The following is a 922,746-nucleotide window of genomic DNA, read 5'->3' as shown; positions in this document are numbered from 1 at the left end:
AGGCCGTTAACGAAGGCGTGTCGCTGCGCAGCGTGGGGCAGAGCTGAAGCATTTCCAGTAAAATCGCTACATAACTGCGGGCTTCCTCTCTGAGGTCAAAGGATTCCGGCGCAAAAAGCCAGTTTTCCATCAGGCCTGAAATGTAGCTGCGCATCAGAATAGCCGCCCGGCGGGTCATCAGATTGGCCGGTAACAGCTTTGCCTGCATACACATGCTCAGGTTCTGTTCGATGCGGTCATAGCTCTCCAGGCTGAGACTGCGCTGCGCCTGCTGCACCACCGCCATCTCACCCACGAACTCGCATTTATGGAAAATAATTTCCATCATTAACCTGCGACGTTCCTCAACGACTGTCGCTTCAAGGATATATACTAATATTTCTCTTAATACTGAGAGTGGATCGTCAGGGAATTTTGCCCGATACTCACTCTCTAGATCGCTAATGCTGGACTCTGAAAGCTCCCAGATTTCACTGAACAGATCTGACTTGTCTTTAAAATGCCAGTAAATCGCTCCCCGCGTGACACCTGCGGCCTGAGCAATCTGTGCCAGCGAGGTCGATGAAACACCCTGCTGAGAGAACAAACGCATCGCCACATCCAGAATGTGTTGTCGGGTTTCCAGCGCTTGTTGTTTAGTTTTTCGTGCCATAGGTGGGTGAATTTACAGGAGTCAGATTTACATACATTTGTGAATGTATGTACCATAGCATGACGATAATATAAACGCAGCAATGGGTTTTTGGACTCAGGACCATTGATCAATTTGAAATCGGACACTAGAGGTTTACATATGAACAAAAACAGAGGGTTAACGCCTCTGGCGGTCGTTCTGATGCTCTCAGGCAGCTTAGCGCTTACAGGATGTGACAATAAACAGGCTCAACAAGGAGCTCAGCAGATGCCAGAAGTTGGCGTTGTGACGCTCAAATCCGAACCTCTTCAAATCACTACAGAATTACCCGGCCGTACAAATGCATATCGCATTGCGGAAGTTCGTCCTCAGGTGAGTGGCATTATCCTGAAACGTAACTTTACCGAAGGCGGGGATGTTAAAGCGGGTGAGTCTCTGTATCAGATTGATCCGGCAACCTATCAGGCATCTTATGAAAGCGCCAAAGGCGACCTGGCGAAAGCACAAGCCGCAGCCAAAATCGCCCAGTTGACGCTGAACCGCTACCAAAAACTGCTCGGTACCAAGTACATCAGCCAACAAGATTACGATACCGCCCTGGCAGATGCCCAGCAGGCTAACGCGGCCGTAGTGGCAGCGAAAGCAGCTGTCGAAACCGCCCGCATTAACCTGGCCTATACCAAAGTGACCTCTCCGATCAGCGGTCGTATTGGCAAATCTTCCGTTACGGAAGGGGCACTGGTGCAGAACGGTCAGGCCACTGCGCTGGCGACTGTGCAGCAGCTTGATCCAATCTACGTCGACGTGACCCAGTCGAGCAACGATTTCCTGCGTCTGAAACAGGAGCTGGCTAACGGCACCCTGAAGCAGGAAAACGGCAAAGCCAAAGTGGAACTGGTGACGAACGACGGTATCAAGTTCCCGCAGGAAGGTACGCTGGAATTCTCTGACGTGACGGTCGACCAGACCACCGGTTCCATCACCTTACGTGCGATTTTCCCGAACCCTGACAAGAATCTGCTGCCAGGTATGTTTGTTCGCGCACGTCTGGAAGAAGGGACCAACCCAACCGCCATTCTGGTTCCACAGCAGGGTGTGACCCGTACACCTCGCGGCGATGCAAGCGCACTGGTTGTCGGGGCTGATGACAAAGTCGAAACACGTAATATCACGGCAACACAGGCGATTGGGGATAAATGGCTGGTGACGGAAGGTCTGAAAGATGGCGATCGCGTGATTATTACTGGTTTGCAAAAAGTTCGTCCTGGCGCGCAGGTCAAAGCACAGGAAGTGAAATCTGACGATAAACAACAAGCTTCGGCCGCTGGCCAGTCAGAACAAACCAAGTCTTAACTTAAACAGGAGCCGTTAAGACATGCCTAATTTCTTTATCGATCGCCCCATATTTGCGTGGGTGATCGCCATAATCATCATGCTGGCTGGGGGACTTGCGATCCTGAAGCTGCCTGTCGCGCAATATCCGACCATTGCGCCACCGGCGGTGACAATTTCCGCAACCTACCCAGGGGCTGATGCGAAAACGGTGCAGGATACCGTTACTCAGGTTATCGAACAGAACATGAACGGTATTGATAACCTGATGTACATGTCCTCAAACAGTGACTCCACCGGTACGGTTCAGATCACCCTGACCTTCCAGTCAGGTACTGATGCTGACATCGCGCAGGTTCAGGTGCAGAACAAACTGCAGCTGGCGATGCCACTGCTGCCGCAGGAAGTACAACAGCAGGGTGTGAGCGTCGAGAAATCGTCCAGTAGCTTCCTGATGGTTGTCGGCGTTATCAACACCAACGGCACCATGACGCAGGAGGATATTTCCGACTACGTGGGCGCCAACATGAAGGACGCCATTAGCCGTACTTCTGGTGTGGGTGACGTTCAGCTGTTCGGTTCCCAGTATGCAATGCGTATCTGGATGGACCCGAACAAACTGAACAACTTCCAGCTGACGCCGGTTGACGTCATCAGCGCCATCAAAGCCCAGAACGCCCAGGTTGCTGCCGGTCAGTTAGGGGGTACGCCACCGGTGAAAGGCCAGCAGCTTAACGCCTCGATCATTGCGCAAACGCGTCTGACCTCTGCCGATGAGTTCAGCAAGATCCTGCTGAAAGTGAATCAGGACGGTTCACAGGTTCGCCTGCGCGACGTGGCAAAAGTGGAACTGGGTGGCGAGAACTACGACATCATCGCGAAGTACAACGGCAAACCGGCTTCCGGTCTGGGTATTAAGCTGGCGACAGGCGCCAACGCCCTGGACACCGCTACAGCGATCCGCGCAGAACTGAAGAAGATGGAACCTTTCTTCCCGTCAGGTCTGAAGATTGTTTACCCATACGACACCACGCCGTTCGTGAAAATCTCGATTCACGAAGTGGTTAAAACCCTGGTAGAAGCGATCATCCTGGTATTCCTGGTGATGTATCTGTTCCTGCAAAACTTCCGTGCGACGCTGATCCCAACCATCGCCGTTCCGGTTGTATTGCTCGGTACCTTCGCCATCCTGTCGATATTTGGTTACTCGATAAACACCCTGACGATGTTCGGGATGGTGCTCGCCATCGGCTTGCTGGTGGATGACGCCATCGTGGTAGTTGAGAACGTTGAGCGTGTCATGGCGGAGGAAGGTCTGCCACCGAAGGAGGCCACCCGTAAATCAATGGGCCAGATCCAGGGCGCGCTGGTCGGTATCGCGATGGTTCTGTCGGCGGTATTTATCCCGATGGCGTTCTTCGGGGGGTCTACCGGTGCGATTTATCGTCAGTTCTCGATTACCATTGTTTCTGCAATGGCGCTGTCGGTACTGGTTGCGCTGATCCTGACGCCTGCACTGTGTGCCACCATGCTGAAGCCCATTCAGAAAGGCGGCCACGGCGAGCATAAAGGGTTCTTCGGCTGGTTCAACCGCATGTTTGATAAGAGCACGCACCACTACACCGACAGCGTGGGCAACATCCTGCGCAGTACCGGTCGTTACCTGCTGCTCTATATCATCATCGTGGTGGGCATGGCCTATCTGTTCGTTCGTCTGCCAAGCTCGTTCCTGCCAGACGAAGATCAGGGCGTGTTCCTGAGTATGGCTCAGCTTCCGGCGGGTGCGACACAAGAACGTACCCAGAAAGTACTGGATGAGATGACCGACTACTACCTCACCAAAGAGAAAGACAACGTTGAATCCGTATTTGCGGTTAACGGCTTTGGTTTTGCGGGTCGTGGTCAGAACACCGGTATTGCCTTCGTTTCCCTGAAAGACTGGTCTGAACGTCCAGGTAAGGAAAACAAGGTCGAGGCGATTACTGGCCGTGCCATGGGCACGTTCTCGAAGATCAAAGATGCAATGGTCTTTGCCTTCAACCTGCCTGCGATTGTTGAACTGGGTACGGCGACCGGTTTCGACTTCCAGCTGATTGACCAGGGTGGTCTGGGTCACGAGAAACTAACGCAGGCACGTAACCAACTGTTTGGCGAAGTGGCAAAACACCCTGACCTGCTGGTTGGCGTGCGCCCTAACGGCCTGGAAGATACGCCGCAATTCAAAATCGACATTGATCAGGAGAAAGCTCAGGCCCTGGGCGTTTCCATCAGTGACATCAATACCACTCTGGGTGCAGCCTGGGGCGGTAGCTACGTCAACGACTTCATTGACCGTGGTCGTGTGAAGAAAGTGTACGTGATGTCAGAAGCCCAATACCGTATGTTGCCGAACGATATCAATAACTGGTTCGTACGCGGCAGTAACGGCCAGATGGTACCTTTCTCCGCGTTCTCTACGTCACGCTGGGAATACGGTTCGCCGCGTCTGGAGCGCTATAACGGTCTGCCTTCCATGGAAATTCTGGGTCAGGCTGCTCCGGGTCGAAGCACCGGTGAAGCGATGGCGATGATGGAGCAACTGGCGAGCAAGCTGCCGTCGGGAATTGGCTACGACTGGACCGGTATGTCCTATCAGGAACGTCTGTCCGGTAACCAGGCCCCTGCCCTGTACGCCATTTCACTGATTGTGGTCTTCCTGTGTCTGGCAGCACTGTACGAGAGCTGGTCGATTCCGTTCTCCGTCATGCTGGTGGTTCCGCTGGGTGTTATCGGTGCACTGCTTGCCGCAACCTTCCGTGGCCTGACCAACGACGTGTACTTCCAGGTAGGCCTGCTGACAACCATTGGCTTGTCGGCGAAGAACGCGATACTTATCGTGGAATTCGCCAAAGATCTGATGGAGAAAGAAGGTAAAGGCCTGATTGAGGCGACGCTGGAGGCGGTACGTATGCGTCTGCGTCCAATCCTGATGACGTCTCTGGCGTTTATCCTCGGCGTTATGCCACTGGTTATCAGCTCTGGTGCTGGCTCCGGTGCGCAGAACGCAGTAGGTACAGGTGTAATGGGTGGTATGGTCACCGCGACCGTTCTGGCCATCTTCTTCGTACCGGTGTTCTTCGTGGTGGTTCGCCGCCGCTTCAGCCGCAAGAATGAAGATGTTGAACACAGTCATTCAGTAGAGCATCACTGATACCGGTTTCACATGATAAAAAGGCCGCATTAGCGGCCTTTTTCATTTCCTGAAAAAATCATAAAATACGCTTATTGTTTTTCCATTTATTTCCTGCCATGTTTATTAGGCATATCATAATTAACCGATCGTTTAATCGGTGAATTCGGGATTTTTTTAATTTCATTTCCACGCTTAAGCTATTAGGAATATTCCTAACAACAAGTTCGGACAAACAGAACTCCGGACCAGGACGTCTTCCCATCGTTTAAGCTAAACCAATGAAACGTAAGGAAGCGAAAAAAAATTCTTTGTTAATTTAGATCAAAATGTTCACTTCCGGACAAACATTTGCGTAAACGCTCGCAGTCTGCGGTTTTATTTGTAATTTTTCGTAATAGCGCGGTGAAATCTTGAATGGAGTGGCTTATAGTTAGAGATATCAGGAACACAGCACCCGTGTGGCTAAGTATGTTGTATCCATCCCGACAATGATGTTCGGTGAGTAAGAAATCACTCAGAAGGGGATGCGCTATGGACGAGTACTCGCCAAAAAGGCATGATATCGCGCAGTTGAAATTTCTCTGCGAATCCTTGTACCATGACTGCCTTGCCAATCTTGATGAAAGCAACCATGGCTGGGTGAACGACCCAACGTCTGCCATCAATTTACAGTTGAATGAGCTTATAGAGCATATCGCAACCTTCGCACTTAATTATAAAATTAAGTACAATGAAGATAATAAGCTCATTGAGCAAATTGATGAATACCTGGATGACACCTTTATGTTGTTCAGCAGTTACGGCATTAACGCCCAGGATTTGCAAAAATGGCGTAAATCGGGAAACCGGCTATTCCGCTGTTTCGTCAACGTGAGCAGAGCTAACCCGGTTAGTCTTTCCTGTTAAAATTATTACAATTACTAAGGTGAATTTATGTCTGATAAACCACTCACAAAGATCGATTATTTGATGCGCTTACGACGCTGTCAGTCAATTGACACGCTCGAACGTGTCATTGAAAAGAATAAATACGAGCTTTCTGATAATGAACTGGCGGTATTTTATTCAGCTGCAGACCATCGTCTTGCTGAGCTGACGATGAATAAGTTGTATGACAAAATTCCTACTTCTGTATGGAAATTTGTTCGTTAATCTTTGAAGTGTGCCTGTAGAGTTCTACGCCACGTTCTGAACTGTATTCACCTATCCAGCTATGCTCCCTGTGCAAAAGCCAGGTCTCCATGTAAAACATGCGCATCAACAACAATGTTGTGACAATAGTCACATCGGTTATTAGGGAACGTTCCCATGTCGAGCGGTTAATATTACCCTGCGGTAAATACGTTCACAGAGGTTTCCAGGATGAGCATTGAAAAACAGAAGATGATTGCAGGTGAACCTTATCGCCCTGGTGATGAGACATTAGGGACTGACCGCCTGCGGGCCCGCCATCTGGTTCATCGTTATAACCACACCGCACCTGATGAAAAAACAGAACGCCAGAACATTCTGGCGGAACTTCTGGGAAAAAGCGAAGGGGCTTATATTGAACCGAGCTTCCGATGCGACTACGGATATAACATTTATCTGGGTAAAGACTTTTACGCTAACTTCGACTGCGTGATGCTCGATGTGTGCCCAATTCACATTGGTGATAACTGCATGCTCGCGCCGGGAGTTCATATTTATACGGCAACCCATCCACTGGACGCCGAAGAACGTAATAGCGGCGTGGAGTTTGGCAAACCCGTGAGAATCGGTAACAATGTCTGGATTGGCGGACGTGCTGTCATTAATCCCGGCGTAACCATTGGCGATAATGTAGTGGTGGCCTCCGGCGCTGTCGTGACGAAAGACGTCCCGACCAATGTCGTCGTTGGCGGTAACCCGGCAAAAATCATCAAAAAACTGTAAGGCTGCGGGGAGTCAACTGTTATGGTCTTTTAGCGCCATACTGTTACTTTTTTCAACCAAATGGCTCCCCTAAAATTGGCAGATCCCCTGTATTGTCAACTCTCATGAAGGCAAAAAATGACCGAGATACAGCGCCTGCTCACTGCCACCATCGACGAACTCAACCTCCGCGAAAAGCGCGACAATCGCCCGCGCTTTAGCATTAGCTTTATCCGCAAACATCCCGGACTCTTTGTTGCAATGTATGCCGCCTGGCTGGCGACGCTTATTGTGATGCTGAAATCCGAAACGCTGGTGGACTCCGTCTGGCTACTCGTTGTGCTGTTTGTTGTATTTAACGCCTTTTTCTTTTTCGACGTGAATCCCCGCTACCGCTACGAAGATATCGACGTACTCGATTTTCGGGTCTGCTACAACGGCGAATGGTACAACACCCGTTACGTACCAACAGAGCTAATCGACAGCATCATGCACTCTCCGGCTGTCGAAAACGTGCAAAAAGAGAAGCTACAGAAAATGATCTCTACCAAAGGTCAGCTTTCTTTCTACGATGTCTTTACCCTTTCTCGCCCTGTTGCTGCGTAATTAAGGCCTGCAGGCGTCGGATCCCCGGCACAAACTGAGAAGCAGAGGTATTGCCGTAACCTAATACCAGACCGGTTTGCCCCTGCTTCTTCTCCAGGTAATATCCGCTCAATGCAGCGGGGGCCAGCTGAAATGCCCTCGCCTGCTCCACCAGCTTCTGATCATCAATCCCTTCTATCGCCAGCGTCAGATGCATTCCGCCCTCGCCAGCAAGAATGCGATGCGGAGTATGAAGCTCCCCGCTCAGCACCTCCCGTAACTGGCGGTAACGTTTACGATAGAGCCGACGCATGGCGGCAAGATGACGGGCATAATGGCCTTCTTCAATAAACAGCGCCAGAGTACGCTGTTCAGCACGGTGTCCGCCGCGTAACAGTGCACCAATAGCCGGATGAGCCGCATTTGCCAGCGCCGGGGGTAACACCATGAACCCCATTCTGAGTGACGGAAACAGCGTTTTACTGAATGTCCCCAGATAGACGACGGGGGCATTCGCTACCATTCCCAACATTGCCGGCACAGGCTCACCGGTGTAACGGAACTCACTGTCGTAATCGTCCTCAATAATCCAGGCGTTATGTTGCCGGGCAAGTTCCAGCAATGCCAGACGCCGCCGCGCACTGAGTACGCTTCCGTAAGGGAATTGATGTGAAGGCGAGGTGAAAATAAGCGAGGGGCAAGGAACATCCAGCCCTTCCCAGCACATTCCCTCATCATCAACAGGTATTGCCGTCATCTTCAGACCGTTTTTTACAAAAGCACTTTTTGCCCCGCTATATCCGGGATTTTCCACCCACGCGACATCTCCCTGCTCGCTCAGCAGCATCGTGCAAAGATTGACGCCTTCCAGAGCGCCTTCCGTTATTACAATCTGGCTGGCGTCACAGTCAATTCCGCGAGACAGGGCAAGATGACGGGCAATGGCCGCCCGCAGCGACGGTTCCCCGGCAGGTGAACCATATCCCAACAGGCTACTCCCCTCCTCCCGCAACACGCGATCGAACAATCTTCGCCACAGCGGTAGAGGAAAATAGTTGATGGCAGGCGTCCCGGGGGTGAATGCCATAACCGGTGTATCCCGGGCCACTGGCGCAGGTAACAATGAGACCCGCTTTGCGAGCGTGATGACAGAATCCGGCAATGCCCGGGCGACAGAACGGTGAGCTAACTGTGCCACACGCGTTCCCTGTCGGTTACGCAGTAAATATCCTTCGAGCGTGAGCTGCTCCAGCGCTGCATTCACGGTGTTCCGCGAAAGAGAAAGTTGACGAGCCAGCGTCCGCGAACCCGAAAGCTGGCAGCCAGACTGTAACCTGCCGCACAGTATGGCCTCCCGCAATGTTAGATAGAGCGTACGTTGAAGCGTCTCCTCACCACGCGCTTTCAGAGCAGCATTGAGCAACGTATAAAATTCATCACCGGGTATATTCATCTCACCTCCGCCTGGTACCACCAAAACATAGCCGAGTGGTTCTTTTTATGGAACCAGTAACTCACTAGTCTGGAACTCTTTTCAACGTCACGGACATTAAGATGAAGACATTCAATCAGTTTGGTCAGCCAGTGGGTGAACCTCTTATCGACTGGCAACCTCGTCAGCACCCGTCTCGGGTCGTCCTTCAGGGGCGCTATTGTCGGCTTGAGCCTCTTCGAGTGGAGCATGCCGACGCACTGTTCAACGCTTATTCCCGGGCCGAAGATAGCCGCAGCTGGACATGGCTGCTACGGGAGCCAGATGCCTCAGCGGGTGAGTTTGCCGGGTGGGTGGCGAGCGTGTGCGAATTATCCGATCCCATTCACTTTACCGTAATTAATAACCACACACAGTCTCCTGTCGGAACACTGGCCCTGATGCGGATTGATCCTAAAAACGGTGTAGTGGAAGTTGGGCACGTTCATTTCTCCCCACTGTTAAGCCGCACGCCAGAGTCAACAGAAGCGCAATATCTGCTGATGCAGTACGTGTTCGATACGCTTGGCTACCGCCGTTATGAGTGGAAATGTAACAGTCTGAACGAGCCTTCGCGCAAAGCGGCACTGCGTCTTGGTTTTCAGTTTGAGGGGCGTTTTCGCCAGGCGCTGGTCACAAAAGGTCATAACCGGGATACCGACTGGTTTTCGATACTTGACAAAGAGTGGCCGGCGCTGGCGAAGGCCTTTGAAGGGTGGCTTGCCATCGACAATTTTACTGCCGATGGCAAACAGAAAAGATCCCTGGAAAGTTGGCGAGAAACACGCATCTAGCGTCTTTTTTTACGTCCCTGAACCGCCTTAAAGCGCGGGTTAGATTTGCAAATCACATATAAGCGTCCCTTGCGTTTGACTATCTGGCAATCCGGGTGACGCTGTTTCGCACTACGTAATGAGTTAAGTACCTGCATAGTTAGCCCCGCTTCGCATTAAGAAAACCGCCAAAACGCTTGCGGAAGCGTGCCGCGCTGCCATCCGTAGAGAACGTTTTCTGCTTGCCGGTATAGAACGGATGCGATTTTGAAGAGACCTCAATAGTGATGTAGGGATAGGTTTCACCGTCGAGTTCAATTTCGCGGTCGGTCTTTATGGTCGAGCCAACTTTAAAGTACTCATTGGCACTGGTATCGTGGAAAACCACGGTGCGATAGGCGGGATGGATATCTGGTTTCATCGTAAGCTCTTTATGTTTTGTTATAACATAACAAAATGATATCCGAGCTCTGATGAAATAACAACCCCCCTCTATCCTGATGCTATTTTCTGATTTGCCTTAGATAAAATGAAAACCAGGCTACACACGTGCTATAACTACATCATTTCGCGGTAAAATCTTTCTCTTCAGGCAGGGAACTCTGTACCCAGGAACGGGCATATGAGGAAGGAAACGACAGCATGAAAACCCGGCATATGGTCAGTCTGGTGACTGGCGTACTTATCTTTTCTGTGTTGATCCCCATTTGCCTTAGCATCTGGCTGGCGCACCGCCAGGCGGAAGAAAAATTTGTCGATGCGCTGGACAGATATGCCTCACGTGTACTGGTACGTACTGACATGGTTATGGCGCAGGCAAAAGAGGCGCTAAATCATTTGCAGGCCTTTAAGGGAGCCCCCTGTAGCCCTACGCATTTAATGGAAATGCGCCGGTCCGCTTTCTCGTGGCGTTATGTCCAGGAAGTTATCTATGTCGACAATCTTAAGCCCCTCTGCTCCTCCCTGGAGCAAACCAGCAAAGCGGTCTCTTTTCCCCCTCCGATGCGTATTACAGAAGATGGTTACAGCACATGGCTGACCACACAAAACGATCTCGGCTTTAACCGCTATATGGCTGTCATGGGGAAAGGCCATTACCTTGTACTGATTGATCCCGCCTCGCTTGTCGATGTAATCCCTTTCAGTCAGCTCACGATAAATGCCTCCCTGGTGGGGCATAAAACACATCTCATTTTTGCCAGCAGTAACAAACTTGATCCGCATATCCGTAACATGGTTATGGGGCAGAAGGTCTCCAGCATTCAGTACAACGGGTCAATGTACATCATGAAGCCGGTGCCTGAGTTAGGGTTTACGATCGTGGCCTGGGCTGCACTCAAGCCACTGGCTGAAACCTGGCACCAGCAGCTTATTTTCTGGCTACCTTTCGGCATACTGATAAGCCTGCTTGCCGCGTTCTTCGTCTTACGCGTATTGCGCCGTATCCAGTCGCCGCGCAATCGCCTGCTTGACGCCATTAACAGCCGCGACATTGTGATTCACTATCAACCCATCGTAGCGCTTTGTAGCGGAAAAATTGTGGGTGCCGAGGCACTGGCACGCTGGCCTCAGCCAGACGGGAGCATCCTCGCGCCTGATATTTTTGTTCCACTTGCTGAGCAAACCGGGCTCATCTCGCAACTGACCCAGTTAGTTATCGAAAAAGTATTCGAAGATATGGGCAACTGGCTGCACCTTCATGAAGAACAGCATATCTCTATCAACCTGGCGCCAGCTGATTTGACCTCTGGCGATCTGCCACCTCTGCTGAGTCAATTACTGAATAAGTGGAAAATCCATCCTAAACAAATCGCCCTTGAGTTAACCGAACGTGGCTTTGCCGACCCTAAAATCAGCGCGCCAGCCATCGCCGCCTTCCGTCGTTCAGGGCACTCTGTCTATATTGATGATTTTGGCACTGGCTATTCCAGCCTGAGTTATCTGCAGGATCTTGATGTCGATACGCTAAAAATTGATAAATCGTTTGTGGATGCACTGGAGTACAAAAACGTCACCCCGCACATTATTGAAATAGCGAAATCGCTGAAACTGGCGATGGTTGCGGAAGGGATTGAGACCGCAAGACAGCTCGACTGGTTGCACCGCCACGGGGTGCAGTATGGGCAGGGGTGGTACTACAGTAAAGCACTGCCAAAAGCGGAATTTATTTTTTGGGCAGAAAATAACCTCAGGTCGCATTCTACTTAAGGTAGGATTTGATCACCTGTAACACCACGCCAAGATCAGCTTCACGTTGAGTCTCTTCTGGCTCTTTCACCACATGATCGGTCAGATGTCCTTCTATCACCTGCATCATCATGCCATTTACCGCCCCACGGATCGCCGCCAACTGCTGTAACACGTCAGCACATTCGTGATCGCCATTAAGCATTTTTTCCAGAGCAGTGCTCTGTCCCTGTATTTTCTTCAGGCGAGTCAATAACATTTTTTTGTCGCGAATCGTATGTGACATCTCTTTATTCCTCATTTATTGGCTTTTAAAGCATATCACGCTTTACTCCCCCTGAGTATTTTTCTACTGGGGGGTAGTATTAACCTACTGGGGGGGAGTAGTATTTAATCTCGCTTTCCATTCCGGAATCTTCGATGAACGATTTTGCTTCACTCCTGCAGCAGGGCAACGCCTGGCTGTTTGTCCCCAGCGCTATCCTGCTCGGCGCGCTGCATGGCCTCGAACCGGGCCACTCAAAAACGATGATGGCCGCCTTTATCGTGGCAATCCGCGGTACGATGAAACAGGCTGTGATGCTCGGGCTGGCGGCAACACTTTCCCACACGGCGGTGGTCTGGATCATTGCCATGGCTGGCTTATGGTTTGGTCAGGGATGGGATGCACACACGTCCGAGCCCTGGTTCCAGCTGATCTCCGGGGTATTGATCATAGCAATCGCCTTGTGGATGGCCTGGCGAACCTGGAAAGAGAGTCAGCCGCACGATCATCATCACGATCACCACCATGACCATGACCATGACCATGATCACCATCATGAGCATCACCACCATGGACATCAACTGGTTGAGGAAAAGTGGCAGGACGCCCATCAACGGGCGCACGCACAGGATATTAACCGACGTTTCAACGGTCAAAACGTCACCACCGGGCAGATCGCGATGTTTGGCCTGACCGGGGGGCTTATCCCCTGCCCTGCATCCATTACAATCCTGCTGATCTGCCTGCAACTGAAGCATTTTGCCCTCGGCGCAACGCTGGTGTTCAGTTTCAGTATTGGTCTGGCGATCACGCTGGTGGCTTCCGGCGCAATTGCCGCTTTAAGCCTCAAGCATGCGTCAAAACGCTGGCCCGGGTTTAGCAAATTTTCACGAAAAGCGCCGTGGATCTCAGCGGCACTGATTACCCTGGTAGGGGTTTACATGGGCCTGCATGGATTAAGCGGGATCCTGGCTTAAGCATACGGCCACCTCAGGTGGCCGTATCTCAGAGGTTAGTTAAGGTTCTGCCGCCAGCGGAAGGTATAACGAAGCTGGCGCTCCTGCAGGATGAATTCCGGCGAGACACTGGGGCTCCAGGAATCGTCGCCGCCCACGCCCATATGGAACGCATCGAGATTGAGCCAGCAACCTGGCTCCTCACGCAACAAATGATGATGGGTTGTCTCACGCAACTGCTGTTGGCTGTAGCGGCTCACGGAGAAATGGAACCGACCCTTTAACTGGTGCCTTCCCAGCACTAGCTCGCGGGTATCGCAGCGCAAACCATTTTCCGTAGGGAAAATATACGGTGTGTGCATCGCCTCCAGAGGTAATCTCCAGCGCCCCTGTTGCGCCGCCAGCTTTCTGTCCGGGTAGTTTTCATGTGGACCCAACCCCAGCCAGTGAACATTTTCCGGTGCTTCGACGAGGTGAACGCTCAGGCCAATGCGCGCGGGTTCCGGGATATCAGACGCAACATCAACCTGAATATCACCATGCAGCACACCCTGATCATCCACCCGCCAGATTTTACGACTCAGGAACAGCGCTTTGCCGCGAAACTCCAGAGCATGCAGGGTGGTCACCACCACCTCACCTGCGTGCTGCTCTGAGCCACACTGCAGAACGCGCGAAGTAAGATCGTACATACCCGCCGCTTTCCAGCGCTCAACCCAGGCATTCGGATCGATCCGCGTCGCCTCACTCACACCAATGTCATTGTCCAGCGGTGCACGGCTGAAGTTATCCGTCACAGGTGAAATCAGTGTTTCAACACCATTACGCCACCATTGCGTCAGGTTCCCGGACTGGCGGTCGAACTGCCAGCGCTGTTGCTGATGCGTGATTTCAAGCATACGATCGTTTTGCGACAAAACAGGAGCCACACCCGCGGGAGCTGGCGGAGAGATAAACAGCGGAGCCGGAAGCGGCCACTGTTCCCACGCGCAGAGATGATCTGCCGGTGACCACGGTGTTGCCCGCGGCTGAAATACTTCGACATTCAGCCAGACTTCACCCGGTTCTGGCTCGATCTCCGGAAGCTCGATTTCCACATGCTGAGTCTCTCCAGGAGCAACAGCGAGTGTGACCTCGCCCGCGTCCAGTACGTTCCCATCCCGGGCAATCGTCCATTTCAGCACTTCGTTATCGGTATGGCGGAACAGATAGTCGCTTCGCACCGCAATCACCCGCGGTGACGAACTCCCCCACGTAAACGTGAAAAACTGCTGCGCACGCTGTGCCTCATACAGCGCCGGATGTGGCGTGCGATCGGGAAACACCAGACCATTCAGGCAGAACTGACGGTCATTCGGTTTATCGCCAAAGTCCCCGCCGTACGCCCAGAACGTGTTGCCATTTTCATCTTTTTTCGTCAGGCCCTGATCGACCCAGTCCCAGACAAAGCCACCCTGCAGGCGAGGATGGCTGCGAAACGCCTGCCAGTATTTCGCGAACCCACCGAAGCTGTTCCCCATCGCGTGGGCATATTCGCAGAGGATCAGCGGACGCGTTTCATCCGGCATGCCGATCCATTTCTTGATTGACCATTTGGGTACAGCAGGGAAAGGCTGGTCCTGATCGACCCGGGCGTACATCGGGCAAACAATATCGGTCGCGGCTGTGTTCGCGCCGCCACCTTCATACTGTACCGGGCGCGTTGGATCCGTGGATTTCACCCAGCGATACAGTGCGTCGTGGTTTGCACCGTGCCCGGACTCATTGCCCAGCGACCAAATGATAATTGAGGGATGATTACGATCGCGCTGCACCATGCGGGTCACACGCTCGCTCATAGCAGGCAACCAGCGCGGATCGTCTGCGAGGCGACTCATCGGCACCATGCCATGGGTTTCGATATTGGCTTCGTCAACAACATATAACCCGTAGCGGTCGCATAACGTGTACCACAGCGGATGGTTTGGGTAGTGCGAGCAGCGCACAGCGTTGAAGTTGTGCTGCTTCATGATTTCGATATCGCGCCGCATCGTCGCTTCGTCCATCACCTGGCCATTTTCCGGATGATGTTCATGCCGGTTTACCCCGCGGATCAGCAGCGCTTTACCGTTGAGTTTCAGCAGACCGTTACTGATTTCAACGCGACGGAAGCCAACATCGCAGGCTTCAATCTCCAGCACGTTGCCCTGCGCATCCCGAAGCGCGATCGTCAGGCGATACAGCTCCGGCGTTTCAGCACTCCATAACGCTGGGGCATCAACGGGAATGGCTACCGTTAAACGCTCGTCCCAACAGCCGCGCTCGTCCACAATAACAGACCCAGGGCATTGGGTTGCGCTGGCGCATTTTTCCCCCTTACGCCACAGGGTAAAGACCACCTCGCAGTCCGTAAAACCAGCGCCTGCAAGCTGGACGTCGACCTTCATCACTGCACGGTCCAGCTCTGCATTCAGGTCTGTCGCCACCTGATAATCAGCTATATGCGTCTCGGGTTTATGCAGCAACGACACATCGCGGAAAATGCCGCTCATGCGCCACATGTCCTGATCTTCCAGATAACTCCCGTCGCACCAGCGCAAGACCATAACGGCCAGGCGGTTTTGTCCGGGGCGTAATGCCGCCGAGAGATCAAACTCGGCGGGCAGCCGGCTGTCCTGTGAATAGCCCATCCACTGCCCGTTGCACCACAGATGAAACGCCGAGTTCACGCCGTCAAAGATAATCCGTGTTTGCCCGCTCTGCAGCCAGGCGTCATCCACTTCAAATGTGAGCGAATAACAACCGGTCGGATTTTCCTGCGGAACGAAAGGTGGGTTAACAGGTATTGGATAAGTAACGTTGGTGTAGATGGGGGTGTCAAAACCCTGCATCTGCCAGTTAGACGGTACGGGCATCGTGACAGCATCCGCGCAATCTTCTGTCACCCATTTCTGGGGAACCTGCTCCGGCGCTGGAAAGTAGCTAAATTGCCATTCCCCGTTAAGGGAGCGTTTGCTGAGAGATGCGACATCATCCCGGGCAGGTTGTTCATGATGCCAACTGTGTAACGGCGCGTGTGCGGCCAGGCGGTTCCACTGGGTTACCCCTGGGTTTTCCCAGTCCCGACGGGCCAGAATTGCGCTGAGAGTCAGCGATGGTGTGTTGGGCATATCAACCTCTTTTGCGAAGCGCTCACAATTTTGCTTAACATGCCCTGCCACTGGGTTACGGTAAAGTGTTCGATCGTGGGGTAGCGAGTCAGATCACAAAAGTCTTATTTACGGGCAAGTTGTTCAGCCCGTAGCGCCAGGCTTCTGAGCTGCTGCGCGAGATCCTCATATTCTGCCTGCTGCGGTACACGGCGCGCGCTGGAATGACGGGTTACCAGCGTAACAGGCAACTGAACCTGCCAGCACTCATCACCCTGAGTGGGCGCCAGCAGCCATTCCACACTCTGCTCTCCCGCCTCACGAAACGCCTGGCGAACGGTCGTCAGCGGCGGGGAAAACCAGGCACTGTCGGCGGTATCGTCAAACCCAACCACGGATATCTGGCCGGGAATAGATATCCCCTTTTCTGCGCAGGCACGCATTACTCCGAGCGCCATTTGATCGTTCGCCACCAGAATGGCATCAGGTAATTCCGCCGCCGACAACAGCACATGTCCTTTCTCGTACCCACACGCCGCACTCCAGTCACCGTATGCCACCGCGATAGCTTCAAGGCCAGCCTGTGCCAGCGTAGCTTTCCAACCCGCCATACGCGACCGCGCAGAAACCGAGCTTTCCGGCCCGCTCAGCAGGGCAATGCGTTGATGCCCTAATGAAAGTAAATGCTCAACGCCCAGACGTGCCCCCTGCTCGGCATTAAACACCAGGCTGTTCACCTGCGCTGAAGGCGATACATCGAGGAACAACACCGGGACGGGTGACGCCAGCGCCCTGAGCTGTTCAGCGAGACGATCGTCAAGCGGAACATTCACAAGTAGCGCTTCCACGCGCTGCGCCAGCAACGCCTGAAGCGCGATCTGACACTGCTGCGGTTGCTCAACCATGGAAATAAGGACGCTCGCCCCCTGCTCCGCCGCACGCGATTTTACCGCCGACACAATTTGTGAAGGCGCGTGCAGGGCCAGGTCGGTAGTGATGAGACCCAACGTACGGGTGCGTTTACCCGCTAGCTGCTGTGCCCGAAGGTTAGGGACATAGTGCAGCTCCGCCATCGCCTGCTGCACCTTTTCCCGCGTACGGGCAGAGACGTGTTCCGCATCGTTAATAACGCGGGACACGGTCTGATAAGAAACCCCCGCAAGGAGGGCAACATCATAGAGTGTGATTGCTTTCATGCATTCTGGCATCGCAATTTTAGAAGCTTCTATTCTGGCACAGCGATGCCGTTAAAGCATGTGAGCGCTTCGCAAAATTAAACAACCCGTTCCGGCTGAGATACTTCCTCAATGCGCGGCTTCTGGCGGAACCAGGGCAGACAGAGCTGGATAAGCGGGCCAATGGTCAGGGCATACAAGACGGTTCCCACACCAAACGTGCCGCCAAGCACGCACCCAATCAGCAGGACGGACACTTCAATTGACGTACGCACGCTGCGAATGGACCACCCCAGCCGGGCATGAATACCGGTCATCAGACCGTCGCGCGGTCCAGGTCCGAAACCGGCACCGATGTACATGCTGGTCGCAATCGCGTTCATCACGATGCCCGACACCAGGAAAGCGATTCGAACGGATAAGGAATCAAGTTCCGGAATAAGCGCCATGCTGGCGTCCGCCGCCAGACCGATACAAATCACGTTACTGATTGTGCCAAGGCCCGGCATCTGACGCAGTGGGATCCACAGCAGCAGCACCGCAGCGCCGGTCACAATGATCACCGTCCCGATAGTCATACCCAGCTGTATCCCCACCCCAAGGTGAAAAACATCCCAGGGATCGACACCCAAATCGGAACGAATAAACATTGCGGTGGAAAGGCCATACAGTCCTAAACCGACATAGAGTTGTAGCAGGCGACGTACCATTTTTTATCTTCTCCAGTGAACCAGGCTTTCATCCTGACCTAAAATGGCACTATGATTAATGTCCAGTTTTCAAATAGTGGACTGCACATGTCATCACGTCGCTTCGGAAGCCAGTCTCTGGTACGTCTTTTAGGCCACTGGCAGCAAACCTCATCCCGCACCCCACTCTGGCGTCAGCTGGCCGATGCGCTGCGTCTGTTGATCCTTGATGGCAGGCTGGCACTGAATACGCGGCTACCAGGCGAACGGGAACTGGCCACCGCGCTGGATGTGAGCCGGACGACTATCAGCAGCGCCCTCGCCCATCTGCGCGAGGAGGGATACCTCGAAAGCCGCCACGGAAGCGGATCGCGCGTGATCCTCCCGGATACGCGCGCCGTTCCAACACTTTCAGCGGCAAGCGCCGCGCTGGATCTCTCCACTGCCGCGCTCAATGCCGGGCCAGAGATCCACCAGGCTTATACCCATGCGCTCACGGCCATTACCCAGCATCTCTCGCTGACGGGTTACGATCAGCTTGGGCTGCCGTCACTGCGGGAAGCCATCGCTGTACGCTATACCTCGCGTGGTCTTCCGACCCGGGCGGACGAGGTGATGGTGGTTAATGGAGCCGTCAGTGGTTTTGCGCTGGTACTGCGGATGATGACCGGGCCGGGGGATCGTGTCGTGGTCGATCATCCCACCTATCCGCTGGCGATTGCCGCCATTCAGGGGGCACAGTGTCGGCCCGTGGGGGTCTCACTGCCGGAAACCGGCTGGGATACGAATGGCTTTGCGGCAACGCTTGCCCAGACGGCGCCTCGTCTGGCGTATCTGATGCCAGACTTTCATAACCCAACCGGGCGATGTATGGATATAGCGACCCGCCAGGCACTAACCGATATCGCCGCACAGATCCGTACGGCGCTGGTGGTGGATGAGACGATGGTCGATCTCTGGTTTGACTCACCACCACCGCCACCGCTAGCCTCGTTTAACCCGCAAGCCAACGTAATCACGTTAGGTTCTGCCGGAAAAAGTTTCTGGGGAGGGCTGCGTCTCGGCTGGATCCGCGCCTCTTCGCGCACCATCGCGACACTCGCTCAGACCCGAGATACCCTGGATCTGGGATCTCCGCTGCTGGAGCAACTGGCGACGCTGTGGCTGATTAACAATAGCGAGACGTTTCTCCCTGCTCGACGAAAAATGTTGGCAGAACGACGAGATCGATGTGGTGAATTGCTACGCGAACATTTCCCGGAATGGAAATTTCATGAAGCGGAAGGTGGACTCTCATACTGGATCGAACTGCCTGGTATGCAGGCAACACAGCTAGCCGCACGAGCGGAAATACTGGGGATCAACCTGGGGACCGGTACACGGTTTGGCTTATCGGGGGCGTTCGACCGCTATTTACGTATGCCTTTTTCGCTCGAACCGACAGAGCTTGAACAGGCTTTACTGAGGATTAAGCCACTCTGGCTCTCCCTGAATAAAAACGCGCCATCAGTAAAACGCAGTCTGGTGTAATATAAAAAACTTGAAGTTGATCATAAAATAAAAACTGCTGACTGTAATACATGCAGTCAGCAGTTTTCACCTGTCAGGATTTAGTGCTGAGGAGGAATAGGAAAGCCTTTCAGTGAAATAACGAAGTTTTCACCGTCTTTCTTTATTTTTGCGCCGGTATCGCACCAGTCAGACGCAATACGAAAGAACTCATCACTACCGACATTCCAGCCAAGACGTACATGCTTCACGTAGCCTGAACGCAACAAATCGCAGGCCTCTTTGTAGTCACTGGCAGTAGACAGTTGTTGTTTCATTTTCTCTTCTTCAGAAGTTTACGTAGAGCTTTGATTTCTTTAGGAGTAAAAGGAGAAACACTCTCTTCTTCCGTATGCTGATTATCAATATCCTCTTCCGATACTCCCGCCTCTTCTACTGCTTCAAATGCCAGCAGCAGCAGTTTCTCTGTCGTCACGCTTAAATTCTCGTTATTCACTTCCGCATAGTGACGAAGTCTTTCTTTTAGCGCGCCATCAATTTTAACGTTTAATACCGCAGTAGCCATGTTTGTCACTTCCCTTCGGAATAAGTGTTTTATTTAATACACGAAGTTAACAATTTTATCCAGATATATATTTTTTTGAGTTATGGAAGAAAATAGACATCCAATGATAAAATGACAGTCTATTATTACAGGTTTATGACAATAATATTTCAATGCGATGAAATATATATTACACGATATAGGCGTACTAATATTGTGGACTAACCGTTTAAGGGGAAGGAGAAGCAGGGAAAATCTTGCGGAGCCACAAATGGGTGGGGGCCCTGCCAGCTACATCCCGGCACACACGTCGTCTGCCCTGGCTGCTTCCTTCCGGACCTGACCTGGTGAACAGAGTAGCGTTGCGGGAGAACCAACAGAGCCCCCATTGAGAGCGTTGATAACCAACGCGCTGGCGCATTATCCCTGTGCTAACGCCCAATTGCAAGCTGCCAGGAACCGGATGCTGGTTTCTTGCGCAAACTGGCGCAGCAATCCTGACGATCTTCGTTTAACATGGCTGTCCAGAAAATCCCGCAGGTGAACGTATGGACGAACACGACTCATTTCCACAGCGTGTATGGCAAATCGTGGCCTCTGTTCCGGAAGGCTATGTTACCACCTATGGTGATGTCGCGCGTCTGGCGGGTTCCCCGCGTGCAGCGCGGCAGGTGGGCGGTGTCCTGAAAAGACTACCGGAAGGGAGTACCCTGCCCTGGCACCGGGTGGTGAACCGTCATGGTGTCATCTCGCTGACGGGTCCGGATCTCCAGCGTCAACGTCAGGCATTACTCTCAGAAGGTGTGCAGGTGTCGGGGTCCGGGCAGATCGATTTACAGAAGTATCGCTGGGAATATTGACCCCTCTCCCGAAGGAGAGGGGCAATGCAGAAATTACATCTGCGTCGGTGGGGTTGGCAGGGAAGGCTGATTGGTCTGCGGAGCAACCGGGACTTCGGTCTGCTGCACCGGCACCAGGTTCAGGTCAACTTTGGTCCCACCGTTGTTAATCGCTTCCTGGACCGTATCGGTGATAAAGACCAGCTTACCGTTAATGGTTACCGCTGCGCTCAGCAGGATACGGGCATTAGGCTGCACGTCTGATGGGTTGTACGGCAACACGAAGCTAAACGGTGCTTGCTTACCTTCAGTACGGACGGCACGCTGCGCCAGCACTTTCGACGGCGCGTCTGCCAGAGAAGCATCAGACAGGGTTACCGTTAATACCGCATCCGGCGGTAAGGCCACTTTCTGTTTAATCCAGATGGTACCGGAAACGTTAGGCTGCTGAATGGATTGCTGAGAAAGGGTATTAATCCCGTTTGGGTCTGCTGCTGGCACTGGCACCTGGGCGCTCTTACCGGCACAGGCGGACAACGCCACCGCAATAGCTACACCACTTAGCATGGGCACGAGTTTCATTGAAGTCTCCTTATCATCAATGCACCAGCGGGATCGATCCCATCCGATGTCGTTTCAATCACATAACGTATTCAAGTGTGGCACAGATCACTGATTAATGCCTGAGATCGTCCCGATATTCAGATTATTCTACCCATCGGACCACTTTCATTTCTGCGTTATACTCTGCCTATCTTTCGCTACGGCGTTTATTGAGGACAACTATGAGTCAGGCACTGAACAATCTGCTGACATTACTGAATCTGGAAAAAATTGAGGAAGGACTCTTTCGCGGACAGAGCGAAGATTTGGGCTTACGCCAGGTCTTCGGCGGGCAAGTCGTTGGACAAGCGCTGTACGCTGCAAAGGAGACTGTCCCGGCAGACCGTCTGGTGCATTCATTCCACAGCTACTTCTTACGCCCCGGCGATAGCGCAAAACCGATTGTTTATGACGTCGAAGTCTTGCGAGATGGCAACAGTTTCAGCGCGCGCCGCGTAGCAGCCATTCAGAACGGTAAGCCAATCTTTTACATGACCGCCTCTTTCCAGGCGCCGGAGTCCGGATATGAACACCAGAAAGTGATGCCGACGGCACCCGCGCCAGACGATCTCAAATCAGAAACGGATATCGCCCGTGCGCTGGCGCATCTGCTTCCGCCTCAGGTCAAAGAAAAGTTTCTCTGCGATAAACCGCTGGAGATCCGCCCGGTTGAGTTCCATAACCCGATGAAGGGTCACCCCGCCGAGCCGAAGCGCCAGGTGTGGATCCGGGCTAACGGCACCGTGCCGGAAGATTTCCGAGTGCATCAGTATCTGCTGGGCTACGCGTCTGATTTCAACTTCCTGCCGGTGGCGCTGCAGCCGCACGGCGTTGGGTTCCTGGAAAAAGGGATGCAGGTCGCGACGATCGATCACTCGATGTGGTTCCACCGTCCCTTCAACATGAATGAGTGGCTGCTCTACAGCGTGGAGAGTACGTCGGCATCCAGCGCCCGCGGGTTTGTGCGTGGGGAGTTTTATACTCAGGAAGGCGTGCTGGTGGCTTCAACGGTGCAGGAAGGGGTAATGCGTAACAGAGGTTGATGTAAAAAGCCCGGTGGCGCGACGCTTACCGGGCCTACGTTTTGTGCTGTTGTAGGCCGGGTAAGGCGAAGCCGCCACCCGGCAAGACACTCAGATCATGCGTTATACGCATTCTCGCCGTGGCTGTTCACATCCAGACCTTCGCGTTCCTGCTCTTCCGGTACGCGCAGACCGACCGTCATGTCCGCCAGCTTGTAGCCGATGAACGCGACAACCGCAGACCACACCACGGTGATAGCAATACTTTCCAGCTGCACCAGCACCTGATGAACCATGGTGACGCCTTCAGCGTAGCCCACACCACCGAGCGATTTCGCAGCGAAGATACCTGTCATGATACAACCGATGATGCCGCACACGCCGTGTACACCAAACACATCGCAAGGGTCATCAACGCGCAGAATACGTTTCAGTGCAGTCACGCCCCACAGACCCGCCAGACCGGACACCAGACCGACCAGCAGCGCACCGCCTACACCTACATAACCACACGCTGGCGTGATGCCAACCAGACCGGCAATCGCCCCTGAACAGGCACCCAGCAGGGAAGGTTTACCGCGCACCGCCCACTCACCAAATACCCAGGAGAGGATTGCACCCGCCGTTGCCACCACAGTATTCACGAAAGCCAGTGCGGCAATTTCGTTCGCGGCACTTGCCGAACCGGCGTTGAAGCCGAACCAGCCAAAGTAGAGGATCGCAGTACCCGTAAAGACCATCGGCAGGTTGTGCGGTTTGAACGCCTCTTTACCGAAGCCAACACGTTTGCCAATCAGATAGGCCCCTACCAGACCCGCTACCGCGGCGTTGATGTGTACAACGGTACCACCTGCGAAGTCCAGCGCACCGTGCGTTGCCAGCAGACCACCACCCCAGACCATGTGTGCAATTGGCACATAGGAGAGCGTCAGCCAGACCACGACAAAAATCAGCACCGCAGAGAAGCGAATACGTTCAGCCAGCGCGCCCACAATCAGCCCCACGGTAATACAGGCGAACGAACCCTGGAAAGCAACATGAATGTACTGATAGAAACTACCCATCAGCGCGGTCAGCTCAATATTTTTCAGCATCACCCAGTCGAAGTTGCCAAAGAAGGCGTTGCCCGTGCCGAAGGCCAGCGAGTAACCGTAAACCACCCATAGCACGCAGACCAGTGCAAACGTCACGGCAACCTGCGTCAGCATGGAGAGAACGTTTTTGCCACGGATCAGGCCGCCGTAAAACAGCGCGATGCCCGGAATAGACATGAACAGCACCAGCGCGGTGCTGATCATCATAAAGGCGTTATCGGCTTTGTCTGCCACCGCAGGAGCAGCAGCCAGCGCCAGGCCCGGCAGCAGTGCCAGCGAACCCAGACCCGTTTTAAGTGTTGCTATCTTCATTTTCTCGATCCCTATCACTGTGTGCCAGGAGTTACTTACAGTGCCGCTTCGTCAGATTCGCCGGTACGGATGCGAATGACGCGCTGCAGTTCGGCAACGAAAATTTTGCCGTCGCCAATTTTGCCGGTGTAGGCCGCTTTGCTGATCACATCGATGACTTCATCAAGCTGGTCATCAGCAATCGCGACATCAATTTTTACTTTTGGCAGGAAGTTAACGCTGTATTCCGCCCCGCGATAAAGCTCGGCATGACCTTTCTGACGACCAAAGCCTTTCACTTCGGTGACAGTCAGTCCCTGAATACCCATTGAAGACAACGCTTCACGCACGTCTTCGAGTTTGAATGGTTTGATTACAACCGTAACCAGCTTCATAGATCCCCTCCAGTCAGAATTCGGTAATGGCCGCAGCTAACGCAGAGGATATTGCAAGGGGTGTGCCAGAAATGAAAAACAGGGTGAATCGCGGTGCAAGGAGCGTTACGCGGCCTTGATCAACAAACGGGTGAAAAAAAACGCACCATGCCGGTGCACGGTGCGTTTCAGTTTTGCACCAACAGGAATGACTGTTAGTGCGCCGCCTCATTTTGGTGCGTCAGGCGCTCAGTGACTCTTCCTCGCGCACGCTGGCAGCCAGCTCTTCGCCTGCCAGTTGCAACTGGTACATCTGCCAGTAGCGCCCTTTTGCTTCCAGCAACTCCCGGTGTGTACCGCGCTCAACGGCTTGTCCACGGTGCAGCACCAGAATAGTATCCGCCTCAACAATCGTGGAAAGGCGGTGGGCAATTACCACCAGCGTCGTATGGTCACGCACGGCGGCAAGTGCCTGCTGGATAGCTTGTTCGGTACCGGAATCAATACTGGCCGTTGCTTCGTCCAGAATCAAAATTTGCGGCGTTTCAATCAGTACCCGCGCCAGCGCCAGAAGCTGTTTTTGCCCAACAGAGAGATTGTTCCCCTGCTCACCCAGCTTCGTATTGATCCCGTCGCTGAACCCACGAGCCAGCTCTGCCAGCTGCACTTTCTCCAGCACATCCCAGACCTGTTCATGGGTATAGTCCCGACCCAGCGTCACGTTGGCGTAGAAGGTATCCGCCATCACGACCGGATCCTGCTGCACCATTGCAACGCCTTTACGTAACACATTATGGTTGAGAGACGCGAGCGGGCGTCCGTCGAGGCGAATTTCACCTTGGCTTAGCGGGTAGTAACCCATCAACAGGCTTGCGAGCGTACTCTTACCGCTGCCGGTATGCCCCACCAGCGCAACAAAGCCCCGCGACGGGACATCCAGCGTGATGTCCTGTAATACCAGCCGGTCTTCGCGATAAGCAAACGAGACGTTATCAAAGGCAATGGCCCCGCTTTGCAGCGCGCGGTCATCGTTGCCGTAGGTCTGACGCGGTCTGTCCATCAACTCGAACACTCGCTCCCCTGCCACGACGGCCTGCTGGAGCATCGACTGCTGTGTCGTAAGCTCAATCAACGGTTCGTTAAGGCGGCCAAGGTAGCTGATAAAAGCATACAGGACCCCAACCTCAATGGTTCCGTGAGTGGTCAGGCCAAACAGCATGAGCAGACCACAGAGCACCAGCGCGGAGAAGAGGCTCAACAGCGGGCGTAACAGGAAACCGTCAAGCCGCAGCGTCTGCATACGCGCCATATAGTGTGAACGACTGGCTTCGCCCATCCGCTCGCCAAAACGTGCCTGCTGGCGGAACTGCTGGATGACGCTCATGCCGTTGATCACTTCATTGAAGCCATCATTAATATCGGCCAGATAGGCTCGCACCCGACGCACAATGGGAGTGCTGTAACGTTGATAGATAATCATCACAATCAACACCGCCGGGAAGATGGTGATCGCCACCAGTGCCATACGCCAGTCGAGGCTGAACATCGCCACCAGCATCGCGCCAATCAGCGCCGCGCTGCGCAGGACGGTTGCCACCACGGTGACGTACAGATCGCGGATCACCTCCGTATCGTTGGTCACGCGTGAAATCACCTGCCCGACCGGCTGGGTATCAAACTCACTGAGCGGCTGGCGCAGCGCAGCGTCCATGACATCGGTACGCAACTGCTGCACGACCCCCACGGCTGCACGGTTAAACAGCAACGACTGGGCATAATGAAGCCCCGCCGCCGTCAGCTGTAAGCCAACGTAAGCCACACCCAGGCCCGCCACCAGCCCCAGAGGCAGGTAGCTTTTGGCAACCATATTGTCGATGAAATAGCTAATAAGCAGTGGACCGCTGACTTCAGCAATCGCCGCAATCCAGAGCAACAGCACGGCAACAGACAGCGGTTTTCGCCACGGTGAACCGTAGGCCAGCAGACGTTTTAGCGTCGGCCACATCGAGCCAAATTTACGCATTAGCGGCCTCCGTATCCTGCTCCGGGGCATCATCCAGCGCCGCTTCAAGCTGTTGATAACGATACATGTCGCGATACCAGCCCGATTGCTCAGCCAGTTTTTCATGCTGCCCGCGCTGGGCAATGTGCCCATGCTGCAACACTAAAATTTCGCTGGCTTCCGCCAACGCCGACAAACGGTGGGCACTGATAATCACCGTACGTCCGTCGCCCCACTGGCGCAGATTATGCAGGATCTGGTGTTCGGTACGCCCATCCACAGCGGAAAGCGCATCATCAAGAATCAGGATTTCGGCATTGAGAAGCAGCGCGCGGGCAATTGAGATTCGCTGCTTTTGTCCTCCGGACAACATGACGCCACGTTCCCCGACTTCCGTTTCGTAGCCCTGCGGCAGACGCAAAATATCATCATGTACGCTGGCTAAACGCGCCACATGCTCAATCTCTTCCTGCGTCGCCGACGGGCGTCCGAGGGCGATATTGTTTGCTACCGTGTCCGAAAATAAAAACGGCGTCTGGCTGACGACCGCCAGACGACCTCGCCAGTCGTCCAGCAGCAGTTGCGTCAGGGGAATATCATGGAAGCGAATATCGCCCTGCGTGACGTCAAAGTGGCGCTGAATCAATGAGAGCACGGTACTTTTGCCAGAACCTGTTGGGCCACAAATGCCCAACATCTGACCAGGCTTGAGCGTAAAACTAACGTTCTCCAGTACCGGATGTTCCGTTTGCGGATAAACAAACTTACGGACGTCAACATTTATGACACCGCGCCCTTCCGGTACGGCTTCGTTGCCGTCATTCACCACCGGTGCTTCGGCCAGCATGGCGCGAATACGGCTGTAGGCGGCGCTGCCGCGCTCCACGATGTTAAACATCCAGGCCAATGCCAGCATCGGCCAGATCATCAGCCCCAGGTACATCGCAAAGCTGGTCAATTGTCCCAGGGTTAACGCGCCCTGTACCACCATCCAGCTCCCCCCACCAATAGCCAGCAGGTTTGCCATGCCGATCGCGACATAGATTGTCGGGTCAAAACGCGCATCAATTCGCGCGACGCGCATATTCTTCGCCCCCGTGTCTGCGGCATCGGCTGCAAACAGTGCTGATTGTCTGTCCTCCAGACCAAAGGCTTTAATCATACGGATGCTGGTCATACTCTCCTGCGTACGGTCGTTCAGTGAAGAGAACGCCGCCTGCGCCAGCTTAAAGCGCTCATGCAGTTGCTCACCAAAACGGTTGATCGCCAGTGCCATCAGCGGCATCGGCAACAATGCCAGCAGGGTGAGCTGCCAGCTGATCTGGGTCGACATCACAATCAGTACTGCGCACCCCATGACCAGAGAATCCACCAGCGTTAACACCCCTTCTCCTGCGGCGAACACCACGCGATCGACGTCGTTTGTCGCGCGTGCGATGAGATCCCCGGTGCGATGTCGCAGATAAAACTCTGGGTGTTGTCGGCTCAGCTGGCGGTAAAAATCTTCACGCAGCTCAACGGCCAGCTGATAGGAAGCGCCAAAAAGGAGCACGCGCCAGACGTAGCGCAGCAGATAGACAATGACGGCCGTCAGCACCAACGTGCCAACCCACATCAACACCCGTGCGGTGGTGTAATGTTGTTCGGTGACGCCATCCACGACGTAGCCCACCACCTTCGGCGGGATCAGCTGCAGGATGGCAATGATAATAAGCAGGGCTACTGCACCGATGTAGCGTTGCCACTCCCGACGAAAGTACCAGCTTAATTGGGCAAATAATCGCACGCGGTTTGTTCCTGAAGGTATTTTACGAAGTTATTCAATAGGTAGTGCTGTGGTGTATTTAATCTGTTCCATGGCGAAGCTCGAGGTGACGTCCGACAAGCCCGGCACGCTGTTCACAAGTCGTTTGTAAAAATCGTCATAGCGCTTCATGTCAGCTACCTGAACGCGCATCAGGTAATCGTACTCTCCGGCCATACGCCAGAAACCGAGCACCTCAGGCATGTCAGAAACCTGAGTGACAAAACGGCAATACCACTCGCTGCTGTGATGCTGGGTTTTAATCAGCACAAATGCCGTTAACCCAAGCCCCAGTTTTTCGGGATCTAATAACGCGACGCGTCCCAGAAGAATGCCGTCATCTTCAAGCTTCTTGAGGCGCTTCCAGCACGGTGTGGTGGTCAGATTAACGGCATCTGCCAGCGCCTGCAAAGAGAGGGTACAGTCACTTTGCAGCAATGAAAGGAGCTTGCGGTCAATTTTATCTAGCATACCCACCTCACAGAGAAAATTTTTCTCCCTTCATTCTATTTTAAAGGCCAGATAGCAACAATTTTTTCTGTGCTTTTCGCTATGCTGGGCACAAAATGACAAACGGATAACTACGATGAATAGCTCCTGGGTTAAACATGCCATCAGCGAAATCAATGCCGACTATCAGCGCTCGGCGGATACGCACCTGATTCGACTTTCCCTGCCGGGATTTGACGGTATTCAGCTCTATCTGAAAGATGAAAGCACCCATCCTACCGGTAGCCTGAAGCATCGCCTGGCGCGTTCACTGTTTTTATACGGTTTATGTAACGGCTGGATTAAAGAAGGTACCACCATCATTGAATCCTCATCCGGTTCAACGGCGGTGTCTGAAGCCTATTTTGCCCGCCTGCTGGGTTTACCCTTCATCGCCGTGATGCCTTCCTGCACGGCGAAACGTAAAATTGAACAGATCGAATTCTACGGCGGACGATGCCACTTTGTGGAAAGCGCCTGTGAAATCTACGCGGCATCTGAAATGCTGGCACGCGAGCTGAACGGCCACTACATGGATCAGTTCACTTTTGCGGAACGAGCCACCGACTGGCGCGGTAATAACAATATCGCCGACAGTATTTTCCGCCAGATGTCCCACGAGCCGCATCCCGTTCCCTCATACATTGTGATGAGCGCCGGGACGGGCGGCACCTCCGCCACCATCGGGCGTTATATCCGCTGCCAGGGCTACGACACCCAACTGATGGTGGTTGATCCGCAAAACTCCGTGTTCCTCGACTACTGGCAGAACCGCGATATCGGCCTGCGCAGCCCGGTGGGCAGTAAAATTGAAGGGATTGGCCGCCCACGCGTGGAACCGTCGTTCATCCCGGATGTGGTGGATGAGATGTTGCGCGTGCCGGATGCCGCAAGTGTCGCCACCGCGCACTGGCTGGAAACGCAACTTGGCCGCAAAGTCGGGGCTTCTACCGGGACCAATATGTGGGGAGCCCTGCAGCTCGCAGTACGTATGCGTGAAGAGGGTCGAACCGGCTCCATCGTCACCCTGCTCTGCGACAGCGGCGAGCGCTACCTTGAGACCTATTACAATGCGCAATGGGTGCAGGCAAATATCGGCGATATTGAGCCCTGGAAAGCACAAATTGCACAGCTGGTGAAATAAAAAAAGCCAGACCGAAGTCTGGCTTGCTGGAAGGGTCTCACTATTCGGGGGAATATGGGAGGTTGTTGTTGTCCAGCCAATGCGTCAAAAAATGGGACACCGCTTCGTTACCGCAATGCCCGATAACAGGCAGATGAGGAAGTTCTGCAATTAGCTGCGGCATCGCATTCCCCATTATCAAACCGCGCCCCACGCTGCCCAGCATCTCGCGGTCATTCATGGCATCACCAAACGCCATACAATCCTGCAGCGTCAAGCCCAGGTGGTCACTCAGTACCGCCAGGGCAGAACCTTTGTTACAGCCCACGGGAAGCACCTCAAGGCAATCCACCGCCGAAAAGGTCAGGTGCGCTTTGTCACCCAGAGCCTCATTTAACTGAATGCGCAAGCGACAGAGATCGTCATGATCGCCACAAAAACAGATTTTGGTCACCGCATGGGCAGGGATCCGACGCAGATCGATAAGCTGATATTTAAAACCGCTGTAGACATGCGCATGCAACAGCTCCGGTATTTCACGCCCGGTAAACCAGCCGTTATCGTTAAAAACATGGAGGCTGGCCTGCGTATCCCAGGTACTGTGTAGTACGATATCCGCCACTTCCGGGTTAAGATCCTGACGGTGCAGAACGTCCCCTTCCACGGAATGAATGCGCGTCCCGTTGCCCGTGATCAGAAAAGCGTCCAGGGAAAACGCCCCCAGTAAATGGCGCATCTCCAGCACATGGCGACCGGTGGCAAACGTCAGAGTGACATCACGCTCGTGCAGGCGCTTCAGCGTATTCAGGGTTTTCTCCCCTAAACGGTGATCCGGCATTAACAGCGTACCGTCCATATCAAATGCAGCGAGCCGAGCCATGATTACTCCTGAAGTGTGATGCGGTTAACTTGTGCTTCAGTATTACGTGAGATATACGGAAGTAATAGTGAATAGATGATAAATATTGTTCCGGGTTTCTCATGCGCCAGCTCAACCGACTCAACCAGTATCACCGTTTGTGGCAGCCTTCCGCTGGCGCGACACAACACGTCACCATCAGCGAACTGGCCACCCGCTGTTTCTGTAGTGAAAGACATGTTCGAACGCTGCTGCGTCAGGCTCATGACGCGGGATGGCTTACCTGGCGTGCACAGTCTGGTCGCGGAAAGCGCGGTGAACTGACGTTCCATGTCTCCCCGGAGTCACTGCGCAATACGATGATGGAAGAGGCTCTGAAGCATGGACAGCAGCACAATGCGCTTGAGCTGGCCCAGCTTGCGCCACAAGAGTTACGTTCATTGCTGCATCCGTTCTTAGGCGGGCAATGGCAAAACGATACGCCGACGCTGCGCATTCCCTATTACCGCTCACTGGATCCCCTTCATCCGGGTTTTTTACCCGGCCGGGCAGAACAGCACCTGGCAGGACAGGTTTTTTCCGGGTTAACACGCTTTCACGGCGACAGCAGTGAACCAACTGGCGATCTTGCCCATCACTGGGAAGTGTCAGAGGACGGTTTGCGCTGGCATTTTTATATTCGCTCAACGCTACACTGGCATAACGGTGATAAGGTCGAAACCATGCAGCTTCAACAAAGCCTGATGGCACTGCTTGCCCTGCCTTCCTTGCGTAAGTTGTTCCAGAGCGTCTTACGTATTGAAGTCACCCATCCCCAGTGCCTGACCTTTATCCTGCATCAACCGGACTTCTGGCTGGCACACCGGTTGGCAACCTACTGTAGCCGGCTTGCGCATCCCGACCAGCCGATGACGGGTAGCGGCCCCTTCAGACTCAGCGTGTACGACCCCGACCTGGTGCGTCTTGAAAGCCACGAACAGTACCATCTCAGCCATCCATTGCTTAAAGCTATCGAATACTGGATAACACCGTCGCTGTTTGACTATGGGTTAGGTACCAGCTGTCGCCATCCGGTGCAGATCGCCATTGGCGAGCCGGATGAACTGGAGCGCCTGCGTCTGGTCACTAACAGCACCAGTCTGGGTTTTTGTTATCTCACCCTGAAGCAAAGCCCGCGCCTGAGTGAAATGCAGGCTCGGCGGCTCATCAATATCATCCATCTCTCAACGCTTCTGCATACTCTTCCACTGGATGAAGGGTTGATTACCCCGACAGAGGAGTTACTTCCCGGCTGGACGATCCCGCAGTGGCCTGATTTAACGAATGTACCTCTGCCGGAAAAATTAATACTGGCTTACCATTTGCCCGTCGAGTTACATACGATGGCAAGCCAACTAAAACTGTATCTTGCGCAACAGGGCTGTGAGCTTACGGTCATCTTTTACGATGCGAAAACCTGGGACGGATGCCAAAATCTTGCTGATGCTGACATCATGATGGGGGACAGACTGATTGGCGAAGCGCCGGAATATACGCTTGAGCAATGGCTGCGCTGTGACGTCTTATGGGCACACCTGCTGAACGCGCCGCAGTTTGCCCATCTGCAGGCCACTCTGGACGCCGTACAGACCCAGACCGACGAACAGGCCAGACATGCCGGGCTCAAAGCCATTTTCTCACAGCTCATGGAAAAAGCTGTACTAACGCCACTGTTCAACTATCAATACCAGATCAGCGCCCCGCCAGGGGTCAACGGTATTAGGCTCAACACTCGCGGCTGGTTTGATTTTACCGAAGCATGGCTGCCCGCCCCCAAATCGTGAAGAAGCTGGTCGCCGTCGTGGTCAGGCGGTAACATAACGTTTTATCGTAACTATCGAGATGATTTATGAAACGTGCCGTCGTCGTGTTCAGCGGAGGACAAGATTCTACTACCTGCCTGGTTCAGGCCCTTCATCAGTATGATGAAGTTCACTGTGTCACTTTCGATTACGGTCAACGCCATCGCGCTGAAATCGACGTTGCGCGTGAACTGGCTCTGAAACTGGGCGCGCGCGCGCACAAGGTGCTGGACGTTACGCTGTTAAATGAACTCGCCGTCAGTAGCCTCACACGCGACAGTATTCCTGTACCTGACTATGTACCTGACGCCAGCGGTATCCCAAATACCTTTGTTCCTGGCCGTAATATTCTTTTTCTGACCCTGACGGCGATTTATGCTTACCAGGTGCAAGCCGAAGCGGTGATCACCGGCGTATGTGAGACCGACTTCTCTGGCTACCCGGACTGCCGCGACGAGTTCGTGAAGGCACTAAACCACGCGGTCAATCTTGGGATGGCAAAAGAGACGCGCTTTGAAACACCACTGATGTGGCTGAATAAAGCAGAGACCTGGGCACTGGCGGACTACTGGGGCAAACTGGACCTGGTTCGCAGTGAAACCCTCACCTGCTATAACGGTATCAAAGGCGACGGTTGCGGTCAGTGCGCCGCTTGTAACATGCGTGCCAACGGGCTTAATCACTACCTGGCCGATAAGGCCGGCGTAATGGCCGCGATGCAGAAAAAAACCGGACTGAAATAGAGTTACTTCACCGTGCTGTCGACGAATGAGCGTCGACAGCACAGGTGAACTGGAAAAATACCCTACACGATCATCTGCTCCAGCTTTTCACGCAACTCTCCTTCCAGCGGCAGCGCTTTCTGGGTTTTAAGATCAATACAGACAAAGGTAATGAGAGCATCAGCCACCACCTGTCCTTCGGGATCCAGCGTCACCACCTGACTTAACACGCCACTCTTCCCATTTAGCTGCTGTACCTGGCTGGTGACAGTCAGCACATCCCCCAGTACGGCAGGACGGCGGTAGTTAATATTAATATTGACGACCACGAACGCGATGTTATGCGCAGTCAGCCATTGAAAACTTTCGCTGTTTTCCAGACCGTCCCAGCGAGCCTCCTCAAGAAACTCAAGATAGCGGGCGTTATTGACATGCTGGTATACATCAAGATGGAAACCGCGAACTTTGATTTTTGTCTGCATAGCGCAATAGCCTTTAGTGTTGTTATAGGATTAGAGGTCACAACTGGTATGACCTCATTATCCTGGCAAATTTTTGCAGCAGTGCAAGAAATTGCTTATTTACAACGTCAGGTGTGAGAGATTGCGCTCAACCAGTGAGCTACCCATCCCCGGGACCTGCTTCAGGTCGTCGACCGTTTTAAAGGGGCCATACTCTTCACGGTAGCTGACGATGGCCTGCGCCTTTTTCAGCCCTACCCCATTCATCACGCGAGCGATATCCTCTGCTGATGCTGAATTGATACTGACTCGCGAGCTATCATTGTCAGCCGCTTTGTTACTCCCTGTTGTTTTGGCGGGAGCATTCGTTTGTGCTGGTGTCTCTGCCTGACTTTGTACGACCTGTGCTTTTGCAGCCAGCGCGCCAGCGCTCATCCCGGTGGTGGCAATAGCCAGTGTAATGAGCAGTACTTTGATTCCACATTTCATGCTGTTATCTCCTTGTTTGTTGACAGCCACACCACGATAGCCGCCCCGGAAAACAGGCACAAACGACAGATAACAGAAATGGAAAAGGCCGCGAAAGCGGCCTTTAGTTTTTGCAGAGCGTTACGAAAATCTGCGAGCAGTTACGTAATTATTGCTGCTGAGTCATCACATCGCCCAGCTTAATCTTGGCTTCTTTACGCAGGTTGCTCATCATCGCCTCGAAAGCAATCTGGGCGTTGTTCTGGGTAATCCCCTGAACCATCGCTTTCTTCTGCGCTTCTGGCATCGTGCCGGCTTTCACTTCATCCAGCGCCAGCAGAACCACATTGCCCTGCATATCCGTTGTGGTACCGAAGCTCGGTTTGTCTTTTGCTGGCAAGGAGAGACCAAACGCAGCCTGGCTGATTGGATCCTGACCGGTACGGCTCAACGTTTTCGCCTCACCGAAGCTCAGGCCAGCGGCTTTCAGCGCGTCCTGTTTGCCTGCTTTCAGATCAACCAGAATCTTCTCAGCATCCAGTTTCGCCTGTTGTTCCGCTTTGTTGTGCTTAACCTGGGCGACAATCTGATCCTTCACTTCCGTCAGCGGTTTAATCGCTTCTGGTTTGTGCTCGCTGACACGCAGAACAAATGCACGATCGCCGTCAACGGTAATGATGTCAGAGTTACTGCCAGGGGTGCCATTCTCGCCCACCAGACCACCGTTGAAGATGGCATCAGAAATCGGTTTGAAGTTCAGCTCTTCCGGCAGGTTGTCACGTCCAAACCAGCCCGTCTCAACCGCTTTCACACCAGCCGCCTGCTCTGCACCAGCCAGAGACTCGTTGTCGTTGCTGGCGGCATCGCTCACTTTCTGCTGCAGCGCGTAGTAGGCATCCAGCGCTTTCTCTTGCTTCACTTTCGCCGCGATATCATCACGAACCTCAGTCAGTGGTTTGGTTTTCGCAGGGATAATATCGTCCAGACGCGCGACCAGGAAACCAACGGAAGACTTGATTACGCCAGAGAGCTGGCCTTTGTCTTTCAGACCGGCATTTTTCAACTCATCAGGGGTCGTTGCATCTTCCAGCCAGCCCATATCACCGCCGTTTTTCGCGGAGATAATATCGGTGGATTTCGCTTTCGCGACGGTGGCGAAATCAGCACCTTTGCTCAGTTCGTCCAGAACAGCCTTAGCATCTGCTTCCGTTTTGGTCTGGATCACGCTGTAGCGGTTACGCTGCGGCTGAGTGAACTGATCCTGATGCTGATCGAAGTAAGACTGGATTTCCGCATCTGACGCAGTTTCCTGCAACGCAGCGGCATCCAGCTTGATATAGCTCACACGGAATTGCTCCGGAGAAACAAAGGTATTCTTATTCTGCTCGTAGTAAGCATTAACGTCAGCATCGCTCACCTGCTGTTTCGCCGCCAGGGCATTCACATCAATGGTCGCTTCACGAACAACGCGCTGCTGCGACACTAATGCTGCCAGTTCATCCGTTTCACCTTTGAGCATGAAATCGGTGCCCACGACGGCATTGATGAGCTGCTGGGTGGTCAGTTGATTACGCAGCGCCTGAGCGTACTGATCGGCCGTCATCCCCATCTGGTTGACGATGCTGTTGTAACGTGCGTTGTCGAATTTGCCGTTAGACTGGAAGGCTTGTGTAGAGAAGATGGCTTTTTTCACCTGCTCATCACTGATGCCCAGACCCAGTTTTTTTGCATACTGATCCAGCAGCGCTTCGTCGATAAGACGGTTCAGTGTCTGTTGGCGCAGGGTCTTCATATACCCTTCGTTCGCCGCCAGTTCAGAGAATTGGTCGCCCAGCTGTTGCTGCATACGGTTACGTTCACCGGCAAAAGCATTCTCGAACTGACCACGGCTGATTTCCTGGCCATTCACTTTTGCGGCATAGTTCGCGCCACCGCCAATAAGGTAACTGCTCACGCCGGTCAATATGAACGACACGATAATGATACCGAAAATAATCTTGAGCACGAGACTGTTAGCAGCCGTGCGTAAGCTGTCCATCATGGTGTAACAACACTCCGCTGTAGGTGACTGGTTACCTGACGCTGACGGAAAATCCTGCCCGTCGCGCGTGAAGGCGTATTGTGACAAGAAAACGGGGCGATTGTCAGCCCACAACTCGCATAAACTCGCACAAATCAGGTCTGGACAAACAAAAAAGGCACATCAAATGATGCGCCCTTGTACTATTCAGCTTCCCTGAATCGGGAAAGCAATCAGTTTACTGCGTCTTTCAGCGCTTTACCTGCACGGAAACCCGGCACTTTAGCAGCAGCAATGGTGATCTCTTTACCGGTCTGAGGGTTGCGGCCAGTACGGGCAGCACGCTCTTTAACAGCAAAAGTACCGAAGCCTACCAGTGCAACGTCGTCCCCAGCCTGCAGAGATTCAGTAACAGAAGCAATTAATGCATCTAACGCACGTCCAGCTGCAGCCTTAGAAATATCAGCACCAGCAGCAATTTTGTCAATCAGTTGAGATTTATTCACTGTTCTCTTCCTCTCTTTATAATTTATATCGCGCCTGAATCCTTCACAACGCGACCGCGCAGCAGTTATATCAGGCCTGCCATGACCTTACAACACCCGTTGTTGATGGCTGACCTAATCAGCAATCTAAATTAGCTATACAAAAAAAGGCTGGCAAGTGCGAAATGACTTACCAGCCTTGTTTTTATTGACGCTCTTTGCGCGAGGTCACTATTTTGCGGTTACAACCTGCATTCCGGAGGGTTCATTCTGCAGTGCGAGACTAAGAACTTCCTCAATGCGTTTAACCGGATGGATCTGCAGATCGGCAATTACGTTGTCCGGAATCTCTTCCAGATCGCGTTTATTCTCGTAAGGAATCAATACCGTTTTGATCCCACCACGATGTGCAGCCAGCAGTTTTTCTTTTAATCCACCGATTGGCAGTACCTGTCCACGCAGGGTAATTTCCCCCGTCATCGCCACATCGGCACGCACCGGGTTCCCCGTCAGGCAGGAAACCAGAGCGGTACACATGGCAATACCCGCGCTTGGGCCATCTTTCGGCGTCGCGCCTTCAGGAACGTGCACGTGGATGTCGCGTTTTTCGTAGAAATCCGGGTTGATACCCAGTTTTTCCGCGCGCGCACGTACCACGGTCAATGCAGCCTGAATGGATTCCTGCATCACTTCACCCAGAGAGCCGGTGTAGGTCAGCTTGCCTTTACCCGGTACACAGGCGGTTTCGATGGTCAGCAGATCGCCACCCACTTCCGTCCATGCCAGACCCGTCACCTGACCCACGCGGTTTTCGTTGTCCGCGCGACCATAGTCGAAACGCTGAACGCCGAGATAGGCATGCAGATTGTCGCCGTTAATCACAATGTGTTTCAGGCTCTTATCCAGCAGCAGCTGTTTCACCGCTTTACGGCACAGTTTAGAGATTTCACGCTCAAGACTACGCACGCCCGCTTCACGGGTGTAGTAGCGGATGATGCCAATAATCGCGCTGTCCTCTACGGTCAGCTCGTTGGCTTTCAGCGCGTTACGCTCAATCTGTTTCGGCAGCAGGTGCTGCTTAGCAATGTTCAGCTTCTCATCTTCGGTATAGCCGGAGAGACGGATCACTTCCATACGATCCAGCAGCGGGGCCGGAATGTTCATGGAGTTGGAGGTCGCCACGAACATCACATCGCTCAGGTCGTAGTCCACTTCCAGGTAGTGATCGCTGAACGCCACGTTCTGTTCTGGATCAAGCACTTCCAGCAGCGCAGACGCAGGATCGCCGCGCATGTCCGATGACATTTTGTCGATCTCATCGAGCAGGAACAGCGGGTTTTTAACGCCCACTTTCGCCATCTTCTGGATCAGTTTACCCGGCATAGAACCGATGTAGGTACGACGGTGACCGCGGATTTCCGCTTCATCGCGTACACCACCCAGCGCCATACGGATGTACTTACGCCCGGTCGCCTTGGCGATGGACTGACCCAGAGAGGTTTTACCCACACCAGGAGGTCCTACCAGGCACAGAATTGGGCCTTTGATTTTGTTTACACGGCTTTGTACCGCGAGGTACTCAAGAATACGATCTTTCACGCGTTCCAGGCCGTAGTGGTCGGTATCGAGGATTTCCTGGGCCTGACGCAGGTCTTTTTTGACCTTGCTGCGGGCGTTCCACGGAACCTGCACCATCCACTCAATGTAGCCGCGTACAACGGTCGCTTCAGCCGACATTGGAGACATCATTTTCAGCTTCTGCAATTCCGCTTCCGCTTTCTCTTTTGCCTCTTTTGGCATCTTCGCCGCGTCGATCTTGCGCTTCAACGCTTCGTTTTCGTCCGGCGCATCGTCCATCTCGCCCAGTTCTTTCTGAATAGCTTTCATTTGCTCATTCAGATAGTACTCACGCTGAGATTTCTCCATCTGCTTTTTCACGCGGTTGCGAATACGCTTCTCAACCTGCAGCAGATCGATTTCAGACTCCATCATCGCCATCAGATATTCCAGACGCTCGTTAACGTCGGACATTTCCAGAACGGACTGTTTGTCAGCCAGCTTCAGCGGCATATGTGCAGCGATGGTGTCCGCCAGACGGGCAGGATCGTCGATGCTGTTCAGCGACGTCAGCACTTCTGGTGGGATTTTCTTGTTCAGCTTGATATAGCCTTCAAACTGGCTGATCGCGGTACGTACAAGCACTTCCTGCTCGCGTTCATCAAGCTGAGGCGAATCAAGGTACTCTGCCTTCGCAGAGAAATGTTCGCCATTGTCAGACAGAGTGGTAATACGCGCACGCTGCAGGCCTTCTACCAGCACCTTGACGGTGCCGTCAGGCAGCTTCAGCATCTGCAAAATAGAGGCCACGGTCCCGACGGTGAAAAGATCGTTTACACCCGGCTCATCCGTTGATGCTTCCTTCTGCGCCACCAGCATGATTTTTTTATCATGATCCATGGCGGATTCGAGGCAACGGATAGATTTTTCCCGCCCTACAAATAAGGGTATGACCATGTGCGGATAAACCACCACATCGCGCAACGGCAATACGGGGATTTCAATGCGTTCAGAACGCTCAGGATTCATAGAGCTCTCTCTTAGTTTAGTGTCCGCCAGGTAAGCTGGTCATGTAACAGTACTTCACACAACCATTAACATGTATCCAGTATATGGGGATGTTTCCCACACATTCAACGCCATGAATACGGAAAAAGTAAAGGGGAGATAAAATCCCCCCTTTTTGATTAACTGCTTGTATGATTTGGTGAATTATTCGCCAGATGCTTGCTGCGCTTCCGGTTTACCATAAATCAGCAGCGGTTTGGTTTGACCGCTAATGACGGACTCGTCAATCACCACTTTCTCAACGTCTTCCATCGACGGCAGATCGTACATGGTATCCAGCAGTGCCGCTTCAACGATTGAACGCAGGCCACGGGCACCGGTTTTACGGATCATCGCTTTCTTGGCAATCGCATCCAGCGCTTCGTCACGGAACTCCAGATCAACGCCTTCAAGATTGAACAGCGCCTGATACTGTTTAGTCAGCGCATTTTTCGGTTCTTTCAGGATCTGGATCAGCGCGTCTTCGCTCAGCTCATTCAGCGTTGCCACAACCGGCAGACGGCCAATGAATTCAGGGATCAGACCGAATTTGATCAGATCTTCTGGTTCAACCTGAGATAGCAGTTCGCCTTCGTTCGGTTTTTCTGACGTCGATTTCACCGTAGCGCCAAAACCAATGCCGGAGCCGGTTTCAACACGGTGGGAGATAACTTTATCCAGACCCGCAAACGCACCACCACAGATGAACAGGATCTTGGAGGTATCAACCTGCAGGAACTCCTGCTGCGGATGTTTACGACCACCCTGTGGTGGAACGGCCGCAACAGTTCCTTCGATCAGCTTCAGCAGTGCCTGCTGTACGCCCTCGCCTGACACATCACGGGTAATGGACGGGTTATCAGATTTACGAGAGATCTTGTCGATCTCATCGATGTAAACAATCCCGCGCTGGGCTTTCTGTACGTCGTAATCGCACTTCTGCAGCAGTTTCTGGATGATGTTTTCTACATCTTCACCCACATAACCCGCTTCGGTCAGAGTGGTAGCGTCCGCCATGGTGAACGGAACATCCAGCAGACGCGCCAGAGTTTCAGCCAGCAACGTTTTACCGGAACCGGTTGGGCCGATCAGCAAAATGTTACTTTTACCCAGTTCTACGCCATTGCTGGTATCACCGTTACGCAGACGTTTGTAGTGGTTATATACCGCTACCGCCAGCACTTTCTTGGCCTGCTCCTGACCGATGACATAGTCGTCAAGGTGATGACGAATTTCATGCGGTGTTGGCAGTGCACTACGTTCACGGTGTGGCGCAACTTCTTTAATCTCTTCGCGAATGATGTCGTTACATAAATCGACACATTCGTCGCAGATATACACGGACGGCCCGGCAATCAGTTTACGCACTTCATGCTGGCTTTTGCCGCAAAAAGAGCAGTACAGCAGTTTGCCCGAACCATCTTTGCGTTTATCTGTCATGAGTCCAAACCTCTTTTTAAGTTCTTTGTGCCGCACATGACGACGCAAATGCCATTCTAAGACGCAAGCTGCTCTCAGGCAGAGTGCCGCCCTACTTTAGTATAGCGGCACACTTGCGTCGCGGGCATCAATTACGATGGGTCAATACGGAGTCGACTAAGCCGTACTCAACTGCCTCTGAAGCAGAGAGGAAGCGATCGCGCTCGGTATCGCGCTCGATCTGCTCAAGCGATTGACCTGTATGCTGCGCCATGAGTTCATTCATGCGCGCTTTTACTTTCAGAATTTCACGGGCGTGGATTTCAATATCCGTCGCCTGCCCCTGGTAACCACCCAGCGGCTGGTGAATCATCACGCGGGAATTAGGTAAGCAGAAACGCTTGCCTTTAGCCCCTGCAGTTAACAGGAACGCGCCCATAGATGCAGCCTGACCCATACAGATAGTGCTTACATCAGGCTTGATGAATTGCATGGTGTCATAAATGGACATACCTGCCGTAATCACGCCACCCGGGGAGTTAATGTACAGGTAAATGTCTTTTTCCGGGTTTTCCGCTTCCAGAAACAGCATCTGCGCCACGATCAGGTTAGCCATGTGGTCTTCCACCTGACCGGTCAGAAAGATAACGCGTTCCTTGAGCAGACGGGAATAGATATCAAAAGAACGCTCACCACGTGAGGTCTGTTCAATAACCATTGGCACCAGCGCCATATGGGGTGCAAAGTTATCTCGTTCGCCACTGTATGACATTTCCGTCTCCTGGATCAAAATTGAAAACACCTGCTGTACTGATTGTAACCTTACGGACGGATTATCAGCCAGTCTCATTCATCGTGATTACACACTTATGGGGTTCACTGTGCCCTATTTCAAGCATAACAACCTTTTGTTGTTACGCTAACACTGAAAGGGCGTTTTAGCACTCTTCCTGGGCTATTGGTGTGATAAAAAAAACCCGCTGCCACAAGGCAACGGGTTTTCTGTTCAAACTTTAAACCTTTGGGGCGAAATTACGCCTGCTGGTTCATCAGTTCGTTGAAAGAGGTCGCTTTTTCGGACACTTTAGCTTTCGCCAGTACCGCTTCAACAGCCTGCTCTTCCAGTGCGACATTGCGCATGTTGTCCATCAGCTCTTTGTTTTTACCGTAGAACTCGATAACTTCTGATGGATCTTCGTATGCAGACGCCATCTCTTCGATCAGGCCTTTCACACGCTCTTCGTCAGCTTTCAGCTCGTGGGTACGAATCACTTCGCCCAACAGCAGGCCAACAACAACGCGGCGTTTAGCTTGCTCTTCGAACAGCTCACGCGGCAGTTCCATCGCTTGCTGTTGGTTGCCACCGAAACGCTGTGCAGCCTGACGGCGCAGCACGTCGATTTCGCTGTCGATCAGGGCAGCTGGAACGTCGATATCGTTCGCTTTCACCAGACCTTCGATCGCCTGAGATTTCACACGGTTACGCACAGCGCCGTTCAGCTCGCGCTCCATGTTTTTACGCACTTCTGTACGCAGACCCGCTACAGAACCATCTTCCACGCCGAAACGTTTGATGAATTCTTCAGTCAGTTCTGGCAGTTCGCGCTCTTCAACTTTCTTCAGATTGATAGCGAACTTGGCCGCTTTACCTTTCAGGTTTTCAGCGTGGTACTCTTCAGGGAAGGTCACATCAATAGTGAATTCTTCGCCAGCTTTGTGGCCTTTGATACCGTCTTCGAAGCCTGGGATCATACGACCCTGACCCATTGCCAGTACGAAATCAGACGCTTTACCGCCTTCGAACTCTTCGCCGTCTACAGAACCGGTGAAGTCGATGGTCACACGGTCTTCCGCGTCAACAGCGCCTTCTTTCTCTTTCCAGTTCGCCTGCTGCTTACGCAGGGTGTCCAGCATGCCATCAACATCTTCGTCAGTCACGGACACAATCGGTTTTTCAACTTCGATTGATTCCAGACCTTTCAGCTCAACTTCCGGATACACTTCGAACTCTACGGAGTAGGTGAAGTCTTCGCCCAGTTTGTATTCGCCTGGAACGTAGTTTGGCGCGCCGGCCGGATTGATTTTTTCTTTGATGATCGCATCAATAAAGTTACGGCTCATCAGTTCACCCAGCACATCCTGACGCACGGAAGCGCCATAACGCTGAGCAACAACATTCATTGGTACTTTGCCCTTACGGAAGCCGTCAATACGTACTTTTTTTGCTACGTTGACCAGCTCGCTTTTCACAGCAGTTTCGATGCTGTCAGCAGCGATAGTAATCGTTACACGGCGGCCAAGGCCTTGAGTGGTTTCAACTGAAACTTGCATCTTGTTACCTCAAAAAAATCACAGTGCTCGGTCAACTCTGAATCTGTCTGTTATACCGGGATGCTCTCTTAGTGCAGATTCACATTCCCTGTCGCCAGAATCATCCCGAAGACATTCAATAAGACGCGGCATTATAGCGGCATCACTTAGGTGAGTCGAGAACGGTTGGGGCATGTTGCTGCGGCTTTTTTCACACTTTAAGGCTATTTTTAGCCTTAAAATCGCACCATCCGCTCAAAACTCAGACAAAACAAAACGGCCCGGAGGCCGTTTTGAGGAAATCTTTAAGCAACATACTGGAAAAACTCCAGCCGTTGCAAATCCGATTTATCAGGCGATGGTGCCAGCACCGCGGCAAGGCGGCGATGCGAAAACCGTATCCTGCAAACCTTCCCATTCCTTAATGGTGTAGGTATGCAATGCCAGCGCATGTACGGTTGTGGAGAGTTCTTCCGTCAAGGTGCTGTAGATCAAGCGGTGTCGGTTCAGGAAACGTTCTCCCGTGAAGCGATCGCTAACCAGAACCACTTTAAAGTGGCTTTCAGAACCTGCCGGCACGTTATGACGATAGCTTTCGTCGACGACTTCGAGGAACACAGGGTTGAACGCTGCCCTTAATTTATCTTCTATCTGCTCACGTATCATCATGAAATTACTCCTCCGACAACGCCAGGATGTCACCCATCCCTTTAAATGTTAGCCGCTTTTACCGTTTCCATTACACCTTGACAACAAATATTTAGCTTTCGTCTGATTTTCTCATTCAAACGAATGAAGTTAACTGTGTGCCTCATACCTTTTGTCATTCACACGAGGTGAAAAAGGGTGCAAAGGTCAGTTTTCAGACAAGGCGATGAATTTACATGCGTTGACCACTTCCCCTGACCGTTGGCGATGTTATGATGGCGGCAATTTTTCTCTCTATATGCTTACGATTCGTTGAGAACCTGAAAATGTTAAAAAAACTCTTCTTTCCGTTGGTAGCCCTTTTTATGCTGGCAGGCTGTGCGACTCCGCCTACCACCATTGATGTCTCACCAAAAATTACCCTGCCTCAGCAGGACCCAAGCCTGATGGGTGTTACCGTGAGTATTAACGGTGCCGATCAGCGTCAGGATCAAGCGCTGGCAAAAGTGACCCGCGATAACCAGCAGGTAACGCTGACTGCATCCCGCGACCTGCGCTTCCTGCTGCAGGAAGTGCTGGAAAAACAGATGACTTCTCGTGGCTATATGGTTGGCCCAAGCGGTGCGGTAGATCTGCAGATCATCGTGAACAACCTTTATGCTGATGTTTCTCAGGGTAACGTTCGCTACAACATCGCCACCAAAGCGGATATTGCCATCATTGCCACCGCGAAGAATGGCAACAAGATGACCAAGAACTATCGCGCGAGCTACTCTGTAGAAGGCGCGTTCCAGGCATCGAATAAAAATATTGCTGATGCGGTTAACAGCGTGCTGACTGATACCATTTCCGACATGGCGCAGGACACCAGCATTCACGACTTCATCAAGCAGAACGCGCGTTAATCCTGCTGACTGACCCGGTTTTTAGCCGGGTCAGTTTTTAAGAACATGTCCAGTCATTACTTACGCATTTTCCAGCAACCGAAATCAGCGATTCTGCTGATCCTTGGCTTTGCCTCCGGTTTACCTCTCGCGCTCACTTCAGGCACCTTGCAGGCATGGATGACCGTCGAGAATATCGATCTCAAAACTATTGGCTTCTTCTCACTCGTCGGCCAGGCTTATGTCTTTAAGTTCCTGTGGTCGCCGGTGATGGATCGCTACACCCCACCGTTTCTCGGCCGCCGTCGCGGCTGGCTGGTTATGACGCAGGTGCTGCTGCTGCTGGCCATTGCCGCCATGGGCTTCCTGGAACCGTCAACTCAACTTCGCTGGATGGCCGCCCTTGCGGTGGTGATCGCCTTCTGTTCCGCGTCCCAGGATATTGTGTTTGATGCCTGGAAGACGGACGTGTTGCCTGCTGAAGAACGTGGAGCTGGTGCGGCCATCAGCGTGCTGGGCTATCGCCTCGGGATGCTGGTTTCTGGTGGGCTGGCATTGTGGCTGGCCGACCGTTACCTTGGCTGGCAGGGTATGTACTGGCTGATGGCCGCCCTGCTGATCCCGTGTATTATTGCCACCCTGTTCGCCCCCGAACCGAGTGATGTCATCCCGGTTCCCCGCTCTCTGGAACAGGCCGTCGCCGAACCATTACGCGATTTCTTTGGCCGCAACAACGCCTGGCTGATCCTGTTGCTTATCGTCCTTTATAAGCTGGGCGATGCCTTTGCGATGAGCCTGACCACCACCTTCCTCATTCGTGGTGTGGGTTTTGATGCGGGTGAAGTGGGCGTGGTGAATAAAACGCTGGGGCTGTTTGCGACCATTGTCGGGGCACTTTATGGCGGTGTGTTGATGCAACGCCTGACGCTGTTCCGCGCGCTACTGATCTTTGGCATCCTGCAAGGCGCATCCAACGCAGGCTACTGGCTGTTGTCAATTACCGACAAACATACGATCAGCATGGCCGCAGCGGTGTTCTTTGAAAATCTCTGCGGCGGTATGGGGACCGCGGCATTTGTCGCCCTGCTGATGACCCTGTGCAACAAGTCATTTTCCGCCACGCAGTTCGCACTGCTCTCGGCGCTCTCTGCCGTTGGCCGCGTGTACGTTGGGCCAATTGCCGGCTGGTTTGTAGAAGCCCACGGTTGGCCAACGTTTTATCTCTTCTCCGTGGTGGCTGCCGTGCCGGGTATTTTATTGTTGCTGGTCTGTCGCCAGACGCTGGAATACACCCAACGGACGGAACACTTTATGCCGCGCACTGAATATCACCGCGCTTACCGTTTCGCGTTACGTCTGTTAATGGCGGGTTGCTTCGCGCTGGTGCTCTGGCTTGTGGTGCTCATTATTAATGCCAGCACTTCTATGGCACTTCCCCTTGTAACCCTTCTGCTGGATGCCGGAGCCCTACTGGCTGTCGCCGGGATCCTGATTGGGGGTCTGCTCGATTTCATGGCTCTGCGTAAAACGCAGATGACCTGAAGAGAAATGCGAAAGGTTATTTCCCGTTGTAATCACTAAACGAAATTATAATGGTGAAATAGCCGCCAACCGCTGAAAAAAATAATTGTTGTTTTGTGCGGGATAAAATTTGGAAATTATTGGAGCCTGCTCCAAAACACTATTTTTCATTAACCGATTCAGCATCAGATAGTTTGATTTTTCGTTTTTTATATGTCTCTTTATTGATAATTAATTGTTAATTTTTTGTTTATTTTCAACAATGGTTATACCAATTGCCCCTTTTAGGGTATGCTTGGGGGTCCTTTCGTTATAAAGCCCTTGCCATGCGGCTTCGGTCATAAAAACCGACATAATTTGCAACACTTGTGACACGTGCGGCAGAACCCGGTAACACCTTCCTGACACAGTCCTAATGATGTTTACAGTAATGTAACCTTCCCGTAAAATGCCCGCACACTTTAAACGCCACCAGACTCCGTGGAATTGAGGTCGTTAAATGAGACTCGGGAAATACAATAAAAGTTTGGGATGGTTGTCATTATTCGCGGGCACTGTATTACTCAGTGGCTGCGATTCTGCACTACTAGACCCCAAAGGGCAGATTGGACTGGAACAACGTTCACTGATATTGACGGCTTTTGGCCTGATGTTGATTGTGGTTATTCCTGCCGTTTTGATGGCTGTTGGTTTCGCCTGGAAGTATCGTGCGAGCAATAAAGATGCGAAGTATAGTCCTAACTGGTCACACTCCAATAAAGTGGAAGCTGTGGTCTGGACAGTGCCTATTCTGATCATCCTGTTCCTTGCCGTGCTGACCTGGAAAACCACTCACTCCCTCGAACCTAGCAAACCGCTGGTTCATGATGAAAAACCGATTACCATCGAAGTGGTCTCCATGGACTGGAAATGGTTCTTCATCTATCCGGAACAGGGCATTGCTACCGTGAATGAAATCGCCTTCCCGGCGAACACTCCGGTTCAGTTCAAAGTGACCTCCAACTCCGTAATGAACTCCTTCTTCATCCCGCGTCTGGGTAGCCAGATTTACGCGATGGCCGGTATGCAGACTAACCTGCACCTGATTGCCAATGAAGCAGGCACCTATGATGGTATCTCCGCCAGCTATAGCGGTCCGGGCTTCTCAGGTATGAAGTTCAAAGCTATTGCGACGCCAGACCGTGCCGCTTTCGACCAGTGGGTTGAAAAAGCGAAACAGTCTCAAAACACCATGTCTGACATGGCGGCGTTCGATAAAGTGGCTGCACCTAGCGAATACAACAAGGTGGAGTACTTCTCTAACGTGAAACCTGATTTGTTCAAAGACGTTATTGGCAAATTTATGGATCACGGTAAGAGCATGAACATGTCCCAGCCAGAAGGCGAGCACAGCGCGCATGAAGGTATGGAAGGCATGGACATGAGCCACGCGGAAACCGCTCACTAAGGGGCCGAGGAAGAAAATGTTCGGAAAATTGACACTGGATGCAGTGCCATACCATGAACCCATTATCGTGGTTACGGTGGCTGCAATTATCATTGGTGGTGCGGCTTTACTGGCCTTAATCACTTACTTCGGTAAGTGGAGCTACCTGTGGAATGAGTGGCTGACTTCGGTTGACCACAAAAAACTCGGTATCATGTACTGCATCGTCGGTATCGTCATGTTAATTCGTGGCTTTGCGGATGCGATCATGATGCGTAGCCAGCAGGTGCTTGCCTCTGCGGGTGAAGCGGGCTTCCTGCCGCCTCACCACTACGATCAGATCTTTACCGCCCACGGCGTTATCATGATCTTCTTCGTGGCGATGCCGCTGGTTATCGGTCTGATGAACGTTGTCGTTCCGCTGCAAATCGGCGCGCGCGACGTTGCATTTCCGTTCCTGAACAACCTGAGCTTCTGGTTCACGGTTGTTGGCGTAATCCTGGTTAACCTGTCACTGGGTGTGGGCGAGTTTGCTCAGACCGGCTGGCTGGCTTATCCACCGCTTTCGGGAATTGAATACAGTCCTGGCGTAGGTGTTGACTACTGGATTTGGGCGATTCAGCTCTCCGGTATCGGTACAACCCTGACCGGTATTAACTTCTTCGTGACTATTATCAAGATGCGTGCCCCTGGCATGACGATGTTCAAGATGCCAGTATTTACCTGGGCATCTCTGTGCGCCAACATCCTGATTATTGCCTCCTTCCCAATTCTGACCGTCACCGTCGCGCTGCTGACCCTGGACCGCTACCTGGGCACCCATTTCTTTACCAACGATATGGGTGGCAACATGATGATGTACATCAACTTGATTTGGGCCTGGGGTCACCCGGAAGTGTACATTCTGGTTCTGCCTGTCTTCGGTGTGTTCTCCGAAATCGCAGCGACCTTCTCACGTAAGCGCCTGTTTGGTTACACCTCTCTGGTGTGGGCAACCGTGTGTATTACCGTGCTGTCGTTCATCGTTTGGCTGCACCACTTCTTCACCATGGGTGCAGGCGCGAACGTAAACGCCTTCTTCGGTATCACCACCATGATTATCGCCATCCCGACCGGGGTGAAGATCTTCAACTGGCTGTTCACCATGTACCAGGGCCGCATCGTGTTCCACTCAGCAATGCTGTGGACCATCGGCTTCATCGTGACCTTCTCCGTGGGTGGGATGACCGGCGTACTGCTGGCGGTACCGGGTGCTGACTTCGTACTGCACAACAGCCTGTTCCTGATTGCGCACTTCCATAACGTTATTATCGGTGGTGTGGTCTTCGGTTGCTTCGCTGGCGTCACTTACTGGTGGCCAAAAGCGTTCGGCTTCACGCTGAACGAGACCTGGGGCAAACGTGCGTTCTGGCTGTGGATCATCGGCTTCTTCGTAGCGTTCATGCCGCTGTATGTGCTGGGCTTCATGGGTATGACCCGTCGCCTGAGCCAGCAGATTGACCCTCAGTTCCACCCAATGCTGGTTGTTGCAGCCTGTGGTGCGGCGCTGATTGCACTGGGTATCGCATGCCAGCTGATTCAGTTCTACGTTTCTATTCGCGACCGCGATCAGAACCGTGACCTGACCGGTGACCCATGGGGTGGCCGTACGCTGGAGTGGGCGACCTCTTCTCCACCTCCGTTCTATAACTTTGCCATCGTGCCACACGTTCACGAGCGTGACGCATTCTGGGAAATGAAAGAAAAAGGTGAAGCGTACAAGCAACCTGCTCATTACGAAGAGATCCATATGCCGAAAAACAGCGGCGCGGGCATTGTGATTGCCGCTTTCGCAACGGTGTTTGGTTTCGCAATGATCTGGCACATCTGGTGGTTGGCGATTGCGAGTTTCGCTGGCGTCATCATTAGCTGGATTGTGAAGAGCTTTGACGAGGACGTGGACTACTACGTACCAGTCCGTGAAGTCGAAAAACTGGAAAACCAGCATTTCGACGAGATTTCTAAAGCGGGGCTGAAAAATGGCAACTGATACTCTGGCGCACTCAACTGCCCACGCGCATGAACATGCGCACCACGATACAGGACCGACCAAAGTCTTCGGTTTCTGGATCTACCTGATGAGCGACTGCATTCTGTTCTGCTGTCTGTTCGCAACCTATGCCGTTCTCGTGAACGGCACAGCGGGCGGCCCGACTGGCAAGGACATCTTTGAACTGCCGTTCGTTCTGGTTGAAACCGCACTGCTGTTATTCAGCTCTATCACCTACGGCATGGCGGCTATCGCCATGTATAAAAACAACAAGAGCCAGGTTGTCTCCTGGCTGGCGTTGACCTGGTTGTTTGGTGCTGGATTTATCGGGATGGAAATCTATGAATTCCATCACCTGATTATGGAAGGTTTCGGGCCTGATCGTAGTGGCTTCCTGTCCGCGTTCTTCGCGCTGGTCGGTACTCACGGTCTGCACGTAACCTCAGGCCTGATCTGGATGGCGGTACTGATGTTCCAGGTATCGCGTCGCGGCCTGACCAGCACTAACCGTACCCGTATCATGTGCCTGAGCCTGTTCTGGCACTTCCTGGACGTGGTATGGATCTGTGTGTTCTCTGTTGTCTATCTGATGGGGGCGATGTAATGAGTCATTCAACCGATCATGGCGCTTCCCACGGTAGCGTAAAAACCTACATGACAGGTTTTATCCTGTCGATCATCCTGACGGTGATCCCGTTCTGGATGGTGATGAGCGGTTCTGCTTCTCACGCGGCGATTCTGGGCACCGTCCTGGTTACCGCAGTGGTTCAGATTCTGGTGCATCTGGTTTGCTTCCTGCACATGAACACCAAGTCCGATGAAGGCTGGAATATGACGGCCTTCGTCTTTACCGTGATTATCATCGCTATCCTGGTAGTCGGTTCCATCTGGATTATGTGGAACCTCAACTACAACATGATGGTTCACTAAGAGCGGCGAGTATGTTTAAGCAATACCTGCAAGTAACGAAACCAGGCATCATCTTTGGCAACCTGATCTCCGTGATCGGAGGGTTCCTGCTGGCCTCTAAAGGCAGCATTGATTACACCCTCTTTATCTACACGCTGGTCGGTGTGTCACTGGTTGTTGCGTCCGGTTGTGTATTTAACAACTACATCGACATGGATATCGACAAGAAGATGGAAAGGACCAAAAATCGGGTGCTGGTGAAAGGCCTGATCGCCCCTTCCGTCTCGCTGGTGTACGCCACCTTGCTGGGTATTGCTGGCTTTATGCTGCTGTGGTTTGGTGCTAACCCACTGGCCTGCTGGCTGGGGGTGATGGGGTTCGTGGTATATGTGGGCGTCTACAGCCTGTATATGAAACGCCACTCCGTCTACGGCACGCTGATTGGTTCTCTCTCCGGCGCTGCGCCGCCGGTGATTGGCTACTGCGCGGTGACGAACGAGTTCGACAGCGGTGCAGCTATCCTGCTGGCTATCTTTAGCCTGTGGCAGATGCCGCACTCCTATGCCATCGCGATTTTCCGCTTTAAGGATTATCAGGCAGCGAACATCCCGGTTCTGCCGGTCGTGAAAGGCATCTCCGTTGCCAAGAACCACATCACGCTGTACATCATCGCTTTTGCCGTGGCAACGCTGATGCTCTCTCTGGGCGGATACGCTGGATACAAATATCTGGCAGTAGCGGCCGCAGTGAGCGTCTGGTGGCTCGGTATGGCGCTGCGCGGTTACAAAGTGGAAGATGACAAAGTCTGGGCGCGCAAACTGTTTGTGTTCTCGATTGTGGCCATCACCTCGCTGTCCGTGATGATGTCCGTAGACTTCATGGTGCCTGAATCACACAACCTGCTGACTTACGTCTGGTAAGCCACAACAGGTGAATAAAGGGGTGCTTCGGCACCCTTTTTTATTCACTGAATCTATTAATAACGCATGTAATATTTGTTAAATAACCCTTTATTTACCCCGCCCCTTCCCCGCACTACACTATGGCCTGCTTTTGAACTGAGGTGGTAATGAACGATTATAAAATGACGCCAGGCGAGCTACGCGCGACCTGGGGCTTAGGGACTGTCTTCTCGCTACGGATGCTTGGCATGTTTATGGTCCTGCCTGTTCTGACCACGTACGGTATGGCGTTGCAGGGAGCCAGCGAGGCGCTGATTGGACTCGCAATCGGCATCTACGGACTGGCGCAGGCGGTATTCCAGATCCCGTTTGGCCTGCTCTCTGACCGGGTTGGACGAAAACCGCTGATTGTCGGTGGTCTGCTTATTTTTGTTCTCGGGAGCGTCATTGCCGCCCTCTCCCACTCCATATGGGGCATTATTCTTGGCCGGGCCTTGCAGGGTTCCGGTGCGATAGCTGCTGCGGTGATGGCACTGCTGTCAGATTTAACCCGCGAGCAAAACCGCACCAAAGCCATGGCGTTTATCGGCGTAAGCTTTGGCGTCACCTTTGCCATTGCAATGGTGCTCGGCCCCATTATTACCCATGCACTCGGCCTGCACGCCCTGTTCTGGATGATTGCCGTGCTGGCAACCATCGGTATAGCCTTAACCTTGTGGGTGGTTCCGGACAGCAAAAACCACGTCCTCAACCGTGAATCCGGGATGGTAAAAGGCTGCTTCAGCAAAGTGATTGTCGAGCCGCGCCTGCTTAAGCTGAATTTTGGCATTATGTCTCTGCACATTCTGCTGATGTCGACCTTTGTTGCCCTACCCGGCCAGCTTGCCGCAGCGGGTTTCCCGGCGGCTGAGCACTGGAAAATCTATCTGGTTACGATGCTGATTTCGTTTGTCTCCGTCGTGCCGTTCATCATCTACGCTGAAGTGAAGCGCAAAATGAAGCGCGTCTTCGTGGGCTGCGTGGCGGTCCTGCTGATTGCCGAGATCGTGCTCTGGGGCTCCGGCCCGCACTTCTGGGAACTGGTAGCGGGTGTGCAACTTTTCTTCCTGGCGTTTAACCTGATGGAAGCGTTGCTGCCGTCGCTTATCAGTAAAGAATCCCCTGCGGGTTACAAAGGCACGGCGATGGGTATTTACTCCACAAGCCAGTTTATCGGCGTGGCAATTGGCGGCTCGCTTGGCGGCTGGGTGGATGGTCTGTTTGATTCACAAACCGTGTTCCTTGCGGGCGCGCTGCTGGCCACTGTCTGGCTGTTGGTTGCCAGCACCATGAAAGAACCGCGCTACGTCAGCAGTCTGCGAGTAGAAATTCCGGATGATGTTGAGATCAACGACGCACTCAAACAGCGTCTTGAAACCACAGAGGGGGTAAGTGAAGTGCTGATCGCCCCGGAAGAGCGCAGTGCCTATGTCAAAATAGACAGTAAGGTAACTAACCGCTTTGAAGTCGAGCAGGCGCTTAAAGCCTGAAAAAATGCCCGGTCTGACCGGGCATTTTCGTCTTAATCGCGGAAGTTTTTAAACTGGAACGGTTGCTCCAGATCGCCGCCACGCACCAGCGCCATTACGGACTGCAAATCATCACGGGATTTGCCCGTTACACGAATTTCTTCGCCCTGGATCTGCGCCTGCACCTTCAGCTTGCTGTCTTTGATGAGCTTAACGATCTTCTTCTGCACCGCGCTCTCAATGCCCTGCTTCAGTTTGGCTTCGACAAACCAGTTTTTACCGCTGTGCACAAACTCTTCCGGCACATCCAGAGATGTTCCTTCAATGCCGCGCTTTAACAGCTTGGCACGCAGAATGTCGAGCAGCTGATTTACCTGGAAATCAGACTCGCTCAGCACCTTAATGGTCTTATTTGCATCGTTCAGCTCAAACGTTGCCTCAACGCCACGAAAATCGAAACGTGACTCAACTTCGCGGGTTGCGTTCTCTACGCCGTTGCGAACTTCCTGGATATCAACTTCGGAAACAATATCGAAAGATGGCATCTTTTCTTCTCCCTTCACTTTTGTTGCGTTGCATAATACCCGCTACGAGGCATAACTCAACAGAAGCTTAGCTGTATAATTAAGCTGTAACACCTGGCGCAGTTGCAGGTGAGGAGGAACAATGAAAATTACAGTGCTCGGATGCGGAGCGCTTGGTCAGCTGTGGCTGACCGCGCTGTGCAAGCACGGACATGAGGTTCAGGGCTGGCTGCGCGTGCCCCAGCCCTATTGCAGTGTAAACCTGATTAGTGAAGACGGAAGCATCTTTAACGAATCTCTCACCGCGAACGATCCTGACTTCCTGGCGCAAAGCGACCTCTTACTGGTGACGCTCAAGGCATGGCAGGTTTCAGACGCCGTAAAAGCACTGGCCGCTCAGCTCCCCCCCACATCCCCTGTCCTGCTGCTGCATAACGGCATGGGGACGCTTGATGAGCTCAAAAGCATCCCGCAGCCGCTGCTGATGGCGACGACCACGCACGCTGCACGTCGCGACGGCAATATCATCGTACATGTCGCCAGTGGGGTGACGCATATCGGCCCTGCCAGGGCACAGGATGGCGACTTCAGTTATCTGGCAGACGTACTGCAGAAGGTATTGCCGGACGTGGCCTGGCATAACAATATCCGTCCTCAGCTGTGGCGCAAGCTGGCCGTAAACTGCGTGATTAACCCGCTCACGGCGCTGTGGGATTGCCCTAACGGCGAGCTAAAAAACCATCCGCAAGACGTCGCCGTCCTATGTGCGGAAGTCGCGGAGGTCATTGAGAGGGAAGGCTTGCATACCTCGGCAGAGGATTTACGCTATTATGTCGAACAGGTTATTGATAGTACTGCAGAAAATATCTCCTCGATGTTGCAGGATGTTCGGGCATTACGCCACACTGAAATCGACTACATTACCGGCTATCTGCTAAAACGCGCCCGCGCACACGGTATTGCGGTGCCGGAAAACGCCCGTCTGTATGACCTGGTTAAACGTAAGGAGAGTGAATATGAGCGCGTCGGCACTGGTCTGCCTCGCTCCTGGTAGCGAAGAGACAGAAGCGGTCACCACCATTGATTTGATGGTGCGCGGCGGTATTAAGGTGACAACCGCCAGCGTCGCCAGCGACGGTAATCTGGCAATCACCTGCTCACGCGGGGTAAAAATCCTCGCGGATGCCCCGCTGGTGCAGGTGGCCGATGGGGAATACGACATCATCGTCCTGCCTGGTGGCCTGAAGGGCGCAGAGTGTTTTCGCGACAGCCCGCTGCTGGTCGAAACCGTGCGCCAGTTTCATTTATCCGGCCGTATCGTCGCAGCCATCTGCGCCGCCGCCGGAACAGTTCTGGTTCCGCACGACATTTTCCCCATCGGCAATATGACCGGTTTCCCGGGGCTTAAGGATACGATCCCGGAAGACCACTGGGTGGATAAACGCGTCGTCTGGGACCCGCGCGTCAACCTGCTGACCAGCCAGGGGCCCGGTACCGCAATTGATTTTGGCTTAAAGATTATTGACCTGCTGGTCGGGCGTGAGAAGGCGTACGAAGTAGCGTCATCGCTGGTGATACCGGCGGGGATTTATAACTACTATGAAGAGTAGTGCATAAAAAAGCCGGGTGGCGGCTACGCCTTACCCGGCCTACAAATGAACGGTACCGTAGGCCCGGTAAGCGAAGCGCCACCGGGCGAGAAACTACGGGCGATACACCTTCACATTCGCAAAGCCCTGCTCGCGCAGATACAGCGCCTGCAGACGGCTCATCACCCCACGCTCACACCACAGCAGGTAGGTTTTGCTCTGGTCGAGGTCGCCAAATTTGGTGCTCAGCTTGTAGAACGGCAGAGAAACCACTTCGACGCCTTCAACCTGCAGCGGCTTGTCATCCTGCTCATCAATGGAGCGAATATCCAGAATTGCATCGTTAGCGCCGAAACCGCTCACGGTTTCAACTTCTACGACTTCCTGCTCGGTCTGCTGGGCAATCTCGCGGATATCAATGTTGGACGCTTCCGCCACCACTTTTTCCAGGATGCTAAAATCGAAGTTCTCTTCTTCCGCTTCGATCTTCGCCTTAACCGCTTTCACCGTTGGGCTTTTTGAGATCACGCCGCAGTATTCCGGCATGGTACGGGCAAAATCTTCAGTACCGATTTCGCGTGCCAGATCGATGATGTGCTCTTTATCGTGGGAGATCAGCGGACGCAGGATCAGCGTATCAGACACGTTGTCGATAAGACGCAGGTTGGTCAGCGTCTGGCTGGAGACCTGGCCAAGCGCTTCACCGGTAACCAGCGCCTGCACGCCGTAGCGCTCAGCCACTTTGGATGCTGCACGCACCATCATACGCTTCAGCACCACGCCCATCTGGCCGTCGTCGACTTTCTCAAGGATTTCGCCGACCACAGGTTCGAAGTTAATCGCGACGAAACGCACCCGGTGAGAGCTGCCGAAGCGGTTCCACAGATAATGCGCAACCTGACGAACGCCGATTTCATGCGCCGCGCCGCCCAGGTTGAAGAAGCAGTAGTGCACGCGGCAGCCACGACGCATCAGCATATAGCTGGAGACGCCGGAATCGAAGCCACCCGAGATCAGAGACAGCACATCTTCCTGAGTACCGATTGGGAAACCGCCAATACCTTCGTAACGACCTTTCACCAGCAGCAGACGATCGTTTTCGATCTCCAGGTTAACGGTTACGTCCGGGTTGGTCAGACGCACGCGCGCAGACTCGACGTGCTGGTTCAGACCGCCGCCAACGTAACGTTCCACTTCAATGGAGCTGAATTCGTGCTTGCCGCGACGCTTCACGCGCACGCAGAAGGTTTTGCCTTCAATCTGGTCGCGGTACTGCACCAGCGCTTTTTCGAAGATGTCATGCAGGGAGGTGAAAGGAACATCTTCCACTTCCAGAATATGGTGGATGCCCGGAATACGGGTCAGCGCGTCGCGGATATCCTGACGCTTGTTTTCGTCTTTCGCGCGGACTTCAACGTGGTCCCAGTGGCGCACCACGGCAAGGGTTTCGTCGTAGTGCTTTAATACGTTACGAATGTTCCCGGTGAGGATTTTAATAAAGCGCAAACGCACAGATTGGCTTTTGATGGTGATTTCAGGGAACAATTTAATGATAAACTTCATGGCGGCAATGTTTCTTAGGCAAGCTTATAAGGCTTGTAATGGAAAAATACAGCAGCCCCTATAACCGAAGGCTGCTTCCAGGCGCGCAAGTATACCACCATCGCGCCGCTCCTGTGCACATTGCGCGTTATTTGATAATTGCCCTGAGTCCGTTACCATGTCGGGGCTGAGAATATAAGAGTCAATTCACTATGCCGAAGAAGAACGACGCACCAGCCAGTTTCGAAACTGCGCTGAGTGAACTGGAGCAAATCGTTACCCGTCTTGAGAGCGGCGATCTCCCGCTGGAAGAGGCACTCAACGAATTCGAGCGTGGCGTGCAACTGGCACGTCAGGGGCAGGTCAAACTGCAGCAGGCCGAACAGCGTGTGCAGATCCTGCTGTCCGATAGCGAAGATGCTAAAACCACGCCTTTTACACCGGACGCCGAGTAAATGGATTTTGCCAACGAGCTTCAGGCATGCGTCGCGCGTGCCAACGATGCGCTGCGCCGTTTTATCGAGCCACAGCCTTTTCAGAACACTCCACTGGTTGAAGCCATGCACTATGGCGCACTCTTGGGTGGAAAGCGCCTGCGCCCATTCCTGGTCTATGCCACAGGCAATATGTTTGGTATCAGCGAAAACACGCTGGACGCTCCGGCAGCCGCCGTTGAGTGTATCCATGCCTACTCGCTGATCCACGATGATTTACCGGCGATGGACGATGACGACTTACGTCGGGGTCAGCCTACCTGCCATATCAAGTTTGGCGAAGCAAATGCCATTCTGGCGGGAGATGCCCTGCAAACACTGGCATTTTCGATTCTGAGCGATGCACCGATGGCTGAAGTGGCCGATCGCGACCGCCTGGCAATGATCTCCGAACTGGCTATGGCCAGCGGTGTTGCCGGTATGTGCGGGGGGCAGGCACTGGATCTGGACGCCGAAGGACGTCAGGTTAATCTGGAACAGCTGGAGCGTATTCATCGCCATAAAACCGGGGCATTGATTCGTTCCGCTGTTCGCCTGGGCGCACTGAGCGCGGGTGAGCGAGGGCGCAAAGCCCTGCCGATTCTGGACAGATACGCAGAAAGTATCGGTCTGGCATTCCAGGTTCAGGATGACATTCTGGATGTGGTGGGCGATACTGCAACATTGGGTAAACGTCAGGGTGCGGACCAGCAGCTTGGCAAAAGTACCTACCCCGCCCTGCTGGGTCTTGAGCAAGCCCAACGTAAAGCCCGGGATCTGATAGAGGATGCCCGCCAGTCGCTGAATCAACTGGCCGCGCAATCACTGGATACTTCGGCACTGGAAGCGCTAGCGGACTATATAATCCAGCGTGATAAATAAACACACTATCTCGATGAGCCTTTGATGAGTTTTGATATTGCCAAATACCCGACACTGGCGTTAGTTGACTCCACCCAGGAGTTACGTCTGTTGCCGAAAGAGAGCCTGCCGAAGCTGTGCGACGAGCTGCGTCGTTACCTGCTCGACAGCGTAAGCCGCTCCAGCGGTCATTTCGCCTCCGGGCTTGGCACGGTAGAGCTGACCGTGGCGCTGCACTATGTCTATAACACGCCGTTCGATCAGCTCATCTGGGACGTGGGTCACCAGGCCTATCCGCACAAAATTCTGACCGGGCGTCGCGATAAAATTGGCACCATTCGTCAGAAAGGCGGCCTGCATCCGTTCCCGTGGCGCGGTGAAAGCGAGTATGACGTGCTGAGCGTCGGCCACTCCTCCACGTCAATTTCCGCGGGTATCGGGATTGCCGTCGCTGCCGAAAAAGAGAACAAGCAGCGCCGCACCGTCTGCGTGATTGGCGACGGGGCCATCACTGCCGGTATGGCCTTTGAGGCCATGAACCACGCGGGTGATATCAAGCCGGACATGCTGGTTATTCTTAACGATAACGAAATGTCGATTTCTGAGAACGTCGGCGCGTTGAACAACCATCTGGCCCAGTTGCTCTCGGGTAAGCTTTACTCCTCGCTGCGTGAAGGCGGGAAAAAAGTCTTCTCCGGCGTGCCGCCGATCAAAGAACTGCTCAAGCGTACCGAAGAACACATTAAAGGCATGGTTGTACCGGGTACCCTGTTTGAAGAGCTGGGCTTTAACTATATTGGCCCGGTTGACGGACACGACGTGCTGGGGCTGGTGTCGACGCTCAAGAATATGCGTGATCTCAAAGGCCCGCAGTTCCTGCACATCATGACCAAAAAAGGGCGTGGCTACGAGCCGGCGGAAAAAGATCCGATCACCTTCCACGCGGTACCGAAATTCGACCCGTCCAGCGGCTGTCTGCCAAAAAGCAGCGGCGGCATGCCGAGCTATTCGAAAATCTTTGGTGACTGGCTGTGCGAAACCGCCGCAAAAGACAACAAGCTGATGGCGATCACCCCGGCCATGCGTGAAGGCTCCGGCATGGTGGAGTTCTCCAGAAAATACCCTGACCAGTATTTTGACGTTGCCATTGCCGAGCAGCACGCGGTGACGTTTGCAGCGGGCCTGGCGATTGGCGGCTACAAACCGGTTGTCGCGATCTACTCCACCTTCCTGCAGCGCGCTTACGATCAGGTGATCCATGACGTTGCCATTCAGAAGCTGCCTGTGCTGTTTGCTATCGATCGTGCGGGCATCGTCGGTGCGGACGGACAGACACACCAGGGGGCTTTTGACCTGTCGTTCCTGCGCTGTATCCCGGATATGGTCATCATGACGCCATCCGACGAGAACGAATGTCGTCAGATGCTGTTTACCGGCTACCACTATCAGGACGGCCCAAGCGCGGTTCGCTACCCACGCGGTAATGCGGTAGGCGTTGAGCTGCAACCGCTGGAGAAGCTGGCGATAGGTAAAGGTCTGGTGAAGCGTCGCGGTGAGAAAGTGGCGATCCTGAACTTCGGCACATTGATGCCAGAGGCCGCGAAAGTGGCTGAAACGCTGAATGCCACTCTGGTGGATATGCGCTTTGTGAAACCGCTCGATGAATCCCTGATCCTGAACATGGCAGAAACCCATGACGTGCTGGTGACGCTGGAAGAAAATGCCATCATGGGCGGCGCGGGCAGCGGCGTGAACGAGGTGCTGATGGCGAATCGTAAAGCCGTTCCGGTGCTGAACCTCGGTCTGCCGGATCTCTTCATTCCGCAAGGTACTCAGGACGAAGCCCGCACGGCGATTGGCCTGGATGCCGCAGGTATCGAAGCAAAAATCCGCTCCTGGCTGGGCTGATCCCTCCCCCTGTTCTGCTCCTGCTATGCTTAAACGTATTGTTTAAAACAGCAGGAGTGGAACCATGCAATACACAACATTAGGAAAAACAGACCTTAAGGTTTCCCGACTTTGCCTGGGGTGCATGACCTTTGGCGAGCCTGACCGGGGTAATCATGCCTGGACGCTGCCGGAAGAGAGTAGCCGCCCTATCATCAAACACGCCATCGAAGGGGGCATTAACTTCTTTGACACCGCAAACAGCTACTCCGACGGCAGCAGTGAGGAGATTGTCGGCCGTGCCCTGCGTGATTTTGCCCGTCGGGAAGAAATTGTGGTCGCCACCAAGGTGTATTACCCGGTTGGCGATCTGGCTCAGGGCCTTTCTCGCACGCAGATCCTGCGTTCTATTGATGACAGTCTCAGACGCCTGAACATGGATTATGTCGATCTGCTGCAAATTCACCGCTGGGATTACAACACGCCGATCGAGGAGACGCTTGAAGCGCTGAACGACGTGGTGAAAGCGGGTAAAGCACGCTACATCGGTGCCTCATCAATGCACGCGTCGCAGTTTGCACAGGCGCTCGATCTCCAGGCACAGCATGGCTGGGCGCGCTTCGTCACCATGCAGGATCACTACAATCTTATCTATCGCGAAGAAGAAAGTGAGATGCTGCCGCTGTGCCATCAGGAGGGCGTGGCGGTGATCCCGTGGAGCCCGCTGGCGCGCGGTCGCCTGACCCGTCCGTGGGGGGAAACCACGGCCCGCCTGGTATCGGATGAAGTGGGAAAAAATCTGTATGAAGGCACAGAGGTCAGCGATGCGTTGATTGCTGAACGTTTAGCCGGGATTGCTAACGAAACCGGTGCAACCCGGGCCCAGGTGGCGCTGGCGTGGCTGCTGGGTAAACGCGGGGTTGCGGCACCGATTATTGGAACATCGCGGGAAGAACAGCTTGATGAACTGCTGAATGCGGTGGACATCACGCTGACGCCGGAGCAGATTGCCGAGCTGGAGACGCCATATCAACAGCATCCGGTGGTGGGGTTTAAGTAAGCCCTCACCCTGACCCTCTCCCGGTGGGGTGAGGAATCCCCAGTAATTTTTTTTTAACCGGAAGCGATGAATATTGCTTCCGGAAAATTAATGGCTTACAGCGATACCTGGTCCGGCTGTAAATCGCCGAAGCGTTTCCGTAAGGCCGGGGCGAGGCGCAGGGATGCGCCGAGAGGGCGTGGCCTGCAGGGATGCAGGCTCATGCCCGACCCGATAGCCTGAAGGAATAAGCTGAGGGTACCGCGAAGCGGCGATTTACCGCCGGGAGCCCGGGTCGCCAGGGCGGCGGCGATTGAGCCGCCCTGGCACGTTCACAGGTCATGCTGTTACAGAGTAGCAATGAACATAAAGTGAACGGAATGACCACCAGATCCGTATGTTCCCCCTCACCCCAGCCCTCTCCCTCAAGGGAGAGGGGGGGCGTCCGTGCTGGTATTATTTTGTGGGGATCCCTCAGCCCGGTGGGAGAGGGGGAAAAAAGCAAACTTACGCGAAGTGATCGTATCCTTTCCAGTCCAGCGTAATGGGCGTACCGTCTCTCACAAACTTCAGCCCTTCGCTCTCCGGCATGATCTGCCCGATGCAGGTAAATTTCGCGCCGAGATGCGCTAACGCCACGTCCAGCGTTCCACGGTTGAGCTCAGGCACCGTGAAGCACAGCTCGTAATCTTCTCCACCGGAGAGCGCCCAGCGCAGCGCCTGCTCAGGATCCACATGGCGAAGCAGTTGCTCTGACAGCGGGAAGAGATCCAGGTCAACACGCGCACCCACGCCGCTGGCCTTCAGAATATGACCGAGATCTGAGATCAGCCCGTCAGAGAGATCGATAGCCGAACTTGCCCGCTCGCGCAGCGCCTGACCGTGCAGAATACGCGGTGTTGGCCGCAAATGGCGTTTCACCAGATATGCCGCGTCGTCAGCATCCTTCACGGTTAAGCGGTCCTGGAGGATCGCCAGCCCTGCGGCGCTGTCTCCCGGCGTACCGGTCACGTAGATCCAGTCACCGGGTTTTGCACCCGATCGTTTCAGCGCGCGACCGAGCGGCACATAGCCGTGGATTGCCAGCGTCATCGACAGCGGCCCGGCAGTGGTATCACCGCCAATCAACTGCATATCGTAATAGTTGAGCTGCTCAAACAACGCATCGCTAAAGGCTTCAAGCCAAGCTTCATCTACCTCTGGCAGCGTCAGAGCCAGCGTCAGCCACGCGGGATCGGCGCCCATTGCCGCCAGATCGCTCACGTTGACGGCCAGCGCTTTATACGCCAGATCGGCAGGATCGATATCCGGTAAAAAATGACGTCCGCACACTAAGGTGTCGGTGCTGATTGCCAGCGTCTGTTTTTCGGGAATATTGAGAAGTGCGCAGTCATCGCCAATGCCGGTTTCAACATCAAGACGAGAGGTTCTGACACGGTCGAAATAACGGGCAATCAGGGAGAATTCGCCGCATGCCATACGTTATGCCTCAGCAAATAAAAGAAAAAACCGGAGCCGCACTGCCCATCAGGCAATGCAGAACTCCGGTTTGCGGATCACTTTTTGTGGGGACGGATCGCAGGTGCTGCTTTATCAAGTACGCCGTTTACAAACTTGTGGCTGTCTTCAGCGCCGAAGGTTTTCGCCAGTTCGATCGCTTCGTTGATGGCCACTTTATACGGCACATCATCACGTTTAGACAGCTCAAACAGCGCAATGCGCAACACTGCTTTTTCAACCTGACCCAGCTCTTCGAGCAGACGGGACAGGTAGGGCTTCATCAGACCATCGAGATACGCGCTATTAGTCGCCACTCCCGACAGCAGTTCACGGAAGTACAGAACATCGACGTCTTTTACGTCCTGTTCTGACAGGAACTGGTATTCAACATCAGCGATGTCGTTTTGGGACAACTGCCAGGAGTAAAGTGCCTGGACGGCACATTCACGGGCGCGGCGACGAGCAGCAGGTTTCACGGAATTCCCCTTACAAAAAAATCAGGCCTTGATGGCTTTCAATACATTGATCATTTCAAGCGCGGTCAGTGCAGCTTCTGCACCTTTGTTACCGGCCTTAGTGCCAGCACGTTCGATGGCTTGTTCAATACTTTCGGTGGTCAGCACGCCAAACGCGACAGGAATTTCAGCATCCTGCGCAACGTGAGCCAGACCATTGCTTGCACCGCCCGCAACGTATTCGAAGTGCGCAGTGCCGCCACGAATAACGGTACCCAGAGCAATCACCGCGTCGTATTTACCGGTTTTTGCCAGCGCGCCTGCTGCCAGTGGCAGTTCGTAAGCACCTGGAACCCAAACAACGGTAATGTTGTCATCTTTAACCTGGCCGATACGTTTCAGGGCGTCAATGGCACCTTCCAGCAGGCTGTCGTTGATGAAGTTGTTGAAACGCGCAATGGTGATGGCGACGCGAGCGTCCGGGGTAGCTACAGCAGCTTCAATAATGTTCATACTCTTCCTTTACGGGTTCATTTGGCCCCGCAGGGGGGCGGATTTTATCATAATACTTTGCGTACTGCTTCCCTATTTCAGGAGCAATTACGCTGTCGTTAAATGGAGGCAGACATCCGGACCCACCGGACGAATCTCGCTAAATTTGAGTTGTGGTGCATTGGCCAGTTTTTCAAGGCCGGGCAGCACAAACAGGCCACGCGCGTCGCTACCCAACAGTTTAGGCGCAACGTAAACAATCAGCTCATCCACCAGCCCAGCCTGTAAGAGCGCACCGGCGAGCGTTGGCCCCGCTTCTACCCAGATGCTGTTTACCTGTTGTTTGCCAAGTAACATCATTAGCACCACGAGATCCAGATGCCCGTTATGCTCCGGCACCATGATGCTGCGCACGCCTTCCGGCCAGTCACGTGAATCTTCTTTAGTGCGCGCAATCCAGGTTTCACCGGGCTGCTGCACAATGCGGTGTTCAGGTGTGACGCGGTTCTGGCTATCTATGACAATACGCAGCGGCTGACGCAGGTTCTCCTGCGGGTAAAGCGCCTGGGTATCGGCATTCAGTTCGTTCCAGCGCACGGTCATGGCGGGATCGTCAGCCAGAACGGTTTCACTGCTGGTGAGGATAGCATGGCTTTGCGCACGCAGACGTTGCACATCGCGCCTTGCCTGCGGCGAGGTGATCCACTGGCTCTCACCGTTCGCCATTGCCGTGCGACCGTCCAGAGAGGCGCCCAGCTTAAGTTGGATATACGGGAACCCGGTGCGCATGCGCTTGAGGAAGCCTTTATTGATCGCTTCCGCGTCTTGCATCATCAGCCCATGGCTGACGTCAATCCCTTCCTGCTGCAGACGATACAAACCGCGGCCGGCGACCTGCGGGTTCGGGTCCTGCATTGACGCGACGACGCGTGAAACACCCGCCGCAATCAGTGCTTCACAGCACGGTGGCGTACGGCCGTGATGGCTGCAGGGCTCCAGCGTAACGTAGGCCGTAGCACCGCGCGCCTTCTCACCGGCCATGCGCAACGCGTGCACCTCAGCATGCGGCTCGCCCGCGCGATAGTGAAAACCTTCGCCCACAATCTCGCCATCTTTGACGATAACGCACCCGACATTCGGGTTGGGATGGGTGGTAAAACGCCCGCGCTGCGCCAGCTTCATGGCTAGCGCCATGTAAATCTCATCCTGCATGAGCTTAATCCTGTAAGCGGGCGATCTCTTCGCCAAACTCTTTGATATCTTCGAAACTGCGGTAGACCGAAGCGAAGCGGATATAGGCGACCTTATCGAGCTTTTTCAACTGCTCCATCACCAGGTTGCCAATCATCTTGCTTGGCACTTCACGCTCACCCAGACCACGAAGATAAGATTTAATGTGGTTTAACGCCATTTCAACGTCGTCCGCGCTGACGGGACGTTTTTCCAGGGCCTTCAGCATTCCGCTGCGCAGTTTCTCTTCGTTAAACGGCTCGCGCACGTCGTTGCTTTTTACCACGCGCGGCATTACCAGCTCAGCAACCTCAAAGGTCGTGAAACGCTCGTTGCACACCAGACATTGCCGACGACGGCGTACGGATGACCCTTCGCCCACAAGACGAGAGTCGATGACTTTGGTATCCACAGCGGAGCAGAATGGGCAATGCATACGGTATCCCTGTTATCCGGTTAACTGATTTTCATTTTACCCTGATCTGGCCTGACAACAAAGGAAGAGCTTTTTGAGACAAAGGATCTATGTCTGACAGGTGGATGCTGGCTACCATAATGAGGAACCGTTATTTCAAGGAAATAAACGCAATGACAAGACGTTACCTGAAGATTTTGCTGGTGGGGAGCCTCTTCACCCTTAGCGCCTGTGCACAGCAAACCGAAGTTCGCCAGATGAAACAAAGCGTCAATACGCTCAATACGGCAATGGATAAGCTGAATAAAGAAACGGTGAAGATCACCCAACAAAACGCGCTGAACGCAAAATCCAGCAGCGGGGTGTATCTGCTGCCTGGTGCCAATACGCCTGCGCGGCTCAACAGCCAGATTGGCACGCTGAAAATGTCACTGGTGAACGTTGCGGCGAATGCAGATGGTACTCGCGCAACATTACGCATCCAGGGTGAATCCAACGATCCCCTTCCGGCCTTCACTGGCACCGTCGAGTGGGGCCAGATCCAGGGCACTACCGAAAGCTACCAGGAAGTGAATGTGAAGAACCAACTATTCACCGCCCCCGCGAGTATACTGGCGCCCAGCGATGTTGATATCCCGCTTCAGCTGAGTGGACTCACGCCAGATCAGTTAGGTTTTATCCGCATCCACGATATCCAGCCCGCCGCGCAGTAACCCCTCCTTCAGCGGAGTGCAATGTCACTCCGCTAACATTTACATTTCGTATGGATTGGCAACATTAATGATTGTCGCTACAATCCCGGCCGTTTAAAGTACGCAAACGTGAACGCAATCGATTACGCGTGTGAGAGATATGTGAAACAACACATATTTTTGTGAGCAGGGATTCCTATAATAGGCACCGCAGAAACACGAAATATTTAGAAACGCAATTCGCGCATTTTTCACTCCCGGAAGGGAATTTCAATCAGTGGCATGATTATGAAAAAAACATTACTTGCAGCCGGCACCGTGCTGGCACTTTCCTCCTCTTTCACTGTTAACGCAGCGGAAAATGATAAACCACAATATCTCTCCGACTGGTGGCACCAGAGCGTTAACGTGGTCGGCAGCTACCATACGCGCTTTTCTCCGAAGCTGAACAACGACGTTTATCTGGAATACGAAGCGTTTGCTAAAAAAGACTGGTTTGATTTCTACGGCTATATCGATATTCCTAAGACCTTTGACTGGGGTAACGGTAACGACAAAGGTATCTGGTCCGACGGTTCCCCGCTGTTCATGGAAATCGAACCGCGTTTCTCTATTGATAAACTGACGGGTACCGACCTGAGCTTTGGTCCGTTCAAAGAATGGTATTTCGCCAACAACTATATCTACGATATGGGCGATAACAAAGGCAGCCGTCAGAGCACCTGGTACATGGGTCTGGGTACAGATATCGATACCGGTCTGCCAATGGGCCTGTCTCTGAACGTGTATGCTAAATACCAGTGGCAGAACTATGGCGCTTCAAACGAAAACGAGTGGGATGGCTACCGTTTCAAAGTAAAATACTTTGTGCCAATCACTCAGGTTTGGGGTGGCCAGCTGACCTACATCGGCTTCACCAACTTCGACTGGGGCTCAGTTCTGGGTGATGACAAGAACCGCACCAGTAACTCTATCGCGTCCAGCCACGTTCTGGCTCTGAACTACGATCACTGGCACTACTCTGTCGTCGCGCGTTATTTCCATAACGGCGGCCAGTGGAAAGGTGGGGATACCGTTAACTGGGGTGAGGGTGACTTCACGTCTAAATCAACCGGTTGGGGTGGTTACCTGGTCGTGGGTTACAACTTCTAATCAGTGTGGGTTTCGCCCGGTGGCGCTACGCTTACCGGGCCAACGATCCGAATGCAGGCCGGGTAAGGCGTAGCCGCCACCCGGCTTTTTACTGCTTAACCTTCCGTAAAAAATCCGCCAGAGACCTGTCCGCACTCTCGCTAAACCGCCTTTCCGTAGTCACAATATTGAGACACCTGTCGAGCCGGAAACAGCGGTAGTCATCGCGCCGTTCACACCAGGCCGCCAGCAGCCAGCGCTCCCCCCAGAAGAACAATCCCAACGGCTGAACCTCACGCTGTGAGAGCTGTCCGGCTTCATCACGGTAATGCAGCGCCAGCACGCGCTGGGCGGAAATTGCCTGATGAATCATGTCAAAATCGCTGCGGGAGTGGCTTTGCATGCAAAAATCCGGGGCGTAGATCCGCGTCTGCTCCGCCTTTCGACGACTCTCCTCAGGCAGAATCGCTAACACCTTTTCCTGAGCCGACTCCAGTTCGCGCGACAGCGATTCTCCTCCCCAGGTTTTGAGCAGGCGAATCGCCACCATCAGCGCCTCTGACTCCTTGTTTGTCAGCATCAGCGGCGGTAAATCAAAACCCGACATCAGCCGATAGCCGCTTCCCGCCTCGCCCTCCACCGGCACGCCGGAAAGTGACAAGTCGCGGATATCGCGGTAGACCGTCCGCTCAGACACGCCAAGCCTGTCCGCCAGATGCGCTGCCGTTGTCAGACGCCTGCCCCGCAGGATCTGCACAATCTGAAACAAACGGTCAGCGCGTCGGGTCATATTTTCGTTAACTCTCAGGCAGGTTGATGGAGACCGACGCGATTACCTTCACTGTCGGTAAACAATGCGATAGTGCCAATGCCACGAGGTAATTCCAGTGGGCCGAATACACACTCACCGCCTGCTGTAACGATACGATCGAGCGTGGCCGGCAGATTGCCAGTATGCAGGTAAATAATAGCGCCTTCGTGAGACGGCACAATGCCCTCAAATTTTGCCAGCGCTCCGCCGGTACCCGGATCCTCATGCGGGAAAACGGCCAGCTCAGCGCAGTCCATTTTCTCGCGTTTTAACGAAACCTGCATCACTGGCTCATAAAAAGTAATCGCGCGATCCATATCCGTGACCGGGATTTCAAACCAGTTAATTACACTTTTCATACATCCTCCTGACTGTTTGTTTGGGTTCGAAAAGAGTCTACGACAGGGCTCCTGACAGCATACTGTCAGGAGTGTTTGTCAGGAGCAGATAAAAAAAATCCCGGTCATCAGACCGGGATTTCGATAACGCGATAAACGTCTTACGGCAGAATTGACGGCTGATCCGCCCCTTCTTTCTCGACTTTCTGCTGGAGCAAGTGCTCGCGCTTCATGCCGAGTTTCAGTGCCAGTGCGGATGCGACGTAAATAGAAGACGCCGTACCGATAGTCACACCGATAAGCATGGTCAGCGAGAAGCCTTCCAGCACCGGACCACCGAAGAGATACAGCATCAGGATAACCATCAAGGTGGTACCGGATGTGATCAAGGTACGGTGCAGCGTCTGGGTCAACGACACGTTAAAGATTTCGTACGGCGTACCGCGACGGATCTTACGGAAGTTTTCACGAATACGGTCAGATACCACGATACTGTCGTTCAGTGAGTAACCGATAACGGACATCAGCGATGCCACGATCGTCAGGTCAATCTCTATGTGGAACAAAGACAGTACGCCCATGGTGATCACCACGTCGTGCGCCAGCGCGATAACCACACCTGCCGCCAGTCGCCACTCGAAGCGGAAACCAACGTAAATCAGGATGGAGATCAGCGCCACCATCAGCGCCATTGCACCGGTTTGGGCAAGGTCTGCACCCACGCTTGGGCCGACAAACTCAATACGCTTAACCGTCGCATTCTGGCTGGTTGTTTCGTTAATCACGCTAACAACCTTGCTACCCAGCTCCTGGCTGCCGTTGGCATCGTGTACCGGAGGCATACGCACCATGATATCGCGGCTGCTGCCGAAGTTTTGCAGCAGCGGCTCTTCAAAGCCCGCTTTCTGCAGCGATTCGCGCATCTGGTCCATATCAATCGGTTTTTCCAGGGAAATTTCAATTACCGTACCGCCGGTAAAATCGAGACCCCAGTTAAAGCCTTTCACACCCATAATAACGATGGACAGAATCAGCAGAAAACCTGAAATGCCGAAGGCCCAGTAGTCCCAGCGCATAAAGTCCCAGACTTTACGGCCGTGGTTTAATTGTTCAACAGTATATTCCTGTGCCACAACGCACTCCTCAGATAGACAGCTTTTTGACGCGCTTGCCGCCGTACAGCAGGTTCACGATGGCACGGGTGCCGACAATAGCGGTAAACATCGACGTTGCAACACCGATACCGGTAGTAATCGCAAAGCCTTTGATCGCGCCAGTACCCACTGCATACAGGATAAGAACCTTAATCAGTGTTGTTACGTTCGCATCGAAGATGGAGCTGAACGCGCCTTTATAGCCTTCTTCAATCGCCTGCTGCACAGAGCGACCGTTGCTCAACTCTTCTTTGATACGTTCGTTGATCAGTACGTTGGCGTCGACCGCCACCGCAAGGGTCAGAACGATACCCGCAATACCCGGCATGGTCAGCGTCGCACCCGGCAGCAGGGACATGATGCCGATGATCAGCACCAGGTTAGCCAGCAGCGCGGACGTCGCAATAAGACCAAACTTCTTATAGAAGAAGATCATGAACAGGATAGAGACCACCAGACCGGCCAGACACGCTTCCAGACCCTGCTGGATGTTTTGCATACCCAGAGTAGGACCAATGGTACGTTCTTCTACAATCTGAATTGGTGCAATCAGCGCACCGGCACGCAGCAGCAGGGAGAGCTGACGCGCTTCGTTCGGGTTGCTGATACCTGTGATGCGGAAGCTGTTACCCAGACGAGACTGGATATTGGCGATGTTAATCACCTCTTCCTCTTTCACCAGCACTGCACGGCCATTGGCATCTTTCTTACCGCTGTCTTTGTACTCCACGAACAGGGTCGCCATCGGTTTACCGATGTTGTCCTTGGTGAAGTTAGACATGATGTTACCACCCGCGCTATCCAGCGAGATGTTAACCTGCGGCTGGTTGTATTCGTCCTGGCTGGATGTGGAGTCAGTGATGTGGTCACCGGTCAGGATCACGCGTTTGTACAGCACAACAGGCTGACCTTCGCGGGTCTGTTTCACTTCGGAGTCACCCGGAATACGGCCTGCGGCGGCAGCGGACTGATCAACGTTGGAGTTAACCAGACGGAATTCCAGCGTTGCGGTCGCACCCAGAATCTCTTTCGCACGTGCGGTATCCTGGATACCTGGCAGTTCGACCACGATACGGTCAGCACCCTGGCGCTGTACCAGAGGCTCAGCCACACCCAGTTGGTTTACACGGTTACGCAGAATGTTGATGTTCTGCTGAACGGCGTATTCACGCGCTTCACTCAGACGCGCATCGGTCATCACCGCGCGCAGCTGGTTGCTGCCTGAAGAGGTGATCACCAGATCGCGGTGACGCTGAGACAGATAAGTTACAGCCTGATCGCGCGCCGCGCTGTCGCGGAACGTGATGCTCATACCGTAGTTATCTTCTTTACGTACGGTAGTGTACGCGATGCCTTTTTCACGCAGATCGCTACGCAGGCTGTCGATATTCTGTTCCTGCAGTTTGCCCAGCGCGGTATCCATATCCACTTCCATCAGGAAGTGAACGCCACCACGCAGGTCAAGACCGAGTTTCATTGGCTCTGCGTTCAGTGCAGCCAGCCAACGAGGGGTTGCAGGAGCAAGGTTAAGCGCCACGACATATTTATCACCCAGCACGCCCATCAGCGCTTCACGGGCGCGGAGCTGCGTGTCGGTGGTGTCGAAGCGAGCAAGAATTGCACCCTCTTCCAGAGCCACAGACTTAGCGGTAATTTTTTCTTCTTGTAACGTTTTCTGGACCTGGATCAGCGTTTGCTCACTGGCGGCGACACCGCGCGCGCCAGTGATTTGAACAGCCGGATCCTCACCATACAGGTTGGGAAGCGCGTACAGCAGGCCGACGAGAATCACGACGACCAGCATGATGTACTTCCACAAAGGATAACGGTTTAACACGGCAGTTCCCTTTGGGAAAAGTTGGGATTACAGCGCCTTCATAGTGCCTTTCGGCAGAACGGCAGCTACGAAGTCACGTTTGATAACCACTTCAGTGGTGTCGTTCAGCGCGATAGCAATGTAGCCGCTTTCAGCCACTTTGGTTACGCGACCAACCAGACCACCGTTGGTCAGCACTTCATCGCCTTTCGCGATGGAGTCCATCAGCTTTTTGTGCTCTTTGGTACGCTTTTGCTGTGGGCGCAGGATCATGAAGTAGAAGATCAGACCGAACACAACCAGCATCAGAATCAGAGACATCGGGCTGCCCTGCGCCGGAGCACCTGTTGCCGCTACCGCATCAGAAATAAAAAAGCTCATTCAAATTCCCTCATTATTAAAATTAATCAACGTTCAAAGGTGGAACGGTTCGACCCTGGCGTTGGTAGAAATCGGTCACGAAGCTCTCTAATTTACCCTCTTCGATAGCCTTGCGTAAACCAGCCATTAAGCGCTGATAATAGCGAAGGTTATGAATGGTATTGAGACGCGCACCCAAAATCTCATTGCAACGATCGAGATGATGCAGATACGCGCGAGAATAATTGCGACAGGTATAGCAATCGCACTCGGCATCGAGCGGACTGGTGTCACTCTTATGCTTCGCGTTACGGATTTTCACCACGCCATCGGTAACAAACAGATGACCATTACGCGCGTTACGGGTTGGCATCACGCAGTCGAACATATCAATGCCGCGACGTACACCTTCAACCAGATCTTCTGGTTTACCCACACCCATCAGGTAACGGGGTTTATCTGCCGGGATTTGCGGGCAGACATGTTCCAGAATGCGATGCATGTCTTCCTTCGGCTCACCCACAGCCAAACCGCCGACAGCGTAGCCATCAAAACCTATCTCTACCAGACCTTTAACGGAGATATCACGTAAATCTTCGTAAACACTGCCCTGAATAATGCCGAACAGCGCATTTTTGTTCTCCAGGGAGTCAAAACGGTCGCGGCTACGCTTCGCCCAACGCAAAGACATCTCCATAGAGCGTTTAGCGTAATCCCAGTCGGCCGGATACGGTGTACATTCGTCGAAGATCATGACGATGTCAGAACCGAGATCGTACTGAATCTCCATCGATTTTTCTGGATCGAGGAAAATAGGATCGCCGTTGATCGGGTTACGGAAGTGTACGCCCTGCTCGGTGATCTTGCGAATATCACCCAGGCTGAAGACCTGGAAACCGCCGGAGTCGGTCAGGATAGGGCCTTTCCACTGCATGAAGTCGTGCAGGTCACCGTGGAGCTTCATGATCTCCTGACCCGGACGCAGCCACAGGTGGAAGGTGTTGCCGAGGATAATCTGTGCACCAGTGGCTTCCACTTCTTCCGGCGTCATCCCTTTTACGGTGCCGTAGGTGCCCACAGGCATAAACGCGGGGGTTTCCACCACACCGCGATCAAACACCAGGCGACCGCGACGCGCGCGGCCATCGGTGGTATCGAGTTCAAATTTCATTTTTTCTCCGACGTCAGAAAAACAGTCCAACGTTGTAAAACGGTGCCGCGGACTTATTCCCCGACACGCTCATTCAAAGCCTGCGGATTGTACGTGATAAACATCGCGTCCCCGTAGCTAAAAAAGCGATATTTTTGTTCTACCGCAGACTTGTAGGCATTCATCGTATGCTGATAACCCGCAAACGCGGACACCAGCATAATCAGCGTGGATTCAGGCAGATGGAAGTTGGTCACCAGCGCATCAATGACTTTGTACTGATAACCTGGGTAGATGAAGATCTGCGTATCTCCAAAGAACGGTTCGATAAGATCGTTCTTCGCGGCCTGTGCGGCGCTCTCAAGCGAACGCACAGAGGTAGTGCCGACGGCAATCACGCGGCTCCCCCGGCCTTTCGCCGCCAGAACAGCATCCACCACGTCCTGCGGTACTTCGGCATACTCGGAGTGCATGATGTGATCTTCGATGCTGTCCACGCGCACCGGCTGGAAGGTACCCGCGCCAACGTGCAGCGTCACGAACGCCATCTCAACGCCTTTTGCACGCAGTTTTTCCAGCAGCGGTTCATCAAAGTGCAGACCCGCGGTCGGCGCGGCGACTGCGCCAGGTTTCTGGCTATAGACAGTCTGGTACAGCTCGCGGTCGGCCTCTTCGTCCGGACGCTCAATGTACGGCGGCAACGGCATGTGGCCGATAGCATTCAGAATGTCGAGCACAGAACGCTCGTCATCGAATTCCACCTCGAACAGCGCATCGTGGCGCGCGGTCATGGTCGCTTTGATGCTCTCGTCATCACCGAGCAGCAGTTCTGCACCCGGTTTGGGTGCTTTAGAGGCGCGAATATGTGCCAGAATACGTTTATCATCGAGCATACGTTCGACCAGCACTTCAATCTTGCCGCCGCTGGCTTTACGGCCGAACAGGCGCGCCGGGATCACGCGGGTATTGTTAAAGACCAGCAGATCGCCAGGGTTGAGCTTGTCGAGCAAATCGGTGAAAGTACCGTGCGTCAGATCGCCCGTTGGCCCATCCAGTGACAGCAAACGACAGCTACTGCGCTCAGGCATTGGATAGTGAGCAATCAGGGATTCAGGTAGTTCAAAGGAGAAATCGGCGACGCGCATGACGTATACTCGTGACTTAAAAACAGGCGGCATAGTCTAGTGCTCACACCCTTTTGCTGCAACAACTAGCCACCCCCGGACAAATAAAACGCATGAATTTTCTCGCTCACCTGCATCTCGCACACCTCGCTGACAGCTCCCTTTCCGGTAATTTGCTGGCCGATTTCGTACGCGGTAACCCCGCTGAGAACTATTCCCCTGAGATCGTTGACGGTATTTTTATGCATCGCCGTATCGACGTGCTGACAGATAACTTGCCGGAAGTGACGGAAGCCAAAGCGTGGTTTCGCCCCGAAACGCGCCGCGTTGCGCCGATCACGCTCGACGTGATGTGGGATCACTTCCTGTCGCGCCACTGGGCACAACTCTCGCCGGAGTTGCCATTAACGGATTTTGTGCGCTATGCCCACCAGCAGGTGTCGATCATTTTGCCCGACTCGCCGCCGCGCTTTGTGAATCTGAATAACTACCTGTGGTCAGAACGCTGGCTGGAGCGCTATCGCGAGATGGATTTCATTCAGAATGTGTTAAATGGGATGGCCAGTCGCCGACCGCGCCTGGATGCGCTACGCGACTCCTGGTATGACCTGGATGAACATTACGATGCGCTGGAGACCCGGTTCTGGCAATTCTATCCGCGCATGATGGCGCAGGCGAAAAACAAACAGCTCTGACAGAATTCGCATTGATAGGTAAAAGCTGGCGGAACGATTGTCACCACCTCTTTGTCTTATCCATGAACACTCTCTATACTGGCTCGCGTTGCGTTCCAAATAACCTTAGTATCTACAGGAGAATCATATGGTTCTGGTAACTCGTCCGGCTCCGGATTTTACAGCTGCAGCAGTTCTGGGCAACGGTGAAATCGTTGAAAACTTCAACTTCAAACAGCACACCAACGGTAAAGCGACCGTTCTGTTCTTCTGGCCAATGGACTTCACTTTCGTTTGCCCGTCTGAGCTGATCGCGTTCGACAAACGTTATGAAGAATTCCAGAAGCGTGGCGTAGAAGTTGTTGGCGTCTCCTTCGACTCTGAATTTGTACACAACGCATGGCGTAACACCCCTGTCGACAAAGGCGGCATCGGTGCGGTGAAATACGCAATGGTTGCGGACATCAAACGCGAAATCCAGCAGGCTTACGGTATCGAACATCCGGACGCTGGCGTTGCACTGCGTGGTTCTTTCCTGATCGACGCAAACGGCATCGTGCGTCACCAGGTTGTGAACGATCTGCCGCTGGGTCGTAACATCGACGAAATGCTGCGTATGGTTGACGCGCTGCAGTTCCACGAAGAGCACGGTGAAGTGTGCCCTGCTCAGTGGGAAAAAGGTAAAGAAGGTATGGCTGCCTCTCCAGACGGCGTAGCGAAATACCTGTCTGAGAACGTATCCAGCCTGTAATCGGCACGGTTTACGAAAAAGGCCCGCTTATGCGGGCCTTTTGTTTTAGAACGCGAAGCACGAACACCCTAACACGCCCCAGAATGCCTGTTCATCGGAGACAGGAATATCCGACTGGCGCGCGATACCGTGCGCATGCCCATGCACGCCACAACTCCCGATGCACTGGTGCATCTGTACCACCGCGCCCACTTTACTGGCGGCTGGCGGTGCGGAGCGATAATGTCCGGGTACCTTCTCACCACCGGCGACCACTCTGGCACAACCGGAATTGGCGGTGGCGACAGTGGGCTGAAATGTCCGGCGGCATACACCACCTTGCCATCCACCACGGTCACTACCGATTCAATACCTTTGATCTCCTCTTCCGGCACGCTGAAGTAGTCTTTCGACAGCACCACCAGGTCCGCCAGTTGCCCTTCGACCAGGCGACCTTTTTTACCCTGCTCGCTGGAAAACCACGCACTGCCTGCCGTCCACAACTCAAGGGCAACGTCACGCGGCAGACGGTTATTGTCGTCATACATCGCAAGCCCACCCACGGTACGCCCGGATACCAGCCAGTAGAGCGCAGTCCACGGGTTATAGCTCGCCACGCGGGTCGCGTCCGTACCTAACCCAACCGGCACCTCCAGTTCCAGCATTTTCGCCACTGGTGGCGTGTGCTTCACCGCCTCTTTGCCATAGCGGTCGACAAAGTACTCCCCCTGGAATGCCATGCGGTGCTGGACCGCAATCCCACCGCCCAACGCCTTAACGCGTTCAATATTGCGCTCGGTAATGGTTTCTGCATGGTCGAAGAACCAGTGCAGCCCGTTGAACGGGATATCGCGGTTCACTTTCTCGAACACGTCCAGCATCCGACTGATGGATTCGTCGTAAGTCGCGTGCAAGCGGAACGGCCAGCGGTTTTCCACCAGATGACGCACCACACGCTCCAGTTCGTCTTCCATTCCTTCCGGCAGATCCGGACGCGGCTGAAGGAAATCCTCGAAATCCGCCGCCGAGAAGACCAGCATCTCACCGGCTCCGTTCGCGCGATAGAAATCCGTTCCCTGACCCGGCTTGAGCATATCTGTCCAGCGCTCAAAATCTTCCAGTTCCTGTTTCGGGCGCTGGGTAAAGAGGTTGTAAGCAATGCGCACAGTCATCTGCGCTTTGGCGTGCAGCTCAGCAATTACCTCATAATCTTCCGGGTAGTTCTGGAAACCGCCCCCTGCATCAATTGCGCTGGTCAATCCCAGGCGGTTCAGCTCGCGCATAAACTGGCGCGTAGAGTTCACCTGCTGCTCAATCGGCAGTTTCGGCCCTTTCGCCAGTGTGGCGTAGAGGATCATTGCATTAGGTTTGGCGATCAGCATCCCGGTCGGGTTACCGTTGTTGTCGCGCACAATCTCGCCGCCCGGTGGGTTCGGGGTCTCTTTGGTATACCCGACAGCTTTCAAGGCTGCACGGTTGAGCAACGCGCGATCGTAGAGATGCAGCACAAATACCGGGGTGTCCGGTGCCGCCTCATTGAGTTCTTCGATGGTCGGCATCCGACGTTCAGCAAACTGAAACTCGCTCCAGCCGCCGACAACACGCACCCACTGTGGTGACGGCGTGCGGTCGGCCTGAACTTTAAGCATGCGCAACGCATCCGCCAGTGAAGGAACACCTTCCCAGCGCAGCTCCAGGTTGTAATTGAGCCCGCCGCGAATAAGGTGCAGGTGAGAATCGTTCAGGCCGGGGATTACCGTGCTTCCCTGTAAATCGACGATCTGCGTTCCCTGCGTCGCATAACTCATGATGCGATCGTGATTACCCGTAGCAAGGATCTTGCCGTTGGCGATCGCTACCGCCTCGGTAAGCGGATTTTCACGATCGAGTGTATGGATCTTACCCTTAGTTAAGATCAGTGTGGCAGTTTGAGACATAACGTACTCCTTTCGGCCGAATCAGGCTTTTTTTAGCCATCCGGCAAACAGACGGGTCACGATGGGCATCCACAGCCAGACCACCAGCGCGACCACACAGGCATCGTTAATCAAATGCAGCAGCAATGAGCCTTTCAGGCCAGGAAGCAGCGCACCAGTCACTTGTGGTACCAGATTGGTGCTGGGAAAGATCACCAGGAGCGTGATCAGAAACTGTTTCCACTGTTTTGGCTTACGTACGTGTGTCTCCGGTGGCGTAAACCAGAACGCAGGTTCCGTACGCACTTCGGTTTTGTCGCCTTCCGCCAGCAGCGGTTCAATCTCTTTCACCAGCGCATTGCGGGTATCAGACTGAGTCCACTCATAGAGGTGTTCGAGGGTGTCGAAGCGGATGATCACCGTCCACAGGTTTTGCCCTTCGGACGGGCGGATCACGTTCGCGCCCAGATGGCCGGGAAATTCCGCCGCGATGGGCATGATCCTGCCAAGCCACTGTTCGTAGTGCTCAGCCTGTCCCGGAAGTAACGTGTGAGTAATCACCAGCGTCACATGTGATGTTTGCGCCATAAAAGCTCCCTGGTCATTGATGGGCGGGAGAACCCCGCCCTGAAAGGTTTACGCTTTACGTTCTGGCGCGCCATGAACGAGGGTGTAGGCATAATCAACGCCCATGCCATAAGCCCCGCTGTGCTCGCGAACCAGGTCCATTACCGCGTCGTAAGTGCCTTTGCGTGACCAGTCGCGCTGGTACTCAAGCAACACCTGCTGCCAGGTCACCGGTACGGCCCCGGCCTGAACCATACGGTCAATCGCTCGTTCGTGCGCATCAACGGATGTACCGCCGGACGTATCGGTTACCACGTACACTTCGAAGCCTTCGTCGAGCGCCATCAGCGCCGGGAAAGTCAGGCAAACCTCGGTCCACAGGGCTGAGATGATAAGTTTCTTACGGCCCGTTGCTTTAACTGCCGCAACAAACGCATCGTCTTCCCAGGAGTTCATCGAGGTACGTTCAATGGGTTTGACATCCGGATGAACCGCCAGCAATTCTGGCCAGATATAGCCGCTGAAGCTTTTCGTTTCGACCGACGTGTAGATAACAGGAACATCAAAAATTTTGCCGGCTTTCGCCAGTGCTACCGTATTATTCTTCAGCAATTGACGGTCAATATTAGCGACACCAAAGGACATTTGCGGTTGGTGATCGATAAAAATCAGTGCGGAATTGGATGGGTCAATCAGTTCACGAATAGACATAAAAGTACCTTTTAAACAATGAGTTAAAAGTAAACATTCGGTGTGCTATATGAGAAAGGGCCCTGACTGATAAAGCAAATTGAGTATAGCGAGAATTGACTGAGCGAATAGTAAAGATATTTGTCCCCTCTGTTGAATAAAACCGAACAACACAGGGAAATATTCTGCAACCCGTACACCGTACCGGTTGCAGACAGAGATTAATTACCGAACCAGATGGAAGCAGAAATTGCAGGTAATGAGAGTATGCCTTCCTGAAGAGTCCCTTTACCCTCCTTACATTGCCACGCCTTCACGTGCAGCAATGGGGAGTCATCCAGCACCACTTCACAGGCCTCACCCCGGTTAATCGCCACCAGCACGCGCTGCTGGTTATAAACACGGACAAACACCACCACGTTGTCGTGGGCGTACACCACCTGGCATCCGCCATAGCGTAATGCCTGGTGCTGTTTACGTAACTTCGCCAACCGCTGATAAAGGCTGAACAGCACCTTGTCCTGTTTCGCTGGCTGCCACGGGAAGGTTTTGCGGCAGAAGGGATCATTGTTACCGTCCAACCCTACTTCATCACCGTAGTAAATACAGGGTACGCCTGGCCATGTGAAGAGCCAGGTGACCGCCAGCGGCAGACGCGCCACATCCTTGCCAAGCAGGGATTTAAAGCGCGCCGTATCGTGGCTATCCAGCTGATTAAACATTCTCAGTTGCTGCTGATGCGACAGACCGGCGCGGTAGTTATCCATCCACGCCATACAGGTTTCGGCATCAATGTGATTCGGATCGTAGGAGATATCGGTATTCGCGAGGAATCCCCACAGCGGGAAGGTAAAGCCACGATAGTTCATCGCCGCATCTTCCGCATCGGCCTGCAGCCACTGGCGCGCATCGCCAAAATGCTCGCCAAACACAAACGCCTCTGGCTGAGCCGCTTTTGCAGAGCGGGTAATACCCGCGACGTGTTGAATATTGTTCCGCGCCCCGCCCGCTTCCCCCAGCATGTGCACCACATCCAGGCGCCAGCCATCCATATTCCACGGTGCTTTCAGCCAGTGGCGCACAATGCTGTCTTCACCGCCGTAGATTTCATCGATCAGAGAAGGTGACTGGAAATCCAGCTTTGGCAGGCTCGGATAACCCAGCCAGTCCAGCGCTCGTCCCTCCTCATTAAAGCTATACCAGCTTCTCTGCGGTGAATCCGGGTTATGGCATGCTCCGCTCATCGACTGATTATGACGGTCAAACCACGCGTGTGAATCTCCGCTGTGGTTAAACACACCGTCCAGAATCAGGCGCATACCTTCATTTCTGGTGTTCTGCCGCAGGCGCAATAACGCTTCGTCGCCGCCAAACTGCGCGTCAACGTGGCGATAATCTTCGGTATCGTATTTGTGTACGCTCGGAGCTTTAAACACCGGGTTGAGATACAGCGCCGTCACGCCGAGCTTTTTCAGGTACGGCAGCTTTTCGCTGATACCGTCGAGATCGCCGCCGTAGAACGTCGAACCGCCCGCCTGCGCGGTCAGGGGTTCATCCCACGCTTTCAGGATAATGTCATGGCCCGCGGCATGGTGGTGATAGATCTTATCCTGGTCAGCAGTGCGTTTTTCACTGCGGGCAAAGCGATCCGGGAAAATCTGGTAAAAGACCTGATCGTTAACCCATTGTGGTCCGTTATCCGGGTAATCAACGGCAAACTGCTCAAGACGGGCCGGAGGGAAACGGCTAAACCCCTGCGGGGTAAACCACAGCTGACGGTTGTTCCACAGCAGTTTGAAACTGTAGCGCCGGCGTGACTGCCCGCTGCGCAAGTCGATATTTGCCCGCCAGGCTGTGATACCCGGCTGCGGCTGGCTACGCTGTTTGTGCATTTTCAGCGCGGTCTCTTCGTTATCAATTTCGGCGCGTAGCGTCACGCGTTCAGGCTGATTTTCCCCCGTCAGCCAGAGCGTAATCACAAGGTTGTCTTTGTTTTGCTTAACAAATGGGGCAACCGGAAGGTGCCAGGCGTTTAACATCACGAATCCCCTTTGATGAAATTGACGTCACCTTGCCACAGGGTGGTTAAGGTTAGCTCATCATGATGCGGTTTATTGGGGGAGGAGGATGGGGGAGGAGAAAAAATGCCCGACATCGTCGGGCATTAACATTACTGTGCTTCCGCCAGCTGACGGTCACGGCGGCATTTAAACATCCAGCCAACCAGTAGCAGGACGATCCACGCGAAGCCGACGTATAAGGAAATACGGGTATCCGGGTGGTAGCCAATCAGGGCGATGATAAAGACCAGGAAGAGCAGGCCAACCACGGTCGTTGCCACACCGCCCGGCACTTTGAACTTCAGCGCTTTCAACTCATCCGGAGACAGACGACGGCGGAATGCAATCTGTGACAGCAGGATCATAATCCACACCCACACCGTCGCGAAGGTCGCCAGCGATGCAATTACCAGGAAGACGTTCTCCGGCATGATGTAATTCAGGTAAACCGAGAACAGCAGCGCCACGGTCATCACCACCACGGTGACCCACGGCGTACCGCGGCGTGAGGTTTTGGCAAATACCTTTGGCGCACTGCCCTGCTCCGCCATGCCGTGCAGCATACGCCCCACGCCAAAGACGTCACTGTTGATCGCGGAAAGCGACGCTGTCAGCACGACAAAGTTCAGAATACTGGCAGCAAACGCAATGCCCATATGCTGGAAGGTCAGTACAAACGGGCTACCGTTAGTGCCCACCTGGTTCCACGGGTAGATGGACATGATCACGAACAGCGTGCCCACATAGAACACCAGAATGCGCATCGGCACCGAGTTGATGGCGCGCGGAATCGACTTTTCCGGGTCTTTCGCTTCCCCGGCGGTGATACCGATAATCTCAATACCGCCGTAGGCAAACATCACCATCTGGAGCGACATCACCATGCCGAGCCAGCCATTACTGAAGAAGCCGCCGTTGCTCCAGAGGTTATGGATACCGGTGGGCTGACCGCCGTTACCAATCCCCCAGATGATGATCCCAAAACCGGCAACAATCATGATGATGATGGTGGCGACCTTAAAGAAAGAGAACCAGAACTCCAGTTCACCGAAGACTTTCACGCTCATCAGGTTAACCGCGCAGATGATCAGCACCACGCTCAGCACCCAAATCCAGTGCGGTACCGCCGGGAACCAGACCCCCATATAGATACCAAACGCGGTCACATCGGCAATCGCCACAATCAGGATTTCAAAGCAATAGGTCCAGCCGGTAATAAACCCGGCCAGCGGACCTAAGTTTTCCTGCGCGTAGCGAGAGAATGAACTGGCTGACGGATTGTGAACCGACATCTCCCCGAGGGCACGCATGATGATATAGGCCGCTACACCGCCGATGATGTAGGCCAACAGAACGCTTGGACCGGCCATTTTAATGGCATCTGCCGAGCCATAAAAAAGACCGGTACCGATAGCGGAGCCCAGCGCCATAAAGCGGATGTGGCGCGTGCTCAGCCCACGTTTAAGTTTGTTAGTGCTTTCCATTAAAATCTTGCCATTCAACACGAAAAAAACAAAAAACCACGGGGCCTTAAGCCCCGTGGTTAAACAGTTTGTTGCCGTTGATTAATGGGCGTTCGATGCGACCTGACGCCCTGCAGCACGATCCCAGATAACCGCCAGAACCAGTGCAACAACGGTAGGCATCAGCCAGGCCAGGCCTTGTTCGGACAGCGGCAGACGCTGTGTCCAGGCTGGCAAAATTTCTGCGAAAGCTGATGCTTTAATCCCGTCAAGGATACCAAAAATCAGGCTGATAAACATGGCTGGCGCAATAATTCGTGAGGAGTTATTCCACCACGGGCGAGTAAAGCTCAGTACCACCAGCACGATACACGGCGGGTAGATAGCCGTCAGCACCGGAATAGAGACCTGAATCAGGTGGCTCAGACCGAGGTTTGACACCGCCATGGAGAAGATGCCGAGAATAAATACCAGTGCGCGGTAAGAGAGCGGCAGATACTGCGCAAAGAACTCCGCACAGGCGCAGGTCAGGCCAACGGCGGTCACCAGACATGCCAGGAAGATGAGCGCTGCCAGCAGCATACTGCCCGCACCGCCGAAGGTGTGCTGAACATAAGCATGCAGAATAGCCGCGCCATTCGCGTTTTGATCAACCAGCATGGCGCTATCGGAACCCAGACGGAACAGCGCCAGATAGAGCAGCGTCAGGCCCACGCCGGCCATCAGGCCAGCCCAGATGGTGTAGCGGGTCAGCAGACGTGCTTCGGTCACACCACGGGAACGCGCGGCGTTAACGATGACGATACCAAACACCATTGCGCCCAGCGTATCCATCGTCAGGTAGCCGTTCACAAAGCCGTTGGAGAATGCGGCATTTTTGTAGGCATCCATGGCGTCACTAATCGGACCTGCCGGCCAGACAATCGCCGCAACCGCCAGCACAATCAGCGCCACAATTTTCAGCGGAGCCAGGAAGTTACCTACGGTATCCAGCAGCTTGCCCGGATAGAGAGAAACCAGAATCACAATCGCGAAGTAGATCAGGCTGTAGATAAACAGCGGCATCGCGCCGTCACCGGTCAGAGGAGCAATGCCCACTTCGAAGGAAACGGTCGCCGTGCGCGGGGTCGCAAACAGTGGGCCCACTGCCAGATAGCAGACGGTTGCCAGCAGAACACCCGCCACTTTGCCGATCGGGGTGCTGAGGCTATCAACACCGCCACCCACTTTCGCCAGGGCGATAACGGTCAGTACCGGTAAACCCACAGCAGTAATCAGGAAACCAAATGCAGCAGTCCAGACGTGTTCACCCGCCTGTAAACCAACCATTGGAGGGAAAATGATGTTGCCTGCGCCAACGAACAGCGCAAATGTCATAAAGCCCAGCGCGATGATGTCACGCGATTTTAAGTGATGGGTCATAAAACCTTACTGCCTGTGGATGTGGTGTTGAAAACATTGAGCTTTTCGATTTCCCTGGTGGGAAGATACAGCCGAAAAATTGCTCAATTTCAGCGGGAAATGCTCCCGTCCTGGCGTGGAGAAGAATAGTTTTTCGATTTACCACGCAAATACAGTCGGTCTGACAGTATCTGGGGCGCAATTTAAACGCTTATAACGTTTAAAGGCAAGGTGGGATCGCAAAACCAGAACAATATGCCACCATGAAAAAACATACCAGCACAATACGCTAATTATCAGAAAAACCCATGGCTAATCATGCGAACAAAAAACAGTCAGCCGTATAAAATTCATTCGCGTTTCGTTTGACTGCAAAGCAAACGGGCCAGCAAACGCTGACCCGTGGAAAGATAAAATGACACACCCGTTATCAGGCGATCTTTTTGGCAATTAATCGTTCCGGGATCACGAAACTAAAGCGGGTTCCCTTACCCAGGGTACTCTGAATATCGAGGCGGCTTTCATGGTGATTGACGGCATGTTTTACAATCGCCAGCCCCAGACCGCTTCCCCCTGTCTGTCGCGATCGCGCCTTATCCACGCGATAGAAGCGTTCGGTCAGACGCGGGATGTGCTCCGGAGCAATCCCCGGACCATTATCCTCGACGCTAAATTCAGCACCCGTAGGGGTATGCTGCCAGCGCACCACGATCTCCGTCCCTTCCGGCGTATGATTCACCGCGTTATACACCAGGTTGGAAATGGCGCTGCGCAACTCATCTTCACTGCCCAGAACCTTCAGCGTATTGTCGACCTCAAAAGTCAGGTGGTGCTTTTTATGGCTTAGCGTCTGTGCTTCACGCTCCACCACCCGCAGCATCATGGGGACATCAATGGTGTCATTCAGCGCAAGCGTTGGCGCCGCTTCGATCTTTGAGAGCGTCAACAGCTGTTTCACCAGACCTTCCATACGGTGCGTTTGCTCGCGCATGGTGTGCAGCGCTTTTTCACGTGGCGCGCCCTCAAGCGTTTGCTCCTGCATCATCTCCAGGTAACCCTGAAGTACGGTCAACGGGGTACGTAATTCGTGGCTCACGTTCGCGAAGAAGTTGCGTCGCGCGCCTTCCAGCTGGTGCATCTGGGTGACATCGCGCGCCACCATCAGCCACTGCCGATCGCTGTAGGGCATCACGCGGATTTCCAGATGGCGACCATTATTGAGTTTCAGATTATGCGGACCGGTAAAATCACGCTTTTTTAGATACTGCGCAAACTCAGGATAACGCAGAAGGTTGAGGATATTCTGGCCATTATCATCCGGCCAGCGCAACCCCAGCAACTGTTGCGCAAGACCATTACACCAGAAGATTGTCCCTTCTTCGGTCGTCAGAATGACCGCATCCGGCAGCGACTCCGCCCCGCTGCGAAAACGCTTGATCAGGCTTCCCAGTTCGCGGCGGCGCTTTTTATTACGCATCTGCATCTGATGCAAACCGTAAAGCAGCGGTTCCCAACTGCCGCTTCCCGGCGGCGGTGTCATACTTCGGTCAACCCATAGCCACCAGGAGAGGCGCAACAGGTTCCAGAAATGCCAGATCAGCAGCCCGGTGACCGAGGCCAGCAGAAACCACGGCAGATGTCCAAGAAAGGCCCCCAGAATGAAGGCCGGAATACAACATAAGATCAGTTCAAAGACGAGCCTTTTCCATGACAGACGTTCCAGCACGCGTCACACTCCTGTCATTGTTCAGAAACGGGTAGAAAAACGATAACCCGTGCCGCGGACCGTCTGCACCATGCGATCGTGGCCGCTCAGTTCCAGCGCTTTTCGCAGGCGGCGGATATGGACGTCAACCGTCCGGTCTTCGACATACACGTTAGTTCCCCAGACGTTATTCAGCAACTGTTCGCGGCTGTAAACGCGTTCCGGGTGAGTCATGAAGAAGTGCAGAAGTTTAAATTCGGTAGGCCCCATGTCGAGCGGGTTTTCGCCCGTCATGACGCGGTGTGAGGTCGGGTCAAGGCTCAGACCTTGCATCTCAATCACCTCTTCCACTGCCATCGGTGAAATGCGGCGCATTACGGCTTTGATACGAGCAACCAGCTCTTTCGGGGAGAACGGCTTGGTAATGTAATCATCGGCACCCGTTTCAAGCCCACGCACGCGATCCTCTTCTTCACCACGTGCCGTGAGCATGACAACGGGGATATCGCGGGTCATCGCTTCACGTTTAATGTGTTTGATAAACTGCAGTCCAGAGCCGCCAGGCAACATCCAGTCGAGCAGAATCAGATCGGGCCAGGGCTCATTCAACTGGTTCACCGCGCTGTCATAATCTTCCGCTTCAACCGGCTGGAAGCCATTTTGTTCGAGCACGAAGCACACCATTTCACGAATTGGAGCTTCATCTTCTACGACCAGAATACGTCTCGCCATACTTTGCCCTGTCTTATCTTATTTAAGTTACAAGTTTGTAATGCGGCGTCATTATGCGTCAGATTTATGACAGATTTATGAAAAACCTTACCACTATAAATGGCAAACTGTTGTTTTATTACAGCGGTTATTTTCCGCCCCTGAATGTTTATAATCGCCAACATCTTTTTTCGCCACGGATCTCCTATGCGCATACTTCACACTTCGGACTGGCATCTGGGTCAAAACTTTTACAGCAAAAGCAGGGCAGCTGAGCATGAAGCGTTCCTGAACTGGCTGCTGGATACGGCCCGATCGCGCGAAGTGGATGCGATTATTGTCGCGGGTGACATTTTCGACACCGGCTCGCCGCCAAGCTATGCGCGTGAGCTGTACAACCGCTTCGTGGTAAATCTGCAGCATACAGGCTGCCATCTGGTGATTGTCGCCGGTAATCACGACTCCGTCGCCACGCTGAATGAATCCCGCGACATCCTGGCCTTCCTGAACACTACCGTGGTGGCCAGTGCCGGGCATGCGCCGCAGATCCTGAAAAAACGTGACGGTACACCGGGGGCGGTGCTGTGCCCGGTTCCCTTCCTGCGCCCACGCGATATCGTGCAGAGCCAGGCCGGGATGTCCGGCGGAGAAAAACAGCAGCATCTGTTGCAGAGCATCACTGACTATTATCACCAACAATATACCGATGCCTGTACCTTGCGCGGCGAACAGCTCATTCCGGTGATTGCGACCGGGCATCTCACCACCGTCGGAGCCAGTAAAAGTGACGCCGTACGTGACATTTATATTGGTACGCTGGATGCGTTCCCGGCGCAAAATTTCCCGCCTGCCGACTACATTGCGCTAGGGCATATCCACCGCTCGCAGATGATCGGTGGCTGCGAACACATTCGCTATTGTGGCTCGCCCATTTCGCTGAGTTTTGATGAGACAGGTAAAGCCAAATCTGTGCATCTGGTGAGTTTTAACGGAGGTAAACTCAGCGCCGTCGAAACGCTGGAAGTCCCTGTTACCCAGCCGCTGGCGGTGCTGAAGGGTGACCTTGATGCCATCACCTCCCAGCTTGAACAGTGGCGTGGCATTGCGTTTAACCCCCCCGTCTGGCTGGATATCGAAATCACCACAGACGACTATCTGCATGATATGCAGCGAAAAATTCAGGCGCTGACGGAAGATCTTCCTGTCGAGGTTTTACTGGTACGCCGTAGTCGCGAGCAGCGCGAAAAAATCCTGCTGAGTGCTCAGCGCGAAACGCTGAGTGAACTTAAAGTCGAAGAGGTTTTTGAACGCCGACTGGCCCAGGAAGAGATGGACGATGCAAAACGCGCCCGGCTGAACGAGCTGTTCGCCCATACGCTCCACGCTCTGAATAACGAGGAAGAGAACGCATGAAAATCCTGAGCCTGCGTCTGAAAAACCTCAACTCACTCAAGGGCGAGTGGAAAATTGACTTTACCGCTGAGCCCTTTGCCAGCAACGGGCTATTTGCCATTACCGGTGCGACCGGTGCAGGCAAGACCACCCTGCTCGACGCCATCTGTCTGGCGCTATATCACGAAACACCTCGTCTGAATACCGTGTCACAATCGCAAAACGACCTGATGACACGCGATACCGCTGAATGTCTGGCGGAAGTCGAGTTTGAAGTCAAAGGTGTGGCTTATCGCGCCTTCTGGAGCCAGAACCGGGCAAGGAACCAGGCAGACGGGAACTTACAAGCGCCTCGCGTCGAACTGGCGCAGTGCGAAGACGGTAAAATCCTCGCCGATAAGGTGAAAGATAAACTGGAGCTCACCGCCTCGCTCACCGGGCTGGACTATGGGCGTTTCACTCGCTCAATGTTGCTCTCTCAGGGCCAGTTCGCGGCCTTCCTCAACGCCAAACCGAAAGAGCGTGCCGAATTACTGGAAGAGTTAACCGGCACGGAGATCTACGGCCAGATTTCCGCAATGGTATTTGAGAAACACAAAGCAGCACACAGTGAGCTTGAATTGCGTGAAGCACAGGTCGCTAGTGTGGTGCTGTTGAGCGAAGAGCAACAGCAGCAGTTACAGCAAAGTTTACAGGCACTTACTGACGAAGAGAAAACACTGCTGGCACAGCAACAGCGCCAGCAGAAAGATTATCAGTGGCTTACGCGCCATGATGAGCTTCTTCGCGAGCAACAGCGCGTAAGCGTGTTACAACAGCAGGCACAGCAGGCGCTGACCGACGCCGCGCCTGACCTGGCAAAGCTCCAGCTTGCTCAACCCGCCGCTCAGCTTCGACCGCTTTGGGAGCACCAGCAAGAGCAAGCCTCGCGTCTGGCTCAAACCCAGCAGCGAATTATCGAAGTAAATACTCGCTTACACGATAAAACCGCGCTGCGCTCGCGTATCCGTAATACCGCCATTCGTACCCATGAGCAGTTGCAGACCGAATTAACGGTATTGACGCAGTGGCAGGCAGAACATGATCGATTCCGCTTATGGGGACAGGAAATGGCAGGCTGGCGAGCACACTTCGCTCAGCTTAGCCGTGATAAAAATCAGCTTACTGCCCTGACCGTCCGCCTCACTGAATTACGCCATAAACGGGCCGCCCTGCCGGAAACAACCCTGACGCTGACGGCGGATGAGGTTGCAGTAGCGATGGAACAACAGGCGCAGTCACGAACGATGCGTCAACGTCTGACCTCGCTCCATGCCCGCTATCAGCCGCTACAAAAACGCCTGCACCAGAACGGTGAAAGCGTGCAGAAGGCCCTGGCTGAGCAGGTAAAACTCAATGAAACACTGACGCTACGTCGCCAGCAATACAAAGAGAAAAACCAGCACTATCTGGACCTGAAAGCCCTGTGTGAACGTGAAGCGACGATTAAAGATCTGGAAAGCTATCGTTCTCAGCTTGAGGCAGGTAAACCCTGTCCACTGTGCGGCTCCAGCGAACATCCCGCCGTGGAGAAATATCAAGCGCTTGAACTCACTGATAATCAGCGCCGCCGTGATGCCCTGGAAAAAGAGGTCGCCTCGCTAAAAGAGGAAGGGCTGCTGGTTCTGGGCCAGGTTAATGCCCTGGCTCAACAGATCCAGCGCGAGTCAGGCGAAGCGCAGACACTCTCTCAGGAAGAGCAAGCGCTCACTAAAGAGTGGCAGGAGGTTTGCGCGGCATTAAATATTTCGCTGAATATTCAGGAAGATATTGCCATCTGGATGAGCGAACAGGAGCACTATGAACGCCAGCTTTATCAGCTCAGCCAGCGTCTGACGCTGCAAAACCAGCTCAACGAAATGGAAGAGCAGGAACGCCAGTATCAGCAGCAACTGGCGACAACACGTCAGGGACTGGAAAGCGCCCTGGCCGCACTTTCACTCAGCGTACCTGACGAAGGTACTGAGGCCACCTGGCTGAACGCCCGTGAAACGGAGTTCGCACAGTGGCAGGAGAAACAGACACAGCAGGGTGCGATTCAGGAACGTATAAACGCCCTGAAGCCACTGCTTGACGCACTTCCGGTCACCAACAGTGAAGAGACCGAACCCGCCATTCCTGACAACTGGCGCGCGATCCACGACGAATGCGTGTCTCTGCAGAGCCAACTGGCGGCACACCAGCAGCAGGAAACGCTGGAGCGTGAGCGCCTGCAGCAATCGCAGGTGCAATTCACCCAGGCCCTGTCGGCAAGCTGTTTTGCCGATCAAGATGCGTTCCTTGCCGCTCTGCTGGATGAGAACATGCTCCAACACCTCAATCATCTGAAGCAATCGCTGGAAAACCAGATACAGCAGGCAGCCGCCTTGTCCGGACAGGCAAACCAACAGTTGCAGGCGCACCAGGCACAGCGGCCAGAAGGGCTCGACGCCGATGCACCAGGCCTGCAGATCCAGCTCCAGCAACTGACGCAGCAGCTTCGTGAGAACACCACGCGGCAGGGAGAGATCCGCCAGCAGCTTAAGCAGGATAGCGATAACCGCCTGCACCAACTGGCTTTAATGCAGCAAATTGAAGAGGCCAGCCGTCTGGCAGACGACTGGGGGTACCTGAATGCGCTTATCGGCTCCAGTACCGGCGACAAGTTCCGCAAGTTCGCCCAGGGGCTGACGCTGGACAATCTTGTCTGGCTTGCTAACCAGCAACTTAACCGCCTGCACGGGCGTTATCTGCTGCAGCGCAAAGCCAGCGATGCTCTGGAGCTGGAAGTGGTCGATACCTGGCAGGCGGATGCCGTGCGCGACACCCGTACGCTCTCTGGTGGCGAAAGTTTCCTGGTCAGCCTGGCGCTGGCGCTGGCACTTTCCGATCTGGTGAGTCACAAAACGCGGATCGACTCGCTGTTCCTGGATGAAGGGTTCGGCACGCTCGACAGCGAAACGCTGGATACCGCGCTGGATGCCCTCGACGCGCTAAACGCCACCGGGAAAACTATCGGTGTGATCAGCCACGTCGAGGCGATGAAAGAGCGTATTCCTTTGCAGATTAAAGTGAAAAAGATCAACGGGCTGGGATACAGCAGGCTGGATAAAGAGTATGCGGTGGAGTGAATGGGGGCGGTGCAGTCTGGTGCCCTCACCCTGACCCTCTCCCACAGGGAGAGGGAATAAACACTCTTTGCTTTTATTCCGGCCACAACCAAGCCGCGCCGCGCACGCCGCTGGAATCACCGTGCAGCGCTTTGCGGATCGGGGTTTCACACTCGCCGCCAAACACCCACTGTTTCACCAGATTCGGGACCGTGCTGTACAGGCGGTCGACGTTGCTCATGCCGCCGCCGAGCACAATCACGTCCGGATCGAGAATATTCACCACGTGCGCCAGCGATTTCGCCAGGCGCATTTCGTAGCGGCGGAGCGCCAGTTCTGCCACTGGATCCTGTTCTTCGACCAGACGCATGATCTCGCTGCCTTTAAGCGGCTGACCACTCAGACGGTGGTAGTCGGTCGCAAAACCGGTACCGGAGATAAACGTCTCAATACAACCTTGCTTGCCGCAATAGCACGGTACTTCAGCGCGGTATTTAAGCTCATCTTCGTCCATCCACGGCAGTGGGTTGTGTCCCCACTCGCCCGCCGTACCGTTACCCCCGATATGGGCACGCCCGCCAAAGGCCACGCCTGCACCGCAGCCGGTACCGATGATGACGGCAAAAACGGTATGGGCACCGGCAGCCGCGCCGTCAATCGCTTCTGAAACCGCCAGACAGTTAGCGTCGTTGGCCAGACGCACTTCGCGCTTCAGACGCGCGCTCAAATCTTTATCAAAAGGCTGACCGTTTAGCCACGTCGAGTTGGCATTTTTAACCACCCCGGTATAAGGCGAGATCGACCCAGGGATCCCCATTCCGACGGAGCCGGTTTGTCCTGTCGCCTGCTCTGCCATTTCAACCAGTCTCGCGATCGTCTCGATAGTCTGGTGATAATCATCGCGCGGCGTAGGCAGACGGTGGCGGAACAGCTGTTCCCCCTGCTCGCTCAGTGCGATGACTTCTGTTTTGGTGCCGCCCAAATCAATCCCAATACGCACAAAACTCTCCTCATTATTTTGATTATCAACAGAGTAGAAGCACGCTTCCCGATTAGCAATGCAAGCGATGCGACAATTCGTTATCATGCCCGCTGATTTAACGACAAGGCCGTGGAAATTATCATGCTGTGGTTCAAAAATTTGATGGTTTACCGTCTCAGCCGCGACGTTTCGCTGCGTGCAGAAGAGATGGAAAAACAGTTAGCCGCTTACACCTTTTCCCCTTGCGGTAGCCAGGATATGGCAAAAACCGGTTGGGTTCCGCCAATGGGTTCACAAAGCGATGCACTGACCCACGCCAGCAGCACGGGTCAAATCATCGTCTGCGCCCGTAAAGAAGAGAAAATTCTGCCAACGCCGGTGGTTAAACAGGCGCTCGAAGCGAAGATCTTCAAGCTGGAAGCCGAACAGGGTCGCAAGCTGAAGAAAACCGAAAAAGATTCGCTGAAAGACGAAGTTCTGCACTCTCTGCTGCCGCGCGCCTTTAGCCGCTTCAGCCAGACCATGATGTGGATCGATACCGTTAACGGGCTGATTATGGTGGACTGCGCCAGCGCCAAAAAAGCAGAAGATACGCTGGCTCTGCTGCGCAAAAGCATCGGCTCCCTGCCGGTCGTACCGTTGGCGCTGGAAACACCAATCGAGCTGACCCTGACCGAGTGGGTACGCAGCGGTGCTGCCGCGCAAGGTTTCCAGATCCTCGATGAGGCCGAGCTGAAAGCCCTGCTGGAAGATGGCGGCGTGATCCGCGCGAAGAAACAGGATCTGGTGAGCGACGAGATTGCCGTACACATCGAAGCGGGCAAAGTGGTGACCAAACTGGCGCTCGACTGGCAGCAGCGGATTCAGTTTATGATGTGCGATGACGGTTCAGTGAAACGTCTGAAGTTCTGCGATGAACTGCGCGATCAGAATGAAGACATCGACCGGGAAGATTACGCCCAGCGCTTTGACGCGGACTTCATCCTGATGACCGGGGAACTGGCCGCGTTGATTCAGAATCTGGTGGAAGGTCTCGGCGGCGAAGCGCAAAGATAACAGGCAAAGCGTAGGCCGGGTAAGCGTTAGCGCCACCCGGCTTATTTTTTATTTCAGATAGCGGCACAGATAAGAGGTCGGTTCAGCAACCTGCAGATGGAACTCGCTGTGGCCAGGAACGTTGAAAACTTGCCCGGCTGCGTAAACTTTCCATTCCGTTTCACCCGGCAGTAGGACGTTGAGCGCACCGCTAACGACCGTCATCTCTTCCGCTTCGGCCGTACCAAAAGTGTATTCCCCTTCGGCCATGACACCGACACTGGCGCGGCCAGTGCTGCTGCTGGTAAAACCAATGGATTTCACTTTACCGGAAAAGTATTCGTTACTTTGAAGCATGAACTGGCCCTTATATTTTTAGATAAAAATTCACTATAGGGGTCATGCTCATCACCTGTCACGCAAAATCATTACGTCAGAAGCTCTGAAGCCAGGCGAGCCATCAGAACATTGGATAACAGCACCGGCACATCCAGCGCCTTCTGCAGTAAATCGCGATGATGCTGGTGGAAGCCAAGACAGTCCAGGATCAACACATCCGCCCCTCTCTCCAGCAACTCACGTCCGGCCTCAATCAGTGCGGCATCGCTATCCCAGAAAGGATTTGCCAGCGCATATAAGGGCACTTTTTCAAGCACGTGCCACTTTGCCTCCTGGTTGTCCATCAACTCTTCAATCGGGACGATGACCCCCACCTGATGACCATCAACAATTGAGGCCACCAGCGGCGGGATGATGCGCATCGGCTCCAGCAGAATCGCATTACGCGCCGTGAGACCTTTAATGGGTGCGGTACTCATCAGCAAAATAACGTCATAACCTTGATTATCGAGCACTTCTATCACCCCTTGCAGCGAGCGCTCGATTTTCTGACGCGAAACATGCGCCAGTTTACCGTCACTTAATAACGTCGCCAGGGGATCCTCCCCCGCCTCGACAGCGTAGTCCTCCATGACCTCTTCCCGACTCATCTTCCCCAGCAGGCTAAGATGCGTTATCTGTTGTTCAGAGACATGCTCGGTTAAGAGCGGTAACACTTCGCTTACAGGGACCACACCAATGGTGAGGATCGCCAACGTCGCCTTCATCTTTATCGCCTTCCATTACTACAACATCGTGCACACAGGTACAGGCTCACTACGCTGCACAGTTCATTTTTTCAACAAAACAGCACCAAGCGTAGCAGGTGATCTTCACATCGAAATGTAAAGATCGACCGTCAATATCGGAGTTACTTGTAATAACTAAATATTAACTCCTGCTTAACTTTCTCGATGAGTAAAAAGTGTGATTCAGGCACGATCCTGGAGCGTTTAGGAAAACGGTCAGGTTATATCAGGATCTTCGTAGCGCCGTTTCGCATCCAGCGCTTCCTGTTCAGTCTCGTGTTCACTGATCAGCGAGTCTGGTTTAGGGTGATCGGCACGCAGTTGATACCAGGTAACAGTATGACCCGTATGGCCTTTTTCAACGGTAATAATGCGCGCTTCACGCGGATAGGGAGGTCTGGTCGGCATAGCTCATCCTTTTTTATATGTCTGAGCTATAAGTATAGACGCCGGTTAGCTGGCACAAGCCAAACGTAGAGCAGTAATAATCTGGGTAACCACATCTTCAGGAGCCGCAGAAGCATCCACCACGTGGTGTGCTGCTTCACGGTATAGCGCATCACGTTCAGCCAGCACTTCTCTCACCTCTTCGCTAAGCGGTCTGGAGGTCAGTGCAGGACGTTGCCCCTCTTCCGGAAAGGCTTCCAGACGCCCTACCAGAGCCGAAACAGGTGCACTGAGATAGATCACAATCCCTTTTTCGCGCATAAAGTGGCGATTACATTCAGCCAGAACAATGCCCCCTCCTGTCGCGATAACCGCAGAAGGTGTGGTTACCGCTTTCAGCGCTGCCGTTTCACGTGCGCGGAAGCTGTCCCATCCTTCCTGTTCGACAATGTCCGCGATCGTTCTTCCGGCCTCTGTTTGCAACCAGTGGTCAGTATCCACAAACTGACGATCGCACGCGCGTGCCAGTTCCAGGCCAACGGTGGTTTTCCCACAGCCGCGGGGGCCAACTAAAAAGATGGGTTGGGTCATAACCAGGTGTTCCCCTTGATGCCGGATGGCCGAAGAGTGTAAAGAAATAATTGCAGAAGATGTTTCGATTACTTTACTGCAAAGCGGTACGGGATGACAACCCTGAGGAGGCCATACTGTACCACAAATTGACAATGGTTATCATTACGCGGTGCGACGCTTCACTTCCAGCAACCATTTATCCAGCTCTGCGGCAAACTGCTGACGATCGCGCTGGGATAAGCTGTCTGGCCCACCCGTCTGCACACCGCTGGCGCGGAGCGTATCCATAAAATCACGCATAGTGAGTTTTTCCCGAATGGTCGCAGGTGAATAACGCTCACCCCGAGGGTTAAGCGCTGCAGCCCCTTTCTCCAGCACTTCGGCAGCCAGAGGGATATCCGCAGTGATCACCAGATCTTCCGCGCTACACAGACGGACAATTTCGTTATCAGCCACGTCAAACCCGGCCGGAACCCGCAACGCGCGAATGAATCTGGAAGGAGGGACGCGAATATTCTGGTTCGCCACCAGCGTTAGCGGCATCTGAACACGCTCGGCGGCACGGAACAAAATCTCTTTAATCACATTCGGACACGCGTCCGCATCAACCCAAATCGCCATATTGTCTCCCCTTAATGACTCTGCCGACTATTGTCGCCTGCATTTCGTTGTTAAGCTATCAATCAGAGAAAACAACGCATAATGACGGAGAGTCGTGATGGATAAGAAAATCGGGTTTATCGGCTGCGGTAACATGGGCAAAGCCATCCTGGGCGGCCTGATCGCCAGCGGGCAGGTTCTGCCGGGTCAGATTTGGGTTTATACCCCGTCACCTGATAAAGTCGCCGCGTTGCGCGATCAATACGGGATCAACGCCGCCGAAAGAGCTCAGGAAGTCGCCCAGGTCGCCGATATCGTCTTTGGCGCCGTCAAGCCGAACATCATGATCAAAGTGCTGAGCGACATCACCTCCAGCCTGAATAAAGAGACGCTGGTCGTCTCCATTGCTGCGGGCGTCACGCTGGATCAACTGGCGCGCGCGCTGGGTCATGACCGTAAAATCGTCCGGGCGATGCCTAATACCCCTTCACTGGTCAACGCTGGCATGACTTCCGTCACGCCAAACGCACTGGTGACCACGGAAGACGTGGCTGATGTCCTGAACATTTTCCGCTGCTTCGGTGAAGCGGAAGTGATTGCCGAATCCATGATCCATCCGGTTGTCGGCGTGAGCGGTTCAGCCCCTGCGTATGTCTTCATGTTCTTAGAAGCGATGGCCGACGCCGCAGTACTGGGCGGTATGCCGCGTGCGCAGGCGTATAAATTCGCAGCACAGGCAGTTATGGGTTCTGCCAAAATGGTGCTGGAAACCGGTAAACATCCTGGTGAGCTGAAAGATATGGTTTGCTCCCCTGGTGGTACCACCATCGAAGCGGTGCGGGTACTGGAAGAACGCGGATTCCGTGCTGCCGTCATCGAAGCGATGGCAAAATGCATGGAAAAATCAGAGAAACTGAGTAAATCCTGATCGTCTCAGCCGGGTGTCAGGCAGCCACTTCTGTGCGGCCACGCCCGGCATTTTTTGCCTTGTACAGCGCCACATCAGCCGCCTTGAGCCACTCCCGATAGTGCCCAAACTGTGGCCCCCAGGTGGCGATACCTACGCTTATGCGCAGGGTTTCTTCAGGTGCGCAAGGTAACGACAGTTTTTCCAGCCGTTCATGAACCCGGGACATAACGGCGATTGCGCTGTCAGCGGCTGTCCGCGACATAATCACCGCAAATTCATCTCCACCAAAACGGCCTATTGCATCGCCTGAACGTACCGAAATCTGCAGCTGACGCGTAATCGCAATGATCGCCTCATCGCCCACATCATGCCCCCAGGTGTCATTGATGTTTTTAAAGTGGTCGATATCAATGAGCAGGATCGTGGCCGTACCATTATGACGTCGGCACTGCTCAAATTCGTTTCGCAACAGCATTTCCCAGTGTCGACGATTAAAGACTCCTGTCATTCCATCGCGTGTACTCATCATTTCCAGCCGCCGCTTATGTTCAGCCAGCCTGACGGCAGTGCGATGGCTTAGCCAGGCAAACAGCATGGGATAAAGCACAAACACAGGAAGCGTTAAGCCCCACTCCACCGGATCAGGATTAAAGACCACCACTCTCCCAACCGGGGGCAGCGTCAACAGTGCGGAAAGCAGGGTCAATATGATCCCCGGAATGAAGAGTCGACAGCCGCCAGAGCCCATCATATTCATCCCTACCATCATCACCAGCGCGGTTGTGGGTAACGCATTTATCCCCATCACGCCAATCCAGAGCCCGGCGATAATGGCATCCATTTTGAGATTGAAAATTTCCTGCTGATGAGGTGAAGAAGCCCGACAGGATAACTGCCAGGCGAAATGAGGCCAGATGAACGCCCATCCCACCAGTAAAAGCCACCAGCCACCGGGTAAAAAATGGGTAACCAGTATCCCCGCGACAGGGAAAAACATCGCCGCCAGCCCGACAGCGCGCGCCAGCCGAACTCGCCGGGCAAACTGAATGCCAGCACGGTGAGGGGCATCCAGAGAAAGGGTTAAATCCCACTCTTCGCGAATGCATTTTTTGTCGTAATAGGATTCATCATTCATCATTTTTGGGAATATTCTGAAACATTTTCCCAAATTATAGAGAGGGGGGGTGCGAGGAAAGTATGAAATTTCGGGTGAGTCGCCAGAGCCACTCACCCGTTAGAACTACGCTTTTTTCTTCAGGCAGGTGCTCATAAATTTACTGCGATCGTCACCTTTCAGAGACTGCTCAGTGGCCTTCGCATTACAGTCGCGCATTTTCTGCTGCTGTGGCGTCAGGCTTTTTTCAGCAGGTTTAGATGCGCCATTTTTAAGGCAGTCGCTCATATAGGTCTTACGGGCATCCCCCTTCAGACTCTGGGACGTGGCCTGTTGGTTACAGGTAGTCATGCGTTGCTGTTGAGGCGTTAATGTTTTTTCTTCCGCGTTCGCCGATGAAATCAGGAACAGGCCAGAGAGCAGAGTAACCAGTAATGTTGTTTTCATTGCACCATCCTTTTGTGAACATTCCCTGTAAGTCTGGTCCGTGACAGGAAAAAAGTCACCCGGCAGAGACAAATTCCGCCGGGCTTTTATCATTTAAGGCCTAGTGCCGCTTTCATGGTGTAGAACAGATCGGTTTGATCGGTCAGTCCTACCACATTTGCCGCATGCGGTCCGTAGGCGGCAATACGCAGCTGAGTGCCCGTGTGCTCCATGGACTCTTCTTCAGAGTTGCCATAGCTCAGCACCATTACGGCACCATCTTTCGTGTTCAGCGCCTGCGTCAGGCCTGGCGCTTTGGTATCTGCCGGGATGATCTGGCTGGCGTGCGCATGGTCCGCGGTGACCACCACAAGGGTGTTTCCGTCTTTCTTCGCGAATTCGAGTGCCTTCTGCACCGCTTCGTCCAGGTCGACGGTTTCGCCAATCTGGCCACACGGATTCGCCGCATGATCTTGCTTGTCGATCGACGCGCCTTCCACCTGCAGGAAGAACCCTTTTTCACTCTTGCTCAGCAGAGAGATCGCTTTATCGGTCATTGCCGCCAGCGTCGGCACGCTGTCAGTGCGTTTCGGGTTAGGAGTACAGGTCACGGCAGGCTTATCAATATTGCCGTGATAAGAGGCTTTTGGACCTTCCCAGCGCACAGGCATATTGCCATCAGAGAACAGTCCCAGCAGCGGTTTGTCTTGATTCGCTTCAGTGATTGCTGCCAGAGCGCTTGCATCGCTCACCAGTTGATAGCCACGAGCCTGTGCCTGCTCACGCAGCGTTTTACCCTGCCATTCGCCCGCCGTCGCGGTTTCTGCAAAGGTTTTCGCCCCACCGCCCAGCGTGACGTCAGCGCGTGCATTCAGCAGTTGTTCAGTAATCGAGCCTTTGCCCCCTTTTTCCAGGGCGTTGGTTGGACATTTTTCACTGGTCACCGACGGGCCGTAGCACTTACGTGAAGTCACATGCGATACCAGCGCCGCCGGCGTCGCGTCCTGAAGTTCAGCGGTAGAAACGTTACCGGTGGCAAGCCCCGCGGCTTTTGCCATTTCCAGAATGGTTTGATGATCTTTTTCGTGAATATCGACACCCAGCGCGCCATTATAGGTTTTTACCCCCGTAGACCACGCCGTAGCAGAGGCAGCCGAATCCGTTACGTAATCCGGTTTACCGGTTTTTTTATCCAGTGAGTAATGGGTATATTGTCCGGTCAGCGGCAATGCGTCGATACCTTTAAAAAATCCGCCTGCCCCCTCGGCATAATTTCGCGCCGCTGTTATTTCGGAATCACCCATTCCATCGCCAATTAGCAGAATGATATTTTTCGCCGGTTTCTCATTCAGCGAAGCGCGAATAGCGGCTGTTTGATCTTCAGATAAACGACGTGCGCCGCCTGGCTGAGTGATATCCCCTTTTGCTGCGCGATTATCCAGCACGTGAGTATTGGACGTATCAGCATAAATAGCAGGGGTAATTAACAGGGGAAGTAATGCGATGAAAAGTGCGCTCTGTTTCAATTTATTTTCTCCATGTACAAATACATAAAAATAAAAACAGAGCGACTATAGGCATCCTGCATGACAATTCTATGACACGTCGTTATGTCCGGCGACGGTTTAGCTGCGAGGATGCCTCAAGAGCTTCTTTACGTATTGCTGGAGCAACTCTGCATCCTCAACCGGAACCTGAGTATCGGGTTTTGCCTTATCCAGCGCACCTTCGACGCTCTCTATTAATGCCTGTTGGTCAGATTTAGCCATCTGTCGTAATAGTGCGGTGACAACAATTTCCAGAGCTTCGACCTGGGCGACCAGTTCTTTTGACTCCTCTTCCTTTTGTGCAAGCTTGACCAGCAACTCAGCAATGAGATTTTTCATCGTGTTATTTCCTTATGTGATTTCCCCTGAAACTAACATCAAGAGGGAAATATGCAAAGCGGAGAAAGGTATTATCTTATGCAAAAGTGACGACATCGAAAAAAATAGGGTTTCGGAATTATCAGCGAAACGTTTTTCTATAAAAAATGCCGCATTGGGTGATAGAAAAATGCGGCAATCATAAGAATATACAATACATCGACAGAAGCATTATCTTGCCGATTTTACCTCCGCCATATGCCTGCGGCGACGCAGAGCAATAGCCAGCTGGATAATGTTGATCAAAACAACAATCGCCGTCGCGGCAAAAACCCAACGAAAACCGGCCATCGCGGAAACAGAGGCGCCAATAAGCGGACCGGCAACATTACCCAAATACATAAACGACTGGTTATATCCAAAAATACGCCCTGTCACCTGGTCGCTGGAATATTTGACCAGCAAGGTCTGTACCGCAGGCAGCATTGCGCCATCGGCAAAGCCGAGCAAAAATCGCAGCACGCCAAGCTGAAGCGGAGAGGTCACAAACGACATCGCGAAAAAGAGCACCACGGCAAAAATCAGCGTAGCCATCAGAATTCGCGCCGTACCGATCCTATCCCCCAGTTTTCCCAACCGTGGTGCAGAAATCAGTGCCGATACGCCTGGCACGGCGGCGATCATGCCGCTGAGAAAGGCGATATTATTGCTGTCTGGCTCCATCGACTTAATAAACAACGCCAGAATCGGCCCGACCGAACCGTTACAGAGCTGGATCACCATAGTAGTAACAAACAGGCTGATCATGAGCCCAGGGTAAGGCAGAGAGGCGAAGACAGCCTTGCCACTCAGACGTTCAGATTTGCTGATAACGGGGCGACCGCCCTCTTTGATAAGAAAAAGCGTGACCAGAAAACTGACCACCAGCAGGATCGCGGTAATGATAAATACGGCACGCAGCCCGACGTGGTCCGCCAGAAAGCCCCCCAGCAGCGGGCCGCCAATTACGCCGCTAATCTGTGCGGTGGAAAGCGTACTCAATGCCCAGCCGCTACGTTCTCGCGGCACCTGCGAGGCGACCAGCGCCATGGCATTCGGAATATACCCGGAAGTCAGCCCCATCACCGCCCGCAGGAAAAACAGTTGCCAGACGTTGGTGGCGAAGGCCTGCAGCAGAATGGCAATCGCCATCCCGAGCGAGGCGCGCAGCAGCATCAGCTTTCGGCCTTTCCGATCCGCCAGGCTGCCCCACATTGGTGACACAATCGCGGAGACCAGAAACGTGACGCTGAACGTCAGACCAGACCACATGGAGAGCGCCTCGTGCGAGGTCACACCCAACTGCGACACATACAGCGGCAGGAACGGCAGGATCTGGCTGATGGCGAGCCCGGTAAAGAAGCAACCGAACCAGACCGAGATAAGATTAACTTTCCAGGATTCCATAAAGAAACAGTCTTCATTTTTAGGCGAATTCGCCTACAGATTAGCAAGTTACGCATACTGACGTCGCACCAGAGATGCGGCCTTGATGACTTTGGTGTTTTATCTTCCCAGTCATCATATTTGTGAAATAAGTCACAAATCATCCATTTCCAGGCGGGATTTTATGCTTCAGAAGAGTTTTCCCTCTCCCACTTCCCCATCAACATTCCCCAAAACATTATGGCGGAAGGCCGCGAAACCCGCAGGGCATCGTGGTATGTTATTGGCTTTTCGTCATACTGGAAGAGAGTGAGATGGCAAAGCAGCGCGTAGGTATTGTCTTTGGGGGAAAATCAGCAGAGCACGAGGTTTCATTGCAATCGGCCAAAAATATCGTTGATGCGATTGATAAAAGCCGTTTCGAGGTGGTGCTGCTGGGTATTGATAAACAGGGCCAGTGGCATGTTAACGATGCCAGCCAATATCTGCTTAATGCCAACGACCCAGCACATATCGCCCTTAATCCTTCGGAAATTAGCGTCGCCACTGTGCCCGGCGTCGTGAAGGGGCAACTCATCGACGCTGGCAATGCACAGTCTCTCGCTCAGATTGATGTCGTGTTCCCCATCGTTCACGGTACTCTGGGTGAAGATGGTTCCCTGCAGGGAATGTTGCGCATGGCCAACCTGCCGTTCGTCGGCTCGGACGTCCTCGGCTCTGCCGCGTGCATGGATAAAGACGTCACCAAACGCCTGCTGCGTGATGCCGGGCTGAATATAGCGCCTTTCGTGACGCTCACTCGCGCCAACCGCGACAAACACAGCTTCGCGCAAATTAGCGGAGAGCTGGGTCTGCCGCTGTTTGTGAAACCGGCAAATCAGGGCTCCTCCGTAGGCGTCAGCAAAGTCACCAGCGAAGAAGAGTTCACACAGGCTGTCCGTCTGGCGTTTGAATTCGACCATAAAGTGGTGGTTGAGCAGGGCATTAAAGGCCGTGAAATTGAGTGTGCCGTGCTGGGCAATGATTTTCCACAGGCGAGCACCTGCGGTGAAGTGGTCTTAAACAGCGACTTCTACTCCTACGACACCAAATACATTGATGACAAAGGCGCTCAGGTTGTCGTGCCTGCCAATATCGATCCCGCAATCAACGATAAGATCCGGGCGATCGCCATTAACGCCTATCAGACACTCGGCTGCAGCGGTATGGCGCGTGTGGATGTATTCCTGACGCCGGAAAACGAGGTAGTCATCAATGAAATCAACACGCTGCCGGGTTTCACGAATATCAGCATGTATCCGAAACTGTGGCAGGCGAGCGGACTGAGCTACTCTGAACTTATCACTCGCCTGATCGAGCTGGCGCTGGAGCGTCATGCCGCCGATAGCGCCCTTAAAAGCTCCGTAAACGGTTAATCGGCGCTCTTCGCCGTCTCCGTCTCATCCGCTGTCGTCTCTTCAGGACGACGGCGGATAATCAATCCAGCCAGCCAGAAACTGATCACCCAGGTCACCAGCCCGACGGCATAGGTTTGCCATCCTTTTGCTTCAAATCCCAGCAGCCCCACGACGCCGTTAAGAATAAAGATCAGCCCGATAGCAAAGGCGTAGTAGTGCCAGTCACGGCGTAGTTTGGACGTGAGTTTCATAACAACTCCGGCAGGAAAAAAAGACATCCTCTCACAGTTTTACGGCCAGGTCTGTGGCGGATACGGAAATTCTGAAACGCGACGCAATTTCACTTAAGGGATGAAATTGTGATGTGCTGCAGAAATCGACAATCCAGGAGAATTCCTGAGGGTAAATTACCACGATTCTGATATTGACAAATGCGATGACCTGTCAAACTCCCCCTGTAAGAAGCATATTGAACAGAGTGATATTTCGGGAGGTCATCATGGCTGATTTTACATTGTCGAAACCGATTTTTGGCGGCAAACCAAAAACCTCCACGGCAGGTAATATTGCTTATGCCCTGTTTGTTCTGTTCTGCTTCTGGGCCGGTTCCCAGCTGCTCAATATGCTGGTTCATGCACCAGGGGTATATGAACACCTGATGCAGGTACAGGATAACGGACGCCCGCGAGTTGAGATTGGGTTTGGTGTCAGCACCCTGTTTGGCCTTGTTCCCTTCCTCGCCGGTTGTATGATTTTAGGCGTCGTGGCGTTAGTTTTGCGTGTTCGCCGCCGCCGTTAAAGCCCCATACAACGCGCCCGACGATCGTCCACCCGCTTTGCGAACCATGCGGTTGTCAGGTTACGCGTGATCTTCGGGCTTTCCAGTTGAATACCCGGCAGAATAGCTCTCGGTAACGTTTTCCCGCTCTTCTGCTCGGCAAGAGCAAAGACTTTCTTGTACAGATCCGTTTTCTCAAAGGCCAGGCTGTCACCTTTCTCAAGCTGACGGCGAATATCGCTGTTGCTCAGGCCAAGCGCTGTCGATAATTTCCGTACCGCCAGCTCGGTGCTGCCCGCCTCGCTGCTGCCGTAAGCGATGAGATCGCCGTCCAGCGCCAGCTTGACGCCGCTTGCGCGGCTGACCGCACTCTGGAATGCCGCATTACGGCTGGCATACCAGCCCGCGTTAAAGTCGGCAAAACGGTACAGCGGCTCATTGTAGTTCGCCGGATAGTTCAGCAGATGATACGTGCCGAACCACAGCCCACCGCGCAGGGAGAAAACCTCCTGGCGCACCGTACCGTCGATTTTCCACGGGTAGCCGTCGGTATGCTTCTCCGCGAACGCGATGCTCACCTGCATCGGCCCGCCGGTATGTACCGGGTTAAGTGAGCCAAACAGCTTCTGCCCCATTGGGACCATACTGATGAAATCATCAAAGATGGCGCTGAGCTGTTTTTCAGTTTTCACCGTATCCAGCCGTTCGCTGTAGCTTTTACCGTTTGGTGAGGTGATTTTAAGCGCGGTATGTACAAGAAAGACCGGGATATGCATGGATTCCGCGCGGCGATCGATCTCTTTCCAGGCAATTTTGTTCAGACCCGGCACCACCGGGTCTGACTGGTACATTGATTCCTGCTGCGCCACCGCCAGCACCGAGCAAATATTCTCCTCGGTCGGCGCGATCTTTTGGCTTTCAAAGGTTTTTGCCAGCGCGTCTGCCCACGCATTGCGATCCTTCACGCTGGCGGGCATTTTCTGCCGCACAACGCTTGCCACATCAACCGGCTTTTCGCCCTTCTTGAGCGGAGCAGCCCCTTTTTCGGCGCATCCGACCAGGACGAGAGCAGCCAGTAAGGACAACGGTAACGCACGCGGTACGGCAAAAGACATAGCAACTCCCTGTATTAGCTAAAAGTATTGGTCACTTCCTGCAGGTCACGATCGTCCAGCTCACGTTCAAAGCTGCGCAGACGTTTGTAGATAGACATCAGTTCTACCAGGGTGGTCCAGGAGTTGATTAAATACTGGAACGCCCCACGGACCTGACCGAAAACGTTAGTGATCTGCGTCATCAGACCGAGCGTAATCGTACCCGCAACAATGGACGGGAACAGCAGGAACAAACCGAAAACGTTATCCACCTGCAGATACAAAATGCGCGCGATGTTGAAATACATATAGTGGAAGTAGAGACGGAAATAGTTACGACGCACAGCGCTGAACAGTTCACGTACGGTCGGTGGCGATGCACGGTTTGCATCATCTTCACCGTATACCAGCTCTTTACGATAAGCCGCTTCGACACGCTGATTTTTAAACTGCAGCCCTGGCAGTTTAATCCCAACCACCGCCAGCAGCCCCGTCCCCATCAGAGACCAGACGATTGCTGCAATCACCAGGCCGTACGGTAGATGGCCGACAATAGGCAGATCCGGCACATGCGCCGAGAGTGTAACCAACACGGGCAGGAAGGCAATAAGCGTCATAATGGCATTGATAAAGCTTACGCCCATGTCTTCAAGGGTGGAGGCAAAACGCATGGTGTCTTCCTGCACACGCTGCGCCGCACCTTCGATATGGCGCAGGTGCTGCCAGTGCGCCATATAGTGTTCGTTCATCGCGGTACGCCAGCGGAAAACATAGTGGCTGACGAAGAAGTTGTTCATCACACCGATGACTACAGCAATAAGAGCGATGCCAAGGAAAATGCCTACCTCGTGGTAGAACTGATTAATGGTCACTTTATGCGGTGAACTCAGCGCCGTCTGGATCAGATCATAGAACGGTGCATACCAGGCGTTGACCGCCACACCCACTTCCACAAGGAACCAGGTCACAAAAATAATCAGTGATGTGCCGAGGATTGACCAGTATTGCCAGCGGTGCGGAGAGTACACAAACCAGAACAGCGCAAACATCCCCACGCACAGCGTGTAATAGGCATAAAACAGCAGATAGCTCAGCGACCAGAAGCGCGCCGCGCTAATCGGTACATCGCCCGTCGCACCCGTGATGCGCGTCAGCCAGGTACCGCCGCCCGCCTGCCAGAAAATAACGGCGATCAGTGCCCAAATAAATGCCGACAGGAAAAAAGGCCCCGGCTTTGGGAAAAAAGACTTAAACATAATGCTTCCTTCTTGTTGTTATGGCTTTTGCTGTGTTCAACACATCACCACACGAAAATCATGCCTGAGCCCGTCTCAAGGCTCAGGCAAAAAGGTCAGACCCGAGGGTTAATTATTAGTTCGCTTTCCAGTTTTCGAGAATTGTTTCGGTGCGTTTCACCGCGAGAGGATTCGCCGGCGCGATGAAGTTACGCCAGACGTCGTTGTGGTGGTTAATCAGGATCTGCGCATCTGCCGCCGGGCGATTGGCGGTAGTATGGGCATCTTCCGCCACGGTGATGTGATAACCCCGGCTCACACCGTTCTTGATCGTCGCATCGACACAGTAATCCGTGGCACAACCACAGATGACAAACTCTTGAATACCCTGCTCGCGTAATAGCGCCTCAAGCGGCGTGTTATAAAACGCATCGCATGCCGTCTTGGTAACATAGAGCGCATCAGCAGGCTGGTGCAGTTCAGGCAGCAATGCAAACCCATCACTTCCCTCTTCCAGCCCCCCTGCCTCGGTATGCTGGATAAAAATCACCTTGTCGGCTGCCTGCGTAAGCTGGTTGATCAGAGAGACACACTTTTCACGCTGATGACGAGGCGTTTCAAATACGCCGTTCTGCATATCGACAACCATAACCACACGCTTTTCAGACATACCGTTCTCCGTAAGATTGAGTGACACTGGTGCCTATCATAAGCCCGATGTCACAAAATGGGAGATGGCTCGTAAGTAAATTGTTCATATTTACCCATGGTTACGTTTTTCTCGCTATCGTTATGCAATTCGGGGCATTGCACGGTTCCGATTAGTAGTATAAATACCCATTACTTTCCTCATTCACTTCATGGATGCTTTTCGTTGAAACGTTGTCTGCTCTCTTTTGCCGCGCTGTGTGCGGTGAGCTTTTCTACCGCCCAGGCAGCCCAACCGCTGACGGCGCCCGTTTTAGCTTCAGATATTGCCGATCGCTACGCGAACCTTATCTATTACGGCAGCGGTGCGACCGGGATGGCGATGGTCGTGATCGACGGCAACCAGCGCGTGTTCCGCAGCTTTGGCGAGACGCGCCCAGGAAATAACGTTCACCCGCAGCTGGATTCCGTTATCCGCATCGCATCCTTAACCAAGCTGATGACGAGTGAAATGCTGGTGAAACTGCTCGACCAGGGCGTGGTTAAGCTCGACGACCCGCTCAGCAAATACGCTCCGCCTGGCGCGCGCGTTCCGACCTACCAGGGCACGCCAATCCGGCTTGTGAACCTTGCCACCCATACCAGCGCCCTGCCGCGTGAGCAGCCTGGTGGAGCAGCGCATCGTGACGTATTTGTCTGGCCAACGCGCGACCAGCGCTGGAACTATCTGAGCACTGCCACGCTGAAGGCGGCTCCGGGTTCGCAGGCCTCTTATTCAAACCTGGCGTTTGACCTGCTGGCGGACGCCCTTTCTACGGCGTCTGGTAAACCCTACACGCAGCTGTTTGAAGAACAGATAACCCGCCCGCTGGGCATGAAAGACACCACCTTTACCCCGTCCCCGGACCAGTGCCGTCGCCTGATGGTGGCAGAGAAAGGCGCTAGCCCCTGTAATAACACGCTGGCGGCCGTGGGCAGCGGCGGGGTTTACTCCACGCCTGGCGATATGATGCGCTGGATGCAGCAGTTCCTTTCATCGGATTTCTACTCGCGCAGCAGCCAGGCCGATCGTATGCAGACCCTGATTTATCAGCGTACCCAACTGCACCGCGTTATTGGGATGGACGTGCCGGGTAAAGCCGATGCGCTCGGCCTGGGCTGGGTCTATCTGGCACCGAAAAATGGCCGTCCGGGTATTATTCAGAAAACCGGCGGCGGCGGTGGATTTATTACGTATATGGCGATGATCCCGCAGTCAAACGTAGGCGCATTTGTGGTGGTTACCCGCTCTCCGCATACGCGTTTCGTCAATATGAGTGACGGCCTTAATAATTTAGTGGCTGAACTGAGCGCCAATAAAGCTCAGGTGCTTACCGCGTCCAACTGATATTAATATTCCGTGGGCAAACGGTTGATACTAACCAGTTTGCCCCGGCTCATACTGATATAGTTTCCTTGCCGTAGGGCTGCGAGAACCTCTGCAACAACCGAACGTGAAATACGCGTACTTTGTTGAATATGATTCATCACACCAATTTTTGAACGCAACGCTTCATCCCATTCCGCCATATTCAGCAGCATGGCGCGGATCTGGTGATAGGAGTTATTTCCCACCAGCTGCATATCGCGTTTTCCAAGAATGTAATTTATCCAGGATAACCAACCGAAAGCGTCTTGCCACAGGGAATTCTGTTGCAGCAGTTGGTGGGTAGTTTCAGTGGGCAAATAAAAACCCGTGCAGGATGTTTTGGCTATCACCTTATATTCCTGACAGGAATTAATCATCACGGCGGACAAACCAAAAATAAAGGGCGCTGTCGCGATACCCACAAGCAGTTCATCCGAATGTCGATAGATTTCGATGATACCGGTCTGTACTACGATCGTCCGGGACTCACTACACTTGCCGGAGGTAATTAATTGCTGTGGGGCACATTTAAAAGAGGTACTGGCTGATTTCAAGTACTGTTCGAGCCGGCGTAATTCAGAAAGTGGTTTCGCATTAACGTTCATGCAGACCTCAAGGCATCCGTATTTGTCGGTTCAATATTATTTTTATTTCTGTATATGAAAAGCGGGGGATATCCCCCCGCTTTATTCATTACCAGGTATATTTCACACCCAGATTTGCGCCCCAGTTCTGGTCAACGTCGCCGCCGCCCAGATAAGTGGCATCAGTGTAAGCACTGAAGTTTTTCGTGAAGCTGAACTGGGTGCCCAGCCCTACCCGCACAGCTGAGCCTTTCACGCCGTTATCAATGCTGTCGCCGTTAATATCAGCATTGTTATCGGCATCATCATACACGTAGGCCAGTTTGAAGTAAGGGGTCAGAGCCTGATCGCCGCCGTAGTTGAAGGTGTAACCGGCATCGACACCGAGTTCATAACGCAGGCTATCGTAAGATTGCCCATCCATGCGCATGTCATTGCTGAGACGATAGTCATCGCCGGACTGGAAGAGGCCAGACACCGCTGCGTATGGCGTAACGTAGCCAGAGAGGTTTGGCTTCCAGTCATAGCCCAGTTTCAGCCCAAAACCCACTGCGTCATTGGTGGTGTTACCGTCAACATACTGACCGTTGCTCATGTTAGCAGAGAGATCGCTGTTGAAGCGGGTATAGCTCAGGGAGCTGTCGAGGAACAGATCGTTCATGAACTTCGCCGACGCGTAGATCATCGCCGTCTGGCTGTCCTGATCGACCTGACCGCTACGATCGCTGATATCCCCCTTCGCAAAACCTGCCGCTCCGCCGACGATCCATTTCGCGTTATTACCGTCAATCTGGGTATCCAGACCCACCATAATACCGCTCACGTCCTGATCGTAGCTGATTACACCATTGTCACCGTCGAAGTTGCCACCGAAGTAGCTCACCCACGCCCCGCCGTTATCCGCCAGCCCGTGACGGCTGTTGGTCAGACGCGTTCCGACGGTATCCTGCTGCAGGTTCCAGATGTTGGTATTGGCAGAAGGGATGCTCAGCGCCATATTCGCGTAGTCGGTCAGCGCTTTCTGCTGGAGGACAACGGTGTCACCCTGCTGCTGCGCCTGATAGGTGTAAGCACCTAAATCGGCTTTATTTGCGGCAGTAAAGCTGGCTGCGGTATCCGCGTTATTGTCATAGACGCGAACGATCTCTTTGTTTTTGTAATCGGCTACGGAACCGGCACCGGTCGCATCGTCGATGCGTACTTTGTAGTTGCCCGCAACGTCACCGTTCACCGCCAGATGGCCGTCAGAGTTAATCGCCACAACGCCGTAGTCATAATCGGCATTGTGCTTATCGTTGGTGATATAGCGCGCGTTGTTCAGATCGCTGTTCAGCACGTAGTCACGGCTGGCAACGTTCAGCACACCACCATCGCTCAGCACCATATTGTGCGTATCAACCTGGCCCAGTCCCAACGCCAGCTCTGCGCCGTTATCCACGGTGATGGTGTTGGCATAGAGATCGGCCGTTTCTTCCGTCAGTGCCGCGCGGCTATAGCTGTCCAGATACAGATGGTCAGTGGCCACACCACCGCTATCGCCGATATTCATCGAGGATGCATTGGTCAGCGTAATGGAGTCAGCCAACAGGCCTGAGTTTTCAACATTGACCTGCGACTGGTTGTTTACCGTCAGCATGTCGATGTTAGAAAGCTTGCGGGTATCCCACTCAGAACCGTTATCCAGCGTAACGTTGAAAAGACCGCTCTGATAAACCGCTTCTCCCGCAACGTGTCCGTTGCTGTCATAGGTGGAGTCCGGCCAAATGCTGTTAGGGGACAGCGTGCTCCAGTCTACGTTGCTGTAGCCCAGGCCGTACATTTGAGCCGTGCCGATAGCCTCGACGCTGGACTGTGCCGCGCCGACCCATTTGCTGCCGTTAGTGAGAGTCACATCCAGCTTATCGGTACCGTCCCAGCCGTTAGTCGTGGGGTTATAGATGCCATCCTCGGTGGTATCGGTTGCCGGATCGCCATTCGGGTAGAAGTTGTTGTCGAAGGTACTGGAGAATAAAATATCGCCAGTGATGGTGGAATGATCGAACGTGGCAGAGGTCTGCATCGCGTTGTCAGATTCGCTGGCTGACACAATCAGCGCCGCATCATCTGCTGCTGTCGCATTGGTTTCACCATAGTCGCTCGGCTTCGCGGTTTGACCATAGAACCCGCTGGTACCCAGATCGCTATACGCGCCAGAAGTCAGTACAGAATCTTTCACCACAAGCGTGTCAGTAAACACCTTGCTGCTGTTAGCCACGCCTTCAACGCCGTCGTACGGGGTATTATCCCGCTCCTGATAACCCTGCGTCAGGGTAATACCGGCAACGTGAGAATTATTCTGGATAACAATATCCGATTCCACATCCAGGGTAATCGCATTGCCCAGACCATAAGTATCAAGGTAATGTGTTTCCGTATTTTCCCCGTTAACAACGTCATACGCATAGTGCTCGTAAGTGTCGTTAATGGTGGAATTGTCGACGGTCAGGCTAAAACGATCGTACTGCGAATGGATCGTACCGTCAGTATCCAGGCCATCAGAACACGAAGCGGTCATACATTGAGAGGTGATCATGCCATTAATGGTGCTATTGGAAATGCTCAATGCATTCGCCCGACCATTAACACCCTCATCCAGATAATATGTGGAAATAACACCATTCACGGTGGATTTATTCATCACCGGATAAATATCACCGTCGTGAGCAACGTCAGAGTCATTCCAGTCCGTATAACCATAATACCAGGGAGTGGAAGCTGTATTATCATATCCAAAAGTATTATATGTCGTACCGGAAATATCTTTCGCATTGGCCTGAGAAGCGATAGCCAGGGTGCAGGCTAATGCAAGTTGAGATACAACCAGTTTCTTTTTCCATGTTTGCATTGGGTCATCCCTCCTCAGGGACGTAAGCAAGTTTGTCCATCAATCATTTGGCAATATTTATTGCGGAGGGAATTATGCATTTTCAATTCGAAAAGGTTCAATGAATGTTTCCATTAAGTCCGTATCCAGACAATTGACCTTAAGATACATGGAAAGAATAGGGTCATAATAGATAAATATTATAAAAACATAACGTTAAAATACTTACCAGCAGATACAAAACATATAATCAAAAAATAATAAATCACTTTCAACTATGCATGACCATTAATATAGAAGTAGCACAAATATTTCATTAGCGAATATCGCAAAAAACAAAATGCCCACTTTAGTAAAACACCCGTCTTCACTTTGATGTACACTAGCCCTCTTTGTTCCACAAACATCAGGCATACCATGACCGATTTAATTGCACGCCCCCGCCGCCTGCGCAAGTCACCTGCACTGCGCGCTATGTTTGAAGAGACAACACTGACCTTAAACGATCTGGTGTTGCCGATTTTTGTCGAAGAAGAGATTGATGACTATAAGGCCATCGAAGCCATGCCTGGCGTGATGCGCATTCCGGAGAAATATCTGGCTCGCGAGATCGAACGCATCGCCAACGCGGGGATCCGCTCGGTAATGACCTTCGGCATCTCCCATCATACCGACGCTACCGGTAGTGATGCCTGGAAAGAGGACGGTCTGGTCGCACGCATGTCCCGCATCTGCAAAGAGACAGTGCCGGAAATGGTAGTGATGTCTGACACCTGTTTCTGCGAATACACCTCTCACGGCCACTGCGGTGTGCTGTGCGATCACGGCGTGGACAACGATGCCACCCTGCTTAATCTCGGCAAACAAGCAGTAGTCGCTGCCGCTGCCGGTGCGGATTTCATCGCGCCATCCGCCGCGATGGACGGACAGGTTCAGGCTATCCGTCAGGCACTGGATGCCGCCGGTTTTACTGACACCGCCATCATGTCCTACTCCACCAAATTTGCCTCCTCGTTCTACGGCCCGTTCCGTGAAGCGGCGGGTACGGCACTGAAAGGCGACCGTAAAACCTATCAGATGAACCCGCTTAACCGCCGGGAAGCGATTCGCGAATCCCTGCTTGATGAAGCCCAGGGCGCAGATTGCCTGATGGTGAAACCGGTCGGTGCTTATCTCGATATCCTGCGCGACATTCGCGAGCGTACCGAGCTGCCACTGGGTGCTTATCAGGTGAGCGGTGAGTACGCGATGATCAAATTCGCCGCTCTGGCAGGCGCAATTGACGAAGAGAAAGTGATCCTCGAAAGCCTCGGAGCGATCAAACGCGCGGGCGCGGATCTGATCTTCAGCTACTTTGCGCTGGATCTGGCCGAGAAAAAAATCCTGCGCTAATCTTCACCAAACTGCAATACAACCGACATCTGCTCCTTCTACTGTCTTCGCAAGACGGCAGGAGGAGTAATCATGTTTAGCCTCGATAGCGTTCTCGACGATCTTTGGCCTCAGGCGAGGCCAGCACCCTGGCAAAAAAGTCTGTTAAAAAGACTGTTTTACGAAGAAGAATTCCAGCAATTTGCCGCTGCACACCGCCACCTGAAAGGTCTGGATATGGTGGAGCAAGTTCTGGAACACCTTGATATTCTCTGCACCGTTTCCGCCCGCGATCTCGAACAAATCCCCGAACATGGCCCACTGGTCATTATTGCCAACCACCCGACGGGTACGCTTGACGGGCTGGCGCTGTTGTACGCCGTCTCCAGGGTACGACGCGATGTCAAAGTCGTGACCAACCGGATGCTGACTCACCTTGAGCCACTCAGTTCGCTGTTTATTCCTGTGGATAATATGGGTGGCAGGACGGCGAAAACATCCCTGGTCCAGATGGAACAGCATCTGCAAAACGCAGGCGTGCTGATCTTCTTCCCGGCGGGAGAAGTTTCGCGGCCCACGCGTAAGGGTATTCGCGATAAAAAATGGCACTCTGGCTTTATCAAACTCGCCAGTAAACTGCGCGCCCCGCTACTGCCAGTGCATATTCAGGCGCATAACAGCCTGCTCTTTTATGCCAGCACGCTGGTATCCCCGACGCTGTCGATGTTGTTGCTCATGCAGCAGATGTTCCGCCGCCGCCATAGCCAGTTGCCGATTAAAATTGGCCAGCAGATTGCGTGGCAGCACTGGCATAGCGCCACCCTTTCGTCGCGTGAGATGGCCGAGCAGTGCCGACAGCACGTGATGCGTCTTGGCAAGGGAGTGCCTGGCGTCTTTAAAACCCAGTGTGCTATCGCCCGTCCGGAAGACCGGGCCACCCTGAAACGTGCGTTGGCGCAGGCTGAATGTCTGGGCAAAACCAGTGACGGTAAAACCATCTATCTTTGGCAGCGTAACGGTCAGGAGGATGTCCCACTGCTGCGTGAACTGGGCCGCCTGCGCGAGATTGCCTTTCGCGCGGTGGAAGAAGGGAGCGGTAAACGCCGTGACACCGACCGTTACGATGATGATTATCTGCACCTGATCTTGTGGGATGATGAAGATCTGGAGATCGTCGGCGCGTATCGATTTATGCCTACCGCCAGCCAGGTTGAGCGACGGGGTCTGGAAGGGTTGTACAGCTACAGCCTTTTCCACTACGACGACAAAATGCAGGATGTGCTGGAGCACGGCATTGAACTGGGGCGTAGCTTTATTCAGCCGCGTTACTGGGGACGCCGTGGACTGGATTACTTGTGGTCCGGCATTGGGGCGTACCTGGCGCGTTATCCGCACTATCGCTACCTGTTTGGCCCGGTCTCCATTTCCGGTGGCTTACCGCCTGCCGCACGGGATCTGCTGGTGGCGTTTTACCGCCTGTGGTTCCCGGCGACGCATCCATTAGCCGCCTCACGTCAGCCGTATCCCGCATCACTGCCGGACGTGCTCGCGCAGTTTGGCGGCGTGGATTACGTGGACGATCTGACAAAACTGAAATCCCTGCTCGGCAATCTGGGCTGCGGCATTCCACCGCTCTACAAGCAATATTCCGAGCTTTGCGAACCCGGCGGCGTACAGTTTATTGATTTCGGCAGCGACCCGACATTTAACGACTGCGTCGACGGACTGGTTCTGGTGGATTTGTGTTACCTGAAGGCGAACCGATATCAGCGGTATATTGAGGCACATTTACAACCCTCTTCCTAAAAGGAAGAGGGCCAGGTATGAGGGGATCAAGGCGCACGGTAAAACGGCTTATCGCCCAAAATCGTTGCCCGCTGCATAATCCGGCGCTGCGGCAGGTAATCCGCATTGGCGTAATGCTGAGTCACGCGGTTATCCCAGATCGCCAGATCGTTCTCCTGCCAGCGCCAGCGCACCTGAAATTCCGGTTTAGTGATATGCGCAAACAGGAAACTCAACAACGCCTCGCTCTCTTTTTCCGTCACGTCCACAATGCGCGTGGTGAACCCTTCGTTGACGAACAGCGCCTGCTTGCCCGTTACCGGGTGAGTACGCACGACCGGATGTAGCAACGGTGGATGCTTTGCAACCGCTTCCTGCCAGCGCTGATGTTCTTCTTCGCTCTTACGGTACTTGTACTCCTGGAACGATTTTTTGAAGTCATGCTGTAATGGCTCAATAGTAATGTCCGCCTGTGGCTCAATTCAGATGTCCGCGCTATGGTAAGCTTCACTGGTCCGTTTAAACTACCGGGAGGCATATCATGAGCGCAGAAAGCTCAGGAGTGTTTACTTTGAAAGAGATCAACCGGATCAAGATTATACAGGACGTCATTGAACGTCGCATCACAACGCGCCGTGCGGCCGAGCACCTCGGTATCAGCGACAGGCAATGCCGCAGACTTCTTGCCCGTTACCGTGAAGGCGGACCGCTTGGTATGGCCAGCAGACGATGTGGCATGCGTGGTAACCGCCAGTTGCCACCCGGGCTCGCAGATCAGGCTCTGGAACTGATCAAGACGCGTTATGCTGATTTCGGTCCGACTCTGGCGCGTGAAAAGCTCGAAGAACTCCACGGACTGTTTCTTGGCAAAGAAACTGTCCGGCGCATCATGGTGCGGGCTGGCTTATGGGTTCCCCGTAAACAACGTGCCGCAAGGATCCCTCAACCACGGTACCGGCGTCCGTGTACTGGTGAGCTGATACAAATAGATGGCTGTGATCACGACTGGTTTGAAGGCCGTGGCCCGGCCTGCACCGCGCTGGTCTATGTTGATGATGCAACCAGCAAACTGATGGAACTGTTGTTTGTTAAATCGGAGTCCACGTTTTCTTACTTCGAAGCCACGCGGCGCTATATCGATAAGCATGGTAAACCGCTGGCACTGTACAGCGATAAAGCCGGTGTTTTTCGTGTTAACAATAAACACGCCACAGGCGGAGACGGGCATACTCAGTTTGGGCGAGCCATGCATGAACTGAACATCCAGACTATCTGTGCAGAAACCAGTCCCGCCAAAGGGCGTGTAGAACGAGCTCACCTCACTTTACAGGATCGTCTGGTCAAAGAGCTGCGGTTACAGGGCATTTGTTCAATGGAGGCTGCAAATGACTTCGCTGAGGCCTATATGGCTGACTATAACCGCCGTTTTGGCAAAGTACCGCGACATGATTTTGACGTACACCGTGCTGTAGAACATGATGAGGACCTGGGGCTTATTTTCACTGTTCGTGAAAAACGTAAAGTCTCAAAATCGTTGACGATACAATATGATAAAATGTTGTACCTGATTGAAGACAGCGAACTGAGTCGCCGTGCAATAGGTAAATATATCGATGTGTATCACTATCCTGATGGCAGAAAAGAGCTGCGCCTGAACGGTACGCTACTTCCCTACTCTACCTACGACCGACTGTCAGAAATCGACCAGGGCGCGATTGTCGATAACAAGCGTCTTGGCCGAACCCTGGAGTTTATCAGTCTGGTGCAGAGCAAGCGGGATAACACGCGCTCTCAGTCAATTCCCGCTGGAGATGGCCCTTCCCGACGACGGCCAAAGCAGGAAGGGAAGAAATCCCAGCGCTCACTGGATAATGATGACATGCTCGAAGCACTCAAACAGCTTCAGTCACGTTCAGAGGACATTTTTGGTAAAAGAGCCCGCTGATGGTACTCACTGGCCGGACAGTGGTTGCTCACCAGTTGATATTGTCCGGCCAGACCCATGATGTATTATTCATTTCGTTCAGCATCTTTATGTCCTGCTTTTCACGGGCATACTTACCCCATAATGAATGAAAAGAACGAACAATACTGATTAACTGCTTTTTTCTTTGCTCCGGAGATAGGCTGATAAAATAGCAGCACCTGCTGTCAATATTATCCTCAATGAAATTAAAATCAGAGTCTGATGCATATTTTACTGTTAGCATAATATCATTCGACGTTGTTCTCTCAGACTCTGTTAATGCTGATTCTATCAGGTATTCAAAGGCATACATGACAGACAGCTGGTTTTTGTCTGTCTGAATATAACCCATTGAGTTTCTGAGTATTGAGGACTGTACCAGGACCAGAGGCCATAAAAGCTCAACACCATAAAGCTTATATGTATCATGTTGATCATACTGATGTTGCTCAACACGACGATTACCTTCCCGTGCTTTACGAATATCATAGGCAAGGGATAACATAAATCCGTCTTTAACTTTAATCAGTGGGCTTTCATCCACGATGTAATGAATGAGTTCATGTAATTCATTCAGGGCTTCTGAATCTCCCCACAGTATAAAACCTGCATTGTTCGGCGTTAACTCGTATCGAAGCATGGGCTCAATCATCCTGTTGTTTCAGTCGGAGGAAAGTCTATCGGCTTTGTTGAATAAATCGAACTTTTGCTGAGTTGAAGGATCAGATCACGCATCTTCCCGACAACGCAGACCGTTCCGTGGCAAAGCAAAAGTTCAAAATCACCAACTGGCCCACCTACAATAAAGCCCTCATCAACCGTGGCTCCATAACTTTCTGGCTGGATGATGAAGCTATTCAGGCCTGGTATGAGTCAGCAACACCTTCTTCACGAGGCAGACCTCAGCGCTATTCTGACCTTGCCATCACGACTGTGCTGGTCATTAAACGCGTATTCAGGCTGACCCTGCGCGCTGCGCAGGGCTTTATTGATTCCATTTTTTCTCTGATGAACGTTCCGCTACGCTGCCCGGATTACAGCTGTGTCAGCAGGCGGGCAAAGTCGGTTAACGTCAGTTTCAAAACGGCTTTGTTGAATAAATCGAACTTTTGCTGAGTTGAAGGATCAGATCACGTATCTTCCCGACAACGCAGACCGTTCCGTGGCAAAGCAAAAGTTCAAAATCACCAACTGGCCCACCTACAATAAAGCCCTCATCAACCGTGGCTCCATAACTTTCTGGCTGGATGATGAAGCTATTCAGGCCTGGTATGAGTCAGCAACACCTTCTTCACGAGGCAGACCTCAGCGCTATTCTGACCTTGCCATCACGACTGTGCTGGTCATTAAACGCGTGTTCAGGCTGACCCTGCGCGCTGCGCAGGGCTTTATTGATTCCATTTTTTCTCTGATGAACGTTCCGCTACGCTGCCCGGATTACAGCTGTGTCAGCAGGCGGGCAAAGTCGGTTAATGTCAGTTTCAAAACGCCCACCCGGGGTGAAATCGCGCATCTGGTGATTGATTCCACCGGGCTGAAGGTCTTCGGTGAAGGCGAGTGGAAAGTCAAAAAGCATGGCCAGGAACGCCGCCGTATCTGGCGTAAGCTGCATCTCGCCGTTGACAGTAAAACACATGAAATCATCTGTGCAGACCTGTCGCTGAACAATGTGACGGACTCAGAAGCCTTCCCGGGTCTTATCCGGCAGACTCACAGAAAAATCAGGGCAGCATCGGCAGACGGCGCTTACGACACCCGGCTCTGTCACGATGAACTGCGGCGTAAGAAAATCAGCGCGCTTATCCCGCCCCGAAAAGGCGCGGGTTACTGGCCCGGTGAATATGCAGACCGTAACCGTGCAGTGGCTAATCAGCGAATGACCGGGAGTAATGCGCGGTGGAAATGGACAACAGATTACAACCGTCGCTCGATAGCGGAAACGGCGATGTACCGGGTAAAACAGCTGTTCGGGGGTTCACTGACGCTGCGTGACTACGATGGTCAGGTTGCGGAGGCTATGGCCCTGGTACGAGCGCTGAACAAAATGACGAAAGCAGGTATGCCTGAAAGCGTGCGTATTGCCTGAAAACACAACCCGCTACGGGGGAGACTTACCCGAAATCTGATTTATTCAACAAAGCCACGTTGTGTCTCAAAATCTCTGATGTTACATTGCACAAGATAAAAATATATCATCATGAACAATAAAACTGTCTGCTTACATAAACAGTAATACAAGGGGTGTTATGAGCCATATTCAACGGGAAACGTCTTGCTCGAGGCCGCGATTAAATTCCAACCTGGATGTTGATTTATATGGGTATAGATGGGCTCGCGATAATGTCGGGCAATCAGGTGCGACAATCTATCGATTGTATGGGAAGCCCGATGCGCCAGAGTTGTTTCTGAAACATGGCAAAGGTAGCGTTGCCAATGATGTTACAGATGAGATGGTCAGACTAAACTGGCTGACGGCATTTATGCCTCTTCCGACCATCAAGCATTTTATCCGTACTCCTGATGATGCATGGTTACTCACCACTGCGATCCCCGGGAAAACAGCATTCCAGGTATTAGAAGAATATCCTGATTCAGGTGAAAATATTGTTGATGCGCTGGCAGCGTTCCTGCGCCGGTTGCATTCGATTCCTGTTTGTAATTGTCCTTTTAACAGCGATCGCGTATTTCGTCTCGCTCAGGCGCAATCACGAATGAATAACGGTTTGGTTGATGCGAGTGATTTTGATGACGAGCGTAATGGCTGGCCTGTTGAACAAGTCTGGAAAGAAATGCATAAGCTTTTGCCATTCTCACCGGATTCAGTCGTCACTCATGGTGATTTCTCACTTGATAACCTTATTTTTGACGAGGGGAAATTAATAGGTTGTATTGATGTTGGACGAGTCGGAATCGCAGACCGATACCAGGATCTTGCCATCCTATGGAACTGCCTCGGTGAGTTTTCTCCTTCATTACAGAAACGGCTTTTTCAAAAATATGGTATTGATAATCCTGATATGAATAAATTGCAGTTTCATTTGATGCTCGATGAGTTTTTCTAATCAGAATTGGTTAATTGGTTGTAACACTGGCAGAGCATTACGCTGACTTGACGGGACGGCGCTTCCCTACCCTCATGGCCGCCTCCCAGGAATCGACCCAGGTGCTTATCGTGGACATAATCCTTTACTCATAAATTTATCTTATTCCATTATTGTACCTGTCGCGCAAAAGTTGCAGAAAAGCCATAAACGCAGGAGAATCCTGTCGGCGGTGAGGATAATAAATATGGTAGCCGTCAAAATATGGACACCACTCGGTCAGAACAGCAATCAGCTTGCCGCTTTTGATATATCCATCTGCAACATACTCGGGAATATAGGCAATCCCCAGCCCGTCTAATGCTGCATCGAGCTGATGAATCGTGCTGTTCGCAATATATTGCCCTTTGACTTTCAGACTGAATTTCTGAGCATCTTTCTCGAATTCCCAGGCGTACAATCCACTCGTATCAGAATAGCGGACGTTAATGCAGTTGTGGTTCAAAAGATCCTGCGGCTTCCTGGGCTTAGCATAACGCTTAAAATAATCTGGTGCAGCAACAACAAGCTGGCGCCAGTTCTGGCTTATTTTTGCGGCAATCATATCATTATTCAGAACATCGCCCGGACGAATCCCGGCATCAAAACGCTGATCAACAATATCTGTAAATCCATAGTCAATGCCGATTTCAATCTGAATATCTGGGTAGCGACTCAGAAAGTCCGGTAATACAGGACGGATCAAATACTGGATAACATCATCTGCCGCCGTGAGGCGTATGACGCCAGTGGGTTTTTCCCTAAGCTCACTCAACCGACTAATAGCATCATCAACCTGTTCCATTAACGGGCCAACTTCGTTAATGAGCCTTTCACCTGCTTCCGTAGTGGAGATACTGCGGGTGGTTCTGGCCAGCAGGCGGATCCCAAGCCTTTCCTCAAGAGATTTCACCGTGTGGCTGATGGCTGAGGGTGTCACACCTATTTCAGCTGCGGCTTTGGTAAAGCTTTTCAGCCTGGCCACTGTTAAAAAAACCTTTAATTCATCCACACGATTCCTCCTCCTCGGTCCCTACTGGAGACGTCAGCGTACCAGTCTGTCATTAATTATCAAATAAATTTCACAAGTAAGTGAAATTTATGTTGATTAATAAATAAAATTCAAAATGGTACTTTATATTCCACGACGTGAATATGTCCTCGTTGTAGTGACGGCTTTTAATTCTGAAAATGAGGTAATCATTATGCAAGATTTTATCTATCATAATCCGGTAAAAATTCTTTTTGGTCGCGATCAAATTTCTGCGTTAGCACAAGAAGTCCCGCAGGGTAAAAAGGTCATGATTGTCTATGGCGGGGGCAGCGTTATAAAACACGGTATATTGAAACGCGTAAAAGAGTCCCTGACAAACACCCTGGTTTATGAGTTTGGCGGTGTAGAAGCAAACCCTCATTATGAAACCCTGATGAAAGCCGTTGAGATTGTCAGAACAGAAAAAATTGATTTTCTTCTGGCCGTGGGCGGCGGTTCAGTGATCGACGGGACTAAATTTATTGCCGCCGCAGCCCTCTACGAAAATGATCCATGGGAGATCGTCAAGAGTTATGGCGGCGTGGTGAAACAAGCTCTCCCTTTTGGATGCGTGCTGACCCTGGCGGCCACGGGTTCAGAGATGAATAACACGGCGGTGATTAATCGGGTGACCACCCAGGATAAACTCTTTTTCACCTCCCCTTACGTTATGCCGAAATTTTCAGTGCTCGAACCGGAAATGACCTACACGCTGCCTGAACAACAAACCGCAAACGGGGTTGTTGATGCCTTTGTCCACGTTCTTGAGCAATACATTACTTACCCGGTTAACGCTAAGGTGCAGGATCGCCTGGCGGAAGGACTGCTGAGCACGCTGAAAGAAGAAGGCCCAGTAGCCCTTAAAAATCCACAGAACTACGACGCCAGAGCTAACATCATGTGGGCTGCGACGATGGCCCTGAATGGAATGTTGAGCGCAGGTGTCCCAACTGACTGGGCTTCTCACATGATTGGCCAGGAAATTACTGCATTATACGGAATCGACCACGCCCGTACCCTCGCTATCGTTATGCCTGCACTATGGCGCTTGTGCAAAAAGGAAAAAGCAGAAAAGCTGGCTCAGTACGGTGCGCGTGTCTGGAATATTCCTGAGTCTGATAGCGAAAAAATGGCCGATGAGGCTATCAATGCCACCGTGGAATTTTTTGAACTGATGGGCGTTAAAACCCGACTTTCTGATTATGGTCTGGGCGCGGAAGATATTTCAGCTGTTATCGGCAAGTTAAAAGAACATGGGCACATCGCATTAGGTGAACATGGAAAAATTACTGCTGAAGTGGCGGAAACAATACTGAACATGGCACTTTAATTGACTAACGATCTACTCTATTAGGCGCTAAGCCTGCGCACCTGGCAGGCTTAATTAAACATTAACGGTATTGCAAAATGCAGAAAATGAATGACACATTTCCCTATATGCCATTAATGGCTTTTGCGATGACCGGATTTATTTGCATCATGACGGAAACTATTCCAGCAGGATTATTGCCAGAAATCAGTAAGGGAATGAATATTTCGCTGGCTAGCGCAGGCCAGTGGGTCACCGTCTACGCCCTCGGGTCATTATTTGCCGCTATTCCGTTAACTATCGTTACCCGGTCGTGGAATCGGAAATATGTCTTATTAATGACCGTAGCGGGATTCTTCATTTTTAATACCATTACCGCACTTTCATCAAATGTTTACCTGACCCTGTTAGCGCGTTTGGGGGCCGGGGCGGCTGCGGGACTGGCGTGGAGCCTGCTGGCGGGGTTTTCACGCCGAATTGTTGAGCCGCTTCATCAGGGTCGGGCTATGGCGATAGCCATGGCTGGGACACCGCTGGCGCTCTCACTAGGCGTTCCGCTGGGAACCTGGCTTGGGCATTATCTTGGCTGGCGCCTGACGTTCGGTATTATGTCAGTACTTTCGCTGTTACTAATGATATGGATCCGTATCAGCGTTCCGGACTCTGCGGGGCGGCTTTGTTGAATAAATCGAACTTTTGCTGAGTTGAAGGATCAGATCACGCATCTTCCCGACAACGCAGACCGTTCCGTGGCAAAGCAAAAGTTCAAAATCACCAACTGGCCCACCTACAATAAAGCCCTCATCAACCGTGGCTCCATAACTTTCTGGCTGGATGATGAAGCTATTCAGGCCTGGTATGAGTCAGCAACACCTTCTTCACGAGGCAGACCTCAGCGCTATTCTGACCTTGCCATCACGACTGTGCTGGTCATTAAACGCGTATTCAGGCTGACCCTGCGCGCTGCGCAGGGCTTTATTGATTCCATTTTTTCTCTGATGAACGTTCCGCTACGCTGCCCGGATTACAGCTGTGTCAGCAGGCGGGCAAAGTCGGTTAACGTCAGTTTCAAAACGTTCACCCGGGGTGAAATCGCGCATCTGGTGATTGATTCCACCGGGCTGAAGGTCTTTGGTGAAGGCGAGTGGAAAGTCAAAAAGCATGGCCAGGAACGCCGTCGTATATGGCGAAAGTTGCATCTGGCAGTTGACAGCAACACACATGAAATCATCTGTGCAGACCTGTCGCTGAACAATGTGACGGACTCAGAAGCCTTCCCGGGTCTTATCCGGCAGACTCACAGAAAAATCAGGGCAGCATCGGCAGACGGCGCTTACGACACCCGGCTCTGTCACGATGAACTGCGGCGTAAGAAAATCAGCGCGCTTATCCCACCCCGAAAAGGTGCGGGTTACTGGCCCGGTGAATATGCAGACCGTAACCGTGCAGTGGCTAATCAGCGAATGACCGGGAGTAATGCGCGGTGGAAATGGACAACAGATTACAACCGTCGCTCGATAGCGGAAACGGCGATGTACCGGGTAAAACAGCTGTTCGGGGGTTCACTGACGCTGCGTGACTACGATGGTCAGGTTGCGGAGGCTATGGCCCTGGTACGAGCGCTGAACAAAATGACGAAAGCAGGTATGCCTGAAAGCGTGCGTATTGCCTGAAAACACAACCCGCTACGGGGGAGACTTACCCGAAATCTGATTTATTCAACAAAGCCAAGTCTATCAGTAAAGAGAATGAGAGATCAAAGTGGTCATTTTAATTGAGCTGGATAACGGACATTTCAATTGAGCCTTGACACATGCTCCGCCCGCAAGCCGCTCAGCAGCGTCCGGAACGGCGCGGACAACGCTTCAAAGGCCGCTATGCCGCTAGCCCACAGCGTATCGCCGCCGGTTTCCGGTAACAGCTTCGCCGCCAGGATCGCCCCGGCAGGCGGCGTCTCGATAAAGGTCACATCAGTGTGCCAGTTGTCGTTATCCGGTGGATTATCGTTGTGGGTATCCAGAACGATAATCTCCTCCACGCCTTCCGCATGCGGATAGACGGGGTGGATATGCAGGTCACCAAAACGCAGCGCCAGGGCGCGCTGCTGCTGCGGGGTTATCGCCTGTTCGCGCAGGAACACCACCTGATGGCGCAGTACTGCGTGGTACAACTGCTCGAACTGGTTATCGCTCAGCGGGCGGGTCACATCCAGCCCCGACACCTGCGCGCCAATGTACGGCCCCAGCGGGGTAATGGTCAGACGTTCACTCATTGTATTTCTCCATGCCAGGGCGTCAGGCGGCGCTGTAACGCGCGCAGCCCCAGTTCTAATCCAAAGGCAATCACGGCGATCACCGCAATTCCAGCCAGTACCACGTCAGTCGCCAAGAACTCTCCGGCAGACTGCACCATAAATCCAAGACCGCGCGTGGCTGCAATCAGCTCCGCCGCCACCAGCGTGGACCAGCCCACGCCGAGGCCGATGCGCAGTCCGGTTAAAATCTCCGGCAGTGCGCCGGGTAAAATCACGAACAACAGCACCTGCGTGCGGCTTGCTCCCAGCGACTGCGCCGCGCGGATCCGCACCTGCTGGGCGCTCTTCACTCCCGCCAGCGCCGACATGGCGACCGGGGCGAAAATCGCCAGATAAATCAGCAGAATTTTTGACGTTTCACCAATACCAAACCAGATAACCATCAGCGGCAGGTACGCCAGCGGCGGCACCGGGCGGTAAAGCTCAATCAGCGGGTCGAGAATGCCGCGAACAGTCGGGCTCAACCCCATCGCAATTCCCACCGGAATACCAATGATGACCGCCGCCAGCAGCGCCACCAGAATACGGGCCAGGCTTGCGCCTAAGTGCTGCCACAGCGTGGCATCCATAAAGCCCTGCGGCCCGGCGATGGAAATAAGTTTGGCCAGCACCTGTCCCGGCGGTGGCAGAAACAGTGGGCTAATCCACTGCTGGGCGGCCACCAGCCACCACACCGCCAGTAATGCCAGCAGCGTGCCGACGCTCAGTGTGATTTGGTGCGAGAAAGGCCAGCGCAGCACCATACGCGTGCGGCGCGTTTTTTCACTGAAGACGATGCTCATGAGAACGCCTCCCGTTGTTCAAACACGCGGCTTAAGACGTATTCACGCTGTTCGATAAACAGCGGATCGGATTTGATGCTGCGCACGGGTTCTCCTGTGACGTAGCGGCGGGCAAACTCAAGCGGCAGGCGTTCCAGTACGCGCCCAGGCCCTGGCGATAACAACACCAGTTCGGTGGCCATAAATACCGCCTCTTCAATATCATGCGTGATCAGCAGCACCTGTTTGCCGGTTTCATGCCACAGGCGCAGCAGCAGGGTTTGCATCTGCTCCCGGGTGAAGGCGTCGAGCGCCCCGAACGGCTCGTCCAGCAGCAACAGCTGCGGATTCGCTGCCAGCGCGCGGGCAATACCTACGCGCTGGCGCTGACCGCCGGAAAGCTGCCAGATAAAGCGTTTTTCCGCCCCTTCCAGCCCCACTTTTTTCAGCATCTCCCGTGCCGTTTCCAGCCGCTGTTCGCGATTGATGCCCGCAAGCTGTAGCCCAAACGCCACGTTTTCCTGCACGTTGCGCCAGGGAAGTAATCCTTCGTTCTGGAAGACCACGCCGCGCTCGGCGCCTGGGCCTTCCACCTTTTTGCCTTCCAGTTGAATGGTGCCATGCTGATAAGGGACAAACCCGGCGATCAGATTCAGCAGCGTGGTTTTTCCGCACCCGGACGGGCCCAGCACCACCAGCAGTTCACCGCTGTCCAGCGTCAGGTTGATATCCTCCAGCGCGGGTTTACCAGCGTAATCGGCATACAGATTTGTAATATTCAGCATGGCGGACTCCTTATTTCACAAAACGATCGGTCACGTACTGGCTGTAATCAGCGGCCACCGCAGGCACTTTGCCCTGCTCTTTCAGGAAGGTGGCGGTATCCACAATCGCTTTGTTCACCGGCCCGGTCAGCTGCTGCACCTGCTGCGCGGGGGTGAGATAGGTATTGCCTTTCACCAGCCCCGGTACGTCCGCTTCCGGCACGCCGCTCAGGCGGGAGAGTTTCTCCAGGTTGGCGGGCTGCTTCAGCCATTCATCCGGGTTGCTGATATAGGGCTGCTGGGCGTCAATCGCGCTTTTGGCGAAGGCTTTCACCACCTCAGGGTGTTTCTCGGCGAAGTCTTTACGCACGACCCACACGTCGAGTGTTGGCGCGCCCCACTGGCCCACTTTTTCCGAGTCGGTCAGCACGGTACCGTCTTTTTCCAGTTCGTTGACAGCCGGTGCCCAGACGTATGCGCCGTCAATATCGCCTCGCTGCCAGGCCGCGATAATTGCCGGCGGCTGCAGGTTGATAATTTGTACCTGACCCGGTTTGATGCCCCAGTGTTTCAACGCCGCCAGCAGGCTGTAGTGGGTGGTGGAGATAAACGGCACAGCGATGCGTTTACCGATCAGATCTTCCGGTTTGGTGATGTTTTTCTTCACCACCAGCGCTTCAGAGTTACCGAGCTGCGAGGCGAGCAGGAACACCTCAATCGGCACCTGCTGGCTGGCCGCAACCGCCAGCGGGCTGGATCCGATATTGCCGATCTGCACATCGCCGGAGGCTAACGCACGCACGACGGACGCCCCGCTGTCGAACTTGCGCCAGTCAACCTTCGCGCCGCTCTCTTTGGCAAAGGTGTTGTCCGCCTGCGCGACTTTCGCCGGTTCCGCAGAGGTTTGATACGCGACGGTGACGTCTACCGCCTGCGCCTGAAATGCCCACAGCGCCAGTGCGCCGAGAAGAGTGATTCGCGATGAAATTGCCATAGTGCCTGCTCCCCTTGTTGTTATGAGGGCAGTATTTCCGGCGCGGGAATTTTGATAAAGGAATAAAAATGAATCGCTCATAACGATTCGTTTTTAGATAAAAAGCGGGAAAGGATAGTTGATTTTGTGCGGTGTTGTTTTTTCCCTCTCCCTGTGGGAGAGGGTGAGGGCATCAGCGCTGCGCGTTCAGCTCAGCAATATCTTTCGGCGTGGTCCGACAGCATCCACCGATTAATTTGGCCCCTGCATCCAGCCACTGCGGCAAATACCCTGCCAGCGTCTCGCACGCTTCACCGTGGTGGTGCCAGGTTTTGGTTACCGCGTCATAATGCTCGCCCGAGTTCGGGTAAACCACCAGCGGCAGCGAGGTCAGACTTTGCAGGTGTTTCAGCGCCGCGGTGGTGTTTTCCAGCGCGATGCAGTTGATGCCCAGCGCGACAATCTGCGGATAATGCCCCAGCTTCGCAATCACTTCCCGCAGCGGCGTACCGTCGCTCAGGTGTTCGCTGTCCCGCAGGGTAAAGGAGAACCACGCCCGGGCGCGGGGATACTCGGCCAGGAGTGCCGCCAGCGCTTTGATTTCCCCAAAAGACGGCAGCGTTTCGCAGGCCAACAGATCCGCTCCCGCATCCAGTAGCGCTTCTACGCGTGGACGGTGGAAGGTGGTGAACTCTTCTTCGCTGCGTACATAGTCGCCACGATACTCAGAGCCGTCCGCCAGATACGCACCATACGGCCCAACGGAACCGGCCACCAGCAGCGTACCCGCATGTGGGTTTTCAGCCAGATACGCTTCACGCGCCTTACGCGCCAGTTCCACGCTTTTGCCAATTAACGCCCGAGATTGCGCCTCGTCCAGACCGCGCGCTGCAAAGCCCGCAGGCGTGGCCTGATAGCTGGCGGTGATCGCCACCTGCGCGCCTGCCCGGTAGTAGTCGAGGTGAACTTCACGGATAAGATCCGGGTTTTCGACCAGCACTTTGGCAGACCAGAGGCTGTCTGCAAGATTACAACCACGAGCTTCCAGCTCCGTTGCCATCGCGCCATCCAGCACCACAAACGGCTGTTTTTCGAGGATGGCGGTAAGCGGATTATTCTGCGACATGTTCAGGCTCCTGCGATGTCATATTTCGGGTCAGGTAGTAGGCACCATAACACAGGGCAACAAACGGAAGCCCGCAATAAAGGGCAATGCGCTGGCTTGGGTCAAACCACAGCCCAACACAGGCCACCACACAGAGGATAAATCCGAGCACGGGAACCAGCGGATACCATGGCGCGCGGTACTGCAAAGCCGAGAGAGGCTGGCCGGACTGTAAATGACGACGACGGAAAACAAAGTGCGACGCACAGATGCTGATCCACACCGCCACCACCGCAAAGCCAGAAATCGCCGACAGCGCCACAAACACCGTGTCCGGTGCCACCACGCTTGAGAACAGCGCCAGCACGCCGCCAAGCATAGAAACGGATAGCGCCGTCAGCGGTACGCCGTTCTTATTAACGCGAGCAAAACAGCGCGGCAGCGTTTTCTCGTTCGAAAGCGACCACAGCATGCGGCCCGAAGCATACAGCCCGGAGTTGGCCGCCGAGAGGATCGCCGTCAAAATCACAAAGTTAAAGATATCTGCCGCATAAGGAATGCCGACCTTTTCAAACACCAGCACGAACGGACTCTTTTCCACTCCCGCCTGCTGCATCGGGATCAGCGCCGCCAGTACAAATACGGTACCGATAAAGAAGATAATCAGGCGTGCGATAGTGGTACGGATAGCGACCGGAATCACCTTGTGCGGATTTTCCGTCTCTCCGGCAGCAATACCGATAAGCTCTGTGCCGGAGAAAGCAAAGTTCACCGCCACCATGGTCATCAGGATCGGCAGGCCACCGTGCGGGAACCAGCCTTCAGCCGTAATATTGGTTAAGCCTGGCGCAGGCGAACCATCCTGCATTGGGATAAAACCAAAGATTGCCGCACCGCCAAGAATAATAAAGGCGATGATGGTGATCACTTTGACCAGCGAGAACCAGAACTCGCCCTCGGCGAAGAAGCGCGTGGAGATCACGTTCAGGCCAAAAATCACCGCGCAGAACACGACACACCAGGCCCAGACGGGTACCTGCGGGAACCAGTACTGCATGCAGAACCCAGCGGCAGTAAAGCTCGACCCGAGCGCTACCGTCCAGGTCAGCCAGTAGAGCCATGCCACGGTATAACCCGTCGCCGGACCCAGATAGCGTGCGGCGTAGACGTGAAATGCGCCGGTTTCCGGCATCGCCACGGAGAGCTCGCCCAGACACTGCATCACCAGCCAGACCACCAGCGCGCCTATCAGGTACGCCAGCAGCGTACCTGCTGCCCCGGTCGTGGAAATGATGTAGCCGGTATTGAAGAATAACCCTGTCCCAATCACGCCACCCAGCGAGAGCATTATCAGGTGGCGTGTTTTCATGGTGCGCTTAAGCTGCCCATTTTCTTGTTGTGTTTGCATATTACCTTCTATACGTATGGACATCTAAACATCCAAAGAAGGTGTGTTATACCGCGATTGTTAATAAAAAGCTAGATGACCAGACGCAAACGGGCGCGCCGCGCGCTGAGTCTGGGGTGGGTGGTGAGGATCACATAAAGAATCGGACGCCAGGCCATAAGCACCTCCGCAAGCAGATACATACAGCATGGTGCGGGAAGAGGCGATCTTCGGTCAGTCGAAAGTGGTATCCGTGAAGAGCGGATTCATACCGTAACACTGCCCGCCACCCGGCGTAATGTTGGTAATTCTCACAATCAGTTCTATAGTCGACACAGTTTCTTAGTAACCAGGACTGACTGATGCGCTTTAACGGACTGACCAAAGGTTTCTTTATTTTTATACTTGCCCTTGTCACCTGGGCCTTCTTCGACGTGCTGTCGCCCTACTTCTCCGCGATACTGTGGGCCGCGATCCTGACGGTCATTTTTAACCCGGTAAAAAACAGATTGCGCGCCGCGCTAGGGGATCGCAACGGGTTGGCCTCGCTGCTGACCATCGGCATCATCTGCCTGATTGTGTTCATCCCGTTGATGGTGATCCTCTCCTCACTCGCCATTGAGTTGAACGTGGTTTACACCAAGCTACAGGAGAACAACACGCAATTCCCGGAAGTAGTGGCAAGCATCTTCAACCACCTGCCAGACTGGGCCAGTGGTTTCCTGGCGGATCACAACCTGAACAACGCGGCACAGATTCAGAAAAAACTCTCGGATGTCGCCCTGCAGGGTGGACAGTATCTGGCCGGCAGCGCGTTTCTGATTGGCAAAGGGACGTTTGGCTTTGCGATTAGCTTCGGCATCATGCTTTATCTGCTGTTCTTCCTGCTGAAAGACGGCCCGTATCTGGTGCGCCAGATCCTCGACTCCCTCCCCCTCTCGGATTTCGCCAAGCAGCACCTGTTCGCCAAATTCGTCGGCGTGTCCCGTGCCACGGTAAAAGGAACAGCGGCGGTGGCGGTGGTTCAGGGCATCCTCGGCGGGATTGCGTTTGCTATTGCGGGTATTGACGGCAGCGTGCTCTGGGGCGCGCTGATGGCGTTCCTCTCGCTGGTGCCCGCCATCGGCTCGGCGATTGTCTGGGTGCCTGCCGCCATCTTCCTGTTCGCCACGCATCAGATCTGGCAGGGGCTGTTTATTGTGGGCTTCTTCGTGATCATCGTTGGGCTGGTAGACAATATCTTGCGCCCGCTGCTGGTGGGAAAAGACACCAAAATGCCGGACTATCTGATTTTGATCTCCACTCTTGGCGGCATGGAGCTGTACGGCATTAATGGCTTTGTAATTGGCCCGCTGATCGCCGCGCTGTTTATTGCCTGCTGGAACCTCTTCTCCGGGCGCGATCACGAAGGTAACGCCGAAGAACTGGACGCCGATTTCATCGAAGAAGGAAAAAACCCTCCAGATTTGTGATGATGTGACGATAAAGACCACACCAGGCGGCGCTGTGCCGCCTTTTTTTTTCGCCTTAAATCAGCCGTTTTCTATAATTTGAAAAAACGCCCTCCTATTCATGTCGTAAAAGGATCACCAGGTGCGAATCGCGACAATAACCAACTGGGCCTATGGTGCCACGGTCTGCCTGACCATCGCCTCAGGCATCATCATGCTGATGGCGTCCAATGCCGACACCGCAGAACGTCATGCTGTAGAACAACGCCAGCGTTTTGATGAGCTTACCGAAGATGTGGAGACCGACGCCTGGGCGCAGTCCGATTTGGCACGCCTGTACGTCATTAAAAAAGATCCGCAAACCTTCAGGGAATACCAGCAGTCAGAGGGCTATCTGAAGAACATTGAATTCCGGCTGGAAAAATTGCGGGACAATGGTGCATCAGATGATGAGCTATCTCTGCTGCGTGAAGGGATAAAAATGATTGATGAGCTGCAGGATGAACAGCAAACCGCGCTTTCCAGCCTGGAACGAGGAGAAGACGCTCAGGCCGTGGCCCTGCTCTATGGCGCCCCGTATGAGCAGGAGCTGGAGCGCGCGCAGAACCAAATCGATCATTTTCGTCAGATCCTCGACAAACGCGTCATCGCCTCCGTTCAAGATGCGACAAAAAAATCGAAAGCGCTGCGTACGGCCTCTGAGATGATGGTTGGTCTGACCGCCCTGCTGTTCTTGTTTGTTCTCGGCTTTATCTTGAAACGCCGCGTCCTGCGCCCCGTGGTGCGTCTGAGTGATGTGGTACACCGCCTGGCCTCGCAGGATTACGCGGTTGAAACGCCGAACTTCAACCAGATTGATGAGATCGGTGATATGGCACAAGCCATCCGCATCTTCCGTGAAAACGGCCTGGCGCGACAACGTCTGGAAAAAGAGCGCGATGCCGACTGGGCCATCCGCGAGCTGCTCGCGCGCATGACCCAGCGACTGCAAGGGTGCGAGAACTTTAACGATGTGATTAACGTGGCGGAGCTGTTTGCACCGAATATCGCACCGGGGATAGCGGGCCAACTCTACGTGCTTGACCGCGATCCGTGGCAGATGCGCTGTGTCGCACAATGGCTTTCACCGATCGGGGAAAAGACGACGTTCCATCCGGATGAGTGCTGGGCCGTGCGTCGCGGGCAGAGCCACCCGCCGGTAAATGGTGAGCCAGATATCGCCTGTTACCACCTGCCGGAGTCACAGTCGAATAGTTCACTGTGCGTGCCGCTTATCGCCCAGGGCGAGGCGATTGGTTTGCTCTCCTTCCAGAATATCACTGCGGATAATGCCCCTTCCCGCGCGTATCTGGAACTGATGGCCGAAGCACTCGGTCTGGCGCTCGCCAACCAGCGACTACGCAACGCATTGCTGGAAAAAGCCCTGTTTGACCCGCTTACCGGTTTGCGTAATCGTCATCATCTGGAAGATACCCTGCAAACCCAAATGACGCAGGCGATGCGTAACGGTGAACCGTTAAGCTGCATGATGATCGACATCGATCACTTCAAGAGCATCAATGACCGCTTCGGCCATGAAGCGGGCGATCAGGTGATCAAAAGCGTGGCGTCGATTGTTCAGCGGGCGGCACATGACAATGGACTGGCGTTCCGCTATGGGGGCGAAGAGTTTCTGGTTCTGCTCTCCGGTGCTGGTGAAGAAGAGGCTCACACCTGCGCACAGAAGATTTACAACGGCGTGCATGAGCTGTCGCTTCGCTACGGGCTTACAGAAATTGGGCCGGTGGATGTCTCGATTGGTATTGCCAGCTATCCCCAGCATGCCCAGAGTGACAACCTGCTGCGCGCCGCGGATGTGGCCCTATACCGGGCGAAAGAGTTGGGTCGGTCAAGGATTGTGAGTTTTGGGATGCTGGAGGCGGGCTGATTAAACAGGTTTTCCGGTATGAATTTTTCCCGCCAGCAACAATGTGGCTTACACGTTCTCGCCCAGTTGGATAAACGTACGGCTTCGCCACCCATTATGTTGTGTTTTTTTACGTTACCGGGCCGGGTAAAATCAGTAGTGTGAGAAAATATCAATCAATTAAAGCGATCATTTTTTAAACGCGGGGGAGTTTATTCAAGTAACATTGGTTTATCTCAACAACTTAACCGTTTTTTATGCAGAAAACACCCTGTCACCTCACAAACACAACTCATTGATTTCACTTGATTTACACGCAAAAAATGTATAAAAACAGTAGCGTCTCAACAAAATATATAAACTAGTATGATAACTAAATTATAATTCTTATACTTCTGGTAAAAAAGTGGAGGCCAAAATGCGATTAATCCTACTGCTGTTATGCTGTCTGGCACCGAGTTTGACCTGGGCTGGCGACCTGCCAAAACCAGTCGGTAAACCCATTTTAACGATTTACGGTAATATAGAAAATACCAATGATAATGGGAAAGCAGTGTTTGATCTCGCCAGCCTTGAAAAACTGGGTATGGTGAGTTTTGAGACAACATCCCCCTGGTATAATGGCCGCACTAAGTTTGAGGGCGTTCCAATGAGCAAACTCATGGATTATGTGGGTGCGAAGGGATCAAACATTAATGTTATCGCGCTCAATGATTACTCTACCGTCATCCCTCTCAGTGACTTCAAAAAATACAACGCCATACTTGCCTTAAAGGTCAATGGCGAATATATGCGCATCCGCGATAAAGGCCCATCATTCATTGTATACCCCTATGACAGTCTTCCTGAGTTGAATAATCAGATTTATTACTCACGATCAGCATGGCAGGTTAGCAAAATGAAGATTGAGTAGTCGTTCAGGAGAACATAATGAACAGGATACTGGTTGGTATCATTTTTTCTCTTTTTATCACGACAGGATATATTGCATACCTTGTTTATGATCGACAGCAAGAGTTGCAAAAACTGACTCAATACACTGAGTCCTGGTCAGTGGCCCAACTGGTATCTGAGTATTACCGTTTTGAATCATGGCTTGGTCTATACGCAACCGATACCGATGACGTTACGATAGACCAGGTCCGCATGCGCCTTGAAATTATGCTGAGTCAGGGCGATTTAATGAAAGGGGGAGATTTAGGTCACTATATTGACAGCGATAAAACGCACCAGGAGCTCGCTTCACGCGTAGAGCAAATACTGAACTATCTGGATGGTCATCTTGAGAAAATGAGCCATTCTGAGTTACAGGCGTACCTGAAAAATATGCATATGCTCGATGCGCCACTGAGTCAACTTTCTGCAACAGCATTAACGAAAGACATTAACACGGTTAATGAATCCAACAAGAAAGTACAGATACTTTATTATATTTACTCTGCTCTTTCATTGCTCCTGGTGATATTAAGCTTTATCCTGGGATTTTTAATGATCTATCAGAACAAAAATATTCTCAAAGCACATATGCAGGTTAAAAGCCTTGCTGAAGAGCTCCAGTTATCAAAAGAAACACTGCAAATTCAGAATGCGAAGCTGGAATATGATGTCTATCATGACTCCCTCACCGGGATGAAAAACCGACTTTACTTCTGGGACGATCTCAACAAAATTAATCTTCAGGCAGATAAAAACCATATCCCTGTAACGGTAATGTTATTTGATTTAGACCGGTTCAAAGAGGTCAACGATACCTATGGCCATGATACCGGCGATTTACTGTTACGTCAGGTATCCCGCCGTCTGACTTCAATGAGTTGCGATTCAGAGACATTTTACCGCCTGGGCGGAGATGAATTTGCGCTTCTGTCCAGTGGTTTAACCGAAACAGCGGCACTCTCACGAGCCAAAGAAATCAGCGATGAGATTAGTCAGCCCTATACGATTAACAACCAACTGATAAAAATTGCCACCTGTGTGGGTATCGTTTTATCAGACAATGAGCGACGCTCTGATTATCTCTATAAATTTGCCGATCTGGCGCTCTATGAAGCCAAAAAAGAAGGTTCACAGCAGATAAAAGTCTTCCGTCAGTGGATGATGCAAAGGTTGCAGGAAAGCAGAACCCTTGAACATGACATGGCACTAGCACTCGATAACCATGAGTTCGTTGTATATTACCAACCTATTGTCGATTCATTCAGCAATCAAATTTACGGATATGAAGCGCTTATTCGCTGGATACACCCGGTGAAGGGGATACTGTCACCTGATTACTTTATTTCAGTCGCTGAAAAAACCGGAATGATCAATCAGATCGGCAAAATTGTGCTTGAGCTTGCCTGTCGGGAAGCTGTGTTATGGGCGATTCCGGCAAGGATCTCCGTAAACGTCTCACCTATTCAATTGGGTAATAAATCATTTACGACGATGGTGCAATCCATCCTTAAAGAGACAGGACTACCGGCTAACCGACTCGAGTTGGAGGTGACGGAATCTTCTCTTTTCAGTGACAGCAACATGCCAATCACTATCCTCAAAAAGCTCAGATCTCTGGGTGTAAAAATTTCCATCGATGATTTCGGAACGGGATATTCGTCGCTCTCAAGACTGAGTGAATTGAATTTTGATAAAATTAAAATAGACAAATCCTTTGTGAATCCTATTTCCACACAGGATGATGCGCTTAATATCGTCAAATTGATAACCGGTATGGCGAAGAGCCTCAATATGAGTGTCATCGCAGAAGGTGTTGAAACCGAAGCGCAGCTTGAACGTCTTCAGGCACTTGGCTGCGATCTCGTGCAGGGATACCTGTTCGGAAAACCTCAATCTCAAGTCGACCTAAAAATCAAAAACGGCTAAATCACATTTAGCATTTTCTCCTGCTTTACACAGCACTTTTTCATTATCCGTTAACGCTTTAGTAACGGAAAAAAAGACGCCTCGTCAGGGAACGGTGGCGTCCAGAATGAAAAAACCAGGCATCAATTCCATCAAGATATATGTGTCGAAAACGGTACGAAACCGTTTGCGTACGCATTATCTCACAGCAGGAGAGTGCCATCAGCTACTAAAATGGGTAATACCGATGCGGAGTCAGTCCATCACCTCTGCTCAGGTGGCCAAATTCAGTGTGGCCTGGTTTGATGAACGTCGTATTGATTGATGGGTTGAGGAATAAACGGGTATTGCTGAAAGTGCTGCTGGGAAGATGGAAACCCTTTCAGAGTGGTTGTGGCAGGTTTTTCAGAAACGTAGCAACGGCGATTTTGCTGGTGGTTCGGGTGGAAGCGACATCCACCTCTAAATTTAACAATCTAAAAAATACATTTGTCTGGTTAACTGAATGAAATCACATTATTCAACTATGAGGTTGGGATAATGCGATAAATTCACGTAACTGGAGAAATAACATGGAGTTTTTCAGGAAAACGGCACTGGCAGCACTGGTAATGGGTTTCAGCGGTGCAGCGCTCGCCTTACCGAACATCACCATTTTAGCGACCGGCGGGACGATTGCCGGTGGAGGTGACTCCGCAACCAAATCTAACTATACGGCGGGCAAAGTTGGCGTAGAGAATCTGGTCAAAGCCGTTCCTCAACTTAAGGATATCGCTAACGTTAAGGGTGAGCAGGTCGTCAATATCGGTTCGCAGGATATGAACGACGACGTCTGGTTAACCCTGGCGAAAAAGATCAATAACGAGTGTGACAGCACCGACGGCTTCGTGATTACCCACGGTACCGACACCATGGAAGAGACCGCTTACTTCCTCGATCTAACCGTGAAGTGCAACAAGCCAGTGGTGCTGGTTGGCGCAATGCGTCCGTCTACCGGGATGAGCGCGGACGGTCCGTTTAACCTCTATAACGCGGTGGTGACCGCGGCGGATAAATCCTCTGCCAGCCGTGGCGTGCTGGTGGTGATGAATGACACCGTGCTTGACGGGCGCGACGTGACCAAAACCAACACCACCGATGTGGCGACCTTCAAATCCGTAAACTACGGACCGCTGGGGTACATTCATAACGGTAAAATCGACTACCAGCGAACGCCTGCGCGTAAGCATACCACCTCCACGCCGTTCGACGTTTCTAAGCTGAATGAACTGCCGAAGGTCGGTATCGTCTATAACTACGCGAATGCTTCAGATCTGCCGGCAAAAGCGCTGGTGGATGCGGGTTATGATGGGATTGTGAGTGCGGGTGTGGGTAACGGCAACCTGTACAAAACGGTCTTCGATACGCTGGCAACCGCAGCGCATAAAGGGACTGTTGTGGTGCGTTCTTCCCGCGTACCGACGGGTTCAACCACGCAGGATGCTGAAATCGATGATGCGAAGTACGGTTTCGTTGCCTCTGGTTCCCTGAACCCACAGAAGGCACGCGTACTGCTGCAACTTGCGCTGACGCAGACTAAAGATCCGAAACAGATCCAGACAATGTTTAATCAGTTTTAATCGCTGAAGGCGGCTGCGCTTATCACTTTGATTTTCAGGTCTGATAAGCGCAGCGCTATCAGGCAGTTTGCCGGATGGTTTTATCCGGCAAATGCACTTAGGAACTTATTCGGTGAGAAACAGTTCAGGCAGCGAGTTTAAAAACAGTTTTCCGTGCTGGGTGATCTGCCAGTGCGTCTCACTCTCGGTCAGATCCCCCTGAGCAATGGCCTCATCAAGCGGCTGACGAATCACCGTCTCCGACAACCCCGTAGTTAGCCTGGATAATAACGGGCAGAAGAGCACAGGTGAAGATCAGCTTAGTAGCGTGCTAACAGCCTGTAATATACTGCGCGCGGCGGATGTGGCCCTGTACCAGGCAAAAGAGCTGGGAAAAGCGAGGATTGTGAGCTTCACGATGCTGGAGACGGGGTAATCGTTAGCCCGCAACCGTTGGCTTCTCTTGCCAAAGGCTTTCTACTGGTGGTACCAGGGCGGATTGCTGAGACACAGCGGTGGTTACTAATATCACCAGCAAATTTGATGCCCGTCAAAGAAATATGACTACATGGCTCAAGAAGTTAATGGGCAAGTCGATACTCAATATGAAAATACGTCAGCACACCTTACCTGGTTGAAAAGAGCCTTTTGTTAATTCAGCTGATATATCTGGCACAGATAATCGACACAGCAACTTAAATTAAATTATTATATGGAGATAAAATGAAAGTACGTCTTTTAGCAATATCCGCATCTTTAATTCTTGCTGGCTGCGCAGGTTCGGTAAAACCAGACACCGTAAAGGCAGCAAATGGTAGCTCAGTTGAAATTTACAGCGTGTCCGCCATTCCAGAGCTGAATAACAATCGAGTGGCCGATAGTCACTTACGCGAAGTGACTCCGACTCATGCAGCGGCCGGTATGGGGATCGCGGTGGTTGGTGCATTACTCGGAAGTATCAACAGTAGTGATTTTGATAAAGAGAACTATAAAGGAACAACAGTCGAAACGCTGGAGAACCCAACAAACAACTGGTTTATTCCAAAAGCCAAACAAAATATTACTCAGTGGATGAATGAAAAAGGGAACGGCCACCTCTATAAACAACCGCTGTATATTGGTAAGGCGACCTGGGCATTAATCTATAAAGATGCGAATGCTGCAACGCCGCTTTATCAGCTAAAATATAAAGTTCTGTTTTATAAACGCCCGGAAAGCGGGAATATGTTCTCTGCATTTACAGTAGCAGAATGTACCCCAACACCTGTCGAGGCCCCATTGAGCGACTGGAATGCAAACAATTATAAGAAAGTTGTCAGCGAAACTGAAAAATATATGAATAGTTGCCTGCTTGAACTGAATAATCAGCTTCCACGCTTGCTAAAACAGTAATACCCGCTACTGAGCCCGACTCAGTGTTCTCACTTTGTTTTTAATTCGACTCGATGAGTCCTTCATCGAGTCGATTAAGAATCCATTATTACATAGTCGTCATGATAAGAAAAAATTAACAGATTAACGTCCCGCAAGAGTGATTCCACAGAAAATATCCAGAGAAAACACACCAGAAGGGTCAATATGAAGACATTACTAACATCGGTGTGTATTAATCAACGGGGAGCAGATCAAGATTGCAATCGCTCTTAAATACAACAATTAAACGGGATGATTTAGATGCTTAAAAGTTTATTGGTGTTGGCGGTTTCAGCCCTGCTTCTCTCTGGGTGTGCTGTACAGAAACAACTGGTTCCAACTGGTGGTAGCAAGGCCGATGGGACTGTAAAAATGAGTTATTCCTTTGGAATGTTTGAATCACCTAAAGTCAACGTTCAGCAAGGCGCTCAAGCAGTAGCAAAGCGTTGCACGGCATGGGGCTATTCTGGTGCTGAGCCTTTCGGCGGTTATACTTCAGTTTGTTCCCAACCATCCTCAAGCGGATGTATGGAAACAATGGTCACAATGGAATATCAATGTACTGGTGACTTGAAGAAGTAAGATTCGGGGGGCGGGTTGCCCCCTATTTTTTGGGATACGAATTTTCAGCAGTGACTAAATGTCATACTGACTTATCGTTGTACGTTCTTTAAAACAAGGATAAAATCAAGAAAATCCTTAAAAAATAGAGTGGCTCATATGGTTAAGAAAATCACTTTGCTGGGCTTGTCGGTGCTTTTTGCTACACAACTTGCCTTCGCGGAAAACTCAACCAATTGGATTGAAGTTACGACGAATAAAGACGGTGCTTTTTTAGTCAAGAAAGGCACATTCAGAAATGTAAAAGGTGATTCATCTGCTTTGTTCATGTATGAAAAAACAGATAAAAAAGTTGAATATTACAAAATTAGTATGAAAAACACAGATTGTGATAATGGATATGGTGAAATAAAATTTTTCTATATGGATGGAAGTTTAGCTTTTAAAGGTGATTATGTGGCTGATGGAACCAGTGTTGGGGCTGGTCTTGGTGATTTCCTTTGTGGAGTAAGAATCGCGGCGGAAGCACAAAAAAGTTGAGGAATGGGGGGGCACATCCTACAAGCAACATGCCCTCACCCCTTTATATAAACTTCCTCGCCTCTGAAACCAGCTTCATTTCAGCTTCTTCGATTGTCTTGCGTTCTATCCATGATTTACCCTCCGGCGTAGCCAGGAATTTACGAGCGTGTATCTTTCGGTTGTTACGCTTCGTGGATGCTTTTGAGTTAGCTTTTGACATGATATCTCCTCCGCTGAATATGCCAGCATTCAACGCACATCAGAGAGACAGTACAACGAAAGTTACAATGGTGTAGATAATAGATGACCATTACGTGCCGTATTGGGCACATAAGAAAAGTCGGCGCGTAGCGCTTCCGCAGGGTGTGATCCCTTCGCAGGGGGATAAAGCCTTAGCAAGTTCTCTTATCAGGTGATCGTTATACTCCGGTGATCGAAACCGTGGCAGAGGAGGATTCTTTCCCGATCCGGTTAGTCTTCCCAACATTACACCTGTTTATTCTCTGCAACGTCATCTCGACGTGTAGCTTCATTGAGCGCCGCACGAAGCGTGGAACGTATCGCTAAGGGTTCAAGTGATGTGTTTAGAGAGTCCGGTAACTCTTTCAGCTTCAAGGGATGACAAAATTTCTAATGCTGTTCGGGCTTGAGCCTGGTAACTACCCGCCAGTACGTTGTACAATCCTTGAGCCAATACAACGGAAAGGCGTTTCCCAAGTGTTATCAAGGATGATAATGAAAGATACAATCCTTTAGGTTTTTTACGCTAAGTGATTGATTTTCTTAGATGGTGCCGATAATAGGAGTCGAACCTACGACCTTCGCATTACGAATGCGCTGCTCTACCAACTGAGCTATATCGGCCCTGAGAGGCCGGTTACGAGTGTAACCACGGGGCAAAAGGTTAGATCTATCCGGGTGATGCGTCAATGCCCTTTTGAATCAAACGGCTATTTTTGCATCACCCGTGATTATTTACGCACGAATCGTATCGTCACCAAAGCCGATCCACTTGTAAGTGGTCAGTGCTTCAAGGCCCATCGGGCCGCGCGCGTGCAATTTCTGCGTGCTGACAGCCACTTCGGCGCCCAGCCCGAACTGACCGCCATCGGTGAAGCGCGTCGAGGCATTAACATATACCGCAGAGGAATCCACTTCGTTCACGAAGCGATCGGCATTGCGCAGGGTGCGCGTCAGGATCGCGTCAGAGTGCTGCGTACCGTGTTCACGGATGTGCGCAATCGCGTCGTCGAGATCGGCAACAATCTTCACATTCAGATCCAGAGACAGGAATTCATCGTCATACTGCTCCGTTTTTACTGGAACCGCAGTCGCCGGGCCATCCTTCAACAGCGCCAGAGCACTGGCATCAGCGTGCAGCGTCACGCCGCTTTGCGCCATCTGTTTGCTTAGTGCTGGCAGGAAAGTGCTCGCAATGCCCTGATGCACCAGCAGCGTTTCCACGGTGTTACAGGTGCTTGGACGCTGGGTTTTCGCATTGACGATAATCTTCAGCGCCGGCTCAATCTCAGCACTGTCGTCAACGACGATATGGCACACGCCAATACCACCGGTAATTACTGGAATGGTCGACTGCTCGCGGCAGAGCTTGTGCAAGCCCGCCCCCCCACGTGGGATCAGCATGTCGATGTATTTATCCATGCGCAGCATTTCGTTCACCAGCGCGCGGTCCGGGCTCTCGATAGCCTGGACGGCACCCGCTGGTAAACCACACTCCTCCAGCGCCTGCTGAATAACGTTTACCGTCGCCGCATTGGTACGCCAGGTCTCTTTCCCGCCGCGCAGAATGGCGGCGTTGCCGGTCTTCAAACACAGGGAGGCGACATCAACGGTGACGTTTGGGCGAGCTTCATAAATCACGCCGATTACGCCAAGCGGCACACGGCGACGCTCAAGACGTAAGCCGCTGTCGAGCAGGCCACCGTCAATCACCTGCCCAACCGGATCGGCGAGATTGCAAACCTGGCGGACATCATCAGCGATGCCTTTCAGACGTGCCGGCGTCAGTGCCAGGCGGTCAAGCATGGCCTCGCTCAGACCGTTTACACGTGCCTCTGCCAGATCCTGTTCATTAGCTCGCAATATCTCAGCGGATTGCGATTCCAGATAATCAGCGATTTTTTCCAGCACGCGGTTTTTCTCGCGGCTGGAAAGGAGCGCAAGTTTGTACGAGGCGGCTTTCGCAGCTGCGCCCATTTGTTCCAGCATGTTCTGGCTCCTTAACGAATAATCATGTCATCACGATGCACGGCAACCGGGCCATACTCATAGCCGAGGATGGCGTCGATCTGCTGCGAGTGGTGACCCGCAATGCGGCGTAAGGCATCGCTGTTATAGCGGCTTACGCCGTGGGCAATATCGCGACCTTCGAGGTTACGGATGCGGATCACTTCACCACGGGAGAAGTTGCCTGTCACGCTTTTAATTCCTTTAGGAAGTAATGAACTTCCTCGTTCCAGAATCGCGGCAGTCGCCCCTTCATCAACGACGAGTTCGCCAGCAGGAGGCGCACCAAATATCCAGCGTTTACGGTTTTCCAGCGGGGATTCTTGCGCGTGGAAACGGGTACCGACGGAGATACCTTCCATCACGTCGCCAATAACGCCAGGACGGCTTCCCGCCGCAATAATGGTGTCGATACCGGCGCGGCACGCTACATCAGCGGCCTGCAGCTTGGTGCCCATGCCGCCGGTTCCCAGGCCAGATACGCTGTCGCCCGCGATGGCGCGAAGCGCATCGTCAATGCCGTGTACATCGGTAATCAGTTCGGCTTCAGGGTTAGAGCGCGGGTCGGCAGTAAACAGACCCTGCTGATCGGTCAGGAGCAGTAATTTATCGGCACCGGCCAGAATCGCGGCCAGCGCTGAGAGGTTGTCGTTGTCACCCACTTTGATTTCAGCGGTGGCAACGGCATCGTTTTCGTTAATGACGGGAACAATATTATTGTCCAGCAACGCACGCAGGGTATCGCGGGCGTTCAGGAAACGCTCCCTATCTTCCATATCCGCACGCGTCAGCAGCATCTGCCCGACGTGGATACCGTAGATAGAGAACAGCTGTTCCCAGAGTTGAATCAGTCGGCTTTGTCCCACGGCGGCCAGCAGCTGTTTAGAGGCGATCGTCGCGGGGAGTTCGGGGTAGCCAAGGTGTTCACGCCCGGCGGCAATCGCCCCGGAGGTTACAATCACAATACGATGCCCTGCGGCATGTAACTGAGCGCACTGACGTACAAGCTCAACAATGTGGGCGCGATTTAGGCGGCGCGATCCGCCTGTTAAAACACTGGTACCGAGTTTTACCACCAGCGTCTGGCTGTCACTCATGATTCTCTGCCGTTCAACGATAAGGGAAAGTAATGTCAAACGAACGTTTTAACAGGAGTCAGCCCCGTTGCCAACTGCCATAGCACATCACGAAACACTTTATTGCTCGGGATCAGGAAGCGTAGCGGCAAAGTTTGACAATTTTATTACTGAAATAATAAATCACAGTTTTTTAAAATTATTCTTAGTTTGTCATAAAAGTTTCACTCCAGAACGATAAAACCCTTCCTGTTTTTTCACGGGACTTAAGCATGAGCTTATCGTCCAGCGAATTTTTTAGCGCGTTTATAAGACAGGATCGAAAATGAAAAAGAGCACTCTGGCATTAGTGGTTATGGGCGTCGTGGCTTCTGCATCTGTTCACGCAGCTGAAGTTTATAATAAAGATGGTAATAAACTGGACGTGTACGGCAAAGTTAAAGCCATGCACTACATCAGTGATGATGCCACCAAAGATGGTGACCAGACTTACGTGCGTTTCGGTTTTAAAGGCGAAACGCAGATCAACGATCAGCTGACAGGCTATGGCCGCTGGGAATCTGAATTTGCGGGTAACAAAGCAGAAAGTGATTCCTCACAGAAAACACGTCTGGCCTTCGCCGGTCTAAAACTGAAAAACTTCGGTTCCCTGGATTATGGTCGTAACCTGGGTGCACTGTACGACGTCGAAGCATGGACCGATATGTTCCCTGAGTTCGGCGGTGACTCTTCCGCGCAGACCGACAACTTCATGACCAAGCGTGCCACCGGCCTTGCCACGTACCGTAACACCGACTTTTTCGGTGCGATTGACGGTCTGGATATGACGCTGCAATACCAGGGTAAAAACGAAAACCGTGACGCCAAGAAGCAGAACGGTGACGGCTTTGGTACTTCTCTGACGTATGACTTCGGTGGCAGCGATTTCGCCATCAGCGGCGCCTACACCAACTCTGACCGTACCAATGCTCAGAACCTGCTGACTCGCGGCCAGGGCGACAAAGCAGAAGCGTGGGCAACCGGTCTGAAATATGATGCTAACGATATTTATCTGGCAGCAATGTATTCAGAAACTCGCAATATGACGCCAATTTCTGGTGGTTTTGCGAATAAAGCTCAGAACTTTGAAGTTGTCGCACAATATCAGTTCGACTTTGGTCTGCGTCCGTCCCTGGGTTATGTCCAGTCTAAGGGCAAAGATATCGAGGGTATTGGTGACGAAGATCTGGTGAAATACATTGATGTTGGCGCAACCTATTACTTCAACAAAAATATGTCTGCGTTTGTTGATTATAAAATCAACCAGATTGACGACAAAAATAAACTGGGCGTGAGCAGCGATGACATCGTTGCCCTGGGGATGACTTACCAGTTCTGATGATGAGAAATAAAAAAAACCGGCTTGATGCCGGTTTTTTTTGTCGAGATTAATGCGGTCTGAACCCCTCTCCCACAGCAAGTTGGGGAAAACCATCAGGCAGTCAGCTTCACCGCTTCGCTGGAGAAGTCATCCGCTGGCTCGAACTTGAGATCCAAAGTAGCCAGCAGTGCGTTTGCCTTGTCCTGGAACTCTTTCAGGGTATATTCCAGGCGGTAAATGACTTCCTGATCTTTAATGGAGGTGGCCTGCCATTTGCCGTCTTTATTAAACAGGCCAAACTGGTAGCTATATGTAAAGCGTTTTTCCTCTGCTTCCATTTCCATCCACCAGCCCCAGAATTCACGTTTTTCGGGTGCAGGCTTCACGTTGACGCATACAGCCAGACAGTCGAAAAAAAAGCGATTCTCTTCACACTGCTCTTCTCGAATATACGGGCCAAGAGCCATAAATTTCTTAATCAGTCTACTTTTCGGGTGTCCACTCGGTAACGTCATTGCGATCTCCTTTTGTGAAGCCACTGTTTTACCAAACCAGCAAAATTTAGCAATCTATTAACACAATCTCTGAGCGATCCAGCGCGTGATCTCTTTCAAGGCTTTGTCAAAATTCTGATAAACCGGGCTGAACGGCACCTCAAGCAATTTACCATCCGCAGATGACGAAGTGATTAAGCGGGACTCTTCTTCCGGACTAAACGGATCGTTTTTCCAGAAACCTGATAGCATCGGTGTTGGACACCGACGTCCCAGCAGACCTTGCGTTTTTAACGAGTAACGATTGAGTTCAACGCGTAGCGCTTCGTCTGATGCATCATGCATGCCAAGACGGCTGGCCAGCACATCCAGATACATTTCGGGTACGCTGCCCTGACGTTCGGGATCGCTTAGCAACGCGTGAACGACCGGGCCAAGACAGGCGACGGCTTTCAGGCGGGATGATTCAATGTAAGCCAGACGCACCGCGACGTTCGCCCCGAAACGGAAACCAAATGCGGCAACACGGGTGTGATCTACCCAGGGAATATTCTCCAGCGCTTTTAGCGCATGCTGGTGCAGTAAACTGGAATCCTGAGTCAGTTTCCACTTGGATGAGAAGCCAATTGACGGCATATCAAGCGTTAGCATCGCGATCCCTTTTGGTGCGAAGTAACGCTCATAAAGGCTGTAATAGTCGATCTGTAGTGAATCCAGCCCGCCACACATAAGGACGGTCGGGAACGGGCCTTCCCCTTCAGGCATATGCAGGAATCCGGTAATGGACGCCCCGCCAGGAATGGTGAATTCCAGCTCACGCATCCGCCCCGGCAAGCGTTGAGCAGCCTCTTCATAGGCACGATTCGCCAGCGCCTGAGCCTGCTCAGCCAGTTCATCCCCTTTTAAATGCGGATACGCGGCAATGCCATAGAGGTTTGCAGCATGCAGCCAGTGCTTGCCGCTGATCGTGGCGTCCTCTTCCTGGCTGGCTTTTTGCTGCCAGAGCATCGCCTGTTTAGACCACTCGTAGATCCAGTTACCACCGCGGTATCCCACGACGGTATCGTAGAGTTCGCTGTCGGTGCGCTCGGCGTCACTCATGACGATCCGAGCCTGCACGTCGAGAATTTCACGGGGGTCTATACCCCGCCAGATCCACATCAGGCGGTTAATCATGCGATACCAGTGGGGCACGTTTTTACCGTCTAATGCAGACTGGATGGCAGGCATGGTCCCCGGATTAAAGCGGCGCACCAGCGTCGACGTTTCGGGGTGTTTGAAACGGGGTTTGAAGAGAGTCTCGGTGAGATTCGCCTGCGTCATTACGTTGCCTCCATGAATCGTCATATAGAGACTATTGTAACGCGCGCCAGACTAAAAAAAACAACGCCCGGTATCACCGGGCGTTAAAATAATGACGGTTCGGAATTAACGACCAGAGATAGGTGGTACAAAGACCACGCCCATATCCCACGGCTGTTCAATCCAGGTGTCCTGTGGAATATCAATCACATAATCGTCAACCAGAGGGCGGCCTGCAGGCTTGGCGAAAATAGTGACGAAGTGGGCTTTTGGATACATTTCTCGAATGGCCACAGCGGTACCACCGGTATCCACCAGGTCATCAATAACGATGAAACCTTCACCGTCACCTTCCGCGCGTTTCAGCACTTTCAGCTCACGCTGGTTGTCATGGTCATAGCTGGAGATGCAGACGGTATCGACATGACGAATACCCAGCTCACGAGCCAGCAGCGCCCCCGGTACCAGACCGCCGCGGCTAACGGCAATAATGCCTTTCCACTGTTCGGAAGGCATCAGACGCGCAGCCAGTTTGCGGGCGTGAATCTGCAACATGTCCCAGGTGACGACGTATTTTTCGCTCATGTGAAGTGTCCCAGCCTGTTTTTATACGGCTTAAAAAGTGTTCGAGGGGGAAATAGGTTGCGCGAGATTATAGAGATCTGACGCACTAAAAACCAGTGTTTAGCGCCCTGAGCCCGAGTTTTTACATGCTTTATGCTACCAGCCAGCGGAGAAAGTGGTATTCTCGGTTTCATCTCGCAAGTCTGACTTGTGGTAACTATTAACCTGCTAACCCTGTGACCTGCAACCCTGTTTGCAGTGCATCGACAAGGAGACTTATCGTGTCTGAACTGTCTCAATTATCTCCGCAGCCACTGTGGGATATTTTTGCCAAAATCTGTTCCATTCCACACCCTTCCTACCATGAAGAACAGCTTGCCGAACACATTATGGGTTGGGCGAAGGAAAAAGGCCTGCATGCTGAACGTGACCAGGTTGGTAACATTCTGATCCGCAAACCAGCAACTGCTGGCATGGAAAACCGCAAACCGGTTGTACTGCAGGCGCACCTGGACATGGTGCCACAGAAGAACAACGACACCGTTCACGACTTCACCAAAGACCCGATTCAACCGTACATCGACGGCGACTGGGTGAAAGCGCGCGGCACCACGCTGGGCGCGGATAACGGCATTGGTATGGCCTCTGCGCTGGCCGTGCTGGCGGACGACAGCGTTGAACATGGTCCGCTGGAAGTGCTGCTGACCATGACCGAAGAAGCGGGTATGGACGGTGCATTCGGTCTGCAGGCGAACTGGCTGCAGGCAGATATTCTGATCAACACCGACTCAGAAGAAGAAGGCGAGATCTACATGGGCTGCGCGGGAGGAATTGATTTCATCTCTACCCTGCCGCTGTCACGCGAAGCGATTCCTGCTGGCTTCCAGACCTTCAAGCTGACGCTGAAAGGGCTAAAAGGCGGTCACTCCGGCGGTGATATTCACTTAGGTCTCGGCAACGCCAACAAACTGCTGGCACGCTTCCTGGCTGGCCATGCGGCTGAGCTGGATCTACGTCTGGTAGACTTCAACGGCGGTACCCTGCGTAACGCGATCCCACGTGAAGCATTCACCACCGTGGCCGTACCAGCGGCAAAAGCGGACGAGTTGAAAAAACTCTCCAGCGTGTATCTGGATATCCTGAAAAACGAATTGTCGGCGAAAGAGAAAAATCTGACCGTGGTGCTGGAACCCGTCTCCACGGATAAAGCCGCGCTGACCGCGCAGTCCCGCGACACCTTCGTTCAGTTGCTGAACGCGACGCCAAACGGCGTGATCCGCAACTCTGACGTGGCCAAAGGCGTGGTTGAAACCTCTCTGAACGTGGGCGTGGTGACCATGAGTGACGACAGCGCAGAGATCATCTGCCTGATCCGTTCACTTATCGACACAGGCAAAGAGTACGTGGTGAGCATGCTGGAATCTCTGGGCACGCTGGCCGGTGCGAAAACATCTGCTAAAGGCAGTTACCCTGGCTGGCAGCCGGATGCAAGTTCTCCGGTGATGGCTCTGGTCCGTGAAACCTATCAGCGTCTGTTCGACAGCACGCCGAACATTCAGGTGATCCACGCGGGTCTGGAATGTGGTCTGTTCAAGAAACCGTATCCGAATATGGACATGGTCTCTATCGGGCCAACTATTACCGGGCCACACTCTCCGGATGAGCAGGTTCATATCGAAAGCGTGGGTCATTACTGGACGCTGCTGACTGAGCTGCTGAAAGCGATTCCTGTTAAGTAACTCCCTCCCCCAGCCCTCACCAAAAGGGAGAGGGTGAAAAACATAGGCCCGGTAAGTACTTCCGGGCTTTTTTACAATCCCAAAACCAGCTGCCGCTCTAACTGCGGGTCCAGCAGCGTGACGTGCAATCCCACCAGCCTCACCCCTCGCCCTCCTCTTCGTTCTTCCCATGCCTTTTTCGCCGTCGCAATGAGATCCTCTTTATTCAGACGCGGCCAGACGTGTTCCTGCGTGGTCTGCTGGAAATCGTTGAATTTTAATTTGATACCCTGACGGGCAATGAGCAGATCCGGTTTCACCTTGAGCAAGCGTCGCTCCAGCTCAGGATAGAGCTGTTCCGTAATGATGGTTTCGCATTCAGACCAGTCATGAATGTCTTCAATCAGCGTTCGCTCAACCCCAACGGATTTCCGTAGCCGTTCGCTGTTCACATCACGATCGTCAATCCCCTGGCTGCGTTCCCACAGTACGCGCCCAAATTTTCCAAAACGCTTAAGCAACATTGCCAGATCGCTTCGCTGCACATCTTCACAGGTCCGTAATCCCATACTTTCCAGCTTTGCAGCAGATACTTTTCCCACACCAGGGATTTTGCCAAGTGGCAGCGTTTTTAAGAACGCAGGCACCTCTTCCGGCGTGATGACGTACTGACCGTTGGGCTTATTTAAATCGGAGGCGATCTTGGCCAGAAATTTCACCGGAGCGACTCCTGCCGACGCGGTCAGATTTAACTCTTTGAAGATGGTCTGGCGGATTTCCTGTGCCATCAGGGTTGCTGAGCCGTGGCAGTGTACGCTGTCGGTCACATCAAGATAGGCTTCGTCCAGCGACAGCGGTTCTATCCGAGAGGTGTAGCGGGAGAAGATTTCCCGAATATGAATTGAGGCCTCTTTGTAAGCGTCAAAGCGACCGGGTAAAAGAGTGAGATGAGGGCAAAGCTTCAGGGCTATTGCGGTAGGCATGGCGCTGCGCACGCCAAATTTACGCGCAGGGTAGTTGGCGGTGCTGATAACACCACGCTGAACGCGGCTGCCGCCAATGGCGATGGGAATATCCCGCAGCGCCGGGTTGTCACGCATCTCCACTGCGGCAAAAAAGCAGTCCATATCAACATGGATTATTTTGCGCATAGTAAGCCCTCACTCATTACTGGATAAGTATACAGTAAATAAATGAGGGTTGAGAAGTGTGCGTGAGAATTGTCGGGTGGCGGTTTCGCCTTACCCAACCTACCAGATTAAATGATGCGCTGCTGCTCGCGCGCCATGCGTTTTTTACGGGCATCGCACGGTTCCGGGCAGTCGCACACCTTCTTCATCCCAATGGAAGAGATGCCGCCGCAGCTGCCCTGAAGGCTTTTCCGCTTAACGATCCAGCCTAACGACATGCCGAAGATGACAAGCACAAAAACCGCAAAGGTTGCCAGAAACGTCAGCATCATCAGCCTCCAAAGTCATCAAGCATGATGTTCTCATCTTCCACGCCAAGATCTTTCAGCATCTTAATGACTGCGGCGTTCATTACTGGCGGGCCACACATATAAAACTCGCAGTCTTCCGGCGCAAGATGCTGTTTGAGGTAGTTTTCATACAGCACGTTGTGGATGAACCCCGTATAGCCCGTCCAGTTATCTTCCGGCTGCGGATCGGAAAGCGCCACGTGGAAGGTAAAGTTCGGGTTTTCACGCGCCAGCTGTTCGAACTCATCGTCGTAGAACATCTCACGCAGCGAACGGGCCCCGTACCAGAAGCTGATTTTACGCTGGCTACCCAGTCGTTTGAGCTGATCAAAGATGTGCGAGCGCATCGGGGCCATGCCGGCACCGCCGCCGATAAACACCATTTCCGCGTCGGTATCTTTGGCAAAGAACTCACCGAACGGACCGGAGATCGTCACTTTGTCACCAGGCTTGAGAGACCAGATGTACGAAGACATGACACCCGGCGGTGCATCCGGCACATTCGGTGGCGGCGTGGCGATACGCACATTGAGCATGATGATGCCCTTCTCTTCCGGGTAGTTAGCCATCGAGTAGGCGCGTAGCGTTGGCTCTTTTACCTCCGATACAAAGCGGAAGAGATTGAATTTGTCCCAGTCGGCGCGGTACTCATCCGGCACGTCGAAGTCAGCATACGCCACAGCGTGTTTCGGGCACTCAATCTGAATGTATCCTCCGGCGCGGAACGGAACATCTTCCCCTTCCGGCACCCGCAGCTTCAACTCTTTGATAAACGTGGCTTTGTTATCATTAGAGATAACTTCACATTCCCATTTTTTAACGCCAAAGATCTCTTCCGGCAGCTCTATTTTCATGTTCTGACGTACGGCGACCTGGCAGGCCAGACGACAGCCCTCTTTTGCCTCACGCTTTGTGATATGCGCCAGTTCGGTTGGCAGGATATCTCCTCCACCCTCTTTCACCGTAACGCGGCACTGTCCACAGGAACCACCGCCGCCACAGGCCGAAGAGACAAAGATCCCGTTGCCGGAGAGCGTATTCAACAGTTTATCTCCGGCGGGCGTACGGATCTGGTTCTGCGGCTCGTCGTTAATATCAATCACCACGTCGCCGGCATTCACCAGCTTCGCACGTGCCACCAGAATAAGCCCTGACAACACCAGTACAATCAGCGTGAACATCGCCACGCCAAGCATAATTTCCATCAGTTAGCCCTTATAGCTGCACACCGGAGAAGGACATAAAGCCCAGCGCCATCAGCCCGGTGGTGATAAAGGTGATCCCTAAGCCACGCAGGCCTGCAGGCACGTTGGCATATTTCATTTTTTCGCGGATCCCCGCCATGGTGACAATCGCCAGCATCCAGCCAATGCCAGAACCGAAACCGTACACCACGGATTCACTGAAGTTGTAATCACGCTGAACCATAAACGAGACGCCGCCGAAGATGGCGCAGTTCACCGCGATCAACGGCAGGAAGATCCCCAGCGCGTTGTATAGCGACGGGAAATACTTATCGAGGATCATCTCAAGGATTTGCACCAGCGCCGCAATCACACCGATAAAGGTGATGAAGTTCAGGAAGCTGAGATCAACGCCTTCCACCAGCGCGCCGTCCCGCAGTACAAAGTTGTATACCAGGTTGTTGATCGGCACCGATAAGCCGAGCACCACGGTAACCGCTACGCCCAGGCCAAATGCCGTCGAGACCTTCTTGGACACGGCAAGGAACGTACACATGCCGAGGAAGAACGCGAGCGCCATGTTTTCAACAAACACCGCACGCACAAATAAACTCAGGTAATGAGCCATTGTCGGTTACTCCTTTTCCTGCTGTTCTGGTCTCAAAGTACGAATCAGCCAGATCAGCAAACCGATAATGAAAAATGCGCTGGGTGCCAGCAGGAACAGTCCATTCGGCAGATACCAGCCGCCGTTCTGCACCGTGTCCAGCACCGTGATGCCAAACAGCTTACCGCTGCCAATCAGCTCTCGCAGGAACCCCACGGTCAGCAGGATCACACCGTAGCCAAGGCCGTTGCCGATGCCGTCCATAAAGCTCGCCAGCGGCGGCATTTTCATGGCGTAGGCTTCCGCACGCCCCATCACGATACAGTTGGTGATAATCAGACCAACAAACACCGACAGCTGTTTGGAGGTTTCATAGGCGAAGGCGCGCAATAGCTGATCGACCACGATCACAAGCGAGGCGATGATCGCCATCTGCACAATGATCCTCACGCTGTTGGGAATGTGGTGACGGATCATGGAGATAAACATGCTGGAAAACGCGGTAACCAGCGTGACTGCCAACGTCATCACTACCGCTGTTTCCAGCTTGGTCGTCACCGCCAGAGCTGAACAGACACCCAGTACCTGCAGCGTGATCGGGTTATTGGCGATCAACGGGCCAATGAGCACCTTTTTGACTTCTTTCAGTTCACCGGTATCAGCCATTGTTCAGCGCTCCTTCACGTACGTTTTTCAGGAAAGGACCAAAGCCCAGCTCGCCCATCCAGAAATCAAAACTGTGCTGCACACCTTTTGAGGTGAGCGTGGCACCGGAGAGCCCGTCGACGGCGTAGTCGTCACCGGGACGAGCAGCCCCTTTCATTACCTTCAGCGCAGGCAGACCGTTATCGTCGAGCACTTTCTTGCCGACAAACTGTGCCCGCCAGTTAGGGTTCTCCACTTCACCGCCGAGCCCCGGCGTTTCGCCCTGGTCATAGTACGTAATGCCTTTCACAGTGCGACCATCCGTATCAAGCGCCACAAAGGCGTACATCATCGACCACAGACCGTTGCCGTAGATAGGCACTACCACTTCCTGCACCCGTTTTTGTTCATCGCGCACGAGATAGATTTCGGCAAGATTACTGCGACGCTTGATGCCAGCCGGATCCTGTGAGGCGTCCAGCGTCAGGCTCATCTGCGGGTCTTTTAATGCCAGCGACTGGTTGTATTTCGCCGGATCTTTATCCAGCAGTTGCCCGGTTTTTAAATCCACCAGACGCGCGGTAATGCGCTCAGCAAAGACTGCAGAGACATCGTCGGCATTCATACCTTCCTGCATCAGCCCGGCAACAGCCAGGATATTGCGCTGTTTATCCAGCGCGCGCTGCTCCTGCTGTCGCGGCTTTAACCCCACGGCAGAACCGGCCACCACAATGGAACAGACAAGGCAGAGCACCAGCACCACCAGCAGCGTTTTGCTGATGCTGTCGTTATTTTTAACTTCAGCCACGCGCCTTCCTCCGCTGAATATTGGCACGCACCACCAGATAATCGAAAAGTGGCGCAAACAGGTTGGCAAACAGAATGGCCAACATCATCCCTTCCGGATACGCCGGGTTGACCACACGAATCAGGACACACATCGCACCAATGAGCACGCCATAGCTCCATTTACCTTTATCAGTAAACGAGGCAGAGACGGGATCGGTCGCCATAAACATCATGCCGAATGCGAAGCCCCCCAACACCAGATGCCAGTACCACGGCATGGAGAACATCGGATTGGTAGTCGAACCGATCACATTGAACATCGTGGCGGTCAGCACCATGCCGATCATCACACCGGCAACAATCCGCCAGGAGGCCACGCGACCGAAAAGAATGATCGCACCACCCAGCAAAATCATCAGCGTAGAGACTTCCCCAATGGAGCCCGGTATGTTGCCAATAAAGGCATCAAACCAGGTAACAGGCTGGCCTGTCGCGTTGTTAACCAGCGTTTCGCCCCCGTGTGCCGCCCACTGAGAAAGAGGTGTCGCACCGGAGAAACCATCCGCCGCTGTCCATACCAGATCGCCTGATATTTGTGCAGGATAGGCAAAGAACAGGAACGCACGTCCCGCCAGCGCTGGGTTGAGGAAGTTACGCCCGGTCCCGCCGAAGATCTCTTTCGCAATCACCACACCAAAGCTAATCCCCAGCGCAGCCTGCCAGAGCGGTAATGTTGGCGGAACAATCAGGGCAAAAAGAATGGAAGTAACGAAGAAGCCTTCGTTGATCTCATGTTTACGGATGATGGCAAACAGCACTTCCCAGAAGCCACCCACGATAAATACCGTGATGTAGATCGGCAGGAAGAACACCGCCCCCAGCGTCATCATGCTGACCCAGCCCGCATCTGACGCAAAGCTCACGCCCAATGACTGCGCCAGACGGTAGTGCCAGTCAGACTGGATCACCTGCGCCAGTTGCTGAGCATCGTACAGATGATGCAGTGCAGGAATGGTCTGCAGCCCCACGTTATACATGCCCCAGAACATGGCCGGGAAGACCGCAAACCACACCAGAATCATCATTCGCTTCAGATCGATGGCATCGCGAACGTGTGCCGCGCCTTTCGTCACCAGGCCTGGCGTGTAGAAAATGGTGGTCGTCGCTTCATACAGCGGGTAATACTTTTTGAGCTTCCCTTCGGTAAAGTGCGGCTCAATTTTTTCAAAGAGGTGTTTTAAGCCCATCGGTTATCCTTCCTGCTCAATGCGGGTTAACACCTCGCGCAATACGGGTCCGTATTCGTATTTTCCCGGACAAACATAGGTGCAAAGCGCCAGATCTTCTTCGTCCAGCTCCAGGCAACCCAATGCCTGCGCGCTGTCGGTATCGCCGGCGAGCAGATCGCGCAGCAGCATGGTCGGCAGAATATCCAGCGGCATGACGCGCTCGTAGTTGCCAATGGGTACCATCGCGCGCGCTCCGCCATGCGTGCTGGTCGAGAAGTTAAAGAGTTTATGGCGCAGGAAATGGCCCAGCGTGGTCCGGGTGACGGAGTATTTTTCCGCACCGGGCAGAACCCAGCCAAACAGCTCTTTCTCGCGCCCTTCCTGCACAATGCTGACCTGCAAATGGAAACGCCCCAGATAAGCGTGCGCATTCACGGCATGGCGTCCGCTGAGAACCGAGCCGGAGATCAGGCGGTTTTCGCCCTCTTTTATTTCACCCACCAGCAGTTCATTAATGTCAGCGCCCAGCAGCGTTTTCACCAGACGCGGGTTGGCCGCTTGCGGCCCGCCGATGGCGATTACCCGTTCAGCCCTGAGTTCACCCGTGGTAAACAGCGTACCGATGGCAATAACATCCTGATAATTCAGGTGCCAGACCTGTTTCGTCAGGCTCACGGGTTCAAGAAAGTGAATATGCGTCCCGACCAGACCTGCGGGATGAGGGCCTGCAAACTCATTAAATGTCACCTGCCCCTGCGGGTGCCCACCGAGCTTACCGCCACCAGCCTGACAGACATGGACCTTTCCTGAGGTCAGGCGGGTTAAAATAGTCAGCCCGGCATCAAAGGCTTTTCGCTGAGACAGAATAACCGGTTGCGGGTCTGCGCTGAGCGGGTTGGTGTCGATTGCCGTAACAAAAATAGCGGCCGGTTCCGTACCCGGAACAGGTGATTTGCTAAAAGGACGCGTGCGAAGCGCGGTCCATAAACCAGACGCCAGAAGCTGAGCCTGAACCGCGTCACGGCTCAGCGATGCGAGGTCTGCGGCGTCATAATGCGCAAATTCACACTGCTCATCGCCTTCAATACGGATAACCACCGACTGCAGAACGCGGCGTTCGCCGCGGTTGATCGCGACAACAGTGCCGCTTGCGGGTGCCGTGAACATGACGCCGGGATTTTTTTTGTCCTCAAAGAGCGCCTGCCCTTTAATCACGCGATCGCCCTCCTGCACCAGCATAGAAGGACGCATTCCCAGATAATCATCACCTAAAATGGCAACATGACGGACACTTGCGCCTGACGAGACGAGCTGCTCAGGCACGCCTGCAATCGGCAAATTAAGTCCTTTTTTTATTTTAAACATGTGGTTAGCAGGTTTCCATAAACAACAATCCAGTGGACGCGGAGTGTACCATTTTCACCTTCTGACGGGCAGGTAATCCGCCGTCGGGGGCGCCAAATTGCGAGCTATTGCGCAAAGTTCCTGGCGCAAACGCGATTGTGATGGTTTATAAAGTAAAACTAATTTGTAAACTCACCGCCCGGCTCTTGCGAAAATCTCTGGCGGTGCTAATGTGAGCGCTCCTAACAGAATAATCTGATTTCGGGTCTCTTTTGCCGTCCTGGCAAGTTGGTCATGGTTTTATCAAGGAACTAGTAGTATGCGTAAAATCGCATTGTTCATTGCGATGCTTCTGATTCCGTGCATGTCGTTTGCCGGGCTGCTCAGCAGTAATAGCTCAACGACGCCGATCAGCAAAGAATATAAACAGCAGTTAATGGGATCGCCGGTTTATATTCAGATCTTCAAGGAAGAGCGCACTCTCGATCTGTTTGTAAAAATGGGCGAGACTTATCAGCTGCTTGATAGCTACAAAATTTGTAACTACTCCGGCGGGCTGGGGCCAAAACAGCGTCAGGGCGATTTCAAAAGTCCGGAAGGGTTTTACAGCGTTCAGCGTAACCAGCTCAAACCTGACAGCCGCTTCTATAAAGCCATTAACATCGGCTTCCCGAATGCCTATGACCGTGCTCACGGTTATGAAGGTAAATACCTGATGATCCACGGTGCCTGCGTGTCTATCGGCTGTTATGCGATGACCGATTCCGGCATTGATGAGATTTTCCAGTTCGTGACGGGCGCGCTGGTCTTTGGGCAACCTAACGTTCAGGTCAGCATCTATCCGTTCCGCATGACCGATGCCAACATGGCACGCCACAAGTACTCTTACTACGCGGATTTCTGGAAACAGCTGAAACCTGGTTACGACTACTTTGAGCAGACCCACAAGCCACCAGTGGTCTCTATCGTAGATGGCCGTTACGTGGTCAGCAAACCGCTGAGCCACGAAGTCGTCCATCCACAACTGGCGTCAAATTACACGGTCCCCGAGACAAAATAGCACCCACTCGCCTGGCATAATCTTTTGCCAGGTTTCGTTGCCCGTCAGCGGTTGCGTTGCAATGACAGTGACCACATCGTTCGGTGTGGTCTCCTTCTGAAAATCAATCTCCACATCCTGATCGAGCAAGGTCGCAACGCCAAACGGTGCACGACGGGTGATCCAGAACAGATTTGTCGAGCAGAACGCCATCACATAGCGCCCGTCAGAGAGCAGCATGTTAAACACGCCTTTTTCGCGTAGCTCCGACGCCAGCGTCGCGATGTATTTAAACACGGCGGCCATGTTACCAGGCGTGCGGGGATAGCGCTCCGTCAGCTTGTGCAGTAACCAGCAGAAGGCTTTTTCACTGTCGGTTTCGCCAACCGGGCGGAAATTGCCCGTCTCCAGTGATTTATAACCCGTGAGTTGCCCATTGTGTGCATAGGTCCAGTTACGGCCCCACAGTTCACGGGTAAACGGATGGGTATTTTCCAGCGCCACTTCGCCACGGTTTGCCTGGCGGATGTGGGCAATCACCGAACAGGATTTAATGGGATAGTCCTGCACCAGTTTAGCGATCGGTGAGTTAAAGCTGGGTTGTGGATCTTTGAACGTGCGACACCCTTTGCCTTCGTAGAAAGTGATGCCCCAGCCGTCTTTATGCGGCCCGGTTCCTCCACCACGCTGAACCAGCCCGGTGAAACTAAAGCAGATATCGGTTGGCACATTGGCGCTCATCCCGAGCAATTCGCACATACATCACCTCCACAACAGCGGGGGCAATTCAGCCCCCAGCGAAGTCTTACTTAACCATCTCTTTTTCGATCAGCTGGATCAGGATATGGATCACTTTGATGTGAATTTCCTGAATGCGGTCAGCATAACCGAAGTGCGGAACGCGAATTTCAATATCCGCCGTACCCGCCATTTTACCGCCATCTTTACCGGTCAGGGTGATGACTTTCATCCCTTTTTCGCGCGCGGCAGCAATCGCTTTGATCACGTTACCGGAGTTACCAGAGGTAGAGATACCCAGCAGCACGTCGCCTTCACGTCCGACCGCTTCAACATAGCGGGAGAAGACGTAGTCGTAACCAAAATCGTTGCTCACGCAGGAGATATGGCTCACATCAGAGATCGCAATCGCCGGGTAACCCGGACGGTTTTCGCGATAACGCCCGGTCAACTCTTCTGCGAAGTGCATAGCGTCGCAGTGGGAACCGCCGTTACCGCAAGAGAGCACTTTGCCCCCGGCTTTGAAACTGTCGGCCAGCAGGACCGCCGCGCGCTGAATAGCGTGAATATTGGCATCATCTTTCAGAAAGTTAGCCAGCGTTTCCGCCGCTTCGTTCAGTTCGTTACGAATAAGATCCTGGTACATGAGGATAATCCTTCAGTATTGATGAAATAACACAGTGGAGTGTACCGGATAGCGGGAAAAGCGAGAAGCTAAAGCCATACGAATCGCCCGGCGTTTTGATTTTTTGTGCCGGCTAAAACACGAACAATGTGAACCAGGTTGTAATTATTTTGTAAACACATTGCTAAAAAAATTCACATCAACTACAACCATATCATCACAAGTGGTCAGACCTCCTACAAGCAAGGGAGCTTTTCTTTATGATGATTTTGAGCATTCTCGCAACCGTTGTTCTGCTCGGTGTGTTGTTCTATCACCGTGTAAGTTTATTCCTGAGCAGCCTGATTCTTCTGGCCTGGACGGCTGCGCTTGGCGTCGCAGGTCTCTGGAATATCTGGCTTTTAGTCCCACTCGCTATCATTCTTCTGCCGTTTAACTTTGCCCCGATGCGTAAATCCATGATTTCTGCCCCGGTGTTCAAAGGTTTCCGCAAAGTGATGCCGCCAATGTCGCGTACTGAAAAAGAAGCGATTGATGCGGGTACCACCTGGTGGGAAGGCGACCTGTTCCAGGGTAACCCGGACTGGAAAAAGCTGCATAACTACCCACAGCCACGTCTGACTGCTGAAGAACAGGCCTTTATTGACGGCCCTGTGGAAGAAGCGTGCCGTATGGCAAATGATTTCGCCATCACCCATGAAATGGCCGATCTGCCGCCAGAACTGTGGGCGTACCTGAAAGAACATCGCTTCTTCGCGATGATCATCAAGAAAGAGTACGGTGGTCTGGAATTCTCCGCTTACGCTCAGGCCCGTGTCCTGCAAAAACTGGCTGGCGTCTCTGGGATCCTGGCCATCACTGTCGGCGTACCTAACTCCTTAGGCCCGGGCGAACTGCTGCAACATTACGGTACGGAAGAGCAGAAAGATCACTACCTGCCGCGCCTGGCACGCGGTCTGGAAATCCCTTGCTTCGCGCTGACCAGCCCGGAAGCGGGCTCCGATGCGGGTGCGATCCCGGATACCGGCGTGGTTTGCATGGGTGAATGGCAGGGTGAGCAGGTGCTCGGGATGCGCCTGACCTGGAACAAGCGCTACATCACGCTGGCACCTATCGCCACCGTGCTCGGTCTGGCGTTTAAACTCTCTGACCCGCAGAAACTGCTGGGTGGAGAAGAAGATCTGGGCATTACCTGTGCGCTGATCCCAACTTCTACCCCAGGCGTTGAAATTGGTCGTCGTCACTTCCCGCTGAACGTACCGTTCCAGAACGGTCCAACGCGTGGCCAGGATATCTTTGTACCGATTGATTACATCATCGGTGGCCCGAAAATGGCCGGTCAGGGCTGGCGTATGCTGGTGGAATGTCTGTCTGTAGGTCGCGGTATTACCCTGCCGTCAAACTCCACTGGTGGTCTGAAATCTGTGGCGATGGGGATTGGTGCGTACGCTCACATCCGCCGTCAGTTCAAAATCTCCATCGGCAAGATGGAAGGTATTGAAGAACCGCTGGCACGTATCGCGGGTAACGCCTATGTGATGGATGCTGCCGCCTCCCTGATTACCTACGGCATTATGCTGGGCGAGAAACCAGCTGTACTGTCCGCAATCGTGAAGTACCACTGTACTCACCGTGCGCAGCAGTCGATCATTGACGCGATGGATATCGCGGGCGGTAAAGGCATTATGCTCGGCGAAGGTAACTTCCTCGCCCGTGGTTATCAGGGCGCGCCTATCGCAATCACCGTTGAAGGGGCGAATATTCTGACCCGCAGCATGATGATCTTCGGTCAGGGCGCCATTCGCTGCCATCCATACGTGCTGGAAGAGATGGCCGCTGCGCAGAACAACGACGTAGATGCCTTCGATAAGCTGCTGTTCAAACATATTGGTCATGTGGGTAGCAATAAGATGCGCAGCTTCTGGCTCGGTCTGACGAATGGCCGTACCAGCGCTACGCCAACCGGTGATGCGACGAAACGTTACTATCAACAGCTGAACCGTCTGAGCGCCAACCTGGCTCTGCTGTCTGACGTTTCTATGGCAGTACTGGGCGGTAGCCTGAAGCGTCGCGAACGTATCTCTGCACGTCTGGGAGATGTGCTGAGTCAGGTGTTCCTGGCCTCTGCGGTCCTGAAACGCTACGACGATGAAGGTCGTCAGGAAGCGGATCTGCCGCTGGTCCACTGGGGCGTACAGGATGCGATGTATCAGGCTGAACAGGCCATTGACGATCTGCTGGCGAACTTCCCGAACCGTTTTGTGGCCGGAGCCCTGCGCGTGGTGATCTTCCCGACCGGTCGTCATCACCAGGCACCATCCGACAAGCTGGATCACAAAGTAGCGAAGATCCTGCAGGTTCCGAGCGCAACCCGTTCACGTATCGGTCGTGGTCAGTATCTGGCTCCAACCCCGCATAACCCGGTGGGTCTGCTGGAAGAGGCGCTGCTGGACGTGATGGCTGCCGATCCGATTCATCAGAAGATCTGCAAACAGCTGGGCAAAAACCTGCCGTTTACCCGTCTGGACGAACTGGCAAAACAGGCCCTGGCGGGCGGTATCATCGATAAGGATGAAGCTGCAATCCTGGTGAAAGCTGAAGAGAGCCGTCTGCGCAGTATCAACGTGGATGATTTCGAACCGGATGAGCTGGCGACGCAGCCGGTAAAGCTACCGGAGAAACACCGCAAATCTGAAGCAGCATAAGGCGTTTCGCTTGCACAAACCCCGCCATGCGCGGGGTTTTTTATTGCCACATTTTCTCGTTATGTCGTGCTACAGTGTCAAAAAGTGGTCGTTTGAGGAGTCTGAATTGTGCCTGGTCTGAAGATTTCGATTTTGCAGCAACCGTTAGTGTGGATGGATGGCCCCGCCAACCTGCGTCACTTTGATCGTCAACTGGAAGGTATTACCGGGCGTGATGTGATTGTCCTGCCGGAGATGTTCACCACCGGCTTCGCGATGGAAGCGGCTAAACAGTCGATGCCGCAGGAAGAGGTGGTCGCCTGGATGCATGCCAAAGCGCAGCAGACCAACGCGCTGATCGCGGGCAGCGCCGCTCTGCAAACCGAGCGCGGGCCGGTGAACCGCTTCCTGCTGGTTGAACCAGAAGGGAAAGTGCATTTTTACGACAAACGCCACCTGTTCCGTATGGCGGATGAACATCATCACTATGAAGCCGGAAACGAGCGCGTGGTGTTCAAATGGCGAGGCTGGCGAATTCTGCCGCTGGTCTGCTATGACCTGCGCTTCCCGGTGTGGTCACGCAACCGCAACGATTACGACGTAGCACTGTATGTCGCCAACTGGCCTGCGCCACGCTCCCTCCACTGGCAGTCGCTGCTGGTGGCGCGCGCGATTGAGAACCAGGCATACGTGGTGGGCTGTAACCGCGTGGGGACTGACGGCAACGGGCATCACTATCGCGGCGACAGCCGGGTGGTGAACCCGCAGGGCGAGATCATTGCCACCGCCGAGCCACATCAGGCGACGCGCATTGATGCCGAGCTGTCGCTGACGGCACTGAAGGAGTATCGGGAGAAGTTTCCGGCGTGGCAGGATGCGGATCCGTTTAGTATTGGGTGAAATTTTCCTCTCACCACCGCCCTCTCCCATTGGGAGAGGGCGGATAAAACATTAACTCACTAATGCCTGCCCATCTTTGCGGCTTTCCGTCGCGGCAACGTAATGCCCTTCCGGCAGACGGTAAATCACCTGCGCACCGCCAAAGTTGTAATCCTGAAGCGGATCTTCTACCACGATCTGATGCCCGCGTTCGCGTAGCGCCGCAATCGTGTTGCGATCGAACGTCGACTCAACGATCACCTCTCTCCCCTGCACCACGCGCCAGCGCGGCGCGTCGATAGCTGCCTGCGGGTTTTGTCCGTGCAGCATAATGCGCAGCGCCATCTGCATGTGCCCCTGCGCCTGCATTGGCCCGCCCATCACGCCGAATGACATCAGCGGCTTGCCGTTACCGTCCATCGCAAAGCCAGGAATGATAGTGTGGAACGGACGCTTGCCGCCCGCCAGCGCGTTCGGGTGATTCGGATCCAGCGAAAAACCACAGCCGCGATTTTGCAGGCTGATCCCCGTGTCCGGCACCACAATCCCGGAGCCAAAGCCCATATAGTTAGACTGAATAAACGAAACCATCATGCCGTTGGCATCCGCTGTGCTGATGTAGACCGTCCCGCTTTGCGTCGGCGAACCATAGACGAAATCAGAGGCGTTATTCTGATCGATAAGCGCTGCACGCGATTTGAGATAGCTATCGCTCAGCAGCGCTTTGGCAGCGAACTCCATGTGCTCTTCATCCGCCACGTAGCGATCAAGATCGGCCAGCGCCAGTTTCATTGCTTCAATAGACAAGTGCAGCGCCTGAACGGAATCCGGGTGGTGTTTTTCGATACCGCACTGCTCCAGAATGCCGAGCGCAATCAGCGTGGCGATCCCCTGCCCGTTTGGCGGCAACTCCTGCACCGAACCGCCCGCAAAATCACGTGACAACAGTTCAACCCAGTCTACACGATGGTTTGCCAGATCGTCGGCGGTAAGATGTGCGCCATGTTCTTTGGCAAAGGCGGCAATTTTCTGCGCCAGCTCGCCGCGATAAAACGCTTCGCCGTTGGTTTTGGCAATCAGCTCCAGCGAGTTTGCCTGCGCCGGGTTACGGAATATTTCGCCAATGCGCGGGGCGCGTCCCTCAGGGGCAAAACACGCACTAAAGCCCGGCTGGTCTTTCAGCTTGTTGTAGCCCCGTTGCCACAGATGACCAATCAGCGGAGAGACCGGAAAACCGTTGCGCGCGTAATCAATCGCAGGCTGTGCCAGGGTGGTCAGCGGCAGCGTGCCAAAGCGTTCCGCCAGTGCGACCCAGCCGGATACTGCACCCGGTACCGTCACCGCATCCCAGCCAATTTCCGGCACCGCGGTTTTGCCAGCAAACAGATCGGCATGCCAGCTGGCAGGTGAGCGGCCCGATGCATTAAGACCGTGGAGCTTTTCCCCATCCCAGACAATGGCAAAGGCATCGCTACCAATACCATTCCCTGTGGGCTCGACCACCGTCAGCGCCATCGCCGTAGCAACGGCCGCGTCGACGGCATTACCGCCCAGTTGTAACATGCGCATCCCCGCCTGTGCCGCCAGCGGCTGCGAGGTAGCAACGGCATTATGCCCCATCATCGGTGGGCGTCGTGAATCATAACCGGATGTGAAATCAAGCGCTTTGGTCATCATGACTCCTTAGTCGTGGCGCGGATCGAGCGCATCGCGCAGCCCGTCGCCGAGTAAATTAAAGCCCTGCACGGCAAGGAAAATCGCCACGCCGGGGAAAACGGACATCCACGGAGCCTGCTCCAGGAAACCTTTCGCGGTATTGAGCATCGAGCCCCAGGACGGATTTGGCGGCTGCTGTCCCAGCCCCAAAAACGACAGGCTGGCTTCGGCGATAATCGCCGAGGCAATCGCCAGCGTGGCCTGCACCAGGATCGGTGACATTACATTCGGCAGGATGTATTTGATGATGATCCAGCGGTCCGGCAGGCCAATCGCCCGCGCACCGTCGATGTACTCTTCGTTGCGGATGGCGATCACCTGCCCGCGCGTCAGGCGGGCGAAGATCGGCATCGCCGAAAGACCGATGGCGATCATGGCGTTGGTCAGGCTCGGGCCCAAAAACGCCCCCAGCGCGATCGCCATGATCAGGAACGGACAGGCCAGTAGCGCCTCGATAACGCGCGAGATCACCCCATCCCACATCTTCTGGAAGTAACCCGCAACCAGCCCCAGCGGAACGCCGATGACAACAGCAATCACCACCGACATACAGCCTGCCATCAGCGAGGTGCGTGCTCCCCAGATAATGCGGGATAAAATGTCGCGCCCCAGCTCGTCGGTGCCGAACCAGTACATCGCCGACGGCGCTTTGCGCACCGCCAGGAAGTTGGCTTTGACCGGGTCGAACGGCGCAATCCACGGCGCCAGCAGCGCGAGCAATACAAAGAAGCCCACAATCACCGCACCAATCACCGCACTTTTGTTCGCGAGGAATTTCTTCAGCACCCGGTTCTGCGCGCGCGGCAGTGCAGGCACAACGGTTTGAGTCGACAGTTCCGCCATGGTTAACCTCGCATTTTCGGGTTGATAAGAACGTAGAGCACGTCGGCCAGCAGGTTGAGCATCAGGAAGCCAATCGCCACGATCAGCACCACACCCTGCACCACCGCGTAGTCACGGTTAAATACCGAGTCGACGATCATCTTGCCGAAGCCCGGAATGGTGAAGACCTGCTCGGTCAGCACCGCGCCGCCCAGCAGCTCGCCGAACAGCAGCGTGGTGAGGGTAATTACCGGCACCAGCGCGTTGCGAAACGCGTGCTTCAGGATCACCGCCTTAGGCAGCAGCCCCTTAGCCCGCGCGGTACGGATGTAATCTGCTTTCAGGACCGCAATCATCGAGGCGCGGGTGTGGCGCATCAGCGTCGCCGCCAGGCCGGTTCCGAGCACGGACGCGGGCAGCAGCAGCGTGCGCAGGTTCTGAAGCGGATCTTCACTGAACGGCACGTAGCCGGACGCGGGTAGCCACTGCAGGTTTACCGAGAAGACCAGAATCAGCAGGATCCCCAGCCAGAAGTGCGGTATTGAGATCCCCGATATCGCCACAAAGTTCGCCCCATGATCGACCCAGCTGTTTTTGTTCACCGCCGCGAGGATCCCCATGCTGATGCCAAACACCAGCGCAATGAGCATCGCCAGCAGAGACAACTCCAGCGTCACCGGCAACTTGCTGGCAATCAGCTGCGTCACCGGCTCGTGCGTGCGTAAGGAGACGCCCAGATCGCCCTGCAGCGCACGCGTCAGCCAGTTAAAATACTGCACGGGGATTGGCGCATCGAGGTTCAGCTCCGCACGCAGCTGGGCGATGACTGCCGGATCGCGCTCCTCGCCGGCCATGGCAATCAGCGGGTCGCCGGGCAGCAGCTTTTGTAGCCCGAAGACCATCATGCTCACCAGCAGCAGGGTTGGTATAGCCAGCAGCAGACGTTTGCAAATCAGTTCCAGCATGGGTTCTCCTCAGGACGTTTATTTCGCCAGCGTCAAACCGGCCAGACGCACGATGCCGTCCGGGTACGGCTTAAAGCCCTGCACGCTTTTGTTCAGGCCAAAAATGCGCGGCTCGAAGTAGAGGTAGGCAATCGGCATATCGGTTTGCAGTTGCTTCACCACTTTCTCGTACAACGGCTGGCGTGCGGCCTGATCGGTGCTCTGACGCGCCTGAGTCAACCATTCATCTACCTGAGCATTACTGTAACGTCCGTCGTTTAAAGTGCCTTTGCTGTTAATGAAGCCAAAGATGCTGCCATCCGGATCGGGACGACCGGACCAGCCGGAGAAGCTCAGCTGATAGTCACCGCTCTGCTGGCGATCGAGCAGCGTGGCGAATTCAGTCATCTGCAGGTTCAGGTTAAAGCCCGCCTCAGCGACCATCGCCTGCAGCACCTGACCGACCTGCTGCGATGTTGGGTTGTTCGGCACCAGCAGGTTGACGGTCAGCGGCGTGGCGACGCCTGCCGCTTTCAGCAGCGCTTTGGCTTTGTCGACATCGCGCGGTGGTACCGGCAGGTTGACGTGATACGGGCTCACCGTTGAAAACGCCTGGTTGGCTGGCGAATACAGCCCTTCAAAGACCACCTGATTTAGCGCATCGCGGTCAATTGCCTGAGAAAACGCCTCGCGCACGCGGGCGTCCTTGAACGGTTCGTTCGCTGGCACCTTCCCGTTATTAATGTTGAAGGTAATGCCCTGATAACCCAGACCGGTGACCTTCGCCAGCGCCAGCTTGCTGTCAGCTTCCACAGTCTTCACGTCGCTGGCGGCGATGCCTTCAGTCAGGTCGAGATCGCCCGCGCGCAGGTTCGCGAGGCGCACGGAGGCATCCGGGATCGGCAGATAGATAATTTTGTCGAAGTGGTAGGCGTCTTTGTTCCAGTAGTTGTCGAAACGCGTCAGAACGATGCGGTCCTGCGACACGCGGCTGTCGAATTTATACGGACCGGAACAGACGGGATGCGCGGCAAAATCCGGTTTTTTTGCCGCTTCGGGTGCCATCATCGCGCCCGCGCGGTCGGTGAGTTGCATCAGCAGCGCGGCGTCCGGCGTTTTCAGGTGCAGGGCAATCTGCATCGGGCCAGTGACTTCAACGGACTCCACGGAGGAAATCTCGCTTTTACGCAGGGAGCCTTTTAAGGTCAGGGCACGGTCGAGGTTGTATTTTGCGGCGGCAGCATCGAATTTCTCACCGTCGTGGAAGGTGACGCCCTCGCGCAAATTCAGGGTGAGGGTTTTACCGTCGTCGCTCCACGCCCAGTCTTTCGCCAGACCGGGGATAACCTTCAGGTTTTCATCCACGTCCACCAGCCTGTCGCACAGGGAGGCAAACACGAAGCGGCCATAGTAGGTGCGCGCCAGATGCGGGTCGAGCATGTCCGGGTCAGCGCCCAGACCAATTCGCAGCACACTTTCAGAATGGGCGGGCAGCGCCGCGCCGAGCAACATTACACTTCCCAGTACGGTCAAAAGAGAATTACGCATTGTCATTATCATGAGTTCCTTGAAGGAAGGGAGGAGTGAGATGCCGCGTGTTCAAACAGCGCGCGGCGGCGCAGAAAGGCAGCAGATGGCGGAGCAATCTGGATAACGCTGCGATCGCGATTAATGTCCTGCCAGCGATGGCAGGCCACCTGACGTCCACCGTCCAGTACCTGATTTATCGGTTCAACCTGGCGACATTCGTCGGTAACGTACGGGCAGCGGGTGTGGAAGCGGCAACCAGATGGTGGGCTGGACGGGTTCGGTAAGTCCCCCTGCAGCAGCGGCGCGTCACGTTCAACGCCTGGCTGCATCTGCGGCGCAGAGGCGATAAGTGCCTGGGTATAGGGGTGCAGCGGCGCATCAAAAATTTCGTCAACAGTCGCAAGCTCAACGATTTGCCCAAGATACATCACCGCCACGCGGTCGCTCATGTGGCGGATAACGGCCAGGCCGTGGGCGACAATCACCATCGTCAGCCCCAGCTGGTGCTTCAGGCTTTCCAGCAGGTTCACCACCTGCGCCTGAACGGACACATCCAGCGCGGATACCGGCTCATCACCCAGCAGCAGCTTCGGTCCCGAGGCCAGCGCGCGCGCAATGCCGATACGCTGGCGCTGCCCGCCGGAAAACTCGTGCGGATAGCGCCCGGCCCAGGCGGCAGGCAAACCTACGGTTTTAAGAAGCTCCGCGACGCGGTACTGACGGTCCGCTTTCTTCATGTTCTGGTGCAGCCACAGCGGTTCACCGACGATCTGCTCCACCGTCATGCGCGGGTTCAGCGAGGCGAAGGGATCCTGAAAGATAATCTGCAGCTCGCGCCGGAGCTGATTCAGACGAGCACCCGAGGCATGCGTGATCTCCTCCCCCTGGTAAAACACACGCCCTTCACTGGCGGCCAGCAAACGCAGCAGCAGACGACCGAGTGTAGATTTACCGGAACCAGACTCACCCACAATCGCCAGCGTTTCCCCCGGCATAACGGAAAGTGAAACGCGATCGACTGCCGTGACAAACTTCGCCGGGGTAAACAGTTTTTTCGGGCCGGGGAAGAGCTTGCTCAGGTCACGGGCTTCAAGAATGGGCGTAGTCATGCAATTTCTCCCAGGGCAATGTGTTGCTCCAGCGGCACGCGGAAGCAGGCAACCTGATGACCCGCGCCGAGCGTATTGAGCAAAGGTTTTTCATCATGGCAGCGTGACTGCGCAAACGGGCAACGGGTAGCGAAACGGCAGCCTTTCGGCATAAATTCTGGCAGTGGCACCGAGCCTGGAATGGTGGAGAGCTGCCCCTTACGTGCCCCAAGAGAAGGAATCGACCCCATCAGGCCGATAGTGTACGGGTGCTGCGGATCGGCAAAGATGGCCTCAACGCTCCCCTGCTCTACCACCTGACCGGCATACATCACCGCCACCTGCTGGGCGACTTCTGCCACCACGCCTAAATCGTGAGTGATCATCAGGACCGCCGTGCCGGTCTCTTCTTTGAGGGTGTTCAGCAAGGTGAGAATTTGCGCCTGGATCGTCACGTCAAGGGCTGTGGTCGGTTCATCGGCAATCAGCAGTTTCGGGTGGTTAATCAGCGCCATCGCAATCATCACGCGCTGGCGCATTCCGCCGGAAAGCTGGTGGGGATATGCTTTCAGGCGCATCTCTGCCGCCGGGATCTGTACCTTCTCGAGGATCTGCAGCGCGACATTCATCGCCTCTGCGCGCGAGACACTCTGGTGTCGCATGACCGCTTCGCTAAGCTGGTCCCCCAGCGTAAACGCCGGATTGAGCGAAGTCATCGGCTCCTGGAAAATCATCGCCAGTTCGCTGCCACGCAGGTCAGCGTATTCCCGAGGCGAAAGCTTGCGGAGATTGTGACGGCGAAACTGCATCTCACCGCTGACGATCTGCGCGCTGGCGGGCAGTAACCCCATTAGCGCCAGTGAGGTGATACTTTTTCCGCATCCAGACTCTCCCACCAGCGCCAGCGTTTCGCCCGCTTTAATTATCAGTGAAATACCATCAAGGACGCTCACAGGCGAGCCGGCGAATTTAACGTTGAGATTATGCAGGTTCAGTACAGGCGCAGTGTCCTTAAACGGAATCGTCGTCATAGCGTGAAGTCGTCCTCAAGGTGGATAGCATGGATCAGGGCGGTTTGCAGGCTGAGCAGGTGTTCGCGCATGGCGGCCGCGGCCTCATTAGGCTGGCGATGGATAATCGCAGACATGATCTTGTGATGGTGGTCGTTGTAGCTATCGACGCGTTCGGGGGTGCGGGCTAATTCGCGCAGGTGCTGCCAGCCCGGTTCACGCCGCACGGCATCAATGGCATCAAACAGGCCGAGCATCAGACGGTTCCCCGCCGCCTCGGCAATCGCCCGGTGAAAGGCGCTGTCCCACAGTTCGTTGAGATCGCGGTCATCCGGGCTGACCTTATCAATGCGTTCCAGCATGCGCTGCATCAGCGCGAGGTTTTCCCTGGTGGCACGCAGTGCCGCAAGCCGGGCTAAGCCGGGTTCGAGCTGCAGACGAGCTTCCATCACTTCCAGAAGGTTGGTTTGCTGAACCAATCCCTGAAGGGCCAGCGGTTCAACCGGGGCAGCCGGACCGATAAAAGTCCCTTTGCCCTGTTTACGCCAGATGCGCCCCTCTTCTTCCAGCACATCCAGCGCACGACGCACTTCACGTCGTCCTACGCCGAGAGTTTCCGATAGCTCACGTTCTGTGGGCAGCGGAGTGCCTGGTGTTGACTCGTGCTGGTTGATTAACCCGCGCAGTTGTTCAAGCGCGGTGCTGGAATTTGCCAGAAACCGTGACGGTTTTTCCATATTGGTTCGCTCGCTTTCATCATTACTTTATTTTTATTAACGATAAGTTATTGATATGTAATGAAGCTTATCGTGCTAATGATTAAGCAATAACCAAACCAATTCACAATTGGTTTGGTTATTTTTTGGAAAGCGGGAGATAACCAAATGATTCTGCGTGAATTATTTTTACAGAAAGACACATTCTGTCTGAGATCTGGAGAGAGGGAGGGTGGCGAAATGCACAACATCAGTGCAAATAACGCACTAAATCTGTGCAAATGTTAATTAATTGCACTATAAAAATTAACGTTTTGTTAACGATAAGTGAGGGAACGGAATTGCAGAATGCTGAAACGACGAAGGCCTGAATCATTTCTGATTCAGGCCTTCTGAATATTGGCGGAACGGACGGGACTCGAACCCGCGACCCCCTGCGTGACAGGCAGGTATTCTAACCGACTGAACTACCGCTCCACTGTTCCCGTTTGGGGAACGAGGCGCATATTACGGTGTGCCTCCGATCTCGTCAACGCTTTTTCTCACGTTTTGAATCGTTTGCTGCAAAAATCACCCAAACGATGCTTTTACAGGCATTCTGGCGCTTTTCAGGCGCGCCACAGACAGCTTCCACCCTTCTTCTGTACCAGATCAAGTCGGGATTCGTGGTTAAGAAGCTCTTCATCACTGGCTAAAACAACCCGCAACCGACTGGCCTGACGGACAACGCGCTGAATTCCCGCCTCGCCCTGCGTTTGCTGAGATTCATTTTCCATGCTGAACTTCATTGACGTCTGCCCGCCGGTCATCGTCAGATAGACATCGGCCAGGATCTGGGCATCGAGTAATGCCCCGTGCAGCGTTCGCTTGGTATTGTCTATTTCGTAGCGGGAACAGAGCGCATCAAGGCTGTTACGCTTGCCGGGGAACATTTTCCTCGCCAGCGCCAGGCTGTCTGTTACCTTACAGAAGGTGTTTGTCTTCGGGATATCACGATTAAGCTTGCTGAATTCATAATCCATAAAGCCGATATCGAACGAGGCGTTATGGATGACAAGCTCTGCGCCCCTGATGTATTCCAGGAACTCGTCAGCGACATCCGCAAAAGTCGGCTTATCCAGCAAGAACTCATCGGCAATACCGTGAACGCCGAACGCTTCGGGATCTACCAGCCGATCGGGTTTGAGGTAGACGTGGAAGTTGTTCCCCGTAAGACGACGGTTCACCACTTCAACGGCACCGATCTCGATAATCTTGTGCCCTTCGTAGTGCGCGCCGATCTGGTTCATACCGGTGGTTTCGGTATCGAGGACAATCTGGCGAGTAATTGCAGTGCTCATAGCGGTCATTTATGTCAGACTTATCGTTTAACTGAACGTTTCAATTACAGGAAGTCTACCAGAGATGCGTAAACAGGTAGAAATTTTCACCGATGGATCTTGTCTCGGCAACCCAGGGCCTGGCGGCTATGGCGCGATTATGCGCTATCGCCAGCACGAAAAAACTTTTAGCGAAGGCTATTTTCTGACCACCAACAACCGAATGGAATTGATGGCGGCCATAGTGGCACTGGAGGCGTTAAAAGAGCATTGTGACGTGGTGCTAAGCACCGATAGCCAGTACGTACGTCAGGGGATAACCCAGTGGATCCATAACTGGAAAAAACGCGGCTGGAAGACCGCTGATAAGAAGCCGGTCAAGAACGTCGATCTCTGGAAACGTCTTGATGCGGCGCTGGGCCAGCACGAGATTAAATGGGAATGGGTTAAAGGCCACGCCGGTCACCCGGAAAACGAACGCTGCGACGAACTGGCGCGTGCTGCGGCATCCAATCCCGCACATGAAGATGCGGGCTATCAGCCCGACGTTTAATCGGTTTTTTTGTATTGCCGCGTTGCACCAACAGTTTGACGGATATGCGTTTTCGTTTTGCTCTGCTTCATTGGATTAAGCGTAAGAGGGATAGTGCGCTTACGTGCAACGATGAACTGCATGCAGCCTAAAGCGGGCAAATGCGTGCTCAACAGTACACCTCCCTGCCGCGCCCAGGGGAGCACCTGAAAACCGCCGTAGCAGAGCACCTCAAAGTTTAGCAGTGAAAGCCAGTCGAGCTGGCGCATCATCGTGAACATCCGGCTGTTATAAGGTGGAGTTCTGCGTAACACGGGTACCAGCTTGCGCAGGCCCATCAAACTCAGAGGATTAAACCCGCTGAGTACCAGCCAGCCATCATCAATCAGAACACGGTCGGCTTCACGCAGCAAGTGATGGGGATCGCTACACCAGGGCAGTGTATGGGCAAGCAAACACGCATCGACGGACTTTTCCGCAAATGGCAGATGCAATGGGTCTGCTTTCACCTGAACCGGCGATCCGCCGAGCGAGACATTGACCTGATGTGAGATAGCGCAGCTTTCGGTATTGATTTCCGCGCTGAGATTGCCAATCTTAAGCAGGTGAAAGCCATACATTTTCGCAAGCCAGGGCTTCAGTTGTTGCTCTAAGGCCTCGCGATAGTATTCACCCCAGGGCAATTCCGCCCAACGCTCCGGTGCTGCGACAGTCTGAGGTATCCTTGCCGGTTTCATCAAAACACCTGCCACGTTATTAGAGGTAATGTATGAATCTTATCAGTATTCCTGCTTTTGAGGACAATTACATCTGGGTTTTGGTTGACGATGATCGTCGATGCGTCATTGTTGATCCCGGAGAAGCCGCCCCTGTATTACGTGCAATAGAAGAGAATAACTGGCAGCCAGAAGCCATTCTCTTGACGCATCATCATCACGATCACACTGGCGGCGTTCCCGAGCTGCGGGCCCATTTTCCCCATCTTGTGGTTTACGGACCGGCAGAGACACAAGATAAGGGAACAACCCGTATAGTCCAGGAAGGCGAAAAGATCCTCATACACCAGTGGGAATTTTCCGTATTTGCCACACCAGGTCACACTTTGGGACATCTGTGTTTCTACAGCAAACCTTATCTTTTTTGTGGCGACACACTGTTCTCTGGAGGCTGTGGAAGACTTTTCGAAGGCACAGCAACCCAGATGTATCAGTCCTTACAGAAAATTAATGCCCTACCCGATGACACGCTTATTTGTTGCGCACATGAATATACATTAGGAAATATGAAGTTTTCCGTTAACCTCTTACCCGAGGATCGCGCGATCCAGGATTATTATCACAAAGTGAAGGAGTTACGTGCAAAAAACCAAAACACACTCCCCGTAATTCTGAAAAATGAGCGCAAGATTAATTTATTTTTACGAACAGATGATATTGATTTAATTAACAAAATTAACCAAGAAACAAATTTGCAACAACCAGAGCAGCGTTTTGCATGGTTAAGGTCAAAGAAAGATAACTTCAGATAATTGCGGGTTGCCTTTTCAAAATTTCGCCGTTATCATCGCTCGTCTTTTAAGCAACTATTGACACACACATGAAGGCAAAAGCGATATTACTCGCCTCTGTCCTGCTTGTAGGTTGCCAGTCGCAGAACGGCAGCAACGTACAACAGCACGCACAGAGCCTTTCTGCAGCTGGTCAAGGGGAAGCAGGGAAGTTTGCAAGTTCGGCGCGATGGATGGACGATGGAACATCATTCGCGCAGGATCAAGACTTGTGGACCTCTATTGGCGACGAGCTAAAGATGGGAATTCCGGAAAACAGCCGGATTCGCGAACAGAAACAGAAGTACTTAAGAAATAAGAGCTATCTCCACGATGTAACGTTACGGGCAGAGCCGTATATGTACTGGATAGCCGGGCAAGTTAAGAAACGTAACATGCCTATGGAGCTGGTACTCCTACCCATAGTGGAGAGCGCTTTTGACCCACACGCAACGTCTGGCGCCAATGCCGCAGGCATTTGGCAGATCATTCCGAGCACCGGGCGAAACTATGGTCTGAAACAGACCCGCAACTATGATGCGCGTCGCGATGTTGTCGCTTCAACGACAGCCGCTCTCGACATGATGCAACGTCTGAACAAGATGTTTGATGGCGACTGGTTGTTAACGGTCGCAGCGTACAATAGCGGCGAAGGTCGTGTACTGAAGGCAATGAAAGCGAATAAAGCACGGGGTAAATCCACCGATTTTTGGTCGCTCTCACTGCCACAGGAAACAAAGATTTACGTACCGAAGATGCTGGCATTGAGCGATATTCTCAAGAACAGCAAGCGTTACGGTGTACAACTGCCAACACCAGACGAAAGTCGTGCACTGGCGCGCGTTCGCCTCAGCAATCCAGTTGATATTCAACAGGTTGCAGATATGACGGGTATGTCGGTAAGTAAATTGAAAACCTTTAATGCTGGCGTTAAAGGCTCAACGCTGGGGGCAAGTGGCCCGCAGTACGTAATGGTTCCGCAGAAACATGCTGAACAGCTACGTGAGTCTTTAGCATCTGGTGAAATTGCCGCCGTTCAGTCAACGCTGATCGCGGACGCTTCATCAGTCAACAGCCGCAGTTATAAGGTTCGTTCAGGTGATACGCTTTCGGGCATTGCATCACGTCTTGGCGTGACAGCAAGCGATCTGCAGCAGTGGAACAACCTGCGCAGTTCAGGCCTTAAAGTGGGTCAAACTCTGACGGTGGGTGCAGGTAGCAGCGCACAGCGTCTCGCCAGCAACAGCGATAGCATTACCTATCGCGTGCGTAAAGGCGATTCACTGTCCAGTATCGCAAAACGACACGGCGTGAACATCAAAGATGTGATGCGCTGGAATAATGATACTGACAATCTGAAACCAGGCGACCAACTGACGCTATTTGTGAAGAACAGCGCCACGCCAGACTCCTGAGAACACGATCGAAAGGGAAAAAGGCACCGATTCCCCTCGGTGCCTTTTTTGTTTATCCCGCCTTTTGCGCTTCCGCCATGGTGGTATCGCTGGTAAACGAACCATCCTCCTGTAATTCAAAGTAACTTTTCACCTCTGCGGACGCACTCTGCTGATACAAGCGAATCGCGTGACTTAATGCATCCGAAGTGCGCATACGAGCGATCCATGAGCTAAATTCCAGCGGTAATCGATCGGTTATCAATGAGCGTGAAATCAAACCCGCCTCGGTAATGAGCGATAACCACTCTCCACTGGAGTAGTTTTGCACATGCGAGGTATCGCGCAGTGCTTCCACCGTCTGCAGCCAGATATTGCGCACCGGATGTCCAGGGGACATCACATCCATAATAATGAAGATGCCACCCGGCTTCAGAACACGTTTTACCTCACGTAATGCCTGGCCGACATCATGCCAGTGATGTGCGGAATAACGGCTGATAGCCACCTCAAACGATGCATCTTCAAAAGGTAAAGATTCGGCATAGCCCTGGCGCGTATCAATGTTTTCCAGCCCCTTCGCTTTCGCCGCCTCGGCAACCACCGCCAGCATCTGGCTGGATAAGTCATACGCGGTAACGTGCGCGACCTGTTTCGCAGCCGTAAAGCTGGCATGCCCTGCCCCGCAGCCTAAATCCAATACGTGTGCCTGCGGGAACGCAGCCAGACGTTCACCGAGACGCACCAGATCGCGGCCAGATGCGTGCACGGTGCTGCTCAGATACGCACTTGCCTGAGAGCCAAACTGTTTTTCTACATTGTCATGATGGGAGTGTGTTGTTGTCATCGTACTGTCCTTTGTGGGTGAAAAATAAAGGGCAGCACCCGAACAGGCCTGCCCCACGGCAGACCTGACACACCATTATTTATCAGGTTTGCCGGGACTGAATTCAACGAGTAGAGGATTGTGATCGGAGGCGCGCGTCACCAGAACGGAGGCGTCGTGCACGCTCAAACCGCGATAGAAGACAAAATCGAGAGGACGACCAAAGGCTTTCTTGCGTTGGTCATCGCTAAAACGAACTTCACGCAACGACATCTCGCGCGCAAAGCGATACAAGGCATTCATGCGCGGACGGCTCCAGGCATTGAAATCGCCTGCCATAATGATGGGGCCGCTGTGATGGGCAATCTGATCGCCAATTGGAAGTAACTGCTTACTATACACATCCACCCCCAGGCTAAAGTTTACCGCGTGGATATTCACCACCATCAGCATTCGGGTATCCGGCAACGGGTAGACCGTTACCAGCGCCGATTTCGCCAGACGCAGAATGGGTTCACGCTCGCGCAGTGGACAGCAATAGACCGGATGTGCTGAAGAGAGGGTCATCACACCTGAGGGATGTTGCGGCAGAACAAACGCCGGAACCTGATCGGCGGCAAGATAGTTCGTGGTGGCAAACCGCACCAGCTCAGGGGTGGTTTGCGCCTCCTGGAGCAGAACCAGATGGGCATCTTTTCCAAAATTCTTGAGTACCGATAACCATTCCGCACGCTGCTGCTTAAAGATATTCCACACCAGTACACGGATTTTCTCATCGCTGCTTAACGGTGTACCGGCGGGTAATGCCTGGCTTATGCTCGCAAACGACCCCGGAGGCAAGATCCTCTCCGCTGGCATTCCGGCAACATAACGCATGGCATAGGTATTTTTTCGCACTTTTGGAAACAGCCTCTGTAACATGAACCAGCCCTGAAAACGGACTGGTTCTAATGTTATAGGGACTTTAGGTTACACTTTCAACGCAATTTCTGAGAAACCGCTTTCCAGTTTTGTAAGCAAGCACTTACTGATGTTACCCCAGTGCTACGCGAGTTGGTCTATCAAGGCGTCCACTCAGGCCAATCAACAGGAAGGCTACAAGCACGATCGCAGCACCAATCCATGGCGTTTGCGCCAGTCCAAAATGTTCAACCGTCTGCCCACCCACAATGGAGCCAATAGCAATGCCGATATTAAAAGCGGCAATGTTCAGGCCGGATGCCACATCCACCGCGTTGGGCGTATACAGTTCTGCTTTCTGTACCACATAAACCTGAAGGCCCGGCACGTTACCGAAGGCAAAGATCCCCATGACCAGGACAGTGGCCAGTGCGGCGTATTGCATTGATGCAGTGAACTGGAACACCAGCAGCAAAACAACCAATGCTGCAAAGATGAATTTGAGAGCGGGAACCGCACCATGTTTGTCTGCCAGTTTGCCGCCCCAGATATTACCTATTGCGACGGAGATGCCGTAGCCCAGCAGAATCCAGCTCACCGCATTCGGGGAGAAGCCTGCGAGATCCTGCATCATCGGCGCCAGGAAAGTAAAAGCAGTGAATACACCACCATAGCCCAGTGCGGTCACGGCATAAATGATCAACAGGCGCGGATGCGTCAGAACCTTTAGCTGGTCGCGCAGGCTGGCGCTCGCACGACCAGGTATATTCGATGGCACCAACAGAAAACTGGCTACCAGAGCAATCACACCCAGTAAAGAAACCGCCAGGAAGGTTTCACGCCAGCCGAAGTGTTGGCCGATAAATGTCCCCAGCGGTACGCCTGTAACAAGCGCGACAGTCAGTCCACCAAACATAATCGCAATCGCTGATGCCGCTTTCTCTTTGGGTACCAGACTTGTGGCAATGGTAGAACCAATTGAGAAAAAGACACCATGAGCAAGGCCGGTCAGCAGGCGGGCAATCACCAGTGTGGTGTAATCCGGGGATTGCCAGGCCAGAACGTTACCCGCTGTGAACAACACCATTAGCGCCACCAACAGTTGCTTGCGAGGGAATCGACCGGTGAGTGCCGTCAATACAGGCGCACCGACAGCAACACCCAGTGCATAAATAGATACCAGCAGCCCGGCAGATGGCAGCGAAATCGCAAGCTGGTCGGCGATGGTAGGAACCAGTCCTACGATAACAAATTCGGTCGTGCCAATTGCAAAGGCACTGATCGTGAGGGCAAGTAGCGCCAGTGGCATAAAATACTCCGTCTCTTCAGGATTAAGATGACAGGCAGTATGCGCCAGTGCTTAAATAACAAAAATGGTCAAAATATCAATTGAATTTTGCAGGTGGTGCAACAATGAAAGCAACGTCGGAAGAGCTGACAATCTTTGTCGCCGTCGTCGAAAGCGGCAGTTTTAGCCGTGCGGCTGAACAGTTAGGGCAGGCTAACTCGGCCATCAGTCGCTCGGTGAAAAAGCTGGAGATGAAGCTTGGAGTCAGTCTGCTCAACCGTACGACGCGGCAGCTCAGCCTGACGGAAGAAGGAGAGCGCTATTTCCGCCGCGTGCAGTCCATCCTGCAAGAAATGGCCGCTGCAGAGACGGAGATTATGGAAACCCGCAGCACACCACGTGGATTGCTGCGCATTGATGCTGCCACGCCGGTTGTGCTTCACTTTCTGATGCCGCTGATCAAACCTTTCCGCGAACGCTATCCGGAGATGACGCTCTCTCTGGTCTCCTCAGAGACGTTTATCAATCTTATCGAAAGGAAAGTGGATGTGGCTATCCGGGCAGGAACTCTGACAGATTCAAGCCTGCGCGCCCGCCCTCTGTTTGCGAGCTACCGCAAAATTATCGCCTCACCGCAGTATATTGCAGAGCATGGAAAACCTGAGACGGTTGAAGAGTTAAAGCAGCATCTGTGCCTGGGCTTTACGGAACCTGTGTCGCTGAACACCTGGCCTGTCGCCTGCCCTGACGGTCAGTTACATGAGATCACCTGCGGGTTGTCGTCTAACAGCGGGGAGACGCTGAAGCAATTGTGCCTTGAAGGTAACGGGATCGCCTGTCTGTCTGACTACATGATTGATAAAGAGATTGCGCGTGGCGAACTGGTGGAACTGATGGCAGATAAACGTCTGCCGGTCGAAATGCCGTTTAGTGCGGTGTATTACAGTGACAGAGCGGTAAGCACGCGCATTCGTGCCTTTATTGACTTCCTGAGCGAGCATATAAAAACAGCTCCCGAAGGAGCTGTATGAGGGTTTCAGGATACAAAGGGTGGGGTCAAACTTAATCCCAGTGAGGGGCTAACCCTTCCGGGCTGACCAGGCGATCGTTGCAATCCAGTGCGGCGATCGCTTTTTTGTCTTCGTCGTCGAGCTGGAGATCCTGTGCTAACAGGTTGCTGGCCAGGTTTTCACGTTTAGTTGAAGATGGGATCACGGCATAACCTTCACCCATTGCCCACGCCAGGATGACCTGAGCTGCAGTCACATTATGTTTTGCTGCGATGCGTGCAATCACTTCATCTTTCAATGCTTTGCCATAGGCCAGCGTCATATAAGACGTAATATGAATGCCATGCTGTTTTGCCCAGTCAACAACTTTGCGGTTTTGCAGGTAAGGTGACAGTTCAATCTGGTTAGTCGCAATATTTTCTGCACCAACGGCCGCAATTGCTTTTTCCATCAGTGGAATAGTGAAGTTAGAAATACCAATTTCACGGGTTAAACCCTGTTTTTTCGCCTCCAGCAATGCCTGCATGAATTCTTCCACTGGAACAGCATCATTCGGTGAAGGCCAGTGGATCAGAGTCAGATCGACGTAATCAGTACGCAGTTTTTTCAGACTCTCTTTCAGGCTGGGGATCAGTTTGTCCTTGCTGAGATTCTCAATCCAGATTTTTGTAGTAATAAATAGTTCGTTACGCGGGACACCACTCTCTTCGATAGCCTGACCAACAGCAGCTTCATTTTCATAAATTTGTGCCGTATCGACGGTACGATAGCCAAGTTCAAGAGCAGTTTTTACAGATGCGATAACAACGTCGTCTTTCAGGCGGAAAGTGCCCAGACCAAATGCAGGGATAGTCATGTAATTCCTCGTTAATCATAGTTTTCGTTAACTGAGGAAGATTATCGCTATTGTCGTTATTCAGAAAAAGAGCGTAAAAAGCAGAGGATTTTTGCTAATTAAGCAATAATTATACGACAGATAATAAAAAAGCCCTGAGCGTTAACTCAGGGCTTTTAATAAGTGGCGGAACGGACGGGACTCGAACCCGCGACCCCCTGCGTGACAGGCAGGTATTCTAACCGACTGAACTACCGCTCCACCGAAGACTGCTGTAACCACCGGATTTATGCACCGGCTTACTACTTAATTTGATGCCTGGCAGTTCCCTACTCTCACATGGGGAGACCCCACACTACCATCGGCGCTACGGCGTTTCACTTCTGAGTTCGGCATGGGGTCAGGTGGGACCACCGCGCTAAAGCCGCCAGGCAAATTCTGTTAATCTGTATCAGGCTGAAATTTGATTGTCTGTCTCTTCGCCGAAACAGCTTCGGCGTTGTAAGGTTAAGCCTCACGGTTCATTAGTATCGGTTAGCTCAACGCATCGCTGCGCTTACACACCCGACCTATCAACGTCGTAGTCTTCAACGTTCCTTCAGGACCCTTAAAGGGTCAGGGAGAACTCATCTCGGGGCAAGTTTCGTGCTTAGATGCTTTCAGCACTTATCTCTTCCGCATTTAGCTACCGGGCAGTGCCATTGGCATGACAACCCGAACACCAGTGATGCGTCCACTCCGGTCCTCTCGTACTAGGAGCAGCCCCCCTCAATTCTCCAGCGCCCACGGCAGATAGGGACCGAACTGTCTCACGACGTTCTAAACCCAGCTCGCGTACCACTTTAAATGGCGAACAGCCATACCCTTGGGACCTACTTCAGCCCCAGGATGTGATGAGCCGACATCGAGGTGCCAAACACCGCCGTCGATATGAACTCTTGGGCGGTATCAGCCTGTTATCCCCGGAGTACCTTTTATCCGTTGAGCGATGGCCCTTCCATTCAGAACCACCGGATCACTATGACCTGCTTTCGCACCTGCTCGAGCCGTCACTCTCGCAGTCAAGCTAGCTTATGCCATTGCACTAACCTCCTGATGTCCGACCAGGATTAGCTAACCTTCGTGCTCCTCCGTTACTCTTTGGGAGGAGACCGCCCCAGTCAAACTACCCACCAGACACTGTCCGCAACCCGGATTACGGGTCTACGTTAGAACACCAGCCATTAAAGGGTGGTATTTCAAGGTCGGCTCCACGCAGACTGGCGTCCACGCTTCAAAGCCTCCCACCTATCCTACACATCAAGGACCAGTGTTCAGTGTCAAGCTATAGTAAAGGTTCACGGGGTCTTTCCGTCTTGCCGCGGGTACACTGCATCTTCACAGCGAGTTCAATTTCACTGAGTCTCGGGTGGAGACAGCCTGGCCATCATTACGCCATTCGTGCAGGTCGGAACTTACCCGACAAGGAATTTCGCTACCTTAGGACCGTTATAGTTACGGCCGCCGTTTACCGGGGCTTCGATCAAGAGCTTCGCGTTACCGCTAACCCCATCAATTAACCTTCCGGCACCGGGCAGGCGTCACACCGTATACGTCCACTTTCGTGTTTGCACAGTGCTGTGTTTTTAATAAACAGTTGCAGCCAGCTGGTATCTTCGACTGATTTCAGCTCCACCCGCAGGGGCTTCACCTACATATCAGCGTGCCTTCTCCCGAAGTTACGGCACCATTTTGCCTAGTTCCTTCACCCGAGTTCTCTCAAGCGCCTTGGTATTCTCTACCTGACCACCTGTGTCGGTTTGGGGTACGATTTGATGTTACCTGATGCTTAGAGGCTTTTCCTGGAAGCAGGGCATTTGTTACTTCAGCACCGTAGTGCCTCGTCATCACACCTCAGCGTTAATAAGGTACCGGATTTACCTGGAACCTCCGCCTACATGCTTAAACCGGGACAACCGTCGCCCGGCTAACATAGCCTTCTCCGTCCCCCCTTCGCAGTAACACCAAGTACAGGAATATTAACCTGTTTCCCATCGACTACGCCTTTCGGCCTCGCCTTAGGGGTCGACTCACCCTGCCCCGATTAACGTTGGACAGGAACCCTTGGTCTTCCGGCGTGCGGGCTTTTCACCCGCATTATCGTTACTTATGTCAGCATTCGCACTTCTGATACCTCCAGCACCCCTCACAGGACACCTTCAACGGCTTACAGAACGCTCCCCTACCCAACAACGCATAAGCGTCGCTGCCGCAGCTTCGGTGCATGGTTTAGCCCCGTTACATCTTCCGCGCAGGCCGACTCGACCAGTGAGCTATTACGCTTTCTTTAAATGATGGCTGCTTCTAAGCCAACATCCTGGCTGTCTGTGCCTTCCCACATCGTTTCCCACTTAACCATGACTTTGGGACCTTAGCTGGCGGTCTGGGTTGTTTCCCTCTTCACGACGGACGTTAGCACCCGCCGTGTGTCTCCCGTGATAACATTCTTCGGTATTCGTAGTTTGCATCGGGTTGGTAAGCCGGGATGGCTCCCTAGCCGAAACAGTGCTCTACCCCCGAAGATGAGTTCACGAGGCGCTACCTAAATAGCTTTCGGGGAGAACCAGCTATCTCCCGGTTTGATTGGCCTTTCACCCCCAGCCACAAGTCATCCGCTAATTTTTCAACATTAGTCGGTTCGGTCCTCCAGTTAGTGTTACCCAACCTTCAACCTGCCCATGGCTAGATCACCGGGTTTCGGGTCTATACCCTGCAACTTAACGCCCAGTTAAGACTCGGTTTCCCTTCGGCTCCCCTATACGGTTAACCTTGCTACAGAATATAAGTCGCTGACCCATTATACAAAAGGTACGCAGTCACACCCGAAGGTGCTCCCACTGCTTGTACGTACACGGTTTCAGGTTCTTTTTCACTCCCCTCGCCGGGGTTCTTTTCGCCTTTCCCTCACGGTACTGGTTCACTATCGGTCAGTCAGGAGTATTTAGCCTTGGAGGATGGTCCCCCCATATTCAGACAGGATACCACGTGTCCCGCCCTACTCTTCGAGTTCACAGCCTGTGCATTTTCGTGTACGGGACTATCACCCTGTACCGTCGGACTTTCCAGACCGTTCCACTAACACACAAGCTGATTCAGACTCTGGGCTGCTCCCCGTTCGCTCGCCGCTACTGGGGGAATCTCGGTTGATTTCTTTTCCTCGGGGTACTTAGATGTTTCAGTTCCCCCGGTTCGCCTCGTTAACCTATGTATTCAGTTAACGATAGTGTGACGAATCACACTGGGTTTCCCCATTCGGACATCGCCGGGTCAAAGGTTCATATCACCTCGCCGGCGCTTTTCGCAGATTAGCACGTCCTTCATCGCCTCTGACTGCCAGGGCATCCACCGTGTACGCTTAGTCGCTTAACCTCACAACCCGAAGATGTTTCTTTCGATTCATCATCGACTTGCGAAAATTTGAGAGACTCGAACACACATTAACTGTGTGTCGTTTCAATTTTCAGCTTGATCCAGATTTTTAAAGAGCAAAACTTCGCAGTGCACCTTTTCAGGTTCACTCTGAAGTTTTCTTGGGTTCGCAGTAAAGGATGGTGGAGCTATGCGGGATCGAACCGCAGACCTCCTGCGTGCAAAGCAGGCGCTCTCCCAGCTGAGCTATAGCCCCATCGTTTGCAATCTCTGTACCGCTCATCCTTTAAAAGGAGTTTGGTAGGCCTGAGTGGACTTGAACCACCGACCTCACCCTTATCAGGGGTGCGCTCTAACCACCTGAGCTACAAGCCTGCAGAGATTTTTACTGCTGTTTTTCATCAGACAATCTGTGTGAGCACTGCAAAGGCAGGTTCTTTAAGGTAAGGAGGTGATCCAACCGCAGGTTCCCCTACGGTTACCTTGTTACGACTTCACCCCAGTCATGAATCACAAAGTGGTAAGCGCCCTCCCGAAGGTTAAGCTACCTACTTCTTTTGCAACCCACTCCCATGGTGTGACGGGCGGTGTGTACAAGGCCCGGGAACGTATTCACCGTAGCATTCTGATCTACGATTACTAGCGATTCCGACTTCATGGAGTCGAGTTGCAGACTCCAATCCGGACTACGACGCACTTTATGAGGTCCGCTTGCTCTCGCGAGGTCGCTTCTCTTTGTATGCGCCATTGTAGCACGTGTGTAGCCCTACTCGTAAGGGCCATGATGACTTGACGTCATCCCCACCTTCCTCCAGTTTATCACTGGCAGTCTCCTTTGAGTTCCCGGCCGGACCGCTGGCAACAAAGGATAAGGGTTGCGCTCGTTGCGGGACTTAACCCAACATTTCACAACACGAGCTGACGACAGCCATGCAGCACCTGTCTCAGAGCTCCCGAAGGCACCAATCCATCTCTGGAAAGTTCTCTGGATGTCAAGAGTAGGTAAGGTTCTTCGCGTTGCATCGAATTAAACCACATGCTCCACCGCTTGTGCGGGCCCCCGTCAATTCATTTGAGTTTTAACCTTGCGGCCGTACTCCCCAGGCGGTCGATTTAACGCGTTAGCTCCGGAAGCCACTCCTCAAGGGAACAACCTCCAAATCGACATCGTTTACGGCGTGGACTACCAGGGTATCTAATCCTGTTTGCTCCCCACGCTTTCGCACCTGAGCGTCAGTCTTTGTCCAGGGGGCCGCCTTCGCCACCGGTATTCCTCCAGATCTCTACGCATTTCACCGCTACACCTGGAATTCTACCCCCCTCTACAAGACTCTAGCCTGCCAGTTTCGAATGCAGTTCCCAGGTTGAGCCCGGGGATTTCACATCCGACTTGACAGACCGCCTGCGTGCGCTTTACGCCCAGTAATTCCGATTAACGCTTGCACCCTCCGTATTACCGCGGCTGCTGGCACGGAGTTAGCCGGTGCTTCTTCTGCGGGTAACGTCAATTGCTGAGGTTATTAACCTCAGCACCTTCCTCCCCGCTGAAAGTACTTTACAACCCGAAGGCCTTCTTCATACACGCGGCATGGCTGCATCAGGCTTGCGCCCATTGTGCAATATTCCCCACTGCTGCCTCCCGTAGGAGTCTGGACCGTGTCTCAGTTCCAGTGTGGCTGGTCATCCTCTCAGACCAGCTAGGGATCGTCGCCTAGGTGAGCCGTTACCCCACCTACTAGCTAATCCCATCTGGGCACATCTGATGGCAAGAGGCCCGAAGGTCCCCCTCTTTGGTCTTGCGACGTTATGCGGTATTAGCTACCGTTTCCAGTAGTTATCCCCCTCCATCAGGCAGTTTCCCAGACATTACTCACCCGTCCGCCGCTCGTCACCCGAGAGCAAGCTCTCTGTGCTACCGCTCGACTTGCATGTGTTAGGCCTGCCGCCAGCGTTCAATCTGAGCCATGATCAAACTCTTCAATTTAAAAGTTTGATGCTCAATGAATTAAACTTCGTAATGAATTACGTGTTCACTCGTTGAGACTTGGTATTCATTTATCGTCCGAGGACGTTAAGAATCCATGTCACTTTGAGTGCCCACACAGATTGTCTGATAAATTGTTAAAGAGCAGTTGCAACGCGGCTTTCAGCTCACCGTTGCGAGGTGGCGTATATTACGCTTTCCTCTTTCAGAGTCAACCCGTTATTTCAGGATTTTTTCTCTTCAACCGACCGGGTTGTTTGTGAAGTGATTCACATCCGCCGTGTCGATGGAGGCGCATTATAGGGAGCCGCCGAGGAATGACAAGCGGAAAAATGCATTTTTATTTCAACCGCTCACCTTTTCATCAAAAAGGTTATTTTTGGTGCTTTTTGATCTCTTTTGGCAGCTCAGCCAGGCTATTAATCACCCAATCTGCTGCATTCTCTGCTTCTGGCGTCACTGGCTTACCGGTGCGTACTAATATTTTGGTGCCTACACCAGCTGCGGTTGCCGCCTGCATGTCTTCCAGTTTATCGCCCACCATAAAGGAAGCAGCCATATCAATGTGCAAAAATTCCTGCGCAGAGATAAACATCCCCGGATGCGGCTTACGGCAGTCGCAGGTCTGGCGATACTCTTCGACTGTTCCTTGCGGATGATGCGGACAATAATAGATACCGTCGAGATCAACACCGCGATCGGCCAGCGACCAATCCATCCATTCCGTCAGCGTTTCAAACTGCGCTTCGGTAAATTTACCGCGAGCAATACCAGACTGGTTGGTGACAACCACCAGTGCATAGCCCATCTCTTTCAGCTGGCGCATTGCATCTATTACGCCTTCGATAAACTCGAACTCATCAATCTCATGGACATAACCGTGATCCACATTAATAGTGCCATCACGATCGAGAAAAATTGCGGGTACTGATTTTGCCACCGGTTTGCTCCTGAAAAAGGCATGTCCGGCTAGTATCTCATGAATCGCAGCGCAATAAAGTGCTCATCGCACAGAGTTGGATTGATTTAGACGTCTGGATGCCTTAACATCCATTTTGTTTACGGTCATCACCCGTATCTGGCAGAAGAAAATGCCACGGCTAACTTACATACGATAAAAATAATCTAATGATTAAACTTTCCAATATCACCAAAGTGTTCCAGCAGGGGAACCGAACCATTCAGGCGCTGAACAACGTCAGCCTGCATGTTCCTGCTGGTCAAATTTATGGCGTCATTGGCGCATCGGGTGCAGGTAAAAGCACGCTGATTCGTTGTGTTAACCTGCTTGAGCGCCCAACTCAGGGCAGCGTAGAAGTTGGCGGCCAGGAACTTACCGCCCTCTCAGAGAAAGAACTCACCAAAGCGCGTCGTCAGATTGGAATGATCTTCCAGCACTTTAACCTGCTGGCCTCCCGCACCGTTTTCGGCAACGTCGCCCTGCCGCTTGAGCTGGATAACACGCCAAAAGAAGAAGTGAAGCGTCGCGTCATCGAACTGCTCGACCTCGTGGGTCTGGGCGACAAACATGATAGCTACCCGGCCAATCTGTCCGGTGGGCAAAAACAGCGTGTGGCCATTGCCCGTGCGCTGGCCAGTAATCCAAAAGTACTGCTGTGTGATGAAGCCACCAGTGCATTGGATCCCGCCACTACACGTTCAATTCTGGAACTGCTGAAAGACATTAACCGTCGTCTGGGCCTGACAATTCTCCTTATTACGCATGAAATGGACGTGGTGAAACGCATCTGTGACTGCGTCGCAGTGATCAGCAACGGCGAACTGATTGAGCAGGATACGGTAAGTGAAGTGTTCTCTCATCCGAAGACGCCGCTGGCACAGCAGTTCATTCAGTCCACGCTGCATCTGGATATCCCGGAAGATTATCTGGAGCGTTTGAAAACTGAGCCCACTGCAGACAGCGTCCCGATGCTGCGCATGGAGTTCACGGGCCAATCTGTCGATGCTCCCCTGCTTTCCGAAACCGCGCGTCGCTTTAACGTGAACAACAACATCATCAGCGCGCAGATGGATTACGCCGGTGGCGTGAAGTTCGGCATCATGCTGACAGAAATGCACGGCACACAAGAAGAAACCCAGGCCGCGATTGCCTGGCTGCAAGAACACCACGTAAAAGTAGAGGTACTGGGTTATGTCTGAGCCGATGATGTGGCTGCTGGTTCGCGGCGTTTGGGAAACGCTGGCAATGACCTTTGTATCTGGCTTCTTTGGGTTTGTGATTGGTCTCCCGGTCGGCGTGCTGCTGTATGTGACACGTCCGGGGCAAATCATTGAGAACGCGAAACTATACCGCACGCTCTCTGCGCTGGTGAATATCTTCCGTTCTATCCCGTTCATTATTCTGCTGGTATGGATGATTCCATTCACCCGCGTGATTGTCGGTACCTCTATCGGTCTGCAGGCTGCCATCGTTCCCCTGACTGTCGGCGCTGCGCCGTTTATCGCGCGTATGGTTGAAAACGCCCTGCTGGAAATCCCGACAGGTTTGATTGAAGCCTCCCGCGCAATGGGTGCCACACCGATGCAGATCGTACGCAAGGTGCTGCTGCCGGAAGCACTGCCAGGGCTGGTCAACGCGGCTACCATTACGCTTATCACCCTGGTGGGTTATTCCGCGATGGGGGGTGCAGTTGGCGCTGGCGGTTTAGGCCAAATTGGTTACCAGTACGGCTATATTGGATATAACGCTACCGTGATGAATACCGTTCTGGTATTGCTGGTTGTGTTGGTTTACTTAATCCAGTTCTCTGGCGATCGCATCGTCCGGGCTGTTACGCACAAATAACGTTACACACAACACAAACTCTACGAGTTAAGGATAAAACATGGCGTTTAAATTAAAGACCTTTGCAGCAGTAGGCGCGCTAATCGGCTCTCTGGCACTGGTGGGTTGCGGTCAGGACGAAAAAGATCCAAACCACATTAAAGTGGGCGTTATCGTGGGTGCAGAACAACAGGTTGCTGAAGTCGCTCAGAAAGTCGCAAAAGAGAAATATGGTCTGGACGTTGAGCTGGTGACCTTCAACGATTACGTTCTGCCGAACGAAGCGCTGAGCAAAGGCGATATCGATGCTAACGCCTTCCAGCATAAACCGTACCTGGATCAGCAGATCAAAGATCGTGGATATAAACTGGTTGGTGTGGGTAACACCTTCGTTTACCCAATTGCGGGTTACTCCAAGAAAATTAAATCTCTGGACGAACTGCAGCCTGGTTCTCAGGTTGCCGTACCTAACGACCCAACCAACCTTGGACGCTCTCTCCTGCTGTTGCAGAAAGTGGGTCTGATCAAACTGAAAGACGGTGTTGGCCTGCTGCCAACCGTTCTGGATGTCACTGAAAACCCGAAAAATCTGAAAATTGTTGAGCTGGAAGCACCACAGCTGCCACGTTCTCTTGACGATGCGCAGATTGCCCTGGCCGTTATCAACACCACTTACGCCAGCCAGATTGGCCTGACGCCAGCCAAAGACGGTATCTTCGTTGAAGATAAAGACTCCCCGTACGTTAACCTGATCGTGACTCGCGAAGACAATAAAGACGCGGAAAACGTGAAGAAGTTCGTTCAGGCCTATCAGTCTGATGAAGTTTACCAGGAAGCGAACAAAGTGTTTAACGGTGGCGCTGTTAAAGGCTGGTAATCTCACCTCAGTGTAATATCATCAGGACGGGCTTATGCCCGTCTTGTCATTTGTGCAGTCAACTGATTCAATATCTGACGTTTTGATTATCCATTGAGGAACTATTATGCGTGCTTTACCGATCTGTCTTTTAGCACTCATGTTGAGCGGCTGTTCTATGCTAAGCAGATCTCCCGTTGAACCTGTTCAAAGCACGGCAACCCCGCCAAAAACAGAGCCTGCGAAACCGAAAGTGGTTCGTCCTGCACCGGTTCGCATTATCACTAAGGCTGATGAGCTCGTCGGTAAACCGTTCCGTGAACTGGGTGAAGTGAGCGGTGAATCCTGCCAGGCGACCAACCAGGACTCTCCACCGAATATCCCGACAGCGCGTAAACGCATGCAGATCAATGCCGCAAAAATGAAAGCTAACGCTGTTCTGCTGCACAGCTGCGAAGTGACCAGCGGTACACCAGGCTGCTATCGTCAGGCGGTATGCATCGGTTCTGCGCTGAATATTACGGCGAAATGAGTGCATTTCAGTTCGAGCAAATAGGCGTTATCCGCTCACCTTATAAAGAGAAGTTCGCCGTACCTCGCCAGCCCGGTCTTGTCACCAGCGGAAGCGGTGAGCTTCACCTGATTGCACCTTACAATCAGGCCGACGCGGTGCGCGGACTCGACGCTTTCAGCCATTTATGGGTGGTATTTGTGTTTCACCAGACGATGGAAGGTGGCTGGCGTCCAACCGTGCGTCCTCCCCGGCTGGGTGGAAATGCGAGAATGGGGGTGTTTGCGACGCGTTCGACCTTCCGTCCAAACCCGATTGGGATGTCGCTGGTCGAACTGAAGGGTATACGTTGTCAGAAGGATCAGGTGATACTGGAGTTAGGTAGCCTTGATCTTGTGGATGGCACACCGGTTATCGACATCAAACCCTATTTGCCCTTCGCCGAAGCTCTCCCGGATGCCCGCGCAAGTTATGCTCAGCAGGCACCGCAGGCGGATATGCCCGTTCATTTCACGCAGGAGATAGCGGCCCAGCTAATACAGCTGGAAAAGCGCTATCCGCGGTTGAAAGACTTTATTGTTGAAGTTCTGGCACAGGACCCGCGTCCCGCTTATCGTAAAGAAGAGGAAGCGGGAAAGACTTACGCTGTCTGGCTGCTGGATTTTAACGTTCGCTGGCGCGTCACACAGGCAGGTTTTGAAGTGTTTGCCCTGGAACCCAGGTAATTTTAATCTCCTCTCTTTTGGCATCTTTGCCACACTGGTAAACTAAACCACTTTTTTTGTGTCAGGTTGACCTTTCAGCCTGTCTCACTAGTCGAAACGGAACCGTAACAACATGCGTACTAGCCAATATCTGCTCTCCACTCTGAAGGAGACGCCAGCCGACGCCGAAGTGATCAGCCATCAGCTGATGCTGCGCGCCGGGATGATCCGCAAGCTGGCCTCCGGGTTATACACCTGGCTGCCGACCGGCGTGCGCGTCCTGAAAAAAGTCGAAAACATCGTGCGTGAAGAGATGAACAACGCCGGTGCTATCGAGGTGTTAATGCCGGTAGTTCAGCCTTCTGAGCTGTGGCAGGAGAGCGGTCGCTGGGAGCAGTACGGTCCGGAACTGCTGCGTATTGCCGATCGCGGCGATCGTCCGTTTGTCCTCGGCCCAACGCATGAAGAAGTCATTACCGACCTGATCCGTAATGAGCTGAGCTCTTACAAACAGTTGCCGCTGAACTTCTTCCAGATCCAGACCAAGTTCCGTGACGAAGTTCGCCCACGTTTCGGCGTCATGCGCTCTCGCGAATTCCTGATGAAAGATGCCTACTCTTTCCATACGTCTCAGGAATCACTGCAAGAGACCTACGACAAAATGTACGCGGCATACAGCAAAATCTTCTCCCGCATGGGTCTGGATTTCCGTGCTGTGCAGGCTGATACCGGCTCCATCGGCGGTAGCGCATCCCATGAGTTCCAGGTACTGGCGCAGAGCGGTGAAGACGATGTGATCTTCTCTGACTCCTCTGACTATGCGGCGAACATCGAATTTGCAGAAGCACTGGCACCAAAAGAGCCACGTGCTGCTGCAACACAAGAGATGACGCTGGTTGATACGCCAAACGCGAAAACCATTGCCGAGCTGGTTGAGCAGTTCAACCTGCCAGTCGAAAAAACAGTGAAAACGCTGCTGGTGAAATCCACCGAAGGCAGCGCTTACCCGCTGGTTGCCCTGCTGGTACGTGGCGATCATGAGCTGAACGAAGTGAAAGCCGAGAAGCTGCCGCAGGTTGCCAGCCCGCTGGCGTTCGCGACGGAAGCTGAAATCCGTGCTGTGGTCAATGCTGGCCCAGGCTCTCTGGGGCCGGTAAACATGCCTGTGCCTGTTGTTATTGACCGTACGGTAGCGGCAATGAGCGACTTCGCTGCAGGTGCTAACATCGACGGTAAACACTACTTCGGCATCAACTGGGATCGCGATGTGGCGACACCTGAAGTGGCTGACATCCGTAACGTCGTTGCTGGCGACCCAAGCCCGGACGGACAGGGTACGCTGATGATCAAACGCGGCATCGAAGTCGGTCACATCTTCCAGTTGGGTGATAAATACTCTCGTGCGATGAACGCTGCCGTTCAGGGCGAAGATGGTCGTAACCAGATCCTGACCATGGGTTGCTACGGTATCGGGGTAACGCGCGTGGTGGCCGCAGCGATTGAGCAGAACTATGACGAGCGTGGTATCGTCTGGCCGGACAACATCGCGCCGTTCCAGGTTGCGATCCTGCCAATGAACATGCACAAGTCTTACCGCGTGCAGGAACTGGCTGAGAAGCTGTACGCTGAGCTGCGCGCTCAGGGTATCGAGGTGCTGATGGATGACCGTAAAGAGCGTCCAGGTGTGATGTTTGCTGATATGGAACTGATTGGTATCCCACATACCATCGTCATCGGCGACCGTAACCTCGATAGCGACGAAATTGAATACAAATACCGTCGTAACGGCGAGAAACAGATGATCAAGACCGGCGACATTCTTGATTACCTGGTGAAAGCCATTAAAGGTTAAGAAACAAAAAACCCCGCTCCGGCGGGGTTTTTTAATGGGGCTATGTCGGCTTACTTGCTGTTGCAGTCTTTACCCGCGACAAACTTCGCGTCTTTATCTGCTACCAGCGTTTTCACCATCTCTCCGCTATCCGGGTTTGGCTCCAGCGTAAAGTGACCGTCGACCGTCAGCAATACCGGCTTACTGTCATTACCGCGTGCAACAGCGTAATCACGCTCAAGCTGTGCATTGTTCGCCACGCTGACTTTTCTGCCGGTTGCGCAGTCGGTAAAGATCGCCGCATCAGCCATATAGAAATACATGCCCCGCATTGCCATCGGCGTGGCAGGCAGGGCCGCATTTACCGGTGCCAGCGTGTAGTTGAACTGGGACTCAATCGGATTACCTTCGCGGTCGAGCATCTCCATCCCCTCGCCTTTAGCGCGGAAATAGGTTTTCTCACCTGTGGTATCCGTCAGGACCAGCTTCTCAGCCGTACGCGCCCATGTCCCGTAAGTCGCAAAAGAAGACGGTTCTTTCGCGCCCTGATACCGCTGATTCATGACCCAGGTACCGTCTTTTTGCAGGAACAGAGACGTTTCAATGCCCTCACAGTCTGCGCATGGCAATACGCCGAGCCAGCTCTGCTGCATGGGCTTTAACTCTTCATTCTGCGCGGGCTGCATAACCTGCGTTTCAGAACGGTTGTTACACCCGAAAAGCGCAAACAGCGTACTCACTGCCAGCGCTGAGAATAATGCTTTTTTCACAATGAATTCCTTCTGAAAATTGTGTTCCCTTTCGTCACTCTGTTGGGCGACGAACTTTACCGCGTAGTGCTTTCACTGTGGATTTTTGAGCCTTCGACGACAGCCTACGCTCTTTCGATGCGCGAGTAGGCCGCGTTGCCCGGCGGCTTTTTTGTACCGCGGTTAATTCTTTGATTACCGCCACCAGCCTGGCGATGGCCGCTTCCCGGTTCAATTCCTGGCTACGGTACTCCTGGGCTTTAATCACAATTACACCATCGCTGGTGATCAGGTGATGGCTGGCTGCAAGCAGGCTTTCTTTATAATACTCTGGCAGGCTTGAGGCCCGAATGTCAAAACGCAAATGGATAGCCGTTGAGGCCTTGTTGACGTGCTGCCCCCCCGCCCCCCCTGAGCACGGATGGCGGTGATCTCCAGCTCGTTGTCAGGAATGCTGACGTTTCGGGACAAGACGATCATGAGGCCGGTTGCCACGCCGTCAAATGAATTTCCAGATTATTCTGAGAATCAGAGAGCCAGATTGCGCCATCCTGAATTGTCGCCTGCAGCACCATGGTCCGGCTGGCAAAGTCGCTCAACTGCGCCAGTTGCTCATCATCCAGATACCAGACGGTAAGATTGGCAAACTGCCTGCATTTGCTTTTATTTTGCTGCCACCAGATCTCCGCAGCACGCTGATTATACGCAAATAACGCGACTTCAGCGGACTGGGTGCAGGCCTTTTTAATACGACGTTCATCCGGCAGGCCAAGTTCAATCCACAGATCGATACCCAGATGATCGTTGCGCAGCCAGGCTTCTGGCTCGTCCTCTGCGCTTAAGCCTCGGGTAAATTGCAGTCGCTCGTCAGCATACTTAATCCACGCCAGCAGGCGCAGCATCATGCGTTCCTGAGTTTCTGAGGGGTGGCGTGCCAGAGTAAGCGACGCATCCAGGAACTGGTTGCGATCAAGATCGGCCACATTGACCACTGCTTTATAAATTGTCGCTTTCAGCGCCATGAGAGAACTCCATTCGAATCAGGCGCACATTGTAGCGAAAACAGCGGCAAAAGGCTGTTACTGGGTGATAAATACACCACTATCAAGGCTCTGATATTGCTTAAATGAGTATGGTATAGTCACCTTGCTAAACCGAGTTTATCTTCGTAGGCTTAATGATATCTCACAGTAAGTCAGTGCGCTGGCGGGAGGGGATGTGAATAATTATTGTGAGTTAATTCGCAAACGGTATGCGGAAATCGCCAGCGGGGATCTGGGGTATGTCCCGGACGCGCTGGGCTGTGTATTGAAAGTGCTTAATGAAGTGGCCTCTGATGAGAGCCTTTCAGAGTCGGTCAGGGAGAAAGCAGCGTATGCTGCGGCGAATTTACTGGTGAGCGATTATGTCGATGAATGATACTTATCAACCCATCAATTGTGATGACTATGACAACCTCGAACTCGCCTGCCAGCATCATTTATTACTGACGCTGGAGCTAAAAGATGGCGAAGTGTTGAAGGCGAAAGCCAGCGATCTGGTTTCGCGTAAGAATGTGGAATATCTGATCGTGGAAGATGCCGGTGCGACGCGTGAGCTGCGTCTGGACAAAATAGCCAGCTTCAGCCACCCGCAAATCGGCACCGTCGTGGTGAGCGAATCCTGATGACACTAACGGGCAGCCAGGCTGCCCGTTACGCTTTCTGCCATGCAAAACTAACACCCTCTTCTGCCCATCCCTCTTCCGTGATGAAAACCCCTGCAGCAGCAATCAGCGTTTCGCCGTAGAAAAGGAGTGGCGTTGTATCGCGCAGCCACGGTGGCACGTTACACTCCTGCCATATTTTCTTCAGCTTCCGCCCCCCGTTGCGCCCGACGATATGCAGCATGCCGCCAGCCTTAAAGCGCACGGTAACCTGTTCACCGCCATTCGGTAGGCGTACATGGCCAGACGATACCAGAGAGACTCGTCCTGCATCACAGGGCAATATCAGCGGTAATTCGGGTGACGCCCAGTTGAGTACGACATCGCTAAAAGAGGGGGTAGATTTTATCCACCAGAGCTTCCCTTTATAGCGCCTTACGTCATAACCATTCAAATGTACGCACGGGGACGCATCCTCCCGCGACCGAGCAACTTCGTCCCAGATACGGCTCAGCATTGCCCGCGATGGCATTGCGGCGCGATGAGTGGCCAGCCAGCGTCGTAACAGTGCCGCCCGACGCACCGGGCTCATCGCTTCCAGCGGTGCGATCGCCAGCGATCCGTCTTCAGAGATCAGTTGAGCCAGCTCTTCACTCAACAACTCATCCAGCAATGCTTCCTGTTCGGCGCACAGCATGGCGCTTCTTGCTGTGGCGTCAGCAAAATGCGGCCAGCGCTCGCTCAAAAGCGGGAGGACATGCAGACGCAGAAAATTACGGTCGTAGCTGTCATCCTGATTGCTCTCATCTTCAATCCAGTTCAGCTGATATTCCCGTGCCCAGGCTTCCAGCGACGCACGTGTCTCACCCAACAGCGGACGAAGTAATGTCGTCCCGGCAAATTCAGCACGTTCGGGCATGGCAGAAAGCCCCGCCGGCCCGCTGCCCCGCTTTAGCGCCAGCAAAAAGGTTTCGCACTGGTCATCCAGATGCTGCGCCGTAACCAGCGCTTCGCCTGGCTGTATTACGCTGGCAAAAGCGGCATAACGCGCTTTACGTGCTTGTGCCTCAATCCCCAGCCCTTCGTCCTGAAGCGTGACGCGCTCAGCAATGAACGGGATCGCCCACGCGGCACACAGCGCCTCACAGTGCGCCACCCAGGCATCGGCATGAGAACTCAATCCGTGGTGGATATGTATCGCCCGAAGCTGAACATCAGGCTCCCGATCGCGCCAGAGCTTCAAACGATGAAGCAGAACGGTAGAATCCAGGCCACCGCTAAACCCCACCAGCAGCTGGCGGTACGGTGAAACGGCTTTGGCGATAGCGGGTAAGGTCATAGGAAATTACACATAAAAAATGCCCGAACTGAGCGGGCATTATCACACAGGACAATCATTACTGCTGATAAAGCTCCAGCGGCAGGCCGTCCGGGTCGCTGAAAAAGGTGAAACGCTTGTCGGTGAACGGATCGACGCGTATCGCTTCGCACGCCACACCGTGCGCTTCCAGATGTTTTACTGCGCTGTCCAGGTCATCAACGCTAAAGGCAAGATGGCGCAGACCACAGGCTTCCGGGCGTGACGGGCGTGCAGGTGGGAAGGGAAAGGAGAACAGTTCAATCACATATTGCCCGTTTAACGCGAGATCCCCCTTCCAGGAATCACGTTCCTCACGATAGGCCTCGCTCAACAGCGTAAAGCCCAAGATATCGCAGTAGAAGGCCTTACTTTTCGCGTAATCGGTCGCAATGATCGCAATATGGTGAACCTGTTTTAAACCCAGCATAGCTTCTCCTTTTTATGATCCCTGAACGTTACAACCGAAAACCCGCACCTGGCAAGTGGCCATCTTTATTTTAGGACTCGCACCCAGTAAACGCCGTTCTCATCGCGCTTCGCACCGTGGATATCCGTCTCAAATCCTGGATAGTGACGCCCTACCGAGCAAAGCATCAACAGAAAATCGAGCACGGCCCGGCTTTCCTCGGTAATCATCTCTCCCGGCATCAGGAGCGGTACGCCCGGCGGGTAAGGCAGGATCATGTTGGCCGATACGCGCCCGACAAGATTTTCCAGCTCAACGGTTTCAACCTCCCCTTTCACCTGCCGCTGCCATGCTTTGTGTGGGGTAAGCTTCATTTCTGGCAACACATCAAACGCCTGCAGCATCAGGCGCGGCAGATCGTGCTGCCGAATAAGCCGATGGATCCCCTGAGCGAGATCCTGAATACGCATATTGCGATAGAAGTCAGGATCCTCAGCATAGAGATCCGGCAGCATGTTTTTCACCCGCAAGTTGAGATCATAAGCGCGCTTAAACTCCATCAGGCCGCGCAACAGCCCCATCGCCCGGGTTTTATCAATACCAATACTGAACAGGAATAGCAGGTTATACGGCCCGGTTTTCTCTACCACAACCCCGCGCTCATCCAGGAATTTCGCGACCAGCGCGGCGGGGATCCCTTCCTCGCTCATCTTGCCCTGCTCATCCATGCCCGGCGTCAGGATCGTGACTTTTACCGGATCGAGGAACATGTGGTCGCTATCCGCTTCGCGGAAACCATGCCAGTTTTCACCGGGTGAGACGGGCCAGCATTCTGCTTCATCAATCTCTTCCGGCTGCCAGATGTCAAAGAACCAGCCGTCGGCTTCATCTTTCAGCCGCTGAACCTCTTTGCGGAAATGCAGGGCCCGTTCAACCGAGCGGTTAATCAAACGCTTGCCCGGATTGCCACGCAGCATGGCCGCCGCCGTTTCAATAGAGGCCACCAGTGGATAGCTCGGCGACGTGGTGGTGTGCATCATAAAGGCTTCATTAAATGTCTCTTCGTCATACTCGCCCTTGATGTGGATAAGTGAAGCCTGAGAAAACGCAGCCAGCATTTTGTGGGTCGACTGCGTTTCGAAGAACACTTTACCCGGTACGCGCTCACCGCTCATTCCGCTTTTACCCGCGTAAATCGGGTGGAAATTGGTGTAGGGCACCCACGCGGAATCGAAGTGGATCGACGGCACGTCCAGCGTTTTTTTAATCCAGTTAGTGTTGTACAGCAGACCGTCATAGGTCGAGTTGGTGATCACCGCATGGACAGGCCAGCTTGCGCCGGGCACTGCCGCGACCTTGCTTTCAATGGCTTCATGCGTAAACTCCCGGCGCGGAATGCCGCCAAGAATACCGAGCGCGTTACGCGTGGGTGACAGCCAGAGCGGTACGACGTTGCTCATCATCAGCAGGTGCGCCAGCGACTTATGGCAGTTACGGTCAATCAGCAGGGTGCTCCCCGCAGGCGCGGCGTACATCCCGACAATTTTGTTCGAGGTCGAGGTGCCGTTGGTCACCATATAGCTCTGCTCAGCGCCAAAGGTGCGGGCGATATACTCTTCGGCTTCCAGATGCGGGCCTGTATGGTCAAGCAGAGATCCCAGCTCAGTGACCGAAATCGACACATCCGCCTTAAGGGTGTTTCCGCCGAAGAAATCATAGAACAGGCAGCCCACCGGGCTTTTCTGATACGCCGTTCCTGCCATGTGCCCAGGTGTACAGAAGGTATATTTGCCTTCTTTCACATAGGTGAACAGCGCCCGGGTAAACGGCGGCGTGATGTTATCGAGGTATTCACGGGTGTATTGCTGAATGCGGGTCGCAATATCTTCCGCAACGCCGAGTGAGTATTCAAAGAACCACAGTGCCATACGCATATCATGCGCGCTGACATCCATTGTCGAGTGAGTATTGATAAAGGCATACAGCGGCAGATATTCGTTCAGCTTGTTAATTTCGCTGCACAGCTCAAGATCGTACTCATCCCAGTCAAAGATAACACCGCAGATACGCGGGTTATGCTCGATGAACTTCAGCAGATCGGCGCTGTTATGCGGCCAGATAAGCTGGTATCCGCGGGACTGTAGTGTCTGCTCCAGCTCCTTGATGGGCTCATCTTTATAAAAGACGCCATGTGGCCCCATGATGGCAATAATGTTCATGGTTTACCTCCTTGAAAAACATTAGCTAAGCATAGCCAGGGTAAACCGCAGGTATAAAAAAAGCCGCAACATTGTGCGGCTTTTCAGATAATTGTGAAGATTATGCGTAACCGTAGGTCATCAGACGCTGATAACGGCGGTTCAGCAGGTCTTCTTTGCTCAGCACATCGAGGTCTGCCAGGTCCGCCAGCAGCTGCGCTTTCAGAGAAGCCGCCATGACTTCCGGCTTACGATGCGCACCGCCCAGTGGTTCCGGGATAACGGTATCGATCAGTTTCAGCTCTTTCAGGCGCGGAGCAATGATGCCCATCGCTTCGGCAGCCAGAGGCGCTTTGTCCGCACTCTTCCACAGAATAGATGCACAGCCTTCCGGGGAGATAACAGAATAGGTGCTGTATTGCAGCATATTCACTTTATCGCCCACGCCAATCGCCAGCGCACCACCGGAACCACCTTCACCGATAACGGTACAGATGACCGGCACGCTCAGGCGAGACATCTCACGCAGGTTGCGTGCGATAGCTTCAGACTGGCCGCGTTCTTCCGCGCCCACACCCGGGTATGCACCCGGCGTGTCGATAAAGGTGATGATTGGCATGTTGAAACGCTCAGCCATCTCCATCAAACGCAGAGCTTTACGGTAGCCTTCTGGTGCAGGCATCCCGAAGTTACGACGGATTTTCTCTTTGGTTTCACGACCTTTCTGATGACCAATGATCATCACCGGGCGTCCATCCAGACGAGCAATACCACCAACGATAGCTTTATCGTCAGCGTATGCGCGGTCGCCGGCCAGTTCGTCAAACTCGTCAAACGCCAGGCGGACATAATCCAGGGTGTACGGACGCTGTGGGTGACGCGCCAGCTGGGCAATCTGCCATGCGCCGAGATCGGCAAAGATTTTGCGCGTCAGCTCTACGCTTTTTTCGCGCAGACGATGCACTTCTTCGTCGATGTTAATATCCAGTTTTTCATCCTGACGGCTTACCGCTGTCAGAGAATCGATTTTCGCTTCCAGCTCAGCAATCGGCTGTTCGAAATCAAGGAAATTCAGACTCATAGTATTCCTGTATTAGTCAAACTCCAGTTCCACCTGCTCCGAACCAATGAGGCCACGGAGATCGTTAAGTAAACGATCGCTCGGAGAGACACGCCACGTTACACCAAAGCGCAACCGCGCACGTGCATCCGCCCTCTGATAGTAGAGATGTACTGGAATTGTCCCCGAGCGGTGGGGTTCCAGAGACTGACGGAGTCGGTTTAAAAGCTGGTCATCAATTTGCCTGTCCGTCAGCGAGATAGCAAGCCCGCGAGCATATTTTTCCCGGGCTTCGTCAATGTCCATCACTTCGCGGGCGGTCATTTTAAGCCCCCCGCTGAAGTCATCAAAGCTGACCTGTCCGCTGACGATAAGTATGCGGTCTTTTTCCAGCAATTGCTGGTATTTATCCAGCGCGTCGGTGAACAACATCACCTCCAGACGCCCGGAACGGTCATCCAGCGTACAGATGCCGATACGATTGCCGCGCTTGGTGACCATTACCCTTGCAGCAATCACGAGCCCCGCAGCCGTGGTGATTTTACCACGTTCTGTCGGATGCATGTCTTTCAGCCTGTAGCCTCCGACATAGCGCTCAATTTCTTTGATGTACTGGTTGATCGGGTGCCCCGTCAGGTACAAACCTAACGTTTCACGCTCACCATCCAGTACCACCTGTTCTGGCCACGGCAGGCAGCTGGCGTATGACTGCTCGATCTGCTCTGGCTCTTCTGCCAGCACACCGAACATATCCGCCTGGCCAATGGCTTCCGCTTTCGCATGTTGATCGGCTGCTTTCAGCGCATCGCCGAGCGAGTTCATCAGCGCGGCGCGGTGCGGCCCGAGCCTGTCGAACGCGCCAGACATGATCAGTTTTTCCAGCACGCGGCGGTTCAGTTTTTTGGTATCCGTACGGGCGCAAAGATCGAACAGCTCACGGAAATAACCACCGTTGTTACGGGCTTCGATGATCGCTTCGATCGGCCCCTCACCTACGCCTTTGATCGCACCGATCCCGTAGACAATTTCCCCGTGCTCGTTGACGTGGAAATGGTAAAGACCTGAGTTGATATCCGGCGGCAGGATCTTCAGCCCCATGCGCCAGCACTCATCCACCAGACCAACCACCTTCTCGGTGTTGTCCATATCGGCGGTCATAACCGCCGCCATAAACTCAGCCGGATAGTGCGCTTTCAGCCACAGCGTCTGATACGAAACCAAAGCATAGGCGGCAGAGTGAGATTTGTTAAATCCGTACCCGGCGAATTTCTCCACCAGGTCGAAAATTTTCATCGCCAGTTCGCCGTCAACGCCGTTCTTTTTCGCCCCTTCTTCGAAGGTGCCACGCTGCTTGGCCATCTCTTCCGGCTTTTTCTTACCCATCGCACGACGCAGCATGTCCGCACCGCCAAGGGTATAACCAGAGAGCACCTGGGCAATCTGCATAACCTGTTCCTGGTACAGAATGATGCCGTAGGTCGGTTCCAGTACTGGTTTCAGGCTTTCATGCTGCCACTGAACGTCCGGGTAGGAAATCTCTTCGCGCCCGTGCTTACGGTCGATAAAGTTATCTACCATCCCTGACTGAAGGGGCCCCGGACGGAACAGCGCCACCAGTGCGATCATATCTTCGAAACAGTCAGGTTGCAGACGTTTAATCAGGTCTTTCATGCCGCGGGATTCAAGCTGGAAGACGGCGGTGGTCTCCGAGCGCTGCAGCATGTCGAAACTTTTCTTGTCATCCAGCGGGATAGCGGCAATATCCAGCGGCGGCTCGCCGTTCTTCTCACGGCGGGCGTTGATCATCTCCAGAGCCCAGTTGATGATGGTCAGAGTACGCAGACCGAGGAAGTCGAACTTCACCAGCCCGGCGTATTCCACATCGTTCTTGTCAAACTGGGTAACCGGATGCTGACCCGCTTCATCACAGTAAAGCGGCGCAAAATCAGTGATTTTGGTTGGAGCGATAACCACCCCACCCGCATGCTTACCGGCGTTACGCGTGACGCCTTCCAGCTTACGCGCCATATCGATCAGCGCTTTGACTTCTTCGTCAGCTTCGTAAATTTCCGGCAGTTGCGGTTCGGCTTCGAACGCTTTCGCCAGCGTCATCCCCGGTTCGGGCGGGACCAGTTTCGAGATACGATCAACAAAGCCGTACGGATGTCCCAGTACGCGGCCTACGTCGCGGATAACCGCTTTTGCCGCCATGGTACCGAAAGTAATAATCTGCGATACCGCATCACGGCCGTACATGTCCGCCACGTGTTCGATAACCTGGTCACGTTTCTCCATGCAGAAGTCGACGTCGAAGTCGGGCATTGAGACACGTTCAGGGTTAAGGAAACGTTCGAACAGCAGGTCAAATTCCAGCGGATCGAGGTCGGTAATTTTGAGCGCGTAAGCAACCAGTGAGCCCGCACCGGAACCACGTCCCGGACCTACCGGCACGCCGTTGTCCTTCGACCACTGGATAAACTCCATAACGATCAGGAAGTAGCCCGGGAAGCCCATCTGGTTTATCACCTGGAGTTCTATATCCAGACGTTCGTCATATTCAGGACGACGTTTTTTGCGTTCTTCTTCATCCGGGAACAAGAATTCCAGACGCTCTTCCAGACCCTCTTTGGATTTCACGACTAGGAAATCTTCCGTGGTCATATCTCCCGTCGGGAACTGCGGAAGGAAGTATTCTCCGAGGCGCACGGTAACGTTGCAGCGTTTTGCTATCTCGACGCTGTTTTCCAGCGCTTCCGGAATATCGGAGAAGAGTTCGCACATTTCCTCTTCGCTGCGCATATATTGCTGCGAGGAGTAATTACGCGGACGCTTTGGATCGTCGAGGGTGAAGCCATCGTGGATAGCGACGCGTATTTCGTGCGCGTCAAAATCACCAGACTCCAGGAAACGCACGTCATTCGTTGCCACCACGGGCAAGCCGCGCTCTTCAGCCAACGCGACAGCAGCGTGCAGATAATTCTCTTCGTCAGGGCGGCCAGTACGAATCAACTCCAGATAATAGCGATCCGGGAAGTACTCTTCATAAAACGAGATGCACTGATCCACCAATGCGCTGTTGCCACGCAGCAGGCATTTACCGACATCACCCATACGGCCGCCAGAGATCAGCAGCAGCCCTTCATTTAGCTCAGCCAGCCAGTCGCGGTCGATCCACGGCCCCAGCGCGCCATAGCCGCGTTGATAGGCTTTTGAGATAAGCAGTGTGAGGTTTTGATAACCCGTGTTGTTCATCGCTAACACGGAAATTTGCGTCATTTCATCGCCGATGAGATCGCTCTGCACATGAAAATCTGCACCGACGATAGGCTTCATCCCCGCGCCATGCGCCGTTCCGTAGAACTTCACCAGGCCACACAGGTTGGTAAAATCGGTGATCGCCAGTGCAGGCATGCCAAGTGAGGCCGCCTTTTTAACCAGCGGCCCGGTCTTCGCCAGCCCATCGATCATGGAGTAGTCGCTATGCACCCGCAGGTGTACGAAACGTGGTTCAGCCATCTTCAGATTCCGCGTTACTTAATTGCTTGCGTATTGATTCAGGACACCAGTCCCAGCGCGCGTTTCACCGGGCCAAAGCTGCGCCGGTGATGTTCGGTTGCGCCATGTTCAGCCAGCTTTTCCAGATGGAAAGCTGTTGGATACCCCTTGTGCTGGGCGAAACCATACTGAGGGTAAGTGAGATCCAGCGCGGCCATTTCGGCATCGCGTGTCACTTTGGCAATAATAGAAGCGGCACTGATTTCTGCGACGCGACTATCGCCTTTGACCACGGCCATCGAAGGCATCGGCAATGACGGGCAGCGGTTGCCGTCAATCAGGACATATTCCGGGGAAATGTTCAGCCCCGCCACCGCACGCTGCATCGCCAGCATCGTGGCGTGCAAAATATTCAACTCGTCGATTTCATGTGGTTCAGCGCGCCCCAGGCTCCAGGCCAGTGCCTTCTCCTGAATTTCACTAAACAGCGCCAGGCGACGCTTTTCGGACAATTTTTTAGAGTCATTCAGTCCAATAATCGGGCGAGCCGGATCGAGGATCACCGCTGCGGTAACTACTGCCCCGACTAACGGGCCACGCCCCACTTCATCCACACCTGCCACAAGGTGGGTGTGAGGATAAACAAATTCCATCATTTTGCTAACTCCAGCACCGCATCAGCCGCTTGCTCATCGGCATTACAGCGGATCTGCTGATGCAGTTCACGGAACGTATCATGCATCTGGTGGCTGGTCTTGCCGTCGGCGAGCAGCGGCAGCAACGCATCGGCAAGCGCCTGCGGCTGGCACTCATCCTGCAACAGCTCTTTCACCAGCTCGCGCCCGGCAAGCAGGTTTGGCAGGGAGACATAATCCGTTTTCACCAGACGTTTTGCCAGCCAGAAGGTGAACGGCTTCATGCGATAACCGACCACCATCGGGCATTTCGCCAGCATACATTCCAGCGCCGCCGTGCCGGAGGCCAGCAGCGCGGCATCGCTCGCATACATCGCTTCCCGCCCTTTCCCGTCCAGAAGACGAACGTGAAGATCCGGGGCGACTTCCGCCTTGATGCGCTCAAACTGCTCGCGGCGTTTGGCATTCACCAGCGGAACAACCACTTCAAGGTCGGGATAGGTCTGGCGAAGAATTTGCGCCGTTTTGAGGAAATCGGCGCTCAGCATCTCAACTTCTGCGCCACGGCTGCCTGGCAGCAATGCCAGACAGTGCGCATCATGCGGGATGCCGAGCTCGTCGCGCGCCGCGTTTTTATCCGGATCCAATGGCATCGCATCCGCCATGGTATGACCGATAAAACGGCACGGAACATTAAATCTGTCGTAAAACGCTTTTTCGAAAGGCAGGAAAGCCAGCACCAGGTTGGTGGACCGTCCGATTTTGAAAACACGTTTTTGTCGCCACGCCCAGACGGACGGACTGACGTAATGAATGGTTTTTATGCCCTGCTTTTTCAGATTCCCTTCGAGGGTAATGTTGAAATCAGGTGCATCGATACCGACAAACACATCGGGTTTCAGTTCGGTAAAGCGGCGAGTAAGATCGGCACGAATATGCAGTAAACGGCGTAGCCGCCCCAGCACCTCAACGATGCCCATCACAGCCAGCTCTTCCATTTCATACCAGGCTTCACAGCCTTCGGCCTGCATCAGCGGGCCAGCAACACCCACAAATCGAGCATTGGGTACACGCGCCTTGAGCGCACGGATAAGACCTGCACCAAGAATATCGCCGGAGGTTTCTCCGGCGACCAGGGCTATCGTAAGCGGACGACTGTCGACCATTAACGAATCAGACCCCTTGTTGAACGGTCAAAGAATTCCATGAACGCGTTCACTTCCGGGTGCTTATTCGCCAGCTCGGCAATTTCCGGCTTCGCCTCTTCCAGCGTTTTGCCGCTACGGTACAGCAGCTTATACGCGTTGCGGATGGCAGTAATCGCTTCGCGGCTAAAGCCACGACGCTTGAGGCCTTCGATGTTCACGCCAAACGGCGTGGCATGGTTGCCCTGCGCAATCACATACGGTGGGACGTCCTGCGCCACACCGGAGCATCCACCGACCATCACGTGTGCACCAATAATGCAGAACTGATGGACTGCGGTCATGCCGCCAATAATTGCGAAGTCATCAACCGATACGTGTCCTGCCAGCGTTGCGTTGTTGGCAAGAATACAGCGGTCACCCACGGTACAGTCGTGCGCGATATGCGCATTAACCATAAACAGGTTATCGCTGCCCACCTTCGTCAACCCACCACCCTGTACTGTTCCACGATGAATGGTGACGCTTTCGCGAATACGGTTACGATCGCCAATTTCCAGACGGGTCGACTCACCAGCATATTTAAGATCCTGGTTAACTTCGCCGATGGAGGCGAACTGATAGATCTCGTTATTGCAGCCAATGGTCGTGTGACCATTCACCACAACGTGAGATTTCAGTACTGTACCCTCACCAATTTCGACATAGGGTCCAACAATACAAAACGGGCCAATGTGGACGTTAGCGCCAATGATGGCACCGGTTTCCACAATCGCGGTAGGATGAATAAAGGCGGATTTATCAATCACGTATCAGGACTCCCGGCTACGAGCACACATCATCGTCGCTTCGCAAACAACTTTGCCGTCAACCAGCGCTACGCCTTTGAAGCGAGTCAGGCCACGACGCGTTTTTTCAAAAGTGACTTCCATGATCATCTGATCACCAGGCACGACAGGGCGCTTAAAGCGCGCTTCATCAATACCCGCGAAGTAATACAACTCGCCTGGCTCCAGTTTGCCAACGCTTTTAAACGCCAGAATACCGGTAGCCTGAGCCATCGCTTCCAGAATCAACACACCCGGGAAGATAGGCTTACCAGGGAAGTGCCCCTGGAAGAACGGCTCGTTCACGGAAACATTTTTCACTGCGCGCAGAAAACGACCTTCTTCAAAATCCAGCACACGGTCTACCAGCAGAAACGGGTAGCGGTGCGGCAGAAGTTCTAAAATCTCTTCAATATGCAGAGTATGAGTGTCAGTAGTCAAAATACTCTTCCTGTCAAAATGTACTGATAACAATAATAACACGGCCTGCCGGTTTATTAGAAAGCCGACAGGCCGGGAAAAATAGCGTTAAACGGATGACGTTTAGTCTTGTTGATCGATCTTGCGCTCAAGAGACTTGAGACGCTTGCTCATATCATCAATGTTCATCACCAGAGCTGCTGTTTTACGCCATACCTTGTTGGGTTGCAGCGGGATGCCGGAGGAATAGACGCCAGGTTCAGTGATAGGGCGCATTACCATGCCCATTCCCGTCACTGTGACTTTGTCGCATATTTCCATATGGCCATTAATCACGCTCGCGCCGCCAATCATGCAGTAACGGCCAATTTTCAGGCTGCCAGCCATGATGACGCCCCCCGCTACCGCGGTATTGTCGCCAATCACAACGTTATGCGCAATCTGGCACTGGTTATCAATGATAACACCATTGCCAATGATCGTGTCGTCAAGCGCGCCACGGTCAATAGTGGTACAGGCCCCGATCTCCACACGATCGCCAATGATCACGCGACCAAGCTGTGGGATTTTAACCCAATTACCACGATCGTTAGCGTAACCAAAGCCATCCGATCCAATCACTGTACTGGACTGGACGAGGCAATTTTCGCCAATTTCAACTTCATGGTAAATGGACACATTGGCCCATAAACGGGTCCCGGCGCCGATTTTCGTATTTTTCCCAACGAAGCAACCCGGTCCGATAACGACGTTATCGCCCAACACTACGCCAGACTCGATAACGGCATTCGCACCAACCGCTACGTTGTTACCCAACTGAGCCGTCGGATCAATCGCTGCACTGGCAGCAATGTTCTGGGCCGGCTGCGGCGTGGTGTCAAGAATTTGAGCCATGCGTGCATACGTCAGGTAGGGATTTTTCACTACCAGTGCAGCGCTAGTGGCAAACGGAAGATCGTCCTGCGTCAGAACAACAGCTGACGCCTGGCATTGAGCCAGTTGTTCACGGTACTTAGGGCTTACCATGAAGGTAATCGTGCCAGCTTTAGCAGATTGCATGGACGCAACAGCGGTGATGACGATATCGCCATCACCGTGTAATTCTGCATCCAACTGCTGAGCTAAATCAGCCAGTCGAATTGAAGGCATTACTTATTTAACCTGTTTCAGAACATCAGCGGTGATGTCTTTAACATCTTTGCTGTTGAAAGCGACGGCGTTCGCATCAACAACCAGATCGATGCTCTGATCGGCAGCCACTGCTTTAACAGCAGTCTGAATGCGAGTCACCAGCTTGCCACGTTCTTCGTTAGAACGACGCTGACGATCCTGCTCGAAAGCCTGCGCTTTCTGAGAGAACGCCTGGCGCTGAGCCATTACGTCTTTTTCCAGCTTGCTGCGATCGCTTGCTTTCATGGTAGAACCATCACGCTGCAGACGCTGCATTTTGGACTGAAGATCGTTTTCCATACCCTGCAGTTCGCTTGCACGGCCTTTGAATTCGTTTTCCAGAGTCGCAGAAACGCCAGTTTTCTGTGCAACCTGCTGGAACAAATTACCCATGTTGACGATTGCAATTTTGTCTGCTGCCTGAGCAGAAGTTGCCATCGCTAAACCGAGACCTGCAGCTAATAACCACTTTTTCACAATTAACTCCTTACCATCCCATTGGCACCAGAAGGTACCGTTCTTTGCGTGGCAAGGCGACCGTGTTACCGATCGCCAGTTGTCAGCGCTACACTGCCAACGCATTCCTTTGCAGCGGATTATTACCAGGTTTTACCAATGTTAAACTGGAATTGCTCCGACTTATCTCCATCATATTTCTTAAACGGCTGGGCGTAAGAGAAGACCAACGGCCCCAGCGGTGACATCCATTGTAATGCGATACCGGCAGACATGCGAATATTGCTCGGATCGCTGTAGTCAGGAATACCTTCCGCTCGCATCTGGGCAGTATTCTGCCAGTTGGTATCCCACACAGTACCTGCATCCCAGAAGAAGGACGTACGGACTGAGTTCGCATATTTATCACTGATAAACGGCGTTGGCGTGATGAACTCCAGGCTGGCAACTGCCATGGCGTTACCGCCCACAGCATCATTGGAGCTACAAACGTCGGAAGTCGAGGACTTATTACAATTATCTTTGTCGTTTCCGCCGTAGTAGACCGCTTTCGGACCAATGTTGTTGGACTGGAAGCCACGAACGGTGCTGGAACCACCGGCATAGAAGTTTTCATAGAATGGCAGTTCCTTGCCACCCAGACCATCACCATAGCCCCAACGGGTACGACCCAGAACCACCCACTTGTGGTCGTCATCAATTGGGAAGTAAGACGCGGTATCCAGCGTGACCTTATAGAACTCGTTATCGGAACCCGGTACGGTCACTTTACCGTTCAGGTTGACACGAGAACCTTCCGTCGGGAAGTAACCACGGTCAAGACGGTTATAGGTCCAGCCGTAGTTAAAGGTGAAGTCATCCGCGGCAAAGCCGTTGTCATGACCGCTTTTGCTGGTTGGCTGGCCAATAGAGTCCAGATAACGCCACATCGCCACCTGCGGTTGCATGTTGGACAGGTCGTTATGCACGTAACCTAAGCCCGCACGCAGCGTGTTGTATTCGTTGACAGGGAAGCCAAGCGTACCATCTGCACCGTAACTCTTGTTGGTGTAAGAGGACAGATCCGCGTTGTCAGCTTTAAAGTCGTTATAGAAGATACGACCGCCCAGGCTCACACCGTCTACGGTGAAGTATGGGTTAGTGACAGAGAACTCAGAGTAGGTCTGGTAGTCGTTTTTGGTACCATTAATACCAACAGAGTAACCCGTACCCAGCCAGTTATCCTGCTGTACACCAACCTGGAAGCTCACGCCGCTTTCAGTACCGTAGCCCACACCAAAGTTGAAGCTACCGGTGTTACGCTCTTTCACTTTATAGACGACATCAACCTGATCCGGGCTACCTGGCACGCGCTGGGTATCCGTATCTACGGTTTCAAAATAACCCAGACGGTTCAGACGCTCTTTCCCCTGATCAACGAGGTCGCTACCCAGCCATGCGCCTTCCATCTGACGCATTTCGCGGCGCAAAACGGAATCTTTGGAGGTGTCGTTACCGACGAAGCGGATCTTACGCACGTAGAAACGGTTACCCGCATCAACATTCACATGCAGCTTAACGGTTTTATCCGCGTCGTTAATTTCCGGCTGTGTTTGTACGCGAGGATAGGCATAACCATAGCGGCCGAGCAGCTTCTTAATGCTGTCTTCCATTTTGGTCACTTTAGAACCACTGTACAGATCGCCTGGCTGAATTTTGGTCAGCGATTCGATCTCAGCAGAATGCCCCGCCAGGTTGCCACTTACTTCAACACCCGAAAGCTTATATTGTTCGCCTTCAGTGATGTTAATCGTAATGTAGATCCCTTTCTTGTCCGGCGTCAGACTGACCTGGGTCGAGTCAATGTTGAAACGGGCATAACCACGATCCAGATAGTAGCTGCGCAGGGTCTCAAGGTCGCCCGCCAGTTTCTGTTTCTGGTATTTACGATCGCCCACCACGTTCCACCACGGCACTTCATCGCGCAGCTGGAAGGTCGAGATCAGTTCGTCGGTGCTAAACGCGTGGTTGCCGACAATGTTGATCTGTTGGATCTTCGCAGAAACACCTTCCTGGAAGACCAACTTCAGGTCAACACGGTTACGTGGCAGAGGTGTTACCACTGCTTTCACGCTGGCACTGTATTTACCCACGCTGTAGTAGAAGTCTTCCAGACCTTTCTCAATGTCTGAAAGGGTTGTGCGGTCCAGAGACTCGCCCACACGAACACCCGATGCTTCAAGGTTTTGCTTGAGCATGTCATCTTTCACCGACTTGTTACCGGAGAAAGTGATACTGGCAATCGTTGGACGTTCTTTTACCTGTACCAGCAGCGTATCACCATCGCGCAGGACGCGGACATCCTCGAAGTTGCCCGTGGCAAACAGAGCACGGATGGTGTTACTGATATCATCATCATTGACCGTATCGCCGGGGCGTACAGGCATACTGAGGAGGGCCGCACCAACGGCGACACGCTGGAGGCCTTCGAAATGAATGTCTTTCACTACGAACCCGTCAGCACCGTATACGGTGGCGCTGCTAAACAGCAGCGACGCTATGAGCAACTTTTTCATCGCCATCGTTATTATGCGTTCTTCCTAACACTCTCTTACAACCGAGAGAAATCATTGAAAAGTGCAAGCCCCATTAACAGCACCAGCAAAATCGAGCCAATGCGATAACTAAAGTCTTGAACTCGCTCGGATACCGGTCCGCCTTTTAGCTTTTCAATCGCTAAAAACAGCAGATGACCCCCGTCTAAAACGGGAAGCGGGAACAGGTTGATTATCCCAAGGTTCACGCTAATCAGCGCGAGGAACATGAGATAGTAAATCACCCCGAATTCCGCTGACATCCCAGCCCCCTGAGCAATCGAAATTGGCCCACTGAGGTTGTTCAGTTTCACATCACCGGTTATCAATTTCCCCAACATGTTGACCGTCAGCTTCATCAGTTGCCATGTTTTATCCGTGGCTTCAAGGATGGCGCTGAACGGTCCATACTGGCGTATTGTCTTGTACTCATCTGGCAGCGGGATCACTTTTGGCACAACGCCTGCAAACCCTTCTGCCTTTTTGCCGACCGACTTCGTATCCGGGAACAGCGTCAGCGAAAGCGGACTACCTTTCCTCTCAACTTCCAGTGCGAGGGACGTTCCCGGATTATCGCGCACCAGAGTAACAAAGGTCATCCACTCTGTTAATGGTTGACCATCGACTTTAACGATCCTGTCGCCCGCTTGCAAACCCGCTTTGCTCGCCGCCGAATTTGCCTGTACTTCGGCTAACACTGGCTCAATCTGAGCGCCACGTGGACGAATGCCCAGTGCAGCGACGGGATCTTCTTTGTCTGGCTCGAAACGCCAGTGACGTAAATCGAGCACTTTGTCCTGACGCGTGTCAGAACCAAACGGCGATACGCTGATGGTTGTCTGCTGATCACCAATTTTGGCTACCAGTTGCAGTCGCACGGCATCCCAATCAGGGGTTTCGATGCCATCAATCGCTTTAAGTTCCATCCCTGACGTAATTTGCGCACTCGCCGCGATGGAATTGGGGGCAATTTCACCTACCACAGGGCGCACGCCGGGAACGCCAATGATAAACACCAGCCAGTAAGCGAAAATAGCAAAGATGAAGTTGGCTACCGGTCCGGCAGCGATGATGGCGGCGCGCTGTCCAACCGTTTTGTTGTTGAATGCGCTGTGTCGTAATTCAGGTGCGACAGGCTCAACGCGCTCGTCGAGCATTTTAACGTAGCCGCCCAGCGGGATAAGGGCGATGACAAATTCCGTACCGTGACGGTCGGTGCGCGTCCAGAGTGATTTACCGAAACCGATGGAAAATCGCTCTACCCGCACACCACAACGGCGAGCAACCCAGAAATGGCCAAATTCATGCACGGTAATCAGTACACCCAGTGCAACAATGAACGCCGCCAGATTCCAGAGAATGCTCAGCATAAAACCTTCCGTTAAATCGTCCCAAATACCAGTAAAAGCAAGCAAGCAAATACCGGAACAGCCGCTGTCAGGCTATCAATGCGATCCAGTATACCGCCATGCCCTGGAATCAGGTGTCCGCTGTCCTTAATCCCTGCTTCACGCTTAAACATACTCTCGGTTAAATCACCGAGCACTGAGGCAAGCGCAGCAAAAATCGAGCACACCAGCAGTATTGACGGTGCCACTTCCAGATTCGCCCAGACGCCGTAGCCCCAGGAGATAATCGCTGCCGTAAACAAGCCACCGATGAAGCCTTGCCAGGTTTTACCCGGGGAAACCTTCGGCGCCAGTTTATGTTTGCCAAACAGTTTACCAAACATATAGGCCCCGGAGTCAGCCCCCCAGACGAGAATCATCACATAAAGCAGCCAGATCGCGCCGCTGTAGTGGTTTTCGTCATAGTGCCAGGCACGCAGTGCGACCATACCCCAGAAAAATGGAACAATCGTGAGCAAACCAAAAATAAGCCGCAGCACTTTTGAATTACGCCAGATTGCCGCAGAGCCGGGGTAAAAAAGCACCAGCAGCAGAGCAGCAACCCACCAGGCCAGCGATACCCACAGGGAACCAGCAACCAGCGGTTGATGAATATCATGATGATATTCAGGCAACGTAAACAGCATTATGGCCAGGATAAAGCCACAGAGTACCGCAAGCCATACTCGCTGACTGCGTGAGGTAAAGCCGCTAAACTGTCCCCATTCCCACGCGGCGAGCATACAGACCACCAGCGTAACAATAGCGAATCCCACTGGGGGCAGTAAAAACAGCGCCGCAATGACAATGGGTATTAATACAAAAGCGGAAATCAGGCGATACTTCAGCAAAAGCTACCCCCATCAGGCTTTGTCGCCACCAGGCTCGGTGCCGCCGAAACGACGCTCTCGATTGGCAAAGGCATGCAGCGCACCTTCAAAGTCTTGTTCATCAAAATCGGGCCAAAGAACATCCGTAAAGTAAAGTTCGGCATAGGCAATTTGCCATATCAAAAAGTTACTTATGCGATGTTCCCCCCCTGTCCTAATTACCAAATCCACAGGTGCCTGTTCATTCATGCAGATTTGCTTGTTCAGCGCCTCTTCATCAATTTGGTCGGGTCTCAACAGCCCTTCCTGAACCTGTTCGGCAAGATGCCGAACGCCCTGGATAATATCCCAGCGTCCGCCGTAATTCGCCGCAATATTGAGCGTCAGACCCGTATTATTCTCAGTCAGCGCTTCTGCTTTACGAATCCGTTCCTGCAAACGTGAGTTAAAACGACTGGTATCGCCAATGATACGCAGGCGGACGTTGTGGCGGTGCAGGCTTTTTACTTCGCTGTCGAGCGCCCACACAAACAATTCCATCAACGCGGTCACTTCCTGCGGAGGTCGATTCCAGTTTTCACTGCTAAAAGCATAGAGCGTTAACGCATCAATGCCGTTATTGGCGGCAAAAGAAACGGCGCGGCGAACAGATTTCGCCCCAGCTTTATGCCCAAAGGCTCGTATCTTCCCTTGTCTTTTCGCCCAGCGGCCATTGCCATCCATAATGATTGCTACATGACGACAGCCATGAGCTGGCAAGTTTTCGCTTATTGGTTGATTCGCAGACAACATAACGCGTTTTTTGTCCCTGAAAAGGATTTAACGGTACTCAGGAATACTGAAGCCTATACATAAAAAAGCCGTGTCAAACCACGGCTTACCTGACCACATTAAGTCAAATACCTGCGATCAGGTGGCGCAGACTATATCACTGAAGCCCAACGCTAACAAATAGCACGACGACTAGTGCTTGCTTTATCACCAGCTTGCGGGACGTGTCACCTGTTTACGCGCAATATCACGAGCCGCTGTATCTACCGCCAGCACCTCGTCCACACTTTGTGGTTCACGCAAATCCATCATTTCCAGTACCGATAAATTCAACGCTGCAATATCGGTAAAGCGGATCTGCTGATTCAAAAATGCTTCAACGGTAATTTCATTAGCTGCATTCAGTGCCGTCGTCGCCGCCTGCCCCTGGTCAAAGGCATGCATCGCAAGCTTCAGACACGGATAGCGATCGTAATCCGGTTCGCTAAATGTCAGAGAACTTAACTTGCAGAAATCAAGCGGCTTCACGCCAGATTTCACTCGATTTGGCCACGCCATGGAATGGGCAATTGGCGTACGCATATCCGGCTCGCCCAACTGTGCCAGCACACTGCCATCCTGATAGCGCACCATCGAGTGAATCACCGATTGCGGGTGGATCAGTACTTCCATCTGTTTCGCAGACGCATTAAACAGCCAGCGCGCTTCAATGTATTCCAGACCTTTATTCATCATGGTGGCAGAGTCAACGGAGATTTTACGCCCCATTGACCAGTTCGGATGACGGCACGCCTGATCCGGCGTCATTGCGCTCAGTTCAGACAGTGGCGTTTCGCGGAACGGGCCACCAGACCCGGTAAGCAGAATAGACACCACACCATTCTGCTCGAGGTCAGCGTACCCCAGGTTCTGTTGAAAAGGTTGCGGTAAACTCTGAAAAATCGCGTTGTGCTCGCTATCGACCGGTAAAAGACGCGCCCCGCGCTGCTTCACCGCTTCCATAAACAAGCGTCCGCAGGTAACCAGAGACTCTTTATTGGCTAGCAGAACATCCTTACCGGCATCAATTGCGGCAAGTGTTGGCAACAGCCCAGCCGCTCCGACGATGGCCGCCATAACCTGGTCAACCTCATCCAGCGCAGCCATCTCACAAGCTGCCTGTTGTCCACTCAGAACCTCGGTTCGACAGCCCTTTTCACGCAGTTGCACTTTCAGTAGACGCGCACTCTCTTCGTCATCCATCACTGCATAGCGGGGTGAAAACTCCAGGCACTGCTCGACCATTCGCTGCACATTCTTACCGGCCACCAGCGCTGTCACGCTATAAAGTTCAGGATTATGGCGAACGACGTCGAGAGTACTGCAACCGATAGAGCCGGTTGAGCCGAGGAGTGTTAAATGCTTCATGAGATGCCCGAAAAGTTAGACCAGATAAAAGCAAAACGCCGCCAGCAAGACCCGAAGTCCCTCTGAACGGCGTTTATCAGTGTACGACAGAAATCAGAACTGCATCAGTTCCGCTTCTTTATCTGCCAGCGCCGCATCAATTTTCTTGATGGCAGCATCAGTCATTTTCTGAACATCGTCCTGTGAACGACGATCGTCATCTTCACTGATCTCTTTTTCTTTCAGCAGCGCTTTGACTTTATCGTTCGCGTCGCGACGTACGTTACGAACGGAAACGCGACCCTGCTCAGCTTCGCCACGAACGACTTTGATCAGGTCTTTACGACGCTCTTCCGTCAGCGGAGGCAGTGGAACGCGGATATCAGCGCCCGCAGAGCTTGGGTTCAGACCGAGGTCAGACGCCATGATCGCTTTCTCAACGGCCGGGCCCATAGAACGATCGAATACGTTGATTTTCAGCGTACGGGTATCTTCAACCGTCACGCTTGCCAGCTGACGCAGAGGGGTTGGCGTACCGTAGTATTCTACGATGATGCCATCCAGCAGGCTTGGGGAAGCACGGCCAGTACGGATTTTGCTGATTTGGGTTTTGAACGCTTCTACGCATTTTTCCATGCGTACTTCAGCATCTTTTCTGATGTCGTTAATCACGTTACGAATCCTTGAAAACTTGTCTCAGGCAGACTATCCGCCAGCACAGCGCTACAGGTGTGCTAAGTATAGTCGCGTTTAATTCATGACAACGCCAAAGGCGCGCCCGGGTAAGATACCACTACAAAATAAAGCGGAATCTTACCTGTATTTAGCGTCAACGGAAATTATTCCGTGATCAAAGTGCCTTCTTTTTCACCCATGACCACGCGACGCAGTGCGCCTGGCTTGTTCATGTTGAAGACACGGATCGGCAGTTTGTGGTCGCGAGCCAGCGTGAAGGCGGCAAGATCCATCACTTTCAGCTCTTTATCCAGCACTTCGCTGTAGCTCAGCTGATCGTACATGGTGGCAGAAGGATCTTTTGCCGGGTCGGCAGTAAACACGCCGTCAACTTTGGTCGCTTTCAGTACCACATCGGCTTCGATCTCGATACCGCGCAGGCAGGCAGCGGAATCGGTTGTAAAGAACGGGTTACCCGTACCGGCGGAGAGGATCACCACGCGGTTGTTGCGCAGCAGGCTAATCGCTTCTGCCCAGCTGTAATTATCGCATACGCCATTCAGTGGAATCGCGGACATCAGGCGGGCATTCACATAGGCGCGATGCAGTGCATCACGCATTGCCAGGCCATTCATGACGGTTGCCAGCATACCCATGTGGTCGCCCACAACGCGGTTCATCCCCGCTTTCGCCAGACCAGCACCACGGAAAAGGTTGCCACCGCCAATGACCACGCCAACCTGGATACCCAGTTCGACCAGTTCTTTGATTTCCTGTGCCATGCGATCAAGGATGCTTGCGTCAATACCGAAGCCTTCCGATCCCTGCAGTGCTTCGCCACTCAGCTTAAGCAGAATGCGTTTGTACACGGGTTTTGCATTGGTAGCCATGTTTCTTTCCTGAGACTGTCAACGATTAAGATGGGGGTTAATTCTGGCGACATGATATGCCGCAAATCAGCACAGTGATACTGGAGCCTGTCTGATTTTCTGTGACGGGTGACAAAAAGAAGCCGCCCTCAGGCGGCTCCTTTTCAATCATTAAGACTGCTTGGACATTGCAGCAACTTCTGCTGCGAAGTCAGTCTCAACTTTCTCGATGCCTTCGCCCACTTCGAAGCGGATGAAGCCAGTTACGTCAGCGTTGTGCTCTTTCAGCAGCTGAGCAACAGACTTGCTTGGATCCATTACGAATGGCTGGCCAGTCAGAGAAACTTCGCCGGTGAATTTCTTCATGCGGCCTTCAACCATTTTCTCTGCGATTTCTTTTGGTTTACCAGACTGCATCGCGATGTCCAGCTGAACCTGGTACTCTTTCTCTACCACTTCAGCAGACACGTCTTCTGGCTTAACGAATTCTGGTTTGCTTGCAGCGATGTGCATAGCCAGCTGTTTAACCAGCTCTTCGTCAGCACCTTTAGCAGCAACCAGAACGCCGATACGCGCACCGTGCTGGTAAGAGCCCAGAACGTCACCTTCCAGAGAAGCAACACGACGGATGTTGATGTTCTCACCGATTTTAGCAACCAGCGCAACACGTTCTTCTTCGAACTGTGCTTTCAGAACTTCAACGTCAGTGATTTTGCCAGCAACTGCAGCGTCCAGAACTTTGTTAGCAAATGCCTGGAAACCACCATCTTTAGCAACGAAGTCAGTCTGGCAGTTAACTTCCAGAATGATGCCGTAAGTGCCGTCGATTTTAGTGATGATCACGCCGTCAGCAGCAACGTTGCCTGCTTTTTTAGCTGCTTTGATCGCACCGGATTTACGCATGTTTTCGATTGCCAGCTCGATGTCGCCGTTCGCTTCAGTCAGCGCTTTTTTGCAATCCATCATGCCTGCGCCAGTACGCTCGCGCAGCTCTTTTACCAGGGATGCGGTAATTTCAGCCATTCTTAAATCCTCGGGAGATGTGAACTGCCCGGCCTGCGGCCAAACAGTGTAAATTGAAAAAAGGGGCCGATAATGGGCCCCTATTCATACACGGTACTAATAAGGGGTGAAACCTTATTATTCAGCTTCTACGAAGCTTTCTTCCGCCTGAGAAGCCAGATCCTGGGAACGGCCTTCACGAACGGTAGCAGCTACAGCGCTCAGGTACAGGCTAACAGCACGGATTGCGTCGTCGTTACCCGGGATAACGAAGTCAACACCGTCCGGATCGGAGTTGGTATCAACGATAGCGAATACCGGGATACCCAGGTTGTTAGCTTCTTTGATTGCGATGTGCTCGTGGTCTGCATCGATTACGAACAGCGCGTCTGGCAGGCCGCCCATATCTTTGATACCGCCCAGGCTGTTTTCCAGCTTGTCCAGCTCACGAGTGCGCATCAGCGCTTCTTTCTTAGTCAGCTTGTCGAAAGTACCGTCCTGAGACTGGGTTTCCAGATCTTTCAGGCGTTTGATTGACTGACGAACAGTTTTCCAGTTAGTCAGCATGCCGCCCAACCAGCGATGGTTCACGAAGAACTGGTCGCAGCTGTTAGCAGCATCTTTCACAGCTTCGCTTGCAGCGCGCTTAGTACCAACGAACAGAATCTTACCTTTACGGGAAGAGATCTTGTTCAGCTCAGCCAGGGCTTCGTTGAACATTGGTACAGTTTTCTCAAGGTTGATGATGTGAACTTTGTTACGTGCGCCGAAGATGAAAGGCTTCATTTTCGGGTTCCAGTAACGGGTCTGGTGACCAAAGTGAACACCAGCCTTGAGCATGTCGCGCATGGAAACAGTTGCCATGTTTAAAACCTCTATATTGAAAGTTGGGGTTATGCCTCCACGTATCCCATATTACCGACCCCGAAGGGCACCCCGGAATATGTGCCGATACGTGTGTGTTGTTACACAAAGTGAGATTTGTCGCTTCCGTCCAGCTTGTGTATCTGAGATGGATCGGAAGTCCGGCGCGCTTTATACCACAAAACACGACCAGAAACCAACAGTTGTTGGCGGAGTGTGCTGTTAATGATTCTCAATTTGGCACGAGGTGTGCCTGACTGATACCATTGGCGACACTTAGACTAGTATTGTCGAAAAAATCGACACCGATGGACAGATTACATGGCTATCTCTATTAAGACACCTGAAGAAATTGAAAAGATGCGCGTCGCCGGTCGTCTGGCCGCGGAAGTGCTGGAAATGATCGAGCCGTTCGTGAAGCCGGGCGTCAGCACCGGTGAACTGGACCGCATCTGTAACGACTATATTGTGAACGAGCAGCATGCGGTATCCGCCTGCCTCGGCTACCACGGTTTCCCGAAATCCGTCTGCATTTCTATTAATGAAGTGGTTTGCCACGGTATTCCGGACAACGAAAAACTGCTCAAAGATGGCGACATCGTCAACATCGACGTGACGGTCATTAAAGATGACTACCACGGTGACACCTCTAAGATGTTCATCGTTGGCAAGCCAACCATTTTGGGCGAGCGTCTGTGTAAAGTGACGCAAGAGAGCCTCTACCTGGCGCTGAAAATGGTTAAACCGGGTATTCGCCTGCGTACCATTGGTGCCGCGATTCAGAAGTTCGTGGAAGCGGAAGGGTTCTCCGTCGTTCGCGAATACTGCGGTCACGGCATTGGCCGTGTGTTCCACGAAGAACCGCAGGTTCTGCACTATGATGCAGATGATGGCGGCGTAGTGCTGCAAAAAGGCATGACCTTCACCATCGAGCCGATGGTCAACGCCGGTGACTACCGCATCCGCACCATGAAAGATGGCTGGACGGTGAAAACCAAAGACAGAAGCTTGTCTGCGCAGTACGAGCATACTATTGTGGTAACAGACAACGGCTGCGAAATTATGACGTTGCGCAAGGATGACACTATCCCGGCGATACTGACGCACGATGAATGATAAAAAAGCCGGCAAATGCCGGCTTTTTTAATGGCTATAGCTTTTTCTTATGGGTGGCGCACGATGAGTAATCTTTTACCCGAACAGTATGCTAACACAGCACTTCCCACCCTCCCCGATCAGCCCGATAACCCGGGCGTATGGCCGTCGCACGAGCTGACCTGCGCGCATATTAAAGCCCATATGGATGTTTTCCATCGCTGGCTGGGTAGTGCGTTCGACGCAGGCGTATCAGCCGAGCAGCTCATTGAAGCGCGCACCGAATTTATCGACCAGTTGCTGCAGCGCCTGTGGATCGATTACGGTTTTGGGCAAATCAGTGACATTGCACTGGTTGCCGTTGGGGGCTATGGCCGCGGTGAGCTGCATCCGCTTTCCGACATTGATTTACTGATCTTAAGTCGCAAAAAACTGCCGGACGAACAGGCTCAAAAAATTGGCGAACTGCTGACCCTGCTCTGGGATGTGAAGCTGGAAGTCGGCCACAGCGTACGCACTCTTGAAGAGTGCCTGCTGGAAGGGTTATCTGACCTGACCGTCGCCACCAACCTGATTGAAACCCGCCTGCTGATAGGCGACGTGGCGCTGTTCCTGGAGCTACAAAAACATATTTTCAGTGACGGTTTCTGGCCGTCAGAAAAGTTCTTCGCCGCGAAGGTTGAGGAACAAAACCAGCGCCACCAGCGCTACCACGGCACCAGCTATAATCTGGAGCCTGATATCAAAAGCAGCCCCGGCGGTCTGCGCGACATCCACACCCTGCAGTGGGTGGCCCGTCGCCACTTCGGCGCGACCTCGCTGGATGAGATGGTGGGCTTTGGCTTTTTAACCGAAGCCGAGCGTAACGAATTAAATGAGTGTCTGCACCTGCTGTGGCGCATTCGCTTTGCCCTGCATCTGGAGCTTAATCGCTACGATAACCGCTTGCTGTTTGACCGTCAGCTCAGCGTAGCTCAGCGTCTGAATTACCAGGGCGAAGGCAACGAGCCGGTTGAACACATGATGAAGGATTTCTTCCGCGTCACCCGCCGCGTTACCGAACTGAACCAGATGCTGTTGCAGCTATTCGATGAGGCAATTCTGGCCCTGACGGCAGATGAAAAGCCCCGCCCTATCGACGACGAGTTCCAGCTGCGCGGCACCCTTATCGACCTGCGCGACGAAACGTTATTTATCCGCGAACCGGAAGCGATCCTGCGCATGTTTTACACCATGGTGCGTAACAGCGCGATCACCGGGATCTACTCCACCACTCTGCGCCATCTGCGCCATGCGCGCCGCCATTTGACGCAGCCGCTGTGCTATATCCCGGAAGCGCGTTCGCTGTTCCTGAGCATGCTCCGCCACCCGGGTGCCGTCAGCCGCGGCTTGCTGCCGATGCACCGCCACAGCGTGCTGTGGGCCTATATGCCGCAGTGGTCACACATTGTCGGGCAGATGCAGTTTGATCTGTTCCACGCCTACACGGTAGATGAACACACGATCCGCGTGATGCTCAAGCTGGAGAGCTTTGCCAGCGAAGAGACGCGATCTCGCCATCCGTTGTGCGTGGAATTGTGGCCGCGCCTTACTCATCCGGAATTGATCCTGATTGCTGCCCTGTTCCACGATATCGCCAAAGGTCGCGGCGGTGACCATTCGGTGCTGGGTGCCCAGGACGTGCTCAAATTTGCTGAACTGCACGGTCTGAACTCACGTGAAACACAGCTGGTCGCCTGGCTGGTACGCCATCATCTGCTGATGTCGGTCACCGCGCAGCGTCGAGATATTCAGGATCCTGAAGTGATCAAGCAGTTCGCGGAAGAGGTGCAAACGGAAAACCGTCTGCGTTATCTGGTCTGCCTGACGGTGGCGGATATTTGTGCCACCAACGAGACGTTGTGGAACAGCTGGAAGCAAAGCCTGCTTCGCGAGCTGTACTTTGCCACCGAAAAACAGCTGCGCCGCGGGATGCAAAATACCCCGGACATGCGCGAGCGTGTGCGCCACCACCAGTTGCAGGCACTGGCTCTGCTGCGGATGGATAACATTGATGAAGAAGCACTGCATCAGATCTGGGCGCGCTGTCGTGCTAACTATTTTGTTCGCCACAGCCCAAATCAGCTTGCCTGGCATGCGCGGCATCTGCTGCAACATGATTTGTCGCAGCCAATGATCCTCCTCAGCCCGCAAGCCACGCGCGGTGGCACGGAGATTTTCATCTGGAGCCCGGACCGACCTTATCTGTTTGCCGCCGTCTGCGCCGAACTGGACAGGCGTAATCTGAGCGTTCACGACGCGCAGATTTTTACCACCCGCGACGGCATGGCGATGGATACCTTCATTGTGCTGGAACCGGACGGCAGCCCGCTGTCGTCGGACAGGCACGAAGGAATACGCTTCGGTCTGGAACAGGCCATCACCCAGCGCAGCTGGCAACCTCCGCAGCCGCGTCGTCAGCCTGCAAAATTACGCCACTTTACCGTCGATACCGAAGTCAATTTTCTGCCGACCCACACCGACCGTAAATCGTTCCTGGAGCTGATTGCGCTCGACCAGCCAGGGCTGCTCGCCCGTGTCGGCCAGGTTTTTGCCGATCTGGGAATTTCGCTTCACGGGGCCAGAATTACAACCATTGGCGAGCGAGTAGAAGATTTATTTATAATCGCCACCGCAGACCGGCGTGCCCTTAATAATGACCTGCAACTTGAAGTGCAACAACGGTTGACAGCAGCCCTCAATCCAAACGATAAAGGGTGACGTGTTTTTTAGTGAAATGGAAAGAGTAAACAATGCAGCAGTTACAGAACGTTATTGAGTCCGCTTTTGAGCGTCGCGCCGAGATCACCCCGGCCAATGTGGATACCGTGACCCGTGAAGCGGTAAACCAGGTTATTTCCCTGCTGGATTCCGGCGCATTGCGTGTGGCAGAAAAAATCGACGGTCAGTGGGTCACTCATCAATGGCTGAAGAAAGCCGTGCTGCTCTCTTTCCGTATCAACGATAACCAGGTTATCGACGGAGCAGAAAGCCGCTACTTCGATAAAGTGCCAATGAAATTCGCTGACTATGACGAAGCGCGTTTCCAGAAAGAAGGTTTCCGCGTGGTTCCACCAGCGGCAGTTCGTCAGGGTGCTTTTATCGCGCGCAACACCGTGCTGATGCCATCCTACGTGAACATCGGTGCCTACGTTGACGAAGGTACCATGGTGGATACCTGGGCTACCGTTGGCTCCTGCGCGCAGATCGGTAAGAACGTTCACCTGTCCGGCGGCGTCGGTATCGGTGGCGTCCTGGAGCCACTGCAGGCTAACCCAACCATCATCGAAGACAACTGCTTCATCGGCGCGCGCTCAGAAGTGGTTGAAGGTGTGATCGTGGAAGAAGGCTCTGTGATCTCCATGGGCGTTTACATCGGCCAAAGCACCCGTATCTACGACCGTGAAACCGGCGAAGTGCATTACGGTCGCGTTCCGGCGGGCTCCGTGGTGGTTTCCGGCAACCTGCCGTCAAAAGATGGCAAATACAGCCTGTACTGTGCGGTTATCGTGAAGAAAGTCGATGCGAAAACTCGTGGCAAAGTTGGCATCAACGAACTGCTGCGCACCATCGATTAATCGGGTATAACAAAAAGCGGGGGCAACCCCGCTTTTTTTATATCTGAGGGTGGCGAAAATAGATTTTTTCGTTAATTATTCAAAGGTTATGTTGAGATCAAGGGTACCGCTATGTACGATAATCTGAAAAGTCTGGGCATTACCAATCCTGATGAAATTGATCGTTACAGCCTCCGTCAGGAAGCCAATAACGATATTCTGAAAATCTATTTTCACAAGGACAAAGGAGAGTTTTTCGCCAAGAGCGTAAAGTTTAAATATCCACGCCAGCGTAAAACCGTCGTCGCTGACGGTGTAGGACAAGGGTACAAAGAAGTTCAGGAAATCAGCCCTAACCTGCGCTACGTGATCGATGAACTCGATCAGATCTGCCAGCGCGACCGCACTGAAGTCGATCTCAAGCGTAAGATCCTCGACGATTTGCGTCACCTTGAAAGCGTTGTGACGAATAAGATCAGCGAGATTGAAGCGGATCTTGAGAAATTAACGCGGAATAAATAATTCAGGTGCGGCCTGTTGCCCTCACCCCAGCCCTCTCCCACAGGGAGAGGGTGAAACTCTTATCTCTGCTCATCCAGTTGCAGCGCCACATACAGTAGCAGTCTGTCGTCAAAACTCCCCAAATCCAGCCCCGTCAGCTCCGAAATCCGGTTAAGCCGGTATTCAAGAGTATTGCGATGAATAAACAGCGCTTTCGAGGTCGCCAGCGGCTGCACGTTATGACGAAACCACGCCTGTAGCGTCCGGCGCAGTAAGCCATTGTTGTCCATGGCCTTCAGGCGCGCTAATGGCCGTGCCAGCTCATTAGCCTGCCAGCCCCCGCGCAGGCTGTCGAGCAGCACCGGCAGCATCAGATCCTGATAAAAATAACTGCGGCTTTCCGGCATCCGCTGCTTGCCCACCATCATGGTGGTGCGTGCAGTACGCCAGGAGCGGGCAATGCTGCCCGGTCCGGTAAAGTAATTGCCCAGCGCAACGCGAAAACGCAGTTGACCATTTTCCTTCATCCGGGAGATCAGCAGCTCCACGCGACGACGATGATCGTCCGCATCCCAGCGGCCGAAAGCATTGAGCGCCGGTTTGAGTACCACCATTTCCGTCAGAGATACGATTGCCACCAGGTTATCGCGCTCCGGCGTCGCCAGCGCATTTTGTAGCTGCTGCAGCTCAACCATCGCACTGTCGACCCCAAGCTGGCCGCTATCGACCTCAATCACTGCCACCACACGCGGCTGGTTCAGATCAATCCCCAGACGCTGCGCCCATTCGCTCAGTGCCGGCGTATGTTCTTCCGCCTGGATCAGATTCATCACCAGCTCTTCACGCAGGCGGCTGTCCTGGGCGAGCAGGTGCATCAGGCGCGACTGTTCCAGCATCATCTCTGCCGTCATGCAGACCAGCTCGCCGTATTTACGCAGGGACTCCGGCTCGCCGGTCAGGCCTATTACTCCCACAATCTCGCCTTCAAGGCGCAGCGGCAAATTAATGCCCTGACGGACGCCGTGCAGGTGTTTCGCTACCGCATCGTCGATATCCACGACCCGCCCCTGGGAGAGCACCAGCAACGCACCTTCGTGCAATTCACCAATACGCTCACGATCGCCGCTACCAATAATGCGCCCACGAGCATCCATTACGTTGATATTGGTATCAATGATTCGCATGGTGCGCGCCACAATATCCTGCGCCATTTTGGTATCAAGGTGCCAGCCAGCCATGTAACCCTCCTCTGAGCAGAGCTCAAGCATAGGGAAGTTCAGCGGCGGCTGCATTGTGCGAATGCACAAAGAGAGAGGAAGATATATGGAGTTGTGGTAAGAGTCACAGAAACGAGAAAGCCCCTGCGTACAGGGGCTTTAGAGGATTACTGCATCAGCAGGTAGAGAGAGGTATCCCCACGCTGGATATTCAGCGCCAGCACGGAAGGCTTGCTGTCGAGAATTTTGCGCAGTTCAGCAATGTTTTTCACCGGCTGCTGGTTAGCACCCATGATGACATCACCTTTTTTCAGGCCGATACGTGCAGCCGGTGAATTCGCTTTCACGTTGTTCACCACCACACCTTTATCCGCACCTTTATTGCTCATCTCGGCACCTTCAATACCGCTGAAGATGGTGCTGGAATCCACCTGATTCTGGCTGCTCTGCTGAAGTTCCAGGCTCACATTAACCGGCTTACCGTCACGCAGCAGGCCAAGGGTCACTTTGCTGCCAATCGGCATAGAGCCCACTTCCGCACGCAGGGCGGCAAAGCTGCTGATCGGTTTACCGTTCAGAGAGGTGATCACATCCCCCGCTTTAATACCCGCTTTTGCCGCAGAGGAGTTCGGCATCACCTGGCTGACGAATGCCCCACGCTGAGCGTCAACTTTCATCGCCTTAGCCAGTTCGGAGTTCAGTTCCGTACCGAGGATACCGAGCTCACCGCGTTTCACCTGGCCGTACTGCACCATCTGCGCTGTCAGGTTTTTCACCATGTTACTTGGAATAGCAAAGCCGATACCGATGTTGCCACCGTCCGGCGCCAGGATCGCGGTGTTGATCCCGATCAGTTCACCGTTCAGGTTAACCAGCGCACCGCCGGAGTTACCGCGGTTGATCGCCGCATCCGTCTGGATGAAGTTTTCGTAGTTTTCCGCATTCAGACCGCTGCGACCAAGAGCGGAGACGATACCCGAGGTGACGGTTTCACCCAGACCGAACGGGTTACCGATCGCCACAGTGTAGTCACCCACGCGCAGCGCGTCGGAGTCGGCAATTTTAATCGCCGTCAGGTTTTTCGGATCCTGAATCTGGATCAGCGCGATATCAGAGCGCGGATCTTTACCCACGACTTTTGCATCGAATTTACGGCCGTCGCTCAGCTGAACTTTAATGGTGCTGGCGTTATCAACAACGTGGTTGTTCGTCACCACGTAGCCTTTCGCCGCATCAATAATCACCCCAGAACCAAGCGCCATGAATTTCTGCTGCTGGCCGCCGCCCTGGCTGTCATCCCCAGCGCCACCGCCCTGACAGAACGGAGAGCTCTGGAATGGCGAACCGTCCTGGCAGAATGGTGAGTTGTCACCAAAGAACTGCTGGAAGTTACGCGGCATACGCGGCGTGTTGACGGTCGTGCTGCCCTCAACGTTAATACTCACCACCGATGGCATCACTTTTTCGAGCATCGGTGCCAGGCTTGGCATCTGCTGCGCGGTTGCTGACGACGACGCGGTCTCGGCTGCCGTAGCCGTCAGAGGAGACAGCGCTAAACCTAAACTCAGAGCCAGTGCACTCATTGCTAATGTGGTTTTTTTCATGTTTCTCAATCTCGATTTACAGGTAACGCATAATTGCTGTGTAACTCAGATTCGTTTTATACCGCTTAGTTCCGGCGATAAGTTTATGGAAAAGGTAAAAATTTATTGGCCGTCTTTACAAAACTCAGCGTTTATTCCACAGCCATGAGCTTGCGGTATTCATCCCAGGCATACAAATCTGTCATACCGCTGATATAGTCCTGGATAAGACGACAGCGATAATAATATTCCATCACTGGCCATTGGGGAGAATGGCGATCCAGCTTACCGACCGCTTCAACATACGCCAGCCGATGACGGGTTGAGAGTTTCTGATAAAGGCGGGATTCGATGGGTATTCCACGCACGCGTTCTTTTTCCACCAGTTCACTGAACTCATCGACCGATAACTGAAGCAATGGAGAGTAAATTTCCAGTAACCCACTGATCACCCTGTATCCCTGTAGCTCTAGCTGTTCGACATCCGGATGGCTAAATACATGTCGCATTGCCACATGCTTATAAAGCTCAAGGAGTTGACTGAAACTGCTGTCATCTTCCAGCAGCGCGTGATTGAATTCCCCGCTGAAAATTAGTGGCAAATTATCAATAAAACGCGACGCGGCATACGGCACCAGTTTATTTAGTGTATTGACCCGTAAATACATAAAGAACTGATCTTCCGTGCTGCGGCTTAACGTATTTGAGCGCGATTTCTCCCAGGCGTTTTCGACAACCTGAGCAAACAACGACCCTTTTTCATGCTTTCCCCAGGCAGTATAAAGATGCTGATAAAGCTCCTCGACGCTGAATATTCTTTTCTCAACGGCATCTTCAAGGTCGGCAACACAATAGGAAATATCGTCTGCGGCTTCCATAATCCAGGTTAATGGAAAACGGCCGTTTGGCGTCAATGAGAGTTCTTTACGTAGCCGTTCAATATATGCTTCTTCAGAAAGGTAATAGCCCGGCTTTTTCATCAAATAGCTGTGGGATGCAGGCGTCTCTCCCATCCACCAGGCAGGACGCGTATATTTCAGGATACAGCCGACCTGTGCCCAGGTCAGGTTCATACGCATCAGGGAATGGACCAGTCTGATCCCCTGCGCATTACCTTCGAAGTGACACAGATCCTGGCGCACTTTGCGACGCAGATCGTTCAGCCCCTCTTCGCCTTCGCGCAGGCATAAATCGCGTACGATGCAGCGGTCATCACTAAGCGGCTGGCTTACCGCATCCGAAGGGTAAAGTCGTTGTTTAAACCAGTCATTGATTGCCGCTTCACCAAAGTGACCAAACGGCGGGTTGCCGATGTCATGCATCAGGCAGGCCATCTCAACGATGCTCTCAAAGGGGCCTGTCAGTTCGTCCAGCCCATAGGTTTCCAGCAAACGTTGCTCTTTGAGACGGCTCAAAATCTCTTTGGCAATGTAACGGCCAACCTGCTGCACTTCCATTGAGTGGGTTAAGCGCGTGCGCACTGCAGCGTTACGTTCAAGCGGAAATACCTGAGTCTTTTGCTGCAGACGACGGATGGCGGGCGAGTTAATGATCCGCCCGCGATCGCTTTCGAAGATACGCAGGATCTCATGTTCGGTCTTGTCGCCCTGCGGCGAACGGAAACGTCGGTGCCAGTTAATTTTGGTGCGAAAATCGATCTGCGCCATGTGCTCCCCCGCGTGAGAAATGCGCTTCCACTAAAGCCCATGATAGACTATGCATCTTAACAAGGCACATCGCGAGTAAATCTATGAAAATCGGCATTATTGGTGCAATGGAAGAAGAAGTTACGCTGCTGCGTGACAAAATTGAGAACCGTCAGACGCTCTCTCTGGGGGGTTGTGAGATCTACACCGGCCAACTGAACGGTGTTGACGTGGCTCTGCTGAAATCAGGCATCGGTAAAGTGGCTGCTGCACTGGGTGCAACCCTGTTGCTTGAGCGCTGCAAGCCAGACGTGATCGTTAACACTGGCTCTGCGGGCGGTCTGGCACCGTCGCTGAAAGTAGGTGATATCGTCGTCTCCGACGAAGCACGTTACCACGATGCTGACGTCACCGCGTTCGGCTATGAGTACGGCCAGCTCCCGGGTTGCCCGGCAGGGTTTAAAGCTGACGATAAACTGATTGCGGCGGCAGAAACCTGCATTGCCGAGCTGAACCTCAACGCTGTGCGTGGTCTGATTGTGAGCGGTGATGCCTTCATCAATGGTTCTGTAGGCCTGGCAAAAATCCGTCATAATTTCCCACAGGCCGTTGCCGTTGAGATGGAAGCAACCGCGATCGCTCACGTCTGCCATAACTTCAACGTACCGTTTGTGGTAGTTCGCGCTATCTCTGACGTTGCAGATCAGCAGTCTCACATCAGCTTCGACGAGTTCCTGACCGTTGCGGCAAAACAGTCCACCGTGATGGTGGAACGCCTGGTGCAGAAACTGGCACGTGGCTAAACATACCGTCAGGGCGCTGGCCGCCCTGCTTCTGCTTACGCCGGTATGGCTCTATGCTGTGCCGCGCGTGATTACACTCTCTCCCGCCAACACCGAACTGGCGTTTGCCGCCGGGATCACGCCCGTTGGCGTAAGTAGCTTTTCAGATTACCCCCCGCAAGCGGCAGGTATTGAACAGGTTGCGACCTGGCAGGGAATGAACCTTGAGCGCATCGTCGCACTTAAACCGGATCTGGTGCTGGCGTGGCGTGGCGGTAATGCCGAGCGGCAGGTCAACCAGCTCACCTCGCTTGGGATCAACGTAACATGGATTGATGCCGTGAGCATTGAACAAGTCGCTCAGGCACTACGCTCTCTCGCCCCTTATAGCCCAACGCCCAAAAAAGCCGAGAGCGCGGCGAAACAGATGCTCAGCGACTATGCCGCGCTAAAATCGCGATACGACACTCCAGTTAAAAAGCGCATCTTCCTGCAGTTTGGTAGCCAGCCGCTGTTCACCACCGGTAAAGGCTCAATTCAGAATCAGGTGCTGGAAGTTTGCGGCGGTGAAAATATCTTTGCTGCCAGCCGGGTACCGTGGCCTCAGGTCAGCCGAGAACAGGTACTGGCACGCCAGCCACAGGCCATTGTCGTGGTCGGAAATGCGAGCGAGATTCCTAAAATTGAACAATTCTGGCGAAACCAGCTAAAAATTCCGGTGATCCCACTCAACAGTGACTGGTTTGAACGCGCCAGCCCGCGTATTATCCTCGCCGCAAAACAGCTCTGTGCCGCGCTGGCAGAGAGTCACTAACATAAGACCCTGTTCGAGGATTTAACGATGCTCGTCTATTGGCTGGATATTCTTGGCACAGCCGTTTTTGCTATCTCCGGTGTTCTGCTGGCCGGGAAACTACGCATGGATCCGTTTGGCGTGCTGGTACTGGGCGTTGTGACCGCCGTTGGCGGCGGGACTATCCGCGATATGGCGCTGGCGAATGGCCCCGTGTTTTGGGTAAAAGATCCCACCGACCTGGTGGTGGCGATGGTTACCTGCCTGTTAACCATCGTCCTGGTGCGTCAGCCCCGCAGATTACCAAAATGGATACTTCCGGTGCTGGACGCCGTCGGCCTGGCCGTGTTTGTGGGTATTGGGGTCAATAAAGCCTTCAATGCGGGAACAGGCCCGATGGTGGCAATCTGCATGGGGGTCTTAACCGGCGTCGGCGGCGGGATCATTCGCGATATTCTGGCGCGTGAAGTGCCGATGATTCTGCGTACCGAGATCTATGCTACGGCCTGCATTATTGGCGGGATTGTTCACGCCACGGCGTACTACACCTTTGCTGTTCCGCTGGAAAACGCTGCCATGCTGGGCATGGTGGTGACGTTGGGAATACGTTTAGCGGCGATACGTTGGCATCTGAAGCTGCCGACGTTTGCGCTGGATGATAATGGAAGATAAAAGCAAAACGGTAACCGTCAGGTTACCGTTTTTGGTCATCAGATGCTGAACGACGAACCACATCCGCAGGTGCTGGTTGCATTCGGGTTGGTCACAACAAAGCGTGAACCTTCCAGACCTTCAGTGTAATCCACCGAACCGCCTACCAGATATTGCAGGCTCATCGGGTCAACCACCAGCGCAACGCCCTGCTTCTCGATAGTCATATCGCCATCGTTAACCTGGTCGTCAAAGGTAAAACCATACTGGAAGCCGCTGCAGCCGCCACCGGTAATATAGACACGCAGTTTCAGATCCGGATTGTCTTCATCGGCAATCAGGGTTTTCACTTTGTTGGCTGCTGCTTCGGTAAATTCCAGCGGCAGCGCTACGTCATCACTCATCTTATGCTCCCATGAATACTGCTATTGGGCAAAATTCACCCAATTCTTTATGTCATTATCTAATACCCTGGTATTTCATTCAAGTATTCTGCATGGCCGCCCGTTCAGCCTCTTGTTTTGCCAGGGTACGCGCCAGGATGGTGGAGTATAGCGGTTTTCCACCCAGGAATTGGGCTAATAGTGTCGCGCCGAGGCAGGTAATGATCATTGGCAAAATGAGCTGGTAATTATCCGTCATTTCCAGCACCAGCACGATGCCGGTCAACGGCGCGCGCAGGGATGCGGCCAGCAGCGCACCCATTCCGGCCACCGCAAACGTCCCGGCATCCAGATGATAAGCCGGGAAACCCGCTTCAGCCGCCATTCCAAACGCGGTTCCCAGCAGCGTGCCCAGTGCCAGCATTGGCGCGAAAATCCCGCCGGGTGCGCCGGACGAGAAGCACAGCACCGTCGTGATGACTCTAGAAATAAACATAAACAGCAGCAGACCCACGCTGAAATTCCCTGCCGCCGCGATGGGAATCAGCCCGAAGCCGCCGCCGGCGGCATTGGGTTCAATAAACCCGAGTACGCCACACATTCCACCCAGCAGGCCGCCCATCAGCACCCATTTGGTGGTATTTCCGCCGTGAATGCGCTGGAACATATCCTGAGCACGGAGGATAAAGGTGTTAAACAGCGGTCCCACCACGCCGAAAATCATGCCGAGGATCAGGTAAAGCCACAGGGTATTAACCGGCGCGTTGGTCAGTTTACCTACCTCAATGACCGCGCCCTCGCCATTGAAGATGCGAAAAACGATGCTCGACATAATGACGCCAGTAAACACCGCTTTAATCGAAATCAGGTTGTAGCGAAACTGCGCGCGCATCTCTTCGATGATAAACAGGATCCCCGCCAGCGGCGCGTTAAACGCTGCCGAAAGCCCCGCCGCCGCGCCGGTTGCCAGCAGCGTATGGCGCGCTTCGGCGCTACGCATCCGAAACAGATCGCCCACCATGCGGCCGACGTTCCCGCCCAGTTGTACGGTTGGCCCTTCTCGCCCCAGAACCATGCCCGCCCCGAGCGTTCCCATACCCCCGATAAATTTTACCGGGATGACGCGCCACCAGCGCACCGGGCGTAACTCTTCCAGCGCACCTTCAATTTCCGGGATCCCTGAGCCGCCAGCTTCAGGAGCAAATTTGCGCACCAGAAAGTAACCCACCATGGCAAACAGCGCCGACAGTCCGAACGCCCATACCCAAACCAGCCACCGACTATCGGCGAAACCGGCTACGGTGCCAACTCGCCAGTTCAGTACCGCATTGACCGCTTTTTCAAATAGTACACCCACCAGCCCGGCGACTGTACCGACCACGGCCGCAGCCAGCAGAATAGCCAGCGGGGTTTTATCGCGATTGAGCAAACGCCGAATGCTAATACGGTGCTGTATGCGTCTGAACTGTTGTTCTTCAAAAGTGGGGATGTCTGCTTTCATTACCGTTTCTTATCGTCATACAAATAGCCCCAGGGATTCTACCAGAGTGCGCCATGTCATCCCGTGAAAAATACTTAACAATTGTTTAGGAATGAAAGAGGCAAAAATTTCATTACCTTCCGCGGATCACTTAGAATAGTGTGCTTAATCATTTTATACGAACCAGGAACGACGCCATGAGCAAGTCTGAAAACCTCTACAGTGCAGCCCGCGAGCTTATTCCGGGTGGCGTGAACTCACCTGTACGCGCCTTTACCGGCGTTGGCGGCACGCCGCTGTTTATCGAACGTGCTGACGGCGCGTATCTGTATGATGTCGATGGCAAAGCCTACATTGATTATGTCGGTTCCTGGGGACCGATGGTACTGGGGCATAACCACCCTGCTATTCGTAACGCGGTGATTGAAGCGGCTCAGCGTGGCCTGAGCTTCGGCGCGCCAACCGAGATGGAAGTGAAAATGGCGGAGCTGGTGACTGAACTGGTGCCCACCATGGACATGGTGCGCATGGTGAACTCCGGTACCGAAGCCACCATGAGCGCCATCCGTCTGGCGCGTGGTTTTACTGGCCGCGACAAAATCATCAAGTTTGAAGGCTGCTACCACGGCCACGCGGACTGCTTGCTGGTAAAAGCGGGCTCCGGCGCGCTGACCCTCGGCCAGCCAAACTCTCCGGGTGTACCGGCTGATTTCGCAAAGCACACGCTAACCTGTACCTATAACGATCTGGATACCGTTCGCGCAGCGTTCGAGCAATATCCACAGGAGATCGCCTGCATTATCGTTGAGCCCGTTGCGGGCAACATGAACTGCATCCCACCGCAACCTGATTTCCTGCCGGGCCTGCGCGCACTGTGTGATGAATTCGGCGCGCTGCTGATCATTGACGAAGTGATGACCGGCTTCCGCGTAGCGCTGGCGGGTGCCCAGTCCTATTATGGCGTTGAGCCTGATCTGACCTGCCTCGGCAAAATCATCGGCGGCGGTATGCCAGTCGGTGCATTCGGTGGCCGTAAGGATGTGATGGAAGCCCTGGCACCAACAGGCCCGGTTTACCAGGCGGGTACGCTCTCCGGTAACCCGATCGCGATGGCTGCGGGCTTCGCCTGCCTGACCGAGGTGGCTCAGCCAGGTATTCATGAGACCCTGACTGACCTCACCACTCAGCTGGCAAACGGTCTGCTGGAAGCCGCCGAAGAAGCGGGTATCCCGCTGGTGGTGAACCATGTGGGTGGGATGTTCGGAATTTTCTTCACCGACGCGAAAACCGTCACCTGCTATCAGGATGTGGTGAAATGTGACGTCGAGCGCTTCAAGCGCTTCTTCCACCTGATGCTGGAAGAAGGGGTATACCTGGCTCCGTCAGCGTTCGAAGCAGGCTTTATGTCCGTGGCGCACAGCGAAGACGATATCAATAACACCATCGACGCGGCGCGTAAGGTGTTCGCGAAGCTCTAAGGGCATTGCCGGGTGGCGCTAACGCTTACCCGGCCTACCTGCTCTGCTTTCTTAACAGATAAATAAAGTACGGCGCGCCAATAAAGGTCGACAGCAGACCTGCCGGGACCTGATAGGGAAACAGCACCATTCTTCCGCACCAGTCCGCAAACACCAGCATTATCCCGCCCGTTAGCGCCGACATCACAATATGCGGCATGGTCCGGCGAAAACCCATCATTCTGGCGATATGCGGAGCCATCAACCCCACAAAGCTTAGCGGTCCTATCGTCATGGTGGCCGTCGCCGTCAGACACGCAGCCAGCAGAAGAAGCGCCACGCGCGTTGGCGTTAGCGCTAACCCGACCGCACGTGCGGTTTCGCCCCCCAGCGGCAGGATGGTCATCCAGCGACGACACAGCGGCACAACCGCCAGCAACACGATCATCACGATCCCGGTGTAAACAACCTGGCTGCCGGTAGCACTGTACGTTGAGCCGGAAATCCAGGTCAGGATCTTCGCCATACGCGGATCGCCACTCGCCTGAAGCAGCATCAGCAACATGGTAAATGCCGTGCTGAGCGCCATCCCGGCCAGCAGCATTCTGTGCGGGGAAAAACCGCCGCGACCAGAAGCAATCAGGATGATTAACAGCGTCACCGCCGCACCAATACTTCCCGCAGGCATCAACCAGCCGAATGCATTTCCCGGCACGAGGAACAACATCAGCACCACGCCGAACGCCGCGCCAGAGCTAGTCCCCAGCACTTCCGGGCTGGCCATCGGATTGCCGGTCAGGCGCTGGATAATACAGCCCGCGACGGCCAACATGACCCCGGCAATTAACGCGGAAAGCACCCGCGGCCAGCGCCACTGCAGCAGTTCATGGAATAAATCGCCCGTTGCCCAGTGCCAGCCCGCCGCATCACGCCCAAAAGCGAATGCGGCAAACAAAGCAATAATCAGCACCGCCAGACCGGCAAGGCTAAACCACAGCACTGACTGACGTTCAGCATGAACCTTATCGCCAACATCCATCGCCGGCGCGCTAATACTGCGCAGACGCGGGAGTAGCCACAGCAGCAGCGGCGCACCTATAAGCGCGGTCACCGAGCCCGTCGACACTTCCCTCCAGACATGCGCCAGCCAGAGAATGATCTGATCGGAAAGCCAGAGGATCAGCGCGCCAATCAGTGGGGCAAGCATCAGGCGCGCCAGAAGACGCCGTGCGCCGAGCATTTTTGCCAGCAGTGGTGCAAAGAGGCCAATAAACCCGATGATGCCAACGGCGTTTACCAGCAAAGCGCTCAATACAATTGCCAGCGTCAGCGCCGCCAGACGAGCCAGCGACAGCGCCAGCCCCAGGTTACGCGCCACACCATCATCCAGCCCCATTAACGTTAACGGACGCAGGAGCAGCAAGGTCAGCAGTACACCGCCAATTAGCTGCGGCCACAGACGCTCAACACCACTCCAGTCAGTCTGGGTAAGGGTTCCGGTACTCCACAGGAACATGCTTTGCAGCTGATCGTGATGGAACAGCACCAGCAGTTGATTAATCGCGCCACAATAGAGACTGACCACCAGCCCGGCCAGGATTAGCGTCACGGGGGACAGGCGTTTACCCCAGGCCACGCCAAAGACCAGCGCCCCCACCACACATGCCCCCGCGAGAGCCGCAAACTGCGTGGTTAACGCGCCGGGCAGCGCCCACAGCGTGGTAATGGTGATCCCAAGCTGCGCACCTGTTGCAACACCCAGCGTCGTCGGCTCTGCCAGAGGGTTACGCAGTACCTGCTGGAACAAAACGCCCACCAGGCCTAACCCGGCCCCGACCAGCAGCGAAATCGCCAGACGCGGTAGCAGGCTGTAGTGGAACACCATCTGCTGAATGTTGTTGATATCCGGGGCTGTCAGCGCGGCGCCCCACTCCCCGCGCGGTAATGCCGTCGACAGGTTGAACCAGGTTAATACCAGCGCAGCAAGGAAGAGTAAGGACAACAGCAGTGCCGGGAAGCGTGCAATACGCGTACTCATGCTTTACCTCCCAGCGCATTATCCAGCACGCGGGCAAAATGCATGGCCGACAGCGTCGCGCCGTAGAACCATACCGCTGGCACGCGCTGGAAACGCTGCTCACGCACGAACGGCATCGCCTGCCAGAGCGGAGTGGCCATCAGCGTTTGCATGCCACGTTCGTTACCGTGGTCGAAACACAGCACGTCGACATCACGAAATGCCGCCAGGCGGTCAATACCTACGGTCGTACTGCCCCAGAAGTTCATCTCACCTTCCCAGGCATTGCGAATACCAACACTGTCGAGCACGTCCTGGAACAGACAGTTTTTGCCAAAGACCAGCATATGGCGGGCATCCAGTAACGTCATCATCAACAGCGGGCGATCGCCCCGATGGGCAAAGCGCGGCTTCAGGGAATCAATCAGGGCGTCGAATTCGTCGAGATGCTTTTTAGCCTCCGCCTCACGGTTGAGGATATGCGCCATCTCGTTAATAGAGTGTCTCGCCATGGTCAGCGGTTTTTTACCGTCACTGAAGGAGAAACCTCGACCGGGCGCAATACGCGCCATTGTCTCTTCTGACGGACCGTACCCCGCAGACCAGAACAGAAATGACGGCTTCATCTGAGTGAGCAGTTCAAGGTTTGGCTCAGTCCGCAGGCCGACGTCGATCACCGAGTCCGGCAGCTTCGGCTCGTTCACCCAGAGGTTATAGTTTGGAATGTCCGCCACGCCATAAGGCGTGACGCCGAGCGCCATCATCAGCTCGACTGGCAGCCACTCAAGAGCCACGATACGGTGCGGATCGACGGCAGCGGCATGCGCCGTATTCATTTTTAATAACAACGGTGATAGCGCCATTGCCGTCAGCAGGCGACGGCGGCTCATTTGCATTGAATCCAGCATCAGAATACAAAGCTCACCGGTGATGCCCCGGCCGGGTGAGGCAGAATACCCATTGGAATTCCGTAAATGTGTTCCAGCGTTTCGCTGCGCATCAGTTCGGGTGGTGTGCCCTGCGCAATCATTTCCCCGCCACGCAGCGCGACGAGGTAGTCACAATAACGCGCGGCCATGTTGATATCGTGCAGAACCGCAATCACCGTCAACCCACGCTGCTGGCTTAAGCGATGCACCAGCGCCAGAACGTCAACCTGATGGGCAATATCCAGCGCAGAGGTGGGTTCATCCAGCAGCAGACAGCGGCTGTCCTGCGCCACCAGCATCGCAATCCACGCGCGCTGACGTTCGCCCCCGGACAGGCTATCCACCAGACGGTGTGCCAGTGGTTTTAATCCCACCAGCGAAATCGCCTCTTCCACTTTTTCTCTGTCAGCGATACCGAAACGCCCAAGCGCCCCGTGCCACGGATAACGCCCAATCGCTACCAGTTCACGCACCGTCATCCCCTCCGCCTGCGGCAGCTGCTGCGGCAAATACGCGACTTTGCGGGCAAAGGCTTTACTGCTCCAGCTCTCCAGCGGTTGGTCATCAAGCAGAATATCGCCTTCCGAAGGCGGCTGATGGCGGCCCAGCATCTTAAGCAAAGTCGATTTACCGGAACCGTTGTGACCAATCAGGCCAGTGACTTTACCGGCAGGGAATGTCAAAGAGAGCGGATGCAGCAAGGTGCGCCCGGGTACGCGAAAGGAGAGATTGTTGAGCGTAAAAGTGGTGTCAGATTGCGTTTTATTATCCTGCATGTCAGCCAACTTAAATAAAAAGGGCACGGCGAACCGTGCCCAAAGAGAGATTAGAAGCGGAAGGTCGCAGTGGCTACAACCTGACGTTCAGCACCCCAGAAGCAACCGTAGGTGTTGAAGCAGCTGGCAACATATTCACGATCGAACAGGTTGTTTACGTGAAGCGCGACGTTTGAGCCGGCCATCCCTACACGCGCCAGATCGTATCTGACAAGTGCATCAACCACGGTATAGCTGCCCACTTTGAAGGAGTTCGCCGGATCGCCGAAGCTGGAACCGGTATAACGAACGCCAGTACCCAACGTCAGGCCAGACAGCGGGCCATCAAACATGGTGTAATCCCCCCATACGGAGGCCATGTGTTTCGGCACCTGCGCTGGCGTGTTGCCTTTGTAGTTAGTGTCGGTAGTGTACTCGGCATTGGTATAGGTGTAAGAACCGACAACGTTAACGCTCGCAGACAATGCCGCTTTCGCTTCCAGCTCTACGCCACGGGAACGGATCTCACCGCCTTCAACGGAGAAGAATGAGCCCGCTGGATCAGCCATCAGGTTGTTGGTTTTCGTCAGCTGGTATACCGCACCGGTAATCACGATCGGACGATCGTTCGGCACGTATTTCACACCCGCTTCGTATTGCTTACCTTTAGACGGAGCAAAGATGTTGCCACTCGCACCAGTCTGGGAAGCAGGTTCAAAGGATTCGCTATAGCTGAAGTAAGGTGTTACGCCATTGTCGAACAGATAGTTAACACCACCGCGCCAGGTGAACTGCGTGTCATCACGTTTAGCTGTCGTGTTCGTTACACGGTTATAAGACTCTTGATCGGCCCAGTCATAACGGCCACCAAGGGTTACCAGCACTTTATCCCACTGGGCCTGATCCTGAACGTACAGACCTGTCTGTTTCTGGCGGTTGAGAATTTGATAAGGGCCGGAAGTTGCAGGATCTTTTGAGCCGAAATCAAAATCGCTGTTCACCGGATGGTAGAGATCCAGCAGCGGTACAGAATCGTCATAACCAAACCAGGAGTTGATGTCATTACGCATACGCATAAAGTCAACGCCGGTCAGCAGAATGTGGTCCACCTCACCGGTAGAGAATTTGCTCTGCAGTTGAGTATCAACGGTGAAGTTCTGCAGTTTTTCATGATCGACAACGTATTTACGCGCCAGGTAATGGCCTTTGTCTGCAGGGGCTAACGCTGCACACTGTTTGTTGCCGCTATTTGCAGGATCGGTACAGACGCCATAGCCGTAAACGCTGTTTTGCGAAGTTTTATTCTCGGCAAAACGCAGGTTCTGACGCACGGTAAAGGTATCGTTGAATGCGTGATCGAAGCTATACCCCACCATTTTCTGATTACGGGAATAGGTGTTGTTCTTCGCGCCTTCGTTGAAGTCAGTCGGCAGACGATCGCCGTTTGGCAGCGGATCAACCGTTCCCTCTTTTGGCAGCCAGCCATAGTAGCCCGTTTCAGGCTCGTTCTGGAAATAGGAGAGGAACGTGAAAGTGGTTTTATCATCCGGACGCCAGGAGAACGATGGCGCGATAGCATAACGCTGTTCTTCCGCACGCTCCTGCTGGGCATTGTTAGAACGCGCCACGCCGGTTAAACGGTAGGAGTAAACGCCGTCGTCGTCGATCGCATCGCTAAAGTCAAAGCCAGTCTGGAACAGGCTGTCAGTACCCACTTTGAACTGGATCTCTTTCAGCGGCTCAGTGGTTGGGCGCTTACTCACCATATTCAGCAAGCCACCAGGGCTGCTTTTTCCGTACAGAACAGAAACCGGACCACGCATGATTTCAGCGCGTTCCAGCATATAAGGGTCAATCACCGCGTCGTTATAGAAGTTGCCCTGCATCTTCATACCGTCGAGGTAGTTATTCTGGCTCTGACCATCGGCCGCGAAACCGCGAATGAGCAGGTAGTCATAGGTATTGGACGCACCACGCGTGCCGACCGCAACACCTGGGGTATAACTCAGCGCTTCTTTAACAGAGCGTGGCTGATGCAATGCCATCTCTTCAGCAGTCACGACCGAAATGGATTGTGGAACCTTTTGAATCGGGGTGTCCGTTTTCGTTCCGGTCGCGGATTGCCTTGCAGCGATAGTCGCAGCGGGTCCCCAGGCACTTTCCTGTGCCGCAGGTGCTGCGGTTACCGTAATAGTTTCTTCTTTTTTCGGGGTTTCGGCAGCATGTGCATAAGTCGACATGCCGGCAACCGCTGTGGCGACGACGACCGCGAGTTTACGCAGCGACGTGTTCATTGGCTGAGCAGTATTGGAAAGCGCCATGTTGAATCTCTGATGTGAAAGTGAATGATAACGTAAACGAGAATTATTATTATGAGCGCCAGAATAATATGCGAAACGCTGGTTGCATAGCAAGCAGTAAGCGGCCCTATGAGAATTAAGGGTTTAAGAAATCATCAAGAGAAAACGAAGGGTTAATCAGAGTTAAAGCGAGGGTTAACGAAATGAGGTTTACGGGTAAAAAAAGCCCCCTTCCAGGGAAGAGGGCTTTAAAAGGCTAGTTACCGCCGAACATATCTTTAATCCAGCCGGCGACACCGTCGCTGTCTTTCTTCTCATTCTGCTGCTGCGGCTGTTGCTGCTGCGGCTGCTGTGGCTGAGAAGACGAATCAAACGGATTGCCCGATGGTTGTTCTGGCTGACTTTGCTGACACAGCGCGTCCGGGTTGGTCGTCCAGACCGGCAAGGTACGCATCCCGCCGCCGCAGACAAAGTTACCGGAACCATCCACGCCCATATCAACAATGTCTTCCGGCGCGACCAGATTCAGCGGCACCGGGGACTGATTCGCCAGATAACGCTGGTAAATCGACATTGCCCCGCTTGCGCCGTACAGTTTGGTCGGCTGGTTGTTGTCGCGACCGACCCAGGTGATCACCACTTCACGGCCATCAATACCGGCAAACCAGGTATCGACGTTGTTGTTGGTGGTCCCGGTTTTACCCGCCAGATGCAGACCCGGATACTTCGCTCCCAGTTGACGCCCGGTACCACGCTGCACAACCTGTTGCATCGTCCACAGCGTCATATAGGCGGCCTGAGCGGGCACCGCACGTTCAGCCTGCGGGAAGCTCTGATACAGCACGGAACCATCTTCAGCTATTACTGAACGCAGCGCAGACAGCTGTGCGCGGTTCCCCCCGCTGGCAATGGTCTGGAACGCCTGTGCAACTTCGATTGGCGTCAGGTTAAGCGCACCCAGAATCATCGCCGGTACCGGATTCAGCTGATCTTTCGAAATACCCAGTTTCTGCCAGGTATCAACAATCGCTGGCAGGCCCAGTGACATGCCCAGATTAACCGTTGGTACGTTCATGGAGCGGGTTAACGCATCCACCAGCATCACCTGGCCGCTGAACTGTTTATCATCGTTCTGCGGTGACCATACCTGGCCGTTAGGCTGACGCAGGGAAATTGGCGCATCCGCAATCCAGGTATTCAGGCGGTACTGGTTTGGCTGACTCAGCGCAGTGAGATAGGTCGCTGGTTTTGCCAGAGAGCCGATCGAACGACGCGCCTGCATGGCGCGGTTGTAACCTGCAAACTGTGGCTCAGCCCCGCCCACCATCGCGCGCACTTCACCGGTGTTACGGTCAACCACCACCATCGCGGTTTCAAGATCGGAGAGCTTGCGCTGTTTCTTCAGCGCCGGAATGCCTTCCACTGCCGCTTTTTCCGCGGCATCCTGCGCCACGGAGTCAAAGGTAGTGAAGATCTTCACGCCGGAGAGATCTTTAACCTTATCACCGAGCTTACTTTGCAGCTCCTGACGCACCAGCTGCATAAACGCAGGCTGAGGCGAAATCACGCCACCGCGCTGCTGAACGCCGAGTGGACGAGCGCTCAACATCTCGTACAACTCCTGATCGATCACCTGCTGTTGCTGCAGCAAACGCAGCACCAGGTTACGACGCTCAAGCGCCAGTTTTGGGTTACGCCACGGGTTATAAATTGACGCCCCTTTCACCATGCCGACCAGCAGCGCCTGCTGGTCAAGGCTCAGCTCTTCAACCGGACGGCCAAAGTAGTACAGACTCGCCAGCGGGAAACCACGGATTTCGTTATCACCGCTTTGGCCGAGGTACACTTCGTTCATGTACAGCTCAAGGATACGATCCTTGCTGTAACGCGCGTCCATCAGCACGGCCATGTACGCTTCGTTGGCCTTACGCCAGTAAGAACGTTCGCTGGAGAGGAACAGGTTCTTCACCAGCTGCTGGGTGAGCGTACTCGCCCCCTGCACCGTGCGCCCTGCTGTCAGGTTCGCCAGCACCGCACGCCCTATGGAGTAAAGACTGATGCCATCGTGCTCGTAGAAGTGACGGTCTTCGGTTGCCAGCAGCGTATCCACCAGCAGATCCGGGAAACCGTTACGAGCCACAAACAGACGCTGTTCACCGTTTGCTGACGAAAGCATGGTGATTAGTCGAGGATCAAGACGGAAGAAACCGAACTGGCGGTTGTTATCCATGTTCTCGATGGTGTCCAGACGATCGCCGTCAAAGGTCAGACGCGCCCGCACCTGTCCCTCTTTGCTGTCCGGGAAATCAAACGGACGGCGGATCATCTCGATGCTCTTCGCCTGCACGGTGAATTCACCCGGGCGCGTCATCTTCGACACCTGACGATACTGGGTGGCTTCCAGCAGCTTCACCATCTCGTTCTTACTGATGGACATATCTGGCTCAAGGTTCACCATGCGGCCATATACTGCCGCAGGCAATTGCCAGACTTTACCGTCGATACGGCTGCGGATCTTCTGATCCAGATAGACGCCGTAAATCGCCATCAGCACAACAAAAATAATGAACAGCTTCAGCAGCAGCCAGAACCAGCCGCGTTTACCCCGAGGCTTACGCCCTTTGCCTTTCCCTTTACGCGGCATCGGTTCTTCATCCTCATAATCATCTTCATAGTCATCGTCATAGTCCTCATCTCTGAGGCGACGACGGCTTACCTTTTCTTTCGCCGGACGCGTTGGTTTTCCCTTACGTCCTATTGGCTCGCGGTCATTCCCCGCCATGCTTTTTCTCCGCAACTTTCAGGCGCAAAGGCCCGATTCTCTTTTCTTCCACATCACCGTGAAAGAAGAAATCTCTCAATTAAGAATATTTCTTCGTACGCCGTGTCGGCGCGGTATTCGCCGGATCGTCCGGCCAAACGTGTTTGGGATATCGACCCTTCATCTCTTTTTGCACTTCCCGGTAGCTGCCCGCCCAGAACGCCCCCAGATCGCGGGTGATTTGTAGCGGACGATGAGCAGGCGACAACAGTTCAAGCACCACCGGCACGCGCCCTTCAGCGATGGATGGCGTGGTCGCCTCACCAAACATCTCCTGCATGCGTACCGCCAGCGCCGGAGGATTATCCTCGTGATAACGAATGGCAATCCGGCTTCCGGTCGGCACAGTGTAATGCCCCGGCAGTTCACTATCCAGACGTTGACGTAATGACCAGTCCAGTAAATTCTGTAACGCGACCTTAACATCAAGGGCTTTTAGTGCCCGCAGCGAGTGTACACCGCTCATTTGCGGCAGCAGCCAGCTCTCCAGCGAGGCAAGCAGCGTCTCATCATCCACCGCAGGCCAGGCATATTCTGGCAGCCAGCGCGCGGCACAGTGCAGACGAATACGGTATTGTTCCACCTCGGGCGTCCAGTTCAGTACGTTCAACCCTTTTTCCCTAATGCCGTTCAGCATCGCCTGATGCATCTCTTCTTCTGACGGCTTCGCCAGCGGCTTCGTGCCAAGGGTCAATTTGCCAATCTGGCTACGCCGAAACGCCTTCAGGGTGCCCTGGGTGTCATCCCATTCGACGATATCAAATTGCTGAAGCAGTTGCGGACAGGCACGCGTCAGGGCCTCAATATCGACAGCTATCGCCTGTAATATCCGTGCATCCGGCGACTGGCTGCCCTGCAGCAGGAGCGGTGCGATCAGCCACTCATGGCGCGTCAGGGCATCATCGCTGTCCAGCATCGCGCCCATGCCATTTGCCAACTGATAGCGACCGTCCAGCCCGCGTCGGCGCGCAATTCGGTCCGGAAATGCTTGTGCCAGCAACTGTGCGATAATATCGCTGTCTGGCGAGCCACCACGGCTGTTTAGCCGTTTGCTGAGCCGCTGCGCCCGTTGCTGCCAGTTCCCCTGATTGCGTGAAAATGCCTGCGCCAGATCGCTGCTGCCACCACGCGGCGGCTCCTCAAGAATAGCGGCCAGTTTCGCCGCCGTGGCAATTTCATCTTCCCCTTGCGCGGCAACCAGCATTGCGGCCAGACGCGGATCGTTGCCCAGAGCAGCCATTTTCTGGCCGCGCGTCGTCAGACGCTCGCCTTCAAGCGCGCCAAGCTGGGCCAGCAGTGTACGTGCTGCGGTAAGGTTTACGACAGGAGGCGGATTAAGCCAGGCCAGTTGTCCCGGATCCGGACAGCCCCATTGCAGCAGATCCATCACCAGACCTGATAAATCACTTTGTAAAATTTCCGGGGGACTTTGTTGTGCCGCGCGTTCAGCCTGCTCTGCACTGGTCAAATGCAGGCAGATACCCGCCTCAAGACGTCCTGCACGGCCTGCGCGCTGTACCATCGACGCCTGGCTTATACGTTGCGTCAGGAGTTTCGTCAGCCCGGTACGCGGGTCAAAGCTTGCCACTCTCTCCTGCGCGCTATCCACCACCAGGCGAATACCTTCGATGGTCAAACTGGTTTCCGCAATATTGGTTGCCAGCACCACTTTGCGCTGCCCCGCAGGCGCGGGGAGAATCGCTTTACGCTGGTCGGCCAGCGACAGCGCACCGTAAAGCGGACACAACAGGACATCGCTACTGACACGGGAGGCCAGGTGCTCCTGCACGCGCTGGATTTCGCCCACGCCGGGTAAAAACAGCAGCAGCGAACCGGGCTCCTGACGCAGCAGTTCTGCAGTAGCGATGGCGACCGCTTCATCAAAACGCTGATGGGCAGGCAGCGGTTGATAACGGCGCTCTACGGGAAACGCTCGCCCTTGCGAGGCTATCACCGGTGCATCAGGCAGCGTCTGCTGCAGCCGTTCGTTATCCAGCGTCGCCGACATAATGAGCAGCCGAAGGTCGTCACGCAGCCCCTGTTGAACATCCAGTAACAGTGCCAGAGCCAGATCCGCCTGCAGGCTGCGTTCGTGGAATTCATCCAGAATCACCAGCCCGACGCCGGTCAGTTCAGGATCGTTTTGCAGCATGCGGGTGAGAATTCCCTCGGTCACCACTTCAAGCCGCGTGGTTGGGCCGATGCAGGTTTCAGCGCGCATACGGTAGCCCACCGTCTCGCCCGGTTTTTCGTTAAGCAATTCCGACAGGCGTTGTGCCACGTTGCGCGCGGCCAGCCTGCGCGGCTCCAGCAGGATAATTTTCCCGCTGATATTCCCGTCTTTCAGGATCTGCAGCGGCAGCCAGGTGGATTTACCGGCCCCTGTCGGGGCATTCAGCAAAACCTGCGGGGCATGTTGTAAGGCAGCGAGAAGCTCGGGAAGGACGACGGCGACCGGCAATGAGGACACTAACAGCTCCAGAGGGTTAACATTAGTCGGCGTACATTGTAGCATCGGCGCATATCATTACCGAGTCCCCCGTATGTCTGAGTCGAAACGGCTGTTTTTTGCTATTGAATTACCCGCCCCAATACAGCGGCAAATTGTTCGCTGGCGCGCTGAGCACTTCCCGCCGGAAGCGGGTCGCCCTGTTGCCGCGGCTAACCTGCACCTGACGCTGGCCTTTTTGGGTGATGTGAGCGCCGATAAACAGCGGGCCCTGGCAACAATGGCCGGACGGATCTCTCAACCGGGGTTTACGCTACACCTTGATGATGCCGGGCAGTGGTTGCGCTCGCGGGTGGTCTGGCTGGGTACGCGCCAGCCACCTCGTGGGATATTACAGCTTGCAAATATGCTGCGCGCCCAGGCGGCACGCAGCGGCTGTTACCAGAGCCCGCAGCCTTTTCATCCGCATATCACGTTGCTGCGCGATGCAGGTCAGGCCGTTGCCATCCCACCACCAGGTTTTCACTGGGCCTTTCCGGTTAATGAATTCGCACTTTATGAATCCGTCTTTGCACAAGGACGCACCCGCTACACGCCGCTACAGCGCTGGACGCTGGGCAATACCGTTAAGGACGCCTGATGAAGTTTAGCCCTCCCCTGCAGCACGCCACGCTGATTCAACGCTACAAACGCTTCCTCGCAGACGTAGTCACGCCTGAAGGAACACAGCTCACCCTGCACTGCCCCAATACCGGTGCTATGACGGGGTGTGCGACACCGGGTGACCGGGTCTGGTATTCCACATCAGAGAATATGAAACGCAAATATGCCCATACCTGGGAAATGACCGAAACACAAAGCGGGGCATTTATTTGTGTTAACACCCTGCGCGCCAATCAACTGGTTAAAGAAGCGCTAATGAATAATGCCCTTCCCGAACTGGTGGGTTATGACACGCATAAAAGTGAAGTGAAATATGGCGATGAAGGCAGCAGAATTGACTTCATGTTACAGGCGCAAGACAGGCCTGAGTGCTATATTGAAGTAAAATCAGTGACGTTAGCGGAACAGGAAAATGGCTACTTCCCGGATGCGGTAACGCTACGCGGGCAGAAGCATCTGCGAGAGCTAATGTGTGTTGCGGCGGCGGGCAAACGCGCCGTATTGCTGTTTGCGGTGTTGCATTCAGCCATTGAACGATTCTCTCCTGCCCGCCATATTGATCCTAAATACGCGCAATTGTTGAATGAGGCACAAAAGCAGGGGGTAGAGGTTTTGGCTTATAAAGCGGAACTTTCTGCCGATAATATGACTCTGAGATCCTCTCTTCCCATTGTCTTATAAGGGATTAGACGATTGATGATTAAGTGTTCTGGCCGCGTGCGCAAATACGCTTTTCCTCACAGGCTTGTCAAGTGTTACGTTTAGATAATTGCCATCCGGAAAAGCATCTGCTATTTATAGCGACCTGATTTTTCCCCCGACACGGGGATCGATAGTGCGTGTTAAGGAGAAGCAACATGCAAGAAGGGCAAAACCGTAAAACATCGTCCCTGAGTATTCTCGCCATCGCTGGGGTGGAGCCGTATCAAGAGAAACCGGGCGAAGAGTATATGAACGAAGCCCAGCTGTCGCACTTCAAGCGTATTCTTGAAGCATGGCGTAATCAACTCAGGGATGAAGTCGATCGCACCGTTACTCATATGCAGGATGAAGCTGCTAACTTCCCGGATCCGGTCGACCGTGCCGCTCAGGAAGAAGAGTTCAGCCTCGAACTGCGTAACCGTGACCGCGAACGCAAACTGATCAAAAAGATCGAGAAAACGCTGAAAAAAGTCGAAGACGAAGATTTTGGCTACTGCGAATCCTGTGGTGTTGAAATCGGTATTCGTCGCCTGGAAGCGCGTCCAACCGCCGACCTGTGCATCGACTGTAAAACACTGGCTGAAATCCGCGAAAAACAGATGGCCGGTTAATACCAGCGCTGTTTACACACTCCAAAGGCGGGAGTCACTCCCGCCTTGTTACTGTTGATATGTCTGAATCACACTATATTGGGCGCTTCGCGCCATCTCCTTCCGGTGAATTACACTTCGGCTCATTAATTGCCGCGCTCGGCAGCTACCTGCAGGCTCGTGCCAGCCAGGGCAAATGGCTTGTTCGCATTGAAGATATTGACCCTCCGCGTGAAGTTCCCGGTGCAGCAGACACCATTCTGCGTCAGCTGGAACATTACGGTCTTCACTGGGATGACGACGTTCTCTGGCAATCAAAACGTCACGATGCGTATCGGGAACGGCTGGCCTGGCTTCGTGCTCAGGGGCTTTCCTATAACTGCACCTGTACCCGCGCACGCATCCAGAGCGTGGGAGGGGTTTATGACGGTCATTGTCGTACGCTTAATCTTCCCCCGGAAAATGCCGCCGTGCGCATCAAGCAGCGCTCCCCGGTGACGCACTTTAACGATTTACTCTCCGGCAAGATCCACGCCGATGAACGTCTGGCATGTGAAGATTTTATTATCCACCGCCGTGACGGTCTGTTCGCCTACAACCTGGCCGTTGTCGTGGATGACCATTTCCAGGGCGTCACGGAAATCGTTCGTGGTGCAGATCTCGTTGAACCTACCGTGCGGCAAATATCGCTCTATCACCAGTTTGGCTGGAAAGCGCCGGATTACATTCATCTGCCGCTGGCGGTCAATGAACATGGCTGTAAGCTGTCGAAGCAAAACCATGCGCCAGCCCTGCCACACGGCGATCCACGCCCGGTTTTGATCGACGCGCTGCGATTTCTCAACCAGAATGTAACCAACGAATGGCAGGATCTGCGTATTGACGAACTGCTGAAAATGGCGATCGCCCACTGGACGCTCACGGCGGTGCAAAAAATCCAGCATTCTCAAATGCGTTGCGCTGAGCTATGATTAGCCGCTTTTTTCATAACAAAACACACTACGAGGTGTACCATTTTTACCCGAGTCGCTAATTTTTGCCGTAAAGTGCTAAGCCGCGAAGAGAGCATGGCGAATGATGCTATTGCACAGCCACACATGTCGGTTATTCCGCGTGAGCAGCACAATATTTCCCGCAAAGATATCAGTGAAAATGCCCTCAAGGTGCTCTATCGTCTGAATAAAGCGGGCTACGAGGCCTATCTCGTGGGCGGTGGAGTGCGTGATTTACTGCTGGGCAAAAAGCCAAAAGATTTCGACGTGACGACCAGCGCCACGCCTGAGCAGGTGCGTAAATTATTCCGTAACTGCCGTCTTGTTGGCCGCCGTTTCCGTCTGGCTCACGTGATGTTTGGACCGGAGATCATCGAAGTGGCGACCTTCCGCGGCCACCATGAAGCGGGCGCATCGGATCGCACCACGTCGCAGCGCGGCCAGAACGGTATGCTGCTGCGCGATAATATCTTCGGTTCTATCGAAGAAGATGCCCAGCGTCGTGACTTCACGATCAATAGCCTTTACTACAGCGTGGCGGATTTCACCGTGCGTGATTACGTCGGCGGTATGCAGGACCTGAAAGAAGGTCTGATTCGTCTGATTGGCACGCCGGAAACGCGCTATCGTGAAGATCCCGTGCGTATGCTGCGCGCCGTGCGTTTCGCCGCCAAGCTGAATATGCGCATCAGCCCGGAAACGGCAGAGCCTATTCCGCGTCTGGCGACGCTGATCAACGACGTGCCCCCTGCCCGTCTGTTTGAGGAAGCCCTGAAACTGCTGCAGGCCGGCCACGGCTTTGAAACTTATAATCTGCTGCGCGAATACAACCTGTTCCAGCCGCTGTTCCCGACCATTACCCGCTACTTCACCGAAAGCGGTGACAGCCCAATGGAGCGCATGATTGCGCAGGTGCTGAAAAATACTGATACCCGTATTCGCAACGATATGCGCGTGAATCCGGCGTTTCTGTTTGCGGCGATGTTCTGGTATCCACTGCTGGAAACGGCTCAGCGAATCACTCAGGAGAGCGGTCTCGCCTATTACGATGCCTTCGCACTGGCCGCGAACGACGTGCTGGACGAAGGGTGCCGTACGCTGGCGATCCCGAAACGTATTACCACGCTGGTGCGAGATATCTGGCAGCTTCAGTTGCGCATGTCCCGTCGTCAGGGCAAACGTGCCTGGAAGTTGATGGAGCATCCTAAGTTCCGCGCGGCATTCGATCTGCTGTCACTGCGGGCTGAAATTGAAAGGAATCAGGAGCTACAGCGTCTGGCGCAATGGTGGGCCGAGTTCCAGGTTTCCGCCCCGCCTGAACAGAAAGATATGCTCACCGGGCTGGATGAAGAGCCGGAACCACGTCGCCGTCATCGTCGTCCGCGCAAACGCGCGCCGCGTCGTGAAGGTGCTTCATGACCCTCGCGTATATCGCCATCGGCAGCAATTTAGCCTCTCCGCTGGAGCAGGTTAACGCTGCCGTACAGGCGCTGGGCGAAATTCCGCAAAGCCGGATCGTGGCCGTCTCTTCGTTTTACCGCACCCCACCGCTGGGGCCGCAGGATCAGCCAGATTATCTCAATGCCGCCGTCGTGCTGGAGACCGCTCTGGATGCCGAAACGCTGCTGGATAATACTCAGCGCATCGAACTGCAACAGGGTCGCGTACGCAAAGCCGAACGCTGGGGGCCGCGCACTCTCGATCTCGATATTATGTTGTTTGGTCATGAGGTCATAAACACCGATCGCCTCACTGTTCCGCACTACGACATGAAAAACCGGGGTTTTATGCTCTGGCCGCTGTTCGAAGTCGCCCCCGATCTCACCTTTCCGGATGGTATCTCGCTGAAAGCCATTCTGGACACTCTCAAGGCGGAAAGACCCGCTCGCTGGTAATCCTGCATCTTACCGATTAACCCTGAAATATTTGCCGTTAATCGGTTAGCTAAAATCATTGTTCCCCCGAATGTTACTGTTAAAATGCGCAAAGATTCGCTTTTGGGCTATCAGGAAACAGTATGAAACCAACCACCATCTCCTTACTGCAGAAATGCAAACAGGAAAAAAAACGCTTCGCCACCATCACCGCGTATGACTACAGCTTCGCCAAACTCTTTGCCGAAGAGGGTATCAACGTCATGTTGGTCGGAGATTCGTTAGGGATGACGGTACAAGGACATGATTCCACCCTGCCGGTTACGGTTGAGGATATTGCTTACCATACCCGTGCCGTGCGCCGTGGTGCGCCAGCCTGCCTGCTGCTTTCCGACCTGCCGTTTATGGCCTACGCCACGCCAGAGCAAGCCTTTGAAAATGCAGCAGTCGTGATGCGTGCCGGGGCCAACATGGTCAAAATCGAAGGTGGCGCCTGGCTCGTTGATACGGTGAAAATGCTCACCGAGCGCGCCGTGCCGGTGTGCGGTCATTTGGGCCTGACGCCGCAATCCGTGAACATCTTTGGCGGTTATAAAGTGCAGGGCCGTGGCGATGCCGCACAAACGCTGTTCGATGATGCCCTCGCCCTGGAAGCCGCAGGCGCACAACTGCTGGTGCTGGAGTGCGTTCCGGTTGAGCTGGCAAAACGCATCACCGACGCGCTGTCGATTCCGGTGATAGGTATTGGCGCAGGTAACGTGACGGATGGCCAGATCCTGGTGATGCACGACGCTTTTGGCATTACCGGCGGACATATCCCGAAATTTGCCAAAAATTTCCTCACGGAAGCGGGCGACATGCGCGCTGCGGTCAGGCAGTATATTGCCGAGGTTGAGTCCGGCGTTTACCCGGGCGAAGAACACAGTTTCCATTAAGGAGTCTCGTTGTGCTAATCATTGAAACCCTGCCGCTGCTGCGCCAGCACATCCGTCGTGCACGTCAGGAAGGTAAACGCATCGCACTGGTCCCGACCATGGGCAACCTGCATGACGGCCATATGAAGCTGGTCGATGAGGCGAGAGCCCGGGCAGACATCGTGGTGGTCAGTATCTTCGTTAACCCAATGCAGTTTGACCGCGCCGACGACCTGGCACGCTACCCGCGCACCCTGCAGGAAGATTGCGAGAAGCTCAAAAAACGCCATGCGGATATTGTCTTCTCCCCAGCTCCCGCCGATGTCTACCCTCAGGGTACCGACGAAGCAACTTACGTTGACGTTCCGGGCATTTCCACCATGCTGGAAGGCGCGAGCCGTCCGGGTCATTTCCGCGGTGTGTCCACCATCGTCAGCAAACTGTTCAATCTGGTGCAGCCAGACGTTGCCTGCTTCGGCGAGAAGGATTTCCAGCAACTGGCATTGATCCGCAAGATGGTTGCCGATATGGGTTACGATATCGAGATCGTCGGCGTGCCGATTGTGCGTGCCAAAGACGGGCTGGCGCTCAGCTCCCGTAACGGCTATCTGACGGCCGATCAGCGCAAAATCGCGCCGGGCTTAAGCAAGGTCATGAATACCATGGCTGAGCAACTTCTGGCTAAAGAATTAAGTGCAGAAGAGATTATCGCCCTGGCCGAACAAGCGTTAAACGAAAAAGGTTTCCGCGCTGACGACGTTCAAATTCGCGATGCCGATACGCTGCTGGAGCTTGCAGAGACCAGCAAACGTGCGGTGATCCTGGTGGCGGCATGGCTCGGCCAGGCCCGCCTTATTGACAATAAAGTGGTTGAGCTGGCGTAGTTTTCTCTACCCGGACGATTAAAGGTAAACGTAATGATTCGCAAAATGCTGCAAGGTAAGCTTCACCGAGTGAAAGTCACCCAGGCCGACCTGCACTATGAAGGCTCCTGCGCAATCGACCAGGATTTTCTGGACGCAGCTGGCATCCTTGAAAATGAAGCGATTGATATCTGGAACGTGAACAACGGCAAACGCTTCTCTACCTACGCGATTGCCGCCGAGCGCGGCTCAAAAATTATCTCCGTCAACGGCGCGGCAGCACACTGCGCTGACGTGGGTGACATCATAATCATCGCCAGCTTCGTCATGATGTCCGACGAAGAAGCGCACCGCTGGCAGCCGAAAGTGGCCTACTTCGAAGGCGACAACGACATGAAACGCACCGCAAAGGCAATTCCTGTTCAGGTTGCCTGATAAAAAGGCCCGAATTATATCGCCAGATAAATAATTCGGGCCGGCAGATATAATTATCACCAAGAAATATTATTCTTCAAAAAGAAATGTTTCGCCAGTCCTTTCCATTTTTTTAAGATTTTATTTAATCTTTTCACAATACCACTATTAACCAACTGGTTTATTTGAAAAAACAGAATAGCTAAAGCCCATTTTAAGTAAATTTAAAATTACTTTTTTTAGTGTGCACTCTATTATCCGTCCGCCAAAAACAATGTTTGGCTTTTTAATCTTTTACATGGATATTGTTATGTCACTGAAAAAAATTAGCATGGCAGCTGCTACCGTAGTTCTGGCACTGGGTTCCTCTTCATCTTTCGCTGCTACCGATCTTGGCCTGATCACATTTGACGGCGCAGTTACCGATACCACCTGTACTATTACCACCAACAATGGTGAAGGTACTAACAACATCACTATCGCACTGCCAGTCGTTAAAAAATCCGACGTTGAAAGCACCACTATCGATAAAGGTGTTGGCGCGAAAAACTTCGAACTGCTGCTGACAAACTGCCCAGGAACTGTATCTAAAGCTTCCGCAAACTTCATGTCTAAAAACATGGGTTCCGTGGCTAACGGTACCGTTGATCCAGACTCTAACGTTGCAGGTTCAGCAACCAACGTAAGCCTGGCGATGTATAACAACTCCACCAGCAATACCGATCGTATTATGGTTGGTCAGCCTGACAATAACACGCAGGTTGCACCAGTGACCAATGGCTCCGGCAAACTGTACTACCGTGTGGCTTACGTTCCAGGTTCTGCATGGGTGAAAGACACTAACCCAGTCACTGCGGGTAAAGTCTCCGCTAACGCTTACTTCACCATGAGCTACGAATAATCGTCGATTATTTATTTAATAATGCGCCCGCTTAGCCGTGGGCGCTTGTTTATCTCAATTATCCTGGAGTGGATATGCGACAGCTTAATGCAAAAATGATCAAAGGAATGAAAGCACTCTCTTTTGTGCTGACCAGCATAATGGCATGTCATGCCCACGCTGATATTGTTATCTCCGGAACCCGTATTATTTATCCTGAAAAAGCAAAAGATGTTGTGGTAAATCTGGAAAACAGAGGCTCACACCCTTTACTCGTTCAGTCATGGCTGGATGATGGCCGCGACACGACCGACCCTCAGGAGCTTAAATTACCGTTTGTCATTACACCGCCGGTAACTCGCGTAGAAGCGCAAAAAGGCCAGTCTATCCGCATTACCTCACTCGGCCAGTCATTACCCAAAGACCGTGAATCACTGTTCTGGTTTAACGTGCTGGAAGTACCACCCAAAGCCAAAAACAATGGCGATCAGAATATGCTGCAACTGGCTTTCCGCACGCGTATCAAACTCTTTTTCCGCCCAACAGGACTCAAAGGTTCACCCGATGAATCTGCAAAGCACCTGATCTGGTCGCAGAAAAAAGTTGCTAACGATGTTGTGCTGGTTGCGAAGAATGATTCTGCATACAACGTTTCCATTGCCTCTGCTTCTCTGACCGTGAATGGCAAAAAATATGAAGTGGAGAGTAGTTCTGTGAAACCGTTCTCCAGCGAAACAATGAAAGTGAAAGGGCTGACTGGCATTAGCAACGGCAAAGTTAATTATGCATCTATTAATGACTTTGGTGGAATGCAAGAACAAGAAGCAGCACTTAACTAATAATAATCATATTACATGGCTATGCCGAACACGTTATCGGCAACACACGGATCGGGATAATAATGTTTTTTCGACGTTCATTTCTGTGCCTTTCTATTAGTGCGGCAATACCTCTGAATGCTATCGCGGATGATATTAAATCCACTGTCAATTCCGCAGCGGATGATGTCGAGTTTAACGACCAGTTTTTATTTAACACGGGTAATAAAATCGACGTGGGTCGTTTTTCGCAAGGTAACCCTATTTTACCGGGGAAATATCAGACCAAAATAAATGTTAATGGCAAAGCAAAAATAACTACCGAAGTCGAGTTTAAAGATAACGGCACACCGCGTGCTACGCCGTGTATGACGCTAACCCTGCTTAAGCAGATCGGTATTAATACTGAATCGATCGAAAAAAATGATTCGAGCGATGCGGCAGCGTGTATTGATATTGCAAAAGCCTTCCCTGGTGCAACGGCTAATTTCAACACGTCGACACAAGAACTGGATTTGACCGTTCCCCAGCTGTATGTGCTTAAACTCCCTCAGGGATATGTCGACCCTTCACTCTGGGAAGAAGGTATTCCTGTCGCAATGGCGTCCTACGACCTCAACGCCTGGCACAGTGAAGGTACGGGCAGCAACAGTGACAGCGCCTATGCAGGCTTACGTTACGGTGCCAATTTAGGCCCGTGGCGTTTCCGTTCGCGCGGGAGTCTGAACTGGAATGAAAAAAACGGCAGCGATTACTCAAACCAGGATATTTATCTGCAGAGAGATATCACGCCGCTTAAAGCTCAGATGTTGATTGGCGACTCTTACACGCGTGGTGACGCATTTGACTCGATCGGCCTGCGCGGTTTACGTCTTTATAATGACGATCGTATGCTGCCGAACGGGCTTTCCAGCTATGCGCCTGTCATCCGCGGTGTTGCTAACAGCAACGCCCGTGTCTCTGTAACACAAAGCGGGAACAAGATTTATGAAACAACCGTGCCACCGGGTGCATTTGAGATTTCCGATCTCAGCACCACAGGCTACGGCAACGACCTGCTGGTGACTATCGAGGAAGCCGATGGCAGCAAGCGCTCCTTCTCGGTTCCGTATTCATCCGTGACTCAAATGTTACGTCCGGGCTTCGCACGCTGGGATGTTGGGGCTGGCGAGTTACATGACGATTCACTGCATGATTCACCGAAAGTGGCTTATGCCACCCTCTATTATGGGCTGAACAATACCTTCACCGGGTATACCGGCCTGCAATATATGGACACCGGTTTTTACGCGGGTCTCGCGGGTCTTGCCATGAATACAGAGATCGGTGCATTCGCACTGGATGTGACCCACTCCAGCGCGGATATCGACGGACTTCGCACGCTGACAGGCCAGAGCTATCGACTCTCCTTCAGTAAGATGCTCTCCGCAACGGACACTTCATTAAACGTGGCAGCCTACCGCTTCTCCACAGAGGACTACCTCAGCCTGCACGATGCGGCATCTCTGGCCGATCGCGTGAAGTATCGCGATCGGGCGCTGAAACCGGGCAGTGGCAGCCAGGATGTGTATAACACCTTCCAGCGTATGAAAAACCAAATCCAGGTCAACATCAGCCAGCCGCTACGCAGTGGCAAAGTGGATTATGGCTCGATGTACGTCAACGGTAGCTGGCAGGATTACTGGGATGGCAGCCGTTCAAGCTCTAACTATACCGTGGGTTATAGCAACGCCTTTACCTATGGCAGTTACAGCGTCTCCTTGCAGCGTACTTATGATGAATTTGGTGAACAGGAAGACAGCGTTTACCTCAACGTCAGCCTGCCGTTCGATGCGCTGTTTGGTACGGGTAAACGCCCTGCCGGTTTCAACAGCGTTAACGTGGGTCTGAACTCTGATTTCAAAGGCAGTACGAGTCTCAATACCACCGCAAACGGCAATACCGAGGACAACCGCTTCAACTACAGCGTGACGAGCAGCAATAGCCGCACGGATGAGAGTACGCTCAATCAGATCAGCGGCTACGGCAGTTATAACAGCCCTTATGGTCCGCTAAGCCTTTCTGCCTCAGCGAGCGATGACAACCAGCAACAATATTCTGCCAGCTACAGCGGCGGCATGCTGCTGCATTCCGGAGGGATCACGCTGGCACCGGGCAGCATCAGTGATACCGACTCGCTGGCACTGATTAAAGCCAGTGGAGCAAAAGGGGCACGTCTGAATAACGGTGACGGTGAAATCGGCAATTCCGGCTACGCCATCATGCCCTATCTTTCCGCCTACCGCGAAAACCGTATCGGCCTCGACACCAGCACCATGAGTGCCGACGTTGAAGTGAAAAATACCAGTACGGTTGCCGTACCGCGTAGCGGCGCCGTGGTGCTGGTCAATTTCGAAACCGACGAAGGTCGTTCGGCAGTACTTGAACTCCAGCGTTCTGATAACGGCTTCATCCCTCTCGGCGCCGACGTGCTGAACGAGAAAGGAGAGATTGTCGGCAGCGTGGGCCAGGCTGGACAAGCCTATGTTCGCGGTATCGAAGACAAAGGCACGCTCAGGGTTGTCTGGGGAAACGGGCAGCAAAGTGCCTGTAATGTGCATTATCAGATTCAACCCGATGCACAGAAAGCGGGTCTGACCACGCTTTTAACCCATCAACTCTGCCGGATGTAATTCATATATAACAGGGAGTTTTCACTCATGACGTTCACGTTGAATCATTTCGTTCGCTGCATTTATGCAGCAACGCTTTTGTCTGTTACCTGTGGCTATGCCCGGGCTGCGGATAATCTCGATGTTACCTTCACTGCCAACATTCGGGAAACCACCTGTGATATGGCCATCAGTGGCGGAACAGGCAATGGTAAAAACAACACCATTACGCTCGGAACCAACGCGAAAACCCGTATTGATACGATTGCGGCAGGTACAGCGACAACCGATTTCAAACTGGTGCTGACAGAGTGTCCATCCAGTCTCTCTTCACTGAAAACAACCGTAAGCGGTTCAGCATCAACAGTGAAGACGGCCATTGCTAACAGTGAGACGTCTGGTGGAGCCAGCTATGTTGGGGTGTCTATTGCGCGTAGTTCAGCACCGACAACGCCTTTTGAGATCAACTCGACAGATGACAGCAAACGTATTGTCTGGACCCCGGGTGAAATCACGGCAAAAGAAGTACCTTTAACCGCCAAACTGGTAGAAACCCAGGCAGGCAGTGCAACGACGGGTACGTTCAGCGCCGTCGCCACGTTTAACTTCTATTACGAATAACCAGACAGAAAACGGAGAAACTATAATGGAATTTAAACCTACGATCTTTGCCCTCTCTGTGCTGGGATTCGTATCCACAGCCGCCTCTGCGACCATTACCGGGACGAGCAGTGTTTCAGCAACCTTCAACACCACCATTGAAGCGGGGACCTGTAGCGCTCAGGTGCAGAATGCTTCTGGCTCACCAGTATCTCAAATAAATTTCGGTGATGTCTTCAAATCCGATCTGGCCAATAAAACCCGTGAAGAAGCGTTCAAAATTGCCTTCACCGGATGTGCTGGTGTGTCATCAGCAGCCATCAGAGCAACCACTGGCGCAGGTGGCAGCTGTTCCTCCGCCTCCAGCCTGAATTTTGGTGCAAATAACAATACGGCATTTGAACTGTGGAATGGGGATTCAGCGACAGGTACCCAACTGAGCTGTAAATCACCACAAACCGAAACCGTGACTATTTCGTCAGGTACAGCAACGTATAATTTGAGTTCACGCGTTGTGGTTGCTGACGGTAAGACCGTTGCTGACGTCACTACAGGGTCGGTTACTTCACCTGTTACGTTTCTGGTCACCTATCAATAAGCATAAAGAACAGGCGGTAGCTTGACGATGCGAAATACACCGTTATTTATAAAAAAATACAGGCTGCTGCTGGCCGTTATTTCAGGTTTGCTGATCCCAGCCTCATCCCATGCGGATGGGGCATGGATGGACGTTAATATCAGGGCCAATATTGTTGCCAATACCTGTAAAATAAACGTCTCGAACGGCGGCCAGGTTCAATTGCCGGTGGTTGCCCGCAGCTGGTTTTTCAATACCGATGGCAGTAATAAATACAATGCAGCCCAGGATGCAGGCGGAACGCGGTTTTCTGTACAAGTGACTGATTGTGATGATATAGCTAGTGGTGTGGCAAGCAAATTACATTTCAGCTTTACACCGCAATCGGGATCTCTGGCAGTGGGCAATAAGCAGGTATTTGCTAACGATAAAGAGCTGGAAGGTGACGGAGCCAAAAATGTCGGTCTTGTCATTTTTTCAGACACCTTTCATCAGAACGTTTTAAAACCAGATGGCAGTTCTGATGTGGTTTACGATGTCACCTCGCAGCAAAAGAACTTTGCTTATCTGACAGATTACGATTTCTATGCTCGTTATCAGAACACAGCAGCAATTACCGCTGGCAGAATTACCAGCAACGTTCTGGTTAACGTCATTTATGAATAAATTACAAGGAAATGTAATGAAGAAAATAATACTCGCGCTGGCAGGGTTGCTATCGCTTTTTATCATAAAACCGACACTGGCGGATCAGAGTTGTTATATTAACTCCAGCGCCGCTGGTATTTACACCGTTCCAAACGATCCGATCACTCGAAATTTAAATGCTAGTATCTATGATGGCCCAGTCAGCCAAGTTGAAGGTACAACTGGAACCTATGATTATACGATTCCTTTTCGCGGCAGCAATCCTATTGGATGTAAAAGTGCATCACCCTGGGATAACTCCGTCCATGTGATAACTGACAGCAGTCTGCTTGATACAAAATATGTTGGGCCTAGCGGTCAAGCACTCTTTAAAACAAGCGTGCCTGGTATTGTGTATAGCGCAACATTATGGTGCGCCGAACAAAGTGGCTGTGGTTCGAATCACGACAACGTTCAACTACTCTACCCCGCAGGAGGTGGTAACGAGAATGTATATCCTTCACAGAGTGGGTTTACATGGGAGAGTGCCGATACTGGCTGGAGTTTACGTTTAGATTATTTCAGAACACCTGATTTTCACCCAGAAAAAGGCGTTTCAACGGGCCATTCAATAGCAGGAACCATTGGTCAGTTCAGGATCGGTCCTGCGGGGCAACCTGTCATTACCTTTACGGTGACAGACAGCACCCTGAACTTCTACATTCCCGATCTGACCTGCTCTATACAGCTGCAGGGCGGCTCGAACAACGTCAGCCTGGGCGACTATTTTGTCAGCGATATTAAGAAAAACAGTACACAAGCGGTGCCTTTTAGCTTCAGTACACAGAACTGCTACGCGACAAGACTGACGGTCAAAATGGTTAGCGGATACCCGTCTTCGGTTTCGGGTCTGCTTGCTAAAAGTGCTGGAAGCGCATCAGGCGTTGCCGTGAAGATCATGAATACCGATCACGATGTGCAGATGAAACCCGATGGCTCAGTCAGCGTTAGCGATATTCGTAATCAATGGGGGGCTAATACCAGCTACAACTATTCCGCACAAGTTGTACCGGATGGTAGTGCGGTAAAATCGGGCGATTTCAAGACGGCGGCCACCTTCAGTATTACTTACGAATAAGTGCATCACCCCTGCGGCTGATTACTGATCAGCCGCGACATCGTCTCCAGCGAATCCGTTCTTAAGATATACAGGCGTTTCAGTAAGAACGGATTATCTCCCGGTTTCACCTTTCCCCTTACCGTCGTCACTGCCAGGTGGAACCCTGCATCGTTCGCCGCTTTTATCGCCTTCTCGTCGTAGCCACCAAACGGATATGAGAGGTAAAGCACGTGCGGGTTAAACTGCGCCAGGTCCCGTCGTGAGCGCTTAAAATCAAACAAAATATTGTGGTAGCTGCGGCTCAGTAAAATGGGCTGATGATTGACGTCAACGCGGTGCAGAAAATGCGTGTGAGACTGATAGTCGAACACGTCATGCATCTGCTCCAGCTCCGACACGCTCATAAACTGCAGGAATTTTGGTGCCCATTTTTGCGGATGCCGCTTGATGCGCGAGGAAATAATAAACGCCGTCGCCTTAAAACCATACTCTTTCAGGATCGGGTAAGCATAGCGGTTCACGGACTTCAGCCCGTCATCGAAGGTGATCACCACGGCCTTTGCGGGTAGGTTCATTTTATTTCGTACGTACCCTTCCAGCTGGTACATGGTCAGGGTGGTGTAGCCCTGGTCGCGAAGCCAGGTCATCTGGTTGTTAAAGGCCCGCACGCTGGTGGTTGTGGAGGTATGACGGAAACGAGTGTTCTCTTCATCACGCAAAATATGGTGGTAAGTAATAACCGGAATACCGTTGTCTTCCTGTGCATCCAGGCTGCTGACCCATGCCAGACGGTTGCCGATGCGGATCTGGAACCAGGTCTGGTTCAGACGGTCCTTAAGCTTGTTCAGTATAGGGTAGCGAAGATTGGCGCTTAACGTCCCGAACGGCGCGCTACCGCTGGAGGGTGCGTTATAGATCGGCGTGTCTTTCCAGGTAATGAGGTTCTGATTGCTCAGCGGTTTATTCAAATCGCCAAGGCTGTCCTCGACGCGCTGTTTCCCCTGAACCGGCTCAAGGTGCCCCTTGTCGATAAAGCCCGTGCCAAAACCGAAGCGAAATTCGTAGTAATCCGCCGCCGCAGGCACGACGGCCAGGATCTGCCCCGCCCGCACGTTGCCAACATTAATGACGCTGTTCCCCACCTGCGCCCAGATCGCCGCATCTTCGGTGGTTTGCATATATTGAGCAGGCAGACTTTGCTGACTGAGTAAACTGGCAGAAGAAATGCCAGACACGAACATCAATAGCAGGAAAACAATACGCGTGAACATGAGGGTCTTATTCGAAGCGGAAATACTTATGCCATTGTAGCAAAAGCGACATCAATACCAACGTTTAATTCTTATACAGGTCATGAAGCAGGACGAAAGGAGGATTTTTTTGCTGCTGATGCCACAAGCTGCTGACGTCCGGCGCGCCCTGCTCCACAATAGCGTCACGGAAGCCGGCACTGGTTAACGTTTCACGCTGCGGATACATCATTTTCAGTAATGGAAGGCTGATGCCCGAGATCACCTCACAGCAATCATGCTTATGGCTCAGCAATGCGGCTGCGCGGTAAGGCGCCGCGCCCGATTTATCGGTCAAAAAAATCACGCCATCACCGGTATCGGTTTCATGCAGGGCATCGCACATCATGCGGCTGAGCATGTTGGTGCTCAACCCACGCCAGTAATTTACCGCCCGGCATTGCGCCAGCGGGCCAAATTTGGCTTCAAGCTTATCCAGCATGTCCTGCGCCCGTTCATCGTGGCAGGTAATCACCCATCCCAACATAACTCTCTCCTTAGCAGGCAAGTAGTTTAGCGGAGTGAAGGTTCGCTTTGGGTGATAACTGTCAAAGAAAGTGCCCGGCAAACAGAATGTCGCCGGGCAGACGGTTAGCTGCGAAGACCGCGCCCGCGCTGGATCAAATACCAGCACAGCAGATAGAAGAAGAGGATAAACACCACCAGCACCGCCACCGTGGTAAACAGCGGCACATCGGTAATGCCAAGGAAGCCAAAGCGGAAGCCGCTGATCATGTACACAATCGGGTTCAGGTGCGACAGTGCCTGCCAGAACGGAGGCAGCAGCGTGAGGGAGTAGAATACCCCACCCAGATAAGTCAGTGGCGTCAGCACAAAGGTCGGGATCAGGCTGATGTCGTCAAACGTTTTGGCGAAGACTGCATTCAGCAGGCCAGCCAGCGAGAACAAGATTGCCGTCAGCAATAACGTCAGCGCGACAAACAGCCAGGAATGCACCTGGAACGGCACAAAGAACAGCGAGATCGCCGTGACCAGAATCCCCACACAGAGGCCACGCGCCACGCCACCACCGACATAACCGGCGATAATGACGTGCGTTGGCACAGGCGCGACCAGCAGCTCTTCAATATTACGCTGGAACTTGGCGCTAAAGAATGACGACGCCACGTTGGCATAGGCGTTAGTGATCACCGCCATCATGATCAGACCCGGCACGATAAACTGCATATAGGTAAAACCGTGCATCTCACCAATCCGGGAGCCAATCAGGTTGCCGAAGATGATGAAATAGAGCGTCATGGTGATCACCGGCGGCACCAGGGTTTGCACCCAGATGCGCATAAAGCGGTTAATCTCTTTCGCCCAGATACTTTTCAGCGCGACCCAGTAAAGATGCGTCATGCCTTGTCTCCTTGTTTATCCTGCACCAGAGAGACAAACAGCTCTTCCAGTCGGTTCGCTTTGTTACGCATACTTAAGACCTGAACGCCCTGTGCGCTTAGCTGAGAGAACACGCTGTTAATCCCCTGCTCACGCAGCACTTCCACTTCCAGCGTCGAGGTATCCACCAGACGATACTGATACCCTTCCAGTTTTGGCAGCGGGCTTTTCGCCGCCAGGTCGAGGATAAAGGTTTCTGATTTCAGCTTGGAGAGCAGGTCTTTCATCGAGGTGTTTTCCACCAGCTCGCCATTCTGAATGATACCGATGTTGCGGCAGAGCATTTCGGCTTCTTCGAGGTAATGGGTTGTCAGAATAATGGTGGTGCCTTTGTCGTTAAGATCTTTCAGGAACCCCCACATTGAGCGGCGAAGTTCGATGTCCACACCAGCGGTGGGCTCATCAAGGATCAACAGTTTTGGTTCATGCATCAGCGCACGCGCAATCATCAAACGGCGCTTCATCCCACCGGATAACATCCGCGCACGTTCGTTACGCTTTTCCCACAAATCGAGCTGTTTGAGATACTTTTCGCTGCGCTCAAGCGCCTCTTTGCGCTCAACGCCGTAGTAACCTGCCTGGTTCACTACAATCTGTTGTACGGTTTCAAAGGGGTTAAAGTTGAACTCCTGCGGAACCAGCCCCAGCTGGCGCTTGGCGTTCACCACGTCTTTTTGCAGGTCATAACCAAAGACGCTGACCCGACCGGATGTTTTATTAACCAGCGAGCTGATAATACCGATAGTGGTGGATTTCCCCGCGCCGTTCGGTCCCAGAAGCGCGTAAAAATCACCGGCCTCTACTTTTAGATCTATCCCGCGTAGCGCCTGAACGCCACCTGGATAGGTTTTTTTAAGCTGCTCAAGCTCCAGTGCAATAGCCATGAATTTAACTTACCTTCAGTTCTTACACACGTTGTGTGGTTTCATTAAAAGTCGGGTTACCCTATAGTAGCGCAACGCAATAACTCGGTTACAGGTCGCTAACCTCCATGAACAACATAGATACACTCATCAGCAACAATGCACTATGGTCAAAAATGCTGGTGGAGGAAGACCCCGGATTTTTTGGAAAACTGGCGCAAGCCCAGAACCCACGCTTTCTGTGGATTGGGTGTTCCGACAGCCGCGTCCCGGCCGAACGCCTGACCGGCCTCGAGCCCGGCGAACTGTTTGTTCACCGTAATGTCGCCAACCTGGTGATCCATACCGACCTCAACTGTCTTTCTGTGGTTCAGTATGCCGTTGACGTTCTGGAAGTCGAGCACATCATTATTTGCGGTCACTATGGCTGCGGCGGCGTGCAGGCGGCGGTTGAAAACACGGAACTGGGGCTCATTGATAACTGGCTGCTGCACATCCGCGATATCTGGTTCAAACATAGCTCACTGCTCGGCGAAATGCCGCAGGAGCGTCGCATGGACACCCTTTGCGAACTCAACGTGATGGAGCAGGTCTATAACCTGGGCCACTCAACGATTATGCAATCGGCGTGGAAACGCGGGCAGAAGGTCTCTGTCCACGGCTGGGCGTACGGTATTCACGATGGCCTGCTGCGCAATCTGGAAGTGACTGCAACAAACCGCGAAACGCTGGAACAGCGTTACCGTTCGGGAATTGCCAACCTTCAGCTTAAGCATGTAAACCATAAATAAAGCCGGGAATTTTCTCCCTCTCCCTATGGGAGAGGGCCGGGGTGAGGGCATCAGCCCACCATTACTCGTCCAGCAATACCACTTTCCCCACATACGGCAGATGACGATAGCGCTGCGCGTAGTCAATGCCGTAACCGACGACGAATTCGTCAGGAATCGAGAAACCCACGAACTCTACCGGCACCTGCACTTCACGGCGGTCAGGTTTATCCAGTAGCGTACAAATCGCCAGCGATTTTGGCTCACGCAGGCTCAGGATCTCGCGCACTTTAGACAGCGTGTTGCCGGAGTCGATGATGTCCTCAACGATCAACACATCTTTGCCACGAATATCTTCATCCAGGTCTTTCAGGATTTTCACATCACGGGTTGTGGACATGCCGCTGCCGTAACTGGAGGCGGTCATAAAATCGACCTCATGTGGCACATGCACTTCACGGCACAGGTCTGCCATGAACATGAAAGAGCCACGCAACAGACCGACCAGCACCATTTCGCTGCCGCTGTCCTTGTAATGTTCGGTGATTTGACGACCCAGTTCGGCGATACGCGCTTTGATCTCGGCTTCCGGGATCATCACTTCAACAGTATGTTTCATATTACTAACCATATGATTTTAATGAAAATCTCTCAATGCGGATGAATTAATCTCCGGCATCGATACGCAAGCCAGCCATTATATCAGCAAATGGATAACCCTGGCGTATGAGTTGTAAAAAGCAAATATTGTGATTCCGATCACATTTGTTAATGCCTATAATTAATTGCTAGCAAATAATTAACAAAACTGACGAGTACTTTTCTATGGCTGAAACAAAATCTCAACAGCCGCGTCTACTGGTGACATTAACAGCGGCCTTCGCAGCTTTCTGCGCGCTGTATTTGTTAATCGGTGGCGTCTGGCTGGTCGCGCTTGGCGGCTCCTGGTACTACCCAATTGCAGGTTTGGTTATGGTTGGTGTAACCATCCTGCTATTGCGTAGAAAACAATCCGCACTGTGGCTGTATGCTGCATTACTCCTCGCCACCATGATCTGGGGCGTCTGGGAAGTCGGGTTCGACTTCTGGGCACTGACGCCGCGCAGTGACATTCTGGTCTTCTTTGGTATCTGGCTGATCCTGCCCTTCGTCTGGCGTCGCCTGATTGTGCCTTCCAGTGGTGCCGTTGCAGCGCTGGTGGTAGCCCTGTTAATCAGCGGTGGCATCCTGACCTGGGCCGGTTTTAACGACCCGCAGGAGATCAACGGTACGCTAAACGCGGAATCCACGCCTGCTGCGGCTATCTCGCAGGTGGCGGACGGTGACTGGCCTGCGTATGGTCGTAATCAGGAAGGTCAACGCTACTCCCCGCTGAAGCAGATCAACGCGGATAACGTTAAAAACCTGAAAGAAGCCTGGGTATTCCGTACTGGCGATCTGAAGATGCCAAACGATCCGGGCGAACTGACCAACGAAGTGACGCCAATTAAAGTGGGCGATATGCTTTATCTGTGTACGGCGCACCAGCGTCTGTTCGCGCTTGATGCGGCCACGGGTAAAGAGAAATGGCACTTCGACCCACAGCTCAATTCCAACCCGTCGTTCCAGCATGTCACCTGCCGTGGCGTCTCTTACCACGAAGCGCGTGCCGATAATGCCAGCCCGGAAGTCATTGCCGACTGTCCTCGCCGCATTATGCTGCCGGTGAACGATGGCCGCCTGTTCGCCATCAACGCCGAAACGGGCAAGCTGTGTGAAACCTTTGCCAACAAAGGTATCCTTAATCTGCAGACCAATATGCCGGACACCACGCCGGGTCTGTATGAGCCAACCTCTCCGCCGATCATCACCGATAAAACCATCGTGATTGCTGGTTCGGTAACGGATAACTTCTCCACGCGTGAAACCTCCGGCGTCATCCGTGGTTTCGACGTGAACACCGGTAAACTGCTGTGGGCCTTCGACCCGGGCGCGAAAGATCCCAATGCGATCCCGTCAGATGAACACACCTTTACCTTTAACTCGCCAAACTCCTGGGCGCCAGCGGCGTATGACGCGAAGCTGGACCTGGTCTACCTGCCAATGGGTGTAACCACACCCGATATCTGGGGTGGTAACCGCACGCCGGAGCAGGAACGCTACGCGAGCGCTATCGTGGCGCTGAATGCGACCACCGGTAAGCTGGCCTGGAGCTACCAGACCGTTCACCACGATCTGTGGGATATGGACATGCCATCCCAGCCGACACTGGCGGACATTACCGTTAACGGTAAAACCGTTCCGGTGATTTACGCTCCGGCGAAAACCGGCAACATCTTCGTACTGGATCGCAGCAACGGTAAACTGGTTGTGCCGGCACCAGAAAAACCAGTGCCGCAGGGTGCGGCAAAGGGCGATTACGTCAGCAAGACGCAGCCATTCTCTGACCTGAGCTTCCGTCCGAAGAAAGATCTGAGCGGTGCAGACATGTGGGGTGCCACCATGTTTGACCAGCTGGTGTGCCGCGTGATGTTCCACCAGTTGCGCTACGAAGGTATCTTCACCCCACCTTCTGAGCAGGGCACGCTGGTCTTCCCGGGTAACCTGGGGATGTTCGAATGGGGCGGGATCTCCGTTGACCCGAACCGTCAGGTGGCGATTGCCAACCCGATGGCGCTGCCGTTCGTTTCCCGTCTGATCCCACGTGGCCCAGGTAACCCAATGGAGCCACCGAAAGACGCGAAAGGCACAGGGACCGAATCCGGCATTCAGCCGCAGTATGGCGTGCCGTTTGGCGTGACGCTGAACCCGTTCCTGTCTCCGTTTGGTCTGCCGTGTAAACAGCCTGCCTGGGGTTATATCTCCGGTCTGGACCTGAAAACTAACCAGATTGTGTGGAAAAAACGTATTGGTACGCCACAGGACAGCATGCCGTTCCCGATGCCAGTTCCGGTGCCGTTCAATATGGGTATGCCGATGCTGGGTGGCCCAATCTCCACCGCCGGTAACGTCCTGTTCATCGCGGCGACCGCAGATAACTACCTGCGCGCGTACAACATGACCAACGGCGAGAAACTGTGGCAAGGCCGTCTGCCAGCCGGTGGGCAGGCAACGCCGATGACCTATGAAGTGAATGGCAAGCAGTACGTTGTCATCTCTGCGGGTGGTCACGGTTCGTTTGGCACGAAGATGGGCGACTATATTGTCGCGTATGCACTGCCTGATGAAAGTAAGTAACTAAAAAGGCCCGGTGGCGCTACGCTTACCGGGCCTACGGTTCGAGATGTAAGCCGGGTAAGGCGACGCCGCCACCCGGCTTTTTTATACCGTGAACCCCAACATCATCCCCGTATCTTCATGCTCCAGCAGATGACAGTGCGCCATATAGGCAAACTCTTTCGGCGCGGCATGGTCAAATTTCACCAGCACCTCGCTGACCCCTCCTTCAACCCTGACGGTATCTTTCCAGCCCGCGCGATGCACATCAGGCGCTTTGCCGTTCTCTGAAAGAATGCGGAACTGGGTACCGTGGATATGGAACGGATGCAGCATCATGTCGCCTTCGCCAGAAATCACCCAACGCTCAAACTGCCCTTTTGTGGCAGCAAACATTGGCGTGTTCATGTCGAACGCCTGGCCGTTGATCATGTTGGCGTTGTGGAAGTCAAAACCATGGTCACCATGATTCATGTTGCCCATGCCGCCCATTTTGCCGTGGTCCATATTCATATGCCCCATCATCTGCCCGTGGTGCATCCCCGCCATCGCCCGATCGCCATATTTCGCCATCAGCGCCTGCATACCCATCATATCGAGCATCGGGTTCATGGAAAGCTGCAGCTTGCGTTGGGTTAAACCTTCAAGGGAAGGTAACGCCGGGAGCGACGTCAGCGTATCCTGCAGCGTGCCCGATGCTGTAACCTGCAGTGGCTGGATCCGCAACACCGGGTGCGGCTTGTCAAAGGGCGCAACCGCCATACCCATCTGGCTGACCGGCAACGTGACCAGGTCAAACACTTTGCCGTCGCTGATATCCACCAGCACTTCAAAACGTTCCCCCATCAGCATTGGGAGCTCGCTCACTTTCACCGGTTCAGGTAGCAATCCGCCGTCGCTGGCGACCACGTACAGAGGACGATTATCACTGGTAGCAAAGTTCAGGGAGCGTGCATTGCACCCGTTAAGCAGACGTAAACGCAGCCAGCCCTTCGGCGCGGCGTGCTGCGGATAAATGGCGCCGTTGGTCAGCAGAGTATCACCAAACCAGCCTACCGCCGCGGTCATCACATCCAGTTGATAATCAATCTGACCGTCTGCGGTGAATTTTTTGTCCTGGACAATCACCGGTACATCGTCGATCCCCCACTGTTTAGGCAGACGCAGCAGGCGGCTTTCGTCATCTTCAATCAGCACCAGGCCCGCCAACCCCATTGCCACCTGATGGCCCGTTTTGCCGTGCTGATGGGGGTGGAACCAGCAGGTCGCGGCGCGCTGGTCAGGCGTAAAGGTAACGCTGCGCGTACCGCCCGCTTTAATAATCCCTTGCGGACCGCCGTCGACCTCGCCCGGCACCTCCAGCCCGTGCCAGTGTAGCGTCGTCTCTTCTGCCAGCGTGTTGTGAATATCAACGGTGACGGCTTTCCCTTTACGTAGCTGAAGCGCCGGACCAAGCAGATTGCCGTTATAACCCCACGTAGTAGCGTTGTGTCCACCGAAGGCCGTTTTACCGGACTGAACAACAAGCTGGATACGACTACGGGCGTCAGCAGTCAGTAAGTCCGGGATGGGTAAGGCAGGTCTGTCAGCCGCGAAAACTGTGCGGCTCCACAGTGGTAATGCGCTGGCAACCCCCAGCGCAACGGAATATTTTAAAAAATCACGACGTTGCATGTTCATTTCCTTATTTCCAGCCGGCGATCTTTTGAGCATAAACCCACCCTTACCGGAAGGTCAAGTAAAGCGGTAATAATAAAGATCGTCGCACTGGCACCAAGTATGCTAACGTTATTTTTCCGTGAAGAAGTGGTAGAAGCAATGAAGACGTTTTTCAGGACAATTTTGTTCACCAGCCTGATGGCAATGTGTGCGAACAGCTATGCGCTAAGTGAAAATGAAGCGGAAGATATGGCCGATCTGACGGCGGTTTTTGTATTCCTGAAAAATGATTGTGGCTACCAGAATTTACCCAACGGGCAAATTCGCCGCGCGCTGGTCTTTTTTGCTCAGCAGAACCAATGGGACCTCAGCAATTACGACAGCTTCGACATGAAATCTCTTGGTGAAGACAGCTACCGTGACCTGAGCGGTATTGGTATCCCTACTGCCAAAAAATGCAAAGCGCTGGCTCGCGATTCACTCAGCCTGCTCGCCTACGTGAAATAAGCTTCCCGACGCTCCTTGTTGAGCCTGTAGCCGTGCAACCACGGTGAGAGTTAGCTATCATGTTTCGCTCACTTTTTGTGAATGTAACGGATGTTAACAAAGGAGGAGTCTGCGTATGGCCGACCACACGTTGTGGCATGAAACACTGCATGACCAGTTTGGTCAGTACTTTGCCGTTGATAACGTGCTCTATCATGAGAAAACCGATCACCAGGATCTGATCATCTTCGAGAATGCCGCCTTTGGCCGCGTCATGGCGCTGGACGGCGTCGTGCAAACGACCGAGCGAGATGAGTTTATCTATCATGAAATGATGACCCACGTCCCGCTGCTGGCGCACGGGCATGCGAAGCATGTCCTGATTATCGGCGGTGGTGACGGGGCTATGCTGCGCGAAGTTTCCCGCCATCGCTCTATTGAAACCATCACCATGGTGGAGATCGATGCGGGCGTGGTCTCTTTCTGCCGTCAGTACCTGCCCAACCACAATGCTGGTAGCTATGACGATCCGCGTTTTAATCTGGTGATTGACGACGGGGTTAACTTCGTTAATCAGACCACGCAGACCTTTGATGTCATTATCTCGGACTGTACCGACCCCATCGGCCCAGGCGCGTCGCTGTTTACTTCCTCCTTCTACGAAGGCTGCAAGCGCTGCCTGAATCCTGGAGGGATCTTTGTCGCGCAAAATGGCGTCTGCTTCCTGCAGCAGGATGAAGCTCTCGATAGCCATCGCAAACTGAGCACCTACTTTGGCGACGTCAGCTTCTACCAGGCCGCCATTCCGACCTACTACGGCGGGATCATGACCTTTGCCTGGGCGACGGATAACGACGTGCTGCGCCATCTCTCCACCGAAATTATCCAGGCCCGTTTCCATCAGGCTGGTCTTCAGTGCCGATACTACAATCCTGCTGTTCATACCGCAGCGTTTGCGCTGCCGCAGTATCTTCAGGACGCCTTATCCACTAAGGGGGTGAGCTAATTGAAAAAGCTTAAACTACATGGCTTTAACAACCTGACCAAAAGCCTGAGTTTTTGTATTTACGATATCTGCTATGCCAAAACAGCGGAAGAACGCGATGGTTACATCGCCTATATCGATGAACTCTACAACGCCAACCGTCTGACCGAGATCCTGTCAGAAACCTGCTCGATTATCGGGGCAAACATCCTGAATATCGCCAGACAGGATTATGAACCTCAGGGTGCCAGCGTAACCATTCTGGTGAGCGAAGAACCCGTCGATCCTAAGCTTATCGACAAAACCGAACATCCGGGCCCGCTGCCGGAAGTGGTTGTTGCTCACCTTGATAAAAGCCATATCTGCGTTCATACCTATCCGGAGAGCCATCCGGAAGGTGGGCTGTGTACGTTCCGCGCCGATATAGAAGTGTCGACCTGCGGCGTGATCTCCCCGCTGAACGCGCTGAACTATTTAATCCACCAACTGGAATCCGATATCGTCACCATTGATTACCGCGTGCGCGGTTTCACCCGTGATATCAACGGCATGAAGCACTTCATTGACCACGAGATCAACTCGATTCAGAACTTTATGTCTGAGGATATGAAGGCGCTGTACGACATGATGGACGTGAACGTATATCAGGAGAACATCTTCCATACCAAGATGTTACTGAAGGAATTCGACCTTAAGCACTACATGTTCCACACGAAGCCGGAAGATCTGAGCGAAGAAGAGCGTAAGGCCATCACTGACCTGCTCTGGAAAGAGATGCGCGAAATCTACTACGGCCGCAATATTCCGGCCGTGTAAGTGTTGCCCGGAGCAAGGATGCTTCGGGAAATTATCTCTGTTTCATAAACTCGCGGTATGCATTCACCACCTTCAGGAAGTCTTCAACGCCGCACAGCGACAGACTCTCTTCATCGTAGTAGCTCATCCCCTCTTCCATCTCGTCACCCGAGAATTCAAGCTGGTTGGCTCGCACCATCACCTCTTCACCGTCCATCCACAGCGTGTATTCGTGTCCGGCACGTTGCCAGGAGCGTTCACTGCCTTTCACCGTATTCGCCGCCTGTTCAACTTCATCAAGAAGTGCGAGATTCTCTTTCACCTCTTCGTTAAACCAGTGTCCAACGGCTTCGTGGCCCATCGACATACGCACTTTCACCACTCCGGTGATGTCGCGCAGAAATTCGTAATCCATAGTGTTTTCCTCTGCAAAGCCATTAGGGTAATTATCGCAGCAGAGAGGAAGAAAAAAAGCGTGGGAGGTGGGAGGAATGAAAATAAAAAGGTGAGAGCGAGGCCTTGTAGCCTGATGCTCTCACCTACAGCCCCTCTCCCACAGGAGAGGGTAGCATTTATTACACTGCCGTCTGGAAGATAACGCCGTCAGCTTTCTCAGTGTACTGAGACAACTGATCGAAGTTCAGATAGCGATAGGTATCCACCGCCGTCTTATCAACCTGAGCGACAAAGGTCTGGTACTCTTCTGGCGTAGGCAGTTTGCCAATCAGCGCCGCAACTGCCGCCAGTTCCGCAGAGGCCAGATAGACGTTCGCACCAGTACCTAAACGGTTAGGGAAGTTACGGGTAGAGGTAGACACTACCGTCGCACCGTCAGCTACGCGCGCCTGGTTACCCATACACAGGGAACAGCCAGGGATTTCAATACGCGCCCCGCTCTTACCAAATACGCTGTAGTAGCCCTCTTCCGTCAGCTGAGCCGCGTCCATACGGGTTGGCGGTGCCACCCACAGACGGGTTGGCAGCTGGCCTTTATGGGTATCCAGCAATTTACCTGCCGCGCGGAAGTGACCGATGTTGGTCATACAAGAACCGATGAACACTTCATCGATCTTCTCGCCCTGAACATCAGAGAGCAGACGCGCATCGTCCGGATCGTTCGGTGCACACAGAATTGGCTCTTTGATATCAGCCAGATCGATGTCGATCACTGCCGCGTATTCTGCGTCAGCATCAGCTTCCAGCAGTTGCGGATCGGCCAGCCATTTTTCCATGCCCTGGATACGACGCTCCAGCGTACGACGGTCGCCGTAGCCTTCTGCAATCATCCACTTCAGCAGCACGATGTTAGAGTTCAGATACTCAATAATCGGCTCTTTGTTCAGCTTGATGGTACAGCCCGCAGCAGAACGTTCAGCGGAGGCATCGGTCAGTTCGAACGCCTGCTCAACTTTCAGATCTGGCAGACCTTCAATTTCCAGGATGCGGCCAGAGAAGATATTTTTCTTCCCTTTCTTCTCAACGGTCAGCAGGCCCTGTTTAATCGCATACAGCGGGATCGCGTGAACCAGGTCACGCAGGGTGATACCCGGCTGCATTTTGCCTTTGAAGCGCACCAGAACAGATTCCGGCATATCCAGCGGCATCACGCCAGTTGCCGCAGCAAACGCCACCAGACCAGAACCCGCCGGGAAGGAGATACCAATCGGGAAACGAGTATGGGAGTCACCGCCGGTACCCACGGTATCTGGCAGCAGCATACGGTTCAGCCAGGAGTGGATAACACCATCACCCGGACGCAGGGAAACCCCGCCACGGTTCATGATGAAGTCAGGCAGCGTGTGGTGTGTCGTCACATCAACCGGCTTCGGATACGCCGCAGTGTGGCAGAAGGACTGCATCACCAGATCGGAAGAGAAGCCCAGGCACGCCAGGTCTTTCAGTTCGTCACGGGTCATTGGGCCAGTGGTATCCTGGGAGCCCACAGAGGTCATCTTCGGCTCACAGTATGCACCAGGACGGATACCGGCGACGCCGCATGCACGACCAACCATTTTCTGCGCCAGTGAGTAACCGCGATTGCTTTCCGCAACGTCTTTCGCGTGACGGAATACATCGCTGTGTGGCAGACCCAGCGCTTCACGCGCTTTGGTTGTCAGGCCACGGCCAATAATCAGAGGAATACGGCCACCTGCACGCACTTCGTCGATCAGCACGTCGGTTTTCAGCTCGAAGCTTGCCAGCAGTTCGTTGGTTTCGTGGTTACGTACTTCGCCTTTGAACGGATAAACGTCAATCACGTCGCCCATGTTCAGGTTAGAAACATCCACTTCGATCGGCAGTGCGCCCGCATCTTCCATGGTGTTGAAGAAGATTGGAGCAATTTTTCCGCCGAGGCACAGACCGCCACCGCGCTTATTCGGCACGTGTGGAATGTCGTCGCCCATGAACCACAGCACGGAGTTGGTTGCAGACTTACGGGAAGAACCGGTACCCACGACGTCACCCACATAAGCCAGCGGGAAACCTTTTTTCTGCAGGGCTTCGATCTGTTTGATCGGCCCGACGCTGCCTGGCTGATCCGGCTCAATGCCTTCGCGGGCGTTTTTCAGCATCGCCAGAGCATGCAGAGGAATATCAGGACGAGACCACGCATCCGGCGCCGGAGAGAGGTCATCGGTGTTGGTTTCGCCCGTCACTTTAAAGACGGTAACGGTAATTTTTTCAGCCAGAGCAGGACGGTTCAGGAACCATTCGGCATCAGCCCAGGATTGCATCACCTGCTTCGCATAGACATTGCCCGCTTTCGCTTTTTCTTCCACATCGTAGAAGTTATCGAACATCAGCAGCGTTGAGGAGAGCGCTTTAGCGGCAATCGGAGCCAGCTTGTCGTTATCCAGCGCGTCAATCAGCGGATGAATGTTGTAACCACCCTGCATGGTGCCGAGCAGTTCAATGGCTTTTTCAGGAGTAACCAGTGGGGAGGTGGCTTCGCCTTTGGCGATAGCAGCAAGGAATCCGGCTTTTACGTAGGCAGCTTCATCTACGCCAGGCGGTACGCGGTTGATCAGCAGATCTAACAGGAATTCTTCTTCGCCCTTAGGCGGGTTCTTCAGCAGCTCGACGAGCGCGGCCATTTGGGTTGCATCTAAAGGTTTGGGTACAATTCCCTCGGCGGCACGTTCTGCTACGTGCTTACGGTATTCTTCTAGCACGACGGTTCTCCTCGCTCTCATTGTCATATGCGGCGGGCTTTCTCTTCACGCTCCTGTGAGACAGCAGTTTGTAGGGTAAATGCCCGATACCGCGTCGGGCAGCATAGCAGGATTTCTGCACAGTGTTAATCCGTTTACAAAAAAGCAACATTAAAAAATTTGCTGAATCGTTAAGCATGGTGTAGCGGGGAGAGGAGATGATTTGAAGGTACAAAAAAACCGCCTCACAGCGGTTAATTTGTTGCCTTGCGGTGGTAGCACACCGGGCGGGCAAATTTGCGGCAACCCCAACGCAATGAATTTTGCATCACGCCCTGCTGGCTTGCAAGCCATTATGTCAATTTTGCGAAGCGCCTTCCTGTTTCGAATGAAAATTCGTTTCACTTTATTTTTCGCCTTCAGAATGACGACTGAGTAGATTACGCTTCTTCTCGGCCTGCTTCGCTGGTGTAGCAACCAGTCACCGGGCCCGGGAGCAGTTCCGTAACCTACGCGGCAACACCAACTTGCCTGGTTCTGCCTTTCCCGGTGGAGAATGAACCCGCGTAGCCTTGACAGGAACGCACGCAATGGAGATGCGAATCACTGCGCTGATCGTTGTGATTGGTTTACTGCTTACCGCGCTGCACGGTGGCTGGAACATATCCGACATCACGGTGCTGTTTGTCGTCAACCTCGGCAATTAGCTACTGGCCGCTCGCAAGAGCGGCCTTCTGAAATCCCAGCGATTTTTCCCGCATTGCATATAATTGTGTAATAAATGCTCACACTCTTTATCCGGATACCCCGGAAGGTTTCCCAAGAAAAGTCAAAACAGTAAAAGACGGGTGAATAATACTCACACCAACCGTAACGCCTCACGGCACAGCGCTTGTCTCGTTGGAGTCATTTTATGAAGTTGTCTTTTAAGCCACATCTGCTTGTTCTTCTTTGCAGTACCGGGCTGCTTGCTGCCTCTGGCGTCATGTTCGTCAAAAGCCGTGCAACGGAGCCTGTAGCCCCGGCTCCCGTCGTACAGCAACCCGTTGCACCAGCAGCAACCTCTGCTCCCCAATCGGCTCCTGCCGCGACACCTACCTACTCTGCCGCGCAAATCGATCAGTGGGTTGCCCCTATCGCGCTCTACCCGGACGCGTTGCTTTCGCAAATATTGATGGCATCAACCTACCCGGCCAACGTTATCCAGGCGGCACAGTGGTCGAAAGACAACCCTAAAATGGAAGGTGACGCCGCTATTCAGGCCGTTGCCAGCCAGCCCTGGGATCCCAGCGTAAAATCGCTGGTCGCCTTTCCTCAGTTGATGTCACTGATGGGAGAGAACCCGCCGTGGGTACAAAATCTGGGCGATGCGTTTCTCGCGCAACCCAAAGATGTGATGGATTCCGTTCAACGCCTGCGCGTGCTGGCGCAAAAGACCGGAGCGTTACAGTCGACACCTCAACAAACGGTCACCACGGTGACAAAAGCGGCGCTGTCTAAAACAAGCACCAGCGAGTCAACCACAACAACAACGTCCGCACCGGCTCCAACGGTGATCAAAATTGAATCTGCCGATCCACAAGTCGTGTACGTTCCCACCTACAACCCTAATACGGTTTACGGAACCTGGCCAAACACCGCTTATCCCCCCACCTATCTCCCGCCTTCACCCGGGGAGCAGTTTGGCAACAGCTTCGTTAACGGTTTAGGCTTCAGCCTGGGCGTCGCGACAACCTATGCCATCTTCAGCAGCATCGACTGGGATGATGACGATGACTGGGATCATCACCATGACGACTGGGATAATCACGGCGGCTATAACCGCAACGGTGATAACAACATCAATATCAACGTTGAGAACTTCAATAAAATCAGCGGGCAGCGCCTGACGGATGCCAACCGCACCTGGCAGCACAACCCGGCTTATCGGGAAGGCGTACCCTATCCGACGAACCAGCTCAACAACCGCTTCCACTCCACCAACACGGCCACAGGGTTAAGTTCAACGCAGCAAAAACCGGTTAATCGCGATAGCCAGCGTCAGGCCGCCCTCAGCCAGATGGAGAAATCAACGGGCAAAACCTTCCCTCAAACGGCACGTCCGGGAACCAAAGATGTCCAGCGCAAGGCCTCAAATGAGCAGCTGAAGCAGATTTCCCAGCGCAACAACTACCGTGGCTATGACACCAAACCGCAGACGACAAAGCGGACGACCACGCAGCAGCGAGATAATCGCCAGACAGCGCAAAGAACTGAAAAACGGGTTTCGCAACCTGCGCAGCAACGCACAACCCAGCAGCGAATCAGTCAGCCCCGGGCTAATGCTCTGAGTGGCAACGACAGCCGCTCCGCCAACTGGCAGGCACAGCAGCAGCGAGGGGCGCAAAGCCGACAGATCGCTCGTCAACAACAACCGCACCAGGCAGCTGGCGGACGCGCTGAACGCCGTGAAATTCGACATCGTTAAGGGAGCCGACATGAAAAGTAAACTACTCAGTGGAATGGTGTTGTTCATGCTTTCGGCCTCGGCTATGGCGCAACAATCTTTTAGCACGCCTGACCAGGCGACCGACGCACTGGCAAATGCCATTCGTGATCAGAATGAAAGTGCAATGAATAACCTGCTTGGAGAGAACTGGCGCGATTTCCTGCCCCCTGAAGGCGTCGACCCTGATGCCGTCGATCGCTTCCTGCGCGACTGGAAAGTCCGTCATAACACCGTTGTTGAAGGTGACACGGCGCATCTTGTTGTCGGAGAGACCGACTGGCAGCTCCCTATCCCGGTCATCAAGACCACTTCCGGCTGGCAATTTGATATCAAAGAAGGTGCTGAGGAGATCCTGACCCGCGAAATTGGACGTAACGAGCTCGCAGCGATTGAAGCCTTACATGCTTACGTGGATGCACAGCAGAGCTATTATGCGATGAACCAGAAGTATGCCCAGAAGATCGTCAGCACTACAGGGAAAAAGGACGGTTTGTACTGGCCTGCATCACCCGGTGAAACGCCCAGCCCGCTCGGCCCGGCATTCAGTCCAAAAGAACCGGGTACTGGCTATCACGGCTATCGCTTCAGAATTTTGCCGGATAAACACGGTTTCGCAATGGTTGCCTGGCCGGTCAGCTACGGCCAGACGGGCGTAATGAGCTTTTTGATAAATCAGGACGACAAGGTGCTCCAGTCGGATCTCGGCAGCGATTCGGAGCAAAAGGCGCGGGCGCTGGCCTCATATGCTCCTGATAAAACCTGGCAGCCCGTCGAGCCCTGAATGTGCGGTAGCTCTTCTCCAGCGAGGCCTGTAGGCCGGGTAAGGCGAAGTCGCCGCCCGGCTTTTTAACTTACAGAATATTTGCGACCGATTTTGCCAGTTGCGCTTCCAGAACCGGTTTCGCTTCTTCGAATTTCAGGTTCACTTTATTAGCATTAGACACGACACGTGTCTGATACTTAGCGCGATCGCCCTGCTCGGAGCTGGTCTGCAGTTTCACGCCCGATGTGCCCTGACGCAGTGCCGCGATGTTATCGGTAGTGACTTTTGCTTTGCTACGCTCAGAGATCTGCAGGTCGGTCACCATGGTATAGTTCACATCTTCTACCATCGCATCCGCCGCCATACCGATCAGACCTGCCGCCAGACCCACACCCAACGCCGCACCAGAAGAGTTGCTGTTGTAGGCCGTAATACCGGCACCCAGCGCAGCACCCACAGCGGCACCTTCATAGCCAGTCTTCAGATAGCCCTGAGATTCTCGCAGGTCCATTTTGTCTGCTTTCAGAACGTTAGCCTGCACCCAATAGTATGCGCTGTCAGGAGAGCTGGTGACCTTGTATCCCTTGGCACTCAGATCGTTTGCCAGTAGCGTCTGCAGGTTGCTCATGTCTTTATCAGAGGTGTTTTTAACCTGAATGTAGACTGTTTTTTCGTTAGATGGCTCCAGCCAGATGGTTTCGCTCATCTGAGTTTTCACTTCCAGATTACGTTTTTTCACCGCAGTGGTCATCGCACCACACCCGGTCAGCGTCATCGCTGCTGCCACTAAGCCAATCACCGCAACTTTCTTCAAAGACATGTTATTTCCTTTTTTCGTGTAATCAAAAGTCCAGAACCCCTAAACCGTGCGGCCAGTAGCTACACAATGGTGAAAAAGGTATCGGCAGATGAGAGAAATTTTTTAGCGGAAATATCAATAAGATACCTACCATAATGGGTAGGCTTTAGACAAAAAAAACGCCTCCGAAGAGGCGTTTAGCAATCGTGAAGAAACTTATTTCTTCTTCGCTTTCGCGTTTGGCAGGTCAGTGATGCTGCCTTCAAACACTTCTGCCGCCAGGCCCACAGACTCATGCAGAGTTGGGTGAGCGTGGATGGTCAGCGCGATGTCTTCAGCGTCACAACCCATTTCGATAGCCAGACCGATTTCACCCAGCAGCTCGCCGCCGTTGGTACCGACAATCGCACCACCGATAACGCGGTGAGTCTCTTTGTCGAAGATCAGTTTGGTCATACCGTCTGCGCAGTCGGAAGCGATAGCACGGCCAGAAGCAGCCCACGGGAAGGTGGCGGTTTCGTAGCTGATGCCTTTCTCTTTCGCTTCTTTCTCAGTCAGACCAACCCATGCAACTTCTGGCTCGGTGTAAGCGATGGATGGGATCACTTTCGGATCGAAGTAGTGTTTCATGCCGGCGATAACTTCAGCGGCAACGTGACCTTCGTGAACACCTTTGTGTGCCAGCATTGGCTGACCGACGATATCGCCGATAGCAAAGATGTGCGGCACGTTGGTGCGCAGCTGTTTGTCAACGCGGATGAAACCACGGTCGTCCACTTCCACGCCAGCTTTGCCCGCGTCGAGGTTTTTACCGTTCGGCACACGGCCGATAGCCACCAGCACCGCGTCGTAACGCTGTGGTTCGGATGGGGCTTTTTTGCCTTCCATGGAAACGTAAATACCGTCTTCTTTCGCTTCAACGGCAGTCACTTTGGTTTCCAGCATCAGGTTGAATTTCTTGCTGATGCGTTTGGTGAAGACTTTCACGATGTCTTTGTCAGCAGCCGGGATAACCTGGTCGAACATTTCAACCACGTCAATATCTGAACCCAGCGCATGGTACACGGTACCCATTTCCAGACCGATGATACCGCCACCCATAACCAACAGGCGTTTTGGAACGGTTTTCAGTTCCAGCGCATCGGTGGAATCCCAAACACGTGGATCTTCGTGCGGAATGAATGGCAGTTCGATTGGGCGAGAGCCTGCCGCGATGATCGCGTTGTCGAAGTTAATCACGGTTTTACCGTTTTCGCCTTCCACTTCCAGGGTGTTCGCACCGGTGAATTTACCCAGACCGTTTACCACTTTCACTTTACGGCCTTTGGCCATACCTGCCAGACCGCCGGTCAGCTGAGTGATAACTTTCTCTTTCCAGGTACGAATTTTGTCGATATCGGTTTTCGGCTCGCCGAAGACGATACCGTGTTCAGCCAGCGCTTTGGCTTCTTCGATAACTTTGGCTACGTGCAGCAGCGCTTTAGAAGGGATACAGCCGACGTTCAGACAAACACCACCGAGGGTGCTGTAACGTTCTACGATGACGGTTTCCAGACCTAAATCCGCGGCGCGGAATGCTGCGGAGTAACCTGCCGGGCCTGCCCCAAGTACTACGACCTGAGTTTTGATTTCTGTGCTCATCATGACCTCTTAATTTATACCCGTCGTCCACCGGGTCGTTCTATCCGCCCGCAGTTTACAAAATTGTTAACAATTTTGAAACAACAAACGGCTCACGAATTGTCGCTTTCGCCAATAACCTCACAAACCCCATGAGATTATCAGAAAAAAGCCGGCCGTCAGGCCGGCTTTTCGATTACATCACCAGGCGGCGAATGTCGCTCAGGGTGTTGTTGATGATGGTGATGAAACGCGCACCATCAGCACCGTCGATCACGCGGTGGTCGAAGGACAGAGAGATTGGCATCATCAGACGCGGTACGAACTCTTTGCCATTCCACACCGGCTCCATCGCGGACTTGGACACACCAAGGATCGCAACTTCAGGTGCGTTCACAATCGGTGCAAAGTGGGTTGTACCCAGGCCACCGATGCTGGAGATAGTGAAGCAACCGCCCTGCATTTCGCCAGCAGTCAGCTTACCATCACGCGCTTTTTTGGAGATCACGGTCAGTTCACGGGACAGCTCAGTGATGCTCTTCTTGTTCACGTCTTTGAAGACCGGAACAACCAGACCATTTGGCGTATCAACCGCAACACCGATGTTGATGTATTTCTTCAGCGTCAGCTTCTGACCGTCTTCGGACAGGGAGCTGTTGAAGCGTGGCATCTGCTCAAGAGCAGCGGCAACGGCTTTCATGATGAAGACCACTGGGGTGAACTTCACGTCCAGTTTGCGCTTCTCAGCTTCGGCGTTCTGCTGTTTACGGAACGCTTCCAGATCGGTGATATCGGTTTTGTCGAAGTGCGTAACGTGCGGGATCATCACCCAGTTACGGCTCAGGTTAGCACCAGAGATTTTCTGGATACGGCCCAGTTCCACTTCTTCGATTTCGCCGAACTTGCTGAAGTCCACTTTCGGCCATGGCAGCATGCCCGGGATACCGCCGCCTGCCGCTGCAGCTGGTGCAGCTTCAGCGCGTTTAACCGCGTCTTTCACGTAAGTCTGAACGTCTTCGCGCAGGATACGACCTTTACGGCCGGTGCCTTTCACTTTCGCCAGGTTCACACCGAATTCGCGCGCCAGGCGACGAATCAGCGGAGTCGCGTGGACGTAAGCGTCGTTTTCAGCGAACTCAGATTTACCTTCCGCTTTCGCAGCAGGGGCAGCCGCTGGTTTAGCAGCCTGAGCCGGTGCAGCAGCCGGAGCTGGAGCAGCCGCGGCCGCCGGAGCAGCTGCAGGCGCAGCGCCTTCCACTTCGAAGACCATGATCAGAGAGCCGGTAGACACTTTGTCGCCAGTGCTGATTTTGATCTCTTTAACGGTACCCGCGAATGGCGCAGGGACTTCCATGGAAGCCTTGTCGCCTTCTACGGTGATCAGTGACTGTTCAGCGGCAACTTTGTCGCCCACTTTAACCATCACTTCTGTCACTTCAACTTCGTCACCGCCGATGTCCGGTACATTAACGTCTTTCGCACCGCCAGCAGCGGCTGGAGCCGCGGCCGCCGGAGCAGGCGCAGCAGCAGGTGCAGCACCCGCCACTTCGAAGACCATGATCAGGGAGCCAGTAGACACTTTGTCACCGGTATTGATCTTGATCTCTTTAACGGTACCCGCGAACGGAGCCGGTACTTCCATAGAGGCTTTGTCGCCTTCTACGGTGATCAGTGACTGCTCAGCCGCAACGGTATCGCCCACTTTCACCAGGATCTCAGTGACTTCAACTTCGTCACCGCCGATGTCAGGCACGTTAACGTCTTTCGCGCTCGCGGCAGCTGCTGGAGCAGCGGCGGCCGGAGCGGCTTTCTTCTCTTCCTGCGCAGGTGCAGCTGCTGCTGCACCGTCGGCGGAATCGAAAATCATGATCAGTTTGCCGGTCTCGGTTTTATCGCCAACAGAGACTTTGATCTCTTTAACGATGCCAGCCTGAGGAGACGGGACTTCCATAGAGGCTTTATCGCCTTCTACGGTGATCAGCGACTGTTCAGCTTCAACTTTGTCGCCTACTTTGACCAGGATCTCGGTGATTTCAACTTCATCAGCCCCGATGTCCGGTACATTGATTTCGATAGCCATTATTCTTTTACCTCTTACGCCAGACGCGGGTTAACTTTTTCTGCATCGATGTTGAATTTGGTAATTGCTTCCGCAACCACTTTCTTATCGATTTCGCCACGTTTAGCCAGTTCGCCCAGTGCTGCTACAACCACGTAAGAAGCATCAACTTCGAAGTGGTGACGCAGGTTTTCGCGGCTGTCAGAACGACCGAAGCCGTCAGTACCCAGTACGCGATAATCATCAGCTGGTACGTAAGTACGAACCTGCTCAGCGAACAGTTTCATATAGTCAGTAGACGCTACCGCTGGTGCATCGTTCATCACCTGAGCGATGTACGGAACGCGCGGAGTTTCCATTGGGTGCAGCATGTTCCAGCGCTCACAATCCTGGCCATCACGCGCCAGTTCAGTGAAGGAGGTAACAGAGTACACGTCAGAACCTACACCGTAGTCGTTCGCCAGGATCTGTGCTGCTTCACGTACGTGACGCAGGATAGAACCGGAGCCCAGCAGCTGAACTTTACCTTTGCTACCTTCGAGGGTTTCGAGTTTGTAGATACCTTTACGGATACCTTCCTCGGCACCTGCTGGCATTGCCGGCATGTGGTAGTTTTCGTTCAGGGTGGTGATGTAGTAGTAAACGTTCTCTTGTGCTTCACCGTACATGCGCTGCAGACCGTCATGCATGATGACTGCCACTTCGTACGCGTAAGACGGGTCGTAAGAGATACAGTTAGGGATAGTCAGAGACTGAATGTGGCTGTGACCATCTTCGTGCTGCAGACCTTCACCGTTCAGGGTCGTACGACCGGAAGTACCGCCTACCAGGAAGCCGCGAGCCTGTTGGTCGCCAGCCTGCCAGCACAGGTCACCGATACGCTGGAATCCGAACATGGAGTAGTAGATGTAGAACGGGATCATTGGCAGGTTGTTGGTGCTGTAAGAGGTCGCAGCAGCCAGCCAGGATGCGCCAGCACCCAGTTCGTTGATACCTTCCTGCAGGATCTGACCTTTCTCGTCTTCTTTGTAGTATGCAACCTGCTCACGGTCCTGCGGGGTGTACTGCTGGCCGTTCGGGCTGTAGATACCGATCTGACGGAACAGACCTTCCATACCGAAAGTACGCGCTTCGTCGGCGATGATTGGAACCAGACGATCTTTGATCGACTTGTTCTTCAGCATCACGTTCAGGGCACGAACGAAAGCGATGGTGGTAGAGATTTCTTTATTCTGCTCTTCCAGCAGCTGAGAGAAGTCTTCCAGCGCTGGCAGTTCCAGTTTCTCGGTGAAGTTAGGCTGACGAGCTGGCAGGTAGCCTTTCAGCGCCTGACGACGTTCGTGCAGGTACTTGTGCTCTTCAGAGCCTTCCGGGAAGGTGATGTAAGACAGGTTTTCTACCTGCTCATCGGTCACTGGAACGTTGAAACGGTCGCGGATATAACGCACGCCGTCCATGTTCATTTTCTTAACCTGGTGAGCGATGTTTTTACCTTCTGCGGTATCACCCATGCCGTAACCTTTGATGGTGTGGGCCAGGATTACAGTCGCTTTACCTTTGGTTTCCTGCGCTTTTTTCAGTGCAGCGTAGACTTTCTTCGGATCGTGACCACCACGGTTCAGGGCCCAGATCTGCTCGTCAGTCCAGTCTGCAACCAGTGCTGCGGTTTCAGGATATTTACCGAAGAAGTGCTCACGAACGTAGGCACCGTCTTTGGATTTGAAGGTCTGGTAGTCACCGTCAACGGTTTCGTTCATCAGCTGGATCAGTTTACCGCTGGTGTCTTTACGCAGCAGCTCATCCCAACGACCGCCCCACATGACTTTAATCACGTTCCAGCCAGCACCGGCGAAGATGCCTTCCAGTTCGTTGATGATCTTACCGTTACCGGTGACCGGACCATCCAGACGCTGCAGGTTACAGTTGATGATGAAGCACAGGTTGTCCAGCTTCTCACGGGTCGCGATGGTGATCGCACCTTTAGATTCTGGCTCATCCATTTCACCGTCGCCCAGGAAGGCGTATACGGTCTGCTCAGAGGTATCTTTCAGACCACGGTGTTCCAGATATTTCAGGAACTTAGCCTGGTAGATCGCACCGATTGGGCCCAGACCCATAGAAACGGTCGGGAACTGCCAGAAGGTTGGCATCAGTTTAGGGTGCGGATAAGAAGACAGACCTTTACCGTGAACTTCCTGACGGAAGTTGTTCATCTGCTCTTCAGTCAGACGACCTTCCAGGAATGCACGTGCATAGATGCCCGGAGAGATGTGGCCCTGGAAGTACACCAGATCGCCGCCGTCTTTCTCGTTCGCTGCACGGAAGAAGTGGTTGAAGCACACTTCGTAAACGGTTGCAGAAGACTGGAAGGACGCCATGTGGCCACCCAGTTCCAGGTCTTTCTTGGATGCGCGCAGAACGGTCATGATGGCGTTCCAGCGGATTGCAGAACGGATACGACGTTCCAGATCCAGATTGCCCGGGTATTCCGGTTCGTCTTCGACGGCAATCGTGTTTACGTAGTTGCTAGCCCCTGCACCTGAAGCAACCTTCACACCGCCTTTGCGGGCTTCAGAAAGCAGCTGATCAATCAGATACTGAGCGCGCTCAACACCTTCTTCACGGATGACCGATTCGATCGCCTGTAGCCAGTCGCGAGTTTCGATCGGATCCACGTCATTTTGGAGACGTTCTGACATGGGGGTATTCCTTATCTATCTAATACGTTGATTTGTCTGGAACCTGTCCCATTGTGCTCTTGGGCAAGAACACAATAAGACAGGTTCTGCGTTTAGTTGCCGCGCTCTAAAAGTACCTGGCGCTTAATCCTTTCGTTGCTGTATGCGGCGTAATGAACGTTCGCGACGCGATTGTTCACGGCTGCGGTCCAGCAAGATTTCCTCAATGAAAGCCAGATGTCGGTGCGACGCTTCGCGCGCCTGCTCCGGTTCCCCGGCCATTATCGCCTCGAATACTCGGGTGCGATGGTTGCTTACCAGTGGGAGCATGTCCCGACGGGCATACAACAATTCAAAATTCTGACGAACGTTCTGGGCCAGCATGGGCTCCATGCAGCGTAGCAGATGGAGGAGCACCACATTGTGGGCCGCTTCGGTGACGGCAATTTGATACTGGACGACGGCGCTGGACTCGGCGTCTAAATCGCCGGACTGCTGTGCCCGTTCAATGGCCTGATGCAGTTCGCGGATACGCACGCGATCTTCATCAGTGCTGCGAAGAGCGGCGTAATAGGCCGCAATACCTTCAAGCGCGTGACGGGTCTCAAGCAGGTCAAACTGGGATTCTGGGTGGTCAGAGAGAAGTTCTACCAGCGGATCGCTGAAGCTCTGCCACAGGCTGTTTTGCACAAAGGTTCCGCCGCCCTGGCGACGAAGCAGCAAGCCCTTTGCTTCGAGACGTTGAATCGCCTCACGCAGAGAAGGACGTGAAACGTCGAACTGTTTTGCCAGCTCGCGTTCTGGCGGAAGTTTCTCACCCGGGCGCAGAGTCCCTTCGAGGATTAAAAACTCCAGCTGCTGCTCAATCACATCAGATAGTTTTGGTTGGCGAATTTTGCTGTAGGCCATATTCCCTGTCTTACGCCTTTTTGCCCGGAGTCAATTGGTCTTACCAATTTCTATTTCGTATCGCTAAAGTAACAAAGTATTCACCTTCTGTCCATATTGGTTTTGATTGAAATCAGTAAACGCTGCACATTTTAACAACCTTACAGAAATAACGTTTCAGAAATGTAACTTTGCACAAATGAGTTGATTACTCACAAAGAGGGAGTTTTAACCATATTGAAACGAGGGTTTTTGCAATCTGAAGCGATTCAACAAAGCAAATAATGAAAATTAGCCCACTTATGGCGCATTTCTATTCTATAGGTTGGGGTAAGAAAGGTTCGCGGAGTGATTTACAAATGCTTTCTTTTTATTCAACTCGTCATCAGCCCTTCATAAAGCAGGTGCATTCGCAGGCACTTACCACTATTCTGGCGCTTACGGAAGTCATCTACGATTTTTTCGGTATCATTAACCGTAAAGAAATAAATACAGAAAACGGACATTCATAATTACACACGCCCAGCGTGAACATAACAACCACACACGAGGTTTCAAATGGAAGCTCAACAGCACGGCGATCAGCTAAAGCGCGGCCTAAAAAACCGCCACATTCAGCTCATCGCATTGGGTGGTGCTATCGGTACCGGCCTGTTTCTGGGAAGCGCATCCGTTATCCAGTCTGCCGGCCCTGGCATTATTTTGGGTTACGCTATCGCAGGTTTTATTGCTTTTCTGATCATGCGTCAGTTAGGTGAAATGGTCGTTGAAGAACCCGTTGCCGGTTCTTTCAGTCACTTTGCCTATAAGTACTGGGGGAGCTTCGCGGGCTTCGCCTCTGGCTGGAATTACTGGGTGCTGTACGTACTCGTTGCCATGGCTGAACTTACCGCTGTCGGTAAGTACATTCAGTTCTGGTACCCGGAGATCCCAACCTGGGCCTCCGCTGCAGCCTTCTTCGTCATCATTAACGCCATCAACCTGACCAACGTCAAAGTGTTCGGTGAGATGGAGTTCTGGTTCGCCATCATCAAAGTCATCGCCGTTGTGGCCATGATCATCTTCGGTGGCTGGCTGCTGTTCAGCGGTAACGGTGGCCCGCAGGCGACCGTACGTAACCTGTGGGAACAGGGCGGATTCCTGCCACACGGCATGAGCGGCCTGGTAATGATGATGGCAATCATCATGTTCTCCTTCGGGGGGCTGGAGCTGGTGGGTATTACCGCCGCTGAAGCCGACAACCCGGAGCAGAGCATCCCGAAAGCCACTAACCAGGTTATCTACCGTATTCTGATCTTCTATGTGGGTTCACTGGCCGTACTGCTCTCTCTGCTGCCATGGACGCGCGTGACCGCGGATACCAGCCCGTTTGTGCTGATCTTCCACGAGCTGGGCGATACCTTCGTGGCAAACGCCCTGAACATCGTGGTGCTGACTGCAGCGCTGTCCGTTTACAACAGCTGCGTATACTGCAACAGCCGTATGCTGTTTGGTCTGGCTCAGCAAGGTAACGCCCCGAAAGCCCTGCTCAACGTCGACAAACGTGGTGTGCCGGTAAACACCATTATCGTATCGGCCATTGTGACGGCGCTGTGTGTACTGATTAACTATCTGGCCCCGGAATCCGCCTTCGGACTGCTGATGGCACTGGTGGTTTCGGCTCTGGTTATCAACTGGGCGATGATCAGCCTGGCGCACATCAAGTTCCGCCGCGCCAAACAGCAGCAAGGTGTGACTACGCGTTTCCCGGCTCTGCTTTATCCGCTGGGTAACTGGGTGTGTCTGCTGTTCATGGCCGCAGTGCTGGTCATCATGCTGATCACCCCGGGAATGGCGATTTCCGTGTACCTGATCCCGGTCTGGATTGCGATCCTCGGCGTGGGTTATCTGGTTAAACAGAAAAATGCCAACGCGGTGAAAGCCCACTAATCTGCCCTTCCACTCTGCACGCCTTTTCCGGCGTGCCGAGTGGTGTTACCTTCCTCACAAATTCCCGCCAACAGCAATTTTATCCATATCACCAACCTTATACTGCAACGCAAAAACGCCTTTGCCAGCAAATAATTCTCTCCATACCGTAACCCGGAGAGCAATCAATGGATAACAGCAAGCTGTCAATAAAAGAAAAGATCGGCTATGGGATGGGAGATGCCGGATGCAATATCATCTTCGGCGCCATCATGTTGTTTGTTAACTATTTCTATACGGATATTTTTGGTCTGGCACCTGCGCTGGTCGGCGTATTGCTGTTGTCTGTTCGCGTTATTGATGCCGTAACAGACCCTATCATGGGCGCTATCGCTGATCGTACCCGCAGTAAATATGGCCGGTTTCGTCCATGGCTGCTGTGGATCGCCGTCCCCTATGCGCTGTTCAGTATCCTGATGTTCACCACGCCAGAGTGGAGCTATAACAGCAAAGTTATCTATGCCTTTATCACCTACTTCCTGCTCTCTTTGACCTATACGGCAATCAACATCCCTTACTGCTCGTTAGGAGGGGTGATCACCAACGATCCAAAAGAACGTGTGGCCTGCCAGTCGTATCGCTTCGTGCTGGTCGGCATCGCCACGCTGCTGCTCTCATTAACGCTGCTGCCGATGGCCGACTGGTTTGGCGGGGATAACAAAGCCAAAGGCTACCAGATGGCGATGACCGTGCTGGCGCTGATTGGCACCTGCATGTTCCTGTTCTGCTTCGCCACCGTGCGCGAGCGCGTGCGCCCGGCGGTACAGACCAACGACGAGTTGAAAAACGATTTGAAAGACGTGTGGAAGAACGACCAGTGGGTACGCATTCTGCTGCTGACGCTCTGCAACGTCTGCCCGGGCTTTATCCGTATGGCGGCAACCATGTATTACGTCACCTGGGTGATGGGCCAGAGCACCCACTTCGCCACCCTGTTTATCAGTCTCGGGGTGGTCGGCATGATGCTCGGCAGTATGCTGGCGAAAGTGTTAACTGACCGCTGGTGTAAGCTGAAGGTGTTCTTCTGGACCAACATCGCGCTGGCGATTTTCTCCTGTGCATTCTATTTCTTCGACCCGAAAGCCACCGTCACCATCGTCATCCTCTACTTCCTGCTGAATATCCTGCACCAAATCCCGTCGCCGCTGCACTGGTCTCTGATGGCCGACGTGGACGACTACGGCGAGTGGAAAACCGGAAAACGCATCACGGGTATCAGTTTCTCCGGCAACATCTTCTTCCTCAAGCTGGGGCTGGCGGTTGCCGGTGCAATGGTGGGCTTCCTGCTCTCCTGGTACGGTTACGATGCCGGTGCGAAAGCGCAGAGCGCGGACGCCATCAACGGTATTGTGCTGCTGTTCACGGTGATTCCGGGCGTTGGATATCTGATTACCGCGGGAGTGGTGCGTCTGCTGAAAGTGGACCGTGAAACCATGAAGCAGATCCAGTCCGATCTGCAAAAGCGTCGTAACAACTATCGCGAGCTGAACGATTATCCGGAACTCAAAGCCGCTGAGACAAAATAAGGAACGCCGAATGCAAACCTGGCCAAACCCGTTTATTGAGCAACGCGCCGATCCGTACATTTTGTACCACGCGGGGCAATACTATTTTATTGCCTCCGTGCCGCAGTATGACAGGCTGGCAATCCGCCGCGCAGATTCGCTGGAAGGGCTGCGCAGCGCCGACGAAGTGGTGGTGTGGCGTAAACCCGACACCGGCCCTATGAGCGAGTTAATATGGGCACCGGAGCTGCATCATATTGACGGTAAGTGGTACATCTACTTTGCAGCGGCACACACTCAGGCGCTCGACAGGCTCGGCATGTTCCAGCACCGCATGTTTGTGCTGGAATGTACTGACCGCGATCCGCTCGCGGGCACGTGGGAGGAGAAAGGTCAGGTCATCACGCCATTTGATACCTTTGCGCTGGATGCCACCACTTTTGTGCACCAGGGGAAACGCTGGTATCTGTGGGCGCAAAAAGCCCCGGATATCTCCGGTAACTCCAACCTCTATCTGTGTGAAATGGAAAATCCGTGGACGCTAAAAGGCGAGGCGGTGATGCTCAGCAAGCCGGAGTATGACTGGGAGTGCCGTGGATTTTGGGTTAACGAAGGCCCGGCAGTACTGTTTCACGGCGACAAACTCTTCATCAGCTATTCCGCCAGCGCGACCGATGAGAACTACTGCATGGGTCTATTGTGGATCGATATGACCGCCGATCCGCAAAACCCGGCGAACTGGCAGAAATCTCCTCGCCCGGTATTCACCACCAGCGATGAAAATCGCCAGTATGGCCCAGGGCACAACAGCTTTACGCAGACGCCGGATGGGGAAGATGTGCTGGTGTATCACGCACGTAACTACACCGAAATTGAAGGCGATCCGCTTTACGATCCGAACCGTCATACCCGCCTGAAGCTTGTCCGCTGGAAAGAAAACGGGATGCCTGATTTCGGCATCCCGCCTGCGGATACGCTTTAGTGTTTATGGCGCGCTGGCCTACACCAGCGTGCCGTAAATGGTCAGCAGCGCCACGACCACCACCACCACAAATGACGTTTTCTTCGCCATCGACACTGCGGCTTTTGGCGTTTCAATCTTATCGGTATGCGGCTCGCGCGCCAGAGAGAACTGAGCCAGACGCGTTAACACCTGGTACTGCGACGTATGGCGATCGGCAAGAGAAGCGAACCACGCAGGCAACGCTTTTTCACCGTGACCAATCAACGCATACACCACACCCACGAACCGCACCGGGAGCCAGTCAAGCACATGCAAAATGGCATCAATCCCAGACTGCAAGCGCTCATGCGGCGTCAGATAGCGGGCAAGCCAGGTCTGCCAGGCACGAAGAAAAGCATAACCCATCAGCAATACCGGTCCCCACGGGCCCCCCACCACAAACCAGAACAGCGGTGCCAGGTAGTAACGAAAGTTAATCCACAGAAGCGCGTTTTGCAGCTCACGTAAAAACTCACGTTCATCGCAATCCGGTGGCACCCCATGGATCATGGTCAGTTCGCTCGCCATCGCACTACGTGCATGGGCATCATCACGAGATGCCGCTTTAAGATAAGCGTGATAATGCAAACGTACCTTCCCCGCGCCAATGCACAACACACCCAGCAGGATCCACACAACAAGTAGCGGCACGTTGAAAAAGAGTCCGTGCAGCGAGCGCAGCAGCAGAAACGTAATCACCATTACCCCTGCCAGCATCAGCAGCGTGCGCAGCATGGAAAAGTGCTTAATCCGGCGGAAAAGCACCTCCAGCCGGTGATCCAGATGCCAGTGCTCGCCGAGTTTGAACAGGCGTTCGGCGATGATGACCAGCAGCATGGTAAACAACGTCATGTTATCTCCTTATTCTGACGGCGCAGTAAGCATGGCGCGAAACCGGGACCAGTCAAAGGCCGGGCCGGGATCGGTTTTTCTCGCCGGAGCGATATCACTGTGTCCCGTGATATTTTCGGCGATGGCCGGGTAGAGTCCAATAAGCGTTTTGGTGACAGCCACGAGCTGTTGATACTGTGAATCGGTATAGGGCACGGTATCAGTGCCTTCCAGCTCGATTCCTATAGAAAAATCGTTGCATCGTTCGCGCCCCTGGTACATCGACACCCCGGCATGCCAGGCGCGTTTATCAAAGGGAACATACTGAACGACTTCACCATCGCGACGAATCAGACAATGAGCCGACACGCGCAGATGTGCAATCTCAGCAAAGAAAGGATGGGCATCAGGATCTATCGTTCCTGTGAATAATGCATCGATCCACGGACCGCCAAACTCACCCGGCGGGAGACTAATATTATGAACAACCAGCAGTGTGGGCTTTTCATCCTCCGGGCGGCAGTCGTGGTGCGGCGAGGGCACATGCCGCGCATCCACCAGCCATCCGTTTTCTAACAACATGCTGGAACTCCTTATGTATGGTGCTGTTACTCGGTTCAGAGTAGCATGTTTCAATATTATGATTCGTTACCAATTTGGAGTTTTATCATGCCGCCTCGCCGCTACAACCCCGACCACCGACGTGAAGCGCTTCTGGAACGTATTAATATGGATATTCCGGCAAGCGTTGCCCATGCTTTGAAAGAAGATCTGGGCGGTGACATCAATGCCGAAAAGGATATTACTGCCCAATTATTGCCAAAAGAAGCACGTTCGCACGCGGTCATTATCACTCGTGAAGATGGCGTTTTTTGCGGCAAGCGCTGGGTTGAAGAGGTCTTTACCCAACTGGCTGGGGATGATGTGCAGATCACCTGGCATGTTGAAGACGGCGATGCGATTACGGCAAACCAGCCGCTGTTTGAGCTGAATGGTCCTTCACGCGTTTTGCTCACCGGTGAACGAACCGCGCTTAACTTCGTCCAGACCTTATCCGGGGTGGCAAGTGAAGTACGCCGCTACGTTGACCTGCTTGTCGGCACCCGTACGCAGTTACTGGATACCCGCAAAACACTGCCGGGCCTGCGTACAGCGCTGAAATACGCGGTGCTCTGTGGCGGCGGCGCAAACCATCGGCTGGGGTTGTCAGACGCGTTCCTGATTAAAGAGAACCATATTATTGCCTCGGGTTCGGTGCGTCAGGCGGTTGAAAAAGCCTTCTGGCTGCACCCGGATGTCCCTGTCGAAGTGGAAGTCGAAAACCTGGAAGAACTGGTGCAGGCGATAAAGGCCGGAGCCGATATCATTATGCTCGATAACTTCGAAACCGAGCAGATGCGTGAGGCAGTAAAACTGACTAACGGACAGGCTCAGCTTGAGGTATCCGGCAACGTGACGTTCGATACTATCCGCGAATTCGCCGAGACCGGTGTTGATTACATCTCCGTCGGGGCGCTGACCAAACACGTGCGTGCCCTCGACCTCTCGATGCGCTTTAAATAGTGTCTTCTCCCCTCTCCGCCTGGAGAGGGGAATTTCAGCTCCGCTCGCAAATCCGTTGTCCTTCCCTGCAACACCGAATGAATTCTCTGAAGCCCCCTTCCCGTTCCCTTTTTTGTGCCTCGTACCTGCCCTTTTGCGCTGTCAGAGTAGCGCCATTCAACATAAGGAGCAGACATGGACAGACAACAGGGATTTACACTCATTGAGCTGATGGTGGTCATTGGCATTATTGCCATTCTGAGCGCCATCGGCGTACCCGCATACCAGAATTACCTGCGAAAAGCCGCGCTGACCGATATGCTGCAAACCTTCGTTCCCTACCGCACCGCCATTGAGCTTTGCGCACTGGATCATGGTGGGTTGGAACGTTGTGACGCGGGCAGTAACGGTATCCCTTCCCCTACCACAACGCGTTACGTCTCAGGAATGAGCGTGGCGAAAGGGATTGTGATCTTAACGGGACAGGAGAGTCTCAACGGGCTGGAGGTGGTCATGACGCCACAGTGGAACGACGGCAACGGCATGACGGGCTGGATGCGTGACTGCAACATCAGTGCTGACAGTACGCTTAAACAAGCTTGTGAAGATGTTTTCCGCTTCGACACTAACTGAGGAGCAGAGAATGAATACGGATCAACTCGTGGCACTCTGTCTGCGCCATCACGCTCTGCTGCTAACCAGCGATAGTGACATGATTAGCATCGCCGTCGTGGGAAACCCTGGCAGTGAGTTAATGGAAGCCCTGCGTTTCGCGACCCAAAAACGGATTGATATCGAATGCTGGAGCACTGAGCGTATGGAAAAACACCGGCAGTTAACGTCACAATCACATCTGCCTGTCGTTTCTCCTTCACATTCAGCAGTAGATATCCTCAACCACACGCTGCAACAGGCGATAAACCAACGCGCATCAGACATTCATATAGAACCGATGGAGCACGCATGTCAGATCCGCTTACGTATTGACGGCGTACTGTGCCCGCAACCTCCGCTTTCTGCAGCACTGGCAACCCAGTTCAGCGCGCGTTTAAAAGTGTTAAGTAACCTGGATATTGCCGAGCGCCGTTTACCGCAGGACGGTCAGTTTACGATTGAGCTGGCAAATGAGCCGATCTCATTTCGAATCGCCACGCTTCCCTGCAGCGGTGGCGAGAAAATTGTGCTGCGCCTGTTGCATCAGGTTCAGCAGGCTCTTGAGCCGAAAGCACTTGGTATGAGTACTGAACAACTGACCTGCTTTAACGACGCTCTTCATCAGCCACAGGGGCTGATTCTGGTCACGGGTCCCACAGGCAGCGGCAAAACGGTGACGCTTTACAGTGCGTTGCAGGCCCGTAACACGCCGGATGTTAACATCTGTAGCGTGGAGGATCCCATTGAGATCCCCCTTGCGGGATTAAACCAGACGCAGATTAATCCCCGCGCGGGCTTAACATTTCAGAGCGTGCTGAGAGCGCTGCTACGTCAGGATCCAGACATCATTATGGTCGGCGAAATTCGTGATGGTGAAACGGCTGAGATTGCCATTAATGCCGCCCAGACCGGGCATCTGGTGTTATCGACGCTGCACACTAACTCAACAACAGAAGCCCTGACTCGCCTGGAGCAGATGGGCGTGGCGCGCTGGATGATATCTTCCGCACTCTCGATGGTGATTGCTCAGCGCCTGGTTCGTCGTCTGTGCCCACATTGTCGCCGGGAAGCCAGCGAGCACGCTGAATTACCTCGCTCAGTCTGGTGCAGACCGCTTCCACGCTGGCAACCCACAGGTTGCGATCGTTGCTATCACGGTTTCTATGGCCGCGTGGCCATTTTTGAAGTTCTTGCGATCGATAGTTTCCTGCGGCAGGCCATTGCCAGCGGCGCAGGAACCGAAGTGATAGAAGCAAGTGCCCGACAGGCAGGAATGCTTTCCCTGTTCGAACACGGCTGTATCGCGGTTGAACAGGGGCTGACCACGCTCGAAGAGTTGCTGCGCGTTCTGGGAATGCCCGATGGTTGCTAATCAACTCTGGCGCTGGCGAGCGCTTTCCATTGAAGGAGAGCCCCGGAGTGGAACACTCTGGGCGACAGACCGTAATGCGGCTTTCACCAGACTGATGCGTAACGAGTTGCATCCGCTGGCAGTGACCCGATGCTCACAGAAATACCGCTGGCGGCCACATCACTGCTACGAGATGTTTCGCCAGCTCGCGACTCTTCTGCAGGCTGGGCTGACATTGTCCCATAGTCTGCAAATGCTGGCGGACCAGCATCCATTAAAGCCCTGGCAGGCACTCCTGCAAAGCATTGCCGATGAACTTGGTGAAGGATGCTCTTTTTCTGAGGCACTAAAGCGATGGCCAGCGGTCTTCAGCCCATTGCATGTCTCGATGGTGAAAACCGGTGAACTAACAGGAAAACTGGAGGAGTGCTGCCGCCGGCTAGCACAGCAACAAAAGTCTCAGCAGTTGCTCAGTGCAAAAGTGAAAAAGGCACTGCGCTATCCGGTGATAATCCTGATGCTGGCTGTAATCGTCGTTCTGGCAATGGTCACTCTGGTCTTACCCGAATTTGCTGCTATCTACAGAACGTTTAATACCCCGCTCCCGAAACTGACACAGATTGTCATGGGGATGGCCGCCTTTATGCAGTCATATTCCCTCGCACTGTTCTCGGGACTGCTTGTACCTGTGGCTGCCGCCTGGATTCTGCGAAATGCCCCTCGCTGGCAACGTATCTTGCTGCATACTCCCGTCATGGGCGCACTGGCAAAAGGCCAAAAACTGGGACAGATCTTTACCGTGCTGTCGCTTACACAACAGGCGGGTATTCCCTTTTTACAGGGGCTGGAGAGCGCGGAGGAAACCGTTGAAAGTTGTTACTGGCGGGGGATACTCCGCTGCGTTCGGGAGGACATTGAAAAAGGTCTCCCCATCTGGTCATCCTTCCAGAAGACGGCAATCTTTACCCCGCTGTGTATTCAGCTTTTACGAACCGGTGAAATGTCAGGTGCGTTGGACGTCATGCTGAAGAACCTTGCCCACCATCACACGGAGCAAACCTTCCAGCAGGCAGATAACCTGGCGGCACTTCTGGAGCCTTTGCTTCTGATTGTGACGGGAGTCATCATCGGTACACTGGTGGTGGCAATGTACCTGCCTATTTTCCATCTGGGGGATGCGATGAGTGCAGGATAATGCTGGCGCACGGGCATGCGCCAGCTGAAGCTATTACAGACTGTTGAACACGCGGTTTTCCTGCTCCTGAACGCGGATAAACGTAGTACGTTTCGTCAGCTCTTTCAGACGGGATGCCCCAACATAGGTGCAGGCTGAGCGTAAGCCGCCAAGGATATCGCGCGCAGTGTTTTCGACCGGGCCACGCAGTGGCAGCTTCACGGTTTTGCCTTCAGCCGCGCGGTATTTTGCTACGCCACCGACGTGACGGGTCATCGCAGATTCAGAGCTCATCCCGTAGAACAGCATAAATTTCTCGCCATTCTCTTCAACAACAGTGCCACCACTCTCTTCGTGACCTGCCAGCATACCGCCGAGCATCACGAAGTCTGCGCCGCCGCCAAAGGCCTTCGCAACATCACCCGGCATGGTGCAACCGCCGTCGCTGATGATTTGGCCGCCCAGACCATGCGCAGCATCAGCGCACTCAATCACGGCGGAAAGCTGCGGATAACCGACACCGGTTTTAACGCGCGTGGTGCATACGGAACCCGGGCCAATGCCTACTTTCACAATGTCGGCACCGGAAAGGATCAGCTCTTCACACATTTCGCCGGTCACCACGTTACCCGCGATGATGGTTTTGGTCGGCCAGGCTTCGCGAGCCTTGCTGACAAACTGCACGAAGTGCTCGGAATAACCGTTCGCCACATCAATACAGACGAAGTTTAGTGCTGGATTCGCATTCAGGATCTGCTTGGTCTTCTCAAAATCCGCATCGGATGTACCGGTAGAAACCATGACATGCTTAACCACATCGTCAGAAGCTGACGCAACAAATGCATTCCACTCTTCAGGAGTGTAGTGCTTATGCACAGCGGTGAGGACATCAAATTTTGCCAGCGCCGTTGCCATTTCAAATGTGCCCACAGTGTCCATATTGGCAGCAATGATTGGCACACCAGACCAGGTCTGACCGGAATGTTTAAAGGTGAATTGACGTTCAAGTTCAACGTCTGAGCGACTTTTCAGTGTAGAGCGTTTAGGGCGGATAAGAACGTCTTTGAAACCTAACTTCAGATCTTCTTCAATACGCATGTGCGGATTCCTGGGGTTAGAGGCAAATATGTTAAAAGCACAACTCCAGTGACGTTATCATACGCACTAATACCTGCTCCGCAAGACTGCGAAATTCTCTTTTTTTACGCTACAATCCTATAAATTTACCTGGTAAAAAGCCGGTAAACGGGGCTAAACAGTTGCTGGGGCACCTAAGAGTTTTAATCAACTGATTTTAATAATGAATAATTCCCAGGATTTGATTTAATGGGGTATATCGTTGCATTAACCGGCGGCATCGGTAGTGGCAAAAGTACCGTTGCGGACGCTTTCTCTCGTCTGGGTATCACGATTATTGATGCCGATATCATTGCCCGCCAGGTGGTAGAGCCTAATACACCCGCGCTAAAGGCCATCGCAGAACATTTTGGTCAGGCAATCATCAATGCCGATGGCACTCTGAATCGCCGTCAGCTTCGCGAATGCATTTTTTCTGATTCTGCGGAAAAAGTCTGGCTTAATGCCTTGCTCCACCCCATTATCCACCAGGAAACCCAGCGTCAGATTGCCGCAGCCAGCTCACCCTATGTATTGTGGGTAGTTCCGTTACTGGTGGAAAATCAGTTGCAGAAAAAAGCCGACCGGGTGCTGGTGATTGATGTCTCTCCCGAAACGCAAATCCAGCGCACCATGATGCGCGACCGCGTCTCGCGTGAACATGCTGAACAAATTCTTGCCGCTCAGGCCACGCGCGATCAGCGCCTTGCTGTGGCGGATGATGTTATTGATAATAACGGCGCACCAGATGCCATTGCATCGGATGTTGCCCGTCTGCACGCACAGTATCTGACGTTTGCCGCGCAGACCGTTGCACAGGAAAAACCATAATGTCGACTCACATCCTTTTTGAGCATCCGCTCAACGAAAAAATGCGTACCTGGTTACGTATCGAATTTCTCATTCAACAGCTTTCACAGCATCTCCCTGTCAACGATCATGCCACGGCGTTACACTTCTTCCGTAACGTGGGCGATCTACTGGATGTGATTGAACGCGGAGATGTCCGCACAGAATTGCTCAAAGAGCTGGAGCGCCAACAACGTAAATTGCAGGCCTGGACTGAGGTCCCCGGTGTCGACCAAAGCCGTATCGACGATCTCCGCCAGCAGTTGAAAGCCAGCAGCACCCTTCTGATGGCCGCGCCACGTGTTGGACAATTTTTGCGTGAAGACCGCCTGATTGGCCTGGTCCGCCAGCGTCTGAGTATCCCTGGCGGTTGCTGTAGTTTCGATCTCCCGACGCTTCATATGTGGCTGCATATGCCGCAAGCTCAACGTGATGCACAGGTGAATAGCTGGCTGGCGAGTCTGGAGCCGATGCACCAGACGCTGTCGCTTATCCTCGATCTGATCCGTAACTCAGCCCCATTCCGTAAGCAAACCAGCCTGAACGGTTTCTACCAGGATAACGGTGATGATGCCGATCTTCTACGCCTGAACTTATCGCTTGGCGAACAGCTTTACCCACAAATTTCCGGACATAAAAGTCGTTTCGCCATTCGCTTTATGCCGCTGGACAGTGAAAATGGCACCGTGCCAGAACGTCTCGATTTTGAACTGGCCTGTTGTTGAGGAGTACCGATGTCTGACGTAACCACCGTAAACTGCCCGACCTGTGGCAAAACCGTTGTCTGGGGCGAAATGAGCCCATTCCGCCCATTTTGCTGTAAACGCTGTCAGTTGATTGATCTGGGAGAATGGGCAGCGGAGGAGAAACGCATTCCGAGTGAAGGCGATCTCACGGATAGCGATGACTGGAGCGAGAACCAGCAGTAACGTATAAAGCCTGCTGGCGCTTCGCTTAGCAGGCCTACCTGTTTGCCACTAATCGGCGAATCACAGGCTCATTAGCCGGTGGGAATTTTTCGGCATCACTTACCTGAAGTTCAACCCAATTACCCGGTTGTCCCTCTTTCCCCCAGGGTTCACCTTCCCAGCTTTCTACCAGCCAGAACCACAGCGTGATGTGCCTGTCCGGAAACTGGTATTCGAGCTTATCAAACAGCGTTGCGCCAAGTGGAGTAATCCCCACCTCTTCCTGCAGTTCGCGAACCAGCGCCTCTTCCGGCGTTTCACCTGATTCGATTTTCCCCCCCGGAAACTCCCATTTGTTCGCCATATGGGCGTCAGCCGCGCGCTGGGTAATGAAGATTTGGTTTTGCGGGTTGCGAATAATCCCGACGGCAATTTGCAGTATTTTCATAGTGTCACTTCCATAAAAAAGGCGCAGATGTCTGCGCCTTTTTGCTTTTTCATGAACTTAGTTCAGACGGCCGTGGCACGCCTTGTATTTTTTACCGGAACCACATGGGCACGGATCGTTACGGCCCACTTTACGATCGCCCGTCTGCGCTGCGATCGCCGCTGCGGCTTCACTGTCATCAGTCTGGTGGCTCAGCTGTTGCATCTGCGCCAGACGCTCAGCTTCTTCGCGACGCTGCTGCTCCATCGCTTCCACTTCTTCCGGCATACGCACCTGAACCTTGCTCAGGGTGCTGATCACTTCATATTTCAGCGACTCCAGCATCGACGCAAACATCGAGAAGGATTCACGCTTATATTCCTGCTTCGGATCTTTCTGTGCATAGCCACGCAGGTGGATACCCTGACGCAGGTAGTCCATCGCCGCCAGGTGCTCTTTCCACAGTGAGTCCAGGGTCTGCAGCATTACACCTTTTTCGAAGTGACGCATCATCTCGGCGCCAACAACCTCTTCCTTACGCTTGTAGACATCCAGCGCAGTTTCGTAAATACGTTCGCGCAGCGTCTCTTCATGCAGCTCAGGCTCTTTGTCCAGCCACTCTTTGATTGGCAGATCGAGGTCAAAGTCGTTTTTCAGACGTTCCTGGAGACCTTCGATATCCCACATCTCTTCCAGAGACTGCGGTGGAATATGCGCGTCGATAGTCGCTTTGAATACGTCTTCGCGAATGCTGTTAATGGTTTCGCTCACGTCAGACACGTCCAGCAGTTCGTTACGCTGGGTGTAGATTGCACGACGCTGATCGTTAGCCACATCATCATATTCCAGCAGCTGCTTACGAATATCGAAGTTGCGGCTTTCCACTTTACGCTGCGCGTTTGCAATCGCTTTAGTGACCCACGGGTGCTCAATGGCTTCGCCTGGTTTCATGCCCAGCTTACGCATCATACCGGATACACGGTCAGAGGCGAAAATACGCATCAGCGCATCTTCCATAGACAGGTAGAAGCGGGAAGAACCGGCATCACCCTGACGACCCGCACGTCCACGCAGCTGGTTATCAATACGACGAGATTCGTGACGCTCGGTACCAATAATGTGCAGACCACCGGACGCCAGAACCGCGTCATGACGAACCTGCCAGTCGGCTTTGATCTGCGCAATCTGTTCTGGCGTTGGGTCTTCCAGTTCAGCCACTTCAGCCTGCCAGCTACCGCCCAGCATAATATCGGTACCACGGCCCGCCATGTTGGTGGCAATGGTCACGGCAGCCGGATAACCCGCCTGCGCAACGATATCTGCTTCTTTGGCGTGGAATTTAGCGTTCAGTACGTTGTGTTTGATACCCGCTTTAGTCAGCTCGTGAGAAACCACTTCGGATTTCTCGATGGAGATGGTCCCTACCAGAACCGGCTGACCATTCGCAGTACGATCGCGAATATCTTCGATAATCGCCTGAATTTTTTCCGCTTCGGTCATGTACACCAGGTCCGGCATATCCTTACGGATCATTGGACGGTTGGTTGGCACCACCACGGTATCCAGCTTATAGATGGAGCTGAATTCAAACGCTTCGGTATCGGCAGTACCGGTCATGCCCGCCAGCTTCTCGTACAGACGGAAGTAGTTCTGGAAGGTGATAGACGCCAGCGTCTGGTTTTCATTCTGAATATCCACACCTTCTTTGGCTTCCACAGCCTGGTGCAGGCCATCAGACCAGCGACGCCCCTGCATGGTACGGCCGGTGTGTTCATCGACGATGATCACTTCGCCGTCTTTTACGATGTAGTCGACGTCGCGGGTAAACAAGGCATGGGCACGCAGGGCTGCGGTCACGTGGTGCATCAGCATGATGTTGCTCGGAGAGTACAGAGACTCTCCCTCTTCCATGATGCCTTCAGCGACCAGCAGTTCTTCAATTTTCACCAGACCACGCTCGGTCAGGTTCACCTGGCGCGCTTTTTCATCAACGGAGAAGTGGCCTTCACCCTGGAAGGTATCGGAGTCTTCTTTCTCCTGACGCAGCAGGTGTGGAATGATTTTGTCGACTTTACGGTACATCTCAGAGCTGTCTTCAGCCGGGCCGGAGATAATCAGCGGAGTACGCGCTTCATCGATCAGGATGGAGTCCACCTCATCCACCAGCGCATAGTGCAGCTTACGCTGTACGCGCTCTTCCGGGCTGAACGCCATGTTGTCACGCAGGTAGTCGAAACCGTATTCGTTGTTCGTACCGTAGGTAATATCCGCGTTATACGCTTCACGCTTGGCTGGCGCAGGCAGGCCAGACATGTTGATGCCGACAGTCATACCGAGGAATTCGAACAGTGGACGGTTGTTTTCGGCGTCACGCTGTGCCAGATAGTCGTTGACGGTGACGACGTGAACGCCTTTACCGGTCAGCGCGTTCAGGTATGCCGGCAGCGTTGCGGTCAGGGTTTTACCTTCACCGGTACGCATTTCCGCGATGCAGCGTTCGTTTAGCACCATACCACCCAGCAGCTGAACATCGAAGTGACGCATGCCGAACACACGCTTGCTCGCTTCACGGACCACGGCGAAAGCTTCCGGGATCAGGCTTTCTAAGGTTTCACCTTTTTCCAGACGCGCACGGAATTCCGCCGTTTTGGCTTTCAGCTCGTCATCAGAGAGCTTCTCCATCGCCGGTTCCATGCCATTGATGACTGCGACGGCTTTGCGCATACGGCGCAGGGTACGATCGTTACGACTACCGAAAACTTTGGTTAATAATTTGATTAGCATAATAAATTCTCAAACGCCCCATCGTGGGCAGATAAATTAAGGTATTGAAAAAGTTAATTTAACTGAGGCGTTGAGGCCCGGCGCGAATACCGTGAACCTGGCTAATCCATGTTGAAACGGAGAATGAGGCAGGAGGAACGAACGCGAATCGCGCCGTTTGACGCACCATGACCGGTGGCTGGCTATCCTGAGTGAGCAGCGCATTGAGCGTATCGAGCAGGGCAAGATGCTGAGCCTGCTCCGGCCGCGCCGTTTCAGCAACAGGCATTGCCTGCGGTGCCATCGCAAATGACAAATGGCGGATAACCGTGCGAATGGCGTGCTGGTGCCAGTAATCTACTGAGAAATTCGGGCGGCGACTGGCTTCAAGCCACGCGAGGTTCGTAAAATTAACCCGCGTATTGAGATCGTGTTTGGTTGTGGAGGTTTTCGGCGGTGTCGCTGCTTCAGCACTGTTACTGAGCGCAGGCAAGCCGAGACTCGCCGCGACCATCCCTAATAAGAGATGCGGCCAGAAGTAACGTCTGCCAAATTGTCGCCAGCGCGTCAGTATTCCGCTCACTTGCTCCACCACATAAGTCAGCCTTTACAAGCTGAAGTCAGTTATTCTTTTAAGCGCCCAGATATTACCACTAAAGCCAATACACAGCAGCAGGAATGACATACTACTGCGGGGAAAAACGGTCAAGAATGCAGCTAACGCACAGATTTTCAACGTATGGCAACGGATTGAGGGGCTGAGGGTAAAAATGAAGATAGGTATAAATAAAAATGACTGGTTCCCCTGGTCGGAGAGAGTACCAGGTTAACCAGTCAATTTTTTTTACGAAACGGCTTGTACCGTTACGCCAGAACCGTGCTTGGTGCTTTGAACGCCAGAGGCAGCTCTGCTTCGTCTTCGAAGGTCACATATTCCCAGGCTTCCTGTTTTGCCAGGACGGCCTGCAACAGTTTGTTGTTCAGCGCATGACCGGATTTGAACGCGGTAAATGCACCAATGATGTTGTGACCACACATGAACAGGTCGCCAATAGCGTCCAGCATTTTGTGACGAACGAATTCATCTTCGAAACGCAGGCCGTCTTCGTTCAGTACGCGATAATCGTCAACAACGATGGCACAATCGAAGCTGCCGCCCAGGCACAGGCCGCGGGACTGCAGATATTCGATATCACGCATGAAGCCAAATGTACGGGCACGGCTGATCTGGCGCATGAATGCATCAGCAGAGAAGTTCATCGCATAACGTTGGGTGCTGGAATCAATCGCCGGATGGTTAAAGTCGATGGTAAAGTCCAACGAGAAACCATTGTACGGTTTGAATTCAGCCCACTTGTCGCCATCTTCGACACGAACGGTCTCTTTGATGCGAACAAATTTCTTCGCGCAGTTCAGTTCTTCGATGCCAGCATCCAGCAACAGATAAACGAACGGAGCAGCACTACCATCCATAATCGGGATTTCTGGCGCATCAACTTCAACAATAATGTTGTCGATACCCAGACCCGCCAGGGCGGCGTTCAGGTGCTCTACGGTAGAAATCCGCACGTCATGCTCGTTCACCAGACAAGTACAGAGCATAGTATCACGCACAGATTTGGCATCGGCCGGAAAATCTACCGGTGGATTCAAGTCGGTGCGACGATAGATGACCCCGGTATTGGCCGGCGCAGGGCGTAACGTCAGTGTGACTTTTTTGCCGGTATGTAAACCGACGCCAGTCGCCTGAACGATACGTTTAAGTGTCCTTTGTTTGATCATCGTATAATCTCGCCAAATTAACTATCCAACCGAGAGTGTATATCACTAACGGTGGGCCAGTTTAGCACAAAGAGCGCAAATCCCCAAATTCCAGCCAATTCTTAGTCAGCTTGCTTACGCAGGAATGCCGGAATATCCAGATAATCTGGCTCTTTCGCAGTTTGCGGTGTTGGGTCATTAACCACTTTCGCGGCCGGCTTCTGCTCCTGAGTCAAAGGAGACATACCGTGCTGCTGGTAACGGTCCATTACCGGTTGCTGAGTCTGTTTGTTAGTCACCAGCGTGATTTCAGGACGCTTGTCCATACCGATACCGGTGGCAACCACAGTCACGCGGAGTTCGTCGTTCATTTCTGGATCAAGGGAAGTACCGATTACCACGGTCGCATTGTCAGAGGCGAACGCACGAATGGTGTTACCCACGGTTTCGAACTCATCCAGACGCAGGTCAAAGCCAGCGGTAATGTTGACCAGCACGCCGCGCGCACCAGACAGGTCGATATCTTCCAGCAGTGGAGAAGAGATAGCCATTTCAGCCGCTTCTTCTGCACGGTCTTCACCGCTCGCCACGCCAGAGCCCATCATCGCGTAGCCCATTTCGGACATCACGGTGCGAACGTCTGCAAAGTCAACGTTCATCAGGCCAGGACGGGTGATCAGTTCGGCGATACCCTGAACCGCGCCTTTCAGCACGTCGTTTGCTGCGCCAAAGGCGTCCAGCAGGGAGATACCGCGACCCAGAACTTTCAACAGCTTGTCGTTCGGGATGGTGATCAGAGAGTCCACATGTTTGGACAGCTCGGTGATACCCTGCTCCGCAAAGGCCATGCGCTTCTTGCCTTCAAAGTTGAAAGGCTTAGTCACAACAGCAACGGTCAGGATACCTAAATCTTTAGCAACTTCAGCCACAACAGGTGCAGCACCAGTACCGGTACCGCCGCCCATGCCTGCTGCGATGAAGACCATGTCCGCACCTTCCAGTGCAGCACGCAGGGCTTCACGATCTTCTTCAGCCGCATTGCGACCGACTTCCGGGTTAGCCCCAGCGCCCAGCCCTTTGGTGATACCACCGCCGATCTGGATAGTCTGGCCAACAGCCGTTTTACGCAGTGCCTGCGCATCGGTGTTAACCGCAAAGAATTCAACGCCTTCAATGCGCTCGCGCACCATATGCTCTACGGCGTTACCGCCGCCGCCACCGACGCCGATGACTTTAATCACCGCGTCGTTGGTCAGTTCCATAGGTTCAAACATAATTTCTCTCTCCGTTGTGCCTGTCGCCCGAGACCGCTAATTCTCTCCGGTCTCTTAAAAAAATTAAAACTCTTTTCGCAACCAGTTGTTCAGTCGTTTGACCCACGACCCCACTGAGACGCGTTTTTCCACTTCTGCTTCTCCACTGAGATGAGATTCTTTCCCGTAGTGAAGCAGGCCCACAGCCGTTGAATAATAAGGCTCCTGAGCATAATCCGTTAAACCGGTGATATTCAGTGGCGCACCAATACGCACCTGCGTATGGAACACGCGCTGAGCACAGGCTGCAAGACCTTCAATTTGCGCTGCACCGCCGGTTAATACAATCCCCGCCGCGAGATGATGCTTAACACCCTGCTGACGAAGCTGTTCCTGTAACTGTAAAATCTCTTCGTTGACGAGATTGAGCAGCTCGGTATAGCGCGGCTCGATCACCTCTGCCAGCGTCTGGCGTTGCAGACTGCGCGGTGGACGACCACCTACGCTTGGCACTTCAACGCTCTCATCTTTCCCAACGATAGACCCTAGCGCACAACCATGGCGCACTTTAATCGCTTCTGCATCGCTCGGTGGCGTACCAAAAGCGTAAGCAATATCGCTGGTCACGACATTCCCTGCGTAAGGGATCACTTTGGTGTGGCGCAGAGCACCGCCGGTATATACGGCCATGTCCATTGTACCACCACCAATATCGACCACACAGACGCCCAGTTCACGTTCATCTTCGGTCAGCACGGAATAACTTGCCGCCAGACCGGCGAAAATAAGTTGGTCAACTTTCAGGCCACAACGTTCAACAGCTTTTACAATGTTCTTCGCCATATCGTTGTGACATGTGATCAGGTGCACTTTTGCCTGCATACGCACGCCAGAAAGACCTACCGGGTTCTTGATACCCTCCTGGTAGTCGATGGCATATTCCTGCGGGATCACATGCAGTACGCGATGCTCATCGCGGACACGCACGGATTTCGCCGTATGCACAACGTTTTCAACGTCTTCCTGTGTTACTTCTTCTTCAGAAATCGGTACCATACCGATTTCGTTCTGGCAGCTAATATGCTTACCAGAAAGGGCCAGATAGACAGAAGAAATCTGGCAATCTGCCATCAATTCAGCCTGATCGATAGCGCGCTGTACGCATTTCACCACCGATTCAAGATCGTTTACCCCACCTTTATCCATACCACGGGACGGGCAACTGCCCACGCCAATGATATTGACCATACCGTCGGGCAGAACTTCCCCTACTAAAGCGGCAACCTTCGCGGTGCCAATCTCCAGTCCAACTACCAGTTTTCTGTCCGTCGCCTTGATCATTGTTGTTCTGCCTGTACCTGTGCCTGATTCTGTTGCTGATTAGGTTCCTCGACCGGAGCCGGTACCCAACCGACTGCTGCGCCTGAGTCATAGCGCAAATCAACGTAGCTTATCCGTTTGCCGTCAGTCTGTGCCTGCTGCTGTAAAACCGGGTAAAGTTCTACAAAACGCGCCAGACGCTTCATTGTGTCGCCGCGACCCAGGTTAAGCTTTATGCCGTTCGTTAACGTCAACTGCCAGGAACGGCGTGCCGTCATGGCAGCATCTTTTAACGTGAACCTGTCTTTCGCCAGCACCTGTCCCATTTCGCGAAAACCCTGTAACACTTCATTTTCGCTACCTTCAGGGCCATACAACATCGGTAGATTTTGCTTGTTGACACGATCGGTCGGGACGCTGAAGGAATTTCCGTCTACGTCAACCATGTGCTGATCATTCCAACGCGCAATGGGCACATATTCAACCAGATGAATCTTCAATTCATCAGGCCATTGCTTTCTTACACTCGCCTGTTTTATCCACGGCAGACGTTCAATCTGGCTCTGGATAATATTGACGTCCTGAGTCATAAAGGTGCCAGGCGATCCCAGCGCCAGAATTGACTGGCGAATATCATCGTTTCGCGTGTAGTGACGTTCACCGGTGACCACCAGCTTAGAAAGCGGTAACCGTTGTGCGTCTTCCATCCAGCCCAGGACCATCCAGCCGCTGATAAACACGGTGCACAGCACCCCGAGCAGGAAAATAATCCCTGCAAGACGCGTTCCATTACTCCGGCGTGAAGAAGTGTATTCTTCTTCGTCATCGCGGTTGCGTGTGTTCAATGCAGCCTGAGACATATCAGCCCGCCTGGTCCAGAATACGTACGACTAACTGCGAGAAACTCATTCCCGCCTGACGTGCAGCCATCGGCACAAGGCTGTGGCTGGTCATGCCTGGCGAAGTATTGGCTTCCAGCAGGTAAAATTGGCCATCACTGTCGAGCATGACATCAATGCGTCCCCAGCTGCGGCATCCTAGAACATTCCAGGCTTTAAGCACCAAGGACTGTAAATCTGCTTCACGTTCTGCTTCAAGACCACTTGGGCAGAAATATTGCGTCTCATCAGAGAGATACTTCGCCTCATAATCATAGAAGACTCCAGCGGGTTGGATACGAATTGACGGTAAAATTTCTTCGCCAAGCATCGCAACGGTAAATTCCGGTCCGCTGAGCCATTTCTCAATCAGAACTTCTTCATCATGTTGAAATGCCAGTTCTAAAGCGGCTGATAAATCTTCAGCTTTATCAACTTTGGACATCCCAACACTTGAACCTTCCCGACTCGGCTTAACAATAACCGGTAAGCCCAGTTCAGCAATGCGTGTATTAACGCTATCCGACAGGCCCAATTCAAATTCGCGACGCGTCAGTGCAACCCATGGCGCGACAGGCAAGCCTGCCCCCTGCCACAGCAATTTGCTGCGCAGTTTATCCATAGAGATCGCGGAAGCCATCACGCCGCTGCCGGTGTACGGCATGCCGATTAAATCCAGCAACCCTTGCAGGGTACCGTCTTCGCCACCACGACCGTGCAGCGCGATAAAGACCTTATCGAAACCCATCGCTTTCAGTTGCGTCACATCCGTTTCTTTCGGATCGACCGGATGGGCATTGACGCCCCCTTCACGCAGACCCGCCAGCACCGCCGCACCGGAATTCAGGGAAACCTCGCGCTCTGCGGAGGTACCACCAGACAGGACAGCAATCTTATCAGCCATGATGCTCATCCTCCTGGGTTTGCGGCTTCAGTTTGATTTCGGCTAAGGTACGGGCGATTTTGCCGATATTTCCGGCACCCTGAATCAGAATTAAATCGTTACCTGTCAGTACCGGTGCCAGAATTTCTGCCACCTGCGCCGGGTCAGAAACCAGAATAGGGTCCACTTTCCCGCGGCCACGAATGGTGCGACATAATGAACGGCTGTCAGCACCTGGAATCGCGGTTTCGCCTGCAGAATAAACATCCAGCATTAACAGGGTATCGACCTGTGAAAGCACGCTGGCGAAGTCGTCATACAGATCGCGGGTACGCGTGAAGCGGTGCGGCTGGAAGATCATGACCAGATTCTTGTCAGGCCAGCCAGCGCGCGCGGCTTTGATGGTCGCGTCCACTTCGGTCGGATGGTGGCCGTAGTCGTCCACCAGCATCGCGGTACCGGCTTTACCATTCACGGCGTCCAGCGGGAATTCACCGAGGAAGTCGAAACGACGGCCAGTCCCCTGGAAGCTCTCCAGCGCCCGCAGAATCGCCTCGTCATCAATACCTTCTTCCGTTGCAACAGCAACTGCCGCTGCCGCATTCAGGGCGTTATGACGGCCTGGCGCATTCAGCGTCACGTGCAACAGTTCTTTGTCCTGACGCGCGAGGGTGAAATGCCCCTGCGCACCAATCTGTTTGTACTCTTCCACACGGACATCAGCATCTTCACTGAAGCCATAGGTGGTGATTTGACGCCCGACACGCGGCAGCAGCTCGCGGATCACGGGATCGTCTACGCACATCACCGCGCGTCCATAGAACGGCAGGTTATGCAGGAAGTTGATGAAAGTCTGTTTTAAGTTCTCGAAGTCACCCTGGTAGGTATCCATATGGTCAGCTTCGATGTTAGTGACAATCGCCACCATCGGCTGCAGGTGCAGGAACGACGCGTCGCTCTCATCTGCTTCCGCAATCAAATAACGACTGTGTCCCAGACGCGCATGTACGCCTGCGGCTTTGACCAGACCACCATTGACGAACGTCGGGTCGAGACCCGCTTCCGCATAAATACTGGAGACCATCGCCGTGGTCGTGGTTTTACCGTGGGTACCGGCAATGGCGATACCGTGGCGGAAACGCATCAGTTCCGCCAGCATTTCTGCACGGCGGATCACCGGAATTCGCGCTTCATGGGCGGCAACAATTTCCGGGTTGTCAGAGGAGATGGCGCTCGATACCACCACCACGCTCGCATCGCGCACGTTTTCCGGGCGATGGTTGAAATAGATAGTCGCCCCAAGCGACGCCAGTTGCTGCGTAACAGGGTTTGGCGCGAGGTCAGACCCGCTGATCTGATAACCTTCGTTAGCTAACACTTCGGCAATACCGCCCATGCCAGCACCACCGATGCCAACAAAGTGAATGTGCCGGACGCGACGCATCTCGGGCACGATTGAACGCAGTTTTGCCAGTTGTTGTGTATTCATTCTCTAAACGCCATCGACTACTTAAAAATTCGTGCAGCGCAACACGCGCTGCGAGGGTTAAGCCTGGGCAGCCAGGCTCACTTCTTTTGCCACCCGTTCCGTCGCATCAGGGATGGCGGTCGCACGCGCGCGTTCTGCCATCTCCAGTAATACGTCTCTGTTCCAGCCCGCCAGGGTGGTGGCGACCGCATCGGCGGTAAATTGTGGCTGCTCAAATATTTTTGCGGCACCCGCTTTCTCAAGCGGCAGCGCATTCCAGTACTGCTGTCTGTCTTTGTGCTGGAACGGCACAAACAGGGCAGGTAAACCGGCGGCGGCGATCTCACTCACCGTCAGCGCGCCTGAGCGACAAACGACGACATCGGCCCAGGCGTATGCTGCTGCCATGTCATCAATAAACTCTGTAACGTTATGCTGCGACTGCCCCGCCTCGGCGTAAGCCTGCTCAACGGTCTGCTGAGCACCTTTTCCGCTCTGGTGCCAGATGGTAACGGCATCCCCCAGCTTTGCAGCAACCTGCGGCATCGTCTGGTTTAAGATGCGCGCGCCCTGAGAACCGCCGACGACCAGCACACGAACCGGCCCTTCACGGCCCGTCAGGCGAGCATCCGGCAGCGGCAGTGCCAGCACATCCACACGAACCGGGTTACCCACGACGTCCGCTTTCGGGAACGCGCCGGGAAACGCCTGCATGACTTTGGTGGCAATTTTCGCCAGCCATTTGTTAGTCAGGCCGGCAATTCCGTTCTGCTCATGCAATACGACAGGGATACCTAACGACCATGCAGCCAGCCCGCCAGGACCAGACACATAACCGCCCATGCCCAGTACCACATCCGGCTTAAAGCGCTTCATGATGGTACGCGCCTGACGCCAGGCGTTAAAAATCCGCACCGGCGCCAGGAGTAGCGCCTTGATACCTTTGCCACGCAGGCCAGAAATACGAATAAAGTCGATCTCGATCCCGTGCTTCGGCACCAGATCGGCTTCCATGCGGTCTGCGGTTCCAAGCCAGCGAACCTGCCAGCCCTGATCCATTAAATGGTGCGCAACCGCCAGCCCCGGGAACACATGCCCCCCGGTACCGCCTGCCATCACCATTAACCGCTTCGGTTGATTCATCGTGAACCTCGTGTAAACGCCTGGGCTTTCTCCAGACGCGTCTCATAATCTATGCGTAACAAAAACATGATGGCTGTCGACATGATCAACAGACTCGAACCACCATAACTGATCAACGGCAACGTCAGGCCTTTGGTCGGCAGCATACCTGCTGCGGCCCCGACGTTAACCAATGCCTGGAAACTAAACCAGATACCAATTGAGCAGGCTAAGAAACCTGAGAAACGGTGATCGATTTCCAGCGCTTTTCGGCCAATAGACATGGCGCGGAAAGCGACGAAGAATACCATTAATAGCGCTAATACCACACCGATATAACCCAGTTCTTCCGCAATAATGGAGAAGATGAAGTCAGTATGCGCTTCCGGTAAATACTCCAGCTTTTGAACGGAATTGCCCAGGCCTTGCCCCCAGACCTCACCACGTCCAAAGGCCATCAACGACTGAGTCAGCTGATAACCGCTGCCGAACGGGTCTTCCCACGGATTCCAGAAGGATGTCACACGGCGGATACGATAAGGCTCGGCGAGGATCAGCAGCACAACCGCCGAAATCCCCATCCCGATGATAGCGATGAACTGCCACAGCTTCGCGCCCGCCAGGAACAGCATCGCCAGGGTGGTAACGAACAGCACGACAACGGTACCGAGGTCAGGCTGCGCCAGCAGTAATACCGCCAGCACCAGAATCACGCCCATCGGTTTTAAGAAGCCGCGCAGGTTGTTACGCACTTCATCTACCTTACGCACCAGGTAGTTAGCCAGGTAGCAGAACAGGGAGAGCTTGGTAAATTCCGCAGGCTGAATACGCAGCGGGCCAAAGGCAATCCAGCGCGATGCCCCGTTTACGGAGCTCCCCACCACCAGAACGATCAGCAGCATGATGATTGAAGCAATCAGCATTGCCGTACTGTGCCGCTGCCAGAACTCCATCGGCAGACGTAAAGTCACCAACGCCAGGCAGAATGCCAGGATGATGTACAGACCATCACGCTTGGCAAACAGGAAAGGATCGTTCGCCAGACGCTGTCCAACAGGCATTGAGGCCGATGTCACCATAATAAAACCGACCGCTGCCAGCCCCAGCGTGAGCCAGAACAGCGTGCGATCGTACATGATCAGGCTGTCGTTATCTTTTTGACGAGAGCCCATCACCCAGCCTTTCAGTGCCGCAAACAACCACACCAGGATCCCAAATCCTGGCAGGCGCGGCATTCTCAGGCGAGGGAGAGATAAACGCATCAGCCTAACTCCTTCGCCAGGCGGGTAAAGACATCACCACGCTGTTCGAAATTCTTGAATTGGTCAAGACTGGCGCACGCCGGAGAGAGCAGTACCATATCGCCAGGCTTCACACGTGGGGCAATCAGACGCATAGCCTGTTCCATGGTTTCGGTTTGCTCGGCGACCTCAGGGCGCAGTTCAGCCAGTTCACTGCCGTCACGACCAAAGCAGTAGAGACGAATGTTATCGCCAGTAAGATACTGCTTCAGGGAGGAGAAATCGGCTGACTTACCGTCGCCGCCCAACAGCAGATGCAGCGTGCCGTCAACGTGCAGGCCGTTCAGCGCAGCCTCAGTGCTGCCCACATTGGTAGCTTTGGAGTCGTTAATCCAGCGAACGCCGTTATGCTCCAGCGCCAGCTGGAAACGATGCGCCAGACCGGAAAACGTGGTCAACGCTTTCAGGCTGGAAGAGCGCGGTAAACCCACTGCATCCGCCAGCGCCAGTGCTGCCAGGGCATTGGTATAGTTATGCTGACCGGAGAGTTTCATCTCTTTGACGTTCAGCACTTTCTCACCTTTTACCCGCAGCCAGGTTTCCCCTTGCTGACGGTTCAGGTGGTAATCACCCATGGTAATACCGAAGCTAATGCAGCGTTCATCCGCCCCACGCACTGGCATGGTCAGCGCGTCATCCGCATTGACCACACAGACTTTGGCATTTTCATACACGCGCAGCTTGGCAGCACGGTACTGCTGCAGACCAAATGGATATCTGTCCATATGATCTTCGGTCACGTTAAGGATCGTCGCAGCGGCAGCGTGCAGGCTGGAGGTCGTTTCCAGCTGGAAGCTGGAAAGCTCGAGGACATATAGTTCACAGCCTTTGTCCAGCAGCATCAGCGCTGGCAGGCCGATATTACCGCCTACCCCTACGTTCATGCCTGCAGCTTTCGCCATCTCACCCACCAGAGTGGTTACGGTGCTTTTGCCGTTAGAACCGGTAATGGCAATAACCGGTGCCTGTGCTTCGCGGCAGAACAGTTCGATATCGCCGACAATCTCAACGCCCGCATCCGCAGCAGCGCTCAGTGACGGATGCGCCAGGGCCATACCCGGGCTGGCGACAATCAGATCGGCTGCCAGCAACCAGTCATCATTCAGACCACCAAGGTGGCGTTCAACCTGTTCCGGCAGCTTGTCCAGACCCGGCGGTGAGACACGCGTATCCATCACGCGTGGCGTCACGCCGCGCGCGAGGAAAAAGTCCACGCAGGAAAGGCCAGTAAGGCCCAACCCGATGATAACGACTTTTTTGCCCTGGTAATCTGCCATGATTAACGTACCTTCAGCGTTGCCAGGCCAATCAGCACCAGCATCAGCGAAATAATCCAGAAGCGCACAATGACGCGCGGTTCTGGCCAGCCTTTCAGTTCATAGTGGTGGTGGATCGGTGCCATACGGAAGATACGCTGACCGCGCAGCTTGAAGGAACCGACCTGCAAAATCACCGACAGGGTTTCAACCACAAACACACCCCCCATGATCACCAGCAGGAACTCCTGACGCAGCAGAACGGCAATAATGCCGAGCGCACCGCCCAAAGCCAGGGAACCGACATCCCCCATAAAGACCTGCGCCGGGTAGGTGTTGAACCACAGGAAGCCCAGTCCCGCACCGACGATCGCCGTACAGACGATCACCAGCTCACCCGCGTGTCGCAGATAAGGAATGTGCAAATAGTTCGCAAAGTTCATGTTACCGGTCGCCCACGCTACCAGGGCAAACCCCGCGGCCACAAAGACGGTTGGCATAATCGCCAGGCCATCCAGCCCATCGGTCAGGTTTACGGCGTTACCGGTGCCAACAATGACGAAATACGCCAGCAGGATGTAGAACAACCCAAGTTGCGGCATCACGTCTTTAAAGAACGGCACGACCAGCTCGGTGGCCGGTGTGTCTTTTCCAGCCAGGTACAGCGCAAAGGCTACGCCCAGCGCAATCACCGACATCCAGAAGTACTTCCAGCGGGCGATCAGGCCCTTGGTGTCTTTACGCACCACTTTGCGGTAGTCATCAACAAAGCCAATAATGCCGTAGCCAACCAGGACGGTCAGTACACACCAGACATATGGGTTGGACGGGTACGCCCACAGCAATACTGACACCACGATGGCGGTCAGGATCATGATCCCACCCATGGTAGGGGTACCACGTTTGCTGAAGTGCGACTCCGGACCATCGTTACGCACAACCTGGCCAAAAGAGAGTTTTTGCAGACGGGCAATCATGCGCGGACCCATCCACAACGAGATGAACAGCGCAGTCAGCAGGCTGACAATGGCGCGAAACGTCAGATAGGAAAAGACGTTAAAGCCTGAGTAATATTTGACCAAATGCTCGGCCAGCCAAACTAGCATGTCCCGTTCTCCTGTAATGCGTGCACAACCTCTTCCATGGCGGCACTACGTGAACCTTTCACAAGTACTGTCACAATTTGTTTTTCTGCAATCAACGCGTTGAGGCGTTTAATCAACGCAGCTTTATCGGCAAAATGCTCGCCAACGCCGCTGGCCTGGCTAATCGCCTGGCTCAGTTTTCCTGCGCTCAATACGCAGTCCAGTCCCGCCGCTTTCGCCGCTTCACCGACCTGGGTGTGGCAGGCTTCGCTTTCGTCGCCCAGCTCAGCCATATCACCCACTACCATGATGCGGTAGCCCGGCATCTCAGACAGCACCTGCACCGCCGCCGTCATCGAACCGACGTTCGCGTTGTAGGAGTCATCCAGCAACAGTTTGTTTTCAGCAAGCTGGATCGGGAACAAGCGTCCCGGCACAGCTTTTAAATGTGCCAGCCCGGTTTTAATCGCCTCATGCGAGGCACCTACCGCCGTCGACAATGCCGCCGCCGCAAGTGCATTGGCGATATTATGGCGACCCGGCAGTGGCAGCAGAACATCGACGCCCCCGGTTGGGGTAGTGAGCGTGAATTCCGTGCCATGCGACGTCACATGAATATTGGTTGCGGTAAAATCACTGTTGGCCGCATTCGGCGAGAAGCGCCAGGTTTTACGCGAGCCAATAATGCTCTGCCAGTTCAGCCAGTCATTGTTGTCGGCGTTCATAATCGCAATACCGTCAACAGGCAGGCCGGTATAGATCTCACCTTTCGCTTTCGCCACACCTTCCAGCGAGCCAAAGCCTTCCAGATGCGCAGCCGCCAGGTTATTCACCAGCGCCGCTTCCGGGCGAGTCAAACTCACGGTCCAGGCAATTTCACCCTGGTGGTTTGCCCCCAGTTCGATAACAGCAAATTCGTGCTCTTTGGTCAGGCGAAGTAATGTCATCGGCACGCCGACGTCATTATTGAGGTTACCTGCGGTATAAAGCGTATTTCCGCACTGACTCAGAATGGCTGCGGTCATTTCTTTCACGGACGTTTTGCCAGAGGACCCGGTCAGGGCCACGACGCGAGTAGGGACTTGCTGTCGCACCCATGCCGCCAGCTCGCCAAAAGCGAGACGCGTATCCTTCACCACAATCTGCGGCAGATCGACAGCCAGTTTACGGCTAACCAGCAGCGCACCAGCGCCATTTTCTTTGGCCTGCTGTGCAAAATCATGCGCGTCAAAACGCTCACCTTTTAGCGCCACAAACAGACAACCTGCAGTGACTTTGCGGGTGTCGGTCGTCACGGCGTCAATGGTCAGATCCTGACCCAGCAATTCGCCGTGCAGTACCGCAGCAGCCTGACTTAACGTGATGCTAATCATGCCACCACTCCCAGCAGACGTGCTGCCGTTACGCGGTCCGAGTAGTCCAGACGACGATTGCCAACAATCTGATAATCTTCATGGCCTTTACCGGCCAGCAGCACCACGTCATTTTCCTGCGCCTGCATGATGGTGTTCGTTACCGCTTCGGCACGACCTTCAACAACACGCGCACGACCTGCGTCCAGCATACCTGCCAGAATATCGTTGATAATGGCGCGCGGCTCTTCGGTACGCGGGTTGTCATCAGTTACGACAGGAATATCCGCGAATTGCTCAGCAATGGCACCCATCAACGGACGTTTGCCTTTGTCGCGATCGCCGCCGCAGCCAAACACGCACCAGAGTTTACCGGCACAGTGCAGGCGCGCCGCTTCCAGCGCTTTTTCCAGCGCATCCGGCGTGTGGGCATAATCAACAACCACGGTCGGTTTACCTGGCGCGCTAAACACTTCCATGCGGCCACAAACCGGCTGCAGACGTTCGGCAGTTTTCAGCAGTTCAGCCATCGGATAGCTCAGCGCCAGTAATGTTGCCAGGGCCAGCAGCAGGTTGCTGACGTTAAACGCCCCCATCAGGCGGCTTTCAATTTCGCCTTCACCCCATGAAGAGGTAAAGCGGATGGTGGCACCGCTATCGTGGTAGTTCACCTCAACCGCCTTCAGCCAGCGACCATGGCAGTTCGGGTTAATATGGTCTTCCATTGACACCGCAACCGCATCCGGCAGCTTAGCCAGCCAGCGACGCCCCACTTCGTCGTCGGCGTTGATGATGGCTTGACCACAATGATGCGTGGAGTAGAGCAGCCATTTTGCGGCTTCGTAACGCTCCATATCACCATGATAATCGAGGTGATCGCGGCTCAGGTTAGTGAACACAGAGGCTGCAAATTTCAACGCCGCCACACGGTGCTGTACCAGTCCATGCGAAGAAACTTCCATGGCAGCAAAGGTTGCCCCCTGCTCTGCCAGACCAGCAAGAACATGCTGTACATCAACCGCTGATCCGGTGGTATTTTCCGTCGGGCTCACTTTACCCAGCAGGCCGTTACCTACGGTACCCATCACCGCACCGGTTTCACCCAGCAGTTGCGCCCATTGCGCCATGAGTTGTGTGGTAGTGGTTTTTCCGTTTGTTCCCGTCACGCCAACCAGACGTAATTGGTCGGAAGGTTCGTGGTAGAAACGCCCCGCCAGCGCGGAAAGACGCTCATTTAACTGGCTGAGAGAGATAACCGGCACCCCGTGCATCTCACGGATCTCACCGTCGGTTGCTTCATCTTTGGCCTCAGCAATAATGGCAGCAACACCTTGCGCAATCGCCTGCGGGATATAACGACGCCCGTCCGCCTGATGACCGACCACCGCCACAAAAAGATCGCCAGATGCAGCCACGCGGCTGTCCAGTACCATTTCTCGCAGTGCTCGCTCCGGTGCATTTGGCACCCACGGAGCGAGAAGGTCGCGCAAATTACGATCTGCCACCTGTACCCTCGCCTTGATTAATTACAAATTCACTTTTTTCGCCCGTCGCCAGCGCATCCGGTTCAATATTCATGGTGCGCAATACGCCGCCCATGATGGCCCCGAACACAGGCGCGGAGACGGCGCCGCCGTAGTATTTACCCGCCTGTGGATCGTTAATGACGACCACCAGCGCAAAACGCGGATTGCTTGCAGGCGCAACGCCTGCGGTGTAGGCAATGTATTTGTTGATATAGCGGCCGTCTGGCCCCACTTTTTTCGCCGTACCGGTTTTTATGGCGATACGATAGCCTTTGATCGCCGCTTTTACGCCACCGCCACCAGGCAGTGCCACGCTTTCCATCATATGTACAACGGTACGAACGATAGATTCCGGGAAGATCCTCTCTCCAGGAACCGGTGGATCAACTTTGGTAATCGACAGCGGACGATAAACGCCGTAGCTGCCAATCGTTGCGTAGACTCGCGCTAACTGTAACGGGGTTACCATTAGCCCGTAGCCGAAAGAGAAGGTGGCCCTCTCTATGTCAGACCACCGTTGTTTTTGAGGATATAAGCCACTGCGTTCTCCGACCAACCCCAAATTGGTCGCCTTTCCCAGTCCAAAACGTGAGTAAGTCTCTACTAACGCTGAGGACGGCATCGCTAACGCCAGCTTTGAAACACCGACGTTACTCGACTTCTGTAACACCCCGGTCAGGGTTAATTCGCTGTAGCGTGCCACGTCTTTAATCTCGTGGCCGTTAATACGGTAAGGGATCGTGTTCAGAACCGTGTTTTCATTGACGATGCCGCGCTGCAGCGCCGTCATCACCACCATCGGTTTCACCGTCGAGCCCGGCTCGAACACGTCGGTGATCGCCCGGTTACGCATCGCGTCTTTAGCGGTGCCGGTAAAGTTGTTCGGGTTATAGGATGGACTGTTGGCCATCGCCAGCACTTCGCCCGTGCTGACATCCACCAGCACGGCGCTACCTGACTCCGCTTTGTTGAAAGCCACAGCATTGTTCAGCTCGCGGTAGACCAGCGCCTGCAAGCGCTCATCAATGCTCAGGGCCAGGTTGTGCGCCGCCTGGCTGTCCGTGGACGAGATATCTTCGATCACGCGACCATAGCGGTCTTTACGCACGATTCGCTCGCCCGGTTGGCCGGTGAGCCACTTATCGAAACTTTTTTCAACGCCCTCAATCCCCTGGCTATCGACGTTAGTGAAGCCAATGAGGTGAGCAGTTACTTCGCCGGAAGGATAATAACGGCGGGATTCCTCACGAAGATGAATGCCCGGCAGCTTCAGTTTGCGAATGTAGTCAGCCATGTCAGGGTTCACCTGACGCGCCAGATAGATAAAACGCCCTTTCGGGTTAGCGTTGACGCGGGAGGCGAGCTGATCCAGCGGCATTTTCAGAGCATCGGAGAGCGCTTTCCAGCGGTTATCGAGGGTGATCCCCCCGGCATCGTGCAGCTCTTTCGGGTCAGCCCAGATCGCTTTGACCGGCACACTCACCGCCAACGGACGGCCTGAGCGGTCAGTGATCATCCCGCGGGAAGTCGAGACCTCCTGGACACGCAGAGAGCGCATATCGCCCTGACGTACCAGCATGTCAGGCGCGACGATTTGTAACCATGCCACGCGTCCCAGCAGGAAACCCAGTGCCAGTAAAATGCAGCCGCAAAGCAACGCAAAACGCCAACTGACAAAGTTGGCCTGTTCTTCCTGACGTTTTGGTTTTAGCGTTTTTGCCGCTGCTTTCATGCGTCGCGTTTTCCCTTATTTTTGTACTACGATATTTTCCTGGGAAGGATCAACATGCTGCAGTTGCAGCTTTTCCGTTGCGATCCGTTCAACCCGGCTGTGATCGCCGAGCGCGTTTTCTTCAAGGATCAGATTTCGCCATTCAATATCCAGCGCATCGCGTTCCAGTACCATCTGCTCGCGCTGCGCAGTTAATAAACGAGTGTGGTGGGCTGTGGTGACCACCGTTACTGCCGTCACAATGATGCAAATGAACAAGCAGAGTGGCAGCTTCCCAAACCGCAAAAGATCGTCGCCGATCACGCCAGGCAAGGCATGGCGCTCGTTGCTTCCTAACGAATCCTTAACTTTGCTTAGGGTCTCTGTCACTCTGCTGATCATGCGTTCGTCCTCTCTGCAACACGCAGCACTGAACTACGGGCACGTGGATTCTCTGCCACCTCTTCTTCGCCCGGCATCAACTTGCCTAATGCTCGCAACTGACGGCCACCCAGCTTCCTGAGTTGTTCTTCCGTCATCGGCAGCCCCGCTGGGACTTGTGGACCGCGGCTTTGTTCACGCATAAAGCGTTTCACAATACGGTCTTCCAGCGAATGGAAGCTGATGATGGATAACCGCCCACCCGGGGCCAGCACGTCGAGCGAGCTTTTTAGCGCCAGCTCTATTTCCTCCAGTTCACTGTTTACCCAGATGCGAACCGCCTGGAAGGTACGGGTCGCGGGATGTTTGTGTTTATCCTTCACCGGTGTCGCCGCCGCGATCACCTCGGCCAGCTCTTTCGTGCGGGTCATTGGCTCAATGCGGTTGCGTTCAACAATGGCGCGCGCAATACGTTTGCCAAAGCGCTCCTCGCCGAAGGTTTTGATTACCCATGCAATATCGGCTTCGTCAGCAGTCTGTAACCACTCAGCGGCAGATTGGCCACGAGTCGGGTCCATACGCATGTCCAGCGGACCATCACGCATAAAGGAAAAGCCACGTTCAGCGTCATCAAGCTGTGGTGAAGAGACGCCAAGATCGAGAAGAATCCCGTCGATCTTGCCCGTCAGGCCGCGCTCAGCAACATATTCCGCGAGCGCAGAGAAAGGTCCATGCACGATGGAAAAGCGTGGGTCATCGATGGTTTGCGCCACGGCAATCGCCTGCGGATCGCGATCGATTGCCAGCAGACGTCCTTCCGCTCCAAGTTGGGAGAGGATCAAACGCGAATGGCCACCGCGACCAAAAGTGCCATCAATGTAGATGCCATCCGGACGAATATTCAGGCCGTTAACGGCCTCGTCCAGTAACACCGTTGTATGTTTATAATTTTCCATCATATTTATAGAGACAAGTCCTGCAGCCGTTCCGATAATGTTGCAGAATCAGACTGCTCAGCGTCGATATCTTCCTTGACCTGTTGATACCAGGTCGTTTCGTCCCACAGTTCAAACTTGTTGAACTGCCCGACCAGCATCACTTCTTTGGTCAGACCGGCATGTTGCCGCAACACAGGTGCAATCAGTAATCGCCCTGCGTTATCCATCTGACACTCACTCGCATGTCCCAATAACAACCGCTGCACGCGGCGTTCCTGTGGGTTCATGCTCGACAGTCGCGACAGCTTTTGCTCAATAATTTCCCATTCAGGCAAGGGGTAAAGCAGCAGGCAGGGGGAGTTAATGTCAATGGTGCAAACCATTTGACCCGCAGCGTTCTCAATCAGCTGGTCGCGATATCGGGTTGGTACCGATAAACGCCCTTTGCTGTCGAGATTGACTAACGTAGCTCCACGGAACATGCCAGTCTCACCCCTCCTCACCACTTTAACCCACAAATTCCCACCTAAAGGAGTTTACGGAGCGAGGGAAAAGCTTGTCAAGCCAGGACTCTCCCTGTAAGGACTCAAATGCCCTCTATTTACAGAGTTAAACAGTCCTGGTTAATAACTGCACAACTGGCGAGGCAAAATTAACGTTATGAATATTTGTAAGAAAAAAACCGAATATGCACACGAGCGTTAAGACTCACTCAATATCATCGCAGATAAATATAAAGTGTCAGTTTGCGACGCGGGCAGCATTTTATGACAGATTCTCAGGGGATAACAGCGCCAGATTCATCACCGCGCTCGATAAGCACGGCGGCTGGCATGCAAGCGGACACAGGAGAAGGAAAAACGTCTGAATATTCATCGGCCGAATAGGCTTTGTAACAAAACAATACAAAAATAGGTGCTTAAACCCGCTTAAAAGTTCTTTGACGCTCATTTTAAAAGTCAAAATGAATTAAGAGAAATAGCCGATTATGATTCCTAAGGAATTATCCTAATTTCTGTCAGGGAATTATCTCTGCGAATTATTACAACAAAATGGGGCAGATTTCGCCGCCCCAGTCATTTCATTTGTTGCGGCTTAAAATTCCGCGATGGTAGAGATTACGTTTGATACGAGTCAGGCCCGGCTTCGGTTTCCGCGGCTCATCCAGGCTCGCCAGCACAATCTCCAGTACACGTTCAGCCACATCACGATGACGTTGCGCCACCGCCAGCACCGGGCACTGGAGGAAATCGAGCAGTTCGTTATCACCGAAAGTGGCAATGGCCAGGTCTGATGGCAGCTTACCTTCCCGACGTAAGGTCACATCCATTACACCTTGCAGAAGAGCAAACGAGGTGGTGAACAATGCCTGAGGCATCGGGTGCGTCTCCAGCCATTTCTCGAACAGCTGCGCGGCTGCTTCACGTTCATAGCTGTTAGCATAGAGATAGTGAACCTCACGCGGATCGTCTTTCCAGGCGGTCCTGAATCCCTGTTCACGGAGGAAGCTCACAGACAGCTCCGGCAGCGCGCCAAGATAAAGCACGGTTTCAGCCGGAAAGGTTCTTAGCTCTGCAGCCAGCATTTCCGCATCATCCTGATCGGCTCCCACAACACTGGTGAAGTGTTCGCGATCCAGGGCGCGATCCAGCGCAACAATCGGGAACGAATCGTTAGCCCAGCGCTGATAAAACGGATGCTCTGGTGGCAAAGAGGTCGAAACGATGATGGCATCCACCTGACGCTGGAGCAGGTGCTCAATGCAGCGCATCTCGTTGTCGGGCTGGTCTTCCGAGCAGGCAATCAACAATTGATAACCACGCTGGCGAGCCTGACGTTCAAGATAGTTGGCGATACGGGTATAGCTGGTGTTTTCCAGATCCGGGATCACCAGACCAATAGAGCGGGTGCGCCCGGCACGCAAACCGGCTGCGACAGCATTCGGATGGTAGTTATGTTCACGAACCACCGCCATAACTTTTTCAACGGTCTTATCGCTGACACGGTACTGCTTTGCTTTACCGTTAATCACATAGCTGGCCGTTGTTCGTGACACGCCGGCTAGCCGGGCGATTTCATCCAGTTTCACAATTGCCCCTTAAAAAAAGAAAAGAGTCCATGGCCCTGTCAAGGTTATGGTTAAATCTTTTAACATCTAAACGCAGAAAAGCCTTCGCGGCAACCGCTTTTATCTGCGTTGTCGGCTGATTACGCAAAAAAAAGCCCGGCTTTGGTGACCGGGCTGAAAGAGGCGAACCTTTTTGACAACTAACGCATGATTTTCTCGCCGCGTGACAGGCCAACAACGCCCGATCTCGCGACCTCAACAATTTTTGCTACATCCCGCACGGACGCCAGGAAAGCATCCAGCTTGTCACTTGTACCGACCAGTTGAACCGTATAGAGGGAAGGCGTGACGTCGATAATCTGCCCACGGAAGATATCCGCACTGCGTTTGACCTCCTCACGTCCGTAGCCGGTGGCCTGGATTTTCACCAGCATGACCTCACGCTCAACATAGGCCCCCTGCCCCAGCTCGCTCACGCGCAGTACATCAACCAGCTTATGCAGTTGCTTCTCAATTTGCTCAAGCACTTTGGCATCGCCGACGGTTTGAATGGTCATCCGCGACAGCGTCGGATCGTCCGTCGGTGCAACGGTCAGGCTTTCAATGTTATAGCCACGCTGCGCAAATAGCCCAATGACGCGCGACAGTGCGCCAGACTCGTTTTCCAGTAACACAGATAATATCCGGCGCATATCAGGTTCTCTCCGTTTTGCTTAACCACATTTCATCCATACCACCACCACGAATATGCATCGGATAAACGTGCTCGGTTCCATCAACAATCACATCCATAAAGACGAGGCGGTTGTTTTTAACGTGCTCAAGCGCTTCAGCGAGCTTCGTTTCCAGCTCAGCTGGATCTGTCACCCGCATGCCAACGTGACCGTAAGCTTCAGCAAGACGAACAAAATCCGGCAGTGACTTCATGTACGACTGAGAGTGGCGACCAGAGTAGATCATATCCTGCCACTGCTTCACCATACCCAGGTAGCCGTTATTCAGGTTCAGCACGAGAACCGGCAGTTCATACTGCAGTGCGGTAGACAACTCCTGAATGTTCATCTGGATACTGCCGTCCCCGGTTACGCAGACGACGGTTTCATTCGGCAGTGCCAGCTTCACGCCCAGCGCCGCAGGTAGACCAAAGCCCATCGTTCCTAAGCCGCCCGAGTTGATCCAGTGTCGCGGTTTATCAAACGGGTAATACAGGGCGGCAAACATCTGGTGCTGCCCCACGTCTGAGGTCACGTAAGCCTCACCTTTCGTCAGTCGCCACACCGCTTCGATAACCGCCTGCGGCTTAATGTTTTCGCTTTGCGTGTCATATTTCAGACACTGGCGCGCACGCCACTGATCAATCTGCTGCCACCAGTCACGGATCTCATCCAGCGGCTGGGTAGCGTTCTCCTGGGCCAGCAGATCCAGCATTTGCTCCAGAACCTGACGAGCATCACCGACGATCGGCACATCCGCCGACACCGTTTTTGAAATTGACGTCGGATCGATATCAATATGCAGCACGGTGGCATTCGGACAATACTTCGCCAGATTGTTGGTAGTACGATCGTCAAAGCGCACCCCGACCGCAAAGATCACGTCAGAATTATGCATAGTCATGTTGGCTTCATAGGTACCGTGCATACCCAGCATTCCCAGCGCCTGAGGGTGGGTGGCCGGGAATGCCCCAAGCCCCATCAGCGACGACGCTACAGGAAGGTTAAGCTTTTCAATCAGTTCACGAAGCTGTACTTCGCAGGCAGAATTGATCGCCCCTCCGCCGACATAAACCACCGGTTTTTTGGCCGCCAGAAGCGTTTGCAACGCTCGCTTGATCTGACCTTTATGCCCCTGTGTTGTTGGGTTATAAGAGCGCATGCTGACCGATTCCGGCCAGACATAAGGCAGCTTGTTTGCCGGGTTCAGGATATCTTTAGGCAGATCGACCACCACCGGTCCCGGACGCCCGCTTGCCGCCAGCCAGAAGGCCTTTTTCAGGACGCCAGGAATGTCTTCGGTTTGCTTTACCAGGAAGCTGTGCTTCACAACGGGACGCGAAATCCCCACCATGTCGCACTCCTGAAACGCATCGTAGCCGATCAGTGAGGTCGCCACCTGCCCGGAGAGGATCACCAGCGGGATAGAGTCCATATACGCCGTTGCAATACCGGTGATGGCGTTAGTTGCACCAGGACCTGACGTGACTAAGACCACGCCCACTTCACCCGTCGCACGTGCCAGGCCGTCAGCCATATGAACTGCCGCCTGCTCGTGGCGTACCAGAACATGGTCAATGCCACCTACCGTATGCAGCGCATCATAGATATCCAGGACTGCGCCGCCAGGGTAGCCGAACACTTGCTTCACGCCCTGATCGATAAGCGATCGCACGACCATTTCCGCGCCAGACAACATCTCCATGCTTTGCCTCCAGGCATTTTGTTATAGACGGACTGCCGAATTCATTTCCGCACCGTCTTACGATTGGGATGAACCAATCTTATATTTTGCAGAGTGATCCTTACCTTAACCGCTCGTTATGAGGCAGGCAATTAGCAAACCGGCAGAGAGAAGAGGTACTTAAAGCAGAAAAAACAGACATTCGGGGAGCATGTGGTCAATTCATCTGGCATTAGAGGATGCGATGATAAATCATCGCTAAAAAGCGCGATGATTCAGTAATTCATCTATTTTTGCGAGCCTGATAGCAGCCAAAAAAAATCACAACAGAATAAAATATCAATAATCAAAATAAAGTCAGGATAAACCACATATATCGATGCAATTTACCCTGATGCGTTTACCGGCGGCAAATGCTAATAAGCAACTCTTCCATCCACTGATGTCCTTTGTCACGCCCCGCAGCTTCATGCCAGGAAAGATAACAGGTACGGCTATTCAGCTTGAGCGGCAATGGCAATATTTGCAGATTTAACGGGTCGGAAAACTCTTCTGCCAGCCAACGCGGCGCAATAGCGACCAGTTGAGTCTGTGAGACAACGTTTAATACGCTAACCATTGCCATCCCCTGATAAGCCACGCTGGCCTGTTTATCCACGGAGTCATACCACGGCAGGCTAAAGGAAGCATATCTGTCGAGTGCTACAACGGCGTGCTGTTCACTATAAACATCACTTTCTCGTAGAGGAGAATTCAGCCGTGGGTGTTTTTTACTGGCAACTAAAACCATTTCATCCTTAAACAGCGGCACGCAGGAGAATTCAGGTCGACGGAATTCTTCATATCCCAGAACAAATTCCGTCTCCTGATAGCGTAACTGATGTTCTGTGTTTTGATTTAAGGATGACTTAAAAACAAGGTTGATATTAGGCGCAATTTCTTCAACCTTATTATAAATAATCGAGGTTAAATAATTATCTAATGGGCTACAGACACAAAGATGGAATACTCGCTCACTGCTTAAGGGTTCAAAGCCGGACCCCGGCAGCTCATTTTGAACCAGCTGTAATGCCTGCCGGATAGAACCGAATAACTGGAATGCGCGCGCCGTGGGTTGGATCCCGCGCCCATAACGAACAAATAATTCGTCGTTAAACATGACCTTAAGTCTGGCAACGGCATTACTCACGGCAGGTTGTGACATCCCCAGCGCTTGTGCCGCGCGGGTAATATTTTGTTCCTGCATGACAGCATCAAACACCGTCAGAAGATTAAGATCCACCGTGCGTAATTGCGGTTTAATCCCATCAGAAGTTTGAGGTTGTTTAATATTATTTTCTGGCACTTCAGACTCCACTGTCACGCTACACTCCCTTTGCCAAGGTACGATAATAATCCCGGAAAATATGATTTATCATGCAAATACGATTAGCAAAAGAGAATTATTTAAAATTCGGAATATATAAAGATAATGCAAATACTAAAAAAACAAAAGATCGCAAAAATGATACAGTTAACTTTATGCCAGGAATGAAACCATAAACCAAACCAATATACAATCACCATAAAGTTAATGATGACTTAAGTATTATTAAACTGTTAACGCCATCCATCTACAGTTGGTTAACAACCTGTTATCTCCATTGGCATTTCAACGGCATCAAAAATATTCACCAAACCCATAACTTAATGATATTAAAATAATTTAAGCATAATGCATTCACTGCGACATGTTTTACTCATTTTATACCAATTATATTTATTTGTTTCTGCAATCTGTTTTTCAAGTCCAAAATTAGACAATTAGTCGGGTCATGAAAGTAAAATCCAGCACAATTAGCTAATGCAGGCATCTTGCCTGTTACGCCTTTCAGGTCCGTTTTTATCGTCAGGGGTTGACATGAAAGGCCGTATCCAGTACCACTAAAAGCATATTGAATTTAACGGAGCACGATTCATGATTCGCACCATTCGTTTCACCGGTCTACTACTACTAAACGCATCCACTGTGCGCGGTAGACTGGCGGGCGAAATTCAGCGTTGAATCGTCACCAGTAAGACTAAAAACCCGCGCCACTGCGCGGGTTTTTTTATGCTCGTAGCAAGGCGCCCTAAGACTGACAAGGACCTAACCCATGAGCCAGCAAGTCATTATTTTCGATACCACATTACGTGACGGTGAACAGGCGTTGCAGGCAAGCCTGAGTGTAAAAGAGAAACTGCAGATCGCGTTGGCTCTCGAACGTATGGGTGTCGACGTGATGGAGGTAGGTTTCCCTGTCTCGTCTCCGGGTGATTTCGAATCCGTCCAGACCATTGCGCGTACCATTAAAAACAGCCGCGTATGTGGTCTGGCACGCTGCGTAGAGAAAGATATCGACGTCGCGGCTGAGTCACTGAAAGTTGCCGAAGCCTTCCGTATTCATACCTTTATTGCTACTTCACCGATGCATATCGCAACCAAATTGCGCAGCACCCTGGATGAAGTGATTGAACGCGCGGTGTACATGGTGAAGCGCGCACGCAACTACACCGATGACGTTGAATTCTCCTGTGAGGATGCAGGCCGTACGCCGATTGAAGACCTGGCGCGTGTGGTTGAAGCCGCAATCAACGCCGGTGCCAAAACCATCAACATCCCGGACACCGTCGGTTACACCATGCCTTTTGAGTTCTCCAACATCATCACTGGCCTGTATGAGCGCGTACCGAATATTGATAAAGCTATTATCTCTGTTCATACCCATGATGATTTGGGTCTGGCCGTTGGCAATGCTATAGCCGCGGTACACGCTGGCGCACGTCAGGTTGAAGGCGCGATGAACGGTATCGGTGAACGTGCGGGCAACTGTTCGCTGGAAGAAGTGATTATGGCGATTAAAGTGCGCAAAGACATTATGAACGTGCACACCCGCATCAATCACAACGAAATCTGGCGCACCAGCCAGACCGTCAGCCAGATTTGCAACATGCCTATTCCGGCCAACAAAGCGATTGTTGGTACTGGCGCCTTCGCACACTCCTCCGGTATTCACCAGGATGGCGTCCTGAAGAACCGTGAAAACTACGAAATCATGACTCCGGAATCGATCGGTCTGAACCAGGTACAGTTGAACCTGACTTCGCGTTCCGGACGTGCCGCAGTAAAACACCGTATGGAAGAGATGGGTTATCAGGACAGCGATTACAACATGGATCAGTTGTATGACGCGTTCCTGAAACTGGCCGACAAAAAAGGTCAGGTGTTCGACTATGACCTGGAAGCGCTGGCCTTTATTAACAAGCAGCAGGAAGAACCAGAGCACTTCCGTCTGGATTACTTCAACGTGCAGTCAGGCTCCAGCGATATCGCAACCGCCTCGGTCAAACTGGCCTGTGGTGATGAAATTAAAGCGGAAGCCGCGAACGGCAATGGTCCTGTCGATGCCATCTATCAGGCGATTAACCGTGTTACTGAATACGACGTTGAGCTGGTGAAATATGACCTGACGGCAAAAGGTCATGGCAAAGATGCGCTGGGCCAGGTCGACATTGTTGTCACCCACAATGGCCGCCGTTTCCATGGTGTAGGTCTGGCAACCGATATTGTTGAATCCTCCGCGAAAGCGATGGTGCATGTTCTGAACAACATCTGGCGCGCCGCTGAAGTCGAAAAAGAGTTGCAACGCAAAGCTCAGAATAAAGAGAACAAAAAGGAAACCGTGTAATGTCGAAGAATTACCATATTGCTGTGTTGCCGGGTGACGGTATTGGCCCGGAAGTGATGGCACAGGCGCTGAAAGTACTGGAAGCCGTTCGTTCGCGTTTTGCGATGAAAATCACCACCAGCCACTACGATGTAGGCGGCATTGCGATTGATAATCACGGGACGCCGTTGCCAAAAGCGACCGTCGAAGGCTGCGAAAATGCCGATGCCGTGCTGTTTGGTTCAGTCGGTGGTCCAAAATGGGAACACCTGCCACCGGCAGAACAGCCAGAACGTGGCGCACTGCTGCCGCTGCGTAAGCATTTCAAGCTGTTCAGCAACCTGCGTCCGGCGAAGCTGTATCAGGGTCTGGAAGAGTTCTGCCCGCTTCGTGCCGATATCGCAGCTAACGGTTTCGACATTCTGTGCGTGCGTGAACTGACCGGCGGCATCTATTTTGGTCAGCCAAAAGGCCGCGAAGGCAGTGGCCAGCATGAAAAAGCGTTTGATACCGAGGTGTATCACCGTTTTGAAATCGAACGTATCGCCCACATCGCTTTTGAGTCTGCGCGCAAACGCCGCCATAAAGTGACCTCCATTGATAAAGCGAACGTGCTGCAGTCATCCATCCTGTGGCGTGAGATCGTCGGTGAAGTCGCTAAGCAGTACCCGGACGTCGCGCTGTCGCATATGTACATCGACAACGCGACCATGCAGCTCATTAAAGATCCGTCCCAGTTTGACGTGCTGCTGTGCTCCAACCTGTTCGGCGATATCCTTTCTGACGAATGCGCAATGATCACCGGCTCCATGGGCATGCTGCCATCCGCAAGCCTGAATGAAGAAGGTTTTGGCCTGTACGAACCGGCGGGCGGCTCCGCGCCGGATATCGCAGGCAAAAACATTGCTAACCCGATTGCGCAGATCCTCTCCCTGGCCCTGCTGCTGCGCTACAGCCTGGATGCAGGCGATGCAGCAACCGCAATTGAAAACGCCATTAACCGGGCGTTAGAAGAAGGCGTCCGTACCGGTGATTTAGCACGCGGCACGGCGGCAGTCAGTACCGATGAAATGGGCGACATCATTGCCCGCTATGTCGCTGAAGGGGTGTAATCATGGCGAAGACCTTATATGAAAAGTTGTTTGATGCGCACGTTGTTTACGAAGCACCAAACGAAACCCCGCTGCTGTACATCGACCGTCATCTGGTGCACGAAGTGACCTCTCCTCAGGCATTCGATGGGCTGCGCGCGCACAAGCGTCCGGTGCGTCAGCCGGGTAAAACCTTCGCGACCATGGATCACAACGTCTCCACGCAGACCAAAGACATCAACGCGTCAGGTGAGATGGCACGTATCCAGATGCAGGAATTGATTAAGAACTGCAACGAGTTTGGCGTTGAACTGTACGATCTGAACCACCCGTACCAGGGCATCGTCCACGTAATGGGCCCTGAGCAAGGGATTACCCTACCGGGGATGACCATCGTCTGCGGTGACTCCCATACCGCGACCCACGGCGCGTTCGGCGCACTGGCCTTCGGTATTGGTACCTCTGAAGTTGAACACGTGCTGGCCACGCAGACCCTGAAGCAGGGTCGTGCCAAAACCATGAAGATTGAAGTGAAGGGTAAAGCCGCTCCGGGTATCACGGCAAAAGACATCGTGCTGGCGATTATTGGCAAAACCGGTAGTGCAGGCGGCACCGGTCATGTAGTGGAATTCTGCGGCGAGGCCATTCAGGCGCTGAGCATGGAAGGCCGTATGACCCTGTGCAATATGGCCATTGAGATGGGTGCCAAAGCCGGTCTGGTTGCGCCAGACGAAACCACCTTCAGCTATGTGAAGGGTCGTCTGCATGCCCCGAAAGGAGATAATTTTGACGAAGCCGTCGCGTACTGGAAAACCCTGAAAACTGACGACGGGGCAACCTTTGATACGGTTGTCACGCTGCAGGCAGAGGAGATTGCGCCTCAGGTGACCTGGGGAACCAACCCGGGCCAGGTGATTTCTGTCAACGACAGCATTCCCGATCCGGCCTCTTTCGCTGACCCGGTCGAGCGCGCCAGTGCGGAAAAAGCGCTGGCTTACATGGGGCTGAAACCTGGCGTTCCGTTGACCGACGTAACCATTGATAAAGTATTTATTGGCTCCTGCACCAACTCCCGTATCGAAGACTTGCGCGCTGCCGCCGAGATTGCCAAAGGTCGTAAAGTGGCACCTGGCGTACAGGCACTGGTGGTTCCGGGTTCAGGCCCGGTAAAAGCCCAGGCCGAAGCCGAAGGTCTGGATAAGATCTTTATCGAAGCAGGTTTCGAGTGGCGCCTGCCGGGTTGCTCCATGTGTCTGGCCATGAACAATGACCGCCTGAATCCAGGCGAGCGCTGTGCCTCCACCAGCAACCGTAACTTTGAAGGCCGTCAGGGCCGTGGTGGGCGTACCCATCTGGTCAGCCCGGCAATGGCCGCCGCTGCGGCAGTCACCGGCCATTTCGCCGACATTCGCAGCCTGAAATAAGGAGACAATCATGGCAGAGAAATTTACCCAACATACGGGCCTGGTTGTCCCTCTGGACGCCGCTAACGTCGATACCGACGCGATCATTCCTAAGCAGTTTTTGCAGAAGGTCACCCGCACTGGATTTGGCGCCCATCTGTTTAACGACTGGCGTTTCCTGGATGACAAAGGCGAAGTCCCTAACCCGGAATTCGTTCTGAACTTCCCGGAATATAAAGGCGCATCGATCCTGCTGGCACGGGAAAACTTTGGCTGTGGCTCATCACGTGAGCACGCTCCGTGGGCTCTGACCGACTACGGGTTTAAAGTGGTTATCGCCCCAAGTTTCGCGGATATCTTTTACGGCAACAGTTTCAACAACCAGCTTTTGCCGGTCACACTGAAGGACGAGCAGGTCGACGAGTTATTCGCTCTGGTTCAGGCAAATCCAGGTATTTCGTTTGAGGTGGATCTGGAAGCAGAAGTCGTGAAAGCCGGGGATAAGACCTACAGCTTCAGCATTGATGCGTTCCGTCGTCACTGCATGCTGAACGGTCTCGACAGCATTGGTTTAACACTCCAGCACGAAGCGGCAATTGCAACTTACGAACACAAACAGCCTGCGTTTATGAAGTAAACCTCTGGCCTGCAGTTTATTCTGCAGGCCTCGCTTTATTCCCTTACCCACCACTCCTGACACGCCGTTTTCGAAAAAATATCCGCTAATGACATTATATTTAATGTCAATTTAATAATGCCTGCGCAAGATAATCTAAAAGTTGGCTTACAGCGGAAATCTAAATGGAAAAGCAAAATAGCAATAAGTCTCACCTCCGTTCTCAAGAAATACATAAATGCACATTAGTTAGCGTAGTAGTAAATATATTACTTACTGGTTTTCAAATCGTTGTAGGACTATTTTCCGGCTCGCAAGGGTTAATTGCTGATGGGATTCATTCTCTTTCCGATTTATCTTCTGATTTTGTCGTTCTGATTGCGAACAAGAAAAGCCAGAAAGCCTCAGATATCGATCATCATTACGGTCACCTTCGCTTCGAAAACGGAGCAAAGCTCATTATTGGTGCTATTTTGCTGCTTGTGGGCATTGGAATGCTCTGGTCGGCGGACAATAAACTGCTCAACCCTGAGACGCATCAGATAGTGAAAGGAGCCGCGCTATGGGTAGCGATACTGGCTTTAGTGGTTAAGGAAAGTCTGTTCAGATACATGCTTGCAACGGGAAAACGCATCCAGTCCTCGCTACTGATAGCTAATGCCTGGCATGCCCGTTCTGACGCGGCTTCATCCGTGGTTGTCGCCATCGGTATAGCCGGGAATTTAATGGGCTTTCACTCTATGGACCTGGTTGCAGCCCTGATTGTCGGGATGTTCATCGCTCATATGGGATACAAATTCTCTGCTGACGCCCTGCATGATCTGATGGATCGTTCGCTTGAACCTGACCTTGAGCGCGACATCAAAACGTGTTTGCTCGAAACCGAAGGTGTCGCGGGGATCCATGACTTAAAAACCCGTAAGATGGGCGACTTAGCCCTTGTCGATGTTCATCTTGAAGTCGACGGAGAATTAAGCGTAAAAGAAGGACATGAAATTGCCGTAAAGGCCAGAAACAACGTGATGCAAAAATTTAATGTGCTTAATGTTATGACGCATATTGATCCGGCACACTAAAATAGTGTGGATGATTACGGTGTGATGCATTTTATTTATCGTTAAGGTTTCGTTAATTAATCTGCGTCACACTCCATCGCATCAGCTCTCTCATCATTGAGGTAAAAAGCGATGAATCCAACAATACGCGATACGCTTCCCCATAAAGAAACCCCTTTTCTTCGCATACTGCACATTCTTGTTGCAGTACTGGTGCTGGCCCAGATTATTAATTCCAACTTTACTGAAAGCGAAGCACTTGGTGAATCGGGTCTGAACGCGATTGTCACCTGGGTTCATGTTATTTCAGGCTTTGGTTTAATTTTTTGCGGTATTGCCATGATGACATGGATGTTAACCCAGCGCGGATTTAAGTATTACTTCGCGTGGCTGGCACTGGACTTCAGCGGAATCGTTGATGATATTCGCACTCTCTTGCAACGTCAGCTTCCTGATGCTCACGCTGGCGGTATGGCAGCAACAGTGCAAGGTTTAGGGGTTCTGGCACTGCTGGGCGTCGCACTCTGCGGCGCTGTCTGGTTCGTGCTGAACGCCACGCTCGGACCGGTTTCATCCGTCACGGAATCCGTCTTAGATTTGCATAAATTCCTGACGGTCATTATTGAGACCTACTTCTGGGCACACGGATTTATGGGTCTCGTGCATATGTACCTGACTTTACGCGCACAGCGTAAATATCAGTATTCGGAATAGAAAGGTTTGCGGAGCCCGGAGACCCGGGCTCCGCTCATTCATCCGATCACACATCTTTTACGCGGCAGGTCAGCCCAAGCGTAACCAACGAAATCGCCGCAATCATCCAGTAGACCGACGCATGTCCATAGCTTTGCGACAGCGCCCCCTGAATCACCCCCGCCAGAATCACCCCGGTGGAAATACTGTTGGTAAAAAGCGTGGTCGCCGAGCCCGCACGGCCAGGCATTAAATCCTGGAACCAGAGCATGCCTATTCCGGCGATAATCCCAATAAACACAGCGTTAAATAGCTGCAGCGCCAGCAGTGCCTCCCGCGAGTGGAAGAAGATCAGCCCCACGTAGAACATCACCCCGGCAGCCACCGCAATGACCATCATCCTGCGTTTACCAAAACGCTTCACGTAATACCCGGCCAGAATCATGGCCGGAATTTCCAGCCCGGCCGCAGTTCCCATTAAGATCCCCGCGAGCTTATCCGGCAACCCCAGGGAGCTGCTGATCCACAGCGGCATGTCGATGATATACATCGTGTTGCAGGTCCACATCAGCGTGGAGGCGATAAACAGCATGCGGACATTTTTGTCCTGCCAGCCGCTCACCTGAATAATGGGTTTGTCCGTTGTCTGCTCGACGCGCGCCACAGACGGCAGCGCGAAAGCAATCAACACCAGGCTTATCGCAAAAATGCCTGCCGCAATGGAGAACATGGCGGTAAAGCCGTAATTCAATGCCAGCATGAAGGCCAGAGGCGGGCCAATAACCCACGCCAGGGAAAGCTGAGCACGCATCACCGAACTGAACATCACCACTTCCCGCGCGGAATTGTCAGCATACTCACGCGCCAGTGCGAAAAGCTGCGGCATGGCGGTATTGGCCAGTGACGCCAGCAGCACGCCGCAGGTGATGAGCGTCAGATAATGACGATTAAAGGCAAAGAGTAACGCATTGCCAACGGCCATCGCACAGCAAAAGAGGATCAGTTTACGGCGATCGCCATGGCTGTCCGATCGTTTTGCCAGCCCCAGGCTGACCAGAATCCCGGCAATGGCGTTGACGGTATAAAACAGGCCAACCCAGAACGGCTGCGCCCCTACCTCCCGGCTGAGAAACAGACTCAGCGTCGGCGCCTGTAACGCGCCCGCAACGCCCATCATAAAGGACACCAGCATAAAAGCGGCGTAGACGCCATTCAGGCGTCGCCCCATTGTCATCAACCAGAGCATGCGCAAATCCTTGTGAAAGCGAATCGAAATTGGGTGAAAGAATAAACGAAAAAAGCCAGCAAAAACATTTTGCTGGCGGGTGATAAGCACCAATACTCAGTCACACATGATCGAGGCGAGTCAGCGAGAAGAGGTCGCTTTCGTAACGTCCCACTGCATCAGGTCTTCCAGAATTTTCAGCCGTTGCTCTGCACACTGGCGGGCCAGCCAGGACGTTCCTTTTGTCGCTGAAAAATAGTGCTGATAAAACTGACGTGCGGTAGACCTCTTCATAATTTACCTCCTCACTTCATCGGGAACTATTATTGGCTTAATATAGGGATTAATAAATTGCTGATTATTTGTCAGGAGTTCCTCTTTTATGCCTTCCGGTCGACTGCAACAACAATTTATCCGCCTCTGGCAGTGCTGTGAGGGGCAATCGAAGGAGACCACGCTGAACGAGCTGGCTGACCTGCTCAGCTGTTCTCGCCGTCATATGCGTACCCTGCTTAACACCATGCAACAGCAAGGCTGGTTGAGCTGGGAAGCAGAGGCGGGTCGCGGCAAACGCTCGCGTCTGACCTTTCTCTATACCGGGTTAGCGCTACAGCAGCAGCGTGCAGAAGATTTGCTGGAGCAGGATCGCATCGATCAGCTGGTGCAGTTGGTCGGCGACAAAGCGGCCGTACGCCAGATGCTGGTTTCACATCTCGGGCGCAGTTTTCGTCAGGGCCGACACATCCTGCGGGTGCTCTACTATCGGCCAATGAAAAATCTGTTACCCGGCACGGCGTTGCGTCGCTCTGAAACCCATATGGCCCGACAAATCTTCAGCGGCCTGACGCGCATAAATGAGGAAAATGGGGAACTGGAAGCAGATATTGCGCACCACTGGCAGCAACTTTCCCCGCTTCACTGGCGCTTTTTTTTACGCCCTGGCATCCACTTTCACCACGGCCGCGAGCTGGAGATGAGCGACGTCATTGACTCTCTTCAGCGCGCGCGCACACTTCCTCTGTATGCCCATGTATCGCGGATCCACTCCCCGACAGCATGGACCGTTGACATCGAACTGTCCGAGCCAGACCAGTGGTTGCCGTGGCTAATGGGCTATGTTCCGTCGATGATCCTGCCGCGCGAATGGGCATCTCTGCCTCATTTTGCCAGTCAGCCCGTAGGGACGGGCCCTTATGCAGTGACGCGCAATACCAGCAACCAGCTTAAAATTCGCGCCTTTGACGACTACTTTGGCTATCGCGCGCTGATCGATGAAGTCAACGTCTGGGTTCTGCCTGACATCAGCGAAGAGCTGAGCTGCGGCTTAACGCTGGAAGGGCCAACCGAGGGGGAAAAAGCGGTTGAAAGCCGTCTTGAAGAAGGCTGCTATTACCTGCTGTTTGACGCTCGCAGCCATCGTGGCGCCAGTCGCGAGGTGCGCAGGTGGGTTAGCCACGTTCTCTCTCCGGCTAACCTTATCTATCAGGCAGAAGAACAATACCAGACATACTGGTTCCCGGCATACGGCCTGCTCCCTCGCTGGCATCACGCCCGACCGGTTCACGGTGAAAAGCCTGCCGGGCTGGAGTCGATCACGTTGACCTATTACCGTGACCATGTGGAGCACCGCTTTATCGCCCGGATCATGAGCAAACTGCTGGCTGCTGAAGGCGTTCATCTCGACATTCAGGAGGTCGATTATGATGAATGGCACCGCGGAGATATCGTCAGTGATATCTGGCTGAACAGCGCCAACTTCACCCTACCGCTCGATTTCTCGCTGTTCTCTCACCTGTATGAAGTACCGCTGATCCAGCACTGCATCGAACGCGACTGGCAGCAGGATGCCGCCCGGTGGCGAGCAGGTGAGATGAACCTGGCCTCGTGGTGTCAGCAACTGCTCGCGCAGCAGGCGATTGTGCCGCTGATCCATCACTGGCTGATGATTCAGGGTCAGCGCAGTATGCGCGGCCTGCGGATGAACACCTTAGGCTGGTTTGATTTTAAATCCGCCTGGTTTGCCCCGCCGGAGCCATAACGCTTTCGCAATATTCACCAAATCATTACAATAGCGCCGTTCTCAACGGGGTGCTGCATCACTGATGTGCGCTGAGATAATACCCGTCGAACCTGATCCGGATAACGCCGGCGAAGGGATTTGAGGCTGTTGCTCAAAATCCTTTGCCACTCAACCCTGAGGTGCAAAGTGTTAAAAAAAGTTCTTCCCCTGCTGGCGCTGTTCGCGCTGCCTGCTATTGCGAAGCCCGTTCTGACGGTCTACACCTACGATTCCTTCTCTGCTGACTGGGGCCCAGGCCCGGTGGTGAAAAAAGCCTTTGAAGCTGACTGTAACTGTGAATTGAAATTCGTGGCGCTGGAAGATGGCGTCTCGCTGCTCAACCGCCTGCGTATGGAAGGGAAAAACAGTAAAGCCGATGTGGTGCTGGGGCTGGATAACAACCTGCTGGAGGCCGCCTCGCAGACCAAACTGTTTGCCAAAAGTGGCGTAGCTGCAGATGCCGTCAACGTTCCGGGCGGCTGGAAAAATGACACTTTCGTTCCGTTCGACTACGGCTACTTTGCCTTTGTTTACGACAAAAACAAGCTGAAAAACCCGCCGAAAAGCCTGAAAGAGCTGGTGGAAGGCGATCAGAAATGGCGCGTCATTTATGAAGACCCTCGCACCAGCACTCCAGGTCTGGGTCTGCTGCTGTGGATGCAGAAAGTCTATGGGGATAAAGCGCCGGAAGCATGGCAGAAACTGGCCGCCAAAACCGTCACCGTGACTAAAGGCTGGAGTGAAGCCTACGGCTTGTTCCTGAAAGGTGAAAGCGACCTGGTACTGAGTTACACCACCTCCCCGGCCTACCACATTATCGCTGAGAAAAAAGACAACTATGCCGCGGCCAATTTCGCTGAAGGTCATTACCTGCAGGTGGAAGTGGCTGCGCGTACCGCGGCCAGCAAACAGCCAGAACTTGCCGAGAAGTTCCTGAAATTTATGGTTTCACCGGCATTCCAGAATGCCATTCCGGCGGGTAACTGGATGTATCCCGTGACCAACGTAGCGCTGCCAGCAGGTTTCGAGCAACTGACCAAACCGCAAACGTCTCTGGAGTTTACGCCGCAACAGGTCGCTTCGCAGCGTGCAGCATGGGTAAGTGAATGGCAACGCGCCGTCAGCCGCTAATTCCCGGCTGGTTAATACCTGGGCTGCTCGCCGCCATGCTGATGGTGGCGGTCAGCCTGGGCGCTTTTCTTGCATTGTGGTTGAACGCGCCAGAGAGTGACCTGCTCTCCCTCTGGCACGACAGCTATCTCTGGCACGTTATCCGCTTTTCTTTCTGGCAGACGTTTCTCTCTGCCCTGCTGTCGGTGATCCCCGCCATTTTCCTTGCTCGTGCGCTTTATCGCAGGCGTTTCCCCGGCAGGCAGGCGCTGCTGCGCCTGTGCGCCATGACGCTGATCCTGCCCGTGCTGGTAGCCGTGTTTGGCATCCTGAGCGTTTATGGTCGTCAGGGCTGGCTGGCTTCACTGTTCGGCCTGCTCGGTCTGGAGTGGCATTTCTCGCCATACGGGCTTCAGGGCATCCTGCTGGCGCACGTCTTTTTCAACATGCCGATGGCGACACGGCTCTTTTTACAGGCGCTGGAAAATATCCCCGGCGAGCAGCGCCAGCTTGCGGCACAGCTGGGCATGCGCGGCTGGTCTTTCTTCCGCTTTGTTGAGTGGCCGTGGCTGCGCCGCCAAATCCCGCCAGTTGCCGCACTGATCTTCATGCTCTGCTTTGCCAGCTTTGCTACCGTGCTTTCACTGGGTGGTGGACCGCAGGCAACAACCATTGAGCTGGCAATCTATCAGGCACTGAGTTACGACTACGATCCTGGTCGGGCAGCGCTGCTGGCGATAGTTCAGATGGTGTGCTGTCTTGTACTGGTGCTGCTGAGCCAGCGTCTGAGTAAGGCCATTCCGCCGGGCAGTAACCAGATAACAGGCTGGCGCGATCCCCAGGATAGCCTGCGTAGCCGTATCACCGATATTTCGCTTATTACGCTGGCGCTGCTGCTGATGCTGCCGCCGCTGACGGCCGTTATCATCGATGGCCTGAACCTCAATCTCCTGTCCGTGTTGCAGCAGTCTGTGCTCTGGCAAGCGACCTGGACTTCACTGCGCATTGCGCTGGCCGCCGGGTTGCTGTGCGTCATACTGACCATGATGCTGCTGTGGAGCAGTCGCGAGCTTTATGCCTGCCATGCCCGTAAAGCCGGACAGGCGCTGGAGCTAACGGGTATGCTGATCCTGGCCATGCCAGGCATTGTACTGGCGACGGGATTCTTTTTACTTTTCAACAGTACCGTGGGTCTGCCGGAAAGTGCCGACGGCATTGTGATATTTACCAATGCCCTGATGGCGATCCCTTATGCTCTGAAGGTACTGGAAAACCCGATGCGCGACGTTAATAGCCGCTACGCTCTGCTGTGTCAGTCACTTGGCATTCAGGGCTGGCAACGGCTGAGAGTGGTCGAACTGCGGGCACTAAAACGCCCGCTGGCACAGGCGCTGGCTTTCGCCTGCGTGCTCTCAATCGGTGATTTTGGCGTGGTCGCGCTCTTCGGCAATGAAGATTTCCGCACGCTGCCATATTGGCTGTACCAGCAGATCGGCTCTTACCGTAGCCAGGATGGCGCCGTCACGGCACTCTTGCTGCTGCTACTCTGCTTTGCCTTATTTACCGTTATCGAAAAACTTCCGGGGCGTGATGTTAAAACTGATTGATGTAACCTGGCTCTACCAGCACCTGCCAATGCGCTTCACGCTTTCTGCCCGCCAGGGAGAGATGATTGCGGTTCTGGGCCCGAGTGGAGCAGGGAAAAGCACGTTGCTCAATCTGATAGCCGGGTTTCTGCAACCGGCAAGCGGGTCAATAATGATTGAAAACCACAATCACACCCGCACGCCCCCCGCCCGGCGTCCGGTGTCGATGCTGTTTCAGGAAAATAATCTTTTCACCCATCTGACCGTACGGCAGAACATCGCCCTGGGGATGGATCCGGGATTAAAACTGAACGATAACCAGCGGCAGAAGCTGGAGCTTATTGCCGGGCAGATGGGCATCACCGGGTTTATCGACCGTCTGCCGGGGGAGCTTTCCGGCGGCCAGCGCCAGCGTGTCGCGCTGGCGCGTTGTCTGGTACGCGAGCAGCCTGTTCTGTTGCTGGACGAGCCCTTCTCTGCGCTCGACCCGGCGCTGCGCCAGGAGATGCTGGCTCTGGTACAGGAGGTCTGCCAGCGTCAGAAGCTGACCATGTTGATGGTATCGCACAGCATTGAGGATGCCGCGAGGATTGCTCCGCGATCGGTGGTGATCGCGGAGGGTCGCATTTTATGGGATGGCGAAACGGAAGTACTGGTAAGTGGGAAAGCGAGCGCATCACAGCTTCTGGGTATTGGTTAACGGCTGACGACCTTCAATAAAATCTCGCCATACACCGGCATCAGCGGGTGGCGGATCAACGCCACCAGCGCCACTACGGCTATACCGAGCGTCAACGGAGCAAGCCACAAAAGGCGTGAGCGAGGCAGGTAGCGCGTCAGACGATCAATATTCGCTTTCGCGCTGCGCCACAGCCGCCAGCACAGCCATGCGGCGATCCACAGCAGCAGAGCGGTCGCCAGCAATAGCCACTTAAACTCACCGCTTTGCATACCATCAGGAATATCTATAGCCGCCCCCGCGAGGATCCCCGGCAGGAAGTAAAACGGCGGCCAGAAGACACAGCCGATAATATTCGGCACAACAAATTTTGTGACCGGAAGATCCAGCATCCCGGCGACCATGGGCACCAGCGGACGCGTCGGCCCGACAAAGCGTCCCACCAGGATGGTGAACATGCTGTGCTGGTGCAGCGCATGTTCGGTTTTATCCAGCAGGGCTTTGTTCTTTTTCATAAACGACCAGCGGTGCAGCGGCTTCTTAAAGCGCCAGCCCAGCCAGAAGGAGATCCAGTCGCCCAGCAGGCAGCCGATAATCCCGGCCAGCCACGCCTGCCAGAAGTTGACTTCGCCGCTGCCAATCAGCGCGCCAAGCCCGGCCATCATCACGGTGCCGGGCAGAATTAACCCGACCAGCGCCAGCGATTCCAGAAACGCCACCAGCGCAACGGCGATGAGCGAGTACATAACGGACTGGGTAATAAAGTGTTCCAGCAAAGCCTGCATAACTATTCCGGTCAGAAAACGAATCAGCGATTCTGCTTAGCGCCCCGCACCGCGTCAAGGCAACAATTGTCTGAATAGTTTACAGGTTGCTTCCACAGTTCACCTGTTTGTTTATCTTTTTTTACCGTTTATTCACAACCCGCGCGGAATTCACTGGGGCTGGCACCCGTGCATTTTTTGAACACACGAGAGAAATAAAGTTGATCTTCAAAGCCCACGTTACGCCCGACGGTGGCAATCGGCATCCGGGTGGTGCTGAGTAACAGCTTCGCCTGACTGATACGCTGGTCCTCACGCCAGCTCAGCACGCTGACGCCAAGCTGCTGGCGAAAAAGATGCGACAGCCGCGACGGAGACAGACAGACGTGCTGAGCAACGCTGGCGATATCAAACTGACTATCTGCCAGATGGTCGCTGATGTACTGGCAGGCGTCGCGCACGCGGTTATCCAGCGGAGGGTTAAGCGATTCGTTAATGGCCTCCATACGCCGCAGCAGCAGTTGTTCAAGCAGGTTAATTGCCAGCAGTTCGGCATAACGTCCTCCTGCCTGCCCCGCCTCAATGATCTGGGCAAAAAGCTCGCGAAACTGAGCCAGATGGACATCATCCGGTCGATAAAAACCGGTATGCGCAAAAATCGCCGGCCACGAAAGCCACTCCTGCCAGTAGGCGCGCGGACGGAAGTAGACCCACTGGTGATACCACTCTTTTGCATCCGGGTGACGCCCGTAGTGGTGGATCTCCCCCGGCGGGAACAACAGAATATCGCCGGGGCGGCAGACAAACTGCTGGTCACCGTTCTTGATGATCCCCTCCCCGCGCACGGTCAGGTTGAGGATATACCCTTTCATCCCGAGCGGGCGGTCAACATAAAAGTCGAGATATCCCTCAGCCTCGATAGGGGTCAGTCCCGCCACAAGGTGCGCGTTAAACGAGTATCCCGGCAGCAAAGGATCGTTTTGCGTTTCGGCCATAGATTCAGTTCTCCCAAGGGTCCTGAAGGAAACCAATTGTCCATATCATAAAAAGCAGGTTAAAAATGGCCCGCGAAAAGATCCAAAAAGCATCACGCCGCTTTTACGTCCGCCATGTTTCAGCCTTTCCCCCTGATTTCTCCGCCAGCGCAGGCAGATAACCAGTAACAAAAGTGTCTATAAGTGCGGCAGAAATGTCCACATTGAATATTTGCACGGCGTCACACTTTCCGTTGTAACAGCAATTTAGTCCATAAGATTAGCGGATCCTGCCTGACGATTTTCGCCTCCAGTCTCTAATGTTCTTCCATACCTGTTTTTTTGATGGAGCAACACCATGGCAATTGCGATTGGCCTCGATTTTGGCAGCGACTCGGTTCGCGCGCTGGCAGTGGACTGTACGTCCGGCCAGGAGATAGCAACCAGCGTTGAGTGGTACCCGCGCTGGCAAGAGGGGCGCTACTGCGACGCGCCAAATAACCAGTTCCGTCACCACCCGCGTGACTACATCGAGTCAATGGAAGCGGCAATCAAAACCGTTCTCGCTGAACTGACTGACGCTCAGCGGGCAGAGATTGTCGGGATTGGCGTCGACAGCACCGGCTCCACGCCAGCCCCTGTGGATGCGGAAGGCCGCGTGCTGGCGCTGCGCCCTGAGTTTGCGGACAACCCGAACGCCATGTTCGTGCTGTGGAAAGACCATACTGCCGTGGAAGAGGCCGAAGCGATCACCCGCTTGTGCCATCAAGCAGGTAAAACTGATTACTCGCGTTACATTGGCGGCATTTACTCCAGCGAATGGTTCTGGGCCAAGATCCTGCATGTTACCCGTGCAGACGCATCGGTTGCCCAGGCGGCCGTCTCCTGGATTGAACTGTGCGACTGGGTTCCCGCTCTGCTCTCCGGCATCACTCGCCCGCAGGATATCCGTCGCGGACGCTGCAGCGCCGGGCATAAATCCCTGTGGCACGAAAGCTGGGGCGGCCTGCCTCCGGCTGCGTTCTTCGATGAACTCGACCCGATCATCAACAAGAGCCTGACATATCCGCTGTTTACCGACACCTTCACCGCTGATATCCCTGTCGGCACGCTCTGCGAAGAGTGGGCGAAGCGTCTTGGGCTTCCGCAGAATGTGGCCATCTCCGGCGGCGCGTTTGACTGCCATATGGGCGCAGTCGGCGCAGGTGCACAACCCAATACGCTGGTGAAAGTGATCGGCACCTCGACCTGCGACATTCTGACGGCAGATAAATCCACCGTTGGCAACCGCGCGGTAAAAGGTATCTGCGGCCAGGTTGACGGTAGCGTGGTGCCAGACTTTATCGGCCTTGAAGCCGGTCAGTCTGCGTTTGGTGATATCTACGCCTGGTTTGGCCGCGTGCTGGGCTGGCCGCTGGATCAGCTGGCTGCGGCACATCCTGAACTGAAAACCCAGATAGCCGAGAGCAAAAAACAGCTCCTGCCACAGCTCACTGACGCCTGGGCAAAAAATCCGTCTCTCGATCATCTCCCGGTGGTGCTGGACTGGTTCAACGGCCGCCGTACGCCGTTTGCTAACCAGCGCCTGAAAGGGGTGATTACCGATCTCAACCTGGCAACCGATGCACCTGCGCTGTTTGGCGGTTTGATTGCCGCCACCGCGTTTGGTGCACGCGCCATTATGGAGTGCTTCACCGAACAGGGCATCGACGTGAACAACGTGATGGCGCTGGGCGGTATCGCCCGTAAAAACCCGGTGATCATGCAAGCCTGCTGCGACGTGCTGAACCGTCCGCTGCAGATTGTGGCCTCCGATCAGTGCTGCGCGCTGGGCGCGGCAATTTTCGCCGCCGTCGCCGCAGGTGTTCACGCGGATATCCCGACGGCTCAGCAGCATATGGCGAGCGCCGTCGAAAACACCCTGCAGCCGCGCGCCTCGCAGGCGCAGCGCTTTGAACAGCTTTATCAGCGCTACCAGCAATGGGCAAAAAGCGCCGAACTCCACTATCTCCCTGTCGCCGCCCCGGCCAAAAGCACCGCGGACACTACGGCAACCCTGACCCATTAAGGACACAACGATGACCATTTTTAATAATTATGAAGTGTGGTTTGTGATTGGCAGCCAGCATCTGTACGGACCGGAAGCGCTGCAGCAGGTGACGAAACACGCGGAGCATGTCGTTAACGCGCTGAATGCAGAAGCTAAACTGCCGTGCAAACTGGTGCTGAAACCGCTGGGCACCACGCCGGATGAAATCACTCACATTTGCCGGGACGCCAACTACGACGATAAATGCGCCGGGATGGTGGTGTGGCTGCACACCTTCTCGCCCGCCAAAATGTGGATCAATGGCCTGACGATCCTCAATAAACCGCTGCTGCAGTTCCATACCCAGTTCAACGCCTCCCTGCCGTGGGACAGCATCGACATGGACTTTATGAACCTGAACCAGACCGCGCACGGCGGCCGTGAGTTTGGCTTCATCGGCGCGCGTATGCGTCAGCAGCACGCCGTCGTGACTGGCCACTGGCAGGATCAGCACGCGCAAAAACGTATCGGCTCCTGGATGCGTCAGGCGGTCTCTAAGCAGGACACCCGCCACCTGAAAGTGGTGCGTTTTGGCGACAACATGCGTGAAGTTGCGGTAACCGACGGCGACAAAGTAGCCGCGCAGATCAAGTTCGGTTTCTCCGTGAATACCTGGGCCGTGGGCGACCTGGTACAGGTGGTGAATGAAATCAGCGATGGCGACGTGAGCGCGCTGGTGGATGAGTACGAAAGCAGCTACCGCCTGACCGCCGCCGCGCAGATCCACGGCGACAAGCGCCAGAACGTGCTGGACGCGGCGCGCATTGAGCTGGGCATGAAGCGTTTCCTGGAACAGGGCGGCTTCCACGCTTTCACCACCACGTTTGAAGATCTCCACGGTCTGAAACAACTGCCAGGCCTGGCAGTACAACGTCTGATGCAGCAGGGCTACGGCTTTGCGGGCGAAGGCGACTGGAAAACTGCCGCTCTGCTTCGCATCATGAAAGTGATGTCGACCGGTCTGCAGGGCGGCACCTCCTTTATGGAGGATTACACCTACCACTTCGAGAACGGCAACGACCTGGTGCTCGGCTCGCACATGCTGGAAGTGTGCCCTTCTATCGCCGTCGAAGAGAAACCGATCCTCGACGTGCAATACCTTGGTATCGGCGGCAAAGCCGATCCGGCGCGTCTGATCTTCAACACGCGTACTGGCCCGGCTATCAACGCCAGCCTGATCGATCTGGGCGATCGTTTCCGCCTGCTGGTCAACTGCGTCGACGCGGTTGAAACGCCGCACTCCCTGCCTAAACTGCCGGTCGCCAACGCCCTGTGGAAAGCACAGCCTGACCTGCCAACCGCTTCAGAGGCCTGGATCCTGGCCGGCGGTGCGCACCACACGGTCTTCAGCCACGCACTGGATCTCAATGACATGCGTCAGTTTGCCGAACTGCACGATATCGAGCTGACCGTGATTGATAACGATACCCGCCTGCCAGCCTTCAAAGACGCGCTGCGCTGGAACGAAGTCTATTACGGTTCAAAACGTTAACAGGGGAATCTTTGGCCTGCCGCAGGGCGGGCCTCTTTTCCTGGAGGATTGCATGCTAGAAGAACTCAAACGTCAGGTACTCGAAGCCAACCTGGCGCTGCCGAAACACAATCTCGTCACCCTGACCTGGGGTAACGTTAGCGCCGTTGATCGGGAAAAAGGCGTGTTTGTGATCAAGCCTTCCGGCGTCGATTACAGCGTAATGACGGCGGAAGATATGGTCGTGGTCAGTATCGCCACGGGCGAAGTAGTGGAAGGAACGAAAAAGCCCTCCTCTGATACGCCAACTCACCGTCTGCTGTACCAGTCATTCCCGACGGTCGGCGGCATTGTCCACACCCATTCACGCCATGCGACCATCTGGGCGCAGGCTGGCCAGTCCATCCCGGCAACTGGCACCACGCACGCGGACTACTTTTACGGCACCATTCCCTGCACCCGTTTAATGACCGATGCAGAGATCAACGGTGAATATGAGTGGGAAACCGGCAACGTGATTGTCGAAACCTTTGAAAAGCAGGGAATCGACGCGGCTCAGATGCCGGGGGTTCTGGTGCACTCCCACGGCCCGTTTGCCTGGGGGAAAAACGCGGAAGATGCAGTGCATAACGCGATAGTGCTCGAAGAAATTGCCTATATGGGGATCTTCTGTCGCCAGCTGGCGCCGCAGCTACCGGATATGCAGCAAACCCTGCTGGATAAACATTATCTGCGCAAGCACGGTGCGAAATCCTATTACGGGCAATAAACTGTATATATACCCAGCATAAACTATTCAACCAGGCTATAATCATGCCTGGTTTTGTTTTATGGGATAACGGCGTGGCGCAGGCGCAAGAAGGCTTTTTACTGACCCGACACTGGCGGGATACCCCTCAAGGTACTGAGGTTGCATTCTGGCTGGCAACGGACAACGGCCCGCTGAATGTTACGCTGCCGCCACAGGAATCCGTGGCCTTTATTCCTGAGGCACACGTCGAAAAAGCGAAGCAGTTGCTGCGCGGCGAAAATAACTGGCGCATCACGCCGCTTGAACTGAAGGATTTTCACCGTCAGCCGGTTTACGGACTTTACTGTCGCGCCCACCGGCAATTAATGCGCTATGAAAAACTGCTGCGTGAAGCAGGTGTCACGCTTTATGAAGCGGATATCCGTCCGCCGGAGCGTTTTCTGATGGAGCGGTTTATTACCGCACCGGTTTGGGTCGATGGCACCGAGCAAAACGGCCGAATTGTCGATGCACGCCTGAAGCCCAACCCGCACTATCGCCCGCCGCTGAAATGGGTGTCGCTGGATATCGAAACCACCCGCCACGGGGAACTGTACTGCATTGGTCTGGAAGGCTGCGGCGATCGGGTTGTCTATATGGTCGGACCGCCGAATGGCGATGCCTCCGCGCTGGATTTCCGGCTGGAGTATGTCAACAGCCGTCCTCATCTGCTGGAAAAACTGAATCAGTGGTTTGCCGAGTACGACCCCGATGTGCTGATTGGCTGGAACGTGGTGCAGTTTGACCTGCGGGTGTTGCAAAAACACGCCGAGCGGTACCGAATTCCGCTGATGCTGGGACGTGGCAATACGGAAATAGAATGGCGCGAACATGGATTTAAAAACGGCGTATTCTTTGCCCAGGCTAACGGCCGCCTGATTATCGACGGCATTGAGGCACTGAAATCCGCCTTCTGGAACTTCTCTTCGTTCTCTCTGGAAGCCGTCGCGCAGGAGCTGCTCGGCGAGGGTAAATCTATCGACAACCCCTGGGACAGAATGGATGAAATAGACCGGCGCTTTAACGAAGATAAACCGGCGCTTGCCACCTATAACCTGAAAGACTGCGAGCTGGTCACGCAGATTTTCCACAAAACCGAGATTATGCCGTTCCTGCTGGAGCGTGCGACGGTAAACGGTCTCGCAGCCGATCGACACGGCGGCTCCGTGGCGGCCTTTAGTCATCTCTACTTCCCCCGCATGCACCGTGCGGGGTATGTCGCCCCGAATCTCGGAGAAGTACCACCGCAGGCCAGCCCTGGCGGTTATGTCATGGATTCCCGGCCAGGGTTGTATGACTCCGTGCTGGTGCTGGACTACAAAAGCCTCTACCCGTCGATAATCCGCACCTTCCTGATCGATCCCGTCGGGCTGGTTGAGGGCATGGCCCAACCGGATGATGAGCACAGCACCGAAGGCTTTCTCGGGGCTCGCTTCTCACGCGAAAAACACTGTCTGCCGGAGATCGTCGGAAGCATCTGGCACGGTCGCGACGAAGCCAAGCGCCACGGCAATAAGCCGCTCTCGCAGGCGCTAAAAATCATCATGAATGCCTTTTATGGCGTGCTGGGTACCAGCGCCTGCCGTTTCTTCGACCCACGACTGGCCTCCTCGATCACCATGCGCGGTCACGAGATCATGCGACAGACCAAAGCGCTGATTGAATCCAGGGGCTATGACGTCATCTACGGCGACACGGACTCCACCTTTGTGTGGCTTAAGGGTGGACATTCGGAAGACGATGCCGCGCAAATCGGCAAAGCGCTGGTTGCCTACGTAAACGACTGGTGGCGGGTGCATTTGCAAAAAGAGCGGTTAAACAGCGCGTTAGAACTGGAATATGAAACCCATTTTGCCCGCTTTTTAATGCCCACCATTCGCGGTACCGATCAGGGCAGCAAGAAGCGCTACGCCGGGCTGATTCAGGAAGGCGACGCGCAGAGGATGGTCTTTAAAGGGCTGGAAACAGTACGCACCGACTGGACCCCTCTGGCGCAACAGTTCCAGCAAACGCTCTATCTGCGGGTCTTTCGCAATGAGCCTTATCAGGATTACGTGCGCGAAACCATTGCCAGCCTGATGGCCGGTGAGCTGGACGATCAACTGGTATATCGCAAACGCCTGCGCCGCCCGCTGGCTGAATACCAGCGCAACGTACCGCCACACGTGCGCGCCGCCCGTCTGGCGGATGAAGAGAATGTGCGACGGGGTCGCTCGCCGCAGTATCAAAACCGGGGGACAATCAAATATGTCTGGACCACCAGCGGCCCGGAACCTGTTGATTATCAACAGTCGCCACTCGATTACGATCACTACCTGACGCGCCAGCTCCAGCCCGTTGCAGAGGGAATTTTACCCTTCATCGACGATGATTTTGCTACACTAGTGACAGGGCAACTTGGCCTATTTTGACGCGTGACGAAATGGCTGCCATCCAGTACCATAGCGCCCTTTCCATTCCCGGACCCATTTTTCGATGACCGTCTTTTTTGACGGGGTCGAACTATTGCCTGCAATTAAAGATTAGAGCCGAACAACTATGCCTTTTACACTTGGTCAACGCTGGATCAGCGATACAGAAAGCGAACTCGGATTAGGAACTGTCGTTGCCGTCGATGCGCGCATGGTTACCCTCCTCTTCCCTGCCACTGGTGAAAACCGCCTGTACGCTCGCAATGACTCCCCTGTGACCCGCGTGATGTTTAATCCGGGTGACACCGTGACCAGCCATGACGGCTGGCAGCTCAAGGTTGAAGACGTAAAAGAAGAGAATGGACTGCTCGCCTACATTGGCACTCGCCTGGACACTGACGAGACCAATGTCATCCTGCGTGAAGTGCTGCTCGACAGCAAACTGGTTTTCAGTAAGCCGCAGGACCGCCTGTTTGCCGGGCAAATCGACCGCATGGATCGTTTCTCTCTGCGCTATCGCGCCCGTAAGTTCCAGAGTGAACAGTACCGTATGCCGTGGAGCGGCCTGCGTGGTCAACGCACCAGCCTGATCCCTCACCAGTTGAATATCGCCCATGACGTCGGCCGTCGTCATGCACCTCGCGTACTGCTGGCAGACGAAGTGGGTCTGGGTAAGACTATTGAAGCCGGTATGATCCTGCATCAACAGCTGCTTTCTGGCGCAGCCGAGCGCGTGCTGATTGTGGTTCCTGAAACCCTGCAGCACCAGTGGCTGGTCGAAATGCTGCGCCGCTTTAACCTGCGCTTCTCGCTGTTTGACGACGAACGCTACGCAGAAGCCCAGCACGATGCGGACAACCCGTTTGAAACCGAACAGCTGGTGATTTGCTCGCTGGACTTCGTGCGCCGCAGCAAGCAGCGTCTTGAACACCTGTGCGATGCCGAATGGGATCTGATGGTCGTCGATGAAGCGCATCATCTGGTCTGGAGCGAAGATGCGCCGAGCCGCGAATATATGGCGATCGAACAGCTTGCCGAACGTGTACCTGGCGTCCTGCTGCTGACCGCAACGCCGGAACAGCTGGGGCTGGAAAGCCACTTTGCACGTCTTCGCCTGCTCGATCCAAACCGTTTCCATGATTTTGAGCAGTTTGTTGAAGAGCAGAAAAACTACCGCCCGGTTGCCGACGCTGTCGCCCTTTTACTGGCGGGCAAGCGTCTGTCCAATGACGAACTCAATACCCTGAGCGATCTGATTGGCGAGCAGGATATTGAACCGCTGCTGCAGGCAGCCAACAGCGAAGGTGACAACGCGGAATCAGCACGTAAAGAACTGATCGATATGCTGATGGACCGTCACGGCACCAGCCGTGTTCTGTTCCGTAACACCCGTAACGGCGTGAAAGGTTTCCCGAAACGCGAACTGCACACCATCAAACTGCCACTGCCAACGCAGTACCAGACGGCGATTAAAGTGTCCGGCATCATGGGGGCGCGTAAAACCGCCGAAGAACGTGCGCGTGACATGCTCTACCCGGAACAAATTTACCAGGAATTCGAAGGTGATACCGGCACCTGGTGGAACTTTGACCCACGCGTAGAGTGGCTGATGGGCTACCTGACCGCACACCGTTCTCAGAAAGTGCTGGTGATCTGCGCGAAAGCTGCCACTGCACTGCAGCTGGAGCAGGTTCTGCGTGAGCGTGAAGGTATTCGTGCAGCCGTGTTCCACGAAGGCATGTCTATTGTTGAACGTGACCGTGCGGCAGCCTGGTTTGGTGAAGAAGACAGCGGCGCACAAGTTCTGCTGTGTTCTGAGATCGGCTCTGAAGGTCGTAACTTCCAGTTCGCCAGCAATCTCGTGATGTTCGATCTGCCGTTTAACCCGGATCTGCTGGAGCAGCGTATCGGTCGTCTGGATCGTATCGGTCAGGCGCACGATATTCAGATCCACGTTCCGTATCTGGAAAAAACCGCTCAGTCCGTTCTGGTGCGCTGGTTCCATGAAGGTCTGGATGCATTCGAGCATACCTGCCCAACAGGCCGTACCATTTACGATCAGGTTCATAGCGACCTGATCGGTTACCTGGCAGCGCCAGAAACAACCGACGGTTTTGATGAGCTGATCAAATCTTGCCGCGAGAAGCACGACGCGCTGAAAACTCAGCTGGAGCAGGGACGTGACCGTCTGCTGGAGATCCACTCCAACGGTGGCGAAAAGGCACAGGCGCTGGCTGAAAGCATTGAAGAGCAGGATGACGACACCAGCCTGATCAGCTTCTCCATGAACCTGTTCGACATCGTCGGGATCAACCAGGACGATCGCGGTGAGAATATGATCGTTCTGACCCCGTCCGATCACATGCTGGTCCCTGATTTCCCGGGCCTGCCGGAAGATGGCTGCACCATCACCTTCGAGCGCGATGTGGCCCTCTCTCGCGAAGATGCCCAGTTCATTACCTGGGAGCACCCGCTGATCCGCAACGGTCTGGATCTGATCCTCTCTGGTGATACCGGCAGCAGCACCATCTCCCTGTTGAAAAACAAGGCGCTGCCGGTCGGTACCCTGCTGGTCGAGCTGATCTACGTTGTGGAAGCCCAGGCGCCGAAACAGCTGCAGCTCACCCGCTTCCTGCCGCCGACGCCAGTGCGTCTGCTGCTGGACAAAAACGGCACCAACCTGGCCGCACAGGTCGAGTTCGAGAGCTTCAACCGTCAGCTAAGCGCGGTAAACCGTCATACGGGCAGCAAGCTGGTCAACGCAGTTCAGCAGGACGTGCATGCCATTCTGCAACTGGGTGAAACCCAGGTTGAAAAAGCGGCCAGGGTGCTGATTGATGCCGCGCGCAGTGAAGCGGACGAGAAGTTATCTGCTGAACTTTCCCGTCTGGAAGCGCTGAAAGCGGTGAACCCGAACATCCGTGACGACGAGCTGGCGGCGATTGAAAGCAACCGCCAGCAGGTGCTGGAAAGCCTGGACCAGGCGAGCTGGCGTCTGGATGCCCTGCGTCTCATCGTTGTGACGCATCAGTAAACGGAGCGCGAAATGGTAATGGAGCCCTACAATCCACCGACGGATCCCTGGCTGGTCATTCTGTATCAGGATGAGCACATTATGGTCGTCAACAAGCCAAGCGGCTTGTTGTCCGTGCCGGGACGTCTGGATGAACACAAAGACAGCGTGATGACGCGTATTCAGCGTGATTATCCGCAGGCTGAGTCCGTCCATCGTCTGGACATGGCAACCAGCGGCGTGATTGTAGTGGCTCTGAATAAAGCGGCGGAGCGGGAGCTTAAACGCCAGTTCCGCGAGCGCGAGCCGAAAAAGCAGTACGTGGCGCGCGTATGGGGTCACCCGGCGCAGGAGGAAGGGCTGGTGGATTTACCGCTGATTTGCGACTGGCCGAACCGGCCAAAGCAGAAGGTGTGTTATGAAACCGGTAAGGCGGCGCAAACCGAGTATGAAGTGCTGGAATACGCGCCGGATAACACCGCGCGCGTATTGTTAAAGCCGATTACCGGACGCTCTCACCAGCTGCGCGTACATATGCTCGCTATGGGGCATCCGATTCTGGGTGACCGATTCTACGCGCCGCCAGAAGCGCTGGCGATGGCTCCACGTCTGCAGCTCCATGCCCAGACGCTAACCATTACCCACCCGGCCTTCGGTAACGCGATGACGTTTAAAGCCCCGGTGGACTTCTAAAAAAAGCCCGACACCGTCGGGCTTGTTTTTATTTGAAACCTTTCTTCTCTTTAATGAGCTCATACGCCTTCTGGATTTCCTGCGCTTTTTGCTTCGCCATCTCCATCATTTCTGGCGGCAGGCCTTTCGCGACCAGTTTGTCCGGATGATGCTCGCTCATGAGCTTACGATAGGCACGTTTAATCGTGGTCTGATCGTCAGAGGGCTTTACGCCAAGCACATTGCAGGCATCCTCCAGCGTCGGGCCACGCTGCGCTTGCTGCCAGGCACCGCCAGATGACTGCTGGTGATAGCCACCGCCAAATTGCGCACCGCCCTGCATCATCCGCAGGAACTGGTCGAACTGCATACGGGAAATCCCCAGTTCCTCCGCAATGACGTATAAAACATCACGTTCATTAGGATGAAGCGAGCCGTCGGCGAATGCCGCCTGAATTTGAATCTCCAGAAACATCCGAATTAAATCGAAACGACCGAAGCAGATGCTGCGGAACTGACGCATTTTTTCGCGCAATGGATAGTTATCCGATTTACCGATGCGGAACGCATTTTGCGCCTCCAGACGGGAGTCACCATGCAGATTCATGCGATCCATAAAGACGCTGGCAATCTGAATATCGGCTTCTGTCACACGTCCTTTGGATTTGGTTAAGTGCCCCATGACCTCAAAGGTGGTTGAGAAAAAGAGGGACTGGCGCTCGCGCTGGTTGGCAAACCAGGCCATTTTGCGGCTGCGCGCCTTATCAAACATATGGCCGATAATAAGCCCAAGCACAATTCCCCAGAACCCGGCACCCATGATGATGGCGAACGCAACGCCGATTATTTTACCCCAATACTGCATATACTCCCCGGATAGTCATATTCCTGGACGACGCAACGCCATCATCACAGTGTTCAAGCCACGGTCAATTGAAGGACATCGCCTATAATTTGCTTTATCATACTCGTCATTCGATAGCGAGCCTAACACTCTGGCACGCAAACGGCAGGATTAACGCTGGTACTGCGCTGATGAGTAAGATAGTCTCTGAGCGTTTGTAAGCCGTAGCCACTGATGACGGAACAATAAAATACAACGTATGAAAAAACGTATCCCCACCCTCCTGGCCACAATGATTGGCACAGCCCTGTACAGTCAACAGGGGCTGGCGGCCGATCTCGCCTCGCAGTGTATGCTTGGCGTCCCAAGTTATAATCGTCCTCTGGTGAGTGGCGATACAAATAACTTACCGGTAACCATTACTGCCGACAGTTCCAAAGGTACCTATCCTGACAACGCCACGTTTACGGGCAATGTGGATATTAACCAGGGTAACAGCCGCCTGCAGGCAGATGAAGTGCAGTTGCACCAGAAGCAGCCGGAAGGTGCGGCCGAGCCGGTACGAACGGTGGATGCGCTGGGTAATGTGCACTATGACGACAATCAGGTCATCCTGAAAGGTCCGAAAGCCTGGTCAAACCTGAATACTAAAGATACTAACGTCTGGAAAGGTGATTACCAGATGGTGGGTCGCCAGGGGCGCGGTGACGCTGACCTGATGAAACAGCGCGGTGAAAACCGCTATACCATTCTGGAAAATGGTACCTTTACCTCCTGTCTGCCAGGTTCGAATACCTGGAGCGTGGTCGGGAGCGAAGTCATCCATGACCGTGAAGAACAGGTTGCCGAGATCTGGAACGCCCGCTTCAAGCTGGGTCCGGTTCCTGTGTTCTACAGCCCTTACCTGCAACTTCCCGTGGGTGACAAACGTCGCTCCGGCTTCTTGATCCCTAATGCCAAATACAGCACCACGAACTACTTTGAGTTCTACCTGCCGTATTACTGGAACATTGCGCCCAACATGGACGCCACGATCACGCCGCACTATATCCATAAGCGCGGCAACATCATGTGGGAAAACGAGTTCCGTTATCTGACCCAGGCGGGTGCGGGTCTGATGGAGCTGGATTATCTGCCGTCAGATAACGTTTACAAAGACGACGTGAGAAACGTATCTGGTGATAACCGTCACCGCTGGCTGTTCTACTGGCAGCATTCCGGGGTCATGGATCAGGTGTGGCGCTTTAATGTTGACTACACCAAAGTTAGCGACTCGTCGTATTTTAATGACTTCTCGTCCAAATATGGCTCGAGTACGGATGGCTATGCCACGCAGAAATTCAGCGTAGGCTATGCGGTGCAAAACTTTGATGCAACCGTCTCGACCAAGCAATTCCAGGTGTTTTCTGACCAGTCCACGCCTACCTATGGGGCAGAGCCTCAACTGGACGTTAACTGGTATCAGAATGATGTGGGTCCATTCGACACCCGTGTATACGCTCAGGCGGTGCATTTCGTTAACACAGATTCGAACATGCCTGAAGCCACCCGTGTTCACCTTGAGCCGACGATCAATCTGCCGTGGTCTAACGACTGGGCAAGCCTGAACACCGAAGCCAAGCTGATGGCGACTCACTATCAGCAAAAAAATGTTGATAATTACAACACCACTAACAACGCGCATCTCGAAGAGTCAGTCAACCGAACGCTCCCGCAATTCAAAATGGACGGCAAGCTGATTTTCGAGCGTAATATGTGGTTGCTGGCGGATGGTTATACCCAGACGCTTGAGCCTCGTATGCAGTATTTGTACGTGCCGTATCGTGATCAGAGCAACATTCAGAACTACGACTCTGCTTTACTGCAATCTGACTATAGCGGCCTGTTCCGCGACCGTACCTACGGTGGTCTGGACCGTATAGCATCTGCGAACCAGTTAACGACCGGCGTCACATCGCGCGTTTATGATGATTCTGCCGTTGAACGTTTTAACGTTTCTGTTGGTCAAATCTACTATTTCACAGAGTCTCGCACTGGCGATGACAACATTCAGTGGGAGAAAGACAACAAAACGGGATCGATAGTTTGGGCGGGAGATACCTACTGGCGTATGACCGATCGCTGGGGCCTGCGTGGTGGTGTGCAATATGACACTCGTCTCGACAATGTCGCTAACAGCAGTGCGGCCATCGAGTATCGTCGTGATGAAGATCGTATGATTCAGGTAAGTTATCGTTACGCGAGCCCAGAGTACATTCAGGCAACGCTACCGAAAAGCAATGACCAGAACAGCATCAACTACTGGAAATTACCGCAATATTCGGATGGGATTTCTCAGGTCGGTGCGGCAGCAAGTTGGCCAATCGCCGATCGTTGGTCAATCGTCGGGGCTTACTACTTTGACACCAACACCAGTAAATCAGCTGACCAGATGGTGGGTCTGCAATATAACTCTTGCTGTTACGCGCTGCGCGTCGGTTACGAACGCAAACTTAACGGCTGGGATACTAAAAACAATCAAAGCGAATACGATAACGTGATTGGCTTTAACTTCGAGTTACGCGGTTTGAGTTCCAATTACGGTCTGGGTACGCAGAAAATGCTTCGTTCGAACATTCTGCCGTACCGTAGCTCCTTGTAATGTGCTTGATTTGCAACGTAATCCGCTTTGCGGTTAATTGAAATGGAAAAAGTATGAAGAACTGGAAAACGCTGCTGCTCGGTGTCGCTATGGTTGCGAATACCAGCTTCGCGGCCCCCCAGGTTGTTGATAAGGTCGCTGCTGTGGTTAACAACGGCGTCGTGCTTGAAAGTGACGTTGACGGTCTGATGAAATCTGTGAAGCTCAATTCGGGCGAAGCAGGCCAGCAACTTCCGGATGATGCAACGTTGCGCCACCAGATCCTGGAGCGTCTGATCATGGATCAGATCGTTCTGCAGATGGGTCAAAAAATGGGTGTGAAGGTCACTGACGAGCAGCTCGATCAGGCGATTGCTAACATCGCGAAACAGAACAATATGTCCATGGATCAGATGCGCAGCCGTCTGGCCTACGACGGCATCAGCTACGCCACCTACCGCAACCAGATCCGTAAAGAGATGCTGATTTCGGAAGTGCGTAACAATGAAGTGCGTCGCCGTGTCACGATCCTGCCTCAGGAAGTGGACGCGCTGGCAAAACAGGTCGGTAACCAGAATGATGCCAGCACAGAGCTGAATCTGAGCCACATTCTGATCCCACTGCCAGAGAATCCAACCTCCGATCAGGCTGCGGAAGCAGAAAGCCAGGCACGTTCTATTGTCGAACAAGCGCGTAATGGCGGTGACTTTGGCAAGCTGGCGATCACCTACTCCGCAGACCAACAGGCGCTTAAAGGCGGCCAGATGGGTTGGGGACGTATTCAGGAGCTGCCATCCATCTTTGCCCAGGCACTGAGCACAGCGAAGAAAGGCGATATCGTCGGACCAATCCGTTCAGGTGTGGGTTTCCACATTCTGAAAGTGAACGATCTCCGTGGGCAGAGCCAGAATATTTCCGTTACGGAAGTCCATGCTCGTCATATCCTGCTGAAAGTCTCTCCGATCATGAATGATGATCAGGCACGTGCGAAACTGGAACAAATTGCTGCTGACATTAAGAGCGGTAAAACATCCTTCGCAAATGCTGCAAAAGAGTTCTCTCAGGATCCAGGCTCTGCTAACCAGGGCGGCGATCTGGGCTGGGCGGCTGCGGATATTTATGATCCTGCGTTCCGCGATGCACTGATGAAGCTGAACAAAGGCCAGATCAGTGCTCCGGTTCACTCTTCGTTTGGCTGGCATCTGATCGAGCTGATGGATACCCGTAACGTTGATAAAACTGACGCGGCGCAGAAAGACAGAGCCTACCGTATGCTGTTTAACCGTAAGTTCTCTGAAGAAGCGGCAACCTGGATGCAGGAACAACGCGCCAGTGCTTACGTGAAAATTCTGAGTAACTAATGAAACTGCATCGTGTTGTTATCACTCCCGGCGAACCCGCCGGGATTGGGCCTGACCTCGTTGTCCAGCTTGCCCAGCGCAGCTGGCCGGTAGAACTGGTTGTCTGCGCAGATGCAACACTGTTACAAGACCGGGCAACACTGCTCGGTCTACCTTTAACGCTTATCCCTTACGTTGAAGGTCAACAGCCAGCACCGCAACAAGCCGGTACGCTCACGCTGCTTTCTGTTCCCCTTCGTACGCCTGTTGTCCCAGGCCAGCTCAGCACGGAAAACGGCCACTATGTCGTTGAAACCCTTGCACGCGCCTGCGACGGTTGTCTGAAAGGTGAATTTGCCGCGCTTATCACCGGCCCCGTGCACAAAGGTGTCATCAACGAAGCGGGTATTCCGTTTACAGGGCATACCGAGTTCTTTGAAGAACGCTCGCACAGTCCGAAAGTGGTGATGATGCTGGCTACGGAGGAGATGCGCGTTGCTCTGGTGACAACCCACCTGCCCATTAAGGCCATCCCTGATGCCATCACTCCGGAACTGCTGCGGGAGATCATCGGGATCCTGCATCATGACCTGCAAACCAAATTCGGCATCAAACAGCCACACGTTCTGGTCTGCGGCCTGAATCCACACGCTGGTGAAGGTGGGCACATGGGCACCGAAGAGATCGACACCATTATTCCGGTACTTGAAGAAATGCGAGCAAAAGGGATGAATTTAAGCGGGCCACTGCCTGCTGATACCCTTTTCCAGCCGAAATACCTGGATAATGCCGACGCCGTACTTGCGATGTACCACGATCAGGGCCTGCCCGTGCTAAAATACCAGGGCTTTGGCCGCGGGGTGAATATCACCCTCGGCTTACCTTTTATTCGAACGTCCGTTGACCACGGTACTGCGCTGGATCTGGCAGGCCAGGGGAAAGCGGATGTCGGCAGTTTTATTACGGCGCTTAATCTCGCCATCAAAATGATTGTTAATACTCAATGACTAATCGAGTCCATCAGGGCCACTTAGCCCGAAAACGCTTCGGGCAAAACTTCCTCAACGATCAGTTCGTGATCGACAGCATCGTCTCTGCCATTAATCCGCAGAAAGGTCAGGCTATGGTCGAAATCGGCCCAGGTCTTGCCGCACTGACCGAGCCAGTAGGCGAACGCCTCGACGAACTGACCGTTATCGAACTGGACCGCGATCTGGCCGCACGCCTGCAAACGCACCCGTTCCTGGGGCCAAAGCTGACCATCTATCAGCAGGATGCCATGACCATGAACTTTGGCGAACTGTCAGAAAAAATGGGACAGCCTCTGCGCGTATTCGGCAACCTGCCGTATAACATCTCCACGCCGCTAATGTTCCATCTCTTTAGCTATACTGATGCCATTGCTGACATGCACTTCATGTTGCAAAAAGAGGTTGTTAACCGACTGGTTGCAGGGCCGAACAGTAAAGCGTATGGTCGTTTAAGCGTGATGGCGCAATATTTCTGCAACGTGATCCCGGTCCTCGAAGTTCCGCCATCTGCCTTTACGCCGCCACCGAAAGTAGACTCTGCGGTTGTGCGCCTGGTGCCGCATAAAACGATGCCGTACCCGGTCAAAGATCTGCGCGTACTGAGCCGTATCACTACGGAAGCCTTTAACCAGCGCCGTAAAACGATCCGTAACAGCCTGGGTAATCTGTTTACGGTTGACGTGCTGGCTGAGTTGGGTATCGACCCGGCAATGCGTGCAGAGAACATCTCCGTAGAGCAGTACTGCAAGCTGGCTAATTACATCAGTGAAAATGCGCCTCCGAAGGAGAGTTAAGCCATGATTGATTCGCCCCGCGTCTGTGTCCATGTACAAAGCGTCTATGTTGAATCTCAATCCTCACCGGATGAAGAACGCTATGTCTTCGCTTACACCGTGACCATTCGCAATCTGGGGCGGATGCCTGTGCAACTGCGCGGGCGCTACTGGCTTATCACCAACGGTAATGGCCGTGAAATCGAAGTTCAGGGTGAAGGTGTGGTCGGTGAACAACCCCATATCGATCCTGGCGAAGAGTATCAGTACACCAGCGGCGCGGTGATTGAAACGCCGCTGGGTACCATGCAAGGCCATTACGAAATGGTCGACGTTGATGGCAATGTGTTCCGCGTTGCTATTCCTGTGTTCCGTCTCGCCGTTACAACACTCATTCATTAATCTAATGTCTACATATCTGATTGGCGACGTTCACGGTTGCTACGATGAACTGATCGCATTATTAAAACAGGTCGACTTTACGCCCGGACAGGACACGCTCTGGCTGACGGGTGATTTAGTCGCACGTGGCCCCGGCTCGCTTGAGGTATTACGTTTCGTCAAATCATTGGGCGACAGCGTGCGCATGGTGCTGGGTAATCACGATCTGCATTTACTGGCTGTCTTCGCTGGGATCAGTCGCAACAAACCCAAAGACAGGCTCACGCCATTGCTGGATGCACCGGACGCGGACGAGCTGATCAACTGGCTACGCCGTCAGCCCTTGCTGCAGGTCGACGAAGAGAAAAAGCTGGTCATGGCCCATGCCGGGATCACGCCGCAATGGGATCTTGAGACGGCGAAAACCTGCGCGCGTGATGTTGAAGCGGTGCTGGCAAGCGACTCGTATCCTTTCTTCCTCGATGCCATGTACGGCGATATGCCGAACCACTGGAGCGAAGATCTCAGCGGTCTGGCACGTCTGCGCTTTATCACCAACGCTTTTACCCGCATGCGTTTTTGCTTCCCGAACGGGCAGCTGGACATGTATTCCAAAGAGACGCCGGAAAGCGCGCCCGCCCCGCTCAAACCGTGGTTTGCCATTTCTGGCCCCGTGACAAGCGAGTACAGCGTGGTATTTGGTCACTGGGCTGCGCTGGAAGGAAAAGGAACGCCGGAAGGGATCTACGGTCTGGATACCGGATGCTGCTGGGGCGGAGAGTTAACCTGCTTGCGCTGGGAAGATAAGGCTTACTTTGTTCAGCCATCCAACCGACAGCTGGACTTAGGTGAAGACGAGGCCGTTGCCTCCTGAGGTTTATTCCCTCTCCCGGCCGGGAGAGGGAAAATCACTTAACGACGTTCCAGAATCTCGAAGCAGTAGCTGTGGGAGTTCTGTGCATCCGCATCGTGAAACTCACTGAAGACAGACTCCCACTCATCCGGATCGTAATCCGGGAAATGGGTATCCCCTTCCACTTCTGCATCAATGTGCGTCAGATAAAGCTTCTGCGCTTTTGGCAGGAACTGCTCATACACGCGCCCGCCACCAATCACCATGATCTCTTCGGCGTTACCGCATGCGGCAATCGCCTCGTCCACGGATTTCACCCATTCAACGCGATCATCAGTGCCAGGCTGGCTACTGATAACGATATTCTTACGGCCCGGCAATGGACGACCAATCGACTCCCAGGTCAGGCGGCCCATCACTACCGGCTTGTTTAACGTCGTACGTTTAAACCATGCGAGATCGGCAGGCAGGTTCCACGGCATGGCATTTTCCATACCGATAACACGGTCCACCGCCAGCGCTGCAATCAGACTGATCATTGAAAATTTCCCGGATGCAAAAAATTGCCGCCACTATACGGAAAGCTTAATCTTTCGTCGACTGGCGGCAGGGTAAAGAAACAGAAATTTTTTATTATTGCTGGCAACACCTCTTCACACTGAGGGTTTACTCTCTGGTTCGTCTTCCGGGTTACCTGTGTGCTTGCCCTCTTCCGTGCCCTGCCAGCCGTGACGCTGGATCAGCGACAGATGATTACGATCTTCATTGATGATCTCTGTCAGCATCGCACTGGTACGTTTAAACACTGCAGCACGCTCAGTGGCCGTACTACCCGCCATCGCTGCCATCTCTTCTACCATATCGGTATTGAAGCGGCGGAACAGGTCTGCACGCTCTCGCGCTTCATACGCGCCAAGCCCCAGATTTTCCAGCGCTATACGACCAGATTTCAGCGCACCTTCAAACGTCTCACGCTCAGGTGCGTCGACGCCCGCCTGTCGCAAGCGGATATAATGATCCACATCGCGTGCACGGGAGATAATGGTCAGCTCCGGGAAATGTTCTTTTACCAGTTCCACCATCTGCATGCTGGTCTCTGGATCGTCGATGGCGTTAATCAGCACCTCGGCTTTTGCCGCCCCGGCAGACTCCAGCAGATCAACACGGGTCGCATCCCCGTAAAAGACTTTCATATCAAATTTACGCAGGGTATCGACATGGTCAGGATCGTGATCGAGGATAACCATTTTAACCCCGCTCGACAGCAGTAAACGACCTACAATCTGCCCGTAGCGCCCGAATCCGGCGATGATCACCCGCGGCTGTTCTTCGTCAATTTCATCAGCTTCCCGCTCCTGCTCGCTACCCGATTTTTCCAGACGCGTTAGCACCACCAGCAGAACTGGCGTCGCCGCCATCGACAGCGCCACGGCAAGCGTCAGCGCTTTCGCCCACTCAGGCTCAAGCACGTTTGCCATCTGCGCCGCACCAAAGACCACGAACGCAAATTCGCTTCCCTGCCCCAGCAGCACGGCAAACCAGCGACGCTGTTTGCCCGGCACCTTCAGCGGACGGGCAATCAACCACAACATCGCCATTTTAATGGCAAGGAAACCGACCAGCAGGATGATGATCCGCAGCGGATGTGTCACCAGCGTGCCGAAGTCGACTGACATCCCCACACCGATGAAAAACAGTCCCAGCAGTAGCCCTTTAAACGGTTCTATATCGCTTTCCAGCGCGTGACGATATTCAGAACTCGCCAGCAGAACGCCTGCGAGGAACGCTCCCATCGCCATCGACAGACCGGCCTCTTCCAGCAGCAGACCAAAACCGAACACCAGGAACAGTGCCACCGCACTGAAGACTTCACGCAGTCCTGAGCGGGCAACAAACCGCAGCAGCGGGCGAGTCACGTAGCGGCCAAGCAGAACCACCAGCGCCAGCGCCCCTACCACCTTCAATGCCGACAGCGCGAAAGCGCCAAGCGTCGTAGAGGAACCACTTGCCGCCAGCAGCGGGATCATTGCCACCAGCGGAATAGCAGCAATATCCTGGAACAACAGCACCGAAAACGCACTGCGCCCCATCTGAGAGACAGTCAGATTTCGCTCGTTCATGGCCTGCATAGCAATGGCCGTCGAGGAGAGCGCCAGCGTCATGCCGATAAGCTCAGCCACTTTCCAGTCCATTCCCAACAGAATGCAGAACCCAGCCAGCAGCAGGCCACAGGCCACCATTTGCAGCGCGCCACCGCCAAATACCGAGGCACGAAGTTTCCACAAACGCTGCGGGTCGAGCTCCAGGCCAATCACAAATAACATCAGCACGACGCCAATTTCAGCGAAATGGAGAATCGCCTCTGCATCCGTGACCAGACGAAAGCCCCACGGCCCAATGACGCAACCCGCAATCAGGTAGCCGAGGACAGACCCCAGCCCCAGACGTACTGCCACGGGCACAATCAGCGCCGCCGCGCCGAGGTAAATCAGCGCCTGTATCAGCGTATGGCTATCCATGGTGCGCCTCCTGCCACTCAAGTAAGCGTTGTTTATAATGACGAGCCTGCGCCTGCAACGTTTCATCGTCGCATACAAAAGTACAGTGCATCGCAAAAGGCGGAAGCCAGTTCATCCCGCAATAGAGCGCGGTGGCCTGCAGCGGCTGTGCCAGGACGTCAAAACCGGGGAAGGAACCAATATCAAAGTGGCTTTCCCCACCGCCGGTCGTGACCGCCCACATCAGGTTTTTGCCCTTCAGTGCATGGCCGTTATGACCATATGCCCAGCCATGGGAGAAGACTTTATCAATCCACAGTTTCAGGAGCGGAGGGGTGCTGTACCACTGCATAGGGTGCTGCCAGATGATCAGATCAGCGCGCGAAACCGCTTCCTGCTCAGCGGCGATGTCGATATTAAAATCGGGATAAAGTTGATAGAGGGAACGTATATCTACGTTATCAAGCGTCCTTACCTGCTCAAGCATCCGCTTATTCGCATGCGAGTGGTGCGGATAGGGATGTGCATAAATTATCAGAATCATTGATTAGCCTGTTGTTACTGCTTTCTTTTAACAAAAGAGTGTAGTCAGTAATTCAGCAGGCTAATAGTGAATATTATTGACGGGCTAACGGCAGAATTCTGAATTAGTTATCCAGCTCGCCCATAGATTTTACCTGGTCACGGTTAATCTGCTCGGTTTGACCGGTTTCGGCGTTTTTATACGACACCAGCCCAGTATCGTCATCCACCTGCGGTTTGCCGTCGGTGACAATGGTTTTGCCATCGGTGGTTTTTACGGCCTGATTAGACGAACAGCCCACAACGGTAAACATTGTCGTAGCAGCCAGAACGGAAGCGATCAGTAATTTATTTTGCATGGTGTTTTCCCCTGCATTCAGTTGGATTTCGTTATCGACCTAACCATTTTAGGCTAACTGACTGAATGTGGATGGAAAACCAGAAGGTTCTGAAGGTGGGGATAATGCCCGGCAACAGAGTGCTGCCGGGCATTTTTACTTACTTGTTAATCTGCGCGTGCATTTCCTGCACCGAAATCACCTTCTCGGTGGCATCCGCGTTCAGCGCCATGGCTGTTGCGAAACCGCCGTTCAGGGTGGTGTCGTAGTGCACTTTGTACTGCAGCGCGCTGCGGCGAATCAGCTTGGAGTCTTCAATCGCCTGACGGCCCGCCGTGGTGTTGATGATGTAGGTGTATTCGCCATTCTTGATACGGTCCTGAATGTGCGGACGGCCTTCATGCACCTTGTTCACCAGACGTGGATTGATACCTGCTTCACCCAGCACAATCGCCGTACCGTGGGTCGCATCCAGCTCGAAGCCCTGTTTCAGCAGCTTGGCAGCCAGGTCAACCACGCGCTCTTTATCGCCTTCGCGAACAGAGAGCAGCGCACGGCCTGATTTTCTCATGGTGGAGCTGCTGCCCAGCTGCGCCTTCGCAAAGGCTTCTGCGAAGGTGCGGCCTACGCCCATTACTTCCCCGGTAGAGCGCATTTCTGGCCCTAACAGTGGGTCAACGCCCGGGAATTTGTTGAACGGCAGTACCACTTCTTTCACCGAGTAGTACGGTGGGATGATCTCTTTAGTTACGCCCTGCTGAGCCAGCGTCTGGCCTGCCATCACGCGCGCCGCCACTTTCGCCAGTGGAACACCGGTCGCTTTGGAGACGAACGGTACGGTACGTGCCGCACGCGGGTTCACTTCAATCAGGTACACTTCGTTGTCTTTAACGGCGAACTGGACGTTCATCAGACCACGAACCTGCAGCTCGAAGGCCAGCTTCTGTACCTGCTGGCGCATCACGTCCTGAATCTCCTGGCTCAGGGTGTACGCTGGCAGAGAACAGGCGGAGTCACCGGAGTGAACGCCAGCCTGCTCGATGTGCTCCATGATGCCGCCAATCAGCACCATTTCACCATCGCAGATAGCATCAACGTCCACTTCTACTGCATCGTCCAGGAAGCGGTCGAGCAGCACTGGCGCATCGTTAGAGACGCTTACCGCAGTCTGGAAGTAGCGACGCAGGTCGGCTTCGTCATAAACGATTTCCATCGCGCGGCCGCCCAGTACGTAAGAAGGACGCACCACCAGTGGGTAGCCAATCTCTTTCGCCTTCTCAACGGCCTGTTCAATCGCAGTTACGGTGGCGTTTGCCGGCTGTTTCAGTTTCAGACGGTCAACCGCCTGCTGGAAACGCTCACGGTCTTCTGCACGGTCAATCGCATCCGGGCTGGTACCGATAACCGGTACGCCAGCCGCTTCCAGCGCGCGCGCCAGTTTCAGCGGGGTCTGGCCGCCGTACTGCACGATAACGCCTTTTGGCTTCTCGATACGCACGATTTCCAGCACGTCTTCCAGTGTTACCGGCTCAAAGTACAGACGGTCAGAGGTGTCGTAGTCAGTCGATACGGTTTCCGGGTTACAGTTAACCATGATGGTTTCGTAACCGTCTTCACGCAGCGCCAGAGAGGCGTGAACGCAGCAGTAATCGAACTCGATGCCCTGGCCGATACGGTTTGGGCCACCGCCCAGCACCATAATTTTGTCGCGGTCGACTGACGGGTTCGCTTCGCACTCATCTTCATACGTGGAGTACATGTACGCGGTATCGGTAGAGAATTCTGCCGCACAGGTGTCGACACGCTTGTAAACCGGGTGCAGGTTGAACTGGTCACGCAGCTTGCGGATTTCCGCTTCGCGCACGCCTGCCAGCTTAGCCAGACGCGCATCGGCGAAGCCTTTACGCTTCAGCACGCGCAGGAAGTCAGCGTCCAGACCGTTGATGCCCAGATCCGCCACTTTCTCTTCCAGACGCACCAGCTCTTCAATCTGCACCAGGAACCAGCGGTCGATGTTGGTCAGGTTGAAGACGCCGTCCACAGACAGGCCTGCGCGGAAGGCATCGGCGATATACCAGATACGCTCTGCGCCCGCGTCTTTCAGCTCGCGGCGAATTTTTGTCAGCGCTTCCGGGTCGTCCAGGCTCACTTTCGGGTCAAAGCCGGTCGCGCCCACTTCCAGGCCACGCAGCGCTTTCTGCAGGGATTCCTGCTGGGTGCGGCCAATTGCCATCACTTCGCCGACCGATTTCATCTGAGTGGTCAGACGGTCGTTTGCGCCGGCGAATTTCTCGAAGTTGAAGCGAGGAATTTTCGTCACAACGTAGTCGATAGACGGTTCGAAAGACGCAGGGGTGCGGCCGCCGGTGATGTCGTTCATCAGCTCGTCGAGGGTGTAACCCACCGCCAGTTTTGCTGCTACTTTGGCAATCGGGAAGCCGGTGGCTTTAGAGGCCAGCGCCGAGGAACGGGATACACGCGGGTTCATTTCGATAACAATCAGGCGTCCGGTTTTCGGGTTCACCGAGAACTGTACGTTAGAACCGCCGGTTTCCACGCCGATTTCACGCAGTACCGCCATCGAGGCGTTACGCATGATTTGATACTCTTTGTCGGTCAGGGTCTGGGCAGGTGCCACGGTGATGGAGTCACCGGTGTGGATCCCCATCGCATCGAAGTTTTCGATGGAACAGACGATGATGCAGTTGTCGTTTTTATCACGCACCACTTCCATCTCGTACTCTTTCCAGCCAATCAGCGATTCATCAATCAGCAGCTCTTTGGTTGGGGAGAGATCCAGACCGCGTTCGCAAATCTCTTCGAACTCTTCGCGGTTGTAAGCGATACCGCCACCGGTGCCGCCCATGGTGAAGGAAGGACGGATGATACATGGATAACCCACGTCAGCCGCGACGGCCAGCGCTTCTTCCATGTTGTGTGCAATACCGGAACGCGCGGTGTCGAGGCCGATTTTTTTCATCGCCACGTCGAAGCGACGACGGTCTTCTGCTTTATCAATCGCGTCGGCGGTCGCACCAATCATGGTTACGCCGAATTCGGCAAGCACGCCCTGACGCTCCAGCTCCAGCGCACAGTTCAGCGCCGTCTGGCCGCCCATCGTTGGCAGTACCGCATCCGGGCGCTCTTTTTCGATGATTTTGCGCACTACTTCCCAGTGAATTGGCTCGATGTAGGTTGCATCAGCCATTTCCGGGTCGGTCATGATGGTTGCCGGGTTAGAGTTTACCAGGATTACGCGGTAACCCTCTTCGCGCAGGGCTTTACACGCCTGCGCGCCGGAGTAGTCAAATTCACAGGCCTGGCCGATAACAATCGGGCCAGCGCCAAGGATCAGGATGCTTTTTATGTCTGTACGTTTTGGCATTGTCTTCTCAGCTCCTGATTATTTAGCGGTCTTACGGTATTGCTCAATAAGTTCGATGAAGTGATCGAACAGCGGTGCGGCATCGTGCGGGCCCGGGCTGGCTTCAGGGTGACCCTGGAAGCTGAACGCTGGCTTGTCGGTACGGTGGATACCCTGCAGGGTGCCATCGAACAGTGATTTATGCGTCACGCGCAGGTTAGCCGGCATTGAGGCTTCATCGACAGCAAAACCGTGGTTCTGCGCGGTGATCATCACCGTGTTGTTGTCGATATCTTTCACCGGGTGGTTACCACCGTGGTGACCGAATTTCATCTTAACGGTGTTCGCACCGCTCGCCAGCGCCAGCAGCTGATGGCCGAGACAGATACCGAAGACCGGGATATCGGTTTCCAGGAAGGATTTAATAGCGTTGATAGCGTAATCGCACGGAGCCGGGTCGCCCGGGCCGTTGGACAGGAAAATACCGTCCGGATTCATCTTCAGCACGTCTTCGGCAGAGGTCTGTGCCGGAACCACCGTCAGGCGGCAGCCGCGGTCAACCAGCATGCGCAGGATATTGCGCTTGGCACCGAAATCGTAGGCAACAACGTGGAACGGCAGCTCGCTTTCTGGTTTCGCTTCCGGCAGGTCGCCTTCCAGCGTCCAGCTCCCCTGCGTCCAGCTGTAGGCTTCGGCTGTCGTCACTTCTTTCGCCAGGTCCATACCGTTCAGGCCCGGGAAGGCTTTCGCTTTTTCCAGCGCCAGGGCAGCATCCAGGTTATCACCCGCGATGATACAGCCGTTCTGTGCACCCTTCTCGCGCAGCAGACGCGTTAACTTACGGGTATCAATATCGGCAATCGCCACGATGTTATGGCGTTTCAGGTAAGAAGAGAGGTCTTCGGTATTGCGGAAGTTGCTGGCAATCAGCGGCAGGTCGCGAATGACCAGACCTTGCGCATGTACCTGAGAGGATTCTTCGTCAGCCGCATTGGTGCCGACATTGCCGATATGAGGATAAGTAAGAGTAACGATTTGGCGAGAATAGGAAGGATCAGTGAGGATTTCTTGATAACCGGTCATTGAAGTATTGAAAACGACTTCCCCAACCGCCGAACCTGTTGCCCCTATGGCCCGACCGATAAACTGGGTTCCGTCTTCCAGAACCAATAGCGCTGACTTAATCAAAACACCCTCCAGAGAATATTCACTCACTTTATTTGCATATTAATTCATAACCATGTCATGGATCAATGCAAATGTGTTGCCAGCGGATTTTTGGCAAACGGCGGCATTCTGGAGATTTGGTAGGTAAAAGTCAACTTAAAACGGAGATTTTGTTTGTTCTTTTGCAAGCCTGGAGACCCAAAGGCGGCTTAACCGACAAAAAGATCAGGTAAATCACCGCAGAAAACGCTTGCGCGGCAAGTTTAATGAGAAATCTGGGGTGAGAACTATAAAAAGTAGACCAGATGGTCAAAATTTACATTTCAGCAACGAAAAAAGAGATTTAAAAGCGTGTTTTTGGATGAAAAATAGAGAATAGACAATGAAACAGGTAAAATAAAAGGGCAATAAATTATTGCCCTATGCAATCAAGTAATTACGACTGCAATAACCACATCACGATGGGTAATAAGCTCTACAAATTGTTGAGATCAAGCACATCCCGCATATCAAAAAGACCATTTCTTTTGCCTTTTAACCACAAAGCAGATCGTACGGCACCGTTTGCAAAGGTCATACGGCTGGAGGCTTTATGCGTAATTTCAACACGCTCGCCAATATCGGCGAACATCGCGGTATGTTCGCCGACGATGTCACCCGCTCGCACGGTTGCGAAGCCAATGGTTCCCGGCACGCGTTCGCCGGTGTAACCTTCGCGGGTATAGACCGCGCAGTCTTTTAAATCTTTATCAAGTGCATGAGCAATCGCTTCACCCATTGCCAGCGCCGTACCTGATGGCGCATCAACTTTGTAACGGTGGTGCGCTTCAACAATCTCAATGTCGGTATAGTTGCCCATCACCTTCGCCGCTTTCTCCAGCAGCTTGAGCATGACGTTTACGCCCACGCTAAAGTTCGCAGCAAAGACAATCGCAATTTCTTTTGATGCGTCCTGAATGGCCTGCTTACCTGCGTCGTCAAAACCGGTAGTACCGATGACCATTCCCTTGCCGTACTGGCGGCAAAACGCCAGATGCGTCAGCGTCCCTTCCGGGCGGGTAAAGTCGATGAACACATCGAAGTCATTTTTAACCGCGTCAAGGCTGCTCTGGACGGTAACGCCCGTCTTTCCCGCCCCCGCCAGTTCACCTGCGTCGGCACCAAGAAGTGAGGAACCTTCACGCTCCAGGGCCGCACCCAGCGCCACACCATCCATCTGTAGCGCCGCCTGAATCAGCTGACGGCCCATACGTCCACCCGCGCCCGCAATCGCGACACGGATCTGTGCATCATGCATAGTTATTCTCTTACGTTAAAATGATGTAAACCGTTTTCAGATTAACCAGCCTTGCTCTGTGCTGCCAACTGAAAACACCAATAATTAGAATTTAATGATAAACAGGAAGAAATATCAGTAAAAAGCATAACGATCAGCGAAAACCGCAGGATTCCCGCACCACGAGGGCGGGGGGAAGGATAATCCGTTTTGCCGGTTCATCATTTCCTTGCATGCGGCTATACAGCAACTCTCCTGCCTTGCGCCCAATCTCTTTCGCGGCGACAGATACCGTCGTGAGTGCAGGCTGAACCAGCGCCGCTTCGGTGATGTCATCGAATCCCACCAGGGCAAAATCACGTCCGGGTTCCCGGTTCAATTTGCGTAAACACTGCATAACCCCGAGGGCCACAATATCCTGATAACAAATCGCGGCGGTGATTTCCGGATTATCGGTCAGCAAACTCTCTGCCACCCGTGCACCATCGCTTTGGCTGGCCTGTGAAGTCACAATCCAGGCCGGATTCGGCGTAATACCGTATTCCAGAAGTTTACTGGTAAATCCGCCAATACGCTGCGCCCGTGACCCCGAATTCTGGCTACCGCCGATAAATGCGATCCGCCGGTGTCCCATTTTTAAAAGATGTTCGGTCGCCATTTGGGTGCCAAGAAAGTTATCTGTTCCAACAAAATCGAACCCCGGATCGCTAAGCGGTCGTACAACCATAATCGCCGGAATATTGCGTCGCTTCAGGCTATCAAAAAATGATTGGGGCGTTTCGCGGGCGGCACAGAGCACCATGCCACCCACGTTGTTACGCATCAGCGAATCAACAAACTTTTGCTGTCGCTCGGCGGATTCTTCGCTATTTGCCAGAAACAGCATCAGCTCATGGCGCTCCATCTCATGGCTTAAGCCGGCGGTCATCTCGCCGTAGAAAGGGTTGGTGATGTCATGCAACAGCAGCCCCACCTGATTACTGCTGCGGTTTCGCAGGTTTGCCGCCGTCTGGTTATAGACATAGCCCGATTCATCCAGCGCCTTCAGTACCCTTTCGCGTGTGCTTTGCGAAATGCGCCCTTTATTGCACAGCACCATTGATACCGTTGCCGTAGATACCCCTGCGTACTTCGCAACATCTGCCAGCGTGATTCCTGTCATGTTGTCTCCTTAGTCTTCACTACAGATTAATCGAATAACCTTTTTTTTTGCATTTTTCCCTGTGAGTCTCTTCACATTACGGCTATCAATCAGGATCCCATTCGTATTTATGGCGGGTTAATCGCGTTAACCACTCTTCTCAAATGCGGTTAATCGAATAACCTTAAATAACGATTACGGAGGATAAGATGACAACTTACGACAAATTCCCCACGGTGATGATTCAGGGTTATGACGACAGCGCCTGGCAAGGTTGGGAGGCGATTATCAGCAGCCTTGATGCAAAAACCCGACAGTGCAGCCGCACCGTACTGGTGATTGATTGCTATCCAGGCGTGCGCATGACCGAACTTGAGAACGCTTTGCTGCCGCAATTGCGTCCGACACTCACAATCAATGTCGAACAAGCGCGACAGGATGAGCGCACCATTCATGAAATGCTGGCACGCAACCTCACCGACGATCGCGTCTTTGGCGTACTCTCCTGCCACCAGCTCGGTGAGTTTTTCGATCCCACTCGTCTGGAAACATTGCAGGCTCAGGTGAGCCAATGCTCTGAAGGGCTGATTGTGATTTACGGCCCCGGTGCGGCGCTCGTCCATCCGGGTGATGTGCTGGTGTATGCCGATCTTCCTCGATGGGAGATCCAGCAGCGTATGCGCAGCGGTGAGATGGGGAACTGGGGCGTAGAGAATCAGCATGAAGATATCCTTCGTCGCTACAAACGCGCCTTTTTTATCGAATGGAGAGTCTTCGATCGCCACAAAACGCCGCTTCTCAAACGCGCCGATTTTTTACTGGATACAACCCGGGCAAACCAGCCCGCGATGGTCAGCGGCGAAGCCCTGCGTGCCGGGCTTGAACAAACGACCTCGCAGCCTTTCCGCGTAGTCCCCTTTTTCGACCCCGGAATCTGGGGCGGCCAGTGGATGAAACAACAATTCGATCTCGATCCCTCTGCACCCAATTACGCATGGTGTTTTGACTGTGTGCCCGAGGAAAACAGCCTGTTACTGCGTTTTGGCGCAGTGCGGATCGAGATCCCCTCTCAGGATCTGGTTCTGCTTGAGCCTCGCGCTCTGCTGGGTGAGAAAGTTCACGCACGTTTCGGCGCGGAGTTCCCGATTCGCTTTGACTTTCTCGATACCGTTGGCGGCCAAAACCTAAGCTTCCAGGTCCACCCCGTTACCGAGTACATCCAGCAACAGTTCGGGATGCATTACACCCAGGATGAGAGCTATTACATCCTGGACGCCAGGCCAGATGCCGTTGTTTATCTGGGCACCAAAACCGGTATAGATCCTAAGGACATGATGGACGATCTCAGGCGTGCGGGGCGCGGTGAAAAACCGTTTGATGATGCCCGTTTCGTTAATCAAATCCCGGCCAAAAAACACGACCATTTCCTGATCCCTGCAGGCACAGTGCACTGCTCCGGCGCCGGGACCATGGTACTGGAGATCAGCGCTACGCCGTATATCTTCACCTTCAAACTATGGGACTGGGGCCGCCTTGGGCTGGACGGTCTGCCGCGCCCGGTACACCTGGACCACGGTGAAAAGGTGATCGACTGGCAGCGCGACACGCAGTGGGTGCATCAGCATCTGGTGAATCAGTTTGAACCTATCGCAGAAGGAAATTACTGGCGCGAAGAACGAACGGGGCTGCACGAGCGAGAATTTATCGAAACCCGTCGTCACTGGTTTAGCGAACCCGTGTTGCATCATACCGGTGGCGGTGTGAATGTGCTGAATCTCGTGGAGGGAGACGAAGCCATTGTCGATAGCCCAACCGGTGCGTTTGCACCTTTCACCGTCCATTACGCCGAAACCTTCATCATTCCGGCAAGCGTCGGTGAATATCGCATTTCACCGCCCGCCAATTCCTCCAGCCAACCACTGGCGACTATCAAAGCCTGGGTAAGGAGTTAACGATGATTCATTTTATTGTCGCCACCCACGGTCCGCTTGCCAGCGCTCTGCTGGAGAGCGGCCGGATGGTTTATGGCGATCTGCCCGGCGTGCACGCCGTTTGTCTGACCGAACAGGCAGGGATAGAGGGCTTCCGCCGTGACTTTTGCGCCACGCTGGAAGCAGCAAGCATAAATGCTGATGGCGTGCTGGTGCTGTGTGATATGCAAAGCGGCACGCCCTGGAATGTGGCTTGCGAGGTCGCGTTTAACCAGCATACACATCCACCTGTCGCCGTGGTCGCGGGGGTCAACTTCCCGATGCTGCTGCAAACCGACGAGGTGATGATGGCACGCGATGTTCATCATGCTGCCGCGCAAATAATCCAACTCACTCTGCCGACGCTGGTACAGGCGAAACAGATAGATTCTGAACCGACAGACGATTTTTAAGGAGCTGCATATGAGTATTTCTTTTGTTCGCATCGACGATCGCGTGATCCATGGGCAGCTCATCACACGCTGGGCCAAAGAGCTGCCCTGTGACGGCATCGTTGCCATTGATGATGCCGTTGCGGCCGATCCGCTGCTGTCGTCGGTCATGAAAGGCGCCGTCTCTGACACCAAAGTGTGGCTGTTCGATACCGCAACGGCGATTGAAAAACTGCCCAAAGTGATTGCCAGCGAGAAGCGGTATTTTGTGATAGGCAAATCGCCGCTTACGCTGCAGCGAATTGAACAGGCAGGCATTAGCCTGAAAAACAGCAACGGGAAAATCAACGTGGGGCCGATGAGCGCTCGCGCTAACACGATCACCATCGGCCCGAATCAATCGGTCACGAAAGATGAAGCGGCGGCGTTCGAGTGGCTCACCGTCCAGGGACACGCGATTGAATTCCGCCTGGTTCCAGATGCCAGTTTTTATACCTGGCAGGACGCCAGACAAAAGCTGAAATAAGGAGCGGATCATGTTTATCGAAGCGTCATTAATTGGCCTGCTGTGTTATCTGGGTGCACTCAGCAGTCCGTGGCTTTTAGGGTTGACTGGCGGTTGGTATCTCATCTCCCGACCGCTTATTTCCGGGATGCTGGTTGGCCTGATCCTGGGCGATATCAAAACCGGAATTATGATTGGCGTAGCGGTGCAGGCAGTGTATATCGCGATGGTGACCCCCGGCGGCTCGATGCCAGCAGATTTAAACTTTGTGGCTTATCCAGCCATTGCGCTGGGGATCCTTTCCGGCAAAGGACCTGAGGTTGCCGTCGCACTGGCAGCAACTATCGGTATCGCCGGAACCATTCTCTTCAATGCGATGATGGTGCTCAATTCATTCTGGAATCATCGGGCGGATGTCGCGCTGGAAAATGGCGATGAGCGAGGAATCTACCTCAACAGCGCCATATGGCCACAGGTGATGAATTTTGTGCTGCGCTTTGTCCCCACGTTTATCGCCGTCTTTTTTGGCGCGCAATACATTAGCGGCTTTATGGACAGCCTGCCGCAGATCGTACTCTCGACCATGAACGTGCTGGGCGGTATTTTGCCCGCCGTCGGTATTGCCATCCTGCTTAAGCAGATCATCAAAAGCTACACCATGCTCATCTATTTCCTGGTGGGCTTCGTCTGCATCGTTTTCCTGAAACTCAATATGGTTGCGCTGGTGATCGTGGGCGCCCTGCTGGCGCTGATTCATTACAACTACAAACCTGAGACGCCGCAGGCCGTGGCCTCTGCACCAGTCCCTGACGACGAGGATGAATTCTGATGGAAGAACGTAAACTGACCCGCAAAGATCTGCGCCGCTGCTGGCGGGCGTGGATGATGCACAACCTCTCTTCAATGAGCTTTGAACGGCTGGAATCCTTCGGCTTCTGCCTGAGCATGCTGCCGGTGGCAAAAAAACTCTATCCCGATGCCGCACAACGCACCGAGATGCTGCGTCGCCACGCGTCGTTCTACAACACGGAGCCGCAAATTGGCGCGATTGTTAACGGTATGGCGCTGGGTCTGGAAGAGAAGAAAGCCAACGGCGAGCCGATTGATGGTGAAACCATCAACACCCTGAAGGTGGGCCTGATGGGGCCGATAGCAGGGATCGGTGATTCGATGATCCCCGGAATGCTAATCCCCATCCTCCTGAGCATCGGGATGGCGCTGGCGGCAGGCGGGAACATCCTTGGCCCGCTGTTTTATACCGTTGCCTGGCTGGCCATTATTATCCCGGGCTCATGGTTCCTGTTTCTTAAAGGCTACCAGATGGGATCTGGTTCCGTGGAGATGCTGGTCAGCAGCAAATCCACCCGGCTACGGGAAGCGCTCTCCCTGCTGGGCGTATTCGTCATGGGCGGCGTGGCGGCCAGCTATGTGAAGCTCGGTACCGGGCTGGAGTTCATCACCCGCGACGGCGTTAACATTCACGTGCAGCAGATGCTGGACGGTATTTTCCCGCAACTGCTTCCGCTGGTGGTGGTGCTGGGTACCTGGTACCTGATGGCAAAACGCGGCGTGTCGCCAGTCAAAGCCATGGTTCTACTGCTGGTACTCGCAGCGCTTGGCGTGGCAACCGGGGTGTTTGCAGGATAAAAAAGCCGGGGCTCTGCCCCGGCTTTTTTTATGGATGGAAATGGTGCCACAGCTCTGCCGTTCTGTCCGGGCGCGAGATAAACTGAAACCGAGCCGGATCGTCAATAAACTGCTGATAAATAGGCGCGTCCGTAATACCAAACTCACTGTAACGACGCGGTGTGATCATCTGTAACCGCCCTGCCATATAGTGGCTATTATGCTGCCATATAATATTTTTTCCCTGAACCAGCGGATACCAGGCCAGCCCCTTGCGCGCGCGAACCGCGTCATATTCAAAGCCGTACTCACGATCGCACCAGGCACCAAAAGTCAGCGGAGTATCAGGCGAGGCCGAAATAGTCGCATGACCCCAGCCAGGTGGCACCAGCACCTTTTCTCCTGGCCCCGCTAAAACGGCAAAACAGCGTCCGGGATCGTCCTCGACGTACTCCTGCATGTAAATAATCGCTTTACCTTGCCAGATCTCATAAAGCTCCGGCGGTGACCATCCGCTATGCTGGCTGATGCGGTGGACATGCCCCTGGCTGCGAATTGGCTCATCGCCGAGCGTACCTGCAGCGTAGGTAACCACACCAAAGAGCAACATCCGTTTTTCCAGCTCCGGTCTGTCCATCAGTCGCGCGACATCCATGGCGATGGCATACACCTGATCCGGCCCCTGACAGTCAGGATCGCGTAGTGACGGGCGAATCTGATCCAGACTACGGATTTCCGGCATCGGCCCGGTGACATCATCACCATAGCTAAAACCCAGCGGTTGATGGGTAATGGTCATATCAAGGCCATAGTCAGACATGACGCACCTCGACACCTTGCCCGGCGGCAAAGACTCGCAGAGCGAAACCCTCTGCCAGCGCCGCGTAGTCGTGCCCCGCGACGCTTGGCCAAACGGCCAGCGAGGAGAGCGTCTCATTACCGGTGTTGATCAAACGGTGCGCCGTAAAAGGAGGAATAATGTGTACCGACCCTGTTGCTACCTGCTCAATACGCGCATCGCCCGCCTCCGTTTGCAACAACAGTAAGCCGCTGCCACGCAGGCCAAAATAGACTTCCCCCTGTTCACGGCGCGCATGAAAATGACCACGCGTCATAAAGAACTCATCACCAACTTTACCTGCATGAAGGTGCGTGACACCAACGTAGAGCGCCCCCTCAGCCATGGGGGATTCCAGTACCTCAACGTCGTATACGCTTTGTTGGGGGTCGCGACACCTCCACTCCTCGCGGTTAGCGAAGATGCAGGGAAGATCGGCAAGGCGGGTTGTCTTGCGAACAAGCGGGCCTCTGGCTAGCGCCCCAGTAGCCCATGCCACCTGAGGTGGCAGAATAATTTCTGGTTCCATAGTCATCTCCGGCCCAAGGAGAACAGCAACATCAGCCTATCAGATTAAACGATTAACCTGTCGATGAAGGCACCAATCTTGATGGTGAATCACAGTTAACCAGAAACAAAAATGCCGGTAGCTTTCGCCACCGGCATTTTCCAGACAGAGAGTAAACTATTCCACTTCGCGGGCGTCGATACGCAGTTCTTTCGGGACTTCGAAAACGATGTTCTCTTCGCGTCCTTCCAGCGGTATCGCTTCGCCACCGCCCAGCTCCTGCAGACGGACAATCACGTTCTGCACCAGAATATCCGGCGCGGAAGCGCCTGCGGTAACGCCGACGCAGGCCGCATTTTTCACCCACGCTTCCTGAATGTCCGTTGCATCGTCAATCAGGAATGCCGCTTTCCCCATACGCTGCGCAAGCTCGGCCAGGCGGTTGGAGTTAGAGGAGTTCTTCGAGCCAACAACCAGCACCACATCCGCCTGTTCAGCCAGTGCACGCACCGCTTCCTGACGATTAGTGGTCGCGTAGCAGATGTCATCTTTACGCGGCCCGACGATTTTCGGGAAACGCTGACGCAGGGCGTCAATCACGTCAGAGGTATCGTCCACGGAGAGCGTCGTCTGGGTCATAAACGACAGACGGGCTTCGTTTTTCACATTCAGCGTCAGGACATCTTCCGGTGACTCAACCAGATACATGCCCCCTTCCGGGTTGCTGTACTGGCCCATAGTGCCTTCAACTTCCGGATGACCCGCGTGGCCGATCAGAATCGACTCTTCACCACGACGGCTGGCGCGCGCCACTTCCATATGCACCTTTGTCACTAAAGGACAGGTGGCATCAAACACCGTCAAATCGCGGCTTTTCGCTTCGTTACGCACTGCCTGAGAAACGCCATGCGCGGAGAAAATCAGGATCGCACCATCCGGCACTTCGCTAATCTGCTCGATAAAGATGGCACCGCGCTCGCGCAGACTGTCGACCACATAGCGGTTATGCACCACTTCGTGACGCACATAAATCGGCGCGCCGTAGATCTCCAGCGCGTTTTCAACAATGCTGATAGCGCGGTCTACACCGGCGCAGAAGCCGCGCGGGTTAGCCAACAGGATCTGCATTTCAGGCCTCCAGTACTGGGTCAATCTCCAGCACTTCAATATCAAAATGGACGGTGCGCCCGGCAAGCGGATGGTTGAAGTCAACGGTGATGGAGTCGCCGTTGATTTCGCGGATCACGCCAGGCATTTCGCTGCCATCCATAGCGGTAAAGAGCATAATCGCCCCGATTTCCGGCTCGCCCGCATCCATAAACTCGCGGCGCGAGAAATACTGGATCAGATCCGGGCTTGGCACGCCAAATGCGGCATCCGGCTCCAGTGAAAACGCCTTTTTCTCCCCCTCTTTCAAACCGAGAAGCTGTTGTTCAAGACCTTCAGACAGGGAGGTATCGCCAAGACGAAACAGGGCTGGTTTGCCGTTATTGCGGGTGGATTCAGCGGTAGAGCCATCATCCAGTTTCAGCGTGAAGTGAACGAGAACCGCGCTGTTGCTCTGTACGGATTTAGACATGCAAATTGCTCGCTTGTTTTGCCCGGTGGCACTACACCACCGGGCGAGTGTGTTACGCCTGCTCTTTCGCGGCCGAGTTAGGCAAGAAGCCTTCCAGCACGATTAACGCCGCACCGATGCAAATTGCGCTATCGGCGAGGTTAAAGGTCGCGAAGTGCCAGTCGCCGACGTAGAAGTCGATCATATCGACCACAAAGCCGTGCCACAGGCGGTCAAACAGGTTGCCCAGTGCGCCGCCAATGATCAGTGCGTAGGCAATGTTATTCAGCTTTTGCGTTGCCTTCGAACGGTACATCAGCACCGCCAGCACCACGCAGATACCGATCGCGATACCTGCAAAGAACCAGCGCTGCCAGCCACCGCTGTCAGCAAGGAAACTAAACGCCGCACCGTAGTTGCGTGCATAGTGCAGGTTAAGCGACGGGAACAGTGAAACCGTCTCCCCCAGAGCAAAATTCTGGAGGATCAGGAACTTGCTGCCCAGATCAATAATCAGCACCACCACAACCAGCCACAGCCAGCGCAGTCCTGTTGAACAGAGAGTTTTACTCATCAGGCAAACTTACGTTTTTCGCCGTCTCCGGCGACGTTGCTTACACAGCGTCCGCAGATATCTGCGTGTTCCGCCACCTTGCCGACATCAGTGGTGTAATGCCAGCAGCGCGGGCATTTCTCACCTTCGGCTTTGCTCAGCGCGACTTTCAGTCCTTTGAGCAGCTCGCTCTGCTGAGCATCAGCAGAAGCGTCGGCATAATCTGCAACTTTCGCACCGGAGGTCAACAGGACAAATCGCAATTCATCGCCCAGCGCCGTCAGTTTTGCCGCCAGCTCAGGTTCTGCGTACAGAGTCACTGTCGCTTCCAGAGAGCCACCGACTTTCTTGTCCGCACGCGCCTGCTCGATAACCTTGTTCACTTCACCACGCACTTTCAGCAGCTCGTCCCAGAAAGCGTCATTCATCGCTTCGGTGCTGGAGAGATCGAACAGACCTTCGTACCACTCGCCCGTGAAGACATACTTCTCACGGTTGCCTGGCAGGTAGCCCCAGATTTCATCCGCGGTGAAGGACATGATCGGCGCCATCCAGCGCACCAGCGCTTCTGCGATGTGGAACAGCGCGGTCTGGCAGCTACGACGCGCCACGCTGTCCGCTTTCGCGGTGTACTGGCGGTCTTTGATGATGTCGAGGTAGAACGAGCCCATCTCGATGGAGCAGAAGCGCATCAGGCGCTGCACCACTTCGTGGAAGTCGTAAGACTCATAGGCTTTCAGGATATCTTCCTGTGCCGCTTTCGCACAGCCTACCGCCCAGCGATCCAGAACCACCATCTCTTCCGGTTTCACCATGTCTTTCACTGGATCAAAACCGTTCAGGTTCGCCAGCAGGAAGCGCGCGGTGTTACGGATACGACGATAGCTGTCGGCAGCACGTTTCAGGATCTCATCAGACACCGCCATTTCGCCGGTGTAGTCGGTCGAAGCCACCCACAGACGCAGGATATCCGCGCCCAGTTTGTTCATCACGTCCTGCGGAGAAACGGTGTTACCGATAGACTTGGACATCTTACGGCCCTGACCATCCACGGTGAAACCGTGGGTCAGTACCTGGCGGTAAGGGGCTTTGCCTTTCATAGCGGTAGAGATCATCAGAGATGACATGAACCAGCCACGGTGTTGGTCAGAACCTTCCAGATACATGTCGGCAGCGTGACCGGCAAATTCCGGGCGTACGTCAACGACTGAGGAGTGGGTAGACCCGGAGTCGAACCACACGTCCAGGGTATCCGGCACTTTCTCGTAGTTGTCTGCGTCAGCGCCCAGGATGTCGCGGGAATCGAGATCCCACCACGCCTGAATACCGTCAACTTCGACGCGCTTCGCCACTTCTTCCATCAGTTCCAGGGTGTTCGGGTGCAGTTCCTGCGTCTCTTTATGCACGAACAGAGACATTGGCACGCCCCAGGTACGCTGGCGGGAGATACACCAGTCAGGGCGGTTAGCGACCATGGATTCGATACGCGCCTGGCCCCAGTCCGGGATCCACTGCACGCCTTTGATCTCTTTTAGAGACTGCGCGCGCAGGCCTTTCTGATCCATGCTCACGAACCACTGCGGGGTCGCACGGAAGATGATCGGCGACTTGTGACGCCAGCAGCATGGGTAGCTGTGCTGCATTTTTTCAACGTGCAGCAGCGCGCCGCTGGTGCGCAGCATATCGACGATGATGTCGTTCGCCTTAAAGACGTTGATACCGTCCAGCGCCGGGTAGGTGCCAGGCAGGTATGAGCCGTCCGGACCAACCGGGTTGGCGATTTCCAGGCCGTATTTCAGGCTGATGTTGTAGTCGTCAGGACCGTGACCACCGGCGGTATGCACCGCACCGGTACCCGCGTCCAGCGTGACGTGGTCGCCCAGGATCGCCGGAACATCGAAGTCCAGGAACGGGTGTTTGAAGCGCATCAGCTCCAGCGCGTCGCCTTTCACGGTGCCCAGCACGGTATAGTTGGCGATATTCGCGCGTTTCAGCACGCTTTCAACCAGGTCTTTCGCCAGGATAACCGCCTGACCGTCAATCTGCACCAGTGCGTATTCGAACTCACCTGACAGGGAGATCGCGCGGTTGGCAGGCAGCGTCCACGGCGTGGTGGTCCAGATAACCAGAGAGACCGGACCGTTAACGGACGACACGCCAAATTTAGCTTTCACCGCATCCTGATCTACCGCGTGGAACGCCACGTCGATAGACGGAGAGGTTTTGTCGTAATACTCAACTTCCGCTTCTGCCAGTGCAGAACGGCAGTCCACGCACCAGTGCACCGGCTTCGCGCCTTTGTGCAGGTGGCCGTTACCGATGATTTTGCCCAGCGCACGGATGATGTTGGCTTCAGTTTTGAAGTCCATGGTCAGGTATGGGTGTGACCAGTCGCCCAGCACGCCCAGACGGATAAAGTCAGCACGCTGACCGTCAACCTGAGTGGCTGCATATTCGCGGCATTTCGCGCGGAACTCTGCGGCGGTGAACTTCTCACCTGGCTTGCCAAACTCTTGCTCAACTTTCAGCTCGATTGGCAGACCGTGGCAGTCCCAGCCCGGAACGTAAGGCGAGTCATATCCCGCGAGTCCTTTGGACTTCACGATAATGTCTTTCAGAATCTTGTTTACAGAGTGACCAATATGAATGCTGCCATTCGCATATGGAGGGCCATCATGCAGAATGAAGGTTTTTTTGCCTTTTTTGGCTGCACGAATGATGCCGTACAGGTCATCATCAGTCCAACGCGCCAGCATTCCCGGTTCACGCTTGGCGAGATCGCCGCGCATCGGGAACCCTGTTTCCGGCAAATTCAGGGTTGATTTATAGTCACTCATCAGATTCTCGGTTCCGTATTTATCACGTAGGCATTTAAGCCGGGTTCAAAGCCCAAAAAACTCGCGGGCCGTCAATTCATCTCGCGCAATCTGCGCTTTTAGTTCATCCAGCGAAGCAAATCGCTGCTCGTTGCGTATTTTTTTTCGCAGTATCACATCTATATGGCGACCATAAAGGTCCATTACAACATCCAGCAGGTGCACTTCTAACTGTTGACGCACACCCGCGACAGTTGGACGCGTGCCAATGTTAGCGACGCCGTAAAACGGCTTATCGCCCAGTCCAGCCACTTCCACCGCATAGACCCCTTTAACCGGGGAAACCTGACGACGCAGCGGTATATTCGCCGTCGGGAAACCAATAGTGCGGCCGAGCGCATCACCATGAACGACACGACCTGAGATGGTGAACGGATGTCCCAGCAGGGTTTCTGCCGTATCCAGTTCATCATCTGCCAGTGCCTGGCGTACCGCCGTGCTGCTGACGCGAATGCCACCTTCACAGAAGGTCATCGCGCTCGTGACGTCAAAACCGTACTCCAGACCAGCCTTCTGTAATAGCAAGAAATCGCCCTGACGACCAGCGCCAAAGCGGAAATCATCCCCCACAGCAAGAAACTGCACGCCAAGACGCTCAACCAGCAGGTCACTGACGAAACTTTGTGCTGTCAGTGCGGCAAAGCGACGATCGAAACGTACACACAATACGTAGTCCACACCGGACTCTGCCAGGTAGCGCAACTTCTCGCGCAGGCGAGTGAGACGGGCGGGAGATTTATCGCCCGCAAACAGCTCCAGCGGCTGCGGTTCGAAAATCATCACTACGACAGGTAGGCCACGGGCCTCCCCTTCTTTACGCAATCCCTGCAACAGCGCCTGATGACCACGATGCACGCCGTCGAAATTACCAATGGTCAGCACGCACCCGTGCGGTGCTCTGCTGAGATTATGTATGCCGCGTATCAGCTTCATGTCTGGCTCAAAACAGTGAAAATCGCCAAAGTATACCTTGTACGGCGGTTAAGGTTAACCGGCGATTGTTCGCGCAAAACAGAAAGCCGTAATGATTTCATCAGGCTGACCTTTCGCAGCGAAAAAATCTGCTCGTGAACTGCGATTTTTATGCCGAAAGGCTGTATTCAGGGAACACAAGCTGGTAGAATCCTGCGCCATCACTACGTAACGTAGCGTCGCTAATTAACGGCGCTTATTTGCACAAATCCATTGACAAAAGAAGGCAAAGAGGGCATATTCCTCGGCCTTTGAATTGTCCACATAGATCATATTTGGGAGTTGGACTTGGCTAATATCAAATCAGCTAAGAAACGTGCCGTTCAGTCTGAAAAGGCTCGTAAGCACAACGCAAGCCGTCGCTCTATGATGCGTACTTTCATCAAGAAAGTATACGCAGCAATCGAAGCAGGCGACAAAGCTGCAGCGCAGAACGCATTTAACGAAATGCAACCAATCGTGGATCGTCAGGCTGCTAAAGGTCTGATCCACAAAAACAAAGCAGCGCGTCATAAAGCAAACCTGACCGCGCAGATCAACAAACTGGCTTAATCGCTACTTGTTGTTGCTTGTTTAAAGAACCCGCTTAACGCGGGTTTTTTTATGCCTTCAGATTGCCGGTGGCGTAAACAGCGCCGCGTAGTCGCGGTTACAGATTCGCTGTACCGCCGGGTGCTGAATCATCCTTTCAGCAAATATGGCATGATACTCCTCCATCACGTTATCCACTCTGCCTATCTCCGTAATCTTGTCGTCCGAATAGAGATCGTGCGCGTACAGCGTTGGTGCAACGAAGATCGCATTGTGGGCTTCGCCAAAGGCTTTCATCAGCGCCGCATCATCGAACTCGCCGAGGATTTCTACCTTTAGCCCCTGCGAGTTAAACCAGTTCAGCAGCTTGCGTCCGAGCATGGAACGCCTTCCCGGCACCAGCAGGCGGCGCTCTTCAAGGCACGCGGGGAACGGTTTTTCCGGCGGCGGGTTAATGCACCAGAAGCTGACGCCGCATTCGCCAATTTTCACTGAGAACAGCCCTTCCTGCTGGGTAGAGTCGATTGGGCAATCCGAGATAATCATGTCCAGCTTATGCTGGCTTAACTGCTCCAGCAGCATCTCGTGAGTAGATTCAAAGCAGCGCAGGTGGATTTGCTCATCTTCAACCACAGCCGCATCCAGCACGCCGCTCACCAGCCGTTTTGACAGCGCATCGGCCACACCGACATCAAAGAGCAGGTTAGACTCTTTGCGGTAGTTAACGATATCCAGCATCTCCTGGCTCAGGGTAAACATTTTGTCTGCGTAACGGAACACCAGCTCGCCCAGTTCGCTGGGCTCAATCCCACGGCCCTTACGCTTGAACAGCTTGCCCTGCAGTCGTTCTTCCAGCGCCTTGATTTGCCCGGTGATGGTTTGTGGTGTCAGGTAGAGCGCCTCTGCGGCCCCCACGACCGAGCCCTGTTTGTAGACGTGCCAGAAGTAGTAAAGATGGTTGTAATTCAAATGAGACATTGCGTTTTCGCTCCCTGATAGTGTGTCGGGAGAAGGCTCCCCTCCTCCCGGTTTTCCGTTATGCCTGGACGGCCTGTCCGGACAACTTCACCTTCAACAAGGTATAACCGATCACTGCGGCCAGCAATGACCCGATAAGAATGCCCAGTTTAGCCCAGACGATAAGCTCCGGCGCATGCGTACCAAATGCCAGCGTCGAGATAAAAATCGACATCGTAAACCCGATTCCACACAGCACACCTACGGCCATTATCTGCTTAAACGTGGTGCCGTGTGGCAATGATGCCATCTTCAGCTTTAGCGCCAGCCAGCAGAAGAGGCTAATCCCCAGCGGCTTACCGATAAACAGCCCGGCAATAATGCCCAAAGGCAGCACGGACGTCAGCCCGTCAAGCGTCACACCGCCCAGGGAAACGCCCGCGTTAGCAAATGCGAACAGTGGCAGGATCATAAAGGCTACCCACGGGTGCAGCACATGTTCCAGCTGTTTGGCAGGCGACTTGCCGTCCTGCGGCTTAAGCGGCACGAAGAAGCCGACGATCACACCTGCCAGCGTGGCGTGCACGCCCGATTTCAGCACCGCCGTCCACAGCACCATCCCCACAAGGATGTAGATGCCGATGCGACGCACATTGAAAATGTTCAGCAGCGCCAGCACTGCAATCGCCCCAGCAGCTACACTCAGCGACAGGATCGACAGCTCGCTGGTATAGAACAGCGCGATAATCACAATAGCGCCCAAATCATCAATAATTGCCAGCGCCATCAGGAAGATCTTCAGTGCCACCGGCACACGACTTCCCAACAAGGCCAGCACCCCGAGCGCAAACGCGATATCCGTTGCCGCCGGGATCGCCCAGCCATGACGCGCAAGGGGGTCCTGCCAGGTAAATGCCAGGAAGAGTAACGCCGGAACCACCATCCCACCGATGGCGGCAATTACCGGAAACGCTGCACGCTGGCGGCTGGCAAGTGAACCCAGCACCAGCTCGCGTTTAACTTCAAGCCCCACCAGGAGGAAGAACACAGCCATCAGTGCATCGTTGATCCACAGCAACATGTTCTTGTTAATTTCCAGCGCCCCGACCTTCAGCTCGACGGGCGTTTCCAGAAATGCGTGGTATAGATCGCGGGTAACCCCCAGGTTAGCCAGCAGCATCGCAGCCGCAGCGGCAATAATCAGGATCACGCCACCGGACGCTTCACTGCTAAAGAAACGGTGTAGTAATTTCACTTTAACTCTCTCTTTTACAACAATACCTCGATAAAACCATAATACCAAGCCACATAGCTCGGCAAAAACAGATTAATATTGAGTATAGATTCAGTTTTACCGAACTATCCTTACAAAAAGAAAAAGCCCGGAATTGCTTCCAGGCTTTTGCAGATGAAGGCCAGCTAACGAATTAGCGAGTCAAATCATCGAAGAATTTTTTGACGCCATCGAAGAAGCTTTTGGAACGCGGGCTATTCTTCTCACCCGTCGGGCCGCCAAAGCTCTCCTGAAGCTCTTTCAGCAATTGTTTCTGCTTGTCGTTCAGGCCAACCGGCGTTTCCACGACGACGCGGCACAGCAGGTCGCCCTGAGCACCACCACGAACGGATTTAACGCCTTTCCCGCGCATGCGGAACAGCTTACCGGTCTGGGTTTCACCTGGGATCTTCAGATTGACGCGACCATCCAGCGTCGGGACTTCGATTTCACCACCGAGTGCCGCCATCGCAAAGTTGATCGGCACTTCGCAATACAGGTTGTTACCTTCACGCTCGAAGATGGCGTGCTGTTTAACCTGCACCTGAACATACAGATCGCCTGCCGGTGCGCCGTGTTCCCCAGCTTCACCTTCACCCGCCAGACGAATGCGGTCGCCCGTATCGACGCCAGCCGGAATTTTAACGGACAGGGTCTTGGTTTTCTCAACGCGACCGTGGCCGTGGCATTTGGTGCACGGATCTTTAATCAGCGTACCGCGACCGTGACAGTGAGGACAGGCCTGCTGTACCGCGAAGAAGCCCTGTCGCATCTGTACCTGGCCTGAACCGTGACAGGTTGGACAGGTCTGCGGTTGGGTCCCCGCTTTTGCGCCACTTCCGTGGCAAACGTCACACTCTTCCAGCGTCGGGATACGGATCTCTTTGGTGACACCGCGAACGGCCTCTTCCAGCGTCAGTTCCATGTTGTAGCGCAGGTCCGCGCCGCGCGTTGCGCGCTGACGACCACGGCCACCACCGAAGATGTCGCCGAATACATCACCAAAGATATCGCTGAAGTCAGCACCACCGCCAAAGCCGCCGCCACCGAATCCACCGCCGCCCATGCCGCCCTGTTCAAAGGCTGCGTGACCATACTGGTCATAGGCTGCACGTTTTTGTGCATCGGTCAGGACTTCGTAGGCTTCTTTGATCTCTTTAAATTTGGCTTCAGCCTCTTTGTCACCCTGGTTACGGTCCGGGTGGAATTTCATGGCCAGGCGCTTGTATGCCTTTTTGATTTCACGCTCTTCCGCAGTTTTCGGAACGCCTAAAATCTCGTAATAGTCTTGCTTTGCCATTGTTTTTTTTAAGCCCCTTAACATGCGAGCACGGGCGTGGAGAGTTCTCCTACGCCCGTGCCGATTAATTACCCTGCATCAGGGCGATTATTTTTTGTCTTTAACTTCTTCGAACTCAGCGTCAACAACATCGTCGTCTTTCGCGTTGTTCGCCGAAGCGTCAGCGCCTGCCTGCTGTTGAGCGTGCTGCTGCTGAGCGATTTCCATCAGCTTCTGGGAAGCCTGTGCAAGTTCCTGCATCTTCGCTTCGATGTCCGCTTTATCTTCACCTTTCAGTGAAGTTTCCAGCGCACTCAGTGCAGCCTCGATAGCAGTTTTGTCTTCCGCTGGCAGTTTATCGCCTGCTTCTTCAACCTGCTTACGGGTGCTGTGCAGCAGATGGTCACCCTGGTTACGGGTCTGAACCAGCTCTTCGAACTTACGGTCGGACTCAGCGTTAGCTTCTGCATCGCGAACCATTTTCTCGATTTCAGCTTCGTTCAGGCCAGAAGATGCCTTGATGGTGATCTTCTGCTCTTTACCGCTGTTTTTGTCTTTCGCAGACACGTGCAGGATACCGTCAGCATCAATATCAAAGGTGACTTCGATCTGTGGCATGCCGCGTGGTGCCGGGTTGATACCATCCAGGTTGAACTGACCCAGAGACTTGTTATCCGCCGCACGTTTACGCTCACCCTGAATCACATGGATGGTTACCGCAGACTGGTTGTCTTCAGCGGTAGAGAACACCTGGCTGTGTTTCGTCGGGATGGTGGTGTTTTTGTTGATGAGCGCAGTCATCACACCGCCCATGGTTTCGATACCCAGAGACAGTGGGGTAACGTCCAGCAGCAGTACGTCTTTCACTTCACCAGTCAGTACACCACCCTGAACCGCTGCACCGATAGCAACAGCTTCGTCCGGGTTCACGTCTTTACGTGGCTCTTTACCAAAGAACTCAGCCACTTTCTTCTGAACCATTGGCATACGTGTCTGACCACCCACCAGGATAACGTCCTGGATGTCAGATACAGACAGGCCAGCGTCCTGCAGAGCAACTTTCAGTGGCTCGATGGAACGGTTCACCAGGTCTTCTACCAGGCTTTCCAGTTTCGCACGGGTCACTTTGATGTTCATATGTTTAGGGCCGGTCGCGTCTGCAGTGATGTACGGCAGGTTCACGTCGGTCTGCTGAGCGGAAGACAGTTCAATCTTCGCTTTCTCAGCGGCTTCTTTCAGGCGCTGCATGGCCAGCGGGTCGTTACGCAGGTCAATGCCCTGATCTTTCTTGAACTCGTCAACGAGGTAGTTGATCAGACGGGTATCGAAGTCTTCACCACCCAGGTGGGTATCACCGTTGGTTGCCAGAACTTCGAAGGTTTTTTCGCCGTCAACTTCGTCGATTTCGATAATAGAGATATCGAAGGTACCACCACCCAGGTCGTAAACCGCGATAGTACGGTTGCCAACTTCTTTATCCAGACCGTAAGCCAGTGCAGCCGCGGTTGGTTCGTTGATGATACGTTTTACTTCCAGACCTGCGATACGGCCAGCATCTTTGGTTGCCTGACGCTGAGCATCGTTGAAGTATGCAGGAACGGTGATAACAGCTTCAGTTACCGGCTCACCCAGGTAATCTTCCGCGGTTTTCTTCATTTTTTTCAGCACTTCAGCAGAGATCTGCGGTGGTGCCGTTTTGGTGCCTTTCACATCAAGCCATGCATCGCCGTTATCTGCTGCGATGATTTTGTAAGGCATGATAGAAACGTCACGCTGAACTTCTTCGTCCTGGAAGCGGCGGCCAATCAGGCGTTTAATCGCAAACAGGGTGTTTTGCGGGTTTGTCACTGCCTGACGTTTAGCCGGCTGACCAACCAGAGTTTCACCATCCTGGGTATAAGCAATGATAGAAGGCGTGGTGCGATCGCCCTCGGCGTTCTCCAGCACGCGTGCAGTAGTGCCATCCATAATCGCTACACAAGAGTTGGTAGTACCCAGGTCGATACCAATAATTTTACCCATCTAAACGTCTCCACTAAAAATTCAGTCAACATGTGGTTGTGTACCTGTAATAAGGGCAGAACGTGCTTTTTCAACTGCCCAGATTTGATTTTTTTCAGGTCCACACACTGCGGTTGACTACAAGATGGGGTCGCCACAGCATCCATCAAGGGGGAAGGATAAAAAAAATTTTAATTTCACCCCGATGAGATCATAGACGCCATCGATTGCGCCCATTATGATGCCGCGCCCCGTCAGGGAGTATTGACGCGGGATTCACCATTTCACCATATTAATGATGATTTTTTTGAGGACTTATGGGCAACACTAAGTTGGCTAATCCGGCTCCGCTGGGCCTGATGGGTTTTGGCATGACCACTATCCTGCTGAACCTGCACAATATCGGGATGTTCCCGATGGATGGCATAATCCTGGCGATGGGCATTTTTTACGGCGGCATCGCGCAAATTTTCGCGGGCCTGCTGGAATATAAGAAAGGTAATACCTTCGGCTTAACCGCCTTCACCTCTTACGGCTCTTTCTGGCTGACCCTGGTTGCCATTCTGCTGATGCCTAAAATGGGTCTGGCAGATGCGGCAAACGCCCACTTCCTGGGCGTTTACCTGGGTCTGTGGGGTGTCTTCACCCTGTTCATGTTCTTCGGCACCCTGAAAGGTAACCGCGCGCTGCAGTTCGTCTTCCTGAGCCTGACCGTACTGTTCGCTCTGCTGGCGATCGGTCACCTGGTGGATAACGAAGGCATCGTTCACGTTGCCGGCTGGATTGGCCTGGTATGTGGCGCGAGCGCTATCTACCTGGCAATGGGCGAAGTGCTGAACGAGCAGTTTGACCGCACCATTCTACCGATTGGTGAAAAACACTGATCCCTCTGTCGTGCCTGCCTCGCGGGCACGACACTCCCACCCTTTGCGAAGCCAGACCCCTAACACCAGCCCCATCAGCGAGAGCGCGAGAACATACCAGGCTGGAGCCATCGGCGATATCCCCATCAGCATGGTGACGGCAATCGGTGTTAGCCCACCAAAAATGGCATACGACACGTTGTAAGAAAAAGAGATACCGGTGAAACGAACCTCTGGCGGGAACGCACGCACCATCACATACGGCACCGCCCCCACAACACCGACGCACAGCCCGACTACGCCGTACAGCAGGAACAGTTGCTCCGGGTGGCTACCCGCCAGATGGTAGAACGCCCAGCTTGATGCTGCCAGCAGCAGACTGCCGACGATAAAGGTCCGGCTCGCGCCAAAACGATCAACAGCAAGGCCAGCCGCCAAACAGCCAAAACAGAGCATAATGGTCGCAATACTGTTTGCCTGCAGGGTGACCGCTGGGGCGAAACCGTACTGTTTTTGCAGCCAGACCGGCGACATCAGGATCACGACGACGATACCCGCCGACAGCAGCCAGGTCAGCAGCATCGACACCACCACCGCACTTCTGTGACGGACCACCACCGCCTTCACCGGTAACTCCTGCGCCAGTGCCTTGCGCTGCTGCATCTCAAGGAAGATCGGCGTCTCCTGTAGCCAGCGGCGCAAGTACATCGCCACCAGACCAAAGGCCCCGCCCAGCAGGAACGGAAGACGCCAGCCCCAGTCGTGCACAGCCTGTTGCGTCATATGGGTATTCACGAGAGTTGCAACGACCGAGCCCAGCAGAATGCCGATGGTCAGGCCCGCCGTTAAGGTTCCACAGGCGATACCAATGCGACGCGCTGGAACATGCTCCGCCACAAACACCCACGCGCCTGGCACTTCACCGCCAATTGCAGCCCCCTGAAGAACGCGCATAAGCAACAGCAATAGCGGGGCAACAAGGCCCATTGAGGCATAGGTAGGCAGCAGGCCTATGGCAAGCGTAGGTACAGCCATCAGCAAAATACTGAGGGTAAACATCTTCTTACGCCCAACCAGATCGCCAAAGTGCGCCATAACAATGCCACCCAACGGACGAGCCAGATACCCGGCGGCAAAAATGCCGAAGGTTTGTACCTGGCGCAGCCATTCCGGGATATCTGCCGGGAAGAAGAGCTCCCCCACCACGGCGGCGAAGAAGACGAAGATGATGAAGTCGTAAAACTCCAGCGCGCCCCCCAGAGCGGCGAGCGTGAGGGTTTTGTAGTCCTGTCGATTCAGAGGTCGGGTGTTATGTGACATAGCGAACCATTATGCGTGTATTGTGGATTTATTTTTACAGTAAACGTAAAGAAAAAATTACTATACCGTAAAACCTTTACCACGCCATCGCCGCTTCAGCTAATGTCACATAATCATTATTTTCAGGATATTGTCTCGCGGCGCGCGCTTTTAGGCCGAAAAGCTGCTACGACTTTCTCATCGGTTTCCACATACGGACCGTCCAGCAGCTGTATACAATACGGTACACTTGCAAAGATCCCGTGTACGATCACGCTGCCATCGTCGGCTTTAAGCCCTTCCAGCGTCTCTTTGATCGACTTCGGCTGGCCCGGCAGGTTCAGGATCAACGCCTGTTTGCGGATCACGCCCACCTGGCGAGAGAGGATGGCGGTTGGAACAAAGTGTAGGCTGATCTGGCGCATTTGCTCACCGAAGCCCGGCATTTCACGGTCGGCGACTGCCAGCGTCGCATCTGGCGTGACATCGCGACGTGCAGGCCCGGTTCCACCCGTGGTCAACACCAGATGGCAGCTCATCTCATCCACCAGCTCGCACAGCGTCTGCTCAATGATCGGCTGTTCGTCTGGGATCAGGCGGGTCTGGATTTCAAAAGGGGTAGTCAGCGCGCTGCCCAGCCACTCTTCCAGAGCCGGGATGCCTTTATCCTGGTAAACACCGCTGGAGGCGCGGTCAGAAATCGACACTAAGCCGATGCGTAAGGTATTCATAGCCATTCCATCTAAAAAGTACTGATTAAAGGGAATGATACACGCAGAGAGGAAATTCAGACAGGGTACGAAAGAAGTCGCGTGACCGGGAACCCGGTCACGCAGAAATGATTACAGCAGGTCGCCGATCATTTTTTCCAGTTTGCCCTGGTCAACAGCAAACTTACGGATACCGTCCGCCAGTTTGTCTACTGCCATTGGATCCTGGTTGTGCTGCCACAGGAACTCGGATTCAGTGATGCGTTCTGGGCGCGCTTTCACTTCACCGGTGTAAGACAGCTTACGCTCGATCGCGCCTTCGCTTTCTGCCAGCTCTTTCAGCAGTGCAGGGGCGATGGTCAGGCGGTCACAGCCAGCCAGCTCGATGATTTCACCGACGTTACGGAAGCTTGCGCCCATAACAACAGTCTCATAACCGTGCTGTTTGTAGTATTCGTAGATTTCAGTAACGGAAACCACGCCTGGATCTTCAGCAGGTGCGTACTCTTTCTTATCGGTGTTGGCTTTGTACCAGTCCAGAATACGGCCTACGAACGGAGAAATCAGGTAGACACCGGCTTCTGCACATGCACGCGCCTGCGCGAAGGAGAACAGCAGAGTCAGGTTACAGTTGATGCCGTCTTTTTCCAGCTGCTCAGCCGCGCGAATGCCCTGCCAGGTAGAGGCCAGTTTGATCAGGATACGGTCGTTGCTGATACCCGCATCGTTGTACATTTTGATCAGGCGTTTTGCTTTGGCGATTGACGCTTCGGTGTCGTAGGAGAGGCGTGCATCCACTTCGGTAGAGATACGGCCAGGAACCAGTTTCAGGATTTCCAGACCGATGTTCACTGCCAGTTTGTCAGTGGCATCAACGATCTGCTGCGCGCGGTCATTGCTCTGCGCTTTCGCCCAGGTCACAGCGTCGTCAATCAGTTTGCGATACTCAGGGATCTGTGCAGCGTTCAGGATCAGAGAAGGGTTAGTTGTGGCATCCTGCGGCTGGTACAACTTCATTGCCGCGATATCTCCGGTGTCAGCTACGACAGTGGTGAACTGACGAAGGGAGGTCAATTTATCCGTCATGATAGTGTTTCTCTTTTAACGTGCCCTGGATAATTCACGCTACCGACAGCATGCCTGCAGCGGAAAAATGACAGGTTTACTTGTTAGGGGGATGTAACCGGTCTGCCCAGATGATAACACGAGTGAGAGGTAGCGCAACCGCAGACAGTGCGCTTAGACAGAGTATGATAAACTCAGAATATTAACAGGCTGCTAAGTAACAGCATGCTCAATCAGTGGTAGCGCTTACATATTCATATTGGCATCAACAAGAGGGACGTTAATGCCTGATTTCCTTTTCTTTATCAACGAAATCCTCTGGGGTTCGATAATGATATATCTGCTATTAGGGGCAGGTATATGGTTCACACTGCGCAGTGGTTTTATCCAGTTTAGGTATATACGCAAGTTTGGCAGAAGTCTGAAAAACAGCATTACGCCGCAGCCAGGCGGACTCACCTCGTTTCAGGCGCTTTGTACCAGTCTCGCCGCACGTGTCGGTAGCGGTAACCTGGCGGGTGTAGCGCTGGCCATCAGCGCCGGTGGTCCTGGCGCCGTCTTCTGGATGTGGGTCACCGCGATCGTTGGCATGGCCACCTCGTTTGCCGAATGCTCTCTCGCACAGCTGTACAAGGAGAAGGACAAACACGGTCAGTTTCGCGGCGGTCCGGCCTGGTATATGGCGCGTGGGTTAGGGATGCGCTGGATGGGCGTTCTGTTCTCGCTTTTTTTACTGCTCGCTTATGGCCTTATTTTTAATACGGTTCAGGCTAATTCTGTCGCCAATGCTCTGCGCTATGCCTTCGCCTGCCCGGAGTGGATCACAGGCATCGTTTTATCCCTCTTCGTTCTGTTCACCATTTCTGCTGGTCTCAAAGGCATCGCCCGCCTGATGCAGTGGATGGTTCCCGTGATGGCGCTGCTCTGGGTTGGCGCGAGCCTGTTTGTCGCCGCACTGCATGCCGACCAGGTTCCAGGAATCATTACCACTATCTTCAAAAGCGCTTTTGGCTGGCGTGAGGCGGCATCAGGTGCGCTGGGCTACACCTTCAGCCAGGCGCTGATGGCGGGTTTTCAGCGAGGAATGTTTTCCAATGAAGCGGGTATGGGGTCAACCCCCAACGCGGCGGCAGCCGCCTCTTCCTGGCCGCCACACCCTGCCGCACAAGGCATTGTGCAAATGATTGGCGTCTTTACCGATACCATTATTATCTGCTCCGCCAGCGCCATGATTTTGCTACTGGCAGGCCCCGTACCGCATTCGTCGGGAAACGCCGGGATACAGCTTCTTCAGCAGGCTCTGGTGAACCTTACTGGCAGCTGGGGGGCCGGTTTTGTCGCGATCATACTGATATTGTTCGCCTTCAGCTCAATTGTGGTGAATTACCTTTACGCCGAAAATAACCTTATCTTCCTGAAACTCGACTCCCGCGCCGCAATCAGTGCGTTGCGCCTGGGAGTGATACTGATGGTCATTGCAGGATCCCTGCTCAGCATGCCGTTGGTCTGGCAACTGGCTGACGTCATCATGGCACTGATGGCCATCACCAACCTTACGGCGATCCTGCTGCTCTCCCCCATTGTTAGCCTGATTGCCCGGGACTATCTTCGTCAACGCAAACTGGGTGTTCCACCGGTATTTGATCCCACACGCTATCCTGAAGTTGACGCGCAACTGGCCCCCGGCACATGGGATGATTTGCCCCGGCGATAACAGCTATCGATCAATTCAGGGCGATTTTTTGCTAAAGTCGCTCTAAATTTCCTGCAAGGACTGGATATGCTGATTCTTATTTCACCTGCAAAAACGCTCGACTACCAGAGCCCGCTCGCCACCGAGCGCTATACGCAACCTGAACTGCTGGACTATTCGCAACAGCTGATCCGCGAAGCGCGTAAACTCTCTGCACCACAAATCGCCTCGCTGATGAGCATCAGCGATAAGCTCGCAGATCTTAACGCCACCCGCTTCCACGAGTGGCACCCGGATTTCACGCCAGCCAACGCTCGCCAGGCGCTGCTGGCGTTTAAAGGTGATGTGTATACCGGCCTGCAGGCGGAAGAGTTCAGCGAAGCCGATTTCGATTTTGCCCAGCAGCACCTGCGCATGCTCTCAGGCCTGTACGGCGTTCTGCGTCCGCTGGATTTGATGCAACCTTACCGTCTTGAGATGGGTATCCGATTAGAGAATGCAAAAGGCAAAGATCTGTACCATTTCTGGGGTGACATCATCACCGACAAGCTAAACGCAGCGCTACATGCCCAGGGCGATAACGTGGTGATTAACCTGGCCTCTGACGAATACTACAAGTCCGTGAAGCCAAAGAAACTGGATGCGGAAATCATCAAGCCGGTCTTCCTTGATGAGAAAAACGGTAAGTTCAAAGTGATCAGTTTCTACGCCAAAAAAGCGCGTGGTCTGATGAGCCGCTACATCATTCAGAACCGACTGACGAAGCCGGAGCAGTTGACCGGATTTAACAGCGAAGGGTATTTCTTTGACGAAGCGTCGTCAGGGAAAGGTGAACTGGTGTTTAAGCGCCACGAGCAGTAAAACAAAACCCCGCCAGCTGGCGGGGTTTGCATTAATGGTGCTTCCAGTCCGGACCTGGACGATGATCGTCGTGACGGTGGTCTGGATGGTCGTCACGATCGCGATGTTCGTCATGAGGACGCCAGTGATTATCGCGCCAGTCATAATGGGCCTTCCACCAGTCATGGTCGCGCCAGCGACCGCCATCCCAGTAGTGTCCGTGGTTATCCTGGTCACCAATCTGCAGTTTTACCGCAGGCACGAGTGTGATTTCAGATGCCTGTACCGCCATAGGAGCGACCAGCATCAGTGAAAGTGCGATGAGGACAGGTTTCAACGTAGACATAGGTGACTCCTTATTCTTCTTGCCCAACGTGGGCCGATGTAAGGAGGTTACGTGAGGGGAACCGGGGTTGTTATTCTCTGCAATCCTAATCTCTAAGTTACCGCATTTATTGGGAATTTCTTCATTTTCCCTTCTTTTTTTCTCCTTAATTTCTCCATAAAAAAGCCGGGTGGCGCCGTCGCCTTCCCCGGCCTCGGTACAGTGCTGCTGTTGCCGGGTGACGCTGCGCTTACCCGGCCTACGTTCTGAGCCGTTGTAGGTCGGGTAAGGCGTAGCCGTCACCCGACAAAAATCACGCTCGAGCCATCATCAACTTACGCAGCGCGGCAAAATCCGCAGGTAGTTCATGAGACAGCAGCGGCAGGTCGGCACGTTCGGCCAGCTCTTTCGGCAGCGGCAGCGTTTCACCCAGAATCTCTTCCACGCTCTCTTTGAATTTTGCCGGATGCGCAGTCCCCAGGAACAGGCCATATTCACCTGGATTAAGCTGATCGCGCAAAGCACGATAAGCAATTGCGGCGTGCGGTTCGGAGGTGTACCCCACCGCTTTCAGCTCACGCATGGTCTCTTTGGTGGTTTCATCCGTCACCGCTGCGTAACCCAGATCGCCAAGACGCCAGATTTTGCGGCGGAACAGTTCTTCCACTCGCGGCCAGTTATTCGGCTGCGACACATCCATCGCATTGGAGAGCGTTGCCTGCGTCGCGTTCGGCGCCCATTTGCCGTCTTTCAGGAAACGTGGCACGGTGTCGTTAGCGTTGGTGGCAGCGATAAAGCGTTTCACCGGCAGACCCAGGGATTTTGCCAGCAGGCCAGCCGTCAGGTCACCAAAGTTACCGCTTGGCACAGAGACAACAAGCTGATTACGCGCTTCCTGCGGGAGCTGTGCAACCGCTTCGAAATAGTAGCAAATCTGCGCCAGCAGACGGCTGATGTTGATGGAGTTCGCCGAGTTCAGACCCAGCGCCGCCTTCAGCTCTTCATCATCGAAGGCCTGTTTGACCAGTGCCTGGCAGGCGTCGAAATCACCGTCGATAGCCACGGTCTCAATGTTGCCGCCGAGGGTACAGAACAGTTTTTCCTGCAGCGGGCTGATTTTGCCTTTCGGGTAGAGGATCACCACACGAACGTTTTTCAGGCCGTAGAACGCATGCGCAACCGCCGCACCAGTATCACCGGAGGTAGCCGTCAGAATGGTTACCGGTTTGTCGCCGCTGATGTGGGTCAGCATCTGAGCCATAAAGCGGCCACCGAAATCTTTGAACGCCAGGGTCGGGCCGTGAAACAGTTCCAGACAGCCAACGTCAGGCTCCACCTGCTGAACCGGAGCCGGGAAAGCGAACGCCGACCGCACGCGTTCTTCCAGCAGATCCTGCGGGATTTCGTCGCCGATAAACGCAGACAGAATTTTGGCACTGCGGGTGACAAAATCCAGCTTCAGCAGTTCATCAATCTCGGTCAGCTGAAATTCCGGCAGGTCATGGGGGAAGAATAACCCCTGATTTTTGCCCAGTCCCTGAGTCACCGCCTGCGCGAAGCTGACCTGCTCGTTATGATCTTTAAGATTGTAGAGTTTCATTCGTTATCCCAGTACTCGTGCGCCAGCCGTGTCCAGACGGCAAATATGAACAAAGCCTTCCTGATTTTGCAGGTAGTGTTTAGAGAGCCAGTCCGCTACGCGTTGCGCAGTGTCTGGTTTATCGCATAAGGCGAACAGCGTCGGGCCGGAGCCGGAGATGCCGCATGCCTGCGCGCCAATATCCAAAGATGCCTGTCGCGCCTCGTTAAAACCAGGCAGCAGTTTGGTGCGGTATGGCTCGGCAATAACATCTTTCATCAATTTCGCCGCCAGCTGCGGCTGACGGGTATAGCAGGCGTGAATAAAGCCGGCCAGATGACGTCCGTGGGCGATACAGTCCTGGCGACGATACTGCGCAGGCAGGATCGCACGCGCTTCAGCGGTGGAAACCTTAATACCCGGATAGGCCAGCACCCACAGCCACTCATCAAACCCTGGCACCTGCTGGCTGATGATGCCATTTTCTTCGATCATCAGTTGCATGCCGCCAAGGAAGCACGGCGCGACGTTGTCATAATGAATGCTGCCAGAGATCCGCCCTTCCAGCTCGCCCATTAACCCCAGCAGGCGGTTATTGTTCAGCGGTTTGCCGCAGTGTTCATTCATGGCCACCAGCGCAGCGACCACCGAGCAGGCGCTGGAGCCCAGCCCTGAGCCAATCGGCATACTTTTTTCCAGCGTCATGGTGACCGGCACATTTTTGCCAATCTCCTGACAGAAGCGCTCCCAGCACTGATAGACGATATTCTCGCGCGGGTCCGACGGCAGTTTGCTGGCAAAGCGGCCCACGTTATTCAGGCTGAAGCTATTTGCCGCTTCAACCGTGACCGTATCGCCCAGCAGAGAACCATCAACCGGCGTGACCGCCGCACCCAGCACATCAAATCCGACGCTCATATTGGCGCTGGAAGCCGGGGCATAAACTTTGACCATGTTAAACTCCTAACTTCCATGACAGGGTACGCAGCAGATCGGCAAACACACCCGCCGCTGTAACATCGTTCCCTGCGCCATAACCGCGAAGCACCAGCGGCAATGGCTGATAATAGTGGCTGTAAAACGCAAGGGCGTTTTCGCCGTTTTTGACTTTGTACAGCGGGTCGTTGCCATCCACTTCGGCAATCTTCACCCGGCACACACCATCTTCTTCAATATTGCCAACATAGCGCAATACCTTACCTTCATCACGGGCTTTCGCAACGCGTGCGGCAAACGCATCGTCAAGCTGCGGCAAATTAGCCATAAAGGCACCGACATCACCGGAGCTATCAAATTCTGCTGGCAGGACCGGTTCAATCACGATATCGGACAGCTCCAGCTCACGACCTGTTTCACGTGCCAGGATCAGCAGCTTACGCGCCACATCCATCCCGGAGAGATCGTCACGCGGATCCGGCTCGGTATAACCCAGTTCACGCGCAGCGCGGGTCGCTTCTGAAAGGCTCATGCCTTCATCCAGTTTGCCGAAAATAAACGACAGCGATCCGGAGAGGATACCGGAGAAACGCTGCAGTTCATCCCCCGCGTTCAGCAGGTTTTGCAGGTTCTCGATAACCGGCAAACCAGCACCCACGTTGGTGTCATACAGGAATTTACGACGCGATTTGCTCGCCGCCAGGCGCAACTGGTGATAGTAGTTCATCGACGAGGTGTTGGCCTTTTTGTTCGGCGTCACCACGTGGAAGCCTTCACGCAGGAAGTCAGCATACTGATCGGCAACCGCCTGGTTCGACGTACAGTCGACAATCACCGGGTTGAGCAGGTGATACTCTTTCACCAGACGGATCAGGCGGCCCAGATTAAACGGCTCTTTCGCCTCGTTCATTTCCGCCTGCCAGTTTTCCAGATTCAGGCCATGCACGTTGGTCAGCAACGCTTTTGAGTTGGCGATCCCGCAGACGCGCAGATCAATATGTTTCTTCTTCAGCCACGCCTGCTGGCGCTTCACCTGCTCCAGCAGCGCGCCGCCAACGCCGCCCACGCCAATCAGGAACAGTTCGATGACCTGATCGGTGTTGAACAGCATCTGGTGAACCACGCGAACGCCGGTGGTGGCGTCATCGTTGTCCACAACAACAGAGATTGAACGCTCTGACGAGCCCTGGGCAATCGCCACGATATTGATATTGGCGCGTGCCAGCGCAGCGAAGAACTTGGCGGAGATACCGCGTAGCGTGCGCATGCCATCGCCCACCACCGAGATGATCGCCAGACGTTCCTGAATGTACAGCGGCTCCAGCAGTTCTTCTTTCAGCTCAAGATAGAACTCTTCCTCCAGCGCGCGGCGGGCGCGCAGGCAGTCGGCCTGCGGCACGCAGAAGCTGATGCTGTATTCCGAAGAAGACTGGGTGATCAGCACCACGGAGATACCGTTGCGGGACATGGCTGCAAACACGCGCGCCGCCATACCGACCATCCCTTTCATCCCCGGACCTGAGACGCTGAACATCGCCATGTTGTTGAGGTTAGAGATCCCTTTCACCGGCAGGCCGTCTTCATCGTTACTCGCGCCAATCAGCGTACCGGGTGCCTGCGGGTTACCGGTGTTTTTAATCAGGCAAGGGATCTGGAACTGGGCAATCGGAGAGATGGTACGCGGGTGAAGGACTTTAGCGCCGAAGTAGGAAAGCTCCATCGCTTCCTGATACGACATCGACTTCAACAGCCTGGCGTCCGGTACCTGGCGCGGGTCGCAGGTATAAACACCATCGACGTCAGTCCAGATCTCACAACAGTCCGCGCGTAAACAGGCGGCCAGCACGGCGGCGGAATAGTCGGAGCCGTTACGGCCCAGCACCACCAGCTCACCCTTCTCGTTACCGGCGGTGAAGCCTGCCATCAGGATCATGTGGTCAGACGGAATTTTGCTTGCAGCGATGCGGCGGGTTGATTCGGCAATATCAACAGTGGATTCGAGGTAGTGGCCCACCGCCAGCAGTTTTTCAACCGGATCGATCACAGTCACGTGATGACCACGCGCTTCCAGCACGCCCGCCATGATGGCGATAGAGAGTTTTTCGCCTCGACAGATCAGTGCCGCGTTGATGCTGTCCGGGCACTGGCCGAGAAGGCTGATGCCGTGCAGAACATGTTTAATTTGCGCGAATTCCTGCTCAACGAAGGACTTCAGTTGAGCGTGCGGAAAGCCTGGCTGCGCCTCTGCCAGCCCTTGCAGTAAGTCAGCGAAGATACGCTCTGCGTCGCTGATGTTCGGGAGTGCATCCTGACCACCGATGGTTTTTTCAATCATCGCCACCAGATGGTTCGTGATTTTTGCCGGGGCAGAGAGCACGGTCGCAACCTGCCCCTGCCTGGCGTTGCTTTCCAGGATATCGGCAACGCGCAGAAAACGTTCTGCATTTGCCACTGATGTACCGCCGAACTTCAACACTCGCATGGTTCTACCTCGTTTCCTTTAGCCGAAAAAAAAGCCCGCACTGTTCAGGTGCGGGCTTTTTTTTGTTTTTCCTGTACGCGTCAGCCCGCATCGTTACCTGTGGTAATGATGATGGTTGTGGTAATGGTGGTGATGCTGATGCGTTTCATGGATGTTGTGTACTCTGTCATTATTATCTGTCTGTGCTGTATTCTTTTAGGGTTAAAGGATCGGGCACCTTAAGTCAATGGATTTTTAATTTGATCACATTTCGGGAGACTCTCACGTCCCGCTGCGTGCAGATTTATTTTCATCCGATTCCCCCAAGTGCAACCCATCCAGACAGACTTATTCGCCATAGTAAAAACTTATGGCAGTATTTTACTCGGCCAATTTTTTTTCAATATCGTGCAGCAAACGGTGCAGCATGGCGGTGTCCCGCTGCTCAAGACGCCCCAAACGCTGCTGCAGCCAGTCAGCCATTTTTTGATCGTCCGCTACCCCCAATTGAGATAACAGTTGCTCAACACGAGCGCGCAGTGCGGCCAGCTGGTTTTCGTTTGCCCCTTCAGCCTGTGGCTGAGGGATTTGCATTAGGGAAGCTAATTGATAGCAGTAGACCATGACCGCCTGGCCTAAATTCAGGGACGGATAATCGGCCACCATCGGTGCCCCCGTGAGCACGTCAGCAAGTTCCAGCTCTTCATTTGTTAACCCGGAATCTTCACGGCCAAACACCAGCGCGGCTTTCTCCAGCCACTGGCTTTTCTCCTTCAGCATGGGTACCAGTTCAGCAGGGGTGGCGTAGTAGTGGAATTTCGCACGGCTGCGCGCGGTGGTCGCAACGGTAAACGAAATGTCGTGCAACGCGGCGGCTAGTGTGTCGTAAGTGGTTATATTATCGAGAATATCTCCCGACCCGTGCGCCACCCACCGAGCGGCAGGCTCCAGATGGGCCGTGCTGTCCACAATACGTAAATCGGTAAAACCCATGGTCTTCATGGCACGCGCCGCTGCGCCTATATTTTCGGCTCTGGCTGGGGCAACCAGTACAATCGACAGATGCATTTATGCTCTCTTTTTAATCAGTTAGCGGGTAAAAATGTGATGCACATCAACATATTACGCAGCGCGAATTTACAAAATTGCAACACAAATCACCGAAATAGCGTTTCATAACAAATTAAAAACGCTAAACTATTTTGTGTCTGAACAATCAGTTAGAATGTTAACAGAAGACTATTATCCTTATGTTTTATAATGATAATAGCGACATGAATACCCTATTCTGATTGGATTCACTTCGTTTATAAATCAAGGTCCGCAACTAGTTGGTTTATTGAAAAATTGTGATAAAGGCTAGCATTCAGCTACGATGATTTCATCAAACTGTTAACGTGCTACAATTGAACTTGATATATGTCAACGAAGCGTAGTTTTATTGGGTGTCTGGTGTCACTTAGCCTGTTATGTTGCTGTTAAAATGGTTAGGATGACAGCCGTTTTTGACACTGTCGGGTCCAAAGGGAAAGTACCCAAGACCAAGCTAATGATGTTGTTGACGTTGATGGAAAGTGCATCAAGAACGCAATTACGTACTTTAGTCACGTTAGGCCGGTCATGTTAATTTGCGACATGTATCAGGCAGGTCAGGGACTTTTGTACTTCCTGTTTCGATTTAGTTGGCAATTTAGGTAGCAAACATGCAGACCCCGCACATTCTTATCGTTGAAGACGAGTTGGTAACACGCAACACGTTAAAGAGCATTTTCGAAGCAGAAGGCTACGATGTCTTTGAAGCGACCGATGGCGCAGAGATGCATCAGATCCTTTCTGAAAATGATATCAACCTGGTGATCATGGATATTAACCTTCCGGGCAAAAACGGTCTTCTTCTGGCGCGCGAACTGCGTGAACAGGCGAACGTCGCGTTGATGTTCCTGACAGGCCGTGACAACGAAGTTGATAAAATTCTTGGCCTGGAAATCGGTGCGGATGACTACATCACCAAGCCGTTCAACCCTCGCGAGTTAACCATTCGTGCACGCAACCTGCTTTCCCGAACCATGAACCTGGGTACGGTCAGCGAAGAGCGTCGTAGCGTAGACAGCTACAAATTCAACGGCTGGGAACTTGATATCAATAGCCGTTCGCTGATTAGCCCGAACGGCGAGCAGTATAAACTGCCGCGCAGTGAATTCCGCGCGATGCTGCACTTCTGCGAAAACCCGGGCAAAATTCAGTCCCGTGCAGAATTGCTGAAGAAAATGACCGGCCGTGAGCTGAAACCGCACGACCGTACCGTAGACGTAACGATCCGTCGTATTCGTAAACATTTCGAATCTACGCCGGATACCCCGGAAATCATCGCCACGATCCACGGCGAAGGGTACCGTTTCTGCGGCGATCTGCAGGAGTAATCCCGCACGCAACACATAAAAAAACGGCGCTTTGCGCCGTTTTTTTTATTTCCAGATTCGCAGTGTATCGTTATCAGGCTCTGCGGGAGGTTCAGGACGCTTCGGCTGAGGAAGCGAGTACCAGTCAAAATGACGGGTCAGGAACATCACCGCAAACAGCGCCAGCGCGAGCACCGCTGACCCCAGCAATAATGCACAATCCTCTGACCGCAACAGGAACCACATCACCACATCCAGCCCGAGTAGCGCCAGCACAAACAGCCCGCTGCGCTTCCAGCTTTTCAACACGGCCTGCAGGTACATTCCGTTCATCGCTGCGCCAACCAGACTTGCAACAACCCAAGCGGGCGTAAACCCGACGTGTTCAGACAGCGCCAGCAGCACCAGATAGAACAGGACCAGCGACAGCCCCACCAGCAGATACTGCATCGGGTGAAGGCGTAATCCGGTTAAGGTTTCGAAAACAAAGAACGCCATAAACGTCAGTGCAATCAGCAGAATCGCGTACTTAATCGCGCGCTCAGTCAATTGGTACTGGTCGGCAGGCGTCGCTACCGTCACGCTAAAGGCCGGGAGCGCATCCCACTCCGGGGATTCCTTATCGTTGAACCAACTTTCCATGTTATTTGCAAACCAGCTACTCTGCCAGTTCGCCTGGAAACCGGACTCGCCTATCTGATGCTTAACGGGGAGATAATCGCCCATAAAACCCGGATGCGGCCAGTTGCTGGTGAGCGTCATTTCGCTATTACGCCCTACCGGTACCACCGCAAAACTGCCCGTTCCCGCCAGGCTGAGGGACATCTCAAGCGCAAACGTTTTGGCTTCCAGCGCTTTGTCGGTCAGCGGGATGTGGATCCCAGCAAGCGCCCCGTAGACGCCTGAACCGGGTTCCACGCTTAGCGTCTCCCCGTTGATTTTAGAGATACTGACCGTGCCAATGCCCCGCGCGTCGCCAACGCCCGTTACGATAAACGGTTGCCCTGTTGTTATCGTTTCCCCTCTCAGTTGTTTTAGCTCTTCGGTATTAAACTGTGCTTTTATCTTCAGGTCAGCGTTCCAGATTTGCCCGTCGTAGATGCCAATATTTCGGGACTCCACGCGCTGGTTACCTTCCACAACTAGGGATTCCGGCAGAATAAAGTGCATATAGCTTTTCTTGTATTCGACCTTCTTCTCGTCCTCTATCTTGTAAAAGATCTCCGTCATCGGAATCGCAATCAGCGGGCCGACCAGTTTTTGTGGTCCGCTGGTGCTCTGGCGCAGCGTGTTTTCGACATCATTACGGTAGTTTTCACGCTCTGAAATCAGGTTACTGACCATAAAAAGCGGGACTAACAACAGCAGGATGCACCCCAGCAGAGTGCTTACTTTCCAGAACAGGGGGGATTTCATCATTACGTCTCCTTTGTGATGAGGAGAGCGTAACCGGGCTATGTGGGGCCAGTTTGAAGTTATGTGAAGGGACGGTGAAGTATCAGCGTGGCCATCACGCCACCTTCATCACGATTACGCAATGTGACCTCCCCCTGGTGCAGACGCGCCACCTCCTGTACAAAGGCCAGCCCAAGGCCGCTGCTTTTCAATCCATTGTCACGAGGAAGAGAGTAAAAACGTTCGAAAATTCGCGTCAGGGCATAATCCGGGATCCCGCTGCCGCTGTCGGTGACGGTAAAGTGTATCTGCTTGTCCCCTTCATGGGCTGCAAGCTGAACAGCCCCGCCCTCCGGCGTGAAGTCGATGGCGTTATCCAGTAAATTACCCAATGCCTGTTCAAGCAGCTCCGCATCACCTTCCACACACAGCGCGGTGCTTTTACAGGTCAGGGTGATATTTTTAGCGGTCAGTAGCGTCGAGCGGGCGTCAGCCAGCCGCGCAAACAGCGCATCGACATCAACGCTTGTGGGGACAATCTCCACCCGATTTTCAAGCCGGGCCTGGGCAAGCAACTTTTCGACCAACGATTGCATACGCGCGTTTTGCACCAGGATGTTGTCGATAAACCGCCTGGCGACCTGCGGTGAGGGCTGCTCAGCAAGAATTTCCGCCGCGCCCCGGATTGCGGCCAGCGGACTTTTCAGCTCGTGGGTGAGCGAGTGGACATAGTGTTCAATGTAATTTTTCCCTTCCAGGCGAATACGCATATTCTCCAGCGCCTGCGCCAGCTTGCGCAGTTCACTGCTGCCGGGATTCGGTAATGGCAGAGGGGAATCGGTGGTAACCGCGTCAGCGTAGCGCGACAACGTACCGATAGAACGATTGATCCACCACGCCACAACAAGGCCAATCAGCAAAGCAATGCCAAGCAATGCACCACCCGCCCACAGGATCCGTCGCTCGCTGCGATGGATAACCGGGGCCATCGCGCTGTTGGGTTTCCCGACCGACAGCACGCCAATAATCTTACCGTTGTCCACAACCGGAGCCGCAACATACATCACCGTGCTCTCTGGATCGTCAGGATTGCTCTGGGTGCTCCGCGCGCCGTATTCGCCACGAAGGGTCAGCCAGACATCGTTCCAGAGGGAGTAATCTTTCCCCACAGCCAGACTCGCGGAATCAAACACCACTCTGCCCTGCGCATCGGTCATGTAGACGTGGTATTCGTTGCGCACTTTATGAATGCCGCCGATATTGGCGCGGAAAGGCCGCTGATGAAGTTGTGAAAAGGCCTGCGCCAGTTTGCCCTGCTGCGCATTGCCCGAAAGGAGATCCTCGCGCCCGACTTCGGCGAGCAAGGTCGCGGTATCGATCAACGTCCCTTCAGTTGCCCTGCGCACACCGGGTTTCACTTCCTGAACAAAGATCGACAGCACAAACCACGCGGCGATACCCACGATCAGGAAGTACCCCAGCAGCAGCCGCATCCCAATGCGCATTAATAAAGCCCCAGGCTGTAGCCCATACCACGATGGGTGCTGATGGGTGAAAGCTCCTCGTTCACCGCCCGCAGCTTGGCGCGCAGGGTTTTGATATGGGTGTCCACGGTACGATCGAAACTGTCCCCGTCTTCGCCCCACACCTTGTCCATTAGCTGCTGGCGGGAGTACACACGTCCGGGAGCCTGTAACAATGTTTTAAGTAACAAAAACTCGTAGCGCGTGAGGGGTAACACCTCACCGCACCAGCTGATTCGTGCCGCAGGTTCGTTCAGTTCAAACTGGCCGATACGCACAACATCCGAAGGCGCGGCTGATTTTTGCATCCGCCGTAAAATTGTCCGCACCCGGGCACACACTTCGCGCGGTGAGAAAGGTTTAGCGACGTAGTCATCAGCCCCCATCTCCAGACCGAGCAGTTTATCCACCTCGTCGCTTCGCGCCGTCAGAAACAGTACCGGCAACGCCGGATGCAGCGCCAGCAGTTGACGGCACAGCTCAAAGCCGCTGATATCCGGCAACCCGACATCAAGAATTGCCAGCGCGGGCACCTGCCGCCGCGCCTCTTCCAGCACGGGCAGACCGCGTTCAAACGCCTTCACCTCGAATCCTTCCTGCTGAAGCATGTAGATAAGTGTGTCAGCGATGCTGATTTCGTCTTCAACCAGCCAGACCACAGGTAGTTGCATGGTTCGTCCCTGAATTAACGCCACGGCATGATTGGCACCGCGCTAATCGCATTTTTCGGTGAACCTTCCACCACTTTGTCGGAATAGGCCAGGTAAGCCAGGGTGTTGCGTTTCGCATCATAGAAACGTACTACCTGCAGCTTTTTAAACACCAGCGAGGTGCGTTTCTGGAACACCACGTCGCCCTGTGCTTTACCGTTCTTAATTTTATCGCTTAACTCAACCGGGCCCACCTGCTGGCACGAAATAGCCGCATCGGAGGTATCTTCCGCCAGCCCCAGGCCACCTTTGATACCGCCGGTTTTCGCCCGGCTGACATAGCAGGTGACGTTCTTCACGTCCGGATCGTCAAACGCCTCGACCACAATTTTGTGGTCCGGGCCAAACATTTTGAACACGGTATCGACGGAACCAATCTGTTCTGCCTGCGCCACGCGCCCGACCATCAGCATCAACGCGGTGAAGATCAAAGTCTTGTATTTCATATTGTTACCATTCTTTAAAATTACACTGGGCGATTATTCAACACTTTAGACAAAAATGTAGCAAGATCACAGGATTAGAATATATTTGCCCACAATGTGCTCCAAAAAGCATGAATGCGCAAAAAAAAACACTGAATGCTAAAACATCAAAAAATGCTATTATCCGCTAACCTGTTATCAGGCACCTGCTGTTTTAAGGATGAGGATAGTATATGGATCAGGCTGGAATTATTCGCGACCTGCTCACCTGGCTGGAAGGTCATCTCGACCAGCCTTTGTCACTGGATAATGTGGCGGCTAAAGCAGGCTATTCCAAGTGGCATCTGCAAAGGATGTTCAAGGATGTCACCGGTCATGCTATCGGGGCCTATATTCGCGCGCGTCGTCTGTCTAAGTCTGCTGTGGCATTGCGCCTTACGGCACGGCCGATTCTGGATATTGCCCTGCAATATCGTTTCGATTCGCAGCAAACCTTCACCCGAGCCTTTAAAAAACAGTTCTCGTTAACGCCAGCGCTTTATCGTCGCTCGCCTGACTGGAGCTCGTTTGGTATGCGTCCACCGCTGCGTCTGGGCGAGTTCGCGATGCCAAAATACGAAATTGTCACGTTGCCTGAAACCCATCTGATCGGTACGACGCAGAGCTACTCCTGTTCTCTGGAGCAGATTTCTGAGTTCCGTCATCAGATGCGCGTTCAGTTCTGGCGCGACTTCCTGAGCCACGCCCCGGCGATCCCGCCGATTCTGTATGGCCTCAACGAAACGCATCCAAGTCAGGAAAAAGACGACGAGCAGGAGGTGTTCTACACCACCGCGCTGACCCCAGAGATGGCCAATGGCTATATTCAGGGTTCGAAGCCTGTCGTGCTCGAAGGCGGCGAATACGTGATGTTCGCCTATGAAGGGCTGGGAACGGGCGTTCAGGAGTTTATCCTGACCGTTTACGGAACCTGCATGCCTATGCTGAATCTGAATCGCCGTAAAGGTCAGGACATTGAGCGCTACTACCCGGCGCAGGATGCCAAACCGGAAGAAGGCCCAATCAATCTGCGTATGGAATTCTTAATTCCGATTCGTCGTTAACGCTGCAGTTCGTCAAGTGCAGGGGCATCGAGATGCGAAATGTCCCCTGCCATCTCCACCACCCACCCCGACGCCAGCCATGCGCTTTCCTGGTAATCAATCCGGGAAATGGAGCAGTTGCGCAGACGCAAACGGCGTTCAGCGTAAGCCGGTAACCCCAGAATGGTGCTCACCAGGCAACCCAACGCAATCCCGTGACTCACCAGCAGCGGACGGCTTCCCGCCGGAAGCTTCAGGCATTCCGCGAGTGCGGCATGCATACGAACGCTCAGCTCTTGCATGGATTCGCCTTCAGGAATACGGCCATCTTCGGTACCGTTAACCAGCGTACGACGCCAGCCCTCCTCCTTCTCCGTCAGCGTATCAATATGGCGTTTTTCCAGTACGCCCATATCCAGCTCGCGCAGGCGCGGCTCAAGCATGACGTCACAGCCACAGGCGTCCGCGATGATGCGTGCCGTCTGCTGTGTGCGACCGAGATCGCTGGTGATAACGTGGGTGATGCCCAGCGTTCGGGCGCGTTCCGCCACCTGCCACGCTTGCTGTACCCCCTTTTCAGTGAGGGGACTGTCTGACTGGCCTTGAATACGTCGCTCGGCGTTCCACTGCGTTTCACCGTGGCGAACAAGGTATACCTGTAACATGCTTTTTTTCCGTTATACTGCGATGAGTTTTTTTTTCGAATCGAGCTTAATTATGCACCATGTTGTCTCTGCTACCACTAATCCTGCCAAAATTCAGGCAATTCTAAGGGCATTTGAAGAGATCTTCGGCGAAGGATCCTGCCATATTGATGCCATCGGCGTCGAGAGTGGTGTTCCTGAACAGCCGTTTGGCAGCGAGGAAACGCGGGCTGGCGCACGAAATCGCGTGGCAAATGCCAAAATTGCGGTGCCTGAGGCTGACTTCTGGGTGGCGATTGAAGCGGGTATCGACGAAGGCGCAACCTTTAGCTGGGTGGTGATCGAAAGCCGCGAGCAACGTGGTGAAGCGCGCTCGGCTACCCTCCCTCTGCCAGAGATCATTCTGGAAAAAGTCCGTGCGGGTGACGCGCTGGGGCCGGTGATGTCACAGTACACCGGCATTGATGAGATTGGCCGTAAAGAAGGGGCTATTGGCGTCTTTACTGCAGGCGCACTGACGCGTTCAGGCGTTTACCACCAGGCGGTGATCCTGGCCTTAAGCCCGTTCCATAACGCGATTTATCGCTGATCGCCCAACAGCACAGACTCAAGCCACTGACGCAGCTCAACCGGTGCCGATTTCAGGCTGTTCGATCCGCGGGTAATCGTTGCGATACCCGCGCCCAGCTCAGTTTTGAGTTCACGCTGGCTCATTTCGCCGCGCAACAGCTCTTCAATGATCCGCACGCGCGTGCCCAGCGCTTCACGCTCATCTGGCGTGAGCATCAGCTGCATAAGGGGCAAATGCAAATCCTGATCGTAAGACTGGCGGAGCAACTCCACAAAACGAAGCCACTCCTGATGACGTTGTTCGGCCATTGCCGAGGAATACGGGGAATGCTGGGTCATGTTATGCTGCCTCTTGTACTCATTAGCGAGTACAGCATAACACAACCCGCGCCGATCAGTAACGTCTCTGCCACTCGGCATCGCTCATCAGGGTATCTTTCTGCCCCATGAAGTAGCGATAGTATGCGTCATACGCCAGCACGTTCTTCACGTAGCCACGCGTTTCCGAAAACGGAATACTCTCGACAAACGCCACGGCATCGATACGTCCGGCGCTGTTGCCAAGCCAGGTGCGCACGCGACCAGGGCCCGCGTTATACGCCGCAGACGAGAAGATACGGTTGTTACCGAACTGCTGATAAACATACTGCAGGTAGCTGGTACCGATATTGATGTTGGTATCCGGATCGAGAAGCTGTGACGGGCTGCTGTACCCCGGGATATTAAACATCTTCACCGTGTGCGTTGCCGTGCCCGGCATGATCTGCATCAGACCGCTGGCACCCACCGGAGAACGAACTTTCGGGTTCCAGGCACTCTCCTGACGGGCAATCGCCATCGCATAGCTTTGCGGGATATCTTTACCGCTGGTATAGCGATCGAACAGATCTTTGTAAGCCAGCGGGAAACGCTCTTCGAGATGATCCCACAGCTTACCGGCGATCGTGGCCTGCACGCTCAGATCCCACCAGTGGTTATCAAACGCATAGCGGGCAAGCTGAGCTTTCTCGTCAGTACTACGGCTGGTGACCAGATTCGCCCACTCGCTGCGCGCGGTGTTATCCATATTCCAGTACATTAGCTCGCGAACGCGCGCCATTTCAGGCCCCTGCGTCAATGCAGGGTTCGCATTGGCTGGCGCTTTATCAATGCGGAAGGTGTACTCTTCTCCCAGGCGTTGCGCGGCCGCCATCGGGTAGAACCCGCGCTGCTGCATCAGCGTATGGAGGATCTCTTTCGCTTCCTCATCACGTCCTCGCTCCATCAGCAGATCGGCCTGCCAGTAGCGCCATTCGTCTTTCTCTTTCGCTTCCATCGGCAGGCGCGCAAGCCAGGTATTGAGCCCACGACGATCGCCTGAGCCCAGCGCCATTCGCACGCGACGTTCCACCAGCGACATGGAGTTCGAACGCATAATGGCATCGTCTCGCCAGCGCGCCTGTTCGTCAGTCACATCCGTGCCCATCAGTCGCCACGCCACAATATCGCGCAACTCCTGGGTTTGCTCTTCGTTAAGTTGCTGCGCCTGCACCAGCTGCGGGATCATCAGCCGCGCGTTTTCCACATCGTCACGCGCCACGCTGGCAAAGGCTACCGCTGCCATCTGGCGGGTAAAATCGGTCGCGCCTGTGCTGCGGGCAAAGGTCAGCACCGAGTTAGGATCGTTGGCCAGCCCAATCACCGCAGTGGAAATGGTTTGATAATCCGATGGCATCTGCCCTGCCAGCGCGGTGACCAGACGCGTGTTTCCGGCTTTCATCGCCAGGCGAATACGCTCCAGATACGCCAGTGGATCTTGCTTGCCAGAGGCGCGCCAGGCACCAAAGAGAGAGTCGCAGGCATTGGGCTGATTTTTACCGGTCAACCACAGATCTTTGGCACCGTTCCACGCCTCTTCCTGCTGCCCCGTGGCCCATTTTGCGTAGTAATAGTTACACTGCGCTTCCGTGGTGTTCGGTTTTTCAGGGCTGAAAGCCAACAGCCCGCGCCAGTCTTCACGACGAGCCAGTTCATTCACAAAACGAGACTGTAGCGTCCGCGCGGGAGGCAGGGTTGGGTTAGCCTGAATGAAATTATTCACCGCGACGGTCGGTTGATTCATGAGATCGTCAGTTAGCTGGCGATACTCCAGATACGGATACAGAGGGTAATCCTTCAGTGTCGGCATCAGCGCCTGCACGGTATCCATCTGCTTGTTGTCCCACGCCTGTTTGATCTGGGCGTAGCGATTACGTTGTTCATCCAGTGAATCGGCATGCACCGCCTGGCTTACCGCCATTACGCATACGCTGGCAGCGAGCAGACGCCAGACCACCTGTTTGGCTTTTTCCACAAGCTCTTCCTCTTTGTTTTTCGTCAATTGCAGCGTCTTGCCACGTCAAAGTCTAATCAACTTATGCTAACCAGGCATCCTGCAACGCGCCACGTCATGGACACTTTTTTACCTTTCTTGCGCGTTTTAACACTCCCGACGTTCCTGGCTGGGATTAGGTCGTGAAAAAGGCTACACTTCGAGGCTGAAATTCCTTCTCATTACGATAAAAGAGGCGAAGTCCAACGTGGCTCAATTCGTTTATACCATGCATCGTGTCGGCAAAGTTGTCCCGCCGAAACGTCATATTCTTAAAAATATCTCGCTGAGCTTCTTCCCGGGCGCAAAAATCGGTGTTCTGGGTCTCAACGGTGCCGGTAAGTCCACCCTGCTGCGCATCATGGCCGGCATCGATACAGACATCGAAGGTGAAGCCCGTCCGCAGCCTGGCATCAAGATTGGTTACCTGCCGCAGGAACCTCAGCTGAACCCGGAACACACCGTCCGCGAATCCGTTGAAGAAGCGGTGTCCGAAGTGGTTAACGCCCTGAAAGGTCTGGATGAAGTGTATGCCAAGTATGCCGAGCCGGATGCTGACTTCGATAAACTGGCTGCTCAGCAAGGCAAGTTTGAAGAAATTATCCAGGCGCACGACGGTCATAACCTGAACGTGCAGCTGGAGCGCGCCGCTGACGCCCTGCGTCTGCCGGACTGGGATGCAAAAATCGCTAATCTGTCCGGTGGTGAACGCCGCCGTGTAGCGCTGTGCCGCCTGCTGCTGGAAAAACCAGACATGCTGCTGCTCGACGAACCAACCAACCACCTGGATGCAGAATCCGTGGCGTGGCTGGAGCGCTTCCTGCACGACTTCGAAGGCACCGTTGTGGCGATTACCCACGACCGTTACTTCCTCGACAACGTCGCAGGCTGGATCCTGGAGCTGGACCGTGGTGAAGGTATTCCATGGGAAGGTAACTACTCCTCCTGGCTGGAGCAGAAAGATCAGCGTCTGGCGCAGGAAGCCTCTCAGGAAGCGGCGCGTCGCAAGTCTATTGAGAAAGAGCTGGAGTGGGTTCGTCAGGGCGCGAAAGGCCGTCAGTCTAAGGGCAAAGCCCGTCTGGCACGCTTCGAAGAGCTGAACAACACCGAATACCAGAAACGTAACGAAACCAACGAACTGTTTATTCCACCTGGAGCACGTCTGGGGGATAAAGTGGTTGAAGTCAGCAATCTGCGTAAGTCTTACGGCGATCGCCTGCTGATCGACGATCTGAGCTTCTCTGTGCCGAAGGGCGCGATTGTCGGGATCATCGGTCCGAACGGCGCGGGTAAATCCACCCTGTTCCGCATGATGTCCGGTCAGGAACAACCTGACAGCGGCTCTATCACCCTGGGTGAAACCGTGAAGCTGGCGTCCGTTGACCAGTTCCGTGACGCGATGGATAACAGCAAAACCGTGTGGGAAGAAGTGTCCGGCGGTCTGGATATCATGCGTATCGGCAACACAGAGATGCCAAGCCGCGCCTATGTTGGCCGCTTTAATTTCAAAGGCACCGACCAGGGCAAACGCGTAGGCGAGCTGTCCGGTGGTGAGCGCGGTCGTCTGCACCTGGCGAAACTGCTGCAGGTGGGCGGTAACGTTCTGCTGCTCGATGAACCAACCAACGACCTGGACATCGAAACCCTGCGCGCGCTGGAAAACGCCCTGCTGGAGTTCCCGGGCTGCGCGATGGTGATCTCGCACGACCGTTGGTTCCTGGACCGTATCGCGACCCACATCCTGGACTACCAGGACGAAGGTAAGGTGGAGTTCTTCGAAGGTAACTTCACCGAATACGAAGAGTACAAGAAACGCACGCTGGGCGCAGACGCGCTGGAGCCGAAGCGTATTAAGTACAAGCGTATTGCTAAGTAAGTGTCTAAAAAGCCGGGTGGCGCTCACGCTTACCCGGCTTGTTTATTTGCCCACGTAATACCGCTTCACCTCATCGAACTGCATCGCAAACTCGATATAGCTCATCAGCGCAGGCGAATTCAGCTTGCGGCTCGGATAGGCCAGCCACAGGTCATTCCCCTCGACATTCCACTCAGGCAGCACTTTTACCAACGCGCCCTTCTCCACCTTATCTTCCAGCAGAAAAGCAGGCAGCAACGTAATGCCGGCGCCAGCAATCGCGCACTCACGCGCGTACACCAGGTTATCCGTCATATGGGCGTTATCCGGCAGATAGCGGTAATCCTCACTCTCGCTTCGCAGCAGCCATTCAGACCAGGCTTTGTGGGTAATACAGCGGTGCTCCACCAACTGGCGGGGATGCGTCAGCGGCTCCCGACGCGCGAGATATTCGGGCGAGGCCAGCATAAAGCGCGGACAGTGCCCGATCATCCGGCCAATCAGGGAGGAGTCCTGTGGCTTGCCGGTACGCAGCGCCACGTCAAATCCAGCCTCGACCAGATCCACCACGTCGTCAGAGATCGACACATCCAGCGACACGTCAGGAAAGCTCAACTGGAACTCGGCGTTCATATGCGCCAGCAGCGTCGCGCCAATCCCTGCCGGGCAGGTGATCCTTAGCCGCCCACTCGGGTTTTCGCGCAGCCGCTGAATGGCGTACTCCGCACGCTCGCTGGCTGCCAGCATCTCGCGGCAGTGCACCAGATAGTGCTCGCCCGCAAACGTCAGGTTCAGCCTGCGCGTGGTACGGTTAAGCAGACGGATCCCCACCTGCTGCTCAAGCTGGCTAATGCGCTGGCTGACGCTGGATTTCGGCAGTTCGGCCTTCTGCGCCGCAGCGGTAAAACTTCCCATCTCTGCCACCAGCGCAAACAGCGCCATATCCTGCAGCTGTTTAAACATGATTGTTCACCCTGTACGAACGCTGAGTTCTCGATTGTCCATCTTATCATGCAGCTGTCCACTTAATAGACTAGCCTCAACAAAACGCATTCCATTGAGGAGCACACCATGTCCGTTAAAGCCATTGCCGTTAACCCATCGAACCCTTCAGCCTTTATTGAGATTGCTCAACCGATGCCGCAACCCGGCGAGCACGACCTGCTGGTCGAGGTGAAGGCCGTTTCCATCAACCCGGTCGATACCAAAGTGCATGCCAGTATTGCCAGAAACGGTCTGCAGGAGCCGCGTATTCTCGGCTGGGATGCCAGCGGTATTGTTAAATCCGTTGGCGCTGGCGTTAGCGGATTTAAACCGGGCGATGCGGTGTGGTATGCAGGGGATATCACCCGCCCTGGCAGCAACACTACCCACCAGTTGATCGATGCGCGTATCGTCGGGCACAAACCAGCCAACCTCGGTTGGGCCGCCGCAGCCGCATTGCCACTGACCGCCCTGACAGCCTGGGAAGGATTATTCGAGCGGCTGAACATTCAGAATGCCGACGCGGATAAAACGCTGTTGATTATCGGCGGTGCGGGTGGCGTAGGATCGCTGGCGATCCCGTTTGCGAAGCACAACAGCAAGGTGAAGATCATTGCGACGGCGTCAAGAGAGGATTCCGCCCAGTGGTGCCGCGATCGCGGTGCTGATGCGGTGGTGAACTACCGCGACCTGAAAGGTGAACTGGCAAAACAGGGGATCACCTTTGTGGATTACATTTTCATTCTCAACGACACCGATGGCCACTGGGATGCGGTCAGTGAGCTGATTGCACCACAGGGGCATATCTGCTCCATCGTTGAGAACGCGCATCCGCTGAACCAGGATAAGCTGAAATCAAAATCTGCCGCCCTGCACTGGGAATTTATGTACACCCGCAGCATGTACCAGACTGCCGATATGGCACGTCAGGGGGAGATCCTCAATGAGGTGGCGAAACTGGTAGATAACGGTGTGGTAGAGAGTTCGCTGAGTGAAACATTGCACGGGCTGAGCGTGGAAAGCATTACCGAGGCGCACCGTAAAGTGCTGGACGGGCATATGCGCGGGAAAGTGGTGGTTGAATTCTGAGTGGTCTGATTCCCTCACCCAGGCCCTCTCCCTTCGGGAGAGGGCGGTTAACGCTTACCCCTGCTCCCCCATCATCTCCTTCACCAGCTCGACGCAGCGCAGGAAACGGGAGTCGTAGTCTGACTCTTCAACATGCACAAACTCAATGTTGTTCTCATTGAGCATATCCACCAGCATGGTCTGGAATTCCCGCCTGTCCACGGAGCTGCCGAGGCTGCGCATCCCGTCAGCCACCCACGGGGTGTTGTTTTCCAGCAGGATCACCAGGTCAAAGCGGTATTCATCAATCAGCGCCTGCACGAACGGGTGCTCACGCCCTTCATACTTTTTACAAAACGCCTGGGTGGTGACGAAATCAGTATCAATGAATGCCACTTTATTCGCGTATTTCACCGCGAAATCAATGTACTGGGCATGACCGAGCGCGATTTTGTCGTAGTCGGAATACTGCAGCGCCATCTCGTCGCCGCCGAGGTGCGAGAAGACATAATCGCGGCCATATTCCCACGCGCTGGTGGTGTTGAAGATATTCGCCAGTTTGTTAACCAGCGTTGATTTCCCGCTCGACTCACCGCCCAGAATGGCGACGGTGCGCACAAAGAACGGTTTCACTTCAGTTGGGATGTAATCCCAGTAGCGGAACGGGTTTTCGCGGATTTGCGCCCCGCTGATATTCATAAACGTCCGTTTCGGATCAATCAGCACCGTTTCAATACCCAGATGCTCGCGGAACTGCGGCGCGTCTGACTCTTCAGAGGTGTAGATCCAGTTCGGGGTGATGCCCTTCTCTTCCATGAACGCTTTGACGCCGTTGCTCCACACGTCCCAGCCGTGTGGATACGGTTCCATGCCCTCTTCATTAAAGGCATGGATGCGGATATTTTTCTGATATTTGAAGGTCTGAAGTAGCCAGCGCAGACGGTCCGGCACGGTCGGCTGCTGCGACATGGCACTGTCTTCAAACAGCTGGCGATCGCGGGTTTCGTCATACCCCATGATGATGTGCAGCTCGTCAACCTGGCTACAGGCGCGCTGAATCAGATAGATGTGCCCGGTATGCAGCGGGTAAAATTTGCCGAATACCACGCCGATATTCTTTTGCATACGCGGGAATTCCAGCCCCAGAAAGCGATGTAACGCCTCCAGCTTTTGCGCGCTGGGACTTTTGATTTTGGCGTTCAGCAGTTGGCTAAGGTAGCCTTTGGTCATTCCGCTGGCGTCCGCCACCTGCTGTAACGTGCAGCCCTTCTGGCGGATTGCGGTCTTAATGTAGTCAAATGATGACATAAATTACGGTGCCTCCTGCAAAATCGAATACGTAATTATAAGTCGTCAAAGACATTTAACGCATCTGCGAGTTTCTTAACGCCAAAAACCTGCATCCCTTCCGGGATTTTTTTCGGCACGTTAGCGGCGGGTACAATCGCCCGGCGGAAGCCGTGTTTTGCCGCCTCGGAGATACGCTCCTGGCCGCTTGGCACCGGACGGATCTCTCCAGCCAGACCGACCTCACCAAATACCACCAGATCCTGCGGCAGCGGCCTGTCTCGCAGGCTGGAGACCATCGCCAGCAGCAATGCGAGGTCTGCACTGGTCTCAGTGACTTTAACGCCGCCCACCACGTTAACGAAGACGTCCTGATCCGCCATCTGCAGCCCGCCGTGACGGTGCAGCACCGCCAGCAGGATCGCCAGGCGGTTCTGTTCCAGACCGACCGCCACGCGCCGTGGGTTGCCCATCATCGACACGTCCACCAGCGCCTGAATTTCAACGAGCAGCGGGCGCGTCCCTTCCCACAGCACCATCACCGAGCTGCCGGAGGTTATTTCATCGCCGCGACTCAGGAAGATGGCCGACGGGTTGCTGACTTCGCGCAGCCCCTGCTCGGTCATGGCAAATACGCCCAGTTCGTTCACCGCCCCGAAGCGGTTTTTATGGCTACGCAGGGTACGGAAGCGGGAATCTGCGTCGCCGTCGAGCATCACGGAGCAGTCGATACAGTGTTCGAGCACCTTCGGCCCCGCCAGCGAGCCGTCTTTGGTGACGTGGCCGACCATCACAATCGCCACGCCGCGCGTTTTGGCAAAGCGCGTCAGGTAGGCCGCGGTTTCACGCACCTGCGCAACGCTACCCGGCGAAGACTGAATATCCGCCATGTGCATCACCTGGATGGAGTCGATCACCATCAGCTTCGGCTGCTCTTCTTCGGCGATCATGCAGATCTGCTCGATGCTGGTTTCGGAGAGCATGTTCAGGTTGCCGGTCGGCAGGCCCAGACGGTGCGCGCGCATTGCTACCTGCTGCAGGGACTCTTCCCCCGTGACGTACAGGGTTTTCATCTGCTCGGCGAGCTTACAGAGCGTTTGCAGCAGCAGGGTCGACTTACCCGCGCCCGGGTTACCGCCGATCAGGATGGCGCTGCCCGGCACCACGCCGCCGCCGAGCACGCGGTCAAACTCTTTGAACCCGGTGGAGAAGCGCGGCAGCTCTTCGAGGCTGATATCCGAGAGCTTTTGCACCTTCGCCACGCCCGCGTTACCGGCGTAACCGCTCAGGCGCTCGTTGCGCGCCACGCTCGGCGAAGCCGCCACACCACGCACTTCGGTGATGGTGTTCCAGGCATGACAGGCGCTGCATTGCCCCTGCCAGCGCGGATAATCCGCACCACATTCATTACAGACAAATGCGCGTTTTGGAGCTTTCGCCACGGTTTACCTCGTTATTTCTGATTAAGGCTGCCAGAGAGAATGCAGAACACTCCCATCAAGTCAGCATGACGGATAGTGACTTCCGTCTTTTCGTTCACTTTCGGCTTAGCATGATAGGCAATGCCAAGCCCGGCGGCTTTGATCATCGGCAGGTCGTTCGCGCCATCGCCGATGGCGACAGTCTGGACGTGCGGAATTTCATATTTTTCCGCCAGACGGGTCAGGGTGTTGGCTTTGTACTGAGCATCCACGATATCGCCGATCACCTGGCCGGTCAGCTTGCCATCCATGATCTCCAGCTCGTTGGCCACAACGGTGGTCAGATGCAGTTTTTCCCGCAAATAATCCGCGAAGAAGGTGAAGCCACCGGAGGCGATCGCGACTTTCCAGCCTAACGACTGCAGCTTCAGTACCAGCTGCGTCAGCCCAGGCATCAGCGGCAGCACGTCGCGTACCTGACGCAGAATGTTGGCATCGGCCCCTTTCAGGGTCGCCACGCGCTGTCTCAGGCTGGCGGTGAAGTCCAGTTCTCCGCGCATCGCACGCTCGGTGACTTCCGCCACCAGATCGCCGCTGCCTGCCAGTTTCGCAATCTCGTCAATACACTCGATCTGAATGGCGGTAGAGTCCATATCCATCACCAGCAGGCCCGGCGTTTTCAGGTGAGGAATTTTACCCAGCGGGGCAACGTCCAGCCCGGCGTCATGCGCCAGGCGTGTCGCACGTTGCGTCAGGGAGCCTGCCAGACGAATGACCTGATAATCCTCGACACACCAGGCAGCGACAATGACCATCGCAGCACCCAGTTTGGTTTGATATTGGGTAAGGCGTTGCTTATCCAGGCCGCGTCCGTACAGCAGCCAGCCGCTACGGCCAGCGTGGTAATCCAGAGGCATCACCTCATCGCCACTAAGAGAGAGCGGCAATCCTGGCCATAAAGAGACATCCGTTGGCAGGTCACACCAGGTAATGTTCGGCATTAAAGCTCCTGTAATTTCGTTCGCGCCGGAAGGTTCCAGAGGGAAAATAACGCATGAGGCTACCTTGTAACCATCACTTCTGGCAACATTAAGCCCTAAATTTTCAGCAGGTGGAATATGGCTCGCGCAAAACTGAAATTCCGGCTTCATCGCGCCGTGATTGTCCTTTTCTGTCTCGCACTCCTCGTGGTGCTGATGCAGGGGGCGTCGTGGTTTAGCCAGAATCATCAACGGCAACGTAACCCACAGTTTGAAGAGCTGGCCCGCACGCTGGCGCGTCAGGTGACACTCAACGTCGCACCCTATATGCGTACCGAGACGCCGGACGATAAACGAATCGGTCAGGTCTTACGTCAGCTCACTGAAAACAGTCGTATTCTGGATGCGGGCGTTTATGACGAGCAAGGAGACCTGATTGCCCGCGCAGGCGAACATGTCGACGTGCGCGACAGGCTGGCGCTGGACGGCAAAAAAGCCGGAGGCTATTTCAACCAGCAGATTGTCGAACCTGTCCAGGGCAAAAATGGCCCACTGGGGTATCTGCGTATGACGCTCGACACCCACACCCTGCCAACCGAAGCTAAACAGGTGGATAACACCACCAATATTCTCCGCCTGATGCTGCTGCTCTCTCTGGCAATTGGCGTCGTGCTGGCGCGCACGCTGCTTCAGGGCAAACGCACCCGCTGGCAACAGTCGCCGTTCCTGCTGACCGCAAGCAAGTCTATCCCCGAAGAGGAAGAGAGCGAGAAGAAAGATTAATGATAAAGTAGGCGGACGACCCGGAAAAGGAACTCTGCCATGACGACGTTACGCCTGCTTATCTCTGACTCTTACGATCCCTGGTTTAATCTCGCGGTAGAAGAGTGCATCTTCCGCCAGATGCCCGCCACCCAACGTGTACTGTTTCTCTGGCGCAACGCGGATACGGTGGTCATCGGTCGTGCGCAAAACCCGTGGAAAGAGTGCAATACGCGGCGTATGGAAGAGGACAACGTCCGCCTGGCGCGCAGAAGCAGCGGCGGCGGCGCGGTGTTTCACGATCTGGGCAATACCTGCTTTACCTTTATGGCGGGCAAACCGGAGTACGACAAAACCATCTCAACATCCATCGTCCTGAACGCCCTGAATGCGCTCGGCGTGACGGCAGAGGCCTCCGGGCGTAACGACCTGGTGGTGAAAACCGCTGAAGGCGACCGGAAAGTTTCGGGCTCAGCTTATCGCGAAACGATGGATCGCGGCTTCCACCACGGCACCCTTCTTCTGAATGCCGATCTCAGCCGCCTGGCGAACTACCTGAACCCGGACAAGAAAAAGCTGCAGGCCAAAGGGATTACCTCCGTTCGCGGACGCGTGGCAAATCTGGTGGAACTGCTGCCGGGGATTACTCACGAGCAGATTTGCGATGCGATCCGTGACGCTTTCTTTGAACATTACGGCGAGCGCGTGGAAGCAGAAGTGATCTCCCCAGACAAAACCCCGGATCTGCCCAACTTTGCCGAGACGTTTGCCCGTCAGAGCAGCTGGGAGTGGAACTTCGGTCAGGCTCCTGCATTTTCTCATCTGCTGGATGAGCGTTTTACCTGGGGCGGCGTGGAGCTGCATTTTGACGTGGAGAAAGGCCATATCACCCGCACGCAGGTGTTTACCGATAGCCTGAATCCGGCACCACTGGAAGCACTTGCGGCACGTTTACAGGGCTGTTTGTATCGGGCGGATATGCTGCAACAGGAATGCGAGGTGTTGATCGAGGATTTCCCGGAGCAGGAAAATGAGCTGCGGGAGCTCTCAGCGTGGATTGCACAGGCCGTGCGCTAGGTGCGGTCTGGTACCCTCTCCTAACGGGAGAGGGTCGGAAGAGACAGAATTACTCTTTATCGCCCAGCAGAACGGATTCCAGCGCGATTTTGATCATGTCGTTGAAGGTGGTCTGACGCTCGGCAGCGGTGGTCTGCTCGTGGGTACGGATATGGTCAGACACGGTGCAGATGGTCAGCGCTTTCGCACCAAACTCAGCCGCCACACCGTAGATGCCCGCAGCTTCCATTTCCACACCCAGGATGCCGTATTTTTCCATCACGTCGAACATCTCGCCGCCGTCTGGCGCATAGAACAGGTCAGCAGAGAAGAGGTTACCTACGCGAGCGTCAACGCCCAGCGCTTTTGCTGCGTCAACGGCGTTACGCACCATGCCAAAGTCTGCAATCGCAGCAAAGTCATGATCTTTGAAACGCATGCGGTTGACTTTGGAATCGGTGCAGGCACCCATACCAATGACCACATCACGCAGTTGAACGTCCATGCGCACAGCGCCGCAGGAGCCCACACGGATGATTTTCTTCACGCCGAAATCGGTGATCAGCTCTTTGGTGTAGATGGAGCAGGATGGGATACCCATACCGTGGCCCATAACGGAGATTTTGCGGCCTTTGTAAGTCCCGGTGAAGCCCAGCATGCCGCGAACGTTATTCACTTCACGCACGTCTTCGAGGAAAGTTTCTGCAATGTGCTTCGCGCGCAGCGGGTCACCCGGCATCAATACGACGTCAGCGAAATCACCCATTTCTGCGTTAATGTGAGGAGTTGCCATCTTCAGTTCCTTTTAAATTGTTTATTCTTTTCACCCTCTCCCTGTGGGAGAGGGTTGGGTGAGGGCATCAGACCGCACCCAACATGATTCAGAACATGGCCTTGCCATATTCCATGTCGGACGTACCAAAGTATTTCGCCAGGGTCTGGCCGATATCCGCGAAGCTTTCACGGTGACCAAGGGAGCCTGGTTTCACTTTCGGGCCGTACACCAGCACAGGAATGTGCTCACGGGTGTGATCGGTACCGGTCCAGGTTGGGTCACAGCCGTGGTCCGCAGTCAGGATCAGAATGTCATCTTCACCCACCAGCTCCATCAGCTCCGGCAGGCGGCGGTCGAACAACTCCAGGCCCGCTGCATAACCGGCAACATCACGACGGTGGCCCCAGGAAGAGTCGAAGTCGACGAAGTTGGTGAAAACAATGGTCTTGTCACCCGCCTCTTTCATCTCTTTGATGGTGGCATCAAACAGCGCGTCCAGGCCGGTGGCTTTCACTTTCTTGGTGATGCCGCAGTTGGCGTAGATATCCGCAATTTTACCCACGGACACCACGTGACCGTCTTTCTCTTCAACCAGCTTCTGCAGCACGGTTGGTGCCGGTGGCTCAACGGCCAGATCGTGACGGTTACCGGTACGCTGGAAGTTACCCGCTTTGTCGCCGATAAACGGACGTGCGATAACGCGACCAATGTTGTATCCGCCTTCGGTCAGCTCTTCACGGGCGATTTCGCACAGCTCGTAAAGTTTATCCAGGCCGTAGGTTTCTTCGTGGCAGGCAATCTGGAACACGGAGTCAGCAGAGGTATAGAAAATCGGTTTGCCGGTTTTCATGTGCTCTTCACCGAGCTCATCCAGGATCACGGTACCGGAAGAGTGGCAGTTACCGAGGTAGCCCGGCAGGTTTGCGCGCTTAACCAGCTTGTCCAGCAGTTCCTGCGGGAAGCTGTTCTGATGATCGGAGAAGTAGCCCCAGTCGAACAGAACCGGCACACCGGCGATTTCCCAGTGTCCAGACGGGGTGTCTTTACCGGAAGAAAGCTCGTGAGCCCATGCGTAGGCACCCACCACTTCCGCGTTGCCGTCCATACCTGCTGCAATTTTACCGGTAGAACCTTCATGCGCTTTCACCAGACCCAGGCGGGTCAGGTTGGGTAGAGTCAGAGGGCCTTTACGACCTTTATCCGCTTCGCCTTTGGCACAGGCTTCCGCGATGTGACCCATGGTATCGGAACCCACGTCACCAAAACGTTCTGCATCTTCGGTTGCGCCGATGCCGAATGAGTCCAGCACCATAATAAATGCACGTTTCATAATTGTTCTCCGTACGTAGTGCTTAAAAATGATTGATCAGATCAGTATACCGCTATTCAGTGATACGACGATAGACCGTTGGTGTGCTTTCCGGTGCTTTATCGTCGAGTGTAATGGCCGCTTTAACCGCTTTCGCCGCTTCCTGCCAGCTGGCTTCATCTTTGGCGTGGATCACCGCCAGCGGACGTTGTCCGTCGACGCTGTCGCCCAATCGGGCCATATCGGTAAAGCCGACGCTGTAATCAATCATGTCCGATGCCTGGCGACGACCGCCGCCCATTGAGACAACCGCCATGCCGAGTGCACGGGTATCCATGGCTGAGACAAAGCCTTCGCTATCGGCATAAACCGCTTTACTGAGCGTCGCCGTTGGCAGGTATTTCGCGTAGTTTTCCACGAAATCGGTTGGACCTTTCTGCGCCGCCACCATGCGACCAAAGATCTCCGCCGCTTTGCCGTTATCCAGCACCGCCTGCAGTTTCGCGCGCGCGTCTGCATCATCTTTGGCAAGCTTGCCGGAGATTAACATCTCAACGCACAGTGCCATGGTGACGTCGAACAGACGCGGGTTGCGGTATTCACCGGTCAGGAATTGTACGGCTTCACGCACTTCAACCGCATTACCTGCACTGGAGGCCAGAACCTGGTTCATGTCGGTGAGCAGTGCAGTGGTGCGCACGCCGGCACCGTTGGAGACGCCAACGATCGCTTCGGCAAGCTGGGCAGAAAGTTCATAGGTTGGCATAAACGCGCCGCTACCTACTTTTACATCCATCACCAGCGCGTCCAGCCCTTCGGCCAGTTTCTTCGCCAGAATAGAGGCGGTGATCAGCGGGATGGAGTCAACGGTCGCGGTGATATCGCGGGTGGCATAGAAACGCTTATCTGCCGGAGCAAGAGAGCTGGTCTGGCCGATAATCGCCACACCAACGTCTTTAATAATGTCGCGGAAGCGGTTGTCATCCGGGAAGATATCGAAGCCCGGAATGGCTTCCAGTTTGTCGAGCGTACCACCGGTATGGCCGAGGCCGCGCCCGGAGATCATCGGGATGTAACCCCCACAGGCCGCCACCATTGGGCCGAGCATCAGGGAAGTCACATCACCTACGCCACCTGTGGAGTGCTTGTCCACAATCGGGCCGTTAAGGTTCAGGCTCTTCCAGTCCAGAACGGTTCCTGAATCTCGCATCGCCATCGTCAGCGAGACCCGCTCAGGCATCGACATATCGTGGAAGAAAATGGTCATCGCCAGCGCAGCGATCTGCCCTTCAGAGACGGTGTTATCACGAATGCCGTTGATAAAGAAGCGGATCTCTTCGTCGCTTAATGCATGACCATCACGTTTTTTACGAATAATTTCTTGTGCGAGAAACACGGTAACCTCCCGAAATAAGCCGGGATCGCTTCGCGTCACCCGGCAATTCAAACCTTAGTAGCTGCTTGCGCTCTTACCATCGCCGTGACCCAGCGCTTTCAGCAGGCTGGCCAGCAGGCTGGATGCGCCAAAGCGATAGTGACGGGAATCTGCCCATTCAGCGCCGAACAGTTCATCCGCGATAGCCAGGAACTGCTGTGCATCTTCAGCGGTGCGTACGCCGCCCGCAGGTTTAAAACCAACCGTTTTGGACACGCCCATATCGCGGATAACTTCCATCATGATGCGTGCGCTTTCCGGGGTGGCATTCACTGGCACTTTACCGGTAGAGGTTTTGATGAAATCAGCACCCGCCTTGATGGAGATTTCAGATGCTTTACGAATCAGGGCTTCTTCTTTCAGCTCACCGGTTTCGATGATCACTTTCAGCAGTACGTTTGCCGCAGCACACGCATCTTTACAGGCTTTCACCAGGTCAAAACCGACCTGCTCGTTACCCGCGATCAACGCACGGTATGGGAATACCACGTCAACTTCATCTGCACCGTAAGCAATAGCTGCGCGAGTTTCTGCCAGCGCAATCTCGATATCGTCGTTGCCGTGCGGGAAGTTAGTCACGGTTGCAATACGCACGTCCGGCGTGCCCTGCTCTTTCAGCGTTTTACGGGCAATCGGGATAAAGCGCGGGTAGATACAGATAGCAGCGGTGTTACCGACGGGCGTTTTCGCCTGATGGCACAGGGCGATGACTTTTTCATTGGTGTCGTCATCGTTCAGGGTGGTCAGGTCCATCAGTTTCAACGCGCGCAGGCTGCTTGCAGTTAAATCGGTCATAACATTCTCCAACGGCAGTGCCGTATAAATTTTACCTTGCGGGTCTGTGAGTATTCTAACATTCACCCGCATCCACACTTCGACATTCATCACAGTTAATGAAAACTACGTACAAATTTGCATTACTGTAATGAGATCTTCTTCAAATTTTATCGTGCTAATTGCTGACGAAAGCAGCAATACCCCCTGTCGGATCAAAAGCCCCAACAGATGTGCTTCCTACAATCCGTTCATCATCCGCAGAATAAACAAGGAAGCGATCATGTCCCACTCCAGCCCCGACGCCCTGCAACAACGTTGCCAGCACATTGTGACAAGCCCGGTGTTAACCCCGGAACAAAAACGTCATTTCCTGGCGCTGGAAGCGGAAAACAACCTGCCTTATCCGGAACTCCCTCAGGCAGCGCGCGCCGCGCTGGACGAGGGATTTATCTGCGACATGTTCGAAGGCCATGCGCCTTACAAACCCCGCTATGTTCTGCCGGATTACGCAAAATTTTTGGCTAACGGCTCAGAATGGCTGGAGCTGGAAGGCGCGAAAGACCTGGATGACGCTCTTTCACTACTCACCATTCTTTACCACCATGTGCCATCCGTAACATCCATGCCTGTCTATCTGGGTCATCTCGATGTGTTACTGCAATCGTATGTTAGAATTCTAACACAAGAAGAGATTGATAGCAGAATAAAACGTTTCTGGCGCTATCTCGACCGAACGCTGCCGGATGCGTTTATGCACGCAAACATCGGGCCTGCTGACGGCCCCATCACCCGTGCCATTCTGCGTGCCGATGCAGAACTGAAGCAGGTCGTGCCGAACCTCACCTTTATCTACGACCCAGATATTACCCCGGACGATTTGCTGCTTGAGGTGGCAAAAAACATATGTGAATGCAGTAAACCGCATATTTCTAATGGCCCAATTAATGATAAAATTTTCACAAAAGGCCGTTACGGCGTTGTGAGTTGTTACAACTCCCTGCCGCTTGCGGGCGGTGGCAGCACCCTGGTACGCCTTAACCTCAAAGCCATTGCTGAACGCAGCACTTCCATTGAAGACTTCTTCACCCGCACGCTCCCGCATTACTGCCAGCAGCAAATTGCTATCATCGATGCACGCTGCGATTTCCTGTACGAGCAATCTGGCTTCTTTGAGAATAGCTTCCTGGTAAAAGAGGGACTGATTGATGCCGATCGGTTTGTGCCGATGTTTGGGATGTACGGTCTGGCAGAAGCAGTGAACATACTTTGCGAAAAGGAAAGTATTGCGGGGCGCTACGGTAAAGACGAGCAGGCCAACGCGCTGGGCTACCGCATCAGCGGGCAGCTTGCGGCATTTGTGGAAAACACGCCGGTGAAACACGGCTGGAAGCACCGCGCGATGCTCCACGCGCAGTCGGGGATCAGCTCTGACTCCGGCACGACACCGGGAGCGCGTCTGCCCTATGGGGATGAACCGGATCCGATCAACCATCTGCTGGCCGTAGCGCCGCATCATAAATACTACCACTCAGGGATCAGCGATATTTTGACCCTGGATGAGACGGTAAAACGCAACCCGCAAGCGGTGGTTCAGCTATGTCTTGGTGCGTTCAGAGCCGGTATGCGTGAATTCACCGCGAACGTAGCCGGTAACGATCTGGTACGCGTGACCGGGTATATGGTGCGCTTGTCAGATCTTGAAAAATACCGTGAAGCCGGATCGCGTACTAATACCACGTGGCTTGGAGAAGAAGCCGCGCGTAACACCCGCATCCTCGAACGTCAGCCGCGCGTGATTAGCCATGAACAGCAGATGCGCTTTAGTTAGTCAGGTTATCCCTTTCTCCTGCGTGGACGGGCCGGGCAGCCGCCTGGCTCTTTTCCTGCAGGGATGTAACCTGCGTTGTAAAACCTGCCACAACCCGTGGACCATCGGGCGCTGCAACGACTGCGGTGACTGCGTACCCCACTGTCCGCACGAAGCGCTGACCATTCATGCCGGGCGCGTCTGGTGGCAGGAGAGTGACTGCCAGCAGTGCGACACCTGCCTCCGCCAGTGCCAGCAGCAGGCAACGCCCATGGCGCATCGCTTTAGCGTAGAGGAGATCCTCGCGCAAATCCGCAGAGCTGCGCCCTTTATTGAGGGTATTACGGTGAGTGGCGGTGAGGCTACCACGCAACTTCCTTTTCTGATCGCGCTTTTCACGGCGATCAAAACGGATCCCACACTGGGTCATCTAAGCTGCCTGGTGGACAGCAATGGCCTGTTAAGTGAAACCGGCTGGCAGAAACTCCTGCCGGTGCTGGATGGCGCGATGCTGGATCTAAAAGCATGGGGAAATGAGCATCACCGTTTCCTGACCGGACGCGAAAACCCACAGATTAAACAAAGCATTCGCTGGCTGGCCGATCGTCACCGTTTGACGGAACTGCGCTTACTGGTCATCCCGGATCGGTGCGATTATCTGGAACAGATCAAACCGCTGACGACATTTATCCACGGGCTTGGAAACGTCCCGGTGCGAATCAACGCGTTTCATGCGCAGGGGGTTTATGGCGAAGCGGCGTCATGGCGCAGCGCTACACCGGAAGACGTTGAGCCGCTGGCGCTCGCGCTGGAAAAACAGAAGATAACCGTGATCCGCCCGGCACTTTATCTATAGTGTGATACCAAATACCGAACGCGTATTCTCAAGCAAGGCATCAGCAATCACCTCTTCTGGCTCATCGCGCAGCTCGCACAACGTGGCAAACACGCGCGCCGCCTGTTCCGGGCGATTCGGCTGGCCCTGAAAACCATTCAGCGGCATATCCGGCGCGTCGGTTTCCAGCAGAAGCGCCGACAGCGGCAGCTGTGCCATTACGTCCCGGGTTTTACTGGCGCGCGGATAAGTGATGGTGCCACCCACGCCAATTTTATAGCCCAGTTCGGTAAAACGCTGCGCCTGCTGCAGGCTGCCGGAGAAACCGTGTACGACACCTCTCCGTGGTAGATCGATGCGTTTCAGGTGCATCGCCAGCTTATCGTGCGTGCGTCTTGAGTGGAGGATCACGGGCAGATCGTAACGCTTGGCCAGCCTGAGCTGCGCATCAAGGATCGTCTGCTGACGCTCAAACTGCGGCTCCTCACGGTAAAGATCGAGGCCAATCTCACCGATGGCGACAAGTTTGTCTCCTGCGGTCTGCAGTACCTCATCAAGCCTCTCAATGTGCTCATCAAGATGTCGCTCAATGACAATCGGATGGAGGCCGAGCGCGGCATAGAGCGCGGGATGTCGTGTGGCAAGCTCCAACACACGGGAAAAGTAAGCAGCTTCCACTGACGGCACAATGATGGCCTGAACGCCTGCTTCGGCAGCTTTCGCAATACTTTGCTCTTCATCCCCCGTAAACGGCGGAAAATCAAAGTGGCAGTGGGTATCGACAAAGCAGTGCGTCACGCCAGATCCTCGTTATCCAATAGAGCGTCATTCGCCTGCGGAATATCCACCAGCGGCATCGTCAGAGCATCGTTAGCGACAATCGCAGGCGGCATAATAATACGTTTATGCCGATGTAGCGGTGGTTGCTCCGCCAGCATTTTCCCCACCGTCGCCAGGAAATAACGGCCGCACAGCCGGCCCGTTTTATAATCTGCACGCAATGCCGGGACGCGGCTACCCAGCGCCATACTGACCAGCGGCTTAGGTGGATAGATTTCAAAAATACGCAGTTTTCCCGGCGGTTTTTCAATGAAACGCTGCATCGCGCCGTAGGTAGTTTCATGCTGTTTAGCGATGTTCACCAGCGGTTGCAGGCTGCTGTCGCCTAACCAGCGCTCCATACGTTTAAACCACTGCGGGGTGTAGTACATTTGCGACGGTACGGTACGGATCACCACAATAGTTTTCGCTCCGCGCCGGGCAGCTTCCTGCACTGGCACTGCGTCACTGATCCCCCCATCCAGATAACTGATGCCATCCAGCTGCGCACCGGTACGATAAAAACCGGGAATGGCACTCGAGGCACGAATGATATCCAGCCAGTTCTCCTTCTGCGGAGAGAAATACCCCGGTGAATAATCATCTCCCCGGCTGGCACACATCCAGAATTCTTTCCCGCCATCAAACAGGCGCGCTGCAGTGTCCATAGCCAGCGGCATCTGGCTGGAGGTGGATTCCAGCAGCCAGTCGAGATCGATCAGATTGCCGCCACGCACAAAGCGTACCGGATTAAAAAATTCTTTCGCCGTGGTATAGCGCATTATCACTTTTCGCGCATAACCAGGCTGGTTACAGACATAGGCAGACAGATTCTGCGCCCCGGCTGAGGTGCCGAAGTAAAGGTCAAACGGGTTGAACTGCGCGCGCATAAATTCATCCAGCACACCCGCAGTGAAAATGCCACGCTGCCCGCCCCCCTCACAGACCAGCGCGAGCTGGCCTGCACGAAACGGCTTTAACGTTAGCGGCGCGATATTGCCGAGCGTAACGGGAATTCGTTGCCCCACCTCTGCCTTCCTGTTCTGGTTATTCTGTAACAACACAGTAACGCACACGACCTGCAACGCAAATAAGAAAAAGCCAGTCGCAGTGACTGGCTTTTTTTTGTTGAAGGAATATTGCATTTGCTACGGACGTCGACGTCCGGTAAACAGGCTGACCAGGAACAGAATAATACCGACGACAAAGACAACTTTTGCTGCCCATGCCGCAGTACCCGCCAGTCCACCAAAGCCCAATGCGGCGGCAATTAACGCGATAACCAGAAATATAATGCCCCAACGAAACATAAGCCTCTCCTTTACCATAGTTAATGTCGGCCGCTAAACGTGAGCGCTCAGGTCACTCACCGGCGTTTTCCAGAGTCGTTCTTATTTTCGCCCGCTGGTTTTAGCCAGACGGGCGAATGGTCCAGATTTACTTCGTTTTCAGATCGTTTTTAACGCTTTTCACGCCATCAATCGCTTTCGCGATGGACTCGGCACGTTCACTTTGCGCCTGCGAATCTACCGTACCGGAGAGCTGAACCACACCATCGGTGGTTTCCACTTTCACCTTACGGGACGGCACAATATCATCTGCTAAAAGTTTAGCTTTGATTTCGCTAGTGGTGGCTGCATCACCGGCATAACCTTTCACCGACGCGTTTTTGCTGTCACGTACGTGCAGCTTATCGCTGACGGACGCAACGCCTTCGACGCCTTTCGCCACTTTCACCGCCTGTTCGGCCTGAGCCTGGCTTTCAACAAAGCCGCTCAGCGTGACCACTTTCTTGTCGGTCTTAACGGAAATATCGGTGCTCTTAATGGCTTCATCATCCACCAGTGCGGCTTTCACTTTTGCTGTGATTGAGCTGTCATCCATGAAATTGCCGACTTTATTCATAGAGCTATCGATTTTTTGCCCTGCGGTATCGGCCGTGGACTGTGCTTTATCCATGGTGCTGCTTTCCGCCAGAGCGGAACCGCTCACCAGAACGCTACCCAGGGTTACAGCCAGCAGAGTTTTCGAAATCTTCAGTCTTGTCATATTCATCGATCTATTCCTGTGTTTACCCGTTATTCGGGCTACATACTTCCTTAGTAGTTTTATATATTGCGAATAAACGCACGGGCAAAATGGATAACCTAAAGTCATGCATTGAACAGTTAATTTATCCACGCCCGGCGTTAAACACTGAGTTAAATATAGATCATTCTCACAGAGCCGCTTTCAGAATTGGGTAAAAAACGCGCGAATAGCGTGAAATTGCGTTGAATTAAGAACATTCCGCAAGGGATTAATAAGACAGGAATTAAAGAAGAGCACGGCGGCAGCCGTGCTCTGAGAGGGGATTAGTGTTCGCGGGTTTTGCGGAACTGAACATCAGGATAGCGTTCCTGAGTCAGGTTCAGGTTAACCATGGTTGGGGCGATGTACGTCAGGTTATCGCCACCATCGAGCGCCAGCTGAATTTCGTTCTTACGCTTAAATTCTTCGAATTTCTTCACGTCAGAACACTCAACCCAGCGCGCGGTCGCCACGTTCACCGATTCGTAAATCGCTTCCACGTTGTATTCGCTCTTAAGACGAGCCACCACCACGTCAAACTGCAACACACCCACCGCGCCAACGATCAGATCGTTGTTTGCGATTGGGCGGAACACCTGTACCGCGCCCTCTTCGGAAAGCTGTACCAAGCCTTTCAGCAGCTGTTTCTGCTTCAGCGGATCGCGCAGACGAATACGGCGGAACAGCTCCGGTGCGAAGTTCGGGATACCGGTGAACTTCATCATTTCGCCCTGGGTGAAGGTATCACCGATCTGGATGGTGCCATGGTTGTGGAGACCGATGATGTCGCCCGGGTACGCCTCTTCAACGTGCGAACGGTCGCCCGCCATAAAGGTCAGCGCATCGGAGATCACCACGTCTTTACCGATACGCACCTGGCGCAGCTTCATGCCCTTTTCATACTTACCGGACACCACGCGCATAAAGGCCACGCGGTCGCGGTGTTTCGGGTCCATGTTGGCCTGAATTTTAAATACGAAACCGGTGAATTTCTCTTCCTGCGCTTCCACTTCACGGGTGTCGGTTTTACGTGGCATCGGCTGCGGCGCCCACTCCACCAGACCGTCAAGCATGTGGTCAACGCCGAAGTTACCCAGCGCGGTACCAAAGAATACCGGCGTGATTTCACCGCTCAGGAACAGCTCTTTGTCGAACTCGTGAGACGCGCCTTTCACCAGCTCCAGCTCGTCGCGCAGCTGTGCGGCCAACTCTTCACCTACCGCCGTATCCAGATCCGGGTTATCCAGACCTTTCACGATGCGCACTTCCTGGATAGTGTGGCCTTTACCGGTCTGATACAGGTAAGTTTCGTCTTTATAAAGGTGGTAAACCCCTTTGAACAACTTGCCACAGCCGATTGGCCAGGTGATTGGTGCACAGGCGATTTTCAGCTCGTTTTCCACTTCATCCATCAGCTCCATCGGATCACGGATGTCACGGTCGAGTTTGTTCATGAAGGTGAGGATCGGCGTATCGCGCAGACGGGTCACTTCCATCAGCTTACGGGTCCTGTCTTCTACACCTTTTGCGGCGTCGATCACCATCAGACAGCAGTCAACCGCCGTCAGCGTACGGTAGGTATCTTCGGAGAAGTCTTCGTGCCCCGGGGTGTCCAGCAGGTTCACCAGGCAGTTGTGATACGGGAACTGCATCACGGAGGTGGTAATCGAAATACCACGCTGCTTTTCCATCTCCATCCAGTCGGATTTCGCATGCTGGCTGGAACCACGGCCTTTAACCGTACCGGCAGTCTGAATCGCCTGTCCGAACAGCAGCACCTTTTCGGTGATGGTCGTTTTACCGGCATCCGGGTGCGAGATAATGGCAAAAGTGCGGCGCTTGGCCACCTCTTGCAGATAAGGAGACAACGTCATAATCAAATCTTCTTATATAAGCGCGGCAGCACGCCGCGCATCATGGAATACGAAAAATGCGGCTATTTTACCCATCAATGGGGGGCAGGCAATCATTGTTTACACAGGAGTTGCTCCAGTTCGTTCAACGACGTCACGGTCCAGGTCGGTTCGATACCTTCAGGCTTCACGCGACCGTGCGCATTCAGCCAGACGGTCGATAAGCCCGAGTTCATGCCACCCAGAATATCCGACTCAGCGGTGTCCCCTATCATCAGTACCCGTTCACGGTCAGGATTACCTGCCTGCGCCAGCGCGTAATCAAAAATACGCGGATCGGGTTTTGGTACGCCCACTTCTTCTGAAATCACCAGCGCATCGAAATGATCGCGCAGGCCGGTACGTTCAAGACGGATTTGCTGTAATGCGGTAAACCCGTTGGTAATGATGCCCAGTTTCGCCTTGCCTTTCAGAGAATCAAGCAGGGAAACCGCGCCCGGCAGCGGCGCGCAGATATCGGCCATCGCATTCAGGAAGGCATCGTTCAGCGTCCCCGGACTCACCTTTAAACGTTCCGCCCAGACGTCAAAACGCTGATGCTGAAGTTGTAACGCGGTGATGGCACCGTTCTGGTAATCCACCCACAGCGGTTTATTCACCGCCTGATAGTCCTGAAAATCCTCAGCGGTGAAGGTTACGCTATAGTCGAGAAACATCCGCTGTAGACCACCGAACGCGTCGAACGTAAACAGCGTTTCGTCGGCATCAAAGAAAATCCAGTCCCATTTCATCGTTACAACCTTATTTTCGTTATCCAATCGGCAGAGCCATTATGATGGCGTCTTCACGTCCCTCTGCGGTGGGGTAGTAGTTACGGCGGATTGTCGCCTCATTAAAGCCTAAGCTTTCATAGAGCGCGATGGCGGCGACGTTCGATGCGCGCACTTCCAGCCACAGGGTGAAAACGTCACGGGTTTCGAGCTCACGGATGAGGTGCTCAAGCAGTTCTCTTCCCAGCCCACGACGCTGAAACGCAGGATCAACCGCGATATTAAACAGCGTCGCTTCATCAAGAACAACCTGCGTAATCGCGAAGGCGGCCATGGTACCGTCAACGTCCAGGCGGTAATTCAGATACCGCTCGCCCTGATTGCTGGCGAAGGTTTTTTCGCTCCACGGAAACGCGTGGGCGCGTGTTTCAATCGCAAACGCTGTGGTCAGGTCAGGCGTCGTGAGGGAAGAAATCGTGTTCATATTCGCAGATTTGTTGCCATAGCGCGCAACGCGCTTTTGGGTTGGCTTTCAGTTCGTCCAGCGCTGGCGAGCAGATCTGGCTCCCCTGTAGGGGGATTTCGTTTGTCTCTCCGATACGCCAGCTGTTACAGCGGCTATCAGGAGGAAGCATCGCGACCCGTTCTGGCGTCAGCTGTAAAACCTGGTCGGCCGTCAGCTTCAGGCTGCGAAGGACATCACCGATCAGGGGTTCATTCAGGGCAGGCAGTTCTTCCGCCACCATCACCAGGCGAACGTGCGCCGGGATGGAGATGGCGATTTCGCCCTGCAACGCCGTCGGGCGACGCAAAGCCCACTGGGTGATGCCCAGTTGCTGCAACTGCCAGTCTCGTCGGGATGTCATAGGGAAAACTCCTGTCTCTCAGGCGCGCAAATATAGCAAATGTGTCGAAAGTGCGCCATCTACCTACTATAATCCCCGCCTGAGTTTATTGAGGAACAATTCATGTCTGCATTTACCCCGGCAAGTGAAGTCTTGCTGCGTCACAGTGATGATTTCGAAGAAAGCCGTATTCTGTTTGCCGGAGATATGCAGGATGACCTGCCCGCACGTTTCGAATGTGCTGAAAGCCGAGCCCACACCCAATATTATCACCACTGGCAGGTCCTGAGCCGCCAGATGGGCGAGCGCGCGCGCTTTAGCCTGGTCGCAGAGCAGAGCGATATCGCTGACTGCGATACGCTGATTTACTACTGGCCGAAGAATAAACCGGAAGCCCAGTTCCAGCTGATGAACCTGCTCTCCCTGCTGCCGGTCGGCTGCGATATTTTTGTGGTAGGTGAAAACCGCAGCGGCGTGCGTAGCGCTGAACAGATGCTGGAAGGCTACGCGCCGCTGAATAAAGTCGACAGCGCTCGCCGCTGTGGTCTGTACCATGGCCGTCTGGAAAAACAGACTTCGTTTGATGCACAAGCTTACTGGGACGAGTATCAGCTTGACGGTCTGACCATCAAAACCCTGCCGGGCGTGTTCAGCCGTGACGCGCTGGATACGGGTAGCAAACTGCTGCTCTCCACCCTGACGCCGCACACCAAAGGTAAAGTGCTGGACGTGGGCTGTGGCGCGGGGGTACTTTCAACAGTTCTTGCCAGCCATTCGCCAAAAGTGCGTTTAACCCTGTGTGATGTGAGCGCGCCAGCGGTAGAAGCCAGTCGCGCAACGCTTGCCGCAAACGGAATCGAAGGAGAAGTGATTGCCAGTAACGTCTTCTCCGACATTACGGGTCGTTTCGACATGATTATCTCCAACCCGCCGTTCCATGATGGCATGGAGACCAGCCTTGAAGCCGCGCAAACGCTGATCCGTGGCGCAGTTCGTCACCTTAACAGCGGTGGAGAGCTGCGCATCGTGGCTAACGCCTTCCTGGCGTACCCGAAAGTGCTGGACGAAACCTTCGGCTTCCATGAAGTGATCGCTCAGACCGGTCGCTTTAAGGTTTACCGCACCGTGATGACGCGTCAGGCCAAAAAATAATCTCTAATCCTGTAGGCCGGAGAAGCGCAAGCGCTATCCGGCTCCACATGGCATCACCATCGGCCATTTTTCCAGCAATCAAGGTGTCGCGCGCACTTTTCTGTTGACGTAAAGCTGAAAACATCTAGAATGCGCCTCCGTGGTTACGATACTTTTACAGTATCGATGGTATGCGAAGGTGGCGGAATTGGTAGACGCGCTAGCTTCAGGTGTTAGTGTCCTTACGGATGTGGGGGTTCGAGTCCCCCCCCTCGCACCATAAATCACGTTGATATTGCTCGCACTGGGCGAAGGTGGCGGAATTGGTAGACGCGCTAGCTTCAGGTGTTAGTGTCCTTAGGATGTGGGGGTTCGAGTCCCCCCCCTCGCACCAACGAGGCGATATCAAAAATAGTAAGATGACTGTGCGAAGGTGGCGGAATTGGTAGACGCGCTAGCTTCAGGTGTTAGTGTCCTTACGGATGTGGGGGTTCGAGTCCCCCCCCTCGCACCAATTATCTTACAGCCCTTCTGAAGTTCTTCTTTTTTTCTGTTATTTCAAACTCATCAGTATCACCAGAATTCCACTAACCAGTGCAACGCACGATGGCAGTAGAACAAAGTGGCGTAACTGCTTATGCCATATCATTCCTGACGTGACTAATAATCCTGACACAATGATGGCTTTCCAGACATTGATGGAGAGATCGGCAAACATCAAACCGCCGAGAATCACTCCCGGCAGTAATACACCCCAACCACTTCCCAGCGCTCTGTTCAACATGACTCGCCCTCTCACAGTGATAATGATAACCAATATCATATGAAATAAATTATCATTTGTCAGCATAGCGAATCAAAAACCATCGACCTTTACCTTTCCCATAATGACAGGAATTGCCTAAGGTGATAAATTGCACACCTGTTAACTACACCTAAAGATTTTCTGATAATTATTCTTTGAGTTTTTTACTTTTTTAATTGCGACACCACACCTATTTATTTGTTTTAATTAAATTTTAATAAAAACGTACTACTATGACATCACAATCCTGGCGGTCTTTGGTTCACAGAAAATATCAATTATCGTTACGTTTATTTTTATTCCTGAACGCAACATCAGCCGTGTTCTCGGTAACAAATCCACTTAATTCTGTGCGCGTGTTCTCTTTCCCTCTGATTGCTATTTTCTCCATCAGCACTGGCCTGCTCGCGTGGCACTGGAAGAAGAGGACACGGAAGATCAATATTCCTGTTATTTCAGGGATTTTCGGTATTTTGTGGGCCTGGCAAATTATCTCAAAATTTTCACTAATTACTCACGACCATATGACGTATTTGATAATAGCGCTATTAACGGTGCTTTTTATCGGTACGCTGGCATTTGCCAGTAATATTGTGGCATTCATACTGCACTCATTACCCACCTTTATTGTCTGCCTGTGGTTAGGGAACCACGATATATGGCTGAGAATAGCCTATTCTTTCGCACTTCCTGTGGTGGCAATTGCTATTCATAACATTTTGCAAAGACGTAACGATCGCTTTGCTCAGGAGCTGCTCTCTCGCTTACTGGAAGAACGGGAAACCCTCACCGATCTCAGCATGATGGATCCCCTTACCGGACTCTATAATCGTCGCGGCCTGCAAAGCCGTCTGGAGAACTTGCCAGCGGTTGAAAACGGCGAACACTTTGTCCTGCTGATGGATATCGACCACTTCAAGGCCTATAACGACCACTACGGCCATATGATGGGCGATCAGGCATTGAAACGCGTCTCTGCGGCAATTCGCGACGCCGTGCGTTCTCGCGATATTGTGGCGCGCTTTGGTGGGGAAGAGTTTATGGTGCTGCTGACCAATATTTCACTCGAACATGCCCGCCAGACGGCAGAGCGGATCCGTCAGAAAGTCTACGATTTGAAAATCCCGCATCTGTTCAACGAAAGCGTTGCGACAAATGTCACCATCAGCATTGGTATTGCTATTTTCGAGGATGAAGACGTGGAAGGCGCACTGGAAAAAGCGGACAAAGCTCTCTACGAAGCCAAGCATATGGGACGCAATAATATTCTGCTTAGTGAAGGCCTTCAGTCGGCTTAAGCACGAGGTCGTTTAACCAGGACAAAAGTCTTGCCATTGGTTTGAGCAATAGTTAGGATTGGCAATCATTATCATTTAGATTTCTATCCATACTATGGCCACTCAGACCGCACACATTGCTGAACCACTCCTCTGGCGAGCCCCCCTCGCCAGCGGGAATGCTTCGCTTGCGGATGCCATACGGGATAAGATTGCGAAAACTCGTGCTCATCTGCTGGACTTTATCCGGCTTGATGAAGCGCACCCGCAGCACGCCATGACGCTTGCTGAGTGGCGGCAACCAGCCCAACTGCAATCATTGCTGGCCACCTATTCCGACCATATCTATCGTCATCAACCCACCCTTAAGCGGGAAAATAAACCCCTGCTCTCTCTCTGGGCGCAGTGGTATATCGGGCTGATGGTGCCTCCCCTCATGCTGGCGCTGTTAACGCAAAAGAGCATGCTGGAACTCTCGCCGGATAATTTCCATGTCGAGTTTCACGAAACCGGGCGTGCAGCCTGTTTCTGGATTGATCTCCACGAAGACCAGGCCGCAGAGCCACTTTCTGCTCAGGAGCGTATGGAGCAGCTTATCACTCAGGCTCTGATTCCGGTGGTTAATGCCCTTGAAGAGACGGGTGAGATTAACGGGAAACTTATCTGGAATAATACCGGGTATTTAATCCACTGGTATTTAACGGAAATGAAGCCTCTGCTTGGTGATGAGATCGTTGATGCCCTGCGTCAGTCCTGTTTCTTTGCAAAACAACTTTCTGATGGCAGTGAAAACCCGTTATTCCGTTCCGTAGTTCTCCGTGACGGACTTCTGGTTCGTCGCACCTGCTGCCAGCGCTATCGCCTGCCGGACGTTAAGCAGTGCGGAGATTGCACGCTGAAATAGTGCACTGAATTGCCCGGTGGCGCTTCGCTTACCGGGCCTACAAAAACCTCAACTCGTAGGCCGGGTAAGGCGTAGCCGCCACCCGGCACAACGCTTTTAAGCCACCTGCTGATTTTCCTCTTCCGCGTTACGCTGCGCTTCCTCGGCTTCCTGCTCCAGCAGCTGCTTCTCGTAAACTTTGAAGAATGGGAAGTAAATTATTGCTGATACGCAGGCCAGAACAACGACCAGAATGGCTGCGCGGAAATCCCAGCCAAGGGCCCATGCGGCACCAATCGGAGCGGGTGCCGTCCAGGGCACGACTGAAATGACACGGCCAATCAGATCAAATGACATCGCCGCCCAGGCCAGCACGGCGTTCACCATGGGTGCCAACAGGAACGGAATAAAGAACACTGGGTTCATCACAATCGGCGTACCGAAAATGACAGGTTCGTTAATGTTAAAGAAGCTTGGTACCACGCTTAAACGCCCAATAGAGCGTAAATGTGCTGAACGACTGCGCAGATAGCAAATCACCAGTCCCATTGTGGCTCCCGACCCGCCAATCACGATAAAGAACGTCCAGAATGCTTCCATAAAAATATGCGGCAGAGGCTGACTGGCAGCCAGCGCAGTCTGGTTAGCCCCCAGGTTAGTCAACCAGAACATCTGTAACATCCCGGAGACAATGGCGGCTCCGTGGATCCCGGCGAACCAGAGCAAATGACCAATCAACACAGCTAACAGAATCGCAGGCAGCGAGTCCGCAGCAGAAACCAAAGGCTTAAAGACTGACATAATCGCCTGCGGGATCAGCATGTCAAACTGAGACTGAATAATCAGGCTCAGCGGATAGAGCGTCAACACCACAACCAGCACCGGGATCAGCAGGTCGAAAGAGTTTTTGATCATCGGGGGAACCTGGTCTGGCAGGCGAATACCAATGTTATGCGCTTTAAGGAAACGCATCATCTCAACGCAGTAAATAGCCACCAGAATCGCGGTAAAGATGCCCGTCCCGCCCAGGCTGTCCACAGGAAGTGTGCCTTTGGTTTTAGGTGCTGCGACCAGGAGAAACGCCATCAGCGACAGCATGGCACACATAAATGGGTCTAACTGATGCGATTTGACATAGTGTTTGCCAAGGTTATAGGCAATGGCCGCACAGATATAAATGGACATAATACCCATTGTCATATCAAACGGCGTCAGGATCTGGCCTTCAAATTGCTTCGCCATATCCAACCAGGCGCGCGCAAAACCCCAGGTGGTATCAGGCGAAAACGGTGGGTAAGCGAACACTAACAAAAATGAGCCCACAATCATAAATGGCATCGCGGAGATGAATCCATCACGAATAGCCATGACATGACGCTGGGAAGAGATGCGCCCGGCAATTGGGCTAACGTAATTTTCAACAAAACGGAATATCAGGTTAAACGCAGCATGGTTGGCAGACATGGCAGATCTCCTGTCAGACGTTTGTTACGGGCACATTCGTGCCACACGTTGTTCCATAAATCAGCTTCACAACCTTGCTGGCTTGTGTACCAGCGTTACTGCTCAGACTAAATGGTTTCATAATTTGCTCTTATTATTGGATACAGGGAACGTTACGTACTCAGTATTAATCTACGCACCACGCTCTGCAACCGGTTACTGTAACCGGTTTCTGTGATTGTGAAGATGATCCAGAAATCAGCTATATGGGGTATTTGTTACTTAAGAGATATTTACAGAGCATAAATTCTTATGACAGATTACGCAGGATATTTGTCAGGAGGAAACAATGAGTTTGCAGTCTGTACAGCAGTTTTTTGCCGACAACGCTCCGGATATAGACGTTATTGAATTGAGTCAGAGTACCGCTACCGTTGCACTCGCTGCAGCCGCCCATCGCGTTGAGCCGGGACAAATTGCTAAAACCCTGTCATTGAAGGTGAAAAACGAGGTGATTCTGGTGGTAGCGAAAGGCGATGCGCGCCTGGATAACAAAAAGCTAAAAGACACCTTTGGTGCAAAAGCACGCATGCTCAGCAGTGATGAAGTAGTGACCATAACAGGTCATCCTGTTGGTGGTGTTTGTCCGTTCGGGCTGGAAAACCCGCTTGCGGTTTACTGTGATATTTCCTTAAAGCAGTACGCTGAAGTACTCCCTGCCGCTGGCGCGATCCACAGTGCCGTACGTATTTCACCTGACAGGATGGCAGAGCTAACATCTGCAAAATGGGTTGATGTATGCATCTGATTGATGCGCCAGAGAGTATCTGGCGCACAAGGCAGGTTATAAAAATGTGGGTTTGCTGAGTGCAGGATTAAGCGGTTCTCGTGCCGGGAGATGCGTAAGAATATCCGCTGCATCAAGCAGCCCTACGTCAGAACTCACTCCCAACTTCGCCATCGCATTAAACTTATGTGCCCGGATAGTTTTAATATTGCGTTCAAGCTGTGCGGCGATTTCGGGAATGGAATACCCGCAAGACATATAACGCAAAATGGCCCGCTCCGTGGGGCTTAACATCCTGTTTTGACTCCGATACCAGTGGTTCAGCATATTGTCATTGATGCGCAGCGTTTCACCCAACAACACCACGAGCTCCTTCTGCAAGTGCTCAAGTGTTAATGATTTACTGACCACTCCGTGAAGACGTGAAGGTGATAGATGGCTAATTAACCGTGCTTCCATCTCATCAGACGCCAGAATAATGCGTTGAATATGGCTATGGGTAAATGCGAGATCCCGCACGTGCGCCAGGCAATTACGACGCTCTTCTCGCGCATCGGAAAGTGAATAGATCAGCGAAAAAAAATTGGTCTGATGAAGTGCCTTCTTAAAGCCCTCAAATCCACTAAATAAGTGCAACTGATAATGGTTAAGGGTGGGCATAGCAAAAAGATGCTGTAGCCCAACAGCACTCATTGAACAATTTTCGATAATGGCGATGTGTCTTGTTGAATCGGTTTTTTCCATTCCTCGAACTCTCCATAGGCTGAGATTAAACTCAGCTCTCTCATTCCCTGTGTACTACTGATCCAGGCATACATATCGGCGTTAGACCGCAACGACAGCCGTCGCATCGCACTGTTTTTCTGCGCACTTATCGTTTTATTGCTCTTCTTGAGCAAGGTGGCAATTTGATTAATCCCCCATCCCTTACCTAACAAACGTAATACTTTGCGTTCAGAGTGCGTGAGCGCAATAACGTGTTCATCTTCAACACTCTGAGGTTCTGGTATTAATAACGTCTGGCTTATCCGTTCAGCACGCTCACTCCCGGCCCGGATGGCATTAATCACGCCGTCGATGGGTTCCATATCGGAAAGCAGCGTGCTTTCTGGTCGCATAAGCAACTCAACCGCTATCGGGTACAGCGGTCGGGAGACTAAGAAGATCCAGTGTATTTCACGGTATTGGTTCAATAAGCTGTAGTACTCTTCGAGCGAGCCCCGGGGGTTTCTGTATTCACCTGAAATATCGGCAATAATTACATCTGCACTGCGTAACTGAAGCAGCGTTAGCTCCTGCAGTGAGCGGCAAAAGGTCAATTCAAAATCGGGGAAGTGACGTGCCATAACGCCTGCAAACCCTTTTTGCATCACGGGTATCCGGCTTATGACTACGCAATGTTTACCATGTAATGACAACATAGACCCTCCGTGTCCATTTTTCATTTGATGAGTAACGTTAATACGCATCAACGTAATAAGTATTTTCGTCCCTGAGTGTAAAACAGATTAATACAAGCAGAAGATGAGATATGTTTCTGATTTAAGAAATGCCTAAAACAGAGATAATATCTCATAAAGTGCAAGAAAATTTAATTACGGACTCATTAAAATATCGACAATATAAATTTAGAATAACTAAATACAAATATTTTATGTTACCGCATTAATAATTCACCATTGTTATAAATTAAAGCGAAAACCCTTTCACAATACAGGTTGCAACTGTTTGCATAAATCTTGATCTGACCCACAGCAAGGGGTACCGCACTTTGTGTTAAAAGTAAGCATCACGGGCCAAACCGCTAACATCCATTTTCTCTTCAGGACAATACATGCAGGCAGATCGGTCAACGCAGCGTGCTATCACGCGGCTATGTATTCAGTGCGGTCTTTTTCTGCTCCAGCACGGTGCGGAAAGCGCGCTGGTTGAGGAACTCTCAACACGGCTGGGGCTGGCGTTAGGTATGGATAGCGTTGAAAGCGCGATCTCTTCAAACGCCATTGTGCTGACTACGATCAAAGATGGTCAATGCCTGACCTCCACCCGCAAAAACCACGACCGCGGTATTAACATGCACGTCGTCACCGAAGTGCAGCATATCGTCATTCTTGCTGAGCATAAGCTGCTCGACCACAATGAGATTGAAAAAAAATTCAACCAAATAAAGCCATTGCGTTACCCACGCTGGCTCGTTGTGCTCATGGTTGGGCTGTCGTGCGCCTGTTTTTGTAAGCTCAATAAAGGCGGCTGGGACGGCGCAATCATTACATTTTTCGCCAGCAGCATCGCGATGTATGTCCGCCAGTTACTGACACACCGGCAAATGCACCCACAAATCAATTTCTGTATTACCGCTTTTGTCGCCACCACGGTGTCTGGTTTACTGCTGCGCCTGCCGCAGTTTGTTAACACCCCCACTGTTGCCATGGCCGCCAGTGTGCTTCTGCTGGTCCCGGGGTTCCCGTTGATTAACGCTGTCGCCGATATGTTTAAAGGGCACATCAATACCGGTCTGGCACGTTGGGCTATCGCCAGCCTGCTGACGCTGGCGACCTGTATTGGCGTCGTCATGGCCATGACTCTCTGGGGGTTACGCGGATGGGCGTGATAGATTTTCTGCTGGCACTGGTACAGGACATGCTTCTGGCCGCCATTCCTGCCGTTGGCTTTGCGATGGTCTTTAATGTTCCGCAACGTGCTCTCCCGTGGTGTGCCCTGCTGGGTGCGATTGGTCATGGGTCACGGATGGTCATGATGACGGCAGGTTTTAACATCGAATGGTCGACATTTATGGCGTCTATGCTGGTCGGTAGCATCGGCATTCAGTGGTCGCGCTGGTATCTGGCGCATCCCAAAGTGTTCACCGTTGCCGCCGTTATCCCGATGTTCCCGGGCATATCTGCCTACACGGCAATGATTTCCGCAGTAAAAATCAGCCATTTTGGCTACACCGAGCCACAGATGATCCTCCTTCTGAGCAACTTCCTTAAGGCCTCTTCCATTGTCGGAGCACTCTCTATCGGGCTGTCGATCCCGGGACTGTGGCTGTACCGCAAACGCCCACGCGTTTGATATTTGTGTTATTTCGCTGCCATGGGGATAATCGTCCAGGTCCGTTTGGTGAAAATAAGGAAAGATTGTGGCTAACCCAGGCAGCGAACACCCCGCACACAATGAAGAATCCAGCCTGAAAGAGAAAATTTTTCAGAGCGCGATCGCGCTTTTCGCCGAATATGGTTTGAACGGTGCCCGCATGGAGCAAATTGCGGAGAAAGCAGGCACGACCAAGCGCATGGTGGTTTACCATTTCAAGAACAAAGAAAATCTCTACCTTCTCGTCCTGGAGCATGTTTACACCCAAATCCGCGCCAGTGAGAAAGCGCTGAGCCTGGCGGGAATGCCACCGGTAGAAGCGCTGGTCAACCTGGTTGAAGCTACCTTTGACTATCATGCCGATCACCCGGATTACATCCGCATTATCTGCATGGAAAACATGCAGCGTGGTCGCTTTATGCAGCAGTCGAGCTATCTGCGCCAGGTCAACCGTAGCGCGCTCGATCTGCTGGAAGCGATCCTGGACCGGGGTAAAGAAAAGCAGCTATTCAACCAGACAGTTGACGCCCGCGATCTCCACCGTCTGATAAGCAGTTTCAGCTTTCACTACGTCGCCAACAGCTACACCTTCACATTGCTGTTTGAAGATGGGGCGGATGAACAGGCTCAGCGCCAGCACTACCGCAAAATGGCCGTTCAGGTGGCACTCCGCTATACCTGCCCATAAAATTGCTTGCAATTAAATCGCGCACTATCTATATTCATTCCATGAACACGAAAACGAACGACACCACCGCTGCGCTCCTGCTGGATAACCAGCTCTGCTTTGCTCTCTATTCGGCAAATCTGGCGCTTAACAAGCTGTACCGGCAACTGCTGGCGCCGCTGAACCTGACTTACCCGCAATACCTGGTGATGCTGGTGCTCTGGGAGCAGGACGACATGACGGTGTCGGACATTGGTGAGCGACTGTTCCTTGACTCTGCCACCCTGACACCGCTGTTAAAACGTCTGGAAAGCGCCGGGCTGATAAAACGCCAGCGCTCGCGTAAAGACGAACGTCAGGTGGCCGTCACGCTGAGCGACGAGGGACGTGCACTGCAGCAGCAGGCACTCAATATCCCCCATGCGGTGGGTTGCGCAGCGCAATGTGATACTGACACGATGCTGGCGCTGAAGCAGCAGCTTGAACTTTTGCGACACCAGTTACACCACGCGTAAGGCTATACTTTACGCGTCTTTATTTAAACACATATATCGCACGCTATTTAATAGCACACTTAAATGTAAAATGAGGAACCTGCCATGTCTTTAGAAAAAGTCGTTTATACCGCCAAAGCAAAAGCAACCGGAGGTCGTGACGGTCGTGCCACCTCTTCTGATGGTGTCCTGGACGTGAAACTGGGCGTGCCAAAAGAGATGGGTGGCATGGGGGGAGAAGTGACGAACCCTGAGCAGCTGTTTGCTGCCGGTTACTCTGCCTGCTTCCTGGGCGCGATGAAGTTTGTCGCCGCACGCGACAAATTTACCCTGCCAAAAGAGGCCTTTATTGAAGGCGAAGTGGGTATTGGCCCGCTGCCAACCGGCTTTGGTATCGAAGCAAAACTGAACATCCATGTTGAAGGCATGGATCCTGCGGAAGCCAAAAAGCTGGTCGATGCCGCCCACATCGTTTGCCCGTACTCTAACGCGACCCGCGGCAACATCGACGTGACCCTGAATATCATCGCATGATAAATGCCTGATGGCGCTGCGCTTATCAGGTCTACGGTTGTAGCCCTATAAGCGCATCGCCACCGGGGAAATCCCCTCCATCCCCTCATCCTCTCTGTGCTACCATAAGCTCATATCACGCCCGTAGTCATCAGTAGAGTAAGCGTTATGTCCTCCAGAATTCTGACCACCAGCATTGCTGGCATTGATGCCTTTATGCGCGACCCACGCGGTGTGTTGACCCACGCCGAAGGCGGCACGGTTGCGGTTTTTGCCGACAATGCGCCGGCATTTTACGCAATCACACCGGAACGTCTGGCACAGCTCCTGGAGATCGAAGCGCAATTATCACGCCCGGCGAGCGATATCATGCTGGATAACCAGTTTTTTGATGAGCCGGTTAACGCCCCGATGAGCGTTCCGATGGGAAAATTTGCCCTCTATGCGGGCTGGCAACCTGATGCCGATTTTCAGCGGCAGGCCGCGCTGTGGGGGATTGCGTTAACACAACCCGCCACCGCTGAAGAGCTGGCCGCGTTTACGGCCTGGTGGCAGGCAGAAGGTAAAGTCTTCACCCATATTCAGTGGCAGCAAAAGCTCGCGCGCCATCTTCAAATCACCCGCGCCAGCAATAATGGCCAGCCAAAACGCGATATCAACGCGTTTTCAGAACCGGATAAACAGATCCCTAACGGATTCCGAGGTGCGAAATGAAGAACGTCGGCGACCTGATGAAACGTCTGCAAAAAATGATGCCTGCCAACGTGAAGCCCGCTTTCACCACGGGTGAAGAACTGCTGGCGTGGCAAAAAGAGCAAGGAGAGATCCGCGCCGCCGCGCTCGCCCGTGAAAATCGGGCGATGAAAATGCAGCGCACCTTTAACCGTTCAGGTATTCGTCCCCTGCATCAGAACTGCTCATTTGATAATTATAAAGTTGAGACCAACGGGCAGATGAACGCGCTTGCCGCCGCCCGTCAGTATGTGGATGAATTCGATGGTAATATTGCCAGCTTCATCTTTAGCGGCAAACCTGGCACCGGAAAAAATCACCTCGCCGCCGCTATCTGCAACGAACTGCTCCTGCGCGGAAAATCGGTGCTCATCATCACCGTGGCCGATATCATGTCCGCGATGAAAGACACCTTCAGCAACCGCGAAACCAGCGAAGAACAACTCCTGAACGACCTGAGTAACGTCGATTTACTGGTCATCGACGAGATTGGCGTGCAGACGGAATCCCGTTATGAAAAGGTGATCATTAACCAGATTGTCGACCGCCGTTCCTCGTCCAAACGACCTACCGGTATGCTGACAAACCACAATATCGACGAGATGACCCGCTTACTGGGTGAGCGCGTTATGGATCGCATGAAGCTGGGTAACAGCCTGTATGTTATCTTCGACTGGGAAAGTTACCGTAGCCGCGTCACCGGAAAAGAGTATTAAGATAGTTCCAGGAATCTATGGTGAGAAGGCGGTATATACTGGAATCACTTCCGGCCCAAAACGGACCTTTTTGAGAAATTTACGATGAAAAAACAGATTATTATCAGCACGCTGTTAGGCACCCTGTTGGTTACCGGCGCAGTGCAAGCGGCGTCCTGGCAGGATTCTCTGTCAAGCGCAGCAAACGAACTGACCAAAGAGAGCAGCAGCACTCAGGGCGGGCTGTCCGCATCTTCTCTCACCAGCCTGCTGGGTAACAGCTCCCAGAGCCTGAGTGCGGGTACAATGAACAACGCGGCGGGCATTCTGGAATATTGCGCGAAGCAAAAGCTGGCCTCCGTGACCGACGCGCAAAATGTCAAAAACCAGGTGCTGGGCAAGCTGGGTCTGGATACCCAGGAGCAGAAAGCGGATACCAACTACATGGACGGTATTCAGGGTCTGCTTAACGCGAAAAACGGCCAGCAGCTTAACCTGAGCACCATCGGCAACTCTTCTCTGGCCAAACAGGTGAAAACCAAAGCCTGCGATCTGGTGCTGAAACAAGGCGTTAATTTCATCTCCTGATCCATCCCATTTTCTGCCACAACACGCCGCGTTTAATGCGATAGTCTTGCAACGCGGCGCTAAATGAGCGTTTTCCCTGCCTGCCACCGTCTCAGCGTCCGTTTGTCAGGATGCGAGCACCTTCAAAAAAACGGTTTTCTAAACCAAATCCTAATAACAGCACACTTTCATGACACTAGAATTGCAGCTAAACGACATCGCAATTACATTGTAGTACCTAAAAATAAACAGTTAGCCAGCGAAGCATCTGGCGTCATGAGGATATGCTGTTGTCTGAATTCATGTCTCTTATCCTTTTTCTGGCTTCTGTCGGCGTTTACGCCTGGAAAGCTGGCCGTCACACCTGGTGGTTTATCGCCACGCTGGTGGTGCTCGGCATTTTTATTATTTTAAACATTACCTTATACGCCAGCGATTACTTTACCGGTGACGGGATTAACGATGCGGTGCTCTACACCCTGACGAACAGCCTGACGGGCGCGGGCGTAGGTAAGTATATTCTTCCTGGGCTGGGCTTGGTTGTGGCGCTGGTGGTCGTTTTTGGCGCACTGGCCTGGGTACTGCGGCGACGTCGCCATCATCCGCACCATCATGGTTACAGCCTGCTGGCGCTTTTCCTGGCACTGGCCTCAGTCGACGCCAGTCCCGCATTCCATCAGATCGCCGAGCTGGTAAAGTCCCAGTCGCGCGACGGCGATCCAGATTTCGTGGCCTACTACAAAGAGCCGTCGAAAACGATCGCCAACCCGAAACTCAACCTGGTCTATATCTACGGCGAAAGTCTGGAGCGCACGTACTTTGATAACGACGCGTTCCCGAACCTGACACCAGAGCTGGGCGCGTTGAAAAACGAAGGTCTCGATTTCAGCCACACCATGCAGCTGCCCGGCACGGATTACACTATCGCCGGAATGGTTGCCTCGCAGTGTGGCATCCCGCTGTTTGCACCTTTTGAAGGGAACGCCTCAGCCTCGATGTCGACATTCTTCCCGCAGAATGTTTGCCTGGGCGATATCCTGAAAAACTCTGGCTATGAAAACTATTTTGTCCAGGGGGCGAACCTGCGCTTTGCCGGAAAAGATGTGTTCCTGAAGTCCCACGGTTTTGACCACCTGTATGGCTCAGAGGAGTTAAAAACGACAGTTGCCGATCCGAACTACCGCAACGACTGGGGCTTCTACGACGATACGGTGCTGGACGAAACCTGGAAGAAATTCGAAGAACTTTCCCGCTCGGGTAAACGCTTCTCCCTCTTTGCTCTGACCGTGGATACGCACCACCCAGACGGGTTCGTCTCACGTACCTGTAAACGCAGAAGCTATGATGTCGGCGGCAAAAACAACAAATCTTTCAGCGCCGTCACCTGTAGCCAGGAGCATATCGCCGCACTGGTCGAGAAAATCAAAGCTTCACCGTATTTTAAAAATACCGTCATCGTCGTTTCGTCTGACCATCTGGCGATGAAAAACAGCGCATGGGATCAACTCAACAAGCAGGATCGCAGCAATCTGTTCTTCGTGCTTCGCGGCGACCAGCCGCAACAGGAAGTGATTGCCACCAAACGTAACTCAATGGATAACGGCGCGACCGTGCTGGACATTCTGGGCGGAGACAACTTTATTGGTCTGGGCCGCAGCACGTTGTCGGGGCAATCTCTCTCTGAAGTCTTCCTCAACATGAAGGAAAAAATCCTCGCGTGGAAGCCAGACATCATCCGCCTGTGGAACTTCCCGAAAGAGATGAAAGATTTCACCATCGATCAAAATAAAAACACGATTGCCTTCTCGGGCAGCAGCTTCCGCCTGCCGCTGCTGGTGCGCGTGTCGGACAATCGCGTCGAACCTCTGCCGGAAAGTGAGTATTCCGCCCCACTGCGTTTCCAGCTGGCTGACTTTGCCCCTCGCGATAACTTCGTCTGGGTCGACAAATGTTACAAAATGGGCCAACTCTGGTCACAGCCGTTGGCGCTTTCTACCGACTGGTGTGTTTCTCAGGGCCAGCTTGGCGGGGAGCAAACCGTGCAGCATGTGGATAAAGCCCAGTGGAAAGGCAAAACCGCGTTTAAAGACACGGTGATTGATACCGCACGCTATCAGCACAACGTCGACATGCTGAAAATCGTCGATAACGATATTCGCTACAAGGCGGACAGCTTTATCTTTAACGTGGCCGGCGCGCCGGAAGAGGTGAAACAGTTTAGCGGCATCTCACGTCCGGAGTCCTGGGGACGCTGGTCAAATGCGCAGTTGGGCAACGAGGTGAAAATTGAGTACACCCATCCCCTGCCAGAACAATTTGACCTGGTGATCACGGCCAGGGCGTATGGCTCCAATGCAAATAAGCCCGTGCCCGTGCGCGTGGGCGATCAAGAGCAGACGCTAACGCTTGGAAACGAAGTGACCACTCACACGCTTCATTTTGAGAATCCATCCCGCAGCAATACCCTGGTGATTGTGCCGCCAGACCCGCAGTCCACGAATGACGGGAATATCCTCGGCCATTCACCGCGTCAGCTGGGGGTAGGCATGGTCGAAATTAAAATTGTGAGTAATGCAGGCTAATGACCGTCCCCCTTAACATAACCGTTCGGCCAACTCGCTGTGACGACGTTTACGCCCTGCCCGCCATTGAACGCGCGGCGGGGGAACGTTTTCGACGCTATCCGGAGCTCGCCTGGCTTGCCGAGGGTGAGGTTATTTCCGCTGAGCAGCATCTTGAGTATGCCGAACGCGGGCAAAGTTGGCTGGCGCTGGCGAATGACCGCCCCGTGGGGTTTATCCTCACCGAAGCACACTCTTCATCGCTGTTTATCGTGGAGCTTTCGGTTGATCTGGACTGGCAGGGAAAAGGGATTGGCCGACAGCTCATCGCCTGTGTGGCTGACCATGCCCGTAAGCTAGGGCTGACGTCGCTGACGTTAACGACGTTCCGGGACGTCCCGTGGAATGCGCCGTTCTATGCGCGGTTGGGATTTGAACAAATTGCTGAGCTAACGCCAGAACTGCGTCAGAAAAGAGATGATGAAGCGGCGCATGGCTTAGCGTATGAATCCCGCTGTGCCATGCGCCTGTCACTTAATTAGAACGTTTCCCAGTTATCGCCTGAATCGGCAGTCGCGGTTTTACGCGCCATTACCGGCGTGGAAACCGCTTTAGCCGCAGCGAACTCGCGCGCTTTCATCTGCTCCTGCTGAATGCGGAACACCGCCACAGCCTGAGTCAGACGGCTCGCCTGCTCTTCCAGCGCGGCCGCGGCCGCAGCAGACTCTTCCACCAGCGAGGCGTTCTGCTGGGTCACACGATCCATCTCTGCGACTGCCAGACCCACCTGGTCAATACCGCGGCTCTGCTCGTCTGACGCAGAGGCGATTTCACCCATAATGTCGGTAACGCGAGTGACTGCATTAACGATCTCGCCCATGGTTTCACCTGCGCTTTCTACCAGGGTAGAGCCCACTTCCACACGGCCAACAGAGTCTTCAATCAGGCTCTTAATTTCACGTGCCGCCTGGGCGCTGCGCTGCGCCAGGTTACGAACTTCACCTGCCACCACCGCAAAGCCACGGCCCTGCTCGCCCGCACGCGCCGCTTCTACCGCCGCGTTCAGTGCCAGAATGTTGGTCTGGAAAGCAATGCCGTCAATTACGCTGATAATGTCGGCAATTTTCTGCGAACTTCCAGCGATGTCACGCATGGTTTGCACCACGTTATCCACCACTTTACCGCCTTTCTGCGCCGTTTCAGACGCACTCAGCGCCAGATGGCTTGCCTGACGGGCGTTTTCGGCGTTTTGCTTAACGGTCGCCGTCAGCTGTTCCATACTGGCAGCAGTCTCTTCCAGAGAAGCCGCCTGCTGCTCAGTACGGGAGGAGAGATCGTTGTTGCCCATCGCGATTTCGCTCGCACCGCTGTAAATGGCGTTCGCGCCATTACGCACGTCGCCAACGGTACGCACCAGCTCACCCTGCATATGACGCAGTGAATCGGCCAGTTCGCCCATCTCGTTGGAGCCTTCCACATCAATGCGCTTCACCAGGTCGCCGCTGGCGATATGGCGAATGCTGTCGATGAGACGGTTCAACGGAGAGATCAGCGCCTGTTTGATACCCAGCCAGACGGCGACAATCACCACCAGAACGGCAACCAATACGCTAATCAACACCCAGATAGCCTGAGAGTAAGAGCTGTTGCTGTCCTCAACGGCGGTCTTGTACAGCTTGTCGTTCTGCTGCAGGTAGTTTACGTACTGCTTCTCAAAACCGTCCTGATAGCTCTGAGTCGGCTGGTCGAAGAAGGCGTTGATTTTACCTGCGCCCAGCAGCTGAATCAGCTCCGCCAGCGCACCGTGATAGATATCGTAGTTACGTTTGATTTCCATCGCGTCTGCATCACTTTGACGCGAGTCGCGCGGCAGGGCTTCGTACGCAGCCCAGTTTTTTTCCGCCTGTTTCAGAGACGCAGACGCAATTTGCATCAAATCGTTAACGGTCGCGCCGCTGCCGATATTGCTCTGATCCATCATATAGCGGATGCCCGCACGGTTCAGGGTATTACGGGTTTGCAGCAACGCCACCCAGCTGGCGTTCAGCGTGGATTGTTGCTGGCGAATGGTTTGCAGGACAGTGAAGTTCTCTTTGTCATTCTTCAGAGCGTTAAAGAAAAGACCACCGGATGTGAGTTGTAAAAGGCCAAATATCGCTAAAACCAGCATTAGGCTGGTGACAATCTTGATACGGTTTAACATGTTTTCTCTTTCCTTCAGACAGATAACAGAATTTTCGGCCTGGAAAGGGAAAACTTTACGAAAAACGTACTGAGAAGAGGGACTATTTCCCTCCTCTTGTGTTGACGATCACGATGATGATTTCAGCAGCTCAGATATGTCATTGAAAAGTGTGAGGGTTATCTCCAGGCCATTACGGTTTGCGCGCTCACGAGATTGATAGCGGCGCTCTCCCGGCAATCGCGCCCCCTGCTGCGTCATCCCGCTGAAGAGTGTCTCGGCACGAGCCAGATGGGCTGCGGCGTCATTCCCCAAAAAACGCGTAGGGTCGAGTGCCAGAATCAGTTCACCGCCGTAAGGCAGGCCGCCTGCGCCCTCATCCCACGCCAGCGATTCCGCGCTGGTCATATCACCGATCAGCGGACCGGCAAGCAGTTCCACCATCGCCGCCAGCGCCGAGCCTTTATGTCCGCCGAAGGTCAACATCGCGCCGTCAAGAATAGCCTGTGCATTGGTCGTCGAATTGCCCTGAGCATCAATCCCCCACCCTTCCGGCACCGCCTTACCCGCACGCTGATGCAGCTGGATTTCACCCCGCGCCGCCGCACTGGTGGCCATATCAAAAATAAACGGCGGCTTATCGCCGCGCGGCCAGCCAAAAGCAATCGGGTTCGTGCCAAACAGCGGCTGCGTGCCGCCCGCAGGGGCGACCCACGCATGGCTCGGCGTGGTCGCCAGCGCCACCAGGCCGGCCTCCGTCAGCGGTTCGACGTCCGCAAACAGGGCAGAAAAGTGCACGCAGCGGTTAATCGCCAGCGCGGCGATACCACCGTGTCGCGCCTTTTCTATCAGCAGCGGCAGCGCACGTTCGAACGCCAGCAGGGAAAATGCCCCACCAGCGTCCGCTTTCACGATGGCGGGTGCGGTATCGGCGATCGCCGGTTCTGCGTCTGGTGACACCTTCCCTTTACGCAGCGTTTCGACAATACCCAGCAACCGCCACAAACCGTGCGAGGCGCAGCCATCGCGCTCGCCGTGGGTGACGTTTTTCGCCACCGCGGCGGCGTGCGCCTCGCTGAATCCGTTCCCGCGCAGCACGTTAAATGCCAGCACATAAGCCTCTGTTAATGAGAGGTTTACCATCTCCATGACTGACTCCTCTACTCTTCTTCGTCTCCGGTAAAGTTAGCCTGCGGCAGACAGGTTCGCTCGCCCCAGTAGTAAATACCCAGCGACATCACCGCCACCACCACCGTATCCCACGGATGACCAATCACCCCTGTGCCGCCAAAACTGCCCAGCCACGAGAACAGCATAATCAGCGCGTAGAAAGCGATGAGCCACAGGGACGATTTCACCTGCTGTGCCAGACTCACGGTGTGGACAGGCACTTTTGCTTTGCACAGCACGTAGACCACGAACATCACAATCTGCAACCCCAGCAGCCATGACAGCGTCCCCCAGCCAGACCAGAAGACAATCAGGGCTGAAATCACAAACGACACCGGGCCGATAATCCCGAAGGCACGCACGCGGAACGGGCGCGGCAGATCGGGCGCATTACGGCGCAGCCCCGCCGCCGTGACCGGGGCAATGGCATAGCTCAACACCAGCGCCGCCGACACCACGCTAATCAACTGCTCCCAGGACGGGAACGGTAGCGTCCAGAAGATAGACATGGCGAAGGTCAGCCACAGCGCCGGGCGCGGAATGCCGGACTCTTTATCAATGTGGGTAAACGCCTTAAAGAACGTCCCCGCTTTCGCCCAGCCGTAAATCACGCGCGGCGTCGCGTTCATATAGATATTGCCGGTGCCGCTCGGGGAGACAATCGCATCGCACACCACCATAAATGCCAGCCAGCCCATACCGAGCGTAATGGCGATATCGCGATAAGGCAGCGAGAACTGTTTGCTGATCTCCGCCCAGCCGCTGCCGAGCATTTCGGTTGGAATACTGCCAAGAAATGCCAGTTGCAACAGCACGTAGATAATGGTCGACAGCACCACAGATAAAATCAGCGCAACCGGGATGGTCCGCTGCGGATTTTGTACTTCGCTCGCCACAGAGATAATCGGTGTCAGCCCCAGGTAGGCAAAAATAATCCCCCCGGCGCTGATCGCCGCCTCAACGCCTGACATGCCAAACGGCGCAATCCCCTGAACGTGCAGGTTTTCAGGTTTGAAAAAGGTAAACAGGGTGACGACAACCGCCAGCGGCACCAGAAACTTCAGAATACTGATGATGTTGTTGGAGCGTGCGAACGTTTTTACGCTGTAGTAGTTCAGGCCAAAGAAGAAACAGAGCAGTAAAAACTGCACCACCCAGCCCAGCAGGGTCGGATCGCTTGAGCCTGGCTGCGTTAGCATCGGGAACCAGGCGGCCGCGTACTGGCGTGCAGCAACAATCTCAATGGAGATCAGGCTTGAGAACGCAATCAGCGTAATAAAGCCCAGCAGATACCCCATCAGCTCGCCGTGGGAAAACACCGGATAACGGATGATCCCCCCGGCGCGCGGCAGTGCCGCCCCCAGTTCACAATAGACAATCCCCAGCAGCAGCACGGCAATCCCGCCGATAACCCACGAGGCAATGCCCGCAGGCCCGGCAATCGAGGCCACATGGCTTGCGGCAAACAGCCAGCCGGAGCCGAAGATAGCCCCAAGACCAATAAACGTCAGGTCGGTTAACGTGAGCTGCTTTTTAAATTTCCCCGACTCAACAACGCGGGACGATGTTTGATGCGTAGAGTGAATCGTCATGGTCATGCCCTTCAGTCAACAGAGGGGGAAATGGCTTCCCGGGTCCACTGCCCGTTAATCAGGCGCAGCAGGTTCAGAGGGTTAGCATCCTGGACAGCAGGCGGCAGCAGTGCAGCGGGCACATTCTGCAGGCACACCGGACGCATAAAACGTTCGATGGAGCGGGTTCCGACGGAGGTCCCGCGTGAATCGGTGGTGGCAGGCCACGGGCCGCCGTGCACCATCGCATCGCACACTTCCACGCCGGTCGGATATCCGTTAAACAGCACGCGCCCGGCCTTTTCGCTCAGGGCTGGCAGCAGGCGTTGTGCCAGCGGGCCGTCATCGGATTCGGCGTGCACCGTTGCCGTCAACTGCCCCTGGATGGCACGCAGAACAGCCTGCATTTCAGCCTCGTCAGCCACCTCAACCAGCACCGCCAGCGGGCCAAACACCTCATGCTGCAACAGAGGCTCCTGCGCCAGCAGCAGCGAAACCGGGGCCTGATACAGGCGAGCCTGCGCGCGTCCGCTAACAGAATCATCAGAGCCTGCCAGCCGCTGAATCGCGGGATGCGCCTCAAACGCACTGACGCCTTCTTCGTAGTGGGCAAGGGTCGGGGCATTGAGCATGGTCTGTGCCGGAGCCTGATCCACCGCCTCCTTCAGCGCCTGCGTGAAGCGGGTCATGCCTTCGCCACGCAAGGCCAGGATCAGCCCGGGCTTGGTACAAAACTGCCCGCTGCCGAGGGTAAAAGAGGCCACCAGTTCCTTCGCCAGCCCCTCTGCCCGGGTGGCTAACGCCTGTGGCAGGATAATCAGCGGGTTAATGGCCGACATCTCCGCAAAGACCGGGATCGGCTGCGGACGCTGCTGCGCAAGCAGCCAGAGCGCCTTACCGCCGCGCAAAGAACCGGTAAACCCGACCGCCTGGATCGCCGGGTGACGCACCAGCTCTGCGCCAATGTCGGTGCCGAAAATCATGTTAAAAACGCCCGCAGGAAGGGCGACTTTCTCCACCGCACGCACAATGGCCTGAGCGGTGAGTTCTGCCGTTGCCATATGCCCCGGATGGGCCTTCACCACCACCGGGCAGCCCGCCGCCAGCGCAGAGGCGGTATCGCCCCCTGCGGTGGAGAAAGCCAGCGGAAAATTGCTGGCACCGAATACTGCCACCGGGCCCAGCGCCGTCAGATACTGGCGCAGGTCCGGGCGCGGCAACGGCTGGCGCGCAGGGAGTGCGGTATCAATGCGCACGCCGAAGGCATCACCCCGACGCAGCACGCCAGCGAACATGCGCAGCTGATTGCTGGTCCGGGTGCGCTCTCCCTGCAAGCGCGGCAGCGGCAGCGCCGTCTCCTGGTGGGCTATAGCGAAAAAGTCCTCGCCGAGTAAATCCAGCTCGTCGGCGAGAGTTTCGAGAAAGCGGGCTCGCACCTCGGGTGACGTCTGTGAGTAGATCGGGAATGCCTGTTCAGCCGCCAGCGCCGCGGCGGCGGCCTCCTCGCGGGAGGCCGGGTAAAAGCGGTATCCGGTGGGTTCACCGTCAGCGGCACGCAGGCCCGGCAGCGTCGCCTCACCGCTTGCCACGCGGCGGCCGGCGATAAACTGCTGGCCTGAAACAGAGAGAGATAAAGTCATCGTCACTCCTGTGCTTAAAGGCCGACGTCAGGCAGCTGTGGGCGAGTCGCCAGCGCCTTCTCGACAATCGCTACCACCTGCGCACGGGTTTCCCCTTCCAGCGCCAGGCGCGGCGGACGGGTAATCGCGCTGCCGCGGCCCAGCAGCTCTTCGCAAAGCTTGATGCACTGCACCAGATCCGGACGCGCATCCAGATGCAGCAGCGGCATAAACCAGCGGTAAAGCGCCATCGCTTCTTCATAGCGCTGCTGTTTTGCCAGGCGGAACAGCGTCTCCCCTTCACGTGGGAACGCGTTCGACATCCCCGAGATCCAGCCTTCCGCCCCCACGGCGATGCTCTCGACCACCACGTCATCCAGCCCGGCAAACAGCACAAAGCGGTCGCCAACGGAATTACGCAGGTCGATAAAGCGGCGGGTATCGCCGGAAGAGTCTTTAAAGCAGACGATGTTGTCGCAGTCAGCGAGCGTCGCCAGGATATCCGGCGTCACGTCGTTTTTGTAGATTGGCGGGTTGTTATACACCATGATTGGCAGGTCAGTGGCGGTTGCCACGCTGCGGAAGTGGGCCGCTGTTTCATGCGGTTTTGAAGAGTACACCAGCGCAGGCATCACCATAATACCGTCAACGCCCACACGCTCGGCCTCTTTCGCCATCTTCTGCGCAAAGGCGGTGGTAAATTCTGCGACACCGGCGATAACCGGGATCTGTCCACCCGCCGCGTCTTTCGCCACTTCGATAATTTGCAGCTTTTCCTGCGTGGTCAGAGAAGTGTTCTCGCCCACGCTGCCGCACACCACCAGGCCGGAAACACCATCCTTGACCAGGTTTTTCATCACCGTATGGGTGGCATCCAGGTCGAGAGAGTAATCGCTGCGAAACTGGGTGCTGACTGCCGGGAATACACCGCTCCAGTGAATGGCTTTCTTGCTCATGTTCGGTTCCTTGTCGTCAATTTGTTAAGTCAAAGTGAATGAATGGTGAATATTCACTGACAGATTGACGTTTCAGGCGTCCGACGGCTTGGTGGTTTTCCTCCTCTTTGATGACGAAATTAGCACAGTGCGTTTGTCTTACCCAGCCAGCGTGACGCGAAAATCACGCGGCGTAGAGCCGGTCATGGCCTTGAACTGGCGGCTAAAGGCGCTGTGATCGGTATAGCCACATTGCAGGGCAATATCGGTAATCGGCGTATCGCCCGCCAGCAGCTCGGTCGCTTTTTCCAGACGGACTTTGTGAATCATCTGACGCGGGGTGAGGTGAAAAATGCGCTTACAGTAGCGTTCAATTTGCGCCACCGACATACCGCTCAACGCGGTCAGTTCCTCCATGGCGATCGGCCGGTGGTAATGCTTGCGGATATGATCGTCGACGATCGCCAGCCGTTGCCACGCCGGGTGTCGCGCCTGCGCTTCCTGTAGGTCATGCGAAATGCCCGCCATGCCGATCACCTGGCCCTGCGCATCCCGCAGCGCCAGTTTCTGGGTCAGACACCAGCCGCGCTCACGGCCGTTATAGAGATGCATCTCCAGCTGATCGCGCAGCGTCACCCCTTCGCGCAGCACCCGCATATCCTGCTCGGTATAACCCTGCCCCAGTGCGGAAGGGAAAACATCGGCAGAGGTTTTCCCCAGCAGCGAAGCCACCGTCTTAAATCCGCAGCGACGCGCCAGGGTCATATTGACCATCAGATAGCGCGCCTGCACGTCTTTGACAAAAAACACCACATTAGGAATGGCATTGAGCAGCGGCGCAATCAACGCCATCGCATGAAGCAAGGTCTGGATATTGTCCGGACGCTGGCGCGCCAGCCCTTCACAAATCTGGCTCAGTTCAGTCACTTCCAGTGCTGGCGAGGGCGCCAGCGCATTATCAATCACACAGGACATAACGCTTCCTCCCGATCGGTGAGCTGGATCTTTATTAACTTTTCGTTAACTCATCAAGCGCCCTTACCGCGTTTTGCGATCCTGCCACAGGTTTATGATTTACCCTTTTCATCCACTGGCGCAGTCACCTTTTTTGGTTTACCACACCAACAACAGAATGATTAATAAGAAATAAATATGAATTTAACTTAAGAATAAAACCGGTTACTGTGCTGATTTCGTCATTTCTGGTGACGAAAGCGATCAAGCAGGAATCCCGGCCTTACGCCAGCATTTAGCAACAAGGTGTTAACTTTCCGGAGATCCCATGACAGCGCAGCACAGCGAACTGAGAGTAATTGACTCCCACACCGGCGGCGAACCGACCCGCCTGGTCATCGACGGTTTTCCGGATCTGGGCGCTGGAAACATGGCCGAGCGCCGGGACCGCTTCGCCCGCGACTACGACGACTGGCGCAAAGCCATCATTCTTGAGCCGCGCGGTAACGATGTCCTGGTCGGGGCTCTGCTCTGTGAACCGGTGTCGCCGAAGGCCACGGCGGGGGTCATCTTCTTCAACAACAGCGGTTTTCTGAACATGTGCGGTCACGGGACGATCGGGCTTGTCGCCTCGCTGGCCTGGCTTGGCCGCATTCAGCCCGGCAAACATCTGATTGAAACCCCGGTGGGTGATGTGACCGCCACGCTGCACGACGATGGCAGCGTTTCGGTAGAAAACGTCCCGGCATATCGCTGGCGCAAACAGGTGCAGGTTGAAACCGCTCACGGCACGGTCACGGGCGATATCGCCTGGGGCGGAAACTGGTTCTTCCTCGTCAACGATCATCCTTTTGCAGTGACGCCGGACAAGATCCCCCAGTTAACGGAGTATGCCTGGGCGATCCGGGAAGGATTAGAACGTGCCGGTATTCGTGGTGAACATGACGGTATCATCGACCATATTGAACTCTTCGCGGAGGAGGACCGCGCGGACAGCCGCAGCTTTGTGCTCTGTCCGGGAAAAGCCTGGGATCGCTCCCCCTGCGGCACCGGCACCAGCGCCAAGCTGGCCTGTCTGGCAGAAGACGGCAAACTCAGGCCGGGAGAAACCTGGCGGCAGGCGAGCATCATCGGCAGCGAATTTACCGCCCATTTCGTGCCGCATGGCAACAAGATCATCCCGACGATCCGTGGTGAGGCATGGGTCTGCGGCGATAACCGGTTGATCCTCAATCCTGACGATCCGTTCCGCTGGGGGATTACGTTGTGACCGACACCGACGTCATTGTCATTGGTGCCGGGATCGTCGGTGCCGCCTGTGCCTGGCAACTGGCAAAGCGCGGGCAGCGGGTCACGCTGATCGACGACGGTAACGCGGGCGCAACGGCGGCAGGGATGGGACATCTGGTGTGCATGGATGACGACCCCGCAGAGCTTACCCTTTCAGCCTGGTCTCTGGCACGCTGGCGGGAACTGACGCCCCGGATGCCGGAAAGCTGCGCCTGGCGCGGATGCGGCACGCTGTGGCTGGCGGAAACGCCGCAGGAGCTTGAACTGGCAGAAGAAAAACAACGGCGGATGGCGCAACACCAGGTCGCCAGCGACATGCAGACCCGCGACCAGCTTGCCGCACGTGAACCCCTGCTCACCTCCCGGCTCAGCGGCGGGCTGTGGGTGCCCGGAGACGGGATTGTCTACGCGCCGAACGTCGCCCGCTGGTTAATTGATGATGCCGATGTCACGCATCTTCGTGACCGCGCCCTCGCAGTCGATGCCCCCTACGTCACCCTGCACAGCGGCAAACGCCTGCGCGCGCGCGCCATCGTCATCGCCTGCGGTCTGGGGGCCAACGCGCTGCTTGGTGAAAACTGGCTACGGGCGAAAAAAGGCCAACTGGCGATCACCGATCGCTACGCTCCGTTGCTCAGCCACCAGCTGGTAGAGCTGGGATACGGTGCCAGCGCCCATGCGGGCGGCACCTCGGTGGCGTTTAACGTCCAGCCGCGTCCCACCGGGCAACTGCTGATTGGCTCTTCCCGCCAGTTCGACAATACCGACCGCGAGCTGGATTTACCGCTTCTGGCCACCATGCTGACACGCGCGCGCCATTTTCTCCCCTCTCTGGATAGCCTCAATATCATTCGCTGCTGGAGCGGCTTTCGCGCCGCGTCGGCAGACGGCAACCCGCTCATCGGCCCGCATCCTGCGCGGCCGGGTATCTGGCTGGCACTGGGGCACGAAGGGCTGGGCGTCACCACCGCCCCCGCAACCGCCGAACTGCTCTGCGCGCAGATCCTCGGCGAGCGTCCACCCGTTTCACCGGATGCCTGGCTCCCGGCACGGCTGCAAAAACAGGAGGCCATTGCATGACGACCCTGAACCTGATTATTGAAGGTAAACCCTGCGACGTTCCTGCTGGCATCAGCATCGCAGCGGCGCTGGCGCTCACGGGTAGCGGCGTGACGCGACGTTCGGTCAGCGGTGAGCTGCGCGCCCCCTTCTGCGGCATGGGCGTTTGCCAGGAGTGTCGCGTCACGGTGAATGGACGACGGGTGCTGGCCTGCCAGACGGAATGCCAGCCCGACATGGTGATTGAAAGGAGCCAACATGCGAACGTTTGAGTGCGAGATCCTTGTCCTCGGTGCCGGGCCAGCCGGGCTGTCGGCGGCACTGGCCGCTGCACGCTGTGGAAAGTCGGTGATGGTGCTTGACGACAACCCGCGCCCTGGGGGGCAAATCTGGCGTGATGGACCACAGGTTTCGCTGCCTCCGCGCGCCTTACGCCTGCGGCAGGCAGTGGCGGAACAGCCGGGCATTACGCTACTGAACGGCGCCCGGTTGATTGCCCGCCCTGAATCGCATTGCGTTGTTTTTGAAACCGCAGACAGTTGCGGCGAGATCCGCTGGCAGCGGTTAATTTTATGCTGCGGCGCACGGGAACTCTCCCTGCCGTTTCCCGGCTGGACGCTTCCCGGCGTAACGGGAGCCGGTGGGCTACAGGCGCAGATTAAACATGGCCTGCCGCTCAACGGCGAGCGGGTCGTCATTGCTGGCAGCGGGCCACTGCTGCTGGCGGTCGCCGGTACGGTGAAACGCGCAGGCGGAAATATCGTCGCCATCATCGAACAGGCGCCGGTGAGCGCGCTGGCCCGGTTCGCGGCGGGGCTCTGGCGCTGGCCAGAAAAACTGCTCCAGCTCGGCGACCTTTTTCCGGCCCACTATCACCCGGCAAGCCAGGTCATCCACGCCAGGGGGGAGAGACACCTTCAGTCTGTCACCGTGCGTCACGGGGGAAAAACCAGTGAGATAGCGTGCGACAGGCTGGCTATCGGCTATGGGCTGGTGCCCAATATTGAACCAGGCCTGCTCTTCGGCTGCACAACCGAAAATCAGGCTATCCGGGTCGATGCTTCTCAACGCACCAGCGTGCAGGATATCTATGCTGCGGGGGAGTGCACCGGTTTTGGCGGCAGCGAACTGGCGCTGGCAGAAGGGGAAATTGCGGGTTATATCGCGGCGGATAACCCCGGGAAAGCAGAAAAGGCCATCGCAACCCGCGCGCGCTGGCAGCGTTTTGCCCGGGCGCTTCATACCACCTTCGCCTTACCGGAATCATTAAAAGACGTCATCACTGCCGACACCCTGCTCTGCCGCTGCGAAGATGTGCGCTGCGGCGATGTGCAAAATGCCGAAAGCTGGCAGGCGGCGAAGCTCGCCTCGCGCTGCGGAATGGGCGCGTGTCAGGGGAAAACCTGCGCCACCAGCGCCCGCTGGCTGTACGGCTGGCCGCTGCCGCAACCGCGCGAGCCGCTTTCTCCCGCGCGTATCGACACGCTGATCCACCTGGCAAAGCCGGAGGGCTGAGTTACTCCTCTTCCCCGCGTTCGGCAATATGGCGATTGCCGAGCGCGATGAACTCTTCCAGTAGCGCCGTTAGCTGTTTCATTTTCTCCGGCGTGTATTCCGCTTCAATCTGCTGATAGGCCTCTTCCACCTGCGCCTGGGCGTGCTCGTACAGCGCGTTGCCCTCTTTAGTCAGCGACACGTACAGCTTGCGCTGGTCGTTCACCGGCTTTAAGCGCAGCACCAGCCCGTCGCGCTCCATCCGCGTCAGAATACCCGTCAGGCTCGGGCGCAAAATACAGGTCCGAAACGCGAGGTCGTGAAAATCCATCGACGGATGTTCAGCCAACACGCGCACAATCCGCCACTGCTGTTCGGTCAGGTTATGCCGCTTCACAATCGGGCGGAAGTAAGACATCGCCGCTTCCCGCGCCTGCAACAGCGCGATGGTTAATGAATCATGCATAGCCTCTCCCCACCAGTCATTAACAAGTAAACAATTACACAAAAGATGTTTTTATAAACAACTCGTTTTACGTCAAAAAGTCTAACAGAAACAACACAATTTTATTAACTACATGATAAATAAATATTTAATTATCTATATGTAAATTTATTGTTATTCATATCACAAATTTTTCACTTCTGATTGCGAAACGAACAGCAAAAGCATAAAACCAGATCATTAACATATTAACGAAATCACAACCCGGACTTTCAGGGTGAGGAGTAGTCAATGAAAGGTACTGTTTTTGCCGTCGCATTGAACCATCAAAGCCAGCGTGATGCCTGGCGCGACGCGTTTGAAAAAGCCCCTTACACCACGCCGCCAAAAACGGCGGTGTGGTTTATCAAACCGCATAACACCGTGATCCGCGCAGGCGAGCCCATTCCGTTCCCACAAGGGGAAACGGTGTTAAGCGGTGCGACGGTAGCACTGGTCGTGGGCAAAACCGCCAGTAAGGTGCGCGTGGAAGACGCGGCGGCATACATCGCGGGATATGCGTTAGCAAATGAAGTGAGCCTGCCGGAAGAGAGTTTTTATCGCCCGGCGATCAAAGCCAAATGCCGTGACGGTTTTTGTCCGCTGAGTGAGCTTGTCGCCGTTGATAACGTCGATAACCTGACCATCATCACCGAGATCAACGGCCGCGAAGCTGACCACTGGAACACGGCCGATTTGCAGCGCAACGCCGCCGAACTGCTCAGCGCCCTGAGCGAATTCGTCACCCTCAATCCCGGTGATGCCATTCTGCTCGGTACTCCGCATTCCCGCGTCTCCCTGCAGCCCGGCGATCGCGTGCGCATTCTGGCGAAAGGTTTTCCCCCGCTGGAAAACCCGGTGGTGGATGAACGCGACGTAGCCATCGCACACGGCCCGCACCCGCATGCCACGCTGTTTGCCCTGGGGCTGAACTACGCCGATCACGCCAGCGAACTGGACTTCAAACCGCCCACCGAGCCGCTGGTGTTTATCAAAGCGCCGAACACCTTTAACGGTGATAACCAGACGTCGGTACGCCCGGACAACGTTGAGTACATGCACTATGAGGCGGAGCTGGTGGTGGTCATCGGCAAAACCGCCCGCAAGGTGAGTGAAGCCGACGCGATGGACTATGTGGCGGGCTATACGGTGTGCAACGACTACGCCATCCGCGACTATCTCGAAAATTACTATCGCCCGAATCTGCGCGTCAAAAGCCGCGACGGGCTGACCCCTATTTCCCCCAACATCGTGCCGAAAGCGGCCATTCCCGACCCGCACAACCTGGCCCTTCGCACCTTTGTTAACGGCGAATTACGCCAGGAAGGCACCACGGCAGACCTGATCTTCAGCATCCCGTTCCTGATTGCGTACCTGAGCGAATTTATGACCCTGCAGCCGGGCGACATGATTGCCACCGGCACGCCGAAAGGGCTTTCCGACGTGGTGCCGGGTGACGAAGTGGTGGTGGAAGTAGAAGGCGTAGGCCGCCTGGTGAACCGAATTGTCAGTGAGGAGACGACAAAATGAAAAAGATAAACCATTGGATCAACGGCAAAAACGTAGCGGGAAGTGACTACTTCCACACCACTAACCCGGCCTCCGGCGAGGTGCTGGCAGAAGTCGCCTCCGGCGGCGAAGCCGAAATACACCAGGCCGTTGCGGCGGCAAAAGAGGCATTCCCGAAATGGGCTAACCTGCCGATGAAAGAGCGCGCGCGCCTGATGCGTCGTCTGGGCGATCTGATCGACCAGAACGTCCCTGAGATCGCCGCCATGGAGACCGCCGACACCGGCCTGCCGATCCACCAGACCAAAAACGTGCTGATCCCGCGCGCCTCGCACAACTTCGAGTTTTTCGCCGAAGTGTGCCAGCAGATGAACGGCAAAACCTACCCGGTCGACGACAAGATGCTGAATTACACCCTGATGCAGCCGGTGGGCGTTTGTGCGCTGGTGTCGCCGTGGAACGTGCCGTTTATGACCGCCACCTGGAAGGTTGCGCCGTGTCTGGCGCTGGGCAATACCGCAGTGCTGAAGATGTCTGAGCTCTCCCCGCTGACGGCCGACCGTCTGGGCGAGCTGGCGCTGGAAGCCGGCATTCCGGCGGGCGTGCTGAACGTGGTGCAGGGCTACGGTGCGACGGCGGGCGATGCGCTGGTGCGTCATCACGACGTGCGCGCCGTGTCATTCACCGGCGGTACGGCTACCGGGCGCAATATCATGAAAAACGCCGGACTGAAGAAATACTCCATGGAGCTGGGCGGTAAATCCCCGGTGCTGATTTTTGAAGATGCCGATATCGAGCGCGCCCTGGATGCCGCCCTGTTCACCATTTTCTCTATCAACGGCGAGCGCTGCACCGCGGGCTCGCGCATCTTCATTCAGCAGAGCATCTACCCGGAATTCGTCAAACGCTTCGCGGAACGCGCCAACCGCCTGCGCGTGGGCGACCCGACCGATCCGAACACCCAGATTGGCGCGCTCATCAGCCAACAACACTGGGAAAAAGTCTCCGGCTACATTCGCCTCGGCATTGAAGAAGGGGCAACCCTGCTGGCGGGCGGCCCGGATAAACCGACCGATCTGCCTGCACACCTGAGAGGCGGCAACTTCCTGCGCCCAACCGTGCTGGCGGATGTCGATAACCGCATGCGCGTGGCGCAGGAGGAGATCTTCGGGCCGGTGGCGTGCCTGCTGCCGTTTAAGGACGAAGCGGAAGGTCTGCGCCTGGCCAACGACGTGGAGTACGGCCTGGCGTCGTACATCTGGACCCAGGACGTGAGCAAAGTGCTGCGCCTGGCGCGCAATATCGAAGCGGGCATGGTGTTTGTAAACACCCAGAACGTGCGCGATCTGCGTCAGCCGTTTGGCGGCGTGAAGGCCTCCGGCACCGGCCGCGAGGGCGGCGAGTACAGCTTCGAAGTGTTTGCGGAGATGAAGAACGTCTGCATCTCTATGGGCGACCATCCGATTCCAAAATGGGGAGTCTGATATGGGCAAGTTAGCGTTAGCGGCAAAAATTACCCACGTTCCGTCGATGTACCTTTCTGAGCTGCCGGGGAAAAACCACGGCTGCCGTCAGTCGGCCATCGACGGACACAAAGAGATCAGCAAGCGCTGCCGCGAGATGGGCGTCGATACCATTATCGTTTTCGACACCCACTGGCTGGTGAACAGCGCGTACCACATTAACTGTGCGGACCATTTTTCCGGCATCTACACCAGCAACGAACTGCCGCACTTTATCCGCGACATGACCTATGACTACGACGGTAACCCGGCGCTCGGCCAGCTTATCGCCGACGAAGCGGTGAAGCTTGGCGTGCGCGCCAAAGCGCACAACATCCCGAGCCTGAAGCTGGAGTACGGCACGCTGGTACCGATGCGCTACATGAACAGCGACAAGCACTTCAAAGTGATCTCCATTTCCGCGTTCTGCACCGTTCACGACTTTGCCGACAGCCGCAGGCTCGGCGAGGCCATCGTCAGCGCGATTGAGAAATACGACGGCACGGTCGCGGTGCTCGCCAGCGGGTCGCTGTCGCACCGCTTTATCGACGACCAGCGCGCGGAAGAAGGGATGAACAGCTACACCCGCGAGTTCGACCGCCAGATGGACGAGCGCGTGGTGAAGCTGTGGCGCGAAGGCCAGTTCAAAGAGTTTTGCAGCATGCTGCCGGAGTACGCCGACTACTGCTACGGCGAGGGCAATATGCACGACACGGTGATGCTGCTGGGGATGCTCGGCTGGGACAACTACGACGGCAAGGTGGAGTTTCTCACCGAGCTGTTTGCCAGCTCCGGCACCGGCCAGGTCAACGCTGTTTTCCCACTGCCCGCTTAAGGAGCCACCATGCCGCATTTTATCGCTGAATGTACCGACAATATCCGCGAGCAGGCCGACCTGCCGGGACTGTTCGCCAAAGTGAACGAGGCGCTGGCCGCCACGGGTATCTTCCCGCTCGGCGGTATCCGCAGCCGCGCGCACTGGCTGGATACCTGGCAGATGGCCGACGGCAAACATGATTACGCCTTTGTACACATGACCTTGAAAATCGGTGCCGGGCGAAGCCTGGAGAGCCGTGAGGCCGTGGGTGAGATGCTGTTTGAGCTTATCAAAACGCATTTCGCGGATCTGATGGCGGCTCGCTATCTGGCGCTGTCGTTTGAGCTCGACGAGCTTCACCCGACGCTCAATTACAAACAAAACAACGTGCACGCGTTGTTTAAGTAGACATCTTTTCGCCCGGTGGCGCTTCGCTTACCGGGCCTACAACGGCTCGAACGTAGGCCGGGTAAGCGAAGCGCCACCCGGCAACAGCCGCACAAAGGATACGCCATGCTCGATAAACACACCCATACCCTGATCGCCCATCGTCTGCACCAGGCGGAGCAATCCCGCGAGCAGATCCGCCAGGTCTCGCTGGACTACCCGACGATCACCATCGACGACGCCTACGCCGTGCAGCGCGAATGGGTCAGCCTGAAAATCGCCGAAGGCCGCGTACTGAAAGGCCACAAGATCGGCCTGACCTCCAAAGCGATGCAGGCCAGCTCGCAGATCAGCGAACCGGATTACGGCGCGCTGCTGGACGACATGTTCTTCCACGACGGCAGCGACATCCCTGTCGATCGCTTTATCGTGCCGCGCATCGAAGTGGAGCTGGCCTTCGTGCTGGCCAAACCGCTGCGCGGCCCGAACTGCACGATCTTCGACGTCTACAACGCTACGGATTACGTGATCCCGGCGCTGGAGCTGATCGACGCCCGCTGCCACAACATCGATCCCGACACCCAACGCCCGCGCAAAGTGTTCGACACCATCTCCGACAACGCCGCCAACGCTGGGGTGATCCTCGGTGGTCGCCCGATTAAACCCGACGAGCTGGATCTGCGCTGGATCTCCGCCCTGCTCTATCGTAACGGCGTGATCGAAGAGACCGGCGTCGCCGCAGGCGTGCTGAACCATCCGGCGAACGGCGTGGCGTGGCTGGCGAACAAACTGGCACCGTACGACGTGCAGCTTGAACCGGGGCAAATCATCCTCGGCGGTTCGTTTACCCGCCCGGTGGCTGCCAGCAAGGGCGATACCTTCCATGTCGACTACGGCAACATGGGCTCCATCAGTTGCCGCTTCGTCTAGGAGACAACCATGCAAAACGCATTCAAAGCGGCGCTGAAATCCGGAACGCCGCAAATTGGGTTATGGCTGGGGCTGACCAGCAGCTACAGCGCCGAACTGCTGGCAGGCGCGGGCTTCGACTGGCTGCTGATCGACGGTGAACACGCACCAAACAATGTGCAAACCATCTTAACGCAGCTACAGGCAATTGCGCCTTACGCCAGCCAGCCGGTCGTGCGCCCGTCGTGGAACGATCCCGTGCAGATCAAACAGCTGCTCGACGTGGGCGCACAAACCCTGCTGGTACCGATGGTGCAAAACGCCGATGAAGCCCGGCTGGCGGTAAGCGCTACCCGTTATCCCCCTGCGGGTATTCGCGGTGTGGGCAGTGCGCTGGCCCGTGCGTCGCGCTGGAACCGTATCCCGGATTACCTGCAACAGGCGAACGATGCCATGTGCGTACTGGTGCAAATCGAAACCCGCGAGGCGCTAAAAAATCTGCCGCAGATCCTGGACGTGGAAGGGGTCGACGGGGTGTTTATCGGCCCGGCGGATCTCAGCGCCGACATGGGTTTTGCGGGTAATCCGCAGCACCCGGACGTACAGGCCGCTATCGAACAGGCCATTGCCCAGATACGCGACGCAGGTAAAGCGCCCGGCATCCTGATGGCGAATGAAGCGCTGGCAAAACGCTACCTCGAACTCGGCGCACTGTTTGTCGCCGTCGGCGTTGATACCACCCTGCTCGCCCGCTGCGCCGAAGCCCTGGCTGCGAGATTTATCGAAAAACCGGTTACGTCAGTTAATAACAATAAATCCGTCTACTAAACGTAAGATCTGGAGCGCACCATGACGACCTCTACCCTGCAAAATAATAAAGCTGTTGAACATCGCGTCATTAACAAACTGTTCCGTCGCCTGATCGTGTTTCTCTTTATCCTGTTTGTCTTCTCGTTTCTCGACCGCATTAACATTGGCTTTGCCGGGCTGACGATGGGCAAAGATCTGGGCCTGACGTCCACCATGTTTGGCCTGGCGGCAACGCTGTTTTACGTCACCTACGTGCTGTGTGGGATCCCGAGCAACATCATGCTGGCAAAGATCGGCGCACGCCGCTGGATCGCCGGGATCATGGTGGTGTGGGGCATTGCCTCGACCTGCACCATGTTCGCCACCAGCCCTGAAACGCTCTACGTCCTACGAATGCTGGTCGGCATTGCCGAAGCCGGTTTTCTGCCGGGGATCCTGGTGTATCTCACCTGGTGGTTCCCGGCGTATCACCGTGCCCGCGCCAACGCGCTGTTTATGATTGCCATGCCGGTGACGATGATGCTCGGCTCGATCCTCTCCGGGTACATTCTGGCGATGGACGGGCTATGGAACCTGAAAGGCTGGCAGTGGCTGTTCCTGCTGGAAGGCCTGCCGTCCGTGGTGCTTGGCGTGGTGACCTGGTTCTTCCTTAACGACACGCCGGATCAGGCCACCTGGCTTGATGATGACGAAAAGCAGGCGCTCAAAACCATGATCGCCCGCGAGCAGGAGCTTGCCGTTGCGCATTCCGTCACGCCGCGCTCGACGCTGCGTGAAGTATTAACCCCTGCGGTGCTGCTCTACACCCTGGCCTATTTCTGTCTGACCAACACGCTGAGTGCAATCAACATCTGGACGCCGCAGATCCTGCAAAGCTTTAACAGCCACAGCAGCAATATCGTGATCGGCCTGCTGGCGGCGATCCCGCAGTTTTGTACCATCCTCGGGATGATCTGGTGGAGCCGCCGCTCCGACAGGCTGAAAGAGCGAAAAAAGCACACCATCCTGCCGTATCTCTTCGCGGCGGCGGGATGGATGCTGGCCTCGGCGACGGATCACAGTCTGATCCAACTACTTGGCATCATCATGGCCTCAACCGGATCGTTTACCGCCATGGCGATATTCTGGACCACGCCGGATCAGGTTATTAGCCTGCAATCCCGCGCGGTGGCACTGGCGGTGATCAATGCCATCGGCAACGTGGGATCTGCCGTCAGCCCGCTGCTGATCGGCATTCTGCGTGATGCGACAGGAAGCTTCAGTTCAGGGCTGTGGTTTGTCGCCGGGCTGCTGGTGGTCGGTGCGCTGGTATTAACACGCATCCCGATGGCGCACCGGGATCATCAGAGGAGCGGCCATGTGCCAGAGCCCCATCGCCAACATTGATATCAGCAAGGAGTACGACGAAAGTCTGGGCACCGACGATGTGCACTACCAGTCGTTCGCGCGCATGGCGGCCTTTTTTGGCCGCGACATGCAGGCGCATCGTCACGACCAGTATTTTCAGATGCACTTTCTTGATACCGGGCAGATTGAGCTTCAGCTCGACGATCACCGCTATTCGGTGCAGGCGCCGCTTTTCGTCCTTACGCCACCGTCGGTGCCGCACGCGTTTATCACCGAATCTGACAGCGACGGGCATGTCCTGACCGTGCGCGAGGATCTGATCTGGCCGCTGCTGGAAGTGCTCTACCCCGGCACGCGTGAAACGTTCGGCCTGCCGGGGATCTGCTTGTCCCTGGCCGACAAACCGGATGAACTGGCTGCGCTGAAACACTACTGGCGGCTGATCGAACGCGAATCCACGGAACAGCTGCCCGGACGTGAACATACGCTGGCACTTTTGGCACAGGCGGTGTTCACCCTACTGCTGCGCAACGCGAAGCTCGACGACCATGCTTCAGGCGGGATGCGCGGCGAGCTCAAACTTTTCCAGCGCTTTACGCAACTGATTGATGCGCACTACCACCAGCACTGGACGGTGCCGGAATATGCCAGCGAACTTCATCTCACCGAATCCCGTCTGACCGACATCTGCCGCCGCTTCGCCAACCGCCCGCCGAAGCGGCTGATCTTCGACCGCCAGCTGCGGGAAGCCAGGCGGTTGCTGCTCTTCTCCGACAGCGCGGTCAGTGAGATTGCCTGGCAGTTGGGGTTTAAAGATCCGGCCTATTTTGCCCGCTTTTTTAACCGGTTAGTGGGGTGCTCACCCAGCGCCTATCGGGCGCAGAAAGTACCGGTTTCCTGAACGCATCACGGTTCGTAGGGCGGGTAAGCGCAGCGCCACCCGCCAAAAAGCCGCACAGATCACAAAACCCCATCCCGCCCGAAAAGTACCCGCCGTTGTCCCAATCGTCCCTTCACGTCTCGCCGCTCTCACGCTTCAATTAAACAACAAAAACAAAACATAAATTTGACAACCCTATTCCGATACGAGGTCCCTATGAAGCCAGAAGATTTCCGCGCTGATGCCAAACGCCCGTTAACCGGCGAAGAGTATTTAAAAAGCCTGCAGGACGGTCGTGAGATTTATATCTACGGCGAGCGCGTCAAAGACGTCACCACCCACCCGGCATTTCGTAATGCGGCAGCCTCCATCGCGCAGATGTACGATGCCCTGCACAAGCCGGACATGCAGGACACGCTGTGCTGGGGTACCGATACGGGCAGTGGCGGCTATACCCATAAGTTCTTCCGCGTGGCGAAAAGTGCCGACGACCTGCGCCAGCAGCGTGATGCCATCGCCGAGTGGTCGCGCCTGAGCTACGGCTGGATGGGTCGCACGCCGGATTACAAAGCGGCATTTGGTTGCGCGCTCGGCGCTAACCCGGCCTTCTACGGTCAGTTCGAACAGAACGCTCGCAACTGGTACACCCGCATTCAGGAAACCGGCCTGTACTTCAACCACGCGATCGTTAACCCCCCGATCGATCGCCATAAACCCGCCGATGAAGTGAAAGATGTCTACATCAAGCTGGAGAAAGAGACCGACGCGGGAATTATCGTCAGCGGTGCGAAAGTGGTGGCAACCAACTCGGCGCTGACTCACTACAACATGATTGGCTTCGGCTCCGCGCAGGTGATGGGCGAAAACCCGGATTTCGCACTGATGTTCGTCGCCCCGATGGATGCCGAAGGCGTGAAGCTGATCTCCCGCGCCTCTTACGAGATGGTGGCAGGCGCAACAGGCTCCCCGTACGACTACCCGCTCTCCAGCCGCTTCGACGAGAACGACGCGATCCTGGTGATGGACAATGTGCTGATCCCGTGGGAAAACGTGCTGATCTACCGCGATTTCGACCGTTGCCGTCGCTGGACAATGGAAGGTGGCTTTGCCCGTATGTACCCGCTGCAGGCCTGCGTACGTCTGGCGGTGAAGCTCGACTTCATCACTGCCCTGCTGAAGAAATCCCTGGAGTGTACCGGTACCCTGGAGTTCCGCGGCGTGCAGGCAGATCTCGGCGAAGTGGTGGCCTGGCGCAACATGTTCTGGGCGCTGAGCGACTCCATGTGCTCTGAAGCCACGCCGTGGGTCAACGGTGCGTATCTGCCGGATCACGCCGCGCTGCAAACCTACCGCGTAATGGCACCGATGGCCTACGCGAAGATCAAGAACATCATCGAACGTAACGTGACGTCCGGTCTGATCTACCTGCCGTCCAGTGCCCGGGATCTGAACAACCCGCAGATCGACCAGTATCTGGCGAAATACGTGCGCGGCTCCAACGGTATGGATCACGTCGAACGCATCAAGATTTTAAAACTGATGTGGGACGCCATCGGCAGCGAATTTGGCGGCCGTCACGAGCTGTACGAAATCAACTACTCCGGTAGCCAGGATGAGATCCGCCTGCAGTGTCTGCGTCAGGCGCAGAGCTCCGGCAACATGGACAAGATGATGGCAATGGTCGACCGCTGCATGTCCGAGTACGACCAACACGGCTGGACGGTGCCGCACCTGCACAACAACAGCGATATCAACATGCTGGATAAGCTGCTGAAATAACGCAGCGGGAGATGACAATGCAATCAGAACAACGTCTGCGTTTTCGCGATGCGATGGCCAGTCTGTCGGCCGCAGTGAATGTTATCACCACCGAGGGTGAAGCTGGTCGCTGCGGGATCACCGCCACCGCCGTCTGCTCGGTAACGGACACGCCACCATCGCTGATGGTGTGCATCAACGCCAATAGCGCCATGAACCCGGTATTTCAGGGCAACGGCAGGCTGTGCGTTAACGTGCTGAACCACGAGCAGGAGATCATGGCTCGCCACTTCGCCGGAATGACCGGTATGGCCATGGAGGAGCGCTTTGCGCTCTCCTGCTGGCAGAACGGTGCGCTGGCACAACCGGTGCTGAAAGGCGCGCTGGCCAGCCTTGAGGGCGAGATAAGCCAGGTGCAAACCATCGGTACGCATCTTGTCTATCTCGTTGAAATTAAAAATATCATTCTGAGTGACGCGGAACATGGCCTGATCTACTTCAAACGCCGTTTTCACCCGGTCATGATGGAGACGGAAGCCGCAGTATAACCCCTATCGCGCTGGCCTTTTTTTCCGGCCAGCGCCGCTTTCCACAAAAATTCCTAAGGTTTCCACTAAATCACGCCGTTATATAACCATAAGATAAATTTTCTGTGCCTGAATACTGACATCTGTTGTCAGTGCCATCCGCATCATTCAGCGCATACACAAATATACAGGATGACCTTATGGCTAAAACGACGCGGAGCCGCTCGGCTGAACGTCTGGTCGATATTCTGGTTGAACTACATTTAAACGGTGTGGTAAACCGCAGTGCGCTAATGGAAAAATTTAAAATTACCGAGCGTACCGTCTACCGGGATTTAAATGCACTCTCTCCGATTGTTGAACATACCGGTAATGGGCTATATCGACTGATCCATTCTTCACAATCTCCCGGCGGACAAGGATTACATCACTCACTGGCTAACTTCCTGAATGCTGATAGCTTTTTCCCTGAAAGAAATACGGAATTCTGGCAGAAACTTGAAACACGCGTTGACGAAAACCATATTCTTATCCTTGGGAATGAAGCAGAACACACGGTACAACGCGATATTCGTCGTCATTTAGCGAAAATCGAGAAATCGATTAAGAACCATAATGTTTGCCAGATCGTTTATAAGAGTAAAACCCGCCTGATTAATCCCTATAAACTGATTAACAAAAAAAATATATGGTATTTACAAGCCACCGAGAATGGCAGACTGAAATCCTTCTCATTGAGTCAGATTAGCTGGCTTGATATTCATACGACCACCTTCACTCCTGAAGAGAATGCCCGCGAGCTGCTGGAAAAAAGCCTCGACCCCTGGGTGTCGGAAGATACTTTCGCAGTGAAAATATTTATTAAAAATAATATTTCACATTACTTCCTGCGCCGCGATCTCCTGCCGGAGCAAGAGTTGCTGGAGGAGCAACACGGCGGCGTCACGCTGCGCTGTCAGGCGGCACACGAAAATCAGATCTTGCCGCTGCTTTTCTACTGGCTGCCAGACATTCAGATCCTGGAGCCGAGCTGGCTTAAGGAGAAACTCATCCGAACACTGGAAAGCTACCTGGCAATGGAGAGCAGCGCGCATAACCAAGTGATCTCAATCACATAATTCCGACCGCTGGCGGCGAACCGGAACCACTCGCCGCCACCTTTGACCGCTTACCTGGCACTTTCAACCACTCATCCATTTACCCTCCTTTACACACGCGACGTTCTGGCAAGATCCCACCAGCATTAATCAACACCTCCTCACAACGAACCCTGACCCTTTTTTCTTTACATAAAAAACCAGGTCTATTATGGATACTAAAAAACTACTGAAGCACGTGCCCTGGGCCTTACTCGGGATCCTCGGCGCTTTTTGTCTGGCGGTTGTCGCATTACGCCGGGGCGAACACGTAAGCGCCCTGTGGATCGTGGTCGCGTCGGTTTCCGTCTATCTTGTTGCTTATCGCTACTACAGCTTGTACATCGCGCAGAAGGTCATGAAGCTCGACCCGACGCGCGCCACTCCGGCGGTCATTAACAATGACGGCCTGAACTATGTGCCAACCAACCGCTACGTGCTGTTTGGTCACCACTTTGCCGCTATCGCTGGCGCAGGCCCCCTGGTCGGCCCGGTACTGGCCGCGCAGATGGGTTACCTGCCTGGCACCCTGTGGCTGCTCGCCGGTGTCGTGCTGGCGGGTGCGGTGCAGGACTTTATGGTGCTGTTTATCTCTTCTCGTCGTAACGGTGCCTCTCTGGGTGAGATGGTCAAAGAAGAGATGGGCCGCGTGCCGGGGACTATCGCCCTGTTCGGCTGCTTCCTGATTATGATCATCATCCTCGCGGTGCTTGCTCTGATCGTGGTGAAAGCCCTGGCTGAGAGTCCGTGGGGTGTCTTCACCGTCTGCTCTACCGTGCCGATTGCGCTGTTCATGGGTATCTACATGCGCTTCCTGCGCCCTGGACGCGTAGGTGAAGTATCGGTGATTGGTATCGTGCTACTGGTGGCCTCCATCTACTTCGGTGGCGTGATTGCTCACGACCCGTACTGGGGCCCGGCGCTGACCTTCAAGGACACCACCATCACCTTCGCGCTGATCGGTTATGCGTTTATCTCCGCTCTGCTGCCGGTATGGCTGATTCTGGCTCCGCGTGACTACCTGGCGACCTTCCTGAAAATCGGCGTGATCGTCGGTCTGGCGATCGGTATCCTGGTGATTAACCCGGATCTGAAAATGCCAGCAGTGACGCAGTACATCGACGGTACTGGCCCACTGTGGAAAGGCGCGCTGTTCCCGTTCCTGTTCATCACCATCGCGTGTGGTGCAGTTTCAGGCTTCCACGCGCTGATCTCTTCAGGTACCACACCTAAGCTGCTGGCGAACGAGAAAGACGCACGTCTGATCGGTTACGGTGCCATGCTGATGGAATCCTTCGTGGCGATCATGGCGCTGGTTGCTGCGTCCATTATCGAACCGGGTCTCTACTTCGCGATGAACACGCCTCCGGCGGGTCTGGGCATTACCATGCCAAACCTGCATGAGATGGGTGGTGACAACGCGGCGCTGATTATGGCGCAGTTGAAAGACGCAAGCGCACATGCTGCAGCGACCGTCAGCTCCTGGGGCTTCGTGATTTCGCCTGAGCAGATCATGCAGACCGCGAAAGACATCGGCGAACCGTCCGTGCTGAACCGTGCAGGTGGTGCTCCAACGCTGGCTGTCGGTATCGCGCACGTGTTCCACAAAGTGCTGCCATGGGCGGACATGGGCTTCTGGTACCACTTCGGTATTCTGTTTGAAGCCCTGTTCATCCTGACCGCGCTGGACGCCGGTACCCGTGCAGGCCGCTTCATGCTGCAGGATCTGCTGGGTAACTTCGTGCCGTTCCTGAAGAAAACCGACTCTCTGGTTGCGGGCGTTCTGGGCACGGCGGGTTGTGTTGGCCTGTGGGGTTACCTGCTGTATCAGGGCGTTGTCGACCCACTGGGCGGCGTGAAGAGCCTGTGGCCGCTGTTCGGTATCTCTAACCAGATGCTCGCAGCCGTTGCTCTGGTGCTCGGCACCGTTGTCCTCGTGAAGATGAAACGCACCAAATACATCTGGGTCACCGTGGTCCCTGCGCTGTGGCTGCTGCTCTGCACCACCTGGGCACTTGGCCTGAAACTGTTCAGTGCCAACCCGCAGCTGGAAGGCTTCTTCTTTATGGCTAACCAGTACAAAGAGAAGATTGCCTCAGGCGGCGCAGACCTGACTGCGCAGCAGATTGCCAACATGAACCATATCGTGGTGAACAACTACACCAACGCGGGCCTGAGCATTCTGTTCCTGGTGGTGGTGTACAGCATCATCTTCTACGGCATCAAAACCTGGCTGAAAGTGCGTAACGCCGAGGGTCGTACGGATAAAGAAACCCCGTATGTGCCGGTGCCGGAAGGCGGCGTGAAGACCTCTTCACACCATTAATCCGCAATCCTCCCCCTCTCCCACAGGGAGAGGGCCGGGGTGAGGGGACACAACGCCCAGCGGTCTTACCTCGCTGGGCTTTTTCTTATCAGGATGCGTTATGTTTGGTAACTTAGGCGAAGCAAAAAAATACCTCGGTCAGGCGGCGAAAATGCTGATTGGCATTCCGGACTATGACAACTACGTTGAGCATATGAAGACCAATCATCCGGATAAGCCGTACATGACCTACACCGAATTCTTCCGCGAGCGTCAGGAAGCGCGCTACGGCGGAAGTGGAGAAGGCGGCGTCCGCTGCTGCTAAAGGAGACACCATGACCCCGATTGCCGTCACCCTGCTGACCGGTTTCCTCGGCGCAGGTAAAACCACCCTGCTGCGCCATATTCTGAACGAGCAGCACGGCTTCAAAATCGCCGTTATCGAAAACGAGTTTGGCGAAGTTTCGGTAGACGATCAGCTGATCGGCGATCGCGCCACGCAGATCAAAACCCTGACCAACGGCTGCATCTGCTGCACCCGCTCTAACGAACTGGAAGACGCTCTGCTGGACCTGCTCGACAGCCGCGATCGTGGTGACATCAATTTCGACCGCCTGGTGATTGAATGCACCGGCATGGCTGACCCCGGCCCAATTATTCAGACCTTTTTCGCCCATGAGATCCTCTGCCAGCGCTACCTGCTGGACGGCGTGATTGCGCTTGTCGATGCCGTCCACGCCGACGAGCAGATGAACCAGTTCACCATTGCTCAGTCTCAGGTGGGTTATGCCGACCGCATTCTGCTGACCAAAACCGACGTGGCGGGCGAGAGCGAAAAACTGCGCGAGCGCCTGACGCGCATCAACTCCCGCGCCCCGATTTACACGGTGACGCACGGTGATATCGACCTGTCTCAGCTGTTCAACACCAACGGCTTTATGCTGGAAGAGAATGTCACCTCGAAGCCGCGCTTCCACTTTATGGGAGATAAGCAAAACGACGTGGCGTCGATTGTGGTGGAGCTGGATTATCCGGTGGACATCGGCGAGGTTTCGCGAGTGATGGAGAACCTGCTGCTGTCGTTTGCCGACAAGCTGCTGCGCTACAAAGGGATGCTGTGGATACACGGTGAACCAAACCGCCTGCTGTTCCAGGGTGTACAGCGTTTATATAGCGCCGACTGGGACAGGCCGTGGGGTGAGGAAACGCCACACAGCGTGATGGTGTTTATTGGCATCCAGCTGCCGGAAGAGGAAATTCGGGCGGCATTTGCGGGACTACAGAAATAAACGCTATGCATCCCCTCTGCCCAGTAATTTATTAACCTGAAGCGATGAGCTTTGTATCAGGAAAATGAATAAATTACAGCGATGTCCTGGTCCGGCTGTAAATCGCCGAGGCGTTTCCGTAAGGCCGGGGCGAGGCGCAGGGATGCGCCGAGAGGGTGTGGCCTGCAGGGATGCAGGCTCATGCCCGACCCGATAGCCTGAAGGAATAAGCTGAGGGCACCGCGAAGCGGCGATTTACCGCCGGGAGCCCGGGTCGCCAGGGTGGTGGCGAGTGAGCCACCCTGGCACGTTCACAGGTCATGCCGTTACAGAGTAGCAAGGAACATAAAGTGAACGGAATAACCTCCACAGCCGTATGTTCCCCCTCACCCCAGCCCTCTCCCTCAAGGGAGAGGGGGCCGTCTGTGCAGGCATTATTTTGTGGGGATACTTATTTCACCGCCTCCGGCAGCGTCACAATCCACAACTCACTGTCTGACTCCGGCTTCTTCAGCGGCTTCACGCTGAGCGTGGTTTCCACCGGTTTATCATCCAGCGTCAGCTTACCTTCTGCGTTCACCCGATAATCCTTGAGCTTCTTGCCCTCGACCGGGTTTTGCATCGCCACCTTTACGCCAAAGTCGTTATCGTTCGCCACTGCCAGCGTTTTGCTGTCGATCAGCGCCAGCCCTTCGGCCTTCTCCTGCTGCCAGCCGAGGGCGCGTAAATCAACGACCTGCGTTTTCACCGCAAGGGTTATGCCGCGCTGCGCCAGGGTCTTCTCATCATCAAACTCCGGGTACTCGCCCGGTTTGTCAAAGGCGGAAAGGTCGCTCGCCTTGCTGAGATCCACCTTGTAGATCAGGTTACGCATCCCGTCGTTTTTATCGCTTCCCTGCTCAATCAGCAGGATGTGCTGGTCATCGAGCGCCACAATGTCGCCAATTTTGGCATCACTGTTTTTACTGTAGGCGGAGCTGTCGATGGGATAGCCGTACATCGCGGTTTTCCCGGTCGCCGGGTCGAAGCTCACCAGACGCGTAAACAGCGCCTGTTTTTTACTTTTACCGTCGATATCCAGCGTGCTTTGCACAGCGGCAATAATGCGTCCGTCAGGCATGCGGGTCAGGCCTTCAAAGCCCCGGTTCGGTTGACGCCATTTGATAATGTTTGGCAGACCGCCCGCGATGGATTTTTCCCCTTCCGCCGCCTGCGGCCCATGAATAGCCAGGATTTTCCCACTACTGTCGACGTTTATCAGGAACGGACCATACTCGTCGCACAGCCAGTATCCGCCTTTGCCGTCCGGCGTGATGCCTTCCGTGTCCAGCCCGCGGTTGTCACCCTTCAGCGTCTTTAACGTGTCGCTGAATGCCACTTCATTGGTGGAGCCAATCACGCCGCTTTGCAGCGGTAGCCCGTTAATCTCGCCTTTATCGTCGTGCAGAGGGCGGGCATCAATGGCCTCGGCTTTACCGTCTTGTACACGGATGGTCATCAGCAGCGGCGCGAAATCCGGCGTAACAAAAATTTTGGCTTCGTTTTTACCCATTTTTGGCGCGTCCGCATTCGGACCGCGATCGGTAACCGTCACGAAGGTCAGCGCATCGCCCTGCTTGCCGGTGAACAACAGGCCAGAACCGATTCCGACAGGAAGTCCATGCGGGAAAGCATCAGCAAACGCCCCGCTGTAGTTCACGTGGGAGCCTTCGGGAAAGCTAACGACATAGTGTTCAGCCGTGGGCTGCGCCGCCAGGCCAGAGAAAGAGAGCGCACAACCGATAAGTACAGGAATAATTTTTCTTTTCATATTGTTAGCATCCATAGAGTGAAGCCAACACCGTAAAGAATCAACGTGTCAGAAAAATGACATTGCGAGGAAACAGGGCCGAGCAGTTGAACGTATAGTCAGCGCCAGAAATGTAATTTTTTGTGGTTTTGTATGACACCTGAAACATTTCTGGAAATTATTAGAAATGCCATTAATGCATTCCGAATGATTATCCCCGCCTCGTTCAGTTTATGTTTAGTCAAAAAATTAAACTGTTCTTAAACAGCAGAAAATCACGCGTTGACACCCCTAAAACAAAACACCTTCATAACAATTTGAGCAATAAAATTAACATTTACAGTATAAAAAGTTGATCCGAACCACATTTGCAGTCATAAACATCGCTTGTTAAGGTGCCGTAAGATTAATTTGATGACGAGGCATAAAACATGAAAAAACTGAATATTCTTCTTCTTTCTGCTCTGACCGCTATCTCGGGTTCCGCACTGGCGATGGGTGGCAGCATTGAGCAGGGTAAAAACTTTACCAACCTCAATCTGGAAATGGGTAAATCCTCGTCTGGCCTGTATGCCGAAAGCAACTGGCTTAAAAACACTGACGACGGCACCCAGACAGGTGGCGTGGGTGCAGGTTACAACCTGGAAGTCGGCCCGGTCATGCTGAATGCGGGCGCGAAGGCGATCTACCTTGGCCCGAAAAAAGGCGATAACGGCGTGGCGTTCCCGATTGGTGGCGGCGTTAACGTTGCCCTGACCGACAGCATTCACGTATTTGGTGAAGGTTATGTCGCGCCAGAAGGTCTGAACAACAGCGTGAAAAACTACGTTGAAGCCAATGGCGGCGTAAGCTGGACGCCAATTACGCCAGTGACCCTGAAAGTGGGTTACCGTCACGTGAGCGTAGATGGCAAAGACGGCCGTCCTGGCCATACGCTGATTGACGGCGCCTATGTGGGCGGCGGCGTGAGCTTCTAAGGCTCCGCACAGATAAAAAACCTGCCGTCTGGCAGGTTTTTTATTACCTCTTACTTACGCACTACTACCAGCTTCTGGTTCACAAACTCTTTGATCCCCAGATCCGACAGCTCGCGTCCGTAGCCGGAGCGCTTCACCCCGCCGAACGGCAGCTCTGGCGCGGTATCGGTGAGCCAGTTGATATACACCATCCCTGTTTCAATCCGCGACGCCATTTTCTTCGCGCGCTCGATATTCTGACTGAATACCGCCCCGCCCAGGCCGTAGTGGGAGTCGTTGGCCAACGCAACCGCCTCGTCATCGTTTTTCACCACGAACATCTGCGCCACCGGGCCGAAGAACTCTTCGAAATACGCCGGGTTGTCGCGCGAGATAGTCGTCAGGATCGTCGGCTCGAAGAAACTCCCGTCTCGCGGCACCGGTTTGCCGCCATAGTGCAGCGTCGCACCGTTTTTCACCGCTTCGTTAACCTGTCTGGTCAGCGTTTCCAGGGCATCTTTAGACGACAGCGGCCCCAGCGTGGTGCTTTCGTCCAGCGGATCGCCAATCTTCACCTGCTTAAACGCCTCGGTGAATTTGCTGAGGAAGGCATCTGCAATTTTCTCGTGCAGGATAAAGCGCTTCGCCGCGGTGCAGACCTGCCCGGCGTTGTTGAGTCGCGCATTCACACCAATCTTCACGGCTTTGTCCAGGTCCGCATCATCAAGCACCACGAAGACGTCGTTACCACCTAGCTCAAGGGTCGATTTCTTAATGTGCTTCGCCGCCTGCGCAGCCACGACGCTACCGGCTTTTTCGGAACCGGTCAGCGCGGCGCCCTGCACGCGATCGTCGGCGATGATGTTCGCCACCTGATCGGACGAGATAAACAGGTTAGTCCACGCCCCTTCCGGTGCCCCCGCTTCGCGCACCAGATGGGCAAACGCCTCGGCGCAGTGCGGCACGATGCTGGCATGTTTTGCCAGCACGGGGTTACCCGCCGCCAGGTTCGGCGCCAGAACGCGCATTAGCTGGTAATACGGGAAGTTCCACGGCTCGACGGCCATCAGCACGCCGATGGGGTGATACTCCACCCACGCTTCCCCGAGTTCAGACTCATACTTCACCGGGGCCAGGAATTGTTTCGCGTTATCAGCATAATAGCGGGCGATTTTCGCACACAGCTTCACCTCACCGCGGCTCTGTTCGATGAGCTTACCCATCTCCTGGCTGGCGATTTTAGCCAGCTCCTCGGTGCGCTGGTCGATCAGGTCGGCAAGCTTATGCAGTACCGGGAGGCGCTGGCTGATGTCGCCTTTCGCCCATTCTGAATGGTAGAGCGCATCGGCCGCCTTCAGTGCTGCTTCGATATCCGCGTCGGTATGAGAGGGGTATTCTTTGATGAGCTGGTTAGTGGCAGGATTTACTGTCTGATAAGCCATGTCGAATCTCCTTGTTTTACCGCTTAGGGTATTAAGGGTAGTCAACGTGACTGGCTATGGACGTAAAGTTGGGTATATCCGGAAGGTTCTTAATGAAGCGCTGCCAGACGGTTGTTTGACGTGGTATAAAAAACCTCCAGAAGGAGTTCCCATGACCAATACCCGACATATCCGCCAGACGTTTCACCGCGCCTCAGGACTTGAGCTGCGAAGCACGTGGCAGAGTACGCAGGCGTACAAACGTCACTGTCATCCTCAGATCTCCATTGGCGCGATAGTAGAAGGCCAGACCTGCTGCATGTGCCATGACAGAGAGTACATCCTCCAGCCCGGGGACCTGATTGTGATCCCAGCTTATATGCCGCACAGCTGCAACCCCGTCGCCGGAAAGCCGCGCAGCTACCACATGCTCTATATCGACACCGGGCTTCCTCTGGAGCTTCAGGTGATTCGCAACCCTGCGCTCTTTAAGTACTACCTTGATATTGTGGAGACGATGTCTCCGGCATCCGTCGACAGGCTGCTTTCTGCCCTTCCCCGCTGTGCGGATAACGCAGACGCGCTTCGCGTAACCAGCCAGCAGGTTCAGGAGGCATTTCTTTCCGATCTCGCCAGCCCGCCTTCCCTAGACGAACTTGCCCAACGATTTTCGCTGCGCAAGGAGACGCTGATCCGCACTTTCAGACAGGATACCGGCCTGACGCCGGGGAGCTTCCTCAATATCTCCCGAGTAGAGTATGCCAAAGCGCGGCTGCGCGCCGGGGATAATATCGCCGACGTCGGCTACCAGAGCGGGTTTGCCGACCAGAGCCATTTTCACAAGACCTTCGTGAGCTATACCGCCGCCACGCCGCGCCAGTACGCCACGGGCCGATCAATATCAGACAATAAATAGGTTCTGCGTTTCCGTAGTCTGTACCCGGTTTTGCATTCTGAGGTCGCTATGGAACTGTTCTTCCCTTCCGCTTTTCTCGCCCTGGCGCTGGCGCATTTTGTTGCCCTGTTAAGCCCGGGCCCGGATTTCTTCCTGCTTGTGGGCTACTCGGCGCGCTATCGGTTACGCGGCAGCGCCGGGCTGTGCGTCGGCATCGCTACGGGCAACGGGTTGTATATCTTACTGGTCATTATCGGCTGGAGCGCGCTGCGCCAGTTTACGTGGCTATTTACGCTTATCGAGCTTTGCGGGGCGCTGTACCTGCTATGGATCGGCTCGCATCTGGTGCGCAGCCGACCGCAGGCACTGGCGCTGAATGAAACTCACCAGCGCTTCCCTTCACTGCGTAAGCAGATTCTTTTGGGGCTCGGTTCCGCGCTGCTTAATCCGAAGAATGCGTTGTTCTATCTGGCGCTGATGACGGCGCTACTGGGACCGGACGTCACGCTGCTTCAGCAGGCGACCTGCGGCGTCTGGATGGTGATGGTGGTTCTGGTGTGGGATCTGGCGCTGGTGTCGCTGATGGGGCTATCGGCGGTGCAACAGAAGCTCAGCCGTTCGCTGTGGTTGATTGAGCGCGCGGCAGGAGTAGTGCTGATGGGGTTTGGTGGGTGGGTGTTGTGGCGGTTGGTGGAAAATACACGCTGAGAGAGCGGGCAGCCCAACGCTGCCCGCTATTTATTTTTTGTTTTGATCGCGCAGCATCGCTTCACGCAAAATAGCATTCAGCCGCGTCTGGTAACCTTTTCCAGGCCGTTTAAGCCACTCCATCACGTCAGCGTCAATGCGTACAGATGCCTGAGTTTTGAGTGGTCGATAAAATTTCCCTCGCACCGCCCCTGACCACTGTTCATCGTCCATAGCAGGGATATCGCTGTAATCAATCTCTGCTTCTGGTTTTCCAGCTAATGCTTTGAGCTCAGCCTCACGACGAGGGCTTACCTCAGGCGCACTACCTCGTTTATGTTTAACGATGCTCATAACGGCTCCTCTCTTTGCGGTCCGCTTTTCGTGCGCTAATAATACGGATGATTTCTCCTCCGCTTTCAAAACGTACCGTATGTGCGACCAGAATAACAAGAAGGCCTTGCACAAGGCCGATGGTTTGCCAGCGAAACTCACCGTTCTCATAGCGATCCTGAATAGACAAATGATAAGGATCGTCGAAAACCATAACCGCATCCTCAAAGCGTATGCCATGTTTTCGCAGGTTACTTTTCGCCTTATTGCTATCCCACTCATACTCCATTGGCATAGTGTACTCTTCCCTGATTGTATATACAAAAAAGCATATACAAATTGCACAAGGATTAAACCCAATATGCAAAAGATGTGTTTACTTCCGGAAGGCAGATTCCAGAAGCGGGAAAGACATAACGCTCCCTGCTTTGCACTTTCCTCCCGTCTCACTCTATCCTTACCCCATGGAAAAAATTACTGAACTCAAACGCGCCAAGCTGTTGGCGCTGTCGCTGCTACTGCTGGCCACTGCGGCGTTTATCATCACCCTGTTCCTGCCGCAGACCTTCTGGGTGCGCGGTGTTAAGGCCATTGCCGAGGCGGCGATGGTCGGCGCGCTGGCAGACTGGTTTGCCGTTGTCGCGCTATTCCGCAGAGTGCCCATTCCCTTCATCTCGCGCCATACAGCAATTATCCCGCGCAATAAGGACAGGATCGGCGACAATCTTGGCCAGTTCGTGCAGGAAAAATTTCTTGATACCCAGTCGCTGGTGGCGTTGATCCGCCGCTATGAACCCGCACAGATGATCGGTGCCTGGTTCAGTAAACCAGACAACGCCCAGCGCGTCGGGCTGCATCTGATGCAGGTGATGAGCGGTTTTCTCGAACTCACCGACGACGGACGTATCCAGCGTCTGCTCAAGCGCGCGGTGCATAAGGCCATCGACAAAGTAGATTTCACCGAAACCAGCGCCGTGATCCTCGAAAGCATGACCAGAAATAATCGCCACCAGGTGCTGCTGGACGCCATCATCAACCGCCTGATTACCCTGATTCAGCGGGAAAGCACGCGGGACTTTATTGCCGACCAGATTGTCCACTGGCTGAAGACCGAGCACCCGCGCAAGGCGATGGTGCTTCCCACCGAGTGGCTAGGTGACCAGAGTGCGGAGATGGTATCGAACGCGGTAAATACGCTGCTGGACGATATCAGCCACGACCGCACGCACCAGATCCGCCAGGCGTTCGACCGCGCCACGCTGAAGCTTATCGACAACCTGAAAAATGACCCGGAGATGGCGGCGAAAGCCGACAACATCAAGCACTATCTGAAGAACGATGAGGCGTTTAACCGCTATCTGGGGGAAATGTGGGCTGACCTGCGCCAGTGGCTAAAGGCGGATATGCAAAGTGAAGACTCGCGCGTGAAGCAGCGCATCGCCAACGCCGGGTTATGGTTTGGCGAAACGTTAACAAACGACGCCAGCCTGCGGGCGTCGCTGAACGAGCATCTGGAGCAGGCCGCGCACCGCCTCGCACCGGATTTCGCCGCGTTCCTGACCCGGCACATCAGCGACACGGTCAAAAGCTGGGACGCCAAAGATATGTCCCGCCAGATTGAACTGAATATTGGCAAGGATCTGCAGTTCATCCGCGTCAACGGCACGCTGGTGGGCGGGACGATTGGCCTGATCCTGTTTTTACTCTCGCAACTCCCCGTCGTACTGAGTTTCTAATCTTCTTTGGGCGGCGCGATAACGTAGCGCGTCGCCTCGAAGCGATTCAAAACCAGATGTACGAGAAAGACCATCGTCAGCGTTGCTACCAGCGAAAAGGTGACGGAGGTGATGCGATAGAGATCGCTGAACACCAGGTCAGTGTCCGGGTGCATGTTCTGCCCGAACATAATGCCGATGGTGGTAATACTGGAAAACCCCACCCCGGCCCCCACTTTCTCCATCACATGCAGACGCGCACCAAACGCCAGGCCGAGGCCAATAAGTGGCATCATCAGCAGCATATGGCTGCTGTGATCGTAGAGGATAAGCTGGACGACCAGAATATAGAGACAGCCCAACACCACGCCAGCCACGCGCCAGATGGAGCTCATCACCGCGCCGCGATAGTGCATCGGGAACAGAATCAATATCCCCGCCATCAGCGCCGAGAGCGAATCGCTTAAATCGCTAATCTGAAACACCACGAATATCAGCGTCGCGACGGTGCCGGAGAGCAGCGACTCGTGTCGCACCCGGGCGTCATCTTTCTCAATCAGCGGTGGCGGCTTGCGTGGCTCCACATCCGGCAGGAGATAGTTCATCAGCGCGCTCAGGCATACCGCCATGATGCTCGCTTCGATGTTGGAAAACAAAAGCGTGTGCCAGTTGGTGGTGGGGTAACTCATAAAGTTGAGCATCACGCTCTGACACACCACCCCCATCGAACCGAACAGGAACAGTGGCCCCTTGCTCATAAAGCGAAAACGCATCACGTACAGGGCAAACACCACCAGCGTCATAATAAGCGGCAATTGCGACAGATAGCCGATGATAATCACCATTTCAACGCAGTTTAGCGATGCGCTGAAGATAAACTGCTTCGCCACGTGGCGGTTAAACACCGGGACCAGCGACAGAAGCATGATCGGGTAGACCACATAAAACACGCCGTAGCTGGTGTTGTAGAAGCTGGAGATGCTCAGGGCAATCATCCCGGCAAAAACGATGCGCAGGGTCTGACGAAAATCGTTTGCCGTGTAGACGATATTACCGTGCGGGGTAAATACCCGCGCCAGCGTATTAATAGACATAGTGCAGCAGGCTTACCAGGTGGATCTGCATCCCGGAGAAGAAGCGCGCAAACGGGCCTTCACTGTTGTAGAGCTGCACGGTCGCGCGTGCCCCGGTTGGCAGATGCTTCGGCAGCGTTTCATCCAGCGTCACGTGAATGCGCATCCGCTGGGCATCGCGTACCCAGCGGTTAGAGGTTTCCGGCTCTGATAGTTGGCCGTTAACGGCCTCCTGGCCCGCAAGGATCCCCGCATCGCTGCTGGTCACGTGGGCCCGAAAGACGTGCCCCGGAAAGGCGTCAAACACCACGGCCGCGTCGGTGCCCTGATGGGTATGACGCAGGCTTTTTTCACGGAAGTCGGCCACGATATCGGTCTGGTTGTTCACCAGCGCCAGCGCGGCTGAGCCTGACGAGGCATAGAAACCGGGGCTTAACTGCAGGTTACTCACCGTACCGTCCGCCTGCGCGTAGACCTTTGTCCAGCCGAGGTTCAGCTCTGCGTCATCCAGCGCGTTACGGTATTTTTGCAGCGTCACGTTGCGGTGCTCGTCCCGCTCGCCGCGCTGGATGCGCAGGTTCTGGATATTGGCCTGAATCGAACTGACAGACTGTTCGCTGCTCTGCCAGGTGGTGCGGACTTTATCCAGATCCGCCTGCGAAACGTTCTGCAGGGTGCTCAGCTTCTGATAACGATCAAACGTGACTTTGTCGTTACGCGCGGTCAGCACGGCGGTTTTCAGGTTAGCCTGCGCGGCGGCGATTTGCGCATCCAGCTGTTCGTTGGAAAGACGTGCCTGCTCCAGCGCGATTTGCGCCGCTTCCACTTTATTGCGAAACGGCGTGTCATCCAGTTCAAAGAGCAGATCGCCTTTCTTCACCTGGCTGTTGTTATGCACGTGAACTGCCGCCACGTAGCCGGAGACGCGCGGAGAAACCGGCGTCACCACGCGCATCACGGTGGAATCTGGCGTCAGCGGGATCCAGATATCCGCGACGATAAAGTAGACAAACATCAGCAGGAAAGAGGCAATACTCACCCTTACCCAGCGGGCAAACTTTTGTTCAGGCGTCATTATTTTTCGATCTTGTTATCTTCTTCGCGGATTGTCCGCAAATTGCAGGCGAATTGATTCAGGGTGGAGCTGAAAATGTCGATATGTTCCGGCGCGATGTTTTGCGATACACGCGACTGATATGTCTCAATCACCTGAGTAAGCCTTTTTAATATGGTTTTTCCCTCAGGCGTCAGCGTCAGAAGCCGAATGCGCTTGTCATAAGGAGATACGGAGCGCAGCAGGTATCCCTGCTTTTCCAGCTGTGTCAGAGTGCGCATCAGCGGCGGCAGTTCAATCCCCTGCATCTCCGCCAGTTCACTCACCGAGACGTTATCCCCAAGCTGATGAAGCTGCATCATTACTGTCCAGCTCGACTGGGTTAACCCGGTATCGAGAATGGCATCGTCAATGACGGCACGCCACTGACGCACGATCATTGCCATCCGCATGCCCATCGGCCTGCGGCTAAACAGATCTTCTTCACTCATGGGGAAACCTCTCATCACACGCGGTCACGATAATAGTTATCAGGGTAAGTATCAAGAAACGAGAGGTAAAAGCGCAGGAATTGCGAAAACGATATCTCCCTTTGGAGGATGATCTGGCAATGGTAAATTTATTGAAATTAAAAGGATTTTTGATTGTTCGATAAAATTTAGCCCCCAAAATCGCCCCCAACTGGTTTTGTTGTCGCTGAAATGGACTTTTACAACTGGCTGGCGTTTCAGGAGTGGACGCCAGTACAGTATCAAAAATGCGGGACTGTAACGCTTCGTAGGTTGTCGCTAGTGGGTAAATATCATCGAGCTCCGGCACAATGGCGGCGGCCTCGTCAGGGTCTGTCTGAATGGTCTGATATTTCTCCTGCGAATAATCCTGCGTAGCTTTCGGTGAGATGTTGACCAGCCTGCTATCGTCGAACCACGCTGCCGGAATATCGGTGTTTGCTGTTTTTTGTTCGGTGGCGCTCACGTCAATTTTTGCGCCCACCCGCACAAGCTCGCTTTTTTATCTGGTTGTAAACAGTCTGACGGCTTACGCCTTTGTGTCTGGCGTAGGCGGCTTTGGTCATGAGCATGATGAATACCCCATGTCATTATTATGTTATCGTTCAATGTAGTTTAGGTGGAGCTATATTTGGTAGCAAAAAGGAACGATAACATTCCTTTTTGCTATTGTTATTTCTTTTTGAAACGAAGGTGATGCTCAATGACCATAAATAACGTTTTGTTCGGATAATTTACAGCCATTGCTCACTTCATTGAGTGTATCAAAATCTGAACCGTTAAAACGATACGTGATCAAACGACATTCAGGAACTGCAAAATCCCCATTATCACGCTGAAGCGGTGCATTAGCAGCGCGTCCTTGGATGGTTAATTCTTTACTATCTCCTTTAGCGGTATATTTAAATTTTAACCCTGTAGATGTACCATCATCAACAGCTTCAACATAACTGTCCCCCCCTTCTGGAGAGCGGGGGAGTGTAGAGACAACTTTGCCTGTTAACTTGTCAATAACCCATCCGCAGATCCAATAGTCGTGCAAGCACTCACTGCCGTGTCCTCCAGAGGTAACAAATAGTCGGTAATGCCCGGCAAAGTTTACGGGATTATTCAATTGTGTATTTATTTGTTTTTTCCACCAGCTTGAATAATTTTCTTGCTCTGTATTTAGAGATACTGACTGTGCGAATGGCCCTTTGCTAATTTGCACTGGTTTTTCAGCACTTCTAACATCTGTTATAAAGGGACATAGCGAGAAGAGTAGGCTAAAAGCTATATATTTATTTTTCCCATTTTTTGAAACCTCAAGTATTGAAACCATTTCATCTGGCATAATGTGAGATCTATTTAAACCATCACCAGAGTAATAAGACACACCTTCAATGTGTGCTGTACGTCCTTTATTTATTATCTTACCTTTACGCACCCCAGCAGAAGCAAACTCCATTGCCCAAGCGTAAATAGCATCCTCTACGCTTCCATTTCCGTCAAGATAATTAATAATAGACTCACGTTTAATTTTAATAAGATATTCTTCAAAGATCTTATCCTGCATAGCCTCGTCATACTGTGCATTTACATCCAGGTTTAACACTCTCACCGCTTCTTTAAGAGTATCCGGGATTATTTGAAAACGTCCGGTCGCGAACATATCGAATTTTCTTTGGGCCGCCATAACCTCCCCAAGCGTCATTGATGTCAAATTTGTCTTATAGTGCGCCTCAGTGTGTTTGGGATGAGGGTGCGGCCATGTCCGGTTGTACGCAGTGTAATCATTTTTCGATTCAACATTCCCCAGTAAATCCGCAAACGGTGAATGTGCCCACCCCTTCGCCTTCGGTGTGCTTATCGCGTCCAGAAACACCACTGGGTGCATATGCCAGATAGCCTGACCCTTATCAAACGACGGAACCTGACTCATCCATTCGTGCGTGTCGCACCACTGTTTCATGTAATTAATGCGCAGCGGGTCATAGTTCTGGAAAAACGTCTCCCATTTGTGATGGCTGCTGCCGCCGAACCATTCAGAGTCGTGTTTCACCACCAGCCGTGACACTATCTTACGCACGCCCATTTCCGGGTGGTGTATCGCCTGGAAAAGCTCCCGCCCACTCAGTTCGCCGTCCTGGTCAGTATCCAGTTTATCCATCATTCCCCTGTAGTACCGGGATACCATGCCCTGCCGCATTCCCTTTTCCGGGTTTATCCGCTCAGCCAGCCAGCTGTACGTGTCACGCATCCAGCCTTCCCGCAGGGAGTTTTTCATGTCACAGTCGGACTTCCTCCACCAGCGCACAGAACTCTCGCCCGGCAAGGTCGAACTGCTCCACCTCCTCCGCATCATTCTCACTTATCCAGGAGTGCGGGCTTATCTGATACCACGTCAGACCGCCCGCAGTGTACGGATTGCATTTATCCCGCTCCAGCAGTTTTTCGCCATCCTTTTCTGTCATGGCACTTGTCCGGGTAAACGTGTCACCGTTGCGGATATACACGGGTTTATTCAGCCCGACCTGGATAAATTTTTTCCCCGTCGTGACTTTTCCGGGATTGCCGAGAAAGTCGGGCATCCGGGTATCCACACTCAGCACCTCGATATGGCTGAAATGGCTGGTGTCTGTTTTCCCCATTCCCACCGGGTCGGTCTCTTCCTGTAAAAAGCCCACTGCATCCCCGGCTGCAATGGCAACAGGAGCCGACGGTTTCACCACGCTGTCAAAGCGTCCCGCACTGAGGGCGTGCTGCATCCATCCCGGCAGGGCGGCGTACTGCTCCCCGTCCTGCGTCATGTACTCCGGTAACAGCGTTACCAGAAACGCCTCCCCGGTGGCCTCGCCGCCGTCGGTCAGGCATTTTACCAGCCCGAACGGTTGTACCTCGCCATGGTTGCGGAACGGCATTTCTTTCAGAACGATAACCCGGCAGCCCTGATTCAGGCTGCCGTGCGACGGCGGAATATCTGCCACCCCGTCAGCCGGGGCGCTGCTGGCATAGCATCCCGCCGGGTGACGAAGTACCGTGGTGCGTGCAACCATCGTCCTGCGTTTCGGGTAGGCAGAGAGTGGGGCTAACCCCATATACAGGGAGTAAAATTCCATCCAGGTGCTTTCCTGCTGCGGGTCAGGTTTACAGACGGATTTCACCAGCAGAAAGCTGGTGGAGTATTGCAGTGCCTTACCGATATAGTTGCCTTTCAGGTAATCCTGATTCACCCGCCAGGCGGCTATCTCACCGTCAGCCATACACTGGAGAGGCACGGCGGTATCGGCATTGTCTGCGGTCAGTACCGCGCCGGGTGCCGTGACCGGGGTCAGGTGGATACCGCCGTGCCACATGGTGTTGGTGCCTGCCAGCCATGAGCCGTGCGGCTCACGTCCGATACAGTCCATTATCTCGTTGACGCTGGCATACTGCGCCCCGTTCTCTTTACGTGCTGGAAAACAGATATTCATGATACTGCTCCTCAGTAAGCTTTTTATTCAGCGCACCAATACTTAACACATTAAAAAAATAAAGGAAAATTACAAAGAACATTATTACGACTCACCACCATGCCAACAATGCGGTTTATATTTATAACGGCGGTGATTGGTAATCATTTGTAACCAGCGAGGTTTATACAGCGCTGTACCGGATGCGTTATTTTTCTCTGTCCGGCACGACCCGGCGCGGGTCACTTTCTTCGAACATTTCCGTCACTATCCCGCCGGGCCTGCCTGGCTGTATTGTCATTTGCCTACCACCAGCGGTCCGGACAGTTTCCGGCCTCGCGATATCAGCCGTCTGCGCGGCAGTACAGCAGCAACACAGTGGCACCGGAATATGACGAAGGGGTGATGGTCAGGAAAGTGGATATCAGCGGTAAGCTGAGCATCAAAGGAGTCCGCCTGAGTGCAGGAAAGGCGTTCAGGGGAGAACAGGTCGGGCTTAAGGAGACGCAGGTGGATGGCTGCTATGACGTGTGGTGGTACAGCACGAAAGTGGGGGTGATCGACCTGAAGAAACAGTCGATCACCATGGGGAAAGGATGTTAAAAAGTGTTCACCATGTCCCCGAACACCTGTCTACCATGTCCCCGGACTGTACAAGGGTGAGGGGGGAACATACGGCAACGGAATTTAACGGCTAAAATGTTTGGTAATGGCATCCTTCCCCAATGCCGTCACCACCACCTCCCGATACCCCGCCACCCGCTGGATCCAGCCTTTACTTTCCAAATGAGTAAGCAGCGCCGCGCCCGCCTCTCCGCCAAGATGAAACCGCCGTTCGCTCCAGTCGAGGCAGGCGCAGCAGGCCTTCCGGCGCGGATGAGCGCTTAACGAAATGCCGAGCGTCAGGAACTGCTCCCGGCCATACAGGGTCAGCGCTGAACCGTCTGCCTCCAGCCAGCCTTCAGCCTGCATGAAATCGTAGATCTGCACCGCCACCGTACCCGCCAGATGATCGTAGCAGGTCCGGGCTTCCCGCATGGCTTTCGGCGCGGTGGTTTCCGGTGGAGTAATGCGGCTCCACGAAAGCCCCATCATCTGCTCCACCAGCGCCGCTACGTCGTGCCCGGCAAGGCGATAATAGCGATGCCGCCCTTGCGACAGGCAAGTAATCAGTTGCCCTTCAAGCAGCCGGGCGAGATGCCCGCTGGCGGTCGACGGTGCGACATCTGCCGCCGCGCTCAGTTCGGTAGCCGTCCACGCGCGTCCGTCCATTAGCGCGCAGAGCATCTTCACGCGCGACGGATCGGCCATTGCCGCCGCCACCGCTGCAATGGCCTGTTCCAGCACCGCACTGTTATCTGGCGGTAAGCTCGTTTTTAACATGGGTCGCCCAGGGTTCGGTGATCTCTGCGGCCAGCTTATCATCATCCGTCAGCAGAATAAGGTGATTTGCGTGGTCGCTATACTGAGTAAGAATAGACACACCGCGTGCCGCCAGCGCCGCCGCGATATCGCCTAACTCGCCAGGCCGCTCCTGCCTGAGTTTCCTGATAATCGGCTTGCGCACCGCCTGCACGGTAAATCCTGCCGCCATCAGAACACGTTGCGCTTTTTCTCCATCCTCAACGAGAAAATGGGCATCGGTACCAAATACGCCACCGCCCTCCAGCCCCACGCCGTTGCGGCCTAACAGTTGCCCAAAGCGCGCCAGTTCACCGGGCCTGTCGCTGAAAATCACGTGAAGGTCATACATCGGCATGCCCTCCGGTTTCGGAACTATACTCCCGCACCATCTGCGCCACCCGAATGCGGTAGTACGCAAAAATTGACGCCCGTCCTTCGGCCTGCGCCGCCTGGTGAAAAACGTTCTGCTTCCAGTGACGGATAGCCTCTTCGTCACGCCACCAGGAAAGGGACAGAATTTTGCCGTCGGTGGTCATGCTCTGAAAACGTTCGATATCAATAAAGCCGTCGATGTCGGCCAGCAAAGGCTTAAGCTCTGCGGCAAGCTTAAGATAGCGCGCCTGATGGGCTGGCGCGGCTTTGGCTTCGAATATAACTGCGATCATGAGGGTCTCTCCGTGGTGATGTTGAGGAGAGCATGCGGGATGGATAAGCACAATGCTTCGGTAAATAGCGAAGTTTTAGCCCAGAATTGACCTCGGCTCCATAAACGCCCGAATCCCCCACTCGCCCATCTCACGCCCCACGCCAGAGTGCTTAAACCCGCCGAACGGTGCTTTCGGTTCATGAGCAAGCGTGTTTATCAGCACGCGACCGGAGACAATCTGCTGCGCCACGCGACGCGCACGCTCAACATCACCGCCCAGTACCACCGCACTCAGGCCATACTCGGTGTCGTTGGCAATGGCGACAGCCTCCGCCTCGTCCTGATAGGGGATCACGCACAGCACCGGGCCAAAAATCTCGTCGCGGGCAATCGTCATCTGGTTATTCACGTCCGCAAACAGCGTCGGGCGCACAAACCAGCCGTCCTGCGTGCCTTCCGGTCGCCCTTCACCGCCTGCCAGCAGGCGTGCTCCCTCTTCTGTGCCCTTGCGGATATAGCCCTGCACCCGCTGCCACTGCTTTTCGCTGACCATCGGGCCGACATCCGTTTCGCTATCGCGCGGGTCACCGGATTTCACCGCCGCCACTGCCTGCACCAGCGCGGTTTCGATCTCCAACTTACGCGACTGCGGCACCAGAATGCGCGTTCCGGCCACACACGCCTGCCCGCTGTTCATAAACCCGGCCTGAATCACAAGCGGGATCGCCTGAACCAGATCCACATCATCCAGCAGGACCGTCGGCGATTTACCGCCTAACTCCAGGGTCACGCGCTTAAAGCTTTCCGCCGCGTTGCGCAGGATTGCCTTACCGGTATTTGTCGAACCGGTGAACGAAATTTTTGCCACGTCCGGATGGCGGCTGATGGTGTCACCCACCGTCTCGCCGCGCCCGGTGACGATATTAAATACACCCGGCGGCAGCGCGGCATCACGCAGCGCTTCGGTGACAATCTGGGTTTGCAGGGCGCTCATTTCGCTCGGCTTGATAACTGCCGTACAGCCCGCTGCCAACGCGGCTGCCAGCTTACCGCAGATAAAGCCCGCGTCGCTGTTCCACGGCGTAATCAGCCCGGCTACACCCAGCGGGGTCATCTGCACCGTTGCTGCGCCTGCGGGGGTAACGAATTCAAACGCCTCCAGCGCCTCTATCGCCTGAGCAATAACATCTGCCGGATAGCTGGCCATCCACGCCGAGCGCGAGGCCGGCGCGCCGTACTCTTTGATGACGGCTTCCAGCAAATCGTCATGACGGGCCACCACAGCCGCGTGCATACGCTTCAGCGCTGCGATGCGCTCCTGCTTTGTGGTCTGCGACCATGCCGGAAACGCCGCTTTTGCCGCCGCAATGGCGCGCCCGGCGTCAACCTCATCCGCCAGGCGGACCTGCCCTATGACCTGCGCCGTCGCCGGGTTGTACAAATCAAACCGTTCGGTGCCGTGCGGGGTAACAAATTCGCCGTTAATAAAGATTTGTTCGATAGTGTGCATATAACCCTCCTGAGGCTGTGTGAGGACAGTCTGGCACGGCTTCTCCGTTGCGATAATCCACGCTATGCTGCAAGGGTTGTTTCGATTTTCAGGATAATCTATGCATCGTTCAGGTCTGACAGAGCTGGAAGTGGTAATGGCCGTCGTGCGGCGCGGTAGCTTTCGCGGCGCGGCGCAGGAGCTGGGGATGTCCGCCACGGCGGTGAGCAATGCCATCGCCGGGCTGGAGAGTCGCCTTGATATCCGCCTTTTTAACCGCACCACCCGCAGCGTAGCGCTCACCGACGCCGGACAGCGCTACGCGGCACGTATTGGCCCAGCCCTGCAGGAGATCCGTCTCGCCAGTGAGGAGATCCACAGCGATACCGGGGAACCCGCCGGAACGCTGCGTCTGAACGTGCCAAACAATATCGGCACGCTATTCCTGGATCAGTTGCTGATCGACTTTATGATCCGCTACCCGAAAATGCGCGTGGAAACAGTAAGCGAAGCAAAGATGATCGACATCGTTGCTGAAGGCTATGACGCGGGGATCCGCCTTGAAGAGTCCGTGCCTCAGGACATGATCGCCGTGCCGCTGACCGGAGAGATCCGCCAGCTTGTCACCGCTACGCCGGGCTATTTCGCCCAGCACGGCATACCCGAGACGCCGGACGATCTGCTGCAACACCAGGGGATCGGCATGCGTATGGCCCACGGTGGGATCTACCGTTGGGAGCTGGCGCGTCGGGGGGAAACGTACGCGCTTGCCGTGCCACCGCGCTTTGCGACCTCCGATCTTTTTGCTTCGATTCGCGCCGTGAAAGCGGGATTAGGCGTTGGATTTTTGCCGGAACTGTATATTCGGGAAGAGCTTGAGAGTGGAGAACTGGTGAGCGTCCTGAACGACTGGGCGCAGCCGTTTGCCGGGCTGCGCCTGTATTACCCCGGCCACCGCCACGTCCCGCCAGGACTACGGGCGCTGGTGGCGATGATCCGCGAGCGCGGGATTATTCCAGGTTAGCCTTATTCAGCCCGTAAGCCGCGTCCAGCGAGCCAGGTGCCATGCGGGACGTGATCCCCAGGCGGTTCCAGGCGTTGATGGCCACGATGGCGAAGTTCAGCTCTGAAATCTCGACGTCCGAGAAATGCTCCGCCACGCTGCGGTAGAGCGCATCGCTCACGCCATGCAGGCCAATCTGGGTCAGCGCTTCGGTGAAGGCCAGCGCGGCTTTTTCGCGGGCGCTGAACAGCGGGGACTCGCGCCACGCCGCCAGATGATACAGGCGCAGCTCGCGCTCGCCGGCAATTTTGGCCTCTTTCGAGTGCATATCCAGGCAGAAGGTGCAGCCGTTCAGCTGCGACACGCGAATGTCGATCAGGTGTTTCAGCGCCGGGTCGATGGAGGTTTTCGCCACCTCCATACTCAGGGCAGACAGCGCGTTGGCGAGGGCGGGGGTGGCTTTATGGTGGTTAACGCGAGTGCTCATTGTCTTTCCTCTTTATGTGCGGCATGTGTCATGCGATGCGGCAAATCTACGCCGTTCATGACATAGTAAAAAGATACAAAAAGCGTGAAATGAGGTAGGACATGAAGCCGGGCTATCACGAAATTTATTCCAGCTATCGCGACAACATCATCCGCGGCGTGCTGAAGCCGGGCGATAAGGTGCCTGCCATCCGCGTGCTGGCGGAAGAGCTGAAGGTGGCGCGCAAAACCGTCGAAACGGCCTATGCCATCCTGACGGGCGAAGGGTATCTGGTGAGCCAGGGTGCGCGCGGCACGCGGGTCAACCCGGATTTACTGTTACCGGATAAAAATGCCCCTGCGGAACAGCCCACCGGCACGCTTCCGGCATCGCTTATCAGCCAGCGCGAACGGGCCGGTTTTCTGCGACCCGGCATCCCCGCGCTCGACAGCTTCCCGTATAAAAAATGGCTGCTGCTGGCAGGCCAGGCGACGCGCGCCATGCGTCAGGAGGAGATGCTCAACCCGCCGGTGCTGGGCTGGTATCCGCTGCGCCAGGCCATCGCCAGCTATCTGAACATCTCGCGCGGGCTCTCCTGCTCCGCCGAGCAGGTGCTGATCACCAGCGGCTACAGCGGTAGCCTGCGGTTGATCCTCGACACGCTTGCCAGCCGCAGCGACAAGGTGGTGTTTGAAGATCCGGGCTATTTTATGGGCCAGCAGCTGCTCAAGCGGATCGTCCCGCGCCTGCACACGGTGCCGGTCGATCGCTGCGGCCTCGATACAGATTATCTACTTCGTCACCATCGCGATGCGCGTTTTGTCATTGTCACCCCGTCGCACCAGAGCCCACTGGCGGTGACGCTCTCCCTGCCGCGTAAACAGCAGCTTCTCGACTGGGCCAGCCAGCACGAAGCGTGGATTATCGAAGACGATTACGACGGCGAATTTCATTACACCCGCAAGGTACTGCCTTCGCTAAAAAGCCTCGACCAGCATGACCGGGTGATCTTTATGGGTACCTTCAGTAAAACCATTATGCCGTCACTGCGCATGGGTTACGTGGTGATGCCCGCCAGCACCGTCGGGGCGTTTACCGACTGTGCTGACATCACCACCAGCGGCCAACCGGTGCTGACGCAAAAGATCCTCACCGCGTTTCTCAACGAAGGCCATTTTTTCCGTCACCTGAAAAAGATGCGCGCGCTATACCAGACCCGCCGCGACTGGATGATTGCCGCCCTGCGCGAGGTGTATGGCGATCTGTTTTTCACCGAGCAAAACGATGGCGGGATGCATATCGTGGCCTTTCTGGCGAAAGGCAGTTGCGACAGAGAAATCGCCCGTTGCTGGCAGGAACAGCAGTTGCAGGTGAATGCGCTTTCGGAATGGTATCGCGGGTCGGGTAAACGCTATGGGCTGGTGATGGGGTATAACAACGTGCAGACATATCAGGGGGCGATTGAGCTGCTGGAAAAGCCGAAACGGCAGACGCTTGAGCTGTTGCGCTGAAAATCGCCCGGTGGCGCTACGCTTACCGGGCCTACGGGATCGAGTAGGCCGGGTAAGGCGCAGCCGCCACCCGGCGGCGACGTGGATCACACATCATATCGCGACAACCCAACATCCCTGAGCTGCTCGTCGCTCATCTGACTCAGAATGCGGCGGGTACGGTTGATGCGGTACCAGTTGCGTAGCGTTTTCGCGATCCAGACAAACGCAATAAACGGACGTTTTGAACGATTCTCATAGAATTCCATGATGCTCTCCTCGCTGTGCCAGTGGGGATATCATCAGGGAAAACGGTATGCACAATACAGATTCAAAAACAGCTTTTGTTTAACATACAGATCCGCTAAAACAGTATCTGCATGCCGTTTTTTGCGGCAATCTGTACTGGTTTTACAATCTGTATGGTGAAAACAAAGGATACAGCATGACGCGCTACCAACATCTGGCCAACCTTCTGGCAGAACGCATTGAACAAGGGCTGTATCGCAGCGGGGAACGTTTACCGTCGGTACGTGCGCTGAGCCAGGAGCACGGCGTGAGTATCAGCACCATACAGCAGGCGTATCAGATCCTCGAAAATCTCCAGCTGATCACCCCCCAGCCGCGTTCCGGCTATTTTGTCTCACAACGTAAAGCCCAGCCCCCCGTTCCCGCCATGACGCGCCCGGTGCAGCGGCCCGTGGACGTGACACAATGGGATGAGGTGATGATGCTGCTGGATGCCCGCGCCGACAAAGAGATGATCTCCTTCGGTGGCGGCTCACCGGATATTAACCAGCCGAGCCTGAAGCCTCTGTGGCGCGAGATGAGCCGTATTGCGCAGCATAACCCGAGCGAGATGCTGAGCTATGACGTGCTTGACGGCCGTCTTGAGCTGCGCGAGCAGATCGCCCGCCTGATGCTGGATGGCGGCTCGACCGTAGCGGCGAATGAGATTGTGATCACCAACGGCTGCCACGGCGCGCTGTCGATTGCCCTGCTCTCGGTCTGCAAGCCGGGTGATATCGTGGCGGTCGAGTCGCCGTCGTTTCACGGCACCATGCAGATGCTGCGCGGCTTTGACATCAAGGCGATTGAAATTCCCACCGATCCTGAAACCGGGATCAGCATTGAGGCGTTAGAACTGGCGCTGGAACAGTGGCCGATTAAAGCGGTGATCCTGGTGCCAAACTGCAATAACCCGCTGGGATTCATCATGCCGGAAGCGCGTAAAAAGCAGGTGCTGGCTCTGGCCCAGCGGCACGACATCGTGATCGTGGAAGATGATATCTACGGCGAGCTGGCGGCGGAGTACCCGCGCCCGCGCACCATCCATTCGATGGATATCGACGGCCGCGTGATCCTCTGTAGCTCATTTACCAAAACCGTTGCGCCAGGTCTGCGCGTCGGCTGGATTGTCCCGGGACGCTATTATGACCGGGTGATGCACATGAAATACGCCGCAGGTGGCTTTAACGTGCCCGGCACCCAGATGGCGGTGGCGGCGTTTATTCGCGACGGCCATTATCATCGCCACGTGCGCCGTATGCGTCAGATCTATCAGCAGAATATGGAAACCTACACCTGCTGGGTACGGCAGTATTTTCCGGCAGGGATTTGCGTGACGCGTCCGCAGGGAAGTTTCCTGCTGTGGGTTGAGCTGCCAGAGAAAGTGGATATGGTGTGCGTCAGCAAACAACTGTGTCGGCTGAAGATCCAGGCGGCGGCCGGGTCGCTGTTTTCCGCCTCCGGGAAGTATCGCAACTGCCTGCGGATCAACGTGGCGCTGCCCCCAACGGAAAAAAATCGTGATGCACTGAAGAAGATGGGTGAGGCGATCGTGATTGCGATGGAGGAGTAGTGCGGTTTTTTGCCGGGTGGCGGCTTCGCCTTACCCGGCCTACATCTTATCGCCCGTAGGCCCGGTAAGCGAAGCACCACCGGGCGACAGACCGCACTACTCGTCGAAGTACCAGTATCCCTGGTTAATCAGCCCGGTGAGCTCGTCGACAAATGCCGGGTTTTTCAGCGCATCGCCCAGCTCGGCCTGACCGAGTTCGGTGTAGCGGCACAGCGCATCTGCGGCCTTCACATCCACCGTTTCCAGCAGTTCACTGTTGATAAAGAAGCTGCCGTTAATGTTCAGTACGCGCAGTCCGCTCAGGCGAGATAACCTTTCGCCGCCCTGCAGCGCATCAATCACCTCTTCCGCTGAGTATGGCGGTTCCGCAGCAGCAATATCCAGCTCGTGACGCGGCGTAGAAACAAAGCTGCCGAACCATTTCGTAAAATCGTCAGGTTTACTGATCATGTCGATCATCATCTGGCGAATACGATCGAGTTCATACTGCTCCACGCGGCCGGGGTGTTCGCGGCAGGTCAGATCCGGATCGCTGTAATGCTCTCCCCCCAGATCGTTTTCCAGCGCGTAATCGGCAAAACTGCTGATCAGATCGCGGCCATTTGGCCCACGGAAACCGACCGAGTAGTTCAGCGCGGTTTCATGGGTAAAGCCGTCGTGCGGGAATCCTGGTGGAATGTAGAGGATATCGCCCGGAGCCAGATCTTCGTCGATGATCGGCTCGAATGGATCGACATGCAGCAGCGCCGGATGCGGGCAGAACTGACGCATTGGCAGCTTGTCCCCCACGCGCCAGCGGCGGCTGCCCATCCCCTGAATGATAAACACATCGTACTGATCGATATGCGGGCCTACGCCACCACCCGGTACAGAGAAGGAGATCATCAGGTCGTCCAGACGCCAGTCTGGCAATACGCGGAACGGACGCACCAGCTCCGCCGCAGGCATATGCCAGTGGTTCACCGCCTGCGCCAGCAGCGACCAGCCGGTTTCACCCAGACCGTCAAAGTGCTCGAACGGACCATTGCTGGCCTGCCATTTACCGTTGAAATGACTCACCAGACGGCTATCGACTTCCGGTTCCATCGCCAGGCCAGCCAGCTCGTCCGGGGTAATCGGGTCAACAAAATTCGGGAAGGCATTTTTCAGCACAACGGGTTTTTTCTGCCAGTATTTTTCGAGAAATTCCGGCCAGTTCAGGTTCAGTTGATACGCCATGGGTAGCACCAGTGAGAGGGGAAACAGGCGCGATTATAGGGGAGACGGTGGAGGGGGAACTTGTCATGGGTCAAACGAGCTCGCGTAGGTCGAGTAAGGCGAAGCCACTACCCGACACATACACGATTTTAACGCTTAATCGAGCTTCAGCTCGTCATAATGGGTAATCAGTTTACCCACGATACCGTAATCCAGCGCTTCAGCCGGAGACATCCAGAAGTTACGGTCGGTGTCTTTTTTCACTTTTTCCAGCGGCTGACCGGTGGCGTCAGCAATCAGCTTGTTCACGCGATCCAGCATACGGATGATCTCACGCGCTTCGATTTCGATGTCCGTCGCCTGACCGCGTACGCCGCCCAGCGGCTGGTGGATCATGAAGCGGGTATTGGGCAGCGAGTAGCGGTGTTCTTTTTTCGCCGCCAGGAAGATGGTGATCCCGGCGCTCGCGACCCAGCCGGTGCCAATGATGTGCACGTCCGGACGGATGAATTTAATGAAGTCGTGGATGGTATCACCCGCTTCCACGTGGCCGCCCTGGCTGTTGATGTACAGTTTGATCGGATCGTTACTTACGCTTTGCAGCAGGATCATCTGGGTGATAACTTTCTGCGCCAGTTCCTGGTTGATCTCGCCAGAGATGACAATCGAACGGGACTCCAGCAGTTTTTGCTGCAGCGCGCCTGCGCCGTTTGCCCCTTCGGCCTTATCCTTGTCACTTTCTTTCAGTGTGTAGTGCATTGTTATTTCCTCAGCTTATCGCGCTCAAAACCAGAGTGTAGCCTGTTTTACCTGTTGAAGTCCTCACGCGATACAACACTCCGCGTATGATTGGGGTGTTTTGACCCGGATTTAAACCAGATTAAACTTGTGAGTACATAAATACCGAGTCCCGGATATACCATTTCAGCCTTAAGCATGAAAAACGTTAATTATTTCATGCTTTCTTGTTACTGCCGAAAAAATCGCTTCCGATAAGGTTATTAACATCACCTTTTCTGATTAAGGTATGTTGTATGCCTAAAGCATCATTTGGTGTGGTATTTTTTATTATATTTAGCCTGGTTATTTTTGGCCTTGCTCCGTTTTTGTTTTCAGGTTATCCGCGGATAGCCTGGCTTATGACATTACTCATGTTAGTCATTTTTTGCATGGGTATTGGATACACCATCAATGGCCGCTTCAACGGGATATTTATCGATTACCGAAACCGTCTGAGCTTATCTAAATTACAGGCCTTATGTTGGTCTATCCTGGTGTTATCAGCGCTGTATACCGCCGCAATAATCAGAATAAGAAACAACATTCCATCACCTTTGGATATTGTACTGGATAAATACTTGCTTGCTATAATGGGAATATCCCTCACCTCACTCGCTGCCACCCCTGCAATTTTGAATATAAAAGAGGATAATAAATCCTCCGAATTTGCTGCACAGCAAGTTTCTCAAACATTAAATAAACCCGCTGAAGATATTATTTCCTCCGGAAAAATATTCTATTTTTCAAGTGCCAAATTAGCCAGCTGGTTGGATCTTTTTCGTGGAGAAGAGAGTACCAATGCCGGTTCAGCCGATATCGGTAAAATACAACAGTTCATCATTACCTTTATTTTATTAGCCGTCTATAGCGTCATGTTGTTGCAGTACTTCAACCCTGCGATACCCCAGGTAAAAACAGAATGGAGTTGGCTAAGCCACTTCCCCCTTGTTTCTGAAAGTATGTCCTGGCTGTTGGGCATCAGCCACGCGGGGTATCTGGCATATAAAGCCGCACCACATGGCGATTCATCATCGACAGCACCTTCATCAACTAGCAATACAACATCATCCGGCGCAGGTTAACGCAAACCTAAAGTGAGGTAGTTATGAGCAGCTATCCTGAAATCCCCTTAACAGGCAGTGTAACAACCAGTGTGCTGGTGAATATCCGCCAAGGGTCGCCTTCACTACAGGCACCTGTTGCGCAAAAACTGGCCCCCGGGAAAACTGTCACCATTCTTGCAGCAGTGGTTGGAGACAGTGTTGAAGGAAATGCCCACTGGTATCGAATTTCCGCCAACACTTATATCTGGGCCGGTGCCTGTTCTGCTGCCTCCCCTCCCAACATTACCGCATCACCACAAGAAAACAGCATCGACTTACAGCAGATCCCTTTAGTGGTTGATCTTTACCACGGTGATGAAGTAACTAGCTTTCAACAGGCTAAAAATGCCGGACTGGCAGCGGTCATTCATAAAGCCACCACAGGGACATCAGGCAGGGATGACGAATATGACAATCGCAGAATCGACGCTCAAAATGCGGGCCTGCTATGGGGAGCCTATCACTGGGGGACTGCAGCCAATATCACTCAGCAAGTGGATAATTTTTTAAATTACGCACGCCCGGATAAAAATACGCTGATTGCCCTGGATTTTGAAACCACGCCGGGTAATCAAATGACGGCTCAGGGTGTAAAAGATTTTTGTAATGCTATTTATTCTGAGCTGCACCGCCGCCCGGTGATATACGGCAGTAATTTGCTGCGGGAAAAACTCGGTTCCACCCGCGACCCTTTCTATCTTGACCATCGCTTGTGGCTGGCGCAGTACAGCGCGCATCCGACTCTGCCGGTACACTGGGATAGCTACTGGCTGTGGCAATACACTGATGGCCCTCACGGCCCTGCCGGATGTCGCTCAATTCCGGGTATTCCCGGTAACTCGCTTGGTCACCTGGATTGTAATTACTTCCCGGGAACACCGCAGGATCTCAACGCGCAGTGGGCATCGTAAATGCAAGTAAATGCAATAGGAAAGCCCTGGGCGATCATGATGAAGAACATTGGATTAGCGCTCATTTCTTGCCTGAGCCTGTCTGCCTGCGTACCGGACAGTTATTTTTATCGGGGTTATTCCAACCCCAATATTGATACATCAATTACTGTCCCAGCCGACACCATCATGCAGATGTTGATTCATCCAACGAAGGATGAGATCAAAACAGGTAGAGGCCCGATAATCACCACTCAATGCGCTAATGCGGGTACTGCTGTTAATGATCCAGCCCATTGCCGGGCCCAGCGTAATGATGCCATCTACACGCTCATGACCGGTTCTGAGCAAGTTTGTCTGGCCCACCGCCGAAGTATTTATGGGCGGGATGCTTCATTTAACATCGCCACCGGAACACTCACCAGCCTGTTCGCAGGTATTGCCACTGTTGTCACACCAACCATCACCAAGTCTATTTTCTCGGCACTGGCGATGTTCTCTAACTCGGAGCGTTCGTTGGTTAACGAAGTCGTTTACAAGCAGATTCTTGTTCCGGCGGTGGACAGCAAAATTCAGCAAACGCGTGACACCAAAGCACGGGCTATCGCGCAGCATTTAAAAGACGATGACCTGACAACGTACCCTTTGTCCCGTGCTATCAACGACTTTATGGATTACCACAACAGTTGCTCGTTTATGGAAGGTTTACGCCTGGCGCTGGCAGATGGCGTGCAAAACTCAACAGACACGAAAATCAACACCCTGAACAACCGTATGTTGCTGAATAATGCCCAAATGAATATCTATTGCTCCGGTAAACGAGAGACTGACAGGCAAATGTGCGACTCGCTCAAAGCGCGCAATATAGCCATCACTAACGAGCTGAAAACTCTGGAAGTTCAATGAGAAAGACATTGAGAGATTGCAGCATGACGTGCCCTTTTGTTTTTCGCGCCGGACGTGGTACGGTAAAGAGATGAACATAAACCACGCCGTGCTCACCGTAAACCGCTGGTGGCTGCCTTCTTAAAGGCGGCACGGAGTAGTTTTCCCCATTTTCAGATAGCCGCCGAAAGGCGGCTTTCTCACATCTAAGACCCCTTTCGGCATTACAACGTTAAGGAGTCTTTATGAACGCACCCACCATCCTCACCGGCGATCGCCCAACCGGCCCGCTGCACCTCGGCCACTTCGTCGGATCGCTGCGCCAGCGCGTGGCGCTCCAGCAGACGCACAGCCAGTTTGTGCTGATTGCCGACCTGCAGGGGCTGACCGACAACGGCAGCAACCCGCAGAAGATCCGCGACAACATCCCCGAAGTGCTGGCCGACTACCTCGCCGCCGGCATTGACCCGAACCTGACCACGATCTGCCTGCAGTCCGCCTTGCCCGCCCTCGCCGAGCTGACGATGCTGTATATGAACATCGTCACCGTCGCCCGCGTGGAGCGTAACCCGACGGTGAAAAACGAGATTGCGCAGAAGGGCTTTGCCCGCTCGCTGCCGGTCGGGTTTATGGCCTACCCCATCAGCCAGGCGGCGGACATCACCGCGTTCAAGGCCGAGTGCGTGCCCGTCGGCGACGACCAGTTGCCGATGATTGAGCAGACCAACGAGATTGTGCACAAGATGAACAGCCTGCTGCCCGCCCCGGTGCTGCGCCACTGCAAGGCGATGCTGAGCGATACCAGCCGCCTGCCCGGCATCGACGGCAGCGCCAAGATGTCGAAATCGCTGGGCAACACGCTGCACCTTTCGGCCAGCGAAGAGACGATTCACCGTGCGGTGAGCGCCATGTACACCGACCCGAACCACCTGAAGGTAAGCGACCCGGGGCAGATTGAGGGGAACGTGGTGTTTACTTATCTCGACGCGTTTCATCCGGACAAGGACAAAGTGGCGGCAATGAAGGCGCACTATCAGGCAGGCGGGCTGGGTGACCGGGTTTGCAAGAACGAGCTGGAGGGGTGTTTGCAGGAGCTGATTGCGCCGATGCGGGAGCGGAGGGCGATGTATATGCGTGACAGGGGCGAGTTGATGGCGATGCTAAAGCGCGGGACCGAACGGGCGCAGGGGGTGACGCAGGCGACGCTGAGGGAGGTGAAGGTAGGGTTGGGGGTGCCGGTGTTTTGAAAAAACGTCATGCAGCGTATGTATTCAAATATTACATGCGCTGCATAATATTATTTATCGGCAATTCAGCGAATATTACATTTATAATTAACAGGAACCATTACTATCCCTTCTTTAAAAGATAACCAATATCAATCTGGATATTTATTTCGGATTTTAGCCCGACTTATTAACCACTTTATGTATATTCGCCTTACAGGCTAAAACCTAGCATTGCTGCATTTACTCTTCTGCCCCTACAAGGAATTGTCATGCAGCTTTATACCAATGAATTTACCGCTGAGTTGAAAGCGGAAATAGATCGTTCGCCTTTTTCCGATGAACAACTGGCCGCCATGCCTGAGGACGCGCGCGCCATTATTGCTGAACAGGAAGCCTTTCATCGACAACATCCCGTCACCGCCATCTGGCGGATTGCCACTGCTGGCAGCCAGACCCGAATGGGCGGCATGGTACTTCCCGTCGATCGTGAAGCCACAATGCTCATGGACGATGGGAGTTACACCAGCCCGATTGTCGAAGGAGACTGTGTGGCCTATCCGGATGGAACGCTCGCCACGATTATGACCTCATCAGGAACCGCGTTTACGTGGAAAGGACACGGCGTTGCCCTGGTAGGTAGCCTGCTTGATAACGATGACGAGATTATCAGCACACCGCTCGGCAGTACTTATCTGGTCACCCGCGAAGGGATTCCACCTCAAGAGGATTTCTTAACCTGGCCCGGAGAATAGGCCATGGGCTACCGTTCAACGAACTACGGCCGCGGTCAGGCGCTGCATGGCGACAGAACGACCACCGGCGCAATATGTTGTAGCACCCTGCCCAACTGCACCGAGCACGGTCGCGGCGTTATCCGCGTTGGCGATAAAACTACGGCATGCCCTAAATGCGGCAAACAGGGCGTTGTTGCAGAGGGCGAACCTCGCGTTAACTGGATGGGACAAACCTCAGCCGTCGATGGTTCTGTCGTCATTTGTGGCTGCCCGCACGGAACCAACCGCGTGATCGCCCCATCGGGAGAGTGGCTCGGCTCCGGCCCCTCTCCTGAACAGATCGCACAGGAAAAGCATCAGGCCATGCTCGCAGCACGCCGAAAAGAGCAAGAGGCCGAAGCGCAGCGACAAGCAGAAGAACGCGATCGCAACCGGGTCTTTGCGAAATCCTGCCTGCGCGGTGAAGGCTGTAACGATGCAGGCACCGGAAGTGAGCCGCACACCAACTTCGCCGAGATGGCGTTTTACCAGGCCATACCCAACAATGCCCCACAACACGCCCAGGCGGCAAAGCGTAAGGCGCTCCCAAAACCAAAGCAACGCAGCGCGCTTTATCTCTGGTGGAATGGGCATCACGAGGAGATGGACTATCAGGCTGCCGTTGCGGCCGAAGAGAGAGCCTGGACCGCGCGGACCGCGATAGCCGATGCCAGCGAACTCGTACTGGTTGGCGGGCGTACTGTCATTTCCGGCACATGGGCCGTGCGCGGCGCTGCACTTGGCGGGATAGCCACGGGAGGCCTTGGTGCACCTGTCGCAGGGCTGCTGATAGGGATGTATCCCGGCAAGCTGAACGACGGCGAGCAGGATTTTATCGACAGGATGCGCGTCGAACAGATGCGGGAAGCCCCCACCCGCGTTCGCTTCACCTGGGAGAACGACGCCAGCGGCAACCCGACACCGCGTGGCTGGCATACGCCGCCGGGCAAAGACAGCGTGCGCGTTCGCACGATGGAGTGGGATAGCCGACGCCAGGCGTACACCTTTACCACGGAAGAAAACCCTGGCATCACCCTCATCTGGACACCGGACCGCACCGGAGAGAGTAAACCGTGGGATACGGGCAATCACAACCCGGTACGGATACCGAACCCGGTTGTGGTTGATCCGCTGCCGGAGGATACGGGGATTGGTGCGACGACCAGCCCGACACCGGAAGAGAAGACGTTTGCGGATTATATTCTGATTCTCCCGGTGGGCGGAGTGCCGCCGATTTATGTCTATCTCAGTGGGAAACGTCGCAGTGGATTACCTGAAGATGGACATGATTATCATCAAGCACCAAAAACCAGCGAAATTACAGGATTAAGTGGTTTAAGAGAGGTGAAAGCGAAAACGCCCAAACAGGGTGGTAGTGGTAAAAGGGCAAGATGGGTTGATTCGAAAGGACGAAGAATATATGAATGGGATTCTCAGCATGGCGAACTCGAAGAATACAGAGCTAGTGACGGCGAGCATCTCGGCTCTATTGATTATAAAACTGGTGAAATTTTGAAACCTGCCGTAAAAGGTAGAAATATTAAATCTTATTTATGAGGCTTATTATGGGATTAAAATTAAGATTACAGTGGTATGATAAAGAAACTGAGCTAGGTGAAGGAAATGAATTTTCTTTAGATTTTGGCGATGATGCTCAGATCATGACAAAAGATCTTGGCCTACCAACTAAGGGGAACGTTAATAATGGTTTTTTTGATGTTGAACCCGAATGGATACCCATTCTCCAACCCCACTTCTTACATAAAATAACCCCCACTATTTATGACTATCAGGTTTCTTTTGACTATAGGGATAAATGGTGAGAGGCATTGCCCGATAATCGTATCGGGCATACTAAAAATCTCCATCAAGATGAAAAAGATCAATCAAAAAATAAGAGGAGAGCCTCTTCCCTTATCCCTACAATATATAGAGTCGTTAAAAAAACGGTATGAGACACATCGCATTAATCCTATAAAACAGGGCGGCGCTGTATATGATCTAGATAATATGAGCATAAAAACACCTAAACATCATATTGATATACATCGAGGAAATTAGGATGAAAACCATCAGCGATTATACTGAAAGTGAATTTCTATCCTTAGTACAAAAAATATGCTCTGCCAATTGTGAAACAGAGGAAGATGGTAATTGTCAGGTTAGAAAGTTCGAACGGCTTGCAGAGCATCCCTCTGGTGCAGATCTTATTTTTTATCCCGAAGATGGAAAAGATGATAGCCCAGAAGGCGTTGTCCATGAAGTAAAAGAGTGGCGTCAGCGTCGTGATAAACCTTGCTTCAAGTCTGAGTGATTCTTTAGGATTAAAACAATGATCGTTTACTCTATAGATGTATACAGTAAAACAGATGAACTTTTACTTTATGAAATCATAATCTCTCAGCGAAATGTAGCTGCGCTGTATGACATTATGGGTATTTTAGATGAAGATGAAGCCGACTTCACGTATGGCATCGGTGTTTATAATATAAATGAAAAACAGGCACATCTCTTAGAAGAACTCATAGGCAGATCATTCTACTCGGAAGATTTAATTTTTCAGCTTTCAGGGGGAAAGATTTAACAAAACTAAATATCTATGGCTCCTTTTTTCTCGACAGAGCTTAAGGAGACTCATCTGGTCGGTAATTCGTGATTCAAATGCACGGAACGAATGAGCTGATTTACTATTAAACGATAGAGCTGAATTATAAAGATGACTATAAATATTGAGGCAATGATTGGATATTTGGGGAAAAGTAATATCGAACTAACAGATGCAGGTTTTATTTCAAAAAAATCATATCCAAAGGGGCATTCGGGCTCTGTGAACATGCACCTGAACATGGAGAAAGAAGGCATCAATTTAATTTTTTTAAGAGAAACACAAGCCCTTGTTGAGATAAACCTTAAAATTCGCAAAAGGGAGAATACCAAATGGAACTTTCCAAACGTTCTTCCAACTCCACTTCGCCAGTATATGCCTCGCGAATGGATCCACCACACCTTTGGTTACCCGGCAGGATGTGTTCCGCCTAAGACCATAATGAACCGACCTTTCGGTTGGGTCGAAAAATATAATTTGGAAGGTTTTAGGGTACCAGTGAGCATGCAGGTCGATTATGGCATGGATGATGTTGTTGAAGAAGTTGCTTTCATCCTTACTTCTGATATGAATTGGTAAAGGCTGAAGAACGAAGAAGCATAATAATTAATGAGATGAGTATAATGAAAACATTGTGTAATTATACGGAGAGTGATTTCTTAGAATTAGTCAGAAAAATCTGTCATGCAGAAGGTCAAACTGAAGAAGATGAGAATCGATTGGTTAGAGAATTTAAACGGCTTACCGAGCACCCCGCAGGCTCTGACCTGATTTTTTATCCTGAAGAGGGCAAAGATTATAGTCCAGAAGGCATTGTTAGAGAAGTTAAGGAGTGGCGTAAAGAAAATGGTAAATCCGGATTTAAAGAATAACAATCTTTGAGGCTCCCGCACTTTCGGGCGCGGAATGTGTACAATAAAATGCAAAAAAGTTAAAAACAATGAAGGATTTAAGAGATTATACTGAAAGCGAATTTCTAAGTCTGGTGCGAAAAATCTGTACCGCCGCAAGTGAAACAGAGGAAGAAGGAAGTTTATTGGTTTTAGAGTTTGAACGCCTTTCTGAACATCCTAATGGATCTGACGTTATTTTTTATCCTGAGCAAGGTAAAGATTACAGCCCGGAAGGTATTGTACGAGAAATCAAGGAGTGGCGTAGGGCAAATGGTAAACCCGGTTTCAAACCATAGTTTTTATGGGTTAACACAGATAATCATGCTTTCTTGACCAGTGCTCAACTTCATCTATTAACGACAGCGGGCAACCGTTAAGTGCCAGAAAGCCTAATGAAGTCAACGAATATGGAATATTCTATAAATGAAACCTACTCTCGCACAAGTAATTGAGGTCGTTCGTAAGTCCTCTGGGATACATCGTAAACCTATTGATAGCAACACCTGGATTGAGGCCGATTTACATATTTGCGGTATCGACGGCGAAGACCTACTGGAAGACTGCGAAGAAGCGTTTGGCGTTCACCTTGCCACGGAAGAAGATGGCTATATGAAAACGTTCTCTCTTGCTGAGAACGAGTACCTGTTTACGGGTGAGGGTATAGATTTTTTTGGCATCTGTCGGTTTATACGCTGGGTACGTGGCATACCCGAACCTGTGATACGCGATTTAACCGTTGGCGAACTGCATGCTGTATTGGTTAAGGCTGTGAAAGAACAGGTAAAGCACGAGTGATTTCTGATTAATACGGGCATGGGATAACATGCCCGTATCGTTATATTGCTCCAGGAATATAAGGCAGGAAGCCAGAACTACTCAGGCATCGCTTGCCCGATTCCCCGCTTCACAACGGGTATATCGCCGGTATCATTCAGCGCCCCCGGAAACGTTTTTAACCACTGCGCAACTTTCTGCTTATTTATATTCACCACGCTCATCCCTTCAAGGCATCCCCACAATTCTCTTGTATGCTGCGGCGTAATCACAATGCAGTCTTTCATGGCGCGGATTTTTACGGGCATGCCGTTGATAAAGCCCGCACGGGTTAACCAGTCCCCGCCCAGGAGAAGATATTTCATGTCTATGCGTGCATACAGTTCGCAGCAGGCGGCACTGTCCTGCGGCGTTTCCGCGCGGGGATGGACGGGTGCCGCGTTGGTCTGGTTGCCGTGAAGGCGGCGGGTGCTGTTTTTGCGTACCAGCTCGCGGTTTTCAATCATGCCGTTGAAAGCGTCTGATTCTGTTTTGCAAACAGTAAACTCTGGCTTAAAATTCGTCGCAGCCATTTTCAACTCCATATTAGTTGGTTGTGGTTAGCGGTATGAGGGTGTTGCAGCACCTTCATATCGCGAATTCTTCTTTAAATTCTCTTTGAAACTTCCTTTGCCATTCGGCGTAATTTCTGATGCTCATTATACAGGACTGAATATAAATACAGCAGTTTTGGGTGGGGGAAATTTTGAATTTGCGAGGGGGATTCAGGATATAGGATGAATTGCCTGTATAGGATAATTTTTTTTGAGAACGTGGGAATGATTTAGGCGAAGAAGGCGCCTAATGGCGCCCTCGATTAAAGCTCTTCAATATCATTCAATACTCTTATCAAAGAACGACCAATTGCAGCAGCCATATTAACAGGAACTGCATTTCCAATTTGGCGATAGATAGCACCTAAAGATCCCTTAAATTCCCATTCGTCCGGGAATGTTTGAATTCTAGCATACTCTCTTATTTGGAGAGGCCGAGTTTCGAATGGGTGGCATCGCTCCGTTTGTTTCTGCGCAGGGGACGTTGTTAGAGTTAAACTAGGTTCATCAAGTGATAACCGGCGTGCCATACCAGTTTTCCCACCGCCTAAAAAATAACTTCCCTGCATATATTCTCTTTGCAGCTCGTCGCTAAGATCGCGCCAATAACCTCCTGGAGGCACCATTGACATTATCTCTTTTTTTCTGAGAGGATAAACTTGCCCTGCAGATTCAGGTACATCTTGCTCATAAAGGATCCCCGCATAAAATGCATCACGCAGCGTTAGCACTTTATTATAAGCAGAAGGCCAATTAAATTTTACTTTGTCAGCATAATCTTTTCGTATACCAACTAAGATTAAACGCTCACGTTTTTGTGGAACTTTATAAAAAATAGCCTTAAGGACTCGTGGCTCAATTAAAACGTACCCTAATTCTTCTATTACTTCTTTAATAGTTTCTAGGGTTTTACCATTTTCATGAGTTAAAAGCCCACGAACGTTCTCAGCCATGAATACCTTAGGGTTTAGTTCCTTTACAGCTCGAGCAAATTCAAAAAACAATGTTCCTCGAGTATCTTCAAACCCCAATTTTTTACCCGCATATGAAAAAGCCTGGCATGGGAAACCACCGGTCAAAATATCAACAGATTCGGTTATTGACTCAAAATTAATGTTAGCTATATCACCTTCAACGACATTCCAGTGTGGTCGGTTGTGTCTAAGTGTTGCACAAGCTGACTTATCAAGCTCATTGAGAAAAATACTGTTAAAACCAGCCTTTTCGAGCCCAATAGCCAATCCTCCAGCGCCAGCAAAAAGCTCTACTAATTTGTAAGGACGCTTAGGGGTTATAGATTCTTCTTTAGCCCAATCACTCTCTATTAGTTGATTTACCTCAGGAAAATGAGATAAATGCTTTCTATTAAAATAAAGTTTGTTATCATCAGAAATGATATGTGGTACTAAAATACCTTTAGAGACCCATGCATCGAGTGTACGTTTTGACTCAGACAAAACATCAGCGAGAACCTCCAAAGAGAGAAGCTCACAATTAGCATAGGGTGAAATTTCTTGGACATCAGACATTTGACGCTTCCAATTACAGTTAAACACTGGGTTAGTATACAGTAGTAATTCATGTTTGTTTAGTTTTTTTACGTTAAAAACACAGAAAAAAGAGGAAGATATGGAAGATAAAGCATTTATTCTAGAACAAGTTAAACAATGGTTTAGCCAATCGATAGCTGCAAATCATATTAAAAACACCCTAAAATTAAAAAAACCAAAAGAATTTGATATTAATCCTTTTCTTTCGATTTACCTAGCTAAATTTTTAACAGGAGACGCTAGTGCACACAGTATCGCAAAAGCACTAGTATTACCAAGAGTTCTTGGTACTTCTATTACGACATCATTTGGTCAAAATATGCAAAGCTTTATTAGTATATTAAGGCAGTCGTATGGCAGCACAACATCTGGAATAGATATTGAATTCCATGACCATGTAGATGGTAATAAAAAATACTGCCAATTAAAAGCGGGTCCTAACACAATCAATAAAGATGATGTAGAATCAATCGCAGGACATTTCAGAGGTGTCATTAATCTTGCAAAAACAAACAATTTGAGAATACACAGAGATGATATGATTGTTGGAGTTTTATATGGTGAACAATCAGATCTCAGCTCTCATTATAAAAGAATCATGAGTCAATATGACCATCCTGTTATTACAGGAGCAGATTTTTGGTATAGGCTGACAGGTGATGTTGATTTTTATAATGATTTAATTGAAGCTATTACATCCGTTGCAACTGAATCTGATTTTAGTAAGCAACTTGATGAAGTAATCGATGAACTTGCACAAACTGAAACAATTAAATCCTTAGAGAAGCTCTAAACCAGAATTATATAAAACATAATCTATGGGGTCATTTTTTATCATTACGCGAAAATTAAAATGCCCCCTTTCTAACTTCGTGATAGTTAGCACCAATATCGTATGTCATCATATTGATGAAATATCTTATATATGAAAAAATATTTTATATAAAATCAGAATAAACTTTTCAATTTTAAAATGACAATTTATCAAAGTTTATTCCTGAATTTAAAATCAACACGATTACAATTATTTTTTCATTTAATTATGAATAAGTTTTAGTGAAGTTAAAAAAAAAGCCACCCTTAGGTAGCTAATTATTGCATCACTTGGTGCCGAAGGCCGGACTCGAACCTAAGTCTCCATAACCTGCTGTAATCACGTTCCTATTAGCCTTTAAAAGAACAATCGTAGGACCTTTTTGTTCTAGGGGCTATATCTTAAGTTTGATCCGGTGAACGGAATCAAACCTAATATTCGTGACGTCACAAAACACCAACGAGCCATACCTGTCTATAGATGTTTATGGAGGTTTGCTGTGTCGGGAGGGAAGAACGTTTGTCAGTTTTGTGGACGTTAAGTAAACGCCACTGCGTTCGGAATTTGAAACCAGTTAAACCCCGGCAGACTTTGTTTAGAATAACCATTTAACTCAATGTTATTTATATGAATTAAGCCATTTAGCCTCAAAGTGAAACGCCACCGTAACGCATACGTAATGCACCCGTATTTTGCTGTTTTATTTACTCTTATAGAAACAAAGGGCTGATGAAACGTAGGACTATCAGCATCCAATGAATACTGTTCATCCATACAGCATAAAAATTCATAAACTTACACTTGAGCTACTTTCTCAGTTTGTCCCACCGAACCGCTGATACGATACCCCAGTTGCCGCTAGGATTAGGCCTACGCCATTTTGCTGTCTCCATGCTACGAAGATACTCAAGAGCTTCAGCAAACGTGCCAAAACGCTTCTGAGCCGCTTTATCACCTACGGCAAACGAGCCATCACGGGTGCTCGCCAGCCCAGGATGAAAACACGAGCCATCAGCCGCATAGGGAACCAGTAATTCCGGGTCGCTATATTCGAACAAACCAGACACCAACAGTTGCCACGGCTCAACACTCAGAGCGTTAGCCAGCACCTCAATCGCATCCAAAGACGCATTCGAGCCACCACGTTCGATGCGACTCATGTAGCTACGCGCAAACCCACACCGATCGGCAAAGGCTTCCTGACTCAATCCGGTAGCTACGCGGAGCTCTTTTACTCTTTGTCCAAATAGTTTTCTCAGGGTCTTTTTCATGCCCTGAATTTGCGCAAATGTCCACTAAAGAGCCACGCACCAATCGTGACATTTAAAATATAAGGTTTATTATTCTCACAAAACTGTCAGTAACATCTGACCTTTGGGGGAAAATGAAATGGTTAAAAATAAGTCACATATGAAACGTCTTGCTCAAAACCTGTTTGTCCTGTCAGTGGTGGCAGGTTTACCCGCAACCTCCTACGCAGCTGAAAGCCTTGATCAACTGGCGACACGTATCGGTATGGATCACTTCCGGGATGCGATCAAAAAAGGTGACCGCAGCGCTTTCAAAACATTGCCGGCAAAAGGCTACAAAAACGGCCTTACCGGACTACTCATAAAAACTAACACCTATGTTAACCCAGAATACAGCTTTGCGGATTGCGATACGGACACCGTTATTACCTCGGTGCAAGAACACAAAACACTCCCCGGTTGCCGAATATCTCTAAAGCTAGCGACTAAAGATGCTGACGGCAGCTACCACGATAACGGCATTCGCATCGAATATGGTATTACTACCGGCTCTAAAAAGTTTATCGCCAACAATTCAGCATGGGCGCAACATGCTATCAGTGGAGATAAAGTGCTGGAAAGCTCGTTGAAGAGAGATGCTAACGATGATGTCTGCACGGCATGGTCAACGATGGCAAAAAATATTGCCATCGGGCGAGACGAACACAACCCTATTTCCGTTTATCAACAACAAATCGAAAGCCTCAGAGGCAAACCCGGTATCACTGAGAATAATATTATTTTTGCCCATGCCCTTGCTGGCATGGTTTACAAAGATATGGCCGAAAAAAAACCGCAGGAAGTTGAAGTATTAGTTTATCAAACCTGCCAATCAGGTATGTAATCACTGACGATTAATCACGGATAGCGGTAATAGTCGCTCTGGAAACATCGTATTCGCGAGCTAACGCGCTGATACTTATTCCGCTATTCTTTTTCTCAATAATCGCCCTACGGGCTTCAGGGGCGATTTTCGAAGGTCTGCCCAACTTCTTGCCTTCAGCTTTTGCTCGTGACAGTCCCGCTTGAGTTCGCTCAATCAAAAGATCGCGCTCCATCTCCGCAACCGCGGCCAGCATCGACAGCAACAACTTACCTGCTGGGGAGGTGAGATCAGTCGTGCCAAGCTGGTGGACAATAACCTTGATATTGCGCTCTGCCAGCGCCCTGACCGTCTGGAGGACATCAATGGCATCACGCCCCAGTCGGTCGAGTTTCGCAACCACCAGCGTTTCACCGTCGCGAATTTTACTGAGCATTTCGGAGAACGCTTTGCGGTGCGTCGCCGGAACCTTACCGCTGACAACATCGGCATACCAGTAATCAATTTGCCAACCAGCCTGCCCGAGTTCCAGACGCTGGTTTTCAGTATCCTGCTGCGTTGTTGAAACACGCCCGTAGCCAAAAGTTGCCATCGTTTTCTCCTCATCCGGCCCCTGCCAGAAAACGGTGTCAAAATAGGATAGCCTGCCAGAAAAGCCAAGGCTATTTTTCCAACAGTGTGAAAGCGTGTGCTTGGTAAGTGCCGGAAAACGGTCGTTTGTTGGCAGCAACTTTTTGAAGAATCGAAAATACTTACCCTGAGTGCGAGATAATGGCGATATCGCTAACAGTTGAGCTACTTGTCGTCAGGGTATCTACGCTGCCATTCTGATAGCCAAATGGTGCGTTCTCTCATCCAACTAACTAACCTCAGATAAACAAATACCCCGATCCACCATCCAACGAATAGTGCTGTGCCATTGATTACGTAGTAAATAAGGGGCGAAGTTAAAAAGAATGGGTTGAATACGTCAGCAACTGAGACGAACAAAATCGCGAACATGCCAGACAAAATCCAGCCCTTGCCCTCGACGAATAAGGTCAAAGAATACTTAAAGCGAATTGGTCCACGCTTTTCATCGTTCAGATATAATTCCGGGAAGGCATTTTTATGTGAACCAACACCCAAAAGCAGAGAGGCCAGTCCAAGAATAACAAACATCAAGAATCCCCAGACCTGCAAAAGAAAGCAGGAAACCGGGTGTTTCCACTCCCTATCCGTCCAGTCCGCAAACTCGCTGCGAGCCCTATAGAACTTTTTGTGTGTTTCGATGCTTATCCAGTGTTTACGCTTCATGCGCCCCCCAATGCCTGCCTGACATTATGTCACTACGCTGGTGAAGAATACGCGGCTAAGTATGTTCATCTCGACAGACTTATCCAAACGCTCTGAGATAGTGCCACAAATTTCAAACCAATAAATCCACTGCCCCTGATAAAAAACGCGCCACAGGGCTTCCCAGCGCGTTGGATGCGCATGTCACCGCATCTGCAACACTATGTGCTTCGTCTTAAACGCTACAGGTGAGCCGAAACATCCTCTGTATATGAAAAATAGAAGTGTTCTCATACAGTTAGGTTAACATCGATAACTAAGGTTTTTATCGTAAAACTATTGTGCTACGGTGTTCGAAATGTTCTCAAATCTACTCAATTCGAATTACCCTGATGCCGGTTTGAAGTTCCCTTCAATAAGGTCGCACTATGAAGAGTCGAAAATACGTAGCTGCTGAAGCAGACCGCAAATCCTTTAAGGTTTCAGCCGGGATCGATTGGCTGGACTTAAAGATCAGCTTCTCCAGACTGACCCAGCATCGCTACGTTCAGGATGAATTACTTAAAATCACCGGATTAAAACTCTGGGTTAAACCCTGCGGTCTACGTATCTCAAAGTTGTCATCATGCGCCCCCCGTCCCGACAACAACGTTAAAACGTGGGTAAAACCTACGATAAGCAGCACTAACGATACTTTTCGGATTTGCTTCCGTGATCTACTGGCAAACCATGGCGGGAAGCTGGAAGCTGCACTCAAGCAATTGCAAAACCGTTTCCCATTTGCGTGTGAGCCACAAATCGTGGGAGTCGAAGTTTTCTGCGATTTCTGGCATAAACAACGGTCAGTATCAGCGACACGAGCAATGACCTATCGGCTTCAGACAAGCCTGTTTAGTAACGGAACCCGACCAAGGCAATTCAACCCCGCTTCGTGGAAAAATGTCTACCTTTTCCCCGGAACACGTATCACTCCGTATCGAAACTTCAGGACAGGTAACAAGTGGGACAACATCTCGTGGCAGGTCTACCACAAACGCACTGACAACGATCAGAAACTACCTGTAGAAGAGCAACGCGCTCGTGTTGAAGTCACGTTAAAAGGTGCTGCGCTCACTCACTACTCTCTTCACCATCTTAGCGACATGCAGCGCTTTCGATTTGAAACCCTCGCTCACCTGTTCAAATTTCGCAAACCAATTGAGCCTGAAATGATGGCTAACGGTGATATGTTCAGATTTACCGCTATCAACGCAGCTCGTAAGGTGAACGACGCAACAGCCGAGCGCGGATTGCATTCTTTCAATAACATCGGACGAAGGGATAAACGTAGCTGGATGATGGTCAACGGTGACAAGCGCCTGCGGAAAGAAAGCTCTCATCTGGCGGTTGTTAGCGATCTGCAAAACGCCGTCAAGGGTGCGTTACGTCGTCTACACGTTTGAGCCGCAGCCCGTTCCGTTATTCCAAAAAAAAGTGACAATCAGCAGGAAAGAAGCCGCATTCCTGCTGGTCTGGATACAGTTCTCTTAATAACTGTATATATAACAACTCAACTATCAGCTTACACACCTTAGCTATCGGTGTTTGTCGTTTGCTGTTCCCTTCCATCAAACACGAACGGAACGTTTTTTACCTTCTTCATGTTCGCGGTATAAATGCAGCCGGATAAGCTGGGCGAGAGAAAGTGGATCTCCTAGGTTTGGAAGCGACTCTTGCAGGCATAGCGTCCGAAAATTTCCGCGACGGCAAGGCATTCCTTATACTTAACAGTCAGTCATGATTGCATTTTTGACATGGCAGAGTAAGAATATTCTTAATGGTATTTTTTCTCATGACTAAAAACAGCTTAAAGGGTGATATGAACACACGCTTGGTAATAATGTTTTCTGTTAGCGTTATGCTTACAGGATGTGTAAAACACGTCGACCGTTCTCCAAAAGGAGATGTATCCCTTTTGACTTCGAATGAGCTTTGTCGGGCTGCTGGCTATGCTTACGCCACAGGTAATTCTGAACGTTTTTACGCTGCTGTAGCTGAAGGAAAGAAAAGGGATGCAAATCATACAATAGGTATTACCGGACCTGAATGCGGCACGATGAGCAATCTGGGAGCACTTCAGGCTCAACAAGATGCCCAAGAGAATCAATTAGCGCAAGCTCGCTTTGCCTCCGGAATGCAGAACCTTTCAAATACCTTAGCCCAGCAACAGCAGATGCAAATACAGCAACAAGCGGCCTTCGATGCCAATATGCAAGCGACACAAAACAATTATCAATTACAACAACTGAACAACAATATAAGCCAACTTAATAACAACTTAAACAATTGACTTAAGCATATAATTTTGCATCTGGCATCAACACAACATGCCAGCGGAATCGAAAGCATTCAATTTTCAAGGTGATGTATGCCCGTATCCAGTTATTACCAACCCCAACCGGATGGTTATGTGCGCTTTGATTGGCGTGGCAATTCTTTAGAAGGCGAGTTTTTCAGCTATGAGGAGTGTGGTCGAGATATCGATCCAAAATGGGGATACATCCGACCATTTGATAGAGCCATCAGACAACAACTAATCGATAATTTACAAGCAACTCACGGGATTGATCTCCTGACATTCACCTCTCAAGGCAACCTGATCACCTGTGATGCTTTTGTCACCCATAAAGATTTGCAGGCAGCACACCAAGTGATTATAGAGTCATTTGATTTCGTTGATGAATCTGAGCTTACAACTGAGAGGGAACGCATCGGTAACTGCCGGGTAGATTTGATAAGACGCCAATACATTGTCGGCAGCAACCTTAAAGAACCCAAAGAGTCCTTGGACAATCTCAACGCAGAGTTCCTTAAATGGGTAACGCCTTTCTACGAGCCGCTACGGTATAAACGCAAATGGCTAACCAGGCATCGCGAGGGGTTATTTGGTTTTGGCGTGCTCATTGTTTTAGCTGTGCTCGCGTATTTCCATTTTAGCTAAGTAATTAGCGTGCGACTTAGCCAGCTGCGCTATGAGAGCGCCGTATATTCCGCACCATGGATTTCCACAACCTTCTTTAAAAACTCGCCAGAAAGCTTCCCAGCACGTCTGAGTCGCATATTGCAGCTTTGTTTATGGATGGGATGGTCGTTGATTAGTTGTGGCTTCATGGCCCAGCCCGGTTTACTTTATTGCTATCAACAAGTAGCAGCAAAGAGATAGCGCTTTGAGAACCGTCGAGATACTGCAATACACTTTACGCAATGGCAGCGGTGCCGCTTTTCATGCCATCATGCAGGAAATCAGCGTTCCCCTACACTAACGCCACGGGATCCATGTTGTTTCGTTTGGCAACTCGCTTCATGACCCGGATTGCTACTACCTCATTCGCACCTTTGACAGCGCTGAAAAATGGCTGCGGTTCTCAATGCTTTTTACGCAAGCGCTGACTGGCGCAGCGGCCCACGCGAAGGCATTATTCGCAGCATCGAAACCAGCATTAAAGCAGTAATGAATCTACCATCAGAATGTGTAGAAGGGCTGCGGGTGCAATTGTAGGTCATCAAGTCTCACTAAACTCGTTTTGAGCGCCTCCAAATTCAGCACTATAAATCCCCCCCTTAATAAAAAAACGCGCCAGGAAGCGTCCCAGCGCATTCAAGCATCGCTCAACTGAATAGTAACTGACTCAACCTGTTTGTTTGCCACGCTTTCTTCGCAACGCATCTCTGACAGCATCCAGCCCGTCAGGAATGTTGAATTCCGCTATATCAGGTAACGAAAAATCAATTTTCTCCACGACTTCAATCATATGAACTGGTTTGAGGTCTTTGCTATATCGCACTTCCGTTTCAGTTTCGCCGCGCACATGCCCAAGTAGCTGCGCTCGTAATTCTGAGCTAACGCCCTTCTCCTTGAGCAAAGTCGAAACTGAGTGGCGAAAAGAATGGAAAGATTTGCTTCTGTTCCTCTCGAGTTTCAACCGCCCCGCAAGCAACGATTCATTGAACCATGCGGAAACTGGCCTACCATAGCCTTTTGTTTTATGTGGTTTAAGCTCCGGGAAGAGACGAGCATACCCTGCATCTTTTAAGGCGTTCACGTAGTCGATGAAACCGAGACTAATCAGCTTTGAATGGAGCGGAATCTTGCGGCGAGCATTAGCGTTTTTGAGTTTCTTTCCGCTTTCATTATCGCTTTCAAGGTTCAAATAATAGACGCCGTCGTCTGCCAGAACATCACTCAGCAGCAACTGAGCGATTTCATTAACTCGCGCCCCCGTCATCAAGCCCAGCAAAGGTGCCCAATAGTTAAACGGGCAATATTGATGGAATCGCCCTTGCGCATTGCGTTCAACAGTTCCAGCCTCAAACCACGGTAACGAAAAAATCGCTTTAATTTCATGCGGTTCAAATATGTCAGTGTGATCCTGATCTCGCTCATCTTTATCATCGGATGGAAAAAAGTTTTCGCATGGCGATTTCAGTAGCTTACCGTCAGCAACAGCCCACTTCATTGCACCATAAATGCCGTTGATATACTTCCTAACGGATTCCTCAGTCATCAATTTATCGCCGCATTCCGCCGCTTTGGCGATTAACTGATCCAGCGTTTTCACTCCATATTTAGCTTTGACTAAATTACGGTTTGCCGGGATCGTGCGCAGTTTGCTCTCATAAGCCCGGAGGAAATCGCGATCAAAATCTTCCAACTGAATGTCACCCATCGCTTCGATCATAAAGCCGAAATAGTTACGGATATCACTTATAGCCGACTCCGATACCTTGCCCTTGCGCCGATGCTTTAGATATTCAGAACATAACCACGACAGGTTCTTAGTGTAATACTTTCGATTAACATACTCGTTATCGATAGTAGGGGCAGGAGCGGCAAGAGGCACGGTAGGATGAACGCTAGCGACTGGAGGCGTGGTCTTAGCCAGCCAATCAAGCCTTAGGCTTTCTGCATGGACTTTATTGATCAAAAGCGTATCGGGTTTAATTACCGGCCAACCGGAGGTGAAAAACCAACCGCCTTTAGCGTCGCTTCCGGCAGTTTTGAACACCGAAGCTTCTGAATAACCGTCGCTAATAATGTTACGTAAATGCGCTGGTTGCGCAGTGAGTTGCAGATAGCCTTTAGCAACCCCCTCGATACCCTTCTCTTCGCCATAATTAAGAACGTAACTGCCATCAAGCGGGTCTAGCTCAGCCTCAGAGAGCGCTGCAACATAAAAGCCAGCCTGCCCCGTCGCCAGCCAGAATACGGGCAGATTACGGTTCATCACCGCCTGTATTAATTGCGCAACAGGCAACTCAACTGACTGAGCAAAGTTAGAAAGCGAGATCATACCCTCACCAGCAAGCAGCGGGGCGCAGTCACTTAAAGTTCGATAATCCAATTGTTCATACTCTTGTAAGGTCTGATACCAGACCGCCAACAGGAGCGCGGACTTCTGCTTTGCTTCATGAAGATCGTGAGTGCCTGTTGAAGTGTGAATCTCACACTGTCCTGCGTATCGACGAAAACGTTGGGGAACGCTAATGCGGACAACATAAATGCCGCTGGTTCGACGATAGAGTTTATATCGCTGAGACATCGCCTCGTATACCCTTTTGTAAGAGGGGCTACGCGATTTCAAGTAAGATTATGGATTAAATTGTTTTAAAACAATGACTTAGATAAGACTTGGTGCCGAAGGCCGGACTCGAACCGGCACGTATTTCTACGGTTGATTTTGAATCAACTGCGTCTACCGATTTCGCCACTTCGGCACTGAAGGGGATGCGGAAACGTTGTGGATTATACCTGTCGCGCGCCGCCATGCAAGCGGCGACGCGCTAAACCCGCGCTAAGTGCCCAAAAAACCAGCGCCCTTCATCAATCCAGCTCCGAAACCGCCAGCCGAATCACCCTTGCCGCCTTCTGCTCCGGCAGCGCCAGCACCTTCGCCCACATCTCCTGCACCATATCGCAGGAGAGCTTCTCTTTACCCACCGCCTTCTCAGGCATCTCCAGCAGCTGGATGTCCTCGCCGTACTTATCGGCAAGTTCCTTCATAATGGGTCGGACATCCTCGACAGCCGCCTCGCGTTCGGCCGGGGTCACGGTGTGGCTGTTTTTGCCGTAGGCTGCGCGCATCATGTCGGCGTCAGCCTGCATACGGCGGGCCATCATCTGTTGATCCAGCACGCGCATCGGGTTGACGCCGCCTTTCACCGCCGGGTAGAGGAAGCGGAAACAGGCGTCGTCACTCACCTTCTGGATGGCGGCAGTCTGCTCCATGTTGACCTTCATATATTCCACCACGTTGTCGTCCGGGGCATGCTGCAGGCGTGACATCTGCAGGGTCAAAATCTGCGGCTGGATGACGTCGATAATGTGCTGTTCAGACTCGCCCGCTTTCTGCATGGTGAGGATCTGCTCGCGGATGCGTTTCTGGAACGCGGGTTCCTGCTCTTTAATCACCTGCCAGGCGGGCATCGTGTTGAGGGTGGTATCAAGCTGCTGTTCGGGGGTGCGCTGCATACGCTGTTTGTCGAAGTACACCCAGAACGCCACGGCGGCGGCCGCGATGACGACAATGACAATACGGGTCCACGTTTTATTCATCTCGCATCCTTATCCTTTAGCTATGCCGGTTTACACCGGCACGCCACTGTGGAAGCGAAACTCGTTGTCCGGTGTCGAGATAAGTGTGGCTTCAATTTCGCCAAAAAGCTTTATGCGAGGTGAGATATCGTCGTCGCTCACCTGCTGGGCCAGCGTCAGGTAGTCCTGATAATGGCGCGCTTCCGAGCGCAGCAGCGAGAGGTAGAACTTCTGCAAATCATCGTCGAGGAACGGGGCCAGCGCGGCGAAGCGTTCGCAGGAACGGGCTTCGATGTAGGCGCCGCAGATGAGCTTGTCGATCAGCGTCAGCGGTTCATGGGTGCGTACTTCTTTCAGCATTCCTTTGGCGTAGCGGCTGGCGGTGATTTTGACGTACGGAATGTCGCGCGCCAGCATCGCCTCGCGCACCTGCCAGAAGTGGTGCAGCTCTTCTTTAATCAACAGCACCATGCTGTCGATAAGCGCCTGGCCCCAAGGGTCGTCGGTTTTGGGCATCACGCTTTTGCCAATCTGCTTGTGCAGAGCGATGAAGTCCGGCTCCGGGCCGTCGCGGAAGGTGAATTGTTCGTAGGGTTTGAGCCAGTCGAGCAGCGCGTCGGCACCGCTTTCGTCGGCGACGTACTTGCGCACCAGCAGCAGCGCGGTCTGGGCGGCCTTGAGCTCGCACACCATGTGGTCGGTGAGCAGCAGCGGCAGGTTCGCCGGGTCGCGGGCTTGATCAATCCATGCTTGCGGGGTCGGGCACTGGAGGAAGTTGAGTACGGGGGCGAGTATCTGCGGGTAATCCATGTTTAAACCTTGAAAGCGGCAGCATGCACTGCCGCTTGAACGCTATTAGTGACGCACGCCGTCGTCATCTTCGTCGATGTAATCTTCGTCGTCGCCTTCTTCGCCGTCTTCACCGTTTGGATCTTCGAAGTAGGTTCCCCAGCCGTCGTATTCCACGTCGAACTTCTCGGCCAGGTTCATCAGCTGTTCTACCTGCGCGTCGATAAGCTCCGCCTTCAGCGCGCCTTCGCTCAGGATGTCGCAGCAGATGACGGTGTCGCCCTCTTCCACTTCCAGCTCTTCCGGCTCGGTCACTTCGTAACCCAGTTTGAAGGCTTCCACCGCCATTTTTTCCAGCGCGTCGAAATCATCCGCAGAGAAATGGTGCTCGATGGTGTACAGCGCGTCCGGATCGCTACCGTCTTCCAGCAGCTCTTCAATAATCAGACGCGTCTCTTCGCGTTGCTCTTCCAGGTGTTCCGGGTTTGCCATGGCTCAATCCTCTTTAAAGTGCGGCAGATACTTCTATTTTCACACACGGACGTGTTTGCCTCCACCTTTGTGAGAAAGATTTGTTAAACGGGGTTGCAAATGAATAATTACACATATAAAGTGAATTTTAATTCAATAAGTGGCGTTCGCCATGTGAGGATAAAATGTCTGATTTGTACAAGAAACACTTTCTGAAATTGCTCGACTTTACCCCTGCACAGTTCACTTCTCTGCTGACTCTTGCCGCACAACTCAAAGCCGATAAAAAAAATGGCAAGGAAGTACAAAAGCTTACCGGTAAAAACATCGCGCTCATCTTCGAAAAAGACTCAACCCGTACACGATGCTCTTTCGAAGTTGCCGCATTTGACCAGGGCGCTCGCGTCACGTATTTAGGGCCGAGCGGCAGCCAGATTGGGCATAAAGAATCAATTAAAGATACCGCACGCGTGCTTGGCCGCATGTACGATGGCATTCAGTATCGTGGTCACGGTCAGGAAGTGGTTGAAACCCTGGCACAGTATGCGGGCGTGCCGGTGTGGAACGGGCTGACCAACGAGTTCCACCCGACGCAGCTGCTGGCGGACCTGCTGACCATGCAGGAGCACCTGCCGGGCAAAGCGTTTAACGAGATGACGCTGGTTTATGCAGGCGATGCGCGCAACAACATGGGCAACTCGATGCTCGAAGCCGCGGCGCTGACCGGGTTGGATCTGCATCTGGTGGCCCCGAAAGCCTGCTGGCCGGAAGAGAGCCTGGTGGCGGAGTGCAGCGCGCTGGCCGCGAAGAACGGCGGGAAAATAACCCTGACGGAAGATGTGGCGGCGGGCGTGAAGGGCGCGGACTTCATCTACACCGACGTATGGGTGTCGATGGGCGAAGCCAAAGAGAAGTGGGCGGAGCGTATTGCGTTGCTGCGAAGCTATCAGGTGAATAGCCAGATGATGGCGCTTACCGGCAACCCGAACGTGAAGTTCCTGCACTGTCTGCCGGCATTCCATGATGACCAGACCACGCTCGGCAAGCAGATGGCGAAAGAGTTCGACCTGCACGGCGGGATGGAAGTGACGGACGAGGTGTTTGAGTCGGCGGCGAGCATCGTGTTCGACCAGGCAGAAAACCGGATGCATACGATTAAGGCGGTGATGGTGGCGACGCTTGGGGAGTGATCCTCTCTCTCACTTTGAAATGGTGATTATCTGCTGAATTAATTTTCAGCAGATAATCATTTCCAGTCAATTGGCATAAAAAATTCATTTTCCTGACACTTCCCAGAGATACACATCAACCATAATATGTATTTATGATTTTATTAGCCATTATTTATTGGATAGATAATTGTTAATATTAACTCATTATCAATTACAAAACATTGTATATTAAAGGCGTAATATTTCCTTATTGCTGCATTTCGTTAATAAGGATTATTTATGTCATGGAATAAGCACGAAGCTGTGTCATATGCCCGCAGCCACTCACTAACCCATACTGGACACTATTGCGCCCACGCAATCGCCGCCGCTATTCGAGCCGGAGGGCTTAAAATCGAAGGGGCAAACGCTAAGGATTTCTGGCGTTCTCTTGAAAAAGCAGGGTTCACAAAAGTCTATGGCACTCCCATAGAGGGGGATATCGCTGTAATTGATGCTTTGCCCGGCCCGGATCAGTACGGGCATGTCTGTATTTACGATGGCGCTGGAACCTGGTATTCAGATTTTAAACAGAGAACACTGTACCCGGGACCAACGTATCGCCAACTCCAGCCAGCCGTAACCTTATACAGGCATTATTAATATGAATAAGCTCATCTTAATTGTATTATTCAGCACAGCAGCATTGGGGGCCGAAGATTTTCAGATACCGATGCAGCGCGCCCTTGAGTTTAATCGCTGGTACATCAGACAAGTGAACAACGATCATTATCCCATTCAACAGGGAAATGAAATCGATAAGTTCGTTACGGCCAGCACCATGAAAAAATTACGTCATGCAGACGATCCCCGTTATGCCGACGCTGAATTTTACGAGGCTGATTTTTTTATGAAATCACAGTATATCGGCGAGGACTGGGCTGAGAATGTTGCCATTGCTTCGTATGATTATGACCCGGTCTGTGTAAACGTGAATATCACGTTTGGCAAAAAGACTCAGCACACAGTTATTGATTGCATGGTTAAAGAAGATGGGCTCTGGAAAATCCAGTCTGTCGCCGCTCGGGATAATAATTGATGCCCCCCGCTAACAATAATGTTGTCGCCTTTCTTGGCGGGTGGCGCTGTGCTTAGCCGGCCTACAAAACCCGTAGACCCGTGCAAGCGAAGCGCCGCCGGGCGAATCAAGCGGTGATGCGGCCTGATGTCCTCACCCTCTCCCAGGGGTTGACAGTCCCTGGTGAAGGGAAATTACTCAACCAGCATTTTAACGACCACCTTCCGCACCTTAGCAGGTTCCCCAACCGCGCACAGCGGTTTATGCACTTCTCCCGGCCAGAACACCACAAAATCCCCTTCGCTCAGCACCACTGTTTTCTCCTGCCCACCTTCCGGCAGAAACGCGATGTCTTTATCCGCCAGCCAGTCTGTGTCCGGTGTGCCGTGCGGCAGAGTGCTGAAGGTCATCCCTTCTTGCCCCTTCATAATGATCTGGATGTCCAGATAACGTGCGTGGTACTCGGCTCGGCGCTCGGCAAACGGCTGGGTCATGTCTTCCGAGACCAGATAAAACAGGTTGTTGCCGTCAATATCGTGCTTGCCCTGCGGAGTGGCGTCGGTGACGTGGGCTTTAACGTGTTCAATGGCCTGGCGCAATTCGTCAGGGAGCCAGGATTGCAGATGGTGGATGTTGCCGATAATCATAAACCAACCCTCAATATAAAACATCGTTTCATTTTCATCTTTTATACGAGAATTCTCACTGCCATACCACCGCTTTCTCGACAGGTTTTGCGCCAGCGCATGTTTATCGGGAAATATGTTAATTTGCTGTTAAGCCCTCGCAGGCATTTATGCAGTCGTTATGCATAACCTCAGATCTTCATTGTCACGGCATCGCGCTAACTCACTGATCGTATGGCGTTAACAACAAAACTCTCTTCATGCTCACACTTTATCATTTTGATAATTTGCTATTAAATCCCATAATTATTTATTGATTTTCCTTAAGGTAAAAATAGTTAATTGCTAATACTGCATAGTCATTCCGTTAATGATTTTTATTCGTTTAAAATCAACATGATAACAAAATATTTCAAATGATTAAATTCCACAAAATAATAACAACTCCAAATAACCCCAGCGTATCCTGCTTAGCTATTCACCCGGCAATTATATCCAATTAATCATTATCTGATGCGAATCATGCAAATGAAAACAAACCGCTTAATATCCGGTTTCACGTGAGCAACATCACAATACGGATTATTTAACCGCCTAGTATGAACCTCGAAATCAATTGAGCTTAGTCGCCATGAAAATAAACACATCACATGGCACATGCCCTTTTTATTCTGAAAAAAGTTAAAGGAATAATTATGGAAAAGCATTACGTCGGTTCTGAAATTGGTCAATTGCGTAGCGTTATGCTGCACCGTCCAAATTTAAGTCTGAAACGTTTAACGCCGTCGAACTGTCAGGAATTACTCTTCGATGATGTGCTCTCGGTTGAACGGGCGGGTGAAGAGCACGATATTTTCGCAAACACACTGCGCGAGCAGGGTGTGGAAGTCTTGCTGTTGACCGACCTTCTCACTCAAACGCTTGATATTGCAGAAGCAAAAGCCTGGCTCCTCGAAACCCAAATCTCTGACTATCGCCTCGGGCCAACCTTTGCAGGTGATGTGCGCGGCTGGCTGGCGGATATGCCGCACCGTGAACTGGCGCGCCGGTTAAGCGGCGGATTAACCTACGGTGAAATTCCGGCAGCCATTAAAAATATGGTGGTGGATACCCACACGGCGAATGATTTTATTATGAAGCCGCTGCCTAACCATTTATTTACCCGCGATACTTCCTGCTGGATTTATAACGGCGTGTCCATTAACCCAATGGCTAAACCGGCTCGCCAGCGTGAAACCAATAACCTGCGGGCCATATATCGCTGGCATCCTGCGTTTGCCGACGGTGATTTTATTAAATATTTCGGCGACGAGAATATTAATTACGATCACGCGACATTAGAAGGTGGTGACGTATTAGTGATTGGACGCGGCGCGGTATTAATCGGCATGTCAGAGCGCACAACGCCACAGGGTGTGGAATTCCTTGCTAATAGCCTGTTCAAACACCGCCAGGCCGAGCGCGTGATCGCCGTTGAATTGCCAAAACACCGCTCCTGCATGCACCTCGACACCGTGATGACCCACATCGACGTGGACACCTTCTCCGTCTACCCGGAAGTGGTGCGCAAAGATGCCCAGTGCTGGACGCTCACCCCGGACGGACGCGGCGGTCTGCTGCGTACTCAGGAAACCGACCTGCTCCACGCCATCGAAAAAGCCCTCGGCATTAACCAGGTGCGCCTGATCACCACCGGCGGCGATGCCTTTGAGGCCGAACGTGAACAGTGGAACGACGCCAATAACGTTCTGACCATCCGCCCGGGCGTGGTGATTGGCTACGAGCGCAACGTCTGGACCAACGAGAAATACGACAAAGCGGGCATCACCGTGCTGCCGATCCCAGGTGACGAACTCGGACGCGGTCGCGGCGGCGCGCGCTGCATGAGCTGCCCACTGGAACGTGACGGAATTTAAAGGAGTCATCATGGAACGAAAACCCACTCTGGTTGTGGCGCTTGGCGGTAACGCGTTGCTGAAACGCGGCGAACCGCTGGAAGCGGAGATCCAGCGCCAGAACATCGAGCAGGCCGCCCGCACCATCGCCGGGCTGACGGAGCAGTGGCGCGTGGTGCTGGTGCACGGCAACGGCCCGCAGGTCGGACTACTGGCGCTGCAGAACAGCGCCTATGACAAAGTCACGCCCTACCCGCTGGACGTTCTCGGCGCCGAAAGTCAGGGGATGATCGGCTACATGCTCCAGCAGGCGCTGAAAAACAATCTTCCCCAGCGCGAGGTGAGCGTGCTGCTCACCCAGGTAGAGGTGGATGCCGCCGACCCAGCGTTCCGCAACCCGACCAAATATATCGGCCCGGTTTACAGCGAAGCTCAGGCGAAAACGCTGGCCGCGGAAAAAGGCTGGGTGTTTAAGGCCGACGGCAGCTACGTCCGCCGCGTCGTTCCCTCCCCGCAACCCAAACGCATCGTCGAGAGCGACGCGATTACGGCGCTTATCCAGCGCGATCACCTGGTGATCTGCAACGGCGGCGGCGGGGTTCCGGTGGTGGAAAACGCCAACGGCTATCACGGCATTGAGGCGGTGATCGACAAAGACCTCTCTGCCGCGCTGCTGGCGCGCCAGATCGAAGCCGATGCCCTGCTGATCCTTACCGATGCCGACGCGGTGTATCTCGACTGGGGCAAACCGACCCAGCGCCCGCTGGCGCAGGTGACGCCGGAACTGCTCAGAGGCATGCAGTTCGACGCCGGTTCGATGGGACCAAAAGTGGCCGCCTGCCGCGAGTTTGTTGAAACCTGCAACGGGATTGCCGGGATCGGCGCGCTGGCTGACGGCGCGGAGATCCTCGCGGGCGAGAAAGGCACGTTGATTCGTAACTAATTCAAATTTCAAAAAGGATTTACCCATGACCATCAACCTGAAAAACCGCAACTTCCTGAAACTGCTGGACTATACCCCGGCAGAAATCCAGTTCCTGATCGACCTTGCCATCGAACTCAAGGCCGCCAAAAAAGCCGGACGTGAAAAGAAAACCCTGGTCGGGAAAAACATCGCCCTGATTTTTGAAAAAACCTCCACCCGCACCCGCTGCGCCTTTGAAGTCGGCGCATTTGACCAGGGCGCACAGGTCACTTATCTCGGCCCAAGCGGATCGCAGATCGGCCATAAAGAGTCGATGAAAGACACCGCCCGCGTGCTGGGCCGTATGTACGACGGCATTGAGTATCGCGGCTACGGTCAGGCCATCGTTGAAGAGCTGGGCGAGTACGCGGGCGTACCGGTGTGGAACGGTCTGACCGACGAGTTTCACCCGACCCAAATCCTCGCTGACCTGATGACCATGCTGGAGCATGCGCCAGGTAAAACCCTGCCGGAGCTGAGCTTTGCCTATCTGGGTGATGCGCGGAACAACATGGGCAACTCCCTGATGGTCGGTGCAGCCAAGATGGGGATGGGTATCCGCCTCGTGGCACCGAAATCTTTCTGGCCGGAAGCAGGGCTGGTGGAACAGTGCCGCGCCATCGCCAAAGAGACTGGCGCGCGCATCACCCTCACTGATGACGTGGAAGAAGGCGTTCAGGGGACTGACTTCCTCTACACCGACGTGTGGGTCTCCATGGGTGAACCGAAAGAGGCATGGGCCGAGCGCGTCAGCCTGATGAAGCCTTACCAGATTAATGCTCAGGTGATGAAAGCCACTGGCAACCCGAACGTCAAGTTCATGCACTGCCTGCCGGCGTTCCACAACGAGCACACCAAAGTGGGCCGTGAAATTGAGATGGCTTACGGCCTGAAAGGGCTTGAGGTGACGGAAGAGGTCTTTGAATCACCGAACTCTATCGTCTTTGACGAAGCAGAAAACCGCATGCACACCATTAAAGCGGTCATGGTGGCGACACTCGGCGACTAATCACCGCCCGGCGCACCACGGGGTGCGCCGGGTTCAGGAGAACATCATGGGCAAGTTCAAGTTTCCCTCCGCTTACACCATTCTCTTTTTTCTGATTGCCGTTGTGGCGGCGCTGAGCTGGGTTGTTCCGGCCGGTCAGTACCAGATGGCGATGAATGAAACCCTTGGCAAAGAAGTCCCGATTGCCGGAACGTACGCGCACGTGGCGGCACACCCGCAGGGGCTGGTTTCCGTCCTGATGGCCCCCATTGCCGGGCTGTACGATCCCGTTTCCGGTCAGGCCGGGGCAATCGACGTGGCGCTGTTTATCCTGATCATCGGGGGATTTCTCGGGATCGTCACCAAAACCGGGGCGATTGACGCCGGGATCGAACGGGTAACGACCCGCCTGCGCGGACGCGAAGAGTGGATGATCCCGATCCTGATGGCGCTGTTTGCCGCAGGCGGCACGATCTACGGCATGGCCGAAGAGTCACTGCCTTTCTATACCTTGCTGGTGCCCGTCATGCTGGCCGCCCGTTTTGATCCGGTGGTTGCCGCCTCTACCGTGCTGCTCGGGGCGGGGATCGGCACGCTCGGTTCCACCATTAACCCGTTTGCCACGGTGATCGCCGCCAACGCCGCCGGGATCCCCTTCACCCACGGTATTGCCCTGCGCGTGGCGCTGCTGGTGATCGGCTGGATCATCTGCGTGGCATGGGTGATGCGCTACGCCCGTAAAGTTCGTCAGGATCCGTCTCTCTCTATCGTCGCAGACAAACAGGAAGAGAACCGCGCCCATTTCCTCGGCAACAAGGGTGAACAGTCGCTGGAGTTCACCCCGGTGCGCAAAATCATTCTGGTGATCTTCGCCCTCGCCTTCGCGGTGATGATCTACGGCGTGGCGGTGCTGGGGTGGTGGATGGCAGAGATCTCGGCGGTGTTTCTCGCCAGCGCCATCATCGTGGGGCTTATCGCCCGTATGAGTGAAGAGGAGCTTACCTCAACCTTTATCAACGGTGCGCGAGATTTGCTGGGTGTCGCGCTGATTATCGGCATTGCGCGCGGTATCGTAGTCATCATGGATAAGGGCATGATTACCCACACCATTTTGCACAGCGCGGAAGGTCTGGTCAGCGGGTTGTCCACGGTGGCGTTTATCAACGTGATGTACTGGCTGGAAGTTGTTCTGTCGTTTCTTGTGCCTTCTTCATCCGGCCTGGCCGTACTGACGATGCCGATCATGGCACCGCTAGCCGATTTCGCTAACGTCAACCGCGACCTGGTAGTTACGGCTTACCAGTCGGCCTCCGGCATCGTTAACCTGGTCACGCCAACCTCAGCGGTGGTGATGGGCGGGCTGGCTATCGCCCGTGTGCCTTACGTGCGCTACCTGAAATGGGTTGCGCCGCTGCTGGCGATCCTGACGGTGGTGATTATGGTGGCGCTAAGCCTGGGTGCCTTGTTGTGATTTGCCGGATGGCGCTGCGCTTATCCGGCTTACGGATCGGTGCAGTGCCACCGGTTATTTCAGGAACTGATATGGGAAACATGATGGATTACGAAGCGTACTCTCCCAAAGAACAACTGCAGCTAACGGTGTGCCAGCGTCTGATCGCCGAAAAGAGCTATCTTTCACAGGAAGAAATTCGCCGCGATTTGCAGGAGAGAGGGTTTGACAGCATCAGCCAGTCGACCGTTTCGCGTCTGCTGAAATTGCTCGGCGTCATAAAAATTCGAAATGCCAAAGGGCTAAAAATTTATTCGTTGAATCCCCAACTGCGCCCTGCCCCCGATGCCGCGCGTACCGTTTCTGAAATGGTGGTGAGCGTGGAGCACAATAGCGAGTTTATCCTCATTCATACCGTCGCCGGATATGGCCGCGCGGTGGCGCGTATTCTGGATTACCACCAGTTACCGGAAATTTTAGGCGTGGTGGCCGGCAGCAGTATCGTCTGGGTCGCCCCCCGGGTGGTGAAGCGTACTGCGCTGGTGCATAAGCAAATTAATTATTTACTCAGAACGAATTAATATTCACAAAGAACCGTTTGCATTGAGTAAAGCGTGCATTAAATCGCTTGATCCGAAAATCGGGGTGCGTATAATGCCCGACAATTTGCCGGGAGGAAGCATGGTCAAGCGTGTACGACATAACGTCTTACCGCGTCTGAAATCAGACGCTGGCCTGCCGTTTTTCTTCCCGTTGCTAAACCTATTCCCAGAGCCCCTCATTTGAGGGGCTTTTTTTTGCCCGGCGTCAGGAGATAAACATGAATCCGCTTTATCAAAAACACATCATTTCCATAAACGACCTCAGCCGCGAAGAGCTGGAACTGGTTCTGGAAACCGCGGCAAAACTGAAAGCTAATCCGCAACCGGAGCTGCTGAAGCACAAAGTGATTGCGAGCTGCTTCTTCGAAGCCTCTACCCGTACGCGCCTCTCCTTTGAAACGTCCATGCACCGCCTGGGCGCGAGCGTGGTCGGCTTCTCTGACAGCAGCAACACGTCGCTGGGTAAAAAAGGCGAAACGCTGGCGGATACCATTTCAGTTATCAGTACTTACGTAGACGCGATTGTCATGCGCCATCCGCAAGAAGGGGCGGCGCGTCTGGCGACCGAGTTTTCCGGTGGCATTCCGGTGCTGAACGCCGGTGACGGTGCCAACCAGCACCCGACGCAGACCCTGCTGGATCTGTTCACCATTCAGGAAACCCAGGGCACGCTTGAAAACCTGAACATCGCGATGGTCGGCGACCTGAAATATGGCCGTACCGTTCACTCGCTGACCCAGGCGCTGGCGAAATTTAACGGCAACCGTTTCTTCTTCATCGCCCCGGACGCGCTGGCGATGCCGCAGTACATTCTCGACATGCTGGACGAGAAAGGCATTCAGTGGAGCCTGCATGCGAGCATCGAAGAGGTGATGAGCCACGTGGATATTCTGTATATGACCCGCGTGCAGAAAGAGCGTCTGGATCCGTCCGAATACGCCAACGTGAAGGCGCAGTTCGTGCTGCGCGCCAGCGACCTTGAGGGCGCGCGCGACAACATGAAGGTGCTGCACCCGCTGCCGCGTATTGATGAAATCACCACCGACGTGGATAAAACGCCGCACGCCTGGTACTTCCAGCAGGCCGGGAACGGCATTTTCGCCCGCCAGGCGTTACTGGCATTGGTTCTGAATCGCGAATTGGCTCTGTAAGGGGAAACGACAATGACACACGATAACAAACTCCAGGTTGAAGCCATCAAGCGTGGCACCGTGATTGACCACATCCCTGCACAGGTGGGCTTTAAGCTACTGACTCTGTTTAAACTGACCGAAACCGACCAGCGCATCACCATCGGCCTGAACCTGCCGTCGGGCGAAATGGGTCGTAAGGATCTGATCAAGATTGAGAACACCTTCCTGACCGATGAGCAGGTGAACCAACTGTCCCTGTACGCGCCGGACGCCACCGTCAACCGCATCGACGAATATGAAGTGGTCGGCAAATCCCGTCCGAGCCTGCCGGAGCGCATCGAAAGCGTGCTGGTCTGTCCGAACAGCAACTGCATCAGTCATGCTGAGCCGGTTTCTTCCAGTTTTGCAGTGAAAAAACGCGCTGATGACATCGCACTCAAATGCAAATACTGCGAAAAAGAGTTTTCTCATTATGTGGTGCTGGCCAACTAATTGAGGTTGGTAAAGGATCCCGGCCTCCCTATAATGGCCGGGAACATTTAATCAGCTGTTATTCTGGAGAAATCATGACCAAAGTACTCGCGACGGAAAATGCACCAGCGGCTATCGGCCCATACGTTCAGGGCGTTGATCTGGGTAGCATGATTATTACCTCTGGCCAGATCCCGGTGAACCCGAAAACCGGCGCTGTGCCGGAAGACGTGGCGGCACAGGCGCGTCAGTCGCTGGAGAACGTGCAGGCAATTGTGGAATCTGCCGGGCTGAAAGTTGGCGATATCGTGAAAACCACCGTTTTCGTGAAAGATCTTAACGATTTCGCGACCGTTAACGCCACTTACGAAGCCTTCTTCACCGAGCACAACGCGACATTCCCGGCGCGCTCCTGCGTGGAAGTTGCACGTCTGCCAAAAGACGTGAAAATCGAAATTGAAGCGATTGCCGTTCGTCGCTAATTCGCTTTTGCGATAAAAAAGGCAGCCTGGCTGCCTTTTTTGTTGCCCGCTATTGATTGCGCGTCGCGCGCAGCAGCGTCTCCAGCGGATAAACCGCCGCAATCACCACTTCATCCTGAACCTTCGCCGCGTTATCCAGCTCGCGTTGAATCGACGCAATCTCTTTATCATCCAGCGTCCCCTGACGGGCCACCAGATCCGTCAACCTCAGACCAATGGAGGCAAGCTTGTCCACCTCCTGGATAACCGGTTTTATCGCCTTCAGCTGGTAGCTATTTTCGCTTAACGCCAGCGCATCGCTGGTGTTGCTCTGCCAGCGGTTAAAGACGTGACGCAGCGCGTCAGCACTTTCCGTGTCTTCGGCATCGCTGACCAGACGGTCAGTCCATTTGTTCATCTGGCGCACGGTGGCACTTTCGGCGTTCAGCGCATCGGCGAACCGGTTAAGCGGCTCAAATTGATGATAGTTTCCGGCCTGGAACTTCAGATGCTGACGCGTGTAATACTGTGCCGGCTCTACCGCCTGGGCGAGGATTTGCAGCGGCAAGGTGTCGGCATTGTTCGCCAGCCGCGTGAACTGCACCTGCTGCTGGGTATGCTGCTGCAACCCGACCGATACCGTCGACCAGCTGTCCATTGCCTGCAGACGGGTATACATGTTGTCGACATCGTTGACGTCCTGCGCGGACCACAGCCGCTCCGCCACTGCAAAAGTACGCGGCCACAGGCGGATATCCAGCACCGGCGCCACCACGTTTTCCGCCCACAGCGCGGCTTCACCGCCGAGCAGGTTGGCTTGATTCGCTACGTCCGGCACGACAGGTGGAATGCCTTTCGGCACGTCGTCCAGACGCGTGCCGCTAATCGGGTAGCGCGTATTCCCCACGAGGAAATAGCCGCTCAGCTTATCGTTTTCAACGGAGACAACCGGCCGCGTTTCGCCCATCCAGGTATCGACGGTGAACGTCACCTGGCTATCATCACGCCATTCAATATCCTGCACCGCGCGGCGGGATTTCCCGGCGAAATCAATAAACCCGCGCCAGCCAGATTCCCCTTTCACCAGGGTGAAACTCCCTTCTACCGGTTTACCTTTCAGACGCGGCATGGAGAAGGCCCAGCTCTGGACGCTGTCGGTGTCGGCAATCACATCCACACCGTTTAATCCCTGTGGGACGATTTCATTGCGATAGTGATAGGCCGTGGACTGAGGCTGGTCGAGATAGAAGCCTGTCGAGAGAATACCTTTGTAGCCGCTTTGTGCCACCTGCCCCAGCGCGTCCTGCCCCTGCCAGGACTGGATCAGAATGCTTTTTGGCAGATCCGGGTGGTAGATCTCGTCCCAGCCGACCATCTGGCGGTGATGTTTTTCAAGGATCGTCTCCAGCTTGCGGTTGAAATACGCCTGCAATGCGTGGCTGTCCGCCAGTTTGTGGTCGCGCATAAACTGTTGAATGGTCGGGTTCGCTTTCCACTGGCTGTCATCCACCTCATCACCACCGATATGCAGATACGGATCGGGGAAGATCGCTGCCAGTTCGCTGACCATCGCATCAGCAAAGGCATAGGTTGCGTCTTTAGTGGGATCCAGTACCGGCTTGAGCACACCCCAGTTACGCTCCATTTTGTATGGCCCCGGCGCACTCATCAGTTCCGGGTAAGCCACGGCAATGGCCGACGCGTGGCCCGGCATGTCGATCTCTGGCACCACGCGAATACCGCGCTCGGTCGCATAGCGAACGACCTCACGCATCTGCTCAGGCGTGTAAAACAGCCCGTCGCTGGCAAGCTGAGTGAGCTTTGGATAGCGCGTCGAGCTGAAGCGCCAGCCCTGATCGTCGGTCAGATGCCAGTGCAATACGTTAAGTTTTGCGGCAGCCATACCGTCGATCTGGCGCTTGATATCCGCCAGCGGAATAAAGTGACGCGCCGAATCGAGCAGCAGCCCGCGCCACGGGAAGCGTGGCGAATCTTCAATGGCAACCCACGGCAGCGAGGTGTTTTCCGCGCCGTTCTGCATCAGCTGGAGCAGGGTTTCCATAGCGCGCAATGCGCCGAAACGGGTGTTGGCGGAGATATCGACACCGCTGGCATCCACCGTCAGCTTATAGCTTTCATCGCTATCCGGCAGCGGCTGGGGCTTGACCTTTCTGGCGATGGCAATGCGGATGGTCGGTTTTTCCGGCTTTTCAGCCTGCGGCTGGAGCGTCCAGCCCGTTTGCAGGGCGATGCGCTGGCGAAGGCGGTTGACGGCGTCACCGAGATCGTCCCCGCTGACGCTAATGGAAACGTTGTGGCTGAGCACCAGCGTGCCCTGGGTTGTCGGGCGTTCGACCTTTGCAGGCAAGGGCATCAGGGGGAGATCGCCTGCCGGGGCGGCAAACGCAGAGAAGCCGAGCATCAGCCCGGCGGTTAAGAGACTGTACCGTAACATGAATGTTCCTTATCTGACGGGCCAAATAAAGGCAAAACATTCTGTTAACATGCGCTCAATTTGTCGTCAAGCGAATGCGCCGACGGAGATCACAGGTTGTTGAATTTGAGAGGAAAGCCAGCTGCCGGGTGGCGGCTTCGCCTTACCCGGCCTACGTTCGGATCGTAGGCCCGGTAAGCGCAGCGCCACCGGGCTTGCCGTTACTGCCATCCATACCGACGGCTGTAGAATCCTTTCACCATCTGCGTCAGTACCATGTAACCCGCAAGGATCGCCACCAGCCATGGGAAGTAGCTCAGCGGCAGCGCCTGCAGCTGCAGGTAGCTCGCCAGCGGCGAGAACGGCAGCGCGATCCCGAGCGCCATCACAATCCCCGTCATCACAATCAGCGGCCACGCGGCACGGCTCTGGATGAACGGAATGCGGCGGGTGCGGATCATATGCACAATCAGCGTCTGCGACAGCAGCCCCACCACAAACCAGCCAGACTGGAACAGCGTCTGGTGTTCCGGCGTGTTGGCATGGAACACAAACCACATCAGGCAGAAGGTCAGGATGTCAAAGATGGAGCTGATCGGGCCAAAGAACAGCATAAAGCGCCCCAGATCGGCCGGGTTCCAGCGCTGTGGCTTCTGGATCTGCTCGTCGTCCACGTTATCAAACGGGATCGCCACCTGAGACACATCGTACATCAGGTTCTGGATCAGCAGATGCAGCGGCAACATTGGCAGGAAGGGCAAAAATGCACTCGCCACCAGCACGCTGAAGACGTTACCGAAGTTGGAGCTGGCGGTCATTTTGATGTACTTGAGCATATTTGCAAAAGTACGACGCCCTTCGATAACCCCTTCCTCCAGCACCATCAGGCTCTTTTCCAGCAGAATGATGTCGGCCGCTTCACGGGCAATATCCACCGCACCATCCACGGAGATGCCAATATCCGCTGCTCGCAGGGCGGGTGCATCGTTGATGCCATCGCCCATAAAGCCTACCACGTGACCTTCACGACGCAGCAGGGTGACAATACGTTCTTTGTGCATCGGCGTCAGGCGGGCAAACAGCGTGGTGTGCTGCGCCAGTTTTGCCAGTTCGTCGTCGGAGAGATGCTCAATATCGCTCCCCACCACCACATCACCCGCATCCAGCCCCACTTCGTGGCACACTTTCGCCGCCACCAGTTCGCTGTCCCCGGTGAGGATTTTCACGGTAATCCCGCTCGCCTTCAGCGCTTTCAGCGCCGGTGCGGTGGTCTCTTTCGGCGGATCGAGGAAGGCGATGTAGCCCTCGAGGATCAGATCGGATTCGTCAATACGCTGATAATCACCCTCGCGGGCTGGCAGGAACTTGCTCGCTACCGCCACCACGCGCAGCCCCTGGCGGTTCAGGTTGTCGGTGACGCGCTTGATGCGGCGCAGCATGGTGTCGTCCAGCGGCACGATGTCACCGTTATAGCGCACCTGCGTTGACACATTCAGGATCTCCTGCAGCGCGCCTTTGCAGATCAGCTGATGGACATCCGCCTGCTCGCTCACCACCACCGACATACGGCGGCGCTCGAAGTCGAACGGGATCTCATCCACCTTCTGCCAGCGGCCAGAGAGCGTGCGGGCAGATTCTTCATCCACCCCTTCCAGCACCGCGACGTCGAGCAGGTTTTTCAGCCCGGTCTGGTAGTGGCTGTTCAGCCACGCGCTGTGCAGGACACACTCGCTGGTTTTACCGGAGATATCGGTGTGGTTCTCCAGCACGATTTTGTCCTGCGTCAGGGTGCCGGTTTTATCGGTGCAGAGAATGTCCATCGCACCAAAGTTTTGAATGGCGTCGAGGTGTTTAACGATCACTTTCTGTTTAGAGAGCTTCACCGCCCCACGCGCCAGCGTAGAGGTCACAATCATCGGCAGCATTTCCGGCGTTAAGCCGACGGCCACGGAGAGCGCAAACAGCGCCGCTTCCCACCAGTCGCCTTTGGTGTAGCCGTTGATCAGCAGTACGATCGGCGTCATCACCATCATAAAGCGGATCAGCAGCATGCTGACGCGGCCAATCCCTTTCTGGAAGGCGTTGGGTTCACTCTCCTGCTCGCTGACGCGCCCGGCAAGCTGACCAAACCAGGTGTTGCCCCCAGTGGCGGTGACAATCGCCTGCGCGGTGCCGCTCACCACCGTGGTGCCCATAAAGCACAGGGTATCGCACTCGAGCGGGTTCATCTGCTGCGGGTCGCGGCTGCGCGCCACCTTTTCCACAGGCAGGGATTCCCCGGTCAGGGAGGCCTGCGCGACGAACAGATCGCGTGCCTGGATGATGCGTAAATCCGCCGGGATCATATCCCCTGCGGCAAGCTTCACCAGATCGCCCGGCACCAGCTGGTCGATGGGCAGTTCCACCCAGGCATTTTCGCCGAGATCGTTAATCACGCGCGAGACTGTCGCAGTGTTGCTGACCATCGCCTTCAGGGCATCCGCCGCTTTGGTGGACCGGGCTTCCTGAATAAAGTTCAGCAGCGTGGAGATCCCCACCATCAGGGCAATCACGCCTGCGGCAAACAGATCTTCCGTGGCATAAGAGATGATGCCGAGCACGGTCAGCAGCAGGTTGAAGGGGTTGCGGTAGCAGAGCCACAGATGCACCCACCACGGAGACGGTTTTTGCGCCGGGATCTGGTTATCGCCATGCACGGCGCGGATTTTTTCCACTTCGGCCGCATTCAGCCCTTCCGGGTGTCCGCCAAAGGCGCGCCAGACTTCGTTTTCATCCATTGCTGCCACATTCAGGCAGCGCTCGGTCAGAGAAGCGGGGATCGCCGCGCCAGCCATGTTTTTGGCATTGGGCAGCGGGTCGCGCTGAACCAGGCGATGTGGCAGGTGGCGGCTTAACAGGGCCTGTAGTTGCCGGGTAATATTTTTCAACATAGTCATTCCTCCACATCCGCAAACGCGGACGCAGCATTTCCTTCAGGCGTGGCAAGGCCGTACCTGGCAGGCACTTAATTTTTTAAGCAGGAACGTTTATGACGTTGCTGCCTCACGCCGGTGAGACAGCAAAAGGCTGGCTTACCGGAAAGAACGTCTTCTCCCGTTCAGGAGAGGTGTGGGATCGGGATCCATGAAGCCTCCGGTAAGTAAAAAACAGGGTGTCGCCGCGCAGTATAAGGATTTAAGCGTACCCTTTGTGATGATTCGGGCGGTATTATACCCCCCTGCAAATAAACCGAACGTAAACCAGACTTTGCCCATAGCGAAATTGTGCTCAGTCATTAGGCTCAATTAACCACTTTGTTGTTGTTACAGGGAATACAGCATGCAGAACCGCCTTACGATTAAAGACATCGCGCGTTTAAGCGGCGTGGGGAAATCCACCGTGTCGCGCGTGCTGAACAACGAAAGTGGCGTCAGCGAGCGTACTCGCGAGCGTGTTGAAGCGGTGATGAATCAGCACGGTTTTTCCCCTTCCCGCTCTGCGCGTGCTATGCGGGGACAGAGTGACAAGGTGGTGGCCATCATTGTTTCGCGTCTGGATTCGCTGTCGGAAAACCTCGCCGTTCAGACCATGCTGCCCGCCTTCTATGAACAAGGCTACGATCCGATCATGATGGAGAGCCAGTTCTCTCCCCAACTGGTTGAAGAGCATCTGGGGATGCTTCAGCGACGCAACATTGACGGCGTGGTGCTGTTTGGTTTTACCGGCATTCAGGAAGAGATACTGAAACCCTGGCAGCCTTCGCTGGTGCTGCTGGCGCGCGATGCCCACGGTTTTGCCTCCGTTTGTTATGACGACGAAGGCGCGATTATCACCCTGATGCAGCGACTATTCGATAAAGGTCATCGCCACATTAGCTTCCTCGGCGTGCCGCACGCGGACGTCACTACCGGCAAGCGTCGCCACGAAGCCTACCTGGCATTTTGCAAAAAGCACAACCTCTCTGCCGTGGCCTCCCTGCCGGGGCTGGGTATGAAGCAGGGCTACGAGCAGGTCGCCAGCGTCCTGACGCCGCAGACCACCGCGCTGGTGTGTGCCACGGATACCCTGGCGCTGGGTGCGAGCAAATATTTGCAGGAACAGGGCATCGACGATCTGCAGGTCGCGAGCGTCGGCAGCACGCCGCTGATGAAGTTCCTGCACCCGGAAATTATTACAGTCGACCCGGGCTACGCCGAGTCCGGCAGACAGGCCGCCACACAGCTGATCGAGCAGATCAACGGGCGAACTGAGCCGCGCCAGATCGTTATTCCTGCCCACCTCTCTTAACCCCCGCTCAACGGTTTATTGTGATCTTCGCCCGATTTCGGGAACGTTCCCATTTTCGCCGTTACGATGAAGGAGTAGGCTTGCGCTCAGGTCATTACACCCCTAACCATCTGTCATGAGGTTTCATGATGAGTAAAGTCAAACAAGCAGATATCGATCGGCTGATCGTCCTGGTCGGCGGGCGCGAAAACATCGCAACCGTCAGCCATTGCATTACCCGCCTGCGTTTCGTGCTGAACGATCCGGCCAAAGCCAACCCGAAAGCCATTGAAGAACTCTCAATGGTTAAAGGCTGCTTCACCAACGCCGGTCAGTTCCAGGTCGTTATAGGTACCGAAGTGGGCGATTACTATCAGGCTCTGCTGGCGACTACCGGGCACTCTTCTGTCGATAAAGAGCAGGCGAAGAAGGCCGCGCGCCAGAACATGAAGTGGCACGAGCAGCTGATTTCCCACTTCGCGGAAATCTTCTTCCCGCTGCTGCCGGCGCTGATCAGCGGAGGCCTGATTTTAGGCTTCCGTAACGTCATCGGCGACGTGCCGATGAGCGACGGCAAAACCCTGGCGCAGATGTACCCGGCGCTGAAAACCGTGTACGACTTCCTGTGGCTGATTGGCGAAGCGATCTTCTTCTACCTGCCGGTCGGGATCTGCTGGTCCGCCGTGCGCAAAATGGGCGGCACGCCAATTCTGGGTATCGTACTGGGCGTCACGCTGGTCTCTCCACAGTTAATGAACGCTTACTTACTTGGTCAGCAGGTGCCTGAGGTATGGAACTTCGGCCTGTTTACCATCGCCAAAGTGGGCTATCAGGCGCAGGTCATTCCGGCGTTGCTGGCGGGCCTGGCGCTGGGCTTTATTGAGACTCGCTTAAAACGCATCGTGCCGGATTATCTTTATCTGGTGGTGGTTCCTGTTTGCTCACTGATTATTGCCGTATTCCTGGCGCATGCCTTTATCGGTCCGTTTGGCCGCATGATTGGCGACGGTGTGGCCTTCGCGGTGCGTCACCTGATGACCGGCAGCTTCGCGCCGATTGGTGCCGCGCTGTTTGGCTTCCTGTACGCCCCGCTGGTGATCACCGGCGTGCACCAGACCACCCTGGCCATTGATATGCAGATGATTCAGAGCCTTGGCGGTACGCCGGTCTGGCCGATTATCGCCCTGTCTAACATCGCACAGGCGTCTGCGGTAACCGGCATTATTCTGGTCAGCCGTAAACATAACGAGCGTGAAATCTCCGTTCCGGCTGCCATCTCCGCCTACCTCGGCGTGACCGAGCCGGCGATGTACGGTATCAACCTGAAATACCGTTTCCCGATGCTCTGCGCGATGATCGGTTCCGGTCTGGCAGGGCTGGTGTGCGGTCTGAACGGCGTAATGGCGAACGGCATCGGTGTTGGCGGTCTGCCGGGCATTCTCTCCATCCAGCCCGCTTTCTGGCAGGTGTTTGCCCTGGCGATGGCTATCGCGATTATCGTCCCAATGGCGCTCACCACCGTGGTTTACCAGCGTAAGTTCCGTCAGGGCTCGCTGCAGATTGTTTAACTTTATCTTTCGGGGCGCAGTTGCGCCCCTTCGCATTTGCAGGAACGCATTATGAATACCCTTCCTCACTGGTGGCAGAACGGCGTCATCTATCAGATCTATCCAAAGAGTTTCCAGGACACCACTGGCAGCGGCACCGGTGATTTACGCGGCGTGACGCAGCGTCTGGACTATCTGAAAACCCTCGGCATTGACGCCATCTGGCTGACGCCGTTTTATATCTCCCCGCAGGTGGATAACGGCTACGACGTGGCGAATTACACCGCCATCGATCCCGCCTACGGCACTCTGGATGATTTTGATGAACTGGTCGCCAGGGCGCATGAGCGCGGCATCCGCATCGTGCTGGATATGGTGTTTAACCATACGTCAACGCAGCATGCCTGGTTCCGCGAATCACTGAATAAAGAGAGCCCGTACCGCCAGTTTTATATCTGGCGCGACGGCACGCCGGAGCAGCTTCCCAACAACTGGCGCTCCAAGTTTGGCGGCAACGCCTGGCGCTGGCACGCCGAGAGCGAACAGTACTACCTGCACCTCTTTGCTCCGGAGCAGGCGGATCTCAACTGGGAAAACCCTGAAGTGCGCGCCGAGCTGAAAAAGGTGTGCGAGTTCTGGGCCGATCGCGGCGTTGACGGCTTACGTCTCGACGTGATTAACCTGATCTCAAAAGATCAGGATTTCCCGAATGACGAGACGGGTGATGGCCGCCGTTTCTACACAGACGGGCCGCGCATTCACGAATATCTGCGGGAGATGAGCCGCGACGTCTTTACGCCGCGCAACCTGATGACGGTGGGCGAGATGTCCTCGACCTCGCTGGAAAACTGCCAGCAGTACGCCTCTCTTGATGGCAGTGAATTGTCGATGACCTTTAACTTCCACCACCTGAAGGTGGATTATCCCGGCGGCGAAAAGTGGACGAAGGCGAAACCGGACTTTGTCACGCTAAAAACCCTCTTCCGCCACTGGCAGCAGGGCATGCACAACAAAGCCTGGAACGCGCTGTTCTGGTGTAACCACGACCAGCCGCGCATCGTGTCGCGCTTTGGTGACGAAGGCGAATACCGCGTTCAGGCTGCGAAGATGCTCGGCATGGTGCTGCACGGCATGCAAGGTACGCCGTATATCTATCAGGGTGAAGAACTTGGTATGACCAACCCGCAATTCAGCCGCATCACCGATTACCGTGACGTGGAAAGCCTGAACATGTTCGCCGAACTGCGGGCTAGCGGGCGCGATCCGGACGAATTACTGGCGATTCTGGCGAGTAAATCCCGCGATAACGGCCGCACGCCAATGCAGTGGGACGCTTCGCACAATGCGGGCTTCACCGAAGGTGAGCCGTGGATTGGCGTTTGCGACAACTATGAGACGGTAAACGCCCGCGCCGCGCTGGACGACCCGGATTCGGTGTTTTACACCTATCAGTCGTTGATTAGCCTGCGTAAAACCCAGCCGGTGCTGACGTGGGGGGATTATGAGGATCTCCTGCCAGAACATCCTTCTCTGTGGTGCTACCGTCGTCAGTGGCAGGGAAAGACGCTGATTGTGGTGGCGAACCTCAGCGGCGAGAGCCAGACATGGCAGAATGACGCCCTCAGTGGCGAATGGCAGCCAGTAATGAGCAACTATGCCGCGCCACAAACCACCAGCCTACGTCCGTTTGAAGCCGTCTGGTGGCTGCAACCGTAATGCGACGCCGGGCACAATACCGTGCCCGGCTTATTTTACTGTTTTTGTTGAATAATTAATCAGATTTTTCCTACCCGTATTTACAATCGCTGAAGCGCCCGTCGTTTGTACTCTCGTCTTTTTACTTTGTTCTGAATCAAATAAAACGCAAACATGTTTGATGCAAATCACTATATGTAGCACTTAAAATGCACGCCGACCCTACATATTGTATTTATCGTCTACTATTCCAACAACAAGACGGCGACTCAGCTCTCCGGAATTGTGGATAACAAATGTCGGGAACGAGGGAAGTCACTCACCTGGCTGACAATACAGCCTCTGAATACTTCTCCACCTCTGTGGATAACCTGTTTTTAAAATGGAGTGATCATGACACCGCATGTGATGAAACGTGATGGCTGTAAAGTGCCGTTTAAATCAGAGCGCATCCAGGAAGCCATTCTGCGTGCAGCTAAAGCAGCGGGAGTCGATGACGCAGATTACTGCGCCACCGTCGCAGAAGTCGTTAGCAGCCAGATGAATGAACGCAACCAGGTGGATATCAACGAGATCCAGACCGCGGTTGAGAACCAGCTGATGGCGGGCCCCTACAAGCAGTTAGCCCGTGCATACATTGAATACCGTCACGATCGTGACGTTGAGCGTGAGAAGCGCGGCCGTCTGAACCAGGAGATCCGTGGCCTGGTAGAGCAGACCAACTCCGCCCTACTGAATGAAAACGCCAACAAAGACAGTAAAGTGATCCCGACCCAGCGCGACCTGCTGGCCGGTATCGTCGCTAAACACTATGCCCGCCAGCACCTGCTGCCGCGCGACGTGGTGTCGGCGCACGAGCGCGGTGAGATCCACTATCACGATCTCGACTACTCGCCATTCTTCCCGATGTTCAACTGCATGCTGATCGACCTGAAAGGCATGCTGACCCACGGTTTTAAAATGGGTAACGCCGAGATTGAACCGCCAAAATCAATCTCCACGGCCACGGCGGTCACGGCGCAGATTATCGCCCAGGTCGCCAGCCACATTTACGGCGGCACCACCATTAACCGCATTGATGAAGTGCTGGCTCCGTTCGTGACGGCAAGCTTCAACAAGCATCGTAAAACGGCCGAAGAGTGGCAGATCCCGGACGCGGACGGCTACGCCCATTCCCGCACCGAGAAAGAGTGCTACGACGCCTTCCAGTCGCTGGAATATGAGGTGAACACGCTGCACACCGCCAACGGCCAGACGCCGTTTGTGACCTTCGGTTTTGGCCTGGGCACCAGCTGGGAATCGCGCCTGATTCAGCAGTCGATCCTGCGCAACCGTATTTCCGGCCTCGGCAAAAACCGCAAAACCGCCGTGTTCCCGAAACTGGTGTTCGCCATCCGCGACGGTCTCAACCATAAGTTTGGCGATCCGAACTACGACATCAAACAGCTGGCGCTGGAGTGCGCGAGCAAACGTATGTATCCGGACATCCTGAACTACGATCAGGTCGTTAAAGTCACCGGTTCGTTTAAAACGCCAATGGGCTGCCGCAGCTTCCTCGGCGTCTACGAAGATGAAAACGGCGAGCAGATCCACGACGGGCGCAACAACCTCGGCGTCATCAGCCTGAACCTGCCGCGCATCGCGCTGGAAGCCAAAGGCAATGAGGCCGAGTTCTGGAAATTGCTGGACGAGCGCCTGCAGCTGGCGCGCAAAGCGTTGATGACCCGTATTGCGCGTCTGGAAGGGGTCAAAGCCCGCGTGGCGCCAATCCTCTACATGGAAGGGGCCTGCGGCGTGCGTCTGAAAGCGGACGATGACGTGTCTGAGATCTTCAAAAATGGTCGTGCGTCGATTTCGCTGGGCTATATCGGTATTCACGAGACCATCAACGCATTGGCTGGCGGCACGCATATGTATGACAGCGAAGCCCTGCGTGAGAAAGGCATCGCCATCGTTCAGCGCCTGCGCGACGCCGTTGATCAGTGGAAAGAGGAAACCGGCTACGGCTTCAGCCTGTACAGTACGCCGAGCGAAAACCTCTGCGACCGTTTCTGCCGTCTGGACACCGCCGAGTTCGGTATTGTGGAAGGGGTAACCGACAAAGGTTACTACACCAACAGCTTCCATCTCGACGTGGAGAAGAAGGTGAACCCGTACGACAAGATCGACTTTGAAGCGTCGTACCCGCCGATCGCTAGCGGCGGCTTCATCTGCTATGGCGAGTACCCAAACATTCAGCATAACCTGAAAGCGCTGGAAGACGTGTGGGATTACAGCTATCAGCACGTGCCGTATTACGGGACCAACACGCCAATCGACGAGTGTTACGAGTGTGGATTTACCGGTGAGTTTGAGTGCACCAGCAAAGGCTTCACCTGCCCGAAATGCGGCAACCACGATGCGGCTCGCGTCTCTGTGACCCGCCGCGTGTGCGGCTATCTCGGCAGCCCGGATGCGCGTCCGTTCAACGCCGGCAAGCAGGAAGAGGTGAAGCGCCGCGTGAAGCATTTGGGGAATGGGCAGATCGGGTAAGTTCTGTGCAGGGTTCTCTCCCTCTCCCAGAGGGAGAGGGCCTAAGGTTAACGCTATGAATTATCATCAATATTATCCCGTCGACATCGTCAACGGTCCCGGCACCCGCTGCACCCTGTTCGTCTCAGGCTGCGTCCACGAATGCCCCGGCTGCTACAACAAAAGCACCTGGCGTTTAAATACTGGTATGCCGTTCACCGCAGAGATGGAAGACCGGATCATTAACGATCTCAACGACACGCGCATCAACCGCCAGGGGATTTCACTCTCCGGTGGCGACCCGCTCCACCCGCAAAACGTGCCGGAAATCCTGAAGCTGGTTAAACGCATTCGCCGCGAATGTACGGGAAAAGATATCTGGGTCTGGACAGGCTACAAGCTGGATGAGCTGAACGCGCAGCAAATGGAAGTGGTGGATCTGATTAACGTGCTGGTCGACGGCAAATTCGTGCAGGATTTAAAAGACCCGGCGCTGATCTGGCGCGGCAGCAGCAATCAGGTTGTGCATCATCTGCGGTGATCGTTAGAGCCGTTTGTTTGCATCATGATAAACGGCTGCTTTCTCTCTCTTACCGATAGCGATAACAAATACCGTTACAACGTTTTCCTGAACCTGATAGACCAAACGATAACCCTGGGATCTGAGTTTTATTTTGTAGCAATCCGGTAGACCATGCAGGCGGGCCGATTCGACCCTTGGGTTCACCAATACGTCCGCTAGTTTCTTCTTAAACTGGTCTTTTACAGTCTCCCCCAGCTTGCTCCATTCCTTTAACGCCCTCGGATCAAATGCCAGTTCATAAGTCATCCAGACTAACCTTAATTCCCTTTTGCGGATTAGCCAGCCGCTCCCGGACTGCCTGTATCAGTTCATCTTCATTGTCGCTAATGGTGACCGTTTTCACCGGCATACGTCCCGTCTCCGCGACGTACTGAAACAGTAATCGCACGGCTTCCGTTGGGGTGATATTGAGTTTTTCCAGCACGGCATAAGCCTCGTTTTTGAGTTTGTCATCCAGACGGACGTTCAGCGTGGCCATTATGCCTCCAGTAAAATCGAATGCGTAATGCAGTTTAGCATTACATTCGCATTACATCGAATTCTGGATAACGCCTCTCAAAACCGGCTCAAACTCTCCATCGCCACTGCCTTAAACTCGGCAAAATCTCCGCAGCTACAGAGCCGCGACATCGCCCGTTCACGCAGGAAGGTGACGAAGATATCGTATATCGCCATCGCCTCTTCGTATTCGCTTTTGCTGATGGCGAGCAGGAAGATGACGTGTGCGGTTTCGTCGCCCCACTGGACGCCGTGCGGGGCGAGCACGGTATAGACTACCGTTTTCTGCGCCAGCAGGCCGAGTGAGTGCGGCAGCGCAATGCCATCGCCGAGCATGGTGCTGACAATGGCTTCACGCTCGACGACCGAATCCAGGAATTCCGCGCCAACAAACCCCTCGCATTCAAGCTGCGCGCACAGTTCACGGAACAGCGTTTGCTGATCAACGGGCGTGTCGATGATGCGGAAATGGGCCGCGTCGAAGTATTTATCCAGCATCCACGGGCGGGTGCGGTCCACCAGCACCAGCTTGCCGATCTGTTCTAACTGATAGTCGGTCGGGAATGGGGCGATCATCACCACCGGTTTCGACTTTTCGCTGACGCGGGCGGTGGCGATCACAAAGTCTTCGCTAATCATTTCCGCCAGCTCGTACTCGCGCAGAGTGAGCGTGCGCGTCACCTCAATCTGCGGGTATTTACGCTGAAGTACCGCCTCAATCATACGCACCATCGCATTCCCGGCGTCGCAAACCAGCAGCACCCGCGGCTGTCGCTGGTAGCCAATGTTGTAGTGGCGTTCCAGCCCAACGCCAATATGTAATACCAGAAAACCAATCTCGTTTTCGCTGATCGCATACGGTGTGTATTTGCCCCAGCTCGATACCGCCGCGAGGGTCATATCCCATGCCATCGGGTAGTGCTGCTTGATGTTTTCCAGCAGCGGATTGGGGATCATGATTTGGTACCGCACCCGGGTGATCATGGTTTTAATGTGTGTGAGCAGATCCGCGTGCAGTTGCTCGTCGCTGAGCAGGTTGTAGTTATAGTGGGTGTTGATGTAACGCAGGATGTAGTTGACCAGCGCTTCGTCGTCGTCAGCGTTGATCGCGCTGGGTGCTATCTCCTGGATCTGCCGCGCGGCAATGTGTACGCAAAGCCAGCTCTCTTCCGACGGCGAAAGCGTTTTGCCCGCCAGATGCTGAATGGACACTGCGATATCTTTCGCGGCTTCACGCACGTTCTCTTCCACATCTTCAGCATGGAATTCCGGCAGTGGATAGCCTTCGCTGATACGACGTACCGATACCGCACAGTACAGGCGCAGGAACAACTCACCTTCGTCGGTCAGGCGGATATGGTGGCGTGTTAGCGCATCGTGCAGTACAGGCACCATCTGTTCTGCCACACCTGCATTGAGCGCCACGTCGGTCACCAACGGGTTCAGACTGTCCTGCTGTGCCAGCTCCCAGAGCAAGTCCGTCAGGCAGGCACGGGTCGACATCTCGCTGCCAAACAGCTTCATACCATGGCGCGGTCGGGTTTCCAGCGTCAGATTATAACGGTGGAACCACTCGCGCACTTCCGCCATGTCGCTTTGCAGCGTGGCGCGGCTGACGAACCACTCGTCAGCCAGATCCTCAAGTTTGAGAGAAAATGCCGAGGTAAGAAAACGCACCACCAGATAATGCACGCGCTCCATCCCGGTTCGGGGAATACGCAGCGCGCGCGGGTGGGAGGCCTGCAATTGTTGATAACGCTCGGCGTCATCAATTTTAAGCTGATAACCATTCCCCCGGCTCAGAATAAACTGCGCGCCGTGGCTCGCCAGCAGCGCGTTCAGGGCCGTGATATCAGCGCGGACGGTTCGCGTGGAAACCGACAGCCGCTGCGCCAGTTCATCCTGCGGCAGCGTCTCGTTTTGCAACAGATCGAAAAGTTGCGCTAAACGTTGATTCGGAAATCGCACGTCGTTGTCCTCTTACGGCTTAGGGTGAAATGACCATCTGAGATGGGCTACCGACCGGCGTATAGTCTGGCTCAAAGCTGAGCTTGCCGTCCTGCGCCACGCGGAAACGGGTAATGTTATCGCTGCGTTGATTCATGACGTACAGCCAACGCCCCTGTTTATCGAGCGTCAGGGTGCGCGGGTAGTCGCCACGGGTCCAGACATCATCCTGATGCGTCAGCGTGCCTTCCGCTGTTACGGTAAAGTGCCCGATGCTGTTATGCAAACGGTTAGCCACATACAGTTGCTTACCATCCGCACTTAACGCCAGACCTGCAGCAAAACTGGTGCCTTTGTAACCTTTCGGCAGGGCGGAGAGCGTTTTGCCCTCTTTCAGGATGCCGTTTGCATCCACAGTATAGTGAGTCAGCGTAGACGCCTCTTCGTTAATCAACCACAGAGCATCGCCTTTTGGCGTAAAGACAAAGTGACGCGGCCCGGCCCCTTTCGAGGAGGCGTTGATAAACGGTGGATCGTTAGGCGTCAGCTTTCCGCTTCGATCGTCAAAGCGATATTGATAGATGCGATCCAGCCCCAGATCGGTTGAAAACACGTATTTTCCGCTCGGATCGGCGGCGATCATGTGTGCATGAGGCCCGTTATGATCGCTGATAGCGAAACTGCCCTCCGCAGCGGCTTCCGGCTTCGCCGCACCCGGTTCGCCCTGATCCTGATGTTTGTCCGTGGCATCACCCAGGCTGCCATCGGCTTTGACCGGCAGAACGGCAATCGATCCGCTGACGTAGTTTGCCACCAGCAGATGGCGACCATTCGGCGTCAGCGAAAGGTAAACCGGCCCTGCGCCACCGGAAGCCACCTGATTGAGCTCACTCAGCTCACCGTTGTCATTCACCCGCAGCGCCTGCACCACACCCTGCTCTACTTCACTCGCCAGATAGAGCGTTTTGCCATCATGCGAGACGGTAAGCTGTGCAGCATTCGGCAACGTGCTGACCAGCGTTTTATCCGCAAGCGCACCGCTTTGCGGATCGACGGTAAAACGGTACAGCCCTTCACCGTTAGGATTATAGGTTCCCACCCAGGCGTAATGAGTCTGGGCAACAGCGGAAGTAGCAAGCAGAGAGAGTGAAGCAACAAGCAGGTTACGGGTGTGCATGGTGGTTCCTGATCATTATCCCCTCTCCCGGTGGGAGAGGGTTAGGGTGAGGGACTACTTAACTAACTTTTTCGTCATCGCTAGCAACGTGCGCACATCTTCCGGGCGCGTATCGCCGCTGGCTTTGTCGATAATCGAGCTGTAGATATGCGGGATGATTTTGCTCACGCCCGCGCCCAGGGCGATCTGCAGGATCTCTTCGTAATTTTCCAGATCGATACCGCCGGTTGGCTCCAGCCAGAAGTCGTGACGCGCGCAGGCTTCCGCCACCGCTTTGTACTCATCACGGCATTTCAGGCCACCCATCGGGAAATATTTAATGGAGCTACCGCCAAAATCTTTCAGCAGAGCAATTGCCGTTTCCACCGGAACGATACCGTCCGGTGCCGCGCTGCTCAGCGGGCCGGTAGAGATTTTCACCATGCCGACGGTTCCGGTTGGAGAAACCAGACCGTTGACCACGGAGTCGTTTTGTCCCAACAGTGCGCGGCTGGTTGCTACGCCGGTAAAGACCTGGTTTACGTGCTGCGGCTGCACCTGGCGGGAAATTTCACTCACCATCGCCGACTGGTTCGGATCGCCCGCCCCCAGGCCAACGGACAGCGCGTTATCAATAAGCTGAGCGTATTCACGCATATCAGCAACGGCGCTTGCCACATCCGGGTAATTTTTGGAGAGCACGCCCACCAGCACATGACCTTCTGCCGCTTCGTAAATGGCACTGGCATTGGCTTTAGAGCCCGCCAGCACGTTCAGGCAGACGCGATCACGGTAAAAGTTGGGGGTCAGTTTCATGCGTTTTTCTCCTGTCCTAATACTTCGCTTATGCGGCGGTAAACAATGTTTAGCTGGTCAGCATTCACGCTGCGCACGTCCGCTTCGATAATCCCTTCGTTGGCCTTGTAGCCACGGAAGTAAATGGCGTAGTCACCCTGCTTGAGTTTCGCTACCAAATCCCCGGTGCCGACGCCGGTTGTCGCTTCATCGAACTTAATTTCGGTGCGGGCGATATCGCGCCCGGCGCTGTCCCAGACCACGCGTGCCGTCACGCCGTTCAGGGTGTTGAGCGCCTCGATAAACGGCGTCATCTTCGCCACCATCTCTTCGCCGCTCTCTTTGGTTGCCGTGAGGTAATGTTCGATGGCGCAGGTCAGGCCCAGAATGCCCTCTTTGCCGACCTTCATCGCACGGCCAATGCCCGCCGTCTGGCGTTTCACCCATTCAACGTACTGGGTTTTGCCGATCACCAGACCACTGGTTGGCCCTTCAATCGCCTTCGCGCCGCTGTAAATGACCAGGTCTGCACCGGAACGGTAGTAAACGTGCAGATCTTCTTCCGCCGCCGCATCGACAATCAGCGGCAGGCCGTGCTTACGTGCCACAACCGCCGCCTGTTCTACGCTGAGCATACTTTTCTGCACACAGTGGTGAGATTTGATGTAGAGGATCGCTGCCGTGCGCGGGGTGATTGCCGCCGCCAGCTGATCGGCTGAACATTCATTGGCGTATCCCGCTTCTACCAGCTTGCCGCCGCCCAATGCGACCATGGTGCCTACCGGCGCGCCAAAATTCACGTTGTGGCCTTTCGGCAGCACGATCTCGTTGTTCTCAATCGGGGTAACGTGCAGGTTTTCCAGCAGCCAGTCGCTGTCTTTTACCAGCACTGCCGCCACGGACTGGGCAATCCCTGCTGACGCGCAGGAAACCACCGTCGCGCCTTCTACTTCCAGCAGTTTCGCGATGTATTCACCGGTTTTGTTGACCAGATCCTTCATCTCGAAATAGTGGTTCATGCCGTCCATCGCCGCCTGCACCACTTCCGGGCGCGGCGTGGAGACACCCAGCGCCGTCATGCGGCCGGAGGTGTTGATGACTTGCTTTAAGTGGTATTTCTCATAAATCGAAGGCATGTTCCGTGCTCCCTTGTTCTGTCATGTAGCCCTTGCCCGCGCGGATCGCGGCAAGCGGCACCAAAATGTGTTCAGCCTGCAGGCTGTCGTTTTCGGCATCGGTTAATACCGTTGGCTGACGCTTAATGGTGAACAACGTCAGGTCAGCGTCGAGACCCGCCTGAATGCGGCCTTTACGCGCCAGGCGCAGGCCGTCGGCGGCGTTCGCGGTCACGCAGTCAATCACCTGCGGCAGCGACATGCCGATGGCGAGGAATTTCGACATCACGCTCGCCAGCGACCCTACCGGGCCATTAATGCGGTTACGGCAGTAGATATCCGAGCTGATGGTGTGCGGCAGAATGCCCATTGCGATGGCGCGTTTTGCCACTTCAAAGCTAAAGCTCGCCGTGCCGTGGCCGACGTCCAGCCGCACGCCGCGTTTTAGCGCAGACGTAATGGACGCTCGCAGTTCGCCGGACGGCGTCAGAATGCGGTTGGGTTTGCCGTTGTAGCAGTGGGTAATGATGTCGCCCGAGCTCAGCAGTTCGGCAATTTCGTCGAGGTTCGGCGGGTTGTTGCCAATGTGCACCATCAGCGGCAGGTCGCCGTTCTCTTTTTGAATTTCTTTGGCGCGCTCCAGCGGCGTAATGCCGTTTTCACCCACCACGCTGCTGCTCATACGCGCTTTCAGGCCGACAATGAAATCCGGGTGGCGTTTTACCGCCTGCTTCACGGCATCTGCATCAATATTCGCCATGTTGGCCAGTTCGTTCTGGGCTATCAGCCCCACGCGGGAGATGTTCAGCAGGGCAAAGACGTCGGTTGAGGCTTTGCGGGTGATTTCGTAAAAATCGTCCACGTCATCCGCGCCGGTACTGCCTGCATCCACCACGGAGGTGACGCCAGTAGCAATACCTACGCTGTCTGGTTCGTCGTGATAAATCGGCGAGTTCGGGTAACAGTGAACGTGGGAGTCAATCCAGCCTGCGCTGACGAACACATCGCCGTTCAATTCAACCGTTTTACGGGCAGGGGCAGTAATCTCGCCCAACGCCGCGATTTTCCCGTCCTGAATGGCGATATCGGTCAGGGTATCGTCGGCAAGGCGCGCACGGCGCAGGAGTAAATCAAACATGAGGATCTCCTGATAAGACGGGCGCCGGAGCGCCCGTGGGTATTAAAGGGCGACCGGGAACAGCCAGCCCAAAATCATTGCGCCGAGGATGGCGCCACCGGTAATCGGTTTCTGCCAGATGTAGAACAGCAGCGCGCCCACCAGTGAACCGACACCGATAGGAATAGAGGCAGTCATGGCGCTGAGGATAATCAACGGCCCGAGGAAGCGACCGGAGGCGTTACCCGCGCCCATCATCACGTCCGCTCCGTAGGTGGAGTTGCTCTGGTTGATGGTGAACTTGCGCGCCAGGATGATGACGTAGCCAATCGCCAGACCAATCACCAGGCCGGTGATCAGCGCGGCAATGAAGTTGGTCACCGGGAACATGATGCCCGCGCCCAGCAGCAGCGCCGGGACACCGAGGCCCACGCCGGTCTGGATCGCCCCGCCGATATCGAGAATACCGACCAGCGAGCCTTCGATAATACGGGCGAACAGGAAGCTCGCACCGAATGCCGCCACCGCGCCGTACACGCCGGTATCAATCCCCGCTTTCAGCATCGCCACGAAGGCCACTTCGTTGAACGCGCCAATGCCGTAGAGGTAGTACATGTGCGTCCCGGCGAACACGCCGGAGGAGAGCAGGCCAACGAAGATCGGGAACGACCAGTCGGCATACCAAAAACCTTTATTCTGTTCCATGTAGAGGCTCCTGTTATTTACCGCTGAGCGAGTTGTGGATCATATCGAGCCAGTTCGGCACGGTCAGATGGAAGGATTCGATCATCTTCATGTCGAAGCCGCGGAAGAAGCCGCTCAGCACGAAGAGCAGGACGATAGCCGCCATCATCACTTTGGTGACGTGGTTCCAGCCGCTCTCTTCAACACCTTTACCAATCAGAATACCCAGTACCAGGCCCGGTACGGCGTTCCCCATAATCAGCTGCGCCGCGCCGCCGAAGATGGTGGCCCAGAAACCCGACTTTTTGCCCGCGTCGATGGCCGCCAGCCAGAAGATCACCGGCATCACGGTATTCACCAGCAGGTTTGCCGCCGGTACCAGTACCTTCACGGCGGTGACCTGCAGCGCAGCCGGAACAGACGAGGCAGTCAAGTTAAGGAAGGTGACGACAATCATGCCGATGATGCCGCAGGCAATCGCCATTTTGCGGGGATCATGCAGCGTTTCGCCGACGTTGCGGTTTTTGATCATCAGTGCAGCAGCACCCCAGTTCGGGATGATGCGGTGGTCTACGTCCTGTGTGAAGGCACCTGCGGCCACGGAAGAGGCCCAGGCGTTAAAGAAGAAGCCTAACCCAAAGGAGAAGTGAGAAGCCGGATCCCCTTCGCAGGAGTTCAGTTCTCCCAACGTACGAAACGCGCCCATACCCTGTGTGGTAGGCGCATGAAACATGCGTGCAGCCCCGGCTCCGACACCGACGCCTACCAGGCCGCCAATGATGAGCGATTTTATTAATATAATTAAGAACATCAGTCTGCCCTTTTATGAATAATCAGCGTTGCGTGACGAAATCCACCCGATCGAGATTGATGGCGGTCACGTTGACGGTCACATCCAGCTCCACGCTGTAGGTCCGTCTTTCCCGGCGCAAAAAGAAGAACAGAAACGCTTCTTTACGCACCGCTTCTTGCGCCTGAACGACCTGCACATCCTGTGGCTCAATACGCAGTAAGATATGCGGTGACGCTTTCATCACCGCGGCCTGAACGTGGTTGAGCGCATCGGCAAAGGCGCGCGCTTTGGCGTCGCCTTTCCCCTTCACTCTCACCGTGGTCGTGAATTGTTCTTTCATGCTTATGCGCCGTATTTCTTCTGCCACGCCTGTACCAGACGCTCGCCCAGCTCTTCTTTATCCATAAAGCCAAAGCCCAGCACGTTGCAGCCTTCGTTGATAGCGGTCACGCCCTCTTCCACTGAACGCATACCGTATTTGGCCTTGTAGCCATATTTGGTTTGTGCAGTGATGGCACCCGCGCCGCCGCTGCCGCAGAAGGAGATGCCGAAGGTGGCGTTTTCCGCTTTCATGACGTCGCCCAGCTTCATGTCTGCCGCCATACCCGGTACGACAACCGCGCGTCCACCGGCTTTTTCCACACCTGCAGCCACTTTCTGACCTTTACCCAGGCGATCGCCAATCACGACTGTAATCTGTTCCATGTATTGCTCCTTAAAGGTTGTCTTTTGCGACTTCAAAGTGAACGGAGAGCAGCCAGGCTTCTTCATCAGGAAGATTGCCAAACTGCGCGACCACTTCACGGGCGAGCCGCATTGAATCCGGTGAAATTTCGTCAAACAGCTCCGCTTCAACCTCCGGCAGCGGCTCGCCGGTCACCGACCGGTGCGCCATTGCGCGAACGTGGGAGGTCAGCATCTGTTCCTGTACTGCGTTGGGGATGATGTTGTGCCGGGCCAGCAGGTCATAAACCTGCTGCAGCATGGTGTTAGCGAGCTGCTCTGTTTGCTTCGCCTGATCCCCAACGTCGTTCATTACCGCTCCGTTAATCACTCGTCTTACCCCGTTAATGGCTCTGGAATAAAACTAACGTTGGGTGGGAAATGTTTGTAGCGAGTTGTTTTCCACTTCGAAGTGGAAAGGCGAGCCGCAGCAGTGATCTGTGCCACATAAATGCGGTGAATAATGACAATTCGCTGGATTTACGTGATGAATATCACGCAATCCATTGGCAAAACGGTAGGGAAGAAAACGAAAACATCTGGCAAGGGAGTCGCAGAAATGTGACAGCGATAGGGTTTACTTATTACGACGCATAAAAAAAGCGAGGGCATTTCGCCCTCGCCTTGCTGTTGTGTCAGATGCAGTCTCTGTTAGCGGTATTTTTGGTGGTAGGTATTGCGGGTGGTCACGAACTGCTCGGCCGCCGCCTTCGCCTCTTTCACTTTACCTTCGTTTGCCAGCTTCAGCGCACCGTCAATCTGGCCGACCAGGATATCAAAACCGTGGCGGTAATCTTTCATTTCCGCGCTGTCTGCCGCTTTGCTTTCCAGCTTCGGCGGTGTCGCTTTCTGGGCGTCCAGCGCCGCTTCACGCATTTTGGTCAGTGCGTCTTTCATTTCCGCCGCATTGTCGGTTTTCTGCACCACCTTCAGGTTTTGACCGAGGGTGCCCATGTCTTCTTCAAGATCGGCAGCAAACGCAGAAGAGCCAATAACCAGCGTTGAAGCCGCGACGATCGCTAACAGATGTTTACGCATTGCTCACTTCCTTTTTTATTATTAAAACGCCTTTACGGGTATTACTGGCCGGCGATTTTCATTTCCGGCAGAAGTACAGAACCACACTGTATATTGCTACGTGTTTCAATATCGTTACCGACCGTAACAATATTGCGCCACATATCTTTCAGGTTTCCGGCGATGGTAATTTCGCTTACCGGATACTGGATTTCGCCGTTTTCCACCCAGAAGCCCGCCGCACCGCGAGAGTAATCCCCGGTAATACCACTTACGCCCTGGCCCATCAGTTCGGTCACCACCAGACCGGTGCCCATCTCTTTGAGCATTTGCGCAAAGTTGAGGCCCTGTCCGGCGATACGCCAGTTATGGATACCACCCGCGTGACCGGTGCTTTTCAGCCCCAGCTTGCGCGCGGAGTAGTTGGTCAACAGCCACTGGGTCAGCACGCCGTCTTTGACGATGTCGCGACGTTCCGTGCGCACGCCTTCGCTGTCGAACGGTGTGGAGGCCAGTCCTTTCAGCAGATGCGGGTGTTCTTCGATGGTCAGCCATTCCGGCAGGATCTGCTTGCCCAGTGAGTCGAGCAGGAAGGTTGATTTACGGTACACAGAGCCACCGGCAATGGCCCCGACCAGGTGACCAAACAGGCCGGTCGCCACTTCATTGGCAAAAATCACCGGGGCTTTCATGGTGGAGAGTTTGCGCGGTGACAGGCGTGACAGCGTGCGTTCGGCACACTCTTTACCCACCCACTCCGGAGACTGCAAATCACCGAGCGCACGGCCAATGGTGTAGGCGTAGTCACGCTCCATATCACCGTTCTCTTCGGCGATGACGCAGCTGGAGAGTGAATGACGGGTTGAGCAGTAGCCCTGCAACATGCCGTGGCTGTTGCCGAACACTTTGATACCGTAGTGGCTGTTGAAGCTGCCGCCTTCGGTATTGGTGATGCGTTTATCCGCCTGCAAAGAAGCCTGTTCGGCACGCGCCGCCAGCTCGATCGCCTCGTCCGGGGTAACTTCTGCCGGGTGGAAAAGATCGAGATCCGGGGCGTCAAACGCCAGCAGATCTTTATCAGCCACGCCGGCGTAAGGGTCCGGAGAGGTATAACGGGCGATATCCAGCGCCGCCTGCACCGTACGAGCAATCGCATCCGGGCTGAGATCGGTCGATGACGCGCTGCCTTTGCGATTCTGGTGGTACACCGTGATGCCAAGCGCGCCATCACTGTTGAATTCTACATTCTCCACTTCGCCATAGCGGGTGCTCACGCTAATGCCGGTGGTTTTGCTGACCGCCACTTCGGCGCCATCTGATTTACCTGAAGCGAGCGTCAGCGCGGTGGAGACGGCTTCTTCCAGAATCTTACGCTGCGCTTCAACTTGTGAGGTTACTTTCATCGCAAATGCCATACTGTAAGAGAGAGTTAACTGAAGTCTAACAGAGAACCGTTTTTCAGTGCGCGTCTTAACTGGTAACATTAGCCTCTTTTTTTAAGGAGCCTGACATGACTAAGCAGCCCGAAGACTGGCTCGACGACGTTCCCGGTGATGACATCGAAGACGAAGATGATGAGATCATCTGGGTCAGTAAAAGTGAAATTAAACGTGACGCCGAAGAGTTAAAACAGCTTGGCGCAGAAATGGTAGAACTGGGTAAAAACGCGCTGGATAAGATCCCGCTCGACCAGGATCTGCGTGATGCCATTGAACTGGCACAGAAAATCAAAAAAGAAGGCCGTCGTCGCCAGCTTCAGCTTATCGGTAAAATGCTGCGTCAGCGCGACGTTGATCCGATCCGCCAGGCGCTGGACAAGCTGAAAAACCGCCATAACCAGCAGGTTGCACTGTTCCATAAGCTGGAGCAGATCCGCGATCGTCTGATTGAACAGGGTGATGACGCGGTACCGGAAGTCTTAAATCTGTGGCCAGACGCCGACCGCCAGCAGTTGCGTTCATTGATCCGCAACGCGAAGAAAGAGAAAGAAGGGAATAAGCCGCCGAAGTCCGCGCGCCTGATTTTCCAGTATCTGCGCGAGCTGTCAGAGAACGAAGAGTAATCCCCTCTCCCCATAGGGGCGAGGGAGAAAAGAATGCAGGCCCGGTAAGCGCTAGCGCCACCGGGCTCTTTTTTACTCTGCGGCCTCGGCTTTCTTCGCCAGACCATCAAGCAGCTTCTGGTGGATGCCACCAAAACCGCCGTTGCTCATCACCAGAATGTGGTCGCCAGGCTGAGCGGCTTTCACCACCATATCCGCGAGCGCATCCACATCCGCACTCCAGTGCGCAGGCTGAATACAGGCATCAGCCACTTCCGCCACCTGCCACGGAATATGCTGCGGCTGCAGCAGGAAGACTTCATCGGCGCGGCCTAACGACGGCGCGAGATCGTCTTTGCAGATGCCCATTTTCATGGTGTTTGAGCGCGGCTCCAGCACCGCCAGAATACGGGCTGTGCCGCCGACCTTGCCACGCAGGGCGGCAAGCGTTGCCAGAATGGCCGTTGGGTGGTGTGCGAAATCGTCATACACCGTGACGCCATTGGCTTCACCACGCAGTTCCAGACGACGACGGGCGTTGATAAACGAACCCAGAGCATTGGCCGCATCCGCAGGCAGAACACCCACATGGCGTGCAGCAGCAATCGCCATCAGGCCGTTGTGCATGTTGTGCTCGCCCACCAGGCCCCACTTCACCTCACCCACTTTTTCCCCGTCGAGCAGGACTTCCCACTCGGAGGCATCGGCGTTGAGTTTTTTCGCCTGCCAGTGGCCCTGCTCACCCACCAGCTCCTGTTCGCTCCAGCATCCCATCGCCATGGTCTGCTTCAGGTTGATGTCGTTTTCCGGCAGGATGATGCGCCCCTGTCCCGGAACGATGCGCACCAGGTGGTGGAACTGTTTCTGAATCGCTTTCAGATCGTCAAAAATATCCGCGTGGTCGAACTCAAGGTTGTTGAGGATCAGCGTGCGCGGGCAGTAGTGAACAAACTTGGAACGCTTGTCGAAGAACGCGCAGTCATATTCGTCGGCCTCGATCACAAAGAACGGGCTGTCACCCAGGCGCGCAGAAACATCGAAATTACCCGGCACACCGCCAATCACGAAACCCGGCTTGTAGCCACAGGCTTCAAGGATCCAGGTCGCCATACCGGCGGTCGTGGTTTTGCCGTGCGTTCCGGCAACAGCAACCACCCAGCGGTCACGCAGGACGAAATCATGCAGCCATTGTGGGCCGGACATGAACGGAATATTGCGTTCCAGCACCGCCTCAACACACGGGTTCCCACGCGTCATGGCGTTACCAATGATCACCAGATCCGGTTCAGGATCCAGCTGGCTGGCATCGTAGCCCTGAATCAAAGAGATGCCCTGTTTCTCCAGAAGTGTGCTCATTGGCGGATACACATTGGCGTCCGAACCTGTCACTTCATGGCCCAGCGAGCGCGCCAGCATTGCCAGTCCGCCCATGAAAGTGCCACAAATCCCCAATATATGAATGCGCATACGTCACTATCCTTCTTCAATGTGGCGCACATTTTACTCACATGTTAGCGGCTGTGAAATGCATTTCAGGTAAATCCGTATACTGCTGGCGCGATTCACCACTGCGCTACTATTTGAATATTTGTTAAGATTGTTGGGCTTTAGTCGTTTTAGTGAACATACAATCGCTCTACTCACAAAGATGCAGGGAAAGTGTTATGAAAACGTTAGGTGAATTTATTGTCGAAAAGCAGCACGAGTTTTCTCATGCTACGGGTGAACTCACTGCTTTGCTGTCGGCAATAAAGCTGGGCGCTAAGATCATCCATCGTGATATCAACAAGGCCGGTCTGGTCGATATCCTGGGTGCCAGCGGTGCCGAGAACGTTCAGGGCGAGGTTCAACAGAAACTCGATCTGTTCGCAAATGAAAAACTGAAAGCTGCACTGCGCGCACGCGACATCGTGGCGGGTATCGCCTCCGAAGAAGAAGATGAAATTGTTGTTTTCGACGGGTGTGAACACGCTAAATACGTTGTTCTGATGGATCCGCTGGACGGCTCCTCTAACATCGACGTTAACGTTTCTGTCGGTACCATTTTCTCCATCTACCGCCGCGTCACGCCTGTTGGCACGCCGGTGACCGAAGAAGATTTCCTGCAGCCGGGCATTAATCAGGTTGCTGCCGGTTACGTCGTGTATGGCTCCTCCACCATGCTGGTGTATACCACCGGGTGTGGGGTTCACGCCTTTACGTACGATCCTTCACTGGGCGTTTTCTGTCTGAGCCAGGAACGTATGCGCTTCCCGGAGAAGGGCAACACCTACTCCATCAACGAAGGCAACTACATCCGATTCCCGAACGGCGTGAAGAAGTACATCAAATTCTGCCAGGAAGAAGATAAAGCCACTCAGCGCCCTTACACCTCCCGCTATATCGGCTCTCTGGTCGCGGATTTCCACCGTAACCTGCTGAAAGGCGGTATCTACCTCTACCCAAGCACCGCTAGCCACCCGGACGGGAAACTGCGCCTGCTGTACGAATGCAACCCGATGGCGTTCCTGGCCGAACAGGCTGGCGGCAAGGCGAGCGACGGTAAAGAGCGTATTCTGGAAATCGTGCCAGAAAGCCTTCACCAGCGCCGTTCGTTCTTCGTCGGCAACAACCATATGGTTGAAGACGTTGAACGTTTTATTCGTGAGTATCCGGACGCGTAATACCTTTCCTCAGGGGAGCCCATCCGGCTCCCCTGGTCATTTATATATTTAACCGTATAAGTGTTTATAAAAAACACGCTTTAATATTCATCACTGCTCCTGCATTATTTCCATAACAGTTTGGCAAATATTTCGTGGAGCAAAGTCGCAATGAAAAATTATTCCCGTGCTAATACCGGCATTGATTTAAATCTTATCCCGGTATTTATTGAAGTTGTCCGCTGCGGCAGCATGGCAAAAGCCTCTTTGCGCCTGGAGATGTCCCGTCCGGCGGTCAGTCTGGCGTTGAAGCGCTTTAATCAACTGTTTGATGAGCCGCTATTTTTCCGCAAAGGTTTATATCTTGAGCCGACGGAAAATGCGTTAGCCTTAACCAGCGCACTGGAAATGTTAGTGGGTAATATTCACGATAATATTGCTGAAGTAAATTCAGGAAAGAATAAAACCCCGGCACATCATACACCGGGGCTGGATAATATTATGCTGCAGTCTGAGCCGACAGCTTGAATGATGACATGGCTTCCATCAGCTGGCGCGACTGCTCCTCAAGGGAGCGAGTCGCGGCGGAGGATTGCTGTACCAGCGCCGCATTCTGCTGCGCAGTCTCATCCATCTGATTCACCGCAATATTCACCTGCTCAATGCCGCGACTCTGCTCCTGGGACGCAGTCGCAATTTCACGCATCAGTTTCGTCATGCGCAGCACTTCGGTTGCGATCTCATCCATGGTTTCGCCAGCCTGCTGGGCCAGTTCACTGCCCTCGCTGACGTGGGTCTGGGAATCACTGATAAGCGCTCGGATCTCTTTTGCTGCATCGGCACTGCGGCTGGCAAGGTTTCGCACTTCGCCCGCGACGACGGCAAACCCGCGTCCTTGCTCACCCGCGCGCGCCGCTTCCACGGAGGCGTTCAACGCGAGGATATTGGTCTGGAAGGCAATACCGTCGATAACACTGAGAATGTCCGCGATACGTGCCGAACTGCCGGAGATATCACGCATTTTTTCAATGACGTAGCAGACCATTTCGCTGCCGTGATCGGCCGTGTCTGACACCGATTTCGCCAGCTGGTGAGCCTGTTCGGCATTATCGGCGTTGAGTTTCACCGTCGCGGTGATCTGTTCCATGCTGGCGGCGGTCTGCTCCAGCGACGTGGCGGTCGATTCCGTACGCTCAGCAAGATCCCTGTTCCCCGCCGTCAGCTCACGGCTGCCGGTATCAATTTGCGAGCTGGCATCACGTACCCGCAGAACCGAGTTCATCAGCGAATGGCGCATCTCTTCGATTGCCGCATTCAGGCGATTAAACTCCTGGCTTGCCGGTGGATTCAGCGTGTGGGTTAAATCGCCTGCTGCCACATTCTCCAGTTGAGCAATAGAGGTCGAGAGCGGTTTGAGCAACATGTGGCGCAGTACCAGCCAGGCCAGCACAATAATGCCCGCCGTCAGCAGAGCCGCCACCACGATCAGGATCAGTACCCGATTTTTGCTGGACTGCACGGCACTCACTTCCGCTTTGCCGCGCGCTTCACTCCATTTCTGGAAGGCCTGCATATCGTTATCAAACCGGGAGGCCACCGGAATCAGCTTGTTTTCCAGTAGGTCGTAATAGCTGTCCGCGCTCTGTTCGTTCAGCGCTTTCAGCATCGGGTTAATCCCCTGCTGGTTGTACGTCGCGAGGCTGGCCGCCACTTTATCAAGCAGTTGTTGGCCTTGCTCATCGGCCACGCCGCCGTCGATCACGCCTTTCAGCGTTTTCTGGGCCAGGACAACTTCCTGATTGATATTTTTTACCGATTTGGCCGCATCATCCAGCATGCCGATTTCCATCATTCGGACAGCCTGACCCGCCTCATTGCGGGCGCGGAGGATCAGCGTATAGCCGGAATTAAGCTGCACCATCTGCTCACCCTGAAGGTGGTTGATGCGCTGTAGTGAAGAAGAACTCTGTGTGAGGGCATAAATGCCAATACCGCTGACAATCAGCAGCAGAAGGGTCATAACGGCCAGTAAAGAGAGCAAGCCGGTACGAATCGATAGCGTTTTAAGCATGATATTATTTCCGGTAGCGAGATATTTCTGGGCATAAAAAAAGTATCGGCCGCTACCGGAAAATGTTTAGACTTTAAGCAAATTCAGCGTGTTATCGCTCTGTTACTGATGTGTTTACGCGTGTAACCGTCGAGCTTTGACGATTCTCCCAGAGCACCGTCAGACCACGCTGCAGGGCGATAAAAATAAACAGCAAAATGCCGATGGCGATCTTGGTCCACCAGGAGCTGAGCGTGCCGTCAAAGTTAATGTAGGTTTGTATCAGGCCCTGGATTGCTACGCCAAACAGCGTTCCCAGCACCGTCCCCACGCCACCACTGAGCAGGGTTCCACCGATCACCACCGAGGCAATGGCATCCAGTTCCACCCCTACGCCTGCCAGGGCATAACCCGCCTGGGTATAAACCGAGAAGACAATCCCCGCCAGCGTCGCCAGACCCGTTGAGAGCATATAGATGCGAATAGTTGTACTGCGGGTGGAGATCCCCATCAGGTTTGCCGACGTGGCGTTTCCGCCAATGGCGTAAACCTGATTGCCAAACCGGGTGCGATGCGCAAGGAAAATACCAATCACCACGACGCCGAGCATCAGTAACCCCATCGCGCTCAAACGACCACCGCCGGGTATTTTCCACGCCAGGCTGGAGAGCGTATCGTAAATCGGATGGTTAATCGGAATAGATTCTTCCGACACCAGATAACTCACGCCGCGAAGGAAGAACATCCCGGCGAGGGTAATAATAAAAGCCGGGATTTTCAGCGCATCGATCAGGAGCCCCATAAAGGCACCAAACGCGCACCCCATCACCAGCACCAGCGGAAACGCCACCAGCGGTGAGATCCCCCAGAAACCGATCGCCTTCGCAAGAAACACGCCGGTGAATGCGATCACCGAACCAACGGAGAGATCGATCCCACCGGAAAGGATCACAAAGGTCATCCCGACGGCGATAATGCCTAAAAAAGCGTTATCGGTCAGGATATTGCAAATCACACGCGTGGAGGCAAACCCCGGGAACTGGGTCAGACAGTAGAGATAACCCAGCACAAACACGCCCAGCGTGATCATTAGCGGCAAATTACGTTTTATCATGGCCACGGATCCCCTTAATGATGCTGACAAAGCGCGGCGACTGGACGATCAGCACACAGAGCACGACCACCGCTTTCACCACCTGGTTGAGCTCCGGCTGGAAACCAGAGAGCAGGATCCCGGTGTTCATCCCCTGAATAATCAGCGCGCCAATCACCGAGAGCAGCAGGTTAAAACGCCCGCCCATCAGCGATCCGCCGCCGATCACCACCGCCAGGATCGCATCCAGCTCCAGCCAGAGTCCTGCGTTGTTGGCATCGGCCCCACGAATATCTGCCGCGACGATCGTCCCGGCAATGGCGGCGCATATGCCGCTCAGCACATAGGTCAGCATCACCATCAACCGGGTATTGACCCCGGCGTTGCGCGCGGCACGAATGTTGATCCCGACGGCCTCAATGAACATGCCCAGTGCCGTTTTGCGGGTAAAGAGCCAGAACACCACCAGCGTCACCAGGGCAATGATCACCGGAGTCGGGAAGAACAACAGTTTGCCGCTGCCAAGCCACGCCAGGCCCGGAGAGTTAAAGGTGACGATCTGCCCGGATGTGATCAGCTGCGCCACACCGCGCCCGGCGACCATTAAAATCAGGGTGGCGACAAACGGCTGGATCTTGAGGACTGCCACCAGAATACCGTTCCACAGCCCGGCGAGTACGCCAGTGCCTAAGGCGGCAAGCAGCACCACCGGCAGGCTGTGCCCGGCCACGGTCATTGAGGCTGCCGTAGCCCCGGCGATAGCCATCACCGCGCCGACGGAGAGGTCAATCCCGCCAGTGGCAATGACCAGCGTCATACCAATCGCCAGCAGCGCCACAGGCGCCGCACGGTTCAAAATATCAATCGGGCTGCCAAACAGACGGCCATCCTGGACAATAATCTGGAAGAAATGCGGCGCGACAAGGCTGTCAACCAACAGTACCACCAGCAGTGCCGCGATTTGCGGTGTGCCGGTTGGCCAGTTGAAGCGGCGCTTTGACTCCCCTGTTTGCGAAAGCGAACGAGACATCACAATTCACTCCTTACGCCGCGATGGCATTCATGATCGCCGGAACGGACAGTTTATCCAGCGGGATCTCTGCCACCTGTTTACGATCGCGCATGATGATCACGCGATCGGCATACCCCACCAGTTCCTCCAGCTCAGACGATATGACCAGCAGCGCCAGGCCGTCCGCACACAACGTTTCTATAAGCCGGATGATTTCAGCATGCGCACCGACGTCAATCCCGCGCGTCGGTTCATCGAGGATCAGGAACTGGGGTTTGGTCAGCAGCCAGCGCGACAACAAGACCTTCTGCTGGTTACCCCCTGAGAGGAATTCAATAGGTTGTTCTGCGCTCGGGGTACGAATGCCAAGCTGGCGGATAAAGCGTTCCGCAATGGCGTTTTGCTCTTTGCGTGGGATTGGCCTCAGCCAGCCTCGCTGCGCCTGTAACGCCAGAATGATATTCTCCCGCACCGAGGCGGCGGCAATAATACCGTCCGTTTTTCTGTCTTCCGGACAGAAGCCAACGCCCAGACACGAGGCCTGATGCGGCGATCGCAGCGTTTGCGGTTTGCCTTTGATTAATGCGGTGCCACTGTCTGCTGGCTTAATTCCAAAGATGACTTCGGCGGTTTCTGTTCGTCCGGAGCCTAGCAATCCGGCCAGACCGACAATTTCGCCAGGACGAACCTCCAGGTTAAACGGTGAAATAGTCCCTTTTTTGCCGAAATCACTGAAAGCCGCGACGGGTTTATCACTCAGCAACGTGCGACCGGCGCGCTGGAGCGCGTTGGTCTCCAGCTCGCGCCCGAGCATCATTTTGACCAGTTCAATCTGTGGTAATTCACGGGTTTCCCGACAGCCGACAAAACTGCCGTTACGCAGTACCGTAATGCGATCGCTCACTTCATACACCTGATCGAGGAAATGAGTCACGAAGATCAGGCTCACGCCCTGATCGCGCAGCTGGCGCATCAGGGTAAAGAGCATTTCCACTTCCTGGGTATCGAGACTGGCGGTGGGCTCATCGAGGATCAGTACTTTTGCGGAGAGATCGATAGCGCGACAAATCGCGACAATCTGCTGCATGGCAACGGAAAAGCGGTTCAGCGGTTCGCGAACGTCAAGAGAAAAGCCGTAGGATTCCATCAGCTTTGTCGCCCGCGCCTCCATCTCCTTGCGCCGCAGCAGGCCAAAGCGTCGTGGTTCACGGCCAATAAACAGGTTATCCGCCACCGACATATTCGGCAGCAGGTTCACTTCCTGGTACACCGTCCCGATCCCAAGCTGCTGGGCGTGAGCGGTATTTTTTGGCGAAATGGCATTGCCTTCCAGCCAGATAGTGCCGCGATCGGCATGATAGACACCGGTCAGGGCTTTAATCAGCGTCGACTTCCCTGCTCCGTTCTCACCCAGCAGCGACATAATCTCACCGCGCCGCAGGCTGAAATCAACGTTATCCAGCGCTTTTACGCCAGGAAAGTATTTACTCAAGCCCTCTGTGCGGAGGATTTCCTGATGTTGTTCCGAGTTCATATTTACGCCTCCGGCACAAATCGTAGGCCGGGTAAGCGTAGCGCTACCCGGCAATTACACTGGAATCAGTAACCCATATTTTTCTTCTTCTCTAACTCTTCTTTTGCTGTGTCAGGAAGGTAGAGTGTGGATTTAGTGATGGTCAGTTTTTCAGGCATCGTGCCGTCTTTCTTGAATTTCTCCAGCGCATCGAATGCCGGACCCGCCATGTTCGGCGTGAGCTCCACGCTGGCGTTCGCTTCGCCGTCCATCATCGCCTTGTAGATGTCTGGCACGCCGTCGATTGAGCCGGTGAGGATATCTTTGCCCGGCTTCAGGCCCGCTTCTTTAATGGCCTGAATCGCACCGATCACCATGTCATCGTTGTGGGCGTAAACCATGCAGATGTTCTTGCCGTTGTTTTCAGCCTTGATAAAGCTCTCCATGACCTCTTTGCCTTTACTGCGCGTGAAGTCACCGGACTGAGAGCGGATAATCTTGATGTTTGGTGCTTTAGCGATAGCCTCAGCAAACCCTTTCTTACGGTCGATGGCCACGCTCGCGCCAACGGTGCCCTGCAACTCAACGACGTTACACGGCTTGCCATCCACCTGTTTCACCAGCCAGTCACCAATCAACTGTCCTTCAAGAATGTTGTTGGCAGTGACGGTGGTCATATAGAGCGATTTGTCTTTGACATCAATGGAACGATCGAGCAGGAAAACCGGGATCTCAGCGTCTTTCGCTTCCTTCAGGACAGGTTCCCAGCCTGTCGCAACGACAGGCGCAATAAAGATGGCATCAACGCCCTGGGCGATAAACGAACGCACGGCTTTGATTTGGTTTTCCTGCTTTTGCTGACCATCGGCAATTTTCAGGGTGATACCACGTTTCTGGGCCTCGCTTTTTGCAACGTTGGTTTCTGCTGCTCGCCAGCCGGATTCAGAGCCGACTTGCGAAAAACCTACGGTTAAAGGGGCGGCCATCGCCATAGACGACATGGCTGCCGAAACTGCTGTGACCAGGAGTAAGCGCTTCCACATATGAACGTCCTCGTAGGGGGATTATTGTTGGTGAAAATATGTTCTGCGAAATGACTATAGCCAATGAAATATGTAACGAATTGCGTTACATCACACTTCGGGAAAGTGAATAAAACGTTAATCACAAGTTTGTAATCGCTTTCATTTCGCCATGAAAAATGCAGCTGAGTTTATGGATTTTTCTGTCATGGAATCGGTCTGAAAAGTGGGGTTAGCGGTGAGAGAAGGCGAAAACAGGCGAAGACATTCGGCGCGAGTTGGCTATAATACCTGCCACTTGTTTACCATCCATTTTAAAGGACACCGACATGAGCTTACTCAACGTCCCAGCGGGTAAAGAACTGCCAGAAGATATCTACGTAGTAATCGAAATCCCGGCTAACGCAGATCCTATCAAATACGAAGTGGACAAAGAGAGCGGCGCCCTGTTCGTAGACCGTTTCATGTCTACCGCGATGTTCTATCCGTGCAACTACGGTTACATCAACCACACCCTGTCTCTGGACGGTGACCCGGTTGACGTACTGGTCCCAACGCCATACCCACTGGAGCCAGGCTCCGTCATTCGCTGCCGTCCAGTTGGCGTGCTGAAAATGACCGACGAATCCGGTGAAGATGCGAAGCTGGTTGCGGTACCGCACACCAAGCTGAGCAAAGAATACGATCACATCAAAGATGTGAACGACCTGCCAGAGCTGCTGAAAGCGCAGATCACTCACTTCTTCGAGCACTACAAAGACCTCGAAAAAGGCAAATGGGTTAAAGTTGACGGCTGGGACAACGCAGAAGCGGCGAAAGCAGAAATCATCGCCTCTTTCGAACGCGCTGCTAAGAAGTAATTCTTACTGCTGATATTAAGGCCCCGCAAGTCGGGGCTTTTTTGTCTCTCTAAACTGTCACAAAAACGTCATAAAGAGATTTTGTCTCATAATATTAATTAGATATCGCTTTTTACCTGCCTTATCCCCACTTTTCTTCTTAAAGTCTCCCTGCCGACGGTCGATACCTCCCGTGATATGAACGCAATCGCTTTTTCATATAACAGGAAATCATGAAACTCAACACACTCACAATTGGGCAGCGACTGGGCCTTTTGGCGTCACTTCTGCTGCTTGCAACACTTTTTATTGGTCTGCGTGGCCTGTTGATCAACAGCGACAGCCAGGCGCAAAACGAACAGATTATGGCGATGGAACAAACCATTACCAGCAGCATAGATACTGCACGCAATGCTCAGGTGCAATTCAAGATCCAGGTCCAGGAGTGGAAAAACACCCTGATTCGTGGCGCGCAGGGGCAAGAAGCATTCGATAAATACAAAAAGGCCTTTGTCGCAGAAAGTCAGAACACGCAGACACTGCTGACCCGGCTAAGTGAGCTTCTGCCGAAAATTGGCATGGATAATCAACAAGTGCTGGCAACGCGCGACATCCACGCCAGCCTCGAACAGAAATACCTGGCGGCACTGGCTACCTACCAGGTGGGAGATCCCACCAGCGCCCAGCGCGTGGACAAGCAGGTTACAGGGATTGACCGCGAGCCGACAAAAATGATCGACAACGTCGTGGCCCGTACATTGCAGCATGCCGAGACTATTCACCAGCAGACCATCGCCCGCAATCAGGGGCAGTATCAGAAGACAAAATGGATGCTGTTGCTGGCAATGGCCCTCACGCTGGCGGCCGGGATGCTAGTTACCTGGTGGCTGATTCGCAGCATTACTCTTCCGCTGGCACAAGCCGTCACGATAGCGCGTACCGTAGCCGCCGGTGATTTGCAGTCCCGCTTTACCGTGGCCGGTCGAGATGAAACGGCTGAGCTCATGCGCGCTCTGCAGGAGATGAATGAAAACCTCACGCGTATTGTCTCTGGAGTACGTAAGGGTACCGAAACCATCGCCACCGCATCAGCGCAGATTGCCAGCGGTAGTCATGAGCTTTCTTCCCGCAACGAAGCGCAGGCCAGTGCACTGGAACAGACTGCAGCATCCATGGAGGAGCTGACATCGGTCGTGAAAAGCAACGCAGAACATTCACGCACTGCCAGCGATCTTGCCCGTAATGCCCGTCAGGTAGCCCGCCAGGGCGAAGAGGCCGTTGAACGTGCGATGCACACCATGAGTGAAATTCATAATTTCTCCAGCGAGATCAACTCCATCATCAGCATGATCGACAGTATCGCCTTCCAGACCAATATCCTGGCACTTAACGCTGCTGTTGAAGCGGCGCGCGCGGGAACTGAAGGCCGCGGTTTTGCCGTCGTTGCAGCAGAAGTGCGCGCCCTGGCGCAACGTTCAGCCGCCGCCGCCAAAGATATCCGCGTTCTGATCGACCGCTCCGTTAACCGCATTGACGAGGGGAATGGCCAGGTGCAGCAAGCCGGCGCAGCGATGGCGGATATTCTGCACAGCGTCAGTAAGGTGAGTGAACTGATTGAGGCAATTTCTCATGCCAGCCACGAACAAAGTACCGGGATCGATCAGGTCAACGTGGCCGTCACGCATATGGATACGGCAACACAGCAAAATGCGACCTTGTCGCAAGAATCTTCCGCCGCGGCGCAGGCAATGCATCGCCAGGCGGAACAGCTTCTGGAATCGGTGCAGATATTCAAGCTGCGTCGGGAAGCCGTTTAGCCCACAAAAAACAACGCCACCTTTCGGTGGCGTTGTCGTTTTTCAGTACTGGTCTCTGTCTAACCAGTTACCGCTTACAATCCGCGTTAACCCTTCGACCGGACGCTGGTAGACATACATCCACGCGCTTCCGTACGGAGTCTGGATCAACTGGCGCGCGTATTCACCGCCCCTGGTGCGCAAGGCATCAAGTTCGGCAAGTGTCGCGTTATCAATACGATAGACTTCACCCTGTACTGTTCCTTCGCCGGGAACCGCGCCTGGATAGTGGCCCAGGCTGTACAACTGGTAGTTCTCGATATTGTAATTCCCCAGCAGCAGGGCATTGGTCATCCAGTGACTGTTGCCTTGCTTGGTTCGTAAACTGCCGTAGACAAATATTCGCATTGCTAAAACTCAAACTGATAGAGCAGATCAAGTGCCTGGTCTACGCCGGACACTGCTTCCAGATATAGCTTAGGCATCAGGCGATAGCGTAACGTGAGTGTTGCCAGTGAGTCAAAGATCCCCACACCATATTTTACCTGCAGACCCGGCAGTACATAGCCGCTGACCACCACCTGCGAGGAGTCACCCACGCCCTGGGTGTCCAGCGCCAGATTGCTTACGCCGAACGTCTCGCCGATTTTACCCACAACCTGCCCACTTTGTGCAACCCCCAGACCCACTAACATCGAGGTCATCGCCGCACTGTCGCTCTGACCGCTGTCCAGACCTTGTCCACGCAGCAGGTAAGAGAGGGCCTCCTGTTGCGGCATCGCCGGGTCAGAGAAGATCTCCGCCTTCGGTTCGTCGGCGGAACCGGTGACGCGTACACCAGCAATAACGTTGTTTTCCGTTGCTTCCGGGTTACGAATCGCTTCGATGTTCAACAGGGGCTGATCCGGTGGACCAGAGAACAGCAGCTCGCCTTTGCGGACAATCAGATCCTGACCATAGGCGTGGAAGCGCCCTTCAGGAATATTAATCTGCCCGTTCAGGCCAAGCCCTTGTTTATCCTGCGCCACCTTCAGATCACCCGTGAGCCTTGCCTTCAGCCCAAACGCATCCAACCGCACGTTATTCCCCACGTGCACGATAAGGTTACTATTAATCGGTATGCCAGCGCTCTTCTGTTCGACAGGTTTCAGATTTTCATTGAGCATAACTTCATCACTTGAAACACCCACCGCACTTTCAGGCACGTCGTGAACCACAATGCGTGCCCATGGCACATCGACGCGTCCGTCGAGCGTGAAGAGGCTTGGCGTGGCTTCAAAGACCACATCAGGTGAGACATCCAGGCGAACCATTGGCGGTACGGTGATACGCACTCGGCTGCCTTTTGCGGCAATACGGGCGCGCCAGTTATTGAGCTGGCTCCAGTCTGCGTCGCCGCTCAGGTTGATCTGCCCTTGCTGAGTCAACACCGAGCCGCTAATCGTTGAACTCATGCCGTTGAAGTTCATCGAGATTTGGCTAGGCTGCATATCAAATGGCATGAAGTTACCGTCGATATCCACACCGCTGAGCCGCATCTGACCGAATAGCTGCGGGCTTTGCGCGTTGCCAGCCAGACGCAAATTGGCATTCAGCATGCCTGCCGCTTTTTCCCCGCGGTCGAAAATCGGGTTCACCATCGCCAGGTTGAAGTTACGGATATTGACGTTGCCGCCAAGATTACGCCGTTCTTGCGGATCGGAAATCTCCACTTGTCCATCAAACTGACCGTTGTTGGTCAGACGGATAAGCCATCCCAGCTCTGCACGGTTATTATGTAGATCCGCACTCAGGTTCAGGGTGTCAAAGGCTACCGGCAGCGGCGCATCATTCACCTGTTGCGTCACCTTCACGTTACGACCCGAAAGCGTGACGCTACCCTGTGGCAGCCCTTCTTTAGTGGTGTCCCAGGCGACATCGGCCTTCCCGCTAAAGACGCCGCTGGCCTGCGTGGTATCTGGCATAAACGGCTTCAGCATCGCCAGGTCAAAGCGATTGAGGTTGATCTGCGCGCGCCCTTCCGCGCCCGCATCAATGGTCTGAGGTATACACAGCTCAGCATTTGGGTTGGTCCAGCAGTGTGGTCCGATGCTGATCTTTTGTTCCGCGTTACGGTAGTCCAGCGCAATAGAGCGTGACAACGCCAACGGCCCGACCGGTGTGTTGAAGCGAGTGTTATCAAGCAGACCTTTCCAGCGTTCCTCTTTACGATCAAAGCTTCCTGTCAGGTGAAGCTGCCCGGAGACCGGCTCACCCTGCACACGCAGCTGGAGGTCGTGCTGCTTTTCGTTGCCTTTCGCTTCCAGCGTCACCAGATTAATGTTCACGTCCGGCTGAGCAATGCGCTCCACGCGCAGGTTCAGGTTACCGCCGATCTGATCGGTGGATTTCACATCCCCTTCAACGCGAACGCGGGCGACAGTCAGCTCCTGCCAGCGCAGGTTATTGGCGGTGATATCCGCCAGCAGTTGGGGGGCGTCTACCGTCCCGCGCACTTTCACTAACCCTTTCGCCGTGCCACCCAGGCCCGGCAGAGCATTATCCAGATTCGGCGCGTCAATAGTGGCATCCAGATTGAGATCTTTCACCCCCAGCTCGCCTTTGATATCCGCCGTGTTGCGCCCCAGCGCTACGTGCAGACCCGGGATCGTCCACTGCAGGTAGCTGTTACCTTTGACCGAGCCCTCAACGTTAACCTTGTTCTGCTTCACGTTCCCGGTGAGTTTGATTTCCGGCACGTCCATCTGCCACGTGCCGCCGTACAGGCTGCCGCGGGTTTTGATCAGGCCATCCAGCTTCGACGGCCAGTCCGGCACCTCTTTGGCGGTGTTAATACCCGTCAGCTTCAGCTCGCCGCGCCAGCTGATCGCCTGCTGCCAGTCGAGCAGCGCGGTCAGCTCGGTTTTGCCTTCCAGCGCCGCAACGGTCAGTTTGTCGAGATTAACCTGCTGTTCATTGCCCTTCGCATCCAGCGTGATATTCGCGGGCGGCACGCCCTGCCCCTTCACTGCGGTACGGAACGAGAGCGTGTAATCGGTCATCTTGCCGCTCAGCTTCAGCTTCAGGTCATCGGCCTGGAACTGTTTTTCGCCGGTGAACGGCCAGTAAAGCTGTTTACTGACCATTTCAACATTGAGCGGTAAACCCGCTTCTGCCAGTTGAGTTTGCGCCCGCAGGACCATATCTACCGGGCCGGAGAGATTCACACCGACGTCCAGTTTGTCGCGTAGCGCACCGCCCACTTTGACCTTCACTTTTTCGCCTTTCAGCGGGTCAATATTCAGGGCGCTGTTGAGCGTGATGTCCACCGGCCAGTTGTCGCGCAGCAGGGCGTTGCCAGAGGCATTCACCGAGCCCTGGTTGGTGTCGATATCCAGCGCGTCGAGCTTCATATTGCCGTCAATACTGCTGACTTTAAGCAGCATGTTATAGACCGTCAGATCGGTATCGCCGGTCAGACGCAGCTGCTCGCCTTTGAACTCTTCAATGTTGAGATTCAGCGGCAGATGAACATCGGTCATTTCCGGCAGGACAGGCTTCGAGAAGAGGTCTTTCAGCGTTTCACCCAGCGGCTTCTCTTCCGGCTGCGGGTTCTGGATCTTCGGCTCGACGATCTCTTCCTGCGCCACGTCGGCCACTTTCGGCAGCGCGATCAGTAATCCCTGCAGGGACGTCGGCGTCAGGGTGAGGTTTTTCTCCTGCCAGCGCAGGCCGGAGGTGAAATCCATCACGGAGACGGTGGTGTCGTCGATGTTGATATTGACGTTATCAAGCGCCACCCGATAGAGCGCGATCGGATACGGCGTGGAGAGATTCAGCGGGCCGCTGTCTTCTTCCTCGACCGGCGCAGACTTCGGCATTTTCTTTGAATCTATCGCCACGTTAACATCTTTTAGCGACAGATCGTTGACGCACAGCTTGCTGTCCCGCAGACAGCCCAGCTTCACCGCAAGGTGGAACTCCCCGGCGTTTACGGCCACACCAGGTTGCTCATAGCGAATGTTCTTCAGACGCAGATCGCGCCAGCCGCCCGTCACCTGACCAATTTCAAGTCCTGGCACCCAGCGGTTAGCGGCGTTAAACAGCAGGTGCAGCCCGGTCGTCGTTCCCACCAGAAACGCCACCGTACCGAGCAGCAGTACGATAAAAATCAGCACCCCGAGGCTTATCTTCTTCCATAAACTCATAATTCAGGCCCCAGACCGATGTAAAACTGTAAACCATGCTCTTCTTTGTCGCCCACAGGTACGGCGAAATCGAGCTTGATGGGCCCGACGGGGGACTGCCAGCGCACACCCACGCCCGCGCCGGTTTTGAAATCGCTGCGGCGGATGTCGCTCACCGCTTCGCCGCTGTCGACAAACATCGCCCCCCACCATTTACCGCTGACGTTGTACTGATACTCCAGCGAGCCGGTGGCCAGTTTTGATGCACCGATCAGCTTGCCGCTGTCATCTTTTGGCGCAATGGATTTGTATTTATAGCCGCGAATGCTGCGGTCACCACCGGCGAAGAAGCGCAGATCCGGCGGGACTTTGTCGAAGTCGCCGGTTTCAATCCAGCCGAGGTTACCGCGCACCACAAAGCGGTGTTTGTCATACAACGTACGGATCCAGACGTTTTGTGCCTGAATCACCGAGAAGTCAACATCGGAACCCCACATAGTGTTGGAGTAATCAATGGAATAACGCTGGGAATCGCCCCAGTCAGGCATCAGGCCACCGCGTGAGCGGGTACGGCTGATCATCACCCCCGGATAGAGCAACATCGTGGTGTTTGTGACGTTGGCCTGCGTAAAGTGGTCCAGACTCCATCGCAGGTTAATGGCACGCTGCCAGCCGCTGGAGAGATCCCAGTAGCGTGACAGGGCAAGGGTGGTGGAATCTGACTTGGTATCATTCAGGTCGGTACGCTTAAAGCCCCCCTGAACCAGGTAATATTGCTCCAGCGGGTTTTTCAGCAAGGGCATTTTATAGCTGAAATCGAGCTGCTGTTCCGGGGCGGAGATACTCGCGCTGGTCGTCAGGCTGTGGCCGTACGAGTTCATCCACGGCTTTTTCCATGTGGCCTTCACGCGCGGGCCGACATCCGTCGAATAACCCACACCGGTCTCAATGGTGTTCTCGATCCGTGGCGAGACGACGCCATGCAGTGGCAACACTTTGGTTTTGCGCGACTTATCAAATTCCGGCGCGACAACCACGGAATTAAACCATCCGGTGGCTGAAAGGCGACGGTTCAGTTCCGCCAGATCGCTCGACTGGTAGTAATCCCCTTTTTTGAAGGGCACGAGATTTTGCAGATATTCTTCCCGGATTTGCGATCCTTCAAAGGTTACATCGCCAAAACGATAGCGCTCCCCACTGTCGTAATCGATATCCCAGAAGGCCTGATGTCTGTCCAGCGCGATGCCAAGCTGACTTTTGTTGAACTGGCTGTCAAAGTAGCCCTTCCGAAGGGAAACGCTCGTCAGCTCTTTTTTGAAATGGTCGTAATCACCGTGATTAAGTACCGTGCCGATTTTCGGCCGCGTACTGAGTAGATCCAGATAATCCCGGTCTGTGCGCGCTCCACCGCGCAGGATGACGTTTGTGCCGCCAATCAGTACCGGCTCACCCGGCGAGACGCGGGCAATAAGCACCTGGCGCCCCTTCTTTGGCGGCGGGCGTAGGTCAAAATCAATGGTAGGTTCGTAATAACCCAGCGCTTTTAGCCCTTCGCGAATCGCGTCATCTACGCGCGCGCGAAAACGGCGGTCCGGCGTCACCTCATCACTCTGGATAGTCGACAACTGCGCACGCACGTTTTTTTCCAGCGCCCCGGACAACCCCTCAACCTGCAAACGAACGTTCGCCGCACTGGCAATCCCGCTTGTTAGTAGCAAACTGACCAAACATAACTGGCGGATTTTTATCACGTTTTCTCCTGAATATCCCTGTTTCCACCCTGGAAGCAAATGCACTGCCGCTCCGCGGCAAAATACGGCCTGTTAGCCAAAAACCCACATCGCGGGTTGAAAATGGGTGCAACACCCAAATATTTCTTATGATTAAATCTAGACTCATTTAGCGCATTTATTGTGTTCAATTAAACGCTTCGTGACAACCTTAACCGAAACATCGGCCCCCGGGAGACCCCATCGTGAGTTTATTCGACAAAACGCATCTTGTTTCACAAGCTGATGCATTACCGGGACGCAACACGCCTATGCCTGTGGCGACCTTACACGCCGTAAACAACCATTCAATGACCAACGTTCCTGATGGAATGGAAATCGCCCTGTTTGCGATGGGTTGTTTCTGGGGTGTGGAACGCCTGTTCTGGCAACTGCCCGGCGTTTACAGCACGGCAGCCGGTTATACTGGCGGCTACACGCCAAATCCAACCTACCGCGAAGTATGCTCTGGCGAAACCGGCCATGCGGAAGCCGTTCGTGTGGTGTATGACCCTGCGGTGATTAGCTACGAGCAGCTTCTGCAGGTGTTCTGGGAAAACCACGACCCGGCGCAGGGCATGCGTCAGGGTAACGACCACGGCACACAATATCGTTCGGCCATTTATCCGCTCACACCGGAGCAGGATGCTGCCGCTCATGCCAGCCTTGAGCGCTTCCAGAAAGCCATGCGTGATGCTGGCGATACGCGCGAGGTGACCACGGAAATCACCACCGCGAAACCGTTCTACTATGCCGAGGACGATCACCAGCAGTATCTGTATAAAAACCCGTACGGCTACTGTGGCATTGGTGGCATTGGCGTCTGCCTGCCGCCGCAAACAGAATAGCCGCTTGAATCTGGCAGAAATGGATTTCGCCGGGTTTGAAAATCATCACTTTTTCTGCCAAAACGTGACCTCTGGCAGGTTTACACTCCTTTACGCTATACTACCCGCTGAAATAATCGGCTCAACGCTACGAGCTGACGTTCTACGTGTTTTCACACAAATGGTATCAACTTCCCTTCCGAGGATCTGGCGAGAAGCCGGATAAACTATGTTAAACAGTATTTTAGTAATACTTTGTCTTATTGCCGTCAGTGCATTTTTCTCGATATCTGAGATCTCGCTGGCCGCGTCCCGTAAAATCAAACTCAAACTGCTTGCCGATGAAGGCAACATCAACGCCTCACGCATTCTGAAGATGCAGGAAAACCCCGGTACGTTCTTCACCGTGGTGCAGATTGGCCTGAACGCGGTCGCGATTCTGGGTGGTATCGTGGGTGATGCGGCATTCTCGCCGGCGTTTTATAGCCTCTTTATTCAGTACATGTCTGCCGAACTCGCCGAGCAGTTGAGCTTTATTCTCTCCTTCTCGCTGGTGACAGGCCTGTTCATCCTCTTCGCTGATCTGACCCCGAAACGCATCGGTATGATTGCGCCAGAAGCTGTGGCTTTGCGTATCATCAACCCGATGCGCTTCTGCCTGTTTGTTTTCCGCCCGCTGGTATGGTTCTTCAACGGTCTGGCGAACGTGATTTTCCGCATCTTTAAGCTGCCAATGGTGCGCAAAGACGACATCACCTCCGACGATATCTATGCCGTTGTGGAAGCGGGTGCGCTGGCCGGGGTGCTGCGTAAGCAGGAACACGAGCTGATCGAGAACGTATTCGAACTGGAATCCCGCACCGTGCCGTCTTCCATGACGGGTCGTGAAAGCATTATCTGGTTCGATTTACATGAAGATGAGCAGAGTCTGAAGAACAAAGTGGCGGAGCATCCTCACTCCAAGTTCCTCGTCTGTAATGAAGATATCGACCACATCATCGGTTATGTCGATTCCAAAGATCTGCTCAACCGCGTGCTGGCAAACCAGAGCCTGGCGCTCACCAGCGGCGTGCAAATCCGCAATACCCTGATTGTGCCGGACACCCTGACCCTTTCAGAAGCGCTGGAAAGTTTCAAAACCGCCGGGGAAGACTTCGCGGTGATCATGAACGAATACGCGCTGGTGGTAGGTATTATCACCCTGAACGACGTGATGACCACCCTGATGGGTGACCTGGTTGGCCAGGGCCTGGAAGAGCAGATTGTACAGCGTGACGATAATTCATGGCTGATTGATGGCGGCACACCGATTGAAGACGTGATGCGCGTGCTGGATATTGACGAGTTCCCTCAGTCCGGTAACTACGAGACCATCGGCGGCTTTATGATGTTTATGCTGCGCAAAATCCCGAAGCGTACCGACTCCGTGAAGTTCTCTGGCTACAAGTTTGAGGTGGTGGATATTGATAACTACCGCATCGACCAGTTGCTGGTGACGCGTATCGACAACAAACCGACCGTGCTGGTACCGAAGCTGCCGGATGTGGAAGAGAAGGTGTCAGCGTAAAATTCCTGCCCCCACAAACATCAACGGCTCCCATCGGGAGCCGTTTTTTTAACTACTGCATAGCACGCTGGTTAAGCCATCTCAGTTTGCAGACGCAAAACCTGACGGTTGACTTCGGACATCACAGACAAGTGCTGCTTATCCTTCACTTTTGGGACAAGAATCTTGCCCTTATCAAACTCAAAAGCGCCAACATCCTTGATATACAACCGTCCACGGAACAGGATCTTCACGTACTTCGCCACCTGAAGCGGGTTGTAGCGTTGGAAAATTTTCATTCTTGTATCTCCTGCGAATCATACGCTCTTGCGGCGCCACAATCGGCCCGACTGTCCTGAGCGCAAATTTTAATGCCCATTGACTATAGACCAGAACAACCTTGATACCCAGTATGCATAAGTTTATTTACCGTTTGATTACAATTATTCAGAATAATCTTTGCAAACCGTGACTCAGGGCAGTATAAGCCGTCGTTTTTTCATGGATATGTGCGTTCACCCGCAAACTGGCATCGGGATTGCGGGAAAACCACATTGATCGCACTTATGATTAAAAGCGTAAGACCAAGTGGTCGGATCACCTGCAAACAATAAGGAAACGCCATGACCCTACGTAATATCCTTGCAGCAGCCTGCCTGCTGCTGCCCCTGTGGGCTTGCGCTCACAACATTGAAAAAGGACAACGTGTACCGCCAGTCGGTATTGCTGACCGGGGAGAATTGATTCTCGACAATGATAAGTTTAGCTACAAACCCTGGAATAGCGCGCAGCTCGCAGGCAAAGTGAGAGTTGTACAACATATTGCCGGTCGTACATCCGCAAAAGAGAAAAATGCCAACCTGGTGGAAGCGATCAAGGCGGCAAAATTCCCCCATGACCGCTATCAGACCACCACGATTGTGAATACCGATGACGCCATTCCTGGCTCCGGTATGTTTGTGCGTTCAAGCCTTGAGAGCAATAAAAAGCTCTACCCGTGGTCGCAGTTTATCGTCGACAGTAACGGCGTGACGCGTCAGGCCTGGCAGCTGGAAGAAGAGAGCTCCGCCATTATCGTGCTGGATAAAGACGGCCGGGTACAGTGGGTGAAAGACGGGGCGTTAACCCAGGAAGAGGTGCAGCAGGTGGTTGCCCTACTGCACAAGCTACTGGCTCAATAAATCGTGACGCGGAAGCCGGGGTTGAGGAAGGATTCGCGCGGGGTGTAGTCCAGCGTCTTTCCCTGCCAGTCATGGACATGCGCCCCGGCTGCCGCAGCAACGGCATGTCCGGCGGCAGTATCCCAAACGTTGGTTGGCCCAAAGCGAGGGTACAATTGCGCATGACCTTCCGCTACCAGGCAGAATTTCAGCGATGAGCCAATTGAGGTGGTCTGGTGTTCACCCAACTGTTGCAGATACTCCTGCAATTCGCTGTCGCTGTGAGAGCGACTAATCACCACCAGCGGTGGGCGCGCATCGCGAACCTGAATCTGCTTGCGCACACCGCACTCCTCCTTCCAGGCCTTCCCTTCTGCGGCGCTGTACATCACTTTCATTACCGGCGCATAGACCACACCCAGCACCGCTTTGCCCTTCTCAATCAGGGCGATATTGACGGTGAATTCACCGTTACGCTTGATGAACTCTTTAGTTCCGTCCAGCGGATCGACAAGCCAGTAACGTTGCCAGTGCTGACGTTCATCCCAGCTCTGTGGTGCCTCTTCTGACAATACAGGGATCTCCGGCGTTAAGGCCTGCAATCCTTGCAGGATCACCTTATGCGCCGCGATATCTGCTGCCGTGACCGGAGAGTCGTCTGCTTTACTGACGACCTCCATGGGTTTTACACCGTCATACACCTGCATGATGGCGTCCCCCGCATCCCGTGCGAGCTGACAAATTTTATCTAACATTCTCCACCTCTTTGTTAACGCAGTGAGGTTAACTCTTTGTTTTAGTTATATCGTAATGTGAACAATTCCGCTATCTGTGAAGTAATTCCGGTTTCAGCACACATTTTTCTGTCAGGATTCACATTTCTGTAAGCAACAAGCTATAGATACATACTCTTTTGTGGCCTGGATCGAAAAAAGGACTCCTCTGATGATTAAGTTTAGCGCAACGCTCCTGGCGACGCTGATTGCAGCAAGCGTGCAGGCAGCGACAGTCGATCTGCGTATTCTGGAAACGACAGATCTGCACAGCAACATGATGGACTTCGATTACTACAAAGATACCCCTACGGAAAAATTCGGACTGGTACGCACGGCCAGTTTGATTAACGCCGCCCGCGAAGAAGTGAAAAACAGCGTACTGGTCGACAATGGCGATCTCATTCAGGGGAGTCCGCTTGGCGATTACATGGCGGCAAAGGGACTGAAAAAAGGCGAGATCCATCCTGTTTATAAAGCGATGAACACGCTGGACTATACCGTCGGCAACCTGGGAAACCACGAATTTAACTACGGGTTGAAATACCTGCATGATGCACTGGCAGGAGCCAAATTCCCGTACGTTAATGCCAATATCATCGACGTTAAGACCCAAAAGCCACTGTTTACCCCTTACCTGATTAAGGAGACCGAGGTTGTCGACAAGGACGGTAAAAAACAGACGCTGAAAATCGGCTATATCGGCTTTGTACCGCCGCAAATCATGACGTGGGATAAGGCAAACCTCAGCGGTAAAGTGACCGTTAATGACATCACCGAGACCGCGCGCCACTACGTGCCGGAGATGCGCGAGAAAGGGGCCGATTTAGTGGTCGTTGTTGCTCACTCAGGTCTTTCAGCCGATCCATACCAGGCGATGGCGGAGAACTCGGTTTACTACCTGAGTGAAGTTCCGGGCGTCGACGCGATCCTCTTCGGCCACGCTCACGCGGTCTTCCCCGGTAAAGATTTCGCCAGCATCAAAGGGGCTGACATCGAAAAAGGGACGCTCAATGGCGTACCGTCGGTTATGCCCGGGATGTGGGGTGACCACCTCGGCGTCGTCGATCTGGTTCTGAATAATGACAGCGGCAGTTGGAAGGTTACCCAGTCGAAAGCCGAAGCGCGCCCCATTTATGATGCTGCCGCCAAAAAATCACTGGCCGCTGAAGATAAAAAACTGGTCAACGTACTGAAGCACGATCACGACGCCACGCGCGAATTCGTCAGTAAGCCGATCGGTAAATCCGCTGACAATATGTATAGCTTCCTGGCGCTGGTGCAGGACGATCCGACCGTCCAGGTCGTCAACATGGCGCAGAAAGCCTACGCCGAGCACTTCGTTCAGGGCGATCCGGATCTGGCAAAATTGCCGGTGCTGTCTGCCGCCGCACCGTTCAAAGTGGGTGGACGTAAGAACGACCCAGCCAGCTATGTTGAAGTCGAAAAAGGCAAGCTGACCTTCCGTAACGCCGCCGACCTCTATCTTTACCCGAACACCCTGGTGGTGGTTAAAGCGACGGGCAAAGAGGTGAAAGAGTGGCTGGAGTGTTCCGCCGGGCAGTTCAACCAGATTGATCCACACAGCAGTAAACCGCAATCGTTGATTAACTGGGACGGATTCCGCACCTATAACTTCGACGTGATCGACGGCGTAAATTATCAGATTGATGTCACACAACCTGCAAAATATGACGGCGAATGTCAGGCCATTAACCCGCAGGCGGAGCGCATCAAAAACCTGACCTTCAATGGCAAAGCCATTGATCCGAATGCCACGTTCCTGGTCGTGACCAATAACTATCGCGCCTATGGCGGTAAGTTTGCCGGGACAGGCGACAGCCACATCGCCTTTGCCTCACCGGATGAAAACCGCTCAGTACTGGCCGCATGGATCAGTGCAGAATCGAAAAAAGCAGGCGAAATTCACCCGGCGGTGGATAACAACTGGCGCCTGGCCCCGATTCACAGCGATACGAAGCTGGACATCCGCTTTGAAACATCACCGTCCGATAAGGCGGCAACGTTCATTAAGGATAAGGCGCAGTACCCGATGAAGAAGGTAGCGACGGACGATATCGGGTTCGCGATTTATCAGGTGGATTTGAGCAGGTAAAAACAAACCGGCAACGCACGTTGCCGTTATTAGTGTTTGTTCCCTCTCCCGGCCGGGAGAGGGTGAGGGCATCAGGCCGCCCGATCGTCCCGATTCGCCATCACCTTCGGCGTATTCACCTCAATCCAGTCCGCCAGCGCGGCGACTTTCTCGCTTACCTCAATACCTAACGACGTCAGACTATACTCTACGTGCGGCGGCACAACAGGATACGAAACGCGATCAACGAACCCGTCCTGCTCCAGCGCCTGAAGCGACTGAGCCAGCATCTTCTCGCTCACGCCGCCCATTTTCCGGCGCAGGTCACTGAAACGATGCGTACCCTGGCGCAGGGCGACCAAAATCAGTACCCCCCAGCGGCTGGTGACATGTTTGAGTACCTCCCGGGAGGGGCACTGTTCCGCGAAGAGATTGCCATCGCGCATTTGTTCGCTGAGCGTCGGTATCGTTGTCTTCATACTTACCTTTTTGTGCGTACTTACTAAAAGTTAGTTAAGGTGTTAGTGTGCCACAACACGAGACAAACACGAAGGAGATTCATCATGATCGCAATTACCGGTGCTACCGGCCAGCTTGGCCATCTTGTTATCGAACAACTTTTAAAATCCGTTCCGGCCAACCAGATTGTGGCCATTGTGCGTAATCCGGCAAAAGCCGGGGCACTCAGCCAGCAAGGTATTGTCGTGCGTCAGGCGGATTATACTGACCAGGCAGCGTTTACCACGGCGCTGAACGGCGTGGATAAACTCCTGCTGATCTCCTCCAGCGAAGTGGGTCAACGCGCCACGCAGCATCAGAACGTCATTAACGCCGCTAAAGCGGCGGGCGTGAAATTCATCGCTTACACCAGTCTGTTGCACGCCGATAAATCGCCGCTGGGACTGCACGTTGAGCATATCGCTACCGAAAAAGCACTGGCAGAATCCGGCGTGCCTTACGCTCTGCTGCGCAACGGCTGGTACACCGAAAACTATCTGGCGAGTGCGCCGCCTGCTCTGGAGCACGGCGTATTCATTGGTGCCGCCGGCGAGGGCAAAATTGCCTCCGCGACCCGCGAGGACTATGCCGCCGCCGCTGCAACGGTTATCTCGCAGGATGGCCACGCAGGTAAGGTGTACGAACTGGCAGGCGACAACGCCTGGACGCTGAGCGAACTGGCAGCGGAGTTGAGCAAACAGAGCGGTAAAAACGTGGCGTATCAAAACCTGAGTGAAGCGGACTTTGCCGCCGCATTGAAGGGGGTTGGCCTTCCTGCCGGGCTGGCGGATATGCTGGCGGACTCCGACGTGGGCGCCTCCAAAGGCGGCCTGTTCGATGACAGCCATACCCTGAGCAAACTGATCGGTCACCCAACCACTTCGCTGGCAGACAGCGTCAACGCAATTCTGTAATTGTTACGAACTGGTTATTTTTTGTGGCATCCCCTCGGGTCATCTTTGATAATGGAGAGATGACCCATGAGGAGGTTCAACGTGCAAGGCGTACCGGAACAGTTTATTGATGAGAGAGACAGTGCGCGCTTTCGCCATCTGGCGGAACTGCCGGGCCTTGAACTTTATCACGCGCATATTTCTGAATACGCCTTTGAGCCTCACACCCACGAAGCCTTTGGCATCGGCACCATCGAGACCGGTGCGGAACGCTTTCGCTATCGCGGTACCCAACACCTCGCGTCTGAAAAATCCGTCGTCACCATGAATCCGGACGAGATCCACACCGGCGAGTCCGCCACCGAAGGTGGCTGGCGTTACCGGATGGTCTATATCGACCCCGATCTGCTGGAAGAGGTGACAGGCCTTCGTCACTGGTGGTTTAGCGATGTCACCCGGTATGACCCGCTACGCTCACAGCAAATCGGCAGGCTCATCTATGGTCTGTGGCATACGGACGACCCGCTGGCTCAAAAAGGGCTTTTGTTGGATCTCATTGACACTTTCCAGCCGCTCGCCCATCACGCGCCGCTGATCCGCGAAGGCGCACACCGCTTCGAACGGGTACGCGAATATCTGCACGATAACTATATGCACGCCCTGACGCTGGATGAACTGGCCAACGTTGTCTCGCTGAGCCCGTACCATTTTCTGCGCCAGTTCAAAGCCCATTTTCACGTTACGCCGCATCAGATGTTGATGGCCATCCGCCTGTGGCGGGCCAAAGCGTTCCTCACGCACGGTATGCCTGCAGCCGAAGTCGCCGCCGCAACCGGGCTGACCGATCAGTCACATTTAACCCGCGCGTTTACCCGCCGCTACGGCATTACCCCCGTGCGCTACCAGAAGCAGGTCACCCGACGTTAAAGCGCAATCTCATACAATACGCGCCCCTTTGCCCCTCCTACACTGAGTACAGAGAAAATACCTGTGGATGGAAAAATGATTAGTGGTGTGTTGTATGCCCTGCTGGCAGGGATGATGTGGGGGTTAATCTTTGTCGGCCCGCTGATCGTGCCCGAATATCCGGCAATACTGCAGTCGACCGGACGTTACCTGGCGCTGGGGCTGATTGCCCTGCCTCTGGCGTGGCTGGGACGCGCGCGCTTGCGTCAGCTCAGCCGTCAGGACTGGGGTACCGCGCTGGCGCTGACCATGATGGGCAATCTTATCTATTACGTTTGCCTCGCGAGCGCCATTCAGCGTACCGGAGCGCCAGTTTCTACCATGATTATCGGCACGCTGCCGGTCGTAATCCCCGTTTTTGCTAACCTGCTCTATAGCCAGCGCGATGGCAAACTGGCGTGGTCAAAAATGGTGCCAGCGCTGGGATGCACCGCCGTGGGGCTGGTATGCGTCAATATTGCCGAGTTGCGTCATGGGCAGGCGAATGTTGACCTGTGGCGGTACGGTTCTGGCATTATGCTGGCGTTCATTTCCGTGGCGTGCTGGGCATGGTATGCCCTGCGAAATGCACGCTGGCTGCGGGAGAACCCGGACAAGCATCCGATGATGTGGGCAACGGCGCAGGCGCTGGTGACGCTGCCCGTCTCACTGGTGGGATATGCCGGGGCGTGCATCTGGTTAGGCCATCAACAGCCAGACTTCACCCAGCCCTTCGGGCCAAGACCGTGGGTGTTTATTGGCCTGATGGTTGCGATTGCGGTGCTGTGCTCATGGGTGGGCGCGCTGTGCTGGAATATTGCCAGTCAGAAGCTGCCGACGGTGATCTTAGGGCCGCTGATTGTTTTCGAAACCCTGGCCGGGCTGCTTTACACCTTCCTGATGCGCCAGAGTGTGCCGCCGTTATTCACGGCCTGCGGGATCGCGCTGCTGGTCATCGGGGTGGTGATGGCGGTAAGAGCGAAGCCGGAAAAACCGATGGTTGTTCCGGCGTCGGAGAGTTAGAACGTTTCCCAGTTGGCCTCAGACGCAGCCGCTACGGGCTGCGCCTTTGGTGCATAGGTTTTCACCGGAGCTACTTTGACCGTCTGGTTGCGGATAATTTTAAATACCGCCACCGCTTCGTTCAGACGTGCAGCCTGATCTTCCAACGCTGCTGCCGCTGCCGCAGACTCCTCCACCAGCGAGGCGTTCTGCTGAGTGACGCGATCCATCTCTGCCACGGCCTGGCCAACCTGATCAATACCACGGCTCTGTTCGTCAGACGCAGAGGCAATTTCGCCCATGATGTCGGTGACGCGAGTGACTGCATTGACAATTTCCGCCATCGTCGCGCCCGCTTCATTCACCAACTGAGAACCTGCATTCACGCGCTCACCGGAATCATCGATCAGCGCTTTGATCTCTTTCGCGGCCTGGGCGCTGCGCTGTGCCAGGGTACGCACTTCACCGGCTACCACCGCAAAACCACGTCCCTGCTCGCCTGCACGGGCAGCTTCCACCGCCGCGTTCAGCGCCAGAATATTCGTCTGGAAGGCAATTCCGTCGATCACGTTAGTAATTTGCGCAATTTTGCTGGAACTGGTAGCAATTTCATCCATGGTGCGAACCACTCCTTCCACCACATGACCACCCTTCTTCGCGGTTGAAGAAGCATCCAGTGCCAGACGAGAAGCCTGACGCGCGTTATCGGCGTTCTGTTTCACGGTTGCCGTCAGCTGTTCCATGCTGGCTGCCGTTTCTTCCAGAGAAGCGGCCTGCTGCTCGGTACGGGAAGAGAGATCGTTACTGCCCGCAGAGATTTCGCCCGCCCCGGTGTAAATAGTATCAGCGCCTTGACGCACGACACCCACGGTATTCGCCAGTGAGGCTTGCATCTCCTGGACGTTGTGCGCAAGGATCGCCATCTCGTTCTTACCGTCAGCCTGAATCGGCTGGGTTAAATCGCCTGCCGCAATGGCGCGGATATGGCTGATAATCTCTTCCAGCGGCAGCAACAGCACGCGGCGCATGGCGATCCAGCTGGAAATAATGACCACAATGACCAGCAGCATGACAGCAGAAAGGATCCACAGGATGCGTTTGTAGTCGCTTTCATTATCCCTGATGCCTTTATCACTGAGCGCGGCCTGCGCTTCACGCCATTCACGATAAACCGTCTGCATCGCGTTTTGTTTTTGCTCGGCATTCTGCTTGAACATATCTTCCAGATTACCCTGGCTCAGCAACACGTTCATTTGTGCCAGCGTCGCAGAATAATTGCGGTACTGCTCCTCCAGGCGATTCGTCAGGTTCTCATCCAGACCAGGAGTATTCGGCAAGGCATTGTATTTATCATAATGAACCTGTGCTTCAGTCAGCAGATTTTTAGCCGTCGTCACCAGCTCATTCAGCTGACCACCGTTAATTTGAGAGGCCATGCTGCTTTGCAGGCGCAACATCCCACGGTTCAGGGTGACGCGGGCCTGGTTCAGACTGATCCACGCATCGGTGAATTCCGCCACATTCTTGCTGGAAAGCTGCGACACGGTGAAGTTGTCTTTATCGTTGTTCAGCGCGTTGATAAAGATACCAGCGGAGATCAGTTGCATAATGCCGAGTACAAGCAGCACCGAAATCAGAAGGGTAATAACTTTTATACGTTTAAACATGCGTTGCCTTTTATATGCAGGTTTGTTTGACGTGGATATATCGGCAGGCGCGACGGGTTGTTTACTGTTTCTACGCCTTTAAAAACTTTCTAAACCACTTTCTTAAGTCCATTCAGGGAGTTAATAAGAGCGATTTTTTGTGATCCGAATCTCATTCCCCCCCTTCCCTCTAAAGGGTTATAGCGCTTGCTTAAAGATGCATTTAATATGCATCTTATATTATTGATAACGAGGTAACTGCTATGGCCTATCGCGACCAACCCCTCGGCGAGCTGGCGCTCTCCATCCCTCGCGCTTCTGCGCTGTTTCGTAAATACGACATGGATTACTGCTGTGGCGGTAAGCAAACCCTGGCGCGTGCAGCCTCGCGCAAAGAGCTGGATGTTGAGGTGATTGAAGCAGAGCTGGCGCTGCTGGCCGAGCAGCCCGTCGACAAAGACTGGCGAACTGCCCCGCTCGCTGAAATCATCGACCATATCATCGTACGATACCATGACCGTCACCGTGAACAGCTGCCGGAACTGATCCTGCAGGCAACCAAAGTCGAGCGCGTACATGCCGACAAACCTTCCGTACCGCGCGGCCTGGCAAAATACCTGACTATGCTGCACGAAGAACTTTCCAGCCACATGATGAAAGAAGAGCAGATCCTCTTCCCGATGATCAAACAGGGAATGGGCAGTCAGGCAATGGGGCCTATCAGCGTGATGGAAAGCGAACACGATGAAGCAGGTGAACTGCTGGAAGTGATCAAACACACTACCGGCAACGTTACACCGCCGCCAGAAGCATGCACAACGTGGAAAGCGATGTACAACGGCATTAACGAAACGATCGACGACCTGATGGAACACATCAGCCTTGAGAATAACGTTCTGTTCCCGCGTGCATTATCCGGGGAATAAAAAAGCCCGGTGGCGCTAGCGCTTACCGGGCCTACAACGTCCTGGAACGTAGGTCGGGTAAGCGCTAGCGCCACCCGGCAACATGCTTAACGCACGCCTGCCATACGTTTCTTACCGATAAACACCCAACCCAGCCCCAGCGCAATAAACCACAGCGGCGTGACGATCAGTGCCTGACGGGTATCGTCTTCCAGCGTCAGCAGAACCAGCACGAAGACGAAGAACGCCATGCACACCCAGCACATCAACTTGCCCAGTGGCATCTTGTAGATCGATTTTTCATGCAGGTGTGGACGCTGCTTGCGGTACACCAGGTATGAACAAAGGATGATGGTCCAGACGAACATAAACAGGATCGCAGAGACCGTGGTAATCATGGTGAACGCGCCAATCACGCTTGGGTTCACGTAGAGCATCACCACACCACCCAGCAGGCACATGCAGGAGAAGGTCAGCCCTTTTGCCGGTACCGCACGCTTAGAGAGCTTGGCGAACGCGCTCGGCGCCACGCCCTCCTGCGCCAGACCAAACAGCATACGGCTGGTGGAGAATACGCCGCTGTTGGCAGAAGAGGCCGCAGAGGTCAGCACCACGAAGTTAATCAGGCTCGCTGCCGCTGGCAGACCCACCAGGACGAACAGCTCAACGAACGGGCTCTTGGTTGGCACGACAGAGCTCCACGGCGTCACGGACATAATGATGACCAGCGCGAAGACGTAGAACATGATGATACGAACCGGAATGGAGTTAATGGCGCGCGGAAGAGACTTCTCAGGATCTTTGGTCTCTGCAGCCGTGGTCCCCACCAGTTCAATGCCCACGAAAGCAAATACCGCAATCTGGAAGCCCGCAAAGAAGCCGCTAATGCCTTTCGGGAACCAACCACCATCATTCCACAGATGAGTAAACGAGGCCTGAACGCCCGTTGGTGACTGGAAGTGCGTGAGAACCATCACCAGCCCCACCACGATGAGCCCTACGATGGCCACGATTTTGATCATCGCGAACCAGAATTCCATCTCACCGAACATTTTAACGGTGGCGAGGTTAAGGCTCAGCAGCAGAACAATGACCGCCAGCGAAGCCACCCAGTCCGAAAGGCCGGGGAACCAGAACTGCGCGTAAGCCGTAATCGCTACAACATCCGCCATACCGGTGACGACCCAGCAGAACCAGTAGGTCCAGCCAGTGAAATAGCCCGCCCATGGCCCGAGGAGGTCAGAAGCAAAGTCGCTGAAGGATTTGTATTCGAGATTCGAGAGCAGCAATTCACCCATTGCACGCATCACGAAGAAAAGCATAAAACCGATAATCATATAAACGAATATGATCGACGGCCCGGCAAGACTGATAGTTTTGCCTGACCCCATAAACAGCCCGGTACCAATGGCTCCTCCAATGGCAATGAGCTGAATATGACGGTTTGTGAGATTGCGCCGTAGCGACTGTTCAGACGGCGCCTCTTCGTCGGCGACGACTTTGACCTGATCTACCATGTGATATTTTCCTGTTTATGCCTGTCTGTGTTGTTAAGGCTCTTCTGGCCTTTAAATACGTCAAAACAATGACGATCCCTTTGTAAGGGCTTATCGATATTAGGTAAGAATCGGCGGGATGAATACTATGATTTAGATATTATGTTAATAATATGTTGAAAGTGAGTGTCATATCACTCATACAGCGCGAAACAGCTCACAAAAATACACGCAACAGTTTCGTTTGCAAGATAAAATATTGATTACATCGTAACTATAGGTTTTAACACTATTTTCCCCTCCCCAACCGGGGAGAGGAAATAAGAAAAGTCGATTACAGAATTTCCAGCAGCTCGACTTCAAAGACCAGCGTGCTGAATGGCGGGATGGATGCACCAGCACCACGCTCGCCGTAAGCCAGGTTGTGCGGAATAGTCAGTTCCCATTTGGATCCGACTGGCATCAGGGTCAACGCTTCGATCCAGCCCGCGATAACACCATTCACCGGGAATTCAGCCGGTTCGCCACGCGCAACAGAACTGTCGAACACAGTACCGTCGATCAGTTTACCGGTGTAATGCACACGAACGTGGTCAGTGCGAGCCGGGATTGCGCCATCGCCCTGGTTGATCACGCGGAACTGCAGGCCTGACTCCGTGCTGTTCACACCTTCACGCTCGCGGTTCTCTTCCAGGAATTTAACACCTTCTGCTGCCATCTCTTCGAAACGTGCGCGACGTACAGCGTCAGCACGTTCGTGGATTTCACGCAGCGCACGGTGCACAACATCAACCGGAACGGCAGGCTGTTTGCCTTCCAGCGCATCAGCGATACCCGCCACCAGCGCTTCAGGTAACAGACCTTCCAGGCCGGATTCGCTCAGCTGCTGTCCTACCTGCAAGCCGATACCGTAACTTGCCTGCGCTTCGATAGTGTCAAAAGTCGGGGTGGTCATGGGATTTCCTTCCATCACATTTAAAGTAGCGGGCAGCATATCAGCCATGCCCTTATGGGTAAAACTTTGTCTGAAGTTAAGGTGACAAACCGCGACGAAACAGAAACAATAGAGATAACCAGGATTAATCCCGAACTGATGTCACGGATGTCGGGTTTGCTACGCCGTTCAGGCAGTTAGCAAACTATACTTCGGAGCACAGGATAAAAAATACGCGGAGCAGGAGGAGAGCCATGCCCGGGCGATTTGAACTGAAACCTACCCTGGCGAAAATCTGGCAGGCGCCGGACAATTTTCGCATCATGGACCCGCTGCCTCCCCTGCATCGCAGAGGGATCATCATCGGCGCGCTGATGGTGATCGTGGGCTTCCTGCTTCCTTCCGGCGGCGATGATGTCAATACCGCGCCCGTCACCCGCAATGCACAGCTGGACATTCAGTCGCAGACGCGGCCTCAGCCTGATGCACAACCCATGCAGACGCAGCTGGTCACGCCGTCTAACGATCCGGGTCAGGTCGCGCCAGTTGAGCCAGAACCTGTCCAGGATGAACAGCCGCAGGAACAGGCCGCTGCTGAGCCACAGACGCAGCAGCCCACCGGTATCCAGCAGCAGTGGCGCTCTTATCGCGTAGAGCCAGGCAAAACCCTGGCGCAGCTGTTCCGCGACCATAACCTGCCGCCAACGGATGTGTATGCCATGGCGCAGGTGGAGGGTTCAGGTAAGCCGCTCAGCAACCTGCAAAATGGTCAGATGGTGCAGATTCGTCAGAATGCCAGCGGTGTGGTCACCGGGCTAACGATTGATACGGGAAATGGTCAGCAGGTGCTGTTTACCCGTCAGCCAGATGGCAGTTTTATCAGGTCACGTTAAGAACCCGGTTCTTTAAAAAGCAAAACGCCGGCACAAGGCCGGCGTCTCGACGTGAGCAGAGTAAAAAATTACTCAGCTACAACGTTAACAACCAGTTTAGCGAACACTTCGCTGTGAACCTGGAAGTCAACTTCGTGCTCACCAGTGGTACGCAGAACGCCGTTCGGCAGACGAACTTCGCTCTTAGCCACTTTAACGCCTGCTGCAGAAACTGCATCAGCGATATCGCGGGTACCGATGGAACCGAACAGTTTACCTTCGTCGCCAGATTTGGAAGCGATGGTAACGGTGCCCAGTGCGTTGATTGACTCAGCGCGAGCGTTAGCAGCCGCCAGAACGTCAGCCAGTTTGGCTTCCAGTTCAGCGCGACGTGCTTCGAAAAACTCTACGTTTTTCTTGGTAGCTGGAACAGCTTTACCCTGTGGAACCAGGAAGTTACGAGCGTAGCCCGCTTTAACGTTTACCTGATCACCCAGGCTGCCCAGGTTTGCTACTTTATCAAGCAGAATAACTTGCATTACCTTATCCTCTTAAAGTCGTATTAATGGACCGTGCCCGATTACTGATGACGATCAGTGTACGGCAGCAGGGACAGGTAGCGAGCGCGTTTGATAGCGCGAGCCAGCTGACGCTGGTATTTTGCACGAGTACCGGTGATACGGCTTGGGACAATCTTACCGCTTTCGGTGATGTAGTTTTTCAGCGTTGCGATATCTTTATAGTCGATCTCTTGAACGCCTTCCGCGGTGAAACGGCAGAACTTGCGACGACGGAAATAACGTGCCATATGGCTAGTCTCCAGAATCTATCAAATCAATCTGCTCGGCATGCAGAACCATTTTGCTCAGACCGTTCTTTGCCTTGTGGCAAGAGATGAACCCCTGAACGATTACTGCACTACCGACCGTTAAACTGTGAGTAATGGCCTGGTTTTCGTGTCCGCTAATAATAACGGGCATTTGGCACCACGCCTGCCGGTGAAACCCGGCTTCCTCTTGCACAGAACGATGCTCAAGCACGAACTGGCAATGCGGAATTCCTGATGGACTGACCTTTCGAAGGGGAGCCCTGCATACGATGCCGGACAACGCCAGACGGTTGGTCATCAGAAATTACTCTTCAGAATCCCCAGCATCAGAATCATCTGCGGTTTCGTTTGCGAAATCATCGCGACGCTCGCGGCGCTCGTCTTTCGCTTTAACCATCGGAGATGCTTCGGTAACTGCGTGTTTAGTACGCATAACCATGCTGCGGATAACGGCATCGTTGAAGCGGAAGTTAGTTTCCAGCTCATCGATCACTTCCTGCGGCGCTTCAACGTTCAGCAGAACGTAGTGAGCTTTGTGCAGTTTGTTGATCGGGTAAGCCAGCTGACGGCGGCCCCAGTCTTCCAGACGGTGGATCGTGCCCGCTGCTGCAGTGATTGCACCAGTGTAGCGCTCGATCATACCCGGAACCTGTTCGCTCTGGTCAGGATGGACCATAAAAACGATTTCGTAATGACGCATCGAATTGCTCCTTACGGATTATTCAGCCTCCTGTCTGGGTCAGCCGAGGCCCGGGGAGGCAAGGAACGTGTTAAAGGTCGGCTGAAAAATTGACGCGTCATAATACTTGCACACCCCTGGAAACTCAAGCTGATTGCACAAATAATTCGCACAAAGCGCAAAGCTGGTCTAAGTGGATGATTTAAAATTACTCACATCCGAAAGCGTTGTTTTTTTGAACAACAGCATCAGAAATGGTCACGCTTTCCCGCCGAATGAGTGATTACACTTTAATCAGAGGTCATCTGAATTAAAGAAGGAGTATCACACCACTCTCTCACAGCACGCAGTCGTGGAGCGCATATCATGAAAAAAATCGTATTAGCCATAATGGCTGCGCTTTTGCTCAGTGCAAACGCGATGGCAGCCATCAAAATAGACAGCCGACAGGCCAGAAACATGGATGATGTGCAAAGCTTGGGCGTAATCTACATCAATCATAATTTCGCCACTGAAAGTGAAGCAGATCAGTCTCTTAACAAAGAAACCGATGCTCAGGGTGCTACATACTATCACGTCATTCTGATGCGTGAACCCGGTAGCAACGGCAACATGCACGCCAGTGCAGATATATACAGATAACGTTTTAACGCTAGCACCAGGAAGCCCAACAACGAGAACATAGCCATAGTTTAACTTGCCCCCAGCCCGGGGGCTTTTTTTTATGAATGGCTCTGAAATACCACCGGTTACAACTGTTTTTTGGTATTCCAGAGCACTTATTCACTTTTGCCCGTAATATGCGTTTGGGCCGTGCTTACGCTTGAAGTGCTTGTCCATCAGGTAATCATCAATGCCCTGAACCTGTGGGTTAATGTCGCGGGCAATCCACGCCATTCGTGCCACCTCCTCCATGACCACCGCATTATGGACAGCGTCGTGGGCATCTTTACCCCACGAGAACGGACCGTGCTGGTACACCACAATGCCCGGTGTATGCAGCGGCTCACTGTCTCCCAAGGTCTCAATAATCACCTTACCGGTGTTGAGTTCGTACTCACCTTCCACTTCATCCTGCGTAAGTGCCCGTGTACAGGGGATGTCGCCAAAGAAGTAATCTGCATGCGTAGTTCCCAGAGCGGGTATTGCCAGACCCGCCTGTGCCCAGGCCGTAGCATGCGTTGAGTGCGTATGCACAACACCACCCAGTGAAGGATAACGCCGGTAAAGCGCCAGGTGAGTGGCCGTATCGGAAGAAGGTCGCCATTTGCCATCGACAACATTTCCTTCGAGATCCACGAGCACCATATCGTCCACTTTCATGGTTTCATACACCACACCGCTCGGCTTAATCGCGATCACCCCACGATCGCGATCGATAGCACTGACGTTACCCCAGGTGAAGGTCACCAGGCCGTAACGCGGCAGATCCATATTTGCCTCAAAGACCTGCTGTTTGAGCTTAAGCATGTTCAGCCTCCAGCATACCCGCCCGCGCCATTCGCTCACGCACCCAGTCGCGCGCTTTCGCCACTTCCGCGGCCGGGTCATCCGACGTTTCACTCCACATCTCAATCAGGTAAGGCCCGCAATACCCTGTCTGCTTGAGCGTCAGGAAGCACCGTTCGAAATCCACCACCCCGGTGCCGAACGGAACATTTTTGAACACACCAGGCCGCGTATCTTTGACGTGAACCGCCACGATATGACCTATACCTGCCTGCAGTTCCATCTGCACGTCATTATCCCATGCCGACAAGTTGCCAATATCAGGATAGAGCTGGAACCACGGATTATTCAGATAGTGCGCGTAGCCCAGCGCTTTGCTGATCGAGTTCATTAACGGATAATCCATGATCTCCATCGCCAGCGTCACCTGCGCACGGCTTGCCATCTCGACGCTCTCTTTCAGGCCGTCACGGAAACGACGGCGCGTTTCATCGTTGGCTTCCTGATAGTAAACGTCATAACCCGCCAGTTGGATCACCCGGATGCCGACGTCCTGAGCAAAGCGAATGGCTTTCCGCATGATCTCCAGACCCTGAGCACGCACGGCATCATCTTCACTCCCAAGCGGGAACCGCCGATGGGCACTGAGACACATGGAGGGCACGCGCACATCCGTTTCAGCGATAGCGCCCACCAGCGCCAGGCGTTGTTCACGGCTCCAGTCGAGGCGAGAGAGGCGATCGTCTGTCTCATCCACTGACATTTCGACAAAATCGAAACCCAGCTCTTTTGCCAACCGTAACCGCGCCAGCCAGCACTCCCCCGCGGGGAGCGCCTTTTCATAGATGCCAAGCGGGACTTGTTTTGACAACATACCCGCTCCTTAGCCCCAAAGCTGAGCGATGGAGCGTTTGAACTGACGCGCCGCTTCTACCGGGGAGGCAGCATCGCGGATGCTACGACCCGCAATGAAGACGTGAATTGGAATACCCTTGAATAACGGCAGATCTTCCAGCGCCAGGCCGCCCGTAACGGTCACTTTAAAGCCCATATCAGCCAGACGTTTAATCGCACTGATATCTGCGTCACCCCACGCCACGCCTGCAGCCTGTGCATCACGGCTACGGTGGTAAACCACCTGCTGAATGCCCGCGTCGCGCCACTCCTGCGCCTGCTCCCAGGTCCAGAAGCCGGTCAATTCAATCTGCACGTCGCCGTTAAACTCTTTTGCCACGTCCAGCGCGCCTTTGGCGGTGTTGATATCCGCACAGCAGATCACGGTGACCCAGTCGGCGTTGGCTTCAAAACACATACGAGAGAGAATTTTGCCTGCGTCCGCAATCTTGGCATCCGCCAGCACGATTTTGTGCGGATAGAGCGCCTTCAGGTCGCGAACAGCACGGACACCTTCGCCCACGCACAAAATGGTTCCAACTTCGATGATGTCCACTTCTTCTGCAATCAGACGGGTCGTTTCGTAAGCGTGGGACAGCGTTTGGTTATCCAGCGCAACTTGCAACATTGGTAATGACATGTTCAATTCCTCTTAAACTGCCGCCGCAGTGGCGATATCAATTAAATCCAGCACTTCCTGCTCGGTGCGGCAGGCACGTAAACGGTCGAAATTGGCCTCGTCATCAAACAGATTCACAATCTGCATGATGCCCACCTCCTGGTGGGTATTGGCATCAACAGCGGCCATGGTGATAAGAATGTCTACCGGGTCGTTATCTTCATGGTTAAACACCAGCGGCGTTTTCAGCGTCACCATGGCAAAGCCGGTTTTCTTCACCCCCTCTTCCGGCCGGCCATGTGGCATGGCCAGGCCCGGTGCAATGACAAAGTAAGGGCCGTGCTGAGCAACACCATCCAGAATGGCCTGGTAATAACGTGGCTCGACAACATCAGCTTTAACCAGTAAATCCACGCTCAGCTTCACCGCTTCCTGCCAGGTGCTGGCCTCAGCCTGTAAAAGAATGGAATTATTCTCTGCCAGAGAATCACGTAGTTTCATGTGGCGTCCTTACTTCACGTCTTGTGGGAAATGTTCTTTGATCACTTCCAACAGCTTTGGTCCGAAATCCGCAGGTGAAAGCATGTTGCGTACACCCACGACATATTTATTGCCTGACACACTAATTTCGCCGGCGATGTGGGTAGAGGCGATGATGATGTCCGCGCCGTTCAGCTCACTTTTGTATTCACCCACTGCGCAGCTGTTCACCGTGTGATCGATGTTTGACTGGGTTAAAAACTGGTCCACTTTCATCTTCATGATCATGGAGCTACCTTGCCCATTGCCACACACAGCCAGGATACGTACGGTCATAATCGAAACTCCTTAATGAGCAGACACTTCTGCTGTTTGTTTTTCCGCATCTTCTTCAGCGCGCAGAGCGCGGCCCGCGAAGAACATATAAGCCAGAGCAATCAGAATGATGACGGCCATAAAGACCAGTCCGACGGATGCAAAGCCCTGCATCATTGGTGGCGCCAGAATTGACCAGTCCGCCATGCCCATCCAGGCGCTCATGCCGGTGAGCTTGACCGCCCACACACAACCGAAAATTTCCACCATGCCCATCACCAGGCAGATCTTGAGCGCCGCGCGCCAGCCGCCAAAGTGGTTTGCAAAGACGCCGATGGTGGCGTTGGAGAAGAACATAGGGATAAAACCAGGGATAATCAGGATTGAGGAGCCGCAGCCTACCAGGATGCCCACCGCAATCAGCTGGCCGATAGTGCCCCACATAAAGCCCCAGACCACCGCGTTCGGTGCGAAGCTGTAGATAGCCGCACAGTCAATCGCCAGTACTGCGCCAGGAATCAGGCGCTGGGAAATCCCGTTGAAGGCTTCAGACAGCTCGGCAACGAACATACGCACGCCCTGAGTGATGATGAAAATTGCCACTGCGAAGGAGAAGCCGGTCTGCAGGATATAGACCGTCCAGTGGGTTTTCCCTGCCATCGCCTGCACTACATCAATGCCGAAGGAGAGCAGAATGGCGCCGAAGAAGAGAGTCATCACAATCGCCGTAGAAACGATGTTGTCGTGGAAGATATTCAGCCAGCCAGGCAGCTTGAGGTCTTCAACGCTCTCTTCTTTTTTACCCAGGTACGGTGCAACTTTGTAAGCAATCCAGGAGGCAAACTGCTGCTGATGGCCGATGGAAAAACCGCAACCATCAGTCACTTCCTGTGTTGGCTTGTACATCATGTTGGAGGTGATACCCCAGTAGAGCGATACCAGCACTGCGGTGCAGATAATCGTGGTCCACATTGGGTAGCCGAAAATATAGAGAGAAACCGCAATGAGCCCCGCCTGCTGGAACATGATGTGTCCCGTCAGCATGATGGTGCGAATGCCTGTAATGCGGCGCAGAAGAACATAAATAATGTTCAGCGCCAGCGCGAGCAGCACCGCATAACCGACCCAACTATAGGCATCACCCATGCGATCGATAGTGGCCATCATTGATGCATATGTGTCAGAGATCGCACCATTGATGCCATACACTTCCGACATTTTGGCCACGACAGGCTTAAACGTGCTGGTCAGAATGCCTGACCCTGCCTGCAACAGCATGAAACCAATGATGGTCTTAATCGTGCCTTTAATAATAACGCTGACGCTCTTGCGCAGCAGGATATAGCCCAGGCACGTCACGATACCCAGCAGCAGCGGGGCGTTAGTCATTACCTGATTAAAGAACACGGTAAAGACGTTGTAGAGGATCTCCATAACTCTCTCCAGAAATGAGAACACGAGGGGCAATCCCTGTGTGGTTGGTGCCATCACTCTAGTAATCACAAATAATCACCACAAGATTGGATTTGATTATTTGTGACGTATCACGCAAATTATTTCCATGCTGTGAGCAATGATTTTCACCGCCCTCTGAGATAAATAATTTAATCTTTATAATTCATGCAATTAATAATTAATAAGAGATAGTCTAACAAGGTAAAAGCGGATAATCCGTGAAGTCGAACAGATAAAATTCCTCATTTTTACCGTTGCAAAGTACGTCAAATGGTGCCAGCATTAATCACAACAAATCACATTGTGATTACTTTTGATTAAAACCAGGAGTCAAACGATGAGTAAAGTAAACACCATCACCCGCGAATCATGGATTCTGAGCACCTTTCCGGAATGGGGTAGCTGGCTGAACGAAGAGATCGAGCAGGAACGGGTTGCTCCCGGTACCTTTGCAATGTGGTGGCTGGGTTGTACCGGTATCTGGTTGAAATCAGAGGGTGGTGCGAACATTTGCGTCGATTTCTGGTGCGGTACGGGCAAACAGAGCCACGGCAACCCGTTGATGAAAAAAGGCCATCAGATGCAGCGTATGGCGGGTGTGGAAAAACTGCAGCCAAACCTGCGTACGACACCTTTTGTGCTTGATCCATTTGCTATTCGGCAGATCGATGCTGTTCTCTCAACGCACGATCACAACGACCATATCGACGTAAATGTAGCGGCAGCGGTCATGCAAAACTGTGCCGATGACGTCCCGTTTATCGGACCGCAGACCTGCGTGGATCTCTGGATTGGCTGGGGTGTACCGAAAGAGCGCTGCATTGTCATGAAGCCGGGCGATGTGGTGAAAATTAAAGACATTGAAATCCACGCGCTTGATGCCTTTGACCGTACCGCATTGATTACTCTGCCTGCCGATCAGAAAGCCGCTGGGGTACTACCAGATGGCATGGACGAGCGCGCGGTTAACTATCTGTTTAAAACCCCTGGCGGCTCTCTGTACCACAGCGGTGACTCTCACTACTCCAACTACTATGCGAAGCACGGTAATGAACATCAGATTGACGTGGCGCTGGGCTCCTACGGCGAGAACCCACGCGGCATCACTGACAAGATGACCAGCGCTGATATGCTGCGCATGGCGGAAGCATTGAACACCAAAGTGGTGATCCCGTTCCACCATGATATCTGGTCCAATTTCCAGGCCGACCCACAGGAAATCCGCGTACTGTGGGAGATGAAAAAAGATCGTCTGAAATATGGCTTCAAGCCATTCATCTGGCAGGTTGGAGGCAAGTTCACCTGGCCACTGGACAAAGACAATCTCGAGTATCACTACCCGCGTGGCTTTGATGATTGCTTCACCATTGAACCCGACCTGCCGTTCAAGTCCTTCCTCTGATTGTGAAGCCAAATCGCCAGACTTCTGTCTGGCGATTCCATAATTATTTTAGTAATTTCATGCTATTTCAAATATCATCTTTTCAAATCAATTCTTATCGGAATAGCTCATGACGGAAGCGCAACGGCATCAAATTCTCCTGGAACTCCTGGCGCAAACAGGTTTCATCACCGTCGAGAAAGTCATCGAGCATTTAGGGATTTCCCCGGCGACAGCACGGCGGGATATCAACAAGCTGGATGAGAGCGGGAAACTGAAAAAAGTCCGCAACGGCGCAGAAGCGATCAGCCAACAACGCCCGCGCTGGACGCCAATGAACATTCATCAGGCACAAAATCATGATGAAAAAGTGCGTATTGCCAGAGCCGCATCGCAGCTGGTGAATCCCGGCGAAAGCGTGGTGATCAACTGTGGCTCCACGGCGTTTCTTCTGGGCCGGGAGATGTGCGGAAAACCGGTACAAATCATCACCAACTACTTACCGCTCGCCAACTATCTTATCGATCAGGAACATGAAAGCGTCGTTATTATGGGTGGCCAATACAATAAAAGTCAGTCCATCACCCTCAGCCCACAGGATAGCGAAAACAGTCTTTATGCCGGTCACTGGATGTTTACCAGCGGTAAAGGCCTTACCGCTGATGGCCTGTATAAAACCGATATGTTGACTGCGATGGCGGAGCAAAACATGCTCAACGTTGTAGGCAAGCTCGTTGTGCTGGTCGACAGCAGCAAAGTGGGCGAGCGCGCAGGGATGTTATTCAGCCGCGCCGAACAGATCGACATGGTGATCACCGGCAAAGGGGCCAACCCAGAGATCCTCCAGAAACTGGAGGATCAGGGCGTCAAAGTCCTGCGCGTTTAAAAATGCTGGCGGAAGAATGCCACCGTGGCGTCCAGTGCCGTGGGCGTGATGCGGTGGCGGACGCCCGCTTCCCACAGGCAGGTCAGGTTGCTATCCAGTCCCTCGCGCTGCAACGACTGTTGAAGACGGAAGGTTCCATCGGGTGGGACCACGTCATCCGCGTCACCGTGCCACAACAGCAGCGGGCGATCGGCCAGACGCGGCAATGCCCGGGTCACTTCCCACTCTGCCAGCGTCGCGGTCATTTCCGTTAAATCCTGAGGGGGAAAAAGCGTCTTCGCCAGTGAGGTAAAATAGCCCGAGCCCATCAGGCAGGCGACGGATTTCACCTCTGGGTGATGCGTCATAATCCCCAGCGCCGTCATGCCCCCCATTGACGCCCCGGCCACGGCCAGACGATCATCAGCCACCAGCCCTGCCTCATAGAGCGCATCACGCAACCCGGCAAACTCGGTCAGACTGCCGTGCAGAATGTGCCAGAACTGTCCAAGCCGCGCCTGTTCATTACCCGTAAAGCGTGCGCCGTGGTCAGGTGCATCCGGCATTACCACTCGAAAGCCGGCCTGAGCCAGCGCCACCGCAAAATAACTGTAAACCAGCTTCGAAGACGTAAACCCATGATAAAAAACGATAACAGGCAGCGGCACATCACGTTTTCCCGCTGGTATCGCGTGTAAAATTTCATGGCCGCCGAGATGGCGTATTTCAATTTCAATCATTGTCGACCCTGTCCGAATGTATGATTCATAATGTTGAGAACTGGGTTACGCTTTCACGTCATTTTCATTCGAAATATACGTCCCAGATAACACTTCGGGAACATTCCCCCAAAACTAAATTCACAGACAACTACACTATGGCTATCAGGAAACGAGATATGGTTATGCGCAGGTTTGCTGCTTTATTGCTGGTGTCTCTGCTCAGTGGCTGTAACGCACTGCAGGGAACGCCGCAGCCCGCTCCGCCGGTCGCCGATCATCCACAGGAGATTCGTCGTAATCAGACGGAAGGATTACAGCGAATGGGCACGGTCTCCGCGCTGGTTCGCGGCTCTCCGGATGACGCTGAAGAGGCAATAAAAGCACAAGCCGTCGCCGCCAAAGCAGATTATTACGTCATCATTATGATCGATGAAAGCATCATAACGGGACAGTGGTACTCACAGGCAATTTTGTACCATAAGTAATGGTCTTCCTTTGAACGACATTTACACTGCTTTGCGTCCATAGACATTTTCCTGTCCACAATAAACTCCATGCCCGCGACAATGGAAGTGAGTTTATTTGCGAAGGATTGCCCGGCGGATACCGGAAATATGTGAAATGGAGCTGACGATGAAACGAACTCTTGCTTTGACCTCTCTGTTGCTCTCAGCTGGCCTTGTGAGCACAACCGCACAGTCAGCAGAATTCGCCAGTGCTGATTGTGTAACGGGTCTGAATGAAATAGGCCAGATCTCCGTGAATAATATTTCAGGGAGCCCGCAAGACGTTGAACGTGTAGTTGCATTGAAAGCCGATGAGCAGGGCGCTTCCTGGTATCGAATCATCCAGATGCAGGAAGATAACCATGTTGATCATTGGCGCGTACAGGCCATTCTTTATGTTTAACCCCTCCCGATAAAAGCCACTTACTTTTAGTGGCTTTTCGTTTTTGCAAATTTTTCACCTTGCAACAAACACATTAAAAACAATTAAATAACATTTTGTTACATTAAAGGGATAAACGTCATCCCCGCTCTGCCGTTGAAGAACCATACCTTTTCAATGATGAGCAATTTATGATCAATTTTTTTCGCCGTGCAGGACTTGGTACGAAGCTGTCACTGCTTACGGGTGTCAGTGTCGCCATACTGTTTTTGCTTTTCACTTTTCTGCTCAGCCAAAAAGCCAGCCAGCAGCTTGAAGAGCTTGCGGTCGAGGATCTGCATAACCAGTCCACTGGCATGGTCGATATGGTGCAGATGTTTAACACCAGCCTGAGTGAAGAGGTCGAGAGTTATACCCGCCTGTTTTCCACCTTTTTACCGCAGCCTCTGAATATTGATCGTTCCCAACCCCAGACGATAAACGGGCTTAGCGTTCCGCTTCTGAAAGGCGGAGAAACCGGGCTGCATGAAAATAACACCCTTTCGGACGAGTTCCTGAATCGTACGGGAGCCATTTCGACGCTGTTTGTACGCAGTGGTAACGATTTTATTCGTGTAGCCACTTCCCTGCGCAAAGAGAATGGCGAGCGTGCAATGGGTACTGTTCTGGATGTCTCCAGCCCGGCCTTCGCTGCCGTAAGCAAAGGCGAAGTCTACCGTGGACTGGCGCTACTGTTTGGCAAGCGTTACATCACCCAGTACCAGCCCGTTAAAAACGCCGAAGGACAGATCATTGCGATCGTCTTTGTCGGCGTGGACATCACCCGCTCCTGGAACGTCATGCGCGAGAAAATCCTCAACCGCCGTCTGGGTGAGAGCGGCCACTTCTTTGTGCTGGATCGCAGCAACGGCAAAACGCGCGGCCAGTATCTGTTCCATTCCAGCGAGGAGGGTCAGTTACCGAAATGGGACAGTGCAACACAACAGCAGCTGCTGAGTGACAAACCCGGCACACTGGAACGCATCACTGAAGATGGCCGCACGGTGAAAATGGCCTATACCCCGCTGCCAGGCTGGAACTGGACCATCGTCGGCGAAGTGGATAAATCCGTACTGCTCTCAAGCGTGACCACTCTGCGTGACCGTTTCCTCCTGGCTGGTGTGGTGTTGTCTGTACTCTTCGCGGGCCTCTTTGTGATGATTATTCGTCGGATGCTTACCCAACCGCTGAGAAATGTGATTCATCTGGCTCGTCAGTATGCTGCGGGCGATCTGCGTTCCAGCCTTCCCGTAACGCGCCAGGATGAGGTTGGTCAGTTGGTTGATGCCATCAATGGTATCGGTGGCGGATTGCAAAAAATGGTTCTGCAGGTTCGCGAAGCGGCAGGTGAAATCCATATGGGGACAAACGCCCTGGCCTCCGATACCGGCGAGATTTCAGAGCAGATCAACAAACAGGCCAGCAGCGTGGAAGAGACCTCCGCCAGCATGGAGCAACTGGCCGCAACCGTACAGCAAAACGCGGCCAATATGGAGCAAACACAGCAGTTGGTAAGTGAAACCTCGCTCGCGGTACATCAGGGTGGCGAGACGGTAACCCATGCGGTTGCCACCATGGATGACATCCGGGAAGCGTCAAAACGCATCGAAGACATCACGCGCGTGATTGAGTCAATCGCTTTCCAGACCAATATCCTGGCGCTCAATGCGGCAGTAGAGGCGGCTCGTGCTGGTGAACACGGAAAAGGTTTTGCAGTGGTCGCGCAGGAAGTTCGCGCTCTGGCTGGACGTAGCGCTAACGCAGTGAAGGAGATTGAACAGCTGATTGGCGATACGCTCAGGAAAGTCAGTGAAGGACACGCGCTGTCCGAACAGACGCGTCTGGCGATGGACTCCATCATTCTTCATATTGATAACATCAGCCAGCTGGTCATGGAGATTAACCACGCGTCACGCGAGCAATCCGCAGGAATCGGTCAGGTTAATCTTGCTATGACCCATATTGGCGAAGCATCACACATCAACGCCGATCGCGTCTCACGCAGCGAACAAACGGCACAAACGCTGCGTGAGAAAGGTTCACACCTCACCCAACTGGTGAGCTTGTTCCAGCTGAAAAACTAGCCAACCCTGCCGGTGGCACGCAGCAGCAGGTCACTTTGCACCTGCTCGTTCATCAGCGTCCCACCGCGGGTATCAAGCATCATGCGGCACCACGCCTGCGCCACGGGTGGCGATGCGTGCCGCAGCATTTGGCTCCCGGCACCCAGTAAGAAAAGCTGGTGCGCGATCTCCCGCCCCTGTGCCTCCTGAGGTTTACGCAGTTTTTGCTGTAGTTGCCGCCAGCTACGATCGAAGTGTCTGTCCTGCCCTTTCACCTGCGCAAAATCGTCGGCCAGCAGGTCGAAGACAGCGGGCTGCTTAGTTAGTACGCGCAACACATCCAGGCACATAATATTGCCCGATCCTTCCCAGATGCTGTTTACCGGCATCTCACGGTAGAGTCGTGGTAGTTCGCTCTCCTCGCAGTAGCCCATACCACCGAGGACTTCCATTGCTTCTGCCACAAAGGGGATTCCGGCTTTGCACACGCTAAATTTCGCCGCAGGGGTGAACAACCGAGCCCAGGCGGCTTCTTGCGGATCCGCGCGTTTATCCCACGCCCGCGCCAGACGAAATAACAGTGCAGTTTGCCCCTCCAGCACCAGGGCCATACGGCTCAGCACATCGCGCATCAAGGGTTGATCGATAAGATTTTTCCCGAACGTCTGCCGCTGATGGGCGTGGTAAAGCGCCACGGATAACGCCCGACGCATCAGCCCGTAACTGCCCAGCGCGCAGTCAAAGCGCGTCAGCCCGCCCATTCTCAGGATCTGCCGCACGCCTTCGCCCTCTTCCCCAAGCAGCCAGCCGGAGGCATCAAGAAACTCCACCTCGCTGCTGGCATTGGATCGGTTACCGAGCTTGTCTTTCAGCCGCTCCAGACGCACGGCATTCCGTTGCCCGTCAGGCAAAAAACGGGGAACAAAAAAGCAGGAGAGTCCGCCTTTCGCCTGGGCCAGCACCAGATGCGCATCGCTTTGAGGCACCGAGAAAAACCATTTGTGTCCCACCAGCCGGTAGCTACCATCGCTGCATTTTTCTGCTTTGGTGGTGTTGCTGAGAACATCGGATCCGCCCTGCTTTTCCGTCATCCCCATGCCGATCAGCAGACCCCGCTTTTGCGATCCTGGAGCAAGATGAGGATCGTAGCGATCGCTGAGTAGCGGCGTCAGCCAGTCATGAAATATTTTGGGGAGCGTCTGCTGAAGCAAGGGTGTCGCAGCAAAAGTCATGGTTATGGGACAAAGCGTGCCAGCTTCGACCTGCGCATGCAGAACAAACCGTGCGGCTCTGGCGACAAAGGAGCCCTTTCGCGCCTCCTCTTCCCACACCAGGTTGTGTACACGGTTGGCACACAGTCCTTGCATCAGCAAGTGCCATGCGGGATGAAAGCGGACATCATCCAGCCGCTCCCCGGTGGCATCATAGCGTAATAGCTCAGGTGGATTCACGTTCGCCAGCCTGCCCAGCTCCAGTGACTCAGCGGTGCCTAACTGCTGCCCGATGCTGGCGAGCAGCTCACTATCCCACTCGGCACCCTCGCGGGAAACTGCGTCACGCAGGGCGCAGTCAGAGAGGAAAAGGTTACTGTTTGAGAGTGGAGCTGGTTGATTAAAAACGGTATGGGTCTGCCAGTGCATGCTGTCTCCCTCCTTCAGTGGCTCGGTGGCAATGAAGGTAAGTATGGACAGACCGCATACACGCTGCATGGGAGTGAAGTCACACAGTGGCGATCCTGCTGATATCATTCGTGAAATAGCTCACAGAACATAAGAATAAACTATTTCATCACTTCCCTTTTGTTGAATAATTTATTCTTACCCCCTTCAGTGAGGATCGTTATGCAACCGGATGCGCACAAGCGAGCATTAATTGCAGGCTCCATTGGTAACTTTATCGAGTGGTATGAGTTTGCGGTCTACGGTTTTCTGGCGACCGTTATTGCGAAAAACTTCTTCCAGCTTGAGGGGGAAGCGGGGCTAACCAGCCTGATCCTGACCTACGCCTCGTTTGCCATCGCTTTCTTTTTCCGTCCCCTGGGCGCGGTGGTGTTTGGCCGCATTGGCGACAGGATTGGCCGTAAGCCAACGCTAATCATTGTGCTGGTATTGATGACGCTCGCTACCGCCGCTATCGGCGTGGTGCCGGTCTACGCCAGCATCGGGATTGCCGCACCCCTCATTATTACACTGCTTCGCATCCTGCAGGGGCTGTTCGCGGGCGGCGAGTACGGTGGCGCGGTCTCGCTGATGACGGAGTTTGCCCCGCGCGGCAAGCGCGGCCTGTACGGCGCGTGGCAATCCTTCACCGTGGCGCTGGGATTGCTGGCAGGCGCGGGTATTGTCGCGCTGCTCTCCGCCCTCCTCACCCCTGAAGCTTTGCATGACTGGGGCTGGCGCATTCCATTCTTCCTGGCGCTGCCCATGGGCGTCGTCGCACTATGGCTTCGGGTAAGCATGGAAGAGACACCCAACTTTGTGCAGCAGCAGGACAAACCGGTCACCGCTCGGGCGGATACCGCTGCGACCCTCAGAGCTATCATAATGGGGATTGGCAGGGTGATGGTCTGGTCAGCGGCGGGGTATACCTATCTGGTGATTATGCCAACCTACCTGCAGTCAGCGCTGCACACCGGCTTTAACCAGGCGTTATTAATAGCGGTGATTTCGAATATTGGTTTTGCACTCACCATCATTCCCTCTGGGATCCTGAGCGACCGGATCGGGCGTCGCACGGTGATGATTATCGCCACCACGCTGCTGCTGATCCTCGCCCTGCCACTCCTGAAAATCCTGCAGGCCGAATCCAGTACGCTGGCAGTGAAAGCGCTGGTGGTATTGATTGCAGGTGGTCTGGTGGGAATGCTGGCAGGGCCTGGCCCGGCGATGCTCTCTGAGATGTTCCCGACGCGTGTGCGCTATACCGGGCTTGGGTTGGCTTACTCCCTGTCGAACGCTATTTTTTCAGGCTGCGCAGGGTTGATTATTACCGGGCTGATTAAAGAGACGGGCAATCTGGATATTCCAGCGTACTACGTCATGACGACAGCAGTGGTGAGCATTGCGGCGCTGATGACGCTCAGGAAGGATGACCATTTGCGGTCGTTAGAGGAGTGAGGTCAATGCCCGGTGGCGTTGTGCTTACCGGGCACAAAAGGCTAGCCCCGCTGACGCACCGCTTCAAACAGGCAGATGCCCGTCGCAACAGAAACGTTCAGAGACGACACGCTGCCCGCCATCGGAATGCTGATTAGCTCATCGCAGTGCTCGCGCGTCAGACGACGCATCCCTTCACCTTCGGCTCCCATCACCAGCGCCAGACGGCCAGTCATTTTGCTCTGATAGAGGGTATGATCGGCTTCACCGGCGGTACCGACAATCCAGATATTCTCTTCCTGCAGCAGACGCATGGTGCGCGCCAGGTTGGTAACACGGATCAACGGAACGTTCTCTGCCGCGCCGCAGGCCACTTTTTTGGCCGTGGCGTTCAGCTGTGCAGAGCGATCTTTTGGCACGATGACCGCGTGTACACCGGCAGCATCAGCACTACGCAGACATGCACCGAGGTTGTGCGGATCGGTAACGCCATCGAGGATCAGGAAAAATGGGTTATCCAGCTCGGCAATCAGATCCGGCAGATCGTTTTCCTGATACTGACGACCCGGCTTCACGCGGGCAATGATCCCCTGGTGAACCGCGCCGTCACTTTTCTCATCCAGGAACTGGCGGTTTGCCAGTTGGATCACCACACCCTGTGCCTCCAGGGCGTGGATCAGCGGCATCAGACGCTTGTCTTCACGCCCTTTCAGAATGAACACTTCCTGAAAACGCTCCGGTGCGCGCTCCAGCAGGGCTTGCACCGCGTGGATGCCGTAAATCATTTCACTCATTGATGGTTCTCATTATGACGATACTTTTCCCTCTCCCCGATGGGGAGAGGGTCAGGGTAAGGGGCGGAATTACTCCGCCTGCTTTTTCTTCGCCGCGCGCTTCGCTTTGGTAGCGGCGGCAATTTTTTGGGTCTTAGCGGAAGGCTTTTTCGCGGAGCGAGCTTCTTTCTTCGCTGCCTTCGGTTTCTTTTTCTTCTCGCCGCGGAAGGCGCTATCTGGCTCGAAGTTCACTTTCTTACCCGCCTGACGACGTTTGCCGCTGGTATTACCGTTGCCACCCTTTTTCGCCTTCTCACGCGCCGTTTTACCCACATTACGCGGGCCACGCTCGCTGGAGATCAGGCTGAAGTCGATCTTGCGCTCATCCATATTGACCGCTTCGACCTTCACTTCCACACGATCGCCCAGACGATAGGTCTGACCGCCGGATTCGCCAATGAGACGCTGCCCGACCTGGTCAAAACGGTAGTAGTCGTTATCCAGGCTGGAGACATGCACCAGACCGTCGATAAACAGCTCATCGAGACGAACAAAGAAACCAAAACCGGTCACGCTGGCGATCACACCTTTGAAAACGTTACCGACCTGATCCAGCATAAAGTCGCACTTCAGCCAGTCTGAGACTTCACGGGTCGCTTCATCCGCGCGGCGTTCGGTCATGGAACAATGCTGACCCAGTTGCAGCATCTCTTCCATTGAATAGTGGTAGCCTCCGGTTTCAGTCGTGTTCCCTTTATGGCCCTGCTCCTGCGCCAGCAAATACTTGATTGCACGGTGCAGGGAAAGATCCGGGTAACGACGAATTGGCGACGTAAAGTGCGCGTAGGACTGCAACGCCAGACCGAAGTGCCCACGGTTTTCCGGATCGTAAATCGCCTGCTTCATGGAGCGCAGCAGCATGGTCTGCAGCATTTCTGCATCCGGACGGTCGCCAATGGATTCCAGCAGCTCGGCATAATCACGCGGCTCTGGCTTGTTACCACCAGGCAGCTCCAGACCCAGTTCAGCCAGTACTGAACGGAACGCGGTGATGGCTTCCGTCGACGGTTTATCGTGAATACGGAACAGCGCAGGCTCTTTGGCTTTCTCAACAAAACGTGCCGCCGAGATGTTCGCCAGGATCATACACTCTTCAATCAGCTTGTGCGCGTCGTTACGTTGGGTCTGTTCGATACGTTCAATGCGACGTTCCGCGTTGAAGATAAACTTCGCCTCTTCGCTCTCAAAGGAGATCCCGCCGCGCTCTTCACGCGCCTGATCCAGCGTTTTGTAGAGGTTATGCAGCTCTTCAATGTGCTTCACCAGCGGCGCATATTGTTCGCGCAGATCCTGGTCGCCCTGCAGCATATGCCAGACTTTGGTATAGGTCAGGCGCGCATGTGAGCTCATGACTGCTTCGTAGAATTTGTAACCTGTTAAGCGCCCTTTGGTGGAGATGGTCATCTCACAAACCATACAGAGGCGATCAACCTGCGGGTTCAGGGAGCACAGGCCGTTAGAGAGCACTTCCGGCAGCATCGGCACAACCTGTGACGGGAAGTAAACCGAGGTACCGCGGTTGCGCGCTTCGTTATCCAGCGGGGTGTGCGGGCGAACATAGTAGCTCACATCCGCGATGGCAACCCACAGGCGCCAGCCGCCGCCGCGTTTTTTCTCGCAGTACACCGCATCATCGAAGTCGCGGGCGTCTTCGCCATCAATCGTCACCAGTGGCAGATCGCGCAGATCCACGCGGCCAGCTTTAGACTCTTCAGGCACTTCTTCACGAAGGCCTTCAATTTGTTCTTCAACCGCTTTCGGCCAGATGTACGGGATCTCATGGGTACGCAGCGCCATATCAACAGCCATGCCGGTGCCCATGTTATCGCCCAATACTTCCACGATTTTCCCGACCGCTTTAGTGCGACGGGTAGGACGCTGGGTGAGCTCAACCACCACCACAAAGCCCATGCGCGCGCCCATAACCTCTTCAGGTGGGATCAGGATATCAAAACTCAGACGGCTGTCGTCCGGTACCACAAAGCCGACGCCCGCATCGGTAAAGTAGCGGCCAACAATCTGGCTGGTTTTTGGCACCAGCACGCGCACCACGCGAGCTTCGCGGCGACCTTTACGGTCAGCGCCCAGCGGCTGGGCCAGGATCTGGTCACCGTGGATACACATTTTCATCTGTTCAGATGAAAGGTACAGATCGTCTTTACGACCTTCTACGCGCAGGAAGCCATAGCCGTCACGGTGACCAATGACGGTTCCTTTCAGCAGATCAAGGCGTTCTGGCAGCGCATAGCACTGACGGCGGGTAAAGACCAGTTGCCCGTCACGCTCCATGGCGCGCAGGCGACGGCGAAGGGCTTCAATTTGCTCTTCACCTTCAATATTTAATTCAACGGCAAGTTCTTCACGATTGGCGGGTTTTTCGCGTTTTGTTAAGTGTTCAATGATGAACTCGCGGCTGGGGATAGGGTTCGCGTATTTTTCGGCTTCGCGTTCCTGGAATGGATCTTGTGACATGTCGGTTCCTCCGTTGTCAGCTCCGGTGGAAATTTTCTTCATTCCACCAGCAATAATTTATAAAGCGGTTGATTCTCTTCAACCAAATCGGCCAGCGTGTAGTTATCCAGTTCCTTGAGAAAACTTTGCACGGCCTTAGAAAGCGCCTTTTTCAGACGGCAGGCGGGCGTAATGTGGCAGAACTCGCTGCTGCAGTTCACCAGAGACAATGGCTCCAGCTCACGTACCACATCGCCAACACGAATACTCTGCGCCGGTTTACCGAGACGGATCCCCCCATTCTTCCCGCGAACGGCAGCAACATATCCGGCACGACTAAGTTGATTGATTATTTTGACCATATGATTACGAGACACGCCGTAGACCTCTGTCACTTCAGAGATACTGGTCATTTTCCCATCGGGTAACGACGCCATGTAGATCAGCGCGCGTAAGCCGTAATCGGTGAAACTTGTTAACTGCACATCAACCTCAGGAAAAAGGGAAATCGCGGACAAACCGCTGAGATATTCATTAATGATGATAAACCAGCCAGATAGTTAGCGGCTAATTTATTTGACTGACGGGGCGAAAAAGCAGAGATCGAGGAGTGGTCGCCGGATGGCGCTACGCTTATCCGGCCTACGGGTCACCCCCGCAGGCCAGCAGTCACGAAGATTATGCGTCGAACGGGTCGCGCAGGATCATCGTTTCAGTACGATCCGGGCCGGTAGAAATAATATCGATCGGCACTTCGGTCAGTTCTTCAATACGCTTGATGTAATCCAGCGCCGCCTGTGGCAGGCCGCTACGCTCTTTCACACCAAAAGTGGTCTCAGACCAGCCTGGCATGGTTTCGTAGATTGGCTCGATGCCTTCCCAGTCGTCAGCCGCCAGCGGAGTGGTGGTCACTTCGCGGCCATCTGGCATACGGTAGCCTACGCAGATTTTCACTTCTTTCAGGCCGTCCAGTACGTCCAGCTTGGTCAGGCAGAAGCCAGACAGGGAGTTGATCTGCACTGCGCGACGCACTGCAACCGCATCCAGCCAGCCGGTACGACGACGACGACCGGTGGTCGCGCCAAACTCGTTACCTTGCTTGCACAGGAACTCGCCGGTTTCATCAAACAGTTCGGTCGGGAATGGACCTGCACCCACGCGAGTGGAGTAAGCTTTGATGATACCCAGAACGTAATCCACATAACGTGGGCCCAGGCCAGAGCCGGTCGCCACGCCACCCGCGGTGGTGTTAGAAGAGGTTACGTACGGATAGGTACCGTGGTCGATGTCCAGCAGCGTACCCTGCGCACCTTCAAACATGACGAAATCGCCACGCTTGCGCGCCTGGTCCAGCAGATCGGATACATCAACAACCATACCGGTCAGAATGTCAGCAATCGCCATGACGTCATCCAGTACTTTCTGGTAGTCAACAGCGTCAGCTTTGTAGAAGTTCACCAGCTGGAAGTTGTGATATTCCATCACTTCTTTCAGCTTTTCAGCGAAGGTTGCTTTGTCGAAGAGGTCGCCCACGCGCAGACCGCGACGAGCTACTTTGTCTTCGTAAGCCGGGCCGATACCACGGCCGGTGGTACCGATCGCTTTCGCGCCACGCGCTTTCTCACGCGCAACGTCCAGTGCCACGTGATAATCCAGGATCAGCGGGCAAGCTTCGGAGAGCAGCAGACGCTCACGAACAGGGATACCACGGTCTTCCAGACCTTTCATCTCTTTCATCAGCGCAGCAGGAGACAGCACAACGCCGTTACCGATGATGCTGGTGACGTTATCACGAAGAATGCCTGATGGAATAAGATGGAGGACGGTTTTTTCACCGTTGATTACGAGAGTATGGCCTGCGTTGTGACCGCCCTGGTAGCGTACAACATATTTAGCCCGTTCAGTCAGAAGATCAACAATCTTCCCTTTACCTTCGTCACCCCATTGGGTGCCCAGTACGACGACGTTGTTACCCATTTTTTTCAAAATCACCGTTTGCTTAAAAATGGATTCTACCATCGCTTTTTCAGATATACAGCACTTTTTGACCTCAAAATACGCCAAATCCGACCACTTTTTGATCAGCCAATCGTTTTCTTCAACATGTAGTAGATCACGATGCCAGCAACCACAAGACCGCCACCAAAACGACGCAAAATATTATCAGGGAGCTGACTCATCGTCGCAATCATACGACGCCATGCGCGCGGATAAAGCATCGGGCCAAGACCTTCCAGAACTAACACCAGCGCCAGCGCGAGCCAAATGGTTGAATTCATTTTTATTCCTTATAAAAGAAAACCACCGCTCCGTGAAGAGCGGTGGTTTGAATACTCAAACGAGCCTGAGTTTATCGCGTCGCGTTGGTTGGCGTCTTCATATAACGGAAGAAATCGCTGTCCGGGCTGAGGACCATCACATCCTGGTTGCTCTGGAAGCTATTCTCGTAAGCTCGCAGGCTACGGATAAAGGCGTAGAAGTCCGGATCCTGGCTGAAGGCATCTGCAAACAGCTTCGCGGCTTCTGCATCACCTTCACCGCGCAGAATACGTCCCTGACGCTCAGATTCCGCCAGTGTCTTGGTGACTTCGTAGTCCGCTGCCGCGCGCAGCTTCTCAGCCTCTTCCTGACCCTGTGAACGGTGACGACGGGCGACCGCTTCACGCTCGGCACGCATACGGTTGTAGATCGCCTCGGACACTTCCACAGGAAGGTTGATCTGCTTAATACGCACGTCAACGACTTCAATACCCAGGGCCGCCATACTGTTCGGGTTGATCACCGGCACTTTGCCGTTGGTTTCAGCCTGAACACGTTCCGCCGCTTTAGCAATCGCATCATCCGCTGCCGGTGTTGAGACTTCGTCTTCGGTGCCTGCGGTACCGGAGTTCAGCGCATCACGCACTTCCAGCGTCAGACGACCGCGGGAATCGGTCACGATATCTTTCACATCCAGACGTCCAATCTCAGAACGCAGACGGTCAGAGAACTTACGTTTCAGCAGCACTTCTGCCTGAGAAACGTCGCCGCCGCCTGTCGCCAGGAAGTAACGGCTGAAATCACTGATACGCCACTTGATGTAAGAGTCAACGATCAGGTCTTTCTTCTCTTTGGTCACGAAACGGTCAGCCTGGTTATCCATGGTCTGGATACGGGCATCAAGCGTTTTCACCGACTGAATGAACGGCACTTTGAAGTGCAGGCCCGGCTCATAGATCACCGGACGCTTGTCGCTATCACGGACGACGCTGCTGAACTGGAATTTGATCCCGCGTTCACCCTCTTTCACAACGAAAATCGAGGTGTAAAGCACGACCAGCACGATGATGATGATCGCAATAACTGACTTACGCATCCTTATTCCCCCTGACGCTGGTAGTCGTTACGCTGCGCGTTAGCACGGCGTTGGTCCATGATGTCACCATCGTTCGAAGAAGGCGTGGTTGTTGCGCTTGAGCTACTGGACGACGCAGGCGGCAGACGCAGCAGGCTGCTGGAACCGCTGGTGTCAGCTTTCGCCGCCGGAGCCGAACCGCCTTTCAGCATCTGGTCCAGTGGCAGTACCATCAGGTTTCCGCCTTTGTTGTCGTTAACCAGCACTTTACGCGTGTGGCTCAGCACTTTTTCCATGGTCTCGATATAGAGACGTTCACGGGTAATTTCCGGAGCCGCTTTATATTCCGGCAGAATTTTCGCGAAACGCGCCACTTCACCCTGTGCTTCCAGGATGGTCTGGGTTTTATATGCGCGAGCTTCTTCAAGAATACGCTGCGCCTGACCGTTAGCACGTGGCTGCACTTCGTTGGTGTACGCTTCCGCTTCACGGATGTACTGCTGTTCGTTTTCACGGGCAGCAATCGCGTCATCAAACGCCGCTTTCACCTCTTCCGGCGGACGAGCGGCCTGGAAGTTGACGTCCAGCAGGGTAATACCCATGTTGTACGGGCGAATGGTCTCTTCCAGCTCGCGCTGGGTATCGCTACGAATAACGGTACGACCTTCGGTCAGGATGCGATCCATAGTGTATTTACCGATAACACCACGCAGGGCGCTGTCGGTTGCCTGACGCAGGCTGTCATCAGCGCTGGTCACGCTAAACAGATAACGTTCAGGATCGGTTACGCGGTACTGTACGTTCATCTCAACGCGCACCACGTTCTCATCAGAGGTCAGCATCACACCAGATGCCGCCAGTTCACGAACAGACTCCACGTTGACCGCGGTAACGTCGTCAATGAAGGTCGGTTTCCAGTTAAGACCTGGCTCCACCAGATGGCTGAACTTACCGAAACGGGTGACGACACCGCGTTCCGCTTCTTTAATGGTGTAGAACCCGGTGGCAGCCCAGATGATCACCGCCGCAGCGGCAACAATGCCTACCACGCGGCCACCCATTTGCGGGCGCGGCCCCTGGGTAGAATTGCCACCCGAGCCAGAACCTTTACCTCCGCCAAGGCCACCAAGCTTTTTGCTCAGCTTGCGGAAGATATCATCCAGATCCGGCGGCCCCTGCTCGCGACCACCTTTGTTGCCATTTCCCCCAGAGTTGCCGCCTTGATTATTGCTGCTTCCCCACGGGTCGCGGTCTTGTCCGTTGTTACCGGGCTGATTCCACGCCATGTATATGCTCCATATTTGTTATGCAAGGGCGAATTATTCAGGCATCCCCTTTCTGATCAGACGATATAGTCGACCAGCGCAGGTTCTTGTTTACAGAGGCGACGCCAGTCAACGATCGGCATACGCACCTGCATCCCCACGCTGCCGTCATCCTCCATCCACTCTTTTTCTATCGCCTGAAGCTGATAAAACCGGCTGCGCAGCCTGCCTTCCTGTGGCGGCAATCGCAGCGTGTGCTGAGCTACCTCACCGGAAAGACGTTCTGTCAAAGCCTGGAAAAGCAGTGGCACACCAATACCGGACTGGGCAGAAAGCCAGACCCGAATCGGTTTGTTCTCTTCATCTCGATCAATACGCGGCTCGAAATCCTCCAGCATATCGATCTTGTTCATCACCAACAGCGTTGGGATCTCGTGGGCGTCGATCTCTTCGAGCACCACGTTTACCGCGTCGATGTTCTCTTGCACACGAACATCCGCCGCGTCAATCACGTGCACCAGCAGGGTCGCCTGTCGCGTCTCCTGCAGGGTAGCTTTAAACGCCGCCACCAGGTCGTGAGGCAAATGACGGATAAACCCTACGGTATCCGCCAGCACTGTTTCACCCACATCGGCGACGTCAATACGACGTAACGTTGGGTCCAGGGTCGCAAACAACTGGTCTGCGGCATAAACCTGGGCCTCAGTAATCTGGTTAAACAGGGTGGATTTACCGGCGTTGGTATACCCCACCAGCGACACCGTTGGGATGTCGGCTTTTGAGCGTGCACGACGACCTTGCTCACGCTGTTTCTCAACGCGTTCCAGACGTGAGAGGATCTGGGTAATACGGCCACGCAGCAAACGACGGTCGGTTTCGAGCTGGGTTTCCCCCGGACCGCGTAAACCAATCCCGCCTTTCTGTCTCTCAAGGTGGGTCCAGCCACGCACAAGCCGCGTTGCCAGATGGCGCAACTGCGCCAGCTCAACCTGCAACTTACCTTCATGGGTACGCGCACGCTGAGCAAAAATATCTAAAATCAAACCCGTGCGATCGATAACACGGCATTCGCAAAGCGCTTCCAGGTTACGTTCCTGGGCCGGAGACAGCGCATGATCAAACAACACAACTGAAGCGCCAGTTGCTTTTACGGCATCCGCAATTTCAACTGCTTTACCTTCACCAACAAAATACTTTGGGTGCGGCGCTTTACGGCTACCGGTAATCACCTGCATTGCTTCGACACCGGCGGAAGAGACCAGAGATTCAAACTCCTGGAGGTCTTCCATATCTTTGTCTTGCGAAAAATAGATGTGTACCAGCACCGCCTGCTCACCGGCATCATAACGGTCAAACAAGCGTAAACCTCTCTAAAAAGATCAGCGGGGAACGCAGGATCCCTGGCTCCCCGTGTGGATAACAGCAGAGACCTTATTCGGTCTCGTCGCTGTCCTGCGCTGGCGTTGAAGAACCCTGCGCGTTGCTGCCGTGATGGTAGTTACTGCCAGTGCCGCCGCCAGCGTTATTGCTGTGATGAGATACCGGACGAGACGGAACAACAGTAGAAATCGCGTGCTTGTAGACCATCTGACTGACCGTGTTTTTCAACAGGATCACGAACTGATCGAAAGACTCAATCTGACCTTGCAGCTTAATACCATTCACCAAATAAATAGAAACTGGAACACGTTCCCGACGCAATGCGTTCAGGAACGGATCTTGTAAAGATTGCCCCTTAGCCATTCTATCTTTTCCTTATATGCTTGTTTTGTACTTAGAACCTTGCGATTCTGAAAAATTGCGCACGATACGTCTCAATTGTACACATTCAGTGAGCGATATCACCAACAACCTCAATCACTTCGTTTAACGCCTGTTGCGGTTTTTCACTGTCTAACCAGTGAACCCCCTCCCAACCGCGCAACCAGGTGATCTGGCGCTTCGCTAACTGTCTCGTGGCGCAAACACCTCGATAAACCATTTCATCGTATGAAATCTCACCTTCAAGATACGACCACATCTGGCGGTATCCCACACAACGAATGGAAGGCATATCCGTATGCAAATCTCCACGGGCAAATAGCGCCCGCACTTCTGCTTCAAAATCTGAAGCTAACATCTGATGAAAACGCTGCTCAATTCGCTGATGGAGCAGTTCACGGCTCGCCGGGGCGATGGCGAACTGATGCACCTGATACGGCAGAGCCTCTCCTGACGTTTGCGTCAGTTCCGTTAAAGTTTTACCCGAAATGAAAAAAACTTCCAGTGCCCGGGAAAGCCTTTGCGGATCATTTGGATGGATCCGTGCTGCAGCAACCGGATCAATCTCTGCCAGTTGCTTGTGCAAAACGTCCCAGCCCTGCTCTGCCGCCTGCTGCTCAATTTTCGCTCTTACCTCAGGATCCGCTGATGGCAGAGGTGATAGCCCCTCCAGCAACGCCTTGAAATAGAGCATGGTTCCGCCAACCAACAGCGGTATACGTCCCGCCGCTGTTATCTCGGCCATCTCAGCTAAGGCATCCCGGCGGAAATCCGCTGCGGAGTAAGCCTGAGCAGGGTCGAGAATATCCAGCAAACGGTGCGGTGCCGCACGCAACTCTTCTGCGTCAGGCTTCGCCGTGCCGATGTCCATCCCCCGATAGATGAGGGCGGAATCAACGCTAATCAACTCTACGGGCAAAACTTTACGCAACTCAATGGCCAGTGCCGTTTTGCCGGAGGCCGTTGGCCCCATCAAAAAAATCGCCTTAGGCAGGCTCGCCTTGCTTACGTCAATCATGTTTCAGGGCGTTCATCGCCGTTTGTAAATCAACAGGTTGTAATAGACCCCCTGGCGGCGATTTCACCAGTTGCGGACAAAGACGTTCAACCTCTGCCAGCACGCTAATGGCCTGCGCCATACTCCACGGCGTGTGTTCGCTTGCCAGATGACGGGCGATCCACTGCGCGGTGTTGGCGGCATCAAACGATGTTTGCTGCGCCAGGTAGCCTATCAGTTCAGGAATCAAGTTTTGTAAATTTTGTTGGCGTAAGGGTAAAGGCACTGCACGAATTGTCACATGTTGTGGTTCGAGCACAATTTCAATGCCCATCTGCACCAGTTGGGCCTCTGCACGTTGCAATACCCTTGTTTCTTCAGCGGATATTTTCAGACGAACCGGGATCAGCAGCGGCTGCGCGCAGGCCGAATTTTCTCCCGGAGTGAGCTGCACCTGTTTGAGCCAGCGTTCGGCTACCGGCAATGCCAGAAGCATCAATTTGCCGTCACGCTCAAGCAGTGCCATATCCGGTACGACAATCGTCAACACCCGGCCAAAGCTCTGGCTATGAGCGTCCAGGGAAGACGACGCTACCGGGATGTGTTCTTTACGCTCCGCGGCTGGGGTTTCCAGCAGTTTGCGATACAAAGCCCCCTGCTGCTTTTGATAGCCAGGCTGGGCATTCGGGTAGTTTGCTCCCGTTGGGCGCGGAGCGCTCCCTGCAGAGGAGAAACGCGGCGCTTCCGGCTCGCGTACCGCAGCGGGTTCCGCAAAATGGTTCCGGCCCGCAGCAACACGGTTTTCCGGGAACGAACGTGGGGCAGGCTCTTCATTTTCCAGTGGCAACACCGGTTCAACCTGCTGTTGCAATACGCTCAGCACGCCCTGATAGATAAAATCGTGTACCAGTCGTGACTGGTGGAACCTTACTTCATGCTTGGCTGGATGGACGTTCACGTCGACCTGATGCGGGTCGATCTCCAGATAAAGTACAAAAGCAGGTTGCTGGTCGGCTCCGAGCTTGTCTTCGCAGGCCTGACGAATGGCGTGATTAATGAGACGGTCCCGCATCATGCGGCCATTCACGTAGCAATACTGGATCTCCGCGAACGCCGCACTGCTGGCGTTTGGGTCAGCCACCCAGCCGCGTAAAGCCAGATCGCCATGCTGCCACTCAATGGCCAGCGCCTGTTCCAGAAACGGTGTTCCACAGATAGTTCCCAGTCGACGCTCTTTCTGCCCGCCTTCGGCCACCGCTCTGTACTGGCGCATCACTTTGCCATTATGACTGAGGTTAATGGTGACATCGAAACGGGCCAGCGCGATACGACGGATGATTTCGTCGATATGACCGAACTCGGTTTTTTCGGTACGCATGAACTTGCGTCGGGCGGGAGTGTTGTAGAACAGATCCAGGACTTCCAGCGTCGTACCGACAGGATGCGCCGCAGGTTTGACCGTCACATCCATATCGCGCCCTTCAGCATAGGCCTGCCAGGCTTCTGCCTGGTCAGCCGTGCGGGAGGTCAGCGTCAAACGGGAAACCGAGCTGATACTGGCCAGCGCTTCACCGCGAAAACCGAGGCTTATGATGGCTTCCAGATCATCCAGAGAAGCAATTTTGCTGGTAGCGTGACGAGCCAGCGCTAACGCCAGCTCGTCTTTTTTGATACCACAGCCGTTATCACGAATGCGGATTAGCTTCGCGCCACCGCGTTCAATATCAATATCAATGCGGGTCGCGCCCGCATCGAGGCTGTTTTCCACCAGCTCCTTCACCACCGACGCAGGGCGTTCTACCACCTCACCGGCGGCGATTTGGTTCGCAAGCTGCGGCGGTAGAACCTGAATCGGCATGAATTCTCCTTAGTTGGTCGCAGTTATCTCGCCAGGCTGCGCGGCACTGGCCGTCTGAGCTGCCCCGCCCTGTGGCGCGGACTGCAGAGGATGCGCCTCAAAATATTTACGCAAACCGTTATAAATGGCTTCGGCAAGTTGCTGCTGGTAGCTGTCGCTGCCCAGCAGACGCTCTTCACTGTTATTGCTGATAAAGCCTGTCTCCACCAGAATGGATGGAATATCCGGCGAACGCAGAACCCCCAGGCTCGCATGCTCCGGACGACGCTTATGCAATGCTCCGATGCCCTGCAACTGATTCAATACGTTAGTGGCGACATCATAACCGACGCGCTGGGAATGACCGAACTGTAAATCCAGCACTGCCTGGCTGAGATATGGATCTGACTGGCTGTTTGCCAGCACATCACCCGCACCGCCTAACAGTTCAGACTGTTTCTCGTGCTCTTCCAGCCAGTTTGCCATTTCGCTGTTCGCCCTGCGGTTCGAAAGCACCCATACCGATGCGCCAGTCGCGCTACGGTTTGGCGCTGCATCCGCATGAATGGAGACCAGGAAGTTGGCATTTTGTTTACGCGCCACATCTGAGCGGCCCATTACAGAGATAAAATAGTCGCCGTCGCGAGTCAGCACGCCTTTGAACATCGGATCATCGTTTAACAACGTCCGCAGCTTACGGGCTACCGCAATCGTGACGTTTTTCTCCCGCGTGCCGCCTGGACCAATCGCGCCGGGATCCTGACCTCCATGGCCCGCATCAATCGCGATAATCACTTTATCACCGCTGACCGCACGACGTGCGCTGGCCGCAGGGCGTGTAACGCTATTACTGCTGGTGACGCTGGTAATGCGGTCGCTGTCCGATTTAAACGGATTACGTGCAGGTTCAGAAGGACGCGGTGTGTAAACCGGTTCTTCGACGCGTTTTGCCACCACTGGCGGAGGCGGCGGCGGAGGTACATCAGCATTGATGGTAAAAACCACCGTATAGTTCGCGCCGTTTTGTTGTTTGACCGCCTTCGTTTTGCCCTTTTCGGTGAGATCAACCACCAGGCGCAATGACTGGCTATCTTGTGGTGTGCCTGAGCGAATGCTCTTCACCAGATTGTTACCGCTGAACTGCAGCGGTAATCCCTGAATCACTCCGGTTTGTTTGATATCCAGCGCCACGCTGTGGCTGTCTGGCTGTGAAAAAGCGTATTCAGGGTCACCCATAAAACTGAATGTGATCCGGGCCTGGCTTTCACCGTTCGATACCTGAATATCTGAGAGGTTAGCCGCCCCGGCCTGCGCGCACAGCAGCACGGTGGCAGCCAATAACCAACTTTTAACGCGATTAATCATCCCGTTATCCCTAAGCTTAACCGGCTAAACGAGCCAGTAAGGAACACCCTGATGAGGAAACCGCACTGATGCGTGCCTCACGCCCTTGTGCCTGGTAATCTAAGTGAATTTCGACATCCGGGTCAGGCAACACACCCGCACCTTGTTGCGGCCACTCCACCAGGCAAATGGCATCATTGGCAAAATAATCACGGATCCCCATAAATTCCAGCTCCTCAGGATCCGCAAGGCGGTATAAATCGAAGTGGTACACCATGAGATTTTCAAGGGTGTACGGTTCTACCAGCGTGTAGGTTGGGCTTTTCACATTCCCGCTATGCCCTAACGCCTGTAAAAAGCCCCGGCTGAAGGTGGTTTTACCCGCACCTAAATCACCATACAGATAAATGACGGTTGCCCCCTGACAGGCCTGCGCCACGCGCTTGCCGAGATCTAAAGTGGCTTGTTCATCAGGTAAAGGAATCGCTCGATTAGTCATTTTCTACGTCAATCACATCCGGGTTAACAACACGCCGTAGCGTGCAAAAAAGATCGGTGGCCAGCATACCGCGTGTACAGTAACGTGCAGCCAGTTGATCTGCCGCTGCACCATGAGCCACGCAGCCCGCACAGGCTGCATCATAAAGGGGAAGTTTCTGTCCAAGCAATGCGCCAATGATGCCTGAAAGCACATCACCCATTCCGCCACTCGCCATGCCCGCATTTCCGGCATCAATAATGCCCAGCGCCTCTTCACTGGCGACGACGGTTCCTGCCCCTTTCAAAACGGCAACACCTCCGTAACGTTTTACCAGACGCTGAGCAGAAAGTAAGCGATCGCTTTCAATTTCTGCCACGCTGCAGTTAAGCAGACGCGCGGCTTCGCCGGGGTGTGGCGTCAGAATGCGATTGTGACGCTTATCTGGGTTGATTGCCAGAAGGTTCAGCGCGTCAGCATCCCACAGCATCGGTTTACGAAAATTCTCGACCTTTTGCAGGGCCTGTTTACCCCACGCCTGCTGCCCAAGCCCGGGGCCGATAACGACCACATCTGCCCACTCGAGGCTTTCCTCGAGCATCGGGAGCGTAAGCTCATGCACCATCAACTCGGGTCTGGCAGTAACGATCGGCGCAATATTCTCAATGCGCGTGAGGACTCGTACCAGACCAGCACCGCTTCGCAATGCCGCTTCACCCGCCATGCGGATAGCCCCCGCCGTACCGTAATCCCCCCCGACAATCACCAGTTTGCCATGATCGCCTTTATGGGATGTGGGACGTCTCGGAGGCAGCCACTCTGCAAGTTGCGAAGCATCAAAGCGCGAAAGGTGCGTTTCCTGACCGGCTAGCCAGCTGTCCAGCCCCAGCGCATTGTGGTGCAGTACGCCGACCACATCCCGCGCTTTGCCGGTCAGTAAACCCGGCTTCAGGGCGATGAATGTTACCGTATGCGCCGCCTGAATCACCGCCCCCGGCGTCGCGCCGGTTTGTGCTATCAGGCCTGAGGGAATATCCAGCGCCACCACCGGCGCGGAATGGCAATTGGCATGTGTAATCAGCGCGGCAATGTTCTCACGCGGCGCACTGCGTAGACCGGTCCCGAGCAGACCATCAATAATCAGATCCATATCCTCCGGCCAGAGGATATCAGGAGCATGAATCACACCGCCGGCATTCAGCCAGGCATCTCGGGCCGAGCAGGCCTCCTTCGGCAGCGGTTTAGCACTCGCCAGCGCCAGCAACGTGACGCGGATACCCGCAGCAACGGCAAGACGGGCGACAACATAACCGTCACCGCCGTTATTGCCGTGCCCGCACAAAACCAGCCAGTGTCTGGATTGCGGATATGCATTGTGGGCAACGTTAAACGCGGCTTCGCCTGCGCGCTGCATGAGTTCATATAGGGTGATACCGAGGCTGTCTGCTGCCTCTTTTTCGGCGCGCCGGAGGTCGTCCGCATGCCAGATGGAATGTGGTATACTTGCGGGGTTTTTCTTCACTGTATGGTCCGTCATGTCACAGCCCCTCGATCTCAATCAGTTAGCGCAAAAAATTAAACAGTGGGGTGCTGAGCTTGGCTTCCAGAAGGTAGGCATTACCGATACCGACCTCTCCGCCAGCGAGCCGAAACTACAGGCCTGGCTGGACAAACAATACCACGGCGAAATGGAGTGGATGGCGCGTCATGGCATGATGCGCGCCCGTCCGCACGAGCTTTTGCCGGGCACATTGCGTGTCATCAGCGTACGCATGAACTACCTGCCCGCCAACGCGGCTTTTGCGCGCACGCTAAAAAACCCCTCGCTGGGTTACGTCAGCCGGTACGCCCTGGGACGTGATTACCATAAACTTCTGCGTAACCGTTTAAAAAAACTCGGGGAAACTATTCAGCAGCACTGTGTTTCGCTGAATTTTAGACCCTTTGTCGATTCTGCGCCTATTCTTGAGCGCCCGATCGCTGAAAAAGCCGGGCTTGGCTGGACAGGTAAGCACTCACTTATCCTTAGCCGCGACGCCGGATCGTTCTTCTTCCTCGGGGAACTGCTGATTGATTTACCGCTGCCGGTAGACGGCCCGGTAGAGGAAGGCTGTGGCCGCTGCGTGGCCTGTATGACCATCTGCCCCACCGGCGCGATCGTTGAACCCTATACTGTTGATGCTCGCCGCTGCATCTCCTACCTCACTATCGAACTGGAAGGTGCGATCCCTGAGGAGTTCCGGCCGCTTATCGGCAACCGAATCTACGGCTGCGATGACTGTCAGCTGATCTGCCCATGGAACCGCTATTCACAACTCACGGATGAAGAAGATTTCAGTCCGCGTAAAGCTCTGCACGCACCGCAACTCGTTGAGCTGTTCGCCTGGAGCGAAGCCTGGTTCCTGAAAGTGACAGAAGGGTCTGCCATTCGTCGCATTGGCCATCTGCGCTGGCTACGTAATGTTGCCGTTGCACTGGGGAATGCGCCCTGGGATGAAGCCAATATTCAGGCGCTCGAAAGCCGCAGAGGTGAGCACCCACTTCTCGATGAACACATAGAATGGGCGGTTGCACAGCAAATCGAGAAGCGAAATGCCTGCGTAGTCGAGGTGCAATTACCGAAGAAACAACGCCTGGTGAGGGTGATTGAGAAAGGACTTACGCGCGACGCATAATATATTCACAGCCTGTGTATAAAAATACAAACTCAAGCAGCATCGGGACTGGAGAAGAGGTCAAGTGATCTCAATAACATTTTGAAATCAAATTTTATTCATATAATACAGCCAATTACACGAATACTATTCACCCTGCTAAGTTTTTAGCCGATTCCGATTAAACGTAGTTTCTGTGGATAACTCTGTTCACAAGAGTATTTCAGAGACAACAGAAAACGTCCCCAACGACTCTTTTCGCTGTGGATATTTTAAAGATGAAGAAGAATTTGGAGCGGGAAACGAGACTCGAACTCGCGACCCCGACCTTGGCAAGGTCGTGCTCTACCAACTGAGCTATTCCCGCTTGGGTGGTGCGTGCTGTGGAAGCACTTTCAAATTTTGGAGCGGGAAACGAGACTCGAACTCGCGACCCCGACCTTGGCAAGGTCGTGCTCTACCAACTGAGCTATTCCCGCTTGGGTGGTGCATGCTTTAAAAGCACTTTCAAATTTTGGAGCGGGAAACGAGACTCGAACTCGCGACCCCGACCTTGGCAAGGTCGTGCTCTACCAACTGAGCTATTCCCGCAAATCTGTACTGCTTTTGTTGCTGTCGTAACGTGTAATTCTCTGTCGTTACGGGAGGCGCATTATACGAGAAATCCTTTTAGCTGCAACCCCCCTGAAAGCGATTTTTTCGAAATTCAGTTCAAATGCTTATTTAATCGGCAAGCTGCACAATTTAACGGCAAAAAACCGGCCACGCAAGGCGCCGGATCTCAAAATCACAGCTTAATGAAGTTTTCGCGGTAATACGCCAGCTCCGCAACAGACTCACGAATATCGTCCATTGCCTGATGCGTCCCCTGTTTTTTAAAGCCATCCAGGATTTCAGGTTTCCAGCGACGAGCCAGCTCTTTCAGGGTGCTCACATCCAGATAGCGGTAGTGGAAGTAAGACTCGAGCTCCGGCATGTACTTAAACAGAAAGCGGCGATCCTGGCCGATGCTATTACCACAGATTGGCGATTTGCCTGCCGGAACCCACTGTTTCAGGAATTCAAGCGTCGCCAGCTCCGCCTCACGGTCACCCTGAGTACTGGCCTTCACGCGATCCACCAGACCGCTGCCGGTATGGGTACGCACGTTCCAGTCATCCATCAATGCAAGCTGTTCATCAGATTGATGAACCGCAATCGTCGGCCCTTCCGCCAGAATATTCAGGTTGGCATCGGTCACCAGGGTTGCAATCTCAATGATGCGATCGCGCTCGGGATCCAGCCCGGTCATTTCAAGATCGATCCAAATCAGGTTGTTTTCATCCGCGCTCATGTTATTTTCCACCCTTCTCGCATAACCGGCAGTAGCAGGTTAACTAGTATTAATTAGAGTGTATCATAGAGGTTTTGCCCCTTACGGGCGACCAGGAGCCAGCGCGATTGAGTAAAAATAAACTCTCCAAAGGGCAGCAGCGCCGCGTGAATGCCAATCACCAGCGCCGTCTTAAAACCACTTCGGAGAAGGTCGATTACGACGACAACCTGTTTGGCGAACCAACGGAAGGCGTAGTCATCAGCCGTTTCGGTATGCATGCCGACGTGGAATCCGCCGATGGTGAGATCCACCGCTGCAACATCCGCCGGACCATTCGTTCTCTGGTGACCGGTGACCGCGTCGTCTGGCGTCCGGGTAAAGAGGCGGCGGAAGGTGTTACGGTAAAAGGTATCGTTGAAGCGGTCCATGAGCGCACGTCTGTGTTAACCCGTCCCGATTTCTACGACGGCGTGAAACCGATTGCCGCCAACATTAACCAAATCGTTATCGTCTCGGCGATTTTGCCTGAACTTTCACTCAATATTATCGACCGATACCTCGTCGCCTGCGAAACACTGCAGGTTGAACCGATTATCGTGCTGAACAAAATCGATCTGCTGGATGACGAAGGAATGGCTTTCGTCAATGAACAGATGGATATCTATCGCAAGATTGGATACCGCGTTCTGATGGTCTCCAGCTACACCAAAGATGGCCTGAAACCGCTGGAAGAGGCGCTCACCGATCGTATCAGCATCTTCGCGGGTCAATCCGGCGTGGGTAAATCGAGCCTGCTGAATAACCTGCTTGGTCTCCAGCAGGAGATCCTCACCAACGATGTGTCTGATGTCTCGGGTCTGGGCCAGCACACGACCACCGCATCACGCCTGTATCACTTCCCACATGGCGGCGATGTGATCGACTCTCCGGGGGTGCGCGAATTCGGTTTATGGCATCTCGAGCCGGAACAAATCTTCAACGGATTTGTCGAATTCCATGATTATTTAGGCGCTTGCAAATACCGCGACTGTAAACACGATAACGACCCAGGTTGCGCTATCCGTGAAGCGGTAGAGAACGGTGAAATCGCGGAGACTCGCTTCGAGAATTACCACCGTATTCTTGAGAGCATGGATCAAGTAAAAACGCGTAAAAACTTTTCTGATTCTGATAACTGACAACTAAGCTAAGCATCGCTAAAATCGTCCCCTTTTTTCAGGTTCCGGTGCTCTGCCACCGGATCAGGAACGACAAAACAATGGCCTGGAGGCTACCTTGTTAAACGCATTTAAACTTTCGCTTCAATACATTCTGCCAAAACTGTGGCTCACTCGCCTGGCGGGCTGGGGCGCAAGCAAACGAGCAGGCTGGCTGACCAAACTGGTCATCGACCTTTTCGTAAAATATTACAAGGTCGACATGAAAGAGGCGCAGAAGCCGGATACCGCCAGCTACCGCACCTTCAACGAATTCTTCGTGCGCCCACTGCGCGACGAGGTTCGTCCGGTTGATACCGATCCTAACGTGCTGGTGATGCCTGCAGATGGCGTGATTAGCCAGTTGGGCAACATCGAAGACGACAAAATCCTGCAGGCGAAGGGCCACAACTACAGCCTGGAGGCCTTACTGGCGGGTAACTACCTGATGGCAGACCTGTTCCGTAACGGTACGTTTGCCACCACGTATCTGTCACCGCGCGACTACCACCGCGTGCACATGCCGTGCAACGGTATTCTGCGTGAAATGATCTACGTTCCGGGCGATCTGTTCTCCGTGAACCATCTGACCGCGCAAAACGTACCAAACCTGTTTGCCCGTAACGAACGCGTCATCTGCCTGTTTGATACTGAATTTGGCCCAATGGCGCAGATTCTGGTGGGTGCCACCATCGTCGGCAGCATCGAAACCGTCTGGGCAGGCACCATCACTCCGCCACGTGAAGGCGTGATCAAGCGCTGGACCTGGCCTGCCGGTGAAGCGGAAGGCTCTGTCGCCCTGCTGAAAGGTCAGGAGATGGGTCGCTTCAAGCTGGGCTCTACCGTGATCAACCTGTTTGCGCCGGGCAAAGTGAAGCTGGCTGAACAGCTCGAAAGCCTGTCGGTCACCAAACTGGGCCAGCCGCTGGCGGTCTCTACCGAAACCTTCGTGACGCCAGATGCACAACCTGCTCCGCTGTCACAGGAAGAGATTAACGCCGAGCACGACGCCAGCCCGCTGGTTGACGACAAAAAAGACGAAGGCTAACAACAGAAGGATCGCTGACGTGCGCCCGATTATCGTTCTACTGATGGCCTGGTGCCTCAGCATGGGGGCGTACGCAGCGACAGCCCCCGACGCCAAACAGATAACGCAGGAACTGGAGCAGGCAAAAGCGGCCAAACCCGCTCAGCCAGAGACCGTCGAGTCGCTCCAGTCTGCCCTGAACGCGCTTGAGGAGCGGAAAGGCTCCCTTGAGCGCGCTCAGCAGTATCAGCAGGTTATCGACAACTTCCCCAAACTCTCGCAGACGCTGCGCGCGCAGCTCAATAATTTGCGTGACGAACCGCGCGACGTGCCCGCAGGCATGACCTCGGACGCCCTGAACCAGGAGATCCTGCAGGTCAGCAGCCAGCTTCTGGAAAAGAGCCGCCTTGCTCAGCAGGAGCAGGAGCGAGCGCGTGAAATTGCCGACTCCCTCAGCCAGCTTCCGCAACAGCAAACCGATGCCCGCCGTCAGCTCAACGAGGTTGAACGCCGCGTCGGCACACAAACCGGCAACACGCCGCAAAACCAGGCACAAAACCTTGGGCTGCAGGCTGAGTCTGCCCGCCTGAAAGCGCTGGTCGATGAACTGGAGCTGGCGCAGCTCTCCGCCAATAACCGCCAGGAGCTATCGCGGATGCGTTCAGAACTGGCGCAAAAACAGAGCGAACAGCTTGATGCTTATCTCCAGGCGCTACGTAACCAGCTGAATAGCCAGCGCCAGCGCGAGGCCGAACGCGCGCTGGAAAGTACCGAGCTACTGGCGGAAAACAGCGCGAACCTGCCCGTCGGCATCGTCGATCAGTTCAAGATCAACCGTGAGCTTTCAGCGGCACTGAACCAGCAGGCACAGCGTATGGACCTGGTCGCTTCACAACAGCGGCAGGCGACGAACCAAACCCTGCAGGTCCGCCAGGCGCTCAACACTCTGCGCGAACAGTCGCAGTGGCTTGGGTCATCAAACCTGCTGGGCGAGGCGTTACGAGCTCAGGTTGCACGCCTGCCGGAAATGCCGAAGCCGCAGCAGTTGGATACCGAGATGGCCCAGCTACGCGTTCAGCGACTGCACTTTGAAGATCTTCTCAATAAACAACCGCAAATTCGCCAGATCCGTCAGGCTGACGGGCAACCTCTGAGCAGTGAGCAAAACCGGATCCTTGAAGCCCAGTTACGCACCCAGCGTGAACTCCTGAACTCACTGCTCCAGGGCGGTGATACGCTGATCCTCGAGCTTACCAAGCTGAAGGTGTCAAACAGTCAGCTGGAAGATGCGCTGAAAGAGGTAAACGAGGCAACGCACCGTTACCTCTTCTGGACCTCTGACGTGCGTCCAATGACTTTCTCGTGGCCAATTGAGATTGTTCAGGATCTGCGCCGCCTGATTTCGCTGGACACCTTCAGCCAGCTGGGACAGGCCAGCGTGATGATGCTCACCAGCAAAGAGACCATTTTCCCACTGCTGGGCGCATTGATTCTGGTGGGCTTTAGCATTTACTCGCGCAGACATTTCACCCGTTTTCTGGAGCGTTCCAGTTCGCGCGTGGGGAAAGTCACCCAGGATCACTTCTGGCTGACGCTCCGCACGGTGTTCTGGTCGATTCTCGTAGCCTCTCCCCTACCGGTATTGTGGATGACGCTGGGGTACGGCCTGCGGGAAGCCTGGCCCTATCCGCTCGCCGTGGCGATAGGCGATGGCGTCACCGCGACGGTTCCACTGCTGTGGGTCGTGATGATTTGTGCCACATTCGCGCGGCCAAATGGCCTGTTCATCGCCCACTTTGGCTGGCCGCGTAATCGTGTTGCACGCGCTATGCGTTACTATCTGATGAGCATCGGACTGATTGTGCCACTCATTATGGCGCTGATTATGTTCGATAATCTTAACGACCGGGAGTTCTCAGGCTCACTGGGTCGCCTCTGCTTTATGCTGATATGCGGGGCGCTGGCCATCGTCACGCTCAGCCTGAAACGCGCCGGTATACCGCTCTATCTTGATAAATCCGGTAGCGGCGACAACATGTTCAACCGCCTGCTCTGGAACCTGCTGCTGAGCGCTCCGCTGATTGCGATGCTGGCAGCGGCGGTGGGTTACCTGGCGACCTCGAAGGCGCTGCTGGCGCGGCTGGAAACCTCGGTGGCGATCTGGTTCCTGCTTCTGGTGGTGTATCACGTCATCCGTCGCTGGATGTTGATTCAGCGCCGCCGTCTGGCCTTCGACCGTGCCAAGCATCGCCGGGCAGAAATCCTCGCTCAGCGTGCGCGGGGTGAGGATGAGCCAAACCACGTCAACAGCACGGAAGGGACGACGGAGGCGGACGATGTCGAACTGGATCTGGATGCCATCAGTACCCAGTCCCTGCGCCTGGTGCGCTCCATCCTGATGCTGATTGCTCTCCTGTCGGTGATCGTGCTGTGGTCGGAAATTCACTCCGCGTTTGGCTTCCTGGAGAACATCTCTCTCTGGGACGTGACATCTACAGTTCAGGGCGTGGAAAGTCTGGAGCCTATAACCTTAGGTTCAGTACTGATTGCCATTCTGGTGTTGATCATTACTACCCAACTGGTACGTAACTTCCCGGCGCTGCTGGAGCTGGCTCTGCTGCAACACCTGGATTTAACCCCCGGCACGGGCTACGCCATTACCACCATCACTAAATACCTGATCCTGCTCTTTGGCGGGATGGTGGGTTTCTCAATGATTGGCATTGAGTGGTCTAAATTACAGTGGCTGGTCGCTGCGCTGACATTTGGACTTGGCTTTGGCATGCAGGAAATTTTCGCTAACTTTGTTTCCGGCCTGATCATCCTGTTTGAAAAACCGATACGTATAGGCGATACGGTGACGATCCGCGATCTGACCGGTAGCGTAACGAAGATCAATACCCGCGCCACAACGATCAGCGACTGGGACCGTAAAGAGATCATCGTGCCGAACAAGGCATTCATCACCGAACAGTTCATCAACTGGTCGCTGTCAGACTCGGTCACGCGTGTGGTGCTGACACTACCGGCACCGTCGGATGCCAACAGTGAAGAGGTGACACAAATTCTCTACACCGCAGCCGAGCGCTGCACGCTGGTGCTCGATAACCCGGCACCGGAAGTGTTCCTGGTCGATTTGCAGCAGGGGATTCAGATTTTCGAGCTGCGTATTTACGCTGCAGAAATGGGACACCGTATGCCGCTGCGCCACGAGATCCACCAGCTGATTCTGGCTGGCTTCCGCGAGCATGGTATTGACATGCCGTTCCCACCGTTCCAGATGCGTCTGGAAAGTCTGGACGGACGTAAAACGGGAAGAACATTGACGTCGGCGGCACGTAAGCGCCCGGCGGGAAGCCTGTAAATCTTCGCCCCTCTCTTTCGGGAGGGGCGCTTTAACCGCTACACCGCTTCCGTGACGTACGCCACTGAGCGTCGGCGGTAATTCTCATAAATCCCCATCGCCAGCAGCGAGAAGAAGATCGGGCCGCCAACCATCCACATCGCGCTGTTCCAGTCATTCGCTTCAATCACCGGCTGAATGACAGTGAAGATATTCGCGAACGCCACCACCAGCACGACCACAGTCGTCGCCAGTAGCGTTGACGTGCGGGTTTTAAAAATCACAAACGGACGTTCAAGACCCTGCTTCGCTTTGAAGAACGGGAACGCCAGCGTCAGGAACAGATACGGCAGCGTCATCGACACGTTCGCCATCAGGGTCAGCTTGTTATAGAACGCTGACGCGGTATCACCGCCAAACGACACCAGCAGAATGAACACGCACACCAACAGGCATTGCATCCACATCGCGTTAGCAGGCATTCCCGCCGTATTCAGTTGCGTCATACGCGCTGGCCACAGCGCTTTTGGCGTGCCCTGGATTATCGCTTTCAACGGCGAGTAGATAAGCGTAAAGAACGCGCCGGTATAGGCGAGGAACATTGACAGGCCGGTAATGCGCGCAAACCAGATGCCCATTGTCACCGCCGCTTCCGGCGTCAGGTTCATCGCCTGTCCCAGCGTCATTCCCAGGCTTTTCATCAACACATAAGTAATGTTGCCAAGGTTAGTGGTGTTGTTGCTCAACACCTGCTGCCAGTTGGTACTGACACCCCAGAGGAAGATTGCCAGCGAATAGCCAATGGAAATGACGATGGCGGCAAATATAATCCCTTTCGCGAAGTTCTTTTCCGGGTTCTCCGTTTTGTCGACCAGACCACCTACCGCCTCGATACCACCGTAGGCGAAAATGGCGAATACCACAAAAGAGAGCATCGCAAGGCCGGACTGATAACTTGGGTTAGGCGAAGCAACAAAGTTCACCTCCTGCGCAAAGTGACCGCCGTTCAGGCACAGAATAGCGATACTGACCAGGAGCAGCACCAGATTCAAACACATCACTGCGATCCCGCCCACGGCGGTAATCCGGGCAATCTTATTGATGCCTTTAGACGCGACCAGCGTCACAACCACCATCCAGCAAACGGCCAGAATCCCGACCACCTGTGTAGAACTGAGGCCCGCCAGAGACCAGACCTGGGTTTTATCGCTACCGAAAACAAACGTCGAGAACGGTACCCAAACTTTGGCCGCAGTACTGACCATCCAGACAACGTAAGAGGAGAACCACATAAACGTGCCAATAAACGCGTAGCGCGGGCCGATACTGTTATTCATCCACGAGTAGATCCCTCCTTCTTCTTTCCGGTATGCCGACCCCATTTCCGCCATCATCAGCGCGAATGGGATGAAGAAGAACAGGGCTGAAACGATATAGAACGGCGTCGCACTGTAACCCATCAGGTAAAAGGCCGACGGACTATTAGCGAAGCCAAAGACGGAGGTAAAAATCATCAGGATGAGCCCGGTGAGGGTCATCTTTTTGAGTGAGTGGGGCATAGAACCATCCAAAGGAAATTAATCTGCGCGGATGGTAGCAGAAGACCAGACAAAAATTGTGCCTATAGGGAGCAAATTAAGAAAAAGACCCGTGTATAGAGAATGTGGCAGTTTTTAATATTGTTATGCGAAATGGAAAGGAAAATTGCCACCGGGGGAGTAGGCCGGGCAAGCGCAGCGCCACCCGGCATTTTTTCAGGCACGATCGACCGTAAACGCAATCACATCGCCCAACTGTTCTGCACCCAGCGCCAGCATCACCAGGCGGTCAACACCCAGCGCCACGCCGGAGCAATCCGGCAAACCTGCTTTTAATGCCTCAAGCAGATTAACATCAATAGGCTGCTGCGGCAGACCGCGCGCGGCACGCTTACGGTTATCCTGCTCGAAGCGCTGCTGCTGTTCACGCGCGTCCGTCAATTCGTGGAAACCGTTCGCCAGCTCGATGCCTTTGTAATAGACCTCAAAACGCTCTGCCACACGATGATCTTCCGTGCTGATCTGCGCCAGAGACGCCTGGCTTGCCGGGAAGTGATAGACAAACGTCGGGCGGTCTTTGCCAATCTGCGGTTCAACGCCAAACGTGAACAGCAACTGCAGAAGCGTATCGCGATCTTCTTCAGTATCTGCCACATTGCTGAGATCCAGTTTTGCCGCCACTTCGCGCAATTGAGTCTTGTCTGCTGACAATGGATCGATTTCCAGATAGCGCTGGAAAGCCTGCTGATAGGAGAGAGTTTCCGCTTCTGAGCAATCCAGCACCTGCTGCAGCAGGTCATCCACCTCATTCATCAGACGGTACATATCATAGTGCGGACGATACCACTCCAGCATGGTGAATTCCGGATTGTGGTGACGCCCCATCTCTTCATTACGGAAGCTTCTGCACAGCTGATACACCGGACCGCATCCTGCCGCCAGCAGGCGTTTCATGTGGTATTCCGGGCTGGTCATCAGATACAAATTCATGCCCTGAGAGTGCCCCGGGCCAACAAAACGGGTTTCAAACGGGACCAGATGAATATCGGTTACCGTTGCCTGACTCATGCACGGCGTTTCCACCTCCAGGACTCCGCGGTCGGCAAAGAAACGGCGGATCGCCGTCATAATTGCAGCGCGTTTTAACAGATTTGGGATGGATGCGCTCGGCTGCCAGGTGGCCGTTTCGCTCATGGGTAATTCTCCGATTTCAGACAAGGGCACGAAGTCTACTCGTTAGCGGGGACAGAGACAAATTTTGCGCAGTAAAAACGTGCATTTCATTTAGGTGCGTAATTACGTGACGCAATTCATCAATCACGATGATAAATCACCCTACAGAACAGCAAAAAAATCGAACACGTCAAATTTCCCTGACATCTACACGGTTATACTGTTTTACCCATAAAGGAGCAGTGGAAACGCTTTCGCAATTGTCCCTTTGGGCAGGTGAACTACCTTTAGTTTGTCGCGTTGCGAAATAACAAAAATCTGGAGGAATGTCGTGCAAACTTTTCAAGCCGATCTTGCCGTAATTGGCGCTGGCGGTGCTGGATTACGTGCTGCGATTGCTGCAGCACAAGCTAATCCCAACGCTAAAATCGCATTGATTTCAAAAGTCTATCCAATGCGCAGCCACACGGTTGCAGCTGAAGGAGGGTCCGCCGCCGTCGCGCAGGATCATGACAGCTTTGAATACCATTTCCACGACACGGTTGCAGGGGGCGACTGGCTTTGCGAACAGGATGTGGTTGACTACTTTGTACACCATTGTCCTACGGAGATGACCCAGCTTGAACAGTGGGGATGTCCGTGGAGTCGCCGTCCGGACGGCAGCGTCAACGTTCGCCGCTTCGGCGGAATGAAAATCGAACGTACCTGGTTCGCCGCCGATAAGACCGGCTTCCACATGCTGCACACTCTGTTCCAGACCTCTCTTCAGTTCCCACAAATTCAGCGCTTTGATGAACATTTCGTCCTCGACATTCTGGTTGATGACGGACAGGCTCGCGGCCTGGTGGCGATGAACATGATGGAAGGCACGCTCGTCCAGATCCGCGCTAATGCGGTGGTGATGGCAACGGGCGGTGCGGGCCGCGTGTATCGCTACAATACCAACGGCGGCATCGTCACCGGTGACGGTATGGGCATGGCGCTCAGCCACGGTGTGCCGCTGCGCGATATGGAGTTCGTACAGTATCACCCGACTGGCCTGCCGGGCTCCGGCATTCTGATGACGGAAGGCTGCCGTGGTGAAGGCGGTATTCTGGTCAACAAAAATGGCTACCGCTATCTGCAGGATTACGGCATGGGCCCGGAAACCCCGCTTGGCGAGCCGAAAAACAAATACATGGAACTCGGTCCGCGCGACAAAGTCTCCCAGGCCTTCTGGCACGAGTGGCGCAAAGGCAACACCATCTCCACACCACGCGGTGATGTGGTCTATCTCGACCTGCGTCACCTGGGTGAGAAGAAGCTGCTGGAACGCCTGCCGTTCATCTGCGAACTGGCAAAAGCCTACGTCGGTGTTGATCCGGTGAAAGAACCGATTCCGGTACGTCCAACCGCGCACTACACCATGGGCGGGATCGAAACCGACCAGCAGTGCGAAACCCGTATCAAAGGCCTGTTTGCGGTCGGCGAGTGTTCTTCTGTGGGCCTGCACGGCGCCAACCGCCTGGGGTCGAACTCGCTGGCAGAGCTGGTCGTCTTTGGCCGCATGGCGGGCGAGCGCGCAATGGAACGCGCGGCTACAGCGGGCGAAGCTAACGGTGCCGCGCTTGATGCTCAGGTTACTGACGTTGAAAAACGCCTGAAAGACCTGGTGAACCAGGAAGGTAACGAGAACTGGTCTAAGATCCGCGATGAAATGGGCCTGTCGATGGAAGAAGGCTGTGGTATCTACCGTACCCCTGAGCTGATGCAAAAAACCGTCGATAAGCTGGCGGAATTGCAGGAGCGTTTCAAACGTGTGCGCATTACCGATACCTCCAGTGTCTTCAATACCGACCTGCTCTATACCATCGAGCTGGGTCACGGCCTGAACGTGGCAGAATGTATGGCGCACTCTGCTCTGGCGCGTAAAGAGTCACGCGGGGCGCATCAGCGTCTTGATGAAGGCTGTACCGAACGTGACGACGTCAATTTCCTGAAACACACTCTCGCCTGGCGCGATGCAGATGGCACCACACGTCTGGACTACAGTGACGTGAAAATTACCACGCTGCCACCGGCTAAACGCGTGTACGGCGCAGAAGCAGAAGCCGCCGAGAAGAAGGAGAAGGCGAATGGCTGAGATGCAAAAACTGAAAGTTGAAGTGGTGCGCTACAATCCGGAAGTGGACACCGCACCACATAGCGCTTTCTATGAAGTCCCCTATGACGAGCAAACCTCTCTGCTGGATGCGCTTGGCTATATCAAAGATAACCTGGCACCAGACCTGAGCTACCGCTGGTCCTGCCGCATGGCCATCTGCGGCTCCTGCGGCATGATGGTTAACAAAGTGCCGAAACTGGCCTGTAAAACCTTCCTGCGTGATTACACCAGGGGCATCAAGGTTGAAGCGCTGGGCAACTTCCCGATTGAGCGCGATCTGGTGGTCGATATGACCCACTTTATCGAAAGTCTGGAAGCCATTAAGCCTTACATCATCGGCAATCCGCGCACGCCGGATCAGGGTCCAAATACCCAGACCCCGGCCCAGATGGCGAAATACCATCAGTTCTCTGGCTGCATCAACTGCGGCCTGTGTTACGCCGCATGTCCACAGTTTGGCCTGAATCCCGAATTCATCGGCCCGGCCGCCATTACGCTAGCGCACCGCTATAACGAAGACAGCCGCGACCACGGTAAAAAAGAACGTATGGCGCAGCTTAACAGCCAGAACGGCGTCTGGAGCTGTACTTTCGTGGGTTACTGCTCCGAAGTCTGTCCGAAGCATGTCGACCCGGCCGCCGCTATTCAGCAGGGTAAAGTGGAAAGCTCGAAAGACTTTCTTATCGCTACCCTGAAACCACGCTAAGGAGTGCATAATGACGACTAAACGCAAAGCCTATGTACGGCCAGTGCCGTCCACCTGGTGGAAAAATCTGCCGTTTTATCGCTTCTATATGCTGCGTGAAGGCACAGCGGTGCCGGCGGTCTGGTTCAGTCTTGAGCTGATGTACGGTGTTTTTGCCCTCAAGCATGGTCCGGAAGCCTGGGCAAGCTTTGTTGGCTTTCTACAAAACCCGATCATTGTGGTCCTGAACCTGATCGTGCTCGCGGCCGCGCTGCTTCATACCAAAACCTGGTTTGAACTGGCGCCAAAAGCGGCGAACATCATCGTAAAAGGCGAGAAAATGGGGCCAGAGCCGGTGATTAAAGGCCTCTGGGCAGTGACGATTCTGGTCACTGTGGTCATTCTGTTTGTCGCACTGTTCTGGTAAGGAGACTACTGTGATCAATCCAAATCCAAAACGTTCTGACGAGCCGGTCTTCTGGGGACTGTTTGGCGCTGGCGGCATGTGGAGTGCCATCATCGCACCTGTGATCATCCTGCTGGTCGGCATTATGCTGCCGCTGGGGCTGTTCCCGGGCGATGCACTGAGCTACGAACGCGTGCTGGCGTTTGCGGGTAGCTTTATCGGCCGCGTATTCATCTTCCTGATGATCGTCCTGCCGCTGTGGTGTGGCCTGCACCGTATTCACCATGCGATGCATGACCTGAAAATCCATGTCCCGAGCGGTAAATGGGTATTCTACGGCCTGGCAACCATTCTGACCGTGGTAACGCTGATTGCCGTGGTCACTATCTGACCCTTCTGGCCCGCCCTCCGGCGGGCCTTTTTAGTTCTGCATTTTGCCCACCAGCCACTGCGCAAACTCACGCATTGCCGGGGTTTCGGCTTTCGACTGTAGTCTTGTTAACCAGTAACTGCCCAGATCAATCTGTGTGGCAAACGGCTGTACAATGCGCTCGCTGTTGAGCAAATGCGTAAACATATCGACCGGAGCGATCGCAATTCCCACGCCGGCCTGCGCGGCTTCCAGCATGGTGACAGACGAATCAAACACCATCACCCGATGCGTGGGTGACGGGGGATGCTCCCCCGCCGCCTGCATCCACGCCGACCACTCATCGCGCCGGTAGGAGCGCAGCAGGGTAAATTTCAGAATGTCGGCCGGAGTATGGAGCCCGGCGGCGATATCGGGTGAACAAAGTGGAGCCAGCGGCGCATCACAAAGGAACTGCGCTTCGGTCCCGTGCCACGCCCCGCCACCGTAGCGGATAGTGTAATCAAGCCCCTCAGCCGCCGGATCGACGCGGTTGTTATGGGTTGAAAGGTGAAGATCGATATGCGGAGAGCAGCGGCGGAAATCAGACAACCGCGAGAATAAAAAACCGGTCGCGAAGGTTCCTACCACACCAATTTTGAGTTTCTCCTGCGCGCGATGGCTGGCAAAGCGATCCAGCATTCCGGCGATACGATCGAACGAATCGTTAAGCACTGGCAGCAAATTCTCACCTTCCGTCGTCAGCATCAGCCCGCGCGAAACACGGACAAAAAGCTGGCAGTTCAGGTGCTGTTCCAGCGTCTTAACATGCTGGCTGATAGCAGAATGGGTAACATTCAGCTCTATCGCGGCATGAGTAAAACTGAGATGCCTTGCGGCTGCTTCGAAAGCACGAAGCGAATTAAGCGGGAGATAGCTGCGAGTCATCGGCCCATCCGTTAGAAAAATTAACAGCTAATGCTAAATTTAACCGTTTGTCAGCGACAGTCAAATCCCACAGACTACAGCTGTCTGACGGGCCCGGACACTCCTTTGACCTGCTATTACGGAAGATAACTGATGATGAAAAAATCCCTTTGCTGCGCCCTGTTACTCAGCACCTCCTGCTCCGTCTTTGCTGCACCGATGTCAGAAAAACAGCTGGCTGCAGTGGTCGAACGTACCGTTACCCCGCTGATGAAAGCGCAGACCATCCCGGGGATGGCGGTCGCCGTAATTTATCAGGGTCAGCCGCACTACTTTACCTTCGGCAAAGCCGATATCGCGGCGAACAAACCTGTTACCCCGCAAACGTTGTTCGAGCTGGGTTCTATAAGTAAAACCTTCACCGGCGTCCTGGGTGGCGATGCCATTGCTCGCGGTGAAATTTCGCTGAGCGATCCGGTAACAAAATACTGGCCTGAGCTGACAGGCAAGCAGTGGCAGGGAATTCGCATGCTGGATCTGGCTACCTATACTGCGGGTGGTCTGCCATTACAGGTACCGGATGAGGTGACCGATAACGCCTCTCTGCTGCGCTTCTATCAGGACTGGCAGCCAGAGTGGAAGCCGGGAACCACGCGTCTTTATGCGAACGCCAGTATTGGTCTTTTTGGCGCCCTTGCGGTCAAACCTTCCGGCATGAACTATGAGCAGGCCATAACGACGCGGGTCTTTAAGCCGCTCAAGCTGGACCATACGTGGATTAACGTTCCGGAATCTGAACAAGAGCATTACGCCTGGGGATACCGTGACGGTAAAGCCGTCCACGTTTCTCCGGGCATGCTGGATGCCGAAGCCTATGGTGTGAAAACCAACGTCAAAGATATGGCGAGCTGGGTGATGGCGAACATGTCTCCCGATACTCTGCAGGATACCTCTCTGAAGCAAGGTATCGCCCTTGCGCAATCCCGATACTGGCGCGTAGGTGCCATGTATCAAGGGTTAGGCTGGGAGATGCTGAACTGGCCGGTAGAGGCCAAAACCGTGGTCGAGGGTAGCGATAATAAGGTTGCCCTGGCACCGTTACCTGCGGTAGAAGTGAATCCCACGGCCCCTCCGGTAAAAGCGTCCTGGGTGCATAAAACGGGCTCTACTGGCGGGTTTGGCAGCTATGTGGCGTTTATTCCAGAAAAGCAGCTTGGCATTGTGATGCTGGCGAATAAAAGCTACCCGAACCCGGCGCGAGTTGAGGCGGCATATCATATCCTCGACGCGCTGAAGTAAAACATTGCCGGGTGGCGACTCTGCTTACCCGGCAAAACACCCCGCATTTTCCTTGCCGTCATCTACACTTAACAAAAAAACAGTAAGGAAACTCCTATGCGCATTCTGCCTGTTATCGCCGCGGTGACAGCCGCGTTTTTAGTGGTTGCCTGTAGTTCCCCTACCCCACCTTCTGGCGTTACCGTTGTCACGCCTTTCGATGCACAACGCTTCCTCGGAACATGGTATGAAATCGCCCGCCTGGACCATCGGTTTGAACGGGGCTTAGAGAAAGTCACTGCGAATTACAGTCCGATGGATGATGGCGGTATTCAGGTGATCAACAGGGGCTATAATCCCGACCGGGAGATGTGGCAGCAGTCGACAGGAAAAGCATACTTCACTGGCGATCCACGGAGGGCCGCGCTCAAAGTCTCCTTCTTTGGCCCCTTCTATGGCGGCTACAACGTAATAGCACTCGACAAAGAGTACCGCCATGCGCTGGTTTGCGGGCCGGATCGCAACTACCTGTGGATACTCTCCCGCACGCCAACCATCTCGTCTGAGATGAAACAGCAGATGCTGGATGTTGCGACCCGGCAGGGGTTTGATGTGTCAAAACTCATCTGGGTAGAACAACCCCATTAATGCGTGCTGAGTTTCAACCCAATGATACCGGCCACGATCAGAGCGAGGCTGGCGATACGTGCCAGGCTCGCTGACTCTCCCAGCAGCAGAATGCCCGTGATGGCAGCGCCTACGGCACCAATGCCAGTCCAGACAGCATAAGCCGTTCCCACAGGCAAAGAACGCATCGCCCACGACAACAGGACGATACTGACTATCATCGCGGTAACGGTAATGACGCTGGGCGTCAGACGGGTAAATCCGTGGGTGTACTTGAGACCAATCGCCCATACCACTTCGAGCAGGCCGGCAATTAAAAGAACGATCCAGGACATTTCAGGCTCCTTAACTTACAGGTAAGTTGGGGCCGTCCCCGGTGAAAGATACGCTTACGGGTCGTCCCGTAAGGCAAAGATTACGCCCTTTATTTTGCTTAGCGTGCGATTTTTTTTCAATCCCTTTCTGCTGAACACGTTAAGGCAAGAAATAGCCGCAGTATGGCGCGGAGTTCAGGCATTTACCACTCATCTGACTTCTCTATGATGATGTGCTTTCTGATGGCAGGAAGCCAAACCACTAGCCGACTGCGAATAAAATATGTTCAAAATTCTATTGATTGACCGTTGTCACTTCACCCGCGCAGGGTTTGAAGCATGGCTCAATCACTCCGGTTTGTTCCCTGGGCACTACGTTGTGACCGGGCTGAATAATCTATTTCTTGCCAGAGAGCACATTCTGCAATGGAAACCCAATCTGGTTATCGCTGACCTGTACGGCTTCAGGCAGGATATTCACCATTTCCAACAGCTCTCTACCCTACTTAACGCCAGTGAAAAATTGCCTTTTATCTTGCTGCAATCGGGAGAAGACAACAGCATGACGGACTGGCTCGGGCAGTTCCCGGTTTGGTCGTCATTGTTGAAAAACGCCAGCCTCGAAGAAGTCGCAACGGTTATCAACGACGCATTAGTCTCGCGCGCAAGCGCTGACAGGCCGACGACGGCGGCCCCCTTGCTGACCCGGCAGGAAGAGAAAGTGCTGACATTGTGGATGGACGGTGCGAGCAATCAGAAAATTGCCGCTCACCTGAGTATCAACGGGAAAACGGTCTATACCTATAAACGAAATATCCGCATGAAACTGCATATGGATACGCGTTTTTCACCGTTTTTATCCTTGCAGGAATCAGAAAGCTGACGGTACGAAACCCATCAGGTCCCGTACCGTTTGTTAATTACTGCTGGGCTTTTGTTGCCGCACCAGAGATTGCGCTACCACCTTCAGAAATATCCTGACCGACGCCACGCGTGGTATTACAGGCCGTTAACACCGAAGAAAGTACCAGGACTGAAAAGATCGCTGCAATTGTCTTCTTAACCATAATATCTTCCTTTTATAGCCAAAGTTGTTTTGTGTATAGCAACTTAAGAATAGACAAGATCCCGTCGGATGACGGAAAAGGAAGCATTTTTAGGAAAATTAGACGAACTTAGCTGGCGGCGTGAGAAATGATATGGCCGAGATCCTGGATATCTTGTCCCATTCCACGCGTGGTGTTACAGCCGGAGAGTAATGCGCTGGAAAGCGCTAACAGAAGCAGAATTTTAACGGTACGTTTCATCATCCCTGCCTGTAAAAATCAGGCGCAGCGGGCGCTGCGCCTTCAATCATCACGTAAATTACTTCACGCGGGATACGTATTCGCCGGAGCGGGTATCCACTTTGATCACTTCGCCAGTCTGTACGAACAGTGGAACTTTAACCACTGCGCCGGTAGACAGTTTGGCTGGCTTACCACCGGTACCTGCGGTGTCGCCTTTCAGACCTGGATCGGTTTCAACGATTTCCAGCTCAACGAAGTTAGGTGGGGTCACAGCGATAGGCTGGCCATTCCACAGGGTCACGATGCACTCGGCCTGATCCAGCAGCCATTTCGCGCTGTCACCTACCGCTTTCTCATCAGCAGACAGCTGTTCGAAAGTAGAGTTGTTCATGAAATGATAGAACTCACCGTCGTTGTACAGATAGGTCAGGTTCATATCAACAACATCAGCGCCTTCAGCGGAGTCAGTAGACTTGAAGGTTTTCTCAACACGGGTACCGGTCAGCAGACGGCGCAGCTTAACGCGTGCGAATGCCTGGCCTTTACCTGGTTTAACGAATTCGCTGGCTTCAACCGCGTACGGTTCGCCGTCCATCATGATTTTAAGACCAGCACGAAAATCGTTGCTATAGTACGTTGCCATAAGGCCCTCTAAATTTGTTAACTGGTAGCTAAGCCACAAAATGGCGCATATTGTAACCCTAAACACCCCGTCCAGAGAAGATTGGTTATCGCAACTTGCCGATGTAATCACCAGTCCTGATGAATTGCTGCGTCTTTTAGACCTCGATCAGCACCCAGAGTTGCTTGCAGGATGCGAGGCAAAGCGCCTTTTCGCCCTGCGCGTTCCCCGTGCGTTTGTGGCACGGATGGAGAAAGGTAACCCCGACGATCCACTTTTAAAACAAACACTTACTTCGCAGAATGAATTTGTCACCGCGCCGGGTTATAGCACCGATCCTCTGGAAGAGCAGAACAGTGTGGTGCCAGGTTTACTGCATAAGTATCTCAACCGAGCCCTGCTGCTGGTAAAAGGTGGCTGCGCGGTAAATTGTCGTTATTGCTTCCGTCGGCACTTCCCGTATGCGGAAAATCAGGGTAATAAACGCAACTGGCAGGTCGCGCTGGACTATATTGCCGCCCATCCGGAGCTGGACGAGATTATTTTTTCCGGTGGAGACCCGCTGATGGCGAAAGATCATGAGCTGGACTGGCTGCTAAACCAGCTTGAAGCCATCCCGCACATCAAGCGTTTGCGTATTCACAGTCGTTTACCGATTGTCATTCCAGCACGTATCACTGACGCTCTGGTTTCACGCCTGGAGCAGTCCAGAATGCAGGTGCTGCTGGTGAACCACATTAACCACGCCAATGAAATTGACGGCGAGTTTCGTGCGGCAATGGTGCGTTTGCGTAAAGCGGGGGTGACACTGCTGAACCAGAGCGTGCTGCTGCGTGGCGTGAATGATAGCGCCCACGTGCTGGCTGACCTGAGCAATGCCCTGTTTGATGCCGGAGTAATGCCCTATTACCTGCACGTGCTGGATCGCGTTCAGGGTGCGGCACATTTCATGGTAACGGATGAAGAAGCCCGGCAGATTATGCGCGAACTGTTAACGCTGGTTTCAGGCTATATGGTGCCGAAACTGGCACGTGAGATTGGCGGTGAGCCAAGCAAGACGCCGTTGGATTTACAGTTGCGGCAGCACTAATTTCCCCTCCTCCTAACCCTCTCCCTGTGGGAGAGGGAAAAAGGCAATCAGTTCGGGCACTTGTAGACCTGGCCATTCATCTGGCTGGCGGTCGGCACGAAGCTGGACAGCATACTCTGCGTTGGGCTGCTTACGCCGTAAATCACGTTCCCACCCATGGCCGCAGCCTGGTTACGCAGGGCATTCGCCGCACCGCGCATAGAACCACCTTCCTCGCCATGCTGACCCGACATCCAGTTGCTTTGCTCACCGGTTGCGGTGCCTAACAGCTGACATTCACTGCCAGGCTTATCTTCCACAAAGCGAACGCCCTGGCCCGCTGCCGACAGTTCATTGCTGGAGCTACAACCCGCCAGCAGCAATGCTGCTCCTACGATCCCTGCACAGACTTTTACGCGCATGTTATTCCTCGTTTTCAATAAGCTGGACAGTAGTTGTCCGTGTGTAAACCTTATACCTAAAAGATGACCAAAAGAAAAACCCCCGAGCATTTCTGCCCGGGGGTTTTTCACATTCTACGACGTAGAACGCACGATTACATCATGCCGCCCATACCGCCCATGCCGCCCATACCAGCAGCACCTAAGTCAGGTGCGTCGCCTTTAGGCATGTCGGTCACCATGCACTCGGTAGTGATCATCAGGCCAGCAACAGATGCCGCGTACTGCAGAGCAGAACGGGTCACTTTAGTTGGGTCCAGGATACCGAAGTCGATCATGTTGCCGTATTCTTCAGTCGCTGCGTTGTAACCGTAGTTACCTTCACCCGCTTTCACGTTGTTCGCAACAACAGATGGCTCTTCACCGGCGTTGGATACGATCTGACGCAGAGGTGCTTCCATTGCACGCAGTGCAACTTTGATACCCACGTTCTGATCTTCGTTCTGCGCAGTCAGGCCAGCCAGTTTAGCGGCAACGCGCACCAGCGCAACACCACCACCAGCAACCACGCCTTCTTCTACCGCAGCACGGGTCGCGTGCAGAGCATCGTCAACGCGTGCTTTCTTCTCTTTCATTTCAACTTCGGTCGCTGCGCCCACTTTGATTACGGCAACACCGCCTGCCAGTTTCGCTACGCGCTCCTGCAGTTTTTCACGGTCGTAATCAGAGGTGGCTTCTTCGATCTGCTTACGGATCTGACCAACGCGGCCCTGAATAGCGGCTTCTTCACCTACGCCATCAATGATGGTGGTGGTGTCTTTGTTGATCACAACACGTTTAGCCTGGCCGAGGTCTTCCAGGGTCGCTTTTTCCAGCTCCATACCGATCTCTTCAGAGATAACGGTACCGCCAGTCAGAGTAGCGATATCCTGAAGCATCGCTTTACGGCGATCGCCGAAGCCAGGTGCTTTAACCGCAGCCACTTTCACGATACCACGCATGGTGTTAACCACCAGGGTCGCCAGCGCTTCGCCTTCAACGTCTTCAGCGATGATAACCAGCGGTTTGCCTGCTTTCGCAACGGCTTCCAGCACTGGCAGCATTTCGCGGATGTTGGAGATTTTCTTGTCAGCCAGCAGGATGAACGGGCTTTCCAGTTCAACAGCACCAGTCTCTGGCTTGTTGATGAAGTATGGGGACAGGTAACCGCGGTCGAACTGCATACCTTCAACCACGTCCAGTTCGTCTTCCAGACCGGTACCGTCTTCAACGGTGATGACGCCTTCTTTACCGACTTTGTCCATCGCTTCCGCGATCAGTTTACCTACGGTTTCGTCGGAGTTAGCGGAGATGGTACCTACCTGAGCAATCGCTTTAGAGTCAGAGCATGGTACAGACAGCGTTTTCAGTTCTTCAACAGCAGCAGCGACAGCTTTGTCGATACCACGTTTCAGATCCATTGGGTTCATGCCAGCAGCAACGGCTTTCAGACCTTCGGTGATGATAGCCTGCGCCAGTACGGTCGCGGTGGTAGTACCGTCGCCTGCAGCGTCGTTCGCTTTAGAGGCAACTTCTTTCACCATCTGCGCACCCATGTTTTCGAACTTGTCTTCCAGCTCGATTTCACGTGCTACAGAAACACCATCTTTGGTGATGGTCGGCGCGCCGAAGGATTTATCCAGCACTACGTTACGGCCTTTCGGGCCCAGAGTTACTTTAACTGCATCTGCCAGTACGTTTACGCCGCGGAGCATTTTTACACGAGCGTCGTTACCGAATTTTACGTCTTTAGCTGCCATGTTCTTATTTCCTCAAATTCTCGTGCGTAAATTACGCTTCAACAATTGCCAGAATGTCGCTCTCGGACATGATCAACACTTCTTCATTGTCGATCTTCTCGGATTTCACGCCGTAGCCATCGTTGAAAATTACGATGTCACCAACTTTAACGTCCAGTGGCTGCACAGTTCCGTTTTCCAGGATGCGGCCCTTACCGACAGCGATGATTTCGCCACGCGTTGATTTGGCTGCTGCAGAACCGGTCAGAACGATACCGCCAGCAGACTTGGTTTCAACTTCTTTACGTTTGACGATCACACGATCATGTAACGGACGAATACTCATTGATAGCTCTCCTTTGAGAAAGTCATTATCAGTTATGGATGACGCCGGCCCGCATGCGGTTTTCCGACTAGTGCCCTGAGAGATGGGGATAGCTTTTTCCCCCTTCAAGGGGGAGTTGAAAAAAAAATTTGCGAAAGTGTTACCATCGCCTCTCTTTTAGTACTGGCAGGGCGATGTCAATGAGTGGACTCAAGCAGGAGTTGGGACTGGCGCAAGGCGTTGGCCTGCTCTCAACCTCCTTGTTAGGAACGGGCGTATTTGCCGTACCCGCACTGGCGGCGATGGTATCCGGAAATAACAGCCTGTGGGCGTGGCCGGTACTGATTGTGCTGGTTTTCCCAATAGCCATTGTGTTTGCCATCCTGGGGCGGCATTTTCCCAACGCAGGCGGCGTGGCGCATTTTGTCGGGCTGGCCTTTGGCCCGCGGTTGCAGCGTGTTACCGGCTGGCTGTTTCTCTCCGTCATTCCGGTTGGCCTGCCTGCGGCGCTTCATATTGCGACCGGCTTTGGCCAGGCGCTGTTTGGTTGGCATAATGAGCAGTTGCTGTTAGCCGAACTGGGTACGCTGGCGATTGTCTGGTGGGTCGGTTCGCGCGGAGCCAGTTCCAGTGCCAATCTGCAAACGCTGGTCGCAATCCTTATCGTCGCACTGATTGTCGCTATCTGGTGGGCAGGAAATCTCACCGTAGCGGAAATTCCCTTCCCGGCACTCAAGGATGTCGACCATTCGCAGCTTTTCGCTGCGCTTTCCGTCATGTTCTGGTGCTTTGTTGGACTTGAAGCGTTCGCCCATCTGGCTTCCGAGTTTACGCAACCTGAACGCGATTTCCCGCGCGCGCTGATGATTGGTCTGTTGTTGGCGGGAACGGTCTATTGGGCGTGTACCGTGCTTGTGTTGCACTTTAACGCATTCGGGGCGGATAAAGCGGCTGCCGCCTCGCTACCAGGCATTGTGGTGCAATTGTTTGGGGTGAAAGCCCTGTGGGTGGCCTGCGTGATTGGTTATCTCGCCTGTTTTGCCAGCCTCAATATCTACACTCAGAGTTTTTCCCGCCTGGTGTGGTCGCAAGCGTTGTACAAGCCTGAAAGCCGGCTCGCGCGTCTGTCAAAACGCCAGCTTCCATTATCTGCTCTGAATGCCGTGCTGGGTTGTTGCGTGCTGAGTACGCTGTGTATTTACGCCCTGAATATCAATCTGGATGCGCTGATCGTCTACGCCAACGGCATTTTCATTATGATCTATCTGCTGTGCATGCTGGCGGGTTGTCGGCTGCTGAAAGGTCGCTACAAAGTACTGGCGGTCATCGGAGGTGTGCTTTGCCTGTTACTACTGGCGATGGTGGGATGGAAGAGCGTGTACGCTATTGTCATGCTGGTAGGGCTGTGGCTGTTTTTACCAAAACGGCAGAATCCGTAGGCCCGGTAAGCGAAGCGCCACCGGGCAAAAAAATCAATGATCGTCTTTATGGTCTAAACGGTCGTGCTGTTCATCCTTACGCTGATACTCCCCTTCAAACGTATCACCCGGGCCGGTGCTGAACCCACCGCCCGGCATACGGCTAAAGCGCAGATGCGGCAGCAGCTTCATAGTCAGGTGCTTTTGCACCGGTGGCAGAAGCAATAAAAGGCCGAGGAAGTCGGTGAAGAACCCCGGCAGAATCAGCAGCAGACCCGCAATAATCAGCGACACGCTTTTGATCATCTCCGCGGCCGGGCTTTCACCTGCAGCCATCTTCTGCTGCATTATCAGGAAATTTTTGAAACCCTGATTACGCACCAGCGACATGCCGATGACAGAGGTGAAAATCACCAGAATCAGCGTCAGCAGGACGCCCAGCACATGGGCAACCTGGATGAAAATGGAAATCTCAATGTAAACATAGAGAAAGAAAGCAATAAACGGTATCCAGCGCACTGGCATCTCCTGTGTGGCAGGTGCCGTTGGGCCCCTGTCTGAATGTGTTCGCGACGCGCGTTTGTATGAAATGGTGACGGTTAGCGAAATTTCAATCAGTTTGCACGGATATTTTTTTTGGAAATATTAAAGCGGTGACTCATTTCACAGATTAATAATTATCATGGAATCGGCTCGATAATAAGTGATCCAGCTTACGGCAATTCGCTATCATCAGCATATGATCTCGAGCATCTGGCTGATTGAGGGAATAATCGTCGGTCAGAAAATATTCAAAACCACATTAATACTGTGTGTTTAGTACAATCCATCGGCAGCTTGAAAAGAAGGTTCACATGTTAAACAACATTCGTATCGAAGAAGACTTGTTGGGTACCAGGGAAGTTCCAGCGGATGCCTACTACGGTGTCCACACTCTGAGAGCGATTGAAAACTTCTACATCAGCAACAGCAAAATCAGCGACATCCCTGAATTTGTCCGTGGCATGGTGATGGTGAAAAAAGCCGCAGCACTGGCCAACAAAGAGCTGCAAACCATTCCTAAAAGCGCGGCAAATGCGATTATCGCGGCCTGCGATGAAGTGCTGAACAACGGCAAATGCATGGACCAGTTCCCGGTTGACGTCTATCAGGGCGGTGCGGGCACTTCTGTCAACATGAATACCAACGAAGTACTGGCAAACATTGGCCTGGAGCTGATGGGTCACCAGAAAGGTGAATACCAGTACCTGAACCCGAACGACCACGTTAATAAATGCCAGTCCACCAACGACGCCTACCCTACCGGTTTCCGTATCGCGGTGTATGCCTCTGTAGTGAAACTGGTGGACGCGATTAACCAACTGGGCGATGGCTTCCAGCGTAAAGCGGTTGAGTTCCAGGATATCCTGAAAATGGGTCGTACCCAATTACAGGACGCAGTGCCAATGACCCTCGGCCAGGAATTCCACGCGTTTAACGTGCTGCTCAACGAAGAAACGAAAAACCTGCTGCGCACCTCCGAGTTGCTGCTTGAAGTGAACCTGGGCGCAACCGCCATCGGTACACGTCTGAACACCCCGGATGGCTATCAGCAACTGGCGGTACAGAAACTGGCTGAAGTCTCTAACCTGCCGGTTGTCCCTGCAGAAGACCTGATTGAAGCGACCTCCGACTGCGGCGCTTACGTGATGGTACACAGCGCCCTGAAACGTCTGGCGGTGAAACTGTCCAAAATCTGTAACGACCTGCGCCTGCTCTCCTCTGGTCCGCGTGCGGGTCTGAACGAAATCAACCTGCCAGAACTGCAGGCGGGCTCGTCCATCATGCCAGCCAAAGTGAACCCGGTTGTGCCTGAAGTGGTGAACCAGGTCTGCTTCAAAGTCATCGGTAATGACACGACCGTGACCATGGCCTCTGAAGCGGGTCAGTTGCAGCTGAACGTGATGGAGCCAGTGATTGGCCAGGCGATGTTTGAATCCATCCACATCCTGACCAACGCCTGCTACAACCTGCTGGAAAAATGCATTAACGGCATCACAGCGAATAAAGAAGTCTGTGAAGGTTATGTCTATAACTCCATCGGGATCGTCACCTACCTCAACCCGTTCATCGGCCACCACAACGGTGACATCGTCGGTAAGATTTGCGCCGAAACCGGTAAGAGCGTACGTGAAGTGGTTCTGGAACGCGGACTGTTGACCGAAGCCGAGCTGGACGATATTTTCTCGGCCCAAAACCTGATGCACCCGGCATATAAAGCGAAACGATATACCGATGAAAGCGAACAGTAACCGTTCAGGCTAGGCTTCTTAAGGCACGTCACTTGTGACGTGCCTTTTTTCTTTATAAGCGTTACCAAAATACAACAATTCAATATCAACTTGTTAATAAGCAAGGCAGGTCCTTATGTTTGGAGCAGAACTCGTCATCGTCTTGTTGGCGATTTATTTGGGAGCAAGACTCGGGGGTATCGGCATCGGTTTTGCCGGCGGTCTCGGGGTGCTCGTTCTTACCCTTATCTTTCAGATCAAACCCGGTGCAATACCTTTTGACGTTATCGAAATCATCATGGCAGTTATTGCCGCTATCGCAGCGATGCAGGTGGCAGGCGGTATGGACTACCTGGTGAGTCTGGCGGAGCGTATGCTGCGCCGCCATCCAAAATACATCACCTTCCTTGCCCCACTGGTGACCTGGTTTATGACCATTCTCGCGGGAACCGGACACACCGCATTCTCCACGTTGCCGGTGATTACCGAAGTGGCGAAAGAGCAAGGTATTCGTCCTTCTCGTCCGCTCTCCATTGCGGTAGTTGCGTCGCAGATTGCAATCACCGCGTCGCCAATTTCCGCTGCCGTAGTCTTCTTCGCCGGTATTCTTGAACCAATGGGCGTGAGTTACCTGACGCTGCTGGCGATCTGTATTCCGGTGACGCTGATTGCGGTGATGATTACTGCCGTACTGTGTAACTTCCTTGGCGCCGAGCTGAAAGACGATCCGGTGTATCAGGAACGTCTGGCTAAGGGTGAAGTGAAACTGCGTGGTAGCCAGGTCTTCGAACTGAAACCGCATGCAAAACGCTCCGTATTGCTGTTCCTGATCGGTATCGTCGCAGTCATGTTCTACGCGACCGCCATCAGCGACACGGTGGGCTTGATCCAGAACCCGGTGCTGCCGCGTAACGAAGCGATTGTGGTGTTCATGTTGACCATCGCGACGCTGATTAGCATCACCTGTAAAATTGACACCAGCGAAGTGCTGAACGCCAGCACCTTTAAATCCGGTATGAGCGCCTGTGTCTGCGTACTGGGCGTTGCATGGCTCGGTGATACCTTCGTGAAAGCACACATCAGCGACATTCAGACCGTTGCGGGTGACCTGCTGCACAACTACCCATGGCTGTTGGCGGTAGTCCTGTTCTTCGCCGCTACCCTGCTTTACTCTCAGGCGGCGACCACCAAAGCACTGATGCCTGCGGCACTGATGCTGGGCGTAACGCCACTGACGGCAATCGCTTCGTTTGCGGCGGTTTCTGCTCTGTTTGTTCTTCCAACCTATCCAACTCTGCTGGCCGCAGTGGAGATGGACGACACCGGCTCAACCCGTATCGGTAAATACGTGTTTAACCATGCGTTCCTGATCCCGGGTGTGGTCGCCATTACGTTGTGCGTGATCCTCGGATTTATCATCGGCGGCATCGTGCTGTAAACCATACGTTGTTGTAAAAATAGTTAAAATCGGGCCGCTCTGCGGCCCGATTCATTAATGACCAATCGCCTCGCGTGATATAGTGAAGACTTTCGTGATGAGGAGGTCGACTTGTGAACACGCCTGATGCTGTTGTCGTATTGTGCACCGCCCCTGATGAAGCCTCTGCCCAGGATCTCGCCGCCAAAGTGCTGGCCGAAAAACTGGCTGCCTGCGTGACGCTCCTCCCCGGAGCCACCTCCCTTTACTGCTGGGAAGGTAAACTGGAGCAGGAGTACGAAGTCCAGATGCTGTTAAAAACGAATCAGGCGAACCAGCAGGCACTCCTGGACTGCCTCAAATCTCATCATCCTTACCAAACCCCAGAGCTGCTGGTGTTGCCAGTAGTCCACGGCGATAACGACTATCTCTCATGGCTCAACGCTTCCTTACGCTGATCCTGCTGCTGTGCAGCACGTCAGTATTTGCCGGGTTGTTTGACGCACCCGGCCGTTCGAATTTTATCCCTGCCGACCAGGCGTTCATTTTCGATTTTCAGCAAAATCAGCACGACCTGAATCTCAACTGGCAGGTCAAAGAGGGGTATTACCTCTACCGCAAGCAGGTAAGCATCACGCCAGCTCAGGCAAACGTGGGCGCTTTACAGATGCCACCTGGCGAGTGGCATGAGGATGAGTTTTACGGCAAAAGTGAAATCTATCGCCAGCGCCTGAGCGTGCCTGTTACGGTGAATCAGGCCGATAAAGGCGCCACGCTGACGGTGACCTATCAGGGGTGTGCGGATGCCGGGTTCTGTTATCCCCCTGAAACGAAGGTGGTTCCACTCAGTGAAGTGAAAGCGTCAACCACGGTTACCCCTCTTCCTTCGGGCGAGAAGCGTGAAGCTCCCGCTGACCTTCCGTTCTCCGCACTGTGGGCCTTACTGATTGGCATTGGCATTGCTTTTACCCCCTGCGTGCTGCCGATGTATCCGCTCATCTCTGGCATCGTGCTGGGCGGTAAGAAACGCCTTTCCACCGCCCGCGCACTGCTTCTGGCCTTTATTTACGTGCAGGGTATGGCGCTTACCTATACGGCGCTCGGCCTTGTGGTCGCCGCTGCCGGGTTACAGTTCCAGGCAGCACTGCAGCATCCTTACGTTCTTATTGGCTTGTCGGTGATCTTCATCCTGCTGGCACTGTCGATGTTCGGCCTGTTTACTCTGCAGTTACCGTCGGCTTTGCAAACCCGCTTAACGCTGATGAGTAACCGTCAGCAGGGGGGCTCTGCAGGCGGCGTGTTTGCGATGGGGGCGATTGCCGGTCTTATTTGTTCCCCGTGTACTACGGCCCCACTGAGCGCCATCCTGCTCTACATCGCCCAGAGCGGCAATATGTGGCTCGGCGGGGGTACGTTGTACCTTTATGCTTTAGGGATGGGTCTACCGCTCATTCTGGTAACAGTATTTGGTAATCGTCTGCTGCCTAAGAGTGGTCCGTGGATGGAAACGGTGAAAACCGCGTTTGGCTTTGTCATCCTCGCGCTGCCGGTATTCCTCCTTGAGCGTATCATTGGCGACGTCTGGGGCTTGCGCCTATGGGCGATGCTCGGCGTAGCATTCTTTGCCTGGGCATTTCTCGTCAGCCTGGGGGCGAAACAGCCATGGATGCGCCTGGTGCAAATCCTGCTGCTGGCTGCCGCGCTGGTGAGCATACGCCCTCTGCAGGACTGGGCGTTCGGCACACCGGTGGGTCAGACACAAGCGCATCTGAACTTCACCCAAATTAAAAACGTGGATGAACTCAACAGCGCCCTGGCAGAGGCAAAAGGTAAACCGGTGATGCTCGATCTCTATGCTGACTGGTGTGTCGCCTGTAAAGAGTTCGAAAAATACACCTTTAGCGATCCACAGGTGCAAAGTGCCCTGAAAGAGACTGTTCTCCTCCAGGTGAACGTTACAGCCAACAGTGCACAGGACAAGGTCCTGCTGAAACAACTTAATGTTCTCGGTCTGCCAACCATTTTGTTCTTCAATGAACAGGGGAAAGAGCAGCCGGAACAGCGCGTAACCGGGTTTATGGATGCGGCGGCTTTCAGCACACATTTGCGCGATCGCCAACCGTAAACAACACTTTAGACGGGACAAACCGTTGGGAATAGCGGAGGAGAAAACCGTGCAACGTGAAGACGTACTGGGACAAGCCCTGCAATTACTTGAGATTCAAGGGATCGCCAGCACCACGCTTGAGATGGTAGCCGACCGTATCGATTACCCTCTGGATGAGCTTAAGCGCTTCTGGCCGGATAAAGAGGCACTGCTTTATGATGCTCTGCGCTATCTCAGCCAGCAGGTTGATGTCTGGCGCAGGCAACTGATGCTGAACGAAGAACTGACAGCGGAACAAAAGCTGCTGGCGCGCTATACCGCCCTGACCGAATGTGTCAGTAACAACCGTTATCCGGGCTGCCTGTTTATTGCAGCCTGTACGTTCTATCCTGACACTGGCCATCCTATCCATCAGTTGGCGGATCAGCAAAAACGGGCGGCGCATGACTTCACCCACGAACTGCTGACCACACTGGAAGTGGATGACCCGGCAATGGTGGCTAAGCAGATGGAGCTGGTACTGGAGGGTTGTCTGAGCCGCATGCTGGTAAACCGTAGCCAGGCTGATGTCGATACGGCACATCGCCTGGCTGAAGACATTCTGCGCTTTGCTCAATGCCGTATGGGCGGAGCATTGACGTAAACGAATCGGCTAAATTGGGCTGATTCGGCGCGTAAACCGTCAGATTGCCGCAAACTTAAGCAGTTGAACAGCTTTTCCTGAAATAATGTTGACGATAAGGCCTGATTGCGGTTTAATGCGCTCCGTTGCCCGGATAGCTCAGTCGGTAGAGCAGGGGATTGAAAATCCCCGTGTCCTTGGTTCGATTCCGAGTCCGGGCACCACTATTTAAAGAACCCAGCCTATGGCTGGGTTTTTGCTTTTCTGCGTTTATCAAACCTCAAATGTTGTTTCCACCGCTTAAATCATCTTTCAAAGAAACCAAGTGGCTGGCCTTACCATGTTCTATGGGCGCTACTGAAGGCAAGGCAAAGTCACTACCTGACATTTTTCACGCACAAAGCAAAAAACCCCGTACCTTACGGTACGGGGTTCTTCTTGTTTGATGCCTGGCAGTTCCCTACTCTCACATGGGGAGACCCCACACTACCATCGGCGCTACGGCGTTTCACTTCTGAGTTCGGCATGGGGTCAGGTGGGACCACCGCGCTAAAGCCGCCAGGCAAATTCTGTTAATCTGTATCAGAGCTGAAATTTGATTGTCTGTCTCTTCGCCGAAACAGCTTCGGCGTTGTAAGGTTAAGCCTCACGGTTCATTAGTATCGGTTAGCTCAACGCATCGCTGCGCTTACACACCCGACCTATCAACGTCGTAGTCTTCAACGTTCCTTCAGGACCCTTAAAGGGTCAGGGAGAACTCATCTCGGGGCAAGTTTCGTGCTTAGATGCTTTCAGCACTTATCTCTTCCGCATTTAGCTACCGGGCAGTGCCATTGGCATGACAACCCGAACACCAGTGATGCGTCCACTCCGGTCCTCTCGTACTAGGAGCAGCCCCCCTCAATTCTCCAGCGCCCACGGCAGATAGGGACCGAACTGTCTCACGACGTTCTAAACCCAGCTCGCGTACCACTTTAAATGGCGAACAGCCATACCCTTGGGACCTACTTCAGCCCCAGGATGTGATGAGCCGACATCGAGGTGCCAAACACCGCCGTCGATATGAACTCTTGGGCGGTATCAGCCTGTTATCCCCGGAGTACCTTTTATCCGTTGAGCGATGGCCCTTCCATTCAGAACCACCGGATCACTATGACCTGCTTTCGCACCTGCTCGAGCCGTCACTCTCGCAGTCAAGCTAGCTTATGCCATTGCACTAACCTCCTGATGTCCGACCAGGATTAGCTAACCTTCGTGCTCCTCCGTTACTCTTTGGGAGGAGACCGCCCCAGTCAAACTACCCACCAGACACTGTCCGCAACCCGGATTACGGGTCTACGTTAGAACACCAGCCATTAAAGGGTGGTATTTCAAGGTCGGCTCCACGCAGACTGGCGTCCACGCTTCAAAGCCTCCCACCTATCCTACACATCAAGGACCAGTGTTCAGTGTCAAGCTATAGTAAAGGTTCACGGGGTCTTTCCGTCTTGCCGCGGGTACACTGCATCTTCACAGCGAGTTCAATTTCACTGAGTCTCGGGTGGAGACAGCCTGGCCATCATTACGCCATTCGTGCAGGTCGGAACTTACCCGACAAGGAATTTCGCTACCTTAGGACCGTTATAGTTACGGCCGCCGTTTACCGGGGCTTCGATCAAGAGCTTCGCGTTGCCGCTAACCCCATCAATTAACCTTCCGGCACCGGGCAGGCGTCACACCGTATACGTCCACTTTCGTGTTTGCACAGTGCTGTGTTTTTAATAAACAGTTGCAGCCAGCTGGTATCTTCGACTGATTTCAGCTCCACCCGCAGGGGCTTCACCTACATATCAGCGTGCCTTCTCCCGAAGTTACGGCACCATTTTGCCTAGTTCCTTCACCCGAGTTCTCTCAAGCGCCTTGGTATTCTCTACCTGACCACCTGTGTCGGTTTGGGGTACGATTTCGTGTTACCTGATGCTTAGAGGCTTTTCCTGGAAGCAGGGCATTTGTTACTTCAGCACCGTAGTGCCTCGTCATCACACCTCAGCGTTAATAAGGTACCGGATTTACCTGGAACCTCCGCCTACATGCTTAAACCGGGACAACCGTCGCCCGGCTAACATAGCCTTCTCCGTCCCCCCTTCGCAGTAACACCAAGTACAGGAATATTAACCTGTTTCCCATCGACTACGCCTTTCGGCCTCGCCTTAGGGGTCGACTCACCCTGCCCCGATTAACGTTGGACAGGAACCCTTGGTCTTCCGGCGTGCGGGCTTTTCACCCGCATTATCGTTACTTATGTCAGCATTCGCACTTCTGATACCTCCAGCATCCCTCACAGGACACCTTCAACGGCTTACAGAACGCTCCCCTACCCAACAACACATAGTGTCGCTGCCGCAGCTTCGGTGCATGGTTTAGCCCCGTTACATCTTCCGCGCAGGCCGACTCGACCAGTGAGCTATTACGCTTTCTTTAAATGATGGCTGCTTCTAAGCCAACATCCTGGCTGTCTGTGCCTTCCCACATCGTTTCCCACTTAACCATGACTTTGGGACCTTAGCTGGCGGTCTGGGTTGTTTCCCTCTTCACGACGGACGTTAGCACCCGCCGTGTGTCTCCCGTGATAACATTCTTCGGTATTCGTAGTTTGCATCGGGTTGGTAAGCCGGGATGGCCCCCTAGCCGAAACAGTGCTCTACCCCCGAAGATGAGTTCACGAGGCGCTACCTAAATAGCTTTCGGGGAGAACCAGCTATCTCCCGGTTTGATTGGCCTTTCACCCCCAGCCACAAGTCATCCGCTAATTTTTCAACATTAGTCGGTTCGGTCCTCCAGTTAGTGTTACCCAACCTTCAACCTGCCCATGGCTAGATCACCGGGTTTCGGGTCTATACCCTGCAACTTAACGCCCAGTTAAGACTCGGTTTCCCTTCGGCTCCCCTATACGGTTAACCTTGCTACAGAATATAAGTCGCTGACCCATTATACAAAAGGTACGCAGTCACACCACGAAGGTGCTCCCACTGCTTGTACGTACACGGTTTCAGGTTCTTTTTCACTCCCCTCGCCGGGGTTCTTTTCGCCTTTCCCTCACGGTACTGGTTCACTATCGGTCAGTCAGGAGTATTTAGCCTTGGAGGATGGTCCCCCCATATTCAGACAGGATACCACGTGTCCCGCCCTACTCTTCGAGTTCACAACCTGTGCATTTTCGTGTACGGGACTATCACCCTGTATCGTCGGACTTTCCAGACCGTTCCACTAACACACAAGCTGATTCAGACTCTGGGCTGCTCCCCGTTCGCTCGCCGCTACTGGGGGAATCTCGGTTGATTTCTTTTCCTCGGGGTACTTAGATGTTTCAGTTCCCCCGGTTCGCCTCGTTAACCTATGTATTCAGTTAACGATAGTGTGACGAATCACACTGGGTTTCCCCATTCGGACATCGCCGGGTCAAAGGTTCATATCACCTCGCCGGCGCTTTTCGCAGATTAGCACGTCCTTCATCGCCTCTGACTGCCAGGGCATCCACCGTGTACGCTTAGTCGCTTAACCTCACAACCCGAAGATGTTTCTTTCGATTCATCATCGACTTGCGAAAATTTGAGAGACTCGAACACACATAACATGTGTGTCGTTTCAATTTTCAGCTTGATCCAGATTTTTAAAGAGCAAATATCTCAAACATGACTCGTAAGTCAGTTTTGAGATATGACGGCAGGTGACTTTCACTCACGAACCAGCAAGTGGCGTCCCCTAGGGGATTCGAACCCCTGTTACCGCCGTGAAAGGGCGGTGTCCTGGGCCTCTAGACGAAGGGGACGTATAAGTCTCAATCGCAAGACGCCTTGCTATTTACTTTTCATCAGACAATCTGTGTGAGCACTACAAAGGCAGGTTCTTTAAGGTAAGGAGGTGATCCAACCGCAGGTTCCCCTACGGTTACCTTGTTACGACTTCACCCCAGTCATGAATCACAAAGTGGTAAGCGCCCTCCCGAAGGTTAAGCTACCTACTTCTTTTGCAACCCACTCCCATGGTGTGACGGGCGGTGTGTACAAGGCCCGGGAACGTATTCACCGTAGCATTCTGATCTACGATTACTAGCGATTCCGACTTCATGGAGTCGAGTTGCAGACTCCAATCCGGACTACGACGCACTTTATGAGGTCCGCTTGCTCTCGCGAGGTCGCTTCTCTTTGTATGCGCCATTGTAGCACGTGTGTAGCCCTACTCGTAAGGGCCATGATGACTTGACGTCATCCCCACCTTCCTCCAGTTTATCACTGGCAGTCTCCTTTGAGTTCCCGGCCGGACCGCTGGCAACAAAGGATAAGGGTTGCGCTCGTTGCGGGACTTAACCCAACATTTCACAACACGAGCTGACGACAGCCATGCAGCACCTGTCTCAGAGTTCCCGAAGGCACCAATCCATCTCTGGAAAGTTCTCTGGATGTCAAGAGTAGGTAAGGTTCTTCGCGTTGCATCGAATTAAACCACATGCTCCACCGCTTGTGCGGGCCCCCGTCAATTCATTTGAGTTTTAACCTTGCGGCCGTACTCCCCAGGCGGTCGATTTAACGCGTTAGCTCCGGAAGCCACTCCTCAAGGGAACAACCTCCAAATCGACATCGTTTACGGCGTGGACTACCAGGGTATCTAATCCTGTTTGCTCCCCACGCTTTCGCACCTGAGCGTCAGTCTTTGTCCAGGGGGCCGCCTTCGCCACCGGTATTCCTCCAGATCTCTACGCATTTCACCGCTACACCTGGAATTCTACCCCCCTCTACAAGACTCTAGCCTGCCAGTTTCGAATGCAGTTCCCAGGTTGAGCCCGGGGATTTCACATCCGACTTGACAGACCGCCTGCGTGCGCTTTACGCCCAGTAATTCCGATTAACGCTTGCACCCTCCGTATTACCGCGGCTGCTGGCACGGAGTTAGCCGGTGCTTCTTCTGCGGGTAACGTCAATTGCTGAGGTTATTAACCTCAGCACCTTCCTCCCCGCTGAAAGTACTTTACAACCCGAAGGCCTTCTTCATACACGCGGCATGGCTGCATCAGGCTTGCGCCCATTGTGCAATATTCCCCACTGCTGCCTCCCGTAGGAGTCTGGACCGTGTCTCAGTTCCAGTGTGGCTGGTCATCCTCTCAGACCAGCTAGGGATCGTCGCCTAGGTGAGCCGTTACCCCACCTACTAGCTAATCCCATCTGGGCACATCTGATGGCAAGAGGCCCGAAGGTCCCCCTCTTTGGTCTTGCGACGTTATGCGGTATTAGCTACCGTTTCCAGTAGTTATCCCCCTCCATCAGGCAGTTTCCCAGACATTACTCACCCGTCCGCCGCTCGTCACCCGAGAGCAAGCTCTCTGTGCTACCGCTCGACTTGCATGTGTTAGGCCTGCCGCCAGCGTTCAATCTGAGCCATGATCAAACTCTTCAATTTAAAAGTTTGATGCTCAATGTTTCTTTATTTCTAAAGAAAAGAACTTCGTAATGAATTACGTGTTCACTCGTTGAGACTTGGTATTCATTTTTCGTCCGAAGACGTTAAGAATCCATGTCACTTTGAGTGCCCACACAGATTGTCTGATAAATTGTTAAAGAGCAGGTGCAACGCGGCTTTCAGCTCACCGTTGCGAGGTGGCGTATATTACGCTTTCCTCTTTCAGAGTCAACCCGTTATTTCAGGATTTTTTCTCTTCAACCGACCGGGCTGTTTGTGAAGTGATTCACATCCGCCGTGTCGATGGAGGCGCATTATAGGGAGTTCTCCGCAGGCCGCAACCGAAAAGTTGCAAAAAAATGACTGACTGCTGCATTCCCCAGCAAAACCCCGGTTTATACCCATTTACACACAGACTTATCCACATTTGTTCATGGATCCTGGCGTGATCCTGCGAACCGAGGAGGAAGATCAACTATACTAGCGGCAAATATTCTCCTCCGCAGGCCACCTTCATGACCACACAACGCCTCACCCGTGACTGGCGTATCCCCACAGCAGGGCTAATGTTGCTGGCGATCCTCTTTGCCGGTTTTACCCTGCATACGCACTGGAATGCCTTTATCCAGTGGTGCCTGGCCACGCAAATTACGCTGCACCGTTATCTGGTGATGTATTTGCTGCAGCTTAATAACCACCAGTACAGCGGCGGATTATGGCTATTAACGGGGGCTTTCCTTTATGGCGTTCTCCACGCCATTGGCCCCGGGCACGGAAAGTTCATCGTGACGACCTACCTGACTACAAATAAGGAAAGCGAGCTGGCCGCCTGGGTTGTCCCTTTCCTTGGCAGCCTGATGCAAGGCGTCAGCGCCATTCTTTTTGTCTTTATTCTGGCAGTCGGGTTTAACCTCGCGTCAGGGGATATCAGTACCAGCCGCTGGTATGTTGAGAAGATAAGCGCAGTACTCATTGGCGCATTTGGTGCATTTATCATTTACCAGTCGCTAAAGAGCCTGCGTCCGCACAGGATGACTATTTCAGCCATCAAGCCCCTCCATCAGCATGACGAACACTGTGGCTGTAGCCACCATGGTGTGGGAGCAAATCTGACACAAGGTGACTGGAAAACCCGCCTGGGTGTGATTCTGGCAATTGGCGCACGCCCGTGTAGTGGGGCAATCATGATCCTGATGTTCTCGAACGCGCTGGGCATTGTCACCTGGGGGATGGCCGCAGTAATGACCATGTCTCTGGGAACGGCACTCTCTATTATGGGACTTTCACTGGCTGTACGTTACGCCCGTGAGCGCACCGTGGCCTGGTTTGGAGGAAGCGCCTCACTAAAATGGCTGGTACCGGTAGTCAAAATAGCCGGAGGGATAGTCCTGATCCTGTTCGCGACGATCCTATTCCTGACAGTGATCCCCATCAGCGCCAATGGCGACTACATCGCCGCCGGATGCTAGTAAAAGAAAACCCGCCGTTGGCGGGTTTCATTTATTACTCGTTGATGCGTGGATGCTGATCCACGAGTCGGGAGCGTTTTTTCTGCAGTTCTTCAATCTCTGCGTCAATATCCTCAATCTTCTGCTCTACATTATCGTAGTGCTCACGCAGGATCTCTTTCGCTTCCTGAATATCGGATGCGGCAGGCGTCGCCCCTTTCAATGGACGATTTGCCGTCTCCTTCATAGCAATACCGGTAATCAAGCCAATCACCGCAATCACCATCAGGTAATAAGCAGGCATCATCAGGTTCTGCGTACTCTCCACCAGCGAGGCGGCAAGGGTCGGGGTCAGACCGGCAATCAGCACCGAAATGTTAAAAGCTGCGGCCAGCGCACTATAGCGAATGTGTGTCGGGAACATCGCGGGTAATGTGGAGGCCATCACCCCAATAAAGCAGTTGAGGATCACTGCCAGCATCAGCAGACCCGCGAAAATCAGCCCCAGTACATTACTGTTAATCAGAATGAATGCCGGGATTGCCAGAGCAAACAGACCAACACTCCCCAGGATAATAAACGGTCGACGGCCAAAGCGGTCACTTAACAGACCCATAATCGGTTGCACAAACAGCATACCGACCATAATGGCGATAATAATCAGCACACCGTGATCTTCCGAGTAATGCAAGTTATGCGACAAATAGCTCGGCATGTAAGTCAACAGCATGTAGTAGGTGACGTTGGTAGAAATAACCAGACCAATACAGGTCAGCAGGCTGCGCCAGTGCTTGGTGGCAATCTCTTTGAACGACACCTTCGGACCTTCCTGCAGCCCTTCACGGTCACCCTGTTCCAGTTTTTCGACGTGCTGCTGGAATGCTGGGGTCTCTTCAAGCGCATGACGCAGGTACAGACCAATGATCCCCAGCGGCAAGGCCAGGAAGAACGGGATACGCCAGCCCCAGTCGAGGAAATTATCTTCCCCTACCACAGTTGAAATCAGTACTACTACGCCCGCGCCCATGACAAACCCGGCAATAGAGCCAAAGTCCAGCCAGCTCCCCATAAAGCCACGCTTACGGTCTGGGGAATACTCTGCGACGAAGATCGAAGCACCGGTATACTCCCCACCCACGGAGAAGCCCTGGGCCATCTTACATATCAGCAGCAGAATCGGCGCCCAGATCCCGATCGTGGCATACGACGGGATCAAGCCGATACAAAACGTACTGATCGACATAATGACGATGGTGATGGCAAGGATCTTCTGGCGACCATATTTATCGCCGAGCATACCGAAGAACAGGCCGCCCAGCGGGCGAATCAGGAAGGGAACGGAAAACGTACCCAGTGCGGCAATCATCTGCAGGCTGGGGTCAGCCCCGGGGAAGAACACTTTACCTAACGCATAGGCCACAAAGCCGTAGACACCAAAATCGAACCACTCCATCGCATTACCGAGCGAAGCTGCGGTAATGGCTTTACGCAATTTTGCGTCATCAATGATGGTGACGTCGCGAAGTGTGATGGGTTTAATCTTTTTCCTTCTCAGCATAACTATCCTCGTAGACTCGGCCCTGTCTGTTTCACAGTCCAGTTTGCGTTCTGTGAACCATGGGATCCGCTCCATGCGAATCGCCTTATTCAAGCGTAGCAGGTTTACTTACATTGACGTTTTACGTCGATACAACCGAACCTGTTGACGCCTGTCTGGGCAGTTAATGACCTTTTTACCCTACCAGCGTTTATATTTGTGATCAACTTCACGCTAATTTGCGCATAAGGTCAACTGAGTTAAGTTTTTGTCAATTAGCGCCAATAAGACCTTCCTCATTCCCCCTACAAGAATATCCTCACGCGCGTCATTATTTCTTTTGTAACGGAAAAACAAACCGCATTAATTCACATTAGATTTACATAACTCCGCCCATCAAGAACCCATCCGAAAATTTACATTGAATATGTGACAAATATAACTAAAACATCGTTTTGTTTTTGTTGAATCAACATTCCATTTATCGCATGATAAATCCGAATACAACGTTCCATGTTTTTTCAAACATAGATAAACGAGAACACACGTTTATTTCTTGCTGCATGGCTATCGAAATAAATTCACGAATAAAAAATCAAGCAATTGAATTAATTGACTTATTTTTAGCGATCACCACCCGTTTCGCGGGTTCAGATGTGAGGGTTATAGATGAAGATTAAGGCCACGATAGAACGCATACCTGGCGGCATGATGCTGGTTCCGCTGGTACTGGGTGCCATCCTGAATACCCTGGCTCCTGATACCGGGGCTTATTTTGGTGGTTTCACAAAAGGAATGATAACGGGCACGGTTCCCATTCTGGCCGTCTGGTTTTTTTGTATTGGCGCATCCATTAATTTGCGGGCAACGGGTACCGTATTACGGAAATCCGGAACGCTGGTGATAACCAAAATAGCGGTTGCCTGGGCTGTAGCGATGATATGCGCAATGTTCATTCCGGAGAATGGAATTCAGACCGGGTTCTTCGCCGGTTTATCCGTTCTGGCAATTGTCTCTGCGATGGATATGACCAACGGTGGATTGTATGCCAGCCTGATGCACCAGTATGGAACGAAAGAAGAGTCGGGGGCATTTGTATTGATGTCTCTGGAATCCGGCCCGCTGATGACGATGCTGATTCTGGGGTCTGCTGGCCTGGCATCATTTGAACCCCACCACTTTGTCGGCGCGATCCTGCCATTCCTGATTGGTTTTGCCCTGGGTAACCTGGATCACGACTTGCGTGACTTCTTTAGCAAAGCCACTCCAGTACTGATCCCGTTCTTTGGTTTCGCGTTGGGTAACACCATCAATCTGAATGTCATTCTCGATACAGGCCTGCTGGGTATTGTGCTGGGCGTGGCTGTCATCATCATCACCGGTATTCCGCTGATTATTGCCGACCGCGTGATTGGAGGAGGAAACGGAACGGCGGGTGTCGCCGCCTCTTCAGCCGCAGGTGCGGCGGTAGCAAACCCGGTGATCATTGCCCAAATAAATCCGGACTTCGAACCGGTGGCCGCGTCAGCGACGGCACTGGTTGCTGCCAGCGTGATTGTTACCGCGATCCTGGTGCCCATCATCACGGCGCTGTATGCAAAACGTTACGGAAATAGGCAAGAGTCCCAGCCTGAACCGAAACCAATAGAAATGAATCATTAACACATCACATCTGCCCCCCTTTTCCCCGTGGGGAAAGGGGGCAGATGTGTAAGGGATTCACCCAAAAATCTCTTCCATCATCCCATCCACCAACCGTTTTGCCGAACAGAGCCTCGGCATACCCAGCGCGACGGTTTGCCAGTTTTGCGTCACTGACCAGCTCACAGGATGCTTATCCGCCTGGCACCAGTCACCCAACCAGCCCAGCATATCTTTATGATCGATCAATCCAGGAGAAGCAGGCGTCGTTAACCACTGGTGATAAAAATGGCGAGTAGAGGGAGAGGCATTGATGCCTTGCGCCAGATAGTTCGCCGCCATGCTGCGTAAGTTATCCTTGAGCATTGCCGACACATCTTCATTGGCCAGGCGACATGCGTCGCCAAATTCCCCCCAGCGCAGTTCTTCCAGGACGACAAAGCAGCGCCCGGCCAGAGACCAGCCATCATAGAGCCCGGCTCGCCAGCGGGTAAAAATTTGCTCACTGTGCTCACCCGCCTGCACCGTTAATCCGCGTTGGGTCAGCGCCTTTTCTTTATAAGCTGCACGTTGGGTAAAATGAGAGGAGAGTTCAGCGTACTGCTGCATCAGGCCCGGTGATTGCGGAGCCCGCGGGTGAGTCTGCTGACGCAGCGCCATCAGTTTATCGGCCATCAGCGTCAGCGCGAGATGACCGGGGTCAAGCATACCGGCCAGTTTTTCTGCCAGCCCAAGGCGCAACGCCGCATTTTCATTGAGCATTCCAGCCATTGCCCAGGGCCGTAGCCGGGTATGCGTCATGATCTCCTGAGTCAAACGCTCACGAAACTGCAGCTGTTGTGGTCCCTGGTGGGGATGACGCGGCGCATCGACACCCTGCACCAGATCGACCATAAATTTTGGATTAATGCACTCCAGCGTTCTCCCGGGACCGTCCAGTAGTTGTGTTGTCATGGTTGCTCTGCCGCGAATAGAGTTTGAATGTCATCGCGTAACAGTCGGGTATCTTCCTGAATCCACGTCGCAGTAGTAATACTTTGCTTCAACAACTGGCAGAGCGCTCGGGTTGAATGCTCATTTTGTTGACGCACTGCGAGGCTATCACGCAAGCTTTCCTGTAACCCGGTCAGGCATAACGAAAATTCTGCAAAGAACGTTGCCATTCCTGCCGTAACAGAGACATCGACCTGCGCGGATAAAGCTTTACGGATTTGTTCACAAAACTGCTCAATATGTTGCTTAAATTTGTCATGTAGCTGTGCAATATCGATAACATAACGCGTGCGCGTTTCGACGTAATCATCCCAACCCCAGCCGGGGTTATTGAGCCAGCGAGAGACCGTTTCACGCATGCTACTCCCGCCAGATGATTGGCCTGCCGGAGTGTTATCCTGCGCAATTGCATCGTTAAACAGCGCCCGCGTGTTGAAGTTAAGCTGGTTAGCCTGAAACGCCGGGAAGCTAATTCGTGCGCGAAAACCGGCATGGCTCAGATGTTCTTTAATACGCGTTTCAATAGGCCGCATCGCTTCATTCAGTGAACGCGCAAGCGTAGACTCCAGCTGATCAAAACGTAACGCCAACTCCCGACAGATCTTCGTCTGCGCATCCAGCATGACCAGCTCGCAGGAGGAACGGATTTTACTCAGCACAATCTGCGCCTGTCCCTCATCTTCCAGCGTCAGCTGTTTAAGCGCTTCCGGTTCATCGCGACGAAGATTCAGCGGATCATTCCCGGCCAAATCAAGAATATTGGGACGGCTAAAAACATGACCAATCGCCTGCTGAAGCGCACTTTTCTGCAACGCCATAAAGTCATCCGTTGCATTCAGCGCCTCCTCGACTTCATGTTTCACTTCATCGCTGACCACCTGCTGACGCGTCTGCAGCTGCGCCATATCCTCTTCAATTCGCGTAATGTTAAGTTCGAGTTCCTCAAAGGCCACAGTCAGCCCCTGATAACGAAAATCGAGATACTCCCGGGCATTTTGCGCGTAGTTTAGAAGCTTATGCGACGCCGAACGCAGCGCAAATAACGACGCATTGGCATAGGCGGCGTAGATCAGTTTGCGTATCGGTTGTTCAAATAACGAGTCTTCCCACAACAGATCGGCGGCATGACGAATATGGTCGATATCATCCAAATCCGCTGTACGCCAACGACGCCCAAGGGCAGCTTCGGCAAAATCCTGAACCCAGGGCTGCTCCTGGTGATCCGGCAGTTGTCCGTGGGTAATCATCTCGTAGCGGGCGCGGTTCGCCAGATACGCCCACATTGATGAAACAGGATAGATCTGCCCGGGCGAAATATTGCCTTTCATGAGCGTGCCAGAGATCATCGCCCTGATCTGTTCTTCATCGTCGCTATTACGATCTTTCTGATCGAATTTATTGACCAGGGCATACAACGGCACTGATTTTCCCGCGACCGAAATAGCCTGGCGGACCTCTTCATCAGAAATAGATTTAAGCTGGGTGTAATCCATCACTGCCAGCACTGCCGATGCACGGGACAACTGCTCGCTAAGCATTTTTTGCAGATGCGGTTGCCCGGCCTCATTAGGCCCTGGGGTATCGAGCAGCGTCAGCTGACCGAGGTGGGCATCCAGACCCGCAAGATGTACGAACTCTACTTCGATCACCGGAATGTGTTCGATAGCCGCGTACTCAGAGAAGGGAAATTCGACACCCAGCGCCAGGGAGAGTCTGACGAGGTCATTGAGGCTTTTCAGACAATGAAATATCGGCTGCGCGCCCAGGTGATGCTTCTCAAAAGCTTCCCCTTTTTCAATTCGCTCCAGCAGCATATTCATGTCTTTATCAATTTCCAGACGCTGAGCCAGTTTCCCACGATCGTTATCGCAGAGCTTTTTCTGTAGCAGTTGGATCAAATCATCAATCGGCGAGACATGAGAGAAATGCAGTACAGGCTCCTTCTGACCCGGTGTATGACGGATCAATGTCGGTAGCGCTGTCATCGGACGATTGCGGTTCGGCAACACTTCCGTGCCCACAATCGCATTAATAGTGGTCGATTTCCCCGCTTTCATGGTACCAACAATAGCCAGAACCATTTCCAGACGCGTTATTTTCCGTAATTCATTATTCAACATTGCCTGCTGTGCTTCGACACCGCGCGCACTAAAATGCAAAGGCAAGACGTTGTTCTTTTCACCCGTAATCGCCGCCGTGGTGCTCTCCAGCATCGCCGTCGGCACTGATTTCAGCGTATCGAGATTTTGCAGGGCAAGCTGTAACAAACGCTCTGCTTCCTGGCTTAATTCAAAAATGGTCTGTGTGTGCATGATAAAAGCCTTTCCTTAACGCAAATTTATTACTTTTATTAAGCCACTGGTTTTTATTATGTTGTTCAGGCTTATATGATCACGTGTGGAAAACATGTTCGCCGAAATATAACTGATTGATGCTAATCAGAAATAATTCACTATCCTTGCATGGCGTGTGAAGCTCTCCTCCTGGCCTGACGGCCAAAAGAAAAAAGCGTAGCCCATTTTTAAGAAGCTTCAGGATATATCATCGTTATTTACCCACCTAAAAAGAGAGGTAATGCGTCACCACCATAAGATATGAATGGCGGGGAAGTCCGGAGATAAATAACAATGTGTTGCTTCACCTTATCCGAAATGAAGGAGCGTAGCAATTTGCTGCAATAAAATATTCGATATATTTAACGCCATTTCTTCCCACCGTGTTAATGGCATAAGCATCGCTTAACTGACTGACAGGAAATGTCACTCGCTATACACTTTTTGCATTTTTTTAATCAACAATGTCACCGACAACCGTGTGGATTTGCGCTATACTTGCCGCCTTTTTCGGCGCACTGCCGTCATTTAGCTGGCACTTTCCAGCGCGTTAACACTTTTTGAGGATACCGATATGCAACTCCCACACTGCCCAAAATGCAATTCTGAATACACCTATGAAGATAATGGCATGTTTATCTGCCCGGAATGTGCCCATGAATGGAATGATGCCGAGCCATCACACGATGCTGATGCACTTGTCGTAAAAGATGCGAACGGCAATCTGCTGGCGGATGGCGACAGCGTCACCGTGATTAAAGATCTGAAAGTGAAAGGCAGCTCTTCCATGCTGAAGATTGGTACCAAAGTGAAGAATATTCGTCTGGTTGAAGGCGATCATAATATCGACTGCAAAATTGACGGCTTTGGTCCGATGAAACTGAAATCTGAATTCGTGAAAAAGAACTGATTGACCTGCCCGGTGGCGCTTCGCATACCGGGCATTCAGGAACTACACTTAACGAGCTTTTCTTACGTGAGGTAAAGATTATGCCGTTAAGTCCCTACATCTCATTCGCCGGTAACTGCGCAGAGGCCACCGCCTTCTATCAGCAAGCCGTCGGTGCCGAGCTCCTCTATAAAATCACCTTCGGCGAAATGCCAAAAAGCGATAACAGCGAAGAAGGCTGTCCGTCCGGTATGCAATTTCCGGATTCGGCGATCGCTCACTCTAACGTCCGCATTGCGGGCAGCGATATCATGATGAGCGACGGGATGCCGCCAGGCAGCAACGCTCAGTATGCAGGCTTCACGCTGGTTCTCGACACCCAGGACGTCAATGAAGGCAAACGCTGGTTCGACAATCTCGCCGTGGGTGGGAATATCGAAATGGCCTGGCAGGAAACCTTCTGGGCACATGGTTTCGGTAAAGTCATCGATAAATACGGCGTGCCGTGGATGATTAACGTCGTTAAGCAGCAGCACTAATTTTCGGGCGGTGGGCGGTCTGCCTCCGCCTGTCATCAAACTCCGCTCAACTCTTCAAATTCCCGCAACCCAGACTTAACCCAAATGTCATATTGATGCGCCAGCATGAGGCCACATTTATCGTGAGGCCCAGCATATGCAAACTGTCATCCGCGTCGAGAAACTGAGCAAGACCTTTCATCATAACAAGGCCCTGCATGCCGTTGATCTGACCGTCCAGCAGGGCGAAATGGTGGCACTGCTGGGGCCATCTGGTTCAGGTAAGTCCACCCTTCTGCGCCACCTGAGCGGCCTTATTACCTGCGATAAAGCACCGGAAAGTCACGTCGAACTGCTGGGTAACACCGTCCAGCGCGCGGGCCGTCTGGCGAGTGATATCCGTAAAAGCCGCGCGCAAACAGGCTATATCTTCCAGCAGTTCAACCTGGTGAACCGCCTGACGGTGCTGGAGAACGTCCTGATTGGCGCACTCGGCAGCACGCCGTTCTGGCGCACCTGTCTGCGCTGGTTTTCCCCTTCTCAGAAACAACAGGCGTTGCAGGCGCTGACTCGCGTTGGCATGGCGCATTTCGCCCACCAGCGTGTCTCCACCCTGTCCGGTGGTCAGCAGCAGCGCGTGGCGATTGCCCGTGCGCTGATGCAAAAAGCCAAAGTGATCCTGGCCGATGAGCCGATTGCCTCGCTCGACCCGGAATCTGCGCGCATCGTGATGGAAACCCTGCGCGACATTAACCAGAACGACGGCATCACCGTGGTGGTGACGCTGCATCAGGTGGATTACGCCCTGCGCTACTGCGAGCGCATTGTCGCGCTGCGTCAGGGGCTCGTGTTCTTTGATGGCGCAAGCCATCAGTTTGATAACGACCGTTTTGACCATCTCTACCGCAGCATTAACCGCGTCGACGAGAACGCGCAGGCTGCATAACCCAACCCGATCCGAGGAAAGTACATGAGCTACAAAGCCGTTGCCGCACTGGCCTTTACCAGTATGTTCAGCATCAGCACCCTGTTAAGCCCTGCGTACGCGGAAGAACAGGAAAAAGCGCTGAACTTCGGCATTATTTCGACGGAATCACAGCAGAATCTCAAACCTCAGTGGGAACCGTTCCTGAAAGATATGGAAACCAAACTGGGGATCAAGGTGAACGCCTTCTTCGCGCCGGATTACGCCGGCATCATCCAGGGGATGCGCTTTAACAAAGTGGACATCGCCTGGTACGGCAACCTCTCTGCGATGGAAGCAGTCGATCGCGCGAACGGTCAGGTCTTTGCCCAGACCGTTGCGGCAGATGGCTCCCCGGGTTACTGGAGTGTGTTGATCGTTAATAAAGACAGCCCAATCAATAACCTCAACGACATGCTCGCCAAACGCAAAGATCTGACCTTTGGTAACGGCGACCCGAACTCCACCTCTGGCTTCCTGGTCCCTGGCTACTACGTCTTCGCCAAAAACAACGCGTCTGCCAGTGACTTCAAGCGCACCGTCAACGCCAGCCACGAAACTAACGCCCTGGCCGTGGCCAACAAGCAGGTGGATGTTGCCACCAACAACACCGAAAACCTCGACAAGCTGAAGACCTCCGCACCGGACAAACTCAAAGAGCTGAAGGTCATCTGGAAATCACCGCTGATCCCGGGCGACCCGATTGTATGGCGCAAAAATCTCTCTGAGAGCACCAAGGACAAGGTCTACGACTTCTTTATGAACTACGGCAAAACGCCGGAAGAGAAGGCAGTTCTGGCGAAACTTGGCTGGGCGCCGTTCCGCGCATCCAGCGACCTGCAGCTGGTGCCGATTCGCCAGCTGGCGCTGTTTAAAGAGATGCAGGGCGTGAAGGATAACAAAGGTCTGAAGGACGAAGAGAAGACCAGCAAAGTGTCTGAAATTCAGGCCAAGCTGGAAGACCTGGACCGCCTGACTGCGGCGCTGAGCGCGATGACCAGCGTGAATAAAGCGGTTCAGTAGATCTTTTCTCCCTCTCCCTGTGGGAGAGGGGACTAAACCCAAAGGAGCCAACATGCAAACCATCACCGTCCCGCCACCAAAGCGCAGCTGGTTCTCGCTCTTTAGCTGGGCCATTCTGCTGGCGGTGCTCGTTATCTCCTGGAAGGGCGCGGAAATGGATCCGCTGCTGCTCTTCAAAGATTCCGGCAACATGGCAACCTTCGCCGCCGACTTCTTCCCGCCGGATTTCAGCCAGTGGCAGGACTATCTCAGCGAAATGGCGGTCACCCTGCAAATCGCCGTCTGGGGTACCGCCTTGGCCGTCATTCTCTCCATTCCGTTTGGCCTGATGAGTGCCGAAAACATCGTGCCGTGGTGGGTGTACCAGCCGGTGCGTCGCCTGATGGACGCCTGCCGCGCCATCAACGAAATGGTCTTCGCCATGCTGTTCGTGGTGGCCGTTGGACTTGGCCCGTTTGCCGGGGTCATGGCGCTGTTCATTCACACCACCGGCGTGCTCTCCAAGCTGCTTTCGGAAGCGGTTGAAGCCATCGAGCCCGGCCCGGTTGAAGGCATTCGTGCAACCGGTGCCAATAAAATCGAAGAAATTCTTTACGGCGTACTACCCCAGGTGATGCCGCTGCTTATCTCCTACTCCCTGTACCGCTTCGAGTCCAACGTCCGTTCCGCCACCGTCGTGGGTATGGTGGGCGCAGGCGGGATTGGCGTCACCCTGTGGGAAGCGATTCGCGGTTTCCAGTTCCAGCAAACCTGCGCCCTGATGGTGCTTATCATCATCACCGTGAGCCTGCTGGATTTCCTCTCTCAACGTTTGCGTAAGCACTTCATCTGAGAAACGAGGCTTTGATGTATATGCACTTATCCAGACATCCGACCAGTTACCCTACCCGCTGGCAAGAAATTGCGGCAAAGCTCGAGGTGGAGCTTCGCACGCACTACCGCTGCGGAGACTACCTGCCCGCCGAACAACAGCTTGCCGATCGCTACGAAGTGAACCGACACACCCTGCGTCGCGCCATTGACCAGCTGGTCGAGCGCGGCTGGGTCCAGCGCCGTCAGGGAATTGGCGTACTGGTACTGATGCGCCCGTTCGACTACCCGCTCAATGCGCAGGCGCGCTTTAGCCAGAACCTGCTCGATCAGGGCAGCCACCCCACCAGCGAAAAGCTGCTGTCGGTGCTGCGCCCGGCATCGAGCCATGTAGCCGATGCGCTGGGTATTCATGAGGGTGATAACGTGGTGCACCTGCGCACGCTGCGCCGGGTTAACGGCGTGGCGGTCTGCCAGATAGACCACTACTTCGCCGACCTGAGCCTCTGGCCTGTGCTGCAACATTTCACCAGCGGTTCACTACATGACTTCCTGCGTGATGCCACCGGTATTGCACTCAGGCGTACCCAAACTCGCATCAGCGCCCGCCGCGCGCAGGCCAAAGAGAGCAAAGTGCTGGAAATCCCCAACATGGCCCCGCTGCTCTGCGTGCGCACCCTTAACCACCGTGACGGTGAAGTCGACGCGACGGAATACTCCGTCAGCCTGACCCGCGCCGACATGATCGAATTCACCATGGAGCACTGAATGCACTTTGATACCACCACCCGTCAGCGCTGGATGGGCGTGCTGGCCCACTGTCAGCCTGCCGTTCTGCACAGCCGCATGAAGGCGCTTGGCCTGACGCCGGACTACGACACTATTCGCCCGCCGGAAATCGGCCTGGTACAGATCCAGGCGCGCATGGGAGGTACCGGTGAGCGCTTCTTCGCGGGTGATGCCACCCTTACCCGTGCCGTGATCCGCCTGAACAGCGGCACGCTGGGCTACGGCTACGTGCTCGGTCGCGATAAACAGCATGCCGAACATTGCGCAGTGATAGACGCGCTTTTGCAGGAACAACCTTATTTCCAGACGTTAATGGAAACCCTTATCGCCCCTCTGGAAGCCGACCGCGCCGCACGCCTTGCCGCACGTCAGGCCGAAGTGAACACCAGCCGGGTCGACTTCTTTACGCTCGTTCGCGGAGATAACGCATGACGCTTCAACCCGCTTTTACCCTTGCCGTCCAGGATGCCCAACAGAGTTTTCGTCGCCTGCTGAAAGCCATGAGCGAGCCCGGCGTGATTGTCTCGCTGCACCAGCTTTCTCAGGGCTGGCTGCCGCTAAACCTGGCGACCACCAGCGTACTGCTGACCCTTGCCGACAACGATACTCCGGTGTGGCTCTCAGGCGCGCTTTCGAATGATATTGCCAGCCAGAACCTGCGTTTTCACACCAACGCTCCACTGGTTGAACAGCCCCGACAGGCCGTGTTTGCCGTGGCCGATGAACAAATCAGCCACGAGCAGCTCAACGCCCTGAGCGAAGGCAGTGCCGTCGCTCCGGAAACCAGCGCCACGCTGATTTTGCAGGTCTCCAGCCTGAGCGGCGGCCGCATGCTGCGCCTGACCGGTGCTGGCATCGCTGACGAACGAATGGTCGCGCCACAGCTGCCGGATTGCATCATTCATGAGCTGACCGAACGTCCCCACCCGTTCCCGCTGGGTATCGACCTGATCCTGACCTGCGGTGAACGCCTGCTGGCAATACCGCGAACCACTCACGTGGAGGTATGCTGATGTACGTTGCCGTCAAAGGGGGCGAAAAAGCTATCGCCGCCGCCCATGCGCTGCAGGCGCACAGACGACGGGGTGATGAGCAGCTTCCTGAGCTGAGCGTTGCCCAGATAGAGCAGCAGTTAAACCTCGCCGTCGACCGTGTCATGACCGAAGGCGGCATCGCTGACCGCGAGCTGGCGGCGCTGGCGTTAAAACAGGCCAGCGGTGACAACGTCGAAGCCATCTTTCTGTTACGCGCGTATCGCACCACGCTTGCCAGACTGGCGGTGAGTGAGCCCGTTAACACTGCTGAGATGCGCCTGGAACGCCGCATTTCGGCCGTTTATAAAGACATCCCTGGCGGTCAACTGCTCGGCCCCACCTACGACTACACCCATCGCCTGCTGGATTTCACGCTGCTGGCAAACGGTGAAACGCCTTCCCTGAGCACGGCCGAGCCGCAGCAAGATGCCTCCCCGCACGTCTTTAGCCTGCTGGCGCATCAGGGGCTGGCAAAAGCCGAAGAAGACACCGGCAGCACGCCAGACGACATCACCCGCACACCGCCGGTTTATCCGTGCTCACGCTCGTCGCGCCTTCAGCAGTTGATGCGCGGCGACGAAGGTTATCTGCTGGCGCTGGCCTACTCGACACAGCGCGGTTACGGGCGTAACCACCCGTTTGCAGCAGAAATTCGTAGCGGCTTCATTGACGTTGAAATTGTGCCTGAAGAGCTGGGTTTTGCCGTGAACATCGGCGAACTGCTCGTGACGGAATGCGAAATGGTCAACGGCTTTGTCGCTCCGGAAGACGAAGCGCCACACTTTACCCGGGGTTACGGGCTGGCGTTCGGTATGAGTGAGCGTAAAGCGATGGCAATGGCGCTGGTCGACCGCGCGCTGCAGGCCCCGGATTACGGTGAACACATCTCCGGCCCGGCACAGGACGAAGAGTTCGTGCTGGCCCATGCGGATAACGTTGAGGCCGCAGGCTTTGTCTCGCACCTCAAGCTGCCGCACTACGTTGATTTCCAGGCCGAACTGGAACTACTGAAACGCCTGCAACGGGAGCGCGAAAATGACTAACTTAAGCGGCTACAATTTTGCTTATCTGGATGAGCAAACCAAACGTATGATCCGCCGCGCTATCCTGAAAGCGGTGGCAATCCCGGGCTATCAGGTGCCGTTCGGCGGCCGCGAAATGCCGATGCCCTACGGCTGGGGCACCGGCGGTATTCAGCTTACCGCCAGCGTGATTGGGGAAGCGGATGTGCTGAAGGTCATCGACCAGGGGGCGGACGACACCACCAACGCCGTGTCGATTCGTAACTTCTTCAGGCGCGTGACGGGTGTTAACACCACCGAAAAAACCGAAGATGCCACGCTGATCCAGACCCGTCACCGCATTCCAGAAACGCCACTCACCGAAGATCAAATCCTGATTTTTCAGGTCCCTATCCCTGAGCCGCTGCGCTTTATTGAGCCGCGTGAAACCGAAACCCGCACCATGCACGCCCTGGAAGAGTACGGCATCATGCAGGTGAAGCTGTATGAAGATATCGCCCGTTTCGGCCATATCGCCACCACCTACGCCTATCCGGTGAAAGTCAACGGTCGCTACGTGATGGACCCGTCGCCAATCCCGAAATTCGATAACCCGAAGATGGACATGATGCCTGCGCTGCAGCTATTCGGTGCCGGGCGTGAAAAGCGCATCTACGCCGTGCCACCCTACACCCGTGTGGAGAGTCTCGACTTCGATGACCACCCGTTTACGGTGCAGGAGTGGGATGAGCCGTGCGCCATCTGCGGTTCGAAACACAGCTATCTGGATGAAGTGGTGCTGGATGACACGGGCAAACGGATGTTTGTCTGCTCCGACACCGATTACTGCCGCCAACAGAGCGAGGCGAACAGCCTATGAAACCGCTGCTTTCGGTTAACAACCTGACCCACCTTTATGCGCCGGGCAAAGGCTTCAGCGACGTCTCGTTTGAGCTGTGGCCGGGGGAAGTGCTGGGGATCGTCGGCGAGTCCGGTTCAGGCAAAACGACGCTGCTTAAATCCATCTCTGCGCGCCTGACGCCGCAGAATGGCGACATTTTGTATGAAGGAGCATCCCTGTACGGCATGAGTGAAGCCGAGCGCCGCCGACTGCTGCGCACCGAGTGGGGTGTGGTGCATCAGCACCCGATGGACGGTCTGCGCCATCAGGTCTCTGCGGGAGGCAACATCGGCGAACGCTTGATGGCCACCGGCGCGCGCCATTACGGCAATATCCGCACCACGGCGCAACACTGGCTGGAAGAAGTTGAAATCCCTGCCTCGCGTATCGACGACCTGCCGACTACTTTCTCGGGCGGCATGCAGCAACGTCTGCAAATCGCCCGCAACCTGGTCACACACCCGAAGCTGGTGTTTATGGATGAACCCACCGGTGGGCTGGACGTCTCCGTGCAGGCGCGTCTGCTCGATCTACTGCGCGGCCTGGTGGTAGAGCTGAACCTTGCGGTGGTGATTGTCACCCACGATCTGGGGGTGGCGCGCCTGCTGGCAGACCGTTTGCTGGTAATGAAACAGGGTCAGGTGGTGGAAAGTGGGCTTACCGACCGGGTGCTTGACGATCCCCACCATCCGTACACCCAGCTGCTGGTGTCGTCGGTATTGCAGAATTAAGAGGCCAACATGATCCGCGTGCAAAACGTAAGTAAAACCTTTGTGCTCCATCAGCAAAACGGCGTGCGCCTGCCGGTGCTGCAAAATGCTTCACTTGAGGTCAGCAAGGGCGAATGTGTGGTCCTGCACGGCCATTCCGGCAGCGGAAAATCCACCCTGCTGCGCTCCCTGTATGCCAACTATCTGCCGGACGAAGGCCATATTCACATCCGCCACGGCGATGAGTGGGTCGATCTGGTTCAGGCACCCGCACGGAAAGTGCTGGAAGTCCGCCGCTCAACGATCGGCTGGGTGAGCCAGTTTCTGCGGGTGATCCCGCGGATCTCCGCCCTGGACGTGGTGATGCAGCCGCTTCTGGATCTTGGCATGCCGCGCGAAACTTGCGCCGCCAAAGCCGCCAGCCTGCTGACGCGCCTGAACGTCCCTGAGCGCTTGTGGCACCTTGCGCCATCGACCTTTTCCGGCGGCGAGCAACAGCGCGTGAACATTGCGCGCGGGTTTATCGTCGATTACCCGATTTTACTGCTCGATGAACCCACCGCCTCGCTCGACAGCAAAAACAGCGCGGCGGTGGTGGAGCTGATCGAACAGGCTAAAGAACGCGGCGCGGCGATCGTCGGGATCTTCCACGACGATACTGTTCGCACCCATGTCGCAGACAGGCTACATCCAATGGGGACCCACGCATGATTATCAATAACGTCAAGCTGGTGTTGGAAAATGAAGTGGTTGGCGGCTCCATTGAGATCCAGGACGGGGTGATCCGCGCGTTCGCCGAAACCCTGAGTCGCTCCCCAGAAGCCATGGACGGCGAAGGCGGCTGGCTGCTGCCAGGGCTGATCGAGCTGCATACCGATAATCTGGATAAGTTCTTCACCCCGCGCCCGAAAGTGGACTGGCCCGCCCATTCGGCGATGAGCAGCCACGACGCGCTGATGGTCGCCAGCGGCATCACCACCGTACTGGATGCGGTAGCGATTGGTGACGTGCGCGACGGAGGCGATCGTCTGGAAAATCTGGAGAAGATGATTAACGCCGTGGAAGAGACGCAAAAACGTGGTCTCAACCGCGCCGAGCACCGCCTGCATCTACGCTGCGAACTGCCGCATCACACCACCCTGCCGCTGTTTGAAAAGCTGGTCGGTCGTGAGCCGGTCTCGCTGGTGTCACTGATGGACCACTCCCCAGGGCAGCGCCAGTTCGCCAATATTGAGAAATATCGCGAATACTACCAGGGCAAGTATTCTCTCACCGATGCCGAGATGGCCCGCTACGAAGATGAGCAGCTGGCGCTGGCAGCACAGTGGTCGCAGCCGAATCGCCTCTCCATTGCTGCGATGTGCCGGGACCGCAACATCGCGCTGGCCAGCCATGATGACGCCACCCATGAACATGTACTCGAATCTCATCAGCTTGGTAGCGTGATCGCCGAATTTCCCACCACATTTGAAGCAGCTGAAGCCTCCCGTAAGCACGGCATGAACGTGCTAATGGGCGCGCCGAACATTGTGCGCGGCGGCTCGCATTCCGGCAACGTGGCGGCAAGCAAGCTCGCCTCACTTGATCTACTCGATATCCTCTCCTCCGATTACTACCCCGCCAGCCTGCTGGATGCGGCATTCCGGGTGGCGGACGACGAGGGCAACAGATTCACGCTGCCGCAGGCCATTCGTCTGGTGACGAAAAACCCGGCATCGGCGCTGAATCTTCAGGATCGTGGAGAGATCGCCGAAGGTAAACGGGCGGATCTGGTGCTGGCCCACCGTAAAGGTGAGCATATCCATATCGACCACGTCTGGCGTCAGGGAAAACGGGTATTCTGATGGGAAGACTAATCTGGCTAATGGGGCCGTCCGGCTCCGGTAAGGACAGCCTGCTGTCCGCGTTAAGGCAGCGGGAACACCCGCAACTGCTGGTCGCACACCGCTATATTACCCGCGCGGCGAATGCCGGCAGTGAAAATCATATTGCCCTGAGCGAGCAGGAGTTTTTCACCCGCGCGGGGCAAAACTTGCTGGCGCTTAGCTGGCACGCCAACGGTTATTACTACGGGGTTGGTATCGAGATAGACCTGTGGCTACACGCGGGTTTCGACGTGCTGGTCAACGGTTCGCGTGCACACCTTCAACAAGCGCGCGCCCGATATGAAGCCGCCCTGCTGCCGGTCTGCCTGCAGGTTTCCCCCGATGTCCTGCGTAGCCGGTTGCAGAGCCGGGGGCGCGAATCAGCCCGTGAGATAGACCAGCGGCTTGAGCGCGCGGCGCGTTATACCCCGTCGGAATGTCATATCCTCAATAATGACGGAAGTTTGCTACAGTCTGTCGATACCTTTTTATCGCTGATCCGTCAGAAGGAGAAACAGCATGCCTGACAGCCAGCTTCGCCCCGCCACCGCCGACGATGCGGCGATGGTTTACGCTCTCATCTGCGAGCTAAAACAGGCTGAGTTCGATCATATGGCCTTTCACACCGGTTATCTTGCCAATCTACAGGACCACAATATGCGTTATCAGCTTGCCGAGCTGGACGGACAGGTCGTCGGCATGATTGGCCTGCATATGCAGTTTCACCTGCATCACGCACGCTGGATTGGTGAAATCCAGGAGCTGGTGGTGATGCCGCAGGCGCGTGGTCACAAAGTGGGGAGCCAACTCCTGGCGTGGGCAGAAGACGTCGCACGTCAGGCGGGAGCGGAGTTAACCGAGCTTTCCACCAGCGTAAAACGCGTGGATGCACACCGTTTTTATATCCGTGAAGGTTACACACAGAGTCATTTTCGATTCACCAAACCGCTGTTGAGGTATGCGATGAGTCTGACGATCACGTTAACCGGCACCGGCGGTGCCCAGCTGGTTCCGGTATTTGGCTGCGACTGCGCGGCGTGTCGCCGGGCGCGTTTGCAGGATAGCTATCGCCGTCGTCCGTGCAGCGCGGTGGTCAAATTCAATGAAGCCATAACCTTGCTGGATGCGGGTATTCCGCATCTGATGGACGACTGGCCGGCAGGCAGCTTCCAGCAGTTTTTGCTCACGCATTACCATATGGATCACGTTCAGGGGTTATTCCCGCTGCGCTGGGGAGTGGGGGCGACCATTCCTGTCTATGGTCCACCGGACGACGTGGGCTGTGACGACTTGTTCAGGCACCCGGGGCTCCTGGACTTCAGCCATACAGTGGAACCGTTTGTGATGTTTGAGCTACAGGGGATGCGGGTCACGCCGTTGCCGCTCAACCACTCGAAACTAACCTTCGGGTATTTGCTGGAATCGGCCCACAGCCGCGTGGCCTGGCTGTCCGACACCGCCGGGCTGCCGGATAAAACGGTGAAGTTCCTGCTTAACAACCGGCCACAGGCGATGATTATCGACTGCAGCCACGAACCGCGCGATGAAACGCCGCGAAACCATTGCGACTTAAATACCGTAATTGCATTAAACGAGACGGTTGGCTGCCCGCAAGTGATCCTGACGCACATCAGCCATCAGTTTGACGTGTGGATGATGAATAATCCGCTTCCGGAAGGGTTTGAAGCGGGGTATGACGGGATGTTGTTGGCGCTGGATTAGTTTTTCACCTTCTCGCCTGGAGAGGGTGAGGGCAACAGGCCGCACTTACCCTCGGTCGTAATCGTCTTCTAACCTGCGCTCATCCTCTTCTAACCGACGGCGATCGTCATCCAACTGACGCTGACGCTCGTCTAAACGGCGGCGTCTGTCTTCAAGCTGCCGACGACGGTCGTCGTACTGTCGACTGTCGATCTGACGGCTGCGGTCATAACGTTCGTCGTCATCGCTGCTTCGGCTACTGCTGGGGTTATAGGCGTCATTGATCGCCTGCTGAATATTGCCAATGGCATCATCAACAATATCGGCGTGAGCCAGTTGGCTGGTGAGTGACAGCAGACCAAATAACAGAGCAGTTGAGTAACGTTTCATAAGGCCAATCTCGCAGGTGGGCTGGCTTTACAGTAATAAACGGCAAACGAGAGAGGTAGCGGAGGAATCTCAAATTGCCATCACCTTCCGCAGCGCCTGCGCCAGCTGCACCCGCGTAAATGGCTTGCGCAGTAACGCCACGTCCGGCAGCTGTGGATTGTGCGCCGGACGTAAATCCTGGCCGCTAATCAGCAACACCGGCAACTGAGGGAAGTGGCTGCGCACATGGCCGATCACTTCGGCACCGCTCAGGTTGCCTGGCAGCATTAAGTCGCTGATAAGCATGCCAATATCTGGTGAAACTTCCAGCATTCTCAACGCCTGCTCACCGTTCTCCGCCTCCAGCGTCAGATAGCCAAGCTGGTGCAGCTGCTCGCACAGGGTCTGACGAACATCCGCCTCATCTTCCAGCACCAGCACCAGCCGCTCGCTATCACCGGCGGCGGTGGCAGAGAGCACTTCATCCTCAGACATAACGGGCAGCATCGAGCGCGGGAGGTGAAGCCGAACGGTCGTCCCCTGCCCTGGCGCGCTTTCAATCTCCACGCGACCACCTGACTGGCGGACAAAGCCGTAGACCATCGACAGACCTAACCCACTCCCGCTTCCGGTCTGCTTAGTGGTGAAGAACGGTTCAAAGACCCTGGATTTCACCTCCTGCGACATACCACTGCCGCGGTCAATCACCTCCAGCGCCACCATATCCTGCCTGCGCCCGTCGCTACGGGTGACGCGCTGATTCCAGGTACGGATCTTAATCACCCCGCTTTGCCCTTCCATCGCATCGCGGGCATTCATCACCAGATTGATAATGGCGTTCTCCAGCTGGCTGACGTCTATCCATGCGGGCCAGGCGGGGGATTGCGCTTCAATCTCCAGCGTCAGGGTCGCAGGCAAGGAGTGGAGCATGAGTTCCCTGAGGTTTTCCAGCAGCGGTTTCATCTCGACCGCGTGCGGCGTCAGGGATTGCTTACGGGAAAACGCCAGCAGACGCTGGGTGAGGAGTGCACCGCGTTCGGCAGCCTTCAGTGCCCGGGTGATACGCGACGCATCTTTTGATTCCGGATCGGTAAGCTCAAGACTGCCGATGATCACCGCCAGCAGGTTATTAAAATCATGCGCCAGCCCACCCGTCAGTTGTCCAACGGCTTTCATCTTCTGGCTGTGCAGCAGTGCCTCTTCCAGCCCCTGACGCTCAATGCGGTCGATCTCCATCTGCGTGGTTTTCTCTTTCAGCAGACGCGTGGTGTGCTCTAGTGAGGCGGTGTTGCGGGCAAAAACGTTAAACGCACGCGCCAGCTCACCCAGCTCATCACGCCGCTGGAGGGCGGGAACGGACACATCCTGTTCGCCGTGAGCAAGACGCGACATCGCCCGGGAAATGGCCGTCAGGTTTGAGGCCAGATTGCGATAGATATACCAGCAGGCGCATCCGGTGATGATCAGCGCCAGCACGGCGAAAATGCTGATAAATACGCTGATAGATTGCAATTCGTGATGGCTCTGGGCCGTGCGAAGCCGGGAGGCTTGCGCCACCTGTTCGACGTACTGATTAATATCACTGTTGAGGATCGCTACCAGCGCCTTGATGTGGAACATATACCAGCTTATCGCCAGATCGCTTTCTTCCAGTTGCTTCGACAGCGGCGCGAGCTTACGCAGTTCGTCGTTAAAATCGGGCAGGACACCATTCACCACCGGCTGCGCCGCACTCCGCGGCAGCGTTGCCGTCACCGCATCCAGCTGCTGCACCGTGGCGCGCGGCGAGGGGGTGTCGATAGCGGCGATAATCAGCCTGTCCATCTCCATTAGCTGCTGTGCATCCGGGATATTACTGTCGTAACGACGATTGATATCCTGCAAATGCCGTAAGTAGCTCTGACTCTGATACAGCGAGCTCAGCAGCGCATTACGTTCCAGATGGCGTCGCTGCCCGCGTTCAAGCATCTCCGTCACGCTCTGCTGTAATTCATTGCTTCTCTGAATAATTCGCGCCACCAGCGCCGGTTCCTGCTGCGCCAGTGGCGCATCAGCAAGCTGCTCCAGCGAGTGACGCAGTGCCATTTGCGTCTGCTTCAACCGGTCAGCTTCGCCTTTATATTCCAGCGCCCCTACGACTTGCGAAAGCCTCACCGCCGCCGTTGCCACGCTGGCGGTATCCCGTGCGAGATTCATACTGCCGGTCATGTCATCCAGCGTTTGCTGTTGAACCTGCTCCTGAATCTGGCTGGCGTGACGGAAGCCGAGCACCGCCACACCGCTGACCATGAGCGTCACGGCGACCACCAGCAGATTGAAAATCAGCAGGCGACCACGGGCGCTGGCAAAAAACGGGGGGCGGTGTGATGGCATGTTAGCTCCGTAACTGTGATCGACATTAGCTATTCATAACTATGACAAATATGAACGGCTTCTGACATTTTGCATTTACGCACCTGTGATGAAGTGCAGATATCGACATTCACAGGAGATCCGCCATGAGCAGAACCCCGGTATTAGAGATGCGTCACATTGCCAAGACGTTTGGCAATTTCCACGCGCTCAAGGGTGTGGATTTGACGGTCTTCCCCGGTGAGATCCACGCGCTGATGGGTGAAAACGGCGCGGGAAAAAGCACGCTGATGAAGATCCTCGCGGGAGCCTATACCGCCACCAGCGGTGAGATCCTGATCGACGGTCAGCCGTTTCACATCAAGGGGCCAAAAGATGCGCTGGCCGCAGGCATTACCCTGATTTATCAGGAGATGCAGCTGGCACCCAATCTGACCGTCGCCGAAAACATCTTCCTCGGCAGCGAGCTGTCTCGGGGCGGGCTAGTACAGCGTAAAGAGATGGCTGCCCAGGCGCAGGCAGTGATTGAGCGCCTTGGCGCACATTTTAACGCCACCGACCTGGTGATGAAGCTGACCATTGCCGAGCAGCAGCAGGTGGAAATTGCCCGCGCATTGCACCGCAACAGCCGAATTCTGGTGATGGATGAACCCACCGCGGCCCTCTCCTCACGAGAAACCCATCGCCTGTTTGAGCTGATTTTGCGCCTGCGCGATGAAGGAATGGCCATCATCTATATCAGCCATCGGATGGCGGAAGTGTACGAACTTTCAGACCGCGTCAGCGTTCTGCGTGACGGGCAGTACGTCGGCAGCCTGACCCGCGACAAACTGAACGCCTCTGAGCTGGTGAAGATGATGGTCGGTCGTCCCTTAAGCGATCTGTTTAACAAAGAACGGGATATTCCACTCGGCAGCCCGCGTCTCAACGTTCACCACCTCACCGACGGTAAAAAAGTACAGCCTTGCAGCCTGCAGGTACGTTCAGGGGAGATTGTCGGTCTGGCGGGCCTGGTGGGGGCCGGCCGCTCCGAGCTGGCACAGCTCATCTTCGGCGCGCGCAAAGCCACAGGCGGCATGATTGAAGTTGATGGCGAGCCGGTAGTGATCCACTCCCCGCGTGCGGCAATTGAAAACGGGATCGGTTTTCTCACTGAAAACCGCAAGGAACAGGGGTTGTTCCTCGAACTGGCGGCGCAGGAGAACATCACCATGGCCACGCTGGAGCGCGACGCAACCTTCGGCATGCTTAACCGCAAAAAAGCACAGTCCATTTCCGATGACGCCATCGCCCTGCTTAACATCCGCGTGCCCCATTCTCAGGTGCGCGCAGGTGGGCTATCAGGCGGTAACCAGCAAAAACTGCTGATCTCCCGCTGGGTAGCAATCGGCCCGCGCATTCTGATTCTGGACGAACCGACGCGCGGCGTGGACGTCGGCGCGAAAAGTGAGATCTACCGCATCATGAACCAGATGGCGCGCAAGGGCGTGGCGATTTTGATGATCTCCAGCGAACTGCCGGAAGTGGTGGGCATGAGTGACCGGGTGTACGTCATGCGTGAAGGCAGCATTGCGGGTGAACTCCACGGGCGCGACATCTCTCAGGAAAACATTATGACGCTGGCAACCGGCGTGAACGACACTCATCATCAGGCGGTGCAATCATGACAACTCCTACCCATCCGCAGCAGGTGGCGAAATCCGCCTCCGCCAAAAAAATGCTGATGAGCGATCTGATGCAAACGGTCGGTATTTTGCCGATTTTAATCCTGATTGTGGCGGTATTTGGTTTTATCGCCCCTAACTTCTTCACCGAGAGCAATCTGCTCAACATTACCCGTCAGGCCTCGATCAACATTGTGCTGGCGGCAGGGATGACATTCATCATCTTAACCGGCGGTATTGACCTCTCCGTGGGCTCGATTCTGGGCACCACGGCGGTAGCGGCGATGGTGGTCTCGCTTATCCCTGAATTTGCGATGCTCTCCATTCCGGCCGCGCTGATGCTCGGCATGGTGCTGGGCCTGTTCAACGGTGCGCTGGTGGCCTTTGCCGGGTTGCCGCCCTTTATCGTAACGCTCGGGACCTATACCGCGCTGCGCGGCGCGGCCTATCTTCTGGCCGACGGCACAACGGTCATTAACTCAAACATCAATTTTGAGTGGATCGGTAATAACTATCTCGGCCCCATTCCCTGGCTGGTGGTGATCGCCCTGGCAGTGATTGCGGTGTGCTGGTTTATCCTGCGCCGCACCACACTTGGGGTTCACATATATGCGGTCGGCGGCAACATGCAGGCGGCACGACTGACCGGTATTAAAGTCTGGATGGTGCTGCTGTTTGTATACGGCATGAGCGGTCTGCTCTCTGGCCTGGGCGGGATCATGAGCGCATCGCGACTTTACAGCGCCAACGGCAATCTGGGCATGGGTTACGAGCTGGATGCAATTGCGGCAGTGATCCTCGGTGGTACCAGCTTCGTCGGCGGGATCGGCACGATCACCGGCACGCTGGTAGGTGCGCTGATCATCGCCACCCTCAACAACGGCATGACGCTAATGGGCGTCTCCTACTTCTGGCAACTGGTGATCAAAGGGGCGGTGATCATCATTGCGGTGCTGATCGACAAATACCGTACCCGACACCATCAAAGTGCATAACAACAATACCCTACAAGCGAGGAAGAAAAGATGCGTTTGAAACCGTTAGTGACCGCGCTCTGTGCTGGCGCACTGCTTGCCGCAACGCCGTTTGCGCAGGCGAAAGATTTGAAGTCCATCGGTGTGACGGTGGGTGACCTGGCTAACCCGTTCTTCGTGCAGATCACCAAAGGTGCCGAGCTGGAAGCGCGCAAACTGGCGGGGGATAACGTTAAAGTCACGCTGGTCTCCAGCGGTTACGATCTGGGTCAGCAGGTGGCGCAGATCGACAACTTTATTGCCGCCAAAGTAGACATGATCATCCTTAACGCGGCGGACTCCAAAGGTATCGGCCCGGCGGTAAAACGCGCGAAGGACGCCGGGATCGTGGTGGTCGCGGTTGACGTGGCAGCGGAAGGGGCAGATGCCACCATCACCTCCGATAACACCCAGGCAGGCGAAATGGCCTGTAAGTACATAACCGACCGCCTGAAAGGTAAAGGCAATGTGGTGATCATCAACGGGCCACCGGTGTCTGCGGTACAGAACCGCGTGGAAGGTTGTCAGACAGAATTCAAAAAACATCCGGATATCAAGGTGCTCTCAGATAACCAGAACGCCAAAGGCAGCCGTGAGGGTGGGCTGGAAGTGATGACCTCCTTACTGGCCGCCAATCCGAAGATCGACGGCGTGTTCGCGATTAACGATCCCACCGCGATCGGTGCCGATCTGGCAGCCAAACAGGCACAACGCAGCGAGTTCTTTATCGTTGGCGTGGATGGTAGCCCGGACGGTGAAGAAGCGCTGAAGCGGGAAAACTCCCTGTTTGTGGCGACCCCAGCGCAAGATCCGCAGGTGATGGCGGCAAAAGCGGTGGAGATCGGCTATGACATATTACAGGGCAAGCCTGCACCGAAAGCGCCTGTGCTGATCCCGGTGACGATGATCGATAAAAAGAATGTCGGAACCTATAAGGGATGGACGGTTAAGTAACCCTTTTCCCTCTCCCATTGGGAGAGGGAACTGTTTTCAAGGAGTCCCCATGAAACGCTCCGACATCAACGAAATCCTCGGCCACACGCGGCAGTTTTTCTCCATGCACGATGTGCACCTCCCCCCTTTTGCCAGCTTTCCGCCAACAAAATGGCAGCAGCTTGACCAGGCCGCATGGCAGGAAGTGTTCGACCTCAGGCTCGGCTGGGACGTGACGGCATTCGGTGGCAACAATTTTGCCGCCCAGGGCCTGACGCTGTTTACTCTGCGCAATGGCTCCCCCAACGGGGTACCGTATGAAAAATGCTACGCAGAAAAAATCATGCACGTGCGAGACGGCCAGGTCACGCCGATGCATTTCCACTGGCGCAAGCGGGAAGACATCATCAACCGGGGCGGCGGAAATCTGATCATAGAGTTGTGGAATGCCGGAGGGCATGAAGAGACCGAAAATACCGATGTGACGGTCACCGTCGACGGCTGTCGACAGACCCACGCGCCCGGTAGCCAGTTGCGCCTCACACCAGGGGAAAGCATCTGTCTCACGCCCGGCCTGTACCACAGTTTCTGGGGCGAACGCGGGTTTGGCGACGTTCTGGTGGGCGAAGTGTCATCCGTGAACGATGACGAACACGATAACCATTTTCTGCAGCCCATCGCGCGCTACAACAGTATTGAAGAAGACGAACCGGCGGTACTGGTGTTGTGCAACGAGTACAGCCTGTTTCGGATATAAGGAGTGAATGATGCCATTGATTTCTCTTGCCGACGGTCTTGAGCACGCCAGAGAGCACCGCTACGCACTGGGTGCGTTTAACGTACTCGACTCCCATTTCCTGCGTGCGTTGTTTGCCGCCGCCAGGCAGGAACGATCGCCGTTTATTATTAACATCGCCGAAGTGCATTTTAAGTACGTGTCGCTGGATTCGCTTGTCGAAGCGGTGAAGTTCGAGGCCGCTCGCCACGATATTCCCGTGGTCCTCAACCTCGACCACGGTCTGCACTTCGAGGCAGTGGTGCGCGCTCTGCGTTTAGGGTTCAGTTCGGTGATGTTCGACGGCTCCGCGTTGAGTTACGAGGAAAACATTCGCCAGACGCGGGAAGTCGTGAAGATGTGCCACGCGGTGGGGGTGTCGGTGGAGGCTGAGTTGGGCGCGGTTGGCGGTGACGAAGGCGGCGCGTTGTATGGGCATGCGGATGAAGCCTTTTTTACCGATCCGCAACTGGCGCGCGAATTTGTCGATCTGACGGGTATTGATGCCCTGGCCGTCGCCATTGGTAATGCACACGGCAAATACAAAGGCGAGCCGAAACTCGATTTTCCGCGCCTGGATGCAATTCGCCAGCAGACGGGTCTGCCGCTGGTGCTGCATGGAGGTTCCGGGATTAGCGATGCCGATTTTCGTCGCGCCATCGAACTGGGCATTCATAAAATCAATTTCTACACCGGGATGTCGCAAGCGGCTCTGTCCGCCGTTGAGCAGCGTATGGCAAAACGCCAGCCACTTTATGACGAGTTTGCCGAACTGTTGCTGGGTATAGAAGAGGCGATTTCCGATACGGTCGCAGAACAGATGCGCATCTTTGGCAGCGCGGGGCAGGCATAATGGAACGCAAAGGGATTATCGCTGCGGGCAATATGCTGGTGGATCACGTCCATCAGATCGTGCAATGGCCAGAACGCGGCTGGCTGGCAGAAATTACCCACAGCGAACGTTCCACCGGCGGCGCACCGCTCAACGTTCTGCTGACGCTGGCGAAAATGCACGTTGGCCTGCCGCTGCAGGCCGTGGGACTGATTGGTGAAGATAGCGACGGGGACTACATTCTGGCAATGCTCGACCAGTACCACGTCAACCGTCAGCGCGTACAGCGCACCACCTTTGCACCGACCTCCATGTCGCAGGTCATGACCGATCCCAGCGGACAGCGCACCTTTTTCCACTCGCCAGGGGCAAACCGTCTGCTGGATCTTCCAGCCTTCGATCGTTTAGACGGATCGATGAAGATCTTCCATCTCGGTTATTTGCTGTTGCTCGACAGCCTGGACATGCCCGATGACGAGTTTGGCACCCGTAGCGCGCGGCTGCTGGCGCAAATGCGCGAGCAGGGGTATGAAACGTCGCTCGATCTGGTGTCCCGCAAGGGCGACCCGCGCTACCAGCCACTGGTGCTCCCTGCCCTTCGCCATCTCGATTATCTGGTGATTAATGAGCTGGAAGCCGGAGAGTTTAGCGGGCTGGAGATGCGTGACGAGCATGATGCACTGCACATTATCCATATTGCCCAGGCCGCTTCTCAACTGCTGGCATCTGGCGTTCGTCAGCGCGTGGTGATCCACTGCCCGGAAGGCGCATGGGGTGAAGCGCCGGGTGAGCAAGGCCGCTGGATCCCGTCATGGTTGCTGGAACAGGAACAGATCATCGGCAGCGTTGGCGCGGGAGATGCCTTTTGTGCGGGCTTTTTATACGGCTGCCATGAATCGTTGTCGCTAACGGACAGTATTTATCTGGCACACGCCTGCGCGCGGGCAAGCCTGCTGGCCGCCAATGCGATTGACGGCGCGAAAACGCTGGCCGAGCTGCAGCTGTTTATTAAAGAGAATACTTAGGCCGCTTTTTCGCTGTGAGAGACGTCGGTGGCAAAAACGTAGCCCAGTCCACGGATGGTTTTAATGAGTGCAGGCTGGTGCGGATTGGCCTCGATTTTCCGTCGCAGGCGCATGATTAACACATCAATAGTGCGGTCAAAGACCTCGGCGCTTTCGCTGTGGGTCAACTCAAGCAGTTGATCACGGCTCAGTACCCGGCGAGCATTTTGCGTAAGTGCCAGCAGCAAGCCGTACTCGCCCTGCGTTAAGGGCACGGTGTTACGGTTAGGATCGCTCAGTTCACAGCGCGCGGTATCCAGCGTCCAGCCGTTAAAGGTAATCCCCTCTACACTCGGCACGGGAACGTCTGCGGCCAGCACGCCCGTTCGACGCAGCACGGCTTTAACGCGGGCGACTACAACACGCGGGTTAAACGGCTTGCCAATATAATCGTCGGCCCCCATCTCCAGCCCCACCACCACGTCTGACTCACTGCCCAGCCCGGTTAACATGACCACCGGTAGCGCCGGACGCTGCTTTTGCAGCTGCAGCAAAACCTGCAGACCGTTGATATCCGGCAGCATCATATCCAGCAGAACCAGGGCAATATTCGGCTCCTGATGAACACGGTTCAGGGCATCCTGGCCGTTATGGCAGACCAGCACACTAAAGACGTGCTCACTCAGCACATCCTGAAGCAGTTCGCAGACTGCAATATCGTCATCAACCACCAGAATCGCCGGTTTCATCGCATGCTTCCGTCAGGGGATTATGTTAAGTCTGAACCATTCTGCCGTCGGCTCCAGTCAAATAGTTTTTTCAGTCACGAAAATTCAACCCATGTCACATCCGCTGCCCTGTCGACACGTCAATTTTGACGATTGGCTGCTTTTCGTCAGGGTTTTCACTGCAAATGGGCCGTAAAGTCTGGGTACACCCATATAAAAAACATGGCATAGAAGCTGCATAGTGGGTGCGAAAGATTCGATTAACTGGAGCAGACTGATGAAAAAAGTCGTCACGGTTTGCCCTTATTGTGCCTCAGGTTGCAAAATTCACCTGGTGGTCGATAACGGCAAAATCGTCCGGGCGGAGGCCGCGCAGGGGAAAACCAATCAGGGCACGCTATGCCTGAAAGGTTACTACGGCTGGGATTTTATTAACGATACTCAAATCCTGACCCCGCGCCTGAAAACCCCTATGATCCGCCGCGAGCGCGGCGGCAAGCTGGAAGCCGTCTCCTGGAACGAGGCGCTGGATTACGTCGCCTCACGCCTGAGTGCCATTAAGGCCAAATACGGCCCTGATGCCATTCAGACCACCGGTTCCTCACGTGGGACGGGAAATGAAACGAACTATGTAATGCAGAAATTCGCGCGCGCCGTTATTGGTACCAATAACGTCGACTGCTGCGCTCGCGTCTGACACGGCCCATCGGTTGCAGGTCTGCACCAGTCGGTCGGTAACGGCGCAATGAGTAATGCGATCAACGAGATAGATAATACCGATCTCGTGTTTATTTTCGGCTATAACCCAGCGGATTCTCACCCTATCGTCGCGAACCATGTTATTCGCGCCAAACAGAATGGGGCGAAGATCATCGTCTGCGATCCGCGCAAAATTGAAACCGCGCGCATTGCCGATATGCACATTGCATTGAAAAACGGTTCGAACATCGCGCTGTTGAACGCAATGGGGCACGTCATTATTGAGGAGAACCTGTACGACCAGGCGTTTGTCGCCACCCGTACGGAAGGCTTTGACGAGTACCGGAAAATTGTCGAAGGCTATACGCCAGAGTCGGTAGAAGCGATAACCGGCGTTAGCGCGCAGGAGATCCGCCAGGCGGCACGGATGTATGCCGGGGCGAAAACCGCCGCCATCCTGTGGGGCATGGGCGTGACCCAGTTCTACCAGGGGGTGGAAACCGTGCGTTCTCTGACCAGCCTCGCCATGCTGACGGGGAATCTCGGTAAGGCGCACGTTGGCGTCAACCCGGTGCGTGGGCAGAATAACGTGCAGGGCGCGTGTGATATGGGTGCACTGCCGGATACTTATCCGGGCTATCAGTACGTGAAATTCCCGGAGAACCGCGCCAAGTTCGCGAAGGCCTGGGGGGTGGAAAGCCTGCCGGAACATACCGGGTATCGCATCAGCGAACTGCCGCACCGCGCGGCGCACGGCGAAGTGCGTGCGGCCTACATCATGGGCGAAGATCCGCTCCAGACCGACGCCGAGCTGTCTGCGGTGCGCAAAGGGTTTGAGGACCTGGAGCTGGTGATTGTCCAGGATATCTTTATGACCAAAACCGCGGCAGCGGCGGATGTGATTCTACCGTCAACGTCCTGGGGTGAGCATGAAGGTGTCTATACGGCAGCAGACCGTGGCTTCCAGCGCTTCTTTAAAGCGGTAGAGCCGAAGTGGGATCTGAAAACGGACTGGCAGATCATCAGCGAAATCGCCACCCGCATGGGCTACCCGATGCACTACAACAACACACAGGAAATCTGGGACGAGCTGCGTCATCTGTGCCCGGATTTCTTTGGTGCCACTTACGAAAAAATGGGTGAACTGGGGTATATCCAGTGGCCATGCCGGGATGAGTCAGAGGCTGATCAGGGCACGTCGTATCTCTTCAAAGAGAAATTCGACACCCCGAACGGACTGGCACAATTCTTCACGTGTGACTGGGTCGCCCCTATCGACAAACTCACCGATGAGTATCCGATGGTGCTTTCCACCGTGCGTGAAGTTGGCCACTACTCCTGTCGTTCCATGACGGGCAACTGTGCCGCGCTGGCGGCACTGGCGGATGAACCAGGCTATGCGCAGATAAACACCGCCGACGCTGACCGTCTCGGTATTGAGGATGAAGCGCTGGTGTGGGTGAACTCTCGTAAAGGCCGCATCATTACTCGTGCGCAGGTCAGCGACCGTCCTAACAAAGGTGCGGTCTATATGACCTACCAGTGGTGGATTGGCGCCTGTAACGAGCTGGTGACGGAGAACTTAAGCCCGATAACTAAAACGCCGGAGTATAAATACTGCGCCGTCAACGTGGAGCCAATTGCGGATCAGCACGCTGCGGAACAGTATGTCATCGACGAATATAACAAGCTGAAAACCCGCCTGCGCGAAAGCGCAATGGGTTGAAGCTGTTAATTCATCAGTGAATAAAGGGAGTGAGATATTCACTCCCTTTTTATTTCCGCTTAAAGCATTCGAAATATCAATTATTATTCTGGAAAGCCGCTCGCAGAAATAATGTAATTTAGGCAAACAAGAATTACATCTTTGCATTTTAATTCAGAGGGATAAGATGTGCGGCGGGTGCTTAAGACTTTCTGTCTTGAGCATTGTTGAGGGACAGAAAGTGGAAAGCCCCGGGAAATCGTCATTTACCCGAGGCTACCCCTCAACACCAACAGGTTGAGAGTAGCCTCTTATTCTAGTTTTCACAAGGAGTAAAAGGCATGACGCCATTAAAAACTGCGTTAGGCATTGTCTTTATTATTTGCCTGACGATAGTGATATTTACCTTTATTAATCGCGGTAAGTTATGCGAACTCACAATAAAGAGTGAACATCAGGAGGTGGCGGCGAAATTAGCCTGCAACGCAGGCTAACCTCTTCGGGCGGAGCGACGGTTCCGCCCGGCTTGTCGGATGCTGAGGTCTTAATGCACCCATTTTTTTCTTCTGTCACCGCGATTATACTGCGCGGCATGTACCAAGATGATAAGAATCCATGAAACACATTTTCCTGTTGTTGTTAGTTTTTACGTCGCTTGCCCGTGCCGATGAGATTGGCAGCCAGTATAAAAAGCAAGCTGAAGCGGGTGATGCCCGCGCCCAGTATTATCTTGCCGATACGTACTTCAGCTCTGGCGACAGCAAACAGGCGGCGCTGTGGGCAGAGAAAGCGGCAAAAGGGGGCGACGTCGATGCGATGGCGCTGCTGTCGCAAATCCAGTTTACGCAGGGTGATTACGCGCAGGCTAAAGCACTGGCCCAGCAGGCGAACATCGCAGGCAGTAAACGGGGTGCGATCATGCTGGCACGCGTGCTGGTCAACACCCAGGCAGGCAAAACCGACTATCCACAGGCCATCAAACTGCTGCAAACGGCAACCGAAGATATCGACAATGACTCGGCGGTAGATGCGCAACTGCTGCTGGGTTTGATTTATGCCAACGGTGTAGAAGTGGCTCAGGACGATGTTCAGGCGGCATCATGGTTTAAACGCAGTTCAGCACTTTCACGTACGGGCTACGCCGAGTACTGGGCTGGAATGTTGTTCAGACAGGGTGAGAAAGGCTTTATCATCCCCAATAAACAGAAAGCGCTGTACTGGTTGAACCTGAGTTGTACTGAAGGGTTTGATACGGGATGCGAAGAGTTTGACGCGTTGAGCGGGGAGTAAACATTGCCGGGTGGCGCAGGCCACCCGGCTTTTTACATTATTGGTCAGCCGTCTTATCAAAACGACCCAGCACCTCGCGTTCATACGCCAGCGCTTTTTTACGGTCGAATTTGTGTTCCCACTTGGCAATCACCAGCACCGCCAGGGCGTTACCCACCACATTCAGCGCCGTACGCGCCATGTCGAGGATACGGTCAACACCGGCGATGAATGCCAGGCCTTCCAGCGGGATCCCGACGCTACCCAGCGTTGCCAGCAACACCACGAACGAAACGCCCGGTACGCCTGCGATACCTTTTGAGGTCACCATCAGGGTCAGCACCAGCACGATTTCCTGCCACAGCGACAGGTCAATCCCGTACAGCTGAGCGATGAAGATCGCCGCAATACTCTGATACAGCGTTGAGCCATCCAGGTTAAAGGAGTAGCCGGTTGGCACCACGAAGCTGGTGATCGACGCCGGTGCGCCGTAGGCTTCCATCTTCTCAATAATACGCGGCAGCACGCTCTCAGAGCTTGCCGTGGAGTAGGCCAGAATCAACTCATCTTTCAGGATACGAATCAGGATCCAGATGCTCAGCCCGCACAGACGCGCCACGATGCCCAGCACCACCAGCGCAAAGAACAGGATGGCGAAGTGCACCAGAATCACCAGCTTCGCCAGCGGCCACAGGGAGGCGAAACCGAAATTCGCTACGGTCACAGCAATAAGTGCAAACACCCCAACCGGCGCATAGCGCATCACCATGTGAGTCACTTTGAACATGGTTTCAGAGATTGAGCGGAACACCGTCACCAGCGGTTCACGGTGTGTCGCGGGGAGGGAAGAGAGACCCAGACCAAACAGCACCGAGAAGAAGATGATAGGCAGCATCTCACCCTTCGCCATAGACGCCACGATGTTGGTCGGAACCAGCGACAGGATTGTGCCCATCAGGCCATGCGCATGGCTCTGCACATCCGCAGTTGTGCTTTGGTATTTCGAAATATCCACCGTCGCGAGTTGCGACATATCAATCCCGGAGCCCGGCTGGAACACATTCGCCATCGTAATGCCCAGGATAATGGCAATCGTCGTGATCACTTCGAAATAGATAATGGTTTTCGCCCCGATGCGACCTAACTGTTTCGCATCGCCGACGCCCGCAATACCGACTACCAGCGTCGAGATCACAATCGGTACCACAATCATCTTGATCAGATGAATAAAGATATCGCCTGCTGGCGAGAGCAGGTTCGCAATCAGCCATTCGCGGCTGTCACTGTGATAATGGAGATAACTACCCAGCAAGATGCCCAGCACAAGGGCTAGCAAAATTTGCCAGGCCAGGCTGACTTTAACGTTTTTCATAGAAACTGACTTCCTCAATGAAGCTCCCCGATCACTCAAACTGCATGAATATGGAGCCATACTGAAAGGGTATGAATTGTGTTGCGTTGGTTTATGGGATTTTTTAACGCGGCGTATGAGTATCATTTGCGCGGTATGTTGCGCAAGCCTTAAAGAACGATGCATTTCACTACGAAAAATTGCTATGGCACGAGTTTCTGATAATTCCGATAAATAACCTTTTGTTATAAAAACGCTTTTTTAGGTTAATTTGTGAATAATCGGCTCGCTAAATTATTTTTCTTCAAAGTTTCATTCGCTCATTTTTCATACTATTCAAACAATGCGTGATCTGCCGCCCAAATAATAAACAAAGCTTGTAAAGCCCCTACAATTAACGTTTTTGCGACATATTATTAACATCTTACAAGGAGAAAAAAAGCCATGAGCCAAATACACAAACATGACATTCCCGCAAACATTGCGGACCGTTGCCTGATCACCCCGGAGCAGTACCACGAGAAATATCAGCAATCTATCAACAGCCCGGACATCTTCTGGGGTGAACAGGGTCATATCCTTGACTGGATCAAACCTTATCAGAAGGTGAAAAACACCTCCTTTGCGCCAGGCAACGTCTCCATTAAATGGTATGAAGATGGCACGCTGAATCTGGCGGCAAACTGCCTTGACCGTCACCTTGCCGAGCGCGGGAACGAGACGGCCATCATCTGGGAAGGCGATGATGCCTCACAGAGCAAACATATAACGTATAAAGAACTGCACCGCGACGTGTGCCGTTTCGCCAACGTCCTGCTGGAAAAGGGCATTAAAAAAGGCGATGTCGTGGCTATTTATATGCCGATGGTACCCGAAGCGGCGGTGGCCATGCTGGCCTGCGCGCGCATTGGAGCGATCCACTCCGTCATCTTCGGCGGCTTCTCGCCAGAAGCGGTTGCCGGCCGTATTGTCGATTCAAATTCTAAACTGGTGATCACTGCCGATGAAGGCGTGCGCGCTGGCCGCGGTATTCCACTGAAGAAAAACGTCGACGAAGCGCTGAAAAACCCGAACGTGAAAAGCGTCAGCAACGTCATCGTCCTTAAGCGTACCGGCGGTAAGATCGACTGGAAAGAAGGCCGCGACCTGTGGTGGAGCGATCTGATTGAAAAAGCGAGCGACCAGCATCAACCGGAAGAGATGAACGCGGAAGATCCGCTGTTCATTCTTTACACCTCCGGTTCGACCGGCAAGCCGAAAGGTGTGCTGCACACCACTGGCGGCTATCTGGTCTATGCGGCCACCACTTTCAAATACGTCTTCGACTATCACCCGGGTGACATTTACTGGTGTACCGCCGACGTGGGCTGGGTCACCGGACACAGCTACCTGCTGTACGGCCCGCTGGCCTGCGGTGCCACCACGCTGATGTTTGAAGGTGTACCAAACTGGCCGACGCCAGCGCGTATGTGTCAGGTGGTCGACAAACACAAGGTCAACATTCTCTATACTGCGCCAACGGCGATCCGTGCGCTGATGGCAGAAGGCGATAAAGCCATCGAAGGTACTGACCGCTCTTCCCTGCGTATTCTTGGTTCCGTGGGTGAGCCAATTAACCCGGAAGCCTGGGAGTGGTACTGGAAGAAAATCGGTAACGAGAAATGCCCGGTGATGGACACCTGGTGGCAGACCGAGACCGGCGGCTTTATGATCACCCCAATGCCGGGTGCGACTCAACTGAAAGCGGGTTCTGCAACGAACCCATTCTTCGGTGTACAGCCTGCACTGGTGGATAACGAAGGTCATCCGCTTGAAGGGGCAACCGAAGGCAACCTGGTGATCACTGACTCCTGGCCAGGTCAGGCGCGCACGTTATTCGGCGATCACGAACGCTTCGAGCAGACCTATTTCTCCACCTTTAAAAACATGTATTTCAGTGGCGATGGCGCGCGTCGCGATGAAGATGGTTACTACTGGATAACCGGGCGCGTGGACGATGTGCTGAACGTCTCCGGCCACCGTCTGGGCACCGCCGAGATTGAATCTGCACTGGTGTCTCATCCGAAGATTGCTGAAGCCGCCGTGGTAGGTATCCCGCATAACATCAAAGGCCAGGCGATTTACGCCTATGTCACCCTGAACCACGGTGAAGAGCCGTCGCCAGAGCTGTATGCCGAAGTGCGCAACTGGGTACGTAAAGAGATTGGCCCGCTTGCCACACCAGATGTTCTGCACTGGACCGACTCGCTGCCGAAAACCCGTTCAGGCAAAATTATGCGCCGTATTCTGCGCAAAATCGCGGCAGGTGACACCAGTAACCTCGGTGATACATCAACACTCGCCGATCCGGGCGTGGTGGACAAACTGCTCGAAGAGAAGCAGGCCATCGCAATGCCTTCGTAACCCCCTCACCCTAACCCTCTCCCGCAAGGGAGAGGGAACAATAAAACCTCCCCTACCAATACTTCTGGAGACTCTGTGATGAATGACGATATTTGTCAGCAGATAGAGAATAGTGCGCACTACAGGGAGCTCGTCGATAAACGGCAACGGTTTGCCTTCATCCTTTCCATCATCATGCTGATTATCTACGTCGGCTTTATTCTGCTTATCGCCTTTGCCCCACACTGGCTCGGCACCCCGCTGCACGAGGGGACCAGCGTCACGCGCGGGATCCCCATTGGCATTGGCGTGATTGTGATTTCATTTGTGCTGACCGGCGTGTACGTCTGGCGCGCGAACGGTGAATTCGATCGTCTTAATAAAGCGGTACTGCAAGAGGTAAAAGCATCATGAAGCGAGTCCTGACGGCGCTAGCCGCCACACTTCCCATTGCCGCCCACGCGGCGGATGCCATCACCGGTGAGGTACAGCGCCAGCCAACCAACTGGCAGGCGATTGTGATGTTCCTGATTTTCGTCCTGCTGACGCTGTACATCACGTACTGGGCATCGAAACGCGTGCGCTCCCGTAACGATTACTACACAGCGGGCGGCAACATTACCGGCTTCCAGAACGGGCTGGCGATTGCGGGTGACTTTATGTCTGCGGCCTCGTTCCTCGGGATCTCCGCGCTGGTGTATACCTCCGGCTACGATGGTCTGATTTACTCGCTCGGCTTCCTGGTCGGCTGGCCAATCATTCTGTTCCTGATCGCCGAGCGCCTGCGTAACCTGGGACGCTACACCTTCGCAGACGTTGCATCTTATCGCCTGAAACAGGGGCCGATTCGCACCCTCTCAGCCTGTGGCTCGCTGGTGGTGGTTGCGCTGTACCTGATTGCGCAGATGGTCGGCGCGGGTAAGTTGATCGAACTCCTGTTCGGCCTGAACTACCACGTCGCAGTGGTGCTGGTTGGCGTCCTGATGGTGATGTACGTCCTGTTCGGCGGCATGCTCGCAACGACCTGGGTGCAGATCATCAAAGCCGTACTGCTGCTGTTCGGCGCCAGCTTTATGGCCTTCATGGTGATGAAACACGTTGGGTTCAGCTTCAATAACCTGTTTACCGAAGCGATGGCGGTCCACCCGAAAGGTGAAGCCATCATGAGCCCGGGTGGTCTGGTGAAAGACCCGATTTCAGCCCTTTCGCTCGGTCTGGGTCTGATGTTCGGTACTGCAGGGTTGCCGCACATCCTGATGCGTTTCTTCACCGTGAGCGATGCACGCGAAGCACGTAAGAGCGTTTTCTACGCCACCGGTTTCATGGGTTACTTCTATATCCTGACCTTTATCATCGGCTTTGGTGCCATCATGCTGGTGGGGGCAAACCCGGTGTTTAAAGATGCGGCAGGTGCGCTGATTGGTGGTAACAACATGGCGGCGGTGCATCTGGCCGACGCGGTGGGCGGGAATCTGTTCCTCGGCTTTATCTCCGCCGTGGCCTTCGCTACCATTCTTGCGGTGGTTGCAGGGCTGACGCTGGCAGGTGCGTCTGCGGTGTCACACGACCTCTACGCCAACGTCTTCCGTAAAGGCGCGAGCGAACGTGATGAGCTGAAGGTTTCCAAGATCACCGTGCTGGTGCTGGGTGTGGTCGCTATTCTGCTGGGCATTCTCTTTGAGAAGCAGAACATCGCCTTTATGGTGGGGCTGGCCTTCTCGATCGCGGCAAGCTGCAATTTCCCGATCATCCTGCTCTCCATGTACTGGTCAAGACTGACCACCCGTGGGGCGATGATTGGTGGCTGGCTGGGACTGCTGACGGCGGTGATCCTGATGATTCTGGGCCCAACCATTTGGGTGCAGATACTCGGTCATGAGAAAGCTATCTTCCCGTATGAATACCCGGCGCTGTTCTCTATTGCCGTGGCGTTTATCGGTATCTGGTTCTTCTCGGCTACCGACAATTCGCCGGAGGGTAACCTGGAACGCGAGAAATTCCGCGCCCAGTTTATTCGTTCGCAAACCGGTCTTGGCGTTGAGCAGGGTCGCGCGCACTAAGCCTTTCCTCCCCGGTTACTCTGGCCGGGGAATTTAAAACATCACCCACGCCACCAGCGGCGCAATCAGCACCATCACCACGCCTGAGAGCATCATCACCAGGCTCGCCACGACGCCCTCCTGCTGACCCAGCTCATAGGAACGTGCCGTGCCCGCACCGTGCGACGCCGCGCCAAAGCCCGCACCTTTCGCCATCCCTTCCCGAATAGACAGCCGCAGAAACAGCATATCACCCACCGCCATGCCGAAGACGCCGGTGACAACAACAAACAGCGCCACCAGATCCGGCTGTCCGCCAAGCGGTTTGGCCGCGGCCAGCGCAAATGGTGTCGTCACCGAACGTACCGCCAGGCTGCGCTGAATTTCATCGGGCAGCGTAAACAGCCGCGCCAGCCAGACCGAGCTACAGACCGCCACCACCGTGGCGGTGATCACGCCTGCGCTGAGCGACATCCAGTGGCGTTTGATAATCGCCAGGTTGTCATACACCGGGACGGCAAAGGCGATAGTCGCCGGCCCCAGCAGCCACAGCAGCCAGTGGGATTCGCCAATGTAGTTCTGCCAGGAGATATGACCGAAGACCAGCATCAACACCAGCAGGATCGGCGTGAAGACCAGCGGCATCAGCGGCAGGGCGTGAAAACGGCGATACAGCCGCTTGTTAGCAAAGTAGATCGCCAGCGTCGCAATCAGGCACAAGACGCTTATCTGAAAGTTAGTCATGTTTGTGCCTGCTGATTTCAAAGCGATACACTTTATCCACCACCCAGGCGGTCGTCCCCAGCACCATCAGCGTACTCAGCGCGATGACCGCAAAGATGCGCCAGCCATCCACCATCAGCAGTTGCGCATAGTTCACCACCGCTACCACTGCCGGAACAAAGAACAGCAGCATCTCTGCCAGCAGCCAGCGTGCACCAGCCCGTACCCAATTGAGGGGAATGACGCGACAAAGGATGAGCGTCAGCATCATCCCCACAAGGTTGGCTGGCAACGGCAGATGCAGCCAGCCGACAAGATATTCGGCAAAAACAAACAGTCCCGCGTAGAGCAGTACCTGAACCGGTACCTGGAGTCGTTGCACAACGGCAGGCGTAACACGGCTTAACGCCACGGCCATGGGGGTTTCCTCAAAAATGAGACGAGGCGCCAGTATAGTGAGCGCACGGTATGGACAGAAATGAATTAAAATCATCAAAGGTATAGTTTCGAGGAATAATCATGGACATAAGAACGCTGCGCTATTTTGTCGAAGTGGTTCGTCAGCAAAGTTTTACCCGCGCAGCGGAGAAGTTGTTTGTTACCCAACCCACCATCAGCAAGATGCTGAAAAACCTCGAAGATGAACTGAACTGCACCTTGCTGATCCGCGACGGGCGCAAGCTGCTGCTGACCGATACCGGACGCGTCGTCTTTGAGCGTGGGCTGGCAATCCTGGCGGAGTTCCGCCAGCTGGAAGCGGAGCTGGACGATATCAATCATCTGACAAAAGGTGTGCTTCGCCTCGGTATCCCGCCAATGGTGGGGATGATGATGGCCGGGCCAATTAGCCTGTTCCGCCAGCGTTATCCCGGGGTTGAGCTGAAGATTTCTGAGTTTGGCGGATTAACCGTCCAGCAGGCGGTCATTAACGGCGAGCTGGACGTGGCGATGACCGCCCTCCCCGTTGAGGAAGAGAGTGGCCTGGCGACACTGCCGCTTTTTAGCCATCCACTGTGCGTACTGGTTCCACGCTCCGGCGACTGGCTGAAGAGAGACTCGGTGAAACCCGAGCTTCTCGGCGAACATCCGCTGCTGATTTACAACGAAGACTTTGCGCTCAGCCGCCAGTTGATGACGTTATTTAATCAACACAACGTGAAGCCGCGCATTGCGGTTCGCAGTGGTCAGTGGGATTTCCTGGCCGCGATGGTGCAGGCAGGTGTGGGGATTGCCATCCTGCCACAACCGATTTGCGAGCGGCTGGATAAAAACACGCTGCGCTGGATCCCGCTGGAGAGCAATCTTCACTGGCAGTTAGGGATGATATGGCGCGAAGGGGTGTATTTGTCGCACAGCGCACAGGCGTGGCTGCAATGTTGTGAAGGTTTTTGGGTCCCTAACCCCTCCCCCTAGCCCTCTCCCGGTGGGAGAGGGAACCGATCGAGCCCCTATGGGAAGAGGGGAAAAGGTTACTGATTCTCTATCAACAACGCTTCCAGCAGATCCAGATCGTGCAGCAGCTTTTGCAGCGTTTCGTTACTGATCTGGCGCGTGGCGCGCAGATGGTACAATTCAGCACGCTCTGAACGCAGCGCCGCCAGACGGAACCGGCGTTCGAGGTTCTCCTCCTGCAGCGAACTTTCCACATCGTTACGCCCGTCGGCACGGCGGCGCAGGTTACCAATCACGCGGGAACTGACTTCCGTCAGCAGCTGATTGTCGATGTTCTCTTCCGCATCGGCGGCCAGACGTTCTTCCATTTTCTGGATTGCCACAATCGCCACTTCGGCAGTCGCCGCACGGGCAATGCGCTCTTCCTTGTGCTGCTGGGTCGAATCACCGGCGTCAATGTGCTGCAGCAAAATAGGCAACATCACCACGCCAACAAACAGCGAGAACAGAATCACACCTGCCGCCAGGAACACCAGCTCATAGCGCGCCGGGAAGACATCGCCCGTCGGTAGCAGCAATGGAATAGAGAGCACACCGGCGAGGGTAATCGCCCCGCGTACCCCTGCGAAGGAGGCAATCAGCAGTTCACGCGTGGTCCACGAGCCGAACTCCATCGGTTTTTTCGTCAGGAAACGCACGCTGAACTTTTTCATCGTCCACAGCCAACCGAAACGCACCAGCATCAGCGCCAGGTAGATCAGCACGATATCGGTAAACAGCATCCAGACCTCAACGTTCGGATCGGCCTCGGCCGCCACCAGCGAGGACTCCATAATGCCTGGCAATTGCAGGCCCAGGAGCAGGAACACCATGCCGTTAAAGACAAATTCCAGCATTGCCCAGGTGCTGTTCGCACGCAGACGCATAGCCAGCGGTGCGCGACGCATCACGCCGGAGCGGGTGATGGTCATGCCTGCCGCCACCGCCGCCAGAATGCCTGACACGCCGATATGTTCGGCAATCAGATAAGAGGCAAAAGGCAGAAGGAACAGCAGCACGATTTGCGTTGCGGGCTCATCGCCGCCCCAACGGCTGAGGAACCGCAGCGAACGTCCGTACAGCCAGCTCACCACGAAGCCTGCGAGAATACCGCCAATCGCCACCTTGAAGAATTCCAGCGTCGCACCGCCGACGGTAAAGACCATCGTGCCCATCGCGACCGCCACCGCAAACTTCAGGGCGACCAGGCCGGAGGCGTCATTCATCAGCGCCTCACCCTGTAGAATGCCCATAATTTTCTTCGGAATTCGGCCCTCACCCACAATGCCAGAAAGTGCCACAGCATCGGTTGGTGACAGGACGGCGGCCAGCGCAAAAGCGGGAATTAACGGGATACCCGGCACCGCCCAGTAAATCAGAAAACCAATCCCAACCACGGTGACCACCACCAGCGCCAGCGCCAGACCGAAAATCTCTCGCCCGTGCTCAAGGAATTCGCGCGTGGGGGTTTTCCAGCCATCTGCAAACAGCAGTGGTGGGATAAACAGCACGAGGAACAGTTCGGGATCGAACTCCACGTGCAGGCCAAACGTTGGCCACGCCAGCAGCGCGCCGATGGCAATTTGCATTAATGGAAGGGGGACCTGAAAGGGCAGTACGCGTGTAACTACCCCAGATAGCGAGACCACAAGGGTCATGATGAGTATTGTGAAGAAGATTTCCATGCGTTCCCTGTTTGCTGTGTTGCTTATGTACTCCGGAAGGCGTCGTGCCTTTTATTCTATCTTCCCCAGAGTAACGCAAAAGGCAACAGGATGAGTCCTGAAAATAAAAACGGGCGGCCTGAGCCACCCGTTTTCGCATCAAAGGACAACTTAGATTGCCCAACCGCCCGCGTAGAACGCCACCAGCGCAACGGCGATCACCACCGTGCCGATGTTCAGTTTGCGCCACTCGCCAGAGACCAGACGACCAATCACCAGCGATGCAAAACCGATCATAATGCCGGTCACGATGTTACAGGTCAGTACGATAAATACCGCGGTGATGAGGCCGGACATCGCATCCACAAAGTCAGCAAAGTCGATTTTTGCCACGTTGCTCAGCATCAGCAAACCAACGTACATCAGCGCTGGTGCGGTCGCATACGCCGGAACCAGATAGGAGAGCGGAGAAAGGAACAGGATCAGCAGGAACAGCACGCCGACGGTGATCGCCGTCAGGCCGGTTTTACCGCCTGCCGCAGTACCCGCTGCGGACTCGATGTATACTGCAGCCGGCGCCGCACCCACCAGACCAGAGAAAACGCTGCTCAGGGAGTCAGTGGTCAGCGCTTTGCCGCCATCAATAATCTGACCGTCTTTATCCAGCAGGTTCGCTTGTCCCGCTACCGCGCGGATAGTACCGGTTGCATCAAACACGGCAGTCATCACCAGCGCCAGCACGCTTGGCAGGATCACCGGGTTCAGCGCGCCGACGATATCCAGGCTACCAATCAGGGAGTTGCCTTTGTCATCGCTCAGCGACGGCATGGCGAAAATCCCGGAGAAGTGGACGTTTGGATCGAAAATCAGGCCGACAATAGAAACCCCGATAATGGTCAGCAGAATACCGCCCGGGACTTTCAGTTTTTCCAGACCGATAATCACCGCCAGGCCAATCAAAGACATAATCACCGGGAAGCTCGCGAAGTGACCGAGCGCAACCGGCAGACCGTCCAGCGGGTTCTTGATGACCAGACCGACGCCGTTGGCGGCAATCAGCAGCAGGAACAGGCCGATACCGATACCCGTACCGTGCGCTACGCCGTGCGGCAGGTTGCGCAAAATCCAGCTACGGATGCCGGTCGCTGAAATAACGGTAAACAGCACACCCATCAGGAACACGGCACCCAACGCAACCGGTACGCTGATGTGTTGACCCAGCACCAGACTGAATGCGGTAAACGCCGTCAGAGAGATGGCGCAACCAATTGCCAGCGGCAGGTTCGCCCACAGCCCCATCACGATGGAGCCCACACCGGCCACAAGGCAGGTAGCAACAAAGACAGCCGCAGGCGGGAAGCCCGCTTTGCCCAGCATGCCCGGCACAACAATGACGGAGTAAACCATCGCCAGGAACGTTGTCAGACCGGCAACAACTTCCTGGCGCACGGTGCTGCCGCGAGCCGAAATTTTAAACATGGCGTCAAGTGAACCGCCAGTACGCGCAGATGGCGTAGACATAGAAAACATCCCCTGAGAGTTTTTTAGAAAGTCCGTAAGCGTGGTGGAGACGCCACTGCCAGCTAAACGTCAAATCCTTGAGTTGCGTTGGTGACGAAAGGGCGTCACATAAAAAGCAAACGTTTAGCTCCGCGCTTACAAACGGGTGGTCAAATTAAGGCAAACGATTATCTAGCCTAATCACCGCCCTTTTCAACTGAACTTTGTCGTTTTTCGCTAAAATTCACTTATGACGCTGAAGAAATAAACAGAGGATGCGCAAACGTTATCGTTTATGCGCAATTTGTTTACATTTCAATCGTCCCCCGGGATAGATAACGGCCCACCTTGTTCCAGCGTTCTTTTCCACCCGGGGCTGTTCTCAACCTTTTTCTTCCATGCCTGAATATGCGGCAGATTATTGATGCCACCGCGCGCCAGCAGGGCAAAAATCGGGAAACTCATCTGGATGTCGGCCATGCTGAGCGAATCCCCGGCAAACCAGCTGTTTTTAGCAAGATGCGACTCAATAAAGCGCGCATGGGTTTCCAGCTGGCGGTTAAGATAGGCTTTTTGCACTCCCTGTCCCAGCGCTTTGCCCAGCGTTCTGATACCAAACGGGACGGGAGGTTTACCGAGGCTGTTAAACACCAGCCTCATTAACAACAGCGGCATCAGCGACCCTTCGGCATAATGCAGCCAGAAGCGGTATTGCACCTTATGAGCGGGATCAAAGGGTTTTAACCGTGAGTCGGGATCGTACGTTTCCTGCAAATACTCCAGAATGGCGCCTGACTCCGCCAGAATCAGGCCATTATCTTCGACGACCGGCGATTTGCCCAACGGGTGCACTTTTTTGAGGGACTCAGGAGCCAGCATGTTCTTTTCGCGCTGGTAGTGAATGATCTCATAAGGCAGGGCGAGTTCTTCCAGCGCCCAGATCACACGATGTGAGCGCGACTGGTTAAGGTGATGTACCGTAAGCATGGTTGTCTCCTGTTATTCATACTTTTTAACTATAGAAAATCGAACAACACCGCGAAAAAAATTCGGCTAAAAAACAACCGGCGTGGCTGGCGAAATGACGGGGCTTGCATAGAATTAAAGTGTCAGCACAATCCGGAACCTCCCCAACCAGCTCGACATGAGGGGTGCTGATGTCGGGGGAAACCCTCCCGTGAACCAGCGGGATAGAGAGAAAGACAAAGACCGGGAAAAACTAAAGCGCCCTTATGTGGCGCTTTAGTTCTTTATTAATCCTCTTCCAGCAATCGGGCCCCCGTTCCCTGTTCGCCCAGCCTGTCGCCCGGGTTACGCAACGGACAATCGCTCCGGGACAAACAGCCGCAACCAATGCAGCCATCCAGCTCGTCACGCAGCGCGACCAGCGTATGAATACGCCTGTCCAGCTCTTCACGCCATTGGGACGAAAGCTCCTTCCACTCTTTCGGGCTCAGCGTGTGACCTTCCGGCAGCACACCAAATGCCTCGCCAATAGTGGCCAGGGGAATTCCGATTCTCTGCGCGATTTTGATAATCGCCACATAGCGAAGCACGTCGCGGGTATAGCGGCGCTGGTTTCCACCGTTACGGATACTCTTGATTAACCCTTTGCTTTCATAGAAGTGGAGCGCCGATACTGCAACACCGCTTCGCTTTGCCACTTCACCTGGAGTTAACAGCGCTTTAATTCGCGGCAGTCTCTTTTCCATAAAACCTCTTTACCTCAAGTTAACTTGAGGAATTATACTCCCCCGCAGAGAAAACGACGAATCAACCAGGAAAGTTGTATCTACAGAGGGGCAACCGTATGTCACATCAGCAGATTATTCAGACACTTATTGAATGGATTGATGAACATATCGACCAACCGTTGAACATTGATGTGGTCGCTAAAAAGTCGGGCTATTCGAAATGGTATTTACAGAGGATGTTCCGGACGGTTATGCATCAGACGTTGGGTGAGTACATTCGTCAGCGCAGACTGCTGCTGGCAGCCCAGGCGCTACGCTCAACGCAGCGGCCCATTTTTGATATCGCGATGGATCTTGGTTATGTGTCGCAACAAACCTTTTCCCGCGTGTTCCGTCGCGAATTTGACCGCACGCCGAGCGATTATCGCCACCAGTTGAATTAATCACTATCAATGCAAAGGTTGCTGCTGCCAGGTCATAAACTCCTGGGGCGGCATCGCTTTCGCGAAGTGCCATCCCTGACAGAACTGAACACCGCGCTTCAACAACCAGCTCACCTGCTCTGCCGTCTCTACCCCTTCCGCAATGGTTTTCAGGCGCAGGCTTTGTGCCATCTCAATAATATGCTCGGCGATCAAGTGACTGGTGCTGTTGGTCGTTAAGGTGTCGATAAAGGATTTGTCGATTTTGAGGATATCAACGTTCAGCGAATAGAGGTTATGCAGGTTAGAGTAACCCGTCCCGAAATCATCAATTGCGACTTCATAACCTGCCTGACGGAAAGCCTGAATCACCGGTGTGGTTTTTGGCACATCAATAAACCCGCGTTCCGTCACCTCAATCTTGATTTGCTGGGCACGCACGTCATAGTGGCGGGCCTTGTCAGAAATCATGGCGATCAGCCGCGAGGAGTGGAAATCCGTGGCCGACAGGTTAATCGAGATATAGAGGTGCGGATGTGCGGCCAGGAAATGGCCCAGATCGCTGAACACCTCCTCAACAACATAATCCGTTATCCGCTCGCTCATTCCCTCTTTTTCAGCCAGCGGAATAAACTCTGCCGGGCTCATCACCTGTCCGTTAAAACCGGGCCAGCGTAACAACGCCTCTGCCCCCACGCACTGGTTGTTCTTGATATCAATGATCGGCTGATAGTGCAGGCAAAGCTGGCGTTTGTTCAGCGCCCGTTGCAGCAAGCGCCCAGGGGAATTGAGTTCACGATGGGTACGCGACCATACCAGCAAAATAATAATGCTGCAGATCATCCCTAGTGGCAGCGTCAATGTCGCCTGATGATAAAGCGTTTCATAAAAGCGTTTATTCGATGTTGACACAATAGCCGCAATCGGTCTTTTTGGCGATTTTACGACGGTATAAAAACGGTTATCTTTTTGAAATACCGATTCCTTATCCCGAATCATCGAATTTAATAAAGAAACATTGGCTTTTTGGCTAACGGAAAAGAATGCATTGGTTATCGTGTCGTACACTCCCCATGAAAGGGAATGATCGTTTGACATCACTTCGCTGTACGAAAGCGGATTGACCACCACCACATAATTCCCACGCTGCATATATGTCATTTTATAGCCAGTATAAAATGGGGTATCGCGATAATAATAGATAGCGACATCCGGTTTACGCGTGTAATTGGCGACGGAAATTGAGTAGGGGTGTTCCGGTGTAAAAACGGTCGAACAAAGAAAATTCTGACCTTCGGCATAAATTAAATCGGCGACAAACAGACGGCCACGAACAACGTTCAGCATATATTGACGATGTCCCGGCGTACAAAGTTCGCCCTGGTATTTTACCGCCTCGTCCCGGGCCAGTTCAACCTGTTGAATAACCAGTTCTGTTTTGTCTAAAGCCAGTTCTGCAAAGGTACGTAGCTGAGCACTTGTTTCCGATACGGCTCTTAGCTGGGCAAACCATAGCGCAAGCATCACCGGTAGCATAACTACCATGATGATCCCTACCACCCTGAGCATCTTGCGCCGCGCGCTACGATTCATTTCCCGCCCTATATCCCTGCATGTTGTACGCCTGTAGTAATGAAGGCCGGATGCTTTGCTAAACAGGTGATTACGTTGCATGAATCATGCGAAGTTAGCAACTGACTTTTAGTATTAAAAATCTTAAATTTCGTTATGACGATAATATTTTCCCGTAAGCTAAACTGTAAGTATTCGTTCCGTTTCAATTAAGGAAAATATTTACCCATCCCGTAAGGGATGGTGCGAAGATAACACAACAGAGGATCGTTGATTAAGCCAAACTTTGGACAGCATGAAAAAAGCACAACTTCTTAATGAAATTTCATGCTATTTTTTCGGGTGTATTTTGTTCGCTGATTTATAAATAGCCAGCTGCCACTACCGTTTTTCCCCGTCCCGTACGCTTGGCGTCATATAATGCTTTATCCGCTCGTGTCAGCAATGCCGATGTATCAAACTGATCCCCGCACACCTCCACGACTCCTGCACTAAACGACAGCTCCAGTTTTTTCTCTCCAACCCTCAGCGGTTTGGTTTTCAGCGTGGTATGCAGCCTGGCGGACAGTTGCGCCGCGTCATGACAATGAGTTTGCGCCAGCAGAAGCAAAAACTCCTCCCCTCCCACGCGCCCTAATGCAGAATCTGAAGGGGCTAACTCACGGATACAATCACAAAAGTGAAGAAGCGCCGCATCGCCCACCTGGTGCCCCCACTCATCGTTGATTTGTTTGAAAAAATCCAGGTCAAACATCAGAACAGAAAAATGGCTGTTAGGCTCCTGCCTGGCATTTGCGGATTGCGCGAGTTCCAGCTGCTGCAAAATCGCCGAACGGTTAAAACAGCCGGTGAGATCGTCAATAGTGGCTTTCACTTCCAGCTGCTGTTCTGCTTTCTTCCGCTCGGTAATGTCGAGCCCAATATTCAGGATAGAGTTGTCTGGCAACAGAATGTTTGACCACAATACGGTCAACTTCGTACCGTCTTTACGTAGCGGATGCCACTCATACATGTCCTTGAGTGGAGAGACATTTACCGACTCTCTTACCCGACGCCGCTCTTCAGGGTCTGGATAAAACAGCGAGAGTGGATCGGCATGAGCCCCGATCTCCGCCATCGTCCAGCCAAATACTTTTTCGCACTCGGCATTCCACAATACGCAGCGGTTAAATTTGTCGAAAGAGTTCATTAAAACCGGTGCCCGTTCAAACAGGGTCTTATATTGTGTCACGACACGCTGCATTTCCTGTGCAGTTTTCTCGCGGGCAATAATTTCCTCAAAATAGTCTTTTAATTTTTCGACCAGCACCACGACGATATTTTTCAGGATCGGCAGAGAATACAATTTCTCATCGAATGCTAAAAAAAAATATCCCCTGCAATGCCAGTCATGGGTTGAAAGTTTGCATAACACCCCGCTTTGCAATTGCGTATAGCCTGGGTGCTGCGGAGGAAATAAGGCGCGGCCAATATTCTCTTTCCAGTAGATCACCCGCCATGACCGGTGATGCCGCTGGAGCAGGGTACCTGCCAGAAAATCGGCGGCTTCAAAAGAGTGGCAGGCCACCTCACCCGCGCAGACGACACGGTGCAGCCCGTCATTATCATTAACGCTTACCCAGGCCAGGCTCGCCCCCAGCGAGCGATTGATCGTCTCCAGCATTTCTGCCAGTGAGCACTGAGTGTGAAGCTGGGGCATCAACTTAGCCAGCGCATGCAAAGCCTGCATGCTGTCATTAACAATCTCACATCGTTTTTTTTTCATCTTTTTGCCGATTATCACGCGATAAACCGGACGCAACTGTCTTCAGGTTCAAAAACCGGTCAGCCAGAGCTGGAGGCTGAAAATCAGCACAACGAAATGAAACGACTGTTGTGTGTAATTAAAAACGGACAAAGAAATAAAAATAATAATAAAATTCAAAAACCTGAAAGGTTAGCTGCGAGTAAATTAATATGTCCACTCAAGCATAATCTATAGGTTTATTGCTGTAAACGTTGTACAACAGGCGCCGTCTTGCAGAGGTTTTGCTATCTCGATGAATTCATTATGAAGAGTAGGGGAAAAGGGTTTATTAGCCAGCAAAGATATATTTTCTATCTGATACCTATCCATTTCATACAGCTATGAATCCTTCAATTTTCATCATCCTGACACTGGCGAATAAATCATCAAATGTGATATAGTTCACATATCTTATGTAATTAAAAACACTGTTTCATTCAGTGAGTCTGTTTTGTAGAGGATGGGTTTTATGGCAACCATTACTACCAGCATGGTTCTCTTACGCTGGCCGTTGTTGAGTGCGGTATTGATGTTTTTAGCCAGTACGCTGAACATTCAGTTTCGTAAGTCTGATTACGCTGGCCTTGCTATCATCAGCACCCTGCTTGGGCTGGGTGCAGCCTGCTGGTTTGCAACGGGCCTGCTTGGCATCACCCTGCTGGATATCGCTGCCGTCTGGGAAAATATTAAAGTGGTGATGGTTGAAGCGATGAGCCACACGCCACCAGACTGGCCGATGGTGATTACCTGATCCCTTACGGAATAAAAAACCCAGACTATTGTCTGGGTTTTTTGTTTGGATATCAGGGGATCAGAACGGAATATCGTCGTCGAAATCCATTGGTGGCTCGTTAGACGGTGCAGGAGCAGACTGCTGCTGCGGGCGAGACTGTGCGCCACCGCTAAACTGGTTGCCACCCTGCGGCTGCTGAGGCTGACCCCAACCGCCCTGCTGCTGGCCGCCACCTGCTGGTGCGCCACCGCCCTGACGGCCACCCAGCATCTGCATGGTGCCGCCAACGTTTACCACAACTTCAGTAGTGTATTTCTCAGCGCCGGACTGATCGGTCCATTTGCGGGTACGCAGCTGGCCTTCGATATAAACCTGAGAACCTTTACGCAGATACTCACCGGCCACTTCTGCCAGTTTGCCAAACAGCACAACACGGTGCCATTCAGTCTGCTCTTTCATCTCACCGGTCGCTTTATCACGCCAGGATTCGGAAGTAGCCAGCGTAATGTTGGCAACTGCGCCACCACTCGGCATGTAGCGTACTTCCGGGTCCTGGCCCAGATTACCGACGAGAATCACCTTGTTTACGCCTCTGCTGGCCATGTTCGTGTCTCCTGAATACGTTTCTTAATAGTGTAAACGCGCGAGTGTACCATTTCCACGCTGCATTTTGATAGCTGCGAGATGGATTCCAGAGTTCTCGTGCGAACGCTACATTGTTACATAGCCAATCGGAAAATGCATTCCAATACTGTATATTCAAACAGGTTAAATTGTGTCATAATTAGCCGTTTCTGACAGCCGTTTGTCCTTCAAACAAACCAGGCAATCCGTGTTCCAACCGGGAAAGGTGAATGGATAAGATCGAAGTTCGGGGCGCCCGCACCCACAATCTCAAGAATATCAACCTCATAATCCCTCGCGACAAACTCATCGTCGTGACCGGGCTTTCGGGGTCTGGCAAATCCTCACTGGCTTTCGACACTTTATATGCCGAAGGACAGCGTCGTTACGTTGAATCACTCTCTGCGTACGCGCGTCAGTTCCTGTCGCTGATGGAAAAACCGGATGTCGACCACATTGAAGGGTTGTCCCCTGCTATCTCTATTGAGCAGAAGTCCACCTCGCACAACCCGCGTTCAACGGTCGGTACCATTACCGAAATTCACGACTACCTGCGTCTGCTGTATGCCCGTGTGGGTGAGCCGCGCTGCCCGGACCACGACGTCCCGCTGGCGGCCCAGACCGTGAGCCAGATGGTGGATAACGTGCTGTCGCAGCCGGAAGGCAAACGCCTGATGCTGCTGGCCCCCATCATTAAAGAGCGTAAAGGCGAACACACCAAAACGCTGGAAAACCTCGCAAGCCAGGGTTATATCCGCGCCCGTATCGACGGTGAAGTGTGTGATCTGTCAGATCCCCCCAAGCTGGAGCTGCAGAAAAAGCACACCATCGAAGTGGTGATTGACCGCTTCAAAGTACGTGACGATCTCGCGACGCGTCTGGCGGAATCCTTTGAAACGGCGCTGGAACTCTCCGGCGGCACGGCCGTGGTCTCCGACATGGACGATCCGAAAGCAGAAGAGCTGCTCTTCTCCGCTAACTTTGCCTGCCCGATTTGCGGCTACAGCATGCGCGAGCTGGAACCGCGCCTGTTTTCGTTCAACAACCCGGCGGGCGCGTGTCCGACGTGTGACGGCCTGGGCGTTCAGCAGTATTTCGACCCGGATCGTGTGATCCAGAACCCAGAACTGTCCCTGGCAGGCGGGGCCATTCGCGGCTGGGACAAGCGTAACTTCTACTACTTCCAGATGCTGAAATCGCTGGCAGAGCACTATAAGTTCGATGTTGAAGCCCCGTGGGCCAGCCTGAGCCCGAGTGTGCACAAAGTGATCCTGTTCGGTTCCGGCAAAGAGAACATCGAGTTCAAGTACATGAACGATCGCGGTGATACCTCCGTGCGTCGCCACCCGTTTGAAGGTGTGCTGCACAACATGGAGCGCCGTTACAAAGAGACCGAATCCAGCGCGGTACGCGAAGAACTGGCGAAATTCATCAGCAACCGCTCGTGCGCCACCTGCGACGGCACGCGTCTGCGCCGCGAAGCGCGCCACGTCTTTGTCGAAAATACGGCGTTGCCGACGATCTCAGACATGAGCATCGGCCACGCGATGGACTTCTTCAACAACCTGAAACTCTCCGGACAGCGCGCGAAAATCGCCGAGAAAGTGCTGAAAGAGATCGGGGATCGTTTGAAATTCCTGGTGAACGTCGGCCTGAACTACCTGACACTTTCCCGCTCCGCTGAAACGCTCTCCGGCGGTGAAGCCCAGCGTATCCGTCTTGCCAGCCAGATCGGCGCAGGTTTAGTCGGCGTGATGTACGTCCTGGATGAGCCGTCTATAGGCCTGCACCAGCGTGATAACGAACGTCTGCTCGGCACGCTGATCCACTTGCGTAACCTCGGTAACACGGTGATTGTGGTTGAGCACGACGAAGACGCGATCCGCGCTGCTGACCACGTTATCGACATTGGCCCGGGCGCAGGCGTGCATGGCGGCCAGGTGGTCGCGGAAGGGACGCTGAAAGATATCATGGCGGTGCCTGAATCGCTGACCGGCCAGTACATGAGCGGCAAGCGCAAGATCGACGTGCCGAAACAGCGCGTGGCAGCAAACCCGGAAAAAGTCCTGAAGCTGACTGGTGCACGCGGCAACAACCTGAAAGACGTCACCCTGACGCTGCCTGTCGGGCTGTTTACCTGTATTACTGGCGTGTCCGGTTCAGGTAAATCAACGCTTATCAACGATACGCTATTCCCGATTGCACAGACGGCACTGAACGGCGCAACGCTTGCCGAGCCAGCACCGTACCGCGATATTCAAGGTCTGGAGCATTTCGACAAGGTTATCGACATCGACCAGAGCCCGATTGGCCGTACCCCACGTTCTAACCCGGCGACCTATACTGGCGTCTTTACGCCTGTACGTGAACTCTTTGCTGGCGTACCGGAATCTCGTTCACGCGGCTATACACCAGGACGTTTCAGCTTCAACGTGCGTGGTGGGCGCTGTGAAGCGTGCCAGGGCGACGGAGTGATCAAAGTTGAGATGCACTTCCTGCCGGATATCTACGTGCCGTGCGACCAGTGCAAAGGCAAACGCTATAACCGCGAAACGCTGGAAATTAAGTACAAAGGCAAGACTATCCATGAAGTGCTGGATATGACCATTGAAGAAGCACGCGAGTTCTTCGATGCCGTCCCGGCGCTGGCGCGTAAGCTGCAAACGTTAATGGATGTGGGGCTGACCTATATCCGTCTCGGACAGTCAGCAACGACGCTCTCGGGTGGTGAAGCGCAGCGCGTGAAGCTGGCGCGTGAGCTGTCGAAACGCGGCACCGGTCAGACGCTCTACATTCTGGATGAGCCAACCACCGGCCTGCACTTTGCCGATATCCAGCAGTTGCTGGACGTTCTGCATCAGCTCAGAGACCAGGGCAACACCATTGTGGTCATTGAACACAACCTGGACGTGATTAAAACCGCGGACTGGATTGTCGATCTTGGCCCGGAAGGCGGTAGCGGTGGCGGTGAAATCCTCGTCTCCGGTACACCAGAGACCGTTGCAGAGTGCAAAGCCTCGCACACCGCACGCTTCCTTAAACCGTTGCTGTAATTGTCACACGGAAAGCTGCTGTCGGGTCGTTTCCGGCAGCAGTTCAACCGCCTGCTTGTACGATGCATCCACCAGATAGTAAATTTGCGAGCCCGGCAGAGAACCGTCGAGGTAGACAGTGCTCCAGTGAGCCTTGTTGAGATGCTGGCTCGGTCGGACGTCATGGTGCTGCTGGCGTAATAAATCAGCCAGTTCCGGGCTGGTTTTCAGTGCAGCCGCCGGACGGCCTTCAACCTCTTTCACCATCGCAAACAGCACGTCAGCCACTTTGATCTGCGTGGCTTTCCAGTCGCTGTGAACGCTTTGTTCCGCGCCGGGCTTACTCATGCAGTACTGGAGTATCTCCGAAATTGTCATCTTAGCTCCCCTCTAAATGGGTTGGACACGGCCTGAGTTCCTGCCTCTTTAAGTGTGCAGCAAGACGACAAAAGGTAAACCCGGCAGGCGTGATTTGTACAAAAAATCAGCATACCTCAGTATTCGGAATTAACAATCACCTCTTCACCAAATTTCCCGGCCATCGGCAGTGGTCGATAGGTCGAATTAGAGGCGCGTAACACCCTGATCCCTCTTGCCCCTACATCATGCGCAGCGGTGATATCGTTATCAGAATCGCCATAAAACACTTTGATATTTTTCTGCTCCAGCCACTGCGTTTTGCTGTTCTGACCGGGTTTATCTCCCGCAAAAATGACCGGATTCATGTTGCCGGCAGGGATCAGAAAATCGTCCTGCAAGGTTTTAGATACTGTTTCGGTTTTGGTCTGGCTGCGTCCGGTAACAAAGTAAATGCTGTCGCCGCGCTTAACATGCATGGCAATAAGCGATCGGGCGACCTCTTTCGGGATACTGAACTCATCCCAGCCGTTGTTCATTTTTTCCCAGAACTCCGGGTTTTTCAGATAGTCTTCGCTGTCCGGTGAATATGTTTTCTTACCGCGCCAGAAACCCGGGCTTGAGAACAGGACGGTATCGTCAATATCGAAGCCCACGGCCATTGGCGGACGCCCCATCAGACTATTTTCGATTTGTGCCACAGAGACCCAGTGAACAGGCGCCTGCTCGGCAAGGATGGCGGCGGTGGTTCCGGTGTAAAGCGGTGTCGGTGCGGAGGCTCGCGCAACGACTGCGCTATTAAGCGAGAACAATAAGCAGGCGGCGCTGAGCGCCAGTGTGATCTTGCGCATGTTTTCCCCTGAATATTCAGTTTGTTATCGTTTTATTTTGAGCGAATGGTCAAAAAACTATCCGACCATAACCCCAGCGGGAAGCGAAGGAAAGGAGTTTTTGCTTATGGATCAGCGAAAAAGAAGAAAGATCACATTCTCTCTTCTGAAAGAAGAGAGAATGTGATCACTTACTTACATTACAGCGGCAAAGGCCTGCGCCACGCGCTGAACATTGCTGGCATTCAGCCCCGCCACGCACATACGGCCGCTGGCAATCAGATAGACGCCGAACTCTTCGCGCAGACGATCGACCTGAGCGGCACTCAGCCCGGTATAGCTGAACATCCCGCGCTGCTTGAGCAGATAGTCGAAGTTATGGCCCGGCACGGCCTCTTTCAGGACGTTAACCAGCTCCTGACGCATCGCCAGAATGCGCGTACGCATTGATTCCACTTCAGCAAGCCAGGATGCTTTCAGTTGCGCATCACCAAGAACCGTGGCGACGACCTGCGCACCAAAGTTTGGCGGGCTGGAGTAAATGCGGCGCACCGTCGCCTTCAACTGACCCAGCACGCGGCTGGCGGCTTCGGCATCTTCACACACCACGGACAGACCGCCGACGCGTTCGCCGTACAGAGAGAAGATTTTAGAGAAAGAGTTACTCACCAGCGCCGGCAGACCTGCGCTGGCAACGGCGCGAATGGCGTAAGCATCTTCTTCCATGCCTGCGCCAAAGCCCTGATAGGCAATGTCGAGGAACGGGATCAGATTACGCGCTTTCAGTACCTCAATTACTGCATCCCACTGGTCATTAGTGAGGTCCGCGCCGGTCGGGTTATGGCAACATGGATGCAGCAGCACAATACTGCGCTCCGGCAAGGTGTGCAGTTTTTCCAGTAATGCCTCTACACGCACACCGTTGGTTTCGTTGTCGAACCATGGATAAGTCGCGACCTTAAAACCTGCGCCTTCAAAGATAGCCACGTGGTTTTCCCACGTAGGATCACTGACCCACACCCCGGAATCCGGGAAGTATTTTTTCAGGAAGTCTGCGCCGACTTTCAGCGCCCCCGATCCGCCAAGCGTCTGGATGGTGGCGACACGTTTTTGCGCGAGCACCGGATGATCGGCACCAAACAGCAGCGGCGCGATAGTGTTACGGTAAGTATTTAACCCTTCCATCGGCAGATAAAGCGATGCGCCATGTGGTACAGCGTTAAGGCGTGCTTCAGCTTCGGCAACGGCTTTTAATTGAGGAATAATGCCATCCTCGTTGTAATACAGACCGATGCTGAGGTTCACTTTGTCGCTGCGAGGATCTTCTTTGAAACGCTCCATTAAGGAGAGAATGGGGTCGCCGGCATAGGCGTCAACTTTCTGAAACACGCGATGATTCTCCGGAATTCGATGAGGCAGGAATTTCAACAATAAACCGGATATGGCAGAAGATCGAGGGGATGTTAATAAACGTGGAGTGAGAGTAACACTCTCACTCCAGCTATAAGTTAATCTATGTACTTCATCGCCACCCGCGATGTCAGGCGTGTAATAAGTTCGTAAGCACTCACTTTCGTGATTTCAGCAATGCGTTCAACGGGCAAGCCTTCACCCCACATCACCACTGCGTCACCCGCTTTCTCCTGCGCTTCCGGCCCCAGATCGACGCAAATCATGTCCATCGCCACGCGACCAACAATCTTCACTTCACGGCCATTGACCAACACTGGCGTACCCGACGGTGCGGCACGTGGATAGCCGTCACCATAGCCCATCGCCACAACGCCTAACCGGGTATCACGCTCGCTGATCCAGGTTCCACCGTAGCCTACGGGTTCACCCGCTTTATGCTCACGCACGGCAATCAGGTTAGACACCAATGACATCACCGGCTGGAAGCCAAAATCCGGTCCCCAGGGTTTGTTCTCCAGCGGCGATACGCCGTAAAGAATAATGCCCGGACGCGCCCAGTCGAAGTGGGATTGTGGCCACAGCAAAATACCGCCAGACGCGGCAATAGAGCGCATTCCCGGCTTACCTTCGCAGAAGGTATTAAAGATATCGAGCTGTTGTTCGGTCGCACCACATTCAGGCTCGTCGGCACGAGCAAAGTGACTGACGATGTTCACTGGCTGGCGCACATTTTTGCACTGGCATAAACGCTGATAAAACGCTTGTGCGTTTTCCGGACGGACGCCCAGTCGGTGCATGCCCGTATCGAGCTTCATCCACACGGTTACCGGCTCGCTTAACTCGGCGGTTTCCAGCGCAGCCAGCTGTTCTTCGTTGTGAACGGCGGTGTGCAGGTGCTGATCAGCGATAGTGGGCAAATCAGTGGCTTCGAAAAAGCCTTCCAGCAGTAAAATGGGTTGTGTGATCCCACCCGCGCGCAGGCGGATGGCCTCTTCAAGACGGGCGACGCCAAAGGCGTCGGCATCGGGGAGCGTTCGCGCGGTCTCAAGAAGACCGTGTCCGTAAGCGTTCGCTTTCACGACTGCAACCAGCTTACTGGCGGGAGCCAGTTCACGCAGACGTTGCAGGTTGTGTCGCAGAGCGCGGCGGTTAATGACTACTGTTGCCGCTTGCATTTGAATTCCTTAGAAATTACTCATCATCATATTGAGGACCGGCATAGTTGTCGAAACGCGACCACTGTCCGTTAAAGGTCAAACGTACCGTACCGATTGGGCCGTTACGTTGCTTACCTATAATAATTTCGGCGATCCCTTTCAGGTCGCTGTTCTCGTGATAAACCTCATCACGGTAGATAAACATGATTAAGTCAGCATCCTGCTCGATGGAGCCAGACTCACGCAGGTCGGAGTTGACCGGGCGTTTGTCGGCGCGTTGTTCCAGGGAGCGGTTAAGCTGTGAGAGTGCCACCACGGGCACGTGCAGCTCTTTGGCTAACGCCTTGAGTGAGCGGGAAATCTCTGCAATTTCCAGCGTACGGTTGTCGGAGAGCGACGGGACGCGCATCAGCTGAAGGTAGTCGATCATGATAAGGCCGATACCGCCGTGTTCACGGGCGATACGACGCGCACGGGAGCGGACTTCCGTCGGCGTCAGGCCGGAGGAGTCATCAATATAGATATTCCGTTTTTCCAGCAGAATGCCCATGGTGCCGGAGATCCGCGCCCAATCTTCGTCATCCAGCTGACCGGTACGAATGCGGGTCTGATCCACGCGCGAGAGTGACGCCAGGGAACGCATCATAATCTGCTCGGAGGGCATCTCAAGACTGAAAATCAGCACCGGCTTATCCTGCAACATCGCCGCATTTTCGACGAGGTTCATCGCAAATGTCGTTTTACCCATCGACGGACGCGCCGCGACGATAATCAGATCCGACGGCTGCAGGCCAGCGGTTTTCTTATTGAGATCGTCATAACCGGTGTTCACACCGGTCACACCGTCATGTGGCTGCTGGAACAGTTGTTCGATACGGGCGACGGTGGCGTCGAGCACATCAGCAATGTTTTTCGGGCCTTCATCTTTATTTGCACGGCTTTCCGCGATTTTAAAGACCCGGGATTCGGCGAGATCGAGCAGATCTTCACTGGTGCGACCCTGCGGATCAAAACCAGCCTCGGCGATCTCATTCGCCACCGAGATCATCTCACGAACTACAGCACGTTCACGCACGATATCGGCGTATGCACTGATATTCGCCGCACTTGGTGTATTTTTCGATAATTCTGCCAGGTAGGCAAACCCACCGACGCTGTCCAGTTGTCCCTGTCGCTCCAGCGATTCCGCAAGTGTGATCAGGTCAATCGGGCTGCCCGACTCCTGCAGACGCGCCATTTCGGTAAAGATATGACGATGCGGTCGGGTGTAGAAATCCTCAGACACCACGCGCTCAGCGACGTCGTCCCAGCGTTCGTTATCCAGCATTAAACCGCCCAACACCGACTGTTCCGCTTCAATCGAGTGCGGCGGGACTTTTAAGCCTGCGACCTGGTAATCACGCTCGCGAGGTTCAGTCTGTTTGTTGAAGGGTTTGTTTCCTGCCATAGTGAATGGAGTTACCGAGATAAAGAGTGGGTCGAAAGATTACCATATTTTTCTTACGGAGGGAGCATGGCAACGCGCATTGAATTCCAGAAACACGGTGGGCCAGAAGTGCTGAAAGCGGTGGAATTTACCCCAGTAGCACCAGGCGAAAACGAAGTTCAGGTTGAAAACAAGGCCATAGGTATCAACTACATTGATACCTATATTCGCGGAGGCCTCTACCCGCCTCCGTCACTGCCGAGCGGTCTGGGTACCGAAGCGGCAGGAGTGGTTATCAAAACTGGCCGCGCCGTTAAGCACCTTAAAGAGGGCGATCGCGTGGTGTACGCCCAATCTGCTCTGGGGGCATACAGTTCCGTCCACAACGTCCCGGCGGATAAAGCCGCCCTGCTGCCCAACGCCATCTCCTTTGAGCAAGCTGCAGCCTCATTTCTGAAAGGGCTTACGGTCTATTACCTGCTGCGTAAAACCTACGAAATTAAACCTGACGAGCAGTTCCTGTTCCATGCTGCTGCGGGTGGTGTGGGGCTGATCGCGTGTCAGTGGGCAAAAGCGCTGGGGGCGAAACTGATCGGTACCGTGGGCAACGCGCAAAAAGCGCAGCGCGCATTGCAGGCGGGAGCCTGGCAGGTAATTAACTATCGTGAAGAGAACATCGTCGAGCGGCTGAAAGAAATCACCAACGGCAAAAAAGTGCGGGTGGTGTATGACTCGGTGGGGAAAGACACCTGGGAAGCGTCTCTCGATTGCCTGCAGCGCCGCGGGCTAATGGTGAGTTTCGGGAATGCATCAGGCGCTGTGACCGGGGTTAACCTTGGTATTCTGAACCAGAAAGGCTCACTGTATGTGACTCGCCCTTCGCTGCAAGGTTACATCACTAACCGGGAAGAGCTTGAGGAAGCCAGTAACGAGCTGTTCTCGCTGATCGCCAGTGGGGTGATTAAAGTGGATGTGGCAGATGCGCAGAAATATCCGCTTGCCGATGCACAGCGCGCGCATGAGGTACTTGAGAGCAGGGTGACGGAGGGTTCAAGTCTGTTAATTCCCTGAATCCAGAAAAGAAATTGGGCTTCCCTGAGGAAGCCCTTTCTTTTTTTAGTTCGGCTGTATGTAGGGTACAGCTCGATGAATTCTTTAGCGGCAGTCATAGTGACAGATTCGATAAGTAAATCCTATTCTGTTCTAAGCAATGCCACCAGAAAAGTTACAAGTATGTGACGAACCCCTCAATACCTTAGTAACGAAAGCGGTTATTGCGCTGATAAGTGGACACTTTTGGCGTTTTGATCGCCCGTATCACCCACACCACCACAATAGCCAGCAGCAGCCACGGCAACAGCTTGATCGTCAGGGCAAATAATCCACCGATAAACATCACCACCGTGGCGACAACGATAGCGGCCAGAATGCCGGGCAGCGAAACGCCCGTGGCTAATAGCATGACGAAAAAGCCAATCACAAAAAGTAGTTCCAGCATGTTTCTCTCCCACGCGCTCCTGAGTAATGCAGTAACCATTACAAAAAGCATGCCAAAACTAACCCATTGTTCTAAAAGCAAAACGCCCCGCAAAGATTTGCAGGGCGTGGTGAATTTGACGATCTTTTAGCGAAATTTATCGCTTATCAGCCACCAGTCTCAGCGCATGTTCCAGCACCTCGATGTCGGCACCGGCTTTATGCGCGTTCTCGCTCAGGTAACGTCGCCACTGACGCGCTCCCGGAATACCCTGGAAAAGGCCAAGCATGTGGCGGGTGATATGGCCAAGATATGTGCCGTTGCTCAGCTCGCGTTCGATGTACGGATACATGGCACGAACCACCGCAACCGGATCGGTATCTGCACCTTCTACACCGTAGATTTCGCGATCGACCGTCGCCAGAATGCCCGGGTTCTGATACGCCTCGCGCCCGACCATCACGCCATCCATATGTTCCAGATGCGCTTTGGCCTCTTCCAGCGACTTGATGCCACCGTTGATTGACATCGTCAGGTGCGGGAAGTCACGCTTCAGCTGATACACGCGCGGGTAGTCCAGCGGCGGGATCTCACGGTTCTCTTTCGGGCTGAGGCCAGAGAGCCAGGCTTTTCGCGCGTGGATGATAAACATCTCGCACTCACCTTTCCCGGATACCGTATTGATAAAGTCGCACAGGAATTCGTAGCTGTCCTGGTCGTCAATGCCGATACGGGTTTTGACCGTGACCGGAATGGAGACGACATCGCGCATCGCCTTAATGCAGTCCGCCACCAGCTGTGCGTTCCCCATCAGGCACGCGCCAAACATACCGTTTTGCACGCGGTCAGACGGGCAGCCAACGTTGAGGTTGATCTCGTCGTAGCCACGCGCTTCTGCCAGCTTCGCGCACTGCGCCAGCGCGGCCGGATCGCTGCCGCCAAGCTGCAGGGCAACCGGGTGCTCCTCTTCGCTGTAAGCCAGATAGTCTCCTTTACCGTGAATAATCGCACCGGTGGTCACCATTTCGGTGTACAGCAGCGTATGGCGGGAGAGCTGACGCAGGAAGTAGCGGCAGTGTCTGTCCGTCCAGTCGAGCATTGGCGCAATGGAGAAACGGTGTGCAGGGAAAGCAGTCTGTAATTCTGACGACATGGCGAAGTTTTAAGCATCTGGTGAAAAGGGGCGCTACTATAGCACAAAGAAAAGCCGGAGGCGCAGCGCCTCCGGTGGACTTTAGAACGTCATGCTCAGTTGCGCCCCCGCACCCCAGGTTTCGTCTTCACCATACAGACCCATCAGGTCGATATGAACCGTGTTAAGCGGTGCAAAGCCCACACCTGCGGTAAAGACATTGCTGTCATTGTCTTTCACATCAGCACGATAACCTGCGCGAACCGCCAGCCAGCTCAATGGCGTCACTTCCGCACCCACGCCAACATATTGGGAGTTCTCTTCGCTTTTAAAACCTTTGGTTTCGGTCAGGTCACCATCCGCCGTCAGTGTCAGGAGATCGGTATGCCAGGCCGCACCCGCCGTAACGACAGGGCTGATTTGGTAAGTATCGCGCACGCCATCCACCTCTTTGGTGTCGATATCACGCGAGAACAGGTTTTTACCGGTCAAACCCACCGTCCAGTTTTCGCCGAAATCAGCAGCAAGGCCGGCATCAACGTTAAACCCAGTATCGTCGTTGCGATAGCGACTGCTGTTGATATCACCACTGTCAAAGTTGTAGATCGAGACCGTGTAGTTGTAGAGCCAGGTCTGTTGCAGCTTAGGAGTGATACCCACGGAAACAGGCACACCGCTGATATCAAACTGACGCGCCACTGCAACGCCATAGTCTGAAACGATTGCCGCACGACCAAAACCTTTTGACTTCAAATCATTCGGATTAATGCGAAGCGCTGCAGCAGGAACATCTTCTACCAGGCGTAACTTTTCAATATCGCCCTGATCGATGTAAGAACTCACGCGCGCGCGCGCATTCGCTTTTGCGACGAATGCTACGGATAACACGTCATTAGGAATACTTACAGCGATCCCACCTCCCGCTTTACCGCTGGCGGTTTTCCCTTTCAGTGAATCCAGTTGATCGGCAAGGTCGCCTGCGGCGGCAGAGACCTGCCGCGATGCAGCACTGGAAGGATTAAGGAGATCGATAAGATTGATATTATCCAGGGTACTGCGATAGGCGCTGACATCATCACTGATGTCATCAATCTTATCGCGCAGGTTGTCTTTATCTGAAATTTGCGCACCGATAGAGGGCAGGATCACTGTAATACCATCGTCAGGTTTCGCCTTTGCAAGCAACGCCGGGTTGATTAACACCCCGTTGCCATAGCTCCCAGCCGCGACCCCCGTCCCCCCCATCGCATCGCTACGTGCTTCTGTCCAGGTATTGGCTGCTCCGGCCTGATTTGCCATAAACATGGAGACGGCGATGCTAACCACCGAAAATTTAAAATGTTTTTTCACAGTATGCTCGTCTTATAGTCTGTTATGAAATAACCCCTGTCTGTTATCACCCAAACAGGTACGAACTATTGCTGTGAATAAGTACAAAAAGACCCGCTATTTCCCTAAGTTAAATTCTAACCAGACCTGTTGTAATTTGTGACGGTCCTCAATATTTATAGAAGAGGAAATTATTTTTTCCCAGGTTTTCCATCATGCGGCCCGAAAAACTGGGGCGGGTGATCGACCCAGCGATCTTCTCGCGTGGCGGCATACACTGGGTTGAGCGGATAGTAGATGCGGTTGTGCTTCTTGTTGGCTTCGCCAACTACCAGGAGTCGAACCTCTTCGTCCGTGTTGTTGATAAAGGTGTGGCAGACGCCGGTTCCGGCGGGAAACCCTACGCTATCGCCGGGTTCAAGCTTCCACAAATAGCCATTAATCCAGGCTTCAGGATATCCTTCAAGCACGTAAATGAACTCTTCTTCGTCGCTTTCCGCATGGGGATAGGATGTCCGACGTCCGGGGGGTAAACGCTCATGATGGATACCAATACGCCCTAGCCCGAGCTTGCGAGCCAGCGGCGCACCGATGGAAAAACGCTCGTCGCTGTCGGGATAGGTTGAGTTATCAGCGCCTTCCACGTCGCGCCAGTGTCGAATACAGTCAGGTCTTTTCATTGTTCGTTTCCCGGTTTGCAATGCGTCAGGTATAGCACAGACAGGCGGATCTCGGTGTTTTTACCAGAACATGATAAAGTGAGGGTTTTCCGTCCTATAACATCCGGGGTGCTAAATGGATAAGTCCACAAAAGAGCTGTTAGCGCAGGCCGAAAAGCTCTGCGCGCAACGCAATGTGCGCCTGACTCCGCAGCGCCTTGAGGTATTACGCCTGATGAGCCTGCAACAGGGAGCCATCAGCGCGTACGATCTGCTCGACCTGCTCCGCGAAAGCGAGCCGCAGGCCAAACCGCCTACGGTGTATCGCGCGCTCGATTTTCTGCTGGAACAAGGGTTCGTGCATAAGGTTGAATCCACAAACAGCTATGTGCTGTGCCACCTGTTTGACCAGCCAACCCATACATCAGCCATGTTTATCTGCGACCGCTGCGGCGTGGTAAAAGAAGAAGGGGCTGAAGGTGTTGAAGACATTATGCATACGCTGGCGGCCAAAATGGGCTTTGCCTTGCGTCATAATGTTATTGAAGCACATGGGCTGTGTTCTGCCTGTGTCGAGGTGGAATCATGCAGCCATCACGATAAGTGCCAGCACGACCACACAATCGTTGTGAAGAAAAAACCTCGCTAGCAATGAAAAAGGCGGCTCATGGCCGCCCTAAAGGTGTACTTCCTTGTACTTTCGGGTATAACCCGGTTACCAGCGGTAGTCGTTGCGTTTTTCCCAGTCGCCAACTTCCTTTTCCGCCTGGTCTTTTGCGTAGCCGTAGCGTTCCTGGATTTTACCGACAAGCTGATCGCGTTTACCTTCAATGACGGTCATATCGTCATCTGTCAGCTTCCCCCACTGCTCTTTCGCTTTACCTTTGAACTGCTTCCAGTTGCCGCTGATTTCGTCTTTATTCATCATCGTGTCCTCTTGTTAAGCGTCGGGTCGCAACGTCCGTTACGTTCTTTTCTGCTGGACGTGATAATAATTGTAGTTAAGGATTCTGCAGCTATTTTGATATTCGGAATCTTTAACCGTCACGATATATCGTGATGGGAAGGAAACCAGGTATTATTTCGCCAGTGACGGCGCCAGATAAAGGCCAGAGACAGGCCCCGCAACGAGAGGAAAACGGCCAACGCCAGCCACAAACCATGATTGCCAAGCCAGGGAAGCGTCAGCAGCGTCAGACCAAACCCTGCAGCTGCCACCGCCATACTGTTACGCATTTCGGCTCCGCGCGTAGCCCCAATGAACATGCCGTCCAGCAGATAACACCAGACACCGACCACCGGTAAGATCACCTGCCAGATGAGATAGTGGCTCGCCAGTTCACGCAGTGTGGGAAGTGAGGTGAGTAATGCAATGATCTGCTCGCCAAAAACGGCATAAACCAGCGCAAATGCCAGTGCCACCAGCCCTGACTGACGACAGGCTGCCCGCCAGACATCCTGAAGCTGCCCGCTTTCGCGCGCGCCGTACGCCTGCCCGGAATGTGCTTCCACAGCATAGGCAAAACCGTCCAGCGCGTAGGCGGTAAAGGTCAGCAGCGTCATCAATACGGCATTGACCGCGACGATGTCTGGCCCCAGCCGAGCCCCGAAAACCGTCAGCGCGCCAAAACAGAGCTGAAGGAGAAGTGAGCGCAGCATGATGTCACGGTTGAGTGCCAGCAGCTTACGGATATTGCCGCGCCATGCGGTTTTGAGTAGCGCAAGAGAGATCCCGCGCATCGCCAGCACGCGCCAGACCATCCACATACCGATGATAAAAGTCCCGTATTCGGCAATTGCCGTCGCCAGTGCAGCCCCCTGCACGTTCATATGCAGACCCATTACCAGCCAGACATCAAGCACAATGTTGAGAAGGTTTCCCACCACCAGCAAAATGACGGGCGCGCGGGCATACTGCACGCCCAGTAACCACCCCAGCAGAACCAGGTTAGCCAGTGATGCCGGCGCACTGAGCCAGCGAATTTCCAGGAAACGTTTCGCCTGCTCCAGCACCGCCTCGTTACCGCCAACGATGTGAAGCGCGAGGTCAATCAGGGGCGAGCGCAATACAACGATTAATACTCCCGCACCAAGCGCCAGAATGAGCGGCTGCACCAGCGCGCGGGCCAGGCGCAGCGGATCTCTGGCACCATACGCCTGTGCCGTGAGCCCGGTGGTACTCATGCGCAAAAAGAGCAGCAGCATAAACAGGAAGCTGGTTGCCGTCGCGCCAATCGCCACGCCGCCAAGATAAACAGGTGAATCCAGATGACCAATAACAGCAGTATCGACCAGACCCAGCAAGGGCACGGTAATATTGGAGAAAATCATCGGCAGTGCAAGACGCCACAATGCCTTATCTGATGCCGTCAGCAGTGACATGAAAAATACCGGGAGAGGTAAAGGAAGCAGGCTACAGCAACGCCGTAGCCTGTCAGGAAGAGATTACAGCCATTCGCCGTTGCGAATCACCCCTACTGCCAGCCCTTCGATAGAGAAGTTCTGTTCGCGAAGATCCACCACAATCGGGGAGAATTCGCTGTTTTCAGGCAGCAGCTGTACGGTATTACCCTGTTTTTTCAGACGCTTAACGGTCACTTCGTCATCAATACGCGCGACCACAACCTGGCCGTTTCGCACATCCTGCGTTTTGTGAACCGCAAGCAGATCACCGTCAAGAATACCGATGTCTTTCATCGACATGCCGCTTACGCGCAGCAGGAAATCAGCGCTCGGTTTAAACATCCCCGGATCGACCTGGTAGTGGCCTTCAATATGCTGCTGTGCCAGTAAAGGCTCACCGGCAGCAACACGCCCCACCAGCGGAATGCCCGTCTCTTCTTCCACCAGCAGGCGGATACCGCGTGACGCGCCCGAAACAATCTCAATCACGCCCTTACGCGCCAGCGCTTTCAGGTGTTCTTCGGCAGCATTCGGAGAACGGAAGCCCAGACGCTGAGCGATTTCCGCACGCGTGGGTGGCATACCCGTCTGGCCGATATGATCCCGGATGAGATCAAACACCTCTTGCTGCCTGGTCGTTAACGCTTTCATTCCGCCCCCTGGGTGTATATACAGTTATGCTGTGAGTATATACAGTCAAAGGCGATTTTGGAACCAAAAACTGCACAAAAAACCAGGGACTTAATTATTCCTCGAGGCTCATCGGAAATGTGACCAAAGCAGCGTGACCCAGGTAATGACCGCAGTAATAATCGCCAGCAACACGGCAGCGGAACCCATGTCTTTTGCCCGGCCAGAGAGCTCGTGGAAATCTGAGCCAATCCGGTCAACAACGGCCTCAATAGCGCTATTGAGAATTTCCACTATCATCACCAACAGTACGGAGCCGATCAGAAGAACGCGTGTTATTGCATCAATATCAAGGAAGCAGGCGATAATCACCGCGATGATAGCGGCGACGCCCTCCTGGCGAAAGGCGGCTTCATTGATCCACGCGGCACGGAAACCTTTCCAGGAATAGCCGGCGGCTTTGATGATTCGGGTTAACCCAGTGGTATTATTGGCCATTAAAAGAACCTTTTATTGGAAATAGCGTCAGTAACTAGAGTGGCAGCGCGTTTCGCTGCCGCCTGAAGTATGACGGGTAACAACAGAAATTTTGCGCGCTTTCTGTTATCCTTGCGCCGCAATTGCATTATTAACCAGAGGCTTTACATCGTTTATGTCCGGCTGGCCACGAATTTACTACAAATTACTTAATTTACCATTAAGCATCCTGGTAAAAAGCAAGTCTATCCCAGCAGAACCCGCGCTGGAATTAGGGCTCGATACGTCGCGCCCCATTATGTACGTTTTGCCTTATAACTCGAAGGCAGACTTACTGACGCTTCGCGCCCAGTGCCTGGCGCATGACTTACCTGACCCGCTTGAACCGCTAGAAGTTGACGGAACTCTGCTGCCGCGCTACGTGTTCATTCACGGTGGACCGCGCGTGTTTACCTATTACACGCCAAAAGAAGAGTCCATCAAGCTGTTCCATGACTATCTCGACCTGCACCGCAGCAATCCTGATCTGGATGTGCAGATGGTGCCAGTTTCGGTGATGTTTGGTCGTCGCCCGGGTCGTGAAAAAGGTGAAGAGAATCCACCGCTGCGCATGCTTAACGGCATCCAGAAGTTCTTCGCGGTCTCCTGGCTGGGACGCGACAGCTTTGTGCGTTTCTCCCCTTCCGTTTCGCTGCGTCGAATGGCGGACGAGCATGGCACCGACAAGATCATCGCGCAAAAACTGGCGCGCGTAGCGCGTATGCACTTCGCCCGTCAGCGCCTCGCTGCCGTTGGGCCGCGTCTCCCGGCGCGTCAGGATCTGTTCAACAAGCTGTTGGCCTCCAAAGCGATTGCCCGTGCCGTCGAAGACGAAGCACGCAGCAAGAAGATTTCACATGAGAAAGCCCAGCAGAACGCCATTGCACTGATGGAAGAGATTGCAGCGAACTTCTCTTACGAGATGATTCGTCTGTCCGATCGTATTCTCAGCTTTACCTGGAACCGTCTCTATCAGGGCATCAACGTCCATAACGCCGAGCGTGTACGCCAACTGGCGCATGATGGCCATGAAATTGTCTATGTCCCCTGCCACCGCAGCCACATGGACTACCTGCTTCTCTCCTATGTGCTTTATCACCAGGGGCTGGTACCGCCGCATATCGCGGCCGGTATTAACCTGAATTTCTGGCCAGCTGGCCCGATTTTCCGTCGACTGGGCGCCTTCTTTATTCGCCGTACCTTCAAGGGCAATAAGCTCTACTCCACGGTGTTCCGCGAGTATCTGGGTGAGTTGTTCAGCCGCGGATATTCCGTTGAGTACTTCGTGGAAGGTGGTCGCTCCCGTACCGGCCGTCTGCTCGATCCGAAGACCGGCACGCTGTCCATGACCATTCAGGCCATGCTGCGCGGAGGAACTCGTCCAATCACGCTGGTGCCAATCTACATCGGCTACGAGCACGTAATGGAGGTGGGGACTTACGCTAAAGAGCTGCGTGGCGCGACTAAAGAGAAAGAGAGCCTGCCGCAAATGCTGCGCGGTTTGAGCAAGCTACGTAATCTCGGACAGGGCTACGTGAACTTTGGCGAGCCGATGCCGCTGATGACGTATCTGAACCATCACGTTCCGGAGTGGCGCGAGTCTATCGACCCTATCGAAGCGGTTCGTCCGGCCTGGCTGACGCCAACGGTCAACGGCATCGCGTCTGAGCTGATGGTGCGCATTAACAATGCTGGTGCGGCTAACGCTATGAACCTGTGTTGTACGGCGCTTCTGGCGTCTCGCCAGCGTTCACTGACTCGCGAACAGCTGACAGAGCAGCTCGATTGTTATCTCGATATGATGCGCAACGTCCCGTACTCGGTTGACTCGACGGTACCTTCTGCGAGCGCCAGTGAGCTTATCGATCACGCTTTGCAGATGAACAAGTTCGAAGTCGAAAAGGACACGATCGGCGACATCATCATTCTGCCGCGCGAGCAGGCCGTGCTGATGACGTACTATCGCAACAATATCGCCCATATGCTGATGCTGCCGTCACTCATGGCAGCTATCATCACCCAGCATCGTCGCATTTCACGTCAGGAGCTATTGCGTCACGTTGACACGCTCTACCCGATGCTGAAAGCGGAGCTGTTCCTGCGCTGGAGCAAGGATGAACTGGCTGGCGAGCTGGATAAACTGACGGAAGAACTGCGTCGTCAGGGGCTGATCACCGTTGTGAACGACGAGCTGCATATCAATCCGTCACGTTCCCGTACCCTGCAACTGCTGGCGGCCGGTGCGCGTGAAACGCTGCAGCGTTATGCCATTACATTCTGGTTGCTCAGTGCGAACCCGTCGATCAACCGTGGAACGCTGGAGAAAGAGAGCCGGACGCTGGCCCAGCGACTGTCTGTATTGCACGGTATTAACGCTCCTGAATTCTTCGACAAAGCGGTCTTCAGTTCACTGGTTCTGACGCTGCGTGATGAAGGCTTTATCAGTGATACTGGCGATGCCGAGCCGGAAGAAACGCTGAAGGTCTATCAGATGCTGGCTGAACTGATTACGTCTGATGTGCGTCTGACGATTGAGAGTTCAACGCAGGGCGAATGACAATAAAAAGCCGGGCGGAGTTTTCACTCTTCCCGGCCTGTCATTCGCAGAATGATGAAGGCCCGGTAAGCGCTAACGCTACCGGGCCTTATTTTTAGCCTTGCCAAATCACCGCATTTAACTCAGCAGCGTAAAGGCAATCATCCCGACAATTGCGCCTGTCGTACCGAGGATGGTTTCCATCAGCGTCCAGGTTTTCAGCGTCTGCGCCTCGGTGGCACCGGTAAATTTACCGAACAGCCAGAAGCCTGCGTCATTCACGTGAGAAACCACGATAGACCCACCTGCAATACAGATAGACAGCGCAGCCATTTGCGCGCCTGAGTAATGCAGCTGTTCAATCACTGGCATCACCAGACCCACGGCGGTTAAACACGCGACGGTCGCAGAACCCTGAATGATACGCACTGCAGCCGCCAGCACGAAGCAGGTCACGGCTATCGGCAAGCCCATTCCGGTCAGCGCTTCACCCAGAGCGGGACCCACGCCGGAATCCACCAGTACCTGCTTGAACACCCCACCCGCACCGATCACCAGCAGAATAATGCCCGCAGGTTGCAGCGCATGACCGCAGATTTCCATTACTTTGTCTTTCGGCATCCCCTGACGCATCGCCAGGCCATAAATCGCCACCAGACACGCCACCAGGATCGCCGTGAACGGATGGCCAATAAACTCAAACCATTCGTACGCGCTGGAACCTACCGGCACAAAGCGCGCGGCAATGGTTTTCAGCCCAACGAGCACCAGCGGGAGCAGGATCAGTGACAGACTGAAGCCGAAGGATGGCATTTTACCTTCGCCGAGGTGCGGCTCGGTGATGTCATCCGGAATGTGCAGTTCAACGTAACGGCTGATGAAGTTGCCCCACAGCGGACCGGCAATAATCATCCCCGGGATCGCCGCACACAGACCAATCAGGATCATCCAGCCGAAATCAGCGTGCATCTGAGATGCCAGCAGCATCGGCGCTGGCCCGGGCAGCAGGAACGCCGCTGCCGCTGCCACGCCCGCAAACAGTGGGATAACCAGCTTCACGAGGTTAGTCCCGGTGTGACGCGCCATAGAGAACGCCACGCTAATCAGCAACACAACCGCCACTTCAAAGAACAGCGGCAGGGCACAAATCAGACCGGCCAGGCCAATCGCATAATGCGCACGGTTATGTCCGAAGGATTTCAGCATCTTGACGGCTATCTGATCAACAGCGCCTGTCTCATGTAAAATCTTGCCAAACATCGCCCCAAGCGCGACGACAATCGCCAGGAAGCCCAGCGTACCGCCCATCCCTTTTTCCATGGTCGCTGCGATTTTGTCGAGCGGCATCCCGGAAAAGAGACCTGCACCAATAGAAACCACCATCAAAGCAACGAAAGCGTGCATACGCGCCTTCATCACTAAAAACAGCAGCAGCAACACGGAACCCACTGCTGTCAAAACAAGCGTTAATGTACTCAAAACTTACTGCCTTTTATTAATGACCTCGATGGTGCTGGCAACAACACCTTCCAGTGACTGATCGATATCAACCACTAAGACATCTTTCTCATCTTCACCCGGTTCCTGCAGCGCTTCGAACTGCGTCACCAGCATCTGAGTCTTGAAGAAGTGACCTTTGCGCGCCTTCAGACGGCTTTCAATCACCTCAAAATCCCCTTTCAGGTAGATGAAAGAGAGGTTCGGGTTGCCGTCACGCAGCAGGTCACGGTAGGTTTTCTTCAGCGCGGAGCAAACGATAAGGGAAACTTTGTTGGTGCGCTGCATCGCGAACGCGGCGTCATTCAGCGCCTGCAACCACGGTTTGCGGTCGTCGTCGTTCAGCGGCTCGCCGGAGGCCATTTTCATGATATTGCTGCGCGGATGGAGGAAGTCACCATCAAGAAACGCAGCCTGGAGTTGATGCGCCACTTCGCTGGCCACGGCTGATTTCCCGCTACCGGAAACGCCCATCAGGACGTAGACGTGGTGATCATGATTAGTCGTGCTCAAAGGGTGTCCCTCAGTCAATTGTTACGGGTAACAGTTATCGGTAACATTGTCCTGCCGGGGCAAAAGAGAAGCAATATCCAAACGTGCGAGAAGTGAATAAGTGTGAGCTAGCTCAAATTTGTCAGCTCAAATAGATCCACCCGGTGACAAGGTGAAACCTAAATCTAACATTTTAGGGGTAACCGTCTCGCCACGAATGCGCGCCAGCAGGCGTTCTGCGCCAATACGCCCCATACGTTCACGCGGTGTCAGAACGCTCGCCAGACGAGGCTCCATGACCTGGCCGATATCGTGGCCGTGGAAACCGGCAATCGCCATATCACGCGGGATGGAAAGTCCCAGACGCTGACATTCGAACGCTGCACCGACAGCAAGGTCATCGTTGGTACAGAAAATACCGTCCAGTTGCGGATACTCGCGCCGCGCCTGACGCATCAGCTCAATACCCGACGTATAGGAAGAGGACTGCTCCACCATCACGCTATACGGGATTAAGTTCGCGTCGAGCATCGCCTGCTCGTATCCCTTCTGTTTGATGATAGTACGTTCATCAAGACGCGCTCCCAGATAGGCAATGTGACGATGACCGCGCGCGATAATCGCCGCCGTCATCTGACGTGCCGCTTCGAAGTTATCAAAACCCACGGCGATATCGAGGCATGGGGACTGGCTGTCCATCAGCTCCACCACCGGAATGCCCGCCACTTCAATCATCTTCAGCGTGCGCGGCGTGTGGGTACGTTCCGTTAAGATCAGGCCGTCGATGTTCCAGGAAAGCATGGACTCAAGACGTTCCTCTTCCAGCTCCGGCTTGTACCCGTAGTGCGCAAGCATGGTCTGATAACCAAACGCATCGGTCACACTTTCAATTCCGCGCAGCACTTCGGCGAAAACCTGGTTGGTTAAAGAGGGAAGCAGGACGCCCACCGCACGACTGGTCGCATTGGAGAGAATATCGGGTGCGCGGTTAGGGATATAACCCAGTTCATCAAGAGCCGCGGCAATCTTGCCACGCAGCGCCACGGAAACCTGCTCCGGGTTACGTAAAAAGCGGCTGACCGTCATTTTGGTCACACCAACGCGGTCGGCGACATCCTGAAGTACGGGGCGTTTCTTTTTCATCGTCCTGAGAAATCTTGAAGTGAGAGATTTGCTCAGTTTATCACGGACAAAGCCCAACCTTCCCCTGTCAGAGGGAAGGTTGGGCATTTATTTATGATTTATTACACCGGAGGCAGGTCAAACAGCAGAATTTCACTTTCGCTGTCAGCGTGTACGGAGATCGCCTGCTCGTCCCAGATGGCCAGGCCATCAGCCGTTGTTGCTTTAGTACCGTTGATGGTGACTTCACCTTTCACCACCTGGATCCAGATGCGGCGGTTAGCCGCAATCTGATGAACAGACTGTTCGTCTTTCGCCAGCGCCCAGCGATACAGTTCCATATCCTGATGCACTTTCAGGGAACCTTCACGCGCGTCCGGGGACAGCACCAGCTGTTTACCCTGTTTCGCGTCGAAGCGGCGCTGCTCATAGCGTGGCGTGATGCCGGTTTCTTCTGGAATAATCCAGATTTGATACAGGTGCAGTTTTTCCGTTTTGCTCGGGTTATACTCAGAGTGACGCACCCCGGTACCCGCGCTCATAATCTGGAATTCGCCCGCAGGAACCTGCTCTTTGTTGCCCATGCTGTCCTGGTGTTCAACCGCGCCTTCCAGCACATAGGTCAGAATTTCCATGTCTTTGTGCGGGTGAGTGCCGAAGCCCTGTCCTGCATCAATCACGTCGTCGTTAATCACGCGCAGTGCGGAGAAGCCCATGAAGTTCGGGTCGTAGTAGTCGGCAAACGAGAATGAATGCCATGAGTCCAGCCAGCCATGATTCGCGTGACCACGTTCGTTTGCTTTGCGTAAGTAGATCATTGTTTTCACCCTCAGTTCGTTTCGATGGAGTAAGTGTGGACGCAAATGGCCTGGGATCATAGAGGGTGAAAATTGACTCCTCTGTTCAAAAATTATGAACAAGCGCAGAGGAGCCATTTTTGCTTATTTCGCGAGGGTTACCGTGGCAGGAGAAGCCTGTTCAAAGGCCCGTTCAAGGATTTCAAGGTTAGTCAGAACGTCAGATTCCTTGACGTAATTCGCCGCACCGCTATGGATAGTCGCAAACAGTGCATCGTACACGCGGCCATAATCACCCACCTCGGGCTTCAGCTCTTCTCTGGCCGTCGTGCCATCCGCCTTCACATATTCCAGCACGCCAACCGAATCATCCGCCGCAAAGCCCGGTTCACCTGGCATGATATTGGCCTTCAGGCTGGTCTCCTGCTGGTCAATACCGTATTTGATAAACGAGCCTTTCGTACCGTGAACGATAAATTTCGGATAGTCGATTTTCACCAGATGGCTGGTTTTGACAATGGCTTTCAGGTCGCCGTAGAACAGCTGCGCTTCAAACGTGTCGTCCGGGTTGGCTTTGTTACGCAAGCTGCGGATGTCATATGCCACGTGGTCCGGACGGCCAAACAGGGAGATGACCTGATCCATGGTGTGTACACCCAGCCCATAGAACGCGCCATCCTGCGGCAGACCAGGTTGGGTTTCTGCCACCGGGCGATAGTAGTCAAAATGACTTTCAATCTCGACGATGTCACCGAGCTTACCGCTCTCAATCGCTTTTTTCGCCGTCAGGAAACAGCTGTCAAAGCGACGGTTTTGATATGGCGTAACGGTCAGCCCTTTGCTTTTCGCCAGTGCGAACAACGCCTTCGCTTCGGCGATGGTCGGTGTGAACGGCTTCTCCACCAGCACGTTTTTGCCTGCTTCCAGGGCGCGTTTCGCGTAGTCAAAATGGCTGTCAGCATGAGTACAGACAACAACCAGTTTCACCTGCGGATCGTTAAGGACGTCGTCCAGATCGCTGGTGAAATGGATGTGGGAATACTGCGGAGACTGCTCCTCTGGCTTCGCGCGGCGGCGGTAGATATGGGCCACATGCCAGGAATCTTTACGGTGAAGGACATACGGAAGGTGATAGCGGGTCGTACTTTTACCAAATCCAATAAATGCGCAATGTAGTGTCATGGCTCAGTCCTTTTGGAAGGTTACTGAGATCTACCATAACAAAAAAAAAGCCAGCTAAAAGCTGGCTAAAGTAATACTGGAAGCAATGTGAGCAATGTCGTGCTTTCAGGTTCCCGTAGCGGTCTTCCTGAATGCAGGACAATAATAATCATTCTCATTCGCAGTTGTCCAATACTTTTTTGCAAAAAATAGCGGTTGACTCAAATTTTAAAGTCACTGATGTTAAAGAGGACATTAACCCACAGAGGACGAAGGAATGAGTGAGATAGTGATACGCCACGCTGAACCGAAAGATTATGACGCCATTCGTCAGATTCACGCCCAGCCGGAGGTGTACCACAACACGCTACAAGTCCCTCATCCTTCTATGGAAATGTGGCAGATGCGGCTAAGCGATCAGCCCGGGATTAAGCAGTTAGTTGCCTGCATTGATGATATCGTCGTCGGGCATCTCACGATTGATGTCGCACAGCGGCCGCGCCGCAGCCACGTCGCTGATTTCGGTATTTGTGTAGGGGCGCAGTGGCACAACCGCGGCGTTGCCAGCACGCTGCTTCGCACCATGATTGATATGTGCGACAACTGGCTGCGGGTTGATCGTATTGAGCTGACGGTGTTTGTCGACAACGAACCGGCCATTGCGGTCTACAAGAAGCACGGATTTGAAATTGAAGGCACCGGCAAACGTTACGGTCTGCGCAACGGTGAGTATGTCGATGCGTATTATATGGCGAGAATGAAGTAGTGTGTTGCCGGGTGGCGGCTTCGCCTTACCCGGCCTACGTTCGTGCAGTTGTAGGCCCGGTAAGGCGAAGCCGCCACCGGGCAATACGTTAATACCCCGCCGTTAAATCATCCACCGAACGCGGGTCCGATGCCCCAAACAGTGCGCCATCCGGCCCGACCATAATGCTCTGGGTGCTCCCCATCGCCTCTTTCACCGCCACCTTCTGTCCGCGCTGCTCCAGCAGTTTGATCGTATCCGGGCTAAAGCCCTTCTCGACACGCAGCTCATCCGGCAGCCACTGATGGTGGAAACGCGGGGCATTGGTCGCTTCGGCAACGTTCATCCCAAAGTCGATACTGTTCACGACCATTTGCAGCACAGTCGTGATAATGCGGCTACCACCAGGACTACCGGTCACCAGCCAGGTTTTACCGTCTTTCACCACGATGGTAGGCGACATGGACGACAATGGACGCTTCTTCGGCCCCACCGCATTCGCATCACCACCGACCAGCCCGTAGACGTTCGGCACGCCCGGTTTGGCAGAGAAATCATCCATCTCGTTATTCAGCAGAATGCCGCTATTGCCCGCCACAATCCCGGTGCCGAAGGTGGTATTCAGCGTATAGGTCACCGCCACCGCGTTACCGTCTTTATCCACCACCGAGAAATGGGTGGTCTGGTTGCTTTCGTACGGTGCCAGCTTGCCGGGGCGGATCTCACTCGACGGCTTAGCCTTGTTGATGTCGATCTGTTCTGCAATCGATTTGGCATAAGCCTTATTGGTCAGCGCCTGCCACGGCACCTTCACGAAGTCCGGATCGCCGAGATATTCCGAACGGTCAGCGTAGGCATGCTTTTCCGCCTCGGCCATCACCTGCATAGCATCGGCACTGCCGAAGCCGAATTTGTGCATATCGAAGTTTTCAAGAATGTTGAGGATCTGCACGATGTGAATGCCACCAGAGGACGGCGGTGGCATGGAGAAGACTTCGTAGCCGCGATAGGTTCCACTGATCGGCGCACGCTCCACCGCCTTGTATTCTGCCAGATCCGCTTTGGTGATGAGCCCGCCGTTCTTTTGCATCTCTTCAGCAATCTGGTCTGCAATCGCGCCTTTGTAGAAGGCGTCCGGGCCGTGCTCCGCAATCAGCTCCAGGCTTTTGGCAAGGTTCTTCTGCACCAGCTTATCGCCCTTCTTCAGCGGCTCACCGTCTTTCCAGAAGATCGCCTTGCTGTTTTCATGGTTCGGAATGACTTCACTACCGTAGGTTTTGAGATCGTCGGCCAGGGCGTCATTCACAATAAAGCCATCCCGCGCCAGCTTGATGGCAGGCTGCACGACTTTGTTCAGCGGCAGAGTGCCGTATTTTTCCAGCGCCAGCGAGAAACCCGCCACAGTGCCCGGCGTGCCGGACGCGAGATGCGAGGTCAGCGATTTTTTGCTGTCCGGATTGCCCTGATCGTCAAGGAACATATCGCGGGAAGCCTTGCCGGGAGCCATTTCACGGAAGTCGATAGCCGTGGTTTTCCCGTCTTTGGTGCGCAGCATCATAAACCCCCCGCCCCCCAGGTTACCCGCCTGCGGATGCGTCACCGCCAGCGCGTACCCGACGGCAACAGCCGCATCCACCGCGTTACCGCCCTGCTTGAGAATATCGACGCCCACTTTTGTTGCCAGCGCATCCACCGAAGCCACCATGCCATGTGTCGCCCGCACGGGATGGAAAACATCTTCCTCTACGCCGTAAGAGACTGGCGGTGCCGCTGGCGGGTTGGCCGCCACGCTAAATGTGCCGCCTGCCATCAGCGCGGCGATCGCTACCCAGCGTAAAAATGTTGGTTTCATCATTATTGTTCTCCAGGTGAAGGGATCCATATTCCCCGCTTAAGCCTGGTTCACAACTCCTAAAAAATCATCGTCATGGTGAAATCAGGGTAAACTTAAGAGAGGCCTCAAAAGGAGGAAATGACAATGAAACGCTTACTGATTCTTACCGCGCTGTTACCGTTTACCGCGCTCGCACAGCCACTGAATACCATGAACAATCCGAACCAGCAGGGTTATGTCATTCCGAGCCAGCAGCGTATGCAGACGGAGATGATGAGCCAGCAGCAGCAGCAAAAAGGGATGCTTAACCAGCAGTTGAAAACGCAGACCCAGATGCAACAGCAAAACCTGCAAAATCAGATGAACGCCAACACTCAGCGCGTGCAGCAGGGTCAGGTGCGGGAACAGCCGCTGCCCAACCATAACGGTGGCATGTTAGGCAACGGAACAATGCAGAGCAGCGGCCAGTAGCACATGCTGCCGCCGCAGTCGAATGGCAGTATGCTTAATCCGCAGAACTAAAGTCTGGGCCGATCAGGTCGATTGCATCGGTACAGATGCTGTCCACGCCCCAGCGCAGCAGTTCGGCTGCACGCTGGGGTTTATTGACGGTGTAGACCAGAATATGCAGACCCGCGTCTTTCAACATTTTCACACGCGCCTCATCCAGCAGCTTGTGATTGAGATGGATAGAGACACACGCTAAGCGCTTCGTCAGCTCGCGCCAGTCCTCGCGCCACTCGTCCAGCAGCAGCCCACGCGGCAACTCGGGCACGGCCGCCTGCGCCGCTTCCAGGGCGTCAATTTCAAACGACGAAAGCAACGGCGCGGTCATCCCTTCCCACAGTTCGCGTGCGGCCAGGGCAATCACCTTTCCCGTTAGCGGCCCGGTGCCGGTTGTCGGTTTGATCTCAATGTTGGCCATCATCCCGTGCTGACGGCAGCGGTCCGCCACTTCCGCCAGCAGCGGCAGCGGCTCGCCTTTGAATTCACCGCTGTACCAGCTTCCGGCATCCACTTTCAGCAGATCGCGCCACGGCAATTCACCCGCCACACCCCAGCCGTTGCTGGTGCGTTCGAGGTTATCGTCATGCAGCAGGAAAATTTCGCCGTCTTTCGACAGCTTGGCGTCGAACTCGATCATCGTGTGGCCGTAACGCGCGCCAACATCAATTGCCGCCAGGGTGTTTTCCGGCGCCAGTTTACCGCCGCCACGGTGGGCGACGATGTGGGGATAAGGCCAGTTGCTCATACTCGTTGTCCTGTTTCACCGTCAAATAAGTGCAGGTGATTTTCCGGCAGATGCAGCCACAACGTGCTGCCGGCTTTAGGGCGTTCCTGATGTGCCAGACGCACCACCATTTTTTGCTCGCCCCAACGTCCGTGCGCCAGGTTATCAGCCCCCAGCATCTCCAGCGTATCCATCACCAGCGGTACGCCGCCTTCCGCCTGAGAGGTTAAACCAATATGCTCCGGGCGGATACCGAGCGTCATTTTACGCCCGGCGTAGCCACGATAGTACCAGTTGATTGGCAATGCCATCCCGCTTTCCAGCTCAAAATGGGTTCCCGCGCTGCTGATACGCCCTTCCAGCAGGTTCATTGCCGGGCTGCCGATAAAGCTCGCCACAAAGCGGGTGGCCGGTTTTTCATACACTTCAACCGGGGTGCCGATCTGCTCAGCTATCCCCTTGTTCATCACCATCACGCGCTGGGCGAGCGTCATCGCTTCGACCTGATCGTGGGTCACGTACAAAGAGGTGGTTTTCAGGCGGCGATGCAGCTGCTGTAGCTCCAGGCGCATCTGCACGCGCAGCTTGGCGTCGAGGTTGGAGAGCGGTTCATCAAACAGGAACACCGCCGGGTCACGCACAATCGCGCGCCCCATCGCCACACGCTGACGTTGACCGCCGGAAAGCTCACGCGGTCGGCGCTTCAGCAGGCCATCCAGCTCCAGAATGCGGGCCGCTTCTCTCACGCGCTCCTCGATATGCCCTTTGCCCATCCCGCGGATTTTCAGCCCCCAGGCCATGTTCTCTTCCACACTCATGTGCGGATAGAGCGCGTAGTTCTGGAACACCATCGCGATACCTCTGTCTTTCGGCTCCATTTCGGTGACGCGCTGACGGTCAATCCAGATATCCCCGGAGGTCACGCGCTCAAGCCCCGCCACCATGCGCAACAAGGTTGATTTACCGCAGCCGGACGGCCCGACCATCACGATAAATTCGCCGTCCGCCACGTCGAGCGTTAACGGCTGAATAACCTGGGTTTTGCCATCCCAGCTTTTAGTCACTGCCTGAAGTTTTAAACCTGCCATCTTATTTCTCACTGTCCACTAAACCACGCACAAACGCACGCTGCATGGCTAAAACGATAACGACCGGGGGGATAAGGGTGAGCAGCATCGCCGCCATCACCTGGTTCCAGAGGGTGGTGCCTTCACCAGTGGCGATCATGCCTTTGATGCCCGCCACGGCAGTGCCGAGGTTGACGTCCTGAATAATCAGCAGCGGCCACAGGTACTGGTTCCAGCCGTAAATAAAGGTGATCACAAACAGAGCCGCGAGGTTGGTTTTCGACAGCGGCAGCACGATGTCGCGGAAGAAGCGCATCGGTGAAGCGCCGTCGATACGCGCGGCTTCAATCAGCTCGTCCGGCAGGGTCATAAAGAACTGGCGGAACAGGAAGGTGGCGGTCGCCGAGGCCATCAACGGCAGGGTTAAGCCCGCGTAGCTGTCGAGCATCTTCAGGTTGGCGATGACCTCCACCGTCGGGAAGATACGCACCTCCACCGGCAACATCAGGGTGATGAAGATCATCCAGAAGAACAGGTTGCGCAGCGGAAAGCGGAACCAGACGATGGCAAAGGCCGAGAGCATCGACACCGTAATTTTGCCCACCGTGATACCGAACGCCATGATGAAGCTGTTGAGCATCATCAACCAGAACGGCGCGCTGTTAACGCCCACGCCCTGCGTCCAGATGGTCGACATATTCTCGAAAAGATGACCGCCCGGGATCAGCGTCATCGGCGTATCAAACACCGCTTTGGTGTCCAGCGTGGCGGCGACAAAGGCCACGTACAGCGGGAACAGGATGACAATAATCCCTAAAATCAGCATGGTATGGCTGAAAATCGTCAGCCCGCGACGGTTCTCAATCATTGGTAGCGCACCTTACTTTCGACATAACGGAACTGCACCACCGTGAGGATGATGACAAGGAACATCAGCACGACGGATTGCGCTGCGGAGGCTGAAAGATCCAGGCCAGCAAAACCTTCGCGGTAGATCTTATAGATAAGCGTCGTTGTCGCCTGCACCGGGCCGCCTGCGGTCGCTGCGTCGATCACCGGGAAGGTATCGAAGAAGGCGTACACGAGGTTAACCACCAGCAGGAAGAAACTCACCGGGGCGATCAGCGGTAGCGACAGCCTGAAGAAACGACGAATCGGCCCTGCGCCGTCAATTGCCGCGGCTTCCACCAGCGAGCGCGGAATGGACTGCAGCGCGGCAAAGAAGAACAGGAAGTTATAGCTGATCTGCTTCCACACGGAGGCGAACACCACCAGGAACATCGCCTGGCCGCTGTTCTGCGCGTGGTTCCAGTCGTAGCCGAATTCTGCCAGGAAGTGGGTAATCAGCCCGCGGCCAGGGTTAAACAGGAAGATCCACAGCACGGCAGCAACGGCGGGCGCTACGGCGTAAGGCAGCAGCATCAGCGTTTGATACAGACGGCTGCCGCGCACCACGTAATCCACCAGCGCGGCGAAAAACAGCGAGGCAACAAGGCCGCTGACGGTGACCAGCGCGCTGAACTTCATCGTCGTCCAGAAGGATTCCAGGTAGTAGCTGTCATGGAACAGCGCGGTGAAGTTGTCCAGGCCAACAAACTGGCTGGAAAGCCCGAACGGATCGACGCTTTGCACCGAGTACCACAGCGCTTCGCCCGCAGGCCAGATAAAGAAGATAACGGTGATGACCAGCTGTGGCGCGACCAGCAGATAGGGCAGCCAGCGGGATCGGAACACCGGACGGGATGATGACATTGAGATTTGGTTCCTGAACAATGCCGGGTGGCGGCTACGCCTTACCCGGCCTACATGGGGCACGTCGTAGGCCCGGTAAGCGCAGCGCCACCGGGCATTTTTTTACGATTTGGTCGACTGCTCAAAGCGGCGCAGCAGCTGATTTCCGCGCTCTACCGCTGAATCCAGCGCCTGTTGTGGCGTTTTCTTCCCGGTCCACACGCTTTCCAGCTCTTCATCGACGATGGTGCGGATCTGCGGCATATTGCCCAGACGCAGACCTTTGGTGAACGGCAACGGCGGCTTGTTCAGCATCTGGCGCGTCGCGATGTCCGCGCCCGGGTTCTTGCTGTAGAAGCCCTGCTCGCGGGTCAGGTCATAGGCGGCTTTGGTGATTGGCAGGTAGCCGGTTTTCTGGTGCCATTCGGCGGCATTTTCTGGTTTTGCCAGGAAGTCGAGGAATTCGGCTACGCCTTTGTAGGTCCCTTTGTCTTTGCCCTGCATCACCCACAGGCTTGCCCCGCCGATGATGGCGTTCTGCGGCGCGCCTTTCACGTCAGCGTCGTAAGGCATCATGCCCACGCCGTAGTTGAATTTGGCGTAATGACGGATGTCTGCCAGCGAGCCGGAAGAAGCGGTAGTAATAGCGCAATCGCCGTTGTAGAACTTCTCGGTGGATTCGTCTTTACGGCCGAAGTAGCTGAAATCGCCCTTCTTGTTGAGTTCTTCCAGCAGCGCAATGTGTTTCACCTGTTCTGGCTTATTGAACTCCAGGACCGCGTCAGTGCCGTCGAAACCGTTGTTTTTGGTCGCCACCGGCAGGCCATGCCAGGCGCTGAAGTTTTCAATCTGGATCCAGCCCTGCCAGCCGCTCGCATAACCGCACTTCATCCCTGCCGCTTTCAGCTTCGCGGTGTACTCCGCCAGATCCTGCCAGGTTTTTGGCGGCTGCTCTGGATCTAAACCGGCTTTTTTGAAGGCGTCTTTGTTGTAGTACAGCACAGGGGTGGAGCTGTTAAACGGCTGGGACAGCAGGTGGCCAGTTTTGGAATCGGTGTAGTAACCGGAAACGGTCGGTACGAACTGGGATTCGTCGAAGTTGATACCCGCGTCTTTAAAGACTTCGTACACCGGTTTGATGGCTTTAGAGGCCATCATGGTGGCGGTACCCACTTCATAAACCTGTAACAGCGCAGGCGCGTTGCCGGTACGGAAAGCAGCGATACCTGCGCTCAGGCTCTGCTCGTAGTTACCTTTATACACCGGCACAATTTTGTAATCCGGATGGGTGTCGTTGAAACGCTGCGCCAGGGAGTCAACTTCTTTACCCAACTCCCCTTCCATGGAATGCCAGAACGGAATGGTGGTGACAGCCATTGCGTTCGTGGCAAAAGCCAGACCAATTGCCAGACCCAAAGCTGTGTGTCGTAACGATGTCATTGTCATCTCTCTTATTGTGCCGGATGCGCGATATCACGCGTTTTATGCTCGCGAGGTAACATGACATGCTCGAATGACAGAAAAATAACTGTTTGTTTACAGATAAGTGACAGCCAGGCGTCAGGGGGATGATGGTTGTGTGAAGGGGGTTGGGGGTGAAAAAAAGCCGGGTGGCGGCTACGCCTTACCCGGCCTACTCGATCCTGTAGGCCCGGTAAGCGTAAGCGCCACCGGGCGATGAAGACGGCTCAGCCGCCTAAATAAGCGCTCCGCACCGCCTCGTTCGCGAGCAGCGCGTCTCCGGTATCAGAGAGCACCACGCGGCCGTTCTCCAGCACGTAGCCACGGTCAGCGAGCTTCAGCGCCTGGTTAGCATTCTGCTCAACGAGGAAGATGGTCATTCCCTCTTTACGCAACTGTTCGATAGTGTCGAAAATCTGCTGGATGATGATTGGCGCAAGCCCCAACGACGGTTCATCGAGCAGCAACAATCGCGGCTGGCTCATCAGCGCACGGCCAATCGCCAGCATCTGCTGTTCACCACCGGACATAGTGCCCGCACGCTGAATACGGCGTTCCCACAGGCGCGGGAAGAGTTCATACACCCACTTGATACGGGTCTGGTATTCATCGCGGTGGGCAAAGAAGCCGCCCATCGCCAGGTTCTCTTCCACCGTCATACGCGAAAACACGCGGCGCCCTTCCGGCACAATCGCCACGGCTTCACGCATGATTCTGGCGGTCTGCCAGTCGGTAATGTCTTTGCCATCAAACACAATTCGCCCGCTGGTCGCGCGCGGGTCACCGCACAGGGTGCCGAGCAGTGTGGTTTTGCCCGCGCCGTTGGCCCCAATCAGGGTGACGATTTCACCCTGATTGATATGAAGGCTGACATCGTGCAGCGCCTGAATCTTGCCGTAGTGCGCATTGACCTTGTCGAACGTTAACATCGCTTTTTCCATCTTATGGCTCGCCCCCATTATGCTTCGCCTAAATAGGCGCGGATCACGTCCGGATTGTTGCGGATCTCTTCCGGCGTGCCGTTTGCCAGCGGCGTGCCCTGGTTTACCACGTAGATACGGTCAGAAATGCCCATCACCAGCTTCATATCGTGCTCAATCAGCAGGATGGTGGTGTCGTGATGATCGCGCAGCTCGGCAATCAGCTCGTCCAGCTCTTTGGTCTCTTTCGGGTTGAGGCCAGCAGCAGGCTCGTCGAGCATCAGGATTTCCGGCTGCGTCACCATGCAACGCACAATCTCCAGACGGCGTTGGTCGCCGTAAGCCAGGTTGCTAGCCTGACGGTTAGCGTGCTGCAACAGACCGATGCGGTCGAGCCAGGTGGCAGCGCGATCCAGCGCTTCATCCTGTGCGCGACGGAAGGCCGGGGTTTTCAGCAGGCCGGAGAAAAGCCCGGTTTTCAGCTGCTGATGTTGCGCCACCAGCAGGTTCTCAATGACCGTCATCTCGCGGAACAGACGCACGTGCTGGAAAGTACGCACCACGCCCATACGGGCGATCTGTTGCCCGGGCAGGCCTTCAAGGTGCTGGTCGCGCAGCATAATGGTGCCGCCCGTCGGCTTGTAGAAACCGGTCAAACAGTTGAAGACCGTGGTTTTCCCCGCGCCGTTCGGGCCAATCAGGGAGACGATCTCTTTCTTGTGCAGATCCAGATTCACGTTGTTGACCGCCAGAAGGCCGCCAAAACGCATCATCAGACCGTTAACGGATAATAATGGCTGACTCATGCCTGCTCTCCTTTCGCTTGCCCGTTCTTCAGCTTCAGCTGTGGACGGGTCATCGGCAGCAAGCCCTGCGGACGCCAGATCATCATCAGCACCATCAAACCACCCAGCATCAGCATGCTGTATTCGTTAAAGTCGCGCATCAGCTCACGTGAGACCACCAGCAGGATGGCCGCCAGGATAACGGCGAACTGCGAACCCATCCCGCCGAGCACCACAATCGCCAGCACAAAGGCAGATTCGGCAAAGGTGAAGGATTCCGGGCTGACAAAGCCCTGGCGCGCGGCAAACAGCGTCCCGGCAAAACCGGCAAACGCGGCGCTGATGGTGAACGCTGTCAGCTTGATGCGGGTCGGGTTCAGGCCCAGGGAGCGGCAGGCGATCTCATCTTCACGCAGTGCTTCCCACGCGCGGCCCAGCGGCATGCGCAGCAGACGGTTGATCACGAACAGGGTAATCACCACCAGCAGCAGCGCCACCAGGTAGAGCCAGATGACACGGTCAGACGGGTCGTATTTCACGCCAAAGAAGTTGCTGAAGGTATCCCAGCCGCCTTCACGAGCGGTACGGCTGAATTCCAGACCGAAGAAGGTCGGTTTCGGGATCTGGCTGATACCGTTCGGGCCACCGGTCACTTCGGTGTTGTTGAGCAGCAGGATACGGACGATTTCACCAAAGCCTAAGGTCACAATCGCCAGGTAGTCACCGCGCAAGCGCAGCACCGGGAAGCCCAGCAGGAAGCCCGCAGCAGCAGAAACCAACCCTGCCAGCGGCAGACACGTCCAGAAGCCGAGGCCGTAATAGTGGTTCAGCAGCGCGAAGGTGTAAGCACCGATGGCGTAGAAGCCACCGTAGCCCAGCACCAGCAGGCCAGACAAACCCACTACCACGTTCAGACCGAGACCGAGGATCACGTAGATCATGGTCAGAGTGGCAATATCTACCGTCCCGCGCGACACCACGAACGGCCACGCCACCGCCGCCACCAGCAGGGCGACGAGGAACAGCTTCTGTTTAACAGTTGAACCATCAATCGCAGGCAGCACGAATTTCGGGCCAGAAACGCCTTTCAGCGTCTTCTGGAACAGCGGACGCAGCAGCTGGAACAGGAACACCACGGCAGTGCCGATAAACACCCACTGCCAGCGGATGTCTGCTGCGGTGTCCACCACCAGCTTAGTACCGTTCAGCTCTAACTGAACGCCCATAAAGACGCCCGCCAGCACGAAGAACATGGCGGCAGAGAGCAGCGCCATTGCAAAATGCATCGGTTTCATACTTTCTCTACCTCCGGACGACCCAGAATACCGGTAGGCATTACCAGCAGAACCAGAATCAGCAGGGCAAACGACACCACATCTTTATATTCCGTACTCAGATACGCCGAGGAGAGCGCTTCCGCCACGCCGAGGATAAGACCGCCAATCATCGCGCCCGGAATGCTGCCGATACCGCCCAGCACCGCTGCGGTGAAGGCTTTCATCCCGGCCATAAAGCCGATGTACGGGTTAATCACACCGTAGAACTGACCGAGCAGCACACCTGCGACGGCAGCCATTGCCGCACCAATCACGAAGGTAAGTGCAATCACACGGTCCGTGTTAATGCCAAGCAGGCTCGCCATCTTCAGGTCTTCCGCGCAGGCGCGACAGGCGCGCCCCATGCGGGAATAACGAATGAACAAGGTCAGCGCCAGCATCGCAATGAAGGTCACGATCCAGATAACCAACTGCATGGTGGTAATAGACGCAGAGAAGTTATCACTCGCCCCGACAACCCACTGGCCATTAAACAAGCTTGGCAGCGCCACGTCGCGCGAGCCTTCGGTCAGGCTGACGTAGTTTTGCAGGAAGATTGACATACCGATGGCGGAGATCAGGGCAATCAGGCGCTTGGAGCTGCGCACTGGCCGGTAGGCCACGCGTTCGATGCTCCAGCCGTAGGCACTGGCAATCACGATCGCGCCGACAAACCCGGCAGCGACCAGCAGCCAGCTGCTGTCGATACCCATCATCATCAGCGCGGCGATGATCATAAAGGAGACATAACTACCGATCATGTACACCTCGCCGTGGGCGAAGTTAATCATGCCGATAATACCGTAAACCATCGTATAGCCGATGGCGATCAGCGCGTAGGTGCTTCCCAGCGTGACGCCGTTAAACATCTGCTGCAGGAAATAGAGAAACTGCTCGGACATATGCAAACCTTTTTATACCCGCCCGTCAGTCCGGGCGGTGGGATAATTATTTGGCGGCCGAGGATGAACCGTCGGCGTGCCACTTAAAGACACCAAACTCAAATCCCTTCAGATCGCCTTTCTCATCCCAGTTCAGCGGCCCAATCACGGTGTTCGCCCCGTGTGCTTTTAAATCTTTCACCAGATCCAGCGGTTCTTTGCTGCCGGAGCGATCCAGTGCGGTTGCCAGAGACTGCACAGCCGCGTAGGTGATCCAGACGTATGGACCACTCGGATCCTTCTTCTGCGCCTTGAGCGCATCAACGATAGCCTTGTTGGCCGGATCCTGGTCATAGCGTTTTGGCATCGTAACCAGCATGCCTTCGGCGGCATCACCCGCGATGTTTGACAGGGAGGCGTTACCCACGCCTTCCGGCCCCATAAACTGGGTTTTCAGCCCTACTGACCGCGCCTGGCGCAGCATCTGGCCCATTTCCGGGTAGTAGCCGCCGTAATAAACGAAATCAATATTCTCTTTTTGCAGACGGGCGATCAGCGCGGAGAAATCTTTCTCACCGGCGGTAATTCCATCGAAGAAGACGACATTCGCGCCGCCTTTTTTCAGGCCGTCCTGAACGGAACGCGCCAGGCCTTCGCCGTACTGCTGTTTGTCATGAATAATGGCAATGCGCTGCGGCTTAACGGTGTCGAGGATGTATTTGGCGGCGGTTGGGCCCTGAGAGGAGTCCAGACCCGCGGTACGCATAATGTGCTGATAGCCGCGTTGGGTCAGCTCCGGGTTGGTCGCACCTGGGGTGATCATCAGAATGCCTTCGTCTTCGTAGATATCAGACGCCGGCTGGGTAGAGGATGAGCACAGGTGGCCGATCACATACTGAATACCGTCGTTGACGATTTTGTTGGCGACCGCAACGGCCTGTTTAGGATCGCAGGCATCGTCATATTCCACACCAACCAGTTTGTCGCCTTTGATGCCGCCTTTGGCGTTGATGTCTTTGATGGCCTGGCGCGCACCGTTGAACTCCATATCCCCCCACTGGGCAACAGGACCGGACATCGCACCGACTACAGCAACTTTAATCTCTTCCGCCATGGCCGCATGCGAAATCGACAATGCAACCATCCCCGCGAGTAACGTTTTCGCGTTCCTTCTCATCTCTGAATCCCCATTCGTGATGTCGTGTTTATATTTTGTTTTATTCTGGTTAAAAAGCATTCTGTACTTTTAATGCACAACGCTATTTTTACCAGTGCCTTTAATGGTTTAGCGCAGGTTTTTGTCAAAAACCAGACTAAAATCTCTATTTTTCAGGCTATTAAGCAAAGATAATATTCTGAAATCAGGCAGAGATAAACAAATAAAAGTGCAGTTTGCAGCATAAAATAACGGTACAAAGCGCCGAATAAATCACTACCATTCAGGTTAAAATTCTGCTTATTTTTCGATCCATGTGTTTTCAAACTGCCCATCGCGCTGCCAAAAAACTAATCACCTGGTTAATGAGAATAAAAAGAGGAAGCCGCTGAGTGAATAAATTGAGTACACTGCCCCTACTCAATTTGATTTGGACAACAAGCTAATGAAACTGACAATCGTTCGTCTGGTGACCTTTAGCGACCAGGATCATATCGACCTGGGCAAGATCTGGCCGGAATATTCCCCTTCGTCACTGCGCGTTGACGAGACTCACCGCATTTATGCTGCGCGATTTAATGAACGTTTACTGGCTGCGGTTCGCGTGACTCTGAGCGGCACCGAAGGGGCGCTGGATTCACTGCGCGTGCGTGACGTAACCCGTCGTCGTGGTGTAGGGCAGTATTTGATTGAAGAAGTGATCCGCGAAAACCCGAGCGTGACCTCCTGGTGGATGGCCGACGTGGGCGTGGAAGACCGTGGCGTGATGGCGGCATTTATGCAGGCGTTAGGGTTTACGGCGCAGGAGAATGGGTGGGAGAAGCGCCAGAGATGATCTGTGCGGCCTGATGCCCTCACCCCGGCTCTCTCCCTGTGGGAGAGGGAGAAAACATTAAAAAAGGCAACTTACGTTGCCTTTTTGCGGTTTTTCCCAAGAATTTCGTGTTGCAGGAAGGCGGCAAGTTATGAAATCCCCGGGAGCTTACATAAGTAAGTGACCGGGGTTGAATAACGCAGCCAACGCACCTGCGGCGCGAAAGGCGACGGGAAAATTATTTGGCGTCTGTCGCCGTGCCATTCGCGTGCCAGTCAAACACGCCGAACTCGAAGCCCTTCAGGTCGCCCTTCTCATCCCAGGAAAGTGGCCCCATCACGGTCTCAACAGTATTCGCTTTCAGCCAGGTGGCAATCTCTGCCGGATCGGCTGATTGGTTCAGGCCCGCTTGCAGAGACTGCAGCGCAGCGTAGGTGGTCCACACGAACGCACCGCTTGGATCCTGTTTCTTCGCCTTGATGGCATCTACGATTGGTTTGTTCGCCGGAACCTGGTCGTAGTTCTTCGGTTTGGTCACCAGCAGGCCTTCAGCGGATTCACCCGCGATGTTAGACAGAGAGACGTTCGCCACGCCTTCCGGGCCCATGAACTGGGTTTTCAGGCCTGCAGCACGCGCCTGGCGCAGGATCTGACCCATTTCCGGGTGGTAGCCACCGTAGTAAACGAAATCAATATTCTCTTTCTTCAGACGCGCCACCAGGGTCGAGAAGTCTTTCTCACCGGCAGTAATACCGTCAAAGAACACCACGTCGGCATTCGCTTTCTTGAGGTTGTCCTGGACGGAACGCGCCAGACCTTCACCGTACTGCTGCTTGTCATGAACGATGGCAATGCGCTTCGGCTTCACTTTTTCAACGATGTATTTCGCTGCGGTTGGGCCCTGGTCAGAGTCCAGGCCGGTGGTGCGCAGGGTCAACTTGTAGCCGCGCGAGGTCAGCTCTGGTGCCGTCGCTGCCGGGGTGATCATCAGAATGCCTTCGTCTTCGTAGATGTCAGACGCTGGCTGAGTAGAGGAAGAGCACAGGTGACCGATAACGTATTTGATCCCGTCGTTCACCACTTTGTTCGCAACCGCGACCGCTTGTTTCGGGTCACAGGCATCATCATATTTTACGATCTGCAGTTTTTCGCCCTTAATACCGCCCTTGGCATTAATGTCTGCAACCGCCTGTTCTGCGCCAGTAAATTCCTGGTCACCATACTGTGCTACCGGACCGGACATCGCTCCTACGACAGCCACTTTAATATCTGCCTGTGCCATCGTGCTAAATGCCAACGCGATACATCCTGCCAGTAACGCTTTACCCTTCATGTTCATCCTGAGATTCCCCATTATTATGGTTATTACGATTATTGTGATGTTGTTGTGTAGCGCTTTATTTCAGTTATAGGTATGCCGCTCGCGCTTTTTCAGCATACTCTGCTAAAACATACCCCATTTTTATGATTTTGGAATAGCTAATTTGAAATGAATATATGATAAGCCCGGCAGAGATTTCCGCCGGGCATATGGCTTTAACGTGTCAGCGACGCGGAGATAATGTCCAGCGCTTTACGGAACTGCACTTCAGGGATAGTCAGCGGGTACAGGAAACGAATAACGTTGCCGTAGACGCCGCAGCTCAGAAGAAGTAGCCCTTCCTGCAACGCGCGTTCTTGTACCTGACGGGTGAATTCCGGCGACGGGAGCCCTGATTGCGGGTCGTTAAACTCCACCGCCACCATCGAGCCTTGCGCGCGAATGTCAGCGATATACGGGCAATGTTCCTTCGCTTTGCTCAGCACTTCCACCAGGTGATGACCAAGGTGCGCCGAGCGCGTGCAGAGATCCTCTTCATCAATCACGTCCAGCACGGCATGCGCCGCCGCAATCGCCAGCGGGTTACCGGCGTAGGTGCCGCCCAGCCCGCCCGGCGCGGGTGCGTCCATCACCTCCGCACGGCCAGAAACCGCCGAGAGCGGCATCCCGCCCGCCAGGCTTTTCGCCATGGTGATCAGATCGGGCTTCACGCAGTGGTGTTCCATCGAAAACAGCTTGCCGGTACGGGCGAAGCCGCTTTGCACCTCGTCGGCAATCAGCAAAATGCCGTGGGTATCGCACAGGGCGCGCAGGGCCTGCATAAAATCAGCAGGCACAATGTTGAAACCACCTTCCCCCTGAACCGGCTCAAGAATAATGGCCGCGACCTGGTCGGGTGCGATATCCGCTTTAAAGATGCGTTCCAGGCTTTTTAACGCCTCTGCCGTGCTGACGCCGTGCAATTCATTTGGATATTGCGCGTGGTAAATCGAGCCGGGGAACGGGCCAAAACCCAGTTTGTAGGGTGCCACTTTCCCCGTTAAAGCCATCGTCATAAAGGTGCGGCCGTGGAATGCACCACCGAAGGTGATAAGGCCAGGACGCCTGGTATACGCGCGGGCAATTTTTACGGCGTTTTCGACAGCCTCAGCCCCCGTGGAGAAGAACGCCGTTTTCGCCGGGCCCTCAATGGGCACGCGTTCGTTGAGACGTTCGGCAAGCGCCACGTAGCCTTCGTACGGCACAATCTGGTAGGCCGTGTGGGTAAAGGCATGGAGTTGCTTTTCGATGGCGGCAATGACTTTGGGGTGGCGATGGCCGGTATTCAGTACCGCGATCCCCGCAGCGAAGTCGATGTACTCATTACCCTCCACGTCCCACACCGTGGCGTTTTCAGCTTTATCGGCATAAAAATTACACATCACGCCGATGCCGCGCGGCGTCGCCTGTAAACGCCGGTCGTTCAGTTCGTTATTTTTCACCCTGTCCCCCTGAGAAAGTCGCCTGCTTAGCGCATCAGTAAGTGTTTGCCAGGGGGAGGGAATTCGCCAGAGCGGGCGCTAAAAAAACAAAACCCCCGAATTTGCATTCGAGGGTTCTCGGTGTACTTCGCTTATCTTACGCTTCGATAGCGGCGCGAAGTTTTTTCATGGCGTTCTTCTCAAGCTGACGAACACGTTCAGCGGAAACACCGTAGCGGTCAGCCAGTTCCTGCAGTGTGGACTTGTTGTCTTCGTCCAGCCAGCGGGCGCGGATAATATCCTGGCTACGTTCGTCGAGGCCTTCCATCGCATGGGTCAGCTTGTTCGCGGCCTGATCTTCCCAGTTATCCTCTTCAATGCCGTCAGCAAAGTTAGAGGTTTTATCCTGCAGATACAGTACCGGTGCCATCGGCTGGCTGTCGGATGCGTCGTCGTCGGAGGACATATCAAAGGTCATGTCCTGCGCGGCCATACGGGATTCCATCTCACGCACATCTTTGCTGGATACGCCCAGCTCGCGCGCCACCATTTCAACTTCATCCTGATTGAACCAGCCCAGACGCTGCTTGGTTTTACGCAGGTTGAAGAACAGTTTGCGTTGCGCTTTTGTCGTGGCGACTTTCACAATACGCCAGTTACGCAGAACGTATTCGTGAATCTCTGCTTTGATCCAGTGCACGGCGAAGGAGACCAGTCGCACACCCACTTCCGGGTTGAAGCGACGCACAGCCTTCATCAGACCGATGTTACCTTCCTGAATCAAGTCCGCCTGCGGCAGGCCGTAGCCCGCATAATTACGAGCAACGTGAACAACAAAGCGCAGGTGAGACAGGATCAGCGTCTTAGCTGCTTCCAGATCGCCCTGGTAATGCAGCTTTTCAGCAAGCTCCTTTTCTTCCTCGGCCGTTAACATCGGCCAGGTGTTCGCAGCCCGGATGTAAGACTCCAGGTTACCAACAGGGGCTAAAGCTAAAGTTTGCATTTCTTTGGTCATTCATTCCTCTCAATGTTTCTTCTGGTCCAGGTTATCCCCATCAGGCAACAACCATGCCAAAGCGTTTGAGCAACGAGATTAGCATTCACTCTTGTATCAGACAGTGATTTTATCCACAAGTTCCAGGTGCAACGGTGAATAAATTACGCACAAAATGTGACATGAAGATGATAACAGGGGAAGAGACAACAGGGACACTTTCCCTGCAGAGCGAACATCTCGGTGCAGGGAAAGATTATATCACGCTTTTATTAATCGGGAGTAAAGTGACGTAAATGTTGAACGGTTGCCAGCCAGGCTGCCACCCACCCAATCATCGAACACACCAGCAGCAGCAACAGGCACTCATCGAACCCTAAGCCGCTGATATCAAACTTCGTTCCGAAAACCTGCGCCACTTCTGTGACCGCCGACGACAGACGCATCACCAAAATTTCTGACAATATCAGTGAAAGAAATGCGCCGGAAAAACCGAGCAGTGCGCCGCCATAGAGGAACGGACGCAGGATGAAACCATCCGTCGCACCAATCAGTTTCTGCACGTTGATGGTATCGCGACGGGCGAAGATGCTCAGGCGCACGCTGTTACCGATGACGAGGAAGACCGCCGCCACCATCAGCACGCCAATCATCGCCGCCACGCGGCCTACCAGCCCCGTCAGGGCAGAGAGACGCGCAAACCAGCTATCATCCATGCGCACTTCATCAATGCCCTTAATGCGCGTGATGCGATCGCGCAGGGTGTTAAGCGAATCGGTCCCCTGGAAATCCAGCTTCGGGATCACCACCGCCACGGCAGGCAGCGGGTTCTCTTCAAGCATGTCCAGCGCGCCGCCAAAGCCTGACCAGTTGCGGAACTCGCCCAGCGCGTCTTCACGCGAGAGATAGTTAACCTTCTCCACACCCTGCTCGGCCTGAATTTGCCCGACCACCTGCGCTGCGGCGTTATCGTCGAGCGCTTTATCCAGATAGACCGTGATCTGCGGGGACGGATAGTATTGTGAGGCCGCCTGGTTGACGTTTTTATAGACCATATAGCAGACGCTTGGCAGCGTCAGGGAGATGGCAATCACCATCACCGTCAGGAACGTCGCCAGCGGTTTGCTTTTCAGGTCCTGCAGCGCGCCGTGGAACGCGTAGCGCACCTGCTCGTTAAACACGTTGGTTTTGCGGGAGGCAGGCTTTGGCGCGGCTTTCTGGCGCTTTGGCGCATTACGATTGCCATCACCACCGCCCTGCGACTTACGGAAACGATCAAACCGGTTCCCGAACTGTCGAATCTGGTTTATTGCATCACGCTTATTCACCATGGCCTCCGTGCAAATGACCGTCGCTCAGGGTTAGCATGCGGTACGAACGACGGGAAATAAGCCCGATATCGTGCGTCGCCATCAAAACCGTCACCCCTACGCGGTTAAATTCCTCAAACAGACGCAAAATCCCTTCTGACAGGGCGTCGTCCAGGTTACCGGTCGGTTCATCCGCCAGCAGCACCGCAGGCTTGTTCACCACCGCACGGGCAATGCCCACGCGCTGCTGTTCACCGCCGGAGAGCTGGATCGGGAAGTTCTTCGCTTTGTCCAGCAGCCCGACCTTATCCAGCGCCGCAGAGACGCGACGGCGGATATCATCATAGCTGGCACCGGCAATAATCAGCGGAATCGCCACGTTATCGAAAACGGTGCGATCCATCAGCAGGTGGTGGTCCTGGAAAATCATACCGATCTGACGACGCAGAAACGGCACTTCGCGATTTTTCAGGCGGCTTATCTCATGACCGCCGAAAAAGATTTTCCCGGCACTTGGCCGTTCGATCCCACAGATAAGCTTGAGCAGGGTACTTTTCCCCGCGCCGGAATGGCCGGTCAGGAATGCCATCTCGCCCGGTTGCAGGTGGAATGTCACCCCCTGCAACGCTTGTCTCCCACCGAGATAGGCCTTGCTGACGTGTTCAAAGCGAATCATTGTTAGTCCTCTCGGGCAAATAGTGCCTCAATAAAGTCGTCCGCCTTAAACGGACGTAAATCTTCAATACGCTCGCCCACACCGATGTAACGGATAGGAATGCTGAACTGATCGGCCACGGAGAAGATCACCCCGCCTTTGGCGGTGCCGTCCAGCTTGGTCAGCGTGATCCCCGTCAGTCCTACCGCTTCATGGAACAGTTTTGCCTGACTAATGGCATTCTGTCCGGTGCTGGCATCAATGGTCAGCATAATTTCATGCGGTGCTTCTTCGTCCAGTTTTTTCATCACCCGGACGATTTTCTTCAACTCTTCCATCAGGTGCGATTTGTTCTGCAAACGCCCTGCGGTATCGGCAATCAGTACATCCACGTTGCGCGCCTTCGCCGCCTGGATGGCGTCAAAGATAACGGATGCGGAATCCGCGCCGGTATGCTGGGCAATCACCGGGATGTTATTGCGCTGTCCCCAGACCTGCAGCTGCTCAACCGCTGCTGCACGGAAGGTATCACCTGCCGCCAGCATCACCGATTTACCCTGCTGTTCGAACTGGCGCGCCAGCTTGCCGATGGTGGTGGTTTTACCCACGCCGTTCACGCCAACCATCAGAATAACAAATGGCGTTTTGCCTTCAATATTAAGCGGTTCGTCAACTTTTGCGAGAATTTCACCCATCTCGTCTTTCAGCAGACCGTACAGCGCTTCGGCGTCGCGCAGCTGTTTGCGGCTCGCCCCTTCAGTCAGGTTGGTGATGATCTTACGGGTGGTTTCCACACCGACGTCGGCGATCAGCAGCTGCTCTTCCAGCTCTTCAAACAGATCGTCGTCGATCTTCTTGCCGCGGAAAAGACTGATAAATCCGGAACCTAAGTTTTCTTTGGTTTTAAGCAGGCTGCGTTTCAGGCGGGCGAAGAAACCTTCTTTGGTCGGTTTTTCCTGTTCCTGAACGATCTCCTCTTCGGCCTGCTCTTCCACTGGCACCACGATAACCGCTTCTTCAGCCGCTTCTGCTGCCAGCGCCTGTGCTTCCAGCTCTTCGTCGGTCAGTTCAGGTTCGTTTTCGGCTTCTTCTTCCACCGCCTCAACAATTTCAACGGTTTCCGCTTCGGCCTGCCACTCTTCGGCAGAAACGGCTTCGGTTTTCACCTCTTCCAGCAGCGGCAGTTCTTCGTGTTCGATGACGGCCTGCGGCGCTTCGGGAATCTCTTCGGCGACAACCGGTTCTGGCTTCTCGCTTTCCTGAACCTGTTCAGTGACCTCAACCACCTCTTCAGCGAAAGATTCAATCTCTTCTTTGCTGTGTGCCGTCTCTTCCGCTTCGACAACCGCGGCGGTTTCTACAGGCGTTTCAGGCTGCGACTGCTCTTCAACGGCATGTTGCTCTTCGGTTTTCTGTTCTGTTTCTTGCTCTTTTTCACCGAAGCCCAGCCAGGAAAAGAAGCCACGTTTTTTTTGTTTTGCCATCTGCGACTACACTCCTCGCGGCGCTATATACATGGAAGCTAAAAAAATGATGAAATAGTCTAACACTTTACTTAATTGACATCACCGCCCGCAATCGCAGGCCAATTGTTAACAGAGCTTTCCTGAGATGAAGAAACCCAACCGCGCCCCGGCCGGTCAAATTCGTATTATCGGCGGTCAGTGGCGAGGCCGGAAACTACCGGTGCCGGACAGCCCCGGTTTACGCCCTACTACCGACCGCGTACGCGAGACGCTGTTTAACTGGCTGGCCCCGTCAATGGTAGACGCCCACTGTCTCGACTGTTTCGCCGGAAGCGGCGCACTCGGACTGGAAGCGCTGTCACGCTATGCCGCCAGCGCCACGCTGCTGGAGATGGAACGCGGCGTGTCGCAGACGCTGCAGCAAAATCTGGCGACGCTAAAGGCAACCAACGCTAAAGTCGTGAACACCAACACGCTGAGTTTCCTCGCGCAGAAAGGTACGCCACATAACGTGGTGTTTGTCGACCCACCGTTCCGTAAGGGACTGCTGGAAGAGACGTTATCCCTGCTGGAGCAAAACGGCTGGCTGGCAGATGACGCATTAATTTACGTGGAAAGTGAAGTGGAAAACGGTTTACCACCAGTTCCCGCCCACTGGGATCTGCACCGTGAAAAAGTGGCAGGTCAGGTCGCTTATCGTCTGTATCACCGTCAGGCTCAAGGAGAATCCGATGCCGGTACTGATTAATCTGGGACGTTTGTTGATGCTGGGCGTCTGGGCGTTTTTAATTCTCAACCTGGTGCACCCGTTCCCGCGCCCGATGAATATTTTTGTTAACGTCGCGCTGGTTTTCACATCGTTTATGCACGCCCTGCAGATGGTAATGCTGAAAAATGGTCTGCCAAAAGATGGCCCGCAGATGACCGGCTGGCAGCAGTTGCGCGTCTTTGTTTTCGGCGTGTTTGAACTGCTGGTGTGGATGAAGAAATTTAAGGCGCAGGTGAAGAAGTAAGGTGCGGCCTGATGCTCTCACCCTAACCCTCTCCCACAGGGAGAGGGAACCGATCGAGCATTATTCAGGTGTAAAACCTTCGAATCGGGACGCTTTATAACTCAGCGTCCCTTTCTCCCCCACCGTCAACTGATGGTACTGCTGCGCCTCCAGGCGGAAGGTCATCTCCAGCCCGCCGGTTTCCGGCTTAAAGCTCGCTTCATAGCGCATTGTCGTGCCTGCTGGCGTCACCTGCTGCTGGCGTGAGCGGCGGTCGTTAAGCGTTTTTTCGCGTTTGTTCGTCACTACCACGCGCTTTTGCAGCAGCGGTGCAGCATCGTTATCCGCCTTTTCGCGGCGCTGCTGTACGAAACGGAACGAGGCGGCAATGACGATAATCGCCACCACGATAATGAAAAACAGCGGCATCTTGCTCATTCTAAAATCCCATCAGATTATGCGGAATTCAGGATACCCTGCCTTCCCTGCCATTGCCAAACGCCCGTCCGCATCACTACACTGGATCAGAAACTGATTATTCAGCCTTAACAGATACAGGGAGTTAATATGCTTTGGTCATTTATCGCTGTCTGTTTTTCCGCATGGCTTTATGTCGATGCGTCGTACCGCGGTCCCACCTGGCAGCGCTGGTTGTTTAAACCGGTCACGCTGTTGCTCCTGCTGCTGCTGGCCTGGCAAGCGCCGATGTTTAACGCCGTAAGCTATCTGGTCCTCGCCGGGCTGTGTGCTTCCCTGATTGGCGATGCCTTAACCCTGCTGCCACGTCAGCGTCTGCTGTATGCCGTGGGGGCATTTTTCCTGTCGCATCTGCTGTATACCATCTATTTTGCCAGCCAGATGACGCTGTCATTCTTCTGGCCGCTGCCGCTGGTACTGCTGGTGATTGGCGCACTGCTTATCGCGGTGATCTGGTCGCGTCTGGAAGAGATGCGTTTGCCGGTCTGTACGTTTATCGCCATGACGCTGGTGATGGTATGGCTGGCAGGCGAACTCTGGTTCTTCCGTCCAACGGCGCCGGCGATGTCGGCGTTCTTCGGTGCAGCACTGTTGTTACTCGGGAATATCGTGTGGCTGGGCAGCCACTATCGCCGTCGTTTCCGGGCGGATAACGCGATTGCCGCCGCCTGCTACTTTGCCGGACACTTCCTGATCGTACGCTCGCTGTATATTTAAATAAGCCTTGACTCTGGAGTCGACTCCAGAGTGTATGCTGCGGTTAATGAGAAAATTATCATTGCCGGAGACTGCCATGTCGACTCCAGAAACACCAAAAAAAGCCCCTCAATTCTCAGCATTTAAGCTCAGTCCGGTTCCGCCGAAGGACGACTGCTGCTGCGATGGTGCGTGCGAAACACAAACCGAAATACTCCCTGAAAACGGCAACCGCTACAGTTGGGTCGTCAACGGTATGGACTGCGCCGCCTGCGCCCGTAAAGTTGAAAACGCGGTAAAACAGGTGCCGGGCGTGAGTCATGTACAGGTTCTGTTTGCCACTGAAAAGCTGCTGGTCAGCGCGGATAACGACGTTATCCAACAGGTTGAAGCTGCCGTAAGTCAGGCGGGTTACAGTCTGCGTAGCGAAAATGCACCTGCAGAAAAAACCTCTTCCCTGCGAGAAAATCTACCGCTTATTACCCTCATCATCATGATGGCCCTGAGCTGGGGACTGGAACAGATTAACCATCCGTTCGGCAATCTGGCATTCATCGCCACCACGCTGGTTGGGCTGTTCCCGATTGCTCGTCAGGCATTGCGGCTGATGAAAAGCGGAAGCTGGTTTGCCATCGAAACGCTGATGAGCGTGGCCGCTATTGGCGCGCTGTTTATTGGTGCGACAGCAGAAGCGGCAATGGTGCTGCTGCTGTTCTTAATCGGTGAACGTCTTGAGGGCTGGGCCGCCAGCCGCGCGCGTAAAGGAGTCAGCGCGCTAATGGCGCTGAAACCTGAAACCGCCACACGCGTGATCAACGGCAACCGGGAAATCGTCGCCATCAACACACTGCGCCCGGGCGATGTGATTGAAGTCGCCGCAGGCGGGCGTCTGCCTGCAGACGGTGAGTTGCTCACCGCAACAGCAAGCTTCGACGAAAGCGCCCTCACCGGAGAATCCATTCCGGTTGAACGCACAACCGGTGAAAAAGTGCCTGCGGGTGCCACCAGTGTTGATCGTCTGGTACAACTGACAGTGCTTTCCGAACCCGGTGACAGCGCCATCGACCGTATCCTGAAGCTGATTGAAGAAGCCGGAGAGCGTCGCGCGCCAGTTGAGCGGTTTATCGATCGCTTCAGCAGGATTTACACCCCCGCCATCATGCTGGTTGCCCTGCTGGTCACTGTCGTTCCACCCCTGTTTTTCGGCGCACCGTGGGAAGGCTGGATTTATAAAGGTCTGACGCTGCTGTTGATTGGCTGTCCGTGTGCGCTGGTGATCTCCACCCCGGCGGCCATCACGTCAGGACTGGCGGCGGCGGCACGTCGAGGGGCGCTGATCAAAGGCGGAGCCGCCCTGGAACAGCTAAGCCAGGTTCAGCACATTGCCTTCGATAAAACCGGTACGCTGACCGTAGGTAAGCCGCAGGTGACCGGTGTTTATCCGCAGGAAATCAGTGAAAACGAACTGCTGACATTGGCCGCTGCCGTAGAGCAAGGTTCAACCCACCCGCTGGCGCAGGCGATTGTGCGTGAAGCGAAGGCGCGTGAACTCACCATCCCTGCGGCAACTTCCCAGCGGGCACTGATGGGCTCAGGCATTGAGGCCGTCGTCGACGGCAAAAAGGTGCTGATTGTCGCGGCTGGCAAGTCTTCTACTCCAGAGGTTGAGGCGTTAGAACAGGCTGGGCAAACGGTCGTAGTCGTCATGCAGGACGGCGTGGCGAAAGGAATGCTGGCATTGCGCGATACCCTGCGTGATGACGCAAAAGAAGCCGTGGCGGCGTTACATCAACTGGGGGTACAGGGCGTTATTCTTACAGGCGATAACCCTCGTGCGGCGGCAACAATTGCCGGTGAACTGGGGCTGGAATTTAAAGCCGGATTGTTGCCTGCAGATAAGGTCAGCGCAGTCACAGAGTTGAACGCTCATGCCCCGCTGGCGATGGTTGGTGACGGGATTAACGATGCCCCGGCGATGAAAGCGTCCACCATTGGTATTGCGATGGGCAGCGGTACCGACGTGGCGCTGGAAACGGCCGACGCGGCGCTGACCCACAACCGCCTGACCGGGCTGGCGCAGATGATCGGGCTGGCACGTGCGACGCGTGCCAATATCCGTCAGAACATTGGCATCGCGCTGGGGCTGAAAGGGATATTCCTGGTGACGACCCTGCTCGGCATGACTGGGCTGTGGCTGGCGGTGCTGGCGGATACCGGGGCAACGGTGCTGGTGACGGCGAACGCGCTTCGGCTGCTACGTCGCCGGTAAAAAAAGCCCGGTGGCGCTAACGCTTACCGGGCCTACATGTTCTGCTAACTCGTAGGTCGGGTAAGGCGAAGTCGCCACCCGACTTTTTTATAAGAAATAGCTCATCGCCAGGCCTAAAAACAGCACCAGACCGACGTAGTTATTATTCATAAACGCCTTAAAACAGGCATCACGCTCGCGCTTCGCAATCAACTTTTGCTGGTACGCAAACAGCAAACCCGCCACCAGCACGGACCAGTAAAACTCCCAGTTCAGCCCGTTCAGGCGACCAATCGCGACCATCAGTGCCAGTACCGCGACCTGCAGGATACCGATAATCAGCTTGTCCTGACGACCAAAGAGGATAGCGGTTGATTTGATGCCAATTTTCAGGTCATCGTCGCGGTCTACCATCGCGTATTGCGTGTCATATGCCACGGCCCAGAGAATATTCGCCAGGAACATCAGCCAGCAGCTGAGTGGTAAGGACTCACTAACTGCCGCAAACGCCATCGGAATCGACCAGCCAAATGCCGCCCCCAGCACCACCTGAGGCAGATGGGTATAGCGTTTCATAAACGGATACACCCAGGCCAGGGCCAGCGCCGCAACGGAAAGCAGAATGGTCATGGTGTTAAGGGTTAACACCAGCAGGAAAGAGAGCAGCACCAGAACAATGAACAGCACGCGGGCTTCTTTCCCGGTGACTTGCCCGCTGGGTAACGGACGACCGGCAGTACGTTTTACATGCCCGTCGAATTTACGATCGGCATAGTCATTGACCACGCAGCCTGCCGCGCGCATCAGCCAGACGCCGGCAACGAATACGCCCAGGATCCACAGCGGTGGCACGCCCGGCGTCGCGACCCACAGCGCCCATAAGGTCGGCCACAGCAACAGTAACGCGCCAATCGGTTTATCGGTACGCATTAAGCGGTGATAGGCCAACAGCTTATTCTGCGTCAGGCTCCACTCCATTTTTTCTTCCTCTTAGTACAACGGCGATGCCGGTAAAAAAAGCTCCGTCAGTATTAACGGTTTACCGCTCAGGCGAAGGCGGGAACGACGCCCCCACAGTTCGGCATCACGACCAATCTCAATAAAATCTCGGGTAAGCTCAGACGAGGTGAAAAGGTAACGCCCCAGAGGCGTTTTCCCCAGCCGTTGCAGCGCCAGCTCGGGCCCGGAAAGGGTGGATTCGGGCACCACCGTCCGCCCGGCAAGCCATGGCTCGCCATCAGCGCAGAGTAAAATTTCACGCAGCCAGTAACGTGGCTCTTGCGGCAATAGCGGCAGCTCGGCAGCAATCTCATCGCCAGAGACAAACCCTTCCTGAATCAGGGTCACCGTGACCGTTTTACCCTGCTGCTCAAAACGTTTCGTCATGGAATCTTCCAGCAGCAACCAGTCCAGTTGCTGCGGATCAAGCGCAGGTATTTGGTCGAAATAGCGCAGCGCACGCAGTTGCGTTAGCGCAGGGTGTGACATGCCAGACTCTCCGATACATAACGTGATGGCATTGTATCGCAGAAAAGCAGATTGAGGGCGGCCAAACGTTATTTAACGATCACTATCGCAACAAGAGCGCAACAGCCCGGAGAATATCAAAAAAAGTGCGCCCACTCAGGCGCACCAAACTACTAACAAATCAGCACTGTGGGGAAACGGTTACCCCTTGCCTTTTACACTGCTGATAAAGGTGGAACGGGCAGTGGTTGAACCTAAACGTTCGGCTTCATCAAGCAGTTTCAGCGCTTTATCGACATCGCCGCGCTTCACCGCCTGCTTAATGGCGTTGTTGAAGTACTCTTCGGTGTCGTTCAGAACCGGTTCAGCTTTCTTCGATGGGGCTGGTGCTGCGGCGGCTACCGGTGCGGCAGCGGCTGTGGCGGCTGGAGCGGCATACACAGGCGCGGCTGTATTGCCTACTGTGACAGGGCCAGTACCGGAAGAGCCAAACAGTGGGCCAACCAGCACGCTGGATGCATTGTTTGTTGAGACTTTCAGCTTAAGCAAACCGTCGGTGACGTGACGCGCTAATGGATCCGGAATATCCGGAACCGAGTTGCCGGTGCCTTTCGCATAGGCTTTTGCCGGATCGATAAGCTTAGTGGTCTGCTGCAGATCTTTTTCGGTCGTGAAAACCAGAACATAAATCTTCTGCTGGCCCAGGGCAGGCGTCAGGCGCATTTTGCCTTCCAGACGGTCGGCGCTCATCACGCCTGGTTCCTGGTAACTAAAATATTCGCTTGGGAAGAAAGCAGATGGCGTCAGGTTCTGATCCAGAATCAGTACGTTAGGTGCGAAGACGCTGGTTTGTTTGTTCACTTCGCTGGTCAGCGTCAGGGTTAGCTCACCAATGTTGGCCGGCACGCTGTAGGCGGCAACCGGCCCGGTGATCCCCGGCACGTTCAGTTGCTGGCCGCCCGTAGAAAGCTGTGTCGACTGCGTTTTGGATTGATCAACTGGCGTCCAGGTCAGTTGCTGGAGCGCCGCCGCCGGGATAGCCGGCGCAGCGCTGGTATTTTGTGGTACGAAATTCACGTCTGCAAAGGAGACCGCCGGAACACAGGCCATCAGCCCCGCAGAGAGGCACAGCGCGACGAGACTTTTCTTCATTTTCATTGTTATTACCTCTGATAGCGTGAGCACTGCGGTGGCCAGGCAATAGCGCGCAGCACCCTAAGGATAGAGGGGCTTGCGCCCCTCTTTTAGGTCATTACGTCAGGTCTAACGAATTACCACCAGATTTCCATCTGGGCACCGAAGGTCCACTCATCAGAGTCGCCTCGGCTGAAGGTTTTTGCGGACGTGTCGCTGTACGCAATACCAGAGTCATAGCCTGCACCGGAGTCGCCGTTCGCGTAGCCCCATTTTTCATCCCACTTCGCGTAAGTTGCGAAGACACGGATAGCTGGACGGGACCAGATGCTGTCGCCTGCCTGCCATTGTTGTGCCAGGGTGATTTTGTACTGACTGTTGGTGTCGTCGGTTTTCTGAGACTTAACGTTGTCGTAGCCCACTTCTAACAGGGTGCTCATGATTGGCGTCCATTTGTACATAGGACGCACACCGACGGTCCACCATTTGGTGCCGTTGTTGTTATCCAGGTTGATGTCCTGGTACATACCTACGTACATCAGATCCCAGGAGTCGCCCAGAGAGATCGCACCGTGGTCCAGAACACGCCACATGTCGCCGTTGTTGTTGATGCTACCACCTTCCGGACGGCCCTTGCCGTTGGAGGTCATAGAGTCAGTTGCGTACTGCAGCACAAACTTGTTAAAGCCCTTCAGCATGCTCTGGGTATGTTCAGCGGTGAACATCCAACCGTCTTTAGATGCGCCAGGCTGCAGGTAGTAGTCATCTGGAATATTGGTGTGACCATAATCAACACCGAACTCCAGCGTACCGCCTTCATTGACCTGCATCTGTGCTAAACGGACGTCGAAGACATCGTTCGGTACCAGGTTGTCATAAATACGGTTACCCAGCGCGTAACGATCGGCAAAGGTCGCTGAGCCGCCCGCTTCAGAAGAACGAGTTGCAGCCAGAGAGAGCTTACCGAAGCCCAGGTCAATGTTTTCGATACCCGCACCAGGACCAGAAATATCCCAGTAGTAGAAGTCGATCATGTGAACGTCATGACGCTGATAGAAGCGCTTACCGGCCCAGATGGTGGAACCTGGCAGTGCGTCAATCAGGTTTTTACCCTGCACGTTAGCTTCACGGAAGGCCGGGCTGGTAGATTCCCAGTCGTTCTGCTGAGAGACGGAATACGCAACGTTGGTGTCGAAATAGAAGCTCTTATCGCCTTCTTTCCACACTTCCTGGCCCAGTTTCAATTCCGCATAGGTTTCACATTCGTTACCGAGACGGTATTTACTTTGTGCACCGGTTGCCTGGAAACACTGTTGCTCACCGCCACTCCCGGTCCAGCCAATGCCGGAACGAGCATAACCTTTAAAGTCCACGGCGCCTGCCTGGGCAGACAGGATGCCTGCCGCAACGGCGATTGCCAGAGGGACTTGTTTGCGCAGAGTAATCATCATTCTATCTCCTGAGATCATTGCTTTTCTTTGAACACTTCACCTGTCGGTTTCGTGTCTTCTTTTGGGATTGCTTAAACGCCTGGCTCTTTGTGCAACCGACGACATGCAGTGCCATCCTCACGGAACAGATGGCAACGCTCTGGCGGCAAGCCGATAGCGAATGTGGCACCCTCTTCTACCAACACCACGTCATTCTGGCGGTAGACCAGGTTCTGACGGATGGCGGGGATCTGGATATGAATCTGTGTTTCGTGACCAAGCTGTTCGACAACCTGAACTTCACCTTCCAGCGTCACATCGGCGATGTGGCTCGGCAGCAGGTGCTCAGGACGAATACCGAGGGACATGTTTGCCCCTACCTGTACATTGGCGCTGTCGACCGGCAGCCAGACCTGCTGGCGGTTTGGCAGCTCCACCTGTACCTGTTCGATCGCAGTTGCCGTCACTTTGACGGGCAGGAAGTTCATCTTTGGCGAGCCAATGAAGCCCGCAACAAAGCGGTCTGCCGGGTAGTGATAAAGCTCCAGCGGTTTGCCCACCTGCGCCACGCGACCGGCGTCCAGCACCACAATTTTGTCGGCCAGCGTCATCGCTTCGACCTGATCGTGGGTGACGTAAATCATCGTGCGGCCAAGACGTTTGTGCAGACGGGAGATTTCAATACGCATCTGGACACGCAGAGCGGCATCCAGGTTGGAAAGGGGTTCATCGAGCAGGAACACGCGCGGTTCCGCCACCAGGGTACGGCCAATCGCCACACGCTGACGCTGACCACCGGAAAGCGCTTTCGGTTTACGCTCAAGCAGGTGCGCCAGCTGTAACACTTCCGCCACCTGCGTGACGCGCTGGTTAATCACGTCCTTCTTCGCACCCGCCAGTTTCAGGCCAAAGGACATGTTTTCGGCAACAGACAGATGGGGGTAAAGCGCATAAGACTGGAACACCATGCCTACGCCACGTTCGGCAGGCGGGATGTCGTTCATACGGGTGTCACCAATAAACAAATCGCCACTGGTGATCGTTTCAAGACCGGCAATCATACGCAGCAGAGTAGATTTACCGCAGCCTGATGGGCCGACAAATACCACGAACTCACCTTCGTGGATGTCCAGATTGATGTCTTTCGACACCACAACGTCACCCCAGGCTTTCGTTACATTACGCAGCTGTACGCTCGCCATGCCCTTCTCCCTTCGTTACAACCTGTCGCCGACAGAAACATTCAAGATAAGTTCACTATGGGGTATCCATTACTTTCCCGAATCCTCCACCCCCCGGCTTTTTTATGGGGGAGGAGGCGGGAGGATGAGGGAGCAGGCTCTGCGACCGCGGCTGGAGGGCTGAGGCAAAATTCGTGAAGCCACCTGCAAAATTCAGTGTGTTTTTATGTGCGCCAGCACTCATAACTTAAATTTATGCAACGAAGATCACACAAACCGGGGGTGGGGCGTAGGGGTTGGGAGGATGGAAAGAGGATGTCAAATAAGGAGACTGAGTCACGTTGAACCACCTCATTGTATCCACGAGCACATCACCAAAAAAGGATGGCAGATATGAAGATCAAGACTGGCGCACGTGTTTTCGCATTGTCCGCCCTTGCAGCAATGATGATTTCCGCACCGGCTCTCGCCAAAATTGAAGAAGGTAAGCTGGTAATCTGGATTAACGGCGATAAAGGCTATAACGGCCTGGCCGAAGTGGGTAAAAAATTCGAGAAAGACACCGGGATCAAAGTGACCGTAGAACACCCGGATAAACTGGAAGAGAAATTCCCACAGGTTGCAGCAACTGGTGACGGCCCGGACATCATCTTCTGGGCGCATGACCGTTTCGGTGGTTACGCGCAGTCGGGTCTGCTGGCAGAAGTCACGCCGGACAAAGCCTTCCAGGACAAACTGTTCCCGTTCACCTGGGACGCCGTTCGCTATAACGGCAAGCTGATTGCTTACCCAATCGCGGTTGAAGCCCTTTCTCTGATTTACAACAAAGACCTGGTACCTAACCCACCGAAAACCTGGGAAGAGATCCCGAAACTGGATAAAGAGCTGAAAGCGAAAGGTAAGAGCGCGCTGATGTTCAACCTGCAAGAACCGTACTTCACCTGGCCGCTGATTGCTGCCGACGGCGGTTACGCGTTCAAGTTTGAAAACGGCAAGTATGACGTGAAAGACGTGGGCGTGGACAACGCTGGCGCGAAAGCGGGTCTGACCTTCCTGGTGGACCTCATCAAGAACAAACATATGAACGCGGATACCGATTACTCCATCGCGGAAGCGGCGTTCAACAAAGGCGAAACCGCGATGACCATCAACGGTCCGTGGGCCTGGACCAACATCGACAAGAGCAAAATCAACTACGGCGTGACGCTGCTGCCAACTTTCAAAGGCAAGCCGTCTAAACCGTTCGTTGGTGTGCTGAGCGCGGGTATCAACGCGGCAAGCCCGAACAAAGAGCTGGCGAAAGAGTTCCTGGAAAACTACCTGCTGACCGATCAGGGTCTGGATGAAGTGAACAAGGACAAACCGCTGGGTGCCGTTGCGCTGAAATCCTTCCAGGATCATCTGGCAAAAGACCCACGTATTGCGGCCACCATGGATAACGCTCAGAAAGGCGAAATTATGCCGAACATCCCGCAAATGGCAGCGTTCTGGTACGCCACCCGTACTGCGGTCATCAATGCGGCAAGCGGTCGTCAGACTGTTGATGCCGCGCTGAAAGATGCGCAGGGTCGTATTACTAAGTAAGTCTGAAAAACGGCGGGTGGCGCATGCGCTTACCCGCCCTACGACTACGGCACGATCCGTAGGTCAGGTAAGCGCAGCGCCACCTGACGATAAGTTTCCACCGTTGTAGAGGAAAAACCCCATGGATGTCATTAAAAAGAAACACTGGTGGCAAAGCGACGCGCTGAAATGGTCAGTGATGGGTCTGCTGTGTCTGCTGGTGGGTTACCTTGTTGTTTTAATGTACGTACAAGGGGAATATCTGTTCGCCATCATGACGCTGATTTTAAGCTCTGCTGGCCTGTATATTTTCTCCAACCGTAAAGCCTATGCCTGGCGCTATGTCTACCCGGGCGTGGCCGGGATGGGGCTGTTTGTTCTCTTCCCGCTGATTTGTACTATTGCCATTGCGTTCACCAACTACAGCAGCACCAACCAGCTGGCGCAAGAACGCGCAACGCAGGTCCTTCTGGATCGCTCTTACCAGGCCGGCAAGACCTTTAACTTCGGCCTGTATCCTGCCGGTAACGAGTGGAAGTTAGCGCTTACTGACGAAGCAAGCAGCAAATACTATGTCTCCGACGCGTTCAAATTTGGCGGCGAGCAGAAGCTGACCTTAAAAGAGGCCGCAGCGCTGCCGGAAGGCGAACGTGCCAACCTGCGCGTCATTACCCAAAACCGTCAGGCGCTGACCCAGCTCACCGCCGTACTGCCAGACGAAAGCAAAGTGACCATGAGCTCACTGCGCCAGTTCTCCGGCACGCAGCCTCTCTACACGCTGGCGGATGACGGCACGCTGACCAACAACCAGAGCGGCGTGAAATATCGTCCGAACAACGACATTGGTTTCTATCAGTCCATTACAGCCGATGGCAAATGGGGTGATGACAAGCTCAGCCCTGGCTATACCGTCACCATTGGCTGGGACAACTTTACCCGCGTGTTTACCGACGAAGGTATTCAGAAACCGTTCTTCGCCATCTTCGTCTGGACGGTGGTCTTCTCGGTTCTGACCGTGATCCTGACTGTGGCTGTGGGCATGGTTCTGGCCTGCCTCGTGCAGTGGGAAGCCTTGAAAGGCAAAGCGATTTATCGCGTACTGCTGATTCTGCCGTATGCCGTACCGTCGTTTATTTCGATTCTGATTTTCAAAGGGCTGTTTAACCAGAGCTTCGGTGAAATCAACATGATGCTGAGCGCGCTGTTTGGTATCAAACCGGCCTGGTTCAGCGACCCGACGACTGCCCGTTCGATGATTATCATCGTCAATACCTGGCTGGGCTATCCGTACATGATGATTCTGTGCATGGGGCTGTTGAAGGCTATCCCGGACGATCTGTACGAAGCCTCGGCGATGGACGGCGCGGGCCCGTTCCAGAACTTCTTTAAAATTACGCTGCCGCTGCTCATTAAGCCGCTGACGCCGCTGATGATTGCCAGCTTCGCCTTCAACTTTAACAACTTCGTGCTGATTCAACTGTTGACCAACGGCGGCCCTGACCGTCTTGGCACTACCACGCCGGCAGGCTATACAGACCTGCTCGTGAGCTACACCTACCGTATTGCTTTCGAAGGCGGCGGTGGTCAGGACTTCGGTCTGGCGGCGGCGATTGCCACCCTGATCTTCCTGCTGGTTGGCGCTCTGGCGATTGTGAACCTGAAAGCCACACGAATGAAATTTGACTAAGGAGGGCATCGATCATGGCTATGGTACAACCCAAATCTCAGAAACTGCGCCTCCTGGCGACGCATTTAGGCCTGCTGATTTTCATCGCGGCGATCATGTTCCCGCTACTGATGGTCATCGCCATCTCCCTGCGTTCGGGTAACTTCGCCACCGGGAGCCTGATCCCGGATGAAATCTCCTGGGAGCACTGGAAGCTCGCGCTGGGCTTCAGCGTAGAGCACGCGGATGGTCGCGTCACACCGCCGCCGTTCCCGGTGCTGTTATGGCTGTGGAACTCGGTGAAAATCGCCGGGATCACCGCGATAGGTATCGTGACGCTCTCCACCACTTGTGCGTACGCTTTCGCCCGTATGAAGTTCCCGGGCAAGGCCTCACTGCTGAAAGGGATGCTGATTTTCCAGATGTTCCCGGCGGTACTGTCGCTGGTCGCGTTGTATGCCTTGTTTGACCGCCTGGGCCAGTACGTGCCGTTTATCGGCCTGAACACCCACGGTGGCGTAATCTTCGCCTATCTTGGCGGTATCGCACTGCATGTGTGGACCATCAAAGGGTATTTCGAAACCATCGACGGCTCGCTGGAAGAAGCTGCGGCACTGGATGGTGCAACCCCGTGGCAGGCGTTCCGTCTGGTGCTGCTGCCGCTGTCGGTGCCTATCCTGGCGGTGGTGTTTATCCTGTCGTTTATCGCCGCCATCACCGAGGTACCCGTCGCCTCTCTGTTATTGCGCGATGTGAACAGCTACACCCTGGCCGTCGGTATGCAGCAATACCTCAACCCGCAAAACTACCTGTGGGGCGACTTTGCCGCGGCGGCCGTGCTCTCCGCCATCCCGATTACCGTGGTGTTCCTGCTGGCGCAGCGCTGGCTGGTGAATGGCCTGACGGCGGGCGGTGTGAAAGGTTAAGTTTCATTTTGTTATGCCACTGCAACCCTCAACTTTAGACGTATTGTATTGACCCAACTTGTGACTGTTATTAGGCGGCCTCCGGGCCGCCATTTTTTTATTCGCGTTTCAGCCGCTTCGAGTTACACAGCCAGAGGGTGATTACCAGCAGCAGGATCGCCGCCGAGTAGATCAGCACGTCGAGCGGGGATTTATGATCGACGATGATCAGCCGCACTATCGCGGTGATCCCAATGTAGACGAAATAACGCAGCGGGAAGTGAAAGCCGGACTGAAAGTACTTCACAATCAGGGCGATAAATTCAAAGTAGAGAAAGTAGACCACCAGTCCTTCCACCAGCGCATATTTGCTGGTTTGTTCAGGGGCAAACAGCACATCCGCCAGATGCACCGTCTCTTTTCCCAAAAAGACGACCAGTATCAGTCCAAGGCTCAACAGACCGAGGTTCAGCACGGTCTGGAGGATAGTTGAGATAAACTCAACACGCGGGCGAGTCAGGGATGTCATACAGCACCTCATTCTCCGGGGCGAGGTTCCTGTATAACGCAAAAATGTGACGGAGATCTATATTTTTTGTTTATATTTCGCGCGATCGCCCGGTGGCGAAGTACCACCGGGCTGGTCAGGCATCAGCGGAAGTTAATGTTTTTATCGCTGGTCATATCATACAGCTGGAACTTACGACCCAACTGCTGACCCCCGTCGCGCGTCAGCGGCGTCCAGCCAATTGCCGCACGGCTGCGGGTTGGGCCTGACGAGAACAGATCCAGCGGAATCGACACGTAAACCCCTTTGGTAAAGTCCCCTTCCCCGTACTCGTCCGGCGAGACGTTGGTGATGGTCGCATAGCCGCCCACCACGACGCCGCTGTCAAAGTGTTTGGATATATCGAGTGTGCCGCCCTTATCGCCCGCCAGGTACTGGCCAACGCTGGCTTTCACCAGCACGTCAGGGGCAAACGACGGCGTCCAGTAGGCGGTCAGATGACCGGTTTTGACGCTGTAGTCAGTGAACTTCATCATGTCCTGGGCGCTGCGCCAGTCACGCTGTTTGACGTAGTTGGCATCAATCCCGAACGCCCAGTTGCTGTCGACAGGACGATAAAGCACTTCTGCCCCAGCGCCGCCGAACATGGTTTCCAGATATCCGCCGTACACCTGGCCGTAGAAGCCGTTGCCGAAGTACTGGAAGTAGTTGGCCTGCAGGTTGTTCACATAAACATTATTCTGCACGTACTCACGCACGCGGGTGCGCACGCGCGGCAGCGTCGAGTCATTTGGCGGATTGGTGTAGTTGAACTTGTCGTAGTTGTTAGCAATGTTGCCAAACAGGCTACCGGTGGTCAGCAGGTGGTCGGTGAGCCACAGATCCGCTGTCGCCATCGCGCCCAGCTGATACATGTAGAAGTTCTCTGGCCCGCCGACGGACTGATTCAGCACCGGATCGATATGGAAATCGAAGCGCGACTTGTCGATATACCAGCCCTGCTCGGTGGTTTCTGGCACGATCGGCTCTACGCGTTTTTGCACCAGCTCGGTTTCATGCCCGAGCGGTTCACCTTCCAGATGGCGCTTGAGGCTGGTGACGTCCGTTTCCGTCGTCACCTGCGGCAGGTTGAGACGGTTCTCCGTGACGCGGATCGTGCGGATCCCATCCGGGAGATCGTTCATGACGATCCGGTTGGCGCGTTCGATCCCTTCACGCGAGTCGCGGTATTTCACCTGCTCGCCGGTAACGTACAGCGTATCGCCTTTTACCTGAATTTTCGGATCCGCCAGACCCGCATTATATTTCAGCAACGTCAGCTGGTTTGCCACCACCGAGTGCTGCAGGATGGCGTCCTGCGGCTCCGGCTGGTATGCAGGCCGTGCGTTATCGTTGTAGTGCGGGCGCATGTCGTTGAAGTTAGTGCGCAGCGTGAAGCCAAACATGAAGGTATTGCCACGCTCGTAGCTGAGGTTAACGTCGGCCCAATCGGTGACGCGATAAATGGCGCCGACGTTAAACTTGCTCTTCTGTTCAATCTTGCCAGCGAAATCCTGCGAGTAGTCATTCCCTTCATACTCCAGCTTCAGGCGCAGCGGCTGCCAGGGTGTCTGGTATTCGACGCCACCAAACAGCGACGCCGGTCCGTGGAACATTTGGTCGCCGTTGATCGAACCCGCTTTCTGGTAGCTATTATCGCGGTAGCAATATTTATCGCTGTACGAGCAAAACGGGTTTTTGACGTTGCCGCTGGTACCGAGATAACCCCAGCCCAGACCGAGTGAGAAATCAAACGGTCCCCAGGCTTTACTGGCAACAATGTATTCCGCATCAAACAGACCGGTACCGCCGATATCTTTGGCGCCGACGGAGACCTGGGGCATCCAGTAACTCTCTTCCCACAGACGTACTTTGAGGTCGAAGGCTTTATCTTTGTAAGTCTGATCGCCGGAGAACGCCTCTACGCTGCTGTACTGTTTCGTACGCACGTCGGTATAGCGCAGCGTGGTTTCAAGCCACGGAAACAGTTGCACCGACGCCGAGTAGTAGCGGTATTGATCGTTATCGCGATAGTTAAGGCTCAACTCACCCTCACGCGCCATACGTGCGGTGGGCGTTTGCAGTAAACCGACGCCACCGAAGTCTGACTGGGACGGGCCAATAGGTGCCGGATACGTTTCTGCATGGCAGGCGGCACTCACACAAAGTGCCAGCATGCTGTAGAGATAGGTTCTTTTCATTATTCCGGAATCCGCTGTATCAGGGAGCGAAGGATATCGGCGTTAAGTCCGTCATACGCCTTCGTCCAGAAATGGTCGGCAAAACCGACAAAAATGATGCTGCCAGGCATAGGTTCGATATGGCGTTTGTTCCAGTAGGCCACTGGCGCTTTTTGTGTGTGCCCGTCAGGGTAAACCACCCAGGCATAGCTGTTATCCGCACCGCTTAACAGGCTCTGCTCGTCGAGATAGCTCACCACGTCACGACCGGGTGTAAAGGGCTTTTTCCCGGGGTGGCTGATAAGACCAAAAACGGTGATGGTTGAGGGTTGTGCAGGCAGCCAGAGCGTATATTCCCCTTCCAGAGCCGGGTTACCGTTCTCCGACACGCGCACGTCATCCGGATCGAGGTTCACTGGTAGCCGACCGGTGATTTTCAGGGCCTGAACCTGCTGGCGAACGCTGTTAATCGCCGCCGCATCGTCACCCTCTTCCTGCTCCGCTAACCCCGTCAGCCTGGCGAGGAGCGCCTTGTATTGTTGTTCCGCTTCAGCGGTTTTCTGGCGTTCAGCGATCACCGCGCCAGGCCACCAGCTGTTCGCCAGTCTGGGCTGGCCGACGAGATCGATCAGATGCCCGGCGTTGGTCAGTGTTTTGGGCTGCGTGCTGTCCGGGATATAGACCTTCACCGTTCCGGCAGACCAGGCAAGCGGCGCGGCAAAACTGGCGATCAGCGCAACGCGAATAAGTGTTTTCATGATTTCGCGGCCTTGATAAGCGTAGTTTTGACCGGGAAGAATCCGGCACCGAGATACTGCAGGGACTGACGGATTTGTCCGTCATCGTCGACCCAGAAACGGTTATGCCACGTGGCCTGGTCGGTGATCACTTCTTCATCGAGCACGCGAACCTGGGTTTTGTCACTTCCCACGCTGACACTGTCCGTCCCCTCCCAACGGAAGGTAGAGCGTGCGGTGGCGTAACGCACCTGTTTATGCTCGGTCCAGCCCATCGTGCGCGTCCAGCTTGCGCCGTCGGTGATCTGGTTGGGTTTGATAAGCGGGTCGGCAGCGATATTGTTCACCTCAAGCAGGTTGTCTCCGCCCAACAGGGTTTTCACGAGACGTCCATGCTGCGTCACGATGGTGGCCTGATCCTGCGTCACCCATTTCTGCTGCCCGTTTTCATCGAAAGCGAGCACCACAAACAGTTGCGGGCCATCGTTTAACTGCATGTACTGGCTGGCATACGGCATGTTCTGAAGTTCATCATCGGTCAGATGTACACCCGGTGTGCCGAACATGCTGTCCCACAGTGAGTTCCCCAGCCCTTTGGTGGTGGCTGAGCACGCCTGCAAGAGCAGGCAAATCATGATGATTGCAGGTCGCTTCACGACTCTTCTCCGAAGGGCGAAATAACCACACCGAAGTGTGGTTATGATTAAAACACCCGGAATTATCGGGTGCTGGTCGTTGTGGTGGTCGTGGTTCCGGTATTGGAGCCATCACCGCCACCGGTTGCCGCCAGCGCGACACCCACGGCTGAACTTACGGTGCTGGCGCTGGCTGCGGTAGAACTTCCCACAGACGCAGACGTCGCAGCCGACCCTGCCGCTTCCCCGACCTGAACCGGAGCTGCATAAACAGATGTCGCCGCAAGCGCAGATATGGCAAAAATGCCATACAGTACTTTCTTCATAACAATTTCCCTTCAATGAATGAATGGAGATTTGCCCGAAAAGAATTTCAGGCGGAATCGAGTATACACAACTACTGCCGTGGGATTGTCGTAAGGGGAAATAGGGGTGGGGTTTTCGGAATAATGGTTAAAATGGAAATAGAATAAAAATAAAATAAATATATAATTAATTAAAATCAATAAGTTATAATATATACATATTAACAAATTAGTGCGTATTTTCTTAAAATAAACCGCAGCAATTAACGGGTTAAGCGTCTTTTTCGGATTAAACTCAGATCCAGAATTTGAGTTAATTAACAGACATCAGGAATTATCCGATAAAAAAATGCCGGCATATCGCCGGCATTTTTCATGACATTTTAATTACGCACGCCATGCTTTATAACGGTTGATCAAACCATTTGTCGAGCTGTCATGGCTGGCAATCGCTTTATCGTCACCCAGCTCTGGCAGGATACGGTTTGCCAGCTGTTTGCCCAGCTCAACGCCCCACTGGTCAAAGGTGAAGATGTTCAGGATCGCGCCCTGCGTGAAGATTTTGTGCTCGTACAGGGCAATCAGCGCCCCCAGGCTGAACGGCGTGATTTCGCGCAGCAGGATGGAGTTGGTTGGACGGTTGCCTTCGAACACTTTGAACGGCACAACGTGGTCCAGGGTTGCCGGATCTTTACCCTGGTCACGGTATTCCTGCTCTACCACCTCGCGGGATTTACCAAATGCCAGCGCTTCAGTCTGGGCGAAGAAGTTAGACAGCAACTTCGGATGGTGGTCGGACAGTGGGTTATGGGTGATAGCCGGGGCGATGAAATCGCACGGTACCATTTTGGTGCCCTGGTGAATCAGCTGGTAGAACGCGTGCTGACCGTTCGTGCCCGGCTCACCCCAGATGATTGGACCGGTCTGGTAATCCACGGCGTTGCCGTTACGGTCAACGTATTTACCGTTGGATTCCATGTTGCCCTGCTGGAAGTAGGCCGCGAAACGGTGCATGTACTGATCGTATGGCAGGATCGCTTCGGTTTCAGCGCCGAAGAAGTTGTTGTACCAGATACCAATCAGCGCCAGCAGCACAGGCAGGTTTTTCTCTGGTGCGGTGCTGGAGAAGTGTTTATCCATCGCGTGTGCGCCTGAGAGCAGCTCAACGAAGTTGTCGAAGCCGACAGACAGGATGATGGACAGACCGATTGCAGACCACAGAGAGTAACGGCCGCCCACCCAGTCCCAGAACTCAAACATGTTCGCGGTATCAATCCCGAACTCGCCAACTGCCTTGCCGTTGGTGGACAGCGCCGCGAAGTGTTTCGCCACGTGCTTGTTGTCGCCTGCAGTCTTCAGGAACCAGTCGCGCGCACTGTGGGCGTTGGTCATGGTTTCCTGAGTGGTGAAGGTTTTAGATGCGACCAGGAACAGAGTGGTTTCCGGGTTCACGTTCTTTAGCACTTCGGCGATGTGGGTACCATCGACGTTAGAGACAAAGTGCATGTTGAGGTGGTTTTTATATGGACGCAGCGCTTCGGTCACCATGAATGGACCGAGGTCAGAACCGCCGATACCGATGTTAACCACGTCGGTGATGGCTTTGCCGGTGTAGCCTTTCCAGCTACCAGAGATGATCGCTTCGGAGAAGGCTTTCATCTTTTCCAGCACCGCGTTCACTTCCGGCATTACATCTTTGCCGTCAACGATGATTGGCGTATTGCTACGGTTACGCAGCGCCACGTGCAGCACGGCACGGTCTTCGGTGCGATTGATCTTCTCACCGGAGAACATGGATTTGATGGCGTCAGCAAGCTGCGTCTCTTTTGCCAGATCCTGCAGTTTCGCCAGCGTCTCTTCGGTAATGCGGTTTTTGGAGAAATCCACCAGCATCAGGTCATCAAAGGTCGCGGAGAATTTGTTGAAACGATCGGCATCTTTCGCGAACAGCTCCGCGATAGTGACGTCTTTCATTTCATCAAAATGTTTTTGTAGTGCCTGCCAGGCAGCGGTCTGCGTTGGGTTGATGTTTTTCATTAGCAATACTCTTCTGATTTGAGAATTGTGACTGCGGTCGATTGTAGCGCCTGCAAATAAAAATTGTGATGGTTTTTATGCCATTGCCCTGGCCTGCATCAAACGCAGGTGAAAAGACCCGAAAAGTATAGCTGCTGGAGAGCGCTCCTGCGGCGGCGAAATGTCGGTCAAAACCGGGTAAAATGAAGCATAAAATATGGCCCTGTTATAAGTCCTGTTTCTCAGGGGTACCCCCCCATGAAAAATCCGCATAATCCCGGCATTGACAGGACCTCCCCCGCATTTTATTTATAGGGCCGTATTTTGCGCCTGCACCTGTTTTCGTTTCATTCTTGTGCCAAGGTCGCTTTATTCATTCCCTGACACGAGGTTGTTATGACGAGTTTTGTGGTCGCCAAATTTGGCGGCACCAGTGTGGCCGATTACGATGCCATGAACCGCAGCGCCGATGTGGTGCTAGCCGATCCGAATACCCGCCTGGTGGTGCTTTCTGCCTCTGCTGGCGTGACGAACCTGCTGGTTTCTCTGTCTGAAGGACTGGAAGCGACCGAGCGTTTCGTTAAGCTGGATGCACTGCGCAAAATTCAGTTCGACATCCTTGAACGTCTGCAGAACCCGAATGTCATCCGCGAAGAAGTGGAACGCCTGCTGGAAAATATCACCACGCTGGCAGAAGCGGCTTCTCTGGCCACCTCCACCGCCCTGACCGATGAGCTGGTCAGTCATGGCGAACTGATGTCGACTCTGCTGTTTGTGGAAATCATGCGCGAGCGTAACATTCAGGCGCAGTGGTTTGACGTGCGTAAAGTGATGCGTACCAGCGATCGCTTTGGCCGCGCCGAGCCGGACGTTGAAGCGCTGGCGGAGCTGACCAACCAGCAGCTGGCTCCCCGTCTGGCAGATGGTATTGTGATCACCCAGGGCTTTATCGGCAGTGAAGCGAAAGGCCGCACCACCACGCTTGGCCGTGGCGGCAGCGACTACACCGCCGCACTGTTGGGCGAAGCACTGCATGCAACGCGCGTGGATATCTGGACTGACGTTCCGGGCATTTACACCACCGACCCGCGCGTTGTTTCTGCGGCTAAACGTATTGATGTGATCGCCTTTGAAGAAGCGGCTGAAATGGCCACCTTCGGTGCGAAGGTGCTGCATCCGGCAACCCTTTTGCCAGCCGTACGTAGCGATATTCCGGTCTTCGTCGGCTCCAGTAAAGATCCGAAAGCGGGCGGGACGCTGGTCTGCAAGAAAACGGAAAATCCACCACTGTTCCGCGCGTTGGCCCTGCGCCGTCGCCAGACGCTGGTCACGCTGCACAGCCACAATATGCTGCACTCCCGTGGCTTCCTGGCGGAAGTGTTTGGCATTCTGGCGCGCCATAACATCTCTGTAGACTTGATCACCACCTCCGAAGTGAGCATCGCGCTGACGCTGGACACCACCGGTTCCACCTCCACTGGTGACACCCTGCTGACGCAGTCACTGCTGATTGAGCTTTCTGAACTGTGCCGCGTGGAAGTAGAAGAAAATCTGGCGCTGGTTGCCATCATCGGAAACAAGCTGTCGCGTGCCTGCGGCGTAGGGAAAGAGGTGTTTGGCGTGCTCGACCCGTTCAACATCCGCATGATTTGCTACGGTGCCTCCAGCTATAACCTCTGCTTCCTGGTCCCTGCCGATCAGGCCGAGCAGGTCGTGCAGAAGCTTCATCAGAATTTGTTTGAATAAAATTCGTTAGCACGATAAACAATAACGATAAGCCGGGCACAGACCCGGCTTTTTCATAACTAAACACAACACAATCGCAAGGAAATACCTATGTTATCCGCCATCACACGGCTGTTCCCGTTATGGGCGCTGCTGCTCTCCGTAGTCGCGTATTACACGCCCACCTCGTTCACCGGCATTGGTCCGTGGGTCACCACCCTGCTGATGCTGATCATGCTCGGTATGGGCGTTCATCTGAAAATCGACGATTTTAAACGCGTGCTGTCGCGCCCGGCCCCCGTCGCTGCAGGCATATTCCTGCACTACCTGGTGATGCCGCTCGCGGCGTGGCTACTGGCGATGGCCTTTAAGATGCCGCCCGACCTTTCCGCCGGGATGGTGCTGGTGGGCAGCGTGGCCAGCGGCACGGCGTCCAACGTCATGATCTATCTTGCGAAAGGCGATGTGGCACTCTCCGTCACTATCTCTTCCGTTTCCACGCTGGTTGGCGTGATTGCTACCCCACTGTTAACGCGCTTATATGTGGACGCACATATTCAGGTGGACGTCATGGGCATGTTACTCAGCATCCTGCAAATCGTGGTGATCCCGATTGCGCTGGGACTAGTCATTCACCATCTTTTCCCGCGCGTGGTGAAAGCCGTTGAGCCGTACCTGCCAGCGTTTTCGATGGTCTGCATTCTGGCGATCATCAGCGCCGTGGTGGCGGGTTCCGCCTCACACATTGCTTCTGTAGGCTTTGTGGTGATCATCGCGGTGGTACTGCATAACACCATTGGATTACTCGGTGGTTACTGGGGCGGGAAGCTGTTTGGCTTTGACGAGTCCACCTGCCGCACGCTGGCAATCGAGGTGGGAATGCAGAACTCCGGTCTGGCAGCAGCACTCGGTAAGATTTACTTCTCACCACTGGCGGCCCTACCTGGCGCACTGTTCTCCGTCTGGCATAACTTCTCCGGTTCGCTGCTGGCGGGTTACTGGTCCGGTAAGCCGATTGATGAACAACCCAAAAAAGATGCGGTGAAGCAGAGTTAATTTACGCGGCTTGCTTTACACTGAAGCCTCCCCATCAGGAGGCTTCAGCAATGGCTACACCACGACTGACCCAGAAAGACATGACGGAAGCCGAGCAGCGCGAACTGAAAACGCTTCTCGACCGCGCCCGTATCGCCCATGGCCGCACGCTGACGAACGCCGAAACGAACCAGGTTAAAAAAGAGTATATCGACAAATTGATGACACAGCGTGAGGCTGAGGCGAAAAAAGCCCGCAAACTGAAAAAGCAGCAGGCTTATAAACCCGATGCGGAGGCGACCTTCTCGTGGTCTGCCAACACATCGACTCGTGGAAGGCGCTGATTAGCGCCCTTTCTTTTTACGGCCAGGCTGGGTAAAGCGTTTCCCGTTGGCCGGTTTGCCGCGTCCTTTCTCTTCCGCCTGCGGCGCCTTCACCACCGGGCGCTTAATCGCCTGGGTTTTAGGTTTGGCTTTGGCCTTCGGCTTTGCTTCGGATGAAGAATTCTCAATAAGTTTGAACAGCTCGATCAGCTCGTCATCCGTTAAATCACGCCATTCACCCAGCGGGATCCCGGACAAGCTGACGTTCATGATGCGCGTGCGTTCCAGCTTCGTCACTTCATAACCGAAGTGCTCACACATACGGCGGATCTGCCGGTTTAAACCCTGGACCAGCGTAATACGAAACGCGAACGGTGCTTCTTTCTTCACCTTACACTTCTTCGTAACGGTGCCCAGAATTGGCACGCCCGCCCCCATCCCACGGATAAACTCATCCGTCACAGGCTTATTCACCGTGACGATGTACTCTTTCTCATGGTCATTTCCGGCGCGCAGAATTTTGTTCACCAGGTCACCGTGGTTGGTGAGAAAAATCAGCCCCTGGGAGTCTTTATCCAGTCGACCAATCGGGAAGACACGGCTGCTGTGGTTAACGAAATCAACGATGTTGTCCCGCTCGCCATCTTCCGTGGTACTGACGATACCAACCGGTTTATTCAACGCGATAAACACCAGGTCTTCAGCATCGCGGGGTTCGATGACCTGACCATTCACTTTAACCACATCGCCAGGGACGACCTGGTCGCCAATGGTGGCGCGTTTGCCGTTCAGGAACACGTTACCCTGTTCAATGTAACGGTCAGCCTCGCGACGTGAGCAGATCCCGCTCTCGCTAATGTATTTGTTTAATCGGGTTGATTGAGTTGGCAGCATAGTTTCTCCTGTGAAGGGCGAAATATACCTTACCTTGCGGCTGACAAAAAAGTGTTAGTAACCGTTGATCAAAAAATCGAGTGCATCCCGCAATGAAGCCCGGTTTTGCGTAAGATCGGCGACACGCTCGCCTAACTCTTTTGGCGATATGCCTGCCATCATGTGCATCATGACCACGCAGGGCTTACCCGCTATCTCAACGACAGGGCACACTTTCGCAGGCGGTTGAATGCCTCCCAGGTGGCTAAGCTCAACTGCGGGGGCGACCAGGACTGCTTCATCAGAACGACCTCTGAAAGTCACTAAAAGAGCCGTTTTCATCAACCCACTGGTTAATGGCCTCAATAGAAGCTTTATTTTCTGCTAACCACTCGGCGCGCTGATGCGCACGAAACTGCTCCTGCAGCGCAGCCGTGAGTACAGCGGATAGATTAAGTTTAAGCCGTCGCGCCTCTTCAAGAATTTCTGGTGCTAACGACACATTAACTGATTTTTTAATGCCTTGAGTAGTGCGCATGAGAACCCCCATCGGAATGCGCATGAATTGGCGAAGAGTAGCGTAATAAACGAGCATTTTCTATTCCCTTAAAAATGTAAGGTCTGAAGAGTAAATGGCGCTTTATAAGGTGTCACGCCTCGCAAAACGGTTTTGCGAGGCGCTTTCAGAGATTAATATTCATCCCGCTCGTCGTCTTCATCCGGCTGTTCCATCACGCTGTACGCCACCGCGCAGAACAACGAGTTGAGACGTTTCATATCCCCCAGCAGCCCCAGGTGCAGCGAACTCGTTTCGATACTCTGCACGTTCTGCTGATGCAGACGCTCAACGTGGGCGTGCGAGTAGCGGCGGTTCAGAATACGGAAACGATGCTTGTTGCGGCGCAGGCGGCGCGCACTCGGCACGTCGCTGGAGAAGAACACCGACATCGCCAGCTTGAGGTTGCTGACAAGCTGTTCGTGCAGCGCCTCCAGCTCCTTCAGGCCTTCACCTGAAAATGCGCGACGCGCGGCAAGGGATTTGTCGGCAATCTCGCTGCCCATGCGCTCAACGATATCTGAGGCCTGCTCCAGGTTAAGCGACATCTCGATAATTTCCGCCCAGCGGCGGGACTCCTCCTCCGCCAGTTCATCCTGCGGAATACGCGCAAGATAGAGCTTGATGGCGGTATAGAGCACGTTGATGTCGTCCGCCAGTCTGCGCAGCTCTTTCTCTTCACGTGGCTCGCCGTGCATCACCTTTTGCAGCCCTTCGAGCATGGTTTCCATCGCATCGCCTATGCGCAGCGTCTCACGGGCCGCATTCGCCAGCGCCAGTGCAGGGGTGTCCAGCGCGGACGTATCCAGATGCTTAGGTTTCAGACGCGCATCCAGCTCCGGTTCATCCTGAATAAGTCGTTCACAGAAACGGGCCATCGGTTCAGCAAAAGGTACCATCGCCAGGCAGCGCACCAGGTTATAGAAAACGTGGAAATAGATCACCAGCTCCGCTTTTGGCAGCGGGAGGTTATCCATCAGGTTCGCCAGCGGGTGGATAAAGGGCAGGATAATCAGACTCCCCACCAGCTTAAACAACAGGCTGCCAAGCGCCACTCGACGGGCGGCAGCATTGGCGGCGCTGTTGTTGAGCATCGCCAGCAGGCCAGAGCCGAGGTTGGCCCCGATCACCAGACATAACGCGACCGGGAAGGAGATCACCCCTGCAGCGGTGAGTGTTGCCGTCAGCAATACTGCGGCCAGGCTCGAGTAACTGACGATGGCAAACACTGCACCGATCAGCGCGTCCAGCATGATGTCGCCGGTCAGCGAAGCGAAGATGACCTGAACACCATTAGCCTCGGTAATGGGAGTAACCGCCTGCACAATCAGTTCCAGCGCCAGCAGGATAAGCCCCAGGCCAATCCCTACGCGTCCGAGCTGTCCGGCCCGCGTTTGTTTGCGGCCAAGGAAGAAGATGACGCCAATGAAAATCAGCAACGGCGACAGCCAGGAGAGATCAAAGGTCAGGATACGCGCCATCAACGCGGTACCCACATCAGCACCCAGTACAATCACCAGCGCCGGGGCCAGCGCCACCAGATCCTGCGCCACAAACGAGGTGACAAGCAGCGTCGTGGCGTTGCTGCTCTGAACCAGTGCCGTTACACCAATACCCGCGCAGAAGGCGAGCGGTTTCTTCTCAACGCTGCTGCTGAGAACGGTGCGTAAACGAGCACCAAATACGCGCATCACGCCGGTACGGACAATATGGGTGCCCCATACCAGCAGTGCGACTGCGGAGAGCAGATGTAACAGAGTCAGCACGGAAGATGTACCTCCTTATCGTTATTCGTTTTCCCTTGGTTCAGTATAAGGGTTTAAACGTAATAAAGAGACAGGGCGCCCAATGAGCGCCCTGTTTGTTGTAAGGAAAAGTGACGTCAGTCCGCGTCGTAGCCTAAATTCGGCGCTAGCCAACGCTCCACTTCAGAGACACTCATACCTTTGCGCAGGGCGTAATCTTCGATTTGATCGCGTTGCAGCTGCGCCACGGCGAAGTACTTGCTGTCAGGATGGCTGAAATACCAGCCGGAAACGGACGCCCCTGGCCACATGGCGAACGACTCGGTGAGTTTCATCCCTGTATGCGCTTCAACATCCAGCAGCTTCCAGATAGTGCCCTTTTCGGTGTGTTCCGGGCAGGCCGGGTAGCCAGGTGCCGGACGAATCCCCTGATAGTTTTCGCGGATCAGTTCCTCGTTGCTGAGGTTCTCATTGGCCGCGTAGCCCCAGAGTACCTTACGTACGCGCTCGTGCAGGTACTCGGCGAAGGCTTCCGCCAGACGGTCGGCAATCGCTTTGACCATGATTTTGTTGTAATCATCGTGCTGCGCTTCGAACGCATCCGCCAGGGCATCTTCTTCCAGACCACCGGTTACGGCAAATGCGCCGATGTAATCGGCTTTACCAGAAAGCTTCGGCGCAACGAAATCGGCCAGGCAGTAGTTCGCGAAACCCACTTTCTCGGTTTGCTGACGCAGATGGCGGCTCACCGCCAGCACGTGAGTGCGGGTTTCATCGCGATAAATTTCAACATCGTCGCCCACGCGGTTCGCCGGGAACAGCCCCACCACGCCACGCGGGTTGAGGGTTTTCTCTGTGCTCAGCTTGTCGAGCATGTCGTTGGCATCTTTAAACAGGCGCTGTGCTTCTTCACCGACAACGTCGTCTTCGAGGATGCGCGGATATTTGCCCGCCAGCGACCAGGTCATAAAGAACGGCGTCCAGTCGATGTAGTTGCGCAGCGTCTCGATGCTGGCAGTCACATCCTGCACGCCCAGACGGTGCGCGACAGGCGGCGTGTAGCTCGACCAGTCAAATGCCAGATCGTTATCGCGCGCCGCCTGCAGCGTGACGGGCGGCGTGCGCGGTTTCTTGCGACCGTGCTGAATACGGACGGTTTCGTACTCTTTGCGGGTGCGCGTAACAAACTCGTCGCGCTGGGTGTCAGAGAGCAGCGCGGACACCACGCCTACCGTTCGCGAGGCATTTTGCACGTAGACCGTCGGGCCACTGTAGTTCTGCTCGATTTTCACCGCCGTGTGCGCTTTTGAGGTGGTCGCCCCGCCAATCAGCAGCGGAATGGTAAAGCCCTGACGCTCCATCTCTTTCGCCACGTTGACCATCTCATCAAGCGACGGGGTGATCAGCCCGGAGAGGCCAATCAGGTCGGCATTCACTTCACGTGCGGTTTTGAGGATTTTGTCCGCGGGTACCATCACGCCAAGATCGATAATCTCGTAGTTATTACACTGCAGCACCACACCAACGATATTCTTGCCGATGTCGTGAACATCGCCCTTCACGGTGGCGATCACCATTTTCCCGTTGCTGGAGCCTTTCTCTTTGCTGGCTTCGATAAACGGTTCAAGGTAGGCCACCGCCTGCTTCATCACGCGGGCGGATTTCACTACCTGCGGCAGGAACATTTTGCCCTCGCCGAACAGGTCACCGACCACGTTCATGCCGTCCATCAGCGGCCCTTCGATCACTTCAATCGGACGTGCGGACTGAAGACGCGCTTCTTCGGTATCCAGTTCGATAAACTCGGTAATCCCTTTCACCAGCGAATATTCCAGGCGCTTTTTCACATCCCAGGAACGCCACTCGGCCTGCTGAACGTTGACTGCTTCATCCGATTTACTGCCACGATATTTCTCCGCCAGATCCAGCATCCGCTCGGTCGCATCGTCACGACGGTTCAGGATCACGTCTTCTACCGCGTCGCGCAGTTCTGCCGGCAGGTCGTCGTAAATCGCCAGTTGTCCGGCGTTTACGATCCCCATATCCATCCCGTTACGGATGGCGTAGTAGAGGAACACGGCGTGGATAGCTTCACGCACCGGGTCGTTACCGCGGAACGAGAACGACACGTTCGACACGCCGCCGGAGATCAGCGCATGCGGCAGCTCGCGTTTGATGTCTTCACACGCGCCGATAAAGTCCTGAGCGTAGTTGTTGTGCTCCTCAATCCCGGTCGCGACGGCGAAGATGTTCGGGTCAAAGATGATGTCTTCCGGCGGGAAGCCTACCTCTTCGGTCAAAATTTTGTACGCGCGGCGGCAAATCTCAATCTTGCGTTCGCGGGTGTCTGCCTGGCCCACTTCATCAAAGGCCATAACCACAACGGCCGCACCGTAACGGCGTACCAGCTTCGCGTGGTGGATAAAGATATCAACGCCCTCTTTCATCGAGATGGAGTTAACGATGCCTTTACCCTGAATGCATTTCAGCCCTTTCTCGATGACTTCCCACTTCGAGGAGTCAATCATGATCGGCACGCGGGCGATGTCCGGCTCGCCGGCAATCAGGTTGAGGAAACGCACCATCGCCGCTTCGGCGTCGAGCATCCCCTCATCCATGTTGATATCAATAATCTGCGCACCGCTTTCCACCTGCTGGCGGGCAACGTCCAGCGCTTCGCTGTACTTCTCTTCCTTGATCAGACGTTTGAACTTTGCTGAACCGGTGACGTTAGTACGCTCACCCACGTTCACAAACAGGCTGTCGTCGCCGATGGTCAACGGCTCAAGGCCGGATAGGCGGCAGGCAACAGGCAGCTCAGGTAATTTTCGCGGCGGCAGCCCGGCCACCGCATTGCTCATGGCCGCGATGTGCTCCGGCGTTGTGCCGCAGCAGCCGCCGACGATGTTCAGGAAGCCAGACTCGGCCCACTCGCGGATTTGCGCCGCCATGGTGTCGGCATCGAGATCGTATTCACCGAACGCGTTCGGCAGACCGGCGTTCGGGTGCGCGGTGACATAACATTCCGCGATACGGGACAGCTCCTGCACGTACTGGCGCAGTTCATCTGGACCCAGCGCGCAGTTCAGGCCGAAGGAGAGCGCTTCGGCGTGGCGCAGGGAGTTATAAAAGGCTTCGGTTGTCTGGCCGGACAGGGTACGACCGGAGGCGTCAGTAATGGTGCCGGAAATCATGATCGGCAGGTCAACGCCCAGCGCCTCGAACTCCTCTTTCACCGCGTAAATCGCGGCTTTGGCATTGAGGGTATCGAATACGGTTTCGATCAGGATCAGATCGGAACCCCCTTCCACCAGCGCTTTGGTTGATTCACGGTAGGCAGCAACCAGCTGATCAAAGGTGATATTACGAAACGCCGGGTCGTTCACGTCCGGTGAAATCGACGCGGTGCGGTTGGTCGGCCCCAGTACCCCGGCAACGTAACGAGGTTTATCCGGCGTGCGGGCGGTCCAGGCGTCGGCACAGGCACGCGCCAGCTTCGCGGCTTCAAGGTTGATTTCCGCCGACAGGGATTCCATCTGGTAATCCGCCATGGCGATGGTTGTCGAGTTGAAGGTGTTGGTTTCAACGATATCTGCACCCGCTTCGAAGTACGCGTTGTGGATATCGGTAATGACTTGCGGCTTGCTCAGCACCAGCAGGTCGTTATTACCCTTCAGATCGCATGGCCAGTCGGCAAAGCGCTCACCGCGGAAATCGTCTTCACTCAGACGATAGCTCTGGATCATGGTGCCCATGCCGCCGTCCAGCACCAGAATTCGTTCATTTAACTGCGCACGCAGTTGCTCTACTTTGCTGCTCACACTTGCTCCCGACAACGCTCAACAAGGCCAAAAGGCTGCATTCCATACTGGCATAATCTCGCAGGGTGGAAAAGTCACACAGGAGTAACATGAGACATGTTCACTATCACTCCTCCGATCAGTCAGGATAACGGTTGCAAATTCACCAAATAAAACGAAAATGATTTCCACGATACAGAAAAAGGAGATCGTCATGGTCGCGACCGTTCCCGCTAAACGCGGCAGAAAACCTGCTGCTACCACCACCGCACAACAGGGCGGACAGGTTCAATCGCTCACGCGCGGTTTGAAGCTGCTGGAGTGGATAGCCGAGTCGCACAATAGCGTGGCCCTGACGGAGCTGGCCCAGCAGGCTGGCCTGCCGAACTCCACAACGCATCGACTGCTGACCACCATGCAGCAGCTGGGCTTTGTCCGTCAGGTCGGTGAGCTGGGACACTGGGCTGTAGGCGCGCATGCGTTTATCGTCGGCAGCAGCTTCCTGCAAAGCCGTAATCTGCTGGCGATTGTGCACCCGATCCTGCGCAAGCTGATGGAAGATTCCGGCGAGACGGTAAACCTGGCGGTACTCGACCAGAGCGACCATCAGGCGATCATCATCGACCAGGTACAGTGTACGCAGCTGATGCGTATGTCGGCCCCCATTGGCGGCAAGCTCCCTATGCACGCCTCCGGGGCGGGGAAAGCGTTTCTGTCGCAACTGAGCGAAGAGCAGGTGACGGGGTTATTGCACCGTAAAGGGTTGCACGCCTACACCCACGCAACGCTGGTTTCGCCGGTGCATCTTAAAGAGGATCTGGCCCTGACCCGCAAACGCGGCTATTCGTTTGATGACGAGGAACATGCTCTGGGCCTGCGTTGCATTGCAGCCTGTATCTTTGACGAACACCGCGAGCCGTTCGCCGCCATCTCCATCTCCGGGCCGATTTCACGCATGACGGATGATCGCGTGACTGAGCTGGGCGCGCTGGTGATTAAGGCGGCGAAAGAGGTTACGCTGGCGTATGGTGGGATTCGTTAAACCGCACGCAAAACCGCTGCTTACGTCGATAGGCATACACATCTTCAACATGCCCATTCTTAATTCGCGTTTGCAATCCACGCCAGTAGCTGGCGTGGAACAGATCGTCGTGCATCTCTGCGAATAATGGCCCAATTCGCGGGTCAGCGCACAGCCAGTGGCGGAACTCCTCAGGAAATACATCGCCCGGCGAGACGCTGTACCACGGCTCACCGGAGAGTTCATCTTCCGGATAGCGGGGCTGCGGGATGTCGCGGAAATTCACCTCGGTCATGTAACAAATTTCATCGTAATCGTAGAACACGACGCGTCCGTGGCGGGTGACGCCGAAGTTTTTAAACAGCATATCCCCCGGGAAGATATTGGCGGCAGCAAGCTGGCGAATCGCATTGCCATACTCTTCAATGGCATCGCGAAGCGCCTGACCTTCGGACTGCTCCAGCCAGATGTTCAGGGGCACCATACGGCGTTCAATGTAGAGATGGCTAATCACAATTTTGTCACCAATATCGGTGATTTTGCCGGGTACTTCCTGCATTAAAAGCGCCATGAGTGCTGGATCGATCTGCTGCTTATCCAGCACAAAGTTTTCGAATTCCTGGGTATCGGCCATGCGTCCAACACGGTCGTGCTCTTTAACCAGCTGGTAGCAGGCGCGGACATGTGCAGCCGTCATCTCTTTCTGCGGCGCGAATTTATCTTTAATCACCTTAAAGACGCGGTCAAAACCCGGCAGGGTGAAGACCAGCATCACCATACCGCGAATGCCCGGTGCTTCGATAAACTGTTCATCCGCCGTGGTGACATAGCGCAAATACTCCCGATAGCTTTCCGTTTTGGCGTGCTTCTGACAGCCAATCGCCATATACAGCTCGGCGGTGGTTTTGCCCGGCAGGATCTCGCGCAACCATTCCACGAGCGCGGCAGGTAACGGCGCGTAGACCATAAAGTAGGAACGGGCGAAGCCAAACACAATGCTGGCCTCGGCGCTGGTGGTCAGGCAGGTATCGACAAACAGTTCGCCGTCGTCGGTGCGGTGGATCGGTAACAGAAACGGCACGATGGCTGTCGGCGTAATCAGTTTTCCCACCAGCCAGGCGGCTTTATTGCGATAGAACAGTTCATTGGCGACCTGCAAATGGCTGTGCCCAAGAACGTCCTCGCCGAAGGTTTCAGTCAGATGCGCATGGATATAACCGATATCCCGGGTTTTATTCTCCCAGGGCAAACGCAGCGGCAAGTCTGTTAATACGCGGTGCAGGAGCTTTTCCCACCCGCGATCGGGGAAGAAATCTTTCGCCAGCGGACGTGGGATGGTGCGAAAGCGTCGCTCGGGCTGGGAGCTAAAGATAAATAACCGCTCAGGAGATAATGAGCGGTGGTCAAATAACCGGCAATAGACGGAGTTAAAAAAGCTCTCCGCAATCTCGAAGCGCGGGTAATCGGGTAACAAGCGGGTGTAGTGCTCTTTCACGCGCAGTAAAAAATCCGCGTCAGGACTTTTACCCTCGGTGATACACCGCAGCTGCTCCACCACCAGACCCACATGGTGGTCGTAGAGATGGATACGCTGCTTCATGGCCTGCTGAACCGCCTGCCAGTCTGCATGTTCAAAGCGCTGCTGCGCGCCGGAGGTCACTTCCAGAAAACGGCCATACTGGGCATCGAAGCCCTGCAGAATAGTTTGGGCAATCAGTAATTCCAGACCACGCGACATATATCCCCCTCACCCCAACCCTCTCCCCGAGGGGGGAGAGGGGGAAAAGATTAGAACTGTGCTTCTTCGGTTGATCCCGTTAAGGCGGTGACGGAGGAGGTGCCGCCCTGAATAATCGTGGTCACATTATCAAAGTAGCCAGTTCCCACCTCCTGCTGGTGAGACACGAAGGTGTAGCCATCTTTACCCGCGGCAAATTCCGGCTGCTGCACCTTCTCAACGTAGTGCTTCATACCCTCACCCTGCGCATAGGCATGTGCCAGGTCGAACATGTTGAACCACATGCTGTGAATGCCTGCCAGGGTAATGAACTGGTATTTGTAGCCCATATCGGACAGCTGCTGCTGGAAGCTGGCGATGGTTTTGTCATCCAGCTTTTTCTGCCAGTTGAAGGAAGGCGAGCAGTTGTAGGCCAGCAGCTTGCCTGGGTATTTCGCGTGAATAGCATCGGCGAAGCGTTTTGCCAGCGCCAGATCCGGCGTGGAGGTTTCACACCAGACCAGGTCCGCATAAGGAGCGTACGCCAGACCACGGCTTATCGCCTGCTCAATACCGGCATGGGTACGATAGAACCCTTCGCTGGTACGTTCACCGGTAATGAACTCGCTGTCGTACGGGTCGCAATCTGAGGTAATCAGGTCAGCTGCATCCGCATCCGTACGGGCAATGACTAATGTCGGCACGCCGAGCACGTCAGCAGCCAGACGCGCCGCAACCAGCTTCTGAATCGCCTCCTGGGTCGGGACCAGCACTTTGCCGCCCATATGTCCGCATTTCTTCACTGACGCCAGCTGGTCTTCGAAGTGAACGGCCGCTGCACCGGCCTCAATCATCGATTTCATCAGCTCGAAGGCGTTCAGCACGCCACCGAAACCCGCTTCTGCATCCGCAACGATCGGCAGGAAGTAATCAACAAAGCGCGGATCGTTTGGCTCAATGCCTGCCGCCCACTGGATCTGATCCGCACGGCGGAAGGTGTTGTTGATCCGATCCACGACCGACGGTACGGAGTTAGCCGGATAGAGCGACTGATCCGGGTACATGCTGGAGGCCAGGTTAGCGTCCGCCGCGACCTGCCAGCCGGACAGGTAAATGGCTTCAATCCCCGCCTTCGCCTGCTGCAGTGCCTGACCGCCCGTCAGCGCGCCAAGGCTGTTGATGTAACCTTTTTTGGAACCACCGTGCAGCAGCTTCCACATTTTCGCCGCGCCATTTTGCGCCAGCGTGCATTCCGGATTGACCGAGCCGCGTAATTTCACCACTTCCTCCGCGCTGTACGGACGGCGGATGCCTTCCCAGCGAGGTTGTGTCCACTCTTTCTTTAATTCTTCGATTTGTTGGGTACGGGTTTTCATGTGCAGATGCTCCATATTGTTATGTGGTGAGTTACGCCAGGAAGCGGTAGCCCGGCAGGGTCAGGAAGTCGATTAAGTCATCTGATGTGGTGATTTGCTCCATCAGGCGCGCAGCGTCGTCAAAACGTCCACTGCTGAAGCGGTGTTCGCCCAGCTCGTCCTGGATCACCCGCATCTCTTCGGCCAGCATCTGGCGGAACAGGGATTTGGTTACCGGCTTACCGTTGCTGAGCGTTTTTTGATGGTGGATCCACTGCCAGATGGAGGTACGTGAGATCTCCGCCGTCGCGGCATCTTCCATCAGGCCGTAGATAGGCACACAGCCGTTGCCGGAGATCCACGCTTCGATGTATTGCACGGCAACGCGGATATTGGCACGCATACCCTCTTCGGTGCGTTCACCCGCACATGGTGCTAGCAGCTGTTCTTCAGCTGTTGGCGCATCGTCTTCACGCGTGACAAACAGCTGGTTTTTATTGTCGCCAAGCACGCGGTTGAATACCTCCATCGCGGTATCGGCCAGGCCCGGATGTGCAATCCACGTCCCGTCATGACCATTGCGTGCTTCAAGTTCTTTATCGGCTTTCACCTTGTTGAGTACCTGGCTATTACGCTCCGCATCTTTGCTTGGAATAAACGCGGCCATGCCGCCCATCGCAAAGGCACCACGCTTGTGGCAGGTTTTGATCAGCAGACGCGAGTAAGCGCTCAGGAACGGTTTATCCATGGTGACAACCTGACGATCCGGCAGTACGCGATCGGGATAATTCTTCAGGGTCTTGATGTAGCTGAAAATGTAGTCCCAGCGCCCGCAGTTCAGGCCGACAATGTGATCGCGCAGGGCATGCAGAATTTCATTCATCTGGAACACGGCAGGCAGCGTTTCAATCAGCAGCGTGGCTTTGATGGTGCCGCGCGGCAGGTTGAATCGATCTTCCGCATAACTAAACACCTCACTCCACCAGGCCGCTTCCTGCCAGGATTGGGTTTTCGGCAGATAGAAGTAAGGGCCGCTACCTTTTGCCAGCAGGTTTTTGTGGTTGTGGAAGAAATAGAGCGCGAAATCAAACAGGCTGCCCGGAATGGCTTCCCCACGCCAGGTGACGTGTTTTTCAGGCAGGTGCAGCCCGCGTACGCGGCATATCAGCACCGCCGGGTTCGGTTTGAGCTGGTAAATTTTGCCGGCTTCGTTGGTATAGCTGATGGTGCCGTTCACGGCGTCGCGCAGATTGATCTGCCCCTCAATGACCTTACGCCAGTCCGGTGCCAGAGAATCTTCAAAATCAGCCATAAAGACTTTAACGTTCGCGTTCATGGCGTTGATCACCATTTTGCGCTCTACCGGCCCCGTGATCTCAACCCGGCGATCCTGTAAATCTTCAGGGATGCCGCGGATTTTCCACTCGCCACGGCGAATGGAAGCGGTTTCCGAAATAAAACCAGGCAACTTGCCATCGTCAATTTCCTGCTGCTGATGAATGCGCGCTGCCAGCAGCTTATTACGCTGTGGCGTAAAGCGTGTTACCAGTTCAGTCAGGAATTCTACCGCTTCCGCCGTCAAAACTTGCTGTTCTTGCTCGCCATACGGCTGGGTAAAGGCCAGTTCATCGACCGTCGTTGCCTGTTGAGTCATCACTCTGCTCCTCATCAAAGATCCAAATTCACATCCCCAATGCGAACGAAAGATCGTTGTGTAGTTTTCGCTCAGCAGAATTAAGACTATCTATATTTTTTCCAAAATCAAAAACAATTTCCATTTTAATTTAATTTTAGATTCAATTTATTGATTTAATTGAAATTAAAGTTTTATTGAGTGGTGAGTGGCATTTCGGAAATAAAAAAGGCACCCGAAGGTGCCTGATCTGAATAGCTGAAACGCTTTAGGATCGTTTAGTGCAGAAGATTACTCCAGCGTCGGATTCATGTGACGCAGATCGTATGGTGTGATTTGGTAGACGTAATAGTTGAGCCAGTTCGTAAACAGCAAATTCCCGTGGCTGCGCCAGGTTGCTCTCGGTTTGTTTTGCGGATCGTTTTTCGGGAAATAGTTGTACGGAACATCCGGATTCAGACCCGCTTCGACGTCACGGAAAAACTCAGCCGCGAGGGTGTTTGGGTCATACTCGGGATGCCCAGTGACAAAAGCAATACGCTTATCTTTGCTGGCAAACAGGTAGGCATCACCATCTTCCGTTTCAGCCAGGATCTCCAGATCGGTATAATCGCGGATCAGTTGTGCCGGGAAATCGGCATAGCGAGAGTGTGGGGCAAGGAAAGTGTCATCAAATCCGCGCGTCAGTAATGCGTGTGGATGCAGAATATGATGTTCATATACGCCAGAGAGCTTTTCAGTGCGGGTTTGCTTTGGAATGCCATACAGGATATTCAGTGCCGCCTGTACCGCCCAACAGACAAAGAGCGTGGAGGTGACGTGATCTTTTGCCCACTCCAACACCTGTTTTATCTGCGGCCAGTAGGCAACATCATTGAATTCAACCAGGCCCAGTGGTGCTCCCGTTACAATCAGTCCATCGAAGTTTTCATCGCGGATGTCATCGAAGTTACAGTAGAAATTGTTCAGATGCTCAGAAGGTGTATTTCGCGACTCACGGGCATCAATTCGTAGCAGCTGGATATCAACCTGAAGCGGGGAGTTCGAAAGCAGACGAAGAAACTGGTTTTCTGTTTCGATCTTTTTTGGCATCAGATTGAGAATAAGCACCTTCAGCGGGCGAATTTCCTGACCTGTAGCGCGTGAAGCCGTCATGACAAAGACATTTTCTTCACGTAAGAAATTGACGGCTGGTAGCTCGTCCTGCACCCGAATCGGCATAACCTTATATCCTCACAGCATACGTATAAACGTTTAGACATCCAGACAGCTAACGATAACCAGAAATGATCTGAATGTCGAGTCTGCAAGTGAAAGGTGAGAAAGTTTCAAGGAGGGAATGTGTAAGATCCAAAGCAAAAAACCCCGTACCTTGTGGTACGGGGTTTTTCTTAATTGATGCCTGGCAGTTCCCTACTCTCACATGGGGAGACCCCACACTACCATCGGCGCTACGGCGTTTCACTTCTGAGTTCGGCATGGGGTCAGGTGGGACCACCGCGCTAAAGCCGCCAGGCAAATTCTGTTAATCTGTATCAGAGCTGAAATTTGATTGTCTGTCTCTTCGCCGAAACAGCTTCGGCGTTGTAAGGTTAAGCCTCACGGTTCATTAGTATCGGTTAGCTCAACGCATCGCTGCGCTTACACACCCGACCTATCAACGTCGTAGTCTTCAACGTTCCTTCAGGACCCTTAAAGGGTCAGGGAGAACTCATCTCGGGGCAAGTTTCGTGCTTAGATGCTTTCAGCACTTATCTCTTCCGCATTTAGCTACCGGGCAATGCCATTGGCATGACAACCCGAACACCAGTGATGCGTCCACTCCGGTCCTCTCGTACTAGGAGCAGCCCCCCTCAATTCTCCAGCGCCCACGGCAGATAGGGACCGAACTGTCTCACGACGTTCTAAACCCAGCTCGCGTACCACTTTAAATGGCGAACAGCCATACCCTTGGGACCTACTTCAGCCCCAGGATGTGATGAGCCGACATCGAGGTGCCAAACACCGCCGTCGATATGAACTCTTGGGCGGTATCAGCCTGTTATCCCCGGAGTACCTTTTATCCGTTGAGCGATGGCCCTTCCATTCAGAACCACCGGATCACTATGACCTGCTTTCGCACCTGCTCGAGCCGTCACTCTCGCAGTCAAGCTAGCTTATGCCATTGCACTAACCTCCTGATGTCCGACCAGGATTAGCTAACCTTCGTGCTCCTCCGTTACTCTTTGGGAGGAGACCGCCCCAGTCAAACTACCCACCAGACACTGTCCGCAACCCGGATTACGGGTCTACGTTAGAACACCAGCCATTAAAGGGTGGTATTTCAAGGTCGGCTCCACGCAGACTGGCGTCCACGCTTCAAAGCCTCCCACCTATCCTACACATCAAGGACCAGTGTTCAGTGTCAAGCTATAGTAAAGGTTCACGGGGTCTTTCCGTCTTGCCGCGGGTACACTGCATCTTCACAGCGAGTTCAATTTCACTGAGTCTCGGGTGGAGACAGCCTGGCCATCATTACGCCATTCGTGCAGGTCGGAACTTACCCGACAAGGAATTTCGCTACCTTAGGACCGTTATAGTTACGGCCGCCGTTTACCGGGGCTTCGATCAAGAGCTTCGCGTTGCCGCTAACCCCATCAATTAACCTTCCGGCACCGGGCAGGCGTCACACCGTATACGTCCACTTTCGTGTTTGCACAGTGCTGTGTTTTTAATAAACAGTTGCAGCCAGCTGGTATCTTCGACTGATTTCAGCTCCACCCGCAGGGGCTTCACCTACATATCAGCGTGCCTTCTCCCGAAGTTACGGCACCATTTTGCCTAGTTCCTTCACCCGAGTTCTCTCAAGCGCCTTGGTATTCTCTACCTGACCACCTGTGTCGGTTTGGGGTACGATTTGATGTTACCTGATGCTTAGAGGCTTTTCCTGGAAGCAGGGCATTTGTTACTTCAGCACCGTAGTGCCTCGTCATCACACCTCAGCGTTAATAAGGTACCGGATTTACCTGGAACCTCCGCCTACATGCTTAAACCGGGACAACCGTCGCCCGGCTAACATAGCCTTCTCCGTCCCCCCTTCGCAGTAACACCAAGTACAGGAATATTAACCTGTTTCCCATCGACTACGCCTTTCGGCCTCGCCTTAGGGGTCGACTCACCCTGCCCCGATTAACGTTGGACAGGAACCCTTGGTCTTCCGGCGTGCGGGCTTTTCACCCGCATTATCGTTACTTATGTCAGCATTCGCACTTCTGATACCTCCAGCACCCCTCACAGGACACCTTCAACGGCTTACAGAACGCTCCCCTACCCAACAACGCATAAGCGTCGCTGCCGCAGCTTCGGTGCATGGTTTAGCCCCGTTACATCTTCCGCGCAGGCCGACTCGACCAGTGAGCTATTACGCTTTCTTTAAATGATGGCTGCTTCTAAGCCAACATCCTGGCTGTCTGTGCCTTCCCACATCGTTTCCCACTTAACCATGACTTTGGGACCTTAGCTGGCGGTCTGGGTTGTTTCCCTCTTCACGACGGACGTTAGCACCCGCCGTGTGTCTCCCGTGATAACATTCTTCGGTATTCGTAGTTTGCATCGGGTTGGTAAGCCGGGATGGCCCCCTAGCCGAAACAGTGCTCTACCCCCGAAGATGAGTTCACGAGGCGCTACCTAAATAGCTTTCGGGGAGAACCAGCTATCTCCCGGTTTGATTGGCCTTTCACCCCCAGCCACAAGTCATCCGCTAATTTTTCAACATTAGTCGGTTCGGTCCTCCAGTTAGTGTTACCCAACCTTCAACCTGCCCATGGCTAGATCACCGGGTTTCGGGTCTATACCCTGCAACTTAACGCCCAGTTAAGACTCGGTTTCCCTTCGGCTCCCCTATACGGTTAACCTTGCTACAGAATATAAGTCGCTGACCCATTATACAAAAGGTACGCAGTCACACCCGAAGGTGCTCCCACTGCTTGTATGTACACGGTTTCAGGTTCTTTTTCACTCCCCTCGCCGGGGTTCTTTTCGCCTTTCCCTCACGGTACTGGTTCACTATCGGTCAGTCAGGAGTATTTAGCCTTGGAGGATGGTCCCCCCATATTCAGACAGGATACCACGTGTCCCGCCCTACTCTTCGAGTTCACAACCTGTGCATTTTCGTGTACGGGACTATCACCCTGTATCGTCGGACTTTCCAGACCGTTCCACTAACACACAAGCTGATTCAGACTCTGGGCTGCTCCCCGTTCGCTCGCCGCTACTGGGGGAATCTCGGTTGATTTCTTTTCCTCGGGGTACTTAGATGTTTCAGTTCCCCCGGTTCGCCTCGTTAACCTATGTATTCAGTTAACGATAGTGTGTCGAAACACACTGGGTTTCCCCATTCGGACATCGCCGGGTCAAAGGTTCATATCACCTCGCCGGCGCTTTTCGCAGATTAGCACGTCCTTCATCGCCTCTGACTGCCAGGGCATCCACCGTGTACGCTTAGTCGCTTAACCTCACAACCCGAAGATGTTTCTTTCGATTCATCATCGACTTGCGAAAATTTGAGAGACTCGAACACACCATTAAGATGTGTCGTTTCAATTTTCAGCTTGATCCAGATTTTTAAAGAGCAAAATTTCACAATGCACTTCGCAGTACATTTTGAAATTTATCATTCATCAGACAATCTGTGTGAGCACTGCAAAGGCAGGTTCTTTAAGGTAAGGAGGTGATCCAACCGCAGGTTCCCCTACGGTTACCTTGTTACGACTTCACCCCAGTCATGAATCACAAAGTGGTAAGCGCCCTCCCGAAGGTTAAGCTACCTACTTCTTTTGCAACCCACTCCCATGGTGTGACGGGCGGTGTGTACAAGGCCCGGGAACGTATTCACCGTAGCATTCTGATCTACGATTACTAGCGATTCCGACTTCATGGAGTCGAGTTGCAGACTCCAATCCGGACTACGACGCACTTTATGAGGTCCGCTTGCTCTCGCGAGGTCGCTTCTCTTTGTATGCGCCATTGTAGCACGTGTGTAGCCCTACTCGTAAGGGCCATGATGACTTGACGTCATCCCCACCTTCCTCCAGTTTATCACTGGCAGTCTCCTTTGAGTTCCCGGCCGGACCGCTGGCAACAAAGGATAAGGGTTGCGCTCGTTGCGGGACTTAACCCAACATTTCACAACACGAGCTGACGACAGCCATGCAGCACCTGTCTCAGAGTTCCCGAAGGCACCAATCCATCTCTGGAAAGTTCTCTGGATGTCAAGAGTAGGTAAGGTTCTTCGCGTTGCATCGAATTAAACCACATGCTCCACCGCTTGTGCGGGCCCCCGTCAATTCATTTGAGTTTTAACCTTGCGGCCGTACTCCCCAGGCGGTCGACTTAACGCGTTAGCTCCGGAAGCCACGCCTCAAGGGCACAACCTCCAAGTCGACATCGTTTACGGCGTGGACTACCAGGGTATCTAATCCTGTTTGCTCCCCACGCTTTCGCACCTGAGCGTCAGTCTTTGTCCAGGGGGCCGCCTTCGCCACCGGTATTCCTCCAGATCTCTACGCATTTCACCGCTACACCTGGAATTCTACCCCCCTCTACAAGACTCTAGCCTGCCAGTTTCGAATGCAGTTCCCAGGTTGAGCCCGGGGATTTCACATCCGACTTGACAGACCGCCTGCGTGCGCTTTACGCCCAGTAATTCCGATTAACGCTTGCACCCTCCGTATTACCGCGGCTGCTGGCACGGAGTTAGCCGGTGCTTCTTCTGCGGGTAACGTCAATTGCTGAGGTTATTAACCTCAGCACCTTCCTCCCCGCTGAAAGTACTTTACAACCCGAAGGCCTTCTTCATACACGCGGCATGGCTGCATCAGGCTTGCGCCCATTGTGCAATATTCCCCACTGCTGCCTCCCGTAGGAGTCTGGACCGTGTCTCAGTTCCAGTGTGGCTGGTCATCCTCTCAGACCAGCTAGGGATCGTCGCCTAGGTGAGCCGTTACCCCACCTACTAGCTAATCCCATCTGGGCACATCTGATGGCAAGAGGCCCGAAGGTCCCCCTCTTTGGTCTTGCGACGTTATGCGGTATTAGCTACCGTTTCCAGTAGTTATCCCCCTCCATCAGGCAGTTTCCCAGACATTACTCACCCGTCCGCCGCTCGTCACCCGAGAGCAAGCTCTCTGTGCTACCGCTCGACTTGCATGTGTTAGGCCTGCCGCCAGCGTTCAATCTGAGCCATGATCAAACTCTTCAATTTAAAAGTTTGATGCTCAATGTTTCTTTATTTCTAAAGAAAAGAACTTCGTAATGAATTACGTGTTCACTCGTTGAGACTTGGTATTCATTTTTCGTCCGAAGACGTTAAGAATCCATGTCACTTTGAGTGCCCACACAGATTGTCTGATAAATTGTTAAAGAGCAGTTGCAACGCGGCTTTCAGCTCACCGTTGCGAGGTGGCGTATATTACGCTTTCCTCTTTCAGAGTCAACCCGTTATTTCAGGATTTTTTCTCTCCAACCGACCGGGTTGTTTGTGAAGTGATTCACATCCGCCGTGTCGATGGAGGCGCATTATAGGGAGTTCTCCGCAGGCCGCAACCGAAAAGTTGCAAAAAAATGACTGACTGCTGCATTCCCCAGCAAAACCCCGCTTTATACCTTTTTACACACAGAGTTATCCACAATGATACGAAAAAGTGAAAATGTGCGAGCGTTGCGCAAACGTTTTCGTTAAAATGCTCGCGCTTAACAAGGATGCCCTGTCAGGTGTGTTAGATGAGTTTTTCGCTGGAAAATTCATCTAACGCTCTCTGTAATCGTGAAATCCAGGGGATTTACCATGCAACAACGTCGTCCAGTCCGCCGCGCTCTGCTCAGTGTTTCTGATAAAGCCGGTATCGTCGAATTCGCTCAGGCACTTTCTGCACGTGGTGTGGAGCTGCTTTCCACAGGCGGTACCGCTCGCCTGTTAGCAGATAAAGGTCTGTCGGTAACCGAAGTGTCCGATTACACCGGTTTCCCGGAAATGATGGATGGACGCGTCAAAACCCTGCATCCGAAAGTCCACGGCGGTATTCTTGGCCGCCGCGGTCAGGACGACGCCATTATGGAAAAACATGATATCGCGCCAATCGACATGGTCGTCGTTAACCTCTATCCGTTCGCTCAGACTGTTGCCCGCGAAGGCTGCTCGCTGGAAGATGCCGTAGAGAATATTGATATCGGCGGCCCGACCATGGTGCGCTCCGCTGCCAAGAACCATAAAGATGTGGCTATCGTGGTGAAGAGCAGCGACTACAACACCATTATTAATGAGATGGATGCCAACGAAGGGTCACTGACTCTGCAAACGCGTTTCGATCTCGCCATCAAAGCATTCGAACACACCGCTGCATACGACAGCATGATCGCCAACTACTTCGGTAGCCTGGTGCCGGCTTACCACGGTGAAAGCAAAGATCCTTCAGGCCGCTTCCCGCGCACCCTGAACCTGAACTTCATTAAGAAGCAGGATATGCGTTATGGTGAGAACAGCCACCAGCAGGCAGCCTTCTATATAGAAGAAGAGGTCAAAGAAGCCTCGGTTGCTACCGCTCAACAGGTTCAGGGCAAAGCGCTTTCCTATAACAACATCGCTGACACCGATGCTGCGCTGGAATGTGTGAAAGAGTTCAGTGAGCCTGCCTGCGTTATCGTCAAGCACGCCAACCCATGCGGCGTCGCGGTAAGTAGTTCTATTCTGGATGCCTACGATCGCGCCTACAAAACCGACCCGACCTCCGCGTTCGGCGGTATTATCGCCTTCAACCGCGAGCTGGATGCTGAAACGGCACAGGCCATCATCTCCCGTCAGTTTGTCGAAGTGATCATCGCGCCATCCGCATCTGAAGAAGCGCTGAAAATCACCTCTGCAAAACAGAACGTGCGCGTGCTGGTTTGCGGCCAGTGGGCTGAGCGTGTACCAGGCCTGGACTTCAAACGCGTGAACGGCGGTCTGCTGGTTCAGGACCGCGACCTGGGTATGGTGACAGAAGCCGACCTGCGCGTGGTGACCAAACGTCAACCAACCGAGCAGGAACTGCGTGACGCGCTGTTCTGCTGGAAAGTGGCGAAATTCGTGAAATCCAACGCCATTGTCTACGCGAAAGAGAACATGACCATCGGGATAGGTGCAGGCCAGATGAGCCGTGTCTACTCTGCAAAAATTGCCGGGATTAAAGCAGGTGATGAAGGTCTGGAAGTGAAAGGCTCCGCCATGGCGTCTGACGCCTTCTTCCCGTTCCGTGACGGTATCGATGCTGCCGCAGCAGTAGGTATCACCTGTGTGATCCAGCCTGGCGGTTCCATTCGTGATGACGAAGTGATTGCCGCTGCCGATGAACACGGTATTGCGATGATCTTCACCGACATGCGTCACTTCCGCCATTAATTCCCGGAGCAGAAAATGAAAGTATTAGTGATTGGTAACGGCGGACGCGAGCACGCGCTGGCGTGGAAAGCGGCACAGTCTCCGCTGGTGAAAACCGTCTTTGTGGCACCGGGCAACGCCGGTACGGCGCTGGAGCCTGCGCTGCAGAACGTGGCTATCGGCGTGACCGATATTCCAGCACTGCTGAGCTTTGCCCAGAACGAGAAAATCGATCTGACCATCGTCGGCCCGGAAGCGCCGCTGGTGATTGGCGTGGTGGATGCGTTCCGCGCAGCCGGCCTTAAAATCTTCGGGCCAACCGAAGGTGCAGCACAGCTCGAAGGCTCCAAAGCCTTCACCAAAGATTTCCTCGCGCGTCACAACATCCCGACGGCGGAATATCAGAACTTCACGGAAGTTGAGCCAGCCCTGGCTTATCTGCGTGAAAAAGGCGCGCCGATTGTCATTAAGGCCGACGGCCTGGCTGCCGGTAAAGGCGTTATCGTGGCGATGACTCTCGAAGAAGCGGAGGCCGCGGTGCAGGACATGCTGGCAGGCAACGCATTCGGCGACGCAGGCCATCGCATCGTGATCGAAGAGTTCCTCGATGGTGAAGAGGCGAGCTTCATTGTAATGGTCGACGGCGAGCACGTTCTGCCGATGGCTACCAGCCAGGATCATAAACGCGTAGGCAATGCGGATACCGGCCCGAACACCGGCGGTATGGGCGCTTACTCGCCCGCTCCGGTCGTGACTGACGAAGTGCATCAGCGCACGATGGATCGCATCATCTGGCCAACCGTAAAAGGTATGGCAGCAGAAGGGAATACTTACACCGGTTTCCTCTATGCGGGTCTGATGATCGATAAACAGGGTAACCCGAAGGTCATCGAGTTCAACTGCCGCTTTGGCGATCCAGAAACTCAGCCAATCATGCTGCGCATGAAATCCGATCTGGTCGATCTGTGCCTGGCAGCCTGTGAAGGTAAGCTGGATGAGAAAACGTCCGAATGGGACGAACGTGCATCTCTGGGCGTGGTGATTGCCGCTGGCGGCTATCCGGGCAATTACAACACCGGAGACGAGATCCACGGTCTGCCGCTGGAAGAGATCGAAGGCAGTAAAGTGTTCCATGCGGGTACGAAACTGTCTGACGACGATCGCGTACTGACCAACGGTGGCCGCGTGCTGTGTGCGACCGCGTTGGGTCATAGCGTTGCAGAAGCACAGAAGCGCGCCTATGCGCTGATGGCGGATATTCACTGGAACGGTAGCTTTAGCCGTCAGGATATCGGCTATCGCGCGATTGCGCGTGAGCAAGGGGAGTAACGGAACCGTCTGTTACACTCACCCAACTCCTCTCCCTCAAGGGAGAGGGGATTTACGTCAGAAACTTTTTTCTGTCGGCTGCCAGGTGCAGAAGTCTTCGTTCGCCACCAGCAGCAGCTGAGAACCTTCCGGTGCTTCAAGCCACGCCACACTCACCTCCATAGATGAATGACGCTGACGGCGTTCAATATGTTCGGTTGCCCAGGATTCAAGCTCAGGCTTCACTGTCTGCCCTTCGCAAGTTGTTACCGTCCCATCGGCGTGCCAGCGCCCCTGGCGCAGTACAACGCGTCCCTGACGCAGCGCATCGCTGGTCTGGCGGATCTGTTCAGCACGATAACGATAGAGAGCAATTTGATCGCTGGAAAGCTGCTGTTTTTGACCACTCACTTCACGCTGCATAAAGCTCAGCTCGCCATGGTCATCAAAACGCACTTTCACATGTTCAGGGGTCTTACTGTAGACGTTCAGTTCGATCAGCGACAGGTCATCGCCCTGCCAGCGATACTCCGCGGTCGAGGTATTGCCGTTATGCCACGGGCTAAAAGCAGAAAGCAGATGGACTTCACCGCCGGAATCTTTGCGCCATATTCTGACTGCCCCCTGGTTGTCAGCGTAGCCGCTGGCGGTAAACGGTGGTAGAGAGGAGTCATGACTACAGGCTGACAGCAACAGCACGCCCGCTAACGTGAGCGCACCACGCCAGACAGACAAAAGGGGCGTTACCGCCCCTTCGTTAAAACTGTTCACTGCCACGCGTCTTACTTAACAGCGTCTTTCAGAGCTTTACCAGAAACGAATGCTGGCACGTTAGCTGCGGCGATTTTGATTTCTTTACCGGTCTGCGGGTTGCGGCCAGTGCGCTCAGCACGGTGGTTCACTTTGAAGGTACCGAAACCAACCAGTTGTACAGCATCGCCTTCTTTCAGAGACTCAGTAATTGCAGCCAGGGTAGATTCCAGAGCAGCTTTAGCCTGCACTTTAGACAGATCAGCCTTGTCCGCAATTACATCAATCAGTTGAGTCTTGTTCATAAGTTATCCTTTCAATGTGTTTATCGCTTGCTAAGCATCGAGTGCGACGAAAATGCCAAAAAAGCACTCTCCTGCATACACGCACCGATAGCCACTTTTTTTCGCCCCCCAAATGTAGACCAGACAAGGGGCGAAAGGGAAGAGTCGAGGAGCGACAAAACGGGCGTTATCTCAAGTTTTATTGTCTCATTGGTTAAAAATTATACCAATATTGCTCTCACCGGCCTCACGTAAGTCCGCGCGCAGCCCTTTTATCAGCTCAATATCGCGCTCTTCACACTCTGCCAGTAGGCGGAAAATTTCCCACTGAATGTCCCATTCTTGTTCTACCGCCGGGTTAGCACGCAGCTCTTCGTCGGTCATTTCACGACCTTCCTGAGTCATTTCCAGCATCGCAACGGTCGTAATCGATGCCTTACTGACTTCGATAGCATGCTCCAGCGTTTCACCACTCAGGCGGGAGTGAATCAACTCGCTTAACGCCACACAGGCATCGATCGCCGGATAGACACCGTACAGGTCAAAATCATCCGCAACCGGAATCGCCTCTTCCAGCTTTTCGAGCTGAGAGTCGAAATTCACCTTCGCGTCTTTCACCGTCAGCGTTTCCCAGATCAGATCCAGAATTCGGCGATAAATATGACCATCACCAAAGCCCGTCTGCTTGCAGAACGCGGCATAGTTGGGATACATGCGCTCGCACAGGCAAGCCATAAAGGTGACGTGCTGCCAGCTTTCCAGCTTCTCAAGGCGCAGGTGAATCGGGTTTTGTAACATGATGATCTCTCGAATCGAAAATTAGGCGCAGTTTACCTGAATCATCGCTGAATTTCCTGCCAACGAACAAAAGCCGGGCGTGAAGAAGCCACCGCATCAGCCCAGCGCGTCGGCTCTGGTAACCGGTAACCCTTCATACAGCGCTGCACCCACCCCAGAGCGCTATCCATGCTCACCCGATGTCCGGTGGCAATAAACAGCGGGTTACAGCGGGCTTTGCTGCGCCATACCCACGCCAGTTGTTCACCTTTATCAATGAGCGGCACCAGCGCGCCAGGCTCGGCAGAAAGCGGTTCAAACGCGCCGCACAAGCGTTTCTTAGCTACGCCGATGGTGGGAACATCCACCAGCAGGCCAAAGTGGCTGGCCACGCCTAAACGGCGCGGATGCGAAATACCGTGCCCATCGACAAACAGCAGGTCAGGTTTTTGCGAGAGCTGTTCCCACGCTGCCAGCAGCGCGGGGTATTCGCGGAAGGAGAGAAAGCCCGGGATGTACGGCATGGTGGTGGCAATACGCGCCACTTTGTACTCCACCAGCTCAAGCGAGGGATATTTCAGTACCACCATCGCCGCTCGCGTCACGTCCCCACCCTGCTCAAACCCGACGTCAGCTCCACCGATAAACTGCGGGGGATCCTTATCCAGACGATCCTCGCGGATCACGGATGAAGCCAGTTCAATTTGTTGGGCGCGTAATGACGCGAGATCCATAGCGATTCCTTACTTGTGGTATTGCGCAGAGAGTCGGTGTACCGCCTCCACAAACGCGCCAGCGTGTTCTGGCGGCACGTCCTGATGAATACCATGCCCGAGGTTAAAGACGTGCCCTTCGCCCTGGCCGAAACCGGCGAGAATGGTTGCCACCTCTTCTTCAATGCGAGCCGGCTGTGCATAAAGCATGGACGGATCCATATTGCCCTGCAGCGCCACCTTGTCACCCACGCGACGGCGCGCATCGGCAATATCGGTTGTCCAGTCGAGACCCAGCGCGTCACATCCCGTTGCAGCCATCGCCTCCAGCCACTGACCGCCGCCTTTGGTGAACAAGGTCACCGGCACGCGGCGGCCTTCGTTTTCACGCAGCAGGCCATCAACGATCTTGTGCATGTAATAGAGCGAAAACTGCTGATAATCGCGTCCGGTGAGTACGCCGCCCCAGGTGTCGAAAATCATCACCGACTGTGCGCCCGCTTTAATCTGTGCGTTGAGGTAGAGCGTGACGCTCTTCGCCAGCTTGTCGAGCAGCGCATGCAACGCCAGCGGCTCCGCGTACATCATCTTTTTAATCACGGTGAAAGCCTTGCTGCTGCCACCTTCAACCATGTAAGTCGCCAGCGTCCACGGACTGCCAGAGAAACCGATCAGCGGCACTTCACCTTTCAGCTCATGGCGAATGGTGCGCACGGCATTCATCACATAGCCCAGTTCATCTTCAGGATCGGGAACAGGCAGCTTGTCGACGTCGGCTTTGCTTTTGATTGGGGAGGTGAAACGTGGACCTTCACCGGTTTCAAAATAGAGCCCAAGGCCCATCGCATCCGGGATGGTCAGAATATCCGAGAAGAGGATCGCAGCATCCAGCGGGAAGCGGCGCAGCGGCTGGAGCGTCACTTCACAGGCCAGCTCAGCGTTTTTGCACAGCGACATAAAATCGCCTGCCTGCGCGCGCGTGGCTTTGTACTCTGGCAGATAGCGTCCCGCCTGGCGCATCATCCACACCGGGGTGACATCAACGGGCTGGCGCAGCAGCGCACGCAGATAACGATCGTTCTTCAGTTCGGTCATTTTTGCAGTTCCTTAAGCGTCATGGCCTCAGTGTAACACTACTCATACTCAGCCCGACACATTGCCACAGTATCTTCTATTAGCCGACGCGCCACCGTACCTGGCGGCGGTAACAGAGGTAAATCGTCATACCGATACCAGTTCGCTTCCAGTAACTCTTTCTGGTCGATGACGATATCCCCGCTATCATATTCGGCCATAAATGCCGTCATTAATGACTGCGGGAACGGCCACGGCTGGGAGGTAACATAGCGCAGGTTCTTCACTTTAATCCCGCTCTCCTCCATCACTTCGCGCGCCACCGCCTGCTCCAGCGTTTCGCCCACTTCGACAAACCCGGCCAGCACAGTGTGAATGCCGTTGCGGTGACGGGTATGCTGCGCCAGCAGGATAGAATCCTCGCGACGGATAGCGACGATAATGCACGGCGCAATCTGCGGATAGTAGCGTTCACGGCAGTGGCTGCAGAGCATCGCCCACTCGGTTTTGCTCGGGTGCATGGTATGCCCGCAGTAACCGCAGTATTTATGCGAACGATAAAACTCCGCCAGCTGTACACCACGGCCCGCCAGCTGGAACAGCCCCACATCCAGATCCAGCACCTGACGAACCGATCCCATGTCCTGACGTCGAGCCTGCTGGACCATCCACACGGGATCGCCCTGCCACTCACCGATCCTCAGTGCAGGTTGACCAACAAGATCGAATTTTTCCGCCGTACCATAGGGAATTTCCCCGACGGGGAGCCATAATTTTTGTTCGTGACTGACGATCCACCAACCAAGATCTGATTTTTCAATAATACGATCCATATCTATTGCACTACCTTCGCTTCACTGACATGTTGTTAGCATTGTGGTTACATTTTGGATAAGCAGATTCAATTCTAAACTTTGCGGAGTCGAACATGTTAAACCAGCTAGAAAGCCTGACTGAGCGCGTTAGAGGAAGTAACAAACTGGTGGATCGCTGGCTACATGTGCGCAAGCATCTACTCGTGGCTTATTACAATCTGGTCGGTATTAAGCCTGGCAAAGAATCGTTTATGCGTCTGAATGAAAAAGCGCTGGATGATTTTTGTCAGAGCCTGGTCGACTACCTGTCCGACGGCCATTTCAATATTTATGAACGCATTATCCGCGAAATGGAAGGGACTACGCCGTATTTAGCGGCCAGCAAACTCTATCCGCTGCTGGAAGCCAATACCCAGCAGATTATGGACTACTACGATTCCACGCTTGAGAATGCGATCGATCACGATAACTATCTTGAGTTTCAGCAGGCGCTTTCCGACCTTGGCGAAGCGCTGGAAGAGCGATTCACACTGGAAGATAAGCTGATCGCCCTCGTGCTGGATAGCAATCTCAGTGCCAGCAACGAAGATAACATCGCGCGCCCTGCTTGAGTTCTTAATCGTTAACGAGTAATTTACAAACATTCGCCCCTCTCACGAGGGGGATTTTTCTTGTCGGAGTGCCCAGCGTTTGCAAAAACGCGGGCTGAGACCGTTAATTCGGGATCCGCGGAACCTGATCAGGCTAATACCTGCGAAGGGAACAAGAGTCACACTGCTGTTGAATCGCCTGCGGGCGATCTTCTCTTGCTTCATCCGTCGTCTGACAAGCCATGTCCTTCACTTTTGGAATGAGCTATGTCTACCACTAAACTGACCCGCCGCGAACAGCGCGCACACGCCCAGCAATTCATTGATACCCTGGAAGGCACCGCTTTCCCGAACTCGAAACGCATCTACATCACCGGCTCTCAGGCGGATATCCGCGTGCCGATGCGTGAAATTCAGCTTAGCCCAACGCTTATCGGCGGCAGCAAAGATAACCCACAGTATGAAGACAACGAGGCTGTGCCGGTGTATGACACCTCCGGTCCCTACGGTGACCCTGAAATTGCCATCAACGTTCAGAAAGGCCTGGCTAAGCTGCGCCAACCGTGGATCGACGCCCGCCTGGACAGCGAGGAGCTAAACGAGCAAAGTTCTGCCTATACCAAAGAGCGCCTGGCCGACGACGGTCTGGACGAGCTGCGCTTCACCGGCCTGCTGACACCGAAACGCGCTAAAGCGGGCAAATGCGTGACCCAGTTGCACTACGCGCGTCAGGGGATCGTCACCCCCGAAATGGAGTTCATCGCCATCCGCGAAAACATGGGCCGTGAGCGCATCCGTAGCGAAATTCTGCGCCACCAGCATCCGGGGGAAGGTTTTGGCGCTCGCCTGCCGGAAAACATTACGCCGGAATTTGTGCGTGACGAAGTCGCCGCTGGCCGCGCGATTATCCCTGCCAACATCAATCACCCGGAATCTGAGCCAATGATTATCGGCCGTAATTTCCTGGTGAAGGTCAACGCTAACATCGGTAACTCGGCCGTTACTTCGTCTATCGAAGAAGAGGTGGAAAAACTGGTCTGGTCGACGCGCTGGGGTGCGGACACGGTGATGGACCTCTCCACTGGCCGTTATATTCACGAAACCCGTGAATGGATCCTGCGTAACAGCCCGGTTCCTATCGGGACGGTACCTGTGTATCAGGCGCTGGAGAAGGTCAACGGCATTGCCGAAGATCTTACCTGGGAGGCCTTCCGCGACACGTTACTGGAACAGGCTGAACAGGGCGTAGACTACTTCACTATTCACGCAGGTGTACTGCTGCGCTACGTGCCGATGACGGCGAAACGTCTGACCGGCATCGTCTCGCGCGGCGGTTCGATCATGGCGAAGTGGTGTCTGTCCCATCATCAGGAAAACTTCCTCTACGAACACTTCCGTGAGATTTGCGAAATCTGCGCCGCGTACGATGTCTCTCTGTCGCTGGGCGACGGTCTGCGTCCTGGCTCCATCCGCGATGCCAATGACGAAGCGCAGTTTGCCGAATTGCACACGCTGGGTGAACTCACCAAAATCGCCTGGGAATATGACGTACAGGTGATGATTGAAGGCCCGGGACATGTGCCAATGCAGATGATCCGTCGCAACATGACTGAAGAGCTGGAGCACTGCCACGAAGCGCCGTTCTACACCCTCGGGCCATTGACCACCGATATCGCGCCGGGCTATGACCATTTCACCTCCGGGATTGGTGCGGCAATGATTGGCTGGTTCGGCTGCGCCATGCTCTGCTACGTCACGCCGAAAGAGCACCTCGGCCTGCCAAACAAAGAAGATGTAAAACTGGGTCTGATCACCTACAAGATTGCCGCCCACGCAGCCGATCTGGCGAAAGGCCACCCGGGCGCGCAAATCCGTGATAACGCCATGTCGAAAGCACGCTTCGAATTCCGCTGGGAAGATCAGTTCAACCTGGCGCTCGACCCATTCACTGCTCGCGCCTATCACGACGAAACACTGCCGCAGGAATCAGGCAAAGTGGCACACTTCTGCTCCATGTGCGGGCCGAAATTCTGCTCGATGAAAATCAGCCAGGAGGTACGTGACTACGCTGCCGCACAAACCATTGAAGTGGGCATGGCGGATATGTCAGAAACCTTCCGCGCCAAAGGCGGTGAAATCTACCTCAAAAAAGAGGAGGCGTAATGTACCAGCCCGATTTCCCACCTGTGCCCTTTCGTTTAGGGCTCTATCCGGTGGTGGATAGCGTGGAATGGATAGAGCGCCTGCTTGCGGCGGGCGTTCGTACGCTCCAGCTACGCATTAAAGATAAACACGATGAAGAGGTAGAGGCGGATGTGGTTTCTGCCATCGCGCTAGGGCGTCGCTATGACGCTCGCCTGTTTATCAACGACTACTGGCGACTGGCGATCAAACATCAGGCTTACGGCGTACATCTGGGTCAGGAAGACCTTGAGACAACCGACCTCAATGCGATCCGCGACGCAGGGCTACGTCTGGGGGTGTCAACGCATGACGATATGGAAATCGACGTCGCGCTGACCGCCCGCCCCTCTTACATCGCCCTCGGCCACGTATTCCCGACGCAAACCAAGCAGATGCCCTCCGCACCGCAAGGTCTGGCGCAGCTGGCGAGCCACGTTGAACGCCTTGCCGATTATCCCACCGTTGCCATCGGCGGCATTAGCCTTGAACGTGCCCCGGCGGTGCTGGAGACCGGGGTCGGCAGCATTGCCGTCGTCAGCGCCATTACCCAGGCCGCAGACTGGCAGTCGGCTACCGAGCAGCTGTTACAGCTGGCAGGAGCAGGCGATGAATGATCGTGATTTTATGCGCTACAGCCGTCAGCTTCTGCTGGAGGATATCGCCATTGACGGACAGCAAAAGCTGCTCGCCAGCCGGGTTCTGATTGTGGGTCTGGGCGGGTTAGGAGCCCCTGCCGCGCTCTATCTGGCAGGGGCGGGCGTCGGCACGCTGGTACTGGCCGATGACGACGAGGTTCACCTCAGCAACCTGCAACGGCAAATTCTCTTTACCACCGAGGATATTAACCAGCCTAAAGCGCAAATCACCCGCCAGCGGCTGAACCAGCTTAACCCGGACATCGAACTGATTGCCCTACAGCAACGGCTCAGCGGTGAAAGCCTGCAACGCGAAGTTGCCCTGGCCGACGTGGTGCTGGACTGCACCGACAATATGGCGACGCGTCAGGCGATCGACGCCGCCTGCGTGGCAAATAATACGCCGCTTATCACCGCCAGCGCGGTGGGTTTCGGCGGGCAGATGATGGTCCTGACTCCGCCGTGGTCGCAGGGCTGCTATCGCTGCCTGTGGCCGGATGATGCCGAGCCAACGCGCAATTGCCGGACGGCGGGCATTCTTGGTCCGGTGGTCGGCGTGATGGGCACAATGCAGGCGCTGGAAGCTATCAAGCTGCTTAGCGGCATGGAGACGGAACGCAATACGCTGCGCTTGTTTGATGCCCGCTCCAGCGGCTGGCGACAGCTGGCGCTTCACCGTGCCAGCCACTGCCCGGTATGCGGAGGCCACGATGCGCATTCTGTTTAACGATGAGCCGATGAGCTGCGACGACGGGCTTACCGTTGCCGTTTTGCTCGATAAATTACGTCAGCTTAAACCAGGCACGGCGCTGGCGCTCAATCAACAGATCCTGCCGCGCGAGCAGTGGGAGCTTCAGCAGGTCAATGAAGGTGATCAGATCCTGCTGTTTCAGGTTATCGCAGGGGGCTGAGATGTTACGTATTGCCGATAAAGTCTTTGATTCACATCTGTTTACCGGAACTGGAAAATTCGCCTCCCCACAGCTGATGGTGGATGTCATCCGGGAAAGCGGCAGCCAGCTGGTGACGCTGGCCATGAAGCGCGTGGACCTGCGTCACCACAGCGATGCCATTCTGGCACCTTTACTGGAAGCAGGCGTTACGCTGCTGCCCAATACGTCCGGCGCGAAAACGGCAGAGGAGGCGATTTTTGCCGCACAACTGGCGCGAGAAGCGCTCGGCACCCGCTGGCTGAAGCTGGAAATTCACCCGGATGCCCGCTGGCTGCTACCTGACCCTATCGAAACGCTGAAAGCAGCCGAAAAACTGGTTCAGCAGGGGTTTATCGTTCTGCCTTACTGTGGAGCCGACCCCGTACTGTGCAAGCGTCTGGAAGAGGTCGGCTGTGCCGCCGTCATGCCGCTGGGCGCCCCCATCGGCTCCAATCAGGGGCTGGAAACCCGTGCGATGCTTGAAATCATTATTGAGCAGGCCACCGTGCCAGTCGTTGTGGATGCGGGCATTGGTGTGCCAAGCCATGCTGCGCAGGCGCTGGAGATGGGCGCAGACGCCGTGCTGGTGAACACGGCCATCGCGGTAGCTGATGACCCGGTCATGATGGCGCGCGCGTTCCGCATGGCCGTAGAGGCCGGCGTGCTGGCAAGGGCGTCCGGCCCCGGCTCGCGCAGTTTTCAGGCTCAGGCCACCAGCCCGTTGACCGGTTTTCTGGAGGCAATCTCATGAGTACGTTTACCGAGCGCTGGCGGCAGCTTAACTGGGACGACATTGCCCTGCGCATCAACAGCAAGACGGCTGCTGACGTGGAGCGAGCATTGAACGCCCGTCACCTCACCCGTGAGGATTTGATGGCCCTGCTCTCCCCGGCAGCCAGCGCCTATCTTGAACCGATGGCACAGCGTGCTCAGAGGCTGACACGCCAGCGCTTTGGCAACACAGTGAGTTTTTACGTCCCGCTTTACCTCTCTAACCTGTGCGCCAATGACTGTACCTATTGCGGTTTCTCCATGAGTAACCGCATCAAGCGGAAAACGCTCGATGAGAGTGAAATTGCGCGTGAGTGTGCGGCCATTCGTGAAATGGGCTTTGAGCATCTTCTGCTGGTCACGGGTGAACATCAGGGGAAAGTGGGGATGGACTATTTTCGTCAGCACCTCCCCGCCATTCGTCGTCAGTTTGCCTCTTTGCAAATGGAAGTGCAGCCCCTGTCGCAAGAGGAATACGCGGAGTTAAAAACGCTCGGGCTGGACGGGGTCATGGTCTATCAGGAAACCTACCACGAGGCGACATATGCCCGGCATCACCTCAAGGGAAAGAAACAGGATTTCTTTTTCCGGCTGGAGACACCGGACAGACTGGGACGCGCCGGGATCGACAAAATCGGTCTGGGGGCGCTGATCGGGCTATCGGATAGCTGGCGGGTAGATTGCTTCATGGTGGCAGAACATCTGCTATGGCTCCAGCAACGCTACTGGCAGAGCCGTTACTCTATCTCCTTCCCCCGGCTGCGGCCTTGCACGGGAGGGGTTGAACCGGCTTCTCTGATGGATGAGCGTCAACTCGTGCAAACCATCTGTGCGTTCCGCCTGCTTGCTCCGGAGGTTGAGTTGTCTCTCTCAACGCGCGAGTCCCCGGCGTTTCGCGATCGCGTGATCCCGCTTGCAATCAACAACGTTAGCGCATTTTCCAAAACGCAGCCCGGCGGCTACGCCGACGACCATCCGGAACTGGAGCAGTTTGCGCCACATGACGGGCGACGTCCGGAAGCCGTCGCTGCCGCCCTGACTGAACAGGGTCTACAGCCTGTCTGGAAAGACTGGGACAGCTGGCTGGGAAGAGCCTCGCAATTGCGTTGAAACGCACTGCAACACGTTAAAAAATTGTCGAGACGCGACGAAAAGGCAAAACCGGATGATTGTCAGCAATCGTCCGGTTTTTTATTGTCTCAAGGCCAGCAACGGACGCTGGCCAGGGCGAAAAGCTTCTTCCTCGTTTCGCCCTGCCTCTGCCTGAATCCAGAATGTTCATAAGTAATTTCTTAGTGATTCTTAATATAAATCATCTCGTCTGAAACCGTACATCGTATAATTCACAGCCAATCGCAGGACAGCGACTATGCTGAGAGGATATCGGCAGACAAAAAGCATTCACCATCAGGATCGATGTACAACTCATGGCACTTCACAGCAAAAAACTCTCTTTCACCCGGCCAATTATGCTCAGCTTCGCGGGGATCCTGTGCAGTTTTGTGCTGATCGCGGTCGCGGTGACGCTTTCGCAACGAAAAGATTTTCTTGAGGATTATCACAAGATTAATAGCAATTTCACGCATAACCTGGCGGTGAATTACACCGAATCTATCCTGCGTGAAAATGACTATATCCTTGGCCGTTCCGCGATGTACTTCGCGCGCGACGACAGGCTAAACGAGACGCTAAACGTTAACCCGACGCAGGGGCTGCAGATGATGATGCATTTGCAGAACCTGATGCCGACCGTCTCCTCCATTTCACTGGCAGACACGCAGGGGCATTATCTCCGCGCACCGGAAGTGCTCCCCACGGAGACGAGTAAAACCTTCGATCCCCGGACGAGACCGTGGTTTGTCGCCCAGGCGGAAGCCAGCATCTTCAGCCACTATACCCGCCCTTATATGGATTACTTTACGGGTCACCCCACGGTCACTCTTTATAAGCCCGTGATTTCACCAGAAGGCAGGCTGAAGGGAACGCTCGCTTTTCATCTCGATCTCACGTCAATGGGCTATACTCTGCGCCAGATGGTAGCACCCGTTCAGGGGGAGTTCTTCATCGTCGAACGCGACGGTGCTGTGGTGCTGCACCCTGATACCGGTGCACTCTTCAAGCAGTACGTGAGCGAAGCGCTGATGGACAAAATGACCAGCGGCGAAGGGCATCTTTACGACAAGAAAAGCAACGCCTGGTATTACTATTATTCGTTTACCAACCCGGACTGGTTTGTTATTTACCGGGTATCGGGTGCGACGCTCACTGATATTACTCGCCACGAAACGACGATTGTTGGCTGGGGGTTTGCCCTGGCGGCCATCATCATCATCCTCTTTGGTTTATACCTGCGCCATGCCTCGCGTACCGTGCTGATGCACATTATCAATGCCATCAAAACCGGCGACGTCAGCGAAGCGCCGCGTCTGGAAGCGATGCTGAGCCACACTATCCAGTCCAATAAAGAGCGTGAGATGGCGTATGTCCGCCAGGCAACGCACGATGCGCTGACGGGCTGCAAAAACCGCCGCGCGTTCGATAGCGATGTGGCGGAGCTTCTGGAAGCACACCAGCCTTTTGCAATGGCGCTGGTGGATATTGATAACTTCAAGTCGATTAACGATACGCTGGGCCACTTAACCGGTGACATCGTCCTGCGCAACGTGGCCCGCGAAGGGCTCCAGATAATGCAGCCACATCACGTCTCGGTTTACCGTTACGGAGGGGAAGAGTTCGCGGTAGTCTTCCAGGCTGAGCAGATTGCTTCTGCACTTTCATTACTTGAGGCGTGGCGTACCGCCGTTGAAAAACGCGCCTGGCGGGAAGAAAACCTGCGGGTAACGTTCAGTGGTGGTCTGGGAGAATGGCACCACGAACCGCTGGAACAATTTGTGGGTAGTGTTGATAACGCACTTTACAGCGCGAAGCAGCAGGGAAAAAATCGCATTATCCGCACGTCCATCAGCTAATCCTCACCTTTCAGCCTGCCCGTTCCGGCGGGTAAGCTGCTCACCAATGCAAAATTGTAACCGGTTTCAGAAAATCGTCGGTTTCTTTGTGATGCCTCACACACAATCACGGTAAAGCGGTTGTTGAAGCGTTCTGCACGGGATAATTATCAATAAACACATGTAGATCGAGGCTGATTATGAAGAACATCGTTTTATGCTGTGCAGCGGGAATGTCAACCAGCATGCTGGTTCAACGTATGAAAGATGCCGCACAGAAAAAAGGGGTTGAAGTCACCATTAAAGCCGTTCCGGTTGCGGAGTTTAAAGACAACATCGCGACGGCCGACATCGTATTACTGGGGCCACAGGTTAAATACGAGCAGGCTAAACTACAGGCACAGGCCGACCCACTGGGTAAAAAGGTCGCGGTGATCGACATGATGGATTACGGCATGATGAAAGGCGATGCCGTACTGGAAAAAGCGCTCAAACTGCTGGAGTCATAATGGAAGACTTAGAAACCACAATCATGGAACTGCTGGTCAACGCAGGTGCGGCACGCAGTGCTGCCCTTACGGCGTTGCAGATGGCACGTAAAGGTGACTTTGCCGAAGCCGAAAAGGCGATGGAAGAGTCGCGCGAATATGTGAAGCATGCGCACACGATTCAGACGCAGCTTATTGGTCTTGATGAAGGTACCGGGAAGCTGCCGGTTAATCTGATCACCGTCCATTCTCAGGATCACCTGATGAACGCGATGGTCATTCAGGACCTGGCGGGCGATATGATAGAGCTGTACCGTCGGCTACCGCTGATTAACTGAAAAAAGAGATAAAAAAACCCGCCGAAGCGGGTTTTTTATTAGCTGAATCAACGATTACTCGTTGTCGGAACCACCCAGACCTGCGTTCAGCAGTTCTGCCAGGCTCGCGGATGCATCTTCAGCAGTGACCTGCGGTGCAGCTGGCAGTTCACCCGCAGCACGACGACGCATACGATCCTGATGGTACGCATAGCCGGTACCAGCCGGGATCAGACGACCCACGATAACGTTCTCTTTCAGACCGCGCAGTTCATCACGTTTACCTGCAACAGCCGCTTCGGTCAGGACACGCGTAGTTTCCTGGAACGATGCTGCAGAGATGAAGGACTCGGTTGCCAGAGACGCTTTGGTGATACCCAGCAGATCGCGTGCGAAGGTCGCACCGATTTTGCCGTTCGCTTCCAGATCGCGGTTAGCGATCTTAACGCGAGAGTATTCAACCTGCTCGCCTTCCAGGAACTCAGAGCTACCTGCGTTTTCGATGGTTGCTTTACGCAGCATCTGACGAACGATAACTTCGATGTGTTTATCGTTAATCTTAACGCCCTGCAGACGGTATACGTCCTGTACTTCGTTAACGATGTAACGAGTAACAGCATGCACACCACGCAGACGCAGGATATCGTGCGGCGCTTCTGGACCGTCGGAAACCACGTCACCACGTTCTACACGTTCACCTTCGAACACGTTGAGCTGACGCCACTTAGGAATCATCTCTTCGTACGGCTCGCTGCCATCTACTGGAGTGATAACCAGACGGCGTTTACCTTTGGTCTCTTTACCGAAGGAAATGATACCGCTGATTTCAGCCAGGATTGCCGGCTCTTTCGGACGACGTGCTTCGAACAGGTCCGCAACGCGTGGCAGACCACCGGTGATGTCCTTGGTACCGCCGGATTCCTGAGGAATACGCGCCAGGGTGTCACCAGAGCTGATCTGTACGCCATCTTCCAGCTGAACAATCGCTTTACCTGGCAGGAAGTACTGCGCAGGCATATCGGTACCCGGGATCAGAACGTCGTTACCCTGAGCATCAACGATTTTCAGCGCAGGACGCAGATCTTTACCGCCAGTAGTACGCTCTGCGGAATCCAGAACTACCAGAGAAGACAGACCGGTCAGCTCGTCAGTCTGACGAGTAATGGTCTGGCCGTCGATCATGTCAGTGAAGCGGATGAAACCACTTACTTCGGTGATAACTGGCATGGTGTGTGGATCCCAGTTTGCAACGGTCTCACCGCCGGCAACCTGCTCACCATCACCTTTCGCCATAACCGCACCGTAAGGTACTTTATAGCTCTCTTTGGTACGACCGAATTCGTCGATCAGTTTCAGCTCAGTGTTACGAGAGGTCACAACCAGCTTGCCTGCAGAGTTAACAACAGACTTCGCGTTGCTGAGCTTGATGCTACCTTTGTTTTTCACCTGGATGCTGGATTCAGCAGCCGCACGAGATGCCGCACCACCGATGTGGAACGTACGCATCGTCAGCTGTGTACCCGGCTCACCGATGGACTGTGCCGCGATAACACCGATTGCTTCACCTTTGTTGATGATGTGGCCACGTGCCAGGTCACGACCATAGCAGTGCGCACATACACCAAAGTCGGTGTCACAGGATACAACGGAACGTACTTTCACTGAGTCAACAGAGTTTGCTTCCAGCAGGTCACACCACTGTTCGTGCAGCAGCGTATTGCGTGGAACCAGAATGTCTGCAGTACCCGGCTTCAGAATGTCTTCCGCGGTTACACGACCCAGTACGCGATCGCGCAGTGGCTCTTTAACATCACCACCCTCGATAACCGGGGTCATGGTGATACCTTCGAGGGTGCCACAATCGTCTTCGGTTACAACCAGATCCTGCGCAACGTCAACCAGACGACGCGTCAGATAACCGGAGTTCGCTGTTTTCAGTGCGGTATCCGCCAGACCTTTACGAGCACCGTGAGTAGAGATGAAGTACTGGAGTACGTTCAGACCTTCACGGAAGTTCGCGGTGATTGGCGTTTCGATGATGGAGCCATCTGGCTTCGCCATCAGACCACGCATACCTGCCAGCTGACGAATCTGAGCAGCAGAACCACGCGCACCGGAGTCGGCCATCATGTAGATGCTGTTGAAGGAAACCTGCTGTTCTTCAACGCCGTCACGGTTAATCACGGTTTCGGTCTGCAGGTTATCCATCATCGCCTTGGATACACGATCGTTCGCCGCAGCCCAGATATCGATAACTTTGTTATAGCGTTCGCCCGCGGTTACCAGACCAGACTGGAACTGCTCCTGGATCTCAGCAACTTCGGCTTCCGCTTCAGAGATGATCTCGTGTTTCTTCTCTGGGATGACCATGTCATCAATACCAACAGATGCACCTGAACGCGCTGCATAAGCAAAGCCGGTGTACATTGTCTGGTCAGCGAAGATTACGGTCGGCTTCAGACCCAGAATGCGGTAACAGGTGTTCAGCATTTTGGAGATCGCTTTCTTGCCCAGCGCCTGGTTGACGATGGAGAAAGGCAGACCCTTCGGTACGATCATCCACAGAATGGCACGACCAACAGTCGTGTCTTTCAGGCTGGTTTTCGCAACGAACTCGCCGTTTTCATCTTTTTCGTATTCGGTGATACGCACTTTAACGCGCGCATGCAGAGAGGCCAGGCCAGCGCGATAAATACGCTCAGCTTCTTTCGGGCCAGTCAGCACCATGCCTTCGCCTTTGGCGTTAACACAGTCACGGGTCATGTAGTACAGACCCAATACAACGTCCTGAGAAGGAACGATAATAGGTTCACCGTTCGCTGGAGACAGGATGTTGTTGGTAGACATCATCAGCGCACGCGCTTCCAGCTGGGCTTCCAGCGTCAGCGGTACGTGAACAGCCATCTGGTCACCATCGAAGTCGGCGTTATATGCCGCACAAACCAGCGGGTGCAGCTGGATAGCTTTACCTTCAATCAGGACTGGCTCAAATGCCTGGATACCCAGACGGTGCAGGGTTGGTGCACGGTTCAGCAGTACCGGGTGTTCGCGGATAACTTCGTCCAGGATATCCCAAACGACAGCTTCTTCACGCTCAACCATTTTCTTAGCGGCTTTGATGGTGGTGGCCAGGCCACGCAGCTCCAGCTTGCCGTAGATGAATGGTTTGAACAGCTCCAGTGCCATTTTCTTAGGCAGACCGCACTGATGCAGACGCAGGTATGGACCTACGGTGATTACAGAACGACCGGAGTAGTCAACACGCTTACCGAGCAGGTTCTGACGGAAACGACCCTGCTTACCTTTGATCATGTCGGCCAAAGATTTCAGAGGACGTTTGTTAGAACCGGTGATCGCACGACCGCGACGACCGTTATCCAGCAGGGCATCTACCGCTTCCTGCAGCATACGTTTTTCGTTGCGTACGATGATATCCGGCGCAGCCAGATCCAGCAGACGTTTCAGACGGTTGTTACGGTTAATGACGCGACGATACAGATCGTTCAGGTCAGAAGTCGCGAAACGGCCACCATCCAGCGGAACCAGTGGACGCAGATCTGGCGGCAGAACCGGCAGAACGGTCAGGATCATCCACTCTGGTTTGTTACCAGACTGAACGAACGCTTCCAGCAGTTTGATACGCTTGGTCAGCTTTTTACGCTTGGTTTCGGAGTTGGTTTCGTTCAGCTCTTCACGCAGCTGCTCGCACTCTTGCTCCAGATCCATGCTCTTCAGCAGGGCCTGAATAGCTTCCGCACCCATCTTCGCGTCGAATTCGTCACCGAACTCTTCCAGCGCGTCCAGATACTGCTCTTCAGTCAGGATCTGGTGACGTTCCAGATTCGTCATCCCGCCTTCGATAACCACATAAGATTCGAAGTACAGAACACGTTCGATATCGCGCAGCGGCATATCCAGCAGCAGACCGATACGGGACGGCAGAGATTTCAGGAACCAGATGTGAGCGGTTGGAGATGCCAGCTCGATGTGGCCCATGCGCTCACGGCGCACTTTGGTCTGGGTCACTTCAACGCCGCACTTCTCACAGATCACACCACGGTGTTTCAGGCGCTTGTACTTACCGCACAGGCACTCGTAATCTTTTACTGGCCCGAAAATACGCGCACAGAAAAGGCCGTCACGCTCAGGTTTGAACGTACGGTAGTTGATGGTTTCCGGCTTTTTAACTTCACCGAACGACCATGAACGGATCATGTCTGGCGAAGCCAGAGCAATTTTGATCGCATCAAACTCTTCGGTTTTAGTCTGCGCTTTCAGAAACTTTAATAAATCTTTCACGGATTTGCTCCCGTCGGAGTTAGCACAATCTGGTGCCGGGGGTTAACCCGGCACCAGTGACCTGTTTGAGCGAGAATTACTCGTCTTCCAGTTCGATGTTGATACCCAGCGAACGAATCTCTTTCAACAGTACGTTGAAGGATTCTGGCATGCCCGGTTCCATCTGATGGTTGCCGTCCACGATGTTTTTATACATCTTGGTACGACCGTTCACGTCATCAGACTTAACGGTGAGCATTTCCTGCAGGGTGTATGCCGCGCCGTATGCTTCCAGCGCCCACACTTCCATCTCCCCGAAGCGCTGACCACCGAACTGTGCCTTACCACCCAGCGGCTGCTGAGTAACCAGGCTGTAAGAACCGGTAGAACGAGCGTGCATTTTGTCGTCGACCAGGTGGTTCAGTTTCAGCATGTACATGTAACCTACGGTTACCGGACGCTCGAACTGTTCACCGGTACGGCCGTCAAACAGCGTAATCTGACCAGACGTTGGCAGACCACCCAGTTGCAGCAGCTCTTTAATTTCAGCTTCTTTTGCACCGTCGAATACCGGCGTTGCAATTGGCATACCTTTGCGCAGGTTCTCTGCCAGACGCAGCACTTCTTCATCGCTGAAGGTGTTCAGGTCGACTTTCTGACGCACGTCGGTACCCAGATCGTAGGCACGCTGGATGAATTCGCGCAGTTTCGCGACTTCCTGCTGCTGTTTCAGCATGGCGTTAATCTTGTCGCCAATACCTTTTGCAGCCATACCCAGGTGGGTTTCCAGAATCTGACCGATGTTCATACGAGACGGTACACCCAGTGGGTTCAGTACGATATCTACCGGCGTACCGTTAGCATCGTGCGGCATATCTTCGATCGGGTTGATCTTAGAGATAACACCCTTGTTACCGTGACGACCTGCCATCTTATCACCAGGCTGGATCTGACGTTTAACAGCCAGATATACCTTAACAATCTTCAGCACGCCTGGTGCCAGATCGTCGCCCTGAGTGATTTTACGGCGTTTCGCTTCGAGTTTTTTCTCGAACTCGTGTTTCAGTTCGTCATACTGCTCAGCCAGTTGTTCCAGCTGATTTTGTTTCTCTTCGTCGGTCAGGCCCAGTTCCAGCCAGCGATCGCGTGGCAGTTTGTCGAGCTTCTCAGCTTCAACGCCACCGGCAACCAGCACCGCATAAATACGGCTGAACAGACCTGCTTCGAGGATCTGCAGTTCTTCAGACAAGTCTTTCTTAGCCTGTTTGAGCTGCATCTCTTCGATTTCCAGCGCACGCTTATCTTTTTCAACGCCATCACGAGTGAAGACCTGAACGTCGATAACCGTACCGGAAACACCGTTTGGTACGCGCAGAGAAGAGTCTTTAACGTCAGACGCTTTCTCACCGAAGATTGCACGCAGCAGTTTCTCTTCTGGCGTCAGCTGGGTTTCACCTTTCGGCGTTACCTTACCAACCAGAATGTCACCGCCGGTCACTTCCGCACCGATGTAAACAATACCGGATTCATCCAGTTTAGAGAGCGCAGCTTCACCCACGTTAGGGATGTCAGCGGTGATCTCTTCTGGCCCCAGCTTGGTGTCACGAGACACACATGCCAGTTCCTGAATGTGGATGGTGGTGAAACGATCTTCCTGAACCACACGCTCGGAGACGAGGATGGAGTCTTCGAAGTTGTAACCGTTCCACGGCATGAACGCTACGCGCATGTTCTGACCGAGCGCCAGTTCACCGAGGTCGGTGGACGGACCGTCTGCCAGCACGTCGCCGCGCTCAACTGGCTCACCCAGAGATACGCAAGGCATCTGGTTGATACAGGTGTTCTGGTTAGAACGGGTGTATTTGGTCAGGTTATAAATGTCGATACCTGCTTCACCCGGGTACATCTCGTCTTCGTTAACTTTGATAACGATACGAGAGGCATCCACGTACTGAACAGTACCGCCACGTTTAGCAACCGCAGTAACACCGGAGTCAACGGCAACAGCACGTTCCATACCGGTACCAACCAGCGGCTTATCAGCGCGCAGAGTCGGAACGGCCTGACGTTGCATGTTCGCACCCATCAATGCACGGTTGGCGTCATCGTGTTCCAGGAACGGGATCAGGGACGCACCGACGGATACCACCTGTTGGGTGGATACGTCCATGTAGTCAACCTGGTCGCGGCTGAACAAGCTGGATTCGCCTTTGCTACGGCAGGTAACCAGATCTTCTACAAAGTGGCCTTCGTCATCCAGGTTGGAGTTCGCCTGAGCGATAACGTAGTTGCCTTCTTCGATAGCAGACAGGTAATGAATTTCGTCGGTTACAACACCGTCGGTCACTTTACGATACGGGGTCTCGAGGAAACCGTATTCGTTTGTCTGTGCGTACACGGACAGGGAGTTGATCAGACCGATGTTTGGACCTTCAGGCGTTTCGATTGGACATACGCGACCATAGTGAGTCGGGTGTACGTCTCGAACTTCGAAGCCTGCGCGTTCACGGGTCAGACCGCCTGGGCCGAGTGCAGAGATACGACGCTTGTGCGTGATCTCAGACAGCGGGTTGTTCTGGTCCATGAACTGAGACAGCTGGCTGGAACCGAAGAACTCTTTCACTGCTGCAGAGATCGGCTTGGCGTTGATCATATCCTGAGGCATCAGTGTATCCAGATCGCCCAGAGACAGACGCTCTTTTACCGCACGCTCTACACGTACCAGGCCAACGCGGAACTGGTTTTCCGCCATTTCGCCAACGGAACGGATACGACGGTTGCCGAGGTGGTCGATATCATCCACTTCGCCTTTACCGTTACGGATATCGATGAGCTTCTTCATCACTTCGATGATGTCGTCTTTGCTCAGGATACCGGAACCTTCGATCTCATCACGCAGCAGAGAACGGTTGAACTTCATACGACCAACCGCGGACAGATCGTAGCGGTCTTCGGAGAAGAACAGGTTCTCGAACAGGCTTTCAGCCGCTTCGCGAGTTGGTGGCTCACCAGGACGCATCATGCGGTAGATTTCAACCAGCGCACTCAGACGATCGGTCGTTGGGTCGACGCGGATAGTCTCAGAAATGTATGGACCATGGTCCAGATCGTTGGTGAACAGCGTTTCGATACGTTTGTGGCCAGACTGGCTCAGCTTAGCCAGCAGATCCAGGCTCAGCTCCATGTTCGCCGGGCAGATCAGCTCGCCAGTTGATTCATCAACGTAATCTTTCGCGGCTACTTTTCCTGCAATGTATTCAACTGGAACTTCGATGTGTTTGATATCATCTTTTTCCAGCTGGCGGATGTGGCGCGCGGTGATACGGCGACCTTTTTCCACATACACTTTGCCGTCGGCTTCGATGTCGAACGACGCGGTCTCACCACGCAGACGTTCCGGCACCAGCTCCATCTGCAGCTTGTTGTCGCGGATTTCAAAGATCACTTTCTCAAAGAACAGGTCCAGGATCTGCTCAGTGGTATATTGCAGCGCACGCAGAATGATGGTTGCAGGCAGTTTACGACGACGGTCGATACGGACAAACAGGTTGTCTTTTGGATCGAACTCGAAGTCCAGCCATGAACCACGGTAAGGAATGATGCGCGCGTTATACAGTACTTTACCGGAAGAGTGTGTTTTACCTTTATCGCTGTCGAAGAAGACGCCCGGGCTACGATGCAGCTGGGAAACGATAACACGCTCAGTACCGTTGATGACGAAAGTACCGTTGTCTGTCATGAGTGGAATTTCACCCATGTAGACTTCTTGTTCTTTAATGTCTTTTACGGTGCCTTCTGGCGCTTCGCGCTCATAGATCACCAGACGCAGTTTTACGCGCAGCGGTGCGGAATAGGTCACGCCACGGATCTGACATTCCTGAACGTCAAACACCGGCTCGCCAAGGCGATAGCTGACGTACTGCAGCTCGGAATTACCGCTGTAGCTCTGAATCGGGAACACGGAACGGAAGGCTGCTTCCAGACCGTACTGCCCTTCAGGATCTTGCTCGATAAACTTCTGGAACGAGTCAAGCTGGATAGAAAGGAGATATGGAATGTCCAGAACTTGTGGACGTTTACCAAAATCCTTACGAATACGTTTTTTCTCGGTATAGGAGTAAACCATAGGGTTCCTCAGCTCGCTGACAAGTCGACCCATCTGTCCGACGAAGGGACAGTTTGTGCAACACCATTTTGTGGACCGGAAAATTGAATACTTTCCGCAATACCTGTTGCTATCACGCTTAAACCATTTCGTTGCGATTTACACAGAGCGAGCACCCTGTCGCAATATATTAAGTCGTCGATAGAAACAAGCATTGTCAGGACAACCAGCAGTCAAACAGTGTGAAATGCTACTGATGCCTTACAGCGCAAAAAGGCTGGTGACTAAAAAGTCACCAGCCATCAGCCTAATTACTTAGGCTGCAACCAGAAAAGTTGGCTTATTTAACTTCAACTTCAGCGCCAGCTTCTTCCAGAGATTTTTTCAGTGCTTCTGCGTCGTCTTTGCTCACGCCTTCTTTCAGCGCAGCTGGAGCAGATTCTACCAGGTCTTTAGCTTCTTTCAGACCCAGGCCAGTTGCGCCACGTACTGCTTTGATAACAGCAACTTTGTTAGCGCCTGCAGCTTTCAGAATTACGTCGAATTCAGTTTTTTCTTCAGCAGCGTCAGCAGCTGGGCCAGCAGCAACAGCTACAGCGGCAGCAGCAGAAACACCGAATTTTTCTTCCATTGCAGAAATCAGTTCTACAACGTCCATTACGGACATAGCTGCAACTGCTTCAATGATTTGATCTTTAGTGATAGACATTTAAATTGTTCCTGAAAATCAGAATAAGTTTATACGTAAGCAAATGCTTTATAAAGACAACTGCGATTAAGCAGCTTCTTTCGCATCGCGAACAGCAGCCAGAGTGCGAACCAGTTTGCCAGCCGAAGCTTCTTTCATGGTTGCCATCAGGCGTGCAATTGCTTCTTCGTAGGTCGGCAGGGTTGCCAGGCGATCGATTTGCGATGCCGGGATCAACTCACCTTCAAAGGCTGCAGCTTTGACCTCAAATTTTGCATTCGCTTTCGCGAACTCTTTGAACAGACGAGCAGCAGCGCCCGGGTGTTCCATAGAGTATGCAATCAGGGTCGGACCAACAAACGTGTCTTTCAGGCACTCGAATGGAGTACCTTCAACTACGCGACGCAGCAGGGTGTTACGAACAACACGCATGTATACGCCAGCTTCACGACCTGCTTTACGCAGTTCAGTCATTTTGTCTACAGTAACGCCACGGGAATCCGCAACTACTGCAGACAGCGCGCCTTTGGCTACTTCGCTGACTTCAGCAACAATCGCTTGTTTGTCTTGAAGATTTAAAGCCATTAGCTTTGCTCCTGGATGTTTGCCGGAACTCATGTTCCGGAACTCACTTCACTCGACCCAACGGGAAGAGCGTCTAAATACGGTGAGCAGAAACAAGCCAGAGTATTCAAAAAATAATCTTAGCGTTCTGTCACCGTCTACGCAGGGGATTAAGTCTCTTACGAAACACCTGCGGTCTTCGACGGAGGCCTGGATAGGCCAAGCTCCAACGAACAAATCTTTTAGCCGCTAACTTTCGTTAGCAAACGTGGGGGTAAGATTGTAGACAAAATCACCGCCCACGTAAAGGCATTAGTTTGCAGCAGCGCTCAGGCCAGCCTGGTCAACTGCAACACCTGCACCCATGGTGGTGGAGATGCTAACTTTCTTGATGTACACGCCTTTCGCCTGAGTTGGTTTTGCTTTTTTCAGCGCAACCAGCAGAGCTTCCAGGTTTTCTTTCAGTTTGTCAGCGTCGAAGTCCACTTTACCGATGGTGGTGTGGATGATGCCGTTTTTGTCGTTACGATAACGAACCTGACCTGCTTTAGCGTTCTTAACCGCTTCAGCAACGTTAGGAGTAACGGTACCCACTTTCGGGTTTGGCATCAGGCCGCGTGGACCCAGAACCTGGCCCAGCTGGCCAACAACGCGCATTGCATCTGGAGATGCAATAACAACGTCAAAGTTCATTTCGCCTTTCTTGATCTGGTCAGCCAGATCTTCCATACCTACCAGTTCAGCGCCAGCAGCTTTAGCAGCTTCTGCGTTTGCACCCTGAGTAAATACAGCTACGCGAACGGAACGGCCAGTACCGTGTGGCAGTACAGTTGCACCACGAACGTTCTGATCAGATTTACGAGCATCGATGCCCAGGTTAACAGCAACGTCAACGCTTTCAACGAACTTAGCGGTAGCCAGTTCTTTCAGCAGAGCGATAGCTTCGTTGATGTCGTACTGTTTGGTCGCATCAACTTTGTCACGGATCACGGACATGCGCTTGGTCAGTTTAGCCATTTCTTAGTCCTCCACTACCAGGCCCATGGAACGTGCAGTACCTTCGATGGAGCGAGTCATCGCTTCAATGTCGGCACCAGTCATGTCGGCAGCTTTGGTCTGCGCGATTTCCTGCAGCTGAGCGCGGGAAATTTTACCCACTTTGTCTTTGTTCGGTTTACCGGAACCAGACTTGATACCAGCCGCTTTCTTCAGCAGAACTGCTGCTGGAGGGGTTTTGGTAACGAAAGTGAAAGAACGGTCAGCGTAAACAGTGATTACGACTGGGATTGGCAGACCTTTTTCCAGGGATTCAGTTTTTGCGTTGAACGCTTTACAGAATTCCATGATGTTCACACCCTGCTGACCCAGAGCTGGACCAACTGGTGGACTTGGGTTCGCCATACCAGCTGCAACCTGCAGCTTGACGTAGGCTTGTACTTTCTTAGCCATTCTAAAATCCTCTGATTGGGTAATAACGCCTCAGTGAGGCTCCCCGTGAATAAAATTCGTTTTACGGGCCGTTGCCCATAAAAACAAAAGGCGCGAAATTGTATTCCAATCTCGCGCCCTGTGCAACAATTAAATCGTCGCTTTTTTGATCGCTGCTTAGGCTTTTTCGACCTGGGCAAAGTCCAGTTCTACCGGGGTCGCACGACCAAAGATAGAAACAGAGACTTTCAGGCGGGACTTCTCGTAGTCCACTTCTTCAACCACACCATTAAAGTCAGCAAATGGACCGTCATTAACACGAACCATTTCACCCGGTTCAAACAGCGTTTTCGGACGCGGCTTATCACCCACCTGCTGCAGGCGGTTCATAATCGCATCAACTTCTTTGTCGCTGATTGGCGCCGGACGGTCAGATGTGCCGCCGATAAAGCCCATCACACGCGGTACGCTGCGCACAAGGTGCCAGCTCGCGTCGTTCATAACCATCTGAACCAGCACGTAACCCGGGAAGAATTTACGCTCGCTTTTGCGACGTTGGCCGCCACGGATCTCGACCACTTCTTCGGTCGGAACCATAACTTCGCCAAATAACTCTTCCATGTTGTGTAATTTGATATGCTCACGCAGCGATGTTGCTACGCGGCCTTCAAAACCGGAAAACGCCTGAACGACGTACCAGCGCTTTTTAGGGGCTTCAGACATCTCAGAACCTCAGGCCAGTGATAAAGGATACCAGGCGAACCAGAATACCATCCAGTCCCCACAGGATCAGTGACATTACAGCGGTAACCGCCGCTACAATCAGCGTGGTGTGCAATGTTTCCTGGCGAGTCGGCCAAATTACCTTGCGGACTTCGGTACGCGCTTCGCGAGCAAAAGCGACAGTCGCTTTGCCTTTCGTCGTCAACAGCGCGACACCACCCGCTGCAGCAATCAGAATTACCACTGCAAGCGCACGTAGCGGCAGCATAATGTCACGATAAAGGTAGTTGCCAACAATCGCTACGATCAGCAAAACGGCTACCACTACCCATTTCATCGCTTCCAGGCCGCGCCCGCTCCCTTGAGCTTCGGTATTCGCACTCATAAACCAACCTGTCAGAAGTATTCTACAAACATTTTCACCCCGCGATCGCGAGGCAAACCAAATCGAAATGCTAATTCGCTTTTCGAATTATACGCTCTCTGCAGAGCCTGTCTCAGCAATGATTATGACAAAAATAATCACTGATGAGCCAGGTTCTGACGTGAAAGCGTGCAAAAAGGGCATCAAATGATGCCCTTTTATTGCGCATTGCGTCAAATGTTATCAGCAATTAGCCGAGAACTTTAGCAACCACGCCCGCGCCAACGGTACGGCCGCCTTCACGGATTGCGAAACGCAGACCGTCGTCCATCGCGATTGGGTGGATCAGAGTCACAACCATCTTGATGTTGTCGCCTGGCATTACCATCTCTACGCCTTCTGGCAGTTCGATGGTACCGGTCACGTCAGTAGTACGGAAGTAGAACTGTGGACGGTAGCCTTTGAAGAACGGAGTATGACGGCCGCCTTCGTCTTTGGACAGAATGTACACTTCAGATTCGAACTTGGTGTGTGGCTTGATTGAGCCTGGCTTCGCCAGAACCTGACCACGTTCGATTTCTTCACGTTTGATACCACGCAGCAGAACACCAACGTTCTCACCAGCACGGCCTTCGTCCAGCAGTTTGCGGAACATTTCAACGCCAGTACAGGTAGACTTCGCAGTCTCTTTGATACCAACGATTTCAACTTCTTCACCAACTTTGATGATACCGCGCTCTACACGACCGGTAACAACGGTACCACGACCGGAGATGGAGAATACGTCTTCGATTGGCAGCAGGAATGGCTTGTCAATCGCACGCTCTGGTTCTGGGATGTAAGAATCCAGGAAGCCAGCCAGTTCGATGATTTTCGCTTCCCACTCTGCGTCGCCTTCCAGCGCTTTCAGAGCAGAACCACGAACGATTGGGGTATCGTCGCCTGGGAAATCGTACTGAGACAGCAGTTCACGAACTTCCATCTCTACCAGTTCCAGCAGCTCTTCGTCATCAACCATGTCGCACTTGTTCAGGAACACGATGATGTAAGGAACGCCTACCTGGCGACCCAGCAGGATGTGCTCACGGGTCTGAGGCATTGGGCCGTCAGTCGCAGCAACAACCAGGATCGCGCCGTCCATCTGCGCAGCACCGGTGATCATGTTTTTAACATAGTCGGCGTGGCCTGGGCAGTCTACGTGTGCGTAGTGGCGAGTCGGGGTGTCGTACTCAACGTGAGAGGTGTTGATGGTGATACCACGAGCTTTTTCTTCTGGTGCGTTATCGATCTGGTCGAATGCGCGAGCAGAACCACCGTAGGTTTTTGCCAGAACGGTAGTGATTGCAGCGGTCAGCGTTGTTTTACCATGGTCAACGTGGCCGATAGTACCGACGTTAACGTGCGGTTTTGTACGTTCAAACTTTTCTTTAGACATCGATTGTCCCTCTAAGACACGGATAAATCGGTGATATCACCACATCAACCAGGCGAAATGCCTGAATTGTTGAATACAGTAAAATTGAAACAGAGAGAAACGGGAAGGAGAAGTGAAGTGGTGCTGATACCCAGAGTCGAACTGGGGACCTCACCCTTACCAAGGGTGCGCTCTACCAACTGAGCCATATCAGCACGTATTGGAGCGGGCAGCGGGAATCGAACCCGCATCATCAGCTTGGAAGGCTGAGGTAATAGCCATTATACGATGCCCGCATCCTGAAACTCGGCTACCCAGTTCTTTCTGTAACAAAAAAAGAGATTTCTCTCTTTTTTGTTTGAGCTGGCTAATTTTTCCAACCAGCTCCGGCGGCATTAACGCTGCCAGAAAGTGGTGGTGGGGGAAGGATTCGAACCTTCGAAGTCTGTGACGGCAGATTTACAGTCTGCTCCCTTTGGCCGCTCGGGAACCCCACCGGACTTGATGGTGCCGACTACCGGAATCGAACTGGTGACCTACTGATTACAAGTCAGTTGCTCTACCTACTGAGCTAAGTCGGCATCAAGTAGCGCGCATTCTATGGATACCTGCGCAGTCATGCAACTAAAAATTTGCATAAAACGTTCTTTCGCTCACATTTTATGCGAACAGCGTGCTGAACGCTGTAAAAGTAGTCATTCGAGGTCAAATATTCAACATATCACGCTGATTTGCACGGTATACACCGTAGCGTGACGGCTTACGCGTAACGCAGCGCTTTCCATCTTTTTTCTTATTATTCCTGTCATCTGGTGTTAACCTCCTGCCCATTGTCCAAAATTAACTGTGTGATGAGCCATGATCCGGCAGTATTGTGCTGGCTCACTGAAGCATGCTTATGAGCAAAAAAGAGCAATCGTTAATGACACCTTATCTTCATTTTAACCGCAGCCAGTGGGCTGCCCTGCGTGATTCCGTCCCTATGACGCTGACGGAAGGTGAAATCGCACGGTTAAAAGGGATAAACGAAGACCTGTCCCTGGAAGAGGTCGCAGAAATATATCTCCCCCTCTCTCGCTTGCTTAACTTCTATATAAGTTCCAACCTGCGCCGTCAGGCGGTGCTGGAACAGTTCCTTGGGACGAATGGTCAACGCATTCCTTATATCATTAGTATTGCGGGTAGCGTGGCCGTAGGTAAAAGCACGACTGCGCGTGTCCTGCAGGCGCTGCTGAGCCGCTGGCCGGAGCACCGCAGCGTGGAGCTGATCACCACCGATGGCTTCCTGCATCCAAACGAAGTACTAAAAGAACGCGGGCTGATGAAGAAGAAAGGCTTCCCGCTCTCTTATGATATGCACCGTCTGGTGAAATTTGTTTCTGACCTGAAATCGGGCGTGCCTCACGTGACTGCGCCGGTGTATTCACACCTGATCTACGATCGCATCCCGGACGGAGATAAAACGGTGGTCCAGCCGGATATCCTGATTCTGGAAGGGCTGAACGTTCTGCAAAGCGGAATGGACTATCCTCACGATCCGCATCATGTGTTTGTCTCCGATTTTGTCGATTTCTCTATTTATGTCGATGCGCCGGAAGATTTACTCCAGAACTGGTATATCAACCGCTTCCTGAAGTTCCGTGAGGGGGCATTCACTGATCCGGACTCCTATTTCCATCACTACGCCCAGCTTTCTGAAGAAGAAGCGGTTAATGTGGCAAGAGGGTTGTGGAATGAGATCAACTACGTGAACCTGAAAGAGAACATCTTACCAACGCGCGAGCGTGCGAGCTTAATCCTCACCAAGAGCGAGAAGCACGCTGTCGACCAGATTCGCTTGCGGAAATAATAGCGCAGAGATAAAAAAACCGGCTTAACGCCGGTTTTTTTGTTTTAAGCATGTGGCTTTTCGCCATTTTCATCCTGGTCGACTGCAAAGCAGGCGACCAGTTGACCACCATAATCCTTCAGCTGTGGCTGGAGCTGGGTGCAAGGACCGAAGCGACGACTGCAGCGGGCGTTGAATGCACACCCCGGAGGCGGATTCAGCGGGCTTGGCAACTCGCCCGTCAGCTTAATACGCTCACGACGATCGTCCGGGTTCAGACGCGGCGTCGCGGAAAGCAGTGCCTGGGTATACGGGTGACGAGGATTATTAAAGATCTGATCTTTCGTCCCCTTCTCCACGCAACGCCCCAGATACATCACCATCACTTCATCAGCAATGTGCTCCACCACTGAAAGGTCGTGCGAGATGAACACGTAAGAGAGCCCCAGCTCCTGCTGCAAGTCCATCATCAGGTTCAGCACCTGCGCGCGGACGGAAACATCGAGTGCCGAAACCGGTTCATCGGCAATCACCACATCCGGGTCGAGCATCAGACCACGTGCAATAGCGATACGCTGACGCTGTCCACCGGAGAACATATGCGGGTAGCGGTCGTAATGTTCAGTTTTCAGGCCAACTTTCGCCATCATCGCCAGCGCTTTTTCCCGACGCTGCTCTTTGCTCAGATTGCTGTTAATCAGCAACGGCTCTTCCAGGATCTGTCCCACTTTTTTACGCGGGTTCAAAGAGCCATACGGGTTCTGGAACACAATCTGGATTTTCTGACGACGCAGTTTCTGTGCCTGCGGATCATGCTTGAGCAGATCTTGCCCCTGATAGTAAAGCTCACCACCGGTTGGCGTTTCAATCATCGTCAGCAGACGGCCCAGCGTCGATTTACCGCAGCCCGACTCCCCGACCACCGCCAACGTTTTACCGCGTTCGAGGGTAAAGGAGACGCCATCCAGCGCTTTCACCAGTCGCTCAGGGGCAAAAATCCCCTTCTTCACCGGGTAGTGTTTTTTCAGGTCGATAGCCTGCAACAGCGGTTGTTGCGTGGTGGCCTGTTGCGTACTCATAGTGTTGGCCTCCCGGCATCATCGAGTGGGTAGTGGCATTTCGACTGACGACCGTCAGCAAGCTGGTTCAGCTCTGGCTCTTCTGCCCGGCATTTGTCCGTCGCATACGGACAACGCGGATTCAGCAGACAGCCCTGTGGTCGGTCGTATTTACCCGGTACCACGCCCGGCAGTGACGCCAGCCGCGCTTTGTCCTGGGCAAACTCCGGCAGCGCACGTAGCAGAGCCTGAGTATACGGATGACGCGGCGCGCGGAAGATATCGTGGGAACTTCCGGTCTCCACCACCTGGCCTGCATACATCACGATGATTTTGTGCGCCGCTTCGGCCACCAGCGCCAGGTCGTGCGTAATCAGCACCAGCGCCATATTCTCTTTCTGCTGCAGTTCCAGCAGCAGCTCGATAATTTGCGCCTGAATGGTCACATCCAGCGCCGTCGTCGGTTCATCCGCAATCAGCAGTTTTGGCCGACAGGCAATGGCCATCGCAATCATCACGCGCTGGCTCATCCCGCCTGAAAGCTGGTGCGGGTAAACGTCCAGACGCGATGCCGGGTCAGGAATCCCGACCTGGTTCAGCAGATCGATCGCGCGCTGACGACGGGTTTTCTTATTCCCGCCCTGATGCACCTTAATCGCTTCCATAATCTGGAAACCGACGGTATAGCACGGGTTCAGGCTGGTCATTGGGTCCTGGAAAATCATCGCTACTTCCGCGCCCACCAGCTGGCGGCGCTGTTTTTCGGAAATACGCTTCAGATCCTGACCGTTGAACTGCAGGTTTTCCGCCATTACGCGGCCTGGGTAATCAATCAGCCCCATAATTGCCAGCGAGCTTACCGACTTACCGGAACCTGACTCCCCTACGATGCCAACCACTTCGCCCTGATTTACGCTGTAGCTGATGCGGTCCACGGCGCGAAACGGGGTGCCTTCATCGCCGAAGTGCACCGATAATTTATCTACATTTAATAACGCCATCTCGTGCCTCTTACTGCTTCAGTTTGGGATCAAGTGCATCACGCAGACCATCACCCATCAGGTTAAATGCCAGCACCGTCAGCAGAATCGCCAGACCCGGGAAGGTGACGACCCACCAGGCGCTTTGTGCGAACTGCAACACGTCGGAGAGCATAGTGCCCCACTCCGGTGTTGGCGGCTGCGCACCCATGCCCAGGAAGCCAAGAGCGGCCATATCAAGAATGGCGTTAGAGAAACCGAGCGACGCCTGAACAATCAGCGGCGCAAGGCAGTTAGGGAAGATATTGACAAACATCTGACGCATAGCGCCTGCACCCGCCACGCGAGACGCCGTGACGTAATCCCGGTTCACTTCCACCAGCACCGCCGCACGCGTTAAACGTACGTAGTGAGGAAGCGCCACGAAGGTCAATGCAAGCGCAGCGTTACCAATCGACGGGCCGAAGATCGCCACCAGCACCAGTGCCAGCAACAGGCTTGGCAGAGCCAGCATAATATCGACGATACGCATGATGATGTTATCAACGATACCACCGAAGTAACCGGCAACCAGACCCAGTACAATCCCCATGATCAGGGAAAGCACCACCACCAGGCAGCCGACCAGCAGCGACAGACGTGCACCGTACATCAGACGCGACAACACGTCACGACCCACATCATCGGTACCTAACAGGTGCGCCAGGCTACCACCGTCCTGCCACGCAGGAGGTGCCAGCAGAGCATCACGGAATTGATCCGCCGGGTTATACGGTGCCAGGACGTTCGCAAACACCGCAATCAGGATCATGATAGAGACATAGACCAGCCCCACTACCGCGCCTTTGTTGCGCTTGAAGTAGTGCCAGAATTCCTGCAGCGGCGTCATTGGAACCGGTGCAGCAACCACTTTATTTTCAGAAACGCGTGACATGATGGCCCCTTACTTCTTATGACGAATACGCGGGTTCACCACGCCGTACAGCAAATCGACCAGCAGGTTAACGAGGATAATCATCGTCGCAACCAGCAGCACACCGCCCTGCACGACCGGATAGTCACGGCGTTGCAGCGCGTCAATCAGCCAACGTCCCAGGCCTGGCCAGGAGAAGATGGTTTCGGTCAGGATCGCACCTGCCAGCAACGTACCCACCTGCAGACCGATAACGGTCACCACCGGCAGCATGGCGTTACGCAGCGCATGAACGATGATGACACGCATACGCGTCAGGCCTTTGGCGCGCGCGGTGCGGATATAATCCTCACCCAGTACTTCCAGCATGGATGAACGGGTCATACGCACAATCACCGCCAGAGGAATCGTACCGAGCACCATTGCAGGCAGGATCATGTGCGCGACAGCATCAATGAAGTTGCCCTCTTCGCCCCAGATAGCCGTATCAATCAGCATAAAGCCGGTCAACGGGTTGGAATCATCGAGGAAGACCATATCGCTGACGCGCCCGGAGACCGGCGTCAGGTTAAGCTGCACCGATACCAGCATAATCAGCATCATGCCCCACCAGAAGATAGGCATGGAATAGCCGGTCAGCGCCAGGCCCACGGCAGTATGGTCAAAAATAGAGCCACGTTTAACCGCAGCCAGGACTCCAACAGGAATACCCACCGCAGTGGCGAAAATCATGGCGCAGACACCAAGTTCGAGTGTCGCTTTGAAACGCGGCACGAACTCATCCCACACCGGAAGACGGCTTTTCAGCGAAATACCCAAATCACCGTGCAACACGCCCCAGATATAGTTGAGGTACTGCTGCCACAGCGGCTTGTTCAGACCAAGCTCAGCCAGCAGCTGTGCATGGCGCTCAGGGGAAATACCACGCTCGCCCGCCATAATCATTACCGGGTCGCCGGGGATCATATGGACGAAGGCAAAAGTGAGAAGGGTGATACCGATAAACGTGGGGATAACAAGTCCCAGACGTCGGAGGATGAACTGCAACATAACCCGGATTCTCTCTGATGACGCACGACCAATGGCGTGACGTCTGTATTGCTCACAAATGTAAATTCCCTCTCCCTCCGGGAGAGGGTTAGGGTGAGGGGATGCATGCACGTCCCTCACCCCTGCCCTCTCCCGGAGGGAGAGGGAGAACACCCTACTTATTATTCAACAGATACGTTTTCGAAGTGGTGTTTGCCCAGTGGATCAACCACGTAGCCCTTCACTTCTTTACGCACTGGCTCGTACACGGTGGAGTGAGCAACAATCAGCGCCGGAGCCTGATCGTGCATAACAACCTGAGCCTGCTTGTACAGTTCAATACGTTTGTTGTGATCGTCGGTCGCACGCGCCGGCTGGATCAGGTCTTCAAACGGCTTGTAGCACCAGCGAGAGTAGTTGGAACCGTCTTTCGCAGCAGCACAGCTGAACAGGGTGGCGAAGAAGTTGTCCGGATCCCCATTATCACCGGTCCAGCCCATCATTACCGCCTGGTGCTCACCCGCTTTGGCGCGCTTCAGGTACTCGCCCCACTCGTAGGTCACAATCTTGGCCTGTACGCCAATCTTCGCCCAGTCAGCCTGAACCATTTCCGCCATACGGCGTGCGTTCGGGTTATACGGACGCTGTACCGGCATCGCCCACAGTTCAACGGTAAAGCCTTTATCCTGGCCTGCTTCTTTCAGCAGTGCTTTCGCTTTCTCAGGATCGTAGCTGTAGTCTTTAACGTCGTCGTTGTAGCCCCACATTGTTGGTGGGATCAGGTTCTTAGCGGCTACGCCAGCGCCCTGGTAAACGGCTTTGATGATCGCTTCTTTGTTCACCGCGTAAGTCAGCGCCTGACGCACTTTCACATCATCAAACGGTTTCTTCTCGGTGTTAAAGGAGAGATAGCCCACGTTCAGACCAGCCTGCTCCAGCAGGTTGATATTCTTATCCTGCTTCATGCGAGCGATATCAGCCGGGTTCGGGTATGGCATAACCTGGCATTCGTTTTTCTGCAGTTTTGCATAACGCACAGACGCATCAGGCGTGATGGAGAACACCAGACGGTCGATCTGAGGTTTCGTACCCCAGTAGCCCGGGAACGCTTTATACAGGATGCGAGAATCTTTCTGGTACTGCAGCAGCTGGAATGGGCCGGTACCGATTGGATCCAGGTCCACTTTTTCCGGCGTACCGGCTTTCAGCATGTTATCTGCATATTCTTTAGACAGAATAGACGCGAAGTCCATCGCCAGGTCAGCCAGGAATGGCGCTTCCGGGCGAGTCAGCACGAACTGCACGGTTTTATCGTCAACTTTTTTCACTTCAGAGATCAGATCTGGCAGCCCCATCCCTTCGAAGTATTCATAGCTGCCGCCAGACACTTTGTGGTACGGGTTCTGAGCGTTTTTCTGACGGTCGAAGGAGAACACCACGTCATCGGCGTTGAAGTCGCGCGTGGGTTTGAATTCTTTGCTGTCCTGCCACTTCACGCCCTGGCGCAGGTGGAAGGTATAGGTTTTACCGTCTTCGCTGACGTCCCACTTCTCAGCCAGACCAGGAATAACTTCCGTGGTACCGGTTTTGAATTCAACCAGACGGTTATAGATCGGTACAGAGCTTGCGTCGTACGTCGTACCAGAGGTAAAGAGCTGTGGGTTAAAGCCTTCCGGCGAGCCTTCAGAACAGTAAACCAGGGTTTTTGCTTGTACGCTTGCTGCCACGGTCATCGCCACCAGGCTCAAACCAAGCTTCAGCATCCCTGACTTCTTCAAGGAAATACTCATTATTCTGCTCCAATGTGATGTTTTGCTTTGTTGTGTTACGCCGCCTGACCTTTATTTATTTTTTACCCGGTCCGGTCGGTGATACCCTAAGGCGTTAAAGGGATGGAGAATCCTTTCAGAAGAGCGTTTGAGTTGCAGCGCAGATCGTCCCTGAAATGCCCCTCATGCCCTACAATCTGTCAACAGAATGTGAAAACGTCAATACAGGTGGCGGGGATTTACGCTGAGTGTGAGAAACCGCAAACAAAGATTAAAAAAACTATGCATGCCAGTTTTCAGCAGGGAAATTTATGCTACTCGCTATCTTGCAGCACAAATATCTTCATATTTCGCAACAATCAGTGATTAACTTTTATTCAGAATGGGTAAATTTTCTTACAGAATGGTGATTATCTGAGCACTAAATTCCACGAACGTTAAAACGCACAGCGAAAAATGCTGAGGTTATCCATAAGCAACGCGAAAAAAGATCAATCTATATATAAAAAAATACAATGGATTATGTCACAAAATCGTTAACAGGCAGGGAGAAGCAGGGATAAGAGGCGTTTTGGGTAATCTGACGGGTTAAGGCTCTAATGCAAAAAGGGCTAACCTTACGGTTAGCCCTTTTTTAGAATGTGGTCGGCGAGAGAGGATTCGAACCTCCGACCCACTGGTCCCAAACCAGTTGCGCTACCAAGCTGCGCTACTCGCCGAATGCGGAGCGCATCTTACTGCTGAGGTGCGCCCCCGTCAATCCCTTATTTTCAAAAAGCCATTCAACTGGCGATATTCTCGCCAGACGAGCTACTGCGCGGCTTTGGAGGTGCGGTCAGGGAGTTTGCACCAGTTGTTATTTTCGTTAATACCGCCATCTGGTGAGGTGTAACCCAGGCAACCTAAAATGGTGTCGTACAGCTCAACATGACGACGCGGTACCTTCATATCAGCTTCTTTCTTCAGTTGAGCAAACATCTTCGCTTTCTCCGGATCTTCCAGATACTTGTCAGACATCCACACAATCATTGGTACGCGGAACTGCTCCGGCGGAGCCATCTTACGTGGCGTACCGTGCAGGTGCTCGAACTCATTGATGGATTCACCGTGGTCCGCCGCATAGAACACAATCGCTTTCTTATCGCGGACCTGGTCAATCACAGTATCAATAAAGTGATCCACATACATCACTGAGTTGTCGTAGGAGTTAATCAGCTGCGCTTTAGAACAGTCTTTATCCACACCAACGCACTCCGGCGTCCATTTGGCAAAGCTACGCGGGTAACGCTGGGTGTAGTTAAAGTGCGACCCTTTAGTATGCAGAATGATCATATGCTTACCATCAGGATTTCCGTTCAGAGACAGTTTCATCTCGTCAATCAGCAGCATGTCATCGACAGGCTTGCCACGGTTACGCGCCTCCGCACCAATCTGCTCGCGATAAGAAATGTTCTGGGCCATGGTGTTGCTGTAGAACCACATCTCGCTCTGCATCGCATAGAGGTCAGACGTAAACCCAAGCTGATGCAGCACCGAGAAGACGTTTTGCTCTTTCAGGGTACGTTGCGGGTTATCGCTCGCCCCACCCTCGCGTACGAACATGCAGCGTAAGGAGAGCTTGGTGGCGGTGTCGCAGGAATAACCGCGATAGGCAATCAGGTTTTTCTCCTGTGCCATTTTTGGTGTGGTATCGCGGTCATAGCCGAGAATACCCATATGATCCCAGCGCGAAGTTTCCCCGATAATAAAGACGACATAGGTATCATCGATATCTTTTGGCGCGACATAAGTGAATTTTTTCGCCGGGTTAATCAACGATTTATTATCAGAAGACTCATCCACCTGCGCCCACGCGTATAACCCCAGCGCGGAGATCCAGTTAGACGGTAAATAAGAGTTGGCGACCACACCACCGTAGCTTGGCAGATCCACGCCAGAGGTACGCTCATCATATTTCTGTTTCACTTCCAGCAGACGAATAGGCCCCCAGACCATCAGACCGGCCAGCAGAACTATCGCCACGCTTCTGAAACGTTTTCCCGGCGTGCGGATCTGGTGAACCAGCGTATACCGGCAACGGTTGCTCCAGATAAGGAGCAGCGGCAGGGCACTCACGGCCACCAGCCAGAGTACAAAATGCAGCCCAACCACTTCTTTAGAGAGATCGATGTCCGTGGTCATCACCGAGGCGATAATGCCGTAGCCAATGACAACGTTCATAAAGGTCATGTAATAGCTGGCCCCTGCCGAGCACAGCACGATAAACGTCGCCAGCACTCGCCAGACGCGACGGCCAAACAGCGTAAGAATACGGAATAAAAAGAAGGTGACCAGTACAGCAGCGACCAATTCGACAACCGCTGCAATTCCTTTCCAGACGGTAAAATCTTGCGCGTAACCGTCGAACCGACGGAAAAACACTGCGCCATTCATAAACAGGCCGATGTACAACGCCAGCAAAAAGCACAGCTTTTGTTGCGCCATCGATTTAATGTATTTCATGCAATCTACCCGGAAAAAGGGACAGTACAGCCGCCCACCTCAATATAAAAAGTGGACAGATTAGACATACGCTCAGGGGATCGTTCAATGAAACGACTACAAGCGTGGTAAGTAGACCACAGGGAAGGGAAAAAGTGGCAGCAGAGAGTGTGATCGGTACAGTTATTTACAAAAAAGCAGACCCAGAATCCGACAAATGCGTCTAAAGGCAGTATTGTTCGATAAGAAAAAGGCCGGATGACCGGCCTTTTTCTTCGCTGTCAGGCATGCGCTTCTTTAAAGACTTCCCGCTGCGGCTGACGAATCGTCGTAGACAGCGCCAGCGAAATGATCAGCAAGGCGAAGATCACGCAGAAGGTCACATAGAACCCACCGAACAGTGAGGCAATCAGCGAACCGCAGATACTGCCGATCCCGAAGCCAAGATAAATAACACCGTAGTTTTTCGCGAGATTGTTAAGACCAAAGAATTCGCTCACCAGTGACGGGAAGACCGTAATGGTGCCACCGAAGTTGAACGCAACGCAGGCAATCGCCGCGAAGAAGGTCGCTTCATTCAGAGGTGCGAAAAGCAGCGCCGCCATGCCCACCAGCGATACCACCTGACCAATGGTGATCACGCGGATACGGGCGATTTTGTCAGACAGAATACCCAGCACCAGACGCCCGGAAAGGTTGGCAATGGAGATCACGGTCACCGCATTCGCAGCCGTTGCCGCATCCAGTTTCACCATTCCCTGAGCGATATCTTTCGCCACACCGATGACGTACAAACCACTCATGCAGGCCGTCAGGAACATCACCGCCAGCATCCAGTACTGCGGTTTACGCATAGATTGCGCCAGGGTGAAATCGTTCTCCACCACACCGTTCACGGATTTAACCTCCTGCTGAGGCGCATCTTTCATCAGCGTAGCACCAAAGAGGATCATGACCAGAACGATAACCCCCCAGATCATGAAGGTTTTTTCGAGACCAACGGAAGCCAGCAGATGAGAATCGATAAATTTAAAACCGAGGCTGCCCAGGCCATAAGAACCGATGGCAAACGCAGAGATAAGGCCTTTACGTTCCGGGAACCACTTCACGCAGTTCGAGAGTGTCAACAGGTAACCTGCACCATCTGCCAGCCCCACCAGTACCCCGGCGCTCAACCACAGCATCATCAGGTTGCTGGAGTGTGCCGTCAGGAAAAAACCCACGCCCAGCAGAATGCCGGACGCCATGGTCACACGCTTCACACCAAAACGCTCCTGCAGCTTGCCCGCAACTGAAGATGAGAGCGCCAACCCGAGACTCAGTAGCCCAAAGGAGAATGCAACCTGGCTGACCGGTGCGCCGAGCTTATCGGAAAGTGCGCTGTTAAACAGGCTCCAGGTATAGACCGAACCCAACGCAAACTGGGTGACGATGGTACCAAAGAGCGTTAGCCAGCGCGTACGGTTATAAGTTGATGTGTTCATGGCAGTTGTCCTGCAAGAGAAATTAAGGAAGTTCGCTGAGGACAACGATAAACAAAACCTTAAAAGACCAGGGGTAAAACGGCATGAAATGCAGGAAGAATGGAATGAAATGCCTGGAATCAGGAATGAATGACCTTGTGGGGGAATGAAGCGATAGCGTGTTAGTACCTGCTATCGCTACAACCCCTATGGCTATTGTATTTGAGATGTTACCGTAACGTTTAAAAAAGTAACAACTCTAGAAATTCGCACTCACGCCCAGGGTATACATAAATTCCTCACCTGTAGTGGCGCGTTCCCCTTGAGCGAGCGACGCATAGGCCGCTACATGCGTGTTAAACGGAATATCCGTACCGACCGTCACATCCATCCAGCTCCCGTTTTGTACCGGGGCTGGGGTTTGCGGCATGCCAAACTGAGATTTCCACTGGTTTTCACCAAACTGCTGGTTATAGCTGATCTGTGCCCACGGACGAAGATCGCCGTACTGGGTATTCACGCGCCAGCCCAGCGTGCTAACACTGGCATGCCAGAGCGGGTCAGTGCCTGACTGTGTCGACGCGCTATCACCAAATTCGTTGATCATCATGGGAGCCGTGCCGTCGTACCGCCACGCCACGACAGGGCCGGTAGTGATATGCGCTGAAACGGGAAAATTCCAGCCCACGCTCATTGCCCCCTCTGTCGTACTGCCAGACGGTACATTCAGGGCAAGACCTGGCGCATTTTGTGAAGTCTGAATACGCTCAGCAAGAATATCCTCATAACGCGGTTGGTGATCCGCGTCCCATGTATAGCGTTCCGCCGTATTATTTTGGGCGTCTGAAACGATATATTCCTGTTGCCAGGCAGACGCTGTATTACAAAAAAACAGGCAGGCTGAAATTCCCACCAGGCCAGAAGCAGCATGGCGACCACTGATTTTTTTTATCATCATCAACGCGACCCCAGAGAGAGCCGAATTCGGCGATATTTGTCGTTATTCAGGAAGAGCTTATAGAGCATATGGCCCTGTATTAACTATTGTCTTTATAGTAAACACGTCAAGCCAGTCTGGATGAAAATTTTGCGAAATCAGTATCATTAAGGGAGATGACGGATGGAACGTTGCGGTTGGGTAAGCCAGGATCAGCTTTATATCGACTATCACGACCAGGAATGGGGCGTGCCGGAGAAGGATGGTAAAAAACTCTTTGAGATGATCTGCCTTGAGGGCCAGCAGGCGGGGTTATCGTGGATTACGGTGCTCAAGAAACGCGAAAACTACCGCAATGCCTTCCACCAGTTTGATCCTGTCGCCGTCGCCGCCATGACCGACGAGGACGTGGAACGACTGGTGCAGGATGCCGGTATCATCCGCCATCGCGGTAAAATTCAGGCCATCATCGGCAATGCACGCGCCTGGCTGGCGATGGAACAAAACGGCGAATCATTCTCAGACTTTGTCTGGTCGTTTGTGAATAACGCTCCGCAAATCACCCACGCCGCCACGCTGGCAGAGATCCCGGCATCGACGCCTGAATCAGATGCACTCTCTAAGGCCCTGAAAAAACGCGGTTTTAAATTTGTCGGCTCCACCATCTGCTACGCCTTTATGCAGGCCTGTGGCCTGGTCAACGACCACGTTACCGGCTGCTTCTGTCATCCGGGAGGCCATCATGATCCGCAAATGGCAAAATGAGAATACCGCGCCACTTCTGAGCCTATGGCTTGAAAGCACCACAGAAGCGCATCCGTTTATCGAGGCGAGTTACTGGAAAGAGAACGAGGCGATGGTACGGGACGTTTACCTGCCTTCGGCTGAAACCTGGGTCTGGGAACAGGATGGCGAACCCTGCGGATTTATCAGCGTGATGCAGTCTAAGTTTGTTGGGGCACTGTTTGTCGCACCGGCATACATCGGGAAAGGCATCGGGCAAGCGCTGCTGAACCATGTTCAACAGCACTTCCCGTATTTAAGCCTGGAGGTGTACCAGAAAAATGTCCGGGCGGTGAATTTCTACCATGCTCAGGGCTTTCGCATCGAAGACAGCGCCTGGCAGGATGACACCCAACATCCGACCTGGATCATGAGCTGGCAGGCGGATCAAACGCCGTTAAGGTAAGCTCGGGTCCCTCATACTTTTCGACCCATGCCAGTGCCGTATTCCCTGCACAACCATTCCCCAGCTTCGAGCTGGGGAGATCTTTGGTCAGCACGTTAACCGCCCCGTTTTTACAGATACCGCCTTCGGCCGGCTCAAGATCTGGCCATGCCCCCTGGTGAATGCACAGAACACCCGGTTTAATCCCGTCACTGACCACCGCACCGGCCAGGACCTGTCCCCGCTGGTTCCAGACGCGCACCACGTCACCGTCTACAATCCCACGGGCTTTGGCATCGAAGGTATTCAACGTGATCGGTTCTCGCCCGGCAACCGCATACTGTTCGCGCAGCGAGGTATAGTTAAGCTGGCTGTGCAGGCGGTGCGCAGGGTGGGCAGACAACACCTGGAGCTGCTCCGGCTTGGCATTGCCGTGCCATTCGTCCGGCTCGAGCCACATAGGGTGCGGCGGGCAGTCGGCATACCCAAAGCTGGCTATGCGCTCGCTGTAGATCACGATCTTCCCGCTCTCGGTTTTCAGCGGGTGGCTCTCCGGGTCACGGCGGAAATCGGCAAAACGAACAAACTGCACGTTCTGTTCACTCTCGGGCATCTCGAATATCTGGTTTGCTTCCCAGAATTCAGTAAACGGTGGGAGTGTCACACCCTGGGCGGCACCGCGCTGGCTGGCTATCTGGTAGAACGTCTCAAGCCACTGCAGATCGGTTTTACCTTCGGTAAAACGCTCGCGGCCACCTGCTTCCCACAGCTCGCTCAGTTCAGCAAACACCTCGAAATCATCCCGCGCTTCATCACGCGGGGACACAACGCGCTTCATTGGCACCATATGCTGGTTGCTGTAGTCACCGGTCATGGTGAGATCGTTACGCTCAAACGAGGTTGTCGCTGGCAGCACGATGTCGGCATGCTTAGCCGAACCTGTCCAGAAGCACTCTGAGATCACCACCAGCTCTGGTTTCTGCCAGGCACGGATCAGGCGATTGGTATCCTGATGGTGCGTGAAGTTCGATCCGCCCGCCCACCAGACAAATTTAATATCCGGGAAGTGACGGTCCAGCCCATTGTGCTGATAAAACCCCTCCGGGTTTTCCAGGGCTTCAACAATACGCGCCACCGGGATTTTATCCACGGCATCCACACCGCCCTGCACTGAGCCTTGCAGAGACGCCAGCACGGCAGCTTTGCGAGTAGGGTTACCACCATTGGCGAAGTGATAAGAGAGACCAAAACCCCCGCCCGGCGTGCCGATCTGCCCAAGCATTGCGGCAAGCGTCACCAGCATCCAGTGCTTCTGCTCGCCAAACTGCTGGCGCTGCATTCCCCAGCCGGACATTAACATCGTGGTGTTTTTATGGAATAACGCCGCCAGTTCGCGGATTGTATCCGCAGTAACGCCGCAAATATTTGCCGCCCACTCTGCCGTTTTCGCTACCCCATCGGATTGGCCCGTCAGATATTCAGCGAATTTATCGAAGCCAGTGGTACAACGCCTCAGGAATTCGCCATCGTGCCAGCCGTTTTCGACCAGCGTATGGGCGATACCCAGCATCATTGCCACGTCGGTGCCCATATGCGGGGCAATCCACTCGGCACTGTCGCCGAAGAAATCCATGGTTTCAGAGCGCATCGGGTCAATGCAGATGATGCGCTTGCCGCTTTTGCGCAGCGCGTCGAAATACCCAATACCCTGTTCGTCGCTGGCATTCCAGGCAATTTTCAGCGTATTTAGGGGGTTAGCGCTCCACAGCACCACCACGTCGGTATGCTCCAGCACCAGCGGCCAGCTGGTCTGTTGCTGATAAACTTCGTTTCCCCCCACCACGTACGGCATGATCGCCTGCGCCGCGCCGGTGGAGTAATCCCCCAGATGACCTGTGTAGCCCCCCGCCAGGCTCATGTAGCGCTGCAGCAGCGTCGAGGCCTTGTGCAGCACGCCGTTAGAACGCCAGCCGTAAGACCCGGCAAAAATGGACGACGGCCCCCAGGTATCGCGAATGCGCTTATGCTGGGCGTGAATCAACGCCAGCGCCTCATCCCAGCTCACGCGAACAAACTCATCCTGACCACGGATTCCCTGCGGTTTGTCCGGCGAGGCCAGAAAACCTTTACGCACCATCGGCCAGCGCACGCGCGTTTTGCTATGCACCTGATCGCGAACGGCGGTCTGTAACGAGTTGGGATGTTGGGTTGGCAATGCCCCGCGGGACGACAGAACATTTTCGCCATCGGTTTCGACCAGCATCGGCCCCCAGTGGGCGGCGGTCAGAATGGTTTTCGTTGAGGTGCTCAAGCGTGCGCTCCTGGTTGCGTGCAGGTTTACCGCCTTCTTGTTGAGGCAGTTTATGGTTTGTCACAAATTTCAGAGTAATACCCGGAATTTTCTCCGTATCTGGACGTCATAATCAACTGCCACGCTCGCCGTGGCAAAGAATAAAAAGGATTAAGGAAAGAAGATGAAAAAACGCGTACTCGTTATTGCCGCTCTGGTGAGCGGTGCACTGGCTGTTTCTGGCTGCACAACTAACCCTTACACCGGTGAAAGCCAGGCGGGTAAATCCGGCATCGGCGCGGGGATCGGCTCGCTGGTTGGGGCTGGCGTTGGCGCTCTCTCCTCCTCCAAGAAAGACCGTGGTAAAGGCGCACTGATTGGTGCAGCGGCGGGAGCAGCATTGGGCGGTGGCGTCGGCTATTACATGGACGTGCAGGAAGCGAAACTGCGCGACAAAATGAAGGGAACCGGCGTGAGTGTGACGCGTAGTGGCGACAACATCATTCTGAACATGCCGAACAATGTTACCTTCGACAGCAGCAGCGCAACGCTGAAACCTGCGGGTGCGAACACCCTGACTGGTGTGGCAATGGTGCTGAAAGAGTATAACAAAACCGCCGTGAACGTGATTGGCTACACCGACAGCACTGGCAGCCAGGATCTCAACATGCGTCTGTCTCAACAGCGCGCCGATTCCGTGGCCAGCTCGCTGATCACTCAGGGCGTTGAAGCGAACCGCATCCGCACCAGCGGAATGGGTCCTGCCAACCCGATCGCCAGCAACAGCACGGCGGAAGGCAAAGCGCAGAACCGCCGCGTTGAGATTACGTTAAGCCCTGTGCAGTAATCGCATTTCCCCCTCTCCCCGCAGGAGAGGGTATGAACCACTTGCCATCGTTGATTTTCCCGCTAAGGTATTCTCACTAAATTCAGGGAAATCAGCGATGAGCAAACCAGCCCGGGCCACCATCAGCGACGTGGCGAAAGCAGCCAAAACCGGTAAAACCAGCATTTCGCGCTATCTCAACGGCGAAAAACACCTGTTGTCCGATGCGCTGCTGGCTCGAATTGAACAGGCCATTGCCGATCTCGATTACCGCCCCAGCATCATGGCGCGCGGGCTCAAGCGAGGGCGTACCCGCCTTATCGGGCTTATCATCGCCGATATCACCAACCCCTACTCCGTAAACGTGCTGAGCGGTATTGAAGCCGCCTGTCGCGAGAAAGGTTTTACGCCGCTGGTCTGTAATACCAACAACGAAGTCGACCAGGAGCTGCATTATCTCGATCTGCTGCGTAGCTACCAGGTGGAAGGGATTGTGGTTAACGCCGTGGGCATGCGTGAAGAGGGGTTAAACCGCCTGCAGCAATCGTCTCTTCCCATGGTCCTTATCGATCGTAAAATCCCTGAATTTGCCTGCGATGTCGTCGGGCTGGATAACACCCAGGCCGCCACTACCGCCACCGAGCATCTGATCGAACAGGGTTTTGAAGCCATTCTGTTTCTAAGCGAACCACTGGGAATGGTTAACACGCGTCGCGAGCGTCTGAGCGCATTTCGCGCCACTCTGGAGCGTTATCCCGGCGTGATCGCCGAAAATGCCGAAACCCCATTACACGAAGCCGATCAACTCGACAACACCCTGCGCCAGTTCCACACCCGGCATCGTGGTATGCGCAAAGCCGTCATCTCCGCCAACGGGGCACTGACGCTGCAAGTCGCCCGCTCGCTCAAGCGGATTGGCCTGCACTGGGGCAGCGATATTGGTCTGCTGGGGTTCGATGAATTGGAGTGGGCAGAACTGGCGGGCGTCGGTATCACCACCCTCAAACAGCCCACCTGGCAGATTGGCTATGCTGCTGTAGAACAAGTGGTTCGTCGTATTGAAGGCACCAGTGATGCCGTTCGCGAGCAGGTCTTCTCCGGCGAGCTGATCGTTCGCGGCTCCACCGCGCGTTAATTTTCCCTTGTGATACCGATCATAATTTCGACATCCTGAACTTTCCTTTGGAACCGGTTCCATCTAGCGTAATAACATTGATATGTTGCGATGGAGTCCGAAGATGGGCAGGAAAATCATGGTGGTCACCGCCGCGTACGGCGCGGAACAGGTGCGACAGGCAGGCGGTCAACGGGCAATGCTTCCCGTGATTGCGGGTGCAGGAGCTGACGGCGTGGAGATCCGCCGCGAGCTGTTCAACAGCGAAGAGTTACTGGCACTGCCTGCGCTGGGTGAATCTATTGAACTGTTGGGCCTGCTGGCGTGTTACTCCGCCCCCGCCGCCCTGTTTATGCCTGACGGTACCCTCAACCCGGACCTGCCCCGCTATCTCTCCGAGGCCAGCACCCTGAATGCGCTGTGGCTGAAAGTTTCACTCGGGTATTTCAGCGACACCCAGCCGCTTGAAGCCCTGCGGAACCTGCTGAATAAAAGCGGCATGGCGCTGGTGGTGGAAAACGACCAGACCGACTGCGGCCAGCTTGCGCCAATGCAGCGCTTTAAAGCTGCCTGCCGGGAGAGGGCACTGCCCGTTACGCTAACCTTCGATATGGGTAACTGGCTATGGGTCGGCGACTCCCCTGAAGAAGCCGCCCGTCATCTGGCCCCTGCTGTGAGCTATATCCACGTTAAAGCCGCCGTTCCGCATAAGGATAATTTCCGCGCCGTGGCACCGGATCGTGCTGATGCGCGCTGGCTGGATCTGCTCGGCCAGCTGCCCGCCGATGCCCCGCGCGGTATCGAGTTCCCGCTGGAAGGGACGGATTTAACCGCCGTTACCCGCCATTACGTCAACCTGCTGCGCGAGGAGTAAACCATGCACAAGACGCTGGATGTCATTACGATCGGCGAGGCCATGGCGATGTTTGTCGCCACCGAAACCGGCGAGCTGAGCGCGGTAGAGCACTTTATCAAGCGCGTGGCAGGCGCAGAGCTGAACGTCGCGACCGGCCTGGCGCGCCTTGGCCTGAACGTGGGCTGGGTCAGCCGCGTAGGGGACGATAGCTTTGGTCATTTCGTTCTCGACTCGTTGAAAAAAGAAGGGATTGATTCGGCAGGCGTGACGCTCGACGGGCGCTTCGCGACCGGCTTTCAGCTTAAATCTAAGGTCGAAAATGGAACCGATCCCATTGTAGAATATTTCCGTAAAGGGTCGGCGGCAAGCCATCTCTCAGTGGAAGATTACCACGCCGACTATTTTGCCTCTGCACGCCATTTGCACCTGAGCGGCGTGGCGGCAGCGCTCTCAGCCAGCTCATACGCATTGCTGGATCATGCTGCATCTACCATGAAGGCACAGGGCAAAACGATCTCTTTCGATCCTAACCTGCGGCCGGTGCTGTGGAAAAGCGAAGCGGAAATGGTGGAGAAACTTAACCATCTGGCATTCCAGGCTGACTGGGTTCTGCCGGGAGTGAAAGAAGGGATGATCCTTACCGGTGAAAGCACGCCAGAAGGCATTGCCGACTTCTACCTGAATAAAGGGGTAAAAGCCGTGGTGCTGAAAACCGGTGCCGATGGCGCATGGTTTAAAACCGCCGAAGGTGAACAAGGTGCGGTCGCTGCGGTAAAAGTTGAAAACGTGGTCGACACCGTCGGCGCGGGCGATGGCTTTGCCGTGGGAGTCATTAGCGCTCTGCTGGAAGGTAAACCACTGCAGCAAGCCGTCGCGCGGGGCAACAGGATAGGCTCGCTGGCTATTCAGGTACAAGGCGATAGCGAAGGATTACCAACCCGAGCAGAGCTTAACGAATAAACATTCCCCTCACCCAACAAAACAAACCACCGTGTACCCTACAGACAACGGCGGTAACAACCTCAACAACAGAGGCAAGCCTATGAACAGTTCGACCAATGCAGTGAAACGCTGGTGGTACATCATGCCAATCGTGTTTATCACGTACAGCCTGGCGTACCTTGATCGTGCCAACTTCAGTTTCGCGTCCGCGGCGGGGATCACCGAAGACCTCGGGATCACCAAAGGTATCTCCTCACTGCTGGGTGCCCTTTTCTTCCTGGGTTATTTCTTCTTCCAGATCCCCGGCGCTATCTACGCCGAACGCCGCAGCGTGCGTAAGCTGATCTTCATCTGTCTGATCCTGTGGGGTGCCTGCGCATCACTGACCGGCGTGGTGAACAATATTCCTGCCCTGGCCGCCATTCGCTTTATCCTCGGCGTCGTTGAGGCGGCCGTCATGCCGGCGATGCTGATCTACATCAGCAACTGGTTTACTAAATCTGAACGCTCCCGCGCGAATACCTTCCTGATCCTCGGTAACCCGGTCACGGTACTGTGGATGTCGGTAGTTTCCGGCTACCTGATCCAGTCCTTCGGCTGGCGCGAAATGTTTATCATCGAAGGGGTACCCGCGGTTATCTGGGCCTTCTGCTGGTGGGTGCTGGTGAAAGATAAGCCAGCTCAGGCGAAATGGCTTTCCGAAGACGAAAAAGCGGCGCTGCAGGCACAGCTGGATAAAGAACAACAAGGTCTGAAGGCCGTACGTAACTATGGTGAAGCCTTCCGCTCGCGTAACGTGATCCTGCTTTGTGCGCAATATTTTACCTGGAGTATTGGCGTGTACGGCTTTGTGCTGTGGCTGCCGTCGATTATCCGCAGCGGTGGCGAAAACCTCGGCATGGTAGAGGTAGGCTGGCTCTCTTCCGTGCCGTATCTGGCGGCAACCATCGCCATGATCGTCGCATCGTGGGCATCGGATAAGCTGCAGAACCGTAAGCTGTTTGTCTGGCCGCTGCTGCTGATCGCTGCCTTTGCTTTCATTGGCTCCTGGGCCGTAGGTGCGAATCACTTCTGGGCCTCTTACGCTCTGCTGGTCATTGCCGGTGCAGCCATGTACGCCCCGTACGGTCCGTTCTTTGCCATCATTCCGGAAATGCTGCCGCGTAACGTGGCAGGTGGCGCGATGGCGCTGATTAACAGTATGGGTGCGCTGGGTTCGTTCTGCGGCTCCTGGTTTGTCGGTTATCTGAACGGTGCTACGGGCAGTCCATCCGCATCATACATCTTTATGGGGGTAGCGCTTTTCGCCTCCGTGTGGCTTACTCTGATTGTTAAGCCTGCTAACAATCAACAACACCCCGTCGGCGCACGCCACGCCTGAATCCTTAGAAATCAACGGAGATTAGCATGAAGCCGTCCGTCATTTTGTATAAAGCCCTGCCGGAAGATCTGCAGAAACGTCTTGAAGAACACTTCAGCGTCACGCAGGTGAAGAACCTGAGCCCGGAGACCGTGGCACAGCACGCTGAAGCGTTCGCCAGCGCCGAAGGCCTGTTGGGTTCAAGCGAAAAAGTGGATATCGCCCTGCTGGAAAAAATGCCGAAGCTTCGTGCTACCTCTACCGTTTCCGTGGGTTACGACAACTTCGATGTGGATGCTCTTAACGCCCGCAAGATCCTGTTGATGCACACGCCACATGCCCTGACGGAAACCGTGGCCGACACGCTGATGGCGCTGGTACTCACCACGGCCCGTCGCGTGGTGGAAGTGGCTGAACGCGTCAAAGCGGGCGAATGGACAAAGAGCATTGGACCGGACTGGTTCGGCGTGGACGTTCACGGTAAAACGCTGGGCATTGTTGGCATGGGACGTATCGGGCTGGCACTGGCGCAGCGCGCACATTTTGGTTTTAACATGCCGATTCTGTATAACGCGCGCCGCCATCACAGTGAAGCTGAAGAGCGCTTTAACGCGCGCTATTGCGAGCTGGATACGTTGCTGCAGGAGGCCGATTATGTTTGCCTGATCCTGCCGCTGTCGGAAGAAACGCATCATCTGATTGGCAAAGAGGAATTCGCGAAGATGAAGAAATCAGCCATTTTCATCAACGCAGGTCGTGGCCCGGTGGTGGATGAGAAGGCGCTGATTGAAGCCCTGCAAAACGGTGAGATCCATGCCGCAGGTCTGGATGTATTTGAACAGGAGCCGCTGCCGGTGGATTCTCCCCTGCTTTCGCTGCCTAACGTGGTTGCACTGCCCCATATCGGCTCAGCCACCCATGAAACGCGCTACAATATGGCGGCCACGGCGGTAGATAACCTGATCGCAGCACTCAGAGGAAAAGTGGAGCTAAACTGCGTCAATCCGCAGATACAACAGTAGAAACGAAAAAACCCGCCAGAAGGCGGGTTTTTAAATTCTTTGCTACTGGGTTGGAAGCTTACAGGCTTACAACGTTACCAGCTGCTGGGCCTTTAGCGCCGCTTTCGATGGTGAAGGAAACTTTCTGACCTTCGTCCAGAGATTTGTAGCCATCGTTCTGGATAGCTGAGAAGTGTACGAACACGTCTTTAGAGCCATCGTCAGGAGTGATGAAGCCGAAACCTTTATCAGCGTTGAACCATTTTACCAGACCAGTCATTTTAGCAGACATAGAAATTACCTTATTAACAAATATATTGTGCCTTCCGGCTTGATGGATTGCGTTACAGATTTTTAAGCGATGAAGGAAGGGTCACTACGAAGGGTATCTATGGATAACAATCTGGACTGCTTTACTAAACTGCTTTAGGTCTGTGTAACAAACCGACGGGAACAGTTATACCGATGTGCCAGAGGAATGACAAGCGTTATTTTAAGCAGGAATAAAAAAACCCCGCCTGAGGCGGGGTTTTTCAGTTTATTCTGTGGCGGTGACCGCTGCAGTCCACGCCTGACTAAAGGCCTGATGCTGGGAGGCCAGCGGCCCAATCAGCGTATTGTACTGACTTGCCTGCTGCGAGGTTGGGAACTGAATACCGTTAGCGACAAAGCTCACCTGCGTATTCTGCTGGGAGATGAAGTCACCCACCTGGACCAACTGCTGCGTGAAAATTTGTGCGGCCGGAATCAACGGCTGCAGCGCTTCAGAAGGTTTCGTCACCACTTTCTCATACACTTTGTCGAAGACCGGTTTGAGATCGTCGCCCTGCTTCAGCGCTGAACGTGACGCATCAGCCTGCATTTTCGCATTCTGCAGCTGCTGGCTCAGCACGCCGAGTGCACCGTTGGACTGGCGCAGCGGTTCACGCTGGGTCATATAATCCTGTGGCACGCGGATGGCGTTCACGCTATCCACCACCGGACGAATACCGGAATCCATCGCCTGGCTCACCTGCTGTGAATAACCATAAAGAATGGCGTAATCGGACACGAAGGGGCCAAACTGTTTTTTCTGATCCGCAGTCAGCGTCGGCAACCGCTCGCCGCTGCGCATCACTGTATTCTGCAGAAAATCGATAAACGCTTTGCGCTGATCGCCTTCTTTATCAAAACACCCACTCAGGCTAACAACCATCAACAACGCCGCAATAGGCGCAAACCAGCGAGAGCAGGACTTTCCTGTCGCCATTTTATTACTCCTTTCACCCAAAAAAGCGCACACCGGCACACGCGTGCCCGACGCTGACAAGGATAGTCCAGGTCAGCCTTGCAAGATACTCTTTTCAATCAAAACGGCTATTGCCGTTTTATTTCTTAGCCTTTACAAAAAATGCCTGACGACGCCGACATATGAGTAATCAGGTAATTAGCATAACTATCCATATCGTTGATACTGGTAAAGCGATCTTTTCCGCACGATTAATCACAACCATGACGATCCCTCGTTTGTATTAGAGACTATCCTTAATTGGCTCTCTGATGTTCTTGATCCCGATGTGTGATTTAAGAGGAGTTCTCAATGGAATATAAAGATCCTGAGTTTGAGCTGCTGAGCAGTCTGGAACAGATTATTTTTAAAGATGTACCGCAGACGATTACCCTGCAACAAAAGTCCAATCCCTTTACAGAATATGAGCAATTGCGCAAAGGGACAGGACTGAAAACCGAAGAATTCGCCAGAGCAATGGGTGTCAGCGTAGCGATGGTACAGGAGTGGGAGTCAAAACGTGAAAAACCCACGCCAACCGAGTTAAAGCTGATGCGCCTGATTCAGGCCAGCCCTGCATTCAGCAAACAGATAGCGTAATAACGTTCGAATGCCCCCGCCTCTGCGGGGGCTTGTGTTTAAAGACTTTCACAGCGCCAACCCTCCTCTTCCCACACCAGCTCATGCGTCAACATTAACCCTTTTAAAAATGCCTCATCGTGTGACACCACCAGCAGCGCACCGGGGAAGCCAGCCAGTGCCGATTCAATCGCCTGGACTGATGCAAGATCCAGATGGTTGGTCGGTTCATCCAGCAGCAGGAGCTGCGTAGCCTCCGCGCGCCACAGTACGCAGGCCAGGGCAGCCTTAAGACGTTCGCCGCCGCTCAACTCTGCCAGCGGGAGCGTGACCTTGTCGGCACCCAGTTGAAGCTGGGCTAAACGGGTTCGTATCACGCCCTCATCCAGCGGTGTATTCCCCAGATTGAGATGCGTCATGACCGACTGCGAAAGATCGAGCTGAGACAGATGCTGGTCGAGATAAGCACAGCTTACAGATACCTTACAGGCACCGGAACGAGGGGTATTTTCACCGAGGATCGCTTTTAACAATGTCGACTTTCCGCAGCCGTTCGGTCCCTTCAACGCCACGCGCATCGGTCCGGCCATTCGCCAGTTGAGCGGTGAGATATTCACATGCGGCAACACAAGATCCTCCAGAACCAGCACCTGTTTCCCTTCGGGAATCTGACTTCCAGGCAAGGTAAACATCACCGGATTATCCGCTTCAACCCGCTCGCGAGCCTTGTTCACCGCGGCGTTCAGGGCTTCATTTTGATCGCTGTGCTGTTTTTTCCAGGAGCCGATCCGCTCCTTTGCCGCGCCTTTATATTTGACCCGCTCGAACGACGCGATATTCAGGGTATCGACGGTGCGCAATGTCTTTGCCGAACGCCGCTGGCTGTCGTCATGCTCTTTTTGCATTCGCGCTCGGGTGCGTTTTCGCTCCGTCGCCGCATGTTCCAGCGCCGCACGGGCCGCCTGCTGTTCGGAATCGCGCTGATGGATATAGTCCGCGTAATTCCCGCCGTAGCTGCGCAGACCCGAGGCGCTCAGTTCAAGGATACGCGGCACCTGCTCCAGAAGTTCGCGGTCATGGGAGGCCACCAGCACGCCACCCTGAAAACAACTGAGCCGGTCGTAAAGCCACGTCCGGCCTTGTCGATCAAGATGGTTGGTGGGTTCGTCCAGCAACAGATAATCTGCTTGTGCAGTGAATGCGCCGCACAGCAGGGCTCGAATGCGCTCACCGCCGCTGAATTCGCTGGCTATTTTATCGGGGTCAAACGGTGGCAATTTCGCATGGATAAACGCCTCGCTCAGGCGTTCTGCTAAATCCCAGTTCCCGTCGAGCATTTCCAGATCTTCAGGCTGATAGTCCCCGCTGTCGATACGCGATCGCGCCGCGAAGATTGCCTCGTATCCGAGCAGCTCAGCCAGCGTAGTGTGCGGCAAAATATCCTGCTGTTGAGCCACATAGACGCGTGTTCCTGTACGTTCGATATGCCCGCTTGCGGGCTCATCAAGCCCTGCAAGCAAGCGCAGCAGACGCGTTTTCCCGCTGCCGTTGCGGCCAACCAGTGCGCACAAAGACGGTTCCAGAGAAAAATTCAGCGGACCAAAAAGGGTATCGCCCGTCGCAAACTGACAGGTGACCTGATGCAAAATAAAAGAAGGGGACTGCGCAAAATGAGCCATAAGCACTCCTGAATGAAATCAAAACATCCCCTGCCGACGCGGTGGCGTTTAGCAAGGATCGAAATTCATCAGTCGTGTTTGTTCATTTTTGGGGGGCGCTCCTGAGGGAGAAATTTAACGGGGACAAGGATAGCGGGAATGCGTTGAACATTTCAAGGTTAAATTTTGGACTATTAATACTCCCTCTCCCTTTGGTCTGAGGGATCCCCACAAAATAATGCCTGCACCAGCGACCCCCTCTCCCTGGAGGGAGAGGGTTGGGGTGAGGGGGAACATACGGCTGTGGAGGTTATTCCGTTCACTTTATGTTCCTTGCTACTCTGTAACGACAATACCTGTGAACGTGCCAGGGTGGCTCAGTCGCCACCACCCTGGCGACCCGGGCTCCCGGCGGTAAATCGCCGCTACGCGGTACCTTCGGCTTATTCCTTCCGGCTTATCGGGGACGGGCGGAGGTAACATCCCTGTAAAGCCCGCCCTCTCGGCGCATCCATGCGCCTCGCCCCGGCCTACAGGAAACGCCTCAGCGATTTACAGCCGAACCATGGCGTCGCTGTAAGACCTCTGCCCGCAGTATGCTTCTCATTGCGGTAATTTTGCGAGCCTCTTTCCAGAAATGGTAATATCCTCAGTGGCATAGCTCAAATCTGTTGCCGCCTGTTTTGATGAGCAGTAAGTTCTCTTTGCACCTGCAAAATCAGGTGCCGGGTTTAGCATCCTGGCTTATCTTATCGGCGGCACATTTTGTGCAGCATGCTTTGCTACATCTCAATGGTGGGCTGAGCAGGGGCATCGAAAGATGCGCCGGTATCCGATAAGGCCGGTAATGCTAACTCTGTTCAGTCCACCACCAGCGAAATTAGCATTTCCGATGGTGGAAGCTTTATCACTTATCGGAGGCTGCCAATATGGCTACTACCCCAACCCAAGTTCATTCTTTAATCACTCTGCCCTTCAACCACGCCACCGAATTCACCGAACTGGCGGATAACTGCGAACGTTTTACCGACGCACTGGTAGATTGCGAAGAACCCACCCCAAAAATGGCGCTTTACGGCAGACTCTATGCCTGCCTGAATCTTCTGCAACCCACGCTTCTGGATCCTGTTCCGGACGCTTTAAAAGCCAGCCTGACCGTGAAGGAACTCCCGTCACGCGTTCCAGCTTTCGAACCCGAGAGCGATCAGCTGGGGCGCTACTGTCAGGAGATTACGCAGTTGCTGATGAACGGCACACTGCCGCGACAATCTGAAATCGTTATGGAAGATTTGCTGTGCGAGCTGGTCAGCTACTTTGCCGATACGCTGAAGGCACCGCGCTGGCTGCAGACAGACGAAGGCACAGTCGCGATCGGCTAAACCTGCCGGATGACGCTACGCTTATCCGGCCTACAAAAGCCCCATAAAAAAACCCGCCGAAGCGGGTTTTTAGCATTTGTAGCAACGGGCACATTACTGCAGCAGCGAAATATCCGCCACGCGCAGGAACAGCTCACGCAGTTTTTCGAGCATAGAGAGACGGTTAATACGCAGTTCTTTATCTTCTACGTTCACCATCACTTTCTCGAAGAAGGCGTCGATAACGTCACGCAGTTCCGCCAGTTCTACCAACGCTTCCTGGTAGCGACCTTCAGCGAAGAACGGCTCGAGCTTGTCACGCAGCACCACAACCTGCATTGCCAGAGCGATCTCTTCCGGCTCTTTCAGGGTCGCGGCGTTCACGCGCTCGTTCAACGTTTCATCAGACTTAGCCAGAATGTTGGATACACGCTTGTTGGCCGCGGCCAGGGCAGATGCCGCTTCCAGCGTACGGAAGTGGGACACCGCCTTCATACGCGCATCAAAATCGGCCGGACGGGTTGGACGACGCGCCAGTACCGCCTGAATGGTATCGACGGTGTAGCCTTCATCCTGATACCACGCGCGGAAACGACCGAGCATAAAGTCGATCACGTCATCCACGACTTTCGCGTTGGTCAGCTTGTCACCATACAGACGCACCGCTTCTTCAGTCAGGGTCTGTAGATCCAGGTTCAGGTTCTTCTCAACGATGATACGCAGCACGCCCAGTGCAGCACGACGCAGCGCGAACGGGTCTTTATCGCCTTTCGGATGCTGACCAATGCCGAAGATACCCGCCAGGGTGTCCATCTTATCGGCAATCGCGACGGCGCAAGCCACCGGGTTAGACGGCAGTTCGTCACCCGCAAAGCGCGGCTGATACTGCTCGTTCAGGGCAACTGCCACATCTTCCGCTTCGCCATCGTGACGCGCGTAGTGCATGCCCATCACACCCTGGGTGTCGGTAAACTCGAACACCATGTTGGTCATCAGGTCACACTTGGACAGCAGGCCAGCACGAGTGGCGTGGTTTACGTCCGCACCAATTTCACGCGCGATCCAGCCAGACAGTTCCGCGATACGGTCAGTTTTGTCACGCAGCGTACCCAGCTGCTGCTGGAACAGCACGGTCTGCAGGCGCGGGAGATGATCTTCCAGACGTTTTTTACGGTCGGTGTTGAAGAAGAACTCCGCATCCGCCAGACGTGGACGAACCACTTTCTCGTTACCCGAGATAATCTGGATCGGATCTTTGGATTCGATATTGGCAACGAAGATGAAGTTTGGCAGCAGTTTGCCGTCGTTGGCATAAACCGGGAAGTACTTCTGGTCACCCTTCATGGTGTACACCAGTGCTTCAGCCGGAACGGCCAGGAATTTCTCTTCGAATTTCGCGGTCAGTACAACCGGCCATTCCACCAGTGAAGTCACTTCTTCCAGCAGGCTGTCGCTCAGATCGGCTTTACCGCCAATCTTGCGCGCCGCGTCTTCCGCGTCCGCTTTGATTTTGGCTTTACGCTGTTCGTAGTCAGCAATGACTTTACCGCGTTCCAGCAGGATCTCTGGGTACTGATCGGCATTGTCGATGGTGAACTCAGGCTCGCCCATAAAGCGGTGGCCACGGATCACGCGATCGGACGCCACGCCCAGAATGGTGGCAGGAACAACGGTATCGCCCAACAGCAGGGTCACGGTGTGAACCGGACGCACGAAGTGCACGTCAGACGCACCCCAGCGCATCAGTTTTGGAATAGGCAGCTTGGCCAGGGAAGTGGCAATCATGTCAGGCAGCAGCGCTTCTGCGCTTTCACCTTTCACATGCGCACGGTACAGCAACCACTCACCTTTGTCGGTGGTCAGACGCTCAGCCTGGTCAACGGTAATACCGCAACCACGCGCCCAACCTTCAGCCGCTTTACTCGGCTTGCCTTCGGCGTCAAACGCCTGGGCAATGGCCGGGCCACGTTTTTCGACTTCGCGATCCGGCTGAGACGCCGCCAGATTTGCCACTTTCAGCGCCAGACGACGCGGTGCAGCAAACCACTCAATTTTACCGTGTGCCAGGCCAGCGTTATCCAGCTCGGCAGTCACGTTCGCAGCAAAAGATTCAGCCAGGCTGCGCAGGGCTTTTGGTGGCAGCTCTTCAGTGCCGATTTCCACCAGGAAAGTTTTCTCAGACATGGCCGCCTCTTATTTGTTTCGATTGCACATCGGGAAGCCAAGGGCTTCACGGGACGCATAGTAAGCTTCTGCAACGGCTTTGGTCAGGGTACGAATACGCAGAATGTAGCGCTGACGTTCAGTCACGGAGATGGCTTTGCGGGCGTCCAGCAGGTTGAAGCTGTGGGCGGCCTTCAGAATACGCTCGTAAGCAGGCAGCGGCAGCGGAGTCTCCAGCGCCAGCAACTGCTGCGCTTCTTTCTCGTACTGCTCGAAGCAGGTGAACAGGAAGTCCACGTCCGCGTATTCGAAGTTATAGGTGGATTGCTCCACTTCGTTCTGATGGAACACGTCGCCGTAGGTGGTTTTACCCAGCGGGCCGTCGCTCCAGACCAGGTCGTAAACGCTGTCTACGCCCTGAATATACATGGCCAGACGTTCCAGACCGTAAGTGATTTCACCGGTAATCGGTTTACATTCCAGACCACCAACCTGCTGGAAGTAGGTGAACTGGGTCACTTCCATACCGTTCAGCCACACTTCCCAACCCAGACCCCAGGCACCCAGCGTTGGGTTTTCCCAGTTGTCTTCCACGAAACGAATGTCGTGAATGGTTGGATCCATACCCAGCTCTTTCAGTGACCCGAGGTACAGTTCCTGAATATTGTCTGGTGATGGCTTAATCACCACCTGGAACTGATAGTAATGCTGCAGACGGTTCGGGTTCTCACCGTAGCGACCATCGGTCGGACGACGGGAAGGCTGCACATACGCGGTCGCCATTGGCTCTGGCCCCAACGCGCGTAAGCTGGTCATCGGGTGTGAAGTGCCTGCGCCGACTTCCATGTCCAAAGGTTGAACAATGGTACAGCCCTGACGAGCCCAGTAATCCTGTAAGGTCAGGATCAGGCCCTGGAAGGTCTTGGTATCAAACTTTTGCATAGTATTTCGTGCTGGATACGTGTGGTTTTAAATGGAAGGGACCAGTATACCCGCTGGCTGCAAGATATACAGTATCAAACGGGTTTGTTTAGGGAAAATTGGGAAATAAGCCGTCCAGCCAGACGCTGATGGCGTCTGGCTGTAGATTATACGAGCAGGCTAACGCATGGAGAGGTGTAAAAACTGGCCGTCCGCATCAAACGAGCAGATAAAGCCCTCTTTGCGGGATGTATACCCCTTCAGCTCATAGCTTCCCTGAAAGCGCTCAAACCCGGTGACATCAATTTTCTGCACGTCCGAGTTATAGCGTCGGGCAGCCTGCCCTTTACAGAGCTGTTCCATATTCAGCGAACGTTCCGGGCTTATTTTCCCCTGCTGCGCTTTTTGCACGGGGGCTTCTTGTGGCGCACTGCACCCTGCCAGCATGAACAGCAGAAAGAGTGACGCCACACGCTTCATCATCATTTTTATCACCGCCCTGGTCAGTGGCTGTTATTTTTAGTATCAAAGCTTTTATAGATTACGGTCCGGCATTCTGCGAATCTCGCGGCCTCCCGACAAGCCTTCTGAATAAAACTCAGATTTTTCCAGAAGAAGACTTCTGGAAAATGACAGTCATACTCAATTTACAAGGAATACGAGGAACTGATGCAGTCAAAAATTAACTGGATTGATAACCTGCGAGGAATAGCGTGTCTGATGGTGGTGATGATCCACACGACGACCTGGTATGTCACGAATCCGCACAGCATCACTCCTGTTAACTGGGATATCGCCAATATTCTCAACGCGGCTTCGCGCGTCAGCGTGCCGCTATTCTTTATGATTTCCGGCTTTCTCTTTTTTGGCGAGCGTAGTGCGCAACCAAAGCACTTTATCCGCATCGCCGCCTGCCTGGGATTTTACAGCGCCGTTGCCTTGCTCTACATCAGCCTGTTTACCTCCATTAATGCCGGGTTATCGCTAAAATACGTGCTGCAAAAACCGGTGTTCTACCACCTGTGGTTCTTCTTCGCCATTATCGTTATCTATCTGGTCTCCCCGCTTATCCAGGTGAAAAACGTCAGCGGCAAAATGCTCCTGGCTCTGATGGTCGTCATTGGCGTCATTGCCAACCCGAATACTGTCTCGCAGAAACTCGACGGTTTTGAATGGTTACCGGTCAACCTCTATATCAGCGGCGATACGTTTTACTACGTGCTGTACGGCATGCTGGGGCGCGCCATTGGGATGATGGATACTCAAAAACGCGGTATGAACTGGCTGTGTGGGGCGTTGTTCATCGCTGGCGTGGCGGTGATTTCACGCGGGACGCTGCACGAGTTGCAGTGGCGTGGCAATTTTGCCGATACCTGGTATCTGTATTGCGGACCAATGGTCTTTATCTGTGCCGCATCGCTCCTCACGCTAGCCAAAAATACCCTGAATACGCGTCCCTTGCCCATGCTGAGCGTTATCTCGCGGCATTCTCTGGGGATTTATGGATTTCACGCGCTGATCATCCACGCGCTACGAACGAGGGGCGTTGAGCTGAAAAGCTGGCCGGTGCTGGATATTATCTGGATTTTTGTCGCCACGCTGGTTGTCAGCCTGCTGCTGTCGATGCTGCTGCAAAAAATAGACACGCGCCGCTTCGTCAGTTAACGCTTCGCTGCCGGGCTCGATGATACTGGCGCGGGGAGGAAAACCCTGCCGCCAGTGAAGACTGCTCCACACCGCGCCCCTGCAACAACCACTGCTCCGCCACCGCCAGACGCAACTGCTCCAGATAATCGCGAACGCTAATCCCTAAATGCGACTGAAAAAGCCGGGTTAGATGACGTGGGCTGACATGCGCCACGGCGGCGATCTCAGGCAAATTCCATGTTTTTTGCGGCTCGGCGGTGAGCGCATCCTGCGCCCGATGGATGGCCGGATGAAGATGATTGCGGTAGCGCAACCACGGAGATAACTGGGGGTCATCGCCGGAGCGGCGGAACCAGACCACCATCTCACGTGCCACGGCCAGCGCTTTTTCGGGGCCGCACAGGCGGTTAATCATATGCAGCGCCAGATCGATGCCAGAGGTGATCCCTGCGCTGGTCCAGATATTCTCATCCTGCACAAATATCCGGTTTTCTTTAATCGTCGCCGTGGGAGCCGCAGTGCGTAAACGGTTAATAACATCATGATGGGTTGTACACTGACGGTGATTCAGCAGGCCTGATTTTGCTGCCAGCAACGCCCCTGAACAGACGCACATCACGGTAATATCCTGGCGTTGGATCTGCGGTTGCAGGCGCATCAGCCAGTGCTGGATCTGCTGCGCCTGTGGCGTTGAGAATTGACAGCGGGAGTCGCTCACCCCCGGCAGGACCAACAGGCTGCCGGGAGGCAGGCTTTCGGGCAGCGGCTTAATGCCGCTCATCGTCAGACCTATCGACGTCGGAACGTCCGGTTGCGGGCCAATGTAATGCAGACGAAACGCGTCGCCGGCCAGCACAAAGGTCTCCGCCGGGCCCGTCATATCTAATGACAGCACCCCGGGCAACATCACGAACCAGACGTCGATGCGCATTACAATGACTCCAGCGTCTCCGCTACCGTTTTAATCTCGGCAAAACGCCCGGACAGCACCGTCTCGGTACGATGACGAATTTCCGCTGCACTAAGGGTAATGCCCTTGTAGGTCATTGGAAATGTAAGCGTTGCCTCGCTAACAAAGGTCACAGCATAACCCAGATCGGATGCCACGCGTGCAGTGGTTTCACAGCATTGTTCAGTGCGAATGCCGCAGATAATAAGCTGATTGATATCACGCTCGCGCAACCAGCGGTCAAGCCCGGTATCCGTGAAGGCATTATGGACGTGTTTTTGGAAAACCACATCCGGCTGATGACGCAAAAAGGCCATGGGTTTGACAAAGCCGCTTTGCAGGGTAAAAGGGCCGTCTTCATCGACATGGAAAATATCCACGACCGGAATACCGCGTGCCTGGCAGCCTTCAATCAGCCCCAGCATCGCCTGCTGAAAGGCAGGAATGTCGTCCTCCCGCCAGTAATAGCGATGATGGAACGACTGCTGCGTATCAATATTGATTAATGCAATGCGTGACATGAGATTTCCTCGCCAGTGGGTGTGACACCATACTGGCAAGGAAAGGAAGGCACGCACAGACCAAAAAAGGACATCCTCGTGCCTATCCAGGACAAGCGTATTTACGACATCAGCGGCAGCAGCTGCTGATAGATTTTGCGGAACACGTCGCGTCTTTCCGCGTACCGCGCATGGCGTGACGCGTCAGGTAAATGCGCCTGTTCAAGCGTAAGCTGCGGCAACAGCTGCGAAAGCGGTTTTTCAGGGTTAATGGCTATCTGTGCCAGACGCGCGGCACCAAGTGCTGGCCCGACATCGCCACCGGTGCGAAAATCCAGCTGCAATCCACTGATATCCGCCAGCATCTGTCGCCAGTAAGGGCTTCGCGCACCACCGCCGATCAGGGTGACGCTTGCCGGTTTCAGACCGCAGTCATGCACCACGTCCATTCCGTCGGCCAGTGCATAGCCCACACCTTCCAGCACCGCACGCGCCAGTTCTGCCGGGCCATGCTGATGGGTTAAACCGAAGAACACCCCTTTCGCTTCCGGGTTGTTGTGCGGCGTACGCTCGCCGGAAAGATACGGTAAAAACCAGACGGTACCCGCAGCGTCATCCGCCTGCTGCGCCGCAGAAATGAGCGCCGGAACGTCGGCCATGCCGGTCAGCTTCGCCGCCCAGTCCAGGCAAGACGCCGCACTGAGCATGACCGACATCAAATGCCATTTCCCCGGAAGGGCATGGCAGAAGCTGTGTACCGCACTTTCAGGATTGCTGCGATACCCGTCGCTGACGGCAAAATAGACGCCAGACGTTCCCAGAGAAAGCATCGCCTGTCCCGCCTCAACCATGCCGACGCCCACGGCACCCGCCGCGTTGTCACCGCCACCGGCCACCACCGGTACGGCAGGCATATTCCAGCGTTCAGCAACGGCCGGCAGCAATATACCGGTAATTTCGCTGCCTTCGAACAGTGCGGGCATATGCTCGCGGGTCAAATGGCAGGCATCCAGCATCGCCTCGCTCCAGTCACGTTTCGCCACGTCGAGCCACATGGTGCCGGCAGCATCAGACATGTCGGAAGCAAAATCGCCCGTCATACGAAAGCGCAGATAGTCTTTCGGTAGCAGGACTTTCGCCACCTGACGGAAAATCTCCGGCTCGTGTCGCTGCACCCACAGTAATTTGGGCGCAGTAAAACCGGGCATCATCAGGTTGCCGGTGATGTCACGGGATGTGGGCACGCGCGCCTCAAGAAGCGCACACTCTTCTGCACAGCGGCCATCGTTCCAGAGGATCGCAGGACGAAGCACGCGCTGCTGGCTATCCAGCAACGTAGCGCCGTGCATTTGCCCGGCGATCCCCAGCGCTTTCACGTCACGCAGACTGTGTTGTTCACTTAAGGCCTGTATTGCACGATCCGTCGCCTGCCACCACTGCTCCGGATCCTGTTCCGACCACAGCGGGTGCGGACGTGAAACCTGCAGCTTTTCTGTCTGTGTTGCTACCACATCGCCTTGCTCGCTTAACAGGATGGCTTTCACACCCGATGTGCCAAGATCGATCCCGATATACATTCCGGTGACTCCTTTAACAGAAATGCCCGGTGGCGCTGCGCCGACCGGGCCTGGATGCTGTTATTTATCGAACAGATAGTGATTGACCAGATTTTCCAGCAACTCCTGGTGCCCGCTCTGGTGCTGCGGTGCCAGTTGATGTTGTTCAGCGTACTTCGCGATTTCCGCAAGTGATAACTGACCTTTCAAAATTTGCTGGCCCAGCTCACTGTTCCAGCCGCTGTAACGCTTCGCCACGCGTTTATCCAGTTCACCGTCTTCAATCATACGCGCGGCCACTTTCAGCGCCAGCGCCATCGTGTCCATCGCGCCAATGTGGCCATAGAACAGATCGTATTTATCGGTACTCTGACGACGCACTTTGGCGTCAAAGTTCAGGCCACCCGTGGTGAAACCACCCGCTTTGATGATTTCATACATCACCAGCGCATTCTCTTCCACGCTGTTCGGGAACTGGTCTGTATCCCATCCCAGCTGTGCATCGCCCCGGTTAGCATCGACAGAGCCGAAGATGCCCAGCGCAATCGCAGACGCGATCTCGTGATGGAAAGAGTGACCCGCCAGGGTGGCATGGTTGGCTTCAATGTTAACTTTAATCTCTTTTTCCAGGCCGAACTGCTTCAGGAAGCCGTACACGGTCGCCACATCGTAGTCATACTGATGCTTCGTCGGTTCCTGCGGTTTCGGTTCAATCAGCAGCGTGCCACGGAAACCGATTTTGTGCTTATGCTCGACAACCATTTGCATAAAGCGGCCAATCTGCTCACGTTCCTGGCGCAGATCGGTGTTGAGCAGGGTTTCATAGCCTTCACGACCGCCCCACAGAACATAGTTCTCACCACCCAACTGATGCGTGGCGTTCATTGCCGTCACAACCTGCGTAGCCGCCCAGCTAAACACTTCCGGATCCGGATTGGTTGCCGCGCCCGCACCGTAACGTGGGTTGGTGAAGCAGTTTGCCGTGCCCCACAGCAGCTTCACGCCGCTTTGCTGCTGTTTCGCCGCCAGCACATCCACCATCTGCGCAAAATTGTTCAGGTACTCTTTCAGCGACGCGCCTTCCGGTGACACATCGACATCATGGAAGCAGTAGTACGGCACGTTCAGCTTGTGGAAGAACTCAAACGCCACATCGGCTTTACGCTTCGCCAGCTCGATGGCCTCACCAGGTTGCTGCCACGGGCGGTCAAAGGAACCCACACCAAACATATCGGCACCATTCCAGCAGAAGGTATGCCAGTAACAGGCGGCAAAGCGCAGATGATCTTCCATGCGCTTACCCAGCACCAGCTCATCCGGGTTGTAGTGACGAAATGCTAAAGGATTGGTCGTTTTTGGGCCTTCGTAACGAACACGATCGAGTTGGTCGAAATAAGCTTGCATATTGAGCTCCATAATCAGGGGTATGCGGTGAGTCATAGATACAGGAGTAATAGTGAATAGACATTTTGGGTTGCTCAATTACGTTATTTCACACTGCTATTGAGAGAATGCACAACTGTGCACTGGCTCGCAAAATAATGTGCAAGCAAACTATTTTTCGGTGTACATTCCAGAATCAAATGCAATTAAGACGTTACGTATTTTAAAATCCGATCGCGGTCATAAATTCAGAAATAAACCAAATATCATAATGAGAAGATAAAAATCTGTAATTGCCAGCCCGCCTTTCCCCGTTAAGAATTTGCTGCGTCTCAGTAGTGAATGTTTCTTTTATCTCAGCAACACATACCCCTACAAAAAGGCCTAATAATTATGAAGATAAAGAACCTGACCCTTACTCTATGCACAACTCTCCTCCTGGCAAGCTTTGCCGGACATGCGAAGGAGGTGAAAATCGGTATGGCGATTGACGATCTGCGTCTGGAGCGCTGGCAAAAAGATCGCGATATTTTTGTTAAAAAAGCAGAATCACTCGGCGCAAGCGTGTTTGTTCAGTCGGCTAACGGCAATGAAGAAACGCAAATGTCGCAAATTGAGAATATGATCAACCGTGGCGTCGATGTCCTGGTCATTATCCCCTATAACGGCCAGGTATTAAGTAACGTGGTGAAAGAAGCTAAACAAGAAGGCATAAAAGTCCTGGCCTATGACCGTATGATTAATAATGCGGACATTGATTATTATATTTCGTTCGACAATGAAAAAGTCGGTGAATTACAAGCGCAAAGCCTGATCGACAAGGTGCCTCAGGGTAATTATTTCCTGATGGGCGGTTCTCCGGTGGATAACAACGCCAAACTGTTCCGCGAAGGGCAAATGAAAGTCCTTAAACCTTACATCGACGACGGAAAAATTAAAGTGGTTGGCGATCAATGGGCCGACGGCTGGCTACCAGAAAACGCGCTGAAAATTATGGAAAACGCACTCACTGCCAACAATAACAAAATTGATGCGGTTGTGGCCTCTAACGATGCCACCGCAGGCGGTGCTATCCAGGCACTGAGCGCCCAGGGGCTGGCCGGTAAAGTCGCGATATCGGGTCAGGATGCCGATCTGGCCGGTGTAAAACGCATTATCGCAGGCACCCAAACCATGACGGTCTACAAACCCATTACCCAGCTCGCCAATACGGCTGCGGAAATCGCCGTAGAGCTGGGTAATGGTAAGCAGCCTAAAGCAGACGCGACGCTGAATAACGGGCTGAAGGATGTTCCGGCTCGCCTGCTCACACCGATTGAAGTCAATAAAGAGAACATTGACGCCACTGTCATTAAAGACGGTTTCCACAAGAAGAGCGAACTGTAACCTTACGCAGCCCCTGCTCTGCAGGGGCGCATCACGTTGTACTGTTCTTCCCTCGGGTTACGTGGAGCAGTTATGTCTTATTTACTTGAAATGAAAAGCATCACTAAGCGCTTCGGTACGGTGAAAGCCGTCGACAACGTCAGTCTCCGGCTGAACCCCGGCGAAGTGGTTTCGCTGTGTGGTGAAAACGGTTCGGGCAAATCAACATTGATGAAAGTGCTGTGCGGGATCTACCCGTACGGCAGCTACGAAGGCGAAATCGTCTTTGCCGGTGAAGTCATCCAGGCGACACACATTCGCGATACCGAACGTAAAGGCATCGCCATCATCCACCAGGAGCTGGCACTGGTGAAGCATCTCACCGTGCTGGAGAACATTTTCCTTGGGGCTGAGATTTCCCGCCACGGCGTGCTGGACTACGACACCATGACGCTGCGCTGTGAAAAGCTGCTGGCGCAGGTGAGTCTCAGCATTTCACCGGATACCCGCGTGGGCGATCTTGGTCTGGGGCAGCAGCAGCTGGTCGAAATTGCGAAAGCGCTTAATAAGCAGGTCAGGCTGCTGATCCTTGATGAACCAACGGCGTCGCTCACCGAACAGGAAACCGCGGTACTGCTCAATATCATCCGCGATCTGCAAAACCACGGCATCGCCTGTATCTACATTTCGCACAAGCTGAATGAGGTCAAAGCCATTTCTGACACCATCTGCGTGATCCGCGACGGGCAACACATCGGCACGCGCGAAGCCGCAGGCATGAGTGAAGATGACATCATCACCATGATGGTAGGCCGCGAGCTGACGGCGCTCTACCCGAATGAACCTCATGCAACCGGCGATGAAGTGTTGCGCGTGGAAAACCTGACCGCGTGGCATCCCGTTAACCGCCACATCAAGCGTGTAAATAACGTCTCGTTTTCTCTGCACAGCGGCGAAATTCTCGGTATTGCCGGGTTAGTCGGCGCCGGGCGCACCGAAGCCGTACAGTGTCTGTTTGGCGTGTGGCCGGGGCGCTGGGAGGGCACGATATATATCGACGGTCAGCCGGTGAAAATCGACAACTGCCAACAGGCGATTGCCCGCGGCATTGCCATGGTGCCGGAAGACCGCAAAAAAGACGGCATCGTACCGGTCATGGCAGTGGGTAAAAACATCACCCTTGCAGCTCTTGATCAGTTCTCCGGCACCCTGAGCAGCCTGGATGATGCCGCTGAGCAGCAGTGTATTCTCCAGTCGCTCGCCCGACTGAAGGTAAAAACATCCTCTCCGGAACTGGCCATTGGCCGACTGAGTGGGGGCAACCAGCAGAAGGCCATTCTGGCGCGCTGCCTGCTTCTCAATCCACGCATATTAATCCTTGATGAGCCAACGCGCGGGATTGATATCGGCGCCAAATATGAAATCTACAAACTGATTAATCAGCTTGTACAGCAAGGGATTGCCGTCATTGTCATATCGTCTGAATTACCCGAAGTGCTCGGTCTGAGTGACCGCGTGCTGGTAATGCACGAGGGAAAACTGAAAGCCAACCTGATTAACCAGAACCTGACGCAGGAGCAGGTGATGGAAGCCGCTTTAAGGAGCGAACGTCATGTCGAAAAGCAATCCGTCTGATATCAAAGTCGCGGTTCCGACGCCCGGATCATTTGCGGGGCTAAAAGCGCTGAATCTGCAAGTTTTCGTGATGATCGCGGCGATTATCGTCATCATGCTGTTCTTTACCTGGATGACCGATGGCTCGTACTTAAGTGCGCGTAACGTCTCTAACCTGCTGCGTCAGACGGCCATCACCGGCATTCTGGCTGTGGGCATGGTGTTCGTGATTATCTCAGCGGAGATCGACCTGTCAGTCGGTTCGATGATGGGTTTACTCGGTGGCGTGGCGGCCATTTTTGACGTCTGGCTTGGCTGGCCGCTGCCGTTGACCGTTGCGGTGACGCTGGTGCTGGGACTTGTGCTCGGTGCCTGGAACGGCTGGTGGGTTGCCTACCGTAAAGTCCCGTCGTTCATTGTCACTCTGGCAGGGATGCTGGCCTTCCGCGGGATCTTAATCGGCATTACCAACGGCACCACCGTCTCCCCCACCAGCGCGGCGATGTCGCAGATTGGTCAGAGTTACCTCTCCGATAGCGTGGGCTTTACGATTGGCGTGGTAGGTTTGCTGGCGTTTGTCGCGTGGCAGTGGCGTGGGCGCATGCGCCGTCAGGCGCTGGGGCTGGCTTCTCCTGCATCAACGTCCGTGGTGGGGCGTCAGGCCCTTACGGCGGTTATTGTGCTAGGCGCAATCTGGCTTCTGAACGACTACCGTGGCGTCCCGACGCCTGTATTGCTGCTGGCACTGTTACTGCTGGGTGGCATGTTTATGGCCACGCGCACCGCGTTTGGCCGCCGCATTTACGCCATCGGCGGCAATCTGGAGGCCGCTCGCCTCTCCGGGATCAATGTCGAGCGTACCAAACTCGCGGTGTTCGCCATTAACGGTCTGATGGTGGCTATCGCCGGGTTAATCCTCAGCTCACGTCTGGGGGCGGGTTCTCCCTCCGCCGGTAACATCGCCGAGCTGGATGCCATCGCCGCCTGCGTAATTGGTGGTACCAGCCTCGCGGGTGGTATCGGTAGCGTGGCGGGCGCGGTCATGGGGGCATTTATCATGGCGTCGTTGGATAACGGGATGAGTATGATGGACGTCCCGACGTTTTGGCAGTATATCGTCAAGGGGGCCATTCTTTTACTCGCCGTCTGGATGGACTCGGCCACCAAACGACGGGCCTGATAACAGTATGATGACTTAATTGGGAAGAGAGCCATGTTCGAAAAGCGTCACCGCATTACGTTGTTATTCAATGCCAATAAAGCCTATGACCGTCAGGTTGTTGAAGGGGTTGGTGAATATTTGCAGGCGTCGCAATCCGAATGGGATATCTTTATTGAGGAAGATTTTCGTACCCGTCTGGAGAACATCAAAGACTGGCTGGGTGATGGCGTTATCGCCGACTATGACGATCCCGTCATTGAGCAACTGCTGACAGACGTCGACGTCCCGATTGTGGGCGTCGGCGGCTCTTACCATTCCCCCGAACACTATCCGCCGGTTCACTATATTGCCACCGATAACCATGCCCTGGTGGAGGCAGCCTTTCTCCATTTAAAAGAGAAAGGCGTCCATCGCTTCGCATTTTATGGCTTACCCGCCACCAGCGGCAAGCGCTGGGCCGTTGAGCGTGAACACGCGTTTTGCCAGTTGGTCGCGCAGGAGAAGTACCGCGGCGTAGTGTATCAGGGGCTGGAAACCGCCCCTGAAAACTGGCAGCACGCGCAAAACCGTCTGGCTGACTGGCTGCAAACGCTGCCACCGCAAACCGGGATTATTGCCGTCACGGACGCCCGCGCACGCCACGTTTTGCAGGTCTGCGAACATTTGCACATCCCGGTACCGGAAAAACTGTGCGTGATTGGCATTGATAACGAAGAACTCACCCGCTATCTGTCTCGCGTGGCGCTCTCCTCCGTTGCACAAGGGACTCGTCAGATGGGTTATCAGGCAGCGAAGCTACTGCATCGCCTGCTGGATAAAGAATCCCTGTCGCTTCAGCGGTTGCTTGTGCCTCCTGTCCGCGTCGTTGAACGTCGCTCAACCGACTATCGCTCCTTAAGCGACCCGGCCGTCATTCAGGCCATGCACTTTATTCGCAACCATGCCTGCAAGGGAATTAAGGTCGATCAGGTGCTGGATTCGGTGGGTATTTCGCGTTCGAATCTGGAGAAACGCTTCAAAGAAGAAGTGGGCGAAACCATTCATGCCGTCATCCATGCTGAAAAGCTGGAGAAAGCGCGCAGCTTGCTCATCTCCACGTCACTGTCGATTAACGAAATCTCGCAGATGTGCGGCTACCCATCTCTGCAATATTTCTATTCGGTGTTTCGCAAAGAGTACGACACCACGCCAAAAGAGTACCGGGATCGCTACAGTGAGGTGCTGATATAGAAAAGAAAACGCCTTCCAGTGGAAGGCGTTTTTTTGAGATTACATATGGGCGGCGATTAAGCGCTGGTTATCCTGGTACATGGCGAACAGATAGTTGTTATAGCTCTGTCCCTTCGTCGAATAACCTTTCAGCTTGTGGATCATCGTCGTGGCCGTCACTTCCTGATCCGCTTTACGCAGCTGTGCGCGTGATTTACGGAACGATGAATAGGCCGGATGCGTGTTCAGATTCACCACGTAGGCACTTACGGAATCCTTCACGGATTCAAACTGCGAATAGCCTTTCACCTTACCAGGCGCATTGTTACAACGACCCTTCACACATTTCATGCCGAAAAGGTTGTTGTTGCTACGCGCCAGCTTTGATGTGCCCCAGCCGCTTTCGGCTGCCGCCATGGTCGCAACCATGCTATTCGGGATGATATCCACACGCTCCAGCAGAGAATTCCACGGCACACGACGCGTGTTACCGTTCCAGCTCAGCTTGTAGCGCTTCGTGATATCTTTCAGACGCGCGCGTTCTGACGGCGACCAGCGGCTATCGTACTGTTTGGAAATCAGCCAGTTACGATCCGCAGTAATCGCGGCATTTTGACTCGTGATGTAAGGCATTACCGTCCGGAGAAACGCTTTTTTCCTTGGTGTTCCGGAAGGGTATTTTCGCAAATCAGGAAGTGAACTACTCTTTGCACTATTGCGAGAATACTCTTGTTTACTGCTAACCTTACTACTTGTCGTCTTTATAACGTGGGCTTTCTTACTCGTTGTATCCGTGTGCGTCTTCGCAAGCACCTCACCCGAAAATGCCGTGGTGAGTAACATGAGTATCGCAGCCCCATATCGTCGAATGGGAGTCGATATCATTAGGTCTCCTGGTCGGATGTAATCATCCTAACACCTTATTTTTTTCACAAATTTGAGAGCGGAATCTCAAATCATATCAAAAATAGACTTCAAGAGCACGTATAGAAATAGTCCAATTCCGAAACTATGTCATCTAAAACTTGCTCACAAAAACACCATTCCCGAAAAAATGTGTGCGGTATCGCAGATAACTGCTTAATTTTGCGCGAGATCACTCATCCTCTCGCGTCCTCCTGGCAGAAAGCGATAAGGGATGAGTTTTTACCCTCAGCCTGGTGGCACACTGGTCAAAAATGCCGCGACAGGAAAATGGAATGAAACGCACCGCAATAGCCTTTCTGATGTTACCCGCACTGGCACATGCAGGCTGGTCATCACCGGGGTTTACTGCATTTAACACCGAAGGCACCGGGATTTTCACCAGTCAGACAAAGCTCGCGAAGGGTACGCGTCCTCTTACACTAAGTTTTGACAAGACGTGCTGGCAGCCAACAGATGCGATAAAACTCAACGAGATGCTGTCGCTCAAACCCTGTGACGGCACGCCGCCGCAGTGGCGTCTTTTCCGCGACGGTGAATACCAGATGCGGATTGATACCCGATCCGGCACACCCACCCTGCAGCTGACCATCCGGAGTGCCGCAGAACAGCCGGTTACCAACGTTATCCACCAGTGCCCGAAGTGGGACGGTAAACCGCTGACGCTGGACGTCAGCCATACCTTCCCGGAAGGCTCCGTCGTACGCGACTACTACAGTAAGCAGACGGTGACGGTGCAGAATGGAAAAATCACTCTGCAACCGGCCGCCAACAGCAACGGCCTGCTGCTGCTTGAGCGCGCCGAAACCGACAAGCCTGCGCCGTTTAGCTGGCAGAACGCCACTGTCTATTTTGTGCTGACCGACCGTTTTGTGAATGGTGACCCGAGCAACGACAACAGCTATGGCCGTCACAAAGACGGCATGCAGGAGATTGGTACCTTCCACGGTGGAGATCTCAAGGGGCTCGCCAGCAAGCTCGACTATTTACAACAGCTGGGGGTGAACGCGCTGTGGATTAGCTCGCCGCTGGAGCAGATCCACGGCTGGGTCGGCGGTGGCACCAAAGGTGATTTCCCACACTACGCCTATCATGGCTATTACACTCAGGACTGGACGAAGCTCGACGCTAACATGGGCACCGAAGATGATTTACGTCATCTGGTCGATGAAGCGCATAAACGTGGCATTCGTATCCTGTTCGATATCGTCATGAACCACACGGGTTACGCGACGCTTGCGGACATGCAGGAGTATCAGTTTGGCGCCTTGTATCTGCAAGGTGATGAGCTGAAAAAGACGTTGGGAGAACGCTGGACGGACTGGAAGCCGGGCGCAGGCCAAAGCTGGCACAGCTTTAACGACTACATCAACTTTAGCGACAAAGCCGCATGGGATAAATGGTGGGGGAAAAAGTGGATCCGCACTGATATCGGTGATTACGACAACCCCGGCTTTGATGATTTAACCATGTCGCTGGCATTTTTACCCGACCTGAAAACGGAATCCAACACACCTTCCGGGTTGCCAAACTTCTATCAACACAAGCCTGATACCCATGCGAAAGCCATCTCCGGGTATACCCCGCGCGATTACCTGACCCACTGGCTCAGCCAGTGGGTGCGTGACTACGGTATTGATGGTTTCCGGGTTGATACGGCCAAACACGTTGAGCTTGCGGCCTGGCAACAGCTGAAAGACCAGGCCAGCCAGGCGCTGGCGGCCTGGAAAGGTGCTCACCCGGACAAAAAGCTCGACAATGCACCATTCTGGATGACCGGGGAATCCTGGGGCCACGGCGTCATGCAGAGCGATTATTACCGCCACGGTTTCGATGCGATGATTAACTTTGATTATCAGGAGCAGGCGGCAAAAGCGGTGAACTGTCTGGCGGATATCGACCTCACCTGGCAGCAGATGGCGGAAAAACTGCAAAGTTTCAACGTCCTGAGCTACCTCTCTTCACATGACACGCGCCTGTTCCGTGAAGGGGGTCAACGCGCAGCTGAACTGCTCTTGTTAGCACCGGGTAGCGTACAAATCTATTACGGAGATGAATCTGAACGTCCATTTGGGCCAACAGGTTCAGACCCGTTACAAGGTACCCGTTCGGATATGAACTGGCAGGACGTCACGGGCAAACAGTCCTTAACCGTCGCCCACTGGCAAACGCTGGGTCAGTTCCGCGCGCGCCATCCGGCGATTGGTGAAGGCAAACAAACCACGCTGTCGCTGAAAGAGGGATATAGCTTCGTGCGCGAGCATAATGGCGATAAGGTGATGGTAGTATGGGCAGGTAATTAATAACGGCTCACTCCAGTATCCTCTCCCGTTGGGAGAGGGTTACGGTGAGGGAAAAATCAACAGAACTATTCACTACATAAATCCATTCCTGCCACATAAAACAACAAATCCGACCACGCCACCCGATTTGCACCAGCACGGTGCTAGCGTTATGGTTACCCACTTTCAAAATAAGCTCGATAGATCACCTGCTATGACGTTTTCACTTTTCGGCGACAAATTCACCCGCCATTCAGGCATTACTCGCCTGATGGAGGACCTCAACGACGGGCTGCGCACACCGGGCGCAATCATGCTCGGCGGCGGAAACCCGGCTCAAATCCCGGAGATGAATACCTATTTCCAGACGCTGCTCGCTCAGATGCTGGAAAGCGGCAAAGCAACCGATGCGCTTTGCAACTACGACGGCCCGCAGGGTAAAACCGAACTGCTGGCACTCCTCGCCGAAATGCTGCGTGACGAGCTGGGCTGGGATATCGAACCACAGAATATTGCACTGACAAACGGCAGCCAGAGCGCGTTTTTCTACTTGTTTAACCTGTTCGCAGGGCGTCGCGCCGACGGCACCACCAAAAAGGTGTTGTTCCCGCTGGCACCGGAGTATATCGGCTACGCCGATTCCGGCCTGGAAGAGGATCTGTTCGTCTCCGCGCGCCCGAATATCGAGCTGTTGCCGGAAGGCCAGTTCAAATATCACGTCGATTTTGAACACCTGCATATTGGTGAAGAGACGGGTATGATCTGCGTATCACGTCCGACGAACCCAACGGGCAACGTGATCACCGATGACGAACTGATGAAGCTGGATGCGCTGGCGAATCAACACGGCATTCCGCTGGTGATCGATAACGCCTATGGCGTACCGTTCCCGGGCATTATCTTCAGCGAAGCACGTCCGCTGTGGAACCCGAACATTGTCCTGTGCATGAGCCTCTCTAAGCTGGGCCTGCCGGGTAGCCGCTGCGGGATTATCATCGCGAATGAAAAAATCATCACCGCCATTACCAACATGAACGGCATTATCAGCCTTTCGCCGGGCGGTATCGGCCCGGCGATGATGTGCGAAATGATTAAGCGCAACGACCTGCTGCGTCTGTCCAATGAGGTGATTAAGCCGTTCTATTACCTGCGTGTTCAGGAGACAATTGCGACACTTCGCCGCTATTTACCGGAAGAACGCTGCCTGATCCACAAACCTGAAGGGGCGATTTTCCTGTGGCTGTGGTTTAAGGATCTACCCATCACCACCGAACTGCTCTATCAACGCCTGAAGAAGCGCGGCGTGTTGATGGTACCGGGCGATTACTTCTTCCCAGGCCTGGATAAACCGTGGCCGCATACGCACCAGTGCATGCGTATGAACTACGTGCCCGATCCGGAAAAAATCGAAGCGGGTGTCAAAATTCTGGCCGAAGAAATCGAAAAAGCCTGGCGCGAAGAGGGTTAAGGTTTTACACCAGATGATGCTGTCGTTCCGTACGTAATCTGGCGGTATCAACACAGCGCAACGCGTGGGTTGGACAGGCCTCCACACAGGCCGGTCCGCCTTCGCGATGCAGGCACAAATCACACTTCAGCGCGTGCGCCTTATTTCCCTCCAGCCGAACCTGCATCGCCCCAAACGGGCACGCCAGCACACAGCTTTTGCAACCAATGCAGCGCGTCTGATCAACGAGCCACGCTCCCGCCGTGCGGCGAATGGCATGGGTTGGGCAGACATTGGCGCAGGGTGCGTCTTCACACTGGTGACAGCCAACTGCCGTGGTATATGACCCCCCTTTAACCACACGAATGCGTGGCGTAAAGGCATGTGCGGATACGGAATCCTGATGCGAGACCGCACAGGCCGCTTCGCATGTGCGGCACCCGATGCATTTTTCCGCATCCGCCATGATAAATCGGTTCATCTGTTACGCCTCGCGTACGTTAAAACCCAGTTCTTTTGAAATAGCCTCTGCCGTTTCGCGCAGTGGTTTAAGCAAGTTTTTCTCGCCCACCTGCTTCATGCGTGATGTCGATAGCGATATGGAGATCGCATACGGCACGCGGCCATGAATATCAAACACCGGCACGGCGATACAGGAGACACCCAGCTCGTTCTCTTCTTTGTCCATCGCCATGCTGCGATCGCGAATTTCCGCCAGCTCATCATACATGGCACTCAATTCTGTGATGGTGTTGCGGGTCAAAGGTTGGATCTGTTCCTGATGGCTTTCCCAGTAGCTCGCCACATAGTCCTGGTGACCAAACGCCATGTAGATCTTGCCCATCGCAGAGCAGTAGAGCGGCATATGCTGACCGATATAAGCACGCGTGCGCAGCATACCGGTTGTCGGCTCGAGTTTATAAATCAGGATCGCGTGGTCGTCTTCCCGGCTGGAAAAGTTCACCGTTTCACCCGTAGCAATATTCAGCGCTTCAAGGTGTGGCGCCGCCACGTGGATGATATTGAGCGACGACAGCGCCTTTTGCCCGACGGCGATAAATTTGGTGGTCAGACGGTAACTGCCCGCCGCAGGCGCCGGGGTAACGTACCCGCACGACTGTAATCCCTGGAGTAACCGGTGAACGGTGCTCTTATTCAAACCAGCCAGTTCCGATAAATGCGCGAGCGGGCACCCGTTCGGATAGTTGCTGAGGATCTCAATCAGCATCAGGCCGCGAAACAAGCTCTGGCTACCTGCTGGCCTCTCTTTTTCTTGCGTCATTTCGCTCTCTTTCGTGCTCATTAAATGGCTCCTTTTTATCGCGCTCCTGATGGTAGCGCAAAGTGTGGTTTAGTTCACGATCTCAACAGAAAAAACACAACCAATTGATTTTAATGATTTTTGAAAAACATGAATGTCGTTGATCTGACAAATTTTGATCGCTATATTTGAAATCAGATTTCGCATAGTGAAATTTAACGATAAAAAAGCACTCGCACTGACACCAAAAATGAACAGGAGAACAGGGATGAAAGTGACCTTTGAAGAGTTGAAAGCGGCGTTTAATCGGGTCCTGATCGACCGCGGCGTAAAAGCTGACGCCGCAGATGCCTGTGCGGAGATGTTTGCCCGCACCACAGAATCCGGCGTCTATTCACACGGCGTGAACCGTTTCCCGCGTTTTATTCAGCAACTTGACGCTGGCGACATCATTCCTGACGCTCTGCCAAAACGGGTAACGTCATTAGGTGCCATTGAGCAGTGGGATGCTCAGCGCGCCATCGGCAACCTGACAGCGAAGAAAATGATGGATCGCGCCACGGAGCTGGCATCCGATCATGGGATCGGCCTGGTGGCTCTGCGTAACGCAAACCACTGGATGCGCGGCGGCAGCTACGGCTGGCAGGCGGCGGAGAAGGGTTATATTGGAATTTGCTGGACCAACTCCATTGCCGTGATGCCCGCGTGGGGATCAAAAGAATGCTGCATTGGCACCAACCCGCTAATCGTTGCGATTCCTTCCAACCCAATCACCATGGTCGACATGTCGATGTCGATGTTCTCCTACGGCATGCTGGAAGTAAATCGCCTGGCCGGGCGCGAGTTGCCGGTTGATGGCGGGTTTGACGACGAGGGTAATCTCACCCGTGAACCCGGCGTCATTGAGAAAAACCGTCGCATTTTGCCAATGGGCTACTGGAAAGGGTCCGGCCTGTCTATCGTACTGGATATGATCGCGACACTGCTTTCCAACGGTTCTTCCGTGGCGGAAGTCACTCAGGACAACAGTGACGAGTACGGTGTATCGCAGATCTTTATCGCCATTGAGGTCGATAAACTGATCGACGGCCCAACCCGCGATGCCAAACTTCAGCGCATTATGGATTTCATCACCAACGCTGAGCGCTCAGACGAAAACGTCGCCATCCGTCTGCCGGGTCATGAATTCACCCGCCTGCAGGAAGAGAACCGCCGTAACGGCATCACGGTTGATGACAGCGTGTGGGCGAAAATCCAGGCCCTGTAAGGAGTGGACGATGATATTCGGACATATTTCACAGCCAAATCCGTGCCGTCTCCCACAGGCGATTGAAAAGGCGCTCGATTTTCTGCGCACCACGGACTTCACGGCACTGGAGCCGGGCGTTGTTGAAATTGAGGAACGCAACATCTTTGCCCAGGTGCTCGATCTCACCACCAAAGCGTGGCATGAGAATCGCCCGGAAGTACACCGTCGTTATCTGGATATCCAGTTTCTGGCATGGGGTGAAGAGAAAATTGGTATCGCTATAGATACCGGCACCAACAAAATAAGCGAATCATTACTGGAACAGCGGGATATTATTTTTTATCACGCCAGCGAAAATGAATCATTTATTGAAATGATACCCGGCAGTTATGCCATATTTTTCCCGCAGGACGTCCACCGTCCTGCCTGTATTAAGAGCAAAGAATCCACAATTCGTAAAATTGTGGTGAAAGTGGCAATCAGTGAATTGAATTAATTTTCTGATAAATACAGGAATGCGAAATGACCAACACCGGTTTTATTATTGGTGCGTACCCCTGCGCACCTTCGTTTCACCAGAAAGGGGAACAAGAAGAACAAACCTTCTGGCGGGAACTTTCCGACACGCCCAACATCCGCGGGCTGGAACAACCTTGCCTGGAAAACCTGCATCCGTTTGGTGATGAATGGCTGTTCCGTCATACGCCAGGGGACTGGCAAATCGTGGTGACGGCAGTGATGGAAACCATGCGCCGCCGTGGTACCAACGGCGCGTTCGGTCTGGCCTCCGCCGACGAGCAACAGCGTAAGGCCTGCGTCGAATTCTATCGCCATCTGCACCAGAAAATTGACGCCGTGAATGCCCGTTACCCCGGGAAAGTGATCGCCCTGGAGATGCAGGCAGCACCGCAGGCAGGTAATGCCTCTGTCGAACACGCCACCGAGGCATTCTCTCGCTCCATTCGTGAAATAGCAGACTGGGACTGGTCATGCGATCTGGTTCTTGAGCACTGCGATGCTATGACCGGACTCGCTCCGCGTAAGGGGTTTTTACCCCTGGAGCAGGTACTGGAGGTGGTGAAAGATACGGATATCAGCGTCTGCATCAACTGGGCACGTTCGGCCATCGAAGGTCGTAACACCGCCCTTCCGCTTGAGCATGTTCAGACCGCCCGCAACGCCGGAAAGCTTGGCGCGCTGATGTTCTCCGGGACAACGGCAACCGGTGAATACGGTGACTGGCAGGATCTCCATGCACCATTTTCTTCATTCTGCGCCGACAGTTTAATGACCACTGAACACGCAAAAACACTCTTTACTGCGGCGAGCGCCGCAACATTAAAATTCTCCGGTATTAAATTGCTGGAAATAAATGCTAATGCTGACGTCAGCCATCGCATTGCCATTTTGCGCGACGGCATTAGCGCCATGAAAAAAGCGACACAATAAAAATATAAATCTTATTCCGGTTACATTTACTGAGACATTAAATATGAACACGAATTCTCAAGCTCTACATGCGGATATTCCGCGCCAGCGCTGGCTAAGAATCATCCCCCCTATTCTTATCGCCTGCATTATTTCTTATATGGACCGAGTGAATATTGCATTTGCGATGCCAGGTGGTATGGATGAAGAATTAGGTATATCCGCCACAATGGCTGGCCTGGCGGGCGGTATCTTCTTTATCGGCTATCTGTTCCTGCAGGTTCCCGGTGGCAAAATTGCTGTTCATGGTAGTGGTAAGAAGTTTATCGGCTGGTCGCTGGTCGCCTGGGCGGTGATCTCGGTACTCACGGGTCTCGTGACGAATCAGTATCAGCTTCTGGTGCTGCGATTCTTACTCGGCGTGGCGGAGGGCGGGATGCTGCCCGTTGTGCTCACCATGATCAGTAACTGGTTCCCGGATGCCGAGCGAGGTCGCGCCAACGCGATTGTGATTATGTTTGTGCCCATTGCAGGGATCATCACAGCACCGTTGTCGGGTTGGATCATCACCGCGCTCGACTGGCGCTGGCTGTTCATTATTGAAGGGCTGATGTCCGTTGTTGTGCTGGTGCTCTGGGCATTCACCGTGTATGACCGTCCACAAGAAGCCCGCTGGATATCGGAAGCCGAAAAAAACTACCTGGTGAAAACGCTGGCGGCGGAACAGCTGGCGATTGCCGGTAAAGAGGTGAAAAATGCCTCGCTCAGCGCAGTGCTGTCCGACAAAACCATGTGGCAGCTGATCGCCCTGAACTTCTTCTACCAGACCGGAATTTACGGTTACACCCTCTGGCTGCCAACCATCCTGAAAGAGCTGACGCATACCAGTATCGGCCAGGTAGGGATGCTCGCCATTCTGCCTTACATCGGCGCGATTGCGGGCATGTTCCTGTTCTCGTCTCTTTCTGACCGTACCGGCAAGCGCAAGTTGTTTGTCTCCCTGCCCTTGATAGGTTTCGCGCTCTGCATGTTCCTTTCTGTGGCGCTAAAAGAGAACACCTGGCTGGCCTATGCCGCGCTGGTGGGCTGCGGCTTCTTCCTGCAGTCCGCTGCGGGTGTGTTCTGGACTATTCCGGCGCGTCTGTTTAGCGCCGAAATGGCGGGCGGTGCGCGCGGAGTGATTAACGCCCTGGGTAACCTCGGTGGCTTCTGCGGCCCTTATGCGGTTGGCGTGCTTATCACGCTGTACAGCAAAGACGCAGGGGTTTACTGCCTGGCGGTATCTCTGGCGCTGGCCTCGCTGCTGGCCCTGCTGTTACCGGCGAAATGCGATGCCGGCTCTGAGCCGAATCCCACGGTGAATCCACATAAACGTGCGGCCTGATGTCCTCACCCCAGCCCTCTCCCACCGGGAGAGGGAGCAACACAAGAGAATCAAAGATGAGTGAAAAAGAGCCCTTCTGGCTGGGTATCGATTGTGGCGGTACTTATCTGAAAGCCGGTTTATACACCCGTCAGGGAAAAGAGGTCTGTATTGAGCGCCGTTCGGTTGCCACTCTCAGCCCACGTCCTGGCTATGCTGAGCGGGATATGCACCAGCTCTGGCAGCACTGCCACACGACCGTCGCACTGCTGCTCAAAAATGCCAGGGTCGATGGCGAGCAGATCAAAGGTGTCGGTATTTCGGCTCAGGGCAAAGGGCTGTTTCTGCTTGATAAACAGGATCAACCGCTGGGAAACGCCATGCTCTCTTCTGACCGTCGGGCACTGGAGATTGTGCAGCGTTGGCAGCAGGACGGCATTCCCGAAAAACTGTACCCGCATACTCGCCAGACGCTATGGACCGGGCATCCGACTTCGCTCCTGCGCTGGGTCAAAGAGAACGAACCACAGCGGTATCAGCAGATTGGCTGCGTGATGATGGCGCACGACTACCTGCGCTGGTGTCTGACGGGGGAAAAAGGCTGCGAAGAGAGCAATATCTCGGAGTCCAATCTCTACAACATGAGCACTGCTCAGTACGATCCACAGCTCACACGCTGGCTTGATATCAGCGAAATTGACGGTGCACTACCGCCGATTGTCGGCTCCGCAGAAATTTGCGGGGAAATCACCGCTCAGGCAGCCTCGCTTACCGGTCTGGCGGCGGGTACTCCCGTCGTTGGCGGGCTGTTTGATGTGGTTTCCACCGCGATCTGCGCCGGACTCCATGATGACAACACGCTTAACGCGGTGATGGGAACCTGGGCCGTGACCAGCGGGATCGCCAACGGCATTCGTGATAACGAACTCTTTCCCTATGTGTATGGCCGCTATGTGCACCCGCAGCAGTACATCGTGCACGAAGCCAGCCCGACCTCATCCGGCAACCTGGAGTGGCTGACAGCGCAATGGGGTGACGTCTCGTTCAGTGAGATTAACGATGCCGTTGCCAGCTTACCGAAGGCGGAAAGCGATGTGTTTTTCCTGCCGTTCCTCTATGGCAGCAACGCTGGTCTGGAGATGACCAGCGGCTTTTACGGAATGCAGGCACTCCACTCCCGGGCCCATCTGTTGCAGGCGGTTTACGAGGGCGTGGTCTTTAGCCACATGACCCACCTGAACCGCATGCTGGAACGCTTTACACACGTGACGTCGCTGCGCGTCACGGGTGGCCCCACACATTCAGACGTGTGGATGCAAATGCTGGCAGATGTCAGCGGTCTGGCAATAGAACTACCGCAGGTGGAAGAGACCGGTTGCTCCGGTGCGGCGCTGGCAGCACTTGTCGGTACGGGCATCTATACCGATTTCCACGCCGCTCAGCGTGCCCTGCGACACGACACCAGGGTCATTGAACCCAACATGCGTGCCCATGCTGCCTACCAGCGCAAATATCACCGCTACCAGTTACTGATTACCGCACTACAGGGCTATCACGCCCGTGTTAAGGAGTTCGACCTATGAGCCGTCCATTACTTCAACTGGCGCTCGACCATACCTCACTTCAGGCCGCGCAGCGCGATGTCGCTTTGCTTGCGGATCATGTTGATATCGTCGAGGCGGGCACCATTCTGTGCCTGACCGAGGGTTTACCGGCCGTGCGTGCCCTTCGCGAGCAGTGCCCGGACAAAATCATCGTGGCCGACTGGAAAGTGGCCGACGCTGGAGAAACGCTGGCAGAACAGGCGTTCGGTGCAGGCGCGAACTGGATGACCATCATCTGCGCGGCACCACTGGCGACCGTTAAAAAAGGCCATGAAGTCGCTCAACGCTGCGGCGGCGAAATCCAGATGGAGCTGTTTGGTAACTGGACGCTGGAAGATGCACGCGCATGGCACCACATCGGGGTGAAACAGGCCATCTATCACCGCGGGCGCGACGCGCAGGCGAGTGGTCAGCAGTGGGGCGAAGCGGATCTCGCGAAAATGAAAGCGCTCTCCGACATCGGTTTACAGCTTTCGATTACCGGCGGGATCACTCCTGCCGACCTGCCGCTGTTTAAGCAGATTAACGTCAAAGCCTTTATTGCCGGCCGCGCGCTGGCTGGTGCTGAAAAGCCACCGCAGGTGGCACAGGCATTCCATTCACAAATCCGCGACATCTGGGGAGAGTAACCATGCGTCAGCATCCGTTAGGTATTTACGAAAAAGCGCTGTCGAAAGATCTCACCTGGCCGGAACGTCTGGTGCTGGCGAAAAGCTGCGGGTTTGATTTTGTCGAAATGTCGGTTGATGAAACTGACGAACGTCTGTCACGTCTTGAGTGGAGCACCACGCAGCGTGCATCGCTGGTTGAAGCCATGCTGGAAACCGGCGTGTCGATTCCATCCATGTGCTTATCTGCCCACCGTCGTTTCCCGTTTGGCAGCCGCGATGAAGCCGTGCGTGAGCGCGCCCGCGAAATCATGACCAAAGCCATCAGGCTGGCGCGTGATTTAGGTATCCGCACCATTCAGCTTGCTGGCTATGACGTTTACTACGAAGAACACGACGAGGGCACCCAGCAGCGCTTCGCAGAAGGGCTGGCGTGGGCGGTGGAACAAGCCGCTGCGGCACAGGTGATGCTGGCAGTGGAGATCATGGATACCGCCTTTATGAACTCGATCAGCAAATGGAAAAAGTGGGACGACATGCTCGCTTCACCGTGGTTTAGCGTTTACCCGGATGTCGGCAACCTGAGCGCGTGGGGCAACGATGTCACCGCAGAGCTGACGTTGGGCATTGACCGTATCGCTGCAATACACCTGAAAGATACCCAACCCGTCACTGAAAACAGCCCGGGACAGTTCCGCGATGTGCCGTTTGGCGAAGGCTGCGTTGATTTTGTCGGCGTGTTTAACACGCTGAACCAACTGAACTATCGCGGCGCGTTTCTGATTGAAATGTGGACTGAAAAAGCAAAAGAGCCCGTACTGGAAATCATCCAGGCACGTCGCTGGATTGAAGCACGTATGCAGGAAGGAGGCATGACATGTTAGAACAACTCAAAGCTGAAGTGCTGGCAGCAAACCTGGCGCTTCCCGCCCACCAGCTGGTGACATTTACCTGGGGCAACGTCAGCGCGGTCGATCGCGAAAGCGGGCTAATGGTGATCAAACCCTCCGGCGTAGAGTATGACGTGATGACCGCAAACGACATGGTGGTGGTTGATCTTGCCACGGGTGCGGTAGTCGAAGGCAGCAAAAAGCCCTCCTCCGACACGCCAACGCATCTTGCATTGTATCGCCGTTACCCTGAGATTGGCGGCATCGTCCATACGCATTCCCGCCACGCCACTATCTGGTCGCAAGCGGGGCTGGATTTACCTGCCTGGGGCACCACGCATGCCGACTACTTTTATGGCGCGATCCCCTGCACACGGCTGATGACCACGGCTGAAATAGCCGGGGAATACGAATATCAGACGGGGGAAGTGATCATCAAAACCTTCGAGGAGCGCGACTTAAACCCGATGCAAATTCCGGCAGTGCTGGTCCATTCTCACGGTCCGTTCGCCTGGGGAAAAAATGCGGCCGATGCAGTACACAACGCGGTGGTGCTGGAAGAGTGCGCCTGTATGGGCCTGTTTTCACGTCAGCTGGCACCGCAGCTACCGGTGATGCAACAGGAGTTACTGGATAAGCACTATCTGCGCAAGCACGGGGCGAATGCCTATTACGGGCAGTAATCACCCGGAATTGATGTGCTCCTTACAGTACCGCCGTTTCCAGACGGCGGGTGTTAAGCCCGTGTGTTTGGTAAATATCTGCCGGAAATAGCCCACGTCATTAAACCCGCAGCGGGTTGCCACTTCGGTGAGCGATGCAGAGCCATCCAGCAACAGCTTTTCCGCCGCCCTGACGCGCTGGCGATGTATCGCCTCCGTCAGGGTTAAATGAAAAGTGCGACGAAACACGCGCCCCAGATAATCGGCATTACAGTGCAACTCTCTGGCGAGCTTCGAAGTAGAGAGGGGTAAATGAAATTGTGTGCGAATAAGCTGTTTCGCCTTCCACGCCATTGCGGCTCCAGCCTCATCCATTTTGTCCTCATACCCCGAAGAGAGCGAAACTTGCTGCAAAATCAGGAGTAAAAGGAGCTCCAGCGCCATACTACGCTGTAATTTTTCCTGCTCACTCAGAAACTGACGGAACAGAGAAATGACATATTGCGCATCCCTGACGCTGCAATGCTGTTCTATTGCCAGAGAGGGGGAGCCCTGCCCTGTGTTTTCCACTTCGAAGTGCAGCCAGTAGAATTTGAGATCTGCCGGGAAATCCTCCACCCCCACGTGCCGCCGATCCGGCCAAAGCAATAAACTTTCTCCAGCCTTCACCTCAAAAAGGGTGTTTTCCTCCAGGATCGTTAACGTCCCTTTTTCGACAAAAATTATTTCCCACGACGCCAGCTTTCGCGCCGGATGACGACCCACACCTCGGGAAATAAATAACCCGCCATTTTGTACCTTAATCGGAAGCGCTATGGATAATTCAAGCATCGGTATTCACTATCCCGCTTTTATCGTCATGGAAATTGAGTTTATTCATTGATTATTAATAAATATTAATATCCCTTCCCGATCCAACTCACATTTTTAGCATCAGGTCGGAATTGTCATCTTTTTATACTTTTCCCTTCCCTTGTTGGCCCTGTCGTTCGGTGCAGAATAAATGGGGTACCTTGCATAAATACGATAAAAATCGATTACCGAGGAGTTACCTCATGACTTCCACACCGATTACAGAATCTGACGTTGCACAACCGGCAATAGATGACCGCCTGTCAGTTCGCGAAAAAATAGGCTATGGCCTGGGTGACGCGGGCGGCACGGTCATTACCTGTCTTATCATGAACTTTCTCACCTTTTTCTATACCGATATCTTTGGTCTGACGCCCGCCCTTGTCGGCACGCTGTTTATTGCATTACGCGTGTTTGATGCCATCTCCGACCCGGTAATGGGCGTGATTGCTGACCGCACGCAAAGCCGGTGGGGACGTTTTCGCCCCTGGCAGTTGTGGGTCGCGTTCCCGATTGGGATCATCGGCGTACTGACCTTCACCGTCCCGGAAGCCAGCATGGGAGTAAAAATTACCTGGGCGTTCGGTACCTATTTACTGTTATCCGTAGGCTATACCGCCATCAACGTGCCCTACTGCGCGCTGATCAACACCATGACAACCCGACACAACGAGGTGATCTCCTGCCAGTCATGGCGTTTTGTGCTGTGCGGCGTTGCCGGATTTTTAGTGTCTGTTGGTCTGCCGTGGCTGGTATCCGTATTAGGCCAGGGTAATGCCGCGAAGGGTTATCAGCTTGGCGTGGGCGTGCTGTGCGCCGTCGCCGTGGTGATGTTCCTGTGCTGCTTTTTCTGGGTACGTGAGCGTGTCCCGCTGGCACTGATGGGTAAATTCACTCTGCGCGAGCACCTGGCTGGCCTGCGTAAAAACGATCAACTGCTGTTAATGCTGGTGATGTCCTTCCTGCTGATCAACGTTTTTAACATCCGCGGCAGCGGGTACATGTATTTCATCACCTACGTGCTTCAGGGCAGCACCGCCTACACCTCACTGTTTTTTACCATGGTGACCTTTGCGGCCATTCTTGGGGCGGTGATCGTTAACCCGCTGTCCCACCGTTTTGATACGGTCAAACTTTACTATTACACCAACCTGGTGCTGGCCGTGCTCGCGGCGGGAATGTGGTTCCTGCCCGGCGGACCAAATTACCAGACGCTCTGGCTGATTGTGATCCTGAGCAACGGCGTCATCCTGGGTTTTACGCTGCCGCTGCACTTCTCGTTGATGGCCTTCGCCGACGACTACGGCGAATGGAAAAACGGCGTGCGCTCGTCGGGCATGAACTTCGCCTTTAACCTGTTTTTCATCAAGCTCGCATGGGCTTCCAGCGCCGGGATCATCAGCCTGGTGTTTATCGCCGTAGCCTATCAACCTGGTGCCGGTAACCAGACGCCGGCATCTCTGCAAGGTATCACCGCCATGGAGACATTACTCCCTGCTCTTTTCCACCTGCTGCTGGCTGTCTCAATTCGCTGGTGCAGACTCAACAATCCAATGATGTCGTGCATTGCCACCGACCTGCGCCAGCGTCACATACAGTCCTGAGGAGAACAAGATGTCCATAATGGAAGCCGACCTGCATAAACTGAAAATTAACGACCCGTTTCTCGGGCAATATCAACGGCTGGTACGCGATGTGGTGATCCCCTACCAGTGGGATGCGCTGAACGATCGCGTGACGGAAGCCGAACCCAGCCACGCCATCACCAACTTCCGTATTGCGGCGGGTCTGGAGAAAGGCGAATTCTACGGCATGGTGTTTCAGGACAGTGACGTAGCAAAATGGCTGGAAGCCGTAGCGTGGTCCCTGTGTCAGAAGCCTGACTCAGACCTGGAAAAAACTGCTGATGAGGTAATTGAGCTGGTTGCGGCGGCACAATGCGAAGACGGTTATCTCAACACCTATTTCACGGTGAAAGCCCCTGAAGCGCGCTGGACGAATCTGGCTGAATGCCACGAGCTGTATTGTGCCGGACACATGATTGAGGCTGGCGTGGCATATTTTCAGGGAACCGGAAAACGCCGTCTGCTGGAGGTGGTGTGCAAACTGGCCGATCACATTGACAGCGTGTTTGGCCCCGGCGAGAACCAGCTACACGGTTATCCGGGTCACCCGGAAATAGAGCTGGCGCTGATGCGGTTGTACGACGTCACGCAGGAGCCACGCTACCTGGCACTGGTGAAATATTTCATCGAACAACGCGGTGTACAGCCTCACTTCTATGATATCGAATACGAGAAGCGCGGCAGAACATCATACTGGAACACCTACGGGCCCGCCTGGATGGTCAAGGACAAAGCCTACAGCCAGGCGCATCGGCCGCTTGCTGAACAACAAACGGCCATCGGCCACGCGGTGCGTTTTGTCTACCTGATGGCGGGCATGGCGCATCTGGCGCGCCTGAGTCATGACGAAGGAAAACGCCAGGACTGCCTGCGGCTGTGGAACAACATGGCCCAGCGCCAGCTGTACATTACCGGCGGGATTGGGTCGCAAAGCAGCGGGGAAGCCTTTAGCAGCGATTACGATCTGCCCAACGATACGGTATATGCCGAAAGCTGCGCCTCCATCGGTCTGATGATGTTTGCTCGCCGGATGCTGGAAATGGAGGCCGACGGTCACTACGCCGACGTGATGGAGCGCGCGCTATATAACACGGTACTCGGCGGCATGGCGCTGGACGGTAAGCACTTCTTCTATGTAAACCCGCTGGAAGTACATCCGAAAACCCTGGCGTTCAACCATATCTACGATCACGTGAAACCCGTCCGCCAGCGCTGGTTTGGCTGCGCCTGTTGCCCGCCGAATATCGCCCGCGTGCTGACGTCGCTGGGGCATTACATTTATACCGTTCGCCAGGATGCGCTTTTTATTAATCTCTACGTCGGCAACGATGTCGTCATTCCGGTTGGCGATGAAACCCTGGCGCTGCGGATTAGCGGTAACTACCCGTGGCATGAACAGGTAAAAATCGAAATTACCTCACCTGTTCCCGTCACGCATACGCTAGCCCTGCGGCTGCCGGACTGGTGCGCGGCGCCTGGCGTATCGTTGAACGGTGAAGACACTACAGGTGGAATTTCACGGGGATATCTCTACCTGACCCGAAACTGGCAAGAAGGAGATGTTGTCACGCTGACGCTACCGATGCCCGTTCGCCGGGTGTATGGGAACCCGCAGGTACGCCAGCAGGCAGGGAAAGTCGCGCTACAGCGCGGACCGCTGGTTTACTGCCTGGAAGAAGCGGATAACGGTGCCAATCTGCATAACCTTTCCTTGCCGCAAGACAGCGAGTTCTGGGTCTTTGAAGGGAAAGGGATTTTCGCGCACAAGATGCTGATACAGGCAGAGGGGATTGGCTGTCACGTGAAGGACAAGGATGCGCTGTGGCAGTATGACCGCTCGCCGGTACAACGTCAGCCCCAGACGCTGACCTTTATTCCCTGGTTTAGTTGGGCTAACCGGGGAGAAGGAGAAATGCGGATTTGGGTGGATGAAGGCTGAATTTCTGCGGCCTGTTGCCCTCACCCCAACCCTCTCCCACGGGAGAGGGATGAAAGAGGCTTTACCGCATCAGAAACGCCAGGTCAGGCCGGTCATCAGCGCGAAGCTGTCGTCACGGTCGATCATCGGGCTGTTCTTCACGTCATCAGGTAACACGGTATAAACCGCGCTGGCGTTGAGGAACAGTTTCTGGGTTAACTGATATTTAGCCGCCAGACCAACGTATGGCGTCCAGCTGTCACCCGCGGTGTATTCGTCCAGGCCTGAACGACGAGACTCACTGCCGGATACACCGTAGTAGTAGTCGTTATAGCTCTCATCGCTATAGAAAATACCGACAGATGGCGTCAGGGTCAGGCGTTCCATACGGATTGGACGGAAGTAGGATACCTCACCGATCACGCCGCCGCTTTCATCCGTGGCATCACCAGAGACCGCCACTTTCAGCGAACCCCAGCTTTCATGGCGGTAGTATGCGCCACCGAGGAAGGCAGAGGCTTTTCGCTCATCAAGCTTTTTCATCTGATGGTCGTCGTTGTCATCAGGATCAAAATGGAGCGGCATCCAGGATGCGGTCAGGCTGAATTCATTTTTTTCATCTTTCCACAGGATCCACCCTCCTGTGGTCTGGCGCACATAGAAACGATCGCCTTCGTAGCTAATTAACGGTACTGCCGTTGTATTTTCATTATATCCTTTGTAAGGAGACTCATTAAATACAGCCCCCGCTCCAAGTGAAAAGTCACCGGCCATTGCAGATGATGTTGCAAATAACGTGGCAGCGATGAGTAAATTGTATTTAATAGTCATTACATGTAATCCATTTAAACGCCAAACAAGCGAGGCGAATAATAATGGTTACAAATTTGTCAATGCAACGCTGCGCTTTATATAATATTATATATAAAATCATATAGATTGGTGTGCATGATGAGTAAATTACAACTAAAGCCACGCGAATTAAAAATTATATCCGTCATCGCAGCAACCCACAGTATTGGCGATGCCGCCGCCCTGCTGGGCATGGCGCAGGCCAACGTCAGTAAATATCTCTCTGATTTTGAAACACGGGTTGGACTTAAGGTTTTTGAGCGCACCACGCGCCAGCTGGCCCTGACCCAGTTCGGTGAAGCATTACTCCCTTACATTAACGCCTCGCTGGACAAAAACAGCCAACTTGTTAATTTCATTGCTGATTACAAGCACGAAAAACGTGGAAAAGTGACAATCTATGCCCCTACAGGCATTGTGACCTACCTCGCGCGACACGTGATCCACAAGATAGAGGACATCGGTGATATCCGCATCTCCCTGAAAACGTACAACCTGGATCGGAATGAATATTCAGAAGGTGTTTCCTTTCCTGATGACTGCGATATTTTAATTACCTATGCGCAACCAAAAGACGAAAGTCTGGTTGCGAGTGTTTTAACAAAATATTCGGTTACAGCATTTGCAACCAAAAAGTATTTAAATAAACACCCCTTAACGGGACCTGAAGATTTAATTAACCACTCCTGTATTCTTATAGACTCCATGCTGGTTGATGATGCAAACATCTGGCGTTTCCGCGTGCATGGTAGCGATGAGGTCCATGATTATAGAGTGACCGGGAACTATATTTGCGACAATACCCAGACGGCTCTGGAACTGGCGAGAAATAACCTTGGAATTGTTTTTGCTCCCAAAGAGAGCCTGAAAAAAGAATTAACGCAGGGAATGTTGGTCCCTTGCTTCCCGCATCAGGAGGAGTGGTGGCTCGACCTGACGACCATATTCCGCAAGCGCGAATATCAACCCTGGCGTGTGCAATACGTCCTGGATGGCGTACTAAACTGCCTGCGCCAGCAAATTGCTCAGGCCGTCAATGGACGGCCTGAACGGAGTGATTAGAACAGTCCCAGAGGTTTATCGGAATAACTGACCAGTAGACATTTTGTCTGCTGGTAATGCTCCAGCATCATCTTGTGCGTTTCACGCCCGATGCCCGATTGCTTATAACCACCAAATGCCGCATGCGCCGGATAGGCATGGTAACAGTTAGTCCATACGCGCCCGGCCTGAATGCCTCTTCCCATTTTATAAGCCAGATTACCGTTGCGGCTCCAGACACCCGCCCCCAGGCCATACGGTGTGTCATTCGCAATTTCCAGTGCCTCCTCCATCGTTTTGAAGGTCGTCACTGCCAGCACCGGTCCGAAAATTTCCTCCTGGAAGACTCGCATATTGTTCTTACCGAACAGGATCGTCGGCTCAAGATAATACCCTTCCTGCAGATCCCCACCGAGCACTTTACGGCGGCCACCGGTCAGGATATCTGCCCCTTCTTTCTTGCCGATATCAATATAGTTGAGGATCGTTTCCAGTTGTCCATGAGAAACCTGCGCCCCCATCTGGGTGACACTATCAAGCGGGTTACCGCTGCGGATAGACTCCACACGACGGATCGCGCGCTCCATAAAGCGCTCGTAAATAGACTCCTGAACCAGCGCCCGGCTCGGGCAAGTGCACACTTCCCCCTGATTGAAGGCAAACAGAGCAAACCCTTCCAGGGCTTTATCGAAGAAGGCATCTTCTTCATCCATCACATCGGCAAAGAAAATATTCGGAGACTTACCGCCCAGTTCCAGCGTTACCGGAATGATGTTCTGCGTCGCGTACTGCATGATCTGCTGACCCACTTCCGTCGACCCGGTAAATGCCACTTTGGCGATACGTTTTGAGGTCGCCAGATATTCACCAATTTCACCTCCGGCACCGTTCACCACGTTGACCACCCCCGGTGGCAGCAGATCGCCAATCACTTCCATCAACAACAGGACCGACAGCGGGGTCAGGCGCGCCGGTTTAAGCACAATACAGTTCCCTGCTGCCAGCGCAGGTGCCATTTTCCAGCTCGCCATCAGCAGCGGGAAGTTCCACGGAATGATTTGCCCCACCACGCCCAAAGGCTCGTGGAAGTGATACGCCACGGTATCGCTGTCGACCTCACTGATTCCGCCCTCCTGAGCACGAATACAGGAAGCAAAATAGCGGAAGTGGTCAATGGCCAGCGGCACATCTGCCGCCATTGTTTCCCGGATAGGCTTGCCGTTATCCCAGGTTTCCGCCGTCGCCAGCAGCTCCAGATTTTGCTCCATCCGGTCGGCAATTTTGAACAATATGGCCGCACGGTCCTGGACGGAAGTATGGCCCCATTTATCTTTCGCTTTATGCGCCGCATCCAGCGCCAGATCGATATCACGCTTGCCGGAGCTGGCTATCTCACAAAGCGGCTGACCGGTGACGGGGGTCAGGTTGGAATAGTATTCGCCGTCGACGGGAGCCACCCAGGCACCGCCAATAAAGTTGTCATAACGGGGTTTCAGCTTGAGGGGAAAACCATACTCGCCAGGCTGGATACGCGATGAGGGAGGATTGTTTGTCATGACCGTCTCCTTGCTGTTGGTGTACAACAAGGGTAGTCCCGACTGACGATTTTCTCGCCAGCCGGTGACGGGTTTACGACAAGAGTCACATCGCGGCGCGGTAAATTTCCATTATCTCTTCATGGGTCGCCTGAACCGGGTTGGTGAACCCACAGGCATCCTTCAGCGCATTGGTTGCCAGGACCGGAATATCTTCCTCTTTGACGTTCAGTTCGCGAAGGCCCGCCGGGATATTGACCTTGCGGGCCAGCGCACGGATCTCAACGATGCAGGCCTGGGCTCCCTGCATGTCGGTCATCTCACTCACATTCACGCCCATGGCTTTTGCACAGTCGCGCAGACGCCCCGCCGCAGCCTTGCTGTTAAACACCTGAACGTGTGGAAGCAGTACAGCATTACAGACGCCATGCGGCAGATCGTAGAAGCCACCCAACTGATGCGCCATCGCGTGTACATAGCCTAGTGAAGCATTGTTAAACGCCATTCCAGCGAGGAATTGTGCATAGGCCATCGCTTCACGCGCCTGAGCGTTACTGCCATCTTCAACGGCATGTACCAGGTTTTCACTAATCATCGTCACCGCTTTCAGCGCGCAGGCATCGGTAATAGGTGTGGCCGCCACAGACACATACGCTTCAATCGCATGCGTCAGGGCATCCATACCGGTTGCCGCTGTCAGTGAGGGTGGCATTCCTGACATGAGCGAGGAATCGTTAACGGACAGTACTGGCGTAACGTGCTTATCCACTATCGCCATTTTAATATGACGCGTCTCATCAGTAATAATACAGAAACGCGTCATTTCCGAAGCCGTACCCGCGGTAGTATTAATAGCAATCATCGGCAATTGTGGTTTTGCAGAGCGATCGACACCTTCATAATCACGAATATCACCGCCGTTCACTGCCACCAGCGCAATACCTTTTGCACAATCGTGAGGTGAACCACCACCCAGTGAAATAATACAGTCACACTGATTTGCTTTTAATATTTCCAGACCTGCCGCCACATTTGCTGTCGTCGGATTAGGGTGCGTGCCGTCATACACAACGCTGGAAATATCACGTTCTTTCAGAGCATGTTGAATACTGGCGACCATACCCAGCTTGCTCAGCATGGTATCGGTGACAATCAGCGCGCGGCGCCAGCCGTAGTCGCGCATGGTATCCATTGCGGTGTTTAATGAATCAGAACCAATAATATTCACGGAAGGAATATAAAATACTGATGCAGCCATGATATTTCCTCAAAGAGATAAAAATTGTCTGCAGCATAAGGTAAAGATTACTCAAAAAACATGATCAAAAATATGATTTTGCGAAGACCTTCGCAGGTTGAATAAATTTAACCCTGCGAAGGTGTGAATTAATATTTAAATCTCTTTCTATCTATTCTATTTTTGTATTAATTCCTGTTTTATGTTTGCGGAAATAATAGTGAATCGCGTAATAAATGATCATTTCCGCGACGGCGGGTAAACCCGATACGGTTGAAATATTCCAGGATCTGGATCGCCAGCTTGCGGCCAACATTCAAACGGTCGCGGAAATCGGCTGCACAGGTAGAGCCTCGTTCCTGATCCAGCTCACGGATCAGGTTGGCAAACGCAACAATGCGATCGTTACGGTAATAACGATCTTTCACGATCGCGACGATAAGCCCCTGCTGCGCCGCATGGCGCAATACCTGGCGCATCACTTGCTCGTCAGTATTCGTTTGGCGGGCCAGATCGCGAACCCACCATGGCTCATCGCCAAACAGTGATGCCACTTTTTGCCATACTGCCTCTTGCTCAGCGGTAAACCCGGCTTTGTGATCCGGCAGATGCAGCCAACCGTGGTGACTTTTAATCGCCCCCGTTTCGCGCATATTTTCAATCAACAGCAGCACCAGAGCATCGTCTTCCATCGGCAGCGCCATGCGGCGCAGACGCTCGCGGCCGGGGCCCGGTTCATCCTGATGCTGTTCATGGTAAGTCGCAAGCGTGTTCAATATTTTACGCTGCCAGTGCGCCGCCACCGGGGCATTCAGCAGGCTGTTGCCAGCCTGAATAAAGCCCGGCTCCTGGGTCAGCTGACGTAAACCTTCCTCACTCAACTGGCGAGCCCATGCAAAGTCAGCAAGATTCACCGCACCGCGCTCGAGATGAACCAGCAGCGCTGTTTTATCATCCGTCGCCTGCGCCAGAGCAGACAGCCATTGCAGATACTCAGGTTTACGCTTGCCACGTCGCGGTGAGTGAAGTGTCACCACTCGCGCCCCGGCCAGCGTTTCCCGCGCTGAAATATCGCGCAGAACAAGACGGTCATTATCCGCAAGCCAGAGTGGTGAATCAAAAACCAGCTCGGCAAGGTCGTTTTCCAGCAGCGAGATGCGTCCGGTAATATGGCTGGCCGCGTGATGAATATGCAGCGGTTGCCATTGAGTCAGCGGCATGTGCGTCTGCAGGGAGACGATCACGCGCTCAGACGGTTCTGGAGGGGTATCAGCCAACAGCCAGTCACCACGGTTAAGCTGGTCTTTTTCCGCATCACCGGCAATATTGAGTGCGATTCGCTGCCCGGCATGAGCATGCTCTACGGGCTGGTTTTGCGCATGTAAACCGCGCACGCGCATCGGTTTGTTAACGCCCGTCAGCCATAAACTGTCACCCACTCTCACTTCGCCGCTTAGCGCCGTACCTGTGACGACCAGACCCGCACCTTTAACGGTAAACGCCCGATCAATCGCCAGACGGAAACGATGATGGCTGGCATGCTCGCGCGAAGAGAGATGCTGTAAGTGGTGGCGAATTGCGTCGATACCGCGACCTTCAGTCGCTACAGTGACAAAAAGCGGCGCATCGGCAAAACCATATTCCCGTAGGGTCGCCTGTACCATTTCGCGCACCTCACTGATGCGCGCCTCATCCACGCGGTCAGCTTTGGTCAGCGCCACGGTCAACTGCGGGTTGCCCGTCAGCTGCAGGATCGCCAGATGCTCGCGCGTTTGCGCCATCACGCCATCATCGCAGGCCACCACCAGCAGGGCATGATCGATCCCCCCCACGCCCGCCAGCATGTTGGACAGAAACTTTTCATGCCCCGGAACATCAATAAAGCCCAGCACGCGACCATCAGGCTGCGGCCAGTAGGCATAGCCCAGATCGATGGTCATGCCGCGCTTTTTCTCTTCCGGAAGACGATCGGCATTTACGCCCGTAATCGCCTGCAATAACGTGGTTTTTCCGTGGTCGACGTGACCGGCGGTGGCAATAATCATTTCAACAACATCTCCAGAAATCGCTCTTCATCTTCAAGGCAGCGTAGATCCAGCCACATTCTGCCGTCGTAAATCCGCCCGATAACCGGCGTCGGCAACGCGCGCCAGCGCGACGACAGGGTTTCAAGGTGGCTACCGCGTCCGTCACGCGGGGTGAACGTGAGCGCTTCACTCGGCAGTCTGTCCACTGGCAGTGAACCGCTGCCAATCTGCGACTGGCAGGGTTCAATGCGAACGTCAAAATCAGGGTAATGAGGGGCAACTCGGGGTAGCAGCAATTCACCCTGTGCACGAATTGAAGCGGCATCCCGGGTTAGCAAACGCAGCGTGGGCAGGCGGTCAGCCAGTTTCTCCGGATGCAGATAGAGCCGCAATGTCGCTTCCAGTGCCGCGAGCGTCATTTTATCCGCGCGCAGGGCTCGCTTGAGCGGATGCTGCTGCAACTGCGCAATCAGCTCACGCTTACCCACTATTATCCCCGCCTGCGGCCCCCCCAGCAGTTTGTCGCCGGAAAAGCTCACCAGGCTGACACCCGCCGCAATCATCTCTTGTGGCATCGGCTCTTTTGGCAAACCGTACTGGCTGAGATCGACCAGGGAACCACTACCGAGATCGGCAATCACCGGTATATTCAGCTCGCGTCCAATCGCTGCCAGCTCAGCTTCTTCAACGGTTTTGGTGAAACCTTCAATATGGTAATTGCTGGTATGAACCTTCATCAGCAGGGCGGTATTTTCATTCACCGCCGCGCGATAATCTTTCGCATGAGTGCGGTTAGTGGTGCCCACTTCATGCAGCGAACAGCCCGCCTGACGCATCACGTCCGGAATGCGAAACGCGCCGCCAATCTCAACCAGCTCACCGCGGGAAACCACCACCTCTCTGCCGCTAGCGGTGGCCGCCAGCATCAGCAGCACCGCGGCGGCGTTGTTATTCACAACGCAGGCATCTTCCGCGCCGGTCAGCTGGCAGAGAAGGTCCGCCAGTGCCCGATCACGATGTCCGCGCCCTGCACCGTCCAGATCGTACTCCAGCGTCACAGGCATTCGCATGGCCTGCGCGACCGCAGCAACCGCCTCTTCCGCCTGTTGCGCGCGCCCCAGGTTGGTGTGCAGTACCGTACCCGTCAGGTTAATCACCGGACGAAGTGCACTTTGCGTTTTCTCATCCAGCCGCTTTTCAACTTCTTGCTCCCACGCCGCGCACCAGTCAGGCAGTGTGTTTTCTGCCTGAATGTGGTGTCGGGCTTCATCCTGAAGCAACCGTAACATATCAACCGTCGCGGTATGGCCGAAACGCTCAACAGTAGCATGAATGCGAGGCTCGCGAAGAAGACGGTCGGTAGCGGGAATTTGGCTGTACAGCGAATGATGAGTAGTCATGAAAGCGCCTGGCGAGTAAATATCATCCCCCCTCCCGACGGGAGAGGGAGTTAACATGTGGAGGGATTGTACCGCCTCCGGCAGCGAAGTGTTATAACCCGCATCAAGCCTTTGGCGGTTCGGTGCGGGCAAAACTCTCACGGCTAAACAGCGTTTCGGCAAGTTTTACCAGCAACGGGCGGTCGACGCACCAGCCAGGGGAAACATGACGGAAATTGAGATAACCGATGGCGCAGGCGATCGCAATCGTCGCCAGATCCACTCTGTCGGGCTGGATTTTTCCCTCCCGGATGAGCTGCTCACACATATCCAGGCTGCGGCTGATTTTTTCACGCTGGCGCAGCAGTTCTGTTTCCGACTGTTGGGCGGCGGGTCTTGCCTGCTCGCGTACGGAGGTTAACGCCGCATCCATAATGCCATCGGCCAGGGCCTCAATTTGCTTCACAGCCAGCGCGGCTTTTGGGTCGGCCGGTAGCATTGCCGGGGCGACGCCCAGCAGCTCGATATACTCCGCAATAATCGGGGAATCAAACCAGTATTCGCCCTCGTTCGTCACCAGTGCCGGGACTTTTCCTAGCGGGTTGTACTGCGCGACGCCGTTTTCGGCGTTGTAAGGCTGTTCATTGACGAATTCAAATTCAATCCCTTTCTCCAGCAGGAGAATAGAGATTTTTCGCACGAAGGGACTGGTGTAGCTACCGATGAGTTTCATTGCCTGATCCTTGATGCCGGAAAAAAATCAGTATGGATCAAGCGACGAAAAAAGGGCAGGTATGCATGTCGCATTCCTGCCCTGGAAGGATTAGTGATCGAGGTAGAGGTAGTGCATCCAGCTGGTCATACGCAGCAGTACCTTACGCATCACCGAAACATGGGCGAAATGGTCCGAATAAACCGCCACCTGAGCATAAATACCGTCTGGCAGTGCATCGACATCGGCATTCGGGTCAAGCTCGATAGTCCCCAGCACGCCATCCGTACCCGGAACCACCGTCAGAGACTGCAGCGCACCCTGAGCCTGATATGATCCACCCGGCACCACCGGCAGAATGCTGGTGAGCTTACCGGAGAAGACCTGACCCGGCAGCGCGTTGAACACCACTTCAGCTTCATCGCCCGGTTTCAGACGCAGCAGCGAGTTCTGACGGAACTGCGCCACAATCTGGCGTTTCTGTTCCGGGATAAAGACCATCACCGGGCGCAGAGGCAGCGCGGCGGCATACGTCCCCGGACGAATCAGTACCTGGGTGATATAGCCATTGCTTGGCGCACGCACTACGGTCTGTTCCAGGTTGTATTTGGCTTCGGCAAGCTGGGCGCGCAGAGAGGCAACCTGAGATTGCTCACCGTTAACCATGCTGTCTAACTGAGTCTGAATTTGCGTCTGTTCGGCGACAGAGCCTTTAACCAGCGCGTCTTGTGCCAGATAGTTCTGGCGCGCATTGTCGATATCGCTTTCAGAGAACGGGTTAACCTTTGCCTGGCTGCCTTTCAGGTAGCGCTGATAATCTTTATACAGACGATCGCGTTCCGCAGACACCCGCGTGGTATTGGCGACCGCTTCCGACAGTTGTGCCTTAAGGTTGTCGATATTGTGCGTCGCAGTGACCAGGTCAGCCTGGAGTCTGTCTACACGCGCCTGGTAGCGACCTGGATCAAGTTTAAATAACACTTCACCTTTTTTAATGAGCTGATTATTTTTATCAGTCACTTCACTGACCACCCCGGTGACCTGCGGCGTAATCGGAATAGAAATAACCGCCTTTTGAGCCGTAAAGGTATACGGGTGGTTATAGTTCATTAACAGGATAAGTCCGGCAACAATAAATATCCCGCCTAATGTCGCGGTGGCGAGCGTCCACTGGTTAACGGGAATACGGAATATTTTAAAAATGGCCCAGGCAAATGCCACATAGGTCAGAATAATCAACAGATCCATGATTAGCGCTCCAGCGTGTTCTTATCAGCAGTGGGTTGTGCCGCTGCCAGCTTTTGTTCAAGCTCCGCCACGCGTTTGGTCAGTGCATCCATGCCCGGTACCTCATCAGGCTTCGAGATGTGGTTCTGCATCCCCCAGCCGCGATCTTCACGGTAAAGCGTGGCCCAGATCCACAGGAACGGCCATATAGCATGGAGCGTAAACAGGCTAATCCATCCTGCCGTATGAATCGCATCGGCATGGGGATGGTTACGTTTTTTGGCCATATTATACGGGATGTCATGAATGGCTATGACGCCGTAAAAAAGGACCAGGAATACAAAAATCAATACGCCCAGCGCAAAATAGTTGAGAAACATATTCTCCTCACTTAAACAACGTCAACTCATTAAATTAATAAAACGGTACGCAACCTAATTAATTTTTTATAGGAACAGTAATCACTTGCTATTTCAGCAGCCGGGGAGTATGGATTTTTATAATATCTCCATGCAAGTTTATAAACGTGTCAAAATATAACCTGAATAATAATAGACTTAACCTTACAATATGAGCGTAATCCACGTTTACACTTTTCGCCATACCACATCTGAAAAGTGGTTTTTTAGCTTTCTGTGTCGCCCCATGCCATCCTGACGCTAAATCGCAAGACAGAATTTGTTAAGGATCACAGCCGGAGAATTCTGCATAAAAATATTTTGTGAAATAAGTCACAATACAGAGACAAATCCGCCAGGATCAAATGTGACAAAAATCACAAAAAAGGGTCGTTTCTGCTCTATTTTTCGTCATCGTATTTTTTTTGCCCACTTACTTTGTGATTCAGATCACCACATTGATATCCACACCCCCTACATTTACGTGACACGAATCACACAAATTTTCGTCATCTGGACAGTTGAACGATTCAGTGCCAGATTTCACAGCATGAACAGGGCCCGGCTACCTCTGCCGCCTCACATTAACAATAAACCTCGGGCCGCAAGCCTAAGCGTAAACAGAAGAAGGGGTGTTTTATGTCATCCGATTTCAAGATCAAAGTACAAAGCTTTGGTCGTTTCCTCAGCAACATGGTGATGCCAAATATCGGCGCGTTTATCGCGTGGGGTATCATCACCGCATTATTCATTCCGACAGGGTGGTTGCCTAACGAAACGCTGGCGAAACTTGTTGGCCCAATGATTACTTATCTGCTGCCGCTGCTCATCGGTTTCACCGGTGGTCGTCTGGTGGGCGGTGACCGTGGCGGTGTAGTGGGTGCAATCACAACCATGGGTGTGATTGTCGGTGCGGATATGCCAATGTTCCTGGGCGCAATGATTGCGGGTCCTCTGGGCGGTTGGGCAATCAAACACTTTGATTCCTGGGTAGACGGTAAGATTCGCTCTGGCTTCGAAATGCTGGTGAACAACTTCTCCGCAGGCATCATTGGTATGATCCTGGCGATTCTGGCGTTCCTCGGCATTGGCCCTGCGGTTGAAGTGCTGTCCAAAATTCTGGCAGCAGGCGTTAACTTCATGGTTGCGCACGACATGCTGCCGCTGGCGTCTATCTTTGTTGAACCGGCGAAAATCCTGTTCCTTAACAACGCCATCAACCACGGTATCTTCTCACCGCTGGGTATTCAGCAGTCTCATGAGCTTGGCAAATCCATCTTCTTCCTGATTGAAGCGAACCCGGGCCCGGGTATGGGTGTTCTGCTGGCGTACATGTTCTTTGGTCGCGGTAGCGCGAAGCAGTCTGCGGGCGGTGCGGCTATCATTCACTTCCTGGGTGGTATCCACGAAATTTACTTCCCGTACGTGCTGATGAATCCGCGTCTGATCCTGGCCGTTATCCTCGGCGGTATGACCGGTGTGTTCACACTGAGCGTGCTGGGCGGTGGTCTGGTTTCTCCGGCGTCTCCGGGTTCTATCCTGGCGGTACTGGCGATGACGCCAAAAGGGGCTTACTTCGCAAACATCGCGGCTATCTGTGCAGCAATGGCGGTCTCCTTCGTGGTCTCTTCTATCCTGCTGAAAACCAGCAAATTGAAAGAAGATGATGATATCGAAGCGGCTACCCGTCGTATGCACGACATGAAAGCGGAATCCAAAGGTGCTACACCGCTGGCGGCTGGTGATGTCTCTAACGACCTGAGCCACGTGCGTAAAATCATCGTTGCCTGTGACGCCGGTATGGGTTCCAGCGCAATGGGTGCAGGTGTGCTGCGTAAGAAAGTGCAGGATGCGGGTCTGACTAACATCTCTGTGACCAACAGCGCCATCAACAGTCTGCCACCGGATGTGGACCTGGTTATCACGCACCGCGATCTGACCGAACGCGCCATGCGTCAGGTTCCGCAGGCACAGCATATTTCGCTGACCAACTTCCTCGACAGCGGCCTGTACACCAGCCTGACCGAGCGTCTGGTTGCCGCGCAGCGTCACGAAGACAACGAAGTGAAAGTGCGCTCCAGCCTGCAGGACAGTTTCGACGAGAGCAACGCCCACCTGTTCAAACTGGGTGCGGAGAACATCTTCCTCGGTCGTACTGCTGCTACCAAAGAAGAGGCGATTCGCTTTGCCGGTGAGCAACTGGTGAAAGGTGGCTACGTTCAACCTGAATACGTTGATGCGATGCTGGAACGTGAAAAACTGACGCCAACCTACCTGGGTGAATCCATCGCGGTTCCGCACGGTACGGTTGAAGCGAAAGATCGCGTGCTGAAAACCGGCGTCGTATTCTGTCAGTATCCGCAGGGTGTGCGCTTCGGTGAAGAAGAAGACGACATCGCCCGTCTGGTGATTGGTATCGCCGCTCGTAACAACGAGCACATTCAGGTGATTACCAGCCTGACTAACGCCCTGGATGATGAGTCTGTCATTGAGCGTCTGGCCAGCACCACCAGCGTGGAAGAAGTACTGGCGCTGCTGAACAAGTAAGCCCATTTCCGCCCTCTCCCCACAGGGGAGAGGGCTAGGGTGAGGGGAAAGTTATGCGGTTCCTCACCCCAGCCCTCTCGGGTAAAAAATATTGATGAAGGTTAACACTATGAAAGCATTACATTTTGGCGCAGGTAATATCGGTCGTGGCTTTATCGGCAAACTGCTGGCAGACGCGGGCATTACGCTGACATTCGCCGATGTGAACCAGGTGGTGCTAGACGCCCTGAATGCCCGTCATAGCTACCAGGTACACGTGGTTGGAGAAAACGAGCAGGTTGAGACGGTGTCTGGCGTCAATGCGGTAAGCAGTATCGGCGACGACGTTATCGACCTTATTGCCAGCGTCGATCTGGTGACCACCGCCGTGGGTCCGGTCGTGCTTGAGCGTATCGCTCCTGCAGTGGCGAAAGGCCTCGCAAAACGTAAAGCGCAGAACATTGATACCCCGCTGAACATCATCGCCTGTGAAAACATGGTGCGCGGCACCACGCAGTTGAAAGGCCATGTGCTCGCCGCTGTTGCCGACGAAGATAAAGCCTGGGTTGAAGCGCACGTGGGGTTTGTTGATTCCGCCGTTGACCGTATCGTCCCGCCGTCTGAATCCGCCACCCACGACCCGCTGGAAGTGACCGTTGAAACCTTCAGCGAGTGGATCGTCGATAAAACGCAGTTTAAAGGCGCGCTGCCAACCATCCCGGGGATGGAATTAACTGATAACCTGATGGCATTTGTCGAACGCAAACTCTTCACGCTGAACACCGGGCATGCTATAACCGCGTACCTCGGAAAATTGGCCGGTCATCAGACCATCCGTGACGCGATTCTCGATGAGAACATTCGCGCTGTGGTAAAAGGGGCAATGGAAGAGAGCGGCGCGGTGCTGATCAAACGCTACGGTTTTGATGCTGATAAACACGCAGCATACATCCAGAAAATCCTCGGTCGTTTTGAAAACCCGTATCTGAAAGATGACGTTGAGCGCGTTGGCCGTCAGCCCCTGCGCAAGCTGAGCGCGGGCGATCGCCTGATTAAACCGCTGCTGGGCACGCTGGAATACGGTCTGCCGCACGCCAACCTGGTGAAAGGGATTGCCGCCGCAATGCACTACCGCAGCGAGCAGGATCCGCAGGCGCAGGAACTGGCTCAATTGATTAATGATAAAGGCGCGCAGGCTGCGTTGGCGCAGATTTCAGGTCTGGACGCCAACAGCGACGTGGTTGTGGAGGCGGTTAACGCATATAACGCAACCAAATGATGCAGAGTGTGGCGCAGGTAATCCTGCGCCCTGATTACAGATTGTCAGATATGCAGGCAATAATGGAACAAACCCAGGCCTTTGAAAATCGTGTGCTTGAGCGTCTGAATGCTGGCAAAACCGTACGAAGTTTCCTGATTGCCGCCGTCGAGTTGCTAACCGAGGCGGTGAATATCCTGGTGCTTCAGGTGTTTCGCAAAGACGACTACGCGGTAAAATATGCTGTAGAACCGTTACTGGACGGAGACGGACCGCTGGGCGATCTCTCAGTGCGTCTGAAGCTGATTTATGGCCTTGGTGTGCTGAGCAGGCCAGAGTATGAAGACGCTGAGCTGTTGATGGCGCTGCGCGAAGAGTTAAATCATGACGGTAATGAGTACACCTTTACCGATGATGAGATCCTTGGACCTTTCGGCGAGTTGCATTGCGTCACTGCCCTTCCCCCGGCACCTCAGTTTGATAACAGCGATCCTGAGTTATACGCGATGCAAAAGCTGCGTTATCAACAGGTTGTTCGCTCCACAATGGTCCTCTCCCTGACTGAGCTGATTTCCCGAATCAGCTTAAAAAAAGCGTTTCAGAAGTAAGCCTGCTCACATTGGTGTATCCTTCCCTGTAAATTCCCCGTTTTCAGAGTTATTTGTCATGAAAGAAGTCGAAAAGAACGAAATTAAACGCCTGAGCGACCGTCTGGATCTGATCCGCCACCAGATGGCTGGCCTGTCACTGGTCGATTCCGCCGAGAAGTACGCTGAGCTGGAAAAAGAGGTCGCCACGCTGGAAACCGAAATCGAGCGCCTGCGCGAAGTCAAAGGCCAGAAGCTGAGCAAAGAAGCGCAGAAGCTGATGAACATGCCGCACCGCCGTGCGATCACCAAAAAAGAGCAGGCCGACATGGGCAAGCTGAAGAAAAGCGTTCGTGGTCTGGTGGTGGTTCACCCGATGACCGAGCTGGGCCGCGAAATGGGCCTGAAAGAGATGACGGGTTTTTGTAAGACCGCGTTCTGATCATTCCCCCTCTCCCTGTGGGAGAGCATCGGGGTGAGGGCACCAGGCTCCACCCCGCTTCAAATTGGCCCAACCAATCCCCTGTTTCTTTCTTCCCCGCTTCACAAATCCATCATTTATGCTCACAAAACCATTGCCAGTCCATAACATCTGGTTAACCATTTGTTGTCATTACCCCTACAACACAACATTGGCAGGACCACTTTTACACAACCTGTGACGCAGAGATGAGCGGAGACTCACCCGCTGCGCAGGCTGTCTGGTCCCCAGGAGACCTGCATGAGCCTCTGGCAACAAAACTACGACCCGGCCGGAAATATCTGGCTGTCGAGCCTGATCGCATCGCTTCCGATCCTGTTCTTCTTCTTTGCGCTGATTAAGCTCAAGCTGAAGGGCTACCTCGCCGCGACGTATACCGTTGCTATCGCGCTGATGGTGGCATTGCTGTTCTACAAAATGCCGGTTGACCGTGCGCTGGCCTCTGTGGTCTACGGTTTCTTCTATGGCCTGTGGCCGATTGCGTGGATCATCATCGCCGCGGTCTTTGTCTATAAAATCTCGGTGAAAACCGGGCAGTTCGACATCATTCGCTCGTCAATCCTCTCCATCACGCCGGACCAGCGCCTGCAGATGCTGATTGTCGGCTTCTCCTTTGGGGCGTTCCTGGAAGGGGCAGCAGGTTTTGGGGCACCGGTGGCGATCACCGCCGCGCTGCTGGTCGGTCTGGGCTTTAACCCGCTGTATGCCGCGGGTCTGTGCCTGATTGTGAACACCGCCCCCGTCGCGTTTGGTGCGATGGGCATTCCGATTCTCGTGGCCGGACAGGTGACCGGGCTGGACAGCTTCGAGATTGGCCAGATGGTGGGCCGCCAACTGCCGTTCCTGACCATTATCGTGCTGTTCTGGATCATGGCGATTATGGACGGCTGGCGCGGCGTGAAGGAAACCTGGCCTGCGGTGATGGTGGCGGGTGGTTCGTTCGCCATCGCCCAGTATCTCAGCTCCAACTTCCTCGGCCCTGAACTGCCGGACATTATCTCTTCGCTGGTTTCGCTGGTTTGTCTGACGCTGTTCCTGAAGCGCTGGCAGCCGGTACGTATTTTCCGTTTTGCCGATATGGGCGCCTCTCAGGTCGATCAAACCCTGGCGCGTACAGGCTATACGGCAGGACAGGTGATCCGTGCCTGGTCGCCGTTCCTGTTCCTGACCGCAACGGTGACGCTGTGGAGCATCCCACCGTTTAAAGCCCTCTTCGCACCGGGTGGTGCACTGTACGACATGGTGATTAACATCTCCGTACCGTTCCTCGACAAGATGGTCGCCCGTATGCCGCCGGTGGTCCACGCCGCAACGCCGTATGCCGCGGTATACAAATTCGACTGGTTCTCCGCGACCGGTACGGCGATTCTGTTTGCCGCTATCCTTTCTGTTGTATGGCTGCGCATGAAGCCTGTCGCTGCAGTACAGACCTTTGCGGCGACCATTAAAGAGCTGATGCTGCCGATTTACTCCATCGGCATGGTGCTGGCGTTCGCGTTTATCTCGAACTATTCCGGTTTGTCATCAACGCTGGCGCTGGCGCTGGCGCATACCAGTCACGCATTCACCTTCTTCTCGCCGTTCCTCGGCTGGTTGGGGGTGTTCCTGACCGGTTCAGATACCTCGTCTAACGCCCTGTTTGCTGCTCTGCAGGCAACGGCGGCCCAACAGATTGGTGTGTCAGATGTCCTTCTGGTGGCAGCTAACACCACTGGCGGCGTGACCGGGAAAATGATCTCCCCGCAATCCATCGCCATTGCCTGTGCTGCGGTGGGACTGGTGGGTAGAGAGTCGGACCTGTTCCGCTTTACCGTGAAACACAGCCTGATATTCACCTGCATGGTCGGGGTGATCACCACCCTGCAGGCCTATGTCTTAACCTGGATGATTCCATGATAGTGATGCCCAGACGCCTGTCCGACGAGATCGCCTCTCGCGTGCGGGCGCTGATTGAAGAACAACAGCTGGAAGCGGGCATGAAATTGCCCGCCGAACGCCAACTCGCCGCCCAGCTTGGTGTATCACGTAATTCGCTGCGTGAGGCACTGGCGACACTGGTCAGCGAAGGGGTACTGGTAAGCCGCCGCGGTGGTGGCACGTTTGTCCGCTGGCAGCATGATGACTGGTCTGAGCAAAACATCGTTCAGCCACTGAAAACGCTGATGGAGAACGACCCGGACTACAGCTTCGACATCCTTGAAGCGCGTCATGCCATCGAAACCAGTACCGCCTGGCATGCAGCCATGCGGGCAACCGAGGCCGATAAAGAGAAGCTAAGAGCCTGTTTTGAGGCCACGCAGAGCAGTGACCCGGATATCGCCTCCCAGGCGGACGTGCGCTTTCACCTGGCGATTGCCGAGGCATCACACAACGTGGTTCTGCTGCAGACCATGCGCGGTTTCTTCGACTTGCTGCAATCCTCCGTGAAGCAGAGCCGCCAGCGTATGTATCTGGTTCCACCGGTGTTTGCCCAGTTGACCGAACAACACGAGGCGGTGCTTAACGCCATTCTGGCCGGTGATGCCGAGGCCGCGCGAAAAGCGATGATGGCGCATCTGGGCTTCGTACACACCACCATTAAACGATTCGATGAAGATCAGGCCCGACAGGCGCGTATTACCCGTCTGCCTGGCGACAGTGATATTTCCAGGGAGAACAAAGCATGATTATTTCAGCAGCCAGTGACTATCGCGCCGCGGCGCAGCGCATTTTGCCACCTTTCCTGTTTCACTATATCGACGGCGGGGCCTATGCCGAGCACACCCTGCGTCGCAATGTGGAAGACCTGTCGGAAGTGGCTCTGCGCCAGCGCGTGCTGAAGAATATGTCTGACCTGAGCCTTGAGACGAAATTGTTCAATGAAACGCTCTCCATGCCGGTCGCCCTCGCCCCCGTAGGCCTGTGCGGCATGTACGCCCGTCGTGGCGAAGTACAGGCGGCCGCGGCCGCGGATGCCAAAGGTATTCCGTTTACCCTCTCCACCGTTTCCGTCTGCCCGATTGAAGAAGTCGCTCCAACCATCAAGCGCCCGATGTGGTTCCAGCTGTACGTTCTGCGCGATCGTGGGTTTATGCGTAATGCGCTGGAGCGTGCCAAAGCGGCGGGTTGCTCAACGCTGGTCTTTACCGTCGATATGCCAACCCCCGGCGCACGCTACCGTGATGCTCACTCAGGCATGAGCGGCCCGAATGCCGCCCTGCGCCGTTACTGGCAGGCGGTGACGCATCCGCAATGGGCCTGGGATGTCGGTCTGAACGGCCGTCCACACGATCTGGGCAATATCTCGGCTTACCTTGGTAAACCTACCGGACTGGAGGATTACATCGGCTGGCTGGCAAATAACTTCGACCCGTCCATCTCCTGGAAAGACCTGGAGTGGATCCGCGATTTCTGGGACGGCCCGATGGTGATCAAAGGGATCCTCGACCCCGAAGATGCCCGCGACGCGGTACGCTTTGGCGCTGACGGGATTGTGGTTTCTAACCACGGCGGACGCCAGCTTGACGGTGTGCTCTCTTCCGCACGAGCCCTGCCTGCGATTGCCGATGCAGTGAAAGGCGACATCGCTATCCTGGCCGACAGCGGCATCCGCAGCGGGCTCGACGTGGTGCGTATGATCGCGCTGGGCGCTGACAGCGTACTGCTGGGGCGTGCGTATCTGTATGCGCTGGCGACGGCGGGCCAGGCGGGTGTGGCAAACCTGCTGAACCTGATCGAAAAAGAGATGAAGGTGGCGATGACGTTAACTGGCGCGAAAACGATTAGTGAGATCAGTAAGGATTCCCTGGTGCAGGAGTTAAGCAAATTACCGGCGGCGCTGGCTCCGCTTGCTCAGGGAAACGCAGCCTGAGTCTTCCCCATTAACACCTCTTTTTCACGCGCCCGATTCCCCCTCGGGCGCTTTTTTATGCCAAAAATAACATCCAGATAACATATTGGATAAGAAAATTTGACATCAACCTGCCGCGCGCAATTGTATAGACAAGCAAATACAAGAACACAAAAACAACATCACATCAGAGGGGAGCGTATGACATATTCAGGTAAGGTGGATATTCAGCAGGTGATCGATGAGAGTCCCTTTTCAGGGTTTCACTGGCTTCTTATCGTGCTGGGCTTTCTGGTTCTGGCGATCGATGGTTTTGATACGGCGGCGATGGGTTACATCGCGCCTACGCTGTCGGCAGAATGGGGGATACACAAACAGGATCTGGGGTCGGTGCTGAGCGCAGCGCTGCTGGGGCTGTCGTTGGGGGCACTTATCGCCGGTCCGGTATCGGACCGGATGGGACGCAAGCGCGTACTGGTCTTTTCGTGTCTGTTCTTCGGCCTCGCGAGCCTGGGAACGGCCTGGGCGCAAAGTCTGAATACGCTCACGCTGTGGCGCTTTTTGACGGGTCTGGGCCTCGGCGCTGCAATGCCCAACGCCATCACGCTGATCTCCGAGTTTGCCCCCCAGCGCTGCCGCGCCATGGCGATTAACACCATGTACTGCGGCTTCCCTCTGGGTGCGGCAGGCGGCGGCGCGATCTCTTCCTGGCTTATCCCCCACCACGGCTGGCGAAGCGTGCTGCTGACCGGCGCGATTGCTCCGCTGATTTTAACGCTGCTGCTGGCGCTGCTTTTACCGGAGTCAGTGAAGTTTCTGGTTCAGCGCGGGAAAGACGTCATGCAGATCCGCCGTATCGCCAGCCGATTCGCCCGCAGCACGCTGGAGAGTGCCACGGGCTTTTTCCTGGCGGAGGAGAAAGTCGTGTCTAAAAAAGGGAGCGTGGCGCAGTTGTTTTCTATGCCCTGGCTGCCCGGTACCCTGATGCTGTGGGTGACCTATTTTATGGGGCTGGTTATTTACTACGTCCTGCTGAGCTGGATGCCGACGCTGATGCAGGGGATGGGTTATGCTCTGGCGGAATCCGCCTGGCTCACCTCGCTGTTCACCTTCGGCGGTACCGCAGGCATTCTGCTCGCGGGCTGGATGATGGACCGCTGGGAAGCGCACAAGGTGGTCGCAGGGGGATTTGTCCTGACAATGGTACTGATCCTGTTACTCGGCCTTGAGCATAACCATATCGCCCTGTTTGGCGGACTCATTTTCCTGATGGGGATCGCAATGAACGGTGCGCAATCGGGCATGCAGACCCTGGCCGCGACCTTTTACCCTACCGAGTGCCGCGCGACAGGTATCGCCTGGATGCAGGGCATCGGCCGCTTTGGCGGCGTGGCGGGAACCATGACCAGCGCCCAGCTTCTTTCCATGCAGTGGCAGGCAGACAGTATTTTAATGATCCTCAGCGTACCCGCCCTGGTGGCCGCTGCGGCAACCGTATACAAAATGCTGTATAGCCGCTCGCAGGAACCCGGCGTCGCGTAGTTCCTCTCTTTTCTGCTATTCTGCCCCCGCAATTAAGGGGGCAGCATGCTTAACATCGTTTTATTCGAACCAGAAATCCCGCCGAATACCGGCAACATCATCCGCTTGTGTGCGAACACCGGTTTTCGCCTGCATATCATTGAACCAATGGGTTTTACGTGGGACGACAAACGTCTGCGGCGCGCGGGGCTGGATTATCATGAATTTACTGCCGTGGTGCGTCATCATGATTACGCCGCGTTTCTGGAAAGCGAAAAGCCACAACGTATGTTCGCCCTGACCACGAAAGGGACGCCTGCACACAGCGCAGTGAGCTATCAGGAAGGGGATTATCTGATGTTTGGCCCGGAAACCCGTGGCCTGCCCGCAATCATCCTGGACGCCCTGCCCGCTGAGCAAAAAATCCGTATTCCAATGATGCCGGACAGCCGCAGCATGAACCTGTCAAATGCGGTGTCAGTGGTTGTGTATGAAGCATGGCGCCAGTTGGGATACCCGGGCGCCATTCTCAGAAGTTAAATACCGTCCCCATACTCGAAGGTATGGTGGATACCGTTGAAGTGCTGATCCATATCCATTGACGGTTTATCGCTGTCTGGCTTGCCGACAATACGTGCCGGTACGCCAGCGGCGGTGGTGTGCGGCGGAACTGGCTGAAGCACGACTGAACCCGCACCAATCTTCGCCCCGCGCCCTACTTCGATATTGCCGAGGATCTTGGCACCTGCGCCAATCATCACCCCTTCACGGATCTTCGGGTGACGATCGCCGCTGGTTTTGCCCGTACCGCCCAGCGTGACCGATTGCAGAATAGAGACGTCATCTTCAATCACCGCCGTTTCACCGACAACAATGCCGGTGGCATGGTCGAGCATAATCCCACGGCCAATTTTCGCCGCCGGGTGGATATCAACCTGAAAGGTTACAGACACCTGGTTTTGCAGGAAGATGGCCAGCGCGCGGCGGCCTTCGTTCCACAGCCAGTGACCAATGCGGTAGGCCTGAAGCGCATGGAAGCCTTTCAGGTACAGCAGCGGTGTAGAGTATTTATCGACAGCCGGGTCACGCGTGCGCACAGCCTGGATATCACAGGCGGCAGAGGCGATCATTTCCGGATCTGCGGCGTAGGCCTCTTCTACCACTTCGCGAATGGCGATGGCAGGCATAATTGAGGAGGCCAGTTTGTTGGCAAGCATATAGCTCAGGGCGCTGCCGAGGTTTTCGTGCTTGAGTAGCGTCGCGTGGTAGAAACTGGCCAGCATAGGCTCGCAGTCGGCCAACGCCCGGGCTTCGGCTTTAATATTGTTCCAGACGATATCCAGTTCTTCACACGGCATTGCTTACTCCAGACGTAATAGTACGATCGGCCAGTCTCTGCTGGCCGTATCGTTGGGTGACAACGGTTCCCTGCGACTAGTTGCTGCTGCGCTCGTCCTTGCGCGCACGACCTAATAAGGTCAATGCTGCCTCGCGCGCATTTTTTCCGCAATACAATACCTGATAAATTTCCTCGGTTATTGGCATTTCAACGCCAAACCGATGGGCAAGTTCGCGAACTTCTTTGGTATTGCGGTAACCTTCAACCACCTGACCAATCTTCTCCTGCGCGCCTTTTACATCGCTGCCCTGTCCGAGCATCATGCCAAAGCGGCGGTTACGCGACTGGTTGTCGGTACAGGTCAGCACCAGGTCGCCCAGACCTGCCATCCCCATAAAGGTCGCCGGATCGGCACCCAGTGCCGCTCCCAGACGGGACATTTCTGTCAAACCACGGGTGATCAACGCCGTACGTGCGTTGGCACCAAAACCAATGCCGTCTGACATCCCGGCACCAATCGCAATCACGTTCTTCACCGCACCGCCCAGCTGCACGCCGATAAAATCGGGGTTGCTGTAGACGCGGAAGCTCTTGCCGCAGTGCAGCAGCTGTTGAAGATCGTCAGAGAAGGCCTGATCGGTTGAAGCCAGCGAAATCGCTGTTGGCAGGCCAGCAGCCAGCTCTTTAGCAAAGGTCGGGCCGGAGATGACCGCCAGCGGGATCTCATCACCCAGCGCTTCGCGGGCAACGTCCTGCAGCAGGCGTCCGGTTTCGGCTTCCAGTCCTTTCGTTGCCCATACAATACGTGCATCCGGACGCATCAGCGGCTTGATCTGGCGCAGCACTTCGCCAAAGACATGGCTTGGCACCACAATCAGAATGTTGCGGCTGGCTGCCAGTGCGGTCGCAAGATCGCTTTCCAGGTGCAGGGTGTCTGGGAACGGAACGTCAGGGAGAAACGCCACGTTGCAGCGGTCATGTTGCAACGTCGCGATATGTTTTGGATCGTGGCCCCACAGGACCACATCGTGACCATTTCTTGCCAGTGTGATGGCAAGAGCGGTGCCGTATGAGCCGGCACCGATCACAGTCATTGACGCATTAACAGTGCTCATCAGGCATCCTGATGTTGTTCAGCACCTTCGCCAGCTTGCTGCTGCAGATAGTTCATGAACAGCGCATCAAAGTTTACTGGCGCAAGGTTCAGTTGCGGGAATGTACCGCGAGAAACCAGGCTGGTGATGCATTCACGCGCATACGGGAACAGGATGTTCGGGCAGTATGCACCCAGGCAATGCGCCATCTGGTTGCCTTCAATGCCGCCGATGGAGAAAATGCCGCCCTGCTGTACTTCACACAGGAAAGCCGTTTCTTCGCCCAGAGAAGCGGTAACAGTCACACGCAGTACGACTTCATACACATCATCCGCCAGTTGGGTGGATGCGGTATCCAGATCAAGTTTAACCTCTGGCTGCCAATCTTTCTGGAAAACGTGTGGCGCATTTGGCGCTTCGAAAGAGACATCCTTGGTGTAGATGCGCTGGATCTGGAAAGTCATTTCGGTGTTGTTTTGTTCTGACATGGAAAAACCCTTTTTAATTGTCCTAAAGTCTCTTAGCGCAGCAGGGAATCGAGTCCACCACGTGCGTCGAGCGCATACAAGTCATCACAGCCGCCAATGTGCTGCGCATCAATAAAAATCTGCGGAACCGTCGTGCGACCACTACGTTGAATCATCTCTTCGCGTTTTGTCGCGTCACCGTCGATTGGCAATTCCTGGAACGTGACGCCTTTGCTGTTAAGCAGTGCTTTCGCACGATGGCAGAACGGACAGGTTGCTTTGGTGTAGATCTCAATATTGGCCATCACTGAACTCCTTATTTACCGCGAACCAAAGGAAGATTTTCCCCACTCCAGCCGGAAATACCTTCTTTCAGTACCGTTACGTTTTCGAAACCTGCTTTGTGCAGTGCGTTAGCCGATTCCTGCGCCTGCATGCCAGTACCATCCACGACGATAATTGGCTGGGCTTTATGCTTTTCCAGCTCACCAACGTTGTTCGCTTTGATTTCAGCAGGCAGCAGGTTGATAGAACCTGCGATGTGGCCTTTGCGGAAATCATCACGCTGACGGAGATCGACAACCACAGCGTCTTCTTTGTTGATCAGGCGCGTGGCTTCACCACGGGTGATCACCTTAATTTTAGACGTCAGCCCTTTAAAGGTAGTGAACAGCACAGCGGCCAACAGGCCAATCCACGCGATGCTCAGAACCGGGTGGCGGCTAACAAATTGCATAATTTCTTGCATGGGGGGTAACAACTCCCGACTAAGTGATTAAAAAAACCAGGACAGGAGTATACCTGTGCGTTGTGGCAAATACAGCCAGCGACATTAAGCTAATCCATTTTCTGCGGCATGCCACGAAAAAAAAGCCTCAAAATGACCAGAGAAGCGCCTTACCCCTACGCATTCTTTGATCTTCTGCGGCTATTTGATCGATTCAGCTGTAGTAAAATTACGCAAATTTTTCGTCTCTTGAGCATGAGGTTGTCGCAATGTCGGTTTCTAAAAAACCTATGGTACTGGTGATTCTGGATGGCTATGGCTACCGTGAAGATCAACAGGATAACGCCATTTTCAACGCCAAAACCCCGGTCATGGATGCACTGTGGGCAAAACGTCCCCATACCCTGATTGACGCATCCGGCCTGGAAGTCGGTCTGCCGGATCGCCAGATGGGTAACTCCGAAGTGGGTCACGTGAACCTGGGCGCGGGCCGTATCGTGTATCAGGATCTGACCCGCCTGGACGTTGAAATCAAAGAACGTACCTTCTTCTCCAACCCTGTTCTGTCTGGCGCGGTAGATAAAGCCGTGGCTGCAGGCAAAGCCGTTCACATCATGGGCCTGCTCTCTGCTGGCGGCGTTCACAGCCACGAAGATCACATCATGGCGATGGTTGAACTGGCCGCTGAGCGCGGTGCGGAAAAAATCTATCTGCACGCCTTCCTGGACGGTCGCGATACGCCACCACGCAGCGCAAAAGGCTCTCTGCAAGCCTTCGAAGAGAAATTCGCCGCGCTGGGTAAAGGCCGTGTGGCGTCCATTATTGGTCGTTACTACGCGATGGACCGCGACAATCGCTGGGATCGCGTTGAACAGGCCTATGACCTGATGACCCTGGCAAAAGGTGAGTTCCAGTTCGCCACCGCCGTTGAAGCCCTGGAAGCGGCTTATGCACGTGATGAAAACGACGAATTCGTGAAAGCGACCGTCATTCGTGCTGAAGGCCAGGCTGATGCCGCCATGGAAGATGGCGACGCGCTGATCTTCATGAACTTCCGTGCTGACCGCGCGCGTGAAATCACCCGTGCGTTCGTTAACAGCGATTTCGACGGTTTTGCCCGTAAGAAAGTGGTCAACCTCGATTTCATCCAGCTGACTGAATACGCGGCAGACATCAAAGCCCCATGCGCATATCCACCAGCCTCGCTGGCCAATACTTTTGGTGAGTGGATGGCGAAGAACGACAAAACGCAGTTGCGTATTTCCGAAACTGAAAAATACGCACACGTGACCTTCTTCTTCAACGGCGGCGTTGAAGAGCCGTTCAAAGGCGAAGACCGTATTCTGATCAACTCGCCGAAAGTGGCCACCTACGATCTGCAGCCAGAAATGAGCTCTGCGGAACTGACCGAAAAACTGGTTGCGGCCATCGAGAGCGGCAAGTACGACACCATCATCTGTAACTACCCAAATGGCGATATGGTTGGCCATACCGGGGTCATGGAAGCGGCGGTAAAAGCAGTTGAAGCGCTGGATCACTGTGTTGATCAGGTCGCGAAAGCCGTTGAATCTGTTGGCGGTCAGCTCCTGATCACCGCTGACCACGGTAACGCTGAACAGATGCGCGACCCGGCAACCGGCCAGGCACACACTGCCCATACCAACCTGCCTGTTCCACTGATTTATGTCGGTGATAAAGCCCTGAAAGCAGTTGAAGGCGGCAAGCTTTCTGACATCGCGCCAACCATGTTGTCGCTGATGGGTATGCCGATCCCTGAAGAGATGACTGGTAAGCCGCTGTTCATCGTGGAATAATCGCTCCCCATGAGGGGAAAGGCGATTTTTTCAATCACATGGGTCGTGAAGCCGCTTAGGTTATCAGTCAGACCTCTGTTTTACGCCAGCGCACTCAGCGCTGGCGTATTGCTGTGCGCCGCATCCGCCCACGCGGATGACCGCGACCAGCTCAAATCTATTCAGGCCGATATCGCCGCCAAAGAGCGTGCGGTACGTCAGCAACAACAGCAACGCGCGTCGCTGCTTGCTCAGCTTAAACAGCAGGAAGAGGCTATCTCCGCCGCCACGCGTAAACTCCGTGAAACACAAAACACCCTCGCCCAGTTGAATAAACAGATCGACGAGATGAACGCGTCGATTGCCAAACTGGAACGTCAGCGTGATGCGCAGGAACGCAACCTTGCAGCGCAGCTTGATGCCGCATTCCGCCAGGGTGAGCACACCGGCCTTCAGCTAATCCTCAGCGGTGAAGAGAGCCAGCGTGGTCAGCGCCTGCAGGCTTACTTTGGCTACCTGAACCAGGCGCGTCAGGAGACTATCGCGCAGCTGAAACAGACGCGCGAAGAGGTCACCACGCAAAAAGCCGAGCTGGAAGAAAAGCAGAGCCAGCAGCAGACGCTGCTCTACGATCAGCAGGCCCAGCAGGCAAAACTCGAGCAGGCACGTAACGAGCGTAAGAAAACGCTTTCTGGCCTTGAGTCCTCCATTCAGGAAGGGCAGAGCCAGTTGAGCGAAATGCGTGCCAACGAATCAAAACTGCGCAACAGCATCGCTCGGGCGGAAGCCGCGGCGAAAGCTCGCGCCGACAAAGAGGCCCGCGAGGCGCAGGCCGTTCGCGACAAACAGCAGGAAGCATCCCGCAAAGGGACAACCTACAAACCAAGCGAAAGCGAACGTTCCCTGATGTCGCGAACCGGTGGTTTGGGCTCTCCTCGCGGCCAGGCGTACTGGCCCGTACGTGGTTCAATTCTGCATCGTTATGGCGAACAGCTGCAGGGTGAGCTACGTTGGAAAGGGATAGTTATCGGTGCGTCTGAAGGTAGCGAAGTGAAAGCCATTGCCGATGGCCGCGTGATTCTGGCCGACTGGCTACAGGGTTACGGGCTGGTAGTGGTGGTCGAACACGGTAAAGGTGATATGAGTCTTTACGGCTACAACCAGAGCGCACTGGTCAGCGTCGGCACGCAGGTGCGCGCCGGCCAACCCATCGCCCTTGTGGGCAGCAGTGGCGGTCAGGGCCGCCCGTCACTCTATTTCGAAATTCGTCGCCAGGGTCAGGCGGTCAATCCACAGCCGTGGTTGGGAAGATAAGTTTTGCTTCAATTTCGTCGAATTGTTTTCTCCGTCGCCAGCGCACTGGCGCTGGCTGCACCGGTATACGCCGGTAAACTCGCCATTGTGATTGATGACTTCGGTTATCGTCCGCAAACTGAAAACCAGGTGCTGGCCATGCCGTCAGCCATCTCTGTTGCCGTCCTGCCCAATGCGCCGCACGCGCGCGAAATGGCGACCAAAGCCCATAACAGTGGACATCAGGTTCTCATCCATCTGCCGATGGCACCGCTCAGCAAGCAGCCACTGGAAAAAGATACACTGCGCCCGGATATGAGCAGCGATGAGATCGAGCGCATCATCCGCGACGCATACAACAAAGTGCCGTATGCCGTAGGGCTGAACAACCACATGGGCAGCGCGATGACATCGAGCCTGTATGGGATGCTCAAGGTGATGCAGGCGCTGGAGCGCTACAACCTCTACTTCCTCGATAGCATGACGATTGGCAACAGCCAGGCGATGCGCGCCGCTCAGGGAACGGGTGTGAAGGTGATTAAGCGCAAAGTGTTCCTGGATGATACGCAAAACGAAGCGGACATTCGCGTGCAGTTCAATCGTGCCGTGCAGCTGGCCAGACGCAATGGCTCAGCTATTGCTATCGGTCACCCGCATCCGTCTACCGTCCGTGTTCTGCAACAGATGCTGCCGACATTACCATCTGACATCACTCTGGTACGCCCGAGCGACCTGCTGAATGAACCGCAGGTGGACACCTCTACACCGAATTCGGCCCAGCCCGCTCCGACAGCTCCACGTAATCCGTTCCGCGGCGTGAAGAGTTGCAAACCAAAACAGCCGCCAGCGCCGGTCTACGCGACCCGCTTCTTCTCGGTGATTGGCGAAAGCATTGGAGAAAGCACGCTGGTGAAATACGTTCAGCAGCAATGGCAGGGATGGGGTAAGAAATCCTGATAACAAAAAGCCACCTTGCAGAAGGAGGCTTTTCTCTTACTCCAGATGGAAGGTACCATCAAGGATCTTGCTGTACACGGTTGGCTGACCGTTGTCCGAAGTGCGGTAAGATTCTTTATAAGATAATTTATAAATTCCGGTATTATCTTGTTTAAATTTTTCTATTAACTCAATAGAGCATCTATTGTTCATATTATGCTTAAGTAAGAAGCGTCTTTCCCCCAGAACAGGCTGTGCAAAAATAATTTTTTGAGCAATCGAGTCTTTCTCTAAGTAATAGCAAAAAACATAATCCATCAAAAAATAATCAATGGCCACATCATATTTTTGCCAGTATTTTATAAGGGTATTCATTATACAACCGATCAAGTAATCATTTTTTTTGGATGCAAGAAAATAAGTTGTCCAAAAACCATTACTGATGGACAAATAATTTTCTGGATGATTAAAACGCAACGAGCAAAATGACAAATCAAGGAGAGAAGGGGATAATTTTCGAGTCAAGAATATAGTAGCATCAAGCCAAACACCACCGTATTCATGAAGCAAACAACAACGCAATACATCCGAAAAGTGAGCTTTCCCAATTAATCCAGAATTATATTTTTCAATGATATCAGAAGGTAGAGAAAGGTAATTTGAGAAATTTTTATCAGTGATAATGATGACTTTAAACTCATCAGTATGTTTATAAACAGATGCAATACAACGTTTCACTAACTCAGGTGCACTCTCCAGCCCCTGAAACCAGCAAATCCAGATGATACGCGATTGCATCGGTTCCGTTACGTCTAAATCCTCAGACTGAACCTTCAGCTCATCAATAACACTAAAAATCATCTCTTTTTTCTTCTGTTCGAAATGACTTGCCGCACGCTGAAAAAGAGAAAGACCCGTTTTTTTGTGCCAACGATGTGTTTTCTTGATAAGTTTGTTCGTTACATTGATATTCATCATTTCACCTAATCAAATTCAGAACAACTCTTTTAACGTACGGCGGAATAGTTTCATTCTTAGCTTCGCGTCTTTTTTATGTCCACGTAATAAACAGTTCATACGTGTAGATTTAAAACCGCGAAACGACATAAGTTGAAAAAGATTATTACTGCGCGTAATCTCAGACATATGCTCACGATATTTAAAATAGAGCTTCCGGTAAGCATTATATTTTTTAATTTGCGAGGTAATTCGATTACTGCCGTGCTCAGCATCCACCATGGCAGTGCTAAAACTATATTTAATACCAGGACCATATTTCAGGATTAATTTAATCCAGACATCGCGATCCTGCTGTTGTTTAATCTCAGGGGAAAAACCACCCACACCTGACAGTTTCTCTTTTGTTGTCAGTACCTGATTACCCACCACGTTTTCACAGAGGATATCCTGTAAACCAATGATTCTTTTATCGTTGGTATCTGGATAGGTGCGGTGAGTTTTATCCAGTCGGGCAGGCGTATCCGTGACAAAGGCATAGTTTTCATCGTAGCGCGAAACCAGCTTTGATAAACGCTCAGGGAGGAAATAGTCGTCGTCATCCAGACCGGTGACAAACACGCCGTGCGAGAGTGCGTAACCCCGGTTGCGGCTGAAATTGGAACCGCTGTTCTTCTCATTACGTTCGTAGGTGAAATGCACGAAGCGCGCTTCACACTCCGCGCGCATACGCTCAATAAGTTGCGCAGTTTTTTCATTAGAACAGTCATCCACAATAACCAGTTCTACCGCAGGATATGTCTGAGCAATAACTGAACGAATTGCGCGTTCCAGCAACTCCTCTCTGTTGTAAGTAGTGATGATTACTGAAATCAGTTCGTTCATGGCGTGCTCGTCTGGTAAAAGATATTTCTCCATCGGGAGAATACCTTTTTCCCGATGGAGAATCAAAATGATTACTTAATGACCGTTCGATGTTTGTTTTGTTCCAGGAAAACAATCGACATTATAAGTGTTAGCATCCAGGCAACAGGCGTTGTTTTAGAATAGAACATTACGCCGCCCACTCCAAACATAACTATCGAAACGAGGAAAGCGAAAAGAATAATACTTTTACGTTTACGCAGTGCATACCAGCCAAGCGATATCACAAAAAGAATATAAAGAATAATGCCTGAAGGGCCTTTTAAAGAGAGTGTTTCAATGATTTCATTATGAAGATGACCACGGATGTAACCCAATGCGCCTGACAAGCTTGGATCCTTTTTTATTTCTTCCAGGATTATAGTGTTCCGCTCATCTGTAGACTGCCACAAATAATTATTTTTAGATGCTATCAGCCCCGACTTCCACATCGCTAAACGGGCGCCAACCGAAGTGACACTGTTCGCTTTATCATAGGAAACGATGTCGCTATTAAAGTCATGATAACGCTGAATCAGGCTGTCCTTCATCATAAATGCGCCAGCCAACAATGCAATCAGGAAAACAGAAACCCCTTTCCACGGGATATGCTTTTCCTTGTACAGCTTCACCACCAGCAAACCGAAGAAAATAATCGGATAGGTCAGAATGGCGGCACGCGTTTCTGTCGCCACCAGTACCAGGAAGGTAATAAAAAAGTGCCCAAGGATAAACAGCTCTTTCCATCTGCTTGAACTGTGTTGTAGCACCAGAATCGTGTAGAACGAGATAAATGCAATGGTATAAGCAGCCCCTGTCGCATCCGCACCACCAGCAAGGGAGAGCGTTACCCTTTGGTTTTCAAGAAACAGATGTTGGTACCCGGCGTAGGCAACGATCATCAATTGCAATGCGATGACCAGTAACATATGGATCTTATTGCAGCCTACTTTGAGCTGATTACGGTTTACAAACACAAAAATGGAGAAAGCCCCAAACAGGCAGATTTTCCCGACTTCCAGGTAAGCGCGATACGAGTTGATCGCTTCGCTATCAACCTTATACATCCGGTACCAGATCAGATCGCAAACCCCGATGATCAGCAGAACCAGACAAAGCCAGAATGCATCATTCTTTCTGAAGTTTTTAATATCCAACAAGAAAATCACTAATGCGGTTATACCCGCCAGCCCCAAAATTTTCGCGGATAAATTAGGTGAAACCACGACGCAACCAAAAGCAAGCGCGCACAGTCCGAAGAGTAATTGCAACAATGCAAACTGGACCTTATCTCGTTCTACATTAATCATCATCATTCCATTTACTAAAAGTAAAGCAGGCTAGCACACCGCTAAAAACAAGTTTATCGCACCAGTGTTAACGAATATTACGCCAGTCATAGGACTTCCCGGTTGTGTCCAGCACGGTAACATCCTTATTGTAACCCGCAAGCCAGGACTGTACCGTCTGAACAGGCTCTCCCTGACGGTGGATCCCAAGCCACAGTTCAGCAAGCGTATTAACGTCATCAGCAGACCAAACGGTATTGTAATCTCCGGTATACTTTTTATCCGAATCAACCTGTTGTCCATACCAGATAAACGCCGGGATATGCAGAGCTTCTCTCGGAGGATTAACGTTGCCATGAGAGTAAGCCACAGCGCGCTTCGGATCGCGAATCAGGCCATGATCGGAGAAATACATGACCGAAGAGCGCGAGTTTTCCAGCAAGCTAAACACCTTGCCCATCAACTTATCCGTATAGCGCACCGAGTTGTCATAACAATCATCGGCTTCATTATCACCGTGTAGCACCGCCTCACTGGCCGGGAAACGTCGACAGGAAGGCTCATGGCTCCCATATAAATGCAGGACGACCAGTTTTTTGCCCGGTGTTTTAAGCGCATTCTGCAACAGAGGCAGCAGGTCTTCATCGTAGCCGCCGTCAATCCATTCATGCTGTCTGGTGTTCATGGCAATTCCGGTGATGACGTTGTTATGCGCCCCACCCTTGCCCTGACGACTAAACCAGTAAGTATCATATCCCGCCTTATTCGCGATATTGATGACGTTATCGCCATATTTTTTCGGATCGCGCGCATTCACGGCATCAGCGGTCAACGCCAGTGGCACGGCCATAATTGTAACCGGTGCTGGCGTCACAGCATTACGGAACAGTAAAAGCTGCGATTTTTGCTTCTCCAGCTCCGGTGTAGTATCTCGTTGATAACCATAGATACCCATATTTGCCGTACGCTCGGACTCGCCAATGATCAGCACATAATTTTCGATGCCGGTTTCGGTTAGCGCGATCTTATAATCAGGGATGTTGTTACCGATGTTGGCGACTACTGCATTATCTTCAATCGCCTGCATGAAAACTTTTGCCGTGCTAACAGGCGTCGCCTGAACCACACGCTGCGCCAGACTTTCAACACTGCTTTTCCGGAGCTGGTGCTGTAACGCCTGACCATAAAAAGACAGCAGCGTGACGACAAGTACGATGGCTGGCCAGCGACGAAAACGCGGTGCGACAGGCCACATGCCGGTATTGGCGGTATAAATAAATAATGCAGACAGGGCAATAAAGGTCAGACAATCGCGCCAGTACAAGCCGAGCATCGAACTTGCTTCACCTGGTGTCGTGTTGAGTACGCTCAGCGCAAACCCATAGCTAAACGCTGAATTGAAATTATTCCATGCGTATAACTGTAAAGTAATATCTGCCGCAACCGGAATTAATAAAATAATCGCCAGTACATTTCTGATTAATTTATTGTTTATACATTTCAGTGTCAGCAATATCAGGGCAAAAACCAGCGTACGGTTAATCACCGCATTATATTTGGCATTGATAATATTTACGCCAATGACTATTAGCAGAGAAATCACTACCGTTAAAAAAGCGGCAAGCCGTGGAGGGGTATCAACCAACTTTTGCGAAAACAATGTCGACATAATGACCTGATTAGCCTGGCAAAATCTTTCCTGACGTAATCATTATGACTGCAAGAATGAACGTGCGGAGAAGACTAGGTGGAGAAAAATTCGCCAGAAGTTAACAAGTAACCCCTGGAAAGTCAAACCGCTAAAAAGTGTAAGGGCACCCGTAAAAACGGGTGCCTGAGAGCAGGTTAATCCCAGCTCAGGATAACTTTCCCGGACTGGCCTGAACGCATTGCGTCAAAGCCCTGCTGGAATTCATCAATGGAGAAACGATGAGTGATAATTGGCGACAGATCCAGGCCAGACTGGATCAGTGCAGCCATCTTGTACCAGGTCTCAAACATCTCACGGCCATAGATGCCTTTGATGAACAGCCCTTTGAAGATAACCTTGTTCCAGTCGATAGACATATCTGACGGTGGAATACCCAGCATGGCAATACGACCACCGTGGTTCATGGTATCCAGCATGGTGCGAAACGCCGGTGGCGCGCCGGACATCTCCAGGCCTACGTCGAAGCCTTCGGTCATGCCCAGCTCTTCCATTACATCGCTCAGGCTCTCTTTAGAGACATCCACCGCGCGGGTCACGCCCATTTTGCGTGCCAGTGACAGACGGTATTCATTCACGTCGGTAATCACGACATTTCGCGCACCAACGTGCTTCGCCACCGCTGCCGCCATAATCCCGATTGGGCCTGCGCCGGAAACCAGCACATCTTCACCGACCAGGTCAAATGAAAGCGCCGTGTGTACCGCGTTGCCGAACGGGTCGAAGATAGAGGCCAGATCGTCAGAGATATTATCCGGGATTTTGAACGCGTTAAACGCCGGGATCACCAAGTATTCCGCGAAGCAGCCCGGACGGTTTACGCCCACGCCAATGGTATTACGACACAGGTGCGTACGCCCACCGCGGCAGTTACGGCAGTGACCGCAGGTAATATGGCCTTCACCGGAGACGCGGTCGCCAATTTTGAAGCCTTTTACTTCCTGGCCGATACCCACCACTTCGCCGACATATTCGTGACCCACCACCATCGGTACCGGAATGGTTTTCTGCGACCACTGGTCCCAGTTGTAGATGTGAACGTCAGTACCGCAGATAGCCGTTTTACGAATTTTGATCAGCAGATCGTTATGACCGACTTCCGGCTCCGGCACGTCGGTCATCCAAATCCCTTCTTCCGCTTTCAGTTTGGATAACGCTTTCATCACACGTCCTCAGGCAATTACGCCCAGCTGTTTTCCGATGCGGGTAAAGGCTTCCACCGCACGTTCAATTTGTTCAGGCGTATGCGCCGCAGACATCTGGGTGCGGATACGCGCCTGACCTTTTGGCACCACCGGGAAGAAGAACCCGGTGACGTAAATCCCTTCTTTTTGCAGTTCGCGGGCAAAGTTTTGTGCGACTACCGCATCACCCAGCATGACCGGGATGATGGCGTGGTCAGCACCGGCCAGGGTAAAGCCTGCGGCGCTCATTTTTTCACGGAACAGATGGGCGTTGGACCACAGACGGTCACGCAGCGCCGCCCCAGACTCCACCATCTCCAGCACTTTGATAGAGGCAGAAACAATGGCCGGCGCCAGGGAGTTGGAGAACAGGTACGGACGGGAGCGTTGACGCAGCCACTCAACCACCTCTTTACGCGCAGCGGTATAGCCACCAGACGCACCGCCCAGTGCTTTACCGAGCGTACCGGTGATGATGTCCACACGCCCCATCACGTCACAGTATTCGTGGGAACCACGACCATTCTCACCGACAAAACCGACCGCGTGAGAGTCATCAACCATCACCAGCGCATCATATTTATCCGCCAGATCGCACACGCCTTTCAGGTTGGCAATCACGCCGTCCATGGAGAACACGCCGTCGGTGGCGATCAGCACGTGGCGAGCGCCCGCTTCACGCGCTTCTTTCAGGCGCGCTTCCAGCTCAACCATGTCGTTGTTGGCGTAACGGAAACGCTTCGCTTTGCACAGACGAACGCCGTCAATAATGGAAGCATGGTTCAGTGCGTCGGAGATAATCGCATCTTCTGCGCCGAGCAGGGTCTCGAACAGACCGCCGTTGGCGTCGAAGCAGGAGGAGTACAGAATGGCGTCTTCCATTCCGAGGAAGCTCGCCAGCTTTTTCTCAAGCTGCTTATGGCTGTCCTGGGTACCGCAGATAAAGCGGACGGAAGCCATGCCGAAACCGTGGGTGTCCATGCCGTTTTTCGCAGCGGCAATCAGCTCAGGGTGATTCGCAAGACCTAAGTAGTTGTTCGCACAAAAGTTGATCACATGGCTGCCATCGGCAACGGTGATGTCTGCCTGCTGAGCAGACGTGATAATACGCTCTTCCTTGAACAACCCTTCTGCACGTGCAGTTTCGAGGTCGCTATTTAACTGTTTGTAAAAATCACCACGCATTGCAATTCTCCAGACTCGGCAAATTTCGGGACATATTACCCAAAGCTATAGTCCATGACGAGATGACACATTATCTCTTCTCGTTTTTGCAGCATAAATCACGTGTACCCTTGTGCTATGTCGGTGAATGGCTGAAGGGCAGCCATACTAATGATATGATAAGCACATTAGCGTCCGGGATTGTCCCCGGCCCCCACACTTCAAAGGTACAGTTATGATCATCGT

Annotated in this window: 842 protein-coding genes, 19 tRNA genes, 9 rRNA genes, 1 other RNA gene, 16 pseudogenes, 2 riboswitches and 1 other annotated feature (2 of these 890 cut by a window edge); of the genes and pseudogenes, 387 read left to right on the top strand and 500 right to left on the bottom strand. The window is 54.0% G+C overall.

Translation table 11 applies throughout. From position 1 onward, the window contains the following. A protein-coding gene (gene acrR / locus AAHF05_RS05040; protein WP_129323840.1) for a multidrug efflux transporter transcriptional repressor AcrR crosses the window boundary here: on the bottom strand, positions 1-652 show its 5' portion. Its footprint begins 2 nt before the window's first position; only the first 652 of its 654 coding nucleotides appear in the window; its start codon is at positions 650-652; its stop codon straddles the left edge of the window (only 1 of its three bases is visible, at position 1). A 141-nt stretch (positions 653-793) separates the two neighbouring features. On the opposite strand from acrR, the gene acrA reads away from it, so the two are divergent. From acrA to AAHF05_RS05010, 6 genes are all read left to right on the top strand, one after another. Then, positions 794-1,987 (top strand): multidrug efflux RND transporter periplasmic adaptor subunit AcrA, encoded by a 1,194-nt coding sequence (gene acrA / locus AAHF05_RS05035; RefSeq protein ID WP_028017612.1) that lies wholly within the window; start codon positions 794-796, stop codon positions 1,985-1,987. Positions 1,988-2,009: 22 nt separating this feature from the next. Continuing rightward, a complete protein-coding gene (gene acrB, locus AAHF05_RS05030; RefSeq protein ID WP_129323839.1) occupies positions 2,010-5,156 on the top strand; it encodes a multidrug efflux RND transporter permease subunit AcrB in 3,147 nt (1,048 codons plus the stop codon). Between the two features lie 513 nt (positions 5,157-5,669). Continuing rightward, positions 5,670-6,044, top strand: coding sequence for an Hha toxicity modulator TomB (gene tomB / locus AAHF05_RS05025; RefSeq protein WP_008499288.1), 375 nt, complete (start codon positions 5,670-5,672; stop codon positions 6,042-6,044). Positions 6,045-6,071: 27 nt separating this feature from the next. After that, positions 6,072-6,290 (top strand): HHA domain-containing protein, encoded by a 219-nt coding sequence (locus AAHF05_RS05020; protein WP_008499287.1) that lies wholly within the window; start codon positions 6,072-6,074, stop codon positions 6,288-6,290. 210 nt (positions 6,291-6,500) lie between these two features. Further along, the gene (gene maa / locus AAHF05_RS05015) at positions 6,501-7,052 is read left to right on the top strand and encodes a maltose O-acetyltransferase (RefSeq protein WP_374936438.1); all 552 of its coding nucleotides are present in this window, start codon (positions 6,501-6,503) and stop codon (positions 7,050-7,052) included. Positions 7,053-7,169: 117 nt separating this feature from the next. Then, the gene (locus AAHF05_RS05010) at positions 7,170-7,637 is read left to right on the top strand and encodes a YlaC family protein (protein WP_028017615.1); all 468 of its coding nucleotides are present in this window, start codon (positions 7,170-7,172) and stop codon (positions 7,635-7,637) included. Here AAHF05_RS05010 and AAHF05_RS05005 read toward each other — a convergent pair. Continuing rightward, a complete protein-coding gene (locus tag AAHF05_RS05005) occupies positions 7,609-9,069 on the bottom strand; it encodes a PLP-dependent aminotransferase family protein (RefSeq protein WP_129323838.1) in 1,461 nt (486 codons plus the stop codon). The two genes, AAHF05_RS05010 and AAHF05_RS05005, sit on opposite strands and share 29 nt — an antisense overlap. A 101-nt stretch (positions 9,070-9,170) precedes the next feature. Between AAHF05_RS05005 and AAHF05_RS05000 the strand changes: the two genes are divergently transcribed. Continuing rightward, positions 9,171-9,881 (top strand): GNAT family N-acetyltransferase, encoded by a 711-nt coding sequence (locus AAHF05_RS05000; RefSeq protein ID WP_129323837.1) that lies wholly within the window; start codon positions 9,171-9,173, stop codon positions 9,879-9,881. On the opposite strand, the gene ykgO is transcribed toward AAHF05_RS05000, so the two are convergent. Both ykgO and AAHF05_RS04990 read right to left on the bottom strand, forming a co-directional pair. Then, entirely contained in the window at positions 9,878-10,018 is a 141-nt protein-coding gene (gene ykgO / locus AAHF05_RS04995; RefSeq protein ID WP_003859006.1) for a type B 50S ribosomal protein L36, read from the bottom strand. The two genes, AAHF05_RS05000 and ykgO, sit on opposite strands and share 4 nt — an antisense overlap. Positions 10,019-10,020: 2 nt before the next feature. Then, a complete protein-coding gene (locus tag AAHF05_RS04990; RefSeq protein ID WP_010428154.1) occupies positions 10,021-10,281 on the bottom strand; it encodes a type B 50S ribosomal protein L31 in 261 nt (86 codons plus the stop codon). A gap of 221 nt (positions 10,282-10,502) precedes the next feature. Here AAHF05_RS04990 and AAHF05_RS04985 point away from each other — a divergent pair, with 221 nt between their 5' ends. Next, entirely contained in the window at positions 10,503-12,068 is a 1,566-nt protein-coding gene (locus AAHF05_RS04985) for an EAL domain-containing protein (protein WP_129323836.1), read from the top strand. On the opposite strand, the gene AAHF05_RS04980 is transcribed toward AAHF05_RS04985, so the two are convergent. Next, a complete protein-coding gene (locus AAHF05_RS04980; RefSeq protein WP_114977955.1) occupies positions 12,061-12,333 on the bottom strand; it encodes a metal-sensing transcriptional repressor in 273 nt (90 codons plus the stop codon). The two genes, AAHF05_RS04985 and AAHF05_RS04980, sit on opposite strands and share 8 nt — an antisense overlap. Before the next feature lie 134 nt (positions 12,334-12,467). Between AAHF05_RS04980 and AAHF05_RS04975 the strand changes: the two genes are divergently transcribed. Beyond that, positions 12,468-13,289 (top strand): nickel/cobalt efflux protein RcnA, encoded by an 822-nt coding sequence (locus AAHF05_RS04975; protein WP_129323835.1) that lies wholly within the window; start codon positions 12,468-12,470, stop codon positions 13,287-13,289. Between the two features lie 35 nt (positions 13,290-13,324). On the opposite strand, the gene AAHF05_RS04970 is transcribed toward AAHF05_RS04975, so the two are convergent. The 3 genes from AAHF05_RS04970 to AAHF05_RS04960 form a co-directional block, all read right to left on the bottom strand. Then, a complete protein-coding gene (locus AAHF05_RS04970; protein WP_129323834.1) occupies positions 13,325-16,417 on the bottom strand; it encodes a beta-galactosidase in 3,093 nt (1,030 codons plus the stop codon). Positions 16,418-16,521: 104 nt separating this feature from the next. Beyond that, the gene (locus AAHF05_RS04965; RefSeq protein WP_129323833.1) at positions 16,522-17,592 is read right to left on the bottom strand and encodes a LacI family DNA-binding transcriptional regulator; all 1,071 of its coding nucleotides are present in this window, start codon (positions 17,590-17,592) and stop codon (positions 16,522-16,524) included. A gap of 77 nt (positions 17,593-17,669) precedes the next feature. Further along, complete coding sequence (locus tag AAHF05_RS04960) at positions 17,670-18,281, bottom strand: YitT family protein (protein WP_028017623.1); 612 nt, start codon at positions 18,279-18,281, stop codon at positions 17,670-17,672. Between the two features lie 87 nt (positions 18,282-18,368). Between AAHF05_RS04960 and AAHF05_RS04955 the strand changes: the two genes are divergently transcribed. Beyond that, positions 18,369-19,790, top strand: coding sequence for a PLP-dependent aminotransferase family protein (locus tag AAHF05_RS04955; RefSeq protein WP_129323832.1), 1,422 nt, complete (start codon positions 18,369-18,371; stop codon positions 19,788-19,790). 80 nt (positions 19,791-19,870) lie between these two features. Here the strand turns inward: AAHF05_RS04955 and AAHF05_RS04950 are convergent, their stop codons facing one another. The 3 genes from AAHF05_RS04950 to ffs form a co-directional block, all read right to left on the bottom strand. Further along, positions 19,871-20,086 carry a hypothetical protein gene (locus tag AAHF05_RS04950; RefSeq protein WP_028017625.1) on the bottom strand — a complete coding sequence of 72 codons (216 nt, stop codon included), beginning with the start codon at positions 20,084-20,086 and terminating at the stop codon, positions 19,871-19,873. After that, complete coding sequence (locus AAHF05_RS04945) at positions 20,083-20,334, bottom strand: hypothetical protein (protein ID WP_028017626.1); 252 nt, start codon at positions 20,332-20,334, stop codon at positions 20,083-20,085. Before AAHF05_RS04945 ends, AAHF05_RS04950 begins: the two co-directional genes overlap by 4 nt. 261 nt (positions 20,335-20,595) lie before the next feature. Next, positions 20,596-20,692, bottom strand: an RNA gene (gene ffs, locus AAHF05_RS04940) — signal recognition particle sRNA small type. A gap of 169 nt (positions 20,693-20,861) precedes the next feature. On the opposite strand from ffs, the gene AAHF05_RS04935 reads away from it, so the two are divergent. Further along, on the top strand, positions 20,862-21,173 hold the full coding sequence (locus AAHF05_RS04935) for an MGMT family protein (protein WP_129323831.1): 312 nt from the start codon (positions 20,862-20,864) through the stop codon (positions 21,171-21,173). 33 nt (positions 21,174-21,206) lie between these two features. Here AAHF05_RS04935 and AAHF05_RS04930 read toward each other — a convergent pair whose 3' ends face one another. Next, a complete protein-coding gene (locus tag AAHF05_RS04930; RefSeq protein ID WP_028017628.1) occupies positions 21,207-21,734 on the bottom strand; it encodes a YbaY family lipoprotein in 528 nt (175 codons plus the stop codon). A 203-nt stretch (positions 21,735-21,937) separates the two neighbouring features. Here AAHF05_RS04930 and tesB point away from each other — a divergent pair, with 203 nt between their 5' ends. Further along, positions 21,938-22,798, top strand: a complete 861-nt coding sequence (gene tesB, locus AAHF05_RS04925) for an acyl-CoA thioesterase II (RefSeq protein WP_129323830.1) — start codon at positions 21,938-21,940, stop codon at positions 22,796-22,798. A gap of 95 nt (positions 22,799-22,893) precedes the next feature. On the opposite strand, the gene amtB is transcribed toward tesB, so the two are convergent. The 5 genes from amtB to AAHF05_RS04900 form a co-directional block, all read right to left on the bottom strand. Beyond that, positions 22,894-24,183 carry an ammonium transporter AmtB gene (amtB, locus tag AAHF05_RS04920; protein ID WP_129323829.1) on the bottom strand — a complete coding sequence of 430 codons (1,290 nt, stop codon included), beginning with the start codon at positions 24,181-24,183 and terminating at the stop codon, positions 22,894-22,896. A gap of 35 nt (positions 24,184-24,218) precedes the next feature. Further along, positions 24,219-24,557: a P-II family nitrogen regulator gene (gene glnK / locus AAHF05_RS04915; protein WP_008503304.1), complete on the bottom strand. Its 339-nt coding sequence runs from the start codon at positions 24,555-24,557 to the stop codon at positions 24,219-24,221. Positions 24,558-24,777: 220 nt separating this feature from the next. Further along, positions 24,778-26,559 carry a SmdB family multidrug efflux ABC transporter permease/ATP-binding protein gene (locus tag AAHF05_RS04910; protein ID WP_128348517.1) on the bottom strand — a complete coding sequence of 594 codons (1,782 nt, stop codon included), beginning with the start codon at positions 26,557-26,559 and terminating at the stop codon, positions 24,778-24,780. Beyond that, the gene (locus AAHF05_RS04905) at positions 26,552-28,324 is read right to left on the bottom strand and encodes a SmdA family multidrug ABC transporter permease/ATP-binding protein (RefSeq protein WP_129323828.1); all 1,773 of its coding nucleotides are present in this window, start codon (positions 28,322-28,324) and stop codon (positions 26,552-26,554) included. Before AAHF05_RS04905 ends, AAHF05_RS04910 begins: the two co-directional genes overlap by 8 nt. 30 nt (positions 28,325-28,354) lie before the next feature. Further along, the gene (locus tag AAHF05_RS04900; RefSeq protein ID WP_015571267.1) at positions 28,355-28,813 is read right to left on the bottom strand and encodes an Lrp/AsnC family transcriptional regulator; all 459 of its coding nucleotides are present in this window, start codon (positions 28,811-28,813) and stop codon (positions 28,355-28,357) included. A gap of 115 nt (positions 28,814-28,928) precedes the next feature. Between AAHF05_RS04900 and AAHF05_RS04895 the strand changes: the two genes are divergently transcribed. Beyond that, entirely contained in the window at positions 28,929-29,975 is a 1,047-nt protein-coding gene (locus AAHF05_RS04895) for a PLP-dependent cysteine synthase family protein (RefSeq protein ID WP_049007488.1), read from the top strand. Positions 29,976-30,015: 40 nt separating this feature from the next. Here the strand turns inward: AAHF05_RS04895 and cof are convergent, their stop codons facing one another. After that, complete coding sequence (gene cof, locus AAHF05_RS04890; RefSeq protein WP_332616833.1) at positions 30,016-30,834, bottom strand: HMP-PP phosphatase; 819 nt, start codon at positions 30,832-30,834, stop codon at positions 30,016-30,018. Between the two features lie 101 nt (positions 30,835-30,935). Between cof and AAHF05_RS04885 the strand changes: the two genes are divergently transcribed. Both AAHF05_RS04885 and queC read left to right on the top strand, forming a co-directional pair. Further along, positions 30,936-32,636: an SgrR family transcriptional regulator gene (locus AAHF05_RS04885; RefSeq protein WP_129323826.1), complete on the top strand. Its 1,701-nt coding sequence runs from the start codon at positions 30,936-30,938 to the stop codon at positions 32,634-32,636. A 65-nt stretch (positions 32,637-32,701) separates the two neighbouring features. Continuing rightward, the gene (gene queC, locus AAHF05_RS04880) at positions 32,702-33,397 is read left to right on the top strand and encodes a 7-cyano-7-deazaguanine synthase QueC (protein ID WP_374936437.1); all 696 of its coding nucleotides are present in this window, start codon (positions 32,702-32,704) and stop codon (positions 33,395-33,397) included. 62 nt (positions 33,398-33,459) lie between these two features. Here the strand turns inward: queC and AAHF05_RS04875 are convergent, their stop codons facing one another. The 9 genes from AAHF05_RS04875 to bolA all read right to left on the bottom strand — a co-directional run bounded on the left by AAHF05_RS04875 (position 33,460) and on the right by bolA (position 43,812). Then, positions 33,460-33,858, bottom strand: coding sequence for a YbgC/FadM family acyl-CoA thioesterase (locus AAHF05_RS04875; protein ID WP_028017637.1), 399 nt, complete (start codon positions 33,856-33,858; stop codon positions 33,460-33,462). Positions 33,859-33,957: 99 nt separating this feature from the next. After that, the gene (locus tag AAHF05_RS04870; RefSeq protein ID WP_129323824.1) at positions 33,958-34,326 is read right to left on the bottom strand and encodes a helix-hairpin-helix domain-containing protein; all 369 of its coding nucleotides are present in this window, start codon (positions 34,324-34,326) and stop codon (positions 33,958-33,960) included. A gap of 148 nt (positions 34,327-34,474) precedes the next feature. After that, on the bottom strand, positions 34,475-36,346 hold the full coding sequence (gene ppiD / locus AAHF05_RS04865; RefSeq protein WP_129323823.1) for a peptidylprolyl isomerase: 1,872 nt from the start codon (positions 36,344-36,346) through the stop codon (positions 34,475-34,477). Between the two features lie 212 nt (positions 36,347-36,558). Next, entirely contained in the window at positions 36,559-36,831 is a 273-nt protein-coding gene (gene hupB, locus AAHF05_RS04860; protein ID WP_002444653.1) for a nucleoid-associated protein HU-beta, read from the bottom strand. Between the two features lie 210 nt (positions 36,832-37,041). Continuing rightward, on the bottom strand, positions 37,042-39,396 hold the full coding sequence (gene lon, locus AAHF05_RS04855; protein WP_049007494.1) for an endopeptidase La: 2,355 nt from the start codon (positions 39,394-39,396) through the stop codon (positions 37,042-37,044). Positions 39,397-39,579: 183 nt separating this feature from the next. After that, positions 39,580-40,854: an ATP-dependent protease ATP-binding subunit ClpX gene (gene clpX, locus AAHF05_RS04850; RefSeq protein ID WP_024906819.1), complete on the bottom strand. Its 1,275-nt coding sequence runs from the start codon at positions 40,852-40,854 to the stop codon at positions 39,580-39,582. Positions 40,855-40,981: 127 nt separating this feature from the next. Next, entirely contained in the window at positions 40,982-41,605 is a 624-nt protein-coding gene (clpP, locus tag AAHF05_RS04845) for an ATP-dependent Clp endopeptidase proteolytic subunit ClpP (protein ID WP_020885210.1), read from the bottom strand. A gap of 260 nt (positions 41,606-41,865) precedes the next feature. Next, positions 41,866-43,164 carry a trigger factor gene (tig, locus tag AAHF05_RS04840; protein ID WP_129323822.1) on the bottom strand — a complete coding sequence of 433 codons (1,299 nt, stop codon included), beginning with the start codon at positions 43,162-43,164 and terminating at the stop codon, positions 41,866-41,868. 330 nt (positions 43,165-43,494) lie between these two features. After that, the gene (bolA, locus tag AAHF05_RS04835) at positions 43,495-43,812 is read right to left on the bottom strand and encodes a transcriptional regulator BolA (protein ID WP_013095855.1); all 318 of its coding nucleotides are present in this window, start codon (positions 43,810-43,812) and stop codon (positions 43,495-43,497) included. A 305-nt stretch (positions 43,813-44,117) separates the two neighbouring features. Here bolA and AAHF05_RS04830 point away from each other — a divergent pair, with 305 nt between their 5' ends. The 8 genes from AAHF05_RS04830 to AAHF05_RS04795 all read left to right on the top strand — a co-directional run bounded on the left by AAHF05_RS04830 (position 44,118) and on the right by AAHF05_RS04795 (position 52,991). After that, complete coding sequence (locus AAHF05_RS04830; protein ID WP_028017643.1) at positions 44,118-44,696, top strand: lipoprotein; 579 nt, start codon at positions 44,118-44,120, stop codon at positions 44,694-44,696. A 45-nt stretch (positions 44,697-44,741) separates the two neighbouring features. Next, positions 44,742-46,217, top strand: coding sequence for a muropeptide MFS transporter AmpG (gene ampG, locus AAHF05_RS04825; RefSeq protein WP_129323821.1), 1,476 nt, complete (start codon positions 44,742-44,744; stop codon positions 46,215-46,217). 478 nt (positions 46,218-46,695) lie between these two features. Beyond that, positions 46,696-47,643: a cytochrome o ubiquinol oxidase subunit II gene (gene cyoA, locus AAHF05_RS04820; RefSeq protein WP_049007496.1), complete on the top strand. Its 948-nt coding sequence runs from the start codon at positions 46,696-46,698 to the stop codon at positions 47,641-47,643. A gap of 16 nt (positions 47,644-47,659) precedes the next feature. Then, positions 47,660-49,651 (top strand): cytochrome o ubiquinol oxidase subunit I, encoded by a 1,992-nt coding sequence (gene cyoB / locus AAHF05_RS04815; RefSeq protein WP_028017646.1) that lies wholly within the window; start codon positions 47,660-47,662, stop codon positions 49,649-49,651. Continuing rightward, positions 49,641-50,255, top strand: coding sequence for a cytochrome o ubiquinol oxidase subunit III (locus AAHF05_RS04810; RefSeq protein ID WP_028017647.1), 615 nt, complete (start codon positions 49,641-49,643; stop codon positions 50,253-50,255). The genes cyoB and AAHF05_RS04810 overlap by 11 nt, the downstream gene beginning before the upstream one ends. Next, the gene (locus AAHF05_RS04805) at positions 50,255-50,581 is read left to right on the top strand and encodes a cytochrome o ubiquinol oxidase subunit IV (protein ID WP_028017648.1); all 327 of its coding nucleotides are present in this window, start codon (positions 50,255-50,257) and stop codon (positions 50,579-50,581) included. Before AAHF05_RS04810 ends, AAHF05_RS04805 begins: the two co-directional genes overlap by 1 nt. An 11-nt stretch (positions 50,582-50,592) precedes the next feature. Then, positions 50,593-51,480, top strand: a complete 888-nt coding sequence (cyoE, locus tag AAHF05_RS04800) for a heme o synthase (protein ID WP_028017649.1) — start codon at positions 50,593-50,595, stop codon at positions 51,478-51,480. Between the two features lie 149 nt (positions 51,481-51,629). Continuing rightward, complete coding sequence (locus AAHF05_RS04795) at positions 51,630-52,991, top strand: MFS transporter (RefSeq protein ID WP_129323820.1); 1,362 nt, start codon at positions 51,630-51,632, stop codon at positions 52,989-52,991. A 32-nt stretch (positions 52,992-53,023) separates the two neighbouring features. Here the strand turns inward: AAHF05_RS04795 and AAHF05_RS04790 are convergent, their stop codons facing one another. Then, on the bottom strand, positions 53,024-53,515 hold the full coding sequence (locus AAHF05_RS04790) for a YajQ family cyclic di-GMP-binding protein (protein ID WP_129323819.1): 492 nt from the start codon (positions 53,513-53,515) through the stop codon (positions 53,024-53,026). 121 nt (positions 53,516-53,636) lie between these two features. Here AAHF05_RS04790 and panE point away from each other — a divergent pair, with 121 nt between their 5' ends. Together panE and yajL are read left to right on the top strand one after the other, a co-directional pair. Further along, positions 53,637-54,548: a 2-dehydropantoate 2-reductase gene (panE, locus tag AAHF05_RS04785; protein WP_129323818.1), complete on the top strand. Its 912-nt coding sequence runs from the start codon at positions 53,637-53,639 to the stop codon at positions 54,546-54,548. After that, on the top strand, positions 54,511-55,104 hold the full coding sequence (yajL, locus tag AAHF05_RS04780; RefSeq protein WP_049007499.1) for a protein deglycase YajL: 594 nt from the start codon (positions 54,511-54,513) through the stop codon (positions 55,102-55,104). Before panE ends, yajL begins: the two co-directional genes overlap by 38 nt. Before the next feature lie 93 nt (positions 55,105-55,197). Here yajL and thiI read toward each other — a convergent pair whose 3' ends face one another. Then, entirely contained in the window at positions 55,198-56,646 is a 1,449-nt protein-coding gene (gene thiI, locus AAHF05_RS04775; protein WP_028017654.1) for a tRNA uracil 4-sulfurtransferase ThiI, read from the bottom strand. Positions 56,647-56,837: 191 nt separating this feature from the next. On the opposite strand from thiI, the gene xseB reads away from it, so the two are divergent. The 4 genes from xseB to AAHF05_RS04755 all read left to right on the top strand — a co-directional run bounded on the left by xseB (position 56,838) and on the right by AAHF05_RS04755 (position 60,906). Further along, positions 56,838-57,080, top strand: coding sequence for an exodeoxyribonuclease VII small subunit (gene xseB / locus AAHF05_RS04770; protein ID WP_008503331.1), 243 nt, complete (start codon positions 56,838-56,840; stop codon positions 57,078-57,080). Next, complete coding sequence (gene ispA, locus AAHF05_RS04765) at positions 57,081-57,980, top strand: (2E,6E)-farnesyl diphosphate synthase (RefSeq protein WP_129323817.1); 900 nt, start codon at positions 57,081-57,083, stop codon at positions 57,978-57,980. It begins immediately after the preceding gene. A gap of 24 nt (positions 57,981-58,004) precedes the next feature. Beyond that, positions 58,005-59,867, top strand: a complete 1,863-nt coding sequence (gene dxs, locus AAHF05_RS04760) for a 1-deoxy-D-xylulose-5-phosphate synthase (protein WP_129323816.1) — start codon at positions 58,005-58,007, stop codon at positions 59,865-59,867. Between the two features lie 64 nt (positions 59,868-59,931). Continuing rightward, the gene (locus AAHF05_RS04755; protein WP_129323815.1) at positions 59,932-60,906 is read left to right on the top strand and encodes an aldo/keto reductase; all 975 of its coding nucleotides are present in this window, start codon (positions 59,932-59,934) and stop codon (positions 60,904-60,906) included. 486 nt (positions 60,907-61,392) lie between these two features. Here AAHF05_RS04755 and thiL read toward each other — a convergent pair whose 3' ends face one another. The 5 genes from thiL to nrdR form a co-directional block, all read right to left on the bottom strand. Continuing rightward, positions 61,393-62,364, bottom strand: a complete 972-nt coding sequence (gene thiL / locus AAHF05_RS04750) for a thiamine-phosphate kinase (protein ID WP_129323814.1) — start codon at positions 62,362-62,364, stop codon at positions 61,393-61,395. Between the two features lie 77 nt (positions 62,365-62,441). Then, positions 62,442-62,861: a transcription antitermination factor NusB gene (gene nusB, locus AAHF05_RS04745; RefSeq protein WP_006809908.1), complete on the bottom strand. Its 420-nt coding sequence runs from the start codon at positions 62,859-62,861 to the stop codon at positions 62,442-62,444. Between the two features lie 21 nt (positions 62,862-62,882). Further along, positions 62,883-63,353 (bottom strand): 6,7-dimethyl-8-ribityllumazine synthase, encoded by a 471-nt coding sequence (ribE, locus tag AAHF05_RS04740; RefSeq protein ID WP_006176874.1) that lies wholly within the window; start codon positions 63,351-63,353, stop codon positions 62,883-62,885. A gap of 87 nt (positions 63,354-63,440) precedes the next feature. Next, complete coding sequence (ribD, locus tag AAHF05_RS04735) at positions 63,441-64,544, bottom strand: bifunctional diaminohydroxyphosphoribosylaminopyrimidine deaminase/5-amino-6-(5-phosphoribosylamino)uracil reductase RibD (protein ID WP_129323813.1); 1,104 nt, start codon at positions 64,542-64,544, stop codon at positions 63,441-63,443. A 4-nt stretch (positions 64,545-64,548) separates the two neighbouring features. Then, positions 64,549-64,998 (bottom strand): transcriptional regulator NrdR, encoded by a 450-nt coding sequence (gene nrdR, locus AAHF05_RS04730; protein ID WP_008503337.1) that lies wholly within the window; start codon positions 64,996-64,998, stop codon positions 64,549-64,551. 152 nt (positions 64,999-65,150) lie between these two features. On the opposite strand from nrdR, the gene AAHF05_RS04725 reads away from it, so the two are divergent. Both AAHF05_RS04725 and AAHF05_RS04720 read left to right on the top strand, forming a co-directional pair. Next, on the top strand, positions 65,151-65,690 hold the full coding sequence (locus AAHF05_RS04725; RefSeq protein ID WP_028017661.1) for a DUF3251 domain-containing protein: 540 nt from the start codon (positions 65,151-65,153) through the stop codon (positions 65,688-65,690). 267 nt (positions 65,691-65,957) lie between these two features. After that, on the top strand, positions 65,958-66,821 hold the full coding sequence (locus AAHF05_RS04720) for a nucleoside-specific channel-forming protein Tsx (protein WP_129323812.1): 864 nt from the start codon (positions 65,958-65,960) through the stop codon (positions 66,819-66,821). A gap of 88 nt (positions 66,822-66,909) precedes the next feature. Here AAHF05_RS04720 and AAHF05_RS04715 read toward each other — a convergent pair whose 3' ends face one another. From AAHF05_RS04715 to queA, 7 genes are all read right to left on the bottom strand, one after another. Then, positions 66,910-67,590, bottom strand: coding sequence for a YafY family protein (locus tag AAHF05_RS04715; protein ID WP_028017663.1), 681 nt, complete (start codon positions 67,588-67,590; stop codon positions 66,910-66,912). 14 nt (positions 67,591-67,604) lie between these two features. Continuing rightward, positions 67,605-67,970, bottom strand: a complete 366-nt coding sequence (locus tag AAHF05_RS04710; protein ID WP_028017664.1) for a VOC family protein — start codon at positions 67,968-67,970, stop codon at positions 67,605-67,607. Positions 67,971-68,110: 140 nt separating this feature from the next. Then, positions 68,111-69,082 (bottom strand): protein translocase subunit SecF, encoded by a 972-nt coding sequence (gene secF, locus AAHF05_RS04705; protein ID WP_028017665.1) that lies wholly within the window; start codon positions 69,080-69,082, stop codon positions 68,111-68,113. Between the two features lie 10 nt (positions 69,083-69,092). Continuing rightward, positions 69,093-70,940 (bottom strand): protein translocase subunit SecD, encoded by a 1,848-nt coding sequence (secD, locus tag AAHF05_RS04700; protein WP_072032696.1) that lies wholly within the window; start codon positions 70,938-70,940, stop codon positions 69,093-69,095. Positions 70,941-70,967: 27 nt separating this feature from the next. Further along, positions 70,968-71,300 (bottom strand): preprotein translocase subunit YajC, encoded by a 333-nt coding sequence (gene yajC, locus AAHF05_RS04695; protein ID WP_000007630.1) that lies wholly within the window; start codon positions 71,298-71,300, stop codon positions 70,968-70,970. Positions 71,301-71,322: 22 nt separating this feature from the next. After that, positions 71,323-72,450, bottom strand: a complete 1,128-nt coding sequence (gene tgt, locus AAHF05_RS04690) for a tRNA guanosine(34) transglycosylase Tgt (protein WP_028017667.1) — start codon at positions 72,448-72,450, stop codon at positions 71,323-71,325. A gap of 53 nt (positions 72,451-72,503) precedes the next feature. Beyond that, positions 72,504-73,574 carry a tRNA preQ1(34) S-adenosylmethionine ribosyltransferase-isomerase QueA gene (gene queA, locus AAHF05_RS04685; protein WP_129323810.1) on the bottom strand — a complete coding sequence of 357 codons (1,071 nt, stop codon included), beginning with the start codon at positions 73,572-73,574 and terminating at the stop codon, positions 72,504-72,506. A 92-nt stretch (positions 73,575-73,666) separates the two neighbouring features. Between queA and acpH the strand changes: the two genes are divergently transcribed. Beyond that, the gene (gene acpH, locus AAHF05_RS04680) at positions 73,667-74,248 is read left to right on the top strand and encodes an ACP phosphodiesterase (RefSeq protein ID WP_129323809.1); all 582 of its coding nucleotides are present in this window, start codon (positions 73,667-73,669) and stop codon (positions 74,246-74,248) included. A 127-nt stretch (positions 74,249-74,375) separates the two neighbouring features. Further along, on the top strand, positions 74,376-74,978 hold the full coding sequence (locus AAHF05_RS04675) for a peroxiredoxin (RefSeq protein ID WP_008503347.1): 603 nt from the start codon (positions 74,376-74,378) through the stop codon (positions 74,976-74,978). Positions 74,979-75,023: 45 nt separating this feature from the next. Here AAHF05_RS04675 and AAHF05_RS04670 read toward each other — a convergent pair. From AAHF05_RS04670 to phoB, 8 genes and pseudogenes are all read right to left on the bottom strand, one after another. Beyond that, a pseudogene (locus AAHF05_RS04670) lies at positions 75,024-76,894 on the bottom strand (amidohydrolase). Between the two features lie 21 nt (positions 76,895-76,915). After that, on the bottom strand, positions 76,916-77,461 hold the full coding sequence (locus AAHF05_RS04665; RefSeq protein ID WP_028017671.1) for an antibiotic biosynthesis monooxygenase: 546 nt from the start codon (positions 77,459-77,461) through the stop codon (positions 76,916-76,918). A gap of 48 nt (positions 77,462-77,509) precedes the next feature. After that, positions 77,510-78,151: a hydrolase gene (locus tag AAHF05_RS04660; protein ID WP_014069092.1), complete on the bottom strand. Its 642-nt coding sequence runs from the start codon at positions 78,149-78,151 to the stop codon at positions 77,510-77,512. A gap of 200 nt (positions 78,152-78,351) precedes the next feature. Further along, complete coding sequence (gene malZ, locus AAHF05_RS04655; protein WP_129323808.1) at positions 78,352-80,169, bottom strand: maltodextrin glucosidase; 1,818 nt, start codon at positions 80,167-80,169, stop codon at positions 78,352-78,354. 131 nt (positions 80,170-80,300) lie between these two features. Beyond that, positions 80,301-81,674 (bottom strand): proline-specific permease ProY, encoded by a 1,374-nt coding sequence (gene proY, locus AAHF05_RS04650; protein WP_129323807.1) that lies wholly within the window; start codon positions 81,672-81,674, stop codon positions 80,301-80,303. Between the two features lie 81 nt (positions 81,675-81,755). Then, a complete protein-coding gene (brnQ, locus tag AAHF05_RS04645; protein ID WP_114977912.1) occupies positions 81,756-83,075 on the bottom strand; it encodes a branched-chain amino acid transporter carrier protein BrnQ in 1,320 nt (439 codons plus the stop codon). 409 nt (positions 83,076-83,484) lie between these two features. Continuing rightward, the gene (gene phoR / locus AAHF05_RS04640; RefSeq protein ID WP_049007507.1) at positions 83,485-84,780 is read right to left on the bottom strand and encodes a phosphate regulon sensor histidine kinase PhoR; all 1,296 of its coding nucleotides are present in this window, start codon (positions 84,778-84,780) and stop codon (positions 83,485-83,487) included. 21 nt (positions 84,781-84,801) lie between these two features. Beyond that, positions 84,802-85,491 (bottom strand): phosphate response regulator transcription factor PhoB, encoded by a 690-nt coding sequence (gene phoB / locus AAHF05_RS04635; protein WP_003859122.1) that lies wholly within the window; start codon positions 85,489-85,491, stop codon positions 84,802-84,804. Positions 85,492-85,677: 186 nt separating this feature from the next. Between phoB and sbcD the strand changes: the two genes are divergently transcribed. Together sbcD and sbcC are read left to right on the top strand one after the other, a co-directional pair. Beyond that, positions 85,678-86,883, top strand: a complete 1,206-nt coding sequence (gene sbcD / locus AAHF05_RS04630; protein ID WP_129323805.1) for an exonuclease subunit SbcD — start codon at positions 85,678-85,680, stop codon at positions 86,881-86,883. After that, complete coding sequence (gene sbcC, locus AAHF05_RS04625) at positions 86,880-90,011, top strand: exonuclease subunit SbcC (protein ID WP_129323804.1); 3,132 nt, start codon at positions 86,880-86,882, stop codon at positions 90,009-90,011. Before sbcD ends, sbcC begins: the two co-directional genes overlap by 4 nt. Before the next feature lie 73 nt (positions 90,012-90,084). Here sbcC and mak read toward each other — a convergent pair whose 3' ends face one another. Then, entirely contained in the window at positions 90,085-90,990 is a 906-nt protein-coding gene (gene mak / locus AAHF05_RS04620) for a fructokinase (RefSeq protein WP_129323803.1), read from the bottom strand. Positions 90,991-91,113: 123 nt separating this feature from the next. Between mak and rdgC the strand changes: the two genes are divergently transcribed. Then, positions 91,114-92,028 carry a recombination-associated protein RdgC gene (gene rdgC / locus AAHF05_RS04615; protein ID WP_028017678.1) on the top strand — a complete coding sequence of 305 codons (915 nt, stop codon included), beginning with the start codon at positions 91,114-91,116 and terminating at the stop codon, positions 92,026-92,028. 48 nt (positions 92,029-92,076) lie between these two features. On the opposite strand, the gene ppnP is transcribed toward rdgC, so the two are convergent. From ppnP to AAHF05_RS04590, 5 genes are all read right to left on the bottom strand, one after another. Further along, positions 92,077-92,364 (bottom strand): pyrimidine/purine nucleoside phosphorylase, encoded by a 288-nt coding sequence (ppnP, locus tag AAHF05_RS04610; RefSeq protein ID WP_008503270.1) that lies wholly within the window; start codon positions 92,362-92,364, stop codon positions 92,077-92,079. A gap of 71 nt (positions 92,365-92,435) precedes the next feature. Continuing rightward, positions 92,436-93,113, bottom strand: coding sequence for an AroM family protein (locus AAHF05_RS04605; RefSeq protein WP_028017679.1), 678 nt, complete (start codon positions 93,111-93,113; stop codon positions 92,436-92,438). 237 nt (positions 93,114-93,350) lie between these two features. Continuing rightward, entirely contained in the window at positions 93,351-93,542 is a 192-nt protein-coding gene (gene yaiA / locus AAHF05_RS04600; RefSeq protein ID WP_028017680.1) for a protein YaiA, read from the bottom strand. Between the two features lie 45 nt (positions 93,543-93,587). Beyond that, a complete protein-coding gene (gene aroL, locus AAHF05_RS04595) occupies positions 93,588-94,112 on the bottom strand; it encodes a shikimate kinase AroL (protein WP_028017681.1) in 525 nt (174 codons plus the stop codon). A 144-nt stretch (positions 94,113-94,256) separates the two neighbouring features. After that, positions 94,257-94,715 (bottom strand): YaiI/YqxD family protein, encoded by a 459-nt coding sequence (locus AAHF05_RS04590; RefSeq protein WP_014830847.1) that lies wholly within the window; start codon positions 94,713-94,715, stop codon positions 94,257-94,259. A gap of 97 nt (positions 94,716-94,812) precedes the next feature. Between AAHF05_RS04590 and proC the strand changes: the two genes are divergently transcribed. Continuing rightward, entirely contained in the window at positions 94,813-95,622 is an 810-nt protein-coding gene (gene proC, locus AAHF05_RS04585) for a pyrroline-5-carboxylate reductase (RefSeq protein ID WP_129323802.1), read from the top strand. Positions 95,623-95,638: 16 nt separating this feature from the next. Here the strand turns inward: proC and adrA are convergent, their stop codons facing one another. The 5 genes from adrA to AAHF05_RS04560 form a co-directional block, all read right to left on the bottom strand. Then, positions 95,639-96,742 carry a diguanylate cyclase AdrA gene (adrA, locus tag AAHF05_RS04580; protein ID WP_129323801.1) on the bottom strand — a complete coding sequence of 368 codons (1,104 nt, stop codon included), beginning with the start codon at positions 96,740-96,742 and terminating at the stop codon, positions 95,639-95,641. Between the two features lie 102 nt (positions 96,743-96,844). After that, positions 96,845-97,165, bottom strand: coding sequence for a phosphate starvation-inducible protein PsiF (gene psiF, locus AAHF05_RS04575; RefSeq protein WP_028017684.1), 321 nt, complete (start codon positions 97,163-97,165; stop codon positions 96,845-96,847). An 89-nt stretch (positions 97,166-97,254) separates the two neighbouring features. Further along, complete coding sequence (gene phoA / locus AAHF05_RS04570) at positions 97,255-98,670, bottom strand: alkaline phosphatase (RefSeq protein WP_129323800.1); 1,416 nt, start codon at positions 98,668-98,670, stop codon at positions 97,255-97,257. Positions 98,671-98,769: 99 nt separating this feature from the next. Continuing rightward, entirely contained in the window at positions 98,770-99,030 is a 261-nt protein-coding gene (iraP, locus tag AAHF05_RS04565) for an anti-adapter protein IraP (protein ID WP_049007514.1), read from the bottom strand. 210 nt (positions 99,031-99,240) lie between these two features. Then, positions 99,241-100,455 carry a multidrug efflux MFS transporter gene (locus AAHF05_RS04560; protein WP_028017687.1) on the bottom strand — a complete coding sequence of 405 codons (1,215 nt, stop codon included), beginning with the start codon at positions 100,453-100,455 and terminating at the stop codon, positions 99,241-99,243. A 293-nt stretch (positions 100,456-100,748) separates the two neighbouring features. Between AAHF05_RS04560 and ddlA the strand changes: the two genes are divergently transcribed. Next, positions 100,749-101,849 carry a D-alanine--D-alanine ligase gene (gene ddlA / locus AAHF05_RS04555; RefSeq protein ID WP_129323799.1) on the top strand — a complete coding sequence of 367 codons (1,101 nt, stop codon included), beginning with the start codon at positions 100,749-100,751 and terminating at the stop codon, positions 101,847-101,849. Here ddlA and AAHF05_RS04550 read toward each other — a convergent pair. Then, positions 101,846-102,082, bottom strand: coding sequence for a DUF2754 family protein (locus tag AAHF05_RS04550; protein ID WP_028017689.1), 237 nt, complete (start codon positions 102,080-102,082; stop codon positions 101,846-101,848). The genes ddlA and AAHF05_RS04550 overlap by 4 nt on opposite strands. Positions 102,083-102,330: 248 nt before the next feature. Here AAHF05_RS04550 and AAHF05_RS04545 point away from each other — a divergent pair, with 248 nt between their 5' ends. Further along, on the top strand, positions 102,331-102,630 hold the full coding sequence (locus tag AAHF05_RS04545; RefSeq protein WP_028017690.1) for a DUF2755 family protein: 300 nt from the start codon (positions 102,331-102,333) through the stop codon (positions 102,628-102,630). Here the strand turns inward: AAHF05_RS04545 and AAHF05_RS04540 are convergent. The 3 genes from AAHF05_RS04540 to AAHF05_RS04530 form a co-directional block, all read right to left on the bottom strand. Then, the gene (locus tag AAHF05_RS04540) at positions 102,627-103,724 is read right to left on the bottom strand and encodes a DUF1615 domain-containing protein (RefSeq protein ID WP_129323798.1); all 1,098 of its coding nucleotides are present in this window, start codon (positions 103,722-103,724) and stop codon (positions 102,627-102,629) included. The two genes, AAHF05_RS04545 and AAHF05_RS04540, sit on opposite strands and share 4 nt — an antisense overlap. 14 nt (positions 103,725-103,738) lie before the next feature. Further along, positions 103,739-104,959 carry a peptide antibiotic transporter SbmA gene (gene sbmA, locus AAHF05_RS04535; protein ID WP_129323797.1) on the bottom strand — a complete coding sequence of 407 codons (1,221 nt, stop codon included), beginning with the start codon at positions 104,957-104,959 and terminating at the stop codon, positions 103,739-103,741. Between the two features lie 115 nt (positions 104,960-105,074). Next, positions 105,075-105,608, bottom strand: a complete 534-nt coding sequence (locus AAHF05_RS04530) for an isochorismatase family protein (protein WP_028017693.1) — start codon at positions 105,606-105,608, stop codon at positions 105,075-105,077. 204 nt (positions 105,609-105,812) lie between these two features. Between AAHF05_RS04530 and ampH the strand changes: the two genes are divergently transcribed. Further along, positions 105,813-106,973, top strand: coding sequence for a D-alanyl-D-alanine-carboxypeptidase/endopeptidase AmpH (gene ampH / locus AAHF05_RS04525; RefSeq protein ID WP_028017694.1), 1,161 nt, complete (start codon positions 105,813-105,815; stop codon positions 106,971-106,973). A 2-nt stretch (positions 106,974-106,975) separates the two neighbouring features. Here ampH and AAHF05_RS04520 read toward each other — a convergent pair whose 3' ends face one another. Beyond that, positions 106,976-107,599 carry a helix-turn-helix domain-containing protein gene (locus AAHF05_RS04520; protein ID WP_129323796.1) on the bottom strand — a complete coding sequence of 208 codons (624 nt, stop codon included), beginning with the start codon at positions 107,597-107,599 and terminating at the stop codon, positions 106,976-106,978. 88 nt (positions 107,600-107,687) lie between these two features. After that, positions 107,688-110,462, bottom strand: coding sequence for an autotransporter outer membrane beta-barrel domain-containing protein (locus AAHF05_RS04515; protein WP_129323795.1), 2,775 nt, complete (start codon positions 110,460-110,462; stop codon positions 107,688-107,690). Positions 110,463-110,858: 396 nt separating this feature from the next. Between AAHF05_RS04515 and hemB the strand changes: the two genes are divergently transcribed. Both hemB and AAHF05_RS04505 read left to right on the top strand, forming a co-directional pair. Beyond that, positions 110,859-111,833, top strand: coding sequence for a porphobilinogen synthase (gene hemB / locus AAHF05_RS04510; RefSeq protein WP_129323794.1), 975 nt, complete (start codon positions 110,859-110,861; stop codon positions 111,831-111,833). Between the two features lie 72 nt (positions 111,834-111,905). Continuing rightward, the gene (locus AAHF05_RS04505) at positions 111,906-113,618 is read left to right on the top strand and encodes a lysophospholipid acyltransferase family protein (protein WP_129323793.1); all 1,713 of its coding nucleotides are present in this window, start codon (positions 111,906-111,908) and stop codon (positions 113,616-113,618) included. A gap of 26 nt (positions 113,619-113,644) precedes the next feature. On the opposite strand, the pseudogene AAHF05_RS04500 reads toward AAHF05_RS04505, so the two are convergent. Further along, a pseudogene (locus AAHF05_RS04500) lies at positions 113,645-114,043 on the bottom strand (TauD/TfdA family dioxygenase); the annotation flags it as partial. Positions 114,044-114,138: 95 nt separating this feature from the next. On the opposite strand from AAHF05_RS04500, the gene AAHF05_RS04495 reads away from it, so the two are divergent. Then, on the top strand, positions 114,139-115,542 hold the full coding sequence (locus tag AAHF05_RS04495) for an ISNCY-like element ISKpn21 family transposase (protein WP_001567368.1): 1,404 nt from the start codon (positions 114,139-114,141) through the stop codon (positions 115,540-115,542). 28 nt (positions 115,543-115,570) lie between these two features. On the opposite strand, the gene AAHF05_RS04490 is transcribed toward AAHF05_RS04495, so the two are convergent. Next, on the bottom strand, positions 115,571-116,203 hold the full coding sequence (locus AAHF05_RS04490; RefSeq protein WP_001567369.1) for a DUF6904 family protein: 633 nt from the start codon (positions 116,201-116,203) through the stop codon (positions 115,571-115,573). A 74-nt stretch (positions 116,204-116,277) separates the two neighbouring features. Here AAHF05_RS04490 and AAHF05_RS04485 point away from each other — a divergent pair. From AAHF05_RS04485 to AAHF05_RS04475, 3 genes and pseudogenes are all read left to right on the top strand, one after another. After that, a pseudogene (locus tag AAHF05_RS04485) lies at positions 116,278-116,649 on the top strand (IS5/IS1182 family transposase); the annotation flags it as partial. 31 nt (positions 116,650-116,680) lie between these two features. Further along, the gene (locus AAHF05_RS04480; RefSeq protein ID WP_013815099.1) at positions 116,681-117,649 is read left to right on the top strand and encodes an IS5-like element IS903B family transposase; all 969 of its coding nucleotides are present in this window, start codon (positions 116,681-116,683) and stop codon (positions 117,647-117,649) included. Between the two features lie 160 nt (positions 117,650-117,809). After that, positions 117,810-118,625 carry an aminoglycoside O-phosphotransferase APH(3')-Ia gene (locus AAHF05_RS04475; protein WP_012695470.1) on the top strand — a complete coding sequence of 272 codons (816 nt, stop codon included), beginning with the start codon at positions 117,810-117,812 and terminating at the stop codon, positions 118,623-118,625. Between the two features lie 136 nt (positions 118,626-118,761). Here AAHF05_RS04475 and AAHF05_RS04470 read toward each other — a convergent pair whose 3' ends face one another. Further along, complete coding sequence (locus AAHF05_RS04470) at positions 118,762-119,655, bottom strand: LysR family transcriptional regulator (protein WP_012695469.1); 894 nt, start codon at positions 119,653-119,655, stop codon at positions 118,762-118,764. 193 nt (positions 119,656-119,848) lie between these two features. Between AAHF05_RS04470 and AAHF05_RS04465 the strand changes: the two genes are divergently transcribed. The 3 genes and pseudogenes from AAHF05_RS04465 (at position 119,849) to AAHF05_RS04455 (ending at position 122,658) form a co-directional block, all read left to right on the top strand. After that, positions 119,849-121,006: an iron-containing alcohol dehydrogenase gene (locus tag AAHF05_RS04465; RefSeq protein ID WP_021243026.1), complete on the top strand. Its 1,158-nt coding sequence runs from the start codon at positions 119,849-119,851 to the stop codon at positions 121,004-121,006. Between the two features lie 86 nt (positions 121,007-121,092). Next, positions 121,093-121,659, top strand: a pseudogene (locus AAHF05_RS04460) (MFS transporter); the annotation flags it as partial. Positions 121,660-121,689: 30 nt separating this feature from the next. Further along, the gene (locus AAHF05_RS04455; protein WP_022652343.1) at positions 121,690-122,658 is read left to right on the top strand and encodes an IS5-like element IS903B family transposase; all 969 of its coding nucleotides are present in this window, start codon (positions 121,690-121,692) and stop codon (positions 122,656-122,658) included. A 140-nt stretch (positions 122,659-122,798) separates the two neighbouring features. On the opposite strand, the pseudogene AAHF05_RS04450 reads toward AAHF05_RS04455, so the two are convergent. From AAHF05_RS04450 to mmuP, 6 genes and pseudogenes are all read right to left on the bottom strand, one after another. Next, a pseudogene (locus AAHF05_RS04450) lies at positions 122,799-123,257 on the bottom strand (TauD/TfdA family dioxygenase); the annotation flags it as partial. Further along, the gene (tauC, locus tag AAHF05_RS04445; protein ID WP_108090726.1) at positions 123,254-124,081 is read right to left on the bottom strand and encodes a taurine ABC transporter permease TauC; all 828 of its coding nucleotides are present in this window, start codon (positions 124,079-124,081) and stop codon (positions 123,254-123,256) included. The gene tauC and the pseudogene AAHF05_RS04450, both read right to left, overlap by 4 nt. Continuing rightward, entirely contained in the window at positions 124,078-124,845 is a 768-nt protein-coding gene (gene tauB, locus AAHF05_RS04440; protein ID WP_129323791.1) for a taurine ABC transporter ATP-binding subunit, read from the bottom strand. Before tauB ends, tauC begins: the two co-directional genes overlap by 4 nt. Before the next feature lie 10 nt (positions 124,846-124,855). Further along, entirely contained in the window at positions 124,856-125,818 is a 963-nt protein-coding gene (gene tauA, locus AAHF05_RS04435) for a taurine ABC transporter substrate-binding protein (RefSeq protein ID WP_023293188.1), read from the bottom strand. 172 nt (positions 125,819-125,990) lie between these two features. Next, positions 125,991-126,923, bottom strand: coding sequence for a homocysteine S-methyltransferase (gene mmuM / locus AAHF05_RS04430; protein ID WP_129323790.1), 933 nt, complete (start codon positions 126,921-126,923; stop codon positions 125,991-125,993). Then, positions 126,910-128,310 (bottom strand): S-methylmethionine permease, encoded by a 1,401-nt coding sequence (mmuP, locus tag AAHF05_RS04425; RefSeq protein WP_128348695.1) that lies wholly within the window; start codon positions 128,308-128,310, stop codon positions 126,910-126,912. Before mmuP ends, mmuM begins: the two co-directional genes overlap by 14 nt. Before the next feature lie 341 nt (positions 128,311-128,651). Between mmuP and AAHF05_RS04420 the strand changes: the two genes are divergently transcribed. The 6 genes from AAHF05_RS04420 (at position 128,652) to ansB (ending at position 136,106) form a co-directional block, all read left to right on the top strand. Next, positions 128,652-129,761: an AI-2E family transporter gene (locus tag AAHF05_RS04420; RefSeq protein ID WP_028017702.1), complete on the top strand. Its 1,110-nt coding sequence runs from the start codon at positions 128,652-128,654 to the stop codon at positions 129,759-129,761. Between the two features lie 121 nt (positions 129,762-129,882). Further along, a complete protein-coding gene (locus tag AAHF05_RS04415) occupies positions 129,883-131,667 on the top strand; it encodes a diguanylate cyclase (RefSeq protein WP_129323789.1) in 1,785 nt (594 codons plus the stop codon). A gap of 397 nt (positions 131,668-132,064) precedes the next feature. After that, positions 132,065-132,559, top strand: coding sequence for a molybdopterin-dependent oxidoreductase (locus tag AAHF05_RS04410; RefSeq protein WP_049007691.1), 495 nt, complete (start codon positions 132,065-132,067; stop codon positions 132,557-132,559). A 17-nt stretch (positions 132,560-132,576) separates the two neighbouring features. Further along, positions 132,577-134,508, top strand: coding sequence for a bifunctional diguanylate cyclase/phosphodiesterase (locus tag AAHF05_RS04405; protein ID WP_028017705.1), 1,932 nt, complete (start codon positions 132,577-132,579; stop codon positions 134,506-134,508). Positions 134,509-134,614: 106 nt separating this feature from the next. Continuing rightward, on the top strand, positions 134,615-134,812 hold the full coding sequence (locus AAHF05_RS04400) for a hypothetical protein (RefSeq protein WP_129323788.1): 198 nt from the start codon (positions 134,615-134,617) through the stop codon (positions 134,810-134,812). A gap of 247 nt (positions 134,813-135,059) precedes the next feature. Further along, the gene (gene ansB, locus AAHF05_RS04395) at positions 135,060-136,106 is read left to right on the top strand and encodes an L-asparaginase 2 (RefSeq protein WP_129323787.1); all 1,047 of its coding nucleotides are present in this window, start codon (positions 135,060-135,062) and stop codon (positions 136,104-136,106) included. 105 nt (positions 136,107-136,211) lie between these two features. Here the strand turns inward: ansB and AAHF05_RS04390 are convergent. Further along, positions 136,212-136,358, bottom strand: a pseudogene (locus tag AAHF05_RS04390) (YggW family oxidoreductase); the annotation flags it as partial. A gap of 450 nt (positions 136,359-136,808) precedes the next feature. Between AAHF05_RS04390 and AAHF05_RS04385 the strand changes: the two are divergent. The 3 genes from AAHF05_RS04385 (at position 136,809) to AAHF05_RS04375 (ending at position 138,599) form a co-directional block, all read left to right on the top strand. Then, positions 136,809-137,477 (top strand): hypothetical protein, encoded by a 669-nt coding sequence (locus AAHF05_RS04385; RefSeq protein WP_129323786.1) that lies wholly within the window; start codon positions 136,809-136,811, stop codon positions 137,475-137,477. A 282-nt stretch (positions 137,478-137,759) separates the two neighbouring features. Beyond that, on the top strand, positions 137,760-138,080 hold the full coding sequence (yecR, locus tag AAHF05_RS04380) for a YecR family lipoprotein (RefSeq protein WP_129323785.1): 321 nt from the start codon (positions 137,760-137,762) through the stop codon (positions 138,078-138,080). 138 nt (positions 138,081-138,218) lie between these two features. Next, positions 138,219-138,599 carry a hypothetical protein gene (locus AAHF05_RS04375; RefSeq protein WP_129323784.1) on the top strand — a complete coding sequence of 127 codons (381 nt, stop codon included), beginning with the start codon at positions 138,219-138,221 and terminating at the stop codon, positions 138,597-138,599. A gap of 43 nt (positions 138,600-138,642) precedes the next feature. Here the strand turns inward: AAHF05_RS04375 and AAHF05_RS04370 are convergent, their stop codons facing one another. The 4 genes from AAHF05_RS04370 to proB all read right to left on the bottom strand — a co-directional run bounded on the left by AAHF05_RS04370 (position 138,643) and on the right by proB (position 141,925). Then, entirely contained in the window at positions 138,643-138,801 is a 159-nt protein-coding gene (locus AAHF05_RS04370; protein WP_164989099.1) for a hypothetical protein, read from the bottom strand. 568 nt (positions 138,802-139,369) lie between these two features. Continuing rightward, a tRNA-Thr gene (locus AAHF05_RS04365) sits at positions 139,370-139,445 on the bottom strand. A 111-nt stretch (positions 139,446-139,556) separates the two neighbouring features. After that, on the bottom strand, positions 139,557-140,810 hold the full coding sequence (gene proA, locus AAHF05_RS04360) for a glutamate-5-semialdehyde dehydrogenase (RefSeq protein ID WP_129323783.1): 1,254 nt from the start codon (positions 140,808-140,810) through the stop codon (positions 139,557-139,559). An 11-nt stretch (positions 140,811-140,821) separates the two neighbouring features. Beyond that, on the bottom strand, positions 140,822-141,925 hold the full coding sequence (gene proB / locus AAHF05_RS04355; RefSeq protein WP_008501877.1) for a glutamate 5-kinase: 1,104 nt from the start codon (positions 141,923-141,925) through the stop codon (positions 140,822-140,824). Positions 141,926-142,229: 304 nt separating this feature from the next. On the opposite strand from proB, the gene phoE reads away from it, so the two are divergent. Continuing rightward, the gene (phoE, locus tag AAHF05_RS04350) at positions 142,230-143,282 is read left to right on the top strand and encodes a phosphoporin PhoE (RefSeq protein WP_028017716.1); all 1,053 of its coding nucleotides are present in this window, start codon (positions 142,230-142,232) and stop codon (positions 143,280-143,282) included. A 95-nt stretch (positions 143,283-143,377) separates the two neighbouring features. On the opposite strand, the gene crl is transcribed toward phoE, so the two are convergent. The 3 genes from crl to gpt form a co-directional block, all read right to left on the bottom strand. Further along, complete coding sequence (crl, locus tag AAHF05_RS04345) at positions 143,378-143,779, bottom strand: sigma factor-binding protein Crl (protein ID WP_374936436.1); 402 nt, start codon at positions 143,777-143,779, stop codon at positions 143,378-143,380. 57 nt (positions 143,780-143,836) lie between these two features. Next, the gene (frsA, locus tag AAHF05_RS04340) at positions 143,837-145,081 is read right to left on the bottom strand and encodes an esterase FrsA (RefSeq protein WP_129323782.1); all 1,245 of its coding nucleotides are present in this window, start codon (positions 145,079-145,081) and stop codon (positions 143,837-143,839) included. Between the two features lie 105 nt (positions 145,082-145,186). Continuing rightward, positions 145,187-145,645 (bottom strand): xanthine phosphoribosyltransferase, encoded by a 459-nt coding sequence (gene gpt / locus AAHF05_RS04335; protein ID WP_003863205.1) that lies wholly within the window; start codon positions 145,643-145,645, stop codon positions 145,187-145,189. 260 nt (positions 145,646-145,905) lie between these two features. Between gpt and pepD the strand changes: the two genes are divergently transcribed. Beyond that, positions 145,906-147,363 carry a cytosol nonspecific dipeptidase gene (gene pepD, locus AAHF05_RS04330; protein ID WP_049007195.1) on the top strand — a complete coding sequence of 486 codons (1,458 nt, stop codon included), beginning with the start codon at positions 145,906-145,908 and terminating at the stop codon, positions 147,361-147,363. A gap of 71 nt (positions 147,364-147,434) precedes the next feature. Here the strand turns inward: pepD and dinB are convergent, their stop codons facing one another. From dinB to AAHF05_RS04290, 8 genes are all read right to left on the bottom strand, one after another. Next, positions 147,435-148,493: a DNA polymerase IV gene (dinB, locus tag AAHF05_RS04325; protein WP_129323781.1), complete on the bottom strand. Its 1,059-nt coding sequence runs from the start codon at positions 148,491-148,493 to the stop codon at positions 147,435-147,437. A gap of 107 nt (positions 148,494-148,600) precedes the next feature. Continuing rightward, positions 148,601-148,804 carry a (Na+)-NQR maturation NqrM gene (nqrM, locus tag AAHF05_RS04320; protein WP_028017721.1) on the bottom strand — a complete coding sequence of 68 codons (204 nt, stop codon included), beginning with the start codon at positions 148,802-148,804 and terminating at the stop codon, positions 148,601-148,603. Further along, positions 148,804-150,027 carry an NADH:ubiquinone reductase (Na(+)-transporting) subunit F gene (gene nqrF / locus AAHF05_RS04315; RefSeq protein WP_129323780.1) on the bottom strand — a complete coding sequence of 408 codons (1,224 nt, stop codon included), beginning with the start codon at positions 150,025-150,027 and terminating at the stop codon, positions 148,804-148,806. Before nqrF ends, nqrM begins: the two co-directional genes overlap by 1 nt. A gap of 10 nt (positions 150,028-150,037) precedes the next feature. Beyond that, the gene (nqrE, locus tag AAHF05_RS04310; RefSeq protein ID WP_023334613.1) at positions 150,038-150,634 is read right to left on the bottom strand and encodes an NADH:ubiquinone reductase (Na(+)-transporting) subunit E; all 597 of its coding nucleotides are present in this window, start codon (positions 150,632-150,634) and stop codon (positions 150,038-150,040) included. A gap of 6 nt (positions 150,635-150,640) precedes the next feature. Next, entirely contained in the window at positions 150,641-151,279 is a 639-nt protein-coding gene (locus tag AAHF05_RS04305; RefSeq protein WP_129323779.1) for an NADH:ubiquinone reductase (Na(+)-transporting) subunit D, read from the bottom strand. Beyond that, positions 151,272-152,066: a Na(+)-translocating NADH-quinone reductase subunit C gene (locus tag AAHF05_RS04300; RefSeq protein WP_028017723.1), complete on the bottom strand. Its 795-nt coding sequence runs from the start codon at positions 152,064-152,066 to the stop codon at positions 151,272-151,274. Before AAHF05_RS04300 ends, AAHF05_RS04305 begins: the two co-directional genes overlap by 8 nt. Continuing rightward, a complete protein-coding gene (locus AAHF05_RS04295) occupies positions 152,059-153,294 on the bottom strand; it encodes an NADH:ubiquinone reductase (Na(+)-transporting) subunit B (RefSeq protein ID WP_129323778.1) in 1,236 nt (411 codons plus the stop codon). The genes AAHF05_RS04300 and AAHF05_RS04295 overlap by 8 nt, the downstream gene beginning before the upstream one ends. 3 nt (positions 153,295-153,297) lie before the next feature. Continuing rightward, complete coding sequence (locus AAHF05_RS04290) at positions 153,298-154,641, bottom strand: Na(+)-translocating NADH-quinone reductase subunit A (RefSeq protein ID WP_129323777.1); 1,344 nt, start codon at positions 154,639-154,641, stop codon at positions 153,298-153,300. 298 nt (positions 154,642-154,939) lie between these two features. Between AAHF05_RS04290 and dpaA the strand changes: the two genes are divergently transcribed. After that, on the top strand, positions 154,940-155,680 hold the full coding sequence (gene dpaA / locus AAHF05_RS04285) for a peptidoglycan meso-diaminopimelic acid protein amidase (RefSeq protein WP_028017726.1): 741 nt from the start codon (positions 154,940-154,942) through the stop codon (positions 155,678-155,680). Here the strand turns inward: dpaA and AAHF05_RS04280 are convergent. Both AAHF05_RS04280 and lpcA read right to left on the bottom strand, forming a co-directional pair. Continuing rightward, positions 155,651-156,418 (bottom strand): class II glutamine amidotransferase, encoded by a 768-nt coding sequence (locus AAHF05_RS04280; protein ID WP_028017727.1) that lies wholly within the window; start codon positions 156,416-156,418, stop codon positions 155,651-155,653. The two genes, dpaA and AAHF05_RS04280, sit on opposite strands and share 30 nt — an antisense overlap. Positions 156,419-156,464: 46 nt before the next feature. Then, positions 156,465-157,043 carry a D-sedoheptulose 7-phosphate isomerase gene (gene lpcA, locus AAHF05_RS04275; RefSeq protein ID WP_028017728.1) on the bottom strand — a complete coding sequence of 193 codons (579 nt, stop codon included), beginning with the start codon at positions 157,041-157,043 and terminating at the stop codon, positions 156,465-156,467. A 239-nt stretch (positions 157,044-157,282) separates the two neighbouring features. On the opposite strand from lpcA, the gene fadE reads away from it, so the two are divergent. Together fadE and AAHF05_RS04265 are read left to right on the top strand one after the other, a co-directional pair. Next, entirely contained in the window at positions 157,283-159,727 is a 2,445-nt protein-coding gene (gene fadE, locus AAHF05_RS04270) for an acyl-CoA dehydrogenase FadE (protein ID WP_028017729.1), read from the top strand. Positions 159,728-159,835: 108 nt separating this feature from the next. Beyond that, the gene (locus AAHF05_RS04265; protein ID WP_129323776.1) at positions 159,836-160,606 is read left to right on the top strand and encodes an amidohydrolase; all 771 of its coding nucleotides are present in this window, start codon (positions 159,836-159,838) and stop codon (positions 160,604-160,606) included. Between the two features lie 51 nt (positions 160,607-160,657). Here AAHF05_RS04265 and AAHF05_RS04260 read toward each other — a convergent pair whose 3' ends face one another. From AAHF05_RS04260 to dnaQ, 9 genes are all read right to left on the bottom strand, one after another. Then, the gene (locus AAHF05_RS04260; protein ID WP_129323885.1) at positions 160,658-162,259 is read right to left on the bottom strand and encodes a gamma-glutamyltransferase family protein; all 1,602 of its coding nucleotides are present in this window, start codon (positions 162,257-162,259) and stop codon (positions 160,658-160,660) included. A 9-nt stretch (positions 162,260-162,268) separates the two neighbouring features. Beyond that, the gene (locus AAHF05_RS04255; RefSeq protein WP_108090744.1) at positions 162,269-163,144 is read right to left on the bottom strand and encodes an ABC transporter permease; all 876 of its coding nucleotides are present in this window, start codon (positions 163,142-163,144) and stop codon (positions 162,269-162,271) included. A 2-nt stretch (positions 163,145-163,146) separates the two neighbouring features. Next, entirely contained in the window at positions 163,147-164,088 is a 942-nt protein-coding gene (locus AAHF05_RS04250) for an ABC transporter permease (protein WP_129323775.1), read from the bottom strand. 18 nt (positions 164,089-164,106) lie between these two features. Next, entirely contained in the window at positions 164,107-165,621 is a 1,515-nt protein-coding gene (locus AAHF05_RS04245) for an ABC transporter substrate-binding protein (protein WP_206737105.1), read from the bottom strand. Positions 165,622-165,623: 2 nt separating this feature from the next. Beyond that, complete coding sequence (locus AAHF05_RS04240; RefSeq protein ID WP_049007175.1) at positions 165,624-166,706, bottom strand: ABC transporter ATP-binding protein; 1,083 nt, start codon at positions 166,704-166,706, stop codon at positions 165,624-165,626. Continuing rightward, on the bottom strand, positions 166,703-167,716 hold the full coding sequence (locus tag AAHF05_RS04235) for an ABC transporter ATP-binding protein (protein ID WP_129323774.1): 1,014 nt from the start codon (positions 167,714-167,716) through the stop codon (positions 166,703-166,705). The genes AAHF05_RS04240 and AAHF05_RS04235 overlap by 4 nt, the downstream gene beginning before the upstream one ends. Continuing rightward, a complete protein-coding gene (locus AAHF05_RS04230) occupies positions 167,713-168,432 on the bottom strand; it encodes a FadR/GntR family transcriptional regulator (RefSeq protein ID WP_108090747.1) in 720 nt (239 codons plus the stop codon). The genes AAHF05_RS04235 and AAHF05_RS04230 overlap by 4 nt, the downstream gene beginning before the upstream one ends. Before the next feature lie 379 nt (positions 168,433-168,811). After that, a tRNA-Asp gene (locus AAHF05_RS04225) sits at positions 168,812-168,888 on the bottom strand. 131 nt (positions 168,889-169,019) lie between these two features. Further along, the gene (dnaQ, locus tag AAHF05_RS04220; RefSeq protein WP_025912581.1) at positions 169,020-169,751 is read right to left on the bottom strand and encodes a DNA polymerase III subunit epsilon; all 732 of its coding nucleotides are present in this window, start codon (positions 169,749-169,751) and stop codon (positions 169,020-169,022) included. Between the two features lie 64 nt (positions 169,752-169,815). Here dnaQ and rnhA point away from each other — a divergent pair, with 64 nt between their 5' ends. Next, positions 169,816-170,283, top strand: a complete 468-nt coding sequence (gene rnhA, locus AAHF05_RS04215) for a ribonuclease HI (protein ID WP_028017739.1) — start codon at positions 169,816-169,818, stop codon at positions 170,281-170,283. On the opposite strand, the gene AAHF05_RS04210 is transcribed toward rnhA, so the two are convergent. Beyond that, positions 170,280-170,999 (bottom strand): class I SAM-dependent methyltransferase, encoded by a 720-nt coding sequence (locus tag AAHF05_RS04210; RefSeq protein ID WP_049005844.1) that lies wholly within the window; start codon positions 170,997-170,999, stop codon positions 170,280-170,282. The genes rnhA and AAHF05_RS04210 overlap by 4 nt on opposite strands. Before the next feature lie 32 nt (positions 171,000-171,031). On the opposite strand from AAHF05_RS04210, the gene gloB reads away from it, so the two are divergent. Both gloB and mltD read left to right on the top strand, forming a co-directional pair. Continuing rightward, positions 171,032-171,790, top strand: a complete 759-nt coding sequence (gloB, locus tag AAHF05_RS04205; RefSeq protein ID WP_129323773.1) for a hydroxyacylglutathione hydrolase — start codon at positions 171,032-171,034, stop codon at positions 171,788-171,790. Between the two features lie 68 nt (positions 171,791-171,858). Next, positions 171,859-173,223, top strand: coding sequence for a murein transglycosylase D (gene mltD, locus AAHF05_RS04200; protein WP_129323772.1), 1,365 nt, complete (start codon positions 171,859-171,861; stop codon positions 173,221-173,223). A gap of 52 nt (positions 173,224-173,275) precedes the next feature. Here mltD and AAHF05_RS04195 read toward each other — a convergent pair whose 3' ends face one another. From AAHF05_RS04195 to AAHF05_RS04185, 3 genes are all read right to left on the bottom strand, one after another. Continuing rightward, the gene (locus AAHF05_RS04195; RefSeq protein ID WP_374936435.1) at positions 173,276-174,049 is read right to left on the bottom strand and encodes a class I SAM-dependent methyltransferase; all 774 of its coding nucleotides are present in this window, start codon (positions 174,047-174,049) and stop codon (positions 173,276-173,278) included. 75 nt (positions 174,050-174,124) lie between these two features. Continuing rightward, positions 174,125-174,925: an endonuclease/exonuclease/phosphatase family protein gene (locus AAHF05_RS04190; RefSeq protein WP_028017744.1), complete on the bottom strand. Its 801-nt coding sequence runs from the start codon at positions 174,923-174,925 to the stop codon at positions 174,125-174,127. Between the two features lie 136 nt (positions 174,926-175,061). Beyond that, entirely contained in the window at positions 175,062-176,237 is a 1,176-nt protein-coding gene (locus tag AAHF05_RS04185; protein ID WP_028017745.1) for an MFS transporter, read from the bottom strand. 104 nt (positions 176,238-176,341) lie between these two features. On the opposite strand from AAHF05_RS04185, the gene yafC reads away from it, so the two are divergent. Beyond that, complete coding sequence (gene yafC, locus AAHF05_RS04180; RefSeq protein WP_028017746.1) at positions 176,342-177,247, top strand: DNA-binding transcriptional regulator YafC; 906 nt, start codon at positions 176,342-176,344, stop codon at positions 177,245-177,247. Positions 177,248-177,278: 31 nt separating this feature from the next. Here yafC and dkgB read toward each other — a convergent pair whose 3' ends face one another. The 8 genes from dkgB to gmhB all read right to left on the bottom strand — a co-directional run bounded on the left by dkgB (position 177,279) and on the right by gmhB (position 184,393). Next, on the bottom strand, positions 177,279-178,082 hold the full coding sequence (gene dkgB / locus AAHF05_RS04175) for a 2,5-didehydrogluconate reductase DkgB (protein ID WP_129323770.1): 804 nt from the start codon (positions 178,080-178,082) through the stop codon (positions 177,279-177,281). A 163-nt stretch (positions 178,083-178,245) separates the two neighbouring features. After that, positions 178,246-178,322 (bottom strand) — tRNA-Asp (locus tag AAHF05_RS04170). A 55-nt stretch (positions 178,323-178,377) separates the two neighbouring features. Continuing rightward, positions 178,378-178,493 (bottom strand): 5S ribosomal RNA (gene rrf, locus AAHF05_RS04165). A gap of 71 nt (positions 178,494-178,564) precedes the next feature. Continuing rightward, positions 178,565-181,469, bottom strand: a 23S ribosomal RNA gene (locus tag AAHF05_RS04160). A 180-nt stretch (positions 181,470-181,649) separates the two neighbouring features. Further along, positions 181,650-181,725, bottom strand: a tRNA-Ala gene (locus AAHF05_RS04155). Positions 181,726-181,767: 42 nt separating this feature from the next. Then, a tRNA-Ile gene (locus AAHF05_RS04150) sits at positions 181,768-181,844 on the bottom strand. A gap of 69 nt (positions 181,845-181,913) precedes the next feature. After that, positions 181,914-183,453 (bottom strand): 16S ribosomal RNA (locus tag AAHF05_RS04145). Together the 16S, 23S and 5S rRNA genes with 3 tRNA genes alongside form the textbook arrangement of a ribosomal RNA operon. A gap of 373 nt (positions 183,454-183,826) precedes the next feature. Beyond that, entirely contained in the window at positions 183,827-184,393 is a 567-nt protein-coding gene (gene gmhB / locus AAHF05_RS04140; protein WP_129323887.1) for a D-glycero-beta-D-manno-heptose 1,7-bisphosphate 7-phosphatase, read from the bottom strand. Positions 184,394-184,581: 188 nt separating this feature from the next. Here gmhB and metN point away from each other — a divergent pair, with 188 nt between their 5' ends. The 6 genes from metN to proS all read left to right on the top strand — a co-directional run bounded on the left by metN (position 184,582) and on the right by proS (position 190,161). Beyond that, on the top strand, positions 184,582-185,613 hold the full coding sequence (gene metN / locus AAHF05_RS04135) for a methionine ABC transporter ATP-binding protein MetN (RefSeq protein ID WP_028018280.1): 1,032 nt from the start codon (positions 184,582-184,584) through the stop codon (positions 185,611-185,613). Then, positions 185,606-186,259 (top strand): methionine ABC transporter permease MetI, encoded by a 654-nt coding sequence (locus AAHF05_RS04130; RefSeq protein ID WP_003856130.1) that lies wholly within the window; start codon positions 185,606-185,608, stop codon positions 186,257-186,259. Before metN ends, AAHF05_RS04130 begins: the two co-directional genes overlap by 8 nt. Positions 186,260-186,299: 40 nt before the next feature. Then, entirely contained in the window at positions 186,300-187,115 is an 816-nt protein-coding gene (gene metQ, locus AAHF05_RS04125) for a methionine ABC transporter substrate-binding lipoprotein MetQ (protein ID WP_014168729.1), read from the top strand. A 106-nt stretch (positions 187,116-187,221) separates the two neighbouring features. Further along, positions 187,222-187,626, top strand: coding sequence for an Rcs stress response system protein RcsF (gene rcsF / locus AAHF05_RS04120; RefSeq protein WP_008501883.1), 405 nt, complete (start codon positions 187,222-187,224; stop codon positions 187,624-187,626). Next, positions 187,623-188,330: a tRNA (N6-threonylcarbamoyladenosine(37)-N6)-methyltransferase TrmO gene (gene tsaA, locus AAHF05_RS04115; RefSeq protein WP_129323888.1), complete on the top strand. Its 708-nt coding sequence runs from the start codon at positions 187,623-187,625 to the stop codon at positions 188,328-188,330. The genes rcsF and tsaA overlap by 4 nt, the downstream gene beginning before the upstream one ends. A 112-nt stretch (positions 188,331-188,442) precedes the next feature. After that, complete coding sequence (gene proS, locus AAHF05_RS04110; protein ID WP_129323889.1) at positions 188,443-190,161, top strand: proline--tRNA ligase; 1,719 nt, start codon at positions 188,443-188,445, stop codon at positions 190,159-190,161. A 50-nt stretch (positions 190,162-190,211) separates the two neighbouring features. Here the strand turns inward: proS and nlpE are convergent, their stop codons facing one another. The 3 genes and pseudogenes from nlpE to AAHF05_RS04095 all read right to left on the bottom strand — a co-directional run bounded on the left by nlpE (position 190,212) and on the right by AAHF05_RS04095 (position 191,911). Further along, a complete protein-coding gene (gene nlpE, locus AAHF05_RS04105) occupies positions 190,212-190,910 on the bottom strand; it encodes an envelope stress response activation lipoprotein NlpE (protein ID WP_129323890.1) in 699 nt (232 codons plus the stop codon). Between the two features lie 34 nt (positions 190,911-190,944). Continuing rightward, positions 190,945-191,369, bottom strand: a pseudogene (gene arfB, locus AAHF05_RS04100) (alternative ribosome rescue aminoacyl-tRNA hydrolase ArfB). Continuing rightward, positions 191,366-191,911 (bottom strand): YaeQ family protein, encoded by a 546-nt coding sequence (locus AAHF05_RS04095; protein WP_129323891.1) that lies wholly within the window; start codon positions 191,909-191,911, stop codon positions 191,366-191,368. Before AAHF05_RS04095 ends, arfB begins: the two are co-directional and overlap by 4 nt. A 196-nt stretch (positions 191,912-192,107) precedes the next feature. Here AAHF05_RS04095 and AAHF05_RS04090 point away from each other — a divergent pair, with 196 nt between their 5' ends. Next, positions 192,108-192,308 carry a YaeP family protein gene (locus AAHF05_RS04090; protein ID WP_008501889.1) on the top strand — a complete coding sequence of 67 codons (201 nt, stop codon included), beginning with the start codon at positions 192,108-192,110 and terminating at the stop codon, positions 192,306-192,308. After that, positions 192,295-192,555: a Rho-binding antiterminator gene (rof, locus tag AAHF05_RS04085; RefSeq protein ID WP_008501890.1), complete on the top strand. Its 261-nt coding sequence runs from the start codon at positions 192,295-192,297 to the stop codon at positions 192,553-192,555. Before AAHF05_RS04090 ends, rof begins: the two co-directional genes overlap by 14 nt. A 28-nt stretch (positions 192,556-192,583) precedes the next feature. Here the strand turns inward: rof and tilS are convergent, their stop codons facing one another. From tilS to rpsB, 20 genes are all read right to left on the bottom strand, one after another. Beyond that, a complete protein-coding gene (tilS, locus tag AAHF05_RS04080; RefSeq protein WP_129323892.1) occupies positions 192,584-193,873 on the bottom strand; it encodes a tRNA lysidine(34) synthetase TilS in 1,290 nt (429 codons plus the stop codon). 58 nt (positions 193,874-193,931) lie between these two features. Further along, positions 193,932-194,321 carry a VOC family protein gene (locus AAHF05_RS04075; protein ID WP_114980157.1) on the bottom strand — a complete coding sequence of 130 codons (390 nt, stop codon included), beginning with the start codon at positions 194,319-194,321 and terminating at the stop codon, positions 193,932-193,934. 65 nt (positions 194,322-194,386) lie between these two features. Continuing rightward, complete coding sequence (locus AAHF05_RS04070; RefSeq protein ID WP_129323893.1) at positions 194,387-196,519, bottom strand: lysine decarboxylase LdcC; 2,133 nt, start codon at positions 196,517-196,519, stop codon at positions 194,387-194,389. A gap of 100 nt (positions 196,520-196,619) precedes the next feature. Then, positions 196,620-197,579: an acetyl-CoA carboxylase carboxyl transferase subunit alpha gene (accA, locus tag AAHF05_RS04065; RefSeq protein ID WP_006810033.1), complete on the bottom strand. Its 960-nt coding sequence runs from the start codon at positions 197,577-197,579 to the stop codon at positions 196,620-196,622. A 12-nt stretch (positions 197,580-197,591) separates the two neighbouring features. Next, on the bottom strand, positions 197,592-201,074 hold the full coding sequence (dnaE, locus tag AAHF05_RS04060) for a DNA polymerase III subunit alpha (protein WP_129323894.1): 3,483 nt from the start codon (positions 201,072-201,074) through the stop codon (positions 197,592-197,594). Positions 201,075-201,112: 38 nt separating this feature from the next. Beyond that, positions 201,113-201,709, bottom strand: a complete 597-nt coding sequence (gene rnhB / locus AAHF05_RS04055; RefSeq protein WP_114979153.1) for a ribonuclease HII — start codon at positions 201,707-201,709, stop codon at positions 201,113-201,115. Beyond that, positions 201,706-202,854 carry a lipid-A-disaccharide synthase gene (lpxB, locus tag AAHF05_RS04050; RefSeq protein WP_129323895.1) on the bottom strand — a complete coding sequence of 383 codons (1,149 nt, stop codon included), beginning with the start codon at positions 202,852-202,854 and terminating at the stop codon, positions 201,706-201,708. Before lpxB ends, rnhB begins: the two co-directional genes overlap by 4 nt. Continuing rightward, positions 202,854-203,642 carry an acyl-ACP--UDP-N-acetylglucosamine O-acyltransferase gene (gene lpxA, locus AAHF05_RS04045; RefSeq protein ID WP_129323896.1) on the bottom strand — a complete coding sequence of 263 codons (789 nt, stop codon included), beginning with the start codon at positions 203,640-203,642 and terminating at the stop codon, positions 202,854-202,856. The genes lpxB and lpxA overlap by 1 nt, the downstream gene beginning before the upstream one ends. Positions 203,643-203,645: 3 nt before the next feature. Then, on the bottom strand, positions 203,646-204,101 hold the full coding sequence (fabZ, locus tag AAHF05_RS04040; protein WP_010426706.1) for a 3-hydroxyacyl-ACP dehydratase FabZ: 456 nt from the start codon (positions 204,099-204,101) through the stop codon (positions 203,646-203,648). Positions 204,102-204,203: 102 nt separating this feature from the next. Continuing rightward, entirely contained in the window at positions 204,204-205,229 is a 1,026-nt protein-coding gene (lpxD, locus tag AAHF05_RS04035; protein WP_114979150.1) for a UDP-3-O-(3-hydroxymyristoyl)glucosamine N-acyltransferase, read from the bottom strand. A gap of 3 nt (positions 205,230-205,232) precedes the next feature. Further along, positions 205,233-205,727 (bottom strand): molecular chaperone Skp, encoded by a 495-nt coding sequence (skp, locus tag AAHF05_RS04030; RefSeq protein WP_008501902.1) that lies wholly within the window; start codon positions 205,725-205,727, stop codon positions 205,233-205,235. Between the two features lie 122 nt (positions 205,728-205,849). Continuing rightward, a complete protein-coding gene (gene bamA / locus AAHF05_RS04025) occupies positions 205,850-208,267 on the bottom strand; it encodes an outer membrane protein assembly factor BamA (RefSeq protein ID WP_129323897.1) in 2,418 nt (805 codons plus the stop codon). Positions 208,268-208,296: 29 nt separating this feature from the next. Beyond that, entirely contained in the window at positions 208,297-209,649 is a 1,353-nt protein-coding gene (gene rseP / locus AAHF05_RS04020) for a sigma E protease regulator RseP (protein ID WP_129323898.1), read from the bottom strand. A gap of 11 nt (positions 209,650-209,660) precedes the next feature. Then, on the bottom strand, positions 209,661-210,518 hold the full coding sequence (gene cdsA, locus AAHF05_RS04015; RefSeq protein ID WP_028018297.1) for a phosphatidate cytidylyltransferase: 858 nt from the start codon (positions 210,516-210,518) through the stop codon (positions 209,661-209,663). Between the two features lie 12 nt (positions 210,519-210,530). Beyond that, positions 210,531-211,289 (bottom strand): (2E,6E)-farnesyl-diphosphate-specific ditrans,polycis-undecaprenyl-diphosphate synthase, encoded by a 759-nt coding sequence (ispU, locus tag AAHF05_RS04010; RefSeq protein WP_028018298.1) that lies wholly within the window; start codon positions 211,287-211,289, stop codon positions 210,531-210,533. Between the two features lie 186 nt (positions 211,290-211,475). Beyond that, positions 211,476-212,675: a 1-deoxy-D-xylulose-5-phosphate reductoisomerase gene (gene ispC, locus AAHF05_RS04005; protein WP_129323899.1), complete on the bottom strand. Its 1,200-nt coding sequence runs from the start codon at positions 212,673-212,675 to the stop codon at positions 211,476-211,478. A gap of 93 nt (positions 212,676-212,768) precedes the next feature. Next, positions 212,769-213,326 carry a ribosome recycling factor gene (gene frr / locus AAHF05_RS04000; protein ID WP_028018300.1) on the bottom strand — a complete coding sequence of 186 codons (558 nt, stop codon included), beginning with the start codon at positions 213,324-213,326 and terminating at the stop codon, positions 212,769-212,771. A 167-nt stretch (positions 213,327-213,493) separates the two neighbouring features. Further along, a complete protein-coding gene (gene pyrH, locus AAHF05_RS03995; RefSeq protein WP_008501910.1) occupies positions 213,494-214,219 on the bottom strand; it encodes a UMP kinase in 726 nt (241 codons plus the stop codon). A gap of 150 nt (positions 214,220-214,369) precedes the next feature. Next, a complete protein-coding gene (gene tsf, locus AAHF05_RS03990; RefSeq protein ID WP_014830708.1) occupies positions 214,370-215,221 on the bottom strand; it encodes a translation elongation factor Ts in 852 nt (283 codons plus the stop codon). Positions 215,222-215,338: 117 nt separating this feature from the next. Next, a complete protein-coding gene (rpsB, locus tag AAHF05_RS03985) occupies positions 215,339-216,064 on the bottom strand; it encodes a 30S ribosomal protein S2 (protein WP_003856207.1) in 726 nt (241 codons plus the stop codon). A gap of 321 nt (positions 216,065-216,385) precedes the next feature. Between rpsB and map the strand changes: the two genes are divergently transcribed. The 4 genes from map (at position 216,386) to AAHF05_RS03965 (ending at position 221,277) form a co-directional block, all read left to right on the top strand. Then, positions 216,386-217,180: a type I methionyl aminopeptidase gene (map, locus tag AAHF05_RS03980; RefSeq protein WP_028018301.1), complete on the top strand. Its 795-nt coding sequence runs from the start codon at positions 216,386-216,388 to the stop codon at positions 217,178-217,180. Between the two features lie 63 nt (positions 217,181-217,243). After that, the gene (gene glnD, locus AAHF05_RS03975) at positions 217,244-219,919 is read left to right on the top strand and encodes a bifunctional uridylyltransferase/uridylyl-removing protein GlnD (RefSeq protein ID WP_129323900.1); all 2,676 of its coding nucleotides are present in this window, start codon (positions 217,244-217,246) and stop codon (positions 219,917-219,919) included. Positions 219,920-219,951: 32 nt separating this feature from the next. Next, a complete protein-coding gene (dapD, locus tag AAHF05_RS03970; protein WP_008501915.1) occupies positions 219,952-220,776 on the top strand; it encodes a 2,3,4,5-tetrahydropyridine-2,6-dicarboxylate N-succinyltransferase in 825 nt (274 codons plus the stop codon). A gap of 111 nt (positions 220,777-220,887) precedes the next feature. Continuing rightward, a complete protein-coding gene (locus AAHF05_RS03965; RefSeq protein ID WP_008501916.1) occupies positions 220,888-221,277 on the top strand; it encodes a DUF3461 family protein in 390 nt (129 codons plus the stop codon). A gap of 59 nt (positions 221,278-221,336) precedes the next feature. Here the strand turns inward: AAHF05_RS03965 and AAHF05_RS03960 are convergent, their stop codons facing one another. From AAHF05_RS03960 to dgt, 3 genes are all read right to left on the bottom strand, one after another. Further along, a complete protein-coding gene (locus AAHF05_RS03960) occupies positions 221,337-222,494 on the bottom strand; it encodes a CdaR family transcriptional regulator (RefSeq protein ID WP_028018303.1) in 1,158 nt (385 codons plus the stop codon). A gap of 146 nt (positions 222,495-222,640) precedes the next feature. Then, positions 222,641-224,077 carry a serine endoprotease DegP gene (gene degP / locus AAHF05_RS03955; protein ID WP_032666893.1) on the bottom strand — a complete coding sequence of 479 codons (1,437 nt, stop codon included), beginning with the start codon at positions 224,075-224,077 and terminating at the stop codon, positions 222,641-222,643. A 131-nt stretch (positions 224,078-224,208) separates the two neighbouring features. Then, complete coding sequence (dgt, locus tag AAHF05_RS03950) at positions 224,209-225,723, bottom strand: dGTPase (RefSeq protein WP_129323901.1); 1,515 nt, start codon at positions 225,721-225,723, stop codon at positions 224,209-224,211. Between the two features lie 83 nt (positions 225,724-225,806). Here dgt and mtnN point away from each other — a divergent pair, with 83 nt between their 5' ends. The 3 genes from mtnN to AAHF05_RS03935 are packed head-to-tail and all read left to right on the top strand — an operon-like array spanning position 225,807 to position 227,949. Next, positions 225,807-226,505, top strand: a complete 699-nt coding sequence (mtnN, locus tag AAHF05_RS03945; RefSeq protein ID WP_028018306.1) for a 5'-methylthioadenosine/S-adenosylhomocysteine nucleosidase — start codon at positions 225,807-225,809, stop codon at positions 226,503-226,505. After that, positions 226,498-227,298 carry a vitamin B12 ABC transporter substrate-binding protein BtuF gene (btuF, locus tag AAHF05_RS03940; protein ID WP_129323902.1) on the top strand — a complete coding sequence of 267 codons (801 nt, stop codon included), beginning with the start codon at positions 226,498-226,500 and terminating at the stop codon, positions 227,296-227,298. Before mtnN ends, btuF begins: the two co-directional genes overlap by 8 nt. A 27-nt stretch (positions 227,299-227,325) precedes the next feature. Then, on the top strand, positions 227,326-227,949 hold the full coding sequence (locus AAHF05_RS03935; RefSeq protein ID WP_028018308.1) for a TRIC cation channel family protein: 624 nt from the start codon (positions 227,326-227,328) through the stop codon (positions 227,947-227,949). Between the two features lie 38 nt (positions 227,950-227,987). On the opposite strand, the gene erpA is transcribed toward AAHF05_RS03935, so the two are convergent. Together erpA and clcA are read right to left on the bottom strand one after the other, a co-directional pair. After that, on the bottom strand, positions 227,988-228,332 hold the full coding sequence (gene erpA / locus AAHF05_RS03930; protein WP_013095643.1) for an iron-sulfur cluster insertion protein ErpA: 345 nt from the start codon (positions 228,330-228,332) through the stop codon (positions 227,988-227,990). Between the two features lie 79 nt (positions 228,333-228,411). Beyond that, positions 228,412-229,812, bottom strand: coding sequence for a H(+)/Cl(-) exchange transporter ClcA (gene clcA / locus AAHF05_RS03925; RefSeq protein WP_129323903.1), 1,401 nt, complete (start codon positions 229,810-229,812; stop codon positions 228,412-228,414). A 176-nt stretch (positions 229,813-229,988) separates the two neighbouring features. On the opposite strand from clcA, the gene hemL reads away from it, so the two are divergent. Then, positions 229,989-231,269 (top strand): glutamate-1-semialdehyde 2,1-aminomutase, encoded by a 1,281-nt coding sequence (hemL, locus tag AAHF05_RS03920; protein ID WP_128348530.1) that lies wholly within the window; start codon positions 229,989-229,991, stop codon positions 231,267-231,269. Between the two features lie 34 nt (positions 231,270-231,303). Here the strand turns inward: hemL and fhuB are convergent, their stop codons facing one another. From fhuB to hrpB, 6 genes are all read right to left on the bottom strand, one after another. After that, positions 231,304-233,286, bottom strand: a complete 1,983-nt coding sequence (fhuB, locus tag AAHF05_RS03915) for a Fe(3+)-hydroxamate ABC transporter permease FhuB (RefSeq protein ID WP_129323904.1) — start codon at positions 233,284-233,286, stop codon at positions 231,304-231,306. Continuing rightward, positions 233,283-234,173, bottom strand: coding sequence for a Fe(3+)-hydroxamate ABC transporter substrate-binding protein FhuD (fhuD, locus tag AAHF05_RS03910; protein WP_129323905.1), 891 nt, complete (start codon positions 234,171-234,173; stop codon positions 233,283-233,285). Before fhuD ends, fhuB begins: the two co-directional genes overlap by 4 nt. Then, a complete protein-coding gene (fhuC, locus tag AAHF05_RS03905; protein ID WP_129323906.1) occupies positions 234,173-234,970 on the bottom strand; it encodes a Fe3+-hydroxamate ABC transporter ATP-binding protein FhuC in 798 nt (265 codons plus the stop codon). The genes fhuD and fhuC overlap by 1 nt, the downstream gene beginning before the upstream one ends. Before the next feature lie 50 nt (positions 234,971-235,020). Further along, positions 235,021-237,270, bottom strand: coding sequence for a ferrichrome porin FhuA (gene fhuA, locus AAHF05_RS03900; protein ID WP_129323907.1), 2,250 nt, complete (start codon positions 237,268-237,270; stop codon positions 235,021-235,023). A gap of 235 nt (positions 237,271-237,505) precedes the next feature. Beyond that, a complete protein-coding gene (gene mrcB / locus AAHF05_RS03895; protein WP_374936434.1) occupies positions 237,506-240,031 on the bottom strand; it encodes a bifunctional glycosyl transferase/transpeptidase in 2,526 nt (841 codons plus the stop codon). Between the two features lie 79 nt (positions 240,032-240,110). Then, positions 240,111-242,540, bottom strand: coding sequence for an ATP-dependent helicase HrpB (hrpB, locus tag AAHF05_RS03890; protein WP_129323908.1), 2,430 nt, complete (start codon positions 242,538-242,540; stop codon positions 240,111-240,113). A gap of 73 nt (positions 242,541-242,613) precedes the next feature. Here hrpB and thpR point away from each other — a divergent pair, with 73 nt between their 5' ends. The 16 genes from thpR to AAHF05_RS03810 all read left to right on the top strand — a co-directional run bounded on the left by thpR (position 242,614) and on the right by AAHF05_RS03810 (position 256,822). Next, positions 242,614-243,159: an RNA 2',3'-cyclic phosphodiesterase gene (gene thpR / locus AAHF05_RS03885; protein ID WP_129323909.1), complete on the top strand. Its 546-nt coding sequence runs from the start codon at positions 242,614-242,616 to the stop codon at positions 243,157-243,159. Then, the gene (gene sfsA, locus AAHF05_RS03880; protein WP_129323910.1) at positions 243,159-243,863 is read left to right on the top strand and encodes a DNA/RNA nuclease SfsA; all 705 of its coding nucleotides are present in this window, start codon (positions 243,159-243,161) and stop codon (positions 243,861-243,863) included. The genes thpR and sfsA overlap by 1 nt, the downstream gene beginning before the upstream one ends. Before the next feature lie 176 nt (positions 243,864-244,039). Continuing rightward, the gene (gene dksA / locus AAHF05_RS03875) at positions 244,040-244,495 is read left to right on the top strand and encodes an RNA polymerase-binding protein DksA (RefSeq protein WP_001155232.1); all 456 of its coding nucleotides are present in this window, start codon (positions 244,040-244,042) and stop codon (positions 244,493-244,495) included. Positions 244,496-244,554: 59 nt separating this feature from the next. Continuing rightward, the gene (gene gluQRS, locus AAHF05_RS03870) at positions 244,555-245,445 is read left to right on the top strand and encodes a tRNA glutamyl-Q(34) synthetase GluQRS (RefSeq protein ID WP_028018319.1); all 891 of its coding nucleotides are present in this window, start codon (positions 244,555-244,557) and stop codon (positions 245,443-245,445) included. A gap of 42 nt (positions 245,446-245,487) precedes the next feature. Continuing rightward, entirely contained in the window at positions 245,488-246,885 is a 1,398-nt protein-coding gene (gene pcnB, locus AAHF05_RS03865) for a polynucleotide adenylyltransferase PcnB (protein ID WP_028018320.1), read from the top strand. Beyond that, the gene (folK, locus tag AAHF05_RS03860) at positions 246,882-247,361 is read left to right on the top strand and encodes a 2-amino-4-hydroxy-6-hydroxymethyldihydropteridine diphosphokinase (RefSeq protein ID WP_129323911.1); all 480 of its coding nucleotides are present in this window, start codon (positions 246,882-246,884) and stop codon (positions 247,359-247,361) included. The genes pcnB and folK overlap by 4 nt, the downstream gene beginning before the upstream one ends. 122 nt (positions 247,362-247,483) lie before the next feature. Further along, entirely contained in the window at positions 247,484-248,275 is a 792-nt protein-coding gene (gene panB, locus AAHF05_RS03855; protein ID WP_049005295.1) for a 3-methyl-2-oxobutanoate hydroxymethyltransferase, read from the top strand. 11 nt (positions 248,276-248,286) lie between these two features. Further along, positions 248,287-249,138 (top strand): pantoate--beta-alanine ligase, encoded by an 852-nt coding sequence (gene panC, locus AAHF05_RS03850; RefSeq protein WP_028018323.1) that lies wholly within the window; start codon positions 248,287-248,289, stop codon positions 249,136-249,138. A 33-nt stretch (positions 249,139-249,171) separates the two neighbouring features. Then, the gene (gene panD / locus AAHF05_RS03845) at positions 249,172-249,552 is read left to right on the top strand and encodes an aspartate 1-decarboxylase (RefSeq protein ID WP_129323912.1); all 381 of its coding nucleotides are present in this window, start codon (positions 249,172-249,174) and stop codon (positions 249,550-249,552) included. A 289-nt stretch (positions 249,553-249,841) separates the two neighbouring features. After that, positions 249,842-250,432 carry a fimbrial protein gene (locus AAHF05_RS03840; RefSeq protein ID WP_050482924.1) on the top strand — a complete coding sequence of 197 codons (591 nt, stop codon included), beginning with the start codon at positions 249,842-249,844 and terminating at the stop codon, positions 250,430-250,432. Positions 250,433-250,506: 74 nt separating this feature from the next. Further along, complete coding sequence (locus AAHF05_RS03835; RefSeq protein WP_080282792.1) at positions 250,507-251,250, top strand: fimbrial chaperone; 744 nt, start codon at positions 250,507-250,509, stop codon at positions 251,248-251,250. A 62-nt stretch (positions 251,251-251,312) separates the two neighbouring features. Further along, positions 251,313-253,901: an outer membrane usher protein gene (locus tag AAHF05_RS03830; protein ID WP_129323913.1), complete on the top strand. Its 2,589-nt coding sequence runs from the start codon at positions 251,313-251,315 to the stop codon at positions 253,899-253,901. Between the two features lie 27 nt (positions 253,902-253,928). After that, complete coding sequence (locus tag AAHF05_RS03825) at positions 253,929-254,501, top strand: fimbrial protein (protein WP_129323914.1); 573 nt, start codon at positions 253,929-253,931, stop codon at positions 254,499-254,501. Positions 254,502-254,526: 25 nt separating this feature from the next. Next, positions 254,527-255,078 carry a fimbrial protein gene (locus AAHF05_RS03820; protein WP_129323915.1) on the top strand — a complete coding sequence of 184 codons (552 nt, stop codon included), beginning with the start codon at positions 254,527-254,529 and terminating at the stop codon, positions 255,076-255,078. Positions 255,079-255,105: 27 nt separating this feature from the next. Then, positions 255,106-255,723, top strand: a complete 618-nt coding sequence (locus AAHF05_RS03815) for a fimbrial-like protein (RefSeq protein ID WP_129323916.1) — start codon at positions 255,106-255,108, stop codon at positions 255,721-255,723. A gap of 16 nt (positions 255,724-255,739) precedes the next feature. Next, positions 255,740-256,822, top strand: a complete 1,083-nt coding sequence (locus AAHF05_RS03810; RefSeq protein WP_164989103.1) for a fimbrial protein — start codon at positions 255,740-255,742, stop codon at positions 256,820-256,822. 5 nt (positions 256,823-256,827) lie between these two features. On the opposite strand, the gene AAHF05_RS03805 is transcribed toward AAHF05_RS03810, so the two are convergent. From AAHF05_RS03805 to AAHF05_RS03790, 4 genes are all read right to left on the bottom strand, one after another. Continuing rightward, positions 256,828-258,075 carry a polysaccharide deacetylase family protein gene (locus tag AAHF05_RS03805; RefSeq protein ID WP_108089582.1) on the bottom strand — a complete coding sequence of 416 codons (1,248 nt, stop codon included), beginning with the start codon at positions 258,073-258,075 and terminating at the stop codon, positions 256,828-256,830. Positions 258,076-258,139: 64 nt separating this feature from the next. After that, on the bottom strand, positions 258,140-258,580 hold the full coding sequence (locus tag AAHF05_RS03800; RefSeq protein ID WP_108089581.1) for a PTS sugar transporter subunit IIA: 441 nt from the start codon (positions 258,578-258,580) through the stop codon (positions 258,140-258,142). A gap of 104 nt (positions 258,581-258,684) precedes the next feature. Next, entirely contained in the window at positions 258,685-259,455 is a 771-nt protein-coding gene (locus tag AAHF05_RS03795) for an ABC transporter permease (protein ID WP_028016718.1), read from the bottom strand. Beyond that, complete coding sequence (locus AAHF05_RS03790) at positions 259,452-260,378, bottom strand: ABC transporter ATP-binding protein (RefSeq protein WP_028016717.1); 927 nt, start codon at positions 260,376-260,378, stop codon at positions 259,452-259,454. The genes AAHF05_RS03795 and AAHF05_RS03790 overlap by 4 nt, the downstream gene beginning before the upstream one ends. A 107-nt stretch (positions 260,379-260,485) precedes the next feature. Here AAHF05_RS03790 and can point away from each other — a divergent pair, with 107 nt between their 5' ends. Then, entirely contained in the window at positions 260,486-261,148 is a 663-nt protein-coding gene (gene can / locus AAHF05_RS03785; RefSeq protein WP_028016716.1) for a carbonate dehydratase, read from the top strand. Positions 261,149-261,209: 61 nt separating this feature from the next. On the opposite strand, the gene hpt is transcribed toward can, so the two are convergent. After that, positions 261,210-261,746, bottom strand: a complete 537-nt coding sequence (hpt, locus tag AAHF05_RS03780; RefSeq protein WP_008501948.1) for a hypoxanthine phosphoribosyltransferase — start codon at positions 261,744-261,746, stop codon at positions 261,210-261,212. A gap of 206 nt (positions 261,747-261,952) precedes the next feature. On the opposite strand from hpt, the gene AAHF05_RS03775 reads away from it, so the two are divergent. Further along, positions 261,953-264,343, top strand: coding sequence for a glucose/quinate/shikimate family membrane-bound PQQ-dependent dehydrogenase (locus AAHF05_RS03775; protein WP_108089580.1), 2,391 nt, complete (start codon positions 261,953-261,955; stop codon positions 264,341-264,343). An 84-nt stretch (positions 264,344-264,427) separates the two neighbouring features. On the opposite strand, the gene cueO is transcribed toward AAHF05_RS03775, so the two are convergent. Next, positions 264,428-265,996, bottom strand: coding sequence for a multicopper oxidase CueO (gene cueO / locus AAHF05_RS03770; protein WP_108089579.1), 1,569 nt, complete (start codon positions 265,994-265,996; stop codon positions 264,428-264,430). Positions 265,997-266,140: 144 nt separating this feature from the next. Here cueO and AAHF05_RS03765 point away from each other — a divergent pair, with 144 nt between their 5' ends. From AAHF05_RS03765 to speD, 3 genes are all read left to right on the top strand, one after another. Then, entirely contained in the window at positions 266,141-266,488 is a 348-nt protein-coding gene (locus AAHF05_RS03765; protein ID WP_028016713.1) for a YacC family pilotin-like protein, read from the top strand. 115 nt (positions 266,489-266,603) lie between these two features. Continuing rightward, complete coding sequence (gene speE, locus AAHF05_RS03760) at positions 266,604-267,473, top strand: polyamine aminopropyltransferase (RefSeq protein WP_028016712.1); 870 nt, start codon at positions 266,604-266,606, stop codon at positions 267,471-267,473. After that, positions 267,474-268,268 (top strand): adenosylmethionine decarboxylase, encoded by a 795-nt coding sequence (gene speD / locus AAHF05_RS03755; RefSeq protein WP_028016711.1) that lies wholly within the window; start codon positions 267,474-267,476, stop codon positions 268,266-268,268. It abuts the gene before it with no gap. 31 nt (positions 268,269-268,299) lie between these two features. On the opposite strand, the gene yacL is transcribed toward speD, so the two are convergent. Together yacL and acnB are read right to left on the bottom strand one after the other, a co-directional pair. Further along, positions 268,300-268,662: a protein YacL gene (yacL, locus tag AAHF05_RS03750; protein ID WP_028016710.1), complete on the bottom strand. Its 363-nt coding sequence runs from the start codon at positions 268,660-268,662 to the stop codon at positions 268,300-268,302. Positions 268,663-268,822: 160 nt separating this feature from the next. Further along, on the bottom strand, positions 268,823-271,420 hold the full coding sequence (gene acnB / locus AAHF05_RS03745) for a bifunctional aconitate hydratase 2/2-methylisocitrate dehydratase (protein WP_129323919.1): 2,598 nt from the start codon (positions 271,418-271,420) through the stop codon (positions 268,823-268,825). A gap of 202 nt (positions 271,421-271,622) precedes the next feature. Here acnB and AAHF05_RS03740 point away from each other — a divergent pair, with 202 nt between their 5' ends. From AAHF05_RS03740 to AAHF05_RS03730, 3 genes are all read left to right on the top strand, one after another. Beyond that, on the top strand, positions 271,623-271,838 hold the full coding sequence (locus AAHF05_RS03740) for a hypothetical protein (protein WP_129323920.1): 216 nt from the start codon (positions 271,623-271,625) through the stop codon (positions 271,836-271,838). 474 nt (positions 271,839-272,312) lie between these two features. After that, the gene (locus tag AAHF05_RS03735; protein ID WP_129323921.1) at positions 272,313-273,866 is read left to right on the top strand and encodes a DUF3300 domain-containing protein; all 1,554 of its coding nucleotides are present in this window, start codon (positions 272,313-272,315) and stop codon (positions 273,864-273,866) included. Positions 273,867-273,876: 10 nt separating this feature from the next. Beyond that, positions 273,877-274,668, top strand: a complete 792-nt coding sequence (locus tag AAHF05_RS03730) for a DUF2950 family protein (RefSeq protein ID WP_129323922.1) — start codon at positions 273,877-273,879, stop codon at positions 274,666-274,668. 70 nt (positions 274,669-274,738) lie between these two features. Here AAHF05_RS03730 and traT read toward each other — a convergent pair whose 3' ends face one another. The 5 genes from traT to pdhR form a co-directional block, all read right to left on the bottom strand. Next, positions 274,739-275,470 (bottom strand): conjugal transfer complement resistance protein TraT, encoded by a 732-nt coding sequence (gene traT, locus AAHF05_RS03725; protein ID WP_028016706.1) that lies wholly within the window; start codon positions 275,468-275,470, stop codon positions 274,739-274,741. 195 nt (positions 275,471-275,665) lie between these two features. Then, entirely contained in the window at positions 275,666-277,090 is a 1,425-nt protein-coding gene (lpdA, locus tag AAHF05_RS03720) for a dihydrolipoyl dehydrogenase (protein ID WP_023332094.1), read from the bottom strand. Positions 277,091-277,265: 175 nt separating this feature from the next. Further along, complete coding sequence (aceF, locus tag AAHF05_RS03715; RefSeq protein WP_129323923.1) at positions 277,266-279,149, bottom strand: pyruvate dehydrogenase complex dihydrolipoyllysine-residue acetyltransferase; 1,884 nt, start codon at positions 279,147-279,149, stop codon at positions 277,266-277,268. Between the two features lie 14 nt (positions 279,150-279,163). Next, positions 279,164-281,827: a pyruvate dehydrogenase (acetyl-transferring), homodimeric type gene (aceE, locus tag AAHF05_RS03710; protein WP_129323924.1), complete on the bottom strand. Its 2,664-nt coding sequence runs from the start codon at positions 281,825-281,827 to the stop codon at positions 279,164-279,166. Positions 281,828-281,950: 123 nt separating this feature from the next. Then, positions 281,951-282,715: a pyruvate dehydrogenase complex transcriptional repressor PdhR gene (gene pdhR, locus AAHF05_RS03705; RefSeq protein WP_008501960.1), complete on the bottom strand. Its 765-nt coding sequence runs from the start codon at positions 282,713-282,715 to the stop codon at positions 281,951-281,953. A gap of 263 nt (positions 282,716-282,978) precedes the next feature. Here pdhR and AAHF05_RS03700 point away from each other — a divergent pair, with 263 nt between their 5' ends. From AAHF05_RS03700 to AAHF05_RS03685, 4 genes are all read left to right on the top strand, one after another. Continuing rightward, positions 282,979-283,206: a hypothetical protein gene (locus AAHF05_RS03700; RefSeq protein ID WP_129323925.1), complete on the top strand. Its 228-nt coding sequence runs from the start codon at positions 282,979-282,981 to the stop codon at positions 283,204-283,206. A 46-nt stretch (positions 283,207-283,252) separates the two neighbouring features. After that, complete coding sequence (gene aroP / locus AAHF05_RS03695; RefSeq protein WP_129323926.1) at positions 283,253-284,623, top strand: aromatic amino acid transporter AroP; 1,371 nt, start codon at positions 283,253-283,255, stop codon at positions 284,621-284,623. Positions 284,624-284,790: 167 nt separating this feature from the next. Continuing rightward, positions 284,791-286,188: a glycoside-pentoside-hexuronide (GPH):cation symporter gene (locus tag AAHF05_RS03690; RefSeq protein WP_129323927.1), complete on the top strand. Its 1,398-nt coding sequence runs from the start codon at positions 284,791-284,793 to the stop codon at positions 286,186-286,188. A gap of 10 nt (positions 286,189-286,198) precedes the next feature. Further along, positions 286,199-287,149: a family 43 glycosylhydrolase gene (locus AAHF05_RS03685; RefSeq protein ID WP_129323928.1), complete on the top strand. Its 951-nt coding sequence runs from the start codon at positions 286,199-286,201 to the stop codon at positions 287,147-287,149. 18 nt (positions 287,150-287,167) lie between these two features. On the opposite strand, the gene ampE is transcribed toward AAHF05_RS03685, so the two are convergent. Together ampE and ampD are read right to left on the bottom strand one after the other, a co-directional pair. Further along, positions 287,168-288,022, bottom strand: coding sequence for a beta-lactamase regulator AmpE (gene ampE / locus AAHF05_RS03680; protein WP_028016700.1), 855 nt, complete (start codon positions 288,020-288,022; stop codon positions 287,168-287,170). Between the two features lie 9 nt (positions 288,023-288,031). Continuing rightward, entirely contained in the window at positions 288,032-288,583 is a 552-nt protein-coding gene (ampD, locus tag AAHF05_RS03675) for a 1,6-anhydro-N-acetylmuramyl-L-alanine amidase AmpD (protein WP_028016699.1), read from the bottom strand. 87 nt (positions 288,584-288,670) lie between these two features. On the opposite strand from ampD, the gene nadC reads away from it, so the two are divergent. The 4 genes from nadC to hofC all read left to right on the top strand — a co-directional run bounded on the left by nadC (position 288,671) and on the right by hofC (position 292,743). Then, complete coding sequence (gene nadC / locus AAHF05_RS03670) at positions 288,671-289,564, top strand: carboxylating nicotinate-nucleotide diphosphorylase (protein ID WP_028016698.1); 894 nt, start codon at positions 288,671-288,673, stop codon at positions 289,562-289,564. 174 nt (positions 289,565-289,738) lie between these two features. After that, entirely contained in the window at positions 289,739-290,176 is a 438-nt protein-coding gene (ppdD, locus tag AAHF05_RS03665) for a prepilin peptidase-dependent pilin (RefSeq protein WP_028016697.1), read from the top strand. A gap of 10 nt (positions 290,177-290,186) precedes the next feature. Beyond that, positions 290,187-291,569 carry a type II secretion system protein GspE gene (gene gspE, locus AAHF05_RS03660; RefSeq protein WP_049005277.1) on the top strand — a complete coding sequence of 461 codons (1,383 nt, stop codon included), beginning with the start codon at positions 290,187-290,189 and terminating at the stop codon, positions 291,567-291,569. After that, the gene (hofC, locus tag AAHF05_RS03655; RefSeq protein WP_108089572.1) at positions 291,559-292,743 is read left to right on the top strand and encodes a protein transport protein HofC; all 1,185 of its coding nucleotides are present in this window, start codon (positions 291,559-291,561) and stop codon (positions 292,741-292,743) included. The genes gspE and hofC overlap by 11 nt, the downstream gene beginning before the upstream one ends. 33 nt (positions 292,744-292,776) lie before the next feature. Here hofC and AAHF05_RS03650 read toward each other — a convergent pair whose 3' ends face one another. Then, positions 292,777-293,820, bottom strand: a complete 1,044-nt coding sequence (locus AAHF05_RS03650; protein ID WP_129323929.1) for a GMP reductase — start codon at positions 293,818-293,820, stop codon at positions 292,777-292,779. Between the two features lie 228 nt (positions 293,821-294,048). Here AAHF05_RS03650 and coaE point away from each other — a divergent pair, with 228 nt between their 5' ends. Genes coaE through yacG form a run of 3 tightly spaced genes read left to right on the top strand, consistent with a single transcriptional unit; the run spans position 294,049 to position 295,616 of the window. Next, entirely contained in the window at positions 294,049-294,669 is a 621-nt protein-coding gene (gene coaE / locus AAHF05_RS03645; RefSeq protein ID WP_028016693.1) for a dephospho-CoA kinase, read from the top strand. Continuing rightward, positions 294,669-295,412, top strand: a complete 744-nt coding sequence (zapD, locus tag AAHF05_RS03640) for a cell division protein ZapD (protein WP_028016692.1) — start codon at positions 294,669-294,671, stop codon at positions 295,410-295,412. Before coaE ends, zapD begins: the two co-directional genes overlap by 1 nt. Before the next feature lie 9 nt (positions 295,413-295,421). Further along, positions 295,422-295,616 carry a DNA gyrase inhibitor YacG gene (yacG, locus tag AAHF05_RS03635; protein ID WP_028016691.1) on the top strand — a complete coding sequence of 65 codons (195 nt, stop codon included), beginning with the start codon at positions 295,422-295,424 and terminating at the stop codon, positions 295,614-295,616. A 34-nt stretch (positions 295,617-295,650) separates the two neighbouring features. Here the strand turns inward: yacG and mutT are convergent, their stop codons facing one another. The 23 genes from mutT to leuO all read right to left on the bottom strand — a co-directional run bounded on the left by mutT (position 295,651) and on the right by leuO (position 322,848). Further along, positions 295,651-296,043, bottom strand: a complete 393-nt coding sequence (gene mutT / locus AAHF05_RS03630; RefSeq protein WP_028016690.1) for an 8-oxo-dGTP diphosphatase MutT — start codon at positions 296,041-296,043, stop codon at positions 295,651-295,653. Between the two features lie 57 nt (positions 296,044-296,100). Continuing rightward, complete coding sequence (secA, locus tag AAHF05_RS03625; protein WP_129323930.1) at positions 296,101-298,806, bottom strand: preprotein translocase subunit SecA; 2,706 nt, start codon at positions 298,804-298,806, stop codon at positions 296,101-296,103. 58 nt (positions 298,807-298,864) lie between these two features. Further along, entirely contained in the window at positions 298,865-299,368 is a 504-nt protein-coding gene (gene secM, locus AAHF05_RS03620) for a secA translation cis-regulator SecM (RefSeq protein ID WP_075204721.1), read from the bottom strand. A 281-nt stretch (positions 299,369-299,649) separates the two neighbouring features. Further along, entirely contained in the window at positions 299,650-300,567 is a 918-nt protein-coding gene (gene lpxC / locus AAHF05_RS03615; RefSeq protein WP_028016687.1) for a UDP-3-O-acyl-N-acetylglucosamine deacetylase, read from the bottom strand. A 101-nt stretch (positions 300,568-300,668) separates the two neighbouring features. Beyond that, entirely contained in the window at positions 300,669-301,820 is a 1,152-nt protein-coding gene (gene ftsZ, locus AAHF05_RS03610) for a cell division protein FtsZ (RefSeq protein ID WP_008501978.1), read from the bottom strand. A 63-nt stretch (positions 301,821-301,883) separates the two neighbouring features. Next, positions 301,884-303,140, bottom strand: a complete 1,257-nt coding sequence (ftsA, locus tag AAHF05_RS03605; RefSeq protein ID WP_006173845.1) for a cell division protein FtsA — start codon at positions 303,138-303,140, stop codon at positions 301,884-301,886. Continuing rightward, positions 303,137-303,979: a cell division protein FtsQ gene (ftsQ, locus tag AAHF05_RS03600; RefSeq protein ID WP_008501979.1), complete on the bottom strand. Its 843-nt coding sequence runs from the start codon at positions 303,977-303,979 to the stop codon at positions 303,137-303,139. Before ftsQ ends, ftsA begins: the two co-directional genes overlap by 4 nt. Position 303,980: 1 nt before the next feature. Beyond that, complete coding sequence (locus tag AAHF05_RS03595) at positions 303,981-304,901, bottom strand: D-alanine--D-alanine ligase (protein WP_129323931.1); 921 nt, start codon at positions 304,899-304,901, stop codon at positions 303,981-303,983. Further along, the gene (murC, locus tag AAHF05_RS03590) at positions 304,894-306,369 is read right to left on the bottom strand and encodes a UDP-N-acetylmuramate--L-alanine ligase (RefSeq protein ID WP_028016685.1); all 1,476 of its coding nucleotides are present in this window, start codon (positions 306,367-306,369) and stop codon (positions 304,894-304,896) included. The genes AAHF05_RS03595 and murC overlap by 8 nt, the downstream gene beginning before the upstream one ends. Before the next feature lie 57 nt (positions 306,370-306,426). Then, positions 306,427-307,491: an undecaprenyldiphospho-muramoylpentapeptide beta-N-acetylglucosaminyltransferase gene (gene murG, locus AAHF05_RS03585; protein ID WP_049005271.1), complete on the bottom strand. Its 1,065-nt coding sequence runs from the start codon at positions 307,489-307,491 to the stop codon at positions 306,427-306,429. Then, positions 307,488-308,732: a cell division protein FtsW gene (gene ftsW / locus AAHF05_RS03580; protein WP_028016683.1), complete on the bottom strand. Its 1,245-nt coding sequence runs from the start codon at positions 308,730-308,732 to the stop codon at positions 307,488-307,490. Before ftsW ends, murG begins: the two co-directional genes overlap by 4 nt. Beyond that, entirely contained in the window at positions 308,732-310,048 is a 1,317-nt protein-coding gene (murD, locus tag AAHF05_RS03575) for a UDP-N-acetylmuramoyl-L-alanine--D-glutamate ligase (protein ID WP_128348250.1), read from the bottom strand. Before murD ends, ftsW begins: the two co-directional genes overlap by 1 nt. A gap of 2 nt (positions 310,049-310,050) precedes the next feature. Next, positions 310,051-311,133, bottom strand: coding sequence for a phospho-N-acetylmuramoyl-pentapeptide-transferase (gene mraY, locus AAHF05_RS03570; protein WP_008501985.1), 1,083 nt, complete (start codon positions 311,131-311,133; stop codon positions 310,051-310,053). Further along, the gene (gene murF / locus AAHF05_RS03565; protein WP_332615624.1) at positions 311,127-312,485 is read right to left on the bottom strand and encodes a UDP-N-acetylmuramoyl-tripeptide--D-alanyl-D-alanine ligase; all 1,359 of its coding nucleotides are present in this window, start codon (positions 312,483-312,485) and stop codon (positions 311,127-311,129) included. The genes mraY and murF overlap by 7 nt, the downstream gene beginning before the upstream one ends. Beyond that, positions 312,482-313,969 carry a UDP-N-acetylmuramoyl-L-alanyl-D-glutamate--2,6-diaminopimelate ligase gene (gene murE, locus AAHF05_RS03560; protein WP_129323933.1) on the bottom strand — a complete coding sequence of 496 codons (1,488 nt, stop codon included), beginning with the start codon at positions 313,967-313,969 and terminating at the stop codon, positions 312,482-312,484. Before murE ends, murF begins: the two co-directional genes overlap by 4 nt. Beyond that, on the bottom strand, positions 313,956-315,722 hold the full coding sequence (locus AAHF05_RS03555) for a peptidoglycan glycosyltransferase FtsI (RefSeq protein ID WP_028016678.1): 1,767 nt from the start codon (positions 315,720-315,722) through the stop codon (positions 313,956-313,958). The genes murE and AAHF05_RS03555 overlap by 14 nt, the downstream gene beginning before the upstream one ends. Before the next feature lie 15 nt (positions 315,723-315,737). Then, positions 315,738-316,103, bottom strand: coding sequence for a cell division protein FtsL (gene ftsL / locus AAHF05_RS03550; protein WP_014830643.1), 366 nt, complete (start codon positions 316,101-316,103; stop codon positions 315,738-315,740). After that, the gene (rsmH, locus tag AAHF05_RS03545) at positions 316,100-317,041 is read right to left on the bottom strand and encodes a 16S rRNA (cytosine(1402)-N(4))-methyltransferase RsmH (RefSeq protein WP_028016677.1); all 942 of its coding nucleotides are present in this window, start codon (positions 317,039-317,041) and stop codon (positions 316,100-316,102) included. The genes ftsL and rsmH overlap by 4 nt, the downstream gene beginning before the upstream one ends. Positions 317,042-317,043: 2 nt before the next feature. Further along, the gene (gene mraZ, locus AAHF05_RS03540; RefSeq protein ID WP_021240528.1) at positions 317,044-317,502 is read right to left on the bottom strand and encodes a division/cell wall cluster transcriptional repressor MraZ; all 459 of its coding nucleotides are present in this window, start codon (positions 317,500-317,502) and stop codon (positions 317,044-317,046) included. Positions 317,503-318,101: 599 nt separating this feature from the next. After that, positions 318,102-319,109, bottom strand: a complete 1,008-nt coding sequence (gene cra, locus AAHF05_RS03535; RefSeq protein WP_028016676.1) for a catabolite repressor/activator — start codon at positions 319,107-319,109, stop codon at positions 318,102-318,104. Between the two features lie 179 nt (positions 319,110-319,288). After that, the gene (gene ilvN, locus AAHF05_RS03530; protein ID WP_028016675.1) at positions 319,289-319,780 is read right to left on the bottom strand and encodes an acetolactate synthase small subunit; all 492 of its coding nucleotides are present in this window, start codon (positions 319,778-319,780) and stop codon (positions 319,289-319,291) included. A gap of 1 nt (position 319,781) precedes the next feature. Then, entirely contained in the window at positions 319,782-321,506 is a 1,725-nt protein-coding gene (gene ilvI, locus AAHF05_RS03525) for an acetolactate synthase 3 large subunit (RefSeq protein WP_129323934.1), read from the bottom strand. 379 nt (positions 321,507-321,885) lie between these two features. After that, entirely contained in the window at positions 321,886-322,848 is a 963-nt protein-coding gene (leuO, locus tag AAHF05_RS03520; RefSeq protein WP_274620764.1) for a transcriptional regulator LeuO, read from the bottom strand. Positions 322,849-323,442: 594 nt separating this feature from the next. Here leuO and leuL point away from each other — a divergent pair. The 7 genes from leuL to AAHF05_RS03485 all read left to right on the top strand — a co-directional run bounded on the left by leuL (position 323,443) and on the right by AAHF05_RS03485 (position 330,050). Then, positions 323,443-323,529, top strand: a complete 87-nt coding sequence (gene leuL / locus AAHF05_RS03515; RefSeq protein WP_071530973.1) for a leu operon leader peptide — start codon at positions 323,443-323,445, stop codon at positions 323,527-323,529. Positions 323,530-323,620: 91 nt separating this feature from the next. Then, positions 323,621-325,192 (top strand): 2-isopropylmalate synthase, encoded by a 1,572-nt coding sequence (gene leuA, locus AAHF05_RS03510; RefSeq protein WP_028016672.1) that lies wholly within the window; start codon positions 323,621-323,623, stop codon positions 325,190-325,192. Then, on the top strand, positions 325,192-326,283 hold the full coding sequence (gene leuB, locus AAHF05_RS03505) for a 3-isopropylmalate dehydrogenase (protein WP_028016671.1): 1,092 nt from the start codon (positions 325,192-325,194) through the stop codon (positions 326,281-326,283). The genes leuA and leuB overlap by 1 nt, the downstream gene beginning before the upstream one ends. Before the next feature lie 2 nt (positions 326,284-326,285). Continuing rightward, positions 326,286-327,686 carry a 3-isopropylmalate dehydratase large subunit gene (gene leuC, locus AAHF05_RS03500; protein WP_129323935.1) on the top strand — a complete coding sequence of 467 codons (1,401 nt, stop codon included), beginning with the start codon at positions 326,286-326,288 and terminating at the stop codon, positions 327,684-327,686. Between the two features lie 10 nt (positions 327,687-327,696). Then, positions 327,697-328,302: a 3-isopropylmalate dehydratase small subunit gene (gene leuD, locus AAHF05_RS03495; protein WP_028016669.1), complete on the top strand. Its 606-nt coding sequence runs from the start codon at positions 327,697-327,699 to the stop codon at positions 328,300-328,302. Positions 328,303-328,466: 164 nt separating this feature from the next. Continuing rightward, complete coding sequence (locus AAHF05_RS03490; RefSeq protein ID WP_129323936.1) at positions 328,467-329,357, top strand: cation diffusion facilitator family transporter; 891 nt, start codon at positions 328,467-328,469, stop codon at positions 329,355-329,357. A 111-nt stretch (positions 329,358-329,468) separates the two neighbouring features. Further along, the gene (locus AAHF05_RS03485; RefSeq protein ID WP_129323937.1) at positions 329,469-330,050 is read left to right on the top strand and encodes a cytochrome b/b6 domain-containing protein; all 582 of its coding nucleotides are present in this window, start codon (positions 329,469-329,471) and stop codon (positions 330,048-330,050) included. A 46-nt stretch (positions 330,051-330,096) separates the two neighbouring features. Here the strand turns inward: AAHF05_RS03485 and AAHF05_RS03480 are convergent, their stop codons facing one another. Both AAHF05_RS03480 and sgrT read right to left on the bottom strand, forming a co-directional pair. Next, entirely contained in the window at positions 330,097-331,275 is a 1,179-nt protein-coding gene (locus AAHF05_RS03480; protein ID WP_129323938.1) for a sugar efflux transporter, read from the bottom strand. A gap of 120 nt (positions 331,276-331,395) precedes the next feature. Further along, positions 331,396-331,548, bottom strand: coding sequence for a glucose uptake inhibitor SgrT (gene sgrT / locus AAHF05_RS03475; protein ID WP_032666766.1), 153 nt, complete (start codon positions 331,546-331,548; stop codon positions 331,396-331,398). An 88-nt stretch (positions 331,549-331,636) separates the two neighbouring features. Here sgrT and sgrR point away from each other — a divergent pair, with 88 nt between their 5' ends. From sgrR to thiQ, 4 genes are all read left to right on the top strand, one after another. Further along, on the top strand, positions 331,637-333,292 hold the full coding sequence (gene sgrR / locus AAHF05_RS03470) for an HTH-type transcriptional regulator SgrR (protein WP_128348243.1): 1,656 nt from the start codon (positions 331,637-331,639) through the stop codon (positions 333,290-333,292). 36 nt (positions 333,293-333,328) lie between these two features. Then, a riboswitch (TPP riboswitch) is annotated at positions 333,329-333,429 on the top strand. Between the two features lie 31 nt (positions 333,430-333,460). Beyond that, complete coding sequence (gene thiB, locus AAHF05_RS03465) at positions 333,461-334,444, top strand: thiamine ABC transporter substrate binding subunit (RefSeq protein WP_108089558.1); 984 nt, start codon at positions 333,461-333,463, stop codon at positions 334,442-334,444. Continuing rightward, complete coding sequence (gene thiP / locus AAHF05_RS03460) at positions 334,420-336,030, top strand: thiamine/thiamine pyrophosphate ABC transporter permease ThiP (protein WP_129323939.1); 1,611 nt, start codon at positions 334,420-334,422, stop codon at positions 336,028-336,030. The genes thiB and thiP overlap by 25 nt, the downstream gene beginning before the upstream one ends. Next, positions 336,014-336,709, top strand: coding sequence for a thiamine ABC transporter ATP-binding protein ThiQ (gene thiQ, locus AAHF05_RS03455; RefSeq protein WP_129323940.1), 696 nt, complete (start codon positions 336,014-336,016; stop codon positions 336,707-336,709). Before thiP ends, thiQ begins: the two co-directional genes overlap by 17 nt. On the opposite strand, the gene AAHF05_RS03450 is transcribed toward thiQ, so the two are convergent. Continuing rightward, positions 336,706-337,473, bottom strand: coding sequence for a DedA family protein (locus AAHF05_RS03450; RefSeq protein WP_028016661.1), 768 nt, complete (start codon positions 337,471-337,473; stop codon positions 336,706-336,708). The two genes, thiQ and AAHF05_RS03450, sit on opposite strands and share 4 nt — an antisense overlap. Before the next feature lie 128 nt (positions 337,474-337,601). After that, positions 337,602-338,447, bottom strand: a complete 846-nt coding sequence (gene araC / locus AAHF05_RS03445; protein ID WP_108089555.1) for an arabinose operon transcriptional regulator AraC — start codon at positions 338,445-338,447, stop codon at positions 337,602-337,604. Between the two features lie 337 nt (positions 338,448-338,784). Here araC and araB point away from each other — a divergent pair, with 337 nt between their 5' ends. From araB to rluA, 6 genes are all read left to right on the top strand, one after another. After that, positions 338,785-340,494 carry a ribulokinase gene (gene araB / locus AAHF05_RS03440; protein ID WP_129323941.1) on the top strand — a complete coding sequence of 570 codons (1,710 nt, stop codon included), beginning with the start codon at positions 338,785-338,787 and terminating at the stop codon, positions 340,492-340,494. A gap of 10 nt (positions 340,495-340,504) precedes the next feature. Continuing rightward, positions 340,505-342,007, top strand: coding sequence for an L-arabinose isomerase (gene araA / locus AAHF05_RS03435; protein WP_129323942.1), 1,503 nt, complete (start codon positions 340,505-340,507; stop codon positions 342,005-342,007). Positions 342,008-342,059: 52 nt separating this feature from the next. Beyond that, positions 342,060-342,755, top strand: a complete 696-nt coding sequence (araD, locus tag AAHF05_RS03430; protein WP_129323943.1) for an L-ribulose-5-phosphate 4-epimerase — start codon at positions 342,060-342,062, stop codon at positions 342,753-342,755. Between the two features lie 44 nt (positions 342,756-342,799). Continuing rightward, positions 342,800-345,187, top strand: a complete 2,388-nt coding sequence (polB, locus tag AAHF05_RS03425) for a DNA polymerase II (protein WP_129323944.1) — start codon at positions 342,800-342,802, stop codon at positions 345,185-345,187. Between the two features lie 127 nt (positions 345,188-345,314). After that, entirely contained in the window at positions 345,315-348,221 is a 2,907-nt protein-coding gene (gene rapA, locus AAHF05_RS03420; protein WP_028016655.1) for an RNA polymerase-associated protein RapA, read from the top strand. 12 nt (positions 348,222-348,233) lie between these two features. Next, complete coding sequence (rluA, locus tag AAHF05_RS03415) at positions 348,234-348,893, top strand: bifunctional tRNA pseudouridine(32) synthase/23S rRNA pseudouridine(746) synthase RluA (RefSeq protein ID WP_049005249.1); 660 nt, start codon at positions 348,234-348,236, stop codon at positions 348,891-348,893. Between the two features lie 28 nt (positions 348,894-348,921). Here the strand turns inward: rluA and djlA are convergent, their stop codons facing one another. After that, the gene (djlA, locus tag AAHF05_RS03410; RefSeq protein ID WP_008502016.1) at positions 348,922-349,737 is read right to left on the bottom strand and encodes a co-chaperone DjlA; all 816 of its coding nucleotides are present in this window, start codon (positions 349,735-349,737) and stop codon (positions 348,922-348,924) included. A gap of 238 nt (positions 349,738-349,975) precedes the next feature. Between djlA and lptD the strand changes: the two genes are divergently transcribed. From lptD to apaH, 6 genes are read left to right on the top strand one after another with little or no spacing between them, the layout of a single operon-like run. Beyond that, the gene (gene lptD, locus AAHF05_RS03405) at positions 349,976-352,357 is read left to right on the top strand and encodes an LPS assembly protein LptD (protein ID WP_129323945.1); all 2,382 of its coding nucleotides are present in this window, start codon (positions 349,976-349,978) and stop codon (positions 352,355-352,357) included. 53 nt (positions 352,358-352,410) lie between these two features. Beyond that, on the top strand, positions 352,411-353,697 hold the full coding sequence (gene surA / locus AAHF05_RS03400) for a peptidylprolyl isomerase SurA (protein ID WP_049005247.1): 1,287 nt from the start codon (positions 352,411-352,413) through the stop codon (positions 353,695-353,697). Further along, positions 353,697-354,683: a 4-hydroxythreonine-4-phosphate dehydrogenase PdxA gene (pdxA, locus tag AAHF05_RS03395; protein ID WP_129323946.1), complete on the top strand. Its 987-nt coding sequence runs from the start codon at positions 353,697-353,699 to the stop codon at positions 354,681-354,683. Before surA ends, pdxA begins: the two co-directional genes overlap by 1 nt. Beyond that, complete coding sequence (rsmA, locus tag AAHF05_RS03390; RefSeq protein ID WP_013095540.1) at positions 354,680-355,501, top strand: 16S rRNA (adenine(1518)-N(6)/adenine(1519)-N(6))-dimethyltransferase RsmA; 822 nt, start codon at positions 354,680-354,682, stop codon at positions 355,499-355,501. The genes pdxA and rsmA overlap by 4 nt, the downstream gene beginning before the upstream one ends. A 3-nt stretch (positions 355,502-355,504) precedes the next feature. Then, positions 355,505-355,882: a Co2+/Mg2+ efflux protein ApaG gene (apaG, locus tag AAHF05_RS03385; RefSeq protein ID WP_028016649.1), complete on the top strand. Its 378-nt coding sequence runs from the start codon at positions 355,505-355,507 to the stop codon at positions 355,880-355,882. A 4-nt stretch (positions 355,883-355,886) separates the two neighbouring features. Continuing rightward, entirely contained in the window at positions 355,887-356,735 is an 849-nt protein-coding gene (gene apaH, locus AAHF05_RS03380) for a bis(5'-nucleosyl)-tetraphosphatase (symmetrical) ApaH (RefSeq protein ID WP_129323947.1), read from the top strand. 38 nt (positions 356,736-356,773) lie between these two features. Here apaH and folA read toward each other — a convergent pair whose 3' ends face one another. From folA to AAHF05_RS03340, 8 genes are all read right to left on the bottom strand, one after another. After that, positions 356,774-357,253, bottom strand: coding sequence for a type 3 dihydrofolate reductase (gene folA, locus AAHF05_RS03375; protein ID WP_008502023.1), 480 nt, complete (start codon positions 357,251-357,253; stop codon positions 356,774-356,776). Between the two features lie 114 nt (positions 357,254-357,367). Then, positions 357,368-359,233, bottom strand: coding sequence for a glutathione-regulated potassium-efflux system protein KefC (kefC, locus tag AAHF05_RS03370; protein ID WP_129323948.1), 1,866 nt, complete (start codon positions 359,231-359,233; stop codon positions 357,368-357,370). After that, complete coding sequence (gene kefF / locus AAHF05_RS03365) at positions 359,226-359,756, bottom strand: glutathione-regulated potassium-efflux system oxidoreductase KefF (RefSeq protein WP_129323949.1); 531 nt, start codon at positions 359,754-359,756, stop codon at positions 359,226-359,228. The genes kefC and kefF overlap by 8 nt, the downstream gene beginning before the upstream one ends. Positions 359,757-359,859: 103 nt before the next feature. Continuing rightward, the gene (locus AAHF05_RS03360) at positions 359,860-360,093 is read right to left on the bottom strand and encodes a YgdI/YgdR family lipoprotein (RefSeq protein ID WP_108089547.1); all 234 of its coding nucleotides are present in this window, start codon (positions 360,091-360,093) and stop codon (positions 359,860-359,862) included. A 139-nt stretch (positions 360,094-360,232) separates the two neighbouring features. Beyond that, a complete protein-coding gene (gene carB / locus AAHF05_RS03355) occupies positions 360,233-363,457 on the bottom strand; it encodes a carbamoyl-phosphate synthase large subunit (protein ID WP_028016645.1) in 3,225 nt (1,074 codons plus the stop codon). An 18-nt stretch (positions 363,458-363,475) separates the two neighbouring features. Further along, a complete protein-coding gene (gene carA / locus AAHF05_RS03350) occupies positions 363,476-364,624 on the bottom strand; it encodes a glutamine-hydrolyzing carbamoyl-phosphate synthase small subunit (RefSeq protein ID WP_129323950.1) in 1,149 nt (382 codons plus the stop codon). Between the two features lie 454 nt (positions 364,625-365,078). Then, on the bottom strand, positions 365,079-365,900 hold the full coding sequence (gene dapB, locus AAHF05_RS03345) for a 4-hydroxy-tetrahydrodipicolinate reductase (RefSeq protein ID WP_129323951.1): 822 nt from the start codon (positions 365,898-365,900) through the stop codon (positions 365,079-365,081). A 133-nt stretch (positions 365,901-366,033) separates the two neighbouring features. Continuing rightward, on the bottom strand, positions 366,034-367,041 hold the full coding sequence (locus AAHF05_RS03340) for a LacI family DNA-binding transcriptional regulator (RefSeq protein ID WP_129323952.1): 1,008 nt from the start codon (positions 367,039-367,041) through the stop codon (positions 366,034-366,036). Positions 367,042-367,229: 188 nt separating this feature from the next. Between AAHF05_RS03340 and AAHF05_RS03335 the strand changes: the two genes are divergently transcribed. The 5 genes from AAHF05_RS03335 to AAHF05_RS03315 are packed head-to-tail and all read left to right on the top strand — an operon-like array spanning position 367,230 to position 371,534. Then, a complete protein-coding gene (locus tag AAHF05_RS03335) occupies positions 367,230-368,972 on the top strand; it encodes a class I mannose-6-phosphate isomerase (RefSeq protein ID WP_129323953.1) in 1,743 nt (580 codons plus the stop codon). Between the two features lie 2 nt (positions 368,973-368,974). Then, positions 368,975-369,403, top strand: a complete 429-nt coding sequence (locus tag AAHF05_RS03330) for a PTS sugar transporter subunit IIA (RefSeq protein ID WP_049005240.1) — start codon at positions 368,975-368,977, stop codon at positions 369,401-369,403. A 10-nt stretch (positions 369,404-369,413) separates the two neighbouring features. Further along, entirely contained in the window at positions 369,414-369,908 is a 495-nt protein-coding gene (locus AAHF05_RS03325; protein ID WP_028016639.1) for a PTS sugar transporter subunit IIB, read from the top strand. Positions 369,909-369,918: 10 nt separating this feature from the next. Then, the gene (locus AAHF05_RS03320; RefSeq protein ID WP_049005239.1) at positions 369,919-370,716 is read left to right on the top strand and encodes a PTS sugar transporter subunit IIC; all 798 of its coding nucleotides are present in this window, start codon (positions 369,919-369,921) and stop codon (positions 370,714-370,716) included. Continuing rightward, entirely contained in the window at positions 370,716-371,534 is an 819-nt protein-coding gene (locus tag AAHF05_RS03315) for a PTS system mannose/fructose/sorbose family transporter subunit IID (RefSeq protein ID WP_028016637.1), read from the top strand. The genes AAHF05_RS03320 and AAHF05_RS03315 overlap by 1 nt, the downstream gene beginning before the upstream one ends. 28 nt (positions 371,535-371,562) lie before the next feature. Here AAHF05_RS03315 and AAHF05_RS03310 read toward each other — a convergent pair whose 3' ends face one another. The 8 genes and pseudogenes from AAHF05_RS03310 to AAHF05_RS03275 form a co-directional block, all read right to left on the bottom strand. Further along, positions 371,563-372,333, bottom strand: coding sequence for a glucose-6-phosphate isomerase family protein (locus tag AAHF05_RS03310; protein WP_129323954.1), 771 nt, complete (start codon positions 372,331-372,333; stop codon positions 371,563-371,565). Next, entirely contained in the window at positions 372,326-372,880 is a 555-nt protein-coding gene (locus tag AAHF05_RS03305; protein ID WP_129323955.1) for a glucose-6-phosphate isomerase family protein, read from the bottom strand. The genes AAHF05_RS03310 and AAHF05_RS03305 overlap by 8 nt, the downstream gene beginning before the upstream one ends. Positions 372,881-373,036: 156 nt before the next feature. Then, the gene (gene ispH / locus AAHF05_RS03300) at positions 373,037-373,987 is read right to left on the bottom strand and encodes a 4-hydroxy-3-methylbut-2-enyl diphosphate reductase (protein ID WP_129323956.1); all 951 of its coding nucleotides are present in this window, start codon (positions 373,985-373,987) and stop codon (positions 373,037-373,039) included. Position 373,988: 1 nt separating this feature from the next. Then, entirely contained in the window at positions 373,989-374,438 is a 450-nt protein-coding gene (gene fkpB / locus AAHF05_RS03295; protein WP_013095528.1) for an FKBP-type peptidyl-prolyl cis-trans isomerase, read from the bottom strand. Positions 374,439-374,490: 52 nt separating this feature from the next. Further along, positions 374,491-374,991: a signal peptidase II gene (lspA, locus tag AAHF05_RS03290; protein ID WP_028016633.1), complete on the bottom strand. Its 501-nt coding sequence runs from the start codon at positions 374,989-374,991 to the stop codon at positions 374,491-374,493. Further along, entirely contained in the window at positions 374,991-377,807 is a 2,817-nt protein-coding gene (ileS, locus tag AAHF05_RS03285; RefSeq protein ID WP_028016632.1) for an isoleucine--tRNA ligase, read from the bottom strand. The genes lspA and ileS overlap by 1 nt, the downstream gene beginning before the upstream one ends. Positions 377,808-377,852: 45 nt before the next feature. Beyond that, positions 377,853-378,779, bottom strand: a complete 927-nt coding sequence (gene ribF, locus AAHF05_RS03280) for a bifunctional riboflavin kinase/FAD synthetase (protein ID WP_028016631.1) — start codon at positions 378,777-378,779, stop codon at positions 377,853-377,855. A 7-nt stretch (positions 378,780-378,786) separates the two neighbouring features. Next, positions 378,787-379,005, bottom strand: a pseudogene (locus tag AAHF05_RS03275) (DUF2575 domain-containing protein). A gap of 101 nt (positions 379,006-379,106) precedes the next feature. Here AAHF05_RS03275 and rpsT point away from each other — a divergent pair. After that, on the top strand, positions 379,107-379,370 hold the full coding sequence (rpsT, locus tag AAHF05_RS03270; RefSeq protein ID WP_003856458.1) for a 30S ribosomal protein S20: 264 nt from the start codon (positions 379,107-379,109) through the stop codon (positions 379,368-379,370). Between the two features lie 57 nt (positions 379,371-379,427). On the opposite strand, the gene nhaR is transcribed toward rpsT, so the two are convergent. The 4 genes from nhaR to dnaK all read right to left on the bottom strand — a co-directional run bounded on the left by nhaR (position 379,428) and on the right by dnaK (position 384,880). Then, a complete protein-coding gene (gene nhaR / locus AAHF05_RS03265; RefSeq protein ID WP_029740864.1) occupies positions 379,428-380,327 on the bottom strand; it encodes a transcriptional activator NhaR in 900 nt (299 codons plus the stop codon). Between the two features lie 58 nt (positions 380,328-380,385). Further along, a complete protein-coding gene (gene nhaA, locus AAHF05_RS03260) occupies positions 380,386-381,561 on the bottom strand; it encodes a Na+/H+ antiporter NhaA (RefSeq protein WP_129323957.1) in 1,176 nt (391 codons plus the stop codon). 172 nt (positions 381,562-381,733) lie between these two features. After that, positions 381,734-382,879, bottom strand: a complete 1,146-nt coding sequence (gene dnaJ / locus AAHF05_RS03255) for a molecular chaperone DnaJ (RefSeq protein ID WP_028016628.1) — start codon at positions 382,877-382,879, stop codon at positions 381,734-381,736. An 87-nt stretch (positions 382,880-382,966) separates the two neighbouring features. Then, a complete protein-coding gene (dnaK, locus tag AAHF05_RS03250) occupies positions 382,967-384,880 on the bottom strand; it encodes a molecular chaperone DnaK (protein WP_049005233.1) in 1,914 nt (637 codons plus the stop codon). Positions 384,881-385,176: 296 nt separating this feature from the next. Between dnaK and satP the strand changes: the two genes are divergently transcribed. Beyond that, positions 385,177-385,743 carry an acetate uptake transporter gene (satP, locus tag AAHF05_RS03245; protein WP_028016626.1) on the top strand — a complete coding sequence of 189 codons (567 nt, stop codon included), beginning with the start codon at positions 385,177-385,179 and terminating at the stop codon, positions 385,741-385,743. Here satP and AAHF05_RS03240 read toward each other — a convergent pair. The 3 genes from AAHF05_RS03240 to tal all read right to left on the bottom strand — a co-directional run bounded on the left by AAHF05_RS03240 (position 385,720) and on the right by tal (position 388,817). Then, a complete protein-coding gene (locus AAHF05_RS03240; protein ID WP_028016625.1) occupies positions 385,720-387,042 on the bottom strand; it encodes an MFS transporter in 1,323 nt (440 codons plus the stop codon). The two genes, satP and AAHF05_RS03240, sit on opposite strands and share 24 nt — an antisense overlap. 122 nt (positions 387,043-387,164) lie before the next feature. Continuing rightward, a complete protein-coding gene (mog, locus tag AAHF05_RS03235; protein WP_049005231.1) occupies positions 387,165-387,752 on the bottom strand; it encodes a molybdopterin adenylyltransferase in 588 nt (195 codons plus the stop codon). A gap of 111 nt (positions 387,753-387,863) precedes the next feature. Continuing rightward, positions 387,864-388,817 carry a transaldolase gene (gene tal / locus AAHF05_RS03230; RefSeq protein ID WP_028016623.1) on the bottom strand — a complete coding sequence of 318 codons (954 nt, stop codon included), beginning with the start codon at positions 388,815-388,817 and terminating at the stop codon, positions 387,864-387,866. Between the two features lie 262 nt (positions 388,818-389,079). Here tal and AAHF05_RS03225 point away from each other — a divergent pair, with 262 nt between their 5' ends. Next, positions 389,080-390,510, top strand: coding sequence for a sodium:alanine symporter family protein (locus AAHF05_RS03225; RefSeq protein ID WP_049005230.1), 1,431 nt, complete (start codon positions 389,080-389,082; stop codon positions 390,508-390,510). Positions 390,511-390,576: 66 nt separating this feature from the next. After that, entirely contained in the window at positions 390,577-391,350 is a 774-nt protein-coding gene (yaaA, locus tag AAHF05_RS03220) for a peroxide stress protein YaaA (RefSeq protein ID WP_028016621.1), read from the top strand. Between the two features lie 31 nt (positions 391,351-391,381). Here the strand turns inward: yaaA and AAHF05_RS03215 are convergent, their stop codons facing one another. The 7 genes from AAHF05_RS03215 to yjjY all read right to left on the bottom strand — a co-directional run bounded on the left by AAHF05_RS03215 (position 391,382) and on the right by yjjY (position 398,238). Further along, positions 391,382-391,675: a DUF2502 domain-containing protein gene (locus tag AAHF05_RS03215; protein ID WP_129323958.1), complete on the bottom strand. Its 294-nt coding sequence runs from the start codon at positions 391,673-391,675 to the stop codon at positions 391,382-391,384. A gap of 292 nt (positions 391,676-391,967) precedes the next feature. Then, positions 391,968-393,254 (bottom strand): threonine synthase, encoded by a 1,287-nt coding sequence (gene thrC, locus AAHF05_RS03210; RefSeq protein ID WP_129323959.1) that lies wholly within the window; start codon positions 393,252-393,254, stop codon positions 391,968-391,970. 3 nt (positions 393,255-393,257) lie between these two features. Then, on the bottom strand, positions 393,258-394,187 hold the full coding sequence (gene thrB, locus AAHF05_RS03205; protein ID WP_028016618.1) for a homoserine kinase: 930 nt from the start codon (positions 394,185-394,187) through the stop codon (positions 393,258-393,260). A 1-nt stretch (position 394,188) separates the two neighbouring features. Further along, positions 394,189-396,651 carry a bifunctional aspartate kinase/homoserine dehydrogenase I gene (thrA, locus tag AAHF05_RS03200; protein WP_049005227.1) on the bottom strand — a complete coding sequence of 821 codons (2,463 nt, stop codon included), beginning with the start codon at positions 396,649-396,651 and terminating at the stop codon, positions 394,189-394,191. Between the two features lie 24 nt (positions 396,652-396,675). Then, positions 396,676-396,793: a sequence feature (Thr leader region), on the bottom strand. Further along, positions 396,732-396,800 carry a thr operon leader peptide gene (gene thrL / locus AAHF05_RS03195; protein ID WP_015572623.1) on the bottom strand — a complete coding sequence of 23 codons (69 nt, stop codon included), beginning with the start codon at positions 396,798-396,800 and terminating at the stop codon, positions 396,732-396,734. Its footprint overlaps the feature before it by 62 nt. 211 nt (positions 396,801-397,011) lie before the next feature. Continuing rightward, positions 397,012-397,698: a tRNA/rRNA methyltransferase gene (locus AAHF05_RS03190; protein ID WP_129323960.1), complete on the bottom strand. Its 687-nt coding sequence runs from the start codon at positions 397,696-397,698 to the stop codon at positions 397,012-397,014. Between the two features lie 399 nt (positions 397,699-398,097). Then, a complete protein-coding gene (yjjY, locus tag AAHF05_RS03185) occupies positions 398,098-398,238 on the bottom strand; it encodes a protein YjjY (protein ID WP_085928893.1) in 141 nt (46 codons plus the stop codon). A 95-nt stretch (positions 398,239-398,333) separates the two neighbouring features. On the opposite strand from yjjY, the gene arcA (AAHF05_RS03180) reads away from it, so the two are divergent. Next, positions 398,334-399,050 (top strand): two-component system response regulator ArcA, encoded by a 717-nt coding sequence (gene arcA / locus AAHF05_RS03180; RefSeq protein WP_003856501.1) that lies wholly within the window; start codon positions 398,334-398,336, stop codon positions 399,048-399,050. A gap of 45 nt (positions 399,051-399,095) precedes the next feature. On the opposite strand, the gene creD is transcribed toward arcA (AAHF05_RS03180), so the two are convergent. From creD to creA, 4 genes are read right to left on the bottom strand one after another with little or no spacing between them, the layout of a single operon-like run. Further along, positions 399,096-400,448, bottom strand: coding sequence for a cell envelope integrity protein CreD (gene creD / locus AAHF05_RS03175; RefSeq protein WP_049005226.1), 1,353 nt, complete (start codon positions 400,446-400,448; stop codon positions 399,096-399,098). Between the two features lie 56 nt (positions 400,449-400,504). Then, positions 400,505-401,929: a two-component system sensor histidine kinase CreC gene (gene creC, locus AAHF05_RS03170; protein WP_049005225.1), complete on the bottom strand. Its 1,425-nt coding sequence runs from the start codon at positions 401,927-401,929 to the stop codon at positions 400,505-400,507. Continuing rightward, complete coding sequence (gene creB / locus AAHF05_RS03165; protein WP_049005224.1) at positions 401,929-402,618, bottom strand: two-component system response regulator CreB; 690 nt, start codon at positions 402,616-402,618, stop codon at positions 401,929-401,931. Before creB ends, creC begins: the two co-directional genes overlap by 1 nt. A gap of 14 nt (positions 402,619-402,632) precedes the next feature. After that, a complete protein-coding gene (gene creA / locus AAHF05_RS03160; RefSeq protein ID WP_028016612.1) occupies positions 402,633-403,103 on the bottom strand; it encodes a protein CreA in 471 nt (156 codons plus the stop codon). A gap of 212 nt (positions 403,104-403,315) precedes the next feature. Between creA and robA the strand changes: the two genes are divergently transcribed. Beyond that, positions 403,316-404,185, top strand: a complete 870-nt coding sequence (robA, locus tag AAHF05_RS03155) for an MDR efflux pump AcrAB transcriptional activator RobA (RefSeq protein ID WP_028016611.1) — start codon at positions 403,316-403,318, stop codon at positions 404,183-404,185. Here the strand turns inward: robA and gpmB are convergent. Beyond that, the gene (gpmB, locus tag AAHF05_RS03150) at positions 404,182-404,829 is read right to left on the bottom strand and encodes a 2,3-diphosphoglycerate-dependent phosphoglycerate mutase GpmB (protein WP_048989680.1); all 648 of its coding nucleotides are present in this window, start codon (positions 404,827-404,829) and stop codon (positions 404,182-404,184) included. The two genes, robA and gpmB, sit on opposite strands and share 4 nt — an antisense overlap. Positions 404,830-404,881: 52 nt before the next feature. Between gpmB and yjjX the strand changes: the two genes are divergently transcribed. Next, positions 404,882-405,397, top strand: coding sequence for an inosine/xanthosine triphosphatase (gene yjjX / locus AAHF05_RS03145; protein ID WP_129323961.1), 516 nt, complete (start codon positions 404,882-404,884; stop codon positions 405,395-405,397). Here yjjX and trpR read toward each other — a convergent pair. Together trpR and sltY are read right to left on the bottom strand one after the other, a co-directional pair. Then, a complete protein-coding gene (trpR, locus tag AAHF05_RS03140) occupies positions 405,388-405,717 on the bottom strand; it encodes a trp operon repressor (protein WP_049005221.1) in 330 nt (109 codons plus the stop codon). The two genes, yjjX and trpR, sit on opposite strands and share 10 nt — an antisense overlap. Before the next feature lie 55 nt (positions 405,718-405,772). Then, a complete protein-coding gene (gene sltY / locus AAHF05_RS03135; RefSeq protein WP_049005325.1) occupies positions 405,773-407,710 on the bottom strand; it encodes a murein transglycosylase in 1,938 nt (645 codons plus the stop codon). Between the two features lie 226 nt (positions 407,711-407,936). On the opposite strand from sltY, the gene ettA reads away from it, so the two are divergent. Continuing rightward, the gene (gene ettA, locus AAHF05_RS03130) at positions 407,937-409,604 is read left to right on the top strand and encodes an energy-dependent translational throttle protein EttA (protein ID WP_028016606.1); all 1,668 of its coding nucleotides are present in this window, start codon (positions 407,937-407,939) and stop codon (positions 409,602-409,604) included. Between the two features lie 42 nt (positions 409,605-409,646). On the opposite strand, the gene AAHF05_RS03125 is transcribed toward ettA, so the two are convergent. Continuing rightward, the gene (locus tag AAHF05_RS03125; protein WP_028016605.1) at positions 409,647-410,546 is read right to left on the bottom strand and encodes a LysR family transcriptional regulator; all 900 of its coding nucleotides are present in this window, start codon (positions 410,544-410,546) and stop codon (positions 409,647-409,649) included. Between the two features lie 108 nt (positions 410,547-410,654). On the opposite strand from AAHF05_RS03125, the gene AAHF05_RS03120 reads away from it, so the two are divergent. Continuing rightward, positions 410,655-411,656, top strand: a complete 1,002-nt coding sequence (locus AAHF05_RS03120) for a zinc-binding alcohol dehydrogenase family protein (protein ID WP_049005220.1) — start codon at positions 410,655-410,657, stop codon at positions 411,654-411,656. A gap of 54 nt (positions 411,657-411,710) precedes the next feature. On the opposite strand, the gene nadR is transcribed toward AAHF05_RS03120, so the two are convergent. The 3 genes from nadR to serB are packed head-to-tail and all read right to left on the bottom strand — an operon-like array spanning position 411,711 to position 415,344. Further along, positions 411,711-412,943: a multifunctional transcriptional regulator/nicotinamide-nucleotide adenylyltransferase/ribosylnicotinamide kinase NadR gene (gene nadR / locus AAHF05_RS03115; RefSeq protein WP_049005219.1), complete on the bottom strand. Its 1,233-nt coding sequence runs from the start codon at positions 412,941-412,943 to the stop codon at positions 411,711-411,713. A 35-nt stretch (positions 412,944-412,978) separates the two neighbouring features. After that, the gene (gene radA / locus AAHF05_RS03110; protein WP_014068810.1) at positions 412,979-414,364 is read right to left on the bottom strand and encodes a DNA repair protein RadA; all 1,386 of its coding nucleotides are present in this window, start codon (positions 414,362-414,364) and stop codon (positions 412,979-412,981) included. 11 nt (positions 414,365-414,375) lie between these two features. Further along, on the bottom strand, positions 414,376-415,344 hold the full coding sequence (gene serB, locus AAHF05_RS03105) for a phosphoserine phosphatase (protein ID WP_028016602.1): 969 nt from the start codon (positions 415,342-415,344) through the stop codon (positions 414,376-414,378). A 117-nt stretch (positions 415,345-415,461) separates the two neighbouring features. Here serB and AAHF05_RS03100 point away from each other — a divergent pair, with 117 nt between their 5' ends. Both AAHF05_RS03100 and lplA read left to right on the top strand, forming a co-directional pair. Beyond that, positions 415,462-416,106, top strand: coding sequence for a YtjB family periplasmic protein (locus AAHF05_RS03100; RefSeq protein WP_028016601.1), 645 nt, complete (start codon positions 415,462-415,464; stop codon positions 416,104-416,106). Between the two features lie 39 nt (positions 416,107-416,145). Continuing rightward, positions 416,146-417,162, top strand: a complete 1,017-nt coding sequence (lplA, locus tag AAHF05_RS03095) for a lipoate--protein ligase LplA (RefSeq protein WP_049005218.1) — start codon at positions 416,146-416,148, stop codon at positions 417,160-417,162. Between the two features lie 49 nt (positions 417,163-417,211). Here lplA and deoD read toward each other — a convergent pair whose 3' ends face one another. The 4 genes from deoD to deoC form a co-directional block, all read right to left on the bottom strand. Further along, positions 417,212-417,934, bottom strand: coding sequence for a purine-nucleoside phosphorylase (deoD, locus tag AAHF05_RS03090; RefSeq protein WP_028016599.1), 723 nt, complete (start codon positions 417,932-417,934; stop codon positions 417,212-417,214). Positions 417,935-418,022: 88 nt separating this feature from the next. Continuing rightward, positions 418,023-419,246, bottom strand: a complete 1,224-nt coding sequence (gene deoB / locus AAHF05_RS03085) for a phosphopentomutase (protein WP_028016598.1) — start codon at positions 419,244-419,246, stop codon at positions 418,023-418,025. Positions 419,247-419,298: 52 nt separating this feature from the next. Then, positions 419,299-420,621 carry a thymidine phosphorylase gene (gene deoA, locus AAHF05_RS03080; RefSeq protein WP_049005216.1) on the bottom strand — a complete coding sequence of 441 codons (1,323 nt, stop codon included), beginning with the start codon at positions 420,619-420,621 and terminating at the stop codon, positions 419,299-419,301. A gap of 54 nt (positions 420,622-420,675) precedes the next feature. Further along, entirely contained in the window at positions 420,676-421,455 is a 780-nt protein-coding gene (gene deoC / locus AAHF05_RS03075) for a deoxyribose-phosphate aldolase (RefSeq protein WP_032666764.1), read from the bottom strand. 262 nt (positions 421,456-421,717) lie between these two features. Between deoC and AAHF05_RS03070 the strand changes: the two genes are divergently transcribed. Then, entirely contained in the window at positions 421,718-423,265 is a 1,548-nt protein-coding gene (locus AAHF05_RS03070; RefSeq protein WP_129323963.1) for a YjjI family glycine radical enzyme, read from the top strand. Beyond that, positions 423,240-424,100, top strand: a complete 861-nt coding sequence (locus AAHF05_RS03065; protein ID WP_129323964.1) for a YjjW family glycine radical enzyme activase — start codon at positions 423,240-423,242, stop codon at positions 424,098-424,100. Before AAHF05_RS03070 ends, AAHF05_RS03065 begins: the two co-directional genes overlap by 26 nt. Here the strand turns inward: AAHF05_RS03065 and AAHF05_RS03060 are convergent. From AAHF05_RS03060 to AAHF05_RS03025, 8 genes are all read right to left on the bottom strand, one after another. Continuing rightward, positions 424,095-424,877: a TatD family hydrolase gene (locus tag AAHF05_RS03060; protein ID WP_049008465.1), complete on the bottom strand. Its 783-nt coding sequence runs from the start codon at positions 424,875-424,877 to the stop codon at positions 424,095-424,097. The two genes, AAHF05_RS03065 and AAHF05_RS03060, sit on opposite strands and share 6 nt — an antisense overlap. Then, positions 424,874-425,926, bottom strand: coding sequence for a patatin family protein (locus AAHF05_RS03055; protein ID WP_032666763.1), 1,053 nt, complete (start codon positions 425,924-425,926; stop codon positions 424,874-424,876). The genes AAHF05_RS03060 and AAHF05_RS03055 overlap by 4 nt, the downstream gene beginning before the upstream one ends. Positions 425,927-426,046: 120 nt before the next feature. Next, complete coding sequence (locus AAHF05_RS03050) at positions 426,047-426,208, bottom strand: DUF1328 domain-containing protein (RefSeq protein ID WP_032666762.1); 162 nt, start codon at positions 426,206-426,208, stop codon at positions 426,047-426,049. A gap of 127 nt (positions 426,209-426,335) precedes the next feature. Then, on the bottom strand, positions 426,336-426,953 hold the full coding sequence (gene osmY, locus AAHF05_RS03045; protein WP_028016591.1) for a molecular chaperone OsmY: 618 nt from the start codon (positions 426,951-426,953) through the stop codon (positions 426,336-426,338). Positions 426,954-427,252: 299 nt separating this feature from the next. Continuing rightward, positions 427,253-428,842 carry a peptide chain release factor 3 gene (gene prfC / locus AAHF05_RS03040; protein ID WP_028016590.1) on the bottom strand — a complete coding sequence of 530 codons (1,590 nt, stop codon included), beginning with the start codon at positions 428,840-428,842 and terminating at the stop codon, positions 427,253-427,255. Between the two features lie 92 nt (positions 428,843-428,934). Further along, positions 428,935-429,612, bottom strand: a complete 678-nt coding sequence (yjjG, locus tag AAHF05_RS03035) for a pyrimidine 5'-nucleotidase (protein WP_049008467.1) — start codon at positions 429,610-429,612, stop codon at positions 428,935-428,937. Positions 429,613-429,631: 19 nt separating this feature from the next. Then, positions 429,632-430,075: a ribosomal protein S18-alanine N-acetyltransferase gene (gene rimI / locus AAHF05_RS03030; RefSeq protein WP_023334424.1), complete on the bottom strand. Its 444-nt coding sequence runs from the start codon at positions 430,073-430,075 to the stop codon at positions 429,632-429,634. Then, on the bottom strand, positions 430,044-430,457 hold the full coding sequence (locus tag AAHF05_RS03025; RefSeq protein WP_049008470.1) for a DNA polymerase III subunit psi: 414 nt from the start codon (positions 430,455-430,457) through the stop codon (positions 430,044-430,046). The genes rimI and AAHF05_RS03025 overlap by 32 nt, the downstream gene beginning before the upstream one ends. A gap of 102 nt (positions 430,458-430,559) precedes the next feature. On the opposite strand from AAHF05_RS03025, the gene rsmC reads away from it, so the two are divergent. The 4 genes from rsmC (at position 430,560) to AAHF05_RS03005 (ending at position 432,081) form a co-directional block, all read left to right on the top strand. Beyond that, entirely contained in the window at positions 430,560-431,588 is a 1,029-nt protein-coding gene (gene rsmC, locus AAHF05_RS03020; RefSeq protein ID WP_028016587.1) for a 16S rRNA (guanine(1207)-N(2))-methyltransferase RsmC, read from the top strand. A 172-nt stretch (positions 431,589-431,760) separates the two neighbouring features. Next, positions 431,761-431,847, top strand: a tRNA-Leu gene (locus AAHF05_RS03015). 28 nt (positions 431,848-431,875) lie between these two features. Continuing rightward, positions 431,876-431,961: transfer RNA gene (locus AAHF05_RS03010), tRNA-Leu, on the top strand. A 33-nt stretch (positions 431,962-431,994) separates the two neighbouring features. Continuing rightward, positions 431,995-432,081 (top strand) — tRNA-Leu (locus AAHF05_RS03005). Between the two features lie 39 nt (positions 432,082-432,120). Here AAHF05_RS03005 and AAHF05_RS03000 read toward each other — a convergent pair. After that, entirely contained in the window at positions 432,121-432,390 is a 270-nt protein-coding gene (locus AAHF05_RS03000; RefSeq protein ID WP_075204694.1) for a DUF1435 domain-containing protein, read from the bottom strand. A gap of 215 nt (positions 432,391-432,605) precedes the next feature. Between AAHF05_RS03000 and AAHF05_RS02995 the strand changes: the two genes are divergently transcribed. Then, entirely contained in the window at positions 432,606-433,670 is a 1,065-nt protein-coding gene (locus AAHF05_RS02995) for a GGDEF domain-containing protein (protein ID WP_129323965.1), read from the top strand. Positions 433,671-433,764: 94 nt separating this feature from the next. Then, positions 433,765-434,553 (top strand): siderophore-iron reductase FhuF, encoded by a 789-nt coding sequence (gene fhuF / locus AAHF05_RS02990; RefSeq protein WP_108089529.1) that lies wholly within the window; start codon positions 433,765-433,767, stop codon positions 434,551-434,553. A gap of 96 nt (positions 434,554-434,649) precedes the next feature. On the opposite strand, the gene AAHF05_RS02985 is transcribed toward fhuF, so the two are convergent. Further along, positions 434,650-435,996 carry a PTS sugar transporter subunit IIC gene (locus AAHF05_RS02985; RefSeq protein ID WP_028016583.1) on the bottom strand — a complete coding sequence of 449 codons (1,347 nt, stop codon included), beginning with the start codon at positions 435,994-435,996 and terminating at the stop codon, positions 434,650-434,652. A 328-nt stretch (positions 435,997-436,324) separates the two neighbouring features. On the opposite strand from AAHF05_RS02985, the gene AAHF05_RS02980 reads away from it, so the two are divergent. Further along, positions 436,325-436,783, top strand: coding sequence for a YbaK/EbsC family protein (locus AAHF05_RS02980; protein ID WP_008502085.1), 459 nt, complete (start codon positions 436,325-436,327; stop codon positions 436,781-436,783). Positions 436,784-436,819: 36 nt separating this feature from the next. Here AAHF05_RS02980 and bglJ read toward each other — a convergent pair whose 3' ends face one another. Further along, positions 436,820-437,455 carry a DNA-binding transcriptional activator BglJ gene (gene bglJ, locus AAHF05_RS02975; protein WP_129323966.1) on the bottom strand — a complete coding sequence of 212 codons (636 nt, stop codon included), beginning with the start codon at positions 437,453-437,455 and terminating at the stop codon, positions 436,820-436,822. Next, entirely contained in the window at positions 437,452-438,183 is a 732-nt protein-coding gene (locus tag AAHF05_RS02970; protein ID WP_028016581.1) for a LuxR C-terminal-related transcriptional regulator, read from the bottom strand. Before AAHF05_RS02970 ends, bglJ begins: the two co-directional genes overlap by 4 nt. 413 nt (positions 438,184-438,596) lie before the next feature. Here AAHF05_RS02970 and AAHF05_RS02965 point away from each other — a divergent pair, with 413 nt between their 5' ends. From AAHF05_RS02965 to AAHF05_RS02920, 10 genes are all read left to right on the top strand, one after another. Beyond that, the gene (locus AAHF05_RS02965) at positions 438,597-439,373 is read left to right on the top strand and encodes a threonine/serine exporter ThrE family protein (protein WP_028016580.1); all 777 of its coding nucleotides are present in this window, start codon (positions 438,597-438,599) and stop codon (positions 439,371-439,373) included. Next, positions 439,364-439,837, top strand: coding sequence for a threonine/serine exporter (locus tag AAHF05_RS02960; protein ID WP_049007396.1), 474 nt, complete (start codon positions 439,364-439,366; stop codon positions 439,835-439,837). Before AAHF05_RS02965 ends, AAHF05_RS02960 begins: the two co-directional genes overlap by 10 nt. 67 nt (positions 439,838-439,904) lie before the next feature. Beyond that, entirely contained in the window at positions 439,905-440,546 is a 642-nt protein-coding gene (locus tag AAHF05_RS02955; RefSeq protein ID WP_028016578.1) for a TetR family transcriptional regulator, read from the top strand. Between the two features lie 41 nt (positions 440,547-440,587). Beyond that, the gene (locus AAHF05_RS02950; RefSeq protein WP_108089611.1) at positions 440,588-441,040 is read left to right on the top strand and encodes a MarR family winged helix-turn-helix transcriptional regulator; all 453 of its coding nucleotides are present in this window, start codon (positions 440,588-440,590) and stop codon (positions 441,038-441,040) included. An 84-nt stretch (positions 441,041-441,124) separates the two neighbouring features. Then, positions 441,125-441,553 carry an organic hydroperoxide resistance protein gene (locus AAHF05_RS02945; protein ID WP_013095463.1) on the top strand — a complete coding sequence of 143 codons (429 nt, stop codon included), beginning with the start codon at positions 441,125-441,127 and terminating at the stop codon, positions 441,551-441,553. A gap of 147 nt (positions 441,554-441,700) precedes the next feature. Continuing rightward, entirely contained in the window at positions 441,701-442,246 is a 546-nt protein-coding gene (gene dnaT / locus AAHF05_RS02940) for a primosomal protein DnaT (protein WP_128348654.1), read from the top strand. Further along, complete coding sequence (gene dnaC, locus AAHF05_RS02935; RefSeq protein WP_023334409.1) at positions 442,243-442,980, top strand: DNA replication protein DnaC; 738 nt, start codon at positions 442,243-442,245, stop codon at positions 442,978-442,980. Before dnaT ends, dnaC begins: the two co-directional genes overlap by 4 nt. Before the next feature lie 84 nt (positions 442,981-443,064). After that, positions 443,065-443,547 (top strand): DUF2501 domain-containing protein, encoded by a 483-nt coding sequence (locus AAHF05_RS02930; protein WP_049007398.1) that lies wholly within the window; start codon positions 443,065-443,067, stop codon positions 443,545-443,547. Positions 443,548-443,816: 269 nt separating this feature from the next. Next, entirely contained in the window at positions 443,817-446,108 is a 2,292-nt protein-coding gene (opgB, locus tag AAHF05_RS02925; protein WP_129324057.1) for a phosphatidylglycerol--membrane-oligosaccharide glycerophosphotransferase, read from the top strand. Beyond that, the gene (locus AAHF05_RS02920; protein WP_129324058.1) at positions 446,108-446,629 is read left to right on the top strand and encodes a GNAT family N-acetyltransferase; all 522 of its coding nucleotides are present in this window, start codon (positions 446,108-446,110) and stop codon (positions 446,627-446,629) included. Before opgB ends, AAHF05_RS02920 begins: the two co-directional genes overlap by 1 nt. Here AAHF05_RS02920 and tsr read toward each other — a convergent pair. The 6 genes from tsr to AAHF05_RS02890 form a co-directional block, all read right to left on the bottom strand. Continuing rightward, positions 446,626-448,290, bottom strand: coding sequence for a methyl-accepting chemotaxis protein (tsr, locus tag AAHF05_RS02915; RefSeq protein WP_129324059.1), 1,665 nt, complete (start codon positions 448,288-448,290; stop codon positions 446,626-446,628). The genes AAHF05_RS02920 and tsr overlap by 4 nt on opposite strands. A gap of 108 nt (positions 448,291-448,398) precedes the next feature. Further along, positions 448,399-449,418: an Ldh family oxidoreductase gene (locus AAHF05_RS02910; protein WP_129324060.1), complete on the bottom strand. Its 1,020-nt coding sequence runs from the start codon at positions 449,416-449,418 to the stop codon at positions 448,399-448,401. A gap of 11 nt (positions 449,419-449,429) precedes the next feature. Next, positions 449,430-451,031, bottom strand: a complete 1,602-nt coding sequence (locus AAHF05_RS02905; protein WP_049007401.1) for an APC family permease — start codon at positions 451,029-451,031, stop codon at positions 449,430-449,432. An 11-nt stretch (positions 451,032-451,042) separates the two neighbouring features. Beyond that, positions 451,043-452,650, bottom strand: coding sequence for an aldehyde dehydrogenase (NADP(+)) (locus tag AAHF05_RS02900; RefSeq protein WP_129324061.1), 1,608 nt, complete (start codon positions 452,648-452,650; stop codon positions 451,043-451,045). A 14-nt stretch (positions 452,651-452,664) separates the two neighbouring features. Then, positions 452,665-453,585, bottom strand: coding sequence for a dihydrodipicolinate synthase family protein (locus tag AAHF05_RS02895; RefSeq protein WP_049007403.1), 921 nt, complete (start codon positions 453,583-453,585; stop codon positions 452,665-452,667). A 138-nt stretch (positions 453,586-453,723) separates the two neighbouring features. Next, complete coding sequence (locus AAHF05_RS02890) at positions 453,724-454,539, bottom strand: AraC family transcriptional regulator (RefSeq protein WP_128348645.1); 816 nt, start codon at positions 454,537-454,539, stop codon at positions 453,724-453,726. Between the two features lie 307 nt (positions 454,540-454,846). Between AAHF05_RS02890 and AAHF05_RS02885 the strand changes: the two genes are divergently transcribed. The 4 genes from AAHF05_RS02885 to AAHF05_RS02870 are packed head-to-tail and all read left to right on the top strand — an operon-like array spanning position 454,847 to position 458,382. Further along, the gene (locus AAHF05_RS02885; RefSeq protein ID WP_129324062.1) at positions 454,847-455,788 is read left to right on the top strand and encodes a 4-hydroxyproline epimerase; all 942 of its coding nucleotides are present in this window, start codon (positions 454,847-454,849) and stop codon (positions 455,786-455,788) included. Beyond that, complete coding sequence (locus AAHF05_RS02880) at positions 455,785-456,888, top strand: FAD-binding oxidoreductase (RefSeq protein ID WP_129324063.1); 1,104 nt, start codon at positions 455,785-455,787, stop codon at positions 456,886-456,888. Before AAHF05_RS02885 ends, AAHF05_RS02880 begins: the two co-directional genes overlap by 4 nt. After that, the gene (locus AAHF05_RS02875; RefSeq protein ID WP_108089519.1) at positions 456,885-457,139 is read left to right on the top strand and encodes a (2Fe-2S)-binding protein; all 255 of its coding nucleotides are present in this window, start codon (positions 456,885-456,887) and stop codon (positions 457,137-457,139) included. Before AAHF05_RS02880 ends, AAHF05_RS02875 begins: the two co-directional genes overlap by 4 nt. Continuing rightward, on the top strand, positions 457,126-458,382 hold the full coding sequence (locus AAHF05_RS02870) for an FAD/NAD(P)-binding oxidoreductase (protein ID WP_129324064.1): 1,257 nt from the start codon (positions 457,126-457,128) through the stop codon (positions 458,380-458,382). Before AAHF05_RS02875 ends, AAHF05_RS02870 begins: the two co-directional genes overlap by 14 nt. 1 nt (position 458,383) lies before the next feature. Here AAHF05_RS02870 and hpaR read toward each other — a convergent pair whose 3' ends face one another. Continuing rightward, the gene (gene hpaR, locus AAHF05_RS02865) at positions 458,384-458,827 is read right to left on the bottom strand and encodes a homoprotocatechuate degradation operon regulator HpaR (RefSeq protein WP_028016562.1); all 444 of its coding nucleotides are present in this window, start codon (positions 458,825-458,827) and stop codon (positions 458,384-458,386) included. Positions 458,828-459,097: 270 nt separating this feature from the next. On the opposite strand from hpaR, the gene hpaG reads away from it, so the two are divergent. From hpaG to yjiA, 14 genes are all read left to right on the top strand, one after another. Then, entirely contained in the window at positions 459,098-460,375 is a 1,278-nt protein-coding gene (hpaG, locus tag AAHF05_RS02860) for a 4-hydroxyphenylacetate degradation bifunctional isomerase/decarboxylase (protein WP_129324065.1), read from the top strand. Next, entirely contained in the window at positions 460,372-461,838 is a 1,467-nt protein-coding gene (gene hpaE / locus AAHF05_RS02855) for a 5-carboxymethyl-2-hydroxymuconate semialdehyde dehydrogenase (RefSeq protein WP_129324066.1), read from the top strand. The genes hpaG and hpaE overlap by 4 nt, the downstream gene beginning before the upstream one ends. A gap of 1 nt (position 461,839) precedes the next feature. Continuing rightward, entirely contained in the window at positions 461,840-462,691 is an 852-nt protein-coding gene (hpaD, locus tag AAHF05_RS02850) for a 3,4-dihydroxyphenylacetate 2,3-dioxygenase (protein ID WP_129324067.1), read from the top strand. Between the two features lie 9 nt (positions 462,692-462,700). Continuing rightward, positions 462,701-463,081, top strand: coding sequence for a 5-carboxymethyl-2-hydroxymuconate Delta-isomerase (locus AAHF05_RS02845; protein WP_049007411.1), 381 nt, complete (start codon positions 462,701-462,703; stop codon positions 463,079-463,081). A gap of 105 nt (positions 463,082-463,186) precedes the next feature. Beyond that, positions 463,187-463,990, top strand: a complete 804-nt coding sequence (gene hpaH / locus AAHF05_RS02840) for a 2-oxo-hept-4-ene-1,7-dioate hydratase (RefSeq protein WP_129324068.1) — start codon at positions 463,187-463,189, stop codon at positions 463,988-463,990. Between the two features lie 9 nt (positions 463,991-463,999). Beyond that, positions 464,000-464,797: a 4-hydroxy-2-oxoheptanedioate aldolase gene (hpaI, locus tag AAHF05_RS02835; protein WP_129324069.1), complete on the top strand. Its 798-nt coding sequence runs from the start codon at positions 464,000-464,002 to the stop codon at positions 464,795-464,797. A 21-nt stretch (positions 464,798-464,818) separates the two neighbouring features. Then, positions 464,819-466,165, top strand: a complete 1,347-nt coding sequence (gene hpaX, locus AAHF05_RS02830; RefSeq protein ID WP_129324070.1) for a 4-hydroxyphenylacetate permease — start codon at positions 464,819-464,821, stop codon at positions 466,163-466,165. Then, on the top strand, positions 466,137-467,027 hold the full coding sequence (gene hpaA / locus AAHF05_RS02825; RefSeq protein ID WP_129324071.1) for a 4-hydroxyphenylacetate catabolism regulatory protein HpaA: 891 nt from the start codon (positions 466,137-466,139) through the stop codon (positions 467,025-467,027). Before hpaX ends, hpaA begins: the two co-directional genes overlap by 29 nt. A 195-nt stretch (positions 467,028-467,222) precedes the next feature. After that, complete coding sequence (gene hpaB / locus AAHF05_RS02820) at positions 467,223-468,785, top strand: 4-hydroxyphenylacetate 3-monooxygenase, oxygenase component (protein ID WP_028015397.1); 1,563 nt, start codon at positions 467,223-467,225, stop codon at positions 468,783-468,785. A gap of 17 nt (positions 468,786-468,802) precedes the next feature. After that, complete coding sequence (locus AAHF05_RS02815; protein ID WP_028016553.1) at positions 468,803-469,312, top strand: 4-hydroxyphenylacetate 3-monooxygenase reductase subunit; 510 nt, start codon at positions 468,803-468,805, stop codon at positions 469,310-469,312. Between the two features lie 179 nt (positions 469,313-469,491). Further along, the gene (locus tag AAHF05_RS02810) at positions 469,492-470,409 is read left to right on the top strand and encodes a YafY family protein (RefSeq protein ID WP_028016552.1); all 918 of its coding nucleotides are present in this window, start codon (positions 469,492-469,494) and stop codon (positions 470,407-470,409) included. A gap of 190 nt (positions 470,410-470,599) precedes the next feature. After that, positions 470,600-472,753 (top strand): carbon starvation CstA family protein, encoded by a 2,154-nt coding sequence (locus AAHF05_RS02805; protein ID WP_129324072.1) that lies wholly within the window; start codon positions 470,600-470,602, stop codon positions 472,751-472,753. A 100-nt stretch (positions 472,754-472,853) separates the two neighbouring features. After that, positions 472,854-473,057, top strand: a complete 204-nt coding sequence (locus AAHF05_RS02800) for a YbdD/YjiX family protein (protein WP_003856610.1) — start codon at positions 472,854-472,856, stop codon at positions 473,055-473,057. A gap of 10 nt (positions 473,058-473,067) precedes the next feature. After that, entirely contained in the window at positions 473,068-474,021 is a 954-nt protein-coding gene (yjiA, locus tag AAHF05_RS02795; RefSeq protein ID WP_332615457.1) for a GTPase, read from the top strand. Positions 474,022-474,451: 430 nt separating this feature from the next. On the opposite strand, the gene AAHF05_RS02790 is transcribed toward yjiA, so the two are convergent. After that, positions 474,452-475,810, bottom strand: a complete 1,359-nt coding sequence (locus AAHF05_RS02790) for an esterase-like activity of phytase family protein (RefSeq protein ID WP_129324074.1) — start codon at positions 475,808-475,810, stop codon at positions 474,452-474,454. Between the two features lie 410 nt (positions 475,811-476,220). Here AAHF05_RS02790 and AAHF05_RS02785 point away from each other — a divergent pair, with 410 nt between their 5' ends. Beyond that, positions 476,221-476,766: a YfaZ family outer membrane protein gene (locus tag AAHF05_RS02785; RefSeq protein WP_028016547.1), complete on the top strand. Its 546-nt coding sequence runs from the start codon at positions 476,221-476,223 to the stop codon at positions 476,764-476,766. A 50-nt stretch (positions 476,767-476,816) separates the two neighbouring features. Here the strand turns inward: AAHF05_RS02785 and AAHF05_RS02780 are convergent, their stop codons facing one another. Beyond that, the gene (locus AAHF05_RS02780) at positions 476,817-478,187 is read right to left on the bottom strand and encodes an NAD-dependent succinate-semialdehyde dehydrogenase (RefSeq protein ID WP_028016546.1); all 1,371 of its coding nucleotides are present in this window, start codon (positions 478,185-478,187) and stop codon (positions 476,817-476,819) included. Between the two features lie 151 nt (positions 478,188-478,338). On the opposite strand from AAHF05_RS02780, the gene AAHF05_RS02775 reads away from it, so the two are divergent. Further along, positions 478,339-479,082 carry an AraC family transcriptional regulator gene (locus AAHF05_RS02775; RefSeq protein WP_129324075.1) on the top strand — a complete coding sequence of 248 codons (744 nt, stop codon included), beginning with the start codon at positions 478,339-478,341 and terminating at the stop codon, positions 479,080-479,082. Positions 479,083-479,130: 48 nt separating this feature from the next. Beyond that, positions 479,131-479,769 (top strand): LysE family translocator, encoded by a 639-nt coding sequence (locus tag AAHF05_RS02770; protein WP_128348632.1) that lies wholly within the window; start codon positions 479,131-479,133, stop codon positions 479,767-479,769. A gap of 30 nt (positions 479,770-479,799) precedes the next feature. On the opposite strand, the gene AAHF05_RS02765 is transcribed toward AAHF05_RS02770, so the two are convergent. After that, positions 479,800-480,102, bottom strand: a complete 303-nt coding sequence (locus AAHF05_RS02765; protein WP_129324076.1) for a BrnA antitoxin family protein — start codon at positions 480,100-480,102, stop codon at positions 479,800-479,802. Continuing rightward, on the bottom strand, positions 480,089-480,376 hold the full coding sequence (locus AAHF05_RS02760) for a BrnT family toxin (protein WP_128348630.1): 288 nt from the start codon (positions 480,374-480,376) through the stop codon (positions 480,089-480,091). Before AAHF05_RS02760 ends, AAHF05_RS02765 begins: the two co-directional genes overlap by 14 nt. A gap of 169 nt (positions 480,377-480,545) precedes the next feature. Between AAHF05_RS02760 and AAHF05_RS02755 the strand changes: the two genes are divergently transcribed. Beyond that, positions 480,546-481,817, top strand: coding sequence for a DUF445 domain-containing protein (locus AAHF05_RS02755; RefSeq protein ID WP_129324077.1), 1,272 nt, complete (start codon positions 480,546-480,548; stop codon positions 481,815-481,817). Here the strand turns inward: AAHF05_RS02755 and AAHF05_RS02750 are convergent. The 6 genes from AAHF05_RS02750 to AAHF05_RS02725 form a co-directional block, all read right to left on the bottom strand. Then, the gene (locus AAHF05_RS02750; protein ID WP_129324078.1) at positions 481,814-482,890 is read right to left on the bottom strand and encodes a DUF2955 domain-containing protein; all 1,077 of its coding nucleotides are present in this window, start codon (positions 482,888-482,890) and stop codon (positions 481,814-481,816) included. The two genes, AAHF05_RS02755 and AAHF05_RS02750, sit on opposite strands and share 4 nt — an antisense overlap. Beyond that, the gene (locus AAHF05_RS02745) at positions 482,880-483,947 is read right to left on the bottom strand and encodes an HlyD family secretion protein (protein ID WP_028016538.1); all 1,068 of its coding nucleotides are present in this window, start codon (positions 483,945-483,947) and stop codon (positions 482,880-482,882) included. The genes AAHF05_RS02750 and AAHF05_RS02745 overlap by 11 nt, the downstream gene beginning before the upstream one ends. Beyond that, positions 483,944-484,414: a MarR family winged helix-turn-helix transcriptional regulator gene (locus AAHF05_RS02740; RefSeq protein WP_129324079.1), complete on the bottom strand. Its 471-nt coding sequence runs from the start codon at positions 484,412-484,414 to the stop codon at positions 483,944-483,946. The genes AAHF05_RS02745 and AAHF05_RS02740 overlap by 4 nt, the downstream gene beginning before the upstream one ends. Continuing rightward, on the bottom strand, positions 484,407-484,898 hold the full coding sequence (locus AAHF05_RS02735; protein WP_332615792.1) for a hypothetical protein: 492 nt from the start codon (positions 484,896-484,898) through the stop codon (positions 484,407-484,409). Before AAHF05_RS02735 ends, AAHF05_RS02740 begins: the two co-directional genes overlap by 8 nt. Positions 484,899-485,132: 234 nt before the next feature. After that, positions 485,133-486,698 (bottom strand): hypothetical protein, encoded by a 1,566-nt coding sequence (locus tag AAHF05_RS02730; RefSeq protein ID WP_129324080.1) that lies wholly within the window; start codon positions 486,696-486,698, stop codon positions 485,133-485,135. 1 nt (position 486,699) lies between these two features. Further along, entirely contained in the window at positions 486,700-487,884 is a 1,185-nt protein-coding gene (locus tag AAHF05_RS02725) for a hypothetical protein (RefSeq protein ID WP_129324081.1), read from the bottom strand. A gap of 309 nt (positions 487,885-488,193) precedes the next feature. On the opposite strand from AAHF05_RS02725, the pseudogene AAHF05_RS02720 reads away from it, so the two are divergent. Beyond that, positions 488,194-488,466, top strand: a pseudogene (locus tag AAHF05_RS02720) (IS481 family transposase); the annotation flags it as partial. An 84-nt stretch (positions 488,467-488,550) separates the two neighbouring features. Here the strand turns inward: AAHF05_RS02720 and AAHF05_RS02715 are convergent. From AAHF05_RS02715 to AAHF05_RS02700, 4 genes are all read right to left on the bottom strand, one after another. Next, complete coding sequence (locus AAHF05_RS02715; RefSeq protein WP_129324082.1) at positions 488,551-489,246, bottom strand: helix-turn-helix transcriptional regulator; 696 nt, start codon at positions 489,244-489,246, stop codon at positions 488,551-488,553. Further along, positions 489,218-489,616 carry an amino acid-binding protein gene (locus tag AAHF05_RS02710; protein WP_108089506.1) on the bottom strand — a complete coding sequence of 133 codons (399 nt, stop codon included), beginning with the start codon at positions 489,614-489,616 and terminating at the stop codon, positions 489,218-489,220. Before AAHF05_RS02710 ends, AAHF05_RS02715 begins: the two co-directional genes overlap by 29 nt. Continuing rightward, entirely contained in the window at positions 489,609-489,932 is a 324-nt protein-coding gene (locus AAHF05_RS02705) for an antibiotic biosynthesis monooxygenase (RefSeq protein WP_129324083.1), read from the bottom strand. Before AAHF05_RS02705 ends, AAHF05_RS02710 begins: the two co-directional genes overlap by 8 nt. Before the next feature lie 75 nt (positions 489,933-490,007). Then, entirely contained in the window at positions 490,008-491,423 is a 1,416-nt protein-coding gene (locus AAHF05_RS02700; protein ID WP_129324084.1) for an aldehyde dehydrogenase family protein, read from the bottom strand. Between the two features lie 100 nt (positions 491,424-491,523). Between AAHF05_RS02700 and AAHF05_RS02695 the strand changes: the two genes are divergently transcribed. Beyond that, on the top strand, positions 491,524-492,426 hold the full coding sequence (locus AAHF05_RS02695; protein WP_129324085.1) for a LysR family transcriptional regulator: 903 nt from the start codon (positions 491,524-491,526) through the stop codon (positions 492,424-492,426). Here AAHF05_RS02695 and AAHF05_RS02690 read toward each other — a convergent pair. Beyond that, positions 492,413-492,892 carry a carboxymuconolactone decarboxylase family protein gene (locus AAHF05_RS02690; RefSeq protein WP_129324086.1) on the bottom strand — a complete coding sequence of 160 codons (480 nt, stop codon included), beginning with the start codon at positions 492,890-492,892 and terminating at the stop codon, positions 492,413-492,415. The genes AAHF05_RS02695 and AAHF05_RS02690 overlap by 14 nt on opposite strands. 101 nt (positions 492,893-492,993) lie before the next feature. Between AAHF05_RS02690 and AAHF05_RS02685 the strand changes: the two genes are divergently transcribed. Further along, positions 492,994-494,382: a PLP-dependent aminotransferase family protein gene (locus tag AAHF05_RS02685; protein ID WP_129324087.1), complete on the top strand. Its 1,389-nt coding sequence runs from the start codon at positions 492,994-492,996 to the stop codon at positions 494,380-494,382. An 86-nt stretch (positions 494,383-494,468) separates the two neighbouring features. On the opposite strand, the gene AAHF05_RS02680 is transcribed toward AAHF05_RS02685, so the two are convergent. Continuing rightward, on the bottom strand, positions 494,469-494,630 hold the full coding sequence (locus AAHF05_RS02680; protein WP_032666760.1) for a DUF1127 domain-containing protein: 162 nt from the start codon (positions 494,628-494,630) through the stop codon (positions 494,469-494,471). A gap of 176 nt (positions 494,631-494,806) precedes the next feature. On the opposite strand from AAHF05_RS02680, the gene AAHF05_RS02675 reads away from it, so the two are divergent. Beyond that, complete coding sequence (locus AAHF05_RS02675; RefSeq protein ID WP_129324088.1) at positions 494,807-496,222, top strand: PLP-dependent aminotransferase family protein; 1,416 nt, start codon at positions 494,807-494,809, stop codon at positions 496,220-496,222. 96 nt (positions 496,223-496,318) lie between these two features. Here the strand turns inward: AAHF05_RS02675 and AAHF05_RS02670 are convergent, their stop codons facing one another. Both AAHF05_RS02670 and AAHF05_RS02665 read right to left on the bottom strand, forming a co-directional pair. Beyond that, complete coding sequence (locus AAHF05_RS02670) at positions 496,319-497,440, bottom strand: cupin domain-containing protein (RefSeq protein WP_129324089.1); 1,122 nt, start codon at positions 497,438-497,440, stop codon at positions 496,319-496,321. Positions 497,441-497,575: 135 nt separating this feature from the next. Continuing rightward, positions 497,576-498,178 (bottom strand): ATP-dependent Clp protease proteolytic subunit, encoded by a 603-nt coding sequence (locus AAHF05_RS02665; protein ID WP_128348620.1) that lies wholly within the window; start codon positions 498,176-498,178, stop codon positions 497,576-497,578. Between the two features lie 275 nt (positions 498,179-498,453). On the opposite strand from AAHF05_RS02665, the gene AAHF05_RS02660 reads away from it, so the two are divergent. The 14 genes from AAHF05_RS02660 (at position 498,454) to AAHF05_RS02595 (ending at position 507,372) form a co-directional block, all read left to right on the top strand. Continuing rightward, positions 498,454-499,281 (top strand): hypothetical protein, encoded by an 828-nt coding sequence (locus tag AAHF05_RS02660; RefSeq protein WP_129324090.1) that lies wholly within the window; start codon positions 498,454-498,456, stop codon positions 499,279-499,281. Positions 499,282-499,304: 23 nt separating this feature from the next. Further along, entirely contained in the window at positions 499,305-500,213 is a 909-nt protein-coding gene (locus tag AAHF05_RS02655; protein ID WP_049004986.1) for a GH25 family lysozyme, read from the top strand. Between the two features lie 36 nt (positions 500,214-500,249). Continuing rightward, entirely contained in the window at positions 500,250-501,098 is an 849-nt protein-coding gene (locus tag AAHF05_RS02650) for a hypothetical protein (RefSeq protein ID WP_129324091.1), read from the top strand. A gap of 224 nt (positions 501,099-501,322) precedes the next feature. Next, positions 501,323-502,324, top strand: a complete 1,002-nt coding sequence (gene trpS / locus AAHF05_RS02645; protein WP_129324092.1) for a tryptophan--tRNA ligase — start codon at positions 501,323-501,325, stop codon at positions 502,322-502,324. A 251-nt stretch (positions 502,325-502,575) separates the two neighbouring features. Continuing rightward, on the top strand, positions 502,576-503,058 hold the full coding sequence (locus AAHF05_RS02640; RefSeq protein ID WP_129324093.1) for a hypothetical protein: 483 nt from the start codon (positions 502,576-502,578) through the stop codon (positions 503,056-503,058). A 3-nt stretch (positions 503,059-503,061) separates the two neighbouring features. After that, on the top strand, positions 503,062-504,636 hold the full coding sequence (locus AAHF05_RS02635; protein WP_129324094.1) for an S-type pyocin domain-containing protein: 1,575 nt from the start codon (positions 503,062-503,064) through the stop codon (positions 504,634-504,636). Positions 504,637-504,644: 8 nt separating this feature from the next. Further along, positions 504,645-504,902, top strand: coding sequence for a colicin E3-like toxin immunity protein (locus tag AAHF05_RS02630; protein WP_129324095.1), 258 nt, complete (start codon positions 504,645-504,647; stop codon positions 504,900-504,902). Beyond that, positions 504,862-505,140 (top strand): hypothetical protein, encoded by a 279-nt coding sequence (locus AAHF05_RS02625; RefSeq protein WP_374936433.1) that lies wholly within the window; start codon positions 504,862-504,864, stop codon positions 505,138-505,140. Before AAHF05_RS02630 ends, AAHF05_RS02625 begins: the two co-directional genes overlap by 41 nt. Position 505,141: 1 nt before the next feature. Further along, positions 505,142-505,393 carry a bacteriocin immunity protein gene (locus AAHF05_RS02620; protein ID WP_206737107.1) on the top strand — a complete coding sequence of 84 codons (252 nt, stop codon included), beginning with the start codon at positions 505,142-505,144 and terminating at the stop codon, positions 505,391-505,393. Between the two features lie 18 nt (positions 505,394-505,411). Then, a complete protein-coding gene (locus AAHF05_RS02615) occupies positions 505,412-505,663 on the top strand; it encodes a hypothetical protein (protein WP_129324096.1) in 252 nt (83 codons plus the stop codon). 132 nt (positions 505,664-505,795) lie between these two features. Further along, the gene (locus AAHF05_RS02610) at positions 505,796-506,263 is read left to right on the top strand and encodes a DUF6392 family protein (RefSeq protein WP_129324097.1); all 468 of its coding nucleotides are present in this window, start codon (positions 505,796-505,798) and stop codon (positions 506,261-506,263) included. A gap of 44 nt (positions 506,264-506,307) precedes the next feature. Beyond that, complete coding sequence (locus AAHF05_RS02605; RefSeq protein WP_374936432.1) at positions 506,308-506,556, top strand: bacteriocin immunity protein; 249 nt, start codon at positions 506,308-506,310, stop codon at positions 506,554-506,556. Positions 506,557-506,624: 68 nt separating this feature from the next. Next, a complete protein-coding gene (locus AAHF05_RS02600) occupies positions 506,625-506,873 on the top strand; it encodes a bacteriocin immunity protein (RefSeq protein ID WP_129324099.1) in 249 nt (82 codons plus the stop codon). A 127-nt stretch (positions 506,874-507,000) separates the two neighbouring features. Continuing rightward, positions 507,001-507,372: a hypothetical protein gene (locus AAHF05_RS02595; protein WP_129324100.1), complete on the top strand. Its 372-nt coding sequence runs from the start codon at positions 507,001-507,003 to the stop codon at positions 507,370-507,372. 77 nt (positions 507,373-507,449) lie between these two features. Here AAHF05_RS02595 and AAHF05_RS02590 read toward each other — a convergent pair whose 3' ends face one another. After that, positions 507,450-507,923 carry a SymE family type I addiction module toxin gene (locus tag AAHF05_RS02590; protein WP_129324101.1) on the bottom strand — a complete coding sequence of 158 codons (474 nt, stop codon included), beginning with the start codon at positions 507,921-507,923 and terminating at the stop codon, positions 507,450-507,452. A 284-nt stretch (positions 507,924-508,207) separates the two neighbouring features. After that, entirely contained in the window at positions 508,208-509,473 is a 1,266-nt protein-coding gene (locus AAHF05_RS02585; protein WP_129324102.1) for a DNA cytosine methyltransferase, read from the bottom strand. Between the two features lie 100 nt (positions 509,474-509,573). Here AAHF05_RS02585 and AAHF05_RS02580 point away from each other — a divergent pair, with 100 nt between their 5' ends. Further along, a complete protein-coding gene (locus AAHF05_RS02580) occupies positions 509,574-510,287 on the top strand; it encodes a PmeII family type II restriction endonuclease (RefSeq protein WP_332615413.1) in 714 nt (237 codons plus the stop codon). 827 nt (positions 510,288-511,114) lie between these two features. On the opposite strand, the gene AAHF05_RS02575 is transcribed toward AAHF05_RS02580, so the two are convergent. Next, a complete protein-coding gene (locus tag AAHF05_RS02575; protein ID WP_100126810.1) occupies positions 511,115-511,579 on the bottom strand; it encodes a helix-turn-helix domain-containing protein in 465 nt (154 codons plus the stop codon). A 139-nt stretch (positions 511,580-511,718) separates the two neighbouring features. Between AAHF05_RS02575 and AAHF05_RS02570 the strand changes: the two are divergent. Further along, positions 511,719-512,186 (top strand): annotated as a pseudogene (locus AAHF05_RS02570) (hypothetical protein); the annotation flags it as partial. 265 nt (positions 512,187-512,451) lie between these two features. On the opposite strand, the gene AAHF05_RS02565 reads toward AAHF05_RS02570, so the two are convergent. Together AAHF05_RS02565 and AAHF05_RS02560 are read right to left on the bottom strand one after the other, a co-directional pair. Next, positions 512,452-513,012, bottom strand: a complete 561-nt coding sequence (locus AAHF05_RS02565; RefSeq protein ID WP_045353128.1) for a recombinase family protein — start codon at positions 513,010-513,012, stop codon at positions 512,452-512,454. A gap of 203 nt (positions 513,013-513,215) precedes the next feature. Then, complete coding sequence (locus tag AAHF05_RS02560; RefSeq protein WP_047363085.1) at positions 513,216-513,716, bottom strand: hypothetical protein; 501 nt, start codon at positions 513,714-513,716, stop codon at positions 513,216-513,218. A gap of 196 nt (positions 513,717-513,912) precedes the next feature. Between AAHF05_RS02560 and AAHF05_RS02555 the strand changes: the two are divergent. From AAHF05_RS02555 to AAHF05_RS02535, 5 genes and pseudogenes are all read left to right on the top strand, one after another. Continuing rightward, positions 513,913-514,002: pseudogene (locus tag AAHF05_RS02555) on the top strand (hypothetical protein); the annotation flags it as partial. 121 nt (positions 514,003-514,123) lie between these two features. Further along, entirely contained in the window at positions 514,124-515,137 is a 1,014-nt protein-coding gene (locus tag AAHF05_RS02550) for a hypothetical protein (RefSeq protein ID WP_047363087.1), read from the top strand. 389 nt (positions 515,138-515,526) lie between these two features. Then, positions 515,527-516,024 (top strand): hypothetical protein, encoded by a 498-nt coding sequence (locus AAHF05_RS02545; RefSeq protein WP_127320578.1) that lies wholly within the window; start codon positions 515,527-515,529, stop codon positions 516,022-516,024. A gap of 78 nt (positions 516,025-516,102) precedes the next feature. Beyond that, positions 516,103-516,675: a hypothetical protein gene (locus AAHF05_RS02540; RefSeq protein WP_047363091.1), complete on the top strand. Its 573-nt coding sequence runs from the start codon at positions 516,103-516,105 to the stop codon at positions 516,673-516,675. A gap of 331 nt (positions 516,676-517,006) precedes the next feature. Beyond that, positions 517,007-517,233 (top strand): annotated as a pseudogene (locus tag AAHF05_RS02535) (NIPSNAP family protein). Between the two features lie 130 nt (positions 517,234-517,363). Here AAHF05_RS02535 and AAHF05_RS02530 read toward each other — a convergent pair. From AAHF05_RS02530 to rraB, 5 genes are all read right to left on the bottom strand, one after another. Further along, entirely contained in the window at positions 517,364-519,274 is a 1,911-nt protein-coding gene (locus AAHF05_RS02530; protein ID WP_100126811.1) for a site-specific integrase, read from the bottom strand. A 90-nt stretch (positions 519,275-519,364) separates the two neighbouring features. Beyond that, positions 519,365-519,449, bottom strand: a tRNA-Leu gene (locus tag AAHF05_RS02525). Between the two features lie 106 nt (positions 519,450-519,555). After that, positions 519,556-520,287: a topoisomerase II gene (locus AAHF05_RS02520; RefSeq protein WP_129324104.1), complete on the bottom strand. Its 732-nt coding sequence runs from the start codon at positions 520,285-520,287 to the stop codon at positions 519,556-519,558. Between the two features lie 30 nt (positions 520,288-520,317). Then, a complete protein-coding gene (miaE, locus tag AAHF05_RS02515; protein ID WP_129324105.1) occupies positions 520,318-521,076 on the bottom strand; it encodes a tRNA isopentenyl-2-thiomethyl-A-37 hydroxylase MiaE in 759 nt (252 codons plus the stop codon). Between the two features lie 45 nt (positions 521,077-521,121). Then, complete coding sequence (gene rraB, locus AAHF05_RS02510; protein ID WP_025759886.1) at positions 521,122-521,547, bottom strand: ribonuclease E inhibitor RraB; 426 nt, start codon at positions 521,545-521,547, stop codon at positions 521,122-521,124. A 99-nt stretch (positions 521,548-521,646) separates the two neighbouring features. Here rraB and AAHF05_RS02505 point away from each other — a divergent pair, with 99 nt between their 5' ends. The 4 genes from AAHF05_RS02505 (at position 521,647) to AAHF05_RS02490 (ending at position 523,776) form a co-directional block, all read left to right on the top strand. After that, the gene (locus AAHF05_RS02505; RefSeq protein ID WP_213014347.1) at positions 521,647-521,742 is read left to right on the top strand and encodes a hypothetical protein; all 96 of its coding nucleotides are present in this window, start codon (positions 521,647-521,649) and stop codon (positions 521,740-521,742) included. After that, the gene (argF, locus tag AAHF05_RS02500; RefSeq protein WP_129324106.1) at positions 521,712-522,716 is read left to right on the top strand and encodes an ornithine carbamoyltransferase; all 1,005 of its coding nucleotides are present in this window, start codon (positions 521,712-521,714) and stop codon (positions 522,714-522,716) included. Before AAHF05_RS02505 ends, argF (AAHF05_RS02500) begins: the two co-directional genes overlap by 31 nt. A gap of 261 nt (positions 522,717-522,977) precedes the next feature. Then, positions 522,978-523,340, top strand: coding sequence for a CHAP domain-containing protein (locus AAHF05_RS02495; protein ID WP_129324107.1), 363 nt, complete (start codon positions 522,978-522,980; stop codon positions 523,338-523,340). Position 523,341: 1 nt separating this feature from the next. Continuing rightward, on the top strand, positions 523,342-523,776 hold the full coding sequence (locus AAHF05_RS02490; RefSeq protein WP_129324108.1) for a DUF3828 domain-containing protein: 435 nt from the start codon (positions 523,342-523,344) through the stop codon (positions 523,774-523,776). A gap of 173 nt (positions 523,777-523,949) precedes the next feature. On the opposite strand, the gene AAHF05_RS02485 is transcribed toward AAHF05_RS02490, so the two are convergent. Continuing rightward, on the bottom strand, positions 523,950-524,402 hold the full coding sequence (locus AAHF05_RS02485) for a YhcH/YjgK/YiaL family protein (protein WP_129324109.1): 453 nt from the start codon (positions 524,400-524,402) through the stop codon (positions 523,950-523,952). Between the two features lie 674 nt (positions 524,403-525,076). On the opposite strand from AAHF05_RS02485, the gene arcA (AAHF05_RS02480) reads away from it, so the two are divergent. The 5 genes from arcA (AAHF05_RS02480) to AAHF05_RS02460 all read left to right on the top strand — a co-directional run bounded on the left by arcA (AAHF05_RS02480) (position 525,077) and on the right by AAHF05_RS02460 (position 530,259). Further along, a complete protein-coding gene (gene arcA, locus AAHF05_RS02480) occupies positions 525,077-526,297 on the top strand; it encodes an arginine deiminase (RefSeq protein ID WP_008501384.1) in 1,221 nt (406 codons plus the stop codon). A gap of 10 nt (positions 526,298-526,307) precedes the next feature. After that, positions 526,308-527,219, top strand: a complete 912-nt coding sequence (gene arcC / locus AAHF05_RS02475; RefSeq protein WP_129324110.1) for a carbamate kinase — start codon at positions 526,308-526,310, stop codon at positions 527,217-527,219. A 25-nt stretch (positions 527,220-527,244) separates the two neighbouring features. Then, positions 527,245-528,249, top strand: a complete 1,005-nt coding sequence (argF, locus tag AAHF05_RS02470; protein ID WP_129324111.1) for an ornithine carbamoyltransferase — start codon at positions 527,245-527,247, stop codon at positions 528,247-528,249. A 46-nt stretch (positions 528,250-528,295) separates the two neighbouring features. Beyond that, on the top strand, positions 528,296-529,699 hold the full coding sequence (locus AAHF05_RS02465; protein WP_129324112.1) for a YfcC family protein: 1,404 nt from the start codon (positions 528,296-528,298) through the stop codon (positions 529,697-529,699). A gap of 80 nt (positions 529,700-529,779) precedes the next feature. Then, a complete protein-coding gene (locus AAHF05_RS02460) occupies positions 529,780-530,259 on the top strand; it encodes an arginine repressor (protein WP_028016503.1) in 480 nt (159 codons plus the stop codon). A gap of 3 nt (positions 530,260-530,262) precedes the next feature. On the opposite strand, the pseudogene AAHF05_RS02455 reads toward AAHF05_RS02460, so the two are convergent. Next, positions 530,263-530,380: pseudogene (locus AAHF05_RS02455) on the bottom strand (hypothetical protein). On the opposite strand from AAHF05_RS02455, the gene AAHF05_RS02450 reads away from it, so the two are divergent. The 4 genes from AAHF05_RS02450 to ridA all read left to right on the top strand — a co-directional run bounded on the left by AAHF05_RS02450 (position 530,360) and on the right by ridA (position 532,366). Beyond that, a complete protein-coding gene (locus AAHF05_RS02450; RefSeq protein WP_022646880.1) occupies positions 530,360-530,464 on the top strand; it encodes a pyrBI operon leader peptide in 105 nt (34 codons plus the stop codon). The pseudogene AAHF05_RS02455 and the gene AAHF05_RS02450 sit on opposite strands and share 21 nt — an antisense overlap. Before the next feature lie 34 nt (positions 530,465-530,498). Then, positions 530,499-531,431, top strand: a complete 933-nt coding sequence (gene pyrB / locus AAHF05_RS02445) for an aspartate carbamoyltransferase (protein ID WP_025759900.1) — start codon at positions 530,499-530,501, stop codon at positions 531,429-531,431. Between the two features lie 12 nt (positions 531,432-531,443). Continuing rightward, positions 531,444-531,905 (top strand): aspartate carbamoyltransferase regulatory subunit, encoded by a 462-nt coding sequence (gene pyrI / locus AAHF05_RS02440; RefSeq protein WP_028016502.1) that lies wholly within the window; start codon positions 531,444-531,446, stop codon positions 531,903-531,905. Positions 531,906-531,979: 74 nt separating this feature from the next. Next, on the top strand, positions 531,980-532,366 hold the full coding sequence (ridA, locus tag AAHF05_RS02435) for a 2-iminobutanoate/2-iminopropanoate deaminase (RefSeq protein ID WP_014068687.1): 387 nt from the start codon (positions 531,980-531,982) through the stop codon (positions 532,364-532,366). Between the two features lie 49 nt (positions 532,367-532,415). Here the strand turns inward: ridA and AAHF05_RS02430 are convergent, their stop codons facing one another. Both AAHF05_RS02430 and mgtA read right to left on the bottom strand, forming a co-directional pair. Continuing rightward, positions 532,416-534,800 (bottom strand): beta-N-acetylhexosaminidase, encoded by a 2,385-nt coding sequence (locus AAHF05_RS02430; protein ID WP_129324113.1) that lies wholly within the window; start codon positions 534,798-534,800, stop codon positions 532,416-532,418. Between the two features lie 200 nt (positions 534,801-535,000). Then, positions 535,001-537,709 carry a magnesium-translocating P-type ATPase gene (gene mgtA / locus AAHF05_RS02425; RefSeq protein WP_129324114.1) on the bottom strand — a complete coding sequence of 903 codons (2,709 nt, stop codon included), beginning with the start codon at positions 537,707-537,709 and terminating at the stop codon, positions 535,001-535,003. Positions 537,710-538,097: 388 nt separating this feature from the next. On the opposite strand from mgtA, the gene treR reads away from it, so the two are divergent. From treR to nrdG, 5 genes are all read left to right on the top strand, one after another. Next, positions 538,098-539,045, top strand: a complete 948-nt coding sequence (gene treR, locus AAHF05_RS02420) for a trehalose operon repressor TreR (RefSeq protein WP_129324115.1) — start codon at positions 538,098-538,100, stop codon at positions 539,043-539,045. A gap of 128 nt (positions 539,046-539,173) precedes the next feature. Continuing rightward, complete coding sequence (gene treB, locus AAHF05_RS02415) at positions 539,174-540,592, top strand: PTS trehalose transporter subunit IIBC (RefSeq protein WP_206737108.1); 1,419 nt, start codon at positions 539,174-539,176, stop codon at positions 540,590-540,592. A 51-nt stretch (positions 540,593-540,643) separates the two neighbouring features. Then, positions 540,644-542,287, top strand: coding sequence for an alpha,alpha-phosphotrehalase (treC, locus tag AAHF05_RS02410; protein ID WP_129324117.1), 1,644 nt, complete (start codon positions 540,644-540,646; stop codon positions 542,285-542,287). A 372-nt stretch (positions 542,288-542,659) separates the two neighbouring features. Then, on the top strand, positions 542,660-544,798 hold the full coding sequence (gene nrdD, locus AAHF05_RS02405) for an anaerobic ribonucleoside-triphosphate reductase (protein ID WP_129324118.1): 2,139 nt from the start codon (positions 542,660-542,662) through the stop codon (positions 544,796-544,798). 55 nt (positions 544,799-544,853) lie between these two features. Beyond that, positions 544,854-545,318 carry an anaerobic ribonucleoside-triphosphate reductase-activating protein gene (gene nrdG / locus AAHF05_RS02400; protein ID WP_129324119.1) on the top strand — a complete coding sequence of 155 codons (465 nt, stop codon included), beginning with the start codon at positions 544,854-544,856 and terminating at the stop codon, positions 545,316-545,318. A 3-nt stretch (positions 545,319-545,321) separates the two neighbouring features. Here nrdG and AAHF05_RS02395 read toward each other — a convergent pair whose 3' ends face one another. From AAHF05_RS02395 to pmbA, 14 genes are all read right to left on the bottom strand, one after another. Beyond that, complete coding sequence (locus tag AAHF05_RS02395) at positions 545,322-545,606, bottom strand: type II toxin-antitoxin system RelE/ParE family toxin (RefSeq protein ID WP_028016494.1); 285 nt, start codon at positions 545,604-545,606, stop codon at positions 545,322-545,324. Next, entirely contained in the window at positions 545,596-545,838 is a 243-nt protein-coding gene (locus AAHF05_RS02390) for a type II toxin-antitoxin system RelB/DinJ family antitoxin (protein WP_114979597.1), read from the bottom strand. The genes AAHF05_RS02395 and AAHF05_RS02390 overlap by 11 nt, the downstream gene beginning before the upstream one ends. A 77-nt stretch (positions 545,839-545,915) precedes the next feature. Further along, entirely contained in the window at positions 545,916-547,826 is a 1,911-nt protein-coding gene (locus AAHF05_RS02385; RefSeq protein ID WP_129324120.1) for a transcription antiterminator, read from the bottom strand. Positions 547,827-547,845: 19 nt separating this feature from the next. Then, positions 547,846-548,982 (bottom strand): lactonase family protein, encoded by a 1,137-nt coding sequence (locus AAHF05_RS02380; RefSeq protein ID WP_129324121.1) that lies wholly within the window; start codon positions 548,980-548,982, stop codon positions 547,846-547,848. Between the two features lie 54 nt (positions 548,983-549,036). Then, complete coding sequence (locus AAHF05_RS02375) at positions 549,037-549,777, bottom strand: KDGP aldolase family protein (protein ID WP_332615380.1); 741 nt, start codon at positions 549,775-549,777, stop codon at positions 549,037-549,039. Next, positions 549,774-550,892, bottom strand: coding sequence for a DgaE family pyridoxal phosphate-dependent ammonia lyase (locus AAHF05_RS02370; protein WP_028016489.1), 1,119 nt, complete (start codon positions 550,890-550,892; stop codon positions 549,774-549,776). Before AAHF05_RS02370 ends, AAHF05_RS02375 begins: the two co-directional genes overlap by 4 nt. Beyond that, a complete protein-coding gene (locus AAHF05_RS02365) occupies positions 550,876-552,009 on the bottom strand; it encodes an amidohydrolase/deacetylase family metallohydrolase (protein ID WP_129324123.1) in 1,134 nt (377 codons plus the stop codon). Before AAHF05_RS02365 ends, AAHF05_RS02370 begins: the two co-directional genes overlap by 17 nt. Positions 552,010-552,051: 42 nt before the next feature. Continuing rightward, positions 552,052-552,693: a DUF4310 family protein gene (locus AAHF05_RS02360; protein ID WP_015572508.1), complete on the bottom strand. Its 642-nt coding sequence runs from the start codon at positions 552,691-552,693 to the stop codon at positions 552,052-552,054. A 13-nt stretch (positions 552,694-552,706) separates the two neighbouring features. Then, on the bottom strand, positions 552,707-553,483 hold the full coding sequence (locus tag AAHF05_RS02355) for a DUF4311 domain-containing protein (protein ID WP_006810337.1): 777 nt from the start codon (positions 553,481-553,483) through the stop codon (positions 552,707-552,709). Between the two features lie 22 nt (positions 553,484-553,505). Continuing rightward, positions 553,506-553,805, bottom strand: a complete 300-nt coding sequence (locus tag AAHF05_RS02350; RefSeq protein ID WP_008501409.1) for a DUF4312 family protein — start codon at positions 553,803-553,805, stop codon at positions 553,506-553,508. Positions 553,806-553,807: 2 nt separating this feature from the next. Next, positions 553,808-554,170 (bottom strand): SFCGS family glycine-rich protein, encoded by a 363-nt coding sequence (locus tag AAHF05_RS02345; RefSeq protein ID WP_023293430.1) that lies wholly within the window; start codon positions 554,168-554,170, stop codon positions 553,808-553,810. 10 nt (positions 554,171-554,180) lie between these two features. Continuing rightward, the gene (locus AAHF05_RS02340; protein ID WP_028016486.1) at positions 554,181-554,519 is read right to left on the bottom strand and encodes a glycine dehydrogenase; all 339 of its coding nucleotides are present in this window, start codon (positions 554,517-554,519) and stop codon (positions 554,181-554,183) included. Between the two features lie 320 nt (positions 554,520-554,839). Beyond that, a complete protein-coding gene (gene cybC, locus AAHF05_RS02335; protein ID WP_028016485.1) occupies positions 554,840-555,226 on the bottom strand; it encodes a cytochrome b562 in 387 nt (128 codons plus the stop codon). 41 nt (positions 555,227-555,267) lie between these two features. After that, positions 555,268-556,620: a metalloprotease PmbA gene (pmbA, locus tag AAHF05_RS02330; RefSeq protein WP_032666755.1), complete on the bottom strand. Its 1,353-nt coding sequence runs from the start codon at positions 556,618-556,620 to the stop codon at positions 555,268-555,270. 95 nt (positions 556,621-556,715) lie between these two features. On the opposite strand from pmbA, the gene yjgA reads away from it, so the two are divergent. After that, positions 556,716-557,267 carry a ribosome biogenesis factor YjgA gene (gene yjgA / locus AAHF05_RS02325; RefSeq protein WP_008501414.1) on the top strand — a complete coding sequence of 184 codons (552 nt, stop codon included), beginning with the start codon at positions 556,716-556,718 and terminating at the stop codon, positions 557,265-557,267. Between the two features lie 72 nt (positions 557,268-557,339). Here yjgA and mpl read toward each other — a convergent pair whose 3' ends face one another. Further along, the gene (gene mpl / locus AAHF05_RS02320) at positions 557,340-558,713 is read right to left on the bottom strand and encodes a UDP-N-acetylmuramate:L-alanyl-gamma-D-glutamyl-meso-diaminopimelate ligase (RefSeq protein WP_028016483.1); all 1,374 of its coding nucleotides are present in this window, start codon (positions 558,711-558,713) and stop codon (positions 557,340-557,342) included. 197 nt (positions 558,714-558,910) lie between these two features. Here mpl and fbp point away from each other — a divergent pair, with 197 nt between their 5' ends. Both fbp and AAHF05_RS02310 read left to right on the top strand, forming a co-directional pair. After that, positions 558,911-559,909, top strand: coding sequence for a class 1 fructose-bisphosphatase (fbp, locus tag AAHF05_RS02315; protein WP_108089461.1), 999 nt, complete (start codon positions 558,911-558,913; stop codon positions 559,907-559,909). A gap of 150 nt (positions 559,910-560,059) precedes the next feature. Continuing rightward, positions 560,060-560,416 carry a LysR family transcriptional regulator gene (locus AAHF05_RS02310; RefSeq protein WP_028016481.1) on the top strand — a complete coding sequence of 119 codons (357 nt, stop codon included), beginning with the start codon at positions 560,060-560,062 and terminating at the stop codon, positions 560,414-560,416. Here the strand turns inward: AAHF05_RS02310 and AAHF05_RS02305 are convergent. From AAHF05_RS02305 to ytfQ, 5 genes are all read right to left on the bottom strand, one after another. Then, on the bottom strand, positions 560,388-561,959 hold the full coding sequence (locus tag AAHF05_RS02305; RefSeq protein ID WP_129324124.1) for a methyl-accepting chemotaxis protein: 1,572 nt from the start codon (positions 561,957-561,959) through the stop codon (positions 560,388-560,390). The genes AAHF05_RS02310 and AAHF05_RS02305 overlap by 29 nt on opposite strands. A 91-nt stretch (positions 561,960-562,050) precedes the next feature. Then, the gene (gene yjfF / locus AAHF05_RS02300) at positions 562,051-563,052 is read right to left on the bottom strand and encodes a galactofuranose ABC transporter, permease protein YjfF (protein WP_028016479.1); all 1,002 of its coding nucleotides are present in this window, start codon (positions 563,050-563,052) and stop codon (positions 562,051-562,053) included. Beyond that, the gene (ytfT, locus tag AAHF05_RS02295) at positions 563,039-564,064 is read right to left on the bottom strand and encodes a galactofuranose ABC transporter, ATP-binding protein YtfT (RefSeq protein WP_028016478.1); all 1,026 of its coding nucleotides are present in this window, start codon (positions 564,062-564,064) and stop codon (positions 563,039-563,041) included. Before ytfT ends, yjfF begins: the two co-directional genes overlap by 14 nt. A gap of 10 nt (positions 564,065-564,074) precedes the next feature. Beyond that, complete coding sequence (gene ytfR / locus AAHF05_RS02290; RefSeq protein WP_129324125.1) at positions 564,075-565,577, bottom strand: galactofuranose ABC transporter, ATP-binding protein YtfR; 1,503 nt, start codon at positions 565,575-565,577, stop codon at positions 564,075-564,077. A 65-nt stretch (positions 565,578-565,642) separates the two neighbouring features. Beyond that, the gene (ytfQ, locus tag AAHF05_RS02285) at positions 565,643-566,599 is read right to left on the bottom strand and encodes a galactofuranose ABC transporter substrate-binding protein YtfQ (RefSeq protein ID WP_014068659.1); all 957 of its coding nucleotides are present in this window, start codon (positions 566,597-566,599) and stop codon (positions 565,643-565,645) included. Positions 566,600-566,907: 308 nt separating this feature from the next. Here ytfQ and ppa point away from each other — a divergent pair, with 308 nt between their 5' ends. Together ppa and AAHF05_RS02275 are read left to right on the top strand one after the other, a co-directional pair. Next, positions 566,908-567,438 (top strand): inorganic diphosphatase, encoded by a 531-nt coding sequence (ppa, locus tag AAHF05_RS02280; RefSeq protein WP_010427397.1) that lies wholly within the window; start codon positions 566,908-566,910, stop codon positions 567,436-567,438. 212 nt (positions 567,439-567,650) lie between these two features. Then, positions 567,651-569,234 (top strand): methyl-accepting chemotaxis protein, encoded by a 1,584-nt coding sequence (locus tag AAHF05_RS02275; RefSeq protein ID WP_129324126.1) that lies wholly within the window; start codon positions 567,651-567,653, stop codon positions 569,232-569,234. A 42-nt stretch (positions 569,235-569,276) separates the two neighbouring features. Here AAHF05_RS02275 and AAHF05_RS02270 read toward each other — a convergent pair whose 3' ends face one another. The 3 genes from AAHF05_RS02270 to tamA are packed head-to-tail and all read right to left on the bottom strand — an operon-like array spanning position 569,277 to position 575,130. Beyond that, a complete protein-coding gene (locus AAHF05_RS02270; protein ID WP_014830431.1) occupies positions 569,277-569,621 on the bottom strand; it encodes a gamma-glutamylcyclotransferase in 345 nt (114 codons plus the stop codon). A 2-nt stretch (positions 569,622-569,623) separates the two neighbouring features. Continuing rightward, positions 569,624-573,400 (bottom strand): autotransporter assembly complex protein TamB, encoded by a 3,777-nt coding sequence (gene tamB, locus AAHF05_RS02265; protein ID WP_129324127.1) that lies wholly within the window; start codon positions 573,398-573,400, stop codon positions 569,624-569,626. Then, positions 573,397-575,130, bottom strand: coding sequence for an autotransporter assembly complex protein TamA (gene tamA, locus AAHF05_RS02260; protein ID WP_028016474.1), 1,734 nt, complete (start codon positions 575,128-575,130; stop codon positions 573,397-573,399). The genes tamB and tamA overlap by 4 nt, the downstream gene beginning before the upstream one ends. Positions 575,131-575,354: 224 nt before the next feature. Between tamA and msrA the strand changes: the two genes are divergently transcribed. Then, entirely contained in the window at positions 575,355-575,996 is a 642-nt protein-coding gene (msrA, locus tag AAHF05_RS02255) for a peptide-methionine (S)-S-oxide reductase MsrA (protein WP_129324128.1), read from the top strand. 208 nt (positions 575,997-576,204) lie between these two features. Then, a complete protein-coding gene (locus tag AAHF05_RS02250; protein ID WP_028016472.1) occupies positions 576,205-577,542 on the top strand; it encodes a hemolysin family protein in 1,338 nt (445 codons plus the stop codon). 71 nt (positions 577,543-577,613) lie between these two features. On the opposite strand, the gene AAHF05_RS02245 is transcribed toward AAHF05_RS02250, so the two are convergent. After that, positions 577,614-577,820, bottom strand: a complete 207-nt coding sequence (locus AAHF05_RS02245; protein WP_028016471.1) for a DUF1107 domain-containing protein — start codon at positions 577,818-577,820, stop codon at positions 577,614-577,616. A 324-nt stretch (positions 577,821-578,144) separates the two neighbouring features. Here AAHF05_RS02245 and AAHF05_RS02240 point away from each other — a divergent pair, with 324 nt between their 5' ends. Further along, positions 578,145-578,702: a YtfJ family protein gene (locus tag AAHF05_RS02240; protein ID WP_028016470.1), complete on the top strand. Its 558-nt coding sequence runs from the start codon at positions 578,145-578,147 to the stop codon at positions 578,700-578,702. Here the strand turns inward: AAHF05_RS02240 and cysQ are convergent. Beyond that, positions 578,696-579,436: a 3'(2'),5'-bisphosphate nucleotidase CysQ gene (gene cysQ, locus AAHF05_RS02235; protein WP_028016469.1), complete on the bottom strand. Its 741-nt coding sequence runs from the start codon at positions 579,434-579,436 to the stop codon at positions 578,696-578,698. The genes AAHF05_RS02240 and cysQ overlap by 7 nt on opposite strands. Before the next feature lie 190 nt (positions 579,437-579,626). On the opposite strand from cysQ, the gene AAHF05_RS02230 reads away from it, so the two are divergent. Further along, positions 579,627-581,570: a bifunctional 2',3'-cyclic-nucleotide 2'-phosphodiesterase/3'-nucleotidase gene (locus AAHF05_RS02230; RefSeq protein ID WP_049005173.1), complete on the top strand. Its 1,944-nt coding sequence runs from the start codon at positions 579,627-579,629 to the stop codon at positions 581,568-581,570. 71 nt (positions 581,571-581,641) lie between these two features. Here AAHF05_RS02230 and AAHF05_RS02225 read toward each other — a convergent pair whose 3' ends face one another. After that, complete coding sequence (locus tag AAHF05_RS02225) at positions 581,642-582,028, bottom strand: helix-turn-helix domain-containing protein (protein WP_028016467.1); 387 nt, start codon at positions 582,026-582,028, stop codon at positions 581,642-581,644. A gap of 84 nt (positions 582,029-582,112) precedes the next feature. Between AAHF05_RS02225 and AAHF05_RS02220 the strand changes: the two genes are divergently transcribed. The 3 genes from AAHF05_RS02220 to AAHF05_RS02210 all read left to right on the top strand — a co-directional run bounded on the left by AAHF05_RS02220 (position 582,113) and on the right by AAHF05_RS02210 (position 584,908). Then, positions 582,113-582,961, top strand: coding sequence for an SDR family oxidoreductase (locus tag AAHF05_RS02220; protein WP_049005172.1), 849 nt, complete (start codon positions 582,113-582,115; stop codon positions 582,959-582,961). Between the two features lie 81 nt (positions 582,962-583,042). Then, a complete protein-coding gene (locus AAHF05_RS02215; protein WP_028016465.1) occupies positions 583,043-583,867 on the top strand; it encodes an AraC family transcriptional regulator in 825 nt (274 codons plus the stop codon). Between the two features lie 75 nt (positions 583,868-583,942). Further along, the gene (locus AAHF05_RS02210; RefSeq protein ID WP_128348288.1) at positions 583,943-584,908 is read left to right on the top strand and encodes a DMT family transporter; all 966 of its coding nucleotides are present in this window, start codon (positions 583,943-583,945) and stop codon (positions 584,906-584,908) included. Here the strand turns inward: AAHF05_RS02210 and AAHF05_RS02205 are convergent. Further along, positions 584,905-586,554 (bottom strand): methyl-accepting chemotaxis protein, encoded by a 1,650-nt coding sequence (locus AAHF05_RS02205; RefSeq protein WP_129324129.1) that lies wholly within the window; start codon positions 586,552-586,554, stop codon positions 584,905-584,907. The two genes, AAHF05_RS02210 and AAHF05_RS02205, sit on opposite strands and share 4 nt — an antisense overlap. Before the next feature lie 242 nt (positions 586,555-586,796). On the opposite strand from AAHF05_RS02205, the gene ytfE reads away from it, so the two are divergent. Further along, positions 586,797-587,459: an iron-sulfur cluster repair protein YtfE gene (gene ytfE / locus AAHF05_RS02200; protein ID WP_028016462.1), complete on the top strand. Its 663-nt coding sequence runs from the start codon at positions 586,797-586,799 to the stop codon at positions 587,457-587,459. A gap of 86 nt (positions 587,460-587,545) precedes the next feature. Here ytfE and cycA read toward each other — a convergent pair whose 3' ends face one another. Further along, a complete protein-coding gene (cycA, locus tag AAHF05_RS02195; protein WP_108089450.1) occupies positions 587,546-588,955 on the bottom strand; it encodes a D-serine/D-alanine/glycine transporter in 1,410 nt (469 codons plus the stop codon). 313 nt (positions 588,956-589,268) lie between these two features. Then, on the bottom strand, positions 589,269-589,889 hold the full coding sequence (gene fklB / locus AAHF05_RS02190) for an FKBP-type peptidyl-prolyl cis-trans isomerase (protein ID WP_028016460.1): 621 nt from the start codon (positions 589,887-589,889) through the stop codon (positions 589,269-589,271). Positions 589,890-590,122: 233 nt separating this feature from the next. Here fklB and AAHF05_RS02185 point away from each other — a divergent pair, with 233 nt between their 5' ends. Next, positions 590,123-590,761, top strand: coding sequence for an OapA family protein (locus AAHF05_RS02185; protein ID WP_129324130.1), 639 nt, complete (start codon positions 590,123-590,125; stop codon positions 590,759-590,761). A 68-nt stretch (positions 590,762-590,829) separates the two neighbouring features. Here AAHF05_RS02185 and rplI read toward each other — a convergent pair whose 3' ends face one another. The 4 genes from rplI to rpsF are packed head-to-tail and all read right to left on the bottom strand — an operon-like array spanning position 590,830 to position 592,269. Then, on the bottom strand, positions 590,830-591,279 hold the full coding sequence (gene rplI, locus AAHF05_RS02180; protein WP_028016458.1) for a 50S ribosomal protein L9: 450 nt from the start codon (positions 591,277-591,279) through the stop codon (positions 590,830-590,832). Positions 591,280-591,320: 41 nt separating this feature from the next. After that, complete coding sequence (gene rpsR / locus AAHF05_RS02175; protein WP_000135199.1) at positions 591,321-591,548, bottom strand: 30S ribosomal protein S18; 228 nt, start codon at positions 591,546-591,548, stop codon at positions 591,321-591,323. 4 nt (positions 591,549-591,552) lie between these two features. Beyond that, a complete protein-coding gene (gene priB, locus AAHF05_RS02170) occupies positions 591,553-591,867 on the bottom strand; it encodes a primosomal replication protein N (RefSeq protein WP_008502895.1) in 315 nt (104 codons plus the stop codon). Positions 591,868-591,873: 6 nt separating this feature from the next. Continuing rightward, positions 591,874-592,269 carry a 30S ribosomal protein S6 gene (gene rpsF / locus AAHF05_RS02165; protein WP_014830397.1) on the bottom strand — a complete coding sequence of 132 codons (396 nt, stop codon included), beginning with the start codon at positions 592,267-592,269 and terminating at the stop codon, positions 591,874-591,876. 345 nt (positions 592,270-592,614) lie between these two features. Here rpsF and yjfY point away from each other — a divergent pair, with 345 nt between their 5' ends. Next, a complete protein-coding gene (yjfY, locus tag AAHF05_RS02160; RefSeq protein ID WP_129324131.1) occupies positions 592,615-592,890 on the top strand; it encodes a DUF1471 family protein YjfY in 276 nt (91 codons plus the stop codon). A gap of 141 nt (positions 592,891-593,031) precedes the next feature. On the opposite strand, the gene AAHF05_RS02155 is transcribed toward yjfY, so the two are convergent. From AAHF05_RS02155 to ulaA, 6 genes are read right to left on the bottom strand one after another with little or no spacing between them, the layout of a single operon-like run. After that, the gene (locus AAHF05_RS02155; protein ID WP_129324132.1) at positions 593,032-593,718 is read right to left on the bottom strand and encodes an L-ribulose-5-phosphate 4-epimerase; all 687 of its coding nucleotides are present in this window, start codon (positions 593,716-593,718) and stop codon (positions 593,032-593,034) included. Continuing rightward, the gene (locus AAHF05_RS02150; RefSeq protein WP_129324133.1) at positions 593,711-594,571 is read right to left on the bottom strand and encodes an L-ribulose-5-phosphate 3-epimerase; all 861 of its coding nucleotides are present in this window, start codon (positions 594,569-594,571) and stop codon (positions 593,711-593,713) included. The genes AAHF05_RS02155 and AAHF05_RS02150 overlap by 8 nt, the downstream gene beginning before the upstream one ends. Positions 594,572-594,580: 9 nt before the next feature. Next, positions 594,581-595,231 carry a 3-keto-L-gulonate-6-phosphate decarboxylase UlaD gene (ulaD, locus tag AAHF05_RS02145; RefSeq protein WP_023345304.1) on the bottom strand — a complete coding sequence of 217 codons (651 nt, stop codon included), beginning with the start codon at positions 595,229-595,231 and terminating at the stop codon, positions 594,581-594,583. A 12-nt stretch (positions 595,232-595,243) separates the two neighbouring features. Continuing rightward, positions 595,244-595,711, bottom strand: coding sequence for a PTS ascorbate transporter subunit IIA (gene ulaC / locus AAHF05_RS02140; protein WP_129324134.1), 468 nt, complete (start codon positions 595,709-595,711; stop codon positions 595,244-595,246). A gap of 9 nt (positions 595,712-595,720) precedes the next feature. Further along, entirely contained in the window at positions 595,721-596,026 is a 306-nt protein-coding gene (ulaB, locus tag AAHF05_RS02135) for a PTS ascorbate transporter subunit IIB (protein ID WP_003856022.1), read from the bottom strand. A gap of 12 nt (positions 596,027-596,038) precedes the next feature. After that, the gene (gene ulaA, locus AAHF05_RS02130; RefSeq protein WP_028016453.1) at positions 596,039-597,439 is read right to left on the bottom strand and encodes a PTS ascorbate transporter subunit IIC; all 1,401 of its coding nucleotides are present in this window, start codon (positions 597,437-597,439) and stop codon (positions 596,039-596,041) included. 358 nt (positions 597,440-597,797) lie between these two features. Here ulaA and ulaG point away from each other — a divergent pair, with 358 nt between their 5' ends. Next, positions 597,798-598,862 (top strand): L-ascorbate 6-phosphate lactonase, encoded by a 1,065-nt coding sequence (gene ulaG / locus AAHF05_RS02125; RefSeq protein ID WP_028016452.1) that lies wholly within the window; start codon positions 597,798-597,800, stop codon positions 598,860-598,862. Positions 598,863-598,971: 109 nt separating this feature from the next. Then, the gene (gene ulaR, locus AAHF05_RS02120) at positions 598,972-599,727 is read left to right on the top strand and encodes an HTH-type transcriptional regulator UlaR (RefSeq protein ID WP_028016451.1); all 756 of its coding nucleotides are present in this window, start codon (positions 598,972-598,974) and stop codon (positions 599,725-599,727) included. Here the strand turns inward: ulaR and yjfP are convergent. Beyond that, on the bottom strand, positions 599,724-600,446 hold the full coding sequence (gene yjfP, locus AAHF05_RS02115; protein WP_028016450.1) for an esterase: 723 nt from the start codon (positions 600,444-600,446) through the stop codon (positions 599,724-599,726). The genes ulaR and yjfP overlap by 4 nt on opposite strands. A gap of 137 nt (positions 600,447-600,583) precedes the next feature. Between yjfP and bsmA the strand changes: the two genes are divergently transcribed. The 3 genes from bsmA (at position 600,584) to AAHF05_RS02100 (ending at position 603,439) form a co-directional block, all read left to right on the top strand. Beyond that, entirely contained in the window at positions 600,584-600,913 is a 330-nt protein-coding gene (gene bsmA / locus AAHF05_RS02110) for a biofilm peroxide resistance protein BsmA (protein ID WP_129324135.1), read from the top strand. Positions 600,914-601,049: 136 nt separating this feature from the next. Continuing rightward, the gene (gene yjfN, locus AAHF05_RS02105; protein WP_032666749.1) at positions 601,050-601,337 is read left to right on the top strand and encodes a DUF1471 family protease activator YjfN; all 288 of its coding nucleotides are present in this window, start codon (positions 601,050-601,052) and stop codon (positions 601,335-601,337) included. Positions 601,338-601,507: 170 nt separating this feature from the next. Further along, entirely contained in the window at positions 601,508-603,439 is a 1,932-nt protein-coding gene (locus AAHF05_RS02100; RefSeq protein ID WP_129324136.1) for a methyl-accepting chemotaxis protein, read from the top strand. On the opposite strand, the gene AAHF05_RS02095 is transcribed toward AAHF05_RS02100, so the two are convergent. Then, a complete protein-coding gene (locus AAHF05_RS02095) occupies positions 603,436-605,058 on the bottom strand; it encodes an isovaleryl-CoA dehydrogenase (RefSeq protein ID WP_129324137.1) in 1,623 nt (540 codons plus the stop codon). The genes AAHF05_RS02100 and AAHF05_RS02095 overlap by 4 nt on opposite strands. Before the next feature lie 201 nt (positions 605,059-605,259). Between AAHF05_RS02095 and AAHF05_RS02090 the strand changes: the two genes are divergently transcribed. Beyond that, positions 605,260-606,534 (top strand): MFS transporter, encoded by a 1,275-nt coding sequence (locus AAHF05_RS02090; RefSeq protein ID WP_129324138.1) that lies wholly within the window; start codon positions 605,260-605,262, stop codon positions 606,532-606,534. 41 nt (positions 606,535-606,575) lie between these two features. Here AAHF05_RS02090 and rlmB read toward each other — a convergent pair whose 3' ends face one another. The 14 genes from rlmB to nnr form a co-directional block, all read right to left on the bottom strand. Continuing rightward, the gene (gene rlmB / locus AAHF05_RS02085) at positions 606,576-607,307 is read right to left on the bottom strand and encodes a 23S rRNA (guanosine(2251)-2'-O)-methyltransferase RlmB (RefSeq protein ID WP_028016444.1); all 732 of its coding nucleotides are present in this window, start codon (positions 607,305-607,307) and stop codon (positions 606,576-606,578) included. Between the two features lie 69 nt (positions 607,308-607,376). Next, the gene (gene rnr / locus AAHF05_RS02080) at positions 607,377-609,818 is read right to left on the bottom strand and encodes a ribonuclease R (protein WP_028016443.1); all 2,442 of its coding nucleotides are present in this window, start codon (positions 609,816-609,818) and stop codon (positions 607,377-607,379) included. 38 nt (positions 609,819-609,856) lie between these two features. Continuing rightward, positions 609,857-610,282 carry a nitric oxide-sensing transcriptional repressor NsrR gene (gene nsrR / locus AAHF05_RS02075; RefSeq protein WP_023293453.1) on the bottom strand — a complete coding sequence of 142 codons (426 nt, stop codon included), beginning with the start codon at positions 610,280-610,282 and terminating at the stop codon, positions 609,857-609,859. A 193-nt stretch (positions 610,283-610,475) separates the two neighbouring features. Continuing rightward, positions 610,476-611,774, bottom strand: a complete 1,299-nt coding sequence (locus AAHF05_RS02070) for an adenylosuccinate synthase (protein WP_024907332.1) — start codon at positions 611,772-611,774, stop codon at positions 610,476-610,478. Positions 611,775-611,878: 104 nt separating this feature from the next. Continuing rightward, a complete protein-coding gene (locus AAHF05_RS02065; protein ID WP_010427497.1) occupies positions 611,879-612,076 on the bottom strand; it encodes a DUF2065 domain-containing protein in 198 nt (65 codons plus the stop codon). Positions 612,077-612,147: 71 nt separating this feature from the next. After that, positions 612,148-613,152 carry a protease modulator HflC gene (hflC, locus tag AAHF05_RS02060; RefSeq protein WP_028016442.1) on the bottom strand — a complete coding sequence of 335 codons (1,005 nt, stop codon included), beginning with the start codon at positions 613,150-613,152 and terminating at the stop codon, positions 612,148-612,150. Between the two features lie 2 nt (positions 613,153-613,154). Then, entirely contained in the window at positions 613,155-614,417 is a 1,263-nt protein-coding gene (hflK, locus tag AAHF05_RS02055; RefSeq protein ID WP_049005160.1) for an FtsH protease activity modulator HflK, read from the bottom strand. Between the two features lie 56 nt (positions 614,418-614,473). Beyond that, complete coding sequence (gene hflX, locus AAHF05_RS02050; RefSeq protein WP_028016440.1) at positions 614,474-615,754, bottom strand: ribosome rescue GTPase HflX; 1,281 nt, start codon at positions 615,752-615,754, stop codon at positions 614,474-614,476. A 73-nt stretch (positions 615,755-615,827) separates the two neighbouring features. Beyond that, positions 615,828-616,139: an RNA chaperone Hfq gene (gene hfq / locus AAHF05_RS02045; RefSeq protein WP_008502919.1), complete on the bottom strand. Its 312-nt coding sequence runs from the start codon at positions 616,137-616,139 to the stop codon at positions 615,828-615,830. An 85-nt stretch (positions 616,140-616,224) separates the two neighbouring features. Further along, positions 616,225-617,175, bottom strand: a complete 951-nt coding sequence (miaA, locus tag AAHF05_RS02040; RefSeq protein WP_049005159.1) for a tRNA (adenosine(37)-N6)-dimethylallyltransferase MiaA — start codon at positions 617,173-617,175, stop codon at positions 616,225-616,227. Further along, entirely contained in the window at positions 617,168-619,012 is a 1,845-nt protein-coding gene (gene mutL, locus AAHF05_RS02035) for a DNA mismatch repair endonuclease MutL (RefSeq protein WP_129324139.1), read from the bottom strand. The genes miaA and mutL overlap by 8 nt, the downstream gene beginning before the upstream one ends. 9 nt (positions 619,013-619,021) lie before the next feature. Further along, on the bottom strand, positions 619,022-620,356 hold the full coding sequence (gene amiB, locus AAHF05_RS02030; protein WP_129324140.1) for an N-acetylmuramoyl-L-alanine amidase AmiB: 1,335 nt from the start codon (positions 620,354-620,356) through the stop codon (positions 619,022-619,024). Between the two features lie 16 nt (positions 620,357-620,372). Next, positions 620,373-620,834, bottom strand: coding sequence for a tRNA (adenosine(37)-N6)-threonylcarbamoyltransferase complex ATPase subunit type 1 TsaE (gene tsaE, locus AAHF05_RS02025; RefSeq protein ID WP_028016436.1), 462 nt, complete (start codon positions 620,832-620,834; stop codon positions 620,373-620,375). After that, the gene (nnr, locus tag AAHF05_RS02020; protein ID WP_129324141.1) at positions 620,827-622,350 is read right to left on the bottom strand and encodes a bifunctional ADP-dependent NAD(P)H-hydrate dehydratase/NAD(P)H-hydrate epimerase; all 1,524 of its coding nucleotides are present in this window, start codon (positions 622,348-622,350) and stop codon (positions 620,827-620,829) included. The genes tsaE and nnr overlap by 8 nt, the downstream gene beginning before the upstream one ends. On the opposite strand from nnr, the gene queG reads away from it, so the two are divergent. Further along, positions 622,349-623,488 (top strand): tRNA epoxyqueuosine(34) reductase QueG, encoded by a 1,140-nt coding sequence (gene queG, locus AAHF05_RS02015; protein ID WP_028016434.1) that lies wholly within the window; start codon positions 622,349-622,351, stop codon positions 623,486-623,488. The two genes, nnr and queG, sit on opposite strands and share 2 nt — an antisense overlap. A gap of 270 nt (positions 623,489-623,758) precedes the next feature. Here queG and AAHF05_RS02010 read toward each other — a convergent pair. The 4 genes from AAHF05_RS02010 to orn all read right to left on the bottom strand — a co-directional run bounded on the left by AAHF05_RS02010 (position 623,759) and on the right by orn (position 624,800). Further along, a tRNA-Gly gene (locus AAHF05_RS02010) sits at positions 623,759-623,834 on the bottom strand. A gap of 36 nt (positions 623,835-623,870) precedes the next feature. Continuing rightward, a tRNA-Gly gene (locus AAHF05_RS02005) sits at positions 623,871-623,946 on the bottom strand. 36 nt (positions 623,947-623,982) lie between these two features. Next, positions 623,983-624,058 (bottom strand) — tRNA-Gly (locus tag AAHF05_RS02000). A 196-nt stretch (positions 624,059-624,254) separates the two neighbouring features. After that, the gene (orn, locus tag AAHF05_RS01995) at positions 624,255-624,800 is read right to left on the bottom strand and encodes an oligoribonuclease (protein WP_028016433.1); all 546 of its coding nucleotides are present in this window, start codon (positions 624,798-624,800) and stop codon (positions 624,255-624,257) included. Positions 624,801-624,907: 107 nt separating this feature from the next. Here orn and rsgA point away from each other — a divergent pair, with 107 nt between their 5' ends. The 3 genes from rsgA to mscM all read left to right on the top strand — a co-directional run bounded on the left by rsgA (position 624,908) and on the right by mscM (position 630,369). After that, positions 624,908-625,960, top strand: coding sequence for a small ribosomal subunit biogenesis GTPase RsgA (gene rsgA, locus AAHF05_RS01990; protein WP_032666746.1), 1,053 nt, complete (start codon positions 624,908-624,910; stop codon positions 625,958-625,960). A 97-nt stretch (positions 625,961-626,057) separates the two neighbouring features. Beyond that, on the top strand, positions 626,058-627,026 hold the full coding sequence (gene asd, locus AAHF05_RS01985; protein WP_129324142.1) for an archaetidylserine decarboxylase: 969 nt from the start codon (positions 626,058-626,060) through the stop codon (positions 627,024-627,026). A 19-nt stretch (positions 627,027-627,045) separates the two neighbouring features. Further along, complete coding sequence (gene mscM, locus AAHF05_RS01980) at positions 627,046-630,369, top strand: miniconductance mechanosensitive channel MscM (protein ID WP_028016430.1); 3,324 nt, start codon at positions 627,046-627,048, stop codon at positions 630,367-630,369. Positions 630,370-630,407: 38 nt separating this feature from the next. On the opposite strand, the gene yjeM is transcribed toward mscM, so the two are convergent. Next, the gene (yjeM, locus tag AAHF05_RS01975) at positions 630,408-631,907 is read right to left on the bottom strand and encodes a glutamate/gamma-aminobutyrate family transporter YjeM (RefSeq protein WP_129324143.1); all 1,500 of its coding nucleotides are present in this window, start codon (positions 631,905-631,907) and stop codon (positions 630,408-630,410) included. A 195-nt stretch (positions 631,908-632,102) separates the two neighbouring features. Then, entirely contained in the window at positions 632,103-633,080 is a 978-nt protein-coding gene (gene epmA / locus AAHF05_RS01970) for an elongation factor P--(R)-beta-lysine ligase (RefSeq protein ID WP_028016428.1), read from the bottom strand. Positions 633,081-633,390: 310 nt separating this feature from the next. On the opposite strand from epmA, the gene frdA reads away from it, so the two are divergent. From frdA to frdD, 4 genes are read left to right on the top strand one after another with little or no spacing between them, the layout of a single operon-like run. Beyond that, the gene (gene frdA, locus AAHF05_RS01965) at positions 633,391-635,181 is read left to right on the top strand and encodes a fumarate reductase (quinol) flavoprotein subunit (RefSeq protein WP_028016427.1); all 1,791 of its coding nucleotides are present in this window, start codon (positions 633,391-633,393) and stop codon (positions 635,179-635,181) included. Continuing rightward, positions 635,174-635,908: a fumarate reductase iron-sulfur protein gene (gene frdB / locus AAHF05_RS01960; protein ID WP_114979655.1), complete on the top strand. Its 735-nt coding sequence runs from the start codon at positions 635,174-635,176 to the stop codon at positions 635,906-635,908. Before frdA ends, frdB begins: the two co-directional genes overlap by 8 nt. Before the next feature lie 10 nt (positions 635,909-635,918). Further along, positions 635,919-636,314 carry a fumarate reductase subunit FrdC gene (frdC, locus tag AAHF05_RS01955; protein ID WP_029739890.1) on the top strand — a complete coding sequence of 132 codons (396 nt, stop codon included), beginning with the start codon at positions 635,919-635,921 and terminating at the stop codon, positions 636,312-636,314. A gap of 10 nt (positions 636,315-636,324) precedes the next feature. Beyond that, positions 636,325-636,684, top strand: coding sequence for a fumarate reductase subunit FrdD (gene frdD / locus AAHF05_RS01950; protein ID WP_013095272.1), 360 nt, complete (start codon positions 636,325-636,327; stop codon positions 636,682-636,684). Positions 636,685-636,714: 30 nt separating this feature from the next. Here frdD and ampR read toward each other — a convergent pair whose 3' ends face one another. After that, positions 636,715-637,590 carry a LysR family transcriptional regulator AmpR gene (gene ampR / locus AAHF05_RS01945; protein ID WP_049007261.1) on the bottom strand — a complete coding sequence of 292 codons (876 nt, stop codon included), beginning with the start codon at positions 637,588-637,590 and terminating at the stop codon, positions 636,715-636,717. 132 nt (positions 637,591-637,722) lie between these two features. Between ampR and blaACT the strand changes: the two genes are divergently transcribed. Beyond that, complete coding sequence (gene blaACT, locus AAHF05_RS01940) at positions 637,723-638,868, top strand: ACT family cephalosporin-hydrolyzing class C beta-lactamase (RefSeq protein WP_129324144.1); 1,146 nt, start codon at positions 637,723-637,725, stop codon at positions 638,866-638,868. A 96-nt stretch (positions 638,869-638,964) separates the two neighbouring features. Beyond that, positions 638,965-639,495: a lipocalin family protein gene (locus AAHF05_RS01935; RefSeq protein WP_028016422.1), complete on the top strand. Its 531-nt coding sequence runs from the start codon at positions 638,965-638,967 to the stop codon at positions 639,493-639,495. Here AAHF05_RS01935 and sugE read toward each other — a convergent pair. Further along, positions 639,492-639,809, bottom strand: coding sequence for a quaternary ammonium compound efflux SMR transporter SugE (sugE, locus tag AAHF05_RS01930; protein ID WP_028016421.1), 318 nt, complete (start codon positions 639,807-639,809; stop codon positions 639,492-639,494). The genes AAHF05_RS01935 and sugE overlap by 4 nt on opposite strands. Before the next feature lie 262 nt (positions 639,810-640,071). On the opposite strand from sugE, the gene AAHF05_RS01925 reads away from it, so the two are divergent. Then, the gene (locus AAHF05_RS01925) at positions 640,072-640,671 is read left to right on the top strand and encodes a LuxR C-terminal-related transcriptional regulator (protein WP_028016420.1); all 600 of its coding nucleotides are present in this window, start codon (positions 640,072-640,074) and stop codon (positions 640,669-640,671) included. Positions 640,672-640,708: 37 nt separating this feature from the next. Here the strand turns inward: AAHF05_RS01925 and ecnB are convergent, their stop codons facing one another. From ecnB to efp, 3 genes are all read right to left on the bottom strand, one after another. Then, entirely contained in the window at positions 640,709-640,855 is a 147-nt protein-coding gene (gene ecnB, locus AAHF05_RS01920) for a lipoprotein toxin entericidin B (RefSeq protein WP_003025482.1), read from the bottom strand. A 108-nt stretch (positions 640,856-640,963) separates the two neighbouring features. Further along, a complete protein-coding gene (locus AAHF05_RS01915; protein ID WP_024907352.1) occupies positions 640,964-641,095 on the bottom strand; it encodes an entericidin A/B family lipoprotein in 132 nt (43 codons plus the stop codon). 58 nt (positions 641,096-641,153) lie between these two features. Further along, positions 641,154-641,720, bottom strand: coding sequence for an elongation factor P (gene efp, locus AAHF05_RS01910; RefSeq protein ID WP_010427766.1), 567 nt, complete (start codon positions 641,718-641,720; stop codon positions 641,154-641,156). Positions 641,721-641,760: 40 nt separating this feature from the next. Here efp and epmB point away from each other — a divergent pair, with 40 nt between their 5' ends. Next, positions 641,761-642,789: an EF-P beta-lysylation protein EpmB gene (gene epmB, locus AAHF05_RS01905; protein ID WP_129324145.1), complete on the top strand. Its 1,029-nt coding sequence runs from the start codon at positions 641,761-641,763 to the stop codon at positions 642,787-642,789. 47 nt (positions 642,790-642,836) lie between these two features. Here epmB and AAHF05_RS01900 read toward each other — a convergent pair whose 3' ends face one another. From AAHF05_RS01900 to AAHF05_RS01890, 3 genes are all read right to left on the bottom strand, one after another. Continuing rightward, positions 642,837-643,190: a DUF4156 domain-containing protein gene (locus AAHF05_RS01900; RefSeq protein WP_023310115.1), complete on the bottom strand. Its 354-nt coding sequence runs from the start codon at positions 643,188-643,190 to the stop codon at positions 642,837-642,839. Positions 643,191-643,324: 134 nt separating this feature from the next. Continuing rightward, on the bottom strand, positions 643,325-644,968 hold the full coding sequence (gene groL, locus AAHF05_RS01895; RefSeq protein ID WP_028016418.1) for a chaperonin GroEL: 1,644 nt from the start codon (positions 644,966-644,968) through the stop codon (positions 643,325-643,327). A gap of 31 nt (positions 644,969-644,999) precedes the next feature. After that, positions 645,000-645,293, bottom strand: coding sequence for a co-chaperone GroES (locus tag AAHF05_RS01890; protein WP_003855929.1), 294 nt, complete (start codon positions 645,291-645,293; stop codon positions 645,000-645,002). A gap of 179 nt (positions 645,294-645,472) precedes the next feature. Between AAHF05_RS01890 and yjeH the strand changes: the two genes are divergently transcribed. Further along, positions 645,473-646,711: an L-methionine/branched-chain amino acid transporter gene (gene yjeH, locus AAHF05_RS01885; RefSeq protein ID WP_129324146.1), complete on the top strand. Its 1,239-nt coding sequence runs from the start codon at positions 645,473-645,475 to the stop codon at positions 646,709-646,711. 33 nt (positions 646,712-646,744) lie between these two features. On the opposite strand, the gene AAHF05_RS01880 is transcribed toward yjeH, so the two are convergent. After that, positions 646,745-647,209 carry an FxsA family protein gene (locus AAHF05_RS01880; protein ID WP_164881345.1) on the bottom strand — a complete coding sequence of 155 codons (465 nt, stop codon included), beginning with the start codon at positions 647,207-647,209 and terminating at the stop codon, positions 646,745-646,747. Positions 647,210-647,544: 335 nt separating this feature from the next. Between AAHF05_RS01880 and aspA the strand changes: the two genes are divergently transcribed. From aspA to AAHF05_RS01850, 6 genes are all read left to right on the top strand, one after another. Beyond that, positions 647,545-648,981, top strand: a complete 1,437-nt coding sequence (aspA, locus tag AAHF05_RS01875) for an aspartate ammonia-lyase (RefSeq protein ID WP_003855923.1) — start codon at positions 647,545-647,547, stop codon at positions 648,979-648,981. Positions 648,982-649,096: 115 nt separating this feature from the next. Then, positions 649,097-650,398 (top strand): anaerobic C4-dicarboxylate transporter, encoded by a 1,302-nt coding sequence (locus AAHF05_RS01870; RefSeq protein ID WP_028016415.1) that lies wholly within the window; start codon positions 649,097-649,099, stop codon positions 650,396-650,398. 113 nt (positions 650,399-650,511) lie between these two features. After that, positions 650,512-650,835 (top strand): divalent cation tolerance protein CutA, encoded by a 324-nt coding sequence (gene cutA / locus AAHF05_RS01865; protein ID WP_028016414.1) that lies wholly within the window; start codon positions 650,512-650,514, stop codon positions 650,833-650,835. Beyond that, complete coding sequence (locus AAHF05_RS01860; RefSeq protein ID WP_129324147.1) at positions 650,811-652,502, top strand: protein-disulfide reductase DsbD; 1,692 nt, start codon at positions 650,811-650,813, stop codon at positions 652,500-652,502. The genes cutA and AAHF05_RS01860 overlap by 25 nt, the downstream gene beginning before the upstream one ends. A gap of 49 nt (positions 652,503-652,551) precedes the next feature. Further along, the gene (locus AAHF05_RS01855; protein ID WP_129324148.1) at positions 652,552-653,127 is read left to right on the top strand and encodes a transcriptional regulator; all 576 of its coding nucleotides are present in this window, start codon (positions 652,552-652,554) and stop codon (positions 653,125-653,127) included. A 127-nt stretch (positions 653,128-653,254) separates the two neighbouring features. After that, a tRNA-Phe gene (locus AAHF05_RS01850) sits at positions 653,255-653,330 on the top strand. Positions 653,331-653,553: 223 nt separating this feature from the next. Here AAHF05_RS01850 and rrf (AAHF05_RS01845) read toward each other — a convergent pair. From rrf (AAHF05_RS01845) to AAHF05_RS01830, 4 genes are all read right to left on the bottom strand, one after another. After that, positions 653,554-653,669: ribosomal RNA gene (rrf, locus tag AAHF05_RS01845) — 5S ribosomal RNA — on the bottom strand. Positions 653,670-653,741: 72 nt separating this feature from the next. Next, positions 653,742-656,646: ribosomal RNA gene (locus AAHF05_RS01840) — 23S ribosomal RNA — on the bottom strand. 192 nt (positions 656,647-656,838) lie between these two features. Then, positions 656,839-656,914 (bottom strand) — tRNA-Glu (locus AAHF05_RS01835). A gap of 85 nt (positions 656,915-656,999) precedes the next feature. After that, positions 657,000-658,539 (bottom strand): 16S ribosomal RNA (locus tag AAHF05_RS01830). A 515-nt stretch (positions 658,540-659,054) separates the two neighbouring features. Between AAHF05_RS01830 and AAHF05_RS01825 the strand changes: the two genes are divergently transcribed. Further along, the gene (locus tag AAHF05_RS01825; RefSeq protein ID WP_129324889.1) at positions 659,055-660,008 is read left to right on the top strand and encodes a nickel/cobalt transporter; all 954 of its coding nucleotides are present in this window, start codon (positions 659,055-659,057) and stop codon (positions 660,006-660,008) included. Between the two features lie 34 nt (positions 660,009-660,042). Here AAHF05_RS01825 and proP read toward each other — a convergent pair whose 3' ends face one another. Next, positions 660,043-661,545, bottom strand: a complete 1,503-nt coding sequence (proP, locus tag AAHF05_RS01820) for a glycine betaine/L-proline transporter ProP (RefSeq protein WP_028017885.1) — start codon at positions 661,543-661,545, stop codon at positions 660,043-660,045. A gap of 648 nt (positions 661,546-662,193) precedes the next feature. On the opposite strand from proP, the gene kdgT reads away from it, so the two are divergent. Continuing rightward, a complete protein-coding gene (gene kdgT / locus AAHF05_RS01815) occupies positions 662,194-663,186 on the top strand; it encodes a 2-keto-3-deoxygluconate transporter (RefSeq protein WP_129324888.1) in 993 nt (330 codons plus the stop codon). Positions 663,187-663,243: 57 nt separating this feature from the next. Here kdgT and AAHF05_RS01810 read toward each other — a convergent pair whose 3' ends face one another. Both AAHF05_RS01810 and crfC read right to left on the bottom strand, forming a co-directional pair. Beyond that, positions 663,244-664,119 (bottom strand): diguanylate cyclase regulator RdcB family protein, encoded by an 876-nt coding sequence (locus tag AAHF05_RS01810; RefSeq protein WP_374936431.1) that lies wholly within the window; start codon positions 664,117-664,119, stop codon positions 663,244-663,246. Then, the gene (crfC, locus tag AAHF05_RS01805) at positions 664,116-666,470 is read right to left on the bottom strand and encodes a clamp-binding protein CrfC (protein ID WP_129324887.1); all 2,355 of its coding nucleotides are present in this window, start codon (positions 666,468-666,470) and stop codon (positions 664,116-664,118) included. The genes AAHF05_RS01810 and crfC overlap by 4 nt, the downstream gene beginning before the upstream one ends. A 595-nt stretch (positions 666,471-667,065) precedes the next feature. On the opposite strand from crfC, the gene AAHF05_RS01800 reads away from it, so the two are divergent. The 16 genes and pseudogenes from AAHF05_RS01800 to phnP all read left to right on the top strand — a co-directional run bounded on the left by AAHF05_RS01800 (position 667,066) and on the right by phnP (position 678,717). Next, positions 667,066-667,401, top strand: coding sequence for a zinc ribbon domain-containing protein YjdM (locus AAHF05_RS01800; RefSeq protein ID WP_028017889.1), 336 nt, complete (start codon positions 667,066-667,068; stop codon positions 667,399-667,401). Between the two features lie 80 nt (positions 667,402-667,481). Beyond that, the gene (gene yjdN, locus AAHF05_RS01795) at positions 667,482-667,919 is read left to right on the top strand and encodes a VOC family metalloprotein YjdN (RefSeq protein ID WP_049007707.1); all 438 of its coding nucleotides are present in this window, start codon (positions 667,482-667,484) and stop codon (positions 667,917-667,919) included. A 136-nt stretch (positions 667,920-668,055) separates the two neighbouring features. Beyond that, positions 668,056-668,844: a phosphonate ABC transporter ATP-binding protein gene (gene phnC, locus AAHF05_RS01790; RefSeq protein WP_129324886.1), complete on the top strand. Its 789-nt coding sequence runs from the start codon at positions 668,056-668,058 to the stop codon at positions 668,842-668,844. Between the two features lie 24 nt (positions 668,845-668,868). Continuing rightward, entirely contained in the window at positions 668,869-669,885 is a 1,017-nt protein-coding gene (gene phnD / locus AAHF05_RS01785) for a phosphonate ABC transporter substrate-binding protein (protein ID WP_028017892.1), read from the top strand. Between the two features lie 52 nt (positions 669,886-669,937). Continuing rightward, entirely contained in the window at positions 669,938-670,717 is a 780-nt protein-coding gene (gene phnE, locus AAHF05_RS01780) for a phosphonate ABC transporter, permease protein PhnE (RefSeq protein ID WP_129324885.1), read from the top strand. Between the two features lie 20 nt (positions 670,718-670,737). Next, a complete protein-coding gene (phnF, locus tag AAHF05_RS01775) occupies positions 670,738-671,463 on the top strand; it encodes a phosphonate metabolism transcriptional regulator PhnF (RefSeq protein ID WP_129324893.1) in 726 nt (241 codons plus the stop codon). Continuing rightward, positions 671,464-671,916: a phosphonate C-P lyase system protein PhnG gene (gene phnG, locus AAHF05_RS01770; protein WP_129324884.1), complete on the top strand. Its 453-nt coding sequence runs from the start codon at positions 671,464-671,466 to the stop codon at positions 671,914-671,916. It begins immediately after the preceding gene. Continuing rightward, positions 671,913-672,497, top strand: coding sequence for a phosphonate C-P lyase system protein PhnH (phnH, locus tag AAHF05_RS01765; protein ID WP_028017896.1), 585 nt, complete (start codon positions 671,913-671,915; stop codon positions 672,495-672,497). Before phnG ends, phnH begins: the two co-directional genes overlap by 4 nt. Next, on the top strand, positions 672,497-673,561 hold the full coding sequence (locus AAHF05_RS01760) for a carbon-phosphorus lyase complex subunit PhnI (protein WP_129324883.1): 1,065 nt from the start codon (positions 672,497-672,499) through the stop codon (positions 673,559-673,561). Before phnH ends, AAHF05_RS01760 begins: the two co-directional genes overlap by 1 nt. Next, positions 673,554-674,399, top strand: coding sequence for an alpha-D-ribose 1-methylphosphonate 5-phosphate C-P-lyase PhnJ (gene phnJ, locus AAHF05_RS01755; RefSeq protein WP_129324882.1), 846 nt, complete (start codon positions 673,554-673,556; stop codon positions 674,397-674,399). Before AAHF05_RS01760 ends, phnJ begins: the two co-directional genes overlap by 8 nt. Next, the gene (phnK, locus tag AAHF05_RS01750; protein ID WP_129324881.1) at positions 674,396-675,151 is read left to right on the top strand and encodes a phosphonate C-P lyase system protein PhnK; all 756 of its coding nucleotides are present in this window, start codon (positions 674,396-674,398) and stop codon (positions 675,149-675,151) included. Before phnJ ends, phnK begins: the two co-directional genes overlap by 4 nt. Positions 675,152-675,160: 9 nt before the next feature. Next, positions 675,161-675,841: a phosphonate C-P lyase system protein PhnL gene (gene phnL, locus AAHF05_RS01745; RefSeq protein WP_129324880.1), complete on the top strand. Its 681-nt coding sequence runs from the start codon at positions 675,161-675,163 to the stop codon at positions 675,839-675,841. Next, a complete protein-coding gene (phnM, locus tag AAHF05_RS01740; protein ID WP_028017900.1) occupies positions 675,838-676,974 on the top strand; it encodes an alpha-D-ribose 1-methylphosphonate 5-triphosphate diphosphatase in 1,137 nt (378 codons plus the stop codon). Before phnL ends, phnM begins: the two co-directional genes overlap by 4 nt. Next, complete coding sequence (gene phnN / locus AAHF05_RS01735) at positions 676,971-677,522, top strand: ribose 1,5-bisphosphokinase (RefSeq protein WP_028017901.1); 552 nt, start codon at positions 676,971-676,973, stop codon at positions 677,520-677,522. The genes phnM and phnN overlap by 4 nt, the downstream gene beginning before the upstream one ends. Next, positions 677,515-677,946, top strand: a pseudogene (phnO, locus tag AAHF05_RS01730) (aminoalkylphosphonate N-acetyltransferase); the annotation flags it as partial. The gene phnN and the pseudogene phnO, both read left to right, overlap by 8 nt. A 12-nt stretch (positions 677,947-677,958) precedes the next feature. Beyond that, complete coding sequence (gene phnP, locus AAHF05_RS01725) at positions 677,959-678,717, top strand: phosphonate metabolism protein PhnP (RefSeq protein WP_129324892.1); 759 nt, start codon at positions 677,959-677,961, stop codon at positions 678,715-678,717. Between the two features lie 45 nt (positions 678,718-678,762). Here phnP and yjdP read toward each other — a convergent pair whose 3' ends face one another. Further along, positions 678,763-679,086: a DDRRRQL repeat protein YjdP gene (gene yjdP / locus AAHF05_RS01720; protein WP_028017904.1), complete on the bottom strand. Its 324-nt coding sequence runs from the start codon at positions 679,084-679,086 to the stop codon at positions 678,763-678,765. 69 nt (positions 679,087-679,155) lie between these two features. After that, a complete protein-coding gene (locus AAHF05_RS01715; RefSeq protein WP_129324879.1) occupies positions 679,156-681,438 on the bottom strand; it encodes a hybrid sensor histidine kinase/response regulator in 2,283 nt (760 codons plus the stop codon). A 125-nt stretch (positions 681,439-681,563) separates the two neighbouring features. On the opposite strand from AAHF05_RS01715, the gene AAHF05_RS01710 reads away from it, so the two are divergent. The 6 genes from AAHF05_RS01710 to AAHF05_RS01685 are packed head-to-tail and all read left to right on the top strand — an operon-like array spanning position 681,564 to position 687,659. Beyond that, positions 681,564-683,084, top strand: coding sequence for a sugar ABC transporter ATP-binding protein (locus AAHF05_RS01710; RefSeq protein ID WP_049007721.1), 1,521 nt, complete (start codon positions 681,564-681,566; stop codon positions 683,082-683,084). After that, on the top strand, positions 683,081-684,076 hold the full coding sequence (locus tag AAHF05_RS01705; protein WP_049007722.1) for a COG4158 family protein: 996 nt from the start codon (positions 683,081-683,083) through the stop codon (positions 684,074-684,076). Before AAHF05_RS01710 ends, AAHF05_RS01705 begins: the two co-directional genes overlap by 4 nt. Positions 684,077-684,106: 30 nt before the next feature. Then, entirely contained in the window at positions 684,107-685,048 is a 942-nt protein-coding gene (locus AAHF05_RS01700) for an ABC transporter substrate-binding protein (protein ID WP_049007723.1), read from the top strand. 49 nt (positions 685,049-685,097) lie between these two features. Then, entirely contained in the window at positions 685,098-685,784 is a 687-nt protein-coding gene (locus AAHF05_RS01695; protein ID WP_129324878.1) for a D-lyxose/D-mannose family sugar isomerase, read from the top strand. Between the two features lie 10 nt (positions 685,785-685,794). Beyond that, positions 685,795-686,655 carry a ketose 1,6-bisphosphate aldolase gene (locus tag AAHF05_RS01690; protein ID WP_129324891.1) on the top strand — a complete coding sequence of 287 codons (861 nt, stop codon included), beginning with the start codon at positions 685,795-685,797 and terminating at the stop codon, positions 686,653-686,655. Then, entirely contained in the window at positions 686,655-687,659 is a 1,005-nt protein-coding gene (locus tag AAHF05_RS01685; RefSeq protein WP_129324877.1) for a carbohydrate kinase family protein, read from the top strand. The genes AAHF05_RS01690 and AAHF05_RS01685 overlap by 1 nt, the downstream gene beginning before the upstream one ends. On the opposite strand, the gene AAHF05_RS01680 is transcribed toward AAHF05_RS01685, so the two are convergent. After that, positions 687,656-688,387 (bottom strand): response regulator, encoded by a 732-nt coding sequence (locus AAHF05_RS01680; RefSeq protein ID WP_028017912.1) that lies wholly within the window; start codon positions 688,385-688,387, stop codon positions 687,656-687,658. The two genes, AAHF05_RS01685 and AAHF05_RS01680, sit on opposite strands and share 4 nt — an antisense overlap. Before the next feature lie 256 nt (positions 688,388-688,643). On the opposite strand from AAHF05_RS01680, the gene fdhF reads away from it, so the two are divergent. The 3 genes from fdhF to AAHF05_RS01665 all read left to right on the top strand — a co-directional run bounded on the left by fdhF (position 688,644) and on the right by AAHF05_RS01665 (position 692,060). After that, the gene (fdhF, locus tag AAHF05_RS01675) at positions 688,644-690,791 is read left to right on the top strand and encodes a formate dehydrogenase subunit alpha (protein ID WP_129324876.1); all 2,148 of its coding nucleotides are present in this window, start codon (positions 688,644-688,646) and stop codon (positions 690,789-690,791) included. Between the two features lie 320 nt (positions 690,792-691,111). Further along, positions 691,112-691,264: a Hok/Gef family protein gene (locus AAHF05_RS01670; RefSeq protein ID WP_028017915.1), complete on the top strand. Its 153-nt coding sequence runs from the start codon at positions 691,112-691,114 to the stop codon at positions 691,262-691,264. Between the two features lie 121 nt (positions 691,265-691,385). Continuing rightward, positions 691,386-692,060 (top strand): tetratricopeptide repeat protein, encoded by a 675-nt coding sequence (locus AAHF05_RS01665; protein WP_028017916.1) that lies wholly within the window; start codon positions 691,386-691,388, stop codon positions 692,058-692,060. 37 nt (positions 692,061-692,097) lie between these two features. Here the strand turns inward: AAHF05_RS01665 and gltP are convergent, their stop codons facing one another. Then, positions 692,098-693,411: a glutamate/aspartate:proton symporter GltP gene (gltP, locus tag AAHF05_RS01660; RefSeq protein WP_014830305.1), complete on the bottom strand. Its 1,314-nt coding sequence runs from the start codon at positions 693,409-693,411 to the stop codon at positions 692,098-692,100. A gap of 423 nt (positions 693,412-693,834) precedes the next feature. On the opposite strand from gltP, the gene acs reads away from it, so the two are divergent. From acs to actP, 3 genes are all read left to right on the top strand, one after another. Further along, the gene (gene acs, locus AAHF05_RS01655; RefSeq protein WP_129324875.1) at positions 693,835-695,793 is read left to right on the top strand and encodes an acetate--CoA ligase; all 1,959 of its coding nucleotides are present in this window, start codon (positions 693,835-693,837) and stop codon (positions 695,791-695,793) included. Positions 695,794-695,871: 78 nt separating this feature from the next. After that, a complete protein-coding gene (locus tag AAHF05_RS01650) occupies positions 695,872-696,186 on the top strand; it encodes a DUF485 domain-containing protein (RefSeq protein ID WP_129324874.1) in 315 nt (104 codons plus the stop codon). After that, complete coding sequence (actP, locus tag AAHF05_RS01645; RefSeq protein WP_129324873.1) at positions 696,183-697,832, top strand: cation/acetate symporter ActP; 1,650 nt, start codon at positions 696,183-696,185, stop codon at positions 697,830-697,832. Before AAHF05_RS01650 ends, actP begins: the two co-directional genes overlap by 4 nt. Positions 697,833-697,865: 33 nt before the next feature. On the opposite strand, the gene AAHF05_RS01640 is transcribed toward actP, so the two are convergent. Continuing rightward, a complete protein-coding gene (locus AAHF05_RS01640) occupies positions 697,866-698,555 on the bottom strand; it encodes an LrgB family protein (protein WP_023310063.1) in 690 nt (229 codons plus the stop codon). Then, on the bottom strand, positions 698,548-698,952 hold the full coding sequence (locus tag AAHF05_RS01635; RefSeq protein WP_374936430.1) for a CidA/LrgA family protein: 405 nt from the start codon (positions 698,950-698,952) through the stop codon (positions 698,548-698,550). The genes AAHF05_RS01640 and AAHF05_RS01635 overlap by 8 nt, the downstream gene beginning before the upstream one ends. A gap of 101 nt (positions 698,953-699,053) precedes the next feature. On the opposite strand from AAHF05_RS01635, the gene AAHF05_RS01630 reads away from it, so the two are divergent. After that, a complete protein-coding gene (locus AAHF05_RS01630) occupies positions 699,054-699,947 on the top strand; it encodes a LysR family transcriptional regulator (protein ID WP_114979532.1) in 894 nt (297 codons plus the stop codon). Positions 699,948-700,003: 56 nt separating this feature from the next. On the opposite strand, the gene AAHF05_RS01625 is transcribed toward AAHF05_RS01630, so the two are convergent. The 4 genes from AAHF05_RS01625 to soxR form a co-directional block, all read right to left on the bottom strand. Further along, entirely contained in the window at positions 700,004-701,650 is a 1,647-nt protein-coding gene (locus AAHF05_RS01625) for a Na+/H+ antiporter (RefSeq protein WP_028017922.1), read from the bottom strand. A 150-nt stretch (positions 701,651-701,800) separates the two neighbouring features. Further along, positions 701,801-703,150, bottom strand: coding sequence for a guanine/hypoxanthine transporter GhxP (gene ghxP, locus AAHF05_RS01620; RefSeq protein ID WP_028017923.1), 1,350 nt, complete (start codon positions 703,148-703,150; stop codon positions 701,801-701,803). Between the two features lie 294 nt (positions 703,151-703,444). Then, the gene (locus AAHF05_RS01615) at positions 703,445-704,116 is read right to left on the bottom strand and encodes a glutathione S-transferase family protein (protein WP_129324872.1); all 672 of its coding nucleotides are present in this window, start codon (positions 704,114-704,116) and stop codon (positions 703,445-703,447) included. Positions 704,117-704,382: 266 nt separating this feature from the next. Next, on the bottom strand, positions 704,383-704,841 hold the full coding sequence (gene soxR / locus AAHF05_RS01610; protein WP_023331806.1) for a redox-sensitive transcriptional activator SoxR: 459 nt from the start codon (positions 704,839-704,841) through the stop codon (positions 704,383-704,385). Positions 704,842-704,939: 98 nt separating this feature from the next. On the opposite strand from soxR, the gene soxS reads away from it, so the two are divergent. After that, entirely contained in the window at positions 704,940-705,266 is a 327-nt protein-coding gene (soxS, locus tag AAHF05_RS01605) for a superoxide response transcriptional regulator SoxS (protein WP_013095071.1), read from the top strand. Between the two features lie 6 nt (positions 705,267-705,272). Here soxS and AAHF05_RS01600 read toward each other — a convergent pair whose 3' ends face one another. Next, the gene (locus AAHF05_RS01600) at positions 705,273-706,838 is read right to left on the bottom strand and encodes an EAL domain-containing protein (RefSeq protein ID WP_129324871.1); all 1,566 of its coding nucleotides are present in this window, start codon (positions 706,836-706,838) and stop codon (positions 705,273-705,275) included. Between the two features lie 340 nt (positions 706,839-707,178). After that, positions 707,179-708,582, bottom strand: coding sequence for a sensor domain-containing diguanylate cyclase (locus AAHF05_RS01595; RefSeq protein ID WP_129324870.1), 1,404 nt, complete (start codon positions 708,580-708,582; stop codon positions 707,179-707,181). A gap of 490 nt (positions 708,583-709,072) precedes the next feature. Here AAHF05_RS01595 and AAHF05_RS01590 point away from each other — a divergent pair, with 490 nt between their 5' ends. Continuing rightward, on the top strand, positions 709,073-709,354 hold the full coding sequence (locus AAHF05_RS01590; protein ID WP_028017927.1) for a YjcB family protein: 282 nt from the start codon (positions 709,073-709,075) through the stop codon (positions 709,352-709,354). A 60-nt stretch (positions 709,355-709,414) separates the two neighbouring features. On the opposite strand, the gene ssb1 is transcribed toward AAHF05_RS01590, so the two are convergent. Then, complete coding sequence (gene ssb1, locus AAHF05_RS01585; RefSeq protein WP_008503384.1) at positions 709,415-709,939, bottom strand: single-stranded DNA-binding protein SSB1; 525 nt, start codon at positions 709,937-709,939, stop codon at positions 709,415-709,417. 251 nt (positions 709,940-710,190) lie between these two features. Here ssb1 and uvrA point away from each other — a divergent pair, with 251 nt between their 5' ends. Beyond that, positions 710,191-713,013 carry an excinuclease ABC subunit UvrA gene (gene uvrA, locus AAHF05_RS01580; RefSeq protein WP_129324869.1) on the top strand — a complete coding sequence of 941 codons (2,823 nt, stop codon included), beginning with the start codon at positions 710,191-710,193 and terminating at the stop codon, positions 713,011-713,013. A gap of 3 nt (positions 713,014-713,016) precedes the next feature. Here the strand turns inward: uvrA and AAHF05_RS01575 are convergent, their stop codons facing one another. The 5 genes from AAHF05_RS01575 to dnaB form a co-directional block, all read right to left on the bottom strand. Continuing rightward, positions 713,017-713,370 (bottom strand): MmcQ/YjbR family DNA-binding protein, encoded by a 354-nt coding sequence (locus AAHF05_RS01575; RefSeq protein WP_049007732.1) that lies wholly within the window; start codon positions 713,368-713,370, stop codon positions 713,017-713,019. Between the two features lie 116 nt (positions 713,371-713,486). Beyond that, complete coding sequence (gene aphA, locus AAHF05_RS01570) at positions 713,487-714,200, bottom strand: acid phosphatase AphA (protein WP_129324868.1); 714 nt, start codon at positions 714,198-714,200, stop codon at positions 713,487-713,489. 174 nt (positions 714,201-714,374) lie between these two features. Beyond that, complete coding sequence (gene tyrB, locus AAHF05_RS01565) at positions 714,375-715,568, bottom strand: aromatic amino acid transaminase (protein ID WP_049007733.1); 1,194 nt, start codon at positions 715,566-715,568, stop codon at positions 714,375-714,377. A 119-nt stretch (positions 715,569-715,687) separates the two neighbouring features. After that, on the bottom strand, positions 715,688-716,767 hold the full coding sequence (alr, locus tag AAHF05_RS01560) for an alanine racemase (RefSeq protein WP_028017932.1): 1,080 nt from the start codon (positions 716,765-716,767) through the stop codon (positions 715,688-715,690). Positions 716,768-716,783: 16 nt separating this feature from the next. Next, positions 716,784-718,196 (bottom strand): replicative DNA helicase, encoded by a 1,413-nt coding sequence (gene dnaB, locus AAHF05_RS01555; RefSeq protein WP_025757838.1) that lies wholly within the window; start codon positions 718,194-718,196, stop codon positions 716,784-716,786. A 66-nt stretch (positions 718,197-718,262) separates the two neighbouring features. Here dnaB and AAHF05_RS01550 point away from each other — a divergent pair, with 66 nt between their 5' ends. Beyond that, entirely contained in the window at positions 718,263-719,246 is a 984-nt protein-coding gene (locus AAHF05_RS01550) for a quinone oxidoreductase (protein WP_028017933.1), read from the top strand. 184 nt (positions 719,247-719,430) lie between these two features. On the opposite strand, the gene pspG is transcribed toward AAHF05_RS01550, so the two are convergent. The 4 genes from pspG to AAHF05_RS01530 all read right to left on the bottom strand — a co-directional run bounded on the left by pspG (position 719,431) and on the right by AAHF05_RS01530 (position 722,793). Then, positions 719,431-719,673: an envelope stress response protein PspG gene (pspG, locus tag AAHF05_RS01545; protein WP_129324867.1), complete on the bottom strand. Its 243-nt coding sequence runs from the start codon at positions 719,671-719,673 to the stop codon at positions 719,431-719,433. 136 nt (positions 719,674-719,809) lie between these two features. Then, positions 719,810-720,805 carry a tRNA dihydrouridine(20/20a) synthase DusA gene (gene dusA / locus AAHF05_RS01540; protein ID WP_028017935.1) on the bottom strand — a complete coding sequence of 332 codons (996 nt, stop codon included), beginning with the start codon at positions 720,803-720,805 and terminating at the stop codon, positions 719,810-719,812. A gap of 81 nt (positions 720,806-720,886) precedes the next feature. Next, a complete protein-coding gene (locus AAHF05_RS01535) occupies positions 720,887-722,134 on the bottom strand; it encodes a conjugal transfer protein TraF (protein WP_129324866.1) in 1,248 nt (415 codons plus the stop codon). A 170-nt stretch (positions 722,135-722,304) separates the two neighbouring features. Further along, positions 722,305-722,793, bottom strand: coding sequence for a cupin domain-containing protein (locus tag AAHF05_RS01530; RefSeq protein ID WP_049007735.1), 489 nt, complete (start codon positions 722,791-722,793; stop codon positions 722,305-722,307). Between the two features lie 115 nt (positions 722,794-722,908). Here AAHF05_RS01530 and zur point away from each other — a divergent pair, with 115 nt between their 5' ends. After that, positions 722,909-723,421, top strand: a complete 513-nt coding sequence (zur, locus tag AAHF05_RS01525) for a zinc uptake transcriptional repressor Zur (protein ID WP_028017938.1) — start codon at positions 722,909-722,911, stop codon at positions 723,419-723,421. A gap of 66 nt (positions 723,422-723,487) precedes the next feature. On the opposite strand, the gene AAHF05_RS01520 is transcribed toward zur, so the two are convergent. The 5 genes and pseudogenes from AAHF05_RS01520 to AAHF05_RS01500 form a co-directional block, all read right to left on the bottom strand. Continuing rightward, positions 723,488-723,697 (bottom strand): CsbD family protein, encoded by a 210-nt coding sequence (locus AAHF05_RS01520; protein WP_028017939.1) that lies wholly within the window; start codon positions 723,695-723,697, stop codon positions 723,488-723,490. 48 nt (positions 723,698-723,745) lie between these two features. Further along, positions 723,746-723,820: pseudogene (locus AAHF05_RS01515) on the bottom strand (hypothetical protein); the annotation flags it as partial. Then, positions 723,817-725,154 carry an MATE family efflux transporter DinF gene (dinF, locus tag AAHF05_RS01510; protein ID WP_332618069.1) on the bottom strand — a complete coding sequence of 446 codons (1,338 nt, stop codon included), beginning with the start codon at positions 725,152-725,154 and terminating at the stop codon, positions 723,817-723,819. The pseudogene AAHF05_RS01515 and the gene dinF, both read right to left, overlap by 4 nt. Before the next feature lie 63 nt (positions 725,155-725,217). Continuing rightward, positions 725,218-725,826, bottom strand: coding sequence for a transcriptional repressor LexA (gene lexA / locus AAHF05_RS01505; protein WP_025757830.1), 609 nt, complete (start codon positions 725,824-725,826; stop codon positions 725,218-725,220). 108 nt (positions 725,827-725,934) lie between these two features. Beyond that, positions 725,935-726,303 (bottom strand): diacylglycerol kinase, encoded by a 369-nt coding sequence (locus AAHF05_RS01500; RefSeq protein WP_028017941.1) that lies wholly within the window; start codon positions 726,301-726,303, stop codon positions 725,935-725,937. Positions 726,304-726,457: 154 nt separating this feature from the next. Here AAHF05_RS01500 and plsB point away from each other — a divergent pair, with 154 nt between their 5' ends. Further along, positions 726,458-728,878 carry a glycerol-3-phosphate 1-O-acyltransferase PlsB gene (gene plsB, locus AAHF05_RS01495; protein ID WP_108089402.1) on the top strand — a complete coding sequence of 807 codons (2,421 nt, stop codon included), beginning with the start codon at positions 726,458-726,460 and terminating at the stop codon, positions 728,876-728,878. A gap of 117 nt (positions 728,879-728,995) precedes the next feature. Here plsB and gntU read toward each other — a convergent pair whose 3' ends face one another. From gntU to AAHF05_RS01470, 5 genes are all read right to left on the bottom strand, one after another. Then, entirely contained in the window at positions 728,996-730,336 is a 1,341-nt protein-coding gene (gene gntU, locus AAHF05_RS01490; protein WP_028017943.1) for a gluconate transporter, read from the bottom strand. Positions 730,337-730,339: 3 nt separating this feature from the next. Beyond that, the gene (gntK, locus tag AAHF05_RS01485; protein ID WP_008503362.1) at positions 730,340-730,867 is read right to left on the bottom strand and encodes a gluconokinase; all 528 of its coding nucleotides are present in this window, start codon (positions 730,865-730,867) and stop codon (positions 730,340-730,342) included. Positions 730,868-730,993: 126 nt separating this feature from the next. Continuing rightward, positions 730,994-731,989 carry a gluconate operon transcriptional repressor GntR gene (gene gntR / locus AAHF05_RS01480; protein WP_028017944.1) on the bottom strand — a complete coding sequence of 332 codons (996 nt, stop codon included), beginning with the start codon at positions 731,987-731,989 and terminating at the stop codon, positions 730,994-730,996. Positions 731,990-732,090: 101 nt separating this feature from the next. After that, complete coding sequence (locus AAHF05_RS01475) at positions 732,091-732,786, bottom strand: pirin family protein (RefSeq protein WP_028017945.1); 696 nt, start codon at positions 732,784-732,786, stop codon at positions 732,091-732,093. Between the two features lie 123 nt (positions 732,787-732,909). Beyond that, on the bottom strand, positions 732,910-733,947 hold the full coding sequence (locus AAHF05_RS01470; RefSeq protein WP_129324864.1) for an oxidoreductase: 1,038 nt from the start codon (positions 733,945-733,947) through the stop codon (positions 732,910-732,912). Between the two features lie 256 nt (positions 733,948-734,203). Between AAHF05_RS01470 and yhhY the strand changes: the two genes are divergently transcribed. Next, the gene (gene yhhY, locus AAHF05_RS01465; RefSeq protein ID WP_108089400.1) at positions 734,204-734,692 is read left to right on the top strand and encodes an N-acetyltransferase; all 489 of its coding nucleotides are present in this window, start codon (positions 734,204-734,206) and stop codon (positions 734,690-734,692) included. Between the two features lie 88 nt (positions 734,693-734,780). Here the strand turns inward: yhhY and ggt are convergent, their stop codons facing one another. Beyond that, positions 734,781-736,526 (bottom strand): gamma-glutamyltransferase, encoded by a 1,746-nt coding sequence (gene ggt, locus AAHF05_RS01460; protein ID WP_206737119.1) that lies wholly within the window; start codon positions 736,524-736,526, stop codon positions 734,781-734,783. Between the two features lie 123 nt (positions 736,527-736,649). Here ggt and AAHF05_RS01455 point away from each other — a divergent pair, with 123 nt between their 5' ends. Then, positions 736,650-736,976: a DUF2756 family protein gene (locus AAHF05_RS01455; protein WP_129324863.1), complete on the top strand. Its 327-nt coding sequence runs from the start codon at positions 736,650-736,652 to the stop codon at positions 736,974-736,976. A 34-nt stretch (positions 736,977-737,010) separates the two neighbouring features. Here AAHF05_RS01455 and ugpQ read toward each other — a convergent pair whose 3' ends face one another. The 10 genes from ugpQ to livK form a co-directional block, all read right to left on the bottom strand. Next, positions 737,011-737,757 carry a glycerophosphodiester phosphodiesterase gene (ugpQ, locus tag AAHF05_RS01450; protein ID WP_129324862.1) on the bottom strand — a complete coding sequence of 249 codons (747 nt, stop codon included), beginning with the start codon at positions 737,755-737,757 and terminating at the stop codon, positions 737,011-737,013. Further along, positions 737,754-738,824 carry a sn-glycerol-3-phosphate import ATP-binding protein UgpC gene (locus AAHF05_RS01445; protein ID WP_028017951.1) on the bottom strand — a complete coding sequence of 357 codons (1,071 nt, stop codon included), beginning with the start codon at positions 738,822-738,824 and terminating at the stop codon, positions 737,754-737,756. Before AAHF05_RS01445 ends, ugpQ begins: the two co-directional genes overlap by 4 nt. Before the next feature lies 1 nt (position 738,825). Next, on the bottom strand, positions 738,826-739,671 hold the full coding sequence (ugpE, locus tag AAHF05_RS01440; RefSeq protein ID WP_114979554.1) for a sn-glycerol-3-phosphate ABC transporter permease UgpE: 846 nt from the start codon (positions 739,669-739,671) through the stop codon (positions 738,826-738,828). After that, entirely contained in the window at positions 739,668-740,555 is an 888-nt protein-coding gene (ugpA, locus tag AAHF05_RS01435) for a sn-glycerol-3-phosphate ABC transporter permease UgpA (RefSeq protein ID WP_129324861.1), read from the bottom strand. Before ugpA ends, ugpE begins: the two co-directional genes overlap by 4 nt. Positions 740,556-740,657: 102 nt before the next feature. Continuing rightward, positions 740,658-741,974: a sn-glycerol-3-phosphate ABC transporter substrate-binding protein UgpB gene (gene ugpB / locus AAHF05_RS01430; RefSeq protein ID WP_128348329.1), complete on the bottom strand. Its 1,317-nt coding sequence runs from the start codon at positions 741,972-741,974 to the stop codon at positions 740,658-740,660. A gap of 248 nt (positions 741,975-742,222) precedes the next feature. After that, on the bottom strand, positions 742,223-742,936 hold the full coding sequence (gene livF, locus AAHF05_RS01425; protein ID WP_022651964.1) for a high-affinity branched-chain amino acid ABC transporter ATP-binding protein LivF: 714 nt from the start codon (positions 742,934-742,936) through the stop codon (positions 742,223-742,225). A gap of 17 nt (positions 742,937-742,953) precedes the next feature. Beyond that, positions 742,954-743,721 (bottom strand): high-affinity branched-chain amino acid ABC transporter ATP-binding protein LivG, encoded by a 768-nt coding sequence (gene livG / locus AAHF05_RS01420; RefSeq protein ID WP_008500101.1) that lies wholly within the window; start codon positions 743,719-743,721, stop codon positions 742,954-742,956. Then, positions 743,718-744,995 (bottom strand): branched chain amino acid ABC transporter permease LivM, encoded by a 1,278-nt coding sequence (gene livM, locus AAHF05_RS01415; RefSeq protein WP_013099130.1) that lies wholly within the window; start codon positions 744,993-744,995, stop codon positions 743,718-743,720. Before livM ends, livG begins: the two co-directional genes overlap by 4 nt. Further along, positions 744,992-745,918, bottom strand: coding sequence for a high-affinity branched-chain amino acid ABC transporter permease LivH (gene livH, locus AAHF05_RS01410; protein ID WP_028017954.1), 927 nt, complete (start codon positions 745,916-745,918; stop codon positions 744,992-744,994). Before livH ends, livM begins: the two co-directional genes overlap by 4 nt. A 46-nt stretch (positions 745,919-745,964) precedes the next feature. Further along, positions 745,965-747,074: a high-affinity branched-chain amino acid ABC transporter substrate-binding protein LivK gene (gene livK / locus AAHF05_RS01405; protein ID WP_028017955.1), complete on the bottom strand. Its 1,110-nt coding sequence runs from the start codon at positions 747,072-747,074 to the stop codon at positions 745,965-745,967. Positions 747,075-747,498: 424 nt separating this feature from the next. On the opposite strand from livK, the gene panM reads away from it, so the two are divergent. Beyond that, the gene (gene panM / locus AAHF05_RS01400; RefSeq protein ID WP_049007744.1) at positions 747,499-747,888 is read left to right on the top strand and encodes an aspartate 1-decarboxylase autocleavage activator PanM; all 390 of its coding nucleotides are present in this window, start codon (positions 747,499-747,501) and stop codon (positions 747,886-747,888) included. Between the two features lie 217 nt (positions 747,889-748,105). Here panM and livJ read toward each other — a convergent pair whose 3' ends face one another. The 6 genes from livJ to ftsY all read right to left on the bottom strand — a co-directional run bounded on the left by livJ (position 748,106) and on the right by ftsY (position 755,091). Beyond that, the gene (livJ, locus tag AAHF05_RS01395) at positions 748,106-749,206 is read right to left on the bottom strand and encodes a branched chain amino acid ABC transporter substrate-binding protein LivJ (protein WP_152546598.1); all 1,101 of its coding nucleotides are present in this window, start codon (positions 749,204-749,206) and stop codon (positions 748,106-748,108) included. Positions 749,207-749,403: 197 nt separating this feature from the next. Further along, entirely contained in the window at positions 749,404-750,669 is a 1,266-nt protein-coding gene (locus tag AAHF05_RS01390) for a 4-aminobutyrate--2-oxoglutarate transaminase (protein WP_129324860.1), read from the bottom strand. A 136-nt stretch (positions 750,670-750,805) separates the two neighbouring features. After that, positions 750,806-751,663 carry an RNA polymerase sigma factor RpoH gene (rpoH, locus tag AAHF05_RS01385; RefSeq protein WP_028017959.1) on the bottom strand — a complete coding sequence of 286 codons (858 nt, stop codon included), beginning with the start codon at positions 751,661-751,663 and terminating at the stop codon, positions 750,806-750,808. Between the two features lie 251 nt (positions 751,664-751,914). After that, positions 751,915-752,970 (bottom strand): permease-like cell division protein FtsX, encoded by a 1,056-nt coding sequence (gene ftsX / locus AAHF05_RS01380; protein ID WP_028017960.1) that lies wholly within the window; start codon positions 752,968-752,970, stop codon positions 751,915-751,917. Next, entirely contained in the window at positions 752,963-753,628 is a 666-nt protein-coding gene (ftsE, locus tag AAHF05_RS01375) for a cell division ATP-binding protein FtsE (RefSeq protein ID WP_025758973.1), read from the bottom strand. Before ftsE ends, ftsX begins: the two co-directional genes overlap by 8 nt. Positions 753,629-753,630: 2 nt before the next feature. Then, complete coding sequence (gene ftsY / locus AAHF05_RS01370) at positions 753,631-755,091, bottom strand: signal recognition particle-docking protein FtsY (RefSeq protein ID WP_129324859.1); 1,461 nt, start codon at positions 755,089-755,091, stop codon at positions 753,631-753,633. Positions 755,092-755,218: 127 nt separating this feature from the next. On the opposite strand from ftsY, the gene rsmD reads away from it, so the two are divergent. Next, complete coding sequence (gene rsmD, locus AAHF05_RS01365) at positions 755,219-755,821, top strand: 16S rRNA (guanine(966)-N(2))-methyltransferase (RefSeq protein ID WP_129324858.1); 603 nt, start codon at positions 755,219-755,221, stop codon at positions 755,819-755,821. Next, positions 755,805-756,086, top strand: a complete 282-nt coding sequence (locus AAHF05_RS01360) for a DUF1145 family protein (RefSeq protein ID WP_028017963.1) — start codon at positions 755,805-755,807, stop codon at positions 756,084-756,086. The genes rsmD and AAHF05_RS01360 overlap by 17 nt, the downstream gene beginning before the upstream one ends. A 60-nt stretch (positions 756,087-756,146) precedes the next feature. On the opposite strand, the gene AAHF05_RS01355 is transcribed toward AAHF05_RS01360, so the two are convergent. Next, positions 756,147-756,503 carry a DUF2500 domain-containing protein gene (locus AAHF05_RS01355; RefSeq protein WP_129324857.1) on the bottom strand — a complete coding sequence of 119 codons (357 nt, stop codon included), beginning with the start codon at positions 756,501-756,503 and terminating at the stop codon, positions 756,147-756,149. A 129-nt stretch (positions 756,504-756,632) separates the two neighbouring features. Here AAHF05_RS01355 and AAHF05_RS01350 point away from each other — a divergent pair, with 129 nt between their 5' ends. Then, positions 756,633-757,259, top strand: a complete 627-nt coding sequence (locus tag AAHF05_RS01350) for a lysoplasmalogenase (RefSeq protein ID WP_028017965.1) — start codon at positions 756,633-756,635, stop codon at positions 757,257-757,259. A gap of 76 nt (positions 757,260-757,335) precedes the next feature. After that, positions 757,336-759,507 carry a Zn(II)/Cd(II)/Pb(II) translocating P-type ATPase ZntA gene (gene zntA, locus AAHF05_RS01345; RefSeq protein ID WP_129324856.1) on the top strand — a complete coding sequence of 724 codons (2,172 nt, stop codon included), beginning with the start codon at positions 757,336-757,338 and terminating at the stop codon, positions 759,505-759,507. Positions 759,508-759,594: 87 nt separating this feature from the next. On the opposite strand, the gene ubiA is transcribed toward zntA, so the two are convergent. The 5 genes from ubiA to malK all read right to left on the bottom strand — a co-directional run bounded on the left by ubiA (position 759,595) and on the right by malK (position 764,719). Beyond that, the gene (gene ubiA, locus AAHF05_RS01340; RefSeq protein ID WP_129324855.1) at positions 759,595-760,464 is read right to left on the bottom strand and encodes a 4-hydroxybenzoate octaprenyltransferase; all 870 of its coding nucleotides are present in this window, start codon (positions 760,462-760,464) and stop codon (positions 759,595-759,597) included. 12 nt (positions 760,465-760,476) lie between these two features. Continuing rightward, on the bottom strand, positions 760,477-760,974 hold the full coding sequence (gene ubiC, locus AAHF05_RS01335; RefSeq protein ID WP_028017968.1) for a chorismate lyase: 498 nt from the start codon (positions 760,972-760,974) through the stop codon (positions 760,477-760,479). A gap of 180 nt (positions 760,975-761,154) precedes the next feature. Continuing rightward, positions 761,155-762,111, bottom strand: a complete 957-nt coding sequence (malM, locus tag AAHF05_RS01330) for a maltose operon protein MalM (protein ID WP_028017969.1) — start codon at positions 762,109-762,111, stop codon at positions 761,155-761,157. Between the two features lie 113 nt (positions 762,112-762,224). Further along, positions 762,225-763,538 (bottom strand): maltoporin, encoded by a 1,314-nt coding sequence (locus AAHF05_RS01325; protein WP_374936429.1) that lies wholly within the window; start codon positions 763,536-763,538, stop codon positions 762,225-762,227. 71 nt (positions 763,539-763,609) lie between these two features. Beyond that, complete coding sequence (gene malK, locus AAHF05_RS01320) at positions 763,610-764,719, bottom strand: maltose/maltodextrin ABC transporter ATP-binding protein MalK (RefSeq protein WP_028017971.1); 1,110 nt, start codon at positions 764,717-764,719, stop codon at positions 763,610-763,612. A gap of 372 nt (positions 764,720-765,091) precedes the next feature. Here malK and malE point away from each other — a divergent pair, with 372 nt between their 5' ends. From malE to malG, 3 genes are all read left to right on the top strand, one after another. After that, on the top strand, positions 765,092-766,282 hold the full coding sequence (malE, locus tag AAHF05_RS01315; protein WP_032666867.1) for a maltose/maltodextrin ABC transporter substrate-binding protein MalE: 1,191 nt from the start codon (positions 765,092-765,094) through the stop codon (positions 766,280-766,282). A 121-nt stretch (positions 766,283-766,403) separates the two neighbouring features. Continuing rightward, positions 766,404-767,948 (top strand): maltose ABC transporter permease MalF, encoded by a 1,545-nt coding sequence (malF, locus tag AAHF05_RS01310; RefSeq protein WP_129324853.1) that lies wholly within the window; start codon positions 766,404-766,406, stop codon positions 767,946-767,948. A 14-nt stretch (positions 767,949-767,962) separates the two neighbouring features. Beyond that, entirely contained in the window at positions 767,963-768,853 is an 891-nt protein-coding gene (gene malG / locus AAHF05_RS01305; protein WP_014830272.1) for a maltose ABC transporter permease MalG, read from the top strand. A 97-nt stretch (positions 768,854-768,950) separates the two neighbouring features. Here the strand turns inward: malG and psiE are convergent, their stop codons facing one another. The 6 genes from psiE to pgi all read right to left on the bottom strand — a co-directional run bounded on the left by psiE (position 768,951) and on the right by pgi (position 775,273). Next, complete coding sequence (gene psiE / locus AAHF05_RS01300; RefSeq protein WP_000202963.1) at positions 768,951-769,361, bottom strand: phosphate-starvation-inducible protein PsiE; 411 nt, start codon at positions 769,359-769,361, stop codon at positions 768,951-768,953. A gap of 122 nt (positions 769,362-769,483) precedes the next feature. Beyond that, a complete protein-coding gene (locus AAHF05_RS01295; RefSeq protein ID WP_129324852.1) occupies positions 769,484-771,580 on the bottom strand; it encodes a YjbH domain-containing protein in 2,097 nt (698 codons plus the stop codon). Next, complete coding sequence (locus tag AAHF05_RS01290; protein ID WP_129324851.1) at positions 771,580-772,317, bottom strand: capsule biosynthesis GfcC D2 domain-containing protein; 738 nt, start codon at positions 772,315-772,317, stop codon at positions 771,580-771,582. Before AAHF05_RS01290 ends, AAHF05_RS01295 begins: the two co-directional genes overlap by 1 nt. Continuing rightward, positions 772,314-772,952, bottom strand: a complete 639-nt coding sequence (locus AAHF05_RS01285; protein WP_049007754.1) for a YjbF family lipoprotein — start codon at positions 772,950-772,952, stop codon at positions 772,314-772,316. Before AAHF05_RS01285 ends, AAHF05_RS01290 begins: the two co-directional genes overlap by 4 nt. 62 nt (positions 772,953-773,014) lie before the next feature. Further along, positions 773,015-773,257: an exopolysaccharide production protein YjbE gene (gene yjbE / locus AAHF05_RS01280; protein ID WP_129324850.1), complete on the bottom strand. Its 243-nt coding sequence runs from the start codon at positions 773,255-773,257 to the stop codon at positions 773,015-773,017. A gap of 366 nt (positions 773,258-773,623) precedes the next feature. Next, a complete protein-coding gene (pgi, locus tag AAHF05_RS01275; protein ID WP_108089384.1) occupies positions 773,624-775,273 on the bottom strand; it encodes a glucose-6-phosphate isomerase in 1,650 nt (549 codons plus the stop codon). Between the two features lie 375 nt (positions 775,274-775,648). Between pgi and lysC the strand changes: the two genes are divergently transcribed. From lysC to AAHF05_RS01260, 3 genes are all read left to right on the top strand, one after another. Then, positions 775,649-776,998, top strand: coding sequence for a lysine-sensitive aspartokinase 3 (gene lysC / locus AAHF05_RS01270; protein WP_028017979.1), 1,350 nt, complete (start codon positions 775,649-775,651; stop codon positions 776,996-776,998). A 90-nt stretch (positions 776,999-777,088) separates the two neighbouring features. After that, on the top strand, positions 777,089-778,033 hold the full coding sequence (gene panS / locus AAHF05_RS01265; protein WP_129325462.1) for a ketopantoate/pantoate/pantothenate transporter PanS: 945 nt from the start codon (positions 777,089-777,091) through the stop codon (positions 778,031-778,033). Positions 778,034-778,083: 50 nt separating this feature from the next. Next, positions 778,084-778,356, top strand: coding sequence for a DUF3811 domain-containing protein (locus AAHF05_RS01260; RefSeq protein ID WP_028017981.1), 273 nt, complete (start codon positions 778,084-778,086; stop codon positions 778,354-778,356). Here AAHF05_RS01260 and rluF read toward each other — a convergent pair whose 3' ends face one another. The 5 genes from rluF to metH form a co-directional block, all read right to left on the bottom strand. Beyond that, positions 778,357-779,229 carry a 23S rRNA pseudouridine(2604) synthase RluF gene (gene rluF / locus AAHF05_RS01255; RefSeq protein WP_049007759.1) on the bottom strand — a complete coding sequence of 291 codons (873 nt, stop codon included), beginning with the start codon at positions 779,227-779,229 and terminating at the stop codon, positions 778,357-778,359. A 54-nt stretch (positions 779,230-779,283) separates the two neighbouring features. Then, the gene (locus AAHF05_RS01250; protein ID WP_240739595.1) at positions 779,284-779,532 is read right to left on the bottom strand and encodes a CcdB family protein; all 249 of its coding nucleotides are present in this window, start codon (positions 779,530-779,532) and stop codon (positions 779,284-779,286) included. Further along, positions 779,510-779,803 (bottom strand): type II toxin-antitoxin system CcdA family antitoxin, encoded by a 294-nt coding sequence (locus tag AAHF05_RS01245; RefSeq protein ID WP_049007761.1) that lies wholly within the window; start codon positions 779,801-779,803, stop codon positions 779,510-779,512. Before AAHF05_RS01245 ends, AAHF05_RS01250 begins: the two co-directional genes overlap by 23 nt. Before the next feature lie 95 nt (positions 779,804-779,898). After that, entirely contained in the window at positions 779,899-781,530 is a 1,632-nt protein-coding gene (locus AAHF05_RS01240; RefSeq protein ID WP_129325463.1) for a Na/Pi cotransporter family protein, read from the bottom strand. Between the two features lie 116 nt (positions 781,531-781,646). Beyond that, positions 781,647-785,330 (bottom strand): methionine synthase, encoded by a 3,684-nt coding sequence (gene metH / locus AAHF05_RS01235; protein WP_129325464.1) that lies wholly within the window; start codon positions 785,328-785,330, stop codon positions 781,647-781,649. A gap of 193 nt (positions 785,331-785,523) precedes the next feature. Here metH and iclR point away from each other — a divergent pair, with 193 nt between their 5' ends. Then, positions 785,524-786,351 (top strand): glyoxylate bypass operon transcriptional repressor IclR, encoded by an 828-nt coding sequence (gene iclR, locus AAHF05_RS01230; protein ID WP_129325465.1) that lies wholly within the window; start codon positions 785,524-785,526, stop codon positions 786,349-786,351. Here the strand turns inward: iclR and aceK are convergent. The 7 genes from aceK to AAHF05_RS01195 all read right to left on the bottom strand — a co-directional run bounded on the left by aceK (position 786,323) and on the right by AAHF05_RS01195 (position 797,276). Further along, positions 786,323-788,068 carry a bifunctional isocitrate dehydrogenase kinase/phosphatase gene (aceK, locus tag AAHF05_RS01225; RefSeq protein ID WP_049007764.1) on the bottom strand — a complete coding sequence of 582 codons (1,746 nt, stop codon included), beginning with the start codon at positions 788,066-788,068 and terminating at the stop codon, positions 786,323-786,325. The two genes, iclR and aceK, sit on opposite strands and share 29 nt — an antisense overlap. A gap of 50 nt (positions 788,069-788,118) precedes the next feature. Beyond that, the gene (gene aceA / locus AAHF05_RS01220) at positions 788,119-789,423 is read right to left on the bottom strand and encodes an isocitrate lyase (protein ID WP_049007765.1); all 1,305 of its coding nucleotides are present in this window, start codon (positions 789,421-789,423) and stop codon (positions 788,119-788,121) included. 31 nt (positions 789,424-789,454) lie between these two features. Next, positions 789,455-791,056 carry a malate synthase A gene (aceB, locus tag AAHF05_RS01215; protein WP_129325466.1) on the bottom strand — a complete coding sequence of 534 codons (1,602 nt, stop codon included), beginning with the start codon at positions 791,054-791,056 and terminating at the stop codon, positions 789,455-789,457. Between the two features lie 270 nt (positions 791,057-791,326). Next, entirely contained in the window at positions 791,327-792,256 is a 930-nt protein-coding gene (metA, locus tag AAHF05_RS01210; RefSeq protein WP_028017990.1) for a homoserine O-succinyltransferase, read from the bottom strand. Between the two features lie 179 nt (positions 792,257-792,435). Continuing rightward, positions 792,436-792,551 (bottom strand): 5S ribosomal RNA (rrf, locus tag AAHF05_RS01205). A gap of 72 nt (positions 792,552-792,623) precedes the next feature. After that, a 23S ribosomal RNA gene (locus AAHF05_RS01200) occupies positions 792,624-795,528 on the bottom strand. Between the two features lie 208 nt (positions 795,529-795,736). Further along, positions 795,737-797,276, bottom strand: a 16S ribosomal RNA gene (locus AAHF05_RS01195). 582 nt (positions 797,277-797,858) lie between these two features. Between AAHF05_RS01195 and purH the strand changes: the two genes are divergently transcribed. Beyond that, positions 797,859-799,448 (top strand): bifunctional phosphoribosylaminoimidazolecarboxamide formyltransferase/IMP cyclohydrolase, encoded by a 1,590-nt coding sequence (gene purH / locus AAHF05_RS01190; RefSeq protein ID WP_129325403.1) that lies wholly within the window; start codon positions 797,859-797,861, stop codon positions 799,446-799,448. Positions 799,449-799,463: 15 nt separating this feature from the next. Beyond that, positions 799,464-800,756, top strand: a complete 1,293-nt coding sequence (gene purD, locus AAHF05_RS01185; protein WP_108089377.1) for a phosphoribosylamine--glycine ligase — start codon at positions 799,464-799,466, stop codon at positions 800,754-800,756. A 57-nt stretch (positions 800,757-800,813) separates the two neighbouring features. Here purD and AAHF05_RS01180 read toward each other — a convergent pair whose 3' ends face one another. The 6 genes from AAHF05_RS01180 to nudC all read right to left on the bottom strand — a co-directional run bounded on the left by AAHF05_RS01180 (position 800,814) and on the right by nudC (position 805,166). Continuing rightward, on the bottom strand, positions 800,814-801,506 hold the full coding sequence (locus AAHF05_RS01180) for a DUF1481 domain-containing protein (protein WP_206737125.1): 693 nt from the start codon (positions 801,504-801,506) through the stop codon (positions 800,814-800,816). A gap of 11 nt (positions 801,507-801,517) precedes the next feature. Next, positions 801,518-801,790, bottom strand: coding sequence for a nucleoid-associated protein HU-alpha (gene hupA / locus AAHF05_RS01175; protein WP_002445246.1), 273 nt, complete (start codon positions 801,788-801,790; stop codon positions 801,518-801,520). 186 nt (positions 801,791-801,976) lie between these two features. Then, complete coding sequence (locus tag AAHF05_RS01170) at positions 801,977-802,567, bottom strand: YjaG family protein (protein ID WP_028018463.1); 591 nt, start codon at positions 802,565-802,567, stop codon at positions 801,977-801,979. A gap of 41 nt (positions 802,568-802,608) precedes the next feature. Beyond that, positions 802,609-803,280 carry a deoxyribonuclease V gene (gene nfi, locus AAHF05_RS01165; RefSeq protein ID WP_129325399.1) on the bottom strand — a complete coding sequence of 224 codons (672 nt, stop codon included), beginning with the start codon at positions 803,278-803,280 and terminating at the stop codon, positions 802,609-802,611. 9 nt (positions 803,281-803,289) lie between these two features. Beyond that, positions 803,290-804,354 carry a uroporphyrinogen decarboxylase gene (hemE, locus tag AAHF05_RS01160; RefSeq protein WP_108089375.1) on the bottom strand — a complete coding sequence of 355 codons (1,065 nt, stop codon included), beginning with the start codon at positions 804,352-804,354 and terminating at the stop codon, positions 803,290-803,292. A 38-nt stretch (positions 804,355-804,392) separates the two neighbouring features. Beyond that, the gene (nudC, locus tag AAHF05_RS01155; RefSeq protein ID WP_129325397.1) at positions 804,393-805,166 is read right to left on the bottom strand and encodes an NAD(+) diphosphatase; all 774 of its coding nucleotides are present in this window, start codon (positions 805,164-805,166) and stop codon (positions 804,393-804,395) included. A gap of 95 nt (positions 805,167-805,261) precedes the next feature. On the opposite strand from nudC, the gene AAHF05_RS01150 reads away from it, so the two are divergent. The 10 genes from AAHF05_RS01150 to AAHF05_RS01105 all read left to right on the top strand — a co-directional run bounded on the left by AAHF05_RS01150 (position 805,262) and on the right by AAHF05_RS01105 (position 814,034). Continuing rightward, positions 805,262-805,759, top strand: coding sequence for an Rsd/AlgQ family anti-sigma factor (locus AAHF05_RS01150; RefSeq protein WP_028018467.1), 498 nt, complete (start codon positions 805,262-805,264; stop codon positions 805,757-805,759). Between the two features lie 54 nt (positions 805,760-805,813). After that, positions 805,814-805,927: riboswitch (TPP riboswitch) on the top strand. A gap of 78 nt (positions 805,928-806,005) precedes the next feature. Then, positions 806,006-807,901 (top strand): phosphomethylpyrimidine synthase ThiC, encoded by a 1,896-nt coding sequence (thiC, locus tag AAHF05_RS01145; RefSeq protein WP_332618465.1) that lies wholly within the window; start codon positions 806,006-806,008, stop codon positions 807,899-807,901. Then, positions 807,901-808,536, top strand: coding sequence for a thiamine phosphate synthase (thiE, locus tag AAHF05_RS01140; protein WP_129325393.1), 636 nt, complete (start codon positions 807,901-807,903; stop codon positions 808,534-808,536). Before thiC ends, thiE begins: the two co-directional genes overlap by 1 nt. Next, positions 808,529-809,284 (top strand): ThiF family adenylyltransferase, encoded by a 756-nt coding sequence (locus AAHF05_RS01135; protein ID WP_374936428.1) that lies wholly within the window; start codon positions 808,529-808,531, stop codon positions 809,282-809,284. The genes thiE and AAHF05_RS01135 overlap by 8 nt, the downstream gene beginning before the upstream one ends. Further along, the gene (thiS, locus tag AAHF05_RS01130) at positions 809,268-809,468 is read left to right on the top strand and encodes a sulfur carrier protein ThiS (protein WP_028018471.1); all 201 of its coding nucleotides are present in this window, start codon (positions 809,268-809,270) and stop codon (positions 809,466-809,468) included. The genes AAHF05_RS01135 and thiS overlap by 17 nt, the downstream gene beginning before the upstream one ends. A 1-nt stretch (position 809,469) precedes the next feature. Next, positions 809,470-810,240, top strand: a complete 771-nt coding sequence (gene thiG / locus AAHF05_RS01125) for a thiazole synthase (protein WP_129325389.1) — start codon at positions 809,470-809,472, stop codon at positions 810,238-810,240. Next, positions 810,237-811,370, top strand: a complete 1,134-nt coding sequence (thiH, locus tag AAHF05_RS01120) for a 2-iminoacetate synthase ThiH (protein WP_129325387.1) — start codon at positions 810,237-810,239, stop codon at positions 811,368-811,370. The genes thiG and thiH overlap by 4 nt, the downstream gene beginning before the upstream one ends. Before the next feature lie 317 nt (positions 811,371-811,687). Further along, complete coding sequence (locus AAHF05_RS01115; RefSeq protein WP_129325385.1) at positions 811,688-813,229, top strand: sensor domain-containing diguanylate cyclase; 1,542 nt, start codon at positions 811,688-811,690, stop codon at positions 813,227-813,229. Positions 813,230-813,408: 179 nt separating this feature from the next. Then, a complete protein-coding gene (locus tag AAHF05_RS01110) occupies positions 813,409-813,717 on the top strand; it encodes a PTS sugar transporter subunit IIB (protein ID WP_010425948.1) in 309 nt (102 codons plus the stop codon). Next, positions 813,717-814,034 (top strand): PTS lactose/cellobiose transporter subunit IIA, encoded by a 318-nt coding sequence (locus tag AAHF05_RS01105; RefSeq protein WP_028018475.1) that lies wholly within the window; start codon positions 813,717-813,719, stop codon positions 814,032-814,034. The genes AAHF05_RS01110 and AAHF05_RS01105 overlap by 1 nt, the downstream gene beginning before the upstream one ends. A 54-nt stretch (positions 814,035-814,088) precedes the next feature. Here the strand turns inward: AAHF05_RS01105 and rpoC are convergent, their stop codons facing one another. From rpoC to AAHF05_RS01040, 13 genes are all read right to left on the bottom strand, one after another. Next, entirely contained in the window at positions 814,089-818,312 is a 4,224-nt protein-coding gene (rpoC, locus tag AAHF05_RS01100; protein ID WP_028018476.1) for a DNA-directed RNA polymerase subunit beta', read from the bottom strand. A gap of 76 nt (positions 818,313-818,388) precedes the next feature. Beyond that, the gene (rpoB, locus tag AAHF05_RS01095; protein ID WP_014882065.1) at positions 818,389-822,417 is read right to left on the bottom strand and encodes a DNA-directed RNA polymerase subunit beta; all 4,029 of its coding nucleotides are present in this window, start codon (positions 822,415-822,417) and stop codon (positions 818,389-818,391) included. Positions 822,418-822,736: 319 nt separating this feature from the next. Further along, complete coding sequence (gene rplL, locus AAHF05_RS01090) at positions 822,737-823,105, bottom strand: 50S ribosomal protein L7/L12 (protein WP_014882064.1); 369 nt, start codon at positions 823,103-823,105, stop codon at positions 822,737-822,739. 66 nt (positions 823,106-823,171) lie between these two features. Beyond that, complete coding sequence (gene rplJ / locus AAHF05_RS01085) at positions 823,172-823,669, bottom strand: 50S ribosomal protein L10 (protein ID WP_004097644.1); 498 nt, start codon at positions 823,667-823,669, stop codon at positions 823,172-823,174. Positions 823,670-823,960: 291 nt separating this feature from the next. Next, the gene (rplA, locus tag AAHF05_RS01080; RefSeq protein WP_013095000.1) at positions 823,961-824,665 is read right to left on the bottom strand and encodes a 50S ribosomal protein L1; all 705 of its coding nucleotides are present in this window, start codon (positions 824,663-824,665) and stop codon (positions 823,961-823,963) included. Positions 824,666-824,668: 3 nt separating this feature from the next. Then, positions 824,669-825,097: a 50S ribosomal protein L11 gene (gene rplK, locus AAHF05_RS01075; RefSeq protein WP_008503452.1), complete on the bottom strand. Its 429-nt coding sequence runs from the start codon at positions 825,095-825,097 to the stop codon at positions 824,669-824,671. Between the two features lie 156 nt (positions 825,098-825,253). Next, the gene (gene nusG, locus AAHF05_RS01070) at positions 825,254-825,799 is read right to left on the bottom strand and encodes a transcription termination/antitermination protein NusG (RefSeq protein WP_003862341.1); all 546 of its coding nucleotides are present in this window, start codon (positions 825,797-825,799) and stop codon (positions 825,254-825,256) included. A gap of 1 nt (position 825,800) precedes the next feature. Continuing rightward, positions 825,801-826,184 (bottom strand): preprotein translocase subunit SecE, encoded by a 384-nt coding sequence (gene secE / locus AAHF05_RS01065; protein WP_013094999.1) that lies wholly within the window; start codon positions 826,182-826,184, stop codon positions 825,801-825,803. A gap of 229 nt (positions 826,185-826,413) precedes the next feature. Next, complete coding sequence (tuf, locus tag AAHF05_RS01060) at positions 826,414-827,598, bottom strand: elongation factor Tu (RefSeq protein WP_014830236.1); 1,185 nt, start codon at positions 827,596-827,598, stop codon at positions 826,414-826,416. Between the two features lie 118 nt (positions 827,599-827,716). Then, positions 827,717-827,792 (bottom strand) — tRNA-Thr (locus AAHF05_RS01055). Positions 827,793-827,798: 6 nt separating this feature from the next. Continuing rightward, a tRNA-Gly gene (locus AAHF05_RS01050) sits at positions 827,799-827,873 on the bottom strand. 116 nt (positions 827,874-827,989) lie between these two features. Beyond that, positions 827,990-828,074 (bottom strand) — tRNA-Tyr (locus tag AAHF05_RS01045). Positions 828,075-828,082: 8 nt separating this feature from the next. Continuing rightward, positions 828,083-828,158 (bottom strand) — tRNA-Thr (locus tag AAHF05_RS01040). 317 nt (positions 828,159-828,475) lie between these two features. Between AAHF05_RS01040 and coaA the strand changes: the two genes are divergently transcribed. Next, entirely contained in the window at positions 828,476-829,426 is a 951-nt protein-coding gene (gene coaA, locus AAHF05_RS01035; RefSeq protein WP_028018278.1) for a type I pantothenate kinase, read from the top strand. 44 nt (positions 829,427-829,470) lie between these two features. On the opposite strand, the gene dppF is transcribed toward coaA, so the two are convergent. From dppF to AAHF05_RS00990, 9 genes are all read right to left on the bottom strand, one after another. Continuing rightward, positions 829,471-830,484 (bottom strand): dipeptide ABC transporter ATP-binding subunit DppF, encoded by a 1,014-nt coding sequence (gene dppF / locus AAHF05_RS01030; RefSeq protein WP_028018277.1) that lies wholly within the window; start codon positions 830,482-830,484, stop codon positions 829,471-829,473. Then, entirely contained in the window at positions 830,481-831,464 is a 984-nt protein-coding gene (gene dppD, locus AAHF05_RS01025) for a dipeptide ABC transporter ATP-binding protein (protein WP_013094994.1), read from the bottom strand. The genes dppF and dppD overlap by 4 nt, the downstream gene beginning before the upstream one ends. Before the next feature lie 10 nt (positions 831,465-831,474). Further along, positions 831,475-832,377: a dipeptide ABC transporter permease DppC gene (gene dppC, locus AAHF05_RS01020; RefSeq protein ID WP_129325190.1), complete on the bottom strand. Its 903-nt coding sequence runs from the start codon at positions 832,375-832,377 to the stop codon at positions 831,475-831,477. 9 nt (positions 832,378-832,386) lie between these two features. Beyond that, on the bottom strand, positions 832,387-833,406 hold the full coding sequence (gene dppB, locus AAHF05_RS01015; protein WP_028018275.1) for a dipeptide ABC transporter permease DppB: 1,020 nt from the start codon (positions 833,404-833,406) through the stop codon (positions 832,387-832,389). 161 nt (positions 833,407-833,567) lie between these two features. After that, entirely contained in the window at positions 833,568-835,175 is a 1,608-nt protein-coding gene (dppA, locus tag AAHF05_RS01010) for a dipeptide ABC transporter periplasmic-binding protein DppA (protein ID WP_028018274.1), read from the bottom strand. Positions 835,176-835,796: 621 nt separating this feature from the next. After that, positions 835,797-835,873, bottom strand: a tRNA-Pro gene (locus AAHF05_RS01005). 91 nt (positions 835,874-835,964) lie between these two features. Further along, on the bottom strand, positions 835,965-837,656 hold the full coding sequence (gene eptB / locus AAHF05_RS01000; RefSeq protein WP_129325189.1) for a kdo(2)-lipid A phosphoethanolamine 7''-transferase: 1,692 nt from the start codon (positions 837,654-837,656) through the stop codon (positions 835,965-835,967). 260 nt (positions 837,657-837,916) lie between these two features. Continuing rightward, a complete protein-coding gene (locus AAHF05_RS00995) occupies positions 837,917-839,119 on the bottom strand; it encodes an MFS transporter (RefSeq protein ID WP_028018272.1) in 1,203 nt (400 codons plus the stop codon). A gap of 238 nt (positions 839,120-839,357) precedes the next feature. Beyond that, positions 839,358-840,056 carry an autotransporter domain-containing protein gene (locus AAHF05_RS00990; protein ID WP_049006071.1) on the bottom strand — a complete coding sequence of 233 codons (699 nt, stop codon included), beginning with the start codon at positions 840,054-840,056 and terminating at the stop codon, positions 839,358-839,360. Positions 840,057-840,218: 162 nt separating this feature from the next. On the opposite strand from AAHF05_RS00990, the gene tag reads away from it, so the two are divergent. Together tag and AAHF05_RS00980 are read left to right on the top strand one after the other, a co-directional pair. After that, positions 840,219-840,800, top strand: a complete 582-nt coding sequence (tag, locus tag AAHF05_RS00985; RefSeq protein WP_028018270.1) for a DNA-3-methyladenine glycosylase I — start codon at positions 840,219-840,221, stop codon at positions 840,798-840,800. Then, positions 840,778-841,224, top strand: coding sequence for an N-acetyltransferase (locus AAHF05_RS00980; RefSeq protein ID WP_108089366.1), 447 nt, complete (start codon positions 840,778-840,780; stop codon positions 841,222-841,224). Before tag ends, AAHF05_RS00980 begins: the two co-directional genes overlap by 23 nt. On the opposite strand, the gene AAHF05_RS00975 is transcribed toward AAHF05_RS00980, so the two are convergent. Beyond that, complete coding sequence (locus AAHF05_RS00975) at positions 841,187-843,466, bottom strand: molybdopterin guanine dinucleotide-containing S/N-oxide reductase (RefSeq protein WP_241697902.1); 2,280 nt, start codon at positions 843,464-843,466, stop codon at positions 841,187-841,189. The genes AAHF05_RS00980 and AAHF05_RS00975 overlap by 38 nt on opposite strands. Before the next feature lie 211 nt (positions 843,467-843,677). On the opposite strand from AAHF05_RS00975, the gene AAHF05_RS00970 reads away from it, so the two are divergent. The 6 genes from AAHF05_RS00970 (at position 843,678) to ghrB (ending at position 849,613) form a co-directional block, all read left to right on the top strand. Beyond that, the gene (locus AAHF05_RS00970) at positions 843,678-844,340 is read left to right on the top strand and encodes an OmpA family lipoprotein (RefSeq protein ID WP_028018267.1); all 663 of its coding nucleotides are present in this window, start codon (positions 843,678-843,680) and stop codon (positions 844,338-844,340) included. A 97-nt stretch (positions 844,341-844,437) separates the two neighbouring features. Further along, entirely contained in the window at positions 844,438-845,454 is a 1,017-nt protein-coding gene (locus tag AAHF05_RS00965) for a LacI family DNA-binding transcriptional regulator (RefSeq protein ID WP_049006066.1), read from the top strand. A 103-nt stretch (positions 845,455-845,557) separates the two neighbouring features. Further along, on the top strand, positions 845,558-846,307 hold the full coding sequence (locus AAHF05_RS00960) for a sugar phosphate isomerase/epimerase (protein ID WP_129325187.1): 750 nt from the start codon (positions 845,558-845,560) through the stop codon (positions 846,305-846,307). A 3-nt stretch (positions 846,308-846,310) separates the two neighbouring features. Then, entirely contained in the window at positions 846,311-847,249 is a 939-nt protein-coding gene (locus tag AAHF05_RS00955) for a sugar kinase (protein ID WP_128348611.1), read from the top strand. 82 nt (positions 847,250-847,331) lie between these two features. Further along, the gene (locus tag AAHF05_RS00950) at positions 847,332-848,612 is read left to right on the top strand and encodes an MFS transporter (RefSeq protein WP_028018263.1); all 1,281 of its coding nucleotides are present in this window, start codon (positions 847,332-847,334) and stop codon (positions 848,610-848,612) included. Between the two features lie 26 nt (positions 848,613-848,638). After that, a complete protein-coding gene (gene ghrB, locus AAHF05_RS00945; RefSeq protein ID WP_129325186.1) occupies positions 848,639-849,613 on the top strand; it encodes a glyoxylate/hydroxypyruvate reductase GhrB in 975 nt (324 codons plus the stop codon). A gap of 58 nt (positions 849,614-849,671) precedes the next feature. On the opposite strand, the gene cspA is transcribed toward ghrB, so the two are convergent. Beyond that, positions 849,672-849,884 carry an RNA chaperone/antiterminator CspA gene (cspA, locus tag AAHF05_RS00940; protein ID WP_003860775.1) on the bottom strand — a complete coding sequence of 71 codons (213 nt, stop codon included), beginning with the start codon at positions 849,882-849,884 and terminating at the stop codon, positions 849,672-849,674. 246 nt (positions 849,885-850,130) lie between these two features. Beyond that, a complete protein-coding gene (locus tag AAHF05_RS00935) occupies positions 850,131-850,841 on the bottom strand; it encodes a DUF3053 domain-containing protein (protein WP_028018261.1) in 711 nt (236 codons plus the stop codon). Positions 850,842-851,171: 330 nt separating this feature from the next. Here AAHF05_RS00935 and AAHF05_RS00930 point away from each other — a divergent pair, with 330 nt between their 5' ends. Next, on the top strand, positions 851,172-851,459 hold the full coding sequence (locus AAHF05_RS00930) for an HTH-type transcriptional regulator (RefSeq protein WP_028018260.1): 288 nt from the start codon (positions 851,172-851,174) through the stop codon (positions 851,457-851,459). A 38-nt stretch (positions 851,460-851,497) separates the two neighbouring features. Here AAHF05_RS00930 and AAHF05_RS00925 read toward each other — a convergent pair whose 3' ends face one another. Further along, positions 851,498-853,117 (bottom strand): ABC-F family ATP-binding cassette domain-containing protein, encoded by a 1,620-nt coding sequence (locus AAHF05_RS00925; RefSeq protein WP_129325185.1) that lies wholly within the window; start codon positions 853,115-853,117, stop codon positions 851,498-851,500. Positions 853,118-853,954: 837 nt separating this feature from the next. Here AAHF05_RS00925 and AAHF05_RS00920 point away from each other — a divergent pair. Continuing rightward, a pseudogene (locus AAHF05_RS00920) lies at positions 853,955-854,059 on the top strand (hypothetical protein); the annotation flags it as partial. Beyond that, a complete protein-coding gene (locus tag AAHF05_RS00915) occupies positions 854,026-854,475 on the top strand; it encodes a hypothetical protein (protein ID WP_129325184.1) in 450 nt (149 codons plus the stop codon). The pseudogene AAHF05_RS00920 and the gene AAHF05_RS00915, both read left to right, overlap by 34 nt. Before the next feature lie 93 nt (positions 854,476-854,568). Here the strand turns inward: AAHF05_RS00915 and glyS are convergent, their stop codons facing one another. The 3 genes from glyS to AAHF05_RS00900 all read right to left on the bottom strand — a co-directional run bounded on the left by glyS (position 854,569) and on the right by AAHF05_RS00900 (position 858,024). Then, positions 854,569-856,638 (bottom strand): glycine--tRNA ligase subunit beta, encoded by a 2,070-nt coding sequence (gene glyS / locus AAHF05_RS00910; protein WP_028018257.1) that lies wholly within the window; start codon positions 856,636-856,638, stop codon positions 854,569-854,571. A 9-nt stretch (positions 856,639-856,647) separates the two neighbouring features. Next, a complete protein-coding gene (glyQ, locus tag AAHF05_RS00905) occupies positions 856,648-857,559 on the bottom strand; it encodes a glycine--tRNA ligase subunit alpha (RefSeq protein WP_003860141.1) in 912 nt (303 codons plus the stop codon). 159 nt (positions 857,560-857,718) lie between these two features. Continuing rightward, entirely contained in the window at positions 857,719-858,024 is a 306-nt protein-coding gene (locus tag AAHF05_RS00900; protein ID WP_049007792.1) for a YsaB family lipoprotein, read from the bottom strand. Between the two features lie 183 nt (positions 858,025-858,207). On the opposite strand from AAHF05_RS00900, the gene AAHF05_RS00895 reads away from it, so the two are divergent. After that, positions 858,208-859,203, top strand: a complete 996-nt coding sequence (locus AAHF05_RS00895) for an acyltransferase (protein WP_049007791.1) — start codon at positions 858,208-858,210, stop codon at positions 859,201-859,203. Here AAHF05_RS00895 and AAHF05_RS00890 read toward each other — a convergent pair. The 4 genes from AAHF05_RS00890 to xylA form a co-directional block, all read right to left on the bottom strand. Continuing rightward, positions 859,196-860,116, bottom strand: a complete 921-nt coding sequence (locus AAHF05_RS00890) for a helix-turn-helix domain-containing protein (RefSeq protein WP_332618398.1) — start codon at positions 860,114-860,116, stop codon at positions 859,196-859,198. The two genes, AAHF05_RS00895 and AAHF05_RS00890, sit on opposite strands and share 8 nt — an antisense overlap. After that, positions 860,116-860,655: an isochorismatase family protein gene (locus tag AAHF05_RS00885; RefSeq protein WP_028018253.1), complete on the bottom strand. Its 540-nt coding sequence runs from the start codon at positions 860,653-860,655 to the stop codon at positions 860,116-860,118. Before AAHF05_RS00885 ends, AAHF05_RS00890 begins: the two co-directional genes overlap by 1 nt. A 101-nt stretch (positions 860,656-860,756) precedes the next feature. Continuing rightward, the gene (gene xylB / locus AAHF05_RS00880; RefSeq protein WP_129325183.1) at positions 860,757-862,211 is read right to left on the bottom strand and encodes a xylulokinase; all 1,455 of its coding nucleotides are present in this window, start codon (positions 862,209-862,211) and stop codon (positions 860,757-860,759) included. A gap of 60 nt (positions 862,212-862,271) precedes the next feature. After that, the gene (gene xylA, locus AAHF05_RS00875; protein WP_014830210.1) at positions 862,272-863,594 is read right to left on the bottom strand and encodes a xylose isomerase; all 1,323 of its coding nucleotides are present in this window, start codon (positions 863,592-863,594) and stop codon (positions 862,272-862,274) included. A 372-nt stretch (positions 863,595-863,966) separates the two neighbouring features. On the opposite strand from xylA, the gene xylF reads away from it, so the two are divergent. The 4 genes from xylF (at position 863,967) to xylR (ending at position 868,944) form a co-directional block, all read left to right on the top strand. Continuing rightward, complete coding sequence (gene xylF, locus AAHF05_RS00870; RefSeq protein WP_028018251.1) at positions 863,967-864,959, top strand: D-xylose ABC transporter substrate-binding protein; 993 nt, start codon at positions 863,967-863,969, stop codon at positions 864,957-864,959. 72 nt (positions 864,960-865,031) lie between these two features. Further along, positions 865,032-866,573 (top strand): xylose ABC transporter ATP-binding protein, encoded by a 1,542-nt coding sequence (locus AAHF05_RS00865; RefSeq protein ID WP_028018250.1) that lies wholly within the window; start codon positions 865,032-865,034, stop codon positions 866,571-866,573. Continuing rightward, positions 866,551-867,732, top strand: coding sequence for a xylose ABC transporter permease XylH (xylH, locus tag AAHF05_RS00860; RefSeq protein ID WP_108089352.1), 1,182 nt, complete (start codon positions 866,551-866,553; stop codon positions 867,730-867,732). Before AAHF05_RS00865 ends, xylH begins: the two co-directional genes overlap by 23 nt. A 33-nt stretch (positions 867,733-867,765) precedes the next feature. Then, on the top strand, positions 867,766-868,944 hold the full coding sequence (gene xylR, locus AAHF05_RS00855; protein ID WP_028018248.1) for a D-xylose utilization transcriptional activator XylR: 1,179 nt from the start codon (positions 867,766-867,768) through the stop codon (positions 868,942-868,944). A 39-nt stretch (positions 868,945-868,983) separates the two neighbouring features. Here the strand turns inward: xylR and AAHF05_RS00850 are convergent, their stop codons facing one another. Beyond that, positions 868,984-869,808 carry a protein bax gene (locus AAHF05_RS00850; protein WP_032666887.1) on the bottom strand — a complete coding sequence of 275 codons (825 nt, stop codon included), beginning with the start codon at positions 869,806-869,808 and terminating at the stop codon, positions 868,984-868,986. Positions 869,809-870,122: 314 nt separating this feature from the next. On the opposite strand from AAHF05_RS00850, the gene AAHF05_RS00845 reads away from it, so the two are divergent. Then, positions 870,123-872,150, top strand: coding sequence for an alpha-amylase (locus tag AAHF05_RS00845; RefSeq protein WP_129325182.1), 2,028 nt, complete (start codon positions 870,123-870,125; stop codon positions 872,148-872,150). A gap of 193 nt (positions 872,151-872,343) precedes the next feature. Further along, the gene (gene avtA, locus AAHF05_RS00840) at positions 872,344-873,597 is read left to right on the top strand and encodes a valine--pyruvate transaminase (protein ID WP_028018245.1); all 1,254 of its coding nucleotides are present in this window, start codon (positions 872,344-872,346) and stop codon (positions 873,595-873,597) included. 4 nt (positions 873,598-873,601) lie between these two features. Here the strand turns inward: avtA and AAHF05_RS00835 are convergent, their stop codons facing one another. Together AAHF05_RS00835 and yiaJ are read right to left on the bottom strand one after the other, a co-directional pair. Continuing rightward, a complete protein-coding gene (locus AAHF05_RS00835) occupies positions 873,602-874,057 on the bottom strand; it encodes a 4Fe-4S dicluster domain-containing protein (protein ID WP_129325181.1) in 456 nt (151 codons plus the stop codon). Between the two features lie 3 nt (positions 874,058-874,060). Further along, positions 874,061-874,879: an IclR family transcriptional regulator YiaJ gene (gene yiaJ, locus AAHF05_RS00830; protein ID WP_010436731.1), complete on the bottom strand. Its 819-nt coding sequence runs from the start codon at positions 874,877-874,879 to the stop codon at positions 874,061-874,063. Between the two features lie 226 nt (positions 874,880-875,105). Here yiaJ and yiaK point away from each other — a divergent pair, with 226 nt between their 5' ends. Genes yiaK through araD (AAHF05_RS00790) form a run of 8 tightly spaced genes read left to right on the top strand, consistent with a single transcriptional unit; the run spans position 875,106 to position 882,662 of the window. After that, a complete protein-coding gene (gene yiaK, locus AAHF05_RS00825) occupies positions 875,106-876,104 on the top strand; it encodes a 3-dehydro-L-gulonate 2-dehydrogenase (protein WP_108089348.1) in 999 nt (332 codons plus the stop codon). Positions 876,105-876,114: 10 nt separating this feature from the next. Beyond that, the gene (locus AAHF05_RS00820) at positions 876,115-876,582 is read left to right on the top strand and encodes a YhcH/YjgK/YiaL family protein (RefSeq protein WP_129325180.1); all 468 of its coding nucleotides are present in this window, start codon (positions 876,115-876,117) and stop codon (positions 876,580-876,582) included. Between the two features lie 26 nt (positions 876,583-876,608). Continuing rightward, positions 876,609-877,535: a DUF4862 family protein gene (locus tag AAHF05_RS00815; protein ID WP_129325179.1), complete on the top strand. Its 927-nt coding sequence runs from the start codon at positions 876,609-876,611 to the stop codon at positions 877,533-877,535. Between the two features lie 43 nt (positions 877,536-877,578). Continuing rightward, entirely contained in the window at positions 877,579-878,898 is a 1,320-nt protein-coding gene (locus tag AAHF05_RS00810) for an MFS transporter (protein ID WP_108089345.1), read from the top strand. Between the two features lie 56 nt (positions 878,899-878,954). After that, positions 878,955-880,460: an FGGY-family carbohydrate kinase gene (locus AAHF05_RS00805; protein WP_129325178.1), complete on the top strand. Its 1,506-nt coding sequence runs from the start codon at positions 878,955-878,957 to the stop codon at positions 880,458-880,460. Continuing rightward, positions 880,457-881,110, top strand: coding sequence for a 3-keto-L-gulonate-6-phosphate decarboxylase UlaD (gene ulaD, locus AAHF05_RS00800; protein WP_128348597.1), 654 nt, complete (start codon positions 880,457-880,459; stop codon positions 881,108-881,110). The genes AAHF05_RS00805 and ulaD (AAHF05_RS00800) overlap by 4 nt, the downstream gene beginning before the upstream one ends. A 2-nt stretch (positions 881,111-881,112) precedes the next feature. Then, a complete protein-coding gene (locus AAHF05_RS00795) occupies positions 881,113-881,973 on the top strand; it encodes an L-ribulose-5-phosphate 3-epimerase (RefSeq protein ID WP_108089344.1) in 861 nt (286 codons plus the stop codon). Then, positions 881,967-882,662 carry an L-ribulose-5-phosphate 4-epimerase gene (araD, locus tag AAHF05_RS00790; RefSeq protein WP_028018236.1) on the top strand — a complete coding sequence of 232 codons (696 nt, stop codon included), beginning with the start codon at positions 881,967-881,969 and terminating at the stop codon, positions 882,660-882,662. Before AAHF05_RS00795 ends, araD (AAHF05_RS00790) begins: the two co-directional genes overlap by 7 nt. Here the strand turns inward: araD (AAHF05_RS00790) and AAHF05_RS00785 are convergent, their stop codons facing one another. Beyond that, positions 882,663-883,472: an AraC family transcriptional regulator gene (locus AAHF05_RS00785; protein WP_128348595.1), complete on the bottom strand. Its 810-nt coding sequence runs from the start codon at positions 883,470-883,472 to the stop codon at positions 882,663-882,665. Between the two features lie 224 nt (positions 883,473-883,696). Between AAHF05_RS00785 and AAHF05_RS00780 the strand changes: the two genes are divergently transcribed. Then, a complete protein-coding gene (locus tag AAHF05_RS00780; RefSeq protein WP_129325177.1) occupies positions 883,697-885,097 on the top strand; it encodes an MFS transporter in 1,401 nt (466 codons plus the stop codon). 10 nt (positions 885,098-885,107) lie between these two features. Further along, the gene (locus AAHF05_RS00775; protein WP_129325176.1) at positions 885,108-887,057 is read left to right on the top strand and encodes a glycoside hydrolase family 127 protein; all 1,950 of its coding nucleotides are present in this window, start codon (positions 885,108-885,110) and stop codon (positions 887,055-887,057) included. Between the two features lie 69 nt (positions 887,058-887,126). On the opposite strand, the gene AAHF05_RS00770 is transcribed toward AAHF05_RS00775, so the two are convergent. After that, complete coding sequence (locus AAHF05_RS00770; RefSeq protein WP_049006241.1) at positions 887,127-887,867, bottom strand: MipA/OmpV family protein; 741 nt, start codon at positions 887,865-887,867, stop codon at positions 887,127-887,129. 117 nt (positions 887,868-887,984) lie between these two features. Between AAHF05_RS00770 and AAHF05_RS00765 the strand changes: the two genes are divergently transcribed. After that, a complete protein-coding gene (locus tag AAHF05_RS00765; RefSeq protein ID WP_374936427.1) occupies positions 887,985-888,950 on the top strand; it encodes a LysR family transcriptional regulator in 966 nt (321 codons plus the stop codon). Here the strand turns inward: AAHF05_RS00765 and aldB are convergent. From aldB to AAHF05_RS00730, 7 genes are all read right to left on the bottom strand, one after another. Then, positions 888,947-890,485, bottom strand: a complete 1,539-nt coding sequence (aldB, locus tag AAHF05_RS00760) for an aldehyde dehydrogenase AldB (protein ID WP_028018230.1) — start codon at positions 890,483-890,485, stop codon at positions 888,947-888,949. The two genes, AAHF05_RS00765 and aldB, sit on opposite strands and share 4 nt — an antisense overlap. 85 nt (positions 890,486-890,570) lie before the next feature. After that, entirely contained in the window at positions 890,571-891,722 is a 1,152-nt protein-coding gene (yiaY, locus tag AAHF05_RS00755) for an L-threonine dehydrogenase (protein WP_049006236.1), read from the bottom strand. A gap of 179 nt (positions 891,723-891,901) precedes the next feature. Further along, positions 891,902-893,746: a selenocysteine-specific translation elongation factor gene (gene selB, locus AAHF05_RS00750; protein ID WP_129325174.1), complete on the bottom strand. Its 1,845-nt coding sequence runs from the start codon at positions 893,744-893,746 to the stop codon at positions 891,902-891,904. Then, the gene (gene selA / locus AAHF05_RS00745) at positions 893,743-895,128 is read right to left on the bottom strand and encodes an L-seryl-tRNA(Sec) selenium transferase (RefSeq protein ID WP_129325173.1); all 1,386 of its coding nucleotides are present in this window, start codon (positions 895,126-895,128) and stop codon (positions 893,743-893,745) included. Before selA ends, selB begins: the two co-directional genes overlap by 4 nt. A gap of 103 nt (positions 895,129-895,231) precedes the next feature. Further along, complete coding sequence (locus AAHF05_RS00740) at positions 895,232-895,840, bottom strand: glutathione S-transferase (protein ID WP_114978952.1); 609 nt, start codon at positions 895,838-895,840, stop codon at positions 895,232-895,234. Positions 895,841-895,930: 90 nt separating this feature from the next. Next, positions 895,931-897,067: an HlyD family secretion protein gene (locus tag AAHF05_RS00735; RefSeq protein ID WP_129325172.1), complete on the bottom strand. Its 1,137-nt coding sequence runs from the start codon at positions 897,065-897,067 to the stop codon at positions 895,931-895,933. 2 nt (positions 897,068-897,069) lie between these two features. Further along, positions 897,070-897,426, bottom strand: coding sequence for a DUF3302 domain-containing protein (locus tag AAHF05_RS00730; RefSeq protein ID WP_028018224.1), 357 nt, complete (start codon positions 897,424-897,426; stop codon positions 897,070-897,072). A 657-nt stretch (positions 897,427-898,083) separates the two neighbouring features. On the opposite strand from AAHF05_RS00730, the gene AAHF05_RS00725 reads away from it, so the two are divergent. The 9 genes from AAHF05_RS00725 (at position 898,084) to trmL (ending at position 908,186) form a co-directional block, all read left to right on the top strand. Then, entirely contained in the window at positions 898,084-899,991 is a 1,908-nt protein-coding gene (locus AAHF05_RS00725; RefSeq protein ID WP_129325171.1) for a PTS mannitol transporter subunit IICBA, read from the top strand. A 109-nt stretch (positions 899,992-900,100) separates the two neighbouring features. Beyond that, entirely contained in the window at positions 900,101-901,249 is a 1,149-nt protein-coding gene (gene mtlD, locus AAHF05_RS00720; protein WP_129325170.1) for a mannitol-1-phosphate 5-dehydrogenase, read from the top strand. After that, positions 901,246-901,836 (top strand): mannitol operon repressor MtlR, encoded by a 591-nt coding sequence (mtlR, locus tag AAHF05_RS00715; RefSeq protein WP_128348976.1) that lies wholly within the window; start codon positions 901,246-901,248, stop codon positions 901,834-901,836. The genes mtlD and mtlR overlap by 4 nt, the downstream gene beginning before the upstream one ends. 58 nt (positions 901,837-901,894) lie before the next feature. Continuing rightward, positions 901,895-902,257: a YibL family ribosome-associated protein gene (locus AAHF05_RS00710; RefSeq protein WP_024906604.1), complete on the top strand. Its 363-nt coding sequence runs from the start codon at positions 901,895-901,897 to the stop codon at positions 902,255-902,257. A gap of 279 nt (positions 902,258-902,536) precedes the next feature. After that, on the top strand, positions 902,537-904,192 hold the full coding sequence (lldP, locus tag AAHF05_RS00705; RefSeq protein WP_374936426.1) for an L-lactate permease: 1,656 nt from the start codon (positions 902,537-902,539) through the stop codon (positions 904,190-904,192). Then, entirely contained in the window at positions 904,189-904,962 is a 774-nt protein-coding gene (gene lldR, locus AAHF05_RS00700; RefSeq protein ID WP_028017883.1) for a transcriptional regulator LldR, read from the top strand. Before lldP ends, lldR begins: the two co-directional genes overlap by 4 nt. After that, complete coding sequence (gene lldD, locus AAHF05_RS00695; protein ID WP_028017882.1) at positions 904,959-906,146, top strand: quinone-dependent L-lactate dehydrogenase; 1,188 nt, start codon at positions 904,959-904,961, stop codon at positions 906,144-906,146. Before lldR ends, lldD begins: the two co-directional genes overlap by 4 nt. A gap of 180 nt (positions 906,147-906,326) precedes the next feature. Then, positions 906,327-907,667, top strand: a complete 1,341-nt coding sequence (locus AAHF05_RS00690) for an aromatic acid/H+ symport family MFS transporter (RefSeq protein ID WP_129324325.1) — start codon at positions 906,327-906,329, stop codon at positions 907,665-907,667. A gap of 45 nt (positions 907,668-907,712) precedes the next feature. Continuing rightward, positions 907,713-908,186, top strand: coding sequence for a tRNA (uridine(34)/cytosine(34)/5-carboxymethylaminomethyluridine(34)-2'-O)-methyltransferase TrmL (trmL, locus tag AAHF05_RS00685; protein ID WP_028017880.1), 474 nt, complete (start codon positions 907,713-907,715; stop codon positions 908,184-908,186). On the opposite strand, the gene cysE is transcribed toward trmL, so the two are convergent. The 5 genes from cysE to AAHF05_RS00660 form a co-directional block, all read right to left on the bottom strand. After that, complete coding sequence (gene cysE / locus AAHF05_RS00680; protein ID WP_008502718.1) at positions 908,183-909,004, bottom strand: serine O-acetyltransferase; 822 nt, start codon at positions 909,002-909,004, stop codon at positions 908,183-908,185. The two genes, trmL and cysE, sit on opposite strands and share 4 nt — an antisense overlap. A gap of 76 nt (positions 909,005-909,080) precedes the next feature. Next, positions 909,081-910,100, bottom strand: a complete 1,020-nt coding sequence (gene gpsA / locus AAHF05_RS00675) for an NAD(P)H-dependent glycerol-3-phosphate dehydrogenase (RefSeq protein WP_129324326.1) — start codon at positions 910,098-910,100, stop codon at positions 909,081-909,083. Further along, on the bottom strand, positions 910,100-910,567 hold the full coding sequence (secB, locus tag AAHF05_RS00670; protein WP_003860835.1) for a protein-export chaperone SecB: 468 nt from the start codon (positions 910,565-910,567) through the stop codon (positions 910,100-910,102). Before secB ends, gpsA begins: the two co-directional genes overlap by 1 nt. Positions 910,568-910,599: 32 nt before the next feature. Next, positions 910,600-910,851: a glutaredoxin 3 gene (gene grxC, locus AAHF05_RS00665; RefSeq protein WP_129324327.1), complete on the bottom strand. Its 252-nt coding sequence runs from the start codon at positions 910,849-910,851 to the stop codon at positions 910,600-910,602. An 11-nt stretch (positions 910,852-910,862) separates the two neighbouring features. After that, positions 910,863-911,294, bottom strand: a complete 432-nt coding sequence (locus AAHF05_RS00660) for a rhodanese-like domain-containing protein (protein ID WP_028017878.1) — start codon at positions 911,292-911,294, stop codon at positions 910,863-910,865. A gap of 248 nt (positions 911,295-911,542) precedes the next feature. Here AAHF05_RS00660 and gpmM point away from each other — a divergent pair, with 248 nt between their 5' ends. From gpmM to AAHF05_RS00645, 3 genes are read left to right on the top strand one after another with little or no spacing between them, the layout of a single operon-like run. After that, positions 911,543-913,087 (top strand): 2,3-bisphosphoglycerate-independent phosphoglycerate mutase, encoded by a 1,545-nt coding sequence (gpmM, locus tag AAHF05_RS00655; protein WP_129324328.1) that lies wholly within the window; start codon positions 911,543-911,545, stop codon positions 913,085-913,087. A gap of 33 nt (positions 913,088-913,120) precedes the next feature. Continuing rightward, on the top strand, positions 913,121-914,380 hold the full coding sequence (gene envC / locus AAHF05_RS00650; protein WP_241697877.1) for a murein hydrolase activator EnvC: 1,260 nt from the start codon (positions 913,121-913,123) through the stop codon (positions 914,378-914,380). Between the two features lie 3 nt (positions 914,381-914,383). Next, positions 914,384-915,316, top strand: coding sequence for a divergent polysaccharide deacetylase family protein (locus tag AAHF05_RS00645; RefSeq protein ID WP_049006975.1), 933 nt, complete (start codon positions 914,384-914,386; stop codon positions 915,314-915,316). 36 nt (positions 915,317-915,352) lie between these two features. Here the strand turns inward: AAHF05_RS00645 and AAHF05_RS00640 are convergent, their stop codons facing one another. The 6 genes from AAHF05_RS00640 to kbl form a co-directional block, all read right to left on the bottom strand. After that, positions 915,353-916,273 (bottom strand): capsular polysaccharide synthesis protein, encoded by a 921-nt coding sequence (locus AAHF05_RS00640; protein ID WP_332617790.1) that lies wholly within the window; start codon positions 916,271-916,273, stop codon positions 915,353-915,355. 15 nt (positions 916,274-916,288) lie between these two features. After that, the gene (locus AAHF05_RS00635) at positions 916,289-917,137 is read right to left on the bottom strand and encodes a glycosyltransferase (protein ID WP_128348855.1); all 849 of its coding nucleotides are present in this window, start codon (positions 917,135-917,137) and stop codon (positions 916,289-916,291) included. Positions 917,138-917,208: 71 nt separating this feature from the next. Further along, the gene (locus tag AAHF05_RS00630; protein ID WP_332617784.1) at positions 917,209-918,471 is read right to left on the bottom strand and encodes an O-antigen ligase family protein; all 1,263 of its coding nucleotides are present in this window, start codon (positions 918,469-918,471) and stop codon (positions 917,209-917,211) included. A gap of 61 nt (positions 918,472-918,532) precedes the next feature. After that, entirely contained in the window at positions 918,533-920,113 is a 1,581-nt protein-coding gene (locus AAHF05_RS00625; protein WP_129324330.1) for a phosphoethanolamine transferase, read from the bottom strand. A 176-nt stretch (positions 920,114-920,289) separates the two neighbouring features. Beyond that, complete coding sequence (gene tdh / locus AAHF05_RS00620; protein WP_028017870.1) at positions 920,290-921,315, bottom strand: L-threonine 3-dehydrogenase; 1,026 nt, start codon at positions 921,313-921,315, stop codon at positions 920,290-920,292. Positions 921,316-921,324: 9 nt separating this feature from the next. Beyond that, positions 921,325-922,521, bottom strand: a complete 1,197-nt coding sequence (gene kbl, locus AAHF05_RS00615) for a glycine C-acetyltransferase (RefSeq protein ID WP_129324331.1) — start codon at positions 922,519-922,521, stop codon at positions 921,325-921,327. A gap of 214 nt (positions 922,522-922,735) precedes the next feature. Between kbl and rfaD the strand changes: the two genes are divergently transcribed. Then, positions 922,736-922,746: the beginning of an ADP-glyceromanno-heptose 6-epimerase gene (gene rfaD / locus AAHF05_RS00610; protein ID WP_028017868.1), read on the top strand. Its footprint extends 922 nt past the window's final position; the window shows 11 of its 933 coding nt (coding positions 1-11); the start codon lies at positions 922,736-922,738; its stop codon lies beyond the right edge, outside the window.

Origin of the sequence: Enterobacter adelaidei, assembly GCF_041937165.1 — a bacterium.
In the GTDB taxonomy this organism is placed as follows: domain Bacteria; phylum Pseudomonadota; class Gammaproteobacteria; order Enterobacterales; family Enterobacteriaceae; genus Enterobacter; species Enterobacter adelaidei.
The sequence above is the reverse complement of the archived record's forward strand: the minus strand, read 5'-3'. Positions and strand labels throughout refer to the sequence as shown.

Bases quoted from the DNA above. Each gene is read 5' to 3' on its own strand.
- dnaJ (WP_028016628.1), bottom strand. From the start codon at position 382,879: ATGGCAAAGCAAGACTATTACGAGATTTTAGGCGTTCCGAAAACTGCG.
- panE (WP_129323818.1), top strand. From the start codon at position 53,637: ATGAAAATTACAGTGCTCGGATGCGGAGCGCTTGGTCAGCTGTGGCTG.
- rlmB (WP_028016444.1), bottom strand. From the start codon at position 607,307: ATGAGTGAAATGATTTACGGCATCCACGCGGTGCAAGCCCTGCTGGAG.
- ftsE (WP_025758973.1), bottom strand. From the start codon at position 753,628: ATGATTCGCTTTGAACACGTCAGCAAGGCCTATCTCGGTGGGAGACAA.
- gpsA (WP_129324326.1), bottom strand. From the start codon at position 910,100: ATGAGCACTGTTAATGCGTCAATGACTGTGATCGGTGCCGGCTCATAC.
- lspA (WP_028016633.1), bottom strand. From the start codon at position 374,991: ATGAGTAAAACTCTCTGTTCAACAGGACTGCGCTGGCTGTGGCTGGTT.
- yjjG (WP_049008467.1), bottom strand. From the start codon at position 429,612: ATGAAATGGGACTGGATTTTCTTTGATGCCGACGAAACGCTGTTTACG.
- mtlD (WP_129325170.1), top strand. From the start codon at position 900,101: ATGAAAGCATTACATTTTGGCGCAGGTAATATCGGTCGTGGCTTTATC.
- sfsA (WP_129323910.1), top strand. From the start codon at position 243,159: ATGAAGTTTAGCCCTCCCCTGCAGCACGCCACGCTGATTCAACGCTAC.
- phnM (WP_028017900.1), top strand. From the start codon at position 675,838: ATGATTATCAATAACGTCAAGCTGGTGTTGGAAAATGAAGTGGTTGGC.
- djlA (WP_008502016.1), bottom strand. From the start codon at position 349,737: ATGCAGTATTGGGGTAAAATAATCGGCGTTGCGTTCGCCATCATCATG.
- hpaA (WP_129324071.1), top strand. From the start codon at position 466,137: ATGTGCCAGAGCCCCATCGCCAACATTGATATCAGCAAGGAGTACGAC.
- lpcA (WP_028017728.1), bottom strand. From the start codon at position 157,043: ATGTACCAGGATCTTATTCGTAACGAACTGAACGAAGCGGCGGAAACG.
- thiI (WP_028017654.1), bottom strand. From the start codon at position 56,646: ATGAAGTTTATCATTAAATTGTTCCCTGAAATCACCATCAAAAGCCAA.
- rnhA (WP_028017739.1), top strand. From the start codon at position 169,816: ATGCGTAAACAGGTAGAAATTTTCACCGATGGATCTTGTCTCGGCAAC.
- phnJ (WP_129324882.1), top strand. From the start codon at position 673,554: ATGACTAACTTAAGCGGCTACAATTTTGCTTATCTGGATGAGCAAACC.
- AAHF05_RS02760 (WP_128348630.1), bottom strand. From the start codon at position 480,376: ATGCCAATGGAGTATGAGTGGGATAGCAATAAGGCGAAAAGTAACCTG.
- proY (WP_129323807.1), bottom strand. From the start codon at position 81,674: ATGGAAAGCACTAACAAACTTAAACGTGGGCTGAGCACGCGCCACATC.
- AAHF05_RS04810 (WP_028017647.1), top strand. From the start codon at position 49,641: ATGGCAACTGATACTCTGGCGCACTCAACTGCCCACGCGCATGAACAT.
- AAHF05_RS00810 (WP_108089345.1), top strand. From the start codon at position 877,579: ATGAACACGAATTCTCAAGCTCTACATGCGGATATTCCGCGCCAGCGC.
- AAHF05_RS03325 (WP_028016639.1), top strand. From the start codon at position 369,414: ATGAGTATTTCTTTTGTTCGCATCGACGATCGCGTGATCCATGGGCAG.
- leuB (WP_028016671.1), top strand. From the start codon at position 325,192: ATGTCGAAGAATTACCATATTGCTGTGTTGCCGGGTGACGGTATTGGC.
- ftsL (WP_014830643.1), bottom strand. From the start codon at position 316,103: ATGATCAGCAGAGTGACAGAGACCCTAAGCAAAGTTAAGGATTCGTTA.
- dinF (WP_332618069.1), bottom strand. From the start codon at position 725,154: ATGTCACTGCTGACGGCATCAGATAAGGCATTGTGGCGTCTTGCACTG.
- AAHF05_RS02370 (WP_028016489.1), bottom strand. From the start codon at position 550,892: ATGCCTTCGATTTATGAGAAATACCACTTAAAGCAAGTCATCAACACC.
- gpmB (WP_048989680.1), bottom strand. From the start codon at position 404,829: ATGTTACAGGTATACCTTGTTCGCCACGGTGAAACGCAGTGGAACGCC.
- ftsA (WP_006173845.1), bottom strand. From the start codon at position 303,140: ATGATCAAGGCGACGGACAGAAAACTGGTAGTTGGACTGGAGATTGGC.
- AAHF05_RS02230 (WP_049005173.1), top strand. From the start codon at position 579,627: ATGATTAAGTTTAGCGCAACGCTCCTGGCGACGCTGATTGCAGCAAGC.
- AAHF05_RS02375 (WP_332615380.1), bottom strand. From the start codon at position 549,777: ATGAAACTGACCCCCAACTTTTACCGTGATCGCGTCTGCCTGAACGTG.
- nrdG (WP_129324119.1), top strand. From the start codon at position 544,854: ATGAATTATCATCAATATTATCCCGTCGACATCGTCAACGGTCCCGGC.
- rseP (WP_129323898.1), bottom strand. From the start codon at position 209,649: ATGCTGAGCATTCTCTGGAATCTGGCGGCGTTCATTGTTGCACTGGGT.
- AAHF05_RS00640 (WP_332617790.1), bottom strand. From the start codon at position 916,273: ATGATGAATATCAATGTAACGAACAAACTTATCAAGAAAACACATCGT.
- epmA (WP_028016428.1), bottom strand. From the start codon at position 633,080: ATGAGCGAAACGGCCACCTGGCAGCCGAGCGCATCCATCCCAAATCTG.
- rapA (WP_028016655.1), top strand. From the start codon at position 345,315: ATGCCTTTTACACTTGGTCAACGCTGGATCAGCGATACAGAAAGCGAA.
- AAHF05_RS03765 (WP_028016713.1), top strand. From the start codon at position 266,141: ATGAAGACGTTTTTCAGGACAATTTTGTTCACCAGCCTGATGGCAATG.
- rsmH (WP_028016677.1), bottom strand. From the start codon at position 317,041: ATGATGGAAAATTATAAACATACAACGGTGTTACTGGACGAGGCCGTT.
- ytfE (WP_028016462.1), top strand. From the start codon at position 586,797: ATGGCCTATCGCGACCAACCCCTCGGCGAGCTGGCGCTCTCCATCCCT.
- dapD (WP_008501915.1), top strand. From the start codon at position 219,952: ATGCAGCAGTTACAGAACGTTATTGAGTCCGCTTTTGAGCGTCGCGCC.
- ubiA (WP_129324855.1), bottom strand. From the start codon at position 760,464: ATGGAGTGGAGCCTGACGCAGAATAAGCTGTTGGCCTATCACCGCTTA.
- malZ (WP_129323808.1), bottom strand. From the start codon at position 80,169: ATGTTAAACGCCTGGCACCTTCCGGTTGCCCCATTTGTTAAGCAAAAC.
- AAHF05_RS00815 (WP_129325179.1), top strand. From the start codon at position 876,609: ATGACCAACACCGGTTTTATTATTGGTGCGTACCCCTGCGCACCTTCG.
- kefF (WP_129323949.1), bottom strand. From the start codon at position 359,756: ATGATTCTGATAATTTATGCACATCCCTATCCGCACCACTCGCATGCG.
- AAHF05_RS04295 (WP_129323778.1), bottom strand. From the start codon at position 153,294: ATGGGCTTAAAACACCTCTTTGAAAAAATTGAGCCGCACTTTACCGAA.
- AAHF05_RS01455 (WP_129324863.1), top strand. From the start codon at position 736,650: ATGAAACGCTTACTGATTCTTACCGCGCTGTTACCGTTTACCGCGCTC.
- argF (WP_129324106.1), top strand. From the start codon at position 521,712: ATGTCTGATTTGTACAAGAAACACTTTCTGAAATTGCTCGACTTTACC.
- AAHF05_RS00660 (WP_028017878.1), bottom strand. From the start codon at position 911,294: ATGCAAGAAATTATGCAATTTGTTAGCCGCCACCCGGTTCTGAGCATC.
- thrC (WP_129323959.1), bottom strand. From the start codon at position 393,254: ATGAAACTCTACAATCTTAAAGATCATAACGAGCAGGTCAGCTTCGCG.
- AAHF05_RS02740 (WP_129324079.1), bottom strand. From the start codon at position 484,414: ATGAGTGAAGAAGATCTGTTTAGCCGCAGGCCGATGGGCATGCGGATG.
- AAHF05_RS01685 (WP_129324877.1), top strand. From the start codon at position 686,655: ATGGAACGCAAAGGGATTATCGCTGCGGGCAATATGCTGGTGGATCAC.
- AAHF05_RS01575 (WP_049007732.1), bottom strand. From the start codon at position 713,370: ATGACAATTTCGGAGATACTCCAGTACTGCATGAGTAAGCCCGGCGCG.
- tsf (WP_014830708.1), bottom strand. From the start codon at position 215,221: ATGGCTGAAATTACCGCATCCCTGGTAAAAGAGCTGCGCGAGCGTACT.
- dinB (WP_129323781.1), bottom strand. From the start codon at position 148,493: ATGCGCAAAATAATCCATGTTGATATGGACTGCTTTTTTGCCGCAGTG.
- leuD (WP_028016669.1), top strand. From the start codon at position 327,697: ATGGCAGAGAAATTTACCCAACATACGGGCCTGGTTGTCCCTCTGGAC.
- aldB (WP_028018230.1), bottom strand. From the start codon at position 890,485: ATGACAAACAATCCTCCCTCATCGCGTATCCAGCCTGGCGAGTATGGT.
- panS (WP_129325462.1), top strand. From the start codon at position 777,089: ATGTTATCCGCCATCACACGGCTGTTCCCGTTATGGGCGCTGCTGCTC.
- cyoE (WP_028017649.1), top strand. From the start codon at position 50,593: ATGTTTAAGCAATACCTGCAAGTAACGAAACCAGGCATCATCTTTGGC.
- AAHF05_RS02530 (WP_100126811.1), bottom strand. From the start codon at position 519,274: ATGTCTCAGCGATATAAACTCTATCGTCGAACCAGCGGCATTTATGTT.
- lon (WP_049007494.1), bottom strand. From the start codon at position 39,396: ATGAATCCTGAGCGTTCTGAACGCATTGAAATCCCCGTATTGCCGTTG.
- AAHF05_RS03050 (WP_032666762.1), bottom strand. From the start codon at position 426,208: ATGTTTCGTTGGGGCATTATATTTCTGGTTATCGCGTTAATTGCCGCC.
- AAHF05_RS03595 (WP_129323931.1), bottom strand. From the start codon at position 304,901: ATGGCTGATAAGATTGCTGTCCTGTCTGGTGGTACCTCCGCAGAGCGC.
- ispU (WP_028018298.1), bottom strand. From the start codon at position 211,289: ATGTTGTCTGCGAATCAACCAATAAGCGAAAACTTGCCAGCTCATGGC.
- araD (WP_129323943.1), top strand. From the start codon at position 342,060: ATGCTAGAAGAACTCAAACGTCAGGTACTCGAAGCCAACCTGGCGCTG.
- panM (WP_049007744.1), top strand. From the start codon at position 747,499: ATGAAACTGACAATCGTTCGTCTGGTGACCTTTAGCGACCAGGATCAT.
- rsmC (WP_028016587.1), top strand. From the start codon at position 430,560: ATGTCTGCATTTACCCCGGCAAGTGAAGTCTTGCTGCGTCACAGTGAT.
- speE (WP_028016712.1), top strand. From the start codon at position 266,604: ATGGCCGACCACACGTTGTGGCATGAAACACTGCATGACCAGTTTGGT.
- glyQ (WP_003860141.1), bottom strand. From the start codon at position 857,559: ATGCAAAAGTTTGATACCAAGACCTTCCAGGGCCTGATCCTGACCTTA.
- AAHF05_RS02775 (WP_129324075.1), top strand. From the start codon at position 478,339: ATGACCAATACCCGACATATCCGCCAGACGTTTCACCGCGCCTCAGGA.
- yjfY (WP_129324131.1), top strand. From the start codon at position 592,615: ATGAAAAAAATCGTATTAGCCATAATGGCTGCGCTTTTGCTCAGTGCA.
- AAHF05_RS01245 (WP_049007761.1), bottom strand. From the start codon at position 779,803: ATGCTCGTTTATTACGCTACTCTTCGCCAATTCATGCGCATTCCGATG.
- AAHF05_RS01625 (WP_028017922.1), bottom strand. From the start codon at position 701,650: ATGGAAATCTTCTTCACAATACTCATCATGACCCTTGTGGTCTCGCTA.
- cyoA (WP_049007496.1), top strand. From the start codon at position 46,696: ATGAGACTCGGGAAATACAATAAAAGTTTGGGATGGTTGTCATTATTC.
- aceA (WP_049007765.1), bottom strand. From the start codon at position 789,423: ATGAAAACCCGTACCCAACAAATCGAAGAATTAAAGAAAGAGTGGACA.
- plsB (WP_108089402.1), top strand. From the start codon at position 726,458: ATGTCCGGCTGGCCACGAATTTACTACAAATTACTTAATTTACCATTA.
- AAHF05_RS01470 (WP_129324864.1), bottom strand. From the start codon at position 733,947: ATGACACTACATTGCGCATTTATTGGATTTGGTAAAAGTACGACCCGC.
- ppnP (WP_008503270.1), bottom strand. From the start codon at position 92,364: ATGCTTCAAAGTAACGAATACTTTTCCGGTAAAGTGAAATCCATTGGT.
- rnhB (WP_114979153.1), bottom strand. From the start codon at position 201,709: ATGATGGAATTTGTTTATCCTCACACCCACCTTGTGGCAGGTGTGGAT.
- AAHF05_RS03120 (WP_049005220.1), top strand. From the start codon at position 410,655: ATGTCCGTTAAAGCCATTGCCGTTAACCCATCGAACCCTTCAGCCTTT.
- AAHF05_RS02785 (WP_028016547.1), top strand. From the start codon at position 476,221: ATGAAAAAACTGAATATTCTTCTTCTTTCTGCTCTGACCGCTATCTCG.
- AAHF05_RS01690 (WP_129324891.1), top strand. From the start codon at position 685,795: ATGCCATTGATTTCTCTTGCCGACGGTCTTGAGCACGCCAGAGAGCAC.
- AAHF05_RS00895 (WP_049007791.1), top strand. From the start codon at position 858,208: ATGCAGTCAAAAATTAACTGGATTGATAACCTGCGAGGAATAGCGTGT.
- yjeM (WP_129324143.1), bottom strand. From the start codon at position 631,907: ATGCCCCACTCACTCAAAAAGATGACCCTCACCGGGCTCATCCTGATG.
- lldR (WP_028017883.1), top strand. From the start codon at position 904,189: ATGATAGTGATGCCCAGACGCCTGTCCGACGAGATCGCCTCTCGCGTG.
- AAHF05_RS02070 (WP_024907332.1), bottom strand. From the start codon at position 611,774: ATGGGTAACAACGTCGTCGTACTGGGCACCCAATGGGGTGACGAAGGT.
- AAHF05_RS01635 (WP_374936430.1), bottom strand. From the start codon at position 698,952: ATGGCCGTGGCGTTAAGCCGTGTTACGCCTGCCGTTGTGCAACGACTC.
- AAHF05_RS04250 (WP_129323775.1), bottom strand. From the start codon at position 164,088: ATGCTGGAACTGATTTGCAAACGTCTGCTGCTGGCTATACCAACCCTG.
- hpaH (WP_129324068.1), top strand. From the start codon at position 463,187: ATGCTCGATAAACACACCCATACCCTGATCGCCCATCGTCTGCACCAG.
- rsmA (WP_013095540.1), top strand. From the start codon at position 354,680: ATGACTAATCGAGTCCATCAGGGCCACTTAGCCCGAAAACGCTTCGGG.
- AAHF05_RS04830 (WP_028017643.1), top strand. From the start codon at position 44,118: ATGTTAAAAAAACTCTTCTTTCCGTTGGTAGCCCTTTTTATGCTGGCA.
- AAHF05_RS03335 (WP_129323953.1), top strand. From the start codon at position 367,230: ATGACAACTTACGACAAATTCCCCACGGTGATGATTCAGGGTTATGAC.
- kdgT (WP_129324888.1), top strand. From the start codon at position 662,194: ATGAAGATTAAGGCCACGATAGAACGCATACCTGGCGGCATGATGCTG.
- AAHF05_RS02460 (WP_028016503.1), top strand. From the start codon at position 529,780: ATGATGGATTACGAAGCGTACTCTCCCAAAGAACAACTGCAGCTAACG.
- gloB (WP_129323773.1), top strand. From the start codon at position 171,032: ATGAATCTTATCAGTATTCCTGCTTTTGAGGACAATTACATCTGGGTT.
- AAHF05_RS01710 (WP_049007721.1), top strand. From the start codon at position 681,564: ATGAGCAGAACCCCGGTATTAGAGATGCGTCACATTGCCAAGACGTTT.
- purH (WP_129325403.1), top strand. From the start codon at position 797,859: ATGCAACAACGTCGTCCAGTCCGCCGCGCTCTGCTCAGTGTTTCTGAT.
- AAHF05_RS04710 (WP_028017664.1), bottom strand. From the start codon at position 67,970: ATGAAAAGTGTAATTAACTGGTTTGAAATCCCGGTCACGGATATGGAT.
- AAHF05_RS04530 (WP_028017693.1), bottom strand. From the start codon at position 105,608: ATGTCTGAAAAGCGTGTGGTTATGGTTGTCGATATGCAGAACGGCGTA.
- AAHF05_RS03735 (WP_129323921.1), top strand. From the start codon at position 272,313: ATGAAGTTGTCTTTTAAGCCACATCTGCTTGTTCTTCTTTGCAGTACC.
- miaE (WP_129324105.1), bottom strand. From the start codon at position 521,076: ATGGATTACCCGCAGATACTCGCCCCCGTACTCAACTTCCTCCAGTGC.
- AAHF05_RS02665 (WP_128348620.1), bottom strand. From the start codon at position 498,178: ATGCACTACACACTGAAAGAAAGTGACAAGGATAAGGCCGAAGGGGCA.
- glnK (WP_008503304.1), bottom strand. From the start codon at position 24,557: ATGAAGCTGGTTACGGTTGTAATCAAACCATTCAAACTCGAAGACGTG.
- AAHF05_RS02380 (WP_129324121.1), bottom strand. From the start codon at position 548,982: ATGCACACCCGTAACCTGCTTGTTGCTTCACTCTCTCTGCTTGCTACT.
- AAHF05_RS03690 (WP_129323927.1), top strand. From the start codon at position 284,791: ATGGATAACAGCAAGCTGTCAATAAAAGAAAAGATCGGCTATGGGATG.
- hpaE (WP_129324066.1), top strand. From the start codon at position 460,372: ATGAAAAAGATAAACCATTGGATCAACGGCAAAAACGTAGCGGGAAGT.
- AAHF05_RS02605 (WP_374936432.1), top strand. From the start codon at position 506,308: ATGAAAACATTGTGTAATTATACGGAGAGTGATTTCTTAGAATTAGTC.
- hpaR (WP_028016562.1), bottom strand. From the start codon at position 458,827: ATGCATGATTCATTAACCATCGCGCTGTTGCAGGCGCGGGAAGCGGCG.
- ssb1 (WP_008503384.1), bottom strand. From the start codon at position 709,939: ATGGCCAGCAGAGGCGTAAACAAGGTGATTCTCGTCGGTAATCTGGGC.
- AAHF05_RS04420 (WP_028017702.1), top strand. From the start codon at position 128,652: ATGCGCTTTAACGGACTGACCAAAGGTTTCTTTATTTTTATACTTGCC.
- uvrA (WP_129324869.1), top strand. From the start codon at position 710,191: ATGGATAAGATCGAAGTTCGGGGCGCCCGCACCCACAATCTCAAGAAT.
- phnP (WP_129324892.1), top strand. From the start codon at position 677,959: ATGAGTCTGACGATCACGTTAACCGGCACCGGCGGTGCCCAGCTGGTT.
- AAHF05_RS02150 (WP_129324133.1), bottom strand. From the start codon at position 594,571: ATGTTGTCAAAACAAGTCCCGCTTGGCATCTATGAAAAGGCGCTCCCC.
- thiS (WP_028018471.1), top strand. From the start codon at position 809,268: ATGCGCATTCTGTTTAACGATGAGCCGATGAGCTGCGACGACGGGCTT.
- AAHF05_RS04985 (WP_129323836.1), top strand. From the start codon at position 10,503: ATGAAAACCCGGCATATGGTCAGTCTGGTGACTGGCGTACTTATCTTT.
- secB (WP_003860835.1), bottom strand. From the start codon at position 910,567: ATGTCAGAACAAAACAACACCGAAATGACTTTCCAGATCCAGCGCATC.
- AAHF05_RS04950 (WP_028017625.1), bottom strand. From the start codon at position 20,086: ATGAAACAACAACTGTCTACTGCCAGTGACTACAAAGAGGCCTGCGAT.
- AAHF05_RS00725 (WP_129325171.1), top strand. From the start codon at position 898,084: ATGTCATCCGATTTCAAGATCAAAGTACAAAGCTTTGGTCGTTTCCTC.
- ubiC (WP_028017968.1), bottom strand. From the start codon at position 760,974: ATGTCACACCCTGCGCTAACGCAACTGCGTGCGCTGCGCTATTTCGAC.
- aceK (WP_049007764.1), bottom strand. From the start codon at position 788,068: ATGTCGCGTGGTCTGGAATTACTGATTGCCCAAACTATTCTGCAGGGC.
- iraP (WP_049007514.1), bottom strand. From the start codon at position 99,030: ATGAAAAATCTCATTGCTGAGTTGCTGGTCAAGCTTGCACAAAAGGAA.
- dpaA (WP_028017726.1), top strand. From the start codon at position 154,940: ATGCGTAAAATCGCATTGTTCATTGCGATGCTTCTGATTCCGTGCATG.
- rplK (WP_008503452.1), bottom strand. From the start codon at position 825,097: ATGGCTAAGAAAGTACAAGCCTACGTCAAGCTGCAGGTTGCAGCTGGT.
- tsaE (WP_028016436.1), bottom strand. From the start codon at position 620,834: ATGACTAATCGAGCGATTCCTTTACCTGATGAACAAGCCACTTTAGAT.
- AAHF05_RS04210 (WP_049005844.1), bottom strand. From the start codon at position 170,999: ATGAAACCGGCAAGGATACCTCAGACTGTCGCAGCACCGGAGCGTTGG.
- brnQ (WP_114977912.1), bottom strand. From the start codon at position 83,075: ATGACCCATCACTTAAAATCGCGTGACATCATCGCGCTGGGCTTTATG.
- mmuM (WP_129323790.1), bottom strand. From the start codon at position 126,923: ATGTCGCAGAATAATCCGCTTACCGCCATCCTCGAAAAACAGCCGTTT.
- AAHF05_RS03305 (WP_129323955.1), bottom strand. From the start codon at position 372,880: ATGGAACCAGAAATTATTCTGCCACCTCAGGTGGCATGGGCTACTGGG.
- deoB (WP_028016598.1), bottom strand. From the start codon at position 419,246: ATGAAACGTGCATTTATTATGGTGCTGGACTCATTCGGCATCGGCGCA.
- secA (WP_129323930.1), bottom strand. From the start codon at position 298,806: ATGCTAATCAAATTATTAACCAAAGTTTTCGGTAGTCGTAACGATCGT.
- AAHF05_RS03960 (WP_028018303.1), bottom strand. From the start codon at position 222,494: ATGGCTGGCTGGCACCTTGATACCAAAATGGCGCAGGATATTGTGGCG.
- AAHF05_RS02725 (WP_129324081.1), bottom strand. From the start codon at position 487,884: ATGAATATCTGTTTTCCAGCACGTAAAGAGAACGGGGCGCAGTATGCC.
- AAHF05_RS00975 (WP_241697902.1), bottom strand. From the start codon at position 843,466: ATGCTGGTCGAAACCGATGGCGAAAATGTTCTGTCGTCCCGCGGGGCA.
- AAHF05_RS04255 (WP_108090744.1), bottom strand. From the start codon at position 163,144: ATGGCGGAACTGTCGACTCAAACCGTTGTGCCTGCACTGCCGCGCGCG.
- ilvN (WP_028016675.1), bottom strand. From the start codon at position 319,780: ATGCGCCGGATATTATCTGTGTTACTGGAAAACGAGTCTGGCGCACTG.
- AAHF05_RS00935 (WP_028018261.1), bottom strand. From the start codon at position 850,841: ATGGCGACAGGAAAGTCCTGCTCTCGCTGGTTTGCGCCTATTGCGGCG.
- AAHF05_RS04755 (WP_129323815.1), top strand. From the start codon at position 59,932: ATGCAATACACAACATTAGGAAAAACAGACCTTAAGGTTTCCCGACTT.
- mutT (WP_028016690.1), bottom strand. From the start codon at position 296,043: ATGAAAATACTGCAAATTGCCGTCGGGATTATTCGCAACCCGCAAAAC.
- AAHF05_RS02245 (WP_028016471.1), bottom strand. From the start codon at position 577,820: ATGAAAATTTTCCAACGCTACAACCCGCTTCAGGTGGCGAAGTACGTG.
- AAHF05_RS03840 (WP_050482924.1), top strand. From the start codon at position 249,842: ATGTCACTGAAAAAAATTAGCATGGCAGCTGCTACCGTAGTTCTGGCA.
- tag (WP_028018270.1), top strand. From the start codon at position 840,219: ATGGAACGTTGCGGTTGGGTAAGCCAGGATCAGCTTTATATCGACTAT.
- apaH (WP_129323947.1), top strand. From the start codon at position 355,887: ATGTCTACATATCTGATTGGCGACGTTCACGGTTGCTACGATGAACTG.
- yjgA (WP_008501414.1), top strand. From the start codon at position 556,716: ATGACTAAGCAGCCCGAAGACTGGCTCGACGACGTTCCCGGTGATGAC.
- ftsQ (WP_008501979.1), bottom strand. From the start codon at position 303,979: ATGTCTCAGGCTGCATTGAACACACGCAACCGCGATGACGAAGAAGAA.
- rpoH (WP_028017959.1), bottom strand. From the start codon at position 751,663: ATGACCAAAGAAATGCAAACTTTAGCTTTAGCCCCTGTTGGTAACCTG.
- AAHF05_RS00865 (WP_028018250.1), top strand. From the start codon at position 865,032: ATGTCTTATTTACTTGAAATGAAAAGCATCACTAAGCGCTTCGGTACG.
- cysQ (WP_028016469.1), bottom strand. From the start codon at position 579,436: ATGTTAGATAAAATTTGTCAGCTCGCACGGGATGCGGGGGACGCCATC.
- proC (WP_129323802.1), top strand. From the start codon at position 94,813: ATGGATAAGAAAATCGGGTTTATCGGCTGCGGTAACATGGGCAAAGCC.
- AAHF05_RS02250 (WP_028016472.1), top strand. From the start codon at position 576,205: ATGTTAAACAGTATTTTAGTAATACTTTGTCTTATTGCCGTCAGTGCA.
- actP (WP_129324873.1), top strand. From the start codon at position 696,183: ATGAAGCGAGTCCTGACGGCGCTAGCCGCCACACTTCCCATTGCCGCC.
- AAHF05_RS02930 (WP_049007398.1), top strand. From the start codon at position 443,065: ATGAAAAAACAGATTATTATCAGCACGCTGTTAGGCACCCTGTTGGTT.
- yajL (WP_049007499.1), top strand. From the start codon at position 54,511: ATGAGCGCGTCGGCACTGGTCTGCCTCGCTCCTGGTAGCGAAGAGACA.
- AAHF05_RS01115 (WP_129325385.1), top strand. From the start codon at position 811,688: ATGGCACTTCACAGCAAAAAACTCTCTTTCACCCGGCCAATTATGCTC.
- yecR (WP_129323785.1), top strand. From the start codon at position 137,760: ATGCTTAAAAGTTTATTGGTGTTGGCGGTTTCAGCCCTGCTTCTCTCT.
- AAHF05_RS01900 (WP_023310115.1), bottom strand. From the start codon at position 643,190: ATGCGCGTAAAAGTCTGTGCAGGGATCGTAGGAGCAGCATTGCTGCTG.
- AAHF05_RS01110 (WP_010425948.1), top strand. From the start codon at position 813,409: ATGAAGAACATCGTTTTATGCTGTGCAGCGGGAATGTCAACCAGCATG.
- creD (WP_049005226.1), bottom strand. From the start codon at position 400,448: ATGATGAAATCCCCCCTGTTCTGGAAAGTAAGCACTCTGCTGGGGTGC.
- AAHF05_RS02640 (WP_129324093.1), top strand. From the start codon at position 502,576: ATGCAGCTTTATACCAATGAATTTACCGCTGAGTTGAAAGCGGAAATA.
- tgt (WP_028017667.1), bottom strand. From the start codon at position 72,450: ATGAAATTTGAACTCGATACCACCGATGGCCGCGCGCGTCGCGGTCGC.
- serB (WP_028016602.1), bottom strand. From the start codon at position 415,344: ATGCCGAACATTACCTGGTGTGACCTGCCAACGGATGTCTCTTTATGG.
- AAHF05_RS02590 (WP_129324101.1), bottom strand. From the start codon at position 507,923: ATGGCTGCGACGAATTTTAAGCCAGAGTTTACTGTTTGCAAAACAGAA.
- ftsZ (WP_008501978.1), bottom strand. From the start codon at position 301,820: ATGTTTGAACCTATGGAACTGACCAACGACGCGGTGATTAAAGTCATC.
- xylA (WP_014830210.1), bottom strand. From the start codon at position 863,594: ATGCAAGCTTATTTCGACCAACTCGATCGTGTTCGTTACGAAGGCCCA.
- proP (WP_028017885.1), bottom strand. From the start codon at position 661,545: ATGCTGAGAAGGAAAAAGATTAAACCCATCACACTTCGCGACGTCACC.
- AAHF05_RS02100 (WP_129324136.1), top strand. From the start codon at position 601,508: ATGATCAATTTTTTTCGCCGTGCAGGACTTGGTACGAAGCTGTCACTG.
- dusA (WP_028017935.1), bottom strand. From the start codon at position 720,805: ATGTCGTCAGAATTACAGACTGCTTTCCCTGCACACCGTTTCTCCATT.
- AAHF05_RS03815 (WP_129323916.1), top strand. From the start codon at position 255,106: ATGCGAAATACACCGTTATTTATAAAAAAATACAGGCTGCTGCTGGCC.
- AAHF05_RS02870 (WP_129324064.1), top strand. From the start codon at position 457,126: ATGCGAACGTTTGAGTGCGAGATCCTTGTCCTCGGTGCCGGGCCAGCC.
- iclR (WP_129325465.1), top strand. From the start codon at position 785,524: ATGGTCGCGACCGTTCCCGCTAAACGCGGCAGAAAACCTGCTGCTACC.
- ampR (WP_049007261.1), bottom strand. From the start codon at position 637,590: ATGACTCGCAGCTATCTCCCGCTTAATTCGCTTCGTGCTTTCGAAGCA.
- AAHF05_RS04590 (WP_014830847.1), bottom strand. From the start codon at position 94,715: ATGGCGATTTGGGTTGATGCGGACGCGTGTCCGAATGTGATTAAAGAG.
- livJ (WP_152546598.1), bottom strand. From the start codon at position 749,206: ATGAACATGAAGGGTAAAGCGTTACTGGCAGGATGTATCGCGTTGGCA.
- AAHF05_RS02390 (WP_114979597.1), bottom strand. From the start codon at position 545,838: ATGGCCACGCTGAACGTCCGTCTGGATGACAAACTCAAAAACGAGGCT.
- dapB (WP_129323951.1), bottom strand. From the start codon at position 365,900: ATGCATGATGCACAGATCCGTGTCGCGATTGCGGGCGCGGGTGGACGT.
- rpsB (WP_003856207.1), bottom strand. From the start codon at position 216,064: ATGGCAACTGTTTCCATGCGCGACATGCTCAAGGCTGGTGTTCACTTT.
- AAHF05_RS04975 (WP_129323835.1), top strand. From the start codon at position 12,468: ATGAACGATTTTGCTTCACTCCTGCAGCAGGGCAACGCCTGGCTGTTT.
- phnD (WP_028017892.1), top strand. From the start codon at position 668,869: ATGAGCTACAAAGCCGTTGCCGCACTGGCCTTTACCAGTATGTTCAGC.
- murC (WP_028016685.1), bottom strand. From the start codon at position 306,369: ATGAATACACAACAACTGGCAAAACTGCGTTCAATCGTGCCCGAGATG.
- AAHF05_RS04725 (WP_028017661.1), top strand. From the start codon at position 65,151: ATGACAAGACGTTACCTGAAGATTTTGCTGGTGGGGAGCCTCTTCACC.
- AAHF05_RS01520 (WP_028017939.1), bottom strand. From the start codon at position 723,697: ATGAATAAAGACGAAATCAGCGGCAACTGGAAGCAGTTCAAAGGTAAA.
- AAHF05_RS01590 (WP_028017927.1), top strand. From the start codon at position 709,073: ATGGCAACCATTACTACCAGCATGGTTCTCTTACGCTGGCCGTTGTTG.
- dnaK (WP_049005233.1), bottom strand. From the start codon at position 384,880: ATGGGTAAAATTATTGGTATCGACCTGGGTACTACCAACTCTTGTGTA.
- bsmA (WP_129324135.1), top strand. From the start codon at position 600,584: ATGGCTATCAGGAAACGAGATATGGTTATGCGCAGGTTTGCTGCTTTA.
- rpsR (WP_000135199.1), bottom strand. From the start codon at position 591,548: ATGGCACGTTATTTCCGTCGTCGCAAGTTCTGCCGTTTCACCGCGGAA.
- cycA (WP_108089450.1), bottom strand. From the start codon at position 588,955: ATGGTAGATCAGGTCAAAGTCGTCGCCGACGAAGAGGCGCCGTCTGAA.
- AAHF05_RS02980 (WP_008502085.1), top strand. From the start codon at position 436,325: ATGAGTTTGCAGTCTGTACAGCAGTTTTTTGCCGACAACGCTCCGGAT.
- soxS (WP_013095071.1), top strand. From the start codon at position 704,940: ATGTCACATCAGCAGATTATTCAGACACTTATTGAATGGATTGATGAA.
- surA (WP_049005247.1), top strand. From the start codon at position 352,411: ATGAAGAACTGGAAAACGCTGCTGCTCGGTGTCGCTATGGTTGCGAAT.
- AAHF05_RS02655 (WP_049004986.1), top strand. From the start codon at position 499,305: ATGAGCAGCTATCCTGAAATCCCCTTAACAGGCAGTGTAACAACCAGT.
- AAHF05_RS02950 (WP_108089611.1), top strand. From the start codon at position 440,588: ATGAACACGAAAACGAACGACACCACCGCTGCGCTCCTGCTGGATAAC.
- dppB (WP_028018275.1), bottom strand. From the start codon at position 833,406: ATGTTGCAGTTCATCCTCCGACGTCTGGGACTTGTTATCCCCACGTTT.
- ulaB (WP_003856022.1), bottom strand. From the start codon at position 596,026: ATGACCGTACGTATCCTGGCTGTGTGTGGCAATGGGCAAGGTAGCTCC.
- hpt (WP_008501948.1), bottom strand. From the start codon at position 261,746: ATGAAACATACTGTTGAAGTGATGATCCCGGAAGCCGAGATCAAAGCG.
- AAHF05_RS03810 (WP_164989103.1), top strand. From the start codon at position 255,740: ATGAAGAAAATAATACTCGCGCTGGCAGGGTTGCTATCGCTTTTTATC.
- AAHF05_RS04605 (WP_028017679.1), bottom strand. From the start codon at position 93,113: ATGAAGGCGACGTTGGCGATCCTCACCATTGGTGTGGTCCCTGTAAGC.
- AAHF05_RS01500 (WP_028017941.1), bottom strand. From the start codon at position 726,303: ATGGCCAATAATACCACTGGGTTAACCCGAATCATCAAAGCCGCCGGC.
- frdB (WP_114979655.1), top strand. From the start codon at position 635,174: ATGGCTGAGATGCAAAAACTGAAAGTTGAAGTGGTGCGCTACAATCCG.
- thiE (WP_129325393.1), top strand. From the start codon at position 807,901: ATGTACCAGCCCGATTTCCCACCTGTGCCCTTTCGTTTAGGGCTCTAT.
- AAHF05_RS04240 (WP_049007175.1), bottom strand. From the start codon at position 166,706: ATGACTACGCCCATTCTTGAAGCCCGTGACCTGAGCAAGCTCTTCCCC.
- clpX (WP_024906819.1), bottom strand. From the start codon at position 40,854: ATGACAGATAAACGCAAAGATGGTTCGGGCAAACTGCTGTACTGCTCT.
- AAHF05_RS02885 (WP_129324062.1), top strand. From the start codon at position 454,847: ATGACAGCGCAGCACAGCGAACTGAGAGTAATTGACTCCCACACCGGC.
- AAHF05_RS03790 (WP_028016717.1), bottom strand. From the start codon at position 260,378: ATGGCTATTGCACTGGAGCTTGAGCAGCTTAAAAAAACCTATCCAGGT.
- AAHF05_RS02620 (WP_206737107.1), top strand. From the start codon at position 505,142: ATGAAAACCATCAGCGATTATACTGAAAGTGAATTTCTATCCTTAGTA.
- rnr (WP_028016443.1), bottom strand. From the start codon at position 609,818: ATGTCACAAGATCCATTCCAGGAACGCGAAGCCGAAAAATACGCGAAC.
- AAHF05_RS00820 (WP_129325180.1), top strand. From the start codon at position 876,115: ATGATATTCGGACATATTTCACAGCCAAATCCGTGCCGTCTCCCACAG.
- glyS (WP_028018257.1), bottom strand. From the start codon at position 856,638: ATGTCTGAGAAAACTTTCCTGGTGGAAATCGGCACTGAAGAGCTGCCA.
- ulaC (WP_129324134.1), bottom strand. From the start codon at position 595,711: ATGAAACTACGTGATTCTCTGGCAGAGAATAATTCCATTCTTTTACAG.
- dksA (WP_001155232.1), top strand. From the start codon at position 244,040: ATGCAAGAAGGGCAAAACCGTAAAACATCGTCCCTGAGTATTCTCGCC.
- leuC (WP_129323935.1), top strand. From the start codon at position 326,286: ATGGCGAAGACCTTATATGAAAAGTTGTTTGATGCGCACGTTGTTTAC.
- AAHF05_RS04260 (WP_129323885.1), bottom strand. From the start codon at position 162,259: ATGACCAAAGCGCTTGATTTCACATCCGGTTATGATTCACGACGCCCA.
- rpsF (WP_014830397.1), bottom strand. From the start codon at position 592,269: ATGCGTCATTACGAAATCGTTTTTATGGTCCATCCTGACCAGAGCGAA.
- AAHF05_RS04930 (WP_028017628.1), bottom strand. From the start codon at position 21,734: ATGAAACTCGTGCCCATGCTAAGTGGTGTAGCTATTGCGGTGGCGTTG.
- cspA (WP_003860775.1), bottom strand. From the start codon at position 849,884: ATGTCTGCTAAAATGACTGGTCTGGTAAAATGGTTCAACGCTGATAAA.
- AAHF05_RS04960 (WP_028017623.1), bottom strand. From the start codon at position 18,281: ATGGTACGTCGCCTGCTACAACTCTATGTCGGTTTAGGACTGTATGGC.
- AAHF05_RS03320 (WP_049005239.1), top strand. From the start codon at position 369,919: ATGTTTATCGAAGCGTCATTAATTGGCCTGCTGTGTTATCTGGGTGCA.
- AAHF05_RS04515 (WP_129323795.1), bottom strand. From the start codon at position 110,462: ATGCAAACATGGAAAAAGAAACTGGTTGTATCTCAACTTGCATTAGCC.
- AAHF05_RS04795 (WP_129323820.1), top strand. From the start codon at position 51,630: ATGAACGATTATAAAATGACGCCAGGCGAGCTACGCGCGACCTGGGGC.
- thiQ (WP_129323940.1), top strand. From the start codon at position 336,014: ATGTTAAAACTGATTGATGTAACCTGGCTCTACCAGCACCTGCCAATG.
- folK (WP_129323911.1), top strand. From the start codon at position 246,882: ATGACCCTCGCGTATATCGCCATCGGCAGCAATTTAGCCTCTCCGCTG.
- AAHF05_RS03065 (WP_129323964.1), top strand. From the start codon at position 423,240: ATGAACAGCAGATGCGCTTTAGTTAGTCAGGTTATCCCTTTCTCCTGC.
- AAHF05_RS02690 (WP_129324086.1), bottom strand. From the start codon at position 492,892: ATGAGCACTCGCGTTAACCACCATAAAGCCACCCCCGCCCTCGCCAAC.
- ilvI (WP_129323934.1), bottom strand. From the start codon at position 321,506: ATGGAGATGTTGTCTGGCGCGGAAATGGTCGTGCGATCGCTTATCGAT.
- malF (WP_129324853.1), top strand. From the start codon at position 766,404: ATGGATGTCATTAAAAAGAAACACTGGTGGCAAAGCGACGCGCTGAAA.
- araC (WP_108089555.1), bottom strand. From the start codon at position 338,447: ATGGCCGAAACGCAAAACGATCCTTTGCTGCCGGGATACTCGTTTAAC.
- fhuF (WP_108089529.1), top strand. From the start codon at position 433,765: ATGGCCACTCAGACCGCACACATTGCTGAACCACTCCTCTGGCGAGCC.
- aceE (WP_129323924.1), bottom strand. From the start codon at position 281,827: ATGTCAGAACGTCTCCAAAATGACGTGGATCCGATCGAAACTCGCGAC.
- treC (WP_129324117.1), top strand. From the start codon at position 540,644: ATGAATACCCTTCCTCACTGGTGGCAGAACGGCGTCATCTATCAGATC.
- phnH (WP_028017896.1), top strand. From the start codon at position 671,913: ATGACGCTTCAACCCGCTTTTACCCTTGCCGTCCAGGATGCCCAACAG.
- accA (WP_006810033.1), bottom strand. From the start codon at position 197,579: ATGAGTCTGAATTTCCTTGATTTCGAACAGCCGATTGCTGAGCTGGAA.
- AAHF05_RS03215 (WP_129323958.1), bottom strand. From the start codon at position 391,675: ATGTCTACGTTGAAACCTGTCCTCATCGCACTTTCACTGATGCTGGTC.
- satP (WP_028016626.1), top strand. From the start codon at position 385,177: ATGGGCAACACTAAGTTGGCTAATCCGGCTCCGCTGGGCCTGATGGGT.
- AAHF05_RS02890 (WP_128348645.1), bottom strand. From the start codon at position 454,539: ATGTCCTGTGTGATTGATAATGCGCTGGCGCCCTCGCCAGCACTGGAA.
- coaA (WP_028018278.1), top strand. From the start codon at position 828,476: ATGAGCAAAAAAGAGCAATCGTTAATGACACCTTATCTTCATTTTAAC.
- AAHF05_RS03835 (WP_080282792.1), top strand. From the start codon at position 250,507: ATGCGACAGCTTAATGCAAAAATGATCAAAGGAATGAAAGCACTCTCT.
- gluQRS (WP_028018319.1), top strand. From the start codon at position 244,555: ATGTCTGAATCACACTATATTGGGCGCTTCGCGCCATCTCCTTCCGGT.
- AAHF05_RS00900 (WP_049007792.1), bottom strand. From the start codon at position 858,024: ATGATGATGAAGCGTGTGGCGTCACTCTTTCTGCTGTTCATGCTGGCA.
- hemB (WP_129323794.1), top strand. From the start codon at position 110,859: ATGACCGATTTAATTGCACGCCCCCGCCGCCTGCGCAAGTCACCTGCA.
- livF (WP_022651964.1), bottom strand. From the start codon at position 742,936: ATGGAAAAAGCGATGTTAACGTTCGACAAGGTCAATGCGCACTACGGC.
- pyrB (WP_025759900.1), top strand. From the start codon at position 530,499: ATGAATCCGCTTTATCAAAAACACATCATTTCCATAAACGACCTCAGC.
- AAHF05_RS04900 (WP_015571267.1), bottom strand. From the start codon at position 28,813: ATGCTAGATAAAATTGACCGCAAGCTCCTTTCATTGCTGCAAAGTGAC.
- miaA (WP_049005159.1), bottom strand. From the start codon at position 617,175: ATGATTGACGTAAGCAAGGCGAGCCTGCCTAAGGCGATTTTTTTGATG.
- AAHF05_RS01135 (WP_374936428.1), top strand. From the start codon at position 808,529: ATGAATGATCGTGATTTTATGCGCTACAGCCGTCAGCTTCTGCTGGAG.
- adrA (WP_129323801.1), bottom strand. From the start codon at position 96,742: ATGATGAATGATGAATCCTATTACGACAAAAAATGCATTCGCGAAGAG.
- osmY (WP_028016591.1), bottom strand. From the start codon at position 426,953: ATGAATATGACAAGACTGAAGATTTCGAAAACTCTGCTGGCTGTAACC.
- panB (WP_049005295.1), top strand. From the start codon at position 247,484: ATGAAACCAACCACCATCTCCTTACTGCAGAAATGCAAACAGGAAAAA.
- hemL (WP_128348530.1), top strand. From the start codon at position 229,989: ATGAGCAAGTCTGAAAACCTCTACAGTGCAGCCCGCGAGCTTATTCCG.
- AAHF05_RS05005 (WP_129323838.1), bottom strand. From the start codon at position 9,069: ATGAATATACCCGGTGATGAATTTTATACGTTGCTCAATGCTGCTCTG.
- leuL (WP_071530973.1), top strand. From the start codon at position 323,443: ATGATTCGCACCATTCGTTTCACCGGTCTACTACTACTAAACGCATCC.
- ansB (WP_129323787.1), top strand. From the start codon at position 135,060: ATGGAGTTTTTCAGGAAAACGGCACTGGCAGCACTGGTAATGGGTTTC.
- ugpE (WP_114979554.1), bottom strand. From the start codon at position 739,671: ATGATTGAGAACCGTCGCGGGCTGACGATTTTCAGCCATACCATGCTG.
- thrA (WP_049005227.1), bottom strand. From the start codon at position 396,651: ATGCGAGTGTTGAAGTTCGGCGGTACATCAGTGGCAAATGCAGAACGT.
- AAHF05_RS03485 (WP_129323937.1), top strand. From the start codon at position 329,469: ATGAATCCAACAATACGCGATACGCTTCCCCATAAAGAAACCCCTTTT.
- epmB (WP_129324145.1), top strand. From the start codon at position 641,761: ATGGCGCATATTGTAACCCTAAACACCCCGTCCAGAGAAGATTGGTTA.
- AAHF05_RS00835 (WP_129325181.1), bottom strand. From the start codon at position 874,057: ATGAACCGATTTATCATGGCGGATGCGGAAAAATGCATCGGGTGCCGC.
- gpt (WP_003863205.1), bottom strand. From the start codon at position 145,645: ATGAGCGAAAAATACGTCGTCACCTGGGACATGTTGCAGATTCACGCC.
- treR (WP_129324115.1), top strand. From the start codon at position 538,098: ATGCAGAACCGCCTTACGATTAAAGACATCGCGCGTTTAAGCGGCGTG.
- AAHF05_RS02895 (WP_049007403.1), bottom strand. From the start codon at position 453,585: ATGAGCAAGAAAGCCATTCACTGGAGCGGTGTATTCCCGGCAGTCAGC.
- AAHF05_RS02625 (WP_374936433.1), top strand. From the start codon at position 504,862: ATGACTATCAGGTTTCTTTTGACTATAGGGATAAATGGTGAGAGGCAT.
- panD (WP_129323912.1), top strand. From the start codon at position 249,172: ATGATTCGCAAAATGCTGCAAGGTAAGCTTCACCGAGTGAAAGTCACC.
- AAHF05_RS05000 (WP_129323837.1), top strand. From the start codon at position 9,171: ATGAAGACATTCAATCAGTTTGGTCAGCCAGTGGGTGAACCTCTTATC.
- rplL (WP_014882064.1), bottom strand. From the start codon at position 823,105: ATGTCTATCACTAAAGATCAAATCATTGAAGCAGTTGCAGCTATGTCC.
- phnL (WP_129324880.1), top strand. From the start codon at position 675,161: ATGATCCGCGTGCAAAACGTAAGTAAAACCTTTGTGCTCCATCAGCAA.
- AAHF05_RS04505 (WP_129323793.1), top strand. From the start codon at position 111,906: ATGTTTAGCCTCGATAGCGTTCTCGACGATCTTTGGCCTCAGGCGAGG.
- AAHF05_RS04805 (WP_028017648.1), top strand. From the start codon at position 50,255: ATGAGTCATTCAACCGATCATGGCGCTTCCCACGGTAGCGTAAAAACC.
- bamA (WP_129323897.1), bottom strand. From the start codon at position 208,267: ATGGCGATGAAAAAGTTGCTCATAGCGTCGCTGCTGTTTAGCAGCGCC.
- AAHF05_RS04495 (WP_001567368.1), top strand. From the start codon at position 114,139: ATGAGCGCAGAAAGCTCAGGAGTGTTTACTTTGAAAGAGATCAACCGG.
- murG (WP_049005271.1), bottom strand. From the start codon at position 307,491: ATGAATCAACCGAAGCGGTTAATGGTGATGGCAGGCGGTACCGGGGGG.
- hemE (WP_108089375.1), bottom strand. From the start codon at position 804,354: ATGACCGAACTGAAGAACGATCGTTATCTGCGTGCGCTGCTGCGCCAG.
- selB (WP_129325174.1), bottom strand. From the start codon at position 893,746: ATGATTATTGCCACCGCCGGTCACGTCGACCACGGAAAAACCACGTTA.
- AAHF05_RS04385 (WP_129323786.1), top strand. From the start codon at position 136,809: ATGAAAGTACGTCTTTTAGCAATATCCGCATCTTTAATTCTTGCTGGC.
- rluA (WP_049005249.1), top strand. From the start codon at position 348,234: ATGGTAATGGAGCCCTACAATCCACCGACGGATCCCTGGCTGGTCATT.
- malK (WP_028017971.1), bottom strand. From the start codon at position 764,719: ATGGCGAGCGTACAGCTGCGTAATGTAACGAAAGCCTGGGGTGACGTT.
- AAHF05_RS03805 (WP_108089582.1), bottom strand. From the start codon at position 258,075: ATGTTCACGCGTATTGTTTTCCTGCTATTGATGTTCGTGTCTGGCATT.
- AAHF05_RS04290 (WP_129323777.1), bottom strand. From the start codon at position 154,641: ATGTTTAAAATAAAAAAAGGACTTAATTTGCCGATTGCAGGCGTGCCT.
- aceB (WP_129325466.1), bottom strand. From the start codon at position 791,056: ATGACTCAACAGGCAACGACGGTCGATGAACTGGCCTTTACCCAGCCG.
- AAHF05_RS01870 (WP_028016415.1), top strand. From the start codon at position 649,097: ATGTTTGGAGCAGAACTCGTCATCGTCTTGTTGGCGATTTATTTGGGA.
- fadE (WP_028017729.1), top strand. From the start codon at position 157,283: ATGATGATTTTGAGCATTCTCGCAACCGTTGTTCTGCTCGGTGTGTTG.
- fhuC (WP_129323906.1), bottom strand. From the start codon at position 234,970: ATGCAGGATAATAAAACGCAATCTGACACCACTTTTACGCTCAACAAT.
- thrB (WP_028016618.1), bottom strand. From the start codon at position 394,187: ATGGTCAAAGTTTATGCCCCGGCTTCCAGCGCCAATATGAGCGTCGGA.
- AAHF05_RS02790 (WP_129324074.1), bottom strand. From the start codon at position 475,810: ATGAAAAGAAAAATTATTCCTGTACTTATCGGTTGTGCGCTCTCTTTC.
- xylF (WP_028018251.1), top strand. From the start codon at position 863,967: ATGAAGATAAAGAACCTGACCCTTACTCTATGCACAACTCTCCTCCTG.
- AAHF05_RS02220 (WP_049005172.1), top strand. From the start codon at position 582,113: ATGATCGCAATTACCGGTGCTACCGGCCAGCTTGGCCATCTTGTTATC.
- carB (WP_028016645.1), bottom strand. From the start codon at position 363,457: ATGCCAAAACGTACAGACATAAAAAGCATCCTGATCCTTGGCGCTGGC.
- priB (WP_008502895.1), bottom strand. From the start codon at position 591,867: ATGACCAACCGTCTGGCGTTGTCCGGCATCGTATGCAGGGCTCCCCTT.
- grxC (WP_129324327.1), bottom strand. From the start codon at position 910,851: ATGGCCAATATTGAGATCTACACCAAAGCAACCTGTCCGTTCTGCCAT.
- AAHF05_RS01915 (WP_024907352.1), bottom strand. From the start codon at position 641,095: ATGAAACGTACCGTTAAAATTCTGCTTCTGTTAGCGCTTTCCAGCGCA.
- ecnB (WP_003025482.1), bottom strand. From the start codon at position 640,855: ATGGTTAAGAAGACAATTGCAGCGATCTTTTCAGTCCTGGTACTTTCT.
- purD (WP_108089377.1), top strand. From the start codon at position 799,464: ATGAAAGTATTAGTGATTGGTAACGGCGGACGCGAGCACGCGCTGGCG.
- AAHF05_RS04990 (WP_010428154.1), bottom strand. From the start codon at position 10,281: ATGAAACCAGATATCCATCCCGCCTATCGCACCGTGGTTTTCCACGAT.
- AAHF05_RS03685 (WP_129323928.1), top strand. From the start codon at position 286,199: ATGCAAACCTGGCCAAACCCGTTTATTGAGCAACGCGCCGATCCGTAC.
- tig (WP_129323822.1), bottom strand. From the start codon at position 43,164: ATGCAAGTTTCAGTTGAAACCACTCAAGGCCTTGGCCGCCGTGTAACG.
- yjjX (WP_129323961.1), top strand. From the start codon at position 404,882: ATGCACCATGTTGTCTCTGCTACCACTAATCCTGCCAAAATTCAGGCA.
- AAHF05_RS01475 (WP_028017945.1), bottom strand. From the start codon at position 732,786: ATGATCTACTTACGCAAAGCAAACGAACGTGGTCACGCGAATCATGGC.
- ulaR (WP_028016451.1), top strand. From the start codon at position 598,972: ATGACGGAAGCGCAACGGCATCAAATTCTCCTGGAACTCCTGGCGCAA.
- AAHF05_RS04490 (WP_001567369.1), bottom strand. From the start codon at position 116,203: ATGCTTCGATACGAGTTAACGCCGAACAATGCAGGTTTTATACTGTGG.
- phoE (WP_028017716.1), top strand. From the start codon at position 142,230: ATGAAAAAGAGCACTCTGGCATTAGTGGTTATGGGCGTCGTGGCTTCT.
- traT (WP_028016706.1), bottom strand. From the start codon at position 275,470: ATGTCTTTGAAGAAAGTTGCGGTGATTGGCTTAGTGGCAGCAGCGATG.
- AAHF05_RS04895 (WP_049007488.1), top strand. From the start codon at position 28,929: ATGAATAGCTCCTGGGTTAAACATGCCATCAGCGAAATCAATGCCGAC.
- malE (WP_032666867.1), top strand. From the start codon at position 765,092: ATGAAGATCAAGACTGGCGCACGTGTTTTCGCATTGTCCGCCCTTGCA.
- acpH (WP_129323809.1), top strand. From the start codon at position 73,667: ATGAATTTTCTCGCTCACCTGCATCTCGCACACCTCGCTGACAGCTCC.
- arcC (WP_129324110.1), top strand. From the start codon at position 526,308: ATGGAACGAAAACCCACTCTGGTTGTGGCGCTTGGCGGTAACGCGTTG.
- AAHF05_RS02985 (WP_028016583.1), bottom strand. From the start codon at position 435,996: ATGTCTGCCAACCATGCTGCGTTTAACCTGATATTCCGTTTTGTTGAA.
- AAHF05_RS02750 (WP_129324078.1), bottom strand. From the start codon at position 482,890: ATGTCTATTAATACGCTGGCGCGGGTATTTACCCCGCACGGTAATATC.
- livG (WP_008500101.1), bottom strand. From the start codon at position 743,721: ATGAGTCAGCCATTATTATCCGTTAACGGTCTGATGATGCGTTTTGGC.
- phnC (WP_129324886.1), top strand. From the start codon at position 668,056: ATGCAAACTGTCATCCGCGTCGAGAAACTGAGCAAGACCTTTCATCAT.
- metA (WP_028017990.1), bottom strand. From the start codon at position 792,256: ATGCCGATTCGGGTGCAGGACGAGCTACCAGCCGTCAATTTCTTACGT.
- yiaK (WP_108089348.1), top strand. From the start codon at position 875,106: ATGAAAGTGACCTTTGAAGAGTTGAAAGCGGCGTTTAATCGGGTCCTG.
- thiH (WP_129325387.1), top strand. From the start codon at position 810,237: ATGAGTACGTTTACCGAGCGCTGGCGGCAGCTTAACTGGGACGACATT.
- AAHF05_RS01700 (WP_049007723.1), top strand. From the start codon at position 684,107: ATGCGTTTGAAACCGTTAGTGACCGCGCTCTGTGCTGGCGCACTGCTT.
- AAHF05_RS02705 (WP_129324083.1), bottom strand. From the start codon at position 489,932: ATGATCGCAGTTATATTCGAAGCCAAAGCCGCGCCAGCCCATCAGGCG.
- can (WP_028016716.1), top strand. From the start codon at position 260,486: ATGAACAACATAGATACACTCATCAGCAACAATGCACTATGGTCAAAA.
- AAHF05_RS03480 (WP_129323938.1), bottom strand. From the start codon at position 331,275: ATGCTCTGGTTGATGACAATGGGGCGACGCCTGAATGGCGTCTACGCC.
- AAHF05_RS01355 (WP_129324857.1), bottom strand. From the start codon at position 756,503: ATGAGCAAGATGCCGCTGTTTTTCATTATCGTGGTGGCGATTATCGTC.
- rof (WP_008501890.1), top strand. From the start codon at position 192,295: ATGTCGATGAATGATACTTATCAACCCATCAATTGTGATGACTATGAC.
- AAHF05_RS04245 (WP_206737105.1), bottom strand. From the start codon at position 165,621: ATGACAATGCGTAATTCTCTTTTGACCGTACTGGGAAGTGTAATGTTG.
- ggt (WP_206737119.1), bottom strand. From the start codon at position 736,526: ATGATGAAACCAACATTTTTACGCTGGGTAGCGATCGCCGCGCTGATG.
- psiF (WP_028017684.1), bottom strand. From the start codon at position 97,165: ATGAAAACAACATTACTGGTTACTCTGCTCTCTGGCCTGTTCCTGATT.
- lpdA (WP_023332094.1), bottom strand. From the start codon at position 277,090: ATGAGCACAGAAATCAAAACTCAGGTCGTAGTACTTGGGGCAGGCCCG.
- prfC (WP_028016590.1), bottom strand. From the start codon at position 428,842: ATGACGTTGTCTCCTTATCTGCAAGAGGTGGCCAAGCGCCGCACTTTT.
- AAHF05_RS00780 (WP_129325177.1), top strand. From the start codon at position 883,697: ATGACTTCCACACCGATTACAGAATCTGACGTTGCACAACCGGCAATA.
- AAHF05_RS02900 (WP_129324061.1), bottom strand. From the start codon at position 452,650: ATGACTTTATCTCTCTCTGTTTCAGGCCAGCAGTTTATCGCCGGCCGC.
- AAHF05_RS02995 (WP_129323965.1), top strand. From the start codon at position 432,606: ATGACATCACAATCCTGGCGGTCTTTGGTTCACAGAAAATATCAATTA.
- AAHF05_RS02365 (WP_129324123.1), bottom strand. From the start codon at position 552,009: ATGTTTGATTTACTCCTGCGCCGTGCGCGCCTTGCCGACGATACCCTG.
- yaiA (WP_028017680.1), bottom strand. From the start codon at position 93,542: ATGCCGACCAGACCTCCCTATCCGCGTGAAGCGCGCATTATTACCGTT.
- proA (WP_129323783.1), bottom strand. From the start codon at position 140,810: ATGCTGGAACAAATGGGCGCAGCTGCGAAAGCCGCCTCGTACAAACTT.
- nhaR (WP_029740864.1), bottom strand. From the start codon at position 380,327: ATGTCTCATTTGAATTACAACCATCTTTACTACTTCTGGCACGTCTAC.
- AAHF05_RS04910 (WP_128348517.1), bottom strand. From the start codon at position 26,559: ATGCGTAAATTTGGCTCGATGTGGCCGACGCTAAAACGTCTGCTGGCC.
- AAHF05_RS04235 (WP_129323774.1), bottom strand. From the start codon at position 167,716: ATGACGACGATTCCGTTTAAGGACACTGCGCCTGTACTGAACCTGCAT.
- treB (WP_206737108.1), top strand. From the start codon at position 539,174: ATGAGTAAAGTCAAACAAGCAGATATCGATCGGCTGATCGTCCTGGTC.
- AAHF05_RS02630 (WP_129324095.1), top strand. From the start codon at position 504,645: ATGGGATTAAAATTAAGATTACAGTGGTATGATAAAGAAACTGAGCTA.
- arcA (WP_003856501.1), top strand. From the start codon at position 398,334: ATGCAGACCCCGCACATTCTTATCGTTGAAGACGAGTTGGTAACACGC.
- yjbE (WP_129324850.1), bottom strand. From the start codon at position 773,257: ATGAAGAAAGTACTGTATGGCATTTTTGCCATATCTGCGCTTGCGGCG.
- AAHF05_RS02800 (WP_003856610.1), top strand. From the start codon at position 472,854: ATGTTTGGTAACTTAGGCGAAGCAAAAAAATACCTCGGTCAGGCGGCG.
- AAHF05_RS02465 (WP_129324112.1), top strand. From the start codon at position 528,296: ATGGGCAAGTTCAAGTTTCCCTCCGCTTACACCATTCTCTTTTTTCTG.
- ulaD (WP_128348597.1), top strand. From the start codon at position 880,457: ATGAGCCGTCCATTACTTCAACTGGCGCTCGACCATACCTCACTTCAG.
- nadC (WP_028016698.1), top strand. From the start codon at position 288,671: ATGCCGCCTCGCCGCTACAACCCCGACCACCGACGTGAAGCGCTTCTG.
- AAHF05_RS02575 (WP_100126810.1), bottom strand. From the start codon at position 511,579: ATGAAAAAGACCCTGAGAAAACTATTTGGACAAAGAGTAAAAGAGCTC.
- livM (WP_013099130.1), bottom strand. From the start codon at position 744,995: ATGAAACCGATGCATTTTGCAATGGCGCTGCTCTCTGCCGCCATGTTC.
- AAHF05_RS02545 (WP_127320578.1), top strand. From the start codon at position 515,527: ATGACTAAAAACAGCTTAAAGGGTGATATGAACACACGCTTGGTAATA.
- blaACT (WP_129324144.1), top strand. From the start codon at position 637,723: ATGATGAAAAAATCCCTTTGCTGCGCCCTGTTACTCAGCACCTCCTGC.
- rraB (WP_025759886.1), bottom strand. From the start codon at position 521,547: ATGGCAAACCCGGAACACCTGGAAGAGCAACGCGAAGAGACGCGTCTG.
- nnr (WP_129324141.1), bottom strand. From the start codon at position 622,350: ATGACGGACCATACAGTGAAGAAAAACCCCGCAAGTATACCACATTCC.
- AAHF05_RS00845 (WP_129325182.1), top strand. From the start codon at position 870,123: ATGAAACGCACCGCAATAGCCTTTCTGATGTTACCCGCACTGGCACAT.
- mtnN (WP_028018306.1), top strand. From the start codon at position 225,807: ATGAAAATCGGCATTATTGGTGCAATGGAAGAAGAAGTTACGCTGCTG.
- ghrB (WP_129325186.1), top strand. From the start codon at position 848,639: ATGAAGCCGTCCGTCATTTTGTATAAAGCCCTGCCGGAAGATCTGCAG.
- proS (WP_129323889.1), top strand. From the start codon at position 188,443: ATGCGTACTAGCCAATATCTGCTCTCCACTCTGAAGGAGACGCCAGCC.
- dxs (WP_129323816.1), top strand. From the start codon at position 58,005: ATGAGTTTTGATATTGCCAAATACCCGACACTGGCGTTAGTTGACTCC.
- alr (WP_028017932.1), bottom strand. From the start codon at position 716,767: ATGCAAGCGGCAACAGTAGTCATTAACCGCCGCGCTCTGCGACACAAC.
- AAHF05_RS01670 (WP_028017915.1), top strand. From the start codon at position 691,112: ATGACGCCATTAAAAACTGCGTTAGGCATTGTCTTTATTATTTGCCTG.
- sugE (WP_028016421.1), bottom strand. From the start codon at position 639,809: ATGTCCTGGATCGTTCTTTTAATTGCCGGCCTGCTCGAAGTGGTATGG.
- AAHF05_RS02205 (WP_129324129.1), bottom strand. From the start codon at position 586,554: ATGTTTAAACGTATAAAAGTTATTACCCTTCTGATTTCGGTGCTGCTT.
- malG (WP_014830272.1), top strand. From the start codon at position 767,963: ATGGCTATGGTACAACCCAAATCTCAGAAACTGCGCCTCCTGGCGACG.
- glnD (WP_129323900.1), top strand. From the start codon at position 217,244: ATGAGTAATCTTTTACCCGAACAGTATGCTAACACAGCACTTCCCACC.
- AAHF05_RS01290 (WP_129324851.1), bottom strand. From the start codon at position 772,317: ATGAAAACACTTATTCGCGTTGCGCTGATCGCCAGTTTTGCCGCGCCG.
- AAHF05_RS00635 (WP_128348855.1), bottom strand. From the start codon at position 917,137: ATGAACGAACTGATTTCAGTAATCATCACTACTTACAACAGAGAGGAG.
- AAHF05_RS02210 (WP_128348288.1), top strand. From the start codon at position 583,943: ATGATTAGTGGTGTGTTGTATGCCCTGCTGGCAGGGATGATGTGGGGG.
- ulaA (WP_028016453.1), bottom strand. From the start codon at position 597,439: ATGGAGATCCTCTACAACGTCTTTACCGTGTTCTTTAATCAGGTAATG.
- AAHF05_RS03190 (WP_129323960.1), bottom strand. From the start codon at position 397,698: ATGCATCTGTCGATTGTACTGGTTGCCCCAGCCAGAGCCGAAAATATA.
- AAHF05_RS00965 (WP_049006066.1), top strand. From the start codon at position 844,438: ATGAGCAAACCAGCCCGGGCCACCATCAGCGACGTGGCGAAAGCAGCC.
- araD (WP_028018236.1), top strand. From the start codon at position 881,967: ATGTTAGAACAACTCAAAGCTGAAGTGCTGGCAGCAAACCTGGCGCTT.
- AAHF05_RS03225 (WP_049005230.1), top strand. From the start codon at position 389,080: ATGCCTGATTTCCTTTTCTTTATCAACGAAATCCTCTGGGGTTCGATA.
- yjfN (WP_032666749.1), top strand. From the start codon at position 601,050: ATGGAGCTGACGATGAAACGAACTCTTGCTTTGACCTCTCTGTTGCTC.
- AAHF05_RS05020 (WP_008499287.1), top strand. From the start codon at position 6,072: ATGTCTGATAAACCACTCACAAAGATCGATTATTTGATGCGCTTACGA.
- bglJ (WP_129323966.1), bottom strand. From the start codon at position 437,455: ATGAGTGCTGTTGGGCTACAGCATCTTTTTGCTATGCCCACCCTTAAC.
- AAHF05_RS03100 (WP_028016601.1), top strand. From the start codon at position 415,462: ATGGCTCGCGCAAAACTGAAATTCCGGCTTCATCGCGCCGTGATTGTC.
- kbl (WP_129324331.1), bottom strand. From the start codon at position 922,521: ATGCGTGGTGATTTTTACAAACAGTTAAATAGCGACCTCGAAACTGCA.
- AAHF05_RS02310 (WP_028016481.1), top strand. From the start codon at position 560,060: ATGAAAAATTATTCCCGTGCTAATACCGGCATTGATTTAAATCTTATC.
- AAHF05_RS01170 (WP_028018463.1), bottom strand. From the start codon at position 802,567: ATGTTACAAAACCCGATTCACCTGCGCCTTGAGAAGCTGGAAAGCTGG.
- yacG (WP_028016691.1), top strand. From the start codon at position 295,422: ATGTCTGACGTAACCACCGTAAACTGCCCGACCTGTGGCAAAACCGTT.
- AAHF05_RS00785 (WP_128348595.1), bottom strand. From the start codon at position 883,472: ATGCTTGAATTATCCATAGCGCTTCCGATTAAGGTACAAAATGGCGGG.
- AAHF05_RS02430 (WP_129324113.1), bottom strand. From the start codon at position 534,800: ATGTTACGGTACAGTCTCTTAACCGCCGGGCTGATGCTCGGCTTCTCT.
- AAHF05_RS02355 (WP_006810337.1), bottom strand. From the start codon at position 553,483: ATGTTCTTAATTATATTAATAAAATCGCTCATCATTGGCGGCCTGGTA.
- hflK (WP_049005160.1), bottom strand. From the start codon at position 614,417: ATGGCGTGGAATCAGCCCGGTAACAACGGACAAGACCGCGACCCGTGG.
- groL (WP_028016418.1), bottom strand. From the start codon at position 644,968: ATGGCAGCTAAAGACGTAAAATTCGGTAACGACGCTCGTGTAAAAATG.
- yjiA (WP_332615457.1), top strand. From the start codon at position 473,068: ATGACCCCGATTGCCGTCACCCTGCTGACCGGTTTCCTCGGCGCAGGT.
- tsaA (WP_129323888.1), top strand. From the start codon at position 187,623: ATGAGTGCATTTCAGTTCGAGCAAATAGGCGTTATCCGCTCACCTTAT.
- tilS (WP_129323892.1), bottom strand. From the start codon at position 193,873: ATGACCTTACCCGCTATCGCCAAAGCCGTTTCACCGTACCGCCAGCTG.
- hfq (WP_008502919.1), bottom strand. From the start codon at position 616,139: ATGGCTAAGGGGCAATCTTTACAAGATCCGTTCCTGAACGCATTGCGT.
- ispH (WP_129323956.1), bottom strand. From the start codon at position 373,987: ATGCAGATCCTGTTGGCTAACCCGCGCGGCTTCTGCGCCGGTGTAGAC.
- lldP (WP_374936426.1), top strand. From the start codon at position 902,537: ATGAGCCTCTGGCAACAAAACTACGACCCGGCCGGAAATATCTGGCTG.
- AAHF05_RS04405 (WP_028017705.1), top strand. From the start codon at position 132,577: ATGAACAGGATACTGGTTGGTATCATTTTTTCTCTTTTTATCACGACA.
- dgt (WP_129323901.1), bottom strand. From the start codon at position 225,723: ATGGCGCAGATCGATTTTCGCACCAAAATTAACTGGCACCGACGTTTC.
- AAHF05_RS03795 (WP_028016718.1), bottom strand. From the start codon at position 259,455: ATGACGCATCTTTACTGGGTCGCGCTGAAAAGTATCTGGGCGAAAGAG.
- AAHF05_RS03490 (WP_129323936.1), top strand. From the start codon at position 328,467: ATGGAAAAGCAAAATAGCAATAAGTCTCACCTCCGTTCTCAAGAAATA.
- AAHF05_RS03070 (WP_129323963.1), top strand. From the start codon at position 421,718: ATGTCCCACTCCAGCCCCGACGCCCTGCAACAACGTTGCCAGCACATT.
- AAHF05_RS04540 (WP_129323798.1), bottom strand. From the start codon at position 103,724: ATGTCTTTTGCCGTACCGCGTGCGTTACCGTTGTCCTTACTGGCTGCT.
- AAHF05_RS01150 (WP_028018467.1), top strand. From the start codon at position 805,262: ATGTTAAACCAGCTAGAAAGCCTGACTGAGCGCGTTAGAGGAAGTAAC.
- trmL (WP_028017880.1), top strand. From the start codon at position 907,713: ATGCTTAACATCGTTTTATTCGAACCAGAAATCCCGCCGAATACCGGC.
- mmuP (WP_128348695.1), bottom strand. From the start codon at position 128,310: ATGCAAACACAACAAGAAAATGGGCAGCTTAAGCGCACCATGAAAACA.
- AAHF05_RS01445 (WP_028017951.1), bottom strand. From the start codon at position 738,824: ATGGCAGGTTTAAAACTTCAGGCAGTGACTAAAAGCTGGGATGGCAAA.
- zapD (WP_028016692.1), top strand. From the start codon at position 294,669: ATGTCGACTCACATCCTTTTTGAGCATCCGCTCAACGAAAAAATGCGT.
- AAHF05_RS04715 (WP_028017663.1), bottom strand. From the start codon at position 67,590: ATGACCCGACGCGCTGACCGTTTGTTTCAGATTGTGCAGATCCTGCGG.
- queA (WP_129323810.1), bottom strand. From the start codon at position 73,574: ATGCGCGTCGCCGATTTCTCCTTTGAACTACCTGAATCCCTGATTGCT.
- hupA (WP_002445246.1), bottom strand. From the start codon at position 801,790: ATGAACAAGACTCAACTGATTGATGTAATTGCGGACAAGGCTGATCTG.
- soxR (WP_023331806.1), bottom strand. From the start codon at position 704,841: ATGGAAAAGAGACTGCCGCGAATTAAAGCGCTGTTAACTCCAGGTGAA.
- hofC (WP_108089572.1), top strand. From the start codon at position 291,559: ATGGTTGCTAATCAACTCTGGCGCTGGCGAGCGCTTTCCATTGAAGGA.
- thpR (WP_129323909.1), top strand. From the start codon at position 242,614: ATGTCTGAGTCGAAACGGCTGTTTTTTGCTATTGAATTACCCGCCCCA.
- rimI (WP_023334424.1), bottom strand. From the start codon at position 430,075: ATGAACACGATTTCTTCCCTCACGACGCCTGACCTGACCACAGCGTTT.
- AAHF05_RS04070 (WP_129323893.1), bottom strand. From the start codon at position 196,519: ATGAACATTATTGCCATCATGGGGCCACATGGCGTCTTTTATAAAGAT.
- efp (WP_010427766.1), bottom strand. From the start codon at position 641,720: ATGGCAACGTACTATAGCAACGATTTTCGTGCTGGTCTTAAAATCATG.
- xylR (WP_028018248.1), top strand. From the start codon at position 867,766: ATGTTCGAAAAGCGTCACCGCATTACGTTGTTATTCAATGCCAATAAA.
- pspG (WP_129324867.1), bottom strand. From the start codon at position 719,673: ATGCTGGAACTACTTTTTGTGATTGGCTTTTTCGTCATGCTATTAGCC.
- AAHF05_RS03330 (WP_049005240.1), top strand. From the start codon at position 368,975: ATGATTCATTTTATTGTCGCCACCCACGGTCCGCTTGCCAGCGCTCTG.
- leuA (WP_028016672.1), top strand. From the start codon at position 323,621: ATGAGCCAGCAAGTCATTATTTTCGATACCACATTACGTGACGGTGAA.
- yjeH (WP_129324146.1), top strand. From the start codon at position 645,473: ATGAGTGGACTCAAGCAGGAGTTGGGACTGGCGCAAGGCGTTGGCCTG.
- AAHF05_RS04955 (WP_129323832.1), top strand. From the start codon at position 18,369: ATGTCATCACGTCGCTTCGGAAGCCAGTCTCTGGTACGTCTTTTAGGC.
- avtA (WP_028018245.1), top strand. From the start codon at position 872,344: ATGACGTTTTCACTTTTCGGCGACAAATTCACCCGCCATTCAGGCATT.
- ftsY (WP_129324859.1), bottom strand. From the start codon at position 755,091: ATGGCAAAACAAAAAAAACGTGGCTTCTTTTCCTGGCTGGGCTTCGGT.
- ugpB (WP_128348329.1), bottom strand. From the start codon at position 741,974: ATGACATCGTTACGACACACAGCTTTGGGTCTGGCAATTGGTCTGGCT.
- AAHF05_RS04550 (WP_028017689.1), bottom strand. From the start codon at position 102,082: ATGAAACTCACGTCCAAACTACGCCGTGACTGGCACTACTACGCCTTT.
- AAHF05_RS01595 (WP_129324870.1), bottom strand. From the start codon at position 708,582: ATGAAAAAAAAACGATGTGAGATTGTTAATGACAGCATGCAGGCTTTG.
- deoC (WP_032666764.1), bottom strand. From the start codon at position 421,455: ATGACCGATTTAACTGCAAGCAGCCTGCGCGCGTTGAAACTGATGGAC.
- ykgO (WP_003859006.1), bottom strand. From the start codon at position 10,018: ATGCAGGTACTTAACTCATTACGTAGTGCGAAACAGCGTCACCCGGAT.
- AAHF05_RS02610 (WP_129324097.1), top strand. From the start codon at position 505,796: ATGACTATAAATATTGAGGCAATGATTGGATATTTGGGGAAAAGTAAT.
- cysE (WP_008502718.1), bottom strand. From the start codon at position 909,004: ATGCCGTGTGAAGAACTGGATATCGTCTGGAACAATATTAAAGCCGAA.
- AAHF05_RS02685 (WP_129324087.1), top strand. From the start codon at position 492,994: ATGAAGCCGGGCTATCACGAAATTTATTCCAGCTATCGCGACAACATC.
- gntR (WP_028017944.1), bottom strand. From the start codon at position 731,989: ATGAAAAAGAAACGCCCCGTACTTCAGGATGTCGCCGACCGCGTTGGT.
- AAHF05_RS02815 (WP_028016553.1), top strand. From the start codon at position 468,803: ATGCAATCAGAACAACGTCTGCGTTTTCGCGATGCGATGGCCAGTCTG.
- phnF (WP_129324893.1), top strand. From the start codon at position 670,738: ATGCACTTATCCAGACATCCGACCAGTTACCCTACCCGCTGGCAAGAA.
- AAHF05_RS00710 (WP_024906604.1), top strand. From the start codon at position 901,895: ATGAAAGAAGTCGAAAAGAACGAAATTAAACGCCTGAGCGACCGTCTG.
- AAHF05_RS04945 (WP_028017626.1), bottom strand. From the start codon at position 20,334: ATGGCTACTGCGGTATTAAACGTTAAAATTGATGGCGCGCTAAAAGAA.
- AAHF05_RS03360 (WP_108089547.1), bottom strand. From the start codon at position 360,093: ATGCAAAATAAATTACTGATCGCTTCCGTTCTGGCTGCTACGACAATG.
- metQ (WP_014168729.1), top strand. From the start codon at position 186,300: ATGGCGTTTAAATTAAAGACCTTTGCAGCAGTAGGCGCGCTAATCGGC.
- AAHF05_RS03555 (WP_028016678.1), bottom strand. From the start codon at position 315,722: ATGAAAGCAGCGGCAAAAACGCTAAAACCAAAACGTCAGGAAGAACAG.
- pyrH (WP_008501910.1), bottom strand. From the start codon at position 214,219: ATGGCTACCAATGCAAAACCCGTGTACAAACGCATTCTGCTTAAGCTG.
- nrdD (WP_129324118.1), top strand. From the start codon at position 542,660: ATGACACCGCATGTGATGAAACGTGATGGCTGTAAAGTGCCGTTTAAA.
- AAHF05_RS02875 (WP_108089519.1), top strand. From the start codon at position 456,885: ATGACGACCCTGAACCTGATTATTGAAGGTAAACCCTGCGACGTTCCT.
- dnaC (WP_023334409.1), top strand. From the start codon at position 442,243: ATGAAGAACGTCGGCGACCTGATGAAACGTCTGCAAAAAATGATGCCT.
- ribE (WP_006176874.1), bottom strand. From the start codon at position 63,353: ATGAACATTATTGAAGCTGCTGTAGCTACCCCGGACGCTCGCGTCGCC.
- AAHF05_RS04560 (WP_028017687.1), bottom strand. From the start codon at position 100,455: ATGGAATCCTGGAAAGTTAATCTTATCTCGGTCTGGTTCGGTTGCTTC.
- mraY (WP_008501985.1), bottom strand. From the start codon at position 311,133: ATGCTAGTTTGGCTGGCCGAGCATTTGGTCAAATATTACTCAGGCTTT.
- AAHF05_RS02540 (WP_047363091.1), top strand. From the start codon at position 516,103: ATGCCCGTATCCAGTTATTACCAACCCCAACCGGATGGTTATGTGCGC.
- AAHF05_RS00770 (WP_049006241.1), bottom strand. From the start codon at position 887,867: ATGACTATTAAATACAATTTACTCATCGCTGCCACGTTATTTGCAACA.
- AAHF05_RS02065 (WP_010427497.1), bottom strand. From the start codon at position 612,076: ATGAATTCAACCATTTGGCTCGCGCTGGCGCTGGTGTTAGTTCTGGAA.
- AAHF05_RS02960 (WP_049007396.1), top strand. From the start codon at position 439,364: ATGGGCGTGATAGATTTTCTGCTGGCACTGGTACAGGACATGCTTCTG.
- AAHF05_RS01715 (WP_129324879.1), bottom strand. From the start codon at position 681,438: ATGCCATCACACCGCCCCCCGTTTTTTGCCAGCGCCCGTGGTCGCCTG.
- AAHF05_RS00915 (WP_129325184.1), top strand. From the start codon at position 854,026: ATGGCTACTACCCCAACCCAAGTTCATTCTTTAATCACTCTGCCCTTC.
- queG (WP_028016434.1), top strand. From the start codon at position 622,349: ATGTCACAGCCCCTCGATCTCAATCAGTTAGCGCAAAAAATTAAACAG.
- pmbA (WP_032666755.1), bottom strand. From the start codon at position 556,620: ATGGCATTTGCGATGAAAGTAACCTCACAAGTTGAAGCGCAGCGTAAG.
- AAHF05_RS02225 (WP_028016467.1), bottom strand. From the start codon at position 582,028: ATGAAGACAACGATACCGACGCTCAGCGAACAAATGCGCGATGGCAAT.
- AAHF05_RS00995 (WP_028018272.1), bottom strand. From the start codon at position 839,119: ATGAACACATCAACTTATAACCGTACGCGCTGGCTAACGCTCTTTGGT.
- sgrT (WP_032666766.1), bottom strand. From the start codon at position 331,548: ATGAAGAGGTCTACCGCACGTCAGTTTTATCAGCACTATTTTTCAGCG.
- dnaB (WP_025757838.1), bottom strand. From the start codon at position 718,196: ATGGCAGGAAACAAACCCTTCAACAAACAGACTGAACCTCGCGAGCGT.
- AAHF05_RS02090 (WP_129324138.1), top strand. From the start codon at position 605,260: ATGCAACCGGATGCGCACAAGCGAGCATTAATTGCAGGCTCCATTGGT.
- AAHF05_RS04520 (WP_129323796.1), bottom strand. From the start codon at position 107,599: ATGAACGTTAATGCGAAACCACTTTCTGAATTACGCCGGCTCGAACAG.
- yiaJ (WP_010436731.1), bottom strand. From the start codon at position 874,879: ATGAGCACGAAAGAGAGCGAAATGACGCAAGAAAAAGAGAGGCCAGCA.
- deoD (WP_028016599.1), bottom strand. From the start codon at position 417,934: ATGGCAACTCCTCACATTAACGCAGAAATGGGTGATTTCGCTGACGTC.
- AAHF05_RS01860 (WP_129324147.1), top strand. From the start codon at position 650,811: ATGGCTCAACGCTTCCTTACGCTGATCCTGCTGCTGTGCAGCACGTCA.
- AAHF05_RS00735 (WP_129325172.1), bottom strand. From the start codon at position 897,067: ATGGATCTGTTGATTATTCTGACCTATGTGGCATTTGCCTGGGCCATT.
- bolA (WP_013095855.1), bottom strand. From the start codon at position 43,812: ATGATGATACGTGAGCAGATAGAAGATAAATTAAGGGCAGCGTTCAAC.
- mgtA (WP_129324114.1), bottom strand. From the start codon at position 537,709: ATGTTGAAAAATATTACCCGGCAACTACAGGCCCTGTTAAGCCGCCAC.
- lptD (WP_129323945.1), top strand. From the start codon at position 349,976: ATGAAAAAACGTATCCCCACCCTCCTGGCCACAATGATTGGCACAGCC.
- AAHF05_RS01550 (WP_028017933.1), top strand. From the start codon at position 718,263: ATGGCAACGCGCATTGAATTCCAGAAACACGGTGGGCCAGAAGTGCTG.
- AAHF05_RS02600 (WP_129324099.1), top strand. From the start codon at position 506,625: ATGAAGGATTTAAGAGATTATACTGAAAGCGAATTTCTAAGTCTGGTG.
- AAHF05_RS02550 (WP_047363087.1), top strand. From the start codon at position 514,124: ATGAAGAGTCGAAAATACGTAGCTGCTGAAGCAGACCGCAAATCCTTT.
- dppC (WP_129325190.1), bottom strand. From the start codon at position 832,377: ATGTCACGCGTTTCTGAAAATAAAGTGGTTGCTGCACCGGTTCCAATG.
- murF (WP_332615624.1), bottom strand. From the start codon at position 312,485: ATGATTAGCATCACGTTAAGTCAGGCTGCTGCGGTACTGCACGGCGAA.
- AAHF05_RS01325 (WP_374936429.1), bottom strand. From the start codon at position 763,538: ATGATGATTACTCTGCGCAAACAAGTCCCTCTGGCAATCGCCGTTGCG.
- livH (WP_028017954.1), bottom strand. From the start codon at position 745,918: ATGTCCGAGCAGTTTCTCTATTTCCTGCAGCAGATGTTTAACGGCGTC.
- AAHF05_RS04935 (WP_129323831.1), top strand. From the start codon at position 20,862: ATGGACGAACACGACTCATTTCCACAGCGTGTATGGCAAATCGTGGCC.
- tauA (WP_023293188.1), bottom strand. From the start codon at position 125,818: ATGGCAATTTCATCGCGAATCACTCTTCTCGGCGCACTGGCGCTGTGG.
- ytfQ (WP_014068659.1), bottom strand. From the start codon at position 566,599: ATGTGGAAGCGCTTACTCCTGGTCACAGCAGTTTCGGCAGCCATGTCG.
- coaE (WP_028016693.1), top strand. From the start codon at position 294,049: ATGGGGTATATCGTTGCATTAACCGGCGGCATCGGTAGTGGCAAAAGT.
- lplA (WP_049005218.1), top strand. From the start codon at position 416,146: ATGACGACGTTACGCCTGCTTATCTCTGACTCTTACGATCCCTGGTTT.
- AAHF05_RS04185 (WP_028017745.1), bottom strand. From the start codon at position 176,237: ATGCCACTGGCGCTACTTGCCCTCACGATCAGTGCCTTTGCAATTGGC.
- queC (WP_374936437.1), top strand. From the start codon at position 32,702: ATGAAACGTGCCGTCGTCGTGTTCAGCGGAGGACAAGATTCTACTACC.
- phnG (WP_129324884.1), top strand. From the start codon at position 671,464: ATGCACTTTGATACCACCACCCGTCAGCGCTGGATGGGCGTGCTGGCC.
- phoB (WP_003859122.1), bottom strand. From the start codon at position 85,491: ATGGCGAGACGTATTCTGGTCGTAGAAGATGAAGCTCCAATTCGTGAA.
- AAHF05_RS02695 (WP_129324085.1), top strand. From the start codon at position 491,524: ATGCATCGTTCAGGTCTGACAGAGCTGGAAGTGGTAATGGCCGTCGTG.
- AAHF05_RS01925 (WP_028016420.1), top strand. From the start codon at position 640,072: ATGTTCAAAATTCTATTGATTGACCGTTGTCACTTCACCCGCGCAGGG.
- mutL (WP_129324139.1), bottom strand. From the start codon at position 619,012: ATGCCGATTCAGGTTCTACCGCCGCAGCTTGCGAACCAAATCGCCGCC.
- creA (WP_028016612.1), bottom strand. From the start codon at position 403,103: ATGAAATACAAGACTTTGATCTTCACCGCGTTGATGCTGATGGTCGGG.
- murD (WP_128348250.1), bottom strand. From the start codon at position 310,048: ATGGCAGATTACCAGGGCAAAAAAGTCGTTATCATCGGGTTGGGCCTT.
- gltP (WP_014830305.1), bottom strand. From the start codon at position 693,411: ATGAAAAACGTTAAAGTCAGCCTGGCCTGGCAAATTTTGCTAGCCCTT.
- fhuA (WP_129323907.1), bottom strand. From the start codon at position 237,270: ATGGCGCTTTCCAATACTGCTCAGCCAATGAACACGTCGCTGCGTAAA.
- aroP (WP_129323926.1), top strand. From the start codon at position 283,253: ATGGAAGCTCAACAGCACGGCGATCAGCTAAAGCGCGGCCTAAAAAAC.
- tal (WP_028016623.1), bottom strand. From the start codon at position 388,817: ATGACGGATAAATTGACCTCCCTTCGTCAGTTCACCACTGTCGTAGCT.
- AAHF05_RS01825 (WP_129324889.1), top strand. From the start codon at position 659,055: ATGACCACACAACGCCTCACCCGTGACTGGCGTATCCCCACAGCAGGG.
- AAHF05_RS02670 (WP_129324089.1), bottom strand. From the start codon at position 497,440: ATGGCGTATCAACTGAACCTGAACTGGCCGGAATTTCTCGAAAAATAC.
- secE (WP_013094999.1), bottom strand. From the start codon at position 826,184: ATGAGTGCGAATACCGAAGCTCAAGGGAGCGGGCGCGGCCTGGAAGCG.
- zur (WP_028017938.1), top strand. From the start codon at position 722,909: ATGGATAAGTCCACAAAAGAGCTGTTAGCGCAGGCCGAAAAGCTCTGC.
- AAHF05_RS00955 (WP_128348611.1), top strand. From the start codon at position 846,311: ATGCACAAGACGCTGGATGTCATTACGATCGGCGAGGCCATGGCGATG.
- AAHF05_RS00890 (WP_332618398.1), bottom strand. From the start codon at position 860,116: ATGCGCATCGACGTCTGGTTCGTGATGTTGCCCGGGGTGCTGTCATTA.
- lpxB (WP_129323895.1), bottom strand. From the start codon at position 202,854: ATGGTCGACAGTCGTCCGCTTACGATAGCCCTGGTCGCCGGAGAAACC.
- dppA (WP_028018274.1), bottom strand. From the start codon at position 835,175: ATGAGTATTTCCTTGAAGAAGTCAGGGATGCTGAAGCTTGGTTTGAGC.
- yjdP (WP_028017904.1), bottom strand. From the start codon at position 679,086: ATGAAACGTTACTCAACTGCTCTGTTATTTGGTCTGCTGTCACTCACC.
- AAHF05_RS04545 (WP_028017690.1), top strand. From the start codon at position 102,331: ATGGCTGATTTTACATTGTCGAAACCGATTTTTGGCGGCAAACCAAAA.
- sgrR (WP_128348243.1), top strand. From the start codon at position 331,637: ATGCCTTCCGGTCGACTGCAACAACAATTTATCCGCCTCTGGCAGTGC.
- pdhR (WP_008501960.1), bottom strand. From the start codon at position 282,715: ATGGCCTACAGCAAAATTCGCCAACCAAAACTATCTGATGTGATTGAG.
- creB (WP_049005224.1), bottom strand. From the start codon at position 402,618: ATGCAACTACCTGTGGTCTGGCTGGTTGAAGACGAAATCAGCATCGCT.
- AAHF05_RS00960 (WP_129325187.1), top strand. From the start codon at position 845,558: ATGGGCAGGAAAATCATGGTGGTCACCGCCGCGTACGGCGCGGAACAG.
- nudC (WP_129325397.1), bottom strand. From the start codon at position 805,166: ATGGATCGTATTATTGAAAAATCAGATCTTGGTTGGTGGATCGTCAGT.
- xseB (WP_008503331.1), top strand. From the start codon at position 56,838: ATGCCGAAGAAGAACGACGCACCAGCCAGTTTCGAAACTGCGCTGAGT.
- AAHF05_RS04130 (WP_003856130.1), top strand. From the start codon at position 185,606: ATGTCTGAGCCGATGATGTGGCTGCTGGTTCGCGGCGTTTGGGAAACG.
- yafC (WP_028017746.1), top strand. From the start codon at position 176,342: ATGAAAGCAACGTCGGAAGAGCTGACAATCTTTGTCGCCGTCGTCGAA.
- ileS (WP_028016632.1), bottom strand. From the start codon at position 377,807: ATGAGTGACTATAAATCAACCCTGAATTTGCCGGAAACAGGGTTCCCG.
- AAHF05_RS03650 (WP_129323929.1), bottom strand. From the start codon at position 293,820: ATGCGTATTGAAGAAGATCTGAAGTTAGGTTTCAAAGACGTTCTTATC.
- AAHF05_RS00775 (WP_129325176.1), top strand. From the start codon at position 885,108: ATGTCCATAATGGAAGCCGACCTGCATAAACTGAAAATTAACGACCCG.
- mtlR (WP_128348976.1), top strand. From the start codon at position 901,246: ATGATGCAGAGTGTGGCGCAGGTAATCCTGCGCCCTGATTACAGATTG.
- nrdR (WP_008503337.1), bottom strand. From the start codon at position 64,998: ATGCATTGCCCATTCTGCTCCGCTGTGGATACCAAAGTCATCGACTCT.
- crl (WP_374936436.1), bottom strand. From the start codon at position 143,779: ATGACGTTACCGAGTGGACACCCGAAAAGTAGACTGATTAAGAAATTT.
- sbcD (WP_129323805.1), top strand. From the start codon at position 85,678: ATGCGCATACTTCACACTTCGGACTGGCATCTGGGTCAAAACTTTTAC.
- AAHF05_RS02185 (WP_129324130.1), top strand. From the start codon at position 590,123: ATGCCCGGGCGATTTGAACTGAAACCTACCCTGGCGAAAATCTGGCAG.
- AAHF05_RS00765 (WP_374936427.1), top strand. From the start codon at position 887,985: ATGATGAGTAAATTACAACTAAAGCCACGCGAATTAAAAATTATATCC.
- yaaA (WP_028016621.1), top strand. From the start codon at position 390,577: ATGCTGATTCTTATTTCACCTGCAAAAACGCTCGACTACCAGAGCCCG.
- mpl (WP_028016483.1), bottom strand. From the start codon at position 558,713: ATGCGCATTCATATATTGGGGATTTGTGGCACTTTCATGGGCGGACTG.
- AAHF05_RS01630 (WP_114979532.1), top strand. From the start codon at position 699,054: ATGGACATAAGAACGCTGCGCTATTTTGTCGAAGTGGTTCGTCAGCAA.
- yacL (WP_028016710.1), bottom strand. From the start codon at position 268,662: ATGGATTACGAATTTCTGCGCGACATCACCGGAGTGGTGAAAGTGCGT.
- AAHF05_RS03340 (WP_129323952.1), bottom strand. From the start codon at position 367,041: ATGACAGGAATCACGCTGGCAGATGTTGCGAAGTACGCAGGGGTATCT.
- hpaI (WP_129324069.1), top strand. From the start codon at position 464,000: ATGCAAAACGCATTCAAAGCGGCGCTGAAATCCGGAACGCCGCAAATT.
- AAHF05_RS01530 (WP_049007735.1), bottom strand. From the start codon at position 722,793: ATGAAAAGACCTGACTGTATTCGACACTGGCGCGACGTGGAAGGCGCT.
- ppa (WP_010427397.1), top strand. From the start codon at position 566,908: ATGAGCTTACTCAACGTCCCAGCGGGTAAAGAACTGCCAGAAGATATC.
- fbp (WP_108089461.1), top strand. From the start codon at position 558,911: ATGAAAACGTTAGGTGAATTTATTGTCGAAAAGCAGCACGAGTTTTCT.
- maa (WP_374936438.1), top strand. From the start codon at position 6,501: ATGAGCATTGAAAAACAGAAGATGATTGCAGGTGAACCTTATCGCCCT.
- AAHF05_RS02730 (WP_129324080.1), bottom strand. From the start codon at position 486,698: ATGAAAAACTCCCTGCGGGAAGGCTGGATGCGTGACACGTACAGCTGG.
- ampE (WP_028016700.1), bottom strand. From the start codon at position 288,022: ATGACGTTGTTTACCATGCTGCTGGTCATCATCGCCGAACGCCTGTTC.
- apaG (WP_028016649.1), top strand. From the start codon at position 355,505: ATGATTGATTCGCCCCGCGTCTGTGTCCATGTACAAAGCGTCTATGTT.
- gspE (WP_049005277.1), top strand. From the start codon at position 290,187: ATGAATACGGATCAACTCGTGGCACTCTGTCTGCGCCATCACGCTCTG.
- AAHF05_RS02970 (WP_028016581.1), bottom strand. From the start codon at position 438,183: ATGTTGTCATTACATGGTAAACATTGCGTAGTCATAAGCCGGATACCC.
- nusG (WP_003862341.1), bottom strand. From the start codon at position 825,799: ATGTCTGAAGCCCCTAAAAAGCGCTGGTACGTCGTTCAGGCGTTTTCC.
- AAHF05_RS02350 (WP_008501409.1), bottom strand. From the start codon at position 553,805: ATGAAAGAACAATTCACGACCACGGTGAGAGTGAAGGGGAAAGGCGAC.
- AAHF05_RS02360 (WP_015572508.1), bottom strand. From the start codon at position 552,693: ATGGAACAGAATAAAGGTTTTTGGTATGCCGACTGGTCGTTCCCGATC.
- ddlA (WP_129323799.1), top strand. From the start codon at position 100,749: ATGGCAAAGCAGCGCGTAGGTATTGTCTTTGGGGGAAAATCAGCAGAG.
- AAHF05_RS02275 (WP_129324126.1), top strand. From the start codon at position 567,651: ATGAAACTCAACACACTCACAATTGGGCAGCGACTGGGCCTTTTGGCG.
- AAHF05_RS00885 (WP_028018253.1), bottom strand. From the start codon at position 860,655: ATGTCACGCATTGCATTAATCAATATTGATACGCAGCAGTCGTTCCAT.
- xylH (WP_108089352.1), top strand. From the start codon at position 866,551: ATGTCGAAAAGCAATCCGTCTGATATCAAAGTCGCGGTTCCGACGCCC.
- acs (WP_129324875.1), top strand. From the start codon at position 693,835: ATGAGCCAAATACACAAACATGACATTCCCGCAAACATTGCGGACCGT.
- mog (WP_049005231.1), bottom strand. From the start codon at position 387,752: ATGAATACCTTACGCATCGGCTTAGTGTCGATTTCTGACCGCGCCTCC.
- rplA (WP_013095000.1), bottom strand. From the start codon at position 824,665: ATGGCTAAACTGACCAAGCGCATGTCCGTGATCCGTGACAAAGTTGAT.
- mrcB (WP_374936434.1), bottom strand. From the start codon at position 240,031: ATGGCGGGGAATGACCGCGAGCCAATAGGACGTAAGGGAAAACCAACG.
- AAHF05_RS02965 (WP_028016580.1), top strand. From the start codon at position 438,597: ATGCAGGCAGATCGGTCAACGCAGCGTGCTATCACGCGGCTATGTATT.
- ispC (WP_129323899.1), bottom strand. From the start codon at position 212,675: ATGAAGCATTTAACACTCCTCGGCTCAACCGGCTCTATCGGTTGCAGT.
- tauB (WP_129323791.1), bottom strand. From the start codon at position 124,845: ATGCTGAATATTACAAATCTGTATGCCGATTACGCTGGTAAACCCGCG.
- cyoB (WP_028017646.1), top strand. From the start codon at position 47,660: ATGTTCGGAAAATTGACACTGGATGCAGTGCCATACCATGAACCCATT.
- thiP (WP_129323939.1), top strand. From the start codon at position 334,420: ATGGCAACGCGCCGTCAGCCGCTAATTCCCGGCTGGTTAATACCTGGG.
- arcA (WP_008501384.1), top strand. From the start codon at position 525,077: ATGGAAAAGCATTACGTCGGTTCTGAAATTGGTCAATTGCGTAGCGTT.
- map (WP_028018301.1), top strand. From the start codon at position 216,386: ATGGCTATCTCTATTAAGACACCTGAAGAAATTGAAAAGATGCGCGTC.
- frsA (WP_129323782.1), bottom strand. From the start codon at position 145,081: ATGACGCAGGCGAATCTCACCGAGACTCTCTTCAAACCCCGTTTCAAA.
- AAHF05_RS04230 (WP_108090747.1), bottom strand. From the start codon at position 168,432: ATGGAAAAACCGTCACGGTTTCTGGCAAATTCCAGCACCGCGCTTGAA.
- AAHF05_RS00630 (WP_332617784.1), bottom strand. From the start codon at position 918,471: ATGATGATGATTAATGTAGAACGAGATAAGGTCCAGTTTGCATTGTTG.
- AAHF05_RS02095 (WP_129324137.1), bottom strand. From the start codon at position 605,058: ATGCACTGGCAGACCCATACCGTTTTTAATCAACCAGCTCCACTCTCA.
- aspA (WP_003855923.1), top strand. From the start codon at position 647,545: ATGTTAAACAACATTCGTATCGAAGAAGACTTGTTGGGTACCAGGGAA.
- rplJ (WP_004097644.1), bottom strand. From the start codon at position 823,669: ATGGCTTTAAATCTTCAAGACAAACAAGCGATTGTTGCTGAAGTCAGC.
- tamB (WP_129324127.1), bottom strand. From the start codon at position 573,400: ATGAGTTTATGGAAGAAGATAAGCCTCGGGGTGCTGATTTTTATCGTA.
- AAHF05_RS01260 (WP_028017981.1), top strand. From the start codon at position 778,084: ATGGCTACACCACGACTGACCCAGAAAGACATGACGGAAGCCGAGCAG.
- lexA (WP_025757830.1), bottom strand. From the start codon at position 725,826: ATGAAAGCGTTAACGACCAGGCAGCAAGAGGTGTTTGATCTCATCCGG.
- fklB (WP_028016460.1), bottom strand. From the start codon at position 589,889: ATGACCACCCCGACTTTTGACACTATCGAAGCGCAGGCAAGTTACGGT.
- AAHF05_RS04095 (WP_129323891.1), bottom strand. From the start codon at position 191,911: ATGGCGCTGAAAGCGACAATTTATAAAGCAGTGGTCAATGTGGCCGAT.
- AAHF05_RS04720 (WP_129323812.1), top strand. From the start codon at position 65,958: ATGAAAAAAACATTACTTGCAGCCGGCACCGTGCTGGCACTTTCCTCC.
- ulaD (WP_023345304.1), bottom strand. From the start codon at position 595,231: ATGTCATTACCAATGTTGCAAGTTGCGCTGGATAACCAAACGCTGTCC.
- rluF (WP_049007759.1), bottom strand. From the start codon at position 779,229: ATGCTGCCAACTCAATCAACCCGATTAAACAAATACATTAGCGAGAGC.
- AAHF05_RS01665 (WP_028017916.1), top strand. From the start codon at position 691,386: ATGAAACACATTTTCCTGTTGTTGTTAGTTTTTACGTCGCTTGCCCGT.
- AAHF05_RS03025 (WP_049008470.1), bottom strand. From the start codon at position 430,457: ATGACATCCCGACGAGACTGGCAGTTGCAGCAACTGGGCATCACCCAG.
- AAHF05_RS02495 (WP_129324107.1), top strand. From the start codon at position 522,978: ATGTCATGGAATAAGCACGAAGCTGTGTCATATGCCCGCAGCCACTCA.
- AAHF05_RS01640 (WP_023310063.1), bottom strand. From the start codon at position 698,555: ATGACTAACTTTCAGATAAGCGTCTTGTGCCTGATTGCGACGCTGGCG.
- AAHF05_RS02920 (WP_129324058.1), top strand. From the start codon at position 446,108: ATGACCGTCCCCCTTAACATAACCGTTCGGCCAACTCGCTGTGACGAC.
- ftsW (WP_028016683.1), bottom strand. From the start codon at position 308,732: ATGCGTTTATCTCTCCCTCGCCTGAGAATGCCGCGCCTGCCAGGATTT.
- AAHF05_RS01890 (WP_003855929.1), bottom strand. From the start codon at position 645,293: ATGAGTATTCGTCCGTTACATGATCGTGTGATCGTCAAACGTAAAGAA.
- AAHF05_RS00740 (WP_114978952.1), bottom strand. From the start codon at position 895,840: ATGAAACTCATCGGTAGCTACACCAGTCCCTTCGTGCGAAAAATCTCT.
- AAHF05_RS02680 (WP_032666760.1), bottom strand. From the start codon at position 494,630: ATGGAATTCTATGAGAATCGTTCAAAACGTCCGTTTATTGCGTTTGTC.
- hpaD (WP_129324067.1), top strand. From the start codon at position 461,840: ATGGGCAAGTTAGCGTTAGCGGCAAAAATTACCCACGTTCCGTCGATG.
- AAHF05_RS02565 (WP_045353128.1), bottom strand. From the start codon at position 513,012: ATGGCAACTTTTGGCTACGGGCGTGTTTCAACAACGCAGCAGGATACT.
- frdC (WP_029739890.1), top strand. From the start codon at position 635,919: ATGACGACTAAACGCAAAGCCTATGTACGGCCAGTGCCGTCCACCTGG.
- mraZ (WP_021240528.1), bottom strand. From the start codon at position 317,502: ATGTTCCGTGGAGCTACGTTAGTCAATCTCGACAGCAAAGGGCGTTTA.
- phnK (WP_129324881.1), top strand. From the start codon at position 674,396: ATGAAACCGCTGCTTTCGGTTAACAACCTGACCCACCTTTATGCGCCG.
- ispA (WP_129323817.1), top strand. From the start codon at position 57,081: ATGGATTTTGCCAACGAGCTTCAGGCATGCGTCGCGCGTGCCAACGAT.
- AAHF05_RS02240 (WP_028016470.1), top strand. From the start codon at position 578,145: ATGACCCTACGTAATATCCTTGCAGCAGCCTGCCTGCTGCTGCCCCTG.
- lysC (WP_028017979.1), top strand. From the start codon at position 775,649: ATGACGAGTTTTGTGGTCGCCAAATTTGGCGGCACCAGTGTGGCCGAT.
- proB (WP_008501877.1), bottom strand. From the start codon at position 141,925: ATGAGTGACAGCCAGACGCTGGTGGTAAAACTCGGTACCAGTGTTTTA.
- AAHF05_RS01360 (WP_028017963.1), top strand. From the start codon at position 755,805: ATGCCGGTACTGATTAATCTGGGACGTTTGTTGATGCTGGGCGTCTGG.
- AAHF05_RS02155 (WP_129324132.1), bottom strand. From the start codon at position 593,718: ATGCTTAAGCTCAAACAGCAGGTCTTTGAGGCAAATATGGATCTGCCG.
- eptB (WP_129325189.1), bottom strand. From the start codon at position 837,656: ATGAAATACATTAAATCGATGGCGCAACAAAAGCTGTGCTTTTTGCTG.
- AAHF05_RS02485 (WP_129324109.1), bottom strand. From the start codon at position 524,402: ATGATTATCGGCAACATCCACCATCTGCAATCCTGGCTCCCTGACGAA.
- dppF (WP_028018277.1), bottom strand. From the start codon at position 830,484: ATGAGTACGCAACAGGCCACCACGCAACAACCGCTGTTGCAGGCTATC.
- AAHF05_RS02395 (WP_028016494.1), bottom strand. From the start codon at position 545,606: ATGACTTATGAACTGGCATTTGATCCGAGGGCGTTAAAGGAATGGAGC.
- lpxC (WP_028016687.1), bottom strand. From the start codon at position 300,567: ATGATCAAACAAAGGACACTTAAACGTATCGTTCAGGCGACTGGCGTC.
- ribF (WP_028016631.1), bottom strand. From the start codon at position 378,779: ATGAAGCTGATACGCGGCATACATAATCTCAGCAGAGCACCGCACGGG.
- AAHF05_RS03830 (WP_129323913.1), top strand. From the start codon at position 251,313: ATGTTTTTTCGACGTTCATTTCTGTGCCTTTCTATTAGTGCGGCAATA.
- trpS (WP_129324092.1), top strand. From the start codon at position 501,323: ATGAACGCACCCACCATCCTCACCGGCGATCGCCCAACCGGCCCGCTG.
- ulaG (WP_028016452.1), top strand. From the start codon at position 597,798: ATGAGTAAAGTAAACACCATCACCCGCGAATCATGGATTCTGAGCACC.
- gpmM (WP_129324328.1), top strand. From the start codon at position 911,543: ATGTCGGTTTCTAAAAAACCTATGGTACTGGTGATTCTGGATGGCTAT.
- ampD (WP_028016699.1), bottom strand. From the start codon at position 288,583: ATGTTGTTAGAAAACGGATGGCTGGTGGATGCGCGGCATGTGCCCTCG.
- rcsF (WP_008501883.1), top strand. From the start codon at position 187,222: ATGCGTGCTTTACCGATCTGTCTTTTAGCACTCATGTTGAGCGGCTGT.
- yjfP (WP_028016450.1), bottom strand. From the start codon at position 600,446: ATGATTGAAATTGAAATACGCCATCTCGGCGGCCATGAAATTTTACAC.
- amtB (WP_129323829.1), bottom strand. From the start codon at position 24,183: ATGAAGATAGCAACACTTAAAACGGGTCTGGGTTCGCTGGCACTGCTG.
- malM (WP_028017969.1), bottom strand. From the start codon at position 762,111: ATGAAAATGAAGAAAAGTCTCGTCGCGCTGTGCCTCTCTGCGGGGCTG.
- AAHF05_RS04465 (WP_021243026.1), top strand. From the start codon at position 119,849: ATGCAAGATTTTATCTATCATAATCCGGTAAAAATTCTTTTTGGTCGC.
- AAHF05_RS04375 (WP_129323784.1), top strand. From the start codon at position 138,219: ATGGTTAAGAAAATCACTTTGCTGGGCTTGTCGGTGCTTTTTGCTACA.
- AAHF05_RS00980 (WP_108089366.1), top strand. From the start codon at position 840,778: ATGATCCGCAAATGGCAAAATGAGAATACCGCGCCACTTCTGAGCCTA.
- yajC (WP_000007630.1), bottom strand. From the start codon at position 71,300: ATGAGCTTTTTTATTTCTGATGCGGTAGCGGCAACAGGTGCTCCGGCG.
- AAHF05_RS02615 (WP_129324096.1), top strand. From the start codon at position 505,412: ATGATCGTTTACTCTATAGATGTATACAGTAAAACAGATGAACTTTTA.
- AAHF05_RS02345 (WP_023293430.1), bottom strand. From the start codon at position 554,170: ATGGAACAGATTACAGTCGTGATTGGCGATCGCCTGGGTAAAGGTCAG.
- livK (WP_028017955.1), bottom strand. From the start codon at position 747,074: ATGAGAAGGAACGCGAAAACGTTACTCGCGGGGATGGTTGCATTGTCG.
- yhhY (WP_108089400.1), top strand. From the start codon at position 734,204: ATGAGTGAGATAGTGATACGCCACGCTGAACCGAAAGATTATGACGCC.
- AAHF05_RS00625 (WP_129324330.1), bottom strand. From the start codon at position 920,113: ATGTCGACATTGTTTTCGCAAAAGTTGGTTGATACCCCTCCACGGCTT.
- AAHF05_RS02755 (WP_129324077.1), top strand. From the start codon at position 480,546: ATGGAAAAAATTACTGAACTCAAACGCGCCAAGCTGTTGGCGCTGTCG.
- AAHF05_RS04410 (WP_049007691.1), top strand. From the start codon at position 132,065: ATGCGATTAATCCTACTGCTGTTATGCTGTCTGGCACCGAGTTTGACC.
- AAHF05_RS01935 (WP_028016422.1), top strand. From the start codon at position 638,965: ATGCGCATTCTGCCTGTTATCGCCGCGGTGACAGCCGCGTTTTTAGTG.
- clpP (WP_020885210.1), bottom strand. From the start codon at position 41,605: ATGTCATACAGTGGCGAACGAGATAACTTTGCACCCCATATGGCGCTG.
- yjdN (WP_049007707.1), top strand. From the start codon at position 667,482: ATGCCGTTAAGTCCCTACATCTCATTCGCCGGTAACTGCGCAGAGGCC.
- AAHF05_RS00990 (WP_049006071.1), bottom strand. From the start codon at position 840,056: ATGATGATAAAAAAAATCAGTGGTCGCCATGCTGCTTCTGGCCTGGTG.
- AAHF05_RS01680 (WP_028017912.1), bottom strand. From the start codon at position 688,387: ATGAAACCGGCGATTCTGGTGGTTGATGACGATATTGCAGTCTGCGAA.
- thiC (WP_332618465.1), top strand. From the start codon at position 806,006: ATGTCTACCACTAAACTGACCCGCCGCGAACAGCGCGCACACGCCCAG.
- ytfR (WP_129324125.1), bottom strand. From the start codon at position 565,577: ATGAACTCGGAACAACATCAGGAAATCCTCCGCACAGAGGGCTTGAGT.
- AAHF05_RS04980 (WP_114977955.1), bottom strand. From the start codon at position 12,333: ATGTCACATACGATTCGCGACAAAAAAATGTTATTGACTCGCCTGAAG.
- yiaY (WP_049006236.1), bottom strand. From the start codon at position 891,722: ATGGCTGCATCAGTATTTTATATTCCTTCCGTGAATATTATTGGTTCT.
- AAHF05_RS01760 (WP_129324883.1), top strand. From the start codon at position 672,497: ATGTACGTTGCCGTCAAAGGGGGCGAAAAAGCTATCGCCGCCGCCCAT.
- tdh (WP_028017870.1), bottom strand. From the start codon at position 921,315: ATGAAAGCGTTATCCAAACTGAAAGCGGAAGAAGGGATTTGGATGACC.
- ridA (WP_014068687.1), top strand. From the start codon at position 531,980: ATGACCAAAGTACTCGCGACGGAAAATGCACCAGCGGCTATCGGCCCA.
- polB (WP_129323944.1), top strand. From the start codon at position 342,800: ATGCCTGGTTTTGTTTTATGGGATAACGGCGTGGCGCAGGCGCAAGAA.
- AAHF05_RS02910 (WP_129324060.1), bottom strand. From the start codon at position 449,418: ATGGAGATGGTAAACCTCTCATTAACAGAGGCTTATGTGCTGGCATTT.
- sbcC (WP_129323804.1), top strand. From the start codon at position 86,880: ATGAAAATCCTGAGCCTGCGTCTGAAAAACCTCAACTCACTCAAGGGC.
- cueO (WP_108089579.1), bottom strand. From the start codon at position 265,996: ATGCAACGTCGTGATTTTTTAAAATATTCCGTTGCGCTGGGGGTTGCC.
- araA (WP_129323942.1), top strand. From the start codon at position 340,505: ATGACCATTTTTAATAATTATGAAGTGTGGTTTGTGATTGGCAGCCAG.
- selA (WP_129325173.1), bottom strand. From the start codon at position 895,128: ATGACTACTCATCATTCGCTGTACAGCCAAATTCCCGCTACCGACCGT.
- AAHF05_RS02845 (WP_049007411.1), top strand. From the start codon at position 462,701: ATGCCGCATTTTATCGCTGAATGTACCGACAATATCCGCGAGCAGGCC.
- hflC (WP_028016442.1), bottom strand. From the start codon at position 613,152: ATGCGTAAGTCAGTTATTGCGATCATCATCATCGTGCTGGTCGTGCTT.
- AAHF05_RS04660 (WP_014069092.1), bottom strand. From the start codon at position 78,151: ATGTCTATTCGTGAACTGATTGACCCATCCAATTCCGCACTGATTTTT.
- AAHF05_RS02490 (WP_129324108.1), top strand. From the start codon at position 523,342: ATGAATAAGCTCATCTTAATTGTATTATTCAGCACAGCAGCATTGGGG.
- erpA (WP_013095643.1), bottom strand. From the start codon at position 228,332: ATGAGTGATGACGTAGCGCTGCCGCTGGAATTTACCGAAGCAGCAGCC.
- acrB (WP_129323839.1), top strand. From the start codon at position 2,010: ATGCCTAATTTCTTTATCGATCGCCCCATATTTGCGTGGGTGATCGCC.
- lpxD (WP_114979150.1), bottom strand. From the start codon at position 205,229: ATGCCTTCAATTCGACTGGCTGATTTAGCTCAGCAGTTGGATGCAGAA.
- AAHF05_RS04280 (WP_028017727.1), bottom strand. From the start codon at position 156,418: ATGTGCGAATTGCTCGGGATGAGCGCCAATGTGCCAACCGATATCTGC.
- AAHF05_RS02520 (WP_129324104.1), bottom strand. From the start codon at position 520,287: ATGAATAAAACGTGGACCCGTATTGTCATTGTCGTCATCGCGGCCGCC.
- AAHF05_RS02660 (WP_129324090.1), top strand. From the start codon at position 498,454: ATGCCTAAAGCATCATTTGGTGTGGTATTTTTTATTATATTTAGCCTG.
- AAHF05_RS04665 (WP_028017671.1), bottom strand. From the start codon at position 77,461: ATGGCGCAAACATCACATGTGACGCTGGTGATTACTCACACGTTACTT.
- hpaX (WP_129324070.1), top strand. From the start codon at position 464,819: ATGACGACCTCTACCCTGCAAAATAATAAAGCTGTTGAACATCGCGTC.
- tesB (WP_129323830.1), top strand. From the start codon at position 21,938: ATGAGTCAGGCACTGAACAATCTGCTGACATTACTGAATCTGGAAAAA.
- AAHF05_RS01650 (WP_129324874.1), top strand. From the start codon at position 695,872: ATGAATGACGATATTTGTCAGCAGATAGAGAATAGTGCGCACTACAGG.
- rdgC (WP_028017678.1), top strand. From the start codon at position 91,114: ATGCTGTGGTTCAAAAATTTGATGGTTTACCGTCTCAGCCGCGACGTT.
- cybC (WP_028016485.1), bottom strand. From the start codon at position 555,226: ATGCGTAAACATCTGTTAGCGATCGTCGCGGCTTCAACGCTGGTTATT.
- AAHF05_RS02505 (WP_213014347.1), top strand. From the start codon at position 521,647: ATGAATAATTACACATATAAAGTGAATTTTAATTCAATAAGTGGCGTT.
- AAHF05_RS00930 (WP_028018260.1), top strand. From the start codon at position 851,172: ATGGAATATAAAGATCCTGAGTTTGAGCTGCTGAGCAGTCTGGAACAG.
- AAHF05_RS02650 (WP_129324091.1), top strand. From the start codon at position 500,250: ATGATGAAGAACATTGGATTAGCGCTCATTTCTTGCCTGAGCCTGTCT.
- AAHF05_RS01600 (WP_129324871.1), bottom strand. From the start codon at position 706,838: ATGAATCGTAGCGCGCGGCGCAAGATGCTCAGGGTGGTAGGGATCATC.
- AAHF05_RS00925 (WP_129325185.1), bottom strand. From the start codon at position 853,117: ATGGCTCATTTTGCGCAGTCCCCTTCTTTTATTTTGCATCAGGTCACC.
- AAHF05_RS02700 (WP_129324084.1), bottom strand. From the start codon at position 491,423: ATGCACACTATCGAACAAATCTTTATTAACGGCGAATTTGTTACCCCG.
- AAHF05_RS04475 (WP_012695470.1), top strand. From the start codon at position 117,810: ATGAGCCATATTCAACGGGAAACGTCTTGCTCGAGGCCGCGATTAAAT.
- folA (WP_008502023.1), bottom strand. From the start codon at position 357,253: ATGATCAGTCTGATTGCAGCGCTGGCGGTGGACCGTGTTATCGGTATG.
- orn (WP_028016433.1), bottom strand. From the start codon at position 624,800: ATGAGCGCGGATGAAAACAACCTGATTTGGATCGATCTTGAAATGACC.
- ugpQ (WP_129324862.1), bottom strand. From the start codon at position 737,757: ATGAGCAACTGGCCTTATCCCCACATCGTCGCCCACCGTGGCGGCGGT.
- AAHF05_RS02270 (WP_014830431.1), bottom strand. From the start codon at position 569,621: ATGCGAATATTTGTCTACGGCAGTTTACGAACCAAGCAAGGCAACAGT.
- AAHF05_RS03000 (WP_075204694.1), bottom strand. From the start codon at position 432,390: ATGATATTGGTTATCATTATCACTGTGAGAGGGCGAGTCATGTTGAAC.
- ugpA (WP_129324861.1), bottom strand. From the start codon at position 740,555: ATGTCATCATCCCGTCCGGTGTTCCGATCCCGCTGGCTGCCCTATCTG.
- AAHF05_RS03935 (WP_028018308.1), top strand. From the start codon at position 227,326: ATGCTCGTCTATTGGCTGGATATTCTTGGCACAGCCGTTTTTGCTATC.
- pyrI (WP_028016502.1), top strand. From the start codon at position 531,444: ATGACACACGATAACAAACTCCAGGTTGAAGCCATCAAGCGTGGCACC.
- trpR (WP_049005221.1), bottom strand. From the start codon at position 405,717: ATGACCCAGCATTCCCCGTATTCCTCGGCAATGGCCGAACAACGTCAT.
- AAHF05_RS02595 (WP_129324100.1), top strand. From the start codon at position 507,001: ATGAAACCTACTCTCGCACAAGTAATTGAGGTCGTTCGTAAGTCCTCT.
- AAHF05_RS04870 (WP_129323824.1), bottom strand. From the start codon at position 34,326: ATGAAATGTGGAATCAAAGTACTGCTCATTACACTGGCTATTGCCACC.
- tsr (WP_129324059.1), bottom strand. From the start codon at position 448,290: ATGTTAAACCGTATCAAGATTGTCACCAGCCTAATGCTGGTTTTAGCG.
- AAHF05_RS02580 (WP_332615413.1), top strand. From the start codon at position 509,574: ATGGAAGATAAAGCATTTATTCTAGAACAAGTTAAACAATGGTTTAGC.
- AAHF05_RS02715 (WP_129324082.1), bottom strand. From the start codon at position 489,246: ATGTTAAAAACGAGCTTACCGCCAGATAACAGTGCGGTGCTGGAACAG.
- AAHF05_RS02635 (WP_129324094.1), top strand. From the start codon at position 503,062: ATGGGCTACCGTTCAACGAACTACGGCCGCGGTCAGGCGCTGCATGGC.
- AAHF05_RS03315 (WP_028016637.1), top strand. From the start codon at position 370,716: ATGGAAGAACGTAAACTGACCCGCAAAGATCTGCGCCGCTGCTGGCGG.
- dnaT (WP_128348654.1), top strand. From the start codon at position 441,701: ATGTCCTCCAGAATTCTGACCACCAGCATTGCTGGCATTGATGCCTTT.
- AAHF05_RS02585 (WP_129324102.1), bottom strand. From the start codon at position 509,473: ATGTCTGATGTCCAAGAAATTTCACCCTATGCTAATTGTGAGCTTCTC.
- thiL (WP_129323814.1), bottom strand. From the start codon at position 62,364: ATGGCATGCGGCGAATTCTCCCTGATTGCCCGTTATTTCGACCGTGTC.
- AAHF05_RS03310 (WP_129323954.1), bottom strand. From the start codon at position 372,333: ATGTCTGACTATGGCCTTGATATGACCATTACCCATCAACCGCTGGGT.
- metN (WP_028018280.1), top strand. From the start codon at position 184,582: ATGATTAAACTTTCCAATATCACCAAAGTGTTCCAGCAGGGGAACCGA.
- AAHF05_RS00850 (WP_032666887.1), bottom strand. From the start codon at position 869,808: ATGATATCGACTCCCATTCGACGATATGGGGCTGCGATACTCATGTTA.
- nqrM (WP_028017721.1), bottom strand. From the start codon at position 148,804: ATGATGCTGACGTTTCTGGCAACCTTTGCGGTTTTTGTGCTTGTCATC.
- acrA (WP_028017612.1), top strand. From the start codon at position 794: ATGAACAAAAACAGAGGGTTAACGCCTCTGGCGGTCGTTCTGATGCTC.
- AAHF05_RS02805 (WP_129324072.1), top strand. From the start codon at position 470,600: ATGGATACTAAAAAACTACTGAAGCACGTGCCCTGGGCCTTACTCGGG.
- thiG (WP_129325389.1), top strand. From the start codon at position 809,470: ATGTTACGTATTGCCGATAAAGTCTTTGATTCACATCTGTTTACCGGA.
- pdxA (WP_129323946.1), top strand. From the start codon at position 353,697: ATGAAACTGCATCGTGTTGTTATCACTCCCGGCGAACCCGCCGGGATT.
- crfC (WP_129324887.1), bottom strand. From the start codon at position 666,470: ATGCACACACAGACCATTTTTGAATTAAGCCAGGAAGCAGAGCGTTTG.
- fhuB (WP_129323904.1), bottom strand. From the start codon at position 233,286: ATGAGTACGCGTATTGCACGCTTCCCGGCACTGCTGTTGTCCTTACTC.
- AAHF05_RS03240 (WP_028016625.1), bottom strand. From the start codon at position 387,042: ATGTCACATAACACCCGACCTCTGAATCGACAGGACTACAAAACCCTC.
- kefC (WP_129323948.1), bottom strand. From the start codon at position 359,233: ATGGATAGCCATACGCTGATACAGGCGCTGATTTACCTCGGCGCGGCG.
- AAHF05_RS05010 (WP_028017615.1), top strand. From the start codon at position 7,170: ATGACCGAGATACAGCGCCTGCTCACTGCCACCATCGACGAACTCAAC.
- nfi (WP_129325399.1), bottom strand. From the start codon at position 803,280: ATGGATCTCGCGTCATTACGCGCCCAACAAATTGAACTGGCTTCATCC.
- AAHF05_RS01705 (WP_049007722.1), top strand. From the start codon at position 683,081: ATGACAACTCCTACCCATCCGCAGCAGGTGGCGAAATCCGCCTCCGCC.
- AAHF05_RS04675 (WP_008503347.1), top strand. From the start codon at position 74,376: ATGGTTCTGGTAACTCGTCCGGCTCCGGATTTTACAGCTGCAGCAGTT.
- dkgB (WP_129323770.1), bottom strand. From the start codon at position 178,082: ATGACTATCCCTGCATTTGGTCTGGGCACTTTCCGCCTGAAAGACGAC.
- clcA (WP_129323903.1), bottom strand. From the start codon at position 229,812: ATGAAAGCAGACATCCCCACTTTTGAAGAACAACAGTTCAGACGCATA.
- dppD (WP_013094994.1), bottom strand. From the start codon at position 831,464: ATGGCGTTATTAAATGTAGATAAATTATCGGTGCACTTCGGCGATGAA.
- AAHF05_RS04370 (WP_164989099.1), bottom strand. From the start codon at position 138,801: ATGTCAAAAGCTAACTCAAAAGCATCCACGAAGCGTAACAACCGAAAG.
- aphA (WP_129324868.1), bottom strand. From the start codon at position 714,200: ATGCGCAAGATCACACTGGCGCTCAGCGCCGCCTGCTTATTGTTCTCG.
- ppiD (WP_129323823.1), bottom strand. From the start codon at position 36,346: ATGATGGACAGCTTACGCACGGCTGCTAACAGTCTCGTGCTCAAGATT.
- hpaB (WP_028015397.1), top strand. From the start codon at position 467,223: ATGAAGCCAGAAGATTTCCGCGCTGATGCCAAACGCCCGTTAACCGGC.
- phnE (WP_129324885.1), top strand. From the start codon at position 669,938: ATGCAAACCATCACCGTCCCGCCACCAAAGCGCAGCTGGTTCTCGCTC.
- ampG (WP_129323821.1), top strand. From the start codon at position 44,742: ATGTCCAGTCATTACTTACGCATTTTCCAGCAACCGAAATCAGCGATT.
- AAHF05_RS00730 (WP_028018224.1), bottom strand. From the start codon at position 897,426: ATGTTTCTCAACTATTTTGCGCTGGGCGTATTGATTTTTGTATTCCTG.
- sbmA (WP_129323797.1), bottom strand. From the start codon at position 104,959: ATGTTTAAGTCTTTTTTCCCAAAGCCGGGGCCTTTTTTCCTGTCGGCA.
- AAHF05_RS04875 (WP_028017637.1), bottom strand. From the start codon at position 33,858: ATGCAGACAAAAATCAAAGTTCGCGGTTTCCATCTTGATGTATACCAG.
- AAHF05_RS01350 (WP_028017965.1), top strand. From the start codon at position 756,633: ATGCTTTGGTCATTTATCGCTGTCTGTTTTTCCGCATGGCTTTATGTC.
- AAHF05_RS04195 (WP_374936435.1), bottom strand. From the start codon at position 174,049: ATGACAACAACACACTCCCATCATGACAATGTAGAAAAACAGTTTGGC.
- AAHF05_RS01695 (WP_129324878.1), top strand. From the start codon at position 685,098: ATGAAACGCTCCGACATCAACGAAATCCTCGGCCACACGCGGCAGTTT.
- AAHF05_RS03825 (WP_129323914.1), top strand. From the start codon at position 253,929: ATGACGTTCACGTTGAATCATTTCGTTCGCTGCATTTATGCAGCAACG.
- dnaE (WP_129323894.1), bottom strand. From the start codon at position 201,074: ATGGCTGAACCACGTTTCGTACACCTGCGGGTGCATAGCGACTACTCC.
- AAHF05_RS03775 (WP_108089580.1), top strand. From the start codon at position 261,953: ATGGCTGAAACAAAATCTCAACAGCCGCGTCTACTGGTGACATTAACA.
- AAHF05_RS02305 (WP_129324124.1), bottom strand. From the start codon at position 561,959: ATGCTTAAAACGCTATCGATTCGTACCGGCTTGCTCTCTTTACTGGCC.
- AAHF05_RS03700 (WP_129323925.1), top strand. From the start codon at position 282,979: ATGAAAATTAGCCCACTTATGGCGCATTTCTATTCTATAGGTTGGGGT.
- AAHF05_RS00805 (WP_129325178.1), top strand. From the start codon at position 878,955: ATGAGTGAAAAAGAGCCCTTCTGGCTGGGTATCGATTGTGGCGGTACT.
- AAHF05_RS02945 (WP_013095463.1), top strand. From the start codon at position 441,125: ATGTCTTTAGAAAAAGTCGTTTATACCGCCAAAGCAAAAGCAACCGGA.
- AAHF05_RS01105 (WP_028018475.1), top strand. From the start codon at position 813,717: ATGGAAGACTTAGAAACCACAATCATGGAACTGCTGGTCAACGCAGGT.
- rpoB (WP_014882065.1), bottom strand. From the start codon at position 822,417: ATGGTTTACTCCTATACCGAGAAAAAACGTATTCGTAAGGATTTTGGT.
- zntA (WP_129324856.1), top strand. From the start codon at position 757,336: ATGTCGACTCCAGAAACACCAAAAAAAGCCCCTCAATTCTCAGCATTT.
- nqrF (WP_129323780.1), bottom strand. From the start codon at position 150,027: ATGGAAATTATGCTTGGCGTGGCGATGTTCACGCTGATTGTACTGGTG.
- AAHF05_RS02780 (WP_028016546.1), bottom strand. From the start codon at position 478,187: ATGGCTTATCAGACAGTAAATCCTGCCACTAACCAGCTCATCAAAGAA.
- AAHF05_RS02560 (WP_047363085.1), bottom strand. From the start codon at position 513,716: ATGAAGCGTAAACACTGGATAAGCATCGAAACACACAAAAAGTTCTAT.
- AAHF05_RS03800 (WP_108089581.1), bottom strand. From the start codon at position 258,580: ATGTTGGGATGGGTGATTACCTGCCACGATGAACGGGCGCAGGACATG.
- AAHF05_RS01810 (WP_374936431.1), bottom strand. From the start codon at position 664,119: ATGACAACACAACTACTGGACGGTCCCGGGAGAACGCTGGAGTGCATT.
- AAHF05_RS04400 (WP_129323788.1), top strand. From the start codon at position 134,615: ATGAAAAAACCAGGCATCAATTCCATCAAGATATATGTGTCGAAAACG.
- tuf (WP_014830236.1), bottom strand. From the start codon at position 827,598: ATGTCTAAAGAAAAGTTTGAACGTACAAAACCGCACGTTAACGTCGGT.
- tomB (WP_008499288.1), top strand. From the start codon at position 5,670: ATGGACGAGTACTCGCCAAAAAGGCATGATATCGCGCAGTTGAAATTT.
- AAHF05_RS01615 (WP_129324872.1), bottom strand. From the start codon at position 704,116: ATGCTTACGGTACATCACCTTAACCAGTCGCGCTCACATCGTGTGATC.
- AAHF05_RS03820 (WP_129323915.1), top strand. From the start codon at position 254,527: ATGGAATTTAAACCTACGATCTTTGCCCTCTCTGTGCTGGGATTCGTA.
- lldD (WP_028017882.1), top strand. From the start codon at position 904,959: ATGATTATTTCAGCAGCCAGTGACTATCGCGCCGCGGCGCAGCGCATT.
- nqrE (WP_023334613.1), bottom strand. From the start codon at position 150,634: ATGGCTCATTACCTGAGTTTATTTGTGCGTGCGGTGTTTGTTGAAAAC.
- fkpB (WP_013095528.1), bottom strand. From the start codon at position 374,438: ATGTCTAAATCCGTACAGAGCAACAGCGCGGTTCTCGTTCACTTCACG.
- yjfF (WP_028016479.1), bottom strand. From the start codon at position 563,052: ATGATAAAACGTAATTTGCCGCTAATGATCACGCTGGGCGTGTTTGTG.
- AAHF05_RS04075 (WP_114980157.1), bottom strand. From the start codon at position 194,321: ATGCTGGGTTTAAAACAGGTTCACCATATTGCGATCATTGCGACCGAT.
- nadR (WP_049005219.1), bottom strand. From the start codon at position 412,943: ATGTCATCATTTGACTACATTAAGACCGCAATCCGCCAGAAGGGCTGC.
- argF (WP_129324111.1), top strand. From the start codon at position 527,245: ATGACCATCAACCTGAAAAACCGCAACTTCCTGAAACTGCTGGACTAT.
- AAHF05_RS00795 (WP_108089344.1), top strand. From the start codon at position 881,113: ATGCGTCAGCATCCGTTAGGTATTTACGAAAAAGCGCTGTCGAAAGAT.
- fhuD (WP_129323905.1), bottom strand. From the start codon at position 234,173: ATGCTGGATTCAATGCAAATGAGCCGCCGTCGCCTGCTGACGGCAATG.
- AAHF05_RS01800 (WP_028017889.1), top strand. From the start codon at position 667,066: ATGCAACTCCCACACTGCCCAAAATGCAATTCTGAATACACCTATGAA.
- AAHF05_RS04970 (WP_129323834.1), bottom strand. From the start codon at position 16,417: ATGCCCAACACACCATCGCTGACTCTCAGCGCAATTCTGGCCCGTCGG.
- ppdD (WP_028016697.1), top strand. From the start codon at position 289,739: ATGGACAGACAACAGGGATTTACACTCATTGAGCTGATGGTGGTCATT.
- robA (WP_028016611.1), top strand. From the start codon at position 403,316: ATGGATCAGGCTGGAATTATTCGCGACCTGCTCACCTGGCTGGAAGGT.
- AAHF05_RS02675 (WP_129324088.1), top strand. From the start codon at position 494,807: ATGACGCGCTACCAACATCTGGCCAACCTTCTGGCAGAACGCATTGAA.
- aroL (WP_028017681.1), bottom strand. From the start codon at position 94,112: ATGACCCAACCCATCTTTTTAGTTGGCCCCCGCGGCTGTGGGAAAACC.
- AAHF05_RS03965 (WP_008501916.1), top strand. From the start codon at position 220,888: ATGTACGATAATCTGAAAAGTCTGGGCATTACCAATCCTGATGAAATT.
- AAHF05_RS02810 (WP_028016552.1), top strand. From the start codon at position 469,492: ATGGCTAAAACGACGCGGAGCCGCTCGGCTGAACGTCTGGTCGATATT.
- AAHF05_RS04965 (WP_129323833.1), bottom strand. From the start codon at position 17,592: ATGAAAGCAATCACACTCTATGATGTTGCCCTCCTTGCGGGGGTTTCT.
- hpaG (WP_129324065.1), top strand. From the start codon at position 459,098: ATGAAAGGTACTGTTTTTGCCGTCGCATTGAACCATCAAAGCCAGCGT.
- mltD (WP_129323772.1), top strand. From the start codon at position 171,859: ATGAAGGCAAAAGCGATATTACTCGCCTCTGTCCTGCTTGTAGGTTGC.
- AAHF05_RS04305 (WP_129323779.1), bottom strand. From the start codon at position 151,279: ATGGCTGATACCGGTGAACTGAAAGAAGTCAAAAAGGTGCTCATTGGC.
- tauC (WP_108090726.1), bottom strand. From the start codon at position 124,081: ATGAGCATCGTCTTCAGTGAAAAAACGCGCCGCACGCGTATGGTGCTG.
- ribD (WP_129323813.1), bottom strand. From the start codon at position 64,544: ATGCAGGATGAGATTTACATGGCGCTAGCCATGAAGCTGGCGCAGCGC.
- AAHF05_RS03125 (WP_028016605.1), bottom strand. From the start codon at position 410,546: ATGTTTAAACAGCTGCAGGATATGGCGCTGTTTGCGCTGGTGGCAGAG.
- AAHF05_RS00950 (WP_028018263.1), top strand. From the start codon at position 847,332: ATGAACAGTTCGACCAATGCAGTGAAACGCTGGTGGTACATCATGCCA.
- pgi (WP_108089384.1), bottom strand. From the start codon at position 775,273: ATGAAAAACATCAACCCAACGCAGACCGCTGCCTGGCAGGCACTACAA.
- araB (WP_129323941.1), top strand. From the start codon at position 338,785: ATGGCAATTGCGATTGGCCTCGATTTTGGCAGCGACTCGGTTCGCGCG.
- AAHF05_RS01295 (WP_129324852.1), bottom strand. From the start codon at position 771,580: ATGAAAAGAACCTATCTCTACAGCATGCTGGCACTTTGTGTGAGTGCC.
- rplI (WP_028016458.1), bottom strand. From the start codon at position 591,279: ATGCAAGTTATTCTGCTTGATAAAGTAGCAAACCTGGGCAGCCTGGGT.
- AAHF05_RS02765 (WP_129324076.1), bottom strand. From the start codon at position 480,102: ATGAGCATCGTTAAACATAAACGAGGTAGTGCGCCTGAGGTAAGCCCT.
- AAHF05_RS03730 (WP_129323922.1), top strand. From the start codon at position 273,877: ATGAAAAGTAAACTACTCAGTGGAATGGTGTTGTTCATGCTTTCGGCC.
- cof (WP_332616833.1), bottom strand. From the start codon at position 30,834: ATGGCTCGGCTCGCTGCATTTGATATGGACGGTACGCTGTTAATGCCG.
- AAHF05_RS00970 (WP_028018267.1), top strand. From the start codon at position 843,678: ATGAAAAAACGCGTACTCGTTATTGCCGCTCTGGTGAGCGGTGCACTG.
- creC (WP_049005225.1), bottom strand. From the start codon at position 401,929: ATGCGCATTGGGATGCGGCTGCTGCTGGGGTACTTCCTGATCGTGGGT.
- AAHF05_RS00690 (WP_129324325.1), top strand. From the start codon at position 906,327: ATGACATATTCAGGTAAGGTGGATATTCAGCAGGTGATCGATGAGAGT.
- AAHF05_RS03450 (WP_028016661.1), bottom strand. From the start codon at position 337,473: ATGCAGGCTTTGCTGGAACACTTTATTACCCAGTCCGTTATGTACTCG.
- AAHF05_RS04885 (WP_129323826.1), top strand. From the start codon at position 30,936: ATGCGCCAGCTCAACCGACTCAACCAGTATCACCGTTTGTGGCAGCCT.
- AAHF05_RS02770 (WP_128348632.1), top strand. From the start codon at position 479,131: ATGGAACTGTTCTTCCCTTCCGCTTTTCTCGCCCTGGCGCTGGCGCAT.
- ghxP (WP_028017923.1), bottom strand. From the start codon at position 703,150: ATGTCTACGCCATCTGCGCGTACTGGCGGTTCACTTGACGCCATGTTT.
- psiE (WP_000202963.1), bottom strand. From the start codon at position 769,361: ATGACATCCCTGACTCGCCCGCGTGTTGAGTTTATCTCAACTATCCTC.
- AAHF05_RS02905 (WP_049007401.1), bottom strand. From the start codon at position 451,031: ATGACGATTCACTCTACGCATCAAACATCGTCCCGCGTTGTTGAGTCG.
- rsmD (WP_129324858.1), top strand. From the start codon at position 755,219: ATGAAGAAACCCAACCGCGCCCCGGCCGGTCAAATTCGTATTATCGGC.
- amiB (WP_129324140.1), bottom strand. From the start codon at position 620,356: ATGATTAATCGCGTTAAAAGTTGGTTATTGGCTGCCACCGTGCTGCTG.
- AAHF05_RS02710 (WP_108089506.1), bottom strand. From the start codon at position 489,616: ATGTATGACCTTCACGTGATTTTCAGCGACAGGCCCGGTGAACTGGCG.
- degP (WP_032666893.1), bottom strand. From the start codon at position 224,077: ATGAAAAAAACCACATTAGCAATGAGTGCACTGGCTCTGAGTTTAGGT.
- aceF (WP_129323923.1), bottom strand. From the start codon at position 279,149: ATGGCTATCGAAATCAATGTACCGGACATCGGGGCTGATGAAGTTGAA.
- xylB (WP_129325183.1), bottom strand. From the start codon at position 862,211: ATGTATATCGGGATCGATCTTGGCACATCGGGTGTGAAAGCCATCCTG.
- AAHF05_RS02450 (WP_022646880.1), top strand. From the start codon at position 530,360: ATGGTCAAGCGTGTACGACATAACGTCTTACCGCGTCTGAAATCAGAC.
- AAHF05_RS04790 (WP_129323819.1), bottom strand. From the start codon at position 53,515: ATGCCATCTTTCGATATTGTTTCCGAAGTTGATATCCAGGAAGTTCGC.
- dnaQ (WP_025912581.1), bottom strand. From the start codon at position 169,751: ATGAGCACTGCAATTACTCGCCAGATTGTCCTCGATACCGAAACCACC.